A 701,404-nucleotide genomic window follows, 5' to 3' on the forward strand; every position below is an offset into this window, starting at 1 on the left:
AACGCCAGCCGGAAAATAGCTGACAAAAATGCCCGACCCTCACACGGGGGTGTAGAGAGCCGGAACCAAAAATAATTGGCACTGACATTCATCGACACACTATTGAGTTCTCAAAGAACACACGCACAAACCATCTCCCAGACTTTCGCCTGCTCGATCGGTGAGGCAACTTTTCCAGCTTAGCTCAGCCAGCCACCCCGAACCAAATCGGGGTCTCGGTCGAGCCAGTGTGATCTGTCCGGCGCTCATCGTCCAACCTCGTGTCCCTGACCTTTCGGCCCGGGTCGGTGTCCGTGTCGCTCTGACTCGGAATAAGTTACGTGTCGGTGGAATCGATGTCAAATCGCCTGGTCGGAGGGGGTTTCCGAGTCAGCTGACGCGCTCCACCCCGGCGCCCAGGGCACGCAGGTTCTCCACGAAGTCGGGATAGCCGCGGTCGATGTGGAAGACGTCGTGCACCTCGGTCACGCCGTCGGCGACCAGACCCGCGAGCACCAGACCGGCGCCGGCGCGAATGTCCGACGACCAGACCGGCGCGCTCGACAGCCGCGGGATGCCGCGCACCACGGCGTGGTGACCGTCGGTGCGGGCGTCGGCGCCGAGGCGAATCATCTCCTCCACGAACCGGAATCGCGCCTCGAAGACGTTCTCGGTGATCATCGAGGTGCCGTCCGCGATCGCCGCGAGGCCGATCGCCATCGGCTGCAGGTCGGTCGGGAAACCGGGGAACGGCAAGGTCGAGAAGTTCACCGCGCGCGGGCGTTCGGCCTGCAGCACGCGGAAACCGTCCGGCTCGAACGAGATTCGCGCGCCCGCGGACCGGAGCTTGTCCAGTACCAGGGACAGGTGCTTGGGATTGATGCCCGTCACCCGGACGTCACCGAGCGTCATGGCGGCGGCGATACCCCAGGTGGCGGCGACGATGCGGTCGCCGATCACCTGGTGGGTGGTCGGCGCGAGCTTGCGCACGCCGTCGATGGTCAGGACCGAGGTGCCGGCGCCGCTGATCCGCGCGCCCATCTGGGTGAGCATCGTGCACAGGTCGACGATCTCCGGCTCGCGCGCGGCGTTGTCGATCACCGTCTCGCCCTCGGCGAGCACCGCGGCCATCAGGATGTTCTCGGTCGCGCCGACCGACGGGAAGTCCAGCCGGATGCGCGCGCCCTGCAGCTCGTCGGCGCGGGCGACCAGGCAGCCGTGCTCGATCTCGCTGGTCGCGCCGAGCAGCCGCAGCCCGGTCTGGTGCATGTCGAGCGGGCGCGAACCGATCGCGTCGCCGCCCGGCAGCGCCACCACCGCGCGCTTGCACCGGGCCATCAGCGGTCCGAGGACGCACACCGAGGCCCGGAACTGCGTGACCGCGGGGAAATCCGCGTGGTACTTCGGCTCGGTGGGTGTGTCGATGGTGACCACCGAGCCGTCGACCACCACATCGCAGCCGAGGCCGCGCAGCACCTCGGCCATCAGCGGGACGTCGAGGATGTCCGGGCAGTTCGTGATCGTCGTGGTGCCCTCCGCGAGCAGTGCGGCGGCCATCAGCTTGAGCACGCTGTTCTTGGCACCGCCGACCGCCACCTCGCCGGCGAGCCGACTGCCCCCGGTTACCAGAAACCGTTCACTCACGGGGCTCAGCCTAGTGGGCGAGACCGACGATGGTGACCACTCCGCCCGGCCGACGGCGGATGTCGCAACACAGCCACGGCCGCACCGCTACTCCGCGTCCCCCGCGTTCTCGTCGGAAACGCCGGGGCGCCAGAGCACGTCGCCGTCCGGATTGGCCACTCGCCCGAGGATGAACAGCAGGTCCGACAGGCGGTTCAGATATTTCGCGGGCAGCACCGAGGTGTCGTCGGGATGCGCCGCGACGGCCGCCCACGCCGACCGCTCGGTCCGGCGGGCCACCGTGCGCGCGGTGTGTAGCAGCGCCGCCAGCGGCGTGCCGCCGGGCAGGATGAACGAATTCAGCGGCGCCAGACCGTCATTGAATCGGTCACACCACCGCTCCAATCGATCGATGTAGTCCTGGGTGATGCGCAGCGGCGGGTACTTCGGCTCGGCCACCACCGGCGTCGACAGGTCGGCGCCCGCGTCGAAGAGGTCGTTCTGCACCTGCCGCAGCACCCGTTCGATCTCGGGATCCGGTGCGCCGAGCGCGATCGCGACACCGATCGCGGCATTGGTCTCGTCACAGTCGGCATAGGCGACCAGGCGCGCGTCGGTCTTGGCCACCCGGGAGAAGTCGCTCAGGCCCGTGGTGCCGTCGTCACCGGTACGCGTATAGATCCGAGTCAGGTGCACGCTCACCCCGCCACCCTAACGTCGGTTCGGGGTCACCTGCGACGGCGGATCCGTTCGGAGGGACGCGACTCCACCCAGGACAGGAAGGCCGCCAGCGCACCGCGATCCAGGGCCAGCTCGTAACTGCCGTCGCCGTCGGACACCGCGATCACGATGATGTCGTCGGTCATGATGTCGTACTCGTCACCGACCGGGCCGCGGCGGTCGACCACCTCGATGCCCAACCGGCGAATCGTGCAGTCGGCACCCAGTTTCACGCTGGTCAGCTTGAAGAAGACCAAGCGGTCTTCGTCGTAGCGAATCAGACCGTGCCGCCAGCCCTGTCCGCCCTTGGCCGGCAGTACCCGCAGGATCGCGGCCGTCCCGCCGCGGCGCAGCATGACGAAGCGATAGATCGAGACCAGGGCCAGGCCGACGAGCAACAGCACCAGAATGATCAGAAGCACCATCCCGGTCCGCAATCCAGGTCCGTCCCTTCGCCATTGCCCCTGTGCTGGTGCGAGTGCCGTGCCATCCCCGAGCAGGGTCACCGTTGGGGCGAGTCTACAAACAGTCCCACAGTGCGGTGCGCCCGGTACACCCCGGCGGCGCGCACTGCCGCCGGGTAGCGGAAACTCGCCGTGCGCCCGGGTCAGCCCATCGTGAACGGCTGGCCCCAGACGGTGACCATGCTCTCGCCGGCGTCGGTCGCCACGTCGGCCATGGTGAACGCCCTGGCCTGGGCGTAACCGCCGCAGCCGTCGACCGCGAAGGTCTCGTCGGTCCAGTCGACGCTGGCGTGTGAGCCGTGCACCGTGGGGTGCTTCTTGTGGATCTCGTTGCCGTAGTCGTCGGGCTGCTCGATGTCGAGCAGGTAGCGGGTCACGGCCTGGCCGGGCGAGAGGGTGAGCGTTTCGGTGACGCCGATGACCGGTGCGGCCAGGCCGAGGCCGTTGTTGCCGCTCGTCGTGCCCTGCTCGTCCGTGTCCGACGAATTCAGCGACCCGATGTCCACCTGGCAGCCGACCACGTACCCCGGATTCAGCTGAATGCTCGCACTGCTCGCTCCGGGCCCGGACACGTCGGCCACCGCGCGGGCCGACGCCCACACGTTCCGGTGCGTCGGCGTCGCGCCCATCGAGCCGCTGATCGTGGCCGACTCGTCCAGGATCGACAGCGTCACCACGGTCCCGTCGCCCAGCGTCCGGGTGACCGAACCGCCTTGCAGCGGAACGAAAGTGTCCGCGTTCGCCGCACCCGACGAGCACAGGCCCAGCCCGACCGTCACCGCCGCCGCCAGCCCGAGTGCCCGGCCGCAGCGCACCGCACTACCGCGCATCATGCGTCTCCTTTCCGATCGTGCGTTCGGATTCAGCCGATGCTGAACGGCTGGCCGTACAGCGTGACCTTGTGGTAATCGGCGCCGATGATTTCGACGACGGCGAAACTGCGGGCCTGCGCGTAACCGGCACAGCCCTGGATCTCCATCGGGACGTCCTGGTAATTCAGGTAGTACCGCCCGGATTTCGTCATGTCCTTGTTGTTGATCTGCACCCATTTGACCTCGCCGGGGCTGATCGGAAAGGACACGCCGACGGTGACCGACGGCGTCTGCGACAGGGTCGCGCCGAGCGAGGGACCGAACGACCCGAGCGCCACCTGGCATCCGACGAGGTAGCCGACGGTCAGCCCGGAGGAGCCGTGCGTCGACGAGTCGTTGGTGCCCGGCACGTTCAGCGCGCCGTTGTTGGGGCCCACCTCGCCGGGCGGCGTGTCGACGTCGACGGTCACATCGCCGCTGACCCAGGCGGTGCGGCCCGCGCCGTTGGCGGCCAGCGACGGCGACAGGATCGCGTGCTCACCGGAGCTGTGGATCACCACTCCGGACCGCTCGATATGCCCGTCCGGCAACGGCACGAAGGTATCCGCTCGCGCCGCGCCCGGCGACCAGAGTCCGAATACCGCAACCATTGTCGCGGCGGCCGCGGCGCACCGCACGAACCATCGCGTACCTTTTACCCGATTCTCGATCATCCACCCCTCGCTCATCGTGGCGAGGCCGCCCTGTACTGCCGATGGCGACCACGCTTGCGCCAACCAGTAAGTGCTGAGGTAATTCTGGGTACTTCGGGTGAAGCCGGAAGTTCTGAAATGCCGAAAAATCGTTCGGCGCGCGCGGTCTCGATCGAACCGGCGCTCGATACTAACCCGCGCCGCGTAATTCGTGCGCAGGCGGGCAACTGTGTCGCGAATACGAAAGACGGCCCCCGGGAGAATTCCCGGGGGCCGTCGCTCGAATGTTGCTGCGGGTCAGGCTCGCACGGCCTCCGCCGCGCGCACCTGTCCGCGCGCGACGCTCTGCGCCCGCTCGGACGCGTTCGGGTCGGCGAGCACCGCCCGCGCGGCCTCGACATCGACATCGCTCGCGAATTCCGCCGACTCGGCGAGGATGCGCACGCTCGACGCCGTCACGGAGAAGAACCCGCCGTGCACGGCGGCGACGATGCGCTCGCCCTCGCTGCTGTCGATGATCACGGTGCCGCCCTCGACCAGCTGGCCGAGCAGCGGCTCGTGGCCGTGCAGAATACCGATCTGACCCTCGGTGGTCTCGGCGATGACGAAACTCGCCTGCCCCGACCACAGCCGCCGTTCGATGGCGACCAGATCAACTGACATATCGGCCATGATGGACTACTTCCCGGCGATCTTCTTCGCGGCCGCCTCGACGTCGTCCAGGCCACCGCAGGAGTTGAACGCCTGCTCCGGCAGGTGGTCGAACTCGCCCTTGCAGACCCGGTCGAAGTCGTCGATGGTCTGCTCCAGCGGCACGACCGAACCCGGCTGGCCGGTGAACTTCTCGGCCACGATGAAGTTCTGGCCGAGGAACTTCTCCAGGCGACGGGCGCGGCCGACGAGGACCTTGTCCTCCTCGGAGAGCTCGTCCATGCCGAGGATGGCGATGATGTCCTGAAGTTCCTTGTACTTCTGCAGGATTCGCTTCACCTCGTTGGCCACCGCGAAGTGCCGGTCGCCGACGATCGAGGCCTCCAGGATGCGGGAGGTCGAGGTCAGCGGGTCGACGGCGGGGTAGATGCCCTTCTGCGAGATCGGGCGGGAGAGCTCGGTCGTCGCGTCCAGGTGGGCGAAGGTGGTGGCCGGCGCCGGGTCGGTGTAGTCGTCGGCGGGCACGTAGATCGCCTGCATCGAGGTGATCGAGCGGCCGCGGGTCGAGGTGATCCGCTCCTGCAGCTGACCCATCTCGTCGGCCAGGGTCGGCTGGTAACCGACGGCCGAGGGCATGCGGCCCAGCAGCGTCGACACCTCGGAACCGGCCTGGGTGAAACGGAAGATGTTGTCGATGAACAGCAGCACGTCCTGGCCCTGCACATCGCGGAAGTACTCCGCCATGGTCAGCGCGGACAGGGCCACGCGCATACGCGTCCCCGGCGGCTCGTCCATCTGGCCGAAGACGAGGGCGGTGTCCTGCAGGACGCCCATCTCCTCCATCTCCAGGTGCAGGTCGGTGCCCTCACGGGTGCGCTCGCCGACGCCCGCGAACACCGAGGTGCCGGAGAACTCGCGCGCGATACGGGTGATCATCTCCTGGATCAGCACGGTCTTGCCGACACCGGCGCCACCGAACAGGCCGATCTTGCCACCCTTCACGTACGGGGTGAGCAGGTCGAGGACCTTGACGCCGGTCTCCAGGATCTCGGTCTTGCCCTCGAGCTGGTCGAACGGCGGCGGCTCGCGGTGGATGCCCCACTGCTCGCCGTCACGGCCGGTGCCCGGCGCGTCCAGGCAGTCGCCCAGCGCGTTGAACACGTGGCCCTTCACGACGTCACCGACGGGCACCGAGATCGGCTTGCCGGTGTCGCGCACCTCGGCGCCGCGGGTCAGGCCGTCGGTGGGCTGCATCGAGATGGTGCGAACGATGTTGTCGCCCAGGTGCTGTGCCACCTCGAGGGTGAGGGTCTTGGCCACCGAGGGCAGCGAGATCTCGGCGTGCAGAGCGTTGTACAGCTCGGGGATGGCACCGCGCGGGAACTCGACGTCCACGACGGGGCCGATGACCCGGGCGACGCGGCCTGTGCCAGCGCCCGCCCGGCTCGTGTTTTCTGCAGTAACTGCTGCGGTCATTGTTCTTCTTCCTGGGTGGGCTCGGGCTCAGTCGCCAGTGGCTGCCAGCGCGTTCGCGCCGCCGACGATTTCACTGATTTCCTGCGTGATGTTGGCCTGCCGGATCGAGTTCGCCTGGCGGGTCAGGTTGTTCACCAGATCCGTGGCGTTGTCGGTGGCGGCCTTCATTGCGGTGCGGCGCGCGGCCGACTCCGAGGCCGCGGCCTCGAGCAACGACGAGTAGATCCGGGTGTTCACGTACTTCGGCAGCAGCGCGCCGAGCAGCGTGTCCGCGTCGGGCTCGAACTCGTACTGCGCGGTGACGTTCGCGTCGGGACTGTCCGACACGAAATCGTCGCCCAGCTCGTAGTTCTCGTCGACGAAGCTGACCTGGATCGGCGCCAGCCGGCGTACCTCCGGCACCTGCGACAGCATCGACACGAAGCGGGTGTAGACGATGTGGATCTCGTCCACGCCGGCCATGGTGTCGGTGCCGTCGGCCGTCGGCACCTCACCCTCGCCGCCGGCCATGAAGGCCTCGACCAGGTGATTGCACGCGGCGGACGCGTCGGTGTAGTGCGGCTGCTGCGAGAAGCCGACCCACGATCCGTTCGGCTTGCGGCCGCGGAAGGAGTAGTAGGTCAGCCCCTTGGCACCCATCACGTACAGCACCGGCTCCTTGCCCTCGGAGCGCAGCGTGGTCATCAGCTCCTCGGCGCGCTTGAGCACGTTGGAGTTGTAGCCACCGGCCATGCCGCGGTCGCTGGTGATGACCAGCACGGCGGCGCGGCTCGGGTTGGGGCGCTCGGTCAGCAGCGGATGCGTGAGGTTGGTGGAGGCACCGGCCAATTCGCCGAGCACCTTCGTGATCTCCTCCGCGTACGGCTTCGCGGCGGCCACCCGGGCCTGGGCCTTGGTGATGCGCGAGGTCGCGATCAGCTCCTGGGCCTTGGTGATCTTCTTGATCGAACTCACACTGCGAATGCGGGAGCGCAGTTCGCGGATGCTAGCCATGCGTCACACACTCCCTTCATTCGTTTCGATCCGGCAATCGCACATGAGTCGTCTCTTACTTCTCGACGTGCTTGCGGGTGACCGACAGCGACTCGACCTCTTCGTGATCCAGCTCACCGGCGTCGGCCTCGTTCACCACGCGGCTGCCGTCGGAGGCCAGGAAGCCCTGCTTGAACTTGTCGGTCGCGGCCTTGATCTGCTCGGCGGCCTCGCCCTCGAGCTTCTTGCCGCCCTCGATCGCCTTGAACGCGTCGGCGGCGTTGCGGTGCAGGTCCTCGAGCAGCTCGATGTTGAAGCGGCGGACGTCGCCGACCGGCACCGAGTCGTAGTAGCCGGCGTCGACCAGGTAGATCGAGACGATCTGGTCCTCGACCGACACGGGGGCGTACTGGTCCTGCTTCAGCAGCTCGACCCAGCGCGCGCCGCGCTCCAGCTGTGCCAGCGAGGCGGCGTCCAGGTCGGAGGCGAAGGCCGAGAAGGCCTCCAGCTCGCGGAACTGGGCCAGCTCCAGGCGCAGCGAACCGGCCACGCCCTTCATGCCCTTGGTCTGCGCGGCGCCACCGACGCGGGAGACCGAGGTACCGACGTTGATCGCCGGGCGCACACCCTTGTTGAACAGGTCGGACTCGAGGAAGACCTGGCCGTCGGTGATGGAGATGACGTTGGTCGGGATGAACGCCGAGACGTCACCGGCCTTGGTCTCGATGATCGGCAGACCCGTCATCGAGCCGCCGCCCATCTCGTCGGACAGCTTCGCGCAGCGCTCCAGCAGGCGCGAGTGCAGGTAGAACACGTCGCCCGGGTACGCCTCGCGGCCCGGCGGGCGGCGCAGCAGCAGCGAGATGGCGCGGTAGGCCTCGGCCTGCTTGGACAGGTCGTCGAACACGATCAGGACGTGCTTGCCCTGGTACATCCAGTGCTGGCCGATGGCCGAGCCGGTGTAGGGGGCCAGCCACTTGAAGCCCGCGGAGTCCGAGGCCGGGGCGGCGACGATGGTGGTGTAGTCCATCGCGCCGTGCGCCTCGAGGGCGGCCTTGACGCCGGCGATGGTCGAGCCCTTCTGACCGATGGCGACGTAGATGCAGCGCATCTGCTTGCTGGGATCGCCCGATTCCCAGTTCGCCTTCTGGTTCAGGATGGCGTCGATGCAGACGGCGGTCTTGCCGGTCTTGCGGTCGCCGATGATCAGCTGGCGCTGGCCGCGGCCGATCGCGGTCAGGGCGTCGATGGCGGTGATGCCGGTGGCCATCGGCTCGCCGACCGGCTGGCGCTCCAGCACGGTCGCGGCCTGCAGCTCCAGCACGCGGCGGTCGTCGGCCTCGATGTCGCCCAGGCCGTCGATCGGCTGGCCGAGCGGGTTCACCACGCGGCCCAGGAACTTGTCGCCGACCGGCACCGAGAGCACGTCACCGGTGCGGCGGACCTGCTGGCCCTCCTCGATGGTGTCGAATTCACCCAGGATGACCGCGCCGATCTCGGTGTCCTCGAGGTTCAGCGCGACGCCCAGCACGCCGCCCGGGAACTCGAGCAGCTCGTTGGCCATCGCCGACGGCAGGCCGCTGATGTGGGCGATACCGTCGCTGGTGTCGGTGACGACACCGATCTCCTCGATGGAGGTCTCGGGGGTGTAGCTCTGGGTGTAGCTCTCGATCGCGCTACGGATCTCATCGGGGGAGATCGTCAGCTCCGCCATGGTTCTTCCTGCTCTCGCTGTGGTCTGGAATGTCGGGGGTTGCGGTCTCGGGTTGCTCACCCGAGGGACTGGCGCAAGCGCTGCAGTCGTCCGACGGCGCTGCCGTCGATCACGTCGTCGCCGATCCGCACGACGACACCGGCCAGCAAAGTCGGGTCGACCTGGACGTGCACCGTGACCGGCTTGTCGTAGATGCGCTGCAGCGAGGCCGCCAGGTGCTCCCGCTGCTGCGGTGTGAGGGCGGTGGCGGAGCGCACATGCGCGACGATCTGCTTGCGCAGCGACGCCGCGAGATCGGACAACCGGTCGAAGACCACGCCGACGTCGCCGTGCGAGCGGGCGACCGCCTGCTCGGCCAGCTGCAGCGTGATGTCCTCGACCTTGCCCGTGAGCAGACGCTGCAGCAGACCCCGCTTGTCCGCGGCGGTCTTGCCGCGGTCGGCGAGCGCCTGCTCCAGGTCCGGGTTGTCCTCGACGATGCGGCCGAGCCGGAACAGCTCGTCCTCCACCGCGTCGATGCGCCCGCGGTCGGCCGCCGCCCGCAGCAGCGCCTCCTGACCGAGCAGCACCAGGGTGTCGACCAGATCCCGGGTGCGGGACCAGTCCTGAGCGACCGCCGTGGTCAGCACGGCCGTGGTGGCGGCGCTGATCTTCCCGCCGAAGACGCGTTCGGCCAGTTCGGCGCGCGCCGAACTCGACACCGACTTATCCGCGAGCGCCACACGCAGCGAACGCTGGTCGTCGAGTACGGCGACTACGGCGAACAGTTCGGAGCCCGTCGTGGCGGCGACGGAGTCGCTCCCGGTGAGAGCGGCCGAAAGAGCTTCCCGCGCACGGGAACTCGCCTCGCGGCTCGCTGCGTACATGCTTCCCACTTTCGTGTCGCTACCTTCCGACCCCGATGCCGACCTTCTCGTCCAGCTCCGTGAGGAACCGGTCGATGGACGCGGCCTGCTTGGCCTCGTCCGACACCGACTGCCCGATGATCTTCTCGGCCAGGTCGACGGCGGTGTGGCCCAGCTCCGACCGCAGCTCGGTCACGATCTGCTGGCGCTGTGCCTCCAACTGGGCGTGGCCCGAGGCCACGATGCGGTCGGCCTCGGCCTGCGCCTCGGCCCGCAACTGCGCGAGGATCTGCGTGCCCTGGGTGCGCGCCTCCTCACGGATGCGCGCGGCCTCGAGCCGCGCCTCGGCCAGCTGCTGCTGGTACTGCTCCAGGGTCGCCTGCGCCTCGGCCTGCGCGGCCTCGGCCTTCGCGATGCCGCCCTCGATCTTGTTCGAGCGCTCGTCGAGCACCTTCGACAGCCGCGGGATCACGTACTTGTAGAAGACGAACGCGATGACCGCGACGACGACGACCGACCAGACGATGTCGTAGACCTCGGGGAGCAGAGGGTTTCTGTCCTCCGCCGCCTCCTCGGCGAGCAAATGGATCCCGTTCATGGCAATCAGAAGATGAAGCCGGCGACGAGACCGATCAGCGCCAGCGCCTCGGTGAACGCGATGCCCAGGAACATGTTGGTCCGGATGGTGCCCTGCAGCTCGGGCTGACGGGCGATGCCCTCGATCGCCTTACCGACGACGATACCCACGCCGATGCCCGGGCCGATGGCCGCCAGACCGTAACCGATAGCGCCGTAGCCCTTCACCTTCTCGGAGGTCTGGGCGAGTTCGGCGGCCACGTAGGAGAGGCTCATGAGATTTTCTTTCCCTTTCTGTTGCCCACCCGCCGGGCGACGGGAGTGGGTCAGTTCTTGTGCGGTTGTGCGGTCAGTGCGAATCCGCGTGCTGAGCCAGGCCGATGTACACGGCGGTCAGCAGGGCGAACACGTAGGCCTGCAGGAAGATCACCAGCATCTCGAACATGGTGAACGCGAACCCGCCGAGCAGCGAGAACGGCGACAGACCCTTCATCCACGCGGCGCCGTCGAACAGGAAGAACTGCGTCGCCGAGAAGAACAGCACCAGCATGATGTGGCCGGCGAGCATGTTGGCCATGAGTCGGACGGTCAGCGTGAACGGCCGCAGGATGAAGGTCGAGATGAACTCGATGGGAATCAGCAGCACGTGCATCGCGGGCGGCACATTCGGCACCACGATGCTCGAGCGCATGTACTTCCAGAAGCCGTACTTCTTGATGCCGATGGCGTTGAACGCGACGTAGGCGATGGCGGCGAGGACCAGCGGCATGCCGATGCGCGCGTTCGACGAGATGTTCAGGAACGGAATGATGCTGGAGAAGTTCAGGAACAGCACCGTGAAGAAGATCGTCGCGATCAGCGGGAAATACTTCCGCCCGGTTTCCTTGCCCAGTACCTCGTCGCAGATCTGTTCCTTGACGAACAGCAGGCCGTACTCGGCCACGTTCTGCAGACCGCGCGGCACGATCTTGGGGCTGCGGAATGCGAGCAACATCACCGCAATCAAGATCGCCGCCATCAGGATGCGGATGAGCATCAAACGGTCGAGCTCGAATGGCGTCCCCTCGAACAGCACAGCTGGAGGGAAGAAATCTGACAGCGAAGGCGCGTGGAACTCGCCCGCCAAAGTGGTGACGCTCAGCGTTCTCTCCCGTGTTCGGGCCGCGGGCCGTGTTTCCACCCGCGGTTCGATCGGACATTGACGATCTGGTGGTCGACTCAGGTCGGCTCGAAGTTCGTCAGCAGCTGCGCGGGCTCACCCGCCGTGGCGTCTGTACGTCGGCGACATCGTCGACGGTGCAGAGCCGAACCCCCTCAGGTCCGGCACGGCTGTAAGCATAACCGCCTGGTTCCCGATCGTGCGATCGCCCCTGGGTCGGCTGCTTACGGTAAAGAGTTTACCAAGCTATCTACGACAACGTGTAGGGGGTGCGCTCAAACATTTGAACGATCTTGGTCGGCGCGCTCGTCGGGCGTCTCGACCGCCGGAACTCGTTGCCGCAGTAGACCGTACGTCTCGGCCCCCAGCACGATCAGCAGCGCGCCCACCACGGTGAGGAACAGGGCGACCGAACTGTAGAAGTCGAACTGCTTCAGCACGGCGACCACGATCATCACCACCAGCAGCTTGCCCACCCAGCTGGCGAGCATCACCATGCCCTGCACGCCCGATTCCAATTTCGCGCTGAACAGGACCAGTGCCGCGGTGGTGAGAATGAAGAAGCCGCCGATGGCCGAGCCGATCAGCGCGCCCCACAGGCCGGGCAGCCCGGCGAATATCGAGCCCAGCACGGCCGACAGCACCACCAGCGCGACCAGGCCGGCGATGCCGTAGCGCAGGGCCGCCCGCAGCGGTGCGTCGGGGTGGTACTCGGATGCCGTGCTCACGCGGGCCACTCTACCTATTCGGTGCGCGCGCCCCGGCCGCGCGGTATCCGCCGGCGCAATCCGAGCGCCTCCCGCAGTGACGGCACCGCCGTCACGACCAATGCGAATACCAGTCCGGCCGCGAACAGCAACACCACGACGGTGCGGTCCATCAAAGACGTACCGACCGCCCCGAATGCCAGTACGCCCACCCACAGATAGATGGTGAGCACCACGCGGCGCTGAGAATGGCCGATCTGTAGCAAACGGTGATGCAGATGCATTTTGTCCGGCGTGGAGAAACTCACCCCCGCGCGCACCCGGCGCACGATCGCCAGCACCAGATCCAGTACCGGAATGAACATGACCGCACCCACCAGCAACAACGGCGAGAGCAGACCGACGAAGTCGCGCGGACCGTATCCGGTGAGCGGAATTCGACCGGAGGCGCCGGTGGAGATGGCCGCCAGCATCAGACCGATCAGCATGGAACCGGAATCGCCCATGAATATGCGGGCCGGCTGGAAATTGTGCGGCAGAAATCCCAGACAGGCGCCGGCGAGCGCGGCGGCCAGCAGCGCGGGCGGATAGGTGCTGACGTCACCGCCCTGCGCGTAGAGCAGTCCCATCGAGAAGACGAACACCGCGCCCGCGCAGATCAGGCCCAACCCGGCGGCCAGGCCGTCCATGCCGTCGACGAAATTCATCGCGTTGATCATGGTGACCGTGATGGCGACCGTGATCAGGCCGCCCTGCAAGGCGTCCAGCACCACCGTGGTCTGGTTGAACGGGTTGTAGACGACGACCCAGCTCAACCCGATCACGGCCATCACGCCGGCCGCGGTGATCTGGCCGACGAATTTGGTGAGTGCGTCCAGGCCCCAGCGGTCGTCGACGATGCCGACCAGCACGATCAGCGTGCTCGCCACGAGCACCGCGGGAATGTCCGGCGCGAAATCGAAACCCCGGCGCAGCGCGGGCAACTGATGCGCGAACAGCACCGCGGCGACCACGCCGACGTACATGCCGACGCCGCCCATGCGCGGGGTCGGCTTCACGTGCACGTCGCGCTCGCGGGGTACCGCCACCGCGCCGAAGGCGATCGCCAGCACCCGAATTCCGCCGGTGGACAGCAGGGTCACCACCGCCGACACGAGCAGCACCAGCAGCAGCTCGCGCAGCGGAACCACCGCGCTCTGACTGAAACCCATCTACCAGGCCGTCACCGCGTGGCTTCGGACGTCAGCCGGTCCGGCGACAGGCCCAGGACCTCGGCCACCCGCGCCGTCGACACGGCGCCCTCGCGCAGGATGCGCGGGGTGTCGGCGGTGAGGTCGACGATGGTGGAGGCCACGCTGTGCTCGGCCTTGCCGCCGTCCAGGTACACCCCGACCAGTTCGCCCAGCTGATCGCGGGCCTCGTCCACGGTGGTGGCGGGCGGCTGCCCGGATACGTTGGCGCTCGACACCGCCAGCGGGCCCACCTCGCGCAGCAGTTCCAGCGCGACCGGGTGCAGCGGCATGCGCAGCATCACCGTGCCGCGGGCGTCGCCGAGGTCCCAGGCCAGCGAGGGCGCCTGCTGCACGACCAAACTCAGCCCGCCGGGCCAGAACGCCCGGATCAGGTCCCGTGCCTGCGACTGCACCGAGAACACCAGGCCGTCGATGGTGTTCCAGGAACCGACCAGGACCGGCACCGGCATGTCCCGGCCGCGCCGCTTGGCGGCCAGCAGGGCGTTGACGGCCGCCGAATCGAACGCGTCCGCGGCGATGCCGTAGAGCGTGTCGGTCGGAATCACGGCCAGCCGTCCGGATTTCAGGGTCGTCCGCGCGGCGGTCAGCCCGGCGGCCCGAGAGTCGGGATCGGAGCAGTCGTAGACGGTACTCACGGCGCAGAGTCTATTGAACGTGTCTCACCCCACGCTCCCCGGCAGGGTGCCGAGCCCGGCACACCCCCACGGCCAGCGCCGATGTCCCCGAGCGCCGGGACCCGCACGCGGCGGCAAATTCCCGCCAGCGACCGATGCGGGCGCGCTCGATAGTGGTTGCCATGACCACTTCACGGATCGGCACGGATGTCGCTGTGCTGGAAGGGATGTACCGCGCCGAGGCCGAGTACCTCGCCGCCGGCGGGCCGGGCCGGGCGTCGTTCGCGCCCCTCGCGCCGTTCTTCGCCGCGGACGTCGTGCTGTATCAGGCCGACGGGCTGCCCTACGGCGGGATCTGGCGCGGGCACGACGGCATGGAGCAGTTCTTCCGGGCGATGAGCGGGGTGTGGGAGCGTTTCGACATGGTCGAGCAGACCTATCTGCGCGAGGTCTCCCCGCTCGTCGTCCACACCCGGGTGCGCGCGCGGGCGCGCGCGACGGGCCGGGAGCTCGATTTCCCGATTCTCCAGACGGTGACCGTCACCGACGGCCGCATCGCCGAAGTGCACCCGTTCTATTGGGACACCGCCACTCTCGCCGCCGCCTGCCGCATGGAGGTGCCGCCCGCGAATCCGCCGGAATGACCTCGCGGCCCGGACTAGTCGGTGGCGACGCGCCGGGCTGCCACGAAACGGGGCTTGCCCGCGAGGTCGGGGTGTTCGGCTATCGCGGTGAAACCGCCGTGGGCGGCGAACAGGGCCGCGGTGTCGGAACCGTTGCTGTCGTCGTGCTCGACGGCCGTGACGCCGTCGGCGCGCAGCAGGCGGGCGATGGTGCCGATCATGGGGCGGATCACGGCCAGGCCGTCGGGGCCGCCGAACAGGGCGCGGTGCGGATCGTGGTCGCGCACTTCGGGTTCCAGCCGCGCCGAGGTGGGGACGTAGGGCGGGTTGGCGACCACGACGTCGACGCGGCCGTCGAGGGCGGACAGGATCGCGGGGTCCGTGACATCGCCGGCGTGCAGGGAGATGGGGGTGTCGCCGTCGGCCGCGCACGTGGCGGCATTGTGCCGGGCCCAGTGCAGCGCGTCCCGATCGAGTTCGACCGCGTGCACCTCGGCGTCGGGACGGGCGTGCGCGATGGCCAGCGCCAGCGCGCCCGAACCGGTGCACAGATCCACCACGATCGGCGTGTGCTCGTGCCCGGCCGCCTCCAATTGCGCCAGCGCCCAGGCGCACAGCAGCTCGGTCTCGGGCCGCGGCACGAAAACGCCTGGGCCCACGGCCAAGTCGATCTCCCCCATCGCCGCGGTGCCCGTGAGATGTTGCAGCGGAACGCGTTCGGCCCGCCGCGCCACCAGCTTCCGGTATTCCTCGAGTTGCTCGGGCGTCACCATCGGAATCAGCACCAGCCGCGGGCGCTCGACGCCGAGCACGTGGGCGGCCAGCGCCTCGGCGTCGACGTGCGGACTGGGGACCCCGGCGGCCTGTAGCGTCTGCTCGGCCGCCAGGACCGCGGGGCGTAGCGGAACTCGCGTCACGACGTCCAGCCTGCCCGACCCGGCCCGCTCACCGCGAGTTATTCGGCAGCAAGCCGGGCCGCGCGGTCCGCTTCACCCAATGCGTCGAGCAGGGCGTCCAGATCACCGTCCAGTACCGAATCCAGGTTGTGGGCCTTGAACCCGATGCGGTGATCGGTGATCCGGTTCTCCGGGAAGTTGTAGGTGCGAATGCGTTCGGACCTGTCCACGGTGCGGATCTGGCTGGCCCGCCCGGCCGCGGCCTCGGCGTCGGCCTGCTCCTCGGCCAGCGCCTGCAACCGCGCCGACAGCACCTGCATGGCGCGAATCTTGTTCTGCAACTGCGAGCGTTCGTTCTGACAGGTCACCACGATCCCGGTGGGCAGGTGCGTGATGCGCACCGCGGAGTCGGTGGTGTTCACGCCCTGACCACCCTTGCCCGACGAGCGGTAGACGTCCACGCGCAGATCCGACTCATCGATCTGCACCTGCTCCACCTCGTCCGGCTCGGGGTAGATGAGGACGCCCGCGGCCGAGGTGTGGATGCGGCCCTGCGATTCGGTGACCGGCACGCGCTGTACCCGGTGCACGCCGCCCTCGAACTTCAGCCGCGACCACACGCCGTCGCGGCTGGGCTCGCGGCTCTTGACCGAGATCGTCGCCTCCTTGTAGCCGCCGAGGTCGGAGATGTTGGCGTCGAGCACCTCGACCTTCCAGCCGTGCCGCTCGGCGTAGCGGATGTACATGCGGGCCAGGTCGGCGGCGAACAGCGCCGACTCCTCGCCGCCCTCGCCGGACTTCACCTCCAGCACGACGTCGTCAGCGTCGTGCGGGTCGCGCGGCGCGAGCAGATCGGTCAGCGACTCCTCGAGTTCCTGCACCTGCCGCTCGAGTTCGGGCACCTCCGCGGCGAACGACGAGTCGTCGGCGGCCAGCTCGCGAGCGGCGGTCAGGTCGTCGCGCGCGGCCTGCAGCCTGGTGTAGGTCGACATGATCGGAGCGAGCTCGGCGAACCGCTTCCCGACGCGCCGGGCCTCGCCCGGATTGTTGTGCAGCGCCGGATCGGACAGCTGCGTCTCCAGCCCGGCATGCTCGGCCAGAATGTCGTCGATCGCGGACGGGGCCGTCTTGTCGGCCATCGCGGAGGCTCCTTGAACAGAGGTGAGAAGCGAGGGGGTCCCGAAACACACCAACGCCCGGCCTGCGGGGCAGGACGGGCGTCGGCGGGCTCGTTACTTGGCGTCTGCTTCGGCGCCCTTCTTGGCGCGCTTGCCGTAGCGGGCCTCGAAGCGGGCGACGCGGCCGCCGGTGTCCAGGATCTTCTGCTTGCCCGTGTAGAACGGGTGGCACTGGGAGCAGACCTCGACGGTGATGTGGCCCGACTCCTTGGTGCTGCGAGTCTGGAAGGTGTTGCCGCAACCACACACGACGGTGGTGTCGACATAGTTCGGGTGGATTCCTGCCTTCATGGGTGTCCTTTCGATGTGGTCGCCGGGTCGCCCTCGGCGTGCGAGGGCGTGAACCGGAACCGACTAGGCGGGATGGTCTGCCTTCTACCAGCAGACGCACCAGCGGTCCAGTATGCCAGAACCGCTGACACGCTCCCAAAACACACCCGGAAACGCTTTTGTTCCCGCGGCCCCCGGCCCGGTCCCCAAGAAACTACGGGCACGCGTATCCGGCGCTTTCGCGCCACCCTGAAGTCGAGTAGCTCGCTACTCGGGAATGTGAACACCGGTGTTCCTAGAGTATCGCCAGGTGAGAACCATGCGATCAGGTGAAAGGAAATCAGTGCATCTCCACGCCGCTCGGGGGGCGACGAGGTCCAGGTCACCGGCACCCGAGCAGACAAGTCGTTCACGAAACCGGAACAAGCGCGTGCTGCCGGGGGGTACGCACGCGCGCGAGTTGATCGCCGGCGCGGTATTGGCCGGTTTGTCGCTGACGGCGGGGATCGGCCGACTGCTGTCGGCCGGCGGTCGGCCCGAACCGGTAGCCGCGCCCGCGCCCGACGCGGGACTGCAGTTCACCGCCCACGCCGTCTCGACCGGCGGCATCACGACCGCGACCGGAATCATCCTGGTGGTCCTGGTGATCGGCGCGGGGCTGATCGGAATGGTGTTCTTCGCCCCGACGACACAGCGGCGGCCCCGCCGAAGCGAGGCCGCCGCCGAACCGTCAGACCGAATCGAACCGGTTCACTCCTCCAGCTGACCCGGGGCGGTCTTGGAGACCGTCATCAGGAACTCGAGGTTGTTCTTGGTCTTCTTCAACCGGTCGATCAGCAGGTCGATGGCCTGGTGCGAATCCAGTCCGGACAGCACGCGCCGCAGCTTGTGCAGCACCGCGGCCTCGTCCGGATTCATCAGCAGGTCGTCGCGGCGGGTACCGGACGGGTTGACGTCCACGGCCGGGAACACGCGCCGCTCGGCGATCTTGCGGTCCAGCTTGAGCTCGGCGTTGCCGGTGCCCTTGAACTCCTCGAAGATCACCGTGTCACCGGTCGAACCGGTCTCCACCATGGCGGTGGCGATGATCGTCAGCGAGCCGCCGTTCTCGATGTTGCGCGCCGCGCCGAGGAACCGCTTGGGCGGGTACAGCGCGGTCGAGTCGATACCACCGGAGAGGATGCGGCCCGAGGCCGGCGACGAGTTGTTGTACGCGCGGCCGAGGCGGGTGATGGAGTCGAGCAGCACAACCACGTCCTGGCCCATCTCCACCAGGCGCTTGGCCCGCTCGATGGCCAGCTCGGCGACCGAGGTGTGATCCCCCGGCGGCCGGTCGAAGGTGGAGGCGATCACCTCGCCGCGCACGGTGCGCTGCATGTCGGTGACCTCTTCCGGACGCTCGTCGACCAGCACCACCATGAGGTAGACCTCGGGGTTGTTGACCGCGATCGCGTTGGCGATGTCCTGCATGATCGTGGTCTTACCGGCCTTGGGCGGCGACACGATCAGCGCACGCTGCCCCTTGCCGATCGGCATGATCAGGTCGATCACGCGGGTGGTGAGCTTGTTGGGCTGAGTCTCCAGCCGTAGCCGCTGATTCGGGTACAGCGGGGTCAGCTTGTTGAAGTCCGGACGGCGCTTGGCGCTGTCGACGTCGGCGCCGTTGACGGTGTCCAGGCGCACCAGCGGGTCGAACTTCTGCCGCTGGTTGCCGGCCTCGCCGTCGCGGGGCGCGCGCACCGCGCCGGTGATGGCGTCGCCGCGGCGCAGGCCGTTCTTGCGGACCAGGTTCATCGAGACGTACACGTCGTTCGGCCCGGCCAGGTAGCCCGAGGTGCGCACGAACGCGTAGTTGTCCAGCACGTCGAGGATGCCGGCGACCGGCTGCAGGACGTCGTCCTCGCGGATCTCGACGTCGCGGCTCTCGCCACCGCCGCCGCCACCGTCGCGGTCGCGACCCCGGCGACGCTCGCGGAAACGCCGTCCGCGCCGGCCCCGGCCGGACTCGTCGTCGTCGTTGCCGCCGCGGTCGTTGCGGTCGTTGCCGCCGCGGGTGCCGTTCTGGTTGTTCTGGTTCTGGCCACCCGACTGCTGGTTGCGGTCGCGACGGCGCTCGCCGGCCTCCTGCTCCGGCTTCGCCTCGCCCTCGGCCTTCGCCTCGGACTTGTTCTCCGCCTTGGCTTCCGCCCCCTCCGCGGCGCGCTGCTCACGGCCCCGGCGCTGCCGGCCGCGGCCGCGCTGGCCGCCCTCTCGGCCGCCGTCCTCACCACCGTCGGCGGCGGGCTGCGACTCGGCCGGCTTGTCGGCGCCGACGCCGTCGAGCGTCTGCTGCTCGGCGCGGGCCGGCTTGCCGCCGGACTCGCCCTTGCCGGCGTTCTCGTTCTTGGCCTCGGCCTTCTTGCCGGACTCCTTGGCCGCGGGCTCGGTCTTCGTGGTGCCGGAGTCCGCGGGGGTCGACGGCGCCTCGGTCTGGGCGGCCTGCACCTCGCCCTTCGCGTCGGCGGCCTTCTCGGCGCGGCCGCGCGCGGGGGCGGCGGCCTTCCCCGACCCGGAGGACTGATTTTCTTTGATAGCGGCGATCAAATCGCCCTTACGCATCCCGGAAGTGCCTCGGATTCCGAGTTCCCCGGCAAGCGCACGCAATTGCGGCAACAACATTCCAGTCAGCCCCGATCGTGCGACGTCAGTTTGTTCGCTCATCTTGGAAATCTGTCCGGAGTCACTTTCGCGGCCCGAGGTGCGCACTTCGGTCTCCACCCCGGGTGTCGCGAGCAGGTCCGTATCTGTCACGGAGATCCTTTCCTTCCCTCGATTGCCGTGTGCTAGTTCGAGGGTTTCGTCCCGAAGTCCGGTCACTGCGCCGAACTCGGATGCCGTATCGCCTGCCCCGCCGGACCGGCGGCGAAACACCACCTGGTCACAGCCACCGGTTCACAAAGGTGGGAGTGATCATTCCAGTTGCTGTCCTCGACGTCCGAGACTCGGGTCCCGAGCCTGAGCAAGGAGCCTTCTGGAGCGATTGCCCTGATGAAGCACCGGCGACTGACGCGCACGATGTACGGACTCGCTCAGGATAGCTCCCACAATTCACCTCAGCAAGGCAGGCGCGCCGTCAATCCACCCGCACGCCGTCGGAAATGTCCGGCCGGACCACGCGCAGTCCCTCCGACGCGGCGCGTTCACGCAGTTCGTCCGGGAACTCACCGGTGCTCAACGCCAGCACCGTGGGCCCCGCGCCCGACACCGTGGCCGCGATTCCGGCCTCCCGCAGCCGGGCGATCCACGTCGTCGTCAACGGCAGCGCCGACGAGCGGTACCCCTGGTGCAGCCGGTCCGCCGTGGCGGGTAGTAGCAGGTCAGGGCGTTGCGTCAAGGCGACTACCGCGAGCGCCGCGCGGCTGGCGTTGAACGCCGCGTCGCCGTGCGGGACCAGTTCGGGCAGCAGGCCGCGGGTGTGCGCGGTCGAGGAGCGCTCCTCGGGCACGAGCACCGTCGCGCACAGCGCGGGATGCGGATCCAGCCGCACCGCGCGGTACACGCGCTGATGATCGGCCGAGCCGTTCACCCCACTCGCCACCGGGCCGCCGGTTTCCGTCCACGACACCACGATGCCGCCCAGCACGCTGGCGGCCGCGTTGTCGGGGTGACCCTCGAATTCCGCTGCCAGCTGGACCAATTCGGCATCGTCACAGCTCAGTTCCGAGTCGAATTCGGCGGCGAGCCCGCGGCCCGCCGCCAGTCCGCCGACCACCGCGGAAGCGGACGAACCCAGCCCACGAGAGTGCGGAATCACATTGCGGCACAACACATCCAGGCCGTTCGCCCAGACCCCCGCGGATTCCAACCCCCTTTCGATCGCACGCACCACGAGATGTGAAGGGCCCCAAGGCACGTCGTCGGCGCCTTCGCCCTCCACCCGGATCGTAAGCCCGGAATCGGTCGTGCGCACCACGATCTCGTCATAAAGTCCCAGAGCGATTCCGAGCGAATCGAAACCGGGGCCCAGGTTCGCGCTCGACGCGGGGACCCGGGCCGTCACGGTGATACCGGGCGGCAGGGTCCGGGTCAGCAATTGCCCTTCGCGCGAACTCAACTCAGGCCAGCTCGAGCTCGTGGGCCACCGCGACCGGATCGACCTGAATCGCTTGCACCTCCGGCATTCCCGACAGCGCCGTGTCGGGGTCCTTGAGGCCGTTGCCGGTCACCGTGCACACCACGGTGAGCCCGGCGTCCAGCCAGCCCTCCGCGCGAGCGGCGAGCAGCCCGGCCACGCTCGCCGCGGAGGCGGGCTCCACGAACACACCCTCGGTGCTCGCGATCAGCCGGTACGCGGCCAGGATCTCCTCGTCGGTCGCGGCCCGGAAGGCGCCGCCGGACTCCTCCTGCGCGCGCACCGCGCTGTTCCAGGACGCCGGCGCGCCGATCCGGATGGCGGTGGCGATGGTCTCGGGGTTCTTCACCGGCGCACCCGCGACCAGCGGCGCGGCCCCGGCGGCCTGCACGCCCAGCATGCGCGGGCGGCTGCCGGTGACGCCGTCGGCGTGGTACTCGCTGTAGCCCTTCCAGTACGCGGTGATGTTCCCGGCGTTGCCGACCGGCAGCGCGTGCACGTCGGGGGCCTTGCCGAGGGCGTCGCAGATCTCGAACGCGGCGGTCTTCTGACCCTCGATCCGGGCCGGGTTCACCGAGTTGACCAGGCCGACCTCCGGGAATTCGGCGGTCACCTTGCGGGCCAGCTCCAGGCAGTCGTCGAAGTTGCCCTGCACCTGGATGATCTTGGCGCCCAGCATGACCGCCTGCGCCAGCTTGCCCATGGCGATCTTGCCCTGCGGGATCAGCACCGCGCAGTGCATGCCCGCGCGGGTGGCGTACGCGGCGGCCGAGGCCGAGGTGTTGCCCGTGGAGGCGCACAGCACCGCCTTCTGGCCGCGGGCCTTGGCGTCGGTCATCGCCATGGTCATGCCGCGGTCCTTGAACGAACCGGTCGGGTTCAGGCCCTCCACCTTGAGATAAACCTCACAGCCGGTGAGCCGCGACAGGTGGTGCGCGGGCACCAGCGGGGTGCCGCCCTCGAACAGCGTGACCGGCTCCCAGTCCGCGCCGACCGCGAGCCGATCGCGATACGCGGCGATCAGTCCCGGCCAGGGAGTGTGCACAGCCGTCGGCCGCACTCCAGTACTCATTCCTCGGTGCCTTCCAATCTCAGGACGCTGGTCACGGACGTGACGGACTCCAGTTCGGCGAGCGCTGCCACCGTATCGGCCAGCGCCGACTCCTGCGCGTGGTGGGTCACCACCACGAGCCGGGCGCCCTCGTCGTGTCCCTCCTGGCGGACCGTCGAGATGCTGACGCCGTGCTGGGCGAATTCGCCGGCCACCGCCTGCAGCACCCCGGTGCGATCGGCGACCTTCAGATTCACGTGGTAGCGGGTGGGTGTGTCGCCGATCGGCGCGATCGGCAGCTCAGCATAAACCGATTCGCCCGGGCCGCGGCCACCGTAGAACTTGTTGCGCGCGGCCATCACCAGGTCGCCCATCACCGCGGACGCCGTGGGGGCGCCGCCCGCGCCCTGGCCGTAGAACATCAGTCGGCCCGCGTTCTCGGCCTCCACGACCACGGCGTTGAAGGCGCCGTCGACCGCCGAGAGCGGATGCTTGCGCGGGACCAGCGCCGGGTACACCCGCACCGACACCCGCTCCTTGCCGCCCTCGTCGGCGGGCAGCTCGCCCGGCACGCGCTCGCAGATGGCCAGCAGTTTCACGGTGCAGCCCACGGCGGCGGCCGTCTCCAGGTCCTCGCCGGTGATCTTCGAGATGCCCTCGCGGTAGACGTCGGCGGCGGTGACGCGGGTGTGGAAGGCCAGCGACGCCAGGATGGCGGCCTTGGCGGCGGCGTCGTAGCCCTCCACGTCGGCGGTCGGGTCGGCCTCGGCGTAGCCCAGGCGGGTGGCCTCGGCCAGTACGTCGGAGTAGTCGGCGCCGGTCTCGTCCATCGCCGAGAGAATGAAATTCGTTGTGCCGTTGACGATTCCGACCACGCGGTTGACCCGGTCGCCGGACAGCGACTGGATCAGCGGGCGGACCACCGGGATCGCCCCGGCGACGGCGGCCTCGAAGTACAGGTCGGCGCGGCTGCGCTCGGCGGCCGCGGCCAGCTCCCCGGTGTACTCGGCCAGCAGCGCCTTGTTCGCGGTGATGACCGACTTGCCGGCGTTGAGCGCGGCCAGGATGTGCGTGCGGGCCGGGTCGATGCCGCCCATCACCTCGACCACGAGATCGACGTCGTCGCGGGCCACCAGGGCGCCCGGGTCGGTGGTCAGCAGTTCGTCCGGCAGGCCGCGGTCGACGCCGAGCCGGCGCACCGCCACCCCGCGCAGCACGACCGGCGCGCCCACCCGCTGCCGCAGGTCGTCGGCGTGGTCGCGCAGGATGCGCACCACCTCGGTGCCGACGTTGCCCATGCCGAGCACGGCGACGCCGATCGGGTGATCGACGCCGAATCCACCGGCCCGGGTCCGGCTCAGTGCCTCGCTCACGCCTCCACCTCCAGGCTCAACAGATCGGCCACGGTCTCGCGGCGCAGGATCAGCCGCGCCTGCCCGTCGCGCACGGCCACCACGGCCGGGCGGGTGAGCAGGTTGTAGCGGCTGGACATCGAATAGCAGTACGCGCCGGTGCCGGCCACCGCGACCAGGTCGCCCGGACCCACGTCCGCCGGGATCCAGGTGTCGCGGATGACGATATCGCCGCTCTCGCAATGCTTTCCGACCACGCGCGCGACCACCGGCGGGGCGTCGCTGGCGCGCGAGACGAGCCGGCAGTCGTAGTCGGCCTGGTACAGCGCCGGGCGGATGTTGTCGCTCATGCCGCCGTCGACGCTGACGTAGCGGCGGCGCGCACCCGCGTCCAGGGTCACGTCCTTGGTCGTGCCGACCTCGTAGAGCGTCACCGTGCCCGGGCCGGCGATGGCGCGACCGGGCTCCACCGCGATTTCCGGTGTGGGCAAGCCGATCTGGGCGGCCTCCGCGGACACCAGATCGCGCACCTTGGCCGCGAAGTCGTCCAGCGGCGGCGGATCGTCGCTGGGCAGGTACGAGATGCCCAGTCCCCCACCGAGATCCAGCGTGTGGATCTGCTCGGTGCGCTCCACGCCGAACTTGTCGATGGCGTCGCGCAGCAGCCGCAGCATGCGCCGGGCCGAGATCTCGAAGCCGTCGATCTCGAAGATCTGCGAGCCGATGTGGCTGTGCAGCCCGACCAGGCGCAGATTCTCCGCGTCGAACACCCGGGTCAGCGCCTCCATGGCGTCGCCGCCGGCGATCGAGAAGCCGAACTTCTGGTCCTCGTGCGCGGTCGAGATGTATTCGTGCGTATGGGCTTCCACGCCGACGGTGACGCGCACCAGCACGTCCTGCACTACTCCGGCGCGCCCGGCCACCCGCTCCAGTCGTTCGATCTCGATCAGCGAGTCGACGACCACGTGACCGACGCCGGCGGTCACCGCCGCCTCCAGCTCACCGACCGATTTGTTGTTGCCGTGCAACGCGATTCGCTGCGCGGGGAAGCCGGCGTGCAGCGCCACCGCGAGCTCGCCGCCGGAGCAGACGTCGAGGTACAGGCCCTCGTCGCGGACCCAGCGAGCGACCTCGCCGCACAGGAAGGCCTTGGAGGCGTAGTGGATTCGCGCGTGCTCGCCGAAGGCGCGCAGCATGTCGCGGCAGCGCGAGCGGAAGTCGTCCTCGTCCACCACGAACAGCGGGGTGCCGTACTGCTCGGCCAGTTCGCTCACCGGCACACCGGCCAGCCGCACCACGCCGTCGGCGTCGCGGGAGGCGTTGCGGGGCCACACGTTCGCGGGCAGGTCGATCAGCTGTGCCGGAGTCGCGGGACGCTCCGGCAGATTGGGTGCATGCGGGATCTCGGCATGCCGGGGCCCGGCCGGGTGCGCACTCACGATGGTTCCTTTCCTGCGGCGCGGGTGGGATCGCTGGGGCGTGCCGGGGCGTTCACATGCGCTCCGGCGCCGAGACGCCCAGCAGGGCCAGGCCGTTGGCGAGGACCTGCCGGGTGGCCTTCACCAGTTCCAGGCGGGCCGCGTGCAGCGGGGTCACGGGCTCGTCGCCCTTGGGCAGCACGCGCATGTCGTCGTCGGACTGGAACGGGTGGTACACCCCGGCCAGTTCGTCGAGGTAGCGCACGACGCGGTGCGGTTCGCGCATCTCCGCCGCCGTCGCCACCACCCGCGGGTACTCGCCGAGGGTGCGGATGAGCTCGCCCTCTCGGTCGGAGGTCATCAGCGCGAGATCCGGTGTGACCGAATCGAATCCGAAGGCCGCCGAGTTCTCGATGATGCGGCAGGTGCGGGCGTGCGCGTATTGCACGTAGTAGACCGGGTTCTCGCTGCCCTGGGTGGTCCACAGGCTCAGGTCGATGTCGATGCTCGAGTTCACCGACGAGCGCACCAGCGAGTACCGGGCGGCGTCCACGCCGATCGCCTCGACCAGGTCGTCGAGCGTGATCACGGTCCCCGCCCGCTTCGACATACGCACGGCCACACCGTCTTTCACCAGATTCACCATCTGGCCGATGAGCACCTCGACGGTATCGGGGTCGTCGCCGAAGGCCGCCGCCGCGGCCTTGAGCCGGCCGATGTACCCGTGGTGGTCGGCGCCGAGCATGTAGATGCACAGGTCGAAACCGCGTGCCCGCTTGTCGTGGAAGTAGGCGATGTCGCCGGCGATGTAGGCGGCGTTGCCGTCGCTCTTGAGGACCACGCGGTCCTTGTCGTCGCCGTACTCGGTGGAGGCGATCCACCAGGCGCCGTCCTTCTCGTACAGCTTCCCGGACGCCTTCAGCTCCGCCACGGCCTTGTCGACCGCGCCGGAGGCGAACAGCGAACTCTCGTTGAAGTAGACGTCGAAGTCGGTGCCGAAGTCGTGCAGGGTCTGCTTGATGTGCGCGAACATCAGCTCGACGCCCTCGCGGCGGAACAGCTCGTGCCGCTCGTTTTCCGGCAGCCCGGCGGCGTCGGGGTGGTCGGCGAGGATCCGCTGGGCGATCTCACCGATGTAGGCGCCCGCGTAGCCGTCCTCGGGAGTGGGCGCGCCGGTGGCGGCGGCGACCAGGGAGTTGGCGAACCGGTCGATCTGCGCGCCGTGGTCGTTGAAGTAGTACTCGCGGGTGACGTCGCCGCCCTGCGCGGCCAGGATCCGGCCCAGCGCGTCGCCGACCGCGGCCCAGCGGGTGCCGCCCAGGTGCACCGGGCCGGTCGGGTTGGCGGAGACGAACTCCAGGTTGATCTTCCGTCCGGCCAGCGCCGCCGACGTGCCGTAGCGCGGGCCCGCGGCCAGCACCTGCTCGACGATCGCGCCCTGCGCGGCCGCCGCCAGCCGGATGTTCAGGAAGCCTGGGCCGGCGACCTCGGCCGACTCCACGGCGTCGGTGGCGGCCAGCGCCTCGGCCAGCAACCCGGCCATCTCGCGGGCAATCATCCCGGCTTTCTTCGCCACCTGCATCGCCACATTCGTGGCATAGTCACCGTGCTCCGGATTGCGCGGACGCTCCACCTTGACCTCGTCGGGCAGCACCGAAGGGTCGGCGCCGCGTTCGACAAGCACCTTCGCCGCGGTGGCGCGAAGGAGATCTGCAAGGTCAGCTGGAGTCACGAGTCTCTATCCTATGGTCTGAACAGGCGTGCGCCACCAGCGGGGACCTGCTCGGGCAGTGCCGGTGACAGGACCGGCAACACCAGCGTGCCGCACCGCAGATCGTCGAACATATCGAAGAGGGCACAACACCGATGCCGAACACCAGCGCGAAATCGGCCGAGGCGATTCGGGCCGCCGCGAAGACCTCGTCCGACCGCAAGGGCCCCGGGCGTGGCAAACTTCCCGCCACGCGGCGGATTCCGTGGCTCACGGTCGCCGCCGTCGCGGTCATCGTGGCGCTGATCGGCGCGCTCGCGGTGTACCTGGTCCCGAAGTACCAGGCCAAGGCCGACGCGGAGAAATTCACCCCGACCGCCGAGAACAAGGACCCGTCCGCGCAGATCTCGGGCGTGGTCACCAAGGACTACCCTGCCGGGCTGCACGTGGGGCCGACCCAGCGGGTGGCCTACGAACAGAGCCCGCCGATGGGCGGTCCGCACGACGCGTCCTGGGCGAACTGCACCGGCGTGGTGTATTCGAAGCCGATCCGGACCGAGAACGCCGTGCACTCGCTCGAGCACGGCGCGATCTGGATCGCCTACAACCCGGACAAACTCGACGGTTCGGCGGTCGACACGCTGAAGGAGAAGGTGCAGGGCAAACCGGCCATGCTGATGTCGCCGTATCCGGGCATCGACCCGCCGATCGCGCTGCAGGCCTGGGGCCACCAGCTGCGGCTCGACAGCGCCGACGACAAGCGCGTCGGCGAGTTCGTCACCGCGCTGCGGCTCAACCAGTACACCTATCCCGAGGTCGGCGCGGACTGCGCCAACCCGACCTTCGACACCGAGAACCCGCCGCCGTTCGACCCCGCTCCCCCGGGCCCGGACGCCGTGCCGATCGACGGCAAGGGCCTCAGCCCCGACGTGAGCGAGCTGGGCGGCGGGATGTCCGGCGGCATCCCGGGCATCCCCGGACTGCCGGGTATGCCGGGCGTTCCCGGCGGACTGCCGGGCCAGGCGGTCCCGGGCGGGTCGACACCCGGCCTGCCCCAGGGACAGGGCCGGTGACGGACGAGGACTCGGCGGGCGAGCCTGCCGATGGTCCCGCGACCGGCGGATCGGCCGACCGGCCCGCCGCGGGGCCGGCCCGCGCGGCCGACAGTCCGGTAGGCGAATCGGGTGACCGTTCGTGGCGGTGGAGCCCGGCGCTGGTCACGCTGGTCGCGATCGGGCTGCTGCTGATCGGCTTCGCGGTCGGCGTGGTTGCCGGTAATCCGTTGCGGGACAAGGCGGATGCGGCCGCCGGCGCGGTCGACGTCGGCTTCTGCCAGGACATGTCGGTGCACCACACCCAGGCGGTGCAGATGGCGGGGCTGGAGCTGTCCGGCGGCGCCGACCCCGATATCCGGCGGCTGGCCTACGACATCCTCACCACGCAGCAGAACCAGGCCGGGCGCATGCAGGGCTGGCTGCAACTGTGGGGTAGGCCGACCGTGGCCGCGGACGGCTACATGAGCTGGATGACCGAACCGTCCGCCCACGAGCACGGCATGCCGCACGCGACGCCGGGGCCCGTGGCGTCCATGCCCGGCATGGCCACCCAGCAGGAGATGGAACAGTTGCGCCGCGCCACCGGCCCCGCCCTGGACACCCTCTTCCTGCAACTGATGCTGCGCCACCATCAGGGCGGCGGCCCGATGATCGACTACGCCCGCGCACACGCCGACACCGACGCGGTCCGCTCGCTGGCCGACAGCATGAACGCCACCCAGCAGAGCGAGATCCGGCTCATGACGTCCCTGCTAACCGCCCGCGGCGCCCCAACCCTCCCGCTGGGCTGACACCCCGGTCGTCCCCGCTTTTTGGCGCCTGCCGCCGGATGCGATACGCTTTCCCAGCCCGATCGGACGACGTGCAAACCGGTGACGAGCGGGTCCAACCCCGCCCTCGTAGCTCAGGGGATAGAGCGTCTGCCTCCGGAGCAGAAGGCCGCAGGTTCGAATCCTGCCGAGGGCACCGCACGCAGGCCCTGATCGCTCAGCCGATCAGGGCCTGCGCTATTTCCTCAGCCGATCACAGCCTGCGCTGCCTCCTCAGCCGATCACTGCCTGCGCTGTTCTTGCGTCAGGCCGCAGGCTTCCGCGAAATCCTCCGGGGACAGGCCGTTGGCGGCATTCATGTCACAGTTGCCGAACGGTGGGCAGCCCTCGGGCAGGCCGCCGCCGAAGCCTTGGCCGTCGGTGTATTGATGGGCTATCTGCCCGGGCAATTGCGGATCCGCGCCGTAGCCGGCGCCGATTACCCGCAAACCTTCTGGGCGGTCGTTCCACAATGCGAAGAAATCCGCGCGGTTCGCGTAGGCGATCACCCGCCGGGGATTGCCCAGCCACTCGGCGAGATCCCGGTAGGCCGCGTTGATTCCGTCGGATTGGTCGCCCTCCGGATTGCCGCCCGACTCGATGTCGAGCATCACGATCATCCGCGGGTGCGGGCCGTTCGCCCGGCCGACCATGTCGCGCATCGTCTTTGCCGTATCCGCCCAGTTCTCCCGCCAGTAGCAGTACACTATGAAGCACGACAGCCGGCCGGAATCCGCCGCGTGGCAAGACCATTCGTAGTTCAGAGCGAAGTTGGGGTCACGGATGGTGCCGTCGTTCGATCGGAAACTGAAAATGTGGTGCGGGTAGGAATCGTCGACCGGTGCCTGAAAATAGGACACATCCGCGAAAAGGCTGTCAACCATATGCTTCTCCAATCAATGATTTCGTTCGTTCACCCCCTGCGGGCCCGGGGCCCACACCGTCGCTCGGCGACATCGGTGGAAACGCGAAGGAAAGCGCGCGGAGTCGAACTGCTGTTCTGAATTCGACTCGCCCCGTGGCCCTTTCGGCGCGATGAACCCATGGTCGCGCAGGATTAGCCACGGACGTAAGCCGTCGGTCGAGTCACCGAACCGACTGTTCTATTTATCGGACCGTGCAGGAGGGACGGTGCGTCCTCGGCCGTCGTGACAGCCGCATCGGCGGGGGAGGACCGAGTGAACGAAGCGACAGCGTCCGGCGTGCCGGACGCCGGGGGCCGGGGTGTTCTGGAGGGCGCGTTCGCCCTGCTGGAAGCGCTGGCCCACGGCGGTGACCTGGGGTTGACCCAGTTGTCCGCAGCGACCGGACTGCCCAAGGCCACGGCCCACCGGCTGCTCGACCAACTGGTGCGCGAAGGCGCGGTGCAACGCCGCGCCGGGCGCTATCAGCTCGGCCCGCGGCTGTTCCGGCTCGGGCAGACCTGGCAACCGGCCCATCTCCTGCGGGCCGCCGTGGCGCAGCCGGTGCGGCAGCTCGCGGCGCGGTCGCCGCGCGGCGGCTTCAGTCTCTCGGTCGCCGATCGCGGGAATCACGTCCTCATCGGCGGGGTCGGTCGCGAGATCGACGAGGTGTTCCCGCTGCGGGCGGGCGTGCTGCTGCCGCCGTCGACCGCCGCGGGAAAGGTGCTGTCCGCCGCCACGAGTGAGGTGGCCGCCCTGCGCAATTCGGTGCCGGAGGGCTTCTCCTTGCGCGAATGGCAGCGCGCCACCGCTGCTGCCCGCGACCGCGGCCTGGCGTACGACACCGACATGCACTACTACGAACTCGCCTGCGTCGCCGCGCCCATCCGCGCGCCCTCCGGCGCGATCGTCGCCGCCCTGGCCGGCGTGGTGCTGGAGACGCGGCAACTCGCGGAGATCGCCGAACCCATCCGGCGCGCGGCCGAACGGGCCACCGTCAACCTCGCCCGGCTCGCCCGGTTCCATCGCGTGCCGCTGTGACGCGGCGGGGTCACCGCGCCGTCCGGCCGCCGGTCGTGAGATCGTGCCTTGCATGGAGGCCTTCTATCTGCCCGATCCCGCGGATCCGCATCGGTTCGAGTCGACCGAGCTGACGCGCGGGCCGTGGTCGCCGGACGCGCAGCACGCGGGGCCGCCGTCGGCGTTGCTGGGGCATGTGATCGAGCGCTGTTCGCCGCGGGCGGAGTTCCGGGTCGGGCGGGTGGCGGTGGAGATCCTCGGGCCGGTGCCGATCGCGCCGCTGACCGTCGAGGCGCGGGTGTCCCGGCCGGGACGCAGCGTCGAATTGATCGAGGCCACACTGAGTTCGGCGCAGGGACCGGTGATGAAGGCCAACGCGTGGCGGCTGCGGCGGGCCGAACCCGAGCTGGATTTGCCGGGCGAGTTCCTGGCGACCGGCACCTACCCCGGCCCCGAAAGCGCGTCGACGGGAGCCGAATTCCCGTCCACACAGCAGGTCGGATTCCACACCGGCATCGAATACCGTTTCATCGCAGGTGGATTCGACCAGCCCGGACCGGCCGTGTGCTGGATCCGGTTGCGCTACCCCATCGTCGCCGGCAGCACGCCCAGCCCGCTGGAGCGGACCCTGGCCGCGGCCGACTCCGGCAACGGCATCAGCGCCGTCCTGGATTGGGACCGTTACCTTTTCATCAACACCGATCTCACCGTCACGCTGCATCGCGAGCCGGTCGGCGACTGGGTCTGCCTGGACGCGGTGACCTACCCGGAGCGCTCCGGCCTCGGCCTGGCCGAGTCCCGGCTGTTCGACGAGAAGGGCCCCGTCGGCCGCGGCACGCAGACGCTGTTCCTCGGCCCCCGCAAGAGCTGAGTCACCCGCGACTGTCGACCGCACGCTCGCCGCATTCCGGCACCGCGGCGCGGCGACCGCGATGTGATATCGGTCGAGAAGCCTGCTCCGCCCGGTCCCGCGCTGCTAGATTCGCGTCGCGGACCACCGGCCCGGACCGGCGGGACCACGCGACGCCCCGACCGGCGACGAGGCCGGCGGGCGAGCCCGGAATGCGGCGACTCCGCCGCCTGTTCCGATGAGGGCGACGGCGTCGCCACCCGGTGTCCGTCCGCACCGAATACGACCGACTGAAACGGCGGACATGCGCGACCATTTCGACCCGGCCCCACACTCTTCGGAACCGCTCGAGTACGTCGCCGACCTGCTACCCGGGATGACCACGCCGAACCCGGCCACCCGCACCCGCACCGATCCCCGGTCCGCCGCCGCACTGGTCGCCGCCGAGACCCGCGCCCGCCTGGCGGCCGTGCTCACGCGCTTCGACGACCCGCCCGCGGTGCTGCTGAGCGGCGGGGTCGACTCCATCTACGTCGCCGCCGTCGCCACCGCACTGGGCCGCCGCCCGCACGCGATCACGGTCGTGACCGACGACGAATCCGACACCGCCAATGCCGCCGCCGCGGCCGCCGCCCTCGGCCTCACCCACGACATCCTCCGGCTGACCCGCGCCGACGTGGTCGACCTGGCTCACCAGGTAATGCGCCGGCTGGGCACCTCGGAGCTGTGGGAGGTCACCGCGGCCATTCCGCTGCTCGCCGCCCGCCGCAGCCTCGACCGCATGGACCGGGTCGGCGCGATCCTCACCGGCAGCGGCGCCGACGCCCTGTTCGGCGGCGGGCGGCGACTCACCCACCCGATCGAGTCGGCCGACGCGCGGGCGGACCTGGACCGGATCGTGCGCACCGAATCCGCCGCCAACTTCCGCTACGACCGGCTCGTCCCGCACTTCTACCCGGCCGTGCTGGAGGAGTACGCGGACCGCCTGATCCTTGTGTTCCAGACGGTCCGCTGGTGGCGGATCGCCGAAACCCTAGCTCCGCCAGCACTTTTCGGCGAGCACGAGGGAAGCCGGGTCGACAAGCTCGCGCTCCGCATCGCCTGCGCGAATATCCTGCCGGCCGACGCCGCCCACCTCGCCTGGGCCGCGAAGTCCCCCATCCAGCGTTCGTCCGGGCTGGTGAGCACCCTCGCGCAGGCCGGCCGCGGCTTCGCGGCCGGGCTGCACGGCGCGCTGACCTACGGCGACCCGAGGACCGAGGACTACGAAACGGTCACCACCCGCCTGTTCCTCTCGATCCTGAACGCCGCGCGGGACCCGGCGGCGCTGCACGACGACGAACCGGGCACGCGCCCGCGCCCGCCGTCGGAACTCGCGAGCCGGCGGTCAGGGCGTCGACACGAGATAGCGCTGCAGGGTGGCCCCGATGTCGGCGACGATCTGACGCTCGGTGAGGGCGACCACCGGCGGCAGGCGTAATACGTAGCGGCACAGGGCGAGTCCCAGCACCTGGGTGGCGATCAGCCCCGCCCGCCGCGGCGCGTCGGCGGGCTCCCCGAAGCGCAGCACCACCGGCATCACCTGCTGGGCGAAGATCTGCTGCACGCGCTGCACCACCGCCTCGTCGGTGACCGCGGAGCGCAGCAGCGTCAGCAGGATCTCGTTGCCCGGGGAGGTGTCCCACAGTTCGAGGAAGCGGCGGGCCAGCAGCTCGCCCAGCGTGTCCGGGTCCGCCGCGGTGAGGTCGGGCAGCGACAGGTCGACATCCAGGGCGGCGTCGAACAGACCCTCCTTGTTGCCGTAGTAGCGCATCACCATCGACGGATCGATCCCGGCGTCCGCGGCGATGGCGCGAATGGTGGCCTTGCGGAACCCGTCCTCGGCGAAGCGGCGGCGGGCCGCCTCCAGGATGGCGGCGCGGGTGGCGTCGGAACGGCGCTGCGAGGTCTCGACGGTCATGCCAACAAATGTAGGCCAACAAGTGTTGACACGCCAGCGGCCACGTCTTACCGTTGATGCCAACAGCCGTTGGCCAACAGATGTTGGCAAGCCAGAGGAGTCATCATGAGCGTCCCCGCCACCACCTCGGTCGTCATCGTCGGCGCCGGCCCGGCCGGGCTCACCGCTGCCATCGCGCTCGCCGACGCGGGCGTCGACTTCGTGCTGCTGGACCGCCTGGCCGAGGGCGCGAACACGTCGCGCGCCGCGGTGGTGCACGCCCGGACCCTGGAGGTGCTCGCCGAGTTCGGCATCGCGGAGGAACTGCACGACCTCGGCATCGAGGTCCCGCGCTTCGTGCTGCAGGACGGCGCCACCCGGCTGGCCACGGTCGGCTTCGGCGACCTGCCCACCGCGTTCCCCTACACCCTGATGGTCGGCCAGGAGACCACCGAGGCCGTGCTGCTGGCCCGGCTGCGCAAGGCCGGCGGCGACGTGCACCGGCCGTACCGGGTCACCGCGGTGCGCGCCGACGGCGCCGGCGTCACGGTCGAATACGCCGACGCCGCAGGCACTTCCGGCGCGATCCGGGCCGCGTACGTGATCGGCGCGGACGGCATGCACAGCGTGGTCCGCGAGCAGGCCGGGATCGGGTTCACCGGCGCCAGCTACCCGGAGTCGTTCGTCCTCGCCGACGTGCGCATGGACTGGACCGACCGGCGCGACGAGGTCTCGCTGAACCTGTCGCCGGAGGGCGTCACCGTGGTGGCGCCGCTGCCCGACGAGGACGGCGACCGCTACCGCGTCGTCGCGACGGTCGCCGAGGCGCCCGAGCACCCCGACCTGGCCGACGTGCAGGCGCTGCTCGACGCCCGCCGCCCCGGCGCGGTGGTGCGAGAGGTGTTGTGGAGCTCGCGTTTCCGCGTGCACCACCGAGTCGCCGACCACTACCGCGCGGGCCGGATCCTGCTGGCCGGCGACGCGGCGCACGTGCACAGCCCGGCGGGCGGGCAGGGCATGAACACCGGCATCCAGGACGCGGCGGCGCTCGGCGCGCTGCTCGTGCGGGTGTGCGGCGGCGCGCCGGAGGCCCTGCTGAACGACTACGAGAAGACCCGCCGCCCGGTCGCCCTGGGCGTCGTCGCCTTCACCGACCGGATGACCCGCGTCGCGACCCTGCGCCCGCGGCCCGCCCGGATCGCCCGCAACACCGTCGTCCGGATCGTCACCCGCGTCCCCGCGGTGCGGCGGGCGCTCGCCTACCGCCTGTCGGAACTGGCGAATCGCTGAATATCGCTCTCCCCGGCCCGATTTCGCCGCGGCGGATCGGGCCGTTCCCGTCCCGCCCTGCGAGATCGGCTGTCGAAACCGCCGCAGCGGCACGGGGCGCACCACTAGCGTGGTCGCTGCCGACGAACCGGGAGCCGCCGTGACGAAACTGATGTACGCCCTGTGGGGTGCGGACCTCGACAAAGCGCTGCACGAGCCCGCTCTGCACGAGCGCTTGGCCGCCGCCGGAGCCGAGGACCTACAACTCAACGTGTCCGACGGCGACGTAGCGGACGCGCAGCTGCGCATCTCCACCTACCCGGAGCCGATCGCGGCGATCGTCGGCGTGTGGACCGACGGGCCGCACGAGCCGATCACCGCCGCCCTGGCGGACACGGCCGACCGGCTCGACGGCTGGACCGTCGAGGAGCGCGTCCCGCTGCCCGCGCCGCCGGCGGCGAACGGCGTCCGCGCCGCGGCGCTCGCCAATATCGCCCTGCTCCGAATCCCCGAGCACCTCACCCGCGACGAGTGGCTGCGGTACTGGCACGACACCCACACCGCGGTCGCGATCGAGACCCAGGCCACCTTCGGCTACGTGCAGAACGTGGTCACCGCCGCGCTCACGCCGGGGCCGCGGGTGGACGGCCTGGTCGAGGAGCTGTTCCCGCCGGACGCCGTGCGCGATCAGCACGCTTTCTGGGGCAGCGGCGGCGACGACTCGGAGCTGGAGCGCCGGGTGACCCGAATGCTGGCCAGCATCAAGGCCTTCGGCGCCGACCGCGACATCGATGTCGTGCCCACCAGCCGCTACCGCTATCGCCTCCGCGAGTAGCCACCGGCCACTCACGCCCGCGGAATGTCGAGTACCGCCTTACCCGCGACCCGGCGGCCGACGAGTGCCCGCGCGATCTCCGGATAGCGATCCCAGCCGCCACGGAGGTCGACTTCGGCCGAAAGCCGCCCGGCCGCAGCGAATTCCAGCAGCGTTGCCAGGTCGGGACCGACTTCGTGCACATCGCCGAAGGTGCTGATCGTCTTGGCCGCGCCGACGAAGAACAGCGAGTAGGGCTCGAACACCGCGGGCTCGTCCGAGGCCCAGCCGATGGTCTGCACCGACCCGCCGGCCGCCAGCAGGTCCCAGGCCGCCACCAGCTGCGGGCCACCGACGCTGTCCAGAATCAGATCGACCGGCCGATCGACGCCGTCCAGGCCGATCACCACCTCGTGTGCGCCCAGTTCCGTCAGACCCGCTGTGCGCCCGGCCGATCCGACGGACGCGACCACGTGCGCACCGCCGAGCGCGGCCAGTTGCACGGCGTAGCGGCCCACCCCGCCGGCCGCGCCCGTGATCAACACCCGGCGACCCAGGATGTCGCGGGAGCGCAGGGTCCGCAGCGCCGTGACACCGGCCATCGGCAGCGCCGCCGCGGCCGCGAGGTCGAGTCCGTCGGGGACCGCGGCCACCGCCGTGGTGTCCACAGCCATCAGCTCCGCCCACGCCCCCGCGCCGAAGGCCGCGACCCGCGTCCCGGCGGGCGGGCCGGAGCCGTCGGCGGCGGCGCGCACCACCACACCGGCGGCGTCGTAGCCGTGCACGGTGCCGGGCGGCCTGCGCCCGGCGTACAGCACCTCGCCGCGATTGAGCGAGAAGTGCCGCACCTCCAGAAGTAGCTGCCCGGACCCGGGCTCCGGTGCGGGCGCCGAGCCCAGACGCAGCGAGTCCGGTGCCTCGGTGTCGACGATCAATGCGCGCATAGCGGTATACCTCCGGCGATCGATAGAAGCGGACCATTGGTCCGATTAAGGCACGGTAACATGAAGCGGACCAGCAGTCCGATTGAGCGGAGGTGCGGAATGCCCACCGAGCGCGCCGACGCGGCCCGCAATCGCCGCGCCGTGCTGAGCGCCACCGAGCAATTGCTCGCACACGGCGGCGGCGACCACGTCTCGATCGACCGTGTCGCCGCGCTGGCCGGCGTCGGCAAGGGCACCGTGTTCCGCCGGTTCGGCAACCGCGCCGGACTGTTGCAGGCGCTGCTCGAGGAGCGGTCCCGGGCGCTGCGCGAGGCCGTGTCCGGGGGCGAGCCGCCGCTCGGCCCGGGAGCGCCAACCCGGGAGCGGCTACTCGCCTTTCTCGATGCGCTGGGCGCCATCGCGGAGGGCAACGCGGTGCTGCTGTCGGCACACGAACAGGCCTGTGCCGAAGACAAATTCGACGATCCGAGCTACCGGTTCTGGCACCGCCACCTCAGCGACCTCTTCGCCGCCGAACATCCCGCGCGCGACACCGATTTCCTCGCCCACGCCGTCCTCGCCACCTTCGACGGCGACCTGGTGCGCCACCTGAGCACGCGGGACGACCCGCGCCGATTCACCCGTTCGGTACAGGAGCTGGCCTCGGCTCTGCTCGACTCGCCATCGGCGGCCGAAGGCCCCGGCAGTAAGCCCGCCTCGTAACCCCGCAGCACTACGGCTGCAGCAGACCCGCCTCGGTCAGCAGCCGGGTGACCTGCTTCGCGTCCAGCCGGCTCGGATCGATCGTCGGCGCCCGCAGGCTGTCCAGCGGCGGCAAGACCGGGTTCGCGGGCACGTCGGTGGCGACCGGATACTCCATCGACGTACCGCGGGCCAACACCTCCTGCCCGGACCGGCCGGTGACGAACCGGACGAATTTCTGGGCCGCCTCGGCCTTCTTGCTGGATCGCAGCACGCCGCCGCCGGAGATCGACACGAAGGCGCCCGGATCCTCGTTCCCGAAATAGTGCGGCGCGGTGTTGCCGCTGTTCTCCCGGGTGCCGGCCTGGTCGCGGTACCAGTAGTCGTGGTAGACGACGGCACCGTCGAACCGCCCGCTGTCGACGTTCTTCATCGAGACGACATTGTTCGGCGAGGACACGGCGTTGTTCTTCATGCCTCGCAGCCACGCCCTGGTGACGTCCTCGCCCTTGGTCGCCAGCAGGCCCGCCACGACGGCCTGGAAATCCGCGCCCGAGGTGTCGGCCGTCCAGCGGCCCTTCCACTGGGGCTGCTGCAGGTCGAGCAGCGAGGCGGGCAGCTGATCGGCGGGCAGCTTGTTCCGGTTGTAGACGAATACCGTTGCGCGCGCGGCGATGCCGGTCCACTTGCCGGTGGACGGCCGATACCGGTCGGGCACCTGGTCCAGGGTCGCCTGGTCGAGGTCGGCGAACAGCCCGGCGTTCTCCACCAGCGCCATCGCCGGGGAGTTCGCGGTGAGGAACACATCGGCCGGGGAGGCCTTGCCCTCGGCGGCGATCTGGCTGGCGAGTTCGGTGTCGCCGCCGTTGCGGAGGGTGACCTTGATGCCGGTCTCCTTGGTGAACGCGTCCACCCACTCCTTGGTCACTGACTCTTGCTGGGCGTTGTAGACCAGGATCTCGTTGTCGTCGGTCGAACCCGAGCATGCCGTGGTCGTCGCCGCCAGCAGTGTGAGCGCGGCGATCGCGCCGGTCAGCAGTGTGCGTCGAGCCGCGGTCATGACCGTCCTTTCGAGCCGTTTCCCCAGCTGTGAGGTCGGCTGACCAAACTACCCGCCGGGCGGGTGCGGTGCGGTGCCACCCCGGGCTTCGAGTCCGAATTGCCGTACTGTGCGGGAAGTCCGGCGGTCCGACGAGGGGAGCACGATGACCTATCCGCCCGGAGGGCCGCCGTCTTTTCCGGAGCCGCCGAGCTACTACCCGCCTGAGGGCTATCCGCCCGTCACGGGCGCGGACGCGCCGCCGCTCCCGCCGCCGCCCGGTCCGCCGCCGCGCGGGCGGCGCACCGGTCTCATCGCGGTCTTCCTGGTGGTGGCGTTGTTCGCGGTCGCCGGCGCGATCGGCGTGGTCGCGCTGCTGACCGGCCAGGGCAAGGGCCCGCTCGCCTCGGACGAGCGGAAGATCGAGGCCGCGATCCGCGACTTCTACGACACCATCGCGACCGCGGGCGTGGACGCGGCGATGGCCAAGTCGTGCCGCGTGGACCGCGACGAATACGCGGCATTGCCGCCCGACCAGCGCGCCACCATCGCGAGCGAGACGCTGACCATCCGGATCGACACCATCGACGACATCGTGGTGCGCGGGGACCGGGCCACCGCGAAACTGCACGGCGCGCTGGCCCCGACGAGCGGCGGCCTGATACCCGATCTCGACGCCATCGACAACGCACCGGAGTACCTGCGCAAGGAGAACGGCGCCTGGAAGGTCTGCGCCGCCGACAACCGGTGATTGCTGCTACCGTCGCGGCGGGCAAGAGTGGACCGGCGTCTCGGACGAGGGTGGCTGCGCGATGACCTGCTGTGGACCGAACCGGCGGCACGTGCTGCGCGCGCTCGGCCTGGCGGCCGCCGCGCCGCTGGTGAGCACGGGACCCGCTCGCGCGCAACCGAATTCGCTGGTCGCGACCGATCTCGAGGTCGTCACCGTCACCGCCACCTCGGTGGTGCTGACCTGGACCACGCTGGGCGCCGACCCCGCCGGGGCACCGGTTCCGGCGGACGCGGGCACGGAAGTGCGTCTCGCGCCGGTGGATTCGCGCGGTCCCGCCACGGTGTATTTCCCGGGCGACGGCGAACGCACGCCGTACCACTACGCCGAGGTCACGGGGCTGGAGCCGGGGCGCACCTATCGCTTCGAGGCGTGGTCGGACGGCGTCCGGGCCACTCCCGCAGCGAATTTCGTCACCCGGATGCCCGCCGCGCCCGAATGCACCGGCGAATTCACGACACTCGTGCCGCCGCCCGGCCGCCCGCTCCGGACGCTCGCGCTGTGCAACGACATCCACTTCGGCGAGGAGGTGAGCGGCCTGATCGCCGCCGGGCTGCCGCCGGGCGTGCGGCAGGAGCCGGGCCGCACCCCGTATCCGGAACTGATGCTGGCGGCACTGCTCGACGACCTGCGCCGCCCCGACCGCGGCGCCGACCACCTGCTGCTCGCCGGTGACCTCACCGCGGAGGCCACGCCCGGCCAAACCCAAGGCGTGCGAAAGCTTTTGGCGCAGTGGGGCACCGCCGGGCGGGACTGGTTCGCCGTCCGCGGCAATCACGATCGCCCGCACACCGGGCCGGAATACGCCGACTGCCCCGCGGTCGCCGACGCCGACCACCACGACTGCTGGGGCGAATCCTTCGTCGCGCGCGGCGATGTCGTCGCGCACGAGGTGGGCGGGCTGCGGCTGCTCGGCCTGGATACCACCGAACTCGACGCGTCCGGCGGCAGCATCGACCGCGCACAGTTCGGCCGGATCCGCGAGCTCCTGCGCGCCGACCCCGACCGGCCGACCCTCGTCTTCGGCCACCACCCCGTCACCCTGGACTCGGCCGTGTCCAATATCGCCGGGCCCGCCTTCGTCCTCAACCGGCCCGACGCCGCGGAACTGCAAGCCCTGTACCGGCAGTCCCCCGGCGTCTTCCTGCACCACAGCGGACACACCCACCGCAACCGCCGCAGCAGGCCCGACATCCCGCTCGCCGTCGATTTCCTGGAGGTGGCGGCCGTCAAGGAGTACCCGGGCGGCTACACCCTGCTGCGGCTCTACGAAGGCGGCTACCAGGTGAACTTCTACAAGACCCGCACCGCCGCCGCCCGGCGCTGGAGCACCCGCACCCGCGCCGAATACCTCGGTCTACAGCCCGAATACACCCTGGGCACCACGGCCGACCGCAATTACGTAGTGCACCACGACCTCTCGGGCCTGTGATGCCGCGCGGTTCGCCGCCACCGGCGTCCGGACGGTGGTAGGTTTCGTCCACATTGTGATGAACTACCGGCAGATCCCGCGCACGGCGGCCGAGGCCGTCCGATTCCGGTCTCGCGAGCTGGTGCGCCGAGGCGTCGAAGCGGCCGCCCGGCAACGCCTTCGGCTGAGCGACACGAATCCGGCTGCGCGAGTGCGCTTCCCGCAGCTACCGGTCACCGAGCAGTGGCCGACCGGCCGCCCCTTGTTCGTGGTGGTGCCCCTGGCCGGACTGCTCGCCGGGATCGCGGCGACGTCCTTCGTCTGCGGGGTCGCCGTGATATCGCACCGGGCCACCGAGCCACTCGTGGTGACGGCCGGCGGCGCGGGCCTGGGCCTCGCCTCGCTGGGCATGCTGGCCGTCGCGCTCGGCATGCTGCGCGAGGCGGTGCCGCTGTCGTCGCTCGTGTTCGGCCTGCCGGTCCGCAGGTGCGCGGACCTCGAGCGCGGCGTGGGCGTCCGGATAAGTCAGCCCACCCGGATCGTTCCCCTCGTCTCGATTCTCCTCGGGCTCACCGTCTTCGGGCAGGCGTGCTGGCGGGCGCACCGGGACCGCGTCGGCGACGCCTTCCCGTTCTCCGCACTCGACGACGACCGGGCCACCGCCGCCGGAGCCGTCTCGGTGGTGCTGTTCATCGGCCTGGTCCTGGTGCTGCTCGCCGCCCGCCGGCGCATCCACGTCGAGCTGTACCCGTCCGGCATCGTCCGCCGCAATCCGCTGCGGGACCTGCGGGCGAAGGATCGCTTCTTGCCCTGGGAGGACATCGCAGGAGTGGAGAGCAGGACGCAGTACGTCGCCTTCTACCTGCGCGAGGGCCACACCATCGTCCTGCGCCTGAAGGATTCGGCCACTCCCCCCACCAACCGGCTGTTCGACCGGATCGGCGACTTCGGCATCCCGGCCTATCTGGCCAGGTGCGACTCCAATGTGCTGCTGGCCCTGCTCGAGTACCTGGTCGAGGAGCCCGCCGCGCGCCGCCTGCTGGCCGCCGAGGGCGTGCAGAAGTGGTTCGCCCCGCACTACCACTTCCCGGCGCGGCCCGCCGCCCTCGAACTAGAGTCCGCCGCCGCCCCTCAGTAGGCGGCCACCGGCTCACGCGAGCCGCGATGCAGAGCGGATGGCGGGAATCGAACCCGCGTGCACGGTTTTGCAGACCGCCCCCTAACCACTCAGGCACACCCGCATCGTCTTCGATCGTGCCCGCCGAGGGCCCGGCGGCCCACCGTTGGCCTCACCATGATCGAAAGGCGAACCCCCAGGACGGGAAAACCTCCGAGCCGACCACCTAAACTCGGCCGCATGGCTGTTCCCCGCCCGCTTCCGCTGGATCCGATCGAGGAGGCGCACCGTCAGTGGTCCGCGCACGGCTGGGGTGAGGTGGCGGACGGCATGGCCGCGGTGACCTCGCTGGTGCGGGCGCAGCAGATCGTGATGGCGCGGGTGGACGAGGCGCTGCGGCCCTCGGGGTTGACCTTCTCCCGCTACGAACTGCTGATGCTGCTGAGCTTCAGCAAGTCCGGCGCGCTGCCGATGGCGGTGGCGAGCGCCCGGCTCCAGGTGCATCCGACGAGCGTCACCAACACGGTGGACCGCTTGGAGGCGGCCGCTCTGGTGCGGCGCGTCCCGCATCCCAGCGATCGTCGAGCAACCTTGATCGAGATCACCGATTCGGGCCGTGAACTGGTCACCGAGGCCACCCACGCCCTCAACGCGAAGGTGTTCGCGCATCCCGGGCTCGCACCCGATCGCCTGCAGTTGTTGCTGCAACTGCTGGCCGAGTTCCGGCGCGCGGCCGGCGACTTCGACGCCGGCGACGGGCCGACCCGCTGGGCCTGACACGATAACCGTTCAGCATCCCACCAGCGACATTCCGGTCCCCCGCTTCCCATCGGGAGCCAAAAGGTTCACCATGGAGGCCATGGTGCTGGTCCTCGGGGTGTCGGCGGGCGCTGGCGGCGCACGAGCGATGCTCACGCATTCCGACCAGCCGCATCTCCCGCCGATCGATCGCTGCACGGTGCCCCGGCGCGCCGGCGCCGGCGTCGAGGAACCGGTTTTCCAGGCCATCCAGCTCATGCGCGAGTCGGCCGAGCAGCGCGACGAGTTCATCACCGGTATCGCCGTCACCTCGCGCAGCCCGGTACACGCCGAGGCGATCCGCGCCACGGCCGGCCGCAGCCGCCTCACCATCGTGGACGAGCCGGTGGCGCAGCTGCGCTACCTGCGGTTCAGCGGTCGGCTGCCGGAGGAGGGCGCGGTGGTGCTCTACGACCTGGGCGCCTCGGGCCTGACCGTCACCGAGGTCGACTGCCGCACCGACGCGATCCTGGCCGCCAAGCGCAGCACGGTGCTCGGCGGCGACGGCCACGACGCGCTGCTGCGCTGGCGGCTGGCGCACGGCGGGGTGATGATCGACAAGCCCACCAGCCGCGCCTACAAGGAGGCGCTGACCACGACACCCGTGGTCACGGCCGGCGATCCGCTGACGAACGCCCGAATGGTGTTCACCCGCAGCGATTTCAACGAGTTGGTGGAGGCCGGCGTCCACCATTCGGTGTCGTTCGTGCGGCAGATGATGGAGGAGACGGGCGCGCCGGCCGAGTCGCTCGCGCTGCTCGGCGGCTGCACGCGCAATCCGGGCATCCGCGAGTCGCTGGCGCAGCTGCTGGATCTGCCGGTCATCTACGACCCGGAACCCGAATTCGTCTCGGCGCGCGGCGCGGTGCTGATGGCGACGCAGATGCCGGCGGCGCGGCGGGTGCGCGGCGTCCGGTTCACCGAGCGCGCACCGCGGCCGAACGGATCCGCCCCGGTGTCCAAACGCAAGGTGGTCGCCGCGCTGGCGGTGACCGTGACGCTCGGCGCCACGGTGGCCGGTCTGCTGGCCGCCGATCGGCAGGCGCCGCAGCCGTCCACCCGCGGCACCGTGCCGTCACCGGTGGAGGTGGCGGGCACCCCCGCGCACCCCCGCTAGCCGGGTCAGCGGTGGGTGAAGTTCGCCGGCCGCTTCTCGACGAAGGCCGTCATGCCTTCCTTCTGGTCCTCGGTGGCGAACAGCGAGTGGAAGACCCGGCGTTCGAACCGCAGGCCCTCGGTGAGGGTGGTCTCGTAGGCGCGGTCCACCGCCTCCTTGGCGACCATGACCGACGGCAGCGACATGGACGCGATGGTCTCGGCCACCTCCAGCGCGGTCGCCACCAGTTCGGCCGCCGGCACGATCCGGGCGACCAGACCGGCCCGCTCGGCCTCCTCGGCGCCCATGTTGCGGCCGGTCAGGATCAGGTCCATCGCCTTGGCCTTGCCCACGGCGCGGGTGAGCCGCTGCGATCCGCCCATGCCGGGGATGACGCCCAGCTTGATCTCCGGCTGCCCGAATTTCGCGGTGTCGGCGGCGAGCAGGATGTCGCACATCATGGCCAGCTCGCAGCCGCCGCCGAGGGCGTAGCCGGCGACCGCGGCGATGACGGGCTTGCGGAAGGCGACGAGCCGGTCCCAGCCGGCGAAGTGGTCGGCGAGGAACATGTCCATGTAGGACTTGGACTGCATCTCCTTGATGTCGGCCCCGGCGGCGAACGCCTTCTCCGACCCGGTGAGCACGACCGCGCCGATGTCGTCGTCGGACTCCAGCTCGTCGAGCGCCGCGGTGATGTCGGTGAGGACCTGCGAGTTCAGCGCGTTCAGCGCCTTCGGCCGGTTCAGGGTGATCAGGGCGACGCGACCCTTGCGCTCCAGCAGGATGGTCTCGAAGTCTGTCATTCCTGTTCCTCTCCCGAACGAGTACGGATGTCGGTCACGATAGCGGAGAAGTCCTTGTCCGCCGCGGTCCGGTTGAAGCGGTCGTAGAGCTCGGCGGCGAGCAGGCCGAGGCGCCCGTCGACGCCGTTGTCGCGCAACGCGTTCGCGGCCAGGCCGAGGTCCTTGGTCATCAGCACGGTGGCGAATCCGGGGCGGTAGTCGTGGTTGGCGGGGCTGGTGGGGACCGGGCCGGGCACCGGACAGTAGCTGGTCAGCGCCCAGCACTGGCCGGAGGCGGTGGACACCACGTCGAAGAACTCGTCGTGGCGCAGGCCCAGCTTCTCGCCGAGCACGAGCGCCTCGGACAGGCCGATCATGGAGATGCCGAGCATCAAGTTGTTGCAGATCTTGGCGGCCTGGCCGACGCCCGCGCCGCCGCAGTGCACGACCTTGCCGCCCAGCACCTCGAGCAGCGGCAGCGCCGCGGCGAAGTCGTCGGCGGCGCCGCCGACCATGAAGGTCAGGGTGCCCGCCGCCGCGCCCGACACCCCGCCGGAGACCGGGGCGTCCAAGGCCCGATGTCCCGCCGCCACAGCGAGTTCCGCGGCCTGCCGGGCGTCGGCGACGTCGATGGTGGAGCAGTCGACGAACAGGGTGCCGGGCGCGGCGGCCGCCAGCACGTCGCGGTAGACGTCGAGCACGACGCGCCCGTTGGGCAGCATGGTGAGCACCACCTCGGCCTGCGCCACGGCCGCCGCGGCGGTGTCGGCGACCGTGGCGCCGTCGGCGCGGGCCTGGTCCCGGGCCGCCGGGGCCGGGTCGAAGGCCACCACCTCGTAGCCCGCGCGCACCAGGTTCGCGGCCATCGGGCCGCCCATGTGCCCGAGGCCCAGGAATCCGATCACGGTGGCCATCAGTGTCCTTCCGGCGCAGCGAGATTCAGCTCGTCGTCGCCCAGCTCGGCGAAGTAGGCGTCGACCTGTGCGGGCGTCACCTCGTCCAGTGCGGCCGGCTGCCAGCGCGGGGTACGGTCCTTGTCGACCACCTGCGCGCGGATGCCCTCGACCAGATCGTGGCTGTCCAGCGCCGCCACGGACACCCGGTACTCCTCGTTCAGCGCCGACTCCAGATCCCGTGCGGCGCGGGCGTTGCGCAGCGAGCGCAGCGTGACCTTCAGTGCGACGGGCGATTTCGCCAGGATGTCGGCGGCGGCCCGGTCGGCTTCGGGGGCGGCGTGCGCCCGCAGGCGCGCGACGATCCCCTCGACGGTGTCGGCGCTGTAGCAGGCGTCGATCCAGTCCCGCTGTGCGAGCAGTTCGGACGGCGGCGCGGGCTGCGCGAACTTGGCGATGGCGACCTCGGGTTCGGCGGTGCGCAGCGCCTCCAGCAGCGCCGGAAGTTGTTCGGCGGGAACGAAATAGTCGGCGAAACCGGCGGCGATCGCGTCACCGGCGCTCATCCGCGCGGTGGTGAGCGCGACGTGGGTGCCGATCTCGCCCGGCGTGCGCGAGAGCAGGTAGGTGCCGCCGACATCCGGGACGAACCCGATGCCGGTCTCGGGCATGCCGATCTTGGAGCGCTCGGTGACGATCCGGTGGCTGCCGTGCCCGGACAGGCCCACCCCGCCGCCCATCACGATGCCGTCCATGACGACCACGTACGGCTTCGGGTAGCGGCCGATGTAGGCATTGAGGACGTACTCGTCGCGCCAGAACCGGCCGGACGGCGAATCCGGGCCGCCCGCACCGTCTTTCGCGTCGTTGTAGATGGCGACGATGTCGCCGCCCGCGCACAGCCCGCGCTCCCCCGCGCCGGTCACGACCACCGCGCGCACCTCGTCGTCGGCGGCCCAGCTCCGCAGCGCGGCCAGAATGGTCAGTGCCATCGGGTGATTCAGCGCGTTGATGGCCTTGGGCCGGTTCAGCGTGATCAGGCCGAGCCCGTCGCGCTTGTCGATGAGCACTTCGTCGCTCATGCTGTGTCCTTTCCTACGACTGACCGGGCGACGACCACCCGCATGATTTCGTTGGTGCCCTCGAGGATCTGGTGCACCCGCAGATCCCGGACGATCTTCTCCACGCCGTACTCGGTGAGATAGCCGTAGCCGCCGTGCAATTGCAGCGCCTTGTTGGCGACCTCGAAGCAGGCGTCGGTGGTGAAGCGCTTGGCCATCGCGCACAGCTCCACCTTGTCGGCGGCGTCGGCGTCGAGCGCGGCGGCGGCCCGCCACAGCAGCGTCCGGGCCGCCTCCACCGACGTGCGCATGTCGGCAAGCTCGAATCGCAGCGCCGAATTGTCCAGCAGCCGTGCCCCGAAGGCCTGTCGCTGCGCCAGATACGAGACGGTCTTGTCGAGTGCGGCCTGTGCGCCGCCGAGCGAGCAGGCGGCGATGTTCAGCCGGCCGCCGTTGAGCCCGTTCATGGCGATGCGGAAACCGTTGCCCGGGCGACCCAGCAGGTTCGCCGCGGGCACCCGGGCCCGCTCGAGCACCACCTGCCGGGTGGGCTGGGCGTTCCAGCCCATCTTCCTCTCGTTGGCGCCGAACGTGATTCCCGGGGTGTCGGCGGGGACGAGGAACGCCGAGATGCCGCCGGCGCCCTCCTCGCCGGTGCGGGCCATCACCACGTAGACGTCGGTGCTGCCCGCGCCGGAGATGAATTGTTTGACGCCGGTGAGCAGGTAGTCCGCGCCGTCGCGAACGGCCTTGGTGCGCAACGCCGCCGCGTCCGAGCCCACGCCCGGCTCGGTCAGCGCGTAGCTGCCGAGCAGGTCCATCGAGGTGAGGCCCGGCAGCCACCGGTTGCGCTGTGCCGCATCGCCGTAACGGTCGATCATCCACGCCACCATGTTGTGAATGGAGAGATAGGCCGCGATCGCGGGACAGCCGGTGGCGAGTTGCTCGAAGATGCGCACCGCGTCCAGGCGGCGCAGCCCGGAGCCGCCGACATCCTCGCCGACGTAGATGCCGCCCATGCCGAGCGAGCCCGCCTTGCGCACCACGTCGACCGGAAAGTGTTTGCGCTCATCCCATTCCAGGGCGTGCGGGGCGAGCAGTTCGTCGGCGAAACCGCGGGCGGTGTCGGCGATCGCCCGCTCGTCCTCGTCGAGTGCGAACACGACTCAGTCCATCGTCGGGATGACGAAGGCGTCCGCGGCGTTCGCGGACACGGCGCCCTGGCGCACCCCGCCCGGCCAGCGCTGCGTGACCGTCTTGGTCTTGGTGTAGAAGCGGATGGAGTCGGGGCCGTGCTGGTTCAGGTCGCCGAATCCGGAGCGCTTCCAGCCGCCGAAGGTGTGGTAGGCGATCGGCACCGGGATCGGCACGTTGACGCCGACCATCCCGACCTGCACGCGGGCGGCGAAATCGCGGGCGGTGTCGCCGTCGCGGGTGAAAATCGCTACGCCGTTGCCGAATTCGTGCTCGTTCGGCAGGCGCAGCGCCTCCTCGTAGTTCTGCGCGCGCACGATCGACAGCACCGGGCCGAAGATCTCCTCGCGGTAGGTCCGCATGTCCGGGGTGACGTGGTCGAACAGCGTCGCGCCGACGAAGAAGCCGTCCGCCGCGCCGTCGACGGTCACGCCGCGGCCGTCGACCACCAGTTCGGCGCCCTCGTCGATGCCGATCCGGATGTAGTCGTGCACCCGGTCCACACCGTCGCGGCCGACCAGCGGGCCGAAATCGGCGCCCGGGTCGTCGGCCCGGCCGACGTTCAGCTTGTCGATCCGCTCGATCAGCTTGGCGCGCAGGCGATCCGCGGTCTCCGCGCCGACCGGGACGGCCACCGAGATCGCCATGCAGCGTTCGCCCGCGGAACCGTAGCCCGCGCCGATCAGCTGGTCGGCGACATCGTCGAGGTCGGCGTCCGGCATGACGACGGCGTGGTTCTTGGCGCCGCCGAAGCACTGCGCGCGCTTGCCGTGCGCGGTGGCGGTCTCGTAGATGTACTGGGCGATCGGGGTGGAGCCGACGAATCCGACGGCCTGGACGCGCGGGTCGGTGAGCAGCGCGTCCACGGCCACCTTGTCGCCGTGCACCACATTGAACACCCCGGCGGGCAGCCCGGCCTCGAGGAACAGCTCGGCCAGCCGCAGCGGAACGGAGGGATCGCGCTCGGACGGCTTGAGCACGAAGGCATTTCCGCACGCCAGCGCGGGCCCGGCCTGCCACAGCGGGATCATGGCCGGGAAGTTGAACGGGGTGATGCCCGCGACCACGCCGAGCGGCTGCCGCATCGAATACACGTCGATGCCGGTTCCGGCGCTCTCGGTGTACTCGCCCTTGATCAGATGCGGTATGCCCGTGGCGAATTCGACGACCTCGAGGCCGCGCTGGATATCGCCCTTGGCGTCGGCGAGGGTCTTGCCGTGCTCCGAGGACAGCAGTGCCGCAAGGGCGTCCATCTCGTCCTGCACCAGCGTCAGGAACTTCATCAGCACCCGCGCCCGCTTCTGCGGATTGCACGCCGCCCACCCCGGCTGCGCCGCGGCCGCGTCGGCCACCGCCGCCGCGACCTCGGCACCGCCCGCCAGCGGCACCCGCGCCTGCACCCGCCCCACACTGGGGTCGTAAACATCCCCGAACTTGCCGGACTCCCCCGCCACATGCTTCCCACCGATGAAATGTGTCAGTTCCCGAACCATCCCAGCCCAGCCCTCGCAGTCGACGCGGACGACGGCCAACCACGAACCGCCGAATATGCGGTCACCCTATAGTTGGACGTCCAAGTAAATCCACAACTGTGCCCTACGCCACTGTGGCGTGACCGCACACCACTTATCCGCTCTGTACACCCGTTGTAACTGGTGTGAAGAGCGGATAACTGGTGTACAGACGCCTTCTCGGAAGGGTCGGGGGCCTCAGTGGTCGGGGCGGAGTTCGACCGTGGTGCCTGGGTGGGCGAGGGAGGCGACGCGGATGGGGGCGCCCTTGGCCTGGTCGATGAGTTGGCCCTGCCAGGCTACGAAGCAGGAGGCGGCCTCGCTGTCGTGGATGCGGTTGAGGGCGGGTGCCAGTGCCTTGGCGAGGTCACCCTCGGCGGCGATGAGCTGATCGCGGTACGGGCCGTAGTAGGGCAGGATCGCCTCCAGGACAACGGCTTCCACGCCCTGCACCTGGGTGATCACCGGATCGATGAGCGGCTGGTACCTGTTCAGCACGGGCGCGATCTCCGCGAGCACCGGACCGACCAGCTGCAGCAGGGGTTGATACACCGATCCCAGTGCGAAGGCCTCCGAGGAGAACGGCCCGGCCAGCGGCGCGAGCCCGATCAGCGAGGCCAGCCCGCCTTGCTGCGCGGGCGCGGGCCAGCCGAGCGGGCACGGCGGCTGCGTATTCGCCGGGGCGACATCGAACGGATTCGCCCCGCCCGCACCGGCGAGCGGCACGGAATCGGTACCACCGGGACCCGCCGCACCGCCCCCTAGGGGCACCGACGAATTCGGCGCGGCCCCACCGGGATCGATCACAATCGCAGGCTGCGCCCCCGTCGCACCCCCGAGCGGCACCGACGCCGCAGGCCCACCACCCGCCGAACCCCCCGCCCCACCCGACGTGCCGGGGACGCCAGGTGCCCCCGGCGCACCTGGCGTCCCCGGCACGCCCGGCGCACCCGCTGTTCCCGGCACGCCCGGCGCACCCGCTGTTCCCGGCACGCCCGGCGCACCCGCTGTTCCCGGCGCACCCGGCGTCCCCGGCGCACCTGCTGCTCCCGGCACACCCGGCGTTCCCGGCACGCCCGACGTCCCCAGCGCACCCGGCGTCCCCGGTGTTCCAGCCCCACGGGGCACACCCGGTGTTCCGGGCACACCTGCCGTTCCCTGCGCGCCCGGTGTTCCGGGTGCGCCGGGTGCACCCGGGCCCGCGGGGGGCTGGGCTGGGTTCAGGTCGGCGGGCTGGGCGGTGTGGACCTGCGAGACCACTACTCCGGTGGGTTGGCTGTCGTGGTCGCGGACGGTCAGGGCCGTTATCGCGACCGTGCTGCCGAGGGCGGTCGCGGCGGCGACGATGCGGAGGGCGCCGGCGAGCCAGGGTTTCGGGGTGGTCGTGCGGGAAGTCATCGGGCCGAACTCCTTGTCGGATCGCTTATTTGGCCGGGGTCGGCGGGGTTTCCGGGGCGGCGGCGCCCGGTTCGAAGACGCCCTCGAGATGCCAGACGCCGGTGAATCCGTTGAACGGGCCGCCCACGATCAGGCTGGTCCACTGCAACGTGAAGGCGCGGGTCTTCGGGTCGTAGGTGCCGGTCGCCGAGGGCCCTTGGGGCGCATCGGATTTCGGCTGGTTGAGCCACTGGTGTGCCACCCAGTCCCAGACCTTCTGCACCTGCTCGGCACCCGCCACCTGGGCGCCCTGCTGCTCCGGCGGTTTGGGTGCGCCCTGGTTGAATTCCTGGTCGTTCCAGGACGCCGCCCACGACGACAGGTCGGCGGTGAGCTTGCCGCCGTCGGCGATCACCGAGGGCGCCGGGACCTGCCGCCGGGTCTGCGGGTCCGTCGGATTGGTGGAGGTGCCGAATTCGACGCCGAAGAACTTGGTCGGCCGGGTGATCGACGCCGCGAGCGAATTGCCGTGGTCGAAGCCGGGATTCGGCTCGCTCTGATAGCCGCCGGTGCGCAGTCCGCCCGCGGTGCCCGGCGCGAGCAGCGTGGTCGAGCCGCCCTGTGCCGGGGAGTCGCCATTGGGCATGTACGGTCCCTGTTCCGCGGTGCCGCCCGGCTGGACCATGCGGAACCAGGTCCCGGTCACGGTGTCGCCGCTGACCGCGCCCGGAGTGAAGCGCAACAGTCCGATCAGCGGTTCCGGGCCCGGTGCCGCCGCATCATCACCGCCGGAGCAGCCGGACAGCAGCGCGGCCGCCGTCACCAGTGCCGCACTCAGGTATACGCGTGCCCTCATCGTCCGTCGCCTCCGGTCGTCTTGTGCCGCTTGCCTGTCGCGGCCGTCGCGGCGGCCAGCGCGAGGATCCCGGGCACCAGGTAAAACCAGCCCAGTGCGCGAAACGCGGTGAATCCCAATGGTTTTGTCGACGCGTTCAGCGCGGCCACCGCGCCGAAGTTGTCGATGTTGTCGTTCATTGCCCCGATGAGTGCGGCGAACCGGGAAGTCATGGGCTGCCAACGGGTTTCGAGGGCGGCGATCCCGGTCAGGTCCGCTTCTGGGTGTGCGGCGCGCACCGCCGGGACGTAGCGGCTGTTCAGCTCCCCGTCGGCCGCGACCAAAGTCACGAAATAGCCTTGTACCTCACGCACTTCGGCGCGGGTGAGGATGGGCCCGAATCCGTCGATCACCGGCTGTCCGGCACCGGCCGCGCCGAACAGTCCGCCCGCGACCGGCACCGCGACGAGCACCAGGCCCGCGACCGCCGCCACCGAACGCCACACCGGCGCGGACCGGCCCTCGGCGGCACGCCGGAAGCCGAATATCCCTGCGGCCGTGAGAAGTACGCCGGGCAGCGCGAGCAGCCACGGCAGCACGTCGAACGACGGGAGCGCCGCCAACCGGTCGTAGTCGCCGCGGTGCCGGTCGATCGTGTCGATCGTGCCGCCCAGATCCGAGCGGATTCCGGGGTACTCCCGCACGAACCGATCGATCCGCTCGGAGGCGAACGGCTCCTCGCCGCGCGCCCGCAACTCGAGCACGTTCGCGCGGGCATCGTCGAGCGCCGCCAGATCCAACCGGTAATCGGCCAGCGCGCTCGCGGTCACATACGGCGCGAAGCCGTGAATCATGGCAGCGCCCTTGGCCGTTCGCGGAAACATGCCCGTCACGATCGGCGCCAGCACCAGCACGATGCCGATCACCGCCAGCGCCGCGAACGGCCACCGCGCCCGAGCCGGAGGCGCCGCCTCGACGCTGGACACATAGTCCGCATAGGCGGGCAACCCGGCGGAGGTCATGAGCGCCCGCGCCCGACGAGCCGATCGGCGCTGAAGAACACCCCGGTCGCCACCACGGCAAGAACGACCAGCAACGGAATCACCCACACCGGTTCCCGCTCCCGCCCCGGAACCTCCCCGACCCGCGCCGCCAACGCCGCCTCGGGCCCCGACCCCACCTGCGCCACAGCCCCATTCACCCCACCCCCAGACTGCCCTGCACCCGCACCACCAGGCGCGGGTGGTGCACCGGTAGCCCCGAGCACCGATCCGGCAGGCGGCGCACCCGGGGAACCCCCAGGCACCGGAGCAGACCCGTCAGGCGGCCCAGCGATAGGAGCCCCTGGAATCGGCGCAGAACCGACAGGCGGCGCACCCGCGGAAACCCCAGGCACCGCAGCAGACCCGGCAGGCGGCCCAGCGATGGGGGCCCCGGGCGTCGCGGAGCCCGCCGGGGCACCGCCGGGAGCAGGCGTGTCCCCCGAACCCGCGGGCGGCGCAGTGGCGGGCGCGGGACCCGCGGGTGCGCCCGGCGGCGCGGAACCCGCGGGTGGTGCGCCGAGGGGAGCCGCGGGTTGTGCCGGAGCCGCTGCGGCCTGTAGCCCGCCACCCCGGTACTGTCCCGCGAGATGCCACAGGCCGGTGAAGTTGTTGAAGGGGCCGCCGACGATCTGGCTGGTCCACTCGAGGACGAAATTGCCTGCGGTGTCGATGGTTCCGCGGACCGCGCTCGTCTTGCCGGGCAGACCGCCGCCGGGTTTGGGCGCGCCCTGGTTGAACACCTGGTTGTTCCAGGTGACGCCCAGGCTGCTCAGGTCGCCCGACAGGCGTCCGCCGTCGGCGAAGATCTCCGGCAGCGCGGTGCCCGCGCCGGTCTGCGGGTCGGTCGGATTGGTGGCCGTGGCGAAATCCACGCCGTAGAAGCGGACCGGCGTGGTGACCCGGCCGGACCGGGCGTTGCCGGACGCGTCGAACGCCGCGTCGGGCTGGGGCTGGTAGTCGCCGACGATCAGGCCGCCGTCGGTGCCCGCCGCCAGCGGCGTCACCGTGCGGTCGCTGCAACCGGAGTCGCTGTTCTGCAGGTACGGCCCGCCCGCGTCGCCGGTCGGCAGGATCATGCGGAAGAAACTGCCGGTGACCGCGCCGTTCGCGCAGACGCCCGGCGACAGCGCGAACAACCCGGGCAGCGGCACGGGATCCGCGTGCGCGGGCGGTGTCGCTATCGCCGAGACGCCGAGCGCGGCGACGGCGGCGGCCAGCCGGTACCGGATCGGTCCCATGCCATGTCTTTCGATCGGTGCAGATGAACGGGCCCGGTCGACCCGGGCACGTCCATGGCAGCTCGAGTGCGGGCAGAAGTCGCCGGTTCTCGTCAGGCTGAACCGAAATACGCCCGCAAACTTCCGGGCACCGCACCTGGCGTTGTGAGTGCGCTCACCGTAGAATTAGTTTGACGTCCTAGTATCTGTCGCCAAAACATGCACAGCCCGCACCGCACATCGTCGCCACCGGCGGAGGATCCCATGCCCGACACCCCCACTCTGCACACGCCCGTGCACCCCGTGCGCTTCGTGACCTCGGCGGCCCTGTTCGACGGGCACGACGCGGCCATCAACATCATGCGGCGAATCCTGCAGTCACAGGGCGCCGAGGTGATCCACCTCGGGCACAACCGGGCCGTGCACGAGGTGGTCGACGCCGTCCTCACCGAGGACGCGCAGGGCGTCGCGGTCAGCTCGTACCAGGGCGGGCACGTCGAGTACTTCGAGTACCTGGCGACGGCGCTGCGCGAGGCCGGCGCCGGGCACGTGCGCATCTTCGGCGGCGGCGGCGGGGTGATCGTCGCCGACGAGATCAAGCGGCTGGCCGAGTCGGGCGTGCGGATCTTCTCCCCCGAGGACGGACAGCGGCTGGGCCTGCCGGGCATGATCAACGAGCTGGTCCGCGACTGCGACGTGGACCTGTCGCGGGAACCCGCGCCGGTCGACGCCGTGCTGTCCGGCGAGCGGCGGGCGCTGGCGCGCGCGATCACCTGCCTGCAGCAGGACGCGCTCCCCGCCGCCGACCTGGCCGCGCTCACCGCCGCGGCGGCGAGCAGGACCGTGCCCGTACTCGGCATCACCGGTACCGGCGGCTCCGGAAAGTCCTCGCTGACAGACGAACTCGTGCGCCGGCTGCGCTCGGACCAGCAGGACAAGCTGCGCGTGGCGATCCTCGCGGTGGATCCGACGCGGCGGCGCGGCGGCGGCGCGCTGCTGGGCGACCGCATCCGGATGAACGCCCTCGACGGCGACCACATCTACTTCCGCTCGCTGGCCACCCGCGGCGGCCGCGAGCTGCCGACCAACGTCGACGCGATGATCCTGGCCTGCAAAGCCGCCGGATACGACCTGGTGATCCTGGAGACCCCGGGCATCGGCCAGGGCGACGCGGCAATCACCGACCACGTCGACCTGTCGATGTATGTGATGACGCCGGAGTTCGGCGCGGCCTCGCAACTCGAGAAGATCGACATGCTCGACTACGCGGACGTGGTGGCGATCAACAAGTTCGAGCGCCGCGGCGCCGCCGACGCGCTGCGCGACGTGTCCCGCCAGCTGGTCCGCAACCGCGAGGCGTTCGGCTCTTCCCCCGACGACATGCCCGTCTTCGGCACCAGCGCGGCCACGTTCAACGACGACGGCGTGACCGCGCTGTACCAGCACTTGGCCGGCCGGCTCAACGAACTGGGCCTGCCTCTGGAGCCCGGCGCCCTGCCGCGCGTGAACACCAAGGCCTCCACCCGCTTCGCGCAGATCATCCCGCCGTCGCGGGTGCGCTACCTGGCCGAGATCGCCGAGACTGTCCGGGACTACCACGCCGACACGCTGCGGCAAGTCGCTGCCGCGCAACGGGTTCAGCGTTTGGAGCAGGTCCTCGGCGAGCTGGCCGCCGCCGACACGCCCTCCGGAATGACGGAGGCGCAGTCGGCCGTCGCCGCGCTCCTGGAACAAGCCCGCACCGAGCTGACTCCCGAAAACGCCGCGCTGCTTGCCGAATGGCCCGCACTCGCCGAGTCGTACCGCGGCGAGGAGCAGGTGGTGCAGATCCGCGACCGCGAGCTGCGCACCACGCTGCGCCGAACCTCGCTGTCCGGCAGTTCGATTCCGCGCGTCGCCCTGCCCCGCTTCACCGATCACGGTGAGCTGCTGCGCTTTCTGCGTTCCGAGCACCTGCCCGGCCGATTCCCGTTCACGGCAGGCGTTTTCCCGTTCAAGCGCGACAACGAGGATCCGGCGCGCATGTTCGCCGGCGAGGGCGACCCGTTCCGCACCAACCGCCGATTCAAGGTGCTCTCGGAGCACTCGGACGCGAAACGCCTGTCCACCGCCTTCGATTCGGTGACCCTCTACGGCCACGACCCGGCCGAGCGCCCCGACATCTACGGCAAGGTCGGCACCTCCGGCGTCTCGATCGCCACCCTCGACGACATGAAGGCGCTCTACGACGGCTTCGACCTGACCGCGCCCACCACGTCGGTGTCGATGACGATCAACGGCCCCGCGCCGACCATCCTCGCCTTCTTCCTCAACACCGCGATCGACCGCGCGCTGGAGAGTTTCACCGAAACCGAAGGGCGCGAGCCGAATTCGGAGGAGGCGGCCGAGATCCGCGCGCGGGCACTGGCGACCGTGCGCGGCACCGTGCAGGCCGACATCCTCAAGGAGGACCAGGGCCAGAACACCTGCATCTTCTCCACCGAGTTCAGCCTGCGCATGATGGCCGACATCCAGGAGTGGTTCGTGCGCAACAGCGTTCGCAACTTCTACTCGGTGTCGATCTCCGGCTACCACATCGCCGAGGCCGGGGCGAACCCGATCAGCCAGCTCGCCTTCACCCTCTCCAACGGATTCACCTACGTGGAGGCGTATCTCGCGCGCGGCATGCACATCGACGACTTCGCGCCCAACCTGTCGTTCTTCTTCTCCAACGGCATGGACCCGGAGTACTCGGTGATCGGCCGGGTCGCGCGGCGCATCTGGGCGGTCGCCATGCGCGACAAGTACGGCGCCAACGAGCGCTCGCAGAAGCTGAAGTACCACGTGCAGACCTCCGGGCGGTCGCTGCACGCACAGGAGATGAGCTTCAACGACATTCGCACCACGCTGCAGGCGCTGATCGCCCTCTACGACAACTGCAACAGCCTGCACACCAACGCCTACGACGAGGCCGTCACCACCCCGACCGAGGAGTCGGTGCGCCGGGCCCTGGCCATCCAGTTGATCATCAACAAGGAGTGGGGTCTGGCGATGAACGAGAACCCGCTGCAGGGCAGCTTCATCATCGACGAACTCACCGACCTCGTCGAGGAGGCCGTGCTGACCGAGTTCGAGCGGATCAGCGAGCGCGGCGGCGTGCTGGGCGCCATGGAGACCGGCTACCAGCGCGGCCGCATCCAGGACGAGTCGATGCTCTACGAGCACCGCAAGCACGACGGCAGCCTGCCGATCATCGGCGTCAACACCTTCCGTAACCCGCACGGCGAGCAGCAGCAGGTGCTGGAGCTGGCGCGCGGCACCGAGCAGGAGAAGCAGTCGCAGCTGCGGCGCACCCGCGACTTCCAGGACCGCCACCGCGACGAGGCGCACGCCGCGCTGGCCCGGCTGGAGGCCGCCGCGCGCGGCGACGACAACGTCTTCGAGGTCCTGATGGACGCCGCCCGGGTGTGCACGCTGCAGCAGGTCACCGACGCGTTCTTCACCGTGGGCGGGCAGTATCGCCGCAACGTGTGAAACCCGGCGATCTCCCGCGATCGCCGGTCGCCGCGTGTGACAATCGCCTGGTCGCACGGGTAGCGAAGGCGAAAGGGGCGATATGGACCTGGCGGGTATCAGCGTCGTGGACGCGCACGTCCATCAGTGGGACCCGCTGACGACGCCGCGGGATTTCAGCCTGCTGGCCAAGGTGTTCCGCTACGCCCCGTTCTCGATCGACGTCGCGGCCCGCCTGGCGCCGCGGCGCGACCGCGAGTTCGTCGGCGACCCGGACATCTACGTGCGTCCCTACCTGCCCGCCGACTACCGCGCCGATCTGGCCGAGGTTCCGGTCGAGGCGCTGGTGCACGTGGAGGTCGAATGGGCCGGCAAGGCGCCGGCGGCGAAGGCGGACGAGACGCGGTGGGTGGCGAGCCTGCCCTTCGGCGTCGACACGCCCGCGCTGGGCGCGATCGTCGGCAGCGGCGATCCCGCGGCCGAGGATTTCGCCGCGCTGATCGACTCGCACCAGTCGGCGTCGTCGCTGTTCCGCGGCATCCGGACGATGGTGGCGCATCATCCCGACCCGAGCGTGCGCTCGTTCTGCGCCGCGCCGGGCGCGCTGACCACCAAGGCGTTCCTCGACGGTTTCGCGGTGCTGGCCGAACGCGGCCTGACCTTCGACGCGTGGGTGTACTCGCATCAGCTGCCGGAGGTGACCGCGCTGGCGCGGCGCTATCCCGAGGTGACCATCGTGCTGGACCACCTGGGCACGCCGGCCGGGATCTTCGGCCCGGTCGGCAAGCACACCGGCGTCAACCCCGGCCTGCGGCGCGAACTGTTCGTGCGGTGGCGCGACGACATCGCCACCCTCGCCACGCATCCGAACGTGGTGGCCAAGGTGAGCGGGCTGGCCATGCCCATCCTCGGCCATCCGGTCCCGGTGCGGGGCAACCCGACACCCGTTCCGCAACTGCTGGACCGCGCCGCGCCGCTGCTGCACCACGCCTTCGACGTCTTCGGCGCGCAGCGGCTGATCTGGGGTTCGGACTACCCGGTGGACAAGCCGATCACCAGTGTCGGCAACAGCGCCCGGGTGGTGGTCGACGTGCTCGGCGACCACGGCGGCGGCGCGGTCGAACTCGACCAGGTCTTCCGCGGCAACGCTCAGCGGGTGTACGCGATCGACGCCGAACTGCTGACCTGATTCGCTCGGCGAACCCGGCCCACCGCGGGCCGCCGCCCGGGTAGCGTGACGGGCAGTGATGGCGGCCGACACCAGTTGCCGGGGTCGGTCTTCGCCCAGGAGGTTTTATGAGCGAGCAGACAGCGCGGTCGGCCGTGGACCACGAGGTGATCGTGGTCGGCGCGGGCTTCTCCGGCATCGGCGCGGCGATCAAGTTGCGCGAGGCGGGATTCGAGGACTTCCTGCTCGTCGACGAGGCCGACGGCGTGGGCGGGACCTGGCACTGGAACACCTATCCCGGTATCGCGGTGGACATTCCGTCGTTCAGCTACCAGTACTCGTTCGAGCAGAGCGCGGACTGGTCGCGGGTCTACGCGCCCGGACGCGAGCTGAAGGCCTACGCCGAGTACTGCACCGACAAGTACCGGCTGCGCTCGCGAATTCGCTTCCGCACCACCATCTCCGAGGCGGCGTTCGACGCGGGCCGCGACCGGTGGGTGCTGCGCACCGACGCGGGCGACGAACTCACCGCCCGCTACGTCATCGCCGCCACCGGCGTGCTCACCCGGCCGAAACTGCCGGACATTCCCGGCGTGTCGTCGTTCGCCGGGATCACCATGCACACCTCGCGCTGGGACCACGCGCAGGACCTGCGCGGCAAGCGCGTCGCGATCATCGGCACGGGAGCCTCTGCGGTGCAGGTGATTCCGACGATCGCGCCGGAGGTGGAGCGGCTGATCGTCTTCCAGCGCACGCCGATCTGGTGCCTGCCGCGGCCGGACGCGACCCTGTCGACACCGCTGCGCTGGGCGCTGCGGCACCTGCCCGGCGGACACGCGCTGACGCGGCTGGCCAGCCAGGCGTTCGTCGAGCTGACCTTCCCGCTCTCGGCGCACTACTATTCGACGCTGCCGCTGGCCAAGCTCGGCGAGCGCAGCGGCCGGGCACATCTGCGCAAGCAGGTGCGCGATCCCGCCATCCGGGACAAGCTCACGCCGCGCTACGCGCTGGGTTGCAAGCGTCCCGGCTTCTCCAACGACTATCTGGCCACGTTCAACCGCGCCGATGTAGTGCTGGAGACCGACCCGATCGCCGAGGTCACCGCCACCGGCGTGCGCACGGCGTCCGGCACCGAGCACGCCGCGGACGTGCTGATCCTGGCCACCGGGTTCAAGGTGATGGAATCGGGGAACATGCCGACCTTCCCGCTGCGCGGGGTCGGCGGCCTGGATCTGGAGAAGTGGTGGGACGAGCACCGCCTGCAGGCCTACGAGGGCGTGAGCGTGCCCGGCTTCCCGAACTTCTTCTCCGTCATCGGGCCCTACGGGTACAACGGTGCGTCGTATTTCACGCTCATCGAGATGCAGACCCACCACATCCTGCGGCTGCTGCGCCACGCTCGCCGCGAGCGGGCCACGCGCGTCGAGGTCACGCCCGAGGCCAACGCGCGCTACTTCCGCGAAATGCTGGATCGCCGTGCCGGACAGGTGTTCTGGCAGGACAGCTGCACGCTCGCCAACAGCTACTACTTCGACAAGAACGGCGACGTGCCGCTGCGTCCGATGAGCACCGTCGAAGCGGCTTGGCGCGCCGCGCATTTCGACCTCGGCGACTACCGCTTCGAGCGGTCCCCGGAGCCGGACGCCCGGGCCAGCTGAGCGGTCAGCTCGGCCCGCGCGGTGACCAGCGACGGGCCGTACCAGGTCAGGCTGCGGCCCGAGACCAGCGCCACCGGGATGCCCGGAAAGGCCTCGGGCCCATCGGTTTCGGTGAACACGTAGGGCTCGTCGGGCAGCACCGCCAGTTCGACGCCGGCGGTCAGTTCGGGAAGGTCCAGCGTGGGATAGCGTTCGGGGCGGGTGGCGTGTACCAGGCGCAGTCCGAGGCGGCGCGCCAGGTCACCGGTGAACGTGTCCCGCCCGACCACCATCCACGGGTCGCGCCACACCGGAATCACCGCGGCGCGCGGGGGTTCCGGCGCGGGTTCGGACCACGCCCGCTCGGCGGCGCGCAACCAGTCCGGCGAGTCGACGCCGAGTGCCTGCTCGAACAGCCGGGACAGTGCCGTGAACGCCTCGTCGACGGTCTCGATCCTGGTGACCCACACCGGGATTCCGGCCGAGCGCAGGCGGTCGACGTCGAGCCGCCGGTTCTCCTCCTGATTGCACACCACCAGATCGGGGGCCAGCTCGACGATGCGGCGCACGTTCGGGTTCTTCGTCCCGCGTACCCGCTCGACCGCGAGATCCGCCGGGTGCGTGCACCATTCGGTGGCGGCGATCAGCAGCTCGGGGCAGGTGACCGCGATCGCCTCGGTCAACGACGGCACCAGCGACACCACCCGGCGCACCGGACGCCGCACCGGGACCTCGGCATCGAGGTCGTCGCGGAGGGCGGCGTAGGCATCCGTCATACCGGCTGCCTCAGCAATTCCCGGTAGCGCTCCCGCAATTCCCGCAGACCGGTCTCGGCGGTCCGCTCGTCCTCGCAGGTCATCCGCAATGCCCGGCGCAGCGGGACGGGGTCCAGATCGTCCAGCGCGGGCCGGAACTCCGGCTCCGGGAGGCCGGGCAGCGTGATGTTCTCGCCGTACAGGTCGTCGGAGACCGTGCCGCCGCCGTCGTCCTGGACGCCGCTGATCAGCGTGTCGAGGTCCAGGCCGCGCAGGGTGAGCATGATCGACGGCTCGGCGTCCAGACGCTCGGCGACGATGTAGCAGACCGCCGCGACGTGCTTGCACGGCCACCCGGAATCCGGGCAGCTGCAGCCGAAGTCGAGTTCGGCGGCCGTGGTGGGCAGCAGCAGCGGACCCAGCTCTTTCGGCAGGGCGCCGGAGGCCAGCTGGACCAGCATGCCGGGTGTGTCGCGGACCAGATCGACCAGTTCGTCGAGCCGTTCGTCGCGCAACCGGCGCAGCGTCAACACCGAGGTGAACGGGCGCGGCTGGCTGCCCTGCACCTCCGCGGTCACCGCACCCGATTCGATGTGGTAGGTCACCACCTGCCCCGAGCGGGCGTAGGTGCGGCCGCGGGTGAGCCGGCCCGCGTCGGCGACCTGCTCGACCGCCTCGATGAACGACCGCCCCCACCAGGTGCGCGCGAAAGACCCCCGGCGGCTGCGTGGTTCGACGCCGCCGCGCACCGGCCGCCGCTTCCCGTACCGGCTGTAGTCGGTCACTCGCCCACCGCCTCCGCGCCGAGGGCGAACAGCCGCTGGATCTCGTCGTCGCCGAGTTCGGTGATCCAGTTCTCGCCGCTGCCGACGGTCAGATTCGCCAATTCCTGTTTGCCGCTGATCATGTCGTCGATGCGTTCCTCGATGGTGTCGACGCAGACCAGCTTGCGCACCTGCACGTCGCGGCGCTGCCCGATGCGAAACGCGCGGTCGGTGGCCTGGTTCTCCACCGCCGGGTTCCACCAGCGGTCCAGGTGCACCACGTGATTGGCGGCGGTGAGATTCAATCCGGTGCCGCCGGCCTTGAGCGACAACAGCATCAGCGGCGGGCCGTCGGCGCCCTGGAAGCCCTCGACCATGGCGTCGCGCCGCTTCTTGGGCACGCCGCCGTGCAGGAACGGGATCCGGGTGCCGAAGCGCTCGGTGAGATACGGCTCGATCAGCTCGCCGAACTCGCGGAACTGGGTGAACAGCAGCGCCTTCTCCCCGTCGGCGAGCACCGATTCCAGCACGTCCTCCACCAGCCCCAGCTTGCCGGAGCGGTGCTGCCCGCGCCGCAGCACGGCGGAACCGTCGCCGAGGAAGTGCGCGGGGTGGTTGCACACCTGCTTGAGCCGGGTCAGCGCCGCGAGCACCACGCCCTTGCGCTGAATGTCCTTGGACTGCCGCAGTTTCGCCACCATGTCGTCGACCACGGCCTGATACAGCGCGGCCTGCTCCACGGTCAGGTTGGCCCGCACCGTCATCTCGATCTTGTCGGGCAGGTCCGAGATCACCGCCGGGTCGGTCTTGACGCGGCGCAGCACGAACGGCGCGGTCACGGTGCGCAGCCGGGAGACCGCGTTCTCGTCGTGCTCGCGCTCGATCGGCACGGCGAAGCGGGCGTGGAACTGCGAAGCCTTGCCCAGCAGGTCGGGGGCGGCGAAATCCAGGATGGAGCGCAGCTCTTCGAGGCGGTTCTCCACGGGGGTTCCGGTGAGCGCCAGCCGCTGTCGCGCCGCGAGGTGCCGAGCCGCGCGGGACTGCCGGGTGTTGGCGTTCTTGATGTGCTGCGCCTCGTCCAGCACGACGCGCTCCCAGGTGCGGCGCTTCAGCTGCTCCACATCGCGGGCCAGCAGCGCGTAGGTGGTGATCACCAGATCCGAATCCGACACGGCCGCATCGAAATCCGCGCCGGAACGCCGATTCGCGCCGTGGTGCACCAGCACCCGCAGCTCCGGCGCGAAGCGCTCGGCCTCGCGCTGCCAGTTGCCGACCACCGACATCGGGCAGACCAGTAGCGTGGGACCGGGCGTGGAATCCCTTGCGGCGGTCTCCCTTTCGTGCAGCAGCAGGGCGAGCACCTGCACGGTCTTGCCCAGGCCCATATCGTCGGCCAGGATGCCGCCGCAGCCGTAGCGGTTCATCGTCGCCAGCCACGACAGGCCGCGCAGCTGGTACGGCCGCAGCTCGGCCTTTAACCCGGCCGGCGGCTCGACCGTCTCGGCCGCGCGGGTCGATTCCAGGAGACCGGCCGCCCAGCCGGTGGCGCGGACCTGTTCGATCGGCACGTCCTTGACCTGCGTCGCGGCGATCTGGCCGAGCACGTCGGTCAGCGAGCCGACGGCCTCGGAGGTGCGGCCGTCGAGATAGGCCGCGGCGGCGGCCAAAGCGCGGTGGTCGGCCTGCACCCACTGCCCGCGCAGCCGCACCAGATCGGACTTCGACTGCACCAGGCGCCCCATCTCCGCCGGGGTGAGCACCGTGTCCCCCAGAGCGAGTTCCCACCGGTACGAGACCAGGCCGCTCAGGCCCACGGCGGTCTCCGTGGCGGCCGGGCTCTGCACGGTCAGTCGCATGCTCGGCGCGACGACGCGCCAGGCGCGGGGCAGCAGCAGTTGCACGCCGGCCGCCTGCAGGGCGTGCGCGCCGTGCGCCACCAGGTCCTGCACCACGGCGGTCGGCAGCAGGAAGTCCAGGCCGCCCGGGTCGCGCGGGAGTTCGCGCAGCATCGGGTAGGCCTGCAGCGCCGCGGCCACCTTCTCCGACGCGAGTTTCAACCGGCCCGGGTCGCCCTGGATCGGAACCGGTTGCGGCGCTTCGCCTTCCGCGCGCAGGCACACCTCGAGCCGCCACAGCGCGTCGTAGCCCTCCGCGCCCGTCTCCGGGTCGTCCTCGGGCTCCAGCAGGCGCAGCACCAGTTCCGGCTCGCCCAGGGTGAGGCTGGTCCGCCACTCGTCCAGGGCCGCCGCCACGCGATGGGAACCCGACTCCAGCGGCGTGTCCGCGGCCAGCGCCGCCAGCAGCGGGTGCGTGTACCGCGAGGGACCGACGTGCGACCGCGCCAACGGGTCGGCCAGTTCGGCGATCATGTTCTCCAGCACCGCGGCGGGGCGGCCGGCGACGCGCAGCGCGGGCGGCATGGCGGCCGCGAGTTCGGCCAGCCAGGCGCGCTGCCGCTGCCCGCCGACCAGCCGCCACCGGACCCACCACGCGCCGTCCTCGCGACGCAGCTCGGGCACCACCCGGCCGGCCCGGATCCAGCGGTCCACACCGTGCGCCACGTGCGCGAGGAAGCGCAGGTCGGCGGCCACCGCGGTCGGCGGCAACTGTTGCAGCAGCACCTGCGCGGCCGTCTGCGGGACGAGCGCGTGCGCGCGCACCTCGGTGGGCGCGGGACCGGCCGGGCCGTCCACCAGCACCTGCGCGCGGTGCCGGAACCGGGACCTCGCGACGATGCCGCCGAGCGGATCGGGCAGGGCCGCCTCGGGCGCGCCGGACTCGGGGTGGCGCCACAGCACCAACCCCGATCCCGGCGTCCACAACCCGTGCAGCATCCGTCCATCCAATCAGCCGCCACCGACACGGTGGCACGGCGTCGCACACGACCGGTCGGCCGTGGCCCCTACCAATCCCGACCGATTCGGAACATACTGGAATATCCGCTGGTCACAGCGACACAACCGATCGCACTCGCGCACACACCCACGGTCCGGTACCCGCACCGGCGCGCACCACCGGGCCCCTGGGCGGCGCACGAGGAGGGCAGTGACATGACGATTCTGCTCCAGGTACTCGAGCAGAGCTTCACGCCGACGACGCCGTGGGAGCGGCGCAAATTCACCTTCGTCGACACGTCGCGCATCGTGGGCATGCGCCTGGACGGGCAGTCCGGGGTGTGGCTGGACCTGTCGCGGCCCGGCGAGTCGCAGCGGCTGGCCCGCACGACCGATCCGCGGGACGCGATCACCTTCCTGCTCACCACGTTCGCCAAGATCGCCGAATGCGAGGAGCGCGGCGGGTCGTGGCTGATCGGCCACGACGGCGCGCGGGTGGAATCCCTTGCCGCCACCCGTTTCCCGCCGCAATCCGCCGAACTCCCCGCCGACGACCTGCTGGCGAGGGCCTGGTTGTAGCCGCGCTCCCCGGATGTGTCGGTGGTCGGGTGTAGACCTGAACGCATGCGACGGGGAGGGCGCGGCATAGGGGGAACAGCGGCACTGGCCGTGGTGGCGGTGCTCGCGGGCTGCTCCTTGATCACCGGCGAACCGCCCGCGCCGGGCAGTCCCACTCGGGCCCGGTTGGGCGAGCTGCTCACGGCGGTGCGGGTGGTCGAACGGCGGACGCACCCGGGCGGATATCAACGCGGCTGCCGCGCGGGTGAGGGGTGCGTCTTCGGCCCGGCCTGGTCCGACGATCACGACGGCCCCGGCGGGCGGGACGGCTGCGATTCCCGCAACGCGGTGCTCACCAGGCAGTTGAGCGCGGTGCGGCACCGGCCCGGCAGTCGCGACTGCGTCGTGGTGGCCGGTGTCCTCCAGGACCCGTACACGGGTAAGCGCATCGACTTCGACAAGACGCGGGCGCGGGCGGTGCAGATCGACCACGTCTATCCCCTGGCCGCCGCCTGGGATATGGGCGCGGCGAATTGGCCGCTGCCGCAACGCCTTCGATTCGCCAACGACATCGACTTCAACCTGCTGGCGGTCGACGGTCCCACCAACGAGGACAAGGGCGACCGCACCCCCGCCGAGTGGCTGCCGCCCGCCCGCGCCTACCGCTGCTTCTACGCCGGCAAATACCTCAGCGCCGCAACGCGATACGACTTGCCGATCACCGTCGCGGATCGCAAGGCGCTGGACAACGTCGCCCGGGGGTGCCCGTGAACGCCAACGATCCGGCCGCTCGGCGTGATCAGGTGCCGCGCAGGTCGCGACGTGCTACCGCGCGCGGCCGGTCACTCCGTGGCGACGGGCCGCTTGGGGTCGTTGGACCACTGCGACCAGGAGCCCGGGTAGAGCGTCGCGTCGATGCCCGCGACGGCCAGCGCCGCGATCTCGTGCGCGGCCGTCACGCCGGAGCCGCAGTAGACCGCCACGTCGCCGGAGCCGAGGGCGTCGAACCGCGCCCGCAACTCCTCGGGCGTGCGGAAAGTGCCGTCGGCCGTGAGGTTCTCGGCGGTCGGCGCGCTGCGGGCGCCCGGGATGTGCCCGGCGCGGGGATCGACCGGCTCGGTCTCGCCGCGGTAGCGCTCGCCGGCGCGGGCATCGAGCAACCGGCCCGTCCAGCCCGCCACGCCGTCGGCATCGGTGACCGGCATGTTGTTCGGGGTGAGCACGACATCGCCGGGCGCGGGGTCGGGCTCGCCGCCGGTGGCGAGGTCGCCGCCGGCCCGCTCCCAGGCGGGCAGGCCGCCGTCGAGGATGCGCACGTCCGCCACCCCGGCCCAGCGCAGCAGCCACCAGGCGCGCGCGGCCGCCAGACCGCCCGTGGCGTCGTAGACCACCACCGGCTCGCCCGTGCGCAGGCCCCAGCTGCGCGCGCACTTCTGCAGATGCGCCAGCTCCGGCAGCGGGTGCCGGCCGCGGGCCGGCGAGGGCGGATCGGCCAGCTCGGTCTCCAGATCGACGAACACGGCGCCCGGTATGTGGCCGTCCAGGTAGTGCTGCGGACCGTCCGGATCGCCCAGCGCCCACCGCACGTCCAGCAGATGGAGCCGGGATTCGCTGTCGGACAGTTCTTTTCGAAGGTCTTCGGCCGAAATCAATACCGCGGTCAAGCCAGCTCCTCTGTCAGATCTGTACCGGGACCGAACACCCTCACCCTACGACAGCCGACCCCCGGCGGACCGGGTCCGCATCACCGGGAGTCGAACTCACGCGGCCGGGCGCGGCGGCCGCAGCACCCAGCGCACCAGCAGCCCGGCGGCCAGGGCCCAGAACGCCGCGCCGATGCCCAGCAGCGCCACCCCCGAGGCGGAGACCAGGAAGGTGACGGCCGCGGCCGTCCGGTGCTCGGCCACGCCCAGCGCCGCGTGCAGCGCGGTCGCCGCGGTGGCGATCAGGGCGAGACCCGCGACGGTCTCCAGCACCCCCTTCGGCGCGGCGGCGACGAGGGTGACCAGCGCGCCGGACAGCGGCGCGAGCACCAGGTACGAGCACCCCACGGTGAACGCGGCGACCCAGCGCCGGCGCGGATCCGGGTGCGCGGCGGGCGCAGCCGCCAGCGCGGCGCTGATGGCGGCGAGATTGATCGCGTGCCCGCCGGCGAACGCGCCGGCGACGGTCCCCAGCCCGGTGGTGCCCATCGCCGCCCGCCACGGCACCCGGTACCCGAACGAACTCATCACCGCCGTGCCGGGAATGTTCTGCGCGGCCATGGTGACGATGTACAGCGGGATCGCCACGCCGACCAGCGCCTGCCAACTCCACTGCGGCACAGTGAATTCCACGTGCGGCAGCATCGCGGCGGCAGCGAGCGGCCGATGCCCGGCGGCGATGGCGACACCTGCCCCGACCGCGGCGACCGCGAACGCCGCCGGCACGGCCCAGCGCGGGGCCAAGCGTTGCAGCAGCAGCCACACCACCAGCACCGGGATCACCACGGCCGGACTGGTGGTCAGCGCGTGCACGGGCGCCAGGCACAGCGGCACCAGCACACCGGCGAGCATGGCCTGCGCGATCTCGACGGGAATGGCCGCGATCAGCCGCCCCAGCCGCTCCCAGAACCCGGTCAGCACGACGAGCACACCGGTCGCGACGAAGGCTCCGACCGCGGCGGGCCAGCCGCCCGCGACCGCGCCGGTACTCACCAGCAGCGCCGCGCCCGGCGTCGACCAGGCCAGCGTGATCGGCATCCGATAGCGCCGGCTCAGCACCAGGATTCCGAGGCCCTGCGTGACACACACCGCGAGCAGCCCGGAGGCCGCCTGCGCGGGCGTGGCCCCCATCTTCGACAATCCCGCCAGCACCACCGCGAACGAACTGGTGAACCCCACCAGGGTCGCGACCACACCGGCGCCCACGGGATGCAGTGGCCCGACCTCGGGCGCGGCGGAGACGGACGATTCGGGTTCGGCGGTGGCAGTCACCGCGTCATCGTCGCCAACGAAAGCAGGCCGGTCACGAGCCAATCGCGCGAAACTGGCCTGAATTCAGCGGGGCGCGACGCCGTTCGGGCTCGAGGTGCGTCGCAGCAGGGGCGCGGTGCGCGGGCCGACGAGCTGACGCATGACCAGGGCCATGTTGGTGCGTTCCACGCCCGGGATCTTCAGGATGCGGCCGGCGATGCGGTAGAGATCGTCGGCGTCGCGCGCGACCACCCGGACGGTCAGGTCGGTGGGCCCGGTCATGCCGCAGACCTCCGTCACCTCCGGCACCTCGGCGAGTTCGTCGACCACCGAGTCCAGGGTGTGCTGATCGACCACGACGGCGACGAACGCGGCCAGCGGATAGCCGAGGGCGCGCGGGTCGACGCGGCGCTCGAAACTGCCCAGCACCCCGCCGGCCTCCCAGCGCGCCAGCCGGGCCTGGACGGTGTTGCGCGACAACCCCAGCCGAGTGGCCAGTTCCACTCCGGTGGCGCGCGGATTGGCGACCAGTTCCAACAACAGCCGCGCATCCGTCGCATCGACCACGGCCCCGGCAGGCTCTCCACTCGACATGCCCGCAGTATGACAGCCGGGACCGCGGCCACGCGGGCACACTGCCCAATCCACACCCGGCCCCCTGCGCAGCCGGCCCAACCCCGACGCCACCGCGCACCGCAGCGCCGAGGCACCGCGCCGACATCGGGGCCGACCTGATCAAGAGAGGCAGTATGCCCGTGCGGACCCGGCATTAGACGGGCACTTTGCCCAGTTGGCGTGTCGTCACTTGCGCAACAAGCCCAATCGTGGATGCTGTGTGATACAGCACACTCTCACCTCTCCGAGCGCGGCGACCCCGGCTCGGCGACGGACAGGAGGGGATGGTCATGGCCGACTCGCTCACCTACCCGGTGCAATTGGTCCAACCCGACGGCCGCCGCGTCCTCGATCGCGAGCACGCCGCCCTGGTGTCCGACATCGGGCCGGACCGGCTGCGACAGCTGTACGAGGACATGGTGGTCGCCCGCCGCATCGACGCCGAGGCGACCGCGCTGCAACGCCAGGGCCAGCTCGGCCTGTGGCCGCCGCTGTTGGGACAGGAGGCCGCACAGGTCGGCTCCGCCCACGCCCTGCACCCCGACGACTACGTGTTCTGCAGTTACCGCGAGGCGGGCGTCGCCTACTGCCGCGGCGTGGACCCGGGCGCGATCACCCGGCTGTGGCGCGGCGCGGCCCATCACTGCTGGGACCCGGCCGAGATCAACATGACCAACCCGGCCATCGTGGTCGGCGCGCAGGGCCTGCACGCCACGGGCTACGCCTACGCCGCGCACCTGGACGGCGCGGAGATCGCGGTGCTCACCTATTTCGGCGACGGCGCCACCAGCCAGGGCGACATGGCCGAGGCGCTGGGTTTCGCCGCCTCGTGGAGCGCGCCGGTGGTGTTCTTCTGCACCAACAACCAGTGGGCCATCAGCGAGCCGGTGCACCTGCAGAGCCCGACGCCGATCGTGCGCCGCGCCTACGGCTACGGCATGCCGGGCGTCCAGGTGGACGGCAACGACGTGCTGGCCGTGCTGGCGATGACCCGGCAGGCGGTGGCCCGCGCCCGGGCGGGCGGCGGGCCGTCGTTCGTGGAGGCCATCACCTATCGCATGGGCCCGCACACCACCGCCGACGACCCGACCCGCTACCGCTCGGACGCCGAGACCGAGCTGTGGCGGCGGCGCGACCCGATCGACCGGATCCGCCGGTTGCTGGAGCGAGAATCGTTGTGGGACAGCGAGTTCGAGGGCCGAGTCCGTGCCCGCTCGGACGCGGTCGGGGCCCGGGTGCGCGCGGCCACGATCGACCTGCCCGATCCCGACCCGGCCCAGCTGTTCGAGCACGTCTACGGCACGGCGCACCCCCTGATCGAGGAGGAGCGCAGGCAGTACGCCCACTACCTGAGCGAAGGAGTCCGGCCATGATCACCACATTCGCGGGCGCCCTGAACACCGGACTGCGCCGCGCTCTCGAGGACGACCCGAAGGTCGTGCTGATGGGCGAGGACATCGGCCGGCTCGGCGGCGTGTTCCGGGTGACCGACACGCTGCAGAAGGACTTCGGCGACAACCGCGTAATAGATACCCCGCTCGCCGAATCCGGCATCGTCGGAACGGCTTTCGGCATGGCGCTGCGCGGCTACCGGCCGGTCTGCGAGATCCAGTTCGACGGTTTCGTGTACCCGGCGTTCGATCAGATCGTGTCCCAGGTCGCCAAGATCCGCTACCGCACGCAGGGAAAGGTCTTCGCGCCGTTGACGATTCGCATTCCGTGCGGCGGCGGCATCGGCTCGGTGGAGCATCACTCCGAGTCGCCGGAGGCCTACTTCGCGCACACCGCCGGCCTGCGGGTGGTCGCCCCCAGCGACCCGGCCGACGCGTATCTGATGATCCGCCAGGCTGTTTCGCTGGACGACCCGGTCATCTTCTTCGAGCCCAAACGCCGCTACTGGGACAAGGCCGACGTCGATTTCGCGGCCCTGGACGACGATCCGTTCCCGCTCGCCCGCGCCCGCGTCCGGCGGGCGGGCGAGGACGCCACCGTGGTCGCCTACGGCGGGATGGTGCGCACCGCGCTGACGGCGGCGGAAATCGCGGCGACCGAGGGTCGTTCGCTCGAGGTGATCGATCTGCGCAGTCTCTCGCCGATCGATGTGGACACCATCGCGGAATCGGTCGATCGGACCGGACGGTTGATCATCGCCCACGAGGCGCCGGTCTTCGCCGGACTGGGCGCCGAGATCGCCGCCCGCATCACCGAACGGTGTTTCTACTACTTGGAGGCGCCGGTCCTGCGCGTCGGAGGCTTCGACATCCCGTATCCCCCCGCTAAGCTCGAACGGCACCACCTGCCCGACCCCGACCGCATTCTCGCCGCGGTCGATCGCACGCTAGCCGCCTGACCCGACCGTTCAGCCGGACGGTCGGCCGCACGCTCGCCCGACCCGACCGCTCGGACAGAAGGTCGGCCGCACGCTCGCCGCCTGACCAGACCCGCTCAGACAGAAGGTGCCCGTTGGACGACCCGGTTGCAGCAGACCAGAACCACGTGCTCGAGTTCCGGCTACCCGATCTCGGTGAGGGTCTGACCGATGCCGAGCTGGTGTCATGGGCGGTGGCCGTCGGTGACCGGGTGGAGCTCAACCAGACCATCGCCGAGGTGGAGACCGCCAAGGCGCAGGTGGCGCTGCCCAGCCCGTTCGCCGGGGAGGTGCTGGAGCTGCTGGCCAGCCCCGGCGAGACCGTCCCCGTGGGCGCGCCGCTGATCCGGGTCGCCGCCGAGTACGAGGCCGCTGCCTCGCCGCCGGCCGAAGCGCCGGAACGGCAGTCGGTGCTGGTGGGTTACGGTCCCGAGGGCGAGCCCACCTCGCGCCGCGCCCGCACGGCCGCGAATCCCCCTGCGATACAGCCGGATACCGGACCGCTGCCGTCCTACCCGGACATTCCCGGCCGTCCCCCGGCCACGCCGGCGGCCCGGAAGCTGGCCCGCGAACTCGGCATCGACATCTCGTTCGTGGCCGGCTCCGGCCCCGGCGGCGCCGTCACCGTCGACGACGTGCGGCACGCGGTACCGGTGTCCCAGCCGCCCGCCCGCATCCGGCCCGAAAACGAGGCAGCCGACGAGGACACGCCGCGCCCGAGCACCCCGCGGGTGCCGCTGATGCGCCCCGACGGCGGCATCATCCGGGCGACGCCGTCCGCGCGGGAGACCCGCACGCCGGTCAGCGGGGTCCGCAAGCGCACCGCCACCGCCATGGTGACCAGCGCCCGCACCATCCCGCAGGCCAGCGCGTTCGCCACCACCGATTTCACCGCCTCGATGGAACTGCTGGACCACCTGCGCTCCACCGAATCCTTCAGCGGCCTCTCGCTGACCCCGCTGGCGTTGGTGGCCAAGGCAACCTTGGCGGCGATGGCCGAATTCCCCGAGATCAACGCGTGGTGGGACGACGAGCACAAGGAGATCGTCACCAAGCACTACGTGAACCTGGGCATCGCGGTTGCCACCGACCGCGGACTGCTGGTGCCGAACGTGAAGGAGGCGCAGGCGCTGAGCCTGCGCGACCTGTGCCGGGAGATCGGCTGGCTGGCCGATGTCGCCCGCACCGGCAGTGCCCGGCCCGCGGACCTGCGCGGGGGCACCTTCACCATCAGCAATGTGGGCGTGTTCGGTGTCGACACCGGTGTGCCGCTGGTGAATCCGGGCGAGGGCGCGATCCTGTGCCTGGGTTCGATCCGCAAACAGCCCTGGGTCTATCGCGACGAACTGGCCGTCCGCTGGGTCACCACGCTGGGCCTGAGCTTCGACCATCGGATGATCGACGGCGAACTCGGCGCCCGGTTCCTCTCGACGGTGACCTCGCTGCTGGAGGACCCGCTCACGCTGCTCGGGCGGGTGTGATCACTCGGTGACCAATCGCGCTGCGGCGCTGCGGATCACGGCCGGGATCTCGACCGGCTGCCGGGTGGCCTCGTCGACGTAGACGTGCACGAAGCTGCCGGTCGCGGCCAGCTCCAGGGCCTCGCCGTCCTCGCGGAAGATGGCCAGGTCGTAGGTGATGCTGGAGCGGCCGAGCCGCTCGATGCGCAGGCCGACCCGCAACCGGTCCGGGAAGCTCAGCGACCCCAGGTAGCGGCACGAGGTCTGCGCGACCACCCCGATCGCGGGCAGCGCGCGGATGTCGGTGCCGGTGGCATCCATCAGCCACGCATTGACCGCGGTGTCGAAGTACGAGTAGTAGGTCACGTTGTTGACGTGGCCGTAGTGGTCGTTGTCCGCCCAGCGGGTCGGCATCGGCCAGAGCACCGGGTAGTCCTGCTGCGTCGTCACCCGGCCGACAATAGCCAGCCGCCGCGTCAGCGCCCGGAGGAGGACGCCCGCGCGACCGGAAAGCCCTCGCGGTCGAGCGCGGCGCCGCTCTGCCGGTGCTCGCGCGGGCTGCGGCCGTAGTGCCGTTTGAACGCCGTGCTCAGGGCGAAGGCGCTGCCGTAACCGACCCGGCGGGCGATGGATTCGACGGTGGCGTCGGAGTCCTGCAGCAGGTCGGCGGCCAGGGCCAGGCGCCAGTCGGTGAGGAAGGCCATCGGCGGCTCGCCGACCAGATCGGTGAAACGCCGGGCCAGCGCGGCCCGCGACACCCCGACCTCGGTGGCCAGCGCCGCGACCGTCCACGGGTGCGCCGGATTGTTCTGCAGCAGCCGCAGGGCCTTGCCCACCAGCGGGTCCGCGTAGGCGTGGTACCAGGCGGGCGCGTCGTTGCGGGCGAACCAGGCGCGCAGTGTGGCGATGAGCAGTAGGTCCAGCAGCCGGTCCAGCATGGCGCCCTGCGCCGGGCGGTCCTTGGCACTCTCCTCGACCAACAGGTCGAGCACCGGGCTGTCGAGTTCGGCGCGGGGCAGCACGATCAGCGGCGGCAGGGCGCGCAGCAGGCGGCGGCTGGCCGCGCTCTCCTGCTCGTAGGTGCCGGTCACCAGCATGGTGGCGGCGTCCGGGTTGGGGCCCCAGCCGCGCACGCCGAGACTCCATGTCTCACAGAGCACTTCGCCCTCGGGCGTGGTGGTGATCTGGCCGGGATCGATGTACACCTGCGGCTCGGTGGCCGGGTCGTCGGCGACGGTGTAGTGGTCCGGCCCGCGAATGACCGCCACATCGCCCTCGCGCAGTTGCCGGGGCGCGGCCGTGCCGGTGCCGGGGAAGCCGACGCGGCACAGTTGCGCCGACTCCGCGCTGCCCGCGCCGCTGTGCGGAGCCGGCACGATCCAGCCGCTGCCGCGCACCACCGCCACCACGGTCAGGGGCGACTCGTCGCGCACGCGCAGCGACCACGGCGGGTCGAGCAACGACCGCATCACGAACGCGCCTCGCGCTCGCGGCCCCTCGAGCAGGCTTTCCAGCGGATCCACCCTCAAACCTTGGCAGATGGCCCGGGGCTTCTCAACCCTGATTCCGGACCCGTCCCGACCCCGAATCTATGGGCCGGAACTTGTCGGTGCCCCGTCCTAGAATCGAGTCGAAACCGGTTGAACCGGAGCCGATTCGGCACCCGGCCGCCCCGCGTCGATGAGGCCGCGCACGGCAGGGCAACGGGGGGCTGCCGGCAACGATGCCGGTGCCTTCGTCCCGGGTACCGTCGAATCAATGGCTGCTTCGACGCTCGCTCCCCCGGTCCGGATGGCGCGCGCCGCGGTGTTCGCGGTGTTCGGGCTCAACGGGTTTCTGGCCGCCATGTGGGTGGTGCACATTCCGGCGATCACCGAGCGCACCGGCACCTCGAACGCCACGCTGGGCATGCTGATCCTGCTCATGGCGGGCAGTGGGATCGCGGGCATGCAGGCCGCGGGCCCGCTGGCCGACCGGTTCGGCAGCCGCGCGCTGGTAGTCGCCGCGGCGTGCTGGCTGTCGGCGGCCGTGCTCGGCCCCGGCCTGGCGACGCACACCTGGTCGCTGGCCCTGGCGCTGATGCTGTTCGGCTTCGGCAACGGCGCACTGGACGTCTCGATGAACGCCCAGGCCGTCCAGGTGGAACGGGAGTACCCCCGCCCCATCATGTCGGCATTCCACGCCCTGTTCTCCTGCGGCGGCCTCGCCGGCTCACTGATCGGCGCAGCAGCCATGCACCGCGACTTCGACCTCCGCACAACCCTCGCCCTATCCGGCACATCGGGCCTCATCGTGACAGCCCTGTGCACCCCCCGCCTCCTCCCCCGAACCGCCCCGGCCCCAACCACACCCGCATCCCCCACACCCCCGTCCGCCCCCACATCCACATCACCCCCGCCCACGCCACTCACACCAACATCGCCCACAACACCACCCCCGCCCACGTCCGCGCGACCCACACCCGCATCCCCCACACCCGCGCCCGCATCACCCCCGCCACTCACACCCGCATCCCCCACACCCGCGCCCGTTTCACCCCCGCCCACACGGACGTCCGACACACCCGGACCCGCATCCCCCGAACCGGTGTCGCGCACACCCGCGCCGACCGCACCCATTCCGGCTGCGGGCGCGGCCGTCGGTTCCGCGCCGGTTCGCCCCCGTGCGTCGCGCAAGGTTTTCGCGTTGGCGGCTGTCGCGTTCGCGCTGCTGATGACCGAGGGCGTGGCCAACGATTGGAGTGCACTGCAATTGCGTGAGCATCTCGGGGTCGACGCGGCGACCGCGGCCCTGGCCTTCGGGGCGTTCTCGACGACGATGACCGCGGGCCGGTTCGGCGCCGACCGGGTGAGCGCGCGCTACGGCCCGGTCGCGGTGGTGCGGTGGGGGGCGTTGCTCGCCGCGGCCGGGCTGGTGTTGGTCATCGCGTCGGTCTGGGTGCCGCTGACGCTGTGCGGCTGGGCGCTGCTGGGCCTCGGACTGGCCGGTGGCGTCCCGCAGATCTTCAGTGCCGCGGGCAATCTCGGCACGGCCACCGCGGCGACGGATATGTCGCGCGTGTTCAGCCTGGGGTATCTCGGTTTCCTCGCCGGTCCGTCGGTCATCGGGTGGCTATCAGCACCGACCTCGCTGACAACGGCGCTGATCTTCCCGCTGGTCCTGGTGGTGTTGTGCGCCTGCTTCGCCTCGATCGTGGCGCCCGCCGCGCCAATTATTGACCCCGAGGACAAAAACAAGTAGCGTCGACCGCATGGCCAGACCGCGCAACTTCGAACCCGAACGGGTACTCGATCTCGCGATGGAAACGTTCTGGACCCACGGCTACGCCAACACCTCCCCCGCACAGCTGGCCGAGTGCACCGGCATCGGAAAAGGCAGCCTGTACAACACCTTCGGCAGCAAGCGCGAACTGTTCGACCGCGTCCTCGAACGCTACGACCGGATCGGCACCGAACTGGCGGCCGAGTATCTGTCCCGGCCGGGCAGCACCCGCGAGACCCTGCGCGGCTTCCTGCGGTTCCTCGTCGACAGCGATGCGGCGCACCCGGTCCGGCGCGGCTGCCTGGCGGTGAACACGGCCACCGAGTTCGCCGCGCAGGACCCCGACGTCAACCGCGCGATCCGCGCCATGACCGACCACACCATCGCCGAGATGGCGGCCCGCATCGACCGCGGCCGCCGCGACGGCGACGTGCGGCGCGAGGTCGACCCGCAGGCCGCGGCCGAATTCCTGATGAACACCATCGCCGGCCTGCGCGTCATGACCAAGGCCTACGACCTCCCGACCCTGTACCGAATCATCGACACCGCACTCGAAACCCTCTGACTCTCAACGAGTTACAACACCCCACCTACTCCTGCCCTAGTTTTTGACCTGTAGTTCAAGAAAGGACACACCCCATGGAACTCGACCTGACCGGCAAGACGGCCGTCGTCACCGGCGCGGGCCGCGGCATCGGGCTGGCCGTCGCGGAGGCACTCACCGCCGAGGGCGTACGCGTGGTCGGCGCCTCGCGCACCATCACCCCGGAACTCGAAAAGGCCAGCGTCGCAACGGTTGCGGCCGACCTGGGCACCGCCGAGGGCGCGGCCGCGGCGATCGGGACCGCCCTGTCCGAGCTGGGCGGCATCGATATCCTGGTCAACAATGTCGGCGGCGGGGACGCGGATCGCCTGGGGCTCGGCGGTTTTCTCGACGTCACCGACGAGCAGTGGCGAACCCTGTTCGACCTCAACCTGTTCAGCGCGGTCTGGGCCACTCGCGCGGCACTGCCGAGCCTGCTGGAACGCCGCGGCGCGATCGTCAACGTGTCCTCGATCAACGCCCAGCTCCCGGCAGCCGGACCGGTCGGCTACAGCGAGGCCAAGGCCGCGCTCACCAATCTCGGCAAGCGGCTCAGCGAGGAGTTCGGGCCGCGCGGCGTCCGGGTCAACACCGTCTCCCCGGGCGTGGTGGGCACCCCGCTGTGGCGGGATTCGCGCGGCTTCGGCGCCAAAGTCGCCGAGGCGCAGGGCATTTCGCACGATCAGCTGCTGGCGACGATCGGCGAGCGGTTCGGCATCGCCTCGGGCCGGATCTCCGAGCCCGAGGAGGTGGCGGCGCTGGTCGCGTTCCTGGTCTCGCCCCGGGCGGGCAACATCCTGGGCGGTGACTTCGTCATCGACGGCGGCACGCTGAAGACCGCGTGAACCGGGGGCCGGGCACCTCGGTGCCCGGCCCGCTACAGTGCGAGAATGTTCGAGAATCGCCGTCTCGCCCGCATCGAACGCAAGCTCGACGCCATCATGCACCACCTGGGCATCGCCGACACCGAGCCGCCGCCGATCGCCACGACGGCCGCGCCGATGCCGGGCATGCACAGCTCGGAGGTCGACAACCTGCTCTCCCAAGGGAAGAAGATCCAGGCCATCAAGGTCTATCGCGAGCTGAACCCCGGGATGTCGCTGAAGCAGGCCAAGGACGCCGTCGAGGCCCGCGCCCGCCGCTACTACTGACCGCGCCTACAGCGTCTCGGTCCTGTGGAACGACAGCTCCGGCCACGGTGGCCGCTTCACCATCGCAACGGTCGCGAGCGTGGCCGTCACCAGACCGGTCAGCACCGCGATCAGCGCGATCCGGCTCTCGTCGACGGCGGGCCGCCAGGTCACCTCGCCCGCGTGGACGACGAACACGCCGACCGGCCGCAGCGCGGGCCGCAACAGCCCGGGCCGAGCCACCGTGATCACCGTGGACCCGTCCGACGTCTCGTGCGGCGCGCCGTAGACCAGCGCACCGTCGGCCGTAGCCGGCAGCTCGAACTTCTCGCGCAGCGTCATTCCCGCCCCTTCCGGTTGCCGCGACGAGCCGAACCTCGACGCGGGGGAATCCTCACCCGGCCAGCGTAATACCGCGCACCGACAGCCCGACAGCGTCGGCTCCACCGGTGGAACGGCAGCGCGGCATGATGGTGATCATGACCGATTACCCCAACGGGCTGCTGACGGCGGCCGACTATCAGGAGCGGCTGCAACAGGCGGCCGACTCGATGGTCGCGGCGACACAGGCGGGACCGCTGGACGCGATCGTGCCGGCCTGCCCGGGCTGGACGCTTCGCGACCTCGTCGTTCACCTCGGCGAGGTACATCAGTGGGCGCGCGCGAACCTGCTCGACGGCGCGGGGGCGGCCCGGCACACCGCCGTCCCGCCGAGCCCCGACGAGGACCTTTCCGCTTGGTACCGGCGCTGTTTCGACGAGCTGGCCGAGGTCCTGGCGTCGACCGATCCGGCCGCGCCCGCCTGGACCATGCAGCCCTCGAACCGCACGGCCGGCTTCTGGTCCCGCCGGCAGTGCCACGAACTCGCCATGCACGTCGTCGACGCGCGGCAGGCCCAGAACGCGGTCACGTACTACGAACCCGATCTCGCCGTCGACGGACTCGCGGAGATCTTCGACGTGTGGGTGTACCGCCGGGCCGCCTGGCAGGTCCCGCCGGTGGATCTGCCCGCGCCCGTGGAGGTTTCGTGCACCGACCGGGACGCGCGCTGGGTCCTGGTGCCGACCGGCTCGGCCGAGCCGCCGGAGTACGAGGCCCTCGGCCCGACGCCCGGCGCGGCGACACCCGAGACGGCGGCGGTCCTGCGCGGCGAGTCCGCACAGCTGCTGCTCATGCTCTGGGGTAGCGCCGACCTGTCCGCCGTCGAGATCGATGGCGACGCCGAACTGGTACGGCGCCTGCTGGATTCGCGCATCACACCCTGAGCCGACCCGGAAACGGCAACGGCCCGCACCCCTTTCGGTGGTGCGGGCCGCCGCGTCCGGCGAAATCGCTACAGCGCCTTGAGTTCCTCGGTGACCGCGCCGACGGACTTCTTCGCGTCGCCGAACAGCATCGAGGTGTGGTCGGCGTAGAACAGCGGGTTGTCGATGCCCGCGAAACCGGAGTTCATCGACCGCTTCAGCACGATCACGCTCTTGGCCTGGTCGACGTTGAGCACCGGCATGCCGTAGATCGGACTCGAGGAGTCCTCCCGCGCGGCCGGGTTGGTGACATCGTTCGCGCCGATCACCAATGCCACGTCGGTGCGCGAGAATTCGCCGTTGATGTCGTCCATTTCCTTGAGCGCGTCGTAGGACACCTCGGCCTCGGCCAGCAGCACGTTCATGTGCCCGGGCATGCGGCCCGCGACCGGGTGGATGGCGTACTTGACCTCGACGCCCTTGGCCTCGAGCAGGTTCGCCATCTCCTTGACCGCGTGCTGCGCCTGCGCGACGGCCATGCCGTAGCCGGGCACCACGATGACCTGGTTGGCGTAGGCCATCTGGATCGCGGCGTCGGCGGCACTGGTGGCCTTGGCCTGCTTCTGCTCGCCGCCCCCGGCGCCGGGAGCCGTTCCGCCGCCGCCGAATCCGCCCGCGACGATCGCCGGGATGGACCGGTTCATCGCCTTGGCCATCAGGTTGGTCAGGATCGAACCGGACGCGCCGACGATCATGCCGGCCACGATCATCGCGGTGTTGTTCAGCGCGAGACCCGCTGCGGCGGCGGACAATCCGGTGAGCGCGTTGAGCAGCGAGATGACCACGGGCATGTCGGCGCCGCCGATGGGCAGCACGACCATCAGGCCCAGCACCGCGGCCAGCACCAGCACCAGCACCATCCACCAGCCCGGCGCACCGTCCCCGGTGGCGCCGACGCCGATTACCACGGCCGCGGCGATGGCACCGAGCAACAGCAGAATGTTCAACGGCTGCTGTAGTTTTCCGACCCCGATCGGCTTGCCGGGCAGGATCTCCTGCAGCTTGCCGAACGCGATCAGCGAGCCCCAGAACGACACCGAGCCGATGATCGCCGCGAACAGCGACGCCACCACGATGTGCACGGTCGGCTCTTCCGGAATGCGCGAGAAGCCCTCGGTATTCAGGAATTCCGACCACGCGATGAGCGCCACGGTGCCGCCGCCGACGCCGTTGAACGCCGCCACCAGCTGCGGCATCGCGGTCATCTTGGTGAACTTGGCCGGCGGCACGCCGAGCACCACACCCACGACCAGGCCCGCGACGATCAGGATCCAATTGTCGGTGTCGCGCACCGCGATCAGGGTCGCGATCACCGCGATACCCATGCCGACCGCGGCGATCCAGTTGCCGCGCACCGCCGTCTTCGGGCCGGTCAGGCCCATCAGGCCGTAGATGAACAGCGCGAAGGCGACGATGTAGAGGATGTTGACGAGATTGTCCATGGGTTACTTCCCCGCCTTCTCCGCCGCGCCGGGCTTCTTGCCCTTGAACATGCCCAGCATCCGGTCGGTCACCACGAAACCGCCGATGACATTGAGGGTTCCGAACACCACGGCCACGAACAGGATGATCTGCGTGGCCACCGACGGGTGCTCGATGCGGCCCAGGGTGACCAGCGCGCCCAGCACCACGATGCCGTGAATGGCGTTGGTGCCCGACATCAGCGGGGTGTGCAGCGTATTCGGGACCTTCGAGATGACGGCGAAGCCGACGAACCCGGACAGCACCAGAATCGCGATATTGGCAAGCAGTTCGGTGTACATCAGCTCGGCTCCTTCTCCGCCTCCGCCACCACGCGGGTGACACACGAATCCGCCAGCACCTGATCGCCGAAGTCGGGGGCGAGCGCGCCGTCGACCACCATCAGCTCCAGCAGGGCGGCAATGTTCTTCGAGTACAGCTCCGAGGCGTGCTCGGGCATGGTGGCGGGCAGGTTCAGCGGCGAGGCGATGGTGACCTCGTGCTCGACCACGGTCTCGCCGGGTTCGGTCAGCTCGCAGTTGCCGCCGGTCTCGCCGGCCAGGTCCACGATGACGCTGCCGGGCTTCATGCCCTCGACCGCGGCCGCGGTCACCAGCCGCGGGGCAGGGCGGCCCGGCACCAGCGCCGTCGTGATCACCACGTCGAAGCCCTTGATGGCATCCTCGAGGGCCTGCTGCTGCTTGGCCTTCTCCTCGTCGGTGAGTTCGCGGGCATATCCGCCCTCACCGGCCGCATCGATGCCGAGGTCCAGCCACTGCGCGCCGACCGAGCGCACCTGGTCGGCGACCTCGGGCCGCACGTCGTAACCGGTGGTGCGGGCGCCGAGGCGCTTGGCGGTCGCCAGCGCCTGCAGGCCGGCCACGCCCACGCCGAGCACCAGCACCGTCGCCGGCTTCACCGTGCCGGCGGCCGTGGTCAGCATCGGGAAGAAGCGGGTCGACTCCGACGCCGCCAGCAGTACGGCCTTGTAGCCCGACACGTTCGCCTGCGAGGACAGCGCGTCCATCACCTGCGCGCGCGAGATGCGCGGGATGGCCTCCACCGCGAATGCCTGCACGCCCGCGGTTTTCAACGCCTCGATCTTGTTGTCGGCGTTGCGCGGCGCGAGGAATCCGATCAGCGTCTGCCCGGCCGACAGCTTCGCGATCTCGGCGTCGCTCGGCGGCGCGACCTTCACGACCACCTCCGCCGACCACGGATCGCCCAGGCTGGCGCCCGCCTCGACGTAGGCCTCGTCGGGGATCAGCGCGCCCAGGCCGGCCCCGGGCTCGACGATCACCCGCACCCCCAGCTTCTGCAGGGCGGGAACGATCTTCGGCACCAACGCGACGCGTCGTTCGCCGGCGCCGGTTTCGCGCACGACTCCGACAGACGTCCCGCGCGGCGCGTCCGCGTCTGCGCTTTGCGTTGTCTCCACTGGTCAACTTCCTTACTCGTGGTGGCAGCTGGCCCCCGACACCTCGGTGGGCCGCTGAGCCCGGTCAGGCGAGTTCACAACTTACCCATCAGTAGGTTCGCGCGAAATCTTCGCAACTGTACCCGGCACGCGGTGAGCGTAGCGGAGATCAACGTCACATGGTGAGGGCGCATTCCTCCTTATTGTCGGGATCTAGGGGTAGGCCGCCGACCGGTTTGTGAGACGTGACAACCGGTCGCGAACCGGAGAATCGCCGGTGCGGCGGGGGTGTCACCGACCGGTCGTACGCCGTAATGTCGAGCCCGTGAGTGGCTGTATCTTCTGCGGGATCGTCGCGGGCACCGCACCGGCGACCAAGGTCTACGAGGACGCGGCCCTGTGCGCGTTCCTGGACATCCGGCCCATCACCCGCGGGCACACGCTGGTGATCCCCAAGGAGCACGCCACCAACCTCGACGATCTGGACCACGAACTCGGCGCGCGGATCTTCACCCTCGGACATCGCATCGCCAAGGGGATGCGCCGCAGCGATCTGGGCGCGGACGGCGCGAATCTGCTGCTCAACGACGGCAAGTCGGCCTTCCAGACGGTGCACCACGTGCACCTGCACGTGGTGCCGCGCCGCCGGGGCGACCTGTTCACCTTCGCGCGCGGCTTCGTGCTGCGCCGGCCGCACGAACCCACCGCTACCGCCGCCGCGATCCGCGCCGGGCTCGACCGCTTGGACACCGAGGAGAAGGGAACTCCCGCATGAGCACACCGTCGCCGGGCCACGCCGAACTCACCGCCGCCCTGTCCGAGCAGTGGGACGCGCTGGCTCGGCTGGTGGCCGACCTGGACGAGAAGCGTTGGCGCACACCGACCGCGCTGCCGGGTTGGACGGTGTCCGACGTGCTGGCGCATGTGATCGGCACCGAATCCATGCTGCTGGGCGGAACGCCGCCGCACGTCGACACCGACGTGCGCGCGTTCACGCACGTGCGCAACGAGATCGGCGCGCTGAACGAAGTGGAGGTCGAGGCCCGGCGCGGGCGGTCCGGCGCGGAACTGCTCGCCGAATTCCGCGAGGTGACCGACCGGCGGCGTAAAGCGTTGGCGGAGTTGGACTTCGACGCCTGGACGGCGCCCACCGAATCGCCCGTCGGCCGCGTGCCCTACGCCCGGTTCATGCGGGTTCGGCTGTTCGACTGCTGGATGCACGAACTCGACATCGCCGACGCGCTCGGTGTCACGGTGGACGAGGGCGGGCCGCGCGCCGACCTCGCCTTCGCCGAACTCACGCCCACCCTCGGGCGCGCGGTCGTGAAAAAGGCGCAGGCGCTGGATGGTTCGCGGCTCACGATCGCGCTCACCGGACCCGTGACCCGGCAGCTGCACATCGTCGTGAACGGCCGCGCGGAGCTGGTCGACGCTTTGGACGGGCCGCCGACGGTGACCCTCGAACTGTCGTCGGGATTGTTCGCCCGGTTGCGCGGCGGCCGCACCACCCCCGACGCGCACCCGGACGAGTTCACCGTCATCGGTGACAAGGAACTCGGCGACCGCCTGCTCCACAACCTCGCCTTCACCCTCTGAGATGCGACTGTTCCTGTCCAGCTACCGATTCGGCGCGCACTACGACCGGCTCGCCGCGCTGATCGGCACGCCGGGCCGGGTGGCGGTGATCCCGAACGCCTGCGACGCCTGGCCCGCGGCCTGGCAGGGCGCGGTCGCCAGCGACGTGACGCCCTTGCGCCGGTTGGGTTTTCGCCCCGACGTGCTCGACCTGCGCGAGTACATCGGCCGGCCGGAGGAGTTGGAGAAGACGCTGCGCGGCTACCCGATGGTGTGGGTGCGCGGCGGCAATACCTTCGTCCTGCGCGCCCAATTCGCCCGCAGCGCAGCCGATCTGATCCTCCCCCGCCTCCTCGCCGAGGACGCCCTCGTCTACGCCGGCTACAGCGCGGGCGCCTGCCTGCTCACCCCGGACCTGCACGGCCTGGAGGAAGCCGACGACCCGGCCGAGGTCCACCCCGCCTGCGGCATCGAACCGCTCTGGGACGGACTGAATCTGGTCGACCACCGCATCGTTCCCCACGTACATTCCCCTGGCACCGACCCGGACGGTTTCGGCAACCGCCTCGCGGAACGTTTCCGCGCCGACGGGACTCCGCACTGGGCCCTCACCGACGACGACGCGGTGGTGGTCGACGGCAACCGAATCGACGTGCTGACGACCAGCGCCTGAACCCTCTCCGGAGGCCCACCCTTCGTAGTCCCCAGCACACGCGCCCCCCTTCGTCATCCCGGCATGCTTTTGGCCGGGATCTACCATCGCCCGTGTGGATCCCGGCCAAAAGCGTGCCGGGATGACGAGGGGGCGATACGCGCGTGCGGGATGACGAAGGGGTGATGCGTGCGCGTTCAATCCCCTTCGGGCGCAGACCTTTCCGCCGCCACGACCCGCCGCACCGCATCTTTCAGCCACGAGCGCCACGCCTCGGGATCCTCCTCCTCGCCGAGCATGAAGCGGGCCGACTGGGGCAGGGCCTCGCGGTAGTTGATCATGCCGGTCAGCAGGGTGAGGAGGTAGCCGGCGGGGAGGTCGGGGCGCAGCAGGCCGCGCCGCTGGGCATCCTCGACCTTGGTCGTCTTGTCCAGGTAGCGCGCGGCGCGCAGCTCGCCGGCGGTGATCTCGTCCGGGCCGAGTTCGAGGGCCTCCCACATCTGCAGCCGCAGGAACTCCGGATGCTCGCGGTGGTAGTCGATGTGCGCGTCGACCCAGGCGTCGATGTCGTCGATATCGGTGGACACCGCGGCGGCGACGTCCAGCATGGCCTGCTCGAGCACCTGGTGGAACAGCTGCCGCTTGTCGCCGAAGTACGCGTAGATCAGCTGCTTGTTGGCCTTGGCGGTGCGGGCGATGCGGTCCACCCGCGCGCCGGCGATCCCGTACGCGGCGAACTCCTGCGTGGCCGCGGCGAAGATGCGGGCCTTGGTCGCCTCGGGATCTCTCGGGGACATGCACCGATGGTAACCAACCAATTGGTTGACAAGAATCCGGACGGGCTGGAATAGTCACAACCAACCGGTTAGTTACAAATCCCGTGCGGAGCGTTCCGCACCCCCACACGGCGCAGCGTCGCACCGTCTCCGCATCCAGATCTCCGGGAGTTCGACGTGTCCATGCTCGAAACTCGTTCCGCCCCAACCACTGTCGTCACCGAGGCCGCCCCCTTCCCCGCGCGCTGGCGAGTGCTGCCGGTGGTGCTGAGCGCCATGTTCATGGCGATGTTCGACTGGTTCGTGGTCAATGTCGCGGCGTCCTCGCTGCAGACCGACCTGCACGCCGGCGAGGCGGCGCTGGAACTGATCGTCGGCGGCTACGGCTTCGCCTTCGCCTCCGGTCTGATCACCGGCGGCCGGCTCGGTGACCTGCACGGTCATCGCCGGTTGTTCGCGATCGGCATGGTCGCCTTCGCGGCCGCCTCGCTGCTGTGCGGGCTGGCGCCGACGGCGTGGGCGCTGGTGGTGTTCCGCATCCTGCAGGGCGCGACGGCGGCGCTGATGGTGCCGCAGATGCTCGCCCTCATCAATACGATGTTCCCGGTGTCCGAGCGCCCGCGCGCGATGGCGGCCTACGGCGCGACCATCGGCATCGGCGCGGTCGCGGGGCAGGTGCTCGGCGGCGTGCTGCTGGACGCCGACCTGTTCGGGTGGGGCTGGCGCACCATCTTCTACATCAACGTGCCGGTCGGGCTGGCGGCCGCCGTGCTGGCCGCCCGCTGGCTGCCGCGACACGAGGCCACCCAGCGGCCGCAGCTGGATCCGCTGGGCGCCCTGGGCATTTCGGCGGCGCTGGCGCTCGTCCTGGTACCGATCACGCTCGGGCGGCCGACGGGCTGGCCGCTGTGGACCTGGGTCGCGATGGCCGCGGCGCTCCCGGTGCTGGCGCTGACGCTGCGCTACGAGAACCGGCTGGCGCGGCGGGGCGGGGAACCGGTCCTCGACCTGACCATGGTGCGCGAGCGGGTGTTTCGGTCGGGGCTGGTCATCTCCGGCGGCTACCTGACCTTCTACGCCGGTTTCATGCTGTGCCTGACGCTGCTGCTGCAGAACGGGCTCGGCCTGTCGCCGCTGCACGCCGGGCTGGCCTTCGCCCCGCTGGGCCTGTGCTTCGCGGGCAGCTCGTTCTTCCTGGCCCGCCGTGTCGCCGCGCGGATCGGCAACCGGGTCATGGTGGCCGGCACCGTGACCAGCCTGCTCGGCCTCGCCCTGACCTTCGCGGTGCTGACCTGGTTCGGCCGCGACCTGAGCGCTCTCGCCCTGATCCCGGGCATGATGATCGTCGGCATCGGCAACGGCCTGACCATCCCCTCGGCCATCGGCGCGGTCCTGTCCTCCGGCATCCCGCCGAGCCGCGCCGGCATGGCCGCCGGCGTCCTCACCACCGCCCAGCAGTTCGGAAACGCCATCGGCGCAACGGTTCTCGGCACCATCTTCTTCTCGGCCCTCGGACCCGCCACCGGCACAGGCGATTACGTGACCGCCATGCGAGCGGCGGCCCTCGCGGGGTTGGTCGTGCTGGGGGCGGTGCTCGCCGCGGCCTTCACCTTGCCCCACCGAACCAGCCACTGACCCCCAGGCACTGCACGTACCCTGCATCCCGGCGAAAAGCGTGCCGGGATGCAGGGATTGGTGCGATGCGAGTCGCGGCGGGTCAGCGGCAGGGAAGTCGGCGTACGTGGAAGCCGTCGGCGAGAATGCGGGCGACAGCCGGGCGGCGATATCGCGGCTCGTACCGGCTCGACGTGGGTTACAGGTAGAGCCCCGTGCCGTGTTCCGGGCGCTCGCTGGCTACGGCGTGCAGGTCGCGTTCGCGGAGGACGAGGTAGGCCTGGCCTTGGACCTCGACCTCGAATTGGTCGTCGGCGCTGAACAGGACGCGGTCGCCGACCACGACGCTGCGGACGTGGGAGCCGACGCCGCACACCTCACCCCAGGTGAGGCGCTTGGCGACCTGGGCGGTGGCGGGGATCAGAATGCCACCGGTGCTGCGCCGCTCGCCGGGTTCCTGCGCCACGCGCACCATGACCCGGTCGTGCAACATCTGGATCTCCAGCTTGGCATCGGACACCGCGGCAGTGTACTCCGCAGCGCCCGAGCGCCTATCGGACGCTCGCTCATGCCCCCTGCCCCACGAGCGCCGCCGGACGACGTAGTTTCGGAGTGTGGACCTGAATTCCCTGCGCGCGCTGCTTCCCGACGGCGTGCTGGTCACCGATCCCGACGTGCTCGCGGGGTACCGGCAGGACCGCGCGCTCGACCCCGACGCGGGCCTGCCGCCGGCGCTGCTGCGGCCGCGCACCACCGAGCAGGTCGCCACCGTCCTGCGCTGGGCGCACGAACACCGCGTCCCGGTCGTGCCGCGCGGTGCGGGCACGGGGCTGTCCGGCGGCGCCACCGCGCAGAGCGACGCGCTGCTGCTGAGCACCGAGCGCATGCGCGAGATCACCGTCGACCCGGTGACCCGCACCGCGGTGGCGCAGCCCGGGCTGCTGAACGCCGAGGTGAAAAGGGCCGTGGCCGAACACGGTCTGTGGTACCCGCCGGATCCGTCCTCGTTCGAGATCTGCTCGATCGGCGGCAACGCCGCCACCAACGCGGGCGGCCTGTGCTGCGTGAAGTACGGCGTCACTACCGACTACGTGCTCGGCATGGAGGTGGTGCTGGCCGACGGCACCGCGGTGCGCCTGGGCGGCCCGCGCCTGAAGGACTCCGCGGGCCTGTCGCTGACCAAGCTGTTCGTGGGCAGCGAGGGCACCCTCGGCGTCATCACCGAACTCACGCTGCGGCTGCTGCCCGCGCAGCCGCCGCAGAGCACCGTCGTCGCCACCTTCGCCACGCTGACCGCCGCCACCGAGGCGATTCTCGGCATCACCGCGCGGCTGCGGCCCTCGATGCTGGAGTTCATGGACTCGGTGGCGATCAACGCCGTGGAGGACGAGCTGCGCATGGGCTTGGACCGCTCGGCCGCGGGCCTGCTGGTGGCCCGCTCCGACGCACCGGGCCGATACGCCGCCGAGGAGGCCGCCGTCATCGTCGCCGCGTGCGAGAAGGCCGGGGCCGCCGAGGTTTTCAGCACCGAGGACCCGGAGGAGGGCGAGGCCTTCACGGCCGCACGGCGTTTCGCCATCCCGGCCGTGGAACGCAAAGGGCCGCTGCTGCTCGAGGACGTCGGGGTGCCGCTGCCGCGGCTCGGCGAACTGATCACCGGCATCGCCGAGATCGCCGCCCGCCGCGAGGTGCTGGTGTCGGTGATCGCGCACGCGGGCGACGGCAACACCCACCCGCTGATCGTGCACAACCCGGCCGACGCCGACGAGAGCGCCCGCGCCCACCTGGCCTTCGGCGAGATCATGGACCTGGCGATCGCGCTGGGCGGCACCATCACCGGCGAGCACGGCGTGGGCCGGCACAAGAAGGCGTGGCTGCCCGACCAACTCGGCCCGGACGTGATGGCGCTGACCCGCCGCATCAAGGACGCGCTCGACCCGCAGGGCATTCTCAATCCCGGCGCGGTGCTGTAGCGGGTCGTCGCCCACCGGAACAAACAGACGCCACCGAGGAGTTCTACCGACCATGACGACCAGGTTCGAGCACAACGTCGACGACACCCGCTACGAGATCTACCTCGACGACACCCTCGCCGGTTACGTCGACTACAGCGAGCGCGTCGACGGCGACCGGACGGTCCGGGATTTCCAGCACACGCTGACGTTTCCGGAATTCCGCGGCCGGGGCGTCGCCGCGCAGATCGTCGAATTCGCGCTGCGCGACGCGCGCGCGGCCGACGCCGCTGTCATACCCACCTGCTGGTACGTGGAGAAGTTCATCGGCGAGCATCGCGAATACGCCGACCTGGTGGCGTAATTTGCACCGACCGGCTAGTTTCGGGCGGGCGAGGTGCCGGTGGCCGCACTCCTGCGCCGCCACACCAGAAACTGCCGGTCGGTCACGCTGCCCATCGCTTCCACCACTTTGGCGTTGTCGAAACCCGGCAGCCGTTGCAGCCGGGTGAGGAAACCGGAATCCGCCGCGGAATGCGGCACCACGCAGCCGTTACCCTTCGCACCGATCAACACGAAAAAAACATCGTCGGCGAACGGTCCGTCCGCGGTAGTGATGATCCGCACCTCCGTAAGATCGTGCCACGCAACCTCTTCGATCCGTCCGTTGTCCAGCGTGCGCCGGACGAATCTGTCGTTGATCTCGACGCCGGCCATGCCTCAATAGTGCTCCGTGCACGCCCGGTCCGATAGCCCCAATTCGCCCGATTGCGACTGAAATTACCGATGTAAGAACAGATCCGGGCGGTCGAGATTTACCGGAGGATTGCGCGCGACATGACCATCCGCTGAATCTGGTTGGTGCCCTCGTAGATCTGCGTGATCTTGGCGTCGCGCATCATTCGCTCGACCGGGAAGTCGGTGGTGTAACCGGCGCCGCCGAACAACTGCACAGCATTCGTTGTGACCTCCATCGCAACATCGGAGGCGAAACACTTCGACGCCGCGGAGATGAATCCGAGGTTCTTCTCGCCGCGCTCGGCGCGGGCCGCGGAGGTGTACACCATGAGCCGCGCGGCCTCCACCTTCATGGCCATGTCCGCGAGCATGAATTGGGTGTTCTGGAAATCGGCGATGGCCTTGCCGAACTGCTTGCGCTCCTTGGTGTAGGCGATCGCCGCGTCCAGCGCGCCCTGCGCCAGGCCGACCGCCTGCGCGCCGATGGTGGGGCGGGTGTGGTCGAGGGTCTCGAGCGCGGTCTTGAAGCCGGTGCCCTCCGCGCCGATGATCCGGTCGCCCGGGATGCGGCAGTTCTCGAAGTACAGCTCGGCGGTCGGCGAACCCTTGATGCCCAGCTTGTGCTCGAGCGGTCCGACCACGAAGCCCGGGTCGTCCTTGTGCACCATGAACGCCGAGATGCCGTTGGCGCCCTTGTCCGGATCGGTCACGGCCATCACGGTGTACCAGGTGGACTGGCCGCCGTTGGTGATCCAGCACTTGGAGCCGTTGATCACCCAGTCGTCGCCGTCGCGGCGGGCGCGGGTGCGCATGCTCGCGGCGTCGGAGCCGGCCTCGCGCTCGGACAGGCAGTAGGAGGCCATCTTCCCGTCGACGATGTCGGCGAGCACCTGCTGCTTGAGCTCCTCGGAACCCTTCAGGATCAGGCCCATGGTGCCGAGCTTGTTGACCGCCGGGATGAGCGAGGACGACCCGCACACCCGCGCGACCTCCTCGATCACGATGCAGGTCGCGACCGAGTCGGCGCCCTGGCCGCCGTAGGTCTCGGGCACGTGCACGGCGTTGAAGCCGGCGGCGTTGAGCGCCTCCAGGGCCTCCTGCGGGAACCGCGCCTGTTCGTCGACGGCCTTGGCGTGCGGCGCGATCTCCTTCTCGGCCAGGCCGCGGATGGCCTCGCGCAGCTCGTTGTGGATGTCGTCGAGTTTGAACAGGTCGAAGTCTGGGTTGCCCGCCATGGGTTCACTCCTGGTCGTCGGGTCGGAATCGCCTGGTTCCGCATATCGTCAGCAAGTCGGCACTCAGTGCCACCGGAGATCGAGTATACGCCGCGATATCGCGGCCACATGCGCCTATGTTCGACGCCACGCCTGGCACTGAGTGTCATAAGGCGACGCGCCGTGCCGTGTCACAGGTTACCGAGCCGATGCGAGAGCAGGTCGGCAATCTGCCGGGGCGGCATGTCCCGCGGAAAGACCGCCACCACCAGCTCCGCCGCGGACTCCCGGCCCACCCGCGGGATCGCCGCCAGCGCCGCGCGCAGGTCCGCCGACGCCGCCTCGCCCTCGCCCCGCACCATGCGGCGCAACAGGTAGTTGTGGGTCGCGGTGACCGCCGCGGTGAACTGGATCAGGGCGAGATCCGGGGTCTGCGGCAGCCGTCTCCGCAAATAGTCGGTGAACAGCCGCTCGTAGCGGAACACGGTGACGATCTCGCGATCGCGTAGCGCCGGGACTTGACGCACCACGCGGTAGCGGCGCGCGGCCAGCGCCCGGGTCTGGGTGAACCGCTCGAACACCCCGACCACGGCCTCGCACACGGCATCCCACGGATCGTCCTGCGCCGCAGCGAGATACGCGCTCGCCTGCGCCAATTGCGCCTCGTGGTCGGCGAAGACGACGTCCTCCTTGGACCGGAACTGCCGGAAGAAGGTGCGCCGCGAGATGCCCGCCGCCTCGGCGATCTCGTCGACCGTCGTTGCCTCGTAACCCTTTTCGGCGAACAGCCGCAGCGCGTGGTCGACGACGGCCAGCTTGAACCCGGAGTCCCCGGCGGTGCTCATCGCCTGCCGCCGCTCAGCCCAGCAGCCGCGTGCGCAGCGCGTCGTCCTTCTCCAGCACCAGCTGTTCCAGGTCGGCCTGGAATCGCTCCATGCGCGTGCGCAATTCGGGGTCGGCGGCGGCCAGGATCCGCACGGCCAGCAGCCCGGCGTTGCGCGCCCCGCCGATCGAGACCGTGGCCACCGGAACACCCGCCGGCATCTGCACGATCGACAGCAGCGAATCCATGCCGTCGAGGTACTTCAGCGGCACCGGCACGCCGATGACCGGCAGCGCGGTCGCCGACGCCACCATGCCGGGCAGATGCGCCGCGCCGCCCGCGCCCGCGATGATCACCCGGATGCCCCGGCCGGCGGCGTCGCGGGCGTAGTCGAGCATGCGCTGCGGCGTGCGGTGCGCCGACACCACGCCGACCTCGAAGCGAATGCCGAACTCGGCCAACGCCTCCGCGGCCGCCTCCATCGTCGGCCAGTCGGAGTCGCTGCCCATGATCAGGCCGACCTGCGCTGTGTCACTCATGGGGATCCCATCCGTCGGTCCACACCGCGCGCGACATCCACTGTGCCGCGCGCTCGGCCTTCTCGCGTACCTCGGCCACGTCGTCGCCGAGAATGTTGACATGCCCGATCTTGCGGTCCGGGCGCTCGCCCTTGCCGTACAGGTGCACCCGCGCCTCGGGCATGCGGGCGAACAGGTGGTGCAGCCGCTCGTCCATCGACATCGCCGGGGCCTCGGGCGCGCCGAGGATGTTGGCCATCACCGTCACGGGGGCCAGCGGCGTGGTGTCGCCGAGCGGGTAGTCCAGCACCGCCCGCACGTGCTGCTCGAACTGGCCGGTCACCGCGCCGTCCATGCTCCAGTGCCCGGAGTTGTGCGGACGCATCGCCAACTCGTTCACCAGCAGCTCGCCCGCCGGGGTCTCGAACAGCTCGACCGCCATCGCACCGGTCACGCCGAGTTCGGCGGCCAGCCGCAGCGCCAGCACCGAGGCCGCGGTCGCCGACTCCTCGGCGAGGTCGGGAGCGGGCGCGATCACCACCGCGCACTGGCCCTTGCGCTGCACGGTCTCCACCACCGGCCAGGCCGCGGCCTGCCCGAACGGCGAGCGCGCCACCATCGCCGACAGCTCCCGCTTCAGCGTCACCCGCTGCTCGGCCAGCAGCGTGGCGCCCTTGTCGAGCTGCTCGCGCGCGATCGATTCGGCCTGCGCGGCGGACTCGGGCATCCACACGCCGCGCCCGTCGTAGCCGCCGCGCACCGCTTTCAGGACGCAGGGCCAGCCGTGCTCCTCGCCGAAGGCCACCGCGTCCGCGGGCTCGCGCACCGGGGCGAAGGCCGGGACCGGCACGCCCAGCTCCGCGAGGCGGCGGCGCATGGCCAGCTTGTCCTGGGCGTAGACCAGCGCTCCCGGCGGCGGCTGCACGTTCACGCCCTCGGCGACCAGCGCCTCCAGGTGCTCGGTCGGGACGTGCTCGTGGTCGAAGGTCATCGCGTGCGAGCCGACTGCGGCCTTGCGCAGCGCGGCCAGGTCGGTGTGCGAGCCCAGCACCACCTCGGGGGTGACCTGCGCGGCCGGATCGTCGGGACGCTCGGCGAGCACGCGCAGCCGCTGGCCCAGCGCGATGGCCGCCTGGTGGGTCATCCGCGCCAGCTGACCGCCGCCGATCATGGTCACGGTCGGCATGACGGAGGAATCGAAGGGACGGGTACCGGGGTGCACGGCCGGCGTACTGTGCTCGCTCACGGCCCTCAATGGTGTCATGGCGCTGTCGGCGCAATCGCGTGCGGGTTGGTCGCCCGGAAAACGCGAGACGTAGACTCGGTTCGTGTCAATCGTCGACAACGTGGTCAGCGCCCTACCGAGAACGCTGCGAGAACTCGTCTACCGCCATCACGAACTGATCAAGTTCGCGATTGTGGGCGCCACCACGTTCGTCATCGACAGTGGCATCTTCTACCTCCTCAAATTGACGGTGCTGTCGCCGAAGCCGGTCACCGCCAAGATCATTTCCGGCGTGATCGCGGTCATCGCCTCCTACATTCTCAACCGGGAATGGTCGTTCAAGGGCCGCGGCGGTCGCGAGAAACATCACGAGGCGCTGCTGTTCTTCGTCGTCAGCGGCATCGGCGTGGTGCTCAGTTTCCTGCCGCTGTGGGTCTCGCGATACATGTTCGACCTGCAGGTTCCCAACATCAGCCTGACGGCCGAGAACATCACCGACTTCGTCAGCGCCTACATCGTCGGCAATCTGCTGCAGATGGTGTTCCGTTTCTGGTCCATGCGGCGGTGGGTGTTCCCGAACGAAATCGACACGCTGGTACAGGAATTCGAGGAACTGTACGAGGAAGAGGAACAGCTGGGGCACAGCTGATTCGCACGGCTATCGCGGTTCGGCCGTCGTGGTCTCGGCGCGACCGGAACTGGGTTTGCCCAGGAATACCGCGAACAGGGCCGGGCGGCGGCGGTGCAGTTCCAGGCGGCCGCCGTCGGCCTCGATGAGGGCGCGGGCCAGCGCCAGCCCCACGCCGGTGGACCCCGCGCCGGAGAAACCGCGGTCGAAGATGTGCGGCGCGAGATCGTCGCTGACGCCGTCGCCCTCGTCGGCTACTTCCACGGCGACCAGCGGTTCGCGGTCGGGACCGCCGTAGACCGTGCGGACCGAGACCGTGCAGTCGCCGCCGCCGTGCATCAGGGCGTTGTCGATCAGCACGGCCAGCGCCTCGCGCAGACGCGAACCCGTGACGGGCGCGGTCAGCGTCGGGTCGCCGGAGAGGATCAGCTTGCGGCCCGCCTCGGTGAAGGGATGCCGCCACTCGGCCACCACGCCGCGCAACTCCTCCACCACCGGCACGGGATCGCGGTCGGCCGCGCCCTCGTCGCGGGAGGCGCGCACCAGATCGTCGATGGCCGCGGTCAGGCGGTCGACCTGGGCCATCGCCTCCTCCGCCTCGTGCACCACGTCGGGATCGTCGTGCACCGACAGTTCGTCCAGCCGCAGTCGCACGGCCGTCAGGCGGCTGCGCAGCTGATGCGAGACGTCGGCGACCAGCGCGTGCTCGCGCTGCAATCGACCCGCGATCTCGACCGCCGCGGAATCGAGCACATCGGACACCCGGTCCAGTTCCGTGATGCCGTGCCGGCGCGCGTCCAAGCGGAAGTCGCCGACCGCGATTCGGGCCGCGCGGGCGGCCACGTCGCGCAGCGGATCGGCCACCCGCCGCGCGGTCACCACCGCCACCGCCGCGCCCGCCGCCAGCGAGGCCAGTGCCACCAGCGCCACCGCGCCGACCGCCTGCCGCTGCATCGACAGCATCGGCGCGGCCGGCACCTCCAGCCGCAGCGACCCCGACGTGCCCATCGACAGCGACTCCACCACCGGGTTGCCCACCTCCGGCACCCCGGCGTCGACCCGCATCGCCGAATCCTCCGGCGTCGGGTACACGACGGTGAGCCGGCCGCCCGGCGGGATCAGCGGCCGCACCGAACGCAGGTCCAGCGCGCCGTGCACCTGGCCGTCGTCGCGTTCCTGGGCGACGATCTCCACGGCCATCCGGTCCAGCCGCGCGCGCAGGTCGCCGCGGGTGATGTCGGCCACCCACTGCCAGGCGGTGAAGCCGAGCGGGATGCCCAGCACCACGGTGGTCAGGGTCAGGGCAGCCAGCATCGACAGCAGTATTCGGCGGCGCATGTGCTCCTCAGTCGGTGTTGAACCGGAAGCCGACGCCGCGCACGGTCACGATCCGGCGCTCGGCCACCGGCCCCTCGTCACCGATCTTGCGACGCAGCCAGGACATGTGCATATCGAGGGTCTTGGAGCCGCGCAGATCGGCGTCGCCCCACACCTCGCGCAGGATCGTCTCGCGGGGGACGACCTGGCCGGCCTTGTCGATGAGCACCTTGAGCAGTTCGTACTCCTTGTTGGCCAGGTTGACCTCGTGCCCGTTGACCAGCACCCGGCGGGCCTGCGGTTCCAGGCGGATGCCGCCGACCTCGACCGCCTCGTCGCCGATTCCGCTCCGCCGCAACAGCGCCCGCACCCGGGCCAGCAATTCGGCGAGACGGAACGGCTTGCCCACATAGTCGTCGGCGCCCGCGTCGAGGCCGACCACGAAATCCACTTCGTCGGTGCGCGCGGTGAGCATCAGCACCGCCAGGTCGGCGCCCCGCGCCCGGACCTGACGGCACACCTCGAGGCCGTCCATGCCCGGTAGGCCCAGATCCAGGATCAGCAGATCGTGCCCACCCTCCAGGGCCCTCTGCAGCACCGCGGGACCGAAGCTCTCCACGGTCACCGAATAGCCCTCGCGGCCCAGCGCCCGCGAGAGCGGAGCCGCGATGGCCTCGTCGTCTTCGGCCAGCAGTACAGCGGTCACGCTCCAAGATTACGCAGGTTCGCTGTCTGGATTGCCGCGCTTCGCCGGTGAAACGCGGTGCGGCCGTTCCGAACGGGCGCGCCGGGCCTATCGGCGGCCGGACTGGCCCCGGTCGTAGGGCGGGTTGTGCGGGTTGTCGAAAACCTCGTGGTACAGCAGCGCGTGCACCTTCTGCACCTGCGGGATGTCGTCGTACTCCAGCGGATCCCCGGAGGCCGCGTCGATGATCAGCGTGCCGGTGCCCAGCAGGCGGTCGGAAAGCCCGTGCCGGAACTGGATGTTGGCGATGCGGTTCATCGGGATGTCGATGCCGGTGTGCGTGAGCACGCCCTCGCGCACCAGCACCCGGCGGTCGGTGATGATGAAATGCGTTGACCGCCACCGGAGTACGGGAGCGGCACAGCGCCACAGCAGCAGCGCCGCCCAGACCGCCACGATGACGAGGAGCACGACGTCGCGGGTGGTGCCCTCGGTGTTGCGCCACGCGAAGCCCCCGGCGAAACCGGCGACCGCGGTCGCGGCGATCAGCGTGACCGCGGGCCAGAACAGCATCTTCCAATGCGGATGACGATGCAGCAGCACCCGCTCCTCGGGTGCGAGCAGCTCCTCCGGATAGCCCATACGCGAACCCTACCGCGTGCAGATGCGGAAATGCCTGACAGCGAACGCCGTTGTGCTGCACAATCGGCAGCTACCGACGCCGGATGTCCGTCGCGCCTCCGATCGGCGCGCGACCGGCTAGCGCGGATCTCTACGGCTCTTCCCGCAATACCGAAGTACGACTGCTTTTCCCATATCGATGTGCGAAACAGCGGAGGCGTGCGTGACCGAGGAATTGACCCAGCTGGAAATCCTGACCGAGCTCGAGCCGGTCGCCGAGCAGAACCTGAACAGACACCTGGCGCTGGCCAAGGACTGGCATCCCCACGACTACGTGCCCTGGGACCAGGGCCGCAACTTCGCCGCCCTGGGCGGGGTGGACTGGGATCCGGAGCAGTCCACGCTGAGCGAGGTCGCCAAGGTCGCGATGGTCACCAATCTGCTCACCGAGGACAATCTGCCCTCCTACCACCGCGAGATCGCGGAGAACTTCTCCCAGGACGGCGCGTGGGGCACCTGGGTCGGGCGGTGGACGGCCGAGGAGAACCGCCACGGCATCGTGCTGCGCGACTACCTGGTGGTCACCCGCGGCGTGGATCCCGTTGCGCTGGAACAGGCTCGGATGATCCACATGACCAACGGCGCGCGCTCCCCCGAGGACTGGGGCGGGTTCCTGGAGAACGTCGCCTACGTGACCTTCCAGGAGCTGGCCACCCGCGTCAGCCACCGCAACACCGGCAAGGTCTGCGACGACCCCGTCGCCGACCGCATGCTGCAGCGCGTCGCCGCCGACGAGAACCTGCACATGGTCTTCTACCGCACCCTGTGCGGCGCGGGCCTGGACCTGGTGCCCGATCAGGCGATCGAGGCGATCGTCAAGGTGCTCACCAACTTCACCATGCCCGGCTACGGCATGCCCAACTTCCGCCGCAACGGCGCGATGATGGCCAAGCACGGCATCTACGACCTGCGCCAGCACCACGAGGACGTGGTCGCGCCGGTGCTGAAGAACTGGAACATCTTCGAGCGCAACGATTTCGGTCCGCGCGGCGAGCAGGCGCGCGAACGGCTGGCAGCGTATCTGGAGAAACTGTCGCAGGATGTGGTCAAGTTCGAGGAGCAGCGCGACCGGCTGCTGGCGCGGGAACGCGCGCGGGAGCTGACGCCGGTGTAGGCCCGGTTCCATCCACCGAAAATGCTGTGCCGCAGCGGGTTTCAGTCTTGCGGGCGCAGATGCGTCACGTCGCCCGCGGACACGGCCCGGTCGCCGATCAGCAACCGCCCCTGGCCGTCCACGTCGGTGGCGGTGCCGGTCAGCACCTCACCGCCCGGCAGTTCCGCGCGCACGGCCGCGCCGAGAGTGGCGCAGCGCGTGCGGTATTCGCGGGCGAGGGCGGTGGGGTCCCAGCCGGCGGCGCGCCAATCGGTGTAGTACCGGGCGAATTCGCGGAGCATGGATTGCACCAGCGCCGTACGGTCCACCTCCGCCGCGCCGGCCAGCGTCAGCGACGTGGCGTGCGGGACGGGCAGTTCCTCCTCGGTCAGGCTGACGTTGAGGCCGATGCCGACCACCACGGCCGGTGCCGCCGGGTCGGGCGCGACCTCGGCGAGAATGCCCGCGGTCTTGCGGCCGCCGATCAGGACGTCGTTGGGCCACTTCAGGTCCGCCCGCAAACCGGTGGTGGCGCGCACCGCGTCCACCGTCGCGACACCGGCCAGCAGCGGCAGCCAGCCCAGCACCGCCGGGGCGACGCCGCGCGGGCGCAGCAGCACCGACATCGCGATCTGCGCCCGCGGCGGGCTGACGAACACGCGATCGTGCCGGCCGCGGCCGGTGAGCTGCGTCTCCGCGATCAGCACCCGCCCGTCGGAGTCGGGTTCGCCGGCCCGCGCGAGCAGATCGGCATTGGTCGAACCGGTCGACTCCACCACGTCGATGCGGGAGAACAGCGACAGCTCCGGCAGTTCGGCGACGCTGCGCCGCAGGAGGTCGGCAGCCAAGGGGGGCCTGTGCATTCCCGCAGGCTACTACGGTCGCCACCGCGCCCAGCCCCGGGCGGCTCGCGGCGGTCCACACCGCTACGCGCCGCCACCGGGCCCTCCGCCGCTCCGCCGTGCGCCGCGGACGCAGACGGCGCGGACGCGAACGGCGCCACACCCGTGCGGGTGCGGCGCCGTCGGTGGCGGGTTCAGCCGATCAGGCAGTACTCGCCGAGAAGTGCCGGGGCGGACATGCGGTCCGCGTCGTTGCTCTCGTTGTCGGAATCGGTGGTCTCCCGCCAGGGCTCCGGGTCGACCACGGTCGGCCGGGACTCGCGGGCCGGCCCGGTCCACACCGCGGCGGCGGCTCTTTCGGCGACGGTTCTACTCCACTCCCACATGATGCGCCTCCCCTGCGCTCGACAACGGGGAGCGTCCACCGTAACCCGCGGTACGGGCGCGGCGACAGCGAATTTCCGTCCGCTACGGCCGGATGATGTGAAAGCTGTTGCTACACAGAGGTATTCGTAAGCGATCAGACCGGCTGCAAGCCGAGCGCACCGGCCACGAAGCGCCGCACGGCCTGATCCCCGGATTCCAAGGCGGCGTCGTAGTTTTCGCGAGCCCATCCCGAAACCCGGGCGGTGCCATCGGCATTGGGGGTCACCACGATCTCGGCGACCAGCTCCGCGGTGGTGGGCTCGCACACGGCCCACGAATAGTGCGTCTCCGCTTCCCAATCGCGGGCGCGGCGGTGCACGTAGTCCGGGTCGGTGATGCCGCCGTCGGCCAGGGCCGGGCGGTCGTCGATGCGGTCGTCGGCGCGCAGGGCGCGCAGATACCAGCCGCCGGCGTTGATCTCGATCGGTTCCATCACCGGCCCCTGCGCCGGTCGCGATGCTGATGCCGCCGTTCGCGCGCCTGCTGCCGCAACTCGCGGCGCTGCTGCTCGATCTCGAGGCGGTGGGCCTGGATTTCGAGGCGGTGCTCGTCCCGGATCGCGTCGTGCCGCTGGTCGCCGTGACCGAGGGCGCCGAGCACGATCCCCGCCGCCGGAATCATCAGGAACCACAACCAGCTGCCCGTGGTGAAGAACAGCACCAGCGCCAGGATGACCATCAGGCCCATCACCGGGCCCCGCACCTCCGGGCCGCCGCGGCGCGACGCCCGATCCGGCTTCGGTTTCGGCTCCTCGGCCACCGGTTGCGGCAGGTCGGCGAAGACCGGGGCGAGATCGCCGCGCGTCACCGCGGCCGCCACCACGGCACTGCGTTCGTCGAATTCGGCCACCGACAGCCGCCCGGCGGCGAAGTGGTCCGACAGCCGCGCCATGGCCTGCTCACGCTCCGCGGTACCGATGCGGATGTCGGGAGAATCGGGCATGCCACGAGATTAGCGCGATCCGCCGCTCCCCACCCCACCCTGCCGGGCCTTCCCACTGTCGCCGGGCCCACACTGGTCTCGCGTGGGCGGGCCGGATTAGGGTCGAACCATGTTCCGGCAGCGCGGCACCCGGTCGGTGCGTTGATGGCAGCGCGGCGATTCGGCAAGTACCGGCTCGACCGGTTGATCGGGCGGGGCTCGGTGGGCGAGGTGTGGCTGGCGCGCGACACCGTGGCCGACCGCTCGGTGGCGCTGAAGATCCTGACGATCACCGCGGGCGAGGACCCGGACTATCGCCGCCGCTTCGAGCGGGAGGCGCGCGTCGGCGCCGGGCTGAGCAACCCGCACATCGTGCCGATCCACGACTTCGGGGAGCAGGACGGGCGGCTGTTCCTGGACATGGCGCACGTGCCCGGCACCGACCTGGCGCGGCGGCTGCGGCCCGGACCGATCGCGGCGGCCGAGGCCGTGGACATCGTCTCCCAGATCGCCGAGGCGCTCGACGCGGCGCACACCGCCGGGCTGATCCACCGCGACGTCAAGCCGGCCAACGTCATCGTGCACCCGAGCGGTTTCGCCTATCTCATCGATTTCGGCATCGCCCGCTCGCCCAACCAGACCACCATCACCGCAACGGGTTTCACCATCGGCACGCTGGCGTACATGGCGCCCGAGCGCTTCACCGGCCACGCCGACGTCCGCTCGGACGTCTACGCGCTGGCCTGCGTCCTGTTCGAATGCCTCACCGCGCAGCGCCCTTTCGGTGACACCAACCCCGTCCAGCAACTGCACGCCCACCTGCGCTCCGACCCGCCGCGCCCCTCGGCCGACAACCCCGACGTCCCCCCGGCCCTCGACGCCGTCATCGCCCGGGGCATGGCCAAGGAACCCGCCGACCGCTACCCCACCGCCGGCGCCCTCGCCACCGCCGCCCGCACCGCCCTCGGCCTCCCCCACCCCACTCCCCGCACCCCACCCCTCCCCGAACAAACCCCCACCGAATCGTCCACCCAGGCCATCCACCCGCCACCCGGCACACCGCTATGGGCGCCCCAGCGAAAAGACCCATCCGCCCACCCGCAGACATCTGAAACCCCTGCGGCACAGTCGAACTCACAGCACCCACCGACACGCTCGCTCCCGGAAGACTTCGCCGCACAGGTGGGCGCGACCCAACCTCCCCCGAAAGACACTGCCGCACAACCACATACACCGGTGCAGCCAACCCACATGCTGCCGAGTGAACCCGTCGACGCAGCCGGACAACCGCTGCGCCCCACGCGCGTGATGCCGGACGACCCCCACGATGCCGCCCGAGAGCCGTTGTCGCCCACACGAGTTGCGCCGGAAGGGCCGATAGACGCGGCGGGGCAGCCACTGCGCCCCACACGCGTAATGCCGGAAGACCCGCACGCTGCCGCCGGACAACCGTTGCGGCCCACCGGGTTGGTGCCGGACGGGCCCGTCGACGCAGCCGGGCGGCCGTTGCGGCCCACGCGGGTGATGCCCGGTGGGGCCGATGCTGCTGGGCGGCCGTTGCAGGGAACGCGAGTGATGCCGGGGGCGGGAGGGGGCCAACCGCCGTGGCAGGGCGCGGGGAGTTATGCGGGAGGGGGTACCGGGCCGCAGCCGAATCGGCCGGAGCAGCGGCAGGGGCGGTCCGTGGTGAAGATCGCGAGCGTGGTGGTGGGCGTCGCCATCCTCGGGTTCGCGCTGGTGGCGGCCTGCACCGCGGCACTGACCCAGAGCGGTGGCGGTCAGCCGTCCCGCCAACCTGCGGTGTCCGCCACCCCGACTGCGGAGACCGCGCCGAACACCGTCCCCCAGACGGGGAAGGACTGGCCCCCACCGGGATTCACCCTCCAGCTCCCCACCGGCTTCCCGACGACGTTCCAGCTCCCCATCCCGACCCTGCAATTCCCGACCCAGCAGCCCAACGGCCACAAGCCGAACAAGGAGGACAAGAAGCCGGAGCACTGAAACACCGGCGGACAGCACAAGGCCCGGCCGCTCCGGACAGCGGCCGGGCCTTCGAAAAGCGTTGTGCCCTACTTGATCTCGGCGAGCACGGTGCCCTGCGTGATGGCGGCGCCGGCGGCGATCGACAGGCCGGTGACCACGCCGGCCTTGTGCGCGTTGACCGGGTTCTCCATCTTCATGGCCTCGAGCACCACGATCAGGTCGCCCGCCTCCACGGTCTGGCCCTCCTCGACGGCGACCTTCACCACGGTGCCCTGCATGGGCGCGGTGACCGCGTCACCGGAGGCCGCACCGCCGGCGGCGCCACCGCGCTTGCGCGGCTTGGGCTTCTTGCGGATCACGCCCGCACCGTTGCCCGCGGCCCCGGCCGCGCCGGCGCCCACGGTGAACTGGCCCGGCAGCGACACCTCGAGGCGACGGCCGCCGACCTCGACGACTACCTTCTGGCGCTCGGCTTCCTCGTCGTCCTCGATCGGCTGGCCACCGGTGTAGGGCTCGATCGGGTTGTCCCAGTCGGTCTCGATCCACTTGGTGTAGACGTCGAACTTGGTGCCGTCGCCGACGAACGCCGGGTTCGACACGATGTGCTGGTGGAACGGCAGCACCGTGGCCAGGCCCTCGATCTCGTACTCGGCCAGCGCGCGGCGCGCCCGCTCCAGCGCCTGGGTGCGGGTCTCGCCGACCACGATCAGCTTGGCCAGCATCGAGTCGAACTGGCCGCCGATCACGCTGCCCGCCACGACGCCGGAGTCCACGCGCACGCCGGGGCCGGTCGGCTCCTTGTACACGGTGACGGGGCCCGGCGCGGGCAGGAAGTTGCGGCCGGCGTCCTCGCCGTTGATGCGGAACTCGATGGCGTGCCCGCGCGGAGTCGGGTCCTCGGTGATGGTCAGCTCCTCGCCGTTGGCGATGCGGAACTGCCAGCGCACCAGGTCGATTCCCGAGGTCTCCTCGGTGACCGGGTGCTCGACCTGCAGGCGGGTGTTGACCTCGAGGAACGACACCGTCTCGCCCTGCACCAGGTACTCCACCGTGCCGGCGCCGTAGTAGCCGGCCTCCTTGCAGATGCGCTTGGCCGACTCGTGGATCTTCGCCCGGACCTCGTCGGACAGGAACGGCGCGGGCGCCTCCTCGACCAGCTTCTGGAACCGGCGCTGCAGCGAGCAGTCGCGGGTGCCGGCCACGATCACGTTGCCGTGCTGGTCCGCGAGCACCTGCGCCTCGACGTGGCGGGCCTTGTCCAGGTACTGCTCCACGAAGCACTCGCCCCGGCCGAACGCCGCGGTGGCCTCGCGGGTCGCGGACTCGAACAGCTCGGGGATCTCCTCGATGGTCTGCGCGACCTTCATGCCGCGGCCGCCGCCGCCGAACGCGGCCTTGATCGCCACCGGCACGCCGTAGGTCTTCGCGAACTCGACCACCTCGGCCGCGTCCTTGACCGGGTCCTTGGTACCCGCCGCCATCGGCGCCTGCGCGCGCTCGGCGATGTGCCGGGCGGTGACCTTGTCACCCAGGTCGCGGATCGACTGCGGGGACGGGCCGATCCAGATCAGGCCGGCGTCCAGCACCGCCTGCGCGAAATCGGCGTTCTCGGACAGGAATCCGTAGCCGGGGTGGATGGCGTCGGCGCCCGACTTGCGGGCCGCGTCCAGCACCTTGTCGAACACCAGGTACGACTCTGCCGAGGTCTGGCCACCGAGCGCGAACGCTTCGTCGGCGAGCTTGACGAAGGGCGCGTCGGCGTCCGGTTCCGCGTACACCGCGACGCTGGCGATACCGGCATCCTTGGCGGCCCGGATCACACGCACCGCGATCTCGCCCCGATTGGCAATCAGGACCTTGGTGATCTGCGCGCTGGCATGGCTGGGCACTGAGCCTCCTGTGCTGTGGACAAACTATCGTCTAGGCGAGTGTAGGCAGTCTGCCAACAGACGCCGAACCGGGATAGGGGCTACTGAACAGTAAGGCCGGGAAGTGATGTGAACAACAGTGCGTCCTCATTGCGCCGCACGGGGTTCGCGCCGCCGATTCAGGGAGCTGTCACAACCGCCCGCCCGGCCGCGGGGATCTCGCCCGGTTCGCCGCCGGTGACGATCGGCGTGCGCACGGCATTGCTCCACTCGGTCCAGGAGCCGTCGTAATTGCGCACATTCGCACGTCCGAGCAGGTATGTGAGGACGAACCAGGTGTGCGCGGAGTGCTCGCCGATCCGGCAGTACACCACCGTCTCGGACGCTTCGAGCGCCGGCGCGTAGCGACGGTCCAGTTCCGCCCGGGACCGGAAACGGCCGTCGGCGGCGAGGGCCGCGGTCCACGGGATGTTAACGGCGGTGGGTATGTGCCCCGCACGCAGCGACTGCTCCTCCGGGCGGTCGGTGACGCGGGTCAGCTCGCCGCTGTACTCGACGTCCGGCCGCACGTCGATCAGCGACCGGCCCAGCCGCGACCGCACCTCGTCCAGGAAGATCCGGGCGTGCGCGTCATCGCGCTCGACCACCGGATAGTCACCGAGCCCGACGTCGGGGATCTCGAAGGTGGTGTCGCGCTCCTCGGAGATCCACGCGTCCCGGCCGCCGTCGAGCAGGCGCACGTCGGCGTGGCCGAACAGGTCGAAGACCCAGAGTGTCGCGGCCGCCGTGCCGTTGGTCTTGTCGCCGTACACGACCACGGTGTCGTCGCGCTCGATACCCTTGGCTCGCATCAATTCGGCGAAACGGTCACCATCGATGACATCTCGCGTCCTCGGGTCGGTAAGCTCAGCCCGCCAGTCGATCTTGATGGCGCCGGGTACGTGCCCGATGTCGTACAGCAGTACGTCCTCGTTGGACTCCACGATCTTCAGTCCCGGCGCGCCGATGTTTGCCGACAGCCACTCCGTGGTTACTAGTCGGTGAGGGTGTGCGTGGGAGCCGAAGGATGGATGAGGGTCCGGAGCGACGGGCACGGTGTCTGGTCCTTCACGCGTGGGTAGACGGGTGGTAGCAGTTCCACCCCGATCGTAGGTGCGAAGCGTTACAGCAGCCGGATTCACATCACGAATCGGGTGAAGAGCGATTAAGTCGCAGCCTCATCCGATAAAGTCTCCCGGGAGGAGGGGTGAGCTATGTCTGATTCTTGGCCACGACGGCGCCTGCTCGCGATCCTACGTGGCGCCAGCGAGCCTCTCGATGCCCAAGAACTCGCCAGGGTCACGGGGCAACACGTCACCACGGTTCGATTTCATCTCGATGTGCTCACGCGCGAGTCGCTGGTGCGGCAGTTCCAGCAGCCGCCGCGCGGCCGCGGTCGTCCGCGCATCGGCTATACGGCCGTCCAGCGATCCGTCGGCTACCAGGACCTCGCGCAGGTGCTGGCCGACCAGCTCGGCAGCGATCCGCGCCGGCGCTCGGACGCGGCCGTCGCGGCCGGGCGAGCGTGGGGCGCCAAGCTCGAGACCGGCGACCAGCCGATCGCCTCGCTCGCCGACGCCCGCGACGTCACCGTCACCACGGCGTCGGAACTGGGTTTCGCGCCCGAACGGGACCCGGCCACCGAGACCGACGAGCAGGCGCTGATCCGCCTGACCGCCTGCCCGCTGCGCGATCTGGCCCGCACCCACTCGGAGGTGGTGTGCGGCGTGCATCTGGGGCTCATGCGCGAGGTGATCGACCGCAACGGCGGCCGCGACACGGTCAACGTGCGGCTGCATCCGTTCGTCGAACCGGAGATGTGTGTGGCCCGGCTGGAAGCGCTCGCCAGCACGCTGGTGCCCGATCCCGCCGAGCTGCCGGACCTGCCGGACGGCGTGGAGCCGCGCCTGGCCGCGCCCTCGGGCAGCCGGGTCGGTCCGCAGTTACGAACCGACCCACAGCTGCGTAACGCCGACACCCACACCGGCAAGCAGTCGACGCAGCAGCGGTAGCCCGATCCCGATCACACTCGACGGGTCGCCCTCCAGGCGGTCGACGAACCAGCCGCCCCGGCCGTCGAGGGTGAAGGCGCCGGCCACCTGCAGCGGCTCGCCGGTGGCGAGATAGGCCTCGAGTTCCTCGGGTTCGGGCTTGGCGAAGTGCACGGTGGTGCGGCTGCAGTCGGCAGCCTCGCCCACCGTGCGCGCCGCGCGCAGGCGCAGCACGCAGTGGCCGGTGAGCAGATCGGCGCTGCGCCCGGCCATTCCGGCCCAACGCTCGCGCGCCACCTCGGGGGTCAGCGGCTTGCCCTGCAGCACGCCGTCCACGAGCAGCATCGAATCGCAGCCCACCACAACACAATCCGCGACGACCCCGGCCCCCTCCGCGATCAGGGCGGCGGCCACGGCTTCGGCCTTCGCGCGGGCCAGCGCGGTGACCACACCCTCGGGAGCGGTGCCGGGCGGCAGGGCCGCGGCCACCGCGTCCTCGTCCACGTCGGAGACGCGCACGTGCGGCGACAGGCCGGCCGACCGCAGTACCTGCAGGCGGGCGGGCGAGGCGGAGCCGAGTACGAACTCCGTCACGTCAGTCGCGCAGGTGGGCCAGCTGGGGATACGCGTACGGGGAGAACGGCGCCGTGCTGCGGTGCAGCATCGTCGGCCGACCCCACTGGTCGATCGGGCCGGTCGGACCGGCGGGTACCGCGGCGGAATTCGCGGCGGCGGCCGCCAGCACGCACACCAGGGCGGCGATCTCGTCGTCGGTGGGCGAGCCCTTCAGGATCCGGATGACGGGTCCCGCGTTCGATTCGGTATCGGCGTCGGCTGCCACCGGCTCCATCGCGACGAACTCGTCGACCGACAGATCCAGCTCGGCGGCCCGCAGTACCTCTTCATCAGCTACAGCCGTCACAGCGCCAGCTCCTCCTGTCCGTGTGCCGGGCCCTGCCGGGCCCGGCGGTCCGCGGTGACCAGGAGCAGTCCCGGCACCCGCGAACGGTATTCCTTGCGGCCCTCGCCTGCGAGAGCCCTCTCTACCATCTTTGCCCGACTGAGGCACTTACGCGCGGGATGCTGTTCTTTCTCACAACCCAGTGTGCTCCCGATACCGCGCATATCGTCGGATCACAGCGGAATGTTGCCGTGCTTCTTCGGCGGCAGGGTGACCATCTTGCGTTCCAGCAGCCGCAGCGCCGAGACGATCTGACCGCGGGTGTGCGACGGCGGGATGACCGCGTCGACGTAGCCGCGCTCGGCCGCCACGTACGGGTTCACGAGCGTGTCCTCGTACTCGTTCTGCAGCTCGAGCCGCAGCGCATCGACGTCGGCGCCCTCGGCGGCGGCCTGCGCCAGCTGCTTGCGGTAGACGAACCCGACGGCGCCCGAGGCACCCATCACGGCGATCTGCGCGGTCGGCCACGCCAGGTTCACGTCGGCGCCCATGTGCTTGGAGCCCATCACGTCGTACGCGCCGCCGTAGGCCTTGCGGGTGATGACCGTGATCTTCCCCACAGTGGCCTCGCCGTAGGCGTACAGCAGCTTCGCGCCGCGGCGGATGATGCCGTTGTACTCCTGGCCGGTGCCCGGCAGGAAGCCCGGTACGTCGACGAGCGTGACGATCGGGATGTTGAACGCGTCGCAGGTGCGTACGAAGCGCGCGGCCTTCTCCGAGGCGTCGATGTCGAGGCAGCCGGCGAACTGGGTGGGCTGGTTGGCCACGAATCCCACACTGCGGCCGTCGATCCGGCCGAAGCCGACGATCACGTTCATCGCGCGCTCGGCCTGCACCTCGAAGAACTCGTCGTCGTCGACCAGCCGGCGGATGACCTCGTGCATGTCGTACGGCTGGTTCGGCGAGTCCGGGATCAGCGTGTCGAGTTCGAGGTCCTCCTCGGTCAGCGACTCCTCGATCGCGCCCTCGACCGGATCGGTGGCCGGGTAGCGCGGCGCCTCCGCGCGGTTGTTGCTGGGCAGGTAGCTCAGCAGGTCCTTGACCCAGTCCAGGGCGTCCTGCTCGCCGGAGGCGACGTAGTGCGCGGTGCCGGACTTCACCATGTGGGTGTGGGCGCCGCCCAGCTCCTCCATGGTGACCTCCTCACCGGTGACGGTCTTGATGACGTCGGGTCCGGTGATGAACATCTGGCTGGTCTGGTCGACCATGACGACGAAGTCGGTCAGCGCCGGCGAGTACACGTGCCCGCCCGCCGCCGCGCCCATGATGAGCGAGATCTGCGGGATCACGCCGGAGGCCTGGATGTTGCGGTGGAAGATCTCGCCGTACAGGCCGAGCGAGACCACGCCCTCCTGGATGCGGGCGCCGGCGCCGTCGTTGATGCCGATCAGCGGGCGGCCGGTCTTGAGCGCCAGATCCATGACCTTGACGATCTTCTCGCCGTAGACCTCGCCGAGGCTGCCGCCGAAGACGGTCGAGTCCTGGCTGAAGATGCAGACGTCGCGGCCGTCGATGGTGCCGTAGCCGGTCACCACGCCGTCGCCGAGCGGGCGGTTGTTCTCCAGCCCGAAGTTCACGCTGCGATGCCGCGCGAGCGCGTCCATCTCGACGAACGAGCCCTCGTCCAGCAGGGCCAGGATGCGCTCGCGCGCGGTCAGCTTGCCCTTGGCGTGGACCTTGTCGACCGCGGCCTCACCCATCGGGTGCTTCGCCTCTTCCAGCCGATTGCGCAGATCAGCCAGCTTCCCAGCGGTCGTGTGGATATCGGGGTCGCCCGCCGAACCCGGCGAAGGCTGCTGCTGGACACTCGTCATGCCCCGGAGTGTAACGAGTGCCGCCGCCGCTGAAAATCCGAGTAGGGGCTACTGATCGGTACCGCTATTGGCTGTTCGCCAGTAGAAAACCGCTGGTGAGAGGGGGTGCGAGGGTCGCGAAAACGGCCGAAATACCCGCCACGAAATCCTTTCAGCGCATGACTCCGGTATGCCCGGTCGAATAGCGTCCGGGTTGCGGCCAGACCGTCAGCCCGTGCGGGCCGCGGCCGACGGGTATGCGCGCCAACAGCTTCCAGTCGACGATGTCGATCGCGTAGACCTCGTCGTGGTAGCGGCCCGCCACCCAGAAGATCCGGCCGTCGGCGGACAGGTTGCCCATGTCCGGGCTGCCGCCGCCGGGCAGTTCCCACTTGCGCACCAGGCGGCCCGCCGCGAAGTCCCAGACCGACAGGCTGCCCTCGCCGCGATTGGTGATGATCAGCTGCCGCGAGTCCCGGGTGACGTAGAGGCCGTGCGCGCCGCGGCCGGTGGGCAGATGACCGGTCACCTCGAAGGATTTCGCGTCGACGGTGTAGACGCCGTCGGCCATCATGTCGGCGACGAAGAAGGTCGCGCCGTCCGGCGACAGCTTGACGTCCTGCGGCATGCCGTGCGAGCCGCCCGGCAACTCGACCATCCGCACCAGCCGCAGCGCCCCGACGTCGAGCACCGCCATCCGTCCCGCGAATTCGCAACTGGCCAAGGCGAATCGGCCGTCGGCGGTGAAGTCGAGGTGGTCGACGCCCGCGCAGTCGGGCACCGGCACGGCGCCGACGCGCTGCCAGGTGTGCGGGTCGTAGAGGTCCAGCGATTTGTCCGCCTCGGCGACGACCAGGGCGTAGCGGCCGTCCGGGGTGAAGTACATGTTGTACGGGTCGCGCACCGGCAGCGGGTCCCCGGCGCGGCCGGTGCGCGGATCGATCGGCAGCAGGCTGCCGCCGCCGATCGGCAGGTCGTTGGTGGCGTACAGGGTCTGCATGTCGTAGGCGGGCACCACGTGCTGCGGCTCGTCGCCGTGCGTGGAGTAGGTGTCGACGACCCGGAAGGTGGCCGGGTCGATCACCGTCACGGTGTCGGATTTGCTGTTGGGCACGTAGACGCGGGGCAAATGGTCCGCGACCGCCGGGCTCAGCTCCCGCGCACCGGCGTACACGTCGGTGCCCGACACCGGCGGCGGCATGCCCGGCAGCAGATTCGCGGCGGCGGGTGACGGCTCGCCGGCGACGGCGGCAACCTCGGGCACAGCGGCGTCCTGCGGCGGTTTCTCGCCCGGCGAGCCAGCTGAGCAACCGGCCAGTACGACGGCCGCAGCCAGGGCGATGAGACGAACGTGCCGGGCGCTCACGCGCCGCACCGTGCCGAAGGGTCGAGCCGGCGAGTCGACATGCCGCGAATACTAGAGGGCCGCAGCGACTTCGCAGCAACATCGCAGCGATGTCACCGATTCGTCAGCTCAGCACCCGATCCAGCGCGGCCACGGCCTCGTCCAATTCCGCCGCGGTGACCGTCAGCGGCGGCCGGAAGCGCAGGCCGCGCTCGCCGGTGCCGAGGAGCAGGACGCGCTCGCGCTCGCGCAACTCGGTGACGACGGCGTCGCGCCGCGCGGCCGACGGGAGCGTGATCGCGCACAGCAGCCCGCGCCCGCGCGGTTCCGTGACGGCCGGATGCCGCTGCGCCAGTTCGGTCAACCGGCCCAGCAGATGCGCGCCGAGGCGGGCGGCGCGCGCGGCCAGATCTTCGCGCTCGATCACCTCGAGGATCCGGCGCGCCCGCACCATGTCGGCGAGATTCCCACCCCAGGTGGAGTTCAGCCGGGAACTCACGGCGAAGACGTTGTCGGGCACCTCGTCCACGCGGCCACCGGCCATCACGCCGCACACCTGGGTCTTCTTGCCGAAGGCGACCACGTCCGGCCGCAGGCCCAGCTGCTGGTAGGCCCACGTGCTGCCGGTCGCGGCGACGCCGGTCTGCACCTCGTCGAGCACGAACAGCGCGTCGTGCTCGTGGCACAGCCGCTGCATCGCGCGCAGGAATTCCGCGCGCAGGTGCCGGTCGCCGCCCTCGCCCTGGATCGGCTCGGCGATGAAACACGCTATGTCGTGCGGGTTTTCGGCGAACGCGGCACGCGCCTGAGCCAGCGCTCGCGCCTCCGCGGCCGCGATGTCGGCGCCCTCGGCGAGGAACGGGGTGTCGATGCGCGGCCAGGCGAAGGCCGGGAAGCGCGCGGTCTTCACCGGATCGGTGTTGGTGAGCGACAGGGTGTATCCGGTGCGGCCGTGGAAGGCGCCGGTCAGATGCAGCACCTTGGCGCCGGATTCGGCTGGGCGCCCGTGCCTTTCGTTGTGCCGGCTCTTCCAGTCGAAGGCGATCTTGAGCGCGTTCTCGACCGCGAGCCCGCCGCCGTCGATGAAGAACAGGTGCGGCAGCGCCGGGTCGCCCAGCACGCGCGCGAAGGTGTCGACGAAACGCGCCATCTCGACGGTGTAGATGTCGGAATTGCTCGGCTTGTTCAGCGCGGCGGCCGCCAGCTCGGCCAGGAAGGCCGAATCATCGGCCAGCGCCGGGTGATTCATGCCCAGCGCCGAGGAGGCGAAGAAGCCGAACATGTCGAGATAGGCGGTGCCGTCGCGGGCGTCGATCAGCCGCCGGCCACGCGAGGCGCGTAGATCCAACACCAGGTCGAATCCGTCGGCGAGGATGTTCGCGGACAGGATTTCCCGTACCCGAGAGGGGGTGACCAGCATGTCGTCTGCCACCGCCCCGGGGCGCTCCAATTCGAGGGTCACCCTTGCAGGCTACGTAAATATTTACGCTTTCGCTACGACATTCCGAAAAGATTACGATCAGACGTCACCTGTCATAGAATGTCTGCAGAATGATGGTGCTTCGTGTCCTGACGTTGGCCGTCGCGCGAATTTCTTGCAGCAGTTGCTCGAGGTGCCGCGGCGAGGCCACCCGTACCAGCAGCACGTAGCTCTCCTCCCCGGCCACCGAGTGACACTCCTCGATGCCGGGGATGTGCTGCAGCAGTGCGGGCGCGTCGTCGGGTTGCGAGGGGTCGAGAGGAGTGATGGCGACGAATGCCGACAGCAACTGGCCGAGCGCCTCCGGGTCCACCTTCGCCGTGTAGCCGCGGATCACGCCGCGCGCCTCGAGCCGACGCACCCTGGACTGCACCGCCGACACCGAAAGGTTCGCCTTCTCCGCCAGATTGGAGAGCGTGGCTCGGCCGTCGGCCATCAATTCCCGAATCAGCAGTCGATCGATGTCGTCCAGAGCAGGTTTCGCCGGTGCATCCGCCATCAGCGAAGGCTAACTCAGCAAACCGAACTCGTGGCAGGAACCGGGTCCGGGAGGACGTCGCCGGAGCAGCGGTAGCACGGCGGTCCGGCAGCGGCCGGGCAGCACAGCCACGAAACTCGCCCTCGGATAGGGAGTAACGCATGACCTCAGCAGTCACCGAACCCGATACCGCCCGGCTGCGCGAGCGCGCCGAGCGACTCCTGGGCGGGCTCGGCGCCGCCCTGCCGGAGCCCGGTCCGCTCGTGGTGCGGACCCCGATCACCGGCGGGCAGCTGGCGAGCCTGCGGCCCAGTTCGGAAGCCGCCGTGGAGCTGGCTGTCGACAAGGCGCACAACGCTTTCCAGCAGTGGCGCACGGTGCCCGCGCCGCGGCGCGCGGCGGTGGTGCGGCGGCTCGGGCAGTTGCTCACCACGCATCTGGACGAACTGGCCGAGCTGGTCACCCTGGAGGCCGGCAAGATCGGCGCCGAGGCCCGCGGCGAGGTGCAGGAGATGATCGACATCTGCGAGTTCGCGGTCGGTCTCGCACGCCAGCTGTACGGGCGCACCATGCCCTCGGAGCGGCCCGGGCACCGGCTGATGGAGACCTGGCATCCGCTGGGTGTGGTGGGGGTGCTCTCGGCGTTCAACTTCCCGGTCGCCGTGTGGTCGTGGAATACCGCGATCGCACTGGTGTGCGGCGACACCGTCGTCTGGAAGCCTTCGGAGACAACGCCGTTGACGGCGCTGGCCTGTCACGCGCTGCTGCGGCGGGCGGCGGCGGACGTCGGGGCGGACCCGGAGATCCACCAGCTGGTGCAGGGCGCGGCGATGGTCGGCGAACGACTGGTCGACGACGAGCGGGTGGCGCTGGTGAGCGCGACGGGGTCGGTGCGGATGGGGCGCGCGGTAGCACCGCGAGTGGCGGCCCGGTTCGGCCGGTGCCTGCTGGAGCTGGGCGGCAACAACGCGGCCGTGGTCACACCGTCGGCCGATCTCGAACTCGCCACGCGCGGCGTGGTTTTCGCCGCGGCGGGCACCGCGGGGCAACGCTGCACCACGCTGCGGCGGCTGATCGCGCACGCCGATGTGGTCGGGCCGCTGCTGAGCCGGATCGAGCAGGCGTATCGCCAACTGCGCGTGGGCGATCCGCTCGACGACGCGGTACTGGTCGGCCCGCTGATCGACGGCCGCGCCTACGCCGCGATGCAGGACGCCATTGCCCGCGCCGTGGCCGACGGCGGCGAATTGGTCTGCGGCGCGGAGCGTGTCATGGTCGCCGGCGAGGACTCCTACTACGTGCGGCCCGCGATCGTGCGGATGCCCGCCCAGACCGCGGTGGTCCGCGAGGAGACCTTCGCCCCGATCCTCTACGTCCTCACCTACCACGACTTCGAGGCCGCGATCGCCTTGCACAACGGTGTGCCGCAAGGGCTCTCGTCGGCGATCTTCACCGGCGACCAGCGCGAGGCCGAACGCTTCCTGGCCGCCGACGGGTCCGACTGCGGCATCGCCAACGTCAACATCGGCACCTCGGGCGCGGAGATCGGCGGCGCGTTCGGCGGCGAGAAGCACACCGGCGGCGGCCGCGAATCCGGCTCCGACGCCTGGAAGGCCTACATGCGCCGCGCCACCAACACGGTCAACTACTCCGCGGAACTGCCGCTCGCCCAAGGGATTCGATTCGGCTAGGCAGCGCCGCGGCAGCGCTCAGTCCGCGTCCGGGTCGCGGGCGATGGCGCGGACCTGGTCCTCGTACGCGGCGCGGGTCCGGCTGTCCGACGGGTGCAGGGCGCGGTCGCCGTCGAACAGGCGGCGGACCAGGCGTACGGCCGCTTCGGGGGCCGCGGCGAGGGCGACGTCGAGCGGGTCGAGGTAACCGGGGACCGCGACCTCGGCGCGGCGGGTCCGGCAGGTCTTCAGGATCGCGGCGGCCACGTCCTCCGGGTCGACGGTGGGCAGGCCGTGGCCGAGGGCGAGCCCCGACGACAGGCGGGTGCGCACCGCCGACGGCAGCACGCAGCTGACGCTGACCCCGTGCTCGGCGAATTCCAGCCGGGTCGCGGCCGACAGACCCACCGCGGCGAACTTGCTGGCGTTGTACACGGCCAGGCCCGGCAGCGGGATCTTGCCGGCCAGCGAGGCGACGTTCACCACGTGCCCGCGGCCGCGCTCGACCATGCCCGGCACCACCGCGCGCATGCCGTGGATCAGGCCCCACACGTTGACGTCGATCGTGGTGTGCCCCACCGCGTCCGGCTCGTCCAGGAAGGGGCCGGCGGGCATCACCCCGGCGTTGTTGACCAGTACGTCGACACCGCCCACCTCGGCGAGCACCCGGTCCCATCCGGCGCGATCGCGCACATCCAGTTCGTAGGCTCGCGCGCCCAGCTCCGCCGCGGCCGCCTCCGCCGCGGCCAGGTCCACATCCGCGATCACGACGTGGGAACCCTTGTCCGCAAACAGCTTAGCCGTCGACTGTCCGATACCGCGCCCCGCGCCCGTGATCAACACCCGGGCTCCGCGCAGGTCTATGTCCGGGTAGCCGGAACCGAAAATACCCATACCGCTTCCTCTCTCGCTCAGACGAACTCGCCGCGCTCGACCGCCAGCCGGGTGCTGCGCAGGCTGTGCTCGAACGTGTCGCGCCGACGGCGGCCATCCATGAAATTCGGTCCCATCACGGCCAGGTCTCCGGCCGAGACGTCCACGCGCAGCACCTTCGTACCCGCGGCACGTACCGCCGCGATCTCCGCATCGAGCTTGGCGCTCATACGATTTCGTAGCTGCCGTTCGAGGTAGTGCCCCGGTCCGGTGGCGGGAATGCGGCCGGTCGAGGCCATCGGCGCCAGCACCACCAGTTCGTCCAGGTCGCGCGGGACCAGCAGATCCACCGACGCGGTGGACGCGGCCCCGCCGTCGACGTAGCGGCGGCCGTTGATCCGCACCGGCGGGAACCAGCCCGGAACCGCCCAGGACGCGCGCAACGCGGTCCCGATCGGCACCGCGGGCGCACCCGGCGCGCCGAAGGGCACGCGTTCGCCGGTCGCGTAGTCCATGGCGACCAACCAGGTCGCCGGGTGCGCGACCCAGTCCCGGCCCGGATTGAGTTCGGTCGCAAGCCGTTCCAGCCACCCGGCGTCGCCGCCGCCGACGGGCAGCAGGCCGCTGCCCGCGGTCAGCAGCCCCTGCTCGGAACTCTTGCCGTGCAATGCCATTCGCAGCGCGCCGACCGCCGGACGAGGCAGCGGCGGAAACCGCCCCGGACCGCCGCGCAGATGCCGCGCCAGCACCGGATGGGTGGTGCTGTCGTCCTGCATGGCCACCAGTTCGTCGACGCCCACGCCACTGCCCAGCACGGTCACCAACTCCGCCCCCGCCGAGGTGCCCACCAGCACGTCGGCGTCGCGCGGATCCCACGCCAGCACATCCCGCAGCGCGGCCAGCGCCGCGACGATCCAGGCCGCGCCGAGCGTGCCGCCACACCCGACGGCCAGGCCACGCCGCTGTGGCCGATTGCCGTTACTCATAGTTTCGAACATATCAGAACGTAAATACCGGCGGTATCCGAAATCCTCGGGTACCTAGAATCGGGTCATGGCCCGTCTGACCCGCTCCGAGAGCCAGGCCCGCACCCGCGCGGACCTGCTCGCCACCGCGCGCGAACTGTTCCTCACCGAGGGGTACGCACGGACCGGCCTGGAACGGGTGGCCGAGGCGGCCGGCTACTCCAAGGGCGCGGTCTACTCCAACTTCCGGACCAAGTCGCAGCTGTGCCTGGAGGTCCTGACCGACATCCACGAGACGAAGTTCACCGAGCTCAGCGACCTGCTGCGCGACGACGGCGACCTGGAGCAGCGCCTGGCGCGATTACAGGACTGGGCCGAGCGCACCCTCGGCGACGTCGGCTGGACCATGCTCGAATTCGAGTTCGCGATCGTCGCCCGCGAGGACCCGGCGTTGCAGGCGGCGCTGGTCTCGAATCTCGCCCTGGTGCGCGGCATGGTCGCCGCGCAGCTGCACACGCTCGCCGAGACCGTCGGCGTCGGCCTGCCGATGGCGGCCGAGGACGCGGCGACGACCGTGCTGAGCATGGGCCTCGGCCTCGGGATCCAGCGCGCGATCGACCCGTCCCTGTCGGCCGGGCTGATCACCGACGCGGTGCGGGCGCTGGTGCGGTCCGGGCAGCCGCTCACGCCCGGAAATGCAGCGTCCACTCGCCCCGATAGTGCAGCCGGGTCACGCTGACCGGCGGAATGTCCATGCGCCAGAACGACTTCGCGGGCGCGTCGAGGACCACCAGCAGAGCCGCGCGGATCACCGCGGGATGCGTGACGGCGATGGTCGGCTGGCCCTCGTCGGCGACGGCGGTGAGCCAGGTGCGGGCCCGCTCGACCACGTCGACGACGGCCTCGCCGCCGTGGCCGCGGAACTTCGGATCGGTGAGCCAGGCGTACAGCTCGCCCTGCGGCACCGACATCAGCTCGCCGCCGCGCCACGCTCCGGCGTCGAGGTCGCGCAGTCGCTCGTCCTCGTCACCGACCAGGCCGAGCAGGGCCGCGGTCTCGACGGTCCGGCGTTCCGGGGCGGTGAGGACCCGGGCGACGTGCAGGCGGTCGCACCCGGCGACGGCGCGCCGGCCCGCCTCGGTCAGCGGCTCGTCGACCGGGAATCGTGCTTTGCGCATCGCCTCGGTCATGCCGTGACTGACCAGGTCGACTCGGAGCACCTTCTGCACGCAGGGAAGCGTACGGCGCGGTATACGCGGCCGTGCCGGGAATGTGGCGCCCTCGGCGTGCGGGCCGCCGCACCTGTCGGTGGCCGGGTGCACACTGGGGCCCATGGACCAGTTCTCCCGCCCCACCCAGGAGTGGTTCGGCGGCGCCTTCCCGGCGCCGACGGCCGCCCAGCTGGGCGCGTGGCAGGCCATCGCGGCCGGGGAGCACACGCTGGTCGTGGCGCCGACGGGATCGGGAAAGACGCTCTCCGCCTTCCTGTGGGCGATCGACCGGCTGGCCGCGCGCGAGCCGGCGGACGGCCCGCGCAAGACGTCGGTGCTCTACATCTCGCCGTTGAAGGCGCTGGCGGTCGATGTGGAGCGCAATCTGCGCGCGCCGCTGGTCGGGGTCACCCAGACCGCGAAGCGGCTCGGGCTGGCGCCGCCGGAGATCAGCGTCGGCGTCCGTTCCGGCGACACCCCGGCGGCGGCCCGGCGCTCCCTGCAGCGCACCCCGCCCGACATTCTGATCACCACCCCCGAATCGCTGTTCTTGATGCTCACCTCCGCCGCGCGCGAGACGCTGAGCGAGGTGCACACCGTGATCGTCGACGAGGTGCACGCCATCGCGGGGTCCAAGCGCGGCGCGCATCTCGCGCTGTCGCTGGCCCGGCTGGACCTGCTCACCGAGCGGCCCGCACAGCGCATCGGACTGTCGGCGACGGTGCGGCCGCCGGCGGAGGTCGGCCGTTTCCTGGTGGGCGCGGCGCCCATCACCATCGTGTCGCCGCCCGCGCCGAAGACCTTCGACCTGTCGGTGCGGGTGCCGGTCGCGGACATGACCGAGCCCGACGAGTCGGGCGAGTCGGACACCCCGGGCTCGATCTGGCCGCACGTCGACTCGGCCATCGTGGATCTCGTTCTCGCACACCGCTCCTCGATCGTGTTCGCCAATTCCCGACGCCTGTCCGAGCGGCTCACCGCCCGGCTGAACGAGGCGTACGCCGAGCGGCTCGGCGCGCCCGTCGAGACCGAGCACGCACCGCCCGCGCAGCTCGGCCCGTCCACCGAGGTCACCCACGGCGGCTCGGCTCTGCTCGCGCGCGCCCACCACGGGTCGGTGAGCAAGGAGCAGCGCGCCCTGATCGAGGACGATCTGAAGAGCGGCCGCCTGCGGTGCGTGGTCGCCACCAGCAGCCTGGAACTCGGCATCGATATGGGCGCGGTCGACCTGGTGGTGCAGGTCGAGGCCCCGCCCTCGGTGGCCAGCGGGCTGCAGCGGGTCGGGCGGGCGGGCCACCAGGTCGGCGAGATCTCGCGCGGCGTGCTCTTCCCGAAGCACCGCACCGATGTGATCCACTGCGCGGTCGCCTCGATGCGGATGACAGCGGGGCAGATCGAGGAACTGCGGATGCCCACGCACCCGCTGGACATCCTCGCCCAGCAGACCGTCGCGGCCTGCGCGCTGGAGCCGATCGACGCCGACACCTGGTTCGAAACCGTCCGCGGCACCGGCAGTTACGCGACGCTGCCGCGGTCGGCCTACGAGTCGGTGCTGGACCTGCTGTCGGGCCGCTACCCCTCCGACGAGTTCGCCGAACTGCGGCCGCGCGTGGTGTGGGACCGCGACGCCGGCACCGTCACCGGCCGCCCCGGGTCGCAGCGCCTCGCCGTCACCTCCGGCGGCGCCATCCCCGACCGCGGCCTGTTCCCGGTGTTCATGGTGGGCGAACGCGCCTCCCGGGTCGGCGAACTCGACGAGGAGATGGTCTACGAGTCCCGGGTCGGCGACGTGTTCGCCCTGGGCGCCACCAGCTGGCGCATCGAGGAGATCACCCACGACCGCGTCCTGGTCACCCCGGCATTCGGCCTGCCGGGCCGCCTGCCGTTCTGGCACGGCGATTCCCTCGGCCGCCCAGCCGAATTGGGTTCGGCACTGGGCGAATTCGTCCGCAAGGCAAACCAGGCCGTAGAGCGGGCCCCGGCCGCACAGGTCGACGCACTGCTACGCACCGCGCGCTCGGGTGCCGACGACGCCTCCCCCGAAGTCCCAGCAGGACAAGGCACTTCGCGCCCTAGGTCCAAAGAGCCGAGCACTTCGCGTGCGGGGGCGAAGGAGCTGGCCGATCTGGAGGAGCTTGTTCATGCTGCGGGGCTGGATGAATTCGCGACCGCGAATCTTGTCGCGCTGCTGTCCGAGCAGCGGCAGGCGACCGGGCATCTGCCGACGGATCGCACTCTGCTGGTGGAGCGGTTTCGCGACGAGCTGGGTGATTGGCGGCTGATCCTGCACTCGCCCTTCGGGTTGCCGGTGCACGCGCCGTGGGCGCTGGCCGTCGGCTCGCGGCTGCGCGAGCGGTTCGGGGTGGACGCCGCGCCCACCGCCTCCGACGACGGCATCGTGGTCCGGCTGCCCGACACCACCGACGAGCCGCCGGGCGCCGAACTGTTCGTCTTCGAACCCGACGAGATCGACGAACTGGTCACCGAACAGGTCGGCGGGTCGGCACTGTTCGCCTCGCGGTTCCGGGAGTGCGCGGCGCGGGCGCTGCTGCTGCCGCGCCGCGATCCGGGCCGCCGGGCCCCGCTGTGGCAGCAGCGGCAGCGCGCCGCACAGCTACTCGACGTGGCCCGCAAATTCCCCGACTTCCCGATCCTGCTGGAGACGGCCCGCGAATGCCTGCAGGACGTGTACGACCTGGCGGCGCTGCGGGAACTGTTGGTGCACGTCGCCCGCCGCAAGCTGCGGCTGGTGGAGGTGGAGACCGCGACACCCTCGCCGTTCGCCAACGCGCTGCTGTTCGACTACATCGGCCAGTTCATGTACGAGGGCGACAGCCCGCTGGCCGAGCGCCGCGCGGCCGCCCTGTCGCTGGACTCCTCGCTGCTGGCCGAACTGCTCGGCCGCGTGGAACTGCGCGAACTCCTGGACGCGGACGTGCTCGAGCAGACCGAGCGGGAGCTACAGCGCCTGACTCCCGAACGGCAGGCTCGCGATGCCGAGGGCTTGGCCGACCTGCTGCGCCTGCTCGGTCCGTTGACCGCCGACGAGGCCGCGCTGCGCTGCGTCGACGATCCGCGCCCGTGGTTCGAGGAACTGTCGAGAACCCGTCGCGCCCTTCAGATCTCGTTCGCCGGCGCGACCTGGTGGGCGGCCGTCGAGGACGCGTCGCGGCTGCGCGACGCGCTGGGCGTTCCGCTGCCGATCGGCACGCCGGCCGCCTTCATCGAGCCCGTCGCCGATCCGCTCGGCGATCTCGTCGGCCGCTACGCCCGCACACATGGGCCGTTCACGCTCGAGTCGGCCGCCCGGCGATTCGGCATCGGTCCGGCCGTCGCTGCCACCGCCCTGCACCGGCTCGCGGGCGAGAAACGTGTTGTGGAAGGCGAATTCACGCCCGGCGCGGCGGGCGCGGAATGGTGCGACAGCCAGGTGCTGCGGCGGCTGCGGCGGCGTTCGCTGGCCGCCGCGCGCAAGGAGGTCGAGCCGGTCGCGACGGGAGCGTTCGCCCGGTTCCTGCCCGCCTGGCAGCACGTCGGCACCGGCGAGCTGCGGGGTGTGGACGGTGTCGCCGCCGTGGTGGAACAGCTTGCGGGCGTGCCGGTCCCGGCCTCGGCGTGGGAGTCGCTGATCCTGCCGTCCCGGGTGCGCGACTACTCCCCCGCCATGCTGGACGAGCTGCTCGCCACCGGCGAGGTGGTCTGGTCCGGCCACGGCTCGATCACCGCCAAGGACGGCTGGATCGCCCTGCACCCCGCCGACCAGGCCGCCCTCACCCTCCCCCCACCCGACGACATCGACTTCACCGAAACCCAAACCCAACTCCTGCTGGCCATGGGCGCGACGCTCACCGGCCACTCCACGGTGGAACCGGTACCCGAGGACGCGGGCAGCGAACACTCGGGCGCGGAGAGTGGCGGGCGTGTGCACGTAGTGCCGGGAGCCGGGGGCGCGTACTTCTTCCGTCAGCTCTCCGATGCCACCGGCCTGCTCGACGACGCGGCCGTCACGGCGGCGCTGTGGGAGCTGGTGTGGGCGGGGTATGTCGCGGGCGATACCTTCACGCCGGTGCGCGCGCTGCTGTCGGGCACGACTCGCAGTACCACCGCCCATCGCACGCCCCGGCGCACACCGCGCGGGCGCGTCTATCTTCCTCGCGCGAATATGCCGACGCGGACGGGTCCGCCGACCGTGGCCGGACGGTGGTCGCTGCTTCCGGAACGCGTGGCCGACAACACGATGCGCGCTCATGCCACCGCCGACGTGCTGTTGGAACGCTACGGCGTGCTCACCAGGGGCTCGGTGCAGGGTGAGGGCGTGCCGGGCGGCTTCGCCCTGATGTACCGGGTACTCACCGAATTCGAGGACCGCGGCCGCTGCCGGCGCGGCTATTTCGTGGATTCGCTGGGCGGCGCGCAGTTCTCGACGACCGACGTGGTGGACCGGTTGCGTTCGTTCGACACCGAACGCCCGCAGCGCACACCGGGCACGGCCCTCGCACTGGCGGCCTGCGACCCGGCCAATCCCTACGGCGCGGCGCTGCCGTGGCCGAAGGGTCCCGACGGCGGCCACCGCCCGGGCCGCAAGGCCGGGGCCCTGGTGGTGCTCGCGGACGGCGAACTCGCCCTGTATCTGGAACGCGGCGGCAAGACGCTGCTCACCTTCACCGAGGATCCGCTGATCCGCGCGCAAGCCGCCGCCGCCCTCGCCGGACTGGTGCACGACCGGCGCGTCGATGCGCTGGTGATCGACCGCGTCGACGGAGAGTCGGTGCACGGGAACACCTTCGCCACTTTCCTCACCGAGGCCGGCTTCGCCGCGACGCCCCGCGGTTTCCGATTGCGCGGCAAGCCGTGACCACGCGACCGGCTCGGAAGACCTGCGCGGCAGGGGAATTCAGCACGCGACGACTGGCCCGGCATGCCCGAGGGTGACACCGTCTACCTCGCCGCCGCGCGGCTGCGCCGGGCGCTTGCTGGAAAGATGCTGACCCGCAGCGATTTCCGCGTCCCGCGCTACGCGACCCTGGATCTGAGCGGACAGCGGGTCGAAGAGGTCGGCAGCTACGGCAAGCACCTGTTCGTCCGCACACCCTCCGTCAGCGTCCACACGCACCTGAAGATGGAGGGCGTGTGGCGGGTCTATCGCCCGGGGCAGCGCTGGACCAAGCCCGGGTTCACGGCGCGACTGGTCCTGGCCACCGAGGACGCCGAGGCGGTCGGCTTCTCCCTCGGCCTGGTCGAGGTACTGCCGCGCGCCGACGAGCACACCGCCGTCGACCACCTCGGCCCCGACCTGCTCGGCCCCGAATGGGATGCGGCCGAGGCGGTCCGGCGGCTGGCGGCGGACCCCGGCCGCCCGATCGGCCTCGCCCTGCTCGACCAGCGCAATCTCGCCGGAATCGGCAATATCTACCGCAGCGAGGTCTGCTTCCTGCGCCGCGTCCACCCCGCCACCCCGGTCGGCGAGATCGCGGATCTGCCCGGACTGGTCGCCGAGGCGCATCGGGTTCTCACCGAGGCCGCGCACCGGCCGCCGTGGCGGCCGCTGGCCTACGGCAGGCAGCGGCAGGCGTGCCGCCGCTGCGGTTCCGGGATGGTCGTCCGCATGCTCGGCGACGACACGGCCACGCGCGCCGAGCGCAGCATCTACTTCTGCCCGCGCTGTCAGCCACCACCCGACTGAGGCCCTCACGCGCCCTCCCCGAATCTCCGCCGGGTGATCGGTTGCCGCCGCGGCGCGCCGCCGCGGCGTCCGGGTTACTTTTGCCACTCGATTGCTAACGTTTCAACGACCGCGTCCGACACCCTGAGCGACCCATCGACACCGAGATCAGGAGAGGGCGGATGGCAGCGACCCTGGCCCGGCGACGCCTCGCCGGTATCGCCACCCAACTGCTCGTCGCCACGATCGCCACGGTGGCGACGATCTTGTTCTCCTGCCTGCTGCTGCAACATCACCCGCACGGCAGCGTCTCACGCCCGACCGGGCAGCCGCCCGCACCCGTCACAGCGCCGCACTGAGCGCCCTCGCCTCACGTCCTCCGCGAAACCCTTGACCCCACACCATCTCTCGCTTAACTTACATTTTGTTATTTGAGTGAGGAGGCCCGTGATGGGCGAGGACCCGCGTCGCTTCGTGGTCATCGGCGGCGGCCTGGCCGGGCTCGCCGCCGCGGCCTGGCTGGCCGAGGCCGGCACGAACGTCACCCTGCTGGAGCGGCGCGGCCGCCTCGGCGGACGCACCCAGGCCATGCGCGTCGAGCAGGTCGACGATCTCGCGGACAACGGCCAGCACGTGATCGCCAGCGGCTACGACCACCTGTTCCGCTATCTCGAGACCGTCGGCACCCGCCGGTTCGTCGCCTTCCCGCGGCAGGCGACGCTGCGCTGGCCGGACGGCCGCAAGGCGACCATGGTCACCACCGGACCGCGCGCTGTCGCCACCCTTTTCGGCGCGCATCCGACCGCGAGCCTGCTCGACCGGCTGCGCACCGCCCGCGCCACCCTGCGCCTGATCCGGCAGAGCCTGCGCCAGCCCGCCGATCTGGCGGACCTCACCACCGAACAGTGGTTCCAGCGAGTCGGCATGCCGGCCACCGCCCGCGAGGCCATCTGGGACTGGCTGGCGCTGGGCATCGCGGCCGAACCGGTGCAGCGTGAGTCGGCGAAGGTCTTCGCCGACGTCATGGCGACGGGCGTGCGCCTGGGCATCCGGAACCGCACCGCCGTCACCATCGGCTACCCCACCGTGGATCTGGACACCCTCTACATCACCGGCGCGCTCGACCTGTTCGCGCGGCGCGGCGTGGACGTCCGCTACCGCGCGGTGGCGCGCCGGATCCACCTCGCGGACGGCAGGGTCACCGGCGTGGCGCTGGCCGACGGGTCGGTCGTGCCCGCCGACGCGGTGGTGTGCGCGGTACCCAACTCGGCCGTCGGCGGCCTGCTCGACGAATTGCCCGAACACGCCGAAATCTACGCGGCCGCAGACAAATTGGGGTACACGCCGATCGTCAGCACCAACCTCTACCTGGACCGCGCGCTGGGCACCGAGGCCGAGTTCGAGGCGCTGATCGGCGGCACCGGCGTCATCGACGAGGTCTTCGACCGGCAGCGCATGCACGGCCGCGACACCGCGAACGGATGGCTGTACTGCCTGACCACCAGCGGCGCCTACGAGCAGATCCACCGGAGCAACGACGAGATCGTCGCCGAGCAGATGGCCCTGCTGCGGCGCTACTACCCCGCCGCGGCGGACGCGAAAGTCCTTGCGGGACATGTGGTCAAGATGCCCAAGGCCACCTTCTCCCAGGTGCTGGGCACGCACGCGCTGCGCCCGCCGCAGCGGACCTCGGTCCCGTCGCTGGTGCTGGCGGGCGACTGGACCGCCACCGACTGGTCGGCCACCATGGAGAGCGCCGTGCAGAGCGCCGCGCGGGCGGTGGACCTGCTGCTCGAGCTACCGTCGGGGGCGTGAGCCGCGAGCGTCCCGCCGTCAAACGCCGCATGCCGGCCGCGGATCGGCGCGCACAGCTGCTGGACCTGACCCGGGACATCGTGGCCGCCGAGGGTTTCGGCGCGGTGAGCATCGATCGGGTGGCCCGCGCCGCCGGCGTCACCCGGGCCGTGGTGTATCAGCAGTTCACCGACTTGCCCGGCCTGGTGGCCGCGCTGCTGGAACGCGAGCGCGCGATCGCGCTGGCCGGCGTCGGCAGCGTCGACCGTCCCACGCCGCCCGACGATGTGGACGCCGTCGGCCGCGGCGTGCTCGCGTATCTGCACGCCGCGCCGGTGAGCTGGCGCATCATCCTGCGCCCGCCCGACGGCGCGCCGCCCGAACTGCGCGCGCAGATCGAACTCGGTCGCGCCTATGCCCGCCGGGTCGGCGCCCGGCACCTGTCTCGATTCACCGGCCTGGCCATCGATCCGGACGGCCCCACCCAGCGAATCCTGTTGGCCGCCATCGAGGAACTGGCCCGGCTGCACCTGACGGACCCGGCCGACTACCCGGACGAGACCGTGCTGCGATACCTGCGCTCCCTGCTGGCGTGGGCGGCGAATATCGAAGCGGCACAGGGCTGATCGACACACTCAGCCCTCGGAGGGCACCGGCTCCAGGATCTCCGGCCGCGGTTCCGGCGCGGCCGCGCGCAACGCGTCGGCCGATTCGTCGTCCGGCTGGGTCTGCGACCGGATCTCCGCCTGCACCCGTGCGTTGTAGGTGTCGACCTCGCGCGTGATGTCGGCATCCGACCAGCCCAGCACCGGCGCCACCAGCCGCGCGACCTCCTCGGCGCAGTCGGCCCCGCGATGGGAGTACTCGATGGAGATGCGGGTGCGGCGGGCCAGGATGTCGTCCAGGTGCAGCGCGCCCTCGGCGGCGGCCGCGTACACCGCCTCCACACGCAGATAGGTGGGCGCGTCCGTAATCGGTTGCAGCAGTTCGGGTTTGCCCTCGGCCAGATCGAGGACGCGACCGGCCAGCGAGCCGTAGCGGTTGAGCAGGTGCTCGACGCGGTACGGGTGCACGCCGTAGGCCTCGGCCAGTTGCGGCGTCTGGTTCAGCAGCGCGAAATAGCCGTCGGCGCCCAGCAGCGGCACCTTGTCGGTGATGCTCGGCGAGACGCGCTGCGGAATGTCCTGGGCCGCGGCGTCCACCGCGTCGTAGGCCATCACGCGGTAGGTGGTGTACTTGCCGCCCGCGATGGCCACCAGCCCCGGGGCGATGCGCGCCACGGCATGCTCGCGCGACAGCTTCGACGTCTCGTCGCTCTCGCCGGCCAGCAGCGGGCGCAGCCCGGCGTACACGCCCTGGATGTCGTCGTGCGTGAGCGGGGTGACCAGTACCTCGTTCACCCGTTCCAGCAGATAGTCGATATCGGCCTTGGTCGCCGCGGGATGGGCCAGGTCGAGGTTCCAGTCGGTGTCGGTGGTGCCGATGATCCAGTGGTTGCTGCCCCACGGGATGACGAACAGCACCGAGGTCGGCGTGCGCAGGATCAGCGCGGCGTCGCTGGCGATGCGGTCGCGCGGCACCACGATGTGCACGCCCTTGGAGGCGCGCACGTGGAAGCGGCCGCGCAGGTGCGACAGGGCCTGGATCTCGTCGGTCCACACCCCCGTCGCGTTGACCACCACGTGCGCGCGCACCTCGGTGGTGCTGCCGTCCTCGCTGTCGCGCACCTTGACCCCGACCACCCGGTCGGCCTCCCGCAGGAAGTCGACCACCTGGGTGGATGTGCGCACCACCGCGCCGTAGTGGGCGGCGGTGCGGGCCACCGTCATGGTGTGCCGGGCATCGTCGACGACGGTGTCGTAGTAGGTGACCCCGCCGATCAGCGCGTCGCGGCGCAGGCCCGGCGACAGGCGCAGCGCGCCCGATCGGGTGACATGATGTTGTCCCGGAACGGATTTCGCGCCGCCCATGGTGTCGTAGAGCACCAAGCCCGACGCCACGTACGGCCGCTCCCACACCCGGTGGGTGAGCGGGTAGAGGAACCGCAGCGGCTTGACCAGGTGGGGCGCAAGGGTCTTCAGGCTCAGTTCGCGCTCGCGCAGCGCCTCGCGCACCAGGCCGAAGTCCAGCTGCTCCAGGTAGCGCAGGCCGCCGTGGAACATCTTCGACGACCGGCTCGAGGTGCCCGACGCCAGATCGCGGGCCTCCACCAGCGCGACGTCGAGGCCCCGGGTGGCCGCATCGAGTGCGATGCCGGCGCCGACCACGCCGCCGCCGATCACCACCATGTCGAAGTGGTCGGCACCGAGCCGCCGCCACGACTCCGCGCGCTGTGCGGGGCCCAGCTCACCGGTGGTCTGTCCCTGCGGTTGCGATTTCTTCGTCATAGCCCGACTCCTCCAGAACACCCGAACCTGCCGGGTCGTGGATCGATCCGCTGATGGATGAAGCTCTCGTCTGGCTGCTCGCGTACAGGCTAACTCTAATCGCGACCGTCCGGTTTTCCGGCCCCGACGGCACTCCTACTTGCAGTCCGTCGACACGCCCGGCTGGCACTGCGGGGGCGGCGGGGTGTCGGTGCAGTCGGTCGACACTCCGGGCTGACACGGCCCGGCGGCGGCGAGACCCGGTGCGGCCAGCACGGCCGCGGTCGAAAGAACCGCGGCGGCAATGAATTTGGTGATCAAGGCGAACTCCCTTTCGTCGTCGGCTCGAACGTTACGGGCGCGAGCAGACCGGGAGCAATCGTTTCCGCGTCCGGTCCGGACGGGGAAATTGTTGTGGCGGAACGTTATTCGTCGAAAGCGCGGCCGAGTCGGTCGACGGCGTCCCGCAGTGTCGCGGCATCGAAGGTGGTGAAGCACAGCCGCATCGAGTGCCGGTAGCCCGTGCCGACGGCGAAGGCCGAGCCCGGCACATACGCCACGCCGTGCTCGACGGCGCGCGGCAGCAGCTCGACCGTGTCGACATCGTCGGTGAAATCCGCCCACACGAACATTCCGCCCGCGGCGTCGGTGCTCGTGATGCGCGTGCCGAATCGGTCGCGCAGCGCGCTCACCAGGGCCTGCGCCCGCTCGCCGTAGAGGCGGCGGACCTTGTCCACATGGTCGGACAGCCAGCCCTCGTCGGCGAGCAGCTCGGTGGTGATCTGCTGGGTCAGCGCGGACCCGCACAGATCCGCGCCCTGCTTGAGCAGCTCCACGCCGCGGCACACCGCGTCCGGGGCCACCATCCAGCCCGTCCGCAGCGTCGGCGCCAGGATCTTCGACGCACTGGACAGCCGAATCACGTTGGGCGAGTAGGTCGCCACCGGATCCGGTGACGGGCGGTCGAACCACAGCTCGCCGTACGGGTCGTCCTCGATCACCCAGAAGCCGTGGCGTTCGGCGAGTTCGGCCAGTTCCCGGCGGCGCGCGGCGGCCAGGGTGACCCCGCGCGGGTTGTGGAAATTGCTCACCGTGTGCACGACGGCGGGACGCTCGCCGCGGTCGAGCAGCTCGGTCAGGGCGTCCACGCGCATGCCCTCGGCATCCAGCGGAATCCCGACCACACGCGCGCCCGCGGCCCGGAACACTTGCAGCGCACCGACATACGCGGGATCCTCGACCACCACCAGGGCGCCCGGATCCAGCAGCACCTCGCTCAACAGCGACAGCGCCTGCTGCGACCCGTGGGTGACGAAGACCTCCGCGACCGGCACCGGACGACCCAGCCGCTGCGACTCCCGGGCGGCCAGCACCTCGCGCAGCGGCCCCCACCCGGCCGACTCGGTGTACTGCAGCCGCGACCGGTCCGCCAGCGCCGACTCGGCCGCGAGCGCGATCCGATCCCGCGGCATGAGCTGCGCGTCGGGCAGCCCGCCGGCGAGCCCGATGACGTCGGGGCGCGCGGTGAGCTTCAGCAGGTCACGAATCGCCGAGCTCTGCAGACCGTCCAGGCGGCGGGCCAGCGGGGGCGTGATCGGCGACATGAGGAACCTCCGGGGGATGACGCGATATCCCCACTGTCGCACACGCCTACCCAGATTCTGAAATTAAATTCTCATATAGTGAGACGTGCTACCAGATGATCTGCCCGATCAGGGTCCGCCCGTTCACCACGACGGTCGTGATGACCTGCGCGTACAGTGCCGTGGCGCCGTCCGGGCGGTGCTCGGTGATCTCCACGTTGAAGCGATCGGGCTGGGCCGTGACGATGCGCAGGCAGTACGTGGTGCCGCGCGGAATCTGCTCGTCGATGGCCTTCTGCAGGTCGGCGGCGGGCAGCAGGTTCACCTCGGGCGCGGTGAAACTGCGGGCCAGCGTGGCGTTGCGGTCGGTGTAGTAGGCGTGCTGGAAGGCGAAGATCGCCCCGGTGCCGCTATTCGTGTCGCCCGGGCCGTTGCCGGTCGTCACATTGCCCTCGGTCTTGGTCCGGCAGTCGGCCGCACCGGACGCGGACGCGGCCGGACCGGCCGTCGGCCCGTTGTCCTGCCCGTTGTTGCGAGTGGCGAAGACGATCACGGCGGCGATCGCCACGATGACGACGAAGGCGGCGGCCAGACCGCCGATGAGCACCCCGGTGTTGCGGCTGTGCTGCTCGGGCTCGGCCTCGGTCTCGGGCCGGGGCGCGGCGAGCTTCTTGGCCAGATCGTCGTCGTCCCACAGCGAGGACGAGGACTCGCGCGACGGCGTGGGCCGCGCGGCCACCAGCTTCTTCGCCAAATCGTCGTCGTCCCAGAGGGATCCGGAGGAGCCCTGCTGCTGCGCCTGCCGCGGCACCACTCCACGCGACCCGGCCAGGGGCGGACGCGACAGATCGAGATTGGACGTGCGGCGCGGCTCGGCGGGACGCGGCTCGGGCGCACGCGGCTCGGGCGGCGCGGGCCGCGGCGGCTCCGCCGCACGGGGATCCGGCGTGCTGGTCGAATCGGGCGCACGATACTGCGGCGGTGGCGGCGGCACCGGCGGCGCGGCCGGGGCGTCGGCCGGCTGCCAGCCCATCGTGGGCCGCTCCGGCGCGTCGGCCGGGGCCCAGCCCACCGTCGGGACCTCACCGGTCGGCGGGCCGAAATCGGTCAGCGGCGGACCGAAATCACCGAGCGGAGGACCGAAATCGGACAGTGGGGGCCCGAATTCGGAATCGTCGCGGTCGCCCGCGCCCCGACGTCCCGGCTCTGCACGTCCGGCATCGTCCTCGGAGGCCATCGCCTACAGTCCCTTCCCCATGACACACGCGAAGGGCGGCCGCGAACGGCCGCCCCACGTCTCGATTTCAGCCCGGGTCAGTTCTGGACCGACCCACTCCACTGCGTGGTGACACCGACGACATTCACCGTCTGCGGAGCAAACTCGCCCTCCGGCAGCCTACCAATCTGAGCGGCCGCATCGATGGCCGCTTGGCCACCCGGCTGCATGCGAATCCAGCCCTCGACCGCCGCCTTCGCGGCATTGGCCTGGGTGGTATCGATGTAGGTCTCGTTGGTGACGTCGGCGAAGCCCGTCGCGGACTTCAGGTCGTCGATACCCGTGGTGTGGGTGTAGGTGGTCAGCTTGATCTTGTTGGCCTCGACGTACTCCACCGAGACGCCGCCGTCGCCGGTGCCGGTGGGGGTCGAGTAGCCGACCGTGCCGACATAGCCGTCGAGGTTGCTGAAGTGGTGGGTGTTGGCCACGTACCCCGGGACCAGGCCGCCGCCGTCGATGTTCGCGCCGACCTCGGTGTGCGGGCCGGCCATCGGGACCACCGGCGCGGCCGGGGCGGCCTGCAGGCTGGGCGCGTTCCAGCGCGGCTCGGCCTGCGGGGCGGGGCCGTTGTCGGTCAGCGTGTCCAGGCTGCCCTGGCCGTTGCCGCCCTGGCCGCTCTGCCCACCCTGACCGGGCTGCGCCGGGCGCGGGGCCACCTGCGACGGCTCCGGCTGCGGCTGCTCGGGCTTGAGCTGATCGGTCTGGCTGCCGTTCGGGCCGGGCTGGCCCGGCACGACCGCCGGCTGCGGCGCTTCCTGGTTGCCCTGGCCCGGCACCGGCAGCGGCGCGACGCGCGGCGCCGTCACACCGGGCTGCCGCGGCGCGGCCTGACCACCCTGGCCGCCCTGTTCGGGCTTCGGCGCGTTGGGGTTCGGGGTGGTGACGCCCGGCTGCGGCGACGTGGTGCCCGGCTGCGGGGTGGTGACACCCGGCTGGCTCGGCGTCTGGCCCTGCTGCGGCTCGGTGGTGCCGGGCTGCTGCTGGTCCTCCGGGGCCTGGACCTCGTTGGTGCCCGGCTGCGCGGGCGTGGTGGGTACCGCCGGCTCGTTGGGCGCCGCCGTGGTGGGCGCGGCCGCGGCCGTCAGGATCGTCGCGACAGCGGCCGCGGTGGCCAGTGGCAAGGACGTCGCGGCCGCCGCTCGCGTCGGCCGGCCCGGCTTACGATGTTTCACTGTCTCGCAATCCCTTTCCCGAGCGCGGCGCCCCGCTCGGGGCCGGCCGCTCTCCAGTTGTGCTCATCGATGCCCGGTCCGCTCGCACCGGCCCCAGGGGCCGTCCGCGGAGTTCCGGTTCGGGAAAGATCGATCCCCCCGCACACGAAATCAACCAACCGCCCACCAGTCACATCTCTGCGGGAAGTGAACCATACGAACAAGTTTCAGGCAACAGCAACGGAAGCACCCTCACCGGCACTGGGAAGTGCGGCATTCGCCGTGCTCAGCCCAGATCGTCGTGCCGCATCAGCTGCCGCGCGGCCTCGGTGAGCGACCCCGACAGCGAGGGGTACACCGAGAAGGTCTGCGCCAGGTCGTTGACCGTCAGATTGTTCTGCACCGCCATGGCGATCGGCAGGATCAGCTCCGAGGCGATCGGCGCCACGACGACGCCGCCGATCACCACGCCGGTGGCCGGGCGGCAGAAGATCTTCACGAAGCCGCGGCGCAGGCCCGACATCTTCGCGCGCGGATTGGTGTTCAGCGGCAGCATCACCGTGCGCGCGGGGGTATCCCCGTTGTCGATCGCGGTCTGGCTGACGCCGACCGTCGCGATCTCGGGCCGGGTGAACACCGCCGAGGCCACCGTCTTGAGCCGGATGGGCTGTACGCCCTCGCCCAGCGCGTGGTACATCGCGATGCGGCCCTGCATCGCGGCCACCGAGGCCAGCGGCAGCAGGCCGGTGCAGTCGCCGGCGGCGTAGATGCCCGGCACCGACGTCCGCGACACCCGATCCACCCGCAGATAGCCGCCCTTGCCCAGTTCGATGCCGATCCGCTCCAGGCCGAGGTTCTGGGTGTTGGGGGTGGAACCGACCGTCATCAGCGCGTGCGTGCCGGTCACCGTGCGGCCGTCGGACAGCTTCACCACGATCCCGTCGGCGGTGCGCTCGACGGCGTCGGCCCGCGCCTGCTTGAACAGCTCCACGCCGCGTTCGGCCAGCGCGTCCTCCAGCACCAGGGCGGCGTCGGCGTCCTCGCTGGGCATGATGCGGTCGCGGCTGGAGAGCACCTTCACCTTGACGCCCATCTCGGTGTACGCGGAGACGAATTCCGCACCGGTGACACCGGATCCGATGACGACCAGGGTCTGCGGCAGTTCCTTCAGGTCGTAGAGCTGCCGCCAGTTCAGGATGCGCTCGCCGTCGGGCTCGGCGCCGGGCAGCACCCGCGGGCTGGCACCGGTGGCGATGAGGACGACGTCGGCCTCGAGCACCCGCTCCGCGCCGTCGGCGAGGGTGGCGCGCACCAGGTGGGTGGCCAGTCCGGGAATCTGATCGATCAGCTGCCCGCGGCCGTTGAGGATGGTCACCCCCGCCGCCTGCAACTTGGAGCGGATATCGGAGGACTGCGCCTGCGCGAGCGTCTTGACGCGCGAGTTGACCTCGGACAGCCGCACTTGCGCCTGCGCGGGGTGCAGGGTGATGCCCAGGTCGCGGGCGCGGCGCAGATCGGTGCGCACGCCGGTGGAGGCGATGAAGGTCTTCGACGGCACACAGTCCCACAACACGCACGCGCCACCGATGCCGTCGCTGTCGATCACCGTGACCGTCGCGCCGTGCTGAGCCGCCACCAACGCCGCCTCGTAGCCGGCGGGGCCGCCCCCGATGATTGCAATGCGGGTCATGAATACCTCCGCTATCGAACTGTGCCGCCGGGATCTCCGGACGCCTTAACGTTATCCGCCCTGCTCTTCACCTGTCCGACCGCACTACTGGCGGGTACCGACTGTTCACGCGGGCGACACACAGCTATCGGCGGCACACCCGCACGGCCCGGCGCGCCCGCCTCCCGCGCGCCGCGGCCCACGCCCGCCGCACGCAGCGCGGCCGCCGAACAGAGCGGCGCGGACGAACACGGGAAAACAAAGACAAGCTACCCTTTCTAGGTGCCGATATACGCCGCCTATGGGTCCAACATGGATCCCGAGCAGATGCTCAAGCGCTGTCCGCACTCCCCGGTGTACGGAACCGGTTGGCTGGAGGGTTGGCGCCTGACCTTCGCCGGCGACGACATCGGCTGGGAGGGACCGCTCGCGACGGTGGTCGAGGAGCCGGGCTCGCGCGTGTTCGTCGTGCTGTACGACGTCTCCGCCGAGGACGAGCTGAGCCTCGATCGCTGGGAAGGCTCGGACTTCGGCATCCACAAGAAGATCCGGCTCCGCGTCACCCCGAGTCCCGGCACCGGCACCGAGCCGGTCCTGGCCTGGCTGTACGTCCTCGACGCCTACGAGGGCGGTCTCCCGTCGGCCCGCTACATCGGGGTCATCGCGGACGCCGCCGAAAAGGCCGGTGCCCCAGCCGAATACGTCCACGCCCTGCGCACCCGCAACAGCAAGAACGTAGGCCCGGGCACCTTCGGCCTCTGAGCGGGGGGCCGCACCCACCGGCGCGGCCCCGCTGTCTCAGTGCGCCCGCAGCACCAGGTTGGTCAGGGTCCGGACGCCGACGGCCAAGGCGCGCTCGTCGATGTCGAAGGTCGGCTGGTGCAGGTCCAGCTGCGGGCCCGTGCCGGACCAGACCCCCAGGCGGGCCATCGCGCCCGGCACCTCCTCGAGATACCAGGAGAAGTCCTCGCCGCCACCCGACTGCGGCGTGTCCGAGAGCGCGTCAGGGCCCAGGGCGCGGATGGCGTCCTCGAACATCCGGGTGGCGAACTCCTCGTTGACCACGGGCGGGACGCCGCGCTTGTAGTTCAGCTGATACCGCACGCCGGTCGGGGCCAGCAGGCCGTCGACGATCTCGCGGACCATCGGCTCGAGCAGCGACCAGGTGGCGTGGTCGCCGGTGCGGACGGTGCCGGTGAGCATGCCGGTCTGCGGAATCGCGTTGGGCGCCTTGCCCGCCGACACCGCGCCCCACACCATCACGGTGCTGGTGCGCGGATCGATGCGACGGCTGAGCATGCCGGGTAGTCCCGTGATCACGGTGCCGATCGCGTACACCAGGTCACTGGTCAGGTGCGGGCGCGAGGTGTGCCCGCCGGGCGAGTCCAGCACCAGCTCGACCGTGTCGGCGGCGGAGGTGATGGCGCCGACCCGGATCCCGACCCGGCCCACCTCCAACCGCGGGTCGCAGTGCAGCGCGAACATCCGCGACACGTCCTCCATCGCGCCGGCGGCGACCATGTCGATCGCCCCGCCCGGCATGACCTCCTCGGCGTGCTGGAACACCAGCCGCACCCCGACCGGCAGATCGGGCACCTCGGCCAGGGCCAGCGCGGTGCCCAGCAGGATCGCGGTGTGCGCGTCGTGCCCGCAGGCGTGCGACACACCCGGGACAGCGGAGGCGAAGGGCAGCCCGGTGTACTCCTGCAGCGGGAGCGCGTCCATGTCGGCGCGCAGGCCGATGCGCGGGCCGTCGGGGCCGATGTCACAGATCAGGCCGGTGCCGGTGGGCAGCTTGCGCGGCTCCAGCCCGGCCTTGACCAGCCAGGTCTCGACGAACTCGGTCGTGGCGAACTCGGTGCGGGACAACTCGGGGTTGGCGTGCATGTGCCGCCGGAACCCGATCAGGTCCTCCGCGTGCTCGTGCAGCCACGCCTCGACCATCGCGCGTCCGGTCGCGGGATCGGATGCGGCGTCCGCCGTCTCGGAAGCGGCCTCGCCGGTAGTGCTCACCGAATATCCTCCTGTCGCTGAATGCTGCGCTCCAACAACCTGTCTCTGTGAAATTGATCGCCCACAATCGCGATTGCGGTACGCGCCAGCGCCGTAGCGCCGTCTGTCACCGCGAGATCCGCCGACGGCGTGACGCACGCCGCGGCGAATTCCGGCTGATGTGTCACCGCGCCGCCGGCATCGATTCCGATAACCGGATGGATGCCCGGGATGACGTTGGTGACATTGCCCATGTCGGTGCTGCCCAGCGGGCGGGCTGCCTCGAGGTCCGCCGCGAGCGGCACCCGGCCCATGCCGACGATCTGCTCGCGATAGGCCCACAGTAGTGCGGGATCGGGAGTCAGCTCGGTATACGTGGGCGCCAGCGTCCGGATTTCGTGGGTGCATCCGGTTGCCAGTGCTCCCGCCTCGAAGCACGCCGATGCGCGTCGCATCAGATCGTCGAGGGATGCGGAGTCGACTGCCCGTAGGTAGTACAGCAGTTCCGCGTGTCCGGGCACGATGTTGGGGGCAACGCCGCCCGTACCGACTATACCGTGCAGTTGCTGCCCGGGGTTCAAATGCTGACGGAGCAAACCGATGGCTACCTGGGCGATCGTGACGGCGTCACCGGCGTTGCGGCCCTGTTCGGGCGCGGCGCTGGCATGGGACTCGCGGCCGTGGAACACGACCGAGACGTCGGCCAGCGCCAGCGAACGGGCGCCGACGATGTCGCACGGCCCGGGATGGACCATCATCGCCATCGCCGTGTCGTCGAACACGCCGCGCTCGAGCATCAAGACCTTGCCACCGCCGCTCTCCTCCGCCGGCGTGCCGAACACCTTGACCGTGATCCCGCACGCATCGGCCACCTCGGCCAGGCCCAGGGCCGCACCCACCGCCGCGGCGGCGATGATGTTGTGCCCGCAGGCGTGTCCGATCTCGGGCAACGCGTCGTACTCCGCGCAGATTCCCACCACCAGCTCGCCGCTGCCGTAGGTGGCGGTGAACGCGGTGTCCAGCCCGGCCACCGGTCGCTCGATCGCGAATCCGCGTTCCCGCAGCGGAACGAGGGTCTTGGCGACGCTGCGCGTCTCGGCGAAGGCGAGTTCGGGCTCGGCGTGGATGTCGTGCGACAGCGCGATCAGCGCGTCGGCCGCGGCGCCGATCGCGGTGTCGGCCGCCGCGACCAGCGCGCGGTCCGGGGACGCGGCGGACTCCGGCGCGCCCGCGTCGGGATCGAACGAGCCGACTGTTCGGTCCGAGCCGCGGTCGGAGGGGCGGGAGCCGGCGCTGCGTGGCATGGCACACAGTGTTGCACTGCGGCCGCGCACCCGCCTGCCGGGTTATCGGAGAGCGAATCCCCGGGCGCGCCGCCGGGCGCAGGTCCTAGCCGGCGGCGAACGCCAGGTTCTCCGGAGTGGTCGGCGTGGTCAGCCCGGCCAGCGCCCGGCCGTGCAGCGCCCGCTTGATGACCGGCAGGTTCGGCTTGCGGTTACCGGTCAGCGCGGCGGCCCGGGTCACGGCGGCGGCGAGCACCTTGTCGGCGTCGGCCTGCTCGTCGACGATGCCGGCCGCGATCGCGTCGGCGGCGGCGTAGCGGCGGCCGGTGGTCATCGCCTCGAGCGCGACCTGATTGCTCAGCCGCTCGGTGACCAGCGCGTTCATCGCGACGGTGAACGGCATGCCGAGATGCACCTCGGGCAGGCACCAGTAGCCGCGGTCGCCGCGCATCACCCGGAAGTCGTGCGAGGTGGCCAGCATCGCGCCGGCGCCGAAGGCGTGCCCGTTGAGCGCGGCCACGGTCGGCATGGGGAAGGTGAGCAGGCGGCTGAACATCGAGTGCACCCGGTCGAGGTACCAGTGCATGCGGTCGAGGTTGCCGAACAGCCAGTCGGTGTCCAGGCCGTTGCTGTAGAACTTGCCGGTGGACACGGTGACCAGGGCCGCCGGGCCCTCGGACGCTTCCACCTCGTCGAGCAGGCCGTGGAACTCGTCGATCCAGTCGGGGTGGAAACGGTTCTCGCTGTCGGTCTGGCCCTCGTTGCCGAGGTAGAGGACGAAGACGTCCCCGTCGCGTTCCAAGTACGGCATACGCCGAGCATAAGTTACCGGCGAGTCGGGACCGGGACGCGCATGAGATCTTCGGCCACCACCAGCTCGCCGTGGAAGTACTTGCTCGCCTCGATGCGGTGGCCGTCGAGGTCGGGGTAGCGCTGCGAGAAGTGGGTCAGGACCAGGGTGCGCACGCCCGCGGCCTCGGCCACCTGGGCGGCCTCGGCGGCGGTCAGGTGGCCGAACTCGTGCGCCAGCGCGGCGTCGGAGTCCAGGAACGTGGACTCGATGACGAGCATGTCCGCGTCCTGCGCCAATTCCTCGACCCCCGAACACATCCGGGTATCCATCACGAAGGCGAAACGCTGGCCGCGGCGCACCGTGGAGACCTCGTCGAGGGTGACGGTGCGGCCGCCCGGCAGCGCGAGCGCGCCCGCGCGCTGCAACCGGCCCACGTCCGGACCCTCGATACCGAAGGCGGACAGGCGATCCGGCAGCATCCGGCGGCCGTCGGGTTCGGCGAGCAGGTACCCGAACGTCGCCACCCGATGCGACAGCGCCACGGCCTCCAGCCGGAACGGCGCGTCCGGCAACGGAATCGGGCCGTCGGCCGGGATCGGGTGCGGGCGCAGGCCCGGATCGGGGTAGCGCGGGACGACCTGGCTCAGCCGCTCGAAATAGTCGATGTCCTCGCCCGGGAAGAAGATGTCGACCGGGTGGGTCACCCGGTCCAGATTCAGCCTGCCGAGCACGCCGGGCAGGCCCAGGCAGTGGTCGCCGTGGAAGTGCGTGAGCCCGATGCGGGTGATGCTGGCCGCGGAAACCCCCGCGTAGAGCATCTGGCGCTGGGTGCCCTCCCCCGGGTCGAACAGCAGGCCCTCGGCGTCCCATCGCAGGAAGTAGCCGTTGTGGTTGCGTTGACGGGTCGGCACCTGGCTGGCCGTCCCCAACACGACGAGTTCACGCACGGCCTCATACTGCCCTGCCGTGCCGGATGCCGCCGGGGCACGCCCGCACCCGAGCCCTCGTGGCCCCGATTCGCCGGCCGCACGGCGGCCCGGCGATCCGCGCGCGCCGCGACTATGGTGAGCCCCATGCTTGCCGAACAGGCCGCCGCGGCGATCGCCGAACGTACGGGAGTTGCGCACCACCGGGTCGCGGTGGTGATGGGATCGGGCTGGCAGGACGCGGCCGCCGAGATCGGCACGCCGACGGCCTCGATGCCGATGAGCGAGCTGCCCGGCTTCGGCGCGCCGACCGCGCAGGGCCACCGCAACGCCGTGCACTCGGTGCTGGTGAACGACACGCCGACGCTGGTGCTGATGGGCCGGCAACACCTGTACGAGGGGCACGATCCCGACCAGGTGGTGCACGGCGTGCGCACGGCCGTCGCGGCCGGCGCGCGGACCGTGCTGCTGACGAACGCGGCCGGCGGCATCCGGCCCGGCCTGCGCGTCGGCGAGCCGGTGCTGATCGGCGACCACCTCAACCTCACCGGCCGCACCCCGCTGTCGGGCGCCACCTTCGTCGACATGGTCGACGCCTGGGATCCCGCGTTGCGCACACTGGCCAGGGAGGTCGACCCGAGCCTCACCGAGGGCGTCTACGCGGGCCTGACCGGGCCGCAGTACGAGACCCCGGCCGAGATCCGGATGCTCGGCACGATGGGCGCGGACCTGGTCGGCATGTCCACGGTGCTGGAGGCGATCGCCTGCCGCGCCGCGGGGGTTCAGGTGCTGGGCATTTCACTGGTCACCAATCTGGCCGCGGGGGTCACGGGTGCGCATCTATCGCACGCGGAGGTGCTCGCCGAAGGACAGGCCGCCGCGCCGCGCCTCGGCAAGCTGCTGCGCGGCGTGCTGGAACGGCTGTAGTCCCTCGACGCGGGAAGGAAACCGCCGCTGATGCTGCGATTCGGAACGGCCGGTCTGCGGGGCCCGCTGCGCGAGGGTCCCGACGGCATGAACACGGACACCGTCGCGCGGGCGTCGGCTGGGCTCGCCGCGTGGCTGCGGGACCGGTGCCTGGGCGGTGGCCTGGTGCTCGTGGGCCGCGACGCCCGGCACGGCTCGGCGGAGTTCGCCGCCGTCACCGCGGAGGTCTTCGCCGCAGCGGGCTTCGCGGTACTGCCGCTGCCGCGACCACTGCCGACCCCCGTCCTCGCGTTCGCCGTCCGCGAGCTGAAAGCCGTTGCGGGCGTGCAGATCACGGCCTCCCACAACCCCGCCACCGACAACGGCTACAAGGTGTACCTGGACGGCGGCTCACAACTGATCCCGCCCGCCGACGCCGAGATCGAACGCTGCATCGACGCGGTGCGCGAGCCGATCGCCCGCGCCGACCCGCGCGCCACCGCCCCGGCCCCTGCCGCACTGTCCCTGCCCGTGGGCGCGGAGGTCGCCGAGATGGGCGAGGAGCTGGTACAGCGCTACCTCGCCCGAGTGGCCTCCGTGCCGCACGTCGTCGGCGGCACGGATTCATCGCTCGGATCGTCGAATACCGCTCGCCCGCAGCAGATCCCGACTGAGGGCACCTCGGAGCCCGACGGCGCGCCCGGCGGGACGGGTCGGCACACGTCCGACAGCGCGTCCACCGACGCAACGCAACCCGCGACCGACGGCACGCCCAGCGACACAGCGCAACCCGCGACCGACAGCGCCCCCGCCAGGGAGGGGCAGCCCGCGGACGGTGCGGATTCCGGGTGGTGGGCGGCTTCGGACATGTTGCGGCGCAGCGATATTCGCATCGCGCTCACGCCCATGCACGGCGTCGGCGGGGAGCTTGCCGTGAGCGCCCTACACGCGGCCGGATTCACCGATGTGCACGTCGTGGTGGAGCAGTTCGCGCCCGACCCGGACTTCCCGACCGTCGCGTTCCCGAATCCCGAGGAACCCGGTGCGGCCGATCTGCTGCTCGAGCTCGCGGACAAGGTCGACGCGGATCTGGCTGTGGCACTGGACCCCGACGCGGACCGGTGCGCGCTCGGAGTGCCCGGACCGGACGGCTGGCGGATGCTGCGCGGGGACCAGACCGGCGCGCTGCTCGCCGAGTACGTGCTGCGGTCCGCGCCCCGGGACGCACTGGCGGCCACGACCCTGGTGTCGTCGCGGCTGCTGAGCAAGCTGGCGCCCGCGCGCGGCGCCCGCTACGCCGAAACCCTCACCGGCTTCAAATGGCTGGCCCGCGCGGGCGAGGGCCTGGTCTACGCCTACGAGGAGGCGATCGGGCACTGCGTGGACCCGGCCGCGGTGCGCGACAAGGACGGCATCTCCGCGGCGGTCGCGGCCGCCGACCTCCTCGCCCGGCTGCGGGCGGCCGGGCGGACCGTGGACGACGTGCTGGACGACCACGCCCTCGAATTCGGCCTGCACGCGGGCGATCAGGTCGCGCTGCGCCTACCGGACCAGGCGGCCGCGGCCGAGGTGGTCGCGCGCCTGCGCGCCACCCCGCCCGACACCATCGCCGGAATCCCGGTCACCTGCACCGACTTTCTCCGGATCCGCGGCCGAATGCACACGGACGCAGTGGTATTCGAGGGCGAGGCGCTGCGGATCGTGGTTCGGCCCTCCGGCACCGAACCGAAGCTCAAGTGCTATCTCGAAGTCGTGCAGCCGGTTCCGTCCCGCGCGGACCTGCCCGCCGCACGGCAGGCCGCGGCGCGGCGCCTGTCGGAGCTGCGCGAATTCTGCACGGCACTCTGACATTTCGCGCGGCGCTCCGACGGTTCACCGCGGCCCGAACTGCCGGTCGCCCGCGTCACCCAGGCCCGGCACGATATACGCGTCGGCATTGAGTCCGTCGTCCACCGCGGCGGTCACCAGCCTCACCGGCATGCCGGACTTCTCCAGCGCCGCAACGCCTTCCGGAGCGGCGACCACGCACACGGCGGTGATGTCGGTGGCATTTCGGGCGGCCAGCAGCTCCAGGGTGTGGCGCATCGAGCCGCCGGTGGCCAGCATCGGATCCAGCACGAACACCGGGTGCCCGGACAGATCCTCGGGCAGCGACTCCATATAGGGCACCGGCCGGTGCGTCTCCTCGTTGCGCGCCACACCCACGAAACCGACGCGCGACTCCGGGATCAGCGCGCTGGCCGCGTCGACCATGCCCAGCCCGGCCCGCAGCACCGGCACCAGCAGCGGCGGCTGCGCCAGCCGGACCCCGGTGGTCGTCGCGACGGGCGTGGCGACCTCGAAACTCGCCACGGGTGCGGCCCGCAACGCCTCGTAGATCAGGAATCGGGTCAGATCACGCAGTGCCGCGCGGAATCCCGGATTGGGGGTGCGCGCGTCGCGCATGGTCGTCAGCAGGGTGGCGGCGAGCGGATGATCCACGATGTGCGTGCGCATGAGGGAACGATAGGGTCTCCACGGGTTCGTGGCCCGAACCCGCGGTGGATTTCCGGTCCGGTGACGGAACCGTTGCCGCGGTGCCTGCGTCGAAGTACTCGGATGCCGTAATCTGCCACCAGACCAGCACGATGGGGGATGTTGATGCACAAGATCTCGGTCGACACCGAGGGCGTCGCCGCCTACGGTGCGACAGCCGGGGGCCTGTCCGGCGAGATGGCGGCGGCAGCGGTCAGTGCGGCCGGCGCCGATCCATTGCTGCTGGGCCCCATCTTCGGACTGATCGGCGGCGATTTCGTCACCGCCTACGCCGCCGCGCACGCCGGTCACGTGGCCGGCATCGGGGAATTGTCGGCCGTGCTGGGCAGTATGGGCGCCGCCGCGGCGGGCGCCTCGAGCGCCTACGCGGGTACGGATCTCGGCCACGCCGCCGCCCTGCGCGCCACGGAGGGTGAGCTGCCGTGAGCGGCGTCATCGATCTCGACGCCCTCGCCCAGCCGATCATCGAACTGCTCACCAGCTTCGGCCACGGCGTGCTGCCCGGCGGCGGCCCGGCCGACGCGCTGCGGCAGACGTCCAGCACCCTCGACGGAATTCATCAGGCCGGCAGCGCCGGCATCAACCAGATGACCAACGCCTGGCACGGCCAGGGCGGCGACGCCGCGATGGACAAGGCGCTGAAGGTGCAGACCTCGGCGGCCTCGATCTCCGACCGCGGCCTCGACATGGCCGACGTGGTCACCCAGGCGGCCGCCGCGGTGCAGACCGGCCAGAAAGAACTGGACGGGATTCTGCAATCGTTCGTGCAGTCCGTGACGGCCCTGGGCCCGGCGGTCACCACTCCCCCGGGCCTGGCCACGGTGGTGAGTTCGGCGATCGACCACCTCGGCCAGGCCCTGAACGTGGTCACCCGCACCCGTTCCGAACTCGACACCCACACCGCCGCGATGACGGAGCTGACTCCGCCCCCGCCCACACCCTCCGCCGCCGGCACCCCGGTGGCCGCGGCCTCCGCCGCCGCCCCGATCGCGGCGAGCGGCCTGCAGCAGGCCGGTTCGGTGCTGGGCACCGTGGCCTCCACCGGCGGCTCGATGATGAGCGGCCTGATGACCACCCCGGCCTCGGCCGCCAGCCCGTCGAAGTCCAACAGCGGCACCGTCAAGCCCAATGCGCAATCCGGCGAGGGCGAGCGCGGCCGGCACGGCGGCGTCATGATCACCCTGCCCGACGGCAGCCAGGTCGAGGCGCCCAACGAGAAGGCGGCCACGGCGGTGAAGGCGGCGCTCAGCGCCCAGGGCACCCCGTACGTGTGGGGCGGCAACTCCCCCGGCTCCGGTCTGGACTGCAGCGGCCTCACGAAGTGGGCCTACGGCGAGGCCGGCGTCGACCTCCCGCGCCTGGCCGCCGACCAGAGCGCGGGCGCCACCCCGGTGAGCCCCGGCGACCTCATGCCCGGCGACCTGGCCATCTGGGACGGCCACGTCGCCATGGTGATCGGCAACGGCCAGCTCGTCGAGGCCGGTGACCCGGTCCAGACCGGCCCGATTCGAACGGAGAACAGCGGAATGGCGTTCCACGGCTTCTACAGGCCCACCTCATGACCGCGCAGCAGCCCCAGCAGATCCCGAACGTCACGGTAGCGGCCAGCAGCAACCGCGCCGGCACCATCAGCGTGCGCGCCACCGATCAGGGCATGCCCGTGGAGATCAAATTCGAGCGCAGCGAATACCGTTACGGCGCAAAGGCATTGGCCGCGGAGATCCTGCGCCTGACCAAGCGCTCGGCGATCGTCGCCAAGGCCCGCCGCCGCGAGTTGCTGGCCGAGTCCGGGATGCCCGAGGAGATCCTGGACAAGCTCGGCCTGCCCACCCGCGGCCAGGCGGTCGACGAACTGGACCGCATGGACGACGCGGATACCGGGCCCACGAGCTGGATGAGGCCGGTGTGAGGGAGGCAGCACAGTCATGAGTGCCGAGATGGACGCCCTGGTCGCGCGGGCGACCGACAAGCTGGAGGCGCTGGAGGCCGCGCTCTACGGCCTGCAGCAGGTCCGCGGCCGCTACACCGCCGAGGACGAGTCGGTGACGGTCGAGGTCGATTCGAGCGGCGCGCTGGTCGCGCTGGAACTGGCCGAGACGGTCACCTCCCGCCCGCCCGCCGAAGTCGGGCAGCTGATCATCTGGGCGTGCCAGCAGGCCGCCCAGGACGCGGGCACCCAGCGCACCGAGGTCGTGGGCAAGCTGAACGCCGCATTCGTGTCGCCCGAACCGGCATCCCCGGAATCGGGAAGTGTTGGGGGGCGGGCCGAATAGTGCCGCGGCCGTCGGGTGGATAGGCTTCCGTTCATGGCTTCTGGAGACATCGTCCCGATCGAGCTCGGCCTGACCGACGGCGATCTCGTCACCCTGTGGGCACCGCGCTGGCGAGACGGTGACGACGAGTGGGAGGCATTCCTCGGGCACGAGGACGCGCTGTACGGCTTCGAGTCGGTGGCAGAGCTCGCCGCGTTCATCCGCACCAACGATGACAACGATCTGGTCGACCATCCCTCCTGGAAGGTGGTGGCCGGGCTCTCGGCCGCCGAACTGGAGCCGGAGGAGCAGTACGTCTTCGATCTGATCGGCGTGCCGGAGCTGGCCGCGGGTGACCCCGATCCGGAGACGCTGGCGGAGCTGGAGGAGACCCTCGACATGGTCCGCACCCTCGGCGAGGTGTGCGAACTCGAGGTGGTGACCAAGTTCTTCGGCTCCCACCCGGTGCTGGGCGCGCTGCCCGCGGGCTCGAGCGCCTTCGTCGGCCGCGAGGGCGAGGAGCTGTGGGACCAGATCGGCGCCGCCATCGCGAAGGACTGGGACGCGGTGGTCGACGCGATCGATTCGGCGGTGCAGACCCCCGACGTCGACGCCGAGGCGGTGTCGGTCGCGGAGGCGGAACTGCTTGCGGCCGAGGAGAATGTCGTCGACGCCGAGGACGCCGCCGACACCGAGGACGACGACATCGAACAGGTCGACCTCGACGCGGAGGACGACTCCGACGAGGAGGAGACCGAGGAAGAGGAGACCTTCTGGCACGAGGTCGGCATCGACCCGGTCAAGATCGTCACCTCCGCCGACACCCTCTACACGCTGCGCTGTTACCTCGACGACGAACCGGTGTTCCTCGGTTCGGAGGGCACCATCACGGTGTTCACCTCCGAGCGCGCGCTGGCCCGCTACCTGGCCGACGACCACGACCACGACCTGGCCCGGGTCAGCACCTACGGCGAGGTGCAGACCGCGGCCACCGACGGCTCGCTGGAGATCGAGGTGAGCGACGAGAACGTCTACGTGCTGCCCGGCCTGGCCGACGATCTCGCCGAGGGCCCCAAGGCCGTCGACATCGACCAGCTCGACCTGGCGGTCGAATTGTTCACCGACGCAGCCGATTACGCCGGCGACGACACGGTGGAGCAGGCGCTGGCCAAGTCGACCCCGCTGGGCTGGTACGTGTCCTACCTGCTGGAGCCGGACCCGAGCCGGATGGCTCCGAGCCCGCCGTTCACGGCCGAGGCCGAGCAGTGGCGGGCCCTGGAGCAGGCCTTCGAGAACCGGCTGGAGAAGGGCTGAGCCGGTTCAGCCGAGCAGCACCGCGTAACCCGGCTTGATCACCTCGTCGATGATGCGCAGCCGATCCGGGAACGGGATGAACGCCGACTTCATCGCGTTGATGGTGAAGCGTTCCAGGTCGCTCCAGCCGTAGTCGAAGGTCTCGACCAGCTTGAGCATCTCCCGGCTCATGTCGGTGTCGCTCATCAGGCGGTTGTCGGTGTTGACCGTGACCCGGAAGCGCAGCCGGGCCAGCAGGTCGAACGGGTGCTTCTCCAGTGAGGGCACCGCACCGGTCTGCACGTTGGACGACGGGCACAGCTCGAGCGGAATCCGCTTGTCCCGCACGTAGTTCGCGACCTGGCCGAGCCGCGGTTCGCCGTCGGAGTCGAAGATGTCGTCGGTGATCCGGACGCCGTGGCCCAGCCGGTCGCAGCCGCAGAACGCGACCGCCTCGTGGATGGACGGCAGGCCGAACGCCTCACCGGCGTGGATGGTGACGTGGGCGCAGTGGGCGTGCATGTACTCGAAGGCGTCGAGGTGCCGGCTGGGCGGGTAGCCGGCCTCGGCGCCCGCGATGTCGAAGCCGCCGACGCCGCGGTCGCGGAAGCGCACCGCCAATTCGGCGATCTCCAGCGATCGGGCGGCGTGCCGCATGGCCGTGAGCAGGCAGGTCACCCGGATCGGCGTACCGGCCTCGGTGGCCAGGGCGGTGCCCTCGGCGAATCCGGCCAAGGTGTGCTCGACCACCTCGTCCAGGGTCAGGCCGCGTTCCAGGTGCTGTTCGGGCGCGAAGCGCACCTCGGCGTAGACCACCCCGTCGGCGGCCAGGTCGAGGGCGCATTCGCGGGCCACCCGCCGCAGCCCCTCGGGCGTCTGCATCACCGCGACGGTGTGGGCGAAGGTTTCCAGATAGCGCTCGAGCGATCCGCTGTCGGCGGCATCGCGGAACCACTGGCCCAGGGCATCGGCATCGTGTGCCGGTAGCTGGTCGTAGCCGCAGTCGGTGGCCAGCTCGAGCACGGTGGCCGGGCGCAGCCCACCGTCGAGATGATCGTGCAGCACGGCCTTCGGGGCCTGGCGGATCGAGGCAAGGGTCAAAGGCATCGGTCCAGTCATGTACCGACGCTATCCGTATCGGCCGGGTTCCGCAGCGGACTGCGCGTGTGTCCATCCGCTCGCTGGCATGTCGTAGCCGGAATGTCGCCCGCGTGTCGAGGAAGTGACGATTCGCGCGGTCAGTACTTCGCCATCAGATAGGACCCGGCGACGAGCAGGACGCAGCCCGCCAGACGCCGGGGACCGAGGCGGCGGCGCGGGAACCCCATCACGCCGAAGTGGTCCATGGCGGTCGCCAGCAGCATCTGCCCCGCGATGATCAGCGCGTTGAAAGTGCTGACCCCGACGCTCGAGGCGACGGTGATCATCGCGAAAATGGCCGCGCCGCCGGTCAATCCGCCGAACGGCGCCCACGGTGGCATCGCGCGCAGGTCCGCCCGCGACGGCCAGTGCCGCCGCGTCGATCGCGCCGAGGTGACGGCGAAGACGAGGCCGACGCCCGCGAGCGCCACCGCGTAGGAGATCACGCCGCACAGGAACACGTTGTGCAGGGACAGTTTCAGCGAGTTCTGGCAGCCCGCCTCCACCGAGCGCAGCGCGCCGCCGACGAGCATGAAGACGAAGACCAGGATCATGAGGCGGCGCGGGAGCGAGGCCCGGCCGGTGGTGGTCGGGGCGGTCATCGCACGCCCTCCCCCGCGAGCACCGCGGTCCGCGGTTCGGGTTGTGTCACACCGGATTCGCTGGCCATGAGGTAGACCGCCGCGGTGATCAGCACGGCGGCCAGCAGGCGCGGCGCCGTCACCTCCCGCACCTCGAAACCCATCAGGCCCAGGTCGTCCATGACCAGCGCGACCAGCATCTCGCTCACGATCACGACGGCATTGAAGGTCGCGACCCCGACGTACTTGGCGACGGTGATCATCCCGATCACCGCGACGCCGCCGATCAGGCCGCCGAACGGCGCCCACCACGGCATCGCCCGCACGTCGGCGAGCGTGGGCCAGGGCGTCTTCGCGACCACGACGGAGACCGCCAGGAACACCGAGAACCCGAGCAGCGCGACGGCGTAGGACACCACCGCGCACAGCCAGAGGTTCTTCACATGGATCTGCTGCGTGTTCTGACACCCGACCTCGACGGACCGCAGTCCGCCCGCGGCCAGGATGAACAGGAAGACCAGCCCCAGAGCGACTACACCCACAAGCACACGTCCTTCGGTCGAGCGGCGGTGTGACATGAATAATGTACCGTTAAATAACGGCACGTTGAATAGGTATCGCCGTTTCGGCTGATCAGGCCACGAACAGCAGAGCCGCTACGGCCCCGGCGGTCGCGGTGACCGCGAGCAGACAGCCGCTGACGACGAAGCGGCCCATCGGCACCCGCACGCCGTGGGTGCGGCAGAACTCCAGGCACAGCAGTGTCGCCAGCGATGCCCACGGCGTCACGATCGAGCCGATGTTGGTGCCGATCAGCAGGGCGAGCAGCTGGTCGCGGTGGCCCGGCGCGATCACCGCCTCGCCGGCGGTGTAGGCCGGAAGGTTGTTGGCCGCGTTGGACAGTCCGACGCCCGCCGCGGCGGCGCGGAACGCTCCGGCCGCGCCCGCGTCGTCGCCAATCAGGGTGTGCATCAGCGGCGAGAGTCCGAGGCGGCCCAGGGTCGGCACCACCAGGAACAGGCCGACCACGAAGACCAGGAGCCGCCACGGGAACAGCGACAGCCGCAACGACTTCCGGTCGAACACCGCGAACGCGGCGACCGCGCACAGGGCGGCCGCCAGCGCGGCGATCCCGATCGCATCGCCGAGCACCGGAATCGCGGCGATGAACAGTAGGCAGGCCGCACCGGTGAGCCAGAGCAGCGCGCGCTCGCGGCGGTCGGCGATCCGGATCGGGTCGGGCGGCAGGTAGCGGTCCACGCCGCGGCGACCGCGCCGCCAGTACCAGACCCACAGCCACAGCATGGTCGCCGCGAGCGAGACCAGCTGCGGCAGCCACATGCGCGCCGCGAACTCCGTGCCGCTCAGGCCGACTCGTTCGGCGGCCAGCAGGTTGGTCAGGTTCGACACCGGCAGCAGCAGGCTCGCGGTGTTGGCCAGCCACACGGTCGTCATGGCCAGCGGCAGCGCCGGAATGCGCGCGGGGACCGCCAAGGCCAGCAGCACCGGCGTGAGCAGCACGGCGGTGGTGTCGAGATTCAGCAGGATCGTCGTCGCGGCCGCGAAGGCCACGCACAGCACGAACAGCGCCCAGTACCGCCCGCGCCCGACGATCGCCAGGCGATACGCGATCACATCGAAAACCTTCGCCCGCCGAGCCAACTCCGCGAGCACCACCACACTCCCGAGAAACAGCAGCAGCGGCCCGATCCGCCGCATGTTCGCCGCCGCATCCGCCCGCGGCAACAACCCCGTCACCACACACAGCACCCCGGCCACCAGCAACCCCACCCGCACCCCATCGAGCACACGCGCCCCACGCCCCGCCGACTCCCCCTCAGCAGGCGCGGACTCCACAGACGCAGTACCCAATCCCTCCGACACGCGCCCATCATCCCAGCCACCCCACCCCCGATTCCTGCGCCTGGGGAGCCCGGCCCCGCACCACAGAACCCCCACGTGCAACTGACGGCCACGTCACGCCACATCCCCCCGACATGCCGACAGGCCTACGACCACCGTTATCCAGGCCGGGCCCACGGCCACCCGCCATCCGGCAGGGCCCACGGACACCCCGCGATCCCAGCGGAGTCCACGGGCACCCCGCGATCCCAGCGGAGTCCACGGACACCTCGTGATCCCGGCGGAGTCCACGGACACCTCGTGATCCCGGCGGAGTCCACGGCCATCCGTCATCCCGGCGGAGTCCACGGCCATCCGTCATCCCGGCGGAGTCCACGGCTATTCGTCATCCCGGCATGCTTTCGGCCGGGATCCACTTGCCACGCAACCGACTCGAAGAGACCCGAAGGGTCAGGGCACGATGCGGTCCAGGACGAGTGGGGTGGGGGCAGGCGCCTCGGGGCCGATGTCGTGGCCCGCGCGGAGGGTGTCCAGGGCTATGGGAATCGCCTCAGGCGTATCCGTATGCAGCGTGAACAGCGGCTGCCCCGCGGTCACCGCGTCCCCCGGCTTGGCATGCATCTCGACCCCCGCCCCGAACTGCACCGGGTCACCCTGCCGGGCGCGGCCCGCGCCGAGGCGCCACGCGGCCAGCCCGACGGCCATCGCGTCGAGGCGAGTCAGCGTGCCGGACCGCTCGGCGGGCACCGTCTCGGCGTGTTTCGCGCGGGGCAGCGGCGCGTCGGGGTCGCCGCCCTGTGCCGCGATCATCGCCCGCCAGTGGTCCATGGCCCGGCCGTCGGCGAGCGCGTCGGCGGGGTCCACCTCGTGAATCCCCGCCTGCGCCAGCATCTCCCGGGCCAGCGCGAGGGTCAGCTCCACGACGTCGCCCGGACCGCCCCCGGCCAGCACCTCGACGGCCTCCGCCACCTCGAGCGCGTTCCCGGCGGTGCGGCCGAGCGGGGTGTCCATCGCGGTCAGGAGCGCGACCGTGCGCACGCCCGCGTCGGCGCCCAGTTCGACCATGGCCGTGGCCAATTCGCGGGCGGAGTCGAGGTCTTTCATGAACGCGCCGCCGCCGACCTTCACGTCCAGCACCAGCGCCGCGGTGCCCTCCGCGATCTTCTTGCTCATGATCGAACTGGCGATCAGCGGCACCGATTCCACCGTGCCGGTCACGTCGCGCAGCGCGTAGAGCCGCTTGTCGGCCGGGGCGAGATCCGCCCCGGCGGCGCACACCACCGCGCCGATCTTCGGATCCGCCGTCATCTCCCGCATCAGCGGCAGCGGCACGTCCGCACGCCAGCCGGGGATCGATTCGAGCTTGTCCAAGGTGCCGCCGGTGTGGCCGAGCCCGCGGCCGGACAGCTGCGGAACGGCCGCGCCGCAGGCGGCGACGAGCGGCGCCAGCGGCAGCGTGATCTTGTCCCCCACCCCGCCCGTGGAGTGCTTGTCGACGGTCGGCCGGGGCAGGTCGGTGAAATCCAGCCGCCGGCCGGAGTCGATCATCGCCCGGGTCCACCGCGCGATCTCCCGCCGCGTCATCCCGCGTAGCAGGATCGCCATCGCCAGCGCCGACATCTGCTCGTCGGCCACCTCGCCGCGAGTGAAAGCGTCCACCACCCAGTCGATCTGGTCGTCGCCGAGTTCTGCCCCGTCCCGTTTGGCCGCGATCACCGACACCGCCGAATGCGCACTCACCATGGCGACAGCCTCCCAGAACCGGCCGCCCGGCGCAGCCCTGACCGGCATGAATACGGTGCGGGAACCTGCAGGGGGTGCGTGAACCCGAACCGTCGGCCACGTCGCCGCCGACACGCGGGGAGCACCACCGCGCTGCGGTAGCGTCGCCTCCATCGACGACGACAGGGGGGCGACGTGAGCGAGACGGGATGGGATCCCCGGATGCGGGGTCTGGAGGGGCGAGTCACCGATATCGAGGAGAGCTACGGCGCATCGATTCTCCGGCTGAGCCGTGATGTCGTCGGCCTGAAGCTCGCCAACGGCCGGCTCTTCGACGGCATGAACGCGCTCGGCTCGGGCATGGCCCGGATGATGACGCACATGGGCCTGGCACCCATCGAGGTGCCGGTGGTCGTCGCGCCCACCGAGTCGGAGATCGACGCCGCCTTCGAGCACGAGAACTCCTGATGTACCCGGCTCTCGCACCCACACAGCCCCGTAAGCCGTTGGCGCACTACGTAATTCCCAGCGAAACGCCGCGCGTTCGGCACCTGCAGAGCGCTTCGATCACTCCGCCTCGCGAGCCGCGAACGCCCGGAAAAGTAGCCGAATCCTCGCCGGCGTGCCGAACTTCACATATCCCGCTGCCCGGCCGCCAAATCATCGGGCCCGAAGGCATCGGGCAGCAAACTGCCGAGCGGCTTCGGCCCGTCGCGATGGTCCACCAGCATTTCCGCTCCTCCGTGCTCGTAGAGCACCTGCCGGCAGCGCCCGCACGGCATCAGAATCGCGCGGCGGGAATCGCACACGGCAACCGCCAGCAACCGCCCGCCGCCGGTCGCGCAAAAGTTACCCACGAGTACACATTCGGCACAGAGGCCGAGTCCATGTGAGACATTCTCCACATTGCAGCCACGCACAATTCGCCCGTCACCGGTGAGAGCAGCGGCCCCGACCGGGAACCGCGAGTACGGCGCATACGCATTCCGCATAACTTGAAATGCGCTGTGGCGCAATGCATTCCAATCAATTTCGGGCATATCGGACCTCCGCTCGAACGTGCCGGACACGACCGTAGGAATGGCATTGCGAACCCGTCAATTCATCAGGCAAGGCAAACCTAACTCATTGATTTTCAGGCCAACGAGCGGCACGCCGAATTAGTTCCGTCATTCCCCGGGGATTAGAGTTCGAGACAGATCGGTTCAGGTTCCCGGCGGCGGGCCGGCCACCGCCTCCGGGGAGTCGGCCCCGGGCACGAGCTGGTGTTTTCCAGATCCAACGGCTCACAAGCCCGCGCGCCGAACACCGCGACGGGTCCAGACTTGCCGGCTCGCCGGCGTGTCCATCAACGACGTTGGAGGCACCGCACTCTATGACCGCCACACTGGAAGCTCCGGCACAGCCGAAGCGGAAGACGCTGTACCGCGGCGACCCGGGCATGTGGTCCTGGGCGCTGCACCGGATCACCGGCGTCACGATCTTCTTCTTCCTGTTCGTCCACGTGCTCGACACCGCGCTGGTGCGAGTCAGCCCGGACACCTACGACCAGGCGATCGAGACCTACAAGAACCCGCTCGTGGCCCTGATGGAGATGGGCCTGGTCGTGTGCGTGCTGTTCCACGCGCTCAACGGCATCCGCGTGATACTGGTCGACTTCTGGTCCAAGGGCCCGCGCTTCCAGCGCCAGATGCTCTGGGTCGTGCTCGCGATCTGGATCCTGGTCGCCGGCGCCGGCGTCGGACGCCAGTTCTTCTACCTGCTGACGGAGCACTGATCATGAGCGCACCTGTACTGGGCAAGTCCTACGACATCCCGGCCAGCCTCGACGCCCCGCGCGCGCCGCGCCGCACCATGGGCAACAACTTCGAGAAGTACGCCTGGCTGTTCATGCGCTTCTCCGGCCTGCTGCTGGTCGTGCTGGTGCTCGGCCACATGTTCATCATGCTGATGATCGACGGCGGCGTGAAGCGGCTGAACTTCGCCTTCGTCGCCGGCCGCTGGGCCAGCCCGTTCTGGCAGTTCTGGGACCTGACCATGCTGTGGCTGGCCCAGCTGCACGGCGGCAACGGCCTGCGCACGGTCATCGACGACTACTCCCGCAAGGACTCCACCCGCTTCTGGCTCAAGACCCTGCTGGTGATCTCGATGATCCTGATCATGGGCGTGGGCAGCTACGTCATCTTCACCTTCGACCCCAACATCAGTTAGGAACAGGCCAAATAGCCATGAGTGAATCCCGACCGATTCAGGAGCACCGGTACGACGTCGTGATCGTCGGCGCCGGTGGTGCGGGGATGCGCGCGGCGATCGAGGCCGGTCCCCGGGCCCGCACGGCCGTGCTGACCAAGCTGTACCCGACCCGCAGCCACACCGGCGCGGCGCAGGGCGGCATGTGCGCCGCGCTGGCGAACGTCGAAGAGGACAACTGGGAGTGGCACACCTTCGACACCGTCAAGGGTGGCGACTACCTGGTCGACCAGGACGCCGCGGAGATCATGGCCAAGGAGGCCATCGACGCGGTGCTCGACCTGGAGAAGATGGGCCTGCCCTTCAACCGCACCCCCGAGGGCAAGATCGACCAGCGCCGCTTCGGCGGCCACACCCGTGACCACGGCAAGGCCCCGGTCCGCCGCGCGTGTTACGCCGCCGACCGCACCGGCCACATGATCCTGCAGACGCTGTACCAGAACTGCGTCAAGCACGACGTGGAGTTCTTCAACGAGTTCTACGTGCTCGACCTGGTCATGACCGAGACCGACCGCGGCCCGGTCGCCACCGGCGTGGTCGCCTACGAGCTGGCCACCGGCGAGCTGCACGTGTTCCACGCCAAGGCGATCATCTTCGCCACCGGCGGTTCCGGCCGCATGTACAAGACCACCTCCAACGCGCACACGCTGACCGGCGACGGCATGGCGATCGTGTTCCGCAAGGGACTTCCGCTGGAGGACATGGAGTTCCACCAGTTCCACCCGACGGGCCTGGCCGGCCTGGGCATCCTCATCTCCGAGGCGGTCCGCGGCGAGGGCGGCATCCTGCGCAACGCCGACGGCGAGCGGTTCATGGAGCGCTACGCCCCCACCATCAAGGACCTGGCGCCGCGCGACATCGTGGCCCGCTCGATGGTCAAGGAGGTCCTCGAGGGCCGCGGCGGCGGACCGAACAAGGACTACGTCTTCATCGACGTGACCCACCTCGGCGAGGACGTGCTCGAGGAGAAGCTGCCCGACATCACCGAGTTCTCCCGCACCTACCTGGGCATCGACCCGGTGAAGGAGCCGGTGCCGGTCATGCCGACCTGCCACTACGTCATGGGCGGCATCCCGACCCGCATCCGCGGCGAGGTGCTGCGCAACAACACCGACGTCGTCCCCGGCCTGTACGCCGCGGGCGAGTGCGCGTGCGTGTCGGTGCACGGCTCGAACCGCCTCGGCACCAACTCGCTGCTGGACATCAACGTCTTCGGCCGCCGCTCGGGCATCGCCGCGGCCGAGTACGCCCAGCGCGCCGAGTTCGTCGAGATGCCGGAGAACCCGGCCGAGTACGTGCAGGGCTGGCTGGCCCGGCTGCTGTCCGACCACGGCAACGAGCGGGTCGCCGACATCCGCAGCGAACTGCAGGTCACCATGGACGCCAACGCCGCAGTGTTCCGCACCGAGGAGACCCTCAAGCAGGCGCTCACCGACATCCACGCGCTCAAGGAGCGCTACGAGCACATCACGGTGCAGGACAAGGGCCGCCGCTACAACAGCGACCTGCTCGAGGCCGTCGAGCTGGGCTTCCTGCTGGAGCTGGCGGAGGTCACCGTCGTCGGCGCGCTCAACCGCAAGGAGTCGCGCGGCGGCCACGCCCGCGAGGACTACCCGGATCGCGACGACACCAACTTCATGCGCCACACCATGGCCTACAAGGACGTCGAGCCCGGCGAGCACGCCAAGCTGATCGCCGACATCCGCCTCGACTTCAAGCCGGTGGTGCAGACCCGCTACGAGCCGATGGAGCGTAAGTACTGATGACCGCTGTAGCCGAGGCCCCAGCGACCCAGAAGCCGGCTCCCGTGCCGGACGGGTCGACCATGATCACCGTCAAGGTGGCGCGGTTCAACCCCGAGGACGACAAAGGCGCGCACTGGGATTCGTTCCAGGTGCCGGTGCTGCCGACCGACCGCTTCCTGAACGTGCTCATCTACATCAAGTCCTACCTGGACGGCACGCTCACCTTCCGGCGCTCGTGCGCGCACGGCGTCTGCGGTTCCGACGCCATGCGCATCAACGGCGTCAACCGGCTGGCCTGCAAGGTGCTGATGCGCGACATGCTGCCCAAGGGCGGCAAGTCGATCACCGTCTCCGTCGAGCCCATCCGCGGCCTGCCCGTGGAGAAGGACCTCGTCGTGAACATGGAGCCGTTCTTCGACGCGTTCCGCGCGGTGAAGCCGTACCTGATCACGCACGGCAATGAGCCGACCCGCGAGCGGATCCAGTCCCAGACCGACCGCGCCCGGTTCGACGACACCACCAAGTGCATCCTGTGCGCCTGCTGCACCACCTCGTGCCCGGTGTACTGGAGCGACGGCAGCTACTTCGGCCCGGCCGCGATCGTGAACGCGCACCGCTTCATCTTCGACAGCCGCGACGAGGCCGCCCGCGAGCGCCTGGACATCCTCAACGACGTCGAGGGCGTGTGGCGCTGCCGCACCACCTTCAACTGCACCGACGCCTGCCCCCGCGGTATCGAGGTCACCAAGGCCATCCAAGAGGTCAAGCGCGCCCTGCTGTTCGCCCGCTGAGCCGGGCGGGTCGCCGCACACCACATCGAAACCCGAAGGCCGCCTTCATCAACCCGATGAAGGCGGCCTTCGCCATTCCCCCGCCGATGTGACCCACAACATACCCCAGCCCGGTATTCACCTCTTGACGCGATACCCCCTAGGGGTATTGTTACGGGCATGCAGAACGATCACACGGCACCGAGCGACCCGAACCACGGCGACGCCGACCGACCTGATCACGGCACACCCCGACCCGAAACCGACGAACACAGGGGCCACTCGATGACCACCCACACCTCACACGCGCACCACGCCACCGACAGCGACCAGGGGCACACGAACCACGCCACACACGGAGGCCACTCCGGACACACCGCCCACGCCCCCGCCACCTGGAAGATGGCCGCCAGCGCCACCCTGCACTGCCTCACCGGGTGCGCCATCGGCGAGATCCTCGGTCTGGTCATCGGCACCGCGCTGGGCTGGCACAACGCGCCGACCATGGTGCTCGCCATCGTGCTGGCGTTCGTGTTCGGCTACGGGCTGACCATGCGGGGCGCGCTCGCCGCGGGTCTCGGCCTCGGCGCGGCGGTTTCGCTGGCGCTGGCCGCCGACACCGTGTCGATCATCGTGATGGAGATCGTCGACAACGCGGTGGTGCTGGCGGTGCCCGGCGCGATGGACGCGGGGCTGGCGGACGGTCTGTTCTGGGGTTCGCTGATCTTCGCGCTGGCCGTCGCCTTCGTGATCACCACGCCGGTGAACAAGTGGATGATCGGCCGCGGCAAGGGTCACGCGGTGGTGCACTCGCTGCACGGCCACCACTGAACCGATACGCGAGCGCGCGAGGGCCCGTCCGATCGGACGGGCCCTCGCCATGTCGCACCACGATCGTTTCAACTAGGCAATTTGCCCATCTGCCAGCGTGTTCATTGTCCTATCCGCCCAGCGGTGCTTGCATCTAAGCATGTTCGACGAAGCTCAGCTGTACTCCCCGGTGACCACCGGGGCCGACGGCGACGTCACGGTGCACCTGAGCGACGAGCATCCCGGCGTGCACGATCCGGAGTACCGCGCCCGCCGCAATGCGATCGCCGCCCGCGCACTGGCGTACCGCCCGGGAGACCCCGCGCCCCGCATCGACTACACCGACGATGAGCAGGAGGTCTGGCGGATCGTCTCCGCGGAACTGCGACGCAAGCACCGCACCTATGCCTCGCACGAGGTGCTCGACGGTGAACGACGCCTGGACCTACCCGCCGACCGCATCCCGCAACTCGACGAGGTGTCGGCGAAACTGGTGCCGCTCAGCGGTTTCCGCTACGTCCCGGCGGCGGGCCTGGTGCCGCTGCGCGAGTTCTTCGGCTCGTTCGCCGAGCGGATCTTCCATTCCACCCAGTACATCCGCCACCACTCCGCGCCGCTGTACACCCCGGAGCCCGACGCCGTGCACGAGATCATCGGGCACGCCAACCAATTGGCCAGCCCCCGCTTCGCCGCCCTGTACGCCGCGGCCGGCGCCGCCGTCGCGCGGCTGGAGACCGACGCGGCGCTGAAGTTCCTGGCCGACGTGTTCTGGTTCTCGATGGAGTTCGGCGTCGTCCGCGAGGGCAACGAAATCCGTTGTTACGGTGCGGGTTTACTGTCGTCCTACGGTGAGATCGAGGAATTCCGCCGGGCCGAGCTGCGGCCGCTGCACATCGTGGAGATGGGCACCCGGACCTACGACATCACCCACTATCAACCGGTGTTGTATTGCGCGGCTTCGGTTTCCGAGATCGAGGACGTGGTGGGCGGCTTCTTCGAGATGGTGACCGACGAGGTGGTCGCGCCCTACCTCGGCGGCGCGGTGGCCGATCGGCGCGGTTAGAGCCGCATCCCGCCCGCCATGAAAGTCAATATGCGCGTGAGGCTTTCGGTGTCGTAGGGGTCACGGTCGAGCAGGGCCGCCTGGGCCGCGCCGATCAGCGCGCCGGCGAAGGCGCGGACCTCCATGTCGTCGGGTGATCGGCCGGTCCGCGCGGCCGTCAGGTCCGCGACCAGCCGAACGCTCCGGTCGAACTCGCGGGCCAGCGCTCCCCGCAGCTCCGGCACCGTGCGGATGAGATCGGTCCGCTGCCGTTCGAACGCGAAGGTCTCTTCGTCCAGAGCGGAGAATGTTTCCAGCGTCGCGAGCCGGAACGCCTCCAGCATCGTCAGTTCCGCGGGCTGCCGCTCGAGCGCCTCGATCATCAGCGGGTCCAAGTCGTCGGCCAACACGAGTTCTTCCTTCGACGGGAAGTAGCGGAAGAACGTGCTCGGCGAGACCTCCGCCGCCTCGGCGATCTGCTCCACGGTCGTCTCGTTGTAGCCCTGCTCCTGGAACAGCCGGAAGGCCTCGGTGCGAATGGTGCGGCGGGTGCGCTCCTTCTTCCGCTCGCGCAGGCCCGGCCGGGGCGCCGTGACGCCCCGGTGGACCTGCGCCGACGGTGCCTTCGAATCAGCCGACATGACCAGATTCTCCCGCATCGCCGGTCGCGGCGACGTCGGGCACCCGGGTGCGGACGAACAGTGCGGCCAGCGCGGCGGCCACCACGCAGATCGCCGCGCACACCCACAGCATCGCGCTCATGCCGCCGACGAACGCCGACTGCACATGCCCGAGCATCTGCTGATCTCCGATCCCGCGTGCCACCGCGACGCCCGCGTTGACACCGTCGGACACCGGGTCGACGTTGTAGCCGCCCAGTCCGGACCGGTACTGCGTGGCCAGGACCGTGCCCAGCACCGCGACGCCGATCGTGCCGCCCGCCTGGCGCACCGCCTGCAACAGCGCCGATCCGGACCCGGCCCGCTCCGGAGTCAGCTCCCCCATCGCCATGCCCATCGCCGAGGGCATCACGAAGCCCATTCCCGCCCCGAGCACGGTGATCCACACGGCCGTGTAACCGTAGCCGCTGTCCGCCGAGGTCAGCGCGCCGAGCGCCAGACCCGCCGCGAGCACGACGAAGCCGGTGGCCAGCACCGTCCGGATGCCGAGGCGCGGCAGCAGTTTGTCGACGACCCGGGTACCGACGACCAGGCCACCGATCAACGGCAGCAGGCGGAGTCCACTGCCCAGCGAGTCGGCGCCCAGCACCGCCTGGAAGTACTGCGGCACGGTGAAGAACAGCCCGAACATCGCGAACTGCACGAGGATGGAAAACCCGGTGCCCCAACGGAACCCGCTCGTCGAGAACAGTCCGAGATCCACCAGCGGGTAGCGAATCCGGCGCTGCGCCAGCACGAATCCGCCCAGGATCACCAGTCCGGCCGCCACGGTCGCCCACCCGATGCCGTCGCCCCAGCCCTTGTCGCCGAACCGGATGAAACCGTAAGTGAGAGCGAGCATTCCGCCCGCCGACAGCGCCACGCCCGGCAGATCGATCGGGAACCGGTTGCCGCTGCGCGATTCCGGCACCAGCAGCGCGACCGCGATCAGGCCGACGATCACCAGCGGCACGTTGATCAAGAACACCGAGCCCCACCAGAAGTGCTGCAGCAGCCAGCCGCCGACGATCGGACCCAGCGGCAGTCCGAGCGCCGACGAGGTGACCCAGATCGTCAACGCCCGTTGCCGCTGCGCCGGCTCCGGGAACATGGCCGGCAGCACCGCCATCGACAGCGGCATCATGGTGGCGGCGGCGAGGCCGAGCACCGTCCGCGCCGCGATCAACTCGCCGGACGAGCCCGCCAGCGCGCACCACACCGACGCCGCCCCGAACAGCGCCAGCGCCCCGAGCAGGAACTTTTTGCGGCCGTAGCGGTCGCCGAGCGCGCCGGCGGGCAGCATGGCGGCGGCCAGCGCCAGCGTGTAGGCGGTCGTGAACCATTGCAGCGCAGCGGTATTCGCGTGCAGGTCGATTGCCATCGTGGGCAGCGCGACCACCAGCACGGTGGTGTCCAGGCCGATGGTGAGCATGGCGACCGCGAGCGCGCCGAGGGCCAGCCAGCGCGACTTCCCGGCGGCCTCCGGCGCTCCCCCGACCGCCGCGCGGTCCCGCGCGTTCAACGTCTTCATAAGAGTTCCCATCAATTGAGTTCTGCTTGTTTTTGATAGTAACTCTCAGTTCGTAGTGTCTGTCAATATGGCGGCGGCGCAGTCGGGACGGGAAGCAGCGTTCCGGCGGGTCGCCGCATAAGCTCGCAGGTCATGAGTACCTGCATGACCCGGCGCTTCCGCCGCTCCAGCTCGATCGCGGCCGCCGCGCTGACCGTCGGGCTCATCGGCGCCACCGCACTGACGGGCGCCGTCACCACCACCGCGTCGGCCGCGCCGTCGGCGTCCACGACCGCGCCGTTCAGCACGCCGAATACCGATTCGTGCCCGAACAAGACGGTCCCGCCGCCGGCGATCGACACCTCCGAGGTGCCCGCGCCGGGCGAGCCGACCCCCACGCCGCTGCCGGTGCCCTCGCCCCCGATCGGCGGCGACAAGCTCGGCGGCTGCGGCCTGGTGCTGCCCGAGGGCGCGCCGCCGGTGCCCGCCGAACTCTCCGCGACCGCGTGGGTGATCGCCGACCTCGACACCGGGCGGGTGCTGGCGGCGAAGGACCCGCACGGCCGCTACCGGCCGGCCTCGACCATCAAGGTGCTGCTGGCCGCCGTCGCGCTGCGCAGCCTCGACCTCGACAAAGTGGTGGTCGGCACGCAGGACGACGCCAATGCCGACGGCACCCGGGTCGGCATCGGCCCCGGCGGCCGCTACACCAACCGGCAGCTGATGCAGGCGCTGATCATGGCCTCCGGCAACGACGCCGCACATGCCATCGCCACCCAGCTCGGCGGCGAGAAGGCCACCGTCGCCAAGATGAACGAACTGGCGAAACGGTTGCACGCCATGGACACTCGCGCCGCCACCCCCTCCGGCCTGGACGGCCCCGGCATGAGCACCTCCGCCTACGACCTGGCGGCGCTGTTCCGCGAGTCGATGACGATCCCCACCTTCGCCGAGCTGGTCCACACCGAACAGGTCGACTTCCCGGGCTTCCCCGCCAACCCGCAGATCCCCGGCGACCAGGACCACCCCGGCTTCCCCATCGCCAACGACAACCACCTGCTCTACGACTACGAGGGCACCCTGGGCGGCAAGACGGGCTACACCGACGACGCCCGCCAGACCTTCGTCACCGCCGCCGAGCGGGGCGGGCACCGGCTGGTCGTCACGCTGCTGCAGGCCGACGTGCGGCCCATCCGCCCGCCGCAGCAGGCCGCCCGGCTGCTGGACTACGGCTTCGCGCTGGCCTCGGACGCGAGCGTCGGCACCCTGCCCGACGACACCGCGAAATCGTCGAACACCAACGTGGCCGTGGCCTCCCCGCCGCCGCGCGACACCGATACCGCCGCCCCGGCCGAACACCACGACGAGAACCTGCTGACGGTGCTCATCGTGGGCGGTCTGGCGGCCGCGCTGGTGCTCGCCGTAGCCGCGTGGAAGCTGACGGGCCGATCGCGCCGGTAGGCGGCCGGTGAAACGTCTTCTCGCTCGCCGCGTTTGACGGCCGGATGTCCGGGCACACGCCTAACGAGCCGCTTGTCGGCTCCAGGAAGTAGTACCGGAGAGAGGAGAACGACGATGCCGGATGTGAAGAACCCCGGCCAGTTCGGCAATCGACCCGATACCGAGAAGCAGGCCCGCAAGGGCGGCCAGGCCAGCACCGGCAGCTTCGGCTCCGCGAACAGCGCCGACCCGTCCGAGGCCGGTCGCAAGGGCGCCGCGGCTCAGCCCACCGAGGCCAAGTCCCGTGGCGGGCAGCACAGCCACAGCGGCCGGTAATCGCTGACACGGAGGCCGTGGGGAGCGGAAACCTTTGCTCCCCACGGCTTTCCGGTGTATCGGCAACCGGAAGTCACACCCTGTCGGTTCGAGGCCATCTGATCCGGTCGATCGAGACGCATCGCTCTGTCGGCCGAAACCTTCTGTGTCACAACTACTTCGAGCTTCCGGAAGCAGGACTCTCTAGTTCGGCGGATTTGCGTTCCAGCAACACCCGCTCACTTGCGTTGTCGCACAATCGCGCAGCGCGTTCGAGTTCCGCACGCGCCTCGGCGAGGCGGCCCAGTCGCTTCAGCAATTCCCCACGCACGCTGGGCAACAGGTGTGAGTTCGGCAGCGCCCCGGCCGCCACCAACTCGTCCACGATCGCCAGCGCCGCGGCCGGGCCCTCCGCCATGGCGACGGCGACGGCCCGGTTCACGTCGACCACCGGCGAGGGCGCGAGCCGACCCAGTGCCTCGTAGAGCAGCACCACGCGCTCCCAATTCGTCGACTCGACATCCTTTGCGACGGAATGGCATTCGGCGATCGCCGCCTGTAGCCCGTAGGCCCTGAAACCGCGGCCGAGCTGCTCGGCACGCGCCAGGGCCGCGCGTCCGCGCCGGATCGCGGCGCGGTCCCAGCGCCGCCGGTCCTGGTCCTCCAGCAGGATCGGCGCGCCGTCGGGACCGGTGCGGGCCGGAAAGCGGGCGGCGGTGAGTTCGAGCAACGCGAGCAGTCCGTGCACCTCCGGTTCGCGCGGCATCAACCGGGCGAGCACCCGCGCCAGCCGTTGCGCCTCGCCCGCCAGATCGAGCCGGATCAGGTCCGGGCCCGAGCTGGCCGTCGACCCCTCGGTGAAGATCACGTAGAGCACGCTCAGCACCGAGCCGAGCCGCGCGGTGCGGTCCTCGGGCGGCGGTACCCGGAACGGCACCCGCGCCGCGGCCAGCGTCTTCTTCGCGCGCGTGATGCGGGCCTGCACGGTCGCGGTCGGGACCAGGAACGCCTTGGCGATCTCGTCGCTGGTCAGGCCGCCGACCACGCGCAGCGTCAGCGCGATGCGCGCCTCCCGCGACAGCACCGGATGGCAGGCCGTGAACATCAGCGCGAGCACGTCGTCGTCGATACGGTCCGGATCCCACAGCACGCTGTCGCCGTCCGGGCAGACCGGGGCGCCCGAGGCGATGCCGCCCTCGCTCAGCTCGCGAGCGAAGGCGGCATACCTGTCGTCGAGGGCAGTGCGGCGGCGGAATCCGTCGATCGCGCGGCGGCGGGCGACGGTGAGCAGCCATCCGGCGGGATTGCGCGGCGCACCGTCGCGCGGCCAGGTGACCAGGGCCTCGGCCAGCGCCTCCTGGGCGAGGTCCTCGGCCAGCGCGAAATCGCCGGTGTAGCGCGCCAGCGCACCCACGATCCGCGCGGACTCGATGCGCCAGACCGCGGCGACCTCCGCACGGGTCGCGGGATCGGTCATCGCCCGGCTACTCGCTCAGAGCTGCCCGGTCGACTCACGCCACGCCCGTTCCTTCTGGATCCACACGTTGTCCTGGGGAAACTCGTCGATCGTCGGCACCCGGCGGATCTCGGTCTTGAACCCCGGGCCGCCGTAGGGCATGCGCTTGGCCCACTCGACAGCCTCCTCCTTCGAGGCCACGTTGAGGATGTAGTAGCCGCCGAACAACTCCTTCGCCTCGCCGTACGGACCGTCGGTGACCACCGGTGTCTCGGACGAGTAGTCGACCACCACGCCCTCGGCCGGGTCGTCGAGCCCCTCCGCCGCGAGCAGCACGCCCGCCCGGATCAACTCGTCGTTGAACCGGCCCATGGTGTCGAGCACCTCGGCGAAGTCGACGTCGGCCATCTTGGCGTACGCCTCTTCGGTACCGCGCATGATGAGCATGTACTTCATGTTTCTCTCCTCGGCCGCGGGCCCCTCTCGGACCCTCTCACGCGAAGGTCGAACGGGGAAGCGGCGGATCGACACGGCGCCCGAAATTTCTTCCGTAAGTTTGTCTCCGTGGTGGAGTACAGCATCGTGGTCGATCGGGTCCGGGGTTCGCTGCTGGGTGGCGCTGTCGGTGACGCGCTCGGATGGCCGATCGAGTTCCTGCAACTGGACAAGATTCGCGAGTGGCACGGCGCGGCGGGCGTCACCGGCTTCCTCCCGCAGCACGACAAGCAGGCGCCCCAGCAGATCACCGACGACACCCAGATGACCTTGTTCACCGCGGAGGGGCTACTACGCGCGGCCCCCGGTGCCGACCCGATCCCCGCGCTGCACCGGGCCTATCTGCGCTGGCTCTACACCCAGCAACCCGATCCCGAACTCGCCGTGGACGGTTGGCTGGTCGGGTTGCCGTTCCTGCACGCGGTCCGAGCGCCCGGCAACGCGTGCACGAAAGGGCTGCGCCAACAGGCGCGCAACTACCTCGCGCCGCACCCGTTCGGCACTCCCGGCCCGGTCAATCCGCATTCCAAGGGGTGCGGCACGGTCATGCGCTCGGCACCGTTCGGCCTGATCGAAGCGGGCCCGGAGGTCGCGTTCACGACCGCGGCGCGAGCCGCGCAGCTCACCCACGGGCACCCCACCGGCTACCTCGCCGCGGGCGCGTTCGCGGCACTGATCGACCGCGTCGTCCACGGCACCGAACTCGCGACCGCCGTGCGCGAGACCATCACCCAACTCGCCACCTACCCCGCGTCGGCCGAGGCGGTCGCCGCATTGGAACGAGCCGTCGAGCTGGCGGACCAGCCCGCCACCCCCGAACAGGTGGAAAAACTCGGCGGCGGCTGGGTCGCCGAAGAATGCCTGGCCATAGCCGTCTACTGCGCCCTCGCCGCCCCCGACCCCCGCACCGCCCTCCTGCTCTCGGTCAACCACTCCGGCGACTCCGACTCCACCGGCGCCACCACCGGCAACCTCCTGGGCGCCACCCACGGCCTGTCCGCCCTCCCTCTCGACTGGGCCGGCGCAGTAGAGGGCCGAGACGTCCTGGTCCAGGTAGCCGACGACCTCATCACCACTTTCGTCCACCGCAACCCCGCCCTCTCCGCCTCCCGCTATCCCCGCGACTGAAAGCACCGCTACGCCCGCTGGTGCCGACGCAACACGGTCGACGCCGCCGCCGCGATCACCGACAGTGCGGCCAGTCCCGCGAACGCGAGGTGGTAACCCGACACCTGCTGCCAGCCGGAAGCCGTTGCGCGGGAAAGGATCACCGCGACCATCGCCACCCCGACCGCGCCGCCGATCCGCTGCAGGATATTGACGAAGGCCGCGGCGTCGGGCAACTGCTCGGGACGCACCGCCGCATAGGCGGCCGTAACCAGGGGCATGCCCGACAGCGCGGTCGCCACGCCCGCCGCGAACAGCAATGCCTGCACCAGAACGGGATTCGCGTCGGCGGGCAGCACGGCGAACGGCGCGATCGTCACCGCCACCGCGAGCGAGCCGCCGACCGCGATCACCCCGCCGCCGAAGCGATCGGTGAGACGTCCGCCCAGTGGCAGCGTGATCACCCCGCCCGCGCCGAACGCGATCAGCGCGACGCCCGTGCGCACCAGCCCGTACCCGTGCAGTTCCTGAAAGTACAACGGCAGCAACACCATGACGCCGAACATGGCCGCGCCCGCGAAGAAGCTCGCGGCATTGGCGGCCGCGAACACCCGCTCGCCGAACATCCGCACATCGAGCAGCGGATGGGCCGCGCGACCGGCGCGCCACACGAACCCGGCCACCGCCGCGGCTCCGAGCACCACCGGCAGCCACACCGCGAGCGACCCGGCCGATCCCCGGTCCCCGATTTCCGAAAGTCCGTACACCACGGCCGAGACACCGCCGCCCGCCAGCACCAGCCCGATCACATCGAGCCCGTGCCCGGGCACCCCGGCCCGCAGCGGCAGGAAGCGCAGCCCGAGCACGAGCCCGATCGCCCCGAGCGGAATGTTGATCAGGAACAACCACTGCCAGCTCCAGTGCGCCAGCATCAGCCCGCCGACGGTCGGCCCGAGCGCGGGCGCGCCGACGACCGCGATGCCCACCACACCCATCACCCGGCCCATCCGCCGCGGCCCCGCGGCCTGGCCGAGAATCGTCTGACCCGCCGGAATCATCACGCCGGCGGCCAATCCCTGCAGCACCCGCAGCGCGATCAGCCAGGCCGCCGAGCCCGCGAGCGCGCACAGCCCCGACGTCACGGTGAACGCGACGAGCGCGGCCACCCACAGCCGTCCCACTCCGACGCGCCGCGCCAGCCAGCCGCAGCAGGTCAGCGAAACCCCCAGTGCCAGTAGGTATCCACTGGCGACCCATTGCACAGTGGCGAGCTCCGCGCCGAGATCGGCGCCGATGCTGCGCAGGCCGATATTGACCAGCGACGTGTCGAGCATTCCCATCACCGCGCCGAACACCACGACGGCGGCCGTGCGCCAGACGTGTGCGGGAACGCGGTCGGCGGTCGTGGTGACGGTGTCCGTGCGCGTCTGCGTCATCGGACCCCTCCTTCTCCTAGAGTTGAGCTACTCAATTGCGGAGAGTATCAATGATTGAGTACCACAACAATAGGTAGACTCGCCAGGTGACCGACGACCGCGAGTACCACCCCCGTGGACTACTGCGCTATCCGACCTACGCGCTCGGCAAGCTGCACAAGGCCATGCACGTCGCGCTCGGAACGCCGCTGCGCGAGCACTGGATACTCACCCATCTCGCCGAGAGCAGCGAGATCTCCCAACAGGAAATGGCCGCCGCCCTCGGCATCGACCGCAGCGAAATGGTCCGCCTGATCGACAGCCTCGAAGCAGCAGGCCTGGTCACCCGCACCCGCGACCCCGCCGACCGCCGCCGCTACCGCCTCACGATCACCGCCGCCGGCGACCGCCTCCGCGCCGAAACCGACGAACAGATCACCAAGGCCACCGACGCCCTCCTCACCCGCCTCACCCCCGAGGAACGCACCACCCTCCACCGCCTCGCCCTCAAGGCCCTGGGCGAGGACTTCGACGACTGAGTCCGCGCCACCCGCGACCGATGCTCCGGCCGGATTCCCAGTAGGGTGATCGCGAGCGCAAGGGGGAGGTAACCGGTGTGGCCGGATCGCTGAGGCAAGGGCAGATCTTCGCGGGGTATGCGATCGAGCGGCAACTCGGACAGGGCGGCATGGGCTCGGTCTACCTGGCGCGCCACCCACGTCTTCCCCGTCTGACGGCGTTGAAGCTGTTGAACCGAGAGCTGGTCGCCGACAACGAGATTCGTGCGCGATTCGAGCGTGAAGCCGATCTGGCCGCCCGGCTCGATCATCCGAACATCGTCACCGTCTTCGATCGGGGAGTCGAAGCGGAGCAGATGTGGATCTCGATGCAGTACATCGACGGCACGGACGCGGCATCCCTCGCTCCGGTAACGCTCCCGGTGACCGAGGCCCTGCGGATCGTCGCCGACACCGCGAAGGCCCTCGACCACGCGCACAGTTTCGGTGTCCTGCACCGCGACATCAAGCCCGCGAATATCCTGCTCGCCGAACACGGCCGGGTCTATCTCACCGATTTCGGAATCGCACGACTGCGCGACGACAACACGCATCTCACCCGGACCGGAACATTCACCGCCACTTTGGCATACGCCTCACCCGAGCAACTGAGCGGTTCGCCCTTGGACCATCGAACCGATCAATACTCGTTGGCTTGCACACTGTTCTGGCTATTGACGGGGTCCGCCCCTTACGCTGCCGCCAATCCCGCCGCAGTGATCCAAGGCCATCTCATGGCCACGCCGCCGTCCGTGAGCGGGCGGCGACCGGAATTGAATCCGGCGCTGGATCAGGTGCTGGCCACAGCAATGGCCAAGCGGCCGAGTGACCGCTTCACCTCGTGCCGCGAGTTCGCCGAAGCCGCAACGCATGCTCTCGAAGCACCGTGGATGGCGAGACCCGCTTCGGTTCCGCACGCATCTGCGGCGTCCTCTCCTGCACAGTCCGCTCGGCCGAAACCCTCTGCCGCACAACCTTCCACGTCGCACCGGAGCAACCGCGCGCGGCTGATCGTCACCTTCGCCGTGGGCATCGTCATCGCCGCACTGGCGGCCGCGGCGATCTTCACCGCCCTGCATCGCTCCTCACCCGGACCGGATACCGGCGCGGCAAGCACATCGATCACAGCGACGAAAGTCGCGGGGCCGACGGCAAAGCGGGCGACCACGACGTCGGCCACACCGACCAGCAGCACCGCGCTACCGACCGCGGGAGCAGCCCTGCACAACGCGTTTCCGCAGATGGTTCCCGTAATGGGCGGGAGCGGCTCGGGTTACGACGGGGCGTCCTGCGGCTTCGGCCTGAGCAACGACGACATTCACTGGGACAATCTGCCGTACTTCGGCAATTGGACGATCGAGGCCGACTGCCCTGGGCGCGTCGACGCCGCACAGCGAGTCGAGTACATCTTCTACCTCTATGCCACACCGGCGGACGTCCAAGCGGTACTCGCCGGCCTGCTGCCGCACACGACAGTAGAAGTGTCCCAGGGCGGCAAGACCTACACCCGATACACCATGACGGACGTGGGAACGTCCGGCTCGACCTACATGGTGACGGAATTCCACGGTGATGCGGAACGTGAACGGATTTTGATGCTGACTGTTTTCCAGACCACAGACGGCGCGCTGCGCTGGTGGAACTCCGCGCCGCTGAATTGAGTTCGGCAGCGGTGCTCGGCGACGGAATCGCCGAAGTGAACAACGACGGCCCGAGTTGGCCAGGCCATAGTGGGAGGTAAGAGTGTTCGGCCCGGGAGACGTTTTCGCCGGTTACGTCATCGAACGGCAGCTCGGTCGGGGCGGTATGGGCTCGGTATACCTGGCACGCCACCCTCGTCTTCCGCGGTTCACCGCGCTGAAACTGCTGAACCGAGAACTCGTCGCCGACAACGAGATTCGCGCCAGATTCGAGCGGGAGGCGGACCTCGCCGCGAGGCTGGACCATCCGAACATCGTCACCGTCTTCGATCGGGGTATCGAAGCGGGACAGCTGTGGATATCGATGCAGTATGTCGAAGGCATTGATGGGTCATCCATCGCTCCGGCGACGTTACCGCCGGCGGAAGCGATCAGAATCGTCGGCGAAACAGCGATGGCGCTCGACCACGCGCACAGCCTCGGTGTGCTGCACCGCGACGTGAAGCCCGCGAACATTTTGCTCGGCAGTGATCCGATCGGCGAGAATCGGGTCTACTTGACGGATTTCGGCATCGCGCGACTGCGCGACGACACTACTCACCTCACGCGGACCGGAACGTTCACGGCCACTCTGGCTTACGCCTCCCCGGAGCAGCTGAGCAGTTCGCCGATGGACCATCGTGCCGATCAATATTCGCTGGCCTGCACGCTGTTCTGGCTACTCACCGGCACACCGCCCTATTCCGCCCCCAGCGCCGCCGCAGTGATCCAGGGGCACCTCATGGCGCCACCACCGCTGGTGAGCACGACACGACCGGGATTGAATCCGGCACTGGATCACGTACTCCGCAGAGCGATGGCTAAACGCCCCGCCGATCGCTACCACTCGTGCAGCGAGTTCGCGGCAGCAGCGGCGATGGCGATCGGTGCCGCGCGCCCCGCGGCGGACGTGTTGCCGGTCGCGCGTGCACACGCGCCGACCTCCACGCCGCCGCCGATCGAAGACGAGCCGAAAGTTGCTTCTCCGCAACCGTTTCCGGACCGGCGGCCACAGCGCAACATGGGCCGACGCTCGGCCATCGCCTTCACGCTGGGCGTGGTGATCGCCGCGGCGTTGGTCGCGACCACAGTCGCCGCGTTGAACCGGTCACCCGCCGATCCGGAAATCGCCGCCCCTTCCACTACCGATGCGCCATCGACCCCGAATCCGGCACCGCAGCCGACCTTGGTCGACTCTTATCTGCAGCCACCGCACCAGAAGCAATACGGCCGTCCCGACGTCGTCTACGATCCCTGCACCTGGATACCGGATGATGTGATCACGCGGGCCGGCTACGACTTCGCCAGCCGGAACCGAGACGGTGACCAGATCGCCGAAACGACCCATCTGGGCTGCCGCTTCAAATCGAAACCACGCACTCTCACGATACGTTCGAGAAACGAAACATGGGACGAGGACCTGAAACAGGTCGGTGCCTGGAGCGAACCGGTCCGGGTCAATGGCAGAGAAGCAATGTGGGTGCGCGATCCGGGAGGCGCGGACACCTGTTCCATCCACCTCCGCACCAAAGTCGGCTACGTCGACATCAATTCGTTCGTCACCCTCTACGGCCTCGCCCGAGACGTACAACCCTGCGACGGCCTCCTCGACACCGCCAGCATCCTCGAGCCCACCATCGGCACGAACAACTGACCCAGCCGTCGCCCGTCGGCACCAACAGCTCCATGGGCGAGCCTCCTTCGGGCCGCCGCACTGTGAAGGCCTTCGCCTCGGCAAGAGGCAAATCCGCGACTCCAGGGAACCAAGTCGCCTGGCAGCGCGTCCAGTAAGGTAAGCGATCGAGCACGAAGGGAGGGCCTGTCGGTGGACGTGGGGCAGTCGACAGCGAAAGCGCTCTACGAGCAGGCCACATCGGGGACCTTCCGCATGGACGAGGGTGCCGCTCAACGGTGCGCCGATGTGTACTCTCGCTTCGTCGAGATGACCATCGAACCGCAACTCAAGTTGGCCCAGCGGGTACAGCGGCACGAGGGGTTCGGCGGCTTCGACTCGTCGACGGAGTTGCAGGGCGGGTTCACCAGCAAAGCCAACGAGATGCTCCAGGCGCTGACCGGTATGAAGCAGGCAGCGCTCAAGATGGCCGCCGCTTACCTACGCGCCGGCAATCTGGTCACCCAAGCGGATGCGATGCACGCCCGGGCCATCAATACGACGACGATTGGGGTTCAGAAGTGAAGTTGTTCGTGTCGGTCCCGGTGGCGGTTCTGGCAGGCACTGTCGCCATCACGGTAGGTGGATGCTCGAGCAGTGAGGGCTCGGACGGGACTTCGGCTACCACTTCCGCGTCGAGCACCGGAGCATCACGCCCCACTCTCACCGCCTCGAGCTTGCAGCCACCGCCGCAGGACAACAAGTACTCCAGTTCGTCGGGCCGACCGAAGGTTGTCTTCGATCCCTGCACGTGGGTGAGCGACGCGTCGATCACCAAAGCCGGATTCGATCCCAAGTCGCGGAAGCGCGGTCACGACACCGTCGCGGAGACCATCTTTTTGACCTGTGAATTTTCGTCTCGGTTGCGAGACCTGGCCGTGGATTCGACCAACGCGACATGGGACGAAAATTTGAAGAAAAACGGCGCCTGGAGTGAGCCGACCTCGGTGAACGGCCGTGAGGCGCTGTGGGTTCGCGATCCGCAATTGGCAGGTGCCTGCGAAATCGATCTCCGTACCGAAGCCGGATTCACACAGGTAGCCGTGAATCTGACGGATCTCACCAATCCGCAGGAAACCCCGCCCTGCCAAGGCCTTCTCGACATTGCCTCCGCTATCGAACCTGATATCGGCAAGGAAAACTGATCGTGGCGGACCGTTATATCGATATAAACACCAATCCGGCTGCTCTTGCCGCGATGGGGCCCGAGGTCCCTCGGTACGCGCCGCTGGACGTCGGGCGCGACCAATCGAACGCGCGCTCTCAGCAACAAGGCGCCGAACAGCTCCAGACCAGCATTTCCTACGACGGCAAAGACCCCGACTACATCACGAGGATGGAGCAGTTCGAAGGTCGTCCACACGCCGAGATCTATGCCAATGCGCAAAAAATGGATCCCGGTACGATGCATGATCGCGCCGATGTCTGGATCAGCATTTCCCACAACTTGAGCGGCGGCCTGCTCGGCATGCACATGTCGATTCAGAAGGCCCTCGCCGAGGGCATCGATGGGAAGATGGCCGATGCGGCTTTGGCAGCCGCCCAAAAGTTTTATCAACAGGCGTTCGACGTGCAAGAGGTCATCCAGACCTGCGGGCACCGCATCAAGGCAGCGGCTCATGCGGCAGAGGTGGTCCGAATGTCTGTGCCACCGCCCGCGAGCCCGCTGAACGGGCCGGAGTCTCCCGATGCGCTGTCAGGCACGCAGGTTGCGCTGGCCGCGATGCTTTCGGGTCTGGCCTCGGACAGCGACGGCATGGAAGTCGCGTACCAGCGCGGGGTCGAGGCGTTGCATCGTGCCGCTATCGACACGATGAACAATCAATACAAGCCGACCTACGGCCCTGCCGGTTCCGGAATTCCGACGTTCGTGCCGGTCCAGGCACCGGGAGAAAACGGAGTCGACGACGGTGCAGGCGGCGTCACACCAGGTGGCATCAACAGCGGCAGCAACGGCCCCGCAGCCGACGGCAACGGCGGCGAGAACGCCCGCGGTGATGAGCAAGCGCCGGGCACCGATCCTGCCTCCGTCGATACCGCCGGGCTGAGCCAAGATTCACAATCCGGGCAACAGCAGAGCGGGCAGGGCGGTTCCGCAACAGCGAAGCCGACATCCTCCGGCGGCGACGCGAGTACGACGGCCGCGGGTGTGACCTCCGGCTCTGCGGGCAGAGGCGGTAGCCCAGGCGGGGCCGGTTTGTCGGGCAGGGGCGGAACTGCGGGTGGCCCCGGTGGCGTCAACGCCGGCGGCTCCGGTCGCAGCGTGCCAGGGTCGCCGGGAACCGGAAATGCAGCCGCGGCCGCGACGCTCGCAGGCGGCGCAGCGGCGGCGCGCGCCGGTGCGCCCGGCATGATGGGTCCCGGTGGCGGTGGCGGAAAGCAGAAAGGAGAGTCGGAGTCGGACCACAGGACACCTGACTGGCTCATACGCAATCGAGAAGACGAGTTGATCGGAACGATCGATCCGACAGTTCCGCAAGCGATCGGCGCGGATATCCCTGCAGCACAGTCTTCCCCACGATCACATGACGAGCACGGGGGCATCGCTCGGTGAGGTGGGAATTCACATCCGACGAGTTCATGCACATTTGGAAGGAGACGGGGCAGGACCGCTATCCGTTTCCGCTGCGGCTGCTCGCGTCGGTTCAATGGGAAGACGAGTTCGAACAGATCGCTCGCGAACTACGGCAGCGACTACCGCTCGGTGGTGATCCGGATGTGTCGGCCATGCTCCGCGTCGCGGCCGACCCTGAAACGTCTCTGGCGCTGACCGGAACTCGACGAAGACCGCTACGTGCGTACGGTGCAATCGATACGAACGTAGGCCTAACGTTCGTGCAACGGCCTGGCCCGCGAGATGATTTCGGTGGCAACGTCGTCATCGAGCTCGGATCGCCGGCTATCGTCCCCAAAGTATTCGCCGCGGTACTCGGAGACGTTCCGGCAGGTCGGCAGCCGGCGCTGGTGGAGTCCGCTGACCGGATTCGCAAAGATCTCGAGTCCTGGTCCGGCACAAGGGAAACGACGTCAGACCGGATGCGCCGCCTACTCCGCGCTCCGCGCGCCGGATCCGGCCACATCGAAGTCCGCTGCGAGGTACGTAGCAGCCGCCCGCTCCCACCTCAGTACCTGAGCTGGTTCGACGTGGAGGGAGACGGCCGATACCTGCATCGTGAGCAACACAACGACTTCCACGTCATCCCTTGCTCACAAGAGATGATCCGCAACGAAATCGTACGTATGACTCAGCAATACTCACAGCGCACGTACTGAAGGGGGCGACCCCTACCGCCTCCCCCGCCACCCCGCCAAAACCCCCGCCACGGCCCCCGCCCCGAACAACGCCGCCCCCGTGCGCGCGGTCATCCCCACATTCACCCTCGGCTCGATTACTGCCGGTGGCGGAGGCGGGATTTCGGGTTCGGGGTCGTTTTCTCGGGCGGTGGCGGCCCAGGCGGTGGCGAAGAGGATTATGCGGGCGGTGATGTAGGCGAAGACCATCAGGCCGATGATGGGGCCGAAGGCTACGCCGGCGGGGCTGTTGAGGACGGATTTCAGGTAGATGCTGGCGATCTGTTTCCAGATCTCGAAGGCGAGGGCGGCGAGCAGGGCGGCCTTCACGGCGCTGACGGCGGTGACGGGCTCGCGGGGCAGGCGGGCGATGATCCAGACGAAGACCGCCCAGGAGGCGAGGACGGCCAGGACGAGGGAGAGGACGGTGAGCAGCACGCCGACGCCGGGCGCGGTGTCCAGGTGCACGGATTTCAGGACGCTGCGGCCCAGATCGCTGCCGGCCAGCGCCGACAGGCCCAGCGAGACCACCATCGCCGCACCGAGTCCGAGCAGCGCGAGCAGGTCGGAGATCTTGCTGCCGACCCAATTGCCTTCGGGCGTCTTCTGTTCCCACTGTTCGGTGAGCGCGGCGCGCAGGTTGGCCATCCAGCCCAGCCCGGCGTAGAGGGCGCCGACCAGACCGAGCACGCCGACGCTGGTGCGCGACTTGATCGCCTGGTTGATCAGATCGGTCAGCTGCCCGCCGAACGAACCGGGGATCTTCTCGATCACCTTCTGCTGCAGTTCGTTCAACAGGTCCGGGTTGCGCGCCAGCACGAAACCGGCCACCGCGAACCCGACCATCACCAGCGGAAACAGCGACAGCACAGTGAAATACGTGATGCCCGCGGCGTAGTAGTCACCGCGTTGGCGCTGATACCGCCCACCCGCGCGAACGGCGTGGTCCAGCCACGGCCGAGCCTGTACCTCGCGTTCGATCCGCGCCTTGACCTTGCCGAACACCCGTTCCTCCCGAAACTGTCGGCCGGCCGCGCGGCAACCCGGAGACGGCAGCGTGCGTCACCGCGAGGGCCCGCGCGGTCGGCGGTCGTGCACAGCCCCTGCGCGAGTACCTCAGCGGGGCAGGAACCCCACTCGGTCGTACACCTGCGCGAGGGTGTTGCCGGCGATTTCCCGAGCACGCTCGGCGCCCGCACCGAGGATGCGGTCGAGTTCGCCTTGGTCGTCCAGATACTCTTGCACCTTCGTCTGCAACGGCGTGACAAATTCGACCAGTGCGTCGGCCACATCGCCCTTGAGATCGCCATACCCCTTGCCGGCGTAATCATTCTCCAGCGTCACGATCGGCGTGCCGGTGAGCGACGAGAGAATAACCAGCAGATTGCTAACGCCCGCCTTGTGTTCGGGGTCGTAGCGGATTTCGCGCTCGGTGTCGGTGACGGCGGAGCGGATCTTCTTCGCCGAGATCTTCGGGTCGTCGAGCAGGTTGAGCAGACCGGCGTCGCTGGCGGCCGACTTGCTCATCTTCGACGTCGGATCCTGCAGGTCGTAGATCTTGGCGGTGCCGGAGACGATGTGCGCCTCGGGCACCACGAAGGTCTTCTTGAACCGGGTGTTGAACCGCTGCGCCAGGTTGCGGGTCAGCTCCAGGTGCTGGCGCTGATCCTCGCCGACCGGCACCTGATGCGCCCGGTACAGCAGGATGTCGGCGGCCATCAGCACCGGGTAGGTGAACAGCCCGACGGTGGCGTTCTCCGCGCCCTGCCGCGCCGACTTGTCCTTGAACTGGGTCATCCGGCTGGCCTCGCCGAAGCCGGTGATGCAGTTGAGCACCCAGGTCAGCTCGGCGTGCTCGGGCACCTGGCTCTGCACGAACAGGGTCGAGCGCTTGGGGTCGATGCCCAGCGCCAGCAGCTGCGCGGCCGCGCGCTTGGTGCGGTTGCGCAGCTGCTTGGGATCCTGCGTGACGGTGATGGCGTGCATGTCGGGGATGAAGTAGAGGGCGTCGTAGTCGTCCTGCAGCGTCACCCAATATTGCAGCGCGCCAAGGTAGTTGCCGAGGTGGAAGGAATCGCTGGTCGGCTGGATGCCGGACAGGACACGCTGCTTGCGCTCACCGGGTGCTGCGGGACTCGACATGCTTCAGATCTTTCCATGCCGCGACGGGCCGCCGACCGGCACCACCACGACATCCATGGCAATCTCTCAGCAAATGGTTTACTGGCCTCATGGCCAGCATCTCGCGGCGGCGGCTGATCGGCTCGGCGATCGGGCTGGCGGCCGGTTCGGCATCGCTGTCCCTGCTGCCGCCGTCCCTGCACCGGGCGATGGCGGCGCCGATGCGGCCGGGTGGGCTGCAGGCCGTCGAGCACGTGATCCTGCTGATGCAGGAGAACCGCTCGTTCGACCACTACTTCGGGACCCTGCGGGGCGTGCGCGGCTTCTCCGACTCGACGCCGCTGCGCCTGCGCAACGGGGCCGCGGTCTTCGCACAGCCGCGATCCGTGATCTCGACGGCCGCCGACGCGGTACTGCCGTTCTCGCTGCGGCAGGCGGCGGCGCAGGCGGGCCGCCCCGGCACCGACATCCACTACCTCGACAGCCTCGACCACGAATGGGACGGCAGCACCGCCGCGTGGGCGCGGGGCTGGTGGGACGGCTGGATCCCGGCCAAAACCGCGGCGACCATGACCTATTACGAGCGCCGCGACCTGCCGCTGCAATACGAACTCGCCGACGCCTTCACCCTCTGCGACGCCTACCACTGCTCGCTGTTCGGCGGCACGAACCCGAATCGCAACTACTTCTTCACCGGCACCACCGGCTACGAACCCGGGACCGATCGGCGCGCCGTCGACAATGCCGCCTACGACGCGGCACACCCGGGCTACGAGTGGACCACCTACCCGGAACGATTGCAGGCCGCGGGCGTCTCGTGGCAGATCTACCAGGAGTGGGACAACTTCACCGACAATCCGGTCGAGTATTTCGCGCCGTTCAAAAGGCTCGGGACGAAGTTGCTGTCGCAGGTAGAGGGCAACTACCCGACGACCGAGAAGTTCTACGAGGCGCTGCGACAGAAACCGCCCGACGAGCAGCGCCGGCTGCTGTCGCAATTGGACGCGGCGCGGGAGCGACTGAGCGCACCGGAGCGCGATCTGTTCGACCGGGCGATGTACCGCAGCGAACCCGACACCCTGCTGCGCCGGGTCGCCGCCGACATCGAGGCGGGCACCTTGCCGAAGGTCAGCTGGCTGGTGCCGCCCGCGGAGTTCAGCGAGCACCCGTCCTCGTCGACGCCGGTGGGCAGCGCGAACCTGATCTACCACGTGCTCGACATCGTCGCGTCCGATCCGGAGACCTGGTCGCGGACGGCGATCTTCCTCACCTTCGACGAGAACGACGGGTACTTCGATCACGTGGCGTCGCCGGTGCCGCCGCCGGGCGGCGAGGACTGGTACGACGGCCGGGCGATCGGGCTCGGGCCCCGGGTGCCGATGACCGTCGTATCGCCGTGGACCATCGGCGGATTCGTCAACTCCGAGGTCTTCGACCACACGTCGGTGCTGCGGTTCCTGGAACAGTGGACGGGCGTGCGCGAGCCGAATATCAGCGATTGGCGGCGGACGGTGTGCGGGAACATGCGGTCCGTCTTCGACTTCCGCACCGCGGGCAAACCGCCGACCCTGCGCCGCCCCGAGAAGATTCCGCCGCCGGCCGCCCGGTGGACGCCGCTGCCGCCCGCCACGCCGTCGATGCCCGAGCAGGAACGCGGGTCGCGGCCCGCGCGGCCGCTGCCCTATCAGCCGTCGGCGGCGGGGTCGGTGTCCGCGACCGGGCCGACCGTCCGGCTGATCAACAGCGGTTCGGCGTCGGCGCACTTCACGCTCTACCCGTTCGACGGCACGGCCGACAGCCCGCGCCATTGCGATGTGCGCGGCGAGAAGACCGAGGCATTCCGCGGCGAGGGCCCCTACGACCTGGTGGTGCAGGGACCGAATCGGTTCTGGTACGAGATGCGCGGGCACACCGGCGGCGCGGCGGCGGGACTCGAGGTCGGGACCGTACCGGCAGGCGCCGAGGTGCGGATCGCACTCACCAATCGAGGTCGGCGGGCGATCACCGCGGTGCTCACTCCCCTGCGCTACGGCGGGTCGTCCCAGGAGGTCGAGGTGGCGGCCGGGGCGAGCCGCACGGTGGAGTGGAACACCGAAAGCGGTTGGTACGACGTGGAAGTCACCGCGATCGAGGAACCCGAGTTCCGGCGCCGGATCACCGGGCGGGTGGAGAACGGCGGTCCGGGCGTCAGCGCGGACTGAACGCCCTCACCCGATTCCGCGCTGCGCGTGGTTCAGCGGATCCACGCCCGGCATGCTGGGCCGACCCGAGCTGACCAGCTCGTGTTCGCGGCGGCTGAGCAGGCGGTAGACCGGGGCGCTCGGCCCGGCGAGGGTGGTGCGCAGCGGGCGCGGGGCGAGCGGCGGGGTGAAGTGCGCGGTGCGGACGGCGCGGGCGAGGGTGCGGAAGGACAGTTCTTCCCTTGCGCCCCAACGTATTCCGTACATGCTGCGGATGCGCGGCGGCAGGCTGCCCTGGATCAGCAGGAACACACTCGAGGTGACCTGGTGCAGCGGCGCGCGCAGCGGGTAGGGCACCCGCTTGCCCGCCAGGTAGGAGCCGACCAGGTGCGCCTCCTCGGTGAGGTGGACCTCGTCGGAGGCGAGATAGTCGTCGAAGTAGCGGCGGAAAGCCGGGTAGTCGGCGGGGGCCGCCGCGCGCGGCATGCCGAACAGCTCACCCCAGCGCACGTAGTCCTGATACAGGTCCTCACGTTCGGCGGCGGTGAGCCTGCGGACCAGCAGGTCGTGCATGACCTCGGCGGAATCGAAGGTGAAGGCCATCGTCATGAACATCAGGTGCGGGTTCGTCGCGGAGTAGCCGCTGCCCGCGGGATGGTGCGGCCCGGCGTCCTCGGGCAGCGAACCCTGTACTCGCACATGCTTTTTGTGAGTGAACGACAGCGCGCGGTCGGCCTCGTCCTTGCTGCCCAGGAACACCGCCTCGAACAACCGGCCGGTGAGCGCGAGCCGCGTGTACGGCGTCGTGCGGTGCTCGGTGTTCTCGGCCGTCCCCACGTACAGCAGCGGATGCACGGCACCGACGACCAGGGCGCGCTGACCGTAGGTGAGACCCACCGCGCGCTTGCGCATGACCCGTCGAATCATCGAATCGTCGGGGAAATAACCGGCCTCGGGCATCGTCGCCTCCTCGGTACAGAGCATCTGGCAATAGGATCCACCAGAAATCGAATTCTGGCAAGACGTGCTGCCAGAATCGACCCGGGCCGCGCCGTGCCACAATCGGGGCGTGGCAGCGCAACGGACGTACGGCGGGGTCTCCGCGGAGGAACGTCGTGCCCAGCGGCGCTCCGCCCTCCTCGAAGCCGCGCTGGAGATCATCGGCACCCAGGGCCTGGAGAAGCTGACCGTCGCCGGGCTGTGCGCCCGGGCGGGCCTCAACGAGCGCTACTACTACGAGCAGTTCGACGGTCGTGACGCCGTGCTGGCCGCGCTGTTCGACGGCGTCGCCGAGGAATTGGCGGACGCGATCGTGGCGGCCCTGCGCACCGCGCCCGCCGACACCCGCGGCACCGCCCACGCGGCGATCGCGGCCGGCATCCATGTGCTCACCGACGATCCCCGCAAGGCCCGGGTGGCCTCGATCGTCGGCACCGCGACCCCCGAGTTGCGCGCCCGCACGCTTGAGACCATCCGCTCGTTCGCGAATCTCGTTGCGGCCCAGGGCATCGACTTCTACGAATTCACCAGCACCGAGCCCGACCCGGCGATCGCCTTCCGCGCCACCTATCTGGTGGGCGGACTCGCCCAGACCTTGACCAGCTGGGTGCAGGGCGACCTGCCCATGTCCCGCGACGAGCTGATCGACCACACCACCGACGTCTTCGTCCTGCTCGGCGAGGACCTGGCCGGGCGGCTGCGCTCGGCCCGGCCGCGCGTCACAGGGTGAGGGGCACCGCGTCGACGGCGGCGCCCTGCAGGACGACCCGGAACACGGTGTCGCGGACGGACCAGTAGGCGGCCGCGTCGCGCATCGCCTCGGCGAACCACTTCCGCTGCTCGGGCTGGTCGGCCAGCAGCCGGTCCGCGTCCCGCACCACCACGACGTAGCCCCGCCCGCGGCCGACGAAATCGTCGAGGTCGCGCAGGGATTCGTCGAACGCGTCCTTGTTCTCGCCGAAGTAGTACGGGAACTGGAACGCCGCGGCGAACTCGTCGAAAACGCCTGCGGTGGTGGTCATCCGGGTGCCGCGCAGTTCCCGGACGCGGTAGTCGTCGGGCACTCGGTATCGCACGCCGCTGAATTCGCGGTCGTCGACCGGGAGACTGCCGAGCACCGGCGCGTCGGCGCCGCTGGTCGCTTCCCCCGCGGGCCCGGACAGGAACTGCGCCAACGTCATCGGACTGGTCATTACCGCATCCTCGTGAACGTCTTGTAGTGGTCACCGGTGTAGTACGCCGAGCCGTCGCTGCCCGTGACGATCCGTTCGGCGTCCCGGGTCTGCCCGCGCTGCTTGGGATTCACATCCCATTCCTTGTAGGTGATCGACTTGCCCGAGGCGTCGCTTTTCGCCAGTGTTCCGTCGCGATTCATCCACTGGTCACCGCCCTTGGTGCCGGGCGAGTTCGCCGAATCCGGCCAGCGACCGGCGTCGATCTCCTCGAGCGTGCGATAGGCGCGATCGGGCACACCGGGGGCACGACTGGCCACCGCGCCCGCGGACGTACTCCCCGCCTTCGTAGTCGCCTTAGCAACGCTCGCGCTCGCGGCGACCGACTGCGCCGACCCGCCACCGGAGTCCGTACCGCCCCGCAGCCCGAGCACACCCGCGACAACCACCGCGACCGCCAGCCCGGCCAACACCAGCAGCGTGCGAATTCTCTTGTCGGAGAGGTTCATCGGTACTGCACCGTCACCGGGGCGTGGTCGGACCAGCGCTGCGCGTACTCCGAGGCGCGTTCCACAATTGCGTGTTTCGCGCGGTTGGCGATGTCGCCGCGGGCCAGGTGGTAGTCGATGCGCCACCGGATCGAATCGGATATACAACCACTAGAGACATCCCTGAACAGGGAAGGAACCCACATGCAGACCCCGTTACGCGCCCTACTGGTAGCACGGCTATCCGTCATGACTGACGAATCTACGTCACCCGCCCGATAGCTAGAGCACGGGTGCAACACCGTGGGTGGACAGAGGTAGGAGCAGCAACGGACCTGGATGTGTCTGCCACCAAGTACTCAGCCGGGTTGCTGAGTCGCGGTTCACGCGTCCACCAAATCCGGATCGACTCGACGTAGCGCAGATGCCAGCCACTCAGTACCCCGGTGCTGTGGTGGCATGTCCGCCAGTCCGGCCGTGGCCTCCGCTACGGCCTGCGGGTGCTCCCCGAGTAGGGACAACACACCCCCACGCTGAATCGCGCCGAACGGGGCGGTCCACCAGTACATAGCGTTCGGTGCCTGCTCTCCGCTCGCTGCCTCCGCGGCTTCGTCAGCAGCCGCCAGCGCGGTCAGGGCTTCTCGCCTTTCACCGCGTGCGGCGAGCAACTCAGCGCGGCGCATACGGGCATAAGCGGTCACCACCGGATGTGCCCCGGGAACGTTCAGTGCGGCGTCGGACAGATCCAGGACTTCCGCGTAGTCGCCGGTGGCTCCCCACGTGACGTATCCCGTGAATCCCAAGCTGTGTACGAGCCGGTCCGGATCGCGTGCTTCGGTCGCGAGTTCTACGGCCGTGTCCATGCTTCGGCGCGCGGCTGTATCGGCACCTACCGCGTGTTCCAGCCATGCCCGGTACTGCGTCACCTCGGACGCCAGCGTTGCGGCTTCTCGCTGGACCGTGCGCGCTTCGTGTACGAACTGTTCCACCATCGCGGACATACCGCGTACCGCAGGAAGGACCGCCAGAGCACCCGTGGCGTCCTCAACGCGCCGGATACTCGTCAGCATCGAATCCACCTCCGCGAGAGCTTGAGCGTCCACGCTGGACGGCGTACGCGCGGCCACAGTGAGCCGACCCAAATCTGTTGTGCCCAAGACGCGTTCGTATGCCGCGGCAACTCCGGCGGGTAGCGGCCGCTGCCCTTTCTCGATCTGACTCAGATACGAACGGCTGTAGAAAGTTCGTTCGGCCATCACACGCAGCGATATACCCGCCGCCTCGCGGGCGGCACGCAGGAGTGAGCCGGTGTTCACAATGCCCAGCCTAGCGAGCTTGCGGACACCTGTGGACGCGGAAACCCTTCGCATTCTCGGCCGATACGAGGAATCTCGAAGACGCGCCACAGAGGGTCGTAGCCGACAACCACCCCGTCCGGTTCCCCTCTGTGTCCGCTTCCAACACGCTGAGTACACGGGGACGGGAGTACCGATGCGATATCGACCGACCGCGCTGGGTTGGGTAGATCCGGAGATAACCGACGCGCTCATGTGGGACCGCGCCCAAGTGCAACGCCTGGCGCGCTCGCTCGGATACGTGATCATCTGGCCCGAGCCCTCGCTCACCCCGCTTGCCGACCAGGTGCGGTCCGCCGACGTGGATGCGGTGATCACCCCGTCACCGCAACACCTGAGCCCACTCGCGCTCAACGGGATCTTGTACTTCGCGGAGATCGAAACACTCTCTCCGCGACTGAGTTTCGCTCGCTGGACGATGCTCCGAGAGGGATGTTTCGTGTGAGGTGGCGCAATCGCAACCACGGCAAGACCGTGGAAGCGATCCAAGAGCGGATACGCCGCGAACAGACTGTGGTCGGATGGACGCACGATGCACCAGCCGAGCCGTTCACACCCGACCAGGCGCATAAGGCGATGCAGCAGCATCGAGAGTGCCGGGTAGAAGACTGCGACCGGAAACGAGCGACGTTCCGGACGCTGATCGAGGCCGGACGAGTCAAGCCCGACTCAGGCCGGACCCGATAGGCTCGCCTACCGGTACAGCCGACGCGAGGGGAAGCAATGAGCGACGAACAAATCGGGTTCGATATTGAGTTCGACGACAAGACACAAGCGTTCTTGGATTGGGTTGCTCCCGAGAATATGGAGGCTCACGTACGCGCCTTCCTCTCTGACACTGTGCCGGGAATCGCGGACTACTCGGACGAGTGGTGGAAGCGTCCGCTACTGCTCGACATCCTTGAAGCGTCGAAACAAGTATTCGGTGACTGGTCCGGATTCATCTCGCCGGAGAACCGGGAGAGCGCCGACCGGCTCGTAAGGTTCATCGGCGAATGCTGCGCACGAAGCCGGTCCGGTGTCCGCTGGGTGAATATTCCGGAATGGAATTCGGCACTGTACCCAGATTTCGGTCCCTCGATACGGGTCGACGACGACCCGATGACCGACACATCTATGGTCGCGATAACCAAGAGCCTGTTCGGCAACGCCGGGCCGGCAACGATCGAATACAGCATTCGCAAGGTCGGCATACCGACCTGACACTCCAGATGTAAACGGGGGTGGGTACAGCCGTGCCCGACGAATACGACAGGTTCCGGCGAGGACTTACCAACTACGAGCGCGGCCTGTATTTCGAACTGGGGAGAGCGCATGAGCGCGGCGAAACCCCGGAAAGAGGCTGGGTAAGACAGTTCGTTATTCGGACAGAGCACGGTCCGCGAGTACTCGACAACGCTAAGACAGAGGGTAGGGGCACCCGCTCCATCGAACGCAAGTCTGGACGGATCAACGAGCGGGAGACTCATGGACAACTGAAGAAGGAACGCTCAGCGCTCGAAACAGGTCAGCTTACGCGCAGCGGTTGGGAAACGGTCCAGGGCGAGCAAATACCGAGGACCATACGCGAAGAGTTGCAAAGCATGGCCCGAGATTTTCGCGGGCGATTCCACCACGAGGTTGTTTCTAGAGCTGATGCGCTGCGAGCGATGAAGCTTGGCCAATCGCTCGTTGCGAAGCAACTCGAATTAGTTCGGGCGTACGAACTGGACCGTGCCGACCGTGCCCGGAAGCGCCTGGCGAATATTCGTGAGATCGTCCGCCAGCGAGAAGCCGAAGAGAAAGCGGAGCGACAACGCGCAGACCGTGAGCGAAAAACTCGCGAGGAACGCGCCCGAGTGCAAGCCAGAGCCGCACGGGAAGCGGCGCGGGAGTTCCCGACTCTCGGGGAACTCCTAGCCCGGAATGAGAGCCACACCGACGAGAACACCGGGCGTCATCGAGCCGACGCCGCGGAGAACGTACGCCAGCGGGAGGCCGCCGACGCTGCCGAGAAGGCTGAGAGGGAGCGCGAGGCGACTGAAGCCGCACGAAGGCTCCAACGCGAAGCGGCTGACAGACTCGCACTGAAAGCTCAGAGAGAACGCGAACTGGCCGCCAAGGGCCAACCCGGAGACATGGCCCGCGAGGTCAATGACTTGATGCTGGTCACGCGGCCGACACCCGGAATAGAGTCACCGCACCGCGAGCCACCACAGACCGGCCAGACTCGCGGCGGCCGGGAAGCGCGCGGACGAGAACGCAAAGGACAGGAACGCATCCGCGACTAGACAAGAACCAGAGACAACAGCGCTAAAGCACCGGACGCTCCTTTCCTGCTTCATCGGCATCGAGTAGATCCAAAACGAACCGCAATAGTTCGGAGTCGCGTGCTCTCAGTTCACCATAGGAGGGCCTTTTCGTATTGCCGTGAACTAAATTGCTGCGAATATTGTATGCGTCTTTGAAATATGCTACGGGCTCCATGCCTCCATATTCCCCGTCGAGTATTTCAGCCTTCTCAGTGGCCAACTTCGATATCGATTCCCTCTTGTCTTCGCGAAGTAGATCCAGTAGTCGCTTCTTGACAGATGGTTCACCGTCCGTCCATGCTTTGACCAGCCGCTTTAGACGATCCAGCCCGGCAAGAATATCCGGCTCCACTGTTCGACCGACAAGAAGAGCTTCCACAGCAGTTACCAAGAGGATGTACCGCACCTCTGGATTTTCGTCCCATAATGCATCATGGACGAGGCGGTACGCGAGATCGCGCTTAACGGACCATGTTGTTACATCCGATCTTCGGATATCGCGCAGAAGCGTTTCGAACTGGCGTATACCTACTGCCACTTTCGCACCCGCAGTAGAGTTTATGAACTTTGGAAAAGGCTCGGTTCGAAACACTTGCAATTGATCGCTGTCCACGATTAGGCGATCTCCTTCGGAAATGCTGATTTCACCGAACGGGAAGGGAACGTAAGCACTGACGATAAAGCCTTCAGAGAAGACGGGCGAGTCGTCTTCCCCGAAATCCACTGCGATAATCTGACGAGCGAATACTTTGAGTAAATATCGTTTCCAACGGCGGCCTGCACATATGGCATCATCAACACTGTCGTACCCGATGCCTTGGACCGCCAAATCCGACAGCTCGTCGATATTCCTGCCAGATATGGTCGATCTCAGGGAGACCTTGCCCTCTAAATCTGAATCAGCCAACACATACGTCTCTGCTTTGACATCCAGATGGTTACCTCTGACGATTTTGAAACGGTGGCGGAATGTATAGTTCACATTAACGAATGTTTCCATACGACTCTAAACATGAGGGACCATTCGGGAAATCTCGTCGAGAGACCGGGTAGCCGCTCGATGTATCTCTGAAACGGGCACAGTTGGTGACCCGGCGGCTACGTCCCTGGCGGCTTACCTCGGGGACGAAGGGAACTATCTTCATCCTCGTCCGGCGCTTTCCGGTGCGGTGTTCTGAACAGGTTCGCAAGCGCGTTGATGATCTCCGCACGCGTCTCGGGCGGTGCGCCCCGAAGGGCATAGATGCAGACAGCCGATCCACAGATGACCGCTATTGCGGCAGTTGTTCCCACGTCCATACCGGTTCGAACCTTCCTCGGCCCCAGGAAGGCGTAGACGGCCTCACCTCTGACCAGATGTGTACCCATGCTGGTAAGGTGACGGCTCAATTCGTCGGACGGGCAACATCTTACATGATTCAGCCTGGTTGCACAGATACCGACTCGGCGACGACCACCGCGAGGGCCAACCCGGCCAGCACCAGAGTGCGAATTCGCTTGTCGGAGAGGTTCATCGGTACTGCACCGTGACCGGGGCGTGGTCGGACCAGCGCAGGGCGTACTCCGAGGCGCGTTCCACCACCGCGTGTTTCGCGCGGCCCGCGATGTCGCCGCGGGCCAGGTGGTAGTCGATGCGCCAGCCGGCGTCGTTGTCGAAGGCTCGGCCTCGGTAGGACCACCAGCTGTATGGGCCGGGGACGCCGGGGTGCAAGGTGCGGACGACGTCGACGTAGCCGGCGGCGAGTATCTCGTCGATCCAGGCGCGTTCGCCGGGCAGGAAGCCCGAGTTCTTCACGTTGCCCTTCCAGTTCTTGATGTCCAGCTCGGTGTGCGCGACGTTCCAGTCGCCGCAGATCACGAAGTCGCCGGGCTGTGCCTTCAGGTGCGCGCCCAATTCGCCGAGGAAGCGGTACTTCTCGTCCTGCATGGGCGTGTCGGCCTCGCCGGTGTGCACGTACACGCTCGCCACGGTGAGACCGTCGAACTCCGCCTCGACGTAGCGGCCGATGCCGTCGAACTCCGCGCTGCCGAAGCCGACCCGCACCGCGCGCGGCTCGCGCCGGGACAGGATGCCCACGCCCGCACGCCCCTTCAGCCCCGGCTCGGCATGTGCGAGATGCCAGCCGGCGTCCAGCGCGGGCGCCAGCGCCTTGCGGGTCTGCTCGTCGGTTGCTCGGGTCTCCTGCAGGCAGATGATGTCGGCCTCGGTGGCCGCGAGCCACTCGAGCATGCCCTTGCCGGTCTTGCCGGTCGCCGCGCGAATCCCGTTCACGTTGATCGTCGAGATCGTGCAGTAGCAGGCGTAGTTGTCCGACCAGGACTTCGGGAAGAGATCGTGTGCGGCCACCGCCACACGATAGCCCGGCCCGGGTGCGCGGGCGTGCGGGCTACTGAAACACAGTCTGTTTACATGTTGCCGTAGCGCCCCTGCGGGAGCCGTGCCGACCGTACAATCTGGTCATCAACTCCTGTGGACATCGAGGTCCAGGAAGGGGTGACGAACGATGACGTCCGGCACCGCCAAGTCCGCCCTCCCGCTCGCACCGATGACGGCGTTGCACACGGGTTCCGGGGATCCGCTGCTGCTGTTGCACGGGTTTATGCTCTCTCCGCACTGCTGGGAGCAGGTCGCATTCCGATTGTCCGGCACGTGCGAGGTGTTCGCGCCCGCCTTCCCGGGCCACTGGGGCGGGCCCGACCTCGCGGGCTGGTATATCGACATCGACGTGCTGGCCGACCGCGTCGAGGCGCAATTGGACGAGATAGGTTGGCGCACATGCCATATCGCGGGCAACTCGCTCGGCGCCTGGGTCGGCTTCGAGCTGGCCCGGCGCGGGCGGGCCCGCACCCTCACCGCGATCGCGCCCGCCGGCGGCTGGCAGTCGCCGTCGCTGTTGCAGATCCGGGTGGGGCTGAAGTTCCTGTCGCTGGTGCCGGTGGTGGAGATCGGCAAGCGCCTGCCGCCGCCGGTCCGGCTGAGCGCACCGGTCCGGCAGTTCGTGGCGTATCTGCTGAGCAAGAACACCGGGGCGGCGGCGCGGCGCGGCGTGGAGGCGGCCATCACCTCGGCGGTGCACTGCACGGCCTTGCTGCCGCTGCTGGCCGGCGGGCTGCGCATGCCCGCCCTGGAGGATATGTCCACTCTGCGCACGCCGGTGCGGCTGCTGCTGAGCGAGCACGACCGGGTGATCCCGAATCGCGCCTTCGCCCAGCGCTTCCTGCGGGAGCTGCCCGAGTCCGCGGACCGCATCCTCGTGCACGGCGTCGGTCACGTCCCCATGCTGGAGGCGCCCGATCGCATCGCGACCCTCATCGCCGAGCACGTCTACGCCAGCCGCACGCATCTGCGTGCGGTGTGAGGAGGCCGGCGGATCGGTCACCCCCTCGGCGCCGATCCGCCGGCTGCCCCTCTAGGAACCCAGTAGCCCCTTGGCGATGTGGGTCACCTGGATCTCGTTGCTGCCCGCGTAGATCATCAGCGACTTCGCGTCGCGGGCAAGCTGTTCCACGCGGTACTCGGTCATGTAGCCGTTGCCGCCGAACAGCTGCACCGCCTCCATAGCGACCTCGGTGGCGGCCTCCGAGCAGTACAGCTTGATCGCCGACGCCTCCGCCAGGGTCGGAGGTTTGCCGGCGCGGGCGCGCTCGATCGAGTTGAACACCATGTTCTGCACGTTGATTCGCGCGACCTCCATCTTGGCCAGCTTGAGCTGCACCAGCTGGAAGCGGCCGATCTCCTGGCCCCACAGCTTGCGGCTCTTGGCGTAGTCCACGCAGAGCCGGTGACATTCGTTGATGATGCCCAGCGCCATGAAGCCGACGCCGAGCCGCTCGGCGGTGAAGCTGGAGCGGGCGCTCTCGCGGCCGTCGCCGCCCTTGTGCTCCTCGGTCTCGCCGAGCAGCCGGTCCCGGCCCAATCGCACGTTGTCGAAGAACAATTCGCCGGTCGGCGAGGCGTGCAGGCCCATCTTGCGGAACGGCTTGCCCTGCGTGAAACCCGCCATGCCCTTGTCGAGCACGAAGGTGAGCACCTTGCGGTCGCGCTTGTCTACGGCGGCGTCGCCCTCCTCCAGTTTGGCGTAGACGATGACCGTGTCGGCGTAGGGGCCGTTGGTGATGAACGTCTTCTGCCCGTTGAGGATGTAGTCCTCGCCGTCGCGCTTGACGTAGGTCTTCATGCCGCCGAACGCGTCCGAGCCGGAGTCGGGCTCCGTGATCGCCCACGCCGCAACCTTTTTCATGGTCACGATGTCCTTCAGCCACCGCTCCTGCTGCGCGAGCGTCCCGCGCGACATGATGGTGGTGGCGCCGAGACCGATGGACACGCCCAGCGCGGACACCAAACCCATGCAGACCCCGGACAATTCGCCGATCAGCACCGCCATCAGCGACTCCTGACCGCCGAACGGACCGCCGCCGGAGGACTTGTCCTTCTTCTCGCCGGACCCCTCCCCCGCCGCCCGGGCACGCTGTCCGGCCAGCATCTTGTCGACCGCCTCGCCGCCCATGGCGTCGATGCCGAACTGTTCGAACAGCTTTCGGATCACCGGGTAGGGCAGCATCTCGCCGCTCTCCAGGGCGTCCAGGTGCGGGCGGACCTCCTTCGCGATGAAGGCGCGGGCCGCGTCGCGGATCATCTCATCGGTCTCGGACCATTCGAACATCGTTGTTCTCCAGAGGGTTTCGGGGTTACGGCAGGCGGGCGGCGATGTCGTCGATCAGCCAGGGACCGTCGGTCTCGATGGTCTTCACGTCGTGCCAGCCCGCCAGCTCGGAGATCGCGCCGCCCTGCACCGCGAACACCTTGCCGGTGAACGGGCACTTGTCGCCCGCCAGATAGGCGACCAGCGGCGAGATGTTGGCGGGACTGAACGCGTCGAACTCCCCCTCGGGCACCTCGGCGGCGAAGATGGCGCCCATCCCCGGCGTGGCCAGCGTCAACCGGGTGCGGGCCATCGGCGCGATCGCGTTGACCCGGACCCCGTACCGTTCCAGCTCGTCGGCGGCCACCAGGGTCAGTGCCGCGATGCCCGCCTTCGCCGCGCCGTAGTTGGCCTGTCCGGCATTGGGAATGGTGAGACCCGAGGCCGAGGCGGTGTTGACGACCGCGGCATTGGGCCGGTTGCCCGCCTTGGACTGGTCCTTCCAATACGCGGCCGCGTGCCGCAGCACGTTGAAGTGCCCCTTCAGATGCACCGCGATGACCGCGTCCCACTGGGACTCCTCGAGACCGGCGACGAAACCGTCGCGCAGGATGCCCGCGTTGTTGACGACGACATCGAGCTTACCGAACTCCGAGATCGCCCGGCCGACAAGGTTTTCCGCGCCCTCCCAGGTGGCGACGTTGCCGGTGTCGGCGACGGCCCGGCCGCCCGCCGCGGTGATCTCGTTCACCACCTCCTGCGCCGGGCCGACGTCGGCGCCCTCGCCGGCGTTGTCGCCGCCGAGGTCGTTCACCACGACCGCGGCGCCCTCGCGCGCGAACAACAGCGCGTGTTCGCGGCCGATGCCGCGACCGGCGCCGGTGATGACGGCGACCTTGCCCGCCAATGCACCCATGTGTGTCTCCTGTTCGTCCGTCAATCCGCGATCTCGGCCAGGCCGTCGCTGAGCACCACGTCCGCGCCGCGCACCGTTTCGAAAGCGTAGGTGGTGCTGCCGTCGGCGGAGTTCACCTGCCAGATCCGGGTGCGCAGCTCGTCACCCGGGAAGACCAGCTTGGCGAAGCGCACCGCGAAACGCTTCAGCCGGTGCACATCCGAGCCGCCGACCTCGGTGAGCACCGCCCACGAGGCGAACGCCATCGTGCACAGCCCATGCGCGATGATGCCCGGCAGACCGGCGTCCCGGGCGACCTCCTCGTCCAGGTGCAGCGGCACCGGGTCGCCCGAAGCCGGTGCGTAGCGGTAGGTCTGGTCGTCGTCGATGCGCTGGGACACCTCCGCGACCGGTTCGCGGGCGCGCAGGCGCTCGTCGAACTTGTGCTCCGGCGCGGGCGTGCCGACGGTGCGGCCCGCGTCGATATTGCGGAAGAACGCGGTGAGGTACTGCTCGTTGACCAATTCACCGGCGTCGGTGCGGCTTTCGATGTGCACGGTGATGCCGCTGCCGTTGGGCCGGCCCGCGTAGCCGATCGCCCGCGCCCGCGACACCAGCGTCTCGCCCGGCCGGATCGGGCGATGGAAGTGGAAGTCCTGCTCGCCGTGCAGGACCCGGCCGAAGATGTCCATCGGCGCCACGTCGAGCACGGGCACCATCATGGCGTCGAAGACCGGCACGATGGCGAAGACCGGCGGCGCCACCACGCCGTCGCGGTGCGCCGCGATGGGATCGTTGGTGGCGGCGGCGTATTCGGCGATGCGCGCGGCCGAGACCTCGAAACGTTCCTCGTCACACCAGGTGTCGAGGCCGCTGTCGTCGAATTCGACCACGCGGCCGCCGGTTTCGGTGCTCATGCGGCCGAGGCCAGCGCCTCGAGTTGCTCGAGGGACCGCTCGAGCTGCTTGCGGCCGTCCTTCTCCACGGCCTTGCCGAGCGCGCCCTTGATCAGCGCGCCCTCGAAGTCGCCGTTCACCGACAGCTCCGAGCCGTCGCCGGCGGGCGCGATGGTGAAGGTGAATTCGACCTTCACACCGGCCATTCCGGTCGCGGTCAGGGTCAGGGTGCGCGGCGCCTCGACCGCGGCGACGTGCCATTCGAACTTGTTGGCCATGCCGAGCATGACCACCTTGGCCACCAGCTTGTTGCCCACCTCCAGGGTCGCGGGCGGCTCCTCCATCCAGCGCTCGTGGATGGAGAACCAGTCGCCCCAGGTGTTCGGGTTGCCGACGACGGCCCACAGGGCTTCGGGGGACGCGGTCAGGGTCTTGGTGTATTCGATGTGGCCCATGGGTGCTCTCTTTCCTCGTGGTCGGGGGCTCAGCGGTCCGCGCGCTGATAGGCCGTGACGACGGCCGCGCCGCCCAGGCCGATGTTGTGCTGCAGTGCCGCCGTCACATTCGGCACCTGGCGCTTGTCGGCAGTGCCGCGCAGCTGCCAGGTCAGCTCGCTGCACTGCGCCAAACCCGTTGCGCCCAAAGGATGTCCCTTGGAGATCAGGCCGCCGGACGGGTTGACGACCCACTTGCCGCCGTAGGTGGTCAGGTTGTCGTCGACGAGCTTTCCGGCCTCGCCCTCGCCGCACAGGCCCAGCGCCTCGTACAGCAGCAGTTCGTTGGCCGAGAAGCAGTCGTGCAGCTCGATGACCTGGAAGTCCTCGGGCCCGAGACCGGCCTGGTCGTAGACCTGGCGGGCGGCCTGCACGTTCATGTCGTAGCCGATGATGCTCTTGGCGGTGCCGTCGAAGGTGGAGGCGAAGTCGGTGGTCATGGCCTGGCCGACGATCTCCACCGCTTGACTCGCGAGCCCGTGCTCGTCGACGAACTTCTCCGACGCCAGGATCGCCGCGCCGGAGCCGTCGGAGGTCGGGGAGCACTGCAGCTTGGTCAGCGGGTCGTAGATCATCCGCGCGTCGAGGATGTCCTGAAGCGAATACTCGTCCTGGAACTGCGAATACGGGTTGTTCACCGAGTGCTTGTGGTTCTTGTACCCGATCTTGGCGAAGTGCTCGGCGGTGGTGCCGTACGCCTTCATGTGCTCCCGGCCCGCCGCGCCGAACATCCACGGGGCCGGCGGGAACAGCACCTCGGAGATCTCGGCCAGCGCCATCATGTGCTTGGCCATCGGCTGCTCGCGGTCGTCCCAGGTGGAGCCGAGCGAGCCGGGCTGCATCTTCTCGAAGCCCAGCGCCAGGGTGCAGTCGGCGAGGCCGCCCCGAATCGCCTGTGCCGCAAGGTAGAGCGCGGTGGAGCCGGTGGAGCAGTTGTTGTTCACGTTGACGACCGGGATCCCGGTCATGCCCAGTTCGTAGACCGCCCGCTGACCCGACGTGGATTCGCCGTACACGTAGCCGACGTATGCCTGCTGCACCCGGTCGTAGTCGATGCCCGCGTCGGCGAGGGCCTTGGTGCCCGATTCCCGCGCCATGTCCGGGTAGTCCCACGCCCGCGCGCCGTCCGCGTCCTCGACCTGGCGGCGTCCGGGCTTCTCGAACTTCGTCATGCCGACGCCGACGACGTAGACCTTGTTCGCCATCGAACTCCTCACCTAGGTGTGGTCTGGTGTGGAAACAAACATACAGAGATGTATGTAACTAGACAAGAGGAAGGGCATGACTTCCCGTCAGTGGCACTTGCTCAGGAGCTCAACGGGATTGCGGCGACATACATCCCGCTGTGTACGCAGCCGGAATACGTGGCGCGATACCGATCTTCGCGACCATCTCCAGGTCGCACCGGGCCGCGCCTCAGCGGTCGGCGCGCAGGCCCGGGAGCGACGATTCCGCGGCGGTACGCAGGTGCGTCGAGGCGCGCCTCCACCGGCGCAGCGCGCGGTCGGAGTCAGGATCGATGAAGTTGGACATCAGGATTCCGCGCAGCGCGTCCATCGCGGTGTAGACGAAATCGCGGGCGGTCTTGCGGTCGACCTCGTCGGGGACCAGCTGCGCGACCGCCATCAGCACGGCGTTGTTGACGAACGGCTCGACCTTCGCCATCTCGGCGGCGAGCACCCGATCCACGCGGCCCGCCACCCACAGTTCCATCGCGGCGATGAACAGCGGGCCCTGGTGCAGTTCCCACAGGAAGTCCAGCACCGCGGCGACCGGGTCGCCCTCGTGCCGGAAGCGGCCCAGCTCCTGCATCGCGGCGTCGGTGCGGCGCTGCGCGAGGTGGCTGATGGCGGCCACCACGAGATCGGTCTTGGAGCCGAAATGGTGGACCTGCGCGCCCCGGGTGACGCCCGCGCGCTCGGCCACCCGCGGCGTGGTCGTCCCCGCGTAGCCGTACTCGACCAGGCAGTCGATGGTGGCGTCGAGCAGCCGGATCCGCATCTCGGTGCTGCGCTGCTCCTGCGTGCGACGCTGCGGTTTCGAGACTGCGGGCCTGACCATCCGCGAATTGTACACTTACATGCAGTGGTGAATGAAAATGCCGAGCCGAAGTTGCGGGCGGCGCACTGGGGTCGCCCGGGGAGACGGAGCGCGCAGACCGCTACCGGATCGCGGCGCCTATAGCGGAGTCGACGCGACGGCGAGCGAGCCACACGGTCACGGTGAACATCAGCACGCCCGAGACCGCCAGCCCCGCGCCGACCACCGCGGGAGCGGTGTAGCCGAGATTCGCCGCGATCACCAGGCCGCCGAGCCACGCCCCCGCGGCATTGGCGATGTTGAGAGCCGCGTGATTGAGGGCGGCCGCGAGGGTCTGAGCATCGTGCGCGACATCCATCAGGCGGATCTGCAGGCCGGGGGCGAGGGCCGCGCCGGACGCGCCCACCAGGAAGGCCCCGATCCCCGCGGTGTACGGATTATGCGCTGCCGCAACGAATCCGGCGAGGATGACGACCATCGACAGCAGCGCCAGGAACACCGCGCGGTCCACGCCGCGATCGGCCAGCACGCCGCCGACGATATTGCCGGCGATCATGCCCAGTCCGAACAGCGCGAGCACGATCGGCACCAGCCCGATCGGCATGCCCGCGACATCGGTGAGCGTGGTGGTGATGTAGGTGTACACGGCGAACATGCCGCCGAAGCCGACCGCGCCGACCAGCAGCGTCAGCAGCACCTGGGAACGGCGCAGCGCACCGAGTTCGGTGCGGGGATCGGTGACGCGGACACCGGTGAGTTCGGGAACGAATCTCGCGATGGCGAACACCGTCGCCAACCCGATGACGGCGACCACCGCGTAGGCATCCCGCCACCCGAGATGCTGGCCGAGCCAGGTGGCGGCGGGAACGCCGACAACGTTGGCGGCGCTCAATCCCAGCATAACCGCAGCAACCGCTTTCGCGCGCTGACCGGCGGGCGCCAGGGTCGCCGCCGCGAGCGACGCCACCCCGAAGTACGCGCCGTGCGGCAGGCCGGAGACGAAGCGCGCGGCCGTCAGCGTCGCGAACGAGGGGGCCAGCACGGTGGCGGCGTTGCCGACGGTGAAGGCGATCATCAACGCGATCAGCAGGCGCCTGCGCGGGAGGCGCGCACACAGCGCCGCGATGACCGGCGCGCCGACCACCACGCCCAGCGCGTACGCCGACACCGCGTGCCCGGCGGTCGGCTCCGACACGTTCATGGCGTGCGCGATGTCCGGCAGCAAACCCATGGTGACGAATTCGGTGGTGCCGATGCCGAATCCGCCGAGCGCCAGGGCCAGCAGCGCGGGCACGTGCCAACCGGTGCGTTCGGAGTGCTCGACCACGGGCGCGTCGGCGACGGACGTCTCGCCGCGGTCGCGCGCGGGCGCGATCGAGGCGGTGGACGAGGACTGGGGGGAGGCCACGGTGGGCTCGGAAACGGAAGCCACGACACAGCGCAACACGGCGGCGAACGCTCGCGCATCCCCGGGACGCGGTGATCTCACTCACCGCGCGGAATCACCGGTGCCCGTCCCCCGCTCCCGACACGATCGCGAAACCCGAACGAACGGGAGGTCGGGAAACAATTCGGGCACCCGCGGCCACCGGATTCGGTGGGGGCGGGTGCCCGGATGTACAACGCGAGAAATTCTCGTAGAGCGACTTTCTCGTTCGAGGTTCAGCGCAGTTCGCGCGCCAGGTTGGCGTCGAGCACGCCGAGGAACTCCTCGGTGGTGAGGTAGCCCTGATCGCCGCCGACCAGCAGCGCCAGGTCCTTGGTCATCTGGCCGTCCTCGACGGTCTTGATGACGACGTCCTCGAGGGTCTGCGCGAAGCCGATGACCTCGGGGGTGTTGTCCAGCTTGCCGCGATGGGCGATGCCGCGGGTCCACGCGAAGATCGAGGCGATCGGGTTGGTGGAGGTCGGCTTGCCCTGCTGGTGCTGGCGGTAGTGCCGGGTCACGGTGCCGTGCGCGGCCTCGGCCTCACAGGTCCGCCCGTCCGGGGTCAGCAGCACCGAGGTCATCAGGCCCAGCGAGCCGAAGCCCTGCGCCACGGTGTCGGACTGCACGTCGCCGTCGTAGTTCTTGCACGCCCAGACGTAGCCGCCCTCCCACTTCAGCGCGGAGGCCACCATGTCGTCGATCAGCCGGTGCTCGTAGGTGAGGCCGGCGGCGTCGAACTCGTTCTTGAACTCGGTCTCGTAGATCTCCTGGAACGTGTCCTTGAACATGCCGTCGTAGGCCTTCAGGATCGTGTTCTTGGTCGACATGTAGACCGGATAGTTCTGCTGCAGGCCGTAGTTCAGCGACGCGCGGGCGAAGTCCTCGATGGACTTCTTGAAGTTGTACATGCCCATCACGACGCCGCCGTCCTCCGGCAGCTTCACGACCTCGTGCTGGATCGGCTCGGAGCCGTCCTCGGGCGTGAAGGTGAGGGTGACGGTGCCCGCCTGATGCACCTTGAAGTCGGTGGCGCGGTACTGGTCGCCGAACGCGTGGCGGCCGATGATGATCGGCTTCGTCCAGCCCGGAACCAGGCGCGGAACGTTGGAGATGATGATCGGGGCGCGGAAGATCGTGCCGCCGAGGATGTTGCGGATGGTGCCGTTGGGCGACCGCCACATCTTCTTCAGCCCGAATTCCTTGACGCGCGCCTCGTCGGGGGTGATGGTGGCGCACTTGACGCCCACGCCGTGCTGCTTGATGGCGTTGGCGGCGTCGATCGTCACCTGGTCGTCGGTCTTGTCCCGATACTCGATACCGAGGTCGTAATACTCGAGATTGATGTCGAGGTACGGATGGACCAGCTTGTCCTTGATGAACTGCCAGATGATCCGGGTCATCTCGTCGCCATCGAGTTCGACGACGGTACCTTCAACCTTGATCTTGGACATGGATCTTCGTGTCCTCCTAGGAAGGTGCTCCCATTGCACGGCCAGGTGAACACGCTTGTGAGCGGACCCCAGCTGTTCAACAGACAACGTATACGCCCCGCGTTGTCCGCGAGACTTCGAGGTACTAAACAAGACAAGCGTACTGGTGCGCTGGGTCTCACTTCCAGGGGCTGCCCCATTGAGAGACGGCCACATCACACTCACGGACCGCGCACGAGGGCCGGTGCCACTTCAGCGGCACCGGCCCTTCCCCGCCTGTGAGTAATCAGACAGCCATCGGCGCGTGCTCGGCGCCTTCCAGGAGGTTCTCCGGCTTGTCGCGGATCATCAGCGCGACGATCACGATCGCGGCCAGGAAGAATCCCGCGCCGATGTAGAACGCCACGTCGTAACTGTGGATCGCGGCGCGAGCCATCAGGTTGTCCGCGGTCGGGTTGTTCTCGGCGTAGCGCTGGGCCACCTGCACGGAGATGGTGGTCAGCAGGGCCGTGCCGATCGCGCCGCCGACCTGCTGGGCGGCGTTGAGCAGCGCGCTGGCCACGCCGGAGTCCTGCTCCTCGACCTGGTGCAGCGCCGTGGTCTGCATGGACACGAACAGCGCGCCCATGCCGAGCGCGATCAGCACGGTGGCGGGCAGCACGGTGCCGGCGAAGCTGTCGCCGAAGTTCAGCTGTGCCAGGTAGAGCAGGCCCGCGATGCCGAGCACGCCGCCGGCGATCATCAGCGGCCGCGGCCCGATGCGGGGCAGCAGCGCGCTGGCCACGCCCGCCGAGATCACGATGCCCACCGGGAACGGCAGGAACGCCACACCGGCCTTCAGCGGGCTGTAGCCCAGCGTGATCTGCAGGTAGTAGCTCAGGTTGATGAACATCGCGAACATCGCGATCGGCACCAGCAACGCCACCAGGAACGAGCCGCCGCGGTTCAGCTCACCCGGAATATGCAGCGGCAGTAGCGGATTGGCGGTACGCCGTTCGATCGCCACGAACGCGATCAGCAGCGCCACCCCGGCGATCAGCAGCGCGAGCGTGGACGAGGCCAGCCAGCCGTCGTCGGCGGCGCGGCTGAAGCCGTACACGACCGAGATCAGGCCCAGGGTCACCGTCACCGCGCCGGGCACGTCGTAGCCGCCGGTCCGCGGAACGGGCACGTCCTTGACGACGAACACGAACGCGCCGACCAGCGCCAGCAGCGCGACGGGCGTGTTCACCAGCAGGCACCAGCGCCAGTTCGCGTATTCGGTGAGCGCGCCGCCGGCGATCAGGCCGATCGCCGCGCCGCCCGCCGAGACGCCCGCGAAAACGCCGAAGGCCCTTGCCCTTTCGCGCGCCTCGGTGAAGGTGACCGACACCAGCGACAGCGCCGCCGGTGCCAGCAGCGCACCGAACGCGCCCTGCAGCGCGCGGCCCGCGAACAGTTCGGCGGAGTTCTGCGCCAGGCCCGCCAGCGCCGACGCGGCGGCGAAGCCGACCAGGCCGATCAGGAAGATCCGGCGGCGGCCCAGGTAGTCGGCGAGGCGGCCGCCGAGCAGCAGCAGGCCGCCGAAGATCAGCGTGTAGGCGGTGAGCACCCACTGCTTGTCGCCGTCGCTGATGCCCAGGTCCTGCTGGGCGAACGGCAGCGAGATGGTCACGATCGTGGCGTCGAGCACCACCATGAGCTGGGCCAGGGCGATCACGCCCAGCGCCCACCAGCGGGCCGAGCTCTTCGGCTCGGTCGATATGTCGGGTGGAACGAGTGTCCCGGTTTCGGTCATGAGGGGGACTCCTGCATCGGAAGAAGTGTGCAGCCATCGTGGCACCGGCAGACAATTGGCGTCAAGAGAAAAATGTCTGAGTGTGACATTTGGCGTTGCTGGTCACATTCAGAGCGGATGGCGATAGAATCGGGACATGCTCGACTCACCGCTGCGTCCCGCCCAGCCCGGCCTGCGCGAACGCAAGAAGCAGCAGACCCGGCGCCGCATCATCGAGGTGGCGCTGCGGTTGTGCGATGCGAACGGGTTCGAGGCGACGACGGTCGAACAGATCGCGGAGGCGGCCGACGTGTCGCCGCGCACGGTGAACCGGTACTTCGAACTGAAGGAGGACATCGTCCTCGCCCCGATCGAGGACTGGGGCAAGGCGATCGGCGCGGAACTGCGCAAACAGCCGGTCACCGGCAACGAACTACAGGCCCTGCTGGACACCTACCTGGCCGTGACCGCGGAGAGCATCGCGGAGGGCGAGGTGCCGTTCGAGTGGTTCCAGCGGATGCAGCGGATCAGCCGGGCCAGCCCCACGGTCCGCGCGCGCAGCATGGATATCGCCGACACCAAGACCGTCGCCATCCACACCGCCCTCGCCGAGCGCATCGGCGCCGACAGCGAATCGATGACGGTGCGGCTCATCGCGGCGACCTTCAACGCCATCCTGCGCACCGGCATGGAATGCGACGCCGAGGTGCCCGAGGGCGAACCGGCCGCCTCGGCGGAGGCCAGCGTGCGCGCGGTGCGCGGCGCCTACGACGAGTTCGTCCGGCGCTGCGCGGTCCCGGTCGCCGAGGCCCGCGAGCGCGAACGATAGCGGCGACCTGGCCTCGCGGCCCGCTCCGGCGATCCGCTACCATCCCATTCAGGTCATGAGTGCCAGCGCCAAGCCCCGGCTCGCTGGCCGGCAACCCTCCAGTTGCGGTGGGGTGCTCCGGGTGATGACCGGGCTCTCGAAAGCCGAGAGCAAGCGCGACGATCAGGAGGTCCCGAAATGTGTTGTTGCCGGTCGCTACCCGAACCCCGCTGACAGCCGCATACGGCCCCTTCACCTGGAGTAGTACATGAGCGACTCGACTGCTGCTGTCTGCGACCCGGCGAACATCTCCCACGGCCCGCGCGGCACCGAGCACACGATGCCGTCCGGTCGTATCGCTACCATCGAAGGCGTGTGTTTCTCCCTGCTCGCTTCGGCATCGGCCCAGCATTCGCGGCCGGCGCGCGGCGGGCGGGCGGCCGGGACACCCGGGTTCGCGACGGCGGCGCGGTGACCGTGAGCACCGAACCGACGACGGCCCGGTCGGCCGCCGCTGCCCTGTTGCCCCCGCCGGACGGCACGCTCGGCACCATCGCCCTCGGCGCGGTCGCGCTCGAGAACGGGGCCGTGATCCCCGAGGTCGAGCTGGCCGTGCAGCGCTGGGGCGAGCTGTCGCCCGACGCGGACAATGTCGTGCTGATCGAGCACGCGCTGACCGGTGATTCGCACGTGGTGGGCCCGCCGGACGACGTGCACGCGCTGCCGGGCTGGTGGGACGGCGTCGTGGGGCCGGGCGCTCCGCTCGATACCGACCAGTGGTGCGTGATCGCCACCAACGTGCTCGGCGGCTGCCAGGGCAGCACCGGGCCCTCCTCCCTCGCACCGGACGGAAAGCCCTGGGGCGCAAGGTTTCCCGAGATCTCCATTCGCGACCAGGTGACCGCCGAGGTGGTGCTGTGCGACCTGCTCGGCATCGAGCGGCTCGCCGCGGTGGTCGGCGGCTCGATGGGCGGGATGCGGGTGCTGGAGTGGATGGTCGGCTATCCGCAGCGGGTCGAGGCCGCGCTGGTGCTGGCCGTCGGCGCGCGTGCCACCGCGGACCAGATCGGCACCCAGACCACCCAGATCGCCGCCATCCAGGCCGATCCGAACTGGCAGGGCGGCAACTATCACGGCACCGGGCGGGCTCCGGTCGCCGGGCTGGGCATCGCCCGCCGGATCGCGCACCTGTCCTACCGCACCGAATTCGAACTCGACCACCGCTTCGAGAACCGCGCCCAGGGCGACGAGGATCCACGCGCCGGCGGCCGCTACGCGGTGCAGAGCTACCTGGAGTACCAGGCGCAGAAGCTGGTGCACCGCTTCGACGCCGCCACCTACGTGCTGCTGACCGAGGCGATGAACCGCCACGACGTCGGCCGCGGCCGCGGCGGTATCGCCGCCGCGCTGGCGGCCACCCCGGTGCCGTGCATCGTCGGCGGCGTCGACTCCGACCGCCTCTACCCCCTGCGAACCCAGCAGGAACTGGCCGACCTACTGCCCGGCTGCCGCGGCCTCGAGGTCGTCCACTCGCGCGACGGGCACGACGGCTTCCTCACCGAAACCGAAGCGGTCGGCAAGCTCCTGGTGGAGACCATGGAGCTGGTGCACTCGGCCCGCGCCAGGCGCTGAGTACACCCACGCGTCAGCCGACGCCGAGGCTGTTGATGGTGGCGGCGAGGGCTATGACGGCTCCGCCCAGGACGGTGTAGGCGCCGACGTCGAAGGGTTTGCCACGCACCGCGAGCAGGCCTACGCGGGCGGTGGGGAGACAGGCGCGCAGGGTCGCGGCCAGGAGGGTGGCGCCGCCGATGACGTAGGCGCCGCGGCGCCAGCGGTCCTGCGCCACGAAGACGACCGCGACCAGCAGGACCGCCACGACCAGCAGCATCGGCAGGTGGGAGCGGAAGAAGCGGCCGGCCGGGCCGTGGTGTTGCGCGGGAGCTGCGGGGGCTTCGGTCACGTCCCGATTCTCGCATTGCGCCGTCGGTGGGGGCGAGAAGGCACGGGGCGGAGCGGGATCGCCTCATGCGATGCTTGTGACCGTGCTCCATGTGGTGTTCTTCCAGCCTCGCATCCCGCCCAACACGGGCAACGCCATCCGGCTGGCGGCCGGCACCGGCTGCGAGCTACATCTGATCGAGCCGCTCGGCTTCGAACTGTCCGAGCCGAAGCTGCGGCGGGCCGGGCTGGACTACCACGACCTGGCGTCGGTGACCGTGCACGCCGATCTCGCCGCCGCCTGGCAGGTCATCCGCCCCGAGCGGGTGTACGCCTTCACCACCCATGCGACCACGCACAACACCGACATCGCCTATCGGAAGGGCGATGTGCTGCTGTTCGGGCCGGAACCGACCGGGCTGCCCGAGGACGTGCTCGCCGACCCCGCCGTCACCGAGCAGGTCCGGATCCCGATGCTGCCGGGGCGACGGTCGATGAATCTGTCCAACGCCGCCGCGGTGGCGGTGTACGAGGCCTGGCGGCAGCTCGGGTTCCCGGGCGCGGTATAGCAGGTTCAGGGCCGGTCTATTTCGAACCGCTTGAAGCGCGAGGTGGCGCCCGCAGTGAGCCGGACCGCGCTCTTGGGGACGCCGTAGTGGCTGGCGAGTAGTTCGACGGCGGCCTTGTTCGCCTTCCCCTCCACCGCCGGGGCACGCACGTAGAGCTGCAGCGTGCCGTCGGCGAGCGTTTCGACCAGCGGGCCTTTCCTACTGTTCGGCTTTATCACCGCCCGGACCGTGGTCGGGGGCATCGGCACCTCCCGCCTTCGTTACTTCGACGGATGGGGGCGGGTTCCCTTCCGGCGCGGTGCTTTCCGGTGCGGAGGCTGCGTCGCGCTCGGCAGGCTCCGGTGCGGGACGCGGTGAAACCTGCTCGGCCCCACCGGAACGACGCTTGAACAGTCGCACCATACCCCAGGCGAGGGCGGCGAGGACGAGCAGGAAGCCGAGCCACGGCAGGGCGTTGCCGGTCGACTTCAGCGCTCGCAGCAGGGAGTTCCAGCCGTCGACGATGCGGTCCCAATAGTTGTCCGGCCGCGAACCCGGCGGCTCGTCGGTGCTGAGTTCGACGGTGAGGGTGGACAGGGCGACCTCGTCGTCGAGCTGGCGTTTGCGGGCGGTGAGGCTGTCCAGTTCGCCCTGGCGGCTCGACAGCGCGTTCTCGGCGGCGATCAGGTCGGCGGTATTGGCGGCGCTCGAGACCAGGGCGCGCAGCCGGTCGACCGAGGCCTGCAGCGCCTTGATCCGCGCGTCGAGGTCCTGCCACTGCATGGTCACGTCGGCGCGCTCGGTCGTCACGCTGGTGACCTGGCCGAGACCGTCGAGACCGTTGACGAAGTCGTCGGTCTTGTCCGCGGGCACCCGGACCGTCAGTGCGGCACGGGGTTTCGCGGTGTCGGTGCCGGGCTGTTCGGAGCGGCTGTCCACCCGACCGCCGACGGTCCGCACCCGGTCGGCGACCTTGCCGGCGGCGGCGATCGGGTCGGCGGTGGTGATGTCGACGCTGCCGGTGACGACCTCCTTGCGATCGACGGGAGTCTCGGTCGCGTCGTCGGTCTGCTGTTTCGGGCTCGCGGGGCCTTGTTCGCGCAGCGCGGGCGCACCGGCCGGGGCGGTCGCCGGGCGCGGGGCGTTGCCGGCGGAGCCTTGCGCGGTGTCGGAGCGCTCGGCTCCGCCGCATCCGGCCAGCAGCACCAGCGCCAGCAGACCGGCCAGCAGGGCAGCGACTTTTCTCATGGCAGGCAGCGTAGCCATCGCGGACCCGTTTCACCTGTCTTCCGGCGCCGACCACAGCCGCGGCGGCGGCCGTGTCCCGGGCGGCTCGAATATGCCGTGTGGAAGGCACATGTCGATCACCTCGTGGGCGAGGACGCGGGCCTCGGTTCCGTCGAGGACCAGCAGCGCCCCGGCCTGTTCCGTATGGACTCGATCGCGTCCGGTGCGGCGGATCTCGAGGGTGACCGTCGGGGTGAGCGCCGCCCGCCGCAGAGTGTCGTTGCCGCCCTGCCGATCCCAGCGGTTGCCGTGCCTGGTCCACACGGCGGTGGCGGTGAGCCGGTCCGGCGCACCCGGCTCCCAGAACAGGCCGGTGGCGATCGGCGCTGCGCCCTGCCAGCCCAGGTCCGCGATCGCCGAGCAACTGGATAGCTGCGGGAGGTCGAAGGTCTCGGTTCGGCCCTGTGGCAGTTCGATACGCACCAAACGCGCCGTGCCGCAGGTACTTCCGTCGCGGATGTACGCGGCCACGGCGGCGGCGCGGCCGTCGGGGCGGATCGCGGCCGCGCCGAAGGGCGTGTTGACGCGGGTCTCCGCGGTATCCACCGTGCGCGCGGCCCCGGTCTCCGTGTCGACCACCGAGAGGTGGTTGATTCCCCACGCCGCGCCCCGCGGCGCCTCGGTCCGGTCGACGAGCAACGTCCGTTCGTCGGCGGCGAGGAGCCGTGGTGCCGACAGCACGTTTCCGGGCGCGACCGGGTCCGGCGCGGGCAGTGAAACTCGCAGACGCGCAACCGTCTTCGGCGACAACAGGTCGGCCCGCAGGAATCCGTCCGGCTCCTGCCACCAGCCGACCGTGGTGCCGGTCAGCGGGAAGACGCGGTCGCAGTGACACTCCAGCCGTTGCGGTAGTACCGCGCCGCTGCCGACGTCCACCGCGACCACCATGCCCGCCGCGTCCAGCGCGTAGACGTGCGAATCGTCGCGGGTGAAGCCGGAATCCACGTAGCTGCCGCCGTACCGCGCGATCGTCCGGCCCGCTTCGGCCACTACCAGCTCGCCTCGGGAGCGGAAGGCGAACGGCCGGTCACCCGCCGAAGCCGGTGTCGTGCTGTTCGATCCCGCGACGGTGTGCACCGGCGTTCCCGAAATCCCGCTCGCGCAACCGGAAGCGACCAGTACCCAGAGGATCGCCGAGACAGCCGCCGCGCGGCGGCACCCTCGCCAGGAGGCACCGAAGGGTCGGCGCGATGCCTGCGGGCCGTCGGCGTGCGGCAGCAGCGCAGCCTCGGTGTCAACGGCACTGCCGGGGCGGTTCATTCGAGCACCGCCAAGGCGCGGGCGTAGTACTCCTCGCGGGCTTCCAGGCCGTGGTAGCCACCGTTGACGGCCCGGGTGACGGCGGCGAAGTCGCCGACGTCGGCGAGGGCGTTGATGTCGCGAGAGGTCCAGTACCACTGGGCTACTCGGAAACCGACATCCGGCTGGGCGGCGATCTCGGGGTTGCCCTCGAGATCGAGCCCCAAGGCCGCGCCCGCCTCCCGGTAGTTGGCGCGGCCGGTCAGCTGGATGGGGCCGCGGCCGTGGTAGCGGGGGCCGTCGCCGGGTTCGGTATTGCCCGCGGCGGTGTTCGACTGCCCCGGATCGTACTGGCCGAAGTAGTCGTCGTCGCCGAGTTCCTCGAAGTAGCGGAGCTGGCAACTCTCGTGGGCCAATTGGGCGAGGAAGGCCGCCTGCCGCGGCGCGGTGGTGATGTCGCCCTCCCGCATGGCGGCATTGAGCGCGGGCAGGTACTCGTGTGCCAGCTCCGGCAACAGGTCGGGCATGATCGCCACCAATTGGCCTGCCTCGATGCCGCCGGGCGGTGGCGCGACCACACCCGGCTGCGGCGGAGTGAATACGCCCATCGCCGAACCGGTGTCGAGTTGCCCGGTCTGATCACCGGCGTCCATTGCCATAGGTGTTGTCGGTGGCGGTACAGCCATCGGTGAGGGGAGCGGCGTCGGTGCAGGCGTCGTCGGCGGTGGCGTCGTCGGATCGCCTGAGTCGAGCGAGGTGTCGCCAGACGCCATAGCGGACGACGTGGTGACGGAGCCAGTTTCCGCTGAGCCCTCCCCACCCCGACCGCCGCTCTCCGGTCCGAGCGCACCCTCGCCCTCCCCCGGTTCCGTGTTCGAGGGCATTCCGGACTCCTGCTCGAACGCGGGAAGATCCGCAGACTCTTCCGCGGGTCCCACCGAATCCTCTGGCGCAGAAGAAGTTTCGCAGTCATCAGGTATCGCCGCAGTCGGCGGGGCATCCTCGGCCTCAGTCTGCGGTTCGGACGCGGATCCCGCTGCGTGCTCGTCCGGTGCGGGCTCGTCCGGTGCGAGATCGTCCCGTGCGGGCTCGTCCCGTGCAGGATCGTCCCGTGCGGGCTCGTCCGCGGACTCGTCCGGCGCGGGTTTCGGGTCTTGCAGCTCGGAATCTCCGGGCGCGGTGTCCGCTTGCGGGTCGGTGTTGCCGAGACCCGGCTCACCCGCGCTGTGTGGGTCGGGACTCGGGGCGCAGGGGATGGTGAGTGCGTCGAGGCCGTTCAGGAGCATGCCCGGCAGGGTGAAAGAGCCTGCCAGGTGAGCTATTTCGGCACCGATGGCGCGAATGGCGGCGCGGCCGCGCTCGTCGGCGCGTTCGACGGCGGTGACGGCCTCGGCGATCACCTCGGACCACTCCTGGGCGGTGGTGTCGGCGGCGACCGTCCAGTCCTCGGCGATGCGGCAGCCGGCGGCCTCGGCGTCGGCCACGTAGTCCAGGAGGGCAAGTGCGGTGTAGTGCAGCTCCGACAGGGCTCGGGCGCCCGCGTCGCGCAGCGTCTCGGCCTGTTCGCACAGGCGCTGGTGGTGGCGGTGGGCCGCGTCGACGTGGGCGAGCACGGCGTCGTAGGCCATGCCCTGCCAGCCCGCGCCGTCGAGGTGGTGACAGGTGTCGCGCACGGTGGCGGACAGGGTTTCCAGATCTTCGATGCGGCGGTCGAACTCGGCGCACAGCAGGTCGGCCGCCTCCAGCGCGCGCCAGGACGCCACCACCGACCGCGGCGGGATCATATCCGGGCCCCCGCCCGCTCGAGTTCGCCCGCGCAGCCGCCGTCGACCGCGCAGAACAGGTCGACGGCCTGCTCGGTGTGCTCGGCGAGCCGCCGGAAGCACTCCGCGCTGCGGCGCACGATGTCCAGCGCGGTGTGCGCCGACTCGCACCACTGCGGCGCGGTGGCGCTCTGCGGAACCAGCTCCGCGATCGACGCACTGGCCGCGGCCGCCGTGTCGATCATCTCGCAGATGTCCCGGAACACTTGCAGCGCAACGACTCCGAACCTGAGCACCGAGTCGGCGTCGACAACACACGGACCGGACATGGACTCCCCCTTTGGCCGTCGTTCCCCTTACGCGGCCACGGTATCCACCGGCACTCGCGCCTGTCACGACTCCGCACACAGCCGCACCCCGTCCACGTTCCCGCACTCCTTACACGGCCTGAAAGGAGTGCGGGAACCAGCAGCGCGTGCGGGAATCGGCAGCCGAAGGCCGTGCGGATCACCGGAAGTCCCGGGACTTGGAACCGACGCGCAGATCCAGCGGTTGCAGATGCTCGGCGATCAGGCTCACCACGCCCTCGGCGTTCTGCACCCGGCCGCGGATCAGCAGCGCCGGGGCACCCTGGGCGAGACGGCGGTAGCGACGCCACAGACCGACCGAGCAGACCACGTTCACCATGCCGGTCTCGTCCTCGAGATTGAGGAAGGTGACACCGGCGGCGGTGGCGGGCCGCTGACGATGCGTCACCGCCCCGCCGACGAGCGCCTTCGACCCGTCCGGAACCTGGGACAGCTGTGCGGTGGCGAGCGCGCCGAGCGAATTCAGATGTGCGCGTAGGAATTCGGTGGGATAACTCCCCGGCGACACCCCGCTCGCCCACACGTCGGCGGCGGCGAGTTCCAGCTCGCTCATGCCGGGCAGGGCGGGCGCGACGGTGGCGGCGCCGGTGCCGGGCAGCCGCCCCGCGCGCTCCCCCGCCGCCGCGCCCGCACCCCACAGCGCCTCCCGGCGGGACAGCCCCAGGCTGTCCAGCGCGCCCGCGGTGGCCAGCGCTTCGGCCTGCGGCACGGAGAGTTCCACCCGCCCGGTCAGATCAAGGAACGAGGTATACGGACCGGAAGCCCTTGCGGCGACTATCTTTTCGGCGAGATCGGTGCCGATGTTGCGGACCGCGCCCAGCCCCAGCCGCACCTCGGTGCCGCGCCGCTCCAGCGTGGCGTCGGCCCGGCTGTGGTTGATATCCGGGCCGTGCACCACCACACCGTGCCGCCGCGCGTCCGCGACCAGCGACTGCGGCGAGTAGAACCCCATCGGCTGCGCGTTCAGCAGCCCGGCGCAGAACGCCGCCGGATGATGCAGCTTGAACCACGCCGAGTAGAACACCAGCGAGGCGAAACTCTGCGAATGACTTTCCGGGAAGCCGAAATTCGCGAACGCGTACACCTTCTCGTAGATGCTGTCCGCCAATTCCCCGGTGATGCCGTGCAATTCGCGCATCCCCTGATAGAAGCGCTCCCGCAGCCGCTCCATCCGCTCCGGCGAACGCTTGGAGCCCATCGCCCGGCGCAGCTGATCCGCCTCCACCGCGGTGAAACCGGCGACGTCGACGGCCATCTGCATGAGCTGCTCCTGGAACAGCGGCACCCCCAGCGTGCGCGAGAGCGAACTCTCCAGTGCCGCATGCTCGTAGGTCACCTCCTCGCTGCCGTTGCGGCGGCGGATGTAGGGATGCACCGAGCCGCCCTGAATGGGACCGGGCCGGATCAGCGCCACCTCCACGACCAGGTCGTAGAATTTGCGCGGCCGCAGCCGGGGCAGGGTGGCCATCTGCGCCCGCGACTCCACCTGGAACACGCCCACCGAGTCGGCGCGCTGCAGCATCTCGTAGACGGCGGGTTCCTGCAGGTCCAGCCGATGCAGCTCGACGGTCTCGCCGGTGTGCTCGCGCACCAGATCGATCATGTAGTGCAGCGCCGACAGCATCCCCAGGCCGAGCAGGTCGAACTTCACCAGGCCCGCCGCGGCGCAATCGTCCTTGTCCCACTGCAGGACACTGCGATCGGCCATGCGCGCCCATTCCACCGGGCACACGTCGGCGACCGGGCGATCGCAGATCACCATGCCGCCGGAGTGGATGCCCAGATGCCTTGGCAGGCCTTCGATCTCACCGGCGAGCGCCAGCACCTCCGCGGGGATGTCGGTGTGCGTCTCGCCCGCGACGCCGGTCCAGCGGCTCACCTGCTTGCTCCACGCGTCCTGCTGACCGGGCGAGAAGCCCAGCGCCCGAGCGGCATCGCGCACCGCGGACTTGCCGCGATAGGTGATGACATTGGCCACCTGCGCGGCGAATTCGCGGCCGTACTTGGCGTAGACGTGCTGGATCGCCTCCTCGCGGCGATCCGATTCGATGTCCAGGTCGATGTCGGGCGGGCCGTCGCGCTCCGGGGACAGGAACCGCTCGAACAGCAGCTCGTTGGCCACCGGGTCGACATTGGTGATGCCGATCGCGTAGCAGACCGCCGAATTGGCCGCCGACCCCCGGCCCTGGCACAGGATGCCGCGCCGCGCGCAGAAGTCGACGATGTCGTGCACGACGAGGAAGTAGCCGGGGAACTTCATCCGCTCGATGACTTGGAGCTCGTGCTCGATCTGTCGATAGGCCTTAGGGTTCCGCTCCGGTGGCCCGTATCGCTCTGCCGCGCCGCGCAATACGAGTCCGCGTAGCCACGAGTTCTCGTCGTGTCCGTCCGGCACCTCGAACGGCGGCAGCTGCGGCGCGATCAGTTTCAGGTCGAAGGCGCATTCCCGCGCCAGCGCAACGGCATTCGCCACCGCCTGCGGGCAGGCCGCGAACAGCCGCGCCATCTCGGCGCCCGAGCGCAGGTGCGCGCCGCCGGTCGGGGCGAGCCAGCCGGCCATCTCGTCCAGACTCTGCCGGGCCCGGACCGCGGCCAGCGCCATGGCGCGGCGACGCTGCGCCGGACCCGCGAAATGCGCTGCGGTAGTGGCGATCACCGGCAGGCCGACCCGGTCGGCGAGGGCCAGCAGCCGGGCGTTGCGCTCGTCGCCCTCCGGGACGCCGTGCTGGGTGAGTTCCACGGTCACGCGGTCGGGCCCGAACCGCTCGGTCAGCTCCCGCAGCGCCGCCTCGGCCGCCGCGTCGCCGTCTCGAAGTGCCCGGCGCACATGGCCTTTGCGGCAACCGGTGAGGATCTGCCAGTGCCCGCCCGCGGCCGCGGTGAGCCGGTCCAGGTCGTAGCGCAGGATCCCCTTCTCCCCCGCCGCCATGTGCGCGGCCGAGATCTCCCGCGACAGTCGGCGGTACCCCTCCTGCCCGCGGGCCAGCACCAGCAGGTGCGGCCCCGCGGGGTCGGGCGCGCCGGCGCGCGGCGCGGAGTCGGACCAGGTCGCGCGATCGCTCGGCAACGGCAGCAGCGGGTCGGAAGCGGCCGGGTCGCTCAGCGACAGTTCCGCGCCGAAGACCGTCGGCATCCCCCATTCGGCCGCCGCCTCCGCGAAGCGCACCACGCCGTAGAAGCCGTCGTGATCGGTGAGCGCGAGCGCCTCCAGCCCCAGCCGCACCGCCTCCTCGACCAGTTCCTCCGGCTGGCAGGCGCCGTCGAGGAAGCTGTAGGCGGAGTGGGCGTGCAGTTCGGCGTACGGCACGACCGGTTCACCCGCACGCGGGCGCGGCCCGGCGCGGTACTCGCCGCGCTTACGCGACCAGGCGGGACTGTCGCCGCCGTCGCCGGGCGGTTCGGCGCGGCCGGGTCGCCCGGACAGCACCCGTTCCAGCTCCGCCCAGGTCGGCGGGCCGTTGCCCCAGCCCATCGCACACCTCCGGCAAACCGATCGGTTTCTCTCGGTATCGAACATACATTCGACATCCGAAGGGGCGTACGAGGGGTTGCGGGACTGTGACGAAACAGCGTTGGCGATGGAACTTACTTTGGAGTAAGTTCGGGGCAACTCGACCTGCAAGGGAGCAGCGATGACCGACCATCATGCGGCCACCGGCGACAACGACCGGCCGGGCGACGGCGAACTCGCGATCGACGGCCGCTCCCCCGCCCGCCGCCGGGCCCGCCGGGATCTGACCGGCAGGCACGTCCTCATCACGGGCGCCTCCTCCGGCATCGGGCGCGCCGCCGCGCTCGCGGTCGCCGGCAAGGGCGCCGTCGTCTTCCTGCTCGCCCGCCGCGGCGACGAGCTGACCGCGGTGGTCGAGGAGATCACGGCCGCGGGCGGCACGGCCTACGGCTACCAGTGCGACGTCACCGACGCCGACTCGGTGGAGAGCACCGTCGACACCATCCTGACCGCGCACGGCCACGTCGACATGCTGGTCAACAATGCCGGGCGCTCCATCCGCCGCGCCGTGCACCGTTCCACCGACCGGATGCACGACTTCGAGCGCACCATGGCGGTCAACTACTTCGGCGCGGTGCGGATGACCCTGGCGCTGCTGCCGCAGATGCGCGAGCGCAAGTTCGGCCACATCGTCAACATCTCCAGCGCCGGCGTGCAGGTCGCCACCCCGCGCTTCGCCGCCTACCTGGCCTCCAAGGCCGCACTCGACAAGTTCGCCGAGGTGACGGCGGCCGAAATGCTCGCCGACAACGTCACTTTCACCACTATCCACATGCCGCTGGTGCGCACCCCGATGATCGCCCCGAGCGGCAAGCAGGGGCCTTCGGAGTCACCCGAGTGGGCCGCGGCCACCATCGTGCGCGCGCTCACCGAGCGACCCAAGCGCATCGACGTCCCGATCGGCACCCTGGCCGAGTACGGCACCCTGTTCACCCCGCGGCTCAAGGACCGCATCATGCACCGCTACTACCGCGCGCTGCCGGATTCCCCCGCGGCCAAAGGGGAAGCGGCCCCGGACGCGACGCCGCTGCTGGTGCCGCAGACCGAGCCGCCCCGCCGGTCCACCGCCGCCGGGCGCGTCACCCGCGCCACCCTGCGCCGCGCCGCCCGGCTGGTCCCGGGCACCCACTGGTGAAAGCTCAGGCCTCCCACGCGAATCCGTCCGGGTCGACGAAAGGCCCGGCCGCGCTGCCGATCACGATCCGGTGCGACCCGCTGCCCTCCGGGGCGACGCCGGCGTCCTTGGCCGCGGCCTTGCGCCCGTAGAGCGCCAGCTTGATCGCCGACGCCGGGGCCTCGAACTCGACGTACTTGCTGCCGAAGCTCTTTCCCACGGTCAGGCCGTGATCGATGTAGAACTGCTTGGTGGCCTTCACGTTCTCGACGCCCAGCAGCACCACGATGTCGTCGACCTCGCGGGTGGCCGGGCCGGTGTCCTTCTTCGCCGACGTGGCGATCTTCCAGAGCGTCCCGTCCGGCGCCTGGACGACCGCGCCGTAGCCCCAGAAGCTCTTCTTGGCCGGCTTCACGGCCGTCGCGCCGGCGGCGAGCGCGGTGCCGACGAGGCTGTCGACGGTGCTCGGCTGCGACACCACGAGCGACAGCACGACGCCGCGGAATCCGGAGGTCGGCGCGTCCGAGGCGCGCACCCGCACCTTGTCGCCGAGGCCGAACGCCGCCTCGTAGAAGGCCGCAGCGGCCGCGGGATCGGGCGACTCGAGGGTGACGTACTCGATGGTGGTCTGGTTCGTGGTGATGTTCATGTCGATTACGTTATTGACCACACCGGGTTCGCCGCTTCTCGATTCCTGACCGGTCTCGGCGCGAGGTCAGAATCGCTCGCCCGCGGCCAGCTTGCCGATGATCTGCGCCATCCGCCGCGCCCGCGTCTCCGGCCGCACGGCGTTGCCGAGGTGGTAGCCGATCGCGGCCCGGGACTGGTTGTCGAGGGTTTCGAAGAAGACCGCCGCCTTCGGATTCGCCGCCAGCGCGTCGAGGAAATCCTGCGGGAGCTCGCGCCCGTAGGCGTTGGCCCAGCGCCCGTCGGTCTTGGCGCGCTCGATCTCCGCGTGCCCGGCCGGATGCATCAGGCCCTGCGCGATCAGCTCCTCCACCAGGGCGATATTGCGTTGCGACCACGGGCTGCGCCGGCGACGCGGGGTGAAGCCGATCAGGTAGAAGTCGTCGTCGAAGGAGCGGGCCTGCCCGTCGATCCAGCCGAAGCACAGCGCCTGCCGTAACGCGCCCGCGTAGTCCAGGGACGCGATCCCCGACCCCTTCTTCGCGAACTTCAGCCAGATGCCGTCCACCGCGGCATGATTGGCCTCCAACCATTCCCGAAAGCCCTGCTCGTCGGGGAAGAGCAGGATCGGACGCTCCAGCGTGGACATCATTTCACTGTAGAAGGCATGCCCCGGTCAGTGACCGAGGAAAGGCAGCACGGAGGCGGCGAACTGCCGGTATCTATCGCGGTGGATGCTGTGGCCGCAGTCGAAGGCGCCGACGGCGCAGTCGGCGATCGAGGTGCGGAACATCTCCAGTTTGTCCGGGTCGACCATGCCGCCGGGGCCGCCGCGCAGCATCAGGGTGGGCGCGGTGATCTCCGAAAGCCGTTCCCACCATTCCGGATTCGGCTTGCGGAACTGTTCGAGCGCGATCCGCGTCATCGACCGGTCGTAGGCCAGCACCGCACGCGGATGCCGGATCAGGCTGCTGGTGGCGTGCCACAGCTCCGGCAGGCTGGGCAGGCGGCGGGTGAGGGTCAGTTGTTCGTCGCCGGACCGCAGCGGCAGCGGCTGCTCCTCGACGACCAGGCGGCGCACCAGGCCGGGCCGTTCGATCGCCACGCACGACACCGCGTAGCCGCCGAGCGAATGACCGACCAGATCGGCGGTGGTCAGTCCGAGGCGGTCGCACAGCCGCAGGATGTCCGCGCCGAACTCGTCGAACCGATAGGAGGAGGTGTGCGCGCTGCGGCCGTGGCCGCGCAGATCCGGAATGATCACCCGCCGGCCCCGGCGCACCAGTTCCCGGGCGAACCGATCCCAGGTGTGCCCGTCCCCGCCCATGCCGTGCACGAGCAGGACGGGCACCTCGGCGAGCGGGTGCGGGACGGCCGGTGCGCCGGAGTCGCGGTAGGCGATCAGCACGCCCGCCAACGGCACTCTGGTCACGGTCGACTCCACGATGTGCCAGGGTACGGGCTGCGCGGGGCCGCCGCCGCAGGTTGTGTGCGGAGCCATAGCCGCGCGCGGGAGTGTCAGCCGCTGGTCACCAAGGCCGCGATGTCCTCGATTCGTACTATCTCCCCGCGCGCACCCCAGTTGCCCTCGGGGATCTCATCGATGTGCACCCAGGCGGTGGCGGCGTCGGCGAAACGCGCCGGTTCGGCGTCGGCGTCGGCGAGCACCCGGGTGACCCGGCGCACGATGTCCGCGCGCTTGTCGTCGTTCATCGAGCCGGCCGGAACACCCACTCGCACCACGTATTTCGGCTTCTCCCCGGCGGGCAGTGGCCGGCCGCCCACGAACCAGGCGTCGATCTCGTGCACCACCAGCCAGGAGATGGCGCGGGCCGCGTCGGTGTCGGGGGCGCCCTCGGCGAGCATCACCTCCGACACCAGCCGGCCGCCGATCAGCTCTCGGCGTTGCGGGTCCAGCGAGTCCTTGGGAACGAACAACTCCACGAACGGCATCAGTAAGTCCTTTCATTGAACTCTTTCGGCGATGACGGTACGCCCAGTGAGTTCAATGAATCAACCCTCTAGACTCGGGGCATGCACCGGACCAGCTTCGCGGAGATGCACTGCTCGATCGGACAGACGCTGGAACGCGTCGGGGAATGGTGGACGCTGCTGATCGTGCGGGACCTGCACCTTGGCCTGCACCGGTTCGACGACATCGCGGAGAACCTCGGCATCTCACGCAATCTGCTGACGCGCAGGCTGGCGACGCTGATCGAGGACGGCATCGTGGAGCGCCGGGCCTATCAGGACCGTCCGCCCCGGCACGAGTACCACCTCACCTCGGCCGGGCGCGATCTCGTTCCCGCGTTGCTGGCGCTGATGGCCTGGGGCGACAAGTGGGCCACACCGCCGGGCGGACCGCCGGTGCGACTCGTCCACGACAACTGCGGCGCGGAGTTCACCCCGCGGGTCTGCTGTTCGGCCTGCGGCGAGCCGGTGTCCGCGACGACCGTGACCGCGCTGGCCGGACCCGGCGCGGCAGCGGGACCGGGAACGACGGTGCTGGCCCGGCGCAACGGAACGACGCAGACGTAACCGGCGGAGTCGGAAAATGCTTGGCGAAGGCGGGGCGCGCTTCGCGATACTGCGGCGCATGCCTGCTTTCGCGGATTTCGATCGGCGCAACTACCGGACCGTGGACGTCGCCACCGGATACGACGGGTGGGCGGCCACCTATGAGCAGACCGTCATGGACGAAATGGATCTGGCGTTGCTGGCGCGGCTGCGGCGGCCGGACTGGGCGGGGGTGCGGCGGGCCGCCGATCTGGGATGCGGGACTGGGCGGACCGGCGCGTGGCTGCGCGGGCGGGGGGTCGCGCACATCGACGGCGTCGATCTGAGCGCGGGCATGCTGTCGCGGGCGCGCGAGCGCGGCGTGCACGACCGCCTGACCCGCGCCGACGTGCGCGAGACCGGATTGCCCGGCGGCGCATACGATCTGGTGATCTCCTCGCTGATCGACGAGCATCTGCCCGACCTCGCGCCGTTCTACGCCGAGGCCCGGCGGCTGGCCGCGCCCGGCGCCGCTTTCGTCCTGGTCTCCTATCACCCGCAGTTCATGATGGTGACCGGGATGCCGACCCACTACACGGCCGAATCCGGTGAGCCCCTGGCGATCAGCACGCACCTGCACCTGTTAAGCGAGCACGTGAACGCCGGGGTCGCGGCGGGCTGGCAACTCGCCGAGGCCGCCGAGGCGTTGGTCGACGACGCCTGGCTCGCCGCCAAACCCAAATGGGCGGACCTGCGCGGGCATCCGTTCACGATGGCGCTGGTGTGGACGCTGCCGGAATAGCGTGCCCGGGTGGCACCGGCTCAGTCCGAAAGCAGCCGCGTGCGGAAATCGGCACGGGCAGAGGCATATTCACTCGTACAGGCCCTCGACATGCCAAGAATTGTCGTAGCCGAGGAGCAGGAGCACGCGCACCTCGGCGTCGAGCATGATCTGGGCGCGGACGGCGCAGTCGGCGAGACGGTCTCCGGCCCACCAGCGTTCGTCGATCAGCCAGGGGCCGGACCAGCCGGTCACGTCCCACTCCTTGCTGCTCCAGCGCAGCCTGGCGGGGTCGGCGGTGAACAGGCCGCGGTCGGTGATCCACACCGGGGCGCCGTCGGCGGTTTCCAGCGTCACGCCGGGGTGGTTGACCAGGACGACGGCGGGCGCGGGGGCGGGCAGCCGGCCGGGCCAGGGCAGCGCCGGGTCGGCGGCGGGCGCCCGCTCGTCGCCCAGCGCGACCAGGGTGACGCGTTCGGCCGGGCCGCGGCCGCCGCTGAGCACCCCGATCCGCACCGCCTCCCCGCCCAGCAGGCCCTGTACCCGCACCAGGGCGCGGCGGGCGCGCTCGTCGCCCTCGCCGACCCCGCCCCACAGGCCGAGTTGCAGTGCGCCCGCCGTCACCACCTCGACGGGTTCCAGTCGCAGCAGGGTGATCGGGGCGCTCGGGAACGCGGTGAAATCCTTACGGCCCCTTCTCTTTCCAGAGGACAGTCCCTCCCGTTCGGACTCCTCGGTTGCCCGCCCGTGGATCCTGCCGAACTCCTCTTCCGGGGGCCTGCCGCTCAGCGCGCGGTGGGTGAGCCAGCCGTCCAGCTGCCAGCGCACCCGGTCGGCGGTCTCCTCCGGGGTGAGCGGTTCGGCGCATCGCCAGATGCGCGAGAGGCGTTCCCCCGCAGCGGTTTCCGCGATCACCGACAGGCGCGTGCACGCCACCGAGGCGGCGGACAACCGCTCGTGCAGCCGGGTGGCGAGCAGGCGGCCGGCGAAGGCGGCGGCATCGACACGGTCGATCGGGGGATCGCAGGGGTACTCGACCGTCAGGTCGGGGGCGGGCGGGCGGGCGGACGGCGACCGCTCCGGCTCGGCGCGGGCGCACCGGTGCGCGCGGATGGCGTCGGCGCCGAAACGCGAGGCGACCTCGGCCGGGGTCAGCGCGGCGAAATCGCCGATGCGCCGTAAACCCAAGCGGTGCAGCAGGTCCACCAGGTCGGCGCGTTCCGGCGCGGCCAGGCTCGGCTCGGCGGCCAGCTCGCGCACCGGCAGCGGCGCCAGGAACCGGGCGCCCGTCCCGCGCGGCACCACGACGCCGCGGCGGGCGGCGACCACCGCCGTGGACAACTCGTCGGCGATGCCGATCCGGCACTCCACCCCGACCGCCGCCACCGCGTCGACGAGCTGTTCGGCCGCCGCCTCCTCGGACCCGAAGAACCGGGCGGCGCCACGTGCGGCCAGCGCCAGCAGCCCCGGGCGCAGCACCTCCACGCCGGGCACCGTCGCGTCCACGGCGGCCACGACCGGCTCGAACAGCCGCGCGTCCCGATCCGGATCGTCCTGCGCCACAAACAGATCCGGGCACCGCGCCTGCGCCTCCCGCCGCCGCAGCCCCCGCTGCACACCCGCGGTCCGCGCCACCGCCGAACACGCCACCACCCGATTGGCACGCAACACCACCACCGGCCGCACCGGCGACACATCGCTCACCGCGGCCGCGGCGGCAGCCGGCCAGTCCGGACACCACACCACCAGGACCCGCCGCCCCCTCACCCCCATCGCCACACACGCCGGATCACGATGCGGCCTCGCGGACCGGGGCGAGGCGCTGGGGTGTGTGGGGTTGGGCCGCAATCCATTCCACATGGTTGCCGCGGGGGCTCAGTTCCAGGGTGCCGGTGCGGGGCGGTGCGGCGCGGCCGTGCACGCGGACGTCCAGGCGCAGGGTGTGCAGGCGTCCGCAGCCGCGGCCCACGCCGTCGTACCCGGCCACCCGGCTCTCGATCCGCAGGGACGGGCCGCTCCAGGCGCCGCCCGTCACCACCAGGGTGGAACCCTTGCTGCGGGCCCGCGCGGCGAGCACGCGCGTGCGGCTGGGCGGCACGGACAGCCCGCCCAAACCGAGGACCACCAGGTCCAGGCCGTCGAGCAACACCGCGGCGACCTCCACCGGGTCGGGTCCGGGGTCGGGCACCACCGCCAACCGGTCCAACTCGGCACCCATCTCGGCCGCGGCGAGCAGACCGAGCCGGGGCAGACCGACCGCCGCGGCATGCCCGCCGGCCCCCGTCACCGCGGCCAGCAAGCCGGTCAGCAACGAGCTCGCGCCCGCGTACGCCACCACCGAGCCCTTCGCCAGGCCACCCTCCGGAAGCAGCTCCACCAGCGCGGACGGCACCGGCAGCGACTCCCGGCGCAGGGCCGGGCGCGGTGCGGCGCCCGCACCGCGCGCCGGGACGGCCGCCATCCGCCGCCGCAACTCCGCCAGCCGCTCCCGCTGCGCTTCTCCAGCCGAACCCATCCTCGACCACCTATCTCTCACCGAATGGACTCCACCGTGCCGCCGCGGCTCGCGCGAGCCGCCGCGACCGAACCGGCACGACACCGGAGCCGGCGCTCCAGCACCGATTCAGCTATCGATTGATATCGAATATACGTTCGACTCCCCTTCAGTAGAACCCCACCCCCGATTCGCGTCAAGCGGCGCTGGAGGCGAACCCGAACGGCCGAAGCAGGCCAGTCAGGATGGTTTTCCGCTATCCTCGCGCCGTGACCGAACGCGCCCGTTCCATCGTCGGCCCCGACTATCTGGTCGCCGGCCGCTACCGCCTGCAATCGAAACTGGGCGGCGGCGGCATGGGCGCGGTGTGGCTGGCGCACGACCGGTTGATGAACCGCGATGTCGCGATCAAGCAGGTGCTCACCACGGCCGGGCTCAGCGAGCAGGAGGCCACCGAGGTCCGCAACCGGATCATCCACGAGGGCCGCGTCGCGGCGAAGCTGTCGCACGAGCACGCCATCGCCGTCTACGACGTGGTGCTCGAGGCGGGCGAGCCGTGGCTGGTCATGGAATACCTACCGTCGCGCAGCGTGGCCAAGGCGCTGTCGCTGGCGGATACGCTGCCGCCGATCGAGGTGGCGCAGATCGGCGCGCAGGTCGCCGACGCGCTGGCCGCCGCGCACGCCGCCGGCATCACCCACCGCGACATCAAGCCCGGCAACATCCTCGTCGCCGATCGCGGCGCCGAGGTGGGCAAGGTCAAGCTCAGCGACTTCGGCATCTCGCGCGGCACCGGCGACCCGCACGACGAACTGGACGACGCGATCACCGGCACCCCGGCCTATCTGCCGCCGGAGGTCGCGCGCGGCTACCGGCCGACCGAGGCGAGCGACGTATTCTCCCTCGGCGCAACGCTGTACACCGCGATCGAGGGCCAGCCGCCGTACGGTTTCGACGAGGACAACGACGCGATCGTCGCACGCGCAGCGATGGCCCAGATCATTCCGCCCACCCGCAGCGGCGTTCTCACCCCCGTGCTGCTGCACATGATGGAGCCCGCGCCCCAGCGCCGCCCCACCATGGCCGAGGCTCGCAACGAAATCCTCACCGCCGCTTTCGGTCCCGGTACGGGGCCCTACATTCTCGGCGCGCCCGTCCGCACCGAGGACGGCACCATCCCCGCCTGGGCGGCCCGCAACTCCGCCGCCGGACTGCGCAGCCCGCACTCCACCCCGCTGCCCCGGCCACCGCGCGCCACCGCTCCGAATGCCGCTGCCCCGCAACAGAAGTCGCGGTCGTCGAGCGGCTTCGACCTGTCCGCGCTCGGTCCGAACGCCGCGCCCCTGGCCATCGCCATCGGCCTGTTGATCGGGCTGCTGATCCTGATCGTCATCCTGGTCGCGGTGTTGTAAAGCGGTGCGGCGCTAGTCGATCCGCCGCCGATGCGCCCAGCGCGTCAGCGCGTTCCGGTTGGACTGCTGGGTTTTGCGCAGCACATTGGAGGCATGGGTCTCCACGGTCTTCACCGAGATGAACAGGGACTCGGCGATCTCCCGATAGGTGTAGCCCCGGGCGAGCAGCCGCAGCACCTCCAACTCCCGCGGGGTCAGCGAGTCCAGCTCCGGATCCAGCGGCGGCTCGGGCACCGGTGACCGGCCGGTGAACGAGTCCAGCACGAAACCCGCCAGCCGCGGGCTGAAGACCGCGTCACCGCCCGCGACGCGGCGAATGCCGTCGGCCAGTTCGGGTCCCGAGATGGTCTTGGTGACGTAGCCGCGGGCGCCCGCGCGGATCACCGCGATCACGTCCTCCGCGGCGTCGGAGACGCTCAGCGCCAGGCAGACCGGGCCGTCCTCCACGCCCTGCAGCACCGCCACCCCGCCCCCGTCGGGCATGTGCACGTCCAGTAGCACCACGTCCGGGCGGGCCGCCTCGACACCGGCGATGGCCTCGGCCACCGTGCCCGCCTCGCCGATCACCTCGATATCGGACTCGCGGCTCAGCTCGGCCCGCACTCCGGACCGGAACACGGCGTGGTCGTCCACCAGAAAGACCCGGATACTCACTGTTCTCCTCACTTCGGCCCGATGCCGGCTGCCGGGCGCGACAGCGCCCACTCATCGGTACCACAAGGCGGGCCGCTACGCCGCCGCCCCGGGTGTCACTGGAAACCGGCGCGCCGTCGCGGCGCGGACGGCGATCACGGACCCGCCGAAGGGCTGAAACCGCTGCGGCACAACCGAGCAGGCTCAGCGGCGCGGGCGCGCGTGCTGACGGTGCCGACGGGTCTTCGCTGCAGAGTCGGCGGTGTCACCGGTGGTGGCGCCGCCGTTCGAACGCGAGGCGGTGTCGAAGTGTTCTTCGAGGGTTACCGGCTCGTCGGCGGGGCTCGCTGCGCCGGTCGGTGTCTTCGGGGCCGGTTCCGCCGTGGCGGGCTCGTCGGATTCCGGGATCACCGCTTCGTCCCGGCCCTCGGAATCCCTGCGCGGGAGCATGATTCGGACCTCGGTGCCGCGGCCGGGGGTGGACTGGATCTCGACGGTGCCGCCGCGGCGCTCGATTCGGGCGCGGATGGATCTGGCCAGGCCCTGGCGGTCGGCGGGGATGTCGGCGGGGTCGAAGCCGGTGCCTCGATCGCGCACGAAGATGCTGACCTGGTGCGGTTCCACCTCGGCGAACAGGTCGATGGTGGGGACGCCCGCGTGTTTGGCGGCGTTCACCAGCGCCTCGCGGGTGGCGCCCAGGACGGCCGTGAAATGCTCGCGGGGCAGGCCGACTCCGGTCTCGCCCGGGTCCATCGAGACGTCGCCGACCGTCACCGGCGTCACCTTCACGCCGTGCTGGTCCTCCACCTCGCCGGCGATGGTGCGCAGCGCGGCGGCCAGGCTGGCCTGCACGGGCACGGTGTCCTCGAACAGCCATTTGCGCAGCTCCCGCTCCTGGCTGCGGGCCAGCCGCGCCACCTCCTGCGGATCGTCGGCCTGGCGCTGGATGAGGGCCAGTGTCTGCAGGACCGAGTCGTGCAGGTGCGAGGCGATCTCCTCGCGCTCCTCGTTGCGGATGCGGGCGGAGCGTTCGGCGTTCAGCGCGCGCATCATGCGCAGCCACAGCGGGACCGTCAGCAGGCCCACCCCGATCAGCGTCACCGCGACCGCGACCAGCGCGGAACCCAGCGAACTCAGATTGATCCGGGCCAGCACCACCACACCCAGCCCGACCACGATCAGCGTGATGCCGGCCAGGATGCGCGTCCAGGTGAGCACCGAGGGCCGGGCGGGCAGGCCCAGTATCGACCGCGGCCCCTCCGCGTCGAATTCGCGCCACACCAGCGCGGCGCCGACCGCCACCACGATGATCGGCGCGACCACCTTGGCCGCGGTGCCGTTGAACAGCCACGACATCGACACCGCGAGCGCCAGCCCGAGCAGGATCAGGCCGACCGCCTGCCGCCGCTCGGAATTGGACGGCGGCGGCGCGTCGCCCCCGGCCGAGGTGAAGATCCACAACATGCCGTAGGCGACGATGCCCGCCCCCATCAGCGCCGACAGCAGCACGAAGGCCATCCGCACCTTGAAGACGTCGACCCCGAGATGATCGGCGACACCGCCGGCGACACCGCCGACGACCCGCCCCCCGGATCGCCGCAGCAGCCGCGGATACGGCGGCGCGGGCTGAACTCCGCGGGCGTCGAACGCGGGCGTGGACGGGTACATGCCTTCGATACTGGCACGCGCCACCGACACCCGACCATCGGGAAACACCCCCATTCGGGCCCCTGATCGCCGGGAACGCGCGGCGCGGCGGAGTTCGGGATCGAGTTCAGGGTGAACCCCGATGTGCGGCGGCCGCGGTGGTCGCCACCATGGAACCATGACCAGAGCGAACGGCTGGGCCGGCGGGACCGGCCGGATGGGATTCAACGAACAGTTGCACCACCTGTGGCGAACCCGGCCCCGGCGACTGCCGCGGCAGGGGCCGGTCGCCGGTGTCGCGGCCGGGTTCGGACGCCGCTACGGCGTGGATCCGGTACTGGTGCGGGTCGTGTTCGTGGTCGCGTCGATCTTCGGGGGCGCCGGTGTCGTGCTCTACCTGGCGGCCTGGCTGATCCTGCCCGCGGCCGGCGACCAGGTCTCGGCCGGCGAGGGGCTGCTGGGCAAGGGCCAGAGTTCGCAGTCGCCGACCAGGACGGTGGTGCTGATCGTCGCCCTCGCGATCGCGGTGACCACCATGGGCCCGGTCGGGGTGGGCCTGGGCGGCTCCGGGCTGATCAGCTTCGCGCTGATGCTGGCCGGCTGGTGGCTGCTGTATCTGCGCCAGCCCGAGCCTCCCGCCGACGACTACCAGGTGCTCGTCACCGAGGGCGGCCTCGGCTCGACCGGCTATCCGGGCGCCATGTTCCCCGGCGGCGCCCCCTGGGCCGGACCCACCTACGGCCCGTTCACCAGGCTGCCCGACCAGTACGAGCCCGACCCGAAATCCCCTCCGGCACAAGGCTTCCCACCGGACGACACCGCCACGGAGGTGATCCGCCGCCCCCAACCGGACACCTCGGACACCCCCGCCTCCACCGAGGCGGTCTACGCGGCACCGAGCCCGGCCACCGGAATCAATGCGGAACCGAACGCTGTTCCCAGCACCGACCAGGCCACCGAGGCCCTGCCGAACCCCACGAGCAACACCGGCGCGAAAGCTACGACCGACACGTCGAGTTCACCCGCCGATACAGAGGTACTGGCGACCTCGCCCACCGATGCCGGTACGGAATCGAATCCGGCCGCTGACGGCGAGGATGAACGGCATTCGCTCGCCCCCACCGATGCGACGCGCGATGCGGACACGGACTCCGATGGCGGGGCGGGTGTGTCCGCCGCGAGCGGCGATACCGAGGTGCTGAAGGTTCCGTCCGGCACCGAGCGTCCCGCCCCGCACCGGACGGCCGCGCGGCCCACGGGTGACCGGCCTACCCGGACCGCGCCCGGACCGGCGCGCCCCGGGCTGACTCCGCCCGGTTGGGATCCGCTGGGTGTCGCGCCGCTGGCCTGGGATCTGCCCGAACCCGGTCCGGCGCGGCCGGTCGCCGTGCTGGCACCGCCGCCGCCTCGGCCGCGGTCGCGGCTGACGCCCACGGTGATCGGGCTGGCGGTGCTCGCCGCGGCCGTCGCGGGCGCCTTCGCCGCCTGGGGGGCGGAGTGGATGACGCCCGGCCGCATCGGCGCGGTGGCGCTGGCGGTGGTCGGCCTCGGGCTGATCGTCGGTGCGTTCCTGCGGCGCGGTCACGGGTTGATGGTGGTGCTGGCGCCGCTGGCCGGGTTCGTGATCCTGGCCTCGATGGCGGGACCCGTCGAATTCGACCGCGGGGCCGTGGGAGACCACGTGTGGACACCGGCCACGGTGGCCGATCTGCAGTCGGACTACCGGGTGAACATGGGTTCGGGCACCCTGGACCTGCGTTCGCTGGCGCTCACCGAGAATCGGACGGTGGACGTGTCCGTCCGCATGGGCGACGTGCGGGTGCTGGTGCCGGAAAACATGCGGCTGCAGGCGAATTGCTCGTCCAGCATGGGCGACCTGACCTGCCCGCGCGGGCTCACCGGTCCGGCCGAGGGTCCGGTGCTCACCCTCAATGTCGATGTTCGTGCCGGAGACGCGGAGGTGAAGCGTGGCTGAGAATTCGGAAACCCGTCGAGGACCGTCGTTCTCGTTGCTGCTGGCGGGAGTGCTGGCCCTGCTGGTCAGCGTGTGGGCCTTCATCGGCCCGTCCTCGTGGCCGGCGCACAGCATCATCCCGATCGGCTGGATCGTCATCGCGGCCGCGATCGTCGTCGGCATCGCGCTGGTGGTGGCGCCGCGCAAGAAGAAGAACTGAATCCGCGAACACGAGAAGGGGCTTGGATCCACCCGGATCCAAGCCCCTTCCGCTGCTACAACTCTCAGCGCATCCTGGTGAAACTGCGATAGTGGTCGCCGGTATACCAGGCCGAACCGTCACTGCCGGTGACGATGCGCTCCGCGTCCCGGGACTGCCCCGGCTGCTTGGGATTCACGTCCCACTCCCGATAGGCGATCCGATTCCCGCCGCCGTCGGTCGCGGGCAACTGCCCCTCCCGATTGCTCCAGGTGCCGCCGCCCTTGGTCCCCGGCGAATTCGCCGCGTCGGGCCACTGCCCCGCATCGATCAGCTGCAACGTCCGCCACGCCCGATCCGGCACACCGTCCGCCGCCAGCCGCACCTCCCCCGCCCCCACCACGACCGAAGCAGTCACCCCACCGGAAACCGGCTCACCCCCGCCCCCCAACAAGACGGAAACCGCAGCCACCACCGCCACCCCGAACGCCGCCACCACCGCGAACGACTTACCCCACAACCCTTTTGCCCGATCGAATTCCCGTGTCATCGGCTACCTCCCCAACAGGCCGGGCCAGCCACCCGGCAACTCACCCGAGCACCACCCCCACGCTGACAAAACCCCCTGAACCCCCACCCCCCACCACAGAACACCAACCTTACCGACGAGTGAAATCCTCACCCCCACACAAACGTTCGAGCTCCCACCAAACCCCCAACCCCAAAGCCTTCAGCGCACCACACTCCACCCCAGCCTTCTCGGTGCCCCGCTCATCCCCAAAGTTCTCCACACATCCCACTCAACCCGCAAAGACTTCGGCACACCCCCCAACCCCAAGCCTCTCGGCGCGCCCTCAACACCGAAGTTCTAGACACACACGCCTGTTGGGGGGAAGTGCTGGGAGTGAAGTGTTGAGTTTTGAGCGGGCTGTATTTTTGGCCTCCGCTTCGCTGCGGCGGGTTTTCGGCGCCTGAGTCTCGGTTTTCGGGTACCGCCGCTTGCTCCTTCGTCGCGGCGCGGCGGCACCCGAAAACCGAGACGCGCCGAAAACCTTGGGGGGTGGGGTGTTGGGCGTTGTGGACCTTGGGGTGGGGGGTTGGGTGTTGCGAACTATGGGGGTGTGGATCCCCCCACCCCCACCTTCACTCCCACTCAATAGTCCCCGGCGGCTTACTGGTCACATCCAGCACCACCCGATTAACCTCCGCAACCTCATTGGTAATCCGGGTGGAAATCCGCTCCAACACCTCATAAGGCAACCGAGTCCAATCAGCCGTCATAGCGTCCTCGCTGGAAACCGGCCGCAACACGATCGGATGACCATAGGTCCGCCCGTCCCCCTGCACCCCGACACTGCGCACATCGGCGAGCAACACCACGGGGCACTGCCAGATCTGCTTGTCCAGACCCGCGGCCGTCAGCTCCTCCCGCGCGATAGCGTCGGCCTGACGCAACGTCGCGAGCCGATCCCGAGTGACCTCGCCGACGATGCGAATGGCCAGCCCCGGCCCGGGGAACGGCTGACGCCCCACGATCTCCTCGGGCAGCCCGAGTTCGCGGCCGACGGCGCGCACCTCGTCCTTGAACAGCAACCGCAGCGGCTCGACGAGTTCGAATTCCAGGTCTTCGGGCAGGCCGCCGACATTGTGGTGGCTCTTGATGTTGGCGGTGCCGGCGCCGCCGCCGGATTCGACGACGTCGGGGTAGAGCGTGCCTTGAACGAGGTATTCGACGCCGGCGGCGCTGCCCTCCTCCGCGCCGGTTTCCTCGACGATCTGCGCGACGGCGTCCTCGAACGAGCGGATGAACTCGCGGCCGATGATCTTGCGCTTCTCCTCGGGGTCGGTGACGCCCTTCAGTTCACCGAGGAATTTGTCCACCGCGTCGACGGTCATCAGTTTCGCGCCGGTCGCGGCGACGAAGTCGCGCTGCACCTGTTCGCGTTCCCCGGCGCGCAGCAGGCCGTGGTCGACGAACACACAGGTCAGCCGGTCGCCGATGGCGCGCTGCACGAGCGCGCCCGCGACGGCCGAGTCGACGCCGCCGGAGAGGCCGCAGATGGCGTGGCCGTCGCCGATCTGCTCGCGCACCTGCTCGATCAGCAGGTCGGCGATGTTGGCGGCGGTCCACGAAGCGGGGATGCCGGCGATCTCGTGCAGGAACCGGCTCAGCACCTGCTGGCCGTGCGGGGAGTGCAGCACCTCCGGGTGGTACTGCACGCCGGCCAGCCGCCGCGCGCGGTCCTCGAAGGCGGCCACGGGCGCGCCCGCGGTGGTGCCGGTGACCTCGAATCCCGCGGGGGCGTCGGTCACCGCGTCGCCGTGGCTCATCCACACCGGCTGCACGGTGGGCAGGCCGCCGTGCAGGATGCCGCCGTCGATGTTGAGTTCGGTGCGGCCGTATTCGCGGGTGCCGGTGTGCGCGACGGTGCCGCCGAGCGCCTGCGCCATCGCCTGGAAGCCGTAGCAGATGCCGAATACGGGCACGTCCAGGTCGAACAGCCGCGCGTCGAGTTGCGGGGCGCCCTCGGCGTACACGCTGGCGGGGCCGCCGGACAGGATCACCGCGGCGGGTTTGCGCTCGGCGATCTCCTCGACGGTCGCGGTGTGCGGAACCACCTCGGAGTAGACGCTGGATTCGCGCACCCTCCGGGCGATCAGCTGCGCGTACTGCGCCCCGAAGTCGACGACGAGGACTGGTCGCTGGGTTTCTGCCACCGCCACAGTTTAGTGAGCACGCCCGCGCCCGCTGTCCCCGGGCGAACCGGTCGGTGCGCGCCCCGCACATCCCCTCGCCGGGCACAGCGGCGGCCGCGGCTCGCCGTGTCGCCGCGCGACACGCCCCCATCGTGCCGTCGGCCCCGAATCCCGGTGCGGCACAAGCGCCCTGCTCGGCGAACCGGCAGCACCCCGGCCGCCGGTAAAGATCGCCGAGCGTCGCGGAACTGTCGCGCAACCCGGACATGCGGCGCTGCCGGGCCAGCTATCCTCGTGCTCGTGCCATTCGCCCGTGCGATCGATGCCGAGATCCATTACGAGGACAGTGGCGGCAACGGCCCGGTTGTGCTTCTCGGGCACGAATTCTTCATGGACGGAACGATGTTCGCGTCGCAGGTTGCCGCCCTCGCCCCGGAGTTCCGCATCGTCGCGTGGGATGCGCGCGGGCACGGCCGCACCCGTGACAAGGGTTTGCCGTACACCTACTGGACCGCCGCCCGCGACGCGTTGACCGTGCTCGATCAGCTCGGCGTGGAACGGGCCGTGGTCGGCGGCACCTCGCAGGGCGGATTCAGCGCGATGCGCACCGCGCTGCTGGCCCCCGACCGGGTGGCGGCATTGATCTTGATCGCCACCGAGGCGCACAGCCCGACCCCGCAGGAGCTGGAGACCTCCCGCAAATTCCTGGACCGCTGGTACGAGCCGACGGTGCGCCAGGTGCTGGCCGAGCACCTGGCCCAGTGGCTGATCGGCGACGACCCCTGGCATCGCGCGGTGTGGACCAAGCGCTGGCTGACCCGCGACCCGCACGCCACCGAGGTGGCGGCCGGCTGTCTGCTCGGCCGCGATTCGATTCTGGACCGGCTGTGCGAAATCACCTGTCCCGCACTGGTGATCCATCCCACCCGCGCCGGTATCCCGGGCGCGCACGCGGCGGAAATGGCTCGCGGACTGCGCAATTCGCGCTATCTGGAGATCGAGGGGGCCCATCAGGCGGTCAATATGACCCATCCGGGTCCGGTGAACGCCGCGATCCGGGAGTTCCTGCGCGGCACCGTCGTCCGGGCCGGCTGATCGGCTCAGGCGCGGACGGTGAGCCCCACCCGCTGGAATTCCTTGAGCTCGCAGTAGCCCGCCTTGGCCATCGAACGACGCAGTCCGCCAACGAGATTCACCGATCCCCAGGGATCGCTGGAGGGACCGTAGAGCACCTGCTGCAGGGTGGGGCGCTCGTCCTCCTCGGCGAATTTCAGTAGCGCGCCGCGCGGCACCGAGGGGTGCGCGGCGGCCGAGGGCCAGTACCAGCCGCGGCCGGGCGACTCCTGGGCCAGCGCCAGCGGGACGCCGAGCATGGCCGCGTCGGCGCCGCAGGCGATGGCCTTGGCCAGCTGCCCCGACGACACGATGTCTCCGTCGGCGATGACGTGCACGTAGCGACCGCCGGTCTCGTCGAGGTAGTCGCGGCGCGCGGCGGCGGCGTCGGCGATGGCCGTCGCGAGCGGGACGCCGATGCCCAGCACCTCGCCGGTGGTGGTGGCGCCCGGGGTGGAGCCGTAGCCGACGATGACGCCCGCCGCGCCGGTACGCATCAGGTGCAGCGCGGTGCGGTGGTCGCTCACGCCGCCGGCGACGACCGGCACGTCGAGATCGGCGATGAAGGTCTTGAGGTTCAGCGGTTCGCCGTCGCCGACGTGCTCGGCGGAGATGATGGTGCCGTGCACGACGAGCAGGTCGATTCCCGCCTGCACCAGCGCCGGGGTCAGCACCCGGGCGTTCTGCGGGCTCACCCGGACCGCCACCGTCACGCCCGCGGCCCGCACCTGCGCCACCGCGGCGGCCAGCAGGTCCGGCTGCATCGGCGCGGCGTGCAGCTGCTGCAGCAGCGCGACCGCGGCCTCGGTGCCCTCCTTCTCGGCCACCTCGACCAGCTGGTCGATCCGCGCGGCGACGTCGGAGTGCCGGGCCCACAACCCTTCCCCGTTGATGACCCCCAGCCCGCCGAGCCGCCCGAGCTCGATGGCGAACTCCGGCGAGACCAGCGCGTCACTGGGATGGGTCACCAGCGGGATGTCGAACCGGTAGGCGTCCAGCTGCCAGGCCAGCGAGACCTGCTTGGACGACCGCGTCCGCCGCGAAGGCACGATGTCGACATCGTCCAGTTCATAGGTACGCCGGGCGGCCCGGCCCATACCGATCTCGACCATGTCGCGCACTGGTGTCTCCTAGCTGTCTCTTCTGACGGTCGCGGACCCGCGTCCGCTTCGGGTCCACCTGCACGGACGCTCCCATGATCCCAGCTCCCGCCACAAGCCGTGACTTCGGGGGCAACCATCCCCCTAGCGAATCATCCAATGACGCCCCCCGAACCCCCGAGCCCCACGCCCGCGCCCGCCGACAGCCCCCGGCCCGCCGGCCCCCCCAAAAAACCAAGTTCCCAAGCCCCCCAACACCTCAACCCTCAAGGTTTTCGGCGCGTCTCGGTTTTCGGGTGCCGCCGCGCCGCGACGAAGGAGCAAGCGACGGCACCCGAAAACCGAGACTCAGGCGCCGAAAACCCGCCGCAGCGAAGCGAAGGCCAAAAACACAGCTACCCACGCCCCGTGTAATTAGGCGCCTCCACAGTCATCGTGATGTCATGCGGATGACTCTCCTTCAACCCCGCCGCCGTAATCTGCACGAACTGCGCCCGCTGCAGATCCGCGATCGACTGCGCCCCCGTATACCCCATAGCCGCCCGCAACCCTCCGACGAGCTGGTGAATCACCTGATTCACCGGCCCCCGGAACGGCACCCGCCCCTCGATGCCCTCGGGCACCAGCTTGTCCTCGGCGAGCACATCGTCCTGGAAGTAACGGTCCTTGGAGTAGGACTTGGCCTGCCCGCGCCCCTGCATGGCACCGAGCGACCCCATGCCGCGATAGCTCTTGAACTGCTTGCCGTTCACCAGGATCAGATCGCCGGGCGATTCGGCGGTGCCCGCGAGGAGCGAGCCGAGCATGACGGTCGACGCGCCGGCCGCGATGGCCTTGGCGACGTCGCCGGAGTATTGGATGCCGCCGTCGGCGATGACCGGGACACCGGCCTGCTGGGCGACGGCCGTGGCCTCCAGGATCGCGGTGATCTGCGGCGCGCCGACGCCGGCGACGACGCGGGTGGTGCAGATGGAGCCGGGGCCGACGCCGACCTTGACCGCGTCGACGCCGGCCTCGATCAGCGCGGCGGCGCCGGCACGGGTGGCGACGTTGCCGCCGACGACCTGGATGCGGTCGCCGACCTCGGTCTTGAGCTTGGCGACCATCTGCAGCACCTGGACCTGGTGGCCGTGCGCGGTGTCGACGATCAGGACGTCGACGCCGGCGTCGCGCAGTGTCATGGCGCGCGACCAGGAGTCCTCACCGACGCCGACGGCGGCGCCGACGAGCAGGCGTCCGTCGCGGTCCTTGGTGGCGTTGGGGTACTGGTCGGTCTTGACGAAGTCCTTGACGGTGATGAGCCCGCGCAGCCGGCCGTTGCCGTCGACGATCGGGAGCTTCTCCACCTTGTGGCGGCGCAGCAGGCCCAGCGCGGCCTCGGCGGTGACGCCCTCCTGCGCGGTGATCAGCGGCGCCTTGGTCATCACCTCGGCGACGCGGCGGTTCTGGTCGACCTCGAAGCGCATGTCGCGGTTGGTGATGATGCCCACCAGCTCGCCGGTCTCGTCCACCACCGGCAGGCCGGAGATGCGGTACCGGGCGCACATGGCGTCGACCTCGGCGAGGGTGTCATTGGGGCGGCAGGTGACCGGGTTGGTGACCATGCCGGCCTCGGAGCGCTTCACCGTCTCCACGGCGGCGGCCTGGTCGGCGGCGGCGAGGTTGCGGTGCAGCACGCCCATGCCGCCGGCGCGGGCCATCGCGATGGCCATGCGGGCCTCGGTGACGGTGTCCATCGCCGAACTCACCAGCGGGGTGCGCAGCGTGATCTCGCGGGTCAGCCGGCTGGAGGTCTCCACCGAGCTGGGGATGAGATCCGAGGCGGCCGGTAGCAACAGCACGTCGTCGAACGTGAGGCCGAGCATGGCGATCTTGTTCGGATCGTCACCACCCGTATGAGGGCGGACGGCCTGTTCGCCCATCACGGGACTACTCATCGGATCGACCCCTCCTGGACCTCGAAAGCAACAATCCGGGGAGCGGCCCGGATCGCGGATGTCTGACGGTGTGGCGGAGCCGAAGATCGAGACCCGGCACCTGTTCCGTCCATGGTATCGACCGCGCAAATCGAGCGACCACGGGACTCGCGACCCAGTAATCTCCGCCACACCCACCTGCCGCGACACGCCGACAACCTCGAGCAACCCGACGCGCTGCGAAGCCCGTCGGCAGCGCCCGGAACCCGGATTGCAATACCTGGGACCGTTGGTCCAGGATGGTGAGGAAATCCGCACCCGGCAGGCACCCACCGAAACCCGCGACACCCGCCCACCACGAGGTTTGCGGCGCGTCTCGGTTTCGAGGGGGCGCCGCGCCGCGACGAAGGAGCAAGCGGCGCCCCCTCGAAACCGAGACACACAGGCGCCGCAAACCCCGCGACGCCGAAGGCGGCGCCAAAAATAGAGCCCTCAGCGCTGGCGCAGGTACCCCTGTTCTGCGTACCGTGGGATTGTGCGTGACCATCTACCACCTGGCCTGCCGCCGGATCCGTTCGCCGGAGATCCCTCCGACCCGTCGGCCGCGCTCGATGCCATCGAGCCGGGGGAACCGCTGGATCCTCACGAGCGCCTAGCGGTCGAGGAGGATCTCGCCGACCTCGCGGTCTACGAGGCGCTGCTGGCGCATCGCGGCATCCGCGGGCTCGTGGTCAGCTGCGAGGACTGTCGGCAGGACCACTATCACGACTGGGACATGTTGCGCGCGAACCTGCTTCAGCTACTGGTCGACGGCACGGTGCGCCCGCACGAGCCCGCCTACGACCCCACCCCGGAGGCCTACGTCACGTGGGACTACTGCCGCGGGTACGCCGACGCCTCGATGAACGAGGCCCTGCACGGTGACGGGTTCGAGGGCTTCGACGCCTGACGCACGACCGCCCGATCGCACACATCGCTGAGCGGATGCGCGCTCACCCGGGCCCGCATCCCGCTGTGCGGCACGCCCCGCACGCCTCTTCCGCATGCGCCCCATCGGTTTCCGCACGTCTGCTCACCGCGCACGGCGAATCTCGTTTGCGCACAGCCCTCGTCCAGACGGACAGCTTTCGGACAGACAACAAAGCCGACCGCCGGGAGGCGATCGGTTGAGGTGTTGTGATCCGGTTGTGCGAGGGCTTCGCTGCGTCAGGCCACCGGCGCTACTTCAGACCGCCCGGCAGCGAACCACCCGGCAAGGACCCGGCAGGCGGAAGGATGGCCGTGGGCACGCCGATGGACGGCACCGTCGGCCGCGCGGTGGGCTCGACGGGCCGCCCGCCCGGCTGGCTCGGCGGAAACGCCGGAACCCCCGTCGAGCCGATGGTGGTCGGCACGACGGTGGGTTCGACGGTCGGCGGTTCCTGCGGGAGCGTGGTCGGCCGCCCGGTGGTCGGTTCCGCGGGTTCCGTGGGCAGCGACGGTGTGGTGGGCACCGTGGGCTTGGTGACCGGGCCCGTATTCGGCTCGCTGGGGTCGGTGCCGAGAGTGCGCGGGTCGAAGGTGGTGCTCGGCTTGGTCCCGCTCTCGCCCGGCTGTTGCGTGCCCGACGTCCCGGAGGACGGCAGCTGCGGCTTGCCGGTGGACTTCGGCTGGCTGGGCGGCGTCAGCGTGGCCGCGATATCCGGCGCGATGGTGTTCAGCTGCGCGTAGAGCTGATTCCAGCGCTCCTCCAGCTGATTTCGCCGCTTGCCGTCGTCGACCTGGGTGGCGGTGTTGCGCGAACTGGCCAGCAGCGCGCTCGCCTGTTCCACCCGGCCCTGGTCGATCAAGGTCTGCGCCTTGGTCAGATCGTCCTCGGCGCGCTGGGCGATGGTGGTCTGCGCCTGTTGGCTGAACACCACTTCCTTCACCCGCCACAGCGGGTCGCCCGGCTGCGCACTGTAGGAAAACGCCGTCATACCGCCGAAGATCAAGGCCAGCGCCGCGGCCGCACCCATGAGGGGACGTACCAGCCGGAGATGACTTCGCCGCGCGACGTTAACCCTCGCCTGCCGCGCGCCGATTTCCTGATTGACCGCCGCGACAACAGCATCCAGATCCGGCCCGGCCGGCAACGCCTCCTCGACAATCTCCGCGCGCCAGTTCGCGAGCAAGGTCGCGAGCTGGAACTCCTCGGTGCTGTCGGTCGTTACCGGTCCGTCGCCGGCGATGGCGTCGATCAAGGCATCGTCGCGGCGCACCGCGGCGATGTCGACCGGTCCGCTGTCCCCGGATGCCTCGGCGTAGGGATCGCTGTTGTGCGATCCAAGCCGCGCCTTCCAGTCGCCCCGACCGCGCTCGCCATCCCTAGCCATACATTTCACCTGCCCTCGCCACTTGTGACTTCAGTTTCGCGAGCGCCCGGTGCTGGGCCACTCGTATAGCTCCCGCCGTACTGCCCACGGCGACAGCAGTTTCTTCTGCTGACAGACCCATGACCAAACGCAGGATCAGGATCTCTCGATGCTTCTCCGGAAGCGTGGCCAGCAGACTGTTCATCTGCCGGCTGGTTTCGGAATCGAGAGCGCGCTGTTCCGGCCCCTGGTCGGTGGATATGACATCTGGTACTTCGGCCATCGCATCCGCCTTGTTACGGGCGGCATTGCGATGGGCGTCGGCGACCTTGTGCGAAGCGATTCCATACACGAAGGCCATGAACGGTCGCCCCTGGTCCTGATAACGCGGCAGGGCGGTCATCACGGCCAGACAGACCTCCTGCGCAACGTCGTCCGCGGAGAGCTGCCCACGCTCCGCGGATCCGATCCGCGCACGGCAGTAGCGGACTACCAGCGGGCGGATGATCTCCAGTACCTGGGCTAAAGCCGAACGATCGCCCTGCGCTGCGGCAGCGACGGCGGCGTCCAACTCCTCGCCCGTGTGCGTCATCGTCAGAGATATTCCTGGCGTTACAAGTGGCACGGTCGGTTCTTGACCAGTGCTTCCGCCGGTCGGCGGAACGGCTCCAACAATAGCGGCTTCACAACGCGCGACGGGCAACACCTGGGATCAGCCACTGCCGGGAACCTCGCCGCCGGAACGCAATACACCGCCTCGACCGGCCATGTCCTGCGCACATGCCCTGGCCTCGGCCGCCGCGGCCGCCGCCTCGGCCCCCGCGGCGACACCCGACCGCAGCAGCGCACAGGCCCAACGCAACGGAACCAGTCCGTTTTCCCGGCTCTGGGAGGAGACGGCGGCGGCGGATGCCCGAGACTGTTCCAGATCGCCTGCGGCCGCCGCCGCGGCAGCGACGAGTAGACGGGACTTGACGCGATGGCGCACCGACGGGCCACGCTCCGCGAGCGCGAGCGCGGTGTCGGCGTAGCGCAGCGCGGTCTCGGCAACCAGCCCCGCGCCGGGCGCGGCGAGCGCGGTTTCGGCCGCCACCCAGTACCAACGCACGAGAACGCGGGATCCCACGGCCGTGACCGGCCAGGTCGGGTCCGATTCCGGTGTCGCGTCCCCACCGCGCGGTGCGGCATCCACTTCGGGAAAGCCGGGCGGAAACTCACCGAGATAGGTCTGGCAACGTTTCAGCAGCCGGGCCGACAACTCCGGCCGGGCGGTTCCCAGCGCATCGGCGGCCAGCCCGGTCAACGCGTCGCAAACCGCTTCCCGGCGGGCCGCCGACGCGGTTCCGGCGGTCGTGGGGTCCGGCGGCAGTACCAGGGCGAGGGCGTGGCCGTCGAGCCCGGCCGCGCGGGCGTGCCAGCCGAGCTGCCGCAGCAGCGACGCCCGGGTGCTGGCGGCCAGCGAGCGCAGCACCGGATCACGGCTGTCGCGGTGGGTGCGGCGCAGTTCGGCCCGGGCGGCGGCGTAGCGGCCCTGGCCGCCCAGAACGACCGCACGCAACCAGGATTCGACGGCGTCGCCGGCGGCGGGCAGTGCGGCCGCCGCGAGGCCGGGACGGTCGCCGAAGGCCGCCCGGGCGAGTATCGCGTGGCGGGGGTGCGCGGCCGGGTCGGGCAGCGCCGAGAAGTGTTCCACCGCCGCACTTTATCCGGCGGCGCGGCAACCGCGGCCGGACCCCGAAACGACCCGCGAGCAACCTTTCAGCAAGAAGAATGCGGCCGAGATGTTTCCATCTCGTAAAACCGTGATCGGCAATCACCCAGCACGTACGTTAGGAATTTGTATGCTTTTCGGATAATTAACCTGGGCGCCGCGACGCGGCCATCTGAACAACGCCCGTTTTCGTCGGATCCGTGGCGCCGGTCACATACCGCACGCTACGCCGACGATGGAACGAGCATGCTTTTCTTTTGCCCAAATACGCCATGACCAGGCCTTTTATGACACATCACAGGGCGTGATAGGAGAACAGCGGTACTGGCCAACCGATCAGTATCGCTATGGGTGGCCCGGATGTAAATAGCTGGAAGGTTAAATCTCGGAGCCACCGCTTTTGAAATCGTCGCCAGGGAAACTATTGACTCGATTTCGCTGTGCGTCCTAACGTACGACATCGCCGTCGTCGGCGCCGCGCGAAATTGTGGCGACCACGAACTGCGATCGCCGGAACTCCGGCGACACGGTCCGAGCCCGATCTCGGCGAGGTCTCACCCCGCCACGCCGCGGGCTCGGACAGACCGCTGCTGACAAGCACCGCTCGACAATGCCGACGAGCTCGCACCACTAGGAGTTCACGATGCCCATGCCCACCCACCTCCCCGGTCCGAACGCCGACATCTGGGATTGGCAGATGCGCGGTTCCTGCCGCGGTGTGGACTCCTCCGTATTCTTCCATCCCGACGGCGAGCGCGGCCGCGCCCGCGCGCAGCGGGAGTTGCGCGCCAAGGAGATCTGCCGCACCTGCCCGGTGCTCATGCAGTGCCGCAGCCACGCGCTGAAGGTCAGCGAGCCCTACGGGATCTGGGGCGGCATGTCGGAGACCGAGCGCGAGATGCACGCCCGGCGCAACCGCCGCCGCGTCACGGTCTGAGCCGGTCGCCCGGTCTCGAAATTCCTCCCATCCGGAACGCTTCGCGCGCCGAATGCCTAGCAAACGCCCGGCTCTGAGCTACTCGCCGGTGAACGCCGACACAGGCGCGCAGGCCCCCTCGGTCACCGCCGATCGACCTGCCGCGCGAAGGCCCGCGAACCGTGCCCACCCGCTCGGCTCGGCGGCCACGGCCGGTGCGACAACGGCAGTCCCGCGCGACGGCGCAGGACGCCGAACATACTCGAATGGATACAACGCTCCCAGAGAAAGTCCCGGCGTGTCGCGGCGTGTCTTCGCCCCAGACCCTCGGCGTGTCGGGATATGTCCGAAATCCGCTGAGCCGCAGTCTGTTTGCCGATACCCCACCGGAAAGGAGGTCATAGCGGCACGCTACGGTAGTGGCCGATGACACAGAATGGAGCGTTGTGACAACGCGGCCGCCGGCCGCAGAGGGCGACTCGTTCCAGCAAGCTATCAGGGACGAGCGGGCGGCGACGCCCGCCGAAGACTCTGCGGTGACGGCACGCGCTGCCGAAAGCATCGAACTAGCCGCGCTTCTCGAACGCTGCGGCCGATCCGACCAGCAGGCCTTCGCCGAGCTGTACGACCGAACGTGCGCTCGGGTGTTCGGCCTAGTGCTGCGTGTGCTACACGACCCCGGTTATGCGGAGGAGACCACCCAGGAGGTCTACCTCCAGATCTGGCGTACCGCAGCCAACTTCGATCCCGCCAAGGGCTCGGCGGTCACCTGGCTGATGACGCTCGCCCATCGCCGGGCGGTCGACCGCGTCCGCGCCGAGCAGGCTCATGCCCAGCGCGAAGTCGCTTACGGTGCAAGCGCTCTCGGTAACGAATTCGACGAGGTCACCGAAGAAGTAGGACGAAGACTGGAGCAGCAGGCGGTCTTGGAGAGCTTGTCCACCCTGACGCAGACGCAGCGGGAAGCCATCTCGCTGGCCTACTTCGGCGGCCGGACATACGCGGAAGTCGCGGAGTACCTCGGCGTCGGTTTACCGACCGTCAAGTCCCGCATCCGCGACGGATTGACACGATTGAAAAAGAGTTTGGGAGTGACGTGAGATGAACGAAAGCCAGATCGATCTCGCGCACGCGGTAGCGCTCGGATCGATCGGCGACGAGGACCAGCGCGCCGTGCGGGATCTGCTCGATTCGAGCGACGCGGCACTGCGCGCGGACTTCGACAGGGAAGTGCAGCTGACCAGAGAAGCCTTGACCGCATTCGCCGCGGCGACGGCAACTCCGCCCCCCGCCGCACTGCGAACCCGCCTACTCGCCGCCATAGCGGACGACCAGGCCCCCGCAGTAGCCGCCAGGCACCCACACCGGCCCCCCGAGCACGACCACAACGGGACCGAGCCCACACCCCACCGCTGACCCACCGCAAAACCAGCACCCGCCTAGAGCCCGGTGCCACCCCCATCACCAACCTTCACAACAACAAACGACTGACCACAATACGAAAAACGGGCCGTTCACATCCCTCCAGATGTGAACGGCCCGTTGGCTATTCATCCCCCACCCCCACACAGGCGGCCCCCACAACCCACACAAGAGCCACCCATCACACCCCGCGAAGCCCCACCCCCACAGGCACACCCGCAAAGATCGCCCCACAGATTTGCCGCCCCGCAAAGATCGCCCCACAGGTTCGCCGCCCCGCAAAGGCAAACAGAACCTGCCCCCACTGTCCCCCACAACGGAGGGAGTCTTACGACCGACCGTTCGCGGCCGGCTCGCGTTTCGGCGGTCGAAGCGCATGCGCGAAGCGCGAGTCTCGACCGCCGAAACGCGAGCCATCAAGGCCGCGAACACGCGGCGCCGAAGGCGACGCCAAAAACACAGCCCGTCTCATACACCCAAATGCGAGCCACAAGCCTCTATCCAACTGCCAGCCACAAGCTCAACGCCGATGCCCGCGTAACGGCCAGGCACCGACGTCAGCTACACCTCTGGTCAGTGCGAGTGCCCGTGGTGATCCTCGCCCTCATCCTCAGCCGGCTTCTCCACCACCGCACTCTCGGTGGTGAGCACCATCCGAGCCACCGAAACAGCGTTCAGAACCGCCGACCGAGTCACCTTCACCGGATCCACCACACCATCGGTGACCAGGTCGCCGTAGGTGAGGGTGGCGGCGTTGAAGCCGTCCTTGCCCTCGGCCACCTTGCTCACCACGACGGCACCGTCGATGCCGGCGTTGCTGGCGATCCAGTACAGCGGCGCCCGCAGCGCCTGCCGCACCACGTCGACGCCGATGGCCTGATCGCCGGTCAGCGAGTCGCGCAGTTCGGCGAGCTTGGCCGAGGCCTGCACCAGCGCGGTGCCGCCGCCGGGCACGATGCCCTCCTCGATGGCGGCCTTGGCCGCGTTCACGGCGTCCTCGACGCGGTACTTGCGCTCCTTGAGCGCGGTCTCGGTGGCCGCGCCGACGCGGATGACCGCGACACCGCCGGACAGCTTGGCGAGGCGCTCCTCGAGCTTCTCGCGGTCCCAGTCGGAGTCGGTGGCCTCGATCTCGGCGCGCAGCTGGGCGACGCGCGCGTCGATGGCGTCCTGGGTGCCGGCGCCGTCGACGATGGTGGTCTCGTCCTTGCTGACCACCACGCGCCGCGCCTGGCCGAGCAGGTCCAGGCCGGCCTCGCGCAGGCTGATGCCCAGGTCGGGGTTGATCACGGTGCCGCCGGTGACGACGGCGAGGTCGTCCAGGAACGCCTTGCGGCGGTCGCCGAAGAACGGCGCCTTGACCGCGACGACCTTGAGCGTCTTGCGAATCGCGTTGACCACCAGGGTGGACAGCGCCTCGCCCTCGACGTCCTCGGCGACGATCAGGACCGGCTTGCCGGATTCGGCGATCTTCTCGAGCAGCGGCAGGAAGTCCGGCAGCGAGGAGATCTTCTCCCGGTGCAGCAGGATCTGCGCGTCCTCCAGGACGGCCTCCTGCTTGTCGTGGTCGGTGACGAAGTAGCCCGACAGGTAGCCCTTGTCGAACTGCACGCCCTCGGTGACCACGAGTTCGGTGCTCACGGTGGAGGATTCCTCCACGGTGACCACGCCGTCCTTGCCGACGGTGGTCAGCGCCTTGCCGACCATCTCGCCGATCTCCTCGTCGCGCGAGGAGACGGTGGCAACCTGCGCGATGGCCTGCTCGCCGGAGACCGGCTTCGCGGCGGCCAGCAGGGCCTCGGAGACGGCGTCGGCGGCCTTGCTCATGCCCGCGCCCAGCCCGATCGGGTTGGCGCCGGCGGCGATGTTCTTCAGGCCGCCGCGGATCAGCGCCTGCGCCAGCACGGTGGCGGTGGTGGTGCCGTCGCCGGCCACGTCGTTGGTCTTGGTGGCGACGCTCTTGACCAGCTGCGCGCCCAGGTTCTCGAAGGGGTCCTCGAGGTCGATGTCACGGGCGATGGTGACGCCGTCGTTGGTGACCGTCGGGCCGCCGAACGCCTTGGCCAGCACCACATGCCGGCCCCGGGGGCCCAGCGTGACCTTCACGGCGTCGGCGAGCTTGTCGACGCCGCGCTCCATAGCCCGACGAGCCTTCTCGTCGAACTCGATCTGCTTTGCCATGGTGATAAGTCCTTGGTTGTGGAAGGGACGAACGACAACTGCCCCGGCCCCACGTGTGCGGGCACCGGGGCAGCGTCGTTACCGGGTCACTTGTCGACGACGGCCAGCAGGTCGCGCGCCGACAGGATCAGGTACTCCTCGTTGTTGTACTTGATCTCGGTGCCGCCGTACTTCGAGTAGATGACGACGTCGCCTTCCTTGACGTCCAGCGGAATGCGCTTCTCGCCGTCCTCGTCCCACCGGCCGGGGCCGACGGCGACGACGGTGCCCTCCTGGGGCTTCTCCTTCGCCGTGTCGGGGATGACCAGGCCGGAGGCGGTCGTCGTCTCGGCCTCGTTGGCCTGGACGAGGATCTTGTCCTCGAGCGGCTTGATGTTCACGCTCGCCACGTTGAGCCCTCCACTTTCAGGGGATTCGTCGCGTCCGGGGCGGTTCCCCGGACAACACGGTTATGGTCACGGTGTTGACCCTGTGCATAGCCCCGTCGTCGCGGGTGCCGGGACCCCTGCTCAGCGGTCAAGGTGGCACCTGAGCAACATCCGCAGTGCCACCTAGCACTCTATACATGCGAGTGCCAGCGCTCAAGAGCGGGCTGTGCCATTCATCCTGCCGTAAAACCCGCGAAGCCGGGGGAAACGCAATCCCACGCGACACGCCAAGGGCCCGTGGCAATTCCTCGCCGAAATCTGTAACGTTCCAATAACGGATTGTGACACTATGGACGACGGCTCCGTGATGTTGCGTCCGCCAACCGTCGTGCCGGTCGACGCCACCACGCGATCCACCCGACCCGACAAGCACAACCGCTTCACCCCACCGCGCGAAGACCCCTCGCGCACGCCTGAGACGAGAGCTAGACCGCAAGTGATCGCTGGCCGGTCCCGACACCCGAACGGACGAGGGCCCTGCCGGATCCGCCGCTCGGGCCGCCCGCCATCCATGCGGACGCCCGCGCTGTCCGTTCGAGATGGTCGGCGACACCATGACCATCCGCTCGAAGGGAGGTGAACATGCGAACATCCCTCGGCATCTCCGCCGGGAACGAAGTGGTGTGCTCGGCTCTGGTCGCCACCGCTCCGAACGGCGCCCAGAGCTTCGACTATCGAGTCGTGTCGGCGGACGCCGCGCATTCCGACCTCGGTGATCTGGTGGCGTCGTCGATCGAACTGATGACCACCCGGATGCCCACCCGCGACGTGGTGCACCCGGCCGGCGCGCACACCGCCGGACTCCCGGCCCTGCACCCCGAGACCGCGGCCGGACCGCCGGGGGCGATCGCCGTCGCCTACCGCGACCGGGAACAGGCCGTCGCGATCCGGTCGGCCATCGGCCGCCAGCGCCGCGACGTTCAGCTCATCCCCGAGAGCACCGCCGCCCTCACCTATCTGCGGCACACCGGCCTGCTCGACCGGTTCGAGACGGTCGCGATCATCGACCTGGGCGCCTCGGGCATGACGGTGACGGTCGCCGACCTGGCCGACGACACCACGTTGCGCTCCGAGCGCACCGCCACCGTGAGCGGCACGGCGGTCGACGAACTCATCTACCACCACCTGCTGGACTGCCACTTCGCCCGCCGCGGCACCCGCCCCAACCGCGGCATGCTCATCAACCGCAGCCGCGCGGCCAAGGAGCACCTGTCCATCGCCCCGGCCGTGACCATCGACCACGTCGCCGGGCAACCGCTGAAGCTGACCCGCGCCGATTTCGAGGAGCTGATCGCCGACCTGGTCCGCGAGGCCGCGGTGTACGCCTCCGGGGTGTTCGCGCGCTCGCCGAAGCTGCCACAGGCGGTCGCGGTGATCGGCGGCGGGGCCAATATCCCGACCGTCGTCGCCGGGCTGGACGAGTTGCTCGACGTTCCGGTGCTCACCGTTCCCGAGCCGGAGGCGGCGACCGCGAAAGGCGCCGCGCTGGTGGCGGATTCGGCCCAGCCGTCGGCCTTCCCGGTGATCAGCCTCGGCGGCGATTCGTCGGCCGGCACGTTCACCAAGCTGGTCGGCACCCTCGCCGGGGCCGTCGTGGTGGTGGGTCTGGTGGTCGGTTACGGCGTCAAGGAATTGGTGCCGTCCTCCGCCGACCACGATGTGAGTCCGGTCGGCACCAGCAATACCGCGCAGCTGACGCCCTCACCGTCGGCGTCGCCCACCCCGACCGGATCGTCGACCGCGCCCGCGGGGCAGAGCCAACCCGGCCGGGAGCCGGTGGGCACCAGCGTGCCGTCCTCGCCGCCCGGCTCGTCGACCAGCCGCCTCCCGACGAGCACCGCGAACCGCACCCCGGCCTCCACCCCGCCACCCCTGCGCCCGGACCCGAACCTCCCCCAGATCCCCCTCCCGGACCTGCCCCGCCTACTGGGCCCGTTCCTGCCCGGCCAGTCCGAATCCGAGGAATCCCCCAGCACCACCCCCAGCACGAGCCCGAACCGCGTTCCGCCGCTCCCCCGCTCGAACTCCGGTTCCGCCGGCACCGGCATGGTCCAGCGCACCGACTGAACCTGCCCCGCCGCACCACAACTGAGCATCCCACCCAGCCGGCTGGTGACCGCGCCCGTGACTGCCGCCTCAGCACGGCTGAGCAGGTGCCGACCGGTGCGACCGAACCACCGGGGACGACAGACCGAGTAGTTGCCACACCGCTCGGCTGTGCCCAGCTGGTGTAGTCGACCGAACGCCTGGAGACGGCGTACCGAATGCTCCCCGCACGATTCAGCGGCGGCCAGGGATGTAATCGGCTGGGCGGCAGTAGAACAGCTGGCTAGGCGAGTAGTTGCCACACCGCTCGACTGTGGCCTGCTGAAGGGGTACGACCGGATCGCCTGGGAGGGCGGTGTACCGAATGCTCCCCACACGATTCAGCGGCGGCTGGCGGGTGTAATCGGCTGGGCGGCAGCGGATCAGCTGCTTGGCGGGGAGGTCAGCGGAGTTGACTGGTGGAGACGGGGAGGCCCGGGTCGGTGGCGACGGTGAGGGGGGAAGGTTTGGCGCCGCCGGCGATGACGTGGGCGCCGAGGGTTGCGATCATGACGCCGTTGTCGGTGCACAGGCGGGGCTTGGGGACGCGCAGGGTGAGACCGGCTGCGGCGCAGCGCTCTTCGGCCATTGACCGGATGCGCGAGTTGGCGGTGGCGCCGCCGCCGAGCACCAGGGTGTCGACGCCGGCGTCGCGGGCCGCGCGAACCGCCTTGGCGGTCAGCACATCCGCGACAGCCTCTTGGAACGAGGCCGCGATATCCGGGATGGGCAGTTCGGTGTCCGCGTGCCGCGCGGCCTCCACGTAGCGCGCGACGGCCGTCTTCAGGCCCGAGAAGGAGAAGTCGTAGGGCGCGTCGCGCGGGCCGGTCATGCCGCGCGGGAACTTGATGGCGGCCGGATCGCCTTCGGCCGCAGCGGCATCCAGCGCCGGGCCGCCGGGGAACCCGAGTCCCAGCAGCCGCGCCACCTTGTCGAAGGCCTCCCCCGCCGCGTCGTCGACCGTGCTGCCGAGTTCGACGATCGGCTCCGCCAGGTCGGTCACCTGCAGCAGGTGGGTGTGCCCGCCGGACACCAGCAGCGCCACACACGGCGGCATCGGCCCGTGTTCGAGGGTGTCCACGGCGACGTGGCCGCCGAGATGGTTCAGCGCGTAGAGGGGGATGTCCCACGCCGCCGCATAGGCTTTCGCCGCCGCGACCCCGACCAGCAGCGCGCCCGCCAGCCCCGGTCCGATGGTCACCGCCAGCGCGTCGGGCTTGGCGACACCGGCGGCGGCGAGGGCCCGCCGCATCGCCGGCACGATTGCCTCCAGGTGGGCGCGCGACGCGATCTCCGGCACCACCCCGCCGAACCGCGCGTGCTGATCGACGCTCGAGGCCACCTCGTCTGCGAGCAGCTCGCAGCTGCCCTTGCCCTCCTCGGCGGCACTGGGATGCCACCGGACGATGCCGACTCCGGTTTCGTCGCACGAGCTCTCGATGCCCATGACGATCATGACAGGACCCCTGAATCGTGCGCGGAATCCGGCTGCGGGAAGCCGGCCACCGCCGCGCGGCGCATGGTGAACGCGTCGGCGCCGCTGGGTTGGTAGTAGTTCTTGCGCAGGCCGATGATGTGGAAGCCGTGCTTCTCGTAGAGCGCGATCGCCGGTGCGTTGTCGGTGCGGACCTCGAGAAAGACCGGGCCGCCTCGCTTCCCGGCCTCCGCCAGCAGGGCGCGCAGCAGCACGGTGCCGATGCCGGCGCGGTGCACGCCGGGGTCGACGCCGATGGTGTGCACCTCGGCCTCCGGATGGTCCAGGGTGCCCAGCAGCGCGATACCGGCGTAGCCGACCATGCGGCCGGACTCGTCGCGGGCCACCAGATAGCGGTTGTGCGCACCGGCCAGCTCGGAGTGGAAGGCCACCTCCGGCCACGGATCGTCCTCGGGGAACAGCACTTTCTCGAGTTCGGCGCAGCGCGCGATATCGGCCGGGCGCATCGGCTCCACCCGGAAGGCCGGCCGTTCGGGGGCGGTCATGACACCGCCTGATAGCTGCGCTCGACCGCGTCGGGACGGCGCAGATACAGCGGCACCAGCGGTTCGGCGGCCGCATGTGTCAGCAGGTCCCCGGCGGCGCAGCGCACCAGCCCGGCCGGCGACGGCGTCTCCACCGGCAGCACCGGCAGATCGAAGAAGTCGACGTGCGAGGCGGACCCGGCGATCACGGTGGATTCGCGGGTGTCCAGGTCGGCCGGCTTGCACACGCCCGGCCCCTCGACTCGGCCGACGGCCCGAGCACCGGAGCCGACGGCGGCCGGACCGGCGAATTCCGCGGCCGGCCCGGTGCGGTAGCGCGCCCAATACACCTCGCGCCGACGGGCATCGGTGACCACCAGCACTTCCGAGTCGGCGGTGGCGGCGATCGACCGGCCGTCGGCGGTGATCTCCTGCCACGCGTCGGCGGCGATCGCGTCGAGGCTGCACACCCCGTACACCGGCAGGCCGAGGGCGTCGCCGAACGCGGCGGCGGTCGCCATCCCGACCCGCAGGCCGGTGAACGGGCCCGGGCCGACGCCGACGACGACCGCGTCGAGGTCGGCGCGGGAGCGGTCGGCGGCGTCGAGGCATTCGAGGATCTGCGGGGTGAGGACCTCGTTGTGGGCGCGCGCGTCCACGGTCACCCGGGTCGCGAGGGTGTGGATCCGCGGCGCTGTCTCCCGGTCGGCGGGCTGCCGATCCTGCCCGGAGGCGGCCTGCTCCAGCTCCACCAGTCCTGCTGTAACGGCAGGTGTCGCGGTGTCGACAGCAAGTACAAGCATGATTGGGTCAACGATACCGGTTGGTCACCTTCACCACGGCACCCCCGCCACCCGGTCCGCGTGACGATTTCGCCACGAAAAGACCGGATCGCGGGCCGCTGCCGAGGAACGGCGCGGCGGCCGCGGGCGCCGGACGGCAAGTGCCGCAACGGCTGCCGCGGACCTGCGGCGGAGCGCCGGGGACCCGGGCGCGGCGCACCCGGCCGAGCGGGCGGTGGCCGGTGTCACATCCGGTGCTCAGGACGGACTCACCCACTCCCAGGTCGCGGTCCGGATGTCGGAGTCGGGTTCGCGGCGCAGCAGCACGCGCAGGTGCCGGTCCGAGAGGTGCTCCACCACACCCAGACCCCACTCCACCACGACCACGGCGTCGTCCAGGTCGGTGTCGAGATCGAGGGCGTCCAGCTCGTCGAGGTCGCCGCCGAGCCGGTAGGCGTCGACGTGCACCAGGCCGACCGAGCCCGGGCGGGAACCCGCGCGGTGCTGGCGCGCGATGATGAAAGTCGGTGAGCTGACCCGGCCTTCGACGCCCAGCCCGGCCGCGATGCCCCGGGTGAGCGCGGTCTTGCCGGCGCCCAGCGGACCGTCGAGCACGACCAGGTCGCCGGCGCGCAGGTCGGCCGCCAGCTCGCGGCCCAGGGCCTCGGTGTCCTCGACGGTCGGCAGCGTGCGTTGCTCAGCCACGGGCGGCCTCGCGACTGTCGCGGCGTTCGGTTCCCGCCATCCCGCTGCGCAGCAGCAGCCGGTCGAGCGCGGCGGCGACCAGATCCGGGTACTGCAGGTGCACCATGTGGGCGGCGTCGGTGACGCGGACCAGGTCGGCATCGGGCAGTTGCGCGGCCAGCGCCCGCGAGTTGCGGAACGGGATCACCCGGTCGTGCACGCCGCCGAGGACCAGCGCCGGGCGCGGCGACAAGATCGGCAGCGCGGCCGATTCGTCGTGCAGCTCCAAGGCTTTCAGGAATTTCACGATCGTCTCGACGGGTGTGCGATCGATCATCGAGGTGGTGAACCGAGACAGGGTGGGGCTCACCTCGCCGTGGAACGAACTCACGTGCAGGAACGGGGTGATCACGTGGCGCGCGGTGACCCGCCCGGCCTGGACCAGCGCGGGCGCGGCCAGCACCGCCATCCGGAAGCCGTCCATCGCCGGTTTGGGCAGCAGCTGCGCGACCCCGGCCGCGGTGACCTCGGCGGCCGTGGTCGACAGCAGCGCGACCGCCCGGACGCGGCGTTCGAACAGGTCCGGGAACTGCGCGGCCGCCGCCAGGATCGCCATGCCGCCCATGGAATGTCCGACCAGCAGCAGCGGCCCCGCGGGCGCGCGCTGCTCGATCACCGCGGCCAGGTCGCGGCCCAATTGCGGCACGGTGCAGCTGTCGGTCTCCGGCATGCCGGACCGGCCGTGCCCGCGCAGATCGAAGAACACCAGGCGAACCTTTGGGCCCCAGAGCTTTTCGAGGTCGCGGCGCTGAAAGTGGAAGGAGTCCATACTGTTACAGAAGCCGTGCACGAATACCGCTGTGGCGGGGGCGTTTTCGGGGCCGCATTCGCGCACCGCCAGCGGTACATCGTCGGCGGCGGTCACCGTGGCCGCCCGGTCCCGTTCCAGCAGACCGAAATCCTCGTCGCGCAGCTCGTCACGGTGAGCCGGCCAGCGCACCGAGGCGCCCATCCGGCGCAGCGCGTGCACCCCGGCCAGGGCGCCCATCGCCCCGGCGGTCGCCAGGCCGCCGCGCCACGCCGTCACCCGGAAACCGTGCGGCCCTTCCGGTTTCATCGGGCACCCCCTCGCTGTGCGGTTTCGCCCACATAGCGTCGCACGACCCGGCCCCGGGGGGAACAGACGATCTCGTAATGGATGGTGCCGAGCAGGTCGGCCCAGTGCTGCGGGTGCGGCTGACCGGGTCCGAACAGCACGGCCGTGTCGCCCTCGCGGACTCCGGCCGTGTTGTCGCCCAGGTCGACCACCAGCTGGTCCATGCAGACGCGGCCGACCTGCGGGTAGTGCCGGTCGCCGATGCGCACCGCGATGCGGCCGCCCAGCGGACGGAACACGCCGTCGGCGTAGCCCGCGGGCACCAGCGCGACCGTCGTGGCGCGCGGCGCGACCCATTCGTGCCCGTACGAGACGCCCTCGCCCGCCGCCACGTCTTTGACCAGGGCGATCCGTGCCTGGAACGTCATGGCCGGGCGCAGCCCGAAATCGGAGATCTCCGGGACCGGGGACAGCCCGTAGGCCGCGATGCCCGGGCGGACCATGTCGAAGGCCAGGTCCGGGCGGGTGAGGGTGGCCGCGGAATTGGCCAGGTGCACCAGTTCGGGTTGCAGGCCGTGGTCCTTGGCGACGGCGATGGCCTCCAGGAAGCGGTCGCGTTGCATGTCGTTCGCCGGGTGCTGCGGCTCGTCGGCCCGCGCGAGGTGGGAGAACATGCCCCGCAGGCGCAGCACGCGCTCGTCGGTCAGCTCGCGCAGCAGCCGGAGTGCCTGCGGGTATTCGGCGCTGGAGAGGCCGTTGCGGTTCAGGCCGGTGTCGACCTTGAGGGTGACCGTCGCGGTGCGGCCCGTGGCGCGGGCGGCCCGCTCGACCGCGCGCAGGTGCGCCACCGACGACACCCCGATCTCCACGTCGGCGGCGATCGCCGCGGCGTAGTCGGCGTCGGAGGTGTTGAGCCAGCTCAGGATCGGCGCGTCGATGCCGGCGGCGCGCAGGTGCAGCGCCTCGGCGACGGTGGTGACGCCGAGCTCGGCCGCGCCCGCCGCCAGCGCGGCGCGGGCGACCGGCACGGCGCCGTGGTTGTAGGCGTCGGCCTTGACCACGACCATCACCGCGGCGTCCCCGGCATGCTCGGCGAGCACTCGCACGTTGTGCGCGATGGCGTCCAGATCGACGACGGTTTCCACCTGCGGGTCAGCACTGCTCACGGGAACCGATCCTGCCACTCGCGCCGAGACGGCCGCGCCGACCCTTGCTTGGAGCGCACTCCAGGTCGCTAGCGTGAGGATCACGCAGGACCACAGACCACAGAGCAGAGGGACAGACCACATGAGCAAGGTTTGGTTCATCACCGGCGTCTCGCGCGGCTTCGGCCGGGAATGGGCGCTCGCGGCGCTGGAGCGCGGCGATCGGGTCGCCGGCACCGCGCGCGACCTCGCCACGCTGGACGATCTCGTCGCGAAGTACCCCGAGACGTTCCTGCCGCTGCGACTGGACGTCACCGACCGGGACGGCGACTTCGCGGCGGTCGCGGAAGCCGCGCGGCGATTCGGGCGGCTCGACGTCGTCGTCAACAACGCCGGGTACGGACAGTTCGGCATGATCGAGGAGCTGACCGAGGACGAGGCGCGCGCCCAGCTGGAGACGAACGTATTCGGCGCGCTGTGGGTGACGCAGGCGGCGCTGCCGATCATGCGCGCGCAGGGCAGCGGGCACATCATCCAGGTGTCGAGCATCGGCGGCATCAGCGCCTTCCCGAACATCGGCGCGTACCACGCGTCGAAGTGGGCACTGGAAGGGTTCTCGCAGGCGCTCTCGCACGAGGTGGCCGGCTTCGGCATCCACGTCACCCTGATCGAGCCCGGCGGCTTCGACACCGACTGGGCCGGCCCGTCCGCGCGGCACAGCACCCCGAACCCCGCCTACGACGAGGTCCGCGCGGCCCGCAACCGAACCCGCGCCGCCCAGCGCCGCGGCGAACCCACCGCCACCCGCACCGCCATCCTCGCCGTCGTCGACGCCGACCACCCCCCGCTGCGCACCTTCCTCGGCGAAGCACCCCTCGCCATCGCCACCGCCGACTACGAGTCCCGCCTGGCCCAGTGGCACGAGTGGCAACCCATCGCCGCAGCAGCCCAAGGCAACTGAACACCGACTCGACCGCTCCCGCTGGCGCGCAACACGCGCTGGACGGCATGGCATGCGTCGCCGCTTGGCGGCCGCGACCAGCGCTGGGGCGCGGGCGGGGGCCGATAGTCGCGGCGGCGCAAGGCAATTGAGCGGCGAGTCGCGCACAGCCGCTCTGTCGCCGGAGTGCAGAGTGCCGGGCGGATGCGGCTGCCACTGAGGCGCGGTAGCAACCCATTGCCGAAGCGGCGCAAGGCAACTGAGTACGAAGTGTTCAGCGGTTCGACGGAATCCGACGGCTCGACACTTACTCCAAGCGAACGAAGGTCCGGGAGGACTGGCGACCGCGCGGAACACCGATCGACGCGGTCGGCAGCACAGGCCGGAGTCGGCGAGGTTCGCGGATGAGCGACCGATAGGTACCCGCCACGGCCCCAAGGGTCGCAACGTCCCGGAGCATCCACGGCTCGGCGGGATGAAGGCGCAGTAGGCCAAACATCAGTGTGGGTGAGTGAAGGCGCGGCGGGGGATTCAGTTGGGGCGGGTGAGGGCGCGGAGGGTTCGGATGGCTGGGCGGATGTGGTGGAGGAGGGGGGAAGCGGAGATGGGGGCGGCTGCGTCGCCGCCGTTGTGGGCGGCGAGGTTGGCGGCGAGGGAGTGGGCGCGGGCGGCGGCGGCCGCGGCCCAGGCGGGGTCGTGGCCGGTGGCGAGCAGGGCGCCGACGATGCCGGAGAGGACGTCGCCAGAGCCCGCGGTCGCCGCCCAGGAGCCGCCGGCCTCGTTGACGAAGACCGGCCGGCCGGGCTCGGCGATCAGGGTGGCCCGGCCCTTGAGCAGGACGGTCACCTGCCACTCGTCGGCGAGGGCGCGGACCGAGGCCACACGGTCGGGACCCGGTTCGCGGCCGGTGAGCCGGGTGAATTCGCCCGCGTGCGGGGTGAGCACGGTGGGTGCGCGGCGAGCCTTGACGAGATCCGGGTTCTCGGACAGCAGGGTGAGGCCGTCGGCGTCCACGACCACCGGGAGGTCGGAGTCGAGGATCTGCGAAAGCCGTTCGCGCGCAGCGTCGTCGGTGCCGGAGCCGGGTCCGAACACCCACGCCTGTACCCGCCCGGTCTCCTCGACCGACTGCGCCGCAATGACTTCCGGGAAATGCGCGAGCACCTCGGCGGCGCCGGTCCCGGCGTATCGGACCATCCCCGAGGTCGCGGCGACCGCGCCACCGGTACACAGCACGGCCGCACCCGGATAGCGCGCGCTCCCGGCGCAGACGCCCACCACGCCCTGGCTGTACTTGTCGTCGAGGGCGTCGGGTACCGGCCAGTGCGCGCCGATCGAATCCGGTTCCAGCGCGGCCAGATTCGGCTCCGGCAGGGTGAGTCCGATCGGCACCAGTTCGATCCGCCCGCACCACGGCGCGGCCAGGGCGTGCACCGGCTTGTAGGCGCCGAAGGCCACCGTCACCGCGGCGCGCACGGCCGGGCCGTCGACGACGCCGGTGTTCGGATCGACGCCGCTGGGCAGGTCGGCGGCGACGATCGGTGCCCGCACCGCCGCAACGAGTTCCGCGGCGGCCGGACGCAGCGGGCCGCGACCCGAGATGCCGACGATGCCGTCGACCACCAGATCCGGCGTCCCCGGATCGGTACGGATCCGCCCGCCGGTACGGCGCAGTGCCGCAAGGCCTTTCGCGTGCGCGCGCTCGGGCGCCAGCAGTACCGCAGACACCGCCGCACCCCGCCGTCGCAGCATCGAGCCCGCCCACAGCGCGTCACCGCCGTTGTCGCCGGAGCCGACCAGCAACGTCACCGACCGCCCGGCGACTCCCCCGGTCCGCTCGCGCAACTCGGCCGCCACCACCTCGGCCAGCCCGTGCGCCGCCCGCCGCATCGGCACCCCCTCGGCGACGCGCTTGAACAGCTCGGCCTCCGCCGCCCGAACCTCGTCGGCGGTGAAGTACCCACGGACCGTCGGTGCGCCCATCCTCGCCTCCTCCCGGCCCGCCGTCACCGTGCGAGCCGGCTCGGTAATCCGCAACGAGTGCAGGGTACGCCGGACCGCACGGTCCCCAAGACAAGGTGCGTACACCTGCGCGCGTGACACCGAGTTCGCCTACCCAGCGAACCGACCCGCGTCGTCCAGCGTGGTCGGAGTAGGTGTCCCACACCCCGGAGGTCCCGATGCCGATCCGCCCCGCTCCCCAGACTCCCCACACCACCAACCCTGCCGCTGACGTGCGTGCGAACTCACGCAACCTGCCCCCAACCACACGCGGCATACCACCGACTCCACACAGCGCACCCGCAACCTCACACGACGCACCACCGAGCCCATTTGGCGTGCACCTGACCTCACGCAGCGCACCACCGACTCCACACGACGCGCCCCCGACCTCACGCAACGCACGACCTAGCCCACACGGCGTGCCTCCGACCACACGCAGCACACCACCGACCCCACGCGGCGTGCCCCCGACCTCACACAGCGCATCGCCGAGCCCCCACGGCTTGCCACCGAGCCCCTACGGCATGCCCGCGACCTCGCACAACGCACCACCGAGCCCACACAACGAGCCCGCAACCTCACATAGCGCACCACCGACTCCACACGCCACGCGCCCGACCTCACGCAACGCACGACCGAGCCCGCACGGCGTGCCTCCGACCACACGCAGCACACCACCGACCCCACGCGGCGTGCCCCTGACTGCACGCAGCGCACCACTGAGCCCGCACGACGTGTCCCAGACTTCACGCAGCACGCCTCCGACTCCGCGCGGCCTATGGGCCACTTCGGACAACGTGTCTCCGACTTCGCTTGGAATGCAGCTGATTCCGCACGGCGTGCTACCGGCTTCGTGTGCGGCGCATCCGGATTCCTGTGGCTTGCATTCGACTTCACGCGTCGGCTCACTCGCCCCGGACGGGCTTTTCGGTTCGCGCGGCGGCGGGTCGTCCGGCTCGGGTGGGTGGGTTGGGGGCGTGGCGGCGAATTTCTGGCAGACCGCGGCTACTACGCTGTCCCGCATGTCGACTGGTGGAGCGTCCGCGCGTGTTCTCGTCACCGTGCTCGCCGTGGCGGGGCTACTACTGGCCGGTTGCGGGTCAGGTGGGTCGGAGAAGAGCGCGCCCGAACAGCCCTCGACGACGGCGTCGTCCGAAACCGGTAGTGCCGCACCGCAGGCCGAGGCGACCGTGCGGGTCGACAACATGGCTTTCGGGCCGTCCGCCGTCACCATCTCGGTCGGCGGCACCGTCACCTGGAAGTTCTCCGACTCGGCACCGCACGCCGTCCAGGGCATCGGCGACTCCGCCATGGGCCTGGACAGCCCCATCTTCCGCGAGGGCGAGTGGAGCCACACCTTCACCGCCCCCGGCACCTACCGCTACCTCTGCCCCCTGCACCCGAACATGCGCGGCACGGTCACCGTGCAGTAGCCACCCTGGAATCGCCCGGATCGTGCGGTAGTTACGCCGGAATTTCGGACCGGCCGACCTCGCCCGTCGGCCGCAGCGGTTCTCGCGCGTATCGCACCCCCGAACCGCTCGTGCGGTCGGTTACCGCGGCGACGATCCCGTGCCCGTACTGCGTACTGGGTGCTGCCCCGGCTCTCCCGGCGGGGCGCGGCGGAATGTCGACGTCCGTGCGAACGGGCGTGGCGGACTCGGCTTCTCGGGACTCGACGCCCGGCGTGATGGTGAGCGCGAAACGCGCCAGCTTCCTGACCACCTGCACACAACCGATCCCGACGACCAACGAGATCAGCGGGAAGGAGCCCTCGTACTTGCTCCCGACGACGCCGCTCCCGGTCACCGCGGCGGCCGTCGGCGCGGCGATCGCCAGCTGCGTGACGGTGGAGGCGGCGTAGACCGCGCCACCGGGACCGTGCGGAGCGGCCCACGGCCAGGTCTTGACCCGGTTGACGGTCTCGATGAACGCGATGCCGCAGCTCACCGCGGCACCGAGTAGGCCCCACAGGGCGAACCCCCACATGGGAACACAGTAACCCGCCGAAATCACCGGGTCGACCGGTTGGTCGTTCCCGCACGGCCACAAGCTGTTTCGCCGCGCGGGTCAGATGTCGAGATCTTCGACGTCGATCCGGCCATGTCGGACGTTCCGTCCTCCTACAAGATGCGGGAGGAGCTCACGCGGGCCGATACGCGCGCGATCCGGTTCCCGGCGTCGCGGTGTTGAGTGCCTGCACCGCCGCCACCAGCGGCGCCAGTTCGGGATCGGCGGCGGCGTGGCGCAAGGCCCCCGCCAGCGCCTCGTCGTAATCCGGCCGGGCCCGCTCGAGGAGTTCCATGCCGGTCGGGGTGACATCGGTGTAGATGCCGCGACGATCGTCGGGACACAGATAACGCTGCAGCAGACCGCGATCCTCGAGCCGGGTGACGAGCCGGGTCGCCGCGCTCTGGCTCAACGCCACGGCATCGGCCACCTGGTTCATCCGCAGATGCCCGCCCGGCCCGTCGTGCTGACGGCCGAGCACCACCAGCACCGAGTACTCCCGCACGCTCAATTCGTGGTGCTGCAGGACGCGCTCGAGATGCGCCTCGATCCGGTCGTGCAGCACCGACAGTGCGCACCAGCCGTCCGCTAGTCCGGTCAGCGCGGCATCCGCTGTCATGGGTTCCTCCTGCCAGAACGGGCGTGCGCTACCAGGATAGCGACTGCCCGCAATAGCCCGCGCTTGCAATTAACCCGCGTGTGCAATTATTGTCGGCGCTTGTAATGCTCGTACGCAAGATGCTGTGGAGGCCCCGTCCATGCCGCTCGCACTGTTCGCCCTGACGCTCGGGGCATTCGCCATCGGCACCACCGAATTCATCGTGGTCGGCCTGCTGCCGGACATCGCCGACAGTTACGCCGTCACCATCCCCACCGCCGGATGGCTGGTCACCGGGTACGCGCTGGGCGTGCTGGCCGGCGCGCCGATCATGACCGGGCTGGGCACGCGGGTGTCCCGCAAGCGCATGCTGCTGGTCAGCCTGCTACTGCTCATCGCCGGGAACGCCCTGTCCGCGCTCGCGCCGACATTCGGGCTGATGCTGACCGGGCGGATCGTGGCCTCGCTGGCACACGGCGCGTTCTTCGGCATCGGGTCGGTGGTGGCCGGCAACCTGGTGCGCCCGGACCGCCGCGCCGGAGCGATCGCGATCATGTTCACCGGACTCACCGTGGCCACCGTGCTCGGCGTGCCGCTGAGCACGCTGCTCGGCCAGCACTTCGGCTGGCGGCCGGCGTTCGCGCTGGTGGCCGTGGTCGGCGCGGTCGCCTTCGCGGGTGTGGCGGCACTGGTGCCCGAGCAACCCGCGCCCCGGGACGCGCGGCTGCGTCACGAACTCGCGGTCCTCGCCAATCCCCAAGTGCTGCTGGCCATGGCGATGACGGTGCTCGGCTTCGGCGGCGTCTTCGCGGCCATCACCTATCTCGCGCCGATGATGACCGAGGTCACCGGGTTCGCGGACAGCTCGGTCACTTGGATCATGGTGCTGTTCGGGCTCGGCTTCCTCATCGGCAACCTGATCGGCGGCCGCTACGCCGACCGGCACCTGATGCCGATGCTGTACCTCACGCTCGGCACGCTGGCCGTGGTGCTGGGCCTGTTCACGCTCACCGCGCACAACAAGATCGCCGCCGCGGTGACGGTCGTCCTGATCGGCGCGCTCGGCTTCGCCACCGTGCCGCCGTTGCAGAAGCGGGTGCTCGACCAGGCGGCCGGCGCGCCCACGCTGGCGTCGGCGCTCAATATCGGCGCGTTCAACCTCGGCAATGCCCTGGCCGCCTGGCTGGGCGGGCTCGTCATCGCCGCCGGCTTCGGGTACACCGCGCCGAGCTGGGTCGGGGTGCTGCTGTCCGGCAGCGCGCTGGGGTTGGCGGTGCTGTCGGGCGCACTGGAACGGCGCGGACGGTCGACCGTCGGCGAGAACGCGGAAGAGCTTGTGGCCGTGCGGCAGTGAGGACGCCGGTGATCCGTTCGGGCAGCGGCGGCCGGGGAGCCGAATCCCCGGGCGCCGCGCCGAATCAGTACGCCGAGAAGACGTTATCGATCGACCCGTAGCGATTGGCGGCGTAGTTGCAGGCCGCGGCGATATTGGCGACCGGGTCGAAGATGTCCCACGAGGTGCCGTCCACGTGGAAGGCGACGAAGGTCGGATCGATGACCTGCATGAGCCCCTTGGACGGAATCCCGGCCGCGGCATTGGAATCCCAGAGGTTGACGGCGGCCGGGTTACCGCCCGACTCCCGCATGGCATTGCGGTAGATGCCGTCGTAGGTGGCGGGAATGCCGCGCTGCCCCAGGATGTGCAGGGCGTTGCGAATCCAGCCGTCGAGGTCGTCCGGGAAGATCGGCGGCAGCAGCTGCGGGATCGGCTGCGGCATCGGCTGGACGAGCTGCTGCAGCTGGTCCTGCTGCGCCTGGGGCAGCTGCCGCTGCCACTGCGCCGCCTGCTGCTGCACCTGCTGGGCGGGTTCCTGCAGCTCCACCGGGACGCCCGCGATGGGAGTCTCGGCGTAGGCCTGCGCCGGCACGGCGAGGACGGCGGCGAAAGCGGTGAGCCGCAACAGTTTTCGTAAATGCATGGGGAGCTCCGACAGCGCGCGGGTACCGCGGCGCCGGGTGCCGGCGTCGTCGAGAGGCGCTGTTTTCTGTTGTGACTTGCGTTGTGGGATAAGAGGATTCAGTTGTCCGCGAACAGGGCGCGGTGCACCGCACGCCGACCAGAGGCCGGCGACAGAGGCGGAGCCGTAGCGGCGGATGTTCGCTGGAGCACGGTCACCGCACGCGACAAACAGACTTGCGGTCTGTTTTCTGGCACGTCACAGACTGATTGCGAAAGGTGAACGCAATCTGAACTCCGAGTGAACTTAAAGTTCTATTCACCTGAGAAAAATCCCCGGAGCAGGGGCTACCGAGATCTCGAGCACATCACACGCGCGAGACCCCGGTAGCGAAACATCGGTTGCCCGGACGTATCGGTACGCCGGAATCCGCTTATTCGACGGTGACCGACTTGGCGAGATTGCGCGGCTTGTCGATGTCGTACCCGCGCGCCTGCGCCACCTCGGCGGCGAACACCTGCAACGGCACCGTCGACAGCAGCGGCTGGAAAAGCGTTGGGGCGGCGGGAATTTCGATGAGGTGATCGGCGAACGGCCGCACCGTGTCGTCGCCCTCCTCGGCGATCACGATGGTGCGCGCGCCCCGGGCCTGGATCTCCCGGATATTGCTGAGCAGCTTGGAGTGCAGCACCGCGCGGCCCTTCGGCGAGGGCATCACCACGATCACCGGCAGGCCCTCCTCGATGAGCGCGATCGGGCCGTGCTTCAGCTCGCCCGCGGCGAATCCCTCGGCGTGCATGTACGCCAGTTCCTTGAGCTTGAGCGCGCCCTCGAGCGCCACCGGGTAGCCGACGTGACGGCCCAGGAACAGCACCGTCGGCACGTTCGCGAACTGCCGGGCGATCGCGCGCACCTGCGGCGCGGTCTCCAGCACCCGCTCGACGAGCTTCGGCATCGCCTCCAACTCGCCGAACTCGCGCGCGACCTCGTCGGGGTATTTGGTGCCGCGTGCCTGCGCGAGAGCCAGCCCCACCAGGTAGTTGGCGGTGATCTGGGCGAGGAACGCCTTGGTGGAGGCCACCCCGATCTCCGGCCCGGTGCGGGTGTAGACCACGGCATCGGATTCGCGCGGGATCTGCGCGCCGTTGGTGTTGCAGATGGCCAGGACCCGCGCCTTCTGCTCCTTGGCGTGCCGCACCGCCTCCAGGGTGTCGGCGGTCTCGCCCGACTGCGAGATCGCCACCACCAGCGTGGAACGGTCCAGAACCGGGTCGCGGTAACGGAATTCGCTGGCCAGCTCCACCTCGACCGGCACCCGGGTCCAATGCTCGATGGCGTATTTGGCCAGCAGGCCTGCGTGATACGAACTGCCGCAGGCGACGACGAAGACCTTGTCGAACTCGCGCAGTTCCTGCTCGGCCAGGCGCTGCTCGTCCAGGACGATGCGACCGTTGGCGAAGTGCCCGATCAAGGTCTCGGCGACGCCAGTCGGCTGCTCCTCGATCTCCTTGAGCATGAAGTAGTCGTGACCACCCTTCTCGGCCGCGGCCAGATCCCAGTCGATGGTGAAGGGGCGGGTAGGCACGCCGTCGTTGCCGTCGAAGTCGGTGACCTCGTAGGTGTCGGCGGTGATCACCACGGCCTGGTCCTGGCCCAGTTCGACGGCCTCGCGGGTGTGCTCGATGAAGGCGGTGACATCGGAGGCGATGAACATCTCGCCGCGGCCGACGCCCACCACCAGCGGGGTCGACCGGCGCGCGGCCACGATCGTGCCCGGATGGTCCGCGTGCGTGAAGACCAGCGTGAACGCACCCTCCAGCCGACGCAGCACGGCGAGCGCGCTGGCGACGAAGTCACCCGCGGTCGGCCCGGCGGCGTAGGCGCGCGCCACCAGGTGCACCGCGACCTCGGTGTCGGTGTCGCTGCTCAGTTCGACGCCGGCGTCCTCGAGTTCGTGGCGCAGCGGCGCGAAGTTCTCGATGATGCCGTTGTGCACCACCGCGACCTTGCCGGTGGCGTCGCGGTGCGGGTGCGCGTTGCGGTCGGTGGGCGCGCCGTGCGTGGCCCAGCGGGTGTGCCCCATGCCGGCGGTGCCGGTGAAGCGGTGGATGCCGGTCTCGGCGAGTTCGGCCTCCAGATTGGCCAGCCTGCCCGCCTTCCGTTCCACCGCGATGGCGCCCGCGCCGTCCAGGATCGCCACTCCCGCGGAGTCGTACCCCCGATACTCCATGCGGCGCAGCGCGTCCACGACGACGCCGAGCGCGTCCCGGTACCCGACGTAGCCCACGATTCCGCACATGGTGTGTCAGCGTACTTGGCGGCGCGACGGCGAGCGACGGGGCCGGAGGGCCGGTGTGAGCTGGGCTACCTGGCGTGATCACGGGCGCTCGATCGGGCGCGCGAGCCGTCACTTTCGCGCGTGCGACGGCGACTCCGGGCCGGGTGAAACGCCGAAACCCGGCCGTCATCCGATAAGTTCGTCCCCGTGTCGGCGTCTGTGAAATCGCTCCTGAGCAACCTCAGCACCCCCGGCCCGCACCGGGTCCTGCGCGGCAATCTCGGCATCGCCGGGCAGCCGGGCGTGGTGTACACCCCGGAGCAGGGGCGCAACCTGCCCGCGGTGGTCTTCGGGCACGGCTGGCTGGCCGGCGTCGGCAGCTATCGGAAGTTGCTGCAGCACCTGGCCTCCTGGGGTTACGTCGCGGCCGCACCGGACACCGAGCGCGGCCCGATCCCGTCGCACCTGAACCTCGCGACCGATCTGCTGACCACCCTCGACATCTGCACCGGCGTGCGGCTGGGCAACGGCTCGATCAGCGTGCACCCCGACAAGCTCGTACTGGCCGGCCACGGCATGGGCGCGGGCGCCGCGGTGATCGCCGCCGCGCAGCGCCGGGTCGCCGCGGTCGCCGCCCTCTTCCCCGCCCCCACGGCCCCCGCGTCGGAATCCCTCGCCCCCGACATCGAGGCGCCCGCCCTCATCCTCGCCGGCGACGACATCGACTCCGTCGCCTCCAACGCCCTGGCCCTCACCACGGCGTGGGGCGGCCCCGCGATCCTGCGCACCGTCGACAAGTCCACCCACAACGGCATAGCCGGCGGCCGCCGCGCCCTCGCCGCCCTCGGCGCCGCCAAATACGAACCCAAAACCGACCGAACAGTACGCGCATTGTTGGTCGGCTACTTGAACTATCGAATCCTCGGCGACAAAACCTACAAAGCCTTCGCCGATCCGGAGGAAACACTCCCCCGCACGACACTCGTGGACCCGGAGACCTTCGGCAAGGAGGAGCCGGAGGCGCCGTCGAAACTGCAACTGCTCCAGGCTGTGCAGATGCTACGAAAGTAGGGAATTCGCGAGCCCGTGGATCACCCGCTCCGCCGGTTCGGATCGTCGATCTTGCACGTCATGAGGGCTGCCGGTACGGTCGCCGAAGGGGGCGGGGAGCCGGTCCGGTCCCGACGCACATCGAGGTACCGGTACCGAGAGGACGCGATGAGCAACCGGGGACGCGTGGTGCGCGGTATAGGCATGGCGGCCGGCACGATTCTGCTGCTTTCCGCCTGCAACTCCGGGGACGATCCACAGCCGTCCGCGAACTCCAACCCCTCGGCCAGTCGAATTGCACCGGCTCCGACGGCATTCGATCCCTGTTCGGGGGTGCTGCAGCCGGTGCTGGATTCGGAGCAGCTGCACAATCAGCAGGTGGCCAACTCCGACAGCAATGGCGGAATTCAATGGCGGGGATGTCAGTGGGTGCAGTCGGACGGGTATTCGGTCTCGATTCGGACGACGAATATCACGCTGCAGATGGTGCGGGAGAATACGGGCTTCCAGGTGGTCGAGGAGTTGTCCATCGGGGGGCGGGCGGCGGTGGTTTATCGGGACCCGGAGATCACTGCGACGGCGCGGGAATGTGCGCTGAATTTCGAACTGCAGGGCGGCAGTCTCGAGTTCTCGTTGAGCAATCCGGCCTCGAACCGGAAGACCGGGAACATGGACACCTGCGAAATCGCCAAGGGGCTCGCCGAGAAGACCGTGCCACTGGTGCCGGCCTCCGTGTGATGCCGGGCAACCCGGTCGGTGCAGATCGGGGTCTAGAGGGAGGATCCGAAGACCATGGCCGCCAACGATGACCCACGACCGCTGGCGGGTCTGATCAATGAAGCGAAAGAAGGACGGCTGACCGTCAGCTTCAACGCCGATGTCCGCCTCAACGCTGAAGAGTTCGCCTACATGGAACGGGATTGCCAAGCCTTCAAGGACGCGATCAGAAGTCTTCAGCAGATCGCGATGAGCATTTCCAAGCAATCCAAATGGGGCCTCGGCGAGGATCAGAAACTACTGACCTCCGCACAGATACTCGTGCACCGATTCCGGGCGAAGGCCGCGATCGTCGACCCCGCCACGGATTCGGAAAACAACATCTTCGACATACTCGAAGAGCACTACAAGGCCGTGGACAACATCCAGGAACTGCATCGCACCATTGCGCAGAAATTCATGGAAACCGACCAGGATTTCGCAGCACGCTACAACGAGGTACAGGCGAGTATGCCGAAGAGCCAGATCACCGCACCCGTCCAAGGGCCGGGGGTCCAGACGGATGAGAAGTGGAAATGACCTTCTCCAATGAGCGCCCGCGGATCGAGGGCGGCGAGAATCCCGACAACATCGAGCACTGGGACATCTACCGGGCGTTCAACCCGCAGGACACCACGGATGCCAACGACGCGGCCGGCAAATTCACGACGATAGCCACGCAGTGGAATGCCGACGTCACCATTTTCGCGGCCCGACTGCAACGTTCCAGCGCCGCGGCCTGGGACGGCCAGGCCGCCGAAGCCTCCCGGGAGGCGGTCCGCAACTACACCCAGCGCGCCGTCGACCTGACCCCCACCCTCCAGTCCCTGGCCCGGCAGGTGTCGACGGCGATCACCGGCATCACCAACACGAAAAAGAATGTCGCGGAACCCAATTCCGGTGTGGGCTGGAACATCTTCAACCCCAAGGGCTGGAGTATCGGCGATTGGGACGGCCCCCGCTCGCGAGACGGCATCAGCGAGGCGCGCGACAAAGCCCGGGCGGCCATGCGCGATCACTATCTGGTCGATTTCAAATCCGCCGATTCCCAGATCCCCGAACTGCCCCGAGCGGTGAATCCCACCAGCCCGCTGTACAACTGGCAACCCGGCACCAGCGGTGTTCCCGGTCCCAGCACGGCGGGCGTGCCGGTGACGCCGGGTACTCAGCCGGACAGTCCCGAAGGCACCGCAGCCCAGCCCACAACGCAGGGCCAGGATTCCGGTACCGCGCAGGATTCGGGTTCGACGGAGCCCGCGGCGACCAATTCCGCAGCGGCCACGGATGATTCGGCCGCGACCACACCCACCGGCGTCGACCCCAACGCCGCCGCGACCCGCCCCAGCAGTGCGGGCGGGAGCGGCTCAGGCGGCATTCCCGGCGGCGGTCTCGGCGGCCTCACCGGTGGCAGCACACCGGGCGGCGGTCGCAGCGTGCCGGGTGCACCGGGCAGCGGAACCGCCGGCAATGCGGCTGCCGCGGCCGCCCGCGCCGGGGCCGCGGGCATGCCGGGCACGGGGATGCCCGGCATGGGCGGCGCGGGCGGCAAGGGCAAAGGTGAGGAGGACGAAAGTACTCACGCCATCCCCGACTGGCTCAAGAACATGGAGAACGCCGAAGAATTGCTCGGCGAGGTTCCGAAAACGATCCCCGGCGGGGTGATCGGCGGCGATTACGCCGATCCCCGTCCGCCGGACAAATAGCGGGGTGGTGCGGGAAACCGCGCCGCACCGCTCCAGCATCTCGCCGCTCCCGTCGACGACCGTTCCGGTGACGCGGCACCGCTTTTCGCACGATGGGAATTCCGCATGGCCGAATGGGATTGGGACCCGGACGATTTCGCCGTCCTCTGGTACGGCGAGGGACACGATCGGTTTCCGCGGCCGCTGGCCTACACCAGCCGGTTTCCGACCAACGACGAGGTCGACGCCCATCGCGTCGCCGTGCGAAATCGCTACGACGCCGACGAAACCGAACGCATCCACCTCGCTTTCCACACCCTCGCGCACTCGGAGTTACGCATCGAAATCCTCGGCGAATCAATGACTCTCGGCCGGGGAAAGCCACGCGAGTACCGCGTCGTCGGCGCCCGCACCCCGTACGACGCCGTCATGCTGACCCAAACGGCCACCCCCGACACCCACGGCCGCATCCGCTGCCGTCTGTTCCCCACCGAGCAGCTCGCGCCCCGGCTCGCACACATCCTGCCCGCCTTCCGTGCCGGAAACGCCGCCCCCGAAACCTTCCACCTCGACGACGTGCGCGACCCCACCGCTACCCGCGACCACGGACACCACAGCCCCGGCGCACGCCTCACCCGCTTCCTCGACCGCCCGATCGACGGCGGCGGTGTAGCCGGCCTGCGCACCGGCCCGATCCACCACCGCCCGGAACCCTGGCACGTCGCCCAATGGCTAGACTTCCCCGAAGACGGCCGCTACCTGCAACAACGCACCCGAGAACACCTAACCGTCCGCCCCGCCGCCACCCCGGACCTCACCACCCTGTTCACCAGCTGGATCGACAACGCACTACACCGCCTACACAACCCGGAGGCCGTGCGCTGGTAAGCGCGGCCGCAGCAATCTGGGAGCATGGGGAACCCAGCGGCCGTAGCGCACGTCAAACCTCATCGAACAGTCACGCGGTCCCGGAAGTTCGCGCGTGGTGACGAAGGGCGATGAGGTGGCGGGTTTTCTTCAGGTGGATATCGACGCGTTGAGTGCGGCTGTGCGGTCGCTGCGCGATTCGGAGCAGGTGTTGAACGATGCGTTGGGGGTGATGGCGCGGGGTGGGCACGGGGATATCGGGACGCCGACGTTGAACGACGCGGCCGACAGTTTTCAGCGGCGGTGGCATTTCGGGGTGCAGCGGATCGGGGAGGTGTCGCGGAGTACCGCGGACGGGATCGCGCAGTGCCGGGATGCTTATCAGCAGGTCGAGCAGCAGTTCGCGGAGGTGTTGCAGCAGGCGGTCGCGCCGGGCGGCTCGACGGCTCCGGAGACCGGGGTATGAGCGAGAATCCTTATCCCAACCTGGGTTTCAACCCGGTGCCCGGCGCGCCCGACGACGTCACGGGGATGCGCGGGCAGATCAATACGGCGTTCGAGGCGGTCAAGGAAACCAACGACCTGCTCACGAGACTGCGCAACAGCAACGACTCGGTGTGGCAGGGCGACGGCGGCGAGGCGTTCCGGTCGCATTTCGACGCCACGCTCGCGCAGGACCTCGGTTATGCGCAGAGTTCGCTGGAACGGGCGGTCACGCTGCTGGGCGAGTGGAATACCGGCCTGGTCGGATTCAAAGACACCGCAAGCGGGCTGGAGACCGAGGCCGCCGCGGCGCGCGCCCAGCACGCGCAAGCGGTCACCGCTTTGCGGCAGGCACAGGCCAATCCGGATCTCGGCCTGGCGAATATGACGTTCACCGACCAGGATCAGCTCGCCGCCGCGCAATCCCGGCTCGACGCGGCCAACGCGCAGGTGCGCTCGGCCAGCACCACCGTCGACAATCTGCAGGGCCAGATCGATTCGATCATCCAGCGCGCCCACGACCTGGAAACCGAGCACGGCAACTTGGCCCGGCGCATCGCCGGTGAATTAGACACCGCCGCAAAGGATTTCGCGCCGAGCCCGCCGGACAAGAGCATCTGGGACCGGATTTCCGACGCCGTCGAGGGCATCGGGAAATTCATCAGCGACCACCGCAAGGAGATTCACGACATCCTGGCGGGCGTCTCGGCGGTCACCGGGCTGCTCGCGCTGGTCACGCCGCCGCCGGCGGACGCGATATTCGGGGTGATCGCGCTGGTGTCGGGGGCCGGCGCGCTCGCGACGGACTTCATGGATCCCGAGGTGCGCAGTGCTTTCGGCGACGTCTTCCACGGTGATTTCAACGGCGACGCGCTGAAGAAGATCGGGACGACGGTCGGCCTCGATTCGCTGGCGGTGCTGCCCGGCGTTGGCGGCGCGGTCAAAGGCGTGGGCGCGCTGCGTGAAGCCGGCGAACTCGGCCCGGCGGTGCGGTCCTTCGCCGAAGGGGCACAGGCTCCTACATTCATGTCCAAGCAGCTCGACAAGATTCCGCGGCCCGGCGAGGCGACGGTGTGGCTGCAAGACTTCAGCCAGGGCAGCAAATGGCAGCCGGGCACGGCGCTCTCCGGTATCGAACTGTTCTCCCGTTCCGCCAAGGCGGGCCTGGGGCTGGAAAAGATCGGGAGCGTGTTCGGCAGCGATGGGTGAGACCACAGTCGACGTCTGGATCCCCGACGGCTATCTGGCAATGCCGCTGGCGGATATCGATCGCACACTGGCCGTCGTGCGGAATCTGGCGGAAGACCTGCCGCCCTCCGAGGCGAAGGACATGACCGAGGCCCTGCTGCCCGCGGTGGCCACGCTGCTCGGCACGCTGGCCGCGAACGACACCAGATATTGCGGCGTCGGACGGCATGCCGCGCCGACGGGCGGACTGGTGACCTCGTGCGTGACCGTCTGCGTGTACGAGACCGGTAAGACCCCGATCAATCCGAGATTGGCGCTGAAGGAACTCGTCTACTCGCGGCGGGACCTCGACGAGAATTGGGTCAGCGAGCCGATCGATATCGCCGGCAGGCCCATGATGTTCTCCGAACGGATCGCCGAGCTGCCCGCGCCGGAACTACCCGGCATTCCCCGCGCCGATTCCGCCGCGCGAACCTATCAGCTGGAGGCCGTGGTGCCGGCCGAGGACGGCAGCGCCGTCGCGGCCGTCGAATTGTCCACCGCCGCTGTCGAACTCGGTCCCGCATTCCGGAAGATGGTCTTCGACATGGCCATGTCGGTATCCTTCCGGCCCGCACTGCCGTCGGCCGCCCGCGCCGGTTACCTGAACCTCTAGGAACTCATGATCGAGACGCAAGCACCCGCGCCCGCCATCTCGTGGCCCGCCACCCGGACCGCGGCGCGCAAACACGCGGTATGGCCTTGGGTGGCAACGGTTCTCGGGATCGTGAGCGTCCCGGCGTGCGTGGTCGCGATCGGGCTGAACGAGCCGAGCCGCGCCGAGGCCGTGCGCAAGGCCGCGGGCGCCGGTGCGGTCGTGTCGGTGGTGCTGTTCTGCGTCGGTGTTCTCGGCGTCTGCATGGTGTGGATCAGGCGTCGCAGGGTGCGCAGCGTGCGGCGGCATCCGTGGACCACCTACCCGGTGCGCTACCTCTCGACCGGCCGGTACGAATACGTCCAGTTGCTGGCGCCGCACGGTGAGGTGCTGACCACGCTGCTCCTCAGCACTTGGGCCTGGGACGTCGGCAAACTCGTCGATCACACCACCCGCGAGCTGTGGTTCGCGGGCGATCCGCAGCACTACGGAGTGATCTCGCGGCCCGGTGGCGGCGATCTGCGTTATGCGTACCGATCGCAGCCGCCGAAGTCGGCGGAGATCGCCTACCCGGACGACACGTACCCGGGGGCTGCGGCCGACGGACACGAATTGGCGCGTGGTAACGGGCAGACCCGGATGAAACCCCCGGAAGGCCACCCGCACAATCCGGTTCGGCACGGTCGGTTGAGTGATCCGGATTATCCGTCGCCTCGCAAACTTCGCCGGGTGCTGGCTTTCGTAGTGGATGTGGCGATTCATCTGGCGTGCGGGATCGGGGGTGGGATCGCGGCCAGTCCGGGGTTTTCCGCTGCGGCTCTGCGGGCGGCCGACTGGAAGCATCTCGGCGTGAATACCGGTGCGGTGGTGGGGCTTTGGTTGCTCGCTTCTTTCGTGAACCGGGTGGTCGTGCAGGCGGTATTTCATACCACTGTGGGCAAGGCGCTGTTCGGGCTGGTGATCTTGCGGCCCGATACCGGCAAGCTCCCGGGCTTCGGCAGGCTGCTCGCGGCCTGGCTGCTGAACGTCTATCTGCCGTTCGCGATCGTGGGCAATGGAATCGGGCCGGATCGGCCGGAGGACTATTTCATGCCCGCGGTGCGGCGGCGGGACTACCGGCAGGCGGGGTCGGGCCTGGCAGGGCGAGCGTCTGGTCTGACATGATCGTACGAACGCGGCCGGCTGCGCAGCGGCGCTCTGGGGATCTGATCGGAAGAAGGAGGGGGCCGTGCTGATCGACCCGCAATCCGTACTGAACATGGCGCAGGCGCTGGAACCCGGCACCGACGCGACACTCAACCACGCCACGCAGATCGCCGACGTCGGATTCGACGCGAGCCACGCCGGCCAGGACTACCAGGCCGAGGGACAGAAGCTCGCCACCGGCGTCGAGAACATCGTCGGCATGCTCCAGTCGTGGTCGCAGGCATCGGGGGCGACGGTGGACGCGATGCGGCAGGCGGTCACCGCGATTCAGGCGCAGGAGCAGCAGAACACGGACGGGCTGGGGACCGGGTCGGCATGACGAACCCGCAGCAGTATCACGAGGTCTACCAGGCCGGTTTGACCTCGACTCAGCTGGCTCTCGGGCGCTTCCTCAAAGAGGACGGCAAGAGCAGTTTCGATTCGGCCATTTGGAAGGACAAGCCGAATCTCACCGCTACCGACGTCAACAAGCTGCTGGATCAAGGCGCGTCCGGCCTCGAATGGTTCCGGCTCGCCTTGGTTCGCTATCACCGAGTCTGGGGTCTGATGCAGCTGCCGGGCTTCGATCATATCGATGTGCCCGCTCTGACGATGGCCGACAATGAGTCTGTCGGCGCGGAGCGGATCGATGCGACTGTGGAGCCCGACGTTGAGATTCGGCGGCTCGAGGACAAGTACTACAACCAACAGCGCAGCATGAATCTCGAAAGTCTGCGCACGCTTTCGACAACGCTGCAAGGAGCCGCCAAGGGCACGGATACACATCCGTCTGCCGAAGACATCACACGCGATCTGAACGGAGTAGCCACTGCCGTACCGGAGGTATGGCAAGGCAAGGGAGGCGTGGCAGCTACGGACCATCTGGCCGGCTACCACGCTCACGCAAGTCAACAGACCCAGTATCTCCAGGCTGTCTCGGCGGCGTTGCAGGGTTTGCCGGAAGTACTTCTGCAGATCGTCAAGGACAAAGCGACCTTCATCGCCGGGTTCGATACGCCGCAATGTCCTGTCGCCGGACACGCCATGCGTCTCGACGGTGCCGAAGATCCCGTGAGTCCGATCATCACGGTGGCCTCAGGAGATAACGATTGGCTCGGTAGTCACACCCAAACCGTAATTCAGCAGTTCCATTTACCCGACTTGAATACGAAGGATAATTTCTCGAAGTTTCAAGAAGTATGTAAAGACTGGCTGATAAATCACTTCGGGCCTGCGGTTAGGGAAGCGTTCAAAGCCTTTGTGCACGAATGCGCTCTTGCTGACTATTACATTCGCCAGGCCTACAAGCCCGTGACGACTCTGCTCGACAGCCACGACACGACGCCCTTCCCCACACCCGGCCAACCGTCCACTCCCGGCCCCTCAACACCGGGCCCTTCCACGCCGGGACCATCGACCCCCGGTCCCTCGACCCCGGGTCCGAGCACCACACCGGCGGCAACAACCCCCGCCGCGACGACCGCCGCGTCGTCCACGCCCGATCTCAGCTCCGTACTCTCCGGGCTCAGTCAGCTGTCCGGTGTCGGGCAGTCGCTGGGGCAATCGGTGACGCAGGGGATCAGTGCGTTGTCGAGCCAGATTCAGCAGGGGCTCGACGGAATTCTGGGGCAGCACAATGCTTCTCAGCAGGATCCGGCCGCGGATCCGAACAATTCCGGCGGGGGTGGGAAGGACGGTAAGCCCGCGGCGGAATTCGATGTTGCCGGCAAGCATATGAAGATCGGGTTGGGGCCGCACGGTGAGTTGCAAGTGGAGATGTCGGACAGTGACGGGCACGGCAAGACGTACGAGTTGAAGCTCGACGAGCACGGCGAGCCGGTCATTTCTACGGAGGAGCACTCGGCGGGCGACCCGAAGCAGGATCCCCGGCCGACGCCGACGGATCCCGCGCCGGGCGATCCCAGCGATCACCGGCCGGGTGACCAGCAGCCCGGCGACCAGCCCCCTGGAGATCGGCGTCCCGGCGATCAGCCTGGACAACACCAGCCCGGCGATCCCGGCGGACAACACCAGCCCGGCGACCAACCACCCAGCGGCCAGCACCAGCCCGGCGACCAACCACCCGGCGGACAACCGCCCCGTGGACAACAACCCCCACCGGACCAACTCCGCGAACAACCGCCCGCCCCCGATCAAGGCCAGCACGCACCCCCGCCGGGCACCATGCCGCCACCGCGTGCCCACTCCGAGGGCGACCGCAACGAACCGCGGGCCGCGCCACCCGCACCGGCGCAACCCTTCGACAGCGGCGCGGAACTTTCCGAAGCAGGGCCGCTGTAGGCCCGGGACAGGCGATCAGAGATGGACTACCAGGCGGAGATGGACCGGATCCTCGCCGAATACCGGTCGGCGGCACGCGGCGTCCGCGAGGAATTCTTCGAGGCCGACGAGCGCACCACGCGCGGCGGCGCGGCGCTGTTCGAGGACCTTCGAAAAGAACTGGAGCAGCAACCGGAGCCGCCGGAACAACCGGCCGACGACGAGCGCGACCGCCTGCTGCGCGAGGCCGCCGAGCGCAGCAGAACCGCGGCGGCCGAGCGCCGCACCGGCACCGAACGAAGCCGGGACGGCTACGTGCTGCCCTCCGACTGGACCGACGCGGACGAGGCCCGGATGGAGGGCTACGGCCCGCCGGACTCCTGGCTGCGCTGAACCGGACGCTACGCACCCCGGTGGCCCGGGGTGCGTGCGCGCCCTACTTGCCCAACTCTCCCTTGTCCGTGCGGACCCATTCGCTGGTGCCGTCCGGGTGCTGGTGGAATTCCCATGCGGCGTAGGCGCCGTCGCGATCGATGGTGCTGACATGGTCGGCGATGCCGTCGTGGTCCATGTCGGTCCAGATGTCGGTGCCGTTCGCGGACTGGACGGATTCGGTGTCGGGGATGCCGTCGGCGTCGATGTCCTGGGTGGGGTGGTGCAGTTCGACGGGGCCGAGACCGCCGAGATCGGAGTGCGCATCGACGTCCGGCAGGTGCATACCCGGCAGATCGTCCGATGTCATCATGTGCGGCTCCTCGAGGACGTGCGGCGGATGTCGTCCCATCCTGACATCCGCCGGGCGCCTCGCGCAGCCCCGCTGTGGATAACCGACCCGGTGCGAGCGAGATCACGTGCTCATCCGGTCGTTGCCTGTGGATAACCAGCGGGGTACCCGACCGCCGGTCCGGACCGGACGGTAATTCTCCTGCCAGTCACGGTGTTTCGGGGCCAGGGTTCGCCACGATGGCGCTGGGTCACGCCTTGGGAATGACCACCCACAGGATCAGGTACAGGATGAACTGCGGGCCGGGCAGCAGGCAGGACAGCACGAACAGCAGGCGCACTACGGTGGCGCTCCAGCCGAAGTACTCGGCGAGGCCGCCGCAGACGCCGCCGATCCACTTGTCGCTGCGGGACCGGGTGAGGCGGCGGGTGGGGGCGGTCATGTCGGATCTCCTTCTCTCGTTCGCTACGACTCCACTCTGCGCCGGGCCCCGGCCGCGCGGCATCGGGCGGCGGACCGATCCGCACCCTGATTTTCGCCGGGCCGGACTCAGGGTTCGACCCCGAGCACGGCAGACTCGTCGGGGTGAGCGAACCGAAATTCCCGTGCGCGCGGCGGCCGGTCGAGGGCAGGATGCAGTCGTGAGCGCGACCCTGCACGCCCGCGGCCTGTCGGCCGGTCACGGCGAGCGCGTCCTGTTCGAGGATCTGGATCTGGTGCTCGCGCCGGGCGATGTGATCGGTCTGGTCGGAGTCAACGGCGCCGGCAAGTCGACGCTGCTGCGCATGCTGTCCGAGCGCACCGCGCCCACGGGCGAGATCACGCTCAGCCCGCCCGACGCGACGGTCGGCTATCTCGCCCAGGAACCCGAACGCGTCCCCGGCGAGACGGTGCTCGGCTTCCTGACCAGGCGCACGGGAGTGGCTGCGGCACAACAGGTCATGGACGCGGCGGCGGAACGGCTGGGCTCCGGCGCGGACGACGCCACCGACGAGTACACCCCGGCGCTGGAACGCTGGCTCGCGCTCGGCGGCGCGGACTTCGAGCCGCGCGCCGAAGAGACCGCGGCCGACCTGGGCCTGATCGACAGCCTCCCCGACGGCCTGAACACGCCGATGACCGCGCTCTCAGGCGGGCAGGCCGCCCGCGCGGGCTTGGCCTCGGTGCTGCTGTCCCGCTTCGACATCCTGCTGCTCGACGAGCCCACCAACGATCTCGATCTCGACGGCCTGGCCCGGCTGGAGCGGTTCGTCACCGGCGTGCGGGTGCCGCTGATGGTGATCAGCCACGATCGGGAGTTCTTGGCGCGCACCGTGAATCGGATCGTCGAGCTGGATCTGGCGCAACAGCAGGTGGGCGTCTACGACGGCGGTTACGAGTCGTATCTGGCCGAACGGGAGATCGCGCGCAGGCACGCGCGCGAGGCCTACGAGGAGTACGCCGGCAACAAGGCCGACCTCGAAGCCCGCGCCGTGACCCAGCGCAACTGGATGGAACACGGCGTGCGCAATGCCCGCCGCAAGGCCCGCGATCCGCGAAAGGTGGACTCCGACAAGGCCGGTCGCAAGATGCGGGCCGAAGCCACCGAGAAGCAGGCCTCGAAGGTGCGGCAGACGCTGCGCCGCATCGAACGGCTGGAGGCGGTCGAGGAGCCGCGCAAGGAGTGGGAGCTGCGGATGCAGATCGCCGCCGCACCGCGCAGCGGGTCGGTGGTGGCGACCGCGTCCGGGGCCACCGTGACGCGCGGCGATTTCACGCTGGGACCGGTGACGACACAGGTGAATTGGGGCGACCGGATCGTGCTCACCGGCGCCAACGGGTCCGGCAAGTCGACCCTGCTGGCCCTGCTGCTGGGAAAGATGCTGCCGGACAAGGGTTCTGCCACGCTGGGCTCCGGTGTGGCCGTCGGCGAGGTGGATCAAGCGCGTGGACTGTTTCGTGGAACCGCTACCCTCGCGGACACTTTCAGCGCCGAGGTGCCCGACTGGCCGGAGGCCGAGGTGCGCACGCTGCTGGCGAAGTTCGGCCTCCGCGGCGCACATGCGTTGCGCGCCAACGACACCCTCTCCCCCGGTGAGCGCACCCGCGCCGCGCTCGCCCTGCTTCAGGCGCGCGGCGTGAACCTCCTCGTCCTCGACGAACCCACCAACCACCTCGATCTCCCCGCCATCGAGCAGCTCGAACAGGCCGTCGAATCCTTCACCGGCACATTGCTGTTGGTGACCCACGACCGCCGCATGCTGGACAGCGTCCGCGCCACCCGACGCTGGCGGATGGAACACGGACAGCTCACGGAGGAACGGTAAGGCCCGGGGTCTCGCGCTAAGCGGGCTTGTGCCACACGAGCAGATATCGCCAGAACACCACCCGCCGTACTCGGACGCCGGGGAGCGCTGCCTCGGCGACGCGGCGGGCCTGGCGGGTGGTCAGCGGCGGGTCCGAGACGATCGGCATCGCCGGGTCGTCCGGCGCACCGAACCAGGGGCGGCCGGTCAGGGCGCGCAGGAGCGCGAACACGACCGCCAGCAACCGGTGACCGACGATCGCGGCGATCTCGAGCGGCAGTTCGCGCGGGTCGAATCGCGGCAGGACCACCGCGGCCAGCACGCCGCCGGGCCGCAGGGTGCGAGCCAGGACGGGCAGTGCGTCCTCGAGCGGGAGATGGTGCAGCGCCGTCACCGAGACGATGACGTCGTATCCCTCGGCGGGCAAATCGTATTCGAGCACGTCACCGAGAAGACAGGTGACATTGCCGGGCACCGCGCGCCGCGCGCGGTCGATCATCTCCGGCGAACGGTCGAGGGCATCGACGTGCTGGACCCGATCGGCCAGTTCGGCGGCGAAGGCACCCGTCCCGCAACCGACATCGAGGACGCGGCGGCACGCGGCAGGCAACTGCCGCACAAGCAACCGGTGGTAGTAGGCGTTATGGCTCCAAGCGAAAGCACTCAATCGCTTCGTCCCCTCATCCCGCGTTGATCGCGGCGATCAGGGTGCGGTTCGCGATGGTGCGGGTGATCACGGTCTGGGTGAAGGACTTCGGGGGCTCGCCGGGTTCCTGCTGGGTCAGGCGCACCTCCCATTGGCCTTCGTCCGCGGTGGCGCGGGTGATCTGAACGCAGTAGCGGGTGCCGACGGGGACCTGGTTGATGCCGCGCTGGATCTGTTCCGCAGAGGGCACGGTCGCGTCGTCGGCGACGACGGCGCGGGCGGCGAAACCGGAACGCTGCACGTAGTAGGCGCGTTCGAAGGCGAGGATGGCGTCGGGGCCGTTGCCGGTGCCGCCGGGATCGGTGCCGGAGACCAGGTCGGCGGTGCGCCGCTGCTCGCAGCCCTCCGTGGCGAAGGTGGCGGGTTGGCCCGTCGACGGCGAGGGTGCCGCCGTGACGGTGGAACGCGGCGGGATCGCCTGCACCACAGACGGTTTCGCGACCGTGGACGGGGTCCGGTCGCGGGTGGTGTGGATGACGGTCAGCACGATCGCCACCACCACGACGCCCAGGCCGACCATGATCAACGCGGCGACCAGTTTGTCGGCGCGGCGGTTCTCGGTGTGCCGTCGGCGCGGGTGCCGCAGCCGCGGACCCGGATTGCCGCCGGACCGATCGACCAGGGCAGGCAGCAGCGCCGGGCGGTCCTCCTCGACCGGATCGTCGGTCCACGAATCGGCCGGTTCGGAGCGCGTGACCGCGACCGACGACTCCCGTTGCGGCGGCGGGGCATCCAGCCACTGCTCCCAGTCGCCCGACTCGTAGGACCGGCCGTCCGCCATGGGTAGCGCCTCCGGGATGTCGGGTTCGGGGGGCCGGCGGCGGCGCGCGCCACGCCGCCCCGGGCGCCGCCGCTTCGGCTTGCGAGCCGGCATGCGCACCATGGGCAGCCCCATGTCGAACGGGTTGCCGTCGTCCGGGTTCGGACCGTCCGGATCAGATCGTGTCATCGCCGAAGTCGCCGATGACGGCCGCCGGGACCGTCTCCTCGACACGTGCCGGGACCGTCACCCCCAGCTGACCCTCACCGCGCGGCTTGTGCTCCTGGTCTCCGGAGGGCGGCGGCGGCAGCGCGAGACCGCCGGTGGCGCCCGGCGAGTGCTCGGGCGCGGCGGGTTTCGGCGCGGGGGCCGACGCCTGCGGCGGCGGGTCGCTCGGCGGGATGACCGGGGAGGGCATCGGCGCGGGAACGGGCTTGGCCTCGGCCTTCTCGGGCGCGGGCGTGGCCGGGGCGCTCGGCGACGACGGGAGCACCGCGCCGCCCGGCACCGCGCCCGACGTGGACGACCGATCCGAATGTCCGCTGCCGCCGCCGAAATCGAACAACTTGCTCGACCCGCTGCCGCCGCTGCTGCTGCTCGACGTGCCGTCGGCCGCCTCCGGGTTGATGGCCTCGGTGATCGCCTTGTCGGCCGAGGCCGCCACGGTGTCCATCGCGTGCGTGCCGACCTCGGCGATCTTGTCGATCAGGTGGGTGCCGATGTCGACGCCCGCGTTGATCGCCGTGGTGCCGATCTGCACGCCCGCCGAGATGAGCTGCTGCTGCAACTGCAGCTGCGCGGCCAGAGCCGGATCCACCGGCTGCCCCGGCACCTGCCCGGGCACGGCCGAATACTGCGCCGGCACAGTCGAATACTGGCCCGGCGCGGACCAGGTCTGCCCGGAGACGCCGCTCCCGTTCTGCGACAGCCCGGACGGCGTGGACACGGTGAGCGGGCCCATCTCGTCCAGCCGGCGGCTGTGGTCGTCCATTTCGGTGCGCGCGGCGGTGACCGTGCCGATGGCGTCGCGCAGCGCCTGGGTGGCGCGGGTGATCACCGCGTCGGTGTCGGGGGCGGAATTGGCGTTGTCGAGGATGACGCGCGCGTCGCGGCGGAAGTCGTCGATGATGCCGTCCACCCGCTGCGCGGCACGCGAACTGGTGGACTGCGCCGCCGAGAGCACCGCCAAGTAGGCGGGGCCGCGGTCGGAGATGTCGCCGATCTCGGTCTGCGTGGTGCGCAGGGCGGGCACGGCCGCGTCGGAGGTGCGGCCGACCATGCTGGACTCGATGGCGTGCAGGCCGTCGCGGTGCGGGGTCTCGGTCTCGGCGGCCTGGGCGGAGGCGTTCGACAGGGCGGCCGCGATCGTCGCGTCGGGGACGGGGGCACCGCTGCCGAGCGAGGCCCGCAGGGCCAGTAGCGGTTCCACCAGGCGCGCGATGATCGGCGGGTCGCCGGCGGGAGTGGTGGTGGACGTGGGGGCGGCGGCGGGCTCGGTCGGCCGGTTCCGCAGGCGCCTCATGGTAGGGACTCCCCGGTGCGCGTGATGGCCGCGGCCGACTCCGCGTCGCCGCCCTGGACCGACGTGTCGAATCCGCGTAGTACCTGGCCGTAGGCCGAGACCAGCTGGCCGGCCGTGGACAGGGCCTGCGCGTGCTCGGTCACCGCCGCCGTGAACCGTGCGGCGAAATCGGCGCCGAGCAGGCCCAGGTCAGCCGACAGGCGCTCCTGGTTCACGGCGCCCTCGGCGACGGCCGCCGCCGACGCCAGTTGCTGCGACACGGTATCCGCGATGGTGGTGTAGGCGGCCATTGCCGCCGGATCGAGCTTCAGCGTGTTCACTGTTCCCCCTCACGGAAACCCAAGCTTTCGCTGTCGCATCATGATTCGACGTCCACCATACGTGGCGGCACCGACACGTGCGCTCCGATCCCGCCGACACTACGGGACGTCCACTCGAGATTAACGCCTCACCGCAGCTCACGCACCCTTTCGGCGACTTCCCTCAGATGGCGGCAACCCGCTTGGCAAGATCGTCGGCGAGTTCCCGGGCCCGATCGGGATCGGTGGCCTCGACCATCACGCGCACGAGCTGCTCGGTTCCGCTGGGCCGCAGCAGGACTCGGCCGGACTCGCCGAGGACGCGCTCGGCCTCGGTGACCGCGTCGCGGATCTCGGGGGCCGCGGCTACCGCGGCGCGGTCCGACACCGGCACGTTGATCAGGACCTGCGGCACGGTCCGCACCAGGCTCGCGAGGTCGTCGAGGCCGCGGCCGGTCTCGGCCATGCGGGCCATCAACTTCAGACCGGTCAGCACGCCGTCGCCGGTCGTGCCGAACTTCGGGAACACCACGTGCCCGGACTGCTCGCCGCCGAGCGAGTAGCCGCCGCGGCGCAGCTCCTCCAGCACGTACCGATCGCCGACGGCCGTGGTACGCACCGTGATGCCCTGCTCGCGCAGCGCGAGATGCAGGCCCAGATTGCTCATCACCGTCGCGACCAGGGTGTCGTGGGCGAGTTCGCCGGCGTCGCGCATGGCGACCGCGAGGATGGCCATGATCGCGTCGCCGTCGACCACCGCGCCCGCGGCGTCCACGGCCAGGCAGCGGTCGGCGTCGCCGTCGTGCGCCAGGCCCAGGTCGGCGCCGTGCTCGCGGACCGCGCGCTGCACCTGGTCGAGGTGGGTGGAGCCGCAGCGGTCGTTGATGTTGAGGCCGTTCGGTTCGGCGTTGATCGCGATGACGCGCGCGCCCGCCTCGCGGTAGGCCGCGGGTCCGACGTCGGAGGCCGCGCCGTGCGCGCAGTCCACCACGACCGTCAGACCGCTCAGGTCGCGTCCGGTCGCCTCGACCAGGTGCTCGACGTAGCGCTCGTGGGTGCCGTGCAGGCTGTAGTGGTCGTCCACGTGGCCGTCGACCCCGGACTGGCTCAGCACCCGGCCGAGGCCCGCGCCGGTCGGCCGCACGAAGGCCTGCTCCCGCACCACTTCCTCGATGCGGTCCTCCACGGCGTCGTCGAGCTTGCGGCCGCCCGCGGCGAAGATCTTGATCCCGTTGTCGGGCATCGGATTGTGCGAGGCGGAGATCATCACGCCGAGGCACGCGTCGTAGGCGGCGGTCAGATAGGCGACCGCCGGAGTCGGCAGCACCCCGACCGACAGCACGTCCACGCCCGCGGCGGTGAGGCCCGCGGTCACCGCGGCCTCCAGCATCTCGCCGCTGGCCCGCGGATCGCGGCCCACCACCGCCACCGCGCGCCGCTTGCCGCGCCCCAGGACCTGCGCCGCCGCGGCCGAAACATGTAGCGCCAGTTCCGGACTCAGCGAATCGTTGGCAAGCCCGCGGACTCCGTCGGTGCCGAACAAACGTCCCATTCCCTCGCCCCTAATGTCTGATCGCGGTGCCCGGCCGCGGTCGGTGGTTGCGCGTCCGCAGGGACTTCCATAGTCACGCAGGCTGCCCGTCTGCGTGGCCGATTGCGAAGTGCCGCGGGTGGATACAGCACGAGAGCAGGCGCCCGGAAGGGGCGCCTGCTCTCGGACGAATGACATGCCGACCGTACCCCGATCCGGCACCGCGCGGGTGCCGAACGGGGACGGCAGCACGCCGCAAGATCAGCGCTTCGAGTACTGCGGAGCCTTGCGGGCCTTCTTCAGGCCGTACTTCTTGCGCTCGGTGGCGCGCGGGTCACGGGTCAGGAAGCCCGCCCGCTTCAGGGCCGGGCGGTCGTCCGGGGTGACCTCGATCAGGGCACGGGCGATCGCCAGCCGCAGCGCGCCGGCCTGACCCGACGGGCCGCCGCCGACCAGGCGGGCGTGCACGTCGAAGGCCTCGGTGCGCTCGACGGTCACCAGCGGGGACTTCACCAGCTGCTGGTGCACCTTGTTCGGGAAGTAGTCCTCGATGGTGCGGCCGTTCAGCACGAAGTTGCCGGAGCCGGGCACCAGGCGGACGCGGACGACGGCCTCCTTGCGGCGGCCGACGGTCTGCACCGGGCGGTCGATCAGGGCCGGGGCGACGGTGGCCTCGAAGGCCTCCTCGTAACCGGCGCCGTCCTCGACGGCCTCGGCCGGGGCCTCTTCGACGTACTCTTCGTTGAATTCCTCAGGAGCGGTCACTGGGCCACCTGCTTGATCTCGAACGGAACGGGCTGCTGGGCCGCGTGCGGGTGCGACGGGCCGGCGTAGACCTTCAGCTTGCGGGCGATCTGGTTGCCCAGCTTGTTCTTCGGGATCATGCCCTTGATGGCACGCTCCACGACACGCTCGGGACGGGTCTCCATCAGCTGACGGACAGACCGGGTCTTCAGGCCGCCCGGGAACCCCGAGTGGGTGTGGATGAACTTGCGATCGGCCTTGTTGCCGGCGATCGCGATCTTGTCGGCGTTGATGATGATGACGAAGTCGCCACCATCGACGTTCGGCGCGTAGGTCGGCTTGGTCTTGCCCCGCAGCAGATTCGCTGCCTGCACGGCAAGGCGGCCGAGCACTACGTCAGTGGCGTCGATGACGTACCACTGCCGGGTCACGTCACCCGCCTTCGGGCTGTACGTAGGCACAGTGCTTCCCTGTCTGTCGTCGGTGTTCTGCCGGCCAGGCGAACGGTCGAGTGATCCCGGCGGCCAGTGGAGACCCGGGGCTCGGGGGACGACACGGGAAAACCGCGACGTACCGCACGCCAACGGGCAACGATACCAGCAGGCCCGGACGCCGCCGAAATCGGTCGGCGGACCGCGGATCAGATGTGCATCGGCGGGCCCGGGTCGATCGTGCCGCGCGGGGCCGGGACCGTGTAGCGGAGGTTGTTGATGCCCAGGTGGGGGCAGGCGTCCTGGTCACGCGGGGTGCCGGGGGCGAGCGGACGGGTGCGGAGGGTCAGCGCACAGGCCGAGGCGGAGTCGAGGGCCGGGCGCGCGGTGTGGTCGGTCGCGCCGTCCGGGTGCAGCAGGAGGGCGGCCAGCGCCACGGTCCCGACGATGGTGGGGCCGAACAGGTTGTCCTTCACCTTGTGCCAGAGCTTGCCGTCCGGGTCCTCGGCATTGTGGTCGGCGTCCGGGGCCGCGGGTGCACCGGGAGCCCGGTCGGACTCCGCGCGATCGTCCGCCGGGCGGCGGCCCAGGACGGTGGTGAGCTGGTCGTCGGGCAGGTTGTCCGGCGGCCGGGTGAAGCGGCTGCCCGCCTCGGCGAGCGCGGCTCGGTCGTGAGTCATCCGGGTGGTCTGCTCCGGGTCCGCTCCGCGGGCCGCGTGCCGTCCCTCGCGAGGCCGCGAATCCGCTTGCCGCCCAGCCGCATCCGGCTGTTGCGTCATCGGCTCCCCGAGGCCGCGTGACTGCGCGACGTGCCGCGGGCCCTGCTCGACGGGACGGCCGCCCGCGTGGCGCACCGGGTCGGGGGCGTGCTGCCCGGCGGCCGGGGTGCGCAGACTGTGCCGCCCGCCCTCCTCGGCCGGGGCCGCCATGGTAGGAGTGGCCGAGGTGAGCGCCGACTGTGCCCGCGGCGCTCCGGCGCTGCCGAACTGCCGAGTCGGCTCCCCCTCGAGTCCCCCGCTGGGCATGCCGGGCGTCGCCTGTAGTGCCGAGCCCGGCCCGAAATTCCCCGGGTCCACCCCGGATCCCCCCGACCCCGGGTGACCGGTGCCGGGCTGTCCCACCTCCTGCGATGAACCGCGCGCGCCGCCGGGCGCGGAACCCGGCCGAGGCTGGTGGCCCGTGGCCGCGGGGCCGGGAGCATGTCCGGCGGGCCCCGGGCCGGAAGCCGGTGCGGCGGAAGGCGATCCCCCCGGGCCGGGATGCGGGGGACGCCCGGGGGTTGCGGGGGCGGCCGGGTGCGGGCCGGGCGGTGGTTCCTCTTCGGCGTATTCGCTGTCGGTGACGAGCAGGTGCGCCGCGCCCAGCGCCAGGGCGTGCATCGGGTGGTCGGCCACGCGTAGGCGGTGGCCCAGATGGTTCTGGAAGGCCAGGCGCAGGGCGTCGTTGAAGCAGACGTTGCCGGTGAGCAGGACGGTGGAGGTGTCGGCGCCGATGGACCGGGCCGCGGCCATCACCTCGATCACCACGTTGTCGGCGGAGAGGGCGTCGCGCATGGCGTCGGGCGCGATGGGCACGCCGACCGATTCCGTCGGCTGCTCGTCGTCGCCGTGCACCGCGACCACCAGGCACACCCGGCCGTCGGAGTACACGCCGGTGGCGCCGGTCCCGCCGCGGCCGGCCGCGCCCGCCCGGACCAGGCCGAGCGCCCGCACGTAGCCGGACAGCGCCACCGACTCGGGTAGCGGTTCGGTTGCCACATCGAGCATCTCGACGACGCGGCAGTACTCGTCGACCTTCGCGTCGGGCCAGTCGTCGGGGAACGGCAGCGCCACCACCTCGGGCTTGCCGCGCACGTGTTTGCCGATCGCGGCGAGCGGGTTGTACAGGCGCGCGCGGAACACCAGCTCCACCGGCCAGGTCGCCCCGGCGATGCGGATCTGCCGATGGCCGAGCACGTCGCGCACATCGGAGATGGCGATACCCAGGTCGGGACGCTGCCGCTCGGCGCCCGCGGTGTGCAGGCGGCCCGACGCGTCCGCCAGCAGGTACGCGGGCGGCGTGTATGTGCCTTCCACCTGGACCGGGCGAATCGGTGTGCCACCGCCGCCTGCGGCCACGGACACCACATCCCAGCCGAGATGCACTGCCCCTACTCGAGCCGTCACATGCATAAGTGTGCCTGCTGTGCTTCCGACACGCGCGGGGCAGGGCGCAATAGTCGCCCTGACCTGCCATTTCCTCGGATCGAGGCGGGGACCGCCACGCCGTCGCTCATGCGGAGGTCTTCTTCAGCCGCAGCCGCCACCACGTCAGCACCGTCAGCACGGCCGTGATCACCAGCAGCATGCCGATGTCCAGCAGCCAAAAGCCGGCCTTGTGCTGCCAGATCGCGTCGGGCTGGGCATTGGCGAACAGATAGCGCAGGTCGACCGTCGCGGCGCCGGAGGCGAAACCCCAGCGCGACGGGAACACATACGACAGTTGTTCCAGCACGATGCGGTCGGTCACCGGGATCATGCCGCCGGCCATCACCAGCTGGCACATGATCATCACCACCAGCAGCGGCATCACCTGCTCGTTGGACTTCGCGACGGTGGACAGCAGCAGGCCGATCACGACGCAGGCCACGGCCGTGAACGCCAGATCGAAATACAGCTCCACACTGCCCGACGGGATCAGCGCGCCCTTGCCGGGCGCGTTCTTGCCGGCCAGCACGATGGCCACCAGCACCGCCGACTGCAACAGCGCGGCGATGCCGAAAATGGCCACCTTCGCCAGCAGGTACGCCGAGGGCAGCAGCCCCACCGCGCGCTCGCGGAAGAAGATGGGGCGCTCGCCGACCAGGTCGCGCACGGTCAGCGTCGAACCCATGAAGCAGGCGCCGAGGATGAGCACCACGAGCAGCTGCTGGGTTTCGCCGCCGCCGTCGAGGACGAACGTGCCGTCGGGCAGCGGCACCGGCACGCCGGGCGCGAAGCCGTTCTCGCCGGGCACCACCAGCGACAGCACGCCGAGCACGAACGGCAGCACCACCAGGAACGCCAGATAGCCGCGGTCGGCCAGGATCAGCCGCACCTGCCGTCTCGACAGGGTCGAGAACTGTTTCCACCCACTGGATTTCGGTGGCTGACCGGAGACGCCGCGCGGTGCCACCGGAGGGGGCGGCGGGGTCGCGGCGGCCTGCCGCGACCGGTAGTGCGCGAAGGCCCGGTCCGGGTCGGCCGCGACCCGGGCGAAGATGTCGGCCCAGTCGCTGGTGCCCAGGAAATCGCCGACGGTGGCGGGGTGGCCGCAGAACGCGGTCTTGCCGCCGGGCGCCAGCAGCAGCACCTGATCGCACATGTCGAGGCAGGCCACCGAGTGCGTGACGACGATGACCGTGCGGCCGGCGTCGGCCAGCTCGCGCAGCATCGTCATCACCTGGCGATCCAGCGCCGGGTCCAGGCCCGAGGTGGGCTCGTCGAGCAGCAGCAGCGCCGGGCCGGTCAGCAGCTCGAGGGCCACCGAGGCGCGCTTGCGCTGACCGCCGGACAGCTTGTCGACGCGGGTGTCGGCATGCTCGGTGAGCGAAAGTTCCTTCAGCACACCGTCGATCACCTGCTGGCGGTCGGCCTTGCTGGAGTCGGGCGGCAGGCGCAGTTCGGCGGCGAAGCCGAGCGCCTGCCGGACGGTGAGCTGGCGGTGCAGCACGTCGTCCTGCGGGACCATGCCGATTCGGCTGCGCATGGCCTCGTACTCGGCGTGCAGGTTGCGGCCCTCGAAGGTGACCACGCCCGCGGACGGATGCGTCGATCCCGCGATGAGTTTCGACAGCGTGGACTTGCCCGCGCCGGAGGGGCCGATGAGCGCGGTCAGGGTGCCGCGCCCGGCCTGCATGTTCACATCGATCAGCAGCTGCTTGTTGCCCTCGACGGTGAACCCGACGCCGTGCACGTGCAGGCCCTGCTCGGTGACCGGCTTCTTGCGGTGCTTGAGGGTCCCCTCCTGCACCACGAAGTCGACGTTGCCGATGGTGACGATGTCGCGCTCGCGCAACGCCACCCGCTGTTCGCGACGGCCGTTGACGAAGGTGCCGTTGGCCGAGCCGACATCCTCGAGGACCAGGCCCTCGCTGCCCTTGACCAGACGGGCGTGCCGGCGCGAGGCCAGCGGATCGTTGACGACGATCTGGTTGTCGCTGGTGCGGCCGATGGTCAGCCCGCCGGCCGGGATCCGGTCGGCGCGCGCGACCGGCGCGGTGGAAGCGCGCGCCCGGATCGGCGGCAGCGCCGAGGTGTCGGCCTTGGTGGTCATGTTGACGTTCATCGCCGCCGGAACCGGCTGGCGCGGCGGCGAATCGGGCCGCGGCGGCGTGCGGTCGCGGCCGTGCGGCGGTTGCGGGCGCTGCGGCGCCTGCGGATGCTGCGACGAGGACTGCGGACGCTGCGGCGCGTTCGGCGGCCGCTGCGGCGCCTGCGGGCGCTGCCCGGACGGCGGCTGCCGATAACCCTCCGGCGGCGTCTGCCCGGACGGCCGCTGCCGCTGGCCCTCGGGCGGCGTCTGCCCACGCGGCGGCGCGGGGCGCTGCGGCGGCGGCGCCTGCCGCGCGGCATCGGGCACCAGATGCAACAGCGGCCCCGTGATCGCGTCCCCCAGCCGCACCAGCGTCGGACGCTCGATCGGCACCGGACCGGCCAGCCGCTGCGCGTCCACGAAAACGCCGTTGGTACTTCCGTTGTCGCTCAGTATCCAGTTACTACCCTGCCAAGTCAGTGTCGCGTGCACACGGGAAACCAGCGGGCTGTCGACGAACAGCAGGACCTCCGGCGCGCGGCCCATGGTGACGTGCTGAGTGGAGTCGAAGACCCGATCGGTTCCCTCATGGCGCACGGTGATCGTCTGCGCCCCCGGTGATGACATGAGCCGGATCCTATTCGATGACTCGGACATCGGTGGGGGCCGAAGCTGCCCTCTATTACTCTGTATCGGCGACCGCCACCGCTACGTGACCGGCCCGGGGAGGGAGTGGATGTGCCGAAACGGCAGGTGACCGCGGCGCTGGCCGTATTGGCGCTGGCAGCCGCCCTGCTCACCGCCTGCACGATGACCACCGGCGGCCGGGCCGTATCGATCTACGACGACCCGTTCAAGGTCGCCGGACTTCCCACCACCGACGGTCCCAGCGGCCCGCGCCAGGGCGTCGCCGACACCCCGATGTCGGCCGTCGGCGGCGACCGCGGCGAGATCGACAAGCTGGCGCTCAACGCCATCGACGACATCCAAAGCTATTGGCAGGGCGAGTATCACCACGAGTTCGAGGGTGAGTTCGCGCCGGTCGGCAAGTTCTATTCGTGGAGCGCGAAGGACCCGAAGGCGCACGAGACCCAGTTCTGCAAGGAGAGCACCTACCACCTGGTGAACGCGGCGTATTGCCGGCTGGACAATTCGATCGGCTGGGATCGCGGGGTGCTGCTGCCGATGATGCAGGAGAGCTTCGGGAAGATGGCGGTGGTCATGGTGCTGGCCCACGAGTACGGCCACGCCATCCAGACCATGTCGCGCATCGTGGGCGCGAAGGATCCGGTGATCGTCAAGGAGCAGCAGGCCGACTGCTTCGCGGGGGCGTTCATGCGGCACGTGGCCGAGGGCAACGCCCCGCACTTCACCATCAACACCTCCGAGGGCCTGAACAACGTCCTGGCCGCGACCGTCGCGATCCGCGATGCCAACCCGGAGGACCCGGAAGCGGTGCACGGCTCGGCTTTCGAGCGGGTGACGGCCGTGCAGATCGGCTTCACCGACGGTCCCAAGGGCTGCAAGGCCATCGATATGAAGGACGTCAACCAGCGCCGCAAGAATCTGCCGCAGTCGTTCACCAGCGGCGACAACCACGGCGAACTGTCGATCAACAAGGCGAATCTGGTCGAGCTGAGCAAGGCGATGGCGTCGATCATGCCGGTCCCGCACGAGCCGGCCTACGACTATCACGGGGCCCGGCTGCACTGCCGCAACGGCGCGGACACCGTCCCGGTCACCTACTGCCCGGCCACCAACACCATCGGCACCGACGTGCCCGCGCTCGCCGAACGCGGCCTGGCGAATACCACGGAGCAGGACGGCTTTCCGACCCGCGTGGGCGGCGACTACAACGCCTTCGTGGTGTTCGTGTCGCGGTACGCGCTGGCGGTGCAGAACAACGCGCACCAGGCGCTGACCGGAGCCAAGACGGGGCTGCGGGCGGCGTGCCTGGCCGGGGTGATCACGGCGAAACTCGGTGACCAGAACCGCAATCCGGCCGACGGCGACATCACCCTGTCCCCCGGCGATCTCGACAAGGCCGTCTCGGGCCTGCTCAGCGACGGCCTCGCCGCCAGCGACGTGGAGGGCAACACCGTGCCCAGCGGCTTCTCCCGGGTCGACGCGTTCCGCGCCGGCGTGCTCGGCAATCAGCAGACCTGCCAGTCCCGCTATTCCTGACCGGGCACGGCCGTGCTGCGGAACGAAGACCCGCCGGGGTGTCGGTCGACGGCGGTGCGCGGATGGGCGAAGGTGTAACGGATGATCTTCCGACACCGTGGAAGGCGAGGCCGTGGCTGAACCGACGTCCGAAGTGCCCGAACGGTCGTTTCCGCTGCGCCGGCGCGGGCCGGTGCTGTGGTTGCTGGTGCTGCCGGGGCTGCTCTACTGCCTCGCGCCGTTCGTCGCGAACCGGATCGAACCTCGAATCCTCGGTATTCCCTTCCTGATCTGCTACCTGCTGGCGGTGACCGTCCTGACCGGACCGATCGTCGCCGTGGTCGCGCGCTTCGATCCCGCCTATCGCGCCGGGGCCGCGGAGTTCGTGCCCGCCGACGAGGACCGCGAGGAGACCGCGTGACGGCGGACGCGGCGGTGGCCGTCACGCTGTTCGGCGTCGCGATGGTCGCCACGGTCGCCATCGGGGTGCTGTCGGGCCGCGGCCGCGAGCGTTCGATGGCCGAGTGGTCGGTGTCGGGCCGCGGGCTCGGCACGCTGTTCGTGCTGCTGCTGATGGCGGGCGAGTCGTACACCAGCTTCTCGTTCCTCGGCGCCGCGGGCTGGTCGTACAGGTACGGCGTGCCGATCTTCTACCTGATCGCCTATCTGAGCACCGGCCTGGTGGTCGCCTACTTCGTCGCGCCGCTGCTGTGGACCTACTGCGCCCGGCACCGGCTGTTCTCCATCGCCGACATCGCCGAGCACCGGTTCGGGTCGCGGCGGCTCGGGGTGGTCGTCGCGGTCGTCTGCACGGTGTTCCTGATTCCCTACGTGCAGTTGCAGATTCAGGGCATGGGCGTGGTGGTGCACGCCATGTCCTACGGCGCGGTGGATCTGAAGGTCGCCGCCGTGGTGTCGTTCGTGGTGGCCGAGGCGTTCATCCTGGCTTCCGGGCTGCGCGGTTCGGCGTGGGTGAGCGTGCTCAAGGACGGGCTGGCCGTGCTGTCGGTGCTGTTCCTGGCGATCTACGTGCCGTGGCACTTCTTCGACGGTCCCGGCGAGCTGCTCGATCGGCTGGTCGCCGAGAAGCCGCAGTGGCTGACCTTTCCCGGGGCCGGGGGCGGCACCTTCGGCGCGGGCTGGTTCGTCTCGACGATCCTGCTCAACGTGGCGACCATCTGCATCTTCCCGACCACGGTTGCCGGGTATCTGTCGGCGACCGGTCCGACGCCGTTGCGCCGCAACTCCATGCTGCTGCCGTGGTACCAACTGCTGCTGGTCGTTCCGATGCTGATCGGCGCGGCCGCGCTGTTCGTGGCGCCGGCGCTGTCGAATCCGGATCTGGCCCTGTTCACGCTGGTCACCGATGCCCTGCCGCCCGCGGTGGTGGCGGTGATCGGGATCGCCGGGGCGCTGTCGGCGATCGTGCCGATGAGCGTGTTCCTGATCTCCATCGGAACGCTGTGGGGCCGCACCATTCTCGGCGGCGGCCTGCACGGGACAGGGCGCGCGGCCGGGGTGTCCGATCGCGGGCAGCGCGGGCGGTCGCAGCTGATCTGTCTCGTCGTCGGGCTGCTGGCGCTCGCGGGTGCGCTGGTCTATCCGGAGGCGCTGGTCAACCTGTCGGTGCTGTCCTATGAGGGCATCGCGCAGTTGCTGCCCGCCGTCCTGGTCGGGTTGTACTGGCGGCGGCTCACCGCGCCCGGTGTCGTCGCCGGGTTGCTGACCGGCACCGCGACGGTGCTGGTCCTGCACGCCCTCGGCCGCGACCCGCTGTACGGGATCAACGGCGGACTCGTCGCGCTGGCCGCCAATCTGGTTGTCGCCGCGACCGTCTCGACGGTGTTCCCGCGGATATTGACCGGGCGATCGGAGCACGGCATGGTGGGGCGATGAGCAGCGCCGAGACACGCCTGGGCGTGTCGCTGACCAATCTCGACAAGCCGCTGTTCGACGGCGCCGACGCCACCAAGCGCGATCTCCTGGACTATCTGGAGTTCGCCGGGGAGCGCCTGGTGCGCGGGTTGCGGGCGCGGCCGCTGTCGGTGGTGCGCATCCGGCCCGGCCAGGAACCGTTCATGCAGAAGAATCTGCCCAAGTACACCCCGGACTGGGTGCCGCGGGTGACGATCTGGGCGGAGAGTTCGCGCCGCGAGGTTACCTACGCACTCTGCGACGACGTCCGCACGCTGCTCTGGTTCGGCAACCAGCGCGCGATCGAATACCACCCCACCCTGCTGCTCGCCGACCACAGCACCGGGCCGACCCACCTCGTCCTCGACCTGGATCCCCCGCCCGGCGACCACTTCCGCCAGGCCGTGCGCGCCGCCGAACTCGTCCGCGACGCGCTGCGCGCCGACGGTCTCGCGGGCGCGGTGAAGACTAGCGGCGCGAAGGGGCTGCACGTGTTCGTCCCGGTCGTGCCGGGCACCGGCATCGAGGATGCGGCCGCGGCCACCCGCGCCGTCGCCGCCCGGGCCGAGCGGCTCGATCCCGCACTCGCCACCACGGCGTTCATCCGCGACGATCGCGGCGGCAAGGTGTTCCTGGATTCGACCCGCGCCGGCGGCGCGACCGTCGTCGCCGCCTACAGTCCGCGCGTGCGGCCGGGCGCGACCGTGTCGTTCCCGCTCGCGTGGTCCGACCTCGACCGCGTCGACCCGCGCGAGTTCACCCTCCGCACGGCGCCCGACGCCCTGGGCGAGGCCGACCCGTGGCGCGCCGAGATGCCCGCACCACAGGAACTTCCGGCCGATCTCGTCGCGGAAGGGCACACCATCCCGATCGCCCGCGTGCAGGCCATGCACGAAGGCAAGCGCCGCGCCCGCGCCCGCCGCGCCGGCACCGATTCGTGAACGGCGTTCACCAATCTCCGTGCGACACAATCGGTCCGGCGACCAGTATGTAACCGCGGCGATTAAAAACTTGCGTTACGGTTTGTCTGACAATTTACTGGGTAATTGCCATACCATGCGCGAGCATCGCCCGCCAGAACTGGCGGAGCGCAACCACTAGGAGCGCGGCATGTTCGATATTGCTCACCGTCGAGCCCGGCTCGACGCGGATACGCAACGCATCACACCTGCGCCGATCGCCGGCGACGCCGACAACGCTCGCAATGTCGGACAATTCGCGGACAAATTTCTCACTTAGCGCCGTTCATTTGATGTGAGACTTCTACTTCTTTTTCCCGTATGAATCCTGGATCGTGAGCTCCGGCCGTTTCCCGACGGCCGGTAGTTCTGGGTTGTCTCAGTGCACCTGTTCACAACGACTGGAGGGCAGTGCGGTGAATGCTGGGGAAGCACGAAGCCTGCAGCGCCGACAGTGAACGAACCAGTGCAGCCGTCGCCGGGCGCCGATACCGATCTCTGGCTGGCGCAATATCGCGACTGCGGCTGCGAACCCGTGGGATTGACGCCGGAGAAGGCACGATTCGTGCTGACTGTGCACGCCGGCCACGGTCCCGGATGCCATTTGTACCTCGCCGCGTCGGCGTATCTGAGCCGCCCGGTCGAGGTTCCGACCGACGCCGTCACGACCACGCCACACCGACGCGATTCGGTCACCCCCGCACACCATCGAGGAGGAAGCACCATGAGCAGTACCCTGTCCGGCACCGATTCGATACTCGATCAGCTGCGTGGATCCGGCTCACCACTGCATATCGTGATGGTCGCCCCGCCGTACTTCGAGGTGCCACCGGCCGGCTACGGCGGCGTCGAGGCTGTGGTCGCACAACTCGCCGACGCTCTCGTCGACTGCGGGCATCGGGTCACGCTGCTCGGGGCGGGTCGCCCGGGGACCAAGGCCGATTTCGTGCCGGTGTGGGACGACATTCTCTCCGACCGGCTCGGCGAGCCTTTCCCGGAGGTCCTCAACGCACTCAAGGTGCGGCGCGTGGTCACCGAGATCGCGCAGAAGGACCGGATAGACATCGTGCACGACCACACTTTCGCGGGACCATTGAACGCGCCGATGTACAAAGCGCTCGGAATTCCGACCGTGGTCACCGTGCACGGACCGGTCGACGGCGATCCGGGCGAATATTATCGGGCGCTCGGGGACACCGCTCACCTGGTCGCCATCAGCGACCGGCAGCGCAGCCTGGCGACCGAGTTGAATTGGCTCGGCCGGGTGTACAACTCGATTCGTCCGAGCGAATTCCCGTTCCAGCCGGAGAAGCAGGACTTCGGCCTGTTCCTGGGCCGCTACGCCCCGTACAAGGGCCCTGATCTGGCGCTCGAGGCGGCACATGCCGCAGGAATTCCGCTCGTGCTGGCGGCGAAGATGAACGAGCCGCCGGAAAAGGCGTATTTCGAACGTTCGGTGCGGCCGCTATTGACCGATCGGGATCTCGTTTTCGGTGAGGCCGACTCGGTTGCCAAGAAGCTGCTGCTTTCCCAGGCGCGCTGCCTGCTGTTCCCGATTCGGTGGGAAGAGCCGTTCGGCATCGTCATGATCGAGGCGATGGCCTGCGGCACACCGGTGGTGGCGCTGCGCGGCGGCGCCGTCGACGAGGTCGTCGAGCACGGCGTCACCGGCATCGTCTGCGACGATCCGGCCGAGCTGCCCGCGGCCATCGCGGCGTCGGCCGATCTCGACCCGGCCGCGTGCCGCCAGCGCGTGCTGGAGCGCTTCTCCAGTGAGCACCTCGGCGCGGGCTACGAGGCGGTCTACTACGCCGCCCTCGAATCCGCGGACCTGCCGCGCATCCCCGCCGCTATCGCCGCCGGGCGCCGGCGCGGCGGGCGCACCCTCTCGGTGGCCAGCAACGGCTGACCGCCGCGACGGTCTCGGCCGCGAGTACCGTGCGCGTCCGGGTCGGGAAACCGACCCGGGCGCGCGGTCGGGTAAATTCCGGCAAAACGGTCGGAGGGCTGTCGTGGAACGTCTGCCACACGCGATTCACGACGCAGTGACACAGACAGCTGTGCCCGCTCACAAGAATTGCCCCGGACACATTGTGGCGAAATTATTTTTTCTTCAACTATCAGTCGACTGATATCGCCGGGAGGCGCGGCCGGAATATCCGCCCGAAACTACTTACGCAATACCGATTGCCGGTACGCACGCGGGGACATCCCGCGCCAGCGGGTGAAGGCGTGGGTGAAGTTCGCGGTCTCGGCGTAGCCCAGGCGACGCGCCACATCCTCCACCGTCGCGGAGGTGCGCAGCAGCTCAGCGGCCTTGATCTCGCGCACGTTGTTGAGCAGGCCGCGGAAGGTGGCGCCCTCGTCGGCCAGCCGGCGGCGCAGTGTGCGCACGGTGACGTGCAACTCCGCGGCAATCTCGACCATCGACGGCATCCGGTCCGGGTCGCTGAGCAGCCGTTCGCGCACCTTCGCGGTCAACTGCCAGCTCGAGCCGAGCAACTGCCGCAGGGCCTCCCGGCACTGCCGCTCGATGGCCGAGGCGGTGCGCGAATCCGATTGCGGCATCGGGTGATCCAGGAAGGACCGGGGCAGCCGCACGAGATTGCGCGGACACTCGAAGGCCACCGGGTGCCGGTCGAACGGGGTGATGCCGGACAGCTCCGCACCGCGCTCGGCGGAGATCTGCATCTCGACGCCCAGGACCGGGATCTCCACGTCGAGCAACTCGCCGGCCATGAACACGAAGGCCACCTCCCGCTCGACGAAGAAGGCTCGCACGTCCGCGGGGATCTTGTCGCCGTCGACGACGATCGCGACCTCGTCGCCGCGGTCCTCGAGCGAGTAGCGGGCCGCGACGGAGACCAGGTCCTGGTAGCGGACCGTGATCGACAGAACGTCCCCGATGGTGGGGCTCACCAGCGCCGCGAGACCCACCATGCCGCCCTTGCCGATGGTGGCGTGGCGCGCGGTCTGCACGCCCAGGCCGGGCACGTCGCCGAGGTGGCCGAGCAGATTTCTGGCAACATCGAATTCCTGATCCGGCCAGATTTCCGCATTCTCGTCGTCCAGGACGTCGGGAGATATTCCTGTCCCAGTCAATAACAATGTTTCGTCCAGACCGTGCGCCTGCCCGACACTGACCATCATCCGCACGCTGACGCTGCTGTGAGGTAGCACGCCGGGCGGTACACCGAACGAAACCACTGTCCGAAATTACCAATAATCCGTCCCGTCGGCACATTCTTTCGAAAGGAAACGCTGAATAGTCTCGACGACACCGGCAGCCGCCGCCCGGCAGGGCGGCCCGCCGAAGGGTTTCCGGTATCGAGAAAGAGGCCTCCGACGTGGACATGTTCAGTACCTGCTGGATCGAGCCCCTCCAGCTGACACCCCAGAAGGCCCACGCCATCATGCAGATGCATCTGACCTGCCGCACCGAGGAGTGTCCACGCCGCCGGGCCGCGGTGCGGACCCTGGTCGAGGCCGGACGCCTGGTTCCCGACTCCTCGCGGGTGCGCTGACCCGGGGGCCGCTCAGTCGAGCGCGCGCCAGCGCCAGGTCATCTCGGCCGCAAGCGGCTCCTGCGGCGTGACCGTGCACGGATCGGTGTTGAGCCCGTTCGGCGGGCCGGATTGTGGTTCGACACAGACCGTCTCGGCCGGGAGGTCGTACACCACCACCCACCGCAGCGGGCTGGCGACGACTAATTCGAGGGCGCCCGGCCAGGTGAGCGTCACCTGCACGCCGTCGGGCATGGCGAAGCAGTCGTCCCACGGGCCCGGGAGCGGTGCGATGCGATTGCCGTCGGGCAGGTAGTCCGCGCCGCGTTCCTCCTGCCAGGCGGGCGCGAAGTCGATCTGCACCGCCGGGCCGTCCGGTGTCAGGCGGCGCCGGAACCACGGGTGCCAGCCGACCTGCGCCGGGAAGGGGTGCTCGGCCGCCTCGACGCTCATCCGGAAGGAGGCCGAGTCAGCGGCCAGTTCGAAGCTCTGCGTCACTCGTCCGGCGAACGGCCACGGGTCGCGGAGTTCCTGTGCGAGAACGACTTCGGTGTCGCTGTGGGTCACGACCCGCCACGGGTGGTCGCGCACGGTGCCGTGGATGGCATGCGGTTCGGCGTTGCGCGGTAGTTGGTAGGTGCGGCCCTCCCAGTCCAGCACCCCGTCGCGCAGGCGACCGCACCACGGGGCCATGGGAAAACTGCCGAAACGCTCGCCGGTGCGCAGTACGTCGAGTGCGCCGACGCGGAAGCTCGCGACGCGGCCCGTGCCGGCGTTCACCGCCAGCCGCGCGGCACCGGCAACCAGGTCCAGGATCTCGTCGGCCATCCCCGCCTCCTCGCTTCGACAGCGGGCTGCGCTTTCCGCCCGGCTCGTCCAGCATGGCACAGCGGGGTGACAGGCCCGGGCGGCCGGTTTACCGGTCGGCGGCCCAGGCGTCGGTCCAGCGGCGGGCGATGCGGGTGGCGCGGGCGGTGGGCATGCGGTCGGGTTCGGTCAGGATCGCGATCGTCAGGCCGTCCAGCAGGGCCAGCAATTCGGCTGCGGCGTCGGGATTCTCGTCGGCGCGGGCCGGGTGCACGGCGGCCAGGGCGCGGGCGAGGATGTCCTCGGTGCGCTGCCACTGGCCGCGGTGCAGCGCGGCGATCTCGGGGTCGTGGGCGGCGCGGGCCGCGAGCGCGAGCCAGACGCGGGCCAAGATGTCGTCGGCGGCGGGGGCGATGAGCAGATCGGTCAGGCGGTGCAGGCGGTCGAGCGGCGGCAGGTCGGCGACGCCGGACTCGAGGAAGCGGCGGGTCGCCTCGTCCCGGACGTGCTCCCACACCTTCAGCAGCAGGTCGTTCTTGGTCGAGAAGTAGTACTGCACCGTCCCGATCGACACGCCCGCGCGGGCGGCCAAAGTGCGGATGCTGACACCCTCGATGCCGTCCTCGGCGATCACCTCGGCCAGCCGGTCCAGCAGCGCGCGGCGGCGGTCGGTGGCCTCGGCGGTCGGTGCCGCCTGCCTAGCGCCCATCGCGCCGACTCCTCTCCGGCCGGTTGCGATCCTGATAGTAGCGCCACGCCGCCGCGCCGAGTTGCCGTGCCACGGCGACCGGTTCGCGGCGACCGTCGCCGGTCGGCCGGTCCGCCACGGCCGCGAAGAACAACAGCAGAATCCCGATGCCGCCGACGCCGAAGTAGACGGTGTCGCCCAGCAGCCCCACGATCATGCGCGCCGATTCGTGCTCCTCCCCCGCCAGCGCGGGCATGATCGCGCCGAGTTGCAGCCACCGCAGAGCCTCCGCGACCAGCCACGCCGCTGCCGCCGCGACCGTCGCCCACCCCGCGACCCGGTACCGCCGGGCCCAGCGCACACCGCACGCCATCGACGCGACGGCCAGCACCACGACCACGACCTCACTCGCCCCGAACAGCGCCGGCCCGGCCATCAACGCACCGCCCGGTCGACACGCGGCCGCCGCGCGATGGCCACCAGCAGCAGCGCCCAGGCCAGCGCCACCAGCAGATTGCGCACTCCCGCACCGAATTCCATGCGCTCGGTGATCCCCTCCGCACCCCCGCCGCCGAACCACATCGCCCGCCCGGTCACCACCCCGACGGCCGATCCCACTACCGCCACCGCGGCCGCCGCCATCGCATACCGAAACGCCGTCCCCATCCGCCGCCGGTAGTACAACACCATCGCCACCCCCACAAGCGGGGCACACAACCCCACGAGCTCGACCAGCCGCAACATGAACCACTCCCTTCATACGTTCGTATTGCAAAGATAGGAAACCGTCGTCCCCACTGTCAATACAGTCGTATGAATCTGCTGGTGAGATGGCCTATCGAGCCCGCAACCCGACCAAGTGGCCTGCCGAAGTAGAAGGCGAAAACGCACGGCCCTGCCGACGCGGCACGCAATCCGAACCGAACGCACTGCCCTGCCGAAACGGCACACGATCCGAGTCGACGCACCGGCCCAGCCGAGGCAGCATGCGGCACGAGCAGTGACGTAGCCAGTTGTGCGGTGGATGGGGAGCGCGGAATGCGCCCTGGGGGCTATTCGCCTGCGGCGCGGCGGATCTCGCCGCCGGCGGCGCGATTGCGGGTGGCGCGGGCGGCCGCGGCGTCGAAGGTTTCCAGGTGGTCGAAGGCGGCGTCCTCGTCGTCGACGTCGAGCACGACCGCGCGGCGGCGCAGGACGCGGGCGGCGTCGCGGTCGAGGGTGGCGCGGTCCTCGCGGGCCTGGCGGGTGTCGGCGACGCGGTCCGGGTGCTGCCGGTCGCGGGACAGGCGCGCGGCGCGGCGGCGGCGGATCTCCTCCTCCATGCGCACCTGGCGGCGTAGGTAGCCCAGGTAGGTGCCCAGCACCAGCACCGACAGCGCGCACCCCCACCACAGCATCGGCGCGACGGCGAACGCGAAGGCGCCGAACATCAACGCGCTCAGCACCAATCCGAGCGCGGTGCGCTGCCGGAACCGGTAGCGCATCCGGCGCGCCATCGCGTCGGACTCCGGATCGTAACCGCCGCGGCCGCGCCTGCTCGGCACGTAATCCGCGGCGTCGGAATCGGTTTCGGCCGGCTCCGGTAGCAGCGCCGGGTCCGCGGAGCGGGCCGGGGGGATGCGCGCCATGGCCGGGGCGCGGTCGTCGGCGGCGTCTTCGTCGTAGCCGGAGTCGACGGGCTCGGCGGCGTCGTAACCGGGTTCGTCGTCGCGAGCTTCGGCGTAATCGCCTGTGCCACGACCGGATTCCGCGTAACCGTCTGCGTCACGACCGGATTCAGCGTAATCGCCTGCGTCACGACCGGATTCAGCGTAATCGCCTGCGTCACGGCGGGATCTGGCGTAATCGCCTGCGTCACGGCGGGATTCGCCGTAGTCGTCCGTACGATCGGCGTCCGGGTCGTCGATGTCGTCCCGCGCGCCCAGCGCGGAGTCATCGGCCGCGGCGACGTCGCCGTCCGTCTCGGCCGTCTCGGCGTCGTCGACCTCGGTGGTCTCGGCCTCGAGGATGTCGCTGTCGTCCTCGGCCCGCGCGGGCTCGGGATCGCGGTCGCGGGCGGTCTCGTCGTCGTGCTCGGTGACGGTCTCATCGGCCGATGTCGTCATCCGATCCTCCGCATCATCGCCTAGGGAAAGCTTTCTGTGCACGCGGGTCGGTACCCAGTCCGGGTCGGATTCGTGCCCGGCGGCCGGGCCGTTCTTCATACGTCGCTTGGTGCCGCCGCGATGCAGCACCCGGGTGGCCAGCGCGGCGTCCGTGGTCCGCCGGATGCGCGGGTGCCGGTCGGCGAGCATCGGGAACAGCACGAAGACCCAGAGCACGACCAGACCGACCCACAAGATCGAATTCGGCATCGCGCTCACACCTCCGTCCCCGCCTGGCTGTTGTCCCTTCGACGGCTGTCACCTCGGCACCGCCGCAGCGCCCCGTGGCCGCGCCGGTTATACCGCCGCCCCGTCGGGTCACTTCGCCGGCTCCCTTCCGGTAGCACGGAACGCACCACCGACGTCCGTAGGCTAGTGCCGTGCCACAGGAATATCCCGCAGGCGCGCCGCCCACACCAGTCACACGGGTAACACAAAGGAAATTACGGGAAGGTGGCGCGGCCCGCTCGGACCAGGCGGTCGACCACCGTGGTGGTGATCTCCTCCGCGGTGATCGCCACGAGTAGGTGGTCGCGCCAGGAGCCGTCGACGTCGAGGTAGCGGCGGAGCAGGCCCTCCTCGCGGAAGCCGACGTTGCGGAGCACGGCCTGGCTGGGCAGATTCTCGGGGCGGACGGTGGCTTCCACGCGATGCAGGCCGACGGGCCCGAAGCAGTGGTCCAGGCCCAGCGCGAGGGCGGCGGTGGCGACGCCCTGGCCGCCGACGTCCTTGGCGACCCAATAGCCGATCCACGCCGAGCGCAGCGCGCCGCGCACGATATTGCCGATGGTGAGTTGCCCGGCGAACGACCCGTCCACCTCGATCACCAGCGGGATCATCGCCCCGCGGCGCGCCTCGGCCTTGAGGCTCGACCACAGCGACGGCCAATTGGACGGGTGGTTGCGCGCCTCCCACGAGCCGCGGCCGGTCGGCTCCCACGGCTCCAGATGCTCGCGGTCACGCACCCGGATGCGCGCCCACGCGGCGGCGTCGCGCAGGCGGATCGGGCGCAGCGTCACCCGGCCGCCGGCCACCCGCACCGGACCCAGGTGTGCGGGCCAGCCCGGATGCTGTGCCGTCCGGAACACGTTCATGTCCACATCTCACCCGCGCTGGGCGAGAAAGGCGACCGGAACCTCGTCACCGGTACGCACCTCGGTGACCTCCGGATCCAACACGATCAGACTGTTCGCCTCGGCCAGTGTCGACAACAGGTGCGAGGACCCGTTGCCGCCGAGCGGTTGCACCAGATACTCGCTCGTCTGCTCGTCGCGCATGAGCTGGGCCCGCAGGTAGCCGCGGCGGCCCGGCATCGACGCGATCGGCATGATGGTGCGCGCCCGCACCACCCGGCGCATCGGATGCCGCCGCCCGAGCGCTATGCGGATCAGCGGCCGCACCATCACCTCGAAAACCACCAGTGCCCCAACGGGATTCGACGGCAGCAGGAAGGTCGGCACCTCGTCGCGGCCGAGCCGGCCGAACCCCTGCACCGACCCGGGATGCATGGCGACCCGGGCGATCTCCAGCTCCCCCAGCCCGGCCAGCGCCTCGCGGATCTGCTCGGACGCCCACCCGCCGACCGCACCGGCGATCACCACCACCTCGGAACGGACCAGCTGGCCCTCCACCACATCGCGCAGCCGCCCCGGATCGGCGCTGACGATGCCCACCCGGTTCACGTCCGCACCCGCGTCGCGCGCGGCGGCGGCCAGCGCGTAGGAGTTCACGTCGTACACCTGCCCCGGCCCGGGCGTGCGATCGATGTCGACCAGCTCGCCGCCGATCGAGATCACCGACAGCCGCGGCCGCGGATGCACCAGCACCTTGTCCCGGCCCACCGCCGCCAGCAACCCGACCTGCGCGGCCCCGATGATGGTGCCCGCCCGCACCGCGATGTCGCCGGGCTGCACGTCGTCGCCGATGCGGCGCACGTAGTCGCCGGAACGCACGGGCTCGTATACCTTGAGCCGCACCCGCCCGCCGTCGGTGAAGTCCAGCGGCAGCACCGCGTCGGCGAGCGTCGGCAGCGGCGCGCCGGTGTCGACGCGCACGGTCTGGCGCGGCTGCAACCGGATCGGCTGACGCGACCCGGCGGCGACCTCGCCGACCACCGGCAGCGACAGGTCGATCGGCTCGCCCTCCTCGTCGCGGATATCGGCGCCCGCGCCCTGCACGTCGACGCTGCGCACGGCGTATCCGTCGATGGCCGCCTGGTCGAAACCCGGCAGCGGCCGCTCGGTGACGACGTCCTCGGCACACAGCAGACCCTGGGCCTCGGAGATCGCGACCCGGACGGGCCGCGGGGCGACGGCCGCCGCGGTCACCTTGATCTGCTGGTCCTCAACCGAGCGCATGCAGCCCTTCCCTCATAGTCCGGCGTCCCTGCGACCCCGCACGACGAGAAACCGAGCCGCACCCGTCACTCGGACGAGGTCAGCTGCGGATTCCAGTCGGGAGCGAGCCGGCGCTCCAGCCACTCACGCAGCGCGGGGCCGTATTCGTCTCGCTCCAAAGCGAAATCGACCGCAGCACGAAGATAACCGCCCGGGTTGCCCAGGTCGTGGCGCGACCCACGGTGCACCACCACATGAACCGGATGACCCTCGGCGATCAGCAGCGAGATGGCATCGGTGAGCTGCAATTCGCCGCCCGCGCCGGGCTCGATGCGGCGCAGCGCGTCGAAGATCGCGCGGTCGAGCAGGTACCGGCCGGCCGCGGCGTAGGTCGAGGGGGCGTCGGCCAGTTCGGGCTTCTCCACCATGCCCTTGACGCGCAGCACGTTCGGGTTCGCGGCGTCGGGGACCGTCGCCACGTCGAAGACGCCGTAGGCGCTCACCTGGTCCTTGGGCACGTCGATGGCGCACAGCACGGTGCCGCCGCGCTTGCGCCGCACCCGCGACATCACCTCCAGTACGCCGCTGGGCAGCACCAGGTCGTCGGGGAGCAGGACCGCGATCGCGTCCTCGTCGGCGTCGAGGACCTGCTCGGCCTGGGCGACCGCGTGGCCGAGGCCCAGCGGTTCCTCCTGCACGACCGAGGTGACGTCCAGCAGTCCCGGTGCCTTGCGCACCTTTTCGAGCAGCTGGAACTTGCCGCGCTCGGCGAGGGTGCTCTCCAGCATCAGGTCCTCGACGAAATGCGCGACCACGCCGTCCTTGCCCGGCGAGGTGACGATCACCAGCCGACCGGCCCCGGACTCGGCCGCCTCCGCGGCGACCAGCTCGATGCCGGGCGTGTCCACCACCGGCAGCAACTCCTTGGGCACCGTCTTGGTGGCGGGCAGGAACCGCGTTCCGAGCCCGGCCGCGGGCACCACCGCGGTGCGGAAACAGGCCTGTGCGGGCTGCGTCGCGCCCGTTCCGGCGTCAGCTGTCATGTGGCACACCCTATCCGTGCGAGTCGTCGGCCGGACCCGCTTGTACCGGGCCCGGCACCCGGAGAGCCTAAGCGTCGGCCGGATGAGGCGCCCGCCGACAACGATCCGTCGCCGGTGCGACGGAACGGGCGGGCAGGCGGCCGCGAACGCGGGCCGACGCCCGGCCCTGTGGTTGCACTGATACCCGCCGCGACCGGGCGGAAACCTCACCGCGCGCAAGATCACGCGCCGGGCGCGACCTATCGTGGTCGGGTGAACAGCGCTGGTCAGCGGGAAAAACAGGAGTGGCGTAGGGAATTGGCGGCGCGCCGGGCCGCCGTCGCCGCCCCGGTGCGCGCGGCCGAGGCGACCGCGCTGGCGGCGGGCGCGGCGGAGGTGGCGGCGCGCTGGGCGGTCGGCGCGTGGGTCGCGGCGTACGTGCCGGTGGGCGGCGAGCCCGGGTCGACGGCGCTGCTCGAGGCGCTGCGCGCGGCCGGTGCCCGGGTGCTGCTGCCGGTGACCGGCCCGCCCGGCCCGCTGGACTGGGCCGAGTACACCGGCACCGCCGGGCTGCGGCGCGCCCGCTACGGCCTGCTGGAGCCGGGCGGGCCGCGATTGTCCACGGCCGCAATCGAATCGGCGCGGGTGATCCTGGTCCCGGCGCTGGCCGTGGATCTCGACGGCGTCCGGCTGGGCCGCGGCGCGGGGTACTACGACCGCACCCTGCCCGCGGCGCGTCCCGACGCCCGGCTGATCGCCGTCGTGCGCGACGACGAGGTGGTACCGCGGCTGCCCGAGGAGCCGCACGACCGGCGGATGGGCTGGGCGCTGACGCCCGGCGGCGGTCTGCGGCGACTCGGCGAGCGCGGGAATTAACGCCGGATTGGCACTGTTGGCACTGTCGGCTGTAGAGTGCTAACGACGGAGACTGTGGAGGTTCCTGTGCCTACTTACTCGTATCAGTGCACGCAGTGTGGCGACAAGTTCGACATCGTGCAGTCGTTCTCGGACGATGCCCTGTCGACGTGCGAGAAGTGCGACGGCAAGCTGCGCAAGCTGTTCAATTCGGTCGGCATCGTCTTCAAGGGCAGCGGCTTCTACCGCACCGACAGCCGCAACGGTTCCTCGACCGCGAGCGAACCGGCCAAGTCCGACAGCTCGTCGTCGTCGGGTTCCTCGAACGGTTCCGATTCCGGCAGCAAGTCGTCGGACTCGTCGACGAGCTCCACGACCAGCACCGCGACCGCCAAGTCCGCGGTCGCCTGAGCGGACCTCGCCCCGGCGAGTTGTCCACAGCATCGTCGTTGTACACAGCCCGGCGGTGACCGGCTGATTTCCGGCGGGACGCGATCCCGCCCGCCGTAGCGTCCCGGTCATGAGACGACCGCACCGCACCGCCGACCTCGGCCGCACGCCGCGCTGGGACCGGATCACCCGGTTCCGGCCGGCCTGGGCCGACTCCACCCTCGTCCGCCGCGTGGTCGCGGCCGTTCTCGTCGTGCTCGCGGGCGTGCTGTACCTGCGCGGCGATCCCGACACGCGGCAGGTCGACATCGTCGTCGCCGCACACGATCTGACACCCGGACGGGTGCTGGATCCCGGCGACCTGCGCCGCGTCCCCCGCCCCGCCGGCACGGTCCCCGAGGGTGCCGTGCGCGATGCCGGTGCCGTGCTGGGCGCAACGGTCGCGGGCGCCGTGCGCGGCGGCGAGATCCTGACCGACCTGCGGGTGATCGGTCCGCGGCTGGCCGCCGCGACCGCCGGGCCCGATGCCCGCATCGTGCCGATTCGCTTGGCGGACAACGCCGTTGCCGAGATCCTGCGCCTCGGCGACCGGGTGGACGTGATCGCCGGGGCGGAGCCGGAGTCCGGCGGCGACCACGGTCCCGCGCCGCCCCGCACGCTCGCCACCGAGGCCGTCGTCGTGCTCGTCGCGGGAGCCGGGAAGACTCGCGGTTCCGACGAGCGGATCGTGCTCGTGGCCCTGGATCCGGCGCACGCCACCGCGGTGGCCGCCGCCTCGCTCGCCACCGCCCTGACCGTCGTCTTCCACTGACCGGCGCGCCGGACCTTCACAAAGTTCGCCGAACATTTGCCTCGGACTCGGATAGCATCCGGACTACTCGATCCGATCGCAGCCATCCACCGCGCCGTACGTCACTACCAGCGCTTCTCTCGGCGCACGGGGTCCGGTGATGAGACAGGAGCCGCAATGCTGAAGGGTTTCAAGGAGTTCCTGCTTCGCGGGAACGTGATCGACCTGGCGGTCGCGGTGGTGATGGGCACCGCCTTCGTCGCGATCGTCACGGCCTTCACGAACGGGATCATCAACCCGCTGCTGGCGCTGCTCGGCCAGCAGAACGAGCTGGGCTGGGGCATCCAGCTGGTGGACGACAAGCCGGCCACCTTCATCGCCCTCGGCCCGATCGTCACCGCCGCGATCAACTTCCTGATGATCGCCGCGATCCTGTACTTCGTGCTGGTGATGCCGGCCGCCCGGGCCAAGCGGCGCTGGGGCGCCGCCAACAAGGACGAGGCGAACGAGCTGGCACTGCTGACCGAGATCCGCGACCTGCTCGCCGAAGGCAGCAAGAGCGCCGGCGGCCGGCACGAGTCCTGAGAACGCGAATGAGCCCGGCGCCCACCGGCGCCGGGCCCATCACGACTCGAGGCGGCGCGATCAGCCGATGCTGAACGGCTGACCCCACACCGTCACCCAGCTGATGACGTTGTCGGTCTCGACCTCGACGCTCACGAACGAGCGCGCCTGCGCGTAGCCGCCGCAGCCGTTGAGGCCGATGGTCTCGTCGGACCAGGACACCGAGCCGTCGCTGCCCTTGAACTTGTTGCGCTTCTTGTGCGCCTCGTTGCCGTAGTCGTCGGCCTGCTCCAGGTCGAGCACGTAGAACGACTGCGCCTGGCCGGGTCCCAGGGTCAGGTCGCCGCCGCCGCTGCCCTTGACCGACGGGGTGACGTTGCCCTCGGTATCCCAGGACGCGCCGGCCTCCGGGCCGCCGTTGACGCCGCCGCCATCGATGTTGACCTGGCAGCCCACCACGTAGCCGGGGTAGATGCTGCCGCCGGTGGCGGAGGTGTCGCCGGAGATGTTCACGTGGGCGCTACCGGTGACCCAGGCGTTGCGGTGCACCGGGGTCGAGCCCATGGACGGGTTGATGTTCGCCGACTCGCCGTCGACCCAGATGTGCACGACGGTGCCGTCGGACAGGGTCTTGGTGAGGTCCGCGCCCGGCAGCGGGACGAAGGCGTCGGCGTCGGCGGCGCCGGTGGAGAAAAGGCCCAGGGCGGCGGTGGTGACAGCACCGATACCGGCCGCGCGAGCCACGGTCTTACGGATGTTCATAATGAAGGTCCCTCAATGAATCGCTTTACGCGGAAATGGTTTTGGCGGAATCGACCACGTCAGCCGATGGAGAACGGCTGCCCGTAGAGGGTGGTCTTCGAGTAGTGGTCACCGACGACCTCGACGACCGTGTACGACCGCGCCTGGGCATAACCCGCGCAATTCTGGATCTCGATCTCCGCGTCCTGGTACTCCACCGAGTAGCGGCCGGGCTTCGTGATGTCCTTGTAGTCGATCTGGACGAACTTCACGTCGCCGGGGCCCAGCTCCAGGCCGATGGAACCGCCGATGCTGGCATCGCTCATGCTCACGCCGCCGGAGATGCCGGCGGAGATCGCGTCGGAGCCGATGTTGACCTGGCAGCCGACGATGTAGCCGGTGTTGACCTGAGACGTGCCGTGCGTGGACGAGTTGTTCGTCCCGGGCGAATTGAGTGGGCCGTTGTTCGGGCCGACCTCCGTCTCGGGGGCATTCGGCACGTCGGCGCTGGCATTACCCGACACCCAGACTGTGCGACCAGCACCGTTGGCCGCCAGGGACGGTGAGATGGTGGCGTGCTCTCCGGTGCGGGTGATCACAACGCCATTGGGACCCAGCTTCTGACCGTCCGGCAACGGTACGAAGGTGTCGGCGTTGGCAGCACCGGTGGAGAAAAGGCCGATGGCCACGGCTGCCGCCGCGCCGATACCCGCGAAGCGGGCACCACGCCGCAGACCGATGGTGCGGTTCTCGCTCATACTTCCCCTCATCAGGTTCTAACGGTCAACCTCGACCATCGAGGTTGAAAAGCGGTCCCTTCGGGCCCAGCTCAGTTTGTCGCTGGTTTGTTGCCGCCGTGTAACCGACGCCAAATTTCCGGCAACGACAACCAACGGTCGGAACTGGGCTCTGTTCCGCTGAGGTCGGCGCCGGCACGCCTTCCTCAAGCCGTTGGGATCCGCAGGTGTAGCAGCCCAAAGTGGGACATTAAACGCACTTGCATCTACCTGACAACGTAAGGCCCTGTAAACATGATGTGATCTGGATCACACAGCAATGCCAGACATATCACTCTTTACGCATAAATGCTGTGAGCGCTCGCAATCGGAGGGGTGGCGCTGCGATGGCGCATTCGAGACGTCGTGATAGCACCGTGATGCGCGACGTCAGCCGTGATGAGGCGGCACCTGTGAGCGCAACCAGTCGTCGGCCGCGCCCGGGCGCTCGCCGTCGGGCGAGCGCTCGTCACTGGATGTTTGCGGAAGGGTTTCGCCGAAGATGCGGGCCAGCCGCGCGGCGTCGGATTCGGAACGCACGCGACCCCGCGTCGGACCGGTGGAACGGTCCGGGCGCGGGGTCGGCTCGTCGGCGCGCGGGGTCTCGCTCACTCGTCCAATCCGGACAGCTCGTCGATGACCCGGGCGGCCAAGGGGGTCAGTGTGGCCATGCCGTCGCGGACCGCGGCGCGGGTGCCCGGCAGATTCACCACCAGCGTGCTGCCGGAGACGCCGGCCAGCCCGCGCGAGAGGCCCGCGTCCAGCGAGCCCGCAGCCAGCCCGGAGGAGCGCAGCGCCTCGCTGATGCCCGGCAGCTCGCGGTCCAGCACCTCGGAGGTGACCTCCGGGGTCACGTCGCGCGGGGACATGCCGGTGCCGCCGACCGAGATCACCAGGTCGACGCCGCCGATCACCGCGGTGTTCAGCGCGTTGCGGATCTCCACCTCGTCGTTGGCCACCAAAACGGTGGCGTCCACCAGGAATCCGGCCTCGGTGAGCAGCTCGGTCACCAGCGGCCCCAACGAATCCACCCCGCCGTGCGCGGTTCGGTCGTCGACGACCACGACGAGTGCACGGCCAGCCACAGCGGCATCCATTTCCATGCTGCTCACCGTAGCGTCCAGCTGTGACATCGGCGCAGTGTCCCCGGGGCGCGGGCGGCGGTCGTCCAGCACGGTGACCGGGCGCGGGCGGCGCATCATCGGCCACCCTCCGCGGGCGCCGCGGCGAGGGTCACTTCGACCGTCTTGGGGTTCTGGCCTTTGTCATCGGTGTAGGTGATCTTCACCTTGTCTCCGGGTTGATGCGAACGGATGGCGGCGACCAGGGCATTGCCCGAGTCGATGACCTGATTGTCGACCTTGGTGACGACCGTGTTCGGCGGGATGCCGGCCTTGGCCGCCGGGCCGTCGGGGGTCACGTCGAGCACGCGAGCGCCGTTGAGATCGTCGGCCGGGCGCACCGACAGGCCGACCTGGGCGTAGGTGGCGTGACCGGTCTTGATCAGCTGGTCGGCGACGCGACGGGCCTGGTCGACCGGGATGGCGAAGCCGAGGCCGATCGAACCGCTCTGCTGGCCGCCGGCCTCGGCAGCGCCCAGCGTGGCGATCGCGGTGTTGATGCCGATGAGGTTGCCGTTCATGTCGACCAGCGCGCCGCCGGAGTTGCCCGGGTTGATCGGGGCGTCGGTCTGCACCGCCGAGATCACCGAACCCGTCTGTCCCTGGCTCTGTTCGCCACTGGTGGACACCGGCCGGTTGAGCGCCGAGACGATGCCGGTGGTCACCGTGCCGGCGAGGCCGAGCGGCGAGCCGATCGCCACGACCGACTGCCCGACCTGCAGCGACTGCGAAGCGCCCAGCTCGATCGGCGTCAGCCCCGTCTTGTCGGCCTTGATGACCGCCAGGTCCGACACCGGGTCGAGTCCGACGACGGTGGCGGCGGCGACGCTGCCGTCGTTGAACTGCACCTGGATCTTGGCGTTCGGCCCGGCGCCGCTGGCCACGTGGTTGTTGGTGAGGATCATCCCGTCCGAGGACAGCACCACGCCCGAGCCCTCGCCCTCGGCGCGCGCGCCGGCGACGCGGATCATCACGACGCTGGGCAGCACCTTCTGCGCCACCGCGGGCACGGTCCCGGCGGGCGCGTTGGCGACCGGCTGACCGGCCTTGGGCGACGGGGCGTCCAGCGCGTTGACCGCCGTCGAGCCGCTGTCCCCGGAATCGGTCACCAGCGCACCGACCGCACCACCCACGCCGCCACTCACCAACGCCAGCGCCACGGCACCGGCGAGCAGACCGGCCCGGCCGCGCGGGCGCGGCGCGGTCGCGGCATACGCGCCCGGCTGCCCCGGCCCGAAAGGCGGCTGCCCCGGCCCACCGGGCGCCTGCTCCGAACCGAACGGCGGCTGCCCCGAACCTCCGGCCGCCTGCTCCGAACCGAACGGCGACTGACCAGGCCCCGCGGCCGACGGACCGTACTGGGAGGAACTCGACTCTCCGGCCGCACCCGCGACACCGGACGTCTGGCCGAAGTCGCCTCCCGCACCCGCGACACCGGACGCCTGGCCGAACTCGCCTCCCGAACCCGGCGCACCGGCCGACGGACCGAACTGTCCTGCGGCACCCGAGCCGCCCGGCACCTGGCCGAACTCCCCGGTCGAACTCGGGTCCTGCCCCGGCTGCGGCGGCGGGGCGGTGGGCTGCGGGGCGGGCGGGTAGGCGCCCAGCTGCGCGGTGACGGCCTCGGAATTCGGGTCCTGCCCGGCGTAGGGCCCGGAGCTGACATAAGGACCGGGCGCGGCCCACGGATTCGGCTGCGGCCCATAGGGACCGCCCAGCGGCTGCCCGGGCGGCGGCTGCAACTGCCCCGCCGCAGACTGCGCGGCGGCCTCGTGCCCCGCCGCCGACTGTTCCCCGTGCCCGGCCGCGGTGGGCCCCGCCGCCGACTGCGCGTCGGTCCCGTGCCCGGCCGCGGTCGCCCCTGCCGTCGACTGCGCGTCGGTCCCGTGCCCGGCCGCGGACTGCCCGAACGCCGACTGCGCGGGAGCCCCGCCCGCGGCGGGCGCGCCGTGCTCGGCACCTGGTTCGCCGGACGCCGCCGCGGGGCGTTCCGCGCCCTGCGCTGCCGCCGGCTCGTCCCGCCTGTCCTTCGAATCCTCGGTCATTTCTCTCGTTTCTCCTCGAGTCTGTCGCCCAGCTTGGTGACAAGGACTGAGAGCGGACTGAGACCGCGCTATCAGTTCTCCGTGACTGTGCCCGCTCGCTCAGCTCACGGGTGGCGTACCCTCGCCCGGCAGCACGATACGGATCAGCGCGCCGCCGCGCTCGGATGTGTCGATTGTGATGGTTCCGCCGTGCTTGGTCACGACCTGTTTGACGATGGCGAGTCCCAGCCCCGATCCGGGCATCGACCGCGACGCCGTGGTGCGATAGAAACGCTCGAAAACCAGCTCGCGTTCGTCGGGCGGAATTCCCGGGCCCGCGTCGTCGACCGCGAATTCCAGTAGCCCGGGCCCGGTTTCGCGCATACTCACCCGGACCTGCGCCCCGACCGGGCTCCATTTCGCCGCATTGTCCAGCACATTGAGAATCGCCCGCTCCAGCCCGGCCTCGTGGCCGTAGACGAACCACGGTCGCAATTCGGCCGCGAATTCGATGCCGCTGCGGCGCCGGCGGGCGCGCTCCAGGGCCCGCTCGGCCACCTCACCCAGGTCCACCCGTTCGTAGACGGTCTCCGGCGCGTCCTCGCGGGCCAGGTCCACCAGATCGCCGACCAGCGTGGACAGTTCCTCGATCTGGGCCATCACGTCCGCGCGCAGCTCGGCCATGTCCTGTTCGGGAATCGGCGGCGCGCCCGGACGCTGGGAGGCGATCAGCAGTTCCATATTCGTGCGCAGCGAGGTGAGGGGGGTGCGCAGTTCGTGGCCGGCGTCGGCGACCAGGCGGCGCTGCCGCTCCCGGGATTCCGCGAGTGCGCGCAGCATGGTGTTGAAACTTTCGGTGAGCCGGGCCAATTCGTCGTCGCCGGTCACGGGGATGGGGGTCAGGTCGTCGGTGCGCGCGATGCGCTCGGTGGCCGCGGTCAGCCGGGCGACGGGCCGTAACCCGGTGCGGCCGACCGCGGTTCCGGCCGCGGCGGCCACCACCACGCCGCAGCCGCCGACCACGAACAACAGCCAGGCCAGCCGGTCGAGCACCTGCCGCGTCGGCTGTAATCGCTGCGAGATGATCAGCGTCGCACCGGTTTTCATGCGCTCGGCGAGGACGCGCTGATTGCCGTAGGTGCGCAGCGAGGAGGTGGACTTGCCGTGCGCCACCGCCAGCTCCGGTTCGCCGATCGGCGGAAGGGTCTGCTGCGGCGGCACATACGCCTGCTCCGGGTCCGGATAGATCAGCGCGACGCCGATGTCGTTGGAGTACAGACTGGCGAACTGGAGCACCGGCATCACGCCGTAGGCGTCGAAGTTGTTGGCGATCATCGCCTCCGCGCGCGCCCGCAGCTGGTTGTCCACATCCGCGTACAGCGCGCGGGCGACCATGGCGTAGGCCGCGATCGAGGTGACCGCCACCGCGACCGCGACCACCGAGGCGGCCAGCAGCGTCACCCGCCAGCGCAGGGACACCGAGCGGGTCAGCGGCATCGGCGGCCGCAGCTCGTGCGCGTCGGTCCCCGGCCGCAGTCCGGCGACGACCGGCCGGCGCGGAACTGTTCTCGCCACAACTACGGCACTCCTACGGCGGCGTCTCGCGCAGCACGTAGCCGACGCCGCGCACGGTGTGGATGAGCCGGGGTTCGTTCTCGGCCTCGGTCTTGCGCCGCAGGTAACCGATGTAGACCTCGAGCGCGTTGCCCGAGGTCGGGAAGTCGTAGCCCCACACCTCCTCGAGGATGCGGCTGCGGGTCAGCACCCGGCGCGGGTTGGCCATCAGCATCTCCAGCAGCGAGAACTCGGTGCGGGTCAGGCTGATCGAGCGGTCGCCGCGGGAGACCTCCCTGGTCACCGGGTCCAGCGAGAGATCGGCGAACCGCATCGCCTCCGAGGAGTCGGCGCCCGCGTCGGCGGCGGTGCGGCGCAGCAGCGCACGCAGCCGGGCCAGCAGTTCCTCCAGCGCGAACGGCTTGGGCAGGTAGTCGTCGGCGCCGGCGTCGAGGCCGGCCACCCGCTCGGAGACCGAATCGCGCGCGGTGAGAACGAGAATCGGCAGATCGTCACCCGTGCTGCGCAGCCGGCGGCACACCTCGAGGCCGTCCAGGCGGGGCATCATCACGTCGAGCACCAGGGCGTCGGGGCGCTGGACGCCCACCCGGTCCAGGGCGTCGACCCCGTCGACGGCCAGATCGACGGAGTAGCCGTTGAAGGTGAGCGAACGACGCAGCGATTCGCGCACCGCCCGATCGTCATCGACTACCAGAATGCGCATGGCCACCAGTTTGACCGTACCGACTGAGAGTCGACTGAGAAGCAAACCCGCGACACGCCGGGTCATACTGCGACGATGTCTTATTGCCGCACCGGCGGGCCGCGAACGGCCGTCCCGAGCGCCCCGAAACATATTGTGGTCAGCAACAATCGACTCCCGTGGGTGGGAGTTACGAATTGCCGTGGCTCTTCCCACACGGTATGTTGCGTGCCGTAAAAGAAGACCTCCAGTTGGTTCTGCGCGGGAGACACCCCGAGCTTCGGCGGGCATTGCGGTCGGTGCCGCGCCCGGACCGGAGGGCCATGACCAAGCGGAGGCGACACGAGCGGGATGGGCACAGCACCGCGGCCATGGCAGAGCAATCTGTCCAACCTGTCCGTGACGAGCAAGGTCGGCATCGTTCTGTTGCTGCCCGTCATCCTCGCCTCGGTCTTCGCGGTCCTGCGCATCAAGACCGAGCTGACCACCATCTCGCAGTTGAACACCGCCGGCGAGCAGGCGCGGATCATCCGGCCGATGCTGGACTACAGTTCGGCCGCCAACCAGCTCGCCGTCACCGCCGCCAGTGGCGGGCCCGGCACGCGCGGCTCCCAGCAGGCGCTGGACCAGGACGCCGCCCACTTCGACCAGTCCCTGGCGAATCTGCAGGCGGCGCTGCAGGTGTCGAAGGCCGACAAGCGCGTCACCACGGCGATCACCAACGCGCTGGCGGCCGGGCGCACGCTGCGGGAGAACCGCAACGGCACCTCGCCCACGCAGATCGGCAAGCAGGCCGACGAGGTCGCCACCCACATCGATACCGCGATCACCGCGCTGCCCACCCCCAAAGAGACCGCCATCGAGCGGTATTACGTGCAGATGGGCGTCATCGCCATCGCGCGGCAGATGTTCACCCAGGAACAGCTGTGGATCCTCAGCGGGGAGCTGAGCGACAATCCCGCCCTGATCTCGCAGGCGCTGCTGTCCGCCGGCGGTGAGTCCGCCACGATCCACCAGTACGCCGCGGTCTACCCCGAATCGGCGGACCGGCCCGACGTGCTGCTCACCGCGTTGCAGACCCGCGTCGACGCGCTCAACCAGAACTCGATCGAACCGGTCGACCTGCCCGGCGTCGCGGACTCGCTGCGGACCAGTTCCGAGATCTACACCACCTCGATCGACCGGCTGGTCGACCTGATCGACGCCAGCCTGCGGGACAGCCTGACCGAGGCCCGCGGCCAGGTGCTGCGCGATGTGGCCGTGGTGGTCGTGACCCTGCTGGCGGGTCTGGCGCTGGCGCTCGCGGTGGCGCGGTCGCTGGTCGTCCCGGTGCGGCGGCTGCGGCGCGACGCCCTGCAGGTCGCCCACGAGGACCTGCCCGCCGAGCTCGCGGTGGTGCGCAAGGGCGGCGCGACCCCCGAGATCGTCCCGGTCGACGTGCAGACCACCGAGGAGATCGGCCAGCTGGCCCGCGCGGTCGACGACATGCACCGCCAGGCGCTGCACCTGGCCGCCGACCAGGCCCGCCTGCGCCTGCAGATCAGCAGCATGTTCGAGACGCTGTCGCGGCGCAGCCAGTCGCTGGTCGAACAGCAGCTGACCCTGATCGAGGATTTGGAGCGCGACGAGGACGACTCGGGCCGGCTGCAGAGCCTGTTCCGCCTGGACCACCTGGCCACCCGCATGCGCCGCAACGGCGACAACCTGCTGGTGCTGGCCGGCACCGCGCTGCGGCGCGGGCACCTGCCGCCGGTGCCGCTGTCGGACATGCTGTGGAGCGCGGTCTCGCAGGTGGAGGACTATCAGCGAGTCGAGATCGGTTCGGTGCCCGACGGCATCGTCGCCGGTGAGCCGGCCGTCGACATCGAGCACCTGCTGGCCGAGCTGATCGACAACTCGCTGCGCTACTCCCCGCCCAGCACGCCGGTCGCGGTGTCGGTGACGCGGGCCGTGGACGGCGGCTACCTGATCGAGATCACCGACCGCGGCCTGGGCATGTCGGGCGACGATCTGACCGCGATCAACGAGCGGCTGGCGTCCGGTGGCGAGGTCACCGTCGAAACCGCCCGGCGCATGGGTCTTTTCGTGGTCGGGCGGCTGGCCAAGCGGCACACCATCACCGTCAGCCTGCGTCGCACGTCCTCGATGTCGCACCAGTCGGGCGTCACCGCCAGCGTGCATCTGCCGGGGTCGCTGGTCGCGCCGGCGCCGGACGCCGGCCACCCCGTCACCGCGACGTTCACCCCGCCGACCCTCACCGACGAGGACTCGGACGCGCCGCAGCGGTACCTGAGCGCGGTGCCGTCCCCGCAACCGGAGGCCGCGCCGTTCGGCACGACCAGCGCGGGCCTGCCCCAGCGCCGCCCGGCCGAGCCCGCCGAACCGCCCGGCCGCGACGACGACCCGGCCGACTTCTCGTTCGGCACACCGGAATCCGAGTCGAACAGCTGGTCCGCCCCCGCCGCGCAGTGGCCGCCCCCCTCCGACGCCCCCATCCTGAACATGTGGGCCGACCCCGAGGACGAGCCCGCCGGTGTCGGCGAACGCGGCGACACCGACGATGGTGACGACAGCGCTTTCCAGCACCGGGATTTCGAGCACCGCGATTACGGAAACCGCGACTACGGGAACAAAGGCTACGAGAAGCAGGACTACGACAACCAGGGCTACGAGGATCGGGACTACGACGACCAGGACTTCGAAGGTCGGAACCACGAAGATCAGGACTACGCCGACGAGCTGGACGACGCCGACGACGAGCCGGGCCTGACCACCCTCCGCACCGAGCTCCTCCCCCGCCACACCGAGCCCGTCCCGCCTTCCGACACCACGGAATCCGACGCCGACCCACACGGCACCGCCTACCTCCTGCGCCACACCGAACCGGACCGGCAGCCCGACACCGACACCACGGAATCCGACGCCGACCCGCGCGGCACCGCCTACCTCCTGCGCCACACCGACCCGGACACCCGGACCGACACCGACACCCCGGACGAGCCGCCGCACACCACGCTCCTGCCCCGCCGCACCCCGCCGGACACCGGCTCCGACACTCGCGCCCAGGACGCGGAATCCCCGCGGACCACGCTTCTCCCGCGCCGCTCCCGGCCCGATCCGGACGCAGCGCCGCAGACCACTTTCCGCTCGAACGGCACGCCGGACGCCGGGGCGGCCGACGCGGAACCCTCGCACACCGGGTTCCTTCCGCGCCGGTCACCGCACGGCGAGCCCTACACCGAGACTCCTCGTATTTCCGAATCCGCTTCGGCCACTGCGGAATCCGCGCCGCAACCGGCCGGGGCGGGCCCGGCCACCCCGATCTACCAGCGCATGGTGTCGGAGTGGCTGGTCGAGCCGTCGTCGAGCACGCCGGCCGAGATGTGGGCCTCCCCGGCCGACGCGGGCTGGGCCGCCGCCGCGGGCGCCACCCGGCCGGCCACCGCCGACCGAACCAGCGGCGGCCTGCCGATCCGCCGGCCGGGTGCGCAGCTGGTGCCGGGCGGGCTGCCCCCGTCCGACGCCCCGGCGGCCCCCGATCCCGAGGAGATCCGCAACAACTTGTCCAGGCATCTGAGTGGTGTCCGCAGCGGACGAGCAGATGCCCAGTACAACGATGACGGAGGCCTATCATGAGCGACACCGAGCAGACCACCGACGAAAACCTCAACTGGCTGGTCACCCGCTTCACCCGGGAGGTCCCCGGTGTCTCGCACGCGGTGCTGGTCTCGACCGACGGCCTGCTGCAGGCCACCAGCCCCAACCTGCCGTCGGACCGGGCCGAGCAGCTGTCCGCGGTCACCGCCGGGCTGGCCAGCCTGTCCTCCGGTGCGGCGCAACTGTTCGACGGCGGCAAGGTCATGCAGTCCGTGGTCGACATGCAGCGCGGGTACCTGCTGGTGATGAGCGTCGGCAACGGCTCGCACCTGGCCGTGCTGGCCAACAAGCAGCACGACATCGGCCGGATCGGTTACGAGATGGCGCTACTGGTCGATCGGGTCGGGTCGGTCGTGCAGGCCACCGCCCGAGCGATATGACGAACGCGATGTCCGAGTTTCCCGGGGCCGGGCCGGGCCGGCCGACCACTCGCGTTCGTCCCTACGCGCTGACCGCGGGGCGCACCCGGCCCGCGGTGGATCTGCCGATGGAAGCGGTGGTGGAGACACTGCCGTACGCGAACCAATTCGATTGGCCGGTGGGCGATGTGCGCACCGATATTCTGCGGCTCGGCGCCGCCCGCTTGTCCGTCGCCGAGATCGCCGCACACCTGCAACGTCCGCTCGGCATGGTCCGGGTGGTGATCGGCGATCTGGTTGTCGCCGGAACGCTGCGGGTGTATACCACGCTGAGCGACAATGCGAGCTTCGACGAGCGCCGATCCCTGATGGAGAGGACCCTGCGTGGACTTCGTGCCCTCTGACGCCGTACCCGACCCCCGGACCGCGTCCACCAAGATCGTGGTGGCCGGCGGATTCGGTGCGGGGAAGACAACTTTCGTCGGCGCGGTCTCGGAGATCGTGCCGCTGCGCACCGAGGCGATGGTGACCGGCGTCTCCGACGGCATCGACGACCTCTCGGCGACCCCGGGCAAGGAAACCACCACCGTCGCCATGGATTTCGGCCGCATCAAGCTGCCGGGGAACCTCACCCTGTACCTGTTCGGCACGCCCGGGCAGCGCCGGTTCTGGTTCATGTGGGACGACCTGATCCGCGGCGCCATCGGCTCGGTGGTGCTGGTGGACACCCGCCGGCTCGAGGACAGCTTCGCCGTGGTCGATTTCTTCGAGGCCCGCAAGCTGCCGTTCCTGGTGGCGGTCAACCGTTTTCCCGACGCACCCCGGTTCCCCGCCGGCGAGCTACGCGAGGCGCTGACCATCCGCGACGACGTGCCGGTCGTCGATCTCGACGCCCGCGACGCGAACGAGGTGCGCAACGCGCTGGCCGCGGTGACCGAGTACGCCATCCGGCGGCTCACCGACGCGCAGCAGCAGACCGTCGGACAGGGCTGAGAGGGCCACCGGTGCACTACTTCTCGATGGGGTACTGGGTGCTGGGCCTGGCGGTCGGCCTGTCGTTCGCCGGCGCCGTGGTGGGGCTCGCGTGCGTGCGGCAGTCGACGATGTCGGTGACCGCGCGCTTCCGGCTGGTGTGGCTGACCGCGGCCGCGGCGTCGCTGGGCGGCGTCGGCACCTGGCTCGCCGTGTACGTGACCATGCTGGGCGTCGAGGTGCCGGTCGGCACGATCCGCTACGACGTGGCCCGCATGGTGCTCGCGGCCGTGCTCGCCGTCGCGTCGGTGCTGGCGGGCCTGCTCATCGTGGGCCGCACGACCGACCCGGCGCGGCTGGCCGGGGGCACGGCGGCGATGGGCCTGGGCCTCGGCCTGATGCACTACCTCGGCATGGACGCCATCCGGGTGCAGGGTGCGGTGACGGCGAACTGGGTCTCGGCCGCCGGCGCGACCGCGCTGGCCGTCGCGATCTCGGCCGGCGTGCTGTGGACGGTCTCGCGATTCCGGTCGCTGCCGGTGCTGACCGGCGTCGCGCTGGTGTTCGCGGCGGCGGTCACCGGGCTGCACTACATCGGGCTGGCCGGGATCCGGGTCGAGATCGATCCGGCCGTGCTGGCGCCCGCGGGCGAGGACCTGTTCAGCCTGTTCGTTCCCGTCTTCGCGGTCGGCACGCTGTCGCTGGCGATCCCGATCACCGCGATCCTGGTGGCGCCGGACCGCAGCCGCTCCCCGCGGCCCACGGTCACCGCGCCCGCCGACACTCCGGCCGGGCGGCCCGCGCCGCGCCGCCGCACCCTCGATCCGGTCGGCTGAATCGGAGCGATGTACTCGGGCCGGACCGCCGTGGTGGCGATCCGGCCCGAGTCGTCGCGCGGCCCCGGCCGCGGCACCAACGTGCAGCGGGAGACGTTGCGGCCCAACATTGCTCAGCCCGCGGGCGGCGTGTTGATCCGGTTGAAGTACTCGATGGCGACCGCGATGCCCGCGACACCGCCGACGGTCACCAGACCGGCCGCGGCGCCCAGCGGCGCGCCGAGCGCGGCACCGGTCAGGCAGCCGCCGATCCACCCCGGGATGACCAGGAACGGCGTCCCGGCGATCGCGCCCAGCAGGCAGCCGCCGGCCAGGCCGATGACGGTACCGACCAGCGTGCCGACACCGGTGGCGAGGGCGAATTCGGTACCGGCATTGGAGATCGCGTCGTCCATCTCCTCGCGCGAGGCGACGTCGTGCAGCATGGGCGCCGGATGCGCCGCGGCCGGATCGACGCTCGGGGTCAGGGTGACCTCGTTGGCACCGTCGGCCGCCGCCGCGATCGGGTATTCCAGCCCGTCGCGGAGATAGCTCAGCGGAAAACCAGCAACCACGTTTCCGAGGTTGTCTCGCACCTGGAGCTGATTGTTATCGGTGGTCAGCGAGCCCGCGTCGGTCTTGACCACCACCGACTTGTCCACCACGTCCGCGGTGTAGTGGATGTCGGGGTTGCCGTCGGCGGCGGGCTGCGCGTAAGACGTCCCGGCGCCGACTCCCAGAGCCGCAATGACCAGCGCGGACGTTGCGGCGAACTTCCTGAACTTCATACCCTCGAACACTTTCTGCAGCAGTTGCGCCACCAACCTCCGGCGCGCAGGCTCGTCGAGAACCCGTCAGTAGGTTCGCCCTGCCGGATTACGGATTCGTAACAGAATGTGTCGAATGATCGATAGCCGAATCCGAGCGTGTTAGTGAAGCGCAAACACGCCCGGCAAACTCCCCGCTAGGAACCCTCAGCAATCATTCAGCATATTTTTATGTGAGTTGAATTACTGCGGCATCTCCCCCACTCGCACGGCGGTGTCGATGATCCCGAACGATTCGCCCTGCGGAGCGACGAGCACGGCCATCCGACCGGCGGGCGAATCGGTCGGGGGCATCATGATCGCCCCGCCCAGTTCGCCGGAGCGGGACACGCCTTCGTCCACGCCGTCGAACTGGAACCAGGACAGCCAGTAGCTGGGCATCGGCTCGCCGGGCAGCACCGTGTCGTCGTTCATGCCGCCGGCGGCCTCGGTGGCGCCGGGCGGGGTGAACATCGCGTAGCGCATGGTCGTGCCGTCGCCGAGATCGGTGTAGGTGTATTCGAAGACCTCGGCGTAGAAGCGTTTCGCGGCGTCGAGCTGCCGGGTGTGCAGTTCGTTCCAGCAGTAGGCGCCGTGCTCGTTGTAGACGGCGGCACCGTTGTGGGCGCGCGCCTGCCAGACCGCGAAGACGGCCCCGACGGTGTCGGTGGCGACGAACATCCGCCCGGCGTCGAGCACGTCGAAGGGCGGCACCACCAGTTGCCCGCCGGCCGCGGTCACCGCGGCGGCGCTGAGGTCGGCATCGGTGACGGCGAGGTAGGTGGTCCAGGCCGCGGGCAGGTCGGCCTGCGGCTTGGGTCCGATGCCGGCGACGGGCCGCCCGTCCCGCATCGCCATCAGATATCCGGACTCGTCGTCGCCGAGCTGGACGTCCCAGCCGAACAGGCCCGTGTAGAACTCGCTCTCCTTGACCGGATCGTCCACCTGACAGTCCACCCAGCAGGGGGTTCCTTGCGGCCAAGCGGTATTGCGAACAGGCATCGTCATCTCCGTTCGGTGCTTCTCGGTTGCCTGTGGTCGCGCGGGCCGGTGTGCGCGCCGCGGTGGCGGCCGCCGCCGCGGACAGTGACGCCGATCACACGGCCATCTAGTAGTGAACCAGGCCCGTTCGACCGTGTCCGGAGGTTGGAGAACGAACCACGAGGTAGGTCGGCGGCCACGACCACGCGGTTTGTTAGCCGATGCGCCAGCGGGCAGTGACCTGCGCGAATTAGAGTGGTACCCATGCGTTTCGGCTTGGATTACGCCGCCGGCAGACCCGGTGGCCAGGCCATCCGCGCCGCCGGTTTCGACTTCGTGGTTCGCTACCTCTCGCCCGGCGGGCCCACCCTGCCGGGCAAGCTGCTGACCCCCGAGGAAGCCGACGACCTGCGGGCGCACGGCGTCTCGATCGCCGCCACCTGGGAGACCACCGCCGACCGGATGCTCGCCGGCTACGACGCCGGGGTGACCGACGCCCGCGCCGCCGTCGCGCAGGCGCTGCGCTGCGGTGGCCGCACGGACCGGCCCGTCTACTTCGCCGCCGACTTCGACGCCACACCCGAACAGCAGGCCCCGATCAACGCCTATCTCGACGGGGCCGCCACCGTGCTGGAACGCGAGTGGGTGGGCATCTACGGCGGCTACTGGGTGGTCAAACGCGCGCTGGACAGCGGCTCGGCGCGCTGGGCGTGGCAGACCTCGGCGTGGTCGGGCGGCAATGTCGAGCCGCACCGCCAGTTGCATCAGACCACCCGCACGGTGGTGGTCAACGGCGTGGTCTGCGATATCAACGAGGCACTGGCCGACGACTTCGGCCAATGGGATTTCATCGAGGCAGAGGAGGAATGGGAGTTGACGCCGGAACAGGACGCGATTCTGCGCGACATCCAGATTCAGCAGCGCGGACCCGGACTGTCCGGCTGGCCGCAACTGGGGACCGACGCGGAGGGCCGCAATCGCACCTTGGTCGACGGCGTGGCGGCGGCGTTGACGCAGATCGCCGAATTGCGCACCGAGGTCAGCGACTTGGAGGCGACGGTCGCGGAGCTGGAGAAGGAGGTCGAGCGGCTCTCCGGCCATCACTGGCCGTGGCCGCTGTCGCTGCTGCAGGGCCCGGCCGAGCTGGTGGGTGATCAGCTGGCGCGACTCGAGGCGCTGCTGCCCGACCTACCCCTGCCGGGCCGCGGCGAGGTGAACGGCACACATCGGCCGGAGCCGGTGGCGCAACGCGCAACGGACACAGCGCAATAGGCCGACGCGGGCGCTCGAGTGCCGAGAAGTGGCGATGAGCGGGCTCTTCCGATCGCTCGGAAGAACCCGCCCTCCCGCACGAGAGTACCGGCGCGTCGGCACGACCGCATCACTTCGGTGAGACTTTTTCCTTGCTCAAAAACGTACTAACAGTAGGTAATTCGCGTTCCAGTTACCTGGAGGCAATCATCGAATAGCGGCCGCGCCCGGTAGCCGCAATGGCTCGTGATTGCGCTTCGATCGCGGGATTCCGGCAAATCATCCATGTCGGACAAGGAGAGTGAAGACCGGACGGTCCAGCGGCGAATCGGTCAATATCCCCCGGCGCGAGCACACTTCGAGTTATCCTCGCCTGGCACGAACACCACTCGTTCTTCCAGGAGATCCCGATGGCCGTCACCGTGTCCCTCGACAAAGCTCTCGACAAGGCGTACGAGAACAAGTCGCTGAAAGAGATCCTCTCCGCCCCGCCCTCGGCGCTGGCCGGGCTCACCGAGAACCACGACGCCAAACTGCTGGAGGCACTGGGCATCAAGACCATTGCCGACCTGGCGGGCAACAAGTACTTCCGGCTCGCGTCCGCCCTCGCCGACCTGGCCGCGCAGGAAGGCTGAGCGCACCACCGAGACGAAAACCGCGGCCGCCGTACCGAATACGGCGGCCGCGGTTTTCCGGTGTGTCCGACCCCGGCTACAGCCGCTGCGGGTCGAGCACGCCCCGGCGCACCGCGGCCACCAGCCGCCGCGGCACCCGATAGGTGACACCACCGACGCTGACCGGCACCAGGTCGGGCGGCGTCGCCTTCCAGTTCGCGCGCCGGCTGCGGGTGTTCGCGCGCGACATCCGCCGCTTGGGGACCGCCACGGCCTAGCCCTCCCCTCGTTCGGACCGGACCGGCGGCGTTCCGCCGCGCTGCCGCCTGCCGTATTTGCGTTCGAACTTCTCCACCCGCCCGGCGGTGTCCAGCACGCGGTTCGCGCCGGTCCAGAACGGGTGCGAGTCGGAGGTGACGTCGACGGTGATGAGCGGGTAGCTGTTTCCGTCGGTCCACTCCGCGGTCCGGGTGCTCGTCGCGGTGGACCGGGTGAGGAAGCGTTTGCCGGTGCTCACGTCCTCGAAGATCACCGGGTGGTAATCCGGGTGGATCCCTGCCTTCATGGCGCTACCTTTCTGTCGCGCGCTGCTCGCCGGCCGGCGAGGCGCTGGATGTCGAATCCGAGCCGGTCCCGTCCTCGCACGGGTCCGCGTGCCACTGGCCGAACGGGTCCTCCCACTGCGCCACCAGCTCCGGGGCGCCGTGCACCAGCAGCAGTTCGGCGTCGTCGACCAGGGCCCAGTGCAGCGCCCGGCGGATCTCGTCGGCGTCGGCGTCGCAGGCCAGGATCACCAGCGAGACGTCGCGGTCGCCGGACTGCTCGTCCCAGCGCAGCGCCGCCAGGGCGCGCCGGTCCGGGTCGGCCTCGGCCAGTTCGCGCGACGACATCGCCGCCAGCCAGCGCCCGGCGGCCCCGACCCGCAGCCCGCCGCCCGCCGACTCCAGCCACACCACCTCGTCGGGCTGGGTGGCCAGCCAGATCCGCCCGCGCGCGGTGACCACGCCCTCGAACAGGACGTCGAGGGCCTCGTGCAGGCGGGCGGGATGGAACGGGCGATCGGTGGCGAACTCGATCAGCGTCACGCCGTGGTCGGTGTCCAGCGGCGGTTGCCCGCGCAGCAGCGGGGCGTGCGCGTCGAAGAGGCGGCCGCGCCGCGAGTCCGCCGGGATCTCCGCGAGCAGGGCCTCGATCCGCTCGGCGGTCACGGCGTCCGGATCGTTCACCCACACCCGCGGGGCCTGCGGCAGCAGCCGGTCCAGGACCGCGCCCAGCCGGGCCCGGTCCGTATCCAGGACGGCATCCGTCCCGAGAAGCACTGCCACATCCGCGAATTCGACCTGCCCGACCGCGAGCTGCGCCACCGTCCGGTCGTCGTCGGCATCGGCGAGACCGCGGTCGACCAGGGTCTCCTCGCTCAACGCGTCGGACAGCCAGGTGCGCGCGTCGAGGCAGGTCACCACGGCTTCGAGCCGGACGTCCCGCCCCGCCGGACCGTCCACGCGACCGACCACCCCGGCGACCGGAACATGCGCGATCGCCTGACACACCGCCTCGGCCTCGAAGGCAGGGTCCAAGGCGATCACGATGCGCTGCACCGAATCTCGCGCTGCGAGCTGGCACAAGAGGGGCAGCAGGTCGGCACGCAAGGTGCAGGAGACACAGCCGTGGGCCAGCTCGTGCACGGTGCTCTGTTCGATGATGTCGTGTGCTTCGGCGGGGAGGTAGGAGACGGTGCGGCGGACGATGCCCTCGTGTAGTTCGCGCAGGTCGTGGCGGACGACGACGGTGCCGGGCGTGTCCCGCAGCATCCGCGCCAGGTGGTCCACGCCGGTCGCCGCGAGGCCCTCGAAGCCGGCCAGCAGGACCACGGGCGTGCGGCGGTCGGGATGAGACGGCACGGGACCCCTTTCGACAATGATTTTCATTTAACGCGAGCCCACGCTACAGTGTTGAGCGACTGTTGTCGAAAATGATTGTCATTGCGGTGTGAGCGACGGTCCTCGCGGACCGGGAGCACCGCCATCGGATACAGGAGGCTCCTATGTCGGCTCACTGCCAGGTCACCGGCCGCAAGCCGGGCTTCGGCAAGTCCGTCTCGCACTCGCACCGGCGGACCAACCGCCGCTGGGATCCCAACATCCAGCGCAAGACGTACTTCCTGCCCAGCGAGGGCCGCCGGGTCACGCTGACCGTCTCGGCCAAGGGCATCAAGACCATCGACCGCGACGGCATCGAGGCGGTCGTCGCCCGGCTGCGCGCCCGCGGGGAGAAGATCTGATGGCACGCAACGAGATCCGGCCGATCATCAAGCTGCGCTCCACCGCGGGCACCGGCTTCACCTACGTCACCCGCAAGAACCGCCGCAACGACCCCGACCGCATGGTGCTGCGCAAATACGACCCCGTCATCCGCAAGCACGTCGACTTCCGCGAGGAGCGCTGACCGTGGCCAAGAAATCGAAGATCGCGCGCAACGAGCAGCGCGCCGTCGTGGTCGCCCGCTACGCCGAGCGGCGCGCCGAACTCAAGGAACTGATCCGCAAGCCCACGACCCCGGAGGATCAGCGGGCCGCCGCGCAGGCCGCCCTGCAGAAACTGCCGCGCGATGCCAGTCCGGTACGATTGCGCAATCGGGACGCCACGGATGGACGCCCACGTGGTCATCTCCGGAAGTTCGGTCTCTCCCGCGTACGCGTGCGCGAGCTGGCCCACCGGGGGGAGCTGCCCGGTGTGCACAAATCGAGTTGGTAGACCACCGCAGATCTCGTGAGAAGGAACCGCTGACATGGCTGTGAAGCGAGCACCGTCCAAGAAGGTCCGCGCCGAGCAGGCGCGCCGCCCGAAGAAGAATCCTCTCATCGCCGCCGGCGTCGAGATCGTCGACTACAAGGACGTGAACCTGCTGCGCACGTTCATCTCCGACCGCGGCAAGATCCGCAGCCGTCGCGTCACCGGGCTCACCCCGCAGCAGCAGCGGCAGGTCGCCATCGCCGTGAAGAACGCGCGCGAGATGGCGCTGCTGCCCTTCACCAGCCGTTAGAGCCGGACGAGCTTCGAGAGCCCCCGGTGCGGGTCGCACCGGGGGCTCTCGGCGTTCACTAGGGTGAACGGTCATGAAATCGAACTCGGGACCGCGGCGCCTCGCCGCGGCGGCCGCGGTGCTGTCGACGCTGACGGCCGCGGCGTGCGGCGGCGCGAACAGCGATGACGCACAGACGAATACGAGCACAACCACCTCTTCGGGCCCGAGCACACCCACCGAATTGACACCGCCGCAGCCCGGCCGGATGTTCACCGCGAACCCCGCGATCACCGGCGCCCGGCCGGTGCCGTTCGACACCTGGAGTCGCGTCGCGCCGGACCGGATCGCCGTCGACTTCCAGATCGGTTCCCCCGAGTGCTACGGCGTGGACGCGTCGACCACCGAGACCGACAGCACGGTGACCGTCGAACTGCGGGCCGGCACCCTGCCCGAGGCGGTCGGCCGGATGTGCACGATGATCGCCGTCTTCGGCACGCTCGAGGTGCCGCTGAAGCAGCCGCTCGGCGAGCGAAAGGTGCTCAGCGCCACCTAGGTTCATCGAAAGCACAAATGCAAGAACAAATGAAGACTTCGTTTCGGATTTTCTGTGTGATGTGCGTCACTTTGTCTTCCCCGCGCTGCATTTATAGCGAGATGATCTGACGCGAACCCGCTGTGACCGGTGCTACGTTCCGTGACACAAGCTGAGCGACAAGCCAACTCGCCCCGCTTTCCGGCCTCGGCCGGAACAGCGAAACCCGGGTGCCGGGATGAGGAAGGCCCGGTGGCTGGATGAGACGAAGCCCCTGCGCGGAACGACAGTTCCGCGCAGGGGCTTCGTCTCTCTCGGGACCTCAGTGCGCGAAGTGGCGCGCGCCCGTCAGGTACATCGTCACGCCGGCCTCCCGGCAGGCGTCGATGGTGAGCTGGTCGCGCACCGAACCACCCGGCTGCACAATGGCTTTCACGCCCGCCGCGATCAGCTGCTGCGGCCCGTCCGGGAACGGGAAGTAGGCGTCGGAGGCCGCGACCGAGCCCTTGGCGCGGTCACCGGCCCGCAGCACCGCCAGGTGCACCGCGTCGACCCGGTTCACCTGACCCATGCCGACACCGACCGAGGCGCCGTCGTGGGCCAGCAGGATGGCGTTCGACTTCACCGCACGGCAAGCGCGCCAGGCGAATTCGAGATCGGCGAGGGTCGCCGCGTCGGCGGCCTCGCCCGCGGCCAGCGTCCAGTTGGCCGGGTCGTCGCCCGCGGCGTCGACGATGTCGGACTGCTGCAGCAGCGCGCCGCCGCTGATCGGGCGCAGCTCCACCCCGCCGCGGCGGGGCTCGTCGGCGATCAGGATGCGCACGTTCTTCTTGCGCTGCAACACTTCCACCGCGCCGTCGGCGTAACCGGGCGCCACGATCACCTCGGTGAAGATCTCGGCGACCTGCTCGGCCATCGCCACCGTCACCTCCCGGTTGGCCGCGATGACACCGCCGAACGCGCTGACCGGATCGCAGGCGTGCGCCTTGCGGTGCGCCTCGGCGATGTCGGCGCCGACCGCGATGCCGCAGGGGTTGGCGTGCTTGACGATCGCGACGGCGGCCCCGCTGTGGTCCCACGCAGCCCGCCAGGCGGCATCGGCGTCGGTGTAGTTGTTGTACGACATCTCCTTGCCGTGCAACTGTTTCGCCTGCGCCAGCCCCGTGCGGCCGTCGTTGTTCGCGTACAGCGCGGCGGCCTGGTGCGGGTTCTCGCCGTAGCGCAGCACCGCCGCGCGGGTCCAGGTGCCGCCCACCCAGGCCGGGAACGGCTGCGCGGCATCGGATTCGGCGGTCAGCACGCCGGCCATCCAGCTCGCCACGGCCACGTCGTAGCTCGCGGTGTGCTGGAATGCCTTGGCCGCCAGGCCGGTTCGCTCGGCGAGAGTGAAGCCGCCGGACTTCACCGCGGCCAGCACGTCGTCGTAGTCGCCGGTGTCGACGACCACGGCCACCGACGGATGGTTCTTGGCCGCCGCGCGCACCATGGAGGGGCCGCCGATATCGATCTGCTCGACGCATTCGTCGGGGCTCGCGCCGCTCGCCACGGTCTCGGTGAACGGATAGAGGTTCACCACCACCAGCTCGAACGCCTCGACGCCGAGTTCGACCAGCTGCTCGGCGTGCTCGGGCTTGCGCAGGTCGGCCAGGATGCCGGCGTGCACCCGCGGGTGCAGCGTCTTCACGCGGCCGTCCAGGGTCTCCGGAAAACCGGTCAGGTCCTCCACCTTGGTCACCGGGATCCCGGCGTCGGCGATGCGCGCCGCGGTCGACCCGGTCGACACCAGTTCCACGCCCGCGGCATGCAGCCCGGTGGCCAGCTCGACCAGGCCGGTCTTGTCGTAGACGCTCACCAGCGCCCTGTTGATCGGCTTGCGCTCACTCACCGGAGAACTCGCTCATCTGGGATAACTGCCTTTCGTCCATCGGAGACAATGCCTCGGAGCGCGACGGCGGCGACCACCTCGGCCAGCAACCGTCGCTCCACAACCTTGATGCGTTCGTGCAGGGTCGCCTCGTCGTCGTCCGGCAGCACCGGCACCGGTTCCTGCGCCAGGATCGGCCCGGTGTCGACACCGGCGTCGACCAGGTGCACGGTGGAACCGGTCACCCGCACCCCGTAGGCGAGCGCGTCGCGGACCCCGTGCGCGCCCGGGAAAGCCGGCAGCAGCGCGGGATGGGTGTTGATGATCCGGCCGCCGAACCGCGCCAGGAACGCCGGGCCCAGAATCTTCATGAAGCCCGCCGACACCACCAGATCGGGCTCGTGGGCCGCGACCGCGGCGGTCAGCGCGGCGTCCCAGGCGGCGCGATCGGGATGGTCGGCGACGGCCACCCGGAAGTGCGGGATGCCGGCCGCGGCCGCGTGTTCGGTTGCGGCACAGTCGCGATCGACTCCGACGGCGGCGACGCGCGCGGGATAGTCCGGCTGCCCGGCGGCCGCGACGAGCGAGCGCAGCAGCGATCCGGCGCCCGACGCGAGCACGACGACGGTCGCGGGCGCGGTCGGGGGCACCGTCGGGACGGGCGGGGTCGTCAGCGCACTACTCCCTGCGTGTCGAGGGCTTCCGGAGGCGGCGGCCGCGAGGAACCGCCGCAGTAGAGCCTAACGACCGTCGGTTCGGCGGCCTTCGGGCAGGTCCGCCTCTACCACTTCGGCGTCCAGGATGTCGGCGGATTCGTCGGCGGCGGTGGTCGGCGCGGCGCGGCCGGACAGTGCCGGCTGCTCCTCGACCAGCTCGCCCTCGACGATGTCGGCGTCGCGGTAGCGGTCGTCGTAGTCGGTGTGGCGGTCGGTGTAGCCGGTTTCGTAGTCGGCGGCGTAATCGTCGTCGGCGTAGTCGTCCTCCGCGTAGTCCTCGGCCGTGTAGTCGTCGGCCACATAATTGCCGTCCGGATATTCGCCACCGGAGTAATCACCGTCGGGCAGATCGCCGTCGGGGTAGTCGCCCTCCGATCGGCCGCGGCCACCCGTACGGACGTACCCGGAGCCAGGCGCGATCTCGGGCAGGAACCGGCGCGCGCAGACCAATCCCGCGTAACCGGCCACGGCCGGCCAGGCGAAGGTCAGCACGGTCGACAGGAGCAGGTCGGGTCCCAGATAGCCGAACGAACCGACCCGGCCACCGGCCACCCCGCCGAAGACCGCCGCGAACAGACCCGACAGGCCCGCCGCGGTCAGCGTGGCCCAGGGCGCGCGGATCTCGTCGTAGGAGCTACGGGCACAGTCGATTCCGCACAGCACGCCGATCACGGCCGGCGCCAGCAGCAGGGCGGGCCACCAGCCGGCGGCGGGCCCGCTCGGCACCGCGGCCAGGATCGGCAGGCCCGGCACCGGCGCACCCGACACCGAGAACACGCTCAGCCCGCCCGTGCCGATATGAACGTCCGCGCCGACCAGCAGGCCCGCCACATCGAGGACGACGTTCGGCAGATACGCCACCGACAGCAGCGTCAGCCCGAGCACACCGGCCGCGTTGCCCGCCGCGTGATACGTCTCGCCGATCCGCGACCAGTGCGCGAGCAGCGAGATCAGGGTGAGCGCGAGAGCCACCAGCAGCAGCCGCCCGACCGCCCGCAGCGCCGCGCGCGCACCCGGCTCGACCCACTCGGGCAGGTAGGAGAACAACCGGTCGCGCAGCGGGTTCCGGCGCGTGGCGATCCCCGCGACCGCGGCGACCAGGTGCAGGCCGAGCACCCAGCCGAACGCCGCGAGGGTGGCCGGGGGCTGCAACGCCACCACCGCCGACGCGTCCTCGGCGACGGCCAGGCAGACCGCGGTGATCAGCAGCGGCCCGGCCAGCGCGGCGCCGACGATCCAGCCGAGGTCGGCGCGCGAGGCGTCGGGCTCCACCGCGCGGGCACAGTCCCGCGCGACCGACCACAGCAGCACCGCGGTCGGCAGCAGCGGCAGCAGGCCCAGCGAGGTCTTGCCGATCACCAGCGGAACCTGGTGCACCGCAAGCCATCCCGCCGCGATCGCGCCCGACGCGCCGGTCATGCCGCTGCCCGCCGCCCACAGCGTGAGCAGCACCAGGACCACCACGGTGACCATCGTGAAGCTGGCCGTGCGCGCGGCGATGAACAACAGGATCTTGGCCCGCTCGGGGCTCAGGGAGAGAAAGACGTTGTCCTCGGGCGGGATTCGGCCGGCTCGGCCGCGCCGGCCGGTGGGCGCACCCGCCGCTTCCCGGTGACCGTCCCACCGGGCCGGAGAGGTTCTCATGGCACCACCTTGCCGGACACCGCACTCACAAGGATTCAGCGTGACATCTCGATACGCGTCGGCGAGTCAGGCGCGCCGGGTACGGGCGCGGCCTGACTCGCCGAGCTGCGTGGTTACTTCTGGTCGTCCTCGGGGCGGAAGGCCTTGGTGGCGTCCGCGGCCGGGTTCGAGGCCTGGCTCTCGCCGAAGGGCTGGGCCTGCGCGCCCTGCCCGCTCTGGCCAGCCTGGCCGAAGTTCAGCGAGCCGTACTGCTGCTGGCCCGGCTGCGCGGAGATGTGCTGGGTGGCGTTCTCGTCACCGGCCGGCTGCTGCGGGCGCTGCTGCTGCCCGTAGCCCGACTGCGCTCCCGGCTGCGCGCCGTACTGCTGGCCGCTGTAGGACTGCTGGCCCGGCTGGCCGTAGGAGGGCTGCTGGCCGTACTGCGACTGGCCCTGGCCGTAGCCCGGCTGCTGACCGTACTGGCCGTAGGCCTGCGGCTGCCCCGGCTGCGCCGACTGGCCCTGGCCGTAGGACTGCTGGCCGTACTGGCCGTAGGACTGCTGAGCCTGCTGACCCTGCTGGCCGAACGCGCCCTGCTGGCCCGACTGGCCCTGGCTGTAGGACTGCTGCTGCTGGCCGTAGCCGCCGCTCGCGCCGAAGCCGCCCGCGGCGGCCGCCGGCTTGGGCGCCGGCGCCGACAGGATGCCCGACTCGAACAGCACCGCCACGACCGCGGCCGCCGTCTGCACCAGGCCCAGGAACAGCACCACCCAGGCGCCCCACGCCAGGCTGATCTCGTCGGGCAGGCTGAACGACTGGAACAGCAGGCCCAGGAAACCCGCGGCGCTGGCCGCGGCGGCCGCGCCGGTCCAGTTCTGCTTGGGTAGCAGCGACAGCGCCGCCAGCAGACCACCGAGCAGCAGGAACACCAGCAGCGGCGAGATGCCGACGGCCTTGAAGAAGGTCTCCGACTGCGCCTCGGTCTTCACGCCCATGCCGAGGTCCTGGGCCTTGGTCGAGGCGAAGGCGGTGAATCCCAGCAGGAAGTTGATGACGCCCAGCGCCGCGACGCCCACGGTCAAGAAGAACGGCAGCCCCTTGGCGCTCGATTCCGTCGTGCCGGATCCGGTACCGGCGGCACTGCCCGGCTGGCCGTAGCTGGGCGCGGAGGAGGGCGTCGGTGCGGGCGCGTTGTACCCGGAGCCCCCGGTCGGGTATGACATGTGGTCGTCTCCTATCGAGTCCTTCATGGTCTACACGGCTGGATGCCCTCACTGACGCTACTGCAATCGAGCCGCCTGGTCACGGGCACTGCGTCCGGCCCGATCCTCGCAGATTCCCCGATGAACCCACGGCCCGCCCGAATCGTGATGCGAGTGAGGCGAACGGAGGTATTCGGATGGATCTGAACGAGATGTTCTGCATGGTGGTGCGGGCACTGGGCCTGTGCCACATACTGCCCGCACCCTGAACCTCTCCCCTCGTCCCGGAGCAGAGCATGCCGGGGCGCGGGGCGAATATCGAAGGCCGCCTTCCCAAGACAGGGGAGGCGGCCTTCGAGTGTGTTGCCGTGGATCAGGCGGTGACGCTGGCCTTCTCCAGGATCTCGCGCGCCAGGGCGGCGGTCTCGGACGGCGTCTTGCCGACCTTCACGCCCGCGGCCTCCAGCGCGTCCTTCTTCGCCGCGGCGGTGCCCGAGGAACCGGAGACGATGGCGCCGGCGTGGCCCATGGTCTTGCCCTCGGGAGCGGTGAAGCCCGCGACGTAGCCGACGACCGGCTTGGTCACGTTGGCCTTGATGTAGGCCGCGGCCCGCTCCTCGGCGTCGCCGCCGATCTCGCCGATCATGACGATGAGCTTGGTCTCCGGGTCCTTCTCGAACGCCTCGATGGCGTCGATGTGGGTGGTGCCGATGACCGGGTCGCCGCCGATGCCGATGGAGGTCGAGAAGCCGAAATCGCGCAGCTCGTACATCATCTGGTAGGTCAGGGTGCCCGACTTGGAGACCAGGCCGATCGGGCCCTTGCCGGTGATGTTGGCCGGGGTGATGCCGACCAGCGCCTCGCCCGGGGTGATGATGCCGGGGCAGTTGGGGCCGATGATCCGGGTCTTGTTGCCCTTCTCCACGTTGTAGGCCCACGCGTAGGCGGTGTCCTGCACCGGGATGCCCTCGGTGATGACCACCAGCAGCGGGATCTCCGCGTCGATGGCCTCGATGATGGCGTCCTTGGCGAACTTCGGCGGGACGAAGGCGATCGAGACGTCGGCCCCGGTGGCCTTGATGGCCTCCGCGACGCCGCCGAACACCGGCAGCTCGACGGCGTTGCCGTCCTTGTCGGTGTGCGACACGGTGGTGCCGGCCTTGCGCGCGTTGACGCCGCCGACGACCTGGGTGCCGGCCTTGAGCATCAGCGCGGTGTGCTTGGTGCCCTCGCCACCGGTGATGCCCTGGACGATGACCTTGGAGTCCTTGTTCAGGAAGATAGACATTTGACCTGTTTCCTTACTTGGCCGCAGCCAGCTCGGCGGCCTTGTCGGCGCCTTCGTCCATTGTCTGCGCCAGCGTCACCAGCGGGTGGTTGGCGTCGGCCAGAATCTTGCGGCCCTCTTCGACGCGGTTGCCGTCGAGCCGGACGACCAGCGGCTTGTTGGCCTCGCCGCCCAGGATCTCCAGGGCCTTCACGATGCCGTTCGCCACGGCGTCACACGCGGTGATGCCGCCGAACACGTTCACGAACACGCTCTTGACCTGGGCGTCGTTCAGGATGACGTCCAGACCGTTGGCCATCACCTCGGCGGACGCGCCGCCGCCGATGTCCAGGAAGTTGGCCGGCTTCACGCCGTTGTGGTTCTCGCCGGCGTAGGCGACCACGTCCAGGGTGGACATGACCAGGCCCGCGCCGTTGCCGATGATGCCGACCTCGCCGTCGAGCTTGACGTAGTTGAGGTCGTTCTCCTTGGCCTTGAGCTCCAGCGGATCGGTGGCGTCCCGGTCCGCGAACTCGGCGTGGTCGGCGTGCCGGAAGTCGGCGTTCTCGTCCAGGGTGACCTTGCCGTCCAGCGCCAGGATCTCGTTCTCCGGCGTACGGACCAGCGGGTTCACCTCGACCAGGGTGGCGTCCTCGTTGACGAACACCTCCCACAGCTTCTGGATGGTGACCGCGGCCGCGTCCAGCACGTCGGCGGGCAGGTGGCCCTGCTCGGCGATGGAGCGGGCGAACGCCAGGTCCACACCCTTCACCGCGTCGACCGGCACCTTGGCCAGGCGGTCGGGCTTGGTGGCGGCGACCTCTTCGATCTCCATGCCGCCCTCGACCGAGCACATGGCCAGGTAGGTGCGGTTGGCGCGGTCGAGCAGGAAGGAGATGTAGTACTCCTCGGCGATGTCCTTCGCCTCGGCGACCAGGATCTTCTTGGTGACGTGGCCCTTGATGTCCAGGCCCAGGATGTTGCTCGCGTGGGTGAAGGCGTCCTCGGGGGTGGCGGCGTACTTCACGCCGCCCGCCTTGCCACGGCCACCGACCTTGACCTGCGACTTGATCATCACGGGCTTGCCGATTTCGGTCGCGATCGCACGGGCGTCCTCGGCCGAGTCCGTGACCCGGCCTTCCGACGAAGGCACTCCGTGCTTCACGAAGAGCTCCTTCGCCTGATATTCGAAGAGATCCATGTACTCACCGTCTCGTCTGCGTTGTTGTACAACGACTTTGTTGGCGGCCCGTCGTCGGAGGCGGGTCGGGTCGGACTCTAATCAGTCACATGGACGGGAAATCAGCCGCATACAGCCTAAGTGGCGCAGGTCACGGGCGTGCATACCGGGCTGTAAAACCGCTGGCCAAGGCTACTGGCGAGTAGGTTGCGGGCGGTGCGGCAGGTCGGGCCGGAGATGGCCGATCCGCGAGGTGAGTACTACCTTCCGTCGTCGAGTACGCTCACCCCGATGCCCAGTCGACAGTGAGATATTCCGGGGTGCTACCGTGATCAATCTCACATGTCAGGACAGAAGGACCGCAGCGCTTGCCGACCTGCAATCGTTTCGTTACCGTCGATGCGGTCGATGTCACAGCACGGTCACGACACTTGCGTTACCACGGTGGGACTCGGGAACGACACAGGAGGACGGCAGGCTTGTTGCAGCACAGCGCTCCGCAGGTAGAGAGCCGCTTCGCAGGCGACCCGTCCACCACATCGCGCCATCCCGAGCCGGACTACCGCCGATGAGCGCCGACCCGTATCAGCACGGACATCGCGCCCAGTCCGCACGCCGTTACCGGCAGGACGGCGAAACCTTCGGAGACAATCCGTTCGGCGGCTACGCCGGCGCGACGGCCGTCTCCGCGCAGCCCGGCTGGGGCGCGCCCGCCGCCGAGTGGAATGCCGCTCCCGCGCAGAACCCCTGGGGCACACCGCCGCCCGACGCTCCCGACTGGGATGTCTGGGGCGCCTCGGACAGCGAGTCCGACGGCCACGGCGACTACGACTACCGCGCCGCCGACGACACCCCGTACGACCCGGACCGCGCCGGCTGGCCGCGCACCGACCCGGGCCTGCCGGCCACTCCCGCCGACACCGTCGCCCGGCCGCATCGGGTTCCGGCCCGCCGCGCCGGTGCGCACCGGATGCCCGCGCCGCCCACCGCGCTCAAGGGCCGGGCGGCCGTCGTCGCGGTCGCCGCGGGCGCGGTCGTCGCCGCCGGGCAGGCGACCATGCAGTCCACCGCGCAGGCGCCGTCCTCGACCACCGACTACCAGGCCGACGGGCAGGTCCACGAGATCGCCGCCCAGTCGGTGAGCGTCGCCGACCCGTCCGCCGGGGGCTCGCAGTCCTCGCAGCTGGTCAGCGTGGCGCCCGTGACCGACATCAGCCAGTTCAGCGACATCCTGCAGCACGGTGAGCAGTTCGCGGCCGACCTCGCTGCCCAGGAGGCGGCCAAGCTCCGCCCGCTGTACACCCGCTTCGCCTACGGCAACTTCACCTCCACCTTCGGCTTCCGCTGGGGCGCACCGCACGAGGGTGTCGACGTTGCCGCCCCGATCGGCACCCCCATCTACGCCGTCGAGGACGGCACGGTCATCGACGCCGGGCCGGCCTCGGGCTTCGGCATGTGGGTGCGCCTGCGCCACGACGACGGCACGGTCACCGTCTACGGACACGTCGACACCACCACCGTCAGCGTCGGCCAGCGCGTCATGGCCGGCGACCAGATCGCCACCGTCGGCAACCGCGGCTTCTCCACCGGCCCGCACTGCCACTTCGAGGTCCACCCCAACGGCGGCTCCGCCATCGACCCCCTCCCCTGGCTCGCCTCCCGCGGCATCTCCCTCGGCCCCGAGCGCGACTGAACGAGGACGCCCCCGCATTCCGCGATGACTCCCCCGCATTTCCTTCGCGGGTACTCCCACGCGCCATCTCCCATGGCGCTTCGGTGCGCTCTCTGTCTTCCATGGCACTTCGGTGCGCTGCTCTCTGTCTCCCATCGAGCGTCGGTGCGCTGCTCTCCGGAGGCATACGCGCACCTCTCACCGCTGTACGGGCGCGCTTCGGTGCGCTGCTCTCTGTCTCCCATGGCGCTTCGATGCGCTGCTCTCCGGAGGCATGCGCGCACCTCTCACCGCTGTACGCGCGTAGACACATTTCCCTGTGATTCCGGCGTGCTCTTTGCCGGAATCACAGGGATTGCCCTACAGCTTGACCAGGGTGCGGCTGTACTGGGGGATCAGGCGGATCTTGCCGGCGGTACCGAAATCGATGGTGACCGTGGCGAGGGCGCCGAAGCCCTCCGCGGCGACCACGCGGCCGAGGCCGTACTTGTCGTCGCTGACGCGGTCGCCGACGGCCAGCACCAGGTCGGTGTTGTTGCGTTTGCCGGAGCCGCCGGGGGCGGGGCGGCGGGGGCCGCGGTCGCGCAGGCCGGGGCGCTGGTCCCAGCCGTCGCCGCGGGTCCAGTCACGCTCCAGGCCCTCGTCCTCGCCGCGGCGGCGGAAGCCGCGACCGACCTGGGAGCTCGCGGGCTCGAGCCGCTGCCAGTCCACCAGATGTCCCGGAATCTCCTGCAGGAAGCGGGATTCGGGGTTGGACACCGGCTGGCCCCAGCCCGAGCGCACCACCGCGCGGGTGAGGTACAGGCGGCGGCGGGCGCGGGTGATGCCGACGTAGGCGAGGCGCCGCTCCTCGGCCAGCTCGGTGGGATCGCCGAGCGCCCGCATGTGCGGGAACTGGCCGTCCTCCCAGCCCGTCACGAACACCACCGGGAACTCCAGGCCCTTGGCGGTGTGCAACGTCATCATCGTGACCACACCCGAGCCCTCGTCGGGGATCTGGTCGGTATCGGCGACCAGTGACACCCGCTCCAGGAAGGCCGCCAGCGAGCCCGGCTCCGGCTCGCCCTCCGCGGCCTCGGGCACCAGGCCCTCCTCCCGCGCGGCCTCCACGCTGTTGCGCGCCTCGGAGCTGAATTCGCGGGCGACGCTGACCAATTCGTTGAGGTTGTCGAGCCGGGCGCCGTCCTGCGGGTCGTCGGAGGCCTCCAGTTCGGCACGGTAACCGGTGCGGTCCAGCACGGCCTCGACCACCGCGCCGACGTCGGGGAAGTCCAGATCCGCCTGGGCGCCGGCCGCCCGGATCCCGTCCAGCAGCTCCAGGAAGCCCGAAATCGCCCGCTGCGCACGGGTGTTCAGCAGCGCCACCTTGCCGTCCGCGGCGTCGCGCAGGGCCGCGGCGAAACCGATGCCGCGCTGCTCGGCGTGCACGGCCACGCACGCCTCGGCGCGGTCGCCGATGCCGCGGCGCGGGGTGTTGAGGATGCGGCGCAGGCTCACCGCGTCGTCCGGGTTCTCCAGCACGCGCAGGTAGGCCACGATGTCGCGGACCTCCTTGCGCTCGTAGAAGCGGACGCCGCCGACCACCTTGTAGGGCAGCCCCATCCGGATGAAGATCTCCTCCAGCGCACGGGAGTTGTTGTTGGTGCGGTAGAAGACCGCGACGTCGGCGTAGTTGTAGTCGCCCTGGTCGACCAGGCGGTCGATCTCGCGCGCCACGAACGACGCCTCGTCGTGCTCGTTGTCGGCGACGTAGCCGACGATCAGGTCGCCCTCGCCCGAGTCGGTCCACAGCTTCTTCTCGCGGCGGCCCTCGTTCTTGGAGATCAGCGCGTTGGCGGCGGACAGGATGTGCTGGGTGGAACGGTAATTCTGTTCCAGCAGAATGGTTTCCGCGTCCGGGAAGTCGCGCTCGAACTCCTCGATGTTGCGGATGGTGGCGCCGCGGAAGGCGTAGATGGACTGGTCGGCGTCGCCCACCACGCACAGCTCGCTGGGCGGGACCGCGTCGGCGCGGCGCACCGGGGCGAACTCCGGGTCGGCGGCGGACGCGCCGGCGTCGGCATCGTCGAGTTCGGCCGCGGCGTGGTGCCCGACCAGCTCGCGGACCAGCACGTACTGCGCGTGGTTGGTGTCCTGGTACTCGTCGACCAGCACGTGCCGGAAGCGGCGACGGTAGTACTCGGCGACCTGCGGGTGGTGTTGCAGCAGCGCGACCGTCTCGCCGATCAGGTCGTCGAAGTCCAGGGCGTTGGCCGCGCGCAGCCGCCGCTGGTACTCGGTGTAGACCCGCGCGACGATGCCGGGCAGTTCGGTCTCGTCGGATTCCGCGTCGGCCGTGGCGGTTTCGGGGTCGACGAGCTCGTTCTTGAGATTCGAGATGGCGGTGGCCAGCAGGCGCGGCGAGTACTTCTTGGGGTCGAGGTCCAGGTCGCGGATGATCATGGCCAGCAGGCGGCGCGAATCGTCCGCGTCGTAGATGGAGAAGTTGGAGTTCAGCCCCGGCAGCAGCGCCGCCTGGGTGCGCAGGATCCGCACGCAGCTGGAGTGGAAGGTCGACACCCACATGCTGGCGGCGCGCGGGCCGATCAGGCCCGCCACCCGCTCGCGCATCTCCGCCGCGGCCTTGTTGGTGAAGGTGATGGCCAGGATCTGCCCCGGGGTGACGCCGCGGGCGGCCAGCAGGTACGCGATGCGGCGGGTGAGCACGGCGGTCTTGCCCGAGCCGGCGCCCGCGACGATGAGCAGCGGCGCACCGGAGTGCACCACCGCCGCCCGCTGCTGCGGATTCAGGCCCTCGAGCAGTTGCTCGGCCCGATCCTCCGCGTGCTGGGTGCGTTCGTCCCCCCGGGTCCGCTGCGAGCGTTCGGAATCTGCCGGTCCCGAAGCAGAGCGCGTCTTGTCAGCCACCGTCGTCTCCATCGTTGATCCACGCTACCGGCGGGGACCGACATCCTGTAGTCCGGCGGGTGCGCTGCGCGGGTGCGGGAAGCAGGAAACGTTTGGCTCACCTCGAGGCCCGTGGCAGACTGGCGAGATGACCAGCGCTCTCGCGTCCTCTGCTGCTCGGCCGACCACCCGCTGTCGTGGTCACCGACCTCGCACCTGAGCGTATTTTCGACGGGGGGAACAATGAAAGGCCCACCGGGTCTGTTTCACGGTGAAAGAACCGATCGGTAACGGGGTGGGGCCGCGCACCGATCGAAGTTCTGACACGAGGAGAGATAGTATGAGCACCTCTACGACCGAGACCGGGTCCGACTCCGCGCTGCCCAGCAGCGAGGCGGAGATCGACAAGCTCCGCAAGGAGATCGACCGGCTCGACGCCGAGATTCTCGCCGCGGTCAAGCGGCGTACCGAGATCTCGCGGATCATCGGCCGCACCCGGATGGCCAACGGCGGTCCGCGCCTGGTCCATTCGCGGGAGATGAAGGTCCTGGAGCGGTTCAGCGAACTCGGCCAGGAGGGTCACACCCTCGCCATGCTGCTGCTGCGCCTCGGCCGCGGTCGCCTCGGCCACTGACCACACGCGGCGTCCCCGGACGCCGCTGCCTCAGAGACCGCCCCGGTGTTGTTGCCCGGGGCGGTTTTCTCCTTTTCCGGCGCTCTACGGCAGCGCGATGTACTTGGTGGACAGATACTCCTCGATGCCCTCGAAACCGCCCTCACGGCCGAATCCGGAGGCCTTGACGCCCCCGAACGGGGCGGCGGGGTCGGAGATGACACCGCGGTTGATGCCGACCATCCCGGACTCCAGCCCCTCGGCGATGCGCAGGGCGCGGTCCAGGTCCCGGGTGTAGGCGTAGGCGACCAGGCCGAATTCGGTGTCGTTGGCCGCGGCCAGGCCCTGCTCCTCGGTCTCGAAGCCGATGATCGGCGCGACCGGGCCGAAGACCTCTTCGCGCAGGATCCGGGCGGACGCGGGCACGTCGGTCAGGATGGTCGCCGGGTAGTAGTAGCCGGGGCCGCCTGGCGCCTTGCCACCGACGGCGACCCGCGCGCCCTTGGCGACCGCGTCGTCGACCAGGGCGGTGACGGTGTCGAGCTGGTCCTGGTTGATCAGCGGGCCGAGCGTGGTCGACGGGTCGCTGCCCGGGCCGAGTTTCACCTCCGACATCGCGGCGGCGAACTTCTCGGTGAATTCCGCGAGCACCGCGGTGTGCACGTGGAAGCGGTTGGCGGCGGTGCAGGCCTCGCCGCCGTTGCGCAGCTTGGCCAGCATGGCGCCCTGCACCGCGGCGTCGACGTCGGCGTCGTCGAAGACCACGAACGGGGCGTTGCCGCCCAGTTCCATCGAGGTGCGCAGCAGGCCGTGCGCGGACTTCTCCACCAGCTTCTTCCCGACCTCGGTGGAGCCGGTGAAGGTCAGCTTGCGCAGGCGCGGATCGGTGAGCAGGGGTTCGGTGACGGCGCTGGAACGGCTGCTGGTGATCACCGAGAGCACGCCGTCGGGCAGGCCCGCCTCCCGGCACAGCTGCGCGAGCAGCAGCATGGTCAGCGGGGTCGCCGAGGCGGGCTTGACGATCATGGTGCAGCCGGCCGCCAGCGCGGGGCCGATCTTGCGGGTGCCCATGGCGAGCGGGAAGTTCCACGGCGTGATGGCCAGGCACGGGCCGACGGGCTGCTTGTGCACCACGATGCGGCCGGTGCCGGTGGGCGCGGTCTGGTAGCGGCCGTGGATGCGGACGGCCTCCTCGCTGAACCAGCGGAAGAACTCCGCGCCGTAGCGCACCTCGTTGCGACTCTCCGGCAGCGCCTTGCCCATCTCCAGGGACATCAGCAGGGCCAGGTCCTCGGTGCGGGCGACGAGGCGCTCGTAGACGGCGCGCAGGATCTCCCCGCGCTCGCGGGCGGTGGTGGCGGCCCACTCGCCCTGCGCGGCGACCGCGGCGTCCAGCGCGCGCACGGCGTCGGCCGGGGCCGCGTCGGCGACGTGGACCAGCGGCTCACCCGTCGAGGGATTCTCGACCGGGAACGTCGCGCCGCCGGCCGCGTCCACCGGTCCGCCGATCCACAGCCGAGTGGGGACTGAATCGAGGAGTTCGCGTTCGGACACCATGCCCCCACCCTATGCCTCCCCGCACGCGCTCTCCGGACAGATGACAGGGGTATCGGGGATGCGACATCACTCGACAGATCCAGCGCATCGAGTGGTGTGTGGGTAACCTCGGCGGATGTGAGCAGCGACATCACCGCGACGGCGGCCTGGCGGAAACTGCGCGATCACCATGCGGCCCTCGCCGACCGGCACCTGCGCGAATTCTTCGCCGAAGACCCGGACCGCGGCCGGGAGCTGACCCTCGAGGTCGCGGATCTGCGCATCGACTACAGCAAGCACCGCGTCACTCGCGAAACCCTCGATCTGCTGGTCGAACTCGCCGAGGCGGCCGGGGTGCCGCAGCGGCGCGACGCGATGTTCGCCGGCGAGCACATCAACACCTCCGAGGACCGCGCGGTCGGGCACGTCGCGCTGCGGCTGCCGACGGGCACGTCGATGACCATCGACGGCGCGGACGCGGGCGCCGAGGTGCACGAGGTGCTGCGCCGCATGGGCGATTTCACCGACGCGCTGCGCTCGGGCCGGTGGCGGGGCGCGACCGGCGAGCGCATCCACACGGTGGTCAACATCGGCATCGGCGGCTCCGATCTGGGCCCGGTGATGGTGCACCAGGCGCTGCGGCACTACGCCGACGCCGGTATCGCCGCCCGGTTCGTCTCCAACATCGACCCGGCCGACCTGACCGCGAAACTCTCCGGTCTCGACCCGGCGACGACGCTGTTCATCGTTGCGTCCAAGACGTTTTCGACGCTGGAGACGCTGACCAACGCCACCGCGGCGCGCCGCTGGCTGGTGGCGGCGCTGGGCGAGGACGCGGTCGCCAAACATTTCGTCGCCGTGTCCACCAATGCCGAGCGGGTGTCGGCGTTCGGGATCGACACCGCGAACATGTTCGGCTTCTGGGACTGGGTCGGCGGCCGCTACTCCGTCGATTCGGCCATCGGGCTGTCGGTGATGGCGACCATCGGCAAGGAGCGGTTCGCCGAGTTCCTGGCCGGCATGCACAGTGTCGACGAGCATTTCCGGACCGCGCCCCTGGCCTCCAACGCGCCGGTGCTGCTGGGCCTGCTCGGCGTCTGGTACTCGAACTTCTTCGGCGCGGAATCCCATGCGGTGCTGCCGTATTCGAATGATCTGGCGCGGTTCCCCGCCTATCTGCAGCAGCTGACGATGGAGTCCAACGGCAAGTCGGTGCGCGCCGACGGCAGCCCGGTCAGCACGTCCACGGGCGAGATCTTCTGGGGCGAGCCGGGCACCAACGGGCAGCACGCCTTCTATCAGCTGCTGCATCAGGGCACCCGGCTGATCCCCGCCGACTTCATCGGCTTCGCCCAGCCCACCGACGATCTGCCGACCCGCGACGGTCACGGCAGCATGCACGACATCCTGATGAGCAATCTGTTCGCGCAGACCAAGGTGCTGGCATTCGGCAAGACCGCCGAGGAGATCGCCGCCGAGGGCACCGACCCGAAGCTGGTGCCGCACAAGGTGATGCCGGGCAACCGGCCCACCACGGCGATCCTCGCCGAGCGGCTCACGCCGTCGGTGGTCGGGCAGCTGATCGCGCTCTACGAGCACCAGGTGTTCGTGGAGGGCGCGATCTGGGGCATCGACAGCTTCGACCAGTGGGGCGTGGAGCTGGGCAAGCAGCAGGCGCTGGAGCTGGAGCCGCTGCTCACCGCTGCCGAAGACCCAGCGCCGCAGTCGGATTCGTCGACCGACGCCCTGATCAGGTGGTACCGCTCGCACCGGTGACGCGGGCGGCACGCCGATCAGTCCGGGAGCAGGTCTGCCAACGCTTCGTCGAGGGTCGGGTAGCGGAACCGGAAACCGGTGTGCGGCAGCACTTCCGACGTGGCGTGCCGTCCCGTCCAGCCCAGTGCCGGGTCGGAGCGGAGCAGGACCGCGCCGAGGCGCAGCACGGGAATCGGGGTCGGCGGCGCGGGCGGGCGACGCAGGCGGCGGCGCAGGGCCGCCATCAGGTCGCGGTTGCGGACCGGGAAATCCGTGGCGGCCACCAGGATGCCGTCCGGGACGGAAACCTCCGGATCCAGACCCAGCAGGGCGCGGACCAGGCCGAGCCAGTCCTCGACGTGGATCCAGCTGAACCATTGCTCGCCGCGCCCGATGCGGCCGCCGAGTCCCGCGCGGGTGAGCCCGGCCAGGCGGCGCAGGGCGGGCGCGGCCGGGTCCAGGACGATCGAGGTGCGCAGGATCGTCGGGTGCGTGGCGACCGCGCCGGTGAAGGCGCGCTCCCACGGTTCCGCGACACCGGTCATCTGCGGCAGGCCGACGGGCAGCGGAGTCGTTTCGGTGCAGCGTGTTTCGCCGGCGTCGGACCAGATGGCCGTGGTGCTCGCCTGGATCCAGTAGTCGATCGGGCGCTCCAGCGTCCGCGCGGCCGCGACCAGTGCCGCGGTGGGATCCACTCGGCTGCTGCGCAATTCGGCGATATTGCGCTCGGTCGGACGGCAGTCGACGAGTTTCCCCGCCAGGTTGATCACGGCGGTCGGGCCCGCGCCGCGCAGGGTTTCGGCCCAGTCTCCGACGGTGCGCCCGTCCCAGTACACCTGCGGGAAGGGCAGTTTGGGGTCCGGCCGCCGGGTCAGCACGGTGACGCGGTGCCCGCGACAGGTCAGATCCGCGGCGACCAGTCGTCCGAGAGTGCCACTGCCCCCGGCGATTACGGCGTGCAGCGCGCCGGGCACCGGCTCGAGTCCGGCGCACCGCGCCAGCCGGGCGATCTGCACGCGCGTATCCGCCTGCAGCCGCTCCCCGATGATCCGCCAGAACAGTGGCGCCGTGACACCGGTGAGGCGCAGACGCTGCGTGAGGTCGGTGCCGCCGGGGCGGGGCGTCAGCGTCCACGACATGCGCAGGGTCCCGCCGAGTTCGGGTTGCTCGATCACCAGCTCCCGGCCGGGCTCGAAAACGGTGAGGGCGAACGGCTTCGCGAGGCGTCCGTGCACCGCCGAGGACACCCGGCCGCTCGGCAGATAGTCGCCGCGCACGCCCGGTCCGGCCGGGCTGCGCAGCGTCACCGCGGCGACCGCGGGATTCCATTCCGGCCACCGCCGCGGGTCGCCCAGCACGGTCCACAGTCGCTCCGGCGGCAACGCCACGAACTGGGTGTACTCCGTTGTACGAGCCATACCTGGACGCTAGACCCGAGGGACCCCGCGCCGGAAGCGTGTGCTTGCTCATAGGCTCCGGGCATGACGGAATCCGACCTGCCGCGCGGCATCGGCGCACCCGCCACCCGGGCGCTGCTCGCCGCCGGTTACGCCCGGCTGGAACAACTCTCCGGAGTACCGGAGCGAGAACTGGCGGCTCTGCACGGCGTGGGCCCCAAGGCGATCCGCGTGCTGCGCGCGGCGCTCGACGAGCAGGGCCTGTCGCTGGGCTGAACCGGCCCGCCGGGCCGAGGTGGCGGAGGCCGAGGTGGCGGACGCTGAGGTAGCGCACGCTGAGGTAGCGCACGCTGAGGTAGCGCACGCTGAGGTAGCGCACGCTGAGGTGGCGGAGGCCGAGGTGGCCGGAATTCGGGGCGTGCGCGAAACGCTCTGTGGCGGTACACAGGTACCCGGGAGGAATTCGCACCGGGAGGGACCATGTCCGCCATCTTTCGCGCCGCCGCACCGCAACCCGCCGACGCCGCCGACCTCGGCCCACTGCGCAACCTGCCCGGGACCTGGATGGGCACCGGGTTCAGCCTGGCGGAACTGCCGGACCGCTCGGGCGGCGCTCCGTTCCACCTGCGGCTCGACGTCACTCACGAGACGTTGACGTTCACCGAGATCGGCGCGCCCATCCTGAACCGCGGAAACATGCAGGACGACATCGTCTTTCGCGGCCTGCACTACCTGCAGCAGATCTCCGACGCGCAGACCGGCGAGTCGCTGCACGTGGAGAACGGCATGTGGCTGTTCGTGCCGCAGACCACCGCCCCGGCCGCGGGCCCGACCCTGGTGCGGATGGGCAACATTCCGCACGGCGACTCGTTCCTCGCGCAGGGCACGCCGGTGCCGGATGTTCCTGGCGCACCGGACATTCCGCCGCTGGACTCCACCCCGCGCGGTTTCATGTTCGGCGAGGGTTACTTCCCGCCGCCCGGAACCGCGCTCCCGCCGGGCATTCCGGACGAGACGCTACGCAATCCCGCCGTGCTGCTGCGCCGCGTGCTGAAGGAGCAGACGGTGCTGCACACGACCACCCTCGACGTGCAGGCGGGGCCCGACGACATTCGCAACATCGGTTTCGTCACCGCGAACGCGAATGCCGTCGCGCTGCGGGCGATCCTGTGGATCGAGACGGTGCAGCGCCCCGACGGCACCGAAACCCTGCAGCTCCAGTACAGCCAGCGCGCGACCCTCCGGTTCCCGGCGGGCCCGCAGCGCGACCCCGCCGTGCCGATCGACTGGCCCCACCTTCAGGTCGCCACGCTGGTGAAGCAGTAGCGCTCAGACGAAGGCGCGCTCGATGATCGCCGTGGTGTCCACACCGCCCGGCAGCGTCCCGAACGCGATGCCCCAGTCGCCGCCGAACCTGGTGGCGCAGAAGGCATCCGCGACGGCGGCGTGGCCGTGACGAACGAGCTGCGCGCCTTGGAGCACCAGCGCCATCAACTCCACGACGCGGCGGGCGCGGTACTCGATGTCGGTCAGGTCGGTGAGTTCCTTGCCGATGCGGTCGATCGCGTCGTCGAGGTGGCGGTTGCCGCCGCGAGCCAGCGCGACCTCGTTGAAGAAGGCCTCCACCGTCTCGGGCTGGCGGCCCATGGCGCGCAGCGCGTCCAGCGCCGCGACGTTGCCCGAGCCCTCCCAGATCGACATCAGCGGCGCCTCGCGGTACAGCCGCGGCATGCCGGAATCCTCGACATATCCGTTGCCGCCCAGGCATTCCAGCGCCTCGGCCGCGTGCGCGGGTGCTCGTTTGCACACCCAGTACTTCGTGACCGCGAGCGCGATCCGGCGCAGTGCCGCCTCGGCGGGGTCGTCGGCCGCGCGGTCGGTGGCGCCGGCCAGTCGCATCATCACGGTGGTCGCCGCGTCGGACTCGATGACCAGATCCGCGAGCACGTTGCGCATGGCGGGCTGGTCGATCAGGTTCGCGCCGAAGGCTTTCCGATGCCGCGCGTGGTGGACGGCATGGACGACGCCGACGCGCATGCCGGTGGCCGAGCCGATCACGCAGTCCAGCCGGGTCATGTTCACCATCTCGATGATGGTCTTCACGCCGGCGCCCTCGGCGCCGACCAGCCAGCCGACCGCGTTCTCGTACTCGATCTCCGAGGAGGCGTTGGACTTGTTGCCGAGCTTGTCCTTGAGGCGTTGCAGCCGAAGGGGATTGCGCGTGCCGTCGGGCAGCACCCGGGGCAGCAGGAAACACGACAGGCCGCCGGGCGCCTGGGCGAGGGTGAGGAACATGTCCGACATCGGCGCGGAGGTGAACCACTTGTGGCCCACGATGCGGTAGGTGCCGTCGGCATGCGGTGTGGCCGTGGTGGTGTTGGCCCGCACGTCGGAGCCGCCCTGCTTCTCGGTCATCGACATGCCCGCGATCAGACCGGCCTTCGAGGACGGCTCGCGCAGCCCGAAATCGTAAGTGCGCGAGCCCAGCAGCGATTCGAAGCGGGCGGCGAGCTCGCGGTTGTGGCGCAGCGCGGGGACGACCGCGTAGGTCATCGAGATCGGGCACATGTGACCGGCGTCGGCCATGCCCCAGGTGTAGAACTTCGCCGCGCGGGCGGTGTGCGCGCCGGGCCGCTCGTCGAGCCAGGGGCTGCCGTGCAGGCCGTGTGCCACAGCGACTTTCATCAGCTCGTGCCAGTGCGGGTGGAATTCGACCTCGTCGACGCGGTGGCCGTAGCGGTCGTGGGTGTGCAGCACCGGCGGGTAGGCGTTGGCGAGCCGGCCCCACTCCTGGGCCTGCGCGCCGCCGGCGAGCGCGCCGAGTTCGCGCACCTCGTCCTCGGCCCAGCCCGCGCCCTCCCGGCGCAGCCCCTCGAGCAGCGCCGGGTTGCGGGAGAAATCGAACGGGACGAGGTCGGGGACCTGGTTGAACACTTCGTGGGTGGGCATGCGGACACTCCTATTCGTGCAGCCCGAGGGCGCGCAGGGCGAAGGTGACGAGTTCGGGCACCACCGACTCGCTCTGCAACGCCTCGGCGAGCGGTCCGACCAGGACCTCGCCGATGGCGCCGACCAGAGCGGCCGCGCTGATGCGCGGATTCTGCGGCGGCAGTTGGCCGTTGGCGACTCCCTCGGCCACCGCCGACTCGAAGGTCTCGGCGAAGGCGCGGCGGAACCGCAGCCGCTCGGTGTCCACCGCGGCGTCCACCGGCTCGGCCAGCAGGACGTAGGCCAGTTTGGGGTTCTTCAGCGCGCGGCCGGCGAAGGTCTCCACGGCGGCGGTGACCCGCTCCACCGCGGTGCCCTCGGCGCCCGCCGCGGCCACCGCCGCCACCTCGCGGGTGACCACGTCCCGGAAGACCGCGGTGATCAGCTCGGTCTTGCCGCTGAAGTTCTTGTAGACGGTGCCGGTGGCCACGCCGGCCTCGGCCGCGACCGCCGCCATGGACAGGCCCGAGAACCCGCGCGCCGACAGCACCCGGGCGGCGGCGTGCACGATCGCGCCCGCCTGGGCGTCGAGCCGGGCCTGCACGGCCGGGGTTCTGCGGTAAGCCACGCAAGAAGTGAATCACGGATTCATTTCTTGACGCAAGGCCCTGTCACCTGTTCGAATCGGACCACGCGCGACAGCGGCGTCGAGCGGGCCCGGCGGGATGGTCCGGGCGTACCGGTCGGGCCGGCGGCGGCGAACACGCCGAGTGCGCGGCGGCCCGCGACAGCGAGGAGCAGACGTGGCCGAGGGCAATGTCGACACGGCAGCGGGGAGCGGCGCGGCGGACCCGGGCGTGCGGGTCGAGCGCAGCGGTCCGGTGTACACGGTGATCCTCGATCGCCCGCAGGCCCGCAACGCGGTCGACGGGCCGACCGCGCAGGCGCTGGCCGACGCCTTCCGGGAGTTCGACGGCGATCCGACGGCGGCGGTGGCGGTGCTGTGGGGCGCGGGCGGCACCTTCTGCGCCGGCGCGGACCTGAAATCCCTCGGCACCGAGCGGTCCAATCGCGCGGCCGCGGACGGCGACGGGCCGATGGGGCCGACCCGGATGCGCTTGTCCAAACCCGTGATCGCGGCGGTGTCCGGCTACGCGGTGGCCGGCGGGCTGGAGCTGGCGCTGTGGGCCGATCTGCGAATTGCCGAGCAGGACAGCACCTTCGGCGTGTTCTGCCGGCGCTGGGGGGTGCCGCTCATCGACGGCGGCACGGTGCGGCTGCCCCGGATCGTCGGCGCGGGGCGGGCGATGGACATGATTCTCACCGGGCGCGCGGTGGGCGCGGCGGAGGCGTTGCAGATCGGACTCGTGAACCGGGTCGTCCCGCCGGGCGAATCCCGTTCCGCCGCAGAGCGGTTGGCCGCCGAGCTGGCCGCGCTGCCGCAGACCTGCCTGCGGTCGGATCGGCTCTCGGCGCTGGAACAGTGGGGCCTGGACGAGGAGGCCGCCATCGGCAACGAGTTCCGGCACGGCCTGACGGCGCTGTCCGACGCGGACGGAGCGCTCGCGGGGGCGCAGCGGTTCGCGTCCGGCGCGGGTCGGCACGGCGCCTCGGCATAGCCCGGCGATGAACCGGCTCACCGTCGTCGACGAGATCTTCCTCCGCACCCATCGCGGGCTGGGCACGCCGATCGTGCTGCAAGGCCTGTGGCGCACCGCCGATCGGGTCTCGACCGCGCTGCTCGAGCAGGTCCACACGGCATTGCGCGGCGGCCCCCTCGGGCGTCGGGTGGTGCGGCCGCGCGTGCCGGGAGCGCGGGCGACCTGGCGCGCCAACGACTCGGCGCATCCGCTGCGGATCACCGAACACCCCCTGCCCGTGCCGGAATTGCTGGACTGGGCGGACGCGCAGGGATCCGACCTGGACCCGGAGTTCGGCCCGGGCTGGCGGCTCTCCGCGGCCCGGCTCACCGACGGCGGCTCGGTGGTCTCCCTGACGTGCTCGCACGCCCTCGCCGACGGACGCGGCCTGACCATCGCGGTCGACCAGGCGCTGCGCGGCCTAGCGACGCAGCGAACAGCTGCGGCCGACCACATGTCGCCCGGGGCCACGACTCCGCGAAGAACCGCTGCCGAGCACGCGATACCCGGGATCACGACGCGGCGAACGGCCTCGGCCGCGCACGCGCTGCCCGAGGTCGCGTCGCGTCGAACGGCTGCGGCCGGCCACCCGCTACCCGGGAAGGCGGTGCGGCGAGCTGTTGCGGCGCAGTCGGATTGGGCTGATGCGCGGCGGCAGTGGGCGATTGTGCTGGGCGGCACCGCCCGCGCGCTGCGGCGCGGGGTGCCGGACGCGCCTGCGGCACCGGCGGACCGCGCGATTCCGCCGGGCTCGCGCGTGACTTGCGGTGCGGTGCTGCAAGTTCCGGCCGCGGACTGGGATCTGGTGAGCGCTGGGCACGGCGGGACGGCGAACAGTCTGTTCGTGTTCGTGGTGGCGAAAATGCTGTGGGACAGCGGCTTTCCCGGCGACGAGATCGGCGTGAGCGTCCCGGTGGACACCAGGGCGGAGGCTCGGGTGGACAACGACATGGCGATGACCGAGATCACCGCGACCCGCGCCGACACCCCCGCGACTCTGCGCGAGAAGTGCCGCGCCGCCTACGAACACCGCATGTCCGCACCGGGCGGCATGCCCGAGGAGTTGCTCCAGGTGCTCCCGGACCGATTGGCATACCGCCTGTCCCGAGGGGCCGGTGAACGAGACATCCTGTGCTCCAACATCGGAACCCTCCCCGCGGCCCTCTCCCACCTCGGCCCGCACCCGTGCACAGGCGTTGCCGCCCGAGCCATCCACCCGGGCCTGCTCCCGACCCGCCTCCCCCGCACCCGCCTGTCGGCCTACCTCTCTCGCACCGACCGCACCTACACCCTCGCCCTCATCGCACTCGATCCCGAGCACATCGAGACACCGGAAGCACTCCGCAACCTGGCCGCCTCAGCCCTCGATTCCGTCGACCTGCCCAGCACCTCCTGGTAGCGGGACCGCCCCTGGCGCTGACCTGAATCCCCAACGGCCCTCGATACTTTCCGGCCCTACGGCGTCACCGCCGTCGACACGTGCGAGACGCGTTCGCGCACATCGCCAGGTACGTCGATGCCGGGCCGCAGATCGGCCGAGGACACCGGAGCGTCGAAGACCGTCCGGACCGGAAGGACGCCCGCCCAGGTGTCCGCGTCGAGGTCGGCGGCGTCGTCGCGCGGGTCGCCGGTGCGGGTTTTCACCGACGCCTCGGTGAGGTCGAGGGCGAGGACCACGGTGGCGGCCAGTTCCTTCTTCGTCGGCGGGCGGACCCGGTCCCAGGCGCCCGGGGCGGCGTGCTCGACCACCGTGCGCAGGCCGTGCAGGCGCTCGCCCGGATCGGTGATTTCGACCGGGCGGCCGTGGATCACCGCCGAGCGGTAGTTCATCGAGAAGTGCATGGCCGAGCGGGCGTAGACGATGCCGTCGAGGTGCGTGACGGCGACCGAGACGTCGCCGGTGAGCGCGGCCCGCAGATTGCCCGCCCCGGTGGAACCGTGCAGGTAGAGGGTGTCGCCGTCGCGCCCGTAGGCGGTCGGCAACACCAACGGCGCGCCGTGCAGCAGCACGCCGAGATGGCAGATCAGGCCGGCGTCGAGCAGCGCGTCCAGCGCGCCGCGTTCGGTGACGGCGCGGTCCCGCAGGCGGGTGGGGGTGCTGCGCGAGGTCGGGGAGAGCGGGGGCCGGGCGGTCACTGACTCGGTCATGTCACCAGCATGTTCGACACAATGGCATTATTGAATGTCCAATTCGCCGCAAGACCGAAAGACCACTTCATGACCGTCTCGGAGGAGTTGCCCCTGACCGTCGACCGCGGCGACGCGCGGCCGCTGGCCGTCCAGGTCGCAGACGGCCTGCGGGCGGCGGCCACCGACGGGCGACTGCGCGGCGGCGACCGGTTGCCGTCCTCGCGGGCGCTCGCGACCCGGCTGGGCGTCAGCCGCACCGTCGTCACCGCGGCCTACGACCAGCTGCACGCCGAGGGCTGGCTGAGCGGACGGCACGGCTCGGGCACCTTCCTCACCGCGTCACCCGCCGCGGCGCCGGGACCCGCGGAGCTGTCGCCGGAGGACGAAACCGCCACGCCCCGCTACGATCTCGCTCCGGGAGCGCCCTGCGTGGCGGCCATCGACCCGGCCGCGTGGCGGCGAGCGTGGCGCGCGGCCTCCGATCGGATCCCGTTGTCGCGCAAGGAGCGCCGCGGCTGCCCGGACTATCGGACGGCGGTGGCCGAACATCTGCTGCGCCACCGCGGCCTCGCCGCCACCAGCGACACCACCGTGCTGGCCACCGCCGGGACGAGCGCCGCCGTGGGCGAACTCGCGGCCGCGCTGCTGCGACGCGGTGCCGCGGTGGCGATGGAGGATCCCGGTTATCAGCGGGCCGTGGGCGCCTTCCGCGCGGCGGGCGTGCGGGTGCTGCCGGTGCCCGTGGACGCCGAGGGCTTGCGGGTGGATCGGATTCCACCCGGCGTCGCGGCGGTGTATTGCACACCCGCCCATCAGTTTCCGCTGGGTGCGCGCATGCTCGCCGGGCGGCGCGTGGAGCTGGTCGAATTCGCGCGCCGCACCGGCACTTTCGTCATCGAGGACGACTACGACGGCGAACTCCGCTACGACACCGCCCCGCTGCCCCTGCTGGCCACCCTCGCCCCGGACGTGGTGATCCACCTCGGGACGACCTCCAAGATCCTCACTCCCGCACTGGGTGTGGGCTGGCTGGTCGCCGCTCCCGACGTCGCGAAAGCGGTGGTGGCGCACCGCGAGAACACCGGCACCGGTCCCGCGCCGGTCGGCCAGCAGGTACTGGTCGAACTCGCCCGGCACGGCGACCTGGCGCGGCACCTGCGCCGGTTGCGGCGGGAGATGCCGCCGCGACGCGCCACCGTCGTCGACGCGCTGCGCGGCCGCGGCCTCGAAGTGCTCGGCGACGACGCGGGTTCCCATGTGCTGGTGAGCCTTCCGTCGGCGGCGGCCGAGCAACGCGCCGTCGCGGCCGCCCGCCGCCGCGGTCTCGCACTGGACCGCCTGAGCCGGTACCACATCGGCCCACAGGAACGCTTCGGCGTCCCACTCGGCTACTCGGCCGTGGCCCGCGCGGACCTGCCCGAGGCGGTGCGCCTGGCCAGAGAATGCCTGGAAAGCGCCTACTCCAACCAACTTTCGCGCTTGTAGTAGGCATCCTCGTCATCCGACGTGTTTTCATCCTCCGACGCTGCCCGGCTCTCCAGCGCTGCCGAGCTCCTCGACACAGCCCGGTTCCCCGCCGCGGTCCAGCTCTCCGACACAGCCCGGTCCCCCGCCGCGGTCCCGCTCCCCGACGCAGCCCAGCTCCCCGACGCAGCCCAGCTCCCCGACGCAGCCCGGTTCTCCTGCGCAGCCCGGCTCCCCGGCGCAGCTCGGTCTTCCGCCAACGCATCCTCATACCGGGCACCCGGCAGCGAGAGGTGCTGGGGCAGTGGCTGTTGCAGCGCGTCGACCAGGCGTTCGCGCTGAGCGAGTATGCGTGGGTCGCGTTCGAGTCGGTCGACCGCATCGGCGACGGCGGCGCGGGCGCGCGCCAGGGCCGCACCGTGCAGCCGGGCGATCTCGCGCACCAGCGCGTCGGGGTCGAGGCGGCGTCCGGCCTCGGTGAGCCGGATCTCGTGGATGCCGCCGTCGGGTCCGACGGTCACGGTCGCCAAGCCCTCCGCCGCGCCCGCGACGCCCGGCCGGGTCAGCGCGGATTGCAGTTGTTCGATGGTTCCGGCCAGCGGATCGATGTCGGCCACAGTGGTTTTCCCCCGTTTCTGTTCACGCTGTCCGCACCCTATAGTGGCGCGGGAGCACGGACGACGCGGCCGGGTGCGAGCGGCCGCGAACTCGGAGGGGGTGGCGTGACCGCGCCGGAGTATCTGTATGTCGACATCCCGGCGTGCCGCGCGCTCGCCGACGGGCTCGGTACCGCGGGCGAGGAAATCCGGGTGCTCGGCCGCGGCGGCGCGATCGCCGACGGCGTCACCGACGGTCTTCCCGGCGCACGCCTGCCGGACGTCTGCCGTGCCGCCGCCCGCTCCGCGGACCACGCGCTGAGCGCGGTGGCGACGGCGCTGCTGGAACTGGGCGGCACGGTGGTCGGCGCGGTCGCCACCGTCGCCGCACAGGAGCGAACCAACTCCCGCGACGTCACGCAGAGCGTGTGATGACCGGCACGAAACTCGCGGTGTCGCAGATACTCTCGTGGCGGCCGGAAGCACTGACCGAGCAGGCCGCCGCCTGGGAGCGGCAGGCGAACGACCTGCGCACCCGGATGGACGAGCAGCATCGAGCGCTCGACGGGTCGCACGAGACCTTGCGCGGCGCGGCCGGCGACGCGGTGCGGGCGCGGTTCGCCGGGGTGCACGACAAGGCGGCCGTCATCCTGGCGGGGCTGACGCGGGGCCGCGACGCCGCGCGGATCGCGAGCCTGAACTTCACCGCCGCCAAATCGCTGGTGCAGCGGACCAAGGCCGCGGCCGAGGCCAAGGGCTTCCAGGTCGCCGAGGACGGCGCCTGCACCCTCACCGAATCGGCGAAGCAGGCGCTGTACGCCTCGGTGAACGGCGACGAGTCCAAATACAACACCGCGATCGCCGCTCTCGAGATCGACGCCGCGGCACAGACATCCTTTGTCCGGCAAGCACTTCGCACCGCCGCCGAGGCCGACAGCGGAGCCGTCGCCGCGGTCGAGGCGGCCTTCGCGGATCTGCCGGCCGACGCATCGTTCGGCAACGCGACCAGCTCGGCAACCGTGCCGAGGCAACCGCCCGAGAACGGTGGCGGCACACCGGAAGCCAACCGCGCCTGGTGGGATTCGCTGACCGCACAGGAGAAGTCGGCGCTGATCGACACCCGTCCCGCCTCGATCGGCAATTTGGACGGCCTGCCCGTCGCGGTGCGAGACCACGCCAACCGCAACGTGATTCCACTCGAGCGAGCCCGGATCGAACAGGAGATCGCGGTCGACGAGGCCTTGGTCCGGACCGACCCCACCGCGCGCGGCGCGCAGGAGACACTGAAGAAGAGCAGGGAGCGGCTGGCCGATCTCGACGCGGTGCGACGAGCACTCGACGACCATCCCGGCACCAAACTCATGCTGCTCGACATGACCTCCGGTCGGCAGGGGTGGGCCGCCCTCGCGACGGGCGATCCCGACACCGCCGACCACGTGTCCGTCACCGCCCCGGGTCTCGGCACCAACCTGCGCGATTCGGTCGGCGGCATGGTCGGCGAGGCCGAACAACTCCGGCAGGAGAGCGAACGCCAGCTGCGCGGCGCCGGGCGGCCGGACGAGTCCGTCGCCACCATCGCGTGGATCGGCTACGACCCGCCGCAGAAGACTTACGCGGATCTCGACATCCTCAACGTCGGATTCGAGGGCCGCGCGCAGGAGGCGGCGTCCCGGCTCGCGCGTTTCTACGCCGGTCTGGAAGTCGCGAGCACGAACGGCGACCCGCACCTCACCACCCTCGGGCACTCCTACGGCTCGCTCACGACCAGCCTCGCGCTGCGCGAGAACGGCCGCGCGATCGACGACGCGGTGTTCTACGGCTCGCCCGGCCTGGGCGGCCACGCCCCCTACATCTCGAGTCCGTGGCTCGAGGACACCCCGCTCGACGATGTGAACGACGCGGTCCGCTCGGCGGCGGACCTGGGCCTCGAGGACGGCCACGTCTACCAGATGACCGAGCAGGACGACCCGGTCGCGGACTTCAACCGGTTCGGGCGCAGCCCGCAGTACCTCGACTGGATCACGCCGCTCAGCACCGAGCCCCTGACCGTGGACGGCCGCACCTACATCGGCGCGTCCGGCCACGCCGAGTACCCGCGCACCGACCCGGCCACCGGCAACCTGCACCGCTCCGGATACAACCTCGCGGCGATCGTGGCCGGTTTGCCGGAGAATGCGCGGCGATGACCACCGGTTCGCCGAGGTTTCCGGCTCGGCGCCACAGATCTCGATCGGAGCCGACCGCACCGCTGTCACCTGCCCGCGGACCGATCAGGCGGCTCGACGACGCCGACCTCGTGAGCGCGCGGTAGCCACGCGGCTGACCGGCCCGGCCGCCCGACGGCCGTAGCATGGACGCCATGACCGATCAGGACATTCTCTCGCGCATCAAGGACCTGGTGGATCGGGAGCATCAGCTGCGGTCCAAGGCCGAGAGCGGAGCGCTCGACCCCGAACAGGAGCGAGCCCAGCTGGCCGATCTCGAGGTGATGCTGGACCAGTGCTGGGACCTGCTGCGGCAGCGGCGCGCCCGCGCCGACCGGGGCGAGGACCCGGACGAGGCACAGTCCAACTCCGCCAAGCAGGTCGAGGGTTACCTGCAGTAACCGCTACCATTTCGCAATGGTGGCAACGATAGATATCACGACCGCCGAGGGTGTGGTGCGGGGTCGGCGTGGCCGCCGCGTCCTGCGCTGGCGGTCGATTCCCTACGCCGCTCCCCCGGTCGACGAACTGCGCTTCCGCGCACCGCAACCGGTGCGGCCCTGGTCCGGGGTGCGGGAGGCCGTCGATTTCGGCTTCGCGGCCATGCAGCACCGGAACGGGGCGCGGATCGGCCCGCGGCACGCCCAGCCGACCGGCGAGGACTGCCTGACCCTGAACGTCACGGCGCCGCGGGAGCCGTCGTCCACGCCGCGGCCGGTGCTGGTGTTCATCCACGGCGGCGGCTACGTGCTGGGAACCTCGGCGCTCGGGCTCTACTCCGGGGCGCGGCTGGCCCTGCGCGGCGACGTGATCGTGGTGTCGCTGAACTACCGGCTCGGCGGCTTCGGCTATGTCGACTTCAGCGAATTCTCCACTCCGGCAAGGCCTTTCGAGTCCAACCTGGGTCTGCGCGATCAGGTGGCTGCGCTGCGCTGGGTGCAGCGCAATATCGCGGCATTCGGCGGAGACCCGGGCAACGTCACCATCTTCGGCGAATCGGCGGGCGCGCACGCGGTGGTGAGCCTGCTGGCCACGCCCGACGCGGCGGGGCTGTTCCGGCGCGGCATCGCCCAGAGCGCGCCCGCCGACTGGGCGGTCACGGCGGAGGAGGCGCGGATCTTCGCGCGCCGCTGCCTGGACAACCTCGGTGTCGCGCCGGAAGACGCCGCGACAGCGCTGACCACGTTGCGTCCCAACGACATTCGCAAAGGGGTGGACCGGGCGATCGGCCAGGTGCTCTGGGAGCAGCCCGGCAGCTTCCCGGCCGCGCCGGTCGTGGACGGCGACTACCTGCCGCGCGCACCGATCGACGCGTGCGCGGACGGCAGCGCACACCCGGTCCCGCTCATCATCGGCACCAACCGGGACGAGGCCACGCTGTTCCAGCGCTTCGACCGCACGCTGCCGACCACCGCCGAGCAGTTGCACACCGCGCTCGCGCGCTGCGGCGACGACGCACTCGAAAAGCGGGTCGCGGCAGCGTATCCCGGGTATCCGGGGCGCAAGGCGGCGCTGCGGATGGGCGGCGACTTCGTGTTCTGGCGGCCGACAGTCGCGCTGCTGGAGGGACACAGCAAGCACGCGCCCACCTACGCGTACCGCTTCGACTACGCGCCGCGCGCCGTCCGCCTGGCCGGATTCGGCGCGACGCACGCGCTCGACCTGATCCCGGTCTTCGGCGGCGTCGACACTCCGGTGGGACGCGCGCTGACCGCGGCCGGCGGGCAGCGCGGGTTCCGCGCGGTGCAGGACGAGTTCCAGGAGAACTGGCTGGCCTTCGCGCGCACCGGGAAACCGCTGTCCTCGTGGCCGGAGTACACCGTGCAGCGGCGCAGCACCCGGATCATCGACGACCCGGCGCGGGTCGAGGTCGATCCCGAGCGGTCGAAACGCCTGGCGTGGGAAGGCGTGCGGGTACCGGCGCTGGGCTGAGGGCCGCTACTTCAGCAGCCGCGACATCCGGCGGTCGGCGAGGATCTTGCCGCCGGTCTGGCAGGTGGGGCAGTACTGGAAGGACTTGTCGGCGTAGGCGACCTCGCGGACCGTGTCGCCGCACACCGGGCACGGCAGGCCGGTGCGGGCGTGCACCTGCATGCCCGAGCGCTTCTCGCCCTTGAGGCGGGCGGCGTCCTGGCCGACCGAGCGGTTCACCGCGTCGGTGAGGATGTCGCGCACGGCCTGGTAGAGCTGTGCCGTCTTCTCCGCGGACAGGGTGCCCGCGCTCGCGAACGGGGAGAGCCGGGCGGCGTGCAGGATCTCGTCGGAGTAGGCGTTGCCGATGCCGGCCAGCAGCGTCTGGTCGGTGAGCGCCGTCTTCAGTCGTTGCGCCGTGCCGTGCAGGATCTCCGCGAACTCCGACTCGGTGACCGCCAGCGCGTCGGGACCCAGCCGCGCGATGCCGGGCACCGACTGCGGATCCGCCACGACCCAGACCGCCAGGCGCTTCTTCGTGCCCGCCTCGGTCAGGTCGAAGGCCGGGGTGGCGCCCTCGGGCGTGAAGAAGTGCACACGCAACGCCAGCGGGCCCTTGCCCGGCTTGGGCGGCGTGGGACTCGGCTCGTCCAGCCAGCGCAGCCAGCCGCCCCGGGACAGGTGCGTGATCAACCACAATCCGCCGCAATCCAACCCGAGATGCTTGCCCCAGTGCCCCGCCCCCGTCACGTCACGACCGGACAGCGCGGTCACCGGCGGATCGAACGTCTTCAGCACACTCAGCGCCGCGACATCCACCCGCCCGACAACCGCGCCCACCGCATGCTCGGCGAGAAACCGCTCGAGCGCCACGATCTCCGGTAATTCGGGCACTCTCGCAGCTTACCGGCCCGCACCGACATCCCCGCTGGCACGGCGCGGCATGCCAACGCGGTCACACCGTGGGTTCCAGGCACCACCCGGCAGTCCACCACCGCCTCGGCGGTCTGCGGGATCGGGCGGCAGGGTTACTGGTCGGCGGTATCCGATGTGGTTGTCGCGGCACGGTCGGGGGTCGGGTCGGCGGGGATCGTCGCGGGCGCGAGGACGCCCTCGAGCGCGCCGATGCCCGCGCCGATCGCCGCGCCGACGGCTGCGGCGGGGACGGTGATGGCGGCCGCGCCCAGCGCCGCGCCGATGGGCGGGACGACCACCAGCCCGGCCGGGGCGAACGGGAGTCCGGCGACGACGCCCGCGACCGCGCCGATCAGCGCGCCCGTGGCGGCGACCGGGCTGGTCACCGCGGCCGCGACCGCAGCTCCCGCGGCGGCCGCGCCCAGCGTGTCGGCGGCGATGCGGTCGGAGCGGGAGGGCGCGAAGCCGGCCGAGTCGAGGCCTTGCGCGAGAGCGGCCTCGGCCTGGGCGGCGGCGTCGTTGACCTGCGCGGCCGCCTGCGGATCGACGAAATCGGGGCGCGGCACCACGGTGGAGCCGAGCCGAATCGCGCCTTCGGGCGCCTGAATCGGCGCGACGGGCGGCGCGGCAAGGCCAGGAAGCCGCAGCGCACCGGGGTCCACGGGCGCGAGCGAACCATCGGGCACCGGCCGCGACGCGGCGATATCGTCGCGGGCCACCGCGGGCGCGCCCGCCGCCACGGGTGCCGCCGCGTCCATCGGCGCCACTGCCACCACAGGCGCGTCCGCCGCGGCGGGTCCCGCCACCACCAGCCCCGCGGCCACCGGCACAGCACCGATGACCAGGAGCGATCCGGTTCGTCTGAGCCACTGCGCCGGGACGGCGGAACGTTGCGCTGCCATGAAACGACCTCCATTCGAATACCACTGTCTTCGAAAGGGATTCGTTCCGGCGGCACGCCCGGATGCGAAGGAGAACAAATCGGGCGCAGGGGTCCCTGCGCGCGGCGAGAGTCAGCGGCGGCGCAGCAGGTAGATGTCCATGATCCAGCCCTTGGCGTCGCGCAATGCGGTGCGCCGCCGCACGATGCGCTCCTCGACCGCGCGCAGCGGGCCCTCGATCAGCACCTCGTCCGGCATGCCGAGGTACGCGCCCCACCAGATGTGCAGATCGTCGCCGGGCACGGTCCGGAACGACGCCTCGCCGTCCAGCATGACCAGCGTGGATTGCCCTGCGGCGACGCCTTCTTCGCGCAACCGGCGGCCGGTGGTGATGTGCACGGGCTCGCCGATCTCGTGCAGCACGATGCGATGCCGCGCGGCCAGCGCCTGCGCACTGGTGACGCCCGGAATCACCGTGTAGTCGAACCGCGGCCCGCCCCGCGCGAGCACGCGCTCCACCATGCGCAGGGTGCTGTCGTACAGCGACGGATCACCCCAGACGAGGATGCCGCCGACGCCGTCGGTGCCCGCGAACGCCTCCGCCAGCAGGGCCGCGCGGCGCTCGTGCCAGTCCTCGACCACCTCGCGATAGCCGTCGCCCACAGTGCGCTCGCGCGGCGGATCCGGGATCTCCACCGTCCGGTACGGACGGTCGGTGTGCGCGGCGAGGATCGCCGAGCGCACTTCCACCAGTTCGCGTTTGGCGTCGCCCTTGCCGATGACGAAGAAGACGTCGACCCGGCGCAGGGCCTCGATGGCCTGCACCGTCACCTGGGCCGGGTCCCCCGCGCCGATCCCGATCACATACAGCTCCCGCACGCGCCCAGCTTGCCAGGGCATCGGGATCGGCCGTCCCCGCGGCCCGTAGACTCGGCGCTCATGGACGGCGTCCGATCCCATCCCGCTCCCCGCGACACGCAGTACGAGGATCTGCTGCGGCACGTGCTGGACACCGGAACGCCGAAGGCGGACCGCACGGGCACCGGCACCCGCAGCATCTTCGGCCATCAGCTGCGCTACGACCTGTCGGCCGGTTTCCCGCTGATCACCACGAAGCGGGTGCACCTGAAGTCGATCGTCTACGAGCTGCTGTGGTTCCTGCGCGGCGACTCGAACATCGCGTGGCTGCGCGAGCACGGTGTCAGCATCTGGGACGAATGGGCCGATCCGGCGGGCGAACTGGGGCCGGTGTACGGCGTGCAGTGGCGCTCCTGGCCGACGCCCGACGGGACGCACATCGATCAGATCACGCAGGTCCTCGAGACCTTGCGCACCGATCCGGATTCGCGGCGCATGCTGGTGTCGGCGTGGAACGTCGCCGAGTTGGACAAGATGGCGCTGGCACCGTGCCACGCGCTGTTCCAATTCCACGTCGCCGGCGGACGGCTGTCGTGCCAGCTGTATCAGCGCAGCGCGGACCTGTTCCTCGGCGTGCCGTTCAATATCGCCAGTTACGCGCTGCTCACCCACATGGTCGCCCAGCAGTCCGGCCTAGAGCCCGGGGATTTCATCTGGACCGGCGGGGACTGCCACATCTACGACAACCACGTCGAGCAGGTGCGCGAGCAATTGCGCCGGGAACCGTATCCGTTCCCCGAGCTGCGGTTGCGCCGGGCGGCGTCGCTGTTCGACTACACCTTCGAGGATGTGGAAGTGGTCGGCTACCAGCATCATCCGGCCATCAAGGCGCCGGTCGCGGTATGAGGGCGGCGGCATGAGCCCCGCGCGGGTCGGCCTGGTCTGGGCCCAGACACGCGACGGCGTCATCGGCGTCGACAACACCATCCCGTGGCGCGTCCCCGAGGACCTGGCCCACTTCAAGCAGGTGACCTCCGGACATCCGGTGCTGATGGGACGACGCACGTGGGACTCGCTCCCCGAGCGCTTCCGCCCGCTCCCCGGCCGCCGCAATATCGTGATCACCCGGCAGCCCGACTGGTCCGCCCCCGGAGCCGAACGCGCCGGTTCCCTGGAAGAGGCCCTGAAACTGGCCGACGCCGACCCCACCTGGGTCATGGGCGGCGGCGAAATCTACCGCGCCGCAATGCCTTACGCGACGGAACTGATGGTCACCGAGGTGGACACCGAGGTCGCGGGCGACGCCTACGCCCCCCACATCGGCCCCGAATGGCACCCCGCCTCCGACAGCGACTGGCAGGAATCCACCACCGGCCTCCGCTACCGCTGGCTACGCTACGTCCGCTGACGCCCGGCCCCACCCACGCAGTTCACTCCCGTAATGCCTCCCGAGAACCACAATTCCCGCACAATTGGCATACACCACAAACCTGCACAGCATAGGAGGTTTTCGGCGCGGCTCGGTTTTCGGAGGCCGCCGCGCCGCGACGAAGGAGCAAGCGGCGGCCTCCGAAAACCGAGCCACACAGGCGCCGAAAACCCGCGACGCCGAAGGCGGCGCCAAAATTTCCGAAGGGATCTTTATGGACAAGAAGTCACTGACAGCCGTTGCTCGCCAGCAACTCAAGCTGGCCGCCACCGCCACCAGCGGACGCAGCTCCCAGACTCTCTGCGGCGGCCACACCCACAGCCTGCGCCAGACCGTCATCGCCCTGACCGCCGGGCAGAGCCTGGCCGAACACGAGAACCCCGGCGAGGCCACCCTGCAGGTCCTCACCGGCACCCTGACCGTGATCAGCGGCACCAACGAGTGGAAGGGCTCGCCGGGCGATCTGCTGGTCCTGCCCGCCGCGCGGCACAGCGTCAAGGCCCTCGACGACGTCGCCTTTCTGCTGACCGTCGCCAAGTAGCGGGTCTGTCGGAGGCACCCCGTAATCTGTTGATCATGGGTGAGCCGCAGCCGATTCTCGATCCGCTCACGCGAGCCGCGATCTTCCTCGTCGCCACCGTCGACGAGGGCGGCGAGCCCGCGGTGCGAGACCTGCTCGCCGAGTTGTCCGGGCTGCGGCGTTCGGTCGGCTTCCGGGTGCCCGGCGGCGAACTCAGCTGCTGCGCCGGCATCGGCTCCGCGGCGTGGGACCGCCTCTACTCCGGCCCCAGACCGGCCGAGCTGCACGAGTTCCCGGGCTACTTCGGCCCGCGTCACCAGGCCCCGGCCACCCCCGGCGATCTGCTCTTCCACATCCGCGCCGAGTCCATGGACGCGTGTTTCGAGCTGGCGATGGTCATCGGCGAGCGGCTGCGCGGCGCGGCCACCATCGTCGACGAGACGGTCGGCTTCCGCTATTTCGAGCAGCGCGACCTGCTGGGCTTCGTCGACGGCACGGAGAATCCGGAGGGCCGCGACGCGGAGGCCACCGCCCTTGTCGGCGCCGAGGATCCGGAGTTCGCGGGCGGCAGCTACGTGATCGTGCAGAAATACACCCACGATCTGGACGCGTGGAACACCCTGTCGGTGGAAGAACAGGAACGTGTCATCGGCCGCACCAAACAACGCGACATCGAACTGTCGGATGCGGAGAAGCCGCTGGATTCGCACGTCGCGGTCAACACCGTCTACGACCCGGACGGCACCCAGCGCCAGGTCCTGCGCGCCAACATGCCGTTCGGCAGCGTGCGGGCGGGCGAGTTCGGCACGTACTACATCGCCTACGCCGCCACCCCCAGCGTCACCGAGCGCATGCTGGAGCGCATGTTCCTCGGCAGCGACGAGGCCGCCTACGACCGCATCCTGGATTTCTCCACCGCGGTCACCGGCACCTTGTTCTTCACCCCCGCCACCGAGTTCTTGGAAAACCCGCCGGACCCGCCCGCGGCGCGGGCCGCGGCGGGCGACGACGTGGAACTGTCCGCCGCCGCGCCCGTCGCGGCCGGCTCCCTCGGTATCGGCACGTTGAAAAGGAGTAAGGCATGAACAACCTGCACCGCGAACTCGCGCCGATCACCGACGAGGCCTGGTCGGCGATCGAGGAGGAGGCCACCCGCACCTTCAAGCGGCACATCGCCGGTCGGCGCGTGGTGGATCTGTCCGGGCCGCACGGCACCGACTACTCCGCGGTCGGGCTGGGCCGCACCACCGCCATCAGCGCGCCCGACGAGGGCGTGCTGGCGCGGCAGCGGCTGGTCGCGCCGCTGGTCGAGCTGCGGGTGCCGTTCACGCTGCGCCGCGAGGAACTCGACAATGTCGAGCGCGGTGCCCAGGACACGGACCTGGACCCGGTCAAGGACGCGGCCCGCAAGATCGCCTTCGCCGAGGACCGGGCCATCTTCGAGGGCTACCCGGCCGCCAACATCACCGGCATCCGCGCCGCCTCGTCCAACGAGCCGGTCGCGCTGCCGGCGGATCCGCGCCTGGTGCCCGAGGCCATCGCGCAGGCGCTGAGCGAACTGCGGCTGGCCGGTGTGGACGGCCCGTACTCGGTGCTGCTGAGCGCCGACCTCTACACGCAGGTCAGCGAGACCTCCGACCACGGCCACCCGATCCGCACCCACATCGAGCGCCTGATCCCGGAGGGCGAGATCATCTGGGCCCCCGCCATCGACGGCGCCTTCGTCCTCACCACCCGCGGCGGCGACTTCGATCTCCAACTGGGCCAGGACGTCTCGATCGGCTACCAGTCGCACGACGCCGAGGCCGTCCAGCTGTACTTCCAACAGAGCCTGACGTTCCTGGTGTACACCGCGGAAGCGGCAGTCGCGCTGCGTTCCTGATCGCCGCCCCTATCTCGCTGCCCGGGGGACCGGTACCGTGGGCTCGCGAAGCTAGGAGGGTCGATGACTGCGGTGCGTGCGGGTGTGGTGTCGGGGCGGCGGTCGCTGGTGTACAGCGTGTTGGGTGTGCTCACCACGGTGGGGGTCTGCGCCGGGGTCGTGGGTGTGTTCGGGGTGAACCGGGTGTTCACCGGACTGCTGGCGGGGGCGGTCGTAGCGATCGCGCTGCTGGTGCGGCTGTTCGGGCGCGATGCTGTGGTGCTGACCGACCAGGCGATCTACCTGCGGACGCCGCTGCACGAGTCCAGCATCGAGTGGGATCGGGTGGTGGCGGGGCGGTTCGCGCTGGACGAGCGGGCGCGCTGGTCGCTCGCGCTGGATCTGACCGCGGGCGACGAACCGCACCGCGAACTGGTCCTGCTGAGCATCCCGCCGGTGGTGCGCCCGGTCTCCAACGCCTACGAGGACCGCAAGCGCGAGCAGGTCGCCGAGGTGCGGAAGATGCTGCGGCACAAGCGCGTTCCGGTGACGGTGCTGCCGGAGATCGCGGCGTCGCTGCACGAGCACTGGAAGCTCGCGCCGCCGGTCCGGTGATCTACGCTGGGTCCCGGCACGATCCGGGACGGGCGAGAGGCGGGTTCGGTGCAGGCGGGCTTCATGATTCGCACGGCGGCCGTGGCGCACGTCCGCGAGCGCAGACTGTTGCAGGCGCGGTCGGCGGGCAAGGACGTCTTCTACATGGCGGGCGGGAAGATCGATCCCGGCGAGACACCTGTCGAAGCACTACACCGCGAGGTGCGGGAGGAACTCGGCGTCGGCGTGGCCGCCTATCGCGAACTCGGCGTCTTCGAATGCGAGGCGTACGGCCACGCACCCGGCACCGCCCTGCACATGACCTGTTTCACCGCCGAACTGACCGGCGACCCCCAGCCCACCAGTGAGATAGCCGAACTCCGCTACTTCACCGCCGGTGAGTACGCCGCCATGCCCCACGTCGCCCCGGGCTCGATGCTGGTCTTCCGCCGCCTACACGAGCTGGACCTCATCGACTGGTAGGCCCCACCCGGCCCTACTCCTCATCCACTTCGGCTGCGGTATCGGCAGATTCGCTGGAAGCCGATGTGTCGCGGGCGGGGATCTTCAGGGCGGCGAGGAGGCCGAGGAGCAGGACCAGGGCGGAGGCGAACAGGGACCAGCGGGTGGCGTCGGCGAAGCCGCGGGCGAGAACGTCGACGACGGCGTGGGTGCCCTCGTGGCCGCGCAGCACCGCGACCGCGTCCCCCGCCGAATCCCGGGTGGCCCCGGCGACCTCGTCGACGGCCCGGGGCGGCAGGCCCGGCAATTCACCCAAGCGTCCGGGCAGGATGCGGCCCAGCGCGATCGACAGCACCCCGCCGAGCACCGCGGCGCCGAGCGCGCCGCCGACGAGGCGGACCGTGGCGTGCACGGCGGCCCCCTCCTCGACGGCGTCGGCGGGCAGGTCGGCAAGCACGGTCGCCGCGAGTCGGGTCGCCGCGAGCCCCAGCCCGATGCCGTAGCAGGCCAGCAGGAATCCGAGCAGCCACGGCGAGACGTCGGGCGAGACGCACAGGGCCGTCACCGCCATCGCCACCGCCGCGATCGCCAGCCCCGCCCGCACGATCCACACCGGCGCGACCGAGCGGGCCAGCCAGCCGGTGCCGAGCGCCGCCGCCAGCGCGCCGAGCGCCGCCACCGCGAGCACCACACCGCTATCGAGCGTGGACAGGTCCAGCACGTTCACCAGATACAGCGGAAGCACGAACAGCAGTCCGAAGACACTGGTCGTCAGCGCGAGCGCGGCCAGTCCACCCCAGCGGAAGCCGGGCCGCGCGAACAACGAAAGATCCAGCAGCACAGCGTGTTCCACTCGCACCCGATGCCGCTCCCAGAGCAGGAACAACACCAGCAGCGCCACCCCGAGCAGCAACAGCAGCGGAATCGGCGAACTCGCCGCCCGCGTCGACCAGGTCAGCCCGAAGAAACCGAAGTCGCGCACCGGTTTTCCCCAGCCGTAGGTCTGTCCCTCGATCAGCGCGAACACCACGAGCGCGAAACCCGCTGCGCTGAGCAGCAATCCGTCGACATCCAGCCCCTGTGCCCGGGCGCGCGGCCCGGCGTCCGGCACGGACAGCAGCAACCCGGCGAGCACCACCACCCCGAACACGACATCCACCAGGAAGATCCACGGCCAGGTGAAGCTGCTGCTCAGCCACCCGCCGAGCAGCGCACCGGCGACCGCCGCCACGAACACGAGCGCCCCCGACCAGGCGAACGCGACCGCCCGATCGCGCCCGCGAGCCGCGGCGCGCACCGTCGCCAGCGAACCGGGCAGTACCGCCGCGCCCCCGGCGCCCTGCACCAGACGCCCCCAGATCAGCGTCGACGGATCGTCGGCCGACGCGGCCAGCACGCTGCCGAGCAGGAACAGCACCACCCCGGCCAGCAGTACCCCGCGCCGCCCGAGCCGATCGCCCAGCCGCCAGGCGGTGACCAGCAGGACGGCCGACACCAGCGCGTACACGGTGGTCACCCACTGCGCCTGGGTGAAGCTCAGGCGCAGGTCCCGGATGATCGCGGGCAGCGCGACGCCGACCAGGGCGCCGTCCAGGCTCACCAGGCACAAGCCCAGTGCCGCCGCGAGCAGCGTGAACCGGTCCCGGCCCGGTCGCACGGGCGAATCGAGCTCCACGTCCGTCATGCGCATCTCCCGTCGAGTGGGAACGCCGTCGAAGAACCTCGTGCTCGTCACAGTCTACGAGTGGGTTGCCCAGAATTCGCCTGCGGACTCAGGAGGTGGCGATGCGCTCCAGCAGATCCTCGGCGGCGGACCGGACGGCTTCCCGGTCACCCGACCAGCCGAGCAGGTGCAGCGTGGCCTCCGGAATCAGCCGCTCGGCGTAGTCCGGCGCGGCACCTTCGTCGGAGCGGACGTTGATCGCGCTCTCCACCAGCCGGAAGGGCAGCACCTGCACCCCGGCCACGGGCGAGGCGCCGGTCTCGGCGATCACCTCGTCCGCGAGTTGCTCGTAACGACCGCGCAGCTCCTCGCGGCGCAGCCGGAATGCCGCGAACCGCTCCGAGCGCAACTCCGGCAGCAGATACAGGGCGCCCAGATTCCAACGGGCCGAACACAATTGACGCACGTCGAACCACGCCAGCGCGTACAGCCGCACCGACGCGGTTTCCGGCCGATCGCCCAGCGCAGACGCCAATTCCAATGGGCCGGTGACGGTTTCGTCGAGCAGCGCGTCGAGGATGTCGTCCTTGGCGGCGAAGTGGTGGTAGAGGGAGGCCTGCCGGATGCCCACCGCGTCGGCGATGCCGCGGGTCGAGGTGCTGGCATAACCCTTGGTGGTGAACAGTTCCGCGGCGGCGTCGAGGATCTCGGCGCGCGGCGTGTGCCCCTGGCGACGTCGCGGCTCGAGGCGCGGCCGGCCGGGTCCGAGTTGCGTCACCGTTCCATTCTGGCCTATCGCCGCGCCCCGACCTCCCGCACACGGGCGGCCGTGAGATTTCTGTCATTCGACAGAAACGTGGGCAACGCAGAAGTTACGCGGCGGCGGCCGACCGATACATCGGCGTCACCACCGCACCGGCCCTCCTTGGAAAACTTTCAGGCGATAGATATTGGCCACGACGCCGAAGGACTCCAGCCATGGCCACACTCACCTCCGCCTCGACCGACAGCGCCGACCTCGAACGATTCGGCTACGAACCGGTCCTGCACCGCAAGCTCGGCCGCTACGCCTCGTTCGCGGCCGGGTTCTCCTTCGTCTCCATTCTCACCACCATCTTCCAGTTCTTCGGCTTCGGGTACGGGTTCGGGGGCGGTGCCTTCTTCTGGACCTGGCCGATCGTGTTCGCCGGGCAGTTCCTGGTGGCGCTGAACTTCGCCGAACTGGCGGCCCGCTACCCGATCTCGGGGTGCCTCTACCAGTGGTCGCGGCGGCTGGCCGGGGAGGTGGTGGGCTGGTTCGCGGGCTGGATGATGATCATCGCGCAGATCGTCACCGCCGCGGCGGCCGCGATCGCCCTGCAGGTGGTGCTGCCTTCGATCTGGAGCGGCTTCCAGATCATCGGCGACGACACCGCGCTGACCTCCCGCTCCGGTGCGATGAACGCGGTGCTGCTGGGCAGTGTGCTGCTGGCGCTGACGACCCTGGTGAACGTGGTCGGCATCGAGTTGATGGCGCGGCTGAACACCATCGGCGTCACGGTCGAGATCGTCGGCGTGCTCGCGACGATCGCGCTGTTCTTCTCGCATGCCGAGCGGGGGCCGGGCGTCGTCCTCGACACCGCGACCGCGGCGCCGGGGCCGTACTGGGCGGCGTTCCTGGTGTCCGGGTTGATGGCCGCCTATGTGATGGTCGGATTCGATTCCGCCGGTGAGCTTTCCGAGGAGACCAAGGATCCGCGCCGGGTCGCGCCGCGCACCATCCTCACCGCGCTGGCCGTCTCGGCGCTCGGCGGCGGGCTGATGCTGCTGGGCGCGCTGATGGCCGCGCCGAGCCTCGACGACGGCGCGCTGGCGACCGACGGCCTGGCCTACGTGATCTCGGCGAAGCTGACCACGCCGGCGGGCAAGGTGCTGCTGGCCTGCGTGGCGGTGGCGATCACGGTGTGCACGCTGGCCATTCAGACCGCGGGTTCGCGGCTGATGTTCTCCATGGCCCGCGACGGCAAGCTGCCGTTCGCGCGGCGGCTGGCCGCGGTGCATCCCCGCTTCGGCACCCCGGTGCTGCCGTCGGTGGTCATCGGGGTAGCCGGAATCGCGCTGCTGGTGGTCAATCTGGGCAACGCGGCGATGTTCGCGACCCTGGCCAGCGTCTGCATCGTGATGCTCTACCTGGCCTACCTCCTGGTGACGGTGCCATTGCTGTGGCGGCGGATCACCGGCTGGACCGACGCCGCGCCGGTACCTGACGGGCTGTTCACCTTGGGGCGCTTCGGGATTCCGGTGAACGCGGTGGCGGTCGGCTGGGGCCTCGCGATGGTGGTCAACCTCGCCTGGCCGCGCTCGGAGGTGTACACCCCGTCCGGTGGCGGCTGGTGGATGCTCTGGGCCGCACCGCTTTTCGTCGCCCTGGCAGTGGTCGTGGGTGCGGTGGTGCATCAGGTCGTCGTCGCGGCCCCGGCCCGCCGCGCGGTCCCCGCGCCCCAACCGGCCTGACCCGCAACCGCGACGGATTCGTATCCGGTGGCGGAACCGCACGCACTTGTTTCACCACGACGTTCTTCGAGGAAGGAGTGAGCGATGACCAGTACGGCGTCGACCACGGGGGCGCGAGACCACGCCCGCGCCCAAGCGGCGGAGGCCGCGATCGCGGGACCGCGGCTACCCGAAGGTGTTTCGGCAGAGCGGATCACCTTCGCCCAGCGCGTGCCGGGTGGTGGCTACGCGAATGTGGTGCTGGGGCGCGGGACTCGGGTCCGGCTCGGGGATCCGGGTGGGGCGGCGTGCGCGCACGTGCTGCTGTTCCGGGCCGAATCGCCGTGGGAGCGGCTGAATGTCGCGGACACGGTGAAGGTGCCGTGGCAGGCGTATCTCGGGGAGGGCCATCCGCTGCTGTCGGATCAGGGACGGGTGCTGGCCACCGTCGTCGCGGACTCCTCGGGTCGGCACGATGCGCTGTGCGGGCCGAGCGACGCGGCGCGGCAGGCATTGCGGCTGGCCGGGGCGAAACACGGTCTCGCGCCGCGGGATATCGGGCCGTCGGTGTCGTTCTTCCGGGGCGTGCGGGTCGGGGCGGACGGCAGCCTGGCGTCGACCGGCGGGGCGGGCGCCGGTGCGGCGGTGGAGCTGCTGGTGCACCTGCCGGTGACCCTGCTGGTCGCCAACGCCGCGCATCCGCTGGATCCCACGCCGCCGACCGATCTCGACGTGGTCGCGTGGTCGTCCGCCGAAGACCTTGCGCGTCAGCACAATACGGACCCGGAGTACCTGCGGGCCGTCGAGAACACCGAACAGGCGTGGAACGCCGCACGCACCCTGGAGGCGCTGTCATGACGACCCTCGACCGCACCGTCGTGCTGGACCAGACCGTCCCCGCCCGCGCGCCGTGGTCGGCGGTGGTGCGGGCCGGTGAGCAGCTGGAGATCATCGATCTGCACGGCAATCAGGCCGTGGACTGCCTGCTGTACTCCGCCGCCGACCACGCCGAGCGCTACAGCGCCCAGGCCACCGTGACCGCCCAGCGCAATATCTTCCTGACCACGGGCAGCGTCTTGCGCACCGACGCGGGCACGCCGCTCATGACGGTGGTCGCCGATGAGGTGGGCAACCACGACACCGTGGCGGGCGCGTGCTCGCAGGAGTCCAATACGCTGCGCTACGGCCACCACACCCGGCACCAGCACGCGTGCGTGGAGAATTTCCTCACCGAGGCACTGCGGTGGGGCCTGGGCAAGCGGGATCTGGTGTCGAACATCAACTGGTTCATGAACGTTCCGGTCGAGGCCGACGGCACCCTCGGCATCGTGGACGGCCGGTCGGCCCCCGGCAAGAAGGTCACGCTCCGCGCCGAGATCGACACCCTCGTGCTGGTGTCGAACTGCCCGCAGATCAACAACCCGTGCAACGGCTTCGATCCGACGCCGGTGCGCATGGTCGTGACGCGATGAGCGCGCCCGCTGATCACGAATCAGCCGCTCGCGCAACGGGTCCCGAGAACAGCGGTCCGAAGTTCGAGGTGATCCGGCCCGGAATGATGACGACGGTGCAGGATTGGCCCGGCCGCGTCGGGTACTGGCACGTGGGGGTGCCCCCGTCGGGTCCCATGGACGATCTGTCGTTCCGGCTGGGCAACCGAGCCGTCGGCAATGCCGAAGGGGCGCCGGGGCTGGAGTGCACGCTGGCCGGGCCCGCGTTGCGGTTCTCCGAGAAGGTCGCGGTGTGCGTCACCGGTGCGCCGGTGCGGGTGACCGTCGACGGCGTTCCGGTCGCCCAGTGGCGGACGGTCGAGATCCCCGCCGGTGGCGTGCTCGACGTGGGCATGATCGCGGGCCCGGGGATGCGGTGCTACATCCTCTTCGCTGGGGGCATCGACGTGCCCGAATACCTCGGCAGCGCGGCGACTTTCACGCTCGGCCGCTTCGGCGGCGACAGCGGTAGCGCCCTGTGCGCCGGTGACGTGCTCGCAGTCGGCGCGACACGTGGCCGGTCGACTACTGCCGTACCCACCGACGAGCAGCCGGTCTTCACCCGTCACTGGCAGCTCGCGGTCACCGAGGGCCCGCACGGAGCGCCGGAATTCTTCACGCGCGACGACTTCGAGACCATTCTCGGCACCGATTACGAGGTGCACTTCAACTCCGATCGGACCGGCGTGCGACTGATCGGGCCGAAGCCGCAGTGGGCGCGCGCGGATGGCGGCGAGGCCGGGTTGCATCCGTCGAACATCCACGACAACGCGTATTCCGTAGGGGCACTGGACTTCACCGGCGACACCCCGATCCTGCTCGGTCCCGACGGGCCGAGTCTGGGCGGTTTCGTCTGCCCGGTCACCGTCACCGCCGCCGACCGCTGGAAGCTGGGGCAGCTGACACCGGGTGACACGGTGCGATTCGTCGCGGTTCGCGCCGACCGGGCCGCCGCGGCGAGCGCATTGGGTCCCGCCCGGCGCGCGGGCTGGCCGTTCGTCCTGTCCAGCGGGGGCGACGGCGACGACGGGGTGCTGGCGCGCGCCGAATCCGACGACGCGGCCGTCACCTACCGCCGCGCCGGGGACGACGGCGTGCTCGTCGAATACGGCGAGATGACACTGGATCTCGGCCTGCGGGCGCGCGTACACGCCCTGCACCAGCACCTGCTCCACCGAGGCGAACCCGGGATCACCGAACTCACGCCCGGCGTGCGGTCGCTGCAGGTGCGCGTCGACCCGGACCGGCTGTCCACGGCGAAGCTGCTGGAACTGCTGGCCGAGGCCGAATCGGCGCTGCCGCCGGCCGACGACCTGGTGGTACCCAGCCGCACCGTGCACCTGCCGCTGTCGTGGGACGATCCCGCCACCCGCGAAGCCATCACGCGCTACATGCACGGTGTGCGCGCGGACGCCCCGTGGTGCCCGTGGAACATCGAGTTCATCCGCAGAATGAACGGCCTCGCGGACGTGCAAGCGGTCTACGACACCGTGTTCGCGGCCGAATACCTGGTGCTCGGCCTGGGTGACGTGTACCTCGGCGCACCCGTCGCCACCCCCACCGACCCGCGCCACCGCCTGGTCACCACCAAATACAACCCGGCCCGCACGTGGACACCGGAGAACGCCGTCGGCATCGGCGGGGCCTACCTGTGTATCTACGGGATGGAGGGCCCGGGCGGATACCAGTTCGTCGGACGGACCACCCAGGTCTGGAACCACCGAACACCCGCCACCGCAACGACTTCCGCCCACGCCGCGCCATCCGCCGCCGACGAACACCCCTGGCTCCTGCGGTACTTCGACCGGATCCGCTGGTACCCGGTCGCGGCGGACGAATTACTCGCGCTACGAGCGGATTTCGCGGCGGGCCGAGGCGAACTCCGCACCGAGGACGGCGAATTCCGGCTGGCCGACCACCGGCGCTTCCTCACCGACAACGCCGAATCCATCGCCGACTTCCGCCGACGACAGTCCGAAGCCTTCACCGCCGAGCGCGACTCCTGGCGGACCACAGGCGAACTGGCCGACGCGCGAGCATGAGTCGGGCTCTCATCTAACGGGGCAGTACACAGCACGCAGGGCGGCGAAGGCGCTCGCCATGCCGCTGAACGCATCGAGAAACGGCCGCGGGCCGGGAAAGTTGGCGCATGACTGTATGGATTCATCGGCGGCCCGAGGCGGAGGTCACGGCCGAGGTCGCGGCGGCGGCCGGGCCGCTGGCCGGGCTGCGGCTGGCGGTGAAGGACAACGTCGACGTGGCGGGTGTGCCCACCACCGCGGCCTGTCCGGAGTACGCCTACGTCCCGCCGGCGGACGCGGCGGCGGTGGCGGCGTTGCGGGCGGCCGGTGCGGTGGTGGTCGGGAAGACCAATCTCGACCAGTTCGCCACCGGACTCGTCGGCACCCGCTCCCCGTACGGTGCGGTGCGCAACGCGCTGCGGCCGGATCATGTCTCCGGCGGCTCGAGTTCGGGGTCGGCGGCGGCCGTGGCGCTCGGCGAGGCGGATATCGCGATCGGCACCGACACCGCCGGGTCGGGCCGGGTGCCCGCCGCGTTCCACGGTCTCGTCGGGATCAAACCGACTGTCGGCGTGGTCGATACGGCCGGTGTCGTGCCCGCCTGTCGTTCGTACGACTGCGTCACTCTCTTCGCGGCCGATCTGGAGACGGCGAACCGGGCCATGGCGGTCATGGCGTCGGGTGCGCCCGACCGGGCCTGGCCGTCGGACGTCCGCCTGGCCGCGCCGCCGAATCCGGTTGTAGCCGTGTTCGATTCGCTCGATGCCTTGGATCCCCTGTGGCAGGCGGCGTTCGACCGTACCGTCGCGGGCCTGCGGGAGCGCGGCGTGCGCATCGTGACGGTCGATCCGGAGCCGTTCCTGGCCGCCGCGCGGCTGCTCTACGACGGCGCGCTGGTCGCCGAAAGATACGCGGCCGTAGGCGAATTCGTCGACACGCATCCCGACGCCGTCGACCCGACCGTCGGCGCGATCATCGGCAACGCCCGCGACATCCCCGCGCACCGGCTGGTCTCCGATCTCGCCGAGTTGCAGCGGCTGCGCGCCCTCGCCATGGACAGCCTGCGCGGCGCCGATGCCCTGCTCGCGCCCACCGCGCCGATCCATCCGACCCTCGCGGAGGTGGCGGCCGATCCGGTCGGGGTGAACTCGCGAGTCGGCACCTACACGAACTTCTGCAATCTGTTCGACCTGTGCGCGGTCGCGGTACCGGCCGGAACCGCCGGACCGGCGCAGTTCGGGGTGACCGTGTTCGGTCGTGCCTTCGAGGACGCCGTAGCCCTGGACATCGCCGCTCTCATCGCGGAAAAGCTTGACTCACAACCGCTTTCGGCATGGCCCCTGCAGATTGCGCCGACGCGGGAGCTGGTCGTGTTCGGCGCGCACCTGCGCGGGCAGCCACTCGAGCATCAGCTCACCGACCTCGGTGCGCGCTGGGCCGGCACCGTGCGCACGGCACCGGCGTACCGGCTCGGCCTCCTCGACACGACTCCGCCGAAACCCGCCGTCAGCAGGTGTCCAGACAGTGCGGCGGGTGTCGCCGTGGCCGGTGAGCGCTGGCTGCTCTCCCCCGCCGCGCTCGGCCGCTTCCTGGGCGCGCTGCCCGCCCCGATGCAGCTGGGATCGGTCGAACTCGACGACGGCACGTGGGTCACGGGCTTCGGGTGCGACGCCGCCGCCGTGGCCGCCGCCGAGGACATCAGCGAATACGGCGGCTGGCGTGCGGCTCTCGCGGCAGGTGTGGTCTGAGTCGACGCTAGGGCAGCCGCGGCCCCGCCGCCGCGCTCGCCCGCAATCCGTTCGCCCACAGATCCTCGGCGATGTCGAGGCCCAGCCGGACGCCGCCGACATGCTGCGACAGGTCCATCCGTCCGGCGGCGTCGACGGCGAAAGCGTCGAAAATCCAATGGACGCCGAGGAATACCCGGCTGCGGCCGTTCTCCTCGATCATCTGCCACAGCCCGCCGGGGAAGGTGCGGGCGTGCCGGGGACGCCGTACGCCGTGCTCGTCGACGCTGGTGCCGTCCAATTCGTCGGAGACGAAGGCGATTCCGTCCGTGAGGGGGTCGGGACCGTCGGTGCCGACACCGCAGAAACGGCGGGTGAGTTGCAGCGCGGCCGCGCCGAGCGTCGCATGTCCCGACGGGTACGCGGGATACGCCGGGGTGAACGGCGCGGCACCGGGATGGTTGGTGGGCGCGGCCCCACGCGGCAACCAGAACGGATCGCAGTGCGCCTGTAAGTCTTGCGCCGCAACACCTTCCGGACCCATCGACGGATCGTGCTCGCGGATGCCCAGCACCGGGCGCCACAGGTCGTGCCGGTACTTGTCGTCCCAGGCGAGGATGGCCGCGTCCGCCATGGCGGCATTGACCAGGGCGAACAGCCGGGCGTTCTGCGCGGGCGTGTGCTCGCGAACCGTCGTCACGGCGCGGACGATCGAGTTGTACCACCGGGGCGGCGTGCCGATCCGATGCGCACCGTCGTAACCCCAGAACGTGCCGACCAGCGTCTCCTCAGGAGTGCGCCGGGCGAGATCAGGCGGCAGCGTGCCGGTCAGCTCGGCGGCGATGCCTTTGCCGCGCACCTCGCGCAGAGCCTGTTCGTAGGCCGGGTCGGTCTGCTTGGGCGGGGCGTCGAGGGTGTGGCGGGTGGTCGCCGCGAAACACCTTGCGCGAGCGCCGTAGTGGGGCGCGTAATAGCCCTGCTCGGGATGCGCCGGGTCGGCGCGGTGCCGTCCGGGGCCGGGATCGGGGTGGTAGCCGGTGTCGTCGAGGTCCGGGTCGTCGGCGCGGGCGGCCAGCATCGCCTGACCGACGGCCAGCCCGTGGGCGCTGCCCGCCCCGGTGCCGGGGCCGCGCAGCCCGGCCTGCTGCAGGGCCGTGTCCAGGCGCGCGGTCTGCGCCGGATACAGGGCGGTGAGCACGGTGTGGGCGGCGACCGCTACGGCCGCGTCGGCGGAGGCGCCGGCCGGGGCCGACGGCGCAGTGGTCAGATACGTTCCGTGCGGTGCGGGCACGATGCCGAAATAGGCGTCGTGCATGGCGAGGTGGGTGAGCGCCAGGGCGCGCGAGCTGCCGACCGGTCCGCGCACGCCGCGCTCACCGTGCCGAGAGACGGTGTGCGCCAGCCGATCCGACTCCAGCGCGACATTGTTCCAATACAGGATCTGATCCACTTGTCTTCCTACTCGGGGGTCTGTCGCGGCACCGGCCCGCGGGGTGCGCTGCGACTCGACGGTGTGCCCTCCGAGTCGAGAATGCCCGGGTGCGGCCGGGAATACGGCAGTAGTCGACTACCCGAATCCAGGAAGTCACGCGACGAGGGTCCGAGTAGTGTCGTTCCGCGCGTGCGCTTTTCGCGTAGCTACCTACGCGGCGAAACGAAAAGCGCACGCGCGAAACGTCTTCGACGCCGTCAGCGCGGCTTCACCTCCGCGAGCAATTCCGGCCCGTGGGTATCGAGACGCCGCTCGGCGATCCGGGCCGTCAGCAGCGCCGCGCCACAACCCAGCGCCAGCCCGACCGGCAGTGCGCACCACTGGATCACGGCGCTGTGCAGGTATGCGCCCACGCCGAGGATCGCGAGCACGGGCAGGTTCACCAGCAACTGCCCGAAACCGACCGCGAGCTGCACCAATGCCCGTGCGCAGCCGGGATTTCCGCCGCCGCCCGCGAAGGGATTGCCGCGTTGCGGCGGCAGCGGATACGCCGCGTACACCGACAGGAAGATCGCGGTGCTCACGCCGACGCCGACGAACACGGGCATGGTCGACACCGCCCACGGATAGAACTCGGCATGCCCCAGCGCACCGGGCAGGATCAGGGTGAGCAGCAGCGCGAGCGGCGCGACCAGCACGGTCCACGCGAGCATCCGGCCGCGCACGTCGGCTCGGTTCGCGCCGGGCACCACCAAGGTGTGCCACAGCGCGGTGCCGTCGAAGGCGTACATGTTGGCGCTGGCCATCGCCGCCATCCACACCACGAACGTGCCCGTGAACGGCACCGGCACGCCCGTCCCCTGCAGCGACAGCATCACCGGCAGCACGATGCCGAGCAGCAGCAGCGGCAACAACGCCGCCCGCCGCCGACTGTCGCGCCACCACGTGCGCAGTTCCTTGACCACCACGGCCCCAACGGGATTCGCGGGGATCACGCGGTCGAGCACACCGCCGCCCGCCTGCGCCCGGACCGGCCCGGCGGGCGCGGCCGTGGTGGTGAGGCGGCGGCGCAGCAGTACCGCCCAGGCCTGCCCCAGCAGCACCGACAGCAGAGCGAGGCCGAGCAGGCACAGCGCCGACAGCGCCCACTGCCCGCCCGCCGCCGTCTCCACCGCATAAGGCGCCCAGCCCGACGGTGCTATCCGCAAGGCCAGCGCGAACGGCCGCGCGGCGTGCTCCAGTTTCGGGCCCACGGTGGTGACCAGCAGCTGCAGTGGGTAGTAGGCCAGGCCCACCAGCGCGGCCAGCAGCACACTCAGGTCGCGTCCGCGGCGCGAGCGCATGGCCGCGCCGATCCACGCCAGCACCACCCGCGACAGCACCACCACGAAGATCAGTTGCAGCACCGCGCCGAGCGCCGCGACCACAGCCGCCGCGATCCCGACCTGCGCGGCCAGCAACACCAGTCCGCCGAACGCGATCAGGTTGACCACGGCCGCCGGACCCGCGAAGGCCGCGGCGAGCAGGCCCACCGCCAGTTGCCGGTAGGTCAGCGGCAGCAACCGGAAATGCTCCGGCTGCAACGTCTCGTCGCTGCTGCCCGCGAGGATCGGGCCGCACAGCCAGCCCAGCGTCCAGACCGCGTAGAGGGCGGCGGCGACGTTGATCGCCGCGTCGAGTTCCCAGCTGTGCCCGGCCAGTGCGATGACCAGCGCGGTGAACGCGGCGGCCAGCACCCCGAACACGAGACCGATCCAGAACGCGACCGCGGCCTTGCCGCTGCTGAGCGAGCGGACCGTCAGCCGCCACCGCAGCCGGATCAGGACGCCAACCACGACAACCCCTCGTCGCCGCCGACGCGACCGCCGACCAGGCGCACGAACGCCTCCTCCAAAGTGCCGTCGCCGCGCACCTCGGCGACCGTGCCCGTGCTCACGACCCGGCCCTTGTCGATCACGGCGAGGCGGTCACACAGGTTCTCCACCAGCGCCATCACGTGGCTGGACAGCACCACCGAGCCGCCCGCGGCGACGAAGCGCCGCAGGATCGTGCGGATGGTGCCGGCCGACACCGGGTCGACGGCCTCGAACGGCTCGTCGAGCACCAGCAGTTTCGGCGCGTGCAGCAGGGCCGTGGCCAAGCCGATCTTCTTGCGCATGCCCGCGGAATAGTCGACCACCAAGGTGTTCTCGGCGTCGACGAGTTCCAGGACGGTGAGCAGCTCCTGCGCGCGCTCGGCCACCACAGCGGCGGGCATGCTGCGCAGAAGTCCTGTGTAGGTGAGCAATTCGCGTCCGGTCAGCCGCTCCGGCAGGGCCAGGCCGTCCGGCAGCACGCCCACGATCGTCTTGGCGCGCACCGGATCCGCCCACACGTCGTGCCCGAAGATGTGCGACCGACCCGCGTCCGGCCGCAACAGTCCCACCGCCATCGACAGTGTGGTCGTCTTCCCCGCGCCGTTCGGACCGACCAGCCCGAAGAACGACCCCGGCGGTACGGTCAGCCCCACCCCGTCCACCACCCAGGGTCCCTCGAACCGCTTGTACAACCCGGTCAGCTCGAGAGCTGGCGTATCCGGCTGCATGAATCCCCTTCCGGCGGACGCGGCGCATCCTCACCAGAGGGATCGTCGCACGCCCGTCGCGCGCAACGCCGCACGCCGACCGGATCCGCCGCCGGTGCCGACTCACGCCGCGATCGGCCGCGGATACGGACTGCGCATGGACAGGAAGCGGATTTCCAGATCCTCCCGCAGGTAGTCCATCCGCCGCTCCCAGAACGCGCGCATGTGCGGCAGCGCGAGATGCCGCTCGAGGTCTTCCTTCGACCGCCAGACCTCGTAGAACACGAAAGTGTCCGGATCCTCGGCATCCTCGTGGAAGTGGTACTCGAGCGCACCGTCCTCCGTGCGCGTCGGCGCGACGAACGACAGCAGCAACTCCCGCAGCTCCGCCGCCTTCTCCGGTTTGGGCCGCGCGAACCCGACCAGCGAGACCGGACCCGAGCCGGAAGGTACGAAAATATTCATACCTACGGACGGTAACTCCCCGAAAGGTACGATGCAACCCGTACCTAGAGAGGAGCGACCGGTGCCCGACAACGACGAGCCTTCCCCAGCGGAAATGAACCTCCCCACCATCCTCGCCGCCCTCGCCGACCGCCACCGCCTCACCGTCGTCCTCGCCCTACTCGCCGAACCCGAAGGCACAGAACGCCATTGCAGCTCCTTCGGCCTCCCCGTCTCCAAAGCCACCCGCACCCACCACTTCCGAGTCCTCCGCCAAGCCGGCCTCATCCACCAGGTAAACCGAGGCAACAGCAACATGGCCCAACTCCGCCTCCCCGCCCTCCGCACCCGCTTCCCCGCCCTCCTCGACCTCCTGAAAGCCGAACTCCACCCTTAACCCAATCCCACTGCTACGTAGAACGATTCAGTTCAGTTTTCAGCCATATGCGCGAAATCCTCGAGCGTGCACCTAGCGACGAGTGAGCTGCCCGCCACATCGGGTTAGCGCAGTAGCGTGGCCGGGTCGATGGTGAACTCGAAGGGTGAGTGCAGGGTGGTGGGTTCGCCTGCGGGGATTCGGTGCGTCAGGTCGTACTTGCCTTTCTCGCTGAGGACGTACGCGAACAGCACTGGAGTCGCTTCCCCAGGAAGGGCGCCTTCGAACGGGCCGACTTCGATGCGCCAGTAATTCGGGATGCCCGCTGCCGCGTAGAAGACCGGCTTGGAGAGACGGTCTTGTAGTGCCGTGCAGGCCGAGACGATTTCGACGGCCAAGACGACCTGTCGTACGGGGATGCCTCGGGCATCGATGTCTCGCTCGCCGACTCCGACGATCAGATCCGGAATGGGCTCGTCGTCATTGATCAATACGCCTACGCCGGGCAGTACCCATGAACCGTGCGGTGCGGCGTCGATCAGCGCGAGCAGGAGCCATTGCAGGGCCATTTGGTGTCTCGGCTCGGGTGCGGCGGTGACGATGAGCTGGCCGCCGAGCACTTCGTAGCGAAGTCCGTCTTCCGGGAAGCCGTCGAGGTCGCGGGCGGTCCAACGGCCTCCAGCGGTGGGACGCACGGCATTCGGATCGGACACCGGGAACACCACGGGACCCCTCCCATCTGCGACACCCTCATCTCCGAGTATTGCGCACCCGCGATATCGAGTGGGCAGCGCCGGAAACTACACGGGCCTTGCTTGCAGGCTATGTGGTGCGGTCGACATTCGGCCGGTGCAGGTGGCGGGCCGCCTGCACCGGCCGGATGGTTAGTCCGTGGTGATGATTCGGGTCTCCTCGTCGGCGAGGTCCGTGGATTCGCCGGGGGTGACGAACCAGTGGGTTACCTCGCCGTCGGTGAGGTCGGATTCGGTGTCTCCGGTGGGGAGGACCGAGAGGGCGCCGGTGGTGGACCAGGCGAGGAATTCCGTGACGGCGGCGGGGCCGCCGGTGGCGGTGGTGAACGTGGTCGACTCGTAGTCGAGTGCGTTCTCCTCGCGCAGGGCGTCGGCGCGGTCGAGGGCCTCTTCCTGGGTGAGGGTGACCCAGGTGCGGTCCGGGGTGCGGTAGACGAAGGCCGGGTGGTCCTCGTTCAGGGGGCGGACCCGGTCGGCGTAGGAGACCGGGTGGGTCGGGGCCGCGGCCAGTTCCGCCTCCACCTTCGGGTCCGACGGGACCAGCCAGCGCACCGAGCTGGCCGCCGGTTCCTGAGTGATGCCGAAACCTGCCTTGGCGGAGACGATCTCGCCGAAGGACAGGCCCTCGGCGAACAGCGCCGCCGCACCGGCCTTCTGCACCGCCCACACCGCGACCACCGCGTCGACCGACCGCGGCAGCGCGACCGCGACGATGTCGCCGGGGCCCACGCCGCGCGAGATCAGCACCCGCGCCAGTCGCGACGACCGCGAATCCACCACGTGGTACGGGGTTTCCGCACCGCCGGACAGCAGCGCCGGCGCCTGCGGATCCTCCTCCACCACTTCACCCAGCGCCTTGGCCACCGTGCGCGCGCCGACCCGGGCCGGTTGCGCGGAATCGGTTGCGGTGACCCCGGATTCGGCGAGCAGGCGGGCCCGCTCGGCGGGATCGACGATGTCGATGTCGCCGACCGGCGCCTGCGGGTCGCGCGCCAGCGCCGCCAGCACCCAGCGCAACCGGTTGGCCAGGGTCTGCACCTCGTCGGCGGTGAACCGGTTGGTGAGGTACTCGAGGCTCAGGCCGATGGTGGCCTCCTCGGTCACCATGAGGGTCAGCGGGTAGTGCGTGCCGCCCTCGAACCCAACCCCGGTCACCGACACGCCGTCGATGGAGCTGGCGGCCGCGATGGCCTCCTTGTCCACCGGATACGACTCGAACACGATCAGCGAGTCGAATCCGGCGGCCGCGCCCGCCACCCGCTGGATGTCGGTGAGCCCGACGTAGTGGTGGTCGAGCAGCGCGGCCTGGTCGCGCTGCAACCCGGTCAGCAGCTCGGCCACGGTCCGCCGGCCGTCGGCGCGCACCCGCACCGGCAGCGTGTTGATGAACAGACCCACCATCGACTCGATGCCCGGCAGCTCCGGCGGACGACCCGAGACCGTCGCGCCGAACACCACGTCGTCGCGCCCGGTGAGGCGGCCGACCAGCACGCCCCACGCGGCCTGGACCAGGGTGTTCACCGTGATGCCGAGGTCCGCGCAGAACTTGGTGAGCTGCTGGGTCTGCTCGGCGTCGATCGTGGCCGCCAGCTTGGCGATCTCGTAGTTCTCCACCGAGCGCGGCTGCGGCGCGAGCTGGGTCGGCTCGTCCACACCCGACAGCGCCTCCGCCCAGGCCCGCAGCGACGCGTCCCGGTCGCGCGTGGACAGCCACGCCAGGAAGTCGCGGTAGGAGCCGGCGGGCGGCAGCACCGTGGTGTCGCCGCGCACCGCGTACAGCACCAGCAGATCCCGCATGAGCAGCGGCATCGACCAGCCGTCGAACAGGATGTGGTGCGCGGTGATGGCCAGTCGCCAGTGGTCCTCGGCCGTGCGGAACAGCGCGAACCGCAGCAGCGGCGCGGTGGCCATGTCGAAGCGGGCAGCCCGCTCCGACAGCAGCTGCCGTTCCAGCTCGGCCTCGTCGCCTTCGCTGAGATCGACGGTGCGCCAAGGCACTTCGACATCGTCGAGGACGATCTGCACCGGCTGGCCGTCCCGGTCGGTGGTGAACGCCACCCGCAGGTTCGCGTACCGGTCCACCATGCCCTGCGCCGCCGCGCGCAGCCGCTCGACGTCCAGGTCGCCGGTGAAGTCGATGGCGGCCTGCTGGCTGTACACGTCGACGGTGGACTGCGTCATCAGCGCGTGGAACAGCAGACCCGACTGCAGCGGCGACAGCGGCCACACCTCGGTCATGCCGGGGTAGGTCCGCTCCCACGTCTCGGCGTCGGCCGGGTCGACCCGCACCAGCGGGCCGGTCGGCAGTTCCAGGTCGTCGGCGTCGCCCAGGCGCGCGATCGCCGCGAGTCCGGCGACGGTGCGCTGCTCGAACACCTCGCGGGCGCCGAACCGGATGCCGCGCGCCTTGGCCCGCGACACCAGCTGGATCGACAGGATGCTGTTGCCGCCGACGGCGAAGAAGTCGTCGTCGACGCCGATCTCCTCGCGGCCCAGCACATCCGCGAACACCTCGGCCAGGGTCTGCTCCGTCGGGGTGGACGGGGCGCGGTAGGCCGTGGTCTCGAACTCGGGCTCCGGCAACGCCTTCCGGTCCAGTTTGCCGTTGGCGTTCAGCGGCAGCGCATCCAGCACCACGAACGCCGAGGGCACCATGTAGGACGGAAGTGCCGCTGCCAGTTCGGACTTCACGTGATCGAGGTCGATGACACCCGAGGGAGCATCGGCGTCCGCCTGCGCACCGTCGGAGGCGTCGGCCTCCAGCTGCGGTACCGACGCAGCGGTCGGCACCAGGTACGCCACCAGCCGATCGCCCAGGCGCGCATCGGTTTTCGCGAGCACCGCCGTCTGCGCGATCTCCGGCAGCGCCAGCAGCGCGGCCTCGATCTCGCCCAGTTCGATGCGGAAACCGCGGATCTTCACCTGGAAGTCCGTGCGGCCCAGGTAGTCCAGCTCGCCGGAGGCGTTCCAGGCCACCAGGTCACCGGTGCGGTACATGCGCTCGCCCGCTGCCGCCCCGTTCTCCGCGGAAACTACCCCGAAGGGGTTGGCCACGAACCGATCCGCCGTCAGATCCGGGCGGCCGAAGTAGCCGTGGGCCAGCTGCGCACCGGCGAGGTACAGCTCGCCCGGCACACCGACCGGCACCGGCCGCAGCCTGGCGTCGAGGACGTAGACCCGGCTGTTCCACTCCGGCGCACCGATCGACACCGACACCTGGTCCGCGTCGCCGACCTCGTGACTGGTGATCGAGACCGCGGCCTCGGTCGGCCCGTACAGGTTGAACAGGCCCGCCGTGTTGCCGCGGCGGAACCGCTGCGCCGTCGCGCCCGGCAGCGCCTCGCCGATGGCCAGCACCCGCCGCAGCGACTCGGTCAACGCCCCACCGGATTCGGTGAGCAGCGCGTCGAGCATGGAAGGCACCACGTGCAGCGTGGTGACGGACTCGCGGCGCATCAGGTCGTTCAGGTACTCCGGATCCTGGTGCCCGTCAGCGGTCGCGATGACCAGTCGGCCACCGCACACCGCCGCCGTCCAGAACTCCCAGACCGACAGGTCGAAGGTCGCGGCCGTCTTGAGCAGCACCGCGTCGTCGGCGGTCAGGCCGAATTCTGCGGTCTCCCAGAGCAACTGGTTGACGATCGCCGCGTGCGGCACCGCCACACCCTTCGGGCGGCCCGTCGAACCCGACGTGAAGATCACGTACGCGGTGTTCGAAGGCCGCAGCGGCGCAACGCGTTCGGCGTCCACGACCCGCTCGCCGGAAAGCTCCGACAGTTCCAGCTCGTCGATCCGGACGACCTCCGGAGCGGCCGAAACTTCCTCGGCTGAGCCTTCCGCGACCTCGAAGCCGCTGTCCGCATTGGTCAGCACACACACCGGAGCAGCGGTCTCCAGAATGTAACCCACCCGCTCGGCAGGCTGATCCGGATCCACCGGCACATACGCACCACCGGCCACCGACACCGCATACATCGCCACAACCAGATCCACCGACCGGCGGAACGCCAACGCCACCCGCGACTCCGGCCCCACACCCAGCGAAACCAAATGCCGCGCAAGACGATTCACCCGCTCACCGAGCTCGGCGTAGGTGACAGCGGACCCGTCCGGACCCACCAGCGCCACCGCCTCCGGCGTCGCCGCGACAGTGCGATCCAGCAGCGAGGCCAAGGTCAGCGACCCGTCCACCTCGTGCGCGGTCGCATTCCACTCGTCGACCAGCGTCGCCCGCTCGTCGCCGCGCAGCAGCTCGAGGTCGCCCACCGGCGTCGCCGGGACGGCCACGATCTCGCGCAGCATCCGCACGAACCGCTCGGCGAAGCCCTCGACCGTCGCCGCGTCGAACAGATCGGTGGCGTAGGTCAGCACGCCGCCGATACCGGCCGGCGCACCCGACTCGTCGTAGCCGTCCGACACGATCAAGTGCAGGTCGAACTGCGAGAGCTGGGTGTCGAAGTCGACGCCCGACAGGCTCAGGCCCGGCAGCTCGAGGCTGGTCCGGCCCAGGTTCTGGAACGACAGGCCCACCTGGAACAGCGGGTGGTGCGCGGTCGACCGGACCGGGTTGAGCACCTCGACCAGCCGCTCGAACGGCACGTCCGCGTGCGCGAACGCCTGGAGATCGGACTCGCGCTGGCGCGCAAGCAGTTCCGCGAACGGCGCGCCCGCGTCCACCCGGGTGCGGAACACCAGGGTGTTGACGAACATGCCGATCAGGTCGTCGAGTTCGCGCTCGCCGCGACCCGCCATCGGCGTACCGATCGCGATGTCGTCGGTGCCCGACAACCGGGCCAGCAGCACCGCGAAGGCGGTGTGCACGACCATGAACAGCGTCGCGCTCTCGCCGCGCGCCAGCTCGGCCAGCGCCCGGTGCAGTTCGGCGTCGATCTCGATGTCGACCTTGGCGCCGGTGAACGACTGCACCGCGGGCCGCGGGCGGTCGGTCGGCAGGTCCAGGCGGTCCGGCAGGTCGGCCAGTTCCGCCCGCCAGTAGCCGATCTGCTTGGCAGCCAGCGATTCCGGATCGTCCTCGCTGCCGAGCAGCGCGCGCTGCCAGAGGGCGTAGTCGGCGTACTGCACGGCCAGCGGGGCCCAGCTCGGGGCCTCACCGGCGGCGCGGGCCGCGTAGGCGGTCATGATGTCGCGGGTCAGCGGCGCCATCGAGGAACCGTCGCCGGAGATGTGGTGCACCGTCATCGCCAGCACGTATTCCCGTGCGGCGCTGTCGTTTCCGGTCTCGACCTCGAAGACGGCCACGCGCAGCGGCACCTCGGTGGTGACGTCGAACGAGCTCGACACCACCTCGAGCACCGCGGCCTCGATGTCCGCCGGGGCGACGGTCCGGAACTCGACCTGCGGAACCGCCTGCGCCACCGGCAGAATCACCTGCACGGGGGTGCTGTCGGTCTCCGGGTACACCGTGCGCAGCACCTCGTGCCGCGCCACCACGTCGCCGACCGCGGCGCGCAGCGCGGGCAGATCCAGTTCGCCCGTCAGCCGAACCGCCATCGGCACGTTGTAGGCCGCCGACTGCTGATCGAACCGGTTCAGGAACCACATCCGCTGCTGCGCCAGCGACAGCGGAATCTGTTCCGGCCGTTCGATACTGCCGAGTGCCGGGGCGCCGGAGTCGCGCGTCTGCGATTCGATCGCCGCCGCGAACCCGGTCACCGTCGACCGCTCGAACAGCGCCCGCACCGGCACCCGGCTGCCCACCGCCGCGCCGACGCGTGCGATGACCTGGGTGGCGATCAGCGAGTTGCCGCCGAGGGCGAAGAAGTCGTCGTCGGCGCCGATCCGCTCGACACCGAGCACCTCGGCGAACACGCCCGCCACGATCTCCTCGATCGGGGTCGACGGCGCGCGGAACTCGCGCTGGGTGAAGGTCGGCTTCGGCAGGGCCTTGCGGTCCAGCTTGCCACTCGGGTTGAGCGGGAACTCGGCCAGCTCGATGATCTGCGACGGGACCATGTACGCGGGCAGCCGCTGCATGGCCGCCTCCAGCAGGCGGCTCTGGTCGAGCCGCTCGCCGGGCGCGGGCACCGCGTAGACCACCAGCTGGTCGCCCAGTTCGGAGGACACCACCAGCGCCGCGGCCTGGCTGACCGACGGCTGCGCCAGCAGCACCGACTCGATCTCGCCCAGCTCGATGCGCTGGCCGCGGAACTTCACCTGGAAGTCGGCGCGGCCGATGTACTCGAGCACGCCCTTGCCGTCGATCTCGCGCCACACCACGACGTCGCCGGTGCGGTACATGCGCTCGCCGGTCCCGAAGGGGTTGGCCACGAACCGATCCGAGGTGAGGTCCGGCCGCCGCAGGTAGCCGCGCGCCAGCTGGTCACCGGCGAGGTACAGCTCGCCCACGACACCGGCGGGCACCGGCCGCAGCCGCGAATCCAGCACGTACAGCTGCGAATTCGCCTCCGGGTAACCGATCGGCACGCTCGGGGACTCGGTGCCCGTCGCGGTCCAGTGCGCCACGGTGATCGCGGCCTCGGTCGGCCCGTACAGGTTGTGCACGGCCGCGTCGGAGATGGCGTGCACCGCGGCGACGGTCTCCGGCGGCAGCGCCTCACCGGCCGCGAACACGGTGCGCAGCGTCGGCAGCGCGCCGGCCGCGGTGTGGGTGGCGAGCACGGTCAGCATGGACGGCACGAAGTCGGTGAACGTGACGCCCTGCGCCGCAATGGTTTCCGCCAGGTACAGCGGATCGCGGTGGCCGTCGGGGGTAGCCACGACCAGCTTCGCCCCGGCCCGCAGGGTCATGAAGTAGCCCCACAGCGAGACGTCGAACGTCGTCGGCGTCTTCTGCAGGTACACGTCCTCGGGCGTCATCGGGTAGGCCGACAGCATGACGGTGATCTGGTTGTTGATCGCCGCGTGCGAGACCGCCACACCCTTCGGCCGGCCGGTCGAGCCGGAGGTGAACAGCACGTAGGCCGGGTTCTCCGGCAGCACCGGGCGCATCAGCTCGTCGGCTTCCAACGGGCTGCCGTCGAAGCCGTCCACGTCGACGGTGTCCAGGTTCAGCACCTCGACGCCGTCGGGCACCGGCACCTGGTCCGCGGTGCGGGTCAGCACGCACACCGGCTGCGCGGTCTCCAGCACGTGCGCGATGCGCTCGGCCGGATGATCCGGATCCAGCGGCACATACGCGCCGCCCGCCGTGATGATCGCGTACATGCCGACCACCAGATCCAGCGAACGCCGGATCGCCAGGCCCACCAGGGATTCCGCCTCGACGCCCTGGTAGATCAGCCGCCGCGCCAGGATGTTGACGCGCTCGTCGAACTCCCGGTAGGTCAGCTCCTCGCCCTCGTAGGACACCGCGACCCGGTCCGGGTGCGCGGCCACCGCGCGCCGGTAGCCGTCCAGCAGCAGTTCCGGCGCGACGTCCTCGCGAACGTCGTTCCAGTCCAGCAGAATTCGATCGCGCTCGGTCTCGTCGAGCACCTCGATGTCGCGGACCCGGCGGCTCGTCCCGGCCAGCAGTTCGTCCACGATCCGCAGCAGCCGCGTGGCGAGTGTCTCCACCTCGTCGGCGCTGAAGCGGCTCAGCAGGTGCTCGAGCACGATCTCGATGGTCTGCTCGGCCTTGACCAGCAGCGTCATCGGATAGTGGGTGCCGCCGCTGATGCCCGCGCCGGCCACCGTCACGCCGTCGATGGAGCTGGACGCGGCGATGGCGTCCTTGTCGACGGGGTAGGACTCGAACACCAGCAGCGAGTCGAACTGCGCGCCGATGCCCGCGACCCGCATGATGTCGGTCAGGCCCACGTAGTGGTGTTCGAGCAGGTCGGCCTGCTCACCCTGGAGGCGGGTCAGCAGTTCGCCGACGGTCGCCTTGTCGTCCACCCGCACCCGGACCGGGAGCGTGTTGATGAACAGACCCACCATCGACTCGATACCGGGCAGCTCGGCCGGGCGGCCCGACACGGTCGCGCCGAACACCACGTCGTCGCGGCCGGTGATCCGGCCGACCAGCACACCCCACGCGGCCTGGATCAGCGTGTTCACGGTGATGCCGAGGTCCGCGCAGAACTCCTGCACGCGGCGGGTGTAGTCGGCGTCGAGGTGCACGACCTGCTTGCCGAGCGCGTAGGTCTCGTCCGGCTTCGGTTGCGGCGCAAGCTGAGTGGGCTCGTCCACACCGGCCAGCGCGTGCGCCCAGGCCCGCAGCGAGGCGTCCCGGTCCCGCCCAGCCAGCCAGGCCAGGAAGTTCCGGTACGAGGGCACCCGCGGCAGCGAAGAGGCGTCGCCGCGCACCGCGTACAGCACCAGCAGATCCCGCATGAGCAGCGGCATCGACCAGCCGTCGAACAGCACGTGGTGTGCCGTGATCGACAGGTGCCACGACGCCTCGGCCGTGCGGTACACCGCGAAGCGCAGCAGCGGCGGCGTGGTCATGTCGAAGTGCGTCAGGCGGTCCGTCTCGAGCCGCTGGTGCAGCTGCTCGGCGCGGTGCTCCTCCGGCAGTTCGGTGAGATCCACGACCTCCCAAGGCACTTCGACGCGGTCGAGCACGATCTGCACCGGCTCGCCGTTGGAGTCCGCGACGAAGATCGCCCGCAGGTTCGGGTAGCGCTCCAGCATGGCCTGCGCCGCGACGCGCAGCCGCTCGACGTCGAGGGCGCCCGCGAACTCGACGACCGCCTGCTGGGTGTACACGTCGACCGTGGTCGCGCTCATCATGGCGTGGAACAGCAGGCCCGACTGCAACGCGGACAGCGGCCACACGTCGGTGAGCGCCGGGTACTGCCGCTCCCAGACCTCGATGTCGGACTGCGTGGTGCGCACCAGCGGCAGGTCCGACGGGGTGAGGCCGCCGGCCTCCGGTCGGGTGGCGTGCTCGGCGAGCGCGGTGAGCGCGGCGACCCACAGGTCGGCGAACTCCTGCACCTGCTCGCGCGTCAGCAGACCGGACGGGAAGGCGAACGACGCGCCCAGCTGCGGGCCCTCGTCGCCGTCGGTGACGATCGCGTTGATGTCGAGCACGGCGTTGGCCGGCATGTCGGCGTCCATCACCGCGGACAGCTCGCCCAGGTCGTCCACCGGCACCCAGCCCAGTTCGGCGAACTGCGCGGGGACGTCGGCGACGGAAACGCGGCCCAGGTAGTTGAAGCTGATCTGCCCGGTGTCGCCGAGCAGTTCGGCGGTCTCCGGGTTCAGCTGCCGCAGCAGGCCGTAGCCGAGGCCCTTGCCGGGCACCGCCAGCACCTGCTCCTTGACCGATTTCACGATGCGGGCCAACGCTTCTCCGCCCGCGAAGGCGTCGGTCAGGTCGGCGTCGCCGAGGTCGAGGCGCACCGGGTAGACGCTGGTGAACCAGCCGACCGTGCGGGACAGGTCCGCGCCCGGGACGGCCTCTTCCTCGCGGCCATGGCCCTCCAACCGGACCAGTACCGAAGAGGTACGGCTCTCTGGGGTCTCGCGCCAACGGGTTACGGCCATCGCCAGCGCCGACAGCAGACCGTCGTTCACACCGCCGTGGTACAGACCCGGGATGGCGGTGAGCACCGCGTCGGTGACCGCCGCGGGCACGCTCACGCGCACCGACTCCACGGTGGCGTTGGTGTCCACGGCCGGATCGAAGGCCCGCGAGCCCAGCTGCGGATCCGGCGTCGCCGAAACCTGCTGCCAGAACGGAAGTTCCGTGGTCCGCTCGGACGCCTGCTCGACCAGCGCGTGCGCCCAGCGGCGCATCGAAGTGCCGTTGGCGGGCAGGGCGACCTGCTGGCCCGCGGCGAGCTGCGACCACGCGACGGCGAAGTCCGGGATGAGGATTCGCCACGACACGCCGTCGACCACGAAGTGGTGGGCGGCGATCAGGAGCACGCCGGGACGGTCGGCCGGAGCGGCGGAGCCCTCGGCGGTCGCCGACTCGGCGGCACCGAACTCGAACCACACGAACTGCACCATCGCCGCGTTCGCCGGATCCAGACGGCCCAGTGCCGCATCGTATTCCGCGTTCGCGACCCGCGACAGCTCCTCGTCGGAGATGTCGCCGGGCAGCTCGACCCGGTGGATCAGCGCGTCGACATCGACCGCGCCCCGCTCCAAAGCCTCGAAGGCCCAGCCGTTCTCGGCATCGCCACGCAACCGCGTCCGCAGCACGTCGTGGTGGTCGAACACCGCGCCGAGGGTCGCGACCAGCGTCGCGCGGTCGATACCGACGGGCAGGCGCAGCGTCATCGACTGCGAGAACCGCTGGTAGGAGTTCGCGTCCGACTTCGCCAGCACCGATGCCATGAACGGCAGCACCGGAATGTCGCCGACGCCGCCGCCGGGCAGCTCGGCCAGCCGCTCCCGCTCGGCGTCCGCGCCGGTGGTGGCCACCTCGGCCAGCCCGGCCACGGTGCGCCGCTCGAACACGTCGCGCGGCGAGAACACCACGCCCCGGGCCTTGGCCCGCGACACCAGCTGGATCGACAGGATGCTGTCGCCGCCGAGCGCGAAGAAGGAGTCGTCCACGCCGACCCGCTCCAGGCTCAGCACCTCGGCCACCACCTCGGCGATGGTCGCCTCGATCTCGCTGGTCGGCGCGCGGAACTCCTGCGACGCCAGCTGCGGATCCGGCAGGGCCGCGCGGTCCAGCTTGCCGACCGCGGTGACCGGGATCCGGTCGAGCACCACGATCGCCGTCGGCACCATGTACTCCGGCAGGCGGCCGGACAGGTACGCGGTCACCTCGGCCACGTCCACGGTGTGGTCCGGCGTCGCGTGCACGTAGGACACCAGGATGTCGGTGCCCGCCTCGGTCTTGCGGCCGAGGGTGACGGCGAAGTCGATGTCCGCGTGCGAGGTGAGGGCGCTGTCGATCTCGCCCAGTTCGATGCGGTAGCCGCGGACCTTCACCTGGAAGTCGGTGCGGCCCACGTACTCCAGCGCGCCCCGGCCGTCGATCTCGCGCCACACCACCAGGTCACCGGTGCGGTACATGCGCTCGCCGGTGCCGAAGGGGTTGGCCACGAAGCGATCCGCGGTCAGGTCCGGTCGCGCCGCGTAGCCGCGCGCCAGCTGGACACCGGCCAGGTACAGCTCACCGGCGACGCCCTCGGGTACCGGCCGCAGCAGCGAATCCAGCACGTAGAGGCGAGTGTTCCACTGCGGCAAGCCGATCGGGACGGTACGGCGCTCCGCGCCGCTCACCGGCCAGTGCGTGACGGTGACCGCGGCCTCGGTCGGGCCGTAGACGTTGTGCACCTCGGCATCCGAGGCAGCACGCAGCGCGGCGACCGTCTCCGGCGGCAGCGCCTCACCGGCCGCGAACACCGTGCGCAGCGACGGCACGCTGCCGGGCGTCAGCTCCGCGGCGAACACGGCCAGCAGCGACGGCACGAAGTCGGTGAACGTGACGCCCTGCGCGGCAATGGTTTCCGCCAGGTACGCCGGGTCGCGGTGACCGTCCGGGGTGGCCACGACCAGCTTGGCGCCGACGCGCAGCGGCATGAAGTAGCCCCACAGCGACACGTCGAACACCGTGGCGGTCTTCTCCAGGTACACGTCGTCGATGCCGAGCCCGTACTCGTCCAGCATCCAGGAGATCTGGTTCTGGATCGCCGCGTGCGAGACCGTCACGCCCTTGGGGCGACCGGTGGAACCGGAGGTGAAGATGACGTACGCCGGGTTGTCCGCGAGAACCGGACGCAGCAGTTCGTCGGGCCGCACCGGGCTCGCATCGACCGCGCTCAGGTCGAGGGTGTCGACGTCGAGCACCGTGATGCCCTCGGGCAGCGGCACATTCTCCACGGTCCGCGACAGCACGCACACCGGCCGCGCCGTCTCCAGCACGTAGGCGATGCGCTCGGCCGGGTGGTCCGGGTCCAGCGGCACGTACGCGCCGCCGGCGGTCAGCACGGCGTACATGCCGACCACCAGATCCAGCGAACGCCGGATGCCCAGGGCGACCAGCGTTTCCGCACCGACACCCTGCGAGATCAGGTGGCGCGCCAGGCGATTCACGCGCTCGTCGAACTCGCGGTAGGTCAGCTGCTCGCCCTCGTACACCACCGCGACCCGGTCCGGGTGCGCGGCGGCGGTGCGCCGGTAGCCGTCCAGCAGCAGTTCCGGCGCGACCTCGTGGCGAGTGTCGTTCCACTCCACCAGGACTCGGTCGCGCTCGGCATTGCCGAAGACGTCGATGTCGGCGACGCGGCCCTTCGGGTCGGCGACGAACTCGTCGACGATCCGCTGCAGCCGGTCGGCGATCGCGCCCACCTCGTCGGCGGTGATCCGGCTCAGCAGGTGCTTGAGGGTCAGCACGATGGTCGACTCGGCGGTGACCATCACCGTGATCGGGTAGTGCGTGTCGTCGTTGATGCCCGCGTCGGTCACCGACATGCCGTCGATGGAGCTGGTCGCGGCGATGGCGTCCTTGTCCACCGGGTACGACTCGAACACCAGCAGCGAGTCGAACTGCGCGCCGATGCCCGCGACCCGCTGGATGTCGGTGAGGCCGACGTAGTGGTGGTCCAGCAGGTCCGCCTGCTGGCCCTGCAGGCGGGTCAGCAGCTCGCTGACGGTCGCGCGGTCGTCCACCCACACCCGCACGGGCAGCGTGTTGATGAACAGGCCGACCATCGATTCGATGCCGGGCAGCTCGGCCGGGCGGCCCGACACCGTCGCGCCGAACACCACGTCGTCGCGACCGGTCATGCGACCGACCAGCACACCCCACGCGGCCTGCACCAGCGTGTTGACGGTGATGCCGAGTTCGGCGCACAGGCGCTTGACGCGCTCGGTGCGGTCGGCGTCGATCTCGACGACCCGCTTGCCGATCTCGTAGGTCTCGTCGAGCGTGGTCTGCGGCGCGAGCTGGGTCGGCTCGTCCACCCCGGCCAGGGCCCGCTGCCAGGTGTCCAGGGACTCCTGCTTGTCGCGCGCGGCCAGCCAGCCCAGGTAGTTGCGGTAGGAAGCCGGGCGCGGCAGCGCGGAGGTGTCGCCGCGCACCGCGTACAGCACCAGCAGGTCCCGCATCAGCAGCGGCATCGACCAGCCGTCGAGCAGGATGTGGTGGGTCGTGATGACCAGCTGCCAGGCGTTGCCCGCGGTGCGGTACACCGTGAAGCGCAGCAGCGGCGGCGCGGACAGGTCGAAGTGCTTCGCCCGGTCCTGTGCCACCAGGCGTGTCAGCTCGGCGTCGCGCTCGTCGGCGGGCAGGCCGGTGAGATCGACCTCGTGCCACGGCACGTCGACGTGGTCGAGCACCACTTGGACGGAGTTGCCCTCGACGTCGGCGACGAACGCGGTCCGCAGGTTCGGGTAGCGCTCCAGCACGGCCTGCGCGGCGACCCGCAGCCGGCCGGTGTCGAGCGTGCCGCCCAGGCTGACCACGGCCTGGATGGTGTACACGTCGAACGTCGACTGGGTCAGCAGCGCGTGGAACAGCAGACCGGACTGCAGTGTCGACAGCGGCCAGACCTCGACCAGGCGCGGGTACTGCGCTTCCCAGCCCTCGACATCGGACTGCGTGGCGCGCACCAGCGGCAGGTCCGACGGGGTGTGGCCACCGGCGTCGGGACGCTGCGCGTGGGTGGCGAGCGCGGTGAGCGCCGCGATCCACAGGTCCGCGAACTCCCGCACCGTCGCCTCGTCCAGCAGGCCGGTCGGGTAGGCGAAGGTCGCGCCCAGCTGCGGGCCGTCGTCGCCGTCGGTGACGATCGCGTTGATGTCGATCGTCGCGTTGGCGGGCATGTCGGCGTCCATGAGGGCGTCCAGCTCGCCGAGGTCGGCGACCGGCACCCAGCCCAGTTCGGCCAGCGCCTCGGGCACGTCCCCGGCGGAGACGCGGCCCAGGTAGTTGAAGCTGACCTGGCCGACGGTGTCCAGCTCCGCGCCCGTCGCCGGGTTCAGGTAGCGCAGCAGGCCGTAGCCCAGGCCCTTGTCCGGGACGCCGAGCAGCTGCTCCTTGACCGACTTGACGATGTGGCCCAACGACTTTCCGCCCGCGAAGGCGTCGGTCAGGTCCGCGCCCGCCAGGTCCAGGCGGACCGGGTAGACGCTGGTGAACCAGCCCACCGTGCGCGACAGGTCGGCGCCCGGAACGACGGTCTCCTCGCGGCCGTGGCCCTCGAGGCGGATCAGCGCGGCCGAGCCGGCCTGTTCACCGCGCAGCTTGCCGATGGCCATGGCCAGCGCCGACAGCAGGCCGTCGTTGACGCCGCCGTGGTAGAGGCTCGGGATGGCGGTCAGCACGGCGTCGGTGACGTCGGCCGGGAGGGTGACCTGCACCCGTTCCACGGTCGCGTTGGTGTCGATCGCGGGATCGAAGGCGCGCGCGCCCAGCAGCGGATCCGGCGTGGCCGAAACCTGTTGCCAGAACGGCAGTTCCGCGACGCGGTCCGGCGCCGCGGCCTCCTCGACCAGGGCGTGCGCCCAGCGGCGCATGGAGGTGCCGTTGGCGGGCAGGGTGACCGGCTGGTTCGCGACCACCTGCGACCACGCCATGGCGAAGTCCGGGATCAGGATGCGCCAGGACACGCCGTCGACCACGAAGTGGTGACCGGCGATGAGGAGTACGTCGCGGCGGGCCGCGGCGGACCGCTTGTCGTCGTCGGCGAAGGCGAACCAGACGAACTGCACCATGGCCGCGTTCGCCGGATCCAGACGGCCCAGTGCCGCATCGTATTCCGCGCTCGCGAGCCGGGTCAGTTCCGCGTCGGAGGTTCCGGCGGGCACGTCCACCCGGCGCAGCAGGGCGTCGACGTCCACCGCGCCCTTGTCGAGAGCCTCGAATTCCCAACCGTTTTCGAGGTCGCCGAGCAGGCGGGTGCGCAGCACGTCGTGGTGGTCGAAGACCGCGCCGATCGTCGCGACCAGCGTGGGGCGGTCGATGCCGTCGGGCAGCCGCAGCGTCATCGACTGCGAGAACCGCTGGTACGTCGAGCCGCTGGCGAGGAACTGCGACATCACCGGCAGCAGCGGGATGTCGCCGACACCGCCGCCGGGCAGCTCGTCCAGGCGCACGCGTTCGGCGGCCGCACCGGAGGCCGCGACCTCGGCGAGGCCGGCCACCGACCGCTGCTCGAACACGTCGCGCGGGGTGAACACCACGCCGCGCTCCTTGGCCCGCGAGACCAGCTGGATCGACAGGATGCTGTCGCCGCCGAGGGCGAAGAACGAGTCGTCCAGGCCGACCTGCTCGAGGCCGAGCACATCGGCGAACACCTCGGCGATGATCGCCTCGGTTTCGCTGGCGGGAGCGCGGTATTCGCGTGCGGTGAAGACCGGTTCCGGCAGCGCGCGGCGATCCAGCTTGCCGACCGGGGTCAGCGGGATCTCGTCGAGCACCATGATCGACGTCGGGACCATGTACTCCGGCAGCGTGCCGCCGACGTAGTCGCGCAGCTCGTTCACGTCGACCGAGCGACCGGCGACCGGGCGCACGTAGGAGACCAGGATGGTCGAGCCGACCTCGGTCCTGTGGCCCACAGTGACCGCGAAGTCGACGGTCTCGTGCGAGGTGAGCGCGGTGTCGATCTCGCCCAGTTCGATGCGGAAACCGCGCACCTTGACCTGGAAGTCGGAGCGGCCGACGTACTCGACCTCACCGTTCTCGGTCCAGCGCACCACGTCACCGGTGCGGTACATGCGCTCGCCCGCCACGTACGGGTGGGCGACGAACCGGTCGGAGGTGAGGCCCGGGCGCGCGTGGTAGCCGCGGGTCAGCTGGATGCCCGACAGGTACAGCTCACCTGCCACACCCACCGGCACCGGCCGCAGCCGGGAGTCCAGGATCAGCGACTGCATGCCGCGGATCGGGCCGCCGATGGTGACCGTGTCGCCCGGCACCAGCGCGTCGCTGATGTTGGTCATGATGGTCGTCTCGGTCGGGCCGTACCCGTTGTGCACCGAGCGCAGCGGGCCGCCCTCGCCGAGCGGAATCGCCCACTTGCCGATGAGATCCGCCGGGACGGCCTCGCCACCGGCGACCAAGACCCGCAGGCTGTCGAGCCCGGTCGGGTCGATGGTCGCCAGGGCGGACGGCGTGATGAAGGCGTGCGTGACACCCTCGCCGCGGATCAGCTCGGACAGCTCCTCGCCGCCGTACACGCCGGTCGGCACGACCACCAGCGCGCCGCCCGCGCCGATCGCGAGCAGGAACTCGAGGATCGAGGCGTCGAAGCTCGGGGAAGCGAAATGCAGTGCGCGCGAATCGGAGTCGAGCGCGTACCGCTCGGCCTGCTCGGCGCTGAAGTTGGCCAGGCCGGCGTGGGTGACCACGACGCCCTTGGGCAGACCGGTCGAGCCCGAGGTGTAGATGACGTACGCCGGATGCGCCGGGCGCAGCGGGCGCACCCGGTCCGCGGCGGTCACGGCCGCGGCGTCGTAGGCGTCGAGATCGAGGTCCTCCAGGACCAGCCACTCCACCGATTCCGGCAGCTCGTCCCGCACGGCGGCGGTGGTCAGGCCGATCGGCGAACCCGAGTCGGTGACCATGTGCGCGATGCGGTCGGCCGGGTAGGCCGGGTCGATCGGCACGAACGCCGCACCGGTCTTCGCCACCGCCCACTCGGCGAAGTACGAATCCGCGGACCGCGGCACGGCGATCGCCACCAGGTCCTCGGCCCCGATGCCGCGCTCGATCAGCAAGCGCGCCAGGCGGTTCGAGCGTTCGTCGAGTTCGCCGTAGGACAGCCGGGTCCCCCGGAACACGACCGCGAGCGCCTGCGGATCCCGCGCGACGGCCTCGGCCAGCAGGTCGGGCAGGGTGCGCGGCGGCACCGCCGGGGCACCCGTGCGCGCCACCAGCTCCGCGCGCTCGGCCGCCTCGAGGATCTCCAGGTCGCCGACCGGAGCCTCCGGCCGGGTGACGATCTCGGCGAGCAGCCGCAGGAAGCGCTCGGTGAACCGCTGCACCGTGGCGTCGTCGAAAAGGTCACGGGCAAAGGAGAATTCGGCGAGCATCTCGGACCGGTCGGCCGCCTCGCGGACGGTCAGCGACAGGTCGAACTTCTCGATGCCGGCCTCGAAATCGACCGCGCCGACGCTCAGTTCGGGCAGTTCGAAGGCCGTCTCGGGCAGGTTCTCGAACGACAGCGCCACCTGGAACAGCGGGTGCCGCGCGGTGGAGCGCTCCGGTTGCAGCAGTTCCACCAGCCGCTCGAACGGGATGTCGGCGTGCGCGAAGGCCTGCAGGTCGGTGTCGCGGGCCTGCGCCAGCAGCTCGAGGAACGACCGCTGGCCGCGCACCTCGGTGCGCAGCACGACGGTGTTGACGAACATGCCGATCACGTCGTCGAGTTCGGCCTCGCCGCGACCGGCGATCGGGCTGCCCACGGCGATGTCCTCGGTGCCGGACAGGCGCGCCAGGAAGATCGCGAGCGCGGTGTGCACGACCATGAACAGCGTCGTGTTCTGCTCGGCGGCGATCAGCCGCAGCGCGGTGCGCAGCTCCACATCGATCGGGAAGACCACGCGCCCACCGCGATACGACGGCACGTTCGGGCGCGGGCGGTCGGCGGGCAGGTTCAGCTCGTCGGGCAGGTCGGCCAGCGCGGTGCGCCAGTAGTCGGCCTGCGCGGAGATGAGGCTCTGCGGGTCGTCCTCCGCGCCCAGCACCCGGCGCTGCCAGACGCTGAAGTCCGCGTACTGCACCGGCAGCGGGGCCCAGTCGGGGGCCTCGCCGGCGGCGCGGGCGGTGTAGGCGATCATCACGTCGCGGGTCAGCGGGCCCATCGACCAGCCGTCGGCCGCGATGTGGTGGGCCACGAACACCAGGACGTGCTCCGCGGTGCCGCCATTGTCCGAGGCCTCGACCACGCGCAGCAGCTGTGCCCGCAGGGGCACCTCGGCGGTCACGTCGAAGCCGGTGGAGACCAGCTCGGTGATGGTGTCGCGCAACGCTTCCGGCGACACCGCGACCGGGGTGAGGTCCGGCACGGCCTGGGCGGCGGGCACCACGATCTGGTGCGGCACGCCGTCGGCCTCGGGGTAGATGGTGCGCAGGATCTCGTGGCGCTCCACCAGGTCGCGCACAGCGGCTTGCAGCGCGTCGACGTCCAGCGTGCCGGACAGCCGCACGGCCACCGGCACGTGGTAGGCGGCCGACTGCTGGTCGAAGCGGTTGAGGAACCACATCCGCTGCTGCGCCAGCGACAGCGGCACCCGCTCCGGGCGCTCCCCCGCCACCAGCGCGGGCCGCCCGCCCGAGCCCGCGTGCTGCGCGACCCGCGCGGCCAGACCGGCCACCGTGGAGTGCTCGAACAGATCCCGCACCGGCACCCGGGCGTCCAGCGCGGCACTCAGCCGCGCGACCACCTGGGTGGCGATCAGCGAGTTGCCGCCGAGCGAGAAGAAGTCGTCGTCCGCGCCGACCCGCTCGACACCGAGCACGTCGGCGAACACACCGGCCACGATCTCCTCGACCGGCGTGGACGGCGCCCGGAACTCGCGCTGCGCGAAGGTCGGGTGCGGCAACGCCTTCCGATCCAGCTTGCCGCTGGTGTTCAGCGGGAACTCGGCCAGCTCCACGATCGCGCCGGGCAGCATGTAGGCGGGCAGCGTCCGCGACGCCGCCGCCAGCAGCTCGGCCTGATCGATCGCGGCGTCCGGCGCGGGCACCACATACGCGACCAGCTGATCGCCCAGATCCGACGCCAGCACCAGCGCGACGGCCTGGCTCACCGACGGATGCGCCAGCAACGCCGACTCGATCTCCCCCAGCTCGATCCGCTGCCCACGGAACTTCACCTGGAAGTCGGTACGCCCGATGTACTCCAGAACGGCCTGCTCGGCGGTTGCAGCCAGAGCCTCAACTTCGCCTGCCTGGCCTTCGGCTTCCCCTGCCAGAGCCTCGACTTCGCTTGCCCGGCCTTCGGCTCCCCCTGCCAGAGCCTCGACTTCGCTTGCCCGGCCCCCTTCTTCCATTGCCTGAGCGGAGCGAAGGCTCCACCGCACCAGGTCACCCGTGCGGTACATGCGCTCGCCGTCCCCGAAGGGGTTGGCCACGAACCGATCCGAGGTCAGATCCGGCCGCGCCACGTACCCGCGCGCCAGCTGATCGCCCGCGAGGTACAGCTCACCCGCGACACCGGCGGGCACCGGCCGCAGCCGCGCGTCCAGCACGTAAACGCGAGAGTTCCACTGCGGCAAGCCGATCGGCACGCTCGACCGCTCGTCGTCGGACGCGGTCCAGTAGGTGATCGAGACCGCGGCCTCGGTCGGGCCGTACAGGTTGTGCACGGCGGCGTCGGACACCGACCGCAGCGCGGCAACGGTTTCCGGCGGCAGCGCCTCACCGATCACGAACACGTCGCGCAGCGTCGGCACCGCCCCGGCCGGGGTGTGGGTGGCGAACACGGTCAGCATCGACGGCACGAAGTCGGTGACGGTGACCCGCTGCGCGGCAATGGTTTCCGCGATGTACTGCGGGTCGCGGTGACCGTCGTGGGTGGCGACCACCAGCTTCGCGCCCGCCCGCAGCGGCATGAAGTAGCCCCACAGCGACACGTCGAAGGTGGTCGCCGTCTTCTGGAGGTAGACGTCGTCGGCGCCCATCGGGTACTCGGCGAGCATCCAGCTGGTCTGGTTGTGGATCGCCGCGTGCGAGACCGCCACACCCTTCGGGCGGCCGGTCGAACCGGACGTGAAGATCACGTAGGCCGGGTGGTCCGGCAGCACCGGGGCCAGCAGCTCGTCCGGCTCCACCGGGGTGCCCTCGAAACCGTCGAGATCCACGGTGTCCAGGTGCAGCACCGGAATGTCGTCCGGCACCGGCACGGCGTCGGCGGTGGTGCTGAGCACGCACACCGGCTGCGCGGTCTCCAGCACGTGCGCGATCCGCTCGGCCGGATGATCGGGATCCAGCGGCACATACGCACCACCGGCGGTGATGATCGCGTACATGCCGACCACCAGATCCAGCGAACGCCGGATCGCCAGGCCCACCAGCGATTCCGGACCCACGTCCTGGTAGATCAGGCGACGCGCGAGCACGTTGACCCGCTCGTCGAATTCGCGGTAGGTCAGCTCGGTGCCCTCGTAGGACACCGCGATCCGGTCCGGGTGCGCGGCGACCGTGCGCCGGTAGCCGTCCAGCAGCAGTTCGGGCGCGACCTCGTGGCGGGTGTCGTTCCACGCCACCAGGATTCGTTCCCGCTCGCCGCCGTCGAGCAGCTCCAGCTCGCCGACGGGGGCCTGCGGCGCGGCGACGATCTCGCCGAGCAGCCGCACGAACCGGTCCACGAAGCCCTGCACCGTCGCCGCGTCGAACAGGTCGCTCGCGTAGGTCAGGAAGCCGTTGATGCCGGCCGGCGCACCGGACTCGTCGTAGCGGTCCGAGACGATCAGGTGCAGGTCGAACTGCGACTGCTGGGTGTCGATCTCGAGCGCCGAGACGGACAGTCCCGGTAGTTCGAGCGCCGCCAGCGCCAGGTTCTGGAACGACAGGCCCACCTGGAACAGCGGGTGCCGCGCCGTCGAACGCACCGGGTTCAGCACCTCGACCAGCCGCTCGAACGGCACATCGGCGTTCGCGAACGCCTGGATGTCCGTCTCGCGCTGCCGCGCGAGGAGCTCGGTGAACGACTCGCCCGCGTCGACCCGGCTGCGGAACACCAGGGTGTTCATGAACATGCCGATGAGGTCGTCGAGCGCGGCGTCGCCGCGGCCCGCCATCGGGGTACCGATGGCGATGTCGTCGGTGCCGGACAGCCGGGCCAGCAGCAGCGCCAGCGCGCTGTGCACGACCATGAACAGCGTCGCGCCCTCGGAGCGCGCCAATTCGGCCAGCGCCCGGTGGGTTTCGGTGTCGATGCGCACCTCGACCCGGCCACCGGCGAACGTCTGCACCGCGGGACGCGGGCGGTCCGAAGGCAGGTCGAGCTGTTCGGGCAGTTCGGCCAGCTGCGAGCGCCAATACGAAAGCTGTTGCGCCGCCAGCGATTCCGGGTCGGTCTCGCTGCCCAGCAGCGCGCGCTGCCAGATGCTGTAGTCCGCGTACTGCACGGCCAGCGGGGCCCAGCTCGGGGCCTCGCCCGCGGCGCGCGCCGCGTAGGCGGTCATCAGGTCGCGGGTCAGCGGGCCCATCGAGGAACCGTCGCCGGAGATGTGGTGCACCACCACGGCCAGCACGTAGTCACCGGCGTCGGAGACCCGGTACAGCCGCACCCGCAGCGGCACCTCGGCCGTCACGTCGAACGGCGTCGCGAAGAACTCGATGACGGCCGATTCGACTGCGGCCGAGTCGATCTCGTGCACCACCAGGTCCGGCGTCGCCTGCGCCGGGGACAGGATCACCTGCACCGGCTGCGGCGTGTCGGGCGCGTCCGGCGCGGTGGTCTCGGGGTAGACCGTCCGCAGCACCTCGTGGCGGGTGACCAGGTCACCGATGGCCGCCCGCAGCGCGTCGACGTCCAGTTCGCCGGACAGCCGCACCGCGACGGGCACGTTGTAGGCGGCCGACTGCTGGTCGAAGCGGTTCAGGAACCACATCCGCTGCTGCGCCAGCGACAGCGGGATCCGCTCCGGTCGCGGCTGCGCCACCAGCGCGGGCCGGCCACCGGCGCCGGCGTGCTGCTCCACCTTCGCGGCCAGACCCGCGACGGTCGAGGCCTCGAACACGGTGCGCACCGGCACCTGCGTCTCGAGCGCCGCGCCGATCCGGGCCGCCACCTGGGTGGCGATCAGCGAGTTGCCGCCCAGGGCGAAGAAGTCGTCGTCCAGGCCGACCCGGTCCGCGCCGAGCACCTCGGCGAACACGCCCGCCACGATCTGCTCGATCGGCGTCGACGGCGCGCGGAAGGCCGCGGCCTCGAACTCGGGATCCGGCAGGGCCTTGCGGTCCAGCTTGCCGTTGACGTTGAGCGGCAGGGCGTCCAGCACCACGAACGCGGACGGCACCATGTAGGAGGGCAGCGCCGCGCTGAGGGCAGACTTCACCTGCGCCACATCGATATCGGCTCGAATCGCCAGGTCCGAGCCCTCGGATTCGGCGTCGCGAACCTCCGCGGGCACCAGGTACGCGACCAGCCGGTCGCCCAGGCGCGCATCGGATTTCGCGAGCACCGCCGTCTGCGCGACCTCCGGCAGCGCCAGCAGCGCGGCCTCGATCTCGCCCAGTTCGATGCGGAAACCGCGGATCTTCACCTGGAAGTCGGTGCGGCCCCGGTAGTCCAGCTCGCCGTCGGCGTTCCAGGCCACCAGGTCGCCCGTGCGGTACATCCGGCCGCCAGCGCGGAACGGGTCGGCGACGAACCGGTCCGCCGTCAGGTCGGCGCGGCCGAAGTAGCCGCGCGCGAGCTGGGCGCCCGCGAGATACAGCTCACCCGCGACACCGTCGGGAACGGGGTGCAGGCGCGCGTCGAGGACGTACACCTGGCTGTTCCACTCCGGCGCGCCGATCGACACCGACAGCTGGTCGGCGTCGGTCACGCGGTGGCTGGTGATCGAGACCGCGGCCTCGGTCGGGCCGTACAGGTTGAACAGCTCGGCCTGGTTCGCCCGGCGGAACCGCTGGGCCACCGAGGCAGGCAGCGCCTCGCCGATGGCCAGCACCCGACGCAGCGACTCGGCCAGCGCCCCACCGGATTCGGTGAGCAGCGCGTCCAGCATCGACGGCACCACGTGCAGCGTGGTCACCCGCTCGCGCGCCATCAGCTCGTTCAGGTACGCGGGATCGCGGTGCCCGTCCGGCGTGGCGATCACCAGGCGTCCGCCGCACACGGCGGCCGACCAGAATTCCCACACCGACAGGTCGAAGGTCGACGCGGTCTTGAGCAGCACCGCGTCGTCGGCGGTCAGGCCGAATTCGGCGGTCTTCCACTGCAGCTGGTTCGCGATGGCGGCGTGCGGCACCGCCACACCCTTCGGGCGGCCCGTCGAACCCGACGTGAAGATCACATAGGCGGTGTTCGAAGGCCGCAGCGGCCCAACGCGTTCGGCGTCCACGACCCGCTCGCCGGAAAGCTCCGACAGTTCCAGTTCGTCGATCCGGACGACATTCGGCACCGTCCCGGACGCCGCGTCGGCGGCAGCACCCTCCGGATGCGCCGCGGCGACGGCACGAGCGTCGAATCCGCTGTCCGCGTTGGTCAGCACACACACCGGATCCGCGGTCTCCAGAATGTAACCCACCCGCTCGGCAGGCTGATCCGGATCCACCGGCACATACGCACCACCGGCCACCGACACCGCATACATCGCCACAACCAGATCCACCGACCGGCGGAAGGCCAACGCCACCCGCGACTCCGGCCCCACACCCAGCGAAACCAAATGCCGCGCAAGACGATTCACCCGCCCACCGAGCTCGGCATAGGTGACAGCGGCCCCGTCCGGACCCACCAGCGCCACCGCCTCCGGCGTCGCCGCGACAGTGCGATCCAACAGCGCCGCCAGCGTCGCCGCCTTGTCGGTCGCGTACCCGGTCGCATTGCGGCCCAGCACGATTCCGGCGCGCTCGGCGTCACCGAGCAGCCCCAGATCACCGACCGAGGTCCGCGGCCCGGCGACGATGCCGCTCAGCAGCCGCACGAAACGGCCGACGAAGCCTTCGACGGTCTCCGGGTCGAACAGGTCGCTCGCGTAGGTGAGGACGCCCTCGATACCGGTCGGCGCACCCGACTCGTCGTAGCGGTCCGACACGATCAGGTGCAGGTCGAACTGCGACAGCTGGGTGTCGAAGTCCACGCCCGACACGGTCAGCCCGGGGAGGTCCAGGGTCGACACGGCCAGGTTCTGGAACGACAGGCCCACCTGGAACAGCGGGTGCCGCGCCGTCGAACGCACCGGGTTCAGCACCTCGACCAGCCGCTCGAACGGCACATCGGCATTCGCGAACGCCTGAATGTCCGTCTCGCGCTGGCGGGCCAGCAGCTCGGTGAACGACTCGCCGCCGTCGACCCGGCTCCGGAACACCAGCGTGTTGACGAACATGCCGATCATGTCGTCGAGCACGGCCTCGCCGCGGCCGGCGACCGGGGTGCCGATCGCGATGTCCTCGGTGCCCGACAGCCGCGCCAGCAGCACGGCCAGCGCCGTGTGCACGACCATGAACAGCGTCGCGCCCTCGGACCGCGCCAGATCGACCAGCGCGCGGTGGGTTTCGGCGTCGATGCGCACCGGCACCTTGCCACCGGCGAAGGACTGCACCGCGGGGCGCGGGCGGTCCGACGGCAGATCCAGCTGGTCGGGCAGCTCCGCGAGCGCGGACTGCCAGTAGGCGATCTGCTTGGCAGCCAACGAATCCGGGTCTTCTTCGCTGCCCAGCAGCTCGCGCTGCCACAGGCTATAGTCCGCGTACTGCACCGGCAGCGGCGGCCAGTTCGGGGCCTCGCCCGCGGCGCGGGTCGCGTAGGCCGTCATCAGGTCGCGGGTCAGCGGGGCCACCGACGAGCCGTCGCCGGAGATGTGGTGTACCACCATGGCGACCACGTATTCGCGTGGTGCGCCGTCGTTCCCGGTCGCCACCTCGAACAGCGCCACGCGCAGCGGCACCTCGCTGGTGACGTCGAAGATGGTCGAGGTCAGCTCCACCACGGCCGCTTCGATCTCGGCGGGCGTGACGGTGCGGATCTCCAGCTCGGGGACCGCCCGCGCGACCGGCAGGATCACCTGCACGGGGCCGTCGTCGGTCTGCGGGTAGACCGTGCGCAGCACCTCGTGCCGCGCCACCACGTCGCCGATCGCCGCCCGCAGCGCGGCCACGTCCAGCTCACCGGTCAGACGCACCGCCATCGGCACGTTGTAGGCGGCCGACTGCTGGTCGAAGCGGTTCAGGAACCACATCCGCTGCTGCGCCAGCGACAGCGGAATCCGTTCCGGCCGCGGCCCGGCCACCAGTTCCCGGCGGCCGGAGCCGACCTGGCTCTCCACCCGCGCGGCCAGCGCGCCGACGGTGGACGCCTCGAACAGCAGCCGCACCGGGATCCGGGTGTCGAGCGCGCTGCCCAGCCGCGCCACCACCTGGGTGGCGATCAGCGAGTTGCCGCCCAGTTCGAAGAAGTCGTCGTCGACGCCGACCGGGGTGTCGACGCCGAGCACGGTCGCGAAGGTGTTGGCGACGATCTCCTCGATCGGGGTCGAGGCGGCGCGGAACTCCCGGACGCCGAACACCGGCTCGGGCAGCGCCCGGCGGTCGAGCTTGCCGTTCGCGCCCAGCGGGAGCGCGTCGAGCACCACGAAGGCCGCCGGGATCATGTACGAGGGCAGCACCGTCGCCAGGTGGGCGCGCAGGTCGGCGTCGAAGTCGGCACCGTCGGCCACGGCGCCGGCCACCGGCACGACGTAGCCCACCAGCCGGTCGCCCGTGCGGTCGTCGGAGCGCACCATGGCCACCGACTGCGCCACCGACGGGTGCGACCGCAGCGCGTGCTCGATCTCGCCCATCTCGATGCGCAGGCCGCGCAGCTTCACCTGGAAGTCGGTGCGGCCGCGGTAGCTCAGCGCGCCGTCGGCGTCGCGCACCACCAGGTCGCCGGTGCGGTACATGCGAGAGCCGTTGCGGCCGAAAGGGTTCGCGACGAATCGGTCGGCGGTCATGTCGGCGCGGCCGAAGTAGCCGCGCGCCAGCTGCTCGCCCGACAGGTACAGCTCACCCGCGACACCGGTCGGCACCGGGTGCAGCCGCGCGTCGAGCACGTAGGCGTCGGTGTTCCAGACCGGGCGGCCGATCGGCACGGCCGTCGCCACGGCGTCCGGCACGACCGCGTGGGTGGCGTTGACGGTGAATTCCGTCGGGCCGTAGAGGTTGATCAGCTCGACGCCGGACACCCCGAGCCGCCGGAACGCCTCCACCGCGTCGCCGGTGAACGCCTCGCCGCCGACCAGCAGCGCGCGCAGTGAGCTCAGCGCGTCGGGGTCGGCGGTGGTGGCGAACACCGTCAGCAGCGACGGCACGAACGACGCGAGGGTGATCCGCTCGGCGGGGATGACCTCGGACAGGTACGCGGTGTCGCGGTGCCCGTCGGGCACGGCGAGCACGGTGCGGGCGCCGGTCAGCAGGGGCGCCACCGGTTCCCAGACCGAGGCGTCGAAGGTGGCCGGGGTCTTGTACAGCACCACGTCCTCGGCGTTGATCCCGAATTCCGTGATGAGCCAGCGCATCTGGTGATACAGCGCGGCGTGCGAGATCCCGACGCCCTTCGGGCGGCCGGTGGAGCCGGAGGTGAACAGGACGTAGGCCAGGTGCTGCGGGCGCAGCGGCGCGACGCGCTCGGCGTCGGTGACCGGTGCGTCCGAGTAGCCGGACAGCTCCAGCTCGTCCAGGACCAAGGAGGGCAGCCCGGCCGCCTCGAACGCGTCGCGGGAGGTGGTGAGCACGCACGCCGGGGTCGCGGTCTCCAGCACGTAGGCGATGCGCTCGGCGGGCAGATCCAGGTCCAGCGGGACGTAGGCGCCACCGGCCTGCCACACCGCGTGGATCGCGACGACCAGGTCCAGCGACCGCCGCATGCCCAGCGCGACCCGCACATCGGGACCGACACCGGCCTCGATCAGCTTGCGCGCCAAGCGGTTCACGCGGGATCCGAATTCGGCGTAGGTCAGCGACACCGGTTCGGCGACCGGGCCGGACTCGGCGTTCCCGGCCGAGCGGTCCACCACCGCGACGGCGTCGGGCGTGGCCCGCACCTGCGCGGCGAACGACTCGACCACCGACGCGGCCGGGTCGAGCCGGTGCTCCGCGCCGTTCCAGCCGCGCAGCTGCTGCGCCGCCTCGGGCGCGTCGAGCAGCGGCAGGTCGCCGACCGGGCGGTCCGGCATCGCCGTGACGGCCTTGAGCAGCCGCACGAACCAGCGGCCGAACCGCGCGACGGTGTCGGCGTCGAACAGGTCGGTGGCGTAGACGAACTTGGCGGTGATGCCGGCCGGCACGGCGGTGCCGTTGCCGTCCGGCTCCGGGGCCCGCATCCGCTCGGTGAGTTCCACCGCGAGGTCGAATTTCGCGGTCTCGATGGGCAATTCGAGCCCGCCGACGGTCAGGCCCGGCAGCTCCAGGGTGATCTGGCGGGTGTTCTGCAGCGACAGCATCACCTGGAACAGCGGGTTGCGCGCCTGCGACCGCCGCGGGTTCAGGATCTCGACCAGCCGCTCGAAGGGCAGGTCGGCATTGCCGAACGCCGCGATGTCCTCGGTGCGCACCGTCTGCAGCAGGTCGCTGAAGGTGGTGGCGCCGTCGATCTCGGTGCGCAGCACCAGGGTGTTGACGAACATGCCGATCATGTCGTCGAGCGCGCGCTCGCCGCGGCCCGCGACCGGGGTGCCGATCGCGATGTCGGACTCACCGCTCAGCCGCGACAGCAGCACCGCCAGCGCGGCGTGCACGACCATGAACAGCGTGCCGCCCCGGCTGCGCGCGAATTCGGCCAGGTTGGCCTGGATCTCGGCGTCGATGTCGAAGGTGTGCACCGCGCCCCGCCCGGAGGCGACCGCCGGACGCGGCCGGTCGGAGGGCAGGTCCAGCTGCTCGGGCACGCCGCGCAGGGCCTCGGTCCAGAACGAGATCTGCTGGGAGATCACCGATTCCGGGTCGTCCTCGGAGCCCAGCACGTCGCGCTGCCACAGCGCGAAGTCGGCGTACTGCACCTCGAGCGGCTGCCAGGCGGGCTCGCCGCCGTCGACGCGGGCGCTGTAGGCGGTCATCACGTCCCGCGCGAACGGGCCCATGGAGAAGCCGTCCGCGGAGATGTGGTGCACCACGATCGCGAGCACGTGCTCGGTCGGGCTCACCTCGAACAGCCCGGCCCGGAACGGCACCTCGGTGGTGACGTCGAAGCCGGTCAGCAGCAGCTCCGAAAGCCGCAGCGGCAGTTCGTTCTCCGTGACATCGATCGGCGTCAGGTCCGGGATCACCCGGCCGGTCGGCACGACCTCCTGGAACGCCTCGCCGTCGATCTCCGGGTACTGGGTGCGCAGCGACTCGTGCCGCGCCAGCACGTCGGCGACCGCGATCTGCAGGGCCTGCCGGTCGAGCAGGCCGGACAGCCGCACCACCACCGGGATGTTGTCCACGGCCGAGCCGGGATCGAAGCGGTTGAGGAACCACATGCGCTGCTGCGCCAACGACAGCGGCAGCCGTTCCGGCCGCGGCTGCGCGGTCAGCGGCTTGCGCAGACCGGTGCCCGACGGCGACTCGGCGCGCGCCGCCAGCGCGGCGACGGTGGACGCCTCGAAGATCTCGCGCACACCCAGCTGGGTGTTCAGCGCCGACGACAGCCGCGCCGCCACCTGGGTGGCGATCAGCGAGTTGCCGCCCAGGGCGAAGAAGTCGTCGTCCAGGCCGACCCGCTCCAGGCCCAGCACCTCGGCGAAGGTGCCGGCCACGATCTCCTCGACCGGCGTGGTCGGCGCGCGGAAGGTGGCCGCCTCGAACACCGGCGCGGGCAGCGCGCGGCGGTCCAGCTTGCCGGAGGCGTTGAGCGGCAGCGCGTCGAGCACGAGCACCACCGAGGGCACCATGTAGGCCGGCAGCCGCTGGCCCAGTTCCTCGCGCACGGTCTCGACGTCGACCGAAAGGCCCGCCGCCGCAACGACGTACGCCACCAGCTGGTCGCCGGTGTGCTGATCGTTGCGCACCACCACGACCGACTGCGCGACCTCGTCCAGCGCGGTCAGCGCGGCCTCGATCTCGCCCAGTTCCAGGCGCTGGCCGCGCAGCTTCACCTGGAAGTCGGTGCGGCCCAGGTACTGCAGCTCGCCGTCGGCGTTCCACATCACCAGGTCGCCGGTGCGGTACATGCGAGAACCGCTGGGGCCGTACGGGTTCGCGACGAAGCGGTCCGAGGTCAGGTCCGTGCGGGCCACGTAGCCGCGGGCCAGCTGGTCGCCCGCGAGATACAGCTCACCCGCGATACCCACCGGAACGGGCCGCAGCCGCGCGTCGAGCGCGTAGACGCGGGTGTTGAACACCGGGCGGCCGATCGGCACCGACTCGACGTCGGCGTCGACCACTTCGTGATAGGTGACGTCGACGGCCGCCTCGGTCGGGCCGTACAGGTTGTGCACCGCGGTCCCGGTCAGCTCGCGCAGCCGGTGCGCCGAGCGCGGCGTCAGGGCCTCGCCCGAGGCGAACACCAGGCGCAGGCCCAGGTTCTCGACGACCGGCGCGCCGTCGTCCCGGCGGTCGTGCCGCGCGGCCTCCAGGTGGGCGACGAAGACCGTGAGCATGGACGGCACGAAGTGCGTCACCGTCACACCCTCGGCGGCGATCAGCTCCGCCAGGTACGCCGGGTCGCGATGGCCGTCGGGCCGCGCGACCACCAGCCGCGCGCCGATCTGCAAGGGCCAGAAGAACTCCCACACCGACACGTCGAAGGTGGCCGGGGTCTTCTGCAGCACCACGTCGGCCACGGTGAGCCCGTACTCCGACTGCATCCACACCAGGCGGTTCACGATCGCCGCGTGGCTCACCGCCACACCCTTCGGGCGGCCGGTCGAACCGGAGGTGAAGATGACGTAGGCGGTGTTCGCCGGACGCAGCGGGGCCCGCCGGTCCGCGTCGGCCAGGGGCGCGGCCGAGTACCCGGACAGGTCGAGCAGGTCGATGCGCACCTGCGCGGTGTCGGTGACCAGGTCCTCGCCGGAGGTGAGCACGCAGACCGGGTCCGCGGTGGCGAGGATGTACTGGGTGCGCTCGGCCGGGTGGTCCGGGTCCAGCGGCACGTAGGCGCCGCCGGCCAGGGTCACCGCGTACATGCCGACCACCAGATCGGCGGAGCGCCGCATGCCCAGCGCCACCAGGGTCTCCGGGCCGACCCCGCGCTCGATCAGCCAGCGCGCCAACTTGTGTGCGCGCGTGGCGAACTCGGCGTAGGACAGAGTTGTCCCCTCGAACGTCACCGCGGGCGCGTCGGGGGTGCGTTCGGCCTGCTCGGCGAACATCGCGGGCAGGGTCGCGCTCGGCACCGCGGTCGCCGACAGCGCGGCGTCGAGGTCGAAATCGGTGGCGTTCCACCCCGATACGATCCGCTCGCGCTCGGCGGTCCCGAGCAGTTCGATGCCGCCGACCGGAGCGTCGGGGTCCGCGGTGATCGCGGTGAGCACCCGCACCAGCCGGTCGGCGATGCGGCGCACCGTGCCCTCGTCGAACAGGTCGCGCAGGTAGCCCGCGCGGATGCGCAGCTGCGAGTCGAGCTGGACGATCAGCGTCAGCGGGTAGTGCGTGGCGTCGGTGGCGTCCAGTCCGGTGACCGCCATGCCGTCGATGTCGGCGGCCTGGCGCTGGATGCCCTCGGCGTCCACGGGGTAGGACTCGAACACCACCAGGGTGTCGAACAGTCCGCCGACGCCCGCGGCGGCCTGGATCTCCGCGAGACCCACGTAGTGGTGGTCCAGCAGGTCCGCCTGCTGACCCTGGGTGCGCACCAGCAGCTCTCGCGCCGATTCCGACTCGTCGAAGCGCACCCGCACCGGCACCGTGTTGATGAACAGGCCGACCATGGACTCCACGCCGGACAGCTGCGGCGGGCGCCCGGACACCGTGGTGCCGAACAGCACGTCGTAGCGACCGGTCCAGCGGCCCAGCAGGATTCCCCACGCCGACTGCAGCACGGTGTTCGCGGTGACGCCGAGTTCGGCGGCCAGCGCGGTGAGCCGGGCGGTGGTCGCCTCGTCGAGTTCGAAGAGGTATTCACCCGACAGCGCGGTGATCTCGCGCCCGGCGTCCGCCCGGGTCAGCAGGGTCGGCTCGGACACGCCCGCCAGGGCGTTCGCCCACGCCGCGACCGAGGCCGCATGATCCTGCTGCGCGATCCATTCCAGGAAGTGCCGGTAGGACCGCACGGCCGGCAGCGCGGCGGTGTCGGTGCGGGTGGCGTAGAGCACCAGCAGATCCCGCATCAGCAGCGGCATCGACCAGCCGTCGAGCAGGATGTGGTGGTTGGAGACCGCGAGCTGCCAGCGGTCGGCGGCCACCTGGATCAGGGTGAACCGGATCAGCGGCGGCTCGGTGAGATCGAACCGGTTCATCCGGTCGGCCTCGACCAGGTCGCTCGCGTCGCCGGTGGCCCGGCGGTCGAATTCCGCCCACGCCACGTCGACGTTGTCGAGCACCAGCTGCACCGGGTTGCCCTCGGCGTCGGTGACGAACGCGGTGCGCAGGTTCTCGTAGCGGTCGACGAGAGCCTGTGCGGCCGAACGCAACCGGGCCGCGTCCAGCCGCCCGGTCAGGGTGAGCACCGCCTGCGCGGTGTAAACGTCGACCGACGCGGCGGCCAGCTGCGCGTGGAACTGCAGGCCCGCCTGCAGCGGCGACAGCGGCCACACCTCGCGCAGCGCGGGGAAACGCTGTTCCCAGCCGTCGATGTCGCGCTGCCCGACCCGCACCAGCGGGAAGTCCGACGGGGTGTGCCCGCCGGCCTCGGCCGAATCGGCATGGCGCGCCACGGCTTCCAGCGCCGCGACCCACAGCCGGCCGAACTCGGCGACCTCGTCCTCGCGCAACAGCGTTGTCGGGTAACCGATATTGGCCGACAGCTGGTCGCCGACCACGATGGCGTTGATGTCCAGCGGGGCCATCACGGGCATGTCGGCGTCGTAGCCGCCGCCCAGCGCGCCGAGTTCGGACGCCGGGATCCAGCCGAACCCGCGCATCGCCTCGGGCACCGCGCCCTCGGAGACCCGGCCCAGGTAGTTGAAGCTGATCTGCCCCGGCAGCTGCTCGGGCAACTCGGCGGCGGTCTCGGGGTTCAGGTAGCGCAGCAGGCCGTAGCCGAGGCCCTTGTCCGGGACCGCGAGCAGCTGCTCCTTGATCGCCTTGACGGCCGGGCCCATGGCCGGTCCGCCGGTGAGCGCCGCGTCGATGTCGATGTCGGACAGGTCGAAACGCACGGGGAAGATCGCGGTGAACCAGCCGACGGTGCGGGACAGGTCCGCGCCGGGCACGACGTCCTCTTCGCGCCCGTGGCCCTCCAGCCGCACGAGCACCGATTCCCCGTCGTTCCCGGCGGTGTTCGCGCCCGCGAGCCGGGCGGCCCGCCACTTGGCCACGGCCAGCGCCAGCGCCGTCACCAGGCCGTCGTTGACGCCGCCGTGGAACAGCTCCGGCACGGTGGTCAGCAGGGCGCGGGTGGTCTCGGCCGACACCTCGACGCGGTGCCGCTCGAGCACGCCGGAGACGTCGACCGTCGGGTCCAGCGGCCGCTCGGTGAGCAGCGGGTCGGGGCCCTCCACGACCTCGCGCCACCGGTCCAGCTCGGCGCCGCGCTCGGCCGCCTGCCGCTCCAGCGCGTGCGCCCAGGTGCGCATGCTGGTCGCGGGCGCGGCCAGTTCCGGGGTCTGCCCGGACGACAGCTGTCCCCAGGCCGCCACGAAGTCCGGCACCAGGATGCGCCAGGACACACCGTCGATGACCAGGTGGTGGGCGATGACGATCAGGCGGCCGGACCGCTGCGCGGTGTTCGGCTCCAGCCACACGAACCGGATCACCACGCCCGCTTCGGGATCGAGCCGATCCAGCGCGGAATCCAGTGCCGCGGAGGCGATCTCGAACAGCTCCGCGTCGTCGGCGGCCGCGTCGAACTCGACCCGCTCGATCAGCGCGTCGACGTCGACGGTGCCGGGCGCGGCGGTCTCCACGATCCACTCCGCGCCCGCGTGCCGGCGCAGCCGCGCCCGCAGCATGTCGTGGCGGTCGATGACCGCGGCGACGGTGGAGGCGATGCCGGACCGGTCGATGCCGACCGGAAGTTCCAGCGCCAGGGTCTGATTGAAGCGGCCGAACGAGCCCGGGCGCTCCACCATGAACCGCACCACCGGCGTGAGCGGCATGGTGCCGACGCCGCCGCCGGGCAGCTCCGCCAGCACCGGCTTGGCATCGCCCTGCGCGCTGCCGGTTTCCGCGACGCTCGCCAGCCCGGCGACGGTGCGTTGCTCGAACACGTCGCGCGGCGTGAAAATGACGCCGCGCGCCTTGGCGCGCGAGACCAGCTGGATCGAGACGATGCTGTCGCCGCCGAGGGCGAAGAACGAGTCGTCCACGCCGACCCGCTGGGTGCCCAGCACCTCGGCGAAGACCTCGGCGATGGTCTGCTCCAGCGGCGTGCGGGGGGCCCGGAACTCGGCCTCGGTCTCGAAGACCGGCTCCGGCAGCGCGCGCCGGTCCAGCTTGCCGACCGGGGTCAGCGGGATGCTGTCGAGCACCATGATCGACGAGGGCACCATGTAGGTCGGCACCCGCTCCTCGAGGTGCGCCTTCAGCTCGGCGGTGTCGATCGAACGGCCCTGCGCCGCAACGACGTACGACACCAGCACCACCGCACCGGCGACATTCCTGTGGCCGATGGTGGTGGCGAAGTCGACGGCCTCGTGCGCGGTCAGCGCGGTGTCGATCTCGCCCAGCTCGATGCGGAAACCGCGCACCTTGACCTGGAAGTCGGAGCGGCCGACGTATTCCAGGCGGTATTCGGTGTGCCCGGCCGGACGCGGTCGCGAGGTCCAGCGGACCACGTCACCGGTGCGGTACATGCGCTCGCCCGGCACGAACGGATTCGCGACGAAACGGTCGGCGGTCAGCGCCGCCCGCGCGTGGTAACCGCGGGTGACCTGGATACCGGCGACGTACAGCTCACCGGCGACGCCGTCGGGCACCGGCTGCAACCGGTTGTCCAGCACCAGCGAGGTGATGCCGCGGTTGGGGCCGCCCATGGTGAGCGCGTCGCCCGGCAGCAGCGGCTCGCCGATGTTGACCACGATCGTGGTCTCGGTCGGGCCGTAGATGTTGTGGAAGGCGCGCACGGTGCCGGTCTCGCCGAGCGGCACGGCCCACTTCGCCAGCAGCTCCGGCGAATACGCCTCGCCGCCGACCGCCAGCACCCGCAGGCTGTCCAGGTTGTGCGGCTCCAGCGTCGCCAGCGCGGCCGGGGTGATGAACAGGTGGGTGACCTGCTCCTGCCGGATCAGCTGGTAGAGCTCCTCGCCGCCGAACACGCCCGTCGGGACGATCACCAGCGCGCCGCCCGGACCCACCGCGAGCAGCAGCTCCATGATCGAGGCGTCGAAGCTCGGCGAGGAGAAATGCAGTGTGCGCGAATCGGAGTCGAGTTCGTAGCGCGCCACCTGCTCGGCGCTGAAGTTGGCCAGGCCGGCGTGCGGCACCACGACGCCCTTGGGCACGCCCGTGGAACCCGAGGTGTAGATGACGTAGGCCAGGTTGTGCGGGCGCAGCGGCCGCACGCGGTCGACGTCGGTCACGGCCCCGGCGTCGAAGGCGTCGAGATCCAGGTCCTCGAGCACCAGCCACTGCACCGAGTCCGGCAGCTGGTCGCGCACGGCGGCCACGGTGAGGCCGACCGGCGAGCCCGAGTCGGTGAGCATGTGCTCGATGCGGTCGGACGGGTAGGTGGGGTCGATCGGCAGGAACGCCGCGCCCGACTTGGTCACCGCCCACTCGCAGAAGTACGAGTCGGTGGACCGCGGCACCGCGATGGCCACCAGGTCCTCGGTGCCGATGCCGCGCTCGATCAGCAAGCGCGCCAGGCGGTTCGAGCGCTGGTCGAGTTCGCCGTAGGACAGCCGGGTCCCCTGGAACACGACCGCGGTCGCCGACGGGTCGCGCGAGACCGCGGCGGCCAGCAGGTCCGGCAGCGTGCCGGCCGGGACCGCCGGGCCGCCGGTGCGGGCCACCACGTCGGCCCGCTCGGTGGCGTCCAGGATGTCGATGGCCCCGACGGCGATCTCCGGCTCGGCGGCGATGGCCGCCAGCACCCGCTGCCAGCGAGTCACGATGGCGTCGGCGGTCGACTCGTCGAACAGCTCGGTGGCGTAGGTCAGCGCCAGCGCCATGCCGCCCTGCGCGGTCTGCTCCGACAGCGTGAACTGCAGGTCGAACCGGGCGATGTTCTCCTCGAGATCCAGCGCGGAGACCGTCAGACCGGGCAGGTCCAGGGTCGGCCGCTCCATGTTCTGGAACGACAGCGCCACCTGGAACAGCGGGTTGCGGGCCTGCGAGCGCTCGGGCGCGAGCAGATCCACCAGTCGCTCGAAGGGCACGTCGGCGTTGCCGAAGGCCTCCAGGTCGGTGTGGCGGACCCGGTCCAGCAGCGCGGTGAACGGCTCGGCCGCCTCGATCCCGGTGCGCAGCACCAGGGTGTTGACGAACATGCCGACCAGGTCGTCGAGCGCGGCCTCGCCGCGGCCCGCGATCGGGGTGCCGACCGCGATGTCGTCGCCGCCGGACAGCCGCGCCAGCAGTACCGCCAGCGCGCCGTGCAACACCATGAACAGCGACGAGCCACGCTGCCGCGCAACGTCTTCCAGCGCGGACACCAGCTCCGGGGAAAGCGTGCGGTGCAGCGTCGCGCCGCGGTGCGAGGCGACGGCGGGGCGCGGGCGGTCGGCGGGCAGGGCCAGCTCGTCCGGGATGCCCTCGAGCGCGCGCCGCCAGTAGTCGACCTGGCCGGCGAGCAGCGACTGCGGGTCGTCCTCGGACCCGAGCACCTCGCGCTGCCACATGGCGAAGTCGGCGTACTGCACGGGCAGCGGCGCCCAGCCGGGCGCGGTGCCCTGGGTGCGCGCGGTGTAGGCGGTGAGCACGTCGCGGGCCAGCGGGCCCATCGAGAAGCCGTCGGCCGCGATGTGGTGCACGACCACCACGAGGACGTGCTCCTCGACGCCGTCGGTGTCCACCCGGAACAGGCGCGCCCGCAGCGGCACCTCCTCCGCGACGTCGAAGCCGTCCGAGGCGAATTCGGCGGCGGCCCTGGCGAGTTCACTCTCCGCGATCGGGTACGCCAGCAGGTCCAGCGCGATCTGCTCGGCCGGGACGGTGACCTGCGTCGCGGCGCCGCCCTGCTCCGGGTAGCGGGTGCGCAGCGACTCGTGCCGCCGCACCACGTCGAAGATCGCCAGTTTCAGTGCGGCGGTGTCGAGTTCACCGGTGAGCCGGATCGCCAGCGGCAGGTTGTAGGCCGAGGACGAGGTGTCGTACTGGTTGAGGAACCACATCCGCTGCTGCGCGAACGACAGCGGCACCGGCTGTGTCGCCGACCGCTCGCGCGCCACCAGGCGCGGCCGGGCCTCGTCACCGGTGTGCGACTCCAGCCGGGCGGCCAGCGCCTCCACCGTGGGCGCCTCGAACAGCGCGCGCACGGCGACGGAGATGCCCAGTTCCGCGCCGATCCGGGACACCACGCGGGTGGCGATCAGCGAGTTGCCGCCCAGGGCGAAGAAGTCGTCGTCCAGGCCGACCCGGGCGAGCTCGAGCACCTGTGCGAAGACCGCGGCCACGGTCTCTTGCACCGGGGTCTCCGGGGCGCGGAAGGCGCGGGTCTGCGCCGCCGGTGCGGGCAGCGCGCGACGGTCCAGCTTTCCGTTGACCGTCAACGGGATTCGGTCCAGCAGCACGAAGGCCGACGGCACCATGTAGGCGGGCAGCTCGGCGGCCGCGCCGTCGCGGACGGCGTCGACCACCGGCGCGGTGTCGCGCTCGGGCACCAGGTAGGCGACGATGCGCTGATCGCCGGGCTGGTCCTCGCGGACGATCACCGCGGCCTGCGCGACGCCCGGCTGGGCCAGCACCGCTGCCTCGATCTCGCCGAGTTCGATGCGGAAGCCGCGCACCTTCACCTGGTCGTCGGCGCGGCCCAGGTACTCCAGCTCGCCGCGGCGGTTCCAGCGCGCCACGTCGCCGGTGCGGTACAGCCGCGACCCGGTGCCGGCGGCGGCGAAGGGGTCGGCGACGAACCGGGTGGCGGTCAGGTCGGCACGCCCGAGGTAGCCGCGCGAGAGCTGCGGCCCGGCGACGTACATCTCCCCCGCCACCCCGACGGGCACCGGCCGCAGCCGGTTGTCGAGCACGTGGACGCGCAGCCCGGCGATGGCCCGGCCGACCACGCTGCCGGTGGCGGCGGCGATGGTGGCCGCGTCCAGCGCGCGGTACGACACGTGCACCGTGGTCTCGGTGATGCCGTACATGTTGACCAGTCGCGGCACCGAATCACCGTGGCGGGCAACCCAATCCGCGAGGCGGCGCAGCTCCAGCGCCTCGCCGCCGAACACCACGTAGCGCAGCGACAGCGGCCGCACCGGCGAGCCCGGGTGGTAGGACTGCTGCTCGGCCAGTTCGGCGGCGGCCAGCTGGTAGAACGCCGACGGCGTCTGGTTGAGCACCGTGACCCGTTCGCGGCGCAGCAGCTCCAGGAACTGCTCCGGCGAGCGCGAGGTGTAGTAGTCGACGACCACGAGGGTGCCGCCGAACAGCAGCGGGCCCCACAGCTCCCACACCGAGAAGTCGAAGGCGTAGGAGTGGAACATGGTCCACACGTCGCCGGGACCGAACCCGAATTCGCGATCGGTGTTGGCGAACAGCCGCACCACGTTCCGGTGCTCGACCGCGACACCCTTCGGGCGGCCGGTGGAGCCGGAGGTGTAGATCACGTAGGCGACGTTCTCGGGCGACAGCGGCGCGATCCGGTCGGCGTCGGTGATCGGGCCCTCGCCCGCGTCCACGACATCGGGCACGTCCATGCCGAAGTCGTCCATCAGCACCCGCGGCAGGCCTTGCGGCAGTTCGACATCGACGGTGCTGTCGATGATGACGCTGGCGGGCGCGGAGTCCTCGAGCACGTACGCGATGCGGTCCGCGGGGTTGTTCGGGTCGACCGGGACATAGCCCGCGCCGGTCTTGATCACCGCGAGCAGCGCGACCACCAGATCGGCCGAACGCGGCAGCAGCACGGCCACCAGGGTCTCCGGGCCCGCGCCGTCCTCGATCAGCCTGCGCGCCAACTGGTTCGCGCGCTGATCCAGCGAGGCGTAGGTGACCCGGTCGTCGCCGAAGGTGACGGCCACCCGGTCCGCGTGCGCGGCCACCGCGGCGTCGAACAGATCCGACAGCGTGGCGCTCCGGTCGTCGAAACGCCCACTGTCGCCGTCGTTTCCGGACGACACCCAGCGCTGCGAGACGTCCAGCCGCTCGGCCTCGCCGAGCAGGTCGATGTCGCCCACGATCGCGGCCGGATCCTCGGCGACGCTGCGCAGGATCCGCACGAAGCGGTCGGTGAACGCCGCGATGGTCTCGGGCTCGAACAGATCGGTGGCGTAGTTCCACGACAGCGCCAGGTCGCTCCCGGCGGCCGCGGAGCCGACCGTCAGCTGGACGTCGAATTTCGCGGTGCCGGCGTCGAATTCGACCACCTCGAGGTCGAGGCCCGGCAGCGCGATGCGGGCGGCGTCCTGCTGCCCGGCGGCCTCGAAGGTCAGCGCCACCTGGAACAGCGGGTGGTGGGCCTGCGAGCGCACCGGGCTCAGCACGTCCACCAGCTGTTCGAACGGCACGTCGGCGTGCGCGAACGCGGCCAGGTCGGTGCGCCGGACCTGGTCGAGCAGGTCGGTGAACGCGGTGTCCGGGCGCACCTCGGTGCGCAGCACCAGGGTGTTGACGAACATGCCGATCAGGTCGTCGAGGGCGCGCTCGCCGCGGCCCGCGATGGGGGTGCCGATCGCGATGTCGGTGCTGCCGGCCTGCCGCGCCGCCCAGGTCGCCAGGGCCGCGTGCATGAGCATGAACAGCGTGACACCGCGCGAGCGGGCCAGCTCCACGAGCGCGGCGTGCAGCTCGGCGTCGATCGAGAACTCGTGCGTCGCACCGGAATTCGAGGCCACCTCGGGCCGCGGCCGGTCGGCGGGCAGCTCGATCTGGTCCGGCAGGTCGCGCAGTTGCTCGGTCCAGTAGGCGATCTGGCGGGCGGCCTGCGACTCCGGGTCGCCCTCGGCGCCCAGCAGTTCGCGCTGCCACAGCGCGTAGTCGGCGTACTGCACCGCGAGCGGCGTCCACTGCGGCACCTCGCCCTGCGCGCGGGCGGTGTAGGCGGCGACGATGTCGCGCAGCAGCGGCCGCAGCGAGAAGCCGTCGGCGCTGATGTGGTGGGCCACCAGGACCACCACGTGCTCGCCCGGCGCGAGGGTCAGCAGGGTGGCGCGGAACGGCAGGTCGCGGGTGACGTCGAAGAAGACGCCCGCGAGCGCGGCCACGCGGGACGGCAGTTCGTCCGCCGTGACGGTCTCGGTGGCGAGCTCGAACGCCGCCTCGCCGACCGGCAGCACGCGCTGGTAGCCGACGCCCTCCACCTCGGGGTAGACGGTGCGCAGCGCCTCGTGCCGGGCCAGCACGTCGCGCACGGCCGCGCCGAACGCGGCCACGTCGAGGTCGCCGGAGAGCCGGACCGCGATCGGGATGTTGTTGACGGCGGTGCGGTTGTCGAACCGGTTGAGGAACCACATCCGCTGCTGCGCCGGCGACAGCGGCACCAGCTCGGGACGCGGGCGCGCGGTGAGCGGCGTCCGGCCGCCCTGTCCCGCATGCGATTCCACGCGGGCGGCGAGGGCGGCCACGGTGGAGGCCTCGAACAGCAGCCGCACCGGCACCTCGGTGTCGAGGGCCGCGCCGAGGCGGGCGGCGACCTGGGTGGCGATCAGCGAGTTGCCGCCCAGTTCGAAGAAGTCGTCGTCGAGACCGACCCGGTCCAGCCCGAGCAGCTCGCCGATGGTGTCGGCGACGGCCTGCTCGACCGGGGTGGCGGGGGCGCGGAACACCTTGGCGGCGAACGTCGGCGCGGGCAGCGCGCGGCGGTCCAACTTGCCGGAGGCGTTGAGCGGGAACTCGTCGAGCACCACGAACGCCGTCGGCACCATGTAGGTCGGCAGTTCCTGCGCCAGTTCGGTTTTCACCGTGTCGGTGGCGATCGTCGCGCCCGCGGCCGGGATCAGGTAGGCGACCAGCTGGTCGCCGGTGCGCTCGTCGCCGCGCACCACGACCACCGCCTGGGCGACGGCGTCGAGGGCGGTCAGCGCCGACTCGATCTCGCCCAGCTCGATGCGCTGGCCGCGCAGCTTCACCTGGAAGTCGGTGCGGCCCAGGTACTCCAGCTCGCCGCCGGAGGTCCACACCACCAGGTCGCCGGTGCGGTAGAGGCGTTCGCCGTCGCCGTACGGGCTCGCCACGAAACGGTCCGCGGTGAGGTCCGGCCGCGCCACGTAGCCGCGCGCCAGCTGGGCGCCCGCCAGATACAGCTCACCCGCGACACCCACCGGCACCGGGCGCAGCCGCTCGTCGAGCACATAGACCTTGGTGTTGAACACCGGCGCGCCGATCGGCACCGAGCCGGTGTCGGCGTCGGTCACCTCGTGGTAGGTGACGTCGACGGCGGCCTCGGTCGGGCCGTACAGGTTGTGCAGGCGCGCCCCGGTCAGCTCCCGCAGCCGCTGCGCGGTGGCCGCCGGCAGCGCCTCGCCGGAGGCGAAAACGTTACGGAGACCGGTGCATTCGCCGATCCGGTCGGTGCCTACGAAGATCGCGAGCATGGACGGCACGAAGTGGGTGACGGTGACGCCCTCGGCGACGATCAGGTCGGCCAGGTAGGCCGGGTCGCGGTGGCCGTCGGGCTTGGCCACCACCAGCCGGGCGCCGACCTGCAAGGGCCAGAAGAACTCCCACACCGACACGTCGAAGGTGGCCGGGGTCTTCTGCAGCACCACGTCGTCGGCGGCCAGGCCGTACTGCGCGTGCATCCACACCAGGCGGTTCACGATGGCCGCGTGGCTCACCGCCACACCCTTCGGGCGGCCGGTCGAGCCGGAGGTGAAGATCACGTACGCCGTGTTCGACGGCGAGAGCGGCGCGACCCGATCGGCGTCGGTGAGCGGGCCGTCGGCGAGGTCGTCCAGCGCCAGGGCGTCGACCTCGACCAGGCGGTCGTCGCCCGGCAGGTCGGCCGCGTCGCGCGTGGTGGTCAGCACGCGCACCGGCCGGGCCGTGTCGAGGATGTAGCGGGTGCGGTCGGCCGGGTGGTCCGGGTCCAGCGGCACGTACGCGCCGCCGGCCGCGGTCACCGCGTACATGCCGACGACCAGGTCGATCGAGCGCCGCATGCCCAGGGCGACAAGCGATTCCGGCCCCACCCCGGCCGCGATCAGCCAGCGCGCCAGCCGGTGCACCCGGGCGGCGAACTCGGCGTAGGACAGACTTGTCCCCTCGAACGTGACCGCGGTCGCCTCGGGACCGCGCGCCACCTGGGCCTCGAACAGCGAGACCAGGGTCGCGGCGGCGTCGTCGGAGACCCGCGGCAGCGCCGCGTCCAGCGGGAACTCGGTGTCGTTCCAGTAGCGCAGCACCAAGGTGTGCTCGGTGGCGTCGAGCAGTTCCAGGTCGCCGACGCGCTGGGTCGGGTCGGCGGCGACACTGCCCAGCACCCGCAGGAAACGCTGCACGAAGGTCTCGGCGAACTCCGCGTCGAAAAGGTCCGCGGCGTAGACGAGTTCGGCGTCCATCGCGGCGGCGTCGGCCGACTGCTCGGACAGCGTCAGCTGCAGGTCGAACTTCGCGGTGGGCGGGTCGACGCCGAGTTCGGACACGGTGAGGCCGGGCAGTTCCAGCGCGGTGTGGCCGAGGTTCTGGAACGTCAGCATCACCTGGAACAGCGGGTGGCGGCCCTGGGCCCGGGCGGGCTCGAGCACCTCCACCAGCCGCTCGAACGGGACACCCGCGTGCGCGAAGGCGGCCAGGTCGCGCTCGCGCGTCTGCGCCAGCAGGTCGGTGAACGCCGCGCCGCCGTCGACCTCGCTGCGCAGCACCAGCGTGTTGACGACCATGCCGACCAGGTCGTCGAGGGCCTGCTCGCCGCGCCCGGCGACCGGGGTGCCGATGGCGATGTCGGAGGTGCCGCTCAAGCGGGCCAGCAGGGCCGCGAAAGCGCTGTGCACCACCATGAACAGGGTGGTGCCGTGCCGGCGCGCGACCGCGCCGAGGGCGTCCACGAGCGTGCCGGGGACCTGGAACCGGTGCGTCCCGGCCGCGTACGCGGCGACCGCCGGCCGCGGACGGGTGGACAGGCGCAGCTCGTCGGGCAGACCGGCCAGCGAACGCCGCCAGTAGTCGAGCTGCTCGCTGAGCAGCGACCGCGGGTCGTCCTCGGAACCGAGCGTATCCCGTTGCCACAGTGCGTAATCCACGTACTGCACGGGCAGCGGCGACCAGCCGGGCACCTGCCCGGCGGTGCGCGCCAGGTAGGCCGTCATCAGGTCGCGCACCAGCGGGCGCATGGAGAAGCCGTCGGCGGCGATGTGGTGCGCCACCACGACCAGGACGCGATCGGTCGCACCGAGTTCGTAGACACGCAGGCGCACCGGCGGCGCGGCGGTGACGTCGAAACCGCGGCCGATGAATTCGCCGATGACCGGCAGCAATTCGTCGGCGGTCACCGGTACCACGTCGATGTCCGGGGTGGCCTGGGCGGACGGCAGCACCTGCTGGTAGCCGATGCCGTCGGCGGACGGGTAGACGGTGCGCAGCGATTCGTGCCGCGCCACCACGTCCGCCACCGCGCCGCGCAGCGCGTCGAGATCCAGGTCGCCGGTGAAGCGGACGGCGACCGGGATGTTGTTGGCGGCCGAACCGGTGTCGAACCGGTTCAGGAACCACATCCGCTGCTGCGCCAGCGACAGCGGCGGGCGCTCCGGGCGCGTGCGGGCCGTGAGCGGTTGCCGCACACCGGTTCCCGCGCGGGCGCCGACCCGGGCGGCCAGCCCGGCCACCGTCGGCGCCTCGAACAGCACCCGCACCCCGACCTCCGCGTCGAGCGCGGCGGCCAGCCGGGCGGTGACCTGGGTGGCGATCAGCGAGTTGCCGCCCAGGGCGAAGAAGTCGTCGTCCGCGCCGACGCGCTCGACACCGAGCAGGTCGCCGAAGATGCCCGCGACGATCTCCTCCAGCGGCGTCGCGGGAGCGCGGTAATCACGCGGGGCCAGTTCGGGTTCCGGCAGCGCCTTGCGGTCCAGCTTGCCCACCGGGGTCAGCGGGATCTCGTCGAGCACCATGACCGCGGTCGGCACCATGTAGGCCGGCAGCCGGTCGGCGACGTGCGCCGAGAGCGCCGTGACGTCCACCGCGTGCCCGGCTACCGGGCGCACGTAGGACACCAGGAAGGTGGAGCCCGCGTCGTTGGTGCGGCCGATGGTGACCGCGAAGTCCACGTCCGGGTGGGTGGTCAGGGCGGCGTCGATCTCGCCGAGTTCGATGCGGAAGCCGCGGATCTTCACCTGGAAGTCGTTGCGGCCCACGTACTCCACGACCGGGTCGCCGGCCGCGTCGCGCCGCCAGCGCACCACGTCACCGGTGCGGTACAGCCGCTCGCCGCCGGACCCGTAGGGATCGGCCACGAAGCGGTCGGCGGTCAGCGCCGGGCGGGCGTGGTAGCCGCGGGCCAGCTGGATGCCGCCCACGTACAGCTCGCCGACCACGCCCTCGGGCACCGGCCGCAGCCGCTCGTCGAGCACCAGCGCCCGCATGCCGCGCACCGGGCCGCCGATGGTCACCGGGTCGCCGGGCAGCAGCCGTCCGCTGATGTTGGTGGCGATGGTCGCCTCGGTCGGGCCGTAGGCGTTGTGCAGTCGGCGCTCGCCCGAATCACCGGGCACCACCGACCATTTCGCGACCAGGTCGGCCGACAGCGCCTCGCCGCCGGCGATGATGGCGCGCATGCCGGTCAGCGCCGCGGGGTCCAGCGAGGCCAGCACCGACGGCGTGATCAGGCCGACGGTGACCCGCTCGCGCGCGATCAGCTCGCCCAGCTCGTCGCCGCCGTAGGTGCCGGGCGGCACCACGACCAGCGTGCCCGCGGAGCCCACGGCCAGCAGCAGCTCCAGCACCGACGCATCGAACGACGGCGACGCGAACGCCAGGGCGCGCGAATCACCGTCCAGCCCATAGCGTTCCACCTGCTCGGCGCTGAAGTTCGCCAGACCGGCGTGGCTCACCACGACGCCCTTGGGCACACCGGTGGAACCGGAGGTGTAGATGACGTAGGCGGTGTGCGCCGGGCGCAGCACGGCCGTGCGATCGGCATCGGTGACCGGATCGCCGGACTGGGCGGCGATCTCGGCCGCCAGTTCCGGCGCGTCCACCGCCAGCCACTCGCCGTCGGCGATCGGCGGCAGCGCGTCCACCTCGGCGGTGAGCGTGATGCCCAGGCGCGCACCGGAATCGGTCATCATGTGGGTGATGCGGTCGGCCGGGTACGCCGGGTCGACGGGCAGGAAGGCCGCACCGGCGCGGGCCACCGCCCACACCGCGCGGACCTGCTCGATCGACCGCGGAATCGCCACGGCCACCAGCACATCCGGCCCGGCGCCGCGCGCGATGAGCGCCCGCGCCAGGCGCGCCGAGGACTCGTCGAGTTCGGCGTAGGTCAGCGAGCGGCCCTCGAACACGACCGCCTGCCGCTGCGGGTCCGCGGCCGCGGCCGCCGCCATCAGCTCCGGCAGCGTGCGCGGCGCGACGGCCGGGCCGCCGGTGCGGTGCAGCAGTTCGGCGCGCTCGGACGGCGCCAGGATCTCCAGCTCGCCGACCGGCAGCTCCGGACGCTCGGTGATCTCGTCCAGCAGCCGCATGAAGCGGGCCGCGAACTCCTGCACCGTGTCGTCGTCGAAAAGGTCGCGGGCGAAGGAGATCTCGCCCAGCATGCCGCCGTCGGAGCCCTGTCCGGCCTCCCGAAGCGTCACGGCCAGATCGAATTTCGCGGTGTCGACCTCGAAATCGACCGTGGAGACCCGCAATCCGGGCAGCTCGAAGGTGTTCTCCGGCAGGTTCTCGAACGACAGCGCCACTTGGAACAGCGGGTGCCGCGCCTGCGACCGCGCGGGGTTGAGCACCTCGACCAGCCGCTCGAACGGCACGTCGGCGTGCGCGAAGGCCTGCAGGTCGGTGTTGCGGGCCTGGGCCAGCAGCTGCGCGAAGGTCGCGGCGCCGTCCACGTCCGTGCGCAGCACGAGCGTGTTGACGAACATGCCGATCAGGTCGTCGAGCGCGGCCTCGCCGCGGCCGGCGACCGGCGTGCCGATGGCGATGTCGGAGCTGCCCGACAGGCGGGCCAGCAGCACCGCCAGCGCGCTGTGCATGACCATGAACAGCGACGCGTTGTGCCGGCGGCCGAGTTCCAGCAGCCGGGCCTGGGTCTCGGGGGCGATGACGAACGAGTGCACGCCGCCGCGGTAGGACGCCACCGCCGGGCGCGGGCGGTCCGAGGGCAGCACCAATTCGTCGGGCAGGTCGGCGAGTTCGCGCTGCCAGTACCGAATCTGGTCGGAGATCAGCGAATTCGGGTCGTCCTCCGAACCCAGCATCTCGCGCTGCCACAGCGCGTAATCGGCGTACTGCACGGGCAGCTGCACCCATGCGGGCTGCTCCCACATGGTGCGCGCGGCGTAGGCGATCATCACGTCGCGGGCCAGCGGGCCCATCGACCAGCCGTCGGCGGAGATGTGGTGCACGACCATGCCGAGCACGTACTCCGACTCGCTGATCTCGAACAGCCGGGCGTGCAGCGGCACCTCGTTGGTGACGTCGAACGCCATCGAGGCCAGCTCGATCAGGTGCGCGATCAGGTTGCCCTCGGTGACCGGGACGGGCGTCAGGTCGGGGACGATCTGCGCCGCGTCGAGCACCACCTGGACCGGCGCCGCGCCGGTCTCGGGGAATACGGTGCGCAGCGACTCGTGCCGGTCGATCACGTCGATGACCGCGACCTGCAGCGCCGCCACGTCCAGCTCGCCGGAGAGCCGGATCGCGACCGGGATGTTGTTGACCGCCGAGGCGGTGTCGTAGCGGTTGAGGAACCACATGCGCTGCTGCGCCAGCGACAGCGGCACCTGCTCGGGCCGTTCGCGCGCCACCAGCGCCTTGCGCGCGCCGTCGCCGGCGTGCGACTCCACCCGCGCCGCGAGCGCGGCAACGGTGCTGGCCTCGAACAGCATCCGGACCGGCACCCGGGTGTCCAGGGCGATGCCCAGGCGGGAGGCCACCTGGGTCGCGATCAGCGAGTTGCCGCCGAGGTCGAAGAAGTCGTCGTCCACGCCGACCCGCGCGACGCCGAGCACCTCGCCGAAGATCTGGGCGACGATCTCCTCGATCGGCGTTGTGGGAGCACGGAATTCGGAGACCGCGAACAGCGGCGCGGGCAGCGCCCGGCGGTCCAGCTTGCCGGAGGCGTTGAGCGGGAACTCCGGCAGCGCCACGATGGCCGAGGGCACCATGTACACCGGAAGCCGCTGCACCAGCGAGGCTTTCACGGCCTCGGTGTCGATCTCGGCGTCCGGCGCGGGCACCACGTAGGCCACCAGCTGGTCACCGGTCACCGTGTCGATGATGAGCACGACGGCCTGGTTGACATCCGGGTGATCGAGCAGCGCCGCCTCGATCTCCCCGAGCTCGATGCGCTGACCCCGGAACTTCACCTGGAAGTCGGTACGCCCGATGTACTCGAGGACGCCTTGAGAGTCTGCGGAGCGAAGGCTCCACCGCACCAAGTCACCCGTGCGGTACAACCGACTCCCAGGCTCCCCGAAGGGATTCGCCACGAACCGTTCCGCGGTCAGATCCGCGCGCCCCTGGTACCCCCGCGCGATCTGCGCACCCGCGAGGTACAGCTCACCGGGCACCCCCACCGGCACCGGCCGCAGGCTCTCGTCGAGCACATAGGCGTGCGCGTTCCACACCGGCCGCCCGATCGGCACCGCCGGGTAGCCGTTCTCCGCGGGCAGCGTCCACGAGGTGGCGTTGACCGTGAATTCGGTAGGCCCGTACAGGTTGTGGACGGTGGCGGTGCTGAACCGCCGGAACGCGCTCACGGTCGCCGGCGGCAGCACCTCGCCGCCGACGAAGACCGCCCGCAGCGACAGGCACTCCTCCGCCGAGGCACTGGAGGCGAACACCGGCAGCAGCGAGGGCACGAACGAGGTGTGCGTGACCCGGTGCCGCGCAATGACTTCCGAGAGATACATCGGATCGCGATGGCCGTCCGGCACCGCGACGATCACCTTCGCGCCGACGGCGAGGGTGGCGAACAGCTCCCACAGCGACGCGTCGAAGGTGAACGGCGTCTTGTGCAGCGCGACATGGGTCTCGTCGAGCCCGAATTCGGCGATCTTCCAAGAGATCTGGTTCGTCATCGCGGCGTGCGACACCGCGACGCCCTTGGGGCGGCCGGTCGATCCGGAGGTGTAGAGCACGTACGCGACGTGCTCCGGGCGCAGCGGGCGCAACCGGTCCGCGGCGGTGACCGGCGCGGCGTCGTATCCGCTCAGGTCGAGCGTGTCGAGGTGGATGACGTCGCACTCGTCGGCGGTGACGTCGTCGCGCGTGGTGGTGAGCAGCACCACCGGCTTCGAGCTGTCGAGCACGTACTCGGTGCGCTCGGCGGGATGGTCGGGGTCGATCGGCACATAGCCGCCGCCGGCCGCCAGCACGGCGTACACCGCGACGAACATGTCGACCGAGCGCCGCATGCCGACGGCGACCAGCGACTCGGGACCGACGCCCGCGTCGATCAGCTTGCGCGCCAAGCGATTCACGCGCTCGTCGAATTCGGCGTAGGTCAGTTCCCGGACCGGGCCGAACTCGTCCTCGCGGTCGCTGGGGTCGAACAGCAGCGCCGTGGCGTGCGGCCGCAGCCGCACCTGCCGCGCGAACAGATCCAGCACCGTGGCCGGCGCTTCGCCTGCGACAGCGGGCAATTCGTGGTCGGTGCGGTTCCAGTCGGTGAGCACGGTCCGCCGCTCGGCGGCGTCGAGGATCTCGATGTCGCGCACCCGGGTGTCGGGCGCGGCGACGGCCGCGGTCAGCACGCGCAGGTAGCGCTGCACGAACTCGGCGACGGTGGACTCGTCGAACAGGTCGGTGGCGTAGGACACCACCGCCGACACCCCGGCGGGCACGCCGTCGCCGGCGCGCTGCTCGGTCAGCGTCCAGACCAGGTCGAACTTGGCGATGTCGACGTCGAGTTCCTCGGCCGACACCGTCAGCCCCGCCATCTCCATGGTGGCGTGCGACAGCTCCTGGAACGACAGCATCACCTGGAACAGCGGGTGCCGCGCCTGCGAGCGGGTCGGGTTGAGGATTTCCACCAAACGCTCGAACGGCACGTTGGCGTTGGCGAAGGCGGCCAGGTCGGTGTCGCGGGTGCGGCCGAGCAGTTCGGTGAAGCGCTCGGCGCCGTCCACCTCGGTGCGCAGCACCAGGGTGTTGACGAACATGCCGATCAGGTCGTCGAGCGCCTGCTCGCCGCGCCCGGCGACCGGGCTGCCGATCGCGATGTCGGTGGTGCCCGACAGCCGCGACAGCAGCACCGCCAGCGCCGAGTGCAGCACCATGAACAGCGAAACGCCTTGCGCGCGAGCCAATCCGGTCAGCTGCGCGTGCAGCTCCGGATCGATGTCGAAGGTGACCCGGCTGCCGCGGAAGCTCTGCAGCGGCGGGCGCGGGCGGTCGGTCGGCAGGTCCAGCTGGTCGGGCAGGCCCGCCAGCGTCGAGTGCCAGTGCGAGATCTCCCGGGAGGCAATGGAATCCGGGTCGGTCTCGGCGCCCAGCAGTTCGCGCTGCCACAGGCTGAAGTCGGCGTACTGCACCGGCAGCGGCGCCCACGCGGGCGCCTGTCCGGTGGCGCGCGCCAGGTACGCGGCGGCCACGTCGCGGGCCAGCGGACCGAACGAGAAGCCGTCCGCGGCAATGTGATGCACCACGATGGCGACCGCGTAGTCGCCCTCGTGCGCGCCGCCGGACACCTGGTGCACCCGCACCCGGATGGGCAGTTCGCGGGAGACGTCGAAGCCGGTGGAGGCGAATTCGGCCAGCACGCCGGGCAGTTCGGCCTCGGGCGTCGAACGCACCTCGATGCCGAGGTCCACCTGCTCGACCGGCACCACCAGCTGGTAGCCGCCGTCCTCGGATTCGGGGAAGATCGTGCGCAGCGACTCCTGGCGGGCGATCACGTCCAGCAGTGCCGCCTGCAACGCGTCCAGGTCGACCTCGCCGCGCAACCGCACCACGAACGGCAGGTTGTAGGTCGGCACGGTCGGGTCGAACTGGTTGATGAACCACATCCGCTGCTGGGCCAGCGACAGCGGCACCCGCTCGGGGCGCGGCTGGGCGACCAGCGGCGGACGGGAAACGCTTGCGGGCGTGGCGGATTCGACCCGCACCGCGAGCGCGGAGACGGTCGGGGTCTCGAACAGCGCGCGCACGCCCAGCTGGATGCCGAACGCCGCGGAGATCCGGGCCACCACCTGCGTGGCGACCAGCGAGTTGCCGCCGAGGTCGAAGAAGTTGTCGTCGATGCCGACGCGCTCGTGCCCCAGCACGTCGCCGAAGACACCCGCGACGATCTCCTCGACCTGATTGCGCGGCGCCCGGTAGCCCGCGGCGTCGGCGCTGAACACCGGCTCCGGCAGCGCCTTGCGGTCCAGCTTGCCGGAGGTGTTGAGCGGCAGCGCGTCGAGCACCATGATCGACGCGGGCACCATGTAGGCCGGCAGCTTCTCCGCGACGAACCGGGTCAGCTCCGCGGGATCGGCCGAATGCCCCGGAGCGGCAACGACATACGCGACCAGCTGCTGCCCGGTGGCGGTGTCCGCCACCAGCACCACGGCCTGCCCGACCGCGGGATGCGCCAGCAGATCGGTCTCGATCTCCCCGAGCTCGATGCGCTGCCCACGGAACTTGACCTGAAAGTCGGTACGCCCGATGTATTCGAGGACGCCGCGAGCACCCTCTTCCCCTGCCCGTGCCCCCTCTTCCCCTGCCTGAGCGGAGCGAAGGCTCCACCGCACCAAGTCACCCGTGCGGTACAACCGACTCCCCGGCTCCCCGAAGGGATTGGCCACGAACCGATCCGAGGTCAGATCGGGACGCCCGAGGTACCCGCGTGCCAGCTGACGCCCCGCCAGATACAACTCACCCGGCGCACCGATCGCGGCCGGACGCAGCCGCGAATCCAGCACGTACGCTTCGACATTCCATTCGGGCACACCGATCGGCACCGTGCCGGTGTCGGCTTCGGTGGCCTCCCAGTAGGTCACCGACACCGCGGCCTCGGTGGGCCCGTACAGGTTGTGCAGCCCGGCCGAGCTGATCGCGCGCAGGCCCGCGGCGGTCTCCGGCGGCAGCGCCTCGCCGATGACGAAAACCGCACGCAGCGAAGCGATCTGGTCGGGAGTGGCGTGCGCGACGAACACCGTCAGCATGGACGGCACGAAGTCGGTCACGGTCACGCCGTGGCGGGCGATGGTCTCGGCGACGTAGGCCGGGTCGCGGTGCCCGTCCGGGGTCGCGATCACCAGCTTCGCGCCGACCAGCAGCGGCAGGAAGTAGCCCCACAGCGACACGTCGAAGGTGGTCGCGGTCTTCTGCAGATAGACGTCGGCATCGGTCAGCCGGTACTCGTCGAGCATCCACAGCTGCTGGTTGACGATGGCGGAGTGGGTGACCGCCACGCCCTTGGGCCGACCGGTGGAACCGGAGGTGTAGATGACGTAGGCGGTGTTGCCCGGCAGCAGCGGCGCGACGCGGTCGGCGTCGGTGAGCGGCGCGTCGGAGTACGCGGAGACGTCGAGGGTGTCGATCTCCACCCGGCGCACCGTCTCCGGCAGCTCCACCTCGTCGCGGGAGACGGTGAGAACGCAGACGGGAGCGGCGGATTCGAGGATGTAGGCGGTGCGCTCGGCCGGGTGGTCGGGGTCGATCGGCACGTACGCGCCGCCGGCCTTGAGCACCGCGTGCATGCCGATCACGAGCTCGAGCGAGCGCCGCATTCCCAGCGCCACAAGCGATTCCGGGCCGACGCCGTCGGCGATCAAGGCCCGCGCCAGCCGGTTGACCCGCGCGCCGAATTCGGCGTAGGTCAGCGTCTCGCCCTCGAAGTCGAGCGCGACGGCGTCGGGGTGGGCCGCGACGGCGTCGTCCAGCAGCGGCGGCAGGGTGGTGTCGGGCACCTCGTGGTCGGAGTCGTTCCACGCCGCGAGGGTGCGGTCCAGCTCCGATTCGGTGGTGATGGGCAGTTCCCACAGCACCTGCTCGGCCTCGGCCGCCAGGAACCGGTCGAAGAACTCCAGGAACCGCGAATGATGCCGGTGCGCTTCGTCTTCGGTGTACAGGTTCGGGTTGGTCTCGAAGTCGATGTGGGAGACGGTCCCGCCCATCGACTGGTAGAAATTGACACCCAGGTCTTCGATGGAGCCGGTCGACAGCACGTGCATGTGCCCGACCACCGGCCCCAGGTGCACCTCGTCCTGGAACAACATGATGTTGACCCAGGGGCCGAAGAACTCCTTGGTGACGGCCGCGCCGCCCGCGCTGTCGCGCCGGATGTCCTCGTGCCGGTAGCGCTGGTGGCGCAGGGCGCCCGAGACCTCGACCGTCACCGACTTGAGCAGGTCCGCCACGGTGGTCCGGTAACCGACCGGCAACCGCAGCGGCACGATGTTGGACGAGACGCCGCCCGAGCGCCGCATCACCGCGGTCGTGCGCGCGGTCACCGGCAGGCTCAGGATCACTTCCTCGCTGCCGGTCCACTGCGCCAGGTACGCGGCGAAGCCCGCGATCAGCAGCGCCGCCGGGGTCGAGTCGTGCCGGCGCACGGCCGCGTCCAGCAGGCTGGTCTGCTCCGCGGTCAGCGCCGCGCTCGCCACGCCGTTGAGGGGCGCGGGGGCCGCCGAGCGGCCGACCAGGCTCGAGCCTTCCTCGAGGCCCGCGACACGCTGCGCCCAGTGCTCGCGGTCGGCCTGGAAGCGGGTGCTCTCGCGGTACTCGAACTCGGCACGGACCAGCTCACGCAGCTTGGTCGGCTTGTACGGCTTGGGCTCGACGCCCTCGAGGTAGGCCGTGTACAGCTCGCACGCGCGGTTGAGGTAGTTCATGGCGCTGAAGCCGTCGAGCACGATGTGGTGCGCCCGCAGGTACCAGAACCAGTGGTCGTCGCCGAGCTGCAGGACGGCCAGCCGGATCAGGCGGTCGGTCAGCAGGTTCAGCGGACGGCTGTATTCGGCGCGCATCCACTCGTGCGCGGCCGCCTCGGGGTCCTCGGCGTCACGAAGATCGAGGTAGACGATCTCGTCCCGGTCGGGGATGGTCGGGTCGATGTACTGCATCGGCTCGCCGTCGCGCTCGGCCAGGCACATGAAGCCCGAGTCGAGTTCCTCGGAGGAGTCGATGCACGCCCGGCGCAGGATGGCACGATCCAGATCGCCCCGCAGATCGACGTACTGGGCGATGTTGATCGGCACCTGCGGATCCAGGGCCTGGGCGTACCAGATCCCGAGCTGCGCCGGCGAGAGCGGGAAGAGTTCCTCCCCCGAAACCGGCGTGGGCGTCACCTCGCTGCCAGCTTCGCCGTTTCCGCCGAAATCCAGCCGGTCCAACCCTAAACCTCACTTCCGGAACACCGTGCAGCGCTCCTCGATGGCACACCGACGCCGACGCTCACCTGTCCCAGCGTGACGTCCGACGGTCGGGGCTCACTTCGAATCTCAATCAGACAAAAATGTTCATTGGACGTATCCGTTGGCCGGCCCGATCTTGTTACATGGGCCTGACCACACCCACCGGACTCGGATCGCCCACTCGCTGAACCTCACTGCTGACCACCGAACCAATCTACCGCCCACTCGGGCCGACTGACCAAAAAGGTTCATAGCCGTTGGCCATCATGGGAGTTCGAGTATTTCGGGCCTGCCGGACCGGGTATCGCGTGGCCCGACAGTGCGAGGGAAGCAATCTACCGCACCCTCCCGACAGCTACCGAATGCCCGGCTCACCAGCCCTGGAGGTGCAGGTCGCGGCGGTGATCGGCCCGACGAACGTCACAGTCGATACGGATGTGCGGTGGAAGACGCGCATGTCACACCGGTTGTTCTCCGACGGTCGGCTGCCCGATCACGCCGCTGTCGGGAGCGTGCTCTCCTCATGGCTGGCTCACCCGCCCGGCCGGTCCCGCGGTGGGCAGGTGGTGCCGGTCGCGGGCAGGGTCGTAGAGATGGGATTCGGCGCAGTGCTCGATCTCGGAGACCGCGAGCGCACGGCCGACCAGGATGATCGCGGCCTGCCGCAAGCCCGCCGCCTCGACCCGCTCGGCGATGTCGGCGAGGGTCCCGCGCAACACCAGCTGTTCGGGCTGGCTGGCTCGGTACACGACCGCGACCGGGCAGTCATCGCCGTACTCGGCGGACAGTTCGGCGGCCAGCGGCCGGATCCGCGTGACGGCCAGATGCAGCGCCAGGGTGGCCCGGGTGCGGGCGAATCCGGCCAACGCCTCGGACTCGGGCATCGCCGTCGACCGGGCCCGGGTCCGGGTGAGCACCACCGACTGCACCAGCTCCGGCACCGTCAGCTCGGTCCCGAGCACCGCCGCCGCGGCCGCGTACGCGGGCACCCCGGGCGTGACGTCCCACGGAATCCCCCGCGCGTCCAGCCGCCGCGTCTGCTCGGTCAGCGCCGAGTAGATCGACGGATCCCCCGAGCACAGCCGCGCCACGTCCTTCTCCTCGGCATGCGCCCGCGCGCAGTGCTCGACGATCCGGTCGAGATCCAGTCCTTGGGTATCGATGAGTTCGGCATCGGGCGCACAGTGCCCCAGCACCTCGGGATCCAGATAGGTCCCCGCGTACAGACACACCGGCGACTCCCGCAGCAACCCCACCGCGCGCACGGTCAGCAGATCCGCAGCCCCCGGTCCCGCCCCGATGAAATGCACGGTCATGCGGCGAGTCTAGGTGTGCTCGTCACGACGTCGGGGGGCCGGGCCCGAAGCGACCTGCTTGCCCCGCCTACCCTTCCAGCCAGGATTTCCGCTGGTAGTACGGGTCGTAGTCGTCTTCGTAGTCGTACGGATCATAGAGAGGCGGCGTCCGCGTATTCGATTGCTGCCCCGCCGGTTGCGAAGCAGGCGGCTGTTCGAACCCTGTGTGCGACGCGGGTTGCTCGAACCCTGTGCGCGACACCGGCTGCCCGAAACTCGGCTGGCCGGGGGAAGAGCTCCCAGGCCCCTGCTGAACAGCGCTGAGCGGCTGATCCATCGCATCCTGAGTCGCCTCCAGAGCGGCCTCGATCCGCGGATCGGCGCGGAACGTGGCCGTCGCCTCGCGCACCCCGGCCCGCGCGCCCTCCAACGCCTGGGCCGCAAGCCGCGTGAGTTCGGCGGCGATGGCGGAGCCGCCGTAGCGCAGCGCCCCCTCATCGATATGGATGCGCACCTGCCCGTCGGCGCAGGCCTCGACGGCGAGCAGGCCGTCACCGGTCTGCGCCCGCGAGCGCGCGGTGGTCAGCGCCTCCACCAGCCTGCGGGTGTTCTCCTGCATCGGATCCAGACCGGCGCTCGTCATCCCGTACTCCTTCGCTGCCCGCGCAACTCCCCCGTAAAATCCCCGAGCATGGCCGACCCATTGAGCGAAACAGTCAAGATCGACGGCAGGGACGCGGCCGTGCTGGCGCGCAATATAAAGACGTATGCGACCGACATCAAAGGTGTCAAGAGCGGCGAGGCCACCACCACGGTCACGAACGGTTTCCCCGGCTTCCCGATCGGCCAGGCCTGCACCACCGCCGCGACCACCGTCACCACGGCCCTGCAGGACCTGGGTAAGGTACTGGACACGATCGGGGACAACACCATCACCGTGACGGCGAAGTTCCTGCACATCGATGAGGCGAAGGCCCGCGAGTTCGACCGCGTCGCCGTGCCCGGCCAGTAACAGCACGAGGGGGAACGCGGCCATGGCCGCCACGAGATCTCAAGCCGAACAATGCGATCCGAACGCTCTGGACGCACTCGTCAAGGAATGGCAGACCGCCCACGACACGGTCACCACCGGCCTCGACAAAACCGGCAGCGAATACACCCAGTCCCAGTCCTACTGGACCGGCAAAACCGGCGACCGAGCCCGCGACACCACCCAGCAGGCAGTCACCGCGGGCCGCACCTTCACCGGCGAACTCCAGACCGCCATCACCACCCTCACCGCCGACCGCGACGCCATCTGGCGCGCCAAGAACAGTGCGACCCAAGCGATCACGAACGCACTGAACGCCAAATACGAAGTCGCCGAGGACGGCACGGTAGAACCCAGCGAGGCCGCCAAAATAGCGGCCCAGTCCTCCTCCCAGGACAAGAACGACCAAACCGCGGCCCTCGCCGCGCTGTGGAAGTACGGGACAGACACGCTTCAGCCACCAATCAAGACGGCGCTGAACGACCTCGGCACTGCCGTCGAGGCCGCAACCGGCCATATCCAGAACGCTTTCCAGAACAGCGCGGCCGTCAGCACGGTCGCAGTCGAGGCTCCGGCAAAGCTCGACCCGAACAAGCTACTGACTGCGGAACAGGGCAAAGAAGACGGCGCGACAATCGCCGACGGCAAGCTGTCCGATCAGGAACGCCAGCGCATCCTGGACCACCTCAAAGCGACTGGACTCAGCCCGGAACAGCTCACCGCGCTTCGCGAGGGCAGAGACGTGACGATTCCGCAATCGTCGATGGACTACTTGACCAATCTTTACGACAAATCTGGGCGTGACGGTCTGCTCACACTGTCGGAGACATTGAAATCGGACGGGTCGGCGCAGTCCAAAGAGTTGCGCCAATATCTGGCCAACGGCATGATGACACTTTCGAACGAGAACCTGGTCAGCCGTGATCCGCAAGGAAAAGTGCGCGACCGTGGTGGTTTCGACAAGCTCAATCCCGAAATCCGGGAAATAGTCGGCACTCGACCGAACATCGCCGGTGCGCCCGATTCCAATACCAGGCAGCTGCCTGACGACTATCGCTCCGGACTCTTCGGCCCGAAAACCGATCACCGTAGTGGGATTCTGGACTACGAAGCCGATCTGGCGAAATTCAGTGATTTCGTGAGCAATTCCGGCCAAGACTACCAGCCGGGTGACCGGTTCGGCGTAGAAATGGGACGCCAAGCGGCGCACCAGGCCTGGATTCTGGATCATCATGGAATCGGCGATTATATGGGCACCAAGTACCCTGACCACGAGGCGATTCAGGATGCGCAGAGCAGCGCACAGAATCTACTCGGCGTCGCGGCACGCAACCATGACTCCGACTACGCCCTGCTCACCGGCAACGGCAGCGACGAACTGTTCGGCAAAGACACTCCGGGACAGTCGTGGCATCCGTACAACCACGAGACCACGGTGGGGGCGCTGCTGACGCACGAGTGGAACGACGACGGCGCGGCCTTGGGTTCGATGGTTGCATGGACCGCCGACGATGCACACAGTCCGGATACAACGAAGGCTGAGCATGCCGGGCAGGCAGCAGGCGCATTGGCAGAGCTGATGTCGAACACGAAGACCGGCAATGGAACCAACATGTACGAGTCCATGTTGAACATGCCCGGGCAGGATGGTCGATCGTTCGCCGAAATCAACCCACGCGCGGCACAGGGAATCGCGACCTCGCTCGTGCCTTACGTCGGAGATATGGTGGAGGCTCCATCGACCCTCTCCGGTACGCGCGGGTTTCCGGAAGGGAGCATCGGTCCTGTCGAAGCAACCCGCATCTTCAGTATTCTCGACGGCGATCCGAAAGCCGGCTCCTGGATGAATGGTGCCGCTATGGCGCTCGCCGAGAAGGCGGATCACCAATTTGCCGACAGCGCCACAACACCGGGAAAGCATGCGGATCTGGGACTGGGCACCGCTTCCGGAAGGTTGTACGGACTGGTTGACGCCGGAATTGCGGCACATGTCGCCGATTTGAACCTGCATGATACAGAGCAGGCCAAGGCGACTTCCGATCAAAGAGCCGCCGCTTACGGCGTCGCGCAGAACCTCATAGGCATTTCCGGCTTGGCCGGTCCGGTCGGCGGAGTAGGCGGACCGATCGCTCAGGCTGTTTCGGAGTGGTATAAAGCACCGCTCACCGGTGTCGACCCCGACTACAGCGGAAGAACACCGAACGCCGCCATTACAGACACCGCTTTCGATCTGACTCGATCCGGATCCGTGGCGGGACACAGCTATAACATGCTGAGCCATTTGATTAATTCCGGACAGGTGAGCCGATACATGCTCCCGAGCGATGTACAGAACGTCATGTTCGACACCACCGAAGACGGCAATTTCACAGTGAAACCGTACACGTCGGCGGCCGATAATTCAGAGCACGCCCACCTTCTGGAAACGAATCTCCCGGATCTGCTGGAAAAGTACGGAGGGATTCGCCGTAACGACCTGAGCGACTATACGACATATAGCACACAGGCGCACACGTGGTACAACGACAAGCTGATAACCACCGGCACCATCGACGGCCAGTGGGACCTGAAGAGACTGAAGACCGATGAACTCGAAAAGAATGGTTACAATAAATGGGTCGCGGGACAGTGAGTTCTATGAAGGTCGACTTCGGCTTCAGGGTCCTGATTGCGAGCCTGGCGGTAATGGTGAGCGCCGCGTGTACCGTCGACGACTCATCCGATCCCGGGCCGAAGGAAATCAGTCCATATCTCGCACCGGCCGGGATTGCGAGGGTGACATCCATGTGGGAGGCAGAGGACGGACTGGATCTGCGGGCCGAGCGGGAAGAGTTGGTGCGGGGGGCCGCCGAGGCCGAGTTCATCACGCATGCCGAACAACCGAGCAATGCCTACTACGGGTATCAGGAGGCGGTGACGGAGTCGACCGGGGCGCACGTCGGCTCGGCGATCGGCCGCAGGCTTCTGACGGGCACACTCCACTGGCGACTCATGTCCGTCACTCCGACGCCGAGCGGGTTCGAGGGAACGACATGCCTCCAGGCCGCCGGAGTCAGTGGCATCCTGGATAGCAACCAATACACTCTCTGGCGCATCGGAACGATCACGAGCAGCCGATTCGAATTCACAACCAAGAAACCCTCCGAGACAACACCCACACCGTCGATACGCCAAAGCAATCCAGCGACTCCCCTCAGCGAGGGAAACCTCTGGCAGGCTCCCCGCGGTGACATATTCTCCAAATGGAAGATCCGGGTAGCGAATTCCACACCGAGCGACAACGATAACTGCCGCAAATGGGCCCATACCCTTTACCCGCTACCGCCGAACACACACGAGGACGGCTCGCTCTACGGAATCCGCACCACCGCGGCACCCCCGGTCCTCCCCGCCTATCCCGGCTGGCCCCAATAGGTTTCGCTCAGCACGCACCGTCGGTAACGGAGGTTGTGATCGACGTTTCGGCTTGGGTGAGGATCGGTTTGCCGCCCGTGCCGATGATGGGTTGGTCGCGGGTGATGGGGGCGGTTCGGGTGGCGGTGAGGCAGTAGGTTTTCTTGTCCGCGCCGGAGATGGTGAAGGAAATCCTGTCGTCGGTGGTCGTGATGCCGTCGAGGTGGAGGTGGGCTTCGCGGTGGTCTGTGGAATTCACTTCGCCGAGGTGTTGGGTTACACCGTTTTTCAAGGACTGTTGGAGGTCGGCGAGGGTGAGGGTCGGGCGGGAGGCTTGGTCGGGGGTGAGGGTGGCGGTGAGGGAGGTGCCGAGTTTTCGGGCTACCTGGTCGACGGCGGGGCGGGCGTTCACCTGACCTGACCAGCTTCCGCTGGTGTTGCGGTTGAACCAGAAGCCGAGGCCGATCAAGGCGAGGCCGGCGAGACCCAGGGCGGCCCAGCGGATTGCGAAACCGGAGTCGCTGGGCTCGTTGGCTTCCGGCTTCTCGTGTTGCCAGGCCGTGGTCGTACGCCACCATGTGCGCGGGCTCACGAAGAGCGCGAACAGGACCATCAGGCCACCGACGATGAAGAAGAACCACGGCACCGGGGAAGCCTACCGACCAGCCGGCGAGAGATGCGGTCGCTCAGGGGACGGCGGTGAAGAGTTCGTAGCTGTGGCCGTTGGGGTCGCGGACGTAGACGCCGCGGCCGCCGGACAGGTGGTTGACGGCTCGGTCCCAGCCGCGTTCGGGGCCGGAGCCGTAGTCGACCGACGGCCACTTCGAGAGGCGGGTGAGGACGGCGTCGAAGGTGGCGTCGTCCACGAGGAAGGCGTAGTGGCCCGGCTCCACCCGGCCGCGGTCGTCGAAGTCGAAGGTGAGGTCGGCGTTGACGGCGACGGGGAGGAACGGACCGGCGGGCGGGGAGACCGCCAAGCCCAGGAGGTCGGCGAAAAATGTTGCGGCGGTGCGCTTGTCGGCAGCGGGGACGATGGTGTGGTTGAGAACGATGGGCATCGAAGACTCCGTCGTGGGGAAAATTACATGCGATACGCATACAAATATACATGCGGAACGCATGCAATGCACGAGGCGCGGAGGGCGGTAGGTTCGAGTTCGTGAATCGCCCAGCAGACCCTGCCGCGGTCGGCGGGCCCGCCCTGTTCCGGCTGGTTCGCTTCTGGTCGCGGCGATGGATCAATCGCGCGCCCGGTGCGCCGGACGGTGAGTTGCGCCAGGTCCAGTACGTGCAGGCCGTGGAGGCGGTGGCGGCGGCGCGCGGCGCGGAGGCCACGGTGACGACCGTCGCCACACAGCTCGGGCTCGACCATTCCGGCGCGAGCCGCCTCGTGCGCGACGCCGTAGCGGCCGGATATCTCGCGCGGGTGGATTCCGTCCGGGATCGGCGGCGGGTGGTGCTGGAGTTGACCGCGAGCGGCGAGCAGCTGCTCGCGGCGGCCCGGGATTGGCAGCGGCGCTGCTTCGACGAGCTCACCGCCGCCTGGGACGAGCAGGATCGCCGCAGGTTCGCGGGCTACCTGCGGCGACTCGCCGACGAGAGCACCTAGCCGGTCATGTCGAATCCGCCGAGAATCTTGGTGGGTCGCAGCCGGACCACCAGCTCGCCGGGCACGCCGTTGCGCTTGCCGAACTCCTCGGCGCGGTCGGCGCCCATGTAGCGCGCGGCAATGGCGGTGGCCGTGCGGACCAGTTCGCCGAGGTCCTCGGAGACCTCCGCCGTGCCCTGCACCTGGAGGTATCCGAACGGCGGCTCCTCCAGGTCGACGCACAGCGCCAGGCGCGGGTCGCGCAGGATCGCCCGGCCCTTGGCGGTGTTCTTGCCGGTGTTGAACACCAGTTCGTCGCCCTCGACGATGAACCAGACCGGGTTGATCACGGGGCGGCCGTCGGTGGCCACGAACGCGAGCTTGCCGGTGCGGGTGCCGTGGGACAGGAATTCGCGCACGCGAGGATCGGTGAGGGAGGGCATACCGCCAGCGTACGGCCGGCACCCGGCCGCGCCGCGCAACCACGCGGTGTCGCGGCGGCCGCTCAGATCGCGCCGCGTTCCCGCGCCCGCGCCACCGCCGACGTCCGCGACTTCACCCCGAGCTTCGAATAGATGTGCACCAGATGCGATTTCACGGTCGTCTCGCTGAGGAACAGCTGCCGCCCGATTTCCCGATTCGAATGCCCGTCGGCGACCAGCCGCAGCACCTCGATCTCCCGGGGGCTCAGGGTGGTGTCGGGTTTGCGGACGCGGGTCATCAGCCGGGAGGCCACCGACGGCGAGAGCACGCTGTCCCCCGCGGCCGCCCCGCGCACGGCGGCGAGCAGTTCGGCGGGCGGGGTGTCCTTGAGGATGTAGCCGCAGGCGCCCGCCTCGATGGCGCCGAGGATGTCGGCGTCGGTGTCGTAGTTGGTGACCACCAGGACGTTCGGCGGGTTCGGCGCGGCGCGCAGCGCGCGGGTGGCGTCCACTCCCGAGGTGCCCTGCCCGAAGCGCAGATCCATCAGCACCAGGTCGACTTCCGTTGTGGCGCAGAAGGCTACGGCCTCCTCGGCGGTCGCGGCCTCGCCCACCACCGCGACGTCCTCCCCCGAGTCGAGCAGCGCCCGCAGGCCGGCGCGGACGATGGCGTGGTCGTCGGCGAGCAGCAGGCGGATCACGGTGCGGCCGCCAGCGGGAAGGACACGGTGACGGCCGTGTGCCCCGGTTCGGATTCCACGTTCATGCTGCCACCCTGCTGTTCGACGCGGCTGCGCATGGCGTCCAGCCCGAACGTGCCGCGCGCGAAAACCGTTGGCTCGATGCCGATTCCGTCGTCGACCACGTCGAGGTGCACGGCGTCGTCGGCGTAGGTGAGCGTGATGCGCATCCGGTCGGCGCGCGCGTGCCGGATCACGTTGGACACCGCGCCCTGCGCCACCCGGACCAGCGCGGCCTCGATCGGCATCGGCAGCCGCTCCGGCGTGCCCTCGACCAGCAGTTGGGTCGTCAGTCCGGGAGTGCCCGCGCGGTGGGCGATGCGGTCCAGCGCCTCGGTCAGCGACTGTCCCTCCAGGACCGCGGGCGTGAGTTCGGCGATGAGCTGCCGGGTCTCGGCGAGGCTGTCGGCCGCCGTCTCACGGGCCAGCCGGATCTGTTGCAGCCCAGGGTGTTCCGGAGTGGAGCGTTCGACGGCGTGCAGCAGCAGCTGAATGCTGGACAGGCCCTGCGCCACGGTGTCGTGGATCTCCTGCGCCAGCCGCTGCCGCTCGGCCAGCTTGCCGGCCGTGCGCTCCTGCTCGGCCAGCGTGGCACGGGCGGCGAGCAATTCGTCGATCAGCCGCTGCCGGTCGGCGGCCTCGCGGAACAGCGCCTGGTAACCCAGGCCGATCGCCACCGCGACCAGCGCGCCGAGCAGCGGGCCCACCACACCGCCGATCGTCCAGCCCTTGTGCAGCGCGAAGCCGATCACCGCCGCGGCGGTCGCGGCCGCCACCGCCACCGCGCCCCAAATCCGCGGCAGCAGATGCAGATACAGGAAGAACATCCCAAACACGAGGTAGACCGCGTCCGGCGCGATGGCCACGAGTCCCAGCCAGAGCACGGTGAGCAGACCCAGCCACACCCGCGCCGCCACCGGCCGCCCGCGCAGCGCCGCACCGGCGAAGTACACCACCAGGAACAGCACGGTCAGGACGACCACGCTCCACCGATGCGCGCTGCCGGGCACCAGCGCCCGCCCCACCACGACCGCGCTCAACGCCACCATCAGCGCATGCAGCCCGAGCTGCAACGCGGCGAAGACAGGGGTCAGCGGCGAGCGGTGCACACGGATCAGCTTATGCGGGGCTACCTGGGCCGCATCCATCGAATGTTGTAATCCGCCGCCCACGGACGGCCGGTCGCCGACGGTCCGGTCGCGCGATGACCGGGCCCGGAAACAGCGACACGCTGTGGTCATGTTCGTCGCACTCCGGGATCTGCGGGCCGCCCGCGGCCGTTTCCTGCTCATCACGCTGGTGGTGGTCCTCGTCGCGCTGCTGGTGAGTTTCCTCAGCGGGCTCACGGCGGGGCTGGCCCACCGCAACGTCTCCGCGGTCGAGAAGATCACCGGCGAGGCGGTGGTGTTCGCCGACTCCGGGGCGGGACCGTCGTTCGACTCCTCGGTGCTGTCTCCCGAGCAGATACGGGCCTGGCAACAGGCGAGCCGCACGGTGTACCCGGTCGGCATCGGACGCGGACAGGCCGCGGCCGACGGCGGCGTGCCCGCCTCGGTGGCCTTGATCGGGACAGCGGGACCGGCCTTCCGCAACCGACCCGCAATCGCGCCCGGCACGGTCGTCCTGAGTAGGCCTGCGGCACAACGGCTGTCCGTCGAGACCGGCGGCAGGCTCTCGATCCGGTCGCAGGCCTTCACCGTCGCCGCCATCGGCGACGACGACTGGTACAGCCACAGCCCCGTCGTGTGGATGGCGCTGCCCGACTGGCAGGCCGCCGATCCACGCGGCGGCCCGACGGTTCTCGTGGTCTCCGGCGTCCACGACCCGGCCGCGGTGAACGCCGCCGCGCACACCGTCTCCACCAGCGTGCGGGGCGCACTTCCGGCACTGGGTTCGTATCAGGCCGAGAACGGCTCGCTGACACTGATGACCGTGTTGCTGTTCGCCATCTCCGCGCTGGTGATCGGCGCGTTCTTCACCGTGTGGACGATTCAGCGCACGGCCGACATCGCGACGCTGAAGGCATTGGGCGCCACCACCGGTTCGCTGGCGCGCGACGCTCTGGGGCAGGCGCTGCTCGTGCTGCTGACCGGCACCGCGATCGGCGTCGGCGGCACCGCCGTGGCGGGCGCGGCCCTCGGCGACACCCTGCCCTTCGTGCTCGACGCCTCGACGACGCTGGTTCCGGCCCTCACGCTGATCGCCCTGGGCCTGCTCGGCGCGGCCGCGGCACTGCGCTTCCTCGTCACCACCGACCCCCTGCACGCGCTCGCGCAGTCGCGCTGAATTCCTCTGCTACACAGGAGCTTCCGATGACAATCTCGCTCACCGTCACCGACGTCACCCTCACCTATCCCGACGGCGACGGCCGCCTCGTCGCCTTGGACCGGGTGAATCTGCGGGTGTCGGGCGGCGAGGTCGCCGCGCTCACCGGGCCGTCGGGCTCCGGCAAATCCAGTCTGCTGGCGGTGATTTCGACGCTCATACGACCGGACTCGGGCCGCGTCGTGCTCGAAACCGGCACGCGCACCATAGATATCACCGCCTCGAACCGCCGTGCGGCAACCGCCCTGCGCCGCACCGAAATCGGCATCGTGTTCCAGCAGCCGAACCTCATACCCGCCCTGACCGCCCGCGAGCAACTGGAGGCAACCGCGCACCTCGGTCAGCGATTCGTCGTCCCGCCGCGGGCGAAGCGCGAAACCCGCTCCAGGGCAACGGGTCTACTGGACGCCGTGGGTATGTCCGGTCACGAGCACAAGCGTCCCGCGCAACTGTCCGGCGGCCAGCGCCAACGCGTGAACATCGCCCGCGCGCTCATGAACGACCCGTCGCTCCTGGTCGTCGACGAGCCCACCAGCGCGCTGGACACCGAGCGCGGCGCGGCCGTCATGGACCTGCTCCTGCGGGTGGCACGCACGCGCGGCGTCGCCACCGTACTGGTCACTCACGACCGCTCTCACCTGCATCGGATGGACGCGGTCCATCACATGGTCGACGGACGGCTCACGCGCGCCGCACCGGCCGAACTCGCCGGGTGACCGAAACTCACTGACCCGCAGCACCATTGGACGGGCGTACCGCGGCGTACCAGTCCAGCAGGCCGGGGTCGTCGACCGCCGTGCGCTCGACCACGCGGTCCGGGTCCGCGCCCTGGAGGAGCCGCTTGATGGGCACCTCGAGCTTCTTGCCGGTGCGGGTGTGCGGGATGCCCGGGGCGACGATGATCTCGTCCGGCACGTGGCGGCGCGAGACCTCGGTGCGGATCACCTCGGCGATGCGCCGCCGCAACTCGTCGGTCAGCTCGGCGCCCGCCGCCGGCACCACGAACAGCGGCATCCAGTAGCCGCCGTCGGGCTGCTCGACACCGATCACCAGGGCCTCGGCGATCTCCGGCAGCCGCTCCACCGCCTGGTAGATGTCGGCCGAGCCCATCCGGATACCGTGGCGGTTCAGCGTCGAGTCGGAGCGGCCGTGCACGACGATGCTGCCGTGGTCGGTCAGCGTGATCCAGTCACCGTGCCGCCACACCCCGGGGAACATCTCGAAATACGCTGCGCGATACCGGGATCCGTCCGGATCGTTCCAGAACTTCACCGGCATGGACGGCATCGGCTTCGTGAGGACCAGCTCGCCGACCTCGCCGCGGATCGGATGCCCGGTCGCGTCCCACGCGTCCACGGCCGCGCCCAGGAACGGCACCGACAGTTCGCCGGGCCACACCGGCACCGTCCGCACGCCGCCGAGGAACGCCGACACCACATCGGTCCCGCCGCTGATCGACGCGACGTGCACGCGCTCACCCACGTTGTCGCGCAGCCATAGTGACGACGACGGCGGCAGCGACGCACCGGTGATCCCGACGGACCGCAGCGCCGACAGGTCGTGGTCGCGCCGGGGCACCACGCCCGCCTTGACGCAACCCAGCACGTAACCGGGACTGCTGCCGAGCACGGTGGTCCGGGTCCGGGCGGCGATGTCCCACAGCGCGTCCGGCGCGGGATGGGCGGGACTGCCGTCATAGCAGACGATGGTGGCGCCGACCAGCAGTCCGGCGATCTGGAAGTTCCACATCATCCAGCTCGGGCTGGTGTACCAGAAGAAGGTGTCGTCGCGGCCGATATCGGCTTGCAGCGCAACGGCTTTCAGGTGCTCGATGAGTACGCCGCCGTGGCCGTGCACGATGCCCTTGGGCAGCCCGGTGGTGCCGGAGGAGTAGAGCACCCACAGCGGGTGATCGAAATCGACCTGCCCCGCGTCGATGTCGGCGTCGACCGGCTCGGTGATCTGCGCCCAGTCGAGCGAGTTGGGCACCGCGCGACCGAGCCGCGACACCACGACCGCGGCGCGCAGCGTCGGCAATCCCGCGCGCAGCGCGGCGATCTCGTCGGTCTTGTCGAACGGCTTGCCGCCGTAGTGGTAGCCGTCGGCGGTCACCAGCACGACCGGTTCCAGCTGCCCGAGGCGATCCAGCGCGGCCTTCGCGGAATAGTCCTGTCCGCAGGCACTCCAGACGGCACCGAGGCTCGCGGTCGCCAGGAACGCGACGACCGCCTCCGGGATGTTGGGCAGATAGCCGACGACCCGGTCGCCGGGCCGCACCTCCTGCGCCCGCAGCACCCCGGCGAACGCGGCGGTGCGCCCGAGCAGTTCGGCCCACGACATCGCGGTCAGCGACCCGTCCTCGGCGGCGTAGACGATCGCCGGGCGATCCGAGCGCGCCTGCCGCACCACCTGGTCCACATAGTTCAGCCGCGCACCCGGAAACCATTGCGCGCCGGGCATCTCCGCGTCGGCGAGCACCTGCTCGGGCGGCACGCCGAGATCGAAGTACGCCCACAGCGCCGACCAGAAGCCGGGCAGATCGTCCACCGACCACTGCCACAGCGCGCGGTAGTCGGGGAACTCCCGGCCCGCCCGCGCGGCGGCGAAGCGCGCGAAATCGGTCACCCGCGCGTCCGCGACGTCCTGCTCGGTCGGCACCCACTGCGGTTCCACCACGGTCCTCCTACGACACCTTCGCCCGGGCGGCGCGGCGGGCCCACCGCTCGCCCCCGAGCATTCTCACCGAGCCGCCGCCGTAACGTTCCGGGTAGCGGTAGATCCGCAGCAGGGCAATGGATTCCGCACCCGAGGACGCCACCACGTCAGTCCCCCGGTCCGTCGGGGGCGGCCCGCTGCAAGATTCGCTCGGCGTGCCGGACGACCGGACCGTCGACCATGCGGCCCTCGAAGGCAAAGACGCCCCGGTTTTTCGGCACCTCGGCGAGCACGCGCCGCGCCCAGTCGATCTCGTCCGCGGACGGCGCGTACGCCGCGCGGATCACCGGCAGCTGGCCGGGGTGGATCGCCACCTTGGCGTCGAAGCCCACCGCGACCGCGTCGTCGGATTCCGCGCGCAGCCCGTCCAGGTCGCGGATGTCGAGGTACACCGAGTCCAGCGCGAACTTGCCGTGCGCCTTGGCCGCGAGCAGCGCGGTGGAGCGCACGTGGCGGGCCACGTCCCGGTAGCTGTTGTCGGCGTGCCGGCTGGAGTTGCCGCCGAGGGCCGCGACCAGGTCCTCCGCGCCCCACATGACGCCGATCGCATTGTCCACGCGCATGACGTCCGCGACCGTGAGGGCCCCCGCCGGCGATTCGATCAGCGCGATCACCTCGCACTCGGTCAGGCTCGCGACCTGTTCTCGCGCTTCACATTTGGGCAGCATGACGCGGCGATAGCGGGTGCCGACCAAAGCGCGGAGGTCCAGCGCGTGGTCCTCGGTCCCGAACGCGTTGACGCGCACCACGGTTCGCTCGGGATCCAGCGGCGTGGCCGCCAGGGCCGCGCGCGCCGCCGCCTTGTCGCCCGGCGCGACACCGTCTTCGAGGTCGAGGATCACCACATCGGCTGCCGCGGCGGCCTTCTCGTAGCGTTCCGGGCGGTCCGCCGGGCAGAACAGCCACGCCGGTCCGGGCATCTCCCACGTCATCCTCGGTCCTCCGCTCGGTCGGGCCGCATGCGTACCAGCGTCTTGCGGATCGCCGTCGCGACCACGTCGCCGTGTTGGTTGCGACCGGTGTGGGCGAAGGTGACGATGCCCTCGCCGGGACGGCTCTTGGATTCCCGCTTGTCGGTGACCACGGTTTCGGCGTACAGGGTGTCGCCGTGGAACAGCGGCTTCGGGAACGCGATATCGGAGAAACCCAGATTCGCGACGAGCGTGCCCTGCGTCAGCTGCGTGATCGACAAACCGATCAGCGTCGACAGCGTAAACATGGAATTCACCAGCCGCTGGTGGAACGGCGGCTGCGCGTCGGCGAAGGCGGCGTCGAGATGCAAGGCCTGGGTATTCATCGTGACCGTCGTGAACAGCACGTTGTCGGCCTCGGTGAGGGTGCGACCGGGCCGGTGCTCGTAGAGCACGTCGGTCTCGAATTCCTCGAACCACAGCCCGCGCTGCACGACCCGGCGCAACTGCTCGGTCACAATCCCAGCTCCCGTCCGATCAGCATCAGCTGCACCTCGGTGGTGCCCTCGCCGATTTCCAGAATCTTGCTGTCGCGATAGTGCCGGGCCACAGCGTATTCGTTCATGAAGCCGTAACCGCCGAAGACCTGCGTGGCGTCGCGGGCATTGTCCATGGCCGCCTCGCTGGCGACGAGCTTCGCGATCGCGGCCTGCTTCTTGAACGGCTTGCCCGCGAGCATGAGCGCGGCCGCGTCGTAGTAGGCGGTGCGGGCGGCGTGGGCGCGCGCCTCCATCCGACCGATCTTGAAGGCGATGGCCTGATTGCGGCCGATGGCCTGACCGAACGCCTCCCGCTCGTGCGCGTAGCGGACGCTCTCGTCGACGCACCCCTGGGCCGCGCCGACCGCGAGCGCGGCGATGGCGATCCGGCCCTCGTCGAGGATGCGCAGGAAGTTGGCGTAGCCGCGCCCGCGCTCGCCGAGCAGATTCTCCTGCGGCACACGGACATCGGTGAAACTCAGCGGGTGGGTGTCCGAGGCGTTCCAGCCGACCTTGTTGTAGGCGGGTTCGGCGACGAAGCCGGGCGTGTCGGTCGGCACCAGGATCGTGGAAATCTCCTTCTTGCCACCCGCCTCCCCGGTCACCGCCGTCACCGTGACCAGCCGGGTGATATCGGTGCCGGAGTTGGTGATGAACTGCTTGCTGCCGTTGATGATCCAGTCGTCGCCGTCGAGCACCGCGGTGGTCCGGGTGCCGCCGGCGTCGCTGCCCGCACCCGGCTCGGTGAGGCCGAAGCCGGCCAGGGCGCGGCCTGAGGTCAACTGCGGCAGCCATTCCTGTTTCTGCTTGTCGTCGCCGAACCGGTAGATCGGCATCGCGCCCAGCGAGACGCCCGCCTCCAGGGTGATCGCGACGCTCTGGTCGACCTTGCCGAGCTCCTCCAGCGCCAGGCAGAGGGCGAAATAGTCGCCGCCCATGCCGCCGTACTCCTCGGGGAACGGCAGCCCGAACAGGCCCATGTCGGCCATGCCGGACACCACCTCGTACGGGAAGCTGTGCTCCGCATCGTGTTTCGCGGCCACCGGCGCGACGACCTGGCGCGCGAACTCCCGGACGGTGAGCGCGAGGTCGCGGTATTCGTCGGGAAGGGTGCCCGTGGACAGGAAGTCGGTCATGCGCGGTGTTCCTCTTGCTCGGCGTTCTGTGGTTCGGCGTGCTCCGGCTCGGGGACGATGCGCGCGAGCAGCTGGTCCACCTGCACCTGTCGTCCCGAATCCACCAGCAGCTCAACGGTTCCCGCGATCGGCGCGGTGAGCGTGTGCTCCATCTTCATGGCCTCCACGACCACGATCGGCGCGCCCGCGGCGACCACGTCCCCGGCGGCGGCGGACACCGCGATCACCGCGCCCGGCATGGGGCTGCGGATCTCGGCGTCGCCCACCTGCACGGTGTCGGCGCGCGGACTCGCCTCGGCCACCTCGCGCAGCGTCGCCACGCCGTGCGCGTCGGCCACCCACAGCTGTCCGTCGTGCTCGGCGACCCGCACGCGGCGGCGCACGCCGTCGAGCGTCAGCACCAGCACGTCGCCGTCCAGTTCCGCTGCCGCCGAACGGGTTTCGCCCTCGTCGACCCGGACCTGCGCGGCGTCGGGGGTGCCGGTCACGGAGACGTGCACGGTGCGCTCACCGCCGGTCAGCCGGAAGGTGGCCGGTGCGGCCGCGCCCACCCGCCAGCCGCTCGGGATCTCCCAGGGATCCGCGGCCGCCGCCGGCCACCGGCGCAGCCAGCGCAGCAGGGCCGCCGCGAGGAACTGCTCGTCGGAGACGGGCGCGGGTCGGAAGTCCTCGGCGCGCCGGTCCAGCAGGCCGGTGTCCAGCCGCCCCGCGACCACATCCGGGTCGGCGAGCAGGAAGCGCAGGAAGTCGGTGTTCGTCCGCACCCCGAGCACCAGGGTGTCGGCCAGGGCTCGGTCCAGGGCCGTGAGGGCGTCGGCGCGATGCGGGGCGTACGCGATCACCTTCGACAGCATCGGGTCGTAGTCGCTGCCGACCACGGTCCCGGCCCGCAGGCCCGAATCCACCCGCACCCCTGCGCCTTCGGGCTCGGCCAGCGCGAGCACGGTGCCGCCGGTCGGGAGGAAGTCGCGACCGGGATCCTCGGCGTACACGCGGGCCTCGATCGCGTGGCCGGTCATCCGGACGTCCTCCTGCGCGACCGCGAGCTTCTGCCCGGCCGCCACCCGCACTTGGCACTCCACCAGGTCGACGCCGGTGATCATCTCGGTGACCGGGTGCTCCACCTGCAGGCGGGTGTTCATCTCCATGAAGAAGAACTCGTCGGGGCGATCGGCGGACACGATGAACTCGACCGTGCCGGCCCCGACGTAGTCGACGCTGCGGGCGGTGTTGCAGGCGGCCGCGCCGATCCGGGCCCGGGTCTCGGCGTCCAGCAGCGGCGAGGGCGCCTCCTCGATCACCTTCTGGTGCCGGCGTTGCAGGCTGCACTCTCGCTCGCCCAGGTGCAGCACCTGGCCGAAGCGGTCGGCGAGGACCTGCACCTCGATGTGCCGGGGCCGGGTGACGAACCGCTCCAGGAACAGCGTGTCGTCGCCGAAGGACGCGGCGGCCTCGCGGCGGGCGCTGCGCAGCGCCTCGGCCAGCCGCTCGGGCTCGTGCACCAGCCGCATGCCCTTGCCACCGCCCCCGGCGGACGGCTTCACCAGCACCGGATAGCCGATATCGCCTGCGGCGTCGAGCAATTCGGCGTCGGTGAGCCCCGGCCGGGCGATCCCCGGCACCACCGGCACGCCGAAGTCGGCGACCGCGTTCTTGGCCGCGATCTTGTCGCCCATGATCTCGATGGCGCGGGCGGGCGGGCCCAGGAACACGATGCCCGCGCGGGCCAGCGCCGCCGCGAACGCCGGATTCTCCGACAGGAAGCCGTATCCGGGGTGGACCGCCTGCGCGCCCGTGCGCACCGCGGCGTCGACCACCCGCTCGATATCGAGATAGCTCTCCCGCGCGGGGGCCGGGCCCAGACGCACGGCGATGTCGGCGTCGCGGACGTGGCGGGCGCCCGCGTCGGCGTCGCTGTAGACCGCGACCGAGCGAATTCCCATGGCGCGCAACGTCCGTATCACCCGCACGGCGATCTCGCCGCGATTGGCGACCAGCACGGTGTCGAACGGGACCGGCGAATTGTTCAGCATCGTCATCACATCCGGAAGACACCGTAGGAAACGGGTTCGAGCGGCGCCTGGGCGCACACCGAGAGGGCAAGGCCGAGAACCGTTCTGGTGTCGGCGGGGTCGATGACGCCGTCGTCCCACAACCGCGCGGTGGAGTAGTAGGGATTGCCCTGCGCCTCGTACTGCTCGCGGATCGGGGCCTTGAACGCCTCCTGGTCCGCGGCGCTCCAGGAGTCGCCGAGCTGATCGCCGCGCACGGTGGCCAAGACCGAGGCGGCCTGTTCGCCGCCCATCACCGAGATCCGCGCGTTCGGCCACATCCACAGGAAGCGCGGCGAATACGCGCGGCCGCACATGGAGTAGTTGCCCGCGCCGTAGGAACCGCCGATCACCACGGTCAGCTTCGGCACGCGCGCGCAGGCGACGGCGGTCACCATCTTCGCGCCGTGCTTGGCGATGCCGCCGGCCTCGTAGTCGCGGCCGACCATGAAGCCGGTGATGTTCTGCAGGAACACCAGCGGCACGGACCGCTTGTCGCACAGTTCGATGAAATGCGCGCCCTTGACGGCGGATTCGCCGAACAGCACGCCGTTGTTGGCGACGATGCCGACCGGATGGCCGTGGATGCGGGCGAAGCCGGTGACCAGGGTGCGGCCGTATTCGGCCTTGAACTCGGCGAATTCGCCGCCGTCGACGACGCGGCGGATCACCTCGCGCACGTCGTAGGGCGTGCGCAGGTCGACCGGCACCACGTCGTAGAGCTCGGACTGCGGCGCGATCGGATCCACCGGCGGCGAAACCTCCCACGGCGCCGGCGCCTTGGGCCCCAGGGTGCTCACGATGGAACGCACGATGCGCAGCGCGTGCTGGTCGTCGTCGGCCAGATGGTCGGTGACTCCCGAAGTGCGCGAGTGCAATTCGCCGCCGCCGAGTTCCTCCGCGGTGACCACCTCACCGGTGGCCGCTTTCACCAGCGGAGGCCCGCCCAGGAAGATGGTGCCCTGGTTGCGCACGATGACGGCCTCGTCGCTCATGGCCGGGACGTACGCGCCGCCCGCGGTACACGACCCCAGAACGGCGGCGATCTGCGCGATGCCCGCGGCGCTCATGGTCGCCTGGTTGTAGAAGATGCGGCCGAAGTGCTCGCGGTCGGGGAACACCTCGTCCTGGTGGGGCAGGTGCGCGCCGCCGGAATCGACGAGATACACACAGGGCAGGCGATTCTGGAGCGCGACCTCCTGCGCCCGCAGGTGCTTCTTGACCGTCATCGGGTAGTAGGTGCCGCCCTTGACGGTGGCGTCGTTGGCGACGATGACGCACTCGCGACCCGACACCCGGCCGATGCCGGTGATGATGCCCGCGCCCGGGCAGGCGTCGTCGTACATGCCGGTGGCGGCCAGCGGCGACAGCTCCAGGAACGGGCTGCCCTGGTCGAGCAGCTGGTCGACCCGCTGCCGCGGCAGCAGCTTGCCGCGCGCCACATGCCGCTCGCGCGCCTTGGCCGGCCCGCCGAGCGCGCTCGCCGCCAGCCGCGCGCGCAGATCCTCCACCAGCGCCAGATGCGCGGCGCGCGGGCCGACCTCGGCCGAGCGCTCCGCGTCCCGCGTCACCGTCATCACGCCATCCTGCCCGGTTGGTTAATCGCCAATAACTGGAATTTAAGATAACCTTCATTAACCGAGTTGTCCATGCTTGTTCGAAGGAGGCGCGATGAGCAGCGGTGATGCCCCCGCGACCACGCGCCGCGAGCAGTTGAAGGCGCAGCGCAGGCAGCAGCTGCTGGAGGCCGGCGCGCGCCTGATCGCGGACCGCGGCTTCCCCGGCGTGCGGCTCGACGACCTGGGCGCGGCGGCCGGCATCAGCGGCCCGGCGGTGTACCGCCACTTCCCCAGCAAGGAGGCGCTGCTGGTGGAATTGCTGGTCGGCGTCAGCCAGCGGCTGCTGGAGGGCGGCAGAGCCGTTGTCGCGCAGTTCTCCGCGCCGCGCGAGGCACTGGCCCGGCTGATCGACTTCCATCTGGATTTCGCCCTGGGCGAGCCGGAGTTGATCCGCATCCAGGACCGCGATCTGGAGAATCTGCCCGAGGCCGCACGCCGCCAGGTGCGGCGCACCCAGCGTCAGTACGTCGAACTCTGGGTCTCGGTGCTGTGCCGGCTGCACCCGGATCTGCCCGAACCCACCGCCCGCGTGCAGGCCCACGCCGTCTTCGGGCTGATCAACTCCACCCCGCACAGCGCCTCGGCGGCACTGGCCACCCGCGCCCGCCCGATCCTGCGCGACATGGCCACGGCCGCCCTGTCGTGAGCGGTCAGCGCCGCAGTTCGCGGTCGGCGGTGGCGAGCACCGACCGGATGCCCAGTGCCACCAGCGGCGCCAGCCCGAGGGTGTAGGCGTCGCCGAAAAGCGGTGCGACAACCTCGAATTGGGCATGCCAGCGCACCCGCGTGCCACCCGGCACCTCGTCGAACCGCAGCACGCCGTCCTGCGCGCGCATCGGCGGGAACGAGGTGAGGTGGCGGTAGCGCAGCAGTCGCGGCGGCTCGTACTCGACGATCTCCTCGGTCAGCCGCAGCAGCGGCGTCACGAGCAGCCGGACCGCCCCGACCCCGTGCTCGGCGACATTGCCCGGCCGCACCAGGGTGACCCGGCGGACCAGCGAGACCCGTTGGAAGTTCGTCGCATCGGTGAGCCAGTCGAACACGTCCTCGATCGGCGCCTGGATCGTGCGTTCCAGGTCCACCTTGCGCATTCGTACTCCGTTCGGGCCGTGGTGGTGTGAGACTCGCAGCGCAGCCTACGATTCGAAACACGCGCCGAGCCAGGCACTCGCACCGAACCGATGCGATTTCGAGACCCCTTGTGACCGCTTCGATTACCCAACGGTGACCAACGCCGCGCGACTCGGACATTTCGGTCCGATAGTGCCGGAATCCTACTCGCACAGCAACTCTCGGGGACGGAGCGTGCGCCACGATATTCGGACGTCGAATCATGTTGCAGGACTGTTACTTACAGAACGATCGAGCACGGAGTCGAGAAAACCGTTGAGACAGCGCGGATCCGGGTTCACCGGAGGCCGAGCGCTCCCCTGACACCGGACCCAGGGGGCGCGCTCGGTCGTTCGCGATTACCCACACATCGGTTATGTTACTAGTGATTCTCATCATGCGAAGCCCGTAGGAGCAGCAAATATCGAGTACCTTCGGCTAAGCTCCGCAACGATGTATTCAGAGGTTCATGATATTTCGGCCGCCGGTCCGCGAATACCACGCTTGTCATCCGGAACCGGCGGTAACACAGACCGTCGATGAATCGCCTGGTAGCTACCATGGCGTCCATGAATGTCGGCCAGAGAGACAGGCCATACCCGTGAGTCGAGCACCGCGCGGCACCGCGCACGAGGCAGAACAGCCGACAACAAAACCGCAGGAGCGCGTGATCCGGCGGCGGCCGAAGAACCGCCGGGCCCAGATCGCGGCGACCTCGGCGGCCGCGTTCGGCTCGCTCGGCTACCACGGCGTCAGCATGGAGGACATCGCCGCCAAGCTGGGCATCTCCTCCGCCGCCCTGTACCGGCACTATCCGAGCAAATACGCGCTGTTCCGGGAGGAACTGCTGCGGCTGGGCACGGCCACCCTCGCGGCGGTCACGCTGCCCGAGGAGAGCGCCGGCCGGTCCCCCGAGGAGCGGCTCGGCCAGGTGATCGACGCGATCATCGCCGACACCATCGCCAACCGGACGACGGTCGCACTGGTGCGCTGGGAACGCCGCTACCTCGAGGACGACGACCGCAAGACCCTCGACGACCAGTTCACCGCGGCCCTGACCACGCTGCGCGACCTGATCGGCGAGCTGCGGCCCGAGCTGTCGCGGCGCGATCGCCTGGTTCGCGCGGTATCGGTGTTCAGCGTGATCAGCAGCATCGGTGACCATCACGCCGCGCTGCCGGTGAAAGCCATGACGGCCGTGCTGAATTCGGCGGCGTGGTCGGTCGTCCGGGCCGATCTGCCGGCCGCGCAGACCGCCGCGCGGACGCCGCGCGCGGTGGAGATCCCGCAGTCGTTCAAGCACGAGCTGCTGTTGAAGAAGGCCGTCGAACTGTTCCACGAGCGCGGCTATCCGAACGTCAGTGTCGAGGACATCGCGCTGGCGGCCGATCTGTCCGCGGCCTCGGCGGTCTATCGGTACTACCGGAGCAAGAGCGATCTGCTCGCGGCGGCCTTCCGGCGAGCGGCCGACCGGATGTCGGGGGCGATCGGACCGACGGTCGCGGCCTCGCCGACACCGGCCCAGGCTCTGTCCAAGCTGATCGATCTGTACGTCGCCGGCTCGTTCGCCGAGCGCGAGCTGACCTTCGTGTACTACGCGGAGTTCGGGCACGTGGCGGTCGAGGAGCGCACGATGCTGCGCAACGTGCAGCGGCTCATCGTCGCGGAGTGGGTGAAGCTGCTGGTCGAGGTGCGCCCGGAACTGCCCGAGGCACAGGCGCGCATCCTGGTGCAGGCGGCCTTCGGGCTGGTCGTCGACCTGGGCCGGGTGTTCGGCAACGACCAGCACATCTGCCCGCCCGACCGGGTGAGCAGCCTGATGGAGGTGATCCTGTTCGGGCGGCCGCAACCGCAGTAGCCCGGCCGGGCCTCAGCTCGGCCGCAGCATCGGCGGATGCAGCACCCGCGCCGGTCCCGCCCGGAACAGCTGGGCCGGGCGGCCGCCGCCCACCGTGGTGCGTCCGGTCGGCTCCACGAAACCCGGTGTGCTGGTGACCTTCCGGTGGAAGTTGCGGGGGTCGATACTGGTTCCCCACACCACCTCGTACACCCGCCGCAGCTCCGCGACGGTGAATTCCGGGGCGCAGAAAGCCGTTGCCAGCGGCGTGTATTCGAGCTTGGCGCGGGCCCGCTCCACCCCGTCGGTCAGGATGCGGCGGTGGTCGAAGGCCACCCGGCCCCGGTCCACCAGCAACTCCTCGACCGACCAGAGGGCGGCCGCCGAGGCGTCCGGACCGGCTTGGGGGGCAGGCAGATTCGGCACCAGCGCGAGATAGGCGGTGCTGATCACCCGGCCGCGGGGATCGCGCCCCGGTTCGCCGTAGGTGGCCAGCTGCTCGAGATGCAGGCGATCGGCCCGAATCGCCGTCTCCTCCCGCAGCACCCGCACCGCCGCCGCCGACAGGCTCTCGTTCTCCTGCACGAAACCCCCGGGCAGCGCCCACCGGCCGCGATACGGCGCGTACAGCCGCTGTACCAGCAGTGCGCACAGCGTGTCGTTGGTCGACCGGCGTGCGCCGAGGGTCAGCACGACCAACTCCACCCCCACCGCGGCATTGAGGCGAAAAGCATTGCCCATGGCCGCGATTGTATTCGTCAGAATGACGATAACGAGGGGTCGAGATCTCCGGGGGCGCCCGGCCCGCTAGTTCGCCGCGATCTGGGTGAACGGCGCGTAGTCGCGCACATGGCCGTCGGTCCAATCCCACAGCGACGCCGGATCCACGGCGATACCGCGCTGGAGCAGCAGTCGCCAGCCGAGGGCTTCGCGCGACCAGATGTCCCCGTCGCGGTCCAGATACAGGCCGGGCAGGTCGGGTTCCACCGCGGGGGCGGAGATCCGCGGCGCTTCCCGCACCGCGCCCAGTGCGGCCCACACCGCCGATCGATTCGACATCACCGTCGTGTCCTCTCCGTGCATCAGCCTCTCCTTTCTCCCTTGCGTTCGAACGAATTGCGGGCTAACGGAAGCCACCGGCGGCGATCTCGTGCACCTGCTCCTGCGCCTTGACCGGGTCGTTGATCCACGTGCGGTAGAAATCGAGCGGGCAGTCGGCGGTGCCGCGCCGGCCGGTGCCCGCCGCCGTGAACGCGGCCGCGCCCCGATGCAGCAGGGCGTAGAGCGGCGAGCGGTCGAGCGGGCGGCATTCGCGCGCCGACAACCTGGCCACCCGCACCGCGTCCGGCTCGTCGCCGCACTCCGCGAGCGCGCGGCCGTCGCAGCCGTACACCGCCGACTGCCCGGAATACGAACGCACGCCGTCGGTTCCGGTGGCGCCCGCCACCGCGACGTACACATTGTTGGCCCAGGCCATGGCACGCGCCATCGCGGCCTGCCGCGCTCGGTCCGAACCCGGGAGCCCCTGGCACCGGACGATCAGCTCCGCGCCCTTCATCGCGCAGTCACGCCACAGCTCAGGGTAGTTGCCGTCCTCTCCGAGCAGGATCGAAAGCCGAATTCCCTTGGGGCCGTCGCACACATAGGTGGCATCGCCCGGCCAGGCGAGTTCGCCGTCGACGCCGGGCACGATCTTGCGGTAGCGCTGCACGATGTCGCCGCGCTCGTCGATCAGGATCGCGGTGTTGTACGGCGGCCGCCGCGGATGGTCCTCGTGGCATTCACCGGCGAGCGAGAACACGCCCCAGACCCGGTTGCGGCGGCAGGCCCGCGCCAGCACTTCCGTTTCGTCACCGGGGATCACCGTCGCCGTCGAATACAGCTCCGCCTCGTCGTACAGCACGCCCATCGTCGAATACTCCGGAAACACGATCAGATCCAGCTCCGGGTTTCGCCGGGCCACCGTGTCGACGACATGGCCGAGGGATCGGCAATTGGCCAGCACCTCGGATCTGGTGTGCAGGCGGGGCATTCGGCGGTTGACCACCGCCACACCGAGCGAATAGGCGTCCGAGCGGGTCCGTGCGGGTAGAGCCATTGGAAAATCTCCCCTTCATCAGGCTTCACCCGGAAGTATTCGGCAACCGCCTTCCGACCGGCTTCCGGCCGAATTGGCCCCGGGGACAAGCGATCAGCGAGCGCGCGCCGATTCGATGCGGCCGATGACCGGGAGCGGTGTGGCGAATTCTCCGCGAACCCGTCGGCGCGAGGGACGAACCCGAGCCGCGCGGCGGCCCGCCCTGCGGGTCGAAAGGTCCGGGAGTGCTGGCCCGTCGGTGCCGGACCTTCCCCGGGACCGGCACCGACGAAGCCTCGAGTGGCCCTACTTGAAGGTCGAACGCGGCCACTCCGGTGTTCAGGGTACCCGCAAGGAGCGACAAATCCGGTGCGGCGACTAGCCTTCCGCGCGGCGCGCGGGCGCCGACGCCGCCGCGGCCCGCCGATCGAGCACCCGGATCTTGGCCTCGATCTGCGTGTACAGCGCGCAATCACGCGCCACCACAGCGCGATACGCGCACCACGCGGCGGTGTCGTCGCGGCCGTCGGCGCCGGCCGTCCAGCGCGCCAGCACCTCGGGATCGCCGGAATCCAGCACCGCCGCCCGCAGCCGCACGCGGACCTCGTCGCGAATGTCGACCACGCCGGGCGCCGCCGAGCGGGGCAGCACCGGCCCGGCGTACAACCGCACCGCGGCGTCCACCGCCGCGGCGTCCAGAGCGGTTTGCAGCGCGGCGACATCCGTGGCGACCGCGGTGCGCAACCGGTACGGGCGGGATTCGATCGCCTCGGGCCCGATCACCGCGCGCAACCGCGACATCGCCGCGCGAATGGAGGTGTTGTCGAGCGCGGCGTCGTCCAGCAGCAGGGCCAGATGCTCCGCCGACAGTCCGGCGGGATGCTCGGCCAGCAGCAGCAGAATCTCGGCCTGCCGCCGCGACACCGCGACCCGCTCCCCGGACACGGTCAGTCGCGGCTGCCCCTGCCCGAGCACCGCCAGCCGCAGCCGCGTCCGTTCCGAATCCGGCACCGGCTCAGCGAGTTCCGGCCCGTACCGGCGGCGGTACGCCGACAGCTCCAGCTCCAGTTCCGCCGCGGTCGCCGCCGCCTCGACCAGCGCCAGCAGTTCCGGCCGGGCCGAGCGCGGCGCACCGGCGAGCATCAGCACCCCGGCCGAGCGCCCGCCCGGCTCGCGCACCGGCGCGGCCGCCGCCGTGATCGCGCGCAGCCGCCCCAGGTAGTGCTCCGGGCCGTGCACCCAGGCCAGGCGGCCGGTGCGCACCACCAGGCCCGCGGCATTGGTGCCCGCGCCGCGCTCGCTCAGGTCGTCGCCCTCGCGCAGGCCCGACTCGGCCATTGCGGCAACATGATTCGGGTCACCGAGAACCCACAGCGCCCGGCCGTACCGGTCGGCCACCACGACCACCAGCCCGGTCCCGGCGTTGCCGCCCAGCAGCAGCCTGGTGACCAGCGGCAGCACCGCGGCCAACGGATGCTCGTCCCGGCAGCGGCGCAGATCCGCGCCGCGCAGGCCGCGCGCGCCCGGATCGCTCGCGGGATCCAGACCCGCACGCAGACAGCGCAACCAGGACTCCAGCAGCACCGGCCGCAGCAGTCCGGGCAGTCGAGACAGCTCGGCCGGTCCCGCCGCGAGGTGACGATGCGCCTGGGCCGCATGGGTTTCCAACGCACCGAGCTGGTGCTCCGGCGAATGCCGCACCGCACCGCCGCCTGGGACCTCGCCGACCATTGGGCCCATCTTTCCCGTACCGACCGGCATCGGCAGCCCGGCGGGGCGAAATCCGGTTCCGCGGCGGCGAATACGGGGTGCGTCAGTGCGGCGGCACCGCGGGCCGCAGCGCGGCGACATTGCGCGCCCGCGCGGCGCCCCACCACAGTCCGGTGCCGTAGGCGAGATCGTCGAGCCGCTTACAGGCGAGGTAGCGCAGGGGGTCCAGGCCGCCGCTCTCGCGATGGGTGAACCAGTCCGCCAGGCCCTCGGCGACCACCAAAGTCATCGCGATGCGCCGGATCCGCCGCGAGACCACCATCGCCAGCACGGTGACCGGCCAGTAGTGCCGGCACAGCGCGGACACGATCCGCCACACGCCGCCGGAGAAGCCGCGCGCCAACTGGATCGCGGCCACGCGGGTGGGGTTGTCGAGTTCGGCGAAGACCCGCCGCAGCCGCACCAGCGCCGCCAGCAGCGTGACGATGCCGCCCGTCACGCCCCAGCGCGAGGCGGTCGCCAGCAGGGCCGTCGCCACCACCGACCAGAACGGCACCGACAGCGGCGCCACCATCCCCGCGTGCCGGCGCGCCAGCGGCGCCGCGCTCGCGCCGTGCGACACCTTGCCGCCGAACCACTTTCCGAACGACGCCGGATGGTCGCAGGACACGTGCGCGGCCGGCTCGTAGCGCAGCCGCCAGCCCGCGTGCTCGAGCCGCCAGCACAGATCGATGTCGGCCGCCGAGCGCATCCCCTCGTCGAAGCCGCCCTCGTGCAGCAGCGCGCGCCGGCGCACCAGCAGGGCCGCGCCCGGCACGTAGGACACCGCGCCGCGGGAGGTGACCGCGGCCTCGCGTCGGCCGTGGTCCAGGGTCGAGCGGGTCTGCTCGTAGCGGCCCAGCACGGTCGCCTCGGGTTCGCGCGCGACGATGCGCGGCGCCACCAGGGCCACCTCCGGGTCGCTGAAATGGCCGAGCATCACCTCGAGCCAGCCCGCCTTCGGGACCACGCCGGAATCCAGGAAGGCCACGAATTCGGTTGTGGCGGCGCGCAGCCCGGCATTGCGGGCGGCGGCCGGGCCGTGCCGGCGGTCGTGCCGCAGCACCGTGACCCGGCAGCGGCCGCGCGTGGGCGGAATGCGAACCGGGCGGTCCGAGCCGTCGTCGACGACCACCACGCTGTGCCCGCGCAGCGTGCCCAGCAGCCGTTCCAGCCCCGCGGCGTCGTTGCAGTGCGGGATCACGACGGTGACGTCCTCGGGCGAGGGCAGCAGCCGCGGGCGCGGGTTGCCCACACCGGAATCGAGCAGCCGCCTGGCAACCACCGCGGACTTCGGATCCGTCACCTCCAGATACCCGTCACCGATCAGGGCGGCCGCCTCCGGCGCGAGTCGCAGCAACCTCGTCGGCGAACCACCGACCAGGAACCGCCCACCGGAGTAGGTGCGCACCCGAGGATCGATTCGAACCCCGAACCCGTCGGGCAGTCGATCATGGCGCATTCCAGGGATGCTATGCGGTGACGACCGTCCGGTCATCCCGTGTCGAAAAAAACGGATCGAATTCGATACGAATACCGGCACAGTGCGCACACGGCCCGCCCGTCGACCGCACAGCTATTCCCGACGATTGCTGGCTACCGTTCGGCAATCATCGAACGGCGGTGACGCAGAACACGTTCGCACACTATGTAGTTCACCATTGGCTAACGCACTGTTGCGACCGCCCCGGCGCGGCGCACCGGGTCGCCGCGCACACGCGGACCCGTCGTCATCCGCGCGCTCTAGACTGCGGAGGGAAACAGCAGGTTGAACGAGCGGCAGATGACGGATAGCCGAGAGGCGGACAGTGCGGCAACTGCCTCGAGGTGGCATGGGAGTCGGACGGATGCAGACGAGCGGAGGCGGCCGGGCGGGCGCCGCGAACGGCGCCGATCGAGCCTCGCGCCGCACGGTTCGGGCCGGAGGACGGCAGGTTGCGTAATCACGGCGGGGCCGGGAGCGGCCCCAATCAGACCCTCTCGGAATCGGAGATCGTCGAGGCGGCACTGCGGGTGGTGCGCGAGGACGGCGTGGAGAAGTTGTCCATGCGCCGGCTGTCGCGCGAACTCGGCGTCTCGCCGATGGCGCCCTATTACTACGTCGCCGACAAACGCGAGCTACTCGATCTCGTTGCCACCGCGGCATTGACCGGCGTCCGGAAACCACCGGCGGCGGCCGGGCCGTGGCAGCACCGGCTGCGCGATCTCATCGATCAGATCGACGAGAAACTGCGCAAGCACCCGGGTCTCGGCGACGTACTGATCGAGCAGATGCTCGGCAAACAGCTCGATCTGATCGCCTCGATAATGGAGATCCTGTTCGACGCCGGGTTCGACGACCGCAATGTGCTGGCCGCCTACGCCACCATTCACACCTACCTGTTCGGGCGCGCGCGGGTGAATCCGCGCGACCGCACCGCGCTGAACGACGCGCCGCTGCCCGACGCCGTCGCGCGCGTTCTCCGGCACATGGGCGACCTGCGCGGGAAGTACACCTACGACTTCGGCATGGAGGTACTGATCGCGGGTCTGGAGGCCCAGCTTGTCCGGCAGCACGATGGCCACGTACGATGAAATTAGAACACGTTCTAGTTTCGGCGGCTCCGACTGCCCGGCTCGAGAGGACATCATGACCACTGTCGACGTACCGCACAGCTCGCGTTCGGCCGTGCTGCGGGTCTCCGCGGTGATCGCCGAGACGGGCGATGCCTGTTCGCTGGTGTTCGACGTGCCCGAGGAACTGCGCGAACGGTTCGCCTACCAGCCCGGCCAGTTCCTCACCCTGCGCATCCCCAGCGACCGGACCGGCTCGGTGGCGCGCTGCTACTCACTGGCCAGCTCGCCCTACACCGACGACCGGCCCAAGGTCACCGTCAAGCGCACCGTCGACGGCTACGCCTCGAACTGGGTGTGCGACAACGTGCGCGCCGGCGACGAGATCGAAGTACTGCCGCCCTCCGGCATTTTCACGCCCAAGGACCTCGACGAGGACCTGCTGCTGTTCGCCGCCGGCAGCGGCATCACCCCGGTGATGTCCATCCTGAAGTCGGCGCTGGCCCGCGGCGACGGGCGCATCGCGCTGGTCTACGCCAACCGCGACGCCGACTCGGTCATCTTCGCGAACGAACTGCGCGAGCTGGCCGACAAGCACCCGCAGCGCCTGGTGATCGTGCACTGGCTGGAGACGCTGCAGGGTCTGCCCAGCGTCGACGCGCTGGCCGCCGTGGCGGCGCCCTACACCGAGCGCCGCGCCTTCATGTGCGGGCCCAAGGCATTCATGGACCGGGTGCACGACGCGCTCGCCCAGCTCGACGTGCCGCGCAACCGCACCCACGCCGAGATCTTCAACTCCCTGTCCGGCGACCCGTTCGCCGACACCTCCCCCGCCGAGGTGAGCGAGGAAGACCAGGCCGACGCCGCCACCGTCGAGGTGGAACTGGACGGCGAGGTGCACAACCTGTCCTGGCCGCGGCGACAGACGCTGGTGGACATCATGCTGTCCAAGGGGATCGACGTGCCCTACTCGTGCCAGGAGGGAGAGTGCGGGTCGTGCGCCTGCACGGTGCTCGAAGGCAAGGTGGAGATGGACAATTCGGAGATTCTGGATCCGGAGGATATCGAGGCGGGGTACATCCTGGGGTGCCAGGCGCATCCGGTTACGGACCACCTCAAGATCCAGTTCTAGGCTCGGCGCTAACGCATTGCGCGGTAGGACTGTCTCGCTTCGGGATTCAGGTGTTCGGTGGCGTAACTCAGTGCGGTGCGGCCCATTCGGGGGGCGTGCTGGTCCAGGAAGTCGGTCAGTAGGGCTCGATCGATGCGTTTGCCTACCTCGCGGAGCATCCAGCCGACTGCTTTCTGGATGAGGTCGCGGCGGTCCGGGAGGAGGAGTTCGCACAGGGCGAAGGTGGTGGTGGGGTCGCCTGCCTTGATGAAGGCGAAGGTGGAGAGTAGGGCTACTCGCCGTTCCCACAGCGAATCCTGTTGGGCCAGTTGGAAAAGGAGATCGCGGGGACGATCCAGGAGCCACGGGCCGAGGATGTTCTCGGCGGAGACGTCGACGAGGTCCCAGTTGTTCACGCGGCCGCGGCGGACGGCGGCCAAGTAAAGGTCGACGATCTGCCGTTGGGCGGCCGCGTCCGGGGTGCGGGGCCGCATCGCCCGAGCCATGGCGGAATTGAGTGCCACCAGGCCGGCCAGCCGGTGCTCGTGCACGGGACTGTCCAGCAGCACGTCTACTTCCGAGAGTGGCAGGGCGGCAAAGCGTTTCGCTACGGCTCGGGTTTGCGGCACGCGCACGCCGAGGAAGACGTCGCCCTCGCCGTACTCGCCGGGGCCGGTCTTGAAGAAGCGCTGCAGGTGCAGTGCGTCGGCCGGGTCCGCGATCTCCGCCAGTGCCGCCTGCACCGCCGCGGCGGTCAGGGCGGCGTCGCTCACGGCGCGACCCGCTGCGCCGTGTCCCGGGCGCCGAGGATCCGGCCGGATTCGTAGGCGGCGGCCGCGGCGGGCAGCGCACCCGGGCGACCGCTGGCGAGCACCGTCACCGCGCCGGTCCCGCCGGTCGGGCGGCCCAGCGCGTCCATGCGCCGAAGTGTTTGGGCGGCAACGGCTTCCGCGCTGTCGAACAAGCGCACCCCGGCCGGGAGGGCGGCCACGATCGCGTCCAGCACCAGCGGGTAGTGCGTGCAGCCGAGCACCACGCCCTCGGTGCCGGGCGGGGTGCGCTCGGCGGCCTGCGCGATGGCGCGCTCGATGGCGGGCAGGTCGCCGCGGTCGATGGCGTCGGCCAGGCCGTGGCAGGCGACCCCGGTCACCTCGGCCTCCCCGCCGAAACGCGCGATCAGGTCGGCCTGGTAGCGGCTGGCGGTGGTCGCGGCCGTCGCCCAGACGGCCACCCGGCGGCAGGCCGCGGCGGCGGGCTTGATCGCCGGGACGGTACCGATCACCGGAACCTCCGGCCCTACCTCCACGCGCACCTGTTCCAGCGCCGTCACGCTGGCGGTATTGCACGGCAGCACGATCACCTCGGCCCCCAGCGCGAGCGCGCGCCGCGCCGCCTGCAGCACCCGATCCACCACCCACTGCTCCGGCTTCGGCCCCCACGGCGCCCCGTCGGGGTCGGTCTGCAACAACAGATCCACCTCGGGCCGCAATTTCCGCAGCCACGCCCCCGTGGGCAACATCCCCAAACCGGAATCGATGAGCGCGACGATCACACCCGCAACCTTATTCGCGCCCACCCCCACCCCCACACGCACCCATCCCGACCCGCCGGTAAGCGGCATGCCACCCGCCCACACGCACCCTCGTGGTCGAGGCACCCTCACCGCTCGGGCGGAAACGGTGTCAATGCCCGGGTGCGTCTGCGAGCTTGGCGCGCATCTTCATGACCGCGCCGGTTCTGCCCGCGCCGACGACGGCGGTCAGGACGCCGTTCGCGAAGTAGTGGGCGAGGAATTTGCGGCCGTCGTCGTCGAGGACGCGGACCTCGTCGGCGGCGGCGGGGGTGCCGAGGACCTGGATCTTCAGGTCGTACTGGTCGCTCCAGACGTAGGGGACGCGGGCGGCGGCCGGGGGTTGGCCGCCGGTGAGGGCGGCGGCCAGGAGCTGGGCCTGCTCGCCCGCGTTGGTCCAGTGCTCGACGCGCTTGTGCCCGCCGGACGAGTGCCGCCAAGCGGCCACGTCGCCGACCGCCCACACGCCCGGGACCGAGGTGCGGCCGACCTCGTCGGCGAGCACGCCCCCTCCGGCGGCGCGCTCGGCGAGCGGGATGCCGGAATCGGCGAGCCATTCGGTCACCGGCACCGAACCGACGCCGATCACCACCAGGTCCGCCGCCACCTCGCCGCCGTCCGACAGCCGCACCCCGCGCACCGAATCATCCGCGACGACAAGCGAATCCAGCCCGACGCCGCAGCGCAGGTCGACACCCTCGGCCCGGTGCAGGCGGCCCACCAGCGCGCCGACCTGCTCGCCCAGCGCGGCGGCCAAGGGCTGCGGTTGCGGCTCCACCAGCACCACGTCCACGTCGCGGGCGCGCAGGCTGGCCGTGACCTCGCAGCCGATGAACCCCGCGCCGACCACTACCGCGCGGGCGGCGTCGGCAAGGGCGTCGCGCAGCGCGGCCGCGTCCTCGTGCCGGCGCAGCACGTGCACCCCGGCGGCCTCGGGCAACCCCGGAATCCGCTTGGGCCGCAACCCGGTGGCGATGATCAGCTGGTCGTAGTCGAGTGCGCCGCCGTCGGCGAACAGCACGCGGCGCGCGGCCGTGTCCACCCCGGTCGCGGCCGCGTCCAGGCGCAGCCGAATGTCCTTCTCGGCGAAGAACTCCGGGGGCCGCAGCGTGGTGTCGTCGGTCTCGCCGCGCACGAACTGCTTGGACAGCGGCGGGCGGTCGTAGGGCAGCCGCCCTTCGTCGCCGACCAGGATCAGCTCGCCGGAATATCCGGCCCGGCGCAGCTCCTCGGCGGTGCGCAGCCCGGCCAGACCCGCGCCGACTACAACAATGGGCCGGTCGGTCATCGCATCTCCCCCTGGTCCGGAGTCACGGTCGCTGCTACGCACTGCACGTCGATCGACACTATGGTAGAACGCGTTCTAATTCCATCAGGGTGACGACCGCCACACGCGGAGCCGGGCGAAATCTTGTCCGATCCGGTATTGATCGGGCGGTCAATCAGGTCTATACCGGGAGGTGAACATATCCCCAGTCCTCGAGGAGGCAACCATGTTCAGCGAGAGTCGCGCGCAGGACTTCGTAGCCGTCGTGCTCGGCGTCTTCACCGCGCTGTCACCCATCTGGGTGGACACCAGCACCCGGGCGATGTGGACGCTGATCGTGCTCGGCGTGCTGATCGCCCTGACCGGTCTGGCGCAGCTGGCGCGTCCGGCGATGTCCGAGATGGACTACGCGATGGGCGTGCTCGGCGTGCTGCTGTTCCTCTCCCCCTGGGTGCTGAACTACGACGCGTTCAGCGGCGCGTCCTGGACCGCGTGGATCGTGGGCGTATTGACCGTCGTGGTCGCCGTGGCGGCGCTTCCGCAAGTGACGGCGCGGCTGCATACTGCTCACTGATGCATATGCCCAAACCCCGTCGAGCGGGGCGTCGCCGGAGCCGCGAGGTCGACGGCGACGCCCGTCAGCTCATCCTGGACGCCGCCGAGAACCTTTTCGCGGCACAGGGTTTCGACGCCACCGCCACGGCGGCGATCGCCGCGGCGGCCGGTGTCCCGAAGGGCTTGGTCTTCTACTACTTCCCCACCAAGGATTCGATCCTGTCGGCGCTGATGGCCGAGCGCGTGCCCGCCCATCCGCTCGCCGACATCGACACCGTCGTCACCCCGGGCGATCCGGCCACCAGCCTGGTCGCCCTGGATGCCGCGCTGAACCTGCGCGACCACCACTCCTCGGTGCTGCGGGTGATCATGTGGCGCGAGGCCGACACCCACCCCGACGTCCGTAAACAGTTGCGGCGCATCCGCGATCAACTGCTCGACGTCACCGCCCGGGTCCTCCAGGCCAGCGCTCCCGGCCCGGTACAGCCCGGCACGCTGCGCGCCTGCGCGACCGCGTGGGTGTCCGCGGTGCTGGCCATCACCACCACCGACCGCCTGCACACCCTCGACGGCCTCACCCTGCCCACCACCGACGAGATCCTGAAACTCTCCCAGGTCATCGCCGCGGGCATGACCCAATTGGGCTGAGCCGCTTTCCGATGCCGCCGTGCCGCCGATGATTTACGCTCAGCGTACGTAGATCGTGCCGCGGCGAACCGTCGGCGCGTGACACGGATGCGGTCCGTCGTGCCGGCGACGCCGCATCCGGCATCGGTGCGCGACAGCGGCGGCCGAGCCGTGACGATGAGGGAGAACGGCCGTGGGTGCACGGGATTTCGGTGACCTGGAGGCCGTGGTGATGGACCGGGTCTGGCGGCGCGCGTCGCCGACGACGGTCCGCGAGGTGTTCGAGGAATTGTCCGCCGAACGCGAGATCGCCTACACCACGGTGCTGTCCACCATGGACAATCTGCGTCGTAAGGGCTGGCTGGAGCGGGAACGCGCCGGGCGGGCCTACCGCTATCGCGCGGTGCTCACCCGCGAGCAGTACAGCGCGCGGCTGATGCGGGAGGCGCTGGGCGGCGGCGGCCGGGCCGATCTCGTCCTGGCGCACTTCGTCGACGACATCAGCGCCGAACAGTCCGACAGTTTGCAGGCGGCGCTGTGTGAGCGGGTGCGCCGCGACGCCGAGTGAGGTCGGTCCGTCGGCCCGTATCGCACCAGGTACGCGCCGGTACGGTAATTGCGCCGCCACTCTTCCCACCTTTGGAAGGCGTTGCGGGTCAAAGAGATTGCACGAACCGGACCCGGCATGCTACTACTGTCTACGTACGTAGGCAGTAGGTTTCGCGTCGTGCCGGCACACGGCGCGGAAACGCCGGCCGTTCGCGGCGGCGTTGTGGTCGGTCGGGTGGGTCTGTCCCCTCATCGGACTCACCCGAACGATCCCAGGCAGCCGACCACAGGCCACCCACCCCAGACGCGGTGACAGTGGCCGCGCCGCGTGCTTCCCGATCACGCGGTCGCGGCCGCCCCGGTGAGGAGAAACATGTCCACCGACACCGATACGACGTCCGGCTCGGAGACCTCGCCGCGGAACTGGTCCGATCGTCTGTCTTCTGTTACGCGCCATGATCTGCCCGCGTCGATTGTGGTGTTTCTGGTCGCTTTGCCGTTGTCGCTGGGTATCGCGATCGCGTCGGATGCTCCTATCGCCGCGGGTTTGATCGCGGCCGCGGTCGGCGGGATCGTGGTGGGGGTGCTGGGCGGTGCGCCGTTGCAGGTGTCGGGTCCGGCGGCGGGATTGACGGTGGTGGTCGCGGAGACCATTCATCAGTTCGGGTGGAAGACAACGTGTTTCATCACGGTGGCGGCGGGGCTGTTGCAGGTGGTGTTCGGGTTGTCGCGGATCGCGCGGGCGGCGTTGGCGATCGCGCCGGTGGTGGTGCACGCGATGCTGGCCGGGATCGGGGTGACGATCGCGTTGCAGCAGGTGCATGTGCTGCTGGGCGGCTCCTCACGCAGTTCGGCCTGGGAGAATCTGACGGAGTTGCCGGGTCAGTTGCTGCACTTGCACGGTGCCGATGTGGTGATCGGGTTGATCGTGATCGGGATCATCGTGGCGTGGCGGTGGATGCCGGCGCGGGTGAAGATCATCCCGGGCCCGTTGGTGGCGGTGCTGGTGGGGACGGTGTTGTCGCTGGTGCTGCCCGGGGATCCGGTGCGGATCGCGATCGAGGGATCGTTGTTCGACGCGATCGGCCTGCCCGGCCTGCCCTCGGGGGACTGGGGTGCGGTCGTGTTGGCGGTGCTGACGATCGCGTTGATCGCGAGTGTGGAATCGCTGCTGTCGGCGGTGGCGGTGGACAAGCTGCACACCGGGCCCCGCACCCATTTCGATCGGGAGTTGATGGCCCAGGGCGCGGCGAACGTGACCTCGGGGCTGCTGGGCGGGTTGCCGGTCACCGGGGTGATCGTGCGCAGTTCCACCAACGTCGCGGCGGGCGCGAAGTCCAAAGCGTCGGCGCTGCTGCACGGAGTGTGGATTCTGGTGTTCTCCATCGCGCTGGTCTCGGTGGTCCAGCAGATCCCGAAAGCCGCGCTGGCCGGGTTGCTGATCGTGGTCGGTGTGCAACTGGTGAAACTGGCCCACATCCGCCTCGCCCGGCGCACCGGGGATCTGGCGGTGTACGCGGTCACCATGGCCGCGGTCGTGTTCCTCAACCTCCTCGAAGGTGTGCTGATCGGGTTGGCGCTGGCGTTCGTGCTGCTGCTGTGGCGGGTGGTACGGGTCTCGGTGCACGCCGCACCCGTGACCGGCACGGAGCGGTGGATCGTCAGTATCGACGGCACCTGCACCTTCCTGGCGCTGCCGAAGCTGACCAAGGAACTGGCCAAGGTCCCCACCGGCACCGACGTACTCGTCGAACTCACCGTCGACTTCCTCGACCACGCCGCCTACGAAGCCATCCACGACTGGGCCCGCCAACACGAGAACACCAGCGGCACCGTCGAATTCGCCGAGATCGGCACCGCCCGCATGGAGCACGTGCTCACCGGCCCGCCGCGCCGCGGCCGCGCGCGGGGCATGCTCGACGGTGCCCTCGGCCCGTGGCGCGAGCGCAACGGCAACGCCGTGAACGCCGGGATCGCCGCCTACCACCGCGGCCACGCGCACGTGGTGCGGCCGCATCTGGACGAGCTGCGGGACAAGCAGGATCCGCACTCGCTGTTCCTCACCTGCGCCGATTCGCGGATCGTGCCGAACGTGATCACCAACAGCGGGCCCGGTGACCTGTTCACCGTCCGCAACGTCGGCAACCTCATCCCCGCCGACGGGTCCGACGCCTCGCTGGAGGCGGCCATCTCCTTCGCCGTCGAACACCTGCACGTGCGCAATATCGTCGTCTGCGGGCACTCGTCGTGCGGTGCCATGCGCGCCGTGCTCGAGGGCGGATCCGCCGGCCCCGGCCTCGACGACTGGCTCGCGCACGCGCGTCCCAGTCTGGCCCGGTTCCGCGCCGCGCCGCCGGTCGCCGCCGCGGCGGCCGCCGCCGGCTACGACGAGGTCGCCCAGCTGAGCATGGTCAACGTCGCCGTCCAATTGCAGACGCTGCAGGCGCACCCGATCGTGAGCCGCGCCATCGAGGAGCACGGCCTCACGGTGTCGGGGCTGTTCTTCGACATCGGCACCGCGCGGGTCGTCGAGATCACCGCCGACAGCGTCAACGAGATCAGCGACACCGACATCGCAACCGATCACACGACCAGCTGAAACGTTCGAAATACCCGGCCGCACCGTCGGCGTGTTTGCGGTCCCTCCGCCCCGATCCGCACTTGAATACCACCTGCCCGGTCTTCCTGATCTGCGATTTTCGTGGAGGTCATGGATTTGACTCGTCAGACGATCGTGTCCCTCGCCGCACGCCGCGGACCCCGACGACTCCTGAGCGCGCTGCTCGGCACGGCGCTCGGGCTGGCCCTCGCCACACCGGTGCTCGCCCAGCCGGTCTACCCGCGGCCCGACCCCGATCCGTTCTTCGCCGCCCCCGCCGACCTCGCTGATCACCCGCCCGGCGCGGTGCTCGCGACCCGGCCGATGCCGCCGCTGCCGATGTTCCCGGGCACGACGGTCACGCTGGTCAAGTTCCGCTCTACCGATTCGCAAGGCCGTCCGATCCCGGCCACCACCACCGTGCTCACCCCCGCCAACCACCATCCCGGCGATCCGGTGCTGTCGTATCAGCACATCATCAACGGGCTCGGGTCGGAGTGCGCGGTCTCGCACGTGCTGTACACCGCCGACCCGAATCTGCAAGTGCGCGAGGCGCCGGCGTTGAACGTGCTGCTCGCGCGCGGCTGGAGCGTGGCACTGCCGGACCACCTCGGTCCGCGGTTCGCCTACGGCGCGGCGCGGCTGGGCGGGCAGATCACGCTGGACGGCATCCGGGCGATCAAGCAGGTGCCGGAGCTGGGCGCCGAAGGCAGCCGGGTCGCCATGGCCGGCTACTCCGGCGGCGGGATGGCGACGGCCTGGGCCGCGGCGCTGCAACCGCGGTACGCCCCCGAGCTGGACATCGCGGGCGCGGCCACCGGCGGCGTGCCGATGAATCTGATGACCATGGTGCAGGCGCTGGGCACCAACTCCCATCCGGCCTTCGGGTTGGCGATGGCCGCGGCGATCGGGCTGGAGCGCGAGTATCCGGAGCGGCTACCGATCAGTGAATACATGAACGCCCGCGGGCTCGCCGCCCGCGACGCGATGGCCGACGGGTGCACCAACGAGATCCTCGCCGCCGGCGCCGGGCGCAACGCCCTCGAATTCGCCCGCAGCACCGATCTGATCGAAAGTCCCGAGGCGCGCGCCGTGGTCGAGGAGAACAGCCTGGAACTGTTCGACGGAGTGCCGGAAATACCTGTGTTCGAATGGCATTCGCCGACCGACCCGCTGATCCCGATCGACGCGATCGTCAATACCAACCGGCGCTACTGCGCGGCCGGGGTGCGGTTGCTGGCCGAGATCAACCCGTCGCCGGAGCACCTGTCGGCGGCCGTCCTGGGCTTGCCCTCGATGGTGAACTGGCTGGATGCCCGTCTGCGCGGCGAGCCCGCGCCGTCCAACTGCTGAGCCGGAGCCCGGCGGGCACGCCCTGAACTCGTCATGGTGCGGGGATAGCATGGCGGCTATGACGGATGCCGATTTCGCCAGCTTCGGGGAACCCAATCGCAGACGGCCGGAGGGATCTCGCCTCACCACGCCGGTCAACGATTCGACCCCGGCGCCGGTGAACGGCCTCACCGGCATCGACAACGGCCACAGCCCGTTCGGGCCGGAGATGCAGTGGAACCCGCCGGATTTCGCCACGCAGTGGGCCAATGCCGCGACCCGGCCGGCTGCCCCGCCCGAACCGGCGGGGCAGCCGGAGTCGCTGATGTCGGCGCCCGACGCGGTGACCATCCGGCCCGAATCCACCACGCAACCCACCGATCCGGGCCTACGCCGGTCGGACGCGCCGGAGCCGCCGAACGGCCGGCTCTCCGGCGCCGATTCCGTTGCCTCCTGGGCCGACTCGCTGGGCCCGCGCGATACCGCGAACCACCACACCGGCCCGATCACCCGCGCCGAGCACATCACGCCCCGCACGGAGTCGAGCATCCCGCGCACGGAAGCCCGCTCCTACGCGCCCCGAACCGACTTCGCCACAACACAACCGAGCTCTTTCTCCGCACCGGCAGAACCGTCCGCCGCCCAACCCGCCTCTTTCTCCACCGGCGATTCCGCACCGCGAACAGGCCCCTTCTCCTCGCCTGGAGAACCCGCCGCACCACAGTCGGGGCCCTTCTCCACATCGGGCGAAACCGCGGCAGCGCAGTCAGGGTCTTTCTCCACAACGGCCGAAACCGCCGCACGGCAGTCAGGGACCTTCTCCACAACAGCCGAAGCCGCAGCACGGCAGTCAGGGACCTTCTCCACAACGGCCGAAGCCGCAGCAGCGCAATCGGGGTCTTTCTCCGCGTCGGGCGAAACACCGCAGTCGGGGCAGTTCACCGCAGGCGAATCCGGCACGGCGCGCACCGGCTCGTTCTCCCTGTCGGGTGGATCTGCCGCGCCGCGCCCGGAAACCTTCACAGGGGCAAGGGATTCCGACGCAACCCGTACGGGATCGTCCTCGGCGCCAGAAGAATCCAGTACATCGCGGACGAATTCACACTCCTCGCCGAACGATTCCGGCTCCCTCCGTGCCGCCGCCCTGTCCTCCACGAACAACGCCGCGCTCCCGCGCAGGAACTCGCACTCGGCTCCGAGCGAATCCACCGCGCACCACAATGGTTCTGCCGCAGGGGGATTCCCCGCAAACGAATCCACGGCGCTGCGGCGAGGAGCACTGTCCTCCCCGGGCGAGTCCCCCACCGCGCGGGAAAACACTTCCGCCACAGGCGAATCGTCTACCACTCGGTCGGAATCGCCTACGCCTCAGGGCGAATCGACCACACCCCGACGCAATTCCTTCCCCTCCCGCACGGAGACCCCGTCCACACCCCCGACCCGCCGCAACGCCCACCGCCACACCAACGCCCCGGACGACTCCCCCACCGCCGTGGACGTCCATTTGGTGATGCGCCTCCTGATGACCAGCCACAACCTGGAATCCATCGCCAAGAAGGCCGAGGCCGGCGACATCTCCCTCACCGAATTCATCGCCGCCGCCCACCGCACCCGCACCGTAGCCGTAGACCTCGTCTCCGCCTGGTTCGGCGGCGCCGACCAAATGCGCCAATTCGCCGAGGCCCTATTAGCCGCCACCGATCCCGTCAGCGAATCTCGATAATCTTCTCCCCCGCCCGCAACATCTCCACCGCGGTCGGCAGAATCGGCAAGAATGCTTCCAGCAGTACCTTTTTCGAACAATTGCCTATCCTGAGCCAGACGACGGCAGGCACCGGCCCCTCCCCGCGTGTGCGGCCGATCAGGATGAAATCCTCGTCCTTGGTGACGATCAATTCAAGAGGCGGTCCGGAGGATCGGGTGATCCGCTTCGGCCGCGGCGAATGCCAAGCAGGCACGGATGTCCTCGCGCTCCAGGTACGGAAAGTCTTCGAGGATCGAGTCCTCGGTCTCGCCGGCTGCCAGCAGTTCGAGCACGTCTTTCACTCGGATGCGCATACCGCGAATGCACGGACGCCCGCCGAGCTGGTTCGGATCGAACGTAATTCTGGACACAGCATGATGATACCCACGTGCGAGCGGCACTTCAGCGAAAGCCGGCCGGGACGCCGATACACGCGAAAAGGGCCGTTCCCCAAGGGGAACGGCCCTTTCGGTAGAGCGCGTCTTACTTGATGATCTTCGTGACGCGACCGGCGCCGACGGTGCGGCCACCCTCGCGGATCGCGAAGCGCAGGCCCTCTTCCATGGCGACCGGCTGGATCAGCTTGACGCTCATCTCGGTGTTGTCGCCCGGCATGACCATCTCGGTGCCCTCGGGGAGGGTGACGACACCGGTCACGTCGGTGGTGCGGAAGTAGAACTGCGGGCGGTAGTTGTTGAAGAACGGGGTGTGGCGGCCGCCCTCGTCCTTCGACAGGATGTACGCCTGGCCCTCGAACTCCGTGTGCGGGGTGGTGGTGCCCGGCTTGATGACGACCTGGCCGCGCTCCACGTCCTCGCGCTTGATGCCACGCACCAGCAGGCCGACGTTGTCGCCCGCCTGGCCCTGGTCCAGCAGCTTGCGGAACATCTCGATGCCGGTGATGGTGGTCTTGGTCTTCTCCGGGCGGATGCCGACGATCTCGACTTCCTCGTTGACGTTGACCACGCCACGCTCGACACGACCGGTGACGACGGTGCCACGACCGGTGATCGTGAAGACGTCCTCGATCGGCATCAGGAACGGCTTGTCGGTCTCACGAACCGGGTCCGGGATCGACTCGTCGACCGCGTTCATCAGCTCGACGATCGACTCGGCCCACTTCTCGTCGCCCTCCAGCGCCTTCAGGCCGGAAACGCGGACGACCGGAGCGTCCTCGTCGAACTCCTGCGAGGCCAGCAGCTCGCGGACCTCCATCTCGACGAGCTCGAGGATCTCCTCGTCGTCGACCATGTCCGACTTGTTCAGCGCGACCAGGATGTAGGGCACGCCGACCTGACGGGCGAGCAGCACGTGCTCGCGGGTCTGCGGCATCGGGCCGTCGGTGGCCGCCACGACCAGGATCGCGCCGTCCATCTGGGCGGCACCGGTGATCATGTTCTTGATGTAGTCGGCGTGGCCCGGCGCGTCGACGTGGGCGTAGTGCCGCTTCTCGGTCTGGTACTCGACGTGGGAGATGTTGATCGTGATACCACGAGCCTTCTCCTCCGGAGCCTTGTCGATCTGGTCGAACGCAAAGCTCTGGTTCAGGTCCGGGTACTTGTCGTGCAGAACCTTGGTGATAGCCGCCGTCAGCGTGGTCTTGCCGTGGTCGACGTGACCGATGGTGCCGATGTTGACGTGGGGCTTCGTCCGCTCGAACTTCGCCTTCGCCACTTGATGTCCTCCTGGACTTGTTGGTGCTTGCTATGCAGCAGTGCGGTTTGTACTTACTGGGTCGTGCGTGACCGACTTATTCGCCGGTCGCCTTGGCGATGATCTCCTTCGACACGTTGGCCGGAACCTCCGCGTACGAATCGAACACCATGGAGAAGTTCGCCCGGCCCTGGGTCTTGGACCGCAGGTCACCGATGTAGCCGAACATCTCCGAGAGCGGAACCAGCGCCTTGACGACACGGGCACCACTGCGTTCCTCCATGGCCTGGATCTGGCCACGGCGGGAGTTCAGGTCGCCGATCACGTCGCCCATGTACTCCTCGGGCGTGGTGACCTCGACGGCCATCAGCGGCTCGAGGATCACCGGACCGGCCTTGCGGGCCGCTTCCTTCAGCGCCTGCGCACCCGCGATCTTGAACGCCATTTCCGAGGAGTCGACCTCGTGGTAGGCGCCGTCGAGCAGCTTCGCCTTCAGGTTGACCAGCGGGTAACCAGCGAGGACACCGTACTGCATGGCGTCCTGGATGCCGGCGTCCACCGAGGGGATGTACTCGCGCGGGACGCGGCCACCGGTGACCTTGTTCTCGAACTCGTAGGTCGCGCCGTCCTCGCCGGTGAACGGCTCGAGCGCGATGATCACGCGCGCGAACTGGCCCGAGCCACCCGTCTGCTTCTTGTGGGTGTACTCGTGCTTCTCGACCGGCTTGGTGATGGTCTCACGGTAGGCCACCTGCGGCTTGCCGATGTTGGCCTCGACCTTGAATTCGCGCTTCATGCGGTCGACGTAGATGTCGAGCTGGAGCTCGCCCATGCCGCCGATGACGGTCTGGCCGGTCTCCTGGTCCAGCTTCACGTTGAAGGTGGGGTCCTCCTCCGCGAACTTCTGGATGGCGGTGCCCAGCTTCTCCTGGTCGGCCTTGGTCTTCGGCTCGATGGCCACCTCGATGACCGGGTCCGGGAAGGACATGGACTCCAGCACGATCTGGTTCTGCGGATCGCACAGGGTGTCGCCGGTGGTGGTGTCCTTCAGGCCGATGACCGCGTAGATGTGGCCGGCCTGGGCCTCATCGATCGGCTGCTCCTTGTTGGAGTGCATCTGGAACAGCTTGCCCAGCCGCTCCTTCTTGCCCTTGGTCGAGTTGATGACCTGGGCGCCGGAGGCGACCTTGCCGGAGTACACGCGCACGTAGGTCAGCTTGCCGAAGAACGGGTGCGTCGCGACCTTGAACGCCAGCGCCGCGAACGGCTCGCTGGGGTCGGCGTTGCGGTGCAGGATCTCTTCCTCGTTGCCCGGGACGTGGCCGTCGGTGCCGCCGTCGTCCAGCGGGTTGGGCAGGTAGTCGATCACCGCGTCCAGCATCGGCTGCACGCCCTTGTTCTTGAACGCCGAACCACAGAGCACCGGGTAGAGCTCCGAGTTGACGGTCAGCTTGCGGATGGCGCCCTTGATCTCCTCGATCGTGAGCTCCTCGCCGCCGAGGAACTTCTCGAGCAGCTCCTCGTCCGACTCGGCGACGGCCTCGAGCAGTTCCTGGCGGTACTGCTCGGCGCGCTCGGCCAGGTCGGCCGGGATCTCGGTGGTCTCGTAGGACTCGCCGAGCTTGGTCTCGCCCTTCCAGACCTTCGCCTTCATCTCGACCAGGTCGACGATGCCCTCGAAGTCGTTCTCCGCGCCGATCGGCAGCTGGATGACCAGCGGCTTGGCACCGAGGCGGTCCTTGATGGTCTGGACCGTGAAGTAGAAGTCGGCGCCCAGCTTGTCCATCTTGTTGACGAAGCAGATGCGCGGGACGTCGTACTTGTCGGCCTGCCGCCAGACCTGCTCGGACTGCGGCTCAACGCCCTCTTTGCCGTCGAAGACCGCAACCGCGCCATCGAGAACGCGCAGCGATCGCTCCACCTCGACCGTGAAGTCGACGTGACCCGGCGTGTCGATGATGTTGATCTGGTTGTCTTTCCAGAAGCAGGTCGTCGCGGCCGACGTGATCGTGATGCCGCGCTCCTGCTCCTGAGCCATCCAGTCCATCGTGGCCGCGCCGTCGTGGACCTCACCGATCTTGTAGGTGATACCGGTGTAGAAGAGAATGCGTTCGGTTGTCGTGGTCTTGCCGGCATCGATGTGGGCCATGATGCCGATGTTGCGGACCTTGTTGAGGTCGGTGAGCACGTCCTGTGCCACGGAAATCTTCCCCGCTCGTAGCTAGTTGGGATTTTCGGGAACGACCCTGGCTCCGTGTCGGAGGCCCAGAGGCCATCACTTTTTCAACGTCGGACGCGGCCTGCGAGTGCCATGTCCGACTGTGACTCGCCTCCCGGCTCCGATCCTGGCGCGGTGCCCGGGCGGGCACCGCTGCGGAGGCCCGGGAGTCGACTCACCAGCGGTAGTGCGCGAAGGCCCGGTTCGACTCGGCCATCTTGTGGGTGTCCTCGCGACGCTTCACCGAGGCGCCCAGCCCGTTGCTGGCATCCAGTAGCTCGTTGGCCAGCCGCTCGACCATGGTCTTCTCGCGGCGCTGCCGGGAGAAGTTCACCAGCCAGCGCAGCGCCAGGGTGTTGGCGCGACCCGGACGGACCTCGACCGGCACCTGGTAGGTGGCGCCACCGACACGGCGGGGCTTCACCTCGAGGGAGGGCTTCACGTTGTCGAGCGCGCGCTTGAGCGTGACGACCGGGTCGGTGCCGGTCTTCTCGCGCGCCTGCTCCAGCGCCGCGTAGACGATGCGCTCGGCGGTGGACTTCTTGCCGTCCAGCAGGATCTTGTTGACCAGCTGGCTGACCAGCGGCGACCCGTAGACCGGGTCGTTGATCAGCGGACGCTTGGGAGCGGGGCCCTTGCGCGGCATATCAGCTCTTCTCCTTCTTCGCGCCGTAGCGGCTGCGGGCCTGCTTGCGGTTCTTCACACCCTGGGTGTCGAGCGAACCGCGGATGATCTTGTAGCGCACACCCGGGAGGTCCTTCACACGACCGCCGCGCACGAGCACCATCGAGTGCTCCTGCAGGTTGTGGCCCTCACCGGGGATGTAGGCCGTGACCTCGACCGCGCTGGTCAGGCGAACACGCGCGACCTTGCGCAGCGCGGAGTTCGGCTTCTTCGGGGTCGTGGTGTACACGCGGGTGCACACGCCACGACGCTGCGGGCTCCCCTTCAGGGCCGCGGTCTTCGTCTTCGCGACCTTGTCGCGGCGACCCTTGCGGACCAGCTGGTTGATGGTTGGCATATACCGGCTTTCTTTATTCAGTAACCAGGTGTCTGGAGTTCTTCACGTGTGCGTCATCGAGCTTTCACCCGCCCGCCCGGATCCGCGTTCCTCGCGTCCCGAGGTCGGGCGTGTCGCGCGCGTCGCATGCCTACTTTTCCGGGCACGCTGAAACGGTCGGCCGCTCTCGCTGGCTTACGTCCTGCACACGAACTTGCCCGCTAGCTTCCGGGCACAGCGATCCACGATACCCGTCGGCGCGGCGGGGGGCAAAAGCGGGTACCCCGTGGTAGGCGAGGCACGGCGCCGGAGTCGCGATATCGGGTTGTCGAGCTAGTCGTTATCGGGCCAGGTTCAACGTCAACTCTGCCAGTTTCCGGGCTCCTTCGCACGGATCCGGATGTCCCGATCCCGCACGATAGTTCACCCACCACCCGACGATGCCGGTATCGGCCGCGGGCGCCATCACTCCGCAGGAGTCGGCGTCGTTGGGCCGGTGCACCTGCAACGCGCGGCGACCCTGCACGGTCACGTCCGTAGTGCTGTAACCGAGCCGATCGTTGTTCTGTTTCTCGTTGGGTAGCGACCCCATCTCGTACCAGTTCAGCGTGGCCATGCCGTCGCCGCCGGGGGTGCCCAGCAGGTCCCACATGCACACCGCGCCGTTGAACGAACTCGACACGCTCTGCGCGCCGGTCGACTTCGCGATCTCGTCCTGCGCCACCACGTCGCACTCGCGCAGCAACTTGTCGAAGTTCATGTTGACCGAGCTGCCGCCGCCGGCCGGCTGCGCGTCGCCCGGCACCGTGCGGCCGCATCCGCCCAGCGCCAATGCCGCCGACACGGCCACCGCGCAGAGGGCCGCGGCCCTCGCTCCCGTTCGCACGCTCACGCCGCCCTCACTTCAATCGCTGCACGGTCAGCTCGGCCATCTTGCGGTTCTTCGCGCACGGGTCGCCGCCGAGCTGACCGAACAGGCCGGCGGAGGTGGACCATTCGAAGAAGTCGTCGCCGAGTTGCACGGCCAGGTCGCAAATGCTGCCGTCGGCCGTGGCGTCCTGGAAGCCCTGGTGCCCGGCGACCTCGATGCTCTCCGGATTGCGGCCCTGCGCGGTGACCCAGGCGCGTTCCCGCTCGATCGGGCTACCGCGGTAGGACGCGAAGGTGACGCTCGGCGAGCCCGCGCCGGCCGACTGCCAGTTGCAGCCGACGGAATTCTTGAACGACCGCGAAATCTGCGGCAACCGGCCGAGATCCCGCACCTCGTCGTCGGTCAGGCCGCCGCACTCCCCCGTGAACGGGCCCAGGGTGGCCACCTTCAGCGGCGGGCGCACGGCCGGGGATGCACTGCCCGAGTCGTCGCCCGAACCGCAGGCCGTGAGCAGCGTTGCGAGAGCCGCCCCTAGGACGATCGCCGACGTGATCCGCATAGAGGCGACTGTACTGGGCGGCGCGGGTCTTCACAGATTCCCGCGGGCCTGCTGCTCGCGTTCGATGGCCTGGAACAGGGCCTTGAAGTTGCCCTTGCCGAAGCCCAGGGAGCCGTGCCGCTCGATGAGTTCGAAGAAGACGGTGGGGCGGTCGGTGAGGGGTTTGCAGAAGATCTGCAGCAGGTAGCCGTCCTCGTCGCGGTCGACCAGGATGCCGCGGGACTGCAACTGCTCCACCGGGACTCGGACGCGTCCGATCCGGTCACGCAGTTCGGGGTCCTCGTAGTAGGTGTCCGGCGTGTCGAGGAATTCGACGCCCTCGCGGCGCAGCGCGTCGACCGTGCCGAGGATGTCCGAGGTGGCCAGCGCGATGTGCTGGACGCCGGGACCGCGGTAGAACTCCAGGTACTCGTCGATCTGGGACTTCTTGCGGCCCAGGGCCGGCTCGTTGAGCGGGAACTTCACCCGGTGGTTCCCGTTGGCGACGACCTTGCTCATCAGCGCGGAGTAGTCGGTGGCGATGTCGTCGCCGACGAATTCGGCCATGTTCTCGAAACCCATGACGCGCCGGTAGAACTCGACCCACCGATCCATCTGCCCGAGTTCGACATTGCCGACCACGTGATCGATCGCCTGGAACAACCGGCGCGGCGCGTCCTCGCGCGGCACGAAGCCGGACCGCCTGGCGACATAGCCCGGCAGGTAGGGGCCCTCGTAGCCGGAGCGGTCGACGAGCGTGTGCCGGGTCTCGCCGTAGGTCGCCAGCGCCGCGGAGCGCACGGTGCCGAATTCGTCGCTCTCGTCGTGTGGTTCGACGAGCACCGTGGCGCCGTGCGCGCGCGCCCACTCGACGCACCGGTCGACGTCGGGCACCTCGAGCGCGATGTCCACGATGCCGTCGCCGTGCCGGTCATGGTGCGCGACAAGCGGACTCGCCGGGTCGACGGCACCCTGCACCACGAATCGCGCACTGCCGCTGCGTAATACGAAGGACTTGTGGTCGCGCGTGCCGGTCTCCGGACCGGCGTAGGCCTCCAGCCGCATCCCGAAGGCCGACTGTAGGTAGTGGGCGAACTGGGTCGCGTTGCCGACCGCCCAGACCAGTGCGTCCCAGCCGAGCACGGGGAACGGGTCGCGCCGGGCGTCGTGGTCGACCAGCCCGACCAGGCGACGGAGAGCGGCGTCCGAGGGCAGGGCTTCGCTGCGCTGATCGGTAGTCATGTCTCCAGATAATCGTCCCGGCGTCGTACTGAGCAATATCGCCGAAATTCGATAGACATCCTGGCGAATTGCGCCACCGAACCACCGGTGATGCTGGACAATTTGAATAGATCACGAGCACGGACGGAGACGACGATGGCACGCACCGCGGCCAAGCTGGACGAACTGGATCTGGCGATCCTCGCCGCCATGCACGAGTACCAGAAGGCGGGCATCCTCGAGCTGTCCCGGCGCACCCGCGTGGCCCGCGCGACGGTGCAGTCCCGCATCGCGCGCATGGAGGAGTCCGGGGTCATCTCGTCCTACGATCCGCAGATCGACGTCACCGCAGCCGGTTTCGACGTGCAGGCGTTCGTCACGCTGGAGATCGCGCAGGGCGCGCTGGACGCGGTGGCCGCGGACCTGGATGCGATCCCGGGGGTGCTGGAGGCCTACGCCACCACCGGTTCGGGCGACGTGCTGTGCCGCATCGGCGCGGATTCGCACGCCGGGTTGCAGTCGGTGCTGCTGAGTATCGATCGCAGCGGCGCGGTGGTCCGCTCGCACAGCGTGATCGTGTTGTCGACGGTGGTGCCGCCGCGCACCCTGCCGCTGCTGCGGACCCTCACCCCCGCCGGCACCAGCAAGGCCCCGGCCTACCGCAACCACTCCTGACCGCCTCGGCTCACCGCCGCCGCAGCCGGGTGATCAGGCCGCGGACGTGGCCCTCGGCGGCGGCGCGGGCCTCGTCGGGATGTCCCGACTCCAGCGCCTCCACGATGCGCCGATGCTCGCGCAGCGCGATGCGGCGGTTGGCCGCACTGCGCCACAGATCGCCGCGGTACAGGTGGGCCTGCGCCTCCAGCCGGGCCAGTTCGGCGACGAGCGTGCGGTTGGCGGACCGGTCGCGGATGAAGGCGTGGAACTCCAGATCCAGCTCGGTGTCGCGCGCCGGGTTCGGGTCGCCGCTCAGGTTCTCCTCCTGCGCGGCCATCATGGCGTTCAGCTGGGCCAAGTCGGCGACCGTGATCCGGAGGGCGGCCGCGGCGGCGGCCGACCCGTCGAGCACGGCGCGCACCGCCAGCACGTCGCACACCTGGTCGTCGTCGATGGTCGCGACGCGGGCACCGGCGTGCGGGACGGCCACGGCCAGACCCTCGTAGATCAGCTGCTGCACCGCCTCGCGCACGGGACTGCGGCTGACGCCGAGCCGGATCGACAGGGCGGGCACGCTCAGCGGCTCGCCCGGCGCCAGCTCACCCGACAGCACCAGCTGCCGCAGCCTGCGGTGCACGGATTCGCCGAGCAGCGCCGCGCCTTCCGCCTCGGTCATCGTTGTTCCTTCCCGGTCGTCGCCCCACGCTACTGCCGCGGCCGGTAGTTGGCCCGCACCCGCTGGGCGAGGAAGTCCGCCGCGGTCACCGGCGGGTAGGTGCCGCGCGGCCCCGCGATCACCGCGTCCCGGTCGGCCTGGGCGAAGTAGGCGATGCTGTAGCGGTCCCCTTGATATTCGTCGGGGCCCGGGCCGCGGACCCGGTGGAAGTTGGACGGCAGCAGGTCGTCGCTCCAGCGGGTGAGCATGTCACCGATGTTGCAGGTGATCAGCGACGAGGACGGGACGATCGAGGTCCATCGTTGATCTCGCATCTCCCTGCCCGGGCACACCTGCAGGCCGCCCTGCCCGTCGCGCTGGAAAAGCAGTGTCAGACAGTCGAAGTCGGTGTGTGCGCCGGCTCGCCAGTGGCCCGGCGCGCCGCGCGACTCCGGCGGGACGGCGAAGTAGTGCAGCAGCCGCAGCGTGCTCTGGTAGTGGCCGGACTCGGGATTGTGGGCGGCCGTGAAATGGTCGCGGGGCAGCCCGAGGCGATCGGCGAAGCAGGACAGCACCCGCATCGCGACGGTCCAGCACCGGTGCTCGAAATCCGTTACGGCCGAGACGAATCCGGGCAGCTCGTCCGCAGCGGGCCACAGCCCCGCCATATGCGGCCGGGTGACCTGGTAGGACTCCTTGCGATCCGGGACACCGATGGACGGGCGGACCTGGCTCATGCTCTCCCACCCGGCGTTGTTCTCCTTGACCAGGGGATACTTCTCCTTCACCGATTCCGGCAGCGCGAAGAACCGCGTGGTGAGTTCGAAGACGGCGTCGATCGTGGCCTGCGCGATGCCGTGGCCGGAGAGCTGGAAGAAGCCGATCTCGGTGGCGGCGGTCCAGAGCTGGTCGGTGATCTCGGCACACCGGGCGTCGAAGTCGGTCAGGTCGATCACGCGGATCTCGCGGTCCGCGGTCTCGCTGCCCAGCCCGCCCATCTGCTGTTCGCGGGCCACTTCGGACAGGTCGTAACTGGCGGTCATCATCGTCCTTTCGGGGAGGTCAGCGGTCGGCGCCGACGGTGGGATCGAGAAATTCGGTGGTCACCAGGTCGTGGGCGGACAGCCCATCGGGCACCGCGTTGCCGCCGCGGCGCAGGATCGGGGCGAACTCGTCGATCACCCGCTGCACCCGGGCATAGTCGAAACTGCCCAGCACGCCGTCGGTGTCGTTGCCGATCAACCCGCCGTCGATCAGCGACTTCGAGGCGTAGGCGGCCAGCTCGGCGCTGTAGGGCGTGAAATTCGGGTTCGCGGCCACCACGTCGGTGACCACCTCGTTCACCGGCTGCGGGTCGGCCCGGAAGCGCGCGGTGGCGCGCTGGATCATCGGCACCAGCCGCTGCAGGCACGGCCGCAGCTCGTTCACGCGATCGGCACGGACGTTGACCGTGCGCGCGTAACCCTCGTACCCGACGTCCCGAAGCAGTTGGTACGCAACGGGTTTGTTCCACGCCCGCAGTTCGTTCCGGTAGACGTAGGGCTCGGAGTTGAGGAAGCCCTGCTGCGCGAAGGACGGGTCGGAGACGAAGCGGGAGGGCGAATTGTCGTAGGAGGCATCGATCTGCCCGGGCCGCAGCAAACCCCGCGATACCAGCCAGTCCGGATACAGCTGTCCCTGCGACACCACCACGGGGGCGCCGGATCTGCCGATGTCGGCGATGTCGTGCCAGTCCGGATGGGTCTTCGGATCCCACATCAGCAGCTGCGGACTGGCGCGCAGCAGAGTGGTCACCCCGACGATCCGCTGCTGACCGGCGGCGGCTACGGCCTGCTCGGAGTGGGCCAGACCCAGCGTGATGCCCGGATCGACGTACATCTGCGAGGGCACGGTCTGGAAGCCGATCGCCGCGCCGCCCGCCCGGATCTCCAGCTTCACCCCCGTGTCCCGGCCGTCGACGACGAGCGGGCCGGTGACCTTGTTGTGCTCGGCGTCCACCCGGTAGCCCGGACCTAGCAGTCCGAAGATCGGGCCGGAATCGGTCTCCGGTTCCCATTGCAGCTGCACCACCACGGTGTCGGGGCAGTGCCCGGCCAGCTGTTGTTCCGGTGGCGCGGCGGGCAGGTCGACCGGCGCGGCGCCCGGGTCGGACCCGCTGCAGGAGGTCGCGGCGACGACCGCGAAGGCGGCCAGCGCGGCGACGCCGAATCGGCGCACGAATGTCATGAGTGTTCTCCGAGAGGTTCAGCGGCCCGACGCATGCCAGCGGCCGACGGTGAGACGTTGCGCCACAGTGAAGATCGTGAAGACCACGACCCCGAACAGCGCCGCGAGCAGCAGGGCGGCGAGCAGGTCCTCCGACTGCAACCGGGCCCGATAGGTGTTGAGCAGCGTCCCGATGCCCGGCCGGCCCTGCGCGCAGAACATGTCGCCGACGATCGCGCCGGTGACCGAGAGCCCCGCGGCCGTGCGCAGCCCGGTCATGATCGACGGCAGCGCCGCCGGCAGTTCCAGCGACACCAGCCGCCGCAGCCGCCCGCAGCGGCCGAGCAGGAACAGCTCGCGCAGATTCGGGTCGACCGAGCGGACGCCGAACAGGGTCATCGCGATGATCGGGTGGACGGCGATGAGGACGCAGACGATGGTGCGCGCGGTGGTTCCGTAGCCGAACCAGAGTCCGATCAGCGGCACCACGGCGAGTACCGGGACCGCTTGCAACACAACGGTTTGCGGATAGACGATGCGCTCCAGCAACCGGGCCTGGCTCATCAGCACACCGATGCTGACGCCGAGCAGGACGGAGAGCGCCAGACCGGTCACCGCCACCCGGGCGGTCACCGAGAGCGCCCGCAGCATCACCTCGAGTTCGACCGGATCCAGGAGCGATTCGGTGAGGACGACGTGCGGCGGCGGCAGCAGGAACCGCCGGTCCGGCGCCAGCACCACCAGCGACACCAGATACCAGAGCGCCAGCACGAGACCGAAGGAGGCGACGGGCGCGCCGATCCGGCGCGCCGTCTTGCGTAGCAGCGGGCTGCGGCGGGTGGCCGCGCGGGCGAATCCGGCGCCCGCGGGCACGGCGATGCCGACCATCAGCAGGCCTCCTTCAGCAATGCGGAGATCCGCGAAACCTGTTGGGTGAAAGCGGGTTCGAAACGCATCTCGCGCTCCCGCGGGTAGGGCAGGCCGACGTCGACCACCTCGTGTATGCGGCCCGGCCGGGCCGACATCACCACCACGCGCGACCCGAGGAACACCGCCTCGGAGACGGAGTGGGTGATGAACACCGCGGTGAAGGCGGCGTCGCGGTACAACCGCAGCAGTTCCTCCTGCATGACCAGGCGAGTCATCTCGTCGAGCGCGCCGAACGGTTCGTCCAGCAGCATCAGCGCCGGTTCCAGCGCCAGCGCCCGGGCCAGCGACACCCGCATCCGCATGCCGCCGGACAGCTGATCGGGCAGCCGGTGGGCGAAGTCGGCCAGGCCGACCGCCGCGAGGGCTCGATCCGCCCGCGCCCGGCGCGTGGACCGGTCGACGCCCAGCAACTCGGCGGACAGCTCGACGTTGCGCCGCACCTTCCGCCACGGCAGCAGGGTCGCCTCCTGAAAGATGAAGCCGATCGAATCCGCCTGTACCGCAACCGTTCCCGCACTGGGCCGGTCGAGCCCCGCGGCGAGCCGGAGCAGCGTCGACTTGCCGCATCCCGACGGCCCGACGACGGTGACGAACTCCCCCGGCGCGATGTCGAGGTCGATGCCCGCCAGGGCCGTAACGCTGTCGCCGCCGCGACCCGGGAACTGTTTGCGCACCCCGGCGAAGGACACAGCGGCCGCCGAGACGGCAGGGGAATCGAGGTCCGGGAGGGAATCGTGCAGGAGCATCTCTCACCTACTTTCGAGACGACTTACGTGCAGTCGCCAGTTAATTTCAGTATTGATCCCGGCGATTACATGCAATCGCGGGGTTATTTCGAGTCTGTAAATAGTCATTGCATGTCCGACAGCATTTTCACGAGACCGAGCTCGTCGACGCGCGTACTGCGTCCGTCGCGGATCACGGCTTCTCCGTCGACCCACACCGTGTCCACCACCCGCGGTGAGGCGGCGGTCAGCAGGACCGCGCCCGGGTCGCGCACGGGCAGGCAGGCGAAATCCCGGTCGAAGCGGATCAGCGTGAGGTCGCCGCGGTCGCCGACGACCACGCCGCTCGGCGTCGGCGGGCGACCCAGCGCGCCGTCCGCGCCGCGGGTGGCCATCCGCAGCATGTCGTCGGCGCCGAGCACATCGGCGCGGGTCCGCGCGACGCGTTGCAGATAGGCGCCCATGCGCAGCGCGAGCAGCATGTCCTGGGTGTCGTTGCTGGCCGCGCCGTCGACCCCGAGCCCTACCGCCACCCCCGCCGCCAGCAACTGCGGCACCGGTGCGACGCCGCTGCCGAGCCGCATATTGCTCAGCGGGTTGTAGGACACCGCGACTCCGCGTTCGGCCAGCAGCCGCCGGGCGTCCGCGTCGGCCCGGCAGCAGTGCACGGCCAGTGTGCGGGGGCCGAGCAGACCGCCCGCGTCCAGATACTCGACCGCCGAGCAGCCGGCGTGCAGTCGGCACATCTCGTCGTCGGTGCCGGTCTCCGACAGATGAATCGACACGGTCTTGCCGGTCCGCCCCGCGTACTCCGCGACCGCCGCCATGCCTTCCGGCGTGAGGCAGCGCGGGTTCGGAACAGCCAGGGCGGTTTCGATCCGCGACCCGGCCAGGCGCGCGTCGAGGTCGGTGACATGGTCGAACACCGACGCGAGCGGCTGCATCAGGCGCGGATCCAGTCCCCAGCGCCGGGTGGCGTCGGCCCGATCGGCCACGCCGCGACCGAAGATCACGCGAATGCCCAGTTCGGTCAGCGCTCGCAGGGCCGCCTCGTGCACCGCCGCCGAGCGGTTCGGCCACATGTGTTCGACGACCGTCGTCACCCCGCCGCGCAGCAGCTCCAGACCACCGGCGAGCGCCGACAGGTAGGTCTGCTCGGCGGTCGCGGCCACGGTGTGCTCGCCCACGCGGCGCAGCCATTCCAGCAGCGGCAGTCCCTCACCCGCGCCGCGCAGCACCGCCTGCTGCAGGTGGGTGTGGGTGTTGACGAATCCGGGCAGCAGATGGCCGCCGTGGCCGTCGACGATCGGAAGTTCCGAGCCGGACCCGGCGCCGGGCCCGACGGCGGTGACGACACCGGACTCGACGACGACGTCCTGCCCGGACAACCAGCGGGGACCGGTCGCGGTCGCGGCGTAGACGGTGGCGCCGGAGATCACGACGGAGTGCGGACGGTTGCGCACCATGCGGCATTCCTCTCGGAAATGCGGCTGGTTCGCCCGCCGGATTCAGCGATGCACGTCGTCCGTTGCAGCCATGAACGTCGTGCCGCAGAGCCTAGCGCCGCCGTATTTCACCGCGGTTAAACCTCGTTCAGGGCTTGAGGTTCGCGCCGGGCGCGAGAATTTCCACGCTCGCGACCCGGCCCGGTTCCAGGAACGCCAGCAGTGCCGCTCCTTCGGCCTCGACCGCGGCTTGCTCGGCGGCCGACCAGGCGCGCTCGGGGGCGATGCGCAGCCGGGCCCGTTCGCGGTCGGTGAAGACCTTGTAGACCCCGGCGAGATAGCCGTCGACGAGGACCGGCGCGACCTGGGTCGCGGCGCGCTGCAGCGGCGGCGCGGCGCCGTCGGCGACCACCCGGGAGCGGTCCTGGTGGGACAGGTAGAGGTTGTCGTACCAGCCGAGGAAGCGGACCGGGGCGGGCAGGTCCGGGTCGGCGAGTTCGGCGTCGGCGGCGTCGTACAGGGTGCGGCCGCGCTCGTCGCGATAGCTGCGCACGCGGTCGCCCAGCCGGTCGACCGCCTCCTTGATGCCGAGCAGCCGCGACCAGGTCTGCACGTCCATGGTGGACGCGGGCCCGAAGGCGCGCAGGTAGCGAATCACCAACTCTTCCAACGGATAATCGTCGACCAGCGGCGTGCCCAGCCACGGCTCGATCCGCGACCAGACGGGCCGGCTGTTGTTCTTCCACAGCCCGCGCGGCGGCGTCTGCAGGACGGGCAGCTGGTACAGCCAGGTCTGCACCACGGCCCCGGGGTCGCGATCGGGAAACTCCGCGGCCGCACGGACGCTCAGGTCCGCCGCCGACATCGGCTCGTCACCCAGCGCTTGCTCGCCGCTGCGGCGCACCGTCTCGGGATCCAGGCCCACCATCGCGCCGTAGTTGAAACCCTTACGGAACGGCACCTTTTCGAGTTCCGGCTGGATGTGCGGGGCGATGCGCACCGCGTCGGCCGCGGTGACCAGGTGAATCGTCCCGCGCATCAAGGTGATTCGCACCAGCGAGCGGTCCCGCAGCCCCGCCGACACCGTCTCGGGATCGAAATCCCTTATCCGGCTCCACAATCCGACGAACGGCGGCGGCACATCCTGCGCCTGCAAACCCACCAGGTGCTCGCACATCCGCGCCACCGGCAGCTCCGAACGCTCCAGCAGATACTGGCGCGCCAGCAGGGTCCGGTTCAATACCCGGTTCGAGACGACATCAACGGTCACAACGGCCTCTCACAACATGGAAGCCGAGACACTACTGCACCGCCCGCCATCCCGACACCATCCCGGGTGCATGCCTCAGCGCAGCGCGACCACCACTTTGCCGGTGGCCGTGCGGTTCTCGAGGGCCGCGACGGCGGCGGCTGCCTGCTCGAGGGGGTAGACGGTGGCCTGCGGGGGCGCGATCTTGCCCGCGGAGAGCAGCGGTTCCACCTCGGCCCACTGTTCCTGCAGGTAGCCGGGGTGGGTGCGGACCCACTCGCCCCAGCCCGCGCCGACCACCTCGACGTTCTTCAGCAGCAGCCGGTTCACCTTGACCGTCGGGATGTCGCCGCCGGTGAAGCCGACGACCAGCACGCGGCCGCCCGGGGCCAGGGAGCGGATGCTGTCGGTGAAGCGGTCGCCGCCCACCGGGTCCAGCACGATGTCGATGCCGCGACCCTCGGTCAGCTCCTTCACCGCGTTCAGCCAGCCGTCGGTGAGTACCACGTCGGTGGCGCCGTTGGCGCGAGCCACCTCGGCCTTCTCCGCGGTGCTCACCACTGCGATCACCCGGCCCGCGCCGAGCGCCGCCGCCATGCGCAGCGTCGAGGTGCCGATGCCGCCGGCCGCGCCGTGCACCAGCACCGTCTCGCCCGGGGCCAGGCGGCCGCGGTTGCGCAGACAGAAGTGCACGGTCAGATCGTTGAACAGGATGCCGGCGCCGGCCTCCAGCGAGATGTTGTCGGGCAGCCTGAAGACCATCTGCGACGGCGTGACCGCCACTTCCGCGATCGCGTTGCCCAGCAGCGTCAGCGCCACCACTCGGTCGCCGGCGCGCACGTGCGAATCCGCGGGCGCGGTCCGGACGATCCCCGCGATCTCGCCGCCCACGACGAACGGCAACTCGGGCTTCATCTGGTAGAGGCCGCGGGTCATCAGCACGTCGGGGAACGCCACCCCGGCCGCGTGCACGTCGATGACCACTCCGCCCGGATACGCCGCCGGCTCCGGGATATCGACGACCTCGATGGATTCCGGTCCGTCGAGTTTGCTCACCTGCGCTGCACGCATGTATCGACCTCTCTGTCGCGGCTGCTCGCCACTAAGTTAACCGGTCTTCGCATGCGGCTGTCCACGGGACCGCATTTTGTTAAGCTCAAGGCCGCTGAGCTGAGCTGTCGAGGGGGACACATGGCAGGGCCGAACGATCCACCGGTCTCCGCGGTACGCGTGGATGTCGGTGCGCTGCAAACGTTCGCGAACGAGCTGCGCGGGGAGGCCGCGACCATCGGGGGGCTGCAATCCGGCCTCGCCGAGGCCGCGGGCGCGCTACCGGGCACCCAGTGGAGTGTGGCCTGCGGCCGGGCGAAGGACACGGTCGACAAGGCCCTGCACCGCATCGGCGACCGCCTGACCCGGGTCGCCGACGGCGTGCAGAACGCGGGCAAGGCCCTGGAACTCACCGATCAGGAATTCCGCGACAAGCTGACCACGATCGGACTGCACCCATGACCCTCTCGATCCCCGATGTCGAGAAGTGGCAGCCCGACCAGCTGACCACCGCGTCCACCGCGGTCGGCAAGCTGAGCACCGACCTGGACCAGGCCGTCCTCGGCGGCATCACCAAGACCCAGCAGCTCGGCAACGACAAGAAGTGGGACGGCGCGGCCGCGCAGGTCGCCGGCGACCGGATGAACACCGAGAAGCTGCGCGCCTCCGCGGTCAGCCAGGCGCTGCTCGAACTGCAGACGGCCCTGGGCCAGCAGGTGGAGAACCTGAACAACGCCAAGAAGGCCGTGCTGGACGCGCGGGACCGGGCGCTGCACCCCACCGACGAGACCCCGCCGCCCGACGGCTTCGAGGTGGCCGACGACGGCGTGGTCACCGCGAACGCCCGGAAGACGTACTGGGACAACCAATCCGGCCTGAAACCGGACGAGGTCCAGCAGAAGAAGATCGAGGAGGACCACAAGGCCGCGCTGCACCAGAGCGAGATCACCAACGCCCTGAAGCAGGCGGAGGTCGTCGCCGAGTCCGCGACCACGGCGGTGAACAACGCCGAGACGAAGCTCGCCCAGGCCCACAACGGCCTCGGCGACCCGGTGACGGGCGCGGGCGGCGTGACCCCGGCCCCCGCTCCGACCGCCCCGGCCGCCACCACGCCGGTCGCGGGCGCCCCGATCGCGAATCCCGCGCCGCAACCGGTGGGAAACAGCCATCACGGCAGCGGCACCAGCTACCACGGCGGCGGCTCGTACAGCGGCACGTCCTACACCGGCGGCCTGTCGTCCGGCTCGTCCGGCGGCCCGGTGGGTCCGATGCCCACCGGCACCCAGGCGGAGTGGATCGAGGAAGCCATCCGGGTGCTGCGCGAGCAGGGTTACGACATCAAGGATTCCGATGCGGCGATCATCGCGGCCATCATCGAGCACGAGTCCGGTGGCAATCCGCACGCGATCAACAACTGGGACAGCAACGCCGCGGCGGGCCATCCGTCGAAGGGCCTCATGCAGACCATCGACAGCACCTTCAACAGCTACAAGGTCGCTGGTCACGAGGACATCTGGAACCCGGTGGACAACATCGTCGCCGCGTCCCGATACTCGATCGACCGGTACGGCTCGCTGGGCAATGTGCCCGGTATCGCGGCCATGCGCGGGGGCGGCGGATATGTCGGCTACTGATCGGCATCCGCCCGGCACGCCCGCCGGACCGCACGTCGGCTACGTGTGAGTAGAACCATCTCGACGTAACGGTGTGACGTGCGCCCCGTAAAGTCATGCACAGAAAGCACGCACGAGAACGCGGCACACCGTGCAGCGCGAGGAGCACCAGTGTCACTCGATCAGCCACTCGCCCCGCTTCCCCAGGAGGGCTTGGGCTTCGCCTCGGCGTGGCCCGTCCGGGCTGGCGATGTGGATCCGTACAACCGGTTGCGGCTGGATGCCGTGGCCCGCTATCTACAGGACATCGCCTGGGAAGATCTGCAGTCGAGCTGCTTCCACCGCACCGACCCGAGCTGGATCGTGCGCCGCACGGTCATCGATGTGGTGCGGCCGATCCTCTGGCCGGACCGGGTCGCGCTGCTGCGGTGGTGCTCGGCGATGTCGACCCGCTGGACGAATATGCGGGTGCGGATCACCAGCGACAACGGCGGTCTGATCGAGACCGAGGGCTTCTGGATCAATATCAACGAGTCGACCAACATGCCGACCCGGATCAGTGACCAGGGCCTGGCGCACCTGTCTCGGACCACCGACGAGCACCGCCTGCGCTGGCGGCCCTGGCTGACCGACGCCACCCCGGCGGAATCGGACACCGATCTGCCGTTCCCGGTGCGCGCCACCGATATCGACCAGTTCAACCACGTCAACAACGCCGTGTACTGGCAGGCGGTGGAGCACTTCCTGATCGATTACCCGAAGCTGGTGGCCGGGCCGCACCGCGCGGTCATCGAATACATGGCCCCGGTGCTGTCGCGCCAGCACATCAGCGTGCGCAGCCGCTACGAGCCCGGCGACCGCACCGGGCAGCCGGTGCTGCGCCTGTGGTTCGTGGTCGGCGGCACCACCACCACGGCCGTCCGCATCGGGCCGCTGACCGCCTGAGGCCTCCGGCACGAGAAAGCCTCGGCCGCGCGAGTTCCCGGGCGGCCGAGGCTTTTTCGGGTCTACCCGCGCGCGGCCTTGAGCAGGTCCTCGCGGGTGGTGAACTTGATGCGCGGCCGGCCGCCGGACTTGCCGGCGGTCTTCTCCGCGGCGTCGATGGCCTTCCAGCCCTCGCGGTCCACCAGGTCGGGCTGACGCTGGGTGAGCAGGGCCTTCAGCGCCGAGCGGTCGCCCTGCGGCGCGGTCAGCTTGCCCGAGGTGAAGTCGTCGATCAGGTGCTCGACGGTCTCCTGGGCGTCGACCCGGTTGGAGCCGATGACCCCGCGCGGCCCGCGCTTGATCCAGCCGGAGACGTAGACGCCGGGCACGTGCGCGCCGTCGGCGACAACCCGGCCGTGCTCGTTCGGCACGACGCCGGTGGCCTCGTCGAACGGCAGATCGGGCACCGGCTCGCCGCGGTAGCCGATGGACCGCAGCACCAGCGAGGCCGACACCGACTCGGTGCGGTCGGTGGCGCGCGCGGACACCCGGCCGTCCTCGGCGACCAGTTCGTTGTGCACGAAGTCGACGCCCTCGACGTGGTCGCCGCCCGTGACGGCGGTCGGCGAGGTGAGGTAGCGGAACACGATGCGCTTGTGCGCCGGGTTCGGCGTCTTCGCCGCGTACTCCTGCGCCAGTTCGTATTTCAGTTTCAGCGACGGCTCGACGTCGGGATCGTCGAGCAGCGCCCGGCTCGCCGGGTCCAGTTCCAGCTCGGCCGGATCGATGATCACATCGATCCCCTTCAGGTAACCCAGGGCCAGGAACTCCGGCGAGGTGTAGGCGGCCTGCAGCGGCCCGCGCCGGCCCAGCACCACGACCTCGCGAATGTTGCTGCCGCGCAGGGCGTCCAGGGCGTGGTCGGCGATGTCGGTCTTGGCCAGCTCCTCCGGATCCAGGGTCAGCACGCGGGCCACGTCCAGGGCGACGTTGCCGTTGCCGACGATGACCGCGCGCTCGCCCGACAGGTCGAAGGTGCGGTCCGCGTAGTCGGGATGGCCGTTGTACCAGGCCACGAACTCGGTGGCGGAGTGGCTGCCGGGCAGGTCCTCACCCGGCACGTTCAGCTGCCGGTCGCTGGAGGCGCCGACGGCGTAGATCACGGCGTGGTGGTGCGCCAGCAGCTCCTCGTGCGAAACATGCTTACCCACCTCGACATTCAGGTGGTACTGCAGCGTGTCGCGGCGGAAGGCGCTCTCGAACATGCCCGACACCGTCTTGGTGCCCGGGTGGTCCGGCGCCACGCCGGCGCGCACCAGGCCCCAGGGGGTGGGCAGCCGGTCGAACATCTCCACCTCGACGTCGGCGCGCCGCAGCAGCTCGTCGGCCGCGTAGCAGGCGGCCGGGCCGGCGCCGACGATCGCCACCCGCAGCGTGCCCAGCTCCTTGGGCGGGCGGGCCGGGGTCACCAGCGGATCGAAATTCGACTCCAGTGGGTGCCGCTGGAAGTAGCTCGCGTTGATATCGCGGAAACGCGCCAGGGAAGCCGACAGATCGTCCTCGGAGAAGATGGCCTCCACCGGGCAGGCGTCCACGCACGCACCGCAGTCGATGCAGGTGTCCGGGTCGATGTAGAGCTGCTCGGTCGTCGCGAATTCGCGTTGCTCCGGAGTGGGACGAATGCAATCGACCGGGCACTCGGGTACGCAGCTGGCGTCGTTGCAACAACGCTGCGTGATCACATAGGCCATATCTCGCAGATCCTCGAAACATCCATGGTCAGTACTCCGCCCGGGGGTTGGACGGGGCATGCGTCACACGCGTGCGGCCGGGAGCCGCGTGTGTGACACCACCATCAGTGTGCCTCGAGAGTGAGCTGTATCTCCGCGCAGGAGGGTGTCGTGCGACACACCGGTACCCGGGTTGCGCCTTACGGTATGGCTATGGTGCGGACCCTGATCCTGATGCGGCACGGCAAATCCAGCTATCCGCCCGGCGTCGCCGACCACGAGCGGCCGCTGGCGCCGCGCGGCCGGCGCGAGGCCGCGCTGGCCGGTGAGTGGCTGCGCGACACCCAGCCCCCGATCGATGCCGTGCTGTGCTCGGACTCGGTCCGCACCCGGGAAACTTCGGCGGCCACCGGCCTCACCGCTCCGGTCGAATACGAGCCGTCCATCTACGACGCCGCGCCGGACACGCTGCTCGAACTCATCCGGCTCGCCGACGACGACGTGCGGACGCTGCTGCTGATCGGGCACGCGCCCGGAATCCCCTATGCCGCTTGGGAACTGGCGGCCGATCGGAACTCCCCGCAAGCGGTGGAACTCGGCCGCAAGTTCCCCACCTCGGCGCTGGCCGTGCTGGAGTTCGACCGGCCGTGGGCGCGGGTGGATCCGGGGACCGGGGAGCTGACGCGCTTCCACGTGCCACGCTGAGAAAGGTCGGCGGGGCAGCGTGCGGCTCGGTGCCGCGGGCTATGGCTCAGTGCAGGAGTTTGCCGCGCACCACCACGACGGCGCCGAGCAGCACGAGCACCAGCAGCGCGACGAACCAGTTGGTGAGCGCCCAGACGACGCCCAGCACGATGAGCACCGGCACCGCCGCGATCGCGGCGATCACCGGATTCTCCTTGACCGTCTCTAGGGCCGAGCGCGCCCTGATCCGATCGATCTCTTTGGCCATGGACCCAGGGTAGGCCGATTCGCCCGTTTCTGTCGGTGCTCGGTGGGACCCTCTGTGCATGGATTGGAAAATCGAACTCGTCGCCATTCCCGTCACGGATGTGGACCGGGCCAAGGAGTTCTACACACGCATCGGCTTCCACGCCGATCACGACGAAAGCCCCACCGAGGACATCCGTTTCGTGCAGCTCACGCCGCCGGGGTCCGGGTGTTCGATCTGCGTCGGCCGCGGCATCACCCAGGCCGCCCCGGGCAGTGTCGAGGGCATGCAGATGGTCGTGGACAGCGCCGAGCGGGCCTACGAGCAATTGGTCGCGGCGGGCGTGCCGGCCACGCCGGTGAAGGACGAGGGCTGGGGCCTGTTCACCTACTTCGCCGACCCCGACGGCAACAAGTGGGCGGTACAGGAGCTGCCGGCGCGCGGCTGACCCTTGCTTGGAGTGCACTCCAGGTCGGTAACGTCTTCGGTGGGACAACAGGAGGCGAACCGATGGGTGTGCCCGTACAGGACATCGACGACACCGAATACGAGCGGCCGCGCTACTCGATCGGCGAGGCCGCCGAGCGATCGGGGCTGAGCCGGGACACGCTGCGCTGGTACGAGCGCATCGGGTTGATGGATTACGTCGGCCGCGATTCCGGCGGCAAGCGCCGGTTCAGCGACCGCGATCTGAACTGGCTGCATCTGATCAGCTGCCTGCGGCTGACGGGCATGTCGGTGGCCGACATGCTGCACTACGCCGAGTTGGTGCGGGCCGGGGACGTCACCACGCCCCAGCGCCTGCAGATGTTCCGCGACACCCGCGACGGCGTGCTGGCCCGCATCGACGAGCTGAATCAGACGCTGGCGGTACTCGATCGCAAGATCACCCTGTACGAGGGCCGGGTCGCCGCCATGCACGGCGCGGCGGAGCCGGTGCTGCGCACGCCCGAGCCGGCCGGCGCTCAGCCCAGCTGAATCGACCGCTTCGCCAGGCCGTACCAGAATCCGTCGATCACCGTGCGGCGCGCGTCGAGGTCCGCCTCGCCCGCGCCGAGCGTCACGAACAGCGGCGCGAAATGTTCGATGCGCGGGTGCGCCACCCGCGCGGCGGGCGCGGTGTGCCGGAAGTTCAGCAGGCTGTCGACGTCACCAGCGGCCAGCGTCTCGCGGCCCCACTCGTCGAATTCGCGCGACCAGCCCGGGGCCTCGTCCGCCGCTGCGCCGGGCGTCATCTCGCGCAGATTGTGCGTGAAGAAGCCGCTGCCGAGGATCAGCACGCCCTCGTCGCGCAGCGGGGCGAGCGCGCGGCCGAGGGCGTAGAGGCCGGCCGGGTCCAGCGTCGGCATGGACAGTTGCAGCACCGGGATGTCGGCGTCCGGGTACATCTCGACGAGCGGCACGTAGGCCCCGTGATCCAGTCCCCGGTCCGGGGCCTCGTGCACCGAGCCGCCCAGCAGCGCGCGCACCCGCGCCGCCAGTTCCGGCGCGCCGGGCGCGGGGTAGCGCACCGAGTAGTAGTGCTCCGGAAAGCCCCAGAAGTCGTAGACCAGCGGCACCGTGGCCGTGGCGCCGAGCGTGACCGGCGCGTCCTCCCAGTGCGCCGACACCACGAGAACGGCGGTGGGCCTGGGCAATTCGGCCGACCACGCGGCGAGTTGCCCCGGCCACAGCGGGTCGTCGGCCAGCGGCGGGGCGCCGTGGCTGACGTAGAGGGCGGGCATCCGGCCCGCGGGTTCGCGAATTCCGTTCGCCGCCATGGTCTCTCCTCGGTCGATGCCGATCGTCAGCCGATCAGCCGGATGGTGTGCCCGGTGTGGTCCGCCTTCGCGCGCAGGTACCGGACGTTGTCGGGGGTCGCGTGCACGCCGGTCGGCACCGTCTCCCGGACCCGGACGCCGAGCGTCCGCAGCTGGCGCGCCTTCTCGGGATTGTTGGTGAGCAGGTCGATCTCGGCGATGCCGAGCCCGGCCAGCATCTGCGCCGCGGCGGTGTAGTCGCGGCCGTCCTCGGGCAGCCCGAGCGCGGTGTTGGCCTGGTAGGTGTCCAGGCCCGCGTCCTGCAGGGCGTAGGCGTCGAGCTTGTTGTACAGCCCGATGTCGCGGCCCTCCTGGCGCAGGTACAGCAGCACCCCGCCGACGGCGTCGATCCGCTCGACCGCCTCACGCAGCTGCGCCCCGCAGTCGCACCGCGCCGACCCGAACACGTCCCCGGTCAGGCATTCCGAATGCAACCGGACCAGCGGCGGCCGGCCGACCGGCGGTTCGCCGAGGACCAGGGCCAGATGCTCGCGCCCGTCGTCGAGTCCGGCGAAGGTCACCGCCTCGGCACCGGTCGAGTAGCCGTCGCCGAAGGTGAGCGGGATGCGGACGCGGGTGCGGACGCTGCCGCCGAGGTGTGTGCCGTTCATGGCTGCTCCGAGGTACCGGGGACGTTTCGTTCAAATTTGAACGGACAGCGCCCGGACGTTATTCCGCGGCAGTAACCTCGGAGCATGAGCGATCCGCGCTGGCTCGACGAGCTGGAGCAGCGGGCCTGGCTGGCGTTCCGGACCGCGGTCGGCTCGCTCGACCGCCGGCTGGATCAGCAGCTCGAGCGCGATGCCGGGCTGTCCCACGTGCAGTACGAGATCCTGGTCCGGCTCGCCGAGGCGCCCGACCGCGAGCTGCGGATGCGCGAACTCGCCACGGCCCTGCTGGATTCCAAGAGCAAACTCACCTATCAGATCGATCGGCTGGAGCGGGCCGGTCTGGTTCGCCGGCGGCAGTGCCCGTCCGATATGCGCGCGGTCTACGCCGTGCTGACCGAGGCCGGGCAGCGCGCGCTCGAACAGGCCGCGCCAGGCCACGTCGCCGCCGTCCGCGCGCTGTTCCTCGACGCCCTGACCCCCGAACAGCTGGCCGCGCTCGCCGCGGGACTGGGCGAGGTGAACCGGCGGCTGGCAGCCGAGGACTGACCGCGCGCGGGGCGTGCAAGGCCCGGTTACGATGCCTGCGAAATGCAATCCCCGACTCCGATGCCGGTATCCGGATCGATAAGCCGACCCGCGCCGAACTCCCCACCGCGCTGCCCGACGAGCGGATGATGGAGCGTGAGTATGCTTTTGCGCGGCCATACCTGTCGGCCGACCAGGTGTCGGCGGTCGTCCGGGCGACGACGACGGGCGCAGTCGATCGCGTATCGATCACGAGCAGGCATCCGGTGCGGGCGCGGAAGGAGACATGAGGCAATGACCGAGCAGGCTGTGACCACGGCCGTCGTCCGCAACGAGGAACAGCATCGCTACGAGGTGTGGTACGGGGACAAGCTGGCCGGATTCACCGAATTCCGGGAGCGCGACGAGGACACCGTGTTCATCCACACCGAGGTCGACAGCGAGTTCGGCGGCAAGGGCCTGGGCGGCACGCTGGCGCGCAAGGCGATCGAGGACGTGGTGGCCCGCGGCCGCGCCGTCGTGCCGCGCTGCCCGTTCATCAAGAGCTGGCTGGACAAGCACCCGGAATTCGACGAGCACGTGGTGGGCAAGGGCATTCAGCGGTGAGCGACCTGGAGGCCCGGCCCGGCGAGGCGCTGTGCGAGGCCGCACCGGCGCCCGGGCCGCGCACCGACTTCCACCCGGCGCGCGTGGTGCCGCTGGGTGGTGTCCGGGGCGTCACCGTCGAGCGGGTGCTGCCGCAGCGCGACCTGCCGACCGTCGGTGCCTGGTGCTTCCTCGACCACTTCGGTTCACCCGCGGCGAGCGCCGAACTGCCGCCGGACATCGACCCGCATCCGCACATCGGATTGCAAACGGTCACTTGGCCGTTCGACGGCGAGATCCGGCACCGCGACAGCGTCGGCTCGGACGTGCGGATCGAGCCGGGCCAGCTGAACCTGATGACCTCCGGCCGCGGGATCGCCCACTCCGAGTACACGGTGCCGGGCGCGCCCGCGGGGCACGGCCTGCAGTTCTGGATCGCCCTGCCCGGCTCGCACACCGGGATCGAGCCGCACTTCGAACAGCATCGCGACCTGCCGGTGCTGGCACTGCCCGGACTGCGGGCCACGGTGCTGATCGGTTCGCTGAGCGCCACCGGGCCGGACGGCCCGCGCGGCGTCACCTCCCCGGCGATCGCCTACACCCCGATCGTCGGCGCGGACCTGCGCCTGGATCCCGGGGCCGAGATCGAGCTGACGCTGACGCCCGAGTTCGAGCACGCGCTGCTCGTGATCGACGGCGAGCTGACCGCGGCCGGGACCGCCGTACGCCCCGGCCCGCTGCTGTATCTGGGCAGCGACCGCGCCGCGTTGTCCCTCGCCACCGAGCGCGGCGCGCACGCCGTGCTGATCGGCGGGGAGCCGTTCGGCGAGGACCTGGTGATGTGGTGGAACTTCGTCGGCCGCAGCCACGAGGAGATCGTGGCGGCCCGAAACGATTGGGAGAACCGCGATCTCGGCCGGTTCCCCGGCATCGCCGGGCACCCGCCGGAGCAGCGCATCCCCGCACCGCCGCTACCGAACCTGCGACTACAGCCGCGCAAGCGCCGCCTCGCGCGGGACTCTTGATCCGCGGCTCAAGGCAGCTCGAAACCCGCACTGCCCGAGTCGGTTCGCGAGTCCGTCGGCTCGGCCGCCACCGCCATCGACTGAGTTCCGATGACGCGCAACAGATCCAGCTTCTCCTGCGCGTCGGTGCCCGGGCGCGGATAGAGCACCAGCAGGGACTGCGAGGCGTTCGGGGTGACCAGCGTTTCGCACACCAGGTCCAGCAGCCCGACCTGCGGATGGATGATGCGCTTGGCGTCTCCGACCCGCACCGCCACCTCGTGCCGGCTCCACAATCGCTCGAACTCGGGGCTGGCGGCGCGCAACCGGGTCACCAGTTCCACCACGTCGGCGTCGCCGGAGCGGCGGGCCGCGGTCGCCCGCAGATCGGCGACGTGGTTGCGGGTCAGGCGATCCCAGTCCGCGGCGGGGAACTTGGCGCGCTCCTCCGGATGGGTGAACCAGCGCCACAGCAGGTAGCGGTCCATGCCGGTGTGGCGCGTGGCGACGCCGCCCAGATAGACGTGCATGCGGTTCTGCACCAGCACCTCGGCGAGATCGGACACCACGCAGGCGGGGGTGTCGTCGAGTTTGTTCAGCAGGTACAGCAGTCCGGGCGAGACGTGGCCGTCGACGCGGCCGCGGTCGGGCGCCGCGTGGCCGCAGAGGTGGAACAGGTGGTCGCGTTCGTCGTCGGTCAGCCGCAGGGCGCGGGCGAGCGAACTCAGCACCTGCACCGACGGGCGCGGGCCGCGGGACTGCTCGAGCCGGGTGTAGTAGTCGGTCGACATGCCCGCGAGCAGGGCCACCTCGTCCCGGCGCAGGCCCGGGGTGCGCCGGCGCAGGCCGGGCAGCAGGCCCACGTCCGCCGGTTGCAGCCGTTCGCGGCGGCGGCGCAGGAAATCGGCGAGATCATCGCGGTCCATGGCTCCACTGTCCTCCCCCGCCGCGCCCGCAACCAGGGATCGCCGATCCCCCGATAAGTGATCTCTGCCGAAGCCGGGCGGCGGGCCGCAGGATTCCGGTATGACCAACATCGACACAGTGCGACTCGGGGCCACGGGGCCAGTCACCGGCCGTATCGGCCTCGGCGCGATGGGCATGTCCGCGGGCGCGTACGGCGCGGTCGACGAGGCGGACGCCCGCGCGACCATCCACGCCGCCCTCGACTCGGGCGCCCGGCTCATCGACACCGGCGACTTCTACGGCATGGGCCACAACGAGGCGCTGATCGGCCGCGTGCTCGCCGACCGGCCCCGCGAGGACTACCTGCTCAGCGTCAAGTTCGGGGCGCTGCGCGGCCCGGACGGCGGCTTCCTCGGCATCGACACCCGGCCCGCCGCGATCCGCACCTTCCTCACCTATTCGCTGCAGCGGCTCGGCGTGGAGTACGTCGACATCTACCGCCCCGCGCGGCTGGACCCGAACGTCCCGATCGAGGACACCGTCGGGACGATCGCGGAGCTGATCGAGGAAGGGTACGTGCGCCACATCGGGCTGTCCGAGGTCGGCGCCGACACGCTGCGCCGCGCGGCCGCCGTGCACCCGATCTCGGATCTCCAGATCGAGTACGCGCTGATCTCCCGCGGCATCGAACCGGTGATCCTGCCCACCGCCCGCGAGCTGGGCATCGGGATCACCGCCTACGGCGTGCTGTCGCGCGGCCTGCTCAGCGACTCGCTGCGGGGCGGAAAGCCCTTGGCGGCCGACGACTTCCGCGCGCACAGCCCGCGGTTCCAGGGCGAGAACCTCACCGCGAACCTGGAGCTCGTGGAGGCGCTGGCGAAGATCGCCGAGCAGCGCGGGGTGAAGGTGGCGCAGCTCGCCATCGCCTGGGTGCTCTCGCGTGGCAGCGACATCGTCCCGATCATCGGGGCGCGCCGGGCCGATCGGTGGGCGGAAGCCGTTGGCGCGCTGGATATCCGGCTATCCGACGCCGAGCTGGCGGAACTCGAGGCGGCGGCGCCGGCGGACCGGGTGGCCGGGGATCGGTACGCACCGGCGCAGATGGCGATGCTGGACAGCGAACGCTGACCGATAACCCATTTGCGCCGCGCCGCAACCCTTCAGATCGCGCGGCCGGGCCGGTAGTTTCATCCGGGATCCGGGCCGCCGGCCCGCCGCGCGAGAGAAGTCATGGATGAGGATCACGAAATCCGTTGCGACCGCCCTGCTGTGCCTGACGGCGGTCACGGCCACCGCCGCTACCGCCGCCGCCGATCCCGAGCGGCCGGAACGCCCGCCGTTCGAGGCGCAGGGCACCGATCACGGGGTCGACTATCGGGTGGGGCTGACCGAGGACAAGCGCGCGGCGGTGAGCACCTTGCAGGCGGGCCGCTTCCTCGCCACCTGGGACGCGGAATCCGTTGCGGTGACCGATGATTCGGGCCGATACGTCACCAGCGTGCCGCTGCGCTACGACATCGCCGGCCACCGGCTCGACCTCGCCCCGCTGATCGAGGACGGCGGCCGCCGCCTCACCCTGACGCCGGTCGGCCAGGCGCCGAATCCGGTGCGCGACATCGACGCTCAGCAGCGGCTGTTCGACGTGGTGCAGGCGCACGCGCCGGCCGTGGCGTCGGGCGCGGCGATCGGCGCGGTCATCGGCTTCTTCGTCGGCTTCCCGGCCGGGCTGTTCATGTTCGACATCATCACCGTGCCGATCTTCACCGTGCTGGGCGCGCTGGTGGGCGGCGCGGCCGGGTTGTACTCGGCCGGTGGCCAGTCCGCCGTCGACGAGGCCCGCCAGGCCGTAGACCACATGGTCACCGGCGGGGCCGGATCACCGCGGTAAAGGTCGCCGCGGCAACGGATTTGCCGGTGTTGTCGGTGATGTCCACCGGCACCGCCAGTTCGATCGGGGTGCGTGCCTCGATGTCGGCGCGGGTGCGGGCGACCGTCTCGGCCGGCAGTTCCGACGTCGCCCGGATCGGGCCGGCCGTGCCCTTGGCGCGCGCCAGGTACTCGATGCGTCCGTCGCGGGCGACGATGAACGCCTCGCCCATCAGATCCACGATCCCGGAGATCGAGGCGCCCATCGCCGCCGTCTCGGCGAGCCCGAACAGGATCGCCGCGTGCACGTCACCGTTGTGGTTCAGGTGCTCCGGCTGCGGCGCCATCTCCACGACATTGCGCCCGACCTGGTAATCCACGCCGTCGATCCCGGCGTACTGGAGGAAGCCGAGCTTCTTGAAGCCCGCCATCACCAGTTCGCCCATTGCCGCGCTGTCCATCGCCACTCCGTCCGAGTTGAAACACGTTCTAATTTTCATACCCGGGCGACCCCCGTCCTGTCCATCCGCCGAGTCCGGCGGTCCGCTCGTCGCCGGGTCCGCAGTCTTCGGCGCGCTGCGCCGCACGGCCGCGGGCGGCTACGCGCGGCTACGGGCTGCTACGACGGCTACGGGCGTGGATAGGCCGTCGGCAGGGCGTAACCGCGGTCGGACAGCACCGTGCGCAGGACGTCGGGGCGGTTGGTGATGAGGCCGTCGACGCCGAGGTCGAGCAGGGCGGACATGGTGGGCGGATCGTCGACCGTCCACGGGACGACGCGCAGGCCGTCGCGGTGTGCGGCACGCACGAGGGCAGCGGTGGTGAAAGGCCGGTAGCCGGGGTCGGTGACGGCACCGTCCTGCGGGTCGCCGTGCACCGGCGAGATCGCTTGCGCACCTATTGATTTCGCCGCCGCGACGAGACGTTCCTGCGGGGTGCCCGAGTAGTCGTCGATATCGATGCCGCCCAGCCAGGGCGACGGTCCCGGCTCCCCGATGCGCAGGTTCTCCTGGCCGCTGGTCAGCGCGACGAGCGGCAGCTCCGGCGCCACCTCGCGCATCCGAATCAGCGAGCCCCAGTCGAAACTCTGGATGGTGACCTGGTTTTCGATCCCGGCGCGATGGATCTCGTCGGCGACCACCCGGACGAACTGTTCGCGCGGCGCGGTCTGCTCCGGGGCGGGCGCCTCCACCTTGGTCTCGATGTTCAGCAGCACACCGTCGGCCCGGTAGCGGCGCACCAGGTCGAAAACCTCGGAGAGCAAAGGCATTCGGGCGCCGGGCGCGGTCCGCTGCTCGGGGTGACCGGGCAATTGCCTACTGCCGCAGTCGATCGTGCGCACCTGGGCCAGCGTCAGGTCGCGGATGTAGGTCTTCGGCGGCACGTAGGGGAATTTCGGATCGCCCAGGAAGGCGGGGACGGTGTCCACGCATTTGTCGGGGCTGGGGTCGCGGTCGTGCGTCACCACCGCGAAGCCGTCCGCGGTGATCTGCACATCCAATTCCAAGGTGCTGACGCCCAGTTCGAGCGCGTTCGCGAAGGCGGGCAGCGTGTTCTCCACCGTCAGGCCGAGGCCACCGCGATGCGCCTGCAGGTCGAACGGCCGCGGTTCGTCCGCCGCGGCGAGCCCGACGGCCGCCACCGTCCCCGCCGCGAGCACCACCGCGCACAGAATCCCGATTCGTCGCATGCCCTCATCGTGCTCGACCCCACCCGACTCCGCGATGACAACCGCCTGAACTCCCCGCGAACACCCGCCCGGGCACGGCGGCCGGGCGGCCTACTTCTTCCGGGCCCGGTAGGCGGCGACGGCGTTGCGGTTGCCGCACGCGGTGCTGCAGTAGCGGCGGGAGCGGTTGCGGGACGTGTCGAAAACGATTCCGGCGCAGCCTTTGTCGGCGCAGAGCGACAGGCGGCTCAGCTCGTCGGCCCGGATCAGATCGATCATGGCCATGGCGGTTTCCACCGCGATGCGGACCGGGAGCGGGGCATCGGGGGCGACGGCGTGGATGTGGTAGTCGACGTCGCCGTGCCGGACCAGCTGCGGCAGCGCGTGATGCTCTGCCAGGATCTCGTTGACCAGGCCGACCGCCGTCTCGCGGTCGCTGGTCAGCAGCCGCCGCAGTGGCGCGCGGAGGTCGCGCACCGCCGCGAGTTCACCGGCGTCGCGGGCGTGCGCGCCGGTGTAGGCGTGCCGCGCGAAGAACGCGTCCAGCTCGGCGATCTCGGTCAGGGTGTCGGGCGGTTCCGCCGAGTTCACCAGTTCCACCGCCGCGATCATCGACGCCACGGTGTCATGAGCGAAATCCATGTTGACAGATTACCAATGCGCTCTTTAGCGTCATTGGTCATGGCGACGTTGACTCATGACAGGCCCGTCGGCGCCCGGATGGGGATCGGGTTCGCCCTGGCGGCGGTGTCCGCCACGTCGTTCGGGTTGTCCGGCTCGCTGGCCCGCGGCCTGATGGACGCGGGGTGGAGCGCCGCGACGGTGGTGGCGGTGCGGGTGCTGCTGGCCGCCGCGGTCCTCGCGCCGATCGCGGCGTACCAGCTGCGCGGCAGGTGGAATCTGCTGCGGCACAACGCTTCCCTGATCCTCGGCTACGGCTTGTTCGCGGTGGCCGGGACCCAGCTCGGCTACTTCAACGCCGTCGCGCACATGCAGGTGGGGGTGGCGCTGTTGATCGAGTACACCGCGCCGATCGCCGTCATCGCCTGGTTGTGGCTGCGCTACCAGCAGCGCCCCGGCGCGCTCACGCTCTGCGGCGGAGCGCTCGGCCTGGCGGGCCTGTTCCTGGTGCTCGACCTGCGCGCCGGACTGTCGACCAGCTGGACCGGCATCGCGTGGGCGCTGTTCGCCATGGTCGGCGCGGCCGGCTACTTCATCCTGTCGGCCCACGGCGACGGCACGCTGCCCGGCACCGTCCTCGCCACGGCAGGCCTTCTCATCGGCGGCCTCGGCCTGCTCGCCGCCGGCGCCGCGGGCATCCTCCCGATGTCCGCCACCACGACCTCGGTCACCTTCCGCGCCCTGACCACCCCCTGGTGGCTCCCCGTCCTCACCCTCGGCGTGGTAACCGCCGCCCTCGCCTACGTCACCGGAATAGCCGCCACCCGCCTCCTCGGCTCCCGCCTCGCCTCCTTCGCAGCCCTCACCGAAGTCCTCACCGCCCTCCTCTTCGCCTGGCTCCTCCTAGCCGAATCCCCCCACCCCCTCCAATACCTAGGCGCCACCCTCATCCTCACCGGCCTCCTCACCGTCCACCACGGCGAACCCAACTGAACTCAGTTTCGCCGAAACTGAGTGCAAGGCTCCGACGTACATTCGGTTCCCTGCTGCCTCGAGCAGCGACAGCGACGAATCACCAAGTGACTTCGGGCAACTCGATGTCGATCGGAAACGGTCGGTCGACGCGTAGCTGTTTGCGGAAGACACCGCTCGGGGCGTAGCAGCCGCCTTCGGGGAGCAGTTCGAAGGTGTAGACGACCATTTCGTCGTCCTCGTTCTCGACCCGCCAGAAATGCTTGATGCCGGCCTCGGCATACTGCATCGGCCGCAATTTGCGGTCTTTGGTCTTGGTGCGCGGCGAAACGACCTCGACGACCAGATGAATGTCTTCAGCGTCGAAAAGCAGGCTGTCGGCCTGTACGGCGTCTCGCGAGACGGCCAGGACGTCGGGTTCCGGCACACTGCTGCCCAGATTGACACCCTTCTCTGTCGCGATGACGAGTGAGCGGGGCGCCACAGCGCGCAGCGCGAACTTGAGTATGTCGATGACCTCGGCACACCAAATCGTGGCCGGAGCCATCATCACGACTTCACCGTCGAGCAGTTCGAAGCGGGCATCGACAACTTCGATCAGGCGAGGCAGATCCTCGGCGGTGAATCCACCAGCAGGCATGAGGGCAGGCTACTCGGAGGATACGCACTCTCGTAGGTGTTGTCCGACTGCCACAGACTCACAATCGAGCGCCGACTCGTCAGCCGTACGACCCCGCTACGCAATTCGCCCCGCCTCCGGAGGGAGGCGGGGCGAATTGGGTTGTGGGACAGCGGGTCAGCGGTAGTCGCTGAAGCCGTAGTCGTCGAGCGGGACCGCTGCACCGGTGGACTGGCCGAAGCCGTCCGGGGTGTAGTAGGTGTCGTCGTAGGACGGCACCGCGTAGGCGGCCGCGCGGGCCTCCTCGGTGGGCTGGACCTGGATGTTGCGGTAGCGGTTGATGCCGGTACCGGCCGGGATCAGCTTGCCGATGATCACGTTCTCCTTCAGGCCGATCAGCTTGTCGGAGCGGCAGTTGATCGCCGCGTCCGTCAAGACCCGAGTCGTCTCCTGGAAGGAGGCCGCCGACAGCCACGAGTCGGTGGCCAGCGACGCCTTGGTGATACCCATCAGCACCGGGCGACCCGAGGCCGGCTCGCCACCCTCGGCCACGACGCGACGGTTCGCGGCCTCGAAGTCGGCGCGCTCGACCAGCGAGCCGGGCAGGAACTCCGTCGCGCCCGAGTCGATGATCGTGACGCGGCGCAGCATCTGCCGCACGATGACCTCGATGTGCTTGTCGTGGATGGACACACCCTGCGACCGGTAGACCTCCTGGACCTCCTGGACCAGGTGGACCTGCACCTGCCGCGGACCCATCACGCGCAGCACCTCGTGCGGATCGGCCGAACCCTCCAGCAGCTGCTGACCGACCTCGACGTGGTCGTTGTCGGCGAGCAGGCGCTCGGAGCCGTCGTCGTGCTTGAACACCCGCAGCCGCTGCCGCTTGGACAGCTTGTCGTAGAGCACCTCGTCCGAACCGTCGTCCGGAATGATGGTGATCTTGTAGAAGCGGTCGTCGTCCTCGAGCCGCACGCGACCCGACACCTCGGCGATGGGCGCCTTGCCCTTCGGCACCCGAGCCTCGAAGAGCTCCTGCACGCGGGGCAGACCACCGGTGATGTCGTCACCGGCGACACCACCCTGGTGGAAGGTGCGCATGGTCAGCTGGGTACCGGGCTCACCGATGGACTGGGCGGCGACGATACCGACGGCCTCGCCCACGTCGACCAGCTTGCCGGTCGCCATCGAGCGGCCGTAGCACATCGCGCAGACACCGGTGCCGGAGGTGCAGGTCAGCACGGACCGCACCTTGACCTCGGTGACGCCGGCCTCGAGCAGCGCGTCGATCGCCGGATCGCCGATGTCATGGCCCTTCTCGACCACCACGTTGCCCTTGGCGTCGACGATGTCGATGGCCGCGGTGCGGGCGTAGGTGCTGGTCTCCACGTGCGGGTCGCGGATCAGCGAGCCGTCGGGGCCCTTCTCCGCGATCTTCACGTTGATGCCGCGCTCGGTGCCGCAGTCCTCCTCGCGGACGATGACGTCCTGCGACACGTCCACCAGACGACGGGTCAGGTAACCCGAGTCGGCGGTGCGAAGCGCGGTGTCGGCCAGGCCCTTTCGCGCACCGTGGGTGTTGATGAAGTACTCCAGCACCGTCAGGCCCTCACGGAACGAGGACTTGATCGGCCGCGGGATGAACTCACCCTTCGGGTTGGTCACCAGACCCTTCATGCCCGCGAGGGTACGAGTCTGGGTGAAGTTACCCGTGGCGCCCGAATCGACGATCGTGATGATCGGGTTGTCGGCCGGGTAGTGCGCGCGCAGCGCCTTACCGACCTCTTCGGTGGCCTCCTGCCAGATCTTCACCAGGGCGTTGTTGCGCTCCTGGTGGTCGAGAGCACCGCGCTGGTACTTCTTCTCGATCTGGTCGGACTGCTGCTCGTAGCGCTCCATGATCTCGGCCTTCTCCGGCGGCACGAGCACGTCCGACATGGAGACGGTGACACCCGAACGCGTGGCCCAGTAGAACCCGGCGTCCTTGAGCTTGTCGACGGTCTGCGCGACCACGATCATCGGGTAGCGCTCGGCGAGATCGTTGATGATCGCCGCCTGCCGCTTCTTCGGCATGATCTCGTCGATGAACGCGTAGTCCGCCGGCAGCAGATCGTTGAACAGCACCCGGCCCAGCGTGGTCTTGGTGGTCCACGCGTCGCCGCGCTGCCAGCCCTCCGGGAACAGCTCCGCCTCGACGTCCTTGGGCGGACGCTGGTCGGTCAGCCGGACCTTGATCAGCGACTGCACGGTCAGCTCGCCGCGGTCCACCGCCATCTGCGCCTCGGCCGGCGAGGAGTACACGCCGAACTCGGCCTCGTCCTTGGTGGCCGGCCGGTATTCGCCGACCGCGCCCTCCACCCGACGGGTCAGGTAGTACAGGCCGGTCACCATGTCCAGGCGGGGCATGGCCAGCGGGCGGCCGGACGCCGGGGACAGGATGTTGTTCGACGACAGCATCAGGATGCGGGCCTCGGCCTGCGCCTCCGCCGACAGCGGCAGGTGCACGGCCATCTGGTCACCGTCGAAGTCGGCGTTGAAGGCCTCACACACCAGCGGGTGCAGCTGGATGGCCTTGCCCTCGACCAGCAGCGGCTCGAAGGCCTGGATACCCAGGCGGTGCAGGGTGGGCGCGCGGTTCAGCAGCACCGGGTGCTCGGCGATGACCTCTTCGAGGACGTCCCACACCTGGGCGCGCTGCCGCTCGACCATCCGCTTGGCGGACTTGATGTTCTGCGCGTGGTTCAGGTCGACCAGGCGCTTCATCACGAACGGCTTGAACAGCTCGAGGGCCATCAGCTTGGGCAGACCGCACTGGTGCAGCTTCAGCTGGGGACCGACGACGATGACCGAACGGCCGGAGTAGTCGACGCGCTTACCGAGCAGGTTCTGACGGAAGCGGCCCTGCTTGCCCTTGAGCAGATCCGACAGCGACTTGAGCGGACGGTTACCGGGACCGGTGACCGGCCGGCCACGACGGCCGTTGTCGAACAGGGCGTCGACCGACTCCTGCAGCATCCGCTTCTCGTTGTTGACGATGATCTCGGGCGCGCCCAGATCGATCAGTCGCTTGAGGCGGTTGTTGCGGTTGATGACGCGGCGGTACAGGTCGTTCAGGTCGGAGGTCGCGAAGCGGCCACCGTCCAGCTGCACCATCGGCCGCAGCTCCGGCGGGATCACCGGAACGGCGTCGAGCACCATGCCCATCGGCGAGTTGCCGTTGGTCTGGAACGCGGCGACGACCTTCAGGCGCTTGAGGGCGCGGAGCTTCTTCTGCCCCTTGCCCGTCCGGATGGTCTCACGCAGGTTCTCGGCCTCGGCCTCGATGTCGAAGTTCTGCATGAGCTTCTGGATGGCCTCGGCACCCATCGCGCCGGTGAAGTACTCGCCGTAGCGGTCCTGCAGCTCGCGGTAGAGCACCTCGTCCACGATCAGCTGCTTGGGAGCCAGCTTGGTGAAGGTGCTCCAGATCTCGTCGAGCCGGTCCAGCTCGCGCTGGGCCCGGTCGCGCAGCTGGCGCATCTCACGCTCGCCGCCGTCCTTCACCTTGCGGCGGACGTCGGACTTGGCGCCCTCGGCCTCCAGCTCGGCGATGTCGGCCTCGAGCTTCTGGGCACGAGCCTCGAGATCGGCGTCGCGCTGATCGGCGACGGCCTTCTTCTCGACCTCCATCTCCGCCTCGAGCGTGGACAGCTCGTTGTGGCGCAGATCGTCGTCGACGGTGGTGATCACGTACGCGGCGAAGTAGATGATCTTCTCGAGATCCTTCGGCGCCAGGTCCAGCAGGTAGCCCAGGCGCGAGGGCACGCCCTTGAAGTACCAGATGTGGGTGACCGGAGCGGCCAGCTCGATGTGGCCCATCCGCTCGCGGCGCACCTTGGCGCGAGTGACCTCGACGCCGCAGCGCTCGCAGATGATGCCCTTGAAGCGCACGCGCTTGTACTTGCCGCAGTAGCACTCCCAGTCCCGGGTGGGACCGAAGATCTTCTCGCAGAACAAGCCGTCCTTCTCCGGCTTGAGCGTGCGGTAGTTGATGGTCTCCGGCTTCTTCACCTCGCCATAGGACCACTGGCGGATGTCTTCGGCGGTAGCCAAGCCGATCCGGAGTTCATCGAAGAAGTTGACGTCTAGCACGTAACTTCCTTTCCCCTGTTCGGGTTGAGTATCGAGCAAAATTCGCTAGTTCTACTGCCCCCGGCCGCAATTCGCGGCCGGGGACCGAATCGGCTCACTGCGCCAGGTCGTCGACCGTTGCAGCCTCGTTGCGGGACAGGTTGATTCCCAGGTTCGCCGCGGCGCGCTCCAGGTCCTCGTCCTCGCCTTCGCGCAGCTCGATCGCGGCGCCGTCGGAGGACAGCACCTCGACGTTGAGGCACAGCGACTGGAGCTCCTTGAGCAGCACCTTGAAGGACTCGGGAATGCCCGGCTCCGGGATGTTCTCGCCCTTGACGATCGCCTCGTACACCTTCACGCGGCCCACCACGTCGTCGGACTTGATGGTCAGCAGTTCCTGCAGGGTGTAGGCGGCGCCGTAGGCCTGCATGGCCCAGCACTCCATCTCACCGAAACGCTGACCACCGAACTGCGCCTTACCACCGAGCGGCTGCTGGGTGATCATCGAGTACGGACCCGTCGACCGCGCGTGGATCTTGTCGTCCACCAAGTGATGCAGCTTCAGGATGTACATGTAACCCACCGCCACCGGGTACGGGAACGGCTCACCCGAACGACCGTCGAACAGCGTGGCCTTGCCGTCGGCGTTCACCATCGCCTCACCGTCGCGGTTGGGCAGGGTGGACCCGAGCAGACCGGTCAGCTCGTCCTCCTGGGCGCCGTCGAACACCGGGGTGGCGATGTTGGTGTCGGGCTCCTGGCCCCACATCTCCTCCGGCAGGTTCTTCGCCCACTCGGGATTGCCTTCGACCTTCCAACCGGCCTTGGCGACCCAACCCAAATGGGTTTCCAGGATCTGGCCGATGTTCATACGACGCGGCACACCATGGGTATTCAAGATGATGTCGACCGGAGTGCCATCGGGCATGAACGGCATATCCTCCTTCGGGAGGATCTTGCCGATAACACCCTTGTTCCCGTGACGACCCGCGAGCTTGTCACCATCCTGGATCTTGCGCTTCTGCGCCACATACACACGCACCAACTCGTTGACACCCGGGGGCAGATCGTCGTCGTCCTCCCGCGAGAACACCCGAATACCGATCACCTTGCCCGACTCACCGTGCGGCACCTTGAGCGAGGTGTCACGGACTTCGCGGGCCTTCTCACCGAAAATCGCGCGCAGCAACCGCTCCTCCGGGGTCAGCTCGGTCTCACCCTTCGGGGTGACCTTGCCGACCAGGATGTCACCGTCACGAACTTCGGCACCGATACGCACGATGCCCCGCTCATCCAGATCCGCCAGAACCTCATCGGACACGTTCGGGATGTCGCGAGTGATCTCCTCGGCACCGAGTTTGGTGTCGCGAGCGTCGATCTCGTGCTCCTCGATATGAATCGAGGTGAGAACATCCTCTTCCACCAGACGCTGGGACAGGATGATCGCGTCCTCGTAGTTGTGGCCTTCCCACGGCATGATCGCCACGAGCAGGTTCTTACCCAACGCCATCTCACCGTTCTCGGTGGACGGACCATCAGCCAGAACCTGACCCTGCTCGACCCGCTGCCCCTCGTCCACGATCGGACGCTGGTTGGCACACGTGCCCTGATTCGACCGCGAGAACTTCCGCATGCGGTAACTGCGGCGGGTGCCGTCATCGTGCATGACGGTGATGTAATCGGCCGAAACCTCCTCGACCACACCGGCCTTCTCGTTCACGACCATGTCACCGGCATCGACCGCGGCACGCAGTTCCATACCAGTGCCGACCAGCGGCGACTCGGCACGGATCAACGGCACAGCCTGCTTCTGCATATTCGCACCCATCAAGGCACGGTTCGCATCGTCATGCTCGAGGAACGGAATCATGGCCGTCGCGGCCGACACCATCTGGCGCGGCGAGACGTCCATGTAGTCGACCTCGTTCGGGAAGACGAACTCCATCTCCTCGTTGCCGCGGCGAGCCAGCACGCGCTCGTCGAGGAAGTTGCCCTCGGCGTCGACGGCGGAGTTCGCCTGGGCGCGGACGTGGCGGTCTTCCTCGTCGGCGGTCAGGTAGACGACCTCGTCGGTGACCCGGCCGTCGACCACCTTGCGGTACGGCGTCTCGATGAAGCCGAACGGATTCACCCGCGCGTACACCGACAGGGTGCCGATCAGGCCGATGTTCGGGCCTTCCGGCGTCTCGATCGGGCACATGCGGCCGTAGTGCGACGGGTGCACGTCGCGCACCTCGAGGCCGGCGCGCTCACGGGACAGACCACCCGGGCCCAGCGCCGACAGGCGGCGCTTGTGGGTCAGGCCCGACAGCGGGTTGTTCTGGTCCAGGAACTGCGACAGCTGCGAGGTGCCGAAGAACTCCTTGATCGCGGCCACGACGGGACGGATGTTGATCAGGGTCTGCGGCGTGATGGCCTCGACGTCCTGCGTGGTCATGCGCTCGCGCACGACGCGCTCCATGCGGGACAGGCCGACCCGGATCTGGTTCTGGATCAGCTCGCCGACGGTGCGCAGGCGACGGTTGCCGAAGTGGTCGATGTCGTCCACCTCGACGCCGACCTCGATGCCGCCCGGGGCGGTCATCTCGCGGTCGCCCTGGTGTAGGCGCACCAGGTACTCGATGGTCGCGACGATGTCCTCGCGGGTCAGCACCGAGCCGGTGATGGGCTCGCCGGCGTTGAGGCCCAGCTTCTTGTTGACCTTGTAGCGGCCGACGCGGGCCAGGTCGTAGCGCTTCTCCTTGAAGAACAGGTTCTCCAGCAGGGTCTGCGCGGACTCCTTGGTCGGCGGCTCGCCCGGACGCAGCTTGCGGTAGATGTCGAGCAGCGCCTCGTCCTGGCCGGCGGTGTTGTCCTTCTCCAGGGTGGACATCATGATCTCGGAGAAGCCGAAGCGCTCGGCGATCTCCTCGGTCGTCATGCCCAGCGCCTTCAGCAGCACGGTGACCGGCTGGCGGCGCTTGCGGTCGATGCGCACGCCGACCGTGTCGCGCTTGTCGACGTCGAACTCCAGCCACGCGCCCCGGCTCGGGATCACGCGGACGCTGTGCAGCAGCTTCTCCGTGCCCTTGTCGATGGACTCGTCGAAGTACACACCGGGCGAGCGGACCAGCTGCGAGACCACGACGCGCTCGGTGCCGTTGATGATGAACGTGCCCTTGTCGGTCATCATCGGGAAATCGCCCATGAAGACCGTCTGCGACTTGATCTCACCGGTGTTGTTGTTGATGAACTCCGCGGTGACGAACAACGGCGCCGCGTAGGTCATGTCCTTGTCCTTGCACTCCTCGATGGAGGCCTTGACCTCTTCGAAGCGCGGATCGGAGAAGGACAGGGACATCGATCCCGAGAAGTCCTCGATGGGCGAGAGCTCCTCGAGCACCTCCTCGAGCCCGCCGACGGGACTGACGTCGCCGCGGGCGCTAGCCCGTTCCCGCCAGTCCGGTGAGCCGATCAGCCAGGCGAACGATTCGGTTTGTAGATCGAGAAGACCCGGAACCTCCAAGGGCTCGCGGATCTTCGCGAAAGACACCCGCTTCGGGGCTCCGGGGATACCGGCCTTGGTCTGGGTGGAGACTGCCAAGATGCGTCCTTCCAGCACCTCACGCGGGCCGCGGTGGTGCCAGTACGTACGTGACACCACAGCGACCGTCGCTTGTCTTTGCTACGAGTTCCGCTGGTCACAACCCGAACGAGACCCGAACAGCAAAGAACGGAAGTAACACCTCGACGGTGGAACTTTCGTGATGCGATCAAGGTAAGGACAGGAGGCAGCCAGCGCAAAGTCCAAACCTACACCCATACAGAGAGGGTGTCAAAGTACCATCCGAACCGCGTTTCGGACGGCTGGCGCGCCGAACGGCCGTTTCACGCTGGCTGCGCTCGGGCCTCCGGCGGCGAATCCACCCGGGCCCCAGGCCCTGTGACAGCTGCCGCTGTTGTGAATAGCGTGACGGGTCGGACGAAACTCGTCAAGTGTAAGCGGGGGTAAATCCCCTGCTGGTCCCGTTGTGCGCCGACCCACGGGATCCATCGATCGCCCGCTGAGCTGGAATAATTGCCAGCTGTTTGCTCAGCGGTCCGCGATTTCACTCGCGAGCCAGTGGCCGTCGATCTTTTCCATGTGGAGCACGATCGGACCCGACGCGCTCTCCTGCGGGACGTTGTTCTTGGTGGCGCTCACCGTCAGGTTCACCAGCAACTCGGCGCGATCGTCGGTGAGCAAAGTCACACCGATCGGATCGGCGGTGGCTTGCGCGGTCGACTGCGCCTGCTGGATCGCCGAGATCGTGGTGTCGGCGAACTTGTCGAAGTCGGCGCGCATCTTGCCGGTGACGACGGCGTGCACGGCGTCCTTGTAGCCGCCGACGGTCTTCACGTCGTAGGAGTAGACCGTCTTCAGGGCGTGGTCGGCCGCGGCGGTGACCTCCTGCGTCGCCCGCGTGTCCACATACGCGTCGTTGCCGTCGGCCACGCCCGGCCGGAACGCCGCCACCACGGCGAACGCGCTGAGCAGCACCGCCGCCACCAGCAGCCCGGCCACCAGTCCCCACGACGACCGCAGCGCCCGGAAGCGGGCCGAAACCCCTTCCCCGGCACCACGTTTCGTCGCAGCACCCCTACCGGTCACCCCGGCACGCCCCCCATCAGTCATCCCGGCACGCTCTTGGCCGGGATCCACTGCTGGATTCCGGCCAAATGCACGCCGGAATGACGAGGGACGGTCCCCGGACGAGCTTCGGTCCGCTGACGAGGGCCGGTCCGCGCGCGTCTTGCGCTCCGCGCGCCCCTCCCCCTGGGGCCGCGCGGTCCGCTTGACCGGCCGCCGGACAGTACGTTCCGCGGACTCCGAGGTCCGCTCGGACGGGCGTAGTCGATTGGAGACCTTGTTGACGGGTCGGCGCGAAGTCATGACGTCTACCTCCTACGAGCCCGGCTGGGCGGGCGGCGCGGGCGCCTCGCTCGGCGCGGGTTCGCCGCCGGGAGCGGGGGTGCCGGGCTGCCCCGGCGCGGCGGGGGCGGGCGCGTTCAGCGGGACCATCTGACCCAGCGAGTTCGCCTGCTCGGTCTTCCACACGTCGCCGGCCTTGGCCATGTCGAGGGTCCAGGTCGCGCGGAAGGACTGCACCGGCACGTTGGGCGCGGTCTGGGTCAGTTGCAGCACCACGAGCGCCGAGGCCTTGTCGCGCTCGCTGTCCAGGGAGTTCAGCGACGCGCCCAGCACCTTGGCCTCGATCTTGGTCTTGGAGTTCTCCGCGGCCTGCTTGATGCGGTCGCGGTTCTGGTCGAGCTGCGCGAGCATGTCGCCGGTCATCGAGGACTTCATCAGGTCGATCGACCCGTCGACGTTGTCGGGGTTCATCGACGACAGGTTGATCGCGGCCTGCCGCGCCGCGTCCAGGGCGGTGTCGCGGGCGTCGGCGCGCGGGCCGTCGGTGAACCACGCCGCGCGCGCCCAGCCGACGCCGAACCAGGCCGCCGCCACCACCGCCACGACCAGCCACACTGCAGCTATCGCGGTGATCACCGTGCGCAGCGTGCCGGTCGACCCGGCCTCGTCCGGGCGCTCCGCAGGCGGGGGCGTGACCGGCGAGGCGGGCTCCGGCGCGGACCGCGACGGCTGGTCGGTCGAATCAGAACTCACAGCGACACCCTAGCGTCGTAGATTTTCCGGCTGCATCGCCCCGGGTCACCGCTTCGGAGTCACCCCGATGAGGGGAGCCAGCTGCGCGGCGACCGGATTCAGGTTCAGCTTGTCCGGGTCGGTCTTCGGCGTCGCGTCCCACGGCTGCGGGATGCTGGGATCCGCCAGCTCCGCGCGCTCGCCGCCGCGCACCGCGGTCGGATTGCCGAACGGCACGGTGCATTTCGCGTCGGTGTTGAACGGGAAGTCGTCGCGGGTGTCGTCGAAGTTCGGGTTCTGCGCCTTCATCTGCTCGAGGATCCGCTGGGTGCCCTCGTAGCCGACGGTGCAGGCGGGCGGGTTGTTGACCTCGAGCACCAGGCCGAAGTGGCTGGTGTTGTCGCCGGGCGCGGTCGCCGAGCCGCCGATCGACAGCAGCGGCAGCATCTGCACCAGCGGCTTCAGCGCGTAGTACTTCGGCGACACCGCCAGCAGCAGCGACCGCAGGTTCGTCAGGTCCGTGGTGAGCGGTCCCGCGCTCTCGTCCAGCAGATCCCCGATCGCGTTGCCCGCGTCGGCGCCGGTGCCGATCAGCCGGCGGATGTCGGGGTCGTTGGCGCGCAACTGGATCGCCAGCTTGTCCAGGCCGTCGCTGAAGCGCCGGATCGCCGGCGACTGGTCGGCCTGGGTGCCGAGCACGGTCTGCGCGTCGCGGATCAGGTCGACCGTCTGCGGCAGCGCCTCGACCCCGGTCTGGCTGAACTTGTTCAGCGAGTCGACCAGGATGCGCAGGTTGTCGCCCTGCCCGTCGAAGGCCTTGCCCAGCTCGGTGATCGTGGTCGACACCGCCTGCAGATCGGTGCTGCCGGCGAAGCTGTTGACGCTGCCCAGCAACTGCTCGACGCGCAGCGGCACGGTCGCGCCGTCGATGACCGACCCGTCCTTCAGATACGGGCCGCCCGAGGAGTCGGGCACCAGATCCACGTACTGCTCGCCGATCGCGGATCGGTTGGCCACCACGGCCTTCGCGGTCTGCGGGACCTTCGGCTTCCCCGAATCCATCTCCAGGTAGATGAGTACACCGTCGGGGGTGATGTCGAGATTGTCGACCCGGCCGACCGGGACGCCGCGGTAGGTGACCTCGGCCCCCTTGGACAGGTTGCCGGTCTCCTTCGCGGTCACCTTCACCTGGTACTGGCCGAAGCCCAGCATGTGGTCGAACTTGATGTACTTGGCGCCGACGAACACGACGCCGAGCACCGCGATCACGGCGAACGCGATCAGCTGGTACCGCACCAACTTGCTCATCGCGGCCTCACTCCCAACTGCTCCAGGATCGAGCCGATCGGATCACCCGGCCCGGTGGCCGGTGCGACCACCGTCGGGGGCAGCGGCAGCAGCGAGACCGTCGGCCAGCCCGGACGCGGGCCGTTGCCGTTGTAGTACGGGTTGCTCGGGTTCACCGGCACCGGCGGCCCGTACTTCGGCGGAATGTAGACCGGATCCTGTTTGCCCACACCGAGATTCGACAGCGTGGTGCCGATCTGCAGGTCCACCGACAGCCAGGTGTTGACCGAGCCGCCGATCGCGGATTTGATGGCCTCGTCCGGGAACGGGTAGGTCGGGATCAGCGGGAACGCCGTGATCAGGTCCGGCGCCGAGCGGCCCAGCTCCTGCAGGGTCGGGCGGAGCGCCTGCAGGTCGCGGATCAGGTTCTCCTTGGACCGGTCGAGCACGTCGAATCCGGCCTGGCCCACCCGATCCAGCTGCTGCAGCAGCGCGATCAGCTGCGGCCGCTGCTCGTCGAGGACCTTGATGCCGGCGGGCAGCTCGTCGAGGATCTTGCCGATCTGCTCGGTCTGCTGGCCCACCCGCGACGACAGCGTGCCGAGTCCGTCGAGCGCGTGCTGGATGTCGTCGACCTGCTGGTTCAGCCCGTCGATCAGGATGTTGGCCTGATCCAGCAGCGAGCGCGTCTTGTCCTCGCGACCGGCCAGCGCCTTGTTCAGCTCCGACACGATCGGCTGCAGCTGCGCGACGCCACCGCCGTTGAGCAGCAACGACAATGCGCCGAGCACCTGCTCGATCTCGGTGGCGTGGCGGGTGCGCTCGGCGGGGATGACGGCGCCGTCGGTCAGCGTCCCGGCGGCCTGTTCCTGCTTGGGCACCGACAGTTCCACGAACTTCTCGCCCAGCAGGTTCGACTGCTTCACTTCCGCGTGCGCGTTGGCGGGCAGCCGCACCGACGAGTTGACCAGCGTGCGGACGCTCGCGGTCCAGCCGTCGGGCGCCACGTCGATCTTCTCCACGCGGCCCACGGCCACGCCGTCCACCTTCACCGCCGACTGCGGCACCAGGTCGAGCACGTCGTCGAAGCGGACATCGATGTGCATCGGATGGTCGCCGACGTCGGCGCCGCCGGGCAGCGGCACGCTGTAGATGCCGTCGGACGCGCAGGAGGTGACCAGCGCGGCGGACAGGCCCACGATGGCAGCGGCCACGAAACCTCGTGCCGCGGTGCGGCTTCGCGGTGTGCGCGCCGGGATGACGGGGAGCCGGAAGGCGTCGATCATCGCGTCCCACCTTCCTGCTGAGACGGCGGCAGCTGATTCGACGGCGTGCCCGGGACGGTGCCCGGCACCGGGGCGCGCTGCTCGTTCTCGCCGCTGAGGATGCCGAACGGCAGTACCAGCGACGGCGTGGTCACGCCCGCCTTGACCTGGTCGGTGATCGTCTTGCACTGATCCAGGATCGGGCGCAGCTGCCGGCTGATCGCATCGAATCTCGGGTCGCCGGGCCGCAATTGGCCGAGGTCGAGCATCTTGCAGACCGCGCCGAACGGGTTCTGCAGATCGGTGAAGTTGGCGCGCATGTCGAGCGTGCCCGACTCGCCGTTGTGCACATTGATCAGGTTGCTCAGCGCCAGCGGCAGCACCGGCAGCAGGTTGGCGACGTCCTGGCGCTGGTCGGCCAGGGTCTGGGTGAGCTTCGTGAGCGCGTCGGCGTTCTGCGCGATGAGATCCCGGTTGTCGTCGATGAACCGGGCCACGTCACCCAGCCCGACCGACAGCAGGTTCAGCGCCTGGCCGAGGTTCTGGCGCTCGTCGGCGAGGAAGCCCGCCAGATCCGCCAGCTGGGTGTTGAACTGCCGCACCTGCTGGTCGTTCTCGGCCAGCGTGCGCACGAAGATCTGCAGGTTCTTGACGGTGTCGAAGATGTCGCCGCGCGCGTCGGACAGATAGCGGGCCGCGTGCGAGAGCTGCGCCAGGCTGTTGCCCAGCGCCTCGCCGTTGCCCGCGAGGTTCGCCGCCGAGGTGCGCGCCAGGTCGTTGAGCGCGCCGTCCTTGTTGGCGCCGTTGGGCCCGAGCGCGTCGGAGAGCTCCGCGATGGACTTGTAGAGCCGGTCCACCTCGACGGGTGTCGCGGTGCGCTCCTTCGGAATGGTCGCGGTCCGAGGCATTTTCGGCCCGCCCTTGTAGACCGGGGTGAGCTGGATGTAGCGGTCCGACACCACCGACGGCGTGATCTGCGCGGCCTTGGCGTCGGCCGGGATGTCGTACTTCCGGTCGACGTTCATGGTCACCTTGACCTGCTCGCCCACCGGCTCGACCGAATCGACCTTGCCCACCGGCACACCGAGGATGCGGACCTCGGACCCCTCGTAGATGCCGATCGACTTGTCGAAATACGCGGTGATCTTGGTCGTGTTGGCGTTGTCGAACAGCCACCACAGCACCCCGGCGAGCACCACCACCAGGACCAGGCCGCCGGCCAGCAGCATCTTGGTGCCGCGGCCCGCGTTCCGGATCGCGCTCAGCGGATCGCGGCGGGGGCGCGCCGCTTGCGGAGAGACTGCCATCAGTTGCCTCCCAGGTTGCGGATCGGCGGACGATCGCCCGGGATCTCCGGCAGCGCCGGCGGGGTCAGGTTGACGATGACCGCGTCGAACCAGCGTCCGGTGCCGAGCACGTTGGCGTACAGGCCGTAGAACGGCGCCGCCAGCGTCAGCGTCTTGGAGATGTTCTGCTGGTTGTCGTTCAGCATGTCGATCGCCGACTTCAGGTTGGTCAGCGCGGGGCCGATCTGCTCCTCGTTGTCGTGCACCAGGGCCGTCAGCTCGGCGGCCACCGTCTTGGCGCCCGTGAGCAGCTGGGAGATGGCCTGCTGGCGCACGTTCAGTTCGGCCAGCAGTTCGCCGCCGTTGGCGAGCAGCCGCTCGAATTCGGCGTTGCGGTCGGCGAGCACCTTGGTGGTCTTGTTCGTCGCCGCGAACAACTGCTTGAGCTGCTCGTCGCGCTTGGCCAGGGTCTCCGAGAGCCGGCCGATGCCGTCGATGGTGCCGCGGATCTCCGGCGGCGTGCCCGAGAACGCGTCCGACAGCACCCGCATGCTGGTGGCCAGCTGGGCGGTGTCGGTCTGCTCGAGGTCCTTCGCGACCTCCTGGAACGCCTCGGTGACGTCGTAGGGAGACACCGTGCGCGACAACGGGATCCGCTGCGCCGGGTCGGCGACGTGCGAGCCCTTCGGGTCCAGCGCCAGGTACTTCTGGCCCAGCACCGTCTTGATCTGGATCGAGGCGGTCGTCGAGTCGCCCACCCAGGCGTCCTTGGTGCGGAAGTCCACCAGCACCTTGTCGCCGTCCAGCCGCACGTCCGCGACCGCACCGACCTTCACGCCCGCGATGCGGACCTCGTTGCCCTTCTTCAGGCCCGCGGCCTCGGAGAACTCCGCGGTGTACTTGGTGCCCGCGCCGACGATCGGCAGCCGGTCCAGGAAGAACACCGACACCGTGATCAGCAGCACCAGGAACAGGCCCAGCCCGCCCATGAACGCGGGGCTGCGCTTGCCCGTCAGTTGGCGGTCGTCCATCAGCGGCCACCCTTCCCGTGACAACGCGGCGCCGGGTTGGTGTAGAGCGGCTGGTTCACCGTCGGCAGGTCGGTGATCGCGGCCGGCAGGTTCAGCTGCGGCGCGTCCTTGGTGCCCGGCCCGGCGACGATGTCGATGCCGCACATATAGAACTGGAACCAGGAGCCGTAACTGGCGGCGCGGCCCAGCTTCTCCATCTTGATCGGCAGATTCGCCAAGCCCTCGTTCACCTCGTCGGACCGGTCGTTCAGGGTGCCGGTGAGCTGGTTCAGCCCGGCGATCGAACCCTGCAGGGTCGGGCGGGTGGGCACCAGCAGATCGGCCGTGGCCGAGGCCAGGTTGCCCAGCGACTGCACCGCCGAGCCGATCGTGCCGCGTTCGGCGTTGAGCCCGCTCACGAGCGCCTCGGTGTTGACGATCAGCTCGTTGAGCTGGCCGTCGCGCGAATTGACCGAATCCAGCACGGCATTCAGGTTCTTGACGATCTCGCCGATCACCGCGTCCTTGTCGGCGATCTTGTTGGTCAGGTTCGCGGTGTTGGTCACCAGTTCGGTGATGGTGCCCGACTCGCCCTGGAAGACCTGGATGATCTCGTAGGACAGCTTGTTGACGTCGTCGGCCGACAGCGTCTGGAACAGCGGGCGGAAACCGTTGAACAGGGTCGTCAGGTTCAGCGCGGGGCGGGTGCGGTCGAGCGGAATCGTGCCGCCCTTGTTCAGCTTCCGGCCCTGCTGCCCGGTGCCCTGCTCGAGCGCGATGTAGCGCTGGCCGACCAGGTTGCGGTAGCGGATGGTGGCCGTGGTCGAGGCGGGCAGCCAATCGCGGTCGGTGAGTTCGAATTTCACTTCGGCCTGGTTGTGGCCGACCACCGCCACCTTGGTCACCTTGCCGACCCGCACACCGGCGATGCGCACCTCGTCGCCCTTGTTGAGCGAGGTCACGTCGGTGAAGCGGGCCTTGAACTCGGTGCCGCCGCCGGAGTAGTTGGCGATCGTGACCCCGAGCAGCGCGGTGGCGAGCAGGGTCACCAGCACGAAGAGGCCGAGTTTGGTCAGCGGTCCGCCCAGTCCGCGTAAACGGCCGCTCATTTCACACTCACCTCACTTCCGCGCAGGGCCGGCGCGCCGATCCGGGTGACCCAGCCGGGCACCTGATCGGGCGTGACACCGTTGGCCGCACCGTAGATCGCGCCCAGCGTGTGCTCCTCGGCCGGGGAGCCCGCCATGGTCGGGGCCTGCGCGCCGTACACCGAGAACTGGGCCGGCGGCAACTGGCCGATGTTCTGGTCGCCGGGGTTGCGGGACGGCGGCTGGTAGGAGCCGTCGTTGGCCGAACCGGTCGGGTACTGCCCGGAGTCCACGCCGCCGGCGAACTCGGGGAAACACACCGGCGGATGCTCGTCGAGCCAGCGCGGCTCGTCCTGGTTGGGCAGGTAGCGGCCGCGAGTGTTGGTCAGCATGATCGACACCCGCGAGCCCGGCGTGTCCGTGCCCTTGCCGAAGATGTTGTCGATGCGCGGCTTGAGCTGCGCGAAGTTCTTGAACGTGCACGCGAAGGTGGGCGAATAGGTGCCCAGCAGTTCCAGCGCGGTGCGCGAGTCGGCCGCGATATCGATGATGTTGTCGTGGTTGGCCAGCAGGAAGTCGGCCGTCTGCGCCGAGGTCGGCGTCAGCACCGAGTACAGCGTGTCGAGCTGAGTCCGCTTCTGCACGATGGTCGCGTTGAGCGTGCGCAGGTTGTCGAAGGCGTCGACCAGTTGCGGCAGCGCGTCGGAGTAGGTGTCGGCCACGGTCGCGAACTGGCGGATGTCGTCGCGCAGGGCCGGCATCACGCCGTTGATGTCGCGGAAGATGGTGTCCAGCCGGTCGATGGTGTGGCCGAGTTCCTCGCCCTGCCCGCCGAGCGCCTGCGACAGCGCGCCGAGCGTGGACGCCAGGTACTGCGGCGGAATCGACTGCAGCAGCGGCAGCACGGAATCCAGCAGCTGGCTGACCTCCACGGCGTTGCCGCTGGAGTCCTGCTGCAGGGTCATGCCCGCCTGCAACGGCTTCCCGCTGGGCTGTTCGGGCCAGACCAGTTCCACGTAGCGCTCGCCGAACAGCGTCTTGGGCAGCAGCCGCGCGGTCACGTTGGACGGGATCTTCTTCGCCTTCTCGGGGCTCAGCGCCAGGTGCAACGTCACCTTGCCGTCGCCCGGCTGGCTGGAGCGGACCTCGCCCACGTTGACGCCGCGCACCTTCACATCGGCGTTGCGCGTCAGCGCGTTCCCCACGGTGTCGGTCACCAGGTCGACCTTCACCGTCTCGACCCACACCTTGTTGTAGGCCGCGATCGTGGTCGCCAGGAACAGCGCCATCACCACGAAGAAGAGCACACCGAGGGTGCGCACGCGGATCTTCTCCGTGGAGCGCCAGAACTGCACTCCGTTCATCCGGCCACCCGCACCGTCGTCGTCGTTCCCCAAATGGCAAGGCTGAGGAAGAAATCCAGAATATTGATCAGCACGATAGAAGCTCGAACGGCGCGACCCACCGCGACGCCGACTCCCGCCGGACCGCCGGTGGCGGTGAAGCCGTAGTAGCAGTGGATCAGAATGATCACGAAGGCGAACACCAGCACCTTGAGGAAGGAATACAACACGTCCTCAGGTGGTAGGAACAAGCCGAAATAGTGGTCGTAGGACCCCGTCGACTGCCCGTTGAACCACACGCTGATCTGCCGCGAGGCGATGAAAGTGCCCAGCAGGCCGACGATGTAGAGCGGGATGACCGCGGTGAACCCGGCGATCACGCGGGTCGTCACCAGGAACGGCACGCCCGGCACCGCCATCACCTCGAGCGCGTCGATCTCCTCGGAGATCCGCATGGCGCCCAACTGCGCGGTGAAACCACACCCGACGGTCGCGGACAGGGCCAGCGCCGCGACCAGCGGGGCCAGCTCACGGGTGTTGATGTAGCCGGTCAGGAAGCCGGTCAGCACGCCGCTGCCCAGCGCGTCGAGGGCCTTGAAGCCCTGCAACCCGACGACCACGCCCACCGACGCCGACATCATCACGACCACGCCGATGGTCCCGCCGATCACCGCGAGCGCGCCGGACCCGAAGGTCACCTCGGCCAGCAGCCGCATGACCTCCTTGCGGTAGTGCACCACCGTGCGCGGAATCCACGCGATCGCCTTGGAGTAGAACGACATCTGATCGCCGGCGCGATCGATCATGCCGACGGGCCCGCGCAGGACCCGGCCGGCCCGGCGTAACTGCTTGGCGAACACCGGGGAACGCTGTGCCACCACCATCGTCAGGAGCCCTTGGCCGGGACGACCTGCAGGTACACCAACGTCAGAATGAGATTGACGAAGAAGAGCACCAGGAAGGTGATCACCACGGATTGGTTCACCGCGTCACCCACTCCTTTCGGTCCCCCCTTCGGATGCAGACCCTTGTACGCGGCGATGACACCGGCGATGAGCCCGAAGATGATCGCCTTGATCTCGCCGATCCACAGATCGGGCAGCTGGGCCAGGGCCGAGAACGAGGCCAGGTAGGCGCCCGGCGTGCCGCCCTGCAGCAGCACGTTGAATCCGTAACCGCCACAGATGCCGACGACCGACACCAGGCCGTTGAGCAACACGGCGACCAGCATCATGCCCAGCACGCGCGGCACCACGAGCCGCTGCACCGGGTCGATGCCGAGCACCTCCATCGCGTCGATCTCCTCGCGGATGGTGCGCGAGCCCAGATCCGCGGCGACGGCCGAACCCGCGGCGCCGGCGATGATCAGCGCGGTGACGACGGGCGCGGCCTGCTGGACGGTCGCCAGCACACTGGTAGCGCCGGTGAACGCCTCGGCACCGAGCTGCTTGATCAGTGAACCGGTCTGCAAAGCCACAACGGCGCCGAACGGGATTGCCACCAAGGCGGCAGGGAGGATCGAGACGCTCGCGATGAACCACGACTGCTCGACGAACTCACGCCATTGGAAGGGCCTGGCGAACGTTTTGCGCGCGACCTGGATGAGTAGCGCGAAGATGTTGCCAGCCTGGGCAAAACCCGACTCGACCGGAGTGCGCAGCCGCGTCAGGGTTTGATTCACGGCTGCGTATGTTACCCGTTGGTTGGGTTGTGACGCACGGTGGTGTCGTACGCGCCGCCCTGATATTCCGGAGCGTTGCCGGTGTAGGCGGGCAGCACTTGTGTATCGCCGTTCTCCTGCAGCGACTCCTGGATCGCCACCTGGGCCGCGTGCGGCAGCGTGTGCATGATCTCCATGACCCGGTGGCGGCGGCGCTCGACGGCCTGGCGGAACGGCATGCCGGGGGTGGCCTTCATCTGCGGGATGATGCCCTCGACCTCGTCGGTGCCGTTGTCGTAGTGGCCGGCGTCGGCGAGCGCCTGCTCGCGCGCCATCTGCGCCTCGTCCTTCTCCTCCGACATGCCGATCGGACCGACCATGCGGCCGTTGAGGAACTGCTTGACCACCGGCTCCTCCGAGGTCAGCAACACCTCGCGCGGGCCGAACATGACCAGCTGGCGACGGAACAGCATGCCGATGTTGTCGGGCACGGTGCGGGCCAGGTTGATGTTGTGCGTCACGATCAGAATCGTCGCGTCGATCTGCGCGTTGATGTCGATCAGCAGCTGCGAAAGATAGGTCGTGCGAACGGGATCCAGACCCGAGTCCGGCTCGTCGACGAGAATGATCTGCGGGTCCAGCACCAGCGCGCGGGCCAGGCCGGCGCGCTTGCGCATACCGCCGGAGATCTCGCCGGGCAGTTTGCCCTCGGCACCCAGCAGACCGGTCAGTTCGAGCTTCTCCATGACGATCTTCTTGATCTCGGATTCGCTCTTCTTGGTGTGCTCGCGCAGCGGGAAGGCCACGTTGTCGAACAAATTCATCGAGCCGAACAGCGCGCCGTCCTGGAACAGCACGCCGAACAGTTTGCGGATCTCGTAGAGCTCCTTGTTGGAGCAGGTGGTGATATCGGTGCCGTCGATGAAGATCGAGCCGCGCTCGGGGCGCAGCAGGCCGATCAGCGACTTCAGGAACACGGACTTACCGGTGCCGGAGGGACCGAGCAGCGCACTGACTTCCCCCGGGGGCAGCGTCAGCGTGACGTCCTGCCAAATACGCTGCGAACCGAAAGACTTGGTAACAGCTTCGGTCCTGACCTCGACGCCCACGCCAACCTCCACGAATTCTTCTGACGAGCGCCCGAGCGGCTACGTCACGGCACGGCATTTCCAGCGCTGTGTGACGCGGCACACTGGGGTGCGGTCACTGTATCGCATGCCGCCAGTCCGGGACAGACTACCTGACTCGTCGGTAGAAACTTTGTCACAGACAACCATGGCTAATCCAGAGGGAACTTCGCCGTGGAAAAGCCGAAGCGGGCGGCTCCCGTGAGGGAACCGCCCGCTCCGAAAAACGGTGTGGCCGTTCTTACTTGACGGACACCTTGGCGCCGGCCTCTTCCAGCTTGGCCTTGGCGGCGTCGGCGGCCTCCTTGGCGACCTTCTCCAGGATCGGCTTCGGAGCGCCCTCGACCAGGTCCTTGGCCTCCTTCAGGCCCAGGCCGGACACGATCTCGCGGACGACCTTGATGACCTGGATCTTCTTGTCGCCGGCACCCTCGAGGATGACGTCGAACTCGTCCTGCTCCTCGGCGGCCTCGGCCGGGGCGCCGGCAGCGGCACCGCCGACGGCGGCGACGGCGACCGGAGCGGCCGCGGTGACCTCGAACTTCTCCTCGAACTTCTTGACGAAGTCCGACAGCTCGAGCAGGGTCATGCCGCCGATGGTCTCCAGCAGCTCGTCAACGTTGGCCATGATGGCTTCCTTTCGGTGAATGTCTTGTGGTGGGGGGATGGCTTATTCGGCGTCGGCGGCCGGGGCGGACTCGCCGCCCTCGGCGCGCTTCTTGTCCTCGAGCGCGGCGAACAGGCGCGCGACCTGACCCGCCGGCGCGGCGAACAGGCCGGCCGCCTTGGTCAGGTTGCCCTTCATGGCACCGGCCAGCTTGGACAGCAGCACCTCGCGGGACTCCAGGTCGGCGATCCGCTCGACCTCGGACACGGACAGCGGCGCGCCGTCCATGTAGCCGCCCTTGATGACCAGGGCCTTGTTGTCCTTGGCGAAGGTCTTCAGCGCCTTCGCGGCCTCGACCGGCTCACCGCTGATGAAGGTGATGGCGGTCGGACCGACGAACAAGTCATCCAGGCCTTCCACGCCCGCCTCCGCGGCGGCACGCTTGACCAGGGTGTTCTTGGCGACGGAGTAGGTGGCGTTCTCGCCCAGGGCACGACGCAGTTCGGTGAGCTTGCCGACCAACAGACCACGGTATTCGGTGATCACGGTGGCAGTGGACCCCTTGAACTGCTCGCTGATCTCCTCGACCGCGTCGACCTTCCAGGTTTTTGCCATACTTCGCCTCCTCTCTGGATGTCGGTTCCGTTGCGTACTACCGACTTTCCGAGGGAGCGACCCGGCGACAAAGCTAACGCCCCGGACGCAGAGGTTCCGGGGCGCACAAGAATCAGCACGGGCACGAAGGCCCGTAGTTGTTCCGTCCTCGGTTCTCCCTGCGTGGGCCGCCGGCAATATCGCCGGACCTTCGACTGCCCGAGGGCAGCGACCAACGGTCTTCGGTAGAACTATGGGGTTGATCGCCGAACTGGCCGACGACCGTAGACCAGGATAGCCGAACCCCTCGCCATCTGCCAAAACGGGTCCGGCGACAGGCGAAGGGCCGGTACCGCGGCGGTACCGGCCCTTCGAAACCTGTTGCGCTACTTGCCGCTTACGCGGCGACTGCTTACGCGCCTCTTCGGTGAGGAATTCGCGCAGCCTGCTTACGCATCCTCCTCGGTGAGGAATTCGCGGCGGCTGCTTACGCGTCCTCTTCGGTGAGGTTGCGGGTGCGGTTCGGGTCCACCGGGATGCCCGGGCCGGTGTTCGTCGAAATCGTCACCTTCTTGACGTAGCGGCCCTTCGCCGTGGAGGGCTTCAGGCGCAGGATCTCCTCGAGGGCGGCGCCGTAGTTCTCGACCAGGTTCTTCTCCTCGAAGGAGGCCTTGCCGATCACGAAGTGCAGGTTGGCCTGCTTGTCGACGCGGAAGTTGATCTTGCCGCCCTTGATCTCGTTGACGGCCTTGGTCACATCGGTGGTGACGGTGCCCGTCTTCGGGTTCGGCATCAGGCCGCGGGGGCCCAGCACGCGCGCGATGCGGCCGACCTTGGCCATCTGGTCCGGGGTGGCGATCGCGGCGTCGAACTCCAGCCAGCCGCCCTGGATGCGCTCGATCAGGTCCTCGGCGCCCACGGCGTCGGCACCGGCGGCCTCGGCCTCGGCGGCCTTCTCGCCGGCGGCGAACACGATGACGCGCGCGGTCTTACCGGTGCCGTGCGGCAGGTTCACGGTGCCGCGCACCATCTGGTCGGCCTTGCGGGGGTCGACACCGAGACGGACGGCGACCTCGACGGTCGCGTCGGTCTTCGTGGTGGCGGTCTCCTTGGCCAGCCGGGTGGCGGCCAGCGGCGAGTACAGCTGAGCGCGGTCGACCTTGGCGGCCGCCTCGAGGTATGCCTTGCTTCGTTTTGCCATGATTCTCTGTCCTGTTCGTGGTTCAGACGTGGTTGTCGGGACTGGCCGTCCCTCCCACCGGGGGGATCACTCCGAGATGGTGATGCCCATGGAGCGAGCGGTGCCCGCGATGATCTTCGCCGCCTGGTCGATGTCGTTGGCGTTCAGATCTTCCTGCTTGGTCTTGGCGATCTCCCGGATCTGGTCCATGGTGACCGTGGCGACCTTGTTGCGGTGCGGCTCGGGCGAACCCTTCTGCACACCGGCGGCCTTGAGCAGCAGCTTGGCGGCGGGCGGAGTCTTCAGCTTGAAGTCGAACGAGCGGTCCTCGTAGACCGTGATCTCGACCGGGATGACGTTGCCGCGCTGCGACTCGGTCGCGGCGTTGTACGCCTTGCAGAACTCCATGATGTTGACGCCGTGCTGACCGAGCGCGGGACCCACCGGCGGGGCGGGGTTCGCCTGGCCGGCCTGGATCTGGAGCTTGATGAGCCCAGCGACCTTCTTCTTCTTGGGGGGCATCTTTCTTTCCTTGGTATAGGTTCCCTACGGATTTCCGTAAGCCTGCTCCGGGGACGGGCCCCGGAAGTCCTTAGATCTTCGCGACCTGGGTGAACGCGAGTTCGACCGGGGTCTCGCGACCGAAGATCGACACCAGCACCTTGAGCTTCTGCTGCTCGGCGTTGACCTCGGAGATGCTGGCCGGCAGGGTCGCGAACGGGCCGTCCATGACGGTCACCGACTCGCCGACCTCGAAGTCGACCTCGATGGCCGGCTTCGGCGCGAGCTCGGTGGCGGCCTCGGCGGAGGCGGCGGCGCTCGCGGCGGCGGCCGGCTTCTTCTGCTGCTGGTCCGCCGGGATCAGGAACTTCACCACGTCGTCGATCGACAGCGGCGAGGGGCGGGAGGTGGCGCCGACGAACCCGGTGACGCCCGGCGTGTTGCGCACCGCGCCCCACGACTCGTCGTTGAGGTCCATCCGCACCAGGATGTAGCCCGGCAGCACCTTGCGCTGCACGTTCTTGCGCTGGCCGTTCTTGATCTCGGTGACCTGCTCGGTGGGCACCTCGACCTGGAAGATGTAGTCCTCGAGGCCCAGGTTCTGCACGCGGGTCTCGAGGTTGGTCTTCACCTTGTTCTCGTAGCCGGCGTAGGAGTGGACGACGTACCAGTCGCCGGGAGCGCGCCGCAGGGCGGCCTTCATCTCCGCGACCGGGTCGGCGGGCGCGTCGGGCTCTGCCGGGCTCTCGCCGTCGGTGCTAGCGTCCCCGCCGTCGGCCGGCGCGGAGTCCGCAGAGTCCTCGACGGCCTCGGCGGTGGTCTCGTCCACCACGTCCTCGACCGGGAACTCTTCGGTTGTGCCGTTCTCCGGGGTGCTCACTGGGGCACTCGCTTCCTGTGTCGTCACTAACTTCCTCTGCGTGCCGGAGGTGAATCCGGCGGATGGTGCCGCCCCGGCCCGACCGCAATCGGGCACGACCGGGAACGGGTACCGGCGCCGCGGGTCAGCTAGCCGAACAGCCAGTCGACACCCTTGATGAACGCCACATCCAACCCGTAGATGAACGCGACCATGAAGACCACGAACACCAAGACCACGCTCGTATAGGTGACCATCTGCTTGCGGTTGGGCCAGATCACCTTGCGGAGTTCGGACACCACCTCACGCAGGAACTTCACCAGGCGCTTGAACGGGTTCGCCGAACCGCGCGCCTTCTTGTCCGTCTTGGACGCCTTGCGTGAGTCGGGGGCGCGCTCGATGGTGGCGACCGCGCCGGTGTCCAGCGAGGACGTGCGAGCCCGGCGGGCCGACCGCTTGCCGCTCGGCCGACTCACCGCGGCGGTGTCATCGTCATCGGACGCATGCGCGCCGTGGCGAATGTCCCGCTCGTCGCTCACGCCCACTCCTCGCTGTGCTCGCCGTGGGCCTGCGCGAGGCGCGCTGTGCCGATGGCCCGCTCGCTTCGCTCGCTCACGTCGATCCTCTCTCGTCGCTGGCTTCCAGTGCAGGGGCGACAGGACTTGAACCTGCAACCTGCGGTTTTGGAGACCGCTGCTCTGCCAATTGAGCTACGCCCCTTCGGCTGGACCGATGTAGCGCATCCAGCACCGTTCTTCTTCAGTTGTGCCCGGGTATCACACAACACGCGCGCCGCTCCGGCGTTGCCGGCCCCGACGGTTTCCCGTCCGGAACCAGCCCCTCAGAGCAGCGCGCAGCGGCTGGTGACCCCAGAAACCCGAGTGTACGTTACCGATCCTCGGGATCGCCAATCGGGTCCGGCCGCGCCGCTCGGCTACCCCAGTTGCACCGTGGCCGTGGCACGTCCGAAGATCTTACGCCCCTCCGACTTCGCGACGATCGCCACGACGGCCGTGCGGGTCTCGGGGTCCATCGACTTCACCTTGCCGGTGTACTCGATCTCGGCCGGGCGGTCGGCGGGCACGTAGACCGGGCTGGTGAACCGGACGTTGTATTCCTTGACCGCGCCCGGGTCGCCGAGCCAGGAGGTGACGAAGCCGCCGCCGAGGCCCATGGTGAGCATGCCGTGCGCCACCACGTCGTCGAGGCCGACCAGCTTGACGACGTCGTCGCTCCAGTGGATCGGGTTGGCGTCGCCGGAGACGCCGGCGTAGTTCACGAGGTCGCCGCGGGTGAGCCGCACGGTGCGCGAGGGTAGTTCGGTGCCGGTGGTCACGTCGTCGAACGCCAGCGCGCGCTTGCCGGGCGCCGCGGCGGGAACGGTGGCCGTCGGGGCGGGTGCCGCGGCGGTCTCGCCGGTGCGCGGGCGGTGGCCGGGGGCCTCGCCGATGCCGTGCATCAGCACGTTGCGGACCGCGTCGCCGATGTTCGGGTCGATCTCGGCGCCGCTGCGGCCGACGAGGGTGGTGTAGGTGGTGAGCACCAGCTCGTCGTTCTGCGCGGTGACGATGTTCTTGGTGACGATCATGTCGGCGCCGCCGGGGGCCTGCCGGAACGAGTGCAGGTAGACGTCGCAGGTGAGCTGGTCGCCGACCCGGATCGGGCGGTGGAACTCCAGGATCTGGTCGGTCTGCATGATCTGGCTCAGGTCGTAACCGGTGACGACCTGCTCGAACAGCTTGCGCTGGGCCAGGATTCCGACCAGGGAGATGAAGGTGAGCGGGGCGACCAGGCTGTCGTGGCCGTACTCCTGGGCGACGTCCTCGTCCCAGTGCGCCGGGTGGTAGTCCTGGACGGCGCGCGCGTACTCGCGCACCTTCTCGCGGCCGACCTCGTAGTAGTCGTCGACGCGGTAGTGGTGCCCCACCATCGCCGCCGCGTGCGCGGCGGGGTCGAGCGCCGCATCGTCGGCCGCGGCGGGCGGCACGGTCTCGACCTCGGTACCGGTGTTGATTGTCACGGAAGGCTGTCCCTATCTGACCCCGCTACCGGGAGTCGGCGGAGCGTTCACCACCGCACTTACACCAAGTGCCGGAGCGGGAAACCTGCTCCGGCACTTCAGACCAACGCGGCAGCGTGCACGCGTGGAGAGATTAGCGAGACTCGCGGTGAGCCCGGTGGGTGCCGCAGTTCGGGCAGAACTTCTTCAGCTCGAGGCGGTCCGGGTCGTTACGCCGGTTCTTCTTGGTGATGTAGTTGCGGTGCTTGCACTCTTCGCAGGCCAAGGTGATCTTTGGCCGGACATCGGTGGACTTCGCGGCCACGATATGCCTTCTTTCCGGTCAACCTGAGGGTCAATCAGTATGGGGTAGCGATGGCCGGACTCGAACCGGCGACACAACGATTATGAGTCGTTTGCTCTACCGCCTGAGCTACACCGCCATATGCGCGGTACTGCGGCGGGTACGGCCCGGCTCTCGGTGCTAGTGCTCAGAGTGCCGAGTCGGTCACCACCGGCAATCCGGCGAGCCCCCTAACGGAATCGAACCGTTGACCTTTTCCTTACCATGGAAACGCTCTGCCGACTGAGCTAAGGGGGCACAGCTACTCACGCTCCGTGTGACGATCGCTCGCTACCCGGGGCGTCGAAGCCTTGAACGAGGTTACACACCCGACCGCGTTGTTACCAAATTGCCTGGTCAAGGACGTAAACAAGGCCTCGGAAACGACTCAGGCCCTCTCGCTGAGGAGAGGGCCTGAAGGGGGTGGCGGATGAAGGATTCGAACCTCCGAAGCTTTCGCGGCTGATTTACAGTCAGCTCCCTTTGGCCACTCGGGCAATCCGCCTGGTGCGCTGAATGAGCGCGCTGAGCAGAATACAACGACCCCGGCCCCCGGATGCAAACCGGCTGGCCAAGCCGGTGCGCGCGGGACTAACTTCGGTGGTGGGGTAGAAATCTTCTGCTGCCGGAACGTCCGGATCGAAATCTCAGACAGGAGCGCAGGGTGGCCGATTCGTCATTCGATGTGGTGAGCAAGGTCGATCGGCAGGAGGTCGACAACGCGCTCAATCAGGCGGCGAAGGAGCTCAACACCCGCTACGACTTCCGGGGCACCGGGGCGGGCATCGAGTGGTCCGGCGAGGAGAAGATCGTGGTCTCGGCGGACTCCGAGGACCGGGTGAAGGCCGCGCTGGAGGTGTTCAAGGAGAAGCTGATTCGCCGGGACATCTCGCTGAAGGCCTTCGACGCGGGCGAGCCGCAGTCCTCCGGAAAGGTGTACAAGATCACGGGCACGCTCGTGCAGGGCATCTCCACGGAGAACGCGAAGAAGATCGCCAAGAAGATCCGCGACGAGGGCCCCAAGGGCGTCAAGGCGCAGATCCAGGGCGACGAGCTACGCGTCAGCGGCAAGAAGCGCGACGACCTGCAGGCGGTGATCAGCCTGCTCAAGGGCGCGGATTTCGAGGTGGCGCTGCAGTTCGTGAACTACCGGTAGTTCCGCGGGCCGCCGGCCATCTGCTCCAGGCGGGCGATGCGCTCGCCCATCGGGGGGTGGGTGGAGAACCAGCGGGCCATCCGGTCGCCGGCCCGGAACGGGTTGGCGATCATCAGGTGTGACTGCGAGGTCAGCTGCGGTTCCGGCGGCAGCGGAGCGGCCTGGGTGCCGCGTTCCAGTTTGCGCAGCGCCGAGGCCAGGGCCAGCGGGTCGCCGGTCAGCGCGGCGCCGTCCTGGTCGGCCTGGTACTCCCGGGACCGGGAGACGGCCAGCTTCACCAGCGTGGCGGCGATGGGTCCGAGCAGGGAGACCAACAACACACCCAGCATGTTGGGGCCCTCCCCGTCGCGGTTGCCGCCGCCGAACATGCTCGCGAAGAAGGCCAGGTTGGCCAGGCCGGAGATGACCGCGGCCATCGCGCCGGCCACCGAGGAGATCAAAATGTCGCGGTTGTAGACGTGCGACAGCTCGTGGCCCAGCACCGCCCGCAGCTCGCGTTCGTCGAGAATCTGGAGGATGCCGCTGGTACAGCAGACCGCGGCGTGGCGGGGGTTGCGACCGGTGGCGAACGCGTTGGGGGCGTTGGTCGGGCTGATGTACAGCCGCGGCATCGGCTGGCGGGCCGCGGTGGCCAACTCGCGCACGATCTTGTAGATGACCGGCGCCTCCAGCTCGGAGACCGGCTGCGCGTGCATCGCCTTGAGCGCCAGTTTGTCGCTGTTGAAGTAGGCGTAGGCGTTCATGCCCACGGCCAGCAGGATCGCGATCACCAGGATGGTCGGGTTGCGGAACATCGCGCCGGCGAACACGATCAGCGCCGACAGCCCGACCATCAGTCCGAACGTCTTCAGTCCGTTACCGAACCCACCATGCCCGTGCATCGCACTCCTTCACGCCCCCGTCCATCGATCGCGTTACAGCTGGTCAACGACGGAGCGCGGGGCGGAGGTTCCCGCCACCTACCCGACCCGCTCGATCGTGTAGCGGACCAGGCGTTCCAGCGCCTCGTTGGCGGGGCCGCCGGGCAGGGCGGCCAGCTCGGCGTGCGCGATGTCGGCGTAGCCCTGCAGCTTCTCCTTGGCCAGCACCATGCCGCGAGAGCGGGACAGCAGGTCCAGCGCCTCGGTGACCTCGGCGTCGGTCTCCAGCGGGCGGGCCAGCAGCTTGCGCAGCCGGTCACCCTCGATGCCCTCGTCGCGCAGCGCGTACAGCACCGGCAGGGTGTGCACGCCCTCGCGCAGGTCGGTGCCGGGGGTCTTGCCGGACTGCTCGGACACCGAGGCGATGTCGATGATGTCGTCGGAGATCTGGAACGCGGTGCCGACGGCGTCGCCGAGCCGGGCCAGCCGCTCCACGTGCTCGAGGCCGGCGCCGGAGAAGGTGCCGCCGAACCGGCCGGCGGCCGCGATCAGCGAGCCGGTCTTCTCCCACACCACCCGCAGGTAGTGCTCGACCGGATCCTGGGATTGCTTGGCCCCCATGGTTTCTCGCATCTGACCGGTGACGAGTTCGGCGAACGTCTCGGCGATGACGCGGACCGCGTCGGGGCCCAGGGTGGAGACCAGCCGCGAGGCGTGCGCGAACAGGTAGTCCCCGGCCAGGATGGCAATGCTGTTGCCCCACCGGGAGTTCACGCTCGCCGCGCCGCGGCGCATGGACGCCTCGTCCATCACGTCGTCGTGGTAGAGGGTGGCCAGGTGCACCAGTTCGACGACGGTGCCGGCGGTGATCAGCTCCGGGTCGGTGGGGCGCGGGCCGAGCTGTCCGGTGAGGATGGTGAACAGCGGGCGGAAGCGCTTGCCGCCGGCCTTGGCCAGGTGCAGCGCCGCCTCCTGAAGGAATTCCTCCCCGTCCGACAGCTCGCTGATCAGTAGCTTCTCGACCTCCTCGAGACCGTTGCGCACGGTCGAGGCGAGTTCGGCATCGCCGAGATCGACCCCGGCGACCACGGTGGTCTCATCGGTCACAGACGATGCACTCATGCCATCTCCCACTGCCGGTTCCGTCCCCACACCCAAGAACCTAGCGTGTCGGTGGTGACGTGCCCATGAACGGAGTCACTCTGGGACGAATCCGACAGCGTCGGCGGCGCGCCTTCGACAGCCTCGGCGGCTACTGCAAGGATTGGGCCCATGGGTGCAGCGGATGGCAGTACCGCGAGCGGGGCGGCGGCGACGGACGCGCGTGGCCGCTCCCCCGCCCTGCCCGCACACGCCGACGTGCTGGTGGTCGGCGCGGGGCCGGCGGGTTCGGCCGCCGCGGCCTGGGCGGCCCGCGACGGGCGGGACGTGCTGCTCACCGATGCCGCGGTCTTCCCGCGCGACAAGACCTGCGGCGACGGCCTGACGCCCCGGGCGACGGCCGAACTCGAGCATCTCGGACTGGGCGACTGGCTGCGTGAGCACACCGTCAACCGCGGTTTGCGGATGACCGGGTTCGGTCGCGAGGCCCTGCTGAGCTGGCCGGACGGGTCGTTCCCCGGGTACGGCAGCGCGGTGGCGCGCACCGAACTCGACGACAAGCTGCGCGCGACGGCGGTGGCGTGGGGCGCCCGCACGGTGGACGGCACGCGGGTGGTCGACGTCGCCCGCGCGGGCGATCGGGTCACCGGCGTCACGGTGCGCACTGCGGACGGCACGCACGACATCACCTGCCGCACGCTGATCGTGGCCGACGGCGTGCGCTCGCCGGTGGGCAAGTTGCTGGGGCGCACCTGGCATCGCAGATTCGCCTACGGCGTGGCGGCGCGGGCCTACATCACATCGGCGCGCAGCGACGACGAGTGGATCACCTCGCACCTGGAGCTGCGCGACGCCGAGAACACCCTGGTGCCCGGCTACGGCTGGGTGTTCCCGCTGGGCAACGGCGAGGTCAACATCGGCGTGGGCTCGCTGGCCACCGAGCGGCGGCCCTCCCACATCGCGCTGAAACCCTTACTGCAGCATTATGTTTCGCTGCGGCGCGGGGAGTGGGAATTCGAGGGCGAGGCGCGGGCGGTGGCCTCGGCGCTGCTGCCGATGGGCGGCGCGGTGTCGGGTGTGGCGGGCCGGAACTGGGCGCTGGTCGGCGACGCCGCCGGGTGCGTGAATCCGCTCAACGGCGAGGGCATCGACTACGGCCTGGAGGGCGGGCACCTGCTCGCGAAGCTGCTCGACGAACCCGACCTGACCACGCTGTGGCCCGATCTGCTGCGCGCCCGGTACGGCCGCACGTTCTCGGTGGCGCGCCGCCTCGCCGCGCTGGCCACCCACCCGCGCATGGTGCCGACGGGCGGTCCGCCGGTGATGCGGTCGAAGTACTTGCAGCGCACGGCCGTTCGGGTGATGGGCAATCTGGTCACCGAGGAGGACGCCGATCTCACCGCCCGGGCGTGGCGCGCGGCGGGCTGGGGGTCGATGCGGTTCGACGACCTGCCCCCCTTCACCTGATCCGGTTCCTGTCGGTGCCTCGAGCGATGATTCGAGTATGAGCGAGCGTGGGCGGCCCGAGCCGCCGCTGGAGCTGCTGCCGCACCTGCGGCGGGCGCGCGACCTCGCCGACCGCCACTACGCCGACCCGCTGGACCTGGACGGCCTGGCCGCGGCCGCCGGGGTGTCCAAGTACTACTTCCTGCGCTGCTTCGCGGCCACCTACGGCAAGACGCCCGCGGTCTACCTCGCCGAGCGGCGCATCGAGCGCGCCCAGGACCTGCTGCGCGCCACCAATGTCACCGTCACCGAGGCGTGCGTGCTGGTCGGCTACACCAGCCTCGGCTCGTTCAGCCGCAAGTTCACCGAGTTGGTGGGCCTGTCCCCTTCGGCTTACCAGGCGAAATTCGCCGCCGAGGGCGCGCCCATGATTCCCGGCTGCTACGTCTTCATGCACGGCCTGTCCGACCGCAGAAGTCCTGGTTGACACAGCAATTTCGGAGAAGCGTGCACGGTGGCCCGCTCTCTAGCCTTACCCCATGGCAACCATCAAGAATGTTTCGCTGGTGACGGTGTACGTCACCGACCAGACCGCCGCCAAGCAGTGGTACATCGACAAGCTGGGCTTCGTCGAGGGCGCGGACGTGACCATGGGCGACAACGGTTTCCGCTGGGTCACCGTGGTGCAGCCGGACCACCCCGAACTGGAGGTGACGCTCATGGTGCCCGGTCCCCCGCTGGACGACGGCCTCGCCGAGGCGATCCGCCGATCGATGGCGAACGGGACGCACGGGGCGCTCGGTCTCAACACCGAGAACTGCCAGAAGGCCTACGAGGAGCTGACCGCCAAGGGCGTCGAGTTCGTGCAGCCGCCCTCGGAACGCCCCTACGGCGTCGAGGCGGTGCTGCGCGACAACTCCGGGAACTGGCTGGTGCTGGTGGAGAAGCGGGAGTTCGATCCGGCGACCGCCGACTGGTCGTAAACCCCGGCGGCCACCGTTCCGGCACCGAACCGCCACGCCCGCAGGCGTTTCGGGGCGGTGCCGGTCAGCGGACTCAGGCGTCGGCGGTGGCCAGCCAGTTCTCGATGAACTTGCGCTCGCTGTTGACGACCCGCTGCTGCAGGTTCTCGGCGAGCGGCTCGATGGCGCCGCCCACCAGCGGCACCTTCACCGCGACGGTGCCGGCGACCTCGATCTCGGATCCTTCCGCGGTGGGCCGCAGCAGGTAGGTGCCCGACATCTCGGTGGTGACGCCCGTCGAGGCGCCGGTGAAGGAGCCCTTGGCGGTGTCGCCGTCGAGCGGGCCCCAGTCGTCGGTGCGCTCGAGCACCAACTCGCTCTTGAGCACCTTGCTGACGATGGCCGGAATCTTGTCCTGACGGGCGCGTTCGGTCATGTGCACGCGAATGGTGCCCGGCCCGGCGGGGTGGGACAGCTCGAGGGTGGCGGTCTCGGCGCCGGCGAACCGGGCCTGCCACATCTCGGCGCTGGTGATCGCCCGGTGAAGCTCTTCTACCGGGACGGTGTATGACACGGTGAAGCTGAATTTTCGGGACATGGCCGCACACGCTAGCCGAGCGATGCAATAGCCTGGTGCGGTGTCGGAAACCACCCAGTCTGATCAGGTGCGGAGCCGTCCGACCGAGCCTCGGCTCGGCCCTTCGGACGCGCCCCGGCCGCGTAGGTTGCGGCGCAGCAGGATCGGGGTCGTGGTGGCCGCGGCGGCGGTGAGCGTGCTGGCGGTGCTGCTGGTGCTGGCGGCCTGGCGCGACGACTATCTGATCACCGCCAACAAGGGTGTGACCAGCGCGGAAGTGCTGTCGGCGGGGCGGCTGCGGTCCGCGGTCACCTATGTCACGCCCGACGGTGTGACGCGCAACCCGAAGGTGGGCGTGCTGTATCCGACGAAGCTGACCGCGGGCGAGCGCATCAACGTCGAGTACAGCAAGGAAGATCCGGACCTGGTGCGCGTGGCCGGCCGCGACGCCCGGGTCGCGATCATTCCCGCGCTGTCGGTGATCGTGGTGGCGTGGGCGCTGGCGCTCCCCGTGCTGTGGCTGCTGCGCCGATCGGAGCGCCGCGCCGGGGCGTGAGCCCGAGACGGCGTCGTGCAGTGTTCGCCCGATCTTCGTACGGGCGTCAACTCGGTGTGGCGGGTTCGCGTCACGCGCTGCGCACACTCGGAGAGTGCGTGTTGCGATTGTCGCGGAGTCGTTTCTGCCCAACATGAACGGCGTGGTCAACTCCGTGGTGCAGGTGCTCGATCACCTGGAGCGCCACGGTCATCAGGCCCTCGTCATCGCGCCGGACACGCCGCGCGGGCTGCCGCCGGCGCCGCGCGCGTACGGCCGGTTCCCGGTGTTGCGGGTGCCCGCGGTGCGGGTGCCGAAGATCAGTTCGCTGCCGGTCGGGTTGCCGCAGCCGGTGATCACCGCGGCGATCGACGAATTCGACGCGGACGTGGTGCATTTGGCGTCGCCGTTCCTGCTGGGCGCCGGGGGCGCGGCGGCGGCGGTGCGCCTGGATCTGCCCGCGGTCGCGGTGTATCAGACCGATGTGGCGGGATTCGCTGCCAGCTACGGGCTCGGGCCCACGCGGCGGGCGGCCTGGGCGTGGACGCGGCGCATTCACCAGCGGGCCGCACGCACCCTCGCGCCGTCCACGGCGGCATCGGAAGACCTTGCCCGGCACGGCATTCCGCGGGTGCACCGGTGGGCGCGCGGAGTCGACATCGCCCGGTTCACGCCGTCGGCGCGGTCGGCCGGACTGCGCGAGCGGTGGGCGCCGGGCGGCGAGCTGATCGTGGGTTTCGTCGGCCGGCTGGCGCCGGAGAAGCACGTGGACCGGCTGGCGGTACTCGCCGACGACCCGGGTATCCGGCTGGTGATCGTCGGCGGCGGCCCCGAACGCGCCCGGCTGGAGCGGCTGCTGCCGACAGCGGTGTTCACCGGCGAACTCGGCGGCTCCGAACTGGCGCAGGCGTACGCCAGCCTGGACGTGATGGTGCACCCGGGCGAACACGAGACGTTCTGCCAGGGCGTCCAGGAAGCCCTCGCCGCCGGGCTCCCCGTCATCGGACCGGACGCCGGCGGTCCCCGCGACCTGATCTCGCACTGCCGCAACGGCTATCTCCTCCCGGTCGACCGCTTCGGTGAACTACTCCCCAGCGCCGTAGCGGCCCTCCGCGACCCGCGGCTACGCACCCGCTTCTCCTCCGCCGCCCGCAAATCCGTCCTCCACCGCACCTGGCCCGCCATCTGCGACGAACTGCTAGGCCACTACACCGACGTCCTCGGCGCCACCCCGGAAAGCCTGTACCGCAGCGCATAGGCGCGGCCGCCAGTCGATGTGCCGCATCCTGCGAAGCGGCGATAATTCGGTGGCTGTCCGGGGCAGGGGTGTTTAGGGTGGGGCGCATGGGAGGTCCGGGCGTGAACGGCGCGTGCGCGGTGGGCGCGTATTTCGTGCGACTGCGCGCAGCGGCCTGGACCCTGCCCGCGCATCGCATCGCGCTCCGCTGATTCGGAGCCGCACCGCCGGCCGACAGGCCGTGTTCTCGTGCGCACCGGCGTGGGTCCGGGCGAATCACTCTTCCTGATTCGACCGCTCCGTTCGGAGGACACCCCATGTCCCGTTCACTGTCGCGCGCGCCGCGAGCGCGCATGACGCTGTCACAGAATTTCCTGGTCGACGCCCGTGCGGCGGCGCTGATCGTGCGCACCGCCGGGCTCGCTCCCGGCGCCCTGGTCCTCGAGGTGGGCCCGGGCGACGGCATGCTGACCCGGCACCTGCTCACCACCGGCACCCGCGTGCTGGCCTACGAGCAGGATCCCCGCTACGCCGACCGCCTGCGCCGCCGGTACGCGCGGGTCGCGCGAATCACCGTCCAGCACAGGGACTTTCGCACCGTGCGGCCGCCGCGCGAGGAGTTCGCGGTGGTCGCCAACGTCCCGTTCGGCATCACCACCGACATCGTGCGCTGGTGCCTGGCGGCCCCGCGGCTGACCACCGCCACCTTGCTCACCCAGCGCGAGTTCGCACGCAAGCACTCGGGTGACTACGGCCGCTGGTCGAAGCTCACCGTCGGCAATTGGCCGTGGGTCTCGATGGCGCTGGGTGCCCGCGTCGCGCGCACCAGCTTCCATCCGGTCCCGTCGGTCGACGCCGCCGTCCTGCACCTGCGCCGACGTACCGAACCGCTGGTCGCCCATGCCGAAGCCGCCGCGTATCGCCGGTTGGTCGATCTCGGGTTCTCCGGTGTGGGCGGTTCGCTCGCCGCCTCGCTGTGCCGCGAGTATCGGGCCGGTGCGGTGCGGCGGGCCTGTGCCGCGGCGGGGGTGCCCGTCGACGCACCGGTCGGCTACGTGCCGCCCGACGCGTGGACCACGCTGTACCGCATGCTCTCCCGGTGAGCGGGTCCGGCGATCTCGTCCGCGGCCGCACGTTACTGTCGGGACCGTGGCGAAGACAGAGTCGTTCCGGGCCTCGCTGGAGAAGCAGCCGCACGAGGTCGCGTCGATGTTCGACGGGGTCGCGAAGCGGTACGACCTCACCAACACGGTGATTTCCGGTGGCCAGGACCGATATTGGCGGTGGGCGACGCGCAAGGCGCTGCAATTGCGCCCCGGCGAGCGGGTGTTGGACCTGGCGGCCGGCACCGGCGTGTCCACGCTGGAGTTCGCCAAGTCCGGCGCCTGGTGCGTGGCCACCGACTTCTCCCAGGGGATGCTCGCGGCCGGCCGCTTCCGCAAGGTGCCGATGGTCGCCGGTGACGCCACCGCGCTGCCGTTCGCGGACGCGGTGTTCGACGCGGTCACCATCTCCTACGGGCTGCGCAACGTCTCCGACCCGGACGCGGCGCTGCGCGAGATGCTGCGCGTCACCAAGCCCGGCGGGCGGCTGGTGGTCGCGGAGTTCTCCACACCCGTGTTCCCGCCGTTCCGCACGCTGTACATGGAGTACCTCATGAAGGCGCTGCCGCGGGTGGCGCGGGCGGTCAGCAGCAATCCGGACGCGTACGTGTATCTGGCCGAGTCGATCCGGGCGTGGCCGAACCAGCCGCAATTGGCGCTGCGTCTCGCCGACGCGGGCTGGTCGGCGGTGAAGTGGCGCAACCTGACCGGCGGCATCGTGGCGCTGCACCGCGGCTACAAGCTCGGCTAGCGGCTGCGGTGATACTGCTCACGTCGCGGCGGGGCCGCTGACCGCCGCCCCGAAAAAGCCTGCCGAACAGGCGTTTCTCGAATCTCACAGGCACGGATTCCCGAGGTGAGCACTTTCGCAACGTGCCGATAACGTCCGGTAAATCCGGCGCAATCCCGGCTGGACATCATCGGACTCATGTCGGACGCAGCCGCGAGCAGCCCGAGCACCACCCGCACGGCGTGCTCGTACTGCGGCGTGGGCTGCGGCATCGTCGTCGAGACCGGCGCCGACGAGCACGGCGCGCCGGTGATCGCGAAGGTGCAGGGCGACAAGCTGCACCCGGTCAACGCCGGACGCCTGTGCACGAAGGGCGCCACGCACGCCGACCTGATGCGCGCGCCCGGCCGCATGACCACCGCCCACCGCCGCCCCGAACGCGGGCAGTCGCCGACGCCGGTCCCGGTGGACGACGCGGTGCGCGAGGCCGCCGCGCGCCTGCGGGCGATCCTGGACGAGCACGGTCCCGACGCCATCGCCCTCTACGTCTCGGGCCAGCTCTCGATGGAGGCGCAGTACCTGGCGAACAAACTGGCCAAGGGCTATCTGCGCACGCTGCACATCGAAGCCAACTCGCGACTGTGCATGGCCAGCGCGGGGACCGGGTACAAGCAGTCGCTGGGCGCGGACGGCCCGCCGGGTTCCTACGACGACCTCGAGCACGCCGACCTGTTCTTCGTGATCGGCGCGAACATGGCCGACTGCCACCCGATCCTGTACCTGCGCATGGCCGATCGCCGCAGGGCCGGCGCGAAGCTGATCGTCGTCGACCCGCGCCGCACCGAAACCGCCGCGCAGGCCGACCTTTTCCTGCAGATCGCGCCCGGCACCGATCTCGCGCTGCTCAACGGGCTGCTGCACCTGCTCGTCGAGAACGGGGACATCGACGAGGATTTCATCGCCGAGCACACCGAAGGCTGGGAGTCGATGCCGGAGTTCCTGGCCGACTATCCGCCCGCCCGGGTCGCCGAGCTCACCGGGTTGGCGGAGGCCGACATCCGCACGGCTGCAACGTGGATCGGCGCGGCGGGCGAGTGGATGTCGCTGTGGACGATGGGTCTCAACCAGTCCACCCACGGCACCTGGAACACCAACGCCCTGTGTAATCTGCACCTGGCCACGGGCGCCATCTGCCGCCCGGGCAGCGGCCCGTTCTCCCTCACCGGACAGCCGAATGCCATGGGCGGCAGGGAGATGGGCTACCTGGGCCCCGGCCTGCCCGGCCAGCGCAGCGTGTTGTCCGCGGCCGACCGGACCTTCGTCGAGACGGCGTGGGGCCTGGAACCCGGTGCGCTGCGGGCGGAATCGGGTCCGGGGACCATCGAGATGTTCCGCGGATTGGCGGACGGCCGCATCAAGGCGTGCTGGGTCATGTGCAGCAATCCCGTGGCCACCGTCGCGAATCGCAAGACCGTCATCGCCGGGCTGGAGGCGGCGGAACTGGTGATCGCGCAGGACGTCTACACCGAGACCGCCACCAACGCCTACGCCGACCTGCTGCTGCCCGCGACCCTGTGGGCGGAATCCGATGCCACCATGGTGAATTCGGAGCGCACCGTCACCCTGTTGCGACGGTCGATCGATCCACCCGGCGACGCCCGGCCGGACTGGCTGCTGATCGCCCAGGTGGCGACGGCCATGGGCTTCGAGGGTTTCGACTACCGCTCCAGTGCGGAGGTGTTCGAGGAGATTCGCGGATTCGCCAATCCCGCAACGGGTTACGACCTGACCGGCATCGACTACGCGATGCTGCGCGAGGGCCCCGCGCAGTGGCCGTGTCCCGACCCGCGCCGCCGCCGCAATCCGATCCGCTACCTCAACGACGGTGTCAGCCAGGAACTGTTCACCGACGAGCGGGGACATCGGCCGCGGCTGGCCTTCGCGACACCGAGCCGGCGGGCGGTGTTCTGGCCGCGCCCGCACATGTCCCCCGACGAGATGCCCGACGACGACTACCCGTTCGTCCTCAACACCGGGCGGCTGCCGCACCAGTGGCACACCATGACCAAGACCGGGCGGGTCGCGAAGCTGAACCGGCTCAACGGGAAACCGTTCGTGGAGATCCATCCCGCCGACGCCGAACGGCTCGGCCTCACCGCCGATGACCAGGTCGAGATCGCCTCGCGCCGCGGGCGGGCCGTGCTGCCGGTGCGGATCAGCGACCGGGTGCGGCCCGGCGACTGCTTCGCGCCCTTCCATTGGAACGACGAGCACGGCGAATACCTGACCGTCAACGCGGTCACCAACGACGCGGTCGACGCGGCCTCGCTGCAACCCGAGTTCAAGGCCTGCGCGGTCGCGCTGCGAAAGGTGGCGACCATGCCGGAGCCCGTGCCCGCCACCGTCACCGGTGCGCCCGCCGCGCACCCGCTGGCGGCGATGTTGGGCCTGGACACCGCGACACCGCCGACACTCAGCGAGACCGAGCGCATCTACCTCGGCGGCTATCTGGCGGCGCTGCAATCACTGCCGGTGCGGGGGCAGCCGGTGCTGCCCGAGAGCGCACCGCTGTCGGCCGCCAGCCGCCTGTGGATCAACGGGTTGCTCGCCGGAATGTATTCGAGGGCAAGCGAACTCGAGGCGGTCACCGAGGAACCCGACGGTCGTCCGGTCACCGTGCTGTGGGCCTCGCAGACCGGCACCGCGGAAGAACTGGCGGCGGAGGCCGCGGCGCGGTTGACGGCGGCCGGATTCCGGCCGCGGCTGCTCGACATGGCGGCCTGCGAGCTGCCCGACCTGTCCGGCGACGTGCTGGTGATCACCAGCACCTTCGGCGACGGCGGGCCGCCCGACAACGGCGCGGACTTCTGGGGACGGTTGCACGACAGCGCCACTCGGCTCACCGACCTGCGCTTCGCGGTCTTCGGCCTCGGCGACTCCTCCTACGACAACTTCTGCGGGCACGGGCGGGCCCTGGACCGGACGCTGGGTGAGCGCGGTGCGACGCGGCTGCTGCCGCGCGTCGACAGCGAACCGGATCACGAGGAGCTGTCGGAGCGCTGGCTCGAGGATGTCATCGTCGCGCTAGGTGACTCGGGAGATAGTGCGTCACAAAGTAATTCGGACGGAATGTCGACAGCGGGGACCGTAGCTCCCGCGCCCGCCGGTTCCACGCGGTTGAACGCGGCACCGATGACGAAGTCGGCGCAGGACCGGACCGCTACGTCGACGATGGTGCTGGCGGCACCCGCTCGCGAACGCATCGAGCAGGCCGCGCCACCGTTCACCCGCAACGCGCCCCTGCACGCGCCGCTGACCCGCAACACCCTGCTGTCCCGCCCGGGAGCCGGAAAAGAGGTGCGGCAGTTCGGCTTCGATCTGCGCGGGCTCGAAGTCACCTACGAGGTGGGCGATTCGCTGGGCGTGTGGCCCGCCAACGGCGACGCGGCGGTGGCGGACTGGCTCGCCGCGACCGGGCTGGACGGGCAGCGCGGCATCGCGCTCGGCGACCGGGAAGTGCCCCTGACACAGGCGCTGCGCACGCACTACGACATCACGAAGATCAGTCGCGACCTGCTGACCTTCATCGCCGAGCACAACCCGAGCCCGCGGCTGGCCAAGCTGCTGCGCCGCGACAACCGCAACGAGCTGGAACGCTACCTGTGGGACCGGCAGGCGGTCGACGTGCTGCGCGACTTCCCGGTCCGCGCCGACCTCGTCGAATGGCTGGGCGCGCTGAAAAAGCTCCAGCCGCGCCAATATTCGATCTCCTCCAGTCCGCTGGTCGACCCGCACGAGGTGCAGCTGACGGTCGGCGTGGTGCGCTACGGCGAGCGCGGCGGCGTCTGCTCCACCTTCCTCGCCGACCGCTGCGCCGACGCCTCCGCACCCGTATTCCTCCAGCGCGCACCGCATTTCCGGCCGCCGCTGGACCCGAACGCGCCGATGATCATGGTCGGGCCCGGGACCGGGATCGCGCCGTTCCGGGGTTTCCTGCACGAGCGGCGCGCGCTCGGCTGCGGCGGCCGCAACTGGCTGTTCTTCGGCGACCAGCACGCCGCGGACAACTTCTACTACCGCGACGAACTCGAGGACATGTTCCGCACCGGCTTCCTCACCCGGCTGGACCTGGCGTTCTCCCGCGACCAACGCGAGCGGATCTACGTGCAGCACCGGATGATCGAGCACGGCGCGGAACTGTGGGCCTGGCTCTCGGACAACGGCCACCTCTACGTGTGCGGCGACGCCGGCCGCATGGCCCGCGACGTCGACGACGCCCTGCTGCGCATCGCACAGGTACACGGCAAACTCGACTCCGACGGCGCCCTCGCCTTCAAGAAACAACTCGTCGCCGAGAAGCGCTACCTGCGCGACGTGTACTGACCCGCTGGGGCGGCAGAGGTTACACCGCGGGTGGGTTGAGGCGGGTGAAGTCGGGCAGGCGGTAGTACGGGTAGTAGGGGTAGGGCGGGGTCACGGCGCTGGCCTTGTCCAGGCGGGCGGCCTGGTCGGCGGTCAGCTGCCAGCCGACCGCGCCGAGATTCTGGCGCAGCTGGTCCTCGTTGCGGGCGCCGACGATCACGGTGGCGACGGTCGGCCGCGACAGCAGCCAGTTCAGCGCGATCTGCGGGACGGTCCGACCGGTCTCGGCGGCGATCTCGTCGAGGACGTCGACCACGTCGTAGAGCAGATCGTCGTCGACCGGCGGACCCGCCTCGGCCGTCTTGTGCAGCCGGCTCCCGGCCGGCAGCGGTTGTCCCCGGCGGATCTTCCCGGTGAGCCGACCCCAGCCGAGCGGGCTCCACACCACCGCGCCGACGCCCTGGTCGAGTCCCAGCGGCAGCAGCTCCCACTCGTAGTCGCGGCCGATCAGCGAGTAGTACACCTGGTGGGCGACGTAGCGGGGCAGGCCGTGCCGGTCGGCCGCGGCGAGGGACTTCATCAACTGCCAGCCGGCGAAGTTGGAGGCCCCAACGTAGCGGATCTTGCCCGCCCGCACCAGATCGTCCAGCGCCGCGAGCACTTCCTCGACCGGAGTGCCGGCGTCGAAGGCGTGCAGCTGGAACAGGTCGAGATAGTCGGTGCCGAGGCGGCGCAGCGAGGCCTCGACCGCGCCGATGAGCCGCGCGCGCCCCGAGCCCGCGTCATTCGGCCCGGGACCGGTGGGCAGGGCGGCTTTGGTGGACAACAGGACTCGGTCGCGGCGGCCCCGGACGGCCGCGCCGAGCACCTCCTCCGAGGCGCCGTCGGAGTACACGTCCGCAGTGTCGAACATGGTCACGCCGGCCTCGACGGCGATGTCGACGAGCCGGCGCGCCTGCTGCGCGTCGGTGTCGCCCCAGGCGCCGAACAGTTCGCCGCGCCCGCCGAAGGTGCCCGCGCCGAAGCTCAGTGCCGGAACCAGCAGACCCGAAGCGCCCAGTCTCCGATACTCCATGACCACTCCTAAAGGAACTGTAGCTTCATTAGTGATTCGGACTGTACACTCCTTTCACCCCTAACGGAACTGGAGAACCGTTATGACTCAGGACACCGGCAATCCGGGATCGGTGCGTCCCGGCGGCCGCACCGCGCGCGTCCGGCAGGCCGTCCTGCGCGCGGCCGGCGACCTCCTGGCCGAGCGGGGCCTCGCGGGCCTGGACCTGACGGAGGTCGCGGCGCGCGCCGACGTCGGCAAGACGACCGTCTACCGCCGCTGGCGCACCCCCGCGGGACTCGTCGCCGACCTGCTCTCGGACATGGCGGAAACCTCACTGCCGCATGCCGATACGGGGTCACTGCGCGGTGATCTGCTCGCCAACGCCCGACTGGTCACGGCCACGCTCACCGATCCGCGCCAGGGCCCGCTGTTCAAATCCCTGGTGGCGGCGGCGACTTTCGACCCGGCCGCCGCCGCGGCACTACGCCACTTCTACGACACCCGCCTCACCGAGTGGACCCCCTGCGTCGAAGCCGCGATCGCCCGCGGCGAAATCCCCGCCGAAACCGACCCGCGCGCAGTCCTCTCCGCCGTCTCGGCCCCCCTCTACTACCGCCTCCTCAACACCGGCGACCCCCTCGACGACACCGTCACCACCACCACCGCCGAAGCCGCCGCCCTGGCCGCCCGCGCCGGTCTCTACACCTGACGAACAACGCCCTCGGACACCGACCGGCCTTACAGCGCTCGCTCCTCTCGTGCCGCGGAGTCGGTATCTCAGGTCGCGGACAGTGACGGGTCGCGGCCCGTGCGGCCGAGTACGCGGTGCCACAGGGGCGCGTCGTCCGGCACCGGCACCGTGGGGCCGAAGAGGCCGGGGACGCCCTCGGGCGGGGTGCGCTCGAGCATGGCCATCAGTACCGTCAGATCTTCCTCGGCGGGTGCGTAGGGCTGTCCGGTGGCACAGGCCAGATCCCAGCCGTGGATGACGAGTTCGTCGAGCGCGAAGACGGCCAGTTCCGCGGCGGGTGCGGTTACCCCGCCCGCCTCGGTGTCGCCGTCCCAGGCGGCCGGGTCGCGCCAGGCCGCGACCAGAGCCTTCAGCTGGGCCGGGATCCGGGTGCGCCAGTCGTCGGCCAGCGAGGCCGCCGCGCCGACCGCGGGCGGAGCCGAGCGGCCCACCGCCTCCTTGGTGGCCGCCTGCCGGAACGCCTCGGTGAAACCGACCACATGGGCCAGCAGATCGCGCACGGCGGTGTCGGCACACGGTGTGCCGCTCCGCAGGTCGTCGTCGGTGATACCGGCCACCACCGCCGCCAGTCCCGCCGCGGCGGACTCCATATCGAACGCCGGCTTCGCCATGATCGCTCCTCTCCGGGCATGAGTGCCCGTATCGCGGGCATCCACGGAAGGAGACGGGACGAACGCCCCGAACTCATCGGCCGGCCCGGCGAGCGTGCGCCTGCACGCACGGCGGGACCGCGCAACCGACTCGTTAGCGGCGAAAAGCGCTGGTGACGGGGAGAATTGGAGGATGAGAGGTGATCGAGTGGAGATCGTCGTCGATACCGGCGACGGATCCCGCACATACGAAGTGGCCGCGACCAGGGCGGGCCGCAAGGTCGAGGTGCGCATCGCCCGCGGCATCGTCGAGGTCAGTGAGATCACTCGCACCGGCGTCCCGGTGCGTACCGCCCGGTTCATGGCCGCGCGCACGTTGGCCCTGGTCGAATACCCCGCCGACGACGCGGCCGTGCCCGGGGAGTGAGCCCGGCGCGGTGGCGCGGAGGTTGCCAGGCGGCCGCCGGGGGCGCATTCTCGATGGTGCGCGGCCACCACGTCGCGCGAATCGGCCACCCGCGGAAAGGAGCATCCGATGACCGATCGAACTCTCGATACCGCAGCCATCGACGCAGTTCCGGAAGCCGATTTCAGGGAACAAACCCTCCCGGCGTACCCCGAGGACGAGGACGCCGAGACCGAGCTGCCCACCGCCGGCGCGGATCGCGAGGCCGCCGAGGCCGACGTGCTCGAACAGTCCATCCCGGTCCCGCTCGACGACGACTACGAGGACGGCACAGCCGAACCCGAGTACTGAGCCGAGCCCGCCCCCACCGACCACCACGCCCGCGGGCCTTTCCGATCGACGCCGGCGAGAGCCCTACCGATCGATGCCGGCCCGCACCGTGGCGTGGAGTTCGCGGAGGCTGGACCGTTCCGTGGCGACCTCGAGCACCCGCATGCCGTGGGCGTGACCGGTCAGTTCGGCGGCCAGCTGGGCCGGGTCGACCTGCCGGTGCGGCACGCGGTAGGCGGCGCAGAGCGCGGCCAGGTCCATCCCGTGCGGGGTGCCGAAGACGCGCTCGAATACGCCCGCGTACTGCGGGTCGCCCTGTTCGAGGGTTTCGAAGATGCCGCCGCCGTCGTCGTTGGCGACCACGATGGTCAGGTCGGCCGGGCGCGGCTCGCCGGGGCCCAGCAGCAGCCCGGAGGCGTCGTGCAGGAAGGTGAGATCGCCGATCAGCGCGATCGTCCGGCCGGGGTGGCTCAGGGCGGCCCCGACGGCCGTCGACACGGTGCCGTCGATGCCGGCCACGCCTCGATTCGACAGCACCTTGATGCCCCGGCGCGGATGCGCGACGAGCGCGGCGTCGCGCACCGGATTGGAGGCGCCCAGTAGTAGCTGGTCCCCGTCGTGCAGCGCGGCCATGACGACCGCCGCGACATGCAGACCGGTCGGCTTCGGGTGCCGTGCCAGTTCGTCCCGCACGACTTGGCGTGCCTTGGCGTCGAGTTCGGCGCAGTGCTCGAGCCACTCGGTGGCAGGCGCGCCGGTGGTGATCGCGCGAGTGCCCGTGCCCACGACGTTGCCCGACACGTCGGGCCAGCGCGGGCCGGTGGTGAGCGCGTAGACGGTCACATCAGGGTCGGCGAGCACCTTCGACACCTGCCGGTGCAGGGTGGGGCGGCCGGTGATGATGGCCTGCCGGGGCTTCAGCAGCGGCAGCGCGAGCGGATGCAGCGCGGGGCCGTGCATCGGCGCGGTCGGCTCGGCGACCGTCGGCAGCGCGGCCAGTTCCGGGCGATGACCCGCGCCGTGTCCCGAGATGACCACTGTGTCCGGGGTGAGATCGAGTTCCAGCGGCACGTCCAGCGTCGCGTACTGCGTTGCGGTCCAAGGCTTTCCCCCGTCCCGACCCGCCGGGAACGACTCCCCCGCCAGGGCGTCGGGCACCAGCGGCTCGCGCAGCGGGATGTCGAACTGCACGGGGCCGGCATTGCCGGAGCGGGTGCCCCGGGCCGCGGCGAGCACCCGGCACACCGCCGCGCGCCACACGCTGTTCTGTCGCCGGTATCCGTCCTCGACCTCGGCCAGCCCGAGGCTGATGGCCGCGCGCACCTGACTGCCGAACAGGCCGAACTGCTCGACGGTCTGGTTCGCGCCGCTGCCCAGCATCTCGTAGGGACGGTTGGCGCTCAGCACGATCAGCGGCTGGCGCGCGTAGTTCGCCTCCAGCACGGCGGGGCCGAGATTGGCCACGGCGGTCCCGGAGGTCATCACGACCGGCACCGGCCGCCCGCTCGACACCGCCAGTCCGATGGCGAGGAATCCCGCGGTGCGCTCGTCGATGCGCATGTGCAGCCGCAGCCGGCCCGCGGCGTCGGCGGCCTGCAGGGCGAAGGCCAGCGGCGCGTTGCGCGAACCGGGACACAACACGACATCCTGCACTCCCCCGCGCGCCAGCTCGTCGACGACGACCTGGGCCTGTGCTGTCGAAGGATTCACGACCCCAGCCTCCCAGACAGCGCCCCGCGATGGGGAGTCGGCCCGCTCACACCTATCGGTATAAGTTAGGTTTTGCTAACCTAACCGGCATGGCCAAGCGCACCAAGTACCTCAAGCCCGAGGAGCGGCAGCTACTCACCGCCGAGGTTGTCGCGAGTAAACAGGTCAGCCCCACTTTCGTCCGCGTCACCCTGGGCGGCGCGGGGCTGGACGCGTTCGTCCCGATGGGATTCGATCAGTGGTTCCGGCTGTTCCTGCCGGGCCGCTCCGGGCTGCGTCTGCCGACCGCGGCCAGCAATCTCTGGTACGCGCAGTATCTGATGATGAGCAAGGAACACCGTCCGGTGGTGCGCAACTACACCGTGCGCGAGTTCTACCCGGCCGGGCAGGGGCGCTACGGCGACACCGCCGAACTCGACATCGATTTCGCCATGCACGGCGACGAGACCCCCGCCTGCGCGTGGGCGAGCGGCGCGGCGATCGGCAGCGAGGTCGGACTGCTGGACGAGGGCATCATGTACCAAGCGCCGCAACACACTTCGTCGGTGCTGCTGGTCGGCGACGAGAGCGCGCTGCCGGCGATCGCGGGCGTGCTGCGGTCCACCCCGCGCGACCTGCGCGGTGCCGCCTTCCTCGAGATCCCGCACCCCGACGACGCGCAGGACCTGGACGAACCCGAAGGCGTGCAGGTGCATTGGCTGCCGCGCACCGATCCCACCACCGAGATCGGCCGACCCGCCCTGGATGCCGTGCGCGCGGCGGACCTCCCCGGCGCGGACGTCTACGCGTTCGTGGCGGGCGAGCAGAAACTGGCCTCCGGCCTACGCCGCCACCTGTCCGGCGAACGCGGAATCCCCAAGGCGGACATCACCTTCACCGGTTACTGGCGCATCGGCAAGTCCGCCGGGGAAATGTAGGGCGCACCACACCACCCCGATTCCCGCCCCCGGGGAACAAGAATCGGGCGAGCGCCCAATTCGACGCCGCCCGACCGGATTCGAACGCGCACCGGCCGCAAGATCGGGCCGGTGCGCATCATTCGACAGGCGCGGCAGATTATCCAGCGTGGCGCTGGATGAGGTCGCCGACGCGCGGAAGGGCCTCGGTGACATGCTTTTTCGCCGAGGAGCGCACCGCGGAGTACGCCTTCTTCAGGGCCGGGCGCGAGGAGCTCTCGGCCCGCGCGTCGGTCACCGCGAGCAGTGCCTCGGCAACCTCGTCCTGCTTGGCGACCAGCAGGTCGGCGAACGAGCCGTTACCCGAGGCCTGGTACTCCGCCCAGTACGGCTCGAGCCGCTCGACGAACTTCGGCACGAACGACTCCAGGCCGTCCGTGACGATGGTCGGACTGACCTTCTTCGCCGCCGCGTACGCACCCTTCACAGCCAGGCCGGACGCGCCACCCTTGTCCGACACCTCCGCTTCCAGCACCTGCTGGGCATCGGCGATGAAGGCCGGTCGCTTGGCGTCGTCGAGCAGGGATTCAGACAGTGCTGCAACCACTTTCAGGTTCCTCCGGATAGTTTTTCGATGAGCGAGCGCACGCAACTATACGCACCGGACGAACGTGGCACACGCGGTCCGACCCGCTACGGCTGCCACGGCAGCAACTGCACCATGAGCCCTTCACAATCGGCCAGCAATGTTTCAGATTCGTCGGTCAGGCGCGCGGTGACGAAGGTCTTGCGGCCCTCGATCCGATCGACGGTGCCCTCCACCAGCAACGGCGTCTCCAACGGAGTGACTTTCCGGTAGTTCACATGCAGGTACGCGGTGCGGCTGATCGGCCGTCCGGCGTAGTGCACGAGCGAGCCGAACAGGTCGTCGAAAAGCAGCGGCAACACGCCTCCGTGCACCGCGTTGTTGCCGCCGAGGTGGTAGCGGCGGAACTGCCCGCGCATCCGGACGCCGCCCGGCCCGGCCTCGACGACCTGCCACGGCGGCATCAGCAGGCTGCCGCGCCCCGGCAGCTTGGTGACCCGCCCGGCCGGGCTGTGCAATTCCGGTGCGCGATAGGGCTCGAGCAGATCGATGAGTCTCCTCGCCTGCGCGAGCGCCTGCCCGTACACCTCGTCCGGGCAGTCCGCCGACACCGCGAGATCCTGCAGCGTGCGCATGGCCCCGACGAACGCGCCGAAGTTCGGGCCGGGCTCGGCCTCGACCACCTTGGGAAATCCGCCGTGATGCTCGTAGCGATCCGCCTCGATCGCGCTCCGGTCGATGACCGGTTCCACTCGCTCACTCATCACTGCACCGTAACCGCCATTCTTACGCTGTCCAACCCAACCCACGGGTAACCGTCGGGCGCAACGAGCAAAATGGCACCCGTGACTTTCAACCCGAAGCTGTGGGAACCCGTCGCGGGGTTCGAGGACCTGACCGACATCACCTACCACCGGCACATCGAGCAGGGCACCGTGCGCGTCGCGTTCGATCGGCCCGAGGTGCGCAACGCGTTCCGCCCGCACACCGTCGACGAGCTGTACCGCGCGCTCGACCACGCGCGCATGACCTCCGACGTCGGCGCGGTCCTGCTCACCGGGAACGGGCCCAGTCCCAAGGACGGCGGGTGGGCGTTCTGCTCCGGCGGCGACCAGCGCATCCGCGGCCGCAGCGGCTACCAGTACGCCTCCGGGGAGACGGCCGAGACCGTGGACAAGGCGCGCGCGGGCCGGCTGCACATCCTTGAGGTGCAGCGGCTGATCCGGTTCATGCCGAAGGTGGTCATCGCGCTGGTGAACGGCTGGGCCGCGGGCGGCGGGCACAGCCTGCACGTGGTGTGCGACCTGACCCTGGCCAGCCGCGAGCACGCCCGGTTCAAGCAGACCGACGCCGACGTGGGCAGCTTCGACGCCGGTTACGGCAGTGCGTATCTGGCGAAGCTGGTGGGCCAGAAGTTCGCCCGCGAGATCTTCTTCCTGGGCCGCCCCTACACCGCCGAGCAGATGCACCACATGGGCGCGGTGAACGCCGTCGTCGACCACGACCGGCTCGAGGACGAGGCCCTGGAGTGGACCGCCGACATCCTCGGCAAGTCGCCGCAGGCCCAGCGGATGCTGAAGTACGCGTTCAACCTGACCGACGACGGCCTGGTCGGCCAGCAGCTGTTCGCGGGCGAGGCGACGCGGCTGGGGTACATGACCGACGAGGCGGTGGAGGGCCGGGACGCGTTCCTGGAGAAGCGCAAGCCGGACTGGTCGCCCTACCCGTGGTATTTCTGAGATCCCGGCCAAGAGCATGCCGGGATGACGGGGTAGGTCGGGCGGAGGTTCGGCGAAGCGCTCGGTTCGGGATGATCACAGCACTTACGCTCGAGGTGTGGACATTCTCGGCAGCCGCGTCATCCTGCGACCGGCGAACTACGAGCGAACACTGGCGTTCTATCGGGACGGGCTGGGACTGGCGATCGCGCGGGAGTACCCGGGCGGCACCGTGTTCTACGCGGGGCAGTCGCTGATCGAGGTGGCCGCGCACGGGCGGCGCGCGGACGCGCCCACGGGATTCGCGGGCGCGCTGTGGCTGCAGGTGCGCGACGCGGAGGAGGCGGCGGCCACACTCGTGGCGCGCGAGATCGCCCTGGACCGCAAGCCCGTGCGGGAACCGTGGGGCCTGATCGAGATGTGGGTGCGCGATCCCGACGGCGTGCCGATCGTCCTCGTGCAGGTGCCGCCGGACCATCCGCTGCGCCGCGACGCCCGACAGTCGACGGACTGAGGCCGCCGAACGCCTGGTACGCGGCCTTACCACTTCCCGACACCGACATTCCCGGCGACCTGACCATCGCGTTAACGGGACGATAACGCACACTGGAGACGTGACCGCCGAACTATTGGTTCTGCTCATCGTCGTCGTCACTGCACTGGTCTTCGACTTCACCAACGGATTCCACGACACCGCCAACGCGATGGCCACCTCCATCGCCACCGGCGCGCTGGGTCCCCGCACCGCGGTCCTGCTGTCGGGCGGGCTCAACCTGATCGGCGCGTTCCTCAGCGTCGAGGTGGCGGCCACCGTGGCCGAGGGCATCGTCCGGCTCAACGAGGTCGGCGGTCCGGATCTGCTGGAGATCGTGTTCGCGGGACTGGTCGGCGGCATCCTGTGGAACCTGCTGACCTGGCTGTTCGGCCTGCCGTCGAGTTCCTCGCACGCGTTGTTCGGCGGGCTCATCGGCGCGACGATCGCGGCGCTCGGCTGGAACGGGGTGATCTGGTCGGCCGGGGAGCAGGGCGTGCTCGGCAAGATCGTGCTCCCGGCCGTGCTGGCCCCGGTGGTCGCGGCGCTGGTCGCCTCGATCGGCACCTGGCTGGTCTACCGGATCACCCGCGGCAGCGACGAGCGGTCGGTCACCCGCGGCTTCCGCTGGGGCCAGATCGGGTCGGCGTCGCTGGTCTCGCTGGCGCACGGCACCAACGACGCGCAGAAGACGATGGGCATCATCTTCCTGGCACTGATCGCCTACGGCTCGCGGTCGCCGTCGGATTCGCTGCCGCTGTGGGTGATCGTCGCCTGCGCGGTCGCGATCGCCGCGGGGACCTCGCTGGGCGGCTGGCGCATCATCCGCACGCTGGGCAAGGGCCTGGTCGACATCACCTCACCGCAGGGGCTGGCCGCCGAATCCACCAGTGCCGCGATCATTCTCACCTCGGCCCACTTCGGCCTGCCGCTGTCGACGACCCAGACGGTGACCGGCGCGATTCTCGGCACCGGCCTCGGACGACCGGGCGCGGAGGTGCGCTGGCCGGTGCTGGGCCGCATGGTGGTGGCCTGGGTGCTGACGCTGCCCCTGGCGGGCGTCGCGGGCGCGATCTGCTGGGCGCTGGCCCACGGCATCGGCGGGCTGCCCGGCGTGCTCGCGGTCTTCGCCCTGCTGATCGCCCTCGCGACCGTCATGTGGCTGCGTGCCCGCCGCGCCCCGGTCCATGCCGCCAACGTGAACGACGACTGGCGAGGCCAACCGCCCCCGGCCGCACCGGAACTTCCCGGAGCCCCGCAGCCCGGTCTGCCCGCGGCACCGCCCGGAGCGGACGGTGATCGCGCGACTTCGGACGGCGGCACACCCACCCATCGATCGGCGAGGCGGGCCTGATGGACACGGTGGTATTGCTCGCGAAGGAACTGTGGCGAGTCACCCTGGCCGCCCTCGTGTTCGGGGCCGGGCTGCCCGCGATCTTCGCCTTCGGCGTTCGGTTCCAGTCACTGGCCGCGGCCCACCCCGACGGCTCGGTGGCACCCTCCCCCGCGCGCCGCCGGGCCGCGCTCGCGGCGGCGGCCGTGTGCTTCGCGGTTGTGCTGGCGGCGGTGGTCGCGGGAGTCTTGTACGTCGCCAAGGCATTTCTCGCCGCTCGTCTCGGCATCCACCTGTTCGGGCAGGGATGACCGCCGAAAGGACCGTTCGTGACCAGTGATCCGCAACCGATTCAGCCGCAGGCGCCCGAGGAGCCGGACGCCGAGAAGTCGTTGCTGCGCAAGGTGCTCGGCTGGCTGAAAGCCGGGTACCCGCAGGGCATTCCGCAGTCGGACTACGTCGCGCTGCTCGCCGTGCTGCATCGCCGCCTCACCGACTACGAGGTGCACAAGATCGTCGAGGAGCTGGTCGCCGAGCGCGCCGGCGACGACGAGATCGCCCGGCACGAGATCGAGGAGGCGATCGCCCGAGTTGCCAAGGAGCAGCCCGGCGAGGACGATATCGCTCGTGTGACCTCCCGGCTCGCAGCCGGTGGCTGGCCGCTGGCGACACCGACGTCGGACTGATCCCCTCCCTACTCGAGTGAAGGAAGCGCGGACCCGTTCTCGGGTCGTCGGGCCTGACATGACACGATCGCGAACGTGAGCAGCACCCTGCGGACCCTCCCCATGCCCACCGGAGCCGCGGTGGGCGATGTCCTGCCGCACCTGCGGGAAGCATTGGCGGGCAACGGTCCGGCCTGGCTGCCGATCCCCACCGGCGACCGGCGCGAGACGCACCGGCTGTCCAACGCCCTGCGCCCCGGCGAGCCGATCGAGGACGACGTGGCGCTGGTGGTGACCACCTCCGGAACCACGGGCGTACCCAAGGGCGCGATGCTCACCGCGGCCGCCCTGCGCGCCAGCGGCGACGCGACGCACGAGCGGCTGGGCGGCCCGGGCCAGTGGCTGCTGGCGCTGCCGACCCATCACATCGCGGGCCTGCAGGTGTTGCTGCGCAGTATCCAGGCCGGGACCGAACCGGTCGCGCTGGACGTCTCCGACGGTTTCCTACCCGGCGGGCTGGCCACCGCCATCGCGGGCATGACCGGCCCGCGCCGGTACACCTCGCTGGTGCCGACCCAGCTGATCAAGGCGCTCGACGAACCCGCCGGCGCCGAGGCGCTCGCCTCGCTGGACGCCGTGCTGATCGGCGGCGCGCCCACCCCGAAACCGGTGCTGGACCGGGCCCGCGCGGCCGGCATCACCGTATTTCGCACCTACGGCATGAGCGAGACCTGCGGCGGCTGCGTCTACGAGGGCGTGCCGCTGTCGGGCGCGCGGGTGCGCATCGAGGACGGGCGGGTGCTGCTCGGCGGCGACATGCTCGCCAAGGGCTATCGCGGCCTGCCCGACCATCCCGCCTTCGCCGAGCCCGGCTGGTTCCGCACCGAGGACGCCGGGGTGTACGAGAACGGCGTGCTGACCATCCAGGGCCGCCTGGACGAGGCCATCCTCACCGGCGGCCTGCTGGTGATCCCGCAGGTCGTGGAGGCCGTGCTGGCCACCCATCCCGCGGTGAGCGAGGTGGTCGTGCTGGGCCTGCCCGACGAGCGCCTGGGCCAGCGCGTCGCGGTCGCGGTGGTGCCGGTCGCGGGGGCCGTCCCCACCCTCGACGACCTGCGCGAGCACGTGCGCGGCGAACTCGACACCATCGCCGCGCCGCGCGAACTGGCGCTGCTGGAGGAGATTCCGATGCGCGGCCCCGGCAAGCCCGACCGCAACAAACTCCGCGAACAGCTGCTCGCCTCCTCGCACTGACCCGCGCGGCCCGCGGACGGCACACCGCACGTGCCGCCGAGTCGCTCGCCGATGTAGCACAGACAGCCATCGTGAGCTGCGAAAACAACTGTGCAAGCGCGTCTTGCGCGGGCACGCAACAGCGGTGCAAGGGGCATGCAAGTCCCGGCCCCCAGAGTGTGTGTCATGACTTCTTACGCACCTGCTGATGCTCTCGCAATCGAGGCGGAGGGGCTGGTCAAGGTCTTCGGGGAGCAGCGAGCCGTCGACGGCGTGAGCCTGGCGGTACCGCAGGGCGCCGTCTACGGCGTGCTCGGCCCCAACGGAGCCGGCAAGACCACCACCATCCGCATGCTCGCCACGCTGCTGCGCCCGGACGGGGGCAGCGCGCGGATCTTCGGCCGCGACGTGGTGGCCGAACCGACCGCGGTCCGCTCGCTGATCGGCGTCACCGGGCAGTACGCCTCGGTGGACGAAAAGCTCAGCGCCACCGAGAATCTGATGATCTTCTCGCGCCTGCTCGGCCTGAGCCGCGCGGAGGCCAAGCGCAAGTCGGCCGAACTGCTCGAGGAGTTCGGGCTGACCGAGGCCGCCGACAAGGCGCTGGAGAACTTCTCCGGCGGCATGCGCCGCCGGCTCGATCTGGCCGCCAGCCTGATCGCGACGCCGCCGCTGCTGTTCCTCGACGAGCCGACCACCGGCCTGGATCCGCGCACCCGCGCGCAGATGTGGGAGACCATCCGGCGGCTGGTCCGCGAGGGCGCGACCGTACTGCTGACCACCCAGTACCTCGACGAGGCCGACCAGCTGGCCGACCGGATCGCGGTGATCGACCGCGGCAAGGTCATCGCCGACGGCACCTCCGACGAGCTGAAGGCCTCCGTGGGCACCTCCGCCCTGCAGGTCACGCTGGCCGATCCGGAGCTGATCGAACCGGCCCGCACCCTGATCGGCGAATTCCTGTCGCACGCGGCCGGCAAGCTCGTCGAGGCCAGCATCACCCCCGAGGCGCGGCGCATCACCGCCCCGCTGACCGACCCCGGCATCACCGCCGACCTGCTGATCCGGTTGCGCGACAACGACATCCGGGTCGACGAGATCACCGTCAGCAAGCCGAGCCTGGACGAGGTGTTCTTCGCGATCACCGGGCACGGCGCCGAGGACAACGACACCGACACCGAAAGGAGCGCGGCATGACCACGACTCTGACCGCCCCCAGCACGAGCGGGCGGCACGCGGCCCGGGCCGCGATTCCCGAAGTCAGCAACCACATTCCGTTCCGGCAGACGGTGGCGAACTCGCTCACCATGGCCTACCGCGGCATCCTGAAGATCAAGCACAACCCCGAGCAGCTATTCGACGTCACGATCCAGCCGATCCTGTTCACGGCGCTGTTCGCCTACATCTTCGGCGGCGCCATCGGCGGCAGCGTGAGCGCCTACCTGCCGGTACTGATTCCGGGCATCCTGGTGCAGACCGTCGTACTGACCTCGGTCGTCACCGGCACGCAGCTGCGCGAGGACATGGACAAGGGCGTCTTCGACCGGTTCAAATCCCTTCCCATCGCCCGGGTTTCGGCCCTGGCGGGCGCCCTGATCGCCGACATGGTGCGCTACGGCATCGCCACCGTGCTCACCATCGCGGTGGGCCTGATCCTGGGCTACCGGCCCGAGGGCGGCGTCGTCGGCGTGGTGGTCGCGGGTCTGGTCGTCGTGGCCTGCTCGTTCGCGGTCAGCTGGATCTGGGCGCTGGTCGGCGTCACCGGCAAGAGCGCGGCGTCGGTACAGGGCATCTCGATGATGATCATGTTCCCGCTGACGTTCATGTCCGGCGCCTTCGCCCTGGTGAGCACGATGCCGGGCTGGATGCAGGGCCTGAACAAGGTCAACCCGATCTACTACATGGTCAACGCCTGCCGCGAGCTGATGAACGGCAACGTCTACTCGAGCAACCTGGTCTGGTGCCTGGTCGGCTCGGTGGTCGTGATCGCGATCTTCGCCCCGCTGGCCATCCGGGCGTACATGCGCCGGGCGTGAGCCGAGTCCGCACCACCCCGTCCGCCGGTCGCGAAAGCGACCGGCGGACAGTGTCATTCGGGCAGCTTGCCGGAGACCTCGTGCAGCAGGCTCATCACCCGGTCCGCCGCCCTGCGCCGGTTCAGGCCCGCCACCGCCTGCCGCGCCGACTCGAGTGCCCCGGCACCGAGCGCGGGCTCGTGCAGGGCCTGGTGCCGGTTCCAGCGCATCGACGGCAGATCCTGCCGCCCGCCGACCTTGGGGGCCAGCGCCAGCAGCCGCACGCCGTTGTCCTCGTCCCGGCCGGTGGCGATCAGATACGAACCCATGGCGCAGGCGACCGCGCCGAGCTGGGGCAGATCGAAGAACTGCGCGAGCCGGACCGTGGTGGCCTCGTACATCTCGCGAGCCAGCGCGGGCACCTCGTCCAGCCGGTCGTGGAGCACGTGCGCGTCGAGCACCGCCGCCGCGACCATGATGTCGCCCGGCCCCGGCGACGCCTCCATGATCGGCCAGGAGAACAGCTCCAGCGACCGCCGGAACAAGCGCAGGCCGCGATCGATATCGCCTTCGGCCAGTTCGAGTTCCGCGAGACCGGCGACCACGGTGCCGCGCCGATGGTTCGGATGTTCCACCGGCGCTTCGGGATCCAGGCCGTCCCCGACGACGCCGAGCGCGAACGCCAGCTCGGACCGGGCCTGCGCCGGCTCCCCCGCGCCGATCAGCGAGACCGCCAGGTAGCTGCGGATCTCCACGCCCTCCTCGTAGCACCGCAGCAGTTGCAGCAGTTCCGCGGCGCGGCGGTAGTAGTCCGCCGCGCGCCGGTACCGCGCACCCTGGGCCGCCATCTGACCGAGGTGCTGGCAGGCCATCGCGGTGCCCCAGACGTCCCGGGACTCGGTGAGCTCCAGCACCTTTCGGGCGTCCTGGATCGAGCCGTGCACGTCGCTGCCGTTCTCCCGCAGGTTCGCGCGCAGCATCAGGGCCAGCGTCCGCACGCCCTCGTCGCGGTCCCGGGCGCCGGCGGCGAGCTTGCGCGCCAGCGCGCGGGCGTCGGGCCGCAGGCAGATCAGTTCGCCGAAGTAGCGCAGCACGGGGCGCAGGCCGAGACCGGAGCGCAGCAGCCGCCGGACCCGCACCCGCACGATGGCCAGCTCGCGCAGGCCCGCCTCGGCGAACAGGAGATGCGTGCCCGCCAGGGCATAGGTCATCATCTCCAGGTCGGCCTCGTCGACGCTGCGGTGCGTGGCGGGCGGCGGCACCGGCAGGGTCCGCGGCGCCCAGGTCATCAGTTCCAGGTGCGCCCCGCGCATCACCCACAGCGTGCCCGCCAGCGGGAAGATCGTGTAGACCGTGACCGCGTCCCGCCGCTCGAGCGCGTAGCGCAGGATCGCGACCACGTTGTCCAGCTCCGCGGCGACCGACAGCACCACGCGGACCTGGTCGTCGGTCTGGTACCGGCGCGCGGCGTCGAGCGCGAATTCCCGTGCCCACCCGCACATCCGGTCCATCACGTGGTCGGCCTCGCCGGTCGCGGTCAGCTGCTCCTCGCCGAATTCGCGGACCGTCTCCAGCATGCGGTAGCGGGTGGGGGTCTCGCCGTCGTCGGCCAGCACGGTCAGCAGCGACTGGCTCACCAGACCCTCGACCGCGGCGACGGGATCGAGCACATCGGGCCCGGCGACGACGAATTCGGCTGCGGCCAGGGTGAATCCGGCCGGAAACCGGCACAGCCGCCGCAATGCCGCCTGCTGGTCGGGTTCGAGCAGATTCCAGCTCCACTCGATCACCGCGTGCAGGGTGCGGTGCCGCTCCGGGGAGGTGCGATCGCCGCTGCGCAGCAACGCGAAACGGTGCTCGAGCTTCGCGTCGATCTCCTCAACGCTCATGGTGCGTACCCGGGCCGCGGCCAGCTCGATCGCCAGCGGCAGGCCGTCGAGGGTGCGGCAGAGCCGGGCCACCGTCTCCGGGTCCAGCCGCACCGACGGCCGCACCGCGCGGGCGCGGGCGACGAACAGGTCGGTGGCCGGCGAGCCGTGGGCGTCGATCGCCAACGGCGGCAACGGATACACGGTCTCGGCGGTGATCTCCAGCGGCGCGCGGCTGGTGGTCAGCACGGTCAGCTGATCGCAGGCGCCGACCAGGTCGGCCACCACCTCGGCGACGGCGTCGATCAGGTGCTCGCAGTTGTCGAGAATGAGCAGGGTGGGCCGCAGCGCCAGCGCCTCCCGCAGCCGCCGGCGACCGTCGACCGTCGGTTTCGGGCGCAGCACGTTCGTCTCGCGGGAGTATTCGCTCATGCCCAGCGTCGCGCCGATGGCCGCCTCGATCTCGGCGCAGGTGGCGGCGAGCCCGTCCGGGTCGGCGCGCAGCGAGGCCAGCTCGACCAGCGCGACCGCCTGCTCCCCGGCCGCCCGGCTGCCCAATTCGTTGGCGACCCTGGTCTTTCCGGTGCCGCCCGGGCCCAGCACGGTGATCGCCCGGGACTCGGCCAGCAGGCGCTCCAGCGCGTCGAGATCGGCGGCGCGGCCGAGCAGCGGGTTCGGGGCGGCCCGCAGGCCGATCGCCGAGAGCGGCGGCGGCGCGGCACGATCCACGCCATCGTCGCCGTGCGCGGGCGCCAGCGCGTGCTGCGCCGAGGAAACCCGCTGCACCGCAGTACGTTCCGTGCCCGGCCGGACGGCTCGCGCCGCGGGGGCGCCCGGCAGCGGCTCGCCGCGCAGGATCGCGGTGTTCAGGGCGACCAGGGCGGGCCCGGGATCGGCGCCGAGTTCCTCGCCCAGCCGCTTGCGCAGGGCAGCAAAGACTTCCAGCGCCTCGTTGGCGCGGCCGTCGGTGGCGAGCAGCCGGATCAGGGTGGCGTGCGCGGGCTCGTCGAGCGGATCGGCGGCGACGGTGCGCCGGGCGATGCCGAGGGCCCCGGACACGTCGCCGAGTTCCTCGCGCGCGGTCAGCTCCGACACGTCCAGGGCGGCCCAGCGCGCCGCCGCGAGTTCGCGCACCTCGTCGGCCACCGGCCCCGGCGGCAGATCCGACCCCGGCTCGCCTCGCCACAGCGCGCGGGCGCGCGCCACGACCGCCAGGCAGCCGGGGCCGTCGCCGGCGTCGAGCAGTGCGCGTGCCTGCTGTTCGAGCTGCCCCGCGCGGCCGAGGTCCACCTGGTCCGCCGGCAGGCTCAGCCGATACCCGGCCGGGCCGATCTCGAGCGCGCCGTCGGGCAGCGCCGAGCGCAGCCGGGAGACCTGGGTGTGCAGCGCGTTCATCGGCGCGCGCGGGGGCTGGTCGCCCCAGACGTCCTCGATCAGGGCCTGCGCGCTGCGACTGCGGCCGGGCCGCACGGCCAGCGCCGCGATCAACAGCCGCGCCCGCGCTCCCGGGACCGCGGCGGGTTCGCCGGTGCGGCAGACCGCCGTCTCGCCCAGTAGGGCCACCCGGACCGTGGTCTCGGGCAGCGCGGTGTTCCGGTCCGCATCGAACCGGAGGGGTGACGTCCCGGCGCCTGCGGAGCCGTGGTGATCAGGAAACATGCCGTCGCAATCGTATGTGACCGGTCGAATGAATATCGGGCGCGCGGCGTTGCGTTCGGTGCTCGCCATTATCCCTTCGCACCCCTCCCCCATCTAATCCGATATATCGGCATAATGCTACCGATACAGGTGACCGCGGTCCACCGGGCCGCCGGGGGCGCGCCGCCGGGGCCGCACGCGCGGTTGCCGAGTCCGTACCGCGCATTAGGCTTCGCTCATGGCAAGTGCTGCACAATGGCTCGAAGGCGCCCGTCCGCGCACCCTTCCCAACGCGATCGCCCCGGTCCTGGTCGGCACCGGCGCGGCCGCCTCGCTGGACGGCGCGGTGTGGTGGAAGGCCCTGCTGAGCCTGCTGGTGTCGCTGGCGCTGATCGTCGGGGTGAACTACGCCAACGACTACTCCGACGGCATTCGCGGCACCGACGACGAGCGCGTCGGGCCGCTGCGACTGGTCGGTTCCGGCGTGGCGACACCGGCCGCGGTGCGCGCGGCGGCCGTCGCGAGCCTCGCGGTCGCCGCCGTCGTGGGCGCGGTGCTGGTGTTCACCACGGCGTGGTGGCTGCTGCTGGTGGGCCTGGCCTGCCTGGCCGGGGCCTGGTTCTACACCGGCGGCGCGAAACCCTACGGCTACAGCGGTTTCGGCGAGATCGCGGTCTTCGTCTTCTTCGGCCTGATCGCGGTGCTGGGCACCCAGTACGTGCAAGCGAAGGAGATCGACTGGGCGGGCCTGGTCGGCGCGGTGGCGGTCGGCGCGTTCTCCAGCGCGGTGCTGGTCACCAACAACCTGCGCGACATCCCGACCGACTCGGTCACCGGCAAGACCACGCTCGCCGTGCGCCTGGGCGACACCCGCACCCGCACACTGCATCTGGCGCTGCTGGCGGTGCCGTTCGTGGCCACGCTGTTGCTGCTGGCCCGCACCCCGTGGGCGCTGGCCGGCCTGCTGGCGCTGCCGCTGGCCGCCCGGTCGAACGCCCCGGTGCGCGGCGGCGAGAACGGCCCGGGCCTGATCCCGTCGCTGCGCGACACCGGCCTGGCGATGCTGGTGTGGTCGATCTGCACCGCCCTCGCCCTCGGGCTCGGCTAGTCCTTGTCGGGCACCAGCACGCCGAGGATCCAGTTGACCACGGTGATGATGACCGCGCCGAACACCGCGGCCCAGAAGCCGTGCACACGCAGGCCGTAGTCGGTCGTCTCGGTGATCTTCGCGGTCAGCCACAGCATCAGGGCGTTGATCACCAGCAGGAACAGGCCCAGCGAGACGATCACCAACGGCAGCGACAGCAGCTTGACGATCGGCTTGACCAGGGCGTTCACCAGACCGAAGACGATCGCGACGGCGAGCACCACGACGATCTTCGCACCGGTGCCCTGATCCGCCGGGCTGACCAGATCGATGTTGCCGACCCAGGCGGCGGCGAGCCAGATCGCGACCGCGTTGATGATCAGACGTAGCAAGAGGGCCATGGCGACATGCTAACGGCCGCCACGCCCGAACACCGGGCGTAACGACCGCGTCGCGGACGGGCATGCGCTCAGGCGGCCCGGTCCAGGAATTCCGCGACCGCCTCGCGCAGGGCGCGGATGCCGTCCTGCCCGCCGAGCAGCGCCCGGGTGCGGGCGTTGGGCGCGCGCAGCAGGCCCAGCAGCACGTGGGCCGCCTCGATCCGGTCGTCGCCCCGCGAAATCGTCTCGCGCAGCGACAGTTCCAGGATCTTCTTGGCGTCGCGGGTGAACGGGATGTGGCCGAAACTCATGCTGCCGCCGAGCCGGAACCGGCCGCGCCGCGGCTGCTCCTCGGCCGGCACCGCCCGGTCCAGCGCGTCCTCGCCGAAGGTGGCCTCCAGGCTCTCCCGCACCGCCTCCAGATCGATGCCGATGGAGCGCAGGGCCGCGGCGTCCTCCTCGCCCAGCGGCTCGCCGACGAGGCCGGACGCGTCCTCCGCGTGGTCGCCCCGCAGCTCCTCGCGCAGCCCCTCGGCGGTGATGCCCCTGCCGGACAGCACCTTTCGCAGCCCCGCGTCGGGCGCCGCGGCGAGGCCCAGCAGCACGTGCTCCACATCGATACTCGGAGAGCGCAATTCGCGCGCCTCCTCCTGTGCCACCACGACCGCGTAGCGCGCCGGCTTGGCGAACTTCTCGAACATCAGCGGATACCGCCTCTCCGGTTGTACTTCTGGTGGACCGCCTGGCGGCTGACCTCGAGCGCGTCGGCGATCGCCTGCCAGGACCAGCCCTGCTTGCGGGCATTGGCCACCTGGATCGCCTCCAGCCGTTCGAGCAGCCGACGCAGCGCGAGCACGGCGCGCAGCCCGACCTTGGGGTCCGGACTGCCCGCGGCGGCCGCCAGCGTTGTCGCTTCACTCATGTACGTCAATTTACGTTGACACTCGCGGCGCGTCAACGAAAATTGACATCATGGGGAAAGCGTTCACCCACAGCGGAAGTCAGGGGTGTCGCGGAGAACCGGGAACCAGGGGTGGCGCGGAGAACTCAGCGCTGGTCTTCGCCGCGCATGCGCGCGCGCAGCTGCGCCTTGTCGGTGCGCCGCTTCTCGTCGACGGCGGCGATGTCCTCGTTCACCCGTGCCCGCAAACGCTTGAACAGCACCAGCGACAGCGGCAACGCGACGATCAGCGCGAACAGCAGCGCCACGATGAGCGGGATGTCCACGCTCAGCACCTGCGCCGCCAGGAGGATGACGGCGGCGATCGCGGCCACCAGCAGCAGGCGGGCCAGGGTGTAGAACGCCAGGTCGCGCGCCAGCCGCCGCCCCGCCGAGGCCGGGGCGCGGTCGGCCGACGCGCCGTCCGGTCGGGATGCGTCACTCACGGCTACCAGCCTAGGCGACCGTGCGGACGCGCAACGGTCCGCCCGGGTGTCCGGTTTATCGGGAGTCGCTGCGTATTCGCTGGAAGGCGCTCGACCGGTACGCCGCCAAGCCGTACGCATATCCGATTTGTCTATTACTTCCCCTTTACCAAAGTTAGATCGTTCGAGTACCTGGGGGTGTCAGTGCAACGATGTCGCTATCTGATGAGGGAACGTCGATTACGGAAAGGTTTGCGAATGACTGCGATCACCGCGGCGAGCCGCACGTTGGGTTCCGTCAACGGCCAGGAGGCCCTCCTGACCCCCGGCCAGGTAGCGGCACTGTTCCATGTCGACCCGAAGACCGTCACCCGCTGGGCGCACGCCGGGCGGCTCGGCTCGCTGCGCACTCCCGGCGGACATCGTCGCTTCCGCGAGTCCGAGGTGATGCAACTGCTCAAGTCGCTGACCACCGAGGCCACCCGCGCCTGACCCGTAATTTCCGATGTCTGCGGTGCCGCAGGTACGGACACGGATTACCCTCGATGCCAGGAGGTGAGTGACGTGACGTACCTGTTGGCACTCATCGCGGTCGTAGCTGTCGCGGTGCTGTGCTGGAAGGCGTTCGGTCCGGAGAGTTTGCGCCGTATCGGCGCCGGTCCCGGCCGACGCAATCGCATCATCGGCCCCGACGACGACCCGGATTTTCTCTGGCGTATCTCTCGCCAACAGCGCGACGGCGATCCCGGAAACGATCGCTGAGTCGTATTTCCCCGGTATTACATCCGCGGCGCGTAGCTGCGATCGAGCGCGTCCAGCGCACCGGCAACCGCCGCATCGGTGGCGGGTAGCAGCGGCAGGCGCACCGCCGGGCTCGGAATGCGGCCCTGGGCTGCCAAGACCCCTTTGACCACAACGGGATTGGGCTCGGCGAACAGGGCCTCCGCGAGCGGCGCCAGCAGGTTGCCGAGCCGCCGAGCCCGCTCGATCGGACCGTCCCGCCAAGCGTCGACCAGTTCCGCGTACGCCCCCGGCGCGACATTCGCGCTGGACAGGATCGCCCCCGAGGCGCCCAGCGCCAACAGCGGCGCGGCGAACAGATCGTCCCCGACCAGCACGTCGACGTCGGCGGGACACCTGCTCATGAACGCGACGGTGGCGGCGTCGACCGCGCCGACCGCATGCTTGAAACCCGCGATACCCGGCAATTCGGCCAGGCGGCACAGGGTTTCGACGCCGAGCGGGCGGCCGGTGCGATACGGAATGTTGTAGACCAGCACCGGCACCGGACTCGCGGCGGCCAGGCGGCGGAAGTGTTCCACCACACCGTCTTCGGACGGGCGGGTGTAATAGGGGACGACCGCCAGGGCGGCGGCCGCGTCCGGTGCGAGCCCGGCGAGCGCGTGGGCGGAGTCGGCGGTCGAGTTCGAGCCCGCGCCCACGATCAGCGGCGCCTGCCGCTGCCGGCAGGCGTCCGCGCAGACATCGATGACGCGGCGGCGCTCGTCGCCGGTGAGGGTGGCGGGTTCCCCGGTGGTGCCGAGCGCGACCAGACCCGACGCGCCCGCGTCGAGCACCTCGTGCGCCAGCTTCTCCAAGGCATCGACCGCCAGCTCTCCGGTCGCCGTGAACGGCGTGATCAACGGGACGAACAGGCCGGTGAATGTCATGGGTCCAGCCTTCCGGGTGGCACGCTTCACGTCTATTACAGGCTTCTGCACGCGAGGTTAAGCTGAACTTATGCTCGAGGTGCGGCGCCTGCGTCTGCTGCGTGAACTGGCCCAACGCGGCACGATCGCCGCTGTCGCGGAGGCACTGGCCTACACGCCGTCGGCGGTGTCACAGCAATTGGCGGCGCTGGAACGCGAGGCCGGGGTGCCGCTGCTCGAGCGAACCGGGCGCAGCGTCCGGCTCACCCCCGCCGCGACCCGGCTCGCCGAGCACGCCGAAACGATCCTCGCGGTGCTCGAGCAGGCCTCCGCCGAATTGGCCACCACCCGAGGCGAACTCACGGGCTCGCTGCGGATCGGCGCGTTCCCGACCGCGGTGCGAACCATCCTGTCGCCCGCGCTGGTGGCGCTCAGCCGCGACCATCCCCGGCTGGAACTGCTGGTCTCCGAACTGGATCCGGTGAACGCGCCCGCGGCACTGCGGGCGGACGCCCTCGACATCGCGCTGGTCCAGGAGTACGACTACGTACCCGCCGCGCCCGAAACCGGTTTGGACACCGAACCTTTCCTGGAGGAGACCGTCTACCTGGCCGCACCGGCCCCCGAACCCCTTGCGGAGCACCGCGATTCCGCGTGGATCGCCGGAATGCCCGGCACGCTCTGCCATCTGATGACCGTCCGCGCCTGCGAAGCGGTCGGCTTCACCCCGCACATCCGCCACCACGCCGACGATTTCGGCACGGTCCTCGCCCTGGTCGCCGCCGGCCAGGGCGTCGCCCTCGTCCCCGAACTGGGCGCCCTCCAAATCCCCAGCGGCGTAGCCCTGGTCCCCCTCGCCACCCGCCGCCGCACCCGCCTCGCCTACCGCCGCGGCACCGGCTCCCACCCCACCATCGCCGCCGCCCGAGCCGCCCTCCACACCTCCCGCACCGCACTCCCCTCCACAGCCCCGACCCCGTAACGCGCCGGTCGGAAATCGTCGTCGTTCACCCCGGTGCGGCGATGACCGGCCTCCAGCAACACGGCACCGGACCGCTGACGCGCCTGTTCACTCCGCTCGCGGCGCGCTTGCTGATGGGTTCGCCCGTCGGGGCCGCCTGGCCTTCGCTCTACGCCGCCACCAGTCCCGATGTCACCAGCGGAGAATTCATCGGTCCGGCCGGACGCGACCAGACCTCCGGCACCCCCCAGCCCGCGAAACTCCCAAAGGGAGGCCGCGATACCGAATTGGGCGCGCTTGTGGGCCGAGAGCGAACGACTCAGCGGAGTGACCTTCGAGCCCTGACCTATGGCTCCTTTCGGAGGTGCCAGCGGATCACCGCGGGGACGCCCGCGGCGGCCGCGTGCGCGGCCTCGGGGACGAGGGTGGCCAGGGACCAGGGCCAGGCTTCCCACGGGCCCGGGTCGGTGGGCGAGGCGGCGGCAGGTGCCGTGGGCACCGAGGATTCGACGGATCCAGGTGCGTCGGTGGGGCTTTCGGCCGGTGCGGGCATCAGCGGCTCGTCGCAGCGGTGGACGGCGAAGCCCGCGGACAGGGCGGCGCGTAGCTGGTCGCCGACTCGGTGGTGGTAGGTGCGGAGGCGGGCGGGAGTGCCGTCGGGGCGGCGGACGGTGGGCAGGTGGGTGCGGGCGATCTGTTCGGGGTGCACGTCGGTGATGAGGGCGTGGCCGCCCGGGCGGAGGACGCGGGCGAACTCGTGCAGCACCGGGCGTGGGTCCGGCACGTGGCAGAGCGCGAGGGAGCACGTCACCAGGTCGGCGGAGGCGTCGGCGACCGGCAGGCGGTGCAGGTCGCCGACGTGGAACTCCGCTTGCGGCAGGCGCTTTCGCGCGTGGGCGAGCATGTCCGGGGAACTGTCCACACCGACTACCCGGTGCCCGCAACCTGCCAGCACGGCCGCGATCCGCCCGGTGCCGCAGGCCGCGTCGAGGGCGGTGCCGGGCGGCAGGCTCGCGGCGAGTTCCCGGACCGCGGGTTCGTCGAAATCGAAGGCCGGGTTGGGTCCGTCGTACGTCTCGGCCCAGATCCCGTATCCCGCAACGGTATCCACATGTTCGACGGTGACGCCCGCGGTCAGGTCGACGTTGTCGAGCAACCGGCGGATCTCGGCGATCCGCGTCTCGGTGAATTCCCGGTCGTGCTCCCCCGCGAACGCGCGCAGCAGGGCGAGACCCTCCAGCCCCAGCGCGTAGGCCAGCGGTTGTTCGTAAGCCATGATCGGCGAGGCTAGTGAGCGGTGCGCGCCTCGAGCCACCGAATTTCCGCGGGACGGCAGATTCCGAGGCTCGGCGACCGCGCCGCGTAGGCTCCGAAGTATGGAAGCGATCTTCGCGAACAGGTACGGCGATCCCGACGTTCTGGAGCTCGGCGAACTTCCAGCTCCCAAGGTGGGCCCGGATCAGGTGCTGATCCGGGTCAAGGCGGCCGGGGTGAATCCGGTCGACTGGAAGGTCCTGGCCGGGTATCTGGACCCGATGATGGATGCCCACTTTCCCCTGATCCCCGGCTGGGACGTCGCCGGTGTGGTCGAACAGCTCGGCGCGGATGTGCCGGAGTATCGGGTCGGCGACGAGGTGATCGGGTACGTCCGCCGCGACGAGGTCCAGCACGGCACCTACGCCGAACTGGTCGCCGCGCCGGTCCGGACGCTGGCCCGCAAACCTTCGGCACTGTCCTGGCAGGAGGCGGGCGGGCTGCCTCTCGCCGGCCTCACCGCCTACCGGTCGCTCGAGCGCGTCGGTCTCGCGGCCGGGGAGACCGTGCTGGTCCATGCCGCGTCGGGTGGTGTCGGGTCGCTGGCGGTCCAGATCGCCGCGGCGCGCGGTGCCCGCGTGATCGGCACGGCCAGCGAGCGCAACCACGATTTCCTGCGGTCCCTCGGCGCGGAACCGGTGACCTACGGCGACGGCCTGGGCGAGCGGGTGCGCGCGCTGTCCCCCGACGGCATCGACGCCTCGGTCGACTTCTCCGAGAAGGGCGTGATCGACGTGTCGCAGGAACTGCTGCGGGACCGGTCGCGGATCGCCTCGGTCGCCGACAACTCCGTGGGCGAGAAGGGCGGGCACGTGGTGTGGGTGCGGCCGTCCGCCGCCGAATTGACCACCCTCGCCGACCTGGCCGACGCTGGGAAACTCACCGTGCCGGTCGACACGGTCCTCCCGCTGGCGCGGGCCGCCGAGGCCTTGGAGTTGAGCAAGAAGGGCCGCTCTCGCGGCAAGATCGTCCTCGACGTGAGCTGAACGGGCCGCGGCGTGGTGGCATGGCCGGTCGGCCGGGGCTTGTGACATGACCGAGAAGCTCACGCCGCCAGGCTTTCTCGGTCAAACAGCGACGAGGTCGCGCAGTTCCGTCGGGTGCCAGCGTCCTCGAATGCCGGGTAGGTCGGTGAGGTAGGCCAGGATTTCCGGCGTGGTCCAGCCGTGGGATTCGCGCAGGCCGGCCGTCAGCATGGCGAGGTAGCGCGGGGACGGCTTGTTGAGCCGGACGGTCTCCGGCTGCCACGGCGAGGTGAACGTGAGTACCGGAAATCCATCCAAATCCATTACGTGCAACAAGGTTTCGTAGCGTCCGGCACCGAGCCGGGTGGTCCCGTCACGAGTCACCTCGGCGAGATCGAGCCCCGGCCCACTGCCCGGCACCCGGTACATCTCCTGTGCCAAAAGGTCTTCGAACTGCTCGAAGGTGAGCAGATACCCGCGCGCGGCCGCACCCACCGGCCAATCCGCCTCGGGATGCTCGGCGTAGAACGCCACCCCGCCGGTCCACACCGGGCTCTCCCACGCGAAGTAGATCGTGCCCGGCAACCGCAGCGGACGGCTCGCACGCGGCGGCGCGGGATCCCGGAACCCGGGGTAGGTCCGCGGCGTACCCGGCGGATTCCCGCCGCGCCGGTAGTAATCCAGCCGCCGCGCGAACAGATTCGACCCGTACGCGGCGTACCAGACCCATCCCGTCGAGCACATGGGTGAGGATTCTACGGACGCTTGCTATAGTCGAACTCGACTAAACGAGTTCGACTATAGGGAGGATGCATGGAGCGACCGCTGCGCGCAGTCGGTTCGCCGCTCACCCTGGCGGTGCTGACGCTGCTCGCGGAGAAGCCGCGCCATCCGTACGAGATGAAGGTGACGCTCCGGGAGCGGCACATCGCGGAGACGGTGAAGATGCGCGGCGGTTCGCTCTACGACACCATCGCCCGGCTCGAGCGGGCGGGCCTGCTCACCCCGACGGAGACGTCGCGGGCCGGCGCGCGACCGGAGCGCACCGTCTACGCCATCACTGCGGCGGGACGAAATACCGTGCGCGAGTTGCTCTTCGAGTTCATCGGCGAACCGGTCAACGAATTCCCGCGCTTCGTAGCCGGTCTCGCGCACCTCGCGGTACTCGGACCGAGCGATGCGGCAGCGCTGCTGCGCCGCCGTGCCGACCTGCTGGCCGCCCAATCCGAGCGCGCCGCAAAGGAACTCGACGACGTCGCGGCCGACCTGCCGCGCGTGGTCCTGCTGGAGACCGAATATCTCGAGCGCATGCGCAGCACCGAGATCGACTGGCTGCGGCAGATTGCCACCGATATCGAAAATGGCCGAGTCGGGTGGCCGGAGCCCGAAAGCTTTTCCGGCACAGTACAAGAGGAGAGAACATCATGAGCAGTACCGATATCGACCGACTGCGGCGCCGACTGAAGCCGGTGAACAAGGTGATCATCGCGTTGCAGCGGGTCGGCCTGGCGCTCGGCACCATGCACGTGCTCTCGGTCCCCGGCCGCAAGTCCGGCGAGCTGCGCACCACCCCGGTCTCCCCGCTGACCGTGGCCGGAACCACCTATGTCGTCGGCGGTTTCGAGAAGGCGGACTGGGTGAAGAACGCCCGCGCCGCGGGATGGGGTGAACTGACCAGAGGCCGCCGCCGCCAACGTGTCGCCCTGACCGAACTGCCCGTCGAGGAGCGCGCCCCGATCCTCCGCGCCTTTCCCACCGAGGTCCCCCACGGCGTCCAGTTCTTCGTCAAGACCGGAGTGGTCACCTCCCCGGATCCCGAGGCCTTCGCCGCAGCCGCTCCCCGCTGCCCGGTCTTCCGCATAGACCCCCTCCCCGAGCAGTAATCCGAGGCGGTAGCGCGCGGCTCAGTTCTGTGTTCCGGAGAAGTCGAGAGCTCGCCGGAGCGCTTCGACATCCCTCGCCAGCACGTCCTCGGGAATTGTCGGTTGGGGTCCGTCCGACGGTTGCAGTGGAAAAGGCAGACCCGGCCGGGGATCGTTGTCCCGGTAGCGCGGCAGGAGGTGGGTGTGGAGGTGCGGCAGGGTGTTGCCCAGCGTCTCGTAGTTCATTTTCAACGGCCGAAAGTGCGCCGCCACGGCGCGGGCGACCGTCATCACTCCGCGCCAGTACTCCTCGGACTCGGCAGCGGACAGTTCATACGGCTCGGTCACGTGCCGACCACGCCAGATGACGACCGCGTACCCACGCTGAATATCGGCACGCTGCAACGCCGCGTCGACATGCCGCGTCCGATAGATCGTGATCCCGTACTCGTCCGAGTCCGGCCGCGCGGAATCGCACATCGGACAACCGATTCCGCGCGTCAGGTCGTCCCAATCGGCGGGCCACTCCCCACCCATCAGTTCAGCCCCGCGTAGCTGTGCAGCCCGCTCACCACAATGTTGATGATGAAGAGGTTGAAGAGCATGGCCACGAAACCGGCGACGTTGATCCAGGCGGCCTTGGTGTCGCGCCAGCCGGAGGTGGCGCGGGCGTGCAGGTAGGCGGCGTAGACGACCCAGGCGATGAAGGAGACGGTTTCCTTCGGGTCCCAGCCCCAGAAGCGGCCCCAGGCGGATTCGGCCCAGATCGCGCCGAGGATGACGCCGGTGCCGAACAGGGGGAAGCCGACGATGGTGGTCTTGTAGGCCAGGCGGTCCAGGGCGCGGGCGTCGGGGAGGCGGCGGGCCAGGGCACCGAGGATGTTGTTCGACTCCTGGCCTTCCGGCTGGCGCAGCCGCAGCAGGAACAGCAGGCTCGCCACGCCGGACAGCATGAAGATGCCGCTGCCGACACTGACGACGGTGACGTGGATGGGCAGCCAGAACGACTTCAGCGCCGGAACCACCGGCGCCGCTTCGGCATACAGCACCTGCCCGGCCAGGAACATCAGGATCAGCACGGGCACGAGCAGGAACACCCACATCGAGCGGTAGCGCCGCTCGTGCATGAACACCACGCCCGTCACCGCCGCCGCGGCGGTGGCCATCGTGATGAACTCGTACATGTTCCCCAGCGGGAAGCGGTGGGTGGCGAAGCCGCGCAACACGATCGAGGCCAGATGCAGGCCGATCGCGACGAACAGCACCGCGAAGGCCATGTTGCCGAGCCGCTCCGGCAGCGGCCGTGAGGGCGCGGCCTCGACCCGGCCGGGCACCGCCGCGTCCCCGCCGCCGACGGTGACGAGCTCCCGTTCGCTGGTCGCGCGGTTGCGCGCCGACGCGTACTGGACGATCAGCATCGCCAGCACCAGGACGTAGATGACCCACGCCGTCTTGAAGGCGAGATTGCTGTATCCGGCGAGAGTTTCGTCGATCGTCATGGTCACTCTCTCGTGCTCTCGGTGCGGTGCTCCGGGGTGCTGTCCAGCAGTCGGGTGCGCAGGCGGTCGAACTCGCCGCCCCAACCGGCCTGGTCGGTGCGGGCCAGACCGCCCATCTCTACTACGGTACGTCGTTCACCGTCGGCGGCGGCGTCGGGGTAGGCGCGCAACCAGATCCGGCGGCGCTTCACCAGCAGCGAGACCAGCAGCCCGGCCATCATCGTCAGCGCGCAGGCCAGCACCCAGCCCTGCGCCGGGTCGTGCGAGACCTGGAGATTCGCGTATTCCTTCGCGCCGTCGAAGGTCACCTTGGTGCCGTCGGAGAGGGTGGCCGACTCGCCGGGGCGCAGGTTCACCCGCTGTTCCTTGGTGAGCCGCCCCTGCTTGATCATCTCCGAGTCGAGCGCGAACAGCGACTGGGCGCGGCCGGTGTCCAGGCCGGTTTCGCCGCGATAGATGTCGATGGCCACCGCGGGATCGGTGAGCGCCGGATACGAGGAGGTCAGCAGGCTGCCGTGCAGCAGAGCGGTCGGGGCGAACAGGCCCTCGATCGCGATCTGGTGCTTGCGGCGCTCCTGCTCGGTGCCGAACATGCCGCCGGGCGGGTCGAAACGCATGACGCCGCTGGACAGGAAGGTGGTCCCGTCGTCGGGTCGCCACTGGGTGGTCTCGGTGCGGGTCTGCCCGTCGGGGTAGGTGACGGTGAAGGTCGGCGCGTAGCCGTGTCCCTGCAGGTAGACGCGGTCGCCGGAGACGCGCAGCGGATGGTTCACCTGGATCGTGGTGTCGCGCCAGGTATCGCTGACGAGGTCGGCGCCCGCCTGGTAGGAGATGTCGGCGGTGAACATCTCGGCCTGCCCGTTGGGCAGGTAGTCGGCGCGGAAGTCCTTCACCCGCACGCACATCGGGGCCAGGCCGGTGCCGTCGTTGACGCGGCCGGCGCGGAAGGAGTCGAACGCGGCCGTCGAGGTGGTGCAGAAGCCCGGGCCGTTGTCGGCGACGACGATGACGCTGCCCTCGTACCCGAACAGCCGCCCGGCCGCCACCGCCACCAGCAGTCCGACCAGGGCCAGGTGGAAGACGAGATTGCCGAGTTCGCGGAAGTAGCCCTTCTCCGCGGACAGGGTCACGTCCTCGTCCCCCCGACGTTCGACGACGCGCCAGCCGCGCAGTTCCGCACGGGCCTTGGCGATCACGTCGGCGGCGGCGTCGGGGGTGGTGGTCGAGTGGTGGTGCGGCAGCCGGGTCAGGTTGCGCGGCGCCGGCACCGGCTGGGTGCGCCAGGCCTTGTAGTGGTCGAACACGCGCGGCACGATGCAGCCCACCAGCGACACGAACAGCAGCACGTAGACCGCGGTGAACCAGAAGCTGGAGAACACGTCGAACAGTTGCAGCCGGTCCATCCACGGGCCGAGGGTGGGCCGGTCCGCGATGTACTTGTCGACCTTCTGGGTGTTCAGGTTGCGTTGCGGCAGCAGGGCGCCGGGGATGGCGGCCAGCGCCAGCAGGAACAGCAGCATCAGCGCGGTGCGCATGCTGGTGAGCCCGCGCCAGGTGTTGCGCAGCACGGCCCACGCGCGGCGCGGGACGGAGGGGCGGGACGGGCGGGCGGGTGCGGGAGTCGTCGTTGTCATGTCAGATCGGGAGGGTCACCTGGGAGACGAATACATTGCGAACCCACCCGACGAACTGGTCCCACAAACCGGTGACCAGCGCGACGCCGACGGCGACGAGCAGGATCCCCCCGATGATCTGGATGGTGCGCGAATTACGCCGCAGCCAGCCGACACCGCGCAGCGCGCTGGCCGACCCGAACGCCAGGATCACGAACGGCAGACCCAGACCCAGGCAGTACGCCACGATCAGCACCACGCCCCGGACGGCGGTGGTGCCTTCGGTGCCGGCCGAGACGGCCATCACGCCGGACAGGGTCGGTCCGAGACAGGGCGTCCAGCCGAGCGCGAACACCGCGCCCAGCAGCGGCGCGCCGACCACGCCGGTCAGCCGCCGCGGATGCATCCGGGTGTCGCGCTGCAACGCCGGGATCAGGCCGAGGAACACCAGGCCCATCACGATCGTGACGACGCCGCCGAGACGTTGCAGCAGTTCACGATTCACGTTCAGGGTCTGGATGAGGCCGAAGACGGTCGCCGACGCCAGCACGAACACGACCGTGAACCCGGCCACGAACAGGCCCGCCGCGCCCGCGACCCGCAGCCGCCCGGCCTGCGTGGCCGTGGCCTTGCCCGCCACCGTGGCCGGCGGCGCCTCGGCGCCCACCAATCCCGCGAGATACGACAGGTAGCCCGGCACCAGCGGCACCACGCACGGCGAGGCGAACGACACCAGCCCGGCGAGCACGCAGGCGCCGAGCGCGAGCAGCAGCGGACCCGAGGCCGCGGTCTGCTGGAACGAATCCCCCACCGCCGCATACACACTCATCGCAACCACCGCCGCGCCCGGGGTGCCGGACGCTGTACCGATCTCACTGCGCACCCTCCGCGGCGATGCGGTCGACGGCCTGCTGGAGATCCGCGGCGAGCAGGGAGCGCAGGAACACCGCGGCCACCCGGTGCTGCCGATCCAGGACCAGGGTGGTGGGGATGACGCTGGTGGGAAACTTGCCGCCGAGGGCGAGCAGGGTGCGCATCTCCGGGTCGTAGATCGAGGGATAGCCGACGTGGAAGTCGGTGACGAAGTCCTGGGCCTTGTCCCGCTGCGGGTCACGGACATTGATGCCGAGGAACGCCACACCGCGCGCCTTGGACTGCTCGTAGACCTGTTCCAGCGCCGGCGCCTCGGAACGGCACGGGCCGCACCACTGGCCCCAGAGATTCAGCACCACCACTTGATTCGGGAAATCGGACACCGACACGGTCTTGCCGGTCAGCAGCTCCGGTCCGGACAGCTTGCCGATGGTGCCGCGCGTCGCGGGCGGGTCGTAGTAGATGTCGGTCTTGCCGCCGGGCGACACGAAGTCGAAGGTGCCGCCGGTGGCCACCGCGTCGGTGCCGGTCGAACAGCCGGCGAGCGCGGCGATCAGGGCGACGCAGGCGGCCAGCACGGCACTCGAGCGCCGATACCGAACCAGGATGCCGCGCCGCTCGACCTGCTCGCCCGCCCGACCGTTCACGCCCCGGTCACCCGCGGATCCGACTCGCCTGCGGGCTCGGAGTAGACGATGTCGATGAGCGTGTCGCCCTGGTAGACGAGCGAGGTCACCGAGGCCAGCGAGCACTGCCGCGCGCGCGGATCGTGCCACAGGCGCTTGCCCTCGAGGAAGCGGCGCAGCGTCCACACCGGCAGCTGGTGCGAGACCAGCACCGCCTCGTGGCCCGCCGCCTCCACCCGCGCCTTGTTCACCGCGGCCAGCATGCGGTGCGCGATCTGCAGATACGGCTCGCCCCACGACGGGGTGAACGGGTCGCGCAGCTTCCACCAGTGCCGCGGCTTGCGCAGCGCGCCGTCGCCGACCGAGACCCGCAGGCCCTCGAAGGTGTTGCCGGCCTCGATCAGGTTGTCGTCGGTGCGCACGACCACGCCGTGCTGCACGGCGATGGGCTCGGCGGTCTCCTGCGCGCGCTGCAGCGGCGAGGCGACCACCAGCGAGATGTCGTGGTCGGCCAGCGAGCGAGCCACCGCGCCGGCCTGCGAGCGCCCCGCCACCGACAGGCTGAAGCCGGGCAGCCGCCCGTAGAGGATGCCCTTCGGGTTGTGCACCTCGCCGTGCCGCATGACGTGCACGATGGTCTCGGTGTCGGACGCGACGTGCGCGGGCAGCGACCGGGCCGCGCCGGAGTCGGTGCCGGTCCGCGATTCGGCGGGGGCCGAGCGCGGCGCGTCCTTCGGCTCGGGAGCCGTGGTGTCGGCGACGGAAGGGGTGGGAACTGAGCCTGATTCGAGCTGTTCGGAATCGCTCACGCGCGGGATCCTTCGGGTGTGGCGGCCGCTGCCGCCGCCGCGGCGGCGGGCAGGGCGGCGGCGATACGGGCGAATGCGTCCTCGTCGAGCGCCGCGGAGACGAACCACGCCTCGAACGCGCTCGGCGGCGCGTACACGCCGCGCTCGAGCAGGGCGTGGAAGAAGGCGGGGAAGCGCCAGGTCGCGCAGGCCTTGGCGGCGGCGTAATCGGTCACCGGTTCGTCGGCGAAGAACACGCTCACCATATTGCCCGCGAATTGGACCACGTGGGCGACGCCGGCGGCGGTGAGCGCCTCGGTGATCAGCGTGCCGAGCCGCTGGGCGTTGCGGTCCAGCGCGGCGTACACGGCGTCGTCGGCCGCGCGCAGGGTCGCCAGGCCCGCGGCCACCGCGACCGGATTCCCGGACAGCGTGCCCGCCTGGTAGACCGGGCCGTTCGGGGCGAGGCGGTCCATCACGTCGGCGCGGCCGCCGAACGCCGCGGCCGGGAGCCCGCCGCTCATCACCTTGCCGAAGGTGTAGAGGTCGCCCGCGACGCCGTCCAGGCCGTACCATCCGGCCGGGCTCACCCGGAAGCCGGTCATCACCTCGTCCATGATGAGCAGCGCGCCGAACTCGCTGGTCAGGCGGCGTAGGCCGGCGTTGAAACCGGGCAGCGGCGGGACCGCGCCCATATTGCCCGCGGCCGCCTCGGTGATGACGCACGCGATCTCGTCCGGATGCGCGGCGAACGCGGCGGCCACGGCGTCGAGGTCGTTGTAGGGCAGCACCAGGGTGTCGGCGGCCTGCGCGCCGGTGACGCCGGGCGAGGTCGGCAGGCCGAGTGTCGCCACCCCCGAGCCCGCGTCGGCGAGCAGCGCGTCGACGTGCCCGTGGTAGCAGCCCGCGAATTTGATGATCTTGCTGCGGCCGGTGAAACCGCGGGCCAGCCGGACCGCGCTCATGGTGGCCTCGGTGCCGGAGTTGACCAGCCGCACCCGCTGCACCGGATCGACCCGCGCGGCCAGGGTTTCGGCCAGTTCGATCTCCGCCTCGGTCGGCGCGCCGAACGACAGGCCGCCGCTCGCGGCCCGCTGCACCGCCGCCACGACGTCCGGGTGCGCGTGGCCCAGGATCATCGGGCCCCACGACGACACCAGGTCGACGTACTCGTTGCCGTCGGCGTCGGTGAGGGTGCTGCCGCGCGCCGAGGCGATGAATCGTGGTGTGCCGCCGACGGACTGGAAGGCTCGCACGGGCGAATTCACGCCGCCGGGGATGATCGCGGCGGCGCGTTCGAACAGGCGGGCGGAGACCGGCACGGGCACCTGGGTGGCGCGCGGAGATGAACTCACGGCCTCCAGTGTCGCAGTAGTGCCCCGGCCCGTCGACGACAGGGTGTAGTGGGGTGAGCCACGGCACACCGCCGGGCTGCGGTCGCTGCTTGCGACCGCATGGCCAAGAGTTTGCCCCGAGGCCGGGGCGTCCTTCCGCTCTCGGATCGGAACGGCAACACGCCGGGAGGTCTTTCCGCCCAGTTCAATCGCTGAGTGATTGCTTCTACGTACGCTCGACGGACGACTCAGCTACGGCCGGGAGGGATTTCATGCGCATCACCCTGCTCAGCACCGCCCTGTTCATCGCCGGCATCGCCGCCGCGCTCGCCGGCGCCGGCCAGGCCGCGGCGGGCGTCCCGGTCGCACAGCCGGATCAGGGACGGATCGGTTTCGCGCTGTCCCACGGCGAGACCGCCGCGCTCGCCGACGGCCCGATGCCCGCCCTGGTCACCAAGGTGATCCCGCAGAGCAGGATGGGCGCGGGCCTGCACCCGGAGACCGACCTCTACCGCGACGACAGCGGCAACGTCCACGCCTCGCTGCGCCAGGTGATCATGGAGGCCGCCGACCACCCGGACGGCACCGTCACCGTCTTCCTCAACGCCCCCGGCACCCACGGCTCCCGGCTGATCGACATCTACCAGCGCTGGGGCTGAGTCCCCACGCCGCAATACGGGCGCCCCGGCATCGAACCTCAGCGCCTGGTTGTGGCTCGAGCAACGCCGCCCTCAGGACAGCGGCACTCCTAGGCAGAAGACAGCGAATCCCGTTGTCAGCAGGCAGTTCAGCGGATTCGGCAACACATCCAGCAGTCCGGACGGCGCGATAGGCGCGGGGTCGGTGGCGACGGCTGCCGCGGGAGCAACTTCCGCAGTCGCGGAGTCGGCGGCCGCGGCGGGGAGGGTGGTGGCAGCGCCGACGGCTCCGGTGGCCAGCACGGCGAGGGCGATGCGTCTCACGAGCTCTGTGCGCTTCATATCGACCATTGTCCGGCGCGAGCGGCGACACTCAACCGCGCCGCACCGCCACGCCGACCACGAAAACGCCTGCCGGACAACCGTCAGCGAGTGCGCGCACACCGGGCGACGAGGTCGATGACGGCCAGCCCGGCGATCGCCACCAGCAACGCCGCCAACCCCAGCCACGGACCGGAGTACCGGGTGGCCTCGAAGGCCGGCTGCTTACCGACGGCATCGAAGGCGGCGGTACTGATCCCGCTGCGCCAACTCGGCACCGCCGCACCGAGACACACCACCAGCAGGACGAGATCGACGACGATCCACAACCGGCGCATCACCGGGGCCCCTCCTCGGCATCGGGTTCGGTCTCAGTATCGGAGGCGGCCCGGGCCTCGGAATCGGTCCGAGCCTCGGGGTCGGTGCGGGCCTCAGCGTCGGAACGGGTCTCGGAGGCCTCGGAGTCGGAACGGGCCTCGGGCAATCGCTCGAGCGCGGCGGACAGTTCGGCCCGGAGGCGGCGCGGGTCGCGCGCCCAAGCCTGGACCAGGCTGCCGTCGTCCAGCTTCAGCCCGATGCCTTTGCGTCGGCGCGGCACGCCGGTCAGCTCGCCGAGCGCGCGGGCCGACTGCCAGTCCTCCTCGTCCCAGGACTCTTCGTCGATCTCGGGCAGCACCTCGGCGATCCGGCGCAGGGGCAGCGTCTCGGTGCCCTCGCGCAGCGTGCTGTCGGTGAGTTCCACGCTCACGTGCCGACGCCCGGCGACCACCTGCAGCCACACGAAACCGGCCAGCAGCGCCGCGCAGAACACCAGCCCGAACCAGTGCACCTGCGACCGCAGCACGATTTCCAGCAGCAGAATGATCCCGCACAGCAGCGGGCCGTACGCGACCGTGCGCCAGCGGGCGCCGGGCTCGGCGAACAGCACCGTGGGCGCGGTCGGGGCCTGGTTCATGCGGGGAGGATCAGCCGACCGCTCCCGGGAGCAGCAAGACGGCGAGGGTCAGCAATCCGAACAGGATCAGCAGACTCAGTACGAGTACGTCTCGCCGAAGGCTCTGCGGCTGCTGGATCACCACTCGCATCAATGCCTCCGCTCCACCGGAGCGCATCGCGTGAAGCGATCCCGAGAACAACGCCCGAGCAACGACATCCGGTTCCCAAATCCTCTGTGACTGCCCTCACGATACATCCCGGTTCGTCGGTAACAAATTCGGAGGATCTTCTATCGGCCGTTCAGCCGGAAGAAGGCCTCGGATTCGCTTCTGCGACACAGCACCAGCGCGCCGCCGGCCAGCACCGCCTGCAGGATCGCCGCGGCTCCCGCGACCAGCGGGCCCACCCCGCTCACCGCGCCGAGACCGATCATCGTCCCGATGGCACCGAAGACCAGCACCGCGGCGGCGATGTCGAGCAGCGTGCGCGCCCACAGCTTCCCCGCGCGCAGCTGGTGCACGACCGCCAGCGCCCCGACCGCGAGCGCCAGGCCGAAGATCACGATGAGCACCTGCATCACCGACACGATCAGTTCGACCTGCGCGAAGGTGGCCTGCGGCTGCTGCGCGCGGACCTCGTCGAACAGGTCCTCGGCCAGGTCGCGGCGGCCGGTGAACCGGTGCAGCGCGCTCGCGATCAGGCGCAGCACGCCGAGCGCGACCACACCCCACCACAATTGACACGCGGTACGGACATCCGTCGGCGCCGGTCCCGGGCGTCCCGGCGGACTCCACTGATTCACGACAGCCAGTGTGCGGCCTCGGTCGCCCAGTAGGTGAGCACGAAGTCCGCGCCCGCCCGGCGGATACCCAGCAGCGATTCCAGCGCCGCGGCGCGGCGGTCGATCCAGCCGCGCTCGGCGGCGGCGGTGATCATCGAGTACTCCCCCGAGATCTGGTACGCGGCCACGGGCACGGTCGAGTGGTCGGCGACCTCGCGCAGGATGTCGAGGTAGGACATGGCGGGCTTCACCATCACGATGTCGGCGCCCTCGGCCAGGTCCAGTTCCAGTTCGCGCAGCGCCTCGCGGCGGTTGGCCGGATCCTGCTGGTAGGTGCGGCGATCGCCCTGCAGCGAGGAGGCGACGGCCTCGCGGAACGGGCCGTAGAAGGCCGAGGAGTACTTCGCGGCGTAGGCGAGGATGCCGGTGTCGGTGTGGCCGGCGGCGTCCAGGCCCGCGCGGATCGCGCCGACCTGGCCGTCCATCATGCCGCTGGTGCCGAGCAGGTCGGCGCCCGATTCCGCCTGCGCCAGCGCCATGTCGACGTAGCGGGTGAGTGTGGCGTCGTTGTCGACGGCGCCGTCGGCGGCGAGCACGCCGCAGTGGCCGTGGTCGGTGAATTCGTCCAGGCAGGTGTCGGCCATGACCACGGTGGCATCGCCGACCTCCTCGGCGAGGGCGCGCAGGCCGCGGTTGAGGATGCCGTCCGGGTCGCTGGCCTGGCTGCCCGTCGGGTCCTTGTCCTCGGCGCGCGGGACGCCGAACAGCATCAGCCCGCCGACGCCGGCGGCGACCGCCTCGACCGCGGCCTTGCGCAGCGAATCCATCGAATGCTGCTGCACGCCGGGCATGGAACCGATCTCGCGCGGCTCCGACAGGCCGTCGGCGACGAACATCGGCAGCACCAAATGCCTTGGCTCCAAGGTGGTTTCGGAAACGAGGCGGCGCAGGGCGGGAGTCCGACGCAACCGCCGCGGGCGGTCCATTCCGGTCATGGACCGCACGATACGCCCCGCTCCGAGGCCTGGCGCGGGCACCTCCGCCACCGCCGCCCCGCGCCCGGCCGAGCGCGGGCGACGGCACGCGCCGGGTCCGTGAAAGACCTTGCGGCCAGCGGTTTTTGTCGGTGGGTCGAGGTAGAATCGAAGATGTGTTCGAAGAGGGGTCCGGCTGGATCCCGATGGCGAGGGGAGGATCTCGTGCCCGCTTCCGCACCGACGATCATCGATCGGCCGTACGTCCCGCTGGTGAAACGCCCGCTGCCGCCCGGGCGGCCGCGCACCTGGTACGTCACCCACAACCGCCGGCTGAAGGCGATGCGCCTGGCCATCGCCCTGCTCGACTCCGGCGTCTACCGCGCCAGCCTGGCCGACAACGAAACCATCCGCCGCACAGCCGATCTCGTCGGCGTCCGCCCACCATCCGACAAAACCTGCCGCCTAGTCCGCGACGTAATGCGCGCCCGCCGCTGAGCGGACTCAGCGGCTGCGGCGGCTCTTCTTGCGCGGCGGGGGCAGCAGGCCCTCGGCGCGCAGGTGGGCGGCGTGCTCGGCGAGGGCGTCGACCAGGGGGCCGACCTGTGCGACCTCGGGCTGCACGTCCACGCGCAGGCCGAACTCGATGGCCGTCTCGGCGGTCTTCGGGCCGATGCAGGCGACGATGGTGCGCGCGTGCGGCTTTCCGGCGATGCCGACCAGGTTCCGCACCGTCGAGGACGAGGTGAACAGGACCGCGTCGAAGCCGCCGGTCTTGATCATCTCGCGGGTCTCGGCCGGCGGCGGCGAGGCGCGCACCGTGCGGTACGCGGTCACGTCGTCGATTTCCCAGCCGCGGTCGCGCAGACCCTCGGCGAGGGTTTCGGTGGCGATGTCCGCGCGCGGCAGCAGCACCCGGTTCACCGGGTCGAACACGTCGTCGTAGGGCGGGAAGTCGGCCAGCAGACCCTCGGAGGACTGCTCACCGCTGGGCACCAACTCCGGGTTGATGCCGAAGGAGCGCACCTTCTCCGCGGTCGCCTCGCCGACGCAGGCGATCTTCACGCCCGAGAAAGCCCGTGCGTCCAAACCGAATTCGCCGAACTTCTCCCACACCGCGCGCACCGCGTTGGTGGAGGTGAACACCACCCACTGGTAGCGCCCGTCCACCAGGCCCTTGACCGCGCGCTCCATCTGGGCGGGGCTGCGCGGCGGCTCGACGGCGATGGTCGGCACCTCCATCGGGATGGCGCCGTGCATGACGAGCTTCTCGCTCATCTCGCCGGCCTGCTCCTTGGTGCGCGGCACCAGCACGGTCCAGCCGTACAGCGCCCGCGACTCCCACCACGACATCTTGGCGCGCTTCTCGACCTCCTTGCCGACCGTGACCACCAGCGGCCCGACCAGCTCGGAGGCGGCGGAGTTCAGCGTGGCCAGCGTCGCCTCGATGGTGCGCTGCTGGCGCGTGGTGCCGCGCACGGTCACCGCGACCGGGGTCTGCGGGGCCATGCCGTGCTCGACCAGCGCGCTCGCGGTCTCCGCGAGATGCCCGGAGGTGGCGTGCAGCACCAGCGGCCCGGGCGCGCCGGCGACGGCCGCCCAGTCCACCTCGCCGCGCACGTCCACCTCGGTGTGCGTGGAGCCCAGCGCGATGCCGGCGTACGCCGGGACGGTGGTGCCCGACGGCAGGCCCGGCAGCACCTCGAAGGTCATGTGCGAGCGGGTGACCGCGTTGACCTCGGCGATCACCGAATCGGTGGTCAGCGGATCACCGGAGACCAGTCGCACCACGTCGTGGCCGTTGCGCGCCTCCGCGATCAGCGTCTTGGCCACCTCGGCCGGCTCGCCGAGCGCCGGGCGCACGTCGACCGGCCGCTCCCCGTCCGGGCCCGGCTCGACCACGGTCCCGACCAGGGCGGCGACGCCCTTGTCGACATCGGGATCGGTGAAGGCCAGCGTCGCCCGCCCGAGCACCTCGCGGGCGCGCGCGGTGAGCAGCGCCGGGTCACCGGGGCCCGATCCCACGAACAGGATCCGACCGGGGTGCTTCTTAGTGGCTCGGCTCATTGGTTGTTCTCCATTGGGCTGGGATTACTGAGGTCTGAACGGGCGCTGTCGTCAGCGCGGTGCCCGGCGTCGGCCCTCGCGGGCTCGTCACCGCCGAGCAGGTCGCGTGCCCCCAGCTCCAGGAGCTCACGCGCCAGCGCGCGGCCCAGCTGCTCCGCCGCTGCGAGCGAGCCGACCGCGGAGGCCCGGATGACATCCGAGCCATCGATGGCCGCCGCGCACCCGCGCAGCGACAGTTCCTCGACCACCCGGCCGTCGTCGTCGAGCGACTCGACCACTTCGGCCAGCGCGCCCACCGGCGCGGTGCAACCGGCCTCGAGTTCGGCCAGCAGCGACCGCTCGGCCAGCACCGCGGCGCGGCTGGCGGGATCGTCCAGGGCGGACAGGATGGTCACGAGATCGGCGTCCTCGACGCGACATTCGACCGCGAGCGCACCTTGCGCCGGGGCGGGCAGCATCTGCACCGGCTCCAGCGCCTCGGTCACCTCGTCGAGGCGACCGACCCGTGCGAGACCGGCGCGAGCGAGAATCACGGCGTCGAGTTCGCCGTCGGCGACCTTGCGCATCCGGGTGTCGATGTTGCCGCGCAGGGGCAGCACCTCGAGGCCGAGGCCCAGCGCGCGCAGCTGCGCGACCCGGCGCGGCGCGGAGGTGCCGACCTTCGCGCCGGGCGGCAGTTCGCCGAGCACCATGCCGTCGCGGCCGACCACCGCGTCGCGCGGGTCCTCGCGCGGCGGGATCGCGGCGATGACGAATCGCGGGTCGGGGGCCGTGGGCAGGTCCTTGTACGAGTGCACCGCGATGTCGACACTGCCCGCGGCCAATTCGTCGCGCAGCGCGGTGGTGAACACGCCGACCCCGATCTTCTCGACCGGGTCGGAGGATTTGTCGCCGGCCGTCTTCACGACGACGAGTTCGGCGTGCTGCCCGGCGGCGATCAGCGCGTCGCGGACGGTCCCGGCCTGGGTGAGCGCCAGATGCGAGCCGCGGGTCCCGATCCGCCAGGGCGCCTGTGCGGTGCCGCGTGCGGTCATGTCGTGCTCCTGCACCAGTGCGTCGGTCACGAAATCCCCGGTCATCGTCGTCTCGGTCATGCGGTGTGTCCCTGCCCGTCCCCGCGACCGGGGGCGAAGTCGTCGGCCAGCTCGTGCAGCGCCGCGATCTCCATCGGCGCCGCGACGGCCTGGGCCGCGCCGGGCTTGAGTTCGAACAGCTCGCGCAGCGCCTCGGCGTAGGTGTCGCCGCCCGGCGTGGAGGCCAGCTGTTTGACCCGCACGGTCGGCGCGTGCAGCAGCTTGTCGACCACCCGGCGCACCGTGCGCGCGACCTCCTCGCGCTCGGGGTCGGCCAGGTCGGGCAGCTTCGACTCCAGCCGCAGCAGTTCGGCTTCCACCACGTCGGCGGCCCGCTGTCGCAGCGCGGCCACGGTCGGCGTCACCTCGGCCATCCGCTGGCCGGCCAGGTATTTGGTGAGTTCCTCGGCGACGATCGCGCGGGCCGCGGTGGTGTCGTCGGCGGCCGCGCCCGCGGCCGGGTCGCGCTGCAGCGTCTCCATGTCGATCACGGTCACGTCGGGCAGGCCCGCGACCGCGGGATCCACGTCGCGCGGCAGGCCCAGGTCGCAGATCACCAGCTGGTGGTCGACCCGGGTGGAGTTCAGGGCGCGGTGCGCGTCGGCCAGCGTCACCACCGACCCGACCGCGCCGGTGCTGGTGAGCACGATGTCGGCGGCGGCCAGCGCGGGAACCAGCTCGGACAGCTCCGCGGCCGACGCCGAGGCCTGGTGCATGGTGGCGGCGGTCTGCGCCAGCCGCTGCGCCCGCTCCAGCGTCCGGTTGACGACCGTGATGTGCCCGACCCCGGCCCGCGCGAGATGCGCCACCGCGAGACCGCCCATCGCGCCCGCGCCGATCACCACGGCCCGGCGGCCTTCGAGCCCGCCGAGCACGGTCCGCGCCCGGTCGAGCGCCACCGACACCACCGAGGCACCGGCCCGGTCGATGCCGGTCTCGGAGTGCACCCGCTTGCCGACCCGCAGCGCGTGCTGGGCCAGTTCGTGCAGGGTGCGCCCGGCGGCCTGCTGCGCGTCGGCGGCGGCGTAGGCGGCCCGGATCTGGCTGAGCACCTGCTGCTCGCCGATCACCATCGAGTCCAGCCCGCTGGCCACCGCGAACAGGTGCTCGGCCGCGGCCTCGCTGTAGCGGACGTAGGCGTGTCTGGTCAGTTCGGGCAGCGGCAGTCCGGAGTGTTTCGCGAGTAGTTCGCCGACCTCGGCCAAGCCGCCGTGGAAGGCGTCGACCACGGCGTAGATCTCGACGCGGTTGCAGGTGGAGACGATCATCGCCTCGGACACGTGCTGGGAGGCGAGCATGCGATCGGTCAGCTTGGGCCGGTCGTCCTCGGTGACAGCGACTTTCTCCAGCACTGCCACCGGCGCGCTGCGATGCGAAATACCGACCAGAAGCACGCTCATGGTGCCACCACCGATCCCTTGCTGTTTGGCTCCGTTGCCGAATGCTTGATGCCCACGTGCGACCGGTCCGCCACCCGGCGGCCGATCGGTGTGGACACCGCGGTCACGGTTTCGCCCGCGGCCACGCTGTGCGCCTCGCCCTGTGTCTCCGCCTCCGCGCTGCGCGCCCGCTCGAACGACAGCATCTGCATCTCGACCGCGAGATCGACCCGGCGGACCTCGACCGACGACGGAGCGTCCAGCGCCGTCGGCGAGAAGCTGAGAATGCTCTGCACGCCCGCGGCGACCAGCTCGTCGCACACGTCCTGCGCGGCCGCGTCGGGCACGGTGACGACCGCGATCGTCGGTTCCAGCTCGGCGACCCCGGCGTGCAGATCCGCGACGTCGCGCACGACCAGCCCGCTGACCGTCTCGCCGATGACCGCCGGATCGGAGTCGAAGATGCCGACCATACTGAACCCGCGCCGCCGGAAACCGCCGTAGCCGACCAGCGCGCGTCCCAGATTTCCGGCGCCGACCAGGATCACCCGGTGTCCCTCGGACAGCCCGAGCACGTCCTCGATCCGGCCGCGCAGCTTGGCCACGTCGTAGCCGACGCCGCGCACGCCGTTGGGGCCGAGGAAGGACAGATCCTTGCGTAACTTCGCGGAACCGACACCCGCCGCGACAGCCAGTTCTTCACTCGATACGATGAGCACACCCTCGTCGGCGAGCAGGGCGAGCACCCGGAGATAGGTGGCCAGCCGCGCTACGGTCGCCTGCGGGATGTCCTTCTGCAGAGCCCTGCCGGAGACGCCGCCGGGCGTCTCATGCTGCTCTGTCACGTCGTTCGGCTCCTCGTCCGGCCGGGGATAGGTGTCCGGTTCGCTGTGCACCGCCGACGCCGGACGGGCGCCGGTATCGGTACATCGGGGTATCGGGTGCTGCCGCTGCCTGCCGCAGTCGGTTCGCGTGTCACCACCGTAACTGCTTGTGAAGCCCTGCACAAAGTCGGTGAATTCAGTCACTCGCGGGTACGCCCGGCCTGCGGCGCTCCCCGTCACATTCAACCCGCGGTCGGCGGTGAGTTTCCACACAACGCGCCGGAAACCGTGCTCAGCGGCTCAGGTCCGCCCGCAGGCGCGGCTCGTCGACGTCGAAATAGCTGTGTTCGCGCCCGTCGAGCAGCACCACGGGCAGGCGGTCGCCGTATTCGGCGCGCAGCGCGGGGTCGGTCGCGGCGGCCTCGTCGACGTCGACGGTGCCCGGCGTGAGACCGAAATCGGCGCAGATCGCCCGCAGCCGGTCGAGCGCGACGGCGCACATGCCGCAGCCCGCCCGCGTCAACAGGATCACCGAATGCGTGGACTCGCTCATGCCTTCATTCAATACGCACCGGCGCACTCCGCGTTCCCGGCCCAGCTGTCCAACCGACAAGGTCACACCCCTCGGTTAGGGTTGAAGTTGTCGCGCGGACGGGCGGAGGTACTGGTGCCGGATCGATCGAAAGATGTGAGGGCGGGCTTCATCGCGGGCAGGTTCGGCGAATTCCCGGCACGCTGGAGCCAGGGTCTGTCCGATCAGCTCACCCGCATCGCCCGCAGCCCGTTCGGGCCCAGCGAGGAGGAGGTGCGCGCCAACCTCGCCGGTGAGGCCAGCGCCGACGCCGCCCTCGCGCTGCACGACGCGGAGCTGGAAGCCGGTGTCGCCGGGCCGGAGTCGGAGGTGCCGCGGGATCTCACGGCGGCCGCGTTCTTCGACGTCGACAACACCATGGTCCAGGGCGCGTCCATCGTGCACTTCGCCCGCGGCCTGGCGGCGCGCAAGTACTTCAAGAGCTCCGACCTGGTCGATATCGCCTGGAAGCAGGTGAAGTTCCGGGTCACCGGCAAGGAGAACCAGGGCGACATGGTGAGCGGCAAGGAGAAGGCGCTGTCGTTCATCGCCGGCCGCTCCACCGCCGAGCTGGCCGCGCTGGGCGAGGAGATCTACGACGAGATCATCGCCGACAAGATCTGGCCCGGCACTCGCGCGCTGGCGCAGATGCATCTGGACGCCGGCCAGCAGGTCTGGCTGGTGACGGCCACTCCGGTGGAGCTGGCCCAGGTCATCGCCAAGCGTCTAGGACTGACGGGCGCGCTGGGCACGGTCGCCGAGAGCGTGGACGGGGTCTTCACCGGCCGCCTGGTCGGCGACATCCTGCACGGTCTGGGCAAGGCGCACGCGGTCCGCGCGCTCGCGGTCCGCGAGGGCCTGAACCTCAAGCGCTGCACGGCCTATTCCGACAGCCACAACGACGTCCCGATGCTCTCGCTGGTCGGCACGTCGGTGGCCATCAACCCGGATTCGGACCTACGCGAGGTGGCCAAGAACCGCGGCTGGGAGATCCGCGATTTCCGCACCGGCCGCAAGGCCGCCAAGATCGGCGTCCCCACGGCTCTGGCCCTGGGCGCGGCGGGCGGTGCGGCCGCCGCGGTGCTCACCCGCAAGCGCGACGCCCACTGACGCGACTCAGCCCGTGAACGGGTTGCGGCGCTTCATGAGCAGTTTGTAGAGCGTCTGCTGGATGGTCTCGCGGACCTGGTCGGTGACCTCGAACATGGTCATCGGGTCGTCGGCGGCCTCGGGCTCGTAGCCGCCCGTGGAGATCGGTGTGCCGAACTCGATGTACCACTTCGAGGGCAGCGGCAGGGCGCCGAGCACGCCGAGGTGCGGGAACAGCGGCGTCACCGGGAAATACGGCAGCCCGAGCAGCCGGGCCAGCGGCTCGAGGTTGGCGAGCTTCGGGTAGATCTCCTCGGAGCCGACGATCGAGCACGGAATGATCGGCACGCCCGTCTTCACCGCCGCCGACACGAACCCGCCGCGCCCGAACCGCTGCAACTTGTACCGCTCGGAGTACGGCTTGCCGATGCCCTTGAAGCCCTCGGGAAAGACCCCGGCCAGCTCGCCCGCGCGCAGCAGCCGCTCGGCATCCGACGGGCAGGCCAGGGTGTGCCCGGCCTTGCGGGCCAGCCCGCCCAGCACCGGGAGTTCGAAGATCAGATCGGCGGCCAGCAGCCGCAGCGCCCGCTGCTTGGGGTGCCGGTCGTGCACGGCCAGTTGCAGCATCAGCCCGTCGATCGGCACCACGCCCGCGTGATTCGACACGATCAGCGCGCCGCCCGACTCGGGCAGGTTCTCGATCCCGGAGACCTCCACCCGGAACCACAGTTCCGACAGCGGACGCAGCGCGGGCAGCACCACGGATTCGAGCAGGTGCTCGTCGAGACCGAACTCGTCGACCTGGTAGTCGCCGGTGAGGCGGCGGCGCGCGAAGTCGGCGGTGCCGCGGATGCCGCCGGCGACCGTGTCGCGCACCAGATCGGTGAGCGTGCGCGGCGGCCGCGGGCCGGTCTCGGCCAGCCGTTCGGTCAGCGAGGTCACCGGGCTCGGGGCCGATTCGCCCGGCCGGCGCCGCGCGGACGCGCGCTGCCGCGCCTCGAAGTCGACGTCGTGCAACTGAATTACCTTGGCCACGTCACTCATCGGTGTGCTCCCGCTCCGGCCCCGACCAGGCCGAGAAGTCTCGTCTCTGCCGCATCGATCCAGCGCGGATCGATGACGGGCCGCAACGCTGCGCCCCCAACGAAATCGTCGAATGCCTGCACTGTCGTCCAGCGCGGCTGATATCCCAGTTCGGCGCGCATCCGGGTGGTGTCCAGGCCGCAGCCGAAATGGAAGTAGTCGATCTGCTCGTTCGTGAATTCCCGCATCACCGGGCCCATAAACGACCGGCCCACCGTGCGGAACAACGTGAACGGCACCGGCAGCTCGACCCGCCCGGCCCGGCGGACGGCCTGCGACAGCACCAGCGCCCCGTCGCCCGCCACGTTGAACGTGCCGCCGGGTGCGGCCAGTGCGGCATGCGTCAGCGCCGCGATCGCGTCCTCCTCGTGCAGCAGTTGTATGCGCGGATCACGGCCGAGGATGGTCGGCGTCACCGGCGAGCGAAAATACTGGACGCCCCGGTGCGCCAACCGCGGACCGACGATCGGTGGAAATCGCAGAATAGCCGCGGCGATATCCGGACGCCTACGCGCCAGGCCGCGCACGAATCCCTCGACTTCGATCATGTCGCGCGCGAACCAGCCGCGCGGCGGCGTGCGCGCGCTCATTTCCTCGGTGAATTTCGCCGGGTCCTTCGCGCTGCACCCGTAGACCGCCGACGACGAGCGCACCACCACCCGCCGCACGCTCGGCGACTTCTGACAGACCGCCAGCAGCTGCATGGTGCCGAGCACGTTGAAGTCCTTCATCACCGCGCGCCCGCCCCCGGACGGCGGCCGCGACAGCACCGCCGGATGTACCACCGTGTCGACCTCGTTGCCGTCGAACACCTTGCGGATCAAGGGATTTCGAATGTCGGCGCGCACGAACTCGGCGCGGCCCATGCGGCGCAGCAGGGCCCGGTCCGGCATGCGGGCGTCCACGGCGATGATGCGCTCCACCGCGGGGTCGGCGGCCAGGCGCGCGACGACATTGCCGCCGAAGAACCGGCTCGCGCCGGTCACCAGCACCACCTTGGGCGTATGCCCGTCCCGCACGTTGGCACCCACGCCGGATCCCACCTTCGCAGCCCCCATTCCGCCGATTCCGGGTTCCAGGGTAACCGCTGCCGCAACCCGCTCAGCAGGGTTTAACCTCGTTCTTACGATGACTTCAGTCACCGGAAACCGCGAGGTTTTAAATTTCCGATTTTCAAAATGAAAAGCCCGCCACCACATCGGGTGACGGGCTTTCGGCTACCGCAGCGTTACTTGCCGAGTTTACGACGCTGCACACGCGTGCGGCGAAGCAGCTTGCGGTGCTTCTTCTTCGACATGCGCTTGCGGCGCTTCTTGATCACAGAACCCATAGGGTTGTTCCTCGCGTTCTCTCTCTACCTCGGCGCGCACGCCGGTTTACGTACGCCCGTCTCCGCCCGGCCTGTCCCAGCACGACGGCGGGCGAACACGACGGTTGTCCATGCTACCGGGCCAACCATCGGCGAACGAAACGGGGATCGCCGCGGCTGGCCCTGCTCTTGGGTCGCCGAACCCGCCGTTCCGGCTGTCACCGGAACGGTTCGGGCCCGAGCGTGCGGCCTACCCCGCGTCGAAGTAGGACGTCTGCAGATAGTCGTGCACCGCCTTGGCGTGCACCCGGAACGATCGACCCACCCGCACCGCGGGCAGCTCACCGGAATGCACCAACCGGTACACGGTCATCTTGGACACCCGCATCAGATTCGCCACTTCGGCGACGGTGAGGAACTGGGTCCCTCCACCGATAGCGGGACCGGTACTCGCAGAGCTGTTTCCAGACATCATTGCGCCACTGACACCTCCGGCACGTCCGCGCCGCCGGCTTCCCCACCGGCGGAACAGACACGCACGTGCTCCTTGAAGCTTAGCGGGACCAGTGGGATTACTGCGACGGGTGGGAGATAAACGGTGTCGATTGCGCGCTACTCGCCGGTCGATCCCTGTTCCACGGAGCGTCGCTTCGCGGCGTGCAGCGCCTCCCAGAACGCCGACCGTACGCCCCCGCGCTCGAGTTCGCGGACCGCGGCCGCGGTGGTGCCGGCCGGGGAGGTGACCGCCGCGCGCAACTCCACGGCGTCCTGACCCGACTCGTCGAGCAGGGCGGCCGAGCCCAGCATGGTCTGCGCGACCAGCTGGGTCGCCACGTCGCGGGTGAGCCCGAGGCCCACGCCCGCCTCCACCATGGCCTCCACCACCAGGAAGAAGTACGCCGGGCCCGAGCCCGACACCGCGGTCACCGCGTCCATCTGCGACTCCGGCACCGTCACGACCTTGCCGACCGCCGCCAGCACCTCGGCGACCTGCTGCAACTGCTCCGCCTTGGCGTAGCGGCCGGACGCCAGCACGCTCATGCCCTGGCCGACCAGCATCGGCGTGTTCGGCATGACGCGCACGACGGGGAAACCGGCGGGCATCTTCGACTCGAGCCGCGCGGTGGTCACGCCCGCGGCCAGCGACACCAGCACCTGGTCGCGATCGTTGTCGAGTTCGACCTTGCCCAGCTCGGTCAGCACCGCGTCGACGTCGTGTGGTTTCACCGCGATCACCAGCAGGTCCGCGGCGGTCGCGGCGTCGGCGATGCTGTCGGTGACCCGGATGCCGAAACGCTCGACGAGAAACTCGGCCCGCGCCGGGACCGTCTCGACGACGACCAGATCCTTGCTCGCCCGCCCCGATTCGAGCAGCCCGGCGATCAACGCCTCACCGATCCGTCCGCCACCGATCACCGCAATTCTCGTCATGACGGCAAGGCTATCCGCGTGCCGCGCGGCGGCGCGCGAAGGGCTCTCCCCTACGGCTGCCGGGGGATCAGCGCGAGCTGGCGGGTCTGGGCGACCACCGCGCCCGTGGCGTCGAGAACCAGCTGGTCCTCGTCGAACATGCCCTCCCCGATCTCCTGTGCGGTCGCGATGACGCGCAGCCAGCCCGGCGCGGGGCGGCGGCGCAGATAGGTCGTCAGCTGGACCGTGGGCGCCCAGCCGAAGCGGCCCAGGTTGGCCGGCACCGGCGGGCTCATGTCGCCGGCCATCATCGCGAAGTAGGCGGCGACGTCGGGGTCCTGTTCGTCGCCCGGCCGGGGCCGGATCCACAGCCGCAGCCGCGGCTCGCCCTGCTCACCCTTCAGGAAGACCGCCCATTCCGAATCGATGGCGACCGAGGTGGCCTGCGCGACGTTCACGATGCGGCCCATCGGCGAATCGAGTTCGTAGCCGATCGCGTCGGCGGGCGGCTCCGGCGGCATGTCGGTGTCGATGGCGCGGGTGTAGGCCGGGGCGGCGTCGTCGAGGTGCGCGAAGGTGAAGGCGGTGTGCACGAGGGTGCGGCCGTCCTGCACGAGATCGGTGTCCACCAGGCTGATTCGTTTACCCGTCTTGCGGACGCGGACGTGGTATTCGACCTCGCCGGGGTCCGGGGCGCCGAGGAAGTCGCTCGCGCCCGCGATCGGGAACATCTCCGACAGCGCCGGTGCGACCTCCCGCAACCGGCGGGTGGCGGCCGCCGCGCTGCCCGCGACCATGGTGCCGCCGTGCAGCTTCTTGCCGATGGTCCAGGTCCGGTGGATCTCGCCGCCGTAGCGGCCCACCTCCGGCAGGTCCGACGGCAGTTCGGTCACCGCGCACACCCGGCTGAACGGGGCATCGCCGAGTTCGGTCACCGGCCGGTCCGCATCGATGGTCAGCTCCGTCACCGCCACTCCTTCCTACCGAGAGATTTCGCTCGTACAGCGTATAAGGCTCACGGCGGGCCCGCGATTCCCACCCGTTGTGATTGCCGACGCCCTCGCGGAAAAAGGCGGAATCGCCCTGTCAGACGCGCTGAGCGCCGGTGGGTTCGGGGGTGGGGGCGGTCTCGAGGTCGTTGAGGTGGGCGCGGGCGAAGCTGAGGGCGCGGTGCAGGGCGGCGGCGCGGTTGGCGGTGGTGCGGGCGTTCTGGGTGTTCACCTCGATCACCGCGTGGCCGCGGAAACCGTTGTGCACCAAGGCGGCACAGACCTCGGCGCACGGCTGGTTGCCCTCGCCGGGGACCAGGTGCTCGTCGTGCGCGGCGCCGGTGCCGTCGGCCAGGTGCAGGTGGGTGAGGTTGTCTCCCATCCGGGCGGCGAGTGCCAGCGGGTCCACGCCTGCGGTCGCGGTGTGCGACAGGTCCAGCGTGTAGTTGCGGAATCCGATGTCGGTCGGGTCGTAGGAGGGACTGAAGGCGGTCAGCGAAAGGCCCGGCCCGCCACGGCGTTCCAGGCGGCGCGCCGAACTCGTCCGTCGGCGGAACAGCGTGTCGGCCCGCATCGGGAACATGTTCTCCACGGCGACGGCGACCGGACTGTGCTCCTCGAGGTGTGCGACCTGCGCGGCGAACCCGTCGGCGTAGCGCCGCTGCCAGCGGAACGGCGGATGGACCACGACCGTGCCCGCACCCAGCGCCTCGGCCGTGTGCACGCTGCGCTCCAGCTTCGCGATCGGGTCGGCGCCCCAGACCCGCTGCGAGATGAGCAGGCACGGCGCGTGCACCGCCAGCACCGGCATCGAATACCGGCGCGCGTAGGCCTGCACGGTCGCGATGCTCTGGCTGGCCGGTTCGGCCCAGACCATCAATTCGACGCCGTCGTAACCGAGTTCGGCCGCGTACCGGAACGCCGCCTCGGTGTTCTCCGGGTACACCGAGGCCGTCGACAGCCCCACCCTGATGTCGTTCCCCTGCGTGTTCCCCACTGCTGCTCCCTGCTCAGTTGGTGCTGAGAAGAAAGGCTAGCGGTCCGAGCGTGACGAAGATGCCCACGATCACGGCGATCACGGTGCTCATGATGTCGTCGGTGCGGCGCAGCACCCGCACCAGGGCGACCAGGCCGAGGATCACGACCATCGCCAGGACCAGGGCGACGAAAGGCAGCATGTCCCACATCTTCTCGAAGCCCTTGAACAGCAGCATGCCGGCGATCGCGGCCCCGGCGACCTGGCCGCCGAGCACCATCCACTGCTGCCGGGCCACGTCGTCGGCGCTCTTGGCGGCGGCCCGCGAGCCGGTGGACCGGGTGCTGGTCGTGCGGGAACGGGCCAGTTCGCGCCCGCGGGCGGCGAGTTGTCCGACGCGCTCAGCCCACGGGCGGGACGGCTTGTCGTCGAGTTCGTCGTCCTCGGCGTCGTCGAATTCGAAATCGGGGTCGTACTCGTCGGAGTCGAATTCGTCGTCGGTTTCGATCGGGCGGTAGACGTCGGTGCGATCGTCGATGACCGGAGGCGGGGCGGCACCGTTGCGCCCGAAGTCGCGTCGGCCGCCGCGTGCGGGCGGCTCGGCGCGCAGAAGATCTCCGGCCACCGTCGGACCCGAGATCAGCTGCTGATCCCGATCGGCCAGCGCCCAGACCGTCGTCTGCCCGTTCGGTGCGCCGGGCGGCGGCGCGGCGTGATCCGCTTGCGGGCCCGGCGGTTCCGGCGGTTGCCGACGGCGAGCCGACCACGCGGGCAGCGCGGCGGGCGCACCGCCCGCCCCGTTGCGGCGCGGCAGTTGCGGTCGCTCGGCGCCGCCCGACGGTTCGGGCGGGCGGAACGGCGGCGGCTCCGGCGCGGTGGCGCGCTGCGGCGCCCAGGCCGCGGGCGGGTTCACGTCGTCGGCGGACCGGAACGGGCCACCGCCGAACGGGCGGATCTCGGTCGCCTCGATATCCGGTTCGCGACGGCGGCGGCCGCCCTCCACGCCCGGTCCCGGGTTCAGAGCCTCCGGAGGAGCCGGAGCGGCCTGCTCGGACAGCGCCTCCATCGCCTCCCGCCGCTCGCGGCGAGACCGGCGCCCACCGGTCGCGGGCGCGGCGAACGGGTCGGAGGCGGGGGCCGCGGGATCCGAACCGGGCCAGCCGAATCCCGTGGGATCGCGCAGCGCGGCGTCCGACATCGCGGGTGACTGGTAGGTGTGCTGTTCGAAGGCGGGCGGTTCGTAGGCCCCGGGCTCGAAGCCGGGGGGTGCCACGCCGTTCAGGGCCGCGCCGTTCGGCTCGTAGCCGTTGCTCCCGGCACCGCCCGCGCCGAAACCGTTCAGGTCGTAGCCGTTCGACCCGACACCGTTGGGCCCGTAACCGTTGCTTCCGACCTGGTCGGACCCGTAACCGTTGCTCCCGGCACCGCCGGATCCGTAGCCGTTGCTCCCCGCACCGCTGGATCCGTAGCCGTTGAGGTCGTAACCGTTGCTCCCGGCGCTATTTTCGCCGAAGCCGTTCGGGGCGTAACCGGCGGCACCGGCACCGTTCGCGCCGAAACCGTTCGGCTCGTAGCCGTTCGATCCGTAGTCGGTACCTCCGGCACCGTGCGCTCCGTAACCGTTCGAGTCGTACCCGTTGGCACCCGCGCCGCCCGGCTCGTAACCGGTGCCCCCGGCACCGTAACCGTTGAGGTCGTAACCACTCCCCGCGCCGAATCCGCCCGGCTCGTAGCCGTTCGACGACGGCGCCTCGGTGCCGGAACTCAGCGGGTCGTAGTACGAAATCGGCCCGGACAGGGGTGAATTGGTGGGGTCGGGCGCGTAATCGGACAGCGGGGAGGAATAGTCGGGCTCGGGCGTCTCCGGCTCCGGTGCGGCGTGCGCGGACGAGCCCTCCCGGACGGCGGGCATGTCACCGGTCAGCTCGGTGACCGAGATGCCGCGCCCGCTGCGCCGCCGCCGGCCGCCCCCGGACGACGGGACGCCCTGGCCGTTGCGGGCCAGCAGCTCGGCGACCGACAGCTGGGTGGATTCGTCACTCATCTCGACACCGTTTCGGTCGGGCCCGGTACTCCGTTGGGACGGCTACTGCCGGCACCGGGTTCGCTGTCCAGGTCGGTATCCAGTTTGCGCAGGATCAATCCCTCCCGCAGCGCCCAAGGGCATATCTCGAGAGTATCCAGCGATAACGCTCGCATACTCGCCTCCGCGACCAATGCGCCAGCCACCAGTTGCTGTGACCGATCGGAACTTACGCCCTCCAATTCTGCCCGGTCCGCCGCAGTCATTCGGGAGATGAACGCGATCAGCTGCCGCAGACCGGAACTGGAGAGAATACGCCGTTCCCGGGGACCCGCGCCCGAGGGGGCGGCGCCGGTGAGCCTGGCCAGCGTACGGAACGTCTTCGAGGTGCCGACGGCCAGATCGGGCCGGCCGGGCTCCAGCAACTGTTTGGCCGGGATCACCATCTCGGCATCGAGCCAGTCGCGCAGCACCGCGACCCGGCGCTTGCCCGGCGGGTCCTCGCGCAGCCAGTCGCGGGTCAGCCGACCGGCGCCCAGCGGCAGTGACAGCGCCGCGTCGGGGGCCTCGTCGCAGCCGTTGCTCATCTCCAGCGATCCGCCGCCGATGTCGAGATTGAGGATGCGGCCCGCGCTCCAGCCGTACCAGCGGCGCACTGCCAGGAAGGTCAGCCGGGCCTCGTCGACACCCGTCAGCACCCGCAGGTCGACACCCGTCTCGAGCCGGACCCGGGCCAGCACCTCCTCGGAGTTGGCGGCCTCGCGCACCGCGGAGGTGGCGAACGGCATCAGCTGCACACAACCGGAAGTCTTTGCGATACTGGCGAATTCGGCGACGGTCTTGGTGAGCCGGGCGGCGCCCTCGGGGATGATGCGGCCCTCGTCGTCGATGTTCTCCGACAGCCGCAGCGTCGCCTTGGTAGAACTCATCGGCATCGGGTGGCCACCGCGATGCGCGTCCACCACGAGGAGGTGGACGGTATTGCTTCCCACATCGAGCACACCGAGCCGCACAAGAACACGGTACTGGGTTGCGGTGTCGCGCAGGAGAAGGAATAGCGTAACGCCGTGTAAACCCCGGAAATGCGGCGTGCGACCGAAAGCTGTTAGCGTCTGGCGATGTGACGGCAGGAGCTTCCGCGAGCGCCCCGACCGGGTTGCGACCAGCGACGAAGATCGATCCCACCCCCGAGGTCGACCTCGACTTCCCGCGTGAGTGGATCGAATTCGTCGATCCGGCAAACGACGAGCACACCATTGCGGCCGATTTGACTTGGCTGCTTTCCAGATGGACGTGCGTGTTCGGCACGCCCGCCTGCCAAGGCATCATCGAGGGCCGCCCCGACGACGGCTGCTGCTCGCACGGGGCGTTCCTGTGCGACGACGACGATCGCAAGAAGCTGCACAAGGCTGTGAAACTGCTCACACCCGAGGACTGGCAGCTGATGGGCGAGGCCGTCGACGCCAGCGGCAAGGTGCGCAAGAAGCTGTACCTCGAGGAGGACGACCTCGACGACGAGCCGGCCCTGCGCACCCGCCGCTACGAGGGCGCGTGCATCTTCCTCAACCGGCCGGGCTTCGCGGGCGGCATCGGCTGCGCGCTGCACAGCATGGCGCTGCGCAAGGGCCTGGAACCGCTGACGGTCAAGCCCGAGGTGTGCTGGCAGCTGCCGATCCGCCGCACCCAGGACTGGGTCGACCGCCCCGACGGCGTCCAGATCCTGCGCACCACCCTCACCGAATACGACCGCCGCGGCTGGGGCCCGGGCGGCCTCGACCTGCACTGGTACTGCTCGGGCTCCCCCGACGCCCACGTCGGCACGCGCCCGGTCTGGCAGTCCTACGCCCCCGAACTGATCGAATTGATCGGCCGGCCCGCCTACGACGAGCTGGCCCGCCACTGCAAACGCCGCGAGGGCCTGGGCATCGTGGCGGTACACCCGGCCACCGTCGAGGCGGAACGTCGCGCCGCGGAGTAGCGGCGTAAGCAGGACACCGGCGCACCCGCGCCACCTCACCGCTCGGCACACCACACCCATCACCCCACCACACCCCACCTCTGCATCCCCGCCCGTCATTCCGGCATGCTTTCGGCCGGAATCCACCCCCTCTCACCGTCCACGGAATAACTTCCGCCCGCACACCCTTGACCGAGGACGTGAGCGCACGAATCCTGCTGGTCTCCGGCAGCACCCGGCCCGGTTCCACCAACACCGCCGCCCTCCGGACGTTCGAAGCCGTTGCGCCGCAGGATATTTCGACCGAGACGTACGCGGGCTTGGTGGACCTGCCCGCGTTCGTCCCGGGCGACGGCCCGTCTCCCGCGCCGGTCGCCGATCTGCGCGCGCGGCTGGCGGCGGCCGACGCCGTGCTCTTCTGCACCCCCGAGTACGCCGGTTTCATGCCCGGCAGCCTGAAGAACCTGCTGGAGTGGACGGTCGGCACGGCGGACCTGTACGAGAAGCCGGTCGCCTGGATCAACGTCGCCGCCGAAGGCCGCGGCGACGGCGCGATCGAGTCCCTGCGCATCGTCCTCGGTTACGTCGGCGCGGAGATCGTCGAGCCCGCCTGCCGCCGAATCACCGTGCTCGGCGCGATGGTCGGCCCGGACGGCCTGATCGCCGATCCCACGGTCCGGGAGCAGCTCACCGAGGTCGCGCAGGCCCTCGCGGACGAACTCACTCAGCGCGTGGGCGGCTGAGCACGCCGAACACCACTTGCATGTCGGCCTGTTTCGATGGCGATTCCGCGCCGACAAATCTTGGTCGCGTGCTCGAGTCGGCAAATGTGCGGCACGGAACAGCGCCATACGCACACCCTCGTCGACACGACGGCGAATACACGCGACACACGGTCCCCGGCCCTGCTGGACACCGGTTCGACATGAAGGATTCACCCGACCCTGGTAGGCATCAATCCCATGATGAGGAAAATCATGGCAACCGCAGCTCTGACCGTCGGCGCCGCGCTCGCGCTGGCCCCGGTCGCGCAGGCCGACGACGCCTTCGACCCGTACGACTACAACGTGCAGACCGAGAACTTCGTGAACTACACGGACCCGGCCGCGCTGAGCGCGCAGCAGAACGGCAAGCAGGTCATCGTCAGCCCCTACGGCACCTCGCACACCATCGCCTGCCGCGGCAACGGCGCGGACATCCCGTTCTACGACTGCCTGCAGCACGACGACTTCGGCTGGCAGCCGCTGTCGAAGACCGACGTCCCGCAGATCGGCACCGCCTGGGTGCACATCGTCTAGTCCGCACTCCGGCCGCGCGGACGCCCTCGGGTCGGGGCGTCCGCCGCGGCGGGCTCACGCCTCGAGCTTGTACCCCAGCCCGCGCACGGTGACCAGGTGTTCCGGCTTGGCCGGGTCGGCCTCGATCTTCGACCGCAGCCGCTTGACGTGCACGTCGAGGGTCTTGGTGTCGCCGACGTAGTCCGCGCCCCAGACCCGGTCGATCAGCTGGCCGCGGGTCAGCACCCGGCCGGAGTTGCGGAGCAGATATTCGAGCAGGTCGAACTCCTTGAGCGGCAACGTCACCGGCTTGCCGTTGACCTGCACGGTGTGGCGGTCGACGTCCATCCGGACCGGGCCCGCTTCCAGCACCCCGCTCTCGTTGCCGCCGTCCATCTCCTCGCCGGCGCCGCGCCGCAGCACCGCGCGGATGCGGGCGATCAGCTCGCGCGACGAGTACGGCTTGGTCACGTAGTCGTCGGCGCCGAGTTCCAGCCCGACGACCTTGTCGATCTCGCTGTCGCGCGCGGTCACCATGATCACGGGCACGCTGCTGCGGGTGCGCAGCTGCTTGCACACGTCGGTGCCGCTCATGCCGGGCAGCATGAGGTCCAGCAGCACGATGTCCGCGCCGGAGCGGTCGAACTCGGCCAGCGCGGACGGACCGTCGCCGACCAGGGTGACCTCGAACCCTTCCTTGCGCAGCAGGAACGCGAGCGGATCGGCCAGCGACTCCTCGTCCTCGACGATCAGCACACTCGTCATCGGGTTGCCTCCACACCGTTGGGTCTGGCCCGCCCGTTGGGGCGCGAGCCGTTTTCCTTCTTCCCCACCGTGATTCCGGTGGGAGTCTTCCTGTCCCCCGCGGCCGCCGCCGCGCCGCCGGTGCTCTCCTCGGCGTCGGTGGCGGGGATGCGCAGCGTGAACGTCGAGCCGGTGCCCAGCTTGCTCCACAGCGTGATCTCGCCGTTGTGATTGGCGGCCACGTGTTTGACGATAGCCAGCCCGAGCCCGGTTCCGCCGGTGGCGCGCGAGCGGGCCTTGTCGGCGCGGAAGAACCGCTCGAACACCCGCTCCTGGTCCTCCTTGGCGATCCCGATGCCGCGGTCGGTGACGGCGATGTTCACGTACCCGCCGCGCAGCGACCGGCTCACCGAGACGTGCGAGCCCTTCGGGGAATAGTTGATGGCGTTCTCGACCAGGTTCGACAGCGCGGTGACCAGCAGGGTTTCGTCGCCGAGCACTTCCAGCCCGCTGTTGGCGTCGGTGCTGACGGTGATCCCGGCGGCCTCGGCCGCGGTGCGGGAGCGTTCGATGGCGGCATTGACGACGGTGTCCACGTCGACCGCCTCGAGCTGCGGCAGCTTCTCCGCGCCCTGCAACCGCGACAGCGCGATCAATTCGGTGACCATCTTGCCCATGCGGCCGGATTCGGCGTGCAGGCGCTGGCCGAAGTGCCGCACCGAGTCCGGATCGTCGGCCGATTCCAGCAGCGCCTCGGCCAGCAGACTCATCGCGCCGACCGGGGTCTTGAGTTCGTGGCTGACATTGGCCACGAAATCGCGGCGGGTCGCCTCCATGCGGGCCTGCTCGGAATCGTCGTCGGCGAACAGCACGACGAAATTGGAGTTCTCCCGCGAGAGCGGACGGGCCACCCCGCGCACCGCGATGCGACTGCGGCCGGGCGTCGGATTCTTCAGAGTGAGATCGAAATCCACGCTCTCCGCCGAGGCGAGCACCTTTTCCACCGCGGCCCAGGCCCGCTCCTCGAGCAGCCGGTTGCGGACCAGGCCCAGTTCCTCCGCGCGCGGATTCACCAGCACCACATCGCGGTATTCGTCGACGACCGCGATGCCGCTCTCCGAGGCGAGCACGATCAGATCGAGCACCTGCGACATGGTGAGACCGGATTCGGCCTCCCGCCGCTGCGCCTGCCGCGCGTTCACATAGGGAATGAGCAACCCGCCGACAGCCAGGCCGACAACGGCCGCCAGAACTGCCAGCAGCACGGCCTGCGGAACGCTCACACTTGAATCGTACGGTCGCGGACACGCCGGCCAAGCCCGGGTCGGCGAAGTTTCGCGCAGGTCACAGGCGATTCTGCCGGTGTTAGCCCGGTGTTTACGCACCGTTCCACCGGCGCGCCGCCGCACCGCCCCGCGCCCCTCGACGATGCCGATCCGACATTGCGTTGCGGCACCACACATCTGGAGCCGACGCGACGCGGACATGAACTCGTCCCCCACTCTGCCCACCCGGCCGACCACCCGGCCGGTGTGATGTGCGGCTCACCTCGCGGACGAACGCTCACCGAATCGTCCGGCCACGGTCGTCGGCTGCGGCGGTGCGGACGAAATAGAGCCCGGTGATGCGGTCTCCGGCGAGGCCGATGGCCAGGATGCCGTCGAACTCGCCGTCGGCATGCACGGCCAGGGCCGCGTTGCCCTCGGCGGTGACGGGTTCGCAGGTGAGCGCTGCCGCGCCGGTGCCGAGCCCGTCGGCGAAGAAGCGGATCACCTCGTCGACGCCGGTGATCGGCCGTGCGGCGACCCGGCCGGCGCCGACCAGCACGACGTCGGGAGCCAGGACGTCCCGCAGGATCTGCGGATTCCCGGTTTCGAGCGCCCGTCGCACCGATGCCGTCGCCGCCCTGGCCCGGCTCGCGGAGACCGCCCGGCGGGGGCGGCGCACGGCGACGTGGCGGCGGGCGCGATGGGCGATCTGGCGGACCGCGGCGGTGGTCTTGCCGACCGCGTCGGCGATCTCGTCGTACCCGAGGTCGAACGTCTCGCGCAGCACGAACACCGCGCGCTCGGTCGGCGCGAGCGTGTCGAGGACCAGCATCAGCGCCATCGACATGCTCTCGGCGAGTTCGACCTCGTGGACGGCGTCCGGCAGCGGCGCGGGACCGGAGTCGTTGCGGCGCTGCGACTCTCGCAGCCGGTCGAGACACTGGCGCGTGACGATCCGGACCAGGTAGGCGCGTGGGTCGCCGACCTGGCCCGGTTCGACACGGTGCCAGCGCAGCCAGCTCTTCCGCAGGACGTCTTCGGCGTCGGCCGCGGTGCCGAGCATCTCCCTGGCGACGGTGAACAGCAGGTCACGGTGCGCGAGAAAGGTCTCGGTCGCCGCATTCGATTGATCTTCGCTGGGCCGCAAAGGTTTTCGACGTCCTATGCGACCGGCTGCGGCGCGTTTCCGCGCTCGGCCAGCAGCATCGGCCGGTGCTTGCCGTCCTTGAACCAGTGGTGCGAGCCGGGCTTGCGGGCCTCGGTCGCCAGGTGCTTGATACCGGCCGTGCAGGCGATCTCCTTGAGCTTCTTGCCCAGCGCACCGCTGAAGTACAGCCGCATGGCGGTCTCGTCCTTGTGGCCGAGCTGGTAGATCCCGGCGTCGCGGCCGAAGCTGAGGCACATGGCCGGGAACGCCATGTCGATCGGTGCGGGCTGCTCACCGGCGATCCGGTGCAGCACGGTGTCGGCGGCGTGCGCGCCGAGGCAGTAGGCGGTGTAGGCGCTCATCCGGAACGGCAGGTCCGAGGGTGCCGAGGAGTCGCCCGCGGCCACGATGCGCTCGTCGTCGACGCTGGTCAGGGTCTCGTCGGTGAGCAGGCGGCCGACGGCGTCGGTGCTCAGCCCGCTGCGAACGGCCAGGTCGGGCACATCGAAGCCCGCCGACCAGATCGTGACGGCGCTGGTGAGCGTCCGGCCGTCGGCGAGTTCCACGGCGTCGGCGGTGACGGCGGTGACCGCGGCGTCCGCGCCCTCGATGACGGTCACGCCGAGCTGGGCGAGGTACTTGTGGGCGGTGCGCCGTGCCTTGGGGTGCAGGTAGGGAACGAGGTCGCCGCCGCAGATCAGGGTGACCGCGCGTCCCTGCCCGGCCAGCTCGGCGGCGGTCTCGACACCCGCGGGGCCGCCGCCGATCACCGTGACCGGGGCGCTCGTGGGCGTGTCGAACAGCACCGACCGCAGCCGCTGCGCCGCTTCCAAAGTCGCTACGGGATAAGCGAATTCGGACGCACCGGGCACCGGCGGCTCGGCGTTGCCGCTGCCCACCGCGTAGACCAGGTAGTCGTAGCCGATCGGGTCGCCGTCGGCCAGGATCACCTTGCGGGCGGCCGCGTCGATGCGCGTCGCGCTGTCGACCACCCGCCGGACGCCCTCGGCCAGGACGTCCTGGTAGTCGACGACGCCGTCGTGGGTCCCGCCCACCACCTGGTGCATGCGCAACCGGGGCACGAAGACCTCGCGCGGATTGATCACGGTCACCGTCACGTCGGTCCGCTGGGTCAGGCGGTTGGCCGCCATGACACCGGCGTAGCCGCCTCCGATCACGACAATGTTGTTGGTGCTCATGCTCTTTCCTTCGTTCTCTCTGTCCCCCGGACCTGCGCCGCGGTGACGAAACAACCTTCGCGGCGACGGGACGACCGATCAACGTAAGCTTCGTGGACCGATTGATAACCCTGGAGTTATTCGTGGAGCTACGCGATATCGAGATCTTCCTGACGCTCGCCGAGGAACTGCATTTCGGCCGCACCGCCGAGCGCCTGCACGTGTCGCAGGCTCGGGTCAGCCAGGCCATTCGCAAACAGGAGCGGCGCATCGGGGCGGCACTGTTCGACCGCACCAGTCGGCAGGTAGCGCTGACTCCGGTCGGCCGGCGCCTGCGCGAAGACCTCCAGCAGGTCCACGACCTGCTGCAAGCCGCTCTCGCCCGCGCCGAAGCCGCCGGACTGAGCACCGGTCAGACCCTCAAGATCGGCGTGTTCGGGCATGCGGGGCACGAGCTGCGGCCGCTGATCGAGGCCTTCCGCACCCGCTATCCGGGTAGCGACATCACCTTCGGCGAGGTCAACGGAGCCGACCCGTTCAACGCGCTCCGCAGCGGACTGCACGACGTGAACGTGCTGTGGTTACCTGTCCGCGAACCCGATCTCACCGTCGGCCCCACCGTGCTCACCGGCCGCCGCATGCTCGCGGTCGCCACCGATCATCCACTGGCGGCACGGGGTAGCGCGTCGCTGGAGGACCTCGCCGACAACCGCGTCATCGACTTCGGGCCCGACGCGCCCGAGTACTGGGTCTCCTCGATGGTCCCCACCCACACGCCGTCCGGCCGCCGCGTCCCGCGCGGCCCGATCGCGCGGACCTTCCACGAGATCGTCTCGCTGGTCGCGTCCGGCGACTACGTCCACCCGCTGGGCGAGATCGCCGCCCGCTACAACAGCCCGCCCGGGATCGTCTTCCTGCCCATGCCCGACGCGCCGATGCTGCAATGGGCCTTGACGTGGCGTTCGACCGCCGACAACGCGGCCATTCGCGCGCTCGCCCGCACCGCGGCCGACCTCGGCCCGATCCGGTTGTGACGGCCCCGCCCGGTGTCGACCGGACCGGTGAAACTACCCAATCGCGGCGGAAACCCATTGCGGCCGAAGAAGTGTTTTCGACCAGGCGCTGGTCATAGCATTGAAGTATGGGAATCTTCGGTCGGTCCAAACCCGAACGGCAGCAACGGGTGCCCGAGGAATGGTCACGCTGTTCGTCCTGTGACGGGTCCGGCCGCCGACCGAAACCGCCCGAGTGCGAGTCGGATCTCGAGGTGGTCAGGTACGAGAAGTGCGACGGCTGCGACGGTCTGGGCTGGCACCGGCCGGGGCCGCGGAACCGCTACTGATCACCCTCACCACCCGGGGTCGCCGGACACGGGCAGGTGCACGTAACTCGGGTCGGCCGCGTCCAGCAGGAGATGCTGTGGGGCCAAACGGGTTTCGAGCAGCAACGGGGTCGGCGGGACGCCTTTGGGGAAGTTGCCCGCGTAGACGTTGACCCGCAGGCGGTGGCCCGGTTGCAGGACCGCGTCGACGGCGGGGACCGGAATGTCCAGGGGCGTGGGTTGGCCGGGCACGGTCAGCTGCCGGGTGTCCAGGGAGAGGTCCGGCACGGGCTGGGTGTAGTCGCCGTCGGCGGCGCGCCTGCTGCGGGCTTCGTCGATGGTCCGCAGGGACGCCATCAGCTGTCCCGTGGACAGCACGGTCGACCTGCCGTCGGGGGCGACGTCGGTCACCTCGACGACCCAGAAGCCGTCCGTCGCGTCCTGAACGGTGTTGAGGTGCACCGAGATCGGGCCCGAGACGGTGGTGGGACCGGCCACGGGTGCGCTGGTGAAGGTCAGGCCGTTCAGCTCGTGGACGCGGTTGTCGTCACCGCAGGCGACGACGATCGCGGCGACACCGATCGTCTGCTGTGCGGCGTCGCGGGAGCAGAGGCCTGTGAGACCCGGTGCGACACTGAGGCTTTCGACTTCCGGGCTCGGTCCGGTGAACAGCGAGCCGTCGTGCACGCTGCCCGCGGTGGTGCCGCTGGGCGCGGCGGCCAGGTACATGCGCCGGTAGTCCGCCTGCGATTCGGGTTTGTGCAAGGCCGACAGCGTCTTCCACGCGCCGCCCTGCTCGCGCACCGTGACGGGTCCGTAGCGGTCGATGCCGTTGTCGATGCCCTTGAGCCACTTGTCGAACCACGCGCGTTGCAGGACATCCATGCGCGGCGGCAGGCCGGGCTTGCCGGATTCGGCGCCGTTGGTGATGTGGTAGGTGTCGCCCATCAGCAGTTGTTTCCGACCGGGCGGCAACGGGATTCGATCGTAGAAGTCGGCCTGCGAGGTGACGAACAGGTCGTGCCAGCCGCCGGAGATGAAGACCGGCGTGCTGATGGCGCTCGCGTCGGTCTCCCACGCCTGTCGGGTGGGGCTGTCGGATCGCAGCAGTTCCTGCACCTTCGGGCTCAGTTGGTCGATGTTCGGCGTGACGAAGGCGTCGATCAGCGCGTCCACGAAGGTGAACGGGTCGGCGAGGCGGTCGGCGAGCCACTTGCCGTCGAAACGTCCCTGCGCCACCGAGAGTAGGTCCGGCATCAGCTTGGCCATGTTGACGCCGAGCAGCCACGCGGGCATGAACGTGGTGCCGATCGCGCCACCCGGAGCCACCACGTCACGAAAAGGGTTGCCGCTGGGCACAACCGGGAACAGCGCCTGCAACGCGGGCGGCTTCTTCGCCGCCACTTGCAGCTGGTTGATGCCGGAGTAGGAGACCCCGCTCATGCCGATGTCCCCGGTCGACCACGGCTGCCGTGCGGTCCAGTCGATCACCTCGACGGTGTCCTGCTGCTCGCGCGCCCGCAGCAGATCCCAATCCCCTTGCGAGAAGCCGGTTCCCCGCACATCGACGACTACCTGCGTGTAGCCGCTCTTGACGAGTTGGCGGTCCACCGAGAAGTTGCGAACGAGGCCGCCGCCGAGCGACTTCGTCAGGTCCGTGATGCCCGAGAACGGCGTACCCGAGAGATCGAATTCGTGGACGAGCCGCAGCAGCTCATCGGAGAACCCCGGTATCGACTGCGCGGAATCGATCACCATCGACCCCAATTTCGTATACGGCGTGAGGTTCACAACGGTCGGCGTCGGCTCCGCGATCGGCCGCCCCGCCGCATCCGCCGGGTGATACACATTGCTCTTCAACACCGTGCCGTCACTCATGGTGATCGGCACATCCCACTCGATGAACACATTCGGATACCGCTGCGGCCCATCCTCCACCGCCGCCCAAGCCGCCCCCGCCGCCCCACCATCAGGCCCGACCGGCTCAGGCGCCGCCCCCGCCGGCAGCACCACCAGCGCCCCCAACGCCACAGCGGCAACAACCACCACCCCAGCCCGCAACAGAAGCCTCATCGCTGACCGCCCACTCCCTCGGAAACCAGTTACCCCCCAAGGTATGACGCTTCCCCTTCCACGAGAGCCGGATTCGCACAGAACTATTCGATTGCACAAACCACCCCCACCAACCAGGGCAGACTGCCACACCCCTCCCCATCGAACGAACTCACGATCATCGCGGGTGTCCACTCACTGTGCACCTCCCATGTCCTCGGACCGCACACTTCGCCTTCCGTTACCGGACTCGTCAATTTCGGCATCAAGGGAGCCGATCTTCGCAGGCTCAATGAGCAGCGGAAGCGAGCAATTCGTCCAGCAGCGGGCCCGAATCGGGGATGCGGTGCCACCACCAGGGAGCAGTCGTCAGTTCGAAATCCACATATGGCAAGAGCAGCTTTTCCCCATCCTCGACAGTGATGGCCCGCAATCGCGCATCATGCTCTTCCGCCACGTCTGCCACTTTGCCCTTCAACGGACCGTCGAGACGCTCGATGCATTCTGCCAAGAAGTCGCGTATGGAAAAAGCGGCTACGAGGTCGTACGCACCCCACACTCCCCGCTCGTGAGCTACCCGGAAACGATCGGAGTCGATCTTCTCGACATGCAGTGCCCAACTCACGAGCAGATCCAGCACACCGAAGGAACGCCACTCGTTGACCTGGTGGCGGCAGGAGTCCAACTCCGTCTTTTCACGGTCGTCGAACCGCGCCCTGATCCCATCGGCCAACTCGTCACTCATATATCACCGACTTGGGTAGTAGGTTGTCGATCGCCATGGCATGTCCCGGTTGACGATTACTCTAGTGCCCTGGTAGTCGTACCGCACAGAGTTACCTGCGCCCGGAGACGTCGTACCGTTCTTCAACGTTTCCTCGATTTCCTGCAGTGATGGACGGCCCATTGCCGGGTTGTCGTCACCTGCGTGACCGCGAGCGAATTCCGCAATTTCGTCGAGAGAATATCCGGTGCCCTCGAAGTTGTCTGCTGCGGAGTCGGGAGGATGCTCCCCGTCGTCGGCGGGGTCGTCATCGAGGAACACCCGCATGAGGATGAGGTGTTCGAGGGACTTGATGGTGCTGTCCAAGGTCGGGACGGCGTCGAAGGCCTTGATGACGCCGACGGCACCGGCGGCGGCTGCCGTGAGGCCGACTGCTCGGATGAGGGTGCTGCCTTGGTAGACGTTGCGGATGGTGTTGACCGTGTTGGTGACTATCGCGCCGACGCCGCCCGCGCCGGCTGCGGCGGTGCCGCCGAGGGTGAACCAGGCTGTGGCGGCGGCTGCTACGACGGTCAGGCCGATCGCCCATTCGGCTGTGGTGACGGAGGATTCGATCTGGTGGCGGACGTTCACCGTGCTGGTGTGGTATTCGGCGACCGGGCCCGCGAGGTTGCTTGTGGCGGTGACCAATTGGTTGGCGCTGCCGTGCAAGGTGTTGAGGTGATCGAGGATCAGAGGCAGCGTGTTCTTGTCTTCGATACGGTCGAAGAGGCCGATGATTTCGGTGATGCGGCCGGCGGCTCCGGTGACGGTGGCGTGGTCGGCGAATGTACGCCATACCGTCGATGCCTTCTCGAGCTTCTTGACGTCACCGTTGGGTAGTTTGCCGAACTGCTGGATGATCTCGGCGATCAGTTTGTCGAACAGTTCCTTGACGCCGCCGCCATGGTTTATGCCGATTCCGTTGTCGTGCACCGAGGTCGGGATGGAGACCTGGTAGACGGACATGTCCTGCACGGTCGGCCGGTGCGGCGGCGGGTTGCTGCGGTTCGCGATCCCGTAGTTGTAGCCGTTCGCGTACAGCACGTTGCCGAAGTTGGTGAGGGCGTCGGCGAGATTCGTGCAGGCCTGCATCGTGTCCCGGGCAGTGCGGTCATAGGATTCGCCCCACTGACGGCAGCCGGGGGCATCGCCCGCCATGCCCGCACATTCGTTCTTGACCGCGTCGTGGACCGGCTTGTCCGCGCGACGGAGATCCGCGGCGAGGTCGTGGCATTTCTTCGCGGCCTCGTAGTAGATCTGCCAGTCGATGTTCACGGCTCAGTCCCCCCGGAGCATCCTTTGGTTGAGGTCGATGGCTCGGGTGTAGCGGCCGTGGGCCTTGCGGGCCGCGTCGGTCATTTCGGCTACGCCGTCGAGGAATTCCTGGGCGCTCGCTGCCCAATCGCGGTGGGCGTCGGTGTATGCCTGGGCTGCGAGGCTTTCCCAGGAGCCGTGTAGCGAGGTGACTTTTTGGTCGAGGCCGTCGAGGTGGTCGCGGAGGAAGCCGACCAAACCGTTTAGGCGGGCGACGACCGAGTCGAGGTGGTCGAGGTCGACCGAGAATTCGGAGCTCATGACATGTTCAGCTGGGTGAAGCCGGTGCTGGAACCGTCGTCGGTGTTGCGGTAGTTCTCCGCGGTAACGCCGAGCTTTTCGGCCAGGGACGTCAGCGCCGTCATGAGCTTCGTTCCGCCGTCGCGGGTGTCGGTCCAGCCTTCGGAGAACTCGTCGGCGGCGTCGCCGGTCCAGCCCTGGGACAGTAGGCCGTCGACCTCGCGGCTCGCGGCGTCCAAGGCTTGGCGCATCGTGTCGGCGATGTTGTAGACGTACTGTCCGACTGCGCGAACCTCGTCCGGTACGACCGTTATGCCGGAGTTCGGATTCGATTGTCCCCCATCCCCATTCATGAATGCCGATGGTAGCGGGGGTGCGGGCACGGCGTCGATGGTTACCGGGAGCGGGCGAGATCTCCGGCCAGCCGCAGGGTTCTGGACTTCTCCTCGGCGTCGCCGACGAGGCTGACCACGATGTCGGTCGTTCCCGCGTCAGCGTATGCGCGGATCGCGTCGGCGACGGTCTCCTCGTCACCGGCGACGATGGTCTCGGCGACGTTGCGCTGGCCCTGGCGGTCGAGAAGCCTTCGGTAACTGGCGAAGTCGGAGGCGAAACCGAGTGTGCTCGCTACTTCGTCGCGCACGGTGTCCGGCCTGTTCGTCACGCTCACCATCACCGAGGCCACGACGCGCGGGTTCTTCGCCACGGCGTCGAGCCGGGGACGGATGTGGTCAGCGATCGTCGCGGGGGTCGCCCACACCGTGACGGTGCCGTCGGCCAATTCGCCTGCGATACGCAGCATTACGGGACCGAGCGCCGAGAGCAACAGCGGAGGGGGTTCGACGCCGGACAGTCGCACGTGACCGGTGCCGGAGAATTCGGTGCGCAGCGTGGTCAGGTAGTCACGGATGTGCTGAGCGGGTCGGTCATAGGACAGGCCGTAGACGTCTTCGATGAACGGCTTGTGGCTCGGGCCGACGCCGAGGGTGAAGCGGTTGCCGGTCGCGGCCGCCACCGTAAGCGCCTGCGCGGCAAGCGAAATCGGGTGGCGCGGATAGGTCTGCACGATGGCGGTGCCCAACTCGATCCCCGGCACGGCGGCCCCGACGAGCGCGGCGGCGACAAGCGGGTCCCACGCCAGCACCTCGTTGAAAAAGACGCTGGCCAAACCGTGTTCGGCCGCGGCGCGCACCTGCTCGATCCGGGTTTCGAGGTCACTCTGGTCTCCGACGTACAGGCCGATCCGCATTGCCCCTCCAAGGTGAATTCAAGATTCCGCTTATCCGACGGTAGCATAAGCTGAATCCGAGATTCCGGTTGATGGGAGCAGACAAGTGCGGGCGGACGCGCGGCGGAACCGTTCGGCGATCACCGAGGCAGCCCTGCGGCTGGCCGGCGAGCGCGGCGAGGCCGTGTCGATGGAGGACATCGCACGCGCGGCCGGAGTCGGCGTCGGCACCCTCTACCGCCACTTCCCCGACCGCCGCGCCCTACTCGAAGACATCGCGGTCGACACTTTGCGGGAACTGATCGAGGCCACCCGCGCGGAGATCGGCCGGGCCCCGGCATGGGACGCCCTGCTCCGCGTAGTCGAACACTGCGTGGCCCTCCCACTGGCCCTGATCAAGTCGCTACTCACCGACGAACCCGCGCGCCCCGAACTCCCCGAACTGGAAGCCGAAGCCAACACCCTGATCGCCGAGATCGCAGCAGCCGCCCAGCACGAAGGCGCCCTACGCCCCGACGTCCCACCCGCCGAGGTGGTCCGAGTACTGAACGTAGCGGTCTGCCGCTGCGGCGCCCAGGTCGACGACCACCTGACCCGCGTGCTACTCGACGGTCTACGCACGCGAAAGAACTGAACTCACAACCGATTACGGACTACCCACGCCGATGGCCAGGGACGCGTCCGGGCAATCCATCATTACGCGCCGAAACTATGCTGGTCGGTGGAACGAGCCCGCACGCACATTTGCGGTGAAGGCGCCCCACTCAGCGGGAGTGAACATCAGCGCAGGGCCGATAGGATTCTTCGAATCCCGGACGCCCACAACACCGTCCGCAAGGAAGGCGACCTCGACACACTCACTTCCGCCGGAGCTGTGGCTGGACTTGAACCACTCGGCCCCAGCAGAGTCAACGGTCACGGCCGCACTCCCTCGTCGGGGTTCTCAGCAGAACGTCACGGTCACGCCGGGTGGTTGAACTCGCCGTTGCGTACGCCTGCGGTGAAAGCGTCCCACTCGGCGGGAGTGAACACCAGAGCCGGGCCAGTGGGGTTCTTCGAATCACGAACTCCCACAACATCATCCGCGAAGGCGACCTCGACGCACTCTTGCCCGCCCGCGCTGCGGCTCGACTTGAACCAACGGGCGTCATCTAGATCAGCGGGCACGGTCATACTCCCTTGCCATCTCTCGAACCATCGTGCGACTCGTCGGCTCGTCCATACATGCTTGCCAGACCTTCTCGAAAGCCTCGCGATATGCCCTCACGTCGGTCTTCCTCTCAAAGTACATGCCGCCGATGAAGCTCTCAGCGAAGACGAGTGTTGGCTCGACGGGCCTTCCCCTCACATCGTCGGGAAAATCGAGGATCACGAACGGATTGAGCGCCATGCCGTAGGGGAATCCCGCTGTGTACGGCAAGATTCGAATGCTTACGTTGTCCCGGGTAGAGATGTCGGCAAGATGCCGCATTTGCTGGGCCATGACTTTCCGTGAACCGACAACGGTACGCAAGGCGGCCTCATGCACCGCGATGGTCAGCTTCACCGAACGCCGCTTTCGCGTGAGGATGCTCTGCCGCTGGATACGCACCTGCACGCGCCTATCGATCTCCTCTTCGGTCTCCTCCGGGAAGTACTGCCGGTCCAGTGTGCGCGCGTACTCCGGCGTTTGGAGTAGGCCCGGCACGATCGACGGCTGAAACAACGTCAGCTCCCGCGCACCGGCTTCCAGGCCGAGGTACAGGTTGAAGCTGGCGGGGATCAAATCGCCGTAGGCGTGCCACCAAGACTTCGACGGGATCTGCCGGGCCAGGCCGGTGAGGGCGGCGGTCTTGGTCGCGTCGCATCCGTACAGTTCGCACAGCTCTTTCACCACATGCGTACGGACCTTGCGTGAGCGTGCGGTCTCCAGATTCTGGAGCGTGGTCTTGCCCCATTCCATGTAGTCGGCGCCCTGTTGCAGGGTCATACCGGCCGCCTCGCGGGCCTCTCTGAGGTATCTACCGAGTTGCCGCCTCGGCAGGGTGCTCCCCGTCTCCTCGAGCTCGTCCTCATCTGTCACGCCGACCCCCTCGTTCCGATCGCGAACCGTGTTTGATCGCAATGCGACCAAGACTATGTGGAGATAGCGAACTGCTACTGCGGTTTTGCCCGTCTTCCGGCATCTCGCCGCATCATCACCCCTGACCTGCGTTCTTCTCCCATGCTCACCGGTAGCAGCGACTTCGAACCTAGACCGGAGGTCCGACAGTAATGAGTGAGCAATCGATCTTGATCGCGGTGCCGGGGTTGTGTGGGGTCGGCGATGTGGAGTTGGCGCACGAGTTGATGCGGCGGCATCGGCAGTGCCGCAGGGGAAGATGTGTGTGGAAGTCGGCGGCGTATCAGACGCTGGTGCTGGCGGGGCGGCTTACGCCGCAGACGGTGACGGCGCGGGAGCGCGCCGCGGGCCGGGGGATCGAGTTTCCGGTGTTGTGTGCCGAGTCGGCGTCCGGTGCGGGTGGGCCGGGGCACGAGACGTTGCGGGAGGTGCTCGATCGGCTGAGCGCGCTGGCCGAGCCGTCGGGCGCCTATCGTGTCGGCGGGTCATGAGCGGGATCCGGACGACGGCCGCGGACGGATGGTCGGCCGAGTGGCGACTGCATCGGGATCGGATTCGAATTCTGTTGGTGCGCACGGATTCCGACGCGGATGCGGTATTCGTCAGTTCGCTCCTGCTCGCGCCCGATCTGGTGGAGATGCGCGAGCTGTTCCCGGAACTGGACCGGCTGTGGAACGCGGTGCACGCCGATTTCTGGCGGGCCTACCTGCCTGCCGCCGGTCCGCCCGCGACACGCATTTCGCTGCTCGTACTGCGCGCCCGCGACAGCGGCTACCGCTTGATGCGCGAGCCGCTACCCCCGCACCTCTGGACACTGCGCGCCGCCGACGACGGCGAACACATCCTCGGCGTACGCACCCTCGACGAGATCGAGCACTGGCTCGACACGTGAAAAGTCCCGGGGCGCACGCCGTTGTGCGCACCCGGGACGGCCAGGAGGTCTGGTTACCAGCCGGGGTTGCCACGCACCGCGATGTTCACGAAGCTCGGTGCGCTCGGATCCAGTTGGATGTGTTGGGGTTTCAGACCTGTGTCGAGCAGCATCGGGAGGATGGGCACGCCCTTGGGGAAGTTGCCCGCGAAGACGTCAACGCGCAGGCGGTGGCCGGGTTGCAGGACGGCTTCGGTGGCGGTGAGGGCCAGGTCGAGGGTGGTCGCCTCGCCGGGCACCGTGGGCTCGCGCTTGTCCAGCGAGGTGTAGGCGCGCGGGTCGGTGTAGTCGCCGTTCGCCGAACGCGCACTGCGGGATTCGTCGACCTGCCGCAGCGAGGCCATCAGCTGACCGGAGGACAGCACCGTCGACTGCCCGTCGGGCGCGACGTCGTTCACCGTGGCAACCCAGTAGCCGTCGGCCGCGTCCTGAACGGTGTTGAGCCGCACCGCGATCGGACCGGAGAGGGTGGTCGGCTCCGCGACCGGGTCACTGGTGAAGGTCAGCGCGTTGAGCTCGGCCACCCGCGAATCCTTCGCGCAGCCATCGACTATCGACAGGACGCCGGCCGTGGCCTGGGCGGCATCGTTGGAGCACAACGTGGTCAGGCCGGGCGACACCGTCAGCCGCGCGGTGTCGTCGTTCGCCCACCCTGTCAGCGAGCCGTCGTAGACGCTGTTCGCGGTGCCACTCCGGTTGGCGGACAAGTACATCCGGCGATACTCGGCCGCCTGCGGCGACGGCGCGGACGGGCCGAAGCCGTCCTGGGTGACCCACCCGCCGCCCTGCTGGCGCAGCGTCACGGGGCCGTAGGTGTCGATGCCGTTGTCGATTCCCTTGAGCCACTTGTCGAACCACGCGCGCTGCAACACGTCCAGGCGCGGCGGCAGGCCCGGCCGACCGTACTCGTTGCCGGAGTTGAGGTGGTAGGTGTTGCCCATGAACAGCTGCTTCTGCCCGGGCGGGAGCGCGATCTCGTTGTAGATCTTCGATTCCGAGTAGGTGAACAGGTCGTGCCAGCCGCCGGTGACGAAGGTCGGGATGTCGATCGAACTCGGATCACCCAGCCACGCTTGGCGTTCCGCGCTGTAGTCCGACAGCATCTGCTTCACCCGCGGGTCCAGATCCTCCATGCGCGTGCTGGTGTAGGCGGACAGCAGCACGTCCATGTAGGTGTACGGATCGGCGACACGGTCACCGAGCCAAGTGGTGTCGAACTTGCCGGTCACGATCGACTGCACGTCCGGCACCCACTTGAGGCTGTTGATCGCGGTCAGCCACAGCGGGATGAAGTTGAAGCCGAAGCCGCCGCCCGGGGCCAGCACGTCGTCGACCAGGTCGCTGCCGGGCACCACCGGGAAGATCGCCTTCAGCGCGGCCGGGTGCTTCTCGGCGGCCTGCACCTGGTTGATCCCGGAGTACGAGATGCCGTTCATGCCGACCTTGCCGGTGGACCACGGTTGCCTTGCGGCCCAATCGATCACCTCGACGGTGTCCTGCTGCTCCCGCTGGCGCAGCATGTCCCACTGGCCCTGGGAGAAGCCGGTGCCGCGCACGTCGACGACCACCTGGCTGTAACCGCTGCGGATCAGCTGGCGGTCGACGGTGAAGTTGCGCAGCTCGCCGCCGCCGAAGGCCTTGGTCAGATCCGTGACACCCGACAGCGGCGTGCCGGACAGATCGATCTGCCGGAACAGGCCGAGCAGCGCATCGGACAGACCAGGGATCGACTGCGCGTGATCGGCCAGGTTGGAGACCAGCTTGGTGTACGGGGTGAGGTTGACGACGGTGGGCGTCCGCACGTCGGCGGGACGGCCGGCGGCGTCGGCGGGGCGGTACACATTGCCCTTGAGCACCGTGCCGTCACTCATCGTGATCGGGACGTCCCAGTCGATGTGGATGTTCGGGTACTGCTGCGGGCCGTCCTGGGCGGACGTCCACGCGGCGCCCGCGGCACCGCCGTCCGGACCGGTGGCGATCGGTCCCGCGGAGGCCGTGGCGGTGAAGAAAGGGAACACCACGCTCGCGGCGACCGCCGCTACTGTGGCACGCAGCGCGTACTTCATCGGACGTGATCCACCTCTCGAAATGGTCGAACGACCGGAAGTGTATCTACCGGCGAGTAAGTTACAAACCGGCATTCCGGCAATTGCAACGAAAAACTCTCAGTGACTCACGCTCTCCTCCACCGCGACGACCAGCGGAAGAGTTGAAATCTCACCTACCGATTGCGGTCTGCACCACGTGCGACCGGCCTCGATTCCTCTGCCGACGCCTCGCCTAGAGCCGTCGCGTAGCCGTGGGCAACGCGATAGCTACAGGCGCGCAGGGAGAGGGAGGTCACAAACCGAGCTGTCCGAACATATCGGTACGCGGGTCGGGAGGACAGCGGACGCTCCGGGCGGCCGGAAAAGATCGAACGCGCTGTGGCACACGGCCACAGCGCGTTCGTCGAAGAGAGACCCGCCTGCGGGGTGGGACCTACTTCCCGCCCTGGTTCGCCACGGCGGCGGCGCCGGCGGCGGCGGCCTCCGGGTCCAGGTATTCGCCGGGGCCGACCGGGCGGAGGTTCTCGTCCAGTTCGTAGCGGAGCGGGATGCCGGTGGGGATGTTCAGGCCGGCGATGTCCTCGTCGGAGATGCCGTCCAGGTGCTTCACCAGGGCACGCAGCGAATTGCCGTGGGCGGCAACCAGAACCGTCTTGCCCGTGACGAGTTCCTTGGAGATGGTCGACTCCCAGTACGGGACCATGCGGGCGACGACGTCCTGCAGGCACTCCGTGGCGGGCACCTCGGCATCGGCGTAGCGCGGGTCGCCGTCCTGGCTGTACTCGCTGTTCGGCTCGATCGGCGGCGGCGGGGTGTCGTAGCTGCGGCGCCACAGCATGAACTGCTCGTCGCCGTACTTGTCGCGGACCTGCGCCTTGTTCTTGCCCTGGAGTGCGCCGTAGTGGCGCTCGTTGAGACGCCAGTCGCGGACCACCGGGATCCAGTGCCGGTCGGCGGCGTCCAGCGCCAGGTTGGCGGTGCCGATCGCGCGGCGCAGCAGCGAGGTGAACACGATGTCGGGCAGGATGCCGTGCTCGGCCAGCAGTTCGCCGGCGCGCTTACCCTCGGCCCGGCCCTTGTCGGTCAGATGAACGTCCACCCAGCCGGTGAACAGGTTCAGGGCGTTCCATTCGCTCTCGCCGTGGCGCAGCAGCACGAGGGTGTACGTCATGCGAGTCATGCTATCCGGCCGCGCCGCGCGGCACGGGCCTGGTCACGGGCTCGGGTGACTAGACCCACTCGACCTCGTCGAAGCGGACCAGCACGCCGTGGCGGCCGCCGCGCACGCGGATGTCGAGGTGCAATTCCTCCCGTCCGGTGTCGACCTCCCGGATCACACCGCAGACGCCCTGGAACGGGCCGCTCGGCACGAACACCACATCACCCGGCGTGAATTCGGCTGCCACCCCTCGACGATAGCCCGCCGACCAGCCGAAACAGGTCAGGCGCGCGGTCGGCGGGCACGGGCCCGGCGTCGGGACCGTCAGTCGTACTCGTCCGCGGTGGCGTGGCCGGCGGCGAGGACTCCCGCGCCGGCCAGGGTCGCGCCGTTGGTGATGCGGGACGGTACGACGCGGAGCGTGCGGGTGAAGTCCAGGCGGGCGTGGGTCGCGATGGCCGCGCGCAGCGAATTCCACAGCGGCGCACCGGCTTCGGCGAAGCCGCCGCCGATCACGGCGCGATCGATGTCGAGCAGGGCGGCCGCCGACGAGATCGCCTGTCCCAGTGCGGTTCCCGCGCGTTCGAGCGCGGCGAGGGCGATGGGGTCGCCCGCGTGGGCGTCGCGGGCCAGGTCGATGCCGGTCGCGCCGGTCCAGCCCTGCTCGCGCGCCCAGCGGGCCGAGGACATGCCGCTCGCCACCGCCTCGACGCAGCCCACGCCGCCGCATCCACAGGGCGCGTTCGATCCCGGTACCACGATGTGGCCGACGTGCCCGGCATTTCCGGTGCGGCCCACCGCAACCCGGCCGTCCATGATGATGCCGCCGCCGATGCCGGAGGACACCGTCATCGCCAGGCCGTCGCGTACGCCGCGCAGGCCGCCGATGTGATGCTCGGCCAGCGCGAGGCAGGCGCCGTCGACGGCCAGCCGGATCACGGCGGCCGGGAAGACCTCCTGGACGGCGGCGACCAGCGGGAAGCCGGATCGCCATTCCGGAATGTTGAGCGGCGCAACGGTTCCCGCGCGGACATCGACCGGCCCGGCCGAGCCGATGCCGATCGCGGACACCCGCTCGTTTCCGCCCACCTGCCGCAACAGCTCCCGGCACGCCTCCCACACCGACTCCGGCGGCACCGCGGCCCGCCGCACCTCCCGCACCTGCCGTCCGGCATGCACCACTCCGGCCGCGAATTTCGTCGCCCCGATGTCGAGCGCCAGCACAGTCATCGCCGAGCACCTCCTGCCTGCCACCTGCCGGGCCACCGCATTCTCACCCGGCGACGCCCGCCCTGCCACACAATCCCACCCGGCGACGCCCGCCCTGCCACACAATCCCACCCGGCGACGCCCGCCCTGCCACACAATCAAGGCCGGCCGCGTCCGACCGGCCTGATGCGCCCGGATCAGAACACCGCGTCGGCCAGCTGCTGCATACCTTGCTGGAAAGCCGCGGCCAGGGACAGGGCGGCGTCGTCCACGTAGTTCAGCGCGGCGGTGAGGGTCGTGGCGCCGTCGGGAGTGCTGAACATGAGGGCCGCGTGGCCCGCCGCGCCGCCGTTGTGGGTGATCACGGTGCCGCCGGAAGCCGTGTCGCGCACGAAGATTCCGAGGCCGTAGGCCATGCCGGGGAGGGGCGTCGCGTGCGCGGTGTACATCTCGGCCAGCAGTGCGGGCGGCAAGAGTTCGCCGGTTACCAAGGCGGAGACGAAGGTCTGGAGGTCGGCGGTGGTGGAGATCATGTCGCCGCCGCTGGAGATCCAGGAGGGGTTGTGGCGGGTGACGTCGACGGTCTTCGTCATGCCCTCGTCCTCGTAGCGGTAGTAGGCGTGGGCGTGCGGTTCGGCGATCTCGGTCTCGGTGGTCGGCTGGAACGTGCCCGACAAGCCGAGCGGTCCGATGATCAGCCGCTCCATCTCCGCGGCGACCGAACGGCCGGTGACCTTCTCGATCAGCAGCCGGGCCAGCACGTAGTTGGTGTTGGAGTAGCTCCAGTCGGTGCCCGGCTCGAAACGGGCCGGCTTCGACAGCGCCAGCCGGACCAGCTCCTCCGGCCGGTAGGTCTCGAAACGGAGGTCCACCCATTCCTTGCCCGCGGTGGTGGCGGGGATGCCGGGCACCATCGTTCCGTCGGGGAAGTACTCGCCGGTGAAGTTGAACACGCCGCTGGTGTGCTGCAACAGCATTCGCACGGTGACGCGGGGGTCGAGGTCGAATTCGGGCAGGTAGTCGACCGCCGGGGTGTCGAGGTCGATCCGGCCCTCGGCCACCAGCTGGAGCACCAGGGTCGCGGTGAAAGTCTTCGTGTTGGAACCGATCCGGACGTGTCCGTCGATCGGCGGCTGCGCGGTGCCGCCCAGCTCGGCCAGGCCCGCGCTGCCGGTCCACTCGCCGTGCTCATCCCGCACGCGCACGGTGATCCCGGTGATACCGGACTCGACGATGCCGTCGATGATCCGCTGCAGCTCAGTGTGTTTCGGCCCGTTGCTCGTAGCGGTGTCGACGGCCGGAGCGGTCTGGGGAAGGGTGTCGTCGTGGTCGGTCACGGTGATCGGCATGGCGGTTCGTCCTCTGCGACTGTGTTCGGTTGGTATGCGAATACAGTCGCGCGCCCCGCTGACACCGGCCTGACGCCGCTCTGACACGGCCGCTGACACCGGATATCCGGCAGAGTCAGGAGTCCTCGGTGTTCACCAGGTGTTCGAAGGCGCGGAGGTTCTTGAGGGATTCGCCCCGGGAGACGCGCCATTTCCATTCGCGGCGAATGGATTCCGCGAAGCCGAGTTCGAGCAGGACGTTGAAGTCGGCGTCGACGGCCTCGAGGATCTGGCCGAAGATGCGGTCCAGTTCGTCGGGGGTCACGGTGTGGGTGGCGAAGCGGCCGACGAGGTAGATGTCGCCGACGCGGTCGAGGGTGTAGGCGACGCCGTAGAGACGCCGGTTGCGGCGCAGCAGGAATTTGTAGACGCCCTCGAAGTTCTCGTCCGGTTTGCGGCACACGAAGCACTCCGTCCGCACCCCGTGCTTGCCGACGGTCAGCATGACGGTGGTCTTGAGCTTGCGCTCGCCGGGCAGGACGACGACGAACACGTCCTCGCCCTCGCGGGTGTAGTCCACCTCCCGCTCGCGCAGGGTGTCGTCGATCAGCTGTGCGGTGTCTCGGATCGTGTCGGTCACCGGCGAACCACTCCCATCCGGCGCCGCCACAGCGCCCGCGACCTGGCCTGACTGCTCTCTGCCTGCAACGTACCCACCAGGCGCGAGCGCATGCCCCGATAGCCCGACAGTGTCTGGGTGTAGCTCTCCAGCAGACCTTCGGCGGTGTGCTCCCAGGAGAAGTTCGCGGAATGCCCGACCGCGGCGGCGCCCATCCGGCGCAGGCCGTCGGGGTCGTCGAGCAGCTTGCGCAGCGCGGCCGCCCACTCGTCGGTGCGGTGGCCCGGGACGAGCAGCCCCGACACCCCGTCGCGCACCGCGGTGCCGAGCCCGCCCACGTGCGCGGCCAGCACCGGCGTGCCGCTGGCCTGCGCCTCGATCGCGACCAGGCCGAACGATTCGTTGTAGCTGGGCACGGCCACCAGATCCGCCGCGCGATACACCTGCACCAGGCGGTCCGGCGGCTGCGGCGGCAGGAAGGTGACCCGATCGGCGATGCCGAGGGCGGCGGCCAGTTCGATGAGCGCGTCCGGGCGATCCAATCCGGTGCCGGACGGTCCGCCGACGATCAGGACGCGCAAGGTTCGGCCGGGTTGCTCGCGCAGTACCTGCGCGGCGGCGTGGACCAGCACGTCGGGGGCCTTGAGCGGCTGGATGCGGCCGACGAACGCGACGATCTGCTCGTGCGGGTCCAGGCCCAGTTCGGCACGCGCGGCGGCGCGGTCGCCGGGGCGGTAGCGGGTCAGGTCGGCGCCCGGCAGCACCACGTCGATGCGCTCGGGGTCGGCGCCGTAGAGCTCGACCAGCTGCCGCGCCTCGTCGCCGGTGTTGGCGACCAGGCGATCGGCCTCGGCGACGATCTGCTTCTCGCCGATCTCGCGGGCGGGCGGCTCGGGGGTGTCGCCCGCGGCGAGATGGGCGTTCTTGACCGCGGCCAGGGTGTGCGCGGTGTGCACCAGCGGCACCCGCCAGCGGTCCCGGGCCAGCCAGCCGACCTGGCCGGACAGCCAGTAGTGCGAGTGGATCAGGTCGTAGTGGCCGGGCAGATGCCGGGCCTCCTGCCGCAGCACCTCGGCGGCGAACGGGCACAGCTGCGTGGGCAGGTCGTGCTTGTCCAGACCCTCGAACGGGCCCGCTACCACGTGGCGCACCAGCACGCCCGGCGCGGCCTCGACCACCGGTTCGTCGTTGGAGGAGGTGGCGCGGGTGAAGATCTCCACCTCGACGCCGCGGCGGGCCAGCTGGATCGCGGTCTGCAGCACGTAGACGTTCATGCCGCCCGCGTCGCCGGTCCCCGGCTGGGCCAGCGGGGAGGTGTGCACCGACAGCACGGCGATCCGATGCGGCCGTAGGTCCGTGCGTTGACTCACGACTCCAGTGTGCCTTCCCGCCGCCGCGCGCCGTCGCGACCTACGCCACCAAGTGACCGCCGTCACAAGGCAATTCGCCGCTCGGCGCACCCTTCGCCCGCACACCGGCCCGCGATTTCCCCGCAAAGCGGACAGGCTCCCCCGGACTATGCGTTCGATCACACACGCCGACACGCACCCGCCCTTCCGCCGGTTCGATCCCAGCGGTTCCCCGCCACCCCGGCGCACAACGCAGCAGGCTGTCACCCCGGCACGCTTTTGGCCGGAGTCCACCGGTCGGTCGAGTGGATCCCGGCCAAAAGCGCGCCGGGATGACGGGGACGGGTCGCGGCCGAGGGCTGGGGTCAGTCCAGGCTGGCGATGAAGTCGGTGACCTCGGTGGCGAAGCGGTCGGGGTCCTCGATGAAGAGGCCGTGTTGGGCGGCTTCCCAATAGGAGGTGCGGGCGTTGGGGGTGGTGGTGGCGATGTAGCGGCCGTTGTCGAGGGGGACGACGGGGTCGGCGGTGCCGTGCAGGACCAGGACTGGGATGTCGAGGGTGCGCAGGGTTTCGGTGTTGTCGACGGTGCGGTAGAAGAGGGCCTTGCGGACTCGGGGCGGGGTGGCGAGGCTGCCGCCGTAGAGGAGTTGGGCCTGTTCGCCCTTGTCGCGGCTCGGGCCGGTGTTGGCGTTGCCGAAGGCCGCGAAACCGCGCATGGACTTACCGGGGCTGTTCTCGAAGACGTCGGGGATGGCCTGCTGCATAGCCGAGCCGGGGTCCGCGCCCGGGACACCGCGGCCGATGCCCGCCTGGGAGCCGCTGTAGACGACGCCCGCGAGCGCGCCGGTGCCGTACGCGGTCAGGTAGTCGCTGAGCACGATGCCGCCGTAGGACCAGCCGAGCAGCACCGCGCCGGCCTCGATGCCCTCGCCCGCCAGCACGGCCGCGATATCGGCCGCCCAGTTCTTCGGGTCGTCGTAACCGGCCGCGGGCGCATCCGAGTAGCCGTGGCCGCGCAGGTCGACGGCGATCACCCGGAAGCGCTCGGCCAGCAGTTCTGCGGCGCGACCCCAGCAGCGCAGGTTCGCGGCCCAGCCGTGCAGCAGTACCAGCGGCTTTCCGTCGGCCGGACCGGTCACCCGATACACGATGCTGGTGCCGTCCGCGCTGATTACGTCCCGAATCGCCATGCGGCCAGGCTAACGCGGGCGCGTCGGGCGAGTCGGCGGCACATATGCTCGGCCCATGAGCATCCGCACCGCTGTCGTCACTGGGGCCAGTTCCGGAATCGGGGAGGCCACCGCGCGGGAACTCGCCCGCCAGGGTTTCCACGTGTACGTCGGGGCGCGGCGGGTGGACCGGCTGCGGGAGCTGGCCGAGGAGATCGGCGGCACGGCGCTGCCGCTGGACGTCACCGACGAGGCGTCGGTGCGGGCGTTCACCGACGCCGTCGAGCGGGTCGACGTGCTGGTGAACAATGCCGGCGGCGCGAAGGGCCTGGCGCCGGTCGCCGAGGCGGACCTGGACGACTGGCGCTGGATGTGGGAGACCAACGTGCTGGGCACGCTGCGGGTCACCAAGGCGCTGCTGCCGAAGCTGATCGACTCCGGCGACGGGCTGATCGTCACCGTGACCTCGGTCGCGGCATTCACCGCCTACGACAACGGTTCCGGCTACACCTCGGCCAAGCACGCCCAGGCCGTGCTGCATCGCACCTTGCGCGGCGAGCTGCTGGGGCAGCCGGTGCGGTTGACCGAAATCGCCCCTGGCGCAGTCGAAACCGAGTTCTCGCTGGTGCGCTTCGGCGGTGACGCCGACCGCGCGGCCAAGGTGTACGAAGGCATCGATCCGCTTGTCGCACAGGACATCGCGGAGATCATCGGCTTCGTCGCGAACCGTCCGCCGCACGTGAACCTGGACACCATCGTCGTCAAGCCGCGCGACCAGGCCGACGCGGGGCGCTTCGCCCGCCGGGGCTGAAAAACGCCCCGGCGAGGGAGCCCAAGCGCCCCCTCCTCAGTTGCCGCTGCGGACCGGGCCCGGCGGGACCGGGGTCGCCGAGACCACCGGGGACGGCTCGCCGTGCAAGGCGGACATGGTCTTCCAGGTTTCCCAGTCGATGGTCCAGTCGTAGAGGTCGCCGTCGGCGGCGGACAGGGCGATGGAGGTGCCGGTGACCTCGACCGGGTCGCCGTACATCGCGGTCGGGAAGTAGGCCTGCGCGTCGCTGGTGCTCAGGTTGATGCAGCCGTTGGTGACGTTCGTATTGCCCTGCGCCCCGGCCGATTCCGGGTTGGCGTGGATGAATTCGCCGTTGTTGGAGATGCGTACGGCCCAGCGTTCGCGAACGTTGGTGTAGAAGGGCGGATTCGACATCATGAAATCCTCGTACTTCTCGGTCACCACATGGATGCCCGAGCGGGTGACGTTGCGCGCCTCGTTGCCCTCGCCGTAGCTGCACGGGAAGTCGAAGATGGTCTGCCCGTCGCGGATCACCTGCACGCGGTGGCTGGGCGCGTACCCCTTCACGATCTGGCTGCGGCCGATCTTGAACTCCGAGCTCAGATCGCCGTAACCGTAAGCGCCGTCACCGAGTTCGAGGCCGTAGAGCTTGCCCGAGAACTTCACATCGGTGCCCGGGACCCAGTACTCGCGCGGCCGCCAGTGCGCGCGGGAGCCGCCGTTCTCGTCCGGCAGCCAGGCCCAGCCGCCCTCGGTCTCGGGCGTGGTGGCGACGGTGAGCGCCTTCTCCACCGCGGCCTTGTTCGCGACGTGGCTCTTGAACTGCAGGATGATCGGGGCGGCGATGCCGACCTCCTGGCCGTCGCCGATGTTGATGGTGGCGGGCACGGTCTGCGCCGGGGCCAGCGTGGTGAACTTGCCCTCGATCGGGACGGGCTTGCCGTCGGTGCCGACAGCCGTGCCCGACCAGGTGTAGGCGGCGTCGTAGCCGAGCGGCTCGGTGATCTTGAAGCTGCTGCCGTCGGGGGCCAGGGTGCCGGCGACCGGTTTGCCCGCGGCATTGGTCAGCGCGACCTGATCGATGCGGCCGGCGGACACCGAGACCGAGACCGGCGCGACCGGATTGACGTCGGTACTGCCCGCGCCGGGCTCGAAGGTGACCTTCGCGACCGGTTTGCTCTCCTTCGGGCCCGCATTGTCGCCGCCGCCGCTCGAACACCCGGCGACCAGCGCGGCACCCGCCAACTGAGCCATCCCGATCAGCACGGCGCGACGGCTGGTTACTCCTCGAATGCTCACTTCCTCGAATTTACCGCGAGCATCGGACAAGTCCCGCCGCGTCGCCCGGCACCCCCTAGAGAACGAGTCCCACGGTCACCGGTTCCGGCTCCAAGCGAATACCGAACAGTTCGTGTACCCCGTCGCGGACCGTGCGTGCCAGCGCGACCAGATCGGCGGCCGTCGCCGTGCCGCGGTTGGTCAGTGCCAGCGTGTGTTTCGTGGACAGCCGGGCCGAGGCCGCGGGGCCTGGGTAGCCCTTCGCGAAACCGGCGCGCTCGATCAGCCACCCGGCCGAGAACTTCACCCCGTCGGCGGCCGGATAGGTCGGGACTGTGACTTCCCCCACATGGCGGTTTATCGCCACGAGCACCTGCTCGGTCCGATCGTGCGGGACCACCGGGTTGGTGAAGAACGAACCCGCGCTCCAGGTGTCGTGGTCGGCGGGGTCGAGCACCATGCCCTTGCCGGCGCGCAGCCGCAGCACGGCCTCGCGCACCTGCGCCGCCGGACGCGTCTGGCCTTCTTCGGCATCGAGGGCCTGGACGAGTTCGCGGTAGCGCAGCGGGGCGCTCGCACCGCTGGGATCGAGGGCGAATTCCACCTCGAGCACGACCGCGCGGTCGCTGTGCTTGAGCAGCGAAGTGCGGTAACCGAAACCGAGTTCGTCCGGTGCCGCCCAGCGGATCGCGCCGGTCTCGCGGTCGAGCAGCCGCACCCGGCGCAGCAGCCGCTCGACCTCGACGCCGTAGGCGCCCACGTTCTGCACCGGCGTCGCGCCCGCCGAACCCGGGATCCCGGACAGGCACTCCAGCCCGCCGCGACCGGCCGCGACCGTCGCCGCCACCACCGCGTCCCAATTCGCGCCCGCCTCCGCGACCACCCGGTCCGTGCCGATCTCCACACCCTCGGTCGCGATGCGCACGACCACACCGGCGAACCCGGCGTCGGAGATCAGCAGATTCGAGCCGCCCGCGAGCAGCAGCAGCGGGATTCCGGCGGCGTCGAGAGCGCGCACGGTGGCGACGAGCGCCTCGGTGCTCGCGCAGTCGGCCACCGCGGCCGGACCGCCGACGCGCAGCGTGGTCAACTCCGCCAGCGGAACCGAATCGCGCACGCGCGCACCGGTCGTGGACAGCAGCTCGCGCAATTCGTCGATCGGCACCACTCGGGATGTACGCACAGCGAAAGACGGTAGCGTGTTCCACCATGGCGACACCCCTGGCGTATACGGCTCAGTACACGCATCCGGCCGACGCGATCCGTGCCGCGTTCGCCGACGAACAGTATTGGAAGGACCGGATCGAGGAGGTCGGCGGCCCCAACGCGCGGCTGGACTGCTTCCACGCCTCGGTCGACCAGGAACAGCTGCACGTGGAGATGGTGCAGTCCATCCCGGCCTCGGAGCTGCCCAGCGCGATCACCTCGGTGCGGCCCGGCGATCTGATCATCCCCCGCACGGAGAGCTACGCCGGATACGCCGGCACCTTCACCGCGCGCGTGCAGGACGCGCCCGCGCAGGTGAACGGCACGGTGAGCCTCAGCGCCGCGGGCGAGGCGTCGCAGGCGGTCATCCAGGGTTCGGTCGAGGTGAGCATCCCGCTGTTCGGCAAGAAGATCGAGGCCGTCGTCGCGGAGAAGCTGCTGGAGCTGCTGGCCGCGGAGACCGAGTTCACCAACACCTGGATCGCCAACCGCTGAGCGGACGCGCGCAAATGCGCCGCGGCGGCCGACCGGAAGATCAGACACAGTACCCTGGCTTCCCATGGCTCGCCGACTGGACTATTCAGCCCGCTACCCGCTGCACACCACCAAAGAGGTGTACGAGGCGCTGTCCGACCGCGCCTACTGGGACGCGCGCATGGAGGAGATGCGCAAGTACTCCCCCAACGAGGTGACCGAGCTGTCCGCCGGGGACAGCGGCATCGAGGTCGAGATCCAGCACATCCTGCCGCGCGAGATGCTGCCCGAGATCGCGCAGACCGTGATGCGCAAGGACATGACGATCACCCGCAAGGAGACCTACGGGCCGTTCGGGCCGGAGGTCACCGGGGAGTACGTGGCCTCCATCCCGGCCGGGCCCGGCAGCCTGAACGGGACCATGCACCTGTTCCCCACCGACACCGGGTGCACGCTGCGCACCTCGTCGACGGCCAAGGTGTTCATCCCGATGCTCGGGCCCAAGCTCGAGCAGATGATGCTGATCAATCTCGTCGACCTGTTGCGGGCCGAGGCCGAGTTCACGGCGCAGTGGCTGGACGAGCAGCACCCGACCGCCTGACCGCACCGTCCTCGCGCACCCCGCCCAAACCCGTCGGCGCGATCACGCGCGGCACCACCGGCATCAACCGGTTGCGGCGCAGCGACCGCTGGCTGATGCACGACGAGCTGGTCACCACGCGGTTGCGGGCGGCGGCCGATCCCCTCGTGGTGGACCTCGGGTACGGAGCCAGCCCGGTCACCACGATCGAATTGGCGGCGCGGTTGCGGCGGGTGCGCGCCGACGTGCGGGTGGTCGGCTTGGAGATAGATCCGCAGCGGGTGGTGCCCGGGCGCGACGGAGTGGTGTTCGCGCGCGGCGGTTTCGAGCTGGCCGGGCTGCGGCCGACGCTGGTGCGCGCGTTCAACGTGCTGCGGCAGTATCCGGAAGAGGCGGTGGCGCAGGCCTGGCGGACGGTGCTGGACGGACTGGCGCCGGACGGGCTACTGGTCGACGGCACCTGCGACGAGCTGGGCCGACGCTGCGCTTGGGTGCTGCTGGACCGCACCGGGCCCCGTTCGTTGACGCTGGCGTGGGACCCGTTCACCGTCGAGCGGCCCTCCGATGTGGCCGAGCGGCTGCCGAAGGCGTTGATCCACCGCAACATTCCCGGCGAACGCGTCCACACCCTGCTCACCGCCGCCGATCGCGCCTGGGCCCGCGCCGCACCCCTGGCCCCCTACGGCCCGCGCGTGCGCTGGCGCGAGGCGTCGAAAACCTTACGCGCGGAAGGTTTTCCGGTCCGCCGCTACCGCCGCCGCATGCGCGACTGCGTCCTCTCGGTCCCGTGGGAAGCGGTAGCGCCCGCACCCAGGTGACGCGGCGGCGAGTGCGGGACGGAGACGAGTCTTCTCGCACTCGGCGTCTACGGAGCGCATTGCAGGACAGCAGGTTTCACGCTTACGCGGGGGCGAGCTACGCCGAGCGCCAGCGAGTTCGTGCGAGGCGTGGCGGAGGCGGGCGGCTTATACGGCAGCGGGTTCAGGCCTGAGCCAAGGCGTGGCGGAGCCGGACGGCTTAACGGCAGCGGGTTTCAGGCCTGAGCCAAGGCGTGGCGGATGCGGGCGGCGGTGCGTGGGGGCAGAGCGTCTGCGGCGGAGCGGATTTCGGCGCTGGCGCAGCGGTGGATGGCTACCGCGTCCGAGACGACCTCGTCGAGGGCGGATTGGCCGATGCCCGCTTCGGCGAGGTCGAGGACCGTGCGTACCGGGGTGGTGACGAGGAAGGTGCCCGCGGATTCGACGTCGCGACGGCACAGGGCGCGGCGCAGTACCACGAGGCGGGGAGCGCTGGGCGCGCGGCCGCCGCGGGCGGACAGGTGCAGGAAGCGGGGGCGCAGCCGGCCCAGGCCGTGCAGTTCGGCCGCACTGTGGTGGGAGACCGCGGCCGCGCCCTCGAACCACGCCGACCACATCGCGTATTCGTCGAGCGGGCCGTCCGGCCAGTCCGCGAGCCGCAGCAACCCGGCCCCGGCCCGGCTCACCGAGCCGTCCACCAGGCCGGTGCGGATGCGGTCCTGGCAGCGGTGCCGCAGTACCAGGCGGGTGGTGAAGTATCCGGCGTGCCGGGCGGCCGCCTCCCGCAACGCCCGCCAACCCTGCTCCGCGGCAGGGACTGGGCTGGCGGCGGCTTCACCGGACATGGGACCCAGGTTACGCCGCGGACCTGTGCGGCATGTCACAATCGCGAGCGTCCTCGGTCCAACCCTTCAACCGCCCCACAGAGCTGACTCAGAAAGCTCGGGAAGAATCGTGGCATGAGTTCGAACCTTCCAGAGACCGCGCCCGCGCCCGGACCGCCCGCGGGCGGCCGGACCGGCACCCGGAACCTGCGGCGGATCATCCTGATCGTCGGACTCGTCGTCGTGCTCGCGCTGGTCGGCACCGCGGCCGGCGCCGAGACGTACTACCGCCACCGGATCGAGCGCTGCCTGGCCACGCAGGTCGAGCGCGACCTGGGTTCCAAGGTCTCGGTCGGGTTCGGGCCGAAACCGTTGCTGCTCACCGCGATCGACCACCGGATCCAGTACGTGAACATCGACAGCGACGACGCGAAGTTCGGCCCCGCCGTCGATATGAAGGTGCATGTGCGGCTCAACGACATCACCCTGGTCGACAACGGCCGCGGCGGCGCCGACGTCGGCAGCAGCAGCGCGGACGCCACCTGGAGCAACGAGGGCATCGCGCAGACGCTGAGCGGCCTGGTGTCGGACGTGCAGTCCGATCCGGTGAGCGGAACCCTGAACGTGAAGGTGCTCGGCGGCATCGCCGGACTACAGGTCAAGCCGCAGATCGTCGGCGACCGGATCGAGGTCACCACCCAGTCGGCGCAGCTGTTCGGTCTCGGCCTGCCGACCGACCTGGTCGACGGCATCGTGGACCTGATGACCGAGAGCCTGCAGAGCTATCCGCTGGACATGCAGCCGACCGCGGTGCGGGTCACCGACAACGGCATCGCCGTGTCGCTCACCGGCGGCACCAGCAAGCTGCAGCCGGCGCAGAACAACGAGAACGTCAGCTGCTGAACAGGATTCGGCTCATTCCGGGAACCCGGCGAGCACCTCGCGCGACCGCGACAGCCCGAGCCGGGTCGCGCCCGCCTCCAGCAGTTCGGCGGCGGCCGCCGCGGTCCGGATGCCGCCGCTGGCCTTGATGCCGAGCCGCCCGCCGACGGTCTCGGCCATCAGCCGCACGGCGTGCACGCTCGCGCCGCCCGCCGGGTGAAAACCGGTGGAGGTCTTCACGAAATCGGCCCCGGCGCGTTCGGCAACGCGGCACGTCTCGACGATCGCCTCGTCGGACAGTGCCGCCGATTCGATGATCACCTTGAGCACGGTGCCGTCGCCCACGCCCTCGCGCACCGTGACGATGTCCGCCAGCACCGCGTTGTAGTCGCCGGAGACCGCGGCCCCGACATCAATGACCATGTCCACCTCGGCCGCGCCCTGTTCCACCGCCATCCGCGCCTCGGTGCCCTTGATGAGCGAATGATGCTTGCCGGAAGGGAATCCGGCGACCGTCGCGACCGCCAGGCCGTCCGCGCGGACGGGCAGCATCGCCGGCGACAGGCACACCGCGTACACACCGAGCTGCCGCGCCTCGTCCACCGCGGCGGCGACCTCGGCGGCGGTGGCCTCCGGCGCGAGCAGGGTGTGGTCGATGAGCGCGGCCACCTCGCCGCGGGTGCGTGATCGTTCGGTGCTGTCGGCCATGGGGACAGAGTGTGGCACACGCGCGTGGCACACTCGTAGGAGTCGCCCGCCGGGGCGGATGTGCCACTCGCCGGGGAGGAGAAGTCACGTGCTGATCCGTCGGGAACGGGCCGGCGACGTCTCCGCGATCGACGCGGTGCATCGCGAGGCCTTCGCCCGCGACTACCCGAACGGCTCGCCCGAGGGCGCGCCGCGCGCGGCCGCCGAGCCGGCCGAGGTGGCGCTGGTGCATCGGTTGCGCAGCGATTCCGGCTGGATTCCGACCTTGTCGATGGTCGCCGAGCTGCACGACCGCGTGGTCGGCCACGCGTGCCTGACCCGCGCCGGAGTGGGGCCGTTCCCGGTGCTGGCGCTCGGGCCGATCGGCGTCCTGCCCGCCCACCAGGGCGACGGCGTGGGATCCGCCCTCATGCACGCCGCGCTCGGCGCCGCCGACGCCCTCGACGAACCCCTGATCGGCCTGCTCGGCAGCCTCGACTACTACCCCCGCTTCGGCTTCCTCCCCGGCTCCCGCGTCGGCATCGTCCCCGACGAACCGGCCTGGGCCTCCCACTTCCAGGTGCGCCCCCTCACCGCCTACGAGCCCGAGATCGTCGGCGAATTCCATTACGCCGAGCCGTTTTACACGCTCTAGGGCGTCGGCGTCCCGCAACGCGCGTCTCGGTCGCGGTGAGGTTGCTGGAGTCTGGGAGGATTGCCGGTATGAGTTCGACCCCCGCCGCCGACGAACGTCGCTACGTGCTGATGCTGGGCTGTCCGGATCGGCCGGGCATCATCGCCCGGATCACCTCGTTCATCGCCGAGTTCGGGGGGTCGATCATGGAGGCCGGGTATCACTCCGACACGGATTCGGGGTGGTTCTTCACGCGGCAGGCGGTGCGGGCGTCGACGGTGCCGTTCGAGCTGGCAGAGTTGCGGGATCGGTTCGCCGCGGTGGCGGCGGAGCTGGGGCCCGAGACGGACTGGCAGCTGCTGGACTCGGGCGCCAAGCGCCGGGCGGTGCTGCTGGTGAGCCGCGACGGGCACTGCCTGCACGACCTGCTGGGCCGAGCGACCAGCGGTGAGCTGCCCGCGACCATCGAGGCCGTGATCGGCAACCACCCGGACCTGGCCGAGATGACCCGCGCGCACGGCGTCCGGTTCCACCACGTGCCGTTCCCGAAGGACCCCGCCGAGCGCGGCCCGGCCTTCGAGCAGGTCCGCGACCTGGTCGACGCGCACCAGCCGGATGCCGTGGTGCTGGCCCGGTTCATGCAGGTCCTGCCCGCCACGCTGTGCGAGCACTGGGCGGGCCGGGCGATCAACATCCACCACAGCTTCCTGCCCTCGTTCGTCGGCGCCCGCCCCTACCACCAGGCGTTCGCGCGCGGCGTGAAGCTGATCGGCGCCACCTGCCACTACGTGACCGCGGAACTGGACGCCGGGCCGATCATCGAGCAGGACGTGATCCGCATCGACCACGCCGACACGGTGCGCGACATGGTCCGCCAGGGCCGCGACATCGAGCGGGTGGTGCTGGCGCGCGGCCTGCGCTGGCACCTGGAGGGCCGGGTGCTCGTGCACGGCCGCCGCACCGTCGTGTTCGACTGAGCGAGCGTCAGCTGGCGACAGCGCCCCGGCCGTACCGCCCGACCCGCACCATCCGGTGCAGTTCCGCGTTGAACTCTTGCGGCGCTTCGATATTGGGCAGGTGGCCGGTCGGCAGCACCGTGTAGCGATCCAGGTGACCGGTCTCGGCGAGGACGTCGGCGATGCGTTCGGACATCCGCTTGGGCAGCAGCCGGTCGTACTCCCCCGCGATCACGCTGGTGGGCACGGTGAGATGCGCGGCCGCGCCCGTCAGGTCGAGATCGGCCAGAGCGAGGGCGAAGCGGCCGCGGACCGTCGGGCGGCAGGACCGCACGATGGACAGCCCGAAATCGACCTGCTCGGCGGTGGCGGCGCGATTGAGGATGCGCGCCTTGAAGATCGACCGCACCGGCGAACCGCTCGGCAGCGGCACGGGCGTGCCGAACAGCGCGCGGCCCAGCCAGATCGGCGCGGGCACCAGGGCGTTGAAGATCGGCAGCACCTGCGTCTCCGACGCGATCGCACCGGCGGTCGTGGTCGCCAGCAGGACCGCCGAGGCGCGCGCGGCGACCTGCTCCGGGTAGTACTGGGCCCAGGCCTGAATGGTGATGCCGCCCATGCTGTGCCCGACCAGCACGGCGCGCTGGCCCGGCCGCAGTACCGCGTCCAGCACGTCGGACAGGTCGTCGGCCAGTTGCTCGGCGCAGTACGCGCGCTTGCCCGCCGCGCTGGCGCCGTGGCCGCGCAGGTCGAAGGCGACCACACGATACTGGTCGGCGAAGGCGTTGATCTGGGGATTCCAGTATTCGATGCAACACGACCAGCCGTGGATCAGCACGATGACCTCGCCGTCGGCCGGGCCGAAGGCCTGCACCCGCAAGTCGACGCCGTCGCGGGTGGTGACGGGGATGGTCTCGGGTGACGGCGCGGCGTTGAAAGCCGCGGTGGCGTAGGTGCGGCCGCGCAATCGGGCGCGGTACGCCTCGCTCAGCGCCTCGGGGCCGCTTCGCAGGCCGGTCACCGTCTGGGGCAGCTTCACCAGCATGAGCACTCCTTTGTGTCCTCCCGCACACTACCGCGCTAGCAGCAGTGCTTGCTAGTGCAAGCAGTCGGATTTCTTCCGGCCCGCATCCGTGTCCGGACGTGTGCGGCAGCTCCGCTGCATGCATCCCGCCTTCGACGAATACCCATCGACCGCAACCTCATTCGACAGCGAGCCGGGCCGATGAACCGTTGTTACCTACAACACATATCGCCCGCAGCCCATGCCGCGATAGCGCGGCGACGGATAACGAAATGCCAACGATCCGCGCCTCGGAATGCTCGAGTACCGATGCGCCGCAAAGGATTCGGCGTGCGAGCCGCTACGCGCTGACCTCACGCGGCTCGTAGGTCGCGGTGAGCACCCGGCCCAGCTCCTCGTTGAACTCCCGGTAGGCCTCCACGTTGCCCAGGTGACCGGTCGGCAGCACGACCAGTCGCTCGAAGCTGCCCGCGCCGCGCAGCATCTCGGCGATCCGCCGGGAATGCACCACCGGGGTCATATCGTCGAAGGCGCCGGCGACGACCGTGGTGGGCACGGTCAGATTCGCGGCCGAGGTGCCGAGCGCCAGGTCCGCCAGCAGCCGCCCGAACCGGGCCCGCACGGCCGCCGGGCACGAGCGCACGATCGACAGCCCGAACTCGGCGATGTCGCCGGTCGACGCCAGGCTCATGATCTGCCGCCGGAAGATCCACTTCACCGGGGGAATCGGCGGAAAGACGATGGGGCTGCCCAGCCCGTGCCGGCCGAGCGCGACCGGCAGCGCCAGCAGCCCGCGGTTGTACATCGGAACCACGGTGGTCTCGGCGATCAGGTCGCCGGAGGCGGTATTGCTCAGCAGCACAGCGGCCGCGTGCCGGGCGACCTGCTCCGGGTAGCGCCCCGCCCAGGCCTGAATGGTCATGCCGCCCAGGCTGTGCCCGACCAGCACCGCGCGCTGGCCGGGGCGCAGTGTCGCGGCGAGCACGGCGGCCAGGTCCTCGGCCAGCAGGTCGGTGGTGAGTTCGCCGTCCCCCAGGTCGCTGCCGCCGTGGCCGCGCTGGTCGTAGGCGATCACGCGGTACTCGCCGGCGAAGGCGTTGATCTGCGGGTTCCAGTATTCGATGCAGCAGGTCCAGCCGTGCACCAGGACGATGACGTCGCCGTCGGCGGGACCGTAGGCGTGCACCCGCAGCCGAGCGCCGTCGGCGGCGGTCACCGGCACGACCTCGCACGGCGCGGCCGGCGGGTTGAGCGCGGCGGTCGAGTAGACCCGGGTGCGCAGCGAGGCGCGATGCGCGCGCAGCAGAGCCCGGATCCGGTCCGGGATCTCGGCCAGCGGCGTAGGCAGCGTTGCCCGCATTGGAACACTCCTTTGTGTGTTACTGATAGCTACAGTAACCCGAAGGAGTGGGTGCTTGCTAGTGCAAGCGGCCGGATCGCGGCCCTACCAGCGCGGACCCCGCTGCACCTCGTCCACCTTCGGCCGCACGTCGGCCAGGTAGACGCCGGTGGCGACGACCGCGATGATGCCGAGCAGGCCGACCGGCGTGCGAGCCAGCAGCAGAAAGGCCAGCGCCGCGACCAGAATGCCGACCCAGATCGGTTTGGTCAGCTTGTCGACGGCGGTGAACGCGTCCGAACGCTGCCGGACGGCGTGGACCAGCGCAAAGATGGTCGCGCCCAGCGCAGCGAGCCACAGCACCAGCAGGATTGCACCAGTCACGGAGTACACACCCCCCATGATAGAGCCAACGCCCCCGCACACCAGGGGTGTGCGGGGGCGTCCCGGGGCGGCCGTGCGGCCGCCGACCACGCCTTACTTCTTGGCGGCGGTGGTCTTCTTGGCGGGCGCCTTCTTGGCCGGCGCCTTCTTCGCGGGGGCCTTCTTGGCCGGTCCGGCGGTCGCGGGCTCGGTGGTCACCTGCACGACCTCGGCGTCGACAACCGACTCGGCCGCGGACTCCGCCTCGGCGACCTTCTGGCCCAGCAGGCCGCGGGCCTGCTCGCCGACCTTGCCCAGCACGTCCTCCGCGCGGGTGGCGAGGTCGTTGTAGAGACCCTCGACCCGGCCGAACTGCTCGTCGAAGCTGGTGTTCTCCGAACGCAGGCGACCCACGGTCTCCTCACCGCGCTCGGCGAGATCGGAGTAGAGGTCCAGCAGCTGGTGGTAGTACTGGTCGACCAGGCGGCGCAGCTCCTCCGGGGTGAAGCGCTCGCGCAACTCGGCGATGTCGTCGGGCAGCTCCGAGGGCAGCGCGCTGACGCGCTGACGCAGCGTGCCGAACTGCTCCTGGGCATCGGCCGGCAGGTTCGACAGGCGCTCGCGGGCCTCCTCGACCCGGCCGCTGACGTCGGCGGTGGCGGCCCGCTCACGGACCTTGACAACGAGGTCGTTCACCGCGGCGTACAGGGCGTCGCCGGCTCCGACGGTGGCGTAGAGCGGTCGCACGGTGGCTGTGGTGTGGGATTCGGTCATGATGTTTCGTTCTCCTGGCGTGGCGGAACTTCGGTAGTACTGCCATCGGTGGCGTGATGCGGAACCTCGTTGTCCCAGTTCCCCCCGGGAACGCCCCCCTGGGTTTCCGTAGCGTCCCCTCCGATGTCGTTCCCCGCGTTTTCCCGGCGGAACGATTCGTAGATGTCCAGTAGCACCTGCTTCTGCCGCTCGGTGATCACCGTGTCGGCCAGCAGCGCGTCCCGGACCGGGCTCGACGGCCTCTGTTCGAGGTAGCCGGCCCGCACGTACAAGACCTCCGAGGAGACCCGCAGACCCTTCGCGATCTGCGCGAGCACCTCGGCGGACGGGTTGCGCAACCCGCGCTCGATCTGACTGAGATACGGATTGCTCACCCCCGCCAGCTGTGCGAGCTGACGCAGCGAGACCTGCGCGGCCTCTCGCTGCGACCGGATGAAGCTTCCGATGTCGTGTGCCGCATTGGCTACGCGGCCCACCCGATCTCCGGCCGCAGACGTCTCTGCGGATTCCCCGGTGTTCTGGACGGAAACCTCGGGCTCCTGTGCCATCACTCACCTTCCGGCGGTTGTACGGTCGATTCTAAAACAGGGTGCTAACTCTTGCAAGCACCCTTGCTAGCACCGGTACGGCGGCTATGCCGACCAGCCCGGGAACAACGCGTGTGAAATGGCGTAGATCGCCAGGCCCGCCAGCGATCCCACCACCGTTCCGTTGATGCGGATGAATTGCAGATCACGACCCGCCTGCAATTCGATCTTGCGACTCGCCTCGTCGGCGTCCCACCGCGCCACCGTATCGCTGATCAGCGTCGCGATCTCGGCCCCGTAGTTGGCCACCAGGTAGCGCACCCCGCGCTCGACCCACGAATCCACCCTTTCCCGCAGCGGCGGTTCGTCGACCAGACGCTGCCCCAATTGCTGAACGTTCTCGGTGATCTTGCGGCGGAGCGTGCTGTGCGGGTCGTCGGCGGATTCCAAGATCATCCGTTTGGCCGCGCGCCAAGTGGCCCGGGCCATTCCGGTGATCTCCTCGCGGCCCATGATCTCCGCCTTCACCCGCTCGGCCTTGGCGATCATGGCCTCGTCGTACTGCAGATCGTGTGCGAAATCCTCGAGGAACCGGTTGGCCGCCAGCCGGACCTCGTGCTCGGGGTCGGAACGAATCTTCCAGGTGAATTCGACCAATTCCCGATAAATTCTCTCCGACAACAGCACATTGACGAATTTCGGCGCCCACGACGGCGCGTCGCGCAGCACGATCCGGTCCAGGGTCTCCTGGCTGCCCAGCGCCCACTGGTGCGCGCGCTCGGCGAGCAGATCCAGCAGCGGCGCCTGCCGGTTCTCGGCCAGCAGTTCCGCCAGCACCCGCCCGAGCGGCGGTCCCCACTGCGGTTCGGCGATGCGCTTGACGATGGTGTTGTCGATCACCTGCTCGACGTCCTCGTCGCGCAGGGCGCCGATCACCGCGCGCAGGATCGTCGAGGCCTCCTCCGAGACCCGGGCGGCATGATTCGCGTCGGCCATCCAGCGCCCGAGCCGCAGCGAGATCTGCGCCGTGTTGACCTTCTCCGCCACGGTGTCCGGCGAGAGGAAATTGGTCCGCACGAAATCGCCCAGGCTGGTGCCGAGTTGGTCCTTCTTCTTGCGGATGATCGCCGTGTGCGGAATCGGTAGCCCGAGCGGATGCCGGAACAATGCCGTGACCGCGAACCAGTCGGCCAGCGCGCCGACCATCCCGGCCTCCGACGCCGCGCGCACGTACCCGACCCACGCGCCGCCCTCGCCGCGCGAACCCAGCCAGCAGCAGAACAGATAGACCACCGTGGCGGCGGCCAGGAAACCGGTGGCGACGATCTTCATCCGCCGCAGATCACGCTTCTTACCGGACTCGTCCATCAGATCGGCGAACGACGACGGCCCCGGAGATCCCGGCGCGGGCGCCGGGCGGCGAGCCGGCGCGCCGGCTGTGTTTTCGCCCACTCCGGCAGCGGGTTCGAGGGCCGCCGCCGGCTGCGCGCCGGCGATGGATGCACTGCTGGCAGATCGCTCCATATTTCCCATTCTGGTCGCTGCCGCCGACCCGCCCGGTGTGACCCGCCCACCCCCTACTCGACGTGCGGCTCCTGACCGAAGACGGAACACGCGCGTTCGCGAGGACCTAAGCTGGAGGCGCCCAGCACCGTCCACCGAGGAGTCCATCCTGTCCACCGAAGATCTCGTCGAGGTCGGCAAGCGAGCCACCGGAGCGACCGCGGCACGCAAGGGTGCGAACCCGCCCCGCCCGGCCCGGGTGGACGGCCGCAAGAAGCGCTGGCACCAGCACAAGATCGATCGGCGCGAGGAACTCGTCGACGGCACCCTGGCCGCGATCCGCAAACGCGGCGGCGAGGTCGGCATGGACGAGATCGCCGCCGAGATCGGCGTCTCGAAAACGGTGCTCTACCGATACTTCTCGGACAAGAGCGATCTGACCCGCGCGACCATGGAGCGGTTCATCGAGACCACCCTGATGCCGCGCATCTACGAGGCCATCAGCGACGACCTCGACGAGTACGAGCTGGTGCGCAACACCCTCGCCGCCTACGTGCACACCGTCGACGCCGACACCGACGTCTACCGGTTCATCATGGGCAACGGCTCCACCACCGACAAGTCCACCCTGGCCGACTTCGAGAAGCTGTTCGCCGACGTGGTGGCGGCGGTGTTGCAGGACAAGGCCTTCGACCGCGGCATCGCCACCGAGGGCATCCAGCTCTACGCCTACGTCCTGGTCGGCGGCGTCCAGCTGGCCACCGACTGGTGGATCACCAACCGCACCATGTCGGCCGACAAGATGCTCGACCACATGACGATGATGGCCTGGAGCGCCATCGAGGGCATGGTCCGCGCGGGCGGCTCCCCGGAGAAGTTCAACGCCGATCCCCATCGCCTGCCCGACCCGTTCGACGCCGCCGACTAGACCGAAACCCGCTTCCTCCGGCCGTGCTCGACCGCTGGGCCGGAGCGTGCCGCGTTGGCTAGTCTGAAGATCGGCAGGGGGCGGTTCGCGTCCGCCGTGCGTCGGCACCAACGGAGGGTTCAATGGCGAAAGAGCTGCCGACGTCCAGATTCGCCCGGGGGACGAAGCTGGGCGTGGCCGTGGCCGGCAACGTCATTCGCGCACAGCGCACCCGCCGTTCGATGCGCGGGCGCTCGGAGGCCGTGCGGGCGCGGATGGCCGAGGAGTCGATGCTGCGCGCGACCGAGCAGATGGTCATGGTGCTGGGCACCATGAAGGGCGTCGCCATGAAGCTCGGTCAGATGCTGTCGGTGCTGGACCTGGACCTGGTCCCGCCCGAGCACCGCGAACGCTTCCAGCGCCGGCTGGCCGTGCTGCGCGACAGCGCCCCGAACGTGTCCTTCGACACCATGCGCGCGGTGGTCGAGGAGGATTACGGCCGCCCGCTGGCGGAGGTCTTCGCCGAATTCGAGCCGGAGCCGATCGCCGCGGCGTCGATCGGGCAGGTGTACCGGGCCCGGCTGCACGACGGCCGGCAGGTCGCGGTGAAGGTGCAGTACCCCGGTATCGACGTGGCGGTGCGCGCGGACCTGAAGAACCTGGCCATGTTCCGGCGGGTGCTCCAGTCGGCGATGCCGTGGGTGACCCCGGCGGTGCTCGACGAGCTGCGGCTGAACCTGGAGAGCGAACTCGACTACGTCGCCGAGGCCAACACCCAGCGCCAGATCGCCGAGCTGTACGCCGATCACCCGTTCATCGTCGTCCCGTCGACCATGCCGGAGCTGTCGAGCACCCGGGTGCTGGTGAGCGAGTACTTCCCCGGGCGCGGCTTCGAGGAGATCCGCGGCCTGCCCGCGGCCGAGCGCAACCGGGTCGGCGAGATCATCTACCGCTTCTACGTGGGCTCGCTGTTCAGCTTCAACGAGTTCTGCGGCGACCCGCACCCGGGCAACCTGCTGCTCGGCGAGGACGGGCGGGTCGCGTTCCTGGACTTCGGCCTGTTCAACCGGATGGACCCGCGGCACGTGCAGGCCGAGATCGCCGGCATCCGGGCCGCGGCCGAGGACCGCGCGCAGGACCTGTGGCAGATCATGATCGACCGCGGGGTGATCGACGCGCCCGACGAGGTCTCGCCCGAGGAGTGCCTGGAGTACGTGCTGGCCGCGTGCGAATGGGCGGTGGTCGACGAGGAGCTGACCATCACCCCGGAGCTGGCCAGCGGCGCGTTCGTGCTCGCCGTGGACCCGCGGGCCGGCGAGTACGCCGGGATGAAGCAGCAGAACCTGCCGCCGGAGCACCTGTTCTCGCGGCGCGCGGACTTCCTCACCTTCGGCGTGCTCGGCCAGTTGGAGGCGACCGCCAACTGGCATCGCATCGCCCGCGAATGGCTCTACGGCGATCCGCCGGTCACCGAACTGGGCAAGGCCCACCACGCCTGGCTCGCCCAGCGCCCGGACCTCGTGAAACAGACCACCCCGGCACGCAAGCAGGCGGCCGCCGGAAAACGACGCAAAAAAGCGTGACCCGCGATCAGAGGGGAAACTCCATGGCAGACAGGGAATTCGATCTCGTGCTCTTCGGCGCGACCGGTTTCGTCGGCAGGCTCACCGCGCAGTATCTGGCGAGCGCCGCACCGGCCGGGGCACGGATCGCCCTGGCGGGCCGCTCCCCGGAGAAGCTGACCCAGATCCGCGACGGGCTGGGCCCGGCCGCGGCGGAATGGCCGCTGCTGGTGGCGGATTCGACCGACCAGTGCGCGCTGGACCAGCTGGCCGCTCGGACCAGGGTGGTCGTCACGACCGTCGGCCCGTACCTGCGCTACGGGCTGCCGCTGGCGCAGGCGTGCGCCCAGGCCGGCACCCACTACGCCGACCTCACCGGCGAGCCGCTGTTCATCCGCGAGTGCATCGACCGGTTCCACGACCAGGCGGTGGCCAGCGGCGCGAAGATCGTGAATTCCTGTGGCTACGACTCGGTTCCGTCCGATCTGAGCGTGTACCGGCTGTACCGGCGCACGGTCGAGGACAACACCGGCGAGCTGACCGACACCACCCTCGTCGCCTGGCTCAAGGGCGGCGCCAGCGGCGGCACGATCGACAGCGGGCGCGCCATGATGGAGGCCGTCGCCGCCGATCCGGCCAAGGGCGCGGTGCTGTCGCACCCGTATTCGCTGAGCCCGGACAAGTCGCTGGACCCCGATGTCGGGCGGCAGACCGACCAGGCGCTGGCCCGCGCGTCCAGCATCGACCCGAGCCTCGACGGCTGGGTGGCCACCTTCGTGATGGCCGCGCACAACACCAAGATCGTGCGGCGCAGCAACGGCCTGCTGGGCTGGGTGTACGGCAAGAACTTCCGCTATCGCGAGGTGATGAGCGCCGGTAAGTCGGCCGCCGCGCCGCTGGTCGCGGCGGGCATCGCCGGCGGCATCGTGGCGGGCCTGGCGACCGGGGCGCTGCTGTCGCGGGTGTCGGTGGGGCGGCGGCTGCTCGACCGGGTGCTGCCCAAGCCGGGCACCGGCCCGGGCGAGGAGGCCCGGCGCAACGGCTGGTTCACCATGAAGACCTTCGCGCACACCACCTCCGGCGCGAAGTACGTCTGCACCTTCGCGGGGCAGGGCGACCCGGGCTACCAGGCCACGGCGGTGCTGCTCGGCGAGTCCGGGCTGAGCCTGGCGTTCGACGAATTGCCCGAGGGCGGTGGCATTCTCACCCCGGCCGCGGCGATGGGCGACCCGCTCACCGAGCGACTACGCCGGGCCGGCATGACCATCGAGGTGGAGCGGGCGGGAGCGGCCGAGTGAACTTCGCGCGACGCACCATGAACCACCCGGCCTTCGCGCTGGCCTACGAGCGCGCGTGGCGGCCGACCAGCTTCTTCGTGGCCACCGGCCGCACCATGCAGGCCGACCGCCGCGACGCCGTGCGCACCCTGCGCCTGCGCGGCGACCGCAAGGTGCTCGACATCGCCTGCGGCCCCGGCAATTTCACCCGGTATCTCAGTGAGCACCTGACCGGCGACGGCTACGCGGTCGGCATCGACTTCTCGGTGCCCATGCTGCGGCGGGCCCTGGCCGACAATCGCGGACCGCGAGCCGGGTACGTGCGCGGCGACGCCCGGCGGCTGCCGTTCCCCGACGAGAGTTTCGACGCCGTCTGCTGTTTCGGCGCGCTGTACCTGATCCCGGACCCGATGGTGGCGGCCCGCGAGATGATCCGGGTGCTCGCCCCGGGCGGCCGGATCGCGATCAGCACCAGCCACCGCGACGACACCTGGTTCGGCCGGGTCAGCACCGCCATCGGCGGCGCGGGCGGCCTGCGCGTCTTCGACACCGACACCTTCCCGCGGCTGTTCGCCCAGCAGGGCCTGGTGGAGATCGAGCAGCAGGTGCACGGGCTGATGCAGTACGTCAGCGCCACCCGGCCGCACTGAGCCGCGCCCGACCGGCACCGTCCCGGCGTCACATATGCGCCACGCGAAGGCGGTTCCCCTGTGCGGGCGGGCGGGTCCTCCCCGCTCGCGCCGTCTTCCTCGTCTTCCGGACCGCACCGCGCGGCCTCGACGCGGCATTCGGAAATTCGCTCGCCGCAACGGCTTTCACAAGCCCGCGCGGGGAATGGTGTGCCGCGTCACAATCTCGAACCGCGTCCCGGCTGGCTACTCTCCGGTAATGTCCCGATTCGGACAGGTGGGTGCGCGGAAGGGGGATCGACGGGTGGGTGTACCGGATACCGGACAGCAGGCCGCCCGCGAGTTGTATGCCGCGGCAACGGGTTCCGACTTCGAGATCGCCGAGGACGTGGCGCGCAATCTGGCCGCCGCCTGCGATCGGCTCGTCGAGGAACTGCAGCGGGTCGGCGCGACCGAACACCAGCTGACCACCGTGACCGGCTTCGCCGACCTGCCCTCGGGGCGTCAGCTCGCGCGCGGGTTCAGCGGCAAGGGCCGCGAATTCCTCGACACCGTGCTCGCCTTCCAGGAGACGGCGCTGCTGTTCAAGGCCGCCTACCTGGCCGCGGGCAAGCATTTCGCCGAGGCCGAGGCCGCCAACCGCGCGGCCCTGGAACTGGTTGCCCGCCCGGAGGATCGGTGACCGCGGACGAGCGCGCCGTGACGTCCGGCGACCCGCCCTTATCGCCCGCCTTCGATCCCCCCTACGTCCCCGATCGCGAGGTCTTCGGCGCGCTCGACCACCAGGAGATCTGGCACCTGGTGCACGAGGCCCTCGACCCGGGCGCGCTGGGCCAGGCGGCCGACGCCTGGCAGCGCAACGCCGAACTCGTCGGCGATGCCTTCCGCGCCTTCGCCGACAGTACGAACGCGGAGTTCGCGCGCTGGTCCGGTCAGGCCCGCGACGCCGCGGTGCGGGCCACCCTGGATCTCGTCGCCCGCGGCGGCGCGGTGGCCGAGAGCTGCGCGGCCGTGCAGCGGTTGCTGGAGGCCGATGCCGAAGCCGCCCAAGCCATCCGCGACGCGCTCCCGCCGCCGCCACCGCCCTATCAGCCGCTGGACGACCCGGCCGCCGAGGTCGTGCACGGCGGCCGGCGACGAATGGAATACGACGTGCGGGCGGCGGCCGCCCTGGCCGACGCCCGCGACGTACTCGCCTACGTCTACAACCCGACCCTGCCCGCGTCCGGGGATCGCGTACCCCGATTCGCACCGGCGCCACCCGGGCCCGGCTCGAGCGGGGGTCGCCAGTAGTGAAATGGGTGCTGACCCCGGACGAGTTCACGCACGTCTGGGCTACCGAGACCGGTCTGGACCGGCGTCCTTACCCCGTAAATATGATGCCGGCGGCGACCGCCCGCACCGAATCCGAGTACGCCGCACTGGGTTTGCGGCACCGCTACGCCCGCAACACCGACCCGGATCTGACCGCGGCCCTGATGCTGTGCGCGCGCACCGACGCCACCACCGTCACCCTCACCGGTCAGCGCTCCGGCACCACCGACCCGGACCGGCCCGAGCGCATCCTCGCCTTCGCCGCGGTCGTGCACCACCACGCCGGCATCCTCGTCGCGGGCCCCGACACCGTGACCGTCACGGTCTGCCACGCCCGCGCCCTGGGCGCGAAACTGGTCGAGGTGATCGGTTCGGCGCCGCCCGGGCGACAGGCCGCGATGCGCGAGCCGCAGGACGAGGTGCTCAAACCCGACCCGCCGCCCCCGTTCGACGCCAACGGCCGCCACGGCGCGGCCCGCTTCCGCCGCAAGCTGCGCGAACCGGTGGACGCGCGCGGTTTCATCACCGTCAGCGTCGCCCCCGACAACCCCATGTCGCCGCCCACCCGCCACCGCACCTGGCTGGATTTCAGCGGCGACGGCCGCTATCTGCTGACGACCGCGGCCGATCTGGTGCTGACCCCGGTCTCCGACACCGACCTCGCCGCCCAGCTGATGAAGCTGGCCGGCATCCACTGACGCGGGCCGCGCCTCGACGCATTCCCGGCGCGAGCGGCCATACTGCACTGTTATGGCGAAATCCCCGTGGTCCACCCCGGTCACCGAGGCACTGCGCGCCGACGGCATCGAATTGAGCGCGCTCGACACCTCGGCCACGCCCGGCTTCGAAGGCGACAAGAAGATCGGCGCGGCGTTGCTGGCACAGCGCGCCGAGGTGCTGTCGGACCTGCAGGAGAAGCTCTTCGCGAACGGCCGCTCCGGCGATACCCGCAGCGTGCTGCTGGTGTTGCAGGGCATGGACACGGCCGGCAAGGGCGGCATCGTGCGCCACGTCATCGGCTCGGTGGACCCGCAGGGCGTCGACCACGCCGCCTTCGGCGTGCCGACCGCCGAGGAGAAACGCCACCACTACTTGTGGCGGATCCGCAAGCAGTTGCCGCGCGGCGGGCAGATCGGCGTGTTCGATCGGTCGCACTACGAGGACGTGCTGGTCGTCCGGGTCCACAACCTGGTGCCCGAGCAGGTGTGGAGCGAGCGCTACGACGAGATCAACGACTTCGAGCGCGAACTGGTGGACTCCGGCACCACGCTGGTCAAGGTGGCCATGTTCGTCTCGCTGGACGAACAGAAGAAGCGGCTGGCCCAGCGCCTGGAGCGCCGCGACAAGTACTGGAAGTTCAACCCGAACGACATCGACGAGCGCGGCTTCTGGCCCGCCTACCGCGAGGCCTACCAGGCGGTCCTGGACCGCACCTCCACCGAGCGCGCTCCCTGGTACGTACTGCCCGCCGACCGCAAGTGGTTCTCCCGGCTCGCGGTCACCGAGCTGCTGATCGACGCGCTGACCCGGCTCGACCTGGACTGGCCCGCAGCGCAATTCGACGTCGCGGAACAGCAGCGCCGGCTCGCGGCGTCCTGAGCGGGCGCGAATCTCGGGGGTTTCTCAGGTTCACCGGCGATCATGTGGTCCGGGCGGGCCCACGCCGGTCGGGCGCCGGTGCCGCGCCCGCGCCGAGCGCGACCCGTACCATCGCAGACGGCACCGGACGGCTGTCCGCACGAAGACACAGGAAGGCGACTCGAAGGTGAGCAAGAATCCGCGTGGTAAGAGCCCGCTGGCATCGGTGCAGGGTGCCGATCGCACCCGGACGATCCTGATCCAGGTGGGTGTCGGGGCCGTGCTGGTCGCGCTCATCGCCGCCATCGGCATCAGCGTCGCGGTGAAGCAGGCGAAGAAGAACGACCCGGGCCCGACGCCGACGGTCGCCGCGCAGCAGGCAGCGCCGGACGCGCTCACCGCGTCGATCACCGACAACGGCGCCATCCGGATCGGCAAGCCGGGCGCCAAGGCCACCGTGCGCGTCGTCGCCGATCTGCAGTGCCCCGCCTGCCAGGCCTTCGAGCAGGCCAACGGCAAGGCCATCGAGGACGAGGTGGCCTCGGGCAAGGCCGTGGTCGAGTACAACATCATCGCCTTCCTGGACAAGATGTCCTCGGGCACGCGCTACTCCTCGCGCGGCGCCAACGCCGCCTACTGCGTGGCCGGCGCCGACCCCGCCAAGTTCCTGCCCTGGCTGACCACCATGTACCAGCAGCAGCCGCCGGAGAACGGCACCGGCCTGAGCAACGACCGGATCGTGCAGATCGCGCAGGCCGCGGGCTACACCGATCCGGCCGTCGCGGAGTGCATCACCAGCGACAAGTACGACAAGTACGTGCAGAAGGTCACCAAGGACGTGCTGGGCGAGGGCATCCAGTCCACGCCGTCGGTGTTCGTGAACGGCACCGCGGTCAAGAGCTCGCAGGAGCTCATGCAGCCGGACGGCCTGCGCCAGACCATCGAGAACGCCGCGAAATGACGACGCGTTCCGCGTGGATCCTGCTGATCGGCGGGCTCGCGGGGTGGATCGCCTCGGTCACGTTGACCGTGGAGCGGTTCAAGCTGTTCATGGATCCGGACTACAAGCCCTCGTGCAGCATCAACCCCATCCTGTCGTGCGGGTCGGTGATGGCGACCGACCAGGCCTCGGTGTTCGGCTTCCCCAATCCGCTGATCGGCGTGGTCGGCTTCTCGGTGCTGGTCACGCTGGGCGTGCTGGCCGTGGCCGGGGTCGGCCTGCCGCGCTGGATCTGGGGCGGGCTGTGGCTGGGCCTGGCGCTGGGGATCGTCTTCATCTGCTGGCTGATCTTCCAGAGCCTGTACCGCATCAACGCGCTGTGCCCGTACTGCATGGTGGTGTGGGCGGCCACCCCGGTGCTGCTCGCGGTCGTCACCGATCAGCTGTGGAGCGGCGCGCGCGGGCCGCTGCGCGTGGTCGCGGAATGGCGCTGGACCGTCGTGGTGGTGTTCTACGCGGTGGTGCTGGTGCTGGTGTTCCTGCGGTTCCAGGACTACTGGATGTCGCTGGTCTAGTTCGGCGGGCCCGCGGCCAGCACCACGACCGCCGTGCGCTGGGTGCCGTCGGTCTCGGTCAGCACCAGGTGCACGGAGTCGTTCGGTTTGCGTTGGTTCAGTACGGCTTTCAGCGTCTGCACGGAGGTGACCGCGCGGCCGTCGATGGCGGTGATCACCTCGCCCTCGGACAGCCCGGCGGCGTAGGCGGGCAGCCCGTACACCGCGGATTCGATGCGCGCGCCGGTGGGTTTGGCGTCCGAGGTGATCACGCCCAGCGTGGCGGTGGGGCCCACGTGCACCGTGTCGGTCGGCATGCCCGAGCGAATCTGCCGGACCACCCCCATGGCCGTATCGATCGGCACCGCGTACCCGCTGGCCCGGCCCGCCGCCTTGGCCGCGTCGCCGGTCGCGGCGGTGACCACGCCGACCACCGCGCCGTAGCGGTCGGCGAGCGCGCCGCCGGACTGCCCCGAGGTCACCGGCGCGGCGACCTCGACCATCCCGGTCAGCGTCTTGCGGGAGTAGTCCGCGGAATTGCGGGCCACGATGGAGGAACCCAGCGCGGTCACGGTGCCCGGCGTCGCGGTCGGTGATCCGGTGCCCCCGGCATTGCCGATCGCCAGCACCTCGTCCCCGACGCGCAGCCCGGCCGAACTGCCGATCCGGGCCACGGGCAGGTCCCGGGCATTGGTCAGCGCCAGCAGCGCGATATCGGCGTCGGAGTCGTATCCGAGCACGGTCGCGACGTACACCGCGCCGGTCCCGAGATCGCCGACGCTGATCGACTCCGCGCCCTTGACCACGTGATGGCTGGTGAGCACCTGCCCGTCGGCGCTGAGCACGATGCCCGAGCCGGCCGCGCTCGTGCCGGACGGCCGGATCGACACGTTGATGTTGACCAGTTCCGGTTCCACGGCCGCGGCGACGGCGACCGGATCCAGCGGCGGCAGCGGCGGCCCGAGCAGGGTCGCGGTCGGGTGGCCGACGCCGAAGGCCCAGCGCGGCAGATCGCCCTGATAACCCAGAAAGGCCACCGCGACCAGGGCCACGACGAACAGCGCACCCAGCAGCCGGCCGGACCGGAACGGACGATCGTCGTACATGGCCACTCCCGCCTCGAACACACCCGTCGGGCCCCGGCGATTGTGTTTCTATATGTAGCAGCACGGCGGGCCGGGCGTGTCGCTTCCCGTGATACCTGTTTACCGCGACCGGGCCGTTTGCCAAAGTAAACAATGCGGGAGTAGGCATGAAAGCATGACCACGACCGCTGCCGCTTATGCCGTCTCGTCGCCCGAGGGGCCGTTCACGAAGACCACGATCGAGCGCCGCGACCTGGGGCCGCACGATGTGCTGATCGACATCAAATACGCGGGCATCTGCCATTCCGATATCCACACCGCCCGCGACGAGTGGCACGGCACCAGCTATCCGTGCGTGCCCGGCCACGAGATCGCGGGCATCGTCGCCGCGGTCGGGTCCGCGGTGACCAAGCACAAGGTCGGCGACCGGGTCGGCGTCGGCTGCATGGTCGACTCGTGCGGCGAGTGCGGGCCGTGCGTCGCGGGCGAGGAGCAGTACTGCACCCGCGACGCCGTCATGACCTACAACACCAAGGTGCCCGAGGAGATCCAGCCCGGCGGCCACACCTTCGGCGGCTACTCCACCCAGGTGGTGGTCACCGAGCATTTCGTGCTGTCGATTCCGGAGGGCATCGGCCTCGACGTGGCCGCGCCGCTGCTGTGCGCGGGCGTCACCCTGTTCTCGCCGCTGCGGCACTGGAACGCGGGCCCGGGCAAGAAGGTCGCGATCATCGGCATGGGCGGGCTCGGGCACATCGGCGTCAAGATCGCCGCGGCGCTCGGGGCGGAGGTGACGGTGCTGAGCCACTCGCTGAGCAAGCAGGAGGACGGGCGCCGCTTCGGCGCCCACCACTACTACGCCACCAGCGAGAAGGAGACCTTCCGGCAGCTGCGCGGCGAATTCGACCTGATCCTCAACACCGTCTCCGCCGATCTCCCGATCGACCGGTACATGAAGCTGCTGAACCTCGACGGCACCCTGGTGATCCTCGGCCTGCCCGACAACGCGCTGCAGGTGAAGCCCTTCACCCTCGCCGGGTTCCGCCGCTCGCTGGCCGGCTCGATGATCGGCGGCATCCCGCAGACCCAGGAGATGCTGAACTTCTGCGCCGAGCACGGCATCGGCGCCGAGATCGAGGTCATCTCCGCCGACCGCATCGACGAGGCCTACGACCGCGTGGTCGCCAGCGACGTTCGCTACCGCTTCGTCATCGACGCCGCCACCATGTGAGCCGACCCCGCGCCGACGTGGTGCAGCAGCTCGGTCAGGGCCCGGCGGACCTCGCCCATCTGCTCGCGGCTGTGGTCGGCGGTGTCGTATTCGACCTGAACCGTGAGCCGGCCGTCGAGGGTGAAGGCGGTCAGCTTGGGCGGCATGCCCGGGTTCATCGCGAAGACGTTGTCCCGCAACACCCGAACGCTGTCGGGGACCGGATGCGCGGGCAGCCGACCGATATTGGACAGCGCGATACTGGGCTGACCGGCGAGCAGCGCCGCGGTCTGTTCGTCGCGAATGTGCCTGGCCGCCAAGGCCATTCGCGCCGGATCGCGGCGGTCGAGCGCGGCCCGCACGTCGGCGTCCACGATCCGGCCGAGTGCCACCGGGTCCGCGTCCGGCGCCACCGCCAGCAGCGTTCCCCAGCCCGAGGCGCAGTTCAGCACGGTGTCGTCGGACAGCCGCGGATCCAGCGCGGCACGCAGGTCCGCCGCGTAGCCGCACACCATCGACAGCACGCCGGGCGCGTCGAGCCGCCCGCGCACGGCCCGCACCGCGCACCCGCTGAGCAGGCTGTTGACGGAGATCTCGGCGGCGCGCGCGGCCGCCACGAACGCCGCGGTCTCCCGCTGCCCCAGTTCGACGCGCTCGGCCGCGAGGAAGCCGCGCACCGCGCCGACGCTCGCCGACTTCGGCAGGCGCGCAGGCGGTTCGGTCAGCATCGAGCGCATCCGGTCGAGCAGTTCCTCGACCTCGGCGGCGGTGATCGTGGCGGCCAGCCGCTCGTCCACGGCCTGCGGCAGCTCGGCGGGCGCCTCGACCGGAATCGGCGCACCGTGCACCCGCGCCGTGTAGCGCCGCCACATCTCGTCCAGGATCGCGAAAGCCGAACGGCCGTCGGCGATTCCGTGATGGATCACCAGCACCACCCGGCTCTGCTCGCCGTCGCGCAGCAGCACCCCGCGGAACAGCGCACCGCTCCAGTCCTGCGGCTCGTTCACCAGGCGGACGTATTCGATCTCACCGCCCGCCGCGACCTCCAGCGGCGGCCTCGGATCGGGCGTGCGGCGCAGCACCGGCACACCGCCGTCATCGACGTGCACGCTGCCGAGCAGCGGATGCCGCGCGGCCAATTCGGCCAGCACCGCGCGTAGGACATCGGCGTCGAGTTCGCCCTCGACGGTCGATCCGATGAACAGCGGCATGCCGCCGACCGGCACGGACCCGAAGCGGGCGTCGGCGCGGAAGTAGCCGGATTCGAACAGGGACAGCGGGCGCTGAGTGGTCATCGGACACCTCTCGGATCGGTTCGGGAGCACCACCCCGAACCATACAAGCGTTTCAAACGTTTGTCACAAACATGCGTATGAAACATCTGTCACTCCGGGCTTGCTACCCTGCCGACGTGGGAACACGCGACGATCTCCTGGCCGCGGCCAAGCAGTGCCTGGCCGAGCGCGGCTATGCCCGGACCACGGTGCGCGACATCGTGTCCGCTTCGGGCAGTAATCTCGCCGCGATCAACTACCACTTCGGCACCCGCGACGCCCTGCTGAATCAGGCGATGGTCGAATCGACGACCGAGGCCGTCCAGCGGATCCTGGACGCGACCACGGCCGGCGACGCCGCCGAGCCGGACGGCCGCCTGGCCGCCTTCCTGCGGCAGCTGACGATCACCTTCACCGAAGATCGCGCGCTGTGGGCGGCCAATATCGAAAGTCTCGCGCAGGCATTGCATTCCGGCGACGTGCGAAACGAATTGTCCGCCAAGCAACTGGACGCGCGGCGCTCGCTGGCGGGCATGCTGCTGCCCGACGAATCAGACCCCGACGACGATATCGGCGCGGTGCTGCTCACACTGCTCGACGGAATGCTGATCCAGTGGCTGCTGGCCCCGTCGGTCGCGCCGGATCCGGACCGGCTCGTGGCGGGCCTGCGCGGCATTGTGCGCGCCATAGACGCGCGGAAGCGATAGCGCCGGAAGGCGTTTCGACAGCCCCGGAACAGCGCCCCCATTTCTGGGGGCACGCAATCATATTCGTCCCCCCTCGTGGGAACCCGCTGCGCGACAGGGCAATCCAATTGCCCTATGGTCTTACCCGGTCGCCCATCCGGGGTGGACAAGTGGGAGGAATTCACCAGAATGAAGTTCGGAAAGATCACTGCTACCGTTTTCATGGCGATTGCCGCCACGGGAATCACCGCGGCAACCGCGCACGGCGAGTCGGCGACGGTCAACGAACAGCCGGCGGCAGTGACGGCGGGGGATGCGACTTCCGGCGTCGATCACGGCGTCAATTACCACACCACCGTTTCGCCGGTGGATCGCGCGATCACCACCACCGTCGAGAACGGCCGGTTCGAGGTGGCGCAGAACGGCGCGGTGGTACTGCGCGCCGCGGACGGCTCGACGCTCGCCGAACTGCCGCAGACCTACGAGCTCGGCGGCCGCTCGATCCCGATCGCCCAGCTGGTCGCCGCCGACGGGCACGAGGTGACGCTGACGCCGCGGCCGACCGCCGAGGACATCACCGAGCTGAAGCACATCGGCGCCATCGACAACCTGCGCGACCAGGTCATCAAGAACGGTGTCGGCGTGATTCTCGGCGTCATCGTGGGCGGCTTCATCGGCGCCCTGCTCGGCTTCGGCATCCTGTCGCTGATCACCGCGCCCATCGGCTGGGTCGTCGGCGGTATCGCCGGCGGCTACATCCAGGGCGGCCAGGAATTCCTGGACGCCGTGCAGGCGGCCGCGACCGGCCAGCCGTGAATCGCACGCAGCTGAATTGAAAAGCGCCCGGGCATTGCCCGGGCGCTTTTTCGTTCATCCGGTACAGCGCGATCCGGTGAACGACGGATCCAACGCCCGCTGCACTATCTGGATCACCGCGGGTGAGCGCAGTAATCGCCCGTGGTCGAAAGTGTCGCTCGCGCACACGCTCTGGACCCAGACATTGTCGACCAGCGCGCCCGGCCCGGCGGTCAGGAAAGTCGCCTCCGGCGGCGTCGACATCTCGTCGAACCGGCTGGCGACCACCGTGTAGCGAACACCGGGCTCGGTGTCGCCGTCGGCATTCAGCGCGCGCAGGAATTCGCTCCCCACGACCTGTTGCGCGGCCGCCCGGCCGAGCACCCGCGCCACGATCTCCGTGCCCGGATCCGACGCGCTGCCGGAGGGCAGCAGATAGCCGAGATTACTGGCGGTCGTGCCGTGATTGGTGGCGCCGACGGTGATCAACTGATCCACCGAATTCCGCTCGGGCTCGGCACGATTCACCCCGCCGCCGAAACGCATGTACTGGCGCGCCACCAGGCCGCCCTGCGAATGCGCGACGATATCGACGTGCGCCGCCCGGGTGGCCTCGCGGACCCGTCCGACGAATTCCCCCAATTCCGCGGCCGAGGCGCGGATGTCGGCGGTTCCGTAGACCCCCGGCTGCGCCCCGTACGCACTCGACGCGTCACGTCCGTAGTTGAGCGTGAAGACGCAGTACCCCGCCGCGGACAGCCTGGGCGCCAGCACATCCCAGCTGTTCTGGTTCCCCCAGGTGCCGTGCACGAGCACCACCGGCGCGGGGTGCGCGGCCGACGGCCGACATTGCCAATCATTCGCCCCCGGTGGCGAAGTGCTCCCGTCCCGCACCGGCTCGACGACCGGCGGCGGTTCCGCGGAGGCTGCACTCACCCCCAATACCGTGCACAAACCCAACGTGGAAAGCAGCACGGCCAGCGAACGCATCACCCATCCCTTCCACCGCGAAGAGGAGTAGCAGATCGTTAGCCGATGCTATGCCGGGGTGCTCGGAAATCGGTGCAGGCGGGGCCGGACGGTGGTCCGAATACGCGGAACGGCGGCCCGGATGCGTCATCCGGACCGCCGTGTCGGTCTGCTGCTACTTGTGGCCCTGCTCGCGCAGCGTCTTCTTGGCCGCGTCCTGCGCCTTGTCGACATGCTCGGCGTACTTGCCGCCGGTCTGCTTGTCGATGGCGTCACCGACCTTGTCGATCACCGGATCGAGCTTGTCGGCGTGCTTGCCGGCCAGGTCGGCAGCCTTCTTCAGCTGGTCGAACATTCCCATGACCACATCTCCCGTCGCGAAACTGGTCCGTTCAGGCTAACCCGCGGCGACCGCCTACCGCTCGGCCCGCCGCCGCACCCGGCGCGCCGCCGCGACCAGGTTGCGCAGCGAGGGCTCGAGCTGCCAGTGGTGGCGGGTCTTCAAGCCGCCGTCGGGATTCGCCCACAGGCGCTCCGGCGTCACGGCTTCGGCCGCCGCGGTGAGCAGTTCGTCGAGCTCGTCGATGTCGGGGATGCGCGCCGAACGGCTCTCGTACACACCGGGACCCACGCCGTGGGACAGGCCCTGCCCCTCCTCGGCGTCCTCCCGCAGCGCCTTCACCACCCACTCGATGGAGCGGGTGGCGACGATCGCGGTGACGTCGGCGTCCAGTTCCTCGATCGCCCGCACGATCTCGGCCCGCCCGGAATACGCGATGTGCGTGTGGATCTGGGTCTCCGGCCGCACGCCCGAGGTGGCCAGCCGGAACGCGTTCACCGCCCAGCGCAGGTACTCGGTGCGCCCGTCGGGCCGCAGCGGCAGCAGTTCGCGCACGGCCGGCTCGTCGACCTGGATGATCGACACCCCGGCCTTCTCCAGGTCGGCCAGCTCGTCGCGGATCGCCAGCGCCACCTGGTCCGCGGTCTCGTACAGCGGCTGGTCCTGCCGCACGAACGAGCGCGCCACCATCGTGACCGGGCCCGTCACAATGCCTTTCACCGGTTTGTCGGTGAGCGACTGGGCGTAGGTGATCCAGTCCACCGACATCGGCTGCGGCCGCGCCACGTCGCCGTAGAGGATCGGCGGCCGCACGCAACGCGACCCGTACACCTGCACCCAGCCGAAGTGGGTGGTGGCGAAGCCGTCCAGCAGTTCGGCGAAGTACTGGATCATGTCGTTGCGCTCGTGCTCGCCGTGCACCAGCACGTCCAGGCCGATGTCCTCCTGCAACCGGATGGTCGACTCGATCTCGGCCTCGATGCGCTTGCGGTACTCCTCGTAGGACAGCCGTCCCTCGCCGAGTTCGTAGCGGGCCTGGCGGACCGCGGCGGGCTGCGGGAACGAGCCCAGCGTCGTCGCGGGCACCACGGGCAGATTCAGCTTCTCGCGCTGGGCTTCCCGGCGCACGGCGTAGGGCTCGCGCTCGCGCATCTGCGGCGTCACCGCGTAAACCCGTTGCCGCACCGCGTGTTTCTGCTTGAAGTGCACCTCGGCGGGGCGTCGCCGCCATTTCTCCGACGGGCCCTCCGTGAGCGCCTTCGCCAGCGAAACCACCTCGAGCACTTTCTGTTTCGCGAAGGCGAGGCGGTCGGCGACATTGCCGTCGATGTCGTATTCGACGAGCACGTCGTAGGGCACGTGCAGCAGCGTGGTGCCGGTGGACACCACCAGATCCGGGCAGACCTGCGCCAGCTCGTTGAGGTACTGGAGGGTCACGTAGCGGTCCGCGCGCCACACGTTGGTGCCGCTGATCACGCCCGCGTACAGCCGCTTGCGCCGGATGCCGGGAATCTTCGCCAGCTCCTCCGGCCGCATCCGGAAGCTCGCCAGGTCCAGGCCGATCGCCTCGACGGAGGTGCCCGCCAGGATGCGCACGGCCTCGCCGAAGTCGCCGTACTGGCCGGTGACCAGGATGCGCGGGCGCAGCGGCGCGGTCGAAAGTCGTTGGTAGGCCTGCTCGAACGCGGCCAGTTCCGCGGGTGTGCGGTCGCTGGTGAAGCACGGCTCGTCCAGCTGCACGCACGTCGAGCCGCGCTTGGCCAGGATCTCGAACAGCTCCTCGTAGACCGGGAGCAGGCGGTCCAGCAGGGTCAGCTGGTCGAACTCGGCCTCGCCCGGCACCTGGCCGGCCTTCGAGAGCAGCAGCAGTGACACCGGGCCGAGCACCACCGGGCGCTGCTCGATGCCGGCCGCCTTGGCCCGATCCCACTCGTCGAGCAGGGCCTCGGGGTGCAGCGAGAACTCCGTGTCGGCGTCCAGTTCCGGCTGGCGGTAGTGGTAGTTGGTGCCGAACAGGCGCACCAGTTCCAGCGGCGGCAGGTCCGGGCGGCCGCGCGCCATCAGGAAGTAGAAGTCCAGCGGGTGCAGGCCCTCGCGATAGGGCTCGAACCGCTTCGGGACCGCGCCGAACAGCAGCGCGTTGTCGAGAATGTGGTCGTAGAAGGAGAAGGTGTTGCCGGGCACCTGCGTCAGCCCGGCCGCGTGCAACTCGGCGAACTGGGTGTCCTGGATCTCGCGCCCCACCGCGAGCAGTTCCTCCCGCTCCAGCGAACCGCGCCAGTACGACTCCAGCGCGCGCTTGAGTTCCCGGTGCGGTCCGATCCTCGGGTAGCCGAGGATGCTCGATCCGAAGCCGTCGGTGATATTGACCATGAGCGGGACGCTCCTTCTCCAGCCGCGGGGTTCAGCCCGACCCATTTCGCAGCTTATGCCCGATGCGCGCGTTGTCTCGTTGTCGGGATCGAAGTGTTGCTCGGCCCCGAAAAGTTGTGGCCTCTCACATTTCCCGTGCTCACGGCCCCCTGGGCCGTGAGCACGGGAGCACGTCAGCGCTTGGGGTCGTACTGGTAGAAGCCCGCGCCGGTCTTCTTGCCCAGCAAACCTGCCTCGACCATACGCATGAGCAGCGGAGGAGCCGAGTAGAGCGGCTCCTTGAATTCGGCGTACATGGAGTCGGCGATGGACTTCACGGTGTCGAGGCCGACGAGGTCGGTGAGGGCGAGGGGGCCCATGGGGTGGGCGCAGCCGAGGACCATCGCCTTGTCGACGTCCTCCTTGGTCGCGAAGCCCGACTCGACCATCCGGATCGCGGACAGCAGGTACGGCACCAGCAGCGCGTTCACGACGAAACCGGAGCGGTCGGCGGAGCGCACGACCTGCTTGCCCAGCACCTCGGCCGCGAAGTTCTCCGCGCGCTTGGACACCGCCTCGCTGGTCTTGAGCGTGGTCACCAGCTCGACCAGGGGCAGCACCGGCACCGGGTTGAAGAAGTGCATGCCGACCACGCGGTCGGGGTTGGTGGTGGCCATCGCGATCTTCATGATCGGGATCGAGGAGGTGTTGGAGGCCAGCACCGCGTTCGGGTCGGTGACGACCTTGTCCAGCTCGGCGAAGATCGAGGTCTTCACCTCCTCGTTCTCCACGACCGCCTCGACCACCAGCTGGCGGTCGGCGAAGTCGCCCAGATCGGAGGTGAACCGTAGCCGCCACGCGGTCTGCTCGCGCTCCCGCTCGGTGATCTTGCCGCTGGACACGCCGCGGTCGAGCGAGCGCAGGATGCGGGCGCGGCCGGCGGCGGCCAGTTCCCGGGTCTGTTCGAACACGAGCACGTCGACGTGCGCCCGGGCGCACACCTCCGCGATTCCGGCGCCCATCTGTCCGGCGCCGATGATGCCGACGCGCTGAATCTTCTCGCTGCTCACGTCCCGCTCCTGCTGGTTGTGGTGGCTTGGGGAAACGTTATAAGGATGCCCTCCCCGCTGGGGCTGTTCAGCGGGAAGGGCGGACAAGCGCCCCGACGAAGGGGCACCTGGGCGGAGGCCGGGATCCGGGTGATGCGAACCGGATCCCGGCTCCCCCGCCCCGCCCGGAGCGACGCCGGGCGGGGCGGATGGGCAAGCCTGCCGAGTGGGCGAGAGCCTTTCAGCTCTCGTTGCCGCTCAGTGGAACTGGCCCTCCTCGGTCGAACCCTTCAGCGCGGTGGTCGAGCTCTCGGGGTCGACGGTGGTGGCGATGGCGTCGAAGTAGCCGGCGCCGACCTCACGCTGGTGCTTGGTGGCGGTGTAGCCGCGCTCCTCGGCCGCGAACTCGCGCTCCTGCAGGTCGACGTAGGCGGTCATGCCCTCGCGGGCGTAGCCGTAGGCCAGGTCGAACATCGAGTAGTTGAGCGCGTGGAAGCCCGCCAGGGTGATGAACTGGAACTTGAAGCCCATCGCGCCCAGCTCCTTCTGGAACTTGGCGATGGTGGCGTCGTCCAGGTGCTTCTTCCAGTTGAAGGACGGCGAGCAGTTGTAGGCCAGCAGCTGGTCGGGGAACTCGCTCTTGACCGACTCGGCGAACTTGCGGGCCAGCTCCAGGTCCGGGGTGCCGGTCTCCATCCAGATCAGGTCGGAGTACGGCGCGTAGGCCTTGGCACGCGCGATGCAGGGCTCGATGCCGTTCTTGACGTGGTAGAAGCCCTCGGCGGTGCGCTCACCGGTGATGAACGGCTGGTCGCGCTCGTCCACATCGGAGGTGATGAGGGTGGCGGCCTCGGCGTCGGTGCGGGCGATGACCACGGTCGGGGTGCCGGCCACGTCGGCGGCCAGGCGGGCGGAGGTCAGCGTGCGGATGTGCTGCGAGGTGGGGATGAGCACCTTGCCACCGAGGTGGCCGCACTTCTTCTCCGACGCCAGCTGGTCCTCCCAGTGGGTGCCGGCGGCGCCCGCGGCGATCATGGCCTTCTGCAGCTCGTAGACGTTCAGCGCGCCACCGAAGCCGGCCTCGCCGTCGGCGACGATCGGCACCAGCCAGTTGTCGACGGAGGTGTCGCCCTCGGCGCGGGAGATCTCGTCGGCGCGCAGCAGCGCGTTGTTGATGCGACGCACCACGGCCGGAACCGAGTTGGCCGGGTAGAGGCTCTGGTCCGGGTAGGTGTGGCCGGAGAGGTTCGCGTCGCCGGCGACCTGCCAACCGGACAGGTAGATGGCCTTCAGGCCGGCGCGGACCTGCTGCACGGCCATGTTGCCGGTCAGCGCGCCCAGGGCGTTGATGTACTCGCCGCTGTTGACCTGCTCCCACAGGATCTCCGCACCGCGACGCGCGAGGGTGTGCTCCTCGACGACGGTGCCCTGCAGCTTGGCGACCTGCTCAGCGGTGTAGTTACGGGTGATGCCCTTCCAGCGGGGGTTGGTGTCCCAATCCTGCTGGATTTCCGCAGCGGTCTTCGGGGTGCCGGCAGTCGACATCTCTGACTCCACTTCTTCGTTCGGTTCGTGTCCCAGGTCCGGAGATCCGTCGCGATGTCCGAACTCTGCTGGGGCAGCGATTTGCAGGCTTGCTATGCCCATCGGGTGTACTTCCACACGATGGCACACGGAAAAATCACCGTCTACCTGTTGCTACTGTGAATCTCTGCTAGCCGGACCAGGGCTTTTGCTAATTTTGCAAAATTTGCCCGGCAATTGCATGCCTAAAGTCTACTCCCGAGTAGGTCTGACATGGGGTTTTACGTAACGCCCGTACTGTTTCAGTGATGCCGGCCACCGACCGATTTCGCGGCCCGTCATTCCCGGCTGTGAGGACCTTCACAGAGCCGAGCGGGTGCGACCCGTGTGGGCCGCGCCACTGCGCGCGGTCCGGCACGCGCACCGGCGCGCCGGGGCTGGTGGTCAATTGACCGACTGCAAGACTGTTTCTCGCACCGCCAGGGGAGGGACCGGTGCCCCCGATCCGGCGAAAGGAACACCATGCGAAAACTGTGCGTAGCCGCGGTCACGGCCCTGTTGTCCGCGGCCGGACTCGCCGGCACGGCCGCGGCCGCGGATGCCCCGGTCGGCGTCGTCGAATCCGTCGAGCCGCTGTCGGCGCAGGCCACGCTGCCGGGCTCGGCGAGTTCCGAGCGCGTGCTCTACACGACCACCACCGTCGGCGACGCCCCGACCGTCGCCAGCGCCGCGGTGTACTTCCCGCCGGGCGAGCCGCCGGCGGGCGGCTGGCCGGTGGTGGCGTGGGCGCACGGCACGGTCGGCCTCGGCGATTCCTGTGCCTACAGCGTCGGCGGGCCCGGCGACGTCGAGCGCGACTGGGCGTACCTGGGCACCTGGCTGAGGCAGGGGTACGCCATCGTCGCCGCCGACTACGCCGGGCTGGGCACGCCGGGCGAGCACCCGTACCTCAACGGCGTGGTCGAGGCGCACAACGTGGTGGACGCGGTCAAGGCCGCGACGCGCCACTACTCCTCGGTCTCGAACAAGTGGGTCGTGATCGGTCAGTCGCAGGGCGGCGGCGCGGCCGTGAACACCGCGCGCTACGCCACCGCATTCGGCGGTCCCGAACTGGACTACCGCGGCGCGGTCGGCACGGGGGTGCCCGCCTACATCGAGGACATCTTCACCCCCATCGGCCCGGGTGTGCCGCCGGTGCAATTGAGTCCGCACAGCAGCGGGTACGCGCTGTACGTCCTGAACGGGCTGCGGACCACGCACCCGGAACTGAACATCGAGTCCTTCCTCAACGACGCCGGCCGCTATTGGCTCGAGCGGGCCCGCACCGACTGCCTGCTGTCGCTGGGTGACGAGTTGGCGGCGCGCAAGGTCGTGATCGGCGATCTGTTCACCCGCCCGCTGGCCGAGATCCCGGACTTCCACGGCGTGCTCGCCGGATACATGGGCCTGCCCGAATCCGGCTTCGACAAGCCCCTGTTCCTGGGCCAGGGCCTGCGCGACACCGACGTCATCACACCGGAGACGCTCCGATACGCGGCTGTGCTGTCGGCGAACGGGCAGCCCATGACGCTGAAGGTCTATCCGACCGACCACAGCGGGACGGTGAACGCGTCCCTGCCGGACTCGGTGCCGTTCGTGCAGGCGCTGTTCAGCTGAGGTCCGTGCGAGCGGCCGTACCGGACGGGGTAGGGATGTCGCTCCGGGCGACGACTGGAGCGCGCTAGCCGTGCTCCTCGGCCTCCTTCATCAGGGTCCAGATGTGGTCGGCGGTCAACGGGAGGGTGTGGGGGCGTAGGCCGATGGCGTCGCGGATGGCGTTGGCCAGGGCGGGGGCGACCGGATTGAAAGGTGACTCGCTCATCGACTTGGCGCCCAGCGGGCCGAGTTCGTCGGCGGTGTCGGCGAAGTGCACCTCGGTGCGCGGGATGTCCGCGTATTGCGGAATATGGTAGTGCCGCAAGGTTTTCGTGGTGACGATGCCCTCTTCGACCCGCATGTCCTCGTAGAGGGCGGTGCCGATCGCCTGCGCCACACCGCCTTCCACCTGACCGCGGCACTGGCGCGGGTTGAGCACCGTGCCCGCGTCGGCGGCGTGCACCGAACGGAGGATGCGCACCCGCCCCGTCTCGGTGTCGACCGCGACGCGAAAGGCCTGCACATTGAAGGCGACCGAACGTGGCGTGCCGTCGTGGGTGGCGGTGGCTCGTAAAGGCCCTTCGGCCAGCAACTCTCGCGCGGCCAGCAAGCGCCCGTCGAGGCGTTCCCGCAGCACCTCGCGCAAGCGCAGGCAGGCGGCGTGGACGGCCCGGCCCGCCACCACGATTCCGGTCGAGCCGAAGGCTCCGGTGTCGTATTCGGTGGCCTCGGTGTCGGCCTGCCGGATCACGATGCGCTCCGGTTCCGTGCCCAACGCCGCGGCCGCCAGCTGGGCGTGCACGGTGGTGGTGCCGTTGCCGAATTCGACTGTGCCCACCCGGATCTCGTAGCGGCCGTCCGCCAGCAGCTCCGCCGACGCGGTGGCGCGGTGCCCGCGCGGCGGAATCGTGGCGATCATCGCGACCGCCATACCCTCCCCGATTCGCCAGGGGGAACGCCCTTTTCGCGAAATATCGGGCGGCTCCGGTGAATGCACCGAATCCGCGGAGGGCGGTGCGCGGAGGGCGCGCTCGGCGAGGTCGAGGCATTGGTCCAGGCCGTAGCTGCCGAAGGTGAGGTCGTCGTCGCCGGAGCAGGTGCCGCCGATCAGGGCGTCACCGGGGGTGACCACGTTGCGGCGGCGAAAGTCGAACGGGCTCATGCCGAGTCGCCGGGCTAGCTCGTCGAGGGCGGATTCGATGCCGAAGCTCACCTGGCCGAGACCGTAGCCGCGGAAGGCGCCCGAAGGCACGTGGTTGGTGTAGACGGCCCGGCCGTCGACGCGTTTGGCGGCGCAGCGGTACAGCGCGACCGCCTCGCTCACGCCGTGGAAAAGCTCTCCCCCGCTGTGGTTTCCGTAGGCGCCCGCGTCCGCGAGCACGTCGACGGCCAGCGCGGTGAGCCGCCCGTCCGCGGTCGCGCCCGCGGTGACCTCGACCCGCATCGGGTGGCGGCAGGTGGCGGAGGTGAACTCGTCGGAGCGGGTGAATTCGTAGCGCACCGGACGGCCGGTGCGCAGCACGGCCAGCGCCACCAGATCCTCCGACAGCATCTCCTGCTTGGCGCCGAAGCCGCCGCCCACCCGCTTCGCGAACACCCGCACCCGCTCGCGCGCCAGCCCGAAGATCCGGCACAGCTCGTCGCGCACCAGGAACGGGACCTGCGTGCTGGTGCGGAGAACCAGGCGGCCGTGTTCGTCGAGCCACCCGACGCTGCCGTGCGTCTCCAGGTGCGCGTGTTGCACGCGGTGGGTCCGCCACACGCCGTGCACCACCTCGTCGGCCGCGGCCAGCCCCGCGTCGAGATCGCCCGTGCCGCCGTGCACCTCGGCGACAATGTTGCGGCGGCCGTCCGCGATGCGCGCCGAATCCGGCTTGTCCGCATGCAGTTTCGGTGCTTCCGGCGCCGTCGCGCGCACCGGGTCGAAGACGGCGGGCCGCGGCTCGTAGGTCACGCGCAGCGCCCGGCAGCCGGCTCGGGCGGCCTCCAGCGTCTCGGCGACGACGGCGGCCACCCGCTGCCCGGCGAATCGCACGACGCGGTCCAGCACCAGCGTGTCGTCCGGGTCGTCCTCACGGATCTCGTGCCGGGCGGTGGAGAACGGCACGGCCGGGCTGTCGGCGTGGGTCAGCACCGCCCGCACGCCCGGAATCGCCTCGGCCGCCGTGGCGTCGACCGAAACGATCCGGGCGTGGGGATGCGGGCTCGTCAGCACGGCCAGATGCAACGGCGGCGACGGTGGCGCGTCCATGGAGATATTCGTCGCCGCGCCGATGTCGGACGGCTCCGAATCCCCGGCCTCCTCGGTCCGCGAACGGATCCGATCCACCTCGCCCGCATCGATATCCATCGTGAACGGCTCGGTCCCCGTCACCACCCGCAAACCGGCCGGAGCGCGGGCAGATCGCACCTCGTCGGCACCGTTTCCCGCACCACCCAGCACCGCCTCACCGATCGCTCGATAACCGGTGCAGCGACACAGGTTTCCCTTCAGCAGCTCCGGGAGGTCTTCTGCGACAACGCCGTCCGGACGAGCGGATTCGAGATCGCAGGTCGTGACCACCATTCCCGCTGTGCAGAAACCACATTGGAACCCCGCCGCGTCGACGAACCGCCGCTGCACCGGGTGCGGGGCCTCCGGCGTGCCGAGACCGGCGGCCGTGGTGATCCGCGTCCCGTCCGCGCGGTGCGCCGGATAGACACAGGAGTGCACCGCGAGACCGTCGACGAGCACCGTGCACGCCCCGCAGTCCCCGGCATCGCACCCCTTCTTCACGGCGTATCGGCCGGTTTCGCGCAGCAGCGTGCGCAGGCATTGTCCCGGGCGGGGTCGCGTCTCGACGGCGACGCCGTCCACCTCGAATTTCACGATCGCCCCGCGGCCAACTCGGCCAGCACCTCGCGAGCGAGTACCGCCGACACGTGCCGCCGCCAAGCCGGGCTGCCGTGCGGATCGTCGTACCAGAGCGCCGAATCCATCCCGAAAACGGTTGCGTCAAGTTCGCTGGGTTGCGGCACACTGTCGAATTCCAGCACCAGCGGGCGCACCGTCGCGGCGCTGAACGTGAGCGCGCACCGCCCGTCGGCGTCCAACCGGCCCATCACCACGGCACCCGAACGCCCCAGCGGAGCCAGCGCGATCTTCCGAAAAGCCGTGCGGGACCGCATTTTCGCCGCTTCGACGTACACCGACCGCAACACCTCCCCCGGTGCCAGCACCGTCCGGCCGGGCCCGAGCACGAAGCGGGACAGCGGAATGCGCCACTCGGCGGACCCCGGCCCCCACACCGACGCCGTCGCATCCAACGCGACCAAGGCGGCCAGCACCGCGCCCGCCGGCAGCGCCAAGCACACATTCCCGCCGACGGTGGCCATGCGCCTGATCTTGTACGAGGCCACCAGAGCCCCGCAGGCCTGCGGAAACAGCGTCGCCGCCGACCACCCGGACGGCCACGCGCCCCCGCCGGACTTCCCTGTCGCACGCGCCACGGTCTCGAGTTCGGCCAGCGTGCAGGTGGCCGCGATCTCGAGACCGGCCGCTGTCGCGGTGAGCGCCGGCCAGCCCAGCGCCGTGATGTCCACGAGCCGCTCCAGCCGGTCCTGCGGCTCCGAATACAGCCAGGTGCCCCCGGCCAGCACCGCCGAATTCCCCGCCAGCGCAGCGAGATCCCCGCGTTCGCGGGCGACCACCAGTTCGCGGATCGTGTCCACGTCCACGAGCATCACCCTCTCCCGAACCCGGCTCCCGGGGCAACCCCGTACACCTACCCTAGAAGCCGTTGGTTGCGGGCTCGTTACTCGTCGGTGCCGGTCTGTCTGCGGCGTTCCCGCAACTCCCGGGCGCCCAGCAGTCCGGTACTGGTCACGAAGACCGTGACGGCCGACGCCCAGTCGCCCGAGACGACGCCGACGCCGGCCGCCAGCCCGGCGCTGAGCAATACCGCGAGCACCGGGTGCAGGGGTGAGCGCGGCGGCGGCAGATTCTCCTCGAAGGGTGTTTTCGGAGCATTCATTGTGAACCCCATTGGTCGACAATTCGGAAAAGGGATCGGAGTTTCGACTCACCGATTTCACGGTCGCGGCACACCGGCCGCACCGGTCGACACGGCGCCGCAGAACGGCTCACACGTGCGATAACCGGTGACGGCGGTCGTGCTGTATCGGCTCGTCGAATTCGCGGGCGCCTGCTCGGATTCGGCGGCGGACACGACGAGCATGACGCCGATCGCGAACACCACCGCGCCGAGAAAGAACCCGGCGGCCCACCCGAGCGTTCCGCGCGGCAGCGGAATGATCAGCGGGCCGAACAGAATCATCGCGGCGCTCCCGTCGTACAGGGCGGCACCGATTCCGGTTCGGGCGCCTCACCGTCCTCGCCGGATTCGTCGTCCGCGGTGATCCCGGCCGCGCGCAGGGCGAGCAGGCACAGCGCCTCGGTGAGGCTCAGTCCCAGCTCGGCCGCGAATACCGAGGCCACGTCGCTGTCCCAATCGCCGCCCTCATCCGGCAGTTCGAACATGACCATCTCCGCCAGCACCACCCCGGCCAGCGCCTGGTCGCGCGTGAAGCGGCGATCGGCCGGCAGGTACGACACCACCCACCGCCCGCGGTCCGGTCCCGGGAGATCGATGCGGAACGCGACCTCGAGGGCCACATCGCTCGTGATCAACCAGTCCGTGGCGACAATTCCCATGTGCGCATTTCCTTTCTCCCGTCGGCCGGTACGGTCGGGCCGAATACCTCAATGCTGACGAGACCGCGCGGCCTCGTCGATCACACTGCCCGGACATTTTCTTCACATCGGCCGAAGCACTTGACCAGGGAGAACACCGGCTGCTACCAAGGACGTATCACACTCGGATCGTCCGAACCGGGCACCGAATCCGGCACCGCGCCCGCGGATTCCGTTCCGGTGGCCCGGCCGGACACCTCGGGGGAGGCTTTCGGTGACTCGCGTCCGTTCCGATCAACCACGTAAACCGCGGCGGCCACGCGCGGTGGAAGACGTATACACCCGTTTCCGCGAACTCGGCCTGAGCGACCGCGAGATGCGCCGGCCGTTCGTCGACGAATTGCGGCAGCGGGGAATTCGCGCGCGGGCGGCCTGGCGCTACGCGAACAATTATTCGCAGGAGAACGTGTGCGATCTGTTCAACGACCTGTCCAACAGCGACACGATGAAACCGAGCCGCATCTCCGAATACGAGACCTGGCCGGGTGACGGCCCGAAGCCGAAGGGCGTGCGGCCCACCGCCGAGGTGCTCAGGAAACTGGCCACCGTCTACGGCACCACCTGGGACCAGCTGGTCGACCTCGCCGACCTGGACTACATGACCCCGGCCGAACAGCGCGAATACCGTGCGGCGGTGGCCGAGCACGACGCCGATCCGGCCGCCGTCCTGGTCGGCGACCTGCCGCCCGAGGTCACCGCCTTCACCGGCCGCGAGGACGCGAAAAACGAACTACAGCAACGTATTTCGGCACACGAGCGCGGCGGGGTGGCGGTGCACGTGATCGACGGCCCGCCCGGCGTCGGCAAGACCGCGCTGGCCCGCTACGCGGTGAGCGCCTTCGCCAAGCACTACCCCGACGGCACCATCTGGGCCGACCTGCTCGGCTACACCCCCGGCCGCGACCCCGCCGACCCGGCCGATCTGCTGGAGTGGCTGCTGTTGCAGATCAACGTCCCGCCCACCGCCATCGCGGCGGACGTGGGCCGCCGGGCCCGGCAGTGGCGCGAGGCGATGGCGACGCGGCGGATGCTCATCGTCCTCGACAATGCCGCCGACAGCGCGCAGGTCAAGGACCTGCTGCCGCAGGCGCGCGACTGCTTCGTCCTGGTCACCAGCCGCAAACGGCTCACCGGGCTGGCCGGCAGCGGGCCGGTGCACCCGTACCACCTCGACGGCATGCCGCTCGACGAGGCCGAACAGCTCCTGGTCAAACTCGCCAATCTGCGCGAGGGCTACGACCACGCCGCGGTGCGCCAGATCTCGGAGACCTCCGGCGGATTGCCGTTGGCGCTCAAGCTGATCGCGGGGCAGATCGCCCACCACGGCATCAACATGCTCGCCGACAGCGCCGCCGATTTCGCCGACCTGGCCGCCGAGATCCGGCGCACGCCGGTGGGCGCGGAGCGCCCCGAGTCCGCGGCCGAGCACATCCTGGAGCGCTTCTCCGCCGAGGACGAGTCGGTCGGCGCCGCGTTCGAGCTGTCCTACCAGCGGTTGCGCGAACCCGCGCTACAGGACGCCGTCCGCCTGGTCGGCTGGTTCCCGGGCACCGAGATCACCGCGCAGACCTTCGCGTGGCTGGCCGACGTGTCCGAGGCGTCGGCGAAGTTGTTGATACTCAAGCTGTGTGAGGCCGGCTTCCTCGATCCGCTGCCCGTGCCCGGCGACGACCTGCCGCCCGATCCCAGCGGCCCGCGCTACCGCATGCACGACATGCTGCGGCTGGGCGCGCAATTGCACGCCGAGCGCGAGGGTTCGGTGGAGGTGCGGGCCGCGCTCATCGACCGCCTGATCGAGCACGGGCTCGCCATCGCCCGCGGCGTGAACGCGATCCGGCCCTTCCACACGGTCGGCGTACGGCCGGTGCCCAATTCGCCGGACGAGTCCGCGCGCGCCCGCCGCTGGCTCTCCCAGGAGCAGGAGCTGCTCGTCGGCTGCCTCGAAATCGCCCGTCCCACACCGGAAGCCGCCGAGCTGGCCCGCTTGATGGCCGCGCATCTGTGCGGCCTGGGCTACTGGGAGGGCGCCGAGCGGCTCTACGGGCGCGCGCTCTCGATCGCGCGCACGATCGACGACCGCGCGGGGCAGGCGTGGGCGCTGCTGGGGCAGGGCCGGATGGCGCGGATGCGCGGCGCGCACGTCCAGGCCGAGCAGGCCTTCCTGGACGTGTGCGAGATCGCCGACGAACTCGGCGACCTGCGCTGTCTGGCCGAGGTGCAATGCGAGCGCGGCCATTCGGCGTGGATCACCGGCGAGCACGCCGACGCCCGCCACCACTTCAACGAGGCGCTGCGGATCGCCTGCGAGATCGGCTACCGGCCGACCCAGTGCGACGCCCTCGACGGGCTCGGCCGGGCGGGCCGGATGGCGTGCGACTACCGCGCCGCCGAGCGGTGGTCACAGGAGGCGCTGTCGATCGCCATCGAACTGGCCGATCCGGAGCGGGTGGGCACGGTGCAGTGGGGTTACGCCGAGGCCATCCTGCTGCACGGGGATCTGGACGGCGCGCGGCAGCACTACGTGTACGCGCTGCACATCGCGCGCAGCATCAATCACGTGAAGCTCGAGGGCGACGCCCTGCGCGGGCTGGGCTACATCGAATTGGAGACCGGCGGCACGGACGGCGCTCGACAGCATCTGACCAGCGCGTTGGACATGGCACGCCGCATCCAGGACCAGTACGGGGAGGGCTGGGCGCTCTCGGGCCTGGCCCGGCTCGCGCAGGCGGCGGGCAATCTCGAGCTGGCGCGCAACAACTTCCAATACGCCCTGCAACTGGCCAGGGAGGTGAAGGATCCGCTCGGCAAGGTCAACGCGCTGCGCGGGCTCGGTGACATCGAGTTGCAGCTGTCGACGCGCGACCCGGCGCGCTACGAACTCGCCGCCGGGTACTACCGCGATTCGATGGAGGTCGCCCAGCAGATCGGTCACCGGCGCGGGCGCGCCGACGCCCTGCACGGCCTGGGCCGGCTCGCCGCCGAGCACGGCCGCACCGACGAGGCGACCGGCTACCTGGCCACGGCCCGGGAACTCTACGAACGCATCGACATCCACGGGAAGGACTCGTGAGGTCGGCCACCCCGGTGCGGCTCTCATCCTGACGTGGCAGTGCCGTTCACCCGCACCGCGCGCGGTTACGCTCGGACGTGGAGTGGCCGGGCACGACCAGCTGTACGGGCGAGGCCTGAACCAGGTCGGACGGTCCGATCGCACGGCGGAAGGGACGCTGCATGGGTGAGGAATCGTGCGCCGGGATCGTGCTCGCGGCGGGGGCCGGGACGCGATACGGACGGCCGAAGGTGCTGGCGGAGGGTGGGGCCTGGCTGCGGGGCGCGGTTGCCGCGTTGCGGGACGGTGGATGCGGGCGGGTGGTCGTGGTGCTGGGGGCGACCGGGCCCGCGCGGCGGGCGGCGGATGGGCGGTGGCTGGTGTGCGACGCGCCGGAGATCGCGATTCCCGAAGGGGCGCAGGCGGTCTGGGCCGCCGACTGGGCCGTGGGATTGGCGGCCTCGCTGCGCACCGGCTTGGCGGCGGTCGCGGAGAGCCCCGCGCAGTTCACTGTCGTGATGCCGGTCGACACCCCCGATGTCGGGCCCGACGTGGTCGCCCGGGTGCTGGCGGCGGGCCGCGCGGCGCCCAGCGGACTGGCCCGCGCGATGTTCCACAACCGGCCCGGCCACCCCGTTGTGCTCGCTCACAGGCACTGGTCGGCGGTGGCGGGTTCGGCGCAAGGAAATTTCGGAGCTCGCGCTTTTCTGGACGCTAGACCGGATATTGTGGCCGTCACGTGCGACGATCTGGCAACGGGGCGTGACCACGACTATCCGGCCACTCGTGCACCCTGATCGGGAGTTTGTGATGCGTGACATCGTCGATGACCTCATGCGGGTGTGGCAGAGCGGCCGGACGGGCGGGCTGGCGACATTGGTCAGGACGTTCGGGCATTCCCCCCTCCCGGTGGGCTCGACGATGCTGCTCGACCCCGACGGCGCCGTGTACGGATCGGTCTCCGACGGTTGCTACGAGGCGGTGGTGTACGAGGCGGCCGCGCACGCCGCGCGATCCGGCCGCCGCGAACTGCAACGGTTCGACGGCCACACCGGACTCGACGTGAGCGCCGACTGCGGCACCATCGACGTGTTCGTGGAACCGTTCTCCCGCAACCACTTTCCCGAGTTCGCGGCGGTGGCCAAGGAGATCGCCGCCAATCGTCCGGTCACCGTGTTCACGGTGGTGTGGCATTCCGATCCCGAGGTGATCGGGCAGCACCTGGTGACCGACCGCCGCCACAACACCGAGCTGGTGTCGCTGCCGGAGTCGGACGTGTTCGTCTCCTCCTACACCGCGCTGCCGCGGCTGATCATCTTCGGCGCCAACCCTTTCGCGGCCGCGCTCGCCACGCAGGGCAAGCTGCTCGGCTACCGCGTCACCGTCTGCGACGCCCGCGAGACCTTCGCCGCGGCGAACGCCTTCCCCGGTGCCGAGGTGGTGGCCGACTGGCCGCACCGCTACCTCAACGCACAGGTCGCCGCGGGCGAAATCGACTCCACCACAGCGCTTGTCGCGACCTCCCAGGATCCGAAGTTCGAGATCCCGCTGCTGACCGTGGCCCTGCGACTACCCGGGGTCGGCTACGTCGGCGCGCTCGGCTCCCCCGCCGTGCACGCCCGGCGGCTCGAGGCGCTGGAGGCCGGGGGCTTCGATGCCGAGACGCTGTCGCGGCTGCACGCGCCCGCCGGTCTCGACATCGGCGCGCAGACCCCGATGGAGACCGCCGTCGCCATCGCCGCGGAACTGGTGGCCACGCGGTCGAGAACGGCGCAGCGGTCCGCCCGCCCCGCCGTCCCCGTGCCCTGATCCGCTACTTCAGCTCGGGGTGCTCGGCGTAGAGCTCGCGCAGCACCGACAGGTCGAACAACTGCTCGGCCTTGATATCGATTTTCGCCTTGCCCAGGGCCTCGATGTTCTGAGCGATCAGCTGGTCGGTCATGGTCAGCAGGCCGTTCGCCCGGGAATCCGGGGACACCACCAGATCGTTCTGGGCCTTCGCCTCCTCGACCTGCTCGGCGAGGTCGAGCCGCTGGTCCTTGCCGTAGACCTCGACCGCGAGCCGCGCGCCCTCGGCCGGGTCGGCGACGGCGTCCTTCCAGCCCTTGATCTCCGCGGCGAGGAACGCCTTCAATTTGTCCCGCTCCGAGTCGATGGTCTCCTGCCGGACCGTGAGCGTTTCCGCGGTGAGCGGCAGGCCGTAGTCGGCGAACAGGAAGTGCGCGGTACGAAAACCTTTGGCCGCCAGCGTGATCGGCTCGTTGGTCACATAGCTCACCCAGCCGTCGACCTCGCCGTTGGCCAGCGGCGTGGGGTCGTACTGGGCGGGCACGATCTGCACGTCGTTCGGGGTCATGCCGTTGGCCGACAGCAGCGCGGCGAAGATCAGCTGATTGGTGTCCTGCACGCCGATCTTGCGGCCCTTCATCTCGGCCGGCGCGGTGATCGGTTTCGCCGCCGAGCTCACGATGCAGAACGGATTCTTTTGATAGGTGGTCCCGACGATCTTCGCGGGCAGGCCCTCCAGGACCGCGGGCGCGGTGGTCTGCGGGGCCGAGAGACCGAGCCAGATCTTGCCGGTGTCGAGTCCCGCCTCGACCGACGTGCTGGCCGCGCCGCCCGCCACCAGGTCGACCCCGCCGAACCCGGCGTCGCGGAAATAGCCGCGGCTGTCGGCGAAGTACTCGCCCGCGAACTCGATGTTCTTCAGCCACGACAGCTGGACGGCGACCTTGCCGAACCGGGAGCCGTCGGCGACGGTGCCGTTGGCGTGGCCGGAGTCGGAGCCGTCACCGCAGGCCGCGAGCACGCCGCCGGCGCCGAGCGCGAGCCCGGCGAGGCCCGACATGCGCAAGAAGGACCGGCGATCGGTGAATTTCGTCATTCAACTCTTCCCTGCCTCGGGCCCGAAGCGGGCCGATACCACGTTCTCGATCACTCCGACGATCGCGTAGAGCAGCACCGACACCAGTGTCACCACCACGATCGAAGCCCACAGCTTGCTGTACTGGAAGGTGGGTATCGCCCGGATCAGCGCCGCGCCCAGACCCGTTCCGCTGCCGAGCCATTCGCCGAGCAGCGCCCCGATCAGCGCGCCGGGCACCGAGATTCGCGCCGCCGCGAACACCGCCGGGAGCGCCGCGGGCACGGCCACCAGCCGCAGCGCGGTCCAGCGCGAACCGCCGTAGGCGGCAACGAGTTCCATCGCCTGCCGGGAGGCCGAGCGCAGCCCGGTCATGATCATCACGAGGGCGGGGAAGAACACGACGATCGCCGCCAGCACCGTCACGCCGACGACGCCGCGGCCGAACACCAGCACGATGATCGGGGTCAGCGCCACCAGCGGCACCGACCGCAGCAGCAGGGCCACCGGCAGGAACGACTGCTCCACCGCGGGCACGGTGACGAACAGCGCCGCCACCACCAGCGCACCGGTCAGCCCCACCCCGAATCCAACGGCCGCGTCGCGCAGCGTGATCGCCAGATCGGCGAAGATCGCGTGCCGTGCGGTGCCGGCCGAGGGGCCGGTGACCAGATAGCTCCACACGTCGGCGGGTGTCTTGCCCACGCGCGGTCCGACCTGCGGGAACGCCTTCAGGAAGGCGTACCAGATCGCCAGCATCAGAATCAGCGAGATCAGCAGGGGCAGTAGGAATTTGCCGACGCGGCGCAGCGCGATCACGCGGTCACCTCCGTCGGCCGCCCGGTCCACGGCGTCGCGAGCCGGGCCAGCAGCGCCACCGCCGCGTACCCGACACCCGCGAGGGCGGCCGCGGCGAGGGCCATGCCCCAGGTGCGCGGCACGTTGTAGGAGGTCTGCGCCGCGGTCAGCGCCACCCCGATACCGCTGTCGACGCCGCCCAGGTACTCCCCGATGATCGCGCCGAGCACCGCCGAGGGCGCGGCGATCTTCAACGCCGCCAACGTGTTCGGCAGCGCGGCGATCACCTGCACCCGGCGCAGCTGCTGCCATCGTCCGCCGCCGTAGGCCCGGATCAGGTCGAGACTGGTGCGGTCGGCCGAGCGCAGGCCCGCGACCGTGCCGACCATCGTGGTGAAGAAGCAGTACATGGCTGCCAGGAACACCGTCGGGGTGCGGCCGCCGAACACCACCAGGATGATGGGGCCGAGCGCGAGCAGCGGCGTGCAGTAGCTGAGGATGGCGAGCTGGGTGGCCAGCGACTCGATCGGCGGCGCCAGCAGCACCAGCACGGCCAGCGCGATGGCCAGCCCGTTGCCCCAGAGGAAGCCTTGCAGCGCGCCCGCCGCGGTGACCCGGAAGTTCGGCCCGTAGAGCGCCCAGCCGTCGGTGTACATGGTGTGCAACACGGTCCACGGGCTCGGCACGGTGCCGCCCGCGACACCGAGCGCGGCCAGCGCCCACCACAGCGCGATCAGCGCCGCCACGCCGAGCGCGCCGCCCGCGCGTCTCATTCGGCACCGCCCGGAAGTGCCGGTGCCGCTTCGGCTTCCGCGGCGAGGCCGCCGCGTCCGAACAGCAGCTCCGACAGGTAGTCGTGCAGCCGGTGGAATTCCGGCGACCGCATCATCTCCGGGGTCCGCGGGCGCGGCAGGTCGATCGGCACCGTCTCGATCACCCGTCCCGGGCGCGGGCTCAGCACGGCCACCACGTCGGAGAGGAAGACCGCCTCGCCGATGCCGTGCGTGACCATCAGTGTGGTGGCGGGCTTCTCGGTCCAGATGCGCAGCAGTTCGAGGTTCAGGCGCTGGCGGGTCATGTCGTCGAGCGCGCCGAACGGCTCGTCGAGCAGCAGTACGCTCGGCTGCACCACCAGTGCCCGCGCGATCGAAACCCGTTGCCGCATACCGCCGGACAGCTGCGCCGGCTTGGCCTTCTCGAACCCCTCCAGCCCGACCAGCGCGATCAGATCGGCGACCAGGCCCGGATCCGCGGGCAGCCCGGCCACCTGCAAGGGCAGTTTGATATTGGCTTCCACACTGCGCCACGGCAACAGCGCCGAATCCTGGAAGGCGATGCCGAACCCGTGGCGGCGGCGCAACTCCGAAGGCGTCGCGCCGTTGATGCGGGCGGTGCCGGTCGTGGGGGTTTCCAGCCCGGCGAGGATGCGCAGCACGGTCGACTTCCCGCATCCGGACGGGCCCAGCAGCGACAGGAACGCCCCCTGTTCGGTGTGCAGGTCCACCGCGTCCAGCGCCGGCACCGTCCGCCGACCGACCCGGAACGTCTTGCCGAGGCCGCTGACGTGAATGCCCGTGCCGGCGACCGCTGTACTGCTCATGTCGTCACAGTAGGAGCAACCGGTTGCGCGGATATTGCGAATCGGCGCTTCAGGTTAGGGGTTCGTTACGGACGGGTTCCGGTCACTCACCACTCGGCGGGCTCGAACCAGTCGCGCGCCGCGCGCCGGAACAGCAGGACGATGATCACGACCGAACTGGCCGGCCCGAGCCACCCGGGCGGATGTCCGCCGCTGATCGACGGCACGGTCCACAGCATGTTCAGCCCGGCCAGCAGGATCGCCCCGATCCGCAGGCCGCCGCCCACCGCGCCGAAGGCCAGCGCCGTCAGGCCGAGCAACCAGGTGGGCACGAACGACAGCGACGTGATCAGGGCCGACCGGCCGCCGAACAACCAGCCCGCCGCGGCCGTGCACACCAGCCCGACCAGGGCCATGCCCAATGCGACCAGCTGTGCCGCCCGCACCGACGCGGGCATCCGGTAGTTCGTACTCGCCGGATCGCGCCCGGCCTCGGCCATCGGTCCTCCCCAGCTCGCCAACCCGACAGGACAGCCGAACTGTACCGCGCGGTCCGTACCGGCCGAAGGCAACGCGCTGGGGGCGTGACCACACGATATGGGCTGCGGGTCGGTGAGCGAGATCCGTGTCTCAGGCGAGCACCCGTAACAGCCGTTCGACCTCCTCGCGCACGGCGTCCCGGCCGGGGCCGAGGTATTTGCGCGGATCGGACAGTGCGGGGGCGGCCGCGAGGGCGTCGCGGACGGCCTCGGCCAGCACGATATTCAGCCGGGTGGCGATATTGATCTTGCTCATGCCGTGTCGGACCGCCGAGCGCAGGCCGTCGTCGGGAACGCCGGAGGAGCCGTGCAGCACCAGCGGGACGGGCACCTTCGCCGCGAGGCGCGCGATCAGCTCGTCGTCGAGCCGGGCGGCGCGGGTATGCATGGCGTGCTCGGAGCCCACGGCGACGGCCAGGGCGTCCACGCCGGTCGCCGCCACGAATTCCACGGCCTCGTCCGGATCGGTGCGCACGCCGGGCGTGTGCGCGCCGTCCTTGCCGCCGATCGCACCGAGTTCGGCCTCGACGAAGACGCCGCGGCCGTGGCACCAGCGCGCGATCTCGGCCGTACTGTCCACATTGTCGGCGTAGGGCAGGGCCGAGCCGTCGTACATCACCGACTCGATCCCGAGTTCGACTGCCTCCCTGACCAATTCGTGCGAGGTGGCGTGGTCGAGATGCACGGTCGTCAGCGCCGGCCCGTCGGCGGCGAGCGCCAGGCAGGCGCGGGCCAGCGGCCGCAGACCGCCGTGGTACCGCACCGTGTTCTCCGAGATCTGCAGGACCACCGGGCGGTGCCGCGCTGCAGCCGCGGCCATGATCGCCTCGGCATGCTCGAGGGCGATGACGTTGCAGGCCAGCAGCCCGCCGGGCCGGGCGGCCGCGAGCAGTTCGGGAACGGGAAGCAAGGTCAAGCGGAACTCTCCTGGGTGGTGCGTAGCTCGGTGACCACGACATCGGGTAGCAGCCGATCCCGCAGCGTGCGATCGATCTCGCCCGCGACCGGAATGACCACGGCCGCGGCGGAAGTCGCCACCGCGTCGGCGAGCAGCGCGGGCCAGTCCGGTTCGGCGTCGGCGGCCAGCGCGGCGATGACCGCGGCGGTCGCGGCGTCGCCCGCGCCGGTGGGGTTGCCCGCGATCGGCTCGGGCAGTGCCGCGGACCAGGCCCCGGCGGCCGTGACCGCGACCATGCCCTCGGCGCCGCGGGTCGCGATCACCGCGCGCACGCCGCGCTCGAGCAGCGGGCGCGCCACCGCGACGACATCCGCCGCGGTCTGCGCGTCGGTGCCGGTGAGACGCTGCAATTCGTCCCGGTTGGGCATCAGGATCACGCCCGGCACCTCGGCGGCCAGCTCCAGCGCGCGGCCGTCCACGTCGCAGATGGTGGGCACGCCGACCTCGAGCGCGGCGCGGGCCAGCCGGGCGGGCACCGAGTCACCGACGCCGCCGGGCAGCGAACCCGCGATCACCATCCCACCGGTGTTAGGCAGCAGGCCCGTGACCCGCACCAGCAACTGCTCGACCGCGTAGGGGTCGCCGACCCGCGCGCCCGGTTCCCACAGCGCCGTGGCGGTGCCGTCGCCGGACTCGCTGATCACCACCGTGCGCCGCACCCACGGCAACGCGTGCACGAAGTCCACCGGCAGCTCCAGCTCGGCGGCGGAGGCGAACACGTGGTCGGCGAAACCCGTTGCGCGGGAGTACTTCCCGAGCTGGTTGAGCACGCGGGTCACGTTGATGCCCTTGCCGCCGATGCGCTGCTCGACCGACAGCACCCGATGCGCGCGCCCCCGCTCGAACCGCTCCATGCGGTAGGTCATGTCGTAGGCGGGGTTCATCGTCACGGTGAGGATCACGTCAACCACTGTCCATGTCGCAGCACGCGGCGCAACCCCAGTTCGGCGTCGACCACTATGGCGTCGGCGCGCAGGCCCGCGCGCAGGTCGCCCACGTCGGTCAGCCCGAGGGCCGCGGCCGGCGTCGCGGTGGCCGCGCGGACCGCCGCCGCCAGCGGCACCCCGCACTCGCGCACCGCCCAGCGCAGGCAGCGGAGCAGGGTCGCGGTGCCCCCGGCGATCGACCCGCTCGGCACCCGGGCGACGCCGTCGGTGACCCGCACCGGTTGCGGACCCAGCCGGTAGTCGCCGTCCGGCAGCCCGGCGGCCTGCATGGCGTCGGTGATCAACGCGACTCGTCCGGGCGCGGTCGCGAAAACCAGTGCGCCGAAGCCGGATTCGACGTGCACGCCGTCACCGATGAGTTCCACGAACGCCTGCCGCTCCGCCGCCGCCACCAGACCGGCGGCGACCGGGCCCGGCCGCCGGTGGTGCAGCGGCGGCATACCGTTGGCCAGGTGCGTGATCAGCGTCCCGAACCCCTTGGGCGCCAGCGCGTCCCGAAACGCGCCGTACTCGGCGTCGCTGTGGCCGAGCGCCACCACCACGCCGTGATCGGCCAGCATCCGCGCGACCGTGCCGAAGCCCCGCCGTTCGGGCGCGAGCGTCATCACCCGCAGGCGCCCACCCGCCGCCGCCAGCAGCCGCTCGACGAGCGCGGGATCGGGATCGACGAGAAACCGCGGATCCTGTGCGCCACAACGCACTTCGGAGAGAAACGGCCCTTCGACATGAATCCCCGCGATACCCCCCTCGTCGGCCACCTCCCGCAGAGTCGCCGTCTGCGCGACCATGTCCTCCGCGGCACCGGTAACCACGCTCGCGACAACACTGGTCGACCCCTGCCGCTGATGAAACTCCGCCGCAGCTCTGACTTCTTCGGCATCAACCGAATCGAACCGATGCCCGAATCCCCCATGGTTGTGAATATCCACCAGCCCCGGCAACACCGTCCCGACAAATTCGGGCTCCACTTTCCCCGCTTGCGCCGCAACCCATTCCGTGAACCCCCGCACCCCCACAATCCGATCCCCCCGCACCGACACCACCCCGTCATCGATCGTGCCCGCCTCCGCAACGATCCGCCCGCGTAGCTCCCACTCCCGATCCATCACATCCCCTCCCTCACAGCACCAGCACCCCAGGCCATCCCGGCACCACCCCACGTCATCCCCGCACCACCACCCCACGTCATCCCGGCACGCTTTTGGCCGGGATCCACCACCCCCGGCCGTGGATTCCGGCCAAAAACATGCCGGAATGACGTGATAGAGCAACTCACCCCGAATGACGTGATAGGGCAACTCACCCCGAATGACGTGGGCTCAGCCACCCGCAACCACGTAGACGCCTTCACTCCAGCACCTCCGCCCGGGCGTAGCGCGCCGCGCCGACCAGTCCGGCGCGTGCCCCGAATTCGCCCAGCACCACGCGAGGTACCGGAGCGACGCGGAGGAGGGCGGTGAGGCGGGATTGCAGGGCCTCGGTGAGGGAGGCGCCCGCGCCCGCGAGTCCGCCGCCGAGCACGATCAGTTCGGGGCAGGTGGCGTGGACGACGCCGAGCAGCCCCTCGGCCAAAGCGTCGACCGCGTCGGCGACCACGGCGCGGGCGTCGGGGTCGGCGGGGAGGGCGGCGAAAACCGCTTCCGCGCCGGGGATTTCCCGTCCGGTGCGGGCACGGTAGGCACGGGCGATGGCGGCGCCGGAGGCCACGGTTTCCACACAGCCGATACTGCCGCACGGACAGGGCAGTCCGTCGCGGTGACGCACCGGGATGTGCCCGTATTCGCCCGCCTGCCCGGCGCCCCCGCGCACCAGCCGCCCGTCCACCGACAGCGTGCCGCTGATGCCCGTACCGAGGATGAGCACGCACACATCGTCATGCCCGCGGCCGGCCCCGTAGCGCCACTCGGCCCAGCCCGCCACCGCCACGTCGTGTTCGATCAGCACCGGCATGCCCCAGCGGTCGCGGAACCGGTTGCCCACCCGCACGTCGCGCCAGCCGACATTGCTGCTGAACACCGCCAGCGAGCGCACCGGGTCGACGATGCCGGGCAGCACCACCGCCGCCCGCCGCACCGAGTCCCGTTGCGCGGCAGGCAATTCGGCGAGCAGGTCGGCACCGAGCGCGCCCATGGCGTCGAACGCGGCCGCACCCCGCGGTGTCGCCACGGCTCCGGACCGCAGCACCGCGCCGGCCGCGTCGACGATCTCCGCCTTGATCGTGGTCCCGCCGACGTCCACGGCGAGCACCAGGTCCGACGGGTCGACGGCGGTCACGGCGCGTCCGTCACCCGAGGATGACCGAACGGTTCAGCCCGCGCGGGTGATCGGGATCGAGTCCCAGATCGGCGGCCCGCAGCGAGCACAGCCGGTGCACCCGCACCAGCTCGGCCATCGGGTCGATGTCGCGGTGCTCGAAATGCGCTCCGGTGGCACGGATCTCGTCGGCCAAGCCGGGCAGCACCGGGCCGAGCGCCCACACCGCGCGGCCGGGCGCGGCGATGCTGATCGGGCCGTGCCGGTATTCGGTGGCCAGATAGCCCTCGGTCCACGCCTGGCACGATTCGCGCAGTTTCAGCGCCGCCTCCTCGGCGAGCGCCGCGGCGAATCCGGTACCGACGAAGCTGATCTGCTCCGCGCCGCGCACCCCGGCGGGCAGGCTCTCGATGTCCTCGGCCAGCACCTCCCGCGCCTGCGCGATCGCCGCGCTCAAGTCCTCGCCCAGGTGCCGGCGCAGGATCGCCAGCGTGGTGGTCGCGAAGCGGGTCTGCACCACCGACCGCTCGTCGACCTCGTCGATCAGGATCGGGTCGCCCAGCTCCAGCACCGGCGTGCCCGGGCTCGAGCAGATCACGGTACGCGGCACACCGGCGGGCAGCGCGCGCATCGCCTCGACCACCTCGGTGGTGGTGCCGGACCGGCAGATCACCAGGTAGCGGTCGTACTCGCGGTGGCGCACCTGGCTCGCGGGCCAGGCGTCGGTCACCCCCTGCCCGGCGGACTCCCGCAGCGCCGCGATGGCGCGGGACATGAAAAGCGAGGTGCCGCAACCCAGCACGGCCACCCGCTCGCCCGGCGCGGGCAGCAGCGCGGCGTGCTCGGCGGCGATCGAGGCGGCGCGCGTCCAGTCGTCCGGCTGGGTGGCCACCTCGGCGGCGAGATGGGTGGCGGAGAGGCGATCGGCGGAGGTCGACACGTCACCAGGATCGACCCGGTGATCGTTCATGTCAAATTTACAGTCGAACCGGTCACGTTCGATCAATGTTCGCGTTAACCTCAGTCCACTCGCATCGTTCGCCCCCGCATCCGCGGTCCGGAGCGCCGGGTGTGCACATGGAAAGGTTCTACTCGTGAAACGTCCACTCCGCGGCGTCTTCTCGTCGATAGCACTGTTCACCGGCCTGACCCTGGCGGTCACCTCCTGCGGGTTCGGCGGCGGCTCATCGAACGACTCGGACCCGAACACCCTGTCCTTCCTGGCGCCGAGCTACAGCGACGGCACCAAATCGGAGTGGGACCGGATCATCGCCGACTTCCAGCAGCAGAATCCCGGCATCAAGGTGAATCTGCAGATGGAGTCCTGGGATTCGATCAACGACGTGGTGCGCACCAAGCTGCAGTCGAAGTCGACGACCCCCGACATCCTCAATATCGACGCCTACTCCACCTTCGCCGCCGACGGCCAGCTCTACCCGGCCGCCGAGGTGGTCTCCCCCGCGGTGCTCAGCGACATCCAGCCCGGTTTCGCGCAGAACGCCTCGATCGGCGGCACCCAGTGGGCGCTGCCGTTGTTCGCCTCCACCCGCACGCTGTTCTACAACAGCGACCTGTTCGCGCGGGCCGGCATCACCGCGCCGCCGAAGACGTGGGCCGAGCTGACCGAGGACGCGAAGAAGATCCAGGCCCTCGGCGGCGGGGTGTCCGGCTACGGCCTCCCCCTAGGCAGTGAGGAGGCCCAGGGCGAGACCTCCATCTGGACCTTCGGCGCGGGCGGCAGCTGGTCCGACGGCGACCGGATCACCGCCGACACCCCCGCCAACACCGAGGGCCTGCGCGCGATGAAGGAGCTCGCCGAAGCCGGTGTGACGCAACCGAACCCGGGCGCCACCGACCGCAAGGACGTCATCAACGCCTTCATCCAGGGCAGGATCGGCATGATCGAGGGCCTGCCGCCGGTGATCGGCATGATCGCGCAGAAGAATCCGGCCCTGAAGTACGCCACCGCGCCGTCGCCGACGAAGTCCGGCGACCCGGTCACGCTCGGCGTCGCCGACCACCTGCTGGCGTTCAAGAAGGACGGCGCCAAGACCGAGGCGATCAGGAAGTTCCTCGACTACTTCTATTCCGCCGCCGTGTATTCGACGTTCGTGCGGAGCGAGCACTTCATCCCGATCACCACCGGCGGCACCCAGGCCATGGCCGACGACCCGGTCGTGCAGGCCTTCTCCGCCACCCTGCCGGTCGCGAAGTTCTATCCCAGCAACAACCCGAAATGGGGTGCGGCACAGGGCGCTATCCGGCAGCAGATGGGCACCGTGACGCAGGGCGCCGACCCCGCCTCGGTCTTGCAGAAGATCCAGCAGGCGGCGAGTTGAGCCGCGTCGCAGTGAGTTCCGGCCGTCGGTCCGCCGCGGCGCTGCGCGCGCTGCCGTGGATCGGCCCGGTGCTAGTGCTCGTCGCGGGCGTGGTGGCCTTCCCGGTGGGCTACATGCTGTGGACCTCCACCCGCGACCTGAGCGCCTACGGCCAGGACCGCGGGCCGGCCGGGCTGGACAACTTCCGCAGGCTCTTCGCCATCGACGAGTTGGGCAGCGTGCTGCTGCACACCGTGGTCTGGGTGGTCGCGGTCGTGGTGCTCACGCTCGTGCTGTCGGCGGTGCTGGCGCAGTTCCTGAACAAGGACTTCCCGGGCCGCACGGCGGTGCGCATGGCGATCCTGGTGCCGTGGGCGGCCTCGGTGGTGATGACGACGACCATCTTCGCCTACCTGCTGGACCCGGACGTCGGCCTCGCCAACCGCTTCCTGGTCGACATCGGCGTCCTGGACCGCGGTTTCGGCTTCACCAAGGAGGCGGGCCCGGCGTTCCTGGTCGCGATCGGGGTGGCGGTGTTCGTGTCGATCCCGTTCACCACCTATGCGATTCTGGCCGGCCTGCAAGCGATTCCGGCCGAACTCGACGAGGCGGGCAAGGTGGACGGGGCGGGGGCCTGGCAGCGCTACCGCTATTTGACGCTGCCGCAGCTGCGTCCGGCCATCGCGGTGGCCACGGTCATCAACATCATCAACGTGTTCAACTCGCTGCCGATTCTGCAGGTGCTCACCGGCAGCATCGCGGGCTTCTCCGCCGACACCACGACGACGTTGACGTTCAAGCTGATCCGGCAGAACCAGCAGGTCGCCACGGCCGCCGCGATGAGCGTGCTGAACTTCGCGCTGATCGCGGTGATCATCGCGGTCTACGTGAAACTGATCCGCCCGGCCGGGGAGGAGAGCGCACGGTGACGACCTCCGGCACACTGACTCCGACTGTGCCACAACATGACTCCTCGGCAGCGAAGCCGAGACGACGACGCTGGGATCTGTCCCTGGTCGGCGTCGTGATCGCGGCGATCTTCCTGATTCCCTACGTGGCGATGGTGCTGGGCTCGCTGAAGCCGCGCGCGGAGATCCTGCGCATCCCGCCGACATACCTGCCGCGGCAGTGGAGCCCCGGCAACTACGCGACCGTATGGGACACCCCCGAAACGCCGCTGCCGTTCAACATGGTGAGCACCGTGGTGATTTCGGTGTGCGCCACCCTGCTGGTGCTGGCGGTGGCGATCCCGGCCGCGTATTACACTGCGCGGCGGCGCTTTCCGGGCAAGGCGGCGTTCCTCGGCCTGGTGCTGGTGACCCAGATGCTGCAACCGACCGTGCTGGTGACCGGCCTGATCCGCGAGTTCTTCACCCTCGGCATCAACGACACCTGGCTGGCGATGATCCTGGTGAACGCGGCGTTCAACCTGTCGTTCGCGGTGTGGATCCTGCACAGCTTCTTCGCCTCGGTGCCGGTGGAGATCGAGGAGGCGGCGCAGCTCGACGGGCTGAGCCGGCTGCAGACCCTGACCCGGGTGAGCCTGCCGCTGGTGTGGCCGGGCATCGTCACCGCCACCATCTTCGCGTTCGTGTCGTGCTGGAACGAGTTCGCCGCGAGCCTGGTGATCCTGACCACGCCGGAGAACCAGCCGCTCTCGGTGGCGCTGACGAAGTTCATCGGGCAATACGACACGGCTTGGCAATATGTCTTCGCGATCTCTACCGTCGGCATCGTGCCCGTTGTCATCCTGTTCGCGCTCATCGAGAAGCGCCTGGTCGCCGGCCTGACCGCCGGTAGCGTGAAATGACCGCGGCGGTCGATCGATCCCAGCGCTGGAACCGGCTCCTGGAACTGCTGGCCGAGACCGGCCGGCTGTCGGTGGAGGAGGCCGCCGAGCGGCTCGGCGTCTCCCCCGCCACCATCCGCCGCGACTTCACCGCGCTGGCCGAGCAGCAGCTGGCCACCCGCACGCACGGCGGCATCGTCGCCAGCCAGGTCGCCTACGAACTGCCCGCCCGCTACCGCAGCGGCGACGCGGCCAAGCAGCGGGTGGCCGAATACGCTGCGGGACTGGTGGATCCGGCCGAGGTGGTGGGCCTCAACGGCGGCACCACCACCACCGCCGTGGCCCGCGCCCTGGCGGGCCGCCCGGACCTGCCCACCTCCGCCGACAATCAGATGACCATCGTCACCAACGCGCTCAACATCGCCGGTGAGATGGTCCTGCGCCCGCACCTGCGCACCCTCTGCCTCGGCGGCATGGCCCGCCGCGAGTCCTACGAACTGCACGGCCCCCTGGCCGAACGCACCCTGGCCGAATTACGTTTGGACACGGTCTTTCTCGGCGTCGACGCCCTCTCCGCCGAGGCCGGCGCCCAATGCCGCCACCTCGACGAAGCAGGCATCAACGCCGAAATGGCAAGACGCGCCCACCGCGTCATCGTCGTAGCCACAGCCGAAAAACTCGAACGCACCGCCCTGGCCCGCATCTGCCCCATCGAAGACATCGACGTCCTGGTCATAGACACCGCCGCCGACCCCACCCACATCACCCGCATCCGAGAGGCGGGGGTACGGGTGGAACTGGTGTGAGACAGCGAGTTTCGAGCCTACGCCCGGTCGAACTCGCCGTCCTTCACACCCGCGGTGAAGGCATCCCACTCAGCGGGCTGGAAGACGAGCGCCGGACCGTTCGGGTCCTTGGAATCACGCATCCCGACCATGCCGCCATCCAGGTGGGCCACCTCCACACAATCCTTCTGCGAGCCACTGCGACTGGACTTGAACCACTTGGCCCCGGACAGGTCGACGTTCATTCGCGACGCTCCTTCGACACAACCAGGGTGAATGCCCTGAGTTGATCCAACGCTACCCGCTCGATTTCCCGCATCGCTCGCATCCGAGCGGCGGGGTACGGGTGGAACCGTGTGAGACAGCAGGTCTCGTGCCTACGCCCGGTCGAACTCGCCGTCCTTCACACCGGCAACGAACGCGTCCCATTCCGAGGGACCGAAGACGAGGGCGGGTCCAGTCGGATTCTTCGAGTCACGCACTCCGACCTTGCCCCCGTCAAGGTGGGCGGCTTCTACGCAATCGCGACTTGGCCCGCTGCGAGTGCTCTTGAACCACTTCGCCCCGGACAGGTCGGTGTTCACCCCGCAAACTCCTTAGCAATACCGATCACCAGATCCCTGGTGACCTTCTCGTCCAACGCTACACACCATCTCCCCTTGGCCGTCCGTAACGACACCTGATCACGTACGGCGTGGCGGTGCTGCTCCTGCACCGCCTCGCCGACTCCTACGACGCTCTCGCGGAGGACATCGTGCGCGGACTTCGCCGTCTTCCCACCACTTTTCGGCCGCTGGGGAACGGTGTGGCAAACGGGCTCTGACGTGCGTGGCGATCGGATCGGCGTCACTCGGTGCCGGACAAGATCACGGTCCGACAACGAATGTCGTTGCCGATCGGAAACATTCGGCGTGCAGGATTGCGCCGTGGAATCGCTCCCACTGAAACACAGCCTCCTGGAGGCATGCCGCGGGACGGCGCACGAGGACCACTTCGTGCTGAGCTGTGCCTGCCGGCTGGCCGAGCTGCACGAGAAGCGGCTCGGCGTGACACCCAGTGCCGCCGACGGCATCGATCGCGATCGTGCGCGGCTGGTGCACGAGATAGACCAGTGGGTCGCAACGCAATTACCGCGTGCGCACGGTGGTGCGCGCTTACACACCGAGACGGTGGGGACGGTGGTGGATCGGCTCGCCCAGTTCTCCGCGCTCGCCTATCTGACGCTGACCGACGCGCCCGAGCGGACGGTCCGCGAAGCGTGGCGGCGGCTGTCCGAGCTGGCGACCGCCTACGACGATCTCGCCGCCGACGTCTCGGCGGGCCTGTGCCGCCTGCCCGACCTGAGCGGCGATCATTCCTACGAGCACTGAAAGCCTCGGGCTCCCGGCCCACCTGACGGCGGCGCCGACGAGGGAACGGCGCCGCCGCAGGCCGGGGAGGGTGGATCAAGGGCAGTTGATCCGTGCCGGCCGAAACCGACAGGACGATCCTGTCCCCGCCACCTCGAGGTCCGCCGCGACCGGCCTGTGAATCCGCTGTCAGCCGATGGCACGGGAACAGCCCGGGGGCACCAGGTCCCCGGCGAACATGTGCTCCACCCACTCGCCGGTCGCCGGTATGGCGAGCGCGCCGACGGCGAGATGTTCGCCCGGCAGGGGGTCCAATCGAACCTGGGCGCCGCGCGCGCACCAGTCGTCGTACAGGTTGCGCGCCTGCTCGAACGGGATCCAGAACTCGTCGACGCCGTGATAGATCAGGGCGGGTGCCCGCGGTGCCGATGCGCCGAGCCGGTTGTCCGCCAGTATCTTTCGCACCCACGGCAGACTCATCGGGTCGGGCACGTTGGTGAACCGCTCCACCTTCAGCGAAGTGGGCAGGCCCAGAACGGCTTCCGCGCCCACGCAGAGATCCTTCATCGCGTGCGCCAGCCGCCAGCCGTCGTCGTTGAGCAGCGACAGTAGCTCCGGATACTCGCGCGCCAGTCCGAGCGTCGCGGCCAGGAAGATGCCCGACGCGCCGTTGACACCGTCCATGCTGCGCGCCAGCAGCTCGTAATCGGCGGGCACGCCGCCGATCAGGGCACCGGCCAGCCGCAGTTCCGGCGCGTACTCCGGGGCGAGTTGCGCGGCCCAGCCGGTGGCCGTGGCACCGCCGGAGTACCCGCTCAGCACGATCGGCGAATCCGGTTGCAGCGCAGGCACTCCGGCGTGCACGGCGGCCCGGAGCGCGTCGAGCACCGCGTGCCCGCCCATCCGCCCGGCGGCGTACGCCTGCCGCGGTCCTTGGTGGTCCGGCACGACCACGGCATAACCGCGTGCCAGCAGCAGCCCGATCGATACCTGATCGGCCTGCACCCCCTCCTGCAACTGCCGCGAGGGCGCACAGGTATTGCCGAGCGAGGAGATCGGAATGTTGTAGGACACCAGCGGCCGAGGGCCCGCACCAGGCAACGCCGCCTCCGGCACCAGCAACGTGGCGACCACCGGCACCGGCCGGTCCGCGGCATCAGTGGAGCGAATCAGCAACTCGGTCGACCGCACCGAAGCCGGGAACCAGTTCCGCACCGTCCGCGACGCGAGAACCGTTCCCGCGGAATGCTTCTCGAACCCCACCGGCGGTATGTAGAACGGATCCGCCAGCGGCGTCGGCAACACCGAGGCCAGCACATGCGGCGGATCGACCAGATCACCCAGCGGATCCGGCGGATCCGAACGCGCCACCCCGACCCCGGTCAGCAACACCGCCACCACCGAGACCACGAGCCACATCCTGCCAACCACCCACCGCCGACTCACCACGTCCGCTCCCGAGGTCCCCGCAAGCCCACAGGGCCGCGCCACCGCCGATTACCGAGCCCCGCACAGAACACCCGCCACCACACCACGGGCCCCGCCACTTTCCCATGCCCACCGGTCGGTTTCCACACACCCATCCGGCGCGCCGCAGATCACAGCCCGATCTGCCCCACACCACTACGATTCGGCACCTTCACTCCACAGCTCGGTCAGCTCCGGGCTCACGCGCAGCACCGCAACCCGCCAGCCGTGGCCCATCGCGAATTCGAAGCTCCGTCGCTCACACCGCCCGCCGCACTCGCACGATGCCACTCGCTTCGTCAGAGACTCACGCGCCGAACCACAGCAGCGGGCACAGCCTCTTCGCGACAGCTTCGCGAGAACGAGCACGTCGATGGACGGCCAGGGCACGGCGTGGTGCAGCTATTTCGCGGCGGGCGGGCCCGGGAGGAGGGCGCGGACGGAGTCGATGGTGTCGGCGTCGGCGGGTTCCTTGTCGGGGCGGTAGCGGACCACGCGAGCGAAGCGCAGGGCTACGCCGCCCGGGTAGCGGGGGCTGACCTGGACGCCGTCGAGGGCGATTTCGACTACCAGAGCGGGGTGGAGGTAGACGGTGTGGTCGTCGCGAGTGCGTTCGTGGCGGGGGAATTCTTCGGTCTGCCAGCGCAGTAGGGCGTCGGTAAGGCCCTTGAACGTCTTGCCGACCATGATCGGCGGGCCGCCCTCCGGATCCCGCGCTCCCAGATGGAGATTCGACAGATATCCGGTGCGGCGGCCGTAACCCCATTCGGCACCCAGCACCACCAGGTCGAGGGTGTGCGAGGGCTTGATCTTCTGCCAGGCGCGGCCGCGGCGCCCGGCGGCGTAGGGCGCGGCGAGGGATTTGACCACGACGCCCTCGTGCCCCGCAGTGAGCGCGCCCGCGGCGAACTCGGCCGCCGCCTCGGCGTCCGGCCGCAGCAGCGCGGGAATGCTGTGCTCGCCGGCCACCGAGGTGAGCGCCACCCGCCGCTCGGACAGCGGCGCGTCGAGTAGGTCGGTGCCGTCGAGGTGCAGGCAGTCGAAGAAGTACGGGTGCAGCAGCAACTCGCGCGTGGTGGTCGCCGCGGGCACCGACTGGCCCAGCGCCGCGGCCGCGCTGTCGGCCGCCTCCGCCTCGGCGGGCGTGAGCGCGAACCGGCTCATCGTCTCCTGGAACGGCCGCGGCCGCCCCGTGTCGGTGAGCGCGAGCGTCTCGCCGTCCAGCACGACGCTCGCGCAGTCCAGTTTCGACACCAGTTCGACGAGTTCGGGCACCTTGGCGGTGATGTCGCGCAGCGTGCGGGTGAACACCCAGACCTGCTCGCCCTGGCGATGCACCTGGATGCGCGCGCCGTCGAGCTTGTGTTCCACGCTCACGTCGCCCTCGAATTCGGCGTAGGCGTCGGCGAGCGTGCCGCCGGGCGAGGCGAGCATCGGCTGGATCGGCCGCCCCACCTCGAGGCGGAACTCCGCGAGCGCGGCCGCGCCGCCGGTCATGGCCGCCGCGGCCGTCACCGGCAGCCGCCCCGACAGCATGTGCGCCCGGCGGACCAGCTCGACGGGCACCTCCGCGGCGGCCGCCACCGCCTCGGCGACGAGCGCGGTCAGCGCGCCTTGACGCAGCTCGCCGGTCAGCAGCCGCACCAGGAAATCCCGCTCGGCCGCCGTCGCCCGCGACAGCAACCCGGTCAGCAGCTCGCGCCGGAGCTCCGCCGAGCCGGAGCCGCCGATGCCCGCCAACTCGTCGAAGGTCTCGTGCACGCGCGGCACGGTGAGGCTCGGCACCGCCGCCGGTTCGACGGCCAGCCCGGTCAGCGTGCGCCAGCCGGTGCCGATCCGGCCCTGCGGCAGCTCGCCCGACACCCAGGCCACCACGGGCGCGAGTTCGCCCGGCTCGGCCTGTTTCAGCAGCCCGGCCAGTGTGGCGATCTTGCTCTTGCGGGACGATGTCGCCCGCACGGCTTCCGAGGCCTCGACTACTTGCGACAACAGCACGATTCCGACCGTAACCCGAGGGTCCGACACGGCTCGGGACCCGCTTGTTAATCGAGCGTTTGCAGAGTTGCGAAACCGCCCATAAACTGGACGAATGGCCAAGACTTACGTCGGCGCGCGGCTTCGACAGCTGCGGACCGAACGGGGGCTGAGCCAGGTCTCGCTCGCCAAACAGCTGGAGATCTCGGCGAGCTACCTGAACCAGATCGAGCACGACGTGCGACCGCTCACCGTGCCGGTCCTGCTGCGCATCAGCGAGGTCTTCGGCGTCGACGCCGGCTTCTTCTCCTCCCAGGACGACACCCGCCTCATCGCCGAATTGCAGGAAGTGGTGATGGACGAGGAACTGGGCATCGAGGCCGACGCCCAGGAGATCGCCGAGATGGTCTCGGCGCATCCGAGCCTGGCGCGGGCGATGGTGAACATGCACCGCCGCTACCGCAACACCACCGCCCAGCTGGCCGCCGCCACCGAGGACCGCTTCTCCGACGGCAGCGGCTCCGGCGCCATCTCCCGCCCGCACGAGGAGGTGCGCGACTTCTTCTACCAGCGGCAGAACTACATCCACGAAGTCGACACCGCCGCAGAGGAACTCGCCACCCGGATGCGCTTCCACGGCGGCGATCTGAAGCGCGAGATCGCCCGCCGGCTCACCACCGCGCACGGCGTGCAGATCGTCGAACGCATCGATCTCGGCGAGGGCGTACTGCACCGTTTCGACCCCGAGGCGCGGCGGCTCGAGATCGCGCCGCACCTGTCCGGCGGGCAGCGGGTGTTCAAGCTCGCCGCCGAACTGGCCTACCTCGAATGCGGCGACCTGATCGAAAAGCTGGTCGAGGAGGGCAATTTCGCTTCCGAGGATTCCCGCACGCTCGCGCAGCTGGGCCTGGCCAACTATTTCGCCGCGGCGCTGGTGCTGCCCTATTCATATTTCCACGAGGTCGCCGAGGATTTCCGGTACGACATCGAGCGCCTGTCGGCCTTCTTCACCCAGAGCTACGAGACGATCTGCCACCGGCTCTCGACCTTGCAGCGCCCGAAGCTGCGCGGCGTCCCGTTCTCGTTCGTGCGCGTCGACCGCGCCGGGAACATGTCGAAACGGCAGTCCGCCACCGGCTTTCACTTCTCCTCCTCGGGCGGCACCTGCCCGCTGTGGAACGTCTACGAGACCTTCGCCTACCCGGGCCGGATCATGACCCAGATCGCCCAGATGCCCGACGGCCGCAAATACCTGTGGATCGCCCGCACCGTGGAACGCCGCGCCACCCGCTACGGCGAACCGAGTAAGACCTTCGCGATCGGCCTCGGGTGCGAGTTGCGCCATGCCGGTCGCGTCGTCTATGCCGACGGCCTGGATCTCAACGACCCCCAGGCCACTCCGATCGGCGCGGGCTGCCGGGTGTGCGAGCGCACCAACTGCCCGCAGCGCGCGTTCCCCCCGCTCGGCAAATCTCTCGATATCAGCGAACATCGCAGTTCCATCTCGCCGTACGTCCTGCGGTAGTCGATAGACAAGATCGACGATCACAGAGTTCACATTCGCGAAACATTCGCAACAATCCCGTCATCGAGAAATATTCGGCCGCAACACTTCCGGCTTACTCTCAGCGCACGGATACAACCGCTGTATACAACGCCGATCTCTCACGAGGAGACCGGCTCGATCTGCGCGCGGTCCGGCGCGGTGTGCGAACACCGCCGAAACCTGATGAGTGAGAAGGGTTCCACCCATGCAAGATTCTCGTGACCCCCGTCGCGATCTCCCCCGCCGCACGGCGAAGATCCTGGCCGTACCGACCGCCCTGGCGCTCTCGGCACTACTACTGTCCGGCTGCGGCTCCCGCGACGACGCCGAAACCGGCGCGGGCGCAACGTCCTGCGTGGACACCTCCAAGAATACGATCAAGATCGGCTCGCTGCATTCACTGACCGGCACCATGGCCATCAGCGAGGTCACCGTCGCCAATTCCACGAAATTGGCGGTCGATCAGGTCAACGCGGCGGGCGGGGTACTGGGCAAGCAGATCCAGATCGTGCCCGAGGACGGGGCGTCGGACCCGAAGACCTTCGCGGAGAAGGCCGAGAAACTCATCAGCTCCGATTGCGTCGCCGCCGTTTTCGGTGGCTGGACCTCGGCGAGCCGCAAGGCGATGAAACCCAAGTTCGAGTCGCTGAATTCGCTGCTGTTCTACCCGGTGCAGTACGAGGGCCTGGAGGACAGCAAGAACATCTTCTACACCGGCGCCACCACCAACCAGCAGATCGTGCCCGCGCTGGATTATCTGAAGCAGAAGGGCATCACGTCGCTGTACCTGGTCGGCAGCGACTACGTGTTCCCGCAGACCGCCAATCGCGAGATCAAGGCGTACGCGGCCGCCAACGGCATCGAGATCAAGGGCGAGGACTACGCGCCGCTGGGCTCCACCGATTTCTCCACAATCGTCAACAAGGTGCGGAATGCCAAGGCCGGGGCGGTGTTCAACACCCTCAACGGCGACTCCAACGTGGCCTTCTTCCGTGAATACGCCAATGCCGGGTTGAAGGCCGCCGACATGCCGGTGGTGTCGGTATCGATCGCCGAGGAGGAGGTCGGCGGCATCGGTCCGCAGAACATCGCCGGGCAGCTCACCGCCTGGAACTACTACCAGACCGTAGACAGCCCGCAGAACAAGGCGTTCGTCGACGCCTACAAGTCCGTCTACGGGGCCGACAAGCCCACCTCCGATCCCATGGAAGCCGCCTACACCTCGGTGTTCCTGTGGAAGAACATGGTCGAGAAGGCCCAGTCGTTCTCGGTCGACGCGGTCCAGAAAGCCGCGGGCGGAGTCACTTTCGACGCTCCCGAAGGCACCGTCACGGTCGACGGCGCCAACCACCACATCACCAAGACGGCGCGGATCGGTGAGATCCACCCGGATGGCCTGATCTACACGGTGTGGGATTCCGGCAAGCCGATTCAACCGGACCCGTACCTGAAGTCCTACGAGTGGGCCTCGGGGCTCAGGTAGTACCAGGTCGTCGATGAGGGGCGGCGCGGTCCCGTTCGAGTATCGGGCGGACGGGACCGCGCCGGTCGGGCAAGCGAAATAGAGGTATTCGCAATGGAAGTGGCGATCGGGCAGCTGTTCACCGGGTTGAGCCTGGGGTCCATTCTGCTGCTGGCGGCGCTGGGCCTGTCGCTGACCTTCGGTCAGATGGGCGTGATCAATATGGCGCACGGCGAATTCATCATGGCCGGCTGCTACACGACATTCGTTGTGCAGCAGGTGATCCACGCGACCGGGGCGGCACTGATCGTGTCGCTGTTCGCGGGCTTCCTGGTCGGCGGGCTGCTGGGCGCGGCCCTGGAGATGGGTCTGATCCGCTGGATGTACGACCGGCCGCTGGACACCCTGCTGGTGACCTTCGGCGTCGGGCTGATCCTGCAACAGCTGGCGCGCAACATCTTCGGCGCGCCCGCCAAGAACGTGGTGGCGCCCGAGTGGCTGTCCGGCGGTCTGACCATCGCCGGGACGGTGGTGCCCAAGACGCGCCTGTTCATCCTCGTGTTGGCCGTCGTCGCGGTCGCGGTGCTCGCGGTCGCGCTGAAGGCGACCCCGCTGGGTCGGCGGATTCGGGCCGTGGTGCAGAACCGCGGCCTGGCGGAGACCAGCGGCGTGTCGAGCCGGGTGACCGACGTCAGCACGTTCTTCATCGGCTCGGGACTGGCCGCGGTCGCGGGCGTGGCGCTCACGCTGATCGGCTCCACCAGCCCGACCATCGGGCAGAGCTATCTGGTCGACGCGTTCCTGGTCGTCGTGATCGGCGGGCTCGGGCAGATCAAGGGCACGGTGCTCGCGGCTTTCGCACTGGGACTGCTGAATTCGTTCATCGAGTACTCCACCACCGCCTCGGTGGCGAAGGTGATCGTCTTCGTGCTCATCGTGATCTTCCTGCAGGTGCGGCCGCAGGGCCTGTTCACCGTCCGGACGAGGAGCCTGGCATGAGCACTCCCCTCTTCCAGCGCTCCGCGGTGCGTTCGCTGGGCGGCTTCGCGCTGGCGGCCGTCGTGCTGTTCGCCGTCGCGCCCGCGGTGCTCAGCGACTTCCGGCTCGGCCTGCTCGCCAAGTTCCTGTGCTTCGCCATCGTGGCGGTCGGCATCGGATTGGCTTGGGGCAGAGGCGGAATGCTGACCCTCGGCCAAGGCGTGTTCTTCGGCCTCGGCGCCTACATCATGGCCATGCACATGCAACTGGCCGATGCGGCCCGGCTGCACCAGGATGTCCCCGAGTTCATGCAGATCGCGGGCATCGCCGAATTGCCCTGGTACTGGCAGCCTTTCGCGTCCGGGCCGGTGGCCGTGCTGGCGATCCTGGTGCTGCCGGGCCTGCTCGCCGCGCTGCTGGGTTTCGGCGTGTTCAAGCGCCGGGTCAAGGGCGCGTATTTCGCGATCCTGTCCCAGGCGCTGACCGCGGCACTGGCGATCCTGCTCACCGGGCAGCAGGCCATCGGCGGCTTCACCGGGCTCAGCGACTTCCGGGCCTTCTTCGGCTTCCGGCTCAGCGATCCGGTGAACCGGCGCATGCTGTTCTTCCTCGCGGCGGCGGCGCTGCTGCTCGTGGTCGCGGCCGCGCGGCAGCTGATGCGCAGCCGGTACGGGGAACTGCTGGTGGCGGTGCGCGACCAGGAGGAGCGGGTGCGCTTCCTCGGGTACGACCCGGCCAATATCAAGATCGTGGCGTATGTGGTGGCGGCCTTCTTCGCCGGCATCGCGGGTGCGTTGTTCACGCCGATCGTGGGCATCATCTCCCCGGCCGACATCGGGGTGGTGCCCTCGATCGTGTTCCTCATCGGCGTCGCGATCGGCGGCCGCACGACCCTGCTGGGTCCGGTGCTGGGCGCGGTCGGAGTGGCGTGGGCGCAGACGACGTTCTCCGAGCACTTCCCGTCGGGCTGGACCTATCTGCAAGGCGTGCTCTTCATCGTGGTGGTCGGCTTCGTACCCGCCGGGCTGGCCGGATTCCGGCCGCTCGCAATGGATCTCGTCGACCGGGTGCGCCGCGCGAGCCGATCCGGGCCGACGGCCGAGCCTGCGGACGCGGCGGTGACCGAGGCGAGCCGGGCCGAGACGAAGGTGGAGGCATGACGACCGACGACCACCCCGCCGCGGTCCCCGAGCCGAAATTCGGCGGGACGGCGGGCATGAACAGCGAGTACCTCGAAATACGCGACCTCACTGTCGATTTCGACGGCTTCAAGGCGGTGTCCGGCGTCGATCTGACCGTGTTGCAGGGCGATCTGCGCTTCCTCATCGGCCCCAACGGCGCGGGCAAGACCACCCTGATCGACGCGATCACCGGCCTGGTCCCCGCCTCCGGATCGGCGCGGAAGACCGGCACCGAACTGCTGGGCCGCAAGGTGCACCGGATCGCGCGGCTGGGCGTCGGCCGCACCTTCCAGACGGCCAGCGTCTTCGAACAGCTCACGGTGCTCCAAAATCTCGACATCGCGGCGGGCGCGGGCCGTTCGGCGGCCACGCTGCTGCGCCGCCGCCGCACGGTTCTGCCCGAGGTCGAATCCGCTTTGGAGACAATAGGTCTGACCGACCTGAGCGACGCACCCGCCGGGGTACTGGCGCACGGCCAGAAGCAGTGGCTCGAGATCGGCATGCTGCTGGTGCAGAACGCCTCGGTGCTGCTGCTCGACGAGCCGGTCGCGGGCATGAGCGCCGAGGAGCGCGAGGAGACCGGAAACCTGTTGCGCCGCATCGGCTCCGGTCGCGTCGTCGTGGTCGTGGAACACGACATGGATTTCATGCGGGCGTACGCGAGTTCGGTCACGGTGCTGGCGGGCGGCCGGGTGCTCAGCGAGGGCACGGTGGAGCAGGTCCAGGCCGATCCCAAGGTCCAGGAGGTCTACCTGGGCACCGCGGCGGCCGTGGCCACCTACGCCGAGGAGGCGGTCGATGCTGGAAATCGTTGACCTACACGCCGGTTACGGCCGCGCCGAGGTGATTCACGGAGTGTCGCTGACGGTGCCGGACGACGGCGTCGCGGCCGTGCTGGGCCACAACGGCGCGGGCAAGACGACGCTGCTGCGCGCGGCGGTAGGGCTGCTGCCGGTGCGGTCCGGGCAGCTCCGCTTCGACGGCGCGAACATCGCCAAGCTGTCCCCGTCGCGGCGGGTGCGGCGCGGCATCGCGTACGTCCCGCAAGGGCAGCAATGCTTTCCGCAGCTGACCGCCGCGGAGAACCTCCAGGTCGTCGCCGACGGCCGCAAACGCGGCAAGGCGCTGATCGAGGAGGCGCTGCACCTGTTCCCGGCGCTGCGTGAACTGCTGGACCGCAAGGCCGGGCTGCTGTCGGGTGGGCAGCGCCAGCAGTTGGCGATCGCGCGGGCGCTGGTCACCGAGCCGAAACTGCTGATCCTGGACGAGCCCACGGAGGGCATCCAGCCGTCGGTGGTCGCCGAGATCGAACGCACCATCCTCGAACTCACCCGGCGGGGCGGGCTGAGCGTGCTGCTGGTGGAACAGCACATCGGCTTCGCGCTCCAGGAGGCCGGGCGGTACTACGTGCTGCAATCCGGACGCGTCGCCTCCACCGGGGCGGGCGGGGCGGGAGCGGCCACCGCGGTCCGCGCGGCGATGGCGATCTGATCGGCGCTTCGCGATGGCGCGCAGGGGCCGTAACTCGTTGGGGGAACGGGTCTATCACGCGCTGCGCCGCGACCTGGCCGCCGGACTGGTCGACCCCGCCGGGCGCCTCGGCGAGGAACGCCTCGCCGAGGCCTACGGGGTCTCCCGCACACCGGTGCGGGAGGCCTTGACTCGGCTGCTGGCCGACGGCCTGGTGGAACGCCACGGCGACGGCCTGTACCCCTACCGCCCGCGCCTGGACGAGCTGGGCGACCTGTACGAGCTGCGGATCGTGTTGGAGGCGAGGGGTATTCGGCGCGTCCGGGACGAGATCTCGGCTTCCTACGACCAGGAGGCCGTGCGGCGTCAGCTCGACACCTGGCGGGACCTGCGCGCCGATCCGCCGGAGCCGGGGACCGCGCTCATCGCCGCCGACGAGCAGTTCCACACCGCATTGCTTGCGGCAGCGGGCAATTCGGCGCTCGCCGACGCCTTGACCGCCGTGCATGCCAAGGTGCGCCCGATCCGCTCGCTGGACATGCCGACCCCGCAGCGCATCGCCAAGATGACCGGCGAGCACATCGCGATCGCCGAGCAGATCCTCGCGGGCGACTTGGAGTCGGCCTCGCACACCTTGCTCACCCACATCCTCAGCTCGCGCGCGCACGTGCTGGCCCGCGCCCGCCAGGCCCTCGAACTCACCCGATTGGGCCAGGCCCTGCGGGACTGAGGGATCACCCGTACTACGAACATTGTTGTACACAATGGGTGGCCCCCGGGCGAACGCGGCTGTTAGCGTGAGGCATGGTGTCGACGAAGCCACGTATCGAACCGGGTCGCCTGCGCGAACTGGGTCCCGTCAACTGGGTCATCTGGCAGGTGATCTCGCGTGCCGCGGGGACGGTCGATGCGCACCTGTTCAGCACCCTGGGGCGGACCGGCGGCCTGTTCCGCGGCTGGCTGCACTACTCCGGGCGCTTGATGCCGGGCGGCCGGCTGCCGCGCTACGAGACCGAGCTGGTCATTCTGCGCGTCGCGCATCTGCGGCAGTGCGAGTACGAGACCGACCACCACATCCGCCTGGGCAGGCGAGCGGGCGTCACCGCGGAGATCCTCGACCGCCTGCGCACCGGGCCGGAGGCGTCCGGGTGGTCACCGAAGGAGCGCGCCCTGCTCAGCGCGGTCGACCAACTCGTGCACACCCGCGACCTCGACGAACTCGCGTGGACCGACCTCGCCGCGCACTACGACGAGCGGCGGCTCATCGAAATCGTGCTGCTGGTGAACCAGTACGAGGGGTTGGCCAGCACCATCACCGCGCTGCGGATCGAAACCGACCACTGACTCCGGGCGCTCATCGCTCGGGGTCTTATCGCGATGCGGCCCGGTCGTCGCTCCGGCGTACGGTCTCGATGCGGCCGGGCATCGCTCGGCGTCCGGTCTCGAGGCGACCGTGTCATCCCTCGGCGTCCAGGTCACTATGCGGTCGGGGCGTCGCTCGGCGTCTCGTCGCGATGCGGCCGGGTTCTGTCGGTGCGGTCTGGTAATCATCGGGTATGACGACCTTGGGCGCGGTCTTTCTACCGCAGCATCCGCCGGAGCGTGTGCGCGAGGTGGCGCGGGCGGCCGAAGAGTGTGGTCTCGAAGAGTTGTGGCTTTGGGAGGACTGCTTTTTCGAGGGCGGTGTCTCCACCGCCGCGACTGTCCTGGCGGTGACGGAGCGGCTGCGGGTGGGCATCGGCGTTCTGCCGGTTCCGTTGCGCAATGTGGCGGTGACGGCGATGGAGATCGCCACGCTGGAGCGGATGTTTCCCGGCCGCGGCATCTGGTGTGTGGGCCACGGTGTGCAGGAGTGGATGGGTCAGGTCGGCGCGCGCGTGGAGTCGCCGGTCACGCTGCTGCGCGAGTACGTGGACGCGCTGCGCCGCCTGCTCGCGGGTGAGCGGCTGAACATCGAGGGTCGCTATGTCCGACTCGCGGACGTAGCACTGGACTGGCCACCTGCCCAGGCGCCCGCCCTGCTCTCCGCCGCGACGGGCCCGCGCACTCTGCGGCTCGTCGGCGAGATCGCCGACGGCGCCATCCTCACCTCGGGCACCTCGGTGGCCGACCTCCGCCGCGCGGTCGAGCTGCTACGCGAGGGCCGTGCCGCCGCAGGCCGCACCGGCACCCCGCGCGTTTTGACCAACCTCATGACGGTCACCGGCCCCGACGCCGAGTCCCGCCTACGCGCCGACATGCTCCGAATGGGCAGGCAGTCGACCGAGGGCGTCGGCTCCACCGCACCGGACGGCGTCGGCGTAGCGGGCGATCCGCCTGCCATAGCCGCCGCTGTAGCCCGCCTCGTCGATGCCGGGGCCGACACGGTGATCCTGCAACCCACCCCCGACCAAGACCCCATCCAGTTCATCCGCTTCGTCACCGAGGAGATCCGCCCCCTGGTTCCCTGACCGCGGAATCCGAAGCGTGCCCGGATCCACCTCAGGTCCACGAGCCGGGTCTGCGGCTCACTTCAGCGCGGTGGGTCGATGATCGCGGCGAGGCCGGCGAGGATGCGGGCCAGCCCGAATTCCCAAGCGTGGTCGGCGGAGTAGGCGCTGTCGTGGGCCGTGCCCGCGGCCGTGCCGACGCGGGTGGCCAGGGGATAGCGCTCGGGGTCGAGGGCGCGTTCGAGCACGGGGGCGGTGCGTTCCCACCACTCGCGGTCGGACATGCCGCTGTCGGCGGCCGCGCGGCGGGTGTCGATCTCGATGCGCGCGACCGCGGTGACGAAGCCGAGCAGATGGGTCAGCGCCGCGTCCCGTTGCACGTCGTCGAGGCCGAGGTCGTCGAAGGCGTGTAGTTCGTAGTCGTATTTGGCGAGCACGCCCGGCCCCAGCGGAGGGCGGGTGGTCGGCACGTAGGCCACCCACGGGTGGCGGTCGAGCATCTCCCGATTCGCGGCGGCGATCGCGGAAACCCTTTCACGCCAAGGTAATTCGGTGAGATCCGGACGTGGCATCCCCAGGTATACCGAGTCGAGCATCAGATCCAGCAACTCCGCCTTCCCCGGGACATAGGTGTACGTGGCCATCGGCGTCAGCCCCAGCTTCGCCGCCACCGCGCGCATGGTCAGCGCCTCCAGTCCGTCCGTGTCGGCGATCTCGACCGCCGCGGCCACCACGTCGTCCACACTGCTGCGCTGTTTCGGACCCCGGCCGGAGGTCCGCGCCGGTTCCCGCCACAGCAGTTCCAGGGTGCGTGCCGGATCACCGGCGCTACTGCGCGCACCACCGCGCCGACTGCCAGTGGCCCGCCGCGCCGAACGCCCGGACTTCTCGCTCACCTTCGCCCACCTCACGCCCTGATCGCACACCGTCGCCCGACGATCGTATCGATGTGTTCATGCTCACAGTGCACGTCGCCGGAAATTTCTCTACAAAGTACAGAGTACTAAGTACAGAATTTAACGGCACTTCGGTTCCGGTGGCGCGAGCACCGAACCGGCGAGGAGGCACCCATGAACATCACCGCATCCGCCCTCTCCCTGAATGTGCCCGACCCGGCGGCCTCGGCGCGGTTCCTGGCCGACCATTTCGGCTTCGAGGTGCAGATGTCGGCCGAGGGCTTCGTGTCGCTGGGCCGCCCCGACGCCGGTTTCAACGTCATCTATCTGCGCACCGGGCTGCCGACGTTCAAACCGGCCCGCATCGCCGGGGATGCCGGGCAAGGTTTGCTGGTCGCTTTCGTCGTCGACGACATCGACGCCGAGTACGAGCGTGTCCGGAGCGAAGGAGTGCCGATCGTGACGCCGATCGAGACGGAACCGTGGGGCGAACGCTACTTCCAGGCCATCGACCCCAACGGGATCGTCATCCAGTTGGTGCAGTGGCTGACCGAGCCCGGGACCGAGTGACGGAACGGGCGTTCCCGTCGTCGCGGGAACGCCCGTTCATCCCATCCCACGGGCGCCGCACCGACATGAGCGGCGCATCGATCGCCTACCCGGCGAGGGCCGCCCGAAACACCTCGGCCACCGGAGTCGACGGGCGGCCGATCAGTTTCTGGAGGTCGCCGCTGCCGACATCGAGCAGTCCCGCCCGGATACCGGTGTCGGCGTCCGCCAGCACCCGCGCGTAATCCGAAGGCAGACCGGACTTCTCCAGCGCGGCGGCGTAGTCGTCCTGGGACAGGTCCTGATACCGGACCGGCGTGCCGGACACCTCCGAGATCACGCGCGCAAGGTCGCTGTAGGTGAGATGTTCGTCGCCGCCGAGTTCGTAGACCTGCCCGGCGTGCTCGCCGCCGGCGAGCACCGCCGCGGCGGCTTCCGCGTAGTCGGCCCGCGCTGCCGCGGCCACCCGGCCGTCCCCCGCCGCGCCGTACAGGACGCCGCCCGAAACCGCCGGCGCCAACCCGCCCAGATAGTTCTCCCAGTACCAGCCGTTACGCAGAATCACGTGCGGAACAGACGATTTCGCCAGCACCTCCTCGGTGCCGCGATGCTCCTGCGCCAGGATCATCGTATTCTCGTCGGCGCGCGGGATGCTGGTGTAGGCGAGCAGCCGCACCCCGGCCCGTTCCGCGGCGCGAATCACGGTGGCGTGCTGATCCACTCGCGCCCCGAACTCGTTGCCGGACACCACCAGTACCCGGTCCACACCGGCCAGCGCGCGATCCAGCGCCTCGGCGTCGGCATAGGACGCCTGCCGGACCTCGACCCCGCGTTCGGCCAGATCGGCCACCTTCGCGGGATCACGAACGATCGCGACGACCGGCCCGGCCGCCCGGCGCAGCAGCGCCTCCACGACGAGTCGGCCCAACTGCCCACTGGCTCCGGTGACGGCGACGGTCATGACTACCTCCTGGTTGCGTACGGAATATCTAGCACTAACTATTAGTTAGTACGTGATATTCCAGCACTACCTATCGAATGAGTAGCATCAGTCACATGACCACCCGGCACACCACCGCGGCGGAGGCCTCCGACCCGACGCTGGAGGCCGACGTCTTCGCCCGCAACTGCGTCTCCCGCCCGGTGTTGCAGAACGTGGCGAGCCGCTGGGGCGTGCTCGCCCTCGTCGCCCTGCGTGAAGGCCCCTATCGGTTCAGCGCGCTACGCCGCCGCGTCGAGGGTGTCAGCGAGCGCATGCTCTCCCAGACGCTGCAGACCCTCGAACGCGACGGCATGATTCACCGCGAAGTCCAGCAATCGATTCCGCCGCGCGTCGAATACACCCTCACCGATCTCGGGGCGCAGGTCGCCGAGCATCTGGAGGCTCTGATCGTCACCCTCGAGACGAATATCGGCGCGATCCAGGAGGCGCAGGCCGCCTACCGCCGGGACTGACCTCGGTCACCAAGGGTCCCACTCGTTCGTCGGGATCGACACGCCGAACGGCTCGGGCAGCACGATCGTCTCGCCGAACTTCCACGACACCGCCTCCCGATAGCCGCCCGACTCCCGGTCCGGCACGCTGAACAGCGTCGCGACCGCCGCCTGCGGATCCCGGTCCACGAGTAGGTAATTGCCGATCCCCACCCGCGCGTACCCGTTCCACTTGCTCGGGCGGGCGCGCCTGGCACCGGGCTTCCGGTCCTCCGCGGCGTTCGACGGCGAGGTGACTTCCACCGTCAGTGCCACCTGGCCGGGCAAGATCTTCTTCAGTGCCTCGGCACGAGCCTGCCGGGCGACATCCTTGTCCACGACACACAGGTCGGGGATGTAGCCATCGTGGATGTCGCTGAGGTTGAGGTCCTGCGTCTGGACGCATCGCCACTGAAACGCTGAACCGGTCGCCCTCGCTACCTCGAAGGGTCCCTGAATTTCACTCACGATCATGTTGTGCGCAAAGTCCGGTCCTGGTGCCACAACGATCTCCCCCCCGATGATTTCGACCCGAGTCCCGTCGTGGGGAAGGTCCAGCACATCGGCCAGCTCGTCACGCACCCACAGGTCGTACGGATCCCCGGGCAACTCACGATGACGATGTACGACAGCCATGACACTCATGTCCAAGTCCCTCCCTCGCGTCGGCACCGCAATCGTAAGCGGCGCAGATCACAAAACACCAGCTGAAGCCGGTTCCCGCACCCCTTGCATGAACCCGCTACCGCACCACGCGAAAGCGCCCTCCGGTTCGCGAACCGGAGGGCGCTCTGACACCGCGACTCAGAAGTTGATCATGTGCCCGGCCAGGCCGTGGATGGCCTCCTGCAGCGCCTCGCTCAACGTCGGATGGGTGTGGACGTTGCGGGCCAGCTCGTTGATGGTGAGGTCCCACTTCTGCGCGAGGGTCAGCTCGGGCAGCAGCTCGGAGACGTCGGGGCCGATCAGGTGGCCGCCGATCAGCTCGCCGTACTTGTTGTCGGAGATCAGCTTCACGAAACCGGTCGCGTCACCCAGGCCGTGCGCCTTGCCGTTGGCGGTGAACGGGAAGGTCGCGACCTTCACGTCGTAGCCCTCGGCGCGCGCCTGCTCCTCGGTGAGACCGAAGCTCGCCACCTGCGGCTGACAGAAGGTGGCCCGCGGCATCATCCGGTAGTCGCCCAGCGCCAGGGTCTCCGCGCCGGCGATCGTCTCGGCGGCCACCACGCCCTGCGCCTCCGCGACGTGCGCGAGCTGGAGCTTGGCGGTGACATCGCCGATGGCGTAGATGTGCGGCACATTGGTGCGCATGTAGTCGTCGATCGCGATGGCGCCGCGCTCGGTCAGCCGCACGCCGGTGTTCTCCAGGCCGTAGCCCTCCACCCGCGGCGCGAACCCGACGGCCTGCAGCACCTTGTCGACGGTGACGGTCTCCACCGAACCGGACTTGTTGTCCTTGATCGACACGGTGACCTTGGCGCCGTTGTCCTCGATGGACTGCACCGCCGCACCGGTCGTGATGGTGATGCCGAGCTTCTTGTACGCCTTGGTGATCTCCTTGGAGACATCGGCGTCCTCGTTCGGCAGCGCGCGGTCGAGGAACTCGACGATCCGCACGTCCACGCCATAGTTCTTCAGGACGTAGCCGAACTCCATGCCGATCGCGCCGGCGCCCACGATCAGGATCGAACCCGGCAGATCCCGGGTCAGGATCTGCTCCTCGTAGGTCACGACGTTCTGCGACAGCGAGGTGCCGGGCAGCAGCTTGGTGACGGTTCCGGTAGCGATGATGACGTTGTCGAAGGTGACCGACTCCTCGCCGCCCTTGGTGAGGGCGACCGACAGCGAGTTCGGCCCGGTGAACGTCCCCTTGCCGTCGAGTTCGTCGATCTTGTTCTTCTTCATCAGGAAGTGGACGCCCTTGACGCGGCCGTCGGCGACCTTGCGGCTGCGGTCGAACGCCGCGCCGAAGTCGAAGCTCGCCTCGCCCGAGATACCGAACGTCTTCGCTTCCTTGGTGAACAGGTGCGCCAGCTCCGCATTGCGCAGCAGCGCCTTCGACGGGATGCACCCGACGTTCAGGCACACACCGCCCCAGTATTTCTGCTCGACGATCGCTGTTCGCAGGCCGAGTTGAGCGGCACGGATCGCGGCGACGTAACCGCCGGGGCCCGCGCCGAGAACGACGACATCGTAGTGGGAAGTCACGGGTTCGAGCCTAACGCAGGGTTATATGGCGTCGCCTTCGGCGCCGCGTGTTCGCGGCCTTGATGGCTCGCGTTTCGGCGGTCGAGACTCGCGCTTCGCGCATGCGCTTCGACCGCCGAAACGCGAGCCGGCCGCGAACGGTCGGTCGTAAGACTCCCTCCGTGGAGGGGAAGAGGGAAGGTAGGTTGCGTGGCCTTTGGGTGTGATGGTTTTTACTGGGGTTGCTATTCCCAGGCTTGGTGGGCGGCTCTGCGGAAGTTGGCGCCGAATATTGCTGCTCTCGACGGTTTGTCGAAGCCGCGGCGGGTTAGGGCCTCTTCTAGGCCGGGGACTTCGGTTCGGCCGAGGAGGTCTTCGGGGGGTGTCCATTGGAGGGGGCCCCAGCGGGTGTAGTCCTCGGAGAAGTTTTCGGGGGTGGCGGCTACTTCCTCGTTGAATTGGGCGCCGTCGAACGAGAAGTCGGAGCCTAGTCCTATGTGGTCTATGCCTACCAGGTCGGCGCCGTAGGCCAGGTGGTCGGCTATGGCTTCGATGCGGGCGGCTCGGGCCTCGGGGGCGTTGTGGCCCAGGAAGATTCCCACTCCGTTGATGCCGATCACGCCGCCGGTGGCGGCGCAGGCGCGGGCCTGGTCGTCGGTGATGTTGCGCGGATGTGGCCACAGGGCGGCGAAATTGGAGTGGCTGTAGATCATCGGCGCGGTGGTGATCTCCGCGGTGTCCAGGCCGGTGCGGGGCGAGCAGTGCGAGCCGTCGGCGAACAGGCCGACCTCGTTGAGAGTTCGGATCAGATCCCGGCCGTAGGCGGTGAGGCCGGTGTCGGCGGTGTCCAGGCAACCGCAGCCGGCCGCGTTGGCGTGGTTGTAGGTCGGCAGCAGCGAGCGAACGCCCAGCTCATGGAAGACCCGCACGTTGTCCAGGTCGCCGCCGAGCGGGCCGGAGTCCTCCAGGTCGAAGGCCAGCGCGATGGTGCGGTCGTCGCCGATCGTGTCCTCGACGCTCCGCACCAGACGAAACCGTCCGTCCGCCAAGGCATCTCGCCGGAACTGCCGGATCAGGGCGAGGGCGTCGGCGGTGGACTGCGGCGCGTAGCCGACGTTCACCGACAGGTACGAGCCGAGCGGGTAGCGGGCGAGCTCGGTGATGTCGGCGGAGGGCAGCAACGGCAGGCAGCAGTGCTGTTCCCACAGGACAGGCGGCAAACCCGGAACCTCCTCGGCATCGGCAACCGTGCCGCAATCCTAGGCCCACCACCGCGGCCGGATCGGAACACAACCGGATCGACGCGGCGCCGCGAACCGGCGTCGGCGACAATGGCGGGCATGAGCGGTGTCGAAGACCAGCAGACCGACCCCTACCTGTGGCTCGAGGAGGTGACCTCCGACCGCGCGCTGGACTGGGCGCGGGCCCACAACGAGGTGGTCGTCGACCGCTTCGCCACCTCGAACCGGTTCTCCGAACTGGAACATCGCATCCTCGACATGCTCGACACCGACACCCGCATCGCCTACCCGACGCGGCGCGGCGCCTGGCTGTACAACTTCTGGCGCGACGCCGAACACCCGAAGGGCCTGTGGCGGCGCACCACCTTCGCCGAATACCGCACCGACAGCCCGCACTGGGAGGTGCTGATCGACCTCGACGCACTGGCCGCCGCCGAGGAGGAGAACTGGGTGTGGGGCGGCGCTGCGGTGCTGCGCCCAGAACAGTCGCTGGCGCTGATCAGCCTGTCCCGCGGCGGCGCCGACGCCAAGGTGGTCCGCGAATTCGACATGACCACCAAGCAGTTCCGCGCACCGGCCGACGGCGGATTCCATGTCCCCGAGGCGAAGTCACAAGTCCGCTGGATCGACGCCGACACCGTTTATGTCGGAACGGATTTCGGCCCGGGCACGCTCACCGAGTCCGGCTATCCGCGCCTCGCCAAGCGCTGGCGGCGCGGCACACCGCTGGAGCAGGCGGAAACCGTGTTCGAGGGCGAGGCCTCGGACGTGGTGGTCTCGGCGGGCTACGACCGCACCCCCGGCTACGAGCGGCACTACGTCGCCCGCGCCACCGACTTCTTCAACGAATCGGTCTACCTGCTCGAGGACGACGGCACCCTGCGCCACTTCGACGTCCCGACCGACGCCTCGGAATCCTGGTACAAGGACTGGCTGCTGATCCGGTTGAAGTCCGCGTGGGAGGTCGGCGGCAACTCCTATCCCGCCGGCGCCCTGCTCGCCATAGATCTCGCCGCGTTCCTCGACGGCGCAAGGAATTTCGACGTCGTGTTCACCCCCGACGCGCACACGTCGCTGCACGGCTACGGCTGGACCGAACACCACCTGCTGCTGATCACGCTGGAGGACGTGCAGACCAAGCTCTACGTCGTCACGCCCGGCCCGGACGGGTGGACGCGCGAGCCGCTGGCCGACACCCCGCCGATGGCCACCACCAACGTCATGAATCTCGACCCGCTCGAGGGCGGCGACGAATTCATGCTCACCACAAGCGGTTTCACCACACCGGCGACGCTGCTGGCGAGTTCGGTGGGCGGCGAGACCGAGGCGCTCAAGCAGGAGTCGGCGTTCTTCGACGCCGACGGCATCGAGACCGAGCAGTTCTTCGCGCGCTCCGACGACGGAACCATGGTGCCCTACTTCGTGATTCGCCATCGCGACCGCATCGGCACCCCGGGTCCCACCGTGATGTCGGGCTACGGCGGCTTCGAGGTCTCGCGCACTCCCGCCTACAGCGGCGCGTCCGGCATGGGCTGGCTCGAGCGCGGCGGCACGTGGGTGATGACCAACATCCGCGGCGGCGGCGAGTACGGCCCCGAGTGGCACACGCAGGCCCAGAAAGCCAACCGGCACAAGGTGTACGAGGACTTCTCCTCGGTCGCCAAGGACGTGGTGGCCCGCGGCATCACCACACCCGAGCAGCTGGGCGCCGTCGGCGGCAGCAACGGCGGCCTGCTGATGGGTGTCATGCTCACCCGGTACCCGGAACTGTTCGGCGCCATCGTGTGTCAGGTTCCGCTGCTGGACATGAAGCGCTACCACCTGCTGCTCGCCGGCGCCTCGTGGGTGGCGGAGTACGGGGACCCCGACAAGCCCGAGGAGTGGGAGTACATCAGCGAGTACTCGCCCTACCAGAACGCGCGCGCCGACCGGACCTACCCGCCGATCCTGCTGACCACCTCCACCCGCGACGACCGCGTGCACCCCGGCCACGCCCGCAAGATGGCCGCGCGGCTGGCCGAACAGGGCCACACGTTCTGGTACCACGAGAACATCGAGGGCGGCCACGGCGGCGCGGCCGACAACAAGCAGATGGCCTTCCAGGCGGCCCTGATCTACGAGTTCTTCACCCAGATACTGATCGAGAAGCGAACGGACTGAACCGATTACCGGTCCCGCACCCACTTCTCGATGCGGTCGACGGTGGCGTGCGGGTCGGTGATCCAGCCGTTGTGGCCGCGCGGCTCCGGCTGGTGCCAGGTGGTGATGCGGGCGGCGGGCAGTTTCTCCAGCAGGTGGGCGGCCGAACTGCGCGGGGTGAGGTCGTCGCCCGCGAGGGTGATCGACAGGACGGGCAGTTTCAGCCGGGCGATGCGTTCCTCGTAGTCGATGTCGGCGTCGACGGGCATGAAGCGGCCGGTGCGGGCCAGCCGGGCCCAGTCGGCGATGAGCACCTTGGACTGGCGGCCGAACCCGCCCGCGGTGATGCGGTTGCCGGGCCAGAATCCGGCCAGGTTGGCGGTCAGGGAGACGGCCGCCGGACCCAGCAGCATCGCCGACCGGGCGATGCCCCCGTAGCCGCGGTAGTAGGGCGTGCCGGACGCGATCAGGATCAGCCCGCCCAGCCGCCCGCGCACCCGGGCCGCGTACATGGTGCCCAGCTGGCCACCCATGCTGTGCCCCAACAGGATCGGCGTGCTGTCCGGGAAGCGCTCACGCACCACCTCGAACATCGCCGGGAAGTCGACCGACACCAGCTCCTGATAGCCGTACCCGCTCGCGGCACTCGGTTTCGGGCGGCTGTCGCCGTTGCCGCGCAGTTCCCCGATCGCGACATCGAAGCCGCGCCCGGCCAGTTCCCGCGCGAAGTCGCCGTAGTAGACGCCCGGCACCCCCAGCCCGGGAATGATCACGATCACCGCCCGCGGCGCGTCCGCGGTGATCGGATGCCGATGCGCGCCGCGGGCCGGCACCAGCCGGACGGGGACCACGCTGCCGTCGGGCACCTGGATCGGAACGGTCTCCATGCGGGCACGCTACCGCGCCCACCCCCGCCGACCCCCGACCACGCCGACCGCACCCTCCGACAACAACCGGAACCCCCTTCGCCGCACCGATCGCACAGGGGCGAGCCGTCAGGAGACGACCCCAATCGCACACGGCAGCACCGTTCGGGAAGAGCCACCCGGCACGGCAACACCATCACGCAGGGCTCTGCAACGCCTCACGCGATGACCGGGTCCGGCTCGCCCGGGCCCTCGCCCGGCTGGGGCGCATCGTCCTCCGGCTCCGCGGACCCATTCCCGTTCCCCGCCGAAGTCCTACCGTGCCCGGCACTTTCGTCGTTTGCTTCGCTGGGCCCGCTGTCCACTTCGTTGAGGCTGCTGTCCACGGCGCCCGAAACGACGTGCGCCTCAGGTGTTTCGGCTGCTGGCTCAGGACCGATCACCGCCGTTTCTACCGGGTGCCGTTCCGCCGGAATATCTTCCGATCCGTTGGAATCGGTCCCGCGCACCGGCACCACGGCACCCGCTCCGACCGGGCCGCCACGCGTCGCGACCGTCTCGCTCTCCGGCCCGAGCGCAACGGCGCTCGAAGCCGAACCGACACCCGTCTCCGCCGTCCGCCCCTCGGGCTCGGCCTCGACGGAGCTCCGAGCCGGGCCGGTGTCCGGCCCGTCCGCGGCGGGAATCGGCGCTCCGGCCGACGCATCTCCCGCCGACTCACCGGCCGAACTCTGCGTGAGCAGGTGGTCGAGACCGGTGCGGTTGGACACCACGACGAGCTGGTTGCCCGCGGCGAGGACGGTGTCCTGGTCCGGCTGCCACTCCAGGTCGGCGCCGACGGCCGACTGCAGGGCCAGGACGCGGGTGTGCACCGGCAGCCCGGCCGTCCGGACCGGCTTGCCGACCAGCGCCGAGCCCGCTTCCACCGGAACCTCCGCGACCATCAGGGTGCCGCCGTTGATCGACAGCGTCGCGATCACTCGACGCTCGGCCATCGCCGCCGCGAATCCCTTTGCGGCGAGCTGGAATACGCTGCGCACCACCATGGTGTCGCGCAGGTTCTGCACCCGCTTCGCCAGGTCGTCGTCGGACAGCCGCAGCACCACCTTGAGCTTGCGGTGGGACTGTTCGTGATACGACTGGCCGAGCAGCGCGGCCTCCAGGTTCACCGCGTCGCTGCTGGTGAGCAGCACCAGCGCCCGCGCCCGCGACACGCCCGCCGCCTCCAGGGTGTCCTCCCAGGTGGCCTGGCCGATCACCACCGGCACCCCCAGGGTGCGCGCCAGCGCGATGCCGCGGGCGTTCTCGTCGTAGTCCAGCCCGACCACCTGCACGCCGAGATCGCACAGCTGCTCCAGCACGCGCATACCGACATTGCCCAGCCCCGCGACCACCACGTGCCCGCTGAAACCCGAAGGGTCCGGGCCGATCTGCTCCGACAACTGCGCGCGCAGCACCCCGCCCACGACCATCGCGGTGACGACGGGAGTGAGCGCCAAGCCGATGAACACGACCGCGACCTGCAACGCCTTGAAGATCGGTGCGCGCTGATGCTCGGGCTGCGCGGCGCCGGCGGCGTCGAGCAGCGTCTCGTACACCGCGTCGCCCCACGGATTGCCGACCGCGACCATCAGCACGCAGCCGAGAATGATCAGCGACAGCAGCCCCAGCATCAGGCGAACGAGGTTGTGCCGGGCCAGATATCGGAACCGCAGCAGGACGCGCCGCCGCGCGTTCAGCACGTACGGCGCGCGGCCGGCCAGCGCCAGCGCCCGGGCGTCACTGCGCGTGGACGCCAGCATGCGCACATCGCCGGAGTCCGAGACCGCCAGGCCGCACACCATCGTGCCGTCCGGAATGCCCGACGGCCCGGTCACATACAGCGTCCGCTCGCCCAGGCGCAGGTAGTCCAGGGCCGTCTCGCCCAGCGCCTCCGCGATGAACGACGGCGCCGCCATCTCCGAGATCGACAGCACCACGCAGTCGGCGAACAGCGTGCGGATGCGAAAACCCAAGCCGGTGTTGAACATCCGGATCACCAGCCGGATGTCCTGATTCAACTCGTGCGCCCGCAGCGCGGCGTGGAAGTTCTCCACGTCGGCCTGGTCGACGAGGGCGAGCGCCCGCGCCTCACCGACCCCCGCCACCCGCAGCGTCTCCTCGTCCAGCCGCTCGGAGCACAGGATGCGGACGCGGGGCAGCCGCTCCAGCTGCGGCACGTACCCGCCCCGCCGGTTCGGGAGCACGACGGTCACCACGCCGTCGGCGAAGCGTTCCACCAGCTGTGCCGCCAACTGATAGACGAGCGGATTGTCCCCACAGACAACGAAACTCGGGGATCGTTCCCCCACCTGATCCGGCCTCACAATTCGATGCTAGAGCGAATCACCAGCACACGACCAGGGGTGTTCGGCCGCGCGGGCGATAGCTCAAGCGCTCACCGCGCCGATGATCACCCGGCGCAGCACCCGGATCACGTCGTCGAGCGGCGGGCGCGGCTCGGCCCCGCTCCAGGCGTCCACCACGTAGTTGACCGCGCCGATGATCGCCAGCACGCGCATCTCGTAATCGCCGGGCGGAATTTCTCCCTGCAACGCCGCGTCTTCGGCGGCGCTCGCCAATAGCGAACCCCACGCGCGGCGCAATTCCAACCGGAACTTCTCCACCGTGGGGCCCGCACCGACCACTTCCACCAAAGCGACCCGAGCCTTGCGCGGATCCCGCCCGATCGATTCCACGTAGGCGCGCACGGCCGCGTCGATGACCTCGACCGCGCTGCGATCGGTTTGTGCGGCCAACGCGGCGGCGACCGCCTCGCGGGATTGCTCGTCGATCTGTTCGTAGAGCTCCAGTAGCAGCGATTCGCGTCCGGTGAACTCCTCGTAGAACTGCCGAGAGGACAGCCCGGCGTCTTTACAGATCGCGCCCACCGAACTGTTCGCATATCCGTCACGCGCGAACACGGTTAGCCCGGACTCCAGAAAACGCGCACGTCGCTGCCGCTGCCGGTCTTCTACGGGCTGCCCGGCGTACATCCTGCCCGCGTTCGTTTCCTGTGACATCGCGCCAGACAATACCCAAGTGCCCGATCCATACGGCATGGATCGGGCTCTTCGTTTACCGCTGGAATTTCCTCGACGATAGCTGAAAGTTGTCTGCCGCGCCCCGAGTGATTCCTCGACACGCCCCGCGGTTCATATCCAATTATCTCGGCCCGCGAAAAGCAGACCAACGAGGGCCCGAACCCCTCATCCGGATCAGGCCCTCGTCGGCACCGCCGGCACCTCACGTGCGACACGAGAGTTACCAGCAGTTTGCCTGTCCACCCAGGACGATACCGATTATCGCGCGATTTCGCGCCATTTTGAAGGAACTCCGTAGAATATTTCTGCGAGAATCTCGGAAACGCTTCGAAAGCGATCGCCGGAAAACCGCGCCGAAGGCAGAACGGAGGCGCGGCCGTGCCGCGCGATCGCTTAAGTATCCACTTGACTATCGAGCAGGAGTCCCTACACTCAAGTACGTGCTTAACCAATCGGAGCGGCTCGACCGGATCTTTCGCGCCCTCGCCGACCCCACCCGTCGCCGCCTGCTCGAACGACTCACCGGCGGCCCGGCGGCGGTCAGCACGCTGGCCGCGCCGCTGGAGATGTCGCTGGCCGCGGTCGTGCAGCACCTGCAGGTGTTACAGGACGCGGGCCTGATCCGATCCGAGAAGGTCGGCAGGGTTCGCACCTGCCAACTGGCACCCGATGCGCTCCGGCCGGCCGAACACTGGCTGCGCGCCCGGCGCACGCGCTGGGAGCACCGGCTGGACGCACTCGGCACGGCGCTCACCGACACCACCGATGATCACGAGGAGTAGGTCATGACACAGCATTCCGTCGTCCACGCCACTTTCACCATCGAGCGCGAGTACTCCGCCGATCCGGAGCGGGTGTTCGCCGCCTGGTCCGATCCGGCGACCAAGGCCCGCTGGTTCGCCGGTCCTGGTTCGCGGCACGAACTCGACTTCCGGGTCGGCGGCCGCGAACTCGCCGGCGGCACCCACGACGGCACCGAACTCACCTTCGAGACCACCTATCAGGAGATCGTGCCCGGCGAACGGATCGTGTACACCTCCGCCCTGCGCACCGGCGACACCGTCGCCACGGTCTCGCTGACCTCGGTGGAATTCGTTGCGGCGGAGGCGGGTACGCGTCTCGTGCTGACCGAGCACGGCGCCTTCCTCGACGGCCAGGAACAGGCCGACTGGCGCGAGCAGGGCACCCGCGACCAGCTCGACGCCCTCGACAAGGAACTGGCCGCCGCGCCGTGAGCCCCGTGCAGGTGGCCGTGTGCGGGCCGCGCGACTGTACCGACTCCGACGCCGCGCACGCCACCGAAGTCGGCCGGCTGCTGGCCGCGGCCGGCGCGACCGTCCTGTGCGGTGGCGGTGCCGGGGTCATGGCGGCGGTCACCGAAGGCGCTTCGCGCGCAGGCGGTCTCGTGATCGGCGTCCGGCCGGACACCGATCGCTCCGCCGCGTGTGCCGGTCTGTCCGCGGTGCTGTACACCGGGATGGGCGAGGCGCGCAACGCGATCCTGGTGGCGTCCGCCGATGCCGTCATCGTCGTGGGCGGTTCCTGGGGCACGCTGTCGGAGCTGGCGCTGGCGCACCGGCGCGGGGGCATTCCCGTTGTGTCCCTGGGCGGCTGGCGCGTTATCGACGCGGCCGGTACGCCGATCGAGAAGACCGTCACCGTCACCGATCCCGCCGCGGCGGTGGCGGCGGCGCTCTCCGCTGTAGGGGAAAACCTCCGCGGCACATAGCGTTCGGGGCGGCCGCGGCTTCAGGCCAGCTGGCCGACGAGTCGATCGATTCCGTCTCCGGAGAGCTGATCCAGCAGGGCGGTGCGGCCGGTGATCAACAGCAGCAGCGCCACAATCGGCCCGCGAACCTCGCCGCCCGTCCCGTACTCCCATTCGACGTCGTCGGCGCGCAGGTGAACCCCGTTGAGCCGATGCGGATTCCAGACCGGGCGGCCGACCCGTGCGGCGCGCTCGGCCGCCGCCGCGGCCGCCGCGGGCGCGACCGCGAGCGAGCGACCGAGCGGCAGGGCGATGTCCTGGCCGTGCACGATGGTGTCGAACAGGGCGTTGCGATAGTTGGTCAGCTTCGGCAGTCGCCGCGAGGCCGCATTGGCGCGGAGCTGGGCGACCAGTTCGCCGGTGGGGCGCGCCGCGTGGGCGCGGGTGAGTTCGTCGATGAAGCGGTTGTAGTCGCCGCGCACGCGCAACCCCGTCCGCAGCATCACGAGCGGCGTGGGCGGCTCCGGCGTCATCGCGAGATGGGCGGCGACCTCGCGAATGCGCCAGCCCGCGCACAGCGACGGCGTTTCCCACTGCGCGGGGGTGAGGTCGGCGAGCAGGTCGGCGATGGCACGACGCTGCTGTTCGATGTGCTGCCAACTGGTTTCGCGGTCCATGGCATTCCTCACCGTCACCGGGCAGCTCGACGAGATGCCCCAATAATTAGTAAGATATGCTGACTATTATGGTCAGTGTCTCTTACCGAGTCAAGGAGCGGGATGGCGGATGACGAGCTGAATGTCGGGCTGCTGATGTTCATCGCCTACCGGGCCATGGAGGACCGGATCTACGCCGGGCTCGCCGAAGCCGGCTATGGCGATGTGACGCTGGCGCAGGGCCGGTTGGCGGGTCGGCTCGCGCCGGGCGGCTCCCGCATCACCGAGTTGGCCGAGCAGGCTCAGATCACCAAGCAGACCGCCGGTTTCCTGGTCGACCAGCTCGAGCGCGCCGGTTACGTCGAACGGGTGCCGGATCCGTCCGACGGGCGCGCCCGCCTCGTCCGGCTCTCGCCCCGCGGCCGCGCGATGGCGGATCACGCCAACGAGATCGCCGCGGCCGTGCAAGCCGAATGGGCCGCGCGTCTCGGCGCGCGCCGCATGCGCAATTTGCGCGAGGCCTTGACCGAGTTGCGCGAACTCACCGATCCGTACGCGTGAGTCGAGCGCTTCGCACAACGGAGCCAACCCAGAGAAATGTTCGGCGCCACCGATCGGCGCGGAAACTCCGGCATTCCGCTCGATGATGCGAGAGTGCTTGCGGCGCAGTCGGTTACGACGGCGCGTCGACCACCAGCACCAGCTTGCCGCGGGCGTGGCCGTGCTCGCCGACGCGGTGCGCCTCCGCGATCTCGGCGAGTGGGAAGGTGCGGGCGACCGGGAGCGCGAAGCGGCCGGACTCGACCAGGTCACCGACCTCCGCGAGGGCGTGGAGGGCGCGGCCGGTGTCGCCGCGGCTGAAGCGCACGCCGTGCTCATGAGCACCCGCGAAGTCGGCGATCGTCACAACGTGGTCCGGGCCGCCCGCGAGGGCGACGAGTTCGGGCAGGACTCCGCTACCGGCGACGTCGAGCGCGAGATCGACGCCGTCGGGCGCGAGCGCGCGGACGCGTTCGCCGAGCCCGTCGCCGTAGCTGATCGGCTCGGCGCCCAGCGTGCGCAGGTATTCGTGGTTCGCCGGTCCGGCCGTGCCGATCACGCGGGCACCACGCGCCACGGCCAGCTGCACCGCGGCGCTGCCGATAATGCCGGAGGCGCCGTTGACGAGCAGCGTGCTGCCGTCGCCGACACCGAGTTGGTCGAGGGCGCGCGTGGCCGTCTCGACAGCGGCCGGCAGCGCGGCGGCGGCGGGGAAATCGAGCGACGGCGGGATCGGCGCGTAGTGCGACAGCACCGCCAGTTCGGCCTGGGCCACGCCCTCGGCGGAGAAACCGAACACGCGGTCGCCGACGGCCACATCCGACACACCCGCACCGATTTCGTCGACGACGCCCGCCGCCTCGTAACCCAGGGTCTGCGGCAGTTCCTCGTCCATCAGGCCCTGACGTTTCTTCCAGTCGCTCGGGTTGATTCCGGCCGCCCGCACCGCGATTCGGACCTGGCCGGGGCCTGGATGCGGGTCGGGGAGGTCGACGATCTCGAGCACGTCGGGGGCGCCGAAGCGGGAGAAGCGGGCGGCCTTCACGAGCGCACCTCCTGGGTGGCACAGAGGCGGTGCAGGGTCCGCTCGGCGTCCTGTGCGATGGCTTCGACGATGTCGGCGGCGGGTTCGACGGCCGTCACCAGGCCGACACCCTGGCCCGCCCAGACGGGCGCGGCCGACAGGTCGTTCCGGTCGGCGAGTTCCTGAAATTCGCGGCGGGCCTCGGGGTTCGTGCGGACCTCGTCGTCGCGGCCGCGCCACTTGTCGAGGTAGGCGTTGCGCAGGGTGCGGGCCGGGTAGCGGTCGGGCCAGGGTGCGCCGCGGGCGATGTCGAGGGTGCGGTTGCTCTCGGTGTCGTGTCCGTGGGCGGCCAGCAGGGCCTTCGTCTCCTCGGCGGAGAGCAGCGCCTCCGGGGAACCTTCGAATCGGGTGCCGATGAGTGCGCCCGCCGCGCCGAGGGCCAGCACGGCGGCCAGGCCGCGTCCGTCGGCGATGCCCCCGGCCGCGAGAACCGGTGTGGGACCGGCCATATCGACCACCACCGGCACGAACGACAGGGTGCCGACGGCATTGCCGCCACTGTGCCCGCCCGCGTCACCGCCCTGCGCGACGAGGATGTCGGCGCCCACATCGAGTGCGCCGCGAGCCTCTTCCAAATCGGTCACTTGCAGAATGAGTTTCGCGCCGGAGTCGAGGACGCGCTGCGCGAACGGCGTGGGGTCGCCGAACGAGAGCAGCACCGCGGCCGGCTCGAAATCCAGTGCCCAGGCGAGCGTTTCGGTGTCGACGCCCCAGGACAGGAATCCGATGCCCCAGGGGCGGTCCGTGCCCGCCCGCGCCAGCGCCAGCTCCGGCGCCAACTGCTCACGATCGCCCCTGCCGCCACCGATCAGTCCGAGGCCGCCGCCTTGCGAGACCGCTGCCGCCAGAGCGCCGCCGGCCACACCGCCCATCGGGGCGAGCGCGATCGGGTGACGAATCGAAAGGGATTGCGTGAACGCCGTCTCCAATGCCATGGGTCCAGCCTGACAGGTGCCGATGGGCAGATACGACGAAGGCCCCCGACAGTGTCGGGGGCCTTCGCGAACGTATGTTCCGGCGGTGTCCTACTCTCCCACACCCTGTCGAGTGCAGTACCATCGGCGCAGGTGAGCTTAGCTTCCGGGTTCGGA

651 protein-coding genes, 6 tRNA genes, 1 rRNA gene, 3 pseudogenes and 1 riboswitch are annotated in these 701,404 nt (G+C 69.9%); of the genes and pseudogenes, 267 read left to right on the forward strand and 394 right to left on the reverse strand.

Annotated elements, in window-relative coordinates:
• Positions 1–369: 369 nt before the first annotated feature.
• The 16 genes from murA to IU476_RS12990 form a co-directional block, all read right to left on the reverse strand.
• Positions 370–1,623 carry a UDP-N-acetylglucosamine 1-carboxyvinyltransferase gene (gene murA, locus IU476_RS12915; protein WP_195099914.1) on the reverse strand — a complete coding sequence of 418 codons (1,254 nt, stop codon included), beginning with the start codon at positions 1,621–1,623 and terminating at the stop codon, positions 370–372.
• An 87-nt stretch (positions 1,624–1,710) separates the two neighbouring features.
• On the reverse strand, positions 1,711–2,304 hold the full coding sequence (locus tag IU476_RS12920) for a cob(I)yrinic acid a,c-diamide adenosyltransferase (protein ID WP_195099915.1): 594 nt from the start codon (positions 2,302–2,304) through the stop codon (positions 1,711–1,713).
• Between the two features lie 26 nt (positions 2,305–2,330).
• Positions 2,331–2,747, reverse strand: coding sequence for a DUF2550 domain-containing protein (locus IU476_RS12925; RefSeq protein ID WP_195099917.1), 417 nt, complete (start codon positions 2,745–2,747; stop codon positions 2,331–2,333).
• Between the two features lie 182 nt (positions 2,748–2,929).
• Entirely contained in the window at positions 2,930–3,619 is a 690-nt protein-coding gene (locus tag IU476_RS12930; protein ID WP_228823639.1) for an MspA family porin, read from the reverse strand.
• A gap of 29 nt (positions 3,620–3,648) precedes the next feature.
• On the reverse strand, positions 3,649–4,194 hold the full coding sequence (locus tag IU476_RS12935) for an MspA family porin (RefSeq protein WP_324194046.1): 546 nt from the start codon (positions 4,192–4,194) through the stop codon (positions 3,649–3,651).
• Positions 4,195–4,587: 393 nt separating this feature from the next.
• On the reverse strand, positions 4,588–4,962 hold the full coding sequence (locus IU476_RS12940; protein ID WP_195099921.1) for a F0F1 ATP synthase subunit epsilon: 375 nt from the start codon (positions 4,960–4,962) through the stop codon (positions 4,588–4,590).
• A gap of 6 nt (positions 4,963–4,968) precedes the next feature.
• A complete protein-coding gene (gene atpD / locus IU476_RS12945) occupies positions 4,969–6,417 on the reverse strand; it encodes a F0F1 ATP synthase subunit beta (RefSeq protein ID WP_195099923.1) in 1,449 nt (482 codons plus the stop codon).
• 27 nt (positions 6,418–6,444) lie between these two features.
• Positions 6,445–7,410, reverse strand: a complete 966-nt coding sequence (locus IU476_RS12950) for a F0F1 ATP synthase subunit gamma (protein ID WP_195099925.1) — start codon at positions 7,408–7,410, stop codon at positions 6,445–6,447.
• Between the two features lie 55 nt (positions 7,411–7,465).
• A complete protein-coding gene (atpA, locus tag IU476_RS12955) occupies positions 7,466–9,103 on the reverse strand; it encodes a F0F1 ATP synthase subunit alpha (protein ID WP_195099927.1) in 1,638 nt (545 codons plus the stop codon).
• A 56-nt stretch (positions 9,104–9,159) separates the two neighbouring features.
• Positions 9,160–9,969: a F0F1 ATP synthase subunit delta gene (locus tag IU476_RS12960; protein WP_195099929.1), complete on the reverse strand. Its 810-nt coding sequence runs from the start codon at positions 9,967–9,969 to the stop codon at positions 9,160–9,162.
• A 19-nt stretch (positions 9,970–9,988) separates the two neighbouring features.
• Positions 9,989–10,546, reverse strand: coding sequence for a F0F1 ATP synthase subunit B (locus IU476_RS12965; RefSeq protein ID WP_195099931.1), 558 nt, complete (start codon positions 10,544–10,546; stop codon positions 9,989–9,991).
• A 5-nt stretch (positions 10,547–10,551) separates the two neighbouring features.
• On the reverse strand, positions 10,552–10,800 hold the full coding sequence (locus tag IU476_RS12970; RefSeq protein ID WP_187684978.1) for an ATP synthase F0 subunit C: 249 nt from the start codon (positions 10,798–10,800) through the stop codon (positions 10,552–10,554).
• Between the two features lie 73 nt (positions 10,801–10,873).
• Positions 10,874–11,650: a F0F1 ATP synthase subunit A gene (atpB, locus tag IU476_RS12975; protein ID WP_500048424.1), complete on the reverse strand. Its 777-nt coding sequence runs from the start codon at positions 11,648–11,650 to the stop codon at positions 10,874–10,876.
• Between the two features lie 308 nt (positions 11,651–11,958).
• Positions 11,959–12,411, reverse strand: a complete 453-nt coding sequence (locus tag IU476_RS12980; protein ID WP_195099933.1) for a Cg1360 family ATP-synthase-associated protein — start codon at positions 12,409–12,411, stop codon at positions 11,959–11,961.
• 14 nt (positions 12,412–12,425) lie between these two features.
• On the reverse strand, positions 12,426–13,601 hold the full coding sequence (locus IU476_RS12985) for an MraY family glycosyltransferase (RefSeq protein ID WP_195099935.1): 1,176 nt from the start codon (positions 13,599–13,601) through the stop codon (positions 12,426–12,428).
• Between the two features lie 11 nt (positions 13,602–13,612).
• Entirely contained in the window at positions 13,613–14,278 is a 666-nt protein-coding gene (locus IU476_RS12990) for an L-threonylcarbamoyladenylate synthase (RefSeq protein WP_195099937.1), read from the reverse strand.
• A 161-nt stretch (positions 14,279–14,439) separates the two neighbouring features.
• Between IU476_RS12990 and IU476_RS12995 the strand changes: the two genes are divergently transcribed.
• The gene (locus IU476_RS12995; RefSeq protein WP_228823641.1) at positions 14,440–14,901 is read left to right on the forward strand and encodes a nuclear transport factor 2 family protein; all 462 of its coding nucleotides are present in this window, start codon (positions 14,440–14,442) and stop codon (positions 14,899–14,901) included.
• Between the two features lie 14 nt (positions 14,902–14,915).
• On the opposite strand, the gene prmC is transcribed toward IU476_RS12995, so the two are convergent.
• The 3 genes from prmC to rpmE form a co-directional block, all read right to left on the reverse strand.
• Positions 14,916–15,797: a peptide chain release factor N(5)-glutamine methyltransferase gene (prmC, locus tag IU476_RS13000; protein ID WP_195099940.1), complete on the reverse strand. Its 882-nt coding sequence runs from the start codon at positions 15,795–15,797 to the stop codon at positions 14,916–14,918.
• A gap of 38 nt (positions 15,798–15,835) precedes the next feature.
• Positions 15,836–16,915 carry a peptide chain release factor 1 gene (gene prfA / locus IU476_RS13005; RefSeq protein WP_195099941.1) on the reverse strand — a complete coding sequence of 360 codons (1,080 nt, stop codon included), beginning with the start codon at positions 16,913–16,915 and terminating at the stop codon, positions 15,836–15,838.
• 93 nt (positions 16,916–17,008) lie between these two features.
• A complete protein-coding gene (gene rpmE, locus IU476_RS13010) occupies positions 17,009–17,245 on the reverse strand; it encodes a 50S ribosomal protein L31 (RefSeq protein WP_195099943.1) in 237 nt (78 codons plus the stop codon).
• Between the two features lie 409 nt (positions 17,246–17,654).
• On the opposite strand from rpmE, the gene IU476_RS13015 reads away from it, so the two are divergent.
• The gene (locus IU476_RS13015) at positions 17,655–17,990 is read left to right on the forward strand and encodes a hypothetical protein (protein WP_195099945.1); all 336 of its coding nucleotides are present in this window, start codon (positions 17,655–17,657) and stop codon (positions 17,988–17,990) included.
• Here IU476_RS13015 and rho read toward each other — a convergent pair.
• From rho to argS, 6 genes are all read right to left on the reverse strand, one after another.
• Positions 17,975–20,014, reverse strand: a complete 2,040-nt coding sequence (rho, locus tag IU476_RS13020; protein WP_195099947.1) for a transcription termination factor Rho — start codon at positions 20,012–20,014, stop codon at positions 17,975–17,977. The genes IU476_RS13015 and rho overlap by 16 nt on opposite strands.
• A gap of 322 nt (positions 20,015–20,336) precedes the next feature.
• Positions 20,337–21,293, reverse strand: a complete 957-nt coding sequence (gene thrB, locus IU476_RS13025) for a homoserine kinase (RefSeq protein ID WP_195100937.1) — start codon at positions 21,291–21,293, stop codon at positions 20,337–20,339.
• A gap of 25 nt (positions 21,294–21,318) precedes the next feature.
• Positions 21,319–22,407, reverse strand: coding sequence for a threonine synthase (gene thrC, locus IU476_RS13030; RefSeq protein WP_195099949.1), 1,089 nt, complete (start codon positions 22,405–22,407; stop codon positions 21,319–21,321).
• Positions 22,404–23,759: a homoserine dehydrogenase gene (locus IU476_RS13035; protein ID WP_195099950.1), complete on the reverse strand. Its 1,356-nt coding sequence runs from the start codon at positions 23,757–23,759 to the stop codon at positions 22,404–22,406. The genes thrC and IU476_RS13035 overlap by 4 nt, the downstream gene beginning before the upstream one ends.
• The gene (lysA, locus tag IU476_RS13040; protein WP_195099952.1) at positions 23,756–25,177 is read right to left on the reverse strand and encodes a diaminopimelate decarboxylase; all 1,422 of its coding nucleotides are present in this window, start codon (positions 25,175–25,177) and stop codon (positions 23,756–23,758) included. The genes IU476_RS13035 and lysA overlap by 4 nt, the downstream gene beginning before the upstream one ends.
• A gap of 52 nt (positions 25,178–25,229) precedes the next feature.
• Positions 25,230–26,888: an arginine--tRNA ligase gene (argS, locus tag IU476_RS13045; RefSeq protein WP_195099954.1), complete on the reverse strand. Its 1,659-nt coding sequence runs from the start codon at positions 26,886–26,888 to the stop codon at positions 25,230–25,232.
• Between the two features lie 134 nt (positions 26,889–27,022).
• Between argS and IU476_RS13050 the strand changes: the two genes are divergently transcribed.
• The 3 genes from IU476_RS13050 (at position 27,023) to IU476_RS13060 (ending at position 28,888) form a co-directional block, all read left to right on the forward strand.
• The gene (locus IU476_RS13050) at positions 27,023–27,940 is read left to right on the forward strand and encodes a thioredoxin-like domain-containing protein (RefSeq protein WP_195099955.1); all 918 of its coding nucleotides are present in this window, start codon (positions 27,023–27,025) and stop codon (positions 27,938–27,940) included.
• Positions 27,937–28,713: a DUF305 domain-containing protein gene (locus IU476_RS13055; protein ID WP_195099956.1), complete on the forward strand. Its 777-nt coding sequence runs from the start codon at positions 27,937–27,939 to the stop codon at positions 28,711–28,713. The genes IU476_RS13050 and IU476_RS13055 overlap by 4 nt, the downstream gene beginning before the upstream one ends.
• 102 nt (positions 28,714–28,815) lie before the next feature.
• Positions 28,816–28,888, forward strand: a tRNA-Arg gene (locus IU476_RS13060).
• A gap of 85 nt (positions 28,889–28,973) precedes the next feature.
• Here IU476_RS13060 and IU476_RS13065 read toward each other — a convergent pair.
• Positions 28,974–29,615, reverse strand: coding sequence for a hypothetical protein (locus tag IU476_RS13065; RefSeq protein WP_195099957.1), 642 nt, complete (start codon positions 29,613–29,615; stop codon positions 28,974–28,976).
• Between the two features lie 294 nt (positions 29,616–29,909).
• On the opposite strand from IU476_RS13065, the gene IU476_RS13070 reads away from it, so the two are divergent.
• The 3 genes from IU476_RS13070 (at position 29,910) to IU476_RS13080 (ending at position 32,983) form a co-directional block, all read left to right on the forward strand.
• Entirely contained in the window at positions 29,910–30,674 is a 765-nt protein-coding gene (locus IU476_RS13070) for an IclR family transcriptional regulator (protein ID WP_195099958.1), read from the forward strand.
• A gap of 52 nt (positions 30,675–30,726) precedes the next feature.
• Positions 30,727–31,524: a thioesterase family protein gene (locus IU476_RS13075; protein ID WP_195099961.1), complete on the forward strand. Its 798-nt coding sequence runs from the start codon at positions 30,727–30,729 to the stop codon at positions 31,522–31,524.
• A gap of 283 nt (positions 31,525–31,807) precedes the next feature.
• Positions 31,808–32,983: an asparagine synthase-related protein gene (locus IU476_RS13080; RefSeq protein WP_195099963.1), complete on the forward strand. Its 1,176-nt coding sequence runs from the start codon at positions 31,808–31,810 to the stop codon at positions 32,981–32,983.
• Here the strand turns inward: IU476_RS13080 and IU476_RS13085 are convergent.
• Positions 32,891–33,463 carry a TetR/AcrR family transcriptional regulator gene (locus IU476_RS13085; RefSeq protein WP_195099965.1) on the reverse strand — a complete coding sequence of 191 codons (573 nt, stop codon included), beginning with the start codon at positions 33,461–33,463 and terminating at the stop codon, positions 32,891–32,893. The genes IU476_RS13080 and IU476_RS13085 overlap by 93 nt on opposite strands.
• A 105-nt stretch (positions 33,464–33,568) precedes the next feature.
• On the opposite strand from IU476_RS13085, the gene IU476_RS13090 reads away from it, so the two are divergent.
• A complete protein-coding gene (locus tag IU476_RS13090) occupies positions 33,569–34,732 on the forward strand; it encodes an FAD-dependent monooxygenase (RefSeq protein ID WP_195099967.1) in 1,164 nt (387 codons plus the stop codon).
• A 139-nt stretch (positions 34,733–34,871) separates the two neighbouring features.
• Entirely contained in the window at positions 34,872–35,546 is a 675-nt protein-coding gene (locus IU476_RS13095) for an EthD domain-containing protein (RefSeq protein ID WP_324194047.1), read from the forward strand.
• 11 nt (positions 35,547–35,557) lie between these two features.
• On the opposite strand, the gene IU476_RS13100 is transcribed toward IU476_RS13095, so the two are convergent.
• Positions 35,558–36,469 (reverse strand): zinc-binding dehydrogenase, encoded by a 912-nt coding sequence (locus IU476_RS13100; RefSeq protein ID WP_195099969.1) that lies wholly within the window; start codon positions 36,467–36,469, stop codon positions 35,558–35,560.
• A 99-nt stretch (positions 36,470–36,568) separates the two neighbouring features.
• On the opposite strand from IU476_RS13100, the gene IU476_RS13105 reads away from it, so the two are divergent.
• Positions 36,569–37,171 carry a TetR/AcrR family transcriptional regulator gene (locus IU476_RS13105; protein WP_195099971.1) on the forward strand — a complete coding sequence of 201 codons (603 nt, stop codon included), beginning with the start codon at positions 36,569–36,571 and terminating at the stop codon, positions 37,169–37,171.
• A 10-nt stretch (positions 37,172–37,181) separates the two neighbouring features.
• Here IU476_RS13105 and IU476_RS13110 read toward each other — a convergent pair whose 3' ends face one another.
• Positions 37,182–38,210 (reverse strand): iron ABC transporter substrate-binding protein, encoded by a 1,029-nt coding sequence (locus tag IU476_RS13110; protein ID WP_195099972.1) that lies wholly within the window; start codon positions 38,208–38,210, stop codon positions 37,182–37,184.
• A 145-nt stretch (positions 38,211–38,355) separates the two neighbouring features.
• Here IU476_RS13110 and IU476_RS13115 point away from each other — a divergent pair, with 145 nt between their 5' ends.
• From IU476_RS13115 to IU476_RS13125, 3 genes are all read left to right on the forward strand, one after another.
• Positions 38,356–38,940 (forward strand): Rv0361 family membrane protein, encoded by a 585-nt coding sequence (locus tag IU476_RS13115; RefSeq protein WP_195099973.1) that lies wholly within the window; start codon positions 38,356–38,358, stop codon positions 38,938–38,940.
• A 61-nt stretch (positions 38,941–39,001) separates the two neighbouring features.
• Positions 39,002–40,411: a metallophosphoesterase family protein gene (locus IU476_RS13120; protein ID WP_195099974.1), complete on the forward strand. Its 1,410-nt coding sequence runs from the start codon at positions 39,002–39,004 to the stop codon at positions 40,409–40,411.
• A gap of 58 nt (positions 40,412–40,469) precedes the next feature.
• Positions 40,470–41,528, forward strand: coding sequence for a hypothetical protein (locus IU476_RS13125; protein WP_195099975.1), 1,059 nt, complete (start codon positions 40,470–40,472; stop codon positions 41,526–41,528).
• 32 nt (positions 41,529–41,560) lie between these two features.
• On the opposite strand, the gene IU476_RS13130 is transcribed toward IU476_RS13125, so the two are convergent.
• Positions 41,561–41,631, reverse strand: a tRNA-Cys gene (locus IU476_RS13130).
• Between the two features lie 116 nt (positions 41,632–41,747).
• Between IU476_RS13130 and IU476_RS13135 the strand changes: the two genes are divergently transcribed.
• Positions 41,748–42,284 (forward strand): MarR family winged helix-turn-helix transcriptional regulator, encoded by a 537-nt coding sequence (locus IU476_RS13135; protein WP_195099976.1) that lies wholly within the window; start codon positions 41,748–41,750, stop codon positions 42,282–42,284.
• A 73-nt stretch (positions 42,285–42,357) separates the two neighbouring features.
• On the forward strand, positions 42,358–43,422 hold the full coding sequence (locus tag IU476_RS13140; protein ID WP_228823642.1) for an Hsp70 family protein: 1,065 nt from the start codon (positions 42,358–42,360) through the stop codon (positions 43,420–43,422).
• A 5-nt stretch (positions 43,423–43,427) separates the two neighbouring features.
• Here IU476_RS13140 and IU476_RS13145 read toward each other — a convergent pair whose 3' ends face one another.
• The 9 genes from IU476_RS13145 to IU476_RS36125 all read right to left on the reverse strand — a co-directional run bounded on the left by IU476_RS13145 (position 43,428) and on the right by IU476_RS36125 (position 53,335).
• Complete coding sequence (locus tag IU476_RS13145) at positions 43,428–44,204, reverse strand: enoyl-CoA hydratase (RefSeq protein WP_195099977.1); 777 nt, start codon at positions 44,202–44,204, stop codon at positions 43,428–43,430.
• Positions 44,201–45,097, reverse strand: a complete 897-nt coding sequence (mmsB, locus tag IU476_RS13150; protein ID WP_228823643.1) for a 3-hydroxyisobutyrate dehydrogenase — start codon at positions 45,095–45,097, stop codon at positions 44,201–44,203. Before mmsB ends, IU476_RS13145 begins: the two co-directional genes overlap by 4 nt.
• Positions 45,097–46,158, reverse strand: coding sequence for an enoyl-CoA hydratase/isomerase family protein (locus tag IU476_RS13155; RefSeq protein WP_195099979.1), 1,062 nt, complete (start codon positions 46,156–46,158; stop codon positions 45,097–45,099). The genes mmsB and IU476_RS13155 overlap by 1 nt, the downstream gene beginning before the upstream one ends.
• A complete protein-coding gene (locus IU476_RS13160) occupies positions 46,155–47,300 on the reverse strand; it encodes an acyl-CoA dehydrogenase family protein (protein ID WP_195099980.1) in 1,146 nt (381 codons plus the stop codon). The genes IU476_RS13155 and IU476_RS13160 overlap by 4 nt, the downstream gene beginning before the upstream one ends.
• Positions 47,301–47,303: 3 nt before the next feature.
• A complete protein-coding gene (locus tag IU476_RS13165) occupies positions 47,304–48,824 on the reverse strand; it encodes a CoA-acylating methylmalonate-semialdehyde dehydrogenase (RefSeq protein ID WP_195099982.1) in 1,521 nt (506 codons plus the stop codon).
• A 216-nt stretch (positions 48,825–49,040) separates the two neighbouring features.
• Positions 49,041–49,649 (reverse strand): hypothetical protein, encoded by a 609-nt coding sequence (locus tag IU476_RS36115; protein WP_228823644.1) that lies wholly within the window; start codon positions 49,647–49,649, stop codon positions 49,041–49,043.
• A 616-nt stretch (positions 49,650–50,265) separates the two neighbouring features.
• Positions 50,266–51,075, reverse strand: a complete 810-nt coding sequence (locus IU476_RS13175; RefSeq protein WP_195099984.1) for a hypothetical protein — start codon at positions 51,073–51,075, stop codon at positions 50,266–50,268.
• The gene (locus tag IU476_RS13180) at positions 51,072–52,076 is read right to left on the reverse strand and encodes a hypothetical protein (protein ID WP_195099986.1); all 1,005 of its coding nucleotides are present in this window, start codon (positions 52,074–52,076) and stop codon (positions 51,072–51,074) included. Before IU476_RS13180 ends, IU476_RS13175 begins: the two co-directional genes overlap by 4 nt.
• Positions 52,073–53,335, reverse strand: a complete 1,263-nt coding sequence (locus IU476_RS36125) for a hypothetical protein (protein WP_228823645.1) — start codon at positions 53,333–53,335, stop codon at positions 52,073–52,075. Before IU476_RS36125 ends, IU476_RS13180 begins: the two co-directional genes overlap by 4 nt.
• A gap of 243 nt (positions 53,336–53,578) precedes the next feature.
• Here IU476_RS36125 and icmF point away from each other — a divergent pair, with 243 nt between their 5' ends.
• From icmF to IU476_RS13200, 3 genes are all read left to right on the forward strand, one after another.
• Entirely contained in the window at positions 53,579–56,827 is a 3,249-nt protein-coding gene (gene icmF, locus IU476_RS13190; protein WP_195099988.1) for a fused isobutyryl-CoA mutase/GTPase IcmF, read from the forward strand.
• Between the two features lie 82 nt (positions 56,828–56,909).
• Positions 56,910–57,995 (forward strand): amidohydrolase family protein, encoded by a 1,086-nt coding sequence (locus IU476_RS13195; protein WP_195099990.1) that lies wholly within the window; start codon positions 56,910–56,912, stop codon positions 57,993–57,995.
• A 107-nt stretch (positions 57,996–58,102) separates the two neighbouring features.
• Positions 58,103–59,632 (forward strand): flavin-containing monooxygenase, encoded by a 1,530-nt coding sequence (locus tag IU476_RS13200; RefSeq protein ID WP_195099992.1) that lies wholly within the window; start codon positions 58,103–58,105, stop codon positions 59,630–59,632.
• On the opposite strand, the gene IU476_RS13205 is transcribed toward IU476_RS13200, so the two are convergent.
• Genes IU476_RS13205 through IU476_RS13215 form a run of 3 tightly spaced genes read right to left on the reverse strand, consistent with a single transcriptional unit; the run spans position 59,587 to position 63,964 of the window.
• Positions 59,587–60,387, reverse strand: a complete 801-nt coding sequence (locus tag IU476_RS13205) for a helical backbone metal receptor (RefSeq protein ID WP_195099994.1) — start codon at positions 60,385–60,387, stop codon at positions 59,587–59,589. The genes IU476_RS13200 and IU476_RS13205 overlap by 46 nt on opposite strands.
• Positions 60,384–61,151, reverse strand: a complete 768-nt coding sequence (locus tag IU476_RS13210) for an SWIM zinc finger family protein (protein WP_195099996.1) — start codon at positions 61,149–61,151, stop codon at positions 60,384–60,386. Before IU476_RS13210 ends, IU476_RS13205 begins: the two co-directional genes overlap by 4 nt.
• Positions 61,148–63,964 (reverse strand): DEAD/DEAH box helicase, encoded by a 2,817-nt coding sequence (locus tag IU476_RS13215; RefSeq protein WP_195099998.1) that lies wholly within the window; start codon positions 63,962–63,964, stop codon positions 61,148–61,150. Before IU476_RS13215 ends, IU476_RS13210 begins: the two co-directional genes overlap by 4 nt.
• Positions 63,965–64,180: 216 nt before the next feature.
• Here IU476_RS13215 and IU476_RS13220 point away from each other — a divergent pair, with 216 nt between their 5' ends.
• Both IU476_RS13220 and IU476_RS13225 read left to right on the forward strand, forming a co-directional pair.
• The gene (locus IU476_RS13220; RefSeq protein ID WP_195100000.1) at positions 64,181–64,543 is read left to right on the forward strand and encodes a hypothetical protein; all 363 of its coding nucleotides are present in this window, start codon (positions 64,181–64,183) and stop codon (positions 64,541–64,543) included.
• Between the two features lie 45 nt (positions 64,544–64,588).
• A complete protein-coding gene (locus tag IU476_RS13225) occupies positions 64,589–65,293 on the forward strand; it encodes an HNH endonuclease family protein (protein WP_195100002.1) in 705 nt (234 codons plus the stop codon).
• A 71-nt stretch (positions 65,294–65,364) separates the two neighbouring features.
• Here the strand turns inward: IU476_RS13225 and IU476_RS13230 are convergent, their stop codons facing one another.
• From IU476_RS13230 to IU476_RS13240, 3 genes are all read right to left on the reverse strand, one after another.
• A complete protein-coding gene (locus IU476_RS13230) occupies positions 65,365–66,174 on the reverse strand; it encodes a sulfurtransferase (RefSeq protein ID WP_438944018.1) in 810 nt (269 codons plus the stop codon).
• A 108-nt stretch (positions 66,175–66,282) separates the two neighbouring features.
• Positions 66,283–67,497: a benzoate/H(+) symporter BenE family transporter gene (locus IU476_RS13235; protein ID WP_195100006.1), complete on the reverse strand. Its 1,215-nt coding sequence runs from the start codon at positions 67,495–67,497 to the stop codon at positions 66,283–66,285.
• Between the two features lie 63 nt (positions 67,498–67,560).
• Positions 67,561–68,070 carry an Lrp/AsnC family transcriptional regulator gene (locus tag IU476_RS13240; RefSeq protein WP_195100008.1) on the reverse strand — a complete coding sequence of 170 codons (510 nt, stop codon included), beginning with the start codon at positions 68,068–68,070 and terminating at the stop codon, positions 67,561–67,563.
• 311 nt (positions 68,071–68,381) lie between these two features.
• Between IU476_RS13240 and pdhA the strand changes: the two genes are divergently transcribed.
• The 3 genes from pdhA to IU476_RS13255 all read left to right on the forward strand — a co-directional run bounded on the left by pdhA (position 68,382) and on the right by IU476_RS13255 (position 71,940).
• Positions 68,382–69,464, forward strand: a complete 1,083-nt coding sequence (pdhA, locus tag IU476_RS13245; protein WP_195100009.1) for a pyruvate dehydrogenase (acetyl-transferring) E1 component subunit alpha — start codon at positions 68,382–68,384, stop codon at positions 69,462–69,464.
• Positions 69,461–70,441 (forward strand): alpha-ketoacid dehydrogenase subunit beta, encoded by a 981-nt coding sequence (locus tag IU476_RS13250; RefSeq protein WP_195100011.1) that lies wholly within the window; start codon positions 69,461–69,463, stop codon positions 70,439–70,441. Before pdhA ends, IU476_RS13250 begins: the two co-directional genes overlap by 4 nt.
• A gap of 113 nt (positions 70,442–70,554) precedes the next feature.
• Positions 70,555–71,940: a dihydrolipoamide acetyltransferase family protein gene (locus IU476_RS13255; RefSeq protein ID WP_195100013.1), complete on the forward strand. Its 1,386-nt coding sequence runs from the start codon at positions 70,555–70,557 to the stop codon at positions 71,938–71,940.
• Here the strand turns inward: IU476_RS13255 and IU476_RS13260 are convergent, their stop codons facing one another.
• Positions 71,941–72,333 (reverse strand): acyl-CoA thioesterase, encoded by a 393-nt coding sequence (locus IU476_RS13260; protein ID WP_195100943.1) that lies wholly within the window; start codon positions 72,331–72,333, stop codon positions 71,941–71,943. It lies immediately after the preceding gene.
• A 62-nt stretch (positions 72,334–72,395) separates the two neighbouring features.
• On the reverse strand, positions 72,396–73,442 hold the full coding sequence (locus tag IU476_RS13265; protein WP_195100015.1) for an AraC family transcriptional regulator: 1,047 nt from the start codon (positions 73,440–73,442) through the stop codon (positions 72,396–72,398).
• Positions 73,443–73,677: 235 nt separating this feature from the next.
• Here IU476_RS13265 and IU476_RS36130 point away from each other — a divergent pair, with 235 nt between their 5' ends.
• From IU476_RS36130 to IU476_RS13285, 4 genes are all read left to right on the forward strand, one after another.
• Positions 73,678–75,159: an MFS transporter gene (locus IU476_RS36130; RefSeq protein WP_228823646.1), complete on the forward strand. Its 1,482-nt coding sequence runs from the start codon at positions 73,678–73,680 to the stop codon at positions 75,157–75,159.
• 10 nt (positions 75,160–75,169) lie between these two features.
• Positions 75,170–75,745 (forward strand): TetR/AcrR family transcriptional regulator, encoded by a 576-nt coding sequence (locus IU476_RS13275; RefSeq protein WP_195100017.1) that lies wholly within the window; start codon positions 75,170–75,172, stop codon positions 75,743–75,745.
• Positions 75,746–75,819: 74 nt separating this feature from the next.
• Positions 75,820–76,608: an oxidoreductase gene (locus IU476_RS13280; protein WP_195100019.1), complete on the forward strand. Its 789-nt coding sequence runs from the start codon at positions 75,820–75,822 to the stop codon at positions 76,606–76,608.
• Positions 76,609–76,653: 45 nt separating this feature from the next.
• Complete coding sequence (locus IU476_RS13285; protein ID WP_195100021.1) at positions 76,654–76,914, forward strand: ribosomal protein L7/L12; 261 nt, start codon at positions 76,654–76,656, stop codon at positions 76,912–76,914.
• Positions 76,915–76,920: 6 nt separating this feature from the next.
• On the opposite strand, the gene IU476_RS13290 is transcribed toward IU476_RS13285, so the two are convergent.
• A complete protein-coding gene (locus tag IU476_RS13290) occupies positions 76,921–77,235 on the reverse strand; it encodes a hypothetical protein (RefSeq protein WP_195100022.1) in 315 nt (104 codons plus the stop codon).
• A 137-nt stretch (positions 77,236–77,372) separates the two neighbouring features.
• On the opposite strand from IU476_RS13290, the gene IU476_RS13295 reads away from it, so the two are divergent.
• On the forward strand, positions 77,373–78,158 hold the full coding sequence (locus IU476_RS13295; RefSeq protein WP_195100024.1) for a maleylpyruvate isomerase family mycothiol-dependent enzyme: 786 nt from the start codon (positions 77,373–77,375) through the stop codon (positions 78,156–78,158).
• 68 nt (positions 78,159–78,226) lie between these two features.
• On the opposite strand, the gene IU476_RS13300 is transcribed toward IU476_RS13295, so the two are convergent.
• Genes IU476_RS13300 through IU476_RS13310 form a run of 3 tightly spaced genes read right to left on the reverse strand, consistent with a single transcriptional unit; the run spans position 78,227 to position 81,096 of the window.
• Positions 78,227–79,639, reverse strand: a complete 1,413-nt coding sequence (locus IU476_RS13300; RefSeq protein WP_195100026.1) for an NAD(P)(+) transhydrogenase (Re/Si-specific) subunit beta — start codon at positions 79,637–79,639, stop codon at positions 78,227–78,229.
• A 3-nt stretch (positions 79,640–79,642) separates the two neighbouring features.
• On the reverse strand, positions 79,643–79,960 hold the full coding sequence (locus IU476_RS13305; protein WP_195100028.1) for an NAD(P) transhydrogenase subunit alpha part 2: 318 nt from the start codon (positions 79,958–79,960) through the stop codon (positions 79,643–79,645).
• Positions 79,960–81,096 (reverse strand): Re/Si-specific NAD(P)(+) transhydrogenase subunit alpha, encoded by a 1,137-nt coding sequence (locus IU476_RS13310; protein ID WP_195100031.1) that lies wholly within the window; start codon positions 81,094–81,096, stop codon positions 79,960–79,962. Before IU476_RS13310 ends, IU476_RS13305 begins: the two co-directional genes overlap by 1 nt.
• Before the next feature lie 304 nt (positions 81,097–81,400).
• On the opposite strand from IU476_RS13310, the gene IU476_RS13315 reads away from it, so the two are divergent.
• Genes IU476_RS13315 through IU476_RS13325 form a run of 3 tightly spaced genes read left to right on the forward strand, consistent with a single transcriptional unit; the run spans position 81,401 to position 83,323 of the window.
• Complete coding sequence (locus IU476_RS13315) at positions 81,401–81,850, forward strand: HIT domain-containing protein (RefSeq protein WP_195100033.1); 450 nt, start codon at positions 81,401–81,403, stop codon at positions 81,848–81,850.
• Positions 81,847–82,671: a maleylpyruvate isomerase family mycothiol-dependent enzyme gene (locus IU476_RS13320; RefSeq protein WP_195100034.1), complete on the forward strand. Its 825-nt coding sequence runs from the start codon at positions 81,847–81,849 to the stop codon at positions 82,669–82,671. Before IU476_RS13315 ends, IU476_RS13320 begins: the two co-directional genes overlap by 4 nt.
• A 1-nt stretch (position 82,672) precedes the next feature.
• Positions 82,673–83,323, forward strand: a complete 651-nt coding sequence (locus IU476_RS13325; protein ID WP_195100036.1) for a Type 1 glutamine amidotransferase-like domain-containing protein — start codon at positions 82,673–82,675, stop codon at positions 83,321–83,323.
• A 176-nt stretch (positions 83,324–83,499) separates the two neighbouring features.
• Here IU476_RS13325 and IU476_RS13330 read toward each other — a convergent pair whose 3' ends face one another.
• A complete protein-coding gene (locus IU476_RS13330; protein WP_195100038.1) occupies positions 83,500–84,099 on the reverse strand; it encodes a TetR/AcrR family transcriptional regulator in 600 nt (199 codons plus the stop codon).
• 162 nt (positions 84,100–84,261) lie between these two features.
• On the opposite strand from IU476_RS13330, the gene IU476_RS13335 reads away from it, so the two are divergent.
• On the forward strand, positions 84,262–85,713 hold the full coding sequence (locus tag IU476_RS13335) for an MFS transporter (RefSeq protein ID WP_195100944.1): 1,452 nt from the start codon (positions 84,262–84,264) through the stop codon (positions 85,711–85,713).
• A gap of 178 nt (positions 85,714–85,891) precedes the next feature.
• Here IU476_RS13335 and IU476_RS13340 read toward each other — a convergent pair whose 3' ends face one another.
• Positions 85,892–86,212, reverse strand: a complete 321-nt coding sequence (locus tag IU476_RS13340; RefSeq protein ID WP_195100040.1) for a GroES family chaperonin — start codon at positions 86,210–86,212, stop codon at positions 85,892–85,894.
• Positions 86,213–86,306: 94 nt separating this feature from the next.
• Here IU476_RS13340 and IU476_RS13345 point away from each other — a divergent pair, with 94 nt between their 5' ends.
• Positions 86,307–87,665, forward strand: coding sequence for an FAD-binding oxidoreductase (locus IU476_RS13345; protein WP_195100042.1), 1,359 nt, complete (start codon positions 86,307–86,309; stop codon positions 87,663–87,665).
• Positions 87,666–87,717: 52 nt separating this feature from the next.
• The gene (locus IU476_RS13350; protein WP_195100044.1) at positions 87,718–88,008 is read left to right on the forward strand and encodes a GNAT family N-acetyltransferase; all 291 of its coding nucleotides are present in this window, start codon (positions 87,718–87,720) and stop codon (positions 88,006–88,008) included.
• A 14-nt stretch (positions 88,009–88,022) separates the two neighbouring features.
• On the opposite strand, the gene IU476_RS13355 is transcribed toward IU476_RS13350, so the two are convergent.
• From IU476_RS13355 to IU476_RS13375, 5 genes are all read right to left on the reverse strand, one after another.
• Positions 88,023–88,361 (reverse strand): hypothetical protein, encoded by a 339-nt coding sequence (locus IU476_RS13355; RefSeq protein ID WP_195100046.1) that lies wholly within the window; start codon positions 88,359–88,361, stop codon positions 88,023–88,025.
• A 98-nt stretch (positions 88,362–88,459) separates the two neighbouring features.
• The gene (locus IU476_RS13360; protein WP_195100047.1) at positions 88,460–89,617 is read right to left on the reverse strand and encodes an acyl-CoA dehydrogenase; all 1,158 of its coding nucleotides are present in this window, start codon (positions 89,615–89,617) and stop codon (positions 88,460–88,462) included.
• A gap of 170 nt (positions 89,618–89,787) precedes the next feature.
• Entirely contained in the window at positions 89,788–90,441 is a 654-nt protein-coding gene (locus tag IU476_RS13365) for a TetR family transcriptional regulator (RefSeq protein ID WP_195100049.1), read from the reverse strand.
• 13 nt (positions 90,442–90,454) lie between these two features.
• Positions 90,455–90,958 carry a 5-(carboxyamino)imidazole ribonucleotide mutase gene (gene purE / locus IU476_RS13370; RefSeq protein ID WP_195100051.1) on the reverse strand — a complete coding sequence of 168 codons (504 nt, stop codon included), beginning with the start codon at positions 90,956–90,958 and terminating at the stop codon, positions 90,455–90,457.
• A complete protein-coding gene (locus IU476_RS13375; protein ID WP_195100945.1) occupies positions 90,951–92,123 on the reverse strand; it encodes a 5-(carboxyamino)imidazole ribonucleotide synthase in 1,173 nt (390 codons plus the stop codon). The genes purE and IU476_RS13375 overlap by 8 nt, the downstream gene beginning before the upstream one ends.
• Before the next feature lie 142 nt (positions 92,124–92,265).
• Between IU476_RS13375 and IU476_RS13380 the strand changes: the two genes are divergently transcribed.
• A complete protein-coding gene (locus IU476_RS13380; RefSeq protein ID WP_195100052.1) occupies positions 92,266–92,811 on the forward strand; it encodes a GtrA family protein in 546 nt (181 codons plus the stop codon).
• Between the two features lie 9 nt (positions 92,812–92,820).
• On the opposite strand, the gene IU476_RS13385 is transcribed toward IU476_RS13380, so the two are convergent.
• From IU476_RS13385 to IU476_RS13395, 3 genes are all read right to left on the reverse strand, one after another.
• The gene (locus tag IU476_RS13385; RefSeq protein WP_195100054.1) at positions 92,821–94,128 is read right to left on the reverse strand and encodes a sensor histidine kinase; all 1,308 of its coding nucleotides are present in this window, start codon (positions 94,126–94,128) and stop codon (positions 92,821–92,823) included.
• Positions 94,129–94,135: 7 nt separating this feature from the next.
• Positions 94,136–94,813: a response regulator transcription factor gene (locus IU476_RS13390; protein WP_195100056.1), complete on the reverse strand. Its 678-nt coding sequence runs from the start codon at positions 94,811–94,813 to the stop codon at positions 94,136–94,138.
• Positions 94,814–94,900: 87 nt separating this feature from the next.
• Positions 94,901–95,434, reverse strand: coding sequence for a PH domain-containing protein (locus tag IU476_RS13395; RefSeq protein ID WP_195100058.1), 534 nt, complete (start codon positions 95,432–95,434; stop codon positions 94,901–94,903).
• Between the two features lie 202 nt (positions 95,435–95,636).
• Between IU476_RS13395 and IU476_RS13400 the strand changes: the two genes are divergently transcribed.
• Positions 95,637–96,587: an acyl-ACP desaturase gene (locus IU476_RS13400; RefSeq protein WP_195100059.1), complete on the forward strand. Its 951-nt coding sequence runs from the start codon at positions 95,637–95,639 to the stop codon at positions 96,585–96,587.
• Between the two features lie 41 nt (positions 96,588–96,628).
• Here the strand turns inward: IU476_RS13400 and IU476_RS13405 are convergent, their stop codons facing one another.
• From IU476_RS13405 to IU476_RS13420, 4 genes and pseudogenes are all read right to left on the reverse strand, one after another.
• Positions 96,629–97,429 (reverse strand): biotin--[acetyl-CoA-carboxylase] ligase, encoded by an 801-nt coding sequence (locus tag IU476_RS13405; protein ID WP_195100060.1) that lies wholly within the window; start codon positions 97,427–97,429, stop codon positions 96,629–96,631.
• 173 nt (positions 97,430–97,602) lie between these two features.
• Positions 97,603–97,794, reverse strand: a complete 192-nt coding sequence (locus IU476_RS13410) for a hypothetical protein (protein ID WP_195100061.1) — start codon at positions 97,792–97,794, stop codon at positions 97,603–97,605.
• Positions 97,795–97,928: 134 nt separating this feature from the next.
• Positions 97,929–98,267, reverse strand: coding sequence for a hypothetical protein (locus IU476_RS13415; RefSeq protein ID WP_195100062.1), 339 nt, complete (start codon positions 98,265–98,267; stop codon positions 97,929–97,931).
• 116 nt (positions 98,268–98,383) lie between these two features.
• A pseudogene (locus IU476_RS13420) lies at positions 98,384–98,776 on the reverse strand (DUF1707 SHOCT-like domain-containing protein); the annotation flags it as partial.
• A gap of 144 nt (positions 98,777–98,920) precedes the next feature.
• On the opposite strand from IU476_RS13420, the gene IU476_RS13425 reads away from it, so the two are divergent.
• Complete coding sequence (locus tag IU476_RS13425) at positions 98,921–100,756, forward strand: serine/threonine-protein kinase (protein WP_195100064.1); 1,836 nt, start codon at positions 98,921–98,923, stop codon at positions 100,754–100,756.
• Positions 100,757–100,824: 68 nt separating this feature from the next.
• On the opposite strand, the gene IU476_RS13430 is transcribed toward IU476_RS13425, so the two are convergent.
• Positions 100,825–102,627, reverse strand: a complete 1,803-nt coding sequence (locus IU476_RS13430) for an ATP-binding protein (protein ID WP_195100065.1) — start codon at positions 102,625–102,627, stop codon at positions 100,825–100,827.
• A gap of 158 nt (positions 102,628–102,785) precedes the next feature.
• Positions 102,786–103,700, reverse strand: a complete 915-nt coding sequence (locus IU476_RS13435) for a sulfurtransferase (RefSeq protein WP_195100066.1) — start codon at positions 103,698–103,700, stop codon at positions 102,786–102,788.
• 159 nt (positions 103,701–103,859) lie between these two features.
• Between IU476_RS13435 and IU476_RS13440 the strand changes: the two genes are divergently transcribed.
• Positions 103,860–104,657 carry a helix-turn-helix transcriptional regulator gene (locus IU476_RS13440; protein WP_195100068.1) on the forward strand — a complete coding sequence of 266 codons (798 nt, stop codon included), beginning with the start codon at positions 103,860–103,862 and terminating at the stop codon, positions 104,655–104,657.
• On the opposite strand, the gene IU476_RS13445 is transcribed toward IU476_RS13440, so the two are convergent.
• From IU476_RS13445 to IU476_RS13470, 7 genes are all read right to left on the reverse strand, one after another.
• A complete protein-coding gene (locus IU476_RS13445; protein WP_195100070.1) occupies positions 104,589–105,230 on the reverse strand; it encodes a Maf family protein in 642 nt (213 codons plus the stop codon). The two genes, IU476_RS13440 and IU476_RS13445, sit on opposite strands and share 69 nt — an antisense overlap.
• Before the next feature lies 1 nt (position 105,231).
• The gene (locus tag IU476_RS13450; RefSeq protein WP_324194049.1) at positions 105,232–105,558 is read right to left on the reverse strand and encodes an acyl-CoA carboxylase epsilon subunit; all 327 of its coding nucleotides are present in this window, start codon (positions 105,556–105,558) and stop codon (positions 105,232–105,234) included.
• Positions 105,555–105,686, reverse strand: a complete 132-nt coding sequence (locus tag IU476_RS36775; RefSeq protein WP_267466444.1) for a hypothetical protein — start codon at positions 105,684–105,686, stop codon at positions 105,555–105,557. The genes IU476_RS13450 and IU476_RS36775 overlap by 4 nt, the downstream gene beginning before the upstream one ends.
• An 84-nt stretch (positions 105,687–105,770) precedes the next feature.
• Positions 105,771–107,411 carry an acyl-CoA carboxylase subunit beta gene (locus tag IU476_RS13455; protein ID WP_195100072.1) on the reverse strand — a complete coding sequence of 547 codons (1,641 nt, stop codon included), beginning with the start codon at positions 107,409–107,411 and terminating at the stop codon, positions 105,771–105,773.
• A 151-nt stretch (positions 107,412–107,562) separates the two neighbouring features.
• Positions 107,563–108,756: a YVTN family beta-propeller repeat protein gene (locus IU476_RS13460; protein ID WP_195100074.1), complete on the reverse strand. Its 1,194-nt coding sequence runs from the start codon at positions 108,754–108,756 to the stop codon at positions 107,563–107,565.
• Positions 108,757–108,859: 103 nt separating this feature from the next.
• Positions 108,860–110,155 (reverse strand): L-lysine 6-transaminase, encoded by a 1,296-nt coding sequence (lat, locus tag IU476_RS13465; RefSeq protein ID WP_195100947.1) that lies wholly within the window; start codon positions 110,153–110,155, stop codon positions 108,860–108,862.
• 106 nt (positions 110,156–110,261) lie between these two features.
• Positions 110,262–110,714, reverse strand: a complete 453-nt coding sequence (locus tag IU476_RS13470) for an Lrp/AsnC family transcriptional regulator (RefSeq protein ID WP_187685059.1) — start codon at positions 110,712–110,714, stop codon at positions 110,262–110,264.
• A 140-nt stretch (positions 110,715–110,854) separates the two neighbouring features.
• Between IU476_RS13470 and amaB the strand changes: the two genes are divergently transcribed.
• A complete protein-coding gene (gene amaB / locus IU476_RS13475; RefSeq protein WP_195100076.1) occupies positions 110,855–112,384 on the forward strand; it encodes an L-piperidine-6-carboxylate dehydrogenase in 1,530 nt (509 codons plus the stop codon).
• Positions 112,385–112,402: 18 nt separating this feature from the next.
• Here the strand turns inward: amaB and IU476_RS13480 are convergent, their stop codons facing one another.
• Together IU476_RS13480 and IU476_RS13485 are read right to left on the reverse strand one after the other, a co-directional pair.
• Complete coding sequence (locus IU476_RS13480) at positions 112,403–113,257, reverse strand: SDR family oxidoreductase (RefSeq protein WP_195100078.1); 855 nt, start codon at positions 113,255–113,257, stop codon at positions 112,403–112,405.
• Between the two features lie 17 nt (positions 113,258–113,274).
• Positions 113,275–114,222, reverse strand: coding sequence for a patatin-like phospholipase family protein (locus IU476_RS13485; RefSeq protein WP_195100080.1), 948 nt, complete (start codon positions 114,220–114,222; stop codon positions 113,275–113,277).
• A gap of 67 nt (positions 114,223–114,289) precedes the next feature.
• Here IU476_RS13485 and IU476_RS13490 point away from each other — a divergent pair, with 67 nt between their 5' ends.
• Positions 114,290–114,940: a TetR/AcrR family transcriptional regulator gene (locus IU476_RS13490; protein ID WP_195100082.1), complete on the forward strand. Its 651-nt coding sequence runs from the start codon at positions 114,290–114,292 to the stop codon at positions 114,938–114,940.
• Here the strand turns inward: IU476_RS13490 and IU476_RS13495 are convergent.
• Positions 114,885–115,430 carry a histidine phosphatase family protein gene (locus tag IU476_RS13495; protein ID WP_324194050.1) on the reverse strand — a complete coding sequence of 182 codons (546 nt, stop codon included), beginning with the start codon at positions 115,428–115,430 and terminating at the stop codon, positions 114,885–114,887. The genes IU476_RS13490 and IU476_RS13495 overlap by 56 nt on opposite strands.
• A 103-nt stretch (positions 115,431–115,533) precedes the next feature.
• On the opposite strand from IU476_RS13495, the gene IU476_RS13500 reads away from it, so the two are divergent.
• From IU476_RS13500 to IU476_RS13520, 5 genes are all read left to right on the forward strand, one after another.
• On the forward strand, positions 115,534–120,267 hold the full coding sequence (locus IU476_RS13500) for an ATP-dependent helicase (RefSeq protein WP_195100084.1): 4,734 nt from the start codon (positions 115,534–115,536) through the stop codon (positions 120,265–120,267).
• Positions 120,268–120,330: 63 nt separating this feature from the next.
• Complete coding sequence (locus IU476_RS13505; protein ID WP_195100086.1) at positions 120,331–121,095, forward strand: DNA-formamidopyrimidine glycosylase family protein; 765 nt, start codon at positions 120,331–120,333, stop codon at positions 121,093–121,095.
• Between the two features lie 161 nt (positions 121,096–121,256).
• A complete protein-coding gene (locus IU476_RS13510; RefSeq protein ID WP_195100087.1) occupies positions 121,257–121,433 on the forward strand; it encodes a hypothetical protein in 177 nt (58 codons plus the stop codon).
• A gap of 91 nt (positions 121,434–121,524) precedes the next feature.
• Positions 121,525–122,889: a hydroxysqualene dehydroxylase HpnE gene (gene hpnE, locus IU476_RS13515; RefSeq protein ID WP_195100089.1), complete on the forward strand. Its 1,365-nt coding sequence runs from the start codon at positions 121,525–121,527 to the stop codon at positions 122,887–122,889.
• 29 nt (positions 122,890–122,918) lie between these two features.
• Positions 122,919–123,494: a TetR/AcrR family transcriptional regulator gene (locus IU476_RS13520; protein ID WP_195100950.1), complete on the forward strand. Its 576-nt coding sequence runs from the start codon at positions 122,919–122,921 to the stop codon at positions 123,492–123,494.
• Positions 123,495–123,503: 9 nt separating this feature from the next.
• Here IU476_RS13520 and glpD read toward each other — a convergent pair whose 3' ends face one another.
• From glpD to IU476_RS13550, 6 genes are all read right to left on the reverse strand, one after another.
• Positions 123,504–125,255, reverse strand: a complete 1,752-nt coding sequence (gene glpD, locus IU476_RS13525; protein ID WP_195100090.1) for a glycerol-3-phosphate dehydrogenase — start codon at positions 125,253–125,255, stop codon at positions 123,504–123,506.
• A gap of 135 nt (positions 125,256–125,390) precedes the next feature.
• Complete coding sequence (locus IU476_RS13530; protein ID WP_195100092.1) at positions 125,391–125,555, reverse strand: hypothetical protein; 165 nt, start codon at positions 125,553–125,555, stop codon at positions 125,391–125,393.
• 104 nt (positions 125,556–125,659) lie between these two features.
• Complete coding sequence (locus tag IU476_RS13535) at positions 125,660–126,838, reverse strand: aminotransferase-like domain-containing protein (protein ID WP_195100094.1); 1,179 nt, start codon at positions 126,836–126,838, stop codon at positions 125,660–125,662.
• An 88-nt stretch (positions 126,839–126,926) separates the two neighbouring features.
• The gene (locus IU476_RS13540; protein ID WP_195100096.1) at positions 126,927–128,054 is read right to left on the reverse strand and encodes a DUF8176 domain-containing protein; all 1,128 of its coding nucleotides are present in this window, start codon (positions 128,052–128,054) and stop codon (positions 126,927–126,929) included.
• A 77-nt stretch (positions 128,055–128,131) separates the two neighbouring features.
• Complete coding sequence (locus IU476_RS13545; protein WP_324194051.1) at positions 128,132–129,265, reverse strand: hypothetical protein; 1,134 nt, start codon at positions 129,263–129,265, stop codon at positions 128,132–128,134.
• A 265-nt stretch (positions 129,266–129,530) separates the two neighbouring features.
• Positions 129,531–130,934 carry an NAD(P)H-quinone dehydrogenase gene (locus IU476_RS13550; RefSeq protein ID WP_195100098.1) on the reverse strand — a complete coding sequence of 468 codons (1,404 nt, stop codon included), beginning with the start codon at positions 130,932–130,934 and terminating at the stop codon, positions 129,531–129,533.
• Positions 130,935–131,195: 261 nt separating this feature from the next.
• Between IU476_RS13550 and IU476_RS13555 the strand changes: the two genes are divergently transcribed.
• The gene (locus tag IU476_RS13555) at positions 131,196–131,675 is read left to right on the forward strand and encodes a gamma-glutamylcyclotransferase family protein (protein WP_195100099.1); all 480 of its coding nucleotides are present in this window, start codon (positions 131,196–131,198) and stop codon (positions 131,673–131,675) included.
• A gap of 36 nt (positions 131,676–131,711) precedes the next feature.
• Here the strand turns inward: IU476_RS13555 and IU476_RS13560 are convergent, their stop codons facing one another.
• The 4 genes from IU476_RS13560 to IU476_RS13575 all read right to left on the reverse strand — a co-directional run bounded on the left by IU476_RS13560 (position 131,712) and on the right by IU476_RS13575 (position 135,928).
• Positions 131,712–132,857: a M20 family metallopeptidase gene (locus IU476_RS13560; RefSeq protein WP_195100952.1), complete on the reverse strand. Its 1,146-nt coding sequence runs from the start codon at positions 132,855–132,857 to the stop codon at positions 131,712–131,714.
• 65 nt (positions 132,858–132,922) lie between these two features.
• Positions 132,923–134,098 carry a M20 family metallopeptidase gene (locus IU476_RS13565; RefSeq protein ID WP_228823704.1) on the reverse strand — a complete coding sequence of 392 codons (1,176 nt, stop codon included), beginning with the start codon at positions 134,096–134,098 and terminating at the stop codon, positions 132,923–132,925.
• A gap of 196 nt (positions 134,099–134,294) precedes the next feature.
• Positions 134,295–134,999, reverse strand: coding sequence for an enoyl-CoA hydratase-related protein (locus tag IU476_RS13570; RefSeq protein ID WP_195100101.1), 705 nt, complete (start codon positions 134,997–134,999; stop codon positions 134,295–134,297).
• A gap of 14 nt (positions 135,000–135,013) precedes the next feature.
• Entirely contained in the window at positions 135,014–135,928 is a 915-nt protein-coding gene (locus IU476_RS13575; protein ID WP_195100102.1) for a ribonuclease Z, read from the reverse strand.
• Positions 135,929–136,054: 126 nt separating this feature from the next.
• Between IU476_RS13575 and IU476_RS13580 the strand changes: the two genes are divergently transcribed.
• On the forward strand, positions 136,055–136,834 hold the full coding sequence (locus tag IU476_RS13580; protein WP_195100103.1) for a purine-nucleoside phosphorylase: 780 nt from the start codon (positions 136,055–136,057) through the stop codon (positions 136,832–136,834).
• Between the two features lie 30 nt (positions 136,835–136,864).
• Entirely contained in the window at positions 136,865–138,661 is a 1,797-nt protein-coding gene (locus tag IU476_RS36135) for a phospho-sugar mutase (protein ID WP_228823647.1), read from the forward strand.
• Between the two features lie 24 nt (positions 138,662–138,685).
• Here the strand turns inward: IU476_RS36135 and upp are convergent, their stop codons facing one another.
• Positions 138,686–139,309, reverse strand: coding sequence for a uracil phosphoribosyltransferase (upp, locus tag IU476_RS13595; protein ID WP_195100104.1), 624 nt, complete (start codon positions 139,307–139,309; stop codon positions 138,686–138,688).
• Positions 139,310–139,447: 138 nt separating this feature from the next.
• On the opposite strand from upp, the gene IU476_RS13600 reads away from it, so the two are divergent.
• Genes IU476_RS13600 through IU476_RS13620 form a run of 5 tightly spaced genes read left to right on the forward strand, consistent with a single transcriptional unit; the run spans position 139,448 to position 142,914 of the window.
• A complete protein-coding gene (locus IU476_RS13600; protein WP_438944009.1) occupies positions 139,448–139,774 on the forward strand; it encodes a hypothetical protein in 327 nt (108 codons plus the stop codon).
• Positions 139,771–140,910, forward strand: coding sequence for an NlpC/P60 family protein (locus IU476_RS13605; RefSeq protein WP_195100105.1), 1,140 nt, complete (start codon positions 139,771–139,773; stop codon positions 140,908–140,910). Before IU476_RS13600 ends, IU476_RS13605 begins: the two co-directional genes overlap by 4 nt.
• Positions 140,907–141,257 carry a hypothetical protein gene (locus IU476_RS13610; RefSeq protein ID WP_195100106.1) on the forward strand — a complete coding sequence of 117 codons (351 nt, stop codon included), beginning with the start codon at positions 140,907–140,909 and terminating at the stop codon, positions 141,255–141,257. Before IU476_RS13605 ends, IU476_RS13610 begins: the two co-directional genes overlap by 4 nt.
• A 16-nt stretch (positions 141,258–141,273) precedes the next feature.
• Complete coding sequence (locus IU476_RS13615; protein ID WP_195100117.1) at positions 141,274–141,621, forward strand: YbaB/EbfC family nucleoid-associated protein; 348 nt, start codon at positions 141,274–141,276, stop codon at positions 141,619–141,621.
• Positions 141,622–141,654: 33 nt separating this feature from the next.
• On the forward strand, positions 141,655–142,914 hold the full coding sequence (locus IU476_RS13620) for a SatS C-terminal domain-containing protein (protein WP_195100119.1): 1,260 nt from the start codon (positions 141,655–141,657) through the stop codon (positions 142,912–142,914).
• A 6-nt stretch (positions 142,915–142,920) separates the two neighbouring features.
• Here the strand turns inward: IU476_RS13620 and IU476_RS13625 are convergent, their stop codons facing one another.
• From IU476_RS13625 to IU476_RS13645, 5 genes are all read right to left on the reverse strand, one after another.
• Entirely contained in the window at positions 142,921–144,012 is a 1,092-nt protein-coding gene (locus tag IU476_RS13625; RefSeq protein ID WP_195100121.1) for an adenosine deaminase, read from the reverse strand.
• Between the two features lie 119 nt (positions 144,013–144,131).
• Entirely contained in the window at positions 144,132–144,635 is a 504-nt protein-coding gene (locus IU476_RS13630) for a DMT family transporter (RefSeq protein WP_195100123.1), read from the reverse strand.
• Positions 144,632–145,156 (reverse strand): DMT family transporter, encoded by a 525-nt coding sequence (locus IU476_RS13635; RefSeq protein WP_195100125.1) that lies wholly within the window; start codon positions 145,154–145,156, stop codon positions 144,632–144,634. The genes IU476_RS13630 and IU476_RS13635 overlap by 4 nt, the downstream gene beginning before the upstream one ends.
• Positions 145,157–145,247: 91 nt before the next feature.
• Positions 145,248–146,423, reverse strand: a complete 1,176-nt coding sequence (locus tag IU476_RS13640) for an ArsB/NhaD family transporter (RefSeq protein WP_324194052.1) — start codon at positions 146,421–146,423, stop codon at positions 145,248–145,250.
• Positions 146,424–146,927: 504 nt separating this feature from the next.
• Positions 146,928–148,220, reverse strand: a complete 1,293-nt coding sequence (locus tag IU476_RS13645; RefSeq protein WP_195100958.1) for a thymidine phosphorylase — start codon at positions 148,218–148,220, stop codon at positions 146,928–146,930.
• Between the two features lie 174 nt (positions 148,221–148,394).
• Here IU476_RS13645 and IU476_RS13650 point away from each other — a divergent pair, with 174 nt between their 5' ends.
• Positions 148,395–148,667, forward strand: a complete 273-nt coding sequence (locus IU476_RS13650; protein WP_195100127.1) for a hypothetical protein — start codon at positions 148,395–148,397, stop codon at positions 148,665–148,667.
• A gap of 164 nt (positions 148,668–148,831) precedes the next feature.
• On the opposite strand, the gene IU476_RS13655 is transcribed toward IU476_RS13650, so the two are convergent.
• Positions 148,832–149,239, reverse strand: a complete 408-nt coding sequence (locus IU476_RS13655; protein WP_195100129.1) for a cytidine deaminase — start codon at positions 149,237–149,239, stop codon at positions 148,832–148,834.
• A gap of 335 nt (positions 149,240–149,574) precedes the next feature.
• Between IU476_RS13655 and sdhC the strand changes: the two genes are divergently transcribed.
• The 6 genes from sdhC (at position 149,575) to IU476_RS13685 (ending at position 154,837) form a co-directional block, all read left to right on the forward strand.
• Positions 149,575–149,976, forward strand: a complete 402-nt coding sequence (gene sdhC / locus IU476_RS13660) for a succinate dehydrogenase, cytochrome b556 subunit (protein WP_195100131.1) — start codon at positions 149,575–149,577, stop codon at positions 149,974–149,976.
• A 2-nt stretch (positions 149,977–149,978) separates the two neighbouring features.
• On the forward strand, positions 149,979–150,410 hold the full coding sequence (locus IU476_RS13665; protein ID WP_195100133.1) for a succinate dehydrogenase hydrophobic membrane anchor subunit: 432 nt from the start codon (positions 149,979–149,981) through the stop codon (positions 150,408–150,410).
• A 17-nt stretch (positions 150,411–150,427) separates the two neighbouring features.
• Positions 150,428–152,212, forward strand: a complete 1,785-nt coding sequence (sdhA, locus tag IU476_RS13670; protein WP_228823649.1) for a succinate dehydrogenase flavoprotein subunit — start codon at positions 150,428–150,430, stop codon at positions 152,210–152,212.
• Entirely contained in the window at positions 152,212–152,985 is a 774-nt protein-coding gene (locus tag IU476_RS13675) for a succinate dehydrogenase iron-sulfur subunit (protein ID WP_195100134.1), read from the forward strand. The genes sdhA and IU476_RS13675 overlap by 1 nt, the downstream gene beginning before the upstream one ends.
• A 264-nt stretch (positions 152,986–153,249) precedes the next feature.
• Positions 153,250–153,795, forward strand: coding sequence for a DUF4396 domain-containing protein (locus IU476_RS13680; protein WP_195100135.1), 546 nt, complete (start codon positions 153,250–153,252; stop codon positions 153,793–153,795).
• Between the two features lie 139 nt (positions 153,796–153,934).
• The gene (locus IU476_RS13685; protein ID WP_195100136.1) at positions 153,935–154,837 is read left to right on the forward strand and encodes a phenylalanine 4-monooxygenase; all 903 of its coding nucleotides are present in this window, start codon (positions 153,935–153,937) and stop codon (positions 154,835–154,837) included.
• Here IU476_RS13685 and IU476_RS13690 read toward each other — a convergent pair.
• Both IU476_RS13690 and IU476_RS13695 read right to left on the reverse strand, forming a co-directional pair.
• Positions 154,834–155,457: an acyl-CoA-like ligand-binding transcription factor gene (locus tag IU476_RS13690; protein ID WP_228823650.1), complete on the reverse strand. Its 624-nt coding sequence runs from the start codon at positions 155,455–155,457 to the stop codon at positions 154,834–154,836. The genes IU476_RS13685 and IU476_RS13690 overlap by 4 nt on opposite strands.
• On the reverse strand, positions 155,447–156,907 hold the full coding sequence (locus tag IU476_RS13695; RefSeq protein WP_195100960.1) for an MFS transporter: 1,461 nt from the start codon (positions 156,905–156,907) through the stop codon (positions 155,447–155,449). Before IU476_RS13695 ends, IU476_RS13690 begins: the two co-directional genes overlap by 11 nt.
• Before the next feature lie 231 nt (positions 156,908–157,138).
• Between IU476_RS13695 and IU476_RS13700 the strand changes: the two genes are divergently transcribed.
• Both IU476_RS13700 and IU476_RS13705 read left to right on the forward strand, forming a co-directional pair.
• Entirely contained in the window at positions 157,139–158,446 is a 1,308-nt protein-coding gene (locus tag IU476_RS13700) for a D-alanyl-D-alanine carboxypeptidase family protein (RefSeq protein ID WP_195100138.1), read from the forward strand.
• A 114-nt stretch (positions 158,447–158,560) separates the two neighbouring features.
• A complete protein-coding gene (locus IU476_RS13705; protein ID WP_195100139.1) occupies positions 158,561–158,761 on the forward strand; it encodes a hypothetical protein in 201 nt (66 codons plus the stop codon).
• A gap of 154 nt (positions 158,762–158,915) precedes the next feature.
• Here the strand turns inward: IU476_RS13705 and IU476_RS13710 are convergent, their stop codons facing one another.
• Both IU476_RS13710 and IU476_RS13715 read right to left on the reverse strand, forming a co-directional pair.
• Entirely contained in the window at positions 158,916–160,217 is a 1,302-nt protein-coding gene (locus IU476_RS13710) for an RNA polymerase sigma factor (protein WP_195100141.1), read from the reverse strand.
• Positions 160,218–160,232: 15 nt separating this feature from the next.
• A complete protein-coding gene (locus tag IU476_RS13715; protein WP_195100143.1) occupies positions 160,233–160,652 on the reverse strand; it encodes a YciI family protein in 420 nt (139 codons plus the stop codon).
• 108 nt (positions 160,653–160,760) lie between these two features.
• On the opposite strand from IU476_RS13715, the gene IU476_RS13720 reads away from it, so the two are divergent.
• Entirely contained in the window at positions 160,761–161,819 is a 1,059-nt protein-coding gene (locus IU476_RS13720) for an ADP-ribosylglycohydrolase family protein (RefSeq protein ID WP_195100145.1), read from the forward strand.
• An 8-nt stretch (positions 161,820–161,827) separates the two neighbouring features.
• On the opposite strand, the gene IU476_RS13725 is transcribed toward IU476_RS13720, so the two are convergent.
• Positions 161,828–163,234, reverse strand: a complete 1,407-nt coding sequence (locus tag IU476_RS13725; RefSeq protein WP_195100147.1) for a DHA2 family efflux MFS transporter permease subunit — start codon at positions 163,232–163,234, stop codon at positions 161,828–161,830.
• Positions 163,235–163,320: 86 nt separating this feature from the next.
• Here IU476_RS13725 and IU476_RS13730 point away from each other — a divergent pair, with 86 nt between their 5' ends.
• The 7 genes from IU476_RS13730 (at position 163,321) to IU476_RS13760 (ending at position 170,394) form a co-directional block, all read left to right on the forward strand.
• Entirely contained in the window at positions 163,321–163,752 is a 432-nt protein-coding gene (locus IU476_RS13730; protein ID WP_324194053.1) for a MarR family winged helix-turn-helix transcriptional regulator, read from the forward strand.
• Positions 163,753–163,829: 77 nt separating this feature from the next.
• Positions 163,830–165,431: a serine/threonine-protein kinase gene (locus IU476_RS13735; RefSeq protein WP_324194054.1), complete on the forward strand. Its 1,602-nt coding sequence runs from the start codon at positions 163,830–163,832 to the stop codon at positions 165,429–165,431.
• A gap of 82 nt (positions 165,432–165,513) precedes the next feature.
• On the forward strand, positions 165,514–167,103 hold the full coding sequence (locus IU476_RS13740) for a protein kinase domain-containing protein (RefSeq protein ID WP_195100149.1): 1,590 nt from the start codon (positions 165,514–165,516) through the stop codon (positions 167,101–167,103).
• Positions 167,104–167,274: 171 nt separating this feature from the next.
• Positions 167,275–167,646, forward strand: a complete 372-nt coding sequence (locus IU476_RS13745; protein ID WP_195100151.1) for a hypothetical protein — start codon at positions 167,275–167,277, stop codon at positions 167,644–167,646.
• Positions 167,643–168,266, forward strand: coding sequence for a DUF3558 domain-containing protein (locus IU476_RS13750; RefSeq protein WP_195100153.1), 624 nt, complete (start codon positions 167,643–167,645; stop codon positions 168,264–168,266). The genes IU476_RS13745 and IU476_RS13750 overlap by 4 nt, the downstream gene beginning before the upstream one ends.
• Before the next feature lie 2 nt (positions 168,267–168,268).
• Positions 168,269–169,675, forward strand: a complete 1,407-nt coding sequence (locus IU476_RS13755) for a hypothetical protein (RefSeq protein ID WP_195100155.1) — start codon at positions 168,269–168,271, stop codon at positions 169,673–169,675.
• Positions 169,672–170,394: an ESX secretion-associated protein EspG gene (locus IU476_RS13760; protein ID WP_195100157.1), complete on the forward strand. Its 723-nt coding sequence runs from the start codon at positions 169,672–169,674 to the stop codon at positions 170,392–170,394. Before IU476_RS13755 ends, IU476_RS13760 begins: the two co-directional genes overlap by 4 nt.
• Positions 170,395–170,406: 12 nt before the next feature.
• Here IU476_RS13760 and yhjD read toward each other — a convergent pair whose 3' ends face one another.
• Together yhjD and trpS are read right to left on the reverse strand one after the other, a co-directional pair.
• Positions 170,407–171,417 carry an inner membrane protein YhjD gene (yhjD, locus tag IU476_RS13765; protein ID WP_195100159.1) on the reverse strand — a complete coding sequence of 337 codons (1,011 nt, stop codon included), beginning with the start codon at positions 171,415–171,417 and terminating at the stop codon, positions 170,407–170,409.
• A gap of 111 nt (positions 171,418–171,528) precedes the next feature.
• Positions 171,529–172,554, reverse strand: a complete 1,026-nt coding sequence (gene trpS, locus IU476_RS13770) for a tryptophan--tRNA ligase (protein WP_195100161.1) — start codon at positions 172,552–172,554, stop codon at positions 171,529–171,531.
• Positions 172,555–172,643: 89 nt separating this feature from the next.
• On the opposite strand from trpS, the gene IU476_RS13775 reads away from it, so the two are divergent.
• Positions 172,644–174,734: a phosphocholine-specific phospholipase C gene (locus tag IU476_RS13775; RefSeq protein WP_195100163.1), complete on the forward strand. Its 2,091-nt coding sequence runs from the start codon at positions 172,644–172,646 to the stop codon at positions 174,732–174,734.
• A gap of 6 nt (positions 174,735–174,740) precedes the next feature.
• Here IU476_RS13775 and IU476_RS13780 read toward each other — a convergent pair whose 3' ends face one another.
• Positions 174,741–175,673, reverse strand: a complete 933-nt coding sequence (locus IU476_RS13780) for an oxygenase MpaB family protein (RefSeq protein ID WP_195100165.1) — start codon at positions 175,671–175,673, stop codon at positions 174,741–174,743.
• Positions 175,674–175,782: 109 nt separating this feature from the next.
• On the opposite strand from IU476_RS13780, the gene IU476_RS13785 reads away from it, so the two are divergent.
• A complete protein-coding gene (locus IU476_RS13785; RefSeq protein WP_195100168.1) occupies positions 175,783–176,442 on the forward strand; it encodes a TetR/AcrR family transcriptional regulator in 660 nt (219 codons plus the stop codon).
• Here IU476_RS13785 and IU476_RS13790 read toward each other — a convergent pair.
• The 4 genes and pseudogenes from IU476_RS13790 to IU476_RS13805 form a co-directional block, all read right to left on the reverse strand.
• A complete protein-coding gene (locus tag IU476_RS13790; protein ID WP_195100170.1) occupies positions 176,432–176,905 on the reverse strand; it encodes a barstar family protein in 474 nt (157 codons plus the stop codon). The two genes, IU476_RS13785 and IU476_RS13790, sit on opposite strands and share 11 nt — an antisense overlap.
• Positions 176,905–177,393 carry a guanyl-specific ribonuclease gene (locus IU476_RS13795; protein WP_195100174.1) on the reverse strand — a complete coding sequence of 163 codons (489 nt, stop codon included), beginning with the start codon at positions 177,391–177,393 and terminating at the stop codon, positions 176,905–176,907. The genes IU476_RS13790 and IU476_RS13795 overlap by 1 nt, the downstream gene beginning before the upstream one ends.
• Positions 177,390–177,518 (reverse strand): annotated as a pseudogene (locus tag IU476_RS13800) (exodeoxyribonuclease III); the annotation flags it as partial. The pseudogene IU476_RS13800 and the gene IU476_RS13795, both read right to left, overlap by 4 nt.
• 237 nt (positions 177,519–177,755) lie before the next feature.
• Positions 177,756–178,976 (reverse strand): helix-turn-helix domain-containing protein, encoded by a 1,221-nt coding sequence (locus IU476_RS13805; RefSeq protein ID WP_500048425.1) that lies wholly within the window; start codon positions 178,974–178,976, stop codon positions 177,756–177,758.
• Between IU476_RS13805 and IU476_RS13810 the strand changes: the two genes are divergently transcribed.
• From IU476_RS13810 to IU476_RS13820, 3 genes are all read left to right on the forward strand, one after another.
• Positions 178,864–179,172: a hypothetical protein gene (locus IU476_RS13810; RefSeq protein ID WP_195100180.1), complete on the forward strand. Its 309-nt coding sequence runs from the start codon at positions 178,864–178,866 to the stop codon at positions 179,170–179,172. The genes IU476_RS13805 and IU476_RS13810 overlap by 113 nt on opposite strands.
• Before the next feature lie 278 nt (positions 179,173–179,450).
• Positions 179,451–179,930 (forward strand): hypothetical protein, encoded by a 480-nt coding sequence (locus tag IU476_RS13815; RefSeq protein ID WP_195100183.1) that lies wholly within the window; start codon positions 179,451–179,453, stop codon positions 179,928–179,930.
• A gap of 32 nt (positions 179,931–179,962) precedes the next feature.
• Positions 179,963–180,997: a hypothetical protein gene (locus IU476_RS13820; protein ID WP_195100186.1), complete on the forward strand. Its 1,035-nt coding sequence runs from the start codon at positions 179,963–179,965 to the stop codon at positions 180,995–180,997.
• 22 nt (positions 180,998–181,019) lie between these two features.
• On the opposite strand, the gene IU476_RS13825 is transcribed toward IU476_RS13820, so the two are convergent.
• Positions 181,020–182,000, reverse strand: coding sequence for a HEPN domain-containing protein (locus IU476_RS13825; RefSeq protein WP_195100189.1), 981 nt, complete (start codon positions 181,998–182,000; stop codon positions 181,020–181,022).
• Positions 182,001–182,528: 528 nt separating this feature from the next.
• Positions 182,529–183,248: an exodeoxyribonuclease III gene (locus IU476_RS13830; protein WP_228823717.1), complete on the reverse strand. Its 720-nt coding sequence runs from the start codon at positions 183,246–183,248 to the stop codon at positions 182,529–182,531.
• 274 nt (positions 183,249–183,522) lie between these two features.
• Here IU476_RS13830 and ephH point away from each other — a divergent pair, with 274 nt between their 5' ends.
• Positions 183,523–184,377 carry an epoxide hydrolase EphH gene (gene ephH / locus IU476_RS13835; RefSeq protein ID WP_195100193.1) on the forward strand — a complete coding sequence of 285 codons (855 nt, stop codon included), beginning with the start codon at positions 183,523–183,525 and terminating at the stop codon, positions 184,375–184,377.
• 51 nt (positions 184,378–184,428) lie between these two features.
• Here the strand turns inward: ephH and IU476_RS13840 are convergent, their stop codons facing one another.
• The 9 genes from IU476_RS13840 to IU476_RS13880 form a co-directional block, all read right to left on the reverse strand.
• Positions 184,429–185,682: an acyl-CoA dehydrogenase family protein gene (locus tag IU476_RS13840; RefSeq protein ID WP_195100195.1), complete on the reverse strand. Its 1,254-nt coding sequence runs from the start codon at positions 185,680–185,682 to the stop codon at positions 184,429–184,431.
• A gap of 25 nt (positions 185,683–185,707) precedes the next feature.
• On the reverse strand, positions 185,708–186,577 hold the full coding sequence (locus tag IU476_RS13845) for an SDR family oxidoreductase (RefSeq protein WP_195100208.1): 870 nt from the start codon (positions 186,575–186,577) through the stop codon (positions 185,708–185,710).
• Positions 186,578–186,597: 20 nt separating this feature from the next.
• A complete protein-coding gene (locus IU476_RS13850; protein ID WP_195100209.1) occupies positions 186,598–187,473 on the reverse strand; it encodes a MaoC/PaaZ C-terminal domain-containing protein in 876 nt (291 codons plus the stop codon).
• Complete coding sequence (locus IU476_RS13855) at positions 187,470–187,907, reverse strand: type II toxin-antitoxin system Rv0910 family toxin (protein WP_195100210.1); 438 nt, start codon at positions 187,905–187,907, stop codon at positions 187,470–187,472. Before IU476_RS13855 ends, IU476_RS13850 begins: the two co-directional genes overlap by 4 nt.
• Before the next feature lie 29 nt (positions 187,908–187,936).
• On the reverse strand, positions 187,937–189,151 hold the full coding sequence (locus tag IU476_RS13860) for a lipid-transfer protein (protein WP_195100211.1): 1,215 nt from the start codon (positions 189,149–189,151) through the stop codon (positions 187,937–187,939).
• A 211-nt stretch (positions 189,152–189,362) separates the two neighbouring features.
• Positions 189,363–190,007: a TetR/AcrR family transcriptional regulator gene (locus tag IU476_RS13865; RefSeq protein ID WP_195100213.1), complete on the reverse strand. Its 645-nt coding sequence runs from the start codon at positions 190,005–190,007 to the stop codon at positions 189,363–189,365.
• Positions 190,008–190,107: 100 nt separating this feature from the next.
• Entirely contained in the window at positions 190,108–191,394 is a 1,287-nt protein-coding gene (locus IU476_RS13870; RefSeq protein ID WP_438944010.1) for an MFS transporter, read from the reverse strand.
• A gap of 254 nt (positions 191,395–191,648) precedes the next feature.
• Positions 191,649–192,866 (reverse strand): NADP-dependent isocitrate dehydrogenase, encoded by a 1,218-nt coding sequence (locus IU476_RS13875; protein WP_195100215.1) that lies wholly within the window; start codon positions 192,864–192,866, stop codon positions 191,649–191,651.
• A gap of 265 nt (positions 192,867–193,131) precedes the next feature.
• Positions 193,132–194,622 (reverse strand): MFS transporter, encoded by a 1,491-nt coding sequence (locus tag IU476_RS13880; RefSeq protein ID WP_195100218.1) that lies wholly within the window; start codon positions 194,620–194,622, stop codon positions 193,132–193,134.
• Between the two features lie 136 nt (positions 194,623–194,758).
• Here IU476_RS13880 and IU476_RS13885 point away from each other — a divergent pair, with 136 nt between their 5' ends.
• Both IU476_RS13885 and metX read left to right on the forward strand, forming a co-directional pair.
• The gene (locus IU476_RS13885) at positions 194,759–195,430 is read left to right on the forward strand and encodes a TetR/AcrR family transcriptional regulator (RefSeq protein WP_195100220.1); all 672 of its coding nucleotides are present in this window, start codon (positions 194,759–194,761) and stop codon (positions 195,428–195,430) included.
• Positions 195,431–195,481: 51 nt separating this feature from the next.
• A riboswitch (SAM riboswitch) is annotated at positions 195,482–195,592 on the forward strand.
• Positions 195,593–195,928: 336 nt separating this feature from the next.
• Positions 195,929–197,041 (forward strand): homoserine O-acetyltransferase MetX, encoded by a 1,113-nt coding sequence (gene metX / locus IU476_RS13890; protein WP_228823718.1) that lies wholly within the window; start codon positions 195,929–195,931, stop codon positions 197,039–197,041.
• A gap of 13 nt (positions 197,042–197,054) precedes the next feature.
• Here metX and IU476_RS13895 read toward each other — a convergent pair whose 3' ends face one another.
• Positions 197,055–197,300, reverse strand: coding sequence for a DUF3017 domain-containing protein (locus IU476_RS13895; RefSeq protein ID WP_195100969.1), 246 nt, complete (start codon positions 197,298–197,300; stop codon positions 197,055–197,057).
• 142 nt (positions 197,301–197,442) lie between these two features.
• Here IU476_RS13895 and IU476_RS13900 point away from each other — a divergent pair, with 142 nt between their 5' ends.
• The gene (locus IU476_RS13900) at positions 197,443–197,919 is read left to right on the forward strand and encodes a tRNA (cytidine(34)-2'-O)-methyltransferase (protein WP_228823652.1); all 477 of its coding nucleotides are present in this window, start codon (positions 197,443–197,445) and stop codon (positions 197,917–197,919) included.
• 5 nt (positions 197,920–197,924) lie between these two features.
• Here IU476_RS13900 and IU476_RS13905 read toward each other — a convergent pair whose 3' ends face one another.
• The 6 genes from IU476_RS13905 to IU476_RS13930 form a co-directional block, all read right to left on the reverse strand.
• Complete coding sequence (locus IU476_RS13905) at positions 197,925–198,161, reverse strand: DUF167 domain-containing protein (protein ID WP_195100223.1); 237 nt, start codon at positions 198,159–198,161, stop codon at positions 197,925–197,927.
• The gene (locus IU476_RS13910; protein ID WP_195100226.1) at positions 198,118–199,146 is read right to left on the reverse strand and encodes a DUF4349 domain-containing protein; all 1,029 of its coding nucleotides are present in this window, start codon (positions 199,144–199,146) and stop codon (positions 198,118–198,120) included. The genes IU476_RS13905 and IU476_RS13910 overlap by 44 nt, the downstream gene beginning before the upstream one ends.
• A gap of 30 nt (positions 199,147–199,176) precedes the next feature.
• On the reverse strand, positions 199,177–200,175 hold the full coding sequence (locus IU476_RS13915; RefSeq protein WP_195100228.1) for a hypothetical protein: 999 nt from the start codon (positions 200,173–200,175) through the stop codon (positions 199,177–199,179).
• 266 nt (positions 200,176–200,441) lie between these two features.
• A complete protein-coding gene (locus IU476_RS36140; RefSeq protein WP_228823653.1) occupies positions 200,442–202,208 on the reverse strand; it encodes a glycoside hydrolase family 19 protein in 1,767 nt (588 codons plus the stop codon).
• Positions 202,205–202,516 carry a hypothetical protein gene (locus IU476_RS13925; protein ID WP_195100230.1) on the reverse strand — a complete coding sequence of 104 codons (312 nt, stop codon included), beginning with the start codon at positions 202,514–202,516 and terminating at the stop codon, positions 202,205–202,207. The genes IU476_RS36140 and IU476_RS13925 overlap by 4 nt, the downstream gene beginning before the upstream one ends.
• 178 nt (positions 202,517–202,694) lie before the next feature.
• The gene (locus IU476_RS13930; RefSeq protein WP_195100232.1) at positions 202,695–206,027 is read right to left on the reverse strand and encodes an error-prone DNA polymerase; all 3,333 of its coding nucleotides are present in this window, start codon (positions 206,025–206,027) and stop codon (positions 202,695–202,697) included.
• Between the two features lie 160 nt (positions 206,028–206,187).
• Between IU476_RS13930 and IU476_RS13935 the strand changes: the two genes are divergently transcribed.
• Positions 206,188–207,201 (forward strand): SDR family NAD(P)-dependent oxidoreductase, encoded by a 1,014-nt coding sequence (locus IU476_RS13935; RefSeq protein WP_195100236.1) that lies wholly within the window; start codon positions 206,188–206,190, stop codon positions 207,199–207,201.
• Positions 207,202–207,205: 4 nt separating this feature from the next.
• Here IU476_RS13935 and IU476_RS13940 read toward each other — a convergent pair whose 3' ends face one another.
• The 4 genes from IU476_RS13940 to IU476_RS13955 form a co-directional block, all read right to left on the reverse strand.
• Complete coding sequence (locus tag IU476_RS13940; protein WP_195100238.1) at positions 207,206–207,829, reverse strand: VOC family protein; 624 nt, start codon at positions 207,827–207,829, stop codon at positions 207,206–207,208.
• Positions 207,830–207,895: 66 nt separating this feature from the next.
• On the reverse strand, positions 207,896–208,456 hold the full coding sequence (locus IU476_RS13945) for a YdeI/OmpD-associated family protein (RefSeq protein WP_195100240.1): 561 nt from the start codon (positions 208,454–208,456) through the stop codon (positions 207,896–207,898).
• A gap of 27 nt (positions 208,457–208,483) precedes the next feature.
• Entirely contained in the window at positions 208,484–209,251 is a 768-nt protein-coding gene (locus tag IU476_RS13950; RefSeq protein WP_195100242.1) for an alpha/beta fold hydrolase, read from the reverse strand.
• 74 nt (positions 209,252–209,325) lie between these two features.
• Positions 209,326–209,760, reverse strand: coding sequence for a tautomerase family protein (locus IU476_RS13955; protein ID WP_195100244.1), 435 nt, complete (start codon positions 209,758–209,760; stop codon positions 209,326–209,328).
• Between the two features lie 81 nt (positions 209,761–209,841).
• Between IU476_RS13955 and IU476_RS13960 the strand changes: the two genes are divergently transcribed.
• The gene (locus IU476_RS13960) at positions 209,842–210,345 is read left to right on the forward strand and encodes a winged helix-turn-helix transcriptional regulator (protein WP_195100246.1); all 504 of its coding nucleotides are present in this window, start codon (positions 209,842–209,844) and stop codon (positions 210,343–210,345) included.
• Positions 210,346–210,403: 58 nt separating this feature from the next.
• Positions 210,404–211,105: a class I SAM-dependent DNA methyltransferase gene (locus IU476_RS13965; protein WP_195100248.1), complete on the forward strand. Its 702-nt coding sequence runs from the start codon at positions 210,404–210,406 to the stop codon at positions 211,103–211,105.
• 69 nt (positions 211,106–211,174) lie between these two features.
• On the opposite strand, the gene IU476_RS13970 is transcribed toward IU476_RS13965, so the two are convergent.
• A complete protein-coding gene (locus IU476_RS13970) occupies positions 211,175–212,857 on the reverse strand; it encodes a DNA polymerase Y family protein (RefSeq protein WP_195100250.1) in 1,683 nt (560 codons plus the stop codon).
• 16 nt (positions 212,858–212,873) lie between these two features.
• Positions 212,874–213,599: a DnaE2-dependent mutagenesis accessory factor ImuA' gene (gene imuA' / locus IU476_RS13975; protein WP_195100252.1), complete on the reverse strand. Its 726-nt coding sequence runs from the start codon at positions 213,597–213,599 to the stop codon at positions 212,874–212,876.
• Positions 213,600–213,823: 224 nt separating this feature from the next.
• On the opposite strand from imuA', the gene IU476_RS13980 reads away from it, so the two are divergent.
• A complete protein-coding gene (locus tag IU476_RS13980; protein WP_195100254.1) occupies positions 213,824–214,990 on the forward strand; it encodes a serine/threonine-protein kinase in 1,167 nt (388 codons plus the stop codon).
• Between the two features lie 12 nt (positions 214,991–215,002).
• Here the strand turns inward: IU476_RS13980 and IU476_RS13985 are convergent, their stop codons facing one another.
• Both IU476_RS13985 and IU476_RS13990 read right to left on the reverse strand, forming a co-directional pair.
• Positions 215,003–215,638: a response regulator gene (locus IU476_RS13985; RefSeq protein ID WP_195100976.1), complete on the reverse strand. Its 636-nt coding sequence runs from the start codon at positions 215,636–215,638 to the stop codon at positions 215,003–215,005.
• 189 nt (positions 215,639–215,827) lie between these two features.
• Positions 215,828–217,291, reverse strand: a complete 1,464-nt coding sequence (locus tag IU476_RS13990; protein ID WP_195100977.1) for an ATP-binding protein — start codon at positions 217,289–217,291, stop codon at positions 215,828–215,830.
• A 157-nt stretch (positions 217,292–217,448) separates the two neighbouring features.
• On the opposite strand from IU476_RS13990, the gene IU476_RS13995 reads away from it, so the two are divergent.
• Together IU476_RS13995 and IU476_RS14000 are read left to right on the forward strand one after the other, a co-directional pair.
• Positions 217,449–219,245, forward strand: coding sequence for a PspC domain-containing protein (locus tag IU476_RS13995; RefSeq protein ID WP_195100256.1), 1,797 nt, complete (start codon positions 217,449–217,451; stop codon positions 219,243–219,245).
• Positions 219,238–219,444: a hypothetical protein gene (locus IU476_RS14000; protein ID WP_195100258.1), complete on the forward strand. Its 207-nt coding sequence runs from the start codon at positions 219,238–219,240 to the stop codon at positions 219,442–219,444. The genes IU476_RS13995 and IU476_RS14000 overlap by 8 nt, the downstream gene beginning before the upstream one ends.
• 64 nt (positions 219,445–219,508) lie before the next feature.
• Here the strand turns inward: IU476_RS14000 and IU476_RS14005 are convergent, their stop codons facing one another.
• Both IU476_RS14005 and guaA read right to left on the reverse strand, forming a co-directional pair.
• Complete coding sequence (locus IU476_RS14005) at positions 219,509–219,973, reverse strand: guanyl-specific ribonuclease (RefSeq protein ID WP_195100260.1); 465 nt, start codon at positions 219,971–219,973, stop codon at positions 219,509–219,511.
• A gap of 593 nt (positions 219,974–220,566) precedes the next feature.
• On the reverse strand, positions 220,567–222,147 hold the full coding sequence (gene guaA / locus IU476_RS14010) for a glutamine-hydrolyzing GMP synthase (protein ID WP_195100262.1): 1,581 nt from the start codon (positions 222,145–222,147) through the stop codon (positions 220,567–220,569).
• Between the two features lie 273 nt (positions 222,148–222,420).
• Here guaA and IU476_RS36780 point away from each other — a divergent pair, with 273 nt between their 5' ends.
• The gene (locus tag IU476_RS36780; protein ID WP_195100263.1) at positions 222,421–223,215 is read left to right on the forward strand and encodes an alpha/beta fold hydrolase; all 795 of its coding nucleotides are present in this window, start codon (positions 222,421–222,423) and stop codon (positions 223,213–223,215) included.
• 5 nt (positions 223,216–223,220) lie between these two features.
• On the opposite strand, the gene IU476_RS14020 is transcribed toward IU476_RS36780, so the two are convergent.
• The gene (locus IU476_RS14020; protein ID WP_195100264.1) at positions 223,221–224,354 is read right to left on the reverse strand and encodes a GuaB3 family IMP dehydrogenase-related protein; all 1,134 of its coding nucleotides are present in this window, start codon (positions 224,352–224,354) and stop codon (positions 223,221–223,223) included.
• Positions 224,355–224,728: 374 nt separating this feature from the next.
• Positions 224,729–226,270: an IMP dehydrogenase gene (gene guaB, locus IU476_RS14025; RefSeq protein WP_228823655.1), complete on the reverse strand. Its 1,542-nt coding sequence runs from the start codon at positions 226,268–226,270 to the stop codon at positions 224,729–224,731.
• Positions 226,271–226,784: 514 nt separating this feature from the next.
• On the opposite strand from guaB, the gene IU476_RS14030 reads away from it, so the two are divergent.
• On the forward strand, positions 226,785–227,198 hold the full coding sequence (locus IU476_RS14030; RefSeq protein ID WP_024802268.1) for a DUF5319 domain-containing protein: 414 nt from the start codon (positions 226,785–226,787) through the stop codon (positions 227,196–227,198).
• Positions 227,199–227,469: 271 nt separating this feature from the next.
• Here IU476_RS14030 and IU476_RS14035 read toward each other — a convergent pair whose 3' ends face one another.
• The 3 genes from IU476_RS14035 to IU476_RS14045 form a co-directional block, all read right to left on the reverse strand.
• The gene (locus tag IU476_RS14035) at positions 227,470–228,603 is read right to left on the reverse strand and encodes an anti-sigma-D factor RsdA (RefSeq protein WP_195100265.1); all 1,134 of its coding nucleotides are present in this window, start codon (positions 228,601–228,603) and stop codon (positions 227,470–227,472) included.
• Complete coding sequence (locus IU476_RS14040; RefSeq protein ID WP_040746108.1) at positions 228,596–229,174, reverse strand: sigma-70 family RNA polymerase sigma factor; 579 nt, start codon at positions 229,172–229,174, stop codon at positions 228,596–228,598. The genes IU476_RS14035 and IU476_RS14040 overlap by 8 nt, the downstream gene beginning before the upstream one ends.
• Before the next feature lie 120 nt (positions 229,175–229,294).
• Entirely contained in the window at positions 229,295–230,275 is a 981-nt protein-coding gene (locus IU476_RS14045) for a hypothetical protein (RefSeq protein WP_324194056.1), read from the reverse strand.
• Positions 230,276–230,936: 661 nt separating this feature from the next.
• Between IU476_RS14045 and IU476_RS14050 the strand changes: the two genes are divergently transcribed.
• The 3 genes from IU476_RS14050 to IU476_RS14060 all read left to right on the forward strand — a co-directional run bounded on the left by IU476_RS14050 (position 230,937) and on the right by IU476_RS14060 (position 232,625).
• Positions 230,937–231,230 carry a WhiB family transcriptional regulator gene (locus tag IU476_RS14050; RefSeq protein WP_187685245.1) on the forward strand — a complete coding sequence of 98 codons (294 nt, stop codon included), beginning with the start codon at positions 230,937–230,939 and terminating at the stop codon, positions 231,228–231,230.
• Positions 231,231–231,703: 473 nt separating this feature from the next.
• Positions 231,704–232,309 carry a sigma-70 family RNA polymerase sigma factor gene (locus tag IU476_RS14055; protein ID WP_324194079.1) on the forward strand — a complete coding sequence of 202 codons (606 nt, stop codon included), beginning with the start codon at positions 231,704–231,706 and terminating at the stop codon, positions 232,307–232,309.
• A 1-nt stretch (position 232,310) separates the two neighbouring features.
• A complete protein-coding gene (locus tag IU476_RS14060) occupies positions 232,311–232,625 on the forward strand; it encodes an RskA family anti-sigma factor (RefSeq protein ID WP_228823656.1) in 315 nt (104 codons plus the stop codon).
• 579 nt (positions 232,626–233,204) lie between these two features.
• Here the strand turns inward: IU476_RS14060 and groL are convergent.
• Together groL and groES are read right to left on the reverse strand one after the other, a co-directional pair.
• Complete coding sequence (gene groL, locus IU476_RS14065) at positions 233,205–234,812, reverse strand: chaperonin GroEL (RefSeq protein ID WP_195100266.1); 1,608 nt, start codon at positions 234,810–234,812, stop codon at positions 233,205–233,207.
• A gap of 86 nt (positions 234,813–234,898) precedes the next feature.
• Positions 234,899–235,201 carry a co-chaperone GroES gene (gene groES / locus IU476_RS14070; protein ID WP_187685248.1) on the reverse strand — a complete coding sequence of 101 codons (303 nt, stop codon included), beginning with the start codon at positions 235,199–235,201 and terminating at the stop codon, positions 234,899–234,901.
• A gap of 621 nt (positions 235,202–235,822) precedes the next feature.
• On the opposite strand from groES, the gene IU476_RS36785 reads away from it, so the two are divergent.
• The gene (locus IU476_RS36785; protein WP_195100267.1) at positions 235,823–237,307 is read left to right on the forward strand and encodes a DUF7159 family protein; all 1,485 of its coding nucleotides are present in this window, start codon (positions 235,823–235,825) and stop codon (positions 237,305–237,307) included.
• Positions 237,308–237,728: 421 nt separating this feature from the next.
• Here IU476_RS36785 and tsaD read toward each other — a convergent pair whose 3' ends face one another.
• The 6 genes from tsaD to alr all read right to left on the reverse strand — a co-directional run bounded on the left by tsaD (position 237,729) and on the right by alr (position 243,012).
• Positions 237,729–238,781 carry a tRNA (adenosine(37)-N6)-threonylcarbamoyltransferase complex transferase subunit TsaD gene (gene tsaD / locus IU476_RS14080; protein ID WP_195100268.1) on the reverse strand — a complete coding sequence of 351 codons (1,053 nt, stop codon included), beginning with the start codon at positions 238,779–238,781 and terminating at the stop codon, positions 237,729–237,731.
• A complete protein-coding gene (rimI, locus tag IU476_RS14085; protein WP_195100269.1) occupies positions 238,778–239,305 on the reverse strand; it encodes a ribosomal protein S18-alanine N-acetyltransferase in 528 nt (175 codons plus the stop codon). Before rimI ends, tsaD begins: the two co-directional genes overlap by 4 nt.
• Positions 239,302–240,087: a tRNA (adenosine(37)-N6)-threonylcarbamoyltransferase complex dimerization subunit type 1 TsaB gene (tsaB, locus tag IU476_RS14090; protein ID WP_195100270.1), complete on the reverse strand. Its 786-nt coding sequence runs from the start codon at positions 240,085–240,087 to the stop codon at positions 239,302–239,304. The genes rimI and tsaB overlap by 4 nt, the downstream gene beginning before the upstream one ends.
• 237 nt (positions 240,088–240,324) lie before the next feature.
• Positions 240,325–240,771, reverse strand: a complete 447-nt coding sequence (gene tsaE, locus IU476_RS14095) for a tRNA (adenosine(37)-N6)-threonylcarbamoyltransferase complex ATPase subunit type 1 TsaE (RefSeq protein ID WP_195100271.1) — start codon at positions 240,769–240,771, stop codon at positions 240,325–240,327.
• On the reverse strand, positions 240,764–241,867 hold the full coding sequence (locus IU476_RS14100; protein ID WP_195100273.1) for an alpha/beta fold hydrolase: 1,104 nt from the start codon (positions 241,865–241,867) through the stop codon (positions 240,764–240,766). Before IU476_RS14100 ends, tsaE begins: the two co-directional genes overlap by 8 nt.
• A complete protein-coding gene (alr, locus tag IU476_RS14105; protein WP_324194057.1) occupies positions 241,864–243,012 on the reverse strand; it encodes an alanine racemase in 1,149 nt (382 codons plus the stop codon). Before alr ends, IU476_RS14100 begins: the two co-directional genes overlap by 4 nt.
• Positions 243,013–243,133: 121 nt before the next feature.
• On the opposite strand from alr, the gene IU476_RS14110 reads away from it, so the two are divergent.
• Positions 243,134–243,952 (forward strand): SDR family oxidoreductase, encoded by an 819-nt coding sequence (locus IU476_RS14110; RefSeq protein WP_195100277.1) that lies wholly within the window; start codon positions 243,134–243,136, stop codon positions 243,950–243,952.
• A 510-nt stretch (positions 243,953–244,462) separates the two neighbouring features.
• On the opposite strand, the gene IU476_RS14115 is transcribed toward IU476_RS14110, so the two are convergent.
• Positions 244,463–245,914: an NAD(P)H-hydrate dehydratase gene (locus IU476_RS14115; protein ID WP_195100279.1), complete on the reverse strand. Its 1,452-nt coding sequence runs from the start codon at positions 245,912–245,914 to the stop codon at positions 244,463–244,465.
• A 1,043-nt stretch (positions 245,915–246,957) separates the two neighbouring features.
• Here IU476_RS14115 and IU476_RS14120 point away from each other — a divergent pair.
• Positions 246,958–247,368 carry a plastocyanin/azurin family copper-binding protein gene (locus tag IU476_RS14120; protein ID WP_195100281.1) on the forward strand — a complete coding sequence of 137 codons (411 nt, stop codon included), beginning with the start codon at positions 246,958–246,960 and terminating at the stop codon, positions 247,366–247,368.
• A 31-nt stretch (positions 247,369–247,399) separates the two neighbouring features.
• Here the strand turns inward: IU476_RS14120 and IU476_RS14125 are convergent, their stop codons facing one another.
• Together IU476_RS14125 and IU476_RS14130 are read right to left on the reverse strand one after the other, a co-directional pair.
• On the reverse strand, positions 247,400–247,924 hold the full coding sequence (locus IU476_RS14125) for a hypothetical protein (protein ID WP_195100283.1): 525 nt from the start codon (positions 247,922–247,924) through the stop codon (positions 247,400–247,402).
• 154 nt (positions 247,925–248,078) lie between these two features.
• Positions 248,079–248,564, reverse strand: coding sequence for a MarR family winged helix-turn-helix transcriptional regulator (locus IU476_RS14130; RefSeq protein ID WP_195100285.1), 486 nt, complete (start codon positions 248,562–248,564; stop codon positions 248,079–248,081).
• 139 nt (positions 248,565–248,703) lie between these two features.
• On the opposite strand from IU476_RS14130, the gene IU476_RS14135 reads away from it, so the two are divergent.
• On the forward strand, positions 248,704–249,897 hold the full coding sequence (locus IU476_RS14135) for an MFS transporter (RefSeq protein ID WP_195100287.1): 1,194 nt from the start codon (positions 248,704–248,706) through the stop codon (positions 249,895–249,897).
• A 64-nt stretch (positions 249,898–249,961) separates the two neighbouring features.
• Here the strand turns inward: IU476_RS14135 and IU476_RS14140 are convergent, their stop codons facing one another.
• Together IU476_RS14140 and glmS are read right to left on the reverse strand one after the other, a co-directional pair.
• Positions 249,962–250,522, reverse strand: coding sequence for a transglycosylase SLT domain-containing protein (locus IU476_RS14140; protein WP_195100288.1), 561 nt, complete (start codon positions 250,520–250,522; stop codon positions 249,962–249,964).
• 412 nt (positions 250,523–250,934) lie between these two features.
• A complete protein-coding gene (gene glmS, locus IU476_RS14145; protein ID WP_195100289.1) occupies positions 250,935–252,800 on the reverse strand; it encodes a glutamine--fructose-6-phosphate transaminase (isomerizing) in 1,866 nt (621 codons plus the stop codon).
• 186 nt (positions 252,801–252,986) lie between these two features.
• Between glmS and IU476_RS14150 the strand changes: the two genes are divergently transcribed.
• The 12 genes from IU476_RS14150 to IU476_RS14205 all read left to right on the forward strand — a co-directional run bounded on the left by IU476_RS14150 (position 252,987) and on the right by IU476_RS14205 (position 263,297).
• On the forward strand, positions 252,987–253,850 hold the full coding sequence (locus IU476_RS14150) for an alpha/beta hydrolase (RefSeq protein WP_195100290.1): 864 nt from the start codon (positions 252,987–252,989) through the stop codon (positions 253,848–253,850).
• A gap of 147 nt (positions 253,851–253,997) precedes the next feature.
• Positions 253,998–254,567 (forward strand): DUF3558 domain-containing protein, encoded by a 570-nt coding sequence (locus IU476_RS14155; RefSeq protein WP_228823657.1) that lies wholly within the window; start codon positions 253,998–254,000, stop codon positions 254,565–254,567.
• Positions 254,568–254,621: 54 nt separating this feature from the next.
• Entirely contained in the window at positions 254,622–255,125 is a 504-nt protein-coding gene (locus IU476_RS14160; protein ID WP_195100291.1) for a hypothetical protein, read from the forward strand.
• Positions 255,122–256,288 (forward strand): WXG100 family type VII secretion target, encoded by a 1,167-nt coding sequence (locus IU476_RS14165; RefSeq protein WP_195100292.1) that lies wholly within the window; start codon positions 255,122–255,124, stop codon positions 256,286–256,288. Before IU476_RS14160 ends, IU476_RS14165 begins: the two co-directional genes overlap by 4 nt.
• A 105-nt stretch (positions 256,289–256,393) precedes the next feature.
• Positions 256,394–257,155, forward strand: coding sequence for an ESX secretion-associated protein EspG (locus tag IU476_RS14170; protein WP_195100293.1), 762 nt, complete (start codon positions 256,394–256,396; stop codon positions 257,153–257,155).
• Between the two features lie 97 nt (positions 257,156–257,252).
• Positions 257,253–257,600 (forward strand): hypothetical protein, encoded by a 348-nt coding sequence (locus IU476_RS14175; RefSeq protein ID WP_195100294.1) that lies wholly within the window; start codon positions 257,253–257,255, stop codon positions 257,598–257,600.
• Positions 257,597–258,826 carry a hypothetical protein gene (locus IU476_RS14180; protein WP_195100295.1) on the forward strand — a complete coding sequence of 410 codons (1,230 nt, stop codon included), beginning with the start codon at positions 257,597–257,599 and terminating at the stop codon, positions 258,824–258,826. The genes IU476_RS14175 and IU476_RS14180 overlap by 4 nt, the downstream gene beginning before the upstream one ends.
• Entirely contained in the window at positions 258,819–259,460 is a 642-nt protein-coding gene (locus IU476_RS14185; RefSeq protein ID WP_195100297.1) for a hypothetical protein, read from the forward strand. Before IU476_RS14180 ends, IU476_RS14185 begins: the two co-directional genes overlap by 8 nt.
• A 129-nt stretch (positions 259,461–259,589) precedes the next feature.
• Complete coding sequence (locus tag IU476_RS37050; RefSeq protein ID WP_195100298.1) at positions 259,590–260,603, forward strand: RDD family protein; 1,014 nt, start codon at positions 259,590–259,592, stop codon at positions 260,601–260,603.
• Positions 260,604–260,667: 64 nt separating this feature from the next.
• Positions 260,668–260,964, forward strand: a complete 297-nt coding sequence (locus tag IU476_RS14195) for a hypothetical protein (RefSeq protein WP_195100300.1) — start codon at positions 260,668–260,670, stop codon at positions 260,962–260,964.
• Positions 260,961–262,925, forward strand: a complete 1,965-nt coding sequence (locus IU476_RS14200) for a hypothetical protein (RefSeq protein WP_195100302.1) — start codon at positions 260,961–260,963, stop codon at positions 262,923–262,925. The genes IU476_RS14195 and IU476_RS14200 overlap by 4 nt, the downstream gene beginning before the upstream one ends.
• Before the next feature lie 21 nt (positions 262,926–262,946).
• Positions 262,947–263,297 carry a hypothetical protein gene (locus tag IU476_RS14205; RefSeq protein WP_195100303.1) on the forward strand — a complete coding sequence of 117 codons (351 nt, stop codon included), beginning with the start codon at positions 262,947–262,949 and terminating at the stop codon, positions 263,295–263,297.
• Between the two features lie 43 nt (positions 263,298–263,340).
• Here the strand turns inward: IU476_RS14205 and IU476_RS14210 are convergent, their stop codons facing one another.
• Positions 263,341–263,649: a DUF6802 family protein gene (locus IU476_RS14210; RefSeq protein ID WP_195100304.1), complete on the reverse strand. Its 309-nt coding sequence runs from the start codon at positions 263,647–263,649 to the stop codon at positions 263,341–263,343.
• A gap of 229 nt (positions 263,650–263,878) precedes the next feature.
• Complete coding sequence (locus IU476_RS14215) at positions 263,879–264,070, reverse strand: PspC domain-containing protein (RefSeq protein ID WP_195100305.1); 192 nt, start codon at positions 264,068–264,070, stop codon at positions 263,879–263,881.
• 199 nt (positions 264,071–264,269) lie between these two features.
• Between IU476_RS14215 and IU476_RS14220 the strand changes: the two genes are divergently transcribed.
• Positions 264,270–265,934 carry an ABC-F family ATP-binding cassette domain-containing protein gene (locus IU476_RS14220; protein ID WP_195100306.1) on the forward strand — a complete coding sequence of 555 codons (1,665 nt, stop codon included), beginning with the start codon at positions 264,270–264,272 and terminating at the stop codon, positions 265,932–265,934.
• A gap of 16 nt (positions 265,935–265,950) precedes the next feature.
• On the opposite strand, the gene IU476_RS14225 is transcribed toward IU476_RS14220, so the two are convergent.
• The 9 genes from IU476_RS14225 to IU476_RS14265 all read right to left on the reverse strand — a co-directional run bounded on the left by IU476_RS14225 (position 265,951) and on the right by IU476_RS14265 (position 276,805).
• Positions 265,951–266,580, reverse strand: coding sequence for a class I SAM-dependent methyltransferase (locus tag IU476_RS14225; protein ID WP_195100307.1), 630 nt, complete (start codon positions 266,578–266,580; stop codon positions 265,951–265,953).
• A gap of 13 nt (positions 266,581–266,593) precedes the next feature.
• Positions 266,594–267,568, reverse strand: coding sequence for a DUF8176 domain-containing protein (locus tag IU476_RS14230; protein ID WP_195100308.1), 975 nt, complete (start codon positions 267,566–267,568; stop codon positions 266,594–266,596).
• Positions 267,555–268,901, reverse strand: coding sequence for a hypothetical protein (locus tag IU476_RS36790; RefSeq protein ID WP_267466446.1), 1,347 nt, complete (start codon positions 268,899–268,901; stop codon positions 267,555–267,557). The genes IU476_RS14230 and IU476_RS36790 overlap by 14 nt, the downstream gene beginning before the upstream one ends.
• Positions 268,898–269,221 (reverse strand): hypothetical protein, encoded by a 324-nt coding sequence (locus tag IU476_RS14240; protein ID WP_195100309.1) that lies wholly within the window; start codon positions 269,219–269,221, stop codon positions 268,898–268,900. Before IU476_RS14240 ends, IU476_RS36790 begins: the two co-directional genes overlap by 4 nt.
• A 163-nt stretch (positions 269,222–269,384) precedes the next feature.
• Positions 269,385–270,752, reverse strand: a complete 1,368-nt coding sequence (gene glmM, locus IU476_RS14245; RefSeq protein ID WP_195100311.1) for a phosphoglucosamine mutase — start codon at positions 270,750–270,752, stop codon at positions 269,385–269,387.
• Positions 270,753–270,992: 240 nt separating this feature from the next.
• Positions 270,993–271,496, reverse strand: coding sequence for a 30S ribosomal protein S9 (gene rpsI, locus IU476_RS14250; RefSeq protein ID WP_195100313.1), 504 nt, complete (start codon positions 271,494–271,496; stop codon positions 270,993–270,995).
• Positions 271,493–271,936, reverse strand: coding sequence for a 50S ribosomal protein L13 (gene rplM / locus IU476_RS14255; RefSeq protein WP_187685274.1), 444 nt, complete (start codon positions 271,934–271,936; stop codon positions 271,493–271,495). The genes rpsI and rplM overlap by 4 nt, the downstream gene beginning before the upstream one ends.
• A gap of 179 nt (positions 271,937–272,115) precedes the next feature.
• Positions 272,116–274,071 (reverse strand): hypothetical protein, encoded by a 1,956-nt coding sequence (locus IU476_RS36795; protein WP_267466447.1) that lies wholly within the window; start codon positions 274,069–274,071, stop codon positions 272,116–272,118.
• A gap of 106 nt (positions 274,072–274,177) precedes the next feature.
• Entirely contained in the window at positions 274,178–276,805 is a 2,628-nt protein-coding gene (locus tag IU476_RS14265) for an FHA domain-containing protein (RefSeq protein WP_195100314.1), read from the reverse strand.
• A gap of 111 nt (positions 276,806–276,916) precedes the next feature.
• On the opposite strand from IU476_RS14265, the gene IU476_RS14270 reads away from it, so the two are divergent.
• From IU476_RS14270 to IU476_RS14290, 5 genes are all read left to right on the forward strand, one after another.
• Positions 276,917–278,362: a neutral zinc metallopeptidase gene (locus IU476_RS14270; protein ID WP_438944011.1), complete on the forward strand. Its 1,446-nt coding sequence runs from the start codon at positions 276,917–276,919 to the stop codon at positions 278,360–278,362.
• A gap of 112 nt (positions 278,363–278,474) precedes the next feature.
• Positions 278,475–278,762: a DUF3311 domain-containing protein gene (locus tag IU476_RS14275; protein WP_324194058.1), complete on the forward strand. Its 288-nt coding sequence runs from the start codon at positions 278,475–278,477 to the stop codon at positions 278,760–278,762.
• Positions 278,759–280,237: a sodium:solute symporter family protein gene (locus tag IU476_RS14280; protein ID WP_195100318.1), complete on the forward strand. Its 1,479-nt coding sequence runs from the start codon at positions 278,759–278,761 to the stop codon at positions 280,235–280,237. Before IU476_RS14275 ends, IU476_RS14280 begins: the two co-directional genes overlap by 4 nt.
• Positions 280,234–281,196: a DNA polymerase domain-containing protein gene (locus tag IU476_RS14285; RefSeq protein ID WP_195100319.1), complete on the forward strand. Its 963-nt coding sequence runs from the start codon at positions 280,234–280,236 to the stop codon at positions 281,194–281,196. Before IU476_RS14280 ends, IU476_RS14285 begins: the two co-directional genes overlap by 4 nt.
• Before the next feature lie 754 nt (positions 281,197–281,950).
• Positions 281,951–283,123, forward strand: coding sequence for a glycosyltransferase family 4 protein (locus IU476_RS14290; RefSeq protein WP_438944019.1), 1,173 nt, complete (start codon positions 281,951–281,953; stop codon positions 283,121–283,123).
• A 260-nt stretch (positions 283,124–283,383) separates the two neighbouring features.
• Here the strand turns inward: IU476_RS14290 and IU476_RS14295 are convergent, their stop codons facing one another.
• Entirely contained in the window at positions 283,384–284,364 is a 981-nt protein-coding gene (locus IU476_RS14295) for an AraC family transcriptional regulator (RefSeq protein ID WP_195100320.1), read from the reverse strand.
• A gap of 197 nt (positions 284,365–284,561) precedes the next feature.
• Between IU476_RS14295 and IU476_RS14300 the strand changes: the two genes are divergently transcribed.
• Complete coding sequence (locus IU476_RS14300; protein WP_195101042.1) at positions 284,562–284,738, forward strand: hypothetical protein; 177 nt, start codon at positions 284,562–284,564, stop codon at positions 284,736–284,738.
• A 12-nt stretch (positions 284,739–284,750) separates the two neighbouring features.
• Here IU476_RS14300 and IU476_RS14305 read toward each other — a convergent pair whose 3' ends face one another.
• The 8 genes from IU476_RS14305 to IU476_RS14340 form a co-directional block, all read right to left on the reverse strand.
• Entirely contained in the window at positions 284,751–285,545 is a 795-nt protein-coding gene (locus IU476_RS14305; protein WP_195100321.1) for an aldose epimerase family protein, read from the reverse strand.
• A gap of 88 nt (positions 285,546–285,633) precedes the next feature.
• Complete coding sequence (locus IU476_RS14310; protein WP_195100322.1) at positions 285,634–286,233, reverse strand: TetR/AcrR family transcriptional regulator; 600 nt, start codon at positions 286,231–286,233, stop codon at positions 285,634–285,636.
• On the reverse strand, positions 286,223–286,648 hold the full coding sequence (locus IU476_RS14315; RefSeq protein WP_195100323.1) for a hypothetical protein: 426 nt from the start codon (positions 286,646–286,648) through the stop codon (positions 286,223–286,225). Before IU476_RS14315 ends, IU476_RS14310 begins: the two co-directional genes overlap by 11 nt.
• The gene (locus tag IU476_RS14320) at positions 286,648–286,956 is read right to left on the reverse strand and encodes a hypothetical protein (RefSeq protein ID WP_195100324.1); all 309 of its coding nucleotides are present in this window, start codon (positions 286,954–286,956) and stop codon (positions 286,648–286,650) included. Before IU476_RS14320 ends, IU476_RS14315 begins: the two co-directional genes overlap by 1 nt.
• Positions 286,957–287,264: 308 nt before the next feature.
• Entirely contained in the window at positions 287,265–288,566 is a 1,302-nt protein-coding gene (gene sepX, locus IU476_RS14325) for a divisome protein SepX/GlpR (RefSeq protein ID WP_195100325.1), read from the reverse strand.
• Between the two features lie 233 nt (positions 288,567–288,799).
• A complete protein-coding gene (locus IU476_RS14330; protein ID WP_195100327.1) occupies positions 288,800–289,450 on the reverse strand; it encodes a GNAT family N-acetyltransferase in 651 nt (216 codons plus the stop codon).
• Between the two features lie 9 nt (positions 289,451–289,459).
• Positions 289,460–290,713 (reverse strand): molybdotransferase-like divisome protein Glp, encoded by a 1,254-nt coding sequence (glp, locus tag IU476_RS14335; RefSeq protein ID WP_195100329.1) that lies wholly within the window; start codon positions 290,711–290,713, stop codon positions 289,460–289,462.
• A gap of 65 nt (positions 290,714–290,778) precedes the next feature.
• The gene (locus IU476_RS14340; RefSeq protein ID WP_195100330.1) at positions 290,779–291,735 is read right to left on the reverse strand and encodes a UTP--glucose-1-phosphate uridylyltransferase; all 957 of its coding nucleotides are present in this window, start codon (positions 291,733–291,735) and stop codon (positions 290,779–290,781) included.
• Positions 291,736–291,987: 252 nt separating this feature from the next.
• Here IU476_RS14340 and IU476_RS14345 point away from each other — a divergent pair, with 252 nt between their 5' ends.
• The 4 genes from IU476_RS14345 to mscL all read left to right on the forward strand — a co-directional run bounded on the left by IU476_RS14345 (position 291,988) and on the right by mscL (position 294,334).
• On the forward strand, positions 291,988–292,590 hold the full coding sequence (locus IU476_RS14345) for a 5-formyltetrahydrofolate cyclo-ligase (protein ID WP_195100331.1): 603 nt from the start codon (positions 291,988–291,990) through the stop codon (positions 292,588–292,590).
• Positions 292,591–292,656: 66 nt separating this feature from the next.
• Complete coding sequence (locus IU476_RS14350; RefSeq protein WP_195100332.1) at positions 292,657–292,980, forward strand: FmdB family zinc ribbon protein; 324 nt, start codon at positions 292,657–292,659, stop codon at positions 292,978–292,980.
• 109 nt (positions 292,981–293,089) lie between these two features.
• Complete coding sequence (locus tag IU476_RS14355) at positions 293,090–293,770, forward strand: SAF domain-containing protein (protein ID WP_195100333.1); 681 nt, start codon at positions 293,090–293,092, stop codon at positions 293,768–293,770.
• 156 nt (positions 293,771–293,926) lie between these two features.
• Positions 293,927–294,334: a large conductance mechanosensitive channel protein MscL gene (gene mscL / locus IU476_RS14360; RefSeq protein ID WP_195100334.1), complete on the forward strand. Its 408-nt coding sequence runs from the start codon at positions 293,927–293,929 to the stop codon at positions 294,332–294,334.
• A gap of 60 nt (positions 294,335–294,394) precedes the next feature.
• Here the strand turns inward: mscL and IU476_RS14365 are convergent, their stop codons facing one another.
• From IU476_RS14365 to IU476_RS14395, 7 genes are all read right to left on the reverse strand, one after another.
• Positions 294,395–295,075, reverse strand: coding sequence for an MspA family porin (locus tag IU476_RS14365; protein WP_195100335.1), 681 nt, complete (start codon positions 295,073–295,075; stop codon positions 294,395–294,397).
• A 59-nt stretch (positions 295,076–295,134) separates the two neighbouring features.
• On the reverse strand, positions 295,135–295,812 hold the full coding sequence (locus IU476_RS14370) for an MspA family porin (protein ID WP_195100337.1): 678 nt from the start codon (positions 295,810–295,812) through the stop codon (positions 295,135–295,137).
• A gap of 408 nt (positions 295,813–296,220) precedes the next feature.
• Positions 296,221–296,442, reverse strand: a complete 222-nt coding sequence (locus IU476_RS14375; protein ID WP_195101044.1) for a hypothetical protein — start codon at positions 296,440–296,442, stop codon at positions 296,221–296,223.
• Positions 296,439–296,933, reverse strand: a complete 495-nt coding sequence (locus tag IU476_RS14380) for a MogA/MoaB family molybdenum cofactor biosynthesis protein (RefSeq protein WP_195100987.1) — start codon at positions 296,931–296,933, stop codon at positions 296,439–296,441. The genes IU476_RS14375 and IU476_RS14380 overlap by 4 nt, the downstream gene beginning before the upstream one ends.
• A gap of 95 nt (positions 296,934–297,028) precedes the next feature.
• Positions 297,029–298,471 carry a trypsin-like peptidase domain-containing protein gene (locus IU476_RS14385; RefSeq protein ID WP_324194080.1) on the reverse strand — a complete coding sequence of 481 codons (1,443 nt, stop codon included), beginning with the start codon at positions 298,469–298,471 and terminating at the stop codon, positions 297,029–297,031.
• Positions 298,472–299,095: 624 nt separating this feature from the next.
• Positions 299,096–300,472, reverse strand: coding sequence for a HAMP domain-containing sensor histidine kinase (locus tag IU476_RS14390; protein ID WP_195100990.1), 1,377 nt, complete (start codon positions 300,470–300,472; stop codon positions 299,096–299,098).
• A gap of 91 nt (positions 300,473–300,563) precedes the next feature.
• Complete coding sequence (locus IU476_RS14395; RefSeq protein ID WP_195100341.1) at positions 300,564–301,253, reverse strand: response regulator transcription factor; 690 nt, start codon at positions 301,251–301,253, stop codon at positions 300,564–300,566.
• Positions 301,254–301,631: 378 nt separating this feature from the next.
• Between IU476_RS14395 and IU476_RS36175 the strand changes: the two genes are divergently transcribed.
• Genes IU476_RS36175 through IU476_RS14425 form a run of 5 tightly spaced genes read left to right on the forward strand, consistent with a single transcriptional unit; the run spans position 301,632 to position 307,056 of the window.
• Entirely contained in the window at positions 301,632–304,868 is a 3,237-nt protein-coding gene (locus IU476_RS36175; RefSeq protein ID WP_324194059.1) for a HAMP domain-containing sensor histidine kinase, read from the forward strand.
• A complete protein-coding gene (locus IU476_RS14410; protein ID WP_195100344.1) occupies positions 304,865–305,269 on the forward strand; it encodes a roadblock/LC7 domain-containing protein in 405 nt (134 codons plus the stop codon). Before IU476_RS36175 ends, IU476_RS14410 begins: the two co-directional genes overlap by 4 nt.
• Positions 305,270–305,277: 8 nt before the next feature.
• Positions 305,278–305,652, forward strand: coding sequence for a DUF742 domain-containing protein (locus IU476_RS14415; protein WP_195100346.1), 375 nt, complete (start codon positions 305,278–305,280; stop codon positions 305,650–305,652).
• Positions 305,633–306,241 carry a GTP-binding protein gene (locus tag IU476_RS14420; RefSeq protein WP_438944012.1) on the forward strand — a complete coding sequence of 203 codons (609 nt, stop codon included), beginning with the start codon at positions 305,633–305,635 and terminating at the stop codon, positions 306,239–306,241. Before IU476_RS14415 ends, IU476_RS14420 begins: the two co-directional genes overlap by 20 nt.
• A gap of 11 nt (positions 306,242–306,252) precedes the next feature.
• Positions 306,253–307,056, forward strand: a complete 804-nt coding sequence (locus IU476_RS14425) for an MHYT domain-containing protein (protein WP_195100348.1) — start codon at positions 306,253–306,255, stop codon at positions 307,054–307,056.
• Between the two features lie 113 nt (positions 307,057–307,169).
• Here the strand turns inward: IU476_RS14425 and IU476_RS14430 are convergent, their stop codons facing one another.
• On the reverse strand, positions 307,170–307,823 hold the full coding sequence (locus tag IU476_RS14430) for a DUF8020 domain-containing protein (protein ID WP_195100350.1): 654 nt from the start codon (positions 307,821–307,823) through the stop codon (positions 307,170–307,172).
• A gap of 222 nt (positions 307,824–308,045) precedes the next feature.
• Positions 308,046–308,843 (reverse strand): VOC family protein, encoded by a 798-nt coding sequence (locus IU476_RS14435; RefSeq protein WP_195100352.1) that lies wholly within the window; start codon positions 308,841–308,843, stop codon positions 308,046–308,048.
• 243 nt (positions 308,844–309,086) lie between these two features.
• Between IU476_RS14435 and IU476_RS14440 the strand changes: the two genes are divergently transcribed.
• Entirely contained in the window at positions 309,087–310,094 is a 1,008-nt protein-coding gene (locus IU476_RS14440) for a DUF1906 domain-containing protein (RefSeq protein WP_195100354.1), read from the forward strand.
• Between the two features lie 389 nt (positions 310,095–310,483).
• Positions 310,484–310,708, forward strand: a complete 225-nt coding sequence (locus tag IU476_RS14445; protein WP_195100356.1) for a hypothetical protein — start codon at positions 310,484–310,486, stop codon at positions 310,706–310,708.
• A gap of 76 nt (positions 310,709–310,784) precedes the next feature.
• Here IU476_RS14445 and rpmF read toward each other — a convergent pair whose 3' ends face one another.
• Genes rpmF through mrf form a run of 3 tightly spaced genes read right to left on the reverse strand, consistent with a single transcriptional unit; the run spans position 310,785 to position 312,615 of the window.
• Entirely contained in the window at positions 310,785–310,958 is a 174-nt protein-coding gene (gene rpmF / locus IU476_RS14450; RefSeq protein WP_195100358.1) for a 50S ribosomal protein L32, read from the reverse strand.
• Between the two features lie 3 nt (positions 310,959–310,961).
• On the reverse strand, positions 310,962–311,252 hold the full coding sequence (locus IU476_RS14455) for a type B 50S ribosomal protein L31 (protein ID WP_195100360.1): 291 nt from the start codon (positions 311,250–311,252) through the stop codon (positions 310,962–310,964).
• A 4-nt stretch (positions 311,253–311,256) separates the two neighbouring features.
• Positions 311,257–312,615, reverse strand: a complete 1,359-nt coding sequence (gene mrf, locus IU476_RS14460; RefSeq protein WP_195100363.1) for a ribosome hibernation factor-recruiting GTPase MRF — start codon at positions 312,613–312,615, stop codon at positions 311,257–311,259.
• 116 nt (positions 312,616–312,731) lie between these two features.
• Between mrf and rpmB the strand changes: the two genes are divergently transcribed.
• The 5 genes from rpmB to IU476_RS14485 all read left to right on the forward strand — a co-directional run bounded on the left by rpmB (position 312,732) and on the right by IU476_RS14485 (position 314,264).
• A complete protein-coding gene (gene rpmB / locus IU476_RS14465; RefSeq protein ID WP_195100365.1) occupies positions 312,732–312,968 on the forward strand; it encodes a 50S ribosomal protein L28 in 237 nt (78 codons plus the stop codon).
• A complete protein-coding gene (gene rpmG, locus IU476_RS14470) occupies positions 312,968–313,132 on the forward strand; it encodes a 50S ribosomal protein L33 (protein WP_195100367.1) in 165 nt (54 codons plus the stop codon). Before rpmB ends, rpmG (IU476_RS14470) begins: the two co-directional genes overlap by 1 nt.
• A gap of 2 nt (positions 313,133–313,134) precedes the next feature.
• Complete coding sequence (gene rpsN / locus IU476_RS14475) at positions 313,135–313,440, forward strand: 30S ribosomal protein S14 (protein ID WP_195100369.1); 306 nt, start codon at positions 313,135–313,137, stop codon at positions 313,438–313,440.
• 34 nt (positions 313,441–313,474) lie between these two features.
• Entirely contained in the window at positions 313,475–313,729 is a 255-nt protein-coding gene (rpsR, locus tag IU476_RS14480) for a 30S ribosomal protein S18 (protein ID WP_187685309.1), read from the forward strand.
• Between the two features lie 73 nt (positions 313,730–313,802).
• Complete coding sequence (locus tag IU476_RS14485; protein WP_195100372.1) at positions 313,803–314,264, forward strand: hypothetical protein; 462 nt, start codon at positions 313,803–313,805, stop codon at positions 314,262–314,264.
• Positions 314,265–314,565: 301 nt separating this feature from the next.
• Here IU476_RS14485 and purH read toward each other — a convergent pair whose 3' ends face one another.
• The 6 genes from purH to sucC form a co-directional block, all read right to left on the reverse strand.
• Positions 314,566–316,128, reverse strand: a complete 1,563-nt coding sequence (purH, locus tag IU476_RS14490) for a bifunctional phosphoribosylaminoimidazolecarboxamide formyltransferase/IMP cyclohydrolase (protein ID WP_195100373.1) — start codon at positions 316,126–316,128, stop codon at positions 314,566–314,568.
• Positions 316,125–316,757 carry a phosphoribosylglycinamide formyltransferase gene (gene purN, locus IU476_RS14495; protein WP_195100375.1) on the reverse strand — a complete coding sequence of 211 codons (633 nt, stop codon included), beginning with the start codon at positions 316,755–316,757 and terminating at the stop codon, positions 316,125–316,127. Before purN ends, purH begins: the two co-directional genes overlap by 4 nt.
• 90 nt (positions 316,758–316,847) lie before the next feature.
• Positions 316,848–318,467, reverse strand: coding sequence for a cell division protein PerM (locus tag IU476_RS14500; RefSeq protein WP_195100376.1), 1,620 nt, complete (start codon positions 318,465–318,467; stop codon positions 316,848–316,850).
• 113 nt (positions 318,468–318,580) lie between these two features.
• The gene (locus IU476_RS14505) at positions 318,581–319,669 is read right to left on the reverse strand and encodes a DUF5336 domain-containing protein (protein WP_195100377.1); all 1,089 of its coding nucleotides are present in this window, start codon (positions 319,667–319,669) and stop codon (positions 318,581–318,583) included.
• Between the two features lie 352 nt (positions 319,670–320,021).
• On the reverse strand, positions 320,022–320,936 hold the full coding sequence (gene sucD, locus IU476_RS14510) for a succinate--CoA ligase subunit alpha (RefSeq protein ID WP_195100378.1): 915 nt from the start codon (positions 320,934–320,936) through the stop codon (positions 320,022–320,024).
• A gap of 13 nt (positions 320,937–320,949) precedes the next feature.
• Positions 320,950–322,116, reverse strand: a complete 1,167-nt coding sequence (gene sucC, locus IU476_RS14515; RefSeq protein ID WP_195100379.1) for an ADP-forming succinate--CoA ligase subunit beta — start codon at positions 322,114–322,116, stop codon at positions 320,950–320,952.
• Positions 322,117–322,663: 547 nt separating this feature from the next.
• On the opposite strand from sucC, the gene IU476_RS14520 reads away from it, so the two are divergent.
• Positions 322,664–323,788, forward strand: coding sequence for a M23 family metallopeptidase (locus IU476_RS14520; RefSeq protein ID WP_195100380.1), 1,125 nt, complete (start codon positions 322,664–322,666; stop codon positions 323,786–323,788).
• 339 nt (positions 323,789–324,127) lie between these two features.
• Here the strand turns inward: IU476_RS14520 and pcrA are convergent, their stop codons facing one another.
• Positions 324,128–326,569 carry a DNA helicase PcrA gene (gene pcrA, locus IU476_RS14525; protein WP_228823740.1) on the reverse strand — a complete coding sequence of 814 codons (2,442 nt, stop codon included), beginning with the start codon at positions 326,567–326,569 and terminating at the stop codon, positions 324,128–324,130.
• Between the two features lie 424 nt (positions 326,570–326,993).
• Between pcrA and IU476_RS14530 the strand changes: the two genes are divergently transcribed.
• Complete coding sequence (locus IU476_RS14530) at positions 326,994–327,287, forward strand: chorismate mutase (RefSeq protein WP_187685319.1); 294 nt, start codon at positions 326,994–326,996, stop codon at positions 327,285–327,287.
• Between the two features lie 84 nt (positions 327,288–327,371).
• On the opposite strand, the gene IU476_RS14535 is transcribed toward IU476_RS14530, so the two are convergent.
• Positions 327,372–328,823, reverse strand: a complete 1,452-nt coding sequence (locus tag IU476_RS14535) for an NAD-dependent succinate-semialdehyde dehydrogenase (RefSeq protein WP_195100382.1) — start codon at positions 328,821–328,823, stop codon at positions 327,372–327,374.
• A 117-nt stretch (positions 328,824–328,940) separates the two neighbouring features.
• Between IU476_RS14535 and pgi the strand changes: the two genes are divergently transcribed.
• Positions 328,941–330,578 (forward strand): glucose-6-phosphate isomerase, encoded by a 1,638-nt coding sequence (gene pgi / locus IU476_RS14540; protein WP_195100384.1) that lies wholly within the window; start codon positions 328,941–328,943, stop codon positions 330,576–330,578.
• A gap of 17 nt (positions 330,579–330,595) precedes the next feature.
• On the opposite strand, the gene IU476_RS14545 is transcribed toward pgi, so the two are convergent.
• Positions 330,596–331,975 (reverse strand): DUF1731 domain-containing protein, encoded by a 1,380-nt coding sequence (locus IU476_RS14545; protein WP_195100386.1) that lies wholly within the window; start codon positions 331,973–331,975, stop codon positions 330,596–330,598.
• 63 nt (positions 331,976–332,038) lie between these two features.
• Between IU476_RS14545 and IU476_RS14550 the strand changes: the two genes are divergently transcribed.
• Together IU476_RS14550 and IU476_RS14555 are read left to right on the forward strand one after the other, a co-directional pair.
• On the forward strand, positions 332,039–332,230 hold the full coding sequence (locus tag IU476_RS14550) for a helix-hairpin-helix domain-containing protein (RefSeq protein WP_195100388.1): 192 nt from the start codon (positions 332,039–332,041) through the stop codon (positions 332,228–332,230).
• 204 nt (positions 332,231–332,434) lie between these two features.
• Positions 332,435–333,280, forward strand: coding sequence for a heme-binding protein (locus IU476_RS14555; protein ID WP_195100390.1), 846 nt, complete (start codon positions 332,435–332,437; stop codon positions 333,278–333,280).
• 3 nt (positions 333,281–333,283) lie between these two features.
• Here the strand turns inward: IU476_RS14555 and IU476_RS14560 are convergent, their stop codons facing one another.
• Positions 333,284–334,903 (reverse strand): acyl-CoA dehydrogenase family protein, encoded by a 1,620-nt coding sequence (locus IU476_RS14560; RefSeq protein WP_195100392.1) that lies wholly within the window; start codon positions 334,901–334,903, stop codon positions 333,284–333,286.
• Positions 334,904–334,913: 10 nt separating this feature from the next.
• Complete coding sequence (locus IU476_RS14565; protein WP_195100394.1) at positions 334,914–335,510, reverse strand: TetR/AcrR family transcriptional regulator; 597 nt, start codon at positions 335,508–335,510, stop codon at positions 334,914–334,916.
• Between the two features lie 229 nt (positions 335,511–335,739).
• Between IU476_RS14565 and IU476_RS14570 the strand changes: the two genes are divergently transcribed.
• Both IU476_RS14570 and IU476_RS14575 read left to right on the forward strand, forming a co-directional pair.
• Positions 335,740–336,501, forward strand: coding sequence for a crotonase/enoyl-CoA hydratase family protein (locus tag IU476_RS14570; RefSeq protein ID WP_324194082.1), 762 nt, complete (start codon positions 335,740–335,742; stop codon positions 336,499–336,501).
• A gap of 7 nt (positions 336,502–336,508) precedes the next feature.
• Positions 336,509–337,921 (forward strand): hypothetical protein, encoded by a 1,413-nt coding sequence (locus IU476_RS14575; RefSeq protein ID WP_228823662.1) that lies wholly within the window; start codon positions 336,509–336,511, stop codon positions 337,919–337,921.
• Positions 337,922–337,977: 56 nt separating this feature from the next.
• On the opposite strand, the gene IU476_RS14580 is transcribed toward IU476_RS14575, so the two are convergent.
• Positions 337,978–338,670, reverse strand: coding sequence for a pyridoxamine 5'-phosphate oxidase family protein (locus tag IU476_RS14580; protein WP_195100398.1), 693 nt, complete (start codon positions 338,668–338,670; stop codon positions 337,978–337,980).
• Between the two features lie 69 nt (positions 338,671–338,739).
• On the opposite strand from IU476_RS14580, the gene pdxR reads away from it, so the two are divergent.
• Entirely contained in the window at positions 338,740–340,137 is a 1,398-nt protein-coding gene (pdxR, locus tag IU476_RS14585; protein ID WP_195100400.1) for a MocR-like pyridoxine biosynthesis transcription factor PdxR, read from the forward strand.
• Here pdxR and IU476_RS14590 read toward each other — a convergent pair.
• Positions 340,110–340,733, reverse strand: coding sequence for a hypothetical protein (locus IU476_RS14590; protein ID WP_195100402.1), 624 nt, complete (start codon positions 340,731–340,733; stop codon positions 340,110–340,112). The two genes, pdxR and IU476_RS14590, sit on opposite strands and share 28 nt — an antisense overlap.
• 105 nt (positions 340,734–340,838) lie before the next feature.
• Here IU476_RS14590 and IU476_RS14595 point away from each other — a divergent pair, with 105 nt between their 5' ends.
• From IU476_RS14595 to IU476_RS14610, 4 genes are all read left to right on the forward strand, one after another.
• Positions 340,839–341,144, forward strand: coding sequence for a hypothetical protein (locus tag IU476_RS14595; RefSeq protein ID WP_195100404.1), 306 nt, complete (start codon positions 340,839–340,841; stop codon positions 341,142–341,144).
• The gene (locus tag IU476_RS14600; RefSeq protein WP_195100406.1) at positions 341,144–342,898 is read left to right on the forward strand and encodes an alpha/beta hydrolase; all 1,755 of its coding nucleotides are present in this window, start codon (positions 341,144–341,146) and stop codon (positions 342,896–342,898) included. Before IU476_RS14595 ends, IU476_RS14600 begins: the two co-directional genes overlap by 1 nt.
• A gap of 173 nt (positions 342,899–343,071) precedes the next feature.
• On the forward strand, positions 343,072–343,317 hold the full coding sequence (locus tag IU476_RS14605) for a DUF2630 family protein (RefSeq protein WP_195100408.1): 246 nt from the start codon (positions 343,072–343,074) through the stop codon (positions 343,315–343,317).
• Between the two features lie 16 nt (positions 343,318–343,333).
• Positions 343,334–344,848, forward strand: a complete 1,515-nt coding sequence (locus tag IU476_RS14610) for a carboxylesterase/lipase family protein (RefSeq protein WP_195100410.1) — start codon at positions 343,334–343,336, stop codon at positions 344,846–344,848.
• Positions 344,849–344,854: 6 nt separating this feature from the next.
• Here IU476_RS14610 and IU476_RS14615 read toward each other — a convergent pair whose 3' ends face one another.
• From IU476_RS14615 to cobF, 3 genes are all read right to left on the reverse strand, one after another.
• Positions 344,855–345,721, reverse strand: coding sequence for an Fpg/Nei family DNA glycosylase (locus IU476_RS14615; RefSeq protein ID WP_195100412.1), 867 nt, complete (start codon positions 345,719–345,721; stop codon positions 344,855–344,857).
• Between the two features lie 134 nt (positions 345,722–345,855).
• Positions 345,856–346,644, reverse strand: coding sequence for a hypothetical protein (locus IU476_RS14620; RefSeq protein ID WP_195100413.1), 789 nt, complete (start codon positions 346,642–346,644; stop codon positions 345,856–345,858).
• A gap of 111 nt (positions 346,645–346,755) precedes the next feature.
• The gene (gene cobF / locus IU476_RS14625) at positions 346,756–347,502 is read right to left on the reverse strand and encodes a precorrin-6A synthase (deacetylating) (protein WP_195100414.1); all 747 of its coding nucleotides are present in this window, start codon (positions 347,500–347,502) and stop codon (positions 346,756–346,758) included.
• Positions 347,503–347,562: 60 nt separating this feature from the next.
• On the opposite strand from cobF, the gene IU476_RS14630 reads away from it, so the two are divergent.
• The 7 genes from IU476_RS14630 (at position 347,563) to IU476_RS14660 (ending at position 352,368) form a co-directional block, all read left to right on the forward strand.
• Complete coding sequence (locus IU476_RS14630; RefSeq protein ID WP_195100415.1) at positions 347,563–348,387, forward strand: thymidylate synthase; 825 nt, start codon at positions 347,563–347,565, stop codon at positions 348,385–348,387.
• Positions 348,388–348,397: 10 nt separating this feature from the next.
• Positions 348,398–348,889 (forward strand): dihydrofolate reductase, encoded by a 492-nt coding sequence (locus tag IU476_RS14635; protein ID WP_195100416.1) that lies wholly within the window; start codon positions 348,398–348,400, stop codon positions 348,887–348,889.
• A 235-nt stretch (positions 348,890–349,124) separates the two neighbouring features.
• On the forward strand, positions 349,125–349,451 hold the full coding sequence (locus IU476_RS14640; protein WP_195100417.1) for a cupin domain-containing protein: 327 nt from the start codon (positions 349,125–349,127) through the stop codon (positions 349,449–349,451).
• A 35-nt stretch (positions 349,452–349,486) separates the two neighbouring features.
• A complete protein-coding gene (locus IU476_RS14645; protein WP_195100421.1) occupies positions 349,487–350,515 on the forward strand; it encodes a Dyp-type peroxidase in 1,029 nt (342 codons plus the stop codon).
• Positions 350,512–351,312, forward strand: a complete 801-nt coding sequence (locus tag IU476_RS14650; protein ID WP_195100422.1) for a family 1 encapsulin nanocompartment shell protein — start codon at positions 350,512–350,514, stop codon at positions 351,310–351,312. The genes IU476_RS14645 and IU476_RS14650 overlap by 4 nt, the downstream gene beginning before the upstream one ends.
• A 63-nt stretch (positions 351,313–351,375) precedes the next feature.
• Positions 351,376–351,906 carry a hypothetical protein gene (locus IU476_RS14655; protein WP_195100423.1) on the forward strand — a complete coding sequence of 177 codons (531 nt, stop codon included), beginning with the start codon at positions 351,376–351,378 and terminating at the stop codon, positions 351,904–351,906.
• A 63-nt stretch (positions 351,907–351,969) separates the two neighbouring features.
• Positions 351,970–352,368, forward strand: a complete 399-nt coding sequence (locus IU476_RS14660; RefSeq protein ID WP_195100424.1) for an NUDIX hydrolase — start codon at positions 351,970–351,972, stop codon at positions 352,366–352,368.
• 13 nt (positions 352,369–352,381) lie between these two features.
• Here IU476_RS14660 and IU476_RS14665 read toward each other — a convergent pair whose 3' ends face one another.
• Entirely contained in the window at positions 352,382–354,031 is a 1,650-nt protein-coding gene (locus IU476_RS14665; RefSeq protein WP_195100425.1) for an MFS transporter, read from the reverse strand.
• 88 nt (positions 354,032–354,119) lie between these two features.
• Positions 354,120–354,788 (reverse strand): TetR/AcrR family transcriptional regulator, encoded by a 669-nt coding sequence (locus tag IU476_RS14670; protein WP_195100428.1) that lies wholly within the window; start codon positions 354,786–354,788, stop codon positions 354,120–354,122.
• 200 nt (positions 354,789–354,988) lie between these two features.
• On the opposite strand from IU476_RS14670, the gene IU476_RS14675 reads away from it, so the two are divergent.
• The 5 genes from IU476_RS14675 to atzF all read left to right on the forward strand — a co-directional run bounded on the left by IU476_RS14675 (position 354,989) and on the right by atzF (position 361,741).
• Complete coding sequence (locus IU476_RS14675; RefSeq protein ID WP_195100431.1) at positions 354,989–356,503, forward strand: amino acid permease; 1,515 nt, start codon at positions 354,989–354,991, stop codon at positions 356,501–356,503.
• Positions 356,504–356,587: 84 nt separating this feature from the next.
• Positions 356,588–357,340 carry a DUF1989 domain-containing protein gene (locus IU476_RS14680; protein ID WP_195100434.1) on the forward strand — a complete coding sequence of 251 codons (753 nt, stop codon included), beginning with the start codon at positions 356,588–356,590 and terminating at the stop codon, positions 357,338–357,340.
• On the forward strand, positions 357,337–357,954 hold the full coding sequence (locus tag IU476_RS14685; RefSeq protein ID WP_195100436.1) for an urea amidolyase associated protein UAAP2: 618 nt from the start codon (positions 357,337–357,339) through the stop codon (positions 357,952–357,954). The genes IU476_RS14680 and IU476_RS14685 overlap by 4 nt, the downstream gene beginning before the upstream one ends.
• A gap of 83 nt (positions 357,955–358,037) precedes the next feature.
• The gene (locus tag IU476_RS14690; protein WP_228823742.1) at positions 358,038–360,014 is read left to right on the forward strand and encodes a 5-oxoprolinase/urea amidolyase family protein; all 1,977 of its coding nucleotides are present in this window, start codon (positions 358,038–358,040) and stop codon (positions 360,012–360,014) included.
• Positions 360,015–360,121: 107 nt separating this feature from the next.
• Positions 360,122–361,741: an allophanate hydrolase gene (atzF, locus tag IU476_RS14695; RefSeq protein WP_195100441.1), complete on the forward strand. Its 1,620-nt coding sequence runs from the start codon at positions 360,122–360,124 to the stop codon at positions 361,739–361,741.
• Positions 361,742–361,748: 7 nt separating this feature from the next.
• Here the strand turns inward: atzF and IU476_RS14700 are convergent, their stop codons facing one another.
• The 4 genes from IU476_RS14700 to IU476_RS14715 form a co-directional block, all read right to left on the reverse strand.
• Positions 361,749–363,170, reverse strand: a complete 1,422-nt coding sequence (locus IU476_RS14700; RefSeq protein ID WP_195100443.1) for a vanadium-dependent haloperoxidase — start codon at positions 363,168–363,170, stop codon at positions 361,749–361,751.
• Positions 363,171–363,409: 239 nt separating this feature from the next.
• Positions 363,410–364,987, reverse strand: a complete 1,578-nt coding sequence (locus IU476_RS14705; protein WP_195100444.1) for a hypothetical protein — start codon at positions 364,985–364,987, stop codon at positions 363,410–363,412.
• On the reverse strand, positions 364,972–365,736 hold the full coding sequence (locus IU476_RS14710; RefSeq protein ID WP_195100446.1) for an ABC transporter ATP-binding protein: 765 nt from the start codon (positions 365,734–365,736) through the stop codon (positions 364,972–364,974). The genes IU476_RS14705 and IU476_RS14710 overlap by 16 nt, the downstream gene beginning before the upstream one ends.
• A gap of 102 nt (positions 365,737–365,838) precedes the next feature.
• On the reverse strand, positions 365,839–366,180 hold the full coding sequence (locus IU476_RS14715; protein WP_195100447.1) for a putative quinol monooxygenase: 342 nt from the start codon (positions 366,178–366,180) through the stop codon (positions 365,839–365,841).
• Between the two features lie 61 nt (positions 366,181–366,241).
• Between IU476_RS14715 and IU476_RS14720 the strand changes: the two genes are divergently transcribed.
• Positions 366,242–366,556 (forward strand): ArsR/SmtB family transcription factor, encoded by a 315-nt coding sequence (locus IU476_RS14720; protein ID WP_195100449.1) that lies wholly within the window; start codon positions 366,242–366,244, stop codon positions 366,554–366,556.
• Positions 366,557–366,660: 104 nt separating this feature from the next.
• Here the strand turns inward: IU476_RS14720 and IU476_RS14725 are convergent, their stop codons facing one another.
• The 4 genes from IU476_RS14725 to IU476_RS14740 form a co-directional block, all read right to left on the reverse strand.
• On the reverse strand, positions 366,661–367,260 hold the full coding sequence (locus tag IU476_RS14725; protein ID WP_324194060.1) for a Uma2 family endonuclease: 600 nt from the start codon (positions 367,258–367,260) through the stop codon (positions 366,661–366,663).
• 159 nt (positions 367,261–367,419) lie between these two features.
• Positions 367,420–419,403: a non-ribosomal peptide synthase/polyketide synthase gene (locus IU476_RS14730; protein ID WP_195100451.1), complete on the reverse strand. Its 51,984-nt coding sequence runs from the start codon at positions 419,401–419,403 to the stop codon at positions 367,420–367,422.
• 542 nt (positions 419,404–419,945) lie between these two features.
• Positions 419,946–420,740 carry a precorrin-4 C(11)-methyltransferase gene (gene cobM, locus IU476_RS14735; RefSeq protein WP_195100453.1) on the reverse strand — a complete coding sequence of 265 codons (795 nt, stop codon included), beginning with the start codon at positions 420,738–420,740 and terminating at the stop codon, positions 419,946–419,948.
• A 67-nt stretch (positions 420,741–420,807) separates the two neighbouring features.
• Positions 420,808–421,362, reverse strand: a complete 555-nt coding sequence (locus tag IU476_RS14740) for a hypothetical protein (protein WP_195100454.1) — start codon at positions 421,360–421,362, stop codon at positions 420,808–420,810.
• A gap of 48 nt (positions 421,363–421,410) precedes the next feature.
• Here IU476_RS14740 and IU476_RS14745 point away from each other — a divergent pair, with 48 nt between their 5' ends.
• Genes IU476_RS14745 through IU476_RS14755 form a run of 3 tightly spaced genes read left to right on the forward strand, consistent with a single transcriptional unit; the run spans position 421,411 to position 425,163 of the window.
• Complete coding sequence (locus IU476_RS14745) at positions 421,411–421,731, forward strand: hypothetical protein (RefSeq protein ID WP_195100455.1); 321 nt, start codon at positions 421,411–421,413, stop codon at positions 421,729–421,731.
• 22 nt (positions 421,732–421,753) lie between these two features.
• Positions 421,754–424,381, forward strand: coding sequence for a TPR repeat domain-containing protein (locus IU476_RS14750; protein ID WP_195100456.1), 2,628 nt, complete (start codon positions 421,754–421,756; stop codon positions 424,379–424,381).
• A gap of 5 nt (positions 424,382–424,386) precedes the next feature.
• Positions 424,387–425,163, forward strand: a complete 777-nt coding sequence (locus IU476_RS14755; RefSeq protein WP_195100457.1) for a hypothetical protein — start codon at positions 424,387–424,389, stop codon at positions 425,161–425,163.
• A gap of 7 nt (positions 425,164–425,170) precedes the next feature.
• Here IU476_RS14755 and IU476_RS14760 read toward each other — a convergent pair whose 3' ends face one another.
• Complete coding sequence (locus IU476_RS14760; RefSeq protein ID WP_195100458.1) at positions 425,171–425,788, reverse strand: hypothetical protein; 618 nt, start codon at positions 425,786–425,788, stop codon at positions 425,171–425,173.
• Positions 425,789–425,828: 40 nt separating this feature from the next.
• Positions 425,829–426,200, reverse strand: a complete 372-nt coding sequence (locus tag IU476_RS14765) for a VOC family protein (protein WP_195100459.1) — start codon at positions 426,198–426,200, stop codon at positions 425,829–425,831.
• A gap of 101 nt (positions 426,201–426,301) precedes the next feature.
• Between IU476_RS14765 and IU476_RS14770 the strand changes: the two genes are divergently transcribed.
• Positions 426,302–426,751, forward strand: coding sequence for a MarR family winged helix-turn-helix transcriptional regulator (locus tag IU476_RS14770; RefSeq protein WP_324194061.1), 450 nt, complete (start codon positions 426,302–426,304; stop codon positions 426,749–426,751).
• Here the strand turns inward: IU476_RS14770 and IU476_RS14775 are convergent.
• The 3 genes from IU476_RS14775 to IU476_RS14785 form a co-directional block, all read right to left on the reverse strand.
• The gene (locus IU476_RS14775; RefSeq protein ID WP_195100464.1) at positions 426,748–427,173 is read right to left on the reverse strand and encodes a PPOX class F420-dependent oxidoreductase; all 426 of its coding nucleotides are present in this window, start codon (positions 427,171–427,173) and stop codon (positions 426,748–426,750) included. The genes IU476_RS14770 and IU476_RS14775 overlap by 4 nt on opposite strands.
• A gap of 62 nt (positions 427,174–427,235) precedes the next feature.
• On the reverse strand, positions 427,236–427,853 hold the full coding sequence (locus tag IU476_RS14780; protein WP_195100466.1) for a response regulator: 618 nt from the start codon (positions 427,851–427,853) through the stop codon (positions 427,236–427,238).
• Positions 427,850–429,001 carry a sensor histidine kinase gene (locus IU476_RS14785; protein ID WP_195100468.1) on the reverse strand — a complete coding sequence of 384 codons (1,152 nt, stop codon included), beginning with the start codon at positions 428,999–429,001 and terminating at the stop codon, positions 427,850–427,852. The genes IU476_RS14780 and IU476_RS14785 overlap by 4 nt, the downstream gene beginning before the upstream one ends.
• Before the next feature lie 130 nt (positions 429,002–429,131).
• Here IU476_RS14785 and IU476_RS14790 point away from each other — a divergent pair, with 130 nt between their 5' ends.
• Together IU476_RS14790 and IU476_RS14795 are read left to right on the forward strand one after the other, a co-directional pair.
• The gene (locus tag IU476_RS14790) at positions 429,132–430,178 is read left to right on the forward strand and encodes an ABC transporter permease (protein ID WP_195100470.1); all 1,047 of its coding nucleotides are present in this window, start codon (positions 429,132–429,134) and stop codon (positions 430,176–430,178) included.
• Between the two features lie 26 nt (positions 430,179–430,204).
• Positions 430,205–430,933 carry an ABC transporter ATP-binding protein gene (locus IU476_RS14795; protein ID WP_195100472.1) on the forward strand — a complete coding sequence of 243 codons (729 nt, stop codon included), beginning with the start codon at positions 430,205–430,207 and terminating at the stop codon, positions 430,931–430,933.
• A 7-nt stretch (positions 430,934–430,940) separates the two neighbouring features.
• Here IU476_RS14795 and IU476_RS14800 read toward each other — a convergent pair whose 3' ends face one another.
• The 7 genes from IU476_RS14800 to IU476_RS14825 are packed head-to-tail and all read right to left on the reverse strand — an operon-like array spanning position 430,941 to position 439,146.
• On the reverse strand, positions 430,941–432,893 hold the full coding sequence (locus IU476_RS14800) for an acetoacetate--CoA ligase (RefSeq protein WP_195100474.1): 1,953 nt from the start codon (positions 432,891–432,893) through the stop codon (positions 430,941–430,943).
• 7 nt (positions 432,894–432,900) lie between these two features.
• Positions 432,901–433,035, reverse strand: coding sequence for a hypothetical protein (locus tag IU476_RS36800; protein ID WP_267466454.1), 135 nt, complete (start codon positions 433,033–433,035; stop codon positions 432,901–432,903).
• Between the two features lie 4 nt (positions 433,036–433,039).
• Positions 433,040–433,864: an HpcH/HpaI aldolase/citrate lyase family protein gene (locus IU476_RS14805; protein WP_195100476.1), complete on the reverse strand. Its 825-nt coding sequence runs from the start codon at positions 433,862–433,864 to the stop codon at positions 433,040–433,042.
• The gene (locus tag IU476_RS14810; protein WP_195100478.1) at positions 433,861–434,361 is read right to left on the reverse strand and encodes a MaoC family dehydratase; all 501 of its coding nucleotides are present in this window, start codon (positions 434,359–434,361) and stop codon (positions 433,861–433,863) included. Before IU476_RS14810 ends, IU476_RS14805 begins: the two co-directional genes overlap by 4 nt.
• Positions 434,358–435,518 carry an acyl-CoA dehydrogenase family protein gene (locus IU476_RS14815; RefSeq protein ID WP_195100480.1) on the reverse strand — a complete coding sequence of 387 codons (1,161 nt, stop codon included), beginning with the start codon at positions 435,516–435,518 and terminating at the stop codon, positions 434,358–434,360. Before IU476_RS14815 ends, IU476_RS14810 begins: the two co-directional genes overlap by 4 nt.
• The gene (locus IU476_RS14820; protein WP_195100482.1) at positions 435,515–437,551 is read right to left on the reverse strand and encodes an acetyl/propionyl/methylcrotonyl-CoA carboxylase subunit alpha; all 2,037 of its coding nucleotides are present in this window, start codon (positions 437,549–437,551) and stop codon (positions 435,515–435,517) included. The genes IU476_RS14815 and IU476_RS14820 overlap by 4 nt, the downstream gene beginning before the upstream one ends.
• 5 nt (positions 437,552–437,556) lie before the next feature.
• Positions 437,557–439,146 (reverse strand): carboxyl transferase domain-containing protein, encoded by a 1,590-nt coding sequence (locus tag IU476_RS14825; protein ID WP_195100483.1) that lies wholly within the window; start codon positions 439,144–439,146, stop codon positions 437,557–437,559.
• 94 nt (positions 439,147–439,240) lie between these two features.
• On the opposite strand from IU476_RS14825, the gene IU476_RS14830 reads away from it, so the two are divergent.
• The gene (locus IU476_RS14830; RefSeq protein ID WP_195100484.1) at positions 439,241–439,834 is read left to right on the forward strand and encodes an SACE_7040 family transcriptional regulator; all 594 of its coding nucleotides are present in this window, start codon (positions 439,241–439,243) and stop codon (positions 439,832–439,834) included.
• 4 nt (positions 439,835–439,838) lie between these two features.
• Here IU476_RS14830 and IU476_RS14835 read toward each other — a convergent pair whose 3' ends face one another.
• Entirely contained in the window at positions 439,839–440,279 is a 441-nt protein-coding gene (locus IU476_RS14835; RefSeq protein WP_195100485.1) for an SRPBCC family protein, read from the reverse strand.
• Between the two features lie 620 nt (positions 440,280–440,899).
• Between IU476_RS14835 and IU476_RS14840 the strand changes: the two genes are divergently transcribed.
• A complete protein-coding gene (locus IU476_RS14840) occupies positions 440,900–442,156 on the forward strand; it encodes a TetR/AcrR family transcriptional regulator (RefSeq protein WP_324194062.1) in 1,257 nt (418 codons plus the stop codon).
• A gap of 12 nt (positions 442,157–442,168) precedes the next feature.
• On the opposite strand, the gene IU476_RS14845 is transcribed toward IU476_RS14840, so the two are convergent.
• From IU476_RS14845 to mftF, 5 genes are all read right to left on the reverse strand, one after another.
• Entirely contained in the window at positions 442,169–442,876 is a 708-nt protein-coding gene (locus IU476_RS14845) for an NUDIX hydrolase (RefSeq protein ID WP_195100487.1), read from the reverse strand.
• 66 nt (positions 442,877–442,942) lie between these two features.
• On the reverse strand, positions 442,943–443,218 hold the full coding sequence (locus IU476_RS14850; RefSeq protein WP_195100488.1) for a hypothetical protein: 276 nt from the start codon (positions 443,216–443,218) through the stop codon (positions 442,943–442,945).
• A gap of 40 nt (positions 443,219–443,258) precedes the next feature.
• A complete protein-coding gene (locus IU476_RS14855) occupies positions 443,259–444,233 on the reverse strand; it encodes an aliphatic amidase (protein ID WP_195100489.1) in 975 nt (324 codons plus the stop codon).
• Between the two features lie 357 nt (positions 444,234–444,590).
• A complete protein-coding gene (locus IU476_RS14860) occupies positions 444,591–445,943 on the reverse strand; it encodes a GAF domain-containing protein (protein WP_228823665.1) in 1,353 nt (450 codons plus the stop codon).
• Between the two features lie 82 nt (positions 445,944–446,025).
• Positions 446,026–447,423 (reverse strand): mycofactocin biosynthesis glycosyltransferase MftF, encoded by a 1,398-nt coding sequence (mftF, locus tag IU476_RS14865; protein WP_195100491.1) that lies wholly within the window; start codon positions 447,421–447,423, stop codon positions 446,026–446,028.
• 473 nt (positions 447,424–447,896) lie between these two features.
• Between mftF and mftR2 the strand changes: the two genes are divergently transcribed.
• Both mftR2 and IU476_RS14875 read left to right on the forward strand, forming a co-directional pair.
• Positions 447,897–448,535 carry a mycofactocin system transcriptional regulator MftR2 gene (gene mftR2 / locus IU476_RS14870; protein WP_195100493.1) on the forward strand — a complete coding sequence of 213 codons (639 nt, stop codon included), beginning with the start codon at positions 447,897–447,899 and terminating at the stop codon, positions 448,533–448,535.
• A gap of 55 nt (positions 448,536–448,590) precedes the next feature.
• Complete coding sequence (locus tag IU476_RS14875) at positions 448,591–449,646, forward strand: ferredoxin--NADP reductase (RefSeq protein ID WP_195100496.1); 1,056 nt, start codon at positions 448,591–448,593, stop codon at positions 449,644–449,646.
• Between the two features lie 8 nt (positions 449,647–449,654).
• Here IU476_RS14875 and IU476_RS14880 read toward each other — a convergent pair whose 3' ends face one another.
• The 3 genes from IU476_RS14880 to IU476_RS14890 all read right to left on the reverse strand — a co-directional run bounded on the left by IU476_RS14880 (position 449,655) and on the right by IU476_RS14890 (position 452,483).
• Entirely contained in the window at positions 449,655–450,398 is a 744-nt protein-coding gene (locus tag IU476_RS14880) for a DNA alkylation repair protein (protein WP_195100498.1), read from the reverse strand.
• Positions 450,395–451,177 (reverse strand): aspartate/glutamate racemase family protein, encoded by a 783-nt coding sequence (locus IU476_RS14885; protein WP_195100500.1) that lies wholly within the window; start codon positions 451,175–451,177, stop codon positions 450,395–450,397. The genes IU476_RS14880 and IU476_RS14885 overlap by 4 nt, the downstream gene beginning before the upstream one ends.
• Positions 451,178–451,307: 130 nt before the next feature.
• Entirely contained in the window at positions 451,308–452,483 is a 1,176-nt protein-coding gene (locus IU476_RS14890; protein ID WP_195100502.1) for an NAD(P)/FAD-dependent oxidoreductase, read from the reverse strand.
• Positions 452,484–452,688: 205 nt separating this feature from the next.
• Here IU476_RS14890 and IU476_RS14895 point away from each other — a divergent pair, with 205 nt between their 5' ends.
• From IU476_RS14895 to IU476_RS14915, 5 genes are all read left to right on the forward strand, one after another.
• Positions 452,689–453,036, forward strand: a complete 348-nt coding sequence (locus IU476_RS14895) for an SPW repeat domain-containing protein (protein ID WP_195100504.1) — start codon at positions 452,689–452,691, stop codon at positions 453,034–453,036.
• Positions 453,036–453,665 carry a TetR/AcrR family transcriptional regulator gene (locus IU476_RS14900; protein ID WP_195100506.1) on the forward strand — a complete coding sequence of 210 codons (630 nt, stop codon included), beginning with the start codon at positions 453,036–453,038 and terminating at the stop codon, positions 453,663–453,665. The genes IU476_RS14895 and IU476_RS14900 overlap by 1 nt, the downstream gene beginning before the upstream one ends.
• 172 nt (positions 453,666–453,837) lie before the next feature.
• A complete protein-coding gene (locus IU476_RS14905; protein ID WP_195100508.1) occupies positions 453,838–454,212 on the forward strand; it encodes a BlaI/MecI/CopY family transcriptional regulator in 375 nt (124 codons plus the stop codon).
• Between the two features lie 354 nt (positions 454,213–454,566).
• Positions 454,567–456,792: a SulP family inorganic anion transporter gene (locus tag IU476_RS14910; protein WP_195100510.1), complete on the forward strand. Its 2,226-nt coding sequence runs from the start codon at positions 454,567–454,569 to the stop codon at positions 456,790–456,792.
• A 111-nt stretch (positions 456,793–456,903) separates the two neighbouring features.
• Positions 456,904–458,145: a lipase family protein gene (locus tag IU476_RS14915; RefSeq protein ID WP_195100512.1), complete on the forward strand. Its 1,242-nt coding sequence runs from the start codon at positions 456,904–456,906 to the stop codon at positions 458,143–458,145.
• A 549-nt stretch (positions 458,146–458,694) separates the two neighbouring features.
• On the opposite strand, the gene IU476_RS14920 is transcribed toward IU476_RS14915, so the two are convergent.
• Positions 458,695–459,333, reverse strand: a complete 639-nt coding sequence (locus tag IU476_RS14920) for a hypothetical protein (RefSeq protein WP_195100514.1) — start codon at positions 459,331–459,333, stop codon at positions 458,695–458,697.
• A 313-nt stretch (positions 459,334–459,646) separates the two neighbouring features.
• On the opposite strand from IU476_RS14920, the gene IU476_RS14925 reads away from it, so the two are divergent.
• Entirely contained in the window at positions 459,647–459,847 is a 201-nt protein-coding gene (locus tag IU476_RS14925; protein ID WP_195100516.1) for a hypothetical protein, read from the forward strand.
• On the opposite strand, the gene IU476_RS14930 is transcribed toward IU476_RS14925, so the two are convergent.
• The 9 genes from IU476_RS14930 to hppD all read right to left on the reverse strand — a co-directional run bounded on the left by IU476_RS14930 (position 459,831) and on the right by hppD (position 467,391).
• The gene (locus IU476_RS14930) at positions 459,831–460,019 is read right to left on the reverse strand and encodes a DUF5615 family PIN-like protein (RefSeq protein WP_195100519.1); all 189 of its coding nucleotides are present in this window, start codon (positions 460,017–460,019) and stop codon (positions 459,831–459,833) included. The genes IU476_RS14925 and IU476_RS14930 overlap by 17 nt on opposite strands.
• Before the next feature lies 1 nt (position 460,020).
• Entirely contained in the window at positions 460,021–460,398 is a 378-nt protein-coding gene (locus IU476_RS37055) for a DUF433 domain-containing protein (RefSeq protein ID WP_324194063.1), read from the reverse strand.
• Positions 460,352–461,542, reverse strand: coding sequence for an elongation factor Tu (gene tuf, locus IU476_RS14940; RefSeq protein ID WP_195100522.1), 1,191 nt, complete (start codon positions 461,540–461,542; stop codon positions 460,352–460,354). The genes IU476_RS37055 and tuf overlap by 47 nt, the downstream gene beginning before the upstream one ends.
• A 76-nt stretch (positions 461,543–461,618) precedes the next feature.
• Positions 461,619–463,721: an elongation factor G gene (fusA, locus tag IU476_RS14945; protein WP_195100523.1), complete on the reverse strand. Its 2,103-nt coding sequence runs from the start codon at positions 463,719–463,721 to the stop codon at positions 461,619–461,621.
• 193 nt (positions 463,722–463,914) lie between these two features.
• Positions 463,915–464,385, reverse strand: coding sequence for a 30S ribosomal protein S7 (rpsG, locus tag IU476_RS14950; RefSeq protein ID WP_187685393.1), 471 nt, complete (start codon positions 464,383–464,385; stop codon positions 463,915–463,917).
• A 1-nt stretch (position 464,386) separates the two neighbouring features.
• A complete protein-coding gene (gene rpsL / locus IU476_RS14955) occupies positions 464,387–464,761 on the reverse strand; it encodes a 30S ribosomal protein S12 (protein WP_014353064.1) in 375 nt (124 codons plus the stop codon).
• Between the two features lie 319 nt (positions 464,762–465,080).
• Entirely contained in the window at positions 465,081–465,632 is a 552-nt protein-coding gene (locus tag IU476_RS14960; RefSeq protein ID WP_324194064.1) for a DUF3558 domain-containing protein, read from the reverse strand.
• Positions 465,633–465,639: 7 nt separating this feature from the next.
• A complete protein-coding gene (locus tag IU476_RS14965) occupies positions 465,640–466,170 on the reverse strand; it encodes a DUF3558 domain-containing protein (protein WP_195100524.1) in 531 nt (176 codons plus the stop codon).
• Positions 466,171–466,200: 30 nt separating this feature from the next.
• Positions 466,201–467,391, reverse strand: a complete 1,191-nt coding sequence (gene hppD / locus IU476_RS14970) for a 4-hydroxyphenylpyruvate dioxygenase (protein ID WP_195100525.1) — start codon at positions 467,389–467,391, stop codon at positions 466,201–466,203.
• A gap of 135 nt (positions 467,392–467,526) precedes the next feature.
• Here hppD and IU476_RS14975 point away from each other — a divergent pair, with 135 nt between their 5' ends.
• Positions 467,527–468,045 carry an Lrp/AsnC family transcriptional regulator gene (locus tag IU476_RS14975; RefSeq protein ID WP_195100526.1) on the forward strand — a complete coding sequence of 173 codons (519 nt, stop codon included), beginning with the start codon at positions 467,527–467,529 and terminating at the stop codon, positions 468,043–468,045.
• 10 nt (positions 468,046–468,055) lie between these two features.
• Here the strand turns inward: IU476_RS14975 and IU476_RS14980 are convergent, their stop codons facing one another.
• The 8 genes from IU476_RS14980 to IU476_RS15015 form a co-directional block, all read right to left on the reverse strand.
• On the reverse strand, positions 468,056–468,703 hold the full coding sequence (locus tag IU476_RS14980; RefSeq protein WP_195100527.1) for a GntR family transcriptional regulator: 648 nt from the start codon (positions 468,701–468,703) through the stop codon (positions 468,056–468,058).
• A gap of 29 nt (positions 468,704–468,732) precedes the next feature.
• Positions 468,733–469,725, reverse strand: coding sequence for an isopenicillin N synthase family dioxygenase (locus IU476_RS14985; RefSeq protein ID WP_228823667.1), 993 nt, complete (start codon positions 469,723–469,725; stop codon positions 468,733–468,735).
• Positions 469,726–469,744: 19 nt separating this feature from the next.
• Positions 469,745–470,908 carry a nitrate ABC transporter substrate-binding protein gene (locus tag IU476_RS14990; protein WP_195100530.1) on the reverse strand — a complete coding sequence of 388 codons (1,164 nt, stop codon included), beginning with the start codon at positions 470,906–470,908 and terminating at the stop codon, positions 469,745–469,747.
• Positions 470,909–470,926: 18 nt separating this feature from the next.
• Complete coding sequence (locus tag IU476_RS14995; protein WP_195100532.1) at positions 470,927–471,775, reverse strand: ABC transporter permease; 849 nt, start codon at positions 471,773–471,775, stop codon at positions 470,927–470,929.
• Positions 471,775–472,563 carry an ABC transporter ATP-binding protein gene (locus IU476_RS15000; RefSeq protein ID WP_195100534.1) on the reverse strand — a complete coding sequence of 263 codons (789 nt, stop codon included), beginning with the start codon at positions 472,561–472,563 and terminating at the stop codon, positions 471,775–471,777. Before IU476_RS15000 ends, IU476_RS14995 begins: the two co-directional genes overlap by 1 nt.
• Positions 472,564–472,667: 104 nt before the next feature.
• Positions 472,668–474,008 (reverse strand): amidohydrolase family protein, encoded by a 1,341-nt coding sequence (locus tag IU476_RS15005; RefSeq protein WP_195100536.1) that lies wholly within the window; start codon positions 474,006–474,008, stop codon positions 472,668–472,670.
• A gap of 127 nt (positions 474,009–474,135) precedes the next feature.
• Entirely contained in the window at positions 474,136–475,257 is a 1,122-nt protein-coding gene (locus tag IU476_RS15010) for a winged helix DNA-binding domain-containing protein (RefSeq protein ID WP_324194065.1), read from the reverse strand.
• Positions 475,258–475,332: 75 nt separating this feature from the next.
• Entirely contained in the window at positions 475,333–476,307 is a 975-nt protein-coding gene (locus IU476_RS15015) for an NADPH:quinone oxidoreductase family protein (protein ID WP_195100538.1), read from the reverse strand.
• A 120-nt stretch (positions 476,308–476,427) separates the two neighbouring features.
• On the opposite strand from IU476_RS15015, the gene IU476_RS15020 reads away from it, so the two are divergent.
• From IU476_RS15020 to IU476_RS15030, 3 genes are all read left to right on the forward strand, one after another.
• Entirely contained in the window at positions 476,428–476,748 is a 321-nt protein-coding gene (locus IU476_RS15020; protein ID WP_195100540.1) for a WXG100 family type VII secretion target, read from the forward strand.
• Entirely contained in the window at positions 476,745–477,920 is a 1,176-nt protein-coding gene (locus IU476_RS15025; RefSeq protein ID WP_195100543.1) for a transglycosylase SLT domain-containing protein, read from the forward strand. Before IU476_RS15020 ends, IU476_RS15025 begins: the two co-directional genes overlap by 4 nt.
• A gap of 150 nt (positions 477,921–478,070) precedes the next feature.
• On the forward strand, positions 478,071–478,844 hold the full coding sequence (locus IU476_RS15030) for an acyl-[acyl-carrier-protein] thioesterase (protein ID WP_195100545.1): 774 nt from the start codon (positions 478,071–478,073) through the stop codon (positions 478,842–478,844).
• Positions 478,845–478,906: 62 nt separating this feature from the next.
• Here IU476_RS15030 and IU476_RS15035 read toward each other — a convergent pair whose 3' ends face one another.
• Positions 478,907–480,574, reverse strand: coding sequence for an FAD-dependent oxidoreductase (locus tag IU476_RS15035; RefSeq protein WP_195100546.1), 1,668 nt, complete (start codon positions 480,572–480,574; stop codon positions 478,907–478,909).
• Positions 480,575–480,766: 192 nt separating this feature from the next.
• On the opposite strand from IU476_RS15035, the gene IU476_RS15040 reads away from it, so the two are divergent.
• A complete protein-coding gene (locus tag IU476_RS15040; RefSeq protein ID WP_195100548.1) occupies positions 480,767–481,258 on the forward strand; it encodes a SixA phosphatase family protein in 492 nt (163 codons plus the stop codon).
• A gap of 46 nt (positions 481,259–481,304) precedes the next feature.
• On the opposite strand, the gene IU476_RS15045 is transcribed toward IU476_RS15040, so the two are convergent.
• On the reverse strand, positions 481,305–481,505 hold the full coding sequence (locus tag IU476_RS15045) for a hypothetical protein (protein WP_195100551.1): 201 nt from the start codon (positions 481,503–481,505) through the stop codon (positions 481,305–481,307).
• 58 nt (positions 481,506–481,563) lie between these two features.
• Here IU476_RS15045 and IU476_RS15050 point away from each other — a divergent pair, with 58 nt between their 5' ends.
• The gene (locus IU476_RS15050) at positions 481,564–481,932 is read left to right on the forward strand and encodes a VOC family protein (RefSeq protein ID WP_195100554.1); all 369 of its coding nucleotides are present in this window, start codon (positions 481,564–481,566) and stop codon (positions 481,930–481,932) included.
• Positions 481,933–481,994: 62 nt separating this feature from the next.
• Positions 481,995–482,462, forward strand: a complete 468-nt coding sequence (locus IU476_RS15055) for a MerR family transcriptional regulator (RefSeq protein ID WP_195100556.1) — start codon at positions 481,995–481,997, stop codon at positions 482,460–482,462.
• On the opposite strand, the gene IU476_RS15060 is transcribed toward IU476_RS15055, so the two are convergent.
• Both IU476_RS15060 and IU476_RS15065 read right to left on the reverse strand, forming a co-directional pair.
• Positions 482,450–483,208 (reverse strand): dioxygenase family protein, encoded by a 759-nt coding sequence (locus tag IU476_RS15060; protein ID WP_195100999.1) that lies wholly within the window; start codon positions 483,206–483,208, stop codon positions 482,450–482,452. The two genes, IU476_RS15055 and IU476_RS15060, sit on opposite strands and share 13 nt — an antisense overlap.
• Positions 483,209–483,270: 62 nt before the next feature.
• On the reverse strand, positions 483,271–483,894 hold the full coding sequence (locus IU476_RS15065) for a GTP cyclohydrolase II (protein ID WP_195100558.1): 624 nt from the start codon (positions 483,892–483,894) through the stop codon (positions 483,271–483,273).
• An 84-nt stretch (positions 483,895–483,978) separates the two neighbouring features.
• On the opposite strand from IU476_RS15065, the gene IU476_RS15070 reads away from it, so the two are divergent.
• The 3 genes from IU476_RS15070 (at position 483,979) to IU476_RS15080 (ending at position 486,029) form a co-directional block, all read left to right on the forward strand.
• Positions 483,979–484,440, forward strand: coding sequence for a MarR family winged helix-turn-helix transcriptional regulator (locus tag IU476_RS15070; RefSeq protein WP_195100560.1), 462 nt, complete (start codon positions 483,979–483,981; stop codon positions 484,438–484,440).
• A gap of 273 nt (positions 484,441–484,713) precedes the next feature.
• Positions 484,714–485,025 carry a GNAT family N-acetyltransferase gene (locus IU476_RS15075; protein ID WP_195100562.1) on the forward strand — a complete coding sequence of 104 codons (312 nt, stop codon included), beginning with the start codon at positions 484,714–484,716 and terminating at the stop codon, positions 485,023–485,025.
• Positions 485,022–486,029: a pirin family protein gene (locus tag IU476_RS15080; RefSeq protein WP_195100563.1), complete on the forward strand. Its 1,008-nt coding sequence runs from the start codon at positions 485,022–485,024 to the stop codon at positions 486,027–486,029. The genes IU476_RS15075 and IU476_RS15080 overlap by 4 nt, the downstream gene beginning before the upstream one ends.
• 8 nt (positions 486,030–486,037) lie before the next feature.
• On the opposite strand, the gene IU476_RS15085 is transcribed toward IU476_RS15080, so the two are convergent.
• A complete protein-coding gene (locus tag IU476_RS15085; protein ID WP_195100564.1) occupies positions 486,038–486,934 on the reverse strand; it encodes a helix-turn-helix transcriptional regulator in 897 nt (298 codons plus the stop codon).
• Positions 486,935–487,034: 100 nt separating this feature from the next.
• On the opposite strand from IU476_RS15085, the gene IU476_RS15090 reads away from it, so the two are divergent.
• Together IU476_RS15090 and IU476_RS15095 are read left to right on the forward strand one after the other, a co-directional pair.
• A complete protein-coding gene (locus IU476_RS15090) occupies positions 487,035–488,042 on the forward strand; it encodes an aldo/keto reductase (protein WP_195100565.1) in 1,008 nt (335 codons plus the stop codon).
• 106 nt (positions 488,043–488,148) lie between these two features.
• Positions 488,149–488,802 carry a DUF8020 domain-containing protein gene (locus IU476_RS15095; RefSeq protein WP_195100566.1) on the forward strand — a complete coding sequence of 218 codons (654 nt, stop codon included), beginning with the start codon at positions 488,149–488,151 and terminating at the stop codon, positions 488,800–488,802.
• Here the strand turns inward: IU476_RS15095 and IU476_RS15100 are convergent.
• From IU476_RS15100 to IU476_RS15110, 3 genes are all read right to left on the reverse strand, one after another.
• Complete coding sequence (locus IU476_RS15100) at positions 488,774–489,241, reverse strand: PaaI family thioesterase (RefSeq protein ID WP_195100567.1); 468 nt, start codon at positions 489,239–489,241, stop codon at positions 488,774–488,776. The two genes, IU476_RS15095 and IU476_RS15100, sit on opposite strands and share 29 nt — an antisense overlap.
• Before the next feature lie 167 nt (positions 489,242–489,408).
• Positions 489,409–490,470 carry a glycerophosphodiester phosphodiesterase family protein gene (locus IU476_RS15105; RefSeq protein ID WP_195100568.1) on the reverse strand — a complete coding sequence of 354 codons (1,062 nt, stop codon included), beginning with the start codon at positions 490,468–490,470 and terminating at the stop codon, positions 489,409–489,411.
• Between the two features lie 90 nt (positions 490,471–490,560).
• Positions 490,561–491,091, reverse strand: coding sequence for a CGNR zinc finger domain-containing protein (locus IU476_RS15110; protein ID WP_195100569.1), 531 nt, complete (start codon positions 491,089–491,091; stop codon positions 490,561–490,563).
• 39 nt (positions 491,092–491,130) lie between these two features.
• On the opposite strand from IU476_RS15110, the gene IU476_RS15115 reads away from it, so the two are divergent.
• Positions 491,131–492,063 carry an EamA family transporter gene (locus IU476_RS15115; protein WP_195100570.1) on the forward strand — a complete coding sequence of 311 codons (933 nt, stop codon included), beginning with the start codon at positions 491,131–491,133 and terminating at the stop codon, positions 492,061–492,063.
• 79 nt (positions 492,064–492,142) lie between these two features.
• Here IU476_RS15115 and IU476_RS15120 read toward each other — a convergent pair whose 3' ends face one another.
• From IU476_RS15120 to IU476_RS15245, 26 genes are all read right to left on the reverse strand, one after another.
• Positions 492,143–492,682 (reverse strand): Uma2 family endonuclease, encoded by a 540-nt coding sequence (locus IU476_RS15120; RefSeq protein ID WP_195100571.1) that lies wholly within the window; start codon positions 492,680–492,682, stop codon positions 492,143–492,145.
• 156 nt (positions 492,683–492,838) lie between these two features.
• A complete protein-coding gene (locus tag IU476_RS15125) occupies positions 492,839–496,792 on the reverse strand; it encodes a DNA-directed RNA polymerase subunit beta' (protein ID WP_195100573.1) in 3,954 nt (1,317 codons plus the stop codon).
• Between the two features lie 94 nt (positions 496,793–496,886).
• Positions 496,887–500,372: a DNA-directed RNA polymerase subunit beta gene (rpoB, locus tag IU476_RS15130; RefSeq protein WP_195101001.1), complete on the reverse strand. Its 3,486-nt coding sequence runs from the start codon at positions 500,370–500,372 to the stop codon at positions 496,887–496,889.
• A gap of 471 nt (positions 500,373–500,843) precedes the next feature.
• Positions 500,844–501,425, reverse strand: a complete 582-nt coding sequence (locus tag IU476_RS15135; protein WP_228823669.1) for a hypothetical protein — start codon at positions 501,423–501,425, stop codon at positions 500,844–500,846.
• A 270-nt stretch (positions 501,426–501,695) separates the two neighbouring features.
• A complete protein-coding gene (locus tag IU476_RS15140; RefSeq protein WP_195100575.1) occupies positions 501,696–502,415 on the reverse strand; it encodes a hypothetical protein in 720 nt (239 codons plus the stop codon).
• Positions 502,416–502,460: 45 nt separating this feature from the next.
• Positions 502,461–503,702, reverse strand: a complete 1,242-nt coding sequence (locus tag IU476_RS15145) for an MCE family protein (protein ID WP_195100576.1) — start codon at positions 503,700–503,702, stop codon at positions 502,461–502,463.
• The gene (locus IU476_RS15150; RefSeq protein WP_195100577.1) at positions 503,699–504,967 is read right to left on the reverse strand and encodes an MCE family protein; all 1,269 of its coding nucleotides are present in this window, start codon (positions 504,965–504,967) and stop codon (positions 503,699–503,701) included. The genes IU476_RS15145 and IU476_RS15150 overlap by 4 nt, the downstream gene beginning before the upstream one ends.
• The gene (locus IU476_RS15155; RefSeq protein ID WP_228823758.1) at positions 504,964–506,175 is read right to left on the reverse strand and encodes an MCE family protein; all 1,212 of its coding nucleotides are present in this window, start codon (positions 506,173–506,175) and stop codon (positions 504,964–504,966) included. The genes IU476_RS15150 and IU476_RS15155 overlap by 4 nt, the downstream gene beginning before the upstream one ends.
• A gap of 77 nt (positions 506,176–506,252) precedes the next feature.
• A complete protein-coding gene (locus IU476_RS15160) occupies positions 506,253–507,263 on the reverse strand; it encodes an MCE family protein (protein ID WP_195100579.1) in 1,011 nt (336 codons plus the stop codon).
• Entirely contained in the window at positions 507,263–508,351 is a 1,089-nt protein-coding gene (locus IU476_RS15165) for an MCE family protein (RefSeq protein WP_195100581.1), read from the reverse strand. The genes IU476_RS15160 and IU476_RS15165 overlap by 1 nt, the downstream gene beginning before the upstream one ends.
• The gene (locus IU476_RS15170; RefSeq protein ID WP_195100583.1) at positions 508,348–509,694 is read right to left on the reverse strand and encodes an MCE family protein; all 1,347 of its coding nucleotides are present in this window, start codon (positions 509,692–509,694) and stop codon (positions 508,348–508,350) included. The genes IU476_RS15165 and IU476_RS15170 overlap by 4 nt, the downstream gene beginning before the upstream one ends.
• A complete protein-coding gene (locus tag IU476_RS15175) occupies positions 509,691–510,479 on the reverse strand; it encodes an MlaE family ABC transporter permease (protein WP_438944020.1) in 789 nt (262 codons plus the stop codon). The genes IU476_RS15170 and IU476_RS15175 overlap by 4 nt, the downstream gene beginning before the upstream one ends.
• Before the next feature lie 80 nt (positions 510,480–510,559).
• Positions 510,560–511,354 (reverse strand): MlaE family ABC transporter permease, encoded by a 795-nt coding sequence (locus IU476_RS15180; protein ID WP_195100588.1) that lies wholly within the window; start codon positions 511,352–511,354, stop codon positions 510,560–510,562.
• Between the two features lie 11 nt (positions 511,355–511,365).
• Entirely contained in the window at positions 511,366–512,442 is a 1,077-nt protein-coding gene (locus IU476_RS15185; protein ID WP_195100590.1) for an ABC transporter ATP-binding protein, read from the reverse strand.
• A 259-nt stretch (positions 512,443–512,701) separates the two neighbouring features.
• Positions 512,702–513,088, reverse strand: coding sequence for a 50S ribosomal protein L7/L12 (rplL, locus tag IU476_RS15190; protein ID WP_195100593.1), 387 nt, complete (start codon positions 513,086–513,088; stop codon positions 512,702–512,704).
• A gap of 42 nt (positions 513,089–513,130) precedes the next feature.
• Positions 513,131–513,682, reverse strand: a complete 552-nt coding sequence (gene rplJ / locus IU476_RS15195; protein WP_195100595.1) for a 50S ribosomal protein L10 — start codon at positions 513,680–513,682, stop codon at positions 513,131–513,133.
• Between the two features lie 466 nt (positions 513,683–514,148).
• Positions 514,149–514,862, reverse strand: a complete 714-nt coding sequence (rplA, locus tag IU476_RS15200; RefSeq protein WP_195100597.1) for a 50S ribosomal protein L1 — start codon at positions 514,860–514,862, stop codon at positions 514,149–514,151.
• Between the two features lie 66 nt (positions 514,863–514,928).
• Positions 514,929–515,363 (reverse strand): 50S ribosomal protein L11, encoded by a 435-nt coding sequence (gene rplK, locus IU476_RS15205; protein WP_195100601.1) that lies wholly within the window; start codon positions 515,361–515,363, stop codon positions 514,929–514,931.
• Positions 515,364–515,433: 70 nt separating this feature from the next.
• Complete coding sequence (nusG, locus tag IU476_RS15210; RefSeq protein ID WP_195100604.1) at positions 515,434–516,222, reverse strand: transcription termination/antitermination protein NusG; 789 nt, start codon at positions 516,220–516,222, stop codon at positions 515,434–515,436.
• A 128-nt stretch (positions 516,223–516,350) separates the two neighbouring features.
• Positions 516,351–516,740, reverse strand: a complete 390-nt coding sequence (gene secE, locus IU476_RS15215) for a preprotein translocase subunit SecE (RefSeq protein ID WP_195100606.1) — start codon at positions 516,738–516,740, stop codon at positions 516,351–516,353.
• A 108-nt stretch (positions 516,741–516,848) separates the two neighbouring features.
• Positions 516,849–516,921 (reverse strand) — tRNA-Trp (locus IU476_RS15220).
• 214 nt (positions 516,922–517,135) lie between these two features.
• On the reverse strand, positions 517,136–518,221 hold the full coding sequence (locus IU476_RS15225; RefSeq protein WP_438944013.1) for a fused (3R)-hydroxyacyl-ACP dehydratase subunits HadA/HadB: 1,086 nt from the start codon (positions 518,219–518,221) through the stop codon (positions 517,136–517,138).
• Between the two features lie 133 nt (positions 518,222–518,354).
• The gene (gene rpmG, locus IU476_RS15230; RefSeq protein WP_019049401.1) at positions 518,355–518,525 is read right to left on the reverse strand and encodes a 50S ribosomal protein L33; all 171 of its coding nucleotides are present in this window, start codon (positions 518,523–518,525) and stop codon (positions 518,355–518,357) included.
• 45 nt (positions 518,526–518,570) lie between these two features.
• Positions 518,571–518,643 (reverse strand) — tRNA-Met (locus IU476_RS15235).
• Between the two features lie 85 nt (positions 518,644–518,728).
• Positions 518,729–518,801: transfer RNA gene (locus IU476_RS15240), tRNA-Thr, on the reverse strand.
• 166 nt (positions 518,802–518,967) lie between these two features.
• Positions 518,968–519,048 (reverse strand) — tRNA-Tyr (locus IU476_RS15245).
• 159 nt (positions 519,049–519,207) lie between these two features.
• On the opposite strand from IU476_RS15245, the gene IU476_RS15250 reads away from it, so the two are divergent.
• Positions 519,208–519,699 carry a YajQ family cyclic di-GMP-binding protein gene (locus IU476_RS15250; RefSeq protein WP_195100608.1) on the forward strand — a complete coding sequence of 164 codons (492 nt, stop codon included), beginning with the start codon at positions 519,208–519,210 and terminating at the stop codon, positions 519,697–519,699.
• Here the strand turns inward: IU476_RS15250 and htpX are convergent.
• Positions 519,690–520,580: a zinc metalloprotease HtpX gene (htpX, locus tag IU476_RS15255; RefSeq protein WP_195100612.1), complete on the reverse strand. Its 891-nt coding sequence runs from the start codon at positions 520,578–520,580 to the stop codon at positions 519,690–519,692. The genes IU476_RS15250 and htpX overlap by 10 nt on opposite strands.
• A 78-nt stretch (positions 520,581–520,658) precedes the next feature.
• Positions 520,659–521,681: a polyprenyl synthetase family protein gene (locus tag IU476_RS15260; RefSeq protein WP_195100614.1), complete on the reverse strand. Its 1,023-nt coding sequence runs from the start codon at positions 521,679–521,681 to the stop codon at positions 520,659–520,661.
• Positions 521,682–521,831: 150 nt separating this feature from the next.
• Here IU476_RS15260 and IU476_RS15265 point away from each other — a divergent pair, with 150 nt between their 5' ends.
• From IU476_RS15265 to IU476_RS15275, 3 genes are read left to right on the forward strand one after another with little or no spacing between them, the layout of a single operon-like run.
• The gene (locus IU476_RS15265) at positions 521,832–523,127 is read left to right on the forward strand and encodes a geranylgeranyl reductase family protein (protein ID WP_195100616.1); all 1,296 of its coding nucleotides are present in this window, start codon (positions 521,832–521,834) and stop codon (positions 523,125–523,127) included.
• 37 nt (positions 523,128–523,164) lie between these two features.
• Entirely contained in the window at positions 523,165–523,593 is a 429-nt protein-coding gene (locus tag IU476_RS15270) for a helix-turn-helix domain-containing protein (RefSeq protein WP_195100619.1), read from the forward strand.
• A 52-nt stretch (positions 523,594–523,645) separates the two neighbouring features.
• Positions 523,646–524,089 carry a VOC family protein gene (locus IU476_RS15275; RefSeq protein WP_195100621.1) on the forward strand — a complete coding sequence of 148 codons (444 nt, stop codon included), beginning with the start codon at positions 523,646–523,648 and terminating at the stop codon, positions 524,087–524,089.
• A gap of 73 nt (positions 524,090–524,162) precedes the next feature.
• Here the strand turns inward: IU476_RS15275 and IU476_RS15280 are convergent, their stop codons facing one another.
• Positions 524,163–524,666: a DUF2505 domain-containing protein gene (locus IU476_RS15280; RefSeq protein ID WP_195100623.1), complete on the reverse strand. Its 504-nt coding sequence runs from the start codon at positions 524,664–524,666 to the stop codon at positions 524,163–524,165.
• Positions 524,667–524,733: 67 nt separating this feature from the next.
• Between IU476_RS15280 and IU476_RS15285 the strand changes: the two genes are divergently transcribed.
• The 5 genes from IU476_RS15285 to IU476_RS15305 all read left to right on the forward strand — a co-directional run bounded on the left by IU476_RS15285 (position 524,734) and on the right by IU476_RS15305 (position 532,633).
• Positions 524,734–525,201: a DUF3592 domain-containing protein gene (locus IU476_RS15285; RefSeq protein WP_438944014.1), complete on the forward strand. Its 468-nt coding sequence runs from the start codon at positions 524,734–524,736 to the stop codon at positions 525,199–525,201.
• Between the two features lie 94 nt (positions 525,202–525,295).
• Positions 525,296–526,438, forward strand: coding sequence for a glycosyltransferase family 4 protein (locus IU476_RS15290; protein WP_195100625.1), 1,143 nt, complete (start codon positions 525,296–525,298; stop codon positions 526,436–526,438).
• A 332-nt stretch (positions 526,439–526,770) separates the two neighbouring features.
• The gene (erm, locus tag IU476_RS15295; RefSeq protein WP_228823670.1) at positions 526,771–527,520 is read left to right on the forward strand and encodes a 23S ribosomal RNA methyltransferase Erm; all 750 of its coding nucleotides are present in this window, start codon (positions 526,771–526,773) and stop codon (positions 527,518–527,520) included.
• Positions 527,521–527,566: 46 nt separating this feature from the next.
• On the forward strand, positions 527,567–528,271 hold the full coding sequence (locus tag IU476_RS15300) for a demethylmenaquinone methyltransferase (protein WP_195100629.1): 705 nt from the start codon (positions 527,567–527,569) through the stop codon (positions 528,269–528,271).
• Positions 528,272–528,448: 177 nt separating this feature from the next.
• Positions 528,449–532,633 carry a bifunctional nitrate reductase/sulfite reductase flavoprotein subunit alpha gene (locus tag IU476_RS15305; protein ID WP_195100631.1) on the forward strand — a complete coding sequence of 1,395 codons (4,185 nt, stop codon included), beginning with the start codon at positions 528,449–528,451 and terminating at the stop codon, positions 532,631–532,633.
• A 19-nt stretch (positions 532,634–532,652) separates the two neighbouring features.
• Here IU476_RS15305 and IU476_RS15310 read toward each other — a convergent pair whose 3' ends face one another.
• The gene (locus IU476_RS15310) at positions 532,653–533,687 is read right to left on the reverse strand and encodes an aldo/keto reductase (protein WP_195100633.1); all 1,035 of its coding nucleotides are present in this window, start codon (positions 533,685–533,687) and stop codon (positions 532,653–532,655) included.
• An 82-nt stretch (positions 533,688–533,769) separates the two neighbouring features.
• Here IU476_RS15310 and IU476_RS15315 point away from each other — a divergent pair, with 82 nt between their 5' ends.
• Positions 533,770–534,378: a TetR/AcrR family transcriptional regulator gene (locus tag IU476_RS15315; RefSeq protein ID WP_195100635.1), complete on the forward strand. Its 609-nt coding sequence runs from the start codon at positions 533,770–533,772 to the stop codon at positions 534,376–534,378.
• Positions 534,379–534,446: 68 nt separating this feature from the next.
• On the opposite strand, the gene IU476_RS15320 is transcribed toward IU476_RS15315, so the two are convergent.
• Positions 534,447–535,031 carry a TIGR03086 family metal-binding protein gene (locus IU476_RS15320; protein ID WP_195100637.1) on the reverse strand — a complete coding sequence of 195 codons (585 nt, stop codon included), beginning with the start codon at positions 535,029–535,031 and terminating at the stop codon, positions 534,447–534,449.
• A 172-nt stretch (positions 535,032–535,203) separates the two neighbouring features.
• Between IU476_RS15320 and IU476_RS15325 the strand changes: the two genes are divergently transcribed.
• Together IU476_RS15325 and IU476_RS15330 are read left to right on the forward strand one after the other, a co-directional pair.
• Positions 535,204–535,437 (forward strand): DUF8836 family protein, encoded by a 234-nt coding sequence (locus IU476_RS15325; RefSeq protein ID WP_195100640.1) that lies wholly within the window; start codon positions 535,204–535,206, stop codon positions 535,435–535,437.
• Between the two features lie 108 nt (positions 535,438–535,545).
• Complete coding sequence (locus IU476_RS15330) at positions 535,546–535,767, forward strand: Rv3202a family protein (protein WP_195100642.1); 222 nt, start codon at positions 535,546–535,548, stop codon at positions 535,765–535,767.
• Between the two features lie 63 nt (positions 535,768–535,830).
• Here the strand turns inward: IU476_RS15330 and menD are convergent, their stop codons facing one another.
• Entirely contained in the window at positions 535,831–537,456 is a 1,626-nt protein-coding gene (gene menD, locus IU476_RS15335; protein WP_195100644.1) for a 2-succinyl-5-enolpyruvyl-6-hydroxy-3-cyclohexene-1-carboxylic-acid synthase, read from the reverse strand.
• A gap of 89 nt (positions 537,457–537,545) precedes the next feature.
• On the opposite strand from menD, the gene IU476_RS15340 reads away from it, so the two are divergent.
• Positions 537,546–538,373: a siderophore-interacting protein gene (locus IU476_RS15340; RefSeq protein WP_195100646.1), complete on the forward strand. Its 828-nt coding sequence runs from the start codon at positions 537,546–537,548 to the stop codon at positions 538,371–538,373.
• 139 nt (positions 538,374–538,512) lie between these two features.
• On the opposite strand, the gene IU476_RS15345 is transcribed toward IU476_RS15340, so the two are convergent.
• The gene (locus tag IU476_RS15345; RefSeq protein ID WP_187685454.1) at positions 538,513–538,959 is read right to left on the reverse strand and encodes a DUF6918 family protein; all 447 of its coding nucleotides are present in this window, start codon (positions 538,957–538,959) and stop codon (positions 538,513–538,515) included.
• 86 nt (positions 538,960–539,045) lie between these two features.
• Entirely contained in the window at positions 539,046–539,702 is a 657-nt protein-coding gene (locus IU476_RS15350) for a PaaI family thioesterase (RefSeq protein ID WP_195100649.1), read from the reverse strand.
• A gap of 72 nt (positions 539,703–539,774) precedes the next feature.
• On the opposite strand from IU476_RS15350, the gene IU476_RS15355 reads away from it, so the two are divergent.
• The 8 genes from IU476_RS15355 (at position 539,775) to IU476_RS15390 (ending at position 546,455) form a co-directional block, all read left to right on the forward strand.
• Entirely contained in the window at positions 539,775–540,677 is a 903-nt protein-coding gene (locus tag IU476_RS15355) for a 1,4-dihydroxy-2-naphthoyl-CoA synthase (RefSeq protein WP_195100651.1), read from the forward strand.
• Positions 540,678–540,774: 97 nt separating this feature from the next.
• On the forward strand, positions 540,775–541,170 hold the full coding sequence (locus IU476_RS15360) for a VOC family protein (RefSeq protein WP_195100653.1): 396 nt from the start codon (positions 540,775–540,777) through the stop codon (positions 541,168–541,170).
• A gap of 100 nt (positions 541,171–541,270) precedes the next feature.
• Positions 541,271–542,542: an inorganic phosphate transporter gene (locus tag IU476_RS15365; protein ID WP_195100655.1), complete on the forward strand. Its 1,272-nt coding sequence runs from the start codon at positions 541,271–541,273 to the stop codon at positions 542,540–542,542.
• Positions 542,542–542,832 (forward strand): hypothetical protein, encoded by a 291-nt coding sequence (locus tag IU476_RS15370; protein WP_195100657.1) that lies wholly within the window; start codon positions 542,542–542,544, stop codon positions 542,830–542,832. The genes IU476_RS15365 and IU476_RS15370 overlap by 1 nt, the downstream gene beginning before the upstream one ends.
• Before the next feature lie 18 nt (positions 542,833–542,850).
• Positions 542,851–543,207 (forward strand): DUF3349 domain-containing protein, encoded by a 357-nt coding sequence (locus tag IU476_RS15375; RefSeq protein WP_324194066.1) that lies wholly within the window; start codon positions 542,851–542,853, stop codon positions 543,205–543,207.
• Between the two features lie 102 nt (positions 543,208–543,309).
• Positions 543,310–544,440: an o-succinylbenzoate--CoA ligase gene (gene menE, locus IU476_RS15380; RefSeq protein WP_195101007.1), complete on the forward strand. Its 1,131-nt coding sequence runs from the start codon at positions 543,310–543,312 to the stop codon at positions 544,438–544,440.
• Positions 544,441–544,605: 165 nt separating this feature from the next.
• On the forward strand, positions 544,606–545,616 hold the full coding sequence (locus IU476_RS15385; protein WP_195100658.1) for an ATP-binding cassette domain-containing protein: 1,011 nt from the start codon (positions 544,606–544,608) through the stop codon (positions 545,614–545,616).
• Positions 545,613–546,455 carry an ABC transporter permease gene (locus tag IU476_RS15390; RefSeq protein WP_195100660.1) on the forward strand — a complete coding sequence of 281 codons (843 nt, stop codon included), beginning with the start codon at positions 545,613–545,615 and terminating at the stop codon, positions 546,453–546,455. The genes IU476_RS15385 and IU476_RS15390 overlap by 4 nt, the downstream gene beginning before the upstream one ends.
• A 53-nt stretch (positions 546,456–546,508) precedes the next feature.
• Here the strand turns inward: IU476_RS15390 and IU476_RS15395 are convergent, their stop codons facing one another.
• The gene (locus IU476_RS15395) at positions 546,509–549,961 is read right to left on the reverse strand and encodes an AfsR/SARP family transcriptional regulator (RefSeq protein WP_195100662.1); all 3,453 of its coding nucleotides are present in this window, start codon (positions 549,959–549,961) and stop codon (positions 546,509–546,511) included.
• A 217-nt stretch (positions 549,962–550,178) separates the two neighbouring features.
• Here IU476_RS15395 and IU476_RS15400 point away from each other — a divergent pair, with 217 nt between their 5' ends.
• Entirely contained in the window at positions 550,179–551,048 is an 870-nt protein-coding gene (locus tag IU476_RS15400; RefSeq protein WP_195100664.1) for a 1,4-dihydroxy-2-naphthoate polyprenyltransferase, read from the forward strand.
• Here the strand turns inward: IU476_RS15400 and IU476_RS15405 are convergent.
• From IU476_RS15405 to IU476_RS15420, 4 genes are all read right to left on the reverse strand, one after another.
• Positions 551,045–551,428 (reverse strand): phage holin family protein, encoded by a 384-nt coding sequence (locus tag IU476_RS15405; protein ID WP_195100665.1) that lies wholly within the window; start codon positions 551,426–551,428, stop codon positions 551,045–551,047. The two genes, IU476_RS15400 and IU476_RS15405, sit on opposite strands and share 4 nt — an antisense overlap.
• 68 nt (positions 551,429–551,496) lie before the next feature.
• Positions 551,497–552,108 carry a Clp protease N-terminal domain-containing protein gene (locus tag IU476_RS15410; RefSeq protein WP_195100666.1) on the reverse strand — a complete coding sequence of 204 codons (612 nt, stop codon included), beginning with the start codon at positions 552,106–552,108 and terminating at the stop codon, positions 551,497–551,499.
• Entirely contained in the window at positions 552,108–552,329 is a 222-nt protein-coding gene (locus IU476_RS15415) for a helix-turn-helix domain-containing protein (protein ID WP_195100667.1), read from the reverse strand. Before IU476_RS15415 ends, IU476_RS15410 begins: the two co-directional genes overlap by 1 nt.
• Positions 552,330–552,454: 125 nt before the next feature.
• Entirely contained in the window at positions 552,455–552,793 is a 339-nt protein-coding gene (locus IU476_RS15420; protein ID WP_195100668.1) for a DUF4229 domain-containing protein, read from the reverse strand.
• Positions 552,794–553,030: 237 nt separating this feature from the next.
• On the opposite strand from IU476_RS15420, the gene IU476_RS15425 reads away from it, so the two are divergent.
• Both IU476_RS15425 and IU476_RS15430 read left to right on the forward strand, forming a co-directional pair.
• Positions 553,031–553,264 carry a BldC family transcriptional regulator gene (locus tag IU476_RS15425; RefSeq protein ID WP_195100669.1) on the forward strand — a complete coding sequence of 78 codons (234 nt, stop codon included), beginning with the start codon at positions 553,031–553,033 and terminating at the stop codon, positions 553,262–553,264.
• Positions 553,265–553,336: 72 nt separating this feature from the next.
• Positions 553,337–553,534: a hypothetical protein gene (locus IU476_RS15430; RefSeq protein ID WP_195100671.1), complete on the forward strand. Its 198-nt coding sequence runs from the start codon at positions 553,337–553,339 to the stop codon at positions 553,532–553,534.
• Between the two features lie 17 nt (positions 553,535–553,551).
• Here the strand turns inward: IU476_RS15430 and dapA are convergent, their stop codons facing one another.
• Positions 553,552–554,442, reverse strand: coding sequence for a 4-hydroxy-tetrahydrodipicolinate synthase (dapA, locus tag IU476_RS15435; protein WP_195100672.1), 891 nt, complete (start codon positions 554,440–554,442; stop codon positions 553,552–553,554).
• Between the two features lie 70 nt (positions 554,443–554,512).
• Between dapA and IU476_RS15440 the strand changes: the two genes are divergently transcribed.
• Positions 554,513–555,403: a LysR family transcriptional regulator gene (locus IU476_RS15440; protein WP_195100674.1), complete on the forward strand. Its 891-nt coding sequence runs from the start codon at positions 554,513–554,515 to the stop codon at positions 555,401–555,403.
• A gap of 325 nt (positions 555,404–555,728) precedes the next feature.
• Here the strand turns inward: IU476_RS15440 and IU476_RS15445 are convergent, their stop codons facing one another.
• Positions 555,729–556,658, reverse strand: coding sequence for a class I SAM-dependent methyltransferase (locus tag IU476_RS15445; RefSeq protein ID WP_195100676.1), 930 nt, complete (start codon positions 556,656–556,658; stop codon positions 555,729–555,731).
• Between the two features lie 100 nt (positions 556,659–556,758).
• Between IU476_RS15445 and IU476_RS15450 the strand changes: the two genes are divergently transcribed.
• The gene (locus IU476_RS15450) at positions 556,759–557,682 is read left to right on the forward strand and encodes an NADP-dependent oxidoreductase (RefSeq protein ID WP_195100678.1); all 924 of its coding nucleotides are present in this window, start codon (positions 556,759–556,761) and stop codon (positions 557,680–557,682) included.
• Between the two features lie 81 nt (positions 557,683–557,763).
• Here the strand turns inward: IU476_RS15450 and IU476_RS15455 are convergent, their stop codons facing one another.
• Positions 557,764–558,405, reverse strand: coding sequence for a histone deacetylase (locus IU476_RS15455; protein WP_195100681.1), 642 nt, complete (start codon positions 558,403–558,405; stop codon positions 557,764–557,766).
• 69 nt (positions 558,406–558,474) lie between these two features.
• Here IU476_RS15455 and IU476_RS15460 point away from each other — a divergent pair, with 69 nt between their 5' ends.
• Together IU476_RS15460 and IU476_RS15465 are read left to right on the forward strand one after the other, a co-directional pair.
• The gene (locus IU476_RS15460) at positions 558,475–559,089 is read left to right on the forward strand and encodes a PadR family transcriptional regulator (RefSeq protein WP_195100684.1); all 615 of its coding nucleotides are present in this window, start codon (positions 558,475–558,477) and stop codon (positions 559,087–559,089) included.
• The gene (locus tag IU476_RS15465) at positions 559,086–559,544 is read left to right on the forward strand and encodes a nitroreductase/quinone reductase family protein (protein ID WP_195100686.1); all 459 of its coding nucleotides are present in this window, start codon (positions 559,086–559,088) and stop codon (positions 559,542–559,544) included. The genes IU476_RS15460 and IU476_RS15465 overlap by 4 nt, the downstream gene beginning before the upstream one ends.
• A gap of 21 nt (positions 559,545–559,565) precedes the next feature.
• On the opposite strand, the gene IU476_RS15470 is transcribed toward IU476_RS15465, so the two are convergent.
• The 7 genes from IU476_RS15470 to hemL all read right to left on the reverse strand — a co-directional run bounded on the left by IU476_RS15470 (position 559,566) and on the right by hemL (position 566,277).
• Complete coding sequence (locus tag IU476_RS15470) at positions 559,566–560,003, reverse strand: HIT family protein (protein WP_195100688.1); 438 nt, start codon at positions 560,001–560,003, stop codon at positions 559,566–559,568.
• A 56-nt stretch (positions 560,004–560,059) separates the two neighbouring features.
• Entirely contained in the window at positions 560,060–561,022 is a 963-nt protein-coding gene (gene ccsB / locus IU476_RS15475; protein ID WP_195100689.1) for a c-type cytochrome biogenesis protein CcsB, read from the reverse strand.
• Positions 561,023–561,024: 2 nt separating this feature from the next.
• Positions 561,025–562,656, reverse strand: a complete 1,632-nt coding sequence (gene resB, locus IU476_RS15480; RefSeq protein ID WP_195100692.1) for a cytochrome c biogenesis protein ResB — start codon at positions 562,654–562,656, stop codon at positions 561,025–561,027.
• 1 nt (position 562,657) lies between these two features.
• Entirely contained in the window at positions 562,658–563,464 is an 807-nt protein-coding gene (locus tag IU476_RS15485; RefSeq protein ID WP_195100694.1) for a cytochrome c biogenesis CcdA family protein, read from the reverse strand.
• 43 nt (positions 563,465–563,507) lie between these two features.
• Complete coding sequence (locus IU476_RS15490; RefSeq protein ID WP_195101008.1) at positions 563,508–564,113, reverse strand: TlpA disulfide reductase family protein; 606 nt, start codon at positions 564,111–564,113, stop codon at positions 563,508–563,510.
• A gap of 38 nt (positions 564,114–564,151) precedes the next feature.
• The gene (locus tag IU476_RS15495) at positions 564,152–564,757 is read right to left on the reverse strand and encodes a histidine phosphatase family protein (RefSeq protein ID WP_195101009.1); all 606 of its coding nucleotides are present in this window, start codon (positions 564,755–564,757) and stop codon (positions 564,152–564,154) included.
• A gap of 182 nt (positions 564,758–564,939) precedes the next feature.
• Positions 564,940–566,277: a glutamate-1-semialdehyde 2,1-aminomutase gene (hemL, locus tag IU476_RS15500; protein ID WP_195100696.1), complete on the reverse strand. Its 1,338-nt coding sequence runs from the start codon at positions 566,275–566,277 to the stop codon at positions 564,940–564,942.
• 251 nt (positions 566,278–566,528) lie between these two features.
• On the opposite strand from hemL, the gene IU476_RS15505 reads away from it, so the two are divergent.
• Positions 566,529–566,915, forward strand: a complete 387-nt coding sequence (locus IU476_RS15505) for a hypothetical protein (RefSeq protein WP_195100698.1) — start codon at positions 566,529–566,531, stop codon at positions 566,913–566,915.
• Positions 566,916–566,987: 72 nt separating this feature from the next.
• Here IU476_RS15505 and IU476_RS15510 read toward each other — a convergent pair whose 3' ends face one another.
• The 5 genes from IU476_RS15510 to hemB all read right to left on the reverse strand — a co-directional run bounded on the left by IU476_RS15510 (position 566,988) and on the right by hemB (position 569,927).
• Positions 566,988–567,236, reverse strand: a complete 249-nt coding sequence (locus tag IU476_RS15510; protein ID WP_195100700.1) for a hypothetical protein — start codon at positions 567,234–567,236, stop codon at positions 566,988–566,990.
• A gap of 83 nt (positions 567,237–567,319) precedes the next feature.
• Positions 567,320–567,556, reverse strand: coding sequence for a hypothetical protein (locus IU476_RS15515; protein ID WP_195100702.1), 237 nt, complete (start codon positions 567,554–567,556; stop codon positions 567,320–567,322).
• On the reverse strand, positions 567,553–568,170 hold the full coding sequence (gene mce1N / locus IU476_RS15520; protein WP_228823671.1) for a transport-regulating membrane protein Mce1N: 618 nt from the start codon (positions 568,168–568,170) through the stop codon (positions 567,553–567,555). Before mce1N ends, IU476_RS15515 begins: the two co-directional genes overlap by 4 nt.
• A gap of 270 nt (positions 568,171–568,440) precedes the next feature.
• Complete coding sequence (locus IU476_RS15525) at positions 568,441–568,953, reverse strand: hypothetical protein (RefSeq protein WP_195100704.1); 513 nt, start codon at positions 568,951–568,953, stop codon at positions 568,441–568,443.
• Positions 568,950–569,927, reverse strand: a complete 978-nt coding sequence (gene hemB / locus IU476_RS15530) for a porphobilinogen synthase (protein WP_195100713.1) — start codon at positions 569,925–569,927, stop codon at positions 568,950–568,952. The genes IU476_RS15525 and hemB overlap by 4 nt, the downstream gene beginning before the upstream one ends.
• Positions 569,928–570,131: 204 nt before the next feature.
• Between hemB and IU476_RS15535 the strand changes: the two genes are divergently transcribed.
• Positions 570,132–570,404 (forward strand): hypothetical protein, encoded by a 273-nt coding sequence (locus tag IU476_RS15535; RefSeq protein WP_195100715.1) that lies wholly within the window; start codon positions 570,132–570,134, stop codon positions 570,402–570,404.
• 6 nt (positions 570,405–570,410) lie between these two features.
• Here the strand turns inward: IU476_RS15535 and IU476_RS15540 are convergent, their stop codons facing one another.
• From IU476_RS15540 to IU476_RS15560, 5 genes are all read right to left on the reverse strand, one after another.
• Positions 570,411–571,973, reverse strand: coding sequence for a bifunctional uroporphyrinogen-III C-methyltransferase/uroporphyrinogen-III synthase (locus IU476_RS15540; protein ID WP_195100717.1), 1,563 nt, complete (start codon positions 571,971–571,973; stop codon positions 570,411–570,413).
• The gene (hemC, locus tag IU476_RS15545) at positions 571,970–573,007 is read right to left on the reverse strand and encodes a hydroxymethylbilane synthase (RefSeq protein WP_195101010.1); all 1,038 of its coding nucleotides are present in this window, start codon (positions 573,005–573,007) and stop codon (positions 571,970–571,972) included. The genes IU476_RS15540 and hemC overlap by 4 nt, the downstream gene beginning before the upstream one ends.
• A gap of 56 nt (positions 573,008–573,063) precedes the next feature.
• Positions 573,064–574,446, reverse strand: a complete 1,383-nt coding sequence (locus tag IU476_RS15550; protein WP_195100719.1) for a glutamyl-tRNA reductase — start codon at positions 574,444–574,446, stop codon at positions 573,064–573,066.
• On the reverse strand, positions 574,443–575,270 hold the full coding sequence (locus tag IU476_RS15555; protein ID WP_195100722.1) for a redox-sensing transcriptional repressor Rex: 828 nt from the start codon (positions 575,268–575,270) through the stop codon (positions 574,443–574,445). Before IU476_RS15555 ends, IU476_RS15550 begins: the two co-directional genes overlap by 4 nt.
• A 271-nt stretch (positions 575,271–575,541) precedes the next feature.
• Positions 575,542–575,802: a glutaredoxin family protein gene (locus IU476_RS15560; protein ID WP_195100724.1), complete on the reverse strand. Its 261-nt coding sequence runs from the start codon at positions 575,800–575,802 to the stop codon at positions 575,542–575,544.
• Between the two features lie 114 nt (positions 575,803–575,916).
• On the opposite strand from IU476_RS15560, the gene IU476_RS15565 reads away from it, so the two are divergent.
• On the forward strand, positions 575,917–576,930 hold the full coding sequence (locus tag IU476_RS15565; RefSeq protein WP_438944015.1) for an HAD family hydrolase: 1,014 nt from the start codon (positions 575,917–575,919) through the stop codon (positions 576,928–576,930).
• Between the two features lie 6 nt (positions 576,931–576,936).
• On the opposite strand, the gene IU476_RS15570 is transcribed toward IU476_RS15565, so the two are convergent.
• The 9 genes and pseudogenes from IU476_RS15570 to IU476_RS15610 all read right to left on the reverse strand — a co-directional run bounded on the left by IU476_RS15570 (position 576,937) and on the right by IU476_RS15610 (position 585,691).
• Entirely contained in the window at positions 576,937–577,953 is a 1,017-nt protein-coding gene (locus IU476_RS15570; RefSeq protein WP_195100727.1) for a lysophospholipid acyltransferase family protein, read from the reverse strand.
• Complete coding sequence (locus IU476_RS15575; protein ID WP_195101013.1) at positions 577,950–579,050, reverse strand: NAD-dependent epimerase/dehydratase family protein; 1,101 nt, start codon at positions 579,048–579,050, stop codon at positions 577,950–577,952. The genes IU476_RS15570 and IU476_RS15575 overlap by 4 nt, the downstream gene beginning before the upstream one ends.
• Before the next feature lie 170 nt (positions 579,051–579,220).
• Positions 579,221–579,322 (reverse strand): 30S ribosomal protein bS22, encoded by a 102-nt coding sequence (locus tag IU476_RS15580; protein ID WP_003402602.1) that lies wholly within the window; start codon positions 579,320–579,322, stop codon positions 579,221–579,223.
• A gap of 229 nt (positions 579,323–579,551) precedes the next feature.
• Positions 579,552–579,776 carry a helix-turn-helix domain-containing protein gene (locus tag IU476_RS15585; protein ID WP_024801963.1) on the reverse strand — a complete coding sequence of 75 codons (225 nt, stop codon included), beginning with the start codon at positions 579,774–579,776 and terminating at the stop codon, positions 579,552–579,554.
• A gap of 137 nt (positions 579,777–579,913) precedes the next feature.
• Complete coding sequence (proC, locus tag IU476_RS15590) at positions 579,914–580,732, reverse strand: pyrroline-5-carboxylate reductase (RefSeq protein WP_195100729.1); 819 nt, start codon at positions 580,730–580,732, stop codon at positions 579,914–579,916.
• A 50-nt stretch (positions 580,733–580,782) separates the two neighbouring features.
• Entirely contained in the window at positions 580,783–581,679 is an 897-nt protein-coding gene (locus IU476_RS15595) for a thioesterase family protein (protein WP_324194067.1), read from the reverse strand.
• Between the two features lie 118 nt (positions 581,680–581,797).
• On the reverse strand, positions 581,798–582,667 hold the full coding sequence (locus IU476_RS15600) for a sugar phosphate isomerase/epimerase family protein (RefSeq protein ID WP_195101017.1): 870 nt from the start codon (positions 582,665–582,667) through the stop codon (positions 581,798–581,800).
• Between the two features lie 43 nt (positions 582,668–582,710).
• Positions 582,711–582,959 (reverse strand): annotated as a pseudogene (locus IU476_RS36180) (Rv0497 family membrane protein); the annotation flags it as partial.
• A gap of 1,757 nt (positions 582,960–584,716) precedes the next feature.
• Entirely contained in the window at positions 584,717–585,691 is a 975-nt protein-coding gene (locus IU476_RS15610; protein WP_324194084.1) for a Ppx/GppA family phosphatase, read from the reverse strand.
• Positions 585,692–585,819: 128 nt separating this feature from the next.
• Between IU476_RS15610 and IU476_RS15615 the strand changes: the two genes are divergently transcribed.
• The 3 genes from IU476_RS15615 to IU476_RS15625 all read left to right on the forward strand — a co-directional run bounded on the left by IU476_RS15615 (position 585,820) and on the right by IU476_RS15625 (position 587,954).
• Positions 585,820–586,677 carry a DUF3109 family protein gene (locus IU476_RS15615; protein WP_438944016.1) on the forward strand — a complete coding sequence of 286 codons (858 nt, stop codon included), beginning with the start codon at positions 585,820–585,822 and terminating at the stop codon, positions 586,675–586,677.
• Positions 586,678–586,856: 179 nt separating this feature from the next.
• Entirely contained in the window at positions 586,857–587,399 is a 543-nt protein-coding gene (locus IU476_RS15620; protein WP_195100737.1) for an NADPH-dependent FMN reductase, read from the forward strand.
• Between the two features lie 234 nt (positions 587,400–587,633).
• Positions 587,634–587,954, forward strand: coding sequence for a hypothetical protein (locus IU476_RS15625; protein ID WP_228823673.1), 321 nt, complete (start codon positions 587,634–587,636; stop codon positions 587,952–587,954).
• Positions 587,955–588,008: 54 nt separating this feature from the next.
• On the opposite strand, the gene IU476_RS15630 is transcribed toward IU476_RS15625, so the two are convergent.
• From IU476_RS15630 to IU476_RS15645, 4 genes are all read right to left on the reverse strand, one after another.
• Positions 588,009–588,698: a winged helix-turn-helix domain-containing protein gene (locus tag IU476_RS15630; protein ID WP_195100742.1), complete on the reverse strand. Its 690-nt coding sequence runs from the start codon at positions 588,696–588,698 to the stop codon at positions 588,009–588,011.
• A complete protein-coding gene (locus tag IU476_RS15635) occupies positions 588,695–589,960 on the reverse strand; it encodes a sensor histidine kinase (RefSeq protein WP_195100744.1) in 1,266 nt (421 codons plus the stop codon). The genes IU476_RS15630 and IU476_RS15635 overlap by 4 nt, the downstream gene beginning before the upstream one ends.
• A gap of 280 nt (positions 589,961–590,240) precedes the next feature.
• Positions 590,241–591,092 carry a sigma-70 family RNA polymerase sigma factor gene (locus IU476_RS15640; protein ID WP_195100746.1) on the reverse strand — a complete coding sequence of 284 codons (852 nt, stop codon included), beginning with the start codon at positions 591,090–591,092 and terminating at the stop codon, positions 590,241–590,243.
• A gap of 14 nt (positions 591,093–591,106) precedes the next feature.
• The gene (locus IU476_RS15645; RefSeq protein WP_195100748.1) at positions 591,107–592,291 is read right to left on the reverse strand and encodes an NAD(P)/FAD-dependent oxidoreductase; all 1,185 of its coding nucleotides are present in this window, start codon (positions 592,289–592,291) and stop codon (positions 591,107–591,109) included.
• A 122-nt stretch (positions 592,292–592,413) separates the two neighbouring features.
• On the opposite strand from IU476_RS15645, the gene IU476_RS15650 reads away from it, so the two are divergent.
• On the forward strand, positions 592,414–593,304 hold the full coding sequence (locus IU476_RS15650; RefSeq protein WP_195100749.1) for a LysR family transcriptional regulator: 891 nt from the start codon (positions 592,414–592,416) through the stop codon (positions 593,302–593,304).
• A 314-nt stretch (positions 593,305–593,618) separates the two neighbouring features.
• On the opposite strand, the gene IU476_RS15655 is transcribed toward IU476_RS15650, so the two are convergent.
• The 6 genes from IU476_RS15655 to IU476_RS15680 all read right to left on the reverse strand — a co-directional run bounded on the left by IU476_RS15655 (position 593,619) and on the right by IU476_RS15680 (position 599,212).
• Positions 593,619–595,664: a CocE/NonD family hydrolase gene (locus IU476_RS15655; protein WP_195100752.1), complete on the reverse strand. Its 2,046-nt coding sequence runs from the start codon at positions 595,662–595,664 to the stop codon at positions 593,619–593,621.
• A gap of 268 nt (positions 595,665–595,932) precedes the next feature.
• Complete coding sequence (locus IU476_RS15660) at positions 595,933–596,388, reverse strand: hypothetical protein (RefSeq protein ID WP_195100754.1); 456 nt, start codon at positions 596,386–596,388, stop codon at positions 595,933–595,935.
• Positions 596,389–596,391: 3 nt separating this feature from the next.
• On the reverse strand, positions 596,392–597,684 hold the full coding sequence (locus tag IU476_RS15665; protein WP_195100756.1) for a hypothetical protein: 1,293 nt from the start codon (positions 597,682–597,684) through the stop codon (positions 596,392–596,394).
• 3 nt (positions 597,685–597,687) lie between these two features.
• Entirely contained in the window at positions 597,688–597,984 is a 297-nt protein-coding gene (locus IU476_RS15670; protein ID WP_195100759.1) for a WXG100 family type VII secretion target, read from the reverse strand.
• Positions 597,981–598,316 carry a WXG100 family type VII secretion target gene (locus IU476_RS15675; RefSeq protein WP_195100761.1) on the reverse strand — a complete coding sequence of 112 codons (336 nt, stop codon included), beginning with the start codon at positions 598,314–598,316 and terminating at the stop codon, positions 597,981–597,983. The genes IU476_RS15670 and IU476_RS15675 overlap by 4 nt, the downstream gene beginning before the upstream one ends.
• A 41-nt stretch (positions 598,317–598,357) precedes the next feature.
• Positions 598,358–599,212 (reverse strand): TIGR03564 family F420-dependent LLM class oxidoreductase, encoded by an 855-nt coding sequence (locus tag IU476_RS15680; RefSeq protein ID WP_195100763.1) that lies wholly within the window; start codon positions 599,210–599,212, stop codon positions 598,358–598,360.
• Positions 599,213–599,297: 85 nt separating this feature from the next.
• On the opposite strand from IU476_RS15680, the gene IU476_RS15685 reads away from it, so the two are divergent.
• Positions 599,298–599,825, forward strand: coding sequence for a TetR/AcrR family transcriptional regulator (locus IU476_RS15685; protein WP_195100765.1), 528 nt, complete (start codon positions 599,298–599,300; stop codon positions 599,823–599,825).
• A 75-nt stretch (positions 599,826–599,900) separates the two neighbouring features.
• Here the strand turns inward: IU476_RS15685 and IU476_RS15690 are convergent, their stop codons facing one another.
• The 3 genes from IU476_RS15690 to IU476_RS15700 are packed head-to-tail and all read right to left on the reverse strand — an operon-like array spanning position 599,901 to position 601,253.
• The gene (locus tag IU476_RS15690) at positions 599,901–600,110 is read right to left on the reverse strand and encodes a DUF397 domain-containing protein (protein WP_195100767.1); all 210 of its coding nucleotides are present in this window, start codon (positions 600,108–600,110) and stop codon (positions 599,901–599,903) included.
• A 41-nt stretch (positions 600,111–600,151) separates the two neighbouring features.
• The gene (locus IU476_RS15695; RefSeq protein WP_195100769.1) at positions 600,152–600,364 is read right to left on the reverse strand and encodes a DUF397 domain-containing protein; all 213 of its coding nucleotides are present in this window, start codon (positions 600,362–600,364) and stop codon (positions 600,152–600,154) included.
• Positions 600,348–601,253 carry a helix-turn-helix domain-containing protein gene (locus IU476_RS15700; RefSeq protein ID WP_324194069.1) on the reverse strand — a complete coding sequence of 302 codons (906 nt, stop codon included), beginning with the start codon at positions 601,251–601,253 and terminating at the stop codon, positions 600,348–600,350. Before IU476_RS15700 ends, IU476_RS15695 begins: the two co-directional genes overlap by 17 nt.
• Positions 601,254–601,444: 191 nt before the next feature.
• Here IU476_RS15700 and IU476_RS15705 point away from each other — a divergent pair, with 191 nt between their 5' ends.
• Both IU476_RS15705 and IU476_RS15710 read left to right on the forward strand, forming a co-directional pair.
• On the forward strand, positions 601,445–601,783 hold the full coding sequence (locus IU476_RS15705) for a hypothetical protein (protein WP_195100771.1): 339 nt from the start codon (positions 601,445–601,447) through the stop codon (positions 601,781–601,783).
• 77 nt (positions 601,784–601,860) lie between these two features.
• A complete protein-coding gene (locus IU476_RS15710; protein ID WP_195100773.1) occupies positions 601,861–602,184 on the forward strand; it encodes a hypothetical protein in 324 nt (107 codons plus the stop codon).
• A 53-nt stretch (positions 602,185–602,237) separates the two neighbouring features.
• On the opposite strand, the gene IU476_RS15715 is transcribed toward IU476_RS15710, so the two are convergent.
• The 8 genes from IU476_RS15715 to IU476_RS15750 all read right to left on the reverse strand — a co-directional run bounded on the left by IU476_RS15715 (position 602,238) and on the right by IU476_RS15750 (position 611,125).
• Entirely contained in the window at positions 602,238–604,289 is a 2,052-nt protein-coding gene (locus IU476_RS15715) for a CocE/NonD family hydrolase (protein ID WP_195100776.1), read from the reverse strand.
• 415 nt (positions 604,290–604,704) lie between these two features.
• The gene (locus IU476_RS15720) at positions 604,705–605,442 is read right to left on the reverse strand and encodes a phosphoglyceromutase (RefSeq protein ID WP_195100778.1); all 738 of its coding nucleotides are present in this window, start codon (positions 605,440–605,442) and stop codon (positions 604,705–604,707) included.
• A gap of 58 nt (positions 605,443–605,500) precedes the next feature.
• The gene (locus IU476_RS15725) at positions 605,501–605,677 is read right to left on the reverse strand and encodes a KOW domain-containing RNA-binding protein (RefSeq protein WP_195100780.1); all 177 of its coding nucleotides are present in this window, start codon (positions 605,675–605,677) and stop codon (positions 605,501–605,503) included.
• Between the two features lie 77 nt (positions 605,678–605,754).
• A complete protein-coding gene (locus tag IU476_RS15730) occupies positions 605,755–606,660 on the reverse strand; it encodes an ROK family protein (protein WP_195100782.1) in 906 nt (301 codons plus the stop codon).
• 176 nt (positions 606,661–606,836) lie between these two features.
• A complete protein-coding gene (locus IU476_RS15735; protein WP_195100784.1) occupies positions 606,837–607,988 on the reverse strand; it encodes a serine hydrolase domain-containing protein in 1,152 nt (383 codons plus the stop codon).
• Between the two features lie 115 nt (positions 607,989–608,103).
• Positions 608,104–608,607 carry a type III secretion system chaperone family protein gene (locus IU476_RS15740; RefSeq protein WP_438944017.1) on the reverse strand — a complete coding sequence of 168 codons (504 nt, stop codon included), beginning with the start codon at positions 608,605–608,607 and terminating at the stop codon, positions 608,104–608,106.
• A complete protein-coding gene (mshA, locus tag IU476_RS15745) occupies positions 608,604–609,956 on the reverse strand; it encodes a D-inositol-3-phosphate glycosyltransferase (RefSeq protein WP_195100786.1) in 1,353 nt (450 codons plus the stop codon). Before mshA ends, IU476_RS15740 begins: the two co-directional genes overlap by 4 nt.
• A gap of 344 nt (positions 609,957–610,300) precedes the next feature.
• Positions 610,301–611,125, reverse strand: coding sequence for an alpha/beta fold hydrolase (locus IU476_RS15750; protein WP_195100788.1), 825 nt, complete (start codon positions 611,123–611,125; stop codon positions 610,301–610,303).
• Between the two features lie 55 nt (positions 611,126–611,180).
• Between IU476_RS15750 and IU476_RS15755 the strand changes: the two genes are divergently transcribed.
• Positions 611,181–611,915, forward strand: coding sequence for an SDR family NAD(P)-dependent oxidoreductase (locus tag IU476_RS15755; protein ID WP_195100790.1), 735 nt, complete (start codon positions 611,181–611,183; stop codon positions 611,913–611,915).
• A gap of 36 nt (positions 611,916–611,951) precedes the next feature.
• Here IU476_RS15755 and IU476_RS15760 read toward each other — a convergent pair whose 3' ends face one another.
• Positions 611,952–613,151, reverse strand: coding sequence for a L,D-transpeptidase (locus IU476_RS15760; protein WP_195101024.1), 1,200 nt, complete (start codon positions 613,149–613,151; stop codon positions 611,952–611,954).
• A gap of 100 nt (positions 613,152–613,251) precedes the next feature.
• On the reverse strand, positions 613,252–614,325 hold the full coding sequence (locus IU476_RS15765) for a UDP-N-acetylmuramate dehydrogenase (protein WP_228823783.1): 1,074 nt from the start codon (positions 614,323–614,325) through the stop codon (positions 613,252–613,254).
• 59 nt (positions 614,326–614,384) lie between these two features.
• On the opposite strand from IU476_RS15765, the gene IU476_RS15770 reads away from it, so the two are divergent.
• The 3 genes from IU476_RS15770 to IU476_RS15780 all read left to right on the forward strand — a co-directional run bounded on the left by IU476_RS15770 (position 614,385) and on the right by IU476_RS15780 (position 616,253).
• Positions 614,385–614,876, forward strand: a complete 492-nt coding sequence (locus IU476_RS15770; protein ID WP_195100792.1) for a DUF2505 domain-containing protein — start codon at positions 614,385–614,387, stop codon at positions 614,874–614,876.
• Between the two features lie 64 nt (positions 614,877–614,940).
• On the forward strand, positions 614,941–615,456 hold the full coding sequence (locus IU476_RS15775) for a DUF2505 domain-containing protein (RefSeq protein WP_195100795.1): 516 nt from the start codon (positions 614,941–614,943) through the stop codon (positions 615,454–615,456).
• On the forward strand, positions 615,426–616,253 hold the full coding sequence (locus tag IU476_RS15780; protein ID WP_324194070.1) for a class I SAM-dependent methyltransferase: 828 nt from the start codon (positions 615,426–615,428) through the stop codon (positions 616,251–616,253). The genes IU476_RS15775 and IU476_RS15780 overlap by 31 nt, the downstream gene beginning before the upstream one ends.
• Positions 616,254–616,468: 215 nt before the next feature.
• Here IU476_RS15780 and IU476_RS15785 read toward each other — a convergent pair whose 3' ends face one another.
• A complete protein-coding gene (locus IU476_RS15785) occupies positions 616,469–617,077 on the reverse strand; it encodes a type IV toxin-antitoxin system AbiEi family antitoxin (RefSeq protein ID WP_195100797.1) in 609 nt (202 codons plus the stop codon).
• Positions 617,078–617,191: 114 nt separating this feature from the next.
• Here IU476_RS15785 and IU476_RS15790 point away from each other — a divergent pair, with 114 nt between their 5' ends.
• Entirely contained in the window at positions 617,192–617,959 is a 768-nt protein-coding gene (locus tag IU476_RS15790; RefSeq protein ID WP_195100800.1) for an LmeA family phospholipid-binding protein, read from the forward strand.
• A 12-nt stretch (positions 617,960–617,971) separates the two neighbouring features.
• Here IU476_RS15790 and deoC read toward each other — a convergent pair whose 3' ends face one another.
• Positions 617,972–618,646: a deoxyribose-phosphate aldolase gene (deoC, locus tag IU476_RS15795; RefSeq protein ID WP_195100801.1), complete on the reverse strand. Its 675-nt coding sequence runs from the start codon at positions 618,644–618,646 to the stop codon at positions 617,972–617,974.
• 88 nt (positions 618,647–618,734) lie between these two features.
• Between deoC and IU476_RS15800 the strand changes: the two genes are divergently transcribed.
• Entirely contained in the window at positions 618,735–619,280 is a 546-nt protein-coding gene (locus tag IU476_RS15800) for a GNAT family N-acetyltransferase (protein WP_195100803.1), read from the forward strand.
• Between the two features lie 68 nt (positions 619,281–619,348).
• Positions 619,349–620,236 (forward strand): formyltetrahydrofolate deformylase, encoded by an 888-nt coding sequence (gene purU, locus IU476_RS15805; protein ID WP_195100805.1) that lies wholly within the window; start codon positions 619,349–619,351, stop codon positions 620,234–620,236.
• A 7-nt stretch (positions 620,237–620,243) separates the two neighbouring features.
• Here purU and IU476_RS15810 read toward each other — a convergent pair whose 3' ends face one another.
• The 6 genes from IU476_RS15810 to IU476_RS15835 form a co-directional block, all read right to left on the reverse strand.
• Complete coding sequence (locus tag IU476_RS15810) at positions 620,244–621,260, reverse strand: alpha/beta fold hydrolase (RefSeq protein ID WP_195100807.1); 1,017 nt, start codon at positions 621,258–621,260, stop codon at positions 620,244–620,246.
• 319 nt (positions 621,261–621,579) lie between these two features.
• On the reverse strand, positions 621,580–622,599 hold the full coding sequence (locus IU476_RS15815; RefSeq protein ID WP_195100809.1) for an alpha/beta fold hydrolase: 1,020 nt from the start codon (positions 622,597–622,599) through the stop codon (positions 621,580–621,582).
• Positions 622,600–622,683: 84 nt separating this feature from the next.
• Entirely contained in the window at positions 622,684–622,980 is a 297-nt protein-coding gene (locus tag IU476_RS15820; protein ID WP_195100811.1) for a DUF2516 family protein, read from the reverse strand.
• Between the two features lie 75 nt (positions 622,981–623,055).
• Complete coding sequence (locus IU476_RS15825) at positions 623,056–623,715, reverse strand: heparin-binding hemagglutinin (RefSeq protein WP_195100813.1); 660 nt, start codon at positions 623,713–623,715, stop codon at positions 623,056–623,058.
• Positions 623,712–624,263, reverse strand: coding sequence for a helix-turn-helix domain-containing protein (locus IU476_RS15830; RefSeq protein WP_195100815.1), 552 nt, complete (start codon positions 624,261–624,263; stop codon positions 623,712–623,714). Before IU476_RS15830 ends, IU476_RS15825 begins: the two co-directional genes overlap by 4 nt.
• An 84-nt stretch (positions 624,264–624,347) precedes the next feature.
• Positions 624,348–625,610, reverse strand: a complete 1,263-nt coding sequence (locus tag IU476_RS15835) for a DUF445 domain-containing protein (protein ID WP_228823784.1) — start codon at positions 625,608–625,610, stop codon at positions 624,348–624,350.
• Between the two features lie 394 nt (positions 625,611–626,004).
• Here IU476_RS15835 and IU476_RS15840 point away from each other — a divergent pair, with 394 nt between their 5' ends.
• The 10 genes from IU476_RS15840 to IU476_RS15885 all read left to right on the forward strand — a co-directional run bounded on the left by IU476_RS15840 (position 626,005) and on the right by IU476_RS15885 (position 634,527).
• Positions 626,005–626,673: a TetR/AcrR family transcriptional regulator gene (locus tag IU476_RS15840; RefSeq protein WP_324194071.1), complete on the forward strand. Its 669-nt coding sequence runs from the start codon at positions 626,005–626,007 to the stop codon at positions 626,671–626,673.
• A 122-nt stretch (positions 626,674–626,795) separates the two neighbouring features.
• Entirely contained in the window at positions 626,796–628,235 is a 1,440-nt protein-coding gene (locus tag IU476_RS15845; RefSeq protein WP_195100819.1) for an ABC1 kinase family protein, read from the forward strand.
• 23 nt (positions 628,236–628,258) lie between these two features.
• Positions 628,259–629,512: a saccharopine dehydrogenase family protein gene (locus IU476_RS15850; protein ID WP_195100821.1), complete on the forward strand. Its 1,254-nt coding sequence runs from the start codon at positions 628,259–628,261 to the stop codon at positions 629,510–629,512.
• Positions 629,509–630,141, forward strand: coding sequence for a class I SAM-dependent methyltransferase (locus IU476_RS15855; RefSeq protein ID WP_195100824.1), 633 nt, complete (start codon positions 629,509–629,511; stop codon positions 630,139–630,141). The genes IU476_RS15850 and IU476_RS15855 overlap by 4 nt, the downstream gene beginning before the upstream one ends.
• Positions 630,142–630,424: 283 nt before the next feature.
• Positions 630,425–630,802: a hypothetical protein gene (locus IU476_RS15860; protein ID WP_195100825.1), complete on the forward strand. Its 378-nt coding sequence runs from the start codon at positions 630,425–630,427 to the stop codon at positions 630,800–630,802.
• On the forward strand, positions 630,799–631,413 hold the full coding sequence (locus tag IU476_RS15865; protein WP_228823675.1) for a hypothetical protein: 615 nt from the start codon (positions 630,799–630,801) through the stop codon (positions 631,411–631,413). Before IU476_RS15860 ends, IU476_RS15865 begins: the two co-directional genes overlap by 4 nt.
• Before the next feature lie 8 nt (positions 631,414–631,421).
• Complete coding sequence (locus IU476_RS15870) at positions 631,422–632,132, forward strand: ESX secretion-associated protein EspG (protein WP_324194087.1); 711 nt, start codon at positions 631,422–631,424, stop codon at positions 632,130–632,132.
• Positions 632,133–632,184: 52 nt separating this feature from the next.
• Entirely contained in the window at positions 632,185–633,033 is an 849-nt protein-coding gene (locus IU476_RS15875) for a polyphosphate kinase 2 family protein (protein ID WP_195100830.1), read from the forward strand.
• A 166-nt stretch (positions 633,034–633,199) separates the two neighbouring features.
• On the forward strand, positions 633,200–633,973 hold the full coding sequence (locus IU476_RS15880) for a DsbA family protein (protein ID WP_195100832.1): 774 nt from the start codon (positions 633,200–633,202) through the stop codon (positions 633,971–633,973).
• Positions 633,970–634,527, forward strand: coding sequence for a vitamin K epoxide reductase family protein (locus IU476_RS15885; RefSeq protein ID WP_195100834.1), 558 nt, complete (start codon positions 633,970–633,972; stop codon positions 634,525–634,527). The genes IU476_RS15880 and IU476_RS15885 overlap by 4 nt, the downstream gene beginning before the upstream one ends.
• On the opposite strand, the gene IU476_RS15890 is transcribed toward IU476_RS15885, so the two are convergent.
• Complete coding sequence (locus IU476_RS15890) at positions 634,524–635,612, reverse strand: S1C family serine protease (RefSeq protein ID WP_195100836.1); 1,089 nt, start codon at positions 635,610–635,612, stop codon at positions 634,524–634,526. The genes IU476_RS15885 and IU476_RS15890 overlap by 4 nt on opposite strands.
• Before the next feature lie 154 nt (positions 635,613–635,766).
• Between IU476_RS15890 and IU476_RS15895 the strand changes: the two genes are divergently transcribed.
• Complete coding sequence (locus IU476_RS15895) at positions 635,767–636,822, forward strand: NAD(P)-dependent alcohol dehydrogenase (RefSeq protein ID WP_195100837.1); 1,056 nt, start codon at positions 635,767–635,769, stop codon at positions 636,820–636,822.
• Here the strand turns inward: IU476_RS15895 and IU476_RS15900 are convergent.
• A complete protein-coding gene (locus tag IU476_RS15900; protein WP_195100838.1) occupies positions 636,789–638,096 on the reverse strand; it encodes a phthiocerol/phthiodiolone dimycocerosyl transferase family protein in 1,308 nt (435 codons plus the stop codon). The genes IU476_RS15895 and IU476_RS15900 overlap by 34 nt on opposite strands.
• Before the next feature lie 116 nt (positions 638,097–638,212).
• On the opposite strand from IU476_RS15900, the gene IU476_RS15905 reads away from it, so the two are divergent.
• Entirely contained in the window at positions 638,213–638,782 is a 570-nt protein-coding gene (locus IU476_RS15905; protein ID WP_195100839.1) for a TetR/AcrR family transcriptional regulator, read from the forward strand.
• A 201-nt stretch (positions 638,783–638,983) separates the two neighbouring features.
• Positions 638,984–639,577 (forward strand): DUF8020 domain-containing protein, encoded by a 594-nt coding sequence (locus IU476_RS15910; RefSeq protein ID WP_228823676.1) that lies wholly within the window; start codon positions 638,984–638,986, stop codon positions 639,575–639,577.
• A 54-nt stretch (positions 639,578–639,631) separates the two neighbouring features.
• Here IU476_RS15910 and IU476_RS15915 read toward each other — a convergent pair whose 3' ends face one another.
• From IU476_RS15915 to aceA, 5 genes are all read right to left on the reverse strand, one after another.
• Positions 639,632–640,492: an esterase/lipase family protein gene (locus tag IU476_RS15915; RefSeq protein WP_324194072.1), complete on the reverse strand. Its 861-nt coding sequence runs from the start codon at positions 640,490–640,492 to the stop codon at positions 639,632–639,634.
• Positions 640,493–640,700: 208 nt separating this feature from the next.
• Positions 640,701–640,886 carry an antitoxin gene (locus tag IU476_RS15920; protein ID WP_195100842.1) on the reverse strand — a complete coding sequence of 62 codons (186 nt, stop codon included), beginning with the start codon at positions 640,884–640,886 and terminating at the stop codon, positions 640,701–640,703.
• Between the two features lie 54 nt (positions 640,887–640,940).
• Complete coding sequence (gene metE / locus IU476_RS15925; RefSeq protein WP_195100844.1) at positions 640,941–643,238, reverse strand: 5-methyltetrahydropteroyltriglutamate--homocysteine S-methyltransferase; 2,298 nt, start codon at positions 643,236–643,238, stop codon at positions 640,941–640,943.
• A 173-nt stretch (positions 643,239–643,411) separates the two neighbouring features.
• Positions 643,412–644,287 (reverse strand): 3-hydroxybutyryl-CoA dehydrogenase, encoded by an 876-nt coding sequence (locus tag IU476_RS15930; RefSeq protein ID WP_195100846.1) that lies wholly within the window; start codon positions 644,285–644,287, stop codon positions 643,412–643,414.
• Positions 644,288–644,524: 237 nt separating this feature from the next.
• Positions 644,525–645,811 carry an isocitrate lyase gene (gene aceA, locus IU476_RS15935; protein ID WP_195100848.1) on the reverse strand — a complete coding sequence of 429 codons (1,287 nt, stop codon included), beginning with the start codon at positions 645,809–645,811 and terminating at the stop codon, positions 644,525–644,527.
• Positions 645,812–646,312: 501 nt separating this feature from the next.
• Between aceA and IU476_RS15940 the strand changes: the two genes are divergently transcribed.
• Entirely contained in the window at positions 646,313–647,446 is a 1,134-nt protein-coding gene (locus tag IU476_RS15940; protein ID WP_195100849.1) for an alpha/beta hydrolase, read from the forward strand.
• 64 nt (positions 647,447–647,510) lie between these two features.
• On the opposite strand, the gene IU476_RS15945 is transcribed toward IU476_RS15940, so the two are convergent.
• From IU476_RS15945 to IU476_RS15965, 5 genes are all read right to left on the reverse strand, one after another.
• The gene (locus IU476_RS15945; RefSeq protein WP_195100850.1) at positions 647,511–650,294 is read right to left on the reverse strand and encodes a molybdopterin-dependent oxidoreductase; all 2,784 of its coding nucleotides are present in this window, start codon (positions 650,292–650,294) and stop codon (positions 647,511–647,513) included.
• Positions 650,291–651,148 (reverse strand): FAD binding domain-containing protein, encoded by an 858-nt coding sequence (locus IU476_RS15950; protein WP_228823677.1) that lies wholly within the window; start codon positions 651,146–651,148, stop codon positions 650,291–650,293. Before IU476_RS15950 ends, IU476_RS15945 begins: the two co-directional genes overlap by 4 nt.
• 71 nt (positions 651,149–651,219) lie before the next feature.
• Positions 651,220–651,438: a hypothetical protein gene (locus IU476_RS15955; RefSeq protein ID WP_195100851.1), complete on the reverse strand. Its 219-nt coding sequence runs from the start codon at positions 651,436–651,438 to the stop codon at positions 651,220–651,222.
• A gap of 57 nt (positions 651,439–651,495) precedes the next feature.
• A complete protein-coding gene (locus tag IU476_RS15960; protein WP_195100852.1) occupies positions 651,496–651,741 on the reverse strand; it encodes a hypothetical protein in 246 nt (81 codons plus the stop codon).
• Positions 651,738–652,118 carry a hypothetical protein gene (locus tag IU476_RS15965; protein WP_195100853.1) on the reverse strand — a complete coding sequence of 127 codons (381 nt, stop codon included), beginning with the start codon at positions 652,116–652,118 and terminating at the stop codon, positions 651,738–651,740. Before IU476_RS15965 ends, IU476_RS15960 begins: the two co-directional genes overlap by 4 nt.
• 304 nt (positions 652,119–652,422) lie before the next feature.
• On the opposite strand from IU476_RS15965, the gene IU476_RS15970 reads away from it, so the two are divergent.
• From IU476_RS15970 to IU476_RS15980, 3 genes are all read left to right on the forward strand, one after another.
• Positions 652,423–655,227, forward strand: coding sequence for a tetratricopeptide repeat protein (locus IU476_RS15970; protein ID WP_195100854.1), 2,805 nt, complete (start codon positions 652,423–652,425; stop codon positions 655,225–655,227).
• Positions 655,228–655,388: 161 nt separating this feature from the next.
• Complete coding sequence (locus IU476_RS15975; RefSeq protein ID WP_195100855.1) at positions 655,389–656,003, forward strand: nucleotidyltransferase family protein; 615 nt, start codon at positions 655,389–655,391, stop codon at positions 656,001–656,003.
• Positions 656,004–656,016: 13 nt separating this feature from the next.
• Positions 656,017–657,015: an XdhC family protein gene (locus IU476_RS15980; protein WP_195100856.1), complete on the forward strand. Its 999-nt coding sequence runs from the start codon at positions 656,017–656,019 to the stop codon at positions 657,013–657,015.
• Between the two features lie 4 nt (positions 657,016–657,019).
• Here the strand turns inward: IU476_RS15980 and IU476_RS15985 are convergent, their stop codons facing one another.
• The 10 genes from IU476_RS15985 to IU476_RS16030 form a co-directional block, all read right to left on the reverse strand.
• A complete protein-coding gene (locus IU476_RS15985; RefSeq protein WP_195100858.1) occupies positions 657,020–658,090 on the reverse strand; it encodes an ABC transporter substrate-binding protein in 1,071 nt (356 codons plus the stop codon).
• On the reverse strand, positions 658,091–658,888 hold the full coding sequence (locus IU476_RS15990; protein WP_195100860.1) for an ABC transporter permease: 798 nt from the start codon (positions 658,886–658,888) through the stop codon (positions 658,091–658,093).
• Complete coding sequence (locus IU476_RS15995) at positions 658,885–659,640, reverse strand: ABC transporter permease (RefSeq protein ID WP_195100861.1); 756 nt, start codon at positions 659,638–659,640, stop codon at positions 658,885–658,887. The genes IU476_RS15990 and IU476_RS15995 overlap by 4 nt, the downstream gene beginning before the upstream one ends.
• Positions 659,637–660,467, reverse strand: a complete 831-nt coding sequence (locus tag IU476_RS16000) for an ABC transporter ATP-binding protein (RefSeq protein WP_195100862.1) — start codon at positions 660,465–660,467, stop codon at positions 659,637–659,639. Before IU476_RS16000 ends, IU476_RS15995 begins: the two co-directional genes overlap by 4 nt.
• 86 nt (positions 660,468–660,553) lie before the next feature.
• The gene (locus IU476_RS16005; RefSeq protein WP_195100863.1) at positions 660,554–660,946 is read right to left on the reverse strand and encodes a hypothetical protein; all 393 of its coding nucleotides are present in this window, start codon (positions 660,944–660,946) and stop codon (positions 660,554–660,556) included.
• A gap of 130 nt (positions 660,947–661,076) precedes the next feature.
• A complete protein-coding gene (locus IU476_RS16010; RefSeq protein WP_195100864.1) occupies positions 661,077–661,901 on the reverse strand; it encodes a class II fructose-bisphosphate aldolase in 825 nt (274 codons plus the stop codon).
• Positions 661,898–662,845 (reverse strand): hexose kinase, encoded by a 948-nt coding sequence (locus tag IU476_RS16015; RefSeq protein WP_324194073.1) that lies wholly within the window; start codon positions 662,843–662,845, stop codon positions 661,898–661,900. The genes IU476_RS16010 and IU476_RS16015 overlap by 4 nt, the downstream gene beginning before the upstream one ends.
• Positions 662,842–663,996 (reverse strand): N-acetylglucosamine-6-phosphate deacetylase, encoded by a 1,155-nt coding sequence (locus tag IU476_RS16020; RefSeq protein ID WP_195101033.1) that lies wholly within the window; start codon positions 663,994–663,996, stop codon positions 662,842–662,844. The genes IU476_RS16015 and IU476_RS16020 overlap by 4 nt, the downstream gene beginning before the upstream one ends.
• Positions 663,997–664,237: 241 nt before the next feature.
• Positions 664,238–665,164 (reverse strand): ROK family protein, encoded by a 927-nt coding sequence (locus IU476_RS16025; protein ID WP_195100865.1) that lies wholly within the window; start codon positions 665,162–665,164, stop codon positions 664,238–664,240.
• Positions 665,165–665,174: 10 nt separating this feature from the next.
• Complete coding sequence (locus tag IU476_RS16030; RefSeq protein WP_195100867.1) at positions 665,175–666,113, reverse strand: SIS domain-containing protein; 939 nt, start codon at positions 666,111–666,113, stop codon at positions 665,175–665,177.
• Between the two features lie 124 nt (positions 666,114–666,237).
• Here IU476_RS16030 and IU476_RS16035 point away from each other — a divergent pair, with 124 nt between their 5' ends.
• Genes IU476_RS16035 through IU476_RS16050 form a run of 4 tightly spaced genes read left to right on the forward strand, consistent with a single transcriptional unit; the run spans position 666,238 to position 670,056 of the window.
• On the forward strand, positions 666,238–667,482 hold the full coding sequence (locus tag IU476_RS16035) for an extracellular solute-binding protein (protein ID WP_195100869.1): 1,245 nt from the start codon (positions 666,238–666,240) through the stop codon (positions 667,480–667,482).
• A gap of 11 nt (positions 667,483–667,493) precedes the next feature.
• Entirely contained in the window at positions 667,494–668,390 is an 897-nt protein-coding gene (locus IU476_RS16040; protein ID WP_324194074.1) for a carbohydrate ABC transporter permease, read from the forward strand.
• The gene (locus IU476_RS16045; protein WP_324194075.1) at positions 668,387–669,271 is read left to right on the forward strand and encodes a carbohydrate ABC transporter permease; all 885 of its coding nucleotides are present in this window, start codon (positions 668,387–668,389) and stop codon (positions 669,269–669,271) included. Before IU476_RS16040 ends, IU476_RS16045 begins: the two co-directional genes overlap by 4 nt.
• On the forward strand, positions 669,268–670,056 hold the full coding sequence (locus IU476_RS16050) for a DeoR/GlpR family DNA-binding transcription regulator (RefSeq protein ID WP_195100873.1): 789 nt from the start codon (positions 669,268–669,270) through the stop codon (positions 670,054–670,056). Before IU476_RS16045 ends, IU476_RS16050 begins: the two co-directional genes overlap by 4 nt.
• 17 nt (positions 670,057–670,073) lie before the next feature.
• On the opposite strand, the gene IU476_RS16055 is transcribed toward IU476_RS16050, so the two are convergent.
• Positions 670,074–670,280 (reverse strand): DUF397 domain-containing protein, encoded by a 207-nt coding sequence (locus IU476_RS16055; RefSeq protein ID WP_195100874.1) that lies wholly within the window; start codon positions 670,278–670,280, stop codon positions 670,074–670,076.
• Between the two features lie 132 nt (positions 670,281–670,412).
• Positions 670,413–670,619 carry a DUF397 domain-containing protein gene (locus IU476_RS16060; RefSeq protein ID WP_195100876.1) on the reverse strand — a complete coding sequence of 69 codons (207 nt, stop codon included), beginning with the start codon at positions 670,617–670,619 and terminating at the stop codon, positions 670,413–670,415.
• A gap of 342 nt (positions 670,620–670,961) precedes the next feature.
• On the opposite strand from IU476_RS16060, the gene IU476_RS16065 reads away from it, so the two are divergent.
• Complete coding sequence (locus IU476_RS16065; protein WP_195100878.1) at positions 670,962–671,405, forward strand: DUF4254 domain-containing protein; 444 nt, start codon at positions 670,962–670,964, stop codon at positions 671,403–671,405.
• 168 nt (positions 671,406–671,573) lie between these two features.
• Here IU476_RS16065 and IU476_RS16070 read toward each other — a convergent pair whose 3' ends face one another.
• Both IU476_RS16070 and IU476_RS16075 read right to left on the reverse strand, forming a co-directional pair.
• Entirely contained in the window at positions 671,574–672,803 is a 1,230-nt protein-coding gene (locus IU476_RS16070; protein ID WP_195100880.1) for a lipase family protein, read from the reverse strand.
• 450 nt (positions 672,804–673,253) lie between these two features.
• Complete coding sequence (locus IU476_RS16075; RefSeq protein ID WP_195100882.1) at positions 673,254–674,846, reverse strand: ATP-dependent DNA ligase; 1,593 nt, start codon at positions 674,844–674,846, stop codon at positions 673,254–673,256.
• Between the two features lie 94 nt (positions 674,847–674,940).
• Here IU476_RS16075 and ramB point away from each other — a divergent pair, with 94 nt between their 5' ends.
• The 9 genes from ramB (at position 674,941) to IU476_RS16120 (ending at position 683,912) form a co-directional block, all read left to right on the forward strand.
• Positions 674,941–676,350, forward strand: coding sequence for an acetate metabolism transcriptional regulator RamB (gene ramB / locus IU476_RS16080; RefSeq protein WP_195100884.1), 1,410 nt, complete (start codon positions 674,941–674,943; stop codon positions 676,348–676,350).
• A gap of 226 nt (positions 676,351–676,576) precedes the next feature.
• Positions 676,577–677,854 carry an urea ABC transporter substrate-binding protein gene (gene urtA / locus IU476_RS16085; protein ID WP_195100887.1) on the forward strand — a complete coding sequence of 426 codons (1,278 nt, stop codon included), beginning with the start codon at positions 676,577–676,579 and terminating at the stop codon, positions 677,852–677,854.
• Between the two features lie 93 nt (positions 677,855–677,947).
• On the forward strand, positions 677,948–678,832 hold the full coding sequence (urtB, locus tag IU476_RS16090) for an urea ABC transporter permease subunit UrtB (RefSeq protein WP_195100889.1): 885 nt from the start codon (positions 677,948–677,950) through the stop codon (positions 678,830–678,832).
• Positions 678,829–679,971 carry an urea ABC transporter permease subunit UrtC gene (urtC, locus tag IU476_RS16095; protein WP_195100891.1) on the forward strand — a complete coding sequence of 381 codons (1,143 nt, stop codon included), beginning with the start codon at positions 678,829–678,831 and terminating at the stop codon, positions 679,969–679,971. The genes urtB and urtC overlap by 4 nt, the downstream gene beginning before the upstream one ends.
• Positions 679,968–680,807, forward strand: coding sequence for an urea ABC transporter ATP-binding protein UrtD (gene urtD / locus IU476_RS16100; protein WP_195100893.1), 840 nt, complete (start codon positions 679,968–679,970; stop codon positions 680,805–680,807). Before urtC ends, urtD begins: the two co-directional genes overlap by 4 nt.
• On the forward strand, positions 680,791–681,483 hold the full coding sequence (urtE, locus tag IU476_RS16105; RefSeq protein WP_195100895.1) for an urea ABC transporter ATP-binding subunit UrtE: 693 nt from the start codon (positions 680,791–680,793) through the stop codon (positions 681,481–681,483). Before urtD ends, urtE begins: the two co-directional genes overlap by 17 nt.
• A gap of 13 nt (positions 681,484–681,496) precedes the next feature.
• Complete coding sequence (locus tag IU476_RS16110; RefSeq protein WP_195100897.1) at positions 681,497–682,192, forward strand: GntR family transcriptional regulator; 696 nt, start codon at positions 681,497–681,499, stop codon at positions 682,190–682,192.
• 74 nt (positions 682,193–682,266) lie between these two features.
• A complete protein-coding gene (locus tag IU476_RS16115; protein ID WP_195100899.1) occupies positions 682,267–682,806 on the forward strand; it encodes a carboxymuconolactone decarboxylase family protein in 540 nt (179 codons plus the stop codon).
• A gap of 212 nt (positions 682,807–683,018) precedes the next feature.
• Positions 683,019–683,912, forward strand: coding sequence for an LLM class flavin-dependent oxidoreductase (locus IU476_RS16120; protein ID WP_195100901.1), 894 nt, complete (start codon positions 683,019–683,021; stop codon positions 683,910–683,912).
• A 62-nt stretch (positions 683,913–683,974) separates the two neighbouring features.
• Here the strand turns inward: IU476_RS16120 and IU476_RS16125 are convergent, their stop codons facing one another.
• Positions 683,975–684,787, reverse strand: coding sequence for a TetR/AcrR family transcriptional regulator (locus IU476_RS16125; RefSeq protein ID WP_195100903.1), 813 nt, complete (start codon positions 684,785–684,787; stop codon positions 683,975–683,977).
• 174 nt (positions 684,788–684,961) lie between these two features.
• On the opposite strand from IU476_RS16125, the gene IU476_RS16130 reads away from it, so the two are divergent.
• Complete coding sequence (locus IU476_RS16130; protein WP_195100905.1) at positions 684,962–685,357, forward strand: VOC family protein; 396 nt, start codon at positions 684,962–684,964, stop codon at positions 685,355–685,357.
• 85 nt (positions 685,358–685,442) lie between these two features.
• On the opposite strand, the gene IU476_RS16135 is transcribed toward IU476_RS16130, so the two are convergent.
• Positions 685,443–686,297: an SDR family oxidoreductase gene (locus IU476_RS16135; protein ID WP_195100908.1), complete on the reverse strand. Its 855-nt coding sequence runs from the start codon at positions 686,295–686,297 to the stop codon at positions 685,443–685,445.
• A gap of 95 nt (positions 686,298–686,392) precedes the next feature.
• On the opposite strand from IU476_RS16135, the gene IU476_RS16140 reads away from it, so the two are divergent.
• A complete protein-coding gene (locus IU476_RS16140; protein WP_195100910.1) occupies positions 686,393–686,791 on the forward strand; it encodes a winged helix-turn-helix transcriptional regulator in 399 nt (132 codons plus the stop codon).
• A 6-nt stretch (positions 686,792–686,797) separates the two neighbouring features.
• Here the strand turns inward: IU476_RS16140 and IU476_RS16145 are convergent, their stop codons facing one another.
• The 3 genes from IU476_RS16145 to IU476_RS16155 form a co-directional block, all read right to left on the reverse strand.
• A complete protein-coding gene (locus tag IU476_RS16145; RefSeq protein WP_195100912.1) occupies positions 686,798–687,454 on the reverse strand; it encodes a Uma2 family endonuclease in 657 nt (218 codons plus the stop codon).
• A gap of 159 nt (positions 687,455–687,613) precedes the next feature.
• Complete coding sequence (lpdA, locus tag IU476_RS16150; RefSeq protein ID WP_195100914.1) at positions 687,614–689,017, reverse strand: dihydrolipoyl dehydrogenase; 1,404 nt, start codon at positions 689,015–689,017, stop codon at positions 687,614–687,616.
• 224 nt (positions 689,018–689,241) lie between these two features.
• Positions 689,242–690,216, reverse strand: a complete 975-nt coding sequence (locus IU476_RS16155) for a dipeptidase (protein ID WP_195100916.1) — start codon at positions 690,214–690,216, stop codon at positions 689,242–689,244.
• A gap of 120 nt (positions 690,217–690,336) precedes the next feature.
• Between IU476_RS16155 and IU476_RS16160 the strand changes: the two genes are divergently transcribed.
• Positions 690,337–692,397 (forward strand): prolyl oligopeptidase family serine peptidase, encoded by a 2,061-nt coding sequence (locus IU476_RS16160; RefSeq protein WP_195100918.1) that lies wholly within the window; start codon positions 690,337–690,339, stop codon positions 692,395–692,397.
• 5 nt (positions 692,398–692,402) lie between these two features.
• Here IU476_RS16160 and IU476_RS16165 read toward each other — a convergent pair whose 3' ends face one another.
• The 3 genes from IU476_RS16165 to IU476_RS16175 all read right to left on the reverse strand — a co-directional run bounded on the left by IU476_RS16165 (position 692,403) and on the right by IU476_RS16175 (position 696,304).
• A complete protein-coding gene (locus tag IU476_RS16165) occupies positions 692,403–693,263 on the reverse strand; it encodes an alpha/beta hydrolase family protein (RefSeq protein WP_195100920.1) in 861 nt (286 codons plus the stop codon).
• 197 nt (positions 693,264–693,460) lie between these two features.
• Positions 693,461–695,608, reverse strand: coding sequence for an NAD-binding protein (locus IU476_RS37060; RefSeq protein ID WP_195100923.1), 2,148 nt, complete (start codon positions 695,606–695,608; stop codon positions 693,461–693,463).
• A 63-nt stretch (positions 695,609–695,671) separates the two neighbouring features.
• Positions 695,672–696,304 carry a TetR/AcrR family transcriptional regulator gene (locus IU476_RS16175; protein WP_228823678.1) on the reverse strand — a complete coding sequence of 211 codons (633 nt, stop codon included), beginning with the start codon at positions 696,302–696,304 and terminating at the stop codon, positions 695,672–695,674.
• Between the two features lie 461 nt (positions 696,305–696,765).
• Between IU476_RS16175 and IU476_RS16180 the strand changes: the two genes are divergently transcribed.
• The 3 genes from IU476_RS16180 to IU476_RS16190 are packed head-to-tail and all read left to right on the forward strand — an operon-like array spanning position 696,766 to position 698,054.
• Complete coding sequence (locus IU476_RS16180) at positions 696,766–697,107, forward strand: ArsR/SmtB family transcription factor (RefSeq protein WP_195100925.1); 342 nt, start codon at positions 696,766–696,768, stop codon at positions 697,105–697,107.
• A gap of 3 nt (positions 697,108–697,110) precedes the next feature.
• The gene (locus tag IU476_RS16185; RefSeq protein WP_195100927.1) at positions 697,111–697,560 is read left to right on the forward strand and encodes an SRPBCC family protein; all 450 of its coding nucleotides are present in this window, start codon (positions 697,111–697,113) and stop codon (positions 697,558–697,560) included.
• Positions 697,557–698,054, forward strand: a complete 498-nt coding sequence (locus tag IU476_RS16190; RefSeq protein ID WP_324194076.1) for an SLOG cluster 4 domain-containing protein — start codon at positions 697,557–697,559, stop codon at positions 698,052–698,054. The genes IU476_RS16185 and IU476_RS16190 overlap by 4 nt, the downstream gene beginning before the upstream one ends.
• Before the next feature lie 20 nt (positions 698,055–698,074).
• On the opposite strand, the gene IU476_RS16195 is transcribed toward IU476_RS16190, so the two are convergent.
• Entirely contained in the window at positions 698,075–698,710 is a 636-nt protein-coding gene (locus tag IU476_RS16195; protein WP_195100928.1) for a maleylpyruvate isomerase family mycothiol-dependent enzyme, read from the reverse strand.
• Positions 698,711–698,812: 102 nt separating this feature from the next.
• On the opposite strand from IU476_RS16195, the gene IU476_RS16200 reads away from it, so the two are divergent.
• On the forward strand, positions 698,813–699,250 hold the full coding sequence (locus tag IU476_RS16200) for a MarR family winged helix-turn-helix transcriptional regulator (protein WP_195100929.1): 438 nt from the start codon (positions 698,813–698,815) through the stop codon (positions 699,248–699,250).
• A gap of 112 nt (positions 699,251–699,362) precedes the next feature.
• Here IU476_RS16200 and IU476_RS16205 read toward each other — a convergent pair whose 3' ends face one another.
• From IU476_RS16205 to rrf, 3 genes are all read right to left on the reverse strand, one after another.
• Positions 699,363–700,274, reverse strand: a complete 912-nt coding sequence (locus IU476_RS16205; RefSeq protein ID WP_195100930.1) for an NADP-dependent oxidoreductase — start codon at positions 700,272–700,274, stop codon at positions 699,363–699,365.
• Positions 700,271–701,248 carry an NAD(P)H-dependent flavin oxidoreductase gene (locus tag IU476_RS16210; RefSeq protein WP_195100931.1) on the reverse strand — a complete coding sequence of 326 codons (978 nt, stop codon included), beginning with the start codon at positions 701,246–701,248 and terminating at the stop codon, positions 700,271–700,273. Before IU476_RS16210 ends, IU476_RS16205 begins: the two co-directional genes overlap by 4 nt.
• A 77-nt stretch (positions 701,249–701,325) precedes the next feature.
• Positions 701,326–701,404, reverse strand: a 5S ribosomal RNA gene (gene rrf / locus IU476_RS37370); the annotation flags it as partial.

The organism is Nocardia blacklockiae (assembly GCF_015477355.1).
Lineage (GTDB): Bacteria > Actinomycetota > Actinomycetes > Mycobacteriales > Mycobacteriaceae > Nocardia > Nocardia blacklockiae.

Coding starts and splice junctions, on each gene's coding strand:
- IU476_RS12925 (WP_195099917.1), bottom strand. CDS start 2,747: ATGGTGCTTCTGATCATTCTGGTGCTGTTGCTCGTCGGCCTGGCCCTG.
- IU476_RS12930 (WP_228823639.1), bottom strand. CDS start 3,619: ATGATGCGCGGTAGTGCGGTGCGCTGCGGCCGGGCACTCGGGCTGGCG.
- IU476_RS12940 (WP_195099921.1), bottom strand. CDS start 4,962: ATGGCCGATATGTCAGTTGATCTGGTCGCCATCGAACGGCGGCTGTGG.
- atpD (WP_195099923.1), bottom strand. CDS start 6,417: ATGACCGCAGCAGTTACTGCAGAAAACACGAGCCGGGCGGGCGCTGGC.
- IU476_RS12950 (WP_195099925.1), bottom strand. CDS start 7,410: ATGGCTAGCATCCGCGAACTGCGCTCCCGCATTCGCAGTGTGAGTTCG.
- atpA (WP_195099927.1), bottom strand. CDS start 9,103: ATGGCGGAGCTGACGATCTCCCCCGATGAGATCCGTAGCGCGATCGAG.
- IU476_RS12960 (WP_195099929.1), bottom strand. CDS start 9,969: ATGTACGCAGCGAGCCGCGAGGCGAGTTCCCGTGCGCGGGAAGCTCTT.
- IU476_RS12965 (WP_195099931.1), bottom strand. CDS start 10,546: ATGAACGGGATCCATTTGCTCGCCGAGGAGGCGGCGGAGGACAGAAAC.
- IU476_RS12970 (WP_187684978.1), bottom strand. CDS start 10,800: ATGAGCCTCTCCTACGTGGCCGCCGAACTCGCCCAGACCTCCGAGAAG.
- IU476_RS12985 (WP_195099935.1), bottom strand. CDS start 13,601: ATGGGTTTCAGTCAGAGCGCGGTGGTTCCGCTGCGCGAGCTGCTGCTG.
- IU476_RS12995 (WP_228823641.1), top strand. CDS start 14,440: ATGACCACTTCACGGATCGGCACGGATGTCGCTGTGCTGGAAGGGATG.
- prfA (WP_195099941.1), bottom strand. CDS start 16,915: ATGGCCGACAAGACGGCCCCGTCCGCGATCGACGACATTCTGGCCGAG.
- rpmE (WP_195099943.1), bottom strand. CDS start 17,245: ATGAAGGCAGGAATCCACCCGAACTATGTCGACACCACCGTCGTGTGT.
- thrC (WP_195099949.1), bottom strand. CDS start 22,407: ATGAGTACTGGAGTGCGGCCGACGGCTGTGCACACTCCCTGGCCGGGA.
- IU476_RS13050 (WP_195099955.1), top strand. CDS start 27,023: ATGCCGAACACCAGCGCGAAATCGGCCGAGGCGATTCGGGCCGCCGCG.
- IU476_RS13065 (WP_195099957.1), bottom strand. CDS start 29,615: ATGGTTGACAGCCTTTTCGCGGATGTGTCCTATTTTCAGGCACCGGTC.
- IU476_RS13075 (WP_195099961.1), top strand. CDS start 30,727: ATGGAGGCCTTCTATCTGCCCGATCCCGCGGATCCGCATCGGTTCGAG.
- IU476_RS13080 (WP_195099963.1), top strand. CDS start 31,808: ATGCGCGACCATTTCGACCCGGCCCCACACTCTTCGGAACCGCTCGAG.
- IU476_RS13085 (WP_195099965.1), bottom strand. CDS start 33,463: ATGACCGTCGAGACCTCGCAGCGCCGTTCCGACGCCACCCGCGCCGCC.
- IU476_RS13090 (WP_195099967.1), top strand. CDS start 33,569: ATGAGCGTCCCCGCCACCACCTCGGTCGTCATCGTCGGCGCCGGCCCG.
- IU476_RS13100 (WP_195099969.1), bottom strand. CDS start 36,469: ATGCGCGCATTGATCGTCGACACCGAGGCACCGGACTCGCTGCGTCTG.
- IU476_RS13105 (WP_195099971.1), top strand. CDS start 36,569: ATGCCCACCGAGCGCGCCGACGCGGCCCGCAATCGCCGCGCCGTGCTG.
- IU476_RS13110 (WP_195099972.1), bottom strand. CDS start 38,210: ATGACCGCGGCTCGACGCACACTGCTGACCGGCGCGATCGCCGCGCTC.
- IU476_RS13115 (WP_195099973.1), top strand. CDS start 38,356: ATGACCTATCCGCCCGGAGGGCCGCCGTCTTTTCCGGAGCCGCCGAGC.
- IU476_RS13120 (WP_195099974.1), top strand. CDS start 39,002: ATGACCTGCTGTGGACCGAACCGGCGGCACGTGCTGCGCGCGCTCGGC.
- IU476_RS13125 (WP_195099975.1), top strand. CDS start 40,470: ATGAACTACCGGCAGATCCCGCGCACGGCGGCCGAGGCCGTCCGATTC.
- IU476_RS13135 (WP_195099976.1), top strand. CDS start 41,748: ATGGCTGTTCCCCGCCCGCTTCCGCTGGATCCGATCGAGGAGGCGCAC.
- IU476_RS13140 (WP_228823642.1), top strand. CDS start 42,358: ATGGAGGCCATGGTGCTGGTCCTCGGGGTGTCGGCGGGCGCTGGCGGC.
- IU476_RS13145 (WP_195099977.1), bottom strand. CDS start 44,204: ATGACAGACTTCGAGACCATCCTGCTGGAGCGCAAGGGTCGCGTCGCC.
- mmsB (WP_228823643.1), bottom strand. CDS start 45,097: ATGGCCACCGTGATCGGATTCCTGGGCCTCGGGCACATGGGCGGCCCG.
- IU476_RS13155 (WP_195099979.1), bottom strand. CDS start 46,158: ATGAGCGACGAAGTGCTCATCGACAAGCGCGACGGGCTCGGCCTGATC.
- IU476_RS13165 (WP_195099982.1), bottom strand. CDS start 48,824: ATGGTTCGGGAACTGACACATTTCATCGGTGGGAAGCATGTGGCGGGG.
- IU476_RS13175 (WP_195099984.1), bottom strand. CDS start 51,075: ATGAGGGCACGCGTATACCTGAGTGCGGCACTGGTGACGGCGGCCGCG.
- IU476_RS13180 (WP_195099986.1), bottom strand. CDS start 52,076: ATGACCTCCGCCGGGTTGCCCGCCTATGCGGACTATGTGTCCAGCGTC.
- IU476_RS36125 (WP_228823645.1), bottom strand. CDS start 53,335: ATGGGACCGATCCGGTACCGGCTGGCCGCCGCCGTCGCCGCGCTCGGC.
- icmF (WP_195099988.1), top strand. CDS start 53,579: ATGCCCGACACCCCCACTCTGCACACGCCCGTGCACCCCGTGCGCTTC.
- IU476_RS13195 (WP_195099990.1), top strand. CDS start 56,910: ATGGACCTGGCGGGTATCAGCGTCGTGGACGCGCACGTCCATCAGTGG.
- IU476_RS13200 (WP_195099992.1), top strand. CDS start 58,103: ATGAGCGAGCAGACAGCGCGGTCGGCCGTGGACCACGAGGTGATCGTG.
- IU476_RS13205 (WP_195099994.1), bottom strand. CDS start 60,387: ATGACGGATGCCTACGCCGCCCTCCGCGACGACCTCGATGCCGAGGTC.
- IU476_RS13215 (WP_195099998.1), bottom strand. CDS start 63,964: ATGCTGCACGGGTTGTGGACGCCGGGATCGGGGTTGGTGCTGTGGCGC.
- IU476_RS13220 (WP_195100000.1), top strand. CDS start 64,181: ATGACGATTCTGCTCCAGGTACTCGAGCAGAGCTTCACGCCGACGACG.
- IU476_RS13225 (WP_195100002.1), top strand. CDS start 64,589: ATGCGACGGGGAGGGCGCGGCATAGGGGGAACAGCGGCACTGGCCGTG.
- IU476_RS13240 (WP_195100008.1), bottom strand. CDS start 68,070: ATGTCGAGTGGAGAGCCTGCCGGGGCCGTGGTCGATGCGACGGATGCG.
- pdhA (WP_195100009.1), top strand. CDS start 68,382: ATGGCCGACTCGCTCACCTACCCGGTGCAATTGGTCCAACCCGACGGC.
- IU476_RS13250 (WP_195100011.1), top strand. CDS start 69,461: ATGATCACCACATTCGCGGGCGCCCTGAACACCGGACTGCGCCGCGCT.
- IU476_RS13260 (WP_195100943.1), bottom strand. CDS start 72,333: ATGCCGACCCGCTGGGCGGACAACGACCACTACGGCCACGTCAACAAC.
- IU476_RS36130 (WP_228823646.1), top strand. CDS start 73,678: ATGGCTGCTTCGACGCTCGCTCCCCCGGTCCGGATGGCGCGCGCCGCG.
- IU476_RS13275 (WP_195100017.1), top strand. CDS start 75,170: ATGGCCAGACCGCGCAACTTCGAACCCGAACGGGTACTCGATCTCGCG.
- IU476_RS13280 (WP_195100019.1), top strand. CDS start 75,820: ATGGAACTCGACCTGACCGGCAAGACGGCCGTCGTCACCGGCGCGGGC.
- IU476_RS13285 (WP_195100021.1), top strand. CDS start 76,654: ATGTTCGAGAATCGCCGTCTCGCCCGCATCGAACGCAAGCTCGACGCC.
- IU476_RS13290 (WP_195100022.1), bottom strand. CDS start 77,235: ATGACGCTGCGCGAGAAGTTCGAGCTGCCGGCTACGGCCGACGGTGCG.
- IU476_RS13295 (WP_195100024.1), top strand. CDS start 77,373: ATGACCGATTACCCCAACGGGCTGCTGACGGCGGCCGACTATCAGGAG.
- IU476_RS13300 (WP_195100026.1), bottom strand. CDS start 79,639: ATGGACAATCTCGTCAACATCCTCTACATCGTCGCCTTCGCGCTGTTC.
- IU476_RS13305 (WP_195100028.1), bottom strand. CDS start 79,960: ATGTACACCGAACTGCTTGCCAATATCGCGATTCTGGTGCTGTCCGGG.
- IU476_RS13320 (WP_195100034.1), top strand. CDS start 81,847: ATGAGCACACCGTCGCCGGGCCACGCCGAACTCACCGCCGCCCTGTCC.
- IU476_RS13325 (WP_195100036.1), top strand. CDS start 82,673: ATGCGACTGTTCCTGTCCAGCTACCGATTCGGCGCGCACTACGACCGG.
- IU476_RS13330 (WP_195100038.1), bottom strand. CDS start 84,099: ATGTCCCCGAGAGATCCCGAGGCGACCAAGGCCCGCATCTTCGCCGCG.
- IU476_RS13335 (WP_195100944.1), top strand. CDS start 84,262: ATGCTCGAAACTCGTTCCGCCCCAACCACTGTCGTCACCGAGGCCGCC.
- IU476_RS13350 (WP_195100044.1), top strand. CDS start 87,718: ATGACGACCAGGTTCGAGCACAACGTCGACGACACCCGCTACGAGATC.
- IU476_RS13355 (WP_195100046.1), bottom strand. CDS start 88,361: ATGGCCGGCGTCGAGATCAACGACAGATTCGTCCGGCGCACGCTGGAC.
- IU476_RS13360 (WP_195100047.1), bottom strand. CDS start 89,617: ATGGCGGGCAACCCAGACTTCGACCTGTTCAAACTCGACGACATCCAC.
- IU476_RS13365 (WP_195100049.1), bottom strand. CDS start 90,441: ATGAGCACCGCCGGGGACTCCGGGTTCAAGCTGGCCGTCGTCGACCAC.
- purE (WP_195100051.1), bottom strand. CDS start 90,958: ATGAGTGACACAGCGCAGGTCGGCCTGATCATGGGCAGCGACTCCGAC.
- IU476_RS13375 (WP_195100945.1), bottom strand. CDS start 92,123: ATGCCGACCGTGACCATGATCGGCGGCGGTCAGCTGGCGCGGATGACC.
- IU476_RS13385 (WP_195100054.1), bottom strand. CDS start 94,128: ATGCGCCGCCGAATACTGCTGTCGATGCTGGCTGCCCTGACCCTGACC.
- IU476_RS13395 (WP_195100058.1), bottom strand. CDS start 95,434: ATGGGCTATCCGGAGGAGCTGCTCGCACCCGAGGAGCGGGTGCTGCTG.
- IU476_RS13405 (WP_195100060.1), bottom strand. CDS start 97,429: ATGCACAGGCCCCCCTTGGCTGCCGACCTCCTGCGGCGCAGCGTCGCC.
- IU476_RS13410 (WP_195100061.1), bottom strand. CDS start 97,794: ATGTGGGAGTGGAGTAGAACCGTCGCCGAAAGAGCCGCCGCCGCGGTG.
- IU476_RS13415 (WP_195100062.1), bottom strand. CDS start 98,267: ATGGAACCGATCGAGATCAACGCCGGCGGCTGGTATCTGCGCGCCCTG.
- IU476_RS13425 (WP_195100064.1), top strand. CDS start 98,921: ATGGCAGCGCGGCGATTCGGCAAGTACCGGCTCGACCGGTTGATCGGG.
- IU476_RS13440 (WP_195100068.1), top strand. CDS start 103,860: ATGTCTGATTCTTGGCCACGACGGCGCCTGCTCGCGATCCTACGTGGC.
- IU476_RS36775 (WP_267466444.1), bottom strand. CDS start 105,686: ATGGTAGAGAGGGCTCTCGCAGGCGAGGGCCGCAAGGAATACCGTTCG.
- IU476_RS13455 (WP_195100072.1), bottom strand. CDS start 107,411: ATGACGAGTGTCCAGCAGCAGCCTTCGCCGGGTTCGGCGGGCGACCCC.
- lat (WP_195100947.1), bottom strand. CDS start 110,155: ATGCTGGTCACCCCCTCTCGGGTACGGGAAATCCTGTCCGCGAACATC.
- IU476_RS13470 (WP_187685059.1), bottom strand. CDS start 110,714: ATGGCGGATGCACCGGCGAAACCTGCTCTGGACGACATCGATCGACTG.
- amaB (WP_195100076.1), top strand. CDS start 110,855: ATGACCTCAGCAGTCACCGAACCCGATACCGCCCGGCTGCGCGAGCGC.
- IU476_RS13480 (WP_195100078.1), bottom strand. CDS start 113,257: ATGGGTATTTTCGGTTCCGGCTACCCGGACATAGACCTGCGCGGAGCC.
- IU476_RS13485 (WP_195100080.1), bottom strand. CDS start 114,222: ATGAGTAACGGCAATCGGCCACAGCGGCGTGGCCTGGCCGTCGGGTGT.
- IU476_RS13490 (WP_195100082.1), top strand. CDS start 114,290: ATGGCCCGTCTGACCCGCTCCGAGAGCCAGGCCCGCACCCGCGCGGAC.
- IU476_RS13500 (WP_195100084.1), top strand. CDS start 115,534: ATGGACCAGTTCTCCCGCCCCACCCAGGAGTGGTTCGGCGGCGCCTTC.
- IU476_RS13505 (WP_195100086.1), top strand. CDS start 120,331: ATGCCCGAGGGTGACACCGTCTACCTCGCCGCCGCGCGGCTGCGCCGG.
- IU476_RS13510 (WP_195100087.1), top strand. CDS start 121,257: ATGGCAGCGACCCTGGCCCGGCGACGCCTCGCCGGTATCGCCACCCAA.
- hpnE (WP_195100089.1), top strand. CDS start 121,525: ATGGGCGAGGACCCGCGTCGCTTCGTGGTCATCGGCGGCGGCCTGGCC.
- IU476_RS13520 (WP_195100950.1), top strand. CDS start 122,919: ATGCCGGCCGCGGATCGGCGCGCACAGCTGCTGGACCTGACCCGGGAC.
- glpD (WP_195100090.1), bottom strand. CDS start 125,255: ATGACGAAGAAATCGCAACCGCAGGGACAGACCACCGGTGAGCTGGGC.
- IU476_RS13535 (WP_195100094.1), bottom strand. CDS start 126,838: ATGTCGCCGATCACGCCCCCGCTGGCCCGCCGCCTGGACGGTCTGCAG.
- IU476_RS13540 (WP_195100096.1), bottom strand. CDS start 128,054: ATGGCCTCCGAGGACGATGCCGGACGTGCAGAGCCGGGACGTCGGGGC.
- IU476_RS13550 (WP_195100098.1), bottom strand. CDS start 130,934: ATGACCCGCATTGCAATCATCGGGGGCGGCCCCGCCGGCTACGAGGCG.
- IU476_RS13560 (WP_195100952.1), bottom strand. CDS start 132,857: ATGGTCGAGGCGTGGCTGCACGAGCACGCGGAGGACCTGATCGGGTTC.
- IU476_RS13570 (WP_195100101.1), bottom strand. CDS start 134,999: ATGCCGTACTTGGAACGCGACGGGGACGTCTTCGTCCTCTACCTCGGC.
- IU476_RS13580 (WP_195100103.1), top strand. CDS start 136,055: ATGCTTGCCGAACAGGCCGCCGCGGCGATCGCCGAACGTACGGGAGTT.
- IU476_RS36135 (WP_228823647.1), top strand. CDS start 136,865: ATGCTGCGATTCGGAACGGCCGGTCTGCGGGGCCCGCTGCGCGAGGGT.
- upp (WP_195100104.1), bottom strand. CDS start 139,309: ATGCGCACGCACATCGTGGATCATCCGCTCGCCGCCACCCTGCTGACG.
- IU476_RS13600 (WP_438944009.1), top strand. CDS start 139,448: ATGTTGATGCACAAGATCTCGGTCGACACCGAGGGCGTCGCCGCCTAC.
- IU476_RS13610 (WP_195100106.1), top strand. CDS start 140,907: ATGACCGCGCAGCAGCCCCAGCAGATCCCGAACGTCACGGTAGCGGCC.
- IU476_RS13615 (WP_195100117.1), top strand. CDS start 141,274: ATGAGTGCCGAGATGGACGCCCTGGTCGCGCGGGCGACCGACAAGCTG.
- IU476_RS13620 (WP_195100119.1), top strand. CDS start 141,655: ATGGCTTCTGGAGACATCGTCCCGATCGAGCTCGGCCTGACCGACGGC.
- IU476_RS13625 (WP_195100121.1), bottom strand. CDS start 144,012: ATGACTGGACCGATGCCTTTGACCCTTGCCTCGATCCGCCAGGCCCCG.
- IU476_RS13630 (WP_195100123.1), bottom strand. CDS start 144,635: ATGACCGCCCCGACCACCACCGGCCGGGCCTCGCTCCCGCGCCGCCTC.
- IU476_RS13645 (WP_195100958.1), bottom strand. CDS start 148,220: ATGGTGAGTGCGCATTCGGCGGTGTCGGTGATCGCGGCCAAACGGGAC.
- IU476_RS13655 (WP_195100129.1), bottom strand. CDS start 149,239: ATGCCCGAAATTGATTGGAATGCATTGCGCCACAGCGCATTTCAAGTT.
- sdhC (WP_195100131.1), top strand. CDS start 149,575: ATGACCGCCACACTGGAAGCTCCGGCACAGCCGAAGCGGAAGACGCTG.
- IU476_RS13665 (WP_195100133.1), top strand. CDS start 149,979: ATGAGCGCACCTGTACTGGGCAAGTCCTACGACATCCCGGCCAGCCTC.
- sdhA (WP_228823649.1), top strand. CDS start 150,428: ATGAGTGAATCCCGACCGATTCAGGAGCACCGGTACGACGTCGTGATC.
- IU476_RS13675 (WP_195100134.1), top strand. CDS start 152,212: ATGACCGCTGTAGCCGAGGCCCCAGCGACCCAGAAGCCGGCTCCCGTG.
- IU476_RS13680 (WP_195100135.1), top strand. CDS start 153,250: ATGACCACCCACACCTCACACGCGCACCACGCCACCGACAGCGACCAG.
- IU476_RS13685 (WP_195100136.1), top strand. CDS start 153,935: ATGTTCGACGAAGCTCAGCTGTACTCCCCGGTGACCACCGGGGCCGAC.
- IU476_RS13690 (WP_228823650.1), bottom strand. CDS start 155,457: ATGTCGGCTGATTCGAAGGCACCGTCGGCGCAGGTCCACCGGGGCGTC.
- IU476_RS13695 (WP_195100960.1), bottom strand. CDS start 156,907: ATGCTCACCATCGGCCTGGACACCACCGTGCTGGTGGTCGCGCTGCCC.
- IU476_RS13700 (WP_195100138.1), top strand. CDS start 157,139: ATGAGTACCTGCATGACCCGGCGCTTCCGCCGCTCCAGCTCGATCGCG.
- IU476_RS13705 (WP_195100139.1), top strand. CDS start 158,561: ATGCCGGATGTGAAGAACCCCGGCCAGTTCGGCAATCGACCCGATACC.
- IU476_RS13710 (WP_195100141.1), bottom strand. CDS start 160,217: ATGACCGATCCCGCGACCCGTGCGGAGGTCGCCGCGGTCTGGCGCATC.
- IU476_RS13715 (WP_195100143.1), bottom strand. CDS start 160,652: ATGAAGTACATGCTCATCATGCGCGGTACCGAAGAGGCGTACGCCAAG.
- IU476_RS13725 (WP_195100147.1), bottom strand. CDS start 163,234: ATGACGCAGACGCGCACGGACACCGTCACCACGACCGCCGACCGCGTT.
- trpS (WP_195100161.1), bottom strand. CDS start 172,554: ATGTCGAGTCCCGCAGCACCCGGTGAGCGCAAGCAGCGTGTCCTGTCC.
- IU476_RS13775 (WP_195100163.1), top strand. CDS start 172,644: ATGGCCAGCATCTCGCGGCGGCGGCTGATCGGCTCGGCGATCGGGCTG.
- IU476_RS13780 (WP_195100165.1), bottom strand. CDS start 175,673: ATGCCCGAGGCCGGTTATTTCCCCGACGATTCGATGATTCGACGGGTC.
- IU476_RS13790 (WP_195100170.1), bottom strand. CDS start 176,905: ATGACCAGTCCGATGACGTTGGCGCAGTTCCTGTCCGGGCCCGCGGGG.
- IU476_RS13795 (WP_195100174.1), bottom strand. CDS start 177,393: ATGAACCTCTCCGACAAGAGAATTCGCACGCTGCTGGTGTTGGCCGGG.
- IU476_RS13810 (WP_195100180.1), top strand. CDS start 178,864: ATGCGATATCGACCGACCGCGCTGGGTTGGGTAGATCCGGAGATAACC.
- IU476_RS13805 (WP_500048425.1), bottom strand. CDS start 178,976: ATGATCACGTATCCGAGCGAGCGCGCCAGGCGTTGCACTTGGGCGCGG.
- IU476_RS13815 (WP_195100183.1), top strand. CDS start 179,451: ATGAGCGACGAACAAATCGGGTTCGATATTGAGTTCGACGACAAGACA.
- IU476_RS13830 (WP_228823717.1), bottom strand. CDS start 183,248: ATGCTCGAGTGGCTCGCGGCCACCGAGGCCGACATCATCTGCCTGCAG.
- ephH (WP_195100193.1), top strand. CDS start 183,523: ATGACGTCCGGCACCGCCAAGTCCGCCCTCCCGCTCGCACCGATGACG.
- IU476_RS13840 (WP_195100195.1), bottom strand. CDS start 185,682: ATGTTCGAATGGTCCGAGACCGATGAGATGATCCGCGACGCGGCCCGC.
- IU476_RS13845 (WP_195100208.1), bottom strand. CDS start 186,577: ATGGGTGCATTGGCGGGCAAGGTCGCCGTCATCACCGGCGCCGGTCGC.
- IU476_RS13850 (WP_195100209.1), bottom strand. CDS start 187,473: ATGAGCACCGAAACCGGCGGCCGCGTGGTCGAATTCGACGACAGCGGC.
- IU476_RS13855 (WP_195100210.1), bottom strand. CDS start 187,907: ATGGGCCACATCGAATACACCAAGACCCTGACCGCGTCCCCCGAAGCC.
- IU476_RS13860 (WP_195100211.1), bottom strand. CDS start 189,151: ATGGCGAACAAGGTCTACGTCGTCGGCGTCGGCATGACGAAGTTCGAG.
- IU476_RS13865 (WP_195100213.1), bottom strand. CDS start 190,007: ATGGTCAGGCCCGCAGTCTCGAAACCGCAGCGTCGCACGCAGGAGCAG.
- IU476_RS13875 (WP_195100215.1), bottom strand. CDS start 192,866: ATGTCCAAGATCAAGGTTGAAGGTACCGTCGTCGAACTCGATGGCGAC.
- IU476_RS13880 (WP_195100218.1), bottom strand. CDS start 194,622: ATGACCGAAACCGGGACACTCGTTCCACCCGACATATCGACCGAGCCG.
- IU476_RS13885 (WP_195100220.1), top strand. CDS start 194,759: ATGCTCGACTCACCGCTGCGTCCCGCCCAGCCCGGCCTGCGCGAACGC.
- IU476_RS13895 (WP_195100969.1), bottom strand. CDS start 197,300: ATGCTGCTGGTCGTGGCGGTCCTGCTGGTCGCGGTCGTCTTCGTGGCG.
- IU476_RS13900 (WP_228823652.1), top strand. CDS start 197,443: ATGCTTGTGACCGTGCTCCATGTGGTGTTCTTCCAGCCTCGCATCCCG.
- IU476_RS13905 (WP_195100223.1), bottom strand. CDS start 198,161: ATGCCCCCGACCACGGTCCGGGCGGTGATAAAGCCGAACAGTAGGAAA.
- IU476_RS13910 (WP_195100226.1), bottom strand. CDS start 199,146: ATGAGAAAAGTCGCTGCCCTGCTGGCCGGTCTGCTGGCGCTGGTGCTG.
- IU476_RS36140 (WP_228823653.1), bottom strand. CDS start 202,208: ATGATCCCGCCGCGGTCGGTGGTGGCGTCCTGGCGCGCGCTGGAGGCG.
- IU476_RS13925 (WP_195100230.1), bottom strand. CDS start 202,516: ATGTCCGGTCCGTGTGTTGTCGACGCCGACTCGGTGCTCAGGTTCGGA.
- IU476_RS13930 (WP_195100232.1), bottom strand. CDS start 206,027: ATGGGCTGGGGCAACGGCCCGCCGACCTGGGCGGAGCTGGAACGGGTG.
- IU476_RS13935 (WP_195100236.1), top strand. CDS start 206,188: ATGACCGACCATCATGCGGCCACCGGCGACAACGACCGGCCGGGCGAC.
- IU476_RS13940 (WP_195100238.1), bottom strand. CDS start 207,829: ATGAACATCACCACGAACCAGACCACCATCGAGTACGTCACCCTCGAG.
- IU476_RS13945 (WP_195100240.1), bottom strand. CDS start 208,456: ATGTCCACGCTGGAGCGTCCGATCCTGCTCTTCCCCGACGAGCAGGGC.
- IU476_RS13955 (WP_195100244.1), bottom strand. CDS start 209,760: ATGCCGTTCGTGGAGTTGTTCGTTCCCAAGGACTCGCTGGACCCGCAA.
- IU476_RS13960 (WP_195100246.1), top strand. CDS start 209,842: ATGCACCGGACCAGCTTCGCGGAGATGCACTGCTCGATCGGACAGACG.
- IU476_RS13965 (WP_195100248.1), top strand. CDS start 210,404: ATGCCTGCTTTCGCGGATTTCGATCGGCGCAACTACCGGACCGTGGAC.
- IU476_RS13970 (WP_195100250.1), bottom strand. CDS start 212,857: ATGGGGGTGAGGGGGCGGCGGGTCCTGGTGGTGTGGTGTCCGGACTGG.
- imuA' (WP_195100252.1), bottom strand. CDS start 213,599: ATGGGTTCGGCTGGAGAAGCGCAGCGGGAGCGGCTGGCGGAGTTGCGG.
- IU476_RS13980 (WP_195100254.1), top strand. CDS start 213,824: ATGGTTTTCCGCTATCCTCGCGCCGTGACCGAACGCGCCCGTTCCATC.
- IU476_RS13990 (WP_195100977.1), bottom strand. CDS start 217,291: ATGTACCCGTCCACGCCCGCGTTCGACGCCCGCGGAGTTCAGCCCGCG.
- IU476_RS13995 (WP_195100256.1), top strand. CDS start 217,449: ATGACCAGAGCGAACGGCTGGGCCGGCGGGACCGGCCGGATGGGATTC.
- IU476_RS14005 (WP_195100260.1), bottom strand. CDS start 219,973: ATGACACGGGAATTCGATCGGGCAAAAGGGTTGTGGGGTAAGTCGTTC.
- guaB (WP_228823655.1), bottom strand. CDS start 226,270: ATGAGTAGTCCCGTGATGGGCGAACAGGCCGTCCGCCCTCATACGGGT.
- IU476_RS14035 (WP_195100265.1), bottom strand. CDS start 228,603: ATGGCTAGGGATGGCGAGCGCGGTCGGGGCGACTGGAAGGCGCGGCTT.
- IU476_RS14040 (WP_040746108.1), bottom strand. CDS start 229,174: ATGACGCACACGGGCGAGGAGTTGGACGCCGCCGTCGCTGCCGCAGCG.
- IU476_RS14050 (WP_187685245.1), top strand. CDS start 230,937: ATGCCCATGCCCACCCACCTCCCCGGTCCGAACGCCGACATCTGGGAT.
- IU476_RS14060 (WP_228823656.1), top strand. CDS start 232,311: ATGAACGAAAGCCAGATCGATCTCGCGCACGCGGTAGCGCTCGGATCG.
- groL (WP_195100266.1), bottom strand. CDS start 234,812: ATGGCAAAGCAGATCGAGTTCGACGAGAAGGCTCGTCGGGCTATGGAG.
- IU476_RS36785 (WP_195100267.1), top strand. CDS start 235,823: ATGCGAACATCCCTCGGCATCTCCGCCGGGAACGAAGTGGTGTGCTCG.
- tsaD (WP_195100268.1), bottom strand. CDS start 238,781: ATGATCGTCATGGGCATCGAGAGCTCGTGCGACGAAACCGGAGTCGGC.
- rimI (WP_195100269.1), bottom strand. CDS start 239,305: ATGACCGCCCCCGAACGGCCGGCCTTCCGGGTGGAGCCGATGCGCCCG.
- tsaB (WP_195100270.1), bottom strand. CDS start 240,087: ATGCTTGTACTTGCTGTCGACACCGCGACACCTGCCGTTACAGCAGGA.
- IU476_RS14100 (WP_195100273.1), bottom strand. CDS start 241,867: ATGAAACCGGAAGGGCCGCACGGTTTCCGGGTGACGGCGTGGCGCGGC.
- IU476_RS14110 (WP_195100277.1), top strand. CDS start 243,134: ATGAGCAAGGTTTGGTTCATCACCGGCGTCTCGCGCGGCTTCGGCCGG.
- IU476_RS14115 (WP_195100279.1), bottom strand. CDS start 245,914: ATGGGCGCACCGACGGTCCGTGGGTACTTCACCGCCGACGAGGTTCGG.
- IU476_RS14120 (WP_195100281.1), top strand. CDS start 246,958: ATGTCGACTGGTGGAGCGTCCGCGCGTGTTCTCGTCACCGTGCTCGCC.
- IU476_RS14125 (WP_195100283.1), bottom strand. CDS start 247,924: ATGTGGGGGTTCGCCCTGTGGGGCCTACTCGGTGCCGCGGTGAGCTGC.
- IU476_RS14130 (WP_195100285.1), bottom strand. CDS start 248,564: ATGACAGCGGATGCCGCGCTGACCGGACTAGCGGACGGCTGGTGCGCA.
- IU476_RS14135 (WP_195100287.1), top strand. CDS start 248,704: ATGCCGCTCGCACTGTTCGCCCTGACGCTCGGGGCATTCGCCATCGGC.
- IU476_RS14140 (WP_195100288.1), bottom strand. CDS start 250,522: ATGCATTTACGAAAACTGTTGCGGCTCACCGCTTTCGCCGCCGTCCTC.
- glmS (WP_195100289.1), bottom strand. CDS start 252,800: ATGTGCGGAATCGTGGGCTACGTCGGGTACCGGGACGCGCTCGGCGTC.
- IU476_RS14155 (WP_228823657.1), top strand. CDS start 253,998: ATGAGCAACCGGGGACGCGTGGTGCGCGGTATAGGCATGGCGGCCGGC.
- IU476_RS14160 (WP_195100291.1), top strand. CDS start 254,622: ATGGCCGCCAACGATGACCCACGACCGCTGGCGGGTCTGATCAATGAA.
- IU476_RS14165 (WP_195100292.1), top strand. CDS start 255,122: ATGACCTTCTCCAATGAGCGCCCGCGGATCGAGGGCGGCGAGAATCCC.
- IU476_RS14170 (WP_195100293.1), top strand. CDS start 256,394: ATGGCCGAATGGGATTGGGACCCGGACGATTTCGCCGTCCTCTGGTAC.
- IU476_RS14180 (WP_195100295.1), top strand. CDS start 257,597: ATGAGCGAGAATCCTTATCCCAACCTGGGTTTCAACCCGGTGCCCGGC.
- IU476_RS14185 (WP_195100297.1), top strand. CDS start 258,819: ATGGGTGAGACCACAGTCGACGTCTGGATCCCCGACGGCTATCTGGCA.
- IU476_RS14200 (WP_195100302.1), top strand. CDS start 260,961: ATGACGAACCCGCAGCAGTATCACGAGGTCTACCAGGCCGGTTTGACC.
- IU476_RS14205 (WP_195100303.1), top strand. CDS start 262,947: ATGGACTACCAGGCGGAGATGGACCGGATCCTCGCCGAATACCGGTCG.
- IU476_RS14210 (WP_195100304.1), bottom strand. CDS start 263,649: ATGATGACATCGGACGATCTGCCGGGTATGCACCTGCCGGACGTCGAT.
- IU476_RS14215 (WP_195100305.1), bottom strand. CDS start 264,070: ATGACCGCCCCCACCCGCCGCCTCACCCGGTCCCGCAGCGACAAGTGG.
- IU476_RS14230 (WP_195100308.1), bottom strand. CDS start 267,568: ATGACACGATCTGATCCGGACGGTCCGAACCCGGACGACGGCAACCCG.
- IU476_RS36790 (WP_267466446.1), bottom strand. CDS start 268,901: ATGAGGCGCCTGCGGAACCGGCCGACCGAGCCCGCCGCCGCCCCCACG.
- glmM (WP_195100311.1), bottom strand. CDS start 270,752: ATGGGACGTTTGTTCGGCACCGACGGAGTCCGCGGGCTTGCCAACGAT.
- IU476_RS14265 (WP_195100314.1), bottom strand. CDS start 276,805: ATGTCATCACCGGGGGCGCAGACGATCACCGTGCGCCATGAGGGAACC.
- IU476_RS14285 (WP_195100319.1), top strand. CDS start 280,234: ATGAGCAGCGCCGAGACACGCCTGGGCGTGTCGCTGACCAATCTCGAC.
- IU476_RS14295 (WP_195100320.1), bottom strand. CDS start 284,364: ATGATGGTCAGTGTCGGGCAGGCGCACGGTCTGGACGAAACATTGTTA.
- IU476_RS14305 (WP_195100321.1), bottom strand. CDS start 285,545: ATGGCCGACGAGATCCTGGACCTGGTTGCCGGTGCCGCGCGGCTGGCG.
- IU476_RS14310 (WP_195100322.1), bottom strand. CDS start 286,233: ATGGGCGCTAGGCAGGCGGCACCGACCGCCGAGGCCACCGACCGCCGC.
- IU476_RS14315 (WP_195100323.1), bottom strand. CDS start 286,648: ATGGCCGGGCCGGCGCTGTTCGGGGCGAGTGAGGTCGTGGTCGTGGTG.
- IU476_RS14320 (WP_195100324.1), bottom strand. CDS start 286,956: ATGTTGCGGCTGGTCGAGCTCGTGGGGTTGTGTGCCCCGCTTGTGGGG.
- sepX (WP_195100325.1), bottom strand. CDS start 288,566: ATGCCGAATTCGATCTTGTGGGTCGGTCTGGTCGTGCTCTGGGTCTTC.
- IU476_RS14330 (WP_195100327.1), bottom strand. CDS start 289,450: ATGAACGTGTTCCGGACGGCACAGCATCCGGGCTGGCCCGCACACCTG.
- glp (WP_195100329.1), bottom strand. CDS start 290,713: ATGCGCTCGGTTGAGGACCAGCAGATCAAGGTGACCGCGGCGGCCGTC.
- IU476_RS14340 (WP_195100330.1), bottom strand. CDS start 291,735: ATGACAGCTGACGCCGGAACGGGCGCGACGCAGCCCGCACAGGCCTGT.
- IU476_RS14355 (WP_195100333.1), top strand. CDS start 293,090: ATGAGACGACCGCACCGCACCGCCGACCTCGGCCGCACGCCGCGCTGG.
- mscL (WP_195100334.1), top strand. CDS start 293,927: ATGCTGAAGGGTTTCAAGGAGTTCCTGCTTCGCGGGAACGTGATCGAC.
- IU476_RS14365 (WP_195100335.1), bottom strand. CDS start 295,075: ATGAACATCCGTAAGACCGTGGCTCGCGCGGCCGGTATCGGTGCTGTC.
- IU476_RS14370 (WP_195100337.1), bottom strand. CDS start 295,812: ATGAGCGAGAACCGCACCATCGGTCTGCGGCGTGGTGCCCGCTTCGCG.
- IU476_RS14380 (WP_195100987.1), bottom strand. CDS start 296,933: ATGGAAATGGATGCCGCTGTGGCTGGCCGTGCACTCGTCGTGGTCGTC.
- IU476_RS14390 (WP_195100990.1), bottom strand. CDS start 300,472: ATGCCGCTGACCCGCTCGGTGTCCCTGCGCTGGCGGGTGACGCTGCTG.
- IU476_RS14395 (WP_195100341.1), bottom strand. CDS start 301,253: ATGCGCATTCTGGTAGTCGATGACGATCGGGCGGTGCGCGAATCGCTG.
- IU476_RS14410 (WP_195100344.1), top strand. CDS start 304,865: ATGAGCGACACCGAGCAGACCACCGACGAAAACCTCAACTGGCTGGTC.
- IU476_RS14415 (WP_195100346.1), top strand. CDS start 305,278: ATGTCCGAGTTTCCCGGGGCCGGGCCGGGCCGGCCGACCACTCGCGTT.
- IU476_RS14430 (WP_195100350.1), bottom strand. CDS start 307,823: ATGAAGTTCAGGAAGTTCGCCGCAACGTCCGCGCTGGTCATTGCGGCT.
- IU476_RS14435 (WP_195100352.1), bottom strand. CDS start 308,843: ATGCCTGTTCGCAATACCGCTTGGCCGCAAGGAACCCCCTGCTGGGTG.
- IU476_RS14440 (WP_195100354.1), top strand. CDS start 309,087: ATGCGTTTCGGCTTGGATTACGCCGCCGGCAGACCCGGTGGCCAGGCC.
- IU476_RS14445 (WP_195100356.1), top strand. CDS start 310,484: ATGGCCGTCACCGTGTCCCTCGACAAAGCTCTCGACAAGGCGTACGAG.
- IU476_RS14455 (WP_195100360.1), bottom strand. CDS start 311,252: ATGAAGGCAGGGATCCACCCGGATTACCACCCGGTGATCTTCGAGGAC.
- mrf (WP_195100363.1), bottom strand. CDS start 312,615: ATGAAAATCATTGTCGAAAGGGGTCCCGTGCCGTCTCATCCCGACCGC.
- rpmB (WP_195100365.1), top strand. CDS start 312,732: ATGTCGGCTCACTGCCAGGTCACCGGCCGCAAGCCGGGCTTCGGCAAG.
- rpmG (WP_195100367.1), top strand. CDS start 312,968: ATGGCACGCAACGAGATCCGGCCGATCATCAAGCTGCGCTCCACCGCG.
- rpsR (WP_187685309.1), top strand. CDS start 313,475: ATGGCTGTGAAGCGAGCACCGTCCAAGAAGGTCCGCGCCGAGCAGGCG.
- IU476_RS14485 (WP_195100372.1), top strand. CDS start 313,803: ATGAAATCGAACTCGGGACCGCGGCGCCTCGCCGCGGCGGCCGCGGTG.
- IU476_RS14500 (WP_195100376.1), bottom strand. CDS start 318,467: ATGAGAACCTCTCCGGCCCGGTGGGACGGTCACCGGGAAGCGGCGGGT.
- IU476_RS14505 (WP_195100377.1), bottom strand. CDS start 319,669: ATGTCATACCCGACCGGGGGCTCCGGGTACAACGCGCCCGCACCGACG.
- sucD (WP_195100378.1), bottom strand. CDS start 320,936: ATGTCTATCTTCCTGAACAAGGACTCCAAGGTCATCGTCCAGGGCATC.
- sucC (WP_195100379.1), bottom strand. CDS start 322,116: ATGGATCTCTTCGAATATCAGGCGAAGGAGCTCTTCGTGAAGCACGGA.
- IU476_RS14520 (WP_195100380.1), top strand. CDS start 322,664: ATGAGCGCCGACCCGTATCAGCACGGACATCGCGCCCAGTCCGCACGC.
- IU476_RS14530 (WP_187685319.1), top strand. CDS start 326,994: ATGAGCACCTCTACGACCGAGACCGGGTCCGACTCCGCGCTGCCCAGC.
- IU476_RS14535 (WP_195100382.1), bottom strand. CDS start 328,823: ATGGTGTCCGAACGCGAACTCCTCGATTCAGTCCCCACTCGGCTGTGG.
- IU476_RS14545 (WP_195100386.1), bottom strand. CDS start 331,975: ATGGCTCGTACAACGGAGTACACCCAGTTCGTGGCGTTGCCGCCGGAG.
- IU476_RS14550 (WP_195100388.1), top strand. CDS start 332,039: ATGACGGAATCCGACCTGCCGCGCGGCATCGGCGCACCCGCCACCCGG.
- IU476_RS14555 (WP_195100390.1), top strand. CDS start 332,435: ATGTCCGCCATCTTTCGCGCCGCCGCACCGCAACCCGCCGACGCCGCC.
- IU476_RS14560 (WP_195100392.1), bottom strand. CDS start 334,903: ATGCCCACCCACGAAGTGTTCAACCAGGTCCCCGACCTCGTCCCGTTC.
- IU476_RS14575 (WP_228823662.1), top strand. CDS start 336,509: ATGAACCGGCTCACCGTCGTCGACGAGATCTTCCTCCGCACCCATCGC.
- IU476_RS14580 (WP_195100398.1), bottom strand. CDS start 338,670: ATGACCGAGTCAGTGACCGCCCGGCCCCCGCTCTCCCCGACCTCGCGC.
- pdxR (WP_195100400.1), top strand. CDS start 338,740: ATGACCGTCTCGGAGGAGTTGCCCCTGACCGTCGACCGCGGCGACGCG.
- IU476_RS14600 (WP_195100406.1), top strand. CDS start 341,144: ATGACCGGCACGAAACTCGCGGTGTCGCAGATACTCTCGTGGCGGCCG.
- IU476_RS14605 (WP_195100408.1), top strand. CDS start 343,072: ATGACCGATCAGGACATTCTCTCGCGCATCAAGGACCTGGTGGATCGG.
- IU476_RS14610 (WP_195100410.1), top strand. CDS start 343,334: ATGGTGGCAACGATAGATATCACGACCGCCGAGGGTGTGGTGCGGGGT.
- IU476_RS14620 (WP_195100413.1), bottom strand. CDS start 346,644: ATGGCAGCGCAACGTTCCGCCGTCCCGGCGCAGTGGCTCAGACGAACC.
- IU476_RS14630 (WP_195100415.1), top strand. CDS start 347,563: ATGGACGGCGTCCGATCCCATCCCGCTCCCCGCGACACGCAGTACGAG.
- IU476_RS14635 (WP_195100416.1), top strand. CDS start 348,398: ATGAGCCCCGCGCGGGTCGGCCTGGTCTGGGCCCAGACACGCGACGGC.
- IU476_RS14640 (WP_195100417.1), top strand. CDS start 349,125: ATGGACAAGAAGTCACTGACAGCCGTTGCTCGCCAGCAACTCAAGCTG.
- IU476_RS14645 (WP_195100421.1), top strand. CDS start 349,487: ATGGGTGAGCCGCAGCCGATTCTCGATCCGCTCACGCGAGCCGCGATC.
- IU476_RS14650 (WP_195100422.1), top strand. CDS start 350,512: ATGAACAACCTGCACCGCGAACTCGCGCCGATCACCGACGAGGCCTGG.
- IU476_RS14655 (WP_195100423.1), top strand. CDS start 351,376: ATGACTGCGGTGCGTGCGGGTGTGGTGTCGGGGCGGCGGTCGCTGGTG.
- IU476_RS14660 (WP_195100424.1), top strand. CDS start 351,970: ATGATTCGCACGGCGGCCGTGGCGCACGTCCGCGAGCGCAGACTGTTG.
- IU476_RS14665 (WP_195100425.1), bottom strand. CDS start 354,031: ATGACGGACGTGGAGCTCGATTCGCCCGTGCGACCGGGCCGGGACCGG.
- IU476_RS14675 (WP_195100431.1), top strand. CDS start 354,989: ATGGCCACACTCACCTCCGCCTCGACCGACAGCGCCGACCTCGAACGA.
- IU476_RS14680 (WP_195100434.1), top strand. CDS start 356,588: ATGACCAGTACGGCGTCGACCACGGGGGCGCGAGACCACGCCCGCGCC.
- IU476_RS14685 (WP_195100436.1), top strand. CDS start 357,337: ATGACGACCCTCGACCGCACCGTCGTGCTGGACCAGACCGTCCCCGCC.
- IU476_RS14690 (WP_228823742.1), top strand. CDS start 358,038: ATGATGACGACGGTGCAGGATTGGCCCGGCCGCGTCGGGTACTGGCAC.
- atzF (WP_195100441.1), top strand. CDS start 360,122: ATGACTGTATGGATTCATCGGCGGCCCGAGGCGGAGGTCACGGCCGAG.
- IU476_RS14710 (WP_195100446.1), bottom strand. CDS start 365,736: ATGCAGCCGGATACGCCAGCTCTCGAGCTGACCGGGTTGTACAAGCGG.
- IU476_RS14715 (WP_195100447.1), bottom strand. CDS start 366,180: ATGAATATTTTCGTACCTTCCGGCTCGGGTCCGGTCTCGCTGGTCGGG.
- cobM (WP_195100453.1), bottom strand. CDS start 420,740: ATGACCGTGCATTTCATCGGGGCGGGACCGGGGGCTGCGGATCTGCTG.
- IU476_RS14740 (WP_195100454.1), bottom strand. CDS start 421,362: ATGACGAGCGCCGGTCTGGATCCGATGCAGGAGAACACCCGCAGGCTG.
- IU476_RS14745 (WP_195100455.1), top strand. CDS start 421,411: ATGGCCGACCCATTGAGCGAAACAGTCAAGATCGACGGCAGGGACGCG.
- IU476_RS14750 (WP_195100456.1), top strand. CDS start 421,754: ATGGCCGCCACGAGATCTCAAGCCGAACAATGCGATCCGAACGCTCTG.
- IU476_RS14755 (WP_195100457.1), top strand. CDS start 424,387: ATGAAGGTCGACTTCGGCTTCAGGGTCCTGATTGCGAGCCTGGCGGTA.
- IU476_RS14765 (WP_195100459.1), bottom strand. CDS start 426,200: ATGCCCATCGTTCTCAACCACACCATCGTCCCCGCTGCCGACAAGCGC.
- IU476_RS14775 (WP_195100464.1), bottom strand. CDS start 427,173: ATGCCCTCCCTCACCGATCCTCGCGTGCGCGAATTCCTGTCCCACGGC.
- IU476_RS14790 (WP_195100470.1), top strand. CDS start 429,132: ATGTTCGTCGCACTCCGGGATCTGCGGGCCGCCCGCGGCCGTTTCCTG.
- IU476_RS14795 (WP_195100472.1), top strand. CDS start 430,205: ATGACAATCTCGCTCACCGTCACCGACGTCACCCTCACCTATCCCGAC.
- IU476_RS14805 (WP_195100476.1), bottom strand. CDS start 433,864: ATGACGTGGGAGATGCCCGGACCGGCGTGGCTGTTCTGCCCGGCGGAC.
- IU476_RS14815 (WP_195100480.1), bottom strand. CDS start 435,518: ATGACCGACTTCCTGTCCACGGGCACCCTTCCCGACGAATACCGCGAC.
- IU476_RS14820 (WP_195100482.1), bottom strand. CDS start 437,551: ATGCTGAACAATTCGCCGGTCCCGTTCGACACCGTGCTGGTCGCCAAT.
- IU476_RS14825 (WP_195100483.1), bottom strand. CDS start 439,146: ATGACGGTGACGCGGGACGCGGAGCGCTCGGCCGAGGTCGGCCCGCGC.
- IU476_RS14830 (WP_195100484.1), top strand. CDS start 439,241: ATGAGCAGCGGTGATGCCCCCGCGACCACGCGCCGCGAGCAGTTGAAG.
- IU476_RS14835 (WP_195100485.1), bottom strand. CDS start 440,279: ATGCGCAAGGTGGACCTGGAACGCACGATCCAGGCGCCGATCGAGGAC.
- IU476_RS14845 (WP_195100487.1), bottom strand. CDS start 442,876: ATGGGCAATGCTTTTCGCCTCAATGCCGCGGTGGGGGTGGAGTTGGTC.
- IU476_RS14850 (WP_195100488.1), bottom strand. CDS start 443,218: ATGCACGGAGAGGACACGACGGTGATGTCGAATCGATCGGCGGTGTGG.
- IU476_RS14855 (WP_195100489.1), bottom strand. CDS start 444,233: ATGGCTCTACCCGCACGGACCCGCTCGGACGCCTATTCGCTCGGTGTG.
- IU476_RS14860 (WP_228823665.1), bottom strand. CDS start 445,943: ATGGTCGGCGAGGTCCCAGGCGGCGGTGCGGTGCGGCATTCGCCGGAG.
- mftF (WP_195100491.1), bottom strand. CDS start 447,423: ATGCGCCATGATCGACTGCCCGACGGGTTCGGGGTTCGAATCGATCCT.
- IU476_RS14875 (WP_195100496.1), top strand. CDS start 448,591: ATGACCACTGTCGACGTACCGCACAGCTCGCGTTCGGCCGTGCTGCGG.
- IU476_RS14890 (WP_195100502.1), bottom strand. CDS start 452,483: ATGACCGACCGGCCCATTGTTGTAGTCGGCGCGGGTCTGGCCGGGCTG.
- IU476_RS14895 (WP_195100504.1), top strand. CDS start 452,689: ATGTTCAGCGAGAGTCGCGCGCAGGACTTCGTAGCCGTCGTGCTCGGC.
- IU476_RS14900 (WP_195100506.1), top strand. CDS start 453,036: ATGCATATGCCCAAACCCCGTCGAGCGGGGCGTCGCCGGAGCCGCGAG.
- IU476_RS14910 (WP_195100510.1), top strand. CDS start 454,567: ATGTCCACCGACACCGATACGACGTCCGGCTCGGAGACCTCGCCGCGG.
- IU476_RS14915 (WP_195100512.1), top strand. CDS start 456,904: ATGGATTTGACTCGTCAGACGATCGTGTCCCTCGCCGCACGCCGCGGA.
- IU476_RS14925 (WP_195100516.1), top strand. CDS start 459,647: ATGACCAGCCACAACCTGGAATCCATCGCCAAGAAGGCCGAGGCCGGC.
- rpsG (WP_187685393.1), bottom strand. CDS start 464,385: ATGCCGCGCAAGGGCCCCGCTCCCAAGCGTCCGCTGATCAACGACCCG.
- rpsL (WP_014353064.1), bottom strand. CDS start 464,761: ATGCCAACCATCAACCAGCTGGTCCGCAAGGGTCGCCGCGACAAGGTC.
- IU476_RS14965 (WP_195100524.1), bottom strand. CDS start 466,170: ATGCGGATCACGTCGGCGATCGTCCTAGGGGCGGCTCTCGCAACGCTG.
- hppD (WP_195100525.1), bottom strand. CDS start 467,391: ATGACTACCGATCAGCGCAGCGAAGCCCTGCCCTCGGACGCCGCTCTC.
- IU476_RS14975 (WP_195100526.1), top strand. CDS start 467,527: ATGGCACGCACCGCGGCCAAGCTGGACGAACTGGATCTGGCGATCCTC.
- IU476_RS14980 (WP_195100527.1), bottom strand. CDS start 468,703: ATGACCGAGGCGGAAGGCGCGGCGCTGCTCGGCGAATCCGTGCACCGC.
- IU476_RS14985 (WP_228823667.1), bottom strand. CDS start 469,725: ATGACCGCCAGTTACGACCTGTCCGAAGTGGCCCGCGAACAGCAGATG.
- IU476_RS14990 (WP_195100530.1), bottom strand. CDS start 470,908: ATGACATTCGTGCGCCGATTCGGCGTCGCCGCGCTGGCCGCCTTCGCG.
- IU476_RS14995 (WP_195100532.1), bottom strand. CDS start 471,775: ATGGTCGGCATCGCCGTGCCCGCGGGCGCCGGATTCGCCCGCGCGGCC.
- IU476_RS15000 (WP_195100534.1), bottom strand. CDS start 472,563: ATGCTCCTGCACGATTCCCTCCCGGACCTCGATTCCCCTGCCGTCTCG.
- IU476_RS15005 (WP_195100536.1), bottom strand. CDS start 474,008: ATGGTGCGCAACCGTCCGCACTCCGTCGTGATCTCCGGCGCCACCGTC.
- IU476_RS15015 (WP_195100538.1), bottom strand. CDS start 476,307: ATGCGTGCAGCGCAGGTGAGCAAACTCGACGGACCGGAATCCATCGAG.
- IU476_RS15020 (WP_195100540.1), top strand. CDS start 476,428: ATGGCAGGGCCGAACGATCCACCGGTCTCCGCGGTACGCGTGGATGTC.
- IU476_RS15025 (WP_195100543.1), top strand. CDS start 476,745: ATGACCCTCTCGATCCCCGATGTCGAGAAGTGGCAGCCCGACCAGCTG.
- IU476_RS15035 (WP_195100546.1), bottom strand. CDS start 480,574: ATGGCCTATGTGATCACGCAGCGTTGTTGCAACGACGCCAGCTGCGTA.
- IU476_RS15040 (WP_195100548.1), top strand. CDS start 480,767: ATGGTGCGGACCCTGATCCTGATGCGGCACGGCAAATCCAGCTATCCG.
- IU476_RS15045 (WP_195100551.1), bottom strand. CDS start 481,505: ATGGCCAAAGAGATCGATCGGATCAGGGCGCGCTCGGCCCTAGAGACG.
- IU476_RS15050 (WP_195100554.1), top strand. CDS start 481,564: ATGGATTGGAAAATCGAACTCGTCGCCATTCCCGTCACGGATGTGGAC.
- IU476_RS15055 (WP_195100556.1), top strand. CDS start 481,995: ATGGGTGTGCCCGTACAGGACATCGACGACACCGAATACGAGCGGCCG.
- IU476_RS15060 (WP_195100999.1), bottom strand. CDS start 483,208: ATGCCCGCCCTCTACGTCAGCCACGGCGCCCCGCCGCTGGCCGACGAC.
- IU476_RS15065 (WP_195100558.1), bottom strand. CDS start 483,894: ATGAACGGCACACACCTCGGCGGCAGCGTCCGCACCCGCGTCCGCATC.
- IU476_RS15070 (WP_195100560.1), top strand. CDS start 483,979: ATGAGCGATCCGCGCTGGCTCGACGAGCTGGAGCAGCGGGCCTGGCTG.
- IU476_RS15075 (WP_195100562.1), top strand. CDS start 484,714: ATGACCGAGCAGGCTGTGACCACGGCCGTCGTCCGCAACGAGGAACAG.
- IU476_RS15085 (WP_195100564.1), bottom strand. CDS start 486,934: ATGGACCGCGATGATCTCGCCGATTTCCTGCGCCGCCGCCGCGAACGG.
- IU476_RS15090 (WP_195100565.1), top strand. CDS start 487,035: ATGACCAACATCGACACAGTGCGACTCGGGGCCACGGGGCCAGTCACC.
- IU476_RS15095 (WP_195100566.1), top strand. CDS start 488,149: ATGAGGATCACGAAATCCGTTGCGACCGCCCTGCTGTGCCTGACGGCG.
- IU476_RS15100 (WP_195100567.1), bottom strand. CDS start 489,241: ATGGACAGCGCGGCAATGGGCGAACTGGTGATGGCGGGCTTCAAGAAG.
- IU476_RS15105 (WP_195100568.1), bottom strand. CDS start 490,470: ATGCGACGAATCGGGATTCTGTGCGCGGTGGTGCTCGCGGCGGGGACG.
- IU476_RS15110 (WP_195100569.1), bottom strand. CDS start 491,091: ATGGATTTCGCTCATGACACCGTGGCGTCGATGATCGCGGCGGTGGAA.
- IU476_RS15115 (WP_195100570.1), top strand. CDS start 491,131: ATGGCGACGTTGACTCATGACAGGCCCGTCGGCGCCCGGATGGGGATC.
- IU476_RS15120 (WP_195100571.1), bottom strand. CDS start 492,682: ATGCCTGCTGGTGGATTCACCGCCGAGGATCTGCCTCGCCTGATCGAA.
- IU476_RS15135 (WP_228823669.1), bottom strand. CDS start 501,425: ATGACTGATGGGGGGCGTGCCGGGGTGACCGGTAGGGGTGCTGCGACG.
- IU476_RS15145 (WP_195100576.1), bottom strand. CDS start 503,702: ATGAGCAAGTTGGTGCGGTACCAGCTGATCGCGTTCGCCGTGATCGCG.
- IU476_RS15150 (WP_195100577.1), bottom strand. CDS start 504,967: ATGATCGACGCCTTCCGGCTCCCCGTCATCCCGGCGCGCACACCGCGA.
- IU476_RS15155 (WP_228823758.1), bottom strand. CDS start 506,175: ATGCTGCTGGCCGGCGGCCTGGTCCTGGTGGTGGTGCTCGCCGGGGTG.
- IU476_RS15160 (WP_195100579.1), bottom strand. CDS start 507,263: ATGGACGACCGCCAACTGACGGGCAAGCGCAGCCCCGCGTTCATGGGC.
- IU476_RS15165 (WP_195100581.1), bottom strand. CDS start 508,351: ATGAGCGGCCGTTTACGCGGACTGGGCGGACCGCTGACCAAACTCGGC.
- IU476_RS15170 (WP_195100583.1), bottom strand. CDS start 509,694: ATGAACGGAGTGCAGTTCTGGCGCTCCACGGAGAAGATCCGCGTGCGC.
- IU476_RS15175 (WP_438944020.1), bottom strand. CDS start 510,479: ATGATCGATCGCGCCGGCGATCAGATGTCGTTCTACTCCAAGGCGATC.
- rplL (WP_195100593.1), bottom strand. CDS start 513,088: ATGGCCAACGTTGACGAGCTGCTGGAGACCATCGGCGGCATGACCCTG.
- rplJ (WP_195100595.1), bottom strand. CDS start 513,682: ATGGCAAAAACCTGGAAGGTCGACGCGGTCGAGGAGATCAGCGAGCAG.
- rplA (WP_195100597.1), bottom strand. CDS start 514,862: ATGGCAAAACGAAGCAAGGCATACCTCGAGGCGGCCGCCAAGGTCGAC.
- rplK (WP_195100601.1), bottom strand. CDS start 515,363: ATGCCCCCCAAGAAGAAGAAGGTCGCTGGGCTCATCAAGCTCCAGATC.
- htpX (WP_195100612.1), bottom strand. CDS start 520,580: ATGCACGGGCATGGTGGGTTCGGTAACGGACTGAAGACGTTCGGACTG.
- IU476_RS15260 (WP_195100614.1), bottom strand. CDS start 521,681: ATGAGTGCATCGTCTGTGACCGATGAGACCACCGTGGTCGCCGGGGTC.
- IU476_RS15265 (WP_195100616.1), top strand. CDS start 521,832: ATGGGTGCAGCGGATGGCAGTACCGCGAGCGGGGCGGCGGCGACGGAC.
- IU476_RS15270 (WP_195100619.1), top strand. CDS start 523,165: ATGAGCGAGCGTGGGCGGCCCGAGCCGCCGCTGGAGCTGCTGCCGCAC.
- IU476_RS15275 (WP_195100621.1), top strand. CDS start 523,646: ATGGCAACCATCAAGAATGTTTCGCTGGTGACGGTGTACGTCACCGAC.
- IU476_RS15280 (WP_195100623.1), bottom strand. CDS start 524,666: ATGTCCCGAAAATTCAGCTTCACCGTGTCATACACCGTCCCGGTAGAA.
- erm (WP_228823670.1), top strand. CDS start 526,771: ATGACGCTGTCACAGAATTTCCTGGTCGACGCCCGTGCGGCGGCGCTG.
- IU476_RS15305 (WP_195100631.1), top strand. CDS start 528,449: ATGTCGGACGCAGCCGCGAGCAGCCCGAGCACCACCCGCACGGCGTGC.
- IU476_RS15310 (WP_195100633.1), bottom strand. CDS start 533,687: ATGGAGTATCGGAGACTGGGCGCTTCGGGTCTGCTGGTTCCGGCACTG.
- IU476_RS15315 (WP_195100635.1), top strand. CDS start 533,770: ATGACTCAGGACACCGGCAATCCGGGATCGGTGCGTCCCGGCGGCCGC.
- IU476_RS15320 (WP_195100637.1), bottom strand. CDS start 535,031: ATGGCGAAGCCGGCGTTCGATATGGAGTCCGCCGCGGCGGGACTGGCG.
- IU476_RS15325 (WP_195100640.1), top strand. CDS start 535,204: ATGAGAGGTGATCGAGTGGAGATCGTCGTCGATACCGGCGACGGATCC.
- IU476_RS15330 (WP_195100642.1), top strand. CDS start 535,546: ATGACCGATCGAACTCTCGATACCGCAGCCATCGACGCAGTTCCGGAA.
- IU476_RS15340 (WP_195100646.1), top strand. CDS start 537,546: ATGGCCAAGCGCACCAAGTACCTCAAGCCCGAGGAGCGGCAGCTACTC.
- IU476_RS15350 (WP_195100649.1), bottom strand. CDS start 539,702: ATGAGTGAGCGAGTGGAACCGGTCATCGACCGGAGCGCGATCGAGGCG.
- IU476_RS15355 (WP_195100651.1), top strand. CDS start 539,775: ATGGCACCCGTGACTTTCAACCCGAAGCTGTGGGAACCCGTCGCGGGG.
- IU476_RS15370 (WP_195100657.1), top strand. CDS start 542,542: ATGGACACGGTGGTATTGCTCGCGAAGGAACTGTGGCGAGTCACCCTG.
- menE (WP_195101007.1), top strand. CDS start 543,310: ATGCCCACCGGAGCCGCGGTGGGCGATGTCCTGCCGCACCTGCGGGAA.
- IU476_RS15385 (WP_195100658.1), top strand. CDS start 544,606: ATGACTTCTTACGCACCTGCTGATGCTCTCGCAATCGAGGCGGAGGGG.
- IU476_RS15390 (WP_195100660.1), top strand. CDS start 545,613: ATGACCACGACTCTGACCGCCCCCAGCACGAGCGGGCGGCACGCGGCC.
- IU476_RS15395 (WP_195100662.1), bottom strand. CDS start 549,961: ATGTTTCCTGATCACCACGGCTCCGCAGGCGCCGGGACGTCACCCCTC.
- IU476_RS15400 (WP_195100664.1), top strand. CDS start 550,179: ATGGCAAGTGCTGCACAATGGCTCGAAGGCGCCCGTCCGCGCACCCTT.
- IU476_RS15405 (WP_195100665.1), bottom strand. CDS start 551,428: ATGGCCCTCTTGCTACGTCTGATCATCAACGCGGTCGCGATCTGGCTC.
- IU476_RS15410 (WP_195100666.1), bottom strand. CDS start 552,108: ATGTTCGAGAAGTTCGCCAAGCCGGCGCGCTACGCGGTCGTGGTGGCA.
- IU476_RS15415 (WP_195100667.1), bottom strand. CDS start 552,329: ATGAGTGAAGCGACAACGCTGGCGGCCGCCGCGGGCAGTCCGGACCCC.
- IU476_RS15425 (WP_195100669.1), top strand. CDS start 553,031: ATGACTGCGATCACCGCGGCGAGCCGCACGTTGGGTTCCGTCAACGGC.
- dapA (WP_195100672.1), bottom strand. CDS start 554,442: ATGACATTCACCGGCCTGTTCGTCCCGTTGATCACGCCGTTCACGGCG.
- IU476_RS15440 (WP_195100674.1), top strand. CDS start 554,513: ATGCTCGAGGTGCGGCGCCTGCGTCTGCTGCGTGAACTGGCCCAACGC.
- IU476_RS15445 (WP_195100676.1), bottom strand. CDS start 556,658: ATGGCTTACGAACAACCGCTGGCCTACGCGCTGGGGCTGGAGGGTCTC.
- IU476_RS15450 (WP_195100678.1), top strand. CDS start 556,759: ATGGAAGCGATCTTCGCGAACAGGTACGGCGATCCCGACGTTCTGGAG.
- IU476_RS15455 (WP_195100681.1), bottom strand. CDS start 558,405: ATGTGCTCGACGGGATGGGTCTGGTACGCCGCGTACGGGTCGAATCTG.
- IU476_RS15460 (WP_195100684.1), top strand. CDS start 558,475: ATGGAGCGACCGCTGCGCGCAGTCGGTTCGCCGCTCACCCTGGCGGTG.
- IU476_RS15465 (WP_195100686.1), top strand. CDS start 559,086: ATGAGCAGTACCGATATCGACCGACTGCGGCGCCGACTGAAGCCGGTG.
- IU476_RS15470 (WP_195100688.1), bottom strand. CDS start 560,003: ATGTGCGATTCCGCGCGGCCGGACTCGGACGAGTACGGGATCACGATC.
- ccsB (WP_195100689.1), bottom strand. CDS start 561,022: ATGACGATCGACGAAACTCTCGCCGGATACAGCAATCTCGCCTTCAAG.
- resB (WP_195100692.1), bottom strand. CDS start 562,656: ATGACAACGACGACTCCCGCACCCGCCCGCCCGTCCCGCCCCTCCGTC.
- IU476_RS15485 (WP_195100694.1), bottom strand. CDS start 563,464: ATGAGTGTGTATGCGGCGGTGGGGGATTCGTTCCAGCAGACCGCGGCC.
- IU476_RS15495 (WP_195101009.1), bottom strand. CDS start 564,757: ATGCGGCACGGCGAGGTGCACAACCCGAAGGGCATCCTCTACGGGCGG.
- IU476_RS15505 (WP_195100698.1), top strand. CDS start 566,529: ATGCGCATCACCCTGCTCAGCACCGCCCTGTTCATCGCCGGCATCGCC.
- IU476_RS15510 (WP_195100700.1), bottom strand. CDS start 567,236: ATGAAGCGCACAGAGCTCGTGAGACGCATCGCCCTCGCCGTGCTGGCC.
- mce1N (WP_228823671.1), bottom strand. CDS start 568,170: ATGAACCAGGCCCCGACCGCGCCCACGGTGCTGTTCGCCGAGCCCGGC.
- hemB (WP_195100713.1), bottom strand. CDS start 569,927: ATGACCGGAATGGACCGCCCGCGGCGGTTGCGTCGGACTCCCGCCCTG.
- IU476_RS15540 (WP_195100717.1), bottom strand. CDS start 571,973: ATGAGCCGAGCCACTAAGAAGCACCCCGGTCGGATCCTGTTCGTGGGA.
- hemC (WP_195101010.1), bottom strand. CDS start 573,007: ATGACCGCACGCGGCACCGCACAGGCGCCCTGGCGGATCGGGACCCGC.
- IU476_RS15550 (WP_195100719.1), bottom strand. CDS start 574,446: ATGAGCGTGCTTCTGGTCGGTATTTCGCATCGCAGCGCGCCGGTGGCA.
- IU476_RS15560 (WP_195100724.1), bottom strand. CDS start 575,802: ATGAGCGAGTCCACGCATTCGGTGATCCTGTTGACGCGGGCGGGCTGC.
- IU476_RS15570 (WP_195100727.1), bottom strand. CDS start 577,953: ATGAGTGACGTGGCCAAGGTAATTCAGTTGCACGACGTCGACTTCGAG.
- IU476_RS15575 (WP_195101013.1), bottom strand. CDS start 579,050: ATGGGGGCTGCGAAGGTGGGATCCGGCGTGGGTGCCAACGTGCGGGAC.
- IU476_RS15580 (WP_003402602.1), bottom strand. CDS start 579,322: ATGGGTTCTGTGATCAAGAAGCGCCGCAAGCGCATGTCGAAGAAGAAG.
- IU476_RS15585 (WP_024801963.1), bottom strand. CDS start 579,776: ATGATGTCTGGAAACAGCTCTGCGAGTACCGGTCCCGCTATCGGTGGA.
- proC (WP_195100729.1), bottom strand. CDS start 580,732: ATGACGAGAATTGCGGTGATCGGTGGCGGACGGATCGGTGAGGCGTTG.
- IU476_RS15625 (WP_228823673.1), top strand. CDS start 587,634: ATGGCAACCGCAGCTCTGACCGTCGGCGCCGCGCTCGCGCTGGCCCCG.
- IU476_RS15630 (WP_195100742.1), bottom strand. CDS start 588,698: ATGACGAGTGTGCTGATCGTCGAGGACGAGGAGTCGCTGGCCGATCCG.
- IU476_RS15645 (WP_195100748.1), bottom strand. CDS start 592,291: ATGAGCACCAACAACATTGTCGTGATCGGAGGCGGCTACGCCGGTGTC.
- IU476_RS15655 (WP_195100752.1), bottom strand. CDS start 595,664: ATGAGGCTTCTGTTGCGGGCTGGGGTGGTGGTTGTTGCCGCTGTGGCG.
- IU476_RS15660 (WP_195100754.1), bottom strand. CDS start 596,388: ATGAGTGACGAGTTGGCCGATGGGATCAGGGCGCGGTTCGACGACCGT.
- IU476_RS15670 (WP_195100759.1), bottom strand. CDS start 597,984: ATGAGCTCCGAATTCTCGGTCGACCTCGACCACCTCGACTCGGTCGTC.
- IU476_RS15675 (WP_195100761.1), bottom strand. CDS start 598,316: ATGAATGGGGATGGGGGACAATCGAATCCGAACTCCGGCATAACGGTC.
- IU476_RS15680 (WP_195100763.1), bottom strand. CDS start 599,212: ATGCGGATCGGCCTGTACGTCGGAGACCAGAGTGACCTCGAAACCCGG.
- IU476_RS15695 (WP_195100769.1), bottom strand. CDS start 600,364: ATGACCGTGCCCGCTGATCTAGATGACGCCCGTTGGTTCAAGTCGAGC.
- IU476_RS15705 (WP_195100771.1), top strand. CDS start 601,445: ATGAGTGAGCAATCGATCTTGATCGCGGTGCCGGGGTTGTGTGGGGTC.
- IU476_RS15715 (WP_195100776.1), bottom strand. CDS start 604,289: ATGAAGTACGCGCTGCGTGCCACAGTAGCGGCGGTCGCCGCGAGCGTG.
- IU476_RS15720 (WP_195100778.1), bottom strand. CDS start 605,442: ATGACGTACACCCTCGTGCTGCTGCGCCACGGCGAGAGCGAATGGAAC.
- IU476_RS15730 (WP_195100782.1), bottom strand. CDS start 606,660: ATGACTGTGCTGGCGCTCGACATCGGGGCGACGAAATTCGCGGCCGGA.
- IU476_RS15735 (WP_195100784.1), bottom strand. CDS start 607,988: ATGCCGATCACCGTGACCGACCACGACGACACCCTTCCCCAGACCGCT.
- IU476_RS15750 (WP_195100788.1), bottom strand. CDS start 611,125: ATGGCGATTCGGGACGTAATCAGCGCGGACGGCACCAGCATCGTGTAT.
- IU476_RS15755 (WP_195100790.1), top strand. CDS start 611,181: ATGAGCATCCGCACCGCTGTCGTCACTGGGGCCAGTTCCGGAATCGGG.
- IU476_RS15760 (WP_195101024.1), bottom strand. CDS start 613,151: ATGGCTCAGTTGGCGGGTGCCGCGCTGGTCGCCGGGTGTTCGAGCGGC.
- IU476_RS15770 (WP_195100792.1), top strand. CDS start 614,385: ATGGCGACACCCCTGGCGTATACGGCTCAGTACACGCATCCGGCCGAC.
- IU476_RS15775 (WP_195100795.1), top strand. CDS start 614,941: ATGGCTCGCCGACTGGACTATTCAGCCCGCTACCCGCTGCACACCACC.
- IU476_RS15785 (WP_195100797.1), bottom strand. CDS start 617,077: ATGTCCGGTGAAGCCGCCGCCAGCCCAGTCCCTGCCGCGGAGCAGGGT.
- IU476_RS15790 (WP_195100800.1), top strand. CDS start 617,192: ATGAGTTCGAACCTTCCAGAGACCGCGCCCGCGCCCGGACCGCCCGCG.
- deoC (WP_195100801.1), bottom strand. CDS start 618,646: ATGGCCGACAGCACCGAACGATCACGCACCCGCGGCGAGGTGGCCGCG.
- purU (WP_195100805.1), top strand. CDS start 619,349: ATGAGTTCGACCCCCGCCGCCGACGAACGTCGCTACGTGCTGATGCTG.
- IU476_RS15810 (WP_195100807.1), bottom strand. CDS start 621,260: ATGCTGGTGAAGCTGCCCCAGACGGTGACCGGCCTGCGAAGCGGCCCC.
- IU476_RS15815 (WP_195100809.1), bottom strand. CDS start 622,599: ATGCGGGCAACGCTGCCTACGCCGCTGGCCGAGATCCCGGACCGGATC.
- IU476_RS15820 (WP_195100811.1), bottom strand. CDS start 622,980: ATGGGGGGTGTGTACTCCGTGACTGGTGCAATCCTGCTGGTGCTGTGG.
- IU476_RS15825 (WP_195100813.1), bottom strand. CDS start 623,715: ATGACCGAATCCCACACCACAGCCACCGTGCGACCGCTCTACGCCACC.
- IU476_RS15830 (WP_195100815.1), bottom strand. CDS start 624,263: ATGGCACAGGAGCCCGAGGTTTCCGTCCAGAACACCGGGGAATCCGCA.
- IU476_RS15835 (WP_228823784.1), bottom strand. CDS start 625,610: ATGGACGAGTCCGGTAAGAAGCGTGATCTGCGGCGGATGAAGATCGTC.
- IU476_RS15845 (WP_195100819.1), top strand. CDS start 626,796: ATGGCGAAAGAGCTGCCGACGTCCAGATTCGCCCGGGGGACGAAGCTG.
- IU476_RS15850 (WP_195100821.1), top strand. CDS start 628,259: ATGGCAGACAGGGAATTCGATCTCGTGCTCTTCGGCGCGACCGGTTTC.
- IU476_RS15875 (WP_195100830.1), top strand. CDS start 632,185: ATGGCGAAATCCCCGTGGTCCACCCCGGTCACCGAGGCACTGCGCGCC.
- IU476_RS15885 (WP_195100834.1), top strand. CDS start 633,970: ATGACGACGCGTTCCGCGTGGATCCTGCTGATCGGCGGGCTCGCGGGG.
- IU476_RS15890 (WP_195100836.1), bottom strand. CDS start 635,612: ATGTACGACGATCGTCCGTTCCGGTCCGGCCGGCTGCTGGGTGCGCTG.
- IU476_RS15895 (WP_195100837.1), top strand. CDS start 635,767: ATGACCACGACCGCTGCCGCTTATGCCGTCTCGTCGCCCGAGGGGCCG.
- IU476_RS15900 (WP_195100838.1), bottom strand. CDS start 638,096: ATGACCACTCAGCGCCCGCTGTCCCTGTTCGAATCCGGCTACTTCCGC.
- IU476_RS15910 (WP_228823676.1), top strand. CDS start 638,984: ATGGCGATTGCCGCCACGGGAATCACCGCGGCAACCGCGCACGGCGAG.
- IU476_RS15920 (WP_195100842.1), bottom strand. CDS start 640,886: ATGGGAATGTTCGACCAGCTGAAGAAGGCTGCCGACCTGGCCGGCAAG.
- metE (WP_195100844.1), bottom strand. CDS start 643,238: ATGGTCAATATCACCGACGGCTTCGGATCGAGCATCCTCGGCTACCCG.
- aceA (WP_195100848.1), bottom strand. CDS start 645,811: ATGTCGACTGCCGGCACCCCGAAGACCGCTGCGGAAATCCAGCAGGAT.
- IU476_RS15940 (WP_195100849.1), top strand. CDS start 646,313: ATGCGAAAACTGTGCGTAGCCGCGGTCACGGCCCTGTTGTCCGCGGCC.
- IU476_RS15950 (WP_228823677.1), bottom strand. CDS start 651,148: ATGCTCGTGGACGTGGACACGATCCGCGAACTGGTGGTCGCCCGCGAA.
- IU476_RS15955 (WP_195100851.1), bottom strand. CDS start 651,438: ATGAATGCTCCGAAAACACCCTTCGAGGAGAATCTGCCGCCGCCGCGC.
- IU476_RS15960 (WP_195100852.1), bottom strand. CDS start 651,741: ATGATTCTGTTCGGCCCGCTGATCATTCCGCTGCCGCGCGGAACGCTC.
- IU476_RS15965 (WP_195100853.1), bottom strand. CDS start 652,118: ATGGGAATTGTCGCCACGGACTGGTTGATCACGAGCGATGTGGCCCTC.
- IU476_RS15975 (WP_195100855.1), top strand. CDS start 655,389: ATGGGTGAGGAATCGTGCGCCGGGATCGTGCTCGCGGCGGGGGCCGGG.
- IU476_RS15980 (WP_195100856.1), top strand. CDS start 656,017: ATGCGTGACATCGTCGATGACCTCATGCGGGTGTGGCAGAGCGGCCGG.
- IU476_RS15985 (WP_195100858.1), bottom strand. CDS start 658,090: ATGACGAAATTCACCGATCGCCGGTCCTTCTTGCGCATGTCGGGCCTC.
- IU476_RS15995 (WP_195100861.1), bottom strand. CDS start 659,640: ATGAGACGCGCGGGCGGCGCGCTCGGCGTGGCGGCGCTGATCGCGCTG.
- IU476_RS16000 (WP_195100862.1), bottom strand. CDS start 660,467: ATGAGCAGTACAGCGGTCGCCGGCACGGGCATTCACGTCAGCGGCCTC.
- IU476_RS16005 (WP_195100863.1), bottom strand. CDS start 660,946: ATGGCCGAGGCCGGGCGCGATCCGGCGAGTACGAACTACCGGATGCCC.
- IU476_RS16020 (WP_195101033.1), bottom strand. CDS start 663,996: ATGGATCGGGAGTGGGAGCTACGCGGGCGGATCGTTGCGGAGGCGGGC.
- IU476_RS16030 (WP_195100867.1), bottom strand. CDS start 666,113: ATGAACGATCACCGGGTCGATCCTGGTGACGTGTCGACCTCCGCCGAT.
- IU476_RS16050 (WP_195100873.1), top strand. CDS start 669,268: ATGACCGCGGCGGTCGATCGATCCCAGCGCTGGAACCGGCTCCTGGAA.
- IU476_RS16055 (WP_195100874.1), bottom strand. CDS start 670,280: ATGAACGTCGACCTGTCCGGGGCCAAGTGGTTCAAGTCCAGTCGCAGT.
- IU476_RS16070 (WP_195100880.1), bottom strand. CDS start 672,803: ATGTGGCTCGTGGTCTCGGTGGTGGCGGTGTTGCTGACCGGGGTCGGG.
- ramB (WP_195100884.1), top strand. CDS start 674,941: ATGGCCAAGACTTACGTCGGCGCGCGGCTTCGACAGCTGCGGACCGAA.
- urtA (WP_195100887.1), top strand. CDS start 676,577: ATGCAAGATTCTCGTGACCCCCGTCGCGATCTCCCCCGCCGCACGGCG.
- urtB (WP_195100889.1), top strand. CDS start 677,948: ATGGAAGTGGCGATCGGGCAGCTGTTCACCGGGTTGAGCCTGGGGTCC.
- urtC (WP_195100891.1), top strand. CDS start 678,829: ATGAGCACTCCCCTCTTCCAGCGCTCCGCGGTGCGTTCGCTGGGCGGC.
- urtD (WP_195100893.1), top strand. CDS start 679,968: ATGACGACCGACGACCACCCCGCCGCGGTCCCCGAGCCGAAATTCGGC.
- urtE (WP_195100895.1), top strand. CDS start 680,791: ATGCTGGAAATCGTTGACCTACACGCCGGTTACGGCCGCGCCGAGGTG.
- IU476_RS16110 (WP_195100897.1), top strand. CDS start 681,497: ATGGCGCGCAGGGGCCGTAACTCGTTGGGGGAACGGGTCTATCACGCG.
- IU476_RS16115 (WP_195100899.1), top strand. CDS start 682,267: ATGGTGTCGACGAAGCCACGTATCGAACCGGGTCGCCTGCGCGAACTG.
- IU476_RS16120 (WP_195100901.1), top strand. CDS start 683,019: ATGACGACCTTGGGCGCGGTCTTTCTACCGCAGCATCCGCCGGAGCGT.
- IU476_RS16130 (WP_195100905.1), top strand. CDS start 684,962: ATGAACATCACCGCATCCGCCCTCTCCCTGAATGTGCCCGACCCGGCG.
- IU476_RS16135 (WP_195100908.1), bottom strand. CDS start 686,297: ATGACCGTCGCCGTCACCGGAGCCAGTGGGCAGTTGGGCCGACTCGTC.
- IU476_RS16140 (WP_195100910.1), top strand. CDS start 686,393: ATGACCACCCGGCACACCACCGCGGCGGAGGCCTCCGACCCGACGCTG.
- IU476_RS16145 (WP_195100912.1), bottom strand. CDS start 687,454: ATGAGTGTCATGGCTGTCGTACATCGTCATCGTGAGTTGCCCGGGGAT.
- IU476_RS16160 (WP_195100918.1), top strand. CDS start 690,337: ATGAGCGGTGTCGAAGACCAGCAGACCGACCCCTACCTGTGGCTCGAG.
- IU476_RS16165 (WP_195100920.1), bottom strand. CDS start 693,263: ATGGAGACCGTTCCGATCCAGGTGCCCGACGGCAGCGTGGTCCCCGTC.
- IU476_RS16175 (WP_228823678.1), bottom strand. CDS start 696,304: ATGTCACAGGAAACGAACGCGGGCAGGATGTACGCCGGGCAGCCCGTA.
- IU476_RS16185 (WP_195100927.1), top strand. CDS start 697,111: ATGACACAGCATTCCGTCGTCCACGCCACTTTCACCATCGAGCGCGAG.
- IU476_RS16195 (WP_195100928.1), bottom strand. CDS start 698,710: ATGGACCGCGAAACCAGTTGGCAGCACATCGAACAGCAGCGTCGTGCC.
- IU476_RS16200 (WP_195100929.1), top strand. CDS start 698,813: ATGGCGGATGACGAGCTGAATGTCGGGCTGCTGATGTTCATCGCCTAC.
- IU476_RS16210 (WP_195100931.1), bottom strand. CDS start 701,248: ATGGCATTGGAGACGGCGTTCACGCAATCCCTTTCGATTCGTCACCCG.